Annotated in this window: 706 protein-coding genes, 18 tRNA genes, 2 rRNA genes and 4 pseudogenes (2 of these 730 cut by a window edge); 335 read left to right on the top strand and 395 right to left on the bottom strand. The window is 48.3% G+C overall.

Translation table 11 applies throughout. The annotated features are described in order from the left end of the window. The 13 genes from fusA to ACZ42L_RS11020 form a co-directional block, all read right to left on the bottom strand. Nucleotides 1-2,101 carry the 5' portion of an elongation factor G gene (fusA, locus tag ACZ42L_RS11080; protein ID WP_464699266.1) on the bottom strand. Its footprint begins 14 nt before the window's first position, so the window shows 2,101 of its 2,115 coding nt (coding positions 1-2,101); the start codon lies at nucleotides 2,099-2,101; the stop codon falls past the left edge of the window. A gap of 24 nt (nucleotides 2,102-2,125) precedes the next feature. Next, the gene (gene rpsG / locus ACZ42L_RS11075) at nucleotides 2,126-2,602 is read right to left on the bottom strand and encodes a 30S ribosomal protein S7 (RefSeq protein ID WP_036896544.1); all 477 of its coding nucleotides are present in this window, start codon (nucleotides 2,600-2,602) and stop codon (nucleotides 2,126-2,128) included. Nucleotides 2,603-2,783: 181 nt separating this feature from the next. After that, complete coding sequence (gene rpsL / locus ACZ42L_RS11070; RefSeq protein WP_036896543.1) at nucleotides 2,784-3,167, bottom strand: 30S ribosomal protein S12; 384 nt, start codon at nucleotides 3,165-3,167, stop codon at nucleotides 2,784-2,786. Nucleotides 3,168-3,641: 474 nt separating this feature from the next. Further along, on the bottom strand, nucleotides 3,642-4,265 hold the full coding sequence (locus tag ACZ42L_RS11065; RefSeq protein WP_464716131.1) for a hypothetical protein: 624 nt from the start codon (nucleotides 4,263-4,265) through the stop codon (nucleotides 3,642-3,644). Further along, on the bottom strand, nucleotides 4,262-5,542 hold the full coding sequence (locus ACZ42L_RS11060) for an RHS repeat domain-containing protein (RefSeq protein ID WP_464716130.1): 1,281 nt from the start codon (nucleotides 5,540-5,542) through the stop codon (nucleotides 4,262-4,264). Before ACZ42L_RS11060 ends, ACZ42L_RS11065 begins: the two co-directional genes overlap by 4 nt. A 108-nt stretch (nucleotides 5,543-5,650) precedes the next feature. After that, nucleotides 5,651-6,196 (bottom strand): hypothetical protein, encoded by a 546-nt coding sequence (locus ACZ42L_RS11055; RefSeq protein WP_464716129.1) that lies wholly within the window; start codon nucleotides 6,194-6,196, stop codon nucleotides 5,651-5,653. Between the two features lie 64 nt (nucleotides 6,197-6,260). Then, a complete protein-coding gene (locus ACZ42L_RS11050) occupies nucleotides 6,261-7,346 on the bottom strand; it encodes an RHS repeat domain-containing protein (protein ID WP_464716128.1) in 1,086 nt (361 codons plus the stop codon). Between the two features lie 89 nt (nucleotides 7,347-7,435). Beyond that, complete coding sequence (locus ACZ42L_RS11045) at nucleotides 7,436-7,990, bottom strand: hypothetical protein (protein ID WP_464716127.1); 555 nt, start codon at nucleotides 7,988-7,990, stop codon at nucleotides 7,436-7,438. A gap of 1 nt (nucleotide 7,991) precedes the next feature. Then, a complete protein-coding gene (locus ACZ42L_RS11040) occupies nucleotides 7,992-8,726 on the bottom strand; it encodes an RHS repeat-associated core domain-containing protein (RefSeq protein ID WP_464716126.1) in 735 nt (244 codons plus the stop codon). A 12-nt stretch (nucleotides 8,727-8,738) separates the two neighbouring features. Further along, complete coding sequence (locus tag ACZ42L_RS11035) at nucleotides 8,739-9,344, bottom strand: hypothetical protein (RefSeq protein ID WP_464716125.1); 606 nt, start codon at nucleotides 9,342-9,344, stop codon at nucleotides 8,739-8,741. 3 nt (nucleotides 9,345-9,347) lie between these two features. Beyond that, complete coding sequence (locus ACZ42L_RS11030; RefSeq protein WP_464716124.1) at nucleotides 9,348-12,635, bottom strand: DUF6443 domain-containing protein; 3,288 nt, start codon at nucleotides 12,633-12,635, stop codon at nucleotides 9,348-9,350. A gap of 17 nt (nucleotides 12,636-12,652) precedes the next feature. Then, the gene (locus tag ACZ42L_RS11025) at nucleotides 12,653-16,738 is read right to left on the bottom strand and encodes a hypothetical protein (protein WP_464716123.1); all 4,086 of its coding nucleotides are present in this window, start codon (nucleotides 16,736-16,738) and stop codon (nucleotides 12,653-12,655) included. A 123-nt stretch (nucleotides 16,739-16,861) separates the two neighbouring features. Next, a complete protein-coding gene (locus ACZ42L_RS11020) occupies nucleotides 16,862-18,007 on the bottom strand; it encodes a T9SS type A sorting domain-containing protein (protein ID WP_464716122.1) in 1,146 nt (381 codons plus the stop codon). Between the two features lie 354 nt (nucleotides 18,008-18,361). Here ACZ42L_RS11020 and ACZ42L_RS11015 point away from each other — a divergent pair, with 354 nt between their 5' ends. Together ACZ42L_RS11015 and ACZ42L_RS11010 are read left to right on the top strand one after the other, a co-directional pair. Next, nucleotides 18,362-18,541 carry a DUF4250 domain-containing protein gene (locus ACZ42L_RS11015; protein ID WP_464716121.1) on the top strand — a complete coding sequence of 60 codons (180 nt, stop codon included), beginning with the start codon at nucleotides 18,362-18,364 and terminating at the stop codon, nucleotides 18,539-18,541. Nucleotides 18,542-18,647: 106 nt separating this feature from the next. Further along, nucleotides 18,648-20,837 (top strand): glutamine synthetase III family protein, encoded by a 2,190-nt coding sequence (locus ACZ42L_RS11010; protein ID WP_464716120.1) that lies wholly within the window; start codon nucleotides 18,648-18,650, stop codon nucleotides 20,835-20,837. A 116-nt stretch (nucleotides 20,838-20,953) separates the two neighbouring features. Here the strand turns inward: ACZ42L_RS11010 and ACZ42L_RS11005 are convergent, their stop codons facing one another. Beyond that, nucleotides 20,954-22,396: a lipopolysaccharide biosynthesis protein gene (locus ACZ42L_RS11005; RefSeq protein ID WP_464716119.1), complete on the bottom strand. Its 1,443-nt coding sequence runs from the start codon at nucleotides 22,394-22,396 to the stop codon at nucleotides 20,954-20,956. Between the two features lie 120 nt (nucleotides 22,397-22,516). On the opposite strand from ACZ42L_RS11005, the gene ACZ42L_RS11000 reads away from it, so the two are divergent. From ACZ42L_RS11000 to ACZ42L_RS10950, 11 genes are all read left to right on the top strand, one after another. After that, nucleotides 22,517-23,488 (top strand): glycosyltransferase, encoded by a 972-nt coding sequence (locus ACZ42L_RS11000; RefSeq protein ID WP_464716118.1) that lies wholly within the window; start codon nucleotides 22,517-22,519, stop codon nucleotides 23,486-23,488. Between the two features lie 21 nt (nucleotides 23,489-23,509). Continuing rightward, entirely contained in the window at nucleotides 23,510-24,343 is an 834-nt protein-coding gene (locus ACZ42L_RS10995) for a LicD family protein (protein WP_464716117.1), read from the top strand. Between the two features lie 14 nt (nucleotides 24,344-24,357). Next, nucleotides 24,358-25,074, top strand: a complete 717-nt coding sequence (locus ACZ42L_RS10990) for an IspD/TarI family cytidylyltransferase (RefSeq protein WP_464716116.1) — start codon at nucleotides 24,358-24,360, stop codon at nucleotides 25,072-25,074. 3 nt (nucleotides 25,075-25,077) lie between these two features. Beyond that, complete coding sequence (locus tag ACZ42L_RS10985; protein WP_464716115.1) at nucleotides 25,078-26,118, top strand: NAD-dependent epimerase/dehydratase family protein; 1,041 nt, start codon at nucleotides 25,078-25,080, stop codon at nucleotides 26,116-26,118. Next, entirely contained in the window at nucleotides 26,115-27,020 is a 906-nt protein-coding gene (locus ACZ42L_RS10980) for a hypothetical protein (protein WP_464716114.1), read from the top strand. Before ACZ42L_RS10985 ends, ACZ42L_RS10980 begins: the two co-directional genes overlap by 4 nt. Nucleotides 27,021-27,417: 397 nt before the next feature. Continuing rightward, nucleotides 27,418-28,746 (top strand): tRNA (N6-isopentenyl adenosine(37)-C2)-methylthiotransferase MiaB, encoded by a 1,329-nt coding sequence (gene miaB, locus ACZ42L_RS10975; RefSeq protein WP_464702786.1) that lies wholly within the window; start codon nucleotides 27,418-27,420, stop codon nucleotides 28,744-28,746. A 30-nt stretch (nucleotides 28,747-28,776) separates the two neighbouring features. Then, a complete protein-coding gene (locus tag ACZ42L_RS10970; protein WP_464699246.1) occupies nucleotides 28,777-30,603 on the top strand; it encodes an ABC transporter ATP-binding protein in 1,827 nt (608 codons plus the stop codon). 65 nt (nucleotides 30,604-30,668) lie between these two features. Then, nucleotides 30,669-31,640 (top strand): lysophospholipid acyltransferase family protein, encoded by a 972-nt coding sequence (locus ACZ42L_RS10965; RefSeq protein WP_464716113.1) that lies wholly within the window; start codon nucleotides 30,669-30,671, stop codon nucleotides 31,638-31,640. Beyond that, a complete protein-coding gene (locus tag ACZ42L_RS10960) occupies nucleotides 31,637-32,383 on the top strand; it encodes a lipopolysaccharide kinase InaA family protein (RefSeq protein ID WP_464716112.1) in 747 nt (248 codons plus the stop codon). Before ACZ42L_RS10965 ends, ACZ42L_RS10960 begins: the two co-directional genes overlap by 4 nt. After that, a complete protein-coding gene (locus ACZ42L_RS10955; protein ID WP_464716111.1) occupies nucleotides 32,380-33,420 on the top strand; it encodes a galactofuranosyltransferase in 1,041 nt (346 codons plus the stop codon). The genes ACZ42L_RS10960 and ACZ42L_RS10955 overlap by 4 nt, the downstream gene beginning before the upstream one ends. Nucleotides 33,421-33,424: 4 nt before the next feature. After that, the gene (locus ACZ42L_RS10950) at nucleotides 33,425-34,333 is read left to right on the top strand and encodes a glycosyltransferase family 2 protein (protein ID WP_464716110.1); all 909 of its coding nucleotides are present in this window, start codon (nucleotides 33,425-33,427) and stop codon (nucleotides 34,331-34,333) included. A gap of 3 nt (nucleotides 34,334-34,336) precedes the next feature. Here the strand turns inward: ACZ42L_RS10950 and ACZ42L_RS10945 are convergent, their stop codons facing one another. The 7 genes from ACZ42L_RS10945 to ACZ42L_RS10915 all read right to left on the bottom strand — a co-directional run bounded on the left by ACZ42L_RS10945 (nucleotide 34,337) and on the right by ACZ42L_RS10915 (nucleotide 47,598). After that, nucleotides 34,337-35,680 (bottom strand): Gfo/Idh/MocA family oxidoreductase, encoded by a 1,344-nt coding sequence (locus ACZ42L_RS10945; protein ID WP_464716109.1) that lies wholly within the window; start codon nucleotides 35,678-35,680, stop codon nucleotides 34,337-34,339. After that, nucleotides 35,677-36,768, bottom strand: coding sequence for a pyridoxal-phosphate-dependent aminotransferase family protein (locus ACZ42L_RS10940; RefSeq protein WP_464716108.1), 1,092 nt, complete (start codon nucleotides 36,766-36,768; stop codon nucleotides 35,677-35,679). Before ACZ42L_RS10940 ends, ACZ42L_RS10945 begins: the two co-directional genes overlap by 4 nt. Next, nucleotides 36,765-37,685 carry a LicD family protein gene (locus tag ACZ42L_RS10935; protein WP_464699232.1) on the bottom strand — a complete coding sequence of 307 codons (921 nt, stop codon included), beginning with the start codon at nucleotides 37,683-37,685 and terminating at the stop codon, nucleotides 36,765-36,767. Before ACZ42L_RS10935 ends, ACZ42L_RS10940 begins: the two co-directional genes overlap by 4 nt. Before the next feature lie 430 nt (nucleotides 37,686-38,115). Then, nucleotides 38,116-39,804: a RagB/SusD family nutrient uptake outer membrane protein gene (locus ACZ42L_RS10930; RefSeq protein WP_464716107.1), complete on the bottom strand. Its 1,689-nt coding sequence runs from the start codon at nucleotides 39,802-39,804 to the stop codon at nucleotides 38,116-38,118. Between the two features lie 13 nt (nucleotides 39,805-39,817). Then, nucleotides 39,818-42,598, bottom strand: a complete 2,781-nt coding sequence (locus tag ACZ42L_RS10925) for a SusC/RagA family TonB-linked outer membrane protein (RefSeq protein ID WP_464716106.1) — start codon at nucleotides 42,596-42,598, stop codon at nucleotides 39,818-39,820. Between the two features lie 24 nt (nucleotides 42,599-42,622). Next, nucleotides 42,623-44,449 (bottom strand): RagB/SusD family nutrient uptake outer membrane protein, encoded by a 1,827-nt coding sequence (locus ACZ42L_RS10920; protein WP_464706132.1) that lies wholly within the window; start codon nucleotides 44,447-44,449, stop codon nucleotides 42,623-42,625. A gap of 23 nt (nucleotides 44,450-44,472) precedes the next feature. Next, entirely contained in the window at nucleotides 44,473-47,598 is a 3,126-nt protein-coding gene (locus ACZ42L_RS10915; protein WP_464706131.1) for a SusC/RagA family TonB-linked outer membrane protein, read from the bottom strand. 528 nt (nucleotides 47,599-48,126) lie between these two features. Here ACZ42L_RS10915 and ACZ42L_RS10910 point away from each other — a divergent pair. Further along, nucleotides 48,127-49,098, top strand: a complete 972-nt coding sequence (locus ACZ42L_RS10910) for a spherulation-specific family 4 protein (RefSeq protein ID WP_464699224.1) — start codon at nucleotides 48,127-48,129, stop codon at nucleotides 49,096-49,098. A 423-nt stretch (nucleotides 49,099-49,521) separates the two neighbouring features. On the opposite strand, the gene ACZ42L_RS10905 is transcribed toward ACZ42L_RS10910, so the two are convergent. The 8 genes from ACZ42L_RS10905 to ACZ42L_RS10870 are packed head-to-tail and all read right to left on the bottom strand — an operon-like array spanning nucleotide 49,522 to nucleotide 62,542. Continuing rightward, a complete protein-coding gene (locus tag ACZ42L_RS10905) occupies nucleotides 49,522-50,619 on the bottom strand; it encodes an ROK family protein (RefSeq protein ID WP_464716105.1) in 1,098 nt (365 codons plus the stop codon). Nucleotides 50,620-50,634: 15 nt separating this feature from the next. Beyond that, a complete protein-coding gene (locus tag ACZ42L_RS10900; RefSeq protein ID WP_464699220.1) occupies nucleotides 50,635-51,804 on the bottom strand; it encodes an MFS transporter in 1,170 nt (389 codons plus the stop codon). Between the two features lie 5 nt (nucleotides 51,805-51,809). After that, nucleotides 51,810-52,883: a DUF4185 domain-containing protein gene (locus ACZ42L_RS10895; RefSeq protein ID WP_464699219.1), complete on the bottom strand. Its 1,074-nt coding sequence runs from the start codon at nucleotides 52,881-52,883 to the stop codon at nucleotides 51,810-51,812. Nucleotides 52,884-52,889: 6 nt separating this feature from the next. Beyond that, complete coding sequence (locus tag ACZ42L_RS10890) at nucleotides 52,890-55,283, bottom strand: GH92 family glycosyl hydrolase (protein ID WP_464716104.1); 2,394 nt, start codon at nucleotides 55,281-55,283, stop codon at nucleotides 52,890-52,892. A gap of 14 nt (nucleotides 55,284-55,297) precedes the next feature. Next, nucleotides 55,298-56,794, bottom strand: coding sequence for a RagB/SusD family nutrient uptake outer membrane protein (locus tag ACZ42L_RS10885; RefSeq protein WP_464716103.1), 1,497 nt, complete (start codon nucleotides 56,792-56,794; stop codon nucleotides 55,298-55,300). A gap of 11 nt (nucleotides 56,795-56,805) precedes the next feature. Then, a complete protein-coding gene (locus ACZ42L_RS10880; RefSeq protein ID WP_464716102.1) occupies nucleotides 56,806-59,883 on the bottom strand; it encodes a SusC/RagA family TonB-linked outer membrane protein in 3,078 nt (1,025 codons plus the stop codon). A 36-nt stretch (nucleotides 59,884-59,919) separates the two neighbouring features. Next, nucleotides 59,920-60,786: a hypothetical protein gene (locus ACZ42L_RS10875; protein ID WP_464699212.1), complete on the bottom strand. Its 867-nt coding sequence runs from the start codon at nucleotides 60,784-60,786 to the stop codon at nucleotides 59,920-59,922. 31 nt (nucleotides 60,787-60,817) lie between these two features. Then, the gene (locus ACZ42L_RS10870; protein WP_464716101.1) at nucleotides 60,818-62,542 is read right to left on the bottom strand and encodes a class I mannose-6-phosphate isomerase; all 1,725 of its coding nucleotides are present in this window, start codon (nucleotides 62,540-62,542) and stop codon (nucleotides 60,818-60,820) included. Nucleotides 62,543-62,668: 126 nt separating this feature from the next. On the opposite strand from ACZ42L_RS10870, the gene ACZ42L_RS10865 reads away from it, so the two are divergent. Then, nucleotides 62,669-63,409, top strand: coding sequence for a GntR family transcriptional regulator (locus ACZ42L_RS10865; protein WP_464699208.1), 741 nt, complete (start codon nucleotides 62,669-62,671; stop codon nucleotides 63,407-63,409). A gap of 229 nt (nucleotides 63,410-63,638) precedes the next feature. Here ACZ42L_RS10865 and ACZ42L_RS10860 read toward each other — a convergent pair whose 3' ends face one another. Together ACZ42L_RS10860 and ACZ42L_RS10855 are read right to left on the bottom strand one after the other, a co-directional pair. Then, entirely contained in the window at nucleotides 63,639-64,046 is a 408-nt protein-coding gene (locus ACZ42L_RS10860) for a hypothetical protein (protein ID WP_464716100.1), read from the bottom strand. Nucleotides 64,047-64,067: 21 nt separating this feature from the next. Beyond that, nucleotides 64,068-64,766 carry an SIR2 family NAD-dependent protein deacylase gene (locus tag ACZ42L_RS10855; RefSeq protein WP_464699204.1) on the bottom strand — a complete coding sequence of 233 codons (699 nt, stop codon included), beginning with the start codon at nucleotides 64,764-64,766 and terminating at the stop codon, nucleotides 64,068-64,070. A gap of 213 nt (nucleotides 64,767-64,979) precedes the next feature. On the opposite strand from ACZ42L_RS10855, the gene ACZ42L_RS10850 reads away from it, so the two are divergent. The 3 genes from ACZ42L_RS10850 (at nucleotide 64,980) to ACZ42L_RS10840 (ending at nucleotide 67,477) form a co-directional block, all read left to right on the top strand. Beyond that, nucleotides 64,980-65,585: an FKBP-type peptidyl-prolyl cis-trans isomerase gene (locus tag ACZ42L_RS10850; protein WP_464716099.1), complete on the top strand. Its 606-nt coding sequence runs from the start codon at nucleotides 64,980-64,982 to the stop codon at nucleotides 65,583-65,585. 29 nt (nucleotides 65,586-65,614) lie between these two features. Next, nucleotides 65,615-66,490, top strand: coding sequence for an FKBP-type peptidyl-prolyl cis-trans isomerase (locus ACZ42L_RS10845; RefSeq protein ID WP_464699200.1), 876 nt, complete (start codon nucleotides 65,615-65,617; stop codon nucleotides 66,488-66,490). An 84-nt stretch (nucleotides 66,491-66,574) separates the two neighbouring features. After that, nucleotides 66,575-67,477 carry an FKBP-type peptidyl-prolyl cis-trans isomerase gene (locus ACZ42L_RS10840; RefSeq protein WP_464716098.1) on the top strand — a complete coding sequence of 301 codons (903 nt, stop codon included), beginning with the start codon at nucleotides 66,575-66,577 and terminating at the stop codon, nucleotides 67,475-67,477. Between the two features lie 83 nt (nucleotides 67,478-67,560). Here ACZ42L_RS10840 and ACZ42L_RS10835 read toward each other — a convergent pair whose 3' ends face one another. The 7 genes from ACZ42L_RS10835 to tsaB form a co-directional block, all read right to left on the bottom strand. Continuing rightward, nucleotides 67,561-68,802: an OmpA family protein gene (locus ACZ42L_RS10835; protein WP_464716097.1), complete on the bottom strand. Its 1,242-nt coding sequence runs from the start codon at nucleotides 68,800-68,802 to the stop codon at nucleotides 67,561-67,563. Between the two features lie 273 nt (nucleotides 68,803-69,075). Next, nucleotides 69,076-70,452 carry an RIP metalloprotease RseP gene (gene rseP, locus ACZ42L_RS10830; protein WP_464716096.1) on the bottom strand — a complete coding sequence of 459 codons (1,377 nt, stop codon included), beginning with the start codon at nucleotides 70,450-70,452 and terminating at the stop codon, nucleotides 69,076-69,078. A 42-nt stretch (nucleotides 70,453-70,494) separates the two neighbouring features. Then, on the bottom strand, nucleotides 70,495-71,655 hold the full coding sequence (locus ACZ42L_RS10825) for a 1-deoxy-D-xylulose-5-phosphate reductoisomerase (protein WP_464699192.1): 1,161 nt from the start codon (nucleotides 71,653-71,655) through the stop codon (nucleotides 70,495-70,497). A gap of 16 nt (nucleotides 71,656-71,671) precedes the next feature. Beyond that, nucleotides 71,672-72,196: a ribosome maturation factor RimM gene (gene rimM, locus ACZ42L_RS10820; protein ID WP_464716095.1), complete on the bottom strand. Its 525-nt coding sequence runs from the start codon at nucleotides 72,194-72,196 to the stop codon at nucleotides 71,672-71,674. Next, nucleotides 72,189-73,499, bottom strand: a complete 1,311-nt coding sequence (murA, locus tag ACZ42L_RS10815) for a UDP-N-acetylglucosamine 1-carboxyvinyltransferase (RefSeq protein ID WP_464699188.1) — start codon at nucleotides 73,497-73,499, stop codon at nucleotides 72,189-72,191. Before murA ends, rimM begins: the two co-directional genes overlap by 8 nt. Next, nucleotides 73,499-74,101, bottom strand: a complete 603-nt coding sequence (locus ACZ42L_RS10810; RefSeq protein WP_464702773.1) for a DUF4290 domain-containing protein — start codon at nucleotides 74,099-74,101, stop codon at nucleotides 73,499-73,501. The genes murA and ACZ42L_RS10810 overlap by 1 nt, the downstream gene beginning before the upstream one ends. Before the next feature lie 28 nt (nucleotides 74,102-74,129). Beyond that, a complete protein-coding gene (gene tsaB / locus ACZ42L_RS10805; RefSeq protein WP_464699184.1) occupies nucleotides 74,130-74,822 on the bottom strand; it encodes a tRNA (adenosine(37)-N6)-threonylcarbamoyltransferase complex dimerization subunit type 1 TsaB in 693 nt (230 codons plus the stop codon). An 89-nt stretch (nucleotides 74,823-74,911) separates the two neighbouring features. On the opposite strand from tsaB, the gene ACZ42L_RS10800 reads away from it, so the two are divergent. The 3 genes from ACZ42L_RS10800 (at nucleotide 74,912) to nadD (ending at nucleotide 77,110) form a co-directional block, all read left to right on the top strand. Continuing rightward, entirely contained in the window at nucleotides 74,912-75,787 is an 876-nt protein-coding gene (locus ACZ42L_RS10800; RefSeq protein ID WP_464699182.1) for a YicC/YloC family endoribonuclease, read from the top strand. Between the two features lie 127 nt (nucleotides 75,788-75,914). Next, nucleotides 75,915-76,553 (top strand): guanylate kinase, encoded by a 639-nt coding sequence (gmk, locus tag ACZ42L_RS10795; protein WP_464699180.1) that lies wholly within the window; start codon nucleotides 75,915-75,917, stop codon nucleotides 76,551-76,553. Then, nucleotides 76,550-77,110: a nicotinate (nicotinamide) nucleotide adenylyltransferase gene (gene nadD / locus ACZ42L_RS10790; RefSeq protein ID WP_464699178.1), complete on the top strand. Its 561-nt coding sequence runs from the start codon at nucleotides 76,550-76,552 to the stop codon at nucleotides 77,108-77,110. Before gmk ends, nadD begins: the two co-directional genes overlap by 4 nt. Nucleotides 77,111-77,252: 142 nt before the next feature. Here nadD and ACZ42L_RS10785 read toward each other — a convergent pair whose 3' ends face one another. From ACZ42L_RS10785 to ACZ42L_RS10770, 4 genes are all read right to left on the bottom strand, one after another. Continuing rightward, on the bottom strand, nucleotides 77,253-80,366 hold the full coding sequence (locus ACZ42L_RS10785; RefSeq protein ID WP_464716094.1) for a glycoside hydrolase family 2 TIM barrel-domain containing protein: 3,114 nt from the start codon (nucleotides 80,364-80,366) through the stop codon (nucleotides 77,253-77,255). Between the two features lie 117 nt (nucleotides 80,367-80,483). Further along, complete coding sequence (locus ACZ42L_RS10780) at nucleotides 80,484-81,440, bottom strand: LuxR C-terminal-related transcriptional regulator (protein ID WP_464706116.1); 957 nt, start codon at nucleotides 81,438-81,440, stop codon at nucleotides 80,484-80,486. A 396-nt stretch (nucleotides 81,441-81,836) separates the two neighbouring features. Continuing rightward, nucleotides 81,837-82,622 carry a twin-arginine translocase subunit TatC gene (gene tatC / locus ACZ42L_RS10775; protein ID WP_464706115.1) on the bottom strand — a complete coding sequence of 262 codons (786 nt, stop codon included), beginning with the start codon at nucleotides 82,620-82,622 and terminating at the stop codon, nucleotides 81,837-81,839. 4 nt (nucleotides 82,623-82,626) lie between these two features. Beyond that, the gene (locus ACZ42L_RS10770) at nucleotides 82,627-82,812 is read right to left on the bottom strand and encodes a Sec-independent protein translocase subunit TatA/TatB (protein WP_464716093.1); all 186 of its coding nucleotides are present in this window, start codon (nucleotides 82,810-82,812) and stop codon (nucleotides 82,627-82,629) included. Between the two features lie 207 nt (nucleotides 82,813-83,019). On the opposite strand from ACZ42L_RS10770, the gene ACZ42L_RS10765 reads away from it, so the two are divergent. The 6 genes from ACZ42L_RS10765 to ACZ42L_RS10740 all read left to right on the top strand — a co-directional run bounded on the left by ACZ42L_RS10765 (nucleotide 83,020) and on the right by ACZ42L_RS10740 (nucleotide 90,217). Continuing rightward, complete coding sequence (locus ACZ42L_RS10765; protein ID WP_464716092.1) at nucleotides 83,020-84,345, top strand: TolC family protein; 1,326 nt, start codon at nucleotides 83,020-83,022, stop codon at nucleotides 84,343-84,345. Between the two features lie 16 nt (nucleotides 84,346-84,361). Then, complete coding sequence (locus ACZ42L_RS10760) at nucleotides 84,362-85,612, top strand: efflux RND transporter periplasmic adaptor subunit (protein WP_464716091.1); 1,251 nt, start codon at nucleotides 84,362-84,364, stop codon at nucleotides 85,610-85,612. A 23-nt stretch (nucleotides 85,613-85,635) separates the two neighbouring features. Next, on the top strand, nucleotides 85,636-88,059 hold the full coding sequence (locus tag ACZ42L_RS10755; RefSeq protein WP_464716090.1) for an ABC transporter permease: 2,424 nt from the start codon (nucleotides 85,636-85,638) through the stop codon (nucleotides 88,057-88,059). 176 nt (nucleotides 88,060-88,235) lie between these two features. Next, nucleotides 88,236-88,901, top strand: a complete 666-nt coding sequence (locus ACZ42L_RS10750; RefSeq protein WP_464716089.1) for an ABC transporter ATP-binding protein — start codon at nucleotides 88,236-88,238, stop codon at nucleotides 88,899-88,901. Nucleotides 88,902-89,107: 206 nt separating this feature from the next. Continuing rightward, nucleotides 89,108-89,494: a CidA/LrgA family protein gene (locus ACZ42L_RS10745; protein WP_464701698.1), complete on the top strand. Its 387-nt coding sequence runs from the start codon at nucleotides 89,108-89,110 to the stop codon at nucleotides 89,492-89,494. A gap of 9 nt (nucleotides 89,495-89,503) precedes the next feature. Next, nucleotides 89,504-90,217, top strand: coding sequence for an LrgB family protein (locus ACZ42L_RS10740; RefSeq protein WP_464699163.1), 714 nt, complete (start codon nucleotides 89,504-89,506; stop codon nucleotides 90,215-90,217). A 236-nt stretch (nucleotides 90,218-90,453) separates the two neighbouring features. Here the strand turns inward: ACZ42L_RS10740 and ACZ42L_RS10735 are convergent, their stop codons facing one another. From ACZ42L_RS10735 to ACZ42L_RS10700, 8 genes and pseudogenes are all read right to left on the bottom strand, one after another. Continuing rightward, nucleotides 90,454-91,272 carry a pyridoxamine kinase gene (locus ACZ42L_RS10735; protein ID WP_464699162.1) on the bottom strand — a complete coding sequence of 273 codons (819 nt, stop codon included), beginning with the start codon at nucleotides 91,270-91,272 and terminating at the stop codon, nucleotides 90,454-90,456. A gap of 875 nt (nucleotides 91,273-92,147) precedes the next feature. Beyond that, nucleotides 92,148-92,894 (bottom strand): hypothetical protein, encoded by a 747-nt coding sequence (locus ACZ42L_RS10730; RefSeq protein WP_464716088.1) that lies wholly within the window; start codon nucleotides 92,892-92,894, stop codon nucleotides 92,148-92,150. Between the two features lies 1 nt (nucleotide 92,895). After that, entirely contained in the window at nucleotides 92,896-94,980 is a 2,085-nt protein-coding gene (locus tag ACZ42L_RS10725) for an AAA family ATPase (RefSeq protein ID WP_464716087.1), read from the bottom strand. A gap of 25 nt (nucleotides 94,981-95,005) precedes the next feature. Next, nucleotides 95,006-96,070: a relaxase/mobilization nuclease domain-containing protein gene (locus ACZ42L_RS10720; protein ID WP_464716086.1), complete on the bottom strand. Its 1,065-nt coding sequence runs from the start codon at nucleotides 96,068-96,070 to the stop codon at nucleotides 95,006-95,008. After that, nucleotides 96,054-96,485, bottom strand: a complete 432-nt coding sequence (locus ACZ42L_RS10715) for a plasmid mobilization protein (RefSeq protein ID WP_464716085.1) — start codon at nucleotides 96,483-96,485, stop codon at nucleotides 96,054-96,056. Before ACZ42L_RS10715 ends, ACZ42L_RS10720 begins: the two co-directional genes overlap by 17 nt. A gap of 339 nt (nucleotides 96,486-96,824) precedes the next feature. Beyond that, the gene (locus tag ACZ42L_RS10710; protein ID WP_464716084.1) at nucleotides 96,825-97,259 is read right to left on the bottom strand and encodes a DUF3408 domain-containing protein; all 435 of its coding nucleotides are present in this window, start codon (nucleotides 97,257-97,259) and stop codon (nucleotides 96,825-96,827) included. Nucleotides 97,260-97,263: 4 nt separating this feature from the next. Beyond that, entirely contained in the window at nucleotides 97,264-98,250 is a 987-nt protein-coding gene (locus tag ACZ42L_RS10705; RefSeq protein ID WP_464716083.1) for a toprim domain-containing protein, read from the bottom strand. A 193-nt stretch (nucleotides 98,251-98,443) separates the two neighbouring features. Beyond that, nucleotides 98,444-99,687: pseudogene (locus ACZ42L_RS10700) on the bottom strand (VapE domain-containing protein). 558 nt (nucleotides 99,688-100,245) lie between these two features. On the opposite strand from ACZ42L_RS10700, the gene ACZ42L_RS10695 reads away from it, so the two are divergent. Beyond that, the gene (locus ACZ42L_RS10695) at nucleotides 100,246-100,545 is read left to right on the top strand and encodes a helix-turn-helix domain-containing protein (RefSeq protein ID WP_464698781.1); all 300 of its coding nucleotides are present in this window, start codon (nucleotides 100,246-100,248) and stop codon (nucleotides 100,543-100,545) included. 4 nt (nucleotides 100,546-100,549) lie between these two features. After that, complete coding sequence (locus ACZ42L_RS10690; RefSeq protein WP_464698779.1) at nucleotides 100,550-100,840, top strand: helix-turn-helix domain-containing protein; 291 nt, start codon at nucleotides 100,550-100,552, stop codon at nucleotides 100,838-100,840. A gap of 99 nt (nucleotides 100,841-100,939) precedes the next feature. On the opposite strand, the gene ACZ42L_RS10685 is transcribed toward ACZ42L_RS10690, so the two are convergent. From ACZ42L_RS10685 to ACZ42L_RS10655, 7 genes are all read right to left on the bottom strand, one after another. Further along, entirely contained in the window at nucleotides 100,940-101,470 is a 531-nt protein-coding gene (locus ACZ42L_RS10685; RefSeq protein ID WP_464701618.1) for a hypothetical protein, read from the bottom strand. 35 nt (nucleotides 101,471-101,505) lie between these two features. Beyond that, complete coding sequence (locus ACZ42L_RS10680; RefSeq protein ID WP_464706493.1) at nucleotides 101,506-102,573, bottom strand: Gfo/Idh/MocA family protein; 1,068 nt, start codon at nucleotides 102,571-102,573, stop codon at nucleotides 101,506-101,508. Nucleotides 102,574-102,582: 9 nt separating this feature from the next. Next, the gene (locus ACZ42L_RS10675) at nucleotides 102,583-103,650 is read right to left on the bottom strand and encodes a radical SAM/SPASM domain-containing protein (RefSeq protein WP_464706495.1); all 1,068 of its coding nucleotides are present in this window, start codon (nucleotides 103,648-103,650) and stop codon (nucleotides 102,583-102,585) included. A gap of 99 nt (nucleotides 103,651-103,749) precedes the next feature. Further along, nucleotides 103,750-105,456, bottom strand: a complete 1,707-nt coding sequence (locus ACZ42L_RS10670) for a sigma-70 family RNA polymerase sigma factor (protein ID WP_464706496.1) — start codon at nucleotides 105,454-105,456, stop codon at nucleotides 103,750-103,752. Nucleotides 105,457-105,775: 319 nt separating this feature from the next. Beyond that, a complete protein-coding gene (locus ACZ42L_RS10665) occupies nucleotides 105,776-106,192 on the bottom strand; it encodes a hypothetical protein (protein ID WP_464716082.1) in 417 nt (138 codons plus the stop codon). Continuing rightward, nucleotides 106,189-107,484: a tyrosine-type recombinase/integrase gene (locus ACZ42L_RS10660; protein ID WP_464716081.1), complete on the bottom strand. Its 1,296-nt coding sequence runs from the start codon at nucleotides 107,482-107,484 to the stop codon at nucleotides 106,189-106,191. The genes ACZ42L_RS10665 and ACZ42L_RS10660 overlap by 4 nt, the downstream gene beginning before the upstream one ends. 12 nt (nucleotides 107,485-107,496) lie before the next feature. Then, nucleotides 107,497-108,726, bottom strand: coding sequence for a site-specific integrase (locus ACZ42L_RS10655; protein ID WP_464716080.1), 1,230 nt, complete (start codon nucleotides 108,724-108,726; stop codon nucleotides 107,497-107,499). A 393-nt stretch (nucleotides 108,727-109,119) separates the two neighbouring features. Here ACZ42L_RS10655 and ACZ42L_RS10650 point away from each other — a divergent pair, with 393 nt between their 5' ends. The 13 genes from ACZ42L_RS10650 to ACZ42L_RS10590 all read left to right on the top strand — a co-directional run bounded on the left by ACZ42L_RS10650 (nucleotide 109,120) and on the right by ACZ42L_RS10590 (nucleotide 129,361). Beyond that, entirely contained in the window at nucleotides 109,120-110,031 is a 912-nt protein-coding gene (locus ACZ42L_RS10650; protein ID WP_464716079.1) for a helix-turn-helix domain-containing protein, read from the top strand. Nucleotides 110,032-110,034: 3 nt separating this feature from the next. Next, entirely contained in the window at nucleotides 110,035-110,916 is an 882-nt protein-coding gene (locus tag ACZ42L_RS10645; RefSeq protein WP_464716078.1) for a helix-turn-helix domain-containing protein, read from the top strand. A 49-nt stretch (nucleotides 110,917-110,965) separates the two neighbouring features. Continuing rightward, a complete protein-coding gene (locus ACZ42L_RS10640) occupies nucleotides 110,966-112,303 on the top strand; it encodes a sigma-54-dependent transcriptional regulator (RefSeq protein WP_464716077.1) in 1,338 nt (445 codons plus the stop codon). Then, entirely contained in the window at nucleotides 112,300-113,448 is a 1,149-nt protein-coding gene (locus ACZ42L_RS10635; RefSeq protein ID WP_464716076.1) for a sensor histidine kinase, read from the top strand. The genes ACZ42L_RS10640 and ACZ42L_RS10635 overlap by 4 nt, the downstream gene beginning before the upstream one ends. A gap of 283 nt (nucleotides 113,449-113,731) precedes the next feature. Continuing rightward, on the top strand, nucleotides 113,732-114,199 hold the full coding sequence (greA, locus tag ACZ42L_RS10630; protein ID WP_464699154.1) for a transcription elongation factor GreA: 468 nt from the start codon (nucleotides 113,732-113,734) through the stop codon (nucleotides 114,197-114,199). A gap of 35 nt (nucleotides 114,200-114,234) precedes the next feature. Then, nucleotides 114,235-114,630 carry an HIT family protein gene (locus ACZ42L_RS10625; protein ID WP_464716075.1) on the top strand — a complete coding sequence of 132 codons (396 nt, stop codon included), beginning with the start codon at nucleotides 114,235-114,237 and terminating at the stop codon, nucleotides 114,628-114,630. Nucleotides 114,631-114,790: 160 nt separating this feature from the next. Beyond that, nucleotides 114,791-115,351 carry an RNA polymerase sigma-70 factor gene (locus ACZ42L_RS10620; protein WP_464702758.1) on the top strand — a complete coding sequence of 187 codons (561 nt, stop codon included), beginning with the start codon at nucleotides 114,791-114,793 and terminating at the stop codon, nucleotides 115,349-115,351. A gap of 30 nt (nucleotides 115,352-115,381) precedes the next feature. Continuing rightward, nucleotides 115,382-116,386: a FecR family protein gene (locus ACZ42L_RS10615; protein WP_464716074.1), complete on the top strand. Its 1,005-nt coding sequence runs from the start codon at nucleotides 115,382-115,384 to the stop codon at nucleotides 116,384-116,386. 250 nt (nucleotides 116,387-116,636) lie between these two features. Continuing rightward, nucleotides 116,637-120,134 carry a TonB-dependent receptor gene (locus ACZ42L_RS10610; protein WP_464716073.1) on the top strand — a complete coding sequence of 1,166 codons (3,498 nt, stop codon included), beginning with the start codon at nucleotides 116,637-116,639 and terminating at the stop codon, nucleotides 120,132-120,134. Nucleotides 120,135-120,145: 11 nt separating this feature from the next. Continuing rightward, nucleotides 120,146-121,927: a RagB/SusD family nutrient uptake outer membrane protein gene (locus tag ACZ42L_RS10605; RefSeq protein ID WP_464702755.1), complete on the top strand. Its 1,782-nt coding sequence runs from the start codon at nucleotides 120,146-120,148 to the stop codon at nucleotides 121,925-121,927. Nucleotides 121,928-121,975: 48 nt separating this feature from the next. After that, the gene (locus ACZ42L_RS10600; RefSeq protein WP_464716072.1) at nucleotides 121,976-122,857 is read left to right on the top strand and encodes an endonuclease/exonuclease/phosphatase family protein; all 882 of its coding nucleotides are present in this window, start codon (nucleotides 121,976-121,978) and stop codon (nucleotides 122,855-122,857) included. 42 nt (nucleotides 122,858-122,899) lie between these two features. Further along, the gene (locus ACZ42L_RS10595) at nucleotides 122,900-127,561 is read left to right on the top strand and encodes an alpha-N-acetylglucosaminidase TIM-barrel domain-containing protein (RefSeq protein WP_464716071.1); all 4,662 of its coding nucleotides are present in this window, start codon (nucleotides 122,900-122,902) and stop codon (nucleotides 127,559-127,561) included. 90 nt (nucleotides 127,562-127,651) lie between these two features. Further along, nucleotides 127,652-129,361: an ArnT family glycosyltransferase gene (locus tag ACZ42L_RS10590; protein ID WP_464716070.1), complete on the top strand. Its 1,710-nt coding sequence runs from the start codon at nucleotides 127,652-127,654 to the stop codon at nucleotides 129,359-129,361. Here ACZ42L_RS10590 and ACZ42L_RS10585 read toward each other — a convergent pair. The 5 genes from ACZ42L_RS10585 to ACZ42L_RS10565 form a co-directional block, all read right to left on the bottom strand. Next, nucleotides 129,331-130,266: a glycosyltransferase family 2 protein gene (locus tag ACZ42L_RS10585; RefSeq protein WP_464716069.1), complete on the bottom strand. Its 936-nt coding sequence runs from the start codon at nucleotides 130,264-130,266 to the stop codon at nucleotides 129,331-129,333. The two genes, ACZ42L_RS10590 and ACZ42L_RS10585, sit on opposite strands and share 31 nt — an antisense overlap. 129 nt (nucleotides 130,267-130,395) lie before the next feature. Continuing rightward, entirely contained in the window at nucleotides 130,396-130,956 is a 561-nt protein-coding gene (locus tag ACZ42L_RS10580) for a porin family protein (protein WP_464716068.1), read from the bottom strand. Between the two features lie 167 nt (nucleotides 130,957-131,123). Continuing rightward, on the bottom strand, nucleotides 131,124-131,714 hold the full coding sequence (locus tag ACZ42L_RS10575; protein ID WP_464716067.1) for a porin family protein: 591 nt from the start codon (nucleotides 131,712-131,714) through the stop codon (nucleotides 131,124-131,126). A gap of 147 nt (nucleotides 131,715-131,861) precedes the next feature. Then, a complete protein-coding gene (locus tag ACZ42L_RS10570) occupies nucleotides 131,862-135,260 on the bottom strand; it encodes an AAA domain-containing protein (protein ID WP_464716066.1) in 3,399 nt (1,132 codons plus the stop codon). After that, nucleotides 135,233-135,730, bottom strand: coding sequence for a methylated-DNA--[protein]-cysteine S-methyltransferase (locus tag ACZ42L_RS10565; protein ID WP_464707177.1), 498 nt, complete (start codon nucleotides 135,728-135,730; stop codon nucleotides 135,233-135,235). The genes ACZ42L_RS10570 and ACZ42L_RS10565 overlap by 28 nt, the downstream gene beginning before the upstream one ends. A gap of 405 nt (nucleotides 135,731-136,135) precedes the next feature. Between ACZ42L_RS10565 and ACZ42L_RS10560 the strand changes: the two genes are divergently transcribed. Then, nucleotides 136,136-137,443, top strand: a complete 1,308-nt coding sequence (locus ACZ42L_RS10560) for an ATP-binding protein (RefSeq protein WP_464716065.1) — start codon at nucleotides 136,136-136,138, stop codon at nucleotides 137,441-137,443. Nucleotides 137,444-137,513: 70 nt separating this feature from the next. Further along, complete coding sequence (locus ACZ42L_RS10555) at nucleotides 137,514-138,821, top strand: UDP-N-acetylmuramoyl-tripeptide--D-alanyl-D-alanine ligase (RefSeq protein WP_464716064.1); 1,308 nt, start codon at nucleotides 137,514-137,516, stop codon at nucleotides 138,819-138,821. 27 nt (nucleotides 138,822-138,848) lie between these two features. On the opposite strand, the gene ACZ42L_RS10550 is transcribed toward ACZ42L_RS10555, so the two are convergent. Next, a complete protein-coding gene (locus ACZ42L_RS10550; protein ID WP_464716063.1) occupies nucleotides 138,849-141,026 on the bottom strand; it encodes a glycoside hydrolase family 3 C-terminal domain-containing protein in 2,178 nt (725 codons plus the stop codon). A 37-nt stretch (nucleotides 141,027-141,063) separates the two neighbouring features. Continuing rightward, nucleotides 141,064-141,972 carry a LysR substrate-binding domain-containing protein gene (locus ACZ42L_RS10545; protein ID WP_464716062.1) on the bottom strand — a complete coding sequence of 303 codons (909 nt, stop codon included), beginning with the start codon at nucleotides 141,970-141,972 and terminating at the stop codon, nucleotides 141,064-141,066. 119 nt (nucleotides 141,973-142,091) lie between these two features. On the opposite strand from ACZ42L_RS10545, the gene dgt reads away from it, so the two are divergent. Beyond that, on the top strand, nucleotides 142,092-143,429 hold the full coding sequence (gene dgt / locus ACZ42L_RS10540; RefSeq protein ID WP_464716061.1) for a dGTP triphosphohydrolase: 1,338 nt from the start codon (nucleotides 142,092-142,094) through the stop codon (nucleotides 143,427-143,429). Between the two features lie 673 nt (nucleotides 143,430-144,102). Then, complete coding sequence (locus ACZ42L_RS10535; protein WP_464699121.1) at nucleotides 144,103-144,585, top strand: arsenate reductase ArsC; 483 nt, start codon at nucleotides 144,103-144,105, stop codon at nucleotides 144,583-144,585. A 184-nt stretch (nucleotides 144,586-144,769) separates the two neighbouring features. Here the strand turns inward: ACZ42L_RS10535 and ACZ42L_RS10530 are convergent, their stop codons facing one another. Next, nucleotides 144,770-145,687, bottom strand: coding sequence for a DNA adenine methylase (locus ACZ42L_RS10530; protein WP_464699120.1), 918 nt, complete (start codon nucleotides 145,685-145,687; stop codon nucleotides 144,770-144,772). 1 nt (nucleotide 145,688) lies between these two features. Next, entirely contained in the window at nucleotides 145,689-146,489 is an 801-nt protein-coding gene (locus ACZ42L_RS10525; RefSeq protein ID WP_464699118.1) for a type II restriction endonuclease, read from the bottom strand. A 138-nt stretch (nucleotides 146,490-146,627) separates the two neighbouring features. On the opposite strand from ACZ42L_RS10525, the gene ACZ42L_RS10520 reads away from it, so the two are divergent. From ACZ42L_RS10520 to ACZ42L_RS10495, 6 genes are all read left to right on the top strand, one after another. After that, nucleotides 146,628-148,499, top strand: a complete 1,872-nt coding sequence (locus ACZ42L_RS10520) for an AAA domain-containing protein (RefSeq protein WP_464716060.1) — start codon at nucleotides 146,628-146,630, stop codon at nucleotides 148,497-148,499. Between the two features lie 2 nt (nucleotides 148,500-148,501). Next, on the top strand, nucleotides 148,502-148,897 hold the full coding sequence (locus ACZ42L_RS10515; RefSeq protein ID WP_464716059.1) for a hypothetical protein: 396 nt from the start codon (nucleotides 148,502-148,504) through the stop codon (nucleotides 148,895-148,897). Nucleotides 148,898-148,948: 51 nt separating this feature from the next. Then, nucleotides 148,949-149,503, top strand: coding sequence for an RNA polymerase sigma-70 factor (locus ACZ42L_RS10510; protein WP_464716058.1), 555 nt, complete (start codon nucleotides 148,949-148,951; stop codon nucleotides 149,501-149,503). A 63-nt stretch (nucleotides 149,504-149,566) separates the two neighbouring features. Beyond that, complete coding sequence (locus tag ACZ42L_RS10505; protein ID WP_464699112.1) at nucleotides 149,567-150,571, top strand: FecR family protein; 1,005 nt, start codon at nucleotides 149,567-149,569, stop codon at nucleotides 150,569-150,571. 155 nt (nucleotides 150,572-150,726) lie between these two features. Further along, a complete protein-coding gene (locus tag ACZ42L_RS10500; RefSeq protein WP_464699110.1) occupies nucleotides 150,727-154,008 on the top strand; it encodes a TonB-dependent receptor in 3,282 nt (1,093 codons plus the stop codon). Nucleotides 154,009-154,019: 11 nt separating this feature from the next. After that, nucleotides 154,020-155,684, top strand: a complete 1,665-nt coding sequence (locus ACZ42L_RS10495) for a RagB/SusD family nutrient uptake outer membrane protein (RefSeq protein WP_464716057.1) — start codon at nucleotides 154,020-154,022, stop codon at nucleotides 155,682-155,684. A gap of 167 nt (nucleotides 155,685-155,851) precedes the next feature. Here the strand turns inward: ACZ42L_RS10495 and ACZ42L_RS10490 are convergent, their stop codons facing one another. The 4 genes from ACZ42L_RS10490 to ACZ42L_RS10475 form a co-directional block, all read right to left on the bottom strand. Next, nucleotides 155,852-156,802, bottom strand: a complete 951-nt coding sequence (locus ACZ42L_RS10490; RefSeq protein WP_464716056.1) for an alpha/beta hydrolase — start codon at nucleotides 156,800-156,802, stop codon at nucleotides 155,852-155,854. Between the two features lie 98 nt (nucleotides 156,803-156,900). Next, a complete protein-coding gene (gene eno / locus ACZ42L_RS10485; RefSeq protein WP_464716055.1) occupies nucleotides 156,901-158,211 on the bottom strand; it encodes a phosphopyruvate hydratase in 1,311 nt (436 codons plus the stop codon). Nucleotides 158,212-158,375: 164 nt separating this feature from the next. Next, nucleotides 158,376-160,520: an FUSC family membrane protein gene (locus ACZ42L_RS10480; RefSeq protein WP_464716054.1), complete on the bottom strand. Its 2,145-nt coding sequence runs from the start codon at nucleotides 160,518-160,520 to the stop codon at nucleotides 158,376-158,378. Between the two features lie 96 nt (nucleotides 160,521-160,616). Continuing rightward, complete coding sequence (locus tag ACZ42L_RS10475; protein WP_464716053.1) at nucleotides 160,617-161,741, bottom strand: 5-methyltetrahydropteroyltriglutamate--homocysteine S-methyltransferase; 1,125 nt, start codon at nucleotides 161,739-161,741, stop codon at nucleotides 160,617-160,619. 222 nt (nucleotides 161,742-161,963) lie between these two features. Here ACZ42L_RS10475 and ACZ42L_RS10470 point away from each other — a divergent pair, with 222 nt between their 5' ends. The 5 genes from ACZ42L_RS10470 to ACZ42L_RS10450 all read left to right on the top strand — a co-directional run bounded on the left by ACZ42L_RS10470 (nucleotide 161,964) and on the right by ACZ42L_RS10450 (nucleotide 166,224). After that, a complete protein-coding gene (locus ACZ42L_RS10470; protein ID WP_464699103.1) occupies nucleotides 161,964-162,458 on the top strand; it encodes an Lrp/AsnC family transcriptional regulator in 495 nt (164 codons plus the stop codon). Continuing rightward, nucleotides 162,455-162,967, top strand: coding sequence for a phosphodiesterase (gene yfcE, locus ACZ42L_RS10465; RefSeq protein WP_464699102.1), 513 nt, complete (start codon nucleotides 162,455-162,457; stop codon nucleotides 162,965-162,967). The genes ACZ42L_RS10470 and yfcE overlap by 4 nt, the downstream gene beginning before the upstream one ends. A gap of 287 nt (nucleotides 162,968-163,254) precedes the next feature. Beyond that, nucleotides 163,255-165,006, top strand: coding sequence for a 1-deoxy-D-xylulose-5-phosphate synthase (locus ACZ42L_RS10460; protein ID WP_464716052.1), 1,752 nt, complete (start codon nucleotides 163,255-163,257; stop codon nucleotides 165,004-165,006). Between the two features lie 19 nt (nucleotides 165,007-165,025). Further along, entirely contained in the window at nucleotides 165,026-165,373 is a 348-nt protein-coding gene (locus ACZ42L_RS10455) for a DUF488 domain-containing protein (protein WP_464717005.1), read from the top strand. Between the two features lie 44 nt (nucleotides 165,374-165,417). Beyond that, nucleotides 165,418-166,224: an ABC transporter ATP-binding protein gene (locus ACZ42L_RS10450; RefSeq protein ID WP_464716051.1), complete on the top strand. Its 807-nt coding sequence runs from the start codon at nucleotides 165,418-165,420 to the stop codon at nucleotides 166,222-166,224. On the opposite strand, the gene ACZ42L_RS10445 is transcribed toward ACZ42L_RS10450, so the two are convergent. From ACZ42L_RS10445 to ACZ42L_RS10435, 3 genes are all read right to left on the bottom strand, one after another. Further along, complete coding sequence (locus ACZ42L_RS10445) at nucleotides 166,202-167,083, bottom strand: PfkB family carbohydrate kinase (RefSeq protein WP_464716050.1); 882 nt, start codon at nucleotides 167,081-167,083, stop codon at nucleotides 166,202-166,204. The genes ACZ42L_RS10450 and ACZ42L_RS10445 overlap by 23 nt on opposite strands. Nucleotides 167,084-167,167: 84 nt before the next feature. Beyond that, entirely contained in the window at nucleotides 167,168-167,701 is a 534-nt protein-coding gene (locus ACZ42L_RS10440; RefSeq protein WP_464699095.1) for a hemerythrin domain-containing protein, read from the bottom strand. Between the two features lie 42 nt (nucleotides 167,702-167,743). Beyond that, nucleotides 167,744-168,238, bottom strand: a complete 495-nt coding sequence (locus tag ACZ42L_RS10435) for a pyridoxamine 5'-phosphate oxidase family protein (protein ID WP_464699094.1) — start codon at nucleotides 168,236-168,238, stop codon at nucleotides 167,744-167,746. 174 nt (nucleotides 168,239-168,412) lie between these two features. On the opposite strand from ACZ42L_RS10435, the gene ACZ42L_RS10430 reads away from it, so the two are divergent. Next, nucleotides 168,413-168,880 (top strand): nucleoside deaminase, encoded by a 468-nt coding sequence (locus ACZ42L_RS10430; protein ID WP_464699093.1) that lies wholly within the window; start codon nucleotides 168,413-168,415, stop codon nucleotides 168,878-168,880. A 4-nt stretch (nucleotides 168,881-168,884) separates the two neighbouring features. On the opposite strand, the gene ACZ42L_RS10425 is transcribed toward ACZ42L_RS10430, so the two are convergent. Continuing rightward, nucleotides 168,885-169,583, bottom strand: coding sequence for an HAD family hydrolase (locus tag ACZ42L_RS10425; protein WP_464716049.1), 699 nt, complete (start codon nucleotides 169,581-169,583; stop codon nucleotides 168,885-168,887). 4 nt (nucleotides 169,584-169,587) lie between these two features. Beyond that, complete coding sequence (locus tag ACZ42L_RS10420; protein ID WP_464716048.1) at nucleotides 169,588-170,586, bottom strand: PfkB family carbohydrate kinase; 999 nt, start codon at nucleotides 170,584-170,586, stop codon at nucleotides 169,588-169,590. Nucleotides 170,587-170,767: 181 nt separating this feature from the next. On the opposite strand from ACZ42L_RS10420, the gene tsaA reads away from it, so the two are divergent. Then, nucleotides 170,768-171,430 (top strand): tRNA (N6-threonylcarbamoyladenosine(37)-N6)-methyltransferase TrmO, encoded by a 663-nt coding sequence (gene tsaA / locus ACZ42L_RS10415; protein ID WP_464716047.1) that lies wholly within the window; start codon nucleotides 170,768-170,770, stop codon nucleotides 171,428-171,430. 172 nt (nucleotides 171,431-171,602) lie between these two features. On the opposite strand, the gene ACZ42L_RS10410 is transcribed toward tsaA, so the two are convergent. Next, on the bottom strand, nucleotides 171,603-172,328 hold the full coding sequence (locus tag ACZ42L_RS10410; protein ID WP_464716046.1) for a DUF1266 domain-containing protein: 726 nt from the start codon (nucleotides 172,326-172,328) through the stop codon (nucleotides 171,603-171,605). Between the two features lie 655 nt (nucleotides 172,329-172,983). Here ACZ42L_RS10410 and ACZ42L_RS10405 point away from each other — a divergent pair. Then, nucleotides 172,984-173,466, top strand: coding sequence for a ferritin (locus ACZ42L_RS10405; protein WP_464706068.1), 483 nt, complete (start codon nucleotides 172,984-172,986; stop codon nucleotides 173,464-173,466). 126 nt (nucleotides 173,467-173,592) lie between these two features. On the opposite strand, the gene ACZ42L_RS10400 is transcribed toward ACZ42L_RS10405, so the two are convergent. Next, a complete protein-coding gene (locus tag ACZ42L_RS10400; RefSeq protein ID WP_464716045.1) occupies nucleotides 173,593-174,354 on the bottom strand; it encodes an outer membrane beta-barrel protein in 762 nt (253 codons plus the stop codon). Between the two features lie 155 nt (nucleotides 174,355-174,509). On the opposite strand from ACZ42L_RS10400, the gene ACZ42L_RS10395 reads away from it, so the two are divergent. Next, complete coding sequence (locus tag ACZ42L_RS10395) at nucleotides 174,510-176,708, top strand: sodium-translocating pyrophosphatase (RefSeq protein WP_464717004.1); 2,199 nt, start codon at nucleotides 174,510-174,512, stop codon at nucleotides 176,706-176,708. Between the two features lie 79 nt (nucleotides 176,709-176,787). Here the strand turns inward: ACZ42L_RS10395 and rbr are convergent, their stop codons facing one another. Then, nucleotides 176,788-177,441, bottom strand: coding sequence for a rubrerythrin (gene rbr / locus ACZ42L_RS10390; protein WP_464716044.1), 654 nt, complete (start codon nucleotides 177,439-177,441; stop codon nucleotides 176,788-176,790). An 850-nt stretch (nucleotides 177,442-178,291) separates the two neighbouring features. Between rbr and ACZ42L_RS10385 the strand changes: the two genes are divergently transcribed. Beyond that, a complete protein-coding gene (locus tag ACZ42L_RS10385; RefSeq protein ID WP_464706067.1) occupies nucleotides 178,292-178,618 on the top strand; it encodes a hypothetical protein in 327 nt (108 codons plus the stop codon). 55 nt (nucleotides 178,619-178,673) lie between these two features. Here the strand turns inward: ACZ42L_RS10385 and ACZ42L_RS10380 are convergent, their stop codons facing one another. From ACZ42L_RS10380 to ACZ42L_RS10360, 5 genes are read right to left on the bottom strand one after another with little or no spacing between them, the layout of a single operon-like run. After that, nucleotides 178,674-179,765: an ABC transporter permease gene (locus ACZ42L_RS10380; RefSeq protein WP_464702718.1), complete on the bottom strand. Its 1,092-nt coding sequence runs from the start codon at nucleotides 179,763-179,765 to the stop codon at nucleotides 178,674-178,676. Then, nucleotides 179,762-180,841, bottom strand: coding sequence for an ABC transporter permease (locus ACZ42L_RS10375; protein WP_464716043.1), 1,080 nt, complete (start codon nucleotides 180,839-180,841; stop codon nucleotides 179,762-179,764). The genes ACZ42L_RS10380 and ACZ42L_RS10375 overlap by 4 nt, the downstream gene beginning before the upstream one ends. 7 nt (nucleotides 180,842-180,848) lie before the next feature. Beyond that, the gene (locus ACZ42L_RS10370; protein ID WP_464716042.1) at nucleotides 180,849-182,309 is read right to left on the bottom strand and encodes an ATP-binding cassette domain-containing protein; all 1,461 of its coding nucleotides are present in this window, start codon (nucleotides 182,307-182,309) and stop codon (nucleotides 180,849-180,851) included. Then, nucleotides 182,306-183,199 (bottom strand): HlyD family secretion protein, encoded by an 894-nt coding sequence (locus ACZ42L_RS10365; RefSeq protein ID WP_464716041.1) that lies wholly within the window; start codon nucleotides 183,197-183,199, stop codon nucleotides 182,306-182,308. The genes ACZ42L_RS10370 and ACZ42L_RS10365 overlap by 4 nt, the downstream gene beginning before the upstream one ends. A gap of 4 nt (nucleotides 183,200-183,203) precedes the next feature. Beyond that, nucleotides 183,204-184,448, bottom strand: coding sequence for a TolC family protein (locus ACZ42L_RS10360; RefSeq protein WP_464716040.1), 1,245 nt, complete (start codon nucleotides 184,446-184,448; stop codon nucleotides 183,204-183,206). Nucleotides 184,449-184,613: 165 nt separating this feature from the next. On the opposite strand from ACZ42L_RS10360, the gene ACZ42L_RS10355 reads away from it, so the two are divergent. The 3 genes from ACZ42L_RS10355 to ACZ42L_RS10345 all read left to right on the top strand — a co-directional run bounded on the left by ACZ42L_RS10355 (nucleotide 184,614) and on the right by ACZ42L_RS10345 (nucleotide 189,313). After that, on the top strand, nucleotides 184,614-185,519 hold the full coding sequence (locus ACZ42L_RS10355; RefSeq protein ID WP_464716039.1) for an AraC family transcriptional regulator: 906 nt from the start codon (nucleotides 184,614-184,616) through the stop codon (nucleotides 185,517-185,519). A gap of 133 nt (nucleotides 185,520-185,652) precedes the next feature. Then, a complete protein-coding gene (locus tag ACZ42L_RS10350) occupies nucleotides 185,653-187,881 on the top strand; it encodes a glycoside hydrolase family 3 C-terminal domain-containing protein (RefSeq protein WP_464716038.1) in 2,229 nt (742 codons plus the stop codon). Between the two features lie 94 nt (nucleotides 187,882-187,975). Then, a complete protein-coding gene (locus ACZ42L_RS10345) occupies nucleotides 187,976-189,313 on the top strand; it encodes an MATE family efflux transporter (RefSeq protein ID WP_464716037.1) in 1,338 nt (445 codons plus the stop codon). A gap of 61 nt (nucleotides 189,314-189,374) precedes the next feature. Here ACZ42L_RS10345 and ACZ42L_RS10340 read toward each other — a convergent pair whose 3' ends face one another. Both ACZ42L_RS10340 and argS read right to left on the bottom strand, forming a co-directional pair. Next, the gene (locus ACZ42L_RS10340) at nucleotides 189,375-189,845 is read right to left on the bottom strand and encodes an RNase H family protein (RefSeq protein ID WP_464716036.1); all 471 of its coding nucleotides are present in this window, start codon (nucleotides 189,843-189,845) and stop codon (nucleotides 189,375-189,377) included. A 123-nt stretch (nucleotides 189,846-189,968) separates the two neighbouring features. Continuing rightward, nucleotides 189,969-191,786: an arginine--tRNA ligase gene (gene argS, locus ACZ42L_RS10335; protein WP_464702709.1), complete on the bottom strand. Its 1,818-nt coding sequence runs from the start codon at nucleotides 191,784-191,786 to the stop codon at nucleotides 189,969-189,971. A gap of 297 nt (nucleotides 191,787-192,083) precedes the next feature. Between argS and pyrE the strand changes: the two genes are divergently transcribed. From pyrE to ACZ42L_RS10315, 4 genes are all read left to right on the top strand, one after another. Beyond that, complete coding sequence (gene pyrE / locus ACZ42L_RS10330; protein WP_464698936.1) at nucleotides 192,084-192,716, top strand: orotate phosphoribosyltransferase; 633 nt, start codon at nucleotides 192,084-192,086, stop codon at nucleotides 192,714-192,716. Between the two features lie 18 nt (nucleotides 192,717-192,734). Beyond that, nucleotides 192,735-193,142: an SRPBCC family protein gene (locus ACZ42L_RS10325; protein ID WP_464698934.1), complete on the top strand. Its 408-nt coding sequence runs from the start codon at nucleotides 192,735-192,737 to the stop codon at nucleotides 193,140-193,142. 191 nt (nucleotides 193,143-193,333) lie between these two features. Further along, the gene (argH, locus tag ACZ42L_RS10320; RefSeq protein WP_464706058.1) at nucleotides 193,334-194,692 is read left to right on the top strand and encodes an argininosuccinate lyase; all 1,359 of its coding nucleotides are present in this window, start codon (nucleotides 193,334-193,336) and stop codon (nucleotides 194,690-194,692) included. A gap of 22 nt (nucleotides 194,693-194,714) precedes the next feature. Further along, nucleotides 194,715-195,278 (top strand): hypothetical protein, encoded by a 564-nt coding sequence (locus ACZ42L_RS10315; protein ID WP_464698930.1) that lies wholly within the window; start codon nucleotides 194,715-194,717, stop codon nucleotides 195,276-195,278. Nucleotides 195,279-195,594: 316 nt separating this feature from the next. Here ACZ42L_RS10315 and ACZ42L_RS10310 read toward each other — a convergent pair whose 3' ends face one another. The 3 genes from ACZ42L_RS10310 to ACZ42L_RS10300 all read right to left on the bottom strand — a co-directional run bounded on the left by ACZ42L_RS10310 (nucleotide 195,595) and on the right by ACZ42L_RS10300 (nucleotide 198,942). Further along, nucleotides 195,595-195,963 carry a hypothetical protein gene (locus ACZ42L_RS10310; protein WP_464716035.1) on the bottom strand — a complete coding sequence of 123 codons (369 nt, stop codon included), beginning with the start codon at nucleotides 195,961-195,963 and terminating at the stop codon, nucleotides 195,595-195,597. Between the two features lie 882 nt (nucleotides 195,964-196,845). Further along, nucleotides 196,846-197,490 (bottom strand): hypothetical protein, encoded by a 645-nt coding sequence (locus tag ACZ42L_RS10305; RefSeq protein WP_464702705.1) that lies wholly within the window; start codon nucleotides 197,488-197,490, stop codon nucleotides 196,846-196,848. A gap of 201 nt (nucleotides 197,491-197,691) precedes the next feature. Then, on the bottom strand, nucleotides 197,692-198,942 hold the full coding sequence (locus ACZ42L_RS10300; protein ID WP_464716034.1) for a redoxin family protein: 1,251 nt from the start codon (nucleotides 198,940-198,942) through the stop codon (nucleotides 197,692-197,694). A 580-nt stretch (nucleotides 198,943-199,522) separates the two neighbouring features. Between ACZ42L_RS10300 and ACZ42L_RS10295 the strand changes: the two genes are divergently transcribed. Beyond that, complete coding sequence (locus tag ACZ42L_RS10295; protein WP_464716033.1) at nucleotides 199,523-200,569, top strand: TlpA family protein disulfide reductase; 1,047 nt, start codon at nucleotides 199,523-199,525, stop codon at nucleotides 200,567-200,569. A gap of 167 nt (nucleotides 200,570-200,736) precedes the next feature. Here ACZ42L_RS10295 and ACZ42L_RS10290 read toward each other — a convergent pair whose 3' ends face one another. The 8 genes from ACZ42L_RS10290 to ACZ42L_RS10255 all read right to left on the bottom strand — a co-directional run bounded on the left by ACZ42L_RS10290 (nucleotide 200,737) and on the right by ACZ42L_RS10255 (nucleotide 214,556). Continuing rightward, entirely contained in the window at nucleotides 200,737-203,265 is a 2,529-nt protein-coding gene (locus tag ACZ42L_RS10290; RefSeq protein WP_464702703.1) for a zinc-dependent metalloprotease, read from the bottom strand. Beyond that, nucleotides 203,262-205,781: a zinc-dependent metalloprotease gene (locus tag ACZ42L_RS10285; RefSeq protein ID WP_464716032.1), complete on the bottom strand. Its 2,520-nt coding sequence runs from the start codon at nucleotides 205,779-205,781 to the stop codon at nucleotides 203,262-203,264. The genes ACZ42L_RS10290 and ACZ42L_RS10285 overlap by 4 nt, the downstream gene beginning before the upstream one ends. A gap of 10 nt (nucleotides 205,782-205,791) precedes the next feature. Then, a complete protein-coding gene (locus ACZ42L_RS10280; protein WP_464702701.1) occupies nucleotides 205,792-207,222 on the bottom strand; it encodes a PKD-like domain-containing protein in 1,431 nt (476 codons plus the stop codon). Nucleotides 207,223-207,228: 6 nt separating this feature from the next. After that, a complete protein-coding gene (locus tag ACZ42L_RS10275) occupies nucleotides 207,229-207,951 on the bottom strand; it encodes a DUF4843 domain-containing protein (protein ID WP_464702700.1) in 723 nt (240 codons plus the stop codon). Between the two features lie 28 nt (nucleotides 207,952-207,979). Then, complete coding sequence (locus ACZ42L_RS10270) at nucleotides 207,980-209,419, bottom strand: RagB/SusD family nutrient uptake outer membrane protein (protein WP_464698913.1); 1,440 nt, start codon at nucleotides 209,417-209,419, stop codon at nucleotides 207,980-207,982. Nucleotides 209,420-209,436: 17 nt separating this feature from the next. Beyond that, on the bottom strand, nucleotides 209,437-212,463 hold the full coding sequence (locus tag ACZ42L_RS10265) for a SusC/RagA family TonB-linked outer membrane protein (RefSeq protein ID WP_464702698.1): 3,027 nt from the start codon (nucleotides 212,461-212,463) through the stop codon (nucleotides 209,437-209,439). An 834-nt stretch (nucleotides 212,464-213,297) separates the two neighbouring features. After that, nucleotides 213,298-214,179, bottom strand: coding sequence for an IS3 family transposase (locus ACZ42L_RS10260; RefSeq protein ID WP_464698445.1), 882 nt, complete (start codon nucleotides 214,177-214,179; stop codon nucleotides 213,298-213,300). An 8-nt stretch (nucleotides 214,180-214,187) separates the two neighbouring features. After that, nucleotides 214,188-214,556, bottom strand: a complete 369-nt coding sequence (locus ACZ42L_RS10255; RefSeq protein WP_464698446.1) for a transposase — start codon at nucleotides 214,554-214,556, stop codon at nucleotides 214,188-214,190. A gap of 399 nt (nucleotides 214,557-214,955) precedes the next feature. Between ACZ42L_RS10255 and ACZ42L_RS10250 the strand changes: the two genes are divergently transcribed. The 6 genes from ACZ42L_RS10250 to ACZ42L_RS10225 all read left to right on the top strand — a co-directional run bounded on the left by ACZ42L_RS10250 (nucleotide 214,956) and on the right by ACZ42L_RS10225 (nucleotide 220,615). After that, nucleotides 214,956-215,028: transfer RNA gene (locus ACZ42L_RS10250), tRNA-Gly, on the top strand. A gap of 36 nt (nucleotides 215,029-215,064) precedes the next feature. Next, nucleotides 215,065-215,150 (top strand) — tRNA-Leu (locus ACZ42L_RS10245). A 30-nt stretch (nucleotides 215,151-215,180) separates the two neighbouring features. Further along, nucleotides 215,181-216,857 carry a tetratricopeptide repeat protein gene (locus ACZ42L_RS10240; RefSeq protein ID WP_464698909.1) on the top strand — a complete coding sequence of 559 codons (1,677 nt, stop codon included), beginning with the start codon at nucleotides 215,181-215,183 and terminating at the stop codon, nucleotides 216,855-216,857. Next, entirely contained in the window at nucleotides 216,858-217,841 is a 984-nt protein-coding gene (locus tag ACZ42L_RS10235; RefSeq protein WP_464698907.1) for a DUF4369 domain-containing protein, read from the top strand. Between the two features lie 33 nt (nucleotides 217,842-217,874). After that, nucleotides 217,875-219,416, top strand: a complete 1,542-nt coding sequence (locus ACZ42L_RS10230) for a YifB family Mg chelatase-like AAA ATPase (RefSeq protein ID WP_464698905.1) — start codon at nucleotides 217,875-217,877, stop codon at nucleotides 219,414-219,416. Between the two features lie 56 nt (nucleotides 219,417-219,472). Then, entirely contained in the window at nucleotides 219,473-220,615 is a 1,143-nt protein-coding gene (locus ACZ42L_RS10225) for an energy transducer TonB (protein ID WP_464698904.1), read from the top strand. A 151-nt stretch (nucleotides 220,616-220,766) separates the two neighbouring features. Here ACZ42L_RS10225 and ACZ42L_RS10220 read toward each other — a convergent pair whose 3' ends face one another. The 19 genes from ACZ42L_RS10220 to ACZ42L_RS10130 form a co-directional block, all read right to left on the bottom strand. Beyond that, nucleotides 220,767-221,249, bottom strand: coding sequence for a pyruvate ferredoxin oxidoreductase (locus tag ACZ42L_RS10220; protein WP_464698903.1), 483 nt, complete (start codon nucleotides 221,247-221,249; stop codon nucleotides 220,767-220,769). Then, complete coding sequence (locus ACZ42L_RS10215; RefSeq protein WP_464698901.1) at nucleotides 221,239-221,751, bottom strand: RNA polymerase sigma factor; 513 nt, start codon at nucleotides 221,749-221,751, stop codon at nucleotides 221,239-221,241. Before ACZ42L_RS10215 ends, ACZ42L_RS10220 begins: the two co-directional genes overlap by 11 nt. Before the next feature lie 60 nt (nucleotides 221,752-221,811). Continuing rightward, a complete protein-coding gene (gene argB / locus ACZ42L_RS10210; protein WP_464716031.1) occupies nucleotides 221,812-222,585 on the bottom strand; it encodes an acetylglutamate kinase in 774 nt (257 codons plus the stop codon). 6 nt (nucleotides 222,586-222,591) lie between these two features. Beyond that, nucleotides 222,592-224,484, bottom strand: a complete 1,893-nt coding sequence (speA, locus tag ACZ42L_RS10205; RefSeq protein WP_464716030.1) for a biosynthetic arginine decarboxylase — start codon at nucleotides 224,482-224,484, stop codon at nucleotides 222,592-222,594. 58 nt (nucleotides 224,485-224,542) lie between these two features. Next, nucleotides 224,543-225,070: a shikimate kinase gene (locus ACZ42L_RS10200; protein ID WP_464716029.1), complete on the bottom strand. Its 528-nt coding sequence runs from the start codon at nucleotides 225,068-225,070 to the stop codon at nucleotides 224,543-224,545. Then, nucleotides 225,067-227,400, bottom strand: a complete 2,334-nt coding sequence (gene topA, locus ACZ42L_RS10195) for a type I DNA topoisomerase (protein ID WP_464716028.1) — start codon at nucleotides 227,398-227,400, stop codon at nucleotides 225,067-225,069. The genes ACZ42L_RS10200 and topA overlap by 4 nt, the downstream gene beginning before the upstream one ends. Nucleotides 227,401-227,877: 477 nt before the next feature. Further along, nucleotides 227,878-228,516, bottom strand: coding sequence for a hypothetical protein (locus ACZ42L_RS10190; protein ID WP_464716027.1), 639 nt, complete (start codon nucleotides 228,514-228,516; stop codon nucleotides 227,878-227,880). Between the two features lie 12 nt (nucleotides 228,517-228,528). Beyond that, nucleotides 228,529-230,145 (bottom strand): hypothetical protein, encoded by a 1,617-nt coding sequence (locus ACZ42L_RS10185; protein WP_464716026.1) that lies wholly within the window; start codon nucleotides 230,143-230,145, stop codon nucleotides 228,529-228,531. Between the two features lie 556 nt (nucleotides 230,146-230,701). Continuing rightward, nucleotides 230,702-231,142 carry a hypothetical protein gene (locus tag ACZ42L_RS10180; protein WP_464698890.1) on the bottom strand — a complete coding sequence of 147 codons (441 nt, stop codon included), beginning with the start codon at nucleotides 231,140-231,142 and terminating at the stop codon, nucleotides 230,702-230,704. Between the two features lie 6 nt (nucleotides 231,143-231,148). Next, nucleotides 231,149-231,913, bottom strand: coding sequence for a hypothetical protein (locus ACZ42L_RS10175; RefSeq protein ID WP_464716025.1), 765 nt, complete (start codon nucleotides 231,911-231,913; stop codon nucleotides 231,149-231,151). A 182-nt stretch (nucleotides 231,914-232,095) separates the two neighbouring features. Further along, on the bottom strand, nucleotides 232,096-232,941 hold the full coding sequence (locus ACZ42L_RS10170; RefSeq protein WP_464716024.1) for a lysostaphin resistance A-like protein: 846 nt from the start codon (nucleotides 232,939-232,941) through the stop codon (nucleotides 232,096-232,098). Nucleotides 232,942-232,943: 2 nt separating this feature from the next. Beyond that, entirely contained in the window at nucleotides 232,944-233,879 is a 936-nt protein-coding gene (locus ACZ42L_RS10165; protein WP_464716023.1) for a bifunctional riboflavin kinase/FAD synthetase, read from the bottom strand. Continuing rightward, a complete protein-coding gene (locus ACZ42L_RS10160) occupies nucleotides 233,880-236,423 on the bottom strand; it encodes a calcium-translocating P-type ATPase, PMCA-type (RefSeq protein WP_464716022.1) in 2,544 nt (847 codons plus the stop codon). A gap of 181 nt (nucleotides 236,424-236,604) precedes the next feature. After that, complete coding sequence (locus ACZ42L_RS10155; RefSeq protein ID WP_464702684.1) at nucleotides 236,605-237,156, bottom strand: DUF3332 domain-containing protein; 552 nt, start codon at nucleotides 237,154-237,156, stop codon at nucleotides 236,605-236,607. 91 nt (nucleotides 237,157-237,247) lie between these two features. Continuing rightward, a complete protein-coding gene (locus ACZ42L_RS10150) occupies nucleotides 237,248-238,777 on the bottom strand; it encodes a DUF3943 domain-containing protein (RefSeq protein ID WP_464716021.1) in 1,530 nt (509 codons plus the stop codon). Between the two features lie 6 nt (nucleotides 238,778-238,783). Then, complete coding sequence (locus tag ACZ42L_RS10145; protein ID WP_464716020.1) at nucleotides 238,784-239,809, bottom strand: hypothetical protein; 1,026 nt, start codon at nucleotides 239,807-239,809, stop codon at nucleotides 238,784-238,786. Between the two features lie 361 nt (nucleotides 239,810-240,170). Next, nucleotides 240,171-240,425 (bottom strand): DUF2442 domain-containing protein, encoded by a 255-nt coding sequence (locus tag ACZ42L_RS10140; protein ID WP_464706031.1) that lies wholly within the window; start codon nucleotides 240,423-240,425, stop codon nucleotides 240,171-240,173. Beyond that, nucleotides 240,422-240,643, bottom strand: a complete 222-nt coding sequence (locus ACZ42L_RS10135) for a DUF4160 domain-containing protein (protein ID WP_464716019.1) — start codon at nucleotides 240,641-240,643, stop codon at nucleotides 240,422-240,424. The genes ACZ42L_RS10140 and ACZ42L_RS10135 overlap by 4 nt, the downstream gene beginning before the upstream one ends. Nucleotides 240,644-240,749: 106 nt before the next feature. Next, nucleotides 240,750-240,980 carry a hypothetical protein gene (locus tag ACZ42L_RS10130; protein WP_464706030.1) on the bottom strand — a complete coding sequence of 77 codons (231 nt, stop codon included), beginning with the start codon at nucleotides 240,978-240,980 and terminating at the stop codon, nucleotides 240,750-240,752. A gap of 80 nt (nucleotides 240,981-241,060) precedes the next feature. Here ACZ42L_RS10130 and ACZ42L_RS10125 point away from each other — a divergent pair, with 80 nt between their 5' ends. From ACZ42L_RS10125 to ACZ42L_RS10100, 6 genes are all read left to right on the top strand, one after another. Then, nucleotides 241,061-241,708, top strand: coding sequence for a hypothetical protein (locus tag ACZ42L_RS10125; protein ID WP_464698875.1), 648 nt, complete (start codon nucleotides 241,061-241,063; stop codon nucleotides 241,706-241,708). Between the two features lie 3 nt (nucleotides 241,709-241,711). Then, nucleotides 241,712-243,202: an RNA polymerase factor sigma-54 gene (gene rpoN, locus ACZ42L_RS10120; protein ID WP_464716018.1), complete on the top strand. Its 1,491-nt coding sequence runs from the start codon at nucleotides 241,712-241,714 to the stop codon at nucleotides 243,200-243,202. A gap of 53 nt (nucleotides 243,203-243,255) precedes the next feature. Continuing rightward, nucleotides 243,256-243,873 (top strand): phosphatase PAP2 family protein, encoded by a 618-nt coding sequence (locus ACZ42L_RS10115; protein WP_464698871.1) that lies wholly within the window; start codon nucleotides 243,256-243,258, stop codon nucleotides 243,871-243,873. Between the two features lie 16 nt (nucleotides 243,874-243,889). Then, nucleotides 243,890-244,399, top strand: coding sequence for a 5-(carboxyamino)imidazole ribonucleotide mutase (purE, locus tag ACZ42L_RS10110; protein WP_464698869.1), 510 nt, complete (start codon nucleotides 243,890-243,892; stop codon nucleotides 244,397-244,399). Continuing rightward, entirely contained in the window at nucleotides 244,399-246,270 is a 1,872-nt protein-coding gene (locus tag ACZ42L_RS10105; RefSeq protein ID WP_464716017.1) for a 4-hydroxy-3-methylbut-2-en-1-yl diphosphate synthase, read from the top strand. The genes purE and ACZ42L_RS10105 overlap by 1 nt, the downstream gene beginning before the upstream one ends. 124 nt (nucleotides 246,271-246,394) lie before the next feature. After that, nucleotides 246,395-247,354 (top strand): aldo/keto reductase, encoded by a 960-nt coding sequence (locus ACZ42L_RS10100; RefSeq protein WP_464698867.1) that lies wholly within the window; start codon nucleotides 246,395-246,397, stop codon nucleotides 247,352-247,354. Between the two features lie 174 nt (nucleotides 247,355-247,528). Here ACZ42L_RS10100 and ACZ42L_RS10095 read toward each other — a convergent pair whose 3' ends face one another. Next, nucleotides 247,529-248,164: a M15 family metallopeptidase gene (locus ACZ42L_RS10095; RefSeq protein WP_464717003.1), complete on the bottom strand. Its 636-nt coding sequence runs from the start codon at nucleotides 248,162-248,164 to the stop codon at nucleotides 247,529-247,531. A 221-nt stretch (nucleotides 248,165-248,385) separates the two neighbouring features. Here ACZ42L_RS10095 and ACZ42L_RS10090 point away from each other — a divergent pair, with 221 nt between their 5' ends. Continuing rightward, nucleotides 248,386-250,911, top strand: a complete 2,526-nt coding sequence (locus ACZ42L_RS10090) for a TonB-dependent receptor (RefSeq protein WP_464716016.1) — start codon at nucleotides 248,386-248,388, stop codon at nucleotides 250,909-250,911. 112 nt (nucleotides 250,912-251,023) lie between these two features. Here the strand turns inward: ACZ42L_RS10090 and ACZ42L_RS10085 are convergent, their stop codons facing one another. Genes ACZ42L_RS10085 through leuS form a run of 6 tightly spaced genes read right to left on the bottom strand, consistent with a single transcriptional unit; the run spans nucleotide 251,024 to nucleotide 259,784 of the window. Next, entirely contained in the window at nucleotides 251,024-252,436 is a 1,413-nt protein-coding gene (locus ACZ42L_RS10085; RefSeq protein WP_464716015.1) for a hypothetical protein, read from the bottom strand. A gap of 31 nt (nucleotides 252,437-252,467) precedes the next feature. Continuing rightward, nucleotides 252,468-254,465, bottom strand: a complete 1,998-nt coding sequence (porZ, locus tag ACZ42L_RS10080; RefSeq protein ID WP_464716014.1) for a type IX secretion system anionic LPS delivery protein PorZ — start codon at nucleotides 254,463-254,465, stop codon at nucleotides 252,468-252,470. After that, a complete protein-coding gene (locus ACZ42L_RS10075) occupies nucleotides 254,462-255,364 on the bottom strand; it encodes a glycosyltransferase family 2 protein (protein ID WP_464716013.1) in 903 nt (300 codons plus the stop codon). The genes porZ and ACZ42L_RS10075 overlap by 4 nt, the downstream gene beginning before the upstream one ends. A 6-nt stretch (nucleotides 255,365-255,370) precedes the next feature. Further along, on the bottom strand, nucleotides 255,371-255,979 hold the full coding sequence (locus tag ACZ42L_RS10070; protein ID WP_464716012.1) for a non-canonical purine NTP diphosphatase: 609 nt from the start codon (nucleotides 255,977-255,979) through the stop codon (nucleotides 255,371-255,373). Continuing rightward, nucleotides 255,976-256,902 carry a YitT family protein gene (locus ACZ42L_RS10065; protein ID WP_464698858.1) on the bottom strand — a complete coding sequence of 309 codons (927 nt, stop codon included), beginning with the start codon at nucleotides 256,900-256,902 and terminating at the stop codon, nucleotides 255,976-255,978. The genes ACZ42L_RS10070 and ACZ42L_RS10065 overlap by 4 nt, the downstream gene beginning before the upstream one ends. Before the next feature lie 8 nt (nucleotides 256,903-256,910). Beyond that, nucleotides 256,911-259,784: a leucine--tRNA ligase gene (gene leuS, locus ACZ42L_RS10060; RefSeq protein ID WP_464717001.1), complete on the bottom strand. Its 2,874-nt coding sequence runs from the start codon at nucleotides 259,782-259,784 to the stop codon at nucleotides 256,911-256,913. A 357-nt stretch (nucleotides 259,785-260,141) separates the two neighbouring features. Here leuS and ACZ42L_RS10055 point away from each other — a divergent pair, with 357 nt between their 5' ends. Beyond that, nucleotides 260,142-261,506, top strand: a complete 1,365-nt coding sequence (locus ACZ42L_RS10055) for an NAD(P)/FAD-dependent oxidoreductase (RefSeq protein ID WP_464716011.1) — start codon at nucleotides 260,142-260,144, stop codon at nucleotides 261,504-261,506. 272 nt (nucleotides 261,507-261,778) lie between these two features. Here ACZ42L_RS10055 and ACZ42L_RS10050 read toward each other — a convergent pair whose 3' ends face one another. After that, on the bottom strand, nucleotides 261,779-262,303 hold the full coding sequence (locus ACZ42L_RS10050) for a YcxB family protein (RefSeq protein WP_464716010.1): 525 nt from the start codon (nucleotides 262,301-262,303) through the stop codon (nucleotides 261,779-261,781). 193 nt (nucleotides 262,304-262,496) lie between these two features. Here ACZ42L_RS10050 and ACZ42L_RS10045 point away from each other — a divergent pair, with 193 nt between their 5' ends. The 5 genes from ACZ42L_RS10045 (at nucleotide 262,497) to secDF (ending at nucleotide 270,470) form a co-directional block, all read left to right on the top strand. Beyond that, nucleotides 262,497-264,362 carry a glycoside hydrolase family 35 protein gene (locus ACZ42L_RS10045; RefSeq protein ID WP_464716009.1) on the top strand — a complete coding sequence of 622 codons (1,866 nt, stop codon included), beginning with the start codon at nucleotides 262,497-262,499 and terminating at the stop codon, nucleotides 264,360-264,362. A 48-nt stretch (nucleotides 264,363-264,410) separates the two neighbouring features. Beyond that, nucleotides 264,411-265,115 (top strand): ABC transporter ATP-binding protein, encoded by a 705-nt coding sequence (locus ACZ42L_RS10040; protein ID WP_464716008.1) that lies wholly within the window; start codon nucleotides 264,411-264,413, stop codon nucleotides 265,113-265,115. Beyond that, complete coding sequence (locus ACZ42L_RS10035; RefSeq protein ID WP_464716007.1) at nucleotides 265,112-266,470, top strand: DUF5687 family protein; 1,359 nt, start codon at nucleotides 265,112-265,114, stop codon at nucleotides 266,468-266,470. Before ACZ42L_RS10040 ends, ACZ42L_RS10035 begins: the two co-directional genes overlap by 4 nt. Before the next feature lie 125 nt (nucleotides 266,471-266,595). Further along, nucleotides 266,596-266,760, top strand: coding sequence for a rubredoxin (gene rd, locus ACZ42L_RS10030; protein WP_464698848.1), 165 nt, complete (start codon nucleotides 266,596-266,598; stop codon nucleotides 266,758-266,760). 746 nt (nucleotides 266,761-267,506) lie between these two features. Next, on the top strand, nucleotides 267,507-270,470 hold the full coding sequence (gene secDF / locus ACZ42L_RS10025) for a protein translocase subunit SecDF (protein ID WP_464716006.1): 2,964 nt from the start codon (nucleotides 267,507-267,509) through the stop codon (nucleotides 270,468-270,470). Nucleotides 270,471-270,810: 340 nt separating this feature from the next. Here the strand turns inward: secDF and ACZ42L_RS10020 are convergent. Together ACZ42L_RS10020 and ACZ42L_RS10015 are read right to left on the bottom strand one after the other, a co-directional pair. Beyond that, nucleotides 270,811-270,882 (bottom strand) — tRNA-Arg (locus tag ACZ42L_RS10020). A gap of 173 nt (nucleotides 270,883-271,055) precedes the next feature. Then, nucleotides 271,056-271,601, bottom strand: coding sequence for an NAD(P)H-dependent oxidoreductase (locus ACZ42L_RS10015; protein WP_464706015.1), 546 nt, complete (start codon nucleotides 271,599-271,601; stop codon nucleotides 271,056-271,058). 220 nt (nucleotides 271,602-271,821) lie between these two features. Between ACZ42L_RS10015 and ACZ42L_RS10010 the strand changes: the two genes are divergently transcribed. Further along, nucleotides 271,822-272,817 (top strand): NAD-dependent epimerase/dehydratase family protein, encoded by a 996-nt coding sequence (locus ACZ42L_RS10010; RefSeq protein WP_464702663.1) that lies wholly within the window; start codon nucleotides 271,822-271,824, stop codon nucleotides 272,815-272,817. A 9-nt stretch (nucleotides 272,818-272,826) separates the two neighbouring features. Continuing rightward, a complete protein-coding gene (locus ACZ42L_RS10005) occupies nucleotides 272,827-273,801 on the top strand; it encodes a phosphatase PAP2 family protein (RefSeq protein WP_464698840.1) in 975 nt (324 codons plus the stop codon). A gap of 21 nt (nucleotides 273,802-273,822) precedes the next feature. Here the strand turns inward: ACZ42L_RS10005 and murI are convergent, their stop codons facing one another. The 10 genes from murI to pckA form a co-directional block, all read right to left on the bottom strand. Then, nucleotides 273,823-274,674, bottom strand: a complete 852-nt coding sequence (gene murI / locus ACZ42L_RS10000; RefSeq protein ID WP_464716005.1) for a glutamate racemase — start codon at nucleotides 274,672-274,674, stop codon at nucleotides 273,823-273,825. A 68-nt stretch (nucleotides 274,675-274,742) separates the two neighbouring features. After that, nucleotides 274,743-275,249, bottom strand: a complete 507-nt coding sequence (locus ACZ42L_RS09995; protein ID WP_464716004.1) for an OmpH/Skp family outer membrane protein — start codon at nucleotides 275,247-275,249, stop codon at nucleotides 274,743-274,745. Nucleotides 275,250-275,343: 94 nt separating this feature from the next. Further along, complete coding sequence (locus ACZ42L_RS09990) at nucleotides 275,344-275,844, bottom strand: OmpH/Skp family outer membrane protein (protein WP_464698834.1); 501 nt, start codon at nucleotides 275,842-275,844, stop codon at nucleotides 275,344-275,346. Between the two features lie 34 nt (nucleotides 275,845-275,878). After that, entirely contained in the window at nucleotides 275,879-276,388 is a 510-nt protein-coding gene (locus ACZ42L_RS09985; protein ID WP_464698833.1) for an OmpH/Skp family outer membrane protein, read from the bottom strand. A 17-nt stretch (nucleotides 276,389-276,405) separates the two neighbouring features. Beyond that, nucleotides 276,406-279,018, bottom strand: coding sequence for a BamA/OMP85 family outer membrane protein (locus tag ACZ42L_RS09980; protein WP_464701688.1), 2,613 nt, complete (start codon nucleotides 279,016-279,018; stop codon nucleotides 276,406-276,408). A 49-nt stretch (nucleotides 279,019-279,067) separates the two neighbouring features. Further along, nucleotides 279,068-279,802 (bottom strand): isoprenyl transferase, encoded by a 735-nt coding sequence (locus ACZ42L_RS09975; RefSeq protein WP_464698831.1) that lies wholly within the window; start codon nucleotides 279,800-279,802, stop codon nucleotides 279,068-279,070. A 4-nt stretch (nucleotides 279,803-279,806) separates the two neighbouring features. Then, the gene (gene porG / locus ACZ42L_RS09970) at nucleotides 279,807-280,481 is read right to left on the bottom strand and encodes a type IX secretion system protein PorG (protein WP_464717000.1); all 675 of its coding nucleotides are present in this window, start codon (nucleotides 280,479-280,481) and stop codon (nucleotides 279,807-279,809) included. 60 nt (nucleotides 280,482-280,541) lie between these two features. After that, on the bottom strand, nucleotides 280,542-281,975 hold the full coding sequence (locus tag ACZ42L_RS09965; protein ID WP_464702657.1) for a DUF6242 domain-containing protein: 1,434 nt from the start codon (nucleotides 281,973-281,975) through the stop codon (nucleotides 280,542-280,544). A gap of 434 nt (nucleotides 281,976-282,409) precedes the next feature. Further along, nucleotides 282,410-283,540, bottom strand: coding sequence for a DNA polymerase IV (gene dinB / locus ACZ42L_RS09960; RefSeq protein WP_464716003.1), 1,131 nt, complete (start codon nucleotides 283,538-283,540; stop codon nucleotides 282,410-282,412). Between the two features lie 64 nt (nucleotides 283,541-283,604). Then, a complete protein-coding gene (pckA, locus tag ACZ42L_RS09955) occupies nucleotides 283,605-285,218 on the bottom strand; it encodes a phosphoenolpyruvate carboxykinase (ATP) (RefSeq protein WP_464706008.1) in 1,614 nt (537 codons plus the stop codon). A gap of 245 nt (nucleotides 285,219-285,463) precedes the next feature. On the opposite strand from pckA, the gene upp reads away from it, so the two are divergent. Both upp and ACZ42L_RS09945 read left to right on the top strand, forming a co-directional pair. Continuing rightward, nucleotides 285,464-286,123: a uracil phosphoribosyltransferase gene (upp, locus tag ACZ42L_RS09950; RefSeq protein ID WP_464698825.1), complete on the top strand. Its 660-nt coding sequence runs from the start codon at nucleotides 285,464-285,466 to the stop codon at nucleotides 286,121-286,123. 204 nt (nucleotides 286,124-286,327) lie between these two features. Beyond that, a complete protein-coding gene (locus tag ACZ42L_RS09945) occupies nucleotides 286,328-286,603 on the top strand; it encodes an HU family DNA-binding protein (RefSeq protein WP_464698823.1) in 276 nt (91 codons plus the stop codon). Between the two features lie 703 nt (nucleotides 286,604-287,306). On the opposite strand, the gene ACZ42L_RS09940 is transcribed toward ACZ42L_RS09945, so the two are convergent. The 3 genes from ACZ42L_RS09940 to xerD all read right to left on the bottom strand — a co-directional run bounded on the left by ACZ42L_RS09940 (nucleotide 287,307) and on the right by xerD (nucleotide 290,960). Continuing rightward, nucleotides 287,307-289,370: a hypothetical protein gene (locus tag ACZ42L_RS09940; RefSeq protein ID WP_464716002.1), complete on the bottom strand. Its 2,064-nt coding sequence runs from the start codon at nucleotides 289,368-289,370 to the stop codon at nucleotides 287,307-287,309. 16 nt (nucleotides 289,371-289,386) lie between these two features. Beyond that, complete coding sequence (locus ACZ42L_RS09935) at nucleotides 289,387-289,605, bottom strand: hypothetical protein (RefSeq protein ID WP_464716001.1); 219 nt, start codon at nucleotides 289,603-289,605, stop codon at nucleotides 289,387-289,389. Nucleotides 289,606-290,039: 434 nt separating this feature from the next. Beyond that, complete coding sequence (gene xerD, locus ACZ42L_RS09930) at nucleotides 290,040-290,960, bottom strand: site-specific tyrosine recombinase XerD (RefSeq protein ID WP_464716000.1); 921 nt, start codon at nucleotides 290,958-290,960, stop codon at nucleotides 290,040-290,042. A gap of 401 nt (nucleotides 290,961-291,361) precedes the next feature. Here xerD and ACZ42L_RS09925 point away from each other — a divergent pair, with 401 nt between their 5' ends. From ACZ42L_RS09925 to ACZ42L_RS09905, 5 genes are all read left to right on the top strand, one after another. Then, entirely contained in the window at nucleotides 291,362-291,958 is a 597-nt protein-coding gene (locus ACZ42L_RS09925) for an RNA polymerase sigma-70 factor (protein ID WP_464698816.1), read from the top strand. Between the two features lie 66 nt (nucleotides 291,959-292,024). Then, nucleotides 292,025-293,008: a FecR domain-containing protein gene (locus ACZ42L_RS09920; RefSeq protein ID WP_464715999.1), complete on the top strand. Its 984-nt coding sequence runs from the start codon at nucleotides 292,025-292,027 to the stop codon at nucleotides 293,006-293,008. Nucleotides 293,009-293,115: 107 nt separating this feature from the next. Then, entirely contained in the window at nucleotides 293,116-296,574 is a 3,459-nt protein-coding gene (locus tag ACZ42L_RS09915) for a TonB-dependent receptor (protein WP_464715998.1), read from the top strand. Nucleotides 296,575-296,589: 15 nt separating this feature from the next. Then, nucleotides 296,590-298,395, top strand: coding sequence for a RagB/SusD family nutrient uptake outer membrane protein (locus ACZ42L_RS09910; RefSeq protein WP_464706002.1), 1,806 nt, complete (start codon nucleotides 296,590-296,592; stop codon nucleotides 298,393-298,395). 20 nt (nucleotides 298,396-298,415) lie between these two features. Then, nucleotides 298,416-299,969, top strand: coding sequence for a sulfatase family protein (locus ACZ42L_RS09905; RefSeq protein WP_464715997.1), 1,554 nt, complete (start codon nucleotides 298,416-298,418; stop codon nucleotides 299,967-299,969). A gap of 477 nt (nucleotides 299,970-300,446) precedes the next feature. Here ACZ42L_RS09905 and ACZ42L_RS09900 read toward each other — a convergent pair whose 3' ends face one another. The 5 genes from ACZ42L_RS09900 to ACZ42L_RS09880 all read right to left on the bottom strand — a co-directional run bounded on the left by ACZ42L_RS09900 (nucleotide 300,447) and on the right by ACZ42L_RS09880 (nucleotide 305,506). Continuing rightward, nucleotides 300,447-301,328: an IS3 family transposase gene (locus tag ACZ42L_RS09900; RefSeq protein WP_464698445.1), complete on the bottom strand. Its 882-nt coding sequence runs from the start codon at nucleotides 301,326-301,328 to the stop codon at nucleotides 300,447-300,449. An 8-nt stretch (nucleotides 301,329-301,336) separates the two neighbouring features. Beyond that, nucleotides 301,337-301,705, bottom strand: a complete 369-nt coding sequence (locus ACZ42L_RS09895; protein ID WP_464698446.1) for a transposase — start codon at nucleotides 301,703-301,705, stop codon at nucleotides 301,337-301,339. Nucleotides 301,706-301,962: 257 nt separating this feature from the next. After that, nucleotides 301,963-303,039 (bottom strand): glycosyltransferase family 9 protein, encoded by a 1,077-nt coding sequence (locus ACZ42L_RS09890; RefSeq protein ID WP_464715996.1) that lies wholly within the window; start codon nucleotides 303,037-303,039, stop codon nucleotides 301,963-301,965. Next, nucleotides 303,036-303,641, bottom strand: a complete 606-nt coding sequence (locus ACZ42L_RS09885) for a DUF4254 domain-containing protein (protein WP_464705950.1) — start codon at nucleotides 303,639-303,641, stop codon at nucleotides 303,036-303,038. Before ACZ42L_RS09885 ends, ACZ42L_RS09890 begins: the two co-directional genes overlap by 4 nt. Nucleotides 303,642-303,736: 95 nt before the next feature. After that, nucleotides 303,737-305,506 carry an alpha-1,3-galactosidase-related protein gene (locus tag ACZ42L_RS09880; protein ID WP_464716999.1) on the bottom strand — a complete coding sequence of 590 codons (1,770 nt, stop codon included), beginning with the start codon at nucleotides 305,504-305,506 and terminating at the stop codon, nucleotides 303,737-303,739. 263 nt (nucleotides 305,507-305,769) lie between these two features. Here ACZ42L_RS09880 and ACZ42L_RS09875 point away from each other — a divergent pair, with 263 nt between their 5' ends. From ACZ42L_RS09875 to rnc, 3 genes are all read left to right on the top strand, one after another. Further along, complete coding sequence (locus ACZ42L_RS09875; protein WP_036899954.1) at nucleotides 305,770-306,006, top strand: acyl carrier protein; 237 nt, start codon at nucleotides 305,770-305,772, stop codon at nucleotides 306,004-306,006. A 132-nt stretch (nucleotides 306,007-306,138) separates the two neighbouring features. Further along, a complete protein-coding gene (gene fabF / locus ACZ42L_RS09870) occupies nucleotides 306,139-307,401 on the top strand; it encodes a beta-ketoacyl-ACP synthase II (protein ID WP_464702584.1) in 1,263 nt (420 codons plus the stop codon). Continuing rightward, nucleotides 307,391-308,476 carry a ribonuclease III gene (gene rnc / locus ACZ42L_RS09865; RefSeq protein WP_464698632.1) on the top strand — a complete coding sequence of 362 codons (1,086 nt, stop codon included), beginning with the start codon at nucleotides 307,391-307,393 and terminating at the stop codon, nucleotides 308,474-308,476. Before fabF ends, rnc begins: the two co-directional genes overlap by 11 nt. A gap of 117 nt (nucleotides 308,477-308,593) precedes the next feature. Here rnc and ACZ42L_RS09860 read toward each other — a convergent pair whose 3' ends face one another. Further along, nucleotides 308,594-309,238, bottom strand: a complete 645-nt coding sequence (locus ACZ42L_RS09860; protein ID WP_464715995.1) for a DUF4476 domain-containing protein — start codon at nucleotides 309,236-309,238, stop codon at nucleotides 308,594-308,596. A 210-nt stretch (nucleotides 309,239-309,448) separates the two neighbouring features. On the opposite strand from ACZ42L_RS09860, the gene ACZ42L_RS09855 reads away from it, so the two are divergent. The 4 genes from ACZ42L_RS09855 (at nucleotide 309,449) to ACZ42L_RS09840 (ending at nucleotide 312,075) form a co-directional block, all read left to right on the top strand. Continuing rightward, on the top strand, nucleotides 309,449-309,817 hold the full coding sequence (locus tag ACZ42L_RS09855) for a transposase (protein ID WP_464698446.1): 369 nt from the start codon (nucleotides 309,449-309,451) through the stop codon (nucleotides 309,815-309,817). 8 nt (nucleotides 309,818-309,825) lie between these two features. Further along, nucleotides 309,826-310,707 (top strand): IS3 family transposase, encoded by an 882-nt coding sequence (locus tag ACZ42L_RS09850; protein ID WP_464698445.1) that lies wholly within the window; start codon nucleotides 309,826-309,828, stop codon nucleotides 310,705-310,707. A gap of 484 nt (nucleotides 310,708-311,191) precedes the next feature. Beyond that, on the top strand, nucleotides 311,192-311,863 hold the full coding sequence (locus tag ACZ42L_RS09845) for a hypothetical protein (protein ID WP_464698636.1): 672 nt from the start codon (nucleotides 311,192-311,194) through the stop codon (nucleotides 311,861-311,863). Nucleotides 311,864-311,990: 127 nt separating this feature from the next. Continuing rightward, nucleotides 311,991-312,075: transfer RNA gene (locus ACZ42L_RS09840), tRNA-Ser, on the top strand. A 93-nt stretch (nucleotides 312,076-312,168) separates the two neighbouring features. Here the strand turns inward: ACZ42L_RS09840 and ACZ42L_RS09835 are convergent. The 14 genes from ACZ42L_RS09835 to ACZ42L_RS09770 all read right to left on the bottom strand — a co-directional run bounded on the left by ACZ42L_RS09835 (nucleotide 312,169) and on the right by ACZ42L_RS09770 (nucleotide 329,694). Further along, complete coding sequence (locus ACZ42L_RS09835) at nucleotides 312,169-312,846, bottom strand: hypothetical protein (protein ID WP_464715994.1); 678 nt, start codon at nucleotides 312,844-312,846, stop codon at nucleotides 312,169-312,171. A gap of 38 nt (nucleotides 312,847-312,884) precedes the next feature. Beyond that, nucleotides 312,885-313,859 carry an AlbA family DNA-binding domain-containing protein gene (locus tag ACZ42L_RS09830; RefSeq protein ID WP_464715993.1) on the bottom strand — a complete coding sequence of 325 codons (975 nt, stop codon included), beginning with the start codon at nucleotides 313,857-313,859 and terminating at the stop codon, nucleotides 312,885-312,887. A gap of 16 nt (nucleotides 313,860-313,875) precedes the next feature. Beyond that, a complete protein-coding gene (locus ACZ42L_RS09825; protein ID WP_464715992.1) occupies nucleotides 313,876-314,955 on the bottom strand; it encodes a hypothetical protein in 1,080 nt (359 codons plus the stop codon). Between the two features lie 13 nt (nucleotides 314,956-314,968). Next, on the bottom strand, nucleotides 314,969-318,841 hold the full coding sequence (locus ACZ42L_RS09820) for an N-6 DNA methylase (protein ID WP_464715991.1): 3,873 nt from the start codon (nucleotides 318,839-318,841) through the stop codon (nucleotides 314,969-314,971). A gap of 22 nt (nucleotides 318,842-318,863) precedes the next feature. Then, a complete protein-coding gene (locus tag ACZ42L_RS09815; protein ID WP_464715990.1) occupies nucleotides 318,864-319,064 on the bottom strand; it encodes a helix-turn-helix transcriptional regulator in 201 nt (66 codons plus the stop codon). Between the two features lie 237 nt (nucleotides 319,065-319,301). Continuing rightward, complete coding sequence (mobV, locus tag ACZ42L_RS09810; protein ID WP_464715989.1) at nucleotides 319,302-321,416, bottom strand: MobV family relaxase; 2,115 nt, start codon at nucleotides 321,414-321,416, stop codon at nucleotides 319,302-319,304. Nucleotides 321,417-321,681: 265 nt separating this feature from the next. Next, nucleotides 321,682-322,611 carry a DUF6371 domain-containing protein gene (locus tag ACZ42L_RS09805; protein WP_464715988.1) on the bottom strand — a complete coding sequence of 310 codons (930 nt, stop codon included), beginning with the start codon at nucleotides 322,609-322,611 and terminating at the stop codon, nucleotides 321,682-321,684. Further along, nucleotides 322,608-323,492, bottom strand: coding sequence for a PriCT-2 domain-containing protein (locus tag ACZ42L_RS09800; protein ID WP_464715987.1), 885 nt, complete (start codon nucleotides 323,490-323,492; stop codon nucleotides 322,608-322,610). The genes ACZ42L_RS09805 and ACZ42L_RS09800 overlap by 4 nt, the downstream gene beginning before the upstream one ends. Before the next feature lie 198 nt (nucleotides 323,493-323,690). Continuing rightward, entirely contained in the window at nucleotides 323,691-325,115 is a 1,425-nt protein-coding gene (locus tag ACZ42L_RS09795) for a DUF3987 domain-containing protein (RefSeq protein WP_464715986.1), read from the bottom strand. Then, nucleotides 325,115-325,435 (bottom strand): DUF3853 family protein, encoded by a 321-nt coding sequence (locus ACZ42L_RS09790; RefSeq protein ID WP_464715985.1) that lies wholly within the window; start codon nucleotides 325,433-325,435, stop codon nucleotides 325,115-325,117. The genes ACZ42L_RS09795 and ACZ42L_RS09790 overlap by 1 nt, the downstream gene beginning before the upstream one ends. A 340-nt stretch (nucleotides 325,436-325,775) precedes the next feature. Continuing rightward, on the bottom strand, nucleotides 325,776-326,699 hold the full coding sequence (locus ACZ42L_RS09785; RefSeq protein WP_464715984.1) for a hypothetical protein: 924 nt from the start codon (nucleotides 326,697-326,699) through the stop codon (nucleotides 325,776-325,778). 9 nt (nucleotides 326,700-326,708) lie between these two features. After that, nucleotides 326,709-327,995 carry a site-specific integrase gene (locus tag ACZ42L_RS09780; RefSeq protein ID WP_464715983.1) on the bottom strand — a complete coding sequence of 429 codons (1,287 nt, stop codon included), beginning with the start codon at nucleotides 327,993-327,995 and terminating at the stop codon, nucleotides 326,709-326,711. A gap of 8 nt (nucleotides 327,996-328,003) precedes the next feature. Next, a complete protein-coding gene (locus tag ACZ42L_RS09775; RefSeq protein ID WP_464715982.1) occupies nucleotides 328,004-328,978 on the bottom strand; it encodes a nucleotidyl transferase AbiEii/AbiGii toxin family protein in 975 nt (324 codons plus the stop codon). Then, nucleotides 328,975-329,694, bottom strand: a complete 720-nt coding sequence (locus ACZ42L_RS09770; protein ID WP_464715981.1) for a DUF6088 family protein — start codon at nucleotides 329,692-329,694, stop codon at nucleotides 328,975-328,977. The genes ACZ42L_RS09775 and ACZ42L_RS09770 overlap by 4 nt, the downstream gene beginning before the upstream one ends. Nucleotides 329,695-330,318: 624 nt before the next feature. Between ACZ42L_RS09770 and ACZ42L_RS09765 the strand changes: the two genes are divergently transcribed. Next, the gene (locus ACZ42L_RS09765) at nucleotides 330,319-331,872 is read left to right on the top strand and encodes a sulfatase family protein (protein WP_464715980.1); all 1,554 of its coding nucleotides are present in this window, start codon (nucleotides 330,319-330,321) and stop codon (nucleotides 331,870-331,872) included. Nucleotides 331,873-331,897: 25 nt separating this feature from the next. Here ACZ42L_RS09765 and ACZ42L_RS09760 read toward each other — a convergent pair whose 3' ends face one another. Further along, nucleotides 331,898-332,254 carry a hypothetical protein gene (locus ACZ42L_RS09760; protein ID WP_464715979.1) on the bottom strand — a complete coding sequence of 119 codons (357 nt, stop codon included), beginning with the start codon at nucleotides 332,252-332,254 and terminating at the stop codon, nucleotides 331,898-331,900. 184 nt (nucleotides 332,255-332,438) lie between these two features. Here ACZ42L_RS09760 and ACZ42L_RS09755 point away from each other — a divergent pair, with 184 nt between their 5' ends. The 4 genes from ACZ42L_RS09755 (at nucleotide 332,439) to ACZ42L_RS09740 (ending at nucleotide 336,926) form a co-directional block, all read left to right on the top strand. After that, the gene (locus ACZ42L_RS09755; RefSeq protein ID WP_464716998.1) at nucleotides 332,439-333,506 is read left to right on the top strand and encodes a Gfo/Idh/MocA family protein; all 1,068 of its coding nucleotides are present in this window, start codon (nucleotides 332,439-332,441) and stop codon (nucleotides 333,504-333,506) included. A gap of 66 nt (nucleotides 333,507-333,572) precedes the next feature. Further along, on the top strand, nucleotides 333,573-335,057 hold the full coding sequence (locus ACZ42L_RS09750) for a Gfo/Idh/MocA family oxidoreductase (protein WP_464715978.1): 1,485 nt from the start codon (nucleotides 333,573-333,575) through the stop codon (nucleotides 335,055-335,057). A gap of 27 nt (nucleotides 335,058-335,084) precedes the next feature. Next, nucleotides 335,085-335,990, top strand: coding sequence for a 3-keto-disaccharide hydrolase (locus tag ACZ42L_RS09745; RefSeq protein WP_464698709.1), 906 nt, complete (start codon nucleotides 335,085-335,087; stop codon nucleotides 335,988-335,990). A gap of 12 nt (nucleotides 335,991-336,002) precedes the next feature. After that, nucleotides 336,003-336,926 carry a sugar phosphate isomerase/epimerase family protein gene (locus tag ACZ42L_RS09740; protein WP_464698710.1) on the top strand — a complete coding sequence of 308 codons (924 nt, stop codon included), beginning with the start codon at nucleotides 336,003-336,005 and terminating at the stop codon, nucleotides 336,924-336,926. A 91-nt stretch (nucleotides 336,927-337,017) separates the two neighbouring features. On the opposite strand, the gene ACZ42L_RS09735 is transcribed toward ACZ42L_RS09740, so the two are convergent. The 10 genes from ACZ42L_RS09735 to ACZ42L_RS09690 form a co-directional block, all read right to left on the bottom strand. Continuing rightward, nucleotides 337,018-340,431 carry a glycosyl hydrolase 2 galactose-binding domain-containing protein gene (locus ACZ42L_RS09735; protein WP_464715977.1) on the bottom strand — a complete coding sequence of 1,138 codons (3,414 nt, stop codon included), beginning with the start codon at nucleotides 340,429-340,431 and terminating at the stop codon, nucleotides 337,018-337,020. Between the two features lie 267 nt (nucleotides 340,432-340,698). Further along, nucleotides 340,699-340,769, bottom strand: a tRNA-Gln gene (locus ACZ42L_RS09730). Between the two features lie 67 nt (nucleotides 340,770-340,836). Continuing rightward, the gene (locus tag ACZ42L_RS09725) at nucleotides 340,837-341,331 is read right to left on the bottom strand and encodes a hypothetical protein (RefSeq protein ID WP_464715976.1); all 495 of its coding nucleotides are present in this window, start codon (nucleotides 341,329-341,331) and stop codon (nucleotides 340,837-340,839) included. A gap of 90 nt (nucleotides 341,332-341,421) precedes the next feature. Continuing rightward, nucleotides 341,422-342,723, bottom strand: a complete 1,302-nt coding sequence (gene tyrS, locus ACZ42L_RS09720; RefSeq protein ID WP_464715975.1) for a tyrosine--tRNA ligase — start codon at nucleotides 342,721-342,723, stop codon at nucleotides 341,422-341,424. Nucleotides 342,724-342,826: 103 nt separating this feature from the next. Further along, entirely contained in the window at nucleotides 342,827-343,078 is a 252-nt protein-coding gene (gene yidD, locus ACZ42L_RS09715) for a membrane protein insertion efficiency factor YidD (RefSeq protein WP_464715974.1), read from the bottom strand. Continuing rightward, nucleotides 343,075-343,482, bottom strand: a complete 408-nt coding sequence (rnpA, locus tag ACZ42L_RS09710) for a ribonuclease P protein component (RefSeq protein WP_464715973.1) — start codon at nucleotides 343,480-343,482, stop codon at nucleotides 343,075-343,077. Before rnpA ends, yidD begins: the two co-directional genes overlap by 4 nt. A gap of 22 nt (nucleotides 343,483-343,504) precedes the next feature. Continuing rightward, nucleotides 343,505-344,248, bottom strand: a complete 744-nt coding sequence (locus ACZ42L_RS09705) for a uroporphyrinogen-III synthase (RefSeq protein ID WP_464715972.1) — start codon at nucleotides 344,246-344,248, stop codon at nucleotides 343,505-343,507. Between the two features lie 11 nt (nucleotides 344,249-344,259). Beyond that, nucleotides 344,260-345,282, bottom strand: coding sequence for a DUF4271 domain-containing protein (locus tag ACZ42L_RS09700; protein WP_464715971.1), 1,023 nt, complete (start codon nucleotides 345,280-345,282; stop codon nucleotides 344,260-344,262). Nucleotides 345,283-345,294: 12 nt separating this feature from the next. Continuing rightward, on the bottom strand, nucleotides 345,295-346,569 hold the full coding sequence (gene metK / locus ACZ42L_RS09695; RefSeq protein ID WP_464715970.1) for a methionine adenosyltransferase: 1,275 nt from the start codon (nucleotides 346,567-346,569) through the stop codon (nucleotides 345,295-345,297). Nucleotides 346,570-347,404: 835 nt separating this feature from the next. Beyond that, on the bottom strand, nucleotides 347,405-349,066 hold the full coding sequence (locus tag ACZ42L_RS09690; RefSeq protein WP_464715969.1) for a nucleoside kinase: 1,662 nt from the start codon (nucleotides 349,064-349,066) through the stop codon (nucleotides 347,405-347,407). A gap of 87 nt (nucleotides 349,067-349,153) precedes the next feature. On the opposite strand from ACZ42L_RS09690, the gene ACZ42L_RS09685 reads away from it, so the two are divergent. After that, nucleotides 349,154-350,869 carry a Na/Pi cotransporter family protein gene (locus ACZ42L_RS09685; protein WP_464698725.1) on the top strand — a complete coding sequence of 572 codons (1,716 nt, stop codon included), beginning with the start codon at nucleotides 349,154-349,156 and terminating at the stop codon, nucleotides 350,867-350,869. Here the strand turns inward: ACZ42L_RS09685 and ACZ42L_RS09680 are convergent. The 3 genes from ACZ42L_RS09680 to rbfA form a co-directional block, all read right to left on the bottom strand. Then, on the bottom strand, nucleotides 350,866-351,288 hold the full coding sequence (locus ACZ42L_RS09680; RefSeq protein ID WP_464698726.1) for a hypothetical protein: 423 nt from the start codon (nucleotides 351,286-351,288) through the stop codon (nucleotides 350,866-350,868). The genes ACZ42L_RS09685 and ACZ42L_RS09680 overlap by 4 nt on opposite strands. A gap of 171 nt (nucleotides 351,289-351,459) precedes the next feature. After that, nucleotides 351,460-352,701: an FtsX-like permease family protein gene (locus ACZ42L_RS09675; protein WP_464705991.1), complete on the bottom strand. Its 1,242-nt coding sequence runs from the start codon at nucleotides 352,699-352,701 to the stop codon at nucleotides 351,460-351,462. A gap of 6 nt (nucleotides 352,702-352,707) precedes the next feature. Beyond that, nucleotides 352,708-353,043 carry a 30S ribosome-binding factor RbfA gene (rbfA, locus tag ACZ42L_RS09670; RefSeq protein ID WP_464698729.1) on the bottom strand — a complete coding sequence of 112 codons (336 nt, stop codon included), beginning with the start codon at nucleotides 353,041-353,043 and terminating at the stop codon, nucleotides 352,708-352,710. A gap of 202 nt (nucleotides 353,044-353,245) precedes the next feature. Between rbfA and ACZ42L_RS09665 the strand changes: the two genes are divergently transcribed. The 5 genes from ACZ42L_RS09665 (at nucleotide 353,246) to ACZ42L_RS09645 (ending at nucleotide 359,073) form a co-directional block, all read left to right on the top strand. Further along, nucleotides 353,246-354,553: a Fic family protein gene (locus ACZ42L_RS09665; protein WP_464698730.1), complete on the top strand. Its 1,308-nt coding sequence runs from the start codon at nucleotides 353,246-353,248 to the stop codon at nucleotides 354,551-354,553. Nucleotides 354,554-354,600: 47 nt separating this feature from the next. Then, nucleotides 354,601-355,635 (top strand): C1 family peptidase, encoded by a 1,035-nt coding sequence (locus ACZ42L_RS09660; RefSeq protein WP_464715968.1) that lies wholly within the window; start codon nucleotides 354,601-354,603, stop codon nucleotides 355,633-355,635. A gap of 150 nt (nucleotides 355,636-355,785) precedes the next feature. Beyond that, nucleotides 355,786-356,265 (top strand): Lrp/AsnC family transcriptional regulator, encoded by a 480-nt coding sequence (locus ACZ42L_RS09655; RefSeq protein ID WP_464698734.1) that lies wholly within the window; start codon nucleotides 355,786-355,788, stop codon nucleotides 356,263-356,265. A 4-nt stretch (nucleotides 356,266-356,269) separates the two neighbouring features. Then, entirely contained in the window at nucleotides 356,270-358,060 is a 1,791-nt protein-coding gene (locus ACZ42L_RS09650) for a membrane dipeptidase (RefSeq protein WP_464715967.1), read from the top strand. 62 nt (nucleotides 358,061-358,122) lie between these two features. After that, complete coding sequence (locus ACZ42L_RS09645) at nucleotides 358,123-359,073, top strand: M28 family peptidase (RefSeq protein WP_464716997.1); 951 nt, start codon at nucleotides 358,123-358,125, stop codon at nucleotides 359,071-359,073. Nucleotides 359,074-359,318: 245 nt separating this feature from the next. On the opposite strand, the gene ACZ42L_RS09640 is transcribed toward ACZ42L_RS09645, so the two are convergent. Further along, complete coding sequence (locus ACZ42L_RS09640) at nucleotides 359,319-360,044, bottom strand: porin family protein (protein ID WP_464698737.1); 726 nt, start codon at nucleotides 360,042-360,044, stop codon at nucleotides 359,319-359,321. Nucleotides 360,045-360,259: 215 nt separating this feature from the next. On the opposite strand from ACZ42L_RS09640, the gene ACZ42L_RS09635 reads away from it, so the two are divergent. The 4 genes from ACZ42L_RS09635 to ACZ42L_RS09620 all read left to right on the top strand — a co-directional run bounded on the left by ACZ42L_RS09635 (nucleotide 360,260) and on the right by ACZ42L_RS09620 (nucleotide 363,710). Next, nucleotides 360,260-360,880, top strand: a complete 621-nt coding sequence (locus tag ACZ42L_RS09635) for a DUF4294 domain-containing protein (RefSeq protein ID WP_464701685.1) — start codon at nucleotides 360,260-360,262, stop codon at nucleotides 360,878-360,880. Nucleotides 360,881-361,015: 135 nt separating this feature from the next. Next, on the top strand, nucleotides 361,016-362,500 hold the full coding sequence (cysS, locus tag ACZ42L_RS09630; protein ID WP_464715966.1) for a cysteine--tRNA ligase: 1,485 nt from the start codon (nucleotides 361,016-361,018) through the stop codon (nucleotides 362,498-362,500). Between the two features lie 149 nt (nucleotides 362,501-362,649). Beyond that, on the top strand, nucleotides 362,650-363,078 hold the full coding sequence (aroQ, locus tag ACZ42L_RS09625; protein ID WP_464715965.1) for a type II 3-dehydroquinate dehydratase: 429 nt from the start codon (nucleotides 362,650-362,652) through the stop codon (nucleotides 363,076-363,078). 2 nt (nucleotides 363,079-363,080) lie between these two features. Next, a complete protein-coding gene (locus ACZ42L_RS09620) occupies nucleotides 363,081-363,710 on the top strand; it encodes an O-methyltransferase (RefSeq protein ID WP_464702625.1) in 630 nt (209 codons plus the stop codon). 3 nt (nucleotides 363,711-363,713) lie between these two features. Here ACZ42L_RS09620 and ACZ42L_RS09615 read toward each other — a convergent pair whose 3' ends face one another. From ACZ42L_RS09615 to ACZ42L_RS09600, 4 genes are all read right to left on the bottom strand, one after another. Then, nucleotides 363,714-365,126 (bottom strand): DUF5009 domain-containing protein, encoded by a 1,413-nt coding sequence (locus ACZ42L_RS09615; RefSeq protein WP_464715964.1) that lies wholly within the window; start codon nucleotides 365,124-365,126, stop codon nucleotides 363,714-363,716. Continuing rightward, entirely contained in the window at nucleotides 365,123-366,403 is a 1,281-nt protein-coding gene (locus ACZ42L_RS09610) for an alpha amylase family protein (RefSeq protein ID WP_464715963.1), read from the bottom strand. Before ACZ42L_RS09610 ends, ACZ42L_RS09615 begins: the two co-directional genes overlap by 4 nt. Nucleotides 366,404-366,585: 182 nt before the next feature. Further along, on the bottom strand, nucleotides 366,586-367,977 hold the full coding sequence (locus ACZ42L_RS09605) for a sugar porter family MFS transporter (RefSeq protein WP_464715962.1): 1,392 nt from the start codon (nucleotides 367,975-367,977) through the stop codon (nucleotides 366,586-366,588). Further along, complete coding sequence (locus ACZ42L_RS09600; protein ID WP_464715961.1) at nucleotides 367,974-369,095, bottom strand: DUF4434 domain-containing protein; 1,122 nt, start codon at nucleotides 369,093-369,095, stop codon at nucleotides 367,974-367,976. Before ACZ42L_RS09600 ends, ACZ42L_RS09605 begins: the two co-directional genes overlap by 4 nt. A gap of 255 nt (nucleotides 369,096-369,350) precedes the next feature. Here ACZ42L_RS09600 and ACZ42L_RS09595 point away from each other — a divergent pair, with 255 nt between their 5' ends. The 10 genes from ACZ42L_RS09595 (at nucleotide 369,351) to ACZ42L_RS09550 (ending at nucleotide 384,443) form a co-directional block, all read left to right on the top strand. Beyond that, nucleotides 369,351-372,482, top strand: a complete 3,132-nt coding sequence (locus ACZ42L_RS09595; protein WP_464715960.1) for a SusC/RagA family TonB-linked outer membrane protein — start codon at nucleotides 369,351-369,353, stop codon at nucleotides 372,480-372,482. Between the two features lie 12 nt (nucleotides 372,483-372,494). Then, a complete protein-coding gene (locus tag ACZ42L_RS09590) occupies nucleotides 372,495-374,141 on the top strand; it encodes a RagB/SusD family nutrient uptake outer membrane protein (RefSeq protein WP_464715959.1) in 1,647 nt (548 codons plus the stop codon). A gap of 18 nt (nucleotides 374,142-374,159) precedes the next feature. Beyond that, nucleotides 374,160-375,875, top strand: coding sequence for a DUF5018 domain-containing protein (locus ACZ42L_RS09585; RefSeq protein ID WP_464715958.1), 1,716 nt, complete (start codon nucleotides 374,160-374,162; stop codon nucleotides 375,873-375,875). Between the two features lie 2 nt (nucleotides 375,876-375,877). Then, the gene (locus tag ACZ42L_RS09580) at nucleotides 375,878-377,278 is read left to right on the top strand and encodes an alpha amylase family protein (protein ID WP_464715957.1); all 1,401 of its coding nucleotides are present in this window, start codon (nucleotides 375,878-375,880) and stop codon (nucleotides 377,276-377,278) included. Next, entirely contained in the window at nucleotides 377,278-378,288 is a 1,011-nt protein-coding gene (locus ACZ42L_RS09575) for a metallophosphoesterase family protein (RefSeq protein WP_464716996.1), read from the top strand. Before ACZ42L_RS09580 ends, ACZ42L_RS09575 begins: the two co-directional genes overlap by 1 nt. A gap of 55 nt (nucleotides 378,289-378,343) precedes the next feature. Further along, the gene (locus ACZ42L_RS09570; RefSeq protein WP_464715956.1) at nucleotides 378,344-379,252 is read left to right on the top strand and encodes a hypothetical protein; all 909 of its coding nucleotides are present in this window, start codon (nucleotides 378,344-378,346) and stop codon (nucleotides 379,250-379,252) included. Between the two features lie 299 nt (nucleotides 379,253-379,551). Further along, nucleotides 379,552-381,747: a ribonuclease R gene (gene rnr / locus ACZ42L_RS09565; protein ID WP_464715955.1), complete on the top strand. Its 2,196-nt coding sequence runs from the start codon at nucleotides 379,552-379,554 to the stop codon at nucleotides 381,745-381,747. 52 nt (nucleotides 381,748-381,799) lie between these two features. Further along, nucleotides 381,800-382,144 (top strand): type II toxin-antitoxin system RelE/ParE family toxin, encoded by a 345-nt coding sequence (locus tag ACZ42L_RS09560; RefSeq protein WP_464698765.1) that lies wholly within the window; start codon nucleotides 381,800-381,802, stop codon nucleotides 382,142-382,144. Next, nucleotides 382,107-382,415 (top strand): helix-turn-helix domain-containing protein, encoded by a 309-nt coding sequence (locus tag ACZ42L_RS09555; RefSeq protein ID WP_464698767.1) that lies wholly within the window; start codon nucleotides 382,107-382,109, stop codon nucleotides 382,413-382,415. The genes ACZ42L_RS09560 and ACZ42L_RS09555 overlap by 38 nt, the downstream gene beginning before the upstream one ends. Nucleotides 382,416-382,448: 33 nt before the next feature. Next, nucleotides 382,449-384,443, top strand: a complete 1,995-nt coding sequence (locus ACZ42L_RS09550; protein WP_464715954.1) for a ComEA family DNA-binding protein — start codon at nucleotides 382,449-382,451, stop codon at nucleotides 384,441-384,443. A gap of 5 nt (nucleotides 384,444-384,448) precedes the next feature. Here ACZ42L_RS09550 and ACZ42L_RS09545 read toward each other — a convergent pair whose 3' ends face one another. Continuing rightward, the gene (locus ACZ42L_RS09545; RefSeq protein ID WP_464715953.1) at nucleotides 384,449-386,719 is read right to left on the bottom strand and encodes an anion permease; all 2,271 of its coding nucleotides are present in this window, start codon (nucleotides 386,717-386,719) and stop codon (nucleotides 384,449-384,451) included. Between the two features lie 376 nt (nucleotides 386,720-387,095). Between ACZ42L_RS09545 and ACZ42L_RS09540 the strand changes: the two genes are divergently transcribed. From ACZ42L_RS09540 to ACZ42L_RS09510, 7 genes are all read left to right on the top strand, one after another. Continuing rightward, nucleotides 387,096-387,788 (top strand): response regulator transcription factor, encoded by a 693-nt coding sequence (locus ACZ42L_RS09540; RefSeq protein ID WP_464698796.1) that lies wholly within the window; start codon nucleotides 387,096-387,098, stop codon nucleotides 387,786-387,788. Between the two features lie 3 nt (nucleotides 387,789-387,791). Further along, on the top strand, nucleotides 387,792-389,228 hold the full coding sequence (locus ACZ42L_RS09535) for a sensor histidine kinase (RefSeq protein WP_464715952.1): 1,437 nt from the start codon (nucleotides 387,792-387,794) through the stop codon (nucleotides 389,226-389,228). 93 nt (nucleotides 389,229-389,321) lie between these two features. Continuing rightward, complete coding sequence (locus ACZ42L_RS09530; protein ID WP_464715951.1) at nucleotides 389,322-390,566, top strand: peptidase U32 family protein; 1,245 nt, start codon at nucleotides 389,322-389,324, stop codon at nucleotides 390,564-390,566. 70 nt (nucleotides 390,567-390,636) lie between these two features. Next, nucleotides 390,637-391,065 (top strand): SufE family protein, encoded by a 429-nt coding sequence (locus ACZ42L_RS09525; protein WP_464701686.1) that lies wholly within the window; start codon nucleotides 390,637-390,639, stop codon nucleotides 391,063-391,065. A gap of 1 nt (nucleotide 391,066) precedes the next feature. Further along, nucleotides 391,067-391,606, top strand: a complete 540-nt coding sequence (locus ACZ42L_RS09520; RefSeq protein ID WP_464698801.1) for an RNA methyltransferase — start codon at nucleotides 391,067-391,069, stop codon at nucleotides 391,604-391,606. Nucleotides 391,607-391,727: 121 nt separating this feature from the next. Continuing rightward, entirely contained in the window at nucleotides 391,728-391,907 is a 180-nt protein-coding gene (locus tag ACZ42L_RS09515; protein WP_464698802.1) for a type II toxin-antitoxin system HicA family toxin, read from the top strand. 57 nt (nucleotides 391,908-391,964) lie between these two features. Continuing rightward, nucleotides 391,965-392,363, top strand: a complete 399-nt coding sequence (locus ACZ42L_RS09510; RefSeq protein WP_464698804.1) for a hypothetical protein — start codon at nucleotides 391,965-391,967, stop codon at nucleotides 392,361-392,363. A 65-nt stretch (nucleotides 392,364-392,428) separates the two neighbouring features. On the opposite strand, the gene ACZ42L_RS09505 is transcribed toward ACZ42L_RS09510, so the two are convergent. Continuing rightward, on the bottom strand, nucleotides 392,429-394,369 hold the full coding sequence (locus tag ACZ42L_RS09505) for an LTA synthase family protein (protein WP_464715950.1): 1,941 nt from the start codon (nucleotides 394,367-394,369) through the stop codon (nucleotides 392,429-392,431). 331 nt (nucleotides 394,370-394,700) lie between these two features. On the opposite strand from ACZ42L_RS09505, the gene ACZ42L_RS09500 reads away from it, so the two are divergent. Then, nucleotides 394,701-395,069 (top strand): transposase, encoded by a 369-nt coding sequence (locus ACZ42L_RS09500; RefSeq protein WP_464698446.1) that lies wholly within the window; start codon nucleotides 394,701-394,703, stop codon nucleotides 395,067-395,069. Between the two features lie 8 nt (nucleotides 395,070-395,077). Continuing rightward, entirely contained in the window at nucleotides 395,078-395,959 is an 882-nt protein-coding gene (locus tag ACZ42L_RS09495; RefSeq protein ID WP_464698445.1) for an IS3 family transposase, read from the top strand. 442 nt (nucleotides 395,960-396,401) lie between these two features. Here the strand turns inward: ACZ42L_RS09495 and ACZ42L_RS09490 are convergent, their stop codons facing one another. From ACZ42L_RS09490 to ACZ42L_RS09475, 4 genes are all read right to left on the bottom strand, one after another. Then, nucleotides 396,402-397,949 carry an L-lactate permease gene (locus ACZ42L_RS09490; RefSeq protein ID WP_464715949.1) on the bottom strand — a complete coding sequence of 516 codons (1,548 nt, stop codon included), beginning with the start codon at nucleotides 397,947-397,949 and terminating at the stop codon, nucleotides 396,402-396,404. Nucleotides 397,950-398,127: 178 nt separating this feature from the next. Continuing rightward, nucleotides 398,128-398,415 carry a hypothetical protein gene (locus tag ACZ42L_RS09485; protein ID WP_464698622.1) on the bottom strand — a complete coding sequence of 96 codons (288 nt, stop codon included), beginning with the start codon at nucleotides 398,413-398,415 and terminating at the stop codon, nucleotides 398,128-398,130. A 46-nt stretch (nucleotides 398,416-398,461) separates the two neighbouring features. Then, nucleotides 398,462-398,953: a hypothetical protein gene (locus ACZ42L_RS09480; protein ID WP_464715948.1), complete on the bottom strand. Its 492-nt coding sequence runs from the start codon at nucleotides 398,951-398,953 to the stop codon at nucleotides 398,462-398,464. Between the two features lie 71 nt (nucleotides 398,954-399,024). After that, nucleotides 399,025-399,798, bottom strand: a complete 774-nt coding sequence (locus tag ACZ42L_RS09475) for a hypothetical protein (RefSeq protein ID WP_464715947.1) — start codon at nucleotides 399,796-399,798, stop codon at nucleotides 399,025-399,027. Between the two features lie 260 nt (nucleotides 399,799-400,058). Here ACZ42L_RS09475 and dinD point away from each other — a divergent pair, with 260 nt between their 5' ends. Continuing rightward, entirely contained in the window at nucleotides 400,059-400,889 is an 831-nt protein-coding gene (dinD, locus tag ACZ42L_RS09470) for a DNA damage-inducible protein D (RefSeq protein ID WP_464715946.1), read from the top strand. A 12-nt stretch (nucleotides 400,890-400,901) separates the two neighbouring features. On the opposite strand, the gene ACZ42L_RS09465 is transcribed toward dinD, so the two are convergent. From ACZ42L_RS09465 to ACZ42L_RS09435, 7 genes are all read right to left on the bottom strand, one after another. Beyond that, nucleotides 400,902-401,489 (bottom strand): thiamine phosphate synthase, encoded by a 588-nt coding sequence (locus tag ACZ42L_RS09465; RefSeq protein WP_464715945.1) that lies wholly within the window; start codon nucleotides 401,487-401,489, stop codon nucleotides 400,902-400,904. Between the two features lie 78 nt (nucleotides 401,490-401,567). Continuing rightward, nucleotides 401,568-402,338: a sulfide-dependent adenosine diphosphate thiazole synthase gene (locus ACZ42L_RS09460; protein ID WP_464698612.1), complete on the bottom strand. Its 771-nt coding sequence runs from the start codon at nucleotides 402,336-402,338 to the stop codon at nucleotides 401,568-401,570. A gap of 22 nt (nucleotides 402,339-402,360) precedes the next feature. After that, a complete protein-coding gene (gene thiC / locus ACZ42L_RS09455; RefSeq protein ID WP_464715944.1) occupies nucleotides 402,361-403,947 on the bottom strand; it encodes a phosphomethylpyrimidine synthase ThiC in 1,587 nt (528 codons plus the stop codon). A gap of 6 nt (nucleotides 403,948-403,953) precedes the next feature. Continuing rightward, a complete protein-coding gene (locus ACZ42L_RS09450; RefSeq protein ID WP_464715943.1) occupies nucleotides 403,954-404,568 on the bottom strand; it encodes a thiamine phosphate synthase in 615 nt (204 codons plus the stop codon). Next, the gene (thiD, locus tag ACZ42L_RS09445; protein ID WP_464715942.1) at nucleotides 404,565-405,386 is read right to left on the bottom strand and encodes a bifunctional hydroxymethylpyrimidine kinase/phosphomethylpyrimidine kinase; all 822 of its coding nucleotides are present in this window, start codon (nucleotides 405,384-405,386) and stop codon (nucleotides 404,565-404,567) included. Before thiD ends, ACZ42L_RS09450 begins: the two co-directional genes overlap by 4 nt. A gap of 496 nt (nucleotides 405,387-405,882) precedes the next feature. Then, nucleotides 405,883-407,655, bottom strand: coding sequence for a leucine-rich repeat domain-containing protein (locus tag ACZ42L_RS09440; protein WP_464715941.1), 1,773 nt, complete (start codon nucleotides 407,653-407,655; stop codon nucleotides 405,883-405,885). A 64-nt stretch (nucleotides 407,656-407,719) separates the two neighbouring features. Continuing rightward, on the bottom strand, nucleotides 407,720-407,896 hold the full coding sequence (locus tag ACZ42L_RS09435) for a hypothetical protein (RefSeq protein WP_464698602.1): 177 nt from the start codon (nucleotides 407,894-407,896) through the stop codon (nucleotides 407,720-407,722). An 857-nt stretch (nucleotides 407,897-408,753) separates the two neighbouring features. Between ACZ42L_RS09435 and ACZ42L_RS09430 the strand changes: the two genes are divergently transcribed. From ACZ42L_RS09430 to ACZ42L_RS09415, 4 genes and pseudogenes are all read left to right on the top strand, one after another. Continuing rightward, nucleotides 408,754-408,963: a helix-turn-helix transcriptional regulator gene (locus ACZ42L_RS09430; protein WP_464698600.1), complete on the top strand. Its 210-nt coding sequence runs from the start codon at nucleotides 408,754-408,756 to the stop codon at nucleotides 408,961-408,963. After that, nucleotides 408,964-409,131 (top strand): hypothetical protein, encoded by a 168-nt coding sequence (locus ACZ42L_RS09425; protein ID WP_464715940.1) that lies wholly within the window; start codon nucleotides 408,964-408,966, stop codon nucleotides 409,129-409,131. Between the two features lies 1 nt (nucleotide 409,132). Further along, nucleotides 409,133-409,363: a hypothetical protein gene (locus ACZ42L_RS09420; RefSeq protein ID WP_464715939.1), complete on the top strand. Its 231-nt coding sequence runs from the start codon at nucleotides 409,133-409,135 to the stop codon at nucleotides 409,361-409,363. 654 nt (nucleotides 409,364-410,017) lie between these two features. Beyond that, nucleotides 410,018-410,368 (top strand): annotated as a pseudogene (locus ACZ42L_RS09415) (virulence RhuM family protein); the annotation flags it as partial. 503 nt (nucleotides 410,369-410,871) lie between these two features. Here ACZ42L_RS09415 and ACZ42L_RS09410 read toward each other — a convergent pair. After that, nucleotides 410,872-410,953: transfer RNA gene (locus ACZ42L_RS09410), tRNA-Leu, on the bottom strand. Between the two features lie 171 nt (nucleotides 410,954-411,124). Between ACZ42L_RS09410 and ACZ42L_RS09405 the strand changes: the two genes are divergently transcribed. Further along, entirely contained in the window at nucleotides 411,125-412,219 is a 1,095-nt protein-coding gene (locus ACZ42L_RS09405; protein ID WP_464715938.1) for a mannose-1-phosphate guanylyltransferase, read from the top strand. On the opposite strand, the gene ACZ42L_RS09400 is transcribed toward ACZ42L_RS09405, so the two are convergent. The 5 genes from ACZ42L_RS09400 to ACZ42L_RS09380 form a co-directional block, all read right to left on the bottom strand. Beyond that, on the bottom strand, nucleotides 412,220-413,215 hold the full coding sequence (locus ACZ42L_RS09400; RefSeq protein ID WP_464701678.1) for a YqiA/YcfP family alpha/beta fold hydrolase: 996 nt from the start codon (nucleotides 413,213-413,215) through the stop codon (nucleotides 412,220-412,222). A 250-nt stretch (nucleotides 413,216-413,465) separates the two neighbouring features. Beyond that, nucleotides 413,466-415,511, bottom strand: a complete 2,046-nt coding sequence (locus tag ACZ42L_RS09395; protein ID WP_464715937.1) for a protein-disulfide reductase DsbD family protein — start codon at nucleotides 415,509-415,511, stop codon at nucleotides 413,466-413,468. A 143-nt stretch (nucleotides 415,512-415,654) separates the two neighbouring features. Then, complete coding sequence (locus ACZ42L_RS09390; protein WP_464705935.1) at nucleotides 415,655-416,545, bottom strand: ComEA family DNA-binding protein; 891 nt, start codon at nucleotides 416,543-416,545, stop codon at nucleotides 415,655-415,657. Between the two features lie 6 nt (nucleotides 416,546-416,551). Then, entirely contained in the window at nucleotides 416,552-417,910 is a 1,359-nt protein-coding gene (locus ACZ42L_RS09385) for a sodium-dependent transporter (RefSeq protein ID WP_464715936.1), read from the bottom strand. 3 nt (nucleotides 417,911-417,913) lie between these two features. Then, nucleotides 417,914-419,272: a sodium-dependent transporter gene (locus ACZ42L_RS09380; protein ID WP_464715935.1), complete on the bottom strand. Its 1,359-nt coding sequence runs from the start codon at nucleotides 419,270-419,272 to the stop codon at nucleotides 417,914-417,916. Nucleotides 419,273-419,581: 309 nt separating this feature from the next. Between ACZ42L_RS09380 and ACZ42L_RS09375 the strand changes: the two genes are divergently transcribed. Continuing rightward, nucleotides 419,582-420,733, top strand: coding sequence for a Fic family protein (locus tag ACZ42L_RS09375; RefSeq protein ID WP_464702553.1), 1,152 nt, complete (start codon nucleotides 419,582-419,584; stop codon nucleotides 420,731-420,733). 279 nt (nucleotides 420,734-421,012) lie between these two features. On the opposite strand, the gene ACZ42L_RS09370 is transcribed toward ACZ42L_RS09375, so the two are convergent. The 18 genes from ACZ42L_RS09370 to ACZ42L_RS09285 all read right to left on the bottom strand — a co-directional run bounded on the left by ACZ42L_RS09370 (nucleotide 421,013) and on the right by ACZ42L_RS09285 (nucleotide 450,829). Further along, entirely contained in the window at nucleotides 421,013-422,440 is a 1,428-nt protein-coding gene (locus tag ACZ42L_RS09370) for a PA14 domain-containing metallophosphoesterase (RefSeq protein WP_464715934.1), read from the bottom strand. 10 nt (nucleotides 422,441-422,450) lie between these two features. Further along, nucleotides 422,451-423,275 (bottom strand): ROK family protein, encoded by an 825-nt coding sequence (locus ACZ42L_RS09365; protein WP_464715933.1) that lies wholly within the window; start codon nucleotides 423,273-423,275, stop codon nucleotides 422,451-422,453. A 4-nt stretch (nucleotides 423,276-423,279) separates the two neighbouring features. Continuing rightward, nucleotides 423,280-424,194, bottom strand: a complete 915-nt coding sequence (locus ACZ42L_RS09360) for a metallophosphoesterase (protein WP_464715932.1) — start codon at nucleotides 424,192-424,194, stop codon at nucleotides 423,280-423,282. A 4-nt stretch (nucleotides 424,195-424,198) separates the two neighbouring features. Continuing rightward, complete coding sequence (locus ACZ42L_RS09355) at nucleotides 424,199-425,809, bottom strand: MGH1-like glycoside hydrolase domain-containing protein (RefSeq protein WP_464715931.1); 1,611 nt, start codon at nucleotides 425,807-425,809, stop codon at nucleotides 424,199-424,201. Nucleotides 425,810-425,822: 13 nt separating this feature from the next. Further along, a complete protein-coding gene (locus ACZ42L_RS09350) occupies nucleotides 425,823-426,911 on the bottom strand; it encodes an alkaline phosphatase (RefSeq protein ID WP_464701677.1) in 1,089 nt (362 codons plus the stop codon). A 92-nt stretch (nucleotides 426,912-427,003) separates the two neighbouring features. Continuing rightward, nucleotides 427,004-427,810: a hypothetical protein gene (locus ACZ42L_RS09345; protein WP_464698579.1), complete on the bottom strand. Its 807-nt coding sequence runs from the start codon at nucleotides 427,808-427,810 to the stop codon at nucleotides 427,004-427,006. A gap of 12 nt (nucleotides 427,811-427,822) precedes the next feature. Beyond that, nucleotides 427,823-428,638 carry an endonuclease/exonuclease/phosphatase family protein gene (locus ACZ42L_RS09340; protein WP_464698577.1) on the bottom strand — a complete coding sequence of 272 codons (816 nt, stop codon included), beginning with the start codon at nucleotides 428,636-428,638 and terminating at the stop codon, nucleotides 427,823-427,825. A gap of 18 nt (nucleotides 428,639-428,656) precedes the next feature. Beyond that, a complete protein-coding gene (locus ACZ42L_RS09335) occupies nucleotides 428,657-430,255 on the bottom strand; it encodes a RagB/SusD family nutrient uptake outer membrane protein (protein WP_464715930.1) in 1,599 nt (532 codons plus the stop codon). 23 nt (nucleotides 430,256-430,278) lie between these two features. Next, nucleotides 430,279-433,485: a SusC/RagA family TonB-linked outer membrane protein gene (locus ACZ42L_RS09330; RefSeq protein WP_464715929.1), complete on the bottom strand. Its 3,207-nt coding sequence runs from the start codon at nucleotides 433,483-433,485 to the stop codon at nucleotides 430,279-430,281. Nucleotides 433,486-433,610: 125 nt separating this feature from the next. After that, entirely contained in the window at nucleotides 433,611-435,863 is a 2,253-nt protein-coding gene (locus ACZ42L_RS09325; protein ID WP_464715928.1) for a GH92 family glycosyl hydrolase, read from the bottom strand. 115 nt (nucleotides 435,864-435,978) lie between these two features. Further along, the gene (locus ACZ42L_RS09320) at nucleotides 435,979-437,139 is read right to left on the bottom strand and encodes a DNA-binding transcriptional regulator (protein ID WP_464715927.1); all 1,161 of its coding nucleotides are present in this window, start codon (nucleotides 437,137-437,139) and stop codon (nucleotides 435,979-435,981) included. Between the two features lie 290 nt (nucleotides 437,140-437,429). After that, the gene (locus tag ACZ42L_RS09315) at nucleotides 437,430-439,118 is read right to left on the bottom strand and encodes a RagB/SusD family nutrient uptake outer membrane protein (RefSeq protein ID WP_464705924.1); all 1,689 of its coding nucleotides are present in this window, start codon (nucleotides 439,116-439,118) and stop codon (nucleotides 437,430-437,432) included. 14 nt (nucleotides 439,119-439,132) lie between these two features. Further along, nucleotides 439,133-441,913 carry a SusC/RagA family TonB-linked outer membrane protein gene (locus tag ACZ42L_RS09310; RefSeq protein WP_464715926.1) on the bottom strand — a complete coding sequence of 927 codons (2,781 nt, stop codon included), beginning with the start codon at nucleotides 441,911-441,913 and terminating at the stop codon, nucleotides 439,133-439,135. A gap of 29 nt (nucleotides 441,914-441,942) precedes the next feature. Further along, a complete protein-coding gene (locus ACZ42L_RS09305; RefSeq protein ID WP_464715925.1) occupies nucleotides 441,943-443,790 on the bottom strand; it encodes a RagB/SusD family nutrient uptake outer membrane protein in 1,848 nt (615 codons plus the stop codon). A 13-nt stretch (nucleotides 443,791-443,803) separates the two neighbouring features. Next, nucleotides 443,804-446,935: a SusC/RagA family TonB-linked outer membrane protein gene (locus tag ACZ42L_RS09300; RefSeq protein WP_464698564.1), complete on the bottom strand. Its 3,132-nt coding sequence runs from the start codon at nucleotides 446,933-446,935 to the stop codon at nucleotides 443,804-443,806. Nucleotides 446,936-447,292: 357 nt separating this feature from the next. Next, nucleotides 447,293-448,306 (bottom strand): amidohydrolase family protein, encoded by a 1,014-nt coding sequence (locus tag ACZ42L_RS09295; RefSeq protein WP_464715924.1) that lies wholly within the window; start codon nucleotides 448,304-448,306, stop codon nucleotides 447,293-447,295. A gap of 127 nt (nucleotides 448,307-448,433) precedes the next feature. Further along, complete coding sequence (locus tag ACZ42L_RS09290) at nucleotides 448,434-449,882, bottom strand: carboxymuconolactone decarboxylase family protein (protein WP_464715923.1); 1,449 nt, start codon at nucleotides 449,880-449,882, stop codon at nucleotides 448,434-448,436. Continuing rightward, a complete protein-coding gene (locus ACZ42L_RS09285; RefSeq protein WP_464698558.1) occupies nucleotides 449,882-450,829 on the bottom strand; it encodes an aldo/keto reductase in 948 nt (315 codons plus the stop codon). The genes ACZ42L_RS09290 and ACZ42L_RS09285 overlap by 1 nt, the downstream gene beginning before the upstream one ends. Before the next feature lie 153 nt (nucleotides 450,830-450,982). On the opposite strand from ACZ42L_RS09285, the gene ACZ42L_RS09280 reads away from it, so the two are divergent. The 6 genes from ACZ42L_RS09280 (at nucleotide 450,983) to ACZ42L_RS09255 (ending at nucleotide 459,050) form a co-directional block, all read left to right on the top strand. After that, nucleotides 450,983-451,903, top strand: coding sequence for a helix-turn-helix domain-containing protein (locus ACZ42L_RS09280; RefSeq protein ID WP_464715922.1), 921 nt, complete (start codon nucleotides 450,983-450,985; stop codon nucleotides 451,901-451,903). A 576-nt stretch (nucleotides 451,904-452,479) separates the two neighbouring features. Continuing rightward, complete coding sequence (locus tag ACZ42L_RS09275) at nucleotides 452,480-453,418, top strand: glycosyltransferase family 2 protein (RefSeq protein WP_464715921.1); 939 nt, start codon at nucleotides 452,480-452,482, stop codon at nucleotides 453,416-453,418. Between the two features lie 8 nt (nucleotides 453,419-453,426). Continuing rightward, nucleotides 453,427-454,527, top strand: coding sequence for a glycosyltransferase family protein (locus tag ACZ42L_RS09270; RefSeq protein ID WP_464716995.1), 1,101 nt, complete (start codon nucleotides 453,427-453,429; stop codon nucleotides 454,525-454,527). A 117-nt stretch (nucleotides 454,528-454,644) separates the two neighbouring features. Beyond that, nucleotides 454,645-456,183, top strand: coding sequence for a GH3 auxin-responsive promoter family protein (locus ACZ42L_RS09265; RefSeq protein WP_464715920.1), 1,539 nt, complete (start codon nucleotides 454,645-454,647; stop codon nucleotides 456,181-456,183). Between the two features lie 31 nt (nucleotides 456,184-456,214). Further along, nucleotides 456,215-458,224 carry an Ig-like domain-containing domain gene (locus tag ACZ42L_RS09260; RefSeq protein WP_464715919.1) on the top strand — a complete coding sequence of 670 codons (2,010 nt, stop codon included), beginning with the start codon at nucleotides 456,215-456,217 and terminating at the stop codon, nucleotides 458,222-458,224. Between the two features lie 10 nt (nucleotides 458,225-458,234). Continuing rightward, entirely contained in the window at nucleotides 458,235-459,050 is an 816-nt protein-coding gene (locus ACZ42L_RS09255; protein WP_464698550.1) for a DUF3108 domain-containing protein, read from the top strand. Between the two features lie 71 nt (nucleotides 459,051-459,121). Here ACZ42L_RS09255 and ACZ42L_RS09250 read toward each other — a convergent pair. After that, a tRNA-Phe gene (locus ACZ42L_RS09250) sits at nucleotides 459,122-459,194 on the bottom strand. A 114-nt stretch (nucleotides 459,195-459,308) separates the two neighbouring features. Here ACZ42L_RS09250 and ACZ42L_RS09245 point away from each other — a divergent pair. After that, nucleotides 459,309-459,381 (top strand) — tRNA-Pro (locus tag ACZ42L_RS09245). A gap of 159 nt (nucleotides 459,382-459,540) precedes the next feature. Further along, a complete protein-coding gene (locus ACZ42L_RS09240; RefSeq protein WP_464705916.1) occupies nucleotides 459,541-459,984 on the top strand; it encodes a D-Ala-D-Ala carboxypeptidase family metallohydrolase in 444 nt (147 codons plus the stop codon). Between the two features lie 46 nt (nucleotides 459,985-460,030). On the opposite strand, the gene ACZ42L_RS09235 is transcribed toward ACZ42L_RS09240, so the two are convergent. The 5 genes from ACZ42L_RS09235 to ACZ42L_RS09215 all read right to left on the bottom strand — a co-directional run bounded on the left by ACZ42L_RS09235 (nucleotide 460,031) and on the right by ACZ42L_RS09215 (nucleotide 466,094). Continuing rightward, the gene (locus ACZ42L_RS09235; protein ID WP_464715918.1) at nucleotides 460,031-460,552 is read right to left on the bottom strand and encodes an NUDIX hydrolase; all 522 of its coding nucleotides are present in this window, start codon (nucleotides 460,550-460,552) and stop codon (nucleotides 460,031-460,033) included. 5 nt (nucleotides 460,553-460,557) lie between these two features. Next, nucleotides 460,558-461,988 carry a sialate O-acetylesterase gene (locus ACZ42L_RS09230; protein WP_464715917.1) on the bottom strand — a complete coding sequence of 477 codons (1,431 nt, stop codon included), beginning with the start codon at nucleotides 461,986-461,988 and terminating at the stop codon, nucleotides 460,558-460,560. 135 nt (nucleotides 461,989-462,123) lie between these two features. Further along, nucleotides 462,124-463,296, bottom strand: coding sequence for a thioredoxin-like domain-containing protein (locus ACZ42L_RS09225; protein WP_464715916.1), 1,173 nt, complete (start codon nucleotides 463,294-463,296; stop codon nucleotides 462,124-462,126). A 143-nt stretch (nucleotides 463,297-463,439) separates the two neighbouring features. Further along, nucleotides 463,440-463,817, bottom strand: a complete 378-nt coding sequence (gene crcB, locus ACZ42L_RS09220) for a fluoride efflux transporter CrcB (RefSeq protein WP_464715915.1) — start codon at nucleotides 463,815-463,817, stop codon at nucleotides 463,440-463,442. A gap of 639 nt (nucleotides 463,818-464,456) precedes the next feature. Continuing rightward, entirely contained in the window at nucleotides 464,457-466,094 is a 1,638-nt protein-coding gene (locus ACZ42L_RS09215) for an RNA-binding domain-containing protein (protein ID WP_464715914.1), read from the bottom strand. Nucleotides 466,095-466,491: 397 nt separating this feature from the next. Between ACZ42L_RS09215 and pnp the strand changes: the two genes are divergently transcribed. The 3 genes from pnp to ACZ42L_RS09200 all read left to right on the top strand — a co-directional run bounded on the left by pnp (nucleotide 466,492) and on the right by ACZ42L_RS09200 (nucleotide 470,040). Next, the gene (pnp, locus tag ACZ42L_RS09210; RefSeq protein WP_464715913.1) at nucleotides 466,492-468,735 is read left to right on the top strand and encodes a polyribonucleotide nucleotidyltransferase; all 2,244 of its coding nucleotides are present in this window, start codon (nucleotides 466,492-466,494) and stop codon (nucleotides 468,733-468,735) included. A gap of 221 nt (nucleotides 468,736-468,956) precedes the next feature. Next, entirely contained in the window at nucleotides 468,957-469,331 is a 375-nt protein-coding gene (locus tag ACZ42L_RS09205; protein WP_464701676.1) for a desulfoferrodoxin, read from the top strand. Nucleotides 469,332-469,611: 280 nt separating this feature from the next. After that, nucleotides 469,612-470,040, top strand: coding sequence for a Fur family transcriptional regulator (locus ACZ42L_RS09200; RefSeq protein ID WP_464702523.1), 429 nt, complete (start codon nucleotides 469,612-469,614; stop codon nucleotides 470,038-470,040). 90 nt (nucleotides 470,041-470,130) lie between these two features. On the opposite strand, the gene ACZ42L_RS09195 is transcribed toward ACZ42L_RS09200, so the two are convergent. From ACZ42L_RS09195 to ACZ42L_RS09170, 6 genes are all read right to left on the bottom strand, one after another. Further along, entirely contained in the window at nucleotides 470,131-472,983 is a 2,853-nt protein-coding gene (locus ACZ42L_RS09195) for a glycoside hydrolase family 2 TIM barrel-domain containing protein (protein ID WP_464715912.1), read from the bottom strand. Between the two features lie 93 nt (nucleotides 472,984-473,076). Then, nucleotides 473,077-473,958: a hypothetical protein gene (locus tag ACZ42L_RS09190; RefSeq protein ID WP_464698534.1), complete on the bottom strand. Its 882-nt coding sequence runs from the start codon at nucleotides 473,956-473,958 to the stop codon at nucleotides 473,077-473,079. A gap of 417 nt (nucleotides 473,959-474,375) precedes the next feature. Continuing rightward, nucleotides 474,376-475,548, bottom strand: a complete 1,173-nt coding sequence (locus ACZ42L_RS09185) for an MFS transporter (RefSeq protein WP_464715911.1) — start codon at nucleotides 475,546-475,548, stop codon at nucleotides 474,376-474,378. A 52-nt stretch (nucleotides 475,549-475,600) separates the two neighbouring features. Then, nucleotides 475,601-477,715 (bottom strand): S46 family peptidase, encoded by a 2,115-nt coding sequence (locus ACZ42L_RS09180; RefSeq protein ID WP_464715910.1) that lies wholly within the window; start codon nucleotides 477,713-477,715, stop codon nucleotides 475,601-475,603. 6 nt (nucleotides 477,716-477,721) lie between these two features. After that, entirely contained in the window at nucleotides 477,722-479,188 is a 1,467-nt protein-coding gene (locus ACZ42L_RS09175) for a lipopolysaccharide biosynthesis protein (RefSeq protein WP_464702519.1), read from the bottom strand. 11 nt (nucleotides 479,189-479,199) lie between these two features. Beyond that, nucleotides 479,200-480,432, bottom strand: a complete 1,233-nt coding sequence (locus ACZ42L_RS09170) for a nucleoside recognition domain-containing protein (RefSeq protein ID WP_464715909.1) — start codon at nucleotides 480,430-480,432, stop codon at nucleotides 479,200-479,202. 374 nt (nucleotides 480,433-480,806) lie between these two features. On the opposite strand from ACZ42L_RS09170, the gene ACZ42L_RS09165 reads away from it, so the two are divergent. After that, complete coding sequence (locus ACZ42L_RS09165) at nucleotides 480,807-482,099, top strand: ATP-binding protein (RefSeq protein WP_464705906.1); 1,293 nt, start codon at nucleotides 480,807-480,809, stop codon at nucleotides 482,097-482,099. Nucleotides 482,100-482,104: 5 nt separating this feature from the next. Here ACZ42L_RS09165 and ACZ42L_RS09160 read toward each other — a convergent pair whose 3' ends face one another. The 6 genes from ACZ42L_RS09160 to ACZ42L_RS09135 form a co-directional block, all read right to left on the bottom strand. Then, on the bottom strand, nucleotides 482,105-483,352 hold the full coding sequence (locus tag ACZ42L_RS09160) for a M16 family metallopeptidase (RefSeq protein ID WP_464716994.1): 1,248 nt from the start codon (nucleotides 483,350-483,352) through the stop codon (nucleotides 482,105-482,107). Nucleotides 483,353-483,381: 29 nt separating this feature from the next. Then, nucleotides 483,382-484,464 (bottom strand): endonuclease/exonuclease/phosphatase family protein, encoded by a 1,083-nt coding sequence (locus ACZ42L_RS09155; RefSeq protein ID WP_464715908.1) that lies wholly within the window; start codon nucleotides 484,462-484,464, stop codon nucleotides 483,382-483,384. Nucleotides 484,465-484,474: 10 nt separating this feature from the next. Then, the gene (locus ACZ42L_RS09150) at nucleotides 484,475-485,401 is read right to left on the bottom strand and encodes a rhomboid family intramembrane serine protease (protein ID WP_464715907.1); all 927 of its coding nucleotides are present in this window, start codon (nucleotides 485,399-485,401) and stop codon (nucleotides 484,475-484,477) included. Between the two features lie 219 nt (nucleotides 485,402-485,620). After that, complete coding sequence (locus ACZ42L_RS09145) at nucleotides 485,621-486,619, bottom strand: 2-oxoacid:ferredoxin oxidoreductase subunit beta (protein ID WP_464715906.1); 999 nt, start codon at nucleotides 486,617-486,619, stop codon at nucleotides 485,621-485,623. 18 nt (nucleotides 486,620-486,637) lie between these two features. Further along, nucleotides 486,638-488,497 carry a 2-oxoacid:acceptor oxidoreductase subunit alpha gene (locus ACZ42L_RS09140; protein WP_464715905.1) on the bottom strand — a complete coding sequence of 620 codons (1,860 nt, stop codon included), beginning with the start codon at nucleotides 488,495-488,497 and terminating at the stop codon, nucleotides 486,638-486,640. Nucleotides 488,498-488,549: 52 nt separating this feature from the next. After that, entirely contained in the window at nucleotides 488,550-489,266 is a 717-nt protein-coding gene (locus ACZ42L_RS09135) for a DUF6563 family protein (protein ID WP_464715904.1), read from the bottom strand. 246 nt (nucleotides 489,267-489,512) lie between these two features. Here ACZ42L_RS09135 and ACZ42L_RS09130 point away from each other — a divergent pair, with 246 nt between their 5' ends. Then, complete coding sequence (locus ACZ42L_RS09130) at nucleotides 489,513-489,953, top strand: VanZ family protein (protein ID WP_464702512.1); 441 nt, start codon at nucleotides 489,513-489,515, stop codon at nucleotides 489,951-489,953. On the opposite strand, the gene ACZ42L_RS09125 is transcribed toward ACZ42L_RS09130, so the two are convergent. The 4 genes from ACZ42L_RS09125 to ACZ42L_RS09110 all read right to left on the bottom strand — a co-directional run bounded on the left by ACZ42L_RS09125 (nucleotide 489,913) and on the right by ACZ42L_RS09110 (nucleotide 493,613). Then, nucleotides 489,913-490,413, bottom strand: coding sequence for a CYTH domain-containing protein (locus tag ACZ42L_RS09125; RefSeq protein ID WP_464705898.1), 501 nt, complete (start codon nucleotides 490,411-490,413; stop codon nucleotides 489,913-489,915). The genes ACZ42L_RS09130 and ACZ42L_RS09125 overlap by 41 nt on opposite strands. 5 nt (nucleotides 490,414-490,418) lie before the next feature. Next, nucleotides 490,419-490,559, bottom strand: coding sequence for a hypothetical protein (locus ACZ42L_RS09120; protein WP_464698514.1), 141 nt, complete (start codon nucleotides 490,557-490,559; stop codon nucleotides 490,419-490,421). Nucleotides 490,560-490,654: 95 nt separating this feature from the next. Continuing rightward, nucleotides 490,655-491,770: a peptide chain release factor 2 gene (prfB, locus tag ACZ42L_RS09115; RefSeq protein ID WP_464698512.1), complete on the bottom strand. Its 1,116-nt coding sequence runs from the start codon at nucleotides 491,768-491,770 to the stop codon at nucleotides 490,655-490,657. Nucleotides 491,771-491,804: 34 nt separating this feature from the next. After that, a complete protein-coding gene (locus tag ACZ42L_RS09110) occupies nucleotides 491,805-493,613 on the bottom strand; it encodes an AMP-dependent synthetase/ligase (protein WP_464715903.1) in 1,809 nt (602 codons plus the stop codon). A gap of 89 nt (nucleotides 493,614-493,702) precedes the next feature. Between ACZ42L_RS09110 and ACZ42L_RS09105 the strand changes: the two genes are divergently transcribed. Beyond that, the gene (locus tag ACZ42L_RS09105; RefSeq protein WP_464715902.1) at nucleotides 493,703-494,785 is read left to right on the top strand and encodes a M20 family metallo-hydrolase; all 1,083 of its coding nucleotides are present in this window, start codon (nucleotides 493,703-493,705) and stop codon (nucleotides 494,783-494,785) included. A gap of 45 nt (nucleotides 494,786-494,830) precedes the next feature. On the opposite strand, the gene ACZ42L_RS09100 is transcribed toward ACZ42L_RS09105, so the two are convergent. The 5 genes from ACZ42L_RS09100 to ACZ42L_RS09080 all read right to left on the bottom strand — a co-directional run bounded on the left by ACZ42L_RS09100 (nucleotide 494,831) and on the right by ACZ42L_RS09080 (nucleotide 502,273). After that, nucleotides 494,831-496,489 (bottom strand): murein hydrolase activator EnvC family protein, encoded by a 1,659-nt coding sequence (locus ACZ42L_RS09100; RefSeq protein WP_464715901.1) that lies wholly within the window; start codon nucleotides 496,487-496,489, stop codon nucleotides 494,831-494,833. Next, nucleotides 496,490-497,416 carry a lipoprotein insertase outer membrane protein LolB1 gene (gene lolB1, locus ACZ42L_RS09095; RefSeq protein WP_464715900.1) on the bottom strand — a complete coding sequence of 309 codons (927 nt, stop codon included), beginning with the start codon at nucleotides 497,414-497,416 and terminating at the stop codon, nucleotides 496,490-496,492. 5 nt (nucleotides 497,417-497,421) lie between these two features. After that, nucleotides 497,422-499,182 (bottom strand): tetratricopeptide repeat protein, encoded by a 1,761-nt coding sequence (locus ACZ42L_RS09090; protein WP_464698503.1) that lies wholly within the window; start codon nucleotides 499,180-499,182, stop codon nucleotides 497,422-497,424. 1 nt (nucleotide 499,183) lies between these two features. Continuing rightward, the gene (gene dut, locus ACZ42L_RS09085; RefSeq protein ID WP_464698501.1) at nucleotides 499,184-499,618 is read right to left on the bottom strand and encodes a dUTP diphosphatase; all 435 of its coding nucleotides are present in this window, start codon (nucleotides 499,616-499,618) and stop codon (nucleotides 499,184-499,186) included. A gap of 420 nt (nucleotides 499,619-500,038) precedes the next feature. Further along, nucleotides 500,039-502,273 (bottom strand): GH92 family glycosyl hydrolase, encoded by a 2,235-nt coding sequence (locus tag ACZ42L_RS09080; protein WP_464715899.1) that lies wholly within the window; start codon nucleotides 502,271-502,273, stop codon nucleotides 500,039-500,041. Between the two features lie 138 nt (nucleotides 502,274-502,411). Here ACZ42L_RS09080 and ACZ42L_RS09075 point away from each other — a divergent pair, with 138 nt between their 5' ends. Genes ACZ42L_RS09075 through ACZ42L_RS09055 form a run of 5 tightly spaced genes read left to right on the top strand, consistent with a single transcriptional unit; the run spans nucleotide 502,412 to nucleotide 510,044 of the window. Further along, complete coding sequence (locus ACZ42L_RS09075; protein ID WP_464715898.1) at nucleotides 502,412-504,580, top strand: GH92 family glycosyl hydrolase; 2,169 nt, start codon at nucleotides 502,412-502,414, stop codon at nucleotides 504,578-504,580. A gap of 7 nt (nucleotides 504,581-504,587) precedes the next feature. Then, entirely contained in the window at nucleotides 504,588-506,075 is a 1,488-nt protein-coding gene (locus ACZ42L_RS09070; protein ID WP_464715897.1) for a glycoside hydrolase family 125 protein, read from the top strand. 9 nt (nucleotides 506,076-506,084) lie between these two features. Beyond that, nucleotides 506,085-507,356 carry an MFS transporter gene (locus ACZ42L_RS09065; protein ID WP_464715896.1) on the top strand — a complete coding sequence of 424 codons (1,272 nt, stop codon included), beginning with the start codon at nucleotides 506,085-506,087 and terminating at the stop codon, nucleotides 507,354-507,356. Between the two features lie 38 nt (nucleotides 507,357-507,394). Continuing rightward, nucleotides 507,395-508,393, top strand: coding sequence for a glycoside hydrolase family 130 protein (locus ACZ42L_RS09060; protein WP_464715895.1), 999 nt, complete (start codon nucleotides 507,395-507,397; stop codon nucleotides 508,391-508,393). A 13-nt stretch (nucleotides 508,394-508,406) separates the two neighbouring features. Beyond that, nucleotides 508,407-510,044, top strand: coding sequence for a beta-N-acetylhexosaminidase (locus tag ACZ42L_RS09055; RefSeq protein WP_464715894.1), 1,638 nt, complete (start codon nucleotides 508,407-508,409; stop codon nucleotides 510,042-510,044). Nucleotides 510,045-510,510: 466 nt separating this feature from the next. On the opposite strand, the gene ACZ42L_RS09050 is transcribed toward ACZ42L_RS09055, so the two are convergent. The 3 genes from ACZ42L_RS09050 to metG all read right to left on the bottom strand — a co-directional run bounded on the left by ACZ42L_RS09050 (nucleotide 510,511) and on the right by metG (nucleotide 516,029). Then, nucleotides 510,511-510,957 carry a copper resistance protein NlpE N-terminal domain-containing protein gene (locus ACZ42L_RS09050; RefSeq protein WP_464698488.1) on the bottom strand — a complete coding sequence of 149 codons (447 nt, stop codon included), beginning with the start codon at nucleotides 510,955-510,957 and terminating at the stop codon, nucleotides 510,511-510,513. 99 nt (nucleotides 510,958-511,056) lie between these two features. Then, a complete protein-coding gene (locus tag ACZ42L_RS09045) occupies nucleotides 511,057-513,123 on the bottom strand; it encodes a TonB-dependent receptor plug domain-containing protein (RefSeq protein WP_464715893.1) in 2,067 nt (688 codons plus the stop codon). Between the two features lie 842 nt (nucleotides 513,124-513,965). Further along, nucleotides 513,966-516,029, bottom strand: coding sequence for a methionine--tRNA ligase (gene metG, locus ACZ42L_RS09040; RefSeq protein WP_464702501.1), 2,064 nt, complete (start codon nucleotides 516,027-516,029; stop codon nucleotides 513,966-513,968). A gap of 330 nt (nucleotides 516,030-516,359) precedes the next feature. Here metG and ACZ42L_RS09035 point away from each other — a divergent pair, with 330 nt between their 5' ends. The 3 genes from ACZ42L_RS09035 (at nucleotide 516,360) to ACZ42L_RS09025 (ending at nucleotide 517,757) form a co-directional block, all read left to right on the top strand. Then, nucleotides 516,360-516,821, top strand: coding sequence for an HU family DNA-binding protein (locus ACZ42L_RS09035; RefSeq protein ID WP_464705884.1), 462 nt, complete (start codon nucleotides 516,360-516,362; stop codon nucleotides 516,819-516,821). An 82-nt stretch (nucleotides 516,822-516,903) separates the two neighbouring features. Continuing rightward, complete coding sequence (locus ACZ42L_RS09030) at nucleotides 516,904-516,996, top strand: smalltalk protein (RefSeq protein ID WP_464698481.1); 93 nt, start codon at nucleotides 516,904-516,906, stop codon at nucleotides 516,994-516,996. 92 nt (nucleotides 516,997-517,088) lie between these two features. After that, nucleotides 517,089-517,757, top strand: a complete 669-nt coding sequence (locus ACZ42L_RS09025) for an HAD family hydrolase (RefSeq protein ID WP_464698479.1) — start codon at nucleotides 517,089-517,091, stop codon at nucleotides 517,755-517,757. Here the strand turns inward: ACZ42L_RS09025 and ACZ42L_RS09020 are convergent. Beyond that, nucleotides 517,745-519,031 carry a histidine-type phosphatase gene (locus ACZ42L_RS09020; RefSeq protein WP_464701674.1) on the bottom strand — a complete coding sequence of 429 codons (1,287 nt, stop codon included), beginning with the start codon at nucleotides 519,029-519,031 and terminating at the stop codon, nucleotides 517,745-517,747. The genes ACZ42L_RS09025 and ACZ42L_RS09020 overlap by 13 nt on opposite strands. A 243-nt stretch (nucleotides 519,032-519,274) precedes the next feature. Between ACZ42L_RS09020 and mutS the strand changes: the two genes are divergently transcribed. Beyond that, entirely contained in the window at nucleotides 519,275-521,932 is a 2,658-nt protein-coding gene (gene mutS / locus ACZ42L_RS09015) for a DNA mismatch repair protein MutS (RefSeq protein WP_464715892.1), read from the top strand. Between the two features lie 30 nt (nucleotides 521,933-521,962). On the opposite strand, the gene lgt is transcribed toward mutS, so the two are convergent. From lgt to ACZ42L_RS09000, 3 genes are all read right to left on the bottom strand, one after another. Then, a complete protein-coding gene (gene lgt, locus ACZ42L_RS09010) occupies nucleotides 521,963-522,787 on the bottom strand; it encodes a prolipoprotein diacylglyceryl transferase (RefSeq protein ID WP_464715891.1) in 825 nt (274 codons plus the stop codon). A 27-nt stretch (nucleotides 522,788-522,814) separates the two neighbouring features. Beyond that, entirely contained in the window at nucleotides 522,815-523,918 is a 1,104-nt protein-coding gene (ychF, locus tag ACZ42L_RS09005; protein WP_464715890.1) for a redox-regulated ATPase YchF, read from the bottom strand. Between the two features lie 271 nt (nucleotides 523,919-524,189). Continuing rightward, nucleotides 524,190-525,680: an acetyl-CoA hydrolase/transferase C-terminal domain-containing protein gene (locus ACZ42L_RS09000; protein ID WP_464715889.1), complete on the bottom strand. Its 1,491-nt coding sequence runs from the start codon at nucleotides 525,678-525,680 to the stop codon at nucleotides 524,190-524,192. 496 nt (nucleotides 525,681-526,176) lie between these two features. Between ACZ42L_RS09000 and ACZ42L_RS08995 the strand changes: the two genes are divergently transcribed. Then, entirely contained in the window at nucleotides 526,177-527,202 is a 1,026-nt protein-coding gene (locus tag ACZ42L_RS08995; RefSeq protein WP_464715888.1) for an acyltransferase family protein, read from the top strand. Between the two features lie 113 nt (nucleotides 527,203-527,315). Here the strand turns inward: ACZ42L_RS08995 and ACZ42L_RS08990 are convergent, their stop codons facing one another. Both ACZ42L_RS08990 and polA read right to left on the bottom strand, forming a co-directional pair. Continuing rightward, on the bottom strand, nucleotides 527,316-527,921 hold the full coding sequence (locus ACZ42L_RS08990; protein WP_464715887.1) for a hypothetical protein: 606 nt from the start codon (nucleotides 527,919-527,921) through the stop codon (nucleotides 527,316-527,318). Nucleotides 527,922-528,103: 182 nt separating this feature from the next. Further along, entirely contained in the window at nucleotides 528,104-530,866 is a 2,763-nt protein-coding gene (gene polA, locus ACZ42L_RS08985; protein WP_464715886.1) for a DNA polymerase I, read from the bottom strand. Nucleotides 530,867-530,955: 89 nt separating this feature from the next. Between polA and ACZ42L_RS08980 the strand changes: the two genes are divergently transcribed. Continuing rightward, on the top strand, nucleotides 530,956-531,933 hold the full coding sequence (locus ACZ42L_RS08980; RefSeq protein WP_464702492.1) for a polyprenyl synthetase family protein: 978 nt from the start codon (nucleotides 530,956-530,958) through the stop codon (nucleotides 531,931-531,933). Between the two features lie 59 nt (nucleotides 531,934-531,992). Here ACZ42L_RS08980 and ACZ42L_RS08975 read toward each other — a convergent pair whose 3' ends face one another. From ACZ42L_RS08975 to mnmG, 8 genes are all read right to left on the bottom strand, one after another. Beyond that, on the bottom strand, nucleotides 531,993-534,476 hold the full coding sequence (locus ACZ42L_RS08975; protein ID WP_464715885.1) for a glycoside hydrolase family 95 protein: 2,484 nt from the start codon (nucleotides 534,474-534,476) through the stop codon (nucleotides 531,993-531,995). A gap of 27 nt (nucleotides 534,477-534,503) precedes the next feature. Further along, nucleotides 534,504-535,643, bottom strand: a complete 1,140-nt coding sequence (locus ACZ42L_RS08970; RefSeq protein ID WP_464698465.1) for an acyltransferase family protein — start codon at nucleotides 535,641-535,643, stop codon at nucleotides 534,504-534,506. Between the two features lie 931 nt (nucleotides 535,644-536,574). Continuing rightward, nucleotides 536,575-537,546: a deoxyribose-phosphate aldolase gene (gene deoC, locus ACZ42L_RS08965; RefSeq protein WP_464715884.1), complete on the bottom strand. Its 972-nt coding sequence runs from the start codon at nucleotides 537,544-537,546 to the stop codon at nucleotides 536,575-536,577. Nucleotides 537,547-537,677: 131 nt separating this feature from the next. Then, nucleotides 537,678-538,052, bottom strand: coding sequence for a nucleotide pyrophosphohydrolase (locus ACZ42L_RS08960; protein ID WP_464715883.1), 375 nt, complete (start codon nucleotides 538,050-538,052; stop codon nucleotides 537,678-537,680). A gap of 29 nt (nucleotides 538,053-538,081) precedes the next feature. Beyond that, nucleotides 538,082-538,534 (bottom strand): D-aminoacyl-tRNA deacylase, encoded by a 453-nt coding sequence (gene dtd, locus ACZ42L_RS08955; RefSeq protein WP_464715882.1) that lies wholly within the window; start codon nucleotides 538,532-538,534, stop codon nucleotides 538,082-538,084. A 24-nt stretch (nucleotides 538,535-538,558) separates the two neighbouring features. Further along, the gene (gene uvrC, locus ACZ42L_RS08950; protein WP_464715881.1) at nucleotides 538,559-540,400 is read right to left on the bottom strand and encodes an excinuclease ABC subunit UvrC; all 1,842 of its coding nucleotides are present in this window, start codon (nucleotides 540,398-540,400) and stop codon (nucleotides 538,559-538,561) included. Between the two features lie 124 nt (nucleotides 540,401-540,524). Further along, the gene (locus ACZ42L_RS08945) at nucleotides 540,525-541,055 is read right to left on the bottom strand and encodes an adenine phosphoribosyltransferase (RefSeq protein ID WP_464698456.1); all 531 of its coding nucleotides are present in this window, start codon (nucleotides 541,053-541,055) and stop codon (nucleotides 540,525-540,527) included. 82 nt (nucleotides 541,056-541,137) lie between these two features. Then, nucleotides 541,138-543,009, bottom strand: a complete 1,872-nt coding sequence (mnmG, locus tag ACZ42L_RS08940; protein WP_464715880.1) for a tRNA uridine-5-carboxymethylaminomethyl(34) synthesis enzyme MnmG — start codon at nucleotides 543,007-543,009, stop codon at nucleotides 541,138-541,140. 288 nt (nucleotides 543,010-543,297) lie between these two features. Between mnmG and ACZ42L_RS08935 the strand changes: the two genes are divergently transcribed. From ACZ42L_RS08935 to ACZ42L_RS08905, 7 genes are all read left to right on the top strand, one after another. Beyond that, complete coding sequence (locus tag ACZ42L_RS08935; protein ID WP_464698453.1) at nucleotides 543,298-543,981, top strand: succinate dehydrogenase/fumarate reductase cytochrome b subunit; 684 nt, start codon at nucleotides 543,298-543,300, stop codon at nucleotides 543,979-543,981. Between the two features lie 26 nt (nucleotides 543,982-544,007). Next, entirely contained in the window at nucleotides 544,008-545,990 is a 1,983-nt protein-coding gene (locus ACZ42L_RS08930; protein ID WP_464698451.1) for a fumarate reductase/succinate dehydrogenase flavoprotein subunit, read from the top strand. A gap of 62 nt (nucleotides 545,991-546,052) precedes the next feature. Then, nucleotides 546,053-546,406: a four helix bundle protein gene (locus tag ACZ42L_RS08925; RefSeq protein WP_464715879.1), complete on the top strand. Its 354-nt coding sequence runs from the start codon at nucleotides 546,053-546,055 to the stop codon at nucleotides 546,404-546,406. A gap of 47 nt (nucleotides 546,407-546,453) precedes the next feature. Continuing rightward, complete coding sequence (locus tag ACZ42L_RS08920; RefSeq protein ID WP_464715878.1) at nucleotides 546,454-547,212, top strand: succinate dehydrogenase/fumarate reductase iron-sulfur subunit; 759 nt, start codon at nucleotides 546,454-546,456, stop codon at nucleotides 547,210-547,212. A gap of 549 nt (nucleotides 547,213-547,761) precedes the next feature. Further along, nucleotides 547,762-548,883, top strand: coding sequence for a BspA family leucine-rich repeat surface protein (locus ACZ42L_RS08915; RefSeq protein ID WP_464698443.1), 1,122 nt, complete (start codon nucleotides 547,762-547,764; stop codon nucleotides 548,881-548,883). Between the two features lie 300 nt (nucleotides 548,884-549,183). Further along, the gene (locus ACZ42L_RS08910) at nucleotides 549,184-551,139 is read left to right on the top strand and encodes a beta-N-acetylglucosaminidase domain-containing protein (protein WP_464715877.1); all 1,956 of its coding nucleotides are present in this window, start codon (nucleotides 549,184-549,186) and stop codon (nucleotides 551,137-551,139) included. An 81-nt stretch (nucleotides 551,140-551,220) separates the two neighbouring features. Then, nucleotides 551,221-551,640 (top strand): hypothetical protein, encoded by a 420-nt coding sequence (locus ACZ42L_RS08905; RefSeq protein ID WP_464715876.1) that lies wholly within the window; start codon nucleotides 551,221-551,223, stop codon nucleotides 551,638-551,640. A gap of 191 nt (nucleotides 551,641-551,831) precedes the next feature. Here ACZ42L_RS08905 and ACZ42L_RS08900 read toward each other — a convergent pair. Further along, nucleotides 551,832-551,905: transfer RNA gene (locus ACZ42L_RS08900), tRNA-Asn, on the bottom strand. A gap of 165 nt (nucleotides 551,906-552,070) precedes the next feature. Between ACZ42L_RS08900 and ACZ42L_RS08895 the strand changes: the two genes are divergently transcribed. The 10 genes from ACZ42L_RS08895 to ACZ42L_RS08850 all read left to right on the top strand — a co-directional run bounded on the left by ACZ42L_RS08895 (nucleotide 552,071) and on the right by ACZ42L_RS08850 (nucleotide 566,765). Further along, entirely contained in the window at nucleotides 552,071-553,747 is a 1,677-nt protein-coding gene (locus ACZ42L_RS08895; RefSeq protein WP_464698437.1) for a S41 family peptidase, read from the top strand. Between the two features lie 57 nt (nucleotides 553,748-553,804). Continuing rightward, nucleotides 553,805-555,013: an SGNH/GDSL hydrolase family protein gene (locus ACZ42L_RS08890; protein WP_464716993.1), complete on the top strand. Its 1,209-nt coding sequence runs from the start codon at nucleotides 553,805-553,807 to the stop codon at nucleotides 555,011-555,013. A 1,332-nt stretch (nucleotides 555,014-556,345) separates the two neighbouring features. After that, nucleotides 556,346-556,804: a hypothetical protein gene (locus ACZ42L_RS08885; protein WP_464698432.1), complete on the top strand. Its 459-nt coding sequence runs from the start codon at nucleotides 556,346-556,348 to the stop codon at nucleotides 556,802-556,804. 229 nt (nucleotides 556,805-557,033) lie between these two features. Further along, nucleotides 557,034-557,501: a ribosome assembly cofactor RimP gene (gene rimP / locus ACZ42L_RS08880; RefSeq protein ID WP_464698430.1), complete on the top strand. Its 468-nt coding sequence runs from the start codon at nucleotides 557,034-557,036 to the stop codon at nucleotides 557,499-557,501. Nucleotides 557,502-557,566: 65 nt separating this feature from the next. After that, on the top strand, nucleotides 557,567-558,832 hold the full coding sequence (gene nusA / locus ACZ42L_RS08875) for a transcription termination factor NusA (RefSeq protein WP_464698429.1): 1,266 nt from the start codon (nucleotides 557,567-557,569) through the stop codon (nucleotides 558,830-558,832). Between the two features lie 27 nt (nucleotides 558,833-558,859). Continuing rightward, on the top strand, nucleotides 558,860-561,736 hold the full coding sequence (infB, locus tag ACZ42L_RS08870) for a translation initiation factor IF-2 (RefSeq protein WP_464715875.1): 2,877 nt from the start codon (nucleotides 558,860-558,862) through the stop codon (nucleotides 561,734-561,736). A 141-nt stretch (nucleotides 561,737-561,877) separates the two neighbouring features. Next, nucleotides 561,878-563,335: a Fe-S cluster assembly protein SufB gene (sufB, locus tag ACZ42L_RS08865; protein ID WP_464705863.1), complete on the top strand. Its 1,458-nt coding sequence runs from the start codon at nucleotides 561,878-561,880 to the stop codon at nucleotides 563,333-563,335. 117 nt (nucleotides 563,336-563,452) lie between these two features. Next, the gene (gene sufC, locus ACZ42L_RS08860) at nucleotides 563,453-564,202 is read left to right on the top strand and encodes a Fe-S cluster assembly ATPase SufC (RefSeq protein WP_464715874.1); all 750 of its coding nucleotides are present in this window, start codon (nucleotides 563,453-563,455) and stop codon (nucleotides 564,200-564,202) included. Nucleotides 564,203-564,220: 18 nt separating this feature from the next. Continuing rightward, a complete protein-coding gene (gene sufD, locus ACZ42L_RS08855; protein WP_464715873.1) occupies nucleotides 564,221-565,561 on the top strand; it encodes a Fe-S cluster assembly protein SufD in 1,341 nt (446 codons plus the stop codon). A gap of 4 nt (nucleotides 565,562-565,565) precedes the next feature. Then, nucleotides 565,566-566,765, top strand: coding sequence for a cysteine desulfurase (locus ACZ42L_RS08850; protein WP_464715872.1), 1,200 nt, complete (start codon nucleotides 565,566-565,568; stop codon nucleotides 566,763-566,765). Here the strand turns inward: ACZ42L_RS08850 and ACZ42L_RS08845 are convergent. Beyond that, entirely contained in the window at nucleotides 566,762-567,025 is a 264-nt protein-coding gene (locus tag ACZ42L_RS08845) for a hypothetical protein (RefSeq protein ID WP_464715871.1), read from the bottom strand. The genes ACZ42L_RS08850 and ACZ42L_RS08845 overlap by 4 nt on opposite strands. Before the next feature lie 141 nt (nucleotides 567,026-567,166). On the opposite strand from ACZ42L_RS08845, the gene ACZ42L_RS08840 reads away from it, so the two are divergent. After that, complete coding sequence (locus ACZ42L_RS08840) at nucleotides 567,167-567,769, top strand: ribonuclease HII (RefSeq protein WP_464715870.1); 603 nt, start codon at nucleotides 567,167-567,169, stop codon at nucleotides 567,767-567,769. Between the two features lie 186 nt (nucleotides 567,770-567,955). Here the strand turns inward: ACZ42L_RS08840 and ACZ42L_RS08835 are convergent, their stop codons facing one another. The 3 genes from ACZ42L_RS08835 to ACZ42L_RS08825 are packed head-to-tail and all read right to left on the bottom strand — an operon-like array spanning nucleotide 567,956 to nucleotide 570,504. After that, nucleotides 567,956-568,405 carry a GNAT family N-acetyltransferase gene (locus tag ACZ42L_RS08835; protein ID WP_464698415.1) on the bottom strand — a complete coding sequence of 150 codons (450 nt, stop codon included), beginning with the start codon at nucleotides 568,403-568,405 and terminating at the stop codon, nucleotides 567,956-567,958. Nucleotide 568,406: 1 nt separating this feature from the next. Next, nucleotides 568,407-569,273 carry an endonuclease/exonuclease/phosphatase family protein gene (locus tag ACZ42L_RS08830; RefSeq protein WP_464715869.1) on the bottom strand — a complete coding sequence of 289 codons (867 nt, stop codon included), beginning with the start codon at nucleotides 569,271-569,273 and terminating at the stop codon, nucleotides 568,407-568,409. Nucleotides 569,274-569,298: 25 nt separating this feature from the next. Beyond that, nucleotides 569,299-570,504, bottom strand: coding sequence for a class I SAM-dependent methyltransferase (locus tag ACZ42L_RS08825; RefSeq protein ID WP_464715868.1), 1,206 nt, complete (start codon nucleotides 570,502-570,504; stop codon nucleotides 569,299-569,301). An 81-nt stretch (nucleotides 570,505-570,585) separates the two neighbouring features. Between ACZ42L_RS08825 and ACZ42L_RS08820 the strand changes: the two genes are divergently transcribed. After that, complete coding sequence (locus ACZ42L_RS08820; RefSeq protein WP_464715867.1) at nucleotides 570,586-571,110, top strand: GNAT family N-acetyltransferase; 525 nt, start codon at nucleotides 570,586-570,588, stop codon at nucleotides 571,108-571,110. A 4-nt stretch (nucleotides 571,111-571,114) separates the two neighbouring features. On the opposite strand, the gene ACZ42L_RS08815 is transcribed toward ACZ42L_RS08820, so the two are convergent. The 5 genes from ACZ42L_RS08815 to ACZ42L_RS08795 form a co-directional block, all read right to left on the bottom strand. Further along, nucleotides 571,115-572,746 (bottom strand): S41 family peptidase, encoded by a 1,632-nt coding sequence (locus ACZ42L_RS08815; protein WP_464715866.1) that lies wholly within the window; start codon nucleotides 572,744-572,746, stop codon nucleotides 571,115-571,117. A gap of 20 nt (nucleotides 572,747-572,766) precedes the next feature. After that, on the bottom strand, nucleotides 572,767-573,126 hold the full coding sequence (locus ACZ42L_RS08810) for a four helix bundle protein (protein ID WP_464702466.1): 360 nt from the start codon (nucleotides 573,124-573,126) through the stop codon (nucleotides 572,767-572,769). 84 nt (nucleotides 573,127-573,210) lie between these two features. Further along, nucleotides 573,211-575,172 (bottom strand): DNA topoisomerase IV subunit B, encoded by a 1,962-nt coding sequence (locus ACZ42L_RS08805; protein WP_464715865.1) that lies wholly within the window; start codon nucleotides 575,170-575,172, stop codon nucleotides 573,211-573,213. 13 nt (nucleotides 575,173-575,185) lie between these two features. Next, nucleotides 575,186-576,337, bottom strand: a complete 1,152-nt coding sequence (locus ACZ42L_RS08800; RefSeq protein WP_464715864.1) for an N-acetyltransferase — start codon at nucleotides 576,335-576,337, stop codon at nucleotides 575,186-575,188. Nucleotides 576,338-576,371: 34 nt separating this feature from the next. After that, the gene (locus ACZ42L_RS08795) at nucleotides 576,372-577,523 is read right to left on the bottom strand and encodes an N-acetyltransferase (protein WP_464715863.1); all 1,152 of its coding nucleotides are present in this window, start codon (nucleotides 577,521-577,523) and stop codon (nucleotides 576,372-576,374) included. A 320-nt stretch (nucleotides 577,524-577,843) separates the two neighbouring features. Between ACZ42L_RS08795 and ACZ42L_RS08790 the strand changes: the two genes are divergently transcribed. Continuing rightward, a complete protein-coding gene (locus ACZ42L_RS08790) occupies nucleotides 577,844-578,452 on the top strand; it encodes a glutathione peroxidase (protein ID WP_464702463.1) in 609 nt (202 codons plus the stop codon). 156 nt (nucleotides 578,453-578,608) lie between these two features. Here the strand turns inward: ACZ42L_RS08790 and ACZ42L_RS08785 are convergent, their stop codons facing one another. The 4 genes and pseudogenes from ACZ42L_RS08785 to tnpA form a co-directional block, all read right to left on the bottom strand. Next, nucleotides 578,609-578,911, bottom strand: coding sequence for a helix-turn-helix domain-containing protein (locus ACZ42L_RS08785; protein ID WP_464702462.1), 303 nt, complete (start codon nucleotides 578,909-578,911; stop codon nucleotides 578,609-578,611). Then, nucleotides 578,883-579,223 (bottom strand): annotated as a pseudogene (locus tag ACZ42L_RS08780) (type II toxin-antitoxin system RelE/ParE family toxin). The gene ACZ42L_RS08785 and the pseudogene ACZ42L_RS08780 overlap by 29 nt, the downstream one beginning before the upstream one ends. A gap of 114 nt (nucleotides 579,224-579,337) precedes the next feature. Beyond that, nucleotides 579,338-580,219 carry a peptide chain release factor N(5)-glutamine methyltransferase gene (gene prmC, locus ACZ42L_RS08775; protein WP_464715862.1) on the bottom strand — a complete coding sequence of 294 codons (882 nt, stop codon included), beginning with the start codon at nucleotides 580,217-580,219 and terminating at the stop codon, nucleotides 579,338-579,340. A gap of 164 nt (nucleotides 580,220-580,383) precedes the next feature. Continuing rightward, nucleotides 580,384-580,830, bottom strand: coding sequence for an IS200/IS605 family transposase (tnpA, locus tag ACZ42L_RS08770; RefSeq protein ID WP_464698398.1), 447 nt, complete (start codon nucleotides 580,828-580,830; stop codon nucleotides 580,384-580,386). Between the two features lie 502 nt (nucleotides 580,831-581,332). On the opposite strand from tnpA, the gene ribD reads away from it, so the two are divergent. Then, nucleotides 581,333-582,304, top strand: a complete 972-nt coding sequence (ribD, locus tag ACZ42L_RS08765; protein ID WP_464715861.1) for a bifunctional diaminohydroxyphosphoribosylaminopyrimidine deaminase/5-amino-6-(5-phosphoribosylamino)uracil reductase RibD — start codon at nucleotides 581,333-581,335, stop codon at nucleotides 582,302-582,304. A 62-nt stretch (nucleotides 582,305-582,366) separates the two neighbouring features. On the opposite strand, the gene ACZ42L_RS08760 is transcribed toward ribD, so the two are convergent. The 3 genes from ACZ42L_RS08760 to ACZ42L_RS08750 all read right to left on the bottom strand — a co-directional run bounded on the left by ACZ42L_RS08760 (nucleotide 582,367) and on the right by ACZ42L_RS08750 (nucleotide 586,560). Continuing rightward, nucleotides 582,367-585,129, bottom strand: a complete 2,763-nt coding sequence (locus tag ACZ42L_RS08760; protein ID WP_464715860.1) for an outer membrane beta-barrel protein — start codon at nucleotides 585,127-585,129, stop codon at nucleotides 582,367-582,369. A gap of 266 nt (nucleotides 585,130-585,395) precedes the next feature. Then, complete coding sequence (locus ACZ42L_RS08755) at nucleotides 585,396-586,100, bottom strand: ComF family protein (RefSeq protein WP_464715859.1); 705 nt, start codon at nucleotides 586,098-586,100, stop codon at nucleotides 585,396-585,398. Beyond that, nucleotides 586,084-586,560 (bottom strand): regulatory protein RecX, encoded by a 477-nt coding sequence (locus tag ACZ42L_RS08750; protein ID WP_464715858.1) that lies wholly within the window; start codon nucleotides 586,558-586,560, stop codon nucleotides 586,084-586,086. The genes ACZ42L_RS08755 and ACZ42L_RS08750 overlap by 17 nt, the downstream gene beginning before the upstream one ends. A gap of 160 nt (nucleotides 586,561-586,720) precedes the next feature. Between ACZ42L_RS08750 and ACZ42L_RS08745 the strand changes: the two genes are divergently transcribed. The 6 genes from ACZ42L_RS08745 (at nucleotide 586,721) to ybeY (ending at nucleotide 591,570) form a co-directional block, all read left to right on the top strand. Then, on the top strand, nucleotides 586,721-588,181 hold the full coding sequence (locus tag ACZ42L_RS08745) for a glycoside hydrolase family 18 protein (RefSeq protein WP_464715857.1): 1,461 nt from the start codon (nucleotides 586,721-586,723) through the stop codon (nucleotides 588,179-588,181). Nucleotides 588,182-588,811: 630 nt separating this feature from the next. Further along, nucleotides 588,812-589,846, top strand: coding sequence for a Holliday junction branch migration DNA helicase RuvB (ruvB, locus tag ACZ42L_RS08740; RefSeq protein ID WP_464702454.1), 1,035 nt, complete (start codon nucleotides 588,812-588,814; stop codon nucleotides 589,844-589,846). A 99-nt stretch (nucleotides 589,847-589,945) separates the two neighbouring features. Then, nucleotides 589,946-590,188, top strand: a complete 243-nt coding sequence (locus ACZ42L_RS08735; protein ID WP_464715856.1) for a hypothetical protein — start codon at nucleotides 589,946-589,948, stop codon at nucleotides 590,186-590,188. Continuing rightward, nucleotides 590,185-590,595, top strand: coding sequence for a type II toxin-antitoxin system VapC family toxin (locus ACZ42L_RS08730; RefSeq protein ID WP_464715855.1), 411 nt, complete (start codon nucleotides 590,185-590,187; stop codon nucleotides 590,593-590,595). The genes ACZ42L_RS08735 and ACZ42L_RS08730 overlap by 4 nt, the downstream gene beginning before the upstream one ends. Next, nucleotides 590,592-591,056, top strand: a complete 465-nt coding sequence (gene coaD, locus ACZ42L_RS08725; RefSeq protein WP_464698383.1) for a pantetheine-phosphate adenylyltransferase — start codon at nucleotides 590,592-590,594, stop codon at nucleotides 591,054-591,056. The genes ACZ42L_RS08730 and coaD overlap by 4 nt, the downstream gene beginning before the upstream one ends. Before the next feature lie 94 nt (nucleotides 591,057-591,150). Next, the gene (gene ybeY / locus ACZ42L_RS08720) at nucleotides 591,151-591,570 is read left to right on the top strand and encodes an rRNA maturation RNase YbeY (RefSeq protein WP_464698382.1); all 420 of its coding nucleotides are present in this window, start codon (nucleotides 591,151-591,153) and stop codon (nucleotides 591,568-591,570) included. Here the strand turns inward: ybeY and dprA are convergent. Genes dprA through ACZ42L_RS08705 form a run of 3 tightly spaced genes read right to left on the bottom strand, consistent with a single transcriptional unit; the run spans nucleotide 591,560 to nucleotide 594,481 of the window. Beyond that, a complete protein-coding gene (dprA, locus tag ACZ42L_RS08715) occupies nucleotides 591,560-592,684 on the bottom strand; it encodes a DNA-processing protein DprA (protein ID WP_464715854.1) in 1,125 nt (374 codons plus the stop codon). The two genes, ybeY and dprA, sit on opposite strands and share 11 nt — an antisense overlap. 46 nt (nucleotides 592,685-592,730) lie before the next feature. Beyond that, nucleotides 592,731-593,144, bottom strand: a complete 414-nt coding sequence (locus tag ACZ42L_RS08710) for an acyl-CoA thioesterase (protein WP_464715853.1) — start codon at nucleotides 593,142-593,144, stop codon at nucleotides 592,731-592,733. Then, a complete protein-coding gene (locus tag ACZ42L_RS08705) occupies nucleotides 593,141-594,481 on the bottom strand; it encodes a DUF2851 family protein (protein WP_464715852.1) in 1,341 nt (446 codons plus the stop codon). The genes ACZ42L_RS08710 and ACZ42L_RS08705 overlap by 4 nt, the downstream gene beginning before the upstream one ends. 402 nt (nucleotides 594,482-594,883) lie before the next feature. Between ACZ42L_RS08705 and dapB the strand changes: the two genes are divergently transcribed. From dapB to ACZ42L_RS08680, 5 genes are all read left to right on the top strand, one after another. Further along, entirely contained in the window at nucleotides 594,884-595,648 is a 765-nt protein-coding gene (gene dapB, locus ACZ42L_RS08700) for a 4-hydroxy-tetrahydrodipicolinate reductase (RefSeq protein ID WP_464698375.1), read from the top strand. Between the two features lie 45 nt (nucleotides 595,649-595,693). After that, nucleotides 595,694-597,142, top strand: coding sequence for a signal peptidase I (lepB, locus tag ACZ42L_RS08695; RefSeq protein WP_464698374.1), 1,449 nt, complete (start codon nucleotides 595,694-595,696; stop codon nucleotides 597,140-597,142). A 156-nt stretch (nucleotides 597,143-597,298) separates the two neighbouring features. Then, entirely contained in the window at nucleotides 597,299-597,706 is a 408-nt protein-coding gene (locus ACZ42L_RS08690) for a S26 family signal peptidase (RefSeq protein WP_464702449.1), read from the top strand. After that, nucleotides 597,700-598,314 carry a WbqC family protein gene (locus tag ACZ42L_RS08685; protein ID WP_464715851.1) on the top strand — a complete coding sequence of 205 codons (615 nt, stop codon included), beginning with the start codon at nucleotides 597,700-597,702 and terminating at the stop codon, nucleotides 598,312-598,314. The genes ACZ42L_RS08690 and ACZ42L_RS08685 overlap by 7 nt, the downstream gene beginning before the upstream one ends. 105 nt (nucleotides 598,315-598,419) lie before the next feature. Next, entirely contained in the window at nucleotides 598,420-600,081 is a 1,662-nt protein-coding gene (locus ACZ42L_RS08680; RefSeq protein WP_464715850.1) for a carboxylesterase/lipase family protein, read from the top strand. 59 nt (nucleotides 600,082-600,140) lie between these two features. Here ACZ42L_RS08680 and ACZ42L_RS08675 read toward each other — a convergent pair whose 3' ends face one another. The 3 genes from ACZ42L_RS08675 to trxB form a co-directional block, all read right to left on the bottom strand. Next, nucleotides 600,141-601,289 carry a redoxin domain-containing protein gene (locus ACZ42L_RS08675; protein WP_464715849.1) on the bottom strand — a complete coding sequence of 383 codons (1,149 nt, stop codon included), beginning with the start codon at nucleotides 601,287-601,289 and terminating at the stop codon, nucleotides 600,141-600,143. Nucleotides 601,290-601,502: 213 nt separating this feature from the next. After that, complete coding sequence (locus ACZ42L_RS08670) at nucleotides 601,503-603,377, bottom strand: DEAD/DEAH box helicase (RefSeq protein WP_464715848.1); 1,875 nt, start codon at nucleotides 603,375-603,377, stop codon at nucleotides 601,503-601,505. 181 nt (nucleotides 603,378-603,558) lie between these two features. Continuing rightward, nucleotides 603,559-604,491, bottom strand: a complete 933-nt coding sequence (trxB, locus tag ACZ42L_RS08665) for a thioredoxin-disulfide reductase (RefSeq protein ID WP_464705842.1) — start codon at nucleotides 604,489-604,491, stop codon at nucleotides 603,559-603,561. Nucleotides 604,492-604,719: 228 nt separating this feature from the next. Between trxB and ACZ42L_RS08660 the strand changes: the two genes are divergently transcribed. The 7 genes from ACZ42L_RS08660 to ACZ42L_RS08630 all read left to right on the top strand — a co-directional run bounded on the left by ACZ42L_RS08660 (nucleotide 604,720) and on the right by ACZ42L_RS08630 (nucleotide 617,963). After that, nucleotides 604,720-606,702, top strand: a complete 1,983-nt coding sequence (locus ACZ42L_RS08660) for a glycerophosphodiester phosphodiesterase family protein (RefSeq protein WP_464715847.1) — start codon at nucleotides 604,720-604,722, stop codon at nucleotides 606,700-606,702. Between the two features lie 65 nt (nucleotides 606,703-606,767). After that, on the top strand, nucleotides 606,768-608,648 hold the full coding sequence (locus ACZ42L_RS08655; protein ID WP_464715846.1) for a heavy metal translocating P-type ATPase: 1,881 nt from the start codon (nucleotides 606,768-606,770) through the stop codon (nucleotides 608,646-608,648). 122 nt (nucleotides 608,649-608,770) lie between these two features. Then, nucleotides 608,771-609,799, top strand: coding sequence for a hypothetical protein (locus ACZ42L_RS08650; protein WP_464715845.1), 1,029 nt, complete (start codon nucleotides 608,771-608,773; stop codon nucleotides 609,797-609,799). 192 nt (nucleotides 609,800-609,991) lie between these two features. Continuing rightward, entirely contained in the window at nucleotides 609,992-613,354 is a 3,363-nt protein-coding gene (locus ACZ42L_RS08645; RefSeq protein ID WP_464698359.1) for a SusC/RagA family TonB-linked outer membrane protein, read from the top strand. 15 nt (nucleotides 613,355-613,369) lie between these two features. Further along, nucleotides 613,370-615,310: a RagB/SusD family nutrient uptake outer membrane protein gene (locus ACZ42L_RS08640; RefSeq protein ID WP_464715844.1), complete on the top strand. Its 1,941-nt coding sequence runs from the start codon at nucleotides 613,370-613,372 to the stop codon at nucleotides 615,308-615,310. Nucleotides 615,311-615,331: 21 nt separating this feature from the next. Then, a complete protein-coding gene (locus ACZ42L_RS08635; RefSeq protein ID WP_464715843.1) occupies nucleotides 615,332-615,796 on the top strand; it encodes a DUF5018-related domain-containing protein in 465 nt (154 codons plus the stop codon). Nucleotides 615,797-615,809: 13 nt separating this feature from the next. Next, nucleotides 615,810-617,963, top strand: a complete 2,154-nt coding sequence (locus ACZ42L_RS08630; RefSeq protein ID WP_464715842.1) for an alpha-N-acetylglucosaminidase — start codon at nucleotides 615,810-615,812, stop codon at nucleotides 617,961-617,963. Between the two features lie 76 nt (nucleotides 617,964-618,039). Here the strand turns inward: ACZ42L_RS08630 and ACZ42L_RS08625 are convergent, their stop codons facing one another. After that, nucleotides 618,040-619,020, bottom strand: a complete 981-nt coding sequence (locus ACZ42L_RS08625; RefSeq protein WP_464715841.1) for a FecR family protein — start codon at nucleotides 619,018-619,020, stop codon at nucleotides 618,040-618,042. An 83-nt stretch (nucleotides 619,021-619,103) separates the two neighbouring features. Next, complete coding sequence (locus ACZ42L_RS08620; RefSeq protein WP_464715840.1) at nucleotides 619,104-619,673, bottom strand: RNA polymerase sigma factor; 570 nt, start codon at nucleotides 619,671-619,673, stop codon at nucleotides 619,104-619,106. 1,366 nt (nucleotides 619,674-621,039) lie between these two features. Here ACZ42L_RS08620 and ACZ42L_RS08615 point away from each other — a divergent pair. The 3 genes from ACZ42L_RS08615 (at nucleotide 621,040) to ACZ42L_RS08605 (ending at nucleotide 627,241) form a co-directional block, all read left to right on the top strand. Then, nucleotides 621,040-624,165, top strand: coding sequence for a SusC/RagA family TonB-linked outer membrane protein (locus ACZ42L_RS08615; protein WP_464715839.1), 3,126 nt, complete (start codon nucleotides 621,040-621,042; stop codon nucleotides 624,163-624,165). Nucleotides 624,166-624,187: 22 nt separating this feature from the next. After that, nucleotides 624,188-625,861: a SusD/RagB family nutrient-binding outer membrane lipoprotein gene (locus tag ACZ42L_RS08610; protein WP_464698349.1), complete on the top strand. Its 1,674-nt coding sequence runs from the start codon at nucleotides 624,188-624,190 to the stop codon at nucleotides 625,859-625,861. A 162-nt stretch (nucleotides 625,862-626,023) separates the two neighbouring features. Then, nucleotides 626,024-627,241 (top strand): sialidase family protein, encoded by a 1,218-nt coding sequence (locus ACZ42L_RS08605; RefSeq protein ID WP_464698347.1) that lies wholly within the window; start codon nucleotides 626,024-626,026, stop codon nucleotides 627,239-627,241. On the opposite strand, the gene ACZ42L_RS08600 is transcribed toward ACZ42L_RS08605, so the two are convergent. After that, on the bottom strand, nucleotides 627,238-628,404 hold the full coding sequence (locus tag ACZ42L_RS08600) for an acyloxyacyl hydrolase (RefSeq protein ID WP_464715838.1): 1,167 nt from the start codon (nucleotides 628,402-628,404) through the stop codon (nucleotides 627,238-627,240). The two genes, ACZ42L_RS08605 and ACZ42L_RS08600, sit on opposite strands and share 4 nt — an antisense overlap. 136 nt (nucleotides 628,405-628,540) lie before the next feature. Here ACZ42L_RS08600 and ACZ42L_RS08595 point away from each other — a divergent pair, with 136 nt between their 5' ends. Beyond that, the gene (locus tag ACZ42L_RS08595; RefSeq protein WP_464715837.1) at nucleotides 628,541-630,202 is read left to right on the top strand and encodes a putative transporter; all 1,662 of its coding nucleotides are present in this window, start codon (nucleotides 628,541-628,543) and stop codon (nucleotides 630,200-630,202) included. Between the two features lie 13 nt (nucleotides 630,203-630,215). Here ACZ42L_RS08595 and ACZ42L_RS08590 read toward each other — a convergent pair whose 3' ends face one another. Continuing rightward, entirely contained in the window at nucleotides 630,216-631,835 is a 1,620-nt protein-coding gene (locus ACZ42L_RS08590; protein ID WP_464715836.1) for a pseudouridine synthase, read from the bottom strand. A 4-nt stretch (nucleotides 631,836-631,839) separates the two neighbouring features. Further along, entirely contained in the window at nucleotides 631,840-632,505 is a 666-nt protein-coding gene (locus ACZ42L_RS08585) for a Crp/Fnr family transcriptional regulator (protein ID WP_464715835.1), read from the bottom strand. 99 nt (nucleotides 632,506-632,604) lie between these two features. Here ACZ42L_RS08585 and ACZ42L_RS08580 point away from each other — a divergent pair, with 99 nt between their 5' ends. The 3 genes from ACZ42L_RS08580 (at nucleotide 632,605) to ACZ42L_RS08570 (ending at nucleotide 635,820) form a co-directional block, all read left to right on the top strand. Then, entirely contained in the window at nucleotides 632,605-633,351 is a 747-nt protein-coding gene (locus tag ACZ42L_RS08580; protein ID WP_464715834.1) for a four helix bundle protein, read from the top strand. Between the two features lie 337 nt (nucleotides 633,352-633,688). Continuing rightward, on the top strand, nucleotides 633,689-634,627 hold the full coding sequence (locus ACZ42L_RS08575; RefSeq protein ID WP_464698336.1) for a carbohydrate kinase family protein: 939 nt from the start codon (nucleotides 633,689-633,691) through the stop codon (nucleotides 634,625-634,627). An 8-nt stretch (nucleotides 634,628-634,635) separates the two neighbouring features. Further along, the gene (locus ACZ42L_RS08570) at nucleotides 634,636-635,820 is read left to right on the top strand and encodes an FprA family A-type flavoprotein (RefSeq protein WP_464698334.1); all 1,185 of its coding nucleotides are present in this window, start codon (nucleotides 634,636-634,638) and stop codon (nucleotides 635,818-635,820) included. A gap of 95 nt (nucleotides 635,821-635,915) precedes the next feature. On the opposite strand, the gene ACZ42L_RS08565 is transcribed toward ACZ42L_RS08570, so the two are convergent. Beyond that, nucleotides 635,916-636,452 (bottom strand): LOG family protein, encoded by a 537-nt coding sequence (locus ACZ42L_RS08565; protein WP_464715833.1) that lies wholly within the window; start codon nucleotides 636,450-636,452, stop codon nucleotides 635,916-635,918. Nucleotides 636,453-636,663: 211 nt separating this feature from the next. On the opposite strand from ACZ42L_RS08565, the gene ACZ42L_RS08560 reads away from it, so the two are divergent. The 3 genes from ACZ42L_RS08560 (at nucleotide 636,664) to ACZ42L_RS08550 (ending at nucleotide 638,214) form a co-directional block, all read left to right on the top strand. Continuing rightward, a tRNA-Ile gene (locus ACZ42L_RS08560) sits at nucleotides 636,664-636,737 on the top strand. A 488-nt stretch (nucleotides 636,738-637,225) separates the two neighbouring features. Further along, complete coding sequence (locus ACZ42L_RS08555) at nucleotides 637,226-637,768, top strand: very short patch repair endonuclease (RefSeq protein WP_464698331.1); 543 nt, start codon at nucleotides 637,226-637,228, stop codon at nucleotides 637,766-637,768. Further along, entirely contained in the window at nucleotides 637,765-638,214 is a 450-nt protein-coding gene (locus ACZ42L_RS08550) for a hypothetical protein (RefSeq protein WP_464715832.1), read from the top strand. The genes ACZ42L_RS08555 and ACZ42L_RS08550 overlap by 4 nt, the downstream gene beginning before the upstream one ends. A gap of 136 nt (nucleotides 638,215-638,350) precedes the next feature. On the opposite strand, the gene ACZ42L_RS08545 is transcribed toward ACZ42L_RS08550, so the two are convergent. From ACZ42L_RS08545 to ACZ42L_RS08505, 9 genes are all read right to left on the bottom strand, one after another. Beyond that, nucleotides 638,351-639,988 (bottom strand): SusD/RagB family nutrient-binding outer membrane lipoprotein, encoded by a 1,638-nt coding sequence (locus tag ACZ42L_RS08545; protein WP_464715831.1) that lies wholly within the window; start codon nucleotides 639,986-639,988, stop codon nucleotides 638,351-638,353. Between the two features lie 21 nt (nucleotides 639,989-640,009). Next, entirely contained in the window at nucleotides 640,010-643,345 is a 3,336-nt protein-coding gene (locus tag ACZ42L_RS08540) for a SusC/RagA family TonB-linked outer membrane protein (protein ID WP_464715830.1), read from the bottom strand. 348 nt (nucleotides 643,346-643,693) lie between these two features. Continuing rightward, on the bottom strand, nucleotides 643,694-644,230 hold the full coding sequence (locus ACZ42L_RS08535) for a flavin reductase family protein (RefSeq protein ID WP_464698323.1): 537 nt from the start codon (nucleotides 644,228-644,230) through the stop codon (nucleotides 643,694-643,696). 13 nt (nucleotides 644,231-644,243) lie between these two features. After that, nucleotides 644,244-644,900, bottom strand: a complete 657-nt coding sequence (locus ACZ42L_RS08530; RefSeq protein ID WP_464698321.1) for a flavodoxin family protein — start codon at nucleotides 644,898-644,900, stop codon at nucleotides 644,244-644,246. A gap of 100 nt (nucleotides 644,901-645,000) precedes the next feature. Then, a complete protein-coding gene (locus ACZ42L_RS08525) occupies nucleotides 645,001-645,261 on the bottom strand; it encodes a hypothetical protein (RefSeq protein WP_464698319.1) in 261 nt (86 codons plus the stop codon). A 139-nt stretch (nucleotides 645,262-645,400) separates the two neighbouring features. After that, a complete protein-coding gene (locus ACZ42L_RS08520; protein ID WP_464715829.1) occupies nucleotides 645,401-646,087 on the bottom strand; it encodes a transporter in 687 nt (228 codons plus the stop codon). After that, a complete protein-coding gene (locus tag ACZ42L_RS08515; RefSeq protein WP_464698315.1) occupies nucleotides 646,051-646,296 on the bottom strand; it encodes a hypothetical protein in 246 nt (81 codons plus the stop codon). Before ACZ42L_RS08515 ends, ACZ42L_RS08520 begins: the two co-directional genes overlap by 37 nt. Before the next feature lie 151 nt (nucleotides 646,297-646,447). Further along, a complete protein-coding gene (locus ACZ42L_RS08510) occupies nucleotides 646,448-646,873 on the bottom strand; it encodes a BCCT family transporter (protein ID WP_464715828.1) in 426 nt (141 codons plus the stop codon). 154 nt (nucleotides 646,874-647,027) lie between these two features. Further along, a complete protein-coding gene (locus ACZ42L_RS08505) occupies nucleotides 647,028-647,360 on the bottom strand; it encodes a hypothetical protein (RefSeq protein WP_464698312.1) in 333 nt (110 codons plus the stop codon). A gap of 456 nt (nucleotides 647,361-647,816) precedes the next feature. Between ACZ42L_RS08505 and ACZ42L_RS08500 the strand changes: the two genes are divergently transcribed. From ACZ42L_RS08500 to ACZ42L_RS08480, 5 genes are all read left to right on the top strand, one after another. Continuing rightward, the gene (locus tag ACZ42L_RS08500) at nucleotides 647,817-650,852 is read left to right on the top strand and encodes a VPS10 domain-containing protein (protein WP_464715827.1); all 3,036 of its coding nucleotides are present in this window, start codon (nucleotides 647,817-647,819) and stop codon (nucleotides 650,850-650,852) included. A 38-nt stretch (nucleotides 650,853-650,890) separates the two neighbouring features. Next, nucleotides 650,891-653,920 carry a VPS10 domain-containing protein gene (locus ACZ42L_RS08495; protein ID WP_464715826.1) on the top strand — a complete coding sequence of 1,010 codons (3,030 nt, stop codon included), beginning with the start codon at nucleotides 650,891-650,893 and terminating at the stop codon, nucleotides 653,918-653,920. Then, nucleotides 653,917-656,127 (top strand): TonB-dependent receptor plug domain-containing protein, encoded by a 2,211-nt coding sequence (locus tag ACZ42L_RS08490; protein WP_464715825.1) that lies wholly within the window; start codon nucleotides 653,917-653,919, stop codon nucleotides 656,125-656,127. Before ACZ42L_RS08495 ends, ACZ42L_RS08490 begins: the two co-directional genes overlap by 4 nt. A gap of 435 nt (nucleotides 656,128-656,562) precedes the next feature. Next, nucleotides 656,563-657,342: a hypothetical protein gene (locus ACZ42L_RS08485; RefSeq protein WP_464698305.1), complete on the top strand. Its 780-nt coding sequence runs from the start codon at nucleotides 656,563-656,565 to the stop codon at nucleotides 657,340-657,342. Between the two features lie 97 nt (nucleotides 657,343-657,439). Beyond that, the gene (locus ACZ42L_RS08480) at nucleotides 657,440-658,921 is read left to right on the top strand and encodes a glycoside hydrolase family 43 protein (RefSeq protein WP_464715824.1); all 1,482 of its coding nucleotides are present in this window, start codon (nucleotides 657,440-657,442) and stop codon (nucleotides 658,919-658,921) included. Between the two features lie 73 nt (nucleotides 658,922-658,994). Here the strand turns inward: ACZ42L_RS08480 and galA are convergent, their stop codons facing one another. Continuing rightward, on the bottom strand, nucleotides 658,995-661,469 hold the full coding sequence (gene galA, locus ACZ42L_RS08475) for a beta-galactosidase GalA (protein WP_464715823.1): 2,475 nt from the start codon (nucleotides 661,467-661,469) through the stop codon (nucleotides 658,995-658,997). A gap of 361 nt (nucleotides 661,470-661,830) precedes the next feature. On the opposite strand from galA, the gene ACZ42L_RS08470 reads away from it, so the two are divergent. Together ACZ42L_RS08470 and ACZ42L_RS08465 are read left to right on the top strand one after the other, a co-directional pair. Further along, nucleotides 661,831-664,872, top strand: a complete 3,042-nt coding sequence (locus tag ACZ42L_RS08470) for a SusC/RagA family TonB-linked outer membrane protein (protein ID WP_464715822.1) — start codon at nucleotides 661,831-661,833, stop codon at nucleotides 664,870-664,872. Between the two features lie 18 nt (nucleotides 664,873-664,890). Then, on the top strand, nucleotides 664,891-666,447 hold the full coding sequence (locus ACZ42L_RS08465) for a RagB/SusD family nutrient uptake outer membrane protein (RefSeq protein ID WP_464715821.1): 1,557 nt from the start codon (nucleotides 664,891-664,893) through the stop codon (nucleotides 666,445-666,447). Nucleotides 666,448-666,645: 198 nt separating this feature from the next. Here the strand turns inward: ACZ42L_RS08465 and ACZ42L_RS08460 are convergent, their stop codons facing one another. The 3 genes from ACZ42L_RS08460 to ACZ42L_RS08450 are packed head-to-tail and all read right to left on the bottom strand — an operon-like array spanning nucleotide 666,646 to nucleotide 667,979. Further along, complete coding sequence (locus ACZ42L_RS08460; RefSeq protein ID WP_464698296.1) at nucleotides 666,646-667,053, bottom strand: hypothetical protein; 408 nt, start codon at nucleotides 667,051-667,053, stop codon at nucleotides 666,646-666,648. Continuing rightward, complete coding sequence (locus ACZ42L_RS08455) at nucleotides 667,050-667,526, bottom strand: RNA polymerase sigma factor (RefSeq protein ID WP_464698294.1); 477 nt, start codon at nucleotides 667,524-667,526, stop codon at nucleotides 667,050-667,052. The genes ACZ42L_RS08460 and ACZ42L_RS08455 overlap by 4 nt, the downstream gene beginning before the upstream one ends. Before the next feature lie 6 nt (nucleotides 667,527-667,532). Continuing rightward, entirely contained in the window at nucleotides 667,533-667,979 is a 447-nt protein-coding gene (locus tag ACZ42L_RS08450) for a hypothetical protein (protein ID WP_464702408.1), read from the bottom strand. A gap of 464 nt (nucleotides 667,980-668,443) precedes the next feature. On the opposite strand from ACZ42L_RS08450, the gene ACZ42L_RS08445 reads away from it, so the two are divergent. Further along, the gene (locus tag ACZ42L_RS08445) at nucleotides 668,444-670,780 is read left to right on the top strand and encodes a glycoside hydrolase family 3 N-terminal domain-containing protein (RefSeq protein ID WP_464715820.1); all 2,337 of its coding nucleotides are present in this window, start codon (nucleotides 668,444-668,446) and stop codon (nucleotides 670,778-670,780) included. 82 nt (nucleotides 670,781-670,862) lie between these two features. On the opposite strand, the gene ACZ42L_RS08440 is transcribed toward ACZ42L_RS08445, so the two are convergent. The 5 genes from ACZ42L_RS08440 to nrfH form a co-directional block, all read right to left on the bottom strand. Further along, on the bottom strand, nucleotides 670,863-671,843 hold the full coding sequence (locus tag ACZ42L_RS08440) for a Gfo/Idh/MocA family protein (protein WP_464715819.1): 981 nt from the start codon (nucleotides 671,841-671,843) through the stop codon (nucleotides 670,863-670,865). 10 nt (nucleotides 671,844-671,853) lie between these two features. After that, entirely contained in the window at nucleotides 671,854-672,642 is a 789-nt protein-coding gene (ccsA, locus tag ACZ42L_RS08435; RefSeq protein WP_464715818.1) for a cytochrome c biogenesis protein CcsA, read from the bottom strand. Next, the gene (locus ACZ42L_RS08430; protein WP_464715817.1) at nucleotides 672,639-673,892 is read right to left on the bottom strand and encodes a cytochrome c biogenesis ResB family protein; all 1,254 of its coding nucleotides are present in this window, start codon (nucleotides 673,890-673,892) and stop codon (nucleotides 672,639-672,641) included. Before ACZ42L_RS08430 ends, ccsA begins: the two co-directional genes overlap by 4 nt. Before the next feature lie 114 nt (nucleotides 673,893-674,006). Next, nucleotides 674,007-675,503 carry an ammonia-forming cytochrome c nitrite reductase gene (gene nrfA, locus ACZ42L_RS08425; RefSeq protein ID WP_464715816.1) on the bottom strand — a complete coding sequence of 499 codons (1,497 nt, stop codon included), beginning with the start codon at nucleotides 675,501-675,503 and terminating at the stop codon, nucleotides 674,007-674,009. Between the two features lie 36 nt (nucleotides 675,504-675,539). Continuing rightward, entirely contained in the window at nucleotides 675,540-676,151 is a 612-nt protein-coding gene (gene nrfH / locus ACZ42L_RS08420) for a cytochrome c nitrite reductase small subunit (RefSeq protein WP_464715815.1), read from the bottom strand. 139 nt (nucleotides 676,152-676,290) lie between these two features. Between nrfH and dusB the strand changes: the two genes are divergently transcribed. Next, nucleotides 676,291-677,292, top strand: coding sequence for a tRNA dihydrouridine synthase DusB (dusB, locus tag ACZ42L_RS08415; RefSeq protein WP_464715814.1), 1,002 nt, complete (start codon nucleotides 676,291-676,293; stop codon nucleotides 677,290-677,292). Nucleotides 677,293-677,566: 274 nt separating this feature from the next. Here the strand turns inward: dusB and ACZ42L_RS08410 are convergent, their stop codons facing one another. Then, the gene (locus ACZ42L_RS08410) at nucleotides 677,567-678,382 is read right to left on the bottom strand and encodes an ion transporter (protein WP_464702400.1); all 816 of its coding nucleotides are present in this window, start codon (nucleotides 678,380-678,382) and stop codon (nucleotides 677,567-677,569) included. Nucleotides 678,383-678,604: 222 nt separating this feature from the next. On the opposite strand from ACZ42L_RS08410, the gene gpmI reads away from it, so the two are divergent. Further along, nucleotides 678,605-680,149, top strand: coding sequence for a 2,3-bisphosphoglycerate-independent phosphoglycerate mutase (gene gpmI, locus ACZ42L_RS08405; RefSeq protein ID WP_464698146.1), 1,545 nt, complete (start codon nucleotides 678,605-678,607; stop codon nucleotides 680,147-680,149). Nucleotides 680,150-680,221: 72 nt separating this feature from the next. On the opposite strand, the gene ACZ42L_RS08400 is transcribed toward gpmI, so the two are convergent. Both ACZ42L_RS08400 and ACZ42L_RS08395 read right to left on the bottom strand, forming a co-directional pair. After that, nucleotides 680,222-680,554: a type II toxin-antitoxin system RelE/ParE family toxin gene (locus ACZ42L_RS08400; protein WP_464702398.1), complete on the bottom strand. Its 333-nt coding sequence runs from the start codon at nucleotides 680,552-680,554 to the stop codon at nucleotides 680,222-680,224. Beyond that, on the bottom strand, nucleotides 680,538-680,792 hold the full coding sequence (locus ACZ42L_RS08395; RefSeq protein ID WP_464702397.1) for a hypothetical protein: 255 nt from the start codon (nucleotides 680,790-680,792) through the stop codon (nucleotides 680,538-680,540). Before ACZ42L_RS08395 ends, ACZ42L_RS08400 begins: the two co-directional genes overlap by 17 nt. Before the next feature lie 84 nt (nucleotides 680,793-680,876). Here ACZ42L_RS08395 and ung point away from each other — a divergent pair, with 84 nt between their 5' ends. Together ung and ACZ42L_RS08385 are read left to right on the top strand one after the other, a co-directional pair. Further along, nucleotides 680,877-681,542: a uracil-DNA glycosylase gene (ung, locus tag ACZ42L_RS08390; protein ID WP_464707155.1), complete on the top strand. Its 666-nt coding sequence runs from the start codon at nucleotides 680,877-680,879 to the stop codon at nucleotides 681,540-681,542. Between the two features lie 5 nt (nucleotides 681,543-681,547). Further along, on the top strand, nucleotides 681,548-682,138 hold the full coding sequence (locus ACZ42L_RS08385; protein ID WP_464715813.1) for a DUF3109 family protein: 591 nt from the start codon (nucleotides 681,548-681,550) through the stop codon (nucleotides 682,136-682,138). Here ACZ42L_RS08385 and ACZ42L_RS08380 read toward each other — a convergent pair. The 6 genes from ACZ42L_RS08380 to ACZ42L_RS08355 form a co-directional block, all read right to left on the bottom strand. Further along, nucleotides 682,133-683,011: a helix-turn-helix domain-containing protein gene (locus ACZ42L_RS08380; RefSeq protein WP_464715812.1), complete on the bottom strand. Its 879-nt coding sequence runs from the start codon at nucleotides 683,009-683,011 to the stop codon at nucleotides 682,133-682,135. The two genes, ACZ42L_RS08385 and ACZ42L_RS08380, sit on opposite strands and share 6 nt — an antisense overlap. A gap of 70 nt (nucleotides 683,012-683,081) precedes the next feature. Beyond that, a complete protein-coding gene (locus ACZ42L_RS08375) occupies nucleotides 683,082-684,002 on the bottom strand; it encodes an alpha-L-rhamnosidase (protein WP_464715811.1) in 921 nt (306 codons plus the stop codon). Further along, nucleotides 683,999-686,383, bottom strand: coding sequence for a glycoside hydrolase family 95 protein (locus tag ACZ42L_RS08370; protein ID WP_464715810.1), 2,385 nt, complete (start codon nucleotides 686,381-686,383; stop codon nucleotides 683,999-684,001). The genes ACZ42L_RS08375 and ACZ42L_RS08370 overlap by 4 nt, the downstream gene beginning before the upstream one ends. A 115-nt stretch (nucleotides 686,384-686,498) precedes the next feature. Then, nucleotides 686,499-688,469, bottom strand: coding sequence for a DNA topoisomerase (ATP-hydrolyzing) subunit B (gyrB, locus tag ACZ42L_RS08365; protein WP_464698134.1), 1,971 nt, complete (start codon nucleotides 688,467-688,469; stop codon nucleotides 686,499-686,501). Nucleotides 688,470-688,595: 126 nt separating this feature from the next. Further along, nucleotides 688,596-688,850 carry a 30S ribosomal protein S20 gene (gene rpsT / locus ACZ42L_RS08360; RefSeq protein ID WP_036896142.1) on the bottom strand — a complete coding sequence of 85 codons (255 nt, stop codon included), beginning with the start codon at nucleotides 688,848-688,850 and terminating at the stop codon, nucleotides 688,596-688,598. A gap of 26 nt (nucleotides 688,851-688,876) precedes the next feature. Next, nucleotides 688,877-688,948: transfer RNA gene (locus ACZ42L_RS08355), tRNA-Glu, on the bottom strand. Nucleotides 688,949-689,066: 118 nt separating this feature from the next. On the opposite strand from ACZ42L_RS08355, the gene recO reads away from it, so the two are divergent. The 5 genes from recO (at nucleotide 689,067) to ACZ42L_RS08330 (ending at nucleotide 693,142) form a co-directional block, all read left to right on the top strand. Next, nucleotides 689,067-689,795 carry a DNA repair protein RecO gene (gene recO, locus ACZ42L_RS08350; RefSeq protein WP_464715809.1) on the top strand — a complete coding sequence of 243 codons (729 nt, stop codon included), beginning with the start codon at nucleotides 689,067-689,069 and terminating at the stop codon, nucleotides 689,793-689,795. A 380-nt stretch (nucleotides 689,796-690,175) separates the two neighbouring features. Further along, nucleotides 690,176-691,243, top strand: a complete 1,068-nt coding sequence (locus tag ACZ42L_RS08345; protein WP_464715808.1) for an AAA family ATPase — start codon at nucleotides 690,176-690,178, stop codon at nucleotides 691,241-691,243. A gap of 178 nt (nucleotides 691,244-691,421) precedes the next feature. Further along, nucleotides 691,422-692,195: a carboxylesterase family protein gene (locus ACZ42L_RS08340; protein WP_464716992.1), complete on the top strand. Its 774-nt coding sequence runs from the start codon at nucleotides 691,422-691,424 to the stop codon at nucleotides 692,193-692,195. 148 nt (nucleotides 692,196-692,343) lie between these two features. After that, nucleotides 692,344-692,832 carry a hypothetical protein gene (locus ACZ42L_RS08335; protein WP_464698128.1) on the top strand — a complete coding sequence of 163 codons (489 nt, stop codon included), beginning with the start codon at nucleotides 692,344-692,346 and terminating at the stop codon, nucleotides 692,830-692,832. Next, on the top strand, nucleotides 692,819-693,142 hold the full coding sequence (locus tag ACZ42L_RS08330; protein WP_464715807.1) for a helix-turn-helix domain-containing protein: 324 nt from the start codon (nucleotides 692,819-692,821) through the stop codon (nucleotides 693,140-693,142). The genes ACZ42L_RS08335 and ACZ42L_RS08330 overlap by 14 nt, the downstream gene beginning before the upstream one ends. 96 nt (nucleotides 693,143-693,238) lie before the next feature. Here the strand turns inward: ACZ42L_RS08330 and ACZ42L_RS08325 are convergent, their stop codons facing one another. After that, the gene (locus ACZ42L_RS08325) at nucleotides 693,239-693,934 is read right to left on the bottom strand and encodes a precorrin-2 C(20)-methyltransferase (protein WP_464715806.1); all 696 of its coding nucleotides are present in this window, start codon (nucleotides 693,932-693,934) and stop codon (nucleotides 693,239-693,241) included. Nucleotides 693,935-693,945: 11 nt separating this feature from the next. Further along, nucleotides 693,946-694,839: a helix-turn-helix transcriptional regulator gene (locus ACZ42L_RS08320; RefSeq protein WP_464715805.1), complete on the bottom strand. Its 894-nt coding sequence runs from the start codon at nucleotides 694,837-694,839 to the stop codon at nucleotides 693,946-693,948. Nucleotides 694,840-695,119: 280 nt separating this feature from the next. Between ACZ42L_RS08320 and fucI the strand changes: the two genes are divergently transcribed. The 3 genes from fucI to ACZ42L_RS08305 all read left to right on the top strand — a co-directional run bounded on the left by fucI (nucleotide 695,120) and on the right by ACZ42L_RS08305 (nucleotide 699,751). Beyond that, the gene (fucI, locus tag ACZ42L_RS08315; protein WP_464705798.1) at nucleotides 695,120-696,898 is read left to right on the top strand and encodes an L-fucose isomerase; all 1,779 of its coding nucleotides are present in this window, start codon (nucleotides 695,120-695,122) and stop codon (nucleotides 696,896-696,898) included. 70 nt (nucleotides 696,899-696,968) lie between these two features. Further along, on the top strand, nucleotides 696,969-698,291 hold the full coding sequence (fucP, locus tag ACZ42L_RS08310; protein ID WP_464698120.1) for an L-fucose:H+ symporter permease: 1,323 nt from the start codon (nucleotides 696,969-696,971) through the stop codon (nucleotides 698,289-698,291). Then, on the top strand, nucleotides 698,279-699,751 hold the full coding sequence (locus ACZ42L_RS08305; protein WP_464715804.1) for a rhamnulokinase: 1,473 nt from the start codon (nucleotides 698,279-698,281) through the stop codon (nucleotides 699,749-699,751). The genes fucP and ACZ42L_RS08305 overlap by 13 nt, the downstream gene beginning before the upstream one ends. A 220-nt stretch (nucleotides 699,752-699,971) precedes the next feature. Here ACZ42L_RS08305 and rhaD read toward each other — a convergent pair whose 3' ends face one another. From rhaD to mraZ, 15 genes are all read right to left on the bottom strand, one after another. Then, on the bottom strand, nucleotides 699,972-700,781 hold the full coding sequence (rhaD, locus tag ACZ42L_RS08300; protein ID WP_464705796.1) for a rhamnulose-1-phosphate aldolase: 810 nt from the start codon (nucleotides 700,779-700,781) through the stop codon (nucleotides 699,972-699,974). A gap of 35 nt (nucleotides 700,782-700,816) precedes the next feature. Next, a complete protein-coding gene (locus ACZ42L_RS08295; protein ID WP_464715803.1) occupies nucleotides 700,817-701,266 on the bottom strand; it encodes a GatB/YqeY domain-containing protein in 450 nt (149 codons plus the stop codon). Nucleotides 701,267-701,288: 22 nt separating this feature from the next. Next, nucleotides 701,289-702,602 carry a cell division protein FtsZ gene (gene ftsZ, locus ACZ42L_RS08290; protein ID WP_464702383.1) on the bottom strand — a complete coding sequence of 438 codons (1,314 nt, stop codon included), beginning with the start codon at nucleotides 702,600-702,602 and terminating at the stop codon, nucleotides 701,289-701,291. 31 nt (nucleotides 702,603-702,633) lie between these two features. Beyond that, nucleotides 702,634-704,097, bottom strand: a complete 1,464-nt coding sequence (gene ftsA / locus ACZ42L_RS08285; protein ID WP_464715802.1) for a cell division protein FtsA — start codon at nucleotides 704,095-704,097, stop codon at nucleotides 702,634-702,636. Between the two features lie 15 nt (nucleotides 704,098-704,112). Beyond that, nucleotides 704,113-704,907 carry a cell division protein FtsQ/DivIB gene (locus tag ACZ42L_RS08280; RefSeq protein ID WP_464698109.1) on the bottom strand — a complete coding sequence of 265 codons (795 nt, stop codon included), beginning with the start codon at nucleotides 704,905-704,907 and terminating at the stop codon, nucleotides 704,113-704,115. Beyond that, nucleotides 704,904-706,277 carry a UDP-N-acetylmuramate--L-alanine ligase gene (murC, locus tag ACZ42L_RS08275; protein ID WP_464698107.1) on the bottom strand — a complete coding sequence of 458 codons (1,374 nt, stop codon included), beginning with the start codon at nucleotides 706,275-706,277 and terminating at the stop codon, nucleotides 704,904-704,906. The genes ACZ42L_RS08280 and murC overlap by 4 nt, the downstream gene beginning before the upstream one ends. Nucleotides 706,278-706,312: 35 nt before the next feature. Beyond that, nucleotides 706,313-707,428, bottom strand: coding sequence for an undecaprenyldiphospho-muramoylpentapeptide beta-N-acetylglucosaminyltransferase (gene murG / locus ACZ42L_RS08270; protein WP_464715801.1), 1,116 nt, complete (start codon nucleotides 707,426-707,428; stop codon nucleotides 706,313-706,315). Between the two features lie 252 nt (nucleotides 707,429-707,680). Further along, complete coding sequence (locus ACZ42L_RS08265; RefSeq protein WP_464715800.1) at nucleotides 707,681-708,961, bottom strand: FtsW/RodA/SpoVE family cell cycle protein; 1,281 nt, start codon at nucleotides 708,959-708,961, stop codon at nucleotides 707,681-707,683. After that, nucleotides 708,962-710,293 (bottom strand): UDP-N-acetylmuramoyl-L-alanine--D-glutamate ligase, encoded by a 1,332-nt coding sequence (murD, locus tag ACZ42L_RS08260; protein WP_464698102.1) that lies wholly within the window; start codon nucleotides 710,291-710,293, stop codon nucleotides 708,962-708,964. Between the two features lie 47 nt (nucleotides 710,294-710,340). Next, nucleotides 710,341-711,609 carry a phospho-N-acetylmuramoyl-pentapeptide-transferase gene (mraY, locus tag ACZ42L_RS08255; RefSeq protein ID WP_464698100.1) on the bottom strand — a complete coding sequence of 423 codons (1,269 nt, stop codon included), beginning with the start codon at nucleotides 711,607-711,609 and terminating at the stop codon, nucleotides 710,341-710,343. Between the two features lie 61 nt (nucleotides 711,610-711,670). Next, nucleotides 711,671-713,122, bottom strand: coding sequence for a UDP-N-acetylmuramoyl-L-alanyl-D-glutamate--2,6-diaminopimelate ligase (locus ACZ42L_RS08250; protein WP_464715799.1), 1,452 nt, complete (start codon nucleotides 713,120-713,122; stop codon nucleotides 711,671-711,673). Between the two features lie 68 nt (nucleotides 713,123-713,190). After that, the gene (locus ACZ42L_RS08245; protein WP_464715798.1) at nucleotides 713,191-715,347 is read right to left on the bottom strand and encodes a penicillin-binding protein; all 2,157 of its coding nucleotides are present in this window, start codon (nucleotides 715,345-715,347) and stop codon (nucleotides 713,191-713,193) included. 7 nt (nucleotides 715,348-715,354) lie between these two features. Further along, a complete protein-coding gene (locus ACZ42L_RS08240) occupies nucleotides 715,355-715,849 on the bottom strand; it encodes an FtsL-like putative cell division protein (protein WP_464698097.1) in 495 nt (164 codons plus the stop codon). Beyond that, entirely contained in the window at nucleotides 715,846-716,865 is a 1,020-nt protein-coding gene (gene rsmH, locus ACZ42L_RS08235; protein ID WP_464698096.1) for a 16S rRNA (cytosine(1402)-N(4))-methyltransferase RsmH, read from the bottom strand. Before rsmH ends, ACZ42L_RS08240 begins: the two co-directional genes overlap by 4 nt. Nucleotides 716,866-716,944: 79 nt before the next feature. After that, nucleotides 716,945-717,391, bottom strand: a complete 447-nt coding sequence (gene mraZ, locus ACZ42L_RS08230) for a division/cell wall cluster transcriptional repressor MraZ (RefSeq protein ID WP_464698095.1) — start codon at nucleotides 717,389-717,391, stop codon at nucleotides 716,945-716,947. Between the two features lie 543 nt (nucleotides 717,392-717,934). Between mraZ and ACZ42L_RS08225 the strand changes: the two genes are divergently transcribed. The 7 genes from ACZ42L_RS08225 (at nucleotide 717,935) to cdaA (ending at nucleotide 725,020) form a co-directional block, all read left to right on the top strand. Then, on the top strand, nucleotides 717,935-718,762 hold the full coding sequence (locus ACZ42L_RS08225; protein WP_464698093.1) for a glycerol acyltransferase: 828 nt from the start codon (nucleotides 717,935-717,937) through the stop codon (nucleotides 718,760-718,762). Between the two features lie 20 nt (nucleotides 718,763-718,782). After that, the gene (locus tag ACZ42L_RS08220; protein WP_464698091.1) at nucleotides 718,783-719,775 is read left to right on the top strand and encodes a GNAT family N-acetyltransferase; all 993 of its coding nucleotides are present in this window, start codon (nucleotides 718,783-718,785) and stop codon (nucleotides 719,773-719,775) included. A 150-nt stretch (nucleotides 719,776-719,925) separates the two neighbouring features. After that, nucleotides 719,926-720,588 carry a winged helix-turn-helix domain-containing protein gene (locus ACZ42L_RS08215; RefSeq protein ID WP_464698089.1) on the top strand — a complete coding sequence of 221 codons (663 nt, stop codon included), beginning with the start codon at nucleotides 719,926-719,928 and terminating at the stop codon, nucleotides 720,586-720,588. A gap of 103 nt (nucleotides 720,589-720,691) precedes the next feature. Then, nucleotides 720,692-722,734 (top strand): TonB-dependent receptor, encoded by a 2,043-nt coding sequence (locus tag ACZ42L_RS08210; protein WP_464715797.1) that lies wholly within the window; start codon nucleotides 720,692-720,694, stop codon nucleotides 722,732-722,734. A 32-nt stretch (nucleotides 722,735-722,766) separates the two neighbouring features. Next, a complete protein-coding gene (locus ACZ42L_RS08205; protein WP_464715796.1) occupies nucleotides 722,767-723,258 on the top strand; it encodes a hypothetical protein in 492 nt (163 codons plus the stop codon). A 171-nt stretch (nucleotides 723,259-723,429) separates the two neighbouring features. Then, a complete protein-coding gene (folP, locus tag ACZ42L_RS08200; RefSeq protein ID WP_464715795.1) occupies nucleotides 723,430-724,266 on the top strand; it encodes a dihydropteroate synthase in 837 nt (278 codons plus the stop codon). After that, complete coding sequence (cdaA, locus tag ACZ42L_RS08195) at nucleotides 724,256-725,020, top strand: diadenylate cyclase CdaA (protein WP_464715794.1); 765 nt, start codon at nucleotides 724,256-724,258, stop codon at nucleotides 725,018-725,020. The genes folP and cdaA overlap by 11 nt, the downstream gene beginning before the upstream one ends. A 16-nt stretch (nucleotides 725,021-725,036) precedes the next feature. On the opposite strand, the gene ACZ42L_RS08190 is transcribed toward cdaA, so the two are convergent. Continuing rightward, a complete protein-coding gene (locus ACZ42L_RS08190) occupies nucleotides 725,037-726,791 on the bottom strand; it encodes a GNAT family N-acetyltransferase (protein WP_464715793.1) in 1,755 nt (584 codons plus the stop codon). Nucleotides 726,792-726,954: 163 nt separating this feature from the next. On the opposite strand from ACZ42L_RS08190, the gene pta reads away from it, so the two are divergent. The 3 genes from pta to ACZ42L_RS08175 all read left to right on the top strand — a co-directional run bounded on the left by pta (nucleotide 726,955) and on the right by ACZ42L_RS08175 (nucleotide 731,909). Beyond that, nucleotides 726,955-727,971 carry a phosphate acetyltransferase gene (gene pta / locus ACZ42L_RS08185; RefSeq protein WP_464698079.1) on the top strand — a complete coding sequence of 339 codons (1,017 nt, stop codon included), beginning with the start codon at nucleotides 726,955-726,957 and terminating at the stop codon, nucleotides 727,969-727,971. A gap of 20 nt (nucleotides 727,972-727,991) precedes the next feature. Continuing rightward, nucleotides 727,992-729,191 carry an acetate kinase gene (locus ACZ42L_RS08180; protein WP_464715792.1) on the top strand — a complete coding sequence of 400 codons (1,200 nt, stop codon included), beginning with the start codon at nucleotides 727,992-727,994 and terminating at the stop codon, nucleotides 729,189-729,191. Between the two features lie 381 nt (nucleotides 729,192-729,572). Further along, nucleotides 729,573-731,909 (top strand): glycoside hydrolase family 3 C-terminal domain-containing protein, encoded by a 2,337-nt coding sequence (locus ACZ42L_RS08175; protein WP_464715791.1) that lies wholly within the window; start codon nucleotides 729,573-729,575, stop codon nucleotides 731,907-731,909. 61 nt (nucleotides 731,910-731,970) lie between these two features. Here ACZ42L_RS08175 and ACZ42L_RS08170 read toward each other — a convergent pair whose 3' ends face one another. Next, complete coding sequence (locus ACZ42L_RS08170) at nucleotides 731,971-732,282, bottom strand: MGMT family protein (protein WP_464698073.1); 312 nt, start codon at nucleotides 732,280-732,282, stop codon at nucleotides 731,971-731,973. A 342-nt stretch (nucleotides 732,283-732,624) separates the two neighbouring features. Here ACZ42L_RS08170 and trpS point away from each other — a divergent pair, with 342 nt between their 5' ends. From trpS to ACZ42L_RS08140, 6 genes are read left to right on the top strand one after another with little or no spacing between them, the layout of a single operon-like run. Then, the gene (gene trpS, locus ACZ42L_RS08165) at nucleotides 732,625-733,710 is read left to right on the top strand and encodes a tryptophan--tRNA ligase (RefSeq protein WP_464702362.1); all 1,086 of its coding nucleotides are present in this window, start codon (nucleotides 732,625-732,627) and stop codon (nucleotides 733,708-733,710) included. 57 nt (nucleotides 733,711-733,767) lie between these two features. Beyond that, on the top strand, nucleotides 733,768-735,618 hold the full coding sequence (locus ACZ42L_RS08160; protein WP_464715790.1) for a phosphoethanolamine transferase: 1,851 nt from the start codon (nucleotides 733,768-733,770) through the stop codon (nucleotides 735,616-735,618). Nucleotides 735,619-735,630: 12 nt separating this feature from the next. Next, the gene (locus ACZ42L_RS08155) at nucleotides 735,631-736,683 is read left to right on the top strand and encodes an acyltransferase family protein (protein WP_464715789.1); all 1,053 of its coding nucleotides are present in this window, start codon (nucleotides 735,631-735,633) and stop codon (nucleotides 736,681-736,683) included. Nucleotides 736,684-736,687: 4 nt separating this feature from the next. Continuing rightward, nucleotides 736,688-737,731, top strand: a complete 1,044-nt coding sequence (locus tag ACZ42L_RS08150) for an acyltransferase family protein (protein WP_464715788.1) — start codon at nucleotides 736,688-736,690, stop codon at nucleotides 737,729-737,731. A 4-nt stretch (nucleotides 737,732-737,735) separates the two neighbouring features. Continuing rightward, a complete protein-coding gene (locus ACZ42L_RS08145; RefSeq protein ID WP_464715787.1) occupies nucleotides 737,736-738,608 on the top strand; it encodes a decaprenyl-phosphate phosphoribosyltransferase in 873 nt (290 codons plus the stop codon). 5 nt (nucleotides 738,609-738,613) lie between these two features. Beyond that, nucleotides 738,614-739,198: an HAD family hydrolase gene (locus tag ACZ42L_RS08140; protein WP_464715786.1), complete on the top strand. Its 585-nt coding sequence runs from the start codon at nucleotides 738,614-738,616 to the stop codon at nucleotides 739,196-739,198. Between the two features lie 41 nt (nucleotides 739,199-739,239). Here the strand turns inward: ACZ42L_RS08140 and ACZ42L_RS08135 are convergent, their stop codons facing one another. Beyond that, nucleotides 739,240-740,199: a transporter gene (locus ACZ42L_RS08135; protein ID WP_464705771.1), complete on the bottom strand. Its 960-nt coding sequence runs from the start codon at nucleotides 740,197-740,199 to the stop codon at nucleotides 739,240-739,242. Between the two features lie 417 nt (nucleotides 740,200-740,616). Between ACZ42L_RS08135 and ACZ42L_RS08130 the strand changes: the two genes are divergently transcribed. From ACZ42L_RS08130 to ACZ42L_RS08105, 6 genes are all read left to right on the top strand, one after another. Then, on the top strand, nucleotides 740,617-742,902 hold the full coding sequence (locus ACZ42L_RS08130; protein WP_464715785.1) for a GH92 family glycosyl hydrolase: 2,286 nt from the start codon (nucleotides 740,617-740,619) through the stop codon (nucleotides 742,900-742,902). Continuing rightward, nucleotides 742,892-745,240, top strand: coding sequence for a glycoside hydrolase family 3 N-terminal domain-containing protein (locus tag ACZ42L_RS08125; RefSeq protein ID WP_464715784.1), 2,349 nt, complete (start codon nucleotides 742,892-742,894; stop codon nucleotides 745,238-745,240). The genes ACZ42L_RS08130 and ACZ42L_RS08125 overlap by 11 nt, the downstream gene beginning before the upstream one ends. A 13-nt stretch (nucleotides 745,241-745,253) precedes the next feature. After that, nucleotides 745,254-748,439 carry a S41 family peptidase gene (locus ACZ42L_RS08120; protein ID WP_464715783.1) on the top strand — a complete coding sequence of 1,062 codons (3,186 nt, stop codon included), beginning with the start codon at nucleotides 745,254-745,256 and terminating at the stop codon, nucleotides 748,437-748,439. A 106-nt stretch (nucleotides 748,440-748,545) separates the two neighbouring features. Beyond that, complete coding sequence (locus ACZ42L_RS08115; RefSeq protein WP_464698056.1) at nucleotides 748,546-748,866, top strand: metal-sulfur cluster assembly factor; 321 nt, start codon at nucleotides 748,546-748,548, stop codon at nucleotides 748,864-748,866. Nucleotides 748,867-748,878: 12 nt separating this feature from the next. Further along, on the top strand, nucleotides 748,879-749,643 hold the full coding sequence (locus tag ACZ42L_RS08110) for a UDP-2,3-diacylglucosamine diphosphatase (protein WP_464698054.1): 765 nt from the start codon (nucleotides 748,879-748,881) through the stop codon (nucleotides 749,641-749,643). A gap of 114 nt (nucleotides 749,644-749,757) precedes the next feature. Next, a complete protein-coding gene (locus ACZ42L_RS08105; RefSeq protein ID WP_464715782.1) occupies nucleotides 749,758-751,944 on the top strand; it encodes an alpha-galactosidase in 2,187 nt (728 codons plus the stop codon). A 103-nt stretch (nucleotides 751,945-752,047) separates the two neighbouring features. Here the strand turns inward: ACZ42L_RS08105 and ACZ42L_RS08100 are convergent, their stop codons facing one another. Next, on the bottom strand, nucleotides 752,048-752,485 hold the full coding sequence (locus tag ACZ42L_RS08100) for a lipocalin-like domain-containing protein (protein ID WP_464705766.1): 438 nt from the start codon (nucleotides 752,483-752,485) through the stop codon (nucleotides 752,048-752,050). A gap of 125 nt (nucleotides 752,486-752,610) precedes the next feature. Then, on the bottom strand, nucleotides 752,611-752,898 hold the full coding sequence (locus tag ACZ42L_RS08095; RefSeq protein ID WP_464715781.1) for a hypothetical protein: 288 nt from the start codon (nucleotides 752,896-752,898) through the stop codon (nucleotides 752,611-752,613). 157 nt (nucleotides 752,899-753,055) lie between these two features. On the opposite strand from ACZ42L_RS08095, the gene ACZ42L_RS08090 reads away from it, so the two are divergent. Beyond that, on the top strand, nucleotides 753,056-754,825 hold the full coding sequence (locus tag ACZ42L_RS08090; RefSeq protein WP_464715780.1) for an arylsulfatase: 1,770 nt from the start codon (nucleotides 753,056-753,058) through the stop codon (nucleotides 754,823-754,825). 156 nt (nucleotides 754,826-754,981) lie between these two features. Here the strand turns inward: ACZ42L_RS08090 and ACZ42L_RS08085 are convergent, their stop codons facing one another. The 8 genes from ACZ42L_RS08085 to rpmH all read right to left on the bottom strand — a co-directional run bounded on the left by ACZ42L_RS08085 (nucleotide 754,982) and on the right by rpmH (nucleotide 763,353). Beyond that, the gene (locus ACZ42L_RS08085) at nucleotides 754,982-756,454 is read right to left on the bottom strand and encodes a TolB family protein (RefSeq protein WP_464715779.1); all 1,473 of its coding nucleotides are present in this window, start codon (nucleotides 756,452-756,454) and stop codon (nucleotides 754,982-754,984) included. Between the two features lie 21 nt (nucleotides 756,455-756,475). Then, complete coding sequence (locus ACZ42L_RS08080) at nucleotides 756,476-758,296, bottom strand: DUF6057 family protein (RefSeq protein WP_464715778.1); 1,821 nt, start codon at nucleotides 758,294-758,296, stop codon at nucleotides 756,476-756,478. 41 nt (nucleotides 758,297-758,337) lie between these two features. Beyond that, on the bottom strand, nucleotides 758,338-759,000 hold the full coding sequence (locus tag ACZ42L_RS08075) for a NigD1/NigD2 family lipoprotein (protein WP_464715777.1): 663 nt from the start codon (nucleotides 758,998-759,000) through the stop codon (nucleotides 758,338-758,340). A gap of 1 nt (nucleotide 759,001) precedes the next feature. After that, nucleotides 759,002-760,159: an acyltransferase gene (locus tag ACZ42L_RS08070; protein WP_464715776.1), complete on the bottom strand. Its 1,158-nt coding sequence runs from the start codon at nucleotides 760,157-760,159 to the stop codon at nucleotides 759,002-759,004. A gap of 40 nt (nucleotides 760,160-760,199) precedes the next feature. Then, on the bottom strand, nucleotides 760,200-761,198 hold the full coding sequence (locus tag ACZ42L_RS08065) for a D-alanine--D-alanine ligase (protein WP_464702345.1): 999 nt from the start codon (nucleotides 761,196-761,198) through the stop codon (nucleotides 760,200-760,202). A gap of 16 nt (nucleotides 761,199-761,214) precedes the next feature. Continuing rightward, on the bottom strand, nucleotides 761,215-762,282 hold the full coding sequence (locus ACZ42L_RS08060; RefSeq protein WP_464715775.1) for an RluA family pseudouridine synthase: 1,068 nt from the start codon (nucleotides 762,280-762,282) through the stop codon (nucleotides 761,215-761,217). Between the two features lie 26 nt (nucleotides 762,283-762,308). Then, complete coding sequence (locus ACZ42L_RS08055; RefSeq protein WP_464702343.1) at nucleotides 762,309-762,998, bottom strand: PASTA domain-containing protein; 690 nt, start codon at nucleotides 762,996-762,998, stop codon at nucleotides 762,309-762,311. A gap of 199 nt (nucleotides 762,999-763,197) precedes the next feature. Next, nucleotides 763,198-763,353, bottom strand: coding sequence for a 50S ribosomal protein L34 (gene rpmH, locus ACZ42L_RS08050; RefSeq protein ID WP_464698035.1), 156 nt, complete (start codon nucleotides 763,351-763,353; stop codon nucleotides 763,198-763,200). A gap of 184 nt (nucleotides 763,354-763,537) precedes the next feature. Here rpmH and efp point away from each other — a divergent pair, with 184 nt between their 5' ends. From efp to radC, 4 genes are all read left to right on the top strand, one after another. Then, nucleotides 763,538-764,104, top strand: coding sequence for an elongation factor P (gene efp / locus ACZ42L_RS08045; RefSeq protein ID WP_464698033.1), 567 nt, complete (start codon nucleotides 763,538-763,540; stop codon nucleotides 764,102-764,104). Nucleotides 764,105-764,196: 92 nt separating this feature from the next. Further along, a complete protein-coding gene (locus ACZ42L_RS08040) occupies nucleotides 764,197-765,246 on the top strand; it encodes a glycosyltransferase family 2 protein (RefSeq protein ID WP_464715774.1) in 1,050 nt (349 codons plus the stop codon). Nucleotides 765,247-765,360: 114 nt separating this feature from the next. Then, complete coding sequence (locus ACZ42L_RS08035) at nucleotides 765,361-766,800, top strand: ATP-binding protein (protein ID WP_464715773.1); 1,440 nt, start codon at nucleotides 765,361-765,363, stop codon at nucleotides 766,798-766,800. Between the two features lie 148 nt (nucleotides 766,801-766,948). Next, nucleotides 766,949-767,632 carry a RadC family protein gene (radC, locus tag ACZ42L_RS08030; RefSeq protein WP_464715772.1) on the top strand — a complete coding sequence of 228 codons (684 nt, stop codon included), beginning with the start codon at nucleotides 766,949-766,951 and terminating at the stop codon, nucleotides 767,630-767,632. A 256-nt stretch (nucleotides 767,633-767,888) separates the two neighbouring features. Here radC and ACZ42L_RS08025 read toward each other — a convergent pair whose 3' ends face one another. The 4 genes from ACZ42L_RS08025 to ACZ42L_RS08010 all read right to left on the bottom strand — a co-directional run bounded on the left by ACZ42L_RS08025 (nucleotide 767,889) and on the right by ACZ42L_RS08010 (nucleotide 774,460). Further along, nucleotides 767,889-768,440, bottom strand: a complete 552-nt coding sequence (locus ACZ42L_RS08025; RefSeq protein ID WP_464715771.1) for a DUF4369 domain-containing protein — start codon at nucleotides 768,438-768,440, stop codon at nucleotides 767,889-767,891. A gap of 81 nt (nucleotides 768,441-768,521) precedes the next feature. Beyond that, the gene (locus ACZ42L_RS08020) at nucleotides 768,522-769,364 is read right to left on the bottom strand and encodes a hypothetical protein (RefSeq protein WP_464698025.1); all 843 of its coding nucleotides are present in this window, start codon (nucleotides 769,362-769,364) and stop codon (nucleotides 768,522-768,524) included. 26 nt (nucleotides 769,365-769,390) lie between these two features. Next, the gene (locus tag ACZ42L_RS08015; RefSeq protein ID WP_464702339.1) at nucleotides 769,391-771,184 is read right to left on the bottom strand and encodes a RagB/SusD family nutrient uptake outer membrane protein; all 1,794 of its coding nucleotides are present in this window, start codon (nucleotides 771,182-771,184) and stop codon (nucleotides 769,391-769,393) included. 12 nt (nucleotides 771,185-771,196) lie between these two features. Then, the gene (locus tag ACZ42L_RS08010) at nucleotides 771,197-774,460 is read right to left on the bottom strand and encodes a SusC/RagA family TonB-linked outer membrane protein (protein WP_464705755.1); all 3,264 of its coding nucleotides are present in this window, start codon (nucleotides 774,458-774,460) and stop codon (nucleotides 771,197-771,199) included. Nucleotides 774,461-774,935: 475 nt separating this feature from the next. Between ACZ42L_RS08010 and ACZ42L_RS08005 the strand changes: the two genes are divergently transcribed. Further along, complete coding sequence (locus ACZ42L_RS08005) at nucleotides 774,936-775,958, top strand: threonine aldolase family protein (RefSeq protein WP_464715770.1); 1,023 nt, start codon at nucleotides 774,936-774,938, stop codon at nucleotides 775,956-775,958. 404 nt (nucleotides 775,959-776,362) lie between these two features. Here the strand turns inward: ACZ42L_RS08005 and ACZ42L_RS08000 are convergent, their stop codons facing one another. The 11 genes from ACZ42L_RS08000 to ACZ42L_RS07950 all read right to left on the bottom strand — a co-directional run bounded on the left by ACZ42L_RS08000 (nucleotide 776,363) and on the right by ACZ42L_RS07950 (nucleotide 788,183). Next, complete coding sequence (locus tag ACZ42L_RS08000; RefSeq protein ID WP_464715769.1) at nucleotides 776,363-777,325, bottom strand: Rossmann-fold NAD(P)-binding domain-containing protein; 963 nt, start codon at nucleotides 777,323-777,325, stop codon at nucleotides 776,363-776,365. 225 nt (nucleotides 777,326-777,550) lie between these two features. Beyond that, the gene (locus ACZ42L_RS07995; RefSeq protein WP_464715768.1) at nucleotides 777,551-779,215 is read right to left on the bottom strand and encodes an AMP-binding protein; all 1,665 of its coding nucleotides are present in this window, start codon (nucleotides 779,213-779,215) and stop codon (nucleotides 777,551-777,553) included. A gap of 13 nt (nucleotides 779,216-779,228) precedes the next feature. Beyond that, a complete protein-coding gene (locus ACZ42L_RS07990; protein ID WP_464698010.1) occupies nucleotides 779,229-779,783 on the bottom strand; it encodes a helix-turn-helix domain-containing protein in 555 nt (184 codons plus the stop codon). Between the two features lie 385 nt (nucleotides 779,784-780,168). Continuing rightward, complete coding sequence (gene proC / locus ACZ42L_RS07985) at nucleotides 780,169-780,957, bottom strand: pyrroline-5-carboxylate reductase (RefSeq protein WP_464715767.1); 789 nt, start codon at nucleotides 780,955-780,957, stop codon at nucleotides 780,169-780,171. A gap of 19 nt (nucleotides 780,958-780,976) precedes the next feature. Then, nucleotides 780,977-782,125 (bottom strand): aspartate aminotransferase family protein, encoded by a 1,149-nt coding sequence (locus ACZ42L_RS07980; protein WP_464715766.1) that lies wholly within the window; start codon nucleotides 782,123-782,125, stop codon nucleotides 780,977-780,979. Nucleotides 782,126-782,141: 16 nt separating this feature from the next. Continuing rightward, nucleotides 782,142-783,110 (bottom strand): N-acetyl-gamma-glutamyl-phosphate reductase, encoded by a 969-nt coding sequence (gene argC, locus ACZ42L_RS07975; protein WP_464715765.1) that lies wholly within the window; start codon nucleotides 783,108-783,110, stop codon nucleotides 782,142-782,144. 54 nt (nucleotides 783,111-783,164) lie between these two features. Continuing rightward, nucleotides 783,165-783,353 carry a PspC domain-containing protein gene (locus tag ACZ42L_RS07970; protein ID WP_464698002.1) on the bottom strand — a complete coding sequence of 63 codons (189 nt, stop codon included), beginning with the start codon at nucleotides 783,351-783,353 and terminating at the stop codon, nucleotides 783,165-783,167. A gap of 86 nt (nucleotides 783,354-783,439) precedes the next feature. Further along, on the bottom strand, nucleotides 783,440-784,639 hold the full coding sequence (locus tag ACZ42L_RS07965; RefSeq protein WP_464698000.1) for an argininosuccinate synthase: 1,200 nt from the start codon (nucleotides 784,637-784,639) through the stop codon (nucleotides 783,440-783,442). Nucleotides 784,640-784,656: 17 nt separating this feature from the next. Continuing rightward, complete coding sequence (locus ACZ42L_RS07960; RefSeq protein WP_464715764.1) at nucleotides 784,657-785,319, bottom strand: GNAT family N-acetyltransferase; 663 nt, start codon at nucleotides 785,317-785,319, stop codon at nucleotides 784,657-784,659. Nucleotides 785,320-785,360: 41 nt separating this feature from the next. After that, nucleotides 785,361-785,831 carry an arginine repressor gene (locus ACZ42L_RS07955; protein ID WP_464715763.1) on the bottom strand — a complete coding sequence of 157 codons (471 nt, stop codon included), beginning with the start codon at nucleotides 785,829-785,831 and terminating at the stop codon, nucleotides 785,361-785,363. Between the two features lie 561 nt (nucleotides 785,832-786,392). Further along, the gene (locus tag ACZ42L_RS07950; RefSeq protein WP_464715762.1) at nucleotides 786,393-788,183 is read right to left on the bottom strand and encodes an aminopeptidase P family protein; all 1,791 of its coding nucleotides are present in this window, start codon (nucleotides 788,181-788,183) and stop codon (nucleotides 786,393-786,395) included. A 239-nt stretch (nucleotides 788,184-788,422) separates the two neighbouring features. Here ACZ42L_RS07950 and ACZ42L_RS07945 point away from each other — a divergent pair, with 239 nt between their 5' ends. The 32 genes from ACZ42L_RS07945 to ACZ42L_RS07790 all read left to right on the top strand — a co-directional run bounded on the left by ACZ42L_RS07945 (nucleotide 788,423) and on the right by ACZ42L_RS07790 (nucleotide 821,233). After that, nucleotides 788,423-789,415, top strand: coding sequence for a malate dehydrogenase (locus ACZ42L_RS07945; RefSeq protein WP_464697993.1), 993 nt, complete (start codon nucleotides 788,423-788,425; stop codon nucleotides 789,413-789,415). Nucleotides 789,416-789,545: 130 nt separating this feature from the next. Next, nucleotides 789,546-790,046: an RNA polymerase sigma-70 factor gene (locus ACZ42L_RS07940; RefSeq protein ID WP_464715761.1), complete on the top strand. Its 501-nt coding sequence runs from the start codon at nucleotides 789,546-789,548 to the stop codon at nucleotides 790,044-790,046. 65 nt (nucleotides 790,047-790,111) lie between these two features. Next, a complete protein-coding gene (locus tag ACZ42L_RS07935) occupies nucleotides 790,112-790,348 on the top strand; it encodes an AAA family ATPase (RefSeq protein WP_464715760.1) in 237 nt (78 codons plus the stop codon). 283 nt (nucleotides 790,349-790,631) lie between these two features. Beyond that, nucleotides 790,632-791,222: an RNA polymerase sigma factor gene (locus ACZ42L_RS07930; RefSeq protein WP_464705742.1), complete on the top strand. Its 591-nt coding sequence runs from the start codon at nucleotides 790,632-790,634 to the stop codon at nucleotides 791,220-791,222. Nucleotides 791,223-791,280: 58 nt separating this feature from the next. Continuing rightward, nucleotides 791,281-792,255 (top strand): FecR family protein, encoded by a 975-nt coding sequence (locus ACZ42L_RS07925; RefSeq protein ID WP_464715759.1) that lies wholly within the window; start codon nucleotides 791,281-791,283, stop codon nucleotides 792,253-792,255. A 101-nt stretch (nucleotides 792,256-792,356) separates the two neighbouring features. Beyond that, entirely contained in the window at nucleotides 792,357-793,385 is a 1,029-nt protein-coding gene (locus ACZ42L_RS07920; RefSeq protein WP_464697983.1) for a Rid family hydrolase, read from the top strand. Between the two features lie 69 nt (nucleotides 793,386-793,454). Continuing rightward, on the top strand, nucleotides 793,455-795,005 hold the full coding sequence (locus ACZ42L_RS07915; protein WP_464715758.1) for a sulfatase: 1,551 nt from the start codon (nucleotides 793,455-793,457) through the stop codon (nucleotides 795,003-795,005). Between the two features lie 245 nt (nucleotides 795,006-795,250). Beyond that, nucleotides 795,251-798,664: a TonB-dependent receptor gene (locus tag ACZ42L_RS07910; protein ID WP_464715757.1), complete on the top strand. Its 3,414-nt coding sequence runs from the start codon at nucleotides 795,251-795,253 to the stop codon at nucleotides 798,662-798,664. 20 nt (nucleotides 798,665-798,684) lie between these two features. Next, nucleotides 798,685-800,172, top strand: a complete 1,488-nt coding sequence (locus ACZ42L_RS07905) for a RagB/SusD family nutrient uptake outer membrane protein (RefSeq protein ID WP_464697977.1) — start codon at nucleotides 798,685-798,687, stop codon at nucleotides 800,170-800,172. Nucleotides 800,173-800,455: 283 nt separating this feature from the next. Beyond that, nucleotides 800,456-802,618, top strand: a complete 2,163-nt coding sequence (locus ACZ42L_RS07900; protein ID WP_464697975.1) for an alpha-N-acetylglucosaminidase — start codon at nucleotides 800,456-800,458, stop codon at nucleotides 802,616-802,618. Nucleotides 802,619-803,041: 423 nt separating this feature from the next. Further along, entirely contained in the window at nucleotides 803,042-803,782 is a 741-nt protein-coding gene (locus ACZ42L_RS07895) for a toxin-antitoxin system YwqK family antitoxin (RefSeq protein ID WP_464715756.1), read from the top strand. A 46-nt stretch (nucleotides 803,783-803,828) separates the two neighbouring features. Then, nucleotides 803,829-804,578, top strand: a complete 750-nt coding sequence (locus tag ACZ42L_RS07890; RefSeq protein WP_464715755.1) for a hypothetical protein — start codon at nucleotides 803,829-803,831, stop codon at nucleotides 804,576-804,578. A 150-nt stretch (nucleotides 804,579-804,728) separates the two neighbouring features. Then, the gene (locus ACZ42L_RS07885) at nucleotides 804,729-804,983 is read left to right on the top strand and encodes an immunity 17 family protein (protein WP_464697969.1); all 255 of its coding nucleotides are present in this window, start codon (nucleotides 804,729-804,731) and stop codon (nucleotides 804,981-804,983) included. Between the two features lie 165 nt (nucleotides 804,984-805,148). Beyond that, nucleotides 805,149-805,916, top strand: a complete 768-nt coding sequence (locus tag ACZ42L_RS07880; protein ID WP_464715754.1) for a hypothetical protein — start codon at nucleotides 805,149-805,151, stop codon at nucleotides 805,914-805,916. Between the two features lie 164 nt (nucleotides 805,917-806,080). Then, entirely contained in the window at nucleotides 806,081-806,272 is a 192-nt protein-coding gene (gene rpsU / locus ACZ42L_RS07875; RefSeq protein ID WP_464697965.1) for a 30S ribosomal protein S21, read from the top strand. Nucleotides 806,273-806,354: 82 nt separating this feature from the next. Further along, nucleotides 806,355-807,239, top strand: coding sequence for a tyrosine recombinase XerC (locus ACZ42L_RS07870; RefSeq protein ID WP_464715753.1), 885 nt, complete (start codon nucleotides 806,355-806,357; stop codon nucleotides 807,237-807,239). 21 nt (nucleotides 807,240-807,260) lie between these two features. Beyond that, nucleotides 807,261-807,560 carry a ribosome hibernation-promoting factor, HPF/YfiA family gene (gene hpf, locus ACZ42L_RS07865; RefSeq protein WP_464697961.1) on the top strand — a complete coding sequence of 100 codons (300 nt, stop codon included), beginning with the start codon at nucleotides 807,261-807,263 and terminating at the stop codon, nucleotides 807,558-807,560. 101 nt (nucleotides 807,561-807,661) lie between these two features. After that, nucleotides 807,662-807,735 (top strand) — tRNA-Thr (locus ACZ42L_RS07860). A gap of 53 nt (nucleotides 807,736-807,788) precedes the next feature. Further along, nucleotides 807,789-807,871 (top strand) — tRNA-Tyr (locus ACZ42L_RS07855). A 16-nt stretch (nucleotides 807,872-807,887) separates the two neighbouring features. Next, a tRNA-Gly gene (locus tag ACZ42L_RS07850) sits at nucleotides 807,888-807,960 on the top strand. A 10-nt stretch (nucleotides 807,961-807,970) separates the two neighbouring features. Continuing rightward, a tRNA-Thr gene (locus ACZ42L_RS07845) sits at nucleotides 807,971-808,042 on the top strand. Between the two features lie 79 nt (nucleotides 808,043-808,121). Continuing rightward, complete coding sequence (gene tuf / locus ACZ42L_RS07840) at nucleotides 808,122-809,306, top strand: elongation factor Tu (RefSeq protein WP_464697959.1); 1,185 nt, start codon at nucleotides 808,122-808,124, stop codon at nucleotides 809,304-809,306. Nucleotides 809,307-809,372: 66 nt separating this feature from the next. Further along, nucleotides 809,373-809,445 (top strand) — tRNA-Trp (locus ACZ42L_RS07835). Between the two features lie 15 nt (nucleotides 809,446-809,460). Continuing rightward, complete coding sequence (gene secE / locus ACZ42L_RS07830; protein ID WP_464697957.1) at nucleotides 809,461-809,649, top strand: preprotein translocase subunit SecE; 189 nt, start codon at nucleotides 809,461-809,463, stop codon at nucleotides 809,647-809,649. Nucleotides 809,650-809,663: 14 nt separating this feature from the next. After that, a complete protein-coding gene (gene nusG, locus ACZ42L_RS07825; protein ID WP_464697955.1) occupies nucleotides 809,664-810,209 on the top strand; it encodes a transcription termination/antitermination protein NusG in 546 nt (181 codons plus the stop codon). 58 nt (nucleotides 810,210-810,267) lie between these two features. After that, nucleotides 810,268-810,708: a 50S ribosomal protein L11 gene (gene rplK / locus ACZ42L_RS07820; RefSeq protein WP_464697954.1), complete on the top strand. Its 441-nt coding sequence runs from the start codon at nucleotides 810,268-810,270 to the stop codon at nucleotides 810,706-810,708. A gap of 21 nt (nucleotides 810,709-810,729) precedes the next feature. Then, on the top strand, nucleotides 810,730-811,422 hold the full coding sequence (gene rplA, locus ACZ42L_RS07815; RefSeq protein WP_464697952.1) for a 50S ribosomal protein L1: 693 nt from the start codon (nucleotides 810,730-810,732) through the stop codon (nucleotides 811,420-811,422). Nucleotides 811,423-811,440: 18 nt separating this feature from the next. After that, entirely contained in the window at nucleotides 811,441-811,959 is a 519-nt protein-coding gene (gene rplJ / locus ACZ42L_RS07810) for a 50S ribosomal protein L10 (protein ID WP_464697950.1), read from the top strand. A gap of 61 nt (nucleotides 811,960-812,020) precedes the next feature. Beyond that, nucleotides 812,021-812,401, top strand: a complete 381-nt coding sequence (gene rplL, locus ACZ42L_RS07805) for a 50S ribosomal protein L7/L12 (protein ID WP_464697948.1) — start codon at nucleotides 812,021-812,023, stop codon at nucleotides 812,399-812,401. Between the two features lie 136 nt (nucleotides 812,402-812,537). After that, nucleotides 812,538-816,347: a DNA-directed RNA polymerase subunit beta gene (rpoB, locus tag ACZ42L_RS07800; RefSeq protein WP_464715752.1), complete on the top strand. Its 3,810-nt coding sequence runs from the start codon at nucleotides 812,538-812,540 to the stop codon at nucleotides 816,345-816,347. Between the two features lie 89 nt (nucleotides 816,348-816,436). After that, nucleotides 816,437-820,756: a DNA-directed RNA polymerase subunit beta' gene (gene rpoC / locus ACZ42L_RS07795; protein WP_464705732.1), complete on the top strand. Its 4,320-nt coding sequence runs from the start codon at nucleotides 816,437-816,439 to the stop codon at nucleotides 820,754-820,756. A 156-nt stretch (nucleotides 820,757-820,912) separates the two neighbouring features. Then, nucleotides 820,913-821,233: a DUF3467 domain-containing protein gene (locus tag ACZ42L_RS07790; protein ID WP_464697944.1), complete on the top strand. Its 321-nt coding sequence runs from the start codon at nucleotides 820,913-820,915 to the stop codon at nucleotides 821,231-821,233. Nucleotides 821,234-821,397: 164 nt separating this feature from the next. Here the strand turns inward: ACZ42L_RS07790 and ACZ42L_RS07785 are convergent, their stop codons facing one another. Continuing rightward, entirely contained in the window at nucleotides 821,398-822,351 is a 954-nt protein-coding gene (locus ACZ42L_RS07785) for a hypothetical protein (RefSeq protein ID WP_464715751.1), read from the bottom strand. A gap of 85 nt (nucleotides 822,352-822,436) precedes the next feature. Between ACZ42L_RS07785 and ACZ42L_RS07780 the strand changes: the two are divergent. Further along, nucleotides 822,437-822,636 (top strand): annotated as a pseudogene (locus ACZ42L_RS07780) (hypothetical protein); the annotation flags it as partial. 245 nt (nucleotides 822,637-822,881) lie between these two features. On the opposite strand, the gene ACZ42L_RS07775 reads toward ACZ42L_RS07780, so the two are convergent. The 7 genes from ACZ42L_RS07775 to ACZ42L_RS07745 all read right to left on the bottom strand — a co-directional run bounded on the left by ACZ42L_RS07775 (nucleotide 822,882) and on the right by ACZ42L_RS07745 (nucleotide 837,759). Next, nucleotides 822,882-826,394, bottom strand: a complete 3,513-nt coding sequence (locus tag ACZ42L_RS07775) for a glycosyl hydrolase 2 galactose-binding domain-containing protein (protein WP_464715750.1) — start codon at nucleotides 826,392-826,394, stop codon at nucleotides 822,882-822,884. Between the two features lie 43 nt (nucleotides 826,395-826,437). After that, nucleotides 826,438-827,709: a cellulase-like family protein gene (locus ACZ42L_RS07770; protein WP_464702246.1), complete on the bottom strand. Its 1,272-nt coding sequence runs from the start codon at nucleotides 827,707-827,709 to the stop codon at nucleotides 826,438-826,440. Between the two features lie 26 nt (nucleotides 827,710-827,735). Beyond that, complete coding sequence (locus ACZ42L_RS07765; RefSeq protein WP_464697939.1) at nucleotides 827,736-829,544, bottom strand: glycoside hydrolase family 2 protein; 1,809 nt, start codon at nucleotides 829,542-829,544, stop codon at nucleotides 827,736-827,738. A gap of 9 nt (nucleotides 829,545-829,553) precedes the next feature. After that, a complete protein-coding gene (locus ACZ42L_RS07760; protein ID WP_464697937.1) occupies nucleotides 829,554-830,396 on the bottom strand; it encodes a DUF4886 domain-containing protein in 843 nt (280 codons plus the stop codon). A gap of 34 nt (nucleotides 830,397-830,430) precedes the next feature. Beyond that, the gene (locus ACZ42L_RS07755) at nucleotides 830,431-832,908 is read right to left on the bottom strand and encodes a glycoside hydrolase family 31 protein (RefSeq protein ID WP_464715749.1); all 2,478 of its coding nucleotides are present in this window, start codon (nucleotides 832,906-832,908) and stop codon (nucleotides 830,431-830,433) included. Between the two features lie 112 nt (nucleotides 832,909-833,020). Then, complete coding sequence (locus tag ACZ42L_RS07750) at nucleotides 833,021-834,745, bottom strand: RagB/SusD family nutrient uptake outer membrane protein (RefSeq protein ID WP_464697934.1); 1,725 nt, start codon at nucleotides 834,743-834,745, stop codon at nucleotides 833,021-833,023. A 23-nt stretch (nucleotides 834,746-834,768) separates the two neighbouring features. Then, nucleotides 834,769-837,759, bottom strand: coding sequence for a SusC/RagA family TonB-linked outer membrane protein (locus ACZ42L_RS07745; protein ID WP_464702244.1), 2,991 nt, complete (start codon nucleotides 837,757-837,759; stop codon nucleotides 834,769-834,771). Between the two features lie 770 nt (nucleotides 837,760-838,529). Here ACZ42L_RS07745 and ACZ42L_RS07740 point away from each other — a divergent pair. Continuing rightward, nucleotides 838,530-840,092 (top strand): DUF6377 domain-containing protein, encoded by a 1,563-nt coding sequence (locus tag ACZ42L_RS07740; protein ID WP_464715748.1) that lies wholly within the window; start codon nucleotides 838,530-838,532, stop codon nucleotides 840,090-840,092. Nucleotides 840,093-840,151: 59 nt separating this feature from the next. Here ACZ42L_RS07740 and ACZ42L_RS07735 read toward each other — a convergent pair whose 3' ends face one another. Further along, the gene (locus ACZ42L_RS07735; RefSeq protein ID WP_464715747.1) at nucleotides 840,152-841,777 is read right to left on the bottom strand and encodes a trehalase family glycosidase; all 1,626 of its coding nucleotides are present in this window, start codon (nucleotides 841,775-841,777) and stop codon (nucleotides 840,152-840,154) included. A gap of 658 nt (nucleotides 841,778-842,435) precedes the next feature. Here ACZ42L_RS07735 and ACZ42L_RS07730 point away from each other — a divergent pair. The 9 genes from ACZ42L_RS07730 to ispF all read left to right on the top strand — a co-directional run bounded on the left by ACZ42L_RS07730 (nucleotide 842,436) and on the right by ispF (nucleotide 852,705). After that, complete coding sequence (locus ACZ42L_RS07730; protein ID WP_464697927.1) at nucleotides 842,436-843,251, top strand: class I SAM-dependent methyltransferase; 816 nt, start codon at nucleotides 842,436-842,438, stop codon at nucleotides 843,249-843,251. A gap of 299 nt (nucleotides 843,252-843,550) precedes the next feature. Then, nucleotides 843,551-844,012: a 50S ribosomal protein L13 gene (gene rplM / locus ACZ42L_RS07725; protein ID WP_464697925.1), complete on the top strand. Its 462-nt coding sequence runs from the start codon at nucleotides 843,551-843,553 to the stop codon at nucleotides 844,010-844,012. A 9-nt stretch (nucleotides 844,013-844,021) separates the two neighbouring features. After that, entirely contained in the window at nucleotides 844,022-844,408 is a 387-nt protein-coding gene (gene rpsI / locus ACZ42L_RS07720) for a 30S ribosomal protein S9 (protein WP_464697923.1), read from the top strand. 122 nt (nucleotides 844,409-844,530) lie between these two features. Then, entirely contained in the window at nucleotides 844,531-845,361 is an 831-nt protein-coding gene (rpsB, locus tag ACZ42L_RS07715; RefSeq protein WP_464697921.1) for a 30S ribosomal protein S2, read from the top strand. 105 nt (nucleotides 845,362-845,466) lie between these two features. Further along, on the top strand, nucleotides 845,467-846,459 hold the full coding sequence (gene tsf, locus ACZ42L_RS07710; protein WP_464715746.1) for a translation elongation factor Ts: 993 nt from the start codon (nucleotides 845,467-845,469) through the stop codon (nucleotides 846,457-846,459). 174 nt (nucleotides 846,460-846,633) lie between these two features. Continuing rightward, nucleotides 846,634-847,251 (top strand): fumarylacetoacetate hydrolase family protein, encoded by a 618-nt coding sequence (locus tag ACZ42L_RS07705; protein WP_464715745.1) that lies wholly within the window; start codon nucleotides 846,634-846,636, stop codon nucleotides 847,249-847,251. A gap of 128 nt (nucleotides 847,252-847,379) precedes the next feature. Continuing rightward, the gene (gene porU / locus ACZ42L_RS07700) at nucleotides 847,380-850,910 is read left to right on the top strand and encodes a type IX secretion system sortase PorU (RefSeq protein WP_464715744.1); all 3,531 of its coding nucleotides are present in this window, start codon (nucleotides 847,380-847,382) and stop codon (nucleotides 850,908-850,910) included. 76 nt (nucleotides 850,911-850,986) lie between these two features. Then, nucleotides 850,987-852,129 (top strand): type IX secretion system outer membrane channel protein PorV, encoded by a 1,143-nt coding sequence (porV, locus tag ACZ42L_RS07695; RefSeq protein WP_464703992.1) that lies wholly within the window; start codon nucleotides 850,987-850,989, stop codon nucleotides 852,127-852,129. A gap of 69 nt (nucleotides 852,130-852,198) precedes the next feature. Next, nucleotides 852,199-852,705 carry a 2-C-methyl-D-erythritol 2,4-cyclodiphosphate synthase gene (gene ispF / locus ACZ42L_RS07690; protein ID WP_464702238.1) on the top strand — a complete coding sequence of 169 codons (507 nt, stop codon included), beginning with the start codon at nucleotides 852,199-852,201 and terminating at the stop codon, nucleotides 852,703-852,705. Between the two features lie 89 nt (nucleotides 852,706-852,794). On the opposite strand, the gene ACZ42L_RS07685 is transcribed toward ispF, so the two are convergent. Next, the gene (locus tag ACZ42L_RS07685; protein WP_464715743.1) at nucleotides 852,795-853,877 is read right to left on the bottom strand and encodes a lactonase family protein; all 1,083 of its coding nucleotides are present in this window, start codon (nucleotides 853,875-853,877) and stop codon (nucleotides 852,795-852,797) included. A gap of 504 nt (nucleotides 853,878-854,381) precedes the next feature. Here ACZ42L_RS07685 and ACZ42L_RS07680 point away from each other — a divergent pair. The 3 genes from ACZ42L_RS07680 to ACZ42L_RS07670 all read left to right on the top strand — a co-directional run bounded on the left by ACZ42L_RS07680 (nucleotide 854,382) and on the right by ACZ42L_RS07670 (nucleotide 856,824). After that, nucleotides 854,382-855,653, top strand: coding sequence for a glycosyltransferase family 4 protein (locus ACZ42L_RS07680; RefSeq protein ID WP_464697911.1), 1,272 nt, complete (start codon nucleotides 854,382-854,384; stop codon nucleotides 855,651-855,653). Beyond that, on the top strand, nucleotides 855,650-856,423 hold the full coding sequence (locus tag ACZ42L_RS07675; RefSeq protein WP_464697909.1) for a glycosyltransferase family 2 protein: 774 nt from the start codon (nucleotides 855,650-855,652) through the stop codon (nucleotides 856,421-856,423). Before ACZ42L_RS07680 ends, ACZ42L_RS07675 begins: the two co-directional genes overlap by 4 nt. 122 nt (nucleotides 856,424-856,545) lie before the next feature. Beyond that, nucleotides 856,546-856,824 carry a hypothetical protein gene (locus tag ACZ42L_RS07670; protein WP_464715742.1) on the top strand — a complete coding sequence of 93 codons (279 nt, stop codon included), beginning with the start codon at nucleotides 856,546-856,548 and terminating at the stop codon, nucleotides 856,822-856,824. 136 nt (nucleotides 856,825-856,960) lie between these two features. On the opposite strand, the gene ACZ42L_RS07665 is transcribed toward ACZ42L_RS07670, so the two are convergent. From ACZ42L_RS07665 to ACZ42L_RS07635, 7 genes are all read right to left on the bottom strand, one after another. Beyond that, the gene (locus ACZ42L_RS07665; protein ID WP_464715741.1) at nucleotides 856,961-857,908 is read right to left on the bottom strand and encodes a peptidoglycan DD-metalloendopeptidase family protein; all 948 of its coding nucleotides are present in this window, start codon (nucleotides 857,906-857,908) and stop codon (nucleotides 856,961-856,963) included. A 215-nt stretch (nucleotides 857,909-858,123) separates the two neighbouring features. Beyond that, nucleotides 858,124-858,918 carry a class I SAM-dependent methyltransferase gene (locus ACZ42L_RS07660; protein WP_464715740.1) on the bottom strand — a complete coding sequence of 265 codons (795 nt, stop codon included), beginning with the start codon at nucleotides 858,916-858,918 and terminating at the stop codon, nucleotides 858,124-858,126. A gap of 161 nt (nucleotides 858,919-859,079) precedes the next feature. After that, the gene (locus ACZ42L_RS07655) at nucleotides 859,080-859,604 is read right to left on the bottom strand and encodes a hypothetical protein (protein ID WP_464715739.1); all 525 of its coding nucleotides are present in this window, start codon (nucleotides 859,602-859,604) and stop codon (nucleotides 859,080-859,082) included. Between the two features lie 28 nt (nucleotides 859,605-859,632). Beyond that, a complete protein-coding gene (locus ACZ42L_RS07650) occupies nucleotides 859,633-861,315 on the bottom strand; it encodes a sigma-70 family RNA polymerase sigma factor (protein ID WP_464715738.1) in 1,683 nt (560 codons plus the stop codon). 118 nt (nucleotides 861,316-861,433) lie between these two features. Next, complete coding sequence (recG, locus tag ACZ42L_RS07645; RefSeq protein WP_464715737.1) at nucleotides 861,434-863,536, bottom strand: ATP-dependent DNA helicase RecG; 2,103 nt, start codon at nucleotides 863,534-863,536, stop codon at nucleotides 861,434-861,436. 100 nt (nucleotides 863,537-863,636) lie between these two features. Beyond that, entirely contained in the window at nucleotides 863,637-864,311 is a 675-nt protein-coding gene (locus ACZ42L_RS07640) for a 2-C-methyl-D-erythritol 4-phosphate cytidylyltransferase (protein WP_464715736.1), read from the bottom strand. Between the two features lie 407 nt (nucleotides 864,312-864,718). After that, a complete protein-coding gene (locus tag ACZ42L_RS07635) occupies nucleotides 864,719-865,285 on the bottom strand; it encodes a DJ-1 family glyoxalase III (RefSeq protein WP_464715735.1) in 567 nt (188 codons plus the stop codon). Nucleotides 865,286-865,417: 132 nt separating this feature from the next. Between ACZ42L_RS07635 and ACZ42L_RS07630 the strand changes: the two genes are divergently transcribed. From ACZ42L_RS07630 to ACZ42L_RS07590, 9 genes are all read left to right on the top strand, one after another. Further along, the gene (locus ACZ42L_RS07630) at nucleotides 865,418-866,305 is read left to right on the top strand and encodes an NAD kinase (RefSeq protein WP_464715734.1); all 888 of its coding nucleotides are present in this window, start codon (nucleotides 865,418-865,420) and stop codon (nucleotides 866,303-866,305) included. Between the two features lie 54 nt (nucleotides 866,306-866,359). Then, nucleotides 866,360-868,036: an ABC transporter ATP-binding protein gene (locus ACZ42L_RS07625; RefSeq protein ID WP_464715733.1), complete on the top strand. Its 1,677-nt coding sequence runs from the start codon at nucleotides 866,360-866,362 to the stop codon at nucleotides 868,034-868,036. 57 nt (nucleotides 868,037-868,093) lie between these two features. Beyond that, nucleotides 868,094-868,813: an ABC transporter ATP-binding protein gene (locus ACZ42L_RS07620; RefSeq protein ID WP_464697889.1), complete on the top strand. Its 720-nt coding sequence runs from the start codon at nucleotides 868,094-868,096 to the stop codon at nucleotides 868,811-868,813. 10 nt (nucleotides 868,814-868,823) lie between these two features. After that, nucleotides 868,824-870,083: an ABC transporter permease gene (locus ACZ42L_RS07615; protein WP_464702224.1), complete on the top strand. Its 1,260-nt coding sequence runs from the start codon at nucleotides 868,824-868,826 to the stop codon at nucleotides 870,081-870,083. Nucleotides 870,084-870,087: 4 nt separating this feature from the next. Further along, the gene (locus tag ACZ42L_RS07610) at nucleotides 870,088-871,332 is read left to right on the top strand and encodes an ABC transporter permease (protein WP_464715732.1); all 1,245 of its coding nucleotides are present in this window, start codon (nucleotides 870,088-870,090) and stop codon (nucleotides 871,330-871,332) included. A gap of 34 nt (nucleotides 871,333-871,366) precedes the next feature. Continuing rightward, nucleotides 871,367-872,467, top strand: a complete 1,101-nt coding sequence (locus tag ACZ42L_RS07605) for an efflux RND transporter periplasmic adaptor subunit (protein WP_464715731.1) — start codon at nucleotides 871,367-871,369, stop codon at nucleotides 872,465-872,467. A gap of 68 nt (nucleotides 872,468-872,535) precedes the next feature. Then, complete coding sequence (locus ACZ42L_RS07600) at nucleotides 872,536-872,904, top strand: GtrA family protein (protein ID WP_464705713.1); 369 nt, start codon at nucleotides 872,536-872,538, stop codon at nucleotides 872,902-872,904. Beyond that, nucleotides 872,901-874,340, top strand: a complete 1,440-nt coding sequence (locus ACZ42L_RS07595; RefSeq protein ID WP_464715730.1) for a DUF6080 domain-containing protein — start codon at nucleotides 872,901-872,903, stop codon at nucleotides 874,338-874,340. The genes ACZ42L_RS07600 and ACZ42L_RS07595 overlap by 4 nt, the downstream gene beginning before the upstream one ends. Next, nucleotides 874,337-875,698, top strand: a complete 1,362-nt coding sequence (locus tag ACZ42L_RS07590) for a DUF6080 domain-containing protein (RefSeq protein WP_464715729.1) — start codon at nucleotides 874,337-874,339, stop codon at nucleotides 875,696-875,698. Before ACZ42L_RS07595 ends, ACZ42L_RS07590 begins: the two co-directional genes overlap by 4 nt. Nucleotides 875,699-876,086: 388 nt before the next feature. Here ACZ42L_RS07590 and ACZ42L_RS07585 read toward each other — a convergent pair whose 3' ends face one another. After that, nucleotides 876,087-876,713 (bottom strand): hypothetical protein, encoded by a 627-nt coding sequence (locus ACZ42L_RS07585; RefSeq protein ID WP_464715728.1) that lies wholly within the window; start codon nucleotides 876,711-876,713, stop codon nucleotides 876,087-876,089. Nucleotides 876,714-876,903: 190 nt separating this feature from the next. On the opposite strand from ACZ42L_RS07585, the gene ACZ42L_RS07580 reads away from it, so the two are divergent. Then, nucleotides 876,904-877,101 (top strand): hypothetical protein, encoded by a 198-nt coding sequence (locus tag ACZ42L_RS07580; RefSeq protein WP_464697877.1) that lies wholly within the window; start codon nucleotides 876,904-876,906, stop codon nucleotides 877,099-877,101. An 83-nt stretch (nucleotides 877,102-877,184) separates the two neighbouring features. On the opposite strand, the gene ACZ42L_RS07575 is transcribed toward ACZ42L_RS07580, so the two are convergent. The 6 genes from ACZ42L_RS07575 to ACZ42L_RS07550 all read right to left on the bottom strand — a co-directional run bounded on the left by ACZ42L_RS07575 (nucleotide 877,185) and on the right by ACZ42L_RS07550 (nucleotide 886,580). Beyond that, the gene (locus ACZ42L_RS07575; protein ID WP_464716991.1) at nucleotides 877,185-878,675 is read right to left on the bottom strand and encodes a sulfatase family protein; all 1,491 of its coding nucleotides are present in this window, start codon (nucleotides 878,673-878,675) and stop codon (nucleotides 877,185-877,187) included. 57 nt (nucleotides 878,676-878,732) lie between these two features. After that, nucleotides 878,733-880,373 carry a RagB/SusD family nutrient uptake outer membrane protein gene (locus ACZ42L_RS07570; protein ID WP_464705709.1) on the bottom strand — a complete coding sequence of 547 codons (1,641 nt, stop codon included), beginning with the start codon at nucleotides 880,371-880,373 and terminating at the stop codon, nucleotides 878,733-878,735. Between the two features lie 2 nt (nucleotides 880,374-880,375). Next, nucleotides 880,376-883,723, bottom strand: a complete 3,348-nt coding sequence (locus tag ACZ42L_RS07565; protein ID WP_464715727.1) for a TonB-dependent receptor — start codon at nucleotides 883,721-883,723, stop codon at nucleotides 880,376-880,378. Between the two features lie 39 nt (nucleotides 883,724-883,762). Beyond that, a complete protein-coding gene (locus tag ACZ42L_RS07560; RefSeq protein WP_464715726.1) occupies nucleotides 883,763-884,701 on the bottom strand; it encodes a FecR family protein in 939 nt (312 codons plus the stop codon). Between the two features lie 75 nt (nucleotides 884,702-884,776). Further along, entirely contained in the window at nucleotides 884,777-885,352 is a 576-nt protein-coding gene (locus tag ACZ42L_RS07555; RefSeq protein ID WP_464715725.1) for an RNA polymerase sigma factor, read from the bottom strand. A 70-nt stretch (nucleotides 885,353-885,422) separates the two neighbouring features. After that, nucleotides 885,423-886,580, bottom strand: a complete 1,158-nt coding sequence (locus ACZ42L_RS07550) for a purple acid phosphatase family protein (RefSeq protein WP_464715724.1) — start codon at nucleotides 886,578-886,580, stop codon at nucleotides 885,423-885,425. A 1,441-nt stretch (nucleotides 886,581-888,021) separates the two neighbouring features. Here ACZ42L_RS07550 and ACZ42L_RS07545 point away from each other — a divergent pair. Together ACZ42L_RS07545 and ACZ42L_RS07540 are read left to right on the top strand one after the other, a co-directional pair. Next, complete coding sequence (locus ACZ42L_RS07545; RefSeq protein ID WP_464715723.1) at nucleotides 888,022-890,715, top strand: 4-alpha-glucanotransferase; 2,694 nt, start codon at nucleotides 888,022-888,024, stop codon at nucleotides 890,713-890,715. Nucleotides 890,716-890,736: 21 nt separating this feature from the next. Next, entirely contained in the window at nucleotides 890,737-892,839 is a 2,103-nt protein-coding gene (locus ACZ42L_RS07540) for a glycoside hydrolase family 97 protein (protein ID WP_464715722.1), read from the top strand. Nucleotides 892,840-892,875: 36 nt separating this feature from the next. Here the strand turns inward: ACZ42L_RS07540 and ACZ42L_RS07535 are convergent, their stop codons facing one another. From ACZ42L_RS07535 to ACZ42L_RS07515, 5 genes are all read right to left on the bottom strand, one after another. Next, nucleotides 892,876-893,448, bottom strand: a complete 573-nt coding sequence (locus ACZ42L_RS07535; protein WP_464715721.1) for a chromate transporter — start codon at nucleotides 893,446-893,448, stop codon at nucleotides 892,876-892,878. After that, nucleotides 893,449-893,985 (bottom strand): chromate transporter, encoded by a 537-nt coding sequence (locus tag ACZ42L_RS07530; RefSeq protein WP_464697860.1) that lies wholly within the window; start codon nucleotides 893,983-893,985, stop codon nucleotides 893,449-893,451. Between the two features lie 57 nt (nucleotides 893,986-894,042). After that, nucleotides 894,043-897,777: a phosphoribosylformylglycinamidine synthase gene (gene purL, locus ACZ42L_RS07525; protein ID WP_464715720.1), complete on the bottom strand. Its 3,735-nt coding sequence runs from the start codon at nucleotides 897,775-897,777 to the stop codon at nucleotides 894,043-894,045. 224 nt (nucleotides 897,778-898,001) lie between these two features. After that, on the bottom strand, nucleotides 898,002-898,853 hold the full coding sequence (locus ACZ42L_RS07520) for an OmpA/MotB family protein (RefSeq protein WP_464697857.1): 852 nt from the start codon (nucleotides 898,851-898,853) through the stop codon (nucleotides 898,002-898,004). A 134-nt stretch (nucleotides 898,854-898,987) separates the two neighbouring features. Continuing rightward, on the bottom strand, nucleotides 898,988-899,446 hold the full coding sequence (locus tag ACZ42L_RS07515; protein ID WP_464715719.1) for a low molecular weight protein-tyrosine-phosphatase: 459 nt from the start codon (nucleotides 899,444-899,446) through the stop codon (nucleotides 898,988-898,990). 573 nt (nucleotides 899,447-900,019) lie between these two features. Between ACZ42L_RS07515 and ACZ42L_RS07510 the strand changes: the two genes are divergently transcribed. Then, the gene (locus tag ACZ42L_RS07510; protein ID WP_464715718.1) at nucleotides 900,020-900,607 is read left to right on the top strand and encodes a calycin-like domain-containing protein; all 588 of its coding nucleotides are present in this window, start codon (nucleotides 900,020-900,022) and stop codon (nucleotides 900,605-900,607) included. Nucleotides 900,608-900,664: 57 nt separating this feature from the next. Here the strand turns inward: ACZ42L_RS07510 and ACZ42L_RS07505 are convergent, their stop codons facing one another. The 5 genes from ACZ42L_RS07505 to ACZ42L_RS07485 form a co-directional block, all read right to left on the bottom strand. After that, a complete protein-coding gene (locus tag ACZ42L_RS07505; RefSeq protein ID WP_464715717.1) occupies nucleotides 900,665-901,570 on the bottom strand; it encodes a serine O-acetyltransferase in 906 nt (301 codons plus the stop codon). Nucleotides 901,571-901,688: 118 nt separating this feature from the next. After that, nucleotides 901,689-903,149, bottom strand: a complete 1,461-nt coding sequence (locus ACZ42L_RS07500) for a TolB family protein (RefSeq protein ID WP_464715716.1) — start codon at nucleotides 903,147-903,149, stop codon at nucleotides 901,689-901,691. Between the two features lie 2 nt (nucleotides 903,150-903,151). Continuing rightward, on the bottom strand, nucleotides 903,152-904,663 hold the full coding sequence (locus ACZ42L_RS07495; RefSeq protein ID WP_464715715.1) for a DUF6057 family protein: 1,512 nt from the start codon (nucleotides 904,661-904,663) through the stop codon (nucleotides 903,152-903,154). An 88-nt stretch (nucleotides 904,664-904,751) separates the two neighbouring features. Beyond that, nucleotides 904,752-906,422 (bottom strand): RagB/SusD family nutrient uptake outer membrane protein, encoded by a 1,671-nt coding sequence (locus tag ACZ42L_RS07490; protein ID WP_464697845.1) that lies wholly within the window; start codon nucleotides 906,420-906,422, stop codon nucleotides 904,752-904,754. Nucleotides 906,423-906,439: 17 nt separating this feature from the next. Then, nucleotides 906,440-909,529 carry a SusC/RagA family TonB-linked outer membrane protein gene (locus ACZ42L_RS07485; protein ID WP_464697843.1) on the bottom strand — a complete coding sequence of 1,030 codons (3,090 nt, stop codon included), beginning with the start codon at nucleotides 909,527-909,529 and terminating at the stop codon, nucleotides 906,440-906,442. Between the two features lie 487 nt (nucleotides 909,530-910,016). On the opposite strand from ACZ42L_RS07485, the gene ACZ42L_RS07480 reads away from it, so the two are divergent. Beyond that, entirely contained in the window at nucleotides 910,017-911,540 is a 1,524-nt protein-coding gene (locus ACZ42L_RS07480) for an arylsulfatase (protein ID WP_464715714.1), read from the top strand. A 67-nt stretch (nucleotides 911,541-911,607) separates the two neighbouring features. On the opposite strand, the gene ACZ42L_RS07475 is transcribed toward ACZ42L_RS07480, so the two are convergent. Beyond that, a complete protein-coding gene (locus ACZ42L_RS07475; RefSeq protein ID WP_464715713.1) occupies nucleotides 911,608-912,975 on the bottom strand; it encodes an alpha-L-fucosidase in 1,368 nt (455 codons plus the stop codon). A gap of 226 nt (nucleotides 912,976-913,201) precedes the next feature. Here ACZ42L_RS07475 and ACZ42L_RS07470 point away from each other — a divergent pair, with 226 nt between their 5' ends. After that, nucleotides 913,202-915,025, top strand: coding sequence for a hypothetical protein (locus ACZ42L_RS07470; RefSeq protein WP_464715712.1), 1,824 nt, complete (start codon nucleotides 913,202-913,204; stop codon nucleotides 915,023-915,025). Nucleotides 915,026-915,107: 82 nt separating this feature from the next. Here the strand turns inward: ACZ42L_RS07470 and ACZ42L_RS07465 are convergent, their stop codons facing one another. After that, complete coding sequence (locus ACZ42L_RS07465) at nucleotides 915,108-916,283, bottom strand: aspartyl protease family protein (RefSeq protein ID WP_464715711.1); 1,176 nt, start codon at nucleotides 916,281-916,283, stop codon at nucleotides 915,108-915,110. A 313-nt stretch (nucleotides 916,284-916,596) separates the two neighbouring features. On the opposite strand from ACZ42L_RS07465, the gene ACZ42L_RS07460 reads away from it, so the two are divergent. From ACZ42L_RS07460 to ACZ42L_RS07435, 6 genes are all read left to right on the top strand, one after another. Next, on the top strand, nucleotides 916,597-918,552 hold the full coding sequence (locus ACZ42L_RS07460) for a family 20 glycosylhydrolase (RefSeq protein ID WP_464715710.1): 1,956 nt from the start codon (nucleotides 916,597-916,599) through the stop codon (nucleotides 918,550-918,552). 142 nt (nucleotides 918,553-918,694) lie between these two features. After that, entirely contained in the window at nucleotides 918,695-919,249 is a 555-nt protein-coding gene (locus ACZ42L_RS07455; protein ID WP_464705646.1) for a sugar O-acetyltransferase, read from the top strand. Nucleotides 919,250-919,663: 414 nt separating this feature from the next. After that, nucleotides 919,664-921,193 (top strand): 16S ribosomal RNA (locus ACZ42L_RS07450). Between the two features lie 138 nt (nucleotides 921,194-921,331). Next, a tRNA-Ile gene (locus ACZ42L_RS07445) sits at nucleotides 921,332-921,405 on the top strand. Between the two features lie 21 nt (nucleotides 921,406-921,426). Further along, nucleotides 921,427-921,500: transfer RNA gene (locus tag ACZ42L_RS07440), tRNA-Ala, on the top strand. A 167-nt stretch (nucleotides 921,501-921,667) separates the two neighbouring features. Then, a 23S ribosomal RNA gene (locus tag ACZ42L_RS07435) occupies nucleotides 921,668-922,746 on the top strand; it runs 1,819 nt beyond the window's last position. The 16S and 23S rRNA genes sit together here with 2 tRNA genes alongside, the layout of an rRNA operon.

The raw sequence follows: 922,746 nt of genomic DNA, 5'->3' as shown, positions 1-922,746 counted from the left end.
CACGTCCGTGACTTTCCTCAAGTACAGCCTTGGCAATGCTTGAAGAGAGAGCTGCATGGTGATCATACTCCATAGAGCTTGTAGCACGGCCGGAAGTAATGGTACGCAGAGTTGTTACATAGCCGAACATTTCTGCCAAAGGAACCATCGCCTTCACGATGCGAGCACCACTACGGGCTTCGTCCATACCCTGAACCATACCACGGCGCTTGTTCAAGTCACCGATAACATCACCCATGTTCTCTTCCGGAGTTACAACCTCTACTTTCATGATAGGCTCCATCAAGACAGGACCTGCCTTAGGACATCCGTTCTTGAATGCGTTGTGTGCAGCAAGCTCGAATGACAACTGGTCAGAGTCTACAGGGTGGAAGCTACCGTCGGTCAGCGTAACTTTCATACCGGTCATAGGATAGCCACCCAAGATACCATTCTTCAATGAATCCTGGAAACCCTTCTGTACCGAAGGAATGAATTCCTTAGGAACGTTACCGCCCTTCACCTCATTCACAAACTGCAAGTCGCCTTCCTTGTAATCCTCGTCCTTAGGACCGATAGTAACAATAATATCAGCAAACTTACCACGACCACCACTCTGCTTCTTGTAAACTTCGCGAAGTGTAACAGGCTTGGTAATAGCTTCCTTATAGTTAACCTGAGGCTTACCTTGATTACATTCTACCTTGAACTCACGCTTCAAACGGTCGATGATGATATCCAAGTGAAGCTCACCCATACCAGAGATAATCGTCTGACCACTCTGCTCGTCGGTACGCACGGTAAATGTCGGGTCTTCTTCTGCAAGCTTAGCAAGACCGTTGTCCATCTTGGCAACGTCTGCCTGGCTCTTCGGTTCTACGGCGATAGAAATTACGGTATCAGGGAATGTCATAGATTCCAATACGATAGGATGATTCTCGTCACACAATGTATCACCAGTGCGGATATCCTTGAAACCTACACCTGCTCCGATATCTCCTGCGTCGATAGACTCCATTGGAATTTCCTGCTTAGAGTTCATCTGGAACAGACGGCTGATACGCTCACGCTTTCTCGAACGAGGGTTGTAAACATAAGAGCCTGCAACCACCTTACCAGAGTAAACACGGAAGAATACCAGACGGCCCATGAACGGGTCGGTAGCAATCTTAAATGCGAGTGCAGAGGTAGGAGCCTCGTCTGAAGGCTTGCGGTCTTCCTCTTCTTCAGTATCAGGATTCGTACCAATGATATTCTCTGTATCCAGAGGTGAAGGAAGGAATGCACAAACATAGTCGAGCAAGGGCTGGACACCCTTGTTCTTGTATGAAGAACCGAGCACCATAGGAGTCATTTCCATAGAGATAGTACCCTTGCGGATAGCCTTCATCAACAACTCCTCAGGAATATCCTTGCCTTCCAGATAAAGTTCCATCAGTTCGTCGTCGTAGTTGGCAGCATTCTCTACCATTTTCTCTCTCCACTCGTTTGCCTCGTCTACGAGATCAGCAGGAATTTCCTCTACATCATATTCTGCACCCATGGTCTCATCGTGCCACAGGATAGCCTTCATCTTAATCAGGTCTACGATACCCTTGAAGTTCTCTTCAGCTCCGATTGGAATCTGAACAGGACAGGGGTTAGCACCCAAGATATCCTTCATCTGCTGTACAGTCTCGAAGAAGTCTGCACCAGAGCGGTCCATCTTGTTCACATAACCGATACGGGGAACATTGTACTTGTCAGCCTGACGCCATACTGTTTCCGACTGAGGCTGAACGCCGTCGGCAGCAGAGTATGTAGCCACAGCACCATCAAGAACACGGAGTGAACGCTCTACCTCAGCAGTGAAGTCAACGTGTCCCGGAGTATCAATCAGGTTGATTTTGAACGACTTGCCGTTATAGTTCCAGTTACAGGTGGTAGCAGCAGATGTAATAGTGATACCACGTTCCTGCTCCTGAGCCATCCAGTCCATAGTAGCTGCACCGTCATGTACCTCACCAATCTTGTGAGTCTTTCCGGTGTAGAAAAGGATACGCTCTGATGTTGTTGTCTTACCGGCATCAATGTGAGCCATGATACCGATATTACGTGTCAAATGTAAATCGCGATTTGCCATTTTTTCTTTTCCTGATTAATATGATTAGAATCTGAAGTGAGCAAATGCACGGTTAGCCTCAGCCATACGATGCATATCTTCCTTACGCTTATAAGCACCACCCTGATTGTTGTAAGCATCAGCAATTTCTGCAGCAAGTTTCTCTGCCATAGTCTTACCACCACGCTTACGGGCAAAGAGGATCAGATTCTTCATAGAAATACTCTCTTTACGGTCGGGACGAATTTCTGTAGGTACCTGGAATGTTGCACCACCGATACGGCGACTCTTCACCTCCACCTGGGGAGTAATGTTGTCAAGAGCCTGCTTCCAGATTTCGAGAGCTGACTTTTCTTCCTTAGCCATCTTCTCTGTCACTACATCAAGAGCTTTGTAGAAAATTTCATAAGATGTATTCTTCTTACCGTCATACATCAAATGATTCACGAACTTAGAGACCTTCTGGTCGTTGAAGACTGGATCTGGTAAGATCACACGCTTCTTTGGTTTTGCTTTTCTCATTTTTGTTTTTAAAATAAAATTCTGCTTGGGGCTGTACTTCTGTTTTCTTCAACATCCTCACTCGGACATTTACTCAACCTGTCGTTAACAATTCTCCAGCAAAACGATTTTTCTTAAATAACAAGTAGACAGGAAAACTAGCAAAAGCCAGCACCAAGCCTACTCGAAATGCCTTTACAGCTTACTTCTTAGCTGCCTTAGGACGCTTAGCTCCATATTTAGAGCGACGCTGTGTACGGTTAGCAACACCTGCGGTATCAAGAGTACCACGCACGATGTGATAACGAACACCGGGAAGGTCTTTTACACGACCGCCACGCACCAATACGATACTGTGTTCCTGCAAGTTGTGACCTTCTCCGGGAATGTAAGAGTTTACTTCCTTAGAGTTTGTCAAACGAACACGGGCAACCTTACGCATTGCCGAATTAGGCTTCTTAGGAGTTGTAGTGTAAACACGAACACAAACGCCACGACGCTGAGGACAGTTGTCCAAAGCCGGAGACTTGCTCTTGTCTACGATGTCCTTTCTGCCTTTTCTTACCAATTGTGAAATAGTAGGCATAATTTTACTTTTTAATTATATATATTTTGTTTATTATCAAACCGTTACGAAACAGACACAATACAACATGCCATTTCGGGCTGCAAAGGTACGAACAATTATTTAAATTACCTAACATATATAGACTACGATATTTTTACAAACCCAATATTTAACAAAATATAACTTTGGTAAGATATTTGTAACTATCGCATAAGTCTACAAATTCCTCACTTCAGCCCCTTTCAGCATACATCAATATAGCTAACGGCATCATATTCTACAACTCCATCACACAAATATTCATGTATCACCATATTATATATGGTAGTTTACGAGTTTGTAAGTTTATAAGTTGTAGGGGCGAATTGAATTCCCACCTATGAGTTGCCCTGTGAACAAGCAGGCCTGTTGACAAAGTCTTTAGCAGGGGGAGATTCATTTACAGCCCTTCGAGCAATGGGGCAAATTTCGTCTTCCTATCCTTTCGCCTAATTAGTTCTTATCTCTTTCTATTTGGGGAGGAATAAAGTCCACGTCTTCCGTTTTATGTGTACCATGTATCAAATCAAACTCAGGGGACAAATAGACCTGTTTCTCTTGCACTGTCTCGACACTATCAATAGCGTCAAATACGAGCATATAATATTTTTGAGAATTTAAGAAATCTTCTTTTATCAATTTATGATATACTTCCTTTAATAACTTTTGATTCTGCAAAACATCTTGTCCTGAGGATATGAATATTGTCTTATCCCCTATCATAAAAAATTGTGAAGGATAATTTCTAGAAAAAACGAATTCTCCTTTTCCTATGGAATAGGGCGTAGCGCGTTCTATCACAAAAATCTCATTGTAAATTACCCGTCCCCCTATTTCATCTTCTTCGAGTCTGTTCGCGTGCCTGAACAGTGTTGTCGATTTTAAAAGAAACACTTTACATTTCTTGTCTCTCCTAACATAGTTACTCAACTCCTTCAGAAAATGTTTCTTGAAATTCGAAGTATCAACAAGTTGTAATCCATATAATTTAGGTTTATTCGACTTGCTGATATTGCAACTTAAACCACAGAACATGATGGATGCTAAAATAAAAGCAATAAATACGTTTTTCTTCATTTGCCAAATCTTTTCCAAGCAGGATCTCCTGCATATTTTACGAAACTACCTTTCAACGCAAAACCTCGCAATAGTTCTTTTACTTTAAAAGGCGTAATATTTATATTTTGACTATTCTGATTGGCAATAATATACCAAACATTACCATCGTGGGACATTGTAAATACAGGTCGACTTATTTTTTCTGAGATAATAGCATCACTATACTTACCTACATAAGAAGGGCTTGCATCACCACATCCTTTCTGATGAGTATGAATTTGGGCAGATACTTTAAAGATTTCCTGACCATGCCTTATTTTACCATTGCCTAATATGACATATCCGAGTTGTGAAATATTACTTGTATTAAAATTATTATTATAGTCTGGTAAAACTAGTATATATCCAGTCGTTAGAATGAAGGCACCTACCTCACGACCTCTATGATATTTCTGTCTATAATGTTTATCTGCTTGATTCCACATTCTGTTATATGCTGCTGTCTCATTGGCATATATTATACTTCCATCATCTCTATAATTTATAGTTTTAAACTGATGTGATTTCCATAAATACAGTTGCCCTTTTTGCAAATCAGCTTGGCTATGGACCCCAGGTGAGAATTGATAAGTTCCATCTTTATCTCTATACCAGTCCATACCATCGGGATCAAACCTGTTTACAGGGTCGTTTCCACAATACCCATACGGGGTCACATCATAATATTTCTCTGCCAGTGGGTCCATACACATCCATCTGCCCAGCACAGCATCACTATGTCGGGCACCATAGTCGTACCAGTCGAGACCGTGCATGCGGTCCAGCTCCTTGCCGTTGTATTTATATGGCTGCGTGCCACCACCCGTAGACTCACCGAACAGTCCGCCGAAGGGACAGTAATGGTTCACCTGCTCCACACTGCCATTATCATCTATCACAACTCGGATACTACCGAGATGATCTCGTAGATAATAATGGTATACAGGGGCGTTTCCTTTAAAGGAGATGTAGCCTTCGTCGGTCAGAATCTTACTGAGTTTTCCGTCCTCGTATATCATATTGCCACAATAATCGGTTTTCAGGGTGGTTGCCACATTCGTAGCCTGGGGCGGTACGATGCTTCCCATCGCCACTAACAGGTTAGTCTTCGACGTGGTGAATGTCACACGCAGCTTCCGCCCCGTAGCATCGTAAGCATACTCTGCCAAATGCCCATAGCAGAATTGGAGCTTCGACGGTAAATTTACTGAATTATATCCTATTTTCGAAATTTTCTTGTTATAATCTTGTGTCATGTTGCCGTTAGCATCGGAAACCTTGGCCAGCTGGTTACCGCTGTTTGTCTATCAGTCCGAATCCGTTGTGCGCCTTGCATAGTCGTGTATGGCCAACTCTATTAATAATTATGGATATTCAAACCCAAACTTAACCTTATAAACAATGTCATCTCTAAAATACAGTTCCATAAAATATGATGACATTTCATATTGCTTTAATATAGAAGCACCAGCATCGTTTATCGTATATTTCAGAATTTTTCCAACTATTTCTTTTTCTAATGTATAGCTCTTCCCTTTCAACCTTACCACATCCTTAAAAGCCATTCCCAATTTTAGCCCAGATTCCGTTGCAAAACTTATGTAATTTGTTTTATTGATTATGCACTTTTTCAATAGAGTATCATCTTTCAAATAACCAAATTCAAATACACTAAAGATATTTTTATTATCTCCTTCATAATGATACATCAGTAAATATTCCTTTGCAGTCTTATTCGATAAAATGAATACAGGTGTTTCTCTTAATTTTGTTGTGCTGGTCAATCTCTTAAACCCTTGACAAAAATTGTTTATTGAAGTCCCATCCCTCAAGTACAGCGAATGATTTATACTCATTTCCGGTTGGAATTCTTTATCTTCCCCTTGCACTTTTGTGATAGCTTTGAGCACACTCCTTCGACTCGCAGTCTTCGTTGATTGCTGGCAACAGACAAACATACAAACAAAAACAAGGCTACTCATTAACATTCGGTATTTTTGTCCCATTTTTACCATTATTATTAGGGTTGTTATATATATGTATGTTAGTAAAAATAGTTTTATTAACTTTCAGCATACGATTTAAAGTATCTTTAAAATCAATCAGTTTTTTAGCATTCCCTAAAAGACCGATACAGCCTAAAGTTCCTTCATTATTCCCATCAGGATGGATTCTTAAGTCTGTTCTACCTGTGTCGAAAAGAGGATTTAAATTATAGCTAAATCCCACGCCATCTCTATTCATGCCCTTATTATACCATCCTTTAGGGCTTCTGTCTTGATAGGTACTAATTGTATAATTCCCGTTTTCTGGTGCCCCGTTTCCAAATCCACCGGCAACAGCATTATAAAGACCTAGTACTCTTGTTTTCCCGTTTTTAAAAGTAGCAATCAGTTTTATGCTAACATCACCAATTTTATAATTTCGCATTTTTCCTCCGACATCTACATAAACATCTTTTGCAGGAGAATAAGACATTTTACTATAAGTGTGGTAGGTTTCCAAAACCATGCCTTGATATTTACTATTATTCCAGTTTTTAACTCTCTCATAATATCTCCCTCTATAAGTCTCCCCCTTTTTTATGGCACTACCATGATTTCTTGTATTAACATCTGCCCTCCATGTCACATTACCATTATTATCTTCAACCCAATCCATACCATCGGGATCAAACCTGTTTACAGGGTCGTTTCCACAATACCCATACGGGGTCACATCATAATATTTCTCTGCCAGTGGGTCCATGCACATCCATCTGCCCAGCACAGCATCACTATGTCGGGCACCATAGTCGTACCAGTCGAGACCGTGCATGCGGTCCAGCTCCTTGCCGTTGTATTTATATGGCTGTGTGCCACCACCCGTAGACTCACCGAACAATCCGCCGAAGGGATAGTAATGGTTCACCTGCTCCACACTGCCATTATCATCTATCACAACTCGGATACTACCGAGATGATCTCGTAGATAATAATGATATACAGGGGCGTTTCCTTTAAAGGAGATGTAGCCTTCGTCGGTCAGAATCTTACTGAGTTTTCCGTCCTCGTATATCATATTGCCACAATAATCGGTTTTCAGGGTGGTCGCCATGTAACACTTACCTCTTTATATTGATAGCCTAATTTGCGGCTCCTATGCTTTGATCAAAATATACGACAACATTTTGATTTATATCTTAAAACTTTCATCATGAATTCTTTTTTAGGCTTATTACAATCTGAGACATAGTGTTTGTAGTCTCTAGGTATTCCGAAAAGCTTAATTTCAGGTATATCCTTTAAATCCTCCTTTTCATAAAGATTATAATATCCTATTTTCCATTTGATCAAATAAATGGTATTCATGTCATTTCTTTCAAGATTGCTTCCTAAGTCACTAATGCAATTATTAGTGCCTATACACAGATGCATAGAGTCAAGCTGTATCAGTAATCTCGAATCACACACATTACCGGTATCTGCTAACTGAAACTTTTGTATAAATGCTTTTATTCTCATAAAACTTTCCTGATCAATATCGCAGGTATCAATTTTCATTTTTGATGTCGTCCACATTGAAAGGAGACTTTCACACCTTATTGGTATTGAAGTATCTATATATACAGGAAGAAATAAAGCACCGATGTATTCTTCTTTTGATACATCATGTATACATGAGATATTCATCGCCAGCAGTAATAAAAATATTATTTTTTTCATGTCACTTATTTAATGGGACTGTTGTTCTTGGATCTACCACATCATAATCTGTTCCTCTATGGTTCGTTCTGATACTCTCTCCTAGTTTTCTAGCCGTCTTCGTTTCACTACCTCTGATAACCCTTTTTTCTTCTGCATTATCATACTGTGAATCTCTAACTTCACGTTTCTCACGATGCTCTTTATGATTCTTAATATCGTCAAGTGCATGATCAAATTCATGTTCTAGCCTAACTGCAGGAGATTGTTTCCCACCATCAGACGTTCTCAGCCCCTTTCTAGGCATCCAAAACACAGTATATCTCCGATCGCTATTGTCGTATAGATTTTCCTCTGAGGATTCTTGTACTTCTATTATTATATTGGGGTCTGTAACAGCTTTGCATAAATTTTCACCAGCTTCTTTACCTTTAAGGTAATTATATGTATGCACAAAATCTAAAACAAAAGCATTGTTTGGTACCCGTTTTTGCGTGCCATCATACATAAAGGTACGGTTTTTCCCATTCTTGTCAACATACCAAATCATAGCTTTATCTCCGTTGGGGTCTATAAACTTTATAGGATTATTTAAGCAATATATATAACCACTAACAGGAAAAGTTTTCTCCACCAGTGGGTCCATGCACATCCATCTGCCAAGCACTGCATCGTAATGACGGGCACCATAGTCGTACCAGTCGAGACCGTGCATGCGGTCCAGCTCCTTGCCGTTGTATTGAAAATAATTTATCATTCACAAAACTATTTAATAGCTGACAGGAGTACCGTCTGCCCATTGTAATCTTTTTCTACAAAGCTCTCGATATGCAGAAAAACGATTTAGCCCTGCAGGCAAAATAAAGACAGCAGGAGACTGATATTCAAATTTTATCCTTTTTAACATCTTATATCCGGAAAGCCCTTCGTATCGATATATCAGTTTTATATTCCTAAGACTATCCATATTCAGCTTTCTATCCCCATCTATAGTAAAATTATCATAACTAAGAAGACGAAGTGAATCCCAATGTGGTCCCATATATACTTTGTTACCAAATGATGTTGAAATAAAGAGGGGAATACGCTTATTCATCAATTTCGCATCAATAAACGATCTATAGAAAAAGGGAATCCCATGGAATGCTATTGCTTTTCTCTCTGGCAAAAAGATTGTGTCTGATGTTGGGTTCTTTATTTTAATCTCTAACATTAAATTATATTTCCCTGTACTATCTTGTGGAGATATAAAAATACTAGTAATAGTACAATACAATGTATTGTCCAAATCTTTCTGGCGTTCTTTCTTTGTATTACAAGAGCTAATACAAATTAATATAGCAATATAGGCGAGAAAAGATATTCTTTTTATCATAATTCATTTATATTGTTCAGATTCTTTTTGCATTCTCCGTTTAAATTCATCTGTCGCTTTTTCCCATGAGGGATCACTAAATTGAAGTTGATAGACCTTATAATGATCACTAAGTCTCATCAAACCATGTCCTTTATATTCATGTCTATATAGCAAATTGTAAATATTATCGGCTGTAGAAAACAATTCCCTGTTGTCAAATACCCCCTCATAATTAATACAGGCTGTAACCTTTATACTCCCATCGTCCATTTTCCTAGTTGAAGCATTATCATTTCCTAGTGCTGTTGATAGTAGATTGGGATTATTATAGGTACTTACTATCCTCTCGTTATCAGGGCTTACTACTACAGAGACTTCACCATTATAAAGTCTATCAGGATGAGGGCCGGAATAACGACAAAGTACATCTGTAAGAATATGAGAGTAAGCTTCTGCAGACAAAATCACATCCTTGATAGACTTGTATCCTTTTGGTAACCATTCTGCTCCTGTCATCTGTCTTAGATAATAACTAAAATCTAATATCATAATATTATTAGTATTTTTATCATCTTTAAAAACAAACATTCCAGCATTATCATAGTAATCATCCTTCCCGTCTTTATCAACCAATCTTACAGGGTTTTCATGGCAATACCCATACGGAGTCACATCATGATATTTCTCCGCCAACGGATCCATACACATCCATTTGCCCAATGCAGCATCACTATGGCGGGCACCATAGTCGTACCAGTCGAGACCGTGCATGCGGTCCAGCTCCTTGCCGTTGTATTTATATGGCTGCGTGCCACCACCCGTAGACTCACCGAACAGTCCGCCGAAGGGATAGTAATGGTTCACCTGCTCCACACTGCCATTATCATCTATCACAACTCGGATACTACCGAGATGATCTCGTAGATAATAATGGTATACAGGGGTGTTTCCTTTAAAGGAGATGTACCCTTCGTCGGTCAATATCTTACTGAGTTTTCCGTCCTCATATATCAGATTTCCACTATAATCAGTCTGTGTCTTCATCATTGTTTCCGAAGGTTTTAATGGTGTCATCACACTAGTCATCGGAATACTCACTCCTATTTTAGCGGTGTGATAGCTTGTACGAAGTTTTTGACCATTGGCATCATGGAGCCAATTAATGGTATGTCCAGCCGCAAACTGCATCCCTCTTGGCAAATTTAGTAAATTATACTGAATGTCGACTATTTTCTTATTATAATCTTTCGTCATATTACCATTGGCATCGTAAATATATTCCTCTCCAAGGTCTTCACCATCCATGAAATGAAAGGCACCTACATATAGAGGACCAGAAATAGCATCGCTTACGCGAACAAGTCGATTCCCGGAATATTCATATACAAGTTTGTCTATCGCTCCATATTGTCCATTGTCTTGTAACCCTTTGCGCTGCAACTTCGTAATATTCCCCATCTTATCATAATTCATTTGCTCGTCGAAGCGTCCGATATTGACAGACAGGTCTGTACCCTCTCCATAAACAGCATGGATTAATCGTCCCATACTGTCATAGCTATATTTGTACCCTCGCCGTTTTCCCTCTACCAGCCATGCCGAGGCACTGATATTACCATTGTAACAGGCTTTTACAGGAGAGACTCCATCTACAGGTCCTTGGTAGGCTATTAATTCCGAGAAAGATTGCCCTGTTTGCTTCGTCAACTGACCTCGTACGTTATAGCTATAAACGGTTTTCTCTCTTCCTCCGCCCATCTCTTTACATACCATTCTTCCAATATCATCGTAACTGTACTTTGCTAATGTAACAGCAGGATGGTTCATAAACTGATGGTTCACGGTGAGAAGACGCTCTGCATGATCGTATTGGTAAATAAAATTTTGCACAATACGATACTCTTCTTTGATTGTATGTTCATAATGACGTTGAAGAACCTTCCCTGTCATACTCAACTGCAATGTTTCTTCGTTATATCCGCCCAAATGATTGGTAGAGCGTGTTTGTATTCTCCTACCATCAGCATCATAATAATATACAGAAACAAGAAAGCTGTCTGTTTCCAACATTCTTACCCGTTCACCTGTCAATAATCCCATTGCCACCGGTGACAAATTTCCACTAGACTGATTATCTCCAGTATGAATAAGGTGAGACTTATGTATATTTTCCAAATCATCTATGAAGGTATACTCGTCATAATACAAAACTTTGAGCACAACGGGATTAGGAAATCCAACATTGGACTCATAGCCGCCCAATACTCCCTTGCCCGTATAATGTGAAGTTATGACAACTCTGCCTCCTGGAGCGAAACTCGCACTTTTACAAAGACCAACAACTGTAATGCGTCCAAAAGCATCATAGAGGATAAACTTCCATAAATTCTGTTTACGCAGATTACCATCTTGTATACCTACTAGATGATCGGCATAGTCATAGTGCATTTTAATAGGTTCACAACCAGGAAGTTTTTTCTCAACACAATGATGTCGGCCATCATATTGATAGTAATAACCATAGTCTGACAAAGTTTTATTGTCTGCCATGCTCCATGTTTTTTTGACATCAGTTAATTTCTCAGAAGCAGCAGGCGGTAGCACGTATCTTAAATCTCCATAAACATCGTATACATAATATGTATCTTCAAAAGCTTTACCAGCCAATCGACGTACCAATACCTTTTGCTCCAACAGATTTGTAAAGATATAATAGACATATCCATCTTCATCAGTCTGTTTGTTGACGTATAATTCGCCTTCATACCAATTACCCCTCTTGATGAGTTTATGATCGTTTGTCACCTCGTAATAGGCACAATTCAGTTCTCCCGTTTCCTTATTGGTCAGATATTCCGTCGATTGATATTTTGTTGCAGTGTACCAAGCCTGCCCTGGACCAAAACTTTTCAAAGGACGATTCAAAGGAGACGGCTCATATATCGTTTCTTTATATGGATTTGTATCATTTCCGTACAGCCCCTGCTGCAGAGCAGAGGATCGAAAGACGGATTCGGCCATATATTGTCCTGTCGTTTGGGCTGGAATAGGAAGCCACTGACGAATAAGATTATCGGCTCTGTCATACTCTTGATAACTGATAATATCCTGCCTGTTTGGTGCATAACTTTGCCTTATGGTCTCTACGGGCCGTCCCAACCCATCATGGTAGACAATCTCATCCAAATACTCGTCTGTACCAAGATAGTTTCGACTCTTGACATAATTCATGCTCTCGGTTTGTGCAGAAACAGAAAGACAGAAAGGCAAAGCAAACCACAACAATATGAATAGAAAGATGTGTCTCATAAGAATACATTTAAATTTCATAATACAACCAGTCTTACAATATCATTCAATATCAAGCAATCGGGAGAAACCGAAAGTATTTTTATCCAGAATTCCATCACCCGATTATTGTCTCTCTGTTTAGTTACAAAGATATTAAAGCTACTTTTCCCTTTTTTTAGGGTAATTTCTCTCTCCTCCGTCCCGGTAAACAAATCAAAATAATTTCCTCCAATAGAGAATTGAGCCCTATCGTCTTTAGGATTTGCAGGTCTATCGGTTCCATATTCTATTTTAAGAGTGACATCTCTATCACATCTGATATAGCCGGTTATCTCTTGTTCTATCATACCACGCTTTGTAGATTCTTCTACAAAATTTACCGTTGGTCTGATATGAATAATTGTTGTGGCTTCATACGTCTTCTTCGTAAAATTATCTGTTAGAATACAAGTTAGTTGATAGGTCCCATAATCCGGGAAAATAAAATTAAATTGATTCGGCTTGCTGGGATTTGAACTCTTATTGGAGACCTGTCCAGAAGGAGCCTTTAATCTCCATGTGCATAAATAATTTCCAGACCCCGTACCTGGTTCAACAATGGGAGTATAAGAGGTCTCCATTCCAACAGCATATGTGGTATGACCAGATATACCTTCCAGCTGGAGTGGCAAAGGCGGTAAGACCTTTATACTATAGCTTCGCATTACTTTTGTACCATATTCTTTATCCGTAACTTCACAAAGAAGCATTCCTGTATATGTATTGTCCGCAGAGAATTCTATATCAGGGGTATCAAACGTTTTAGTTACCGTGCCATATTTTAAAGTCCATCTAAAAGAATATTGGCCAGAACCATCCTGAGCATGTATGGAGAAACCATATTTTCTACCATCGACACGGATGACAGAATCGGTAGAAATTATTTCAGAAACTTTCATAACAGGTGCCGGAACCGTATGAATTTTACGCACCAGATGAAGTGTCCGCTTTCCTGTCACATCACAGATCAAGCTTATTTCTTCGCCCCATTTCTTTAGCATTACTCTAAATGGATTTCCTGTATTTTCTACAAGTGTAGTTCCTTTGCTATCCAGAATTTTCCAAGTGTAATGATAATCATCCTCATTACCTGTCACATCTACAGAAAAGACTGCCTCTCTAAACTGCTGGTATTCAGATGTTGTATGCAAAATGAGAGCATCAGCATTCTGAGAATCCTCATGATACGAGTAAGCATGAAAAGGTTTGCCATTAAGCGCAGTAAACACCAATCTCCCAAATCCATCATAATCATAATGTACCTGAATACCATTTTCATTGACAATATCCGTTAACCCAAGAAGAGATGCATGTTTGAAAAGTTGCACATGAGCTTTCGGCAACTCCCTCCTTAATACTCCCAGTTTGCTCAAGTCCAGATTGTAGGAAGTTAACAAAGATTTCGGCGTAAATCCCGTATATTGCTGTAATTTCGTGCTGACTGCTGAGAAATTTGCATTCCGTATATAGGCAACCGGCATTCGCCCACCATATCCCCATAATATCGTAGTGGGAATTCCATCTCTATCTGTACTTTCCACAATATTCTTTTTGGCATCATAGACATTTGCTATTTCCAGATCATAATTATTACTTTTATTGTATCCAGCATGACTAAGCTGCGTAATGCCAGTATAATCAGCATTACATGGTATTTTAAGACTATAGACCTTACCAATTCTACCAATATCCTCAAAATGCAAAAACACACCTGATACTAACTGGAAAGAGCTGGTCCCCACAGCCCTGCGCACAAGAATTTCTATAGGCTGATTCAGGATATTAAGCTCTCTAAACTTACAATTTACACCATAATCGGCACCAGAAACAGTGTTAAGTGTAACATCCTGAGGATAAAAATATTTAGTAGACACACAGGCAGATTGCCCCAACCGTTCTATCTTTTGAGTTAACTGTTGATGGGAATGTGTAGCACTTATTTTTCCGTATTCATACAGAATTTCTTTAGTGACAGGCTTTTTCCCTTCCGACAGACAATCATAAAAGATGCTGTGAATGAGCACCTTGCTACCAGCCTGCGTCTTTGTATTAAACCAATCGAACCATTTATTCATATCTTCTATTCTAGCCTGCATACCATGATAATCATAATAATCTACCACATCATGAGTAACGACCAGTCCTGTAATAACCTCTTTGGTATTGGGGAAAGCATAATGATGTGCTTCCGACTTGACTAGGGTATATTTCCCGTCGATATTTTTGTATTTCTTCAAATCGCACAAATCACCCCTCATCCAAAAATTATCAATGACATTCCATTTGTATCTTCGCGTAGAACCAGATCTAGACATATTAGGAAAAACCCTGTTAGGAACATAATTATAACTATACTCCGTTTTCCCCGTATTGTTTTTCTCATCTCCCTCATACTCTGTAACAAAGGGATAAAAGACTGGAGATGAATAAGTCGTATTTAATAATGCCGGCGAAGATGTGCAAATAAAAGTTTCAGTATTGATAGGAGCATTTTGAGGGGAACCTAATAACAAACTACCTGTATAACGATATTTCTGCGAATAAACCGATGACTGACCAAGGAACTGTGTCAATGTAATATCCTCTCCCGCACCATAGGAATAAGATTTCTTCTTCAACATCTTCGAATTTCTATCATAAGAAATAATTTCTTTAATTCGCATCCCACCACAAAGAGTACCTTCATGTCCGACTCTATTCGATTCGTATTCAAATTCTGTATAACCTCCTGATGGATAATGAATTCTGCTTAACATGCAAGCCTTGGAATGAGAAGGAGAGACTTTTCTTTGAGGCAGTTGTGAACAATCTGTCATTTTAAGGAAATCACCCTTTGGCACTTCCATAGAGAACGGAATAAGATGTCTATTGGAAGTTACACCATTATAATACCCCCACATATCTTGTCCATAATTCACATTTGCTTCACCTATAGGCCAAGAATTTCGCTGTTCAGCTCCAAAATCATAATTAGGCAGTTTTATCCTATTATAATCAAAACTGTATGTACGTGTATTATCATTTACTTGAAGTTCTAATTTGTCCAGTCTTAAACGTTTATAATAAGGGGCATATTTTTCTTGTAAATTGTCTGAGATAAAATAACTTTGTTCTAAATGGCATGTAATAATCTTAGCATGTGATAGTTTGTCTGTCTGCTGACAAATATTAATATCTGTGATTTTCCCCTTCCCAAGATCATCTCTGTCATCTGTAGAAACAAATTCGATGTCACCGCCTTGAAAGACGATACTGCTCAATATCACATCAGAATATGTGCAAAGAGAGTAGGTCTTTATATTATCATAATAAGATGAAGGTGCCACCATATTATAATCATTGCATTTACGGCCTACAAAATGAACTTGTGACAAATAATAGTTCGGTACTTGACGATAATGGAAAAGCATGGAATCTGTTTTGTCCGCAGAAACTATCTTGGTGAGATGGTAAGCAGTTATCAAACGTCCTTCAGCATTCTTTGTCAATGTGTAATTTCCTGCACCAAATTCATAACGGGTTCCGTCTTCATCTAAAATATAATAAGTTTTATTCTTGATAAAAATCTTACGATCAGTAGCTGGAAGCTGGATAATGTTATTGTGATTGTCTTTGACAAAGTTACCGGAAATACTTCCTGCAACAGTATATGAGTATTTGTCTGACTGCGTATCTACCTTACCATCACTATATCCAAGCATCGTGTTAAAAAAATAAGGATATTTTTTACCATCACGCCTTTCTTCCACTTCTTGTTCGGTCAGAATCTCTGGTTCAGTATAATCGTCCATATTATTCCCTCGAACTTCTACAGAAAGAACTCCACCAGCATTAAGAGTCCATCCAAGCCCTATTTGACTAGCAATATCATTAACTTTGATTCCTGATGAATGATAAGAAATCCCTATCGGCATTGTGAAATGTCGAGTCTTTATCGTGAATATGGGAACAGAGATATCAACCAGCCCAGAACTTAGACTGACAGGATAACTGCCATAACGGGCCAAAGATGCCACTATAGGACTTTGCGGAATTACCTTCTCACTCTTGAGATCTATAATGTTAGGGACTCTTTGTCCCATACAAGTCAGCACACTACCTACCAAGCATACGATACATATAATTCTACTCGTCTTCATATATCTGAATTAAATTACGGTTTATTCGAATCAATTACTTCATTAAAAGCTTACCTGAAGGCAATTTCAATCCTTGATGAACTTCAAGATATTATCATATCCATCCAGAGTTATCTTTACGATATATATGCCTGGTTTTAATTCCGCAATATTCATATCTTCATGGTATATTCCCGCTTGTGCATATGTCCTTTCATTATATTGATAGACATATCCCTTTATATCGTAGATTCCGAATGACACGGCATGATTCCCATTCAAGAAATAAGACAATGAAAGTTTATTTCCATTCCGAAGCAGTTGAATATTCTTCCCGAAATCCAATAATTCATTCTGCTCAGCTCCGTATAAACTCCGCGTCTTGCCAGTAGCCTTTTCTCTTATCAATAATCGATTGGCTTGATCATCTGTCAAATACATATGGGCCGATGGAGGATAAAAGAATGCAATGGCATAAGACGGAGATTCTTGATTTGTTTTTCCATCACGGGCTAATATTGATTCATAGACGGGATAACGATATCCTGGTGCATACCATTGGTAAACATCTTCATATAAAATCAAACTATCTGTTGAGAGACGTGCCCGCATTATGTCTTCATAATGCGTTTTTATACTGTCATACGATCTTATAACAGAATCTTTTTGCGAGAAAAAATCATGAAAGAATCTTTTGGTTCTATGCAAACGTAGCACATGCCGAAGAGTATCACCAGTGGGTAGAACAAGAATGCCCCTACCATCGATTCTACTTCGAGATAAGCCATAAACTTTCATATCAACTTTATTGCAATATTTTCCTTTCCCTTCATAAGAACTACTGATGCTTTGACCATAAGTCATGGGAAAATTCAATAATAATTCGGGACAAGAAAAGGATACTGATGTTGTAGGATTCTCATATCCACATAAAAACAAGCTGTCATTAGACATTTTATAATAGTATTTCGTCTGATGCTCCATACTAATAAAATCTGCTGACTCGTGCTTAACACTATCAAAAGACACCTTATAGTCCTTCCCTCTCATCCTTACATTTGAAAAGTCCCAAATAGCATTATCTCCTTGAGGGCCAACGGAAGAATAATCCATAACTTGTTCTACTAAGCAATCTTCAGCACGAGGAGCATTAAGACGAGAACACAGACTATCAAAGGGCTGCATCAATGGGCAGCCAACAAAATACATAAGACAAATTTGTATCATATTCATATCAATTACCGTTTATATTAAGGTTGTAAAATACTATTTGTCTCAATTTGTGCGCAAGTTAGGAAAAATATTGATAAGTTCCAAATGATTGGGGAAGTTTTTTAGTTTATGAGTTCATGAGTTATTGAGCTGCAGGGCTGCGGCAGCGATACTGCAGAGGCTCGGCAGGCAGGCTGCAGAGGCTTGGCAGCGGGGCTGCTAAGCCCGAGCAGTGAACCGAGGGCAGGATTTTAGGATTCCAAACTGGCAGACGAAGGCTATTGACAGAGGCCGTAAAGTTTTTTGGGACATAGTAACAGCAAGTTTCATCTTTATTTTGTAACTTTGCGGCTGATTCTAACAAACTGTCGAAAGATGGATAAATTACCCAAAGATCCAATGATATTGTTCAGTACGGTCAATATGTTGTTGCGCGACAACTATGGTTCGCTCGACGAACTTTGCGACGACATGAACGTGGAACGCACTGCATTGGAAGCGGAACTGGCCACAGCCGGTTTCGAATATAGCGAAGCAAACAATAAATTCTGGTAAATATCGGATATGGATTCTCATGCACGCATGGGAATCCTTTTTCGTTTTCTACAGCCAGACGCACACAAACAGAGACTGAATAAGAAACAAATAGCAATAAGGAGATATGACGAATTTAAGATTTGAGGTAGTGGCCGAGGCTTTCAGAAAGAAGCCGGTCGAGGTAGAATTGCCCAAAGAGCGCCCTTCCGAGTACTTCGGCAAGTACGTCTTCAACCGTGCCAAGATGTACAAGTATCTTCCCACAGAGGTGTACAACAAGCTCATCGACGTGATGGACAACGGCACGCGACTGGACCGCAGCATCGCCGACGCGGTGGCACGTGGTATGAAGAAGTGGGCCAAGGAGCATGGCGTGACGCACTACACTCACTGGTTTCAGCCCCTCACCGAGGGAACGGCCGAGAAACATGACGCCTTCGTAGAACACGATGGCAAGGGCGGCATGCTCGAAGAGTTCTCCGGCAAGTTGCTCGTACAGCAAGAGCCTGATGCCAGCTCGTTCCCCAACGGTGGTATTCGCAACACCTTCGAGGCACGTGGATATTCGGCCTGGGACCCTACGTCGCCGGTATTCATCATCGACGACACGCTCTGTATTCCGACTATCTTCATCTCTTACACCGGCGAGGCACTCGACTACAAAGCTCCGCTGCTGCGCTCGCTCCACGCCATCGACGTGGCTGCTACCGCCGTATGCCACTATTTCGACCCGAAAGTGAAGAAGGTACAGACCAATCTTGGCTGGGAACAGGAGTATTTCCTCGTCGACGACAGCCTATACCTGGCCCGACCAGACCTGATGTTGACCGGCCGTACCCTCATGGGACACGACTCGGCGAAGAACCAACAGATGGAAGACCACTATTTCGGAACCATTCCGGAGCGCGTGCAGACCTTCATGAAAGATCTGGAGGTGCAGGCCCTCGAACTGGGTATACCCTGCAAGACGCGCCACAATGAGGTAGCTCCCAACCAGTTTGAGCTTGCGCCCATCTATGAGGAGTGCAATCTGGCCGTCGACCACAACATGCTGCTCATGTCGCTCATGAAGCGTGTGGCCCGCAAACATGGGTTTCGCGCCCTCTTGCACGAGAAACCTTTTGCCGGAGTCAATGGGTCGGGCAAGCACAACAACTGGAGTCTGACCACCGATACCGGCGTGCTGCTGCATGCAGCGGGCAAGACTTCGGAAGACAATCTGCGCTTCGTGGTATTCATCGTAGAGACACTGATGGGCGTATATCGCCACAACGGTGTGCTCAAGGCCAGTATCATGAGCGCCACCAATGCCCACCGACTGGGCGGAAACGAAGCTCCCCCTGCCATCATCTCCAGTTTCCTGGGCAAGCAGCTCACCGACTTGCTGGAACATATCGAGAAAGCCGACAAGGACGAGTTGTTCACCGTGGCCGGAAAGAAAGGTATCAAGCTCGACATTCCGGAGATTCCCGAACTGATGATAGACAATACCGACCGCAACCGCACGAGCCCCTTTGCCTTCACGGGCAACCGATTTGAGTTCCGCGCAGTAGGTTCGGAGGCCAACTGTGCCTCGTCTATGATTGTGCTGAACACGGCCGTGGCCGAGGCATTGACCCACTTCAAGGAGCGTGTGGATGCCCTCATAGCCAAGGGCGAGAGTAAGAACAGCGCTATCATCGACGTGATACGCGAGGATATACGTACCTGCAAGCCTATCCACTTCGACGGAAACGGCTACAGCGACGAGTGGGTGGAAGAGGCCAAGAAGCGCGGACTGGATTGCGAGACATCGTGTCCGGTGGTCTTCGACCGCTACATGGACGAGTCGAGCGTAAGGATGTTTGAGTCTATGAACGTGATGAAGCGCAACGAACTCGAAGCACGCAACGAGGTGAAGTGGGAAACCTACACCAAGAAGATACAGATAGAGGCACGCGTGATAGGCGACCTGACGATGAATCACATCATTCCTGTGGCTACCCACTACCAGAGCCAACTGGCCAAGAACGTGCAGAACATGATAGATATCTTTGGTCGTGAGGAAGCCTTGAAGCTGTCTGAGCGCAACCTGAAGATTATCCGTGAGATAGCAGAACGCACACAGGCCATCGAAACCGAGGTGGAAGAGCTGATAGACGCACGCCGTGTGGCCAACAGGATAGACTGCGAGCGCGAAAAAGCCATTGCCTACCACGACAACATTGCGCCAAAAATGGAAGAGATACGTTATCAGATAGATAAGTTGGAGCTGATTGTGGCCGACGAGTTATGGACACTGCCAAAGTTCCGCGAACTGATGTTCATCAGATAAAAAAATGCCGCTAACGGGGGAATATCCTACTAGTTAGCGGCAACACCAATGCCATAAAACATCTTAAATAGGTGAATTGAGCATGCAAAAATGTGCATGCAACTATTTGCTGCTGCCTATTTCTGCTTCTTTCTGATACCTAAATAGGTCAGACTTTCTTCTAGAATAGCGACATGGGCCACTTTCATGACTGCAAAATAAAGGCCCGCAGCCAGCAGTATTCTAACGACAAGTAGGGGCAGAAGCGAGTGGATGGGCAACGTTACGACATAGGTAAGTCCCATAATAGCCAGTGAAGCGAGCAGGAAAGGCACTACATCGCGAAACATGTCGAGCAGTGTTATACCCACCAGACGCTTGGCAACATACTGCCATACACCCAGCCACACGATGTTGAACAACGAATAGACCACAACCATCGCTTGAATGCCATAGGGCGCCGAGATAAATACCAGGACGAGTTGCAGGGCTATCTGTCCCACGTTGCACCACATCAGGATATCGGAACGCGAATGGCTGATGGCCAGATTCTGGTAAAGCGTGTAGAAAGGAAAGAACGCACCACTCACACACAATATCTGCAACAAGGGTACACTGGCCATCCATTTCGCCCCTATCGCGACCACGATAAACTCTTTCGAGACGATACAGAGACCGAACATCAGGGGAAATGACAGGAAAGCCGTGAAGCGTACCATCTTCCGGAACACGCCCTTGAGCCGGGCTTTGTCATTGCCCACCTGCGCAAAAACAGGCTGCGCCACCTGTGCCACAGTGTTCGATATGAGCGAATAACCCATCATATCCCATTTATAGGCTTGTGTAAAGCTACCCACAGTCTTCGATGTAAACAGATGACCGAATATAAACGTAAGGAAATTATTGCTGATGGTACTGATGACAGTCGTTATCAATATCTTGTTACTGAACCCGAACATCGAGCGGATGGGAGCAAAATCAAACTCAAAAGTGGGCAGCCAGCGGGTGTAATAAAGCCGGCCTATATCCAGCACAAGGATGAAAAGCAGCTGTTGCCAAGCCAGACTCCAGTAGCCATAGCCACGGAATGCCAACAGGATTCCCACTCCACCCGACACCAGCAAGGCCACAAATCCCATGAGGGCTTTCTCCTTATTCATGAAGTTCCGAATCATATAGGCACTATGGGGAATACCCAATGAGGCCAGCACAAAGCTGAGAAAGACGAATCGAGAAAGCGGTATCAGACTGGGTTGATGAAAGAAATCGGCTATCAACGGAGCACAGAAGAACAGGATAACGTAAAGAATCGTACTCACAGAGACTCCAAACCAGAACACAGCATTGTAGTCACGATGCCGTATCTTGGGCAGATTGATGAGGGCTGTAGAGAACCCACTGTCCTGCAAATTGCCCGCAATGGCTGTAAAAATGGTCAGCATGCCCACGATACCGTAATCAGACAAGTCGAGCAAGCGGGCCAGACACACCCCGATAACGACATTCAACAGCTGGGTAGAACCGCTGTTCACGGCTCCCCAAAACAATCCCTTGGCGGTTTTTTCCTTCAATGAACTCATCTGAACAGGTGGTGTTACAAGTATTGATTCACGCTACAAAAGTAGTAAATTCCTTTGAATATTAAAATATTAATACTACTTTTGCATGAAACCAGTACCTGTATTTACAGGCGAAAAACAATGGAAAAGAAGCGTATCTCGGTGGTGATGTGCACCTACAACGGCGAGCTGTTTCTGCGGGAACAGTTAGATACGCTAGTTACCCAAACCTTGCTGCCCGACGAAATCATCATCCAAGACGACCATTCCACGGATGGTACGCTGACCATATTGAAGGAGTATGCCGCCCGCTATCCTTTTATCAGGGTGTGCCTGAACGATGGTGAGCGAGGAGTAAACTCCAATTTCTTCGGTGCACTGCGCAAGGCTACCGGCGACTTGATTGCCATTTGCGACCAAGACGACCTGTGGGAACCTACCAAACTAGAACTACAGGCGGCGGCCATCGGCGACCATCTGCTGTGCAGTTGCTTCTCCCGGCCTTTCTCAGAAGACGGTTCTTTTGCCTCGTTCGATAGCCGACACCCCAACACCAGCCTCATCCGACTGCTTTTTGCCAGTCTGCCTGGCCACACCATGCTCATCAATCGCAAATTGATAGACCTGTTGCCTGCCGATAACATCATTTACGGAATCTCGCTCTACGACGCTATTCTGGGTATGACGGCAGCCGCATTCGACAGCATCGTCTTCGTAGACAAGGTGTTGGTACACCAGCGTCGCTATGCCCGCGCAGCCACCTATACAGAGTTCAGTGGCAGTCTGCCCACCGTAGGCAACGCCTTCCGCATTCTCCGCTGGTCGCTCTGCAACTACACCAAGGCCAAACCCCATCTGCAACGCTACTTCCGCGGCAGGCAAGCCTTATTCCGCGAGCTTCATCCCGACACCCAAATCTACCGTGAGGGATGTCGACTCATTGGCTTGCAACTGACCAATGGCCCGATAGCTTATATACGCCTGACTTGCTTCTTCATCCGACATCGCAGCCGATTGTTCCAAACTCCGGGCGGCGGAATCGTAAAATGGCTGCGCGCCCTCCTCTACCCTATCATGCAGATGTACAACTATCGGCTTTGGGTGAAAACATAATTTGCAAACATACGACCGACAATGACCAAAACATATAATACAGGCGAGACCGACGAAACCTTGCGCCGAGACTACAATCCCGACGGTTCGACACTGCGACAGGCACAGCTACGCATGCTCGACATGGCCATCTATCTGCAACAGACGGCACAGAAGATAGGCGTGGCGTGCCGACTCGACGGCGGAAACATACTCGGCGCACTGCGCCACGGCGGCTTCATTCCGTGGGACGACGACATCGACATGGTACTGAGCTACAAGGACTACAAGAAGCTGTGCCGCTATCTGAAGGCCCATCCACACCCTCAATACGTGTTACAAGACAATGATACCGATCCCGGATTCTACAAGGAATGGGCATGCCTGCGCGATTTAAAAAGCGAGAACCACAGCACCGCATCGGCCGACAGCAAAGACCGACGCATGCACGAAGCCCTGAAATACCGCGGACTCCATGTCGACATCTTCCCCTACGAGGGCTACATGATTCCCTGGTTGCAACATTTGGCCGCCAAACTGTCGGTCAACACCAACCTGTATCTGGCCGGAGCGCATCCACGGTTGGCCCAACTGGCCTACAAGGCACTTCATCACGTAGTGTTCCCAACATTCCGTCTGATAGGCCGAGCCTTTGGAAATCCCAATCTCTACATGCACTCCTACGGCGCATGGTTCTACGAACAGAACCCCAAAAAATACATGATTCCACACAAACCCATCGTTTTCGAGGGCCACACTTTCGAAGGTCCGGCCAATCCCGAAGAGCTGTGTCGCATCGCGTATGGCAACTATATGGACCTGCCGCCACGCGATAAGCGCAACCGACATCAAATAGACATCACTTTCTACGACTAACAACGCCTCACGATATGAACATAGCTGTAATCTTTGCCGGCGGTTCCGGCCTGCGCATGCACACCAAGTCACGCCCCAAACAGTTTCTCGAACTCAACGGGAAACCCATCATCATCTATACGCTGGAGTTGTTCGACAACCATCCGGAGATTGATGCCATCGTGGTAGCATGTATCGAGAGCTGGATTCCTTTCCTCGAAAAACAACTGCGCAAATTTGAAATCAACAAGGTAGTCAAGGTAGTACCCGGCGGAAAGACGGGACAAGACTCCATCTACCAAGGGCTTAAAGCTGCGCGAGAGATAGCCCAGGGCGAGGCAAAGGTACTCATCCACGACGGTGTGCGCCCCCTGATTACCGAGCAGACCATCACCGACAACCTGCGCAAGGTTGCAGAATGCGGCAGCTGCATCACCTGTATTCCGGCCACCGAGACCTTTATCGTGCGACAGGCAGACGACTCTTTGGAGATTCCTTCGCGTGCCGATTCGCTGATAGCACGCGCACCCCAGAGCTTCAGATTGTCGGAGATACTCGCTGCACACGAGCGCGCTATCGCCGAAGGACAGCACGATTTCATCGACTCGTGTACCATGATGAGCCACTACGGCTACCGGCTCGGCACTGTCATCGGCCCGATGGAGAACATCAAGATTACCACCCCGACCGACTTTTTCGTGTTCCGTGCAATGGTCAAGGTACACGAAGACCAACAAATATTCGGACTCTAAATAATGAACCACGTTCAACAAGAAGACATCAAGCGGTTTGCCACCACGTTCGACAGCAGTGCGTTGCGTGGCAGTCGCATCATGGTGACAGGTGCCACCGGACTCCTCGGCTCGTGCATGGTGCGCTGCCTGCTGGCCCTTAACGAGCATCAGCAAGCCCACATCAGCATCATCAGTGTGGTGAGAAATCTCGACAAGGCCATCCAACTGCTCGGAGCGCCCACCCCACAGCACCAATACTACGTTTACGACTTTGCTTCTTCCCAGTCTTTCATACCCGAAGAAGCCCCTACACACATCATCCACTTCGCTGCTCCCACAGCTTCGCGCTACTTCGTAGAGCATCCTGCCGAGACATTCGCAATCGTGCTTGACGGCACACGCACGATTCTGGAATATGCCCGTACACACGCTGTCAAGTCTGTAGTCTACGCCTCTTCGCTCGAAGTCTACGGTACTATACTCGACGACACCACAGCACTGACCGAAGACCGCCAGGGCTATCTCGACCCGATGGACACACGCAGCAGCTATCCGATGGCCAAGCGCGCGGCCGAATGCCTGTGTCATGCCTACGCCATAGAATACGGACTGCCCGTGAAGACAGCCCGACTAGCCCAGACATTCGGGGCTGGTGTGGCAGCCGACGACAACCGTGTGTTCGCCCAGTTTGCCCGCAGCATCATCGACGGACGCGACATAGAACTGCACACCACGGGTCTGCTGAGCCGTTGCTACTGCTACACGATGGACGCCATGAGCGCCATGCTTTGCCTGGCAACGCGCGGAGACAGCGGTCTGGCCTACAATATTGCCAACGAAGACACCTACATCTCTATCGCCGACATGGCCCGCATGCTCTGCCACGAGTTCAATCCAGCCCTACAGGTAGTCATCAGGCCGACCGAGGGAATAGGCTATTCGCCCACCACCCGACTCAGGCTTGACACCCGGCGCATGCGCAATCTGGGGTGGAAACCGGCTTACGGCCTGCACGAAATGTTTGCCCGACTGATAGAATCCATCAAACAAGACCGCCCATGACATCTGTTCTCAAACGTATCTATCATTCTTTCTGCCACGTGTACGAGCGACGCGACCTCACCACATGGGACGTTGAGCCGGACACGCACGCCCCCATCTACGGCGTCTATCACCTGATGATGGATACCGGATGGGAAGAGTTGGCTGCCGAGCAACTGGGCGAGTTGCAGGACAGCGGACTGCTCGATGCCACGGAGAAACTCTATATAAGCGTCATCACCGACGATACCGACCGGTTGGAACAGCTCCGCCAGATGCTGCCAAGCCCGAAGATGGAGCTTATCTCGCTCAAGAGCAACCCACGGGAATACGAATATCCGGCCTTGAAGTTTATCAAGCAACTGGCCGGGCGCGAAGACTGTCTCATCTATTATTTCCACTCCAAAGGCATCAGCTATCAATGCCTGGACAGCAACGACCCCACGTTCCGCTCGTTCTCGCGCAAGATAAAGGCATGGCGCAAGCTCATACAACACTTCATATTCTACAGGTGGAGGGTAGCCGTCAACGCCCTCACCGAGGGCTACGATACCTATGGCAGCTACCGATGGCCACCAAAAAACTACACCATGTTTTCGGGAAACTTCTGGTGGGTGCGCTCTGCTTTCATCCGAAAGTTGCCCGACTTCGATACAGAAGTTATCCGTACGAATCGTTTCTACTCCGAGGTATGGCTCTTCGAACGCCCCCAGCGCTGTCTGTCGGCATTCGAGACCATTGCCGACCTCTACTATGTCAACATACCGCCAAGCATCTATCGGGAGGCCCATCCGCCCCTTGCCGACCGCCTGCGTTTCGTCCTGACCTACAACTACAGGAAGTTTCTGAAACACGCCTGCCACTATGACTACAAGAAACGGTGTCAACAGCGATTCCAGGAACTGAAAGAAAAGATAGCATAGGGGATTTCCTACTCATGGGCGACTGGCAAGTGCGTACGAGAGTGTGGCAAAACTGCCTAGATAATTATGTCTGGACGGAAGAACACAAGAGACATTTTTGCTTCGTAAGCTATAGGGACGCAACATGCCAACAATCAACTCAAGAACTCACCAACTCAACTTCAAAAAACTGCAAGGCCCAGGCACACTCGCTGCAAAGCCTTTTCAGCAAAACTGCAAAGCCCAAACAGCAATGCTGCAAAGCCTTGGCAGTAAACCGACTGTCGGCTCGACGAGCCGGAAGATAATCGAATCTACATCACAAAAGGAGTCGTTTGCTTGCTTATCTTGCTGATTTACACTACCTTTGCAGAAGATGATATGTCGCCATATTATCCATATAACTAATTAAAGACTGATGAAGAAACTATATATAGAAACCTACGGTTGCCAGATGAACGTAGCTGACAGCGAGGTAGTGGCCTCTGTGATGCAGATGGCGGGATACGAAGTGTGCGAGAAAGAAGAGGATGCAGACGCCGTATTCATGAACACCTGTAGCGTAAGAGAGAATGCGGAGAACAAGATTTACAACCGTCTGGACACGCTGCATGCCGAACAGAAGAAAGGCCGCCGGCTGATTCTGGGCGTGCTGGGCTGCATGGCCGAACGCGTGAAAGACGACCTTATCAACAACCACCATGCCGACCTGGTGTGCGGTCCGGACAGTTATCTGAACCTGCCCGACATGATTGCACAGGTGGAGACAGGCCACAAGGCGATGGATATAGAACTGTCGAAGACCGAGACCTATCGCGACGTGGTGCCACAACGCATCGGTGGGAATCACGTGAGTGGCTTCGTGAGCATCATGCGTGGCTGCAACAACTTCTGTCACTATTGCATCGTGCCCTTCACCCGTGGCCGTGAACGCTCGCGAGACGTGGAAAGCATCCTGAAAGAGGTGCGCGACCTGCACGACAAGGGATTCAAGGAGGTGACACTGCTCGGACAGAATGTGAACAGCTACGGGCTGTCACCCTCGGGCAAACGCGAAGAGGGCAGCACCTCGTTTGCACAGCTGCTGAGGACCGTGGCGCAGTCTGTACCCGACATGCGCGTGCGTTTTACTACCTCCAATCCAGAGGATATGACCGAAGACATACTGCATGCCATCGCCGAAGAGCCAAACCTGTGCCGCCACATCCACTTCCCGGCACAGAGCGGAAGCAACAGCCAGCTCAGGCTGATGAACCGCAAGTACACCCGCGAGGAGTATCTGGCGATGATAGACAATATACGCCGCATCGTTCCCGGATGCGGTATCACTACCGACATCTTCATAGGCTACCACAACGAGAGCCGCGCCGACTTCGAAGAGACATTGTCGCTGGTACGCGAAGTGGGATTCGACTCGGCCTTCATGTTCAAATACAGTGAGCGTCCGGGTACTTACGCAGCCAAGCATCTGCCCGACAACGTGCCGGAAGAAGAGAAAGTGGCCCGCCTGAACGAACTGATACAGCTACAGACCGAGGTAAGTGCCGAGCAGAACAAGAAAGATGAGGGCAAGGAGTTTACCATCCTTATCGAAGGTTTCAGCAAGCGCAGCCGACAGCAGTTGATGGGCCGCACCGAACAGAACAAGGCGGTCATCATGGATAAGGGCAATCACCATATCGGTGAATTCGTGAAGGTAAGAATCACCGGAAGCACCAGTGCCACGCTGTTTGGAGAAGAGGTGTAAGCCCAGTCCCAACGCAAGACCACATCGCCAATGAAAGAATTTTTCAAGATATTACAAAGGTTTGTTCCACCGTATAAGCGGTATCTGGTGCTGTCGGTGGTGTTCAACATCCTCTCGGCTGTGCTCAACATCTTCTCGTTTGCCGCCTTAATCCCCATCCTACAGATACTCTTCAACACCGGGGATGCCACCAAGGCCACGGCACTGATGGCATGGAGCGAGGCTTCGGCAAAGGAAGTGGTGAGCAACAACGTCAACTACTACGTGCAGTCGCTGATAGGACAGATGGGCGCTACGACCACATTGCTGGTCATCGGCCTGTTCCTGGCCCTCATGACGTTTCTCAAGACAGGGGCTTATTTCCTTTCGTCGGCTACTATCATCCCCATTCGCACAGGCATCGTAAGAGACATTCGCAACCAGCTCTACAGGAAAATCAATGCACTCTCGCTCGGTTTCTTCTCCGAAGAGCGCAAAGGCGACATCATTGCCCGCATGAGTGGAGACGTGCAGGAGATAGAAAACTCCATCATGTCGAGCCTGGATATGCTGTTCAAGAATCCGGTACTTATCATCGCCTACTTCGCCACGTTGATTGTAATCAGTTGGCAGCTCACGTTGTTCACGGTCGTCTTCGTGCCGCTGTTCGGCTGGTTGATGGGCTATGTAGGCCGTAAACTGAAGGCCAAGAGCATCAAGGCACAGGCGCTCTGGAGCGATACGATGAGCCAGGTAGAGGAAACACTCGGCGGACTGCGTATCATCAAGGCATTCTGTGCAGAAGAGAAGATGAACCAACGGTTTGACCGTATCAACTCCGAATATCGCGACAACATCATGAAGGTGAACATCCGGCAACAGATGGCACACCCCATGAGCGAGTTTCTGGGAACGGTGATGATTGTCATCGTGCTCTGGTTTGGCGGCGTATTGGTGCTGAACAACCAGTCTATCAGTGGTCCGACGTTCATCTACTACCTCGTGATTCTCTACTCGATTATCAATCCTTTGAAGGAGTTTTCGAAGGCAGGATACAACATTCCCAAAGGTCTGGCATCAATGGAGCGCGTCGATAAGATTCTGTTGGCAGAGATTTCCATCAAAGAGGCAGACCGCCCGAAGCCTATCCACAGCTTCGAACACCGGATAGAGTTCCGCCATGTGTCGTTCAAGTATGCGGAGAAATGGGTGTTGCGCGACATCAATCTCGTGATAGAGAAAGGGAAAACGGTGGCATTGGTAGGTCAGAGTGGCAGCGGAAAATCTACGCTGGTCGACCTCATTCCGCGTTACTACGACGTACAGGAGGGCGAAGTGCTCATCGATGGAATCAATGTTCGCGACCTTGGCATCCATGATTTGCGCCAGCTGATAGGCAATGTGAATCAGGAGGCCATACTTTTCAACGACACGTTCTTCAACAACATATCCTTCGGACTCGACGATGCCACGCCCGAACAGGTGGAACAAGCGGCCCGAATAGCCAATGCCCACGAGTTTATCATGCAGTCGGAACATGGCTACGATACATCCATCGGCGACCGCGGAGGGCGTCTGTCGGGTGGTCAGCGACAGCGTGTAAGCATCGCACGGGCTATCTTGAAAAACCCGCCTATCCTCATTTTGGACGAAGCTACGAGTGCGCTCGACACCGAGAGCGAACGACTGGTGCAAGACGCATTGGAACATCTGATGAGCACGCGTACCACGATTGCAGTGGCGCATCGGCTTTCGACCATCAAGCATGCAGACGAAATATGTGTGTTGCACGACGGTGAAATCGTGGAACGGGGTACACACGACGAGCTGATAACGAAAGACGGATACTACAGGAAACTGCACGAAATGCAGAAATAGGAATTTATCCCTACCCTGAATCCAGGAAAAGAGGGAGCAAACAGAACGATTCTGAAAACACGAATATGACGAAGCAAAACGGTCAAATAGCAGGCTCGGACCCACAACTTCAGCACGAAGAGCGGCTCGGAATATGGGGAAAGATGGCTTTCTGCGCTTTCTATGCCCTCTCACTCCTGCCTTTCCGCATCCTTTACGGCCTCTCCGACATCGCCTATCTGGTGGTGTACCGGCTGTTGAGATACCGTCGCAGCATCGTCAGAAACAATCTGTCGACAGCCTTTCCAGACAAGGATAAGGCCGAGATAGCACGCATTGAAAGAAGATTCTACCACTGGTTTTGCGATTACGGTTTCGAGTCTATCAAGCTATTGAGTATCAGCGACGCCGAGCTGAAGCGTCGATTCACCATCCACAACTCCCAAGAAATCATCGAATGTTTCGGCAACGACCAGTCGGTAGCAGCCATCCTGGGGCATTACTGTAACTGGGAGTGGCTCTCATGCGTGGGCATGGAACTGCCCAAAGAGAGCCGTTGCGGACTGGTCTACCACCCACTTCGCAACCACTTCTTCGACTATCTGTTCCGACGCATACGCTCTTCACAGCCAAATGGAGTGCCTGTGCCCAAGCAAGACACACTACGCTATCTGCTGACCTACAAGCAACAGGGCATCCATTCGCTCTTCGGCTACATCTCAGATCAGACTCCCAAGTGGGAGAACATCCATCTCTGGTTGCCTTTCCTCAATCACGACACCCCCGTATTTACTGGGGGTGAGCGGCTCATGCGGAAACTTAACAACGCCGTTTACTATGTAGAGATGAGCCGACCGCGTCGCGGTTACTATACCTGCACGTATCATCTGATTACCAAAACACCCAACGAATTGCCCGAACACGAGATTACCCGTCGCTTTTTCGAGCTGTTGGAACAGACTATCCGACGCCAGCCGGAGTATTATCTATGGAGTCACAACCGCTGGAAACGTACACACGAAGAGTACAATAAAAGAATGGAGAGCAAGCACGCATGATATTGTTAAATCCCACATACGAATACCTACGCCCCGTGATAGAGAGTATTCCATCACGCTTTGAAACCGAAGGAACAACCATATACCATCTCCGCAACGAGATAAAGGTGATGGAAACACCCGATGGCAAGAAACTGAATGTGAAACGGTATCATGTACCCAAAGGGCTGAATCTGCTGATATACTCATGGGGACTGCGCAAGCCCAAAGGCCTGAGAGCTTTTGAATATCCTGCGATTCTCTTACAAAACGGTATCAACACCCCCACGCCAATCGCCTATATAGAGGAACGCAGCGCCAGATTCATACGTTATACCTACTTCATCAGTGAGCAGTGTGACTATCCGTACACACTCTATGACATGGGGAATGCTTCTCCGGAACAATACAAGCCTATGGCAAAAGCACTGGCACATCTGGCTGCCACCATGCACAGCAAGAACATCCTGCACCTCGATTTTACCCCCGGTAACATACTGTGGAAACGCGATGCCGACGGATATAAGTTCTCGTTGGTAGACACCAATCGCATGTACTTCGGACCGGTAAGCATAGATAAAGGTATCAACAACCTGAAACGGATGTGGGGGCCAAAAGAGTTTTTCATACTGCTGATGCAGCATTATGCCGAAGAACGGGGCGCAAATCCACAGCAAGTCATTGCCAAGGCCTTGGAATTACGCCATAAATTCTGGACACATTACCAACGCAAACACGATATCCCCTTTAAACTGGAACTATGAAAGAAATAAGATTATGCTACATTTCACGCAACTATCGGGGCATAGAAAGCTCCGGTAACAAGGCTAAGACCGACAATGAAGAAACGTTGGCCGACCTGAACGCATATAACCTGGGGCTGCCCACGACCTATTATAACAGCAAGGTACTGACTTTCTGCTTGAATTTAATCGGCATTCTGAGGATGCTATGCACGCTACGTAGCGGTGATATGGTCGTACTCCAGTATCCTGTCAAGAAATATTTCGCCTTCATCTGCCGCTTTGCCCGACTGCGTGGAGCTTCGACCATAGCATTGATACACGACCTGGGGTCCATGCGTAGAAAGAAAATCACCACCCGACACGAAATCAACCGACTGATGAAAGCCGACTATGTGATAGCTTCCAACGAACACATGGAGCAATATCTGCATGAGAATGGATACACACATCTATTGGGGGCACTGGGACTTTTCGACTATCGAAGCCTTACCACGCCCCAGGAACAGACATCATGGACCAACTGTCCACGCGTGGTATATGCCGGAGCGTTGGCCGAAAACAAGAACAGCTTTCTTCGATTGATGTCACAGCAAGTCAAAAGCTACCAACTGGACATCTATGGAAATAAGAACGGACTACCGGGATTGACAGACAGTGAGCATGTCAAGATAGGCGGATTCATGCCATCCGACGCATTCATAGAGCATGTAGAAGGCCATTTTGGACTCGTATGGGACGGGGCAGACCTGCATACATGCAGCGGTTCATTCGGCGAATACCTACGCTGGAACAGTCCGCATAAAGTATCATTCTACCTCCGTGCCGGCCTGCCTGTCATCATTTGGCGACAGGCAGCACTCGCAAAACTCGTACAAGAAGAGGGTATCGGCCTCTGCATAGACTCGCTCGAAGAACTCAACGATTTGCTCCCAACCATGACGGCCGAACGATATGAAGAGATGAAAAAGCAGGTACAACATGTAAGCGAACGGCTGAGAACCGGCCGATATTTCACAGAAGCATTGCAAAAGGCCATCGGCCAACTGACAAAGTAAGGACATGACAGAAAATCAGAGAATCATAGCCGTAGTCGTAACCTACAACCGTATGAAGCTGCTTCAGCACGGGATTGCATGCCTACGCAGCCAGCAAGGACTGTCAAAGATAGTGGTTGTCGACAACGGATGCACCGACGGGACTTCCCAATGGCTCGACACGCAGGATGACCTGACTGTCATCCATCAAGAGAATGTAGGAGGTAGTGGTGGATTCCACACCGGAATACAACATGCCTATGCAGAAGGAGCGGACTGGATATGGTGCATGGACGACGATGTTTTCCCACGCCCCGACTGCCTTACGCACCTCTTGGAATACATCCATCAGCCCAATATCGGTATTCTTTCACCACGCCGGTTGCTCGACGGACAGGTGTTTACACACGAATTTCAACAATTCGACTTCGCCAACCCATTTGCTTCCATGCACGGCCGTAAGCTCGCCAAGCAGCAGATAAGCCAAGCCACAGAGATTGTCGGTGCAGACTTTGAAGGCCCATTCATCAATCGCAAGGTCGTAGAAAGAATCGGTCTGCCTAACAAAAACCTGTTCATATTCTGCGACGACACCGACTATTGCCTGCGGACTCATCTGGCCGGCTTCCGCTTGCTGTACGTTCCTGAAGCCCTCATGGACAAACACAAGTTCTTCAGCAACGATACGTGGACCACACGCAACCAGAAAAAGAAGTGGAAACGATACTACCAGATACGCAACGAAGCCTATATGAACCATTACTACGGTCAGAACTGGGGCGTCAGATATCTGCGCAGCTTCATCGGCATGATAGGCTATATCGTCCCCGCCATCCTTTCCATGCCCTTCTCGAAGGCATGGCAAAAGCAAGACCTTGCCATGTTGTGGCAGGCCTATAGCGACGGTATCCACGAAAAATTAGGAAAAAGATAAGCTCTATATCTTTATAACATCCTGCCCATCATAGAAATCTTGAATCACCCGGATGATAGCTTCAGACGTGTCGGTGTCTATATAAGAAGTGGTATGAGCCGACCTGACAGACTGAATGAATGATAATATCTCATACCTGATGCCTTCGCCATCCAACTGATAGAAATAGCGTTTGTTTTCAGCAGGATTCTCGTATCTTACTTCAAAATAATCTGTCTTCCACCACGGAGCCGGCACATAGATATAGCCTTTTGTTCCCGATACAACGAGTTCGCCTTCCGACTTAATTCCCTGCCCCACTTTCAACGATGCTACTGCATGCGGATAGACGAAAGACACCTTCGTAAAGGCATCGAAAAACAACTCTCCATCCAACAGATGTGTTACTATCTGCTTACTCTGATAACCTGTTCCCAGCAATTGGAATATGGGTAAGAGAGCCGTCGGTCCCCACGCACAAACACTGTTCCACGGGTAAGGCCGGTTTTCCTCGCGCAATTTGTCTATATCTTGCAGACTCGTACAAGTGGCATCCACCGAAACTATCTTCCCTATCGCTCCACTCTTTGCCAACAAGCAGAGTCTATAATAGGCCATGGAATAAGCAGTTTTCAGCCCATCCGTCAGCACCAAGCCCCTCTCCGCAGCCATTTGCTGCAATTCGTGCCATTGCTCAACCTTTATCGTTATGGGAGTTTCGCACAACACGTGCTTCCCCCTTTCGAGCGCACGACGTATATGTACATAGTGCATTTCGGGTTGTGAGATGACGTATATGGCATCTGACACATCCAACAAATCGTCCAATATGTCCGTCACACAGGGCAGCTCATGAAGCCTGTCGGCCAACAAACTTCCATTGTTTGTACATACTCCACTGATATTTACCCCATTCACATAATGGCTTTCATTCTCAAACTTGTTCAGAATGGCAGAGTCGCCCACCAGCCCTATCCTTATATCTTGTTGCTCCGAACGCAACTCCGTGCTGGAAATACCCTCCGTACGGTCCAGATATACCACTTCGCAGAACTCTTTCAGATAATCGAACTTTCCCTTCCAGTCTGAGCCTACGGTGAATACATCGACCCCCAATCGCCGTATATCATCAATTTTCTGCCCTATATATTCCTCCACGATGATTTCATCAGCCAGTCCTGTCTCACGTACATTCTTGATACGCTCTATCAACGACTGCCGTACATTAATCTTTCCACGCGACCGATCAAAGGCGTCGGCAGTTACTCCCACTATCAAATAGTCGCCCAATGCCTTGGCACGTTCCAACAATCTGACATGCCCACTATGCAAAAGATCATATGTTCCGTAAGTAATTACTTTCCTCATAACATTCCTCTATCATGCAAGTCGTTCAAGGCTTCTACCAACACCATGTTGTCCCCTACAGTTAAAGCACCGATATGCCCCACGCGGAACACCCTGTCGCGCAATTCTCCGCCATTCGGACAAATCCATATACCATACTCATCTTTCAGCCGGACAAAAACATCATAAGCCGAAACATGGAGTGGATGCAGCGAAGTAAGCGCATTCGAAGGCGATTCGGCAAAAGGTTCAAGTGGCAAATGCCGGATATGCTGTCTGAAATCTTCGGCCAACAAGCGAGTACGTTCTATCTCTACCGCAGCACCACCACCATCGGCTATCTCATGGAGACGGACATTTATCTGTCGCAAGATTCCCACTGCCGGAGTAAAAGGCGTCTGGCCTCGCTCCGCATTCTTCAGCGCATCTTTCAAATCAAAATACATGCTTCGCACCCGATTATCCTCGACGCGCCCTACAGCCCTTTCACCTAACACTATCACGGACACACCCGGCGCACAGGCCAGAGCTTTCTGTGAGCCGGTAATCATCACATCCACATGCAACGACTCCATATCAAGTGGGTCGGCCAGGAAAGAGCTGATGGCATCGACCACCAACAAAAGGCCTTGCTCTTGACAGAAACGACTTATCAGTTCCATATCATAGTGTACACCGGTAGAAGTTTCTCCCACATTCACCAAGAATGCCGTGAATCCCTGACCGGCAAAAGGTTCAAGCATCAATTCCGTCAACTGCTTGCCCATCGGAACTTTTATCTCCGAATAATCCAGACCATGTATTTCACAGAGTTGCACGAAACGATGGCCAAAACTACCGCCATTGACCACTAGGACACGATCAGACGGAATCAGCACATTCATCACCGTTGCTTCCATTGCAGCAGTTCCCGACCCCGTCAAAAACAACACACGTGCCGAATCTTCAGCATGAGCAAATTGCTTGATAAGCCCCTCACTATCCAACGTTAGCTCCGAAAATTCCGGAGTACGGAAATATGGAACTTGCTCTCCGCCTATCCGACGGACAGCCCCGGAAGACATCACCGGTCCTACGGTAAAATTCAGCATATCCACTTGTTTTTTCATCTTCTTATTTTTGATAAAAGGCGTTTAAGCGCCGAGCGTCGGTACGCCCTGCGTATTTCCGGCATGCGCTCCCGATAACTGTACTCCGTATCGAAGACCACAGCACCGTGCATGCTTGAACACTGGACAGGAGTCATATAGTCTGGCCCGAACACCTCTTTCAGATAAGCATCGTAATCGCCCGGAGCAGGCATCTGCATTCCCTCGAAAGAGAGCATCGCCGTACGGTCGAAAATACATCTGTCCCACATAAACCTGTCACCGACAAAGGCTACATGCCCCACCTTCTGACTTTCGTCCCAAGAATGTTGCAGCAGCATATCGTCTATATACTTATACAGATTAGCAAATCCATGCTTCGCCACCTTCCGACGCCACCACCACTTGCGGAACAACAGTCCCCAACGACCTGAAATCAAGATGGGATAATCTATCGACTTGAGACGCGTCAACCGTCTATGCACCTGCTTGACAAGCATCTTCCGTTCCGCCATGTCATCAGGTATGCCGTCAAGAATAAATATATCTATAAATATACCCTGATTGTAAGGGCGATAGCAGTCAGACGGACGCACACCCGTGGTATTGCTATTGCGCAACTGGGCATGCCCGCAATAATAATGCTCGTCACTATAAGGAGTCTGCAAAAAGTAAGGAGCTTCCAACTCCTTCGCACAGACGAGCTTCAATTTCTCGTAGTCAGGACGTGGCATCGTAACGTCTATATCGTCATCCCAAGGAATGAATCCCTGATGACGCACTGCTCCCAACAGCGTTCCTCCTTCTATCCAGACACGCAGATGGTGTCTCTGGCAAATATCAACCAATTTCTTGAGCAAATCGAGTTCAACTGCCCATACTTTCTTCATCTCCGCAGAGACTAGATAACCATCACGGTATTCACTGTCCAAATTCATATTCCAAGTAATTACTCCATATTGTGTATTTAGCAACAAAGGTAAGCATAAAATATGAAAACAAGCCCCATTATCGAGACACTCTACACATTACGCAAAAAAAATATATCATCCATCGACTCACAGCCTACTGACACTCATTTTTTCTGCAAAGGCCCGGCAGCATTGCTGTCCGGGCTTTGCAGCATTCCTGTTTGCACCTTGCACCAACACTGCCGAGCCTTTGCAGTCTGAGAAGGAAAATTGAGCATATATATAAAACAGGTTGGAACCAAATTCGATTCCAACCTATCTTATATCTCACTAACTCCTTAATAGCTTCCAGACTCACAGCCTGATATTTTTAATAGTAAAAGCTGTGTGTCAATGGATATTATATATTACATTATGACACACAGCTTACTAAAAAACACTTATCCTCACGAACAAATTATTCCCATCCTGGATTTTGTTTCAAGTTTTTATTCTTGAAAAGTTCGGTATTGGCAAATGGATAGAAATACATCTTATCTGAAATATTATAGGTATCCAGTTTCTCACGCTGATAAGAGAAACCCCCAGATTCATTTTTCTCAATGCAGACTTTATATATGTCCTTCATCTCATGTAGTGCTTTCCAACGGCGCAAATCCCAGAAACGGTGTCCTTCAAAGGCAAACTCCACACGACGCTCGTTATACAAACGGGCAAGGAAGTCAGAGGTAGACATGCCGGCAGGAAAGTTCGGCATTCTTACGGACGAGCGTTGGCGTACCTGATTGACAGCGTCGCGGGCAGAGAGTGTAAAGCCTGCCGGAATATTATCAGGCCCAAAGGCATGTGCTGCAGCTTCAGCATAATTAAGAAGTACCTCTGCATAGCGGAATAATACCCAGTTGTGGTCGTATTGATTGGTAGTCTGACCAGCTTCAAAGCTAACTCCCTTATTAACATATTTGCGCAAATAATACCCTGTGAGGGTAGCATTGGCTAAAGGTTGTCCATTTCTTCCACCCACAAAGGTCTCAACAGCAGTGTTGGCAGGCCACCTATCACCATTGCAAACAACGGTCATAGCCATACGCGGATCACGATTCCTATATGGATTGGAAGCTTGAGCGGGATTATCCCAACTAAACTTAGTACCATCTTTCATTTCATAGGCACTAACCAAATTTTCTGTTGGACATGTATTGCCTTTTCCACCTTTTACCCCAATAGGAAAATTCCCTGCTTCAAAGGCAGTACTTTTGCCACCAGGACGACACATAATAATCTCAGCACTCTGATTGTTGGTAGCTCCAAACAGATTGCTATAATTTGATTCCAACCTATAACCATAGGTGGAAGCTTGGTTAATGATATCATATGCAGCTTCGGCAGCAGCTTTCCAACGTGAGATTTCGTTACCAGAATTAAACAACGGGCTAGCATAATAGAGCGCAGCTCTCGCTCTCAGGGCGAGCGCAGTACCACTGGTTACACGCTGATAGTTGGATGGGCCTCCAGGAAGATCGGTAACCTTGGCAGGTAAATGCTTGGCTATCTCGGTGCATTCGTCAATAATAAACTTGAATATTTCATCGGCGGTGGCAGGTAATATATTATTGACTTCATCTATACCGATGGTCTTTGTCAGCAAAGGAACATTTCCATACCGTCTTACAAGTTCGAAATAATAGTATGCACGCAGGAATCTTACTTCGTACTGATAGTTGAGATAACTGGTATATGTATCTGCGAAGCCGTCTGAATATTTCCAATCGTCAAATGTTAATCCCAGACAATTTTCCAAATAGAAATTCGCACTATGGATTCCTTTGTAAAGATTACCATAGATATCGTCGACAGTGTAATTTGGTGCCCATGAGCCGTTGACAAAACGCTGTACTGTTGCTGTGGGGTAAGCATGGACGGCGTCGTCAGTAGCTGCATCTTGTAAAGCTCCTGATATACCATTCAAACCATTGGGAAGATAGGTATATACTTGTGTACAAAGTTGGCTGACACGAGCCGGCTCGATGGTTGTCTCTTGTTTATCAAAGTAATTGTATTCTCCTAGTTCCAAGAAGTCGCAGCTTGTGAACAAAGGGATGTATCCCATACAAAGCAGGAAAAGAATATGATATTTAGTTTTCATTGTATTCATTTTTTTAGAATGTTAAGTTGATACCAAAGGCATAGCGACGTACGGAAGGATGTCCAGAAGTCATGTTCTCTGGATCCATAACTTTGATATGGTCGAAACTGAAGAGATCATAGCCTCTAACATAGAGCTTTGCCCCATGTACATATTTCAATGCGCGTAGTTGATGAGCATTGAACTGGTAGTAAACTTCCAAAGTACGCAATTTTAAGAAAGATCCATCTTTTATCCATAGGGAGTTATTGGCATAATTGTTATCGGAGCCAACAGAGGTCAGACGGGGATAAATTGCATTAGGTGTCTCGGGTGTCCAACGATTGGCATAATACTCTTCTGATATAGTTCGGTTGCCATAAAGGGGGCGATAAACACTTGGCACACTTGAGAGAACACTGCGGTTTGCAACTCCTTGGAATTGAGCAAAAAATCCAAATCCTCTGTATTCTAGATTTAAATCGGTTGCATAGTATATCTCCGGCATAGTGCTATAACCGATAAACGTTTGATCATAGCTGTCTATAACTTTATCTCCATTGAGGTCTTTATACCTCAAGTCACCAGGCCTAACTTCCGATAGGGTCTGAACCACGCCACGCTGGTCTATTTCTTCTTGGTTTTGATAGATTCCCTCAACTACATAACCATAGAATTGGCCTATCTGATGACCTGTTCTGTTTAGATAATCATAAGGACGATACTCCTCATTTTGTTCTACGATTTTATTGCGTGTAAAAGCAAAATTACCGCCAATTGAATATTTAAAATTACCGATATTGTCACTCCAACGAGCCAAAGCTTCAATACCTTGATTGGTAACAATACCCGCATTCTTACGAGGAGCATCCAAGCCTAATGCTGATGAAATCTTACCTGCACTCGCAACAAGAATATCTGTGCGACGGTCGTGGAATAAGTCTACGGTGACAGATAACTTTCTGAAAGCTTGGAAATCTAATCCTAAATTCCATTTATGCGACTTCTCGTATGTAAGATCGGCAATACCTAATTGCCACATCCTTATACCAGTTGCAGAAGTTGGTGTTCTTCCAAAAAGATAACTGTCACCATTACCATACATATCAATAGAGATTCCATAGCCATTGTCGGCTCTTCCCGAAATTCCATAACTTGCACGTAACTTCAACATGTTCAACCAGGCTGCCTGAATAAATTTCTCCTGAGAAATCAGCCATGCTGCGCCAACAGCAGGGAATATACCCCAACGATGACCAGGACGTAATACGCTAGCAGCAGAACCCGACAAAGCCAGGTCTACGATATAGCGCTGTGCATACGCATAGTGTACTTGTCCCACGGCATCAATGAATGAATAAGAAACATTTTTCCCTTTAGCTAATATTTTATCCATTGAGTATTGCAGTGTAGAAGAGAGCGTATGTAGTCCCCATGTTTGATTATATTTGGCGAATGCACCTATATTATAATGGTTTTTAGATTGGTCAACAGAGTGACTAAATGCCAAAGCTGTTTCGTTGCGCAAAGGGGTGTAAACATACTTTTGCATACCCCAGTCATAAGCTGTTTGTTCATATCCGTAGTTACGGGCATTCGTGTCCCAGTATGTAGCCATATTGTCAAGACCGATAAAAGCTCCTATCGACAGGCCTGGAAGCCAGGAATCAAGCTTGTGCGTGATTCTCGTATCAGCATAAAAATCACGTTGCTGTACTCGGTCATAACCAGTTCCGGAAATCATTGCAACTGGATTGGTAGAAATCTCTGTTGTTCCTCCCCATACCCCATTTAGACTTTTAATAGGAAAAGCCGCTGATGGTACAGAATAGAGGGCACTGAAAATGCTCTCAAGCGAAGAATGCGGACGATTATATTCAGAGAATGTTCCTAAGATATTCAATTGCAGTTCGGTGTTACGATTGATTGCAATGTCTAAATTGGAACGTAGGTTCAAGCGGGAATATTTGAGCTGGGTGGAGTATCCATCATTCTCTTCTGTAGGTCGTAGCAGACCTAAGTCATTGAGATAGCTCAATTGAGTGTAATACTTTACGTACTTACCACCACCAGTTACAGAAAAGTTGATACTGTTTCCTGTACCATAATCACGCAATGAATGCTTCCACCAATCAACATCAGGATATACTGTTCTGTAAGACTTCTCCTGAAAGATGGCTAAATCTTCTGCATCAAAACGTGGAGACAGGCCGTCATTCACGCGAGCTTCATTGAGAGCTTGTGCATAATTATAGCTGTTAAGAAACTTTGGTGTGCGGAAAGCTTTGGCTACATTAAACTCATAAGAGAGATTGATAGTCGGAGAGCCTGTACTGCCCCGTTTCGTTTTAACTAAAATAACTCCGTTAGCTCCTCGAACACCATATAAGGCTGTAGAAGGAGCATCCTTCAACACTGTTATGGATTCGATTTCATTTACGGACAATAAGTCTAAATCCCGCTCAAAACCATCAACGATTAGGAGGGGAGTAGCTGCGTTGACCGTATTTCTTCCACGTACAGAAAGTTCACCGGTTGTTTCCCATGAAGCACCTTGTTTCTGCATTACTTGCAACCCAGGAATCAGCCCATACAATACATCTCTCGGATTTATACCTTGACGGTGTGTGAGTTGATCACTTGTTATATAAGCCGTTGCGGTCGTAGACTCTTTCAAGTCAACAGAAATATGTCGTCCGTATTCAACGGCTTGGTTATTTTTCTCTTTCTGTAAGCTATCAGATTGTGCCTGCAACAGCATAGGATAACAGAGCGGCAAGGCTAAAAGACTTGCCATATATGTTCTGAAAGTCATGATTCAAAGTTTTTATTATATTGTTTACCAACCTGGATTTTGGATTAATCCATAGTCCTTATTAATCTCTTTTGATGGGAAAGCACTTAAACACATTCTAGGATCCCAGCCACTCTTCCACCATACACGCGTATATTTAGTCAGCTCAAAAGGTTCACATTCGATTGCTTTGGTATTTTTGTTTTGATAAACATGCAGACCATGTAGCGGAGTCTCAAACACTTTATACATTTTCCATCTTATCAAATCAAAGAATCTTACTTCTTCATAGGCAAACTCTACAGCTCGTTCATGTAAAAGAGCTTCACGGAATTCGACCTGATTCATACCTCTTTTCAATCCTGGCATCCCGACACGATTTCTAACTTTGTCAACGGCTGCATAAGCTTCCGGAGTAGGTCCACCATTGTATTCATTCAAAGCTTCAGCATAATTAAGATATACTTCGGCCATTCTGATGATAGGCCATTGTACGGGACGATTATAAGAAGCCGTAGTACGGTCTAATCCCCATTTACGGCATGCAAGACCAGTTACCAGACTTAATTGATGCATTCTGCCTTGTTTCCAATCAATTCCTTTTGGATAATTGGCTACATCTCCAGGCTTTTCTTCAAACATTTGTGCTGTACGGCCATTATATCTGTCACCTGTGAGGATAATATTCTCATAGAGACGGGGATCACGATTGGTAAAAGGATGCTTTGCATGTTCAGGATTATTCCAGTCAAATTTATCTCCGTTTTTCATTTCAAACATATCAAAGAATTCTTTTGTCGGACAATAAGCCCCCCAACGAAGAGCACGGTCAAATTCCGGATTTTTCCCTGTACTAAGGAAACTTCTCCTTGAACCAATTAGTGTTTCAGTATTATCACGATCAAAATAAGCACTGGTATAGGCATCACGCTCGTCGGTGAGACCCTTATCACCAACTTCTACCAACTTATAATATCCATTGGCATTTACTGCATCAAAGAAATCCTTGCATGCGTCTGCTGCCAATTTCCAACGTTGCTTATCATAGCTGCCGAACCAAGTCATGAGCTTTGTAGAAGCTTCACCCTCAGCAAAAGCTTTATCACTATTAAATAATGGGCTGGCAGCAAACAATAAAACGCGTGTTTTTAACGCCATTGCCCCTGCTTTTGTCAAACGTCCTTCCCAAGTCCCAATTTCGTCTTCAGGAATACTCCAAGGGAGCTCTGGTTCTGCAATAGCTTCATTGAGCAGTTTAACAATGAAATCTACAGTCTCTTGCAATGTTGCACGTGGAGGAAGTTCTGTCTCTTCAAGCGATATCGCATGATCGACAAGTGGTAAAGCTCCGTAATGACGTAACATGTGAGCATAGAATACAGCCACCATTAACTTTGCTTCTGCCTTCATACGCGCTTTTTCCGCAGTCCCCATATCGGGAACTTTGTCTACATTCTGATAGAATATCCAAGCATGACGAATAGCAGTCCAAACTCCCGTACGCGAAAAATCCATCTTCGTATAGTTCTGGTAGTCCTCTGTAGCTGCATTGTATAAGCCGGGATAATAGAATACTGCCAAAGAAGAATAGCCCATATTATCATAGTTGATATCTGTCAATCCTTCAATAGTTGCATAATGCATCTGTGTTGTAAAACCAGGAGTTTCCATGCCATAGGGAAGTAGTTCGTAACTATGCCACAAAATTCTTCGAGCGTATTCTGCTTTCCCGAAAATAGTATCAATTGTCACATCTGTGCTAGGGGGCTTCTGTAAAAACTTATCTCCAACAGCCAAATCCTCACACGCGGTGAAAGCCCCTAGTATCAGTACTGCGACTAGTGCTATCTTTATATTTTTTAATGTCTTCATATCTATTCTATAATAAGGTTTTATTAAAATCCTACTCTAAGACCGAAATTAACAACTTTAATCAAGGGATAAGTATGCCCCATAGGATTAGCTTCTGGGTCAGATACTTTCAATTTGTCAAAAGTAAGTAGATTGTAACCAGACAATGACATACGTAAAGAGCTGATACGCAGACTTTGTATGATATTTTTAGGGAAACTATATCCAAGCTCAATATTCTTTAAACGCAAATATGAAGCATTCCTCATCCAAAGATCAGAACCTTGATAATTGTGTGTTTGATTGCGTAAAGACAGAGCTGGAGCTTTAGCCGAATTTCCTTTTTCAGGAGTCCAAGCATCAGTTATCATATACTTCATTAAACTGAAGTTTCTTGATTCTCCGAATGGGAGACGATAGATATCATATAATAAACGTGATGTCTTGAATGCGCCAGAAAAAGTCATGCTGAAATCAAAACCTCTCCATGAAAATCCCATATTCATTCCCATCGTGTAAATAGGGTAAGTGGGATTGCCAATACTACATTCATCATTGTTGTCTATGCGCCCATCTCCATTTAAGTCTTTATATTTTACATCTCCTGCCAATGGTATGTATCCACTTCCTTGATCAGGAATACCACCTGGCTGTCCCTTTAAGGTTGCATAATTTGCAACTTCTTCCTCTGTAAAATATCCATCAAAAACATAGCCAAATCCTTGACCGACTGATTTTCCTGTTTGTTGCATCCATTCATATGGGAACTTAGTCTCATCCATGAAAACAATCTTATTCTTGGCATAAGACAAATTACCGCCTATATAATATGAGAAGTCCTTAAATTTATCCTGCCAACGTAGGCTAAGTTCGTATCCATGATTGTCTACTTTTCCTAGATTCATTACCGGAAGATTTATTGCCAAATAGAGTGGAACCGTACCGCGAGAAATAAGAATATTCTCTCGGTGTTCTATGAAGTAGTCGAAGTTTAGACTCAATTTTTCTTTGAACAGTTTCAAATCTAAACCGTAATTTTGCTTTACAGACGTTTCCCAAGTTACATTAGGATTTCCCACTTTACCTTCAGATGCTCCTGTAATATTGGTATTGGTTGTGGTTCCAAAGCTATATGACCCTGTAGAGATATTGTATGAGTCCGGCAGATACAAGAAACGTGAGTTGTCACTTGTAATGTCGTTTCCCACCTTACCATATGACGCTCTCAGCTTCATATATCCTATAGTAGATTTCAATGATTTAAAGAAATCTTCTTCAGAGAGAATCCAACCGATAGAGCCTGCGGGGAATAGACCAAATCGGTGTCCTTTGGCAAAGTTTTCTGAGCCATTGTATCCCACACTGACATCCAAGAGATACTTGGTCTTATAGTCGTAGGTACCGCGACCAACGAATCCTATATAACCTCTTGGAATTCCTTCAAAATAGCCAGTAGGATAATATTTCATAGTTTGATTATACATAGCCAATCCCGAAACATGGTGATCTCCGAAATCTCGTTTATAATTCAAAGCCCCTTCTAAGTACCAATCTTTAGAGTGACTGTTAGACTCTTGTAAATAGGTTCTAGCATAATTGTTTACGATTCTCAAAGCGAGGTTGCCATTCTCATCGGTAACTGGCTCATACAAGGCCTCATAACCTTCATGTCGCTTATAAACAACAACACCACTATTGTAAGCACCTTTAAGATGGAATGTAAGGCCTTTAGTAAGAAAGTCCAATTTTTGGGTGATTTGAGCGTCAAAATTCATCACGTTATTCAAGGTTGTATTATACCCTGTACCATAATACTTTAAGCCATCGTGAATATTGCTGATAGCAAATTGACTGGAGTTCATCCTAATATGCTTACCATCTACAATTCCTGCTCCTGCAAAAGGAACAGCAGCATAGATATCTCTGAACATCATGGCAAGACTAGTATTTGCACCATTATTATAATTAGGCTCTTGTCTATTACCAAAATAACCTCCTAAATTCAGTTGCAGCGAAGTGGTTTTCGTTAGACTGATATCCAGATTCATGCGATAATTATAGCGTTCATAGTTGAAGCCACGATCGTTCCTGTTTTTAAAAACTTTGAACAGTCCCTCTTGTGTAAAAACACTTAATGATGCAAAGTACTTAATTTTTTCTGCACCACCCGAAACATTGATATTATGCTGTGTTTGGAGGGCCGACTTCCTAACAAGCATATCAGTCCAATTTACATCTGGATGAGTCAAAGGACTGCTATGTGTGCGAAATTTCTCCAAATCGTCATCATTGAAAAGCAGCATATCTTTGCTTACACCATCGTGTAGCTGTGCCTTATTATATTCAGAAGCCCATTCATAGCTGTTGGCAAATTCAGGAATTCTGGAAGGAATTTGGCAAGCAACCGAAGTAGAGAAGTTTATTTTGGGTGCTTGATTAGTACCACGTTTGGTCGTAACAAGAATAACGCCGTTGGCACCACGTACACCAAATACGGCTGTTGCCGACGCATCCTTCAAGACGGTTATATCCTCAACTTCATTCGGATCTATCTGCGAAAAAGAACGCTCAACACCATCGACAAGAATTAGAGGACGAGACAATTCGGCATTCATAGAACCGACACCACGCACTAATAAAGAAGATTCATCGGCACCAGGTTGGCCACTTTCCTGAATACTTGACAGACCAGGCACTTTACCAGCTAAAGCATTTGTCATACTGGCAACTGGCGATTTAAGCAACTCTTTCTGGTTAACAGAAGATAAAGCCCCCGTTACTGTTACCTTACGAGTTGTACCGTAAGCAATAACTTGTACGTCACCGAGTGACACCGCATCTTCACGCAGTTGTATTCTTATGGGCGAATTATCTTTCACAACAACTGTCTGTGACAGATATCCCACACATGAAATCTCAATTTTGGACTTCAGCGCGACCGTTAAGTGGAATTCACCTTGTACATTGGTGACAGTCCCTGATTTTGCACCTACTACTCTTACTGTTGCACCTACAACAGGCCCCATTTCGTCAACGACCGTTCCATATACATCAACTTTCTTGTCAGCCACATTAATATAGTTTGGCCCTGGCGATGCAGATGTTGCAGAAAAGGGTAGGAATCCCATTGTTAGCATAAAAATGCCACACAGAACAATTCTACTTTTCATTAGATCTTGGTTTTTGGTATTTGATATTAATAATTTAAGCATCATGGTTACACTTTATTACATTATTATTGACGATAATACACGTCAGTAAGATTTTACGATTATCAAATTGCAAATTTAAATAATTATTTGATTTCTTGTATCTTTTAGTCAGAAAAATAACAAAAAAAAATACTCTTTTAAATATGTATGGGCCTCATTGGGTTATATTTTGTTAAAAAAATCAGCATTCCATCAGTAAACAACTTTGAGTTTGTCATTTAATGACTACATTTGCTAAAACTATTTCTCATATGTATGTCTATCACTGAGTTAAACATGTCATTAAAATAGTCAGAATTAAGAACATATTATGAGATATGAGTGTATGGAGAAATATAAATAAGTATTGGTATATTCGGTGAATTTATCTTTTTCATATGAACAAGATAGTAATACCTTGTAGCTCTTGTGAGGGGGATACTCATCATTATTATTCCGCTTAGAAAAAATAGAGAACTGAAATCAATTTTATAATTATACAAAGAGATGAAGACACAAAAAGTAAGTATTGTTACAAGCCTGATGTTGAGTTTCATTATTATATTCTGCGCTTGTAATAATGAATTGACAGACGAAACTCAGGAAAATCCAGTAGAAGAATCAGCCAAAGAGAGAAGTTATGCTCCCATTAGCTATCATTGGCCTGACTTAGACAAAGGCGATGCCAGCGTATGGAAACAATATTTTAGAGCTGGCGGTTTAAGTTTTGTTATATTAAATCATTCGGAGAACGACTGGACTGATAAAACACGTATCAATATATATAAACGTGCAGGAGAGGAAGCAAAAGCCGCTGGTGCAAAAAAAGTCTTGTATTATGTCCCAACTCACAAAGGAATGGCTGGTAATCCGACAAAGTGGGGTGAAGGTAGAGCTGATGCTGCAAAGTGGTCAAAGGAATACATTTTAGAGGTATTAGATCATTGCAAGAAGAATTATCCTATTTTTGAAGGAGTTTTCTTAGATGAATTCAGTTCGTGTATGGGAAGTCATGCAGAACGTCTTGACTGGTATCGAGATCTTGTTCAGAGTATTAAGGCTCGTTATGGTAAGGATTTCTACATAGTAGGGAATCCTGGTACGACCATAGCTGATGGTTTGTTAGATATTCCTGTAGATACTTATATGACAATAGAGACAACTGCTGACGAATACTTATCTGCCACCCCTAAGACTTGGTATCAACCCACTAAAAAGATGATTCGCCAGCCATCTAATCGTATTTGGCATGTTGTTTATGGAGTAAAGAAAGAACAATTAAAGGACGTGTATGAAAAGGCTTATAAACTGAATGTGGGACATTTATATGTAACTGATTTAAATTTGGTGCCTGGGGATGACAAATTGGGCATACCGACAGAGTCTCCTTATAAGAATCCTCCTGCTGACTGGGTAATTGCACCCATGAAGGCTTGGTACACAGGGACTTTGGATGAGTATTGGAAAACACATCCTTAATTTCAATCATATATAACTGGGAAAGTAAATATCCTCTCCTGTATGTGTTATGTATATAATAACAGTCTGCTTTAAATGTTGAATTCATTCAAGCATGCCAGTAACAATCAGTTCATTCAACATTCCGAGTAACATAGCCATCATAAATAATACAAACAGTCTGAGTTTGAAAATCTTTCATACATTGAAGGTTGTGTTATTTTAATAGTCTCAATCGACTCACAGCCTACTGACACTCGATTTTCTGCAAAGGCCCGGCAGCATCGCTGCCCGGGCTTTGCAGCATTCCTGTTTGCACCTTGCAGCAACACTGCCAAGGCTTTGCAGTCTGAGAAGGAAAATTGAGCATATATATAAAACAGGTTGGAACCAAATTCGATTCCAACCTGTTTTTATATCTCACAAACTCCTTAACAGCTTACTCTATTCATCCAGTTTGTTCAATGCAAAAACATAAGCGCCGAGAGAAATGGATTCGCTAGTGCCGAAACGGGAACGGATGACGCCGATACGTTTACTTTCCTGATACTCTACTTCGTGGTCGGTTCCTGGCACTCTCACCTTCTTAGTCCCCATCTTACAGAATTCTGCCATACTCTTGGGGTCTTCCAGATTATAAACTACTGCCTGCATATGGCCGACTTCACAACCATTCATCATCTTGAGCTTACTATTCATCTCGTCAACCAAGGCTGGAAATATGAGGTCGGCACTATTTGCCAAGCCCCCACCGACAACTACCACGCCGTCAATAACAGTGTCGGCCATTGCAATAGCATCTCCAGCCATCTCGCCCAATTCTGCAAAACTCAGCCTTGCCGCTTTTACATCACCCTCGGCTTTACTCTTGGCAATAGCAGCAATATCCTTGGGCGTAAGCTCGCGTGCATCGTTGCTTAGTTCTTTGTAAACACGCTTTATTGCCCTGATAGCAACGCTCTCTTCTATAATATGGTCACTATACTTCTTATTGCGAAAACACCAAATACTACCACCAAGACCATTGTCGCCCATCAGCAATTTGCCACCGATGACAGCTCCGCAGCCGAAACCTGTTCCGAGGGTAATACCCAACAAGTGTTTATAAACTTTAGTGCTACCGCTTTGTTTCAACATATTGTTGATTTCCGGCAATGCACCATTCATCGCTTCGCCGTATGCAAAGAGAGCCCCATCATTATTGATGAATACAGGAATATCGAACTTGCTCTCAAGGAATGGGCCAAGAGCCACGCCACCACGGAATGATGGGAAATTGGGTAAGTCTCCAATAACACCGCGCTCATAGTCAGCAGGACCGGGAAATGCGAAACTGATTGCACAAGGAGTTTCAGGGCAAAGCCTTTTCACATGCTCAAATCCTTTTACGAGTTGTGCAAGACACATTCCAAGATTGTCGGCATTAGAAGGCAGGGAATAGGGTTCAGCGATGAACTTGCCATACTGCATTGCTGAGAAAATAAAATTTGTTCCCCCGGCATCTAAGGTCAATACAACTCTACTGTCTTTAGAATAATCCATGTCTTATGATAGTTTTTATGTCGTTAATGCCTTGTCATTTACAGTAAAGGCACATAAAGCAAGGTAAAGCGCGCACACAAGGATTACCAACACACTGCTGGTTACTCCATATCTGGAAATGCAGAAACCTATAACAGGTGTTATTACTGCACCTCCCGATACTGCCGTCATCATCAAACCGGAAATGTCGTTTGCCTTGTCGGGGCATATTTGCATGGCTACAGAGTAGATAATAGAGAATACCGATGAAGCAAAGAATCCGATAGCGCTGATGGCTACCATACTCACATGAGGTTCGCTGCTCATCCATAATACGAGGATAGACACGATACATAGAACGATGTTGATTCTAAAATATCTAGCCTCGCTCACCCTGGTGAGCCAATAAGAACCGAGAAGAGCACCTATTGTCCTGAAAAGGAAATAGAACTGCGGTGCAAACTTAGCATCGGCAGCCGTCCATGAAAAACGCGTCATCATAAGCTTAGAGCTGATAAAGTTTACGGAGACATCAAGCCCCACAATGAATAGGATGCCGAGGAACAGCATAAGAATTTTGCCGTTTTTCAGAAGACTGAATGTCGCAGCAAAAGAAAGGTCAGGAGCATCTACGTGTTCCTTCTCAATCGGAGTAGCCCAAAGCCATATACCCGTAATAATTGTGATAAGGCCAAGAATTGGAAAGCAATAGAACCACTTTTCTTCGCCCCATTGGTGAACGGCTAAGATTACGATTTCCGGTCCGCAAAGCGACGAAACGGCTTTCACCACCTGTCCTGCCGTAAGTGAACTTGTAAGATACCGCTTGTTTTTGATAACATTCGTAACCAGAGGATTCAGCGATACCTGGATAATAGTATTACCAATACCAAGGAGAGCAAAGGCCAACACGCAGGTCACAGTATCATAATAGAACAATGGCAAGAGCATTCCTGCCACGGTAACAATAAGACTCACGATGACAGTATTCTTACGACCTATGCGGTTCATGACGTTTGCAAAGGGAATACTGAGAAACAGAAACCAGATGAAAACCATAGAGGGTACAAAACCTGTCATGGTGGCCGACCAGCCGAAAGAGCGCTGCACATAGTCGGACGACATACCCACAATGTCACAGAAGCCCATAACGAAGAATCCCAGCATGAGGGGGATTATCTGGAGAAGAGTAGATTTGCTATTCATATTTTTCACTTTAAGATATCTTTTAATTTCACCCAGAAGAATCTGGGCTGATAAGAAGTAATGTCGCTCCACAGTTGTGGGAAGTCAAGGGTATTCACACAATAGCCCACCAACATCCATCCGCGGTCAATATACTGGGGATGTGCCATAGCGTTGTACGTAGTCCACCCCTTCTTCAATCCATATTCAGGAGTATCGTAAATCATGTGTTCCTTACCCCACGGACCATAAGGCGTAGAAGAAACATAGGTATAGATTTCCCTACTGCCATGCTTCTGCGTGAGCAATACATACTTCTTCTTATATCTGAACACTGAGAACTGCTCTGAAAGGCTCACCATCTTGCCCGACAGAGGTGTGGCTTCGACAGCATTACGACTCCAACCTTTACCTGTGTAGAACTCCATGTCGAGGTTTTCCGGACTGGTATTCTTGTAGCGCATGACAAACAATTTGTTTTTCTCACCTATCTTTTTTGAACCATAGGTGTAAATATAATCTTTCTCCTGCATACATCCAAATCCGAAGTGAATACCGTTAATAGCCTTTGACGGTATGTTGAATGTACGCACAATTCTGAAATCTTTCAGGCTTACTTCGGCCAAATCGATGGAATGCCAGTAGAAATCGAAAGTCCCTTTGCCCGTCATGACGATATTCTCCAGAAAGATATAGGCAGAACCACTCTTGCAGAAGCCATGTCCAGGCCACTGTACTGTCCGCAGGCTATCCTTGTTGGGAGTCGTGAAAAACGCAGCAGGGGCATCAGGTGTTCCTTTTGTTATAGTGACAGCCTTTTCTCCCTCTACGACAGAGATTGAGTTTCCACTGATGAAAGGAGCATCGGAAGGACGGGTGTTGCCCGATACGCCACCATAAAAGGAGTCGCCCCAAAGGAACAACGACCTACTACCCGGCAGAGGGAATGAGATAGCGCCGTCACCACCAGTAACGTTTCCCACTCCAGACTTGAAGAGTATCTTTGCAAAAACAGTGTCAATACGGATACTGACATTATCCTGTGCAAAACCCTGAATGAAAAACAGACTCAGTAAGAAAAAGATAGTTTTCAGTCGCATACGTAATCATTTGTAGGATGTAGGGTGAGACATCGTTGGAGGCATAGCAGCATCAGCACTACCCCATTTGGTATTGGGCTTCGCCCCCATTACAAATTTCAGGGTACCACCGTTTACTATATCTTTATGGTAAATCCAAGACCTATCAAGCAACTTGCCGTTGAGATATGCTCTCTGCACGTAGATATTCTCTGGCGATGCGTTCTGGGCTTCGATAGTAAAGGTCTTTCCACCATAGTATTGCTTATCGAGATGCAATACTACTTTAGAGAATACAGGGCTGCCAAGATCCCAAATTGGTTCTACAGCACAACCTCCCTGCATCTGGAAGAGTCCAAGTGCACTGAGGGTATACCATGCCCCCATCTGGCCTTCATCTTCGTCGCCCATCCAACCTCCTTCAGGCTTGTCACCATAAAATCCATTCATGATAGAGCGTACCCACTTTTGTGTAAGCCAAGGCTTTCCGGCATAATTGAAAAGATAAGCAGCTTGCATATTGGGCTGGTTACCATGATTGATAGGGAGTACCCCCATAGAACTGAGACTCTCGGAGAAATCGACGCTTTCAGAACTGAAATGCCATTTCTCCGATGTAACGAATCCCCTGTTCAGACGAGTACAGAATTCATCCTTGCCAAGAAAGTCTACCACGTATTTCACATCATGAGGTACAAACCATGTATATTGCCATGCGTTGCCTTCCACGAAACCTGCCCCAAGAAAAGTTGTATTACCCAAGGAATCGAACGGCTCGTACCAACTGCCGTCAGCATTCTTCATACGAACATATTTCACATTCGAATCGAAAATATTTTCAAAATTACGTGCACGCTTAGCAAACTTTGCAGCAACTTCACTCTTACCTAGAGCTTTGGCGTATTCGCTGAAAGCCCAGTCGTCGTAAGCATATTCCAATGTATTGGATACAGGCCCTACTTCGGTAGGCACATAACCGTGTTTCATATAAGCATTCAAATGCCTGTTTCCGACCCACCCATCAGCCTCGTGAGGACGTCCCTGAACCGTCTGCTGATGCAACATCGCCTCAAAAGCCTTCGACGTATCGAAGTCGCGAATACCAGCCATATATGCTGAGGTAATAAGTTCTGTAGCATGAGAGGCGACCATGATACCGGTATATTCCAGACCAGCTGGCCCTTTAGGTAACCAACCGCCCTTATCGTACATCTCAAGCATGGTGTTGATGAAAGTCTTTGAAACCGAGGGAGTAAAGAGATTCCACAAACCATTAAGATTCCAGAAAGTATTCCAATAGGCATCGCTGCCAATCATAGGAGAAGAAGGATTGCTCAATTTCTGTGGCTTTTCGTACATGTCAACATACTTACCATCTACGTCGCTCATTATCATTCGTGCACAATAAGTTCTGTAAAAGTTTGTATAGAACTTGCGTTTCGCCGCCTCATCATTGGAAGTAATCTCTATCTTGCCAAGAATCTCATTCCATTTATCTTGTTGATTCTTAACAATAGCATCAAAGTTGCTGTTGAATGGGGACATCTCTGCTTCGAGATTCAATTTTGCCTGTTCAGGACTAACAAAGGAAAGTCCTACCTGGAACTCTATCTGCTCGTCTTTTTCTGTATCGTATTCCACAAAAAAGCCAGCTTTTTTATTCCCCCAACCAGACGAAAAAGTACCATCTACATTACGTGAAACCTTGTCTTTCTTCCATCCATTGAATGTTATGAATGGCTTGTTGAATTTGATATAGAAACATACCATATAATTCTGAAAGCTTGCACCAGCATGTCCTTGTTGGAAAGTGAAGCCTTTTATTTCTGTGTCAGAGACCTTGGTAATATAGCTATTGGTGAGTTCGTAACCATATTCATCGTTGATATTGAGATCAAAGAGAATACGAGAACGATAATTTTTAGGGAATGTGTAACGGTGTACCCCCACACGTTCTGTAGAAGTAAGCTCAGCTTTTACATTGTAATCGTCGAGTATAACGGAATAATACCCAACTTTGCTCACTTCTGTTTCCTTACGGATATTAGAACGATAGCCCGACCACGGTTTATCTTCATCGCCAGGAACGATTTTGAGTTCGCCAGTCGTAGGCATCGCCAACAGTCCAGCTAAAGTCCAACCGTGGATATGGGAGAATCCGGCAATGTTATGAATATTGTATTCGTAACCAGCCTTCCAACCTGTATCTTGATTGTCTGGCGCCAACTGTACCATACCGAATGGCATGCAGGGACCGGGATGCAGAGCCCAACGCGAATTACTGGTTCCGATAAAAGGATCTACATAATCCACGGGGGCTTTTTTGCTATTGCTATTACTATCACCCTTATCTACTCTTGCTAAACTTGCAGAACAAGCTATCAAGACAAAAGAAAGGGTCATGAAAAGTTTTTTCTTCATACGTAAATTAAAGATTAATATCCGTCATTCTGTGTTAGCTGCCCATTTGACAGGTTAATTTCTCTTTGGGGTATGGGGAAGTACCTATTCTCTACGCGCGGCTTAGAACTGCTTTTAGCTGTTTTGATTACATTCACGAACTCCTGTGGTGCAAGCATTCGTTTCAGGTCAAACCAACGATGGCCTTCCATAGCAAACTCATGACGATATTCATCGAGAACTGCCTTCTTGAAGTCAGTATAGCTTGTAGGAATAGGATTGTTTCCAAGCCCTGCTCTTGTTCTTACAGCCTTCAAAGCATTCTTAGCCTCTGCTGTAGGAGCAGAGTGTAGTTCGTTAGATGCCTCAGCAATAATCAGATACATCTCCGCTGTACGAATTGCCGGGAAGATAGCATCGGAGTTATTACCTTTTGGCTCGGCAGACTGATCCCAATACTTGAAGAAATAGGCCTTGGGCAATGTCTCTACCGAACCATCATTGTAAGTAAAGCGCTTTTTGACAGTAATATCTTTTCTAAGATCGTTAGCATCGTAACTATCGTAAAGATTATCAGTGCAATATTCCCAACCCTGTGCATTGTTAGGACCACCCTTGCCCGTATCCATGTTTGGAAGGAGACGTACAAGGAATTGCCCACCTTTCCATCCTTCGCTAAGACTTGTATTGAAGTTCACACCATAGATGATTTCAGAGTTGAAACGATTGGCTATCTTATACAAATCGGCAAAGTTGCTCATCATTGGGAACGATGGGATAACACGCTGGGCACAGTCGATGGCACGCTGATAGTAACTTTTGTCGCCCGTTTCGGCGGCATATGTGTTATAAACACGTGCTAGAAGGGCTGTAGCAGAAAGGGCATAAGGACGCCCACCCCCCTGACGTGCAGCATAGTTCATATTCTTTTCTGCAAACTGCAAGTCCTCAAAAATCTGAGCATAAATCTGGATAGCCGGTGTTCTAGGCATCTGTTCATCACTTGCTCCTGTCATATCATGAAGACGAAGGGGGACATCACCGAACATACGGACGAGGTCGAAATAAACCATTCCACGGAAGAAACGAGCTTCGGACAGCAGTTGGTTCTTCAAAGTTTCATCCATTTCTACTCCAGGTATTTTGTCGATGACAACATTGCAACACTTCACTGTCTGATAAAAATCGCGCCAAAGTATCTCAAGAGGTTTGTTGTATTTGTCGATTTCCAGATTGTCAATAGACTTGAAATCGTTGCTGGTATTATTAGAGCCGGCATTGTCGGATGCCAAATCTTGCAACACCCAGTAATAATTATAGAACAACCCACCAAAGTTCTCGTCCCAAAGGCCATTTGGTGAATACCCGCTGATGAGATAATCGTAGATAGCATTGGTAGCCGATACTGCCTGCTGAGACGTTTTATAGTAACTCCCCGTTGTCATATTTCCCTTTGGAGTCTCTTCTAGAAAGTCACTGCTACAAGAGGACAAAAGCGCAGTTGCTATGAAGTAATATATATACTTTTTCATATTGGAAGTTTTTAGAAGTTAGCTTTTAAACCGAATTCAATAGATTTGCTCATTGGATAAGTTCCGTAATCAGCACCCATAGAGAGATTGTCATTTGCGAAACGGCTTACTTCTGGGTCGTAGCCGGAATAGTCTGTAATGGTAAACATATTCTTAGCACCAACGTAAACTGTAAGACCAGTGCAGAGGAACTTGCTCAATAGCGTTTTATTGAAAGTGTAGCTAAGTGTGATATCTTTTACTCTCATATACGTACCGCTTTCAACATAATGGTCGGAGAGAATATAGCCTGCCGACTGCATGGTAGCACGTGGATAAATACTCGAAGGATTGTCTGGTGTCCATCGGTTCAATACTGCTACAGAGTTATTGTGGTAGCCATCGAGACTCTCTAGAGAGAACTTATTGAAGTTCACTATCTTATTGCCGATATTGCCTTGGAGATAAACGGTCAACGAGAGGGAAGACTTATCGTTGAAAGTATAGCTGAACGTATTGTTAAGACCATAAGCTATATCAGGGTTAGCATTGCCCAACTCGTAAAGGTCGTTCTCGTTCAATACTCCGTTTTCATCTTTGTCTACATACTTCCTGTCTCCAACTCTGAGGGTTTTTCCAGCAAAGAATGGAATCTGTCCAGGGACTTCATCAGACTGCACGATACCATTAGTCCGATAACCATAGAGCGTTCCGATAGGCTTGCCTTCGGTAATTCTTGTCCAATATGTAATACCTAGGATGGAAGCACCGTGAAGCGACTCCGTTGAACCAGCAAGATCGGTAATCCTGTTCTTGTTATACCCGAATGTAACATCTATATTCCAGTTGAACTTACCGGCAAATGGCACTGCATTGATGGTAAAATCAAATCCTTTGTTTTCAAGATTACCAACGTTCTTCATGATGGCATCGTAACCACTATGGTATGATACTGGCATATTAAGAAGCAAGTTCGAAGTCTTCTTCACATAGAAATCTGCAGTAAGATTCAATCTGTTACTGAATAAACCGAGATCAAAACCAAGGTTGGTCTGCGCTGTTGTCTCCCACTTTAAATCCTGATTACTCAAGGTATAAGGTGCTAGCCCCGTTGCTACTTCTGAGTTTCCGAAGTAGGCTTCAGTAGCATACATCAGGCCCTGTGAACTGTAAGGAGCAATACCTTCATTGCCCACTACACCATAACTCAATCTGAGTTTAAGGTTAGAAACCGTACTCTGATTTTTCATAAACTTTTCTTCAGAGACTCTCCATGCCGCAGACGCAGAAGGAAAGAAACCGTACTTATTTCCTCTACCGAACTTTGAAGAGCCGTCGACACGCCCAGAAACTGAGAAAAGATATTTTTCTGCAAGGTTATAGTTTACACGTCCGAGGTAAGACACCATCTGCCACTCAGCGATGCCTGATGTTGCAAGCTGCGTAAGACTACCCGATTGGATGGAATGATAGCCCAGGAATCCATCTTCAAAATCGGCTGTAGCAACATTAGAAATTTCACTTCTGAATCCCTGTGCTGTCATACCAGCCAGGAAATTGAAGTTGTGCTTGCCGAAACTTCTAAGATAATTGGCCGTATTTTCCCATACCCACGTGTAACCATCACGATGTCCTATGTTGGCATATCCACCATTCGACTCTGCCCGTTTGATAGTCTTCGGGGCAAACGACTGGTCTTTAATGTTGAAATAGTCTATACCGATACTTGACTTGAGGATAAGACTTGCAATAGGGTTCCACTGCAAATAGGCATTATCGAGTGTACGGAAGGTCGTATTTGTATTCTTTGCTTCATAAGCATCCTGAACAGGATTACCCACATTAGGAGACGAAAGATTGTTCTCGTATGTGTACTCCCCATTAGTATAAACACCGAGTGCTGGATTCATCTCTAATGCCCATGAAGTGATACTCGATGCAAAACCACCCTCTGAGTTCGTTACAACGCCATGTGATTGGCTATAGCTCAAATTACTTGTAACCCCGAATGTAAGCCACTTATTGATTTCTTGTGAGAAGTTCATACGGAAATTACCCTTTCCAAAGTCTGAACCGATGATGATACCATCCTGAAGCACAAGATTGCCAGATGCAAGATACTTAGTCTTATCAGTACCACCGGCAATAGAAACATCATAATTCTGCAACAAAGCGGTGCGGAATATTTCGTCTTGCCAGTCTGTCGAGGACTTTGCAAGGTTATTCAAGCCCGCAAAAACAGGCTTTCGCTCTACACCGTCATTGTCAGCAGCTTCGTTAGCAAGATTTGCAAGCTGAACAGCATTAAGCATATCCATCTTCTTTGAAAGATGCTGAAAAGAGAGATGTGAACCAAAATTGATGACAGGCTTACCAGACTTTCCTTGCTTTGTCGTAACAAGCACAACACCATTGGCACCTCTAGAACCGTAGATAGCTGTTGCAGAAGCATCCTTGAGAATCTCCACAGACTCTATATCGCTAGGATTAATTGTGGTAAGAGGATTCAGCGTAGGATTCTTGGTAGCACCTGTTGACAACGATGTCGGGTCGCTAATCACCGGCATACCGTCGATAACGTAAAGTGGTTCGTTGTTACCATTGATAGAACTTGTACCACGAATACGAATAGAAGTGCCACCACCAGGTTGTCCCGATGTATTCATTACCACTACACCCGATGCACGCCCTTGGAGTCCCTGGTCGAAAGATGTTATCGCGGTACGACTAAGTTCGTCGGCCTTGATAGTAGAAATGGCAGATGTAAGATCGCTCTTCTTCTGGACACCATAACCGACAACAACCACATCATCAAGAGCCTTGAGGTCTTCCTGCATAGTAATAGTATACGTGGTTTTACCTGCTACGACTTTAACAGTGGCAGTCTGATAACCGATATAAGACACACTAATGACATCGTTCGGAGAAGCCATTACTTTGAAACGACCATCCAGGTCGGTAATAGTAGCTGCCTTACCTTTATTGACAGCTACTGTAGCACCCAGAATTGGTGCATCGCCGGCATCCACAACTACACCTGTGATTTGCTGTTGGGCCATAGCGCTTGCCACAGACACGAACATGGCGAGAAGCAATAGGAAAAATTTCATATGTTTTTGCGTTTTCATACTCTAAACAATTAAAGATTAATAGCTGCCCGGATTACAGGCTTCAATATGATAGCTTGCCGGATTTGCACCACCATACGGGCGGAAGTCGTCTGTCTTTGAAACTGGTTCGAACGTTTCGACCACACGCTCATCAGCTGCATATCCTGGAAGGAATGAAAGATCTTGGCGACTTTCGAGAATCATTTTTCGGTCTTCGAGTTGAAGTACCTTGTATTTAGTAATGACAGGGGCAGCAGGCGAGAAGATATTATACTTAATCGTATAGAGAGAATCTACCTTCGCACCATTCATGACAGCCTGCCATGAGCAGTAAGAATCCAGAGTTTCCATCCTGCCTGCCGAATACACATCTCCCCAATCTACCTCCCAGGTTAGGTCGGGATTGAAGCGATTGATGTTGTCTTTCATATCGGCCGTAGCATAATCATCGCTTTGAATAATCTGAGAAGTCAACTTCCAATCATACTTCAGGAGAAGTGGCATCTGCGCTATATCCACCGTACAAACAATGTCGGCAGCATCAACGTTATCATTATTAGCATCTTTGGCATAGAAAGAATAGACAAGAATACCAGTCTCATCTCCAGACACGATTTCCTGCCTGAAGGTGTATGGAAACGTCATAGAAGCCGCCTGAAAAGTATGCTCGTACGACTCAACGGTCTTACCATTGATACTTTTCTTTACGTTAATAGCATTTACTGCAGATGGGTCTGACAAGTTGATATCGACAGCAACGGTATCACCAATTTTCACAGTGGCCGTGTACTGGCTGAGAGTCAGCAGATTAACAGCACTCCGGTCACTATCGCATGATGTAAATCCAACTGTCAAGAGAATTGACATCACCGAACACAAGATAATAGATTTTTTATACTTCATATTTAGGTAGGTAGTAGGTTTTGGTAATAGACTATATTCTCACATATGCTTTCAATGTCATACAGCGCTTGCCTGCCGACAATCCATAAGGCTCTATCACATATTCTTCAACAGAGGCTGGGATAATAAACGTTTCTGCATAGTGTACGACAAATGGCTCAAACGCATTCGTCGGGCTTGTAATGACAGCTTCGTCCCCATCTACGAGGTTAAGCACATTTACACTTCCGTCGGTTTTATGAAATACCTTTCCCGTAAAAGTATGGCGACGGGTTTCAATAAATTCGTTCGGATGCAATCCCGTTCGTTCTTCCACATAGTCATCGGTTTCCTCGATAACAGAAAAACGGTTGCAAAGGTGTTTCCGGGCATATTCTGTATCGCGCCCCCAGTCAATGACCTGTCTCCCTCGTTCAACATTGATAGGACGTGGTTTACCATCAAGGCCGAGACGTTGCCAGTCCCAAAGTTTGAAGGTGAAAAGATTTGGTGTAGAACTTATCTCAAGCACCATACTGTTTTGGCCGGAACAATGAATAGTTCCACCAGGAATCAAATAATGGTCGTGCTTTTTTGCAGGGAACTTGTTTACATATTTTTCTGCATCGAAAACCAGATTCCCCTTCTGGGCTGCACGCAAATCGTCAATCATCTGCTCCTTGTCTATGCCTTCTTTCAATCCCAGGTAGACAACAGCTTCGTCAGTAGCATCGAGCAGATAATAGCTTTCGTCTTGCGTATAATGTATGCCAAAGTTCTCGTGTACAAACTGCGTCGTTGGATGAACCTGAAGACTAAGGTTTCCACCTTCCATCGTGTCAAGGAAGTCAAAGCGGATAGGAAAACTCTTTCCGAAACGGCTCTCTACAGCTTCACCAAGCAGACGACGAGTTTCGAAGAGTACAAGATTTTGCGACGGCATCTCAAAATCCACACCATCCACATTGAAGTACAGACTATTCTCTTCCGGCACACAGTCGAAGCACCATCCATAGTTGATTTTCTCCATATCCAGACCGCAGACCGTCTTCATCCACTGCCCTCCCCAGGGAGCCGGGTCAAAGAACGGAACAACCCGGAACGGCTGCCGTGCAGTCTTCTTCAGGCCTTCCATCATCAACACATTGGAAATCATCTTTGGTTCGCCGGCTTTGTTGGTATCAATCCAATACGCAATACGACCAGCCGCTCCAAGACTGTATTTGTGCCTGTCACAGATATTCCAATCATTGAAGAACCCCCTCTTATACTGTAGAGAAGGCGACTCTGCACTGTTATCAACACCCAATGCCTTAACAGTATGAGCCCTGAAACGCTGCTGGATTTCCCACCGTGCCATATCAAGATAGAAGACAGGCGCATCCTTGCCTACAAACAAAGCCGCCCCTGTCCCAATCACAACATACTTGGCAGATGTCTTATACTTCAAGTTTCCAATCTTTGTCTGATCAAAGTATTCCTCTAATTGCACATTGGAAATATAACCAAACAAGACATCGTCGGTCATAAATCGCCTGGTGAGTTCCATCACCTCTGCCTCCGGCTTCATAAAGTCTCTTGTGCGCAACACTTCTCTGTCCGAATTTGCAAACGCAGCCTCTACTTCGGCTTCATGCACACCTGTATACAGTTCTACAGCCCAAACCTGAGCGGAAGCATATTCTTCGGAGAGCCTGTCAAGAATATCTTCCCATCCCATAGCAATGTCGCCAGACACAGCTGTAGCAGGGTATTTGTCGTAATTGGATTTTCTCATATTTTCAAATAGATTGTTCGAACATATTAATTTTGTGCAAATATATGTATAATAACAATAGCATCCAAATATTTTTTGAAGTTTCTGAGAAAAACATTATATTTGTCTTCAAAATCATTAAAGACTATGGAACTAGGCATTAACCCCCAGTCAGAGAAGCCATTACATGAACAAGCAGAAGCCATTCTCCGACAGTTGATAAGTAAAGACGAATATCAGCGCGGGAAATTTATTCCCAATGAAGTTGAATTGTCTGAACAATTAAACATCTCCAGAAACACTTTGAGACAAGCTATTAACAAACTTGTTTTCGAAGGATTATTGATACGCAAGCGAGGAATAGGCACCAAGGTCGTACAGAAAGGTTTAGTAAGCAGAGTACAGAATTGGCTCAGTTTCTCTCAGGAGATGAAAAGGCTTGGTATCGAGATTCGTAATTACGAACTGCATGTGAGCTTTATGAATCCGCGTGAGATGGAAATAAGAAACTTTTTCAATCTTCCTAACGATGACAATGCCACAAACTGCCTTGTTCTGGAGCGTGTACGAGGAAACAAAGAGTTTCCATTCGTTTATTTCAAGTCTTATTTCAATCCTGAAATACCATTTACAGTCGAAGAGAATTTTGCCAAACCGCTATATGAAATCCTTGAGAAGGATTATAATGTTATAGTCAAAACCAGCAAGGAAGAGATACGCGCTGCACTTGCCGGAAGCTTCATTGCCAAGGCACTACGTATCGACGACAAAGACCCGATTCTTATCCGTAAGCGATTTGTATATGACCAGGACGGTAAACCCATTGAATTCAATATTGGATATTACCGCGCTGACAGTTTCACTTATACAATAGAAGCAACCCGATAGCAAACTAAAGATTTACACCTGTACACCGGTTGATTTAAAATAAAAAAACAGATGTTCCCCTGCAAGGCTGCAACAGTATGGCTGCAAAGCCTTGGCAGTGTTGCTGTTAAGCCTCGGCAGCAACACTGCCGAGGCTTTGCACTTTGATGAGTGACGGACAGACGAGACACAAGCAAACTGAGATGGAGCTGTCAGGCCGGTTCTGTTGCAGTTGAGCCGAGACGACATGCTACTCCGATTCGCTCAGGGGCGACATCTGGTAATGGTAATCGAGCGAGAACGTTTTGCGGGAAGAAATTTCCCAAGCACGCCCGTCTTCGGTATCAAACAGTACGAAGGCATGGCTGCTGGGATGGAAGACCAGGGCAAAACGCCCCTTATACTGCGCCTCTGCCGGCACGAGTGGGCGGGCATTGATAACCGTGATACCACGCCTGCTGCTAAGTGTAGTACCCAAAGACACTTGCTTCAATTCGCCCGTGCAGGTATTCAGGCTGAAGAAAAGGCTCGTAGAAGGACTCTTGTACAAGTGCCAAGTTGTGTTATAAGTCTGGATCAGGGAGTCTAATTGTATTTGCGACTGTGCGCTGCACGCCATCGAGACGAACAGCAACATGACTATCATTATTCGTTTCATATACTACTGTTTTATGTCAATTCAAAGTTTTTCCAATTCGCTGACGAGCTGTCGCATACCCTCCGACGCCCCTTTCGCAATGTGGATTATCGGTCGGCCGACAGTATTCACAGGGTTCGGGTCGATGAGGTAGACCGGTACGCCTGGGCGAACATACTGTACGAGTCCGGCAGCCGGATAGACATTGAGCGACGTCCCGATGATAACGAACACATCGGATTGGCGAGCTGCCAGGGCGGCAGAGTCCATCATTGGAACAGACTCGCCGAAAAACACGATGAAAGGACGCAGCAACGAACCGTCGCCGGCCTTGGTTCCCGGCTGTATCTCGCAGTCGTCTTCAGGCAGTTCGCGTATGAACCGACTGTCGTAAGGGACACGGCTGGAACACACTTTAGCCAGTTCGCCGTGCAGGTGGACAACCCGCGACGAGCCGGCTTTCTCGTGCAGATTGTCTACATTCTGCGTAACCACGGTCACATCGAACTGCTTTTCCAACTCACGGATGAGCCGATGGCCCTCGTTGGGCACAGCCTGATACAATTTCTTACGCAACATATTGTAGAAGTTAGTCACCAATGTGGGGTCGGCCTCCCATCCTTCGTGGGTGGCAATCTGCTCTACAGGATAGTTCTCCCACAATCCATCGTTGCCGCGAAAAGTCTTGAATCCACTCTCCACCGACATCCCTGCTCCGGTTAGAAATACGATATGCTTCATATATTTTAAATTGACGAGATGGCAAGCCAATCAGTCTCAACACTGTCGGCCACCTAAACACTCCATTCTTCTATCATTCTGAGAGACGTGCAAAACTCTCTACTCCCCCATAAAATTAAGGATTTTTTGGCTATCGCGCGAAAGAAAGTCAGATAAAAAATGGTAACTTTGCAAAAATATAAGCACATTATTATAACAACAGAACATATATTTATGGATAAAGTAAGTTACGCTTTAGGATTGGGTATCGGCCGACAGCTGTCGGGAATGGGTGCCGAAGGCTTGAACATCGATGATTTCGCACAGGCCATCAAAGATGTGATTGCCGGTGCAGAGCTGAAACTCGGCGACCAGGAAGCGCAGACCATCGTACAGAATTTCTTTGCAGAGAAAGAAGCCCAACAGCAAGCCGCTGCCGCCGAGAAGGGCAAGGCAGCCAGGGAAGAGGGCGAAGCTTTCTTGCAAGAGAATGCCAAGAAAGAAGACGTAAAGACCACTGCCAGCGGTCTGCAATATACGGTGTTGCGCGAAGGCAACGGCAAGAGTCCCAAGGCTACCGACCAAGTGGAGTGCCACTATCGCGGTACATTGATTGACGGAACACAGTTTGACAGCAGTTACGACCGCGGACAGACCGCTACTTTCGGCCTGAACCAGGTTATTGCAGGCTGGACTGAGGGCTTGCAGTTGATGCAGGAAGGCGCTATGTACCGTTTCTTCATCCCCTACCAGTTGGGTTATGGCGAGCGTGGTGCAGGGGCATCTATTCCTCCTTGCGCAGCATTGATTTTCGATGTAGAGTTGGTAGCCGTCAAATAGGAATATCTTAAAAAATCAATTATAAAATAATGAAAAAACTTTCAATCGTAGCCGCTTTGGCTATCAGTGTAGCCGCCCTGACATCATGCGGCAACTCAACCCCCAAGGCTGACCTTAAAAATGATGTTGATACGATGAGTTACGCTATGGGACTGTCGCAGACTCAGGGCCTGAAAGACTATCTCGTAGGCCGTATGCAGATTGACACTACCTATATGGAAGACTTCATCAAGGGTTTGAACGAAGGTGCTAATGCCGGTGACAACAAGAAGAAGGCTGCCTACTATGCAGGTATTCAGATTGGCCAGCAGATTAGTCAGCAGATGTTCAAGGGCATCAATCACGAAGTATTCGGTGATGATTCTACCAAGACTATCTCTATGAAGAACTTCATGGCAGGATTCATTGCAGGCACAACCGGCAAGACCGGCAACGTGAAGATGACTCAGGAGCAGGCTCAGATGATAGCTCAGACAATGATGGCACGCATCAAGGGCAAGAACATGGAGAAACAGTATGGCCCTAACAAGGAAGCAGGCGAGAAGTTCCTCGCAGCCAACAAGAGCAAGGCCGGTGTGAAGACATTGCCTAGCGGGGTGCAATACAAGGTCATCAAAGAGGGTAAGGGCGCTATGCCGAAAGACACTTCTATGGTAGAAGTACAGTACGAAGGCAAGACTATCGACGGCAAGGTGTTCGACAGTTCTTACCAGCGTGGCAACCCTGTAAGCCTCCGTGCCAACCAGGTAATCAAGGGTTGGACCGATGCTTTGGTTCACATGCCTGTAGGTTCGGTATGGGAAGTGTATATTCCTCAGAACCTTGCATACGGCGAACGCGAGCAAGGTCCTATCAAACCTTTCTCTGCCCTTATCTTCAAGATAGAATTGTTAGGCGTGAAGTAAACCGCTTACCTGACCATATTTAATTAAAACAAACCCTCTTTCCCTCGTGGAGAGGGGGTTTGTTGCATATAAAACATAACAGAAATGAAGAAAACCATTTTAATCTCCATCGCCCTCCTGATGGGTACACAGGCTCTGACTCTTCAGGCCAAAGACAAGAACAAGAAGAAACAGGCTGCACAGACAGCGATTACCATCAAACTGGTTACCCCCAGCGACTCGGTAAGCTACGCAGCAGGAATGTCGGCCACGCAGGGGTTGATTCCCTTTATCAAGCAACAATATGAGGTAGACACCACTTATATGGCCGACTTCATACAGGGTTTCCGCGACGCGCTGAATCGCTCTAACGACCCGAAGTTTAAGGCTTACAATGCCGGCGGACAGATAGCCAACATGGTGAACGAGCGCATCATCACACATGCTCGCAGTGCATTTGAGGGTACACGCGATTCTATCAATCAAGAGAAGTTCCATGCAGGATTCATTGCCGCCCTGACCAACGACACCACACTATATACCCTGACAGCTGCCGATAAGATGTACCGCGAGCGTATGGCTGCCGACCAAGAGCTAAAAAACGCTGCTTACAAGAAAGAGAATGCAGACTGGTTAGCTCGCAATGCAAAGAAAGAGGGAGTGGTGACGTTGCCTAGCGGACTACAGTACAAGATACTCAGGGCTGGTAACGGCGCTAAACCCACAGAGACGCAGGAGGTAACCGTGAAGTATGTTGGCAAACTGATAGACGGTACAGAATTCGACAACAGCTATAATCGCAACCCACAGACCACATCTTTCCGCTGTAATCAAGTCATCAAAGGCTGGACAGAAGCACTGACCATGATGCCCATGGGAAGCAAATGGGAGCTGTTCATCCCTCAGGAACTTGGATACGGTGACCGTCAGGCCGGTAAAATCAAACCTTACTCTACTCTCGTCTTCACCGTAGAACTGGTTGGTATTACGGTTGAAAGTAAGAAATAGAGAGAATTGATATTCCCCAAAACAAAAAGAGAGTGAATCCCGTTGAGGATTCACTCTCTTTTTATATCTCTGATAATTCCTGATTACTCTGTAATCTGAACAGTAGCACGGCGATTGAAAGATACTGGTGACAGAGTAGCTACACCACCTCTTCCAACAGTCTTAATCTTCTTACTATCAATACCCATATTATTGATAAGTTCGTTAGCAACAATTTGAGCACGATGCTCTGCCAACCACAGGTTGCGTTCTGCTGAACCCGTTGCACTGTCAGCATAACCGGTAACAAGGATATTAGAATTGTTCTCTCTAGCATACTTAGCCAGTGCGCGAACGTTCACAAGATCCTTCTGAGAAGCAATATCAATCTTGTTCAAATCGAAGAATACAGAAATAGGAGTTGTGATAAACTCTTTAACAGATACACTCTGCACCGTATTAGGTGTTTTCAGCATTTCTTTCAAACGATCAATCTCACCGTTAAGCCCGTTAATCTTAGAATCGCGGTCGTTAAGCTGATTACGCAAATCGTTGATTTGTGCATTCAACCCTGCAATTTCGTTAGGATCACAAGGCTCTACGAGTGTGAAATGATGCTCGCCGTTAGAACTCTTGAAATGATAAGTAAGACCTGCCATCAACTCAATGTTGCTATGATTCATGTCAAAGCGTGCACCATTGTTGTGCTGAACAGCAAAACCATCCATATCCCATACGATGGCTGGCTTTACGGCAAGAGTCCAAGCCTTTTTCTCGCCAAGATTGAAAAGGAAGTTCAAACCTGCTTTTGTAATCCAAGAGTCGCGACCATCGCTGTAACCATCATTCAAGATTTTGCCTGATGCATCTTTATAAGCTGTACCGGGATTACCATTATTGATATACTCCAGATGGTCAGCATTGAAATAGTAACGCCAACCAAGACCCAATACACCTTCCAACTCGAAAGTACGGGGAACACCCTTGTAACCACCAAAGAAATTCATGAAGTTCAGCTTACCCAATACAACGAAGTCATTGTAGTCTATAGCTGTCTTACTGTCTGTCCAGTTCACTGCTGCATGATCTTGAACAGCAATTCCAAAAGCAGGAACTATCTGCTTGGTCAATTCAAGACCAAAGATAGGACGCATGCCTCCCCAGAATGCTCCTTGCTTGAAAGCTTTATTAGAACCAGGGACTTGATCCAAATGGCTGGAAGATGTATTGCCACCAACCTCAACCCCAAGAGACCAGTTATCGAAGAATTTATTACCCTCGAATCCTTGTGCGTTTGCGCTCAGTGTCATAACACCGGCTGCAATAATAGAAAGTAGTTTACGCATAAATTAAATAAATAAAAACCTTAAAAGTACGCCAGACTTAAATCTTGTAATACTTGATTATATAAAATTATGGGACAAAATTACAACAATCCTTATTATACCACAACTTTTTTAACACTAAAGATAGCTTTTGAATGAAATATATTAAATTTTGAACTATTTTGAGGTAATATAGACATACTTCATCTCTGCCTTTGCTAAAAAATGAAAAAGCAGTGCATCTATGCTCGGTTTACATAGATGCGCTGCTCATCAACAATCCATTTTGGATGACTACATATAACCCAACCAACGCAAGATATCATTGAGATTGGCAAGCACCATCAATAACATCAAAATGCCGATGCCCACATACTCAGCACGAATCATAAACGTCTCACTGGGCTTGCGCCGCGTTATCATCTCGTATAGAAGGAACAATACATGTCCACCATCAAGTGCCGGAATCGGCAGGATATTCATAAAAGCAAGGATAATGCTGAGGAACGCTGTCATCAGCCAAAACATATGCCAATCCCATGTTGGAGGAAAGAGACTGCCTATAGCGCCGAATCCACCAAGACTCTTTGCTCCGTCGGCAGTGAACACATACTTCATGTCACTGACATATCCAGACAACACATCCCATCCATATCGCACACCAGCAGGGAAACTTTCGAAGAATCCATAAGACACATGCGTCTCCTTATATATATTAAAGAGATTCTTTACGACGAAACCTAACTTCAGTTCAGAAGTCAATATCGTGTTGACGGTATCCAGCTTCTCTGTCCCGGCCTTCTTGACAACAAACGATGCTGTGCGTACTTTCAGGCTGTCTTGTGGTGTCTTTGCATCCATCATCGCATCTGACAGGCGGGCCAACTCATCCATAAATTCATTGTAAGAATCGACCGGTTTACCGTTCACGGCCATCATTACATCCCCCTTGGCAAGCCCTATCTTGGCTGCTGGAGAACCGCCTAGTACACTATCTACCTGTGCTGGCACGAAAGGAGAAACGAAACGAGGTTCCGACTTCAGCATGCCGAGCAGATTAATCTCGCCTGGAAGAGACAATGTCATAACCTTTCCGTCACGCACAAGTCGTACACTATGAGCCTCAGAGAGGTCGCGGAACATATCTGCACCATAATCCTTAAAATCGCCTTTCTCCGTTCCCAGCAATATGTCTCGGTCTTGAAAACCCAGGGCCTTAGCTTCCTTGTTGAACTTCATACCCATAGACATGTCCTTGACAGCCACGTATGATTCTCCCCAATGGAACAAGACCATCGAGTAAATGAACAGGGCCAAGAGGAAGTTCACCAATACTCCACCTATCATAATAAGGAGTCGCTGCCATGCCGGCTTCGATCTGAATTCCCAAGATTCGGCAGGTTTCTTCATCTGCTCGGTATCAAAACTCTCGTCTATCATTCCCGATATCTTACAATATCCACCGAGTGGAAGCCAGCCTATACCATATGTCGTATCACTCTTGCGTGGCTTGAATTGGAACAGATGGAACCAAGGGTCGAAAAAGAGGTAGAACTTCTCGACACGAACACCGAAAAGCTTAGAGAAAAAGAAGTGTCCACCCTCATGGAGCAGCACCAATAACGAGATTGCCAACATAAACTGTAGCAGTCTTATCAAAAATATTTCCATTGTCTATAGTTGTTTGGACTAAATGAATGATTCTGTTAATTATTATAATCCTGACACCATCAACTCGCCGGCAATAGCGCGAGCCTGGGCATCGGAGGCCACATAGGTTTCGTACGTAGGCGTTGCATCGAAGGTAGCTTGCTGCATGGTTCGCTCGATAATATCGGCCATCCCCATGAAAGAACATTGATTACGGCGGAAGCCTTCGTTGACAATCTCATTGGCAGCGTTCAGGATGCAAGGCATGTTACCGCCTTTTGCAATAGCATCATAAGCCAATGCCAAGCATTTAAACTTATTCACATCCGGCTCGAAGAACTCCAACGGCTGCTTGAATAAGTCGAGACGGTCGCCATTCAGGGACAGACGGTCGGGAAAAGAGAACGCATACTGTATGGGCAATCGCATGTCGGGCACCCCCAACTGGGCTTTCACGCCACCATCTGCAAACTGTACAGCACTATGCACGATGCTCTGTGGATGGATAAGCACCTGTATCTTATCAGCCGGAATACCGAAAAGCCACTTTGCCTCCATCACTTCAAAACCTTTATTCATGAGCGATGCCGAGTCGATAGTTATCTTAGCTCCCATGTCCCAAGTTGGATGTTTCAGTGCATCTGCTGCTGTCACACGGGCTATCTGCTCACTGCTGAACTTACGGAAAGGTCCTCCAGAGCACGTCAGCAGTATCTTTTCTATCTCATTATGGTCTTCGCCTACAAGGCTTTGGAAAATAGCACTGTGCTCACTGTCCACAGGAAGAATCGGAGCATGATACTCCTGAGCCAACTGGCAAATCAATTCTCCGGCAACAACCAGTGTCTCCTTATTGGCCAGGCAAATTTTCTTACGCGCCTTGATGGCATGAATGGTCGGCGCTAGTCCAGCATATCCCACCATCGCCGTCAGCACCATATCTATCGGCTCGGCCTCAACAATCTGCTCAAGAGCTTCCCGTCCTGCATAAACCTTGATATCCGGTTGGTCCGAGAGCAAGTCTTTCAACTTCTCATAATGGGCCTCATTGCCTATGACCACAGCTGCCGGATGGAACTTTCGAGCCTGTGCAGCCAGTTCGTCCACACGGTTATTAGCCGTCAGACAATACACCTCATACAGTTCGCTGTGCTGCTCAATAACATCAAGAGCCTGCGTTCCGATGCTTCCTGTAGAGCCGAGAATACATATCTGTTTCTTCATATTCCGTTATCTTCTTTTATTCCAGTCCCATAATACCTTCAGGTATCGCAAGACTTATTTCATGTCGGTCGTGGTCTATTCCTGCTATCAGGTCGTCAGAAGCAGGGATAAGCACCCCCCGTCCGTCCGGAGTAACCACTTCAAAAAGCGTGTTGATGGTAGAGTCGTCCACATGCTGTATCTTGCCTGCCACTGCTCCGTCATTCGAATTACGCACCGTCCACCCGATAATCTCGGCCCACGTCACGTTCTCAGCGTCCGAATCAGATAAATACCGAGGAAAGAACACATTGCTACCGGTGAGCTGTCGGGCCTGCTCCTGCGTATCAATATCGCAAAATTTCACCAATGCCGTATCTTCACCATGAAAACGATACTCTTCCATAAAAAAAGGTACGAGGATGCCATCAATCTCCAGAACGAGATAATCTGCCTCTACCCGGTCGAAAACATCGTCTGAGAAAGACATCGACACCTCTCCTTTCACCCCATGAGGCTTACCTATCCTACCTATTTTATATACTTCTTCCGCCTTAATCATCCACACGAGTAATTTTTGCACCCAACGAGTTCAGTCGCTCTTCTATATTCTCATAGCCACGGTCTATCTGTGCAATATTGGCTATCTTGCTTGTTCCCGCCGCACTCAATGCAGCTATCAGCAGCGCAATACCGGCACGAATATCGGGGCTGGTCATTCTCCCTGCCCTCAACTGGCGCTTGCGGTCATGCCCGATAACAACGGCCCGATGAGGGTCACACAAGATAATCTGTGCCCCCATATCTATCAACTTGTCGACGAAGAACAGTCGGCTTTCAAACATCTTCTGATGGAACAGCACGCTGCCACGGGCTTGGGTAGCCACCACAAGCAACACGGACAGCAGGTCGGGCGTCAGTCCCGGCCACGGAGCATCCGACAATGTCATGATAGTGCCGTCTATAAAGGAATCTATCTCGTAATGATTGGTGGGTGGAATCCACAGGTCATCACCCTCTATCTTGACTTTCACGCCTAGCCGGCGGAACGCATCGGGGATGATGCCAAGGTCGCGTACCGATACATCCTTGATTCTAATACCGTTGCCACACATAGCTGCCATACCGATAAACGACCCTACCTCTATCATATCGGGCAATATACGGTGGGTCGCACCATGCAACGACGACACCCCGACTATTGTTATCAGGTTGCTGCCGATGCCACTGATATTTGCTCCCATCGCGTTCAGCAAATGACAAAGTTGCTGAATATAAGGTTCGCACGCAGCATTATAGATGGTCGTCGTCCCTACAGCCAGCACGGCTGCCATGATGATATTGGCCGTACCCGTCACCGAAGCCTCGTCCAATAGCATATAGCATCCTTTCAACTTGCGAGCCTCTATGTGGAACACCTCGCGCTCATCTTCGCGCGAAAATTTCGCACCAAGATATTTGAAACCCAGAAAGTGGGTGTCCAAACGGCGTCGGCCTATCTTGTCGCCACCAGGTTTGGCCACCGTAGCCTTGCCAAACCTACCGAGCAGCGGACCTATCATAAGCACGCTGCCACGCAAGGCCGCACAGGCTTTTACGAAATCCAGGCTGTCCAAATATCCCAAGTCCAACTCGTCGGCTTGGAAAGTATAGTCGTTCTTACTATGCCGTGTCACCTTCACCCCTATCGTCTGTAGCAACTTTATCAGGTTGACTACATCTTGAATATCCGGAATATTATCTATCCGGACAGGTTCTGGGGTCAGCAACGCTGCACATATCACCTCAAGCGCCTCATTCTTCGCGCCCTGCGGCTTAATCGTTCCTTGGAGTTTATGCCCCCCCTCTATCACAAAAGACTCCATTATTTTCTCTTTCGCTTGTTATTAGCAGACTGAGGTTCGCGGTCGACAATCTTATCAAACTTGAACGTAGACAAGTCCAACTGCACCTTTCCGTCTGTAAAACGGGCCAAGTCCGACGCTACTTTCTCGTCGTCGTTCGACCCATGACTCCACTGCACCAGATTGCGTTTCATCTGATTTGCCGTCAGTCTGACCAACTCTTCGCGCTCCACACCCTCCTCCATCGTCTTCAGTTTTTCAAACACCTCGAACAACATGTAGCCATAATGGCGCACCGGAATAGACTTCATCGGATAACTTACGGGGGCTGGCTTATCTCCCATCTTCACAGCTTCGCTGATGTCGAAGGGATAATCCACATCCAACTTAAAGTCACTCATGATAGCCAGATGATCCCATAGTTTCTGTAGATAGTCAGGATTTTCGTGGTTTTGTGGGAACATTCTGTCCATGATGGCAATGATACTTTCGGCACAAGCCTGACGTTCTTCCTTTGTTGGAAGCTGCATGGCATAGTCTACCATGCTCTGTATCTCGCGCCCGTATTCCGGGAGTTTCAAGCGTTCGCGCTGTGTATTATAATCTAGTCCTGGGATATTCATGAAATGGAGTTTAGAGGGTTTATAGTTCTTACAACAATTTCTTCGGCATCTTTGCCACAAAGTCTTTCAGATAGAACGGCACGAAATAGGCCACATCTTCAAACCGTTGCTCGGCCATAGCTTTCTCGGCCAGTGGCAACATGTACTTAGCCAACGGCTCTACATGCTCTATCAGGCGGGCATTGGGATGAGCAATCGCATCCATGCACTTCGCCGCACCATTGCCAAAGAAGTACACCGGTCCACAATCCAAATATGCCTTATACGTATCAGCATCCACGATGTCGGCCTGAATGGGGCGTATTTCTTTCAAAGCCCGGTCAGTCACCTGTGCATACACTTCCATTCTCCTGGCATCAAGCATAGGTACAAGCAAGGCTTCCTCTTCTTCTATCTGTTCTTTCAGCAACACCGGAACACACAGTAGTTGCAAAGTCGGTATAGCGATGAGCCTGGCCGAGCGGCCGAAGCATACACCCTTAGCCATACTTACGCCGATACGCAAACCAGTATACGACCCCGGACCGCAACTCACTGCCACAGCATCGAGCTGTATGCCCTGCTCGTCGATATATGCCAGAGCCTCGTCTACGAACACTCCGAGCTTCACCGCATGATTAGGCCCACTGTGATCTTCCTGATTAAAGATACAGTCTCCATCACGCCCGACGGACACCGAGCAGACATCGGTGCTCGTCTCGATATTTAATATACACGACATAACTACAAATATATTCTAAATAAAGCGCAAATTTACGGATTTTTCCTGCAATTTGCTTACTTTTGCAGAAATTTAACGCGATTCGAATTATGATACAATCTATGACTGGTTACGGCAAATCTGTCGCAATCTACAACGAGAAGAAGATTCATGTAGAAATCAAATCTCTTAACAGTAAATCACTTGATCTATCCACTCGCATCGCCCCACTCTACCGTGAGAAGGAGATGGAGATACGCCAGATTATCACACAGGCTTTGCAACGAGGCAAGATAGACTTTTCTATCTGGATAGAGAAGGATGCTGCCCTCGATGCCTCTCCCATCAATGCGGCACTGGTAGAGAACTACTATCAACAGCTCAAGCAAATATCTGCCACCACTGGCATCCCCGAACCACAGGACTGGTACAACACACTCATGCGTATGCCCGACGTCACCACACGCACCGAGGTAGAGGTCTTGGCAGACGACGAGTGGGGCGTAGCGCTCCAAGCTATCCACGAAGCCATCGGCGAACTCGTGGAATTCCGCCATCAAGAGGGTACTGCCCTGCAACAGAAATTCACCGAAAAGATTGACAACATCCAACAGTTGCTTGCCAGCATCGAGCCTTACGAGCAGGCACGTGTGGAGAAAATCAGGGCAAACATCATCAAAGGACTCGAACAGATACCCGGCGTGGCTTACGACGCCAACCGTCTGGAGCAGGAACTCATCTACTATATTGAGAAGTTGGATATCAACGAAGAGAAGCAACGTCTCACCAATCACCTCAAATACTTCCGCGAAACAATGGCCGAAGAAGGTCCAGTAGGCAAGAAGTTGGGCTTCATCGCGCAGGAAATGGGGCGCGAAATCAACACCACCGGTTCTAAAAGCAATCAGGCAGAAATGCAAAACATCGTCGTCAAGATGAAGGATGAGCTGGAACAAATCAAGGAGCAGGTGCTCAATGCACTGTAGGGCAACCTTCCCCCAAAGCAGCCTTTTACATCGTTCGGACAGTCCTCTCCACATCGTCGATACAATACTGGCAGTGACTTCATTACCTTGCCGTCACTCGCCATATCACACTTCTACAATATAACTCATGAGCAATCAAGCCATCAATCAGCAATCATCCGGTTTCACTCCTTCATTTGACAAGAAAGAATCTGCCAGGGGAAGGTTACTCATCTTCTCTGCTCCCTCCGGCAGCGGCAAAAGTACCATTATCAACTGGCTCATGACCGAGCATCCGGAACTCAACCTGGCGTTCTCCATCAGCTGTACCAGCAGAGCGCCCCGTGGCACTGAGCAGGATGGAGTGGAATACTTCTTCCTCACCCCCGACGAGTTCCGCACCAAGATAGCAGCCGACGAGTTTCTGGAATACGAAGAAGTATATGAGGACAGGTTCTACGGCACGCTCAAATCTCAGGTAGAGAAGCAGTCTGCCGCAGGCCAGAACGTGGTCTTCGATGTCGACGTCAAGGGCGGATGCAATATCAAGCAGTTCTATGGCGAACGCGCCATGAGTCTCTTCATCCAGCCTCCTTCCATCGACGCATTGCGTCAACGACTCATCGGACGCAACACCGATGCCCCCGAAGTGATAGAGCAACGCCTGGCACGCGCGGCCTACGAGCTTACCTTTGCGCCCCGTTTCGACCACATCATCATCAACGACGATCTCGACAAAGCCAAGCAGGAGACCTATCAACTCATCAAGGACTTCCTGGACAGATGAATTCTGCAAGCTCCCCCATTCGCACCGGTATCTACGGCGGTTCGTTCAACCCCATCCATACCGGACACGTCGCACTGGCCAAACAGATACTCAAGGCTGCCAGACTCGACGAAGTCTGGTTCATCGTCTCCCCCCAAAACCCACTCAAGCAGCAACGAGATTTAATGCCCGACGAGCAACGGTTGGAGTGGGTGCGTCAGGCTTTGGCCAACGAGCCTCGGCTGATAGCATCCGACTACGAGTTCCACCTACCCAAGCCCTCGTACACATGGAACACGCTACAACATCTCCACCACGATTATCCCCATCGCCAGTTCAGTCTCATCATCGGTGCTGATAACTGGCTCAGCTTCCCACAATGGGCACATCATGAAGATATTCTGCGCGACTACGAAATCTTCATTTATCCGCGTCGCAACAGTCCGATAGATGCCACCACTCTCCCTTCCAATGTCCATCTGCTCGAAACCGAGCTATACGACATCAGCAGTACCGAGATACGGCGGCGTATGGCAGCAGGAGAGAACGTCGACCAATGGTTGCCGTTCAGGCTGTAATAGCCCCATCCCTGCAACTTACAAACTTACTTTTCAGTCATCAATTATCAATGATTGAGGTCTAAAACCAAAGAATGGCATGGAAATAATTTCCATGCCATTCTCATTTTAGGCGACCATCAAGCCGCTATATACATGCAGTTTACTTCAGTGGAATGAGCCATGTGGTGAAGTCATAGTTACCATATTTCACCTCATACTTCGGCATAGCCTTGGCATGATGCGACCAACTGTCGATACCACCGACACCAGCCATGCGCTTGTCGAGGAAGAGATTGGTATACTTGCTCTTCGGTACTTGCTGCGTGTGACGCTGTTCCTTCTCTTCTCCATCGTCCAAGTCGTTGATGTTGTAGTGTATCGCACTTGCCGAGAAGGCATTGTCAGACACTACACACAAGCCTGTACCGGCCGTTGTGGTCTGTTTCCACCAGCGCATATCGGTCTTGGTACCGCTCTCCTGCGGACGCACGTAAGAGAAGAACTGCTCGTCGGCCGACTGCTTGTTGATGCTGATGTTCATACATTCCCTGCGGTCGAGATAGTTCTCAATAGGTCCGCGACCGAAATATTCAGACTGGTCCATGCCGTATGGCATCTGAAGCACCATTCCGAAGCGGAACATGTTGCTGACCTTCGCTCCCGGAGTGGCTGTCATCTTCTGGTTCACCTTGATTTCTCCGTTCGGATAAACCACGTAGGTGAGTACCAGCTGTGCCTTTACTTCGGGCATATCGTAGCGTGCCACGATGGTAGCGGTGCGCTTGTCGCTCGTCGCTGTGAGGCTCTGGAGGTTCATGGTTGGATGATGCCATGCCTTGTAGGCGATGTTAATGCGCGAACCCATGTCGTTGTCGGTCACTGCACGCCAGAAGTTTGGTTTCAGTGTACCGCCTTCGCCGAGCATGGAAGTACCGTTCACGTTGTAAGAAGCGAGCAGACCCGTGGCCTTGTCGAACTTCACCTCTACACCGTTGGCAGTGATGCTTATTTGCGTATCTTTCTTCTTGTTCTGCAATTTCAGCTTACCATCTACTGCCGGTCCGGCGTACTGATACTTGGGCAGGGTGATGTGTAGCTGGCGATAAGCCACTTCCTGTCCGGCCTTCATCAACGGTTCTGCGGTCTTGAGTACGAAGCTGATGTTGAGCAGAAGTTCTCCCTTATAAGCCTGGGCATCGTAAGGCAGGGTATATTCCACGGTCTGCTGCGGTGCTACCTGGAGGTCGTTCACTTCTCCCGTCTGCACAGCCTTGCCGTCTTCTGTCATCGTCCACACGAGCTTGTAGTTGCTCAGGTCGCGGAAGAAATACTCATTGTGTACGCTTATCTTGCCTACTTTGAGATCTACGGCCTCGGCCCAGATGTTCTGGTACTGGTAGGCTACCTCGTAGGCATGCGGATTGAGCTGGCGGTCAGGACCGATGATACCGTTGCAGTTGAAGTTGTTGTCGCTGCCATCGTAGTCGTTGTAGTCGCCACCATATTTATAGATGCTCACTCCGTTGGCGTCCTTGCCGTGCAGGGCCTGGTCTACAAAGTCCCAGATGAAACCACCCTGGAACTTCGGATATTTACGCACGAGTTCCCAATATTCCTTGAGTCCGCCGCTTGAGTTACCCATCGTGTGGTTGTATTCGCACTGTATGAGTGGCTTCTGGTCTTCGGCTGCCGTACTGAGGGCATATTTCTCGCAGGCTTCGGGCGTGCGATACATGGGGCAGTAGAAGTCGGTGTTAGCCCCCTTCTCGGCACGCTCCCACTGGATAGGACGACTGCTGTCGAAGTTCTTAATCCACTGGTAGGCCGCCGTGAAGTTCGGTCCGTCTACGGTTTCGTTGCCCAAGCTCCAGTAAATAATACTCGGATGGTTCACATACAGCTCCACGTTGTGCTGGTTGCGCTCCAATATCTGCTTGGCAAAGAGTGGTTTCTTGGCCTCAGAGTCGTCGTTGTAACCGAACCCGTGGCTTTCCTGATTGGCCTCGGCACATACATACAGACCGTATTCATCGCACAGGTCGTACCACATAGGGTCGTCGGGATAGTGACAGGTACGCACCGCATTGATATTGAGACGCTTCATAATCTGAATGTCCTGAATCATCCTTTCGCGGCTGACAACGTATCCACCATCGGGATCCATCTCGTGTCGGTTAGCTCCCTTGATGTAGATGGGCTTGCCATTGACGAGCATCTGTGCGCCCTTCATCTCTATCTTGCGGAATCCAATCTTCTGTGTGATGACCTCTTTCACGTTTTTCTCGCGGTCTTTTACGGTCGCAACGAGGGTGTAAAGGTAAGGAGTCTCGGCTGTCCAGGTCTTCACGTTGCGGAGCAAGAACTGTACTGTACCGGATGTACGTCCCTTGAAGTCGGTCTCCGATTTCAGCACTTCTATGCCATTGGCATTATAGAGTTGGAAGTCGACGATGGGTTGTCCCTTCACGTCGACACTGATAAGCGCCTGCCCATCCTGGTAATTGTTCTGCAAGTCGGGGGTGATGCGGATGTTCGTCATCTGCACATTGGCATCGCGGGCATAGAGATAACTCTCGCGAGCCACGCCCGACAAGCGCCAGAAGTCCTGGTCTTCGCAGTACGAACCGTCGCTCCATCGGAAGCTCTGGAAGGCTATCAGGTTTTCCCCTTTCTTCAGGTATTTGGTAATGTCGAACTCTGCTGCCACCTTACTGTCTTCCGTATAGCCCACGTACTGACCGTTGACCCAGAGATACATGTTGGATGTGACAGAGCCGAAATGGGCGATAACCTGCTTTCCATCCCAGCTTTCGGGAATGTTGATGGTGCGGCGATAGCTGCCCACGTGGTTGTTCTTGACAGGCACTTCGGGCGGATTGTCCTTGAAATGGCCACGCCATGCGAAGCCCACATTGATGTAGACAGGGTCGCCATAGCCGTTGAGTTCCCATATACCGGGAACGTTGAGGTTCTTCCAAGAAGCATCGTTGTAGTCGGTCTTGAAAAAGTCGGTGGGACGCTGGTCGGCATTTACCACCCAGTTAAACTTCCACGCACCATGCAATGAAAGGTAATTGGCCGACTGACTCTTGTCTCCTTTCATTGCCTTCTCTGCCGATTCGTAGGCAAAGTAGTTGGTATGAAGTTTAAAACGGTTGACCTCATTGACCGACATATCGTGCCACTCAGTAAATGTAGGCTGTATCGTAGAGATATTACCTGCACATACCGGCAATGTCGAAGTCAATGCGGCGATAAGAAAAAGTTTGTTCATAGATGTTGGGTTGTTGGTATTTATTTCTGCAAAAATAGCAATAAAACTTAGCTTTTACAAACTAAATTTCTCAAAATATGTAAAAGCCAAGAACTTCATGGGACTGGGTGCAGCGCCTTACAACTTCACGTTGGAGATGTCCACCAGATTGTTCACGATGGCGTAGATGGTGAGTCCGGCCGAAGAATGAATCTGCAATTTGCGGGCGATGTTGCGCCGATGGGTGATGACGGTGTTGAAAGAGATGAACAGATGGTCGGCTATCTCCTGATTGGTCATGCCCTGCACGATGCAGATGACGATATCTTTTTCGCGTTCGCTCAGTGCGTCCTTGGCATGAGGTGCTTTGGTGAGCATGGCCTCAATGTTGCTGCTGATGGCATTCTTGCCTATTTTCTCTTCGTAAAGCCGGATGGCCGGCACCATGATTTCGTCTTCCACGCGGGTGTGTTGTTTCAGCCATTCCTCGTTGCTGTAGAGCTTGTAGAGGGTGGCCATGAGCTTGTTGTTGAGCAGTCCGTTGGTGGGCAGATATTTGATGATGATGTCTTTCAGTTCATGAAGTTTGGCGTCGGTAGGCTCGTGGTGGGTGGAATAGGTTTCGATGTCGTAGTCGGTAGGCATCTGGTGGGCAATGAGCTTCTCGATATAGGGAAACACGTTACGCTCCTCGTATTTCATGTGGCGGTGCATCAGTCGCGAGAAGTCGTCGAACAAGGAAAGAATCAGCTGCCCAATCTTGTCGTCGGGAGTCACCGATTCGGCCAGTTGCTCACGGATGGTAGGCAGCTGGAAGCCCAGATAATACTCATGGCAGGCCCGCAGGTATTTCAACAGCGTGGGAATATGGAGCTTGTCTATGCTCGCTGAATTCTTGTAACCGTTGATGGTAAAGTTGACAATCGTCAGGAAAGTAAACGTGTCTACATGCTGTTCCTCGCATACCTCCTTCACAGTCTTGTCGCCAAATCCAAGGTTAATGCCGAAACTTCCCAAACTCTGCAACACTTCACGGTTGTCGCTGATGAGGCTTATCATCTGGTCGCTGGGTTCGTAAATCTTGTGATTCTCCATAATGTTCTTTGTCCTTCGTTTCTCTCTTGCTCACTGATGGGCAAGAAAATTCTGATTGCTTTGCATGCAAAGATAATTATTTTTCCACGAAATTGAGTCGTTTTCCGCTTTTTAGTTTTTGTTAGTTTTTCAGTTAGCAAGTTTGTTAATCGAGAGTAGAGAGTCAATCATTGAGAGTTGATAATTGGCCATTCCCTACACTCGGAAACTAAAAAGCTCATGCCCCTAAAAAACTGCAAAGGCTCGGCAGCATTGCTGCAAAGCCCGAACAGCACTGCTGCAGAGGCTAGGCAGCGACACTGCGAAGCCTTTGCAGCAAACAGTCGATAAAAAGACAACCAGGCAAAGGAATAAATTACTGACCGAAACAAGGAAACAACTGCAACCGAAAGCCGTCTACCCGACTTCTTCATCGCTCGCTTCTGCCTCTACTTCCGGGCCTTCCACGCTCTGCACCAAGAAGATGCTGATTTCGTAGAGCAGCCAAATGGGCACGGCCACAATGCTGAGGGTGAAGACGTCGGAAGTAGGTGTAATGACGGCAGCGACAATCAGTATCACCACCACGGCATGCCTACGGTAGCGTCGCATCCACGAAGCGCGCAGCACACCGAGCTTGGCCATGAGCCAACTGACGACAGGTATCTCGAATATCAGACCGAAAACCAGGCTCATCAGCAACAGAGTGTCGATATAAGATTGCAGCGACAACAGGTTTTCTACCTCGCTACTCACCTGGTAGGTAGCCAGAAACTTGACCGTCAGGGGGAAAAACAAGAAATAATTAATCAGCACACCTACACAAAAGAGTAGATAGCCGGCCACCACGACACGCGCCGAATAGCGCCGTTCCCGCTGATACAGGGCCGGAGAAACAAAGCCGTAGAGTTCGTAAAGCACATAAGGCAACGCCGCCAGCAGACCGAAACAGAGTGCCGTTTTCATGTGTACCATGAACTGTTCGGTCAGTCCCACGTTCACCAGATGGATGCTGAACGGTTCAGAACCCAACAGTCTATACGTGATGAAGTGGGCATCTTTGGGTGCCAGTACGATGTCGAAGAGTTGCTCTTTCAGGCAAAACGCGACAATACCGGCCACCACGGTCACGCAAATAACCTTGATGAGACAGTTGCGGAACACGTCAAGATGCTCCCAGAAAGAGAGCTCTTCGTCTGCCATGCGGTTAGTCTTTTTTCGCTTCTTCCTTTTTCGGAGCGTCTGGGGTGAGGTCGTTCTCAATGCCGTTTACTCCCTCCTTGAAACTCTTTACGCCTTTACCAAGACCTCTCATCAGTTCAGGAATCTTCTTACCTCCGAACAGGAGCAAGACAATGAGTACAATAAGGATAATTTCCGGTGTGCCTAACATATTGGTCAAGTTTTAAGTTATTGTTGTTGCAAAAATAAGAATTATTCTTGATAATCGCTCGTTCACTGTCTATTTTTTTGATACCAGTGTCTAATAAGTGGACAGATGTGGATGTGAGAAAAACAATATAAAGAACTGATAATTAGAGAATTAGCGTTTTTGGCACGCTATTGGCACTGTCTACGGTGCATCAATATGCCTTGAAATATGGACAGAACTTTCATCATATCACTCATGACTGGCGTGGCCACAAGTCTCTGTTGCCCGGCAAGCGGGCAACAGCCGTGGAACATGGAGGCCTGTATAGCCTATGCACAGAAGCACGGCACGGCCATCCGCAAGCAGCTGATAGAGACCGACAATGCCCTGCTCGACCGGCAAACGGCCTTGGCCGGCTTCCTCCCGAAGGTGTCAGGGTCCGTCAGTACGCAGTATTCCTGGGGCCGAAACGTAGACCCTCAGACCAATACTTACAACACCGTCAACACGTTTAACAACTACTATCAGCTGGAAGCCTCGCTCACCTTGTTCGACGGTGGCAGCACATGGGCAGCATACCGCAGGGCCTTGATGAGTCGCAGACAGCAGCTCAACGAACTGGACCGCATTCGTCTGGACCGCCAGACAGAGGTGATGACAAAGTTTGTGGATGCCGTATATTATGGCAAGATGATGACGCTGATGACGGAGAAACTGGACGACAGCCGGCAGCTGTTGCAGAAAACACAGCGCATGGAAACCTTGGGTATGAAGAGTCTGCCCGATGTGGCACAGGCCGAAGCACAGGTGGCGGAAGACGAATACAACCTCGTGCACCATCAACATCTGCATGCCGCGGCGCTGATGTCGCTCAAATCGGCCATGAACTATCCCTTGGCCGACTCACTGACCATCGACACGACGACTATCAACCGCATTGTCCGACCGACCGATGCTGCCACTATCTATGCTTCGGCATCGCTCTATCATCCACAGGCACTGGCCGCCTATTATAGTCAGCAAGTGGCTGTCAGCGAGTATCGGCAACAGCGTGGCAGCCTATTCCCACGTCTCTCGCTCTCGGCCGGTGTGTCTACCAACTACTACCGGAACTTGTCTTCCCGTGCCGCATCGGCCTCCTTTGGCAGTCAGTTCCACAACAACATGGGCGAATATGTGTACGCTTCGGTCTCCATTCCGCTCTTCAACTACGCCCTCTACAGCGGTCTGCGCCGTGCACGCAACAAGATTCGCATGGCAGAGATAGACCGTGAAGAGACCCTACGACGGTTGCACGACGACATTTATCAGGCCATCATGGACCGGGATGGCTATGCCGGCGAACTCAGACAGATGCAGCGCAAGGTCGGGAGCGACTCCCTGGCCTGGCATCTCTCGCGCCGTAAGTACGAAGAAGGCATGCTCTCGGTCTTCGACCTGCGCACTTCGGCCAACACACTATTGGAGTCTCGCACCCGTTTATTGCAAATGCAGATGATGTATGTGGTCAAAAGCCGCTTGGTGGAGAGCTTTGAGACAGGAACTACCAAATAATACAAAAGAAAGAAATATGGATATTCAAATCAAACATAAGAAGTATATCATTCCACGAAAATACTGGCCGTGGATAGGTGGAGCGACAGTAGTAGGTGCTGCCCTGCTCTGGTTGGCCCTGGGCAACTATTCCCATACGCTGCGTGTAGAGCGACGGACCATCAGCATCGCCGACGTGAAAGAAGCACAATTCAACGACTATGTGAGCGTAGACGGACAGGTAGTACCCATCAGCATCGTGCAGATAAGCCCGCAGGAGGGTGGCGTCGTCGTGGAGAAAGTGGTGGAAGAAGGCAGCCATGTACACAAAGGCGACGTGCTGTTGCGACTCTCCAACACCCACCTGGACCTCGAAATACTCAATGCCGAAAGCGAGTTGGCCGAGAAACAGAACATGCTCCGCAACACACAGATAAGCCTGGAGCAGGATGCACTGACCAATCATAACGACAAATTGCAGCAAGACATGGACGTGGAACGCAAGCGCCGCGACTTCCAGCACAAGGCTTCGCTCTATCAGGAGCGGCTCATCTCGCGCGAAGAATACTTGCAGGCGCAGGAAGACTGGAAGCTGGCTGCCAAACGACACAGCCTCATCGACAAGCGCATACAGCAGGACAGCCGCTACCGACGTGCCCAGATAGACCAGCTGAACGACAATCTCGACAACATGAAACAGAACGTCGAACTCGTCCGACAGCGCAAGGAGCGCCTCAATGTGCGCAGCCTCATAGACGGCGAAGTGGGCACACTCGATGTGGAACTCGGCCAGAACATTGCGCCGGGACAGCGCATCGGGCAAATCAACGATATGAGCGACTTCAAGGTGCAAGCCTTCGTCGACGAGCATTATATCGACCGTGTACACGCCGGCTTGTCGGCCTCGTTCCAGCACAACGGCCAAACCTACCGGTTACAGATGCGCAAGGTATATCCCGAAGTGGCCAACGGGCGCTTCAAGGTAGACTTCGTGTTCGACGGCCGACGCCCCACCAACATCCGAACGGGGCAGACCTACTATCTCGACCTGCAACTGGGAGCGGCCAAAAAGGCCGTCATCATACCCAAAGGCACATTCTACAGCACCACCGGAGGTACGTGGATATTCGTCGTAGACGAGTCGGGCAACAAGGCATATCGCCGTAAGATACGCATCGGGCGACAGAATCCGCAATACTACGAAGTACTCGAAGGACTGCAACCGGGCGAAGAAGTCATCGTCAGCGGGTACGAAGCCTACAAAGACAGTGAAGTATTGAAATTTTAGACAGCACCCATACTATAAATCACATGAACAATCATCAAGACATGAAACAATCTTCCGACCACCTCATCCCTTCTTCCCTGTTGGGGAAAACACGCGTGGGGATGTCGTCTTTCCTCACCTTTCTCAGCCGTAACAAGGCCTACACAGCCATCAATGTATTCGGTTTCAGCATCTCGCTCATGTTCGTTATCCTCATCGGACTCTACGTACAGCAGGAGTACAACGTCGACAAGATGCACACCAAGGCATCGCGCATCTGGTTCCAGGGCTACGACATGAAGCTACAGGGAGCCACCAAGAACGTATTGGGCAGCCACTGGCGCATGCAGAAACATCTCAGAAGCCTCTGCCCGGAAATCGAGAACAGCTGCGCCATCGTACACCAAGACCTAAAAGTATCAACCCCTGTAGGCGAAGAGATGCGCATCAAGGTACTCATGACCGACTCCACATTCTTCCGCATCTTCGATTTTCCACTGGTCAAAGGCAACCCATCGAGCGTACTCAATGCACAGGACAATGCCATCATCAGCGAAGAGTTGGCCCGCAAGCTCTATGGCGATGCCGACCCAATAGGGCGTCCGCTCATCTTGCAGGATTCCGTTCACACCATCATCACCGGCGTGATGCAGAAGATGGAAGGCTCGTCGATAACCCCCGCCGAGGCTATCATACGATTTGAAAAGACCAACCTCTTCAACTCTTTCCTTACCGATGAGCACATGGGCAACTCTGTCGGGGCGCAACTTGCCTTTCTTGTCAAGGATGGTTTCGACCCCAATAGCAAGTCGGCCGATATGGACCGATACCTCAAAGACGTCAACTGGATATACCAGATGCCCAACAGCAAGCCCCATATCTTCTTTGCTCCACTTAGCCACCTACACTTCTCTACGATACCAGCCTATACAGATAGCTTCGTCAAAGCCGACTCCCAACTGGTCAAAATCCTGTTCTGGGTGGGTCTTATTATCCTGCTTTTTGCCATCTTCAACTATATCAATCTCACCGTAGCACAGTCGGGACTGCGCTCCAAAGAGATGGCCACACGCCGCCTGTTTGGCAGTCAACGCCATGACATCATGCTACGACTCATCCGCGAGAGCATCCTGCTCTGCACGCTGTCGGCCGTATTGAGCGTCGTATTGGCAGCACTTCTGGCTCCCTATGCCAGCCGAATCATCGGCACCGACATCATCTTCTCTCACCTGTTCGGCATCCCCAACCTGTCGCTCATCGCCCTCGGTGTGCTCGCGGTAGGGCTGTTGGCGGGCATCCTGCCGGCCTACTACGTGTCGCAGAACAAGCCCATCGACGTGGTACGAGGCACTTTCCGCATGTCTGTCAAGATGCGTTTCAGCCATCTGTTCATCATCGTCCAGACCACGGCCACCATCATTCTGCTGGCCTGTTCGCTCACCATCGGTCTGCAACTCCACCACCTCATCAGTGCGCCACTGGGCTACCAGACCCGCAATATACTCAATATCTTCAACCCAACGGGCGACAGCGTGCGCGTCGGACAATTCATGCAACGCCTACAGACACTGCCCTGCGTGGAGGTAGCAACGGCTTGCCAATCCACCCCACTCGAAGCAGGAAACAATATAACCAGAGAACTCGACGGGCGCACCGTGAGCATACAGTATCTCGTCGGCGACTCCAATTATCTCAAGGTGTTCGACATACAGCTCGCCAAGACCTATCCCATCGCCACCTCGCCCGCTGTCTATGTATCGCAGGGAGCTTTCCACGCCACCGGCGAATCGGCCGACAGCCGTACCTTCAAGGCCGGCATCGACGGTAAGACACCCGTTGCAGGCGTATTAGGTCCCCTCCATCTGGGCGTCATCACCACCGAGACCAATCCCGTAGTCATATACGTCGTCCGGCACAAGCCACTCATACCGTGGCAATATGCCATCAAAATCAAAGGCAATCCTACAGACAGTTATCGCCAGATAGCAGCCCTCTACAAAGATGTGTTCCACGAAGACATAGACGACAGCAAACCCGTGTTCGTAGACGACCAGGTGAAAAGCCGCTTCGAGAAAGAGCAGCGCACAGCCAGCATCATCTCCATCTTCACCGGCATTGCCATCCTCATCTCGCTTCTGGGATTGGTAGCCATGTCTACCTACTTCATCCAACAGCACCGCCGGGAGATAGCCCTGCGCAAGGTGTTTGGCAGTACCAATCGCCAGATACTGACCCGACTGCTGCACCGGTTTGCCATCTATGTGGCCGTATCGTTCGTCGTGGCCGTTCCAGTGATATGGCATTTCATGGGCGACTGGCTACAGGCCTACAGCTATCGCATAGCCCTGAGTCCGTGGATATACCTCGTCGCCGGTCTCATTGTGCTCTTTTTCTCGCTCGCCGCCGTGTTCGTCCAGAGCCATGCAGCCAGCAACGAGAACCCCGTCAAGCATCTGAAACAGGAGTAGACCACACCCCTCTGCATCCCTACTACCGCACCCCGGCAAACTGCAAAGCCTTTGCAGGAGTGCTGCAGAGCCTTAACAGCACCACTGCCAAGGCCAAACAGCAATACTGCCAAGCCTCTGCAGTAATTCGATAGAAAACAACAGAAAACATCAAACCAAAAACATCATACATCATCATGATACAAGTAGAAAATCTATGCAAGTCGTTTCGCACGGAAGACGTGGAAACCATAGCCCTCGACCATGTGTCGTTCGAAGTTGCCGACCATGAATTCGTTGCCATCATGGGCCCGTCGGGCTGTGGCAAGTCTACCCTGCTCAATATTCTGGGACTGCTCGACAATCCCACCCAGGGTACTTACCTGCTCGACGGACAGCCCGTACAGGCACTGAAAGAAAAAGACCGTACCCAGATGCGCAAAGGCAATATAGGCTTCGTCTTCCAGAGCTTCAATCTGATAGACGAACTCAACGTGGCCGAGAACATAGCACTGCCACTCACCTATCTCGGCGTGAAGGCATCGGAACGCAGGGAGCGTGTCCAGGCTATGATGAAGCGAATGAGCATCAGTCACCGTGCAGGCCACTTCCCCCATCAGCTCAGTGGCGGACAGCAGCAGCGTGTGGCTATTGCCCGCGCACTGGTATTCAATCCCAAGCTGATATTGGCCGATGAGCCTACGGGTAATCTGGACTCCAAGAACGGGGCTGAGGTGATGAGCCTGCTGACCGAACTCAACCAGGAAGGCACTACCATCGTCATGGTAACCCACAACGAACACGATGCAGGCTTTGCCCATCGCACCATCAAAATGTTCGACGGAAAGATAGTGACAGACTAAAATCCACGACAGGAAAAGTGTCTCCGAGCCATGAATACCGTAAAACTTTTGGGGCAGGAACAGGCAGCCGGCAAGCAAGACAGGCTTGATATTCGTCAGTTTTTATACGCATTCTACAAGCAAATGAACACTGCCGACCCTATAACCGACGAAAAAATGATACCTTTGCAGTCGCGTTTCGACGCCCGAAAAGTTTTATTGTATTCATGGCTAGACAGTTTTTTATCATCTTCGGATGCTTGGCATTGGGAGAATTTGCAGTGTGGGCCACCGGCATCAAATTGCCTTCGAGCATCATAGGGATGTTGCTCCTGACCCTCTTCTTGAAGCTCAAGTGGGTGAAACTGGAGTGGGTTCGCCAGTTGTGCGACTTCCTCATCGGTAACCTTGGTTTTTTCTTTGTGCCGCCCGGAGTGGCCATCATGCTCTATTTCGACATCATCAGGCCACAGATAGTTCCCATCGCCGTGGCCACATTCGTCAGTACGGCCCTCGTACTGATAGTTACCGGCCACATGCACCAGCTCGTGATACGCAGCGAGCGCTTGTTTCTGAGATGGTATGTCGGCCATTGTAGAAAGAACCGCAAATAAGCCACACACATGAATCACGAATACCTATTGCAGATTTTTTCCAACCAGTACGTCTCGCTGGCACTCACCTTTGCCGTCTTCTTCATGATGCGTCGCCTGCAACGCCGCACGGGCTGGGTGCTTGTCAATCCCATCCTGATTACGATAGTGGTCATCATAGCCTACCTGAAACTCACCGGTGTACCCTTCGAGACCTACAGAGCCAACGGCGCACTCATCGAGTTCTGGCTGAAACCGGCCGTCGTGGCGCTCGGCGTCCCACTCTATCTACAGCTCGAAGCCATCAAGCGCCTGTGGCTGCCCATCGTTATTTCGCAACTCGTAGGATGTCTGGTGGGTGTCGCAAGCGTCGTACTCACGGCCAAGCTGCTGGGTGCTTCGCAGGTGGTCATCGTGTCGCTGGCCAGCAAGTCGGTCACCACGCCCATTGCGATGGAGGTGACCCAGGCCCTCAACGGCATCCCCTCGCTCACTGCCGCCATCGTCATCGTGACGGGAATCATCGGCGCTATCTTCGGATTCAAGATGCTGGCCATCGGACATGTAAGCAGTCCCATCGCCCAAGGATTGAGCATGGGCACGGCTTCCCACGCCGTCGGGGCTTCCACGGCGATGGATGTAAGCAGCAAGTATGGGGCTTTTGCCAGTCTGGGTATCACGCTCAACGGCATCTTCACCGCCCTGCTCACACCCTCGATATTAAGGATGATGGGGATAATATAGACAGGAGCATGCTGCATGGAAGCAGCATGCTCCTGTCTATTATGGATAGCTAAGGCCCGACGATGGAAGCTGTAAGGAGAGTCAAAAATTGAACAGCAAACTAATTTTTCTTTGTTTATCTGTTCAAAATATGACTACTTTAACATCATGCGTCCCACTATTAATAACAACCTACGAAGACAACGGGGATTGTCTTCGGTTATCAACGGGCAGCCCTTTAGGCTTACCTCCCTATCTTACAATACTTCCAGATATTTTTCCAAGGGTATACCGCGGTTCTTGTCGGCATTGTCCTTATTCAAGTCTATGAGTTTATAGACTGCATCCATAGCCTTGCGAGTACTCTCCTTGAGCAGTTCGCCATTGAGCAAATGGCCAATGAGAACGGCAGAAAAGATATCGCCAGTACCAGGAAAATGTACAGGTATCTCGGTATAAGGCAACTGGAAATAGGTATCTTCCTCATGATTGTAGCCCACGACCGACGGTTGTCCGTCGACAGGGATGCTCGTGATGAGTACCGACTTAGCCCCTATGCCACGTAGACCGTCTATCAAAGCACGCGCACCGGCATGGTCTACTCCCTCCGGCTGATAGGGCGAATCGGTAAGATAGCATGCTTCGGTGTGATTGGGAAATACAAGGTGGGCCACACTCACCATCTCGCGCATATTCTGTACGGTAGCCGGTGTCACCCCATTGTAGAGTTTTCCCTCGTCGCCCATGATGGGATCGACGAATATTGTAGTACCTGTGGCTGCCTGCTCGCGACAATACTGCGATACCAAACGGGCCTGACGCTCAGACACGATAAAGCCTGTCGCGATGGCGTCGAACGAGAATCCCAATTCCTTCCAGACAGGAAAGACATTCTTGATATAGTCTGTGGTGTCGAGAATATGGAACTTGCCATAGTCGAGCGTGTTGGAAACGAGCGCTGTAGGCAGGTTGTAAGTGGGTAGCCCCATATAAGAAAGGATGGGCAGCATGGCAGCCGTGGCCACCTTTCCATATCCTGCCATATCGTTGATAAGGAGTATCTGTTTCTTGCTCATGTATATATGTGCTTTATTGTGTGCAAAGATACGAAAAGAAGTGAAATATTTTCGTAACTTTGCATAGAATGTTTTGGAATCGCAATATTGCCTTCCAAGATAATATCTAAAATACAACTTATTGGAAATAAAGAAGTTACCCTGTTGATATAACTAAACAGGTAACGATTTGGAAACGAGCAAGCTACTTGGCTTCGCTGTTTTCTGCCTAACAAAGAACGCTTGTTATTCTGTCTGCAAAGATAATACTTTGTTACCGAATAACAAGCATTTTTGATAAGATTTTCGCTTTTTTACTTCATACTTAATTTTTTAGGCGATTGGAGATAGAGAAGAACTGTTATATGCTTCTTCCTCGATTTTTTTTCTTGGCTTGATTTCTTAGTTAGTGCCGCCATGTCATCTCGGCAGAATCAACACTATGTGTCTGTGTACTGATAAGTCCACCTGCTCCTGAAATCATTTCTTTGGCAGCATTCAAGACAGTGCCTGCTACATTTCCGACGGTTTATGCAAAAGACAAACTTTCATTTGCTTTTGCAGACGGTATATATGAATGGCAGGCAGGGAAGGGAATGTTGATAGCTTATGCTCAATTGAGTTTTTCTGTCCGTATACCATTGTGTGAGCTTTTGTTATTGCCTCCTCTGATGACCATAAACAAATTACAGTGCCTTCGGAACTTGCTATCCATATTCTTGACAAAGTTGTATATCTGATATCTAATACAGAGCTGTACGCCGTATTTGGAAATACAGTTTTGAATGGTATCAGGGAAGTCTTCATAAAGGCTGTGCTATATTATTTTTTGTCATAGCAAGATTCTGTTTACTTTACAACACTTTCCATTAAATGGAACCATTGCCCGCCTTTAGTCATTTTCTCTTCTTGCGTTTTCTTATGCATTTCTTTTTCTTGATTTTGGCAAGCCTTACTTTAAGCCTTTTCTTTTTCTCTATAGCGGACTCCTTATACTTAGCAATAAACCAGCTGTCTGTGTCTTTATCCAGCAAATCCTCAACTTGGACTAAGTTAATACGATAATGCAAACCTATTTTGTAGTGATGAGCATCAATAAAGTTACAATCAAAATGACATAGTGGGTGTTTTTGCCCTTTAGCACCTTTCGGATCGTAATCATATCTAACATAGGCAGGCTCTGTTATCATTAACATTTCAAATAAACGAATAGCTTTTAACGTATCAGTATCCGCAAGATTTTGAGCTGATGCAATCTCTTGATATGATTTTTTATCTTGATAGGCTTCATAATCACTATACAATTCTCTGCATTTGCTTAAAATTATAGTACTAACATCAATATCTTTATATCTTACATGCCATTTATTAAGAACAGCAACACCGGTCTTATTCTCATAAACGTGAAACGGGAATGAAAAGCTTACTATCTGATCGTTTTTTATAATAAAGATTCGCCTAATTATCTTAGTTGATTTTATAACAAGATAAGGCATCTTGATTGTTGCTTCATTTTCTGGACCATCCCAAGAAAGAAGATGCTCTACTATCTGAAGAACAATATTGATGTAATCCAAAGGTTTCTTTAGTTTTCCCTCCATTTTTGCACTTGACATACTTCCTAATGAATGTACATATCTCATACTATCTTGACATTAATAGGTCTGTGGTTTTTTCAATTTTCTCTAATAGATCATCTTCTTCTAGTCCTGTAATATCTATTAAGCCAAACATTTCGAGTATCTTATTCACATAAACCTCATCAATATTATTATTTTTAACATATTGCTCAACCAATTCTTTAAGTGACATGGCCCGCTTTGCCTGCTCAAATCTCATACCTATTTCTTTTTCCTCATCAGAATCAGCGCATTTTATATCCATAGCATGGGTTGTTTTTATCTGATGAAGCCCGTCTTTCACCTCTTGAGGAACTTTGTAAGTAGGGTCGGTAATCAATAGATAACTTCGTATAAATGAGCGTGTAAGCATCGTGTAGAGTGCATTTCTAAACTGGTGATTATCTGCGATATTTTCTGTAATACATATTACATATGGGTATTCTAGTCCTTTTGCATTATTCCTGTTGCTGACTAAAACAGAATTGGCGACTGGCTTTTTAGATTCGTATGCTTTATTGGTTTCCCAATTATATTTATTGCCTATTGCAATACAAATCTGATTTGCAAGATTATAATTGTCTTTTTTTTCATCAACAAAAATAATTGCAACATCATTAGGTGTTAGTGTATTATCATTCTCTTTGTTCATCTCGTCTATAAGCACACAGACCATCTGCTCTATTGTGGCTGTTTGTTTTCTTTTATACACTTTCACACTTTCATACGAAATGTCATCGCCGTCAAATCTTTTGTTAGGCTCTCTTGTTAAAGTCAACCTATCCCCATTCCTCTTCACAGAATAGCCGCAGGTTTTCCAATCCTCTTCTTTCAACCATCTGTAACGTTTTGGTTCAAAAAGACCAAGCCCCATAGCATGTGCAAACATCAAAGTATCAGGAGCTGTTCTATAACATTTACCAAGGAGATAATCTGCATTGTATGCTTTGGCGATATGTTCTGCAAAAATAGATTGGAAAACATCACCTGCCATATATACCTGCTTTGATGTTACAGCCTTACATAACTCCTCAAAATTTTGATCAAAATCTTGGCTCTCATCCACTATTATATAATCAAAGGCAGGCTTAACTTCTCCTTGACTTCTCAGTTCGTTCAATGCTTGTTTGCAAATCTGGTCAAATGAGGTAGAATTACTATAACTGTGAAAAGAAAGCCCATAATGTTCGCATATATAGCTATAAAGGCCAGAGTCAGGATCCAAAGTTCGTCCCCAGGCATTTGCACACCATAATCTTTCTTCCCAATCAATTTGCTTTTGTACTTTCATATAGTTAAAGAATTGTTGGATGCGGATGCGCAAAGTACTTGCGAGTATACGGTTATGGCATGTAAAGAATATCTTTACATCATCTGACAAGGAGTATAGTTCTTTCAGCTTATGAAGAAGCAATTCCGTCTTACCCGTTCCTGAAAGCCCCTGAATCTTAATCACTTTCTGCTGACGGTTATCATAAATAAACCTAGTTTGATCACCATCGAAAAGTTGAATTTTATGCCTAACTTTTTCCACCAGCGTTTCTGGTACATCAACACCAACTTTCGCTATTTCATTGATGCTACCAATACAGAGTGAAACTAATAATTCTGACTTTCGTTTCTGCAAAGGTTCTGAAAGCCTTAACTTATCCATCAAACCTGCGATATCTGCAAAATCGCCAAGTTTCGTTGATTTAATTAGCTCATTCTCCACTTTAGAATAGAGTCCCATTTTTGAACGATAGTCATACTTTTGGTACAAATATCTTATATCGCCTTTTATGTCTTCTTCAAAACTCTCGAAGTTTTCAGAATCAGGCTCTTCCACGATGCAAAGCTGAAAACCTGATGCTAAAAGAAGAAAATGTTTTTCATATTCTTCATGACCAGAGTCTACTACTGGGTTCTTTAACAGATAAACTCTAAGGCTGTTCACTCTACTATACTCCTCAATGTTTACCAGCCAATCTGGTTCTTCTCCTTCTTCGTATGGAAGGTTGTGATAAAAATAACTTGATTTCATACTTATTATAAATTTATCTTTATTTACAAAGATAATCATTTGCTTTGAATAACAAGCGTTTTTGATGAAATATTCTTGTTTCTGCACTTTTGATTGGCTGTTTGGCTGTGGGTTACATACCTCTTCCCCTTTTCTTCTTTCTGTTCGCTTGGTTTCTCAGTCTGCGCTGCCATGCAGCTTCGGCATAGTCATCGCCATGTGCAGTTGGTGTAATCAAATCGCCCAACCCTTCCACCACTTCAGCGGCTGCGCTAATGGCTGCATCTGCCATTGCACCGATAGTCTGTGTTATCTGCGGAGTTTCTTCTGTTGTTCGTGGCATATATGAACGGCTTTTAGGTACGAGTTGATAGCCAATATCAGGCTGTTTGTTCTTTTCTGTCAGTTCTTGTATTGTGTGGTGTGGTTTCTTTAATTCTTTTTTGTTTATTGGTTCAAAGTTTCTTTGCAAGGAGTGATAGCCGAACTCCCTGCCGATTTCGGATGCCTTGAATGATAGTCCTGCATATGAGAACCTCAAGCCATAGACCTTGCCCTGCTTGTTCTTCATACGCTCTATGGTAATGCCCTTCTTGTTCAACTCATAGAGGAACATGGAATGCCCTGTAATGCCTGTTTCTTTGTACTTCTCAAGCAGGGTGTAGCAGATATTCTGTACTTGTTGCTTTGTTTGCTCTCTTGTGGGATTAGCCTTTGTTTTTTGGTGTTTCCTTTCCGCCTTGACCTCCTTTGCGATGGTCAAGCCTTTCTCCCTGCTGATTTCCTCCGCCACTCTCGCCGCCCTGTTGCTCACAAAAGTGGTATCATAGACCACTCCGTACAGGCTGATGCGATTGGCAATGATGTGAATATGTCTGTTGTCGGTGTCCTTGTGCGTTACTGCCACCCATTGGTGGTTGTCAAGTCCCATTTGCTTGGCAAACAGATGGGTTATCCTCATCAATTCGGAAACAGGCAACTTCTTCTCGTCCTGCGGTGCGATGCCTATTTCAATGCGGAGGAACTTGTTCCTGCAACGGCTGTTGTAATTACTGACCACTTTCATTTCCTCATAGATTGCCCTTGGCTCCCTGCTACAAAGATTGTGGAAGGCAAGCCGGCTACCGAGCTTGCCTTCCCTGAATATATAGTCCAAAGCCGTACTTCCGTGGGCTATCGCCTTACATTTTCCTATCATCTCTTGTCATATTTAAGACTTTATATATCTCATCGTCCACATGAAAATAGGGGTCGTAAAATCGCTTAAATGCTTCCTTTGCACATAGGGAAAGGTTCTTTGTGAGAAGTACCCACCTTTCGTCCTTGACCTTGATGAGGTTGGAAATCTGTGCATAGAACTTTGCTATCTGCCCAAGAATGGCAATGGCTTCCCTCTCATTGTCGGTCATCTTGGGGACGGCTGTTACCTCTCCGTTAAGGAGTATCTCACGGCAGTAGTCCGAGAACTTCCGTCCCGTACTTTCCGCCTTTGACTTGATGCGTTGCTTTTCCTCTAAGGTACATCTTACTTTGATGAACTCCGTCTTGTTCATCCGCTGTTCTTCTTTATCTTGTTGCTGCCATCGGGCAGCTTTTCCTTTGTATCTGTTCATATAAGTTTCCTTGAAAGTTAATCATTGTAGATGATTCGTTGTTGCTTAGTTCTTGAATGCTGACCGATGAGAACGGAGTGATTACGGTCTAATCTCCCCGACTGTCTGACGAGGGGAGCTGGGAGCAGTTTGTGGGTACAAACTGACGTCTTGCAATGTCAGCTAACGGGTCGTTTACGCACAAGGCGTTTTGTAGCCTAAAAGTGAATGCCGTGCATTCCGTGCCTGACTGCGTTCGTGATACGTTCATCGTTCTCTTTGTTCAGCAAATGTCCGTTGCTCCGTTCTCTGAAAAGGTCGTCCCTTTTCAAGAAAACTCTCGACCTTTTTCCTGTGGGTTCAAAGCTTCCTCCATTTCTCTATGTCCTCACCGTATTCCTCCAAATGGAGGCGCACAATGTTCTCCACAAAGCTTGAAAGGTTGCTGCCCCTGTCGCCCAACCTGCGTACGATGAAGTCCGCACGCTCTTGTGTCTCCCTGCTCAGATAAACCGCCTTGCGGTTGTTCAGTTTGGTTGGCACAAGATAGGCTTGCTTGTAGGCTTCCAGTGTCTTCTTCCTCATCTTGGCACTGACGCGTCTCTGAACGGGCATGTTCCGCGTGTTCCGTGCAGGCTCGGAGTGCGTGGTATTCTCAGTGTTCTGCTTGTTAGTTGGTCTTTCTGTTTCAGGAACCGCAGTCGCTTCCTGTGAAGTAGATTCGTCCTCTGCTTCATCTTCCACGCCCAAATATCTTAAAAAATCTTTGTCTGTTATCTTTGTCTTCTTTTCCATATCCTTATTTCATTTTATGTTTGACTTGTTTTGATTTATTGATTTGATTTTGCACCAGTGTCTTTACCTGCCATTTCTGTTCCCTCTGCTCACGGACACGGCTGACGTGAAAATCGTTGAGGTCTTTGAAATTCTTGTAATATCGGGACATATCCTCCACTTGGAAACCTGCCCTTGCAAACTCCTGTACGGCTCTTCGCCCTGCATCGTCATTATCAAGGAAGGCGCAGATATGGGGCAGGTGTCGGTCGTTCAGATAGCGGATAGCTCTTGCCACATTGCTTACCGAGTTTAGCACAAGACAGGCTCTCGTTATTTCCTCTTTCATTGAAAGGAAGGACAGGAAGTCCATGAAGCCCTCGAACACACAGATAGGTTGCATTTTGTCCGTTATCTTATCCGTGAATATCGGAGTAATATCCTTCGGGGCAATCGTTCCCTTGAACAAACCGTTGTCCCGAAGCTCGTACCCTCCCGACTGGTTTGCAAAGCCGATGGCTTGGTAGCGTAGTTCCCCTACCTCATAGCTGATACATCTGAGGAATGGCGTCGCCTTTTCCAAATCAATGCAGCGTTCTTTCGTTAGGTATTTTTGCAAATGTGGCGGCAGGGTGTCTGATATGCCTATAAGTTTTCTTGCCTCATTTACAGGAACCACTGGTTTGCGACTTTCCGGTATGGAGTTGTCTGTATTATGAGGGCAGTACGCTGTATCAAAGAATGCGGTCTGCCCTAAGTGGCGGATGGCTTCCGACAACGTGCAGCCCTCCAAACGCATACAGAGGTCGATAATGCTTCCGCCCCTGCCCTCGGCATAGTCTACCCAAAGGTTCTTCTGTATGTCCACCTTGAAACTCGGATGCGTTTCCGCCCTCAGCGGTGAACGGTACATGGCATAGGAAGGCGTTCTGCGTACAGGCTTGATGCCTTTCCTCTCAAGATACTCCACTATGGGGTATCGCTTGATTGCTGATAAATCTTCTTCTTTCATTGTGATATGTTTTAACTGAACTGATTGAATAATTCCTGTTTGAATGATATTCGAATGGCATTGGAAAAGATTCTCTTTTCCAAAGTTTTTCCTTTCCAAACTTTTTCATCTTTCTTCTTACTACATACTATTTTGTTGTAAGTTATTAATAATCAATACTACATTGTAGTACATGACAATACTACATACCTTACTACATCAGGCTACTACAACTATCAAGCAAAGGACAGGGAAGTAGTTTTCTTACTTTGTACGCATAGATGGGACAGCCACCGTCACGCCTTCTGCTCACTTTCTCAAAGCCACTCCTTTTAAGGGCTTCGCCCATGTGCTTGGAAGTCAGGGGCTGCCGGGTATAGATACCCAGATAGGTAAGAATTTCCGTAGTGGTCATATAGGAGCAATGGGGATTATCCTCAGTTGGCTTCTCGAAGCAGCGTAGCAGCAGTTCCGTTTCTGCGGTCTGCACTTGGAGCTCCTCGCTCTCCCTGTATAGTTCCGATATCTCATCATCGTCAAACCAATAGCGGAAACCAGCGTTGAGCAGGGCTTTGGCTTCCGCATAGACACTGTCCATAGATATACCCTTTGCACTCTCAATGTCAATAGATAAAACTTCAAAGGGCAGGAACCGTCTGCTTCCTGTGGGGGTCTGTAAGAAAGTCGTTGCCGTTCACCGATGCCACGAACATACTTTTCGTAGGGCATGCGGTACTTGACCATTGGGCAGGTAATGAGATTCTTGAGTTTGTTCTCGTCCCTCTTGTTGAGAGCTTTGAGCTGGTCGTCGATGTTCACGATAAGATTCTGCCCGATATAGGGGAGTGTGTCCTTCTCCTGCGGATATATCTTGCCCGTATAGCTGTAACCGTGCAGGGCAGGCGGACAGAGCAAATCCAAAAACGTGGTCTTGAACTTTCCCTGCTCGCCTGTCAGCACGAGGCAGGTATGGTTACGGCAGTCACGGTCGTCCATTGCGTTGGCGACTACTGCCACGAGCCACTTGGTGAGGTACGGCAGCCATTTGTCGGAGTTGCGTACGGCTACGCAACTTGCCAGTCCGGGAATGGCTTTCAGTGAAAAGGAAGAACTACTGCTCAAATCCACTGATGGAAAGTTTTTGAAATACTCCTGTATGGGGTTGATACGTGGAGAGAAACTGCTCTCGATGATAGAATAGAGATTATCGGAGGAGGTTATTATCCCGATGTCGTTGTCTATCTCCCTACGGAACGTGTTGATTTCATAACGACCCACCTTTGAAAAGTGAACATCATTCTTGCTACGATATTCAGTTCTTCCCAATACCGTATTGTATCTGAACTCATAGCGAGTAGACAGGTGGGGTTCTATCTCCGAGTTCTTGGAGGAAGTTTTTCTCGGTCTGAGTGTGCTGTACCCATCCTCCAATTTGCCTTTATCTGCGCTTGTTTTCATTATATGCTTGGTTTTGTTTCCAAGAACGAAGTTATCAAGAGAACAGGTAAGTTCCAAGCATTCGGAGAGTGCTTGCATAATGTTGCGCTCATTCGCTATAAAGTTCGCACGGATTTTTATGGAGATAGGGAAAGAAAAGACTGATTTAAGCCATAGCAGGGGATAAAACAACAAGAAAATGTAATGGCAGTAGTGTGCCCCTTACGCACACTTGCGGTATTCTGCACCGATATTGCAAACTATAGAATCAGCACAGAAATATGGTAGCGTTTGCCCACATCGAAAGTGCCACAAGCTGCCATCTGAGCGGAAAACGATTAAACAGGATAAGCACCACCCTATCTTTGCACTAAAAATGACAGTGAAAGAAAAATATAGGGCAAAAAGGAGCAAACGGCAGCCGATAAAATGCGTTGTCTTTTCCTTCAAGTTCCCGATACATCCCTGCTGTTCCCTGCTGCTTTGAAGTATGGGAAACGCATCCTACTTTTGCAGGCAGAAACGTGCTATAAAGCGCAAAAAAAGAATAGGAATTACAAACAAAACAATAATAGAACTATGGGTTATTTTATCATTACGGATTCAAATTGGACAAAGTTGAGGAATGAGATACTCAGCCTTGCCCAGACCTGCCACAAGGCTTTCGGGGAACAGAGTAAGCACACAGATTGGTTGCACAACGGTGATGTGTGTAAGTTGCTCAACATCAGCAAGCGCACCTTGCAGCACTACCGTGATACAGGTGTGCTGCTCTTTGCCCAAATCGGACACAAGTGTTATTATAAGCGTGAGGATGTAGAGCGTCTGCTCAATGCAAGATCAGAGAAACCAAGAAAAGATAACCCTGTAAACAGATAAGAGTATGGAATCAGTAAGGGACTTGAACATGGATGCGGACGAGATGCAGGTGGTGCTGTCCGCACTTGAAGGAGTGAACAGACGAATAAGAGAAGTGGCACAGACACACAAGCCACTATTTGGCGGTGAACATTTCCTTACGGGCAAGGAAGTGTGCGAGCGGCTGTATATCAGCCCCCGCACCTTGCAAGACTATCGGGATAGGAAGGTTATTCCCTACACGAAGTTTGCGGGGAAGATACTCTACAAGGCTTCCGACTTGGAGAGATTACTGGATAGGAATTATAGGGAGTGATGAATATGCGATACAACAGAGGATAAGAAAAACGGCACTTGGAACAGGTGAAATTACACTGCTAGTGCCGTTTTCAAAGAATGCTTTTATTCCCTATGACTATTCGGGCAGGAATAGTCCGGGAGTAAAAGTTACCTTTGTCGTTTTTCCCACAGAAAGGTTTATCGGTCCATCGTACGCAAGGAGTTCTTCTTCGCACTTCATAGATGCATCCGTGTAATACACCTTTAAATGATAATTGCCCGGCAGCAGTTTGCTCATTTTGAATTTGACATCGTAGTTACAAATGCAGTCTGCCCGTTCCTCAAAATCTACCTTATGATACACTATAAGCAAGATTTGATTGTCTTGACAGCTTACATTCACTTTTCTTTCCTTGATTATGCAGTTGTCTTTCACATCCTCAATCAAACATTGGGCGATACCGTCTTTTCCCAACTCAATATGAAGGGTTGTAGGGGAATCTTGGTTTTCCAAATAGAAATCTGAACGTGTTTCTGTTGGAGAGAGGTTTAACTTGCAAGTGGAATTTGCTACATCATAAACTTTCAATGCGTCAAGAACAACATTCTCTGACGAACACGCTGACCATCCTATCAGACATATCAGACTGTAAAATACTTTTTTCATCATTATATGGATTTAGATATAAATGTGCATACTTATTATTTCTTACTTGTATAGTTATGTATTTCTGACATAAGAGAATAAACATGCCTGACACTTTCCAGCCCAAAAGCACGATCATACTCACGCTTGTTTTCAACCATATCGGCAAACGCTTGGATTTCTGGGAAGAATCCTTGTGAGGCGATTTGGTTGTTCCTAATCGTTGGAATAAAGCCGTTTCTTTCGTAGAGACAGACTGTCGCCACCATATTGTTTGGAAAGACTTTCTCCAATGGAATCCCCAACACCGCAGAGCGTCTCGGTGTGAAATCAAGGTGCTCCATTCTATCCAACACATAAAGTCCTTTGTCCGTACTGATACTTAACAATTCCTCCGCCTTTTGCCACGAGAAATCTGTTGATAGTTCCAATATCCCCGTTATATCTTGGTGCTCCAATACAAGAAACAAAGTCTGTCCACCGTCTCTACTGCGAATAACATCCAAACTCTTTATCTTTGCCTCTCCAAAAAGGAATGTTGCATAGTCAAGAGGATGGATGAACAGGTCGAGCAATGCATCTCCTTCTGGGTATAATCCTGTCAGATAGCGATAATGGTAATGTCTTTTGCCATCACCTTTCAATCGCTTTTGCAGAATTTGAGTGGCAGGGGCAAAACGTCTTTGCAGTCCCACGACGATATGTTTTGAACCATACAACTTGATGGTATCTGTCAAAGACTTTAGTTCCATCTCGTTCTCACACGGTGGTTTCTCTATGAATAAGGACTTCCCTGCTTTAATGACTTCGTTTGCTATATGAAAGTGCGAATGTGGATTGGCTGCCACAAAGACAGCAGAAACCGTATCATCATGTAGGATGTCCTGTAAAGAAGTTGTCTCTTTAACTCCTTTATACTTTTGAGCTATCAACTCGGCTTTCTTCTCAGAGGTGCAGCAGATATATTTCAGAGGTAACTGAAGATACTGTATGACGGGCAACAGGTTGCTGACACAATGATTACCAAGACCTACAAGAGCATATTGTTGGGTGTAGATATGATTCAGCCCCCTTATGCTCCGCATACTCTTGTATCTGCCGATGATATTATCTATATATCCCATATTCTTTCGCTATGCAATTATATTATTGAAATGCTCTTTATAAGTGGTATGCTTGTTCTCTGTCCAGTGATATTTCCCGTAAAACAACTCTATCAGTCGCTTGGGAAACATTTTCTCCAGATTTCTCAACAGAATAATATCATACTTCCGATGATAGTTTATCCAGCATTGATTACACGCTTTGGAGTGGTGACACTGAATCTTACAGGTTTCCTTTGAATTGAAAATTTCGTCAAGTGTGTTCTCATGGATGTTGCCCAAGGTCACATCCAAATTCTGGCACAAAGGAACATCGCCATTGGAGTGGACTACTAGTTCGCTGAAAATGCTATGGCACCTAAGTTTCAGTCTGTTATTCTTCCACTCGTCATACAAGGCTACAAAGTCAAAGTTCTCATCCGTTTGATGTATGGAAGAGGGTATCTGACTGATGAAATCCGTATCATTAGCTTCCATCAAGTCCTTGGTCGTATCGAAAAACGACATCGTGCTGTAAATGCCAATACGAACATCAATGTCATATTTCTTGGCGATTTCTATAACAAATCCCATGTCTTTAAATGAGTTCCACGGAGAAAGGCAAAACATCAGGGAGGTGGGCACGATGTCTTTACATGCCTCTATAACCTCAATTACCTTGTCATATCCATCCCGTCCACGCATATAGCGATAGGTTTCTCGATTGCCGTCAAGTGATATGTATAGATGCTTGGGATGATGATTCTTTACGGAAGAAATTACCTTGTGTGTTGCAAGGCAGTTGGACAGCAATGTATAGTTGGGATGATGGGTGTCAAACCATCCTAATATCTTGTCTGCTTCGGGATGGAGGATAAACTCACCTCCTTCCAAGCCGACCATCGTGCGTTTTGTTACACATTTGCTATTCATTATTTTAATGATGTCATCTAAACTTAGATTTTCCGTAGGTTTCTTCCAAATGGAACAGTGCTTGCAACGTGACTGACAGCTTGTAGTGGAATATATCATCAGTGAGGTGAGTTCCTTGTGCTGTCTGCGTGCTACATTGTTGACAAATACAATTCCATTGTGGATGTAGTCATAAATACTGTACATTCTTCCTTTTGAGTTTTGTCTTTTATTGTTAAGAGCAGAAACCTTCTAAAAGACTGCACAATACTTATGACTTTTTCCTATCTATTCATTTCCTATCATTTACCAAGTAAGCCTAAGTCCGAATGGCACCGTGATGATGAATGGATGCTCCGTGCGGTAGGTTTCAAGCCCACTGCCATTCTTAAAGTAATAGAACATATTGGATTCCAAATACAGACTGAATGGCTTAAATATCTTGTACTGCACACCGACACCCAAGTTTACAGACCACTGATAGCGTGGCTTGATGTCGCCTTTCAGCGTGAACGTTGAATCAGATGTAACGATAAACTTTTTCGCAAGCGAACTACGGACAGGCATTTCAAATGTCACACCTCCTGTCGTATAGGCGTTGAAACGTCCCTTACCCAATACCCGATAGGTCAATCGCAATGGTATGCCCACATAATCTATTTTCTGGGTTTTCACCAATCTTGCTTTGTGATATTCGCTTTCATATTCAGACTTTAGTCTGGTATAAGTTACACCTGTTCCGAAAGTCCATTTTGGATTTAATTGCTTATTAATGGAAAGACCAAAGGTCTTAGGACGGTAGTGATGTGCAACCTCTCCTAATGGGCTGTTATCATCCATGGGATGATCAAGGAGCATTAAAGACATTCTTGCTCTCTCAACAGAATCCATCAAAGCATTGTTTCGGGCATAATAGGTCTCCAAATCAGACCAAGTGTATAGTTTGGCTGCCGCACCACCATTAGCGTAATCTATTACGGACAGATAGTTCAGATTTGATAATGCACCATTAGCACCAGCATTGGAAGAATAGCCGACATTGAATGTCCAAGGATATTTCTTCTTCTGTTCTATGTTCAAACGTGTATGTGTGTCAATTGCCATAAATTCATCTGATGGTGTCTGTGGCAAATGGAATAAAGAGTTCTCTACACTGCCATCCACCGCTAAATTTCTCTGCAAGGAATCGGTGTTGGGCGTTATTGTAAGAGTTCCTACACCCATATTCTTCATGGTGGGTGTCGTATCATTTTTTGCATACTTCACCTCTGTTCGTTCCAAAGTAATGCATTTGTCGTTTTGCGTAACATGAGAGGTTGTCGTTTCGACCTTGCTCGGAGTATCCTTGCCTCTTTCTTCCGATAGTAAATTCCCCGAATCTTCCCTGCGAGAGTGTACGACAATAGGACTGCTGCTTTTCGACACTTTCTCAACTTTGTTCCTTGTAACAACATAAATATATAAAGGAATGAAAACAGGTAGCAGTAACAGCACCGCCCAATAATCAATCAGGATGGTGCGCAGCATTTTCTTCGCTCTGAACAACTGTGAGGAAGAACTGTGTGGGGCAATATCAAGTAACTTTCCTATTTCCTTGTGAGTCAAACCATCTAATACGGACAACTTGAAAACTTCCCTGTTTTTGGGGGGCAGGTCTTCTATGGCAGACAAAAGCACGTCCAACTCTATGTTTTTTCGTGGCTCGTTTGGCCCGTTGTCAGCAATGTCAATATCTAATTGCGACAACGACAATTCTCTCTTTTCCGTGCTTTGCAAATATCTCAAGGAGAGATTTCTCACGATGGTCATCATCCATCCTTCCAATTTATCATTATCTTTCAAGTCTTTCAGCGACATAAAGATAATGATAAAAGCATCGTGCAGAATATCCTCTGCCGCGTTTTCATCCTTTATATAGTGTCGGCATACGCTCTGCAGTTTGTGAGCATATACCGTGTAAAGTTCTCCAAGAGCCTCTGGGTCTCCTTGTTTACAAGCGTCTATCTGTATCATTTGTTTTTGGACAACAAATATCCTTTTATATAAAGGAGTAGAACATTGTGGAAAGACTGCACGAAATCTTCAACTTTTTCTTGTAAACCTGCATTTTTGCACATTTCTCATTGGTTCGTAAGAGTTTTATCACACAAATATAGCAAAAATCATCAAATCACGTGTATAACAATCGGAAAAAGATTGATATGTAGTCATTCCGTAGTAATGAGGATTGTTATCTCCCAACTACACGCCAATCCTTTCTCTTTCACTGTATTACCCATCTTGTAGTTATGTAGTAGGATAATACCAGTGAAAGAGAAAGAATATCCAATAATCAGTTATTCGTATTATCAAACAAGAATATTGGCCTTATGATTGCTGTTGGCCTTTGCAACTCACAACAGATGTATCTTCTAAACAGATGCGCTTCTATGCTGTCCAACTGAAAAGTTAGGGCAATGATGATTGGAAGGGGATAAAGTGGTGAATAACCTACGGTCTTTCCCCTCTTTATAATTTCTTCTTCACCTGCACTCCTTTCATCGGGATGCAGGTTGGCGGATTTCATTATCTTTTGCAATCTATGGTTGAGTTTATTCCACGTTTCGCCGAAGAACCTCGCAAGTTCTCCCTCAGTCATGGCAATCTCTCCGTTTCCTTTGCGAATGACTTGCATATTGCTGCCCCAATCAAAGTAACTACGATGATTGTACGTGCTATTTTTGCTCTTTGAATTATTGCTTGCTCTCATGCCGTTTCCTCCATTTTATAGGTTGATATATCCGAAAGTTCACAAACCTCTCTCTCCGAAGTTTCCTTTCCCTTTACCGTTTGTTTGGCTATGAGCCTATCCATATCCTCAGAAATTTTCTTGTCTGTCACCTGTGCGTAAATCTGTGTGCTTGATATAGAAGCGTGTCCCATCATCTTGGCTATGCTCTCAATAGGTATTCCTGCACTAAGGCTCATCGTTCCGAAGGTGTGGCGAGCCATGTGGTAAGAAAGACTTTGACGGATACCGCAAGCTTTGCCAACAACGCACAGGTTCTTGCCCATTACACTGCGGCTGCAATCGCTGTGGAAGACAAGGCTGTCGCCTTTTTCTTTCACCGCCTGCCATTCTTCATTATTCTCTTGTTTTTTCCTGCAATGGTTAATGATGGCTTCCGCTATTGGATGCAACGGTACGACAAACTCCACCTTTGTTTTCTGACGCTCCTTTCGGATATACTTCTGTCCGTCCGCTGCCATTTGGATATGCCCATATTGCAGAGTTTCCATATCTGCGATAGCCAACCCTGTAAAGCACGCAAAGACAAACATCAGCCGCGCCAACTCTGCTTCCCTGTCGTTCATCTTCATTGCCGCAAGTCTGACAACCTCGCTCTTTTGCAGGAAGTGTATCCTCTTTTCCTCTTTCTCATACTTGGCATGCTCAAAGGGATTGTAGCGGATAATCCTTTGACTGACAGCACGGAACATCAGCCTGCTCAGCCAGCAGAGATAGTTATTGATGGTAGTCCCCTTCAATCCCCGCTTTTTGAGAAAGAAGCGGTATTCCTCAAACAATTCCTCCGTAATGGTGGAAATGGGGATATCCTGCAATCCTTTTCTTTCCACAAATTCACGGAGATTTCTGTCAGAATGAGACAGGTTCAGATAAGTTCCCTCCGCCCTTGACTTTCCGACGCTTTCCTTGACCGCTTGCAGTTCCACCCTGCTCATGGCAAGGAGCGTTGTCGGGTGGGTGGCAATACCCTGCAGGTGGTTCTTGACAAGTTCAACGCTTACCACTCCGTCCCTTACAAGAATGTCCCGATAGGTCTTTTCCACAAGTTCCCTGAACTCATGGAGTCTTTGATTGGTCTTTCTGTCAGTCGTCAAGCCCTGCTTGGTGTTCCACTCGGAGGGCTTACATTCTTCGCCTGTAGTAATAGCTGAGCTTTTCCCGTCTATGGTGATACGGCAGAGAATGGCGGTATTGCCGTCTGACTTTATCTTCTGTCTGTTGATATAGAACAGTATCTTGAATGTACTTCTCATAATGGCTGTCTTTTATATGGCTAAACGTAAATCTTCGGTGAAAGAGAGGAAGCGGTCAAACTCCTCAAAGAGTTTCTGTGGGGTTACCTTTGCATAGCGTTCTGTCATACTTATGTTGGAATGTCCCAGCATCTTGCTTACTGTCTCGATGGGTACGCCTTGTTCAAGCGTGATGAGCGTTGCGAAAGTGTGCCTTGCAGTATGCGTGGTAAAAGGAAACGAGATACCTGCACGAAGCCGCAGGGCTTTCAGACAAGCCTGATAGTTCTTGTATTTGATGTAGGGAAGCAGTGTTTCCCTTTCATCGCTGTGAAACCTCTCTATCAGCCTAATGGCTTCGGGCAATAACTTGATGCGGCAGGGTACGCCTGTCTTGCGGCGGTTGAATTTCAGCCACCATTTGCCTTCATCATCACGGACAAGATGGGATTTGTTCAGTTCCATCAAATCGCAATAGGCTGCACCTGTATAACAGGCAAAGAGAAAGATGTCCCTTGCCGTTTCCAAATCCTCTTCCAAATCATCAAAGCGGAGCGCTTTTAGTTTGTCCAATACTGCCCTGTCAAGAGCCTTTGGCAGTTTCTTGTCACCCTTGCTGATTTTGGCTTTGTCAAACAGGAGCGTATCAGCCAATCCCTCACGGTAAGCCAGCCTACACACCGTCTTCAAATGCGTGGCTACATTATAGAACGTGCTTTCCTGAAAACCGCACTCAGCTAAGAAATACTGACGGAACTCATGGATAAAATTCTCTGTGAGTTGCGAGAAAGCCAAGTCCGAGACCTTGTACTTCCGTTGAATAAAACTCTGTAAGTGTATGCGGGCGGAGTGGTAGCCGTGTATGGCTCCTTCCTTGATGTCTATACCTACATGGTTTTCTTTTTCCTTGATGAGCATATCCAGCCTCTCAATGAGCATACACCGTGTCTGCACGCTGCCTTGAAACTGCTCCTTCACGTCGGTTGCGTCAAACGGGCAACCTTTGGAGAGCAGGGACTGATAAGCCGACTGAACGGACAGCAACAGGTTTTCCAACCTGCCGTTCACTTCCACCGCCTCACGGCTCTTTCCGTCCATCCTACTCTCACGGGGATTCCACAAGTCAGGGTTGCAGGAGAGTTTACAACTGAACTGCGCAACACTCCTTCCAAGTGTGATTCGCCCCATAATCGGAGCCTTTCCCGACTTGTCAAGACCGCTCTTTTTGAGGTAGAGCAACACCTTCATTTTCTCTTGTTTCATACGCTTTGATGTTTTGTGGCAAAAATACCAATTTCAAAGCGTTCCTCACTTATGCAGAAAACTGCCGACCGTAGCAACAGCAACACGAGCGAAAATAATTCAGTTACCGAATATTACTCCATCGTTACCTATGGTAAAATCGGGTAACGGTTTAGTAACTGAACTTCTGCCTAAATCTGCATATTACTGCCCTTTACGAATAGGGCAGTCTTATGCAAATCGTTCCGTTTCCTTCTCATTATCAGTTAATTTGCAACAACTTCGACTTTTCTTCATTTTCTTTGATTAGTTGCCTTCCAATGGGTAGGTAATTGTGGTTGGATATTCCGTAATATGTTTAACAACGATGCGGAGAAGAGTGACTACCTTTGCCGCCGGAAAGAGAAGAAGACTATGGCAGAATCAAAAATCAAACGTATAGACTCCATTGATGCCTTTAACAAGAGTATGGGCTTCGAGACATTGCATCCCCTGGTGACCGTCATAGATATGTCGAAAGCCGACTCGGAGGCCGCCCGCGAAGAGCGAACCCTTGAATACGGCGTCTATAGTATATGGTTGAAGCAGACCTTTTGCGGCGACATCACCTACGGTCGACAACCTTACGACTACCAAGAGGGAACGGTAACATCGTTCGCTCCGGGTCAGGTGGTACACATCAAACCGGCTCCCGACTACATCCCCAACTCGCAGGGACTGCTCTTCCACCCCGACCTGATTCGTGGCACATCGCTCGGCCAGAGCATGAAACAATACGCTTTCTTCTCTTATTCGTCGCGCGAAGCACTGCATCTGAACGAGGACGAGCGGGGTATCTTCAAAGACTGCCTGGGCAAGATACAGCAAGAACTGGAGCATCCCATCGACCAACACACGCGTAAACTGATTTGCAGGAACATCGAACTGCTGCTGGACTACTGCCTGAGATTCTACGAACGGCAGTTCGTGACGCGCAAAACGGCCAATCTGGGCGTATTGGAGAAGTTCGAAACACTGCTCGACCAATATTTCAAGGAACACCGCCCGATACAGGACGGACTGCCGTCGGTGAAGTATTTTGCCGAGGAGTGTTTCCTGTCGCCCAACTATTTCGGCGACTTGGTCAAGAGGGAGACGGGACGGACACCGCAAGACTATATCCAAGCGAAAATCATAGACCTGGCCAAAGAAGAACTGCTGGGCACAGAAAAGACCGTCAACGAGATAGCCTATATGCTGGGATTCCAATATCCGCAACACTTTAACCGCTACTTCAAACGCAACGTGGGACTCACGCCGAGCCAATATCGCAAGGAGGCTGTGTAACGAATGGAGCACAAGACCACCTATATAGAAACCGTACATAGCTGTAACCGACTGTTCAACGAGAAGACGCTGCATCCGCTCGTCAGTGTCATCGACCTGGCAAATGCCCACGAACGCAAACGGCTGAGGCTCGACTGCTACTCGGTGATGCTGTGCGAGCAGACGTCGGGCGACTTGGCAAGCTCGCGGATGAAGTGTGACTTCGCTGACGGGACTATGCTTTTTCGTGCGCCTGACAAGATGGTTCCCATAGAGACCAGCACCCATAGCAACCTGTCAGGCCGACTGCTGGTATTTCATCCCGACCTGTTCTGTGGCACGAAATTAGGAAAGAAGATACACGAATATACTTTCTTCAAATACAAACTGACAGAGGCCCTGCACCTGTCGCAACCCGAACGCGTACGCATCCTGGCTATCTTCGATGGTATCAAGGCCGAACTGGAATGGGGAGTAGACTGTTTTTCGCAGTCCATCATCTGCAACAAGCTCGAATTGCTATTGACTTACTGTAGCCGATATTACATCCGACAGATGGTATTGCGTCGCGATTCCATTGACAAAACCGTGGAAAAAGTGACAGAAAACATCGACGCCTACATCATGCAAGGCCGACTGGCTACCGACGGAAAACCCTGCACATGCAAGTTTGCAGCCCCACTAGGCTTGTCGAGTGCCTATCTGAACGACGTCTTACAGCATGAGACTGGACTGCCATTCGAGGCACTGGTGGAGTCCAGGCGACTCCGCATGGCCCGACAGCAACTGACTTCGGGCGTGAAGACCGATGCCGACATAGCCGCATGGCTGGGATATGCCAACACGGCCCTGATGTATTCGCTCACGAGTTTCAACGAGTCTACCCGTCGCTTTTCCTACAAATAGCTACACATAGACCGCTGTTTTTCCACCATTTTTTATTAAGTTTGCAACTATGAAGAAAGGAACACTGCTCATAGTTGACGACAATCGTAACATCCTCACATCTGTGAAGATGCTCATGGAAAATCATTTTGAGACAATCGTTGCCGTCAGTAACCCCAACAACATCCCTGCACGGGTGCATGAACTGCAACCCGACGTGGTGTTGCTCGACATGAATTTCGGCAGCGGAGTGAACAATGGCAATGAGGGACTGTTCTGGTTGCGCGAGATAAAGCAGCACCGACAGAAGACCGAAGTGGTGCTCTTTACTGCCTATGCCGACATAGAGCTGGCCGTAACGGGACTGAAAGAAGGAGCTGCCGACTTTGTAGTAAAACCCTGGAACAACGAGAAACTCGTGGCAACACTGCTCAATGCCTACCGGAAAACGCAACCAGGCAAGGAGACCAGACTCCCTTCAGACGGCAGAGTACCCATGTTTTGGGGCGAAAGCAGTGCAATGCAAGAGCTTCGAGAGATGGTGGAAAAAGTATCGGCAACCGATGCCAATATCCTGATTACGGGTGAGAACGGTACAGGAAAAGAGGTCTTAGCCAACGAGATTCATCGGCTCTCACTGCGTAACAAGGCCCAGCTCATGCCCATTGACATGGGAGCTATCAGCGAGACGCTGTTCGAAAGCGAACTCTTCGGGCATGTGAAGGGAGCTTTTACCGATGCTAAAACCGACCGTCCTGGGAAGTTTGAACTGGCAGCAGAGGGTACATTATTTCTCGACGAAATAGGAAATCTCTCTTATGCCTTACAGGCCAAATTGCTCACAGCACTGCAACGACGTACCATCGTGCGTGTCGGGGGGAGCAGACAGATTCCCATCAATGTACGGCTCATCTGTGCCACCAACCGCGATTTGCATCAAATGGTGCGTCAGGGCGACTTCCGCGAAGACCTGCTCTACCGTATCAACACCATACACCTGCAACTTCCACCCCTCCGCCAACGCCGACAGGACATCATGCCACTAGCTAATCGCTTTCTTCAAAAGTATGCCGACATCTACAACAAGCCCAATCTCGATTTCACCGCAGATGCCACCGAGAAAATAGAATCGCTTCCCTGGTATGGCAATATACGCGAATTGGAACACGCCATCGAGAAAGCCGTGATTCTGTCTTCAAGCAGCCGATATATCGAAGATGTGGATATTGAGGGTAGCCAGAGCCATCGGGAAAAGCCGATGGAGGAAGTACAAACCCTCGACGAGATGGAGCGTCGCATGATAGAAAAGACCATCCGCGACTGCGAGGGCAATCTCTCAATGGTGGCTTCACAACTGGGAATCTCACGACAGACATTATATAACAAAATCAAACGCTACGGATTATGAGTTTATGGTATTGGATGTTGATGGCTATGGTAGCAATAGCAGCTGTTACCGGATATATCAGACTCCGCCGACGCTATCGTCGCAACCTACGCAAGGTGTCATTTATGTTCGACGCCATCGACAACCTGGACTACTCATTCCACTTCCCCACCGACCGCATCTCGCACGAAGAAAACCTTTTCAACACGTCTTTGAATCGTATCAAGACCATCATACAGCGCGACAGGGAAGAGACGGCCGAGCGCGAGAAATACTATGAAGCCATCTTGAATGCAGTAGAGACAGGTATCATCGTGGTAGACAGCCGGGGCAACATCGTGCAACACAACCATGCCGCCTTGCAGTTATTGGGACTGGAAACACTCACCCACATGGCGCAAATCAAGGAAAATCTCACCACACAACGATTCTCCATTCGCGAAGCCAACACACTCTTACAAGGCAACAAAATGCGTATCATCGGTTTCAGCGACATCAACAGCGAACTGAGCAATCAGGAAGTAGACTCGTGGACGAAACTTATCCGCGTGCTGACTCATGAAATCATGAACACCATAACACCGGTGACATCGCTCAGCGAAACACTGCTACCACTCACAGACCGCACTGCCGACGACGAACATGCTCGCGAAGAACTGCGAACCGGACTCTCTACCATCAACAAGACAGGACACGAGCTACTATCGTTTGTAGAAAACTACCGTAAGTTCACACATATTCCCACACCGCATCCCGAACTCTTCTACGTTCGCCCCTTCATCGAAAGAATGGTCAGACTGGCTGCCTTTCCCCATATAGAGATAAACGTCGAACCCACTGATTTGCTTGTCTATGCCGACGAAGGTCTCATGGCCCACGTAGTAACCAACATCTTGAAAAACGCCATAGAAGCTATCGATAACGACGGACATATCAGAATACACGCCTATAGCGACGAGAAAGAGAATGTGGTCGTAGCCATCAGCAACGACGGGCCACTGATTCCCGACGACGTGGCACAACACATCTTCGTACCATTCTTCACTACCAAACGCGACGGCAGCGGAATCGGACTGAGCATTTCGCGCCAGATCATGCGCATAAGTGGTGGTTCGCTCACACTCAAGACCATGAAGGGCGAGACAACTTTCGAACTTAAAATATAAGTATTACAGCTTTTCAAACTTATCACATATTTCTATATGGATACCAGAACCGCACACTTCATCCGCATCGCCCGAATTTAGTAACAAATGTGGACAAAGGTTTTTAAAATCTAAAATTAGGAGAAATAATTGGATGTTAGCAAAATAATGCCTACCTTTGCCAACAAAATAAATATCAAGTACGCAATGGAAAGTAGGATTCCGACAACACAAAGGCTGTCGGAATTCGTCGTTTTTGTTGTGTAACGGAAAAACGATAGGACAATTTTTAAATTTATTTCATATGGCATACATGTCACAAGAAGGCTATGATAACCTCATAGCACAGCTCAAACAGCTGGAAGCTGTAGAACGTCCCAAGGCATCGGCCGCTATTGCAGAGGCTCGTGACAAGGGCGATTTAAGTGAAAATTCGGAGTACGACGCCGCTAAAGAGGCACAGGCTCATCTGGAAGATAAGATTAACAAAATCAAAATGACTATCGCTGAGGCCAAGATTGTAGACGTATCTCGCCTCAGCACCGACGCCGTACAGATTATGTCGAAGGTGGAAATGACCAATCTTGCCACGAAAAGCAAGATGACCTACACCATCGTGAGCGAGAGCGAAGCCGATTTGAAAGCCGGTAAGATTTCGATTAAGACGCCTATTGCTCAGGGATTGCTGAACAAGAAAGTGGGCGACGAGGTGGAAATCAAGATTCCGCGTGGCACTATCAAACTGCGCATTGATAATATTTCGATAGACTAAACCGCACATTTCATCACTTCATAAAGAAATACGCTATGGATATTTTTTCAAAGATTGCAGCCGGAGAGATTCCTAGCTACAAATGCGCAGAGAACGAACAGTTCTATGCCTTTCTGGATATCAATCCACTGGTAAAAGGTCATACGCTGGTGATTCCGCGTCGCGAGGTAGACTATATCTTCGACATGGACGACGAAGAGTTGGCTGCTTTTCAACTGTTTGCAAAGAAAGTAGCTGCTGCCATCAAGTCTATTTTCCCCTGCAAGAAGGTAGCTCAGATAGTTTTGGGATTGGAAGTGCCACACGCACATATCCACCTGATACCTATCAACAATGAGGCCGACGTGGATTTTCATAAGGAAAAGCTACAACTCAGCGAAGAAGAATTCAAGGAAATAGCAGCTAAAATCTACGCCGAATTTAAGAAATAGCTGTCGGCTATCACGACAAGACCAACCCATTACACAAGAGCGGATGTATCAAAGTAGATACGTCCGCTCTTTGCCTATCTGCACTTTTCTACAGATTTATTTTGTCATTTTCCCTTCTTTTTGTAAGTTTGCAGATATTCCTTACTCTATAGATTAGCCCATGAATGATTCGGAAGACAAGTTTTACATCAGGTTGTTTACCAGAGGAGACAGTAAAGCTTTAGAAATACTCTTCATGAAATATCAGCCAAAGCTAGTGAACTTCATCACAGGTTTCGTAAAAGACCGAGAAGTGGCACGAGACATGAGCCAAAACATTTTCATGAAGTTGTGGCAAAATCGCTCACAGTTCAGAGACATATCCAATTTTCAAGCTTTCCTATTTACAATGGCACGCAGCACCATTTATAATTATTTCGATCATGAGCTGGTAATAGCTAAATTCATGGAAACACAATTAAAAACACCAATAGTAAGCGACGATATTGAAGAACAACTATTTGCCACCCAGCTTCAACAGCAGATAGACGATGCCATAGCCAAGATGCCCAAACAACGCAGACTCGTATTTACAATGAGCAGGAAAGAAGGATTTTCGAACGCGGAGATAGCCGCAGAACTCAACATCAGCAAACGAACAGTAGAAAATCACCTGACGGCAGCACTTACTGACATACGACAAGTCATAAAATTATTTATAATCATGTGTGCTATCGGGTAAATAGCTTTCACCATAGTATAATTACGAAAAATGGAAAATCAGAATACAGACAGAGAACTCATCAGGAGTTTCTTTTATCATCAGTTCTCCAGAACTCTTAGACTAAAGTTCGGATGGTGGTTGCTGAATGTTAGCTCAAAAGATTTACAAGATACAGAAATGCAGACACTATGGAATGAAGCCGACAACTGTGCAACTCCGGAACTAGAAGAAGACCGGATAAAATTCCATCAACAACTGGTCCAACAAAAAAGAAAAGAAACCTTACACAGGTATCTAAGACCTACTGCTGCGGCTGTTATACTCATCGTAGCAACGTCAGTTATTACTTATCTTATTTCGAAAAACAGCTTTCAACAAGTGGCTTCAATATCGGAATTCGTACAAATAACCGTGCCCGACAAAGAAATTAAGACCCTAATATTACCAGATTCAACACGTGTAACCATCAACTCAGGTTCTACACTCATCTACCCAAAAGAATTTAACGCCAGGACTCGAACAATATATCTGATGGGCGAAGCCAACTTCGATGTGAGAAAGAACAAAGAAAAACCATTTATCGTACAGACGGAATATTTGGCTGTAACTGCCTTAGGCACAAGATTCGATGTAACAAGCTATACACAACAACAGCTGAAAACCGTTACACTCGAAAAAGGTAGTGTAAGAGTGCATAGCATCAGCAGAAACTTACAAGACAAAGCCTACTTATTGAACCCAAATCAGAAACTTACTTATAATAAAGAGACTCACCAGATATTAATACACCAGACAGATGCTGCCAAACATTTATCATGGGAGAAAGGATACCTCGTCTTTGAAGATGCGAAATTCACCGAGATTACAGAACGTTTGGAACGACGATATGGCGTACATATTACCTGCACTAACTTTAAGAAAATGAATGGTTTATACCATGTAAGATTCACAAAGGAGGAAAATCTCAATCGAATATTGAATATTCTTTCAGAATTAAGTACTCCATTTAAATATCAAATTACTGACAACCATATTACAATAACCCCTAAATAAGATACATCAGATATTATCACATGCACAAGAGCTTTTACAGTCCTGATTATCATGTTTTCCAAACAGATTACTGACTTTTTCTGGTTTTAGCTGTGTGTTATATTCTAGTAAACTTACTTGAGTGTAGATGCCAGGAAATTTTTCCTTGTATAACACTTAATATCAAGAAACGCAACAAATAACACCTAACAAAATCAAAAAAGCACTGAGTGAACTTACACTTTAATGTAACCATTATTAATTGTAAAACATGAAACATACCAAAAAGCATGAAACTGTGATAAGAGCCTTACTGATATTGGCGCTCTTACTCACCCCATTTTGTATGGAAGCTCAAAAGAGCATCACCTTCAAAAGCAACCGTATAACCCTCAAGAAAGCTTTTAACACCATTGAGAAGCAAACAGGGATGTCGGTGGACTATGATGGAAGAATTATTGACGTGAACAGGACTGTGGAGACAAAAGGGATTAGCGGAGCTATTGGCGATGTACTTACCCAATTACTAAGAGGAACAGGATATACGCATAACATAAATGGTTCGCATATCTTTGTAACTGCCCCACAATCTAGTTTAAAAGTAAGCAATCCGGTCTCTCATCAAGGGAGAAAAATTTCGGGTATCGTCAAAGACACCTACGGAGAACCTATTATCGGCGCTACCATTACCGGCATTGGAACAACAGCACGTGCTGTGACTGATACAGATGGCAGATACACTATTAATCTCCCACAACAAGCAAAAACCATCGAGATTTCATTCATAGGCTTTACTACGCAAACCATAACAGTTGGCAATCAAAACAATATTGCAACAACAATGGAAGAAGACACTCATGGACTCAATGAGGTGGTGGTGGTAGGTTATGGAACACAGAAAAAAGCAAATTTGATTGGTGCTGTAAGTACTGTAACAGCGAATGATTTAAAAGACAGACCTGTCAACAGCCTTGGCCAGATGTTGCAAGGACAAGTGCCAAACTTAAACATCACTTACGCCTCAGGAACTCCTGGAGAAACCACAAAACTGAATATACGTGGTGCTACTTCCATCGTAAATTCCGGTACACCTCTAGTTCTCATTGACGGAGTAGAGAGCAGTATTGACCGCATCAATCCTAATGACGTAGAAACTATTTCTGTTCTAAAAGATGCTGCTTCAGCAGCAATCTATGGTGCCCGTGCCGGTTTCGGCGTTATCCTGATTACTACCAAAGCAAATAAAGACGGAAAGGCACACATTACCTATAACGGACGCTTCAGCTGGTCAGCTCCCACTATCAATACAGACTTTGTAACTACAGGATACGACGCAATTACATTGGTAGATAATTTTCAACAAGCAATGTATAGCACCAGCTATTCCAACTATACCCAATCTGCATACGATGCTCTATACGAACGCCGCAACGACAAAAGCGAAAATAGCGATCGCCCTTGGGTTGTTGTCGGCAATGACGGAAAGTACCATTACTATGCAAACTTTGACTGGTATAACTATCTGTTCGACTACTCACAACCAACATGGAATCATAATCTCAATATATCTGGTGGAACTGATAAATTCAACTATCTTGTAAGTGGGAATATGGTGGACAAGGACGGCATCTATGCGATGAACACAGACAAATATCATACACGGACAATTACTGGGAAATTTAGCTCACAAGTAAACAATTGGCTAAAACTCACAGCTTCTGTAAAACTCTATAAATCAAAATACCATCAACCTGGATATGATTATGAAGATGGTGGAAACATAGGAAATCTTTCTTTCCATGCCATGCCGTGGCTTATGCCTTATAATCCGGATGGTACAAACGTATACACCTATGCTGGTAATGGTAATAAACCAACAGATGGTTTTTCAGCAATGTTAAGAACGGGAAACGGCGGAACAACCGTCAAACGGATACAAACAATCTATTCGCTGAATGCTGTTGCCCATGTGATAGATGGATTAGACATCTATGGAAACGCAAGTTACAAATTATATGAGAAAGACAAAACTTTCCGTATGGCTAATTTTGATTATTCAGAACAACCCGACATTATACAAAAGGCTACTTCTGGCTTCTTTGCTAATCGTCTAAAAGAGATTCATACAGAAGAAGAAGTATGGGTATACGATCTCTATGCAAACTACAAAAAGACATTCAACCAAGCACACAATCTAAATATTATTGCTGGTATAAACTTTGAAAAAGAACGTTATAAGAATACTGAAGCAAGCATCTACAACCTTCTTTCAGCAACATTGAATGATCTGGCATTAGGCACTGGAGACAAAGGAGTAAAAGGCGGTCAGCACGAATATGCCCTGATGGGATACTTTGGTCGCATCAGTTACGACTATATGGGTAAATATCTCGCAGAAGTGAATATGAGATACGATGGTACTTCACGTTTTCAGCAAGGCGATCGTTGGGGATATTTCCCGTCACTGGCCCTTGGTTGGCGATTCAGTGAAGAAAACTTCATGAAAGATACCAAAAAATGGTTGAGCAACGCCAAACTAAGAGCATCTTTGGGTTCTCTAGGAAATCAAGTGACCGATGGTTACAGCAATCCATATTACCCATTCATTCGCAGAGTAAAGATAGGCTCTACATATAGTGCCAACTATATTTTCAACAATACAACAGCAGCCTATACCCAACTGGACGCACCTGTTTCCAGCAGCCTGACATGGGAAAAGATTATCACAGGTAACATTGGACTTGATCTTGGATTCTTTGATAACAAGCTGACAACCTCACTTGATATATACCAACGTGAAACCAAAGACATGCTGGCAACTTCGCTTACACTGCCCGATGTATACGGTTTTGCTTCCCCATTAGAGAACAACGGGCAACTTCGCACGAAAGGATATGAACTGACTGTTTCATGGAACGACCGGTTCATTCTCAACAACAAGCCGTTTAATTATGGCATTTCTCTTTCATTGGCAGATAGTAAATCAAAGCTAATAAAATACAAGGGAAACGAAACTAAACTACTTGGGAGCATGTACGAAGGTATGGAATGGGGCGAGATATGGGGTTACCAAATTGAGGGAATCTATAAGACTACCGAAGAAGCAACAGCTCGCGGCGTTGACCAAACCTTTATTAATACTCGATTCACCAATCAAGCCGGCGACTTAATCTTTAGTGACCTAGATGGTTCTAAGAAAATAGATAAAGGTGCAGGTACGCTTGAAGATCATGGCGACCTAGTAAAGATAGGTAACTCACAGCCAAGATACCATTATTCAGTAAACCTAAGTGCAAGTTGGAATGGTATTGATTTCTCGGCATTCTTCCAAGGTATTGGCAAGCAGGATATCTATCCTGGTGGAAACAACACCATGTTCTGGGGACCTTTTGCACGTCCTTACGCATCTTTTATCCCGAAAGACTTTGCCGATAAAGTATGGAGTCCTGACAGACAAGATTCCTATTTCCCACGTGCAGCGGCCGATCTTGCACGTTTTGGACCTCTACAATTTGCAAATGACAGATATCTACAAAATTTAGCTTACTGTCGATTGAAGAATCTTACCGTAGGTTATACTTTACCCCATCTCCTAACAAAGAAGATAGGACTAGAAACCGTCCGATTCTATTTTAGCGGTGAAAATCTGCTAACTCTAACATCGCTTGACTGCAAATACTTAGACCCAGAACAGATGACAACAGATAATACTGGGCGTGTCTATCCTTTTTCCAAGTCATTCTCTTTTGGTATTGATGTTACATTTTAACTAGCTACAACATGAAAAAATCAAACTATTATATTCTATTTGCCTTGATATTCCTGTGTACTGGATGTGAATTAAACCGCTCACCCCTTGACACATTGGCACTTGAGAATTACTTTAATAATAAGACGGAACTTGAGACATATACGAATGGTTTCTACATGATGTTCCCTAATGCAGAAAGCATATACGGAGAAGTAAGCGATGCCATTATACCGACTTCACTTACAGAAGAGGTTCTTGGCACACGCACAATACCGACCAATGGTGGTGGATGGTCGTGGACTTATCTTTCTAATATAAATACTTTCCTGAAAAATTCCAGCCGTTGCCAAGATGTAGCTGCCCGCGAAGAGTATGATGGTGTGGCTCGTTTCTTCCGCGCATATTTCTATTTCGAAAAAGTTAAACGCTTTGGTGCAGTTCCATGGCTAGACGAGCCACTTGGCTCTACCGATGACAGGCTCTACGAAGCTCGGACAGACCGTGATGAACTGCTAAAGCACATGGTAGAAGATATAGACTATGCTATCAATCATTTATCTAGTAAGAATAATACATACCGTATAACGAAATGGACCGCACTTGCCCTAAAGTCTCGTATGCTCCTTTTTGAAGGAACTTTCCGTAAATATCATGGAATTGGCAATGCCAACACTTACTTACAGTTGGCTGCACAAGCTGCAGAAGACTTCATCGACAATAGTACATACACTATATATAAGTCAGGCGCGACCCCATATCAATCTCTGTTTGCTTCAGACGACGCTATCGCCACAGAAGTAATCCTTGCACGCAACTATAATATAGGACTAAACGTCACCCATAGCGTCAATCAAAGTTTTATTTCAGACGGAACACGCCCTGGATTAAACAAGAAAATTGTAGACTCATATCTCATGGCTGACGGAAGTCGCTTCACTGACCAACCCAGCTACAAAACCAAAGAGTACTATGCAGAAATGCAAGGACGTGATCCACGCTTAGCTCAAACTGTAGTTGCACCAGGATATACACGCATAGGGACAACGACTAAGCTGTCACCAAGTTTCACATCTACAACTACAGGATACCAGCTTATCAAATGGGTTACAGATGAATCACAAGATGGATACAAAAAAGCACACAATGATTTCATCCTGTTCCGTACCGCAGAGGTATACTTAAATTTCGCAGAAGCAAAGGCAGAACAGGGAAATCTCACACAGAACGACCTTGATAAGAGTGTCAATAAAATAAGGAAGAGAGTCGGAATGCCAAATTTAAATCTTGCCGCTTCCAACTCTAATCCAGATCCTTTTCTGGCAAATCCGGAGACCGGATATGCCAATGTGAAAGGGAATAATGCAGGTGTGATTCTTGAGATACGCCGTGAACGTACCATAGAACTTATTGATGAAGGATTCCGGTACTACGACTTGGTTCGTTGGAAGGAAGGTAAGGTCTTCGAAAAACAATTCAAGGGTTTGTATTTCCCTGCTTTAGATTCCGTAAAGAAGTTCCGAGTATACGATTTAAACGGAAACGGTATAAACGATGCTCTGGATATTTGCATTTATGATGGAAACAAGCAGCCTTCTGTCATATCTTATCCTGAACTCGCAAACATAACTGTTTTCTTAAAACTCAATGAAGACATCAAATTAGAGAATGGAGCTAACGGTGGTAATGTCATCGTCAGCGACATCAATGTTACCCCCCGCAAGTGGACAGAGGATAGAGATTATCTTTATCCTATTCCTCAGGATCAGATAACCCTCTACGGTGGCAAGCTAACACAAAATCCAAACTGGTAATATACTGTATGGGGAGTGATTATCATTCCCCATACATACTTTGAAATTATGAAAAAAACTACTGCTCCCTTTATCGTTCTAATAATTTTGCTTTTCTCGCAAGTATTAACTTGTTGTGGAGGAAACAAAGGAAGTGAAGGAAACAAAGAAATCATCCCTCCACCTACTCCCAACAACTATAAATACGAGAAGAACTTTTCAAGTATTAGGTATCTTACTTACAATTCTTTCTATTGTAAGAGCAATACGCAAACCCATGCTTTCAGTAAAGAAAACACGCAAGCCTTTGCAAAAGTCATAAAAAGTCTTGATGCAGATTTCGTAGCCATTCAAGAACTAGACAGTGGTACTACGGAACGGAGTAACCGCTACCTGCTCAAACAGATTAATGAAGCTACTGGCAAAAACTATCAAATGATTTTTGCCCATGCAGCCGATTACTCCAATGGTGCTATTGGATGTGGACTTTTGATTAGTCCTAAATATTCTATACTTCATTCTCAAACCATTGCATTGCCAGGAGACGAGAAACGCATGCTTATCATTGCAGAATTGAAAGACTTTGTTATCATGTCTACTCACCTAGATTTAAATGCGTCTGCACGTAAATTAAGCGCAAAACTTATTGCTGAAGCTGCAAAGAAATATAGTAAACCAATTTTATTGGCTGGAGACCTTAACGACTCACCGGCATGGAGTTCTGATAACAGCTGTTTCCCCATTCTATCACAAAACTTTTCTATCTATAGTGCTACAGAAAGTAATTTGTCTAGCAATATAGACTATGTTTTATTATGGAATGCTAACAACACGAAGTTAAAGAAAATTGGCAGCAATATTGTAAAGCAGCTTAATATTGACGACAATATTGAAGACTTGACAACTGTCAGCGACCATTACCCTGTCTATGTAGACTTCTCCATACAATAACGCCTAAATAGTAATCATACCATCAAACTAGTAATAAGCAATATGAGTTTCCACAAAGTTATCACAAAAGGGGTATTGTTAACAGCTCTCTTTCTGTCTCCATTCACTATGCAAGGACAAGTCTTCAAGGGCATACAACAACTTGTAGAACGCCGCTTGCCAGCACTAAAGGATAGAATAGAATTCGAAGCACTCGATTCCAACCAAAAAGGCGACGTCTTCACTATTCAAACGAGAAAAAAGAAGTTGCATATACAAGCTTCATCTCCGTCGGCGGCTTCCTCAGCTGTTTATTATTACCTACGAGAATTCTGTCACATGAGTATCTCGCATTGTGGTAACAATCTTGGGAAAATCACCTCATTACCCGATGTTCAAAAACGCATCACAATACAAAGTCCATTCCAATACCGATATGCACTCAATTATTGCACTTATAACTACACCTACACTTTTTACGATTGGGACGATTGGCAATGGGAAATAGACTGGATGGCACTCAATGGTGTAAATCTTATGCTTGCGCCTATTGGCTTAGAATGCGTATGGGCTGAAACGCTCTCAAGCGTAGGTTTCACCTCACAAGAAATCGACGCATTCATTCCTGGTCCTGCATATACTGCATGGTGGTTAATGGGAAATCTAGAAGGATGGGGTGGTCCGATGCCAACTACGATGCGAGAATACAGGAAACAATTGCAAATCAAGATTCTTGCACGAATGAAAGAACTTGGTATCGAGCCTGTTATTCAAGGATTCAATGGAATGGTGCCTAATCTGTTAGCAGAAAAGTTTCCTCAGAGTCCTATTATCAAACAGGGGCTATGGGGGGCGTTTCAGCGTCCCGCAGTACTCCTACCCGGCAATGAACTTTTCGAAAAGATGTCAGATGCTTATTATACAAGCCTACGACGCAACTATGGTTCCAACTTTAAATTCCTAGGAGGAGATCTGTTCCACGAAGGCGGAAACACCAAAGGGATAAATTTAAAGCATACAGCCAAGCTCATCCAAGAAGACATGCAGCGACATATTCCACAGTCAATATGGTTGCTACAAGGATGGAATAACAATCCCAAAAAAGAATTGCTAGACGGCCTAAACAAACAACAGACACTCGTAGTTAATCTTGCTGGAGAAATAACATCTACATGGGAACAGACTAACCAGTTTTATGGCACACCTTGGATTTGGGGTAGTGTGAATCATTTTGGAGGGAAAACAGACATGGGAGGTCAACTTCCTGATATTACCAGAGAACCTTATCGTGCACTCGCTGCTCCCAATACACTATTGAAAGGCATTGGCATCTTGCCCGAAGGTATCAATGCTAATCCTATAGTTTATGACATTGCTTTGAAAACAGCATGGTCAAATGCAGAAAATCTAGATAGTCTTCTACGAGATTATATATATTATCGCTATGGTCAATGGGATAGCCATGCCTACAAAGCATGGAAGCTCATGTCTCAATCCGTATATGGCAATTTTAAAATTAAAGGAGAAGGGACTTTCGAATCTATATTGTGTGCACGCCCGGGAATGAATGTAAAGAATGTCTCTACATGGGGACCACGCCAAATGCAATACGAACCTGAAATGTTGGTACAAGCGCTCATCGAACTCAGACAAGCAAACCTGTCAAATGAGACCTATCAATACGACCTGATAGATCTTACACGCCAAGTAATTGCCAACTATGCGAGAGTTCCTTACAACAAGGCTATGAACGCATTTAAGGCAAAAGACCGTACCACGTTTAAGGCCGCAGAAAAAGAATTTATGGCACTTATCAATCTACAAGACAAAGTTGTCGGCCATGATTCACACTTTCTTCTAGGCAAATGGTTAGACAAAGCACGCCATTATGCAGCAGCAACCTCCAGCAATATGCAGCTCTGTGAGGGTAATGCAAGAAAACTTATCACTTATTGGGGACCTGATAATCCTGCAACAAGCGTTCATGATTATGCCAATAAAGAGTGGAGTGGACTGCTCACTGACTACTATAAACCACGTTGGCAGAAATTCTTTGAAAACCTCAACAAGCAATTAGACGGTCATACTCCTGCCCCTATCGACTACTTTGCTATGGAGAAAGCATGGTGCGAAGAAACTAAAACATATCCTACAACACCATACCCAGGTAACTATCTCAACGTTGTCGACAGTGCCATGCAGTTTATCATCCCTCTCTACAAGAACCCACAAGCGACGACCGACCAGAGAGTGGAAGACTTGTTGGGCAGAATGACACTGAAAGAGAAGGTGGCACAAATGCGACATATCCACTTTAAACATTACAATTCGGACGGAAACGTCGATATAGACAAACTCATCAAATCTACCGACAGTCTGAGTTTCGGGTGTGTAGAAGCCTTCCCCTACTCTTCCGAACAGTATCTGAGTGCCATGTACAAGATTCAGAAGCACATGCGTTATCATACCCGACTCGGCATACCTGTGATTCCTGTGATGGAGGGATTGCACGGCGTGGTACAAGACGGATGTACTATTTTCCCACAATCCATAGCACTCGGTGCAACTTTCAACCCTCAGTTAGTACGACAAGTAGGCCATTTCGTCGGTAAGGAGATGCAAGCCATCGGGGCTAAACAGGCATTAGCACCCGACTTGGACATTGCCCGTGAACTGCGATGGGGACGTGTCGAAGAAACGTATGGCGAAGATCCACTGCTCATTTCAAAGTTGGGAGCTGCCTACATCAATGGGCTTCAAGACTATAAACAGATTCCTACGCTCAAGCATTTCGTTGCTCACGGCACACCCGCAGGCGGTTTGAACCTTGCTTCTGTACGTGGTGGGCGCAGAGAACTGTTAGGGCTATATGCCAAGCCTTTTGAGTATGTCATTCGGAAATGTAATCCGCTCAGTGTGATGAACTGCTATAGCTCGTACGATGGTGAGCCCATTACCTCATCTCCTTATTTCCTCAAATCGCTATTACGTGACAGCTTGCACTTCAAAGGATATGTATATTCCGACTGGGGTTCTATCCCCATGCTGAAATATTTCCACTATGTTGCAACCAACGACGCCGAGGCTGCACAGAAAGCTATTGCTGCCGGACTGGATTTAGAGGCCAGCAGCGATTACTATCAATATGTACCAGAACTTATCAAACAAGGTAAACTAAACGAAAAAGACATTGATGATGCCGTGCGACACATCCTCTATGCGAAATTTGCATCGGGACTCTTCGATGACGAGCTGCCTGACACTACCGCATTAAAATCGAATGTACACACCCCGAAAGCGATAGAAGTGGCTCTAAACACTGCTCGTGAAAGCATCGTATTGCTAGAGAACAGGGATAATTGTCTGCCGCTATCAGCAAGCAAGCTGTCGAGCATCGCAGTGATAGGACCTAATGCCGACCACGTACAATTCGGCGACTACTCTTGGAGCGACCAGAAGAAAGACGGCGTAACACCACTCGAAGGCATCCGCAAATTGGTCGGCAGCCGTGTTCAGGTGAACTATGCAAAAGGATGCGACCTCTGGTCTCAAGACAAGAAAGGATTTGACGAAGCTATCCAGACAGTACAAAAGAGCGACTTAACCATTGTATGTGTGGGTACGCAGAGTGCACTCTTGGCACGTGCATCCGACCCAGCTACCAGTGGCGAAGGCTTTGATTTAAGCAATCTCACACTTCCGGGCGTACAACAAGAACTCGTCGACAACATTGCCAAACAGGGCAAACCGTTCATCGTCGTACTGGTCACCGGTCGTCCTCTCGTTACGAGCAGTTTCAACAAGCGTTGCAACGCCTTGCTGGTACAATGGTATGGCGGCGAACAGAGTGGTACTGCACTGGCCGAAGTTTTGTTCGGCAAGGTGAATCCTTCGGGCCATCTGCCAATATCTTTCCCCAAGAGCGTAGGCCATCTGCCTTGCTATTATAACTATCTTCCGACCGACAAGGGCTTCTATAACAAGAAAGGAACACCCGAAAATCCAGGCCGTGACTATGTATTCTCCGATCCTTATGCAGAGTACAGCTTCGGTTTCGGACGTTCCTATACCCACTTTGCCTATTCCAAGATGATGGTGCAGCGTCGTAACCTCTCCGAGAAAGACACGCTCACTGTCAGTTTTACCATTACCAATCAGGGCACACGTGCCGGCATGGCAGTGCCACAGCTCTATATACGTGACATCGTCGGTTCGGTAACCACCCCTGTCAAGCAGCTCTACGCTTTCGAGAAACTAACCATTGCACCCAAAGAGACAAAGCAAGTTAGGTTTACAATTCCGGTGACCGAATTGGCCTTATACAACGCCGAATACAAAAAGATGGTCGAACCGGGAGATTTCTCTTTGATGATTGGTAGCTCGTCTGACCAGATTCTGCTCACAGATACCGTCACGGTAGGCCAAAACGGTTCTGTCGCTGTAGCATCTGTCAGCCCACAAAAAGCAATCAACAAGTCTGATATTGGCAAACCTATCAGTATTTCAGGCGTGGTAAGAGATGTGCAGGCTACCCCGATGAGGCTGGTCAAAGTATCGACTACCAACAGCAAGGCATCAGTAACGACCGATAAAAAAGGTATTTATCGATTGCAAGCTCGCGTGGGAGATACCCTCATCTTTGAGAAAAAAGGGTATCAAAAGGTCAGCCTCACCGTCACTCCCAATGCCATCTACGATATAGAAATGATGTCAGCTGTTCAATGACAAGATGCTATTTCGCTGCAAATTATACATTTATATGCAGTAATATGGACATAAATGGCTATTTTTGCAGTTAAAATAAGCATCAAAGATATGTCAGAGAACAGAGGAGTATTGTTTTGGACACTCTTATTCGTAGCCATCGTCACTACGCTGCCCTTCCTTGGTCTCACCGAGTTTTACTCTAAAGGAGAACCGCGCGAGGCCGTAGTGGCGTTGAGCATGTTGAAAGACGGTAACTGGATATTGCCCATCAACAATGGTGGCGACATTCCCTATAAGCCACCATTTTTCCATTGGATTATCGCCTTGCTCTCCCTTCCGCAAGGCTACGTCAGTGAGTTCACCGCCCGTCTTCCTTCTGCCCTGTCGCTCATTATCATGGTCATAGGTGGCTACCTGTTCAATGCTCGTCGCCAAAATGCCAGCATCGCCTTTATGACGGCAATGCTCACCCTCTCTGCCTTCGAAGTCCATCGGGCCGGAATGGCATGCCGTGTCGACATGCTATTGACCCTTTGCATGGTCGGCAGTTACTGGCTTCTCTACCGATGGTGGGAGCGTGGCATGCGAGGATTCCCCCTTTGGGCCGTCCTCAGCATGAGTGGAGCAGCTTTGACCAAAGGTCCTGTGGGCATCCTTCTGCCCTGTTTCGTCATAGGCGTGTTCATGCTGATTCGCGGAATACGCTGGTGGAAAGTCTTCAGCCGCCTCACGTTACTGGCCATTGCTGCCTGTATCATTCCCGCATTGTGGTATATCGCTGCCTATCATCAGGCCGGCAATCATTTCCTCAGTCTTGTGATGGAAGAGAACTTCGGCCGATTCACCGGCACAATGAGTTACGCTTCGCACGAACATCCCTTCACTTACAACTTCATGACCCTGTTTGTAGGGTGGACACCGTGGACACTCTTAGCCGTTTTCTCGCTATTCTCTATCAAATGGCAACGACCACACTGCTTTGTCAATCCACTCCGTCGGCTTCGCACCTGTGATTCTTTCCAACTCTTCACATGGCTGGCCTTCGGACTCACCCTGTTCTTCTATTGCATCCCATCGAGCAAACGCAGTGTCTATCTGCTACCCTGCTACCCCTTCATGGCATTGCTATTGGCACAATACATCGTCGGCCTTATACAGCAACATCGACGCACCGTCAATACATTCGTGGCTACCATGTCTGTCCTTGGAGTCCTTTTGGTAATTGCTTTCATCATCATCAGGGCCGGTGTCATACCCGATACCATCTTCCACGGGAAGCATGCCGAAGACAATATCCTAACGCTTCATGCCCTGGAGAACGCCCCCCTGTGCTTCGGAAACATCCTCCTGCTCGCCCTCCCCGTACTCATAGGCATACCCGCTTTCTATACGGCCGTACGGCATTCACAGCCCTATAGCACCCGCCACTTGATGGTTGCACACATGTTCAGTATTGTCTTTGTGATTTTCATGCTACTCGACGGCTTCATCTTACCCACCGTACTCAATGTAAAGAGCGAACGTCCTTTGGCCGAATTCATTAATCACCGTTACACCAAAGAATCCGTCTATCAGTATCTTGAAACTCCGATGCTCCATTTCTTCGGCACCGATTTCTATACCGGCGACCGCATTCGGCAGTTCGAACTAGACCGTCCGGCAAAGGGTGTAGTCATGTTGAAAGCCTCCGAAAAAGAAGCCTTCATCCATAGACACCAAAACTATCAATTCGTCAACGACTGGCATTCCGCACGCCGACTTGCTGAGGTAAAAGATACCATATACTTCTACAGATTCAAGCGCTCGTCTACAAAGTAACGTGGACGGCGCTTCACCTCGGTATAAATCTTACCGATATAGACACCCGTTATACCGATACCAGTAGTCACAATACCACCGATAAACCACAGCGAAGCCAGGATAGAGGTCCAACCTGCCACGGTCTTACCGGCTATATGCTCAACAATGGCATACGCTATAGCCCCCACTGACACCAGCATCATCACCAGTCCGATAACGGTAATCCACTTCAAGGGGGCTACAGAGAAAGAAGTGATGCCATCTATAGAGAAAGCCAGCATCTTGCGGAGCGGATACTTCGACTCTCCGGCAGTACGGGCTGTACGGTCGTAATAAACAAATCCTTCGTTAAAACCCAGTTGCCGCACCACTCCACGGAGAAATAAATTCCGCTCCGAATACTCCATGAGCGCCTCAACAGCACGCGAGGTCATCATGCGGAAGTCTGCATGATTGAACACGATTTCCTTATCCACCTGTTTCATCAAGCGATAAAACAACTGCGCCGAGACACGCTTGAAAGCCGTATCTGTATCTCTACGCTTGCGGACACCGTACACAATGTCTTTTCCCCCCTTCACTTGGCGAGCCATTTCTACGATAGCCGTCTCGTCGTCTTGCAGATCTGCATCTATCGAAACAGCCGCATCGCACTTCCCGACCGACTGTTCCAGACCTGCCCAAAGTGCATTCTGATGCCCCTCGTTGTGAGACAGCTTCAGCCCCGACACATTCTGATATTGCCGGACATACTCCCCTATAAGTTTCCATGTGCCATCGCGGCTGCCATCATCGACAAACAAGAGCGTCGCTTCCACGTCCTCTTCCTTTTTGAGGCGTGCTGCCAGCTGTTGCAAGCGATTGATACTCCAAGGCAATACCGCCTCTTCATTGTAGCAAGGAATGACGATGTATATTTTCATACGGCTATAGTATATATGGTTTATCACTCACAAAGATAACTACAAAATACAAGAAACACAGACTATTACATCAACAAAAAGAGCTTTCGTCTGCACGAAAGCTCTTTTATTTTATTTAAACCGAGGTTTTTACAGGGCAAACTTATAACCCAATGTCACCTGGAATACGCTGTTCTTGCTATCCGAATAGTCCGAAACTTTGGTCAATCCCCAGTTGTAACGGCCATCCACAACAAAGTTGTTATATTCATACGACAAACCCACAGGGATAGAAAAATCTACTGTTTTCACATCAATATCCATTGCGGCATCTGCTTTTCCAGCCTTTACCTTGTATTCGCTGTTTACATTGAAACCCGGCTGAACACCCAACTTCACTGCCAATCCTTTGGCAACATATACATTGGCCAAGATAGGCACATTGATATAGTCGAGCTTGGTCGTCAGATTGCCTGCTTTAGCCCCCTGCATCGAATACAGCGCACCGGCACTTACACTTACTATATCAGAAGCCTGATACTCCAATTCAGCACCTGCTGCCAAGCCTATGCGGGCATCATTGTCAGACTTTGTCAAGTTAGCAATGTTCATACCAACCTTAGGCTGAAGTGTCAATGTTCCTACTGCGTGCTGTGCGAATGCTGCAACTGTGGTCAACATCAATGCAGCTGATAGAATGATTTTTTTCATACTTTCTTCTAATTTTTACTATTTACAAAAATCTTATTTTCTTAAACTCTCTAAAGCTAAGAGGGCCTGACAAGCATGAAAGTTACAAACTGCACCACGATTTTTACCCAAATAAAGTTTTATATCGTTTCGTTAACACTGCAAAAAGACTATGATAACACCTCTTTTTATAAGTCTAGCCGATAGCCTACACTCAGTTGGACCGCCACATTCCTTGAATCCGTATTCGGATAAATATTAATCAATCCGCTACTCATCATCAAATCAAACACCAACCGATGGATTTCAAACGACAAACCTACAGGCAATGACATGTCGAAAAGTCTAAGCCCGTAATACGAATACGAGGTAGATCCAATCTTATCTTCCACTGTCAGTGTATTATTTACCCTCACGCCGGGCTGCACTCCAAACCTGACTGCAAAACCACGGGCAAATGTTACATTCATCAGAATCGGGAAATTAAGATAGTCTAGCTTCAGTGCATTGGTTTTCATCCCAAATCCATAAACGTCTTTACTGATTGCACCTTGCATCGAATACAATGCTCCGGCACTGAAACTGATATACCCGAAGGCCTGATATTCAAACTCTCCACCGGCCACCAGTCCATATCTGGGACCGGTAGCATCCGAATGTGTCACATTACTGACGCTTAGGCCAGCCTTGGGTTTGAACGAAAACGACCCTACCTCACGCTGCGCCGACAACACCGCCGAATACAGCATAAGCGCTGTTATCAACAATACTTTTCTCATAGATGCCTGGTGTTTTAAATGGTTAGACTCTCCGTATTTCCCAGATATAATATCCGAAAGATTATTTACAGATTGCAAATATAGCCTATGTATTATTATTTTGCAAGTTTTGCAAGACTAAAATTTGATATTTACAGAGAGTTGCTATCACAGCATCCCGCCTTTTTCTTCCACATATTCCATCAACTGCGCGAAGAGGCGATTGCCTTGCAGCACGTCTCGGTTGCCTGTCAATATGAGTTGCTGGCGTGCTCGTGTCAATGCCACATTGAGTTTACGGTCAACGATATGCTCGTCTTCCAGGAAACAAGTACCGGCCAGGAAGTCCAGCTGATAGCGATGCTGGATGGTGAACGAATACACGATGACATCGCGCTGACTGCCCTGATATCGCTCCACCGTGTCAATGCTGATTTGCTCCAATGCCGGAATGCCCAGTGCTTCGATACACTTCCGTATCATCGCTATCTGATTGCGATAAGGCACTATCACCCCTATGGTCTTCGCTGCGTCAAACCGGTTGCCATAGAAACGGTAGATACGCCCCACCACATCAGCCACTATCGAAGCCTCATGCGTATTCACCTTGTCCGACAGATGGGGCTGCCGACAATATTGAGACGCGATGAACACCATGCGATGCGACTTCAGCAGCCTATCCATATTGTCTTCGGCCGGTGCCAGATAGGGCAGTCGCGTCTCACGCTGATGGGGCAACGGCACTGGCTGCAACTGCTCCTTGGCATAAAACATACGTGCCGGGAAGTCGGCAATATCGGGGTGCATGCGCCCTTGCCGATTCAAGATACCCACGAAATCGGTACGATGCTGACGGCGCTCCCAACGCACCAACCGCTCAAAAAGCGAATGTCGGCAGTCGTCGAGTTCGATGTCTACCAATTCGGGAACAACCACTCCCGACTCCGAAGCGTCTTGCTGCACCACCGCGGGCAACTGTTTATGGTCGCCGATGAGGATGAACCGCTCGGGACGGGTGAGCAGTCCCACCAGTCCCGGCTCTAGTATCTGACTCGCCTCATCCACGATAGCAAGCGTAAAATGTTTCAAGTCAAAGATATACGACTTGCTCTGAATCGTACTCGTAGTCCCCACGATGACGGGCATGCCGAGCAATCGCTGCCTGATGACATCGAGCCGCGGACTCTCTTCTATCAGGTTGCTGAGCAGATGGTCGTGGAATCGCGCATCGCAGGTGTACTCGCTGCCGATACGGATATAGGGCAAACCGCTGTCCGAGAGCATTCCGCAGATTTCGTCGACGGCGCGATTGGTGTAGCTCATCAGCAGAATGGAGGGATGCTCATCGCCATGTGCCAGATATTCGCGCACCAGAAACTGTAGTGCCATACTGGTCTTTCCGGTACCGGGAGGTCCTACCAACAGGAAATAATCCATTGCCTGACGGGCACGCAGCACAATGTTGTCGTAATCGGGATGATAGCTTTGCGAGAGCGTCACTCTTCGGTCGATGCGCGGTACACGCTGTCCCAAGAGCAAGTCGCGACGCGACTGCGGTGCTGTGATAAATTGATGGAGACTGCGAATCGACGAACTTGCCCCCAGATGTCCGCCATGCTCGATGGCATAGCACATGCCGTCGGCAGCTTCGGGCGACAGGATATGCGGATTTTGCTGCCCGTCATTCAGGTGTACCACAAGCCGACTGGAAGTAATGTCCACCAATGCTCCCTTGAAGAGCAAGGCCTTCCGCACATCGGGCACGTCGCCCTTGCCATAGGCATAGAGATAAATCATGTCGCCACGGCGGAAGTTGGGCAGGAAGTCTTCGCCTTGCGCGGGTACATCGAGGGTAATGGTATCGTAACCATTGTAAGCCGAACTCTTCGCCCGTCTCACGATTTGCAAGTCGGTATAGATGTTTCCGGTCTCCTTCTTCTGTGCCAACGGCATGTTCCACAGGTCGGCCGTAGCATTGCCCACACCCTCTTGCGCCCCCACTTTGGCTACCAGTTGCTCCTTGTAGACAAAGGTCATCATGCGGCAATAGTATGCACGTTCGAGTGCAGAGAGCTGTACCAACGGCTCGGTCACGGCCTTGATTTGCGGCAATATCCACTGTTGGAAAAACCGATTGTCGAGTCCAGCCTCGTTCAGCGTGGCAGGATTGAGCAGGGGCAATGCCCGCTGAAAACCGTTCAGGGCAAAGTCGTACTCGGCTGCCACCAGTCGATTGCGAAACCGAATGGCCTCCTGAAATAGCTTACGGTAGTAATTGACCACCACCAGACCACCCGGCAAGGGGTATTTGGAGTAAAGCAACCGTATGTCGGTCTTGTTGCTTCCGAGGTTGAAATTCTGTCTCAACACGCCGTAATAGAGCAGCAACTGCACGTAATGGTCTTCTTTCTGAAAACTGCCATACTCATTGGGACGCCCCGTCTGGATGCTGAAGTTACTGCCCGACTTCTGCTCTACGAGCAGGGCAAAGTCGGTCGTCATCAGGTCGACACGCCCCTGAATGCCCAGACGCTCGCACACGAACGAGGGTTCGAGAATGGCTTTTTCGCGGTCGAAATCATGGCCGAAGAGTTGGTCGACGGCCTCTTTGATGTTTTCCACCTGTCGCTGTGCCGCCACCTTGAAATTCTCTCGGCGATTCAGGTCGTCGCAGGTGCAGTATTCCAGAGCCTTCTCCTTAAAATTATTCTTAAACGTTTCGCTCCACGAATAGTCTTCCCCACAGTTGATGATGTCGTCGAGGGCTGCCCCGGCAAAGTTTCCCACGAGAATTGCTTGCGAGTTTGCCGCCGGCGACATGCTGTTGACCACATACGAGAGGGGATGATGGCCGTAGTCGGTGAAGCATCGCGCAATGCTGCTGATGTCTATCAGATAGTCGGGCTCTACCACGATGACCGACGAGGGGAGTGGCAGCAGATGGTCTTTCTCACCACCGTCGGCCACGCTGAAATCCAACAGATTGAGCTGCAAGCCTTCGTGTAGCAACTCGTATATATATATAAGGTGTGGCTCAGCAGCATAGTCTACCGTCACCGTATGCTCTTCTACATCGCCATCGACCACGGCCGTGAACCGTTGCTCGTCGTAGGTACGCACAATACAGCGCAGATAGCGATAGTCGACATGGTGTACCTCGCGGCCGGGCGAAGCAGCAACGACAGGCAACTTGCCCACCAGCGACGAGGGAATATCTACATGGAAGACGGCCGAGATGAACACGGCCAAGGCACGCAGGTCGTAGCCCAGGGTCTCGGCAGAGAGTGGCTCGTTGCGGTTACTATCGTGGCGCATGCGCTGAATGGCCACCGTATCGGCCACCGACACGCCATGACGGCGGCACAGGAAGTCTACCTGTGCAAAGAGATTGCCGAAAGACTGGTGCGTGCCCGCGAGTGCTTCATGGCACGTAAGCACCAGCACGTCGTGCATCATCTTGCTTACGGGCATGCTCCCATCGGCCCGCAGGATGTCGCCTACGAGCAAGAAGAGTTCATCGGGACCGACAGCCTGACTCTTTATCGGGTCAATTTCGACTTTTCCCATGCAATGAGTTGTTTCTTGAGTTCTGCCCCCCAATGGTATTGTCCGACAGTCCCGTCTTTATGAACCACACGATGACACGGCACTATCATGGCCAAAGGGTTGCGAGCCACGGCCGTGGCCACAGCCCGAACGGCACTCGGACGCCCCAGTCGGATGGCCAATTCCTGATACGAGACGGTCGTACCAAAAGGTATCTTCTGCACCTCCTGCCACACCGACCGCTGAAAATCAGACCCATAAAACTTGATGGGCAACTCGTGCCGATAGCCCTCAAAGACGACACGCTCGACGGTCTGGGCTATCGTATCATTCTGCACCGTCTCCGTATAAGCACCCCAACGCGCAGCCAACTCATGAATCACAGCCATGCGATTAGCGCCCAGAAACTGCACGTCGCAGAATCCTTCGAACGTTCGAGCCACCACTATCTCGCCGAAAGGCGACTGTGCAAAACCATAAACTATCTTCATACGACCATACTGATTAGGACTATCTCTACCGTTCCGGCCCTCAATAGGCGGTCCGTCGGTATCGACAAAGTTACTGTAAATCGGAGACATGTGCAAATTTAAAACCACGGTTGTCAGTCGAAACTTCTCATATCTATTACCTCTTAACTCCTACTTATTACCTCTTAACTCCTACCTCATTTTACTGCAAGACCTCGGCAGTGTTGCTGCCTAGGCTCTGCATTGATGCTGTTCAGGCTTTGCAGCAATGCTGCCAAGGCCCTGCAGAAAACAAAGGATGAACAAGCGTGAAAACAAACAAACGATGTAAACTACATAAAGAGTCGCAAATATTTTGCCACCTCAATCACATTGCATAACTTTGTAACCACGGTTACAGTAACAGCCGTTGCAAAATGAAGAGCTATGAAGTTTTACGGAAGATACAAGGAGATTGAGACTTTACAGCGAATAGAGAAAATATCGGCTTCTTATTCGCAAATGACAGTGATTACAGGACGCAGACGTATTGGAAAAACTACGCTGGTAAAGCATGCTTGCAAACAAGTTCCGATGGTCTACTTCTTTGTAGGGAGGAAGAGCGAAACCATGCTTTGCAATGAGCTATCGGGCATCGTAAAAGAGCTATTAGACCTGGACTTGGGAGCTTTTACGTCGTTCAGTCGGCTTTTTTCCATTCTCATGGCTTATTCCGCTACTCACAATTTCACACTTGTATTAGACGAATTCCAGAATTTAAGATTTGTCAATACGGCTCTGTTCAGCGAGATTCAGAATGTATGGGACAGTCAGAAGGACGAAAGCCACATCAATCTGATACTGTGCGGCTCGGTGTATACAATGATGACCAAGATATTCGACGACCGCCACGAACCGCTCTACGGCCGGGCCACGAACCGCATCCGTCTGCAACCTTTCACCACATCGGTACTCAAAGACATTATAGCCGATTTCAATCCACTATTTTGCAACGAAGACTTGCTGACCCTCTACATGACAACAGGAGGCGTAGCCAAATACGTAGAACAGATGATGACGCATGGAGCATGGACCAAAGAAGGCATGCTGCGCGAATTCATTGGCTACGGTTCGTACTTTATACCTGAAGGAAAAGAGATGCTCATGGACGAATTCGGACGCGATTCGGGCAATTATTTCTCGGTTCTTACAGCCATAGCCGACGGACGGACAGAACGCGGAGACATCAAAAGTTATATTGATATAGAACCTGGTGGCTATCTCGACAAATTGGAAAAGAATTACGATTTGGTATATCGGTATCGCCCATACAATGCTCCGGCCAAAGGACAGAACGTGAAATACGGCATCAAGGATAATTTCCTGAAATTCTGGTTCCGTTTCATCCACAAGTATCTAAGTGCCATCGAAATAGGCAATACTGACTATGTACTGGCTAAGATAAATGACGATTATGACACGTATTCGGGCTTGATACTCGAAGAATTTTTCCGCCAGAAATATCGTGAAACAGGATTTTACAACACTGTAACCAACTACTGGGAAAAGAAAGGACAGAACGAAATAGACCTCATTGCTGTCAACGAAGTAGAAAAGCGGATGATAATTGGCGAAGTGAAACGCCAGAAACATCGTATCAGCTTGGAAACCTTGCACGACAAAGCTCGAAACATCACCAGCCAGAAAAGAGGATATACCATAGAATATATAGCCCTGGCGATAGAAGACATGTAATTTTCAGAAGAGCACTTGCATGCAGCTCGCGAAAAAATATGTAAGTTTGTTCTTGAATAACACTATACGAATGAATGCAACCGAATTATATGCACTGTACCTGAAACAGGGACAGGCAACCACCGACAGCCGCGATTGCCCTGCCGGCTCTATCTTCTTTGCCCTCAAGGGCGAGTCGTTCAACGGCAACAAGTTTGCCGCCGCGGCGTTGGAAAAAGGGTGTGCCTATGCCGTGGTCGACGAAGCCGAATATGCCGTCGAGGGCGATGCGCGCTACATACTCGTGCCCGATGTGCTGCAAGCCTTCAAGGATATGGCCCGCGAACACCGTCGGCGGTTCGACATACCTGTGATTGGTATCACGGGAACTAACGGCAAGACTACGACCAAGGAACTCATTGCTGCCGTGCTGGAGCGGCGATACGACGTGCTGTATACGCAGGGCAATTTCAACAACGATGTGGGAGTACCCAAGACACTATTGCGGTTGGAAAAGCAACATCAGATTGCCGTTATCGAGATGGGGGCCAGTCATCCCGGCGACATCAAGACACTGGTGGAGACGGTAGAACCCACCTGCGGACTGATAACGAATGTGGGAAAGGCCCATCTGCAAGGATTCGGCTCGTTTGAGGGCGTGATGCGCACCAAGGGAGAGCTGTACGACTATCTGCATGCCCACCATTGCGAAGTGTTTGCCAATCGCGACAACCCTTATCTGGAGCAGATGCGGGAGCGTGCAGGCATCGACAAGGCCACGTACTACGGACAAAGTGACGACGCAACGATTGCAACACGTGGAGAGCTTATTGACTGCACGCCGTTCTTACACTTCCGCTGGCAGTGGGGCGATGGACCGTGGCATGAAGTCGAGACGCATCTCATCGGGGCTTACAATCTGGACAATATGCTGGCTGCCATTGCCATTGGCGTGCGCTTCGGCGTCTCGCCCGAACAGATAAGCGAGGCACTGGCCAACTACATACCGAGCAACAACCGCAGTCAGCTGGACGTAACGGCGCACAACAAACTCATTGTCGATGCCTATAACGCCAATCCTACGAGCATGGCAGCGGCTATCCAGAACTTCAGTCTCATCCGAGACGAGCATAAGATGGCTATTCTGGGCGATATGAGAGAACTGGGTGAAGCAAGTGCTGAGGAACATCAGAAGATGGTGGAACTCATTGCCGGGAAAGAAGTGGGCCGTGTGTGGCTCGTCGGCGAGGAATTCGGGAAGACACGGTGCGACTTCCGTAAGTTCAAAGACGTGGAGGAAGTAAAAAGCGAGATTGCAAAACTGCAACCTCGCGGCTATTATATTCTTATCAAAGGGAGCAACGGCATCCATCTGGCAGAGCTGAAAGAGCTGCTGTAAGGATAGTGCCGACATCGCCCGACCAGCCTACCTGAGCATGATATCGAGGGTAAGTTGGTCGGGTGTCTGTGTAGAAGCGGTGCTCAACTGATAGTTTCCGGGCACTGTACGCATCGTATTGGTCGACTCGTCCCAACCTTCAAAACGTTCACGTGGGAACTCCAAGCAGACATGACTGGTTTTTCCAGCCTTCACCTCGACATGTTTGAAGGCACGCAACGACTTCAACGGCCCATTCTTGTCGGCTTTGTTGCGTACGTATATCTGTACTGTCTCTGCGCCATCGCGCTTTCCCGTGTTCTTCACATCTATTTCCACTACCCCACGTTGTGCATCGTAAGTCAGGTTGCTAAGCTTGAACGTGGTATAGCTGAGACCGAAACCGAAGGGGAATTGCGGCTCACCCTTGAAGTAACGATAGGTGCGTCCGGCCATGCGATAGTCTTCGAAATCGGGCAACTGACCGACATTCTTGTAAAAAGTAACCGGCAATTTTCCACTAGGATTGTAGTCGCCGAAAAGCACATCGGCCACTGCCTTGCCCCCGAACTCACCACCATACCATGCCTGAACGATGGCATCGGCATGCCGACTCTCCGGAACAAGGCCCACAGCACTACCCGAACAGTTGACGAACACCACGCGCTTGCCCATCTGGTGCAGCTTCATGATAATGTCGCGCTGGGCCTGTGGCAACTCTATATCGGTACGGTCGCCACCACGGAAGCCAGGTTCGTTGACTGGCATTTCCTCCCCTTCGAGACGAGGGGATATTCCTCCCACGAAAACAACGACGTCGGCATCGCCCACCTGACGCAAAATCTGCTCTTCAGCAACTTCGGTCGATTTTTCACCAGCAGCTTTCGGCTCGACCACATTGCGCATCAATCCACAGCCTTTGACATATCTCACACTTGCCGACTTTTCCTGAATGCCGGCCAGAATCGTCGTGGTATGTGTGGGAAATCCATTGTAATTGCCCCACAACATCGTAGAATCGGCCGCATTCGGCCCCATGACGACAATGCGCTGTCCACTCTTACGCAACGGCAGCAGATTGTTCCTGTTCTGCAACAGCACCATCGAGCGGCGCGCCATTTCGTATGCCAGTGCCTTATGCTCTTTGCTCGCAATGACCGATTGCGGTATTTTGGTCCAACTGACGAGCGAATCTGGGTCGAGCGTACCGAGTTTGATGCGCTCTACAAAGAGTCGGCGCAGACTCCTATCCACCTGTGCTTCGGAGATAAAACCGGCCTTGACAGCCTCCGGCAACGACTTATACACATCGCCACACTCTACATCCGTACCCGAAAGGACAGCCTTGGAAGAAGCCTCTGCCGGTGTTTTGGCGACGCCATGTCGCCCCGGTTCCCAGAAATCACTCACCGCTCCGCAGTCGCTGGTCACTATTCCTGTGTAATTCCAATCATTCCTTAATATCTGTTGCAAGAGTCGATTGCTTCCGCAACAAGGCTCTCCCTCAAACCGCTGATAGGCACACATCACCTCACGCACGTCGCCCTCTTGCACCAATGTCTTGAAGGCAGGAAGGTAAGTCTCGTATAAATCGCGTGCCGGGAGGTCTTCTATATTAAACGAATGACGATTCCACTCCGGTCCGCTATGCACGGCAAAGTGCTTGGCACAGGCCAACAGTTTATAATATTTGTTCTGAGTGCGACCGCCTTGTAGTCCTTCTACCACTGCCAATCCCATGCGCGCAGTGAGGTAAGGGTCTTCTCCATAGGTCTCCTGACCGCGTCCCCAGCGCGGATCGCGGAATATATTGATGTTCGGAGTCCAGAAAGAGAGACCGCGATTCTGCTCGAAAGAGCCTTCACGCTTGGCCGTCTCGTACTTCGCACGGCCCTCGTCGCTCACCGCATCGAACACCCGATAGAGCAGTTCGTCGTCGAAACTGGCTGCCATGCCCATCGTTATCGGGAATACGGTAGCCGTGCCATTGCGCCCGATACCGTGCAAAGCCTCGCTCCACCATTGGAATCCGGCAATGCCCAGACGCGGTATTGCAGGCGATGTATTCATCATTTGGGAGGCCTTTTCCTCCAAAGTGAGTCGGCTTACAAGGTCGGCAGCGCGCTCTTCGGCCGACAGTTTCACATTCTGAAAGGGGTACTGTTGTGCCACGACAGTCATCGAACAGGCCAACAACAGCATAGTTAGAATAGTCTTTCTTTTCATAGGTAGTAGTTTGATTGGTATATGATATGGCCGATGATTACATCAAGTCGGCCAATACTGAATAACGCTTGATGGCGTCAGACTCGCTGAGCATGCGGTAGAATTCGCGTGCCGAGTTCTTCACATACGTATTCTTACGCACATGGATGCAGCCTTCCATCGAGTCGTCGCAACTGGCCAAAGGCACTCCCTGCACCCCTTCGATATCGTGAATGGTGGTCTCTGCCAGCACAGAAACATAGTTGCTGCGACGCACGAGTTTCAACAATATCTCCACATCGTTCAACTCTATGAGTACATGGGGATGATGGTCGGTGTCGGCCAATATCCTATCGAAGGCATTACGTGCCTGCAATCCCGTAGCCGGCAACACCATGTCGCAGCAGTCAAGCTCGGATAACGACACCGAAGACTGGCGTGTCAGGGCATGACCAGTGCGTACCACGGCCGTCAGCCGAGTACTGAAGAGTACGTGGCTCTCGATGTTGGCATAGCGTTCAGAGGGCTTGAAAGCCAGTACGAAGTCGAGTTCACGCTGTTGCAACATCTCCATAAGCTCGCTCATCGGTTTGTAGATGATGTGCATGTGTACATGCGGATAGTGGCGGGTGAAGTCGAACAGGGCGTCGGTGAGCAGCGGACTGAACGTATATGTGACACCGATGTTCAGCGTTCCCGTCATGATGGCCTTCAACTCATTGATGCTTTCCACGCATGTATCGGCCGAAACGAGTGTCGCCCGCGCGTTGGGGACCATGTGTTCGCCCGCTTCCGTGAGCTGCACCTCATGACTGTTGCGCTGGAACAGCTCCACACCCAGCTCGTGTTCCAGATGCTTAATTTGCTGCGAAAGCGTGCTTTGCGTGATAGACAGAGCCTTGGCCGCCTCCGAAAACGAGAGCAGCTCGGCGGTCTTCAAGAAATATCTAAGTTGTCGAAGTTCCATCCTTGCAAAAATACAAAAAACTATCAAAAGGCACAAGGTTATGACTTTTTATTGCTACTTTTGTCAAACAATGCGACGGAATGCCGTCTCTTATAACCCTTTTAAGACACTATCAGCACATGAACTGGCTACAACTCATATCCAACAAACGCTTAGGACAGGAATACAGACATGCCGACTGGCACGACGACCGCTCGGAATTCAAGCGCGACTATGACCGCCTCATCTTCTCTGCCCCTTTCCGCCGGCTACAGAACAAGACGCAGGTGTTTCCGCTTCCCGGCTCGGTATTCGTACACAACCGACTCACCCACTCGCTCGAAGTGGCTTCGGTGGGCATGTCGCTGGGCAACGACGTGGCCTCGCTGCTAAAAAAACGCCATCCCGAACTCGCCGGAACACTCTTCGAAGAGATAGGAACTATCGTCAGCACTGCCTGTCTGGCACACGATATGGGCAATCCGCCGTTCGGCCATAGTGGCGAGAAAGCCATACAAGCCTTCTTCGAAGAGGGCGAGGGAGCAGCCCTCAAAGCCCGTATGGACCCTCAATTCTGGAGCGACATTACCCACTTTGAAGGTAATGCCAACGCTTTCCGACTGCTCACCCATCAGTTCAACGGTCGGCGCGTAGGCGGTTTTGCCATGACCTACACCACCCTGGCGAGCATCGTAAAATACCCTTTCTCATCGGGACAAAGCGGCCATCACGGCAAATTCGGATTCTTCCAGTTCGAGCGCGACACCTATTGTACGATAGCCGACGAACTGGGTATTATCCGCACATCGGCTTCCGGCGAACCGTTGGCATACGCCCGACACCCGCTGGTGTATCTCGTTGAGGCGGCCGACGACATCTGCTACGAGGTCATGGATATTGAGGATTCACACAAACTGCGCATCCTCTCCTACGAACAGACGACGGAATTATTGCTCGGTTTCCTAGCCCCCGAAGAGCAGCAGCGCGTGAAACAGCGTATCGAAGACGAGCATATAACCGACGAAAACGAGCGTGTAGTCTACATGCGGGCCTGTGCCATCGGCAAGTTGGAAAGCGAATGCGTGGCCGCATTCGTCGAACACGAGGACGAAATCCTGGCCGGAACATTCGAGGGAAGCCTTGTCGACCACATCAGCCCACTGCAACGCGACGCTTACAAACGCTGTGCCGAGGAGTCGTATCGGCTCATCTACACCAGCAAACCGGTACTGGACATCGAGCTTAGCGGTTACAAAATCATGGAGACATTGATGGAAACGCTCGTCGATGCAGTCGTCAACCCCAACAAATTCCATTCCAGACAGCTCATCAACCTGGTAAGCAGCCAGTACGACATTCGCAACGACAATCTGGAAAACCGTATCATGGCCGTGATAGATTACGTCAGTGGCATGACCGATGTCTATGCCCTCGACATCTACCAGAAGCTCATCGGCAGTTCGTTGCCGTTGGTATGATATATCCATCATCCAACTCGTAGGGGGCGAATTGAATTCGTCCGATAAACACGACCATGCCAATCTATCATCCAGCAATACATCATCGTCGCTCTAAACAATCTCCTTGGCAAAGAAACTATTTTGAACACATCATAAGAAACGAACAATCCTACCATAAGATTACCCAATACATCTATTACAATCCACAATATTGGCAGGACGATTGTTTCTATATCCAACCGTAAGGGCGAATGCAATTCGCCCCTACAGAATCCAAATATCATTACCACATTCATACTATTGATACAACATATCAATCAAATCACCTGTAGGGGCGAATTGCATTCGCCCTAAATACAAAGCACATTGATAATAAGGAACACATAGCTGTCGGCCCAATGAAACACAGTCAATCTGTATCAGAATTATCTGTTGTTCACTGCAAAGCCTCCGCAGCATCGCTGCAAGGACCAAACAGCAATGCTGCAAAGCCCAGGCAGCAACACTGCCAAGGCCCTGCAGAAAAACGAGTGAAGACAACCTAGGCAAGCAGCATGACACCATGAGCCGACATCATGGTCTCTGAGCCGTCGGCATCTCGCACATTCCCCAAGCAGAAGAGTTTATCTGTCAATTTCCCAGCCATCTGTTTGGCCATTCAAAACCATGTGCGTATATTTGCCGACATAATATGTCAAGAATCCTAATTTTATGCACGGGCAACAGTTGTCGCAGCCAAATGGCGCATGGTTTCCTGCAATCGCTCGACAAGACACTCGAAGTTTGTTCGGCCGGGACACAGCCTGCGGCCCAAGTCAATGCCATGGCGGTAACCATCATGCAGGAGGCCGGTATCGACATCAGCACGCATACACCCACAGCGGTAGAACGTTATCTGGACCAACGGTGGGACTATGTCATCACCGTGTGCGACCATGCCAACGAGACTTGCCCCATGTTCCAAGGCCAAGTGGGAAAACGACTGCACATAGGATTTGAAGACCCGTCTGCACTCACTGGCAACAAGGAATTCATACATCGCGAATTTGCCAGGGTACGCGATGAAATCAAGCGCGAATTCACAAAATTCTATCTCACGGAAATCAAGAAAGGTGTCCTGCCAGACGAATGCAAAGAGGTGAGCCAACCAACTGCCCCCAACACGAATTCATAGGAAAAGCCATGACAGCGGACTTTGCCGTTAGCATATTTATTGCTATTTTTGCATGCAACTATGAGTGAATCTCGACCCTACAGAGCCTCAGACAGCAACGCTGCCGAGCCTTTGCAGGAAAACGATACATTAGCAATATAAAAAAGAAATGAACTTATGGGATGGACAAATGGACGAGTTAACCTTATACGAAGGCCAATTCCAATTCCTGTTCTATAGATTTTTCTACCCCCAAAGATTTCTCCGTCCGCTCAAAATTGAATACCAACGCTTCTGTCATTGCATGCCTATTCTCTATATGAGCACCTCCATGATAGAAATGTTCTGTCGTTTCGATATTAAAATCTTTCCAAATACTAGGAATCATTTCATTCTCTCGATACTGATTATGATGCCAAGTTGATAGGATAAAATTGGCCGGAGTACGTCTCAATGCCTCATATAAATCCAATTCGTCTTGCTCTGTCCAATTATTAAAATAATCAGTATAACGACCAAAATAAGGAGGATCACAATAAATAAGATCTCCTTTTTGCGCCTGCTCTATAGTCTCCCTAAAACCGACATGCTTAAATTCCCACGGACTGGATGTTATAACACGTCTTACAGCATCAACCTGATTGCATATTTTAGTAATATAACTTGGCGAAAATCTATTAGGTTTCTTACAGAAAGGAACATTCCATTCTCCTTTCCTGTTAAAACGCATCATGCCATTGAAGCCTGCCCGTGAGAGGAAGATAAAGTCAAAAGGACTATGCTCACTATTAAATCTTGTCCTTATCTTACGAAAATATGTATATCCATTTTCATCGGCCTCAGACAAAATTCTTCCCTCTTTTTCCAAATAAGCTCGCATATTAAAGGCGTTCACTTTTCCGTTAAGAACACTATTATAGAAATGAATAATATGCGGATTTGTATCCCCAACAATATGTTCCCCCTTTAAGGGTGAATTAAATCCAACAACTCCTGTCCCCAAAAAAGGTTCTATCCATCTTGCATTCTCGCTGACACCGGAATGCAAAACTAAATCAGTAATCCAAGGAATAAGTTTCGTTTTAATTCCTTGTGACTTGATGGGAGGGACTACTATCGACATACTATTTTAATTTATCCAAAAGTTTCTTTTGCCTTTGCAAGTACTTCTTATATGATTCAAGATTTGTATAATGCGGTTCACCGATTCCTGCGGTTCGAGCATCTACTTTATTATAATAACCCGACCAGTAATCATCAAACACCGTTTCGCCCAATTCAGCAAAAGGGCCATGTCCTTCTACAAGTTCCTTTATATTACTGATTCCACCTATATTCCTAGTATTTCCACTTCCAGGAATTACGTTGGCAATCTTCCATTTAGGTTGGACAAAGAATATAAAGTTATTGATAACCGATTCTATAAGATTCAGTTCATCAACTTTATACTTGCTCTTTTTATCAATCAGCTTATCCGATTGCTTATAAAGTATACCCAATACAATATGTGAAGAATAAGAGTTATAAGTATAATCCATATTCTTGACAGAGTTCCTATCACGAAAATATCCCCAATATGAACCTAACGTCAGACCATTAACATGGTCTCCTTCATAATAACTTGTCTTAAAGTCTACAGCAAACAAATGACCTTCAGCATCTTTAAATGTTAAGTCCGGATAGAAATTCTGTTTACTCGGCAATTCTAATTGCATTCCATGATTACGAGCAAATTTATCAAGTTTGGGTATTAAGAGTATTTCTATAATCTTAGATACTACTTTTGTATCATGAGTAATTGTATAGACATTTTTGTCAACATCTATAAATCCTTTAACAATCCATTCATTATTGGCAGTTTCCAGATATGCTTTATACCCTTCAACCTCTCTTGTCAGAATGTCTAAAAACTCTTCTTTATTCATGATGAAGTATTATAATATGCAAATATACTATTTTTCCTGTACTTTTATTGTAGTAAGATGGTTTTTATCGTCATATCATTCCCTATATTGAATGTTTATTTGCCATTATCATATTTATTGCTATTTTTGCATGCAACTATGAGTGAATCGTCGACCCTACAAAGTCTCAGGCAACAACGGTTGTTGCTCGAACTGGAATACAACACAGAGAAAGAGGCCTTTCGAAAGCAGACCGAAACGATGGGACTGCAACGAAAGGTGAAGCGCGGCGACGCCTGGTATCCGCTGAGAGTGGGCAAAAATTACTACAATTCGCTGAACCAACTCTCGCTCGAAGTATTCCGCACAAGCGACGAAGAGATAGAGTGCAACTTCGAATATGGGCGACCGGTGGTGCTGTTCCGCGTAGATGGCGAGAGTGGGCGTATACACTACTTTCCCTTTACAGGCTCGGTGAGCTACGTAGAGGACGACCGCATGGTAATAACCGTACCCGACTCGGCCCGCTTGTCTGATGTGCAGGCCTGCACATCGACGATAGGTGTGCAGTTGTTTTTCGACGAGACCAGCTACCGGCTGATGTTCGAAGCCCTCGACAAGGTAATCCGTGCCGATGGAAACCGACTGGCCTATCTGCGCGATTTGTTCTATTCGCACCGCCCTGCCGAACGCTTCAGCTTTGCAGCCACACGGTTTCCGTGGCTCAATGCCACACAGGAAAAGGCTGTGAACGAGGTGCTGTGGGCCAAGGACGTGGCAATAGTACACGGTCCGCCGGGTACGGGAAAGACCACTACGCTGGTAGAAGCCATCAACGAGACGCTGATGCGCGAAAGCCAGGTGCTCGTCTGTGCGCAGAGCAACATGGCCGTAGACTGGATATCGGAGAAGCTGGTAGACCGCGGTATCAATGTGCTACGCATCGGAAACCCCTCGCGCGTGAACGACAAGATGCTGTCGTTCACCTACGAGCGACGCTTCGAATCGCATCCGGACTATCCCCAGCTATGGACCATCAGAAAGGCTGTCAGGGAGTTGCGCAGCCAAAGAAAGGGGCGCGACGACCGCTATCATCAGAAAATGGAACGACTGAAGAGCCGTGCTGCAGAACTGGAGATTCGCATCAACGCCCAACTGTTCGGCGAAGCACGCGTGGTTGCCTCCACGTTAACGGGTGCAGCCAATCGCCTACTCGACCGCCAGAAGTTCGGAACACTCTTCATCGACGAGGCAGCCCAGGCACTGGAAGCAGCCTGCTGGATTGCCATTCGCAAGGCCACACGCGTGATTCTGGCCGGCGACCACTGTCAGCTGCCACCCACGGTGAAGAGTATCGCAGCACTGAGGGCAGGACTTGGCAAGACACTCATGGAACGCATCGTGGAAAACAAGCCCGAAGTGGTGACGCTGCTCAAAGTGCAATATCGCATGAACGAGCAGATTATGCGCTTTTCGAGCGACTGGTTCTATGGCGGACAGGTGGAGAGCGCACCGCAAATCAAGTTCCGCGGCATACTCGACTATGACAACCCCATCGAATGGGAACGCACGGAAGTGACTGCCAAGGAGACATTCGTGGGTGAGAGTTTCGGACGTATCAACAAAGAAGAAGCCGAACTGACACTACAGAAACTGGAAGCATATTACGAGAAAATAGGCAAGGAGCGAGTGCTGGATGAGCGAATAGACGTGGGCATCATCTCGCCCTATCGCGCCCAGGTGCAATACCTGCGACGCCTCATCGGCAAGCGCGCCTTCTTCAAGCCTTACCGTCATCTCATCTCTGTGAATACCGTCGACGGATTCCAGGGACAGGAACGCGACGTGATACTCATTTCGCTGGTACGCAGCAACGATGAGGGACAGATAGGATTCCTCAACGATTTGCGCCGAATGAACGTGGCCATCACCCGTGCCCGGATGAAACTCATCATCCTGGGCGACATAGATACGCTCACACGACACCCTTTTTATAAGAAACTCTACGAAAGTATTCAAAACGAATCATAAGCATGCTACAACGCGACTACTACCTCAGACTGATTCAAGAATTCATGGCTGCACTGGCCAAAGTGCTGGAAAAGAAAGAGTTTACGGCTCGGAAAGAAGAGCTGCGCAAACTCTATGAGCAATATGTAGGGCCGTATGCGTTATACGCCACAGCCACTATCGACGAGGTGATGCGCGCGCTCGAAGGCGAAACACAGGAACGCCGCATCATGAAACTCGAAATGCTTTCGGAGCTGTACTACCACGAAGGCAGCATGGAGACAGGGCCTACACGCGAAATCATGCTCTCCAAAGCCTTCGCACTGCTGGACTATCTGGAAGCCAACAGTGGCACTTACTCCTTTGAGCGCAACGCCCGCATGGCCGCACTGCAAAGGGAACTCGGAAAAACACGGTAGAATATCATAGATACAAGATAGCGTTGAGAGTCTTCAAAGCATACAAGCCCCATGAGAGACACAAACCTTGAAACACACGTAAAAGCGTTCGCCCAAGGCGACAAGAGGGCCTTCGACCTGCTCTTCCTGAAGTATCAGCCCAAGCTGGTAGCTTTTATAGAGAGCTTTGTCAAGAACCATGAGACTGCACGCGATATCAGTCAGGATGTATTCCTGAAACTATGGAGAGAACGCGAGAGATGCCATCAGGTGAAATCTTTCAAATCTTATCTCTTCCATACCGCCAAGTTTGCCATCTACGACTATCTCGACCATAGCCTTGTAGAAGATAAGTATCTGCTCCACGCGCTTAGGAAACCCACATTGACAGACAACGTAGAAGAACAGATATTTGCCAACCAACTGCAAGAACTTATAGATGCAACTCTCTTGCAAATGACACCCCAACGCCGGAAAGTTTTTATCATGAGCAGGAAGAAGAATCTTTCGAACAGCGACATTGCCGAGCAGTTGGGCATCAACAAGCGTACTGTAGAGAATCATCTGAGCGCAGCACTGTCCGAAATAAGGAAAGTTATCAAACTGATGATACTCTTGTGGATGTAACAAATCAGATAATCGTTGTGCCTAAAAGGTGCTTTCACCTTCTTCTATATATAAAAGTAAGATATGGACTATCAAGATATACAAGCTGTCATACGTCAATACTGCAAGAACAAATTCAGTGTCTTGACACAAAAGAAGTTTGCCTGGTGGCTGTTAAACAACCAAAATCACTCGGCGCAGGAAGATACAATGGAGCTATTGTGGAATGAGACAAAGGAGGAAACTTCGGCAGAAACCATTGAAGATCTGCAGAGAATCAAAGCCGTCATGCACCACCGTACACCTACAACACGGTATGTACGACTGGGCATAGCCGCTACGCTGCTCATATTTTTCTCATCTATGACTACAATCCTGTTGCTGAAACGCTTCGAACATGTAGAAAAAGAAGATGTCAGACTGGTACAAATAACCGTGCCGAACGGGACAACACGCCAAGTAATATTGTCCGACAGCACCGTGGCAACCATCAACGGCGGGTCTACACTGATTTATCCCAGTCAGTTCAACTCGGCCACACGCACCGTATTTCTGACGGGAGAAGCAAACTTCTCCATCCACAAGGACACACTACACCCATTCATTGTGCAGACAGAGCAACTCTCGGTCAAAGCATTGGGAACTATATTCAACGTACTGGCCAATCCTGATTCAAGATGGGTATCGACCACCCTGAAGGAAGGAAAGACCGAAGTGGCCCTACAGCAACAATCCTCCGGCCAGCCAACAAATCCTAAATATCTGATGACCCCCGACCACAAACTCATCTACAACAAGATAAGTAAAGAAGTAACGATTGTAACTGTAGATGCCAGGCAAGTGCTGTCGTGGACTCAAGGCACTCTCACCTTTGATGCCATCGACTTTCAGGAAGTGGTTTCCCGACTACAACATCGCTACAATGTACATATCGTCTGTCACAATGTAAGAGACATCAAGGGGCTATACCATGTAAAATTCAGACCCGACGAATCACTCCACTGCATTCTCAAAGTGCTGAGCAACATCTGTACTCCGTTCGATTACGTACAAAAAGGCGACAGTATTTACATCACTCCGCGACCATAGCTGCATTAAAACACAGATTAACACCTTTCGCAAAAAAATCAAATATTTTCTGTGCGTCAAGCACTCTGCAACCTTCTTCATAGTAAAAAGGGAAACCTTTGTGTGCATATCAAACACGACTAACCAATTTTTATAACCATTAATAAACCATTAGGATGAAAAACAAAAAGAATTATGGCTTGTTCATGGGACTCTTGTTTACGACCGCTGTATGGATGCCGAATAGTCTGCATGCGCAGAATATTCGATTCAAGAGCGACCGTATGACGCTGAAAGAAGCCTTCGTGGAAATCGAGAAACAAGCAAAGCAATCAGTGGATTATGATGTGGCTGCCATCGACCTGAACCGAGTCGTCAATGCCAAAGATGCCAATGGAAATCTTCACAAAGCATTGGCAAGCATCCTCAAAGGGACGGGCTACACCTATGAGATGAGCAACGGACACATCATTATCAGTAAAGGGAAGATACAGCAAAGTCCATCCAATGCCCAACAACGCCAAATCACTGGTACGGTTAAAGACGCTAAAGGCGAGCCGCTGACCGGTGCAACGGTCGTACAGAAGGGTACTACCAATGGTACGGTAACCGACGTAGACGGTCGATTCGTACTCAATGCACCCGTCGGAAGTACACTGCTCATTTCATACATCGGTTCGAACGACCAAGAAGTGAAAGCTACGGACAATCTTTCTATCGTCTTGACCGACAACGTATCGGCTCTGGAAGAGATTGTCGTAGTGGGGTATGGCACACAGAAAAAGATGGATCTCACCGGTTCAGTAGCCAATATCGGAAGCAAAGACCTAGCCAACCGCCCCGTAACAACACTGTCCAGTGCCATACAGGGACTGGCTCCAGGCGTTGCAGTGACCCAAGGACAAGGACGACCGGGACAGGAAGGCGCTACCATCAGAGTGCGCGGAACCGGCACACTGAACAGTGCCAGCCCGTATATCCTGATTGATGGTGTGGAAACCGGTACAATGAACTCGCTCGACCCTAATGACATCGAGTCCATATCAGTGCTGAAAGATGCTGCCTCGGCAGCCATCTACGGTTCGAAAGCAGCCAATGGCGTCATTCTGATTACCACCAAACGTGGCGCAGTGGGCAAGCCCTCGGTCAATTACAGCGGCTCTGTGGGCTGGCAATCGGAGACAGGACACATCGAGAGAATGAACTCTGCCGATGCCGCCACTTATTATAACCTGGCCTTAAGCAACGGTGGAAAAGCCCCGAAATTCTCTGAAGAAGAAATCAAAAAGTTCCGCGACGGGTCCGATCCCTATAACTATCCCAACACCGATTGGCACTCATTGGCTTTCGACGGGAGCGGTTTCATGCAACATCACAACATAAGTGTGAGCGGTGGAAACGAATTCGTGAAGTACATGACGTCCGGAGGATTCCTCACACAGGAGGGAGTCTTGCGCAATTGTAACCGTATGCAGTTCAACGTGCGTTCCAATATCGACATCAAACTGTCCGACCATTTTACCGCACATAGCAATTTGTCCTATATCAACAACAGCTATGACGATGCAGATAACTCGTACGTGGGAGACGGCTCCGACCAGATTCTACGACAACTGAACCGTATTGCGCCTTGGATACCATACAAAAACGAAGACGGGACATACGGCACTATCGGTGACGGAAACCCTATTGCATGGCTCGACCTGGATCAAGCCATCCAGCGGAAGAATCAGAATTTCACGGGTATACTGTCTGTAGACTACAAAATTATAGATGGGCTGGTGCTGACCGCACAAGGTACTTACATCAGCAATGTGCAGGATTACAAGGCTTTTACCAAGGATATTCAGTACAACAAGAACAAATACCACGGCCCGAACAAGTTGACCGATGCCAGCTATCTATGGAATCGCTATGCCTTTGATGCACTGCTCAACTATCATAAAACATTCGGGCAACACGACGTAAAGGGACTCTTGGGCTACCGATTGGAAGACTATAACTACAAAGAACTGAAAGGAACGCGCACCGACTTCCCCAATAATGAAGTAACAGACATGGATGCCGGTACAGAATCTACGCAGACCAATAAAGGCTATTCGCGCGAATTGGCCATGATGTCGTACTTCGGGCGCATCAACTATGAGTATGCCAACCGCTACTTGTTTGAGGCAAACCTGCGTGCAGATGCCTCATCGCGCTTTGCCAGAGGACACCGATGGGGCTACTTCCCCTCTTTCTCCGCAGGATGGCGTATCAGCGAAGAGAGCTTCATGGAGTCTACCCGCAGTTGGTTGGACAACCTAAAAATCAGGGCATCATGGGGACAATTAGGTAATCAAGATGCACTATCGGACTACTATCCAGCCTTGCTTACTTACTCTGTCGGCAGAAATTATCCTTTCAATGGCGTCGTAAATACTGGTATTGCACAAACTTCATACAAACTCTCTACCATCTCTTGGGAGAAAACAACTACATGGGGCGTCGGTCTGGATATGACATTACTGCGTGGACTAACCCTGACCGTGGATTATTATAATCGCAAGACCACCGGTATCATCATGTCGGTACCTGTTCCGGGAACCTTTGGTCTGTCGGCATACAAGGACAATGTAGGCTCGATGCAGAACAGCGGAATTGAAGTTTCGCTAGGTTACCAGAAACAAGCTAAGCAATGGTCTATGAACATTGTGGGCAACGTGGCTTTCAACAAGAACGAGATACTCGACCTAGGCGGTGTCAATGAAATGATTGACGATTACTACATCAACCGCGTGGGGTGTGCTTACCGCTCTTTCTTTGCTTATCAAACCGACGGACTTTTCCAAAGCAAGGAAGAAGCCGATGCCTTCACTGAGAAATATGGCAATCCATTTGGCCGAAAATTCAAGGCCGGCGACATACGCTATGTAGATGTCAACGAAGACGGGAAACTTACTTCTGCCGACCGCACCGTATTCAAAGCCGAGCAGCCTAAAATGACTTTCGGTCTCAGCCTGTCTGGAACTTATAAGAACTTCGACCTGTCCATGCTCTTGCAAGGAGCTATCGGGGTGAACAGATATTTCAACGAAGAGGTGGTAGGCGACTTTACCGGAGATACATCTTCGCCCTCTACAGTGTGGTTTGACGCGTGGTCTGCCGACAATCCTAATGGAAAATTCCCCTATATTGCCGAAGCCAAAATGTCGCCAAGTTATCCCACCAACCGTTCTTCATTCTGGATATTCAACACCAATTATCTGCGTTGCAAGAGTCTGCAAATAGGTTATACACTACCCAACAAGTGGCTCAAGAAGATAGGACTGGACCGCATCAGACTATATTATGCAGCCGAAAATCTCTTCAAGTTAGACAATCTGCCTGTGAATATAGATCCCGAAGCACCTTCTGGCCGTGGGTCTCACTATCCGCAACTGATGACAAACTCTTTCGGTATCAATATTAAATTCTAAACCACAGCAAGATGAAAGATTTTAAAACATACATCACCATTGCCCTGATGGGGCTGTCGACCACATCATGCGAGTCGTTTCTTGACACCGCACCGCAAGACGCTCTGTCACCATCTACATTCTGGAAATCGGAGAAAGATGTCAAGAGCGCTGTCACAGCATGCTATAGTGCCTGGTATAATCCTCATACAGGGTCTTCCGACATATTCTTTTCCGACTGTACTTCAGACATAGGCTACAACCATACCGGTTCAAGCAACTATAAATACGTGGGAAACGGCTCGCTGTCGCAAGCCAAGACCATCAAGTACTACGATTATTCCACCATACGCATCTGCACGACATTCCTGGAAAACGTAGAATCGCTCACATTCCTCGACGAGACTACCAAGAAAGACTATATGGCGCAAGCACGTACCATAAGAGCTTGGAGATACTTCCAAATGAATTTCTGGTACGGAGGAGTGCCGCTCATTACCAAGTTTGCCGAAACTGCCACCGAAGCACAGGTAGCTCGCAATACCGAGGCCGAAGTAAAGGAATACGTGTATAAGGAACTGGATGCTGCCATCCCAGATTTAGCCAAAAAGCCTGCCGAACGTGGGAGGATTGCACGTGGAACAGCCTTGGCCATCAAAATGCGTGCATCGCTCTACTGGGGCGACTATGCTCAAGCTCTCGATGCTGCCAATAAAATCAAGGAATTGGGAATATACTCTCTCGACTCCGACTATCTGAAAATGTTCTCTATGAGTGGTCAGGATTCCAAGGAAATCATCTGTGCCATGCAGCATGTAGCCACTACCTATGAATTTGGCAATGCCATCAGACTGTTCAATAACCAGGATGGTGGATGGGCTTCCTTCGTACCGACACAGAATCTGATAGACATGTTCGAGATGGCAAATGGCAAATCGATTACCGAAAAGGGTTCTGGTTATGACCCCGTACATCCCTTTGCCAACAGAGACCCACGCCTGTATAAGACCGTTGTCTATCCCGGTATGGACTGGATGGGGTCCAACGGTAAGACACGCGTCTTCAATACTTTAGACAAAAATATTGATGGTAAGAAAAATGCCGATTACTACGATGCAGCTAACAACTCTTCAAAATCGGGCATGATATGGGCCAAATACACCACACCGCTGTCACAGTATTCGCCGGCACTCGACAACGAAGGACTGTGTCCGATAGTCTTTAGATATGCCGAGGTGTTGCTGACCATTGCCGAGGCCGATGTGGAACTAAACAAGAATCTGACGGAAGCACTCGACATCATCGACATGCTGAGAAAGCGTGGAGGACAGATTCCTGTAGACCGCGCGCGCTACAATACGCAAGACGCCATCAGAGAATTGGTCAGAAGAGAACGCTGCATAGAGTTGGCAGGCGAAGGACTGCGCCGGGCAGACATCGTAAGATGGAAAGACAAATCGGGCAAGATGGTAGCTGAGACTGTACTGAACGGGACGCTGTACCACATGATTGGAACAATAGACTACAAAGAGACCGATCCCACACGACGTGCCATCATCACCCTACCAACATCTTCCAATCAGACTGCAAGGAAACTCGAAGACCGCGTATTCAAGCCTTTCCAACGCTATCTGCCCATTCCCCAGGCCGAACTCGACCGCAACAGCCAGCTTGTACAAAACGAAGGATATAAATAGTTTCTCTCTCTTATCCTCTGTCTGAGGATGAAATGTAAACAAAGGGTATGTCAGACAATTATGTACTGATATACCCTTTGTTTTCTGCCAAGGCTTTGCAATCATGCTGCAGAGTCTTGGCAACATTGCTGACTGGACTTTGCAGCATTGCTGTTTGGCCTTTGCAGTCAATCCATATATTTCTCCACAAATCGCTTGACGGTCTGGATGTATGCCTTGCGGTGAGTGGAATAGCTCATGGCATGGACGGCACGGGGGAAAAGAGCGAGCTGCTTGGGCTGCGGTTTGGCAGCATAGAGCGGATAGACCATGCGCACAGGCACATAGGTATCGGCCGTTCCATGTATGAACAGCATCGGTTTATGGCATTGGGCTACCTGCTTCAACGCTGAAGCCTCGGCAAACGACCAGCCATAGTGCAGCTTGCAAAGCGCACTGGTGGTATACATCAAAGGGAATGGAGGGAGATCGAATTGGTTGCGGAGTTCTCCGCTGAACTCATCCCAGACATCGGTATATCCGCAATCTTCCACGAAACAACGAATATAGTCTGGCGTGTTATCGCCCGACAACATCATGACTGTGGCTGCTCCCATAGATATGCCGTGAATCACTTGTGCCGTCGTGCCAAAGAGAGAATGGGCCACGGCCGACCAGCGCAATACGTCCTTGCGGTCTTCCCACCCCATCCGGATATGGTCGCCATCACTCTGCCCGTGCGCATAGAGGTCGGGAAGCAACACGTTATAGCCCATCTGCGCGTAGATATGGGCAATATGCAGCATGCCCACGCCACTGTCTTTATACCCGTGGACGAGCAAGGCTGTACGGCCGGTACGTTTCGGGGCATAGACATAGTAGGCGTGCATCCGCTCGCCGTTCTCCTTATATATAATGGTGTCGCGTAGCGCGTGTATGCGTTGCAGGCTGTCTATCCAGGGTTTTATTTCGGGATTTGCGACCGTCAGTTCCTGTAGCCGTGTCTGCACATGTGCTTCTCTGTCAGCTCTAGGCGACAGCGAGAACGAAAGCATATAGCATGATGCCACAAAGACGATGGTCAGCACGATTCCCACTAACAGGCCCATCCTACGGAAAATAAGCGATTTCTTTTTCATAAGCAAACGAAAAAAGGATAGTTCCACGGTATGAAACTATCCTTTATTTATTTCTCCATACAGCTCCTTCTCGCAGAGAAAGGAATGGAGAGGGATTCTTACTTCATCTTGGTATAACCATACTTAGCTGAGCAGCACAACTCTTCTTCGATGCGGATGAGCTGGTTGTACTTAGCCATACGGTCTGTACGGCTCATGGAACCGGTCTTAATCTGGCCAGAGTTGGTTGCTACGGCAATGTCAGCGATGGTAGTATCCTCTGTTTCACCAGAACGGTGAGAAGTAACAGTGGTGTAACCATGACGGTGAGCCATCTCGATAGCGTCGAGAGTCTCAGACAATGAACCAATCTGGTTAACCTTAATCAGGATTGAGTTAGCTGCACCCATCTTGATACCCTTCTCCAGGAACTTCACGTTAGTAACGAACAAGTCATCACCAACCAACTGGCAACGGTCGCCAATCCTAGCTGTCAGTTTCACCCAGTTCTCCCAGTCGTTCTCATCAAGACCGTCCTCGATAGAGTCGATAGGATACTTTGTGATGAGTTCTTCCAAGTAAGCAATCTGCTCTTCAGCTGTGAGCTTCTTGCCATTCTTTACGTCCTTAGGCATACCGTTCTTGAGTTGACGATAGTCATAGAACCACTGACCATTCTCCTGAACAGCAAATTCAGAAGCAGCACAGTCCATAGCAATCTTCACATCATCACCTGGCTTGTAACCAGCGTCCTTGATAGAAGCGATGATTGTGTCGAGAGCATCCTCGATACCATCGAAGCTAGGAGCGAAACCACCCTCGTCGCCAACGGCTGTAGAGAGTCCGCGCTTCTTCAGGTTCTTTGCCAATGCGTGGAAAACTTCAGCACCCATGCGGATAGCTTCCTTCTCGTTCTTAGCGCCTACAGGACGAATCATGAACTCCTGGAATGCGATAGGAGCGTCAGAGTGAGCACCGCCGTTGATGATGTTCATCATAGGAACGGGCAAAGTATAGGTATTGCAACCACCGATGTAGCGATACAAGGGGATATTGAGAGCCTTGGCAGCAGTCTGAGCAACGGCCAAAGAAACACCGAGAATGGCGTTAGCACCGAGCTTGCTCTTTGTAGGAGTACCGTCGAGTTCAAGCATCTTGTTGTCGATCTTGCGCTGTTCGAGTACGCAGAAGCCCTTCAATGCCGGAGCGATGACGTTGTTCACGTTCTCTACAGCCTTCAGAACACCCTTGCCACCGAAACGGTTCTTGTCGCCGTCGCGAAGCTCAAGAGCCTCATTCTCACCGGTAGAAGCACCAGATGGAACGCTGGCACGACCCATCACACCATTTTCCAATGTTACTTCTACTTCTACTGTAGGATTGCCACGAGAGTCAATAATCTCACGAGCATGTACTTTTTCAATTACCATAGTTGTTTTCTTTATTTTATAAAATACAATTATATTCGTATTCTCTATGTATGCAAAGGTAGTACAAATTTCGCATATAGCATTCACCCGTGTGCAGTAGAAAGGTGCATTTTATATAAATTAACGCATGCGCGAGCATTCTATGCGTACACACGATAATCTGCCTATCGTCTCCTGCTTTTGCTGATGCTCTCCTTCAACAGTTCGGCAGCCACCTTCGAGATATTATACAAGATGACCATATTGTGGTTATCGGTAGTGGCCAGACGCTTGACGAAAGCGGCATTCCATGCCGTCACCTCATCTATTGTGACAGGATGGCCGGTCTCTACGGGTGCAGGCGAGAAGTTATGTTGCACCTGTTCTATCACCCGTGAGATGTATCGGCATATCTCTACATCCTCTGTCGTGAGCGGCTTACTGTAATAATGCGCTCCGAGGGCCGACACATACGACAGCAGAGAGTGGTGCATATAGGTCAGCGCATAGGCCTTGCGCTGCAACTTGCGCTTCTTCCTAGGCTCGGCGTGCATACCCTTCCAGGCCTTTGCCAGGGCGTTATCGGCCTGGTGGGCGGTCCGCCTGTTGTGGTAATAGGCTGCTCCACGCACGTCGTTCTCATAGATGGTATTGAAGTAGCGCAGCGTCTTTGTGATGGCATCGGTCATAAGTTGTGGCAGATGGCGATATTGCCAGTCGGGCCAGATATACCGCACGGCCAGAAAAGCCATGACTGCACCTAGCAGCGTATCGAGCAACCGGTAGGTCATCACGGCCACTCCCGTGCCGGTCTGTAGGTTGAAGGCGGCTATCACGAACATGGTGATGAACACCACGGCATACGTATAGCGCCTGCGCACCCAGTAGAAGAACGTGAAGATAGAGAACAGCAACAGCACGATTTGTCCTGCCACGGTGGGCAGCAAGTGTGCCCAGATGACACCCAGCGCCACTCCCACGAAAGTGCCGAAGATACGTTCGAAGAGCCGCTGGCGCGTTGCTACGTAACTCTGTTGGCACACAAAGAGTATCGTCAGTACCACCCATGCCCCTTTATTCATGTGGAATGCCTCTACCAAGGCATATCCGGCCACCAGACAGAGCGACAGTCTCACCGCATGGCGGAATCGCGGATGATTCTCGTCCAAGAGCGCCCGAAGCCGTTGTTTCAGCGGTGCGGGCCTGTATTGCAGCGTCTCCACCGGCACAGGTTCGGCATGCTGGCTGTCGTTGGCATGCTCCAAGAGCAGCGAGATACGCGAAAGATTGGAATAGAGCATGGACAGTGCGGCATATTCGGGGTCGTCGGTACTCTCTTCCAACTGGTGTCCCACGACCTCTTTCGTCCACCGCAAGTCAGCGGGCAAGACAAATTTCTCGCCCGTAATAATCGCGTCGGCGTAGTGGCGGATAGCCTCCGACAGACAGTAAAGATATTGTCCGAGTCCTTCGAGCAGCAGGGGATGACGGCAACGACGGCTCAACACGTCGTAGCGCTGATGGGTAGACGCCGCACGCTCGTGCAGTTGCTGCAACAATATCCACTGATGATACAGCGGCGAAAGCCCCTCCGTGCTCTTTCCGCCCAGCACATCGAGGCACGAATAGATTACGTCTTTACAGCTGTCTATACCGCGTCCCACGGCTATATTGCGCTCGGCCATCTGCGTGCGCCCCTCTTTGTATTCGTCTTTCGTACACGGGAAGAGTTCGGCCTTCACGCTCAGATAGTCGGCCAGATGGCCATAAGCCACCGCCAACTGTTCCTTGAGCAGTCGATAAGGGCGCAGCGAGAGCAGCAGGAGAGAGATGCTGCCATACATCAGTCCGCCCAGTGGCAACAGAATAGGCTGATAGTACCACGGCTTGATGCCTGCCCCCAGCATGGCATATACCGACACGAGCAACGCCCCAAAGGTGACTCCCTGATAGCGCGTGCTCAATCCGCCGAGCAATATCAACGTGAACGACGTGGCAGCCAATCCCATACCGAATATCCAGGGATAGTCTTTCAGCAGTTCCACGCTCATGCTTACAATCACGAAACTGATGATTGTCACCACCAGACTGCGCATGCGCCCCAGCGGATGGTCGTCGTTTTCGGCCAGGGCAGCACCCACCGCGCCCAATGCCAACGTACATCCTACGAAAGGATCGCCCAGCAGGCAGCAGGGTATCACCATCAGAGCGATGGCCGTCGTCACCTTGAGTGCCCACAGATTGTCGGGATGTGTCCAGAAACAATCTATCCAAACCCGACGCAACCGTCGCACAGAGGCACTATATATCTTTGCTAGAAACTTCTTCATACCTATCTGCAAAGATACGGATTTTTCGCCGATTCGGACACAAAAAAATGGCGCCTGAACGATAAATTCATCCAGACGCCACATCACAACAATCATTTATTCAAACACCTTGGCAGCTATTTTCTGCACCAGTGCTATCTTTTCCCACTGTTCTTCTTCCGTCAGTTTGTTGCCAATCTCGCAAGATGCGAAGCCACACTGCGGACTCAGATACAGCCGGTCGGCCGGGATATACTGCTCAGCCTCCTTGATTCGGTCTATAATCGCCTGTTCGTCTTCCAGTTCGGCACGCTTGGTGGTAATCAGTCCCAGCACCACTTTCTTGTCGGCAGGGATATACTTCAACGGTTCGAAACCTCCCGAACGCTCATCGTCGAACTCCAGATAGAACGCATCCACATTCTCATGGGCGAACAGGTAGGGCGCAATGGCATCGTAGCCTCCCTTACATGCGTAGGTAGAATGGTAGTTGCCACGACACACGTGGGTGTTGATGGCCAGGTCGGCCGGACGTCCTTCGAGTGCCAGATTGTTCACACGCAGATACTTCAGTGCCTCACCCTCTACGGTAAATCCCGTTCCCGCCATGAGCTTCCAGAAGTCATCGTCCACTATCATACCCCATGTGCAGTCGTCGAACTGTATGTTGCGACAGCCGGCGTCGTACAGGTCGCGAATCACGGTGCGATAGGCAGCAGCCAAATCCTCTACCAATTCGTCGAAATTAGGATACACCGACTCCGTCTGCTTGCCGTTCTCGCCACGGAAGAGTTCGGCCAATGTCTGTGCAGGAGCAGGGATTGTCTGGCGAGCCACCACGCCCTGACGCTCGAATTGCTTCACGTATTTGAAGTGTTCTACAAACGGATGGTTCTCGCCGGAGATTTTCCCAACCAGCTTGGCAGACCCCTTCGTGGTCTCCTCGCCATGAAAGAAGTAGCCGTGGTCTAGTTCGATGTGTTCTATTCCCTGCAATCCCCACATGAAATCGAGATGCCAGTAGCTGCGACGAAACTCGCCGTCGGTAATCACGTGCAGCCCCGATGCAATCTGTCGCTCTATCAACTCCTTGATGAGCCGGTCTTCCACGGCCTTCAACTCGGCATCGCCTATCTCGCCATTGGCATACTTGACTCTCGCAGCCTTCAACTCTTCGGGGCGCAAAAAGCTGCCCACAATATCGGCACTGAACGGCGCCTTGGTCTCTTCTCTCTTACTCATAGTCTCTATTTTATTTCGTTTATGTTCGTTTCCTTGTTGTGCATGCAAAGATAGACTGATTTATTTTTACCAGCAAATTATTTTGGCAAATCGGAATATTATACTATTTTTGTCGGCATTACAGAGTATTATGCAGAATAATATTCTATAAAATAAGCCATACATAGGTTGGATGGATGCACAAACAGCTCCGACTCCCTACCCATTACAATATATATAATAATGGAAAATATAGACGAAACCGACCTCCGAATCCTGCGCGAGCTACAGAAAAATGCCCGACTCACCGTGAAAGAGTTGGCTGCCAAGGTGCATCTGTCGCCTACCCCGGTATTCGAACGGCAGAAAAGGCTGGAGCGCGAGGGCTACATCAAGCGCTATGTAGCACAGCTCGACAGCCGTCGACTCGGCACAGGTATCATCGTACTGTGCAACATCCGACTGAAACAACACTCCCAACACTACATCCAGGAGTTCATGGATGCCGTGCAAAACATCGAGCAAATCACCGAATGTTACAACATCAGTGGCGACTTCGACTTCATTATCAAAGTGCATGCACGCGACATGCGCGACTATCAATCGTTCATGCTCAACACCTTGGGCAAGATAGACAGCATCGGAAGCCTGAACAGTGTCTTCGTCATCGGCGAAATCAAAGGCAATCAGGGCATCCCTCTGCCACACATCAACGAACCAAACAAGCACAACGTATGAAATATCTTATCATCTCAGACATCCACGGTTGTCTGCCGGCATTGCAGAAAGCACTGAAATTCTACCGTGAAGAGCACTGCGACATGCTCATCATTCTGGGCGACATACTGAACTACGGACCACGCAACGGACTGCCCGAAGGACTCGACCCGCAAGGCATTGCACGCGAACTCAACGGCATGGCCGACGAGATAGTGGCCGTCCGAGGTAATTGCGACTCCGAGGTCGACCAGATGTTGCTCCAGTTCCCCATCATGGCCGACAGCATGTTACTCGTAGACAGCGGGCGCCGCATCCTGCTCACCCACGGACATATCTATAACGAGACCAACATGCCGCGTGGTCCGTACGACGCCATCGTCTACGGGCATACACATCTCTACAAACTCGAACAGCACGGCTCGCTCACCGTCTGCAACACCGGGTCCATCACATTCCCCAAGGGTGGAAACCCACCTACGATGGCAGTATATGAGAATGGCGTGTTCGAAATCAAGGTGTTGGAGTAACATTGACCGACAGGTAGGTTATCGTGGATTTTCTGCAGGGCCTTGGCAGCATTGCTGCAAAGCCCCAACAGCACTGCTGCAGAGCCGAGGCAGCAACACTGCCGAGGCCTTGCAGTAAATCAAGGGGGTTACAGGTATCCTGAAACTGACGGGATACGAGTGGCCGATTCTGTAATTATGGTTATTATTCAGGTAATATTTGTATCGGCAGCACAAGTCTTTTGCTTACCTTTGCATGCTGAATCGTAAGGATAAAACAAAAGAATAAAAACAAACGAAACACATATATGTATATTGAAAAGATTAACAGTCCCCAGGATTTGAAGGGACTCTCTGTAGAACAGCTCAACGTCGTGGCCGAAGAAATACGCGCCGGTATCCTCAATCGTGTAAGCCAGCACGGCGGTCACGTAGGCCCTAACCTGGGCTTCACCGAGGCTACCGTAGCCCTGCACTACGTATTCAACGCACCCGAAGACAAGATTGTATTTGATATTTCCCACCAAAGCTATCCACACAAGATGCTGACCGGGCGTGCCGCAGGATTCCTGGATTCGAGCAAAATCGACTCGGTTTCCGGATTCAGCTCGCCACTGGAATCACCTGTCTACGACAACTTCGAGATAGGACACACTTCTACTTCTGTCTCGTTGGCATCGGGCTTGCAGAAAGCACGCGACATCATGGGCGGCAAGGAGAATATCATCGCAGTGATTGGCGACGGTTCGCTGTCGGGTGGCGAAGCCTTTGAGGGACTCGACATCGTGGCCGAAATCGGCACTAACATGGTCATCATCGTGAACGACAACCAAATGAGTATTGCCGAAAACCACGGTGGACTCTACAAGAACCTGGAACTGCTGCGCCAGACGAAAGGCCAGGCCGAGCTGAATTTCTTCCGCAGCCTGGGACTCGACTATATCTATATGGACGAGGGCAACAACGTAGAGAAGCTCATCGAAGTATTCAGCCAGGTGAAAGACATCGACCATCCTGTCGTGGTACATATCAACACCGAGAAAGGACACGGGTATCAGCCGGCCATAGACGACAAGGAAAAATTCCATTACAATGCACCATTCGACCTGGCAACGGGCAAGTCTCTGGCAGTCGGGGGCGGCAAGAGCACGTCGGAACTGCTGGGCGACTGGCTGCTCGACGAGATGGAACGCGACCCGAAACTGGTGTGCATCTCGGCCGGTGTACCGGCAGCCCTGGGATTCAACAAGGCCAAGCGCGAGCGTGCCGGGGCGCAGCATATCGACGTGGGAATAGCCGAAGAGACGGCCGTAGCTATGGCTTCGGGCATGGCAAAGCGTGGCGCGCATCCCGTTTTCAGCACTATGGCCACCTTCCTACAGCGCACTTACGACCAAATGGCGCAAGACTTGTGTGTGAACGGCAACCCGGCCGTTATCAACGTATTGGGTTCGAGCATCTTCGGCATGAACGATTTCACCCACATCTGCTTCTTCGACATCGCCATGTTCAGCCACATTCCAAACCTCGTCTACCTCGCTCCTACCACCGTAGAAGAGACTATCGCGATGGAGAAATGGGCTTTGCAGCAGACTCAGTATTCGGTTGCCATCCGCGTACCCGAATGCAATACGGTGCACAGCACAGAGGAGGTAGAGACCGATTACAGCGACCTGGATAAGTTCAAGGTGGCTCATCGCGGCCGGCGTGTGGCCATCATCGCGGCCGGAGACTTCTACCAGAAGGGTGAAGCCGTGGTGAAGTTGCTGGGCGAGAAAGGTATTGATGCCACCCTCATCAACCCCCGTTACCTCTCCGGTATCGACGAAAATCTGCTCGAAGATCTCAAGTGCGACCACGAGATTGTGGCTACGATAGAAGACGGAACACTCGATGGAGGATTCGGAGAACGCATCGCCCGCTTCTACGGACCGTCTACGATGAAGGTACTCAACTTCGGTGTGAAGAAGGCACTTTACGACCGTTACGACGTGGAACAGCTCATGCGCGACAATCATCTCACCGACGAGCAGATAGTAGAAGACATCTTGGCTTGTTAAGGAGCATCTATACAAGATGATAAAAATAAAACGAATATACGACCCGATAGCCGATACAGACGGCTATCGGGTTTTTATTGACCGCCTGTGGGCACGCGGACTGAAGAAAGACACGGCCCATATCGACTTGTGGAAAAAGGAGATTGCACCCACCAATGAGCTGCGCAAGTGGTTCGGACACGACCCTGCGAAGTTTGAAGAGTTTGCCCGTCGCTACGAAGCAGAGCTATCGGCAAATCCTGTCTTTGCCGACTTCAAGGCCATGATAAGGCAGAAAGCCGAACAAGGCGACGTAACCTTGCTCTACAGTGCACACGACAAAGCTCACAACAATGCCGTCGTCTTGCTCCAAGCATTAAGTATTTGATGTTTTCTTGCTGATTGTCTGGCGTTTCCACTATCTTTGTAGGGATGAACGAAACCATTGTGCTCAAAGACCTGTCGATAGGTTATCGGCAAGGCAACAGCGTGAAGGAGGTGGCCAACAACTTGTCGGCTACACTGCAAGCGGGCGAACTAACCTGCTTGCTGGGGGCTAATGGTGTGGGGAAATCGACCTTCTTGCGCACGTTGGCAGGTTTCCAGCCACCGCTGAGGGGTACTGTGGATATTTGCGGAAAGGCCCTGTCGAGTCTTTCCGATGCCGAGCTGGCCCGCCTGGTGAGTGTAGTCCTCACCAAGAAACTCTCTATCCAGAACATTACGGCACGCGAAATGGTAGAGATGGGACGCGCTCCCTATACCGGATTCTGGGGTCGGTTACGCCCCGAAGACAGCCGGGCGGTAGACGATGCACTCCATCTGGTAGGCATGAGCCACATGAGCCACCGCATGATACAGACTCTCAGCGACGGCGAAAGACAAAAAGTGATGATTGCAAAGGCACTGGCCCAGCAGACTCCCATCGTGTTTCTGGACGAACCGACAGCCTTTCTCGACTTTCCCAGTAAGGTAGATATGATGCAGCTATTGCGCCGACTGGCTGAAAAGGGCAACAAGACCATCTTCCTGTCGACGCACGATTTAGAGCTGGCCCTGCAACTTTCTGACCGTTTATGGCTGATGGACAGCGGGCAGAAACTGCATATCGGCACTTCCAGACAACTGGCCGAAAGTGGCGTCCTGGGACGATATGTAGGAAAAAACGGCATCGAATTCGATGCCGAGACATTGGCTATACGCCTTCAAAAAGAGGTCAGCGCGACTGCGAACGGATGATATCTTCGACTTCTTCTATCGTTCTGTCGAACGGACCTGAATGTTCCAACTTCAAAGTACACATGGCAGCGGCAAACTTCCCCGACTCCATATAGTCCATACCTTGCGATCTACAGTACAGATAACCCGTGGAATAGGTATCTCCGCAACCCGTAGCGTCGACCACTTCATGCGGTTCATAGGCCGGAATCTCGTAGAATTTGCCGTCGGCATAAATCAATGAGCCGTAGCTTCCAAGCGTGATGACGACCTCATTGACACCCATTTCGTGCAACTGCATAGCCACCGTGCGCGGATTTTTCGAGCCAGAAATAACCTCCATTTCGTGTTCGTTCAGTTTCAAGATATCTGTGCAAGCCAGGATTTCTTCCTTATTTTTCCAGTCTACGGCATACACATGCTCGCCCCGAACTTCTCTCAGATAGCCCTGAACGTCGATGGATATGCGCCCCTTGGTAGACAGATACTTCACCGTTTCGGGCGAGAAATCGTCGTCAAGCAGCGAACCTAAATGAAAGATTCGGGCTTCAACGTCGCGCATCTCGTCCACCGTAAACGGGTCGGCCTTCGCCAATACGCGCTGTGTACGGTTGTTGGAGTTAGCCCCATACCTGTTTTCAAAGTAAACGGTGTGCCTGCTTAGATGGCAGACCACTTCAATACCGGCCTGTCTCATCTTCTCCACTTCGTCCATAGCCCCCTCTCCCACTTTCGTCAGAAGCTGGAAATCAATCTTTCGGGGAAGCTGGTTCATGCCGTAAGCGAAATAAAAAGCCGTTCCACCCCCCATCTTGACAGTCTGCTTAGGAGTGATTATCTTATCGCGGGTAATGTGACCTATGCAACAAATATCTTTCATTTCATCACTTGTTAGGCTACAAAGATAAGCTAATTTATAGGCTTTACAAAATAAAACGACATTTATTTGGGTATGCAGTCGGCTCTATCTACACGCCATTTCCACCTGCATGGCCATCGGGAAAATCACTTCGTTTTCCACCCTTGTATGCTCTTCCAGGCGCAATCTGAAATCTTTCAGCAGCCTCATCGCTTCCCGATAATCCTCGTCGGCATCTTCCGGCGTCGTGTAATCGTTCGTCAACTGCGCTATACGCTGATGCCTTTCAGTCTCGTCGGCGTGTTCGGCCATCATCACAGAGATAGGCCCTTGCACCGAACCGCAATGGAACGACGGGGCTTGCTCGCCCTCACGATAGGCCTCATACATCTCCAGACAGAAAGGAAAGAGTATATTCTCCTCTTTCTGTAGGTGCATATCGAGGTCGGCAAGACTGTTCCTGAAGTGGTCGGCCACCTTCTGCAAATCGGGTACATCGTCCTTATGGACTTGGGCCACACGCTGCAACAAGTCGAGAATTTCCGGTCCGGACTCCCGGATAGAGCGATGGTGAATCTTCAATGCGTAGTCTATGAGCAGGTCGAGTGGCCACTGCTCGAAATCTAAAATCGTCTTCATACAATCTTTTTACCTTTTATAACTATATATACCTTTATTCTTTTAATCGGGCGTATGTACCTTCTTGCATTTTCCACTGAGCTCCGTGAAGTCTACACGGATAATCTCTGTGCGGTGAAAACTCTTGTGGGCATACTTATCTCCTATCTCCTTGAAGTCGGGCGAAAGCTTGTCTATGAGCAGATGGAGGGCCTTCATGCGCTCCTCTTCATCCAATCCGATGTGGGCAATCCCCGTCAGTACCACGCTCTCATACTCCGTAGTAAACTGTCCGGGCAGCAGATGCACGCGCCCCACGAGACAAAACGACACTTTATTGTGCTTCTCTATGATGCGCAGCTTGCGTCCTTCGGGCGCACAGTGTATATAGATACTGTCTGCCCCATCCCACACATAGTTCACCGGAATGCCATAGGGCGTACCCTCGGCATCGACCATTGACAACACGCCGAACTCGCTTGTACGCAGCAGTTCGATAGCCTCCGTCTCGTCCATCAGGCGGTCTCTCCGCCTGATAGTTTCGTTTACATACTTCATCGTCACGTGATTTTAAGAATTCTTCAATGGCAAAAGTAGAAAGATTCGCACACACCGAAAGGCACAAATGTTACCTCTTTGAGTTAATAATGGTTAAGAATTCAGGGACTACCATACCAACTAGCCACATAAGCTCCATATCTTTGCAGTATCATCCAATCAAAACAACAAGCCATGAACGATAAAGAATTGATGCGCAGAGCCATCGCCTTGTCGGTAAACAGCGTGAAAAGCGGGGGCGGACCTTTCGGTGCGGTCATTGCAAAAGACGGAGAAATCATTGCCGAAGCGTCCAACAGCGTCACCATAGACCACGACCCGACGGCGCATGCAGAGGTGAATGCCATCCGAAAGGCAACTTCCAAGCTAGGCACTTTCGACCTTGCGGGCTGCGATATCTACACCAGTTGCGAGCCATGCCCCATGTGTCTGGGCGCTATCTATTGGGCACATCTCGACCGAATCTTCTACGCCAACAACCGCAAAGACGCTGCCCGAATAGGTTTCGACGACGATTTCATCTACCAGGAGATAGCTCTCGCACCACAAGACCGCCACAAAGCCATCATCGCCTTGCTGCCCGACGAGGCCAAAGAGGCCTTCGACCTGTGGCAACAGAGCGACAGCAAGACTGAATATTAGACCATCAAAGGATATTGAGCAGGTCGGCAAACCGCTCTATCGTCCTCAGATTTTCATGCGTATAAGTCTCCATATGCTCGTGTTGCCACGTCGCATGGAAAGGTATATGCACCGCCTTGCCTCCGATTTTCAGCACCGGAGCGATGTCCGAGCGGAACGAATTGCCTACCATCACCAGCTCGCCGGTCTCTACACCGAGACTTTCGCAGAGTCGATGGTAGGCTTTTTCCGTTTTGTCAGAGACGATAGACACTTGGTCGAAATACGCTTCCAGCCCCGAACGGCGCAATTTATTCTCCTGATCCAGCAGTTCGCCTTTGGTAAAGACGGCCAGGCGGAACCGGCCGTCGGCCTTCAATCGGGCCAATGTCTCGGCCACTCCGTCAAGCGGTCGGGCATGGATATGCAGCAACCTTCGGCCCAGTTGCAGTATTTCGCCCATGACATCGGCCTTCACCCTGCCCCCACTCACCTTCACAGCATTCTCTACCAGCGACAGCGTGAACGCTTTCACGCCATATCCAAGGTCGGCCATATTGGCCGATTCCACCTCGAAGAGCGAAGCCGAGACAGCTTTCGGTTCGCCGTATTCGGCCAGCAGTTCGCAATAACGGTGTTCTGCCCGGTCGAAATTCGACTGACAATCCCACAGCGTATCGTCGGCATCAAAGACGATGGCACGTATATTTTCCAGTTTCTTCATGTTCCTAATATTGCATCTGCCGGCCAAACTCCACAGATATGTAATTCTCTAAATGCAGGCAGCAGTCTTGCGAAAAGCGCCCGGCATAATCGGCTATCTGCGCCCACTGCTGCTCCGTCAGCCCTTGCTGTAGTTGCTGGCGCGTGATACCGAGCCTTATCAGCGCATACGCCACCCCTGCATTGAAGTTGTCGCCTGCCCCGATGGTGCTCACGGTCTTGATGGGTTTCACGGGATAAGTGCCTCTGAAACCTGGCGCAAACACCCTCACCGGATTCGTCCCACCGGTGTTGATGAAGCGCGCACACGCCTTTGCGATGTGTGCATCATACAGACTATCCACCCGCTGTGTGCCGAAGACAGTGGCTACGTCGCCTCTACTGCCCCGCACGATGTCGGCCCTGTGCAGGTTGTCTTCTATGTTGGGCAACATCTGTTCCAGCATATTGGCATGGGCCGACCGTATATTGATGTCGTAATACAGTATTGCCCCGCACGCCCGCGCATAGTCCAGGAAGTCGGTCAGAGCCGTCCTTACCGCCGGATTGGCCGCATAGAACGAGCCGAACACCACGATATCGTCTTTCTGTATCTCCGGACGAACAAAGGGTTTACGCTCGCGTGGCGCGTTCATGTAGAACGAGTAGCGGGCATTGTTGTGCTCGTCGAGATAGGCCAGCGACACCGTCGACTTCATACCGTCATAAACACGCACGGCCGAACTGTCTACCCCGTTCTCCGCGAGAAACCGCCTGATGCGGTGGCCGGCACGGTCGTTGCCCGTATCGCCCACGAAAACGGTGTTCACCCCGGCCCGTCCGAGCGAGATTGCCGTATTGTAGGCCGACCCACCAGGTGTTGAACCGATGGTCTGGTCGCCCCTGAACAGGATGTCGATGACTGTTTCGCCGATGCAAATCACGCGTCGGCCACGCCTATCGGCAGCCACAGCCGTGGCCACACTCAGCACGGCAATCACTGCCAACAACCATATTCTGCGCATATTTATTGGTTTTAATTCGTTTTACTCTTTTTCGTTTGACAGGGCAAATATAACCAATTTCCATCAAACAGGCACACAAATTCCTGCTACAAAACAATGAAAACCGTAATTCCGCGTTTGTATGCCGAAAGGCCGAAAATGCTCCTCACGAGCTGTGGCCACCATCTATCCATACCCTATAATGATTCAAATAGCCACCTTCCATTCGCCGTTTACATCCAAATTCGGCATTCCCAAACAGAGCGGACTCGCTCCGTCGCTGCATGGCCACATCGTCTTCACGCCTCCATACCGCAATACCGACTCGCTCCGAGGCATCGAAGAGTTCGATTACCTATGGCTCATTTGGGAGTTCTCGGCCAACCGCCATCGTGCAAGCAGTCCCGTGGTGCGTCCCCCACTGCTCGGCGGCAACGTGAAGATGGGCGTATTTGCCACGCGCAGCCCCTTCCGCCCCAACAACATCGGACTCTCCTGTGTGCGCCTGTCGAGGGTAGAATGGGACACGCCACAAGGTCCGGTTATCCATGTCGAGGGTGCCGACCTGATGGACGGCACACCCATCTACGACATCAAACCCTACGTGGTGTATGCCGACTGCCACCCCGAAGCGCGTAGCGGATTCGTTGACCGCCGGCCCATCAAGCGACTGCACGTAGAGAATATCGACATACTGAAAGATGTGTTCAGCCCTGATGAGCTGTCGGCCTTGCACGATGCGCTCGCGCTCGACCCACGTCCGCACTATCAGGACGACCCTATGCGTGTCTATGGCATGCCTTTCGGTGGTCGCGATGTACACTTCCGAGTGGCCGACGGAGTGCTTACGGTGCTGCCGGGATAGTTTTTAAGTTCTTGAGTTTTTAAGTTTATGAGTTGTAGGGGGCGAATGGAATTCGCCCTAAAAGTTGACCAGTTGACGAGTAAACGAGTTGACAAGTAGAGTCCACCATGCTGGTCTGCACAGTCCAACAACTCACAAACTCATAAACTGAACAACTGCCAAACGCAGGGCCTTACCATGCTACATAAGTCCAAGGACTCTCCTTGTTTTCCAGCAAATCATCGGCCAGCCCCCACATATTGGTAGAACCATTCCACAGCGAACGGCCTATGACATAGCTATGGGCAAACCCGGTCCAGTCAGCGTAGGCCTCGCGTGTCAGCTCATAGGCATGCTCCACACACTCCATACACTCCTCCTTGCTAATCAACTTCTTGTCCATACAAGCACGTGCCACGAAGTTCAGTCGGCCCGCATCCCATGCCAAGATGCCCAGCTTCTCCATATCTTCCTTGCTGTCCAGCCATTTCAAATCCTTGAAAAACTCGTAGTTCTCTTCCAGATACCCCAACATTTCATGGCAACGATCCAACAGTTCCTTCTTCTCTTCCTCATGCCCTTCGGTGCCTTCAAAGCTTTCCATGAGTTGTGTCTCCATCCACTTCTTCCCTTCTTCGCCCCCTATAACAAAAGCCTTGGAAGCACATACAAACGGATAGGCAGAAGGAGTCTGCATCAGATAAGACAACGTAGAGATAGCCGAATCACGGTCGGTAATATCCCAATACTCTGTCAGTATCGTGTCCAACACCGTTTCATTGACCCCTGTCGACAACGTATTGAGCGTGCCATTCTGCTGGTAGACATACAGATTGCCCAATGAAATCTTGCGTAATTCTTCGTTCGTCAGCTTAGAATCAGCATCCACACGTGGCTCGGACGAAAAAGAATCTTTCAATTTGATAAGGCGTGCCCGGTTCTTCACGATATACATAACAACATAAAAGAGAGCGACTACAGAAAAGACTATAATCCAAAATAGTTTAAGAGACATAAATTGATTAATTATTACTGAGGTTAAACATAATTTTGTGTAAAGATAAAGAATATTTACCCTCCCCAACGATTTTAATCCTTTTTAACACTAAAAGATGATAATACCTCGGCACGGTAGGTTTCTCTGTCGACCAATAACAAAACCATCGTACTCCCCTGCCACCACTGTCGATTTACTGCAGAGGCTCGGCAGTAGCGCTGCAAAGCCCGAACAGCAATGCTGCAGAGCCTCGGCAGCGATGCTGCGAAGCCTTTGCAGTTTTTTGAGTTTGTAAGTTCTGGAGTTCATTAGTTTTTGAATTGAGTTTTTAAGTCGGTGAATCTATGAGTTTATGGGGCATAGGGGCGAATTCAATTCTCCCCTACAACCGTTATCTCAATAACTCAAAAACTAATGAACTCCAGAACTCACAAACTTAAAAACTCAATTCAAAAACTAATGAACTCCAGAACTTACAAACTCAAACATAAAAATACAAAAATCCTATACGAAACGATACAACGCAAGATTCTTTTTCGTATATTTGCATCAAATATATAATTAAAACGATAAAATTATGATTTCAGAAAAATTACAAGACGCATTGAACGGCCAGATAGTAAACGAGATTTACTCTGCCAACTTATATCTCTCTATGTCGTTCTACATGGAGAAAGAGGGTTTTGACGGCTTCTCTACATGGATGAAGAAGCAGTCGGCCGAGGAAATGGACCACGCTTACCAGATGGCAAGCTACCTTATCAAGCGTGGCGGAACAGCTACCGTCAACCAGATAGCTGCCGTTCGCCAGAGCTGGAACTCTCCGTTGGAGGCCTTCGAAGACGCTTACAAGCACGAATGCCACGTGAGCAAGCTCATCGACAACATTCTCGACGAGGCCATTGCCGAGGGCGATAAGGCTACAGAAGACTTCCTCTGGCAGTTTGTTCGTGAGCAGGTAGAAGAAGAAGCTACGGCCAGCGGCATCGTAGACCGTATCAAGAAAATGGGCGAATCGGCTATTTTCGGTCTCGACCAGCAGTACGGCGCACGCGTATAATTCACATACGACATACAAGAAAAGGATATGCCCCACCGGACATATCCTTTTTTTATACCCCTATTTGAACCCTGCAACTCACGAACTTAAAAGCTCAGAAACTCAGGAACTAAAAAACCTAATAACTCAAAAACTTCTCGATGGCATCAGCAGACCGAATATCGCACCGAGCAAGGTACTCATCTTGCCCTCAGAGACGGTGCGCATGGGGAAGTCTACCTTCACTCCGATATTGATGACACCACGGCTGTTGTCGCTCTTCATGGGGTATTCATGGCCCGTCATCGGACCTGACGTGTAGCGCATGTTACTGTCGGTATGCCCGTAGAACTCCCATCGGTAGTCCCAACCCACCGTAAGGTTGACACTGCTGATAAGCCGTATGTCGACGCCAATCCTTGGACTGATGCTACCCACGGCATGCTGGATGTCGTATGTCATCACTCCGTCGCCCTCCCAAGCCTGCGTAGCATGCACATGCTTCTCGCCTCGCTGGCGCGGCAGATTAAGTACATTGGTGTAGAGATTAGCTCCCACATAGGGCTGGACAATCCACTTCGGAGCCAGCGGATACCATTTGGCACCGGCCTGAACACCTGCCACCCAATTCTTCATCAGCCCTATACCGGTCGACAGGTCGGTATACAACCCCTGCTGCTCCATATAGATACCACCCGTGACAGCCCAATGACGGTGCAGATAGTAGTCTACCGAGAGGGCAAACGTGTTGGCCTTGTTGCCATTGAGACGGCTTTCCTCGTCGTTACATCCCATACTTGCCTCGCCAATAGCCAACTCTACACCCCACTTCCGCGTCTCGTCCTGAGCGCACACTTGCGTCTGCCAACCGGCAAGCAAGAATAAAATCAACACGAAAAATGACTTCATAGCTATATCTACTGTTTGTTTTGGCTGCAAAGTTATGATTTTTTCAACATATATACTTGCTTTTCTTTGAAATTATCTTTAAATTTGCGATAATGGTATTCGGCCGTTTGAAAGCACAATTTTTCATAATACAACCCACTTAAAACCTCAATATGATGAATACAGTACCTCTTATTTTCTGGCTAGTACCGATAGCTTCGGTCGTCGCCCTGGCTATGGCCTGGAAGTTTTTCAGCGACATGATGAAAGAGAGCGAGGGCACTCCGCGCATGGCGGAAATCGCCGCTCATGTAAGAAAAGGTGCTATGGCCTACCTGAAACAGCAATACCGCGTGGTCGGCATCGTCTTCGTGGTGCTGGCACTGCTGTTTGCCTTCATGGCCTATGTGCTGAAAGTGCAGAATCCGTGGGTCCCCTTTGCCTTTCTCACGGGTGGTTTTTTCTCTGGACTATCGGGCTTCTTCGGCATGAAGACAGCCACCTACGCATCGGCCCGCACAGCAAATGCAGCCCGGCAGGGACTGGATAGCGGACTACGCATCGCCTTCCGCAGTGGCGCAGTAATGGGATTGGTAGTGGTAGGATTGGGACTGCTCGACATCACTCTGTGGTTTTTCATCCTCACGACCATCTATTCAGGCTGCCATGCAGCCCTCATCACCGTCACCACGACCATGCTTACATTCGGCATGGGAGCGTCTACCCAGGCACTGTTTGCCCGCGTGGGCGGCGGCATCTATACCAAAGCGGCCGACGTGGGAGCAGACCTCGTGGGCAAGGTAGAGGCCGACATTCCCGAAGACGACCCGCGCAACCCGGCCACCATAGCCGACAACGTGGGCGATAACGTGGGCGACGTGGCCGGCATGGGAGCAGACCTGTACGAAAGCTACTGCGGTTCTATCCTATCGACTGCCGCCCTGGGCGCTACGGCTTTTGCCATGAACGGCGACATGCAGCTACGCGCTGTCATCACACCGATGGTGATTGCCGCCGTCGGGATATTCCTCTCGCTTCTCGGCATCTACATGGTGCATACGCGAGAAGGGGCTACCATGCGCGAATTGCTGCACGCCCTGGGGCGCGGCACTAATGCCGCAGCCATCCTCATAGCCCTCTCTACCTTCGGCATCCTGTATGCCTTGCAGCTCGACAACTGGCTAGGCGTGTCATTCTCCGTGGTTAGCGGACTCGCAGCCGGCGTCATCATAGGCCAGGCCACGGAGTACTACACCTCGCAAAGCTACCGCCCCACGCGCGAAATATCGGCCGCCTCGCAAACCGGTGCAGCCACCGTCATCATCAAGGGCATCGGTACGGGCATGATATCTACCTGTGTGCCGGTGGTCACGATAGCCGTTGCCATCATGCTGAGTTTTCTCTGTGCCAATAGATTCGACCTTTCGATGAGTGCCGACAGTATCTCGCACGGACTCTACGGCATCGGCATTGCAGCCGTGGGCATGCTCTCTACGCTCGGTATCACCCTGGCAACGGATGCCTACGGACCTATTGCCGACAATGCAGGAGGTAACGCCGAGATGAGCGAACTGGGCGAAGAGATACGCAAACGCACCGACGCGCTCGACGCCCTGGGCAACACCACCGCTGCCACGGGCAAGGGATTCGCCATCGGGTCGGCCGCCCTCACCGCCCTGGCCCTGCTCGCCTCGTACGTGGAAGAGGTGAAGATAGCCATGTCGAGAGCTGTAGAGCACGGACAGACATTTGTAGATGCAGCCGGACAGACATTCAATCCGTCGACCGCCGGCATGCCCGATTTCATGGAGTTCTTCCAAGTCAATCTGATGAATCCGCGCGTATTGGTCGGTGCTATGATTGGGGCTATGGCAGCCTATCTCTTCTGTGGGCTGACGATGGGAGCTGTCGGACGGGCCGCCGGAGCGATGGTCGACGAGGTGAGACGCCAGTTCCGCGAAATCAAAGGCATTCTCGAAGGACAAGCCACACCCGACTACGAGCGCTGTGTAGAGATTTCTACACGCAGCGCACAGCGCGAAATGGTACTCCCATCGGTGCTGGCTATCCTCATACCTATCGTCGTAGCACTCGTATTAGGCGTCTCCGGCGTACTCGGACTGTTGGTAGGCAGCCTGTCGGCAGGCTTCACCCTGGCCATCTTCATGGCCAATGCCGGCGGTGCATGGGACAATGCGAAGAAACTGGTAGAGGAAGGTGAGTTCGGAGGGAAAGGTTCGCCCTGCCACAAAGCCACCATTGTGGGCGATACGGTGGGCGATCCTTTCAAGGATACATCGGGGCCCAGCCTCAACATCCTCATCAAACTCATGTCGATGGTGAGCATCGTCATGGCCGGCATAGCCATTCTCTAAGCGCCAAAAACAATAAGCCCGCGCATCTCCAATCTAGCGGAGAGCGCGGGCTTATGATTTATCTTACTACAGACTAGGCTTAGTAATTGAGTGCTTCAATCTGGAAGAAGCTACGTGGATGGTCGCAGCAAGGACATACAGCAGGTGCTTGCTTGCCGATAACGATGTGTCCACAATTGCGGCACTGCCAGATGCAATCGCCGTCGCGAGAGAAGACTACCTTGTCTTCGATGTTCTTCAAGAGCTTGCGATAGCGCTCTTCGTGGTGCTTCTCGATAGCAGCTACCTTGTTGAACTTAGCAGCGATTTCGGGGAAACCTTCTTCCATAGCTTCCTTAGCCATCGTAGCATACATGTCGGTCCACTCATAGTTCTCACCAGAAGCAGCGTCAGCGAGGTTTACAGTAGTTGCAGGAACGTCGCCGCCGTGCAAGAACTTGAACCACAGTTTAGCGTGCTCTCTCTCGTTGCGTGCTGTCTCTTCGAAGAGTTCAGCTATCTGCTCGTAACCCTCTTTTCTAGCCTTTGAAGCGTAATAGAGATACTTTGTATGAGCCTGGCTCTCTCCGGCGAAAGCTGTCTGGAGGTTCTTCTCGGTCTTAGTACCCTCAAGCTTGATGTCTTCTACAGCCTTGAAACGACTGGCAGGAGCGTTGCATACCGGACATTTTTCAGGAGCTTCAGCACCCTCTACTACCAAACCACATACAGTGCAGATGAATTTCTTTTTCATAATGTTTTTGTTTTTAATTTTTGTATTGATTTATTTCTTTTTGTGGTACGCCCGACAGACGCCACAATCATTGTTCGTTATCAAATTGATAATGTATCTTTCAAAGTGCATCCTGCGCACTCCAAACAGCAGGACAAAGATAAATAATAATAAAATACGAGTCAAATTTAATTGTAATTATTTCAATTTCAAGCTTCTATAGAGATGTTTTCTAAATAAGAGCCTTCGTTTGTGCTGCCCCTCCCCATTCTGTATCTTAGACCGAAGAACAAAAGGACGGAGGAAAAGAATAGACAGGAAAGAATAAGCAATACCTATAGTTACTATACAACTCAGAAACTAAAAAACTCATAAACTCAGCAACTCAAAAAACTGCAAGGCCTTCGCAGTATCGCTGCAAAGCCCGAACAACAATGCTGCAAAGCCCGAACAGTAACGCTGCCAAGCCTTTGCAGGAATTTAATTGAAAATTGATAGTTGAAAATTGAGAATTGATGATTGAGAGGTAAGAGTTTAGAAATAGTAGGGACGTGGCATGCCGAGTCTGCAAGCATACTATATATTTGCCATTAGATGAAACTTGATGCAATCCGAAGTACGGTCAGGAAAGAAGAGTTCTATAAGTGTTACATTTTTCCCTTGAGATGTCGAGAAATGCAATTCTTTATGTACTTTTGCAACCGAAAAGTATGGTGATAGCTCATCGGATGTAACTTTTAAAATATGTAGCAATCAGTTTTGAAAGGTTTGCAAGACGCGAATGAACGATAAGTGTATTTAACTCATAAAAACAGTGAAAACGACATTCTTATTTTTATTGTGCCTTTTCTGTTCGTGCGAACATGAACGGATGGATATGGACCATCCCATAGCCGTTGGGAAAACATTCGGCACGCAGAACCTTTCAATCAATTTTGAAAGCAATGACTCCATTTCTTTTAAAACCAAGAATACCTTATATATTCTGAATGGGAAATCTAAATATAAAATAAAGGACAATATCGTAACCATTAGAAATTCCTACAAAGCATATAAGCAAAGCGGGGCAAATAGCTGTATTTTAAGTTTTACGGGGCAACTAAAGAAAGACAGGATAGAACATGCTACATTCTCTATCATTGGCCATGATGACAAAGAGCATGTTTTTGGAGATAACATCAGTCTATTGATAGAATAATACCTCTTTCATTTCATATATTATGGTGTGTTCATATCGTCGCCAGCGCAGGAGACTATGAATTCTTGCGATAGCTCACTACGGCCCAGACACCCGTCAACAGGGCAAAGATAAAGAGAGCTGATAGCTGGGTGGCGATGCCGGTAAAGCCTGCACCGTGGACGAAGACAGCCCGCATGCCGTCTATGAAATAATGTACGGGAATGAAGACCACCATGCCTTGTGCCCAGTCGGGCATGCTGCGCGTGGGCGTAAAGAGTCCGCTCAGCAGCATCATGCACATCAGTATGAACCACATCACGAGCATGGCTTGCTGCATGGTGTCGCTATAGTTGGAGACTATCAGGCCAATGCTGCTGAAGACTACGGCTAGCAATACGGCCAAAAGATAGATGAGCAGCACATTGCCAGCAGGCACTAAACCATACAACAACCATGAAATAAGCAGACAGACGGTCAGGTCGACCATACCTATCAACCAGAAAGGGATGAGCTTGGCCATGATGAAATCAAACTTACTAACGGGTGTCACATTAATTTGCTCGATAGTTCCGGCCTCCTTCTCGCCAACAATGTTAAGGGCAGGGACGAAACCGCAAATCATAATCATAATCATCGCCATGAGCGCAGGAATCATAAACACCTTATAATCCTGGTGCGGATTGTAGAGATTCTTGGTCACAATGCAACCCTGCACAGTCGGCATACCAGCATGAACAGGCAGATTTTGCACCACGATACGGCCCAGATACGACGCTCCGAGACTGCCTTTCATACCATTCACGGCATTGGCTGCAATGAGTACCTGGGGTATCTTGCCCTGTGCAATGTCGCGTGCGTAGAAGCGTGGAATCTCTACTATCGCGTCGGCACGCCCTTTCTCCACCTCCTGTAATGCCTCAGTGTATGAAGCCGAAATACCTTGAAAAGAGAAATAACGAGACGCCTCGATGCGATGGATGAGCTGGACAGACTGTTGCGAGTGGTCGTGGTCTACGACTCTGACAGCCACATCGCGCACCTCCATACTGGCTACCCAGGGTATGACGCACATGATAACGATGGGAAACATTACGATGAGGCGTGGCAGGAAACTATTGCGACGCATCTGTATGAACTCTTTCCGTATGAGGTATTTCAGTATCATTCCAGTCGTTTTTTGAATTTCTTGAGGGCTATTGTGATAAACAGCAGGGCCATCGCAGAGAGTATCAATATGTTCTCCAGCACCATGTCGATGCCCACACCCATAATCATCAGCTTGCGGATGGCATCAATATACCACCGTGCAGGCACGATGAGCGAGATATATTGCAGTATCGTGGCCATGCTCTCCACGGGATATATCATACCCGAAAGGAGCAGACTGGGCATCAACAGAACCATGCCCGACCCCAGAAGGGCCGCCAGCTGGGTATCGGCTACCACACTGATGAGCAGTCCAAGCCCCAATGCCAGGAGTATATACAGCATCGTCACACCGTAGATGGCCGTCAGACTACCGGCCACAGGCACGTCCAGCACATAGTGCGCAATGAGCAGAATGATACCCACGATGCCCAGCGAAAGCAACAGATAAGGCACTACCTTGGCAATCAATACCAACACCGGACGCACCGGAGAGACGAGCAGGACCTCCATCGTTCCACGCTCTTTCTCCCGAACGATACTCACCGAAGTCATCATCGCGCAAATGACAAGGAGCAAAAGTCCCATGATACCCGGCACAAAGTTGTAAGTACTCTTCATCCGAGGGTTATAGAGCAACTTCGTATGTACCGCCGCCCCCGATATGCCGACCGCACTTTGCAATATCTGCGAGGCATAGGTGGCCTGCTGGAGCGACATATTGGGATCGGCACCACCCATCAACAGCTGCACCGAGGCCGTTCCGTCGTAGCGGTGCTGGGCGAAGGAGGGCGAGAAGACCACAGCCATATCGGCCTTCATGTCGCGTATCTGCTGCTTGGCCTGGGCCGGTGTAGCCGTCAGCGAGACTATGTCGAAATATTCAGAGGCGTCGAGCCGGTCGACCAACCGCCGCGTCGCGTCGTCCATCGACGACGTGACGACCACAGCCCGCACGCTCCTCACGTCGGTACTGATGGCAAATCCGAAGAGTAACATCATGACCACAGGCATGCCGAAAAGTATCAGCATCGTGCGTGGGTCGCGCAGAATATGCTTCATCTCCTTGAAGACGAAAGATAGGAATGTCTTCATATCGTACTCAATCTCTCCTTGCTTGGCGGGCGAGATGGGTAAACACCTCGTCCATGGTTTCGTAATTGAATTGCCGTTTCAATTCGTCGGGCGTACCGAGCGCACGTATCTCGCCGTCAACCATGATGGAGATGCGGTCGCAATATTCGGCCTCATCCATATAATGCGTGGTCACAAAGACGGTGATGCCACGCTCGGCTGCATCGTAGATAAGTTGCCAGAACTGGCGTCGCGTGGCCGGGTCGACACCGCCGGTAGGTTCGTCGAGGAACACGACTTCGGGCTGATGGAAGATACTGACGGAGAAAGCCAGCTTCTGCTTGCGCCCCAATGGGAGGTCGCGCACCAGCGTGTCGGCATATTTCATGAAGTCCATGCGCTCCAAGAGCATGGTGGCCTCTTCGTTGATTGCAGCATCCGACATGCCATAGATACCCCCGAAAAGACGGATATTCTCCTTCACGGTCATGTCTTCGTACAGCGAAAACTTCTGACTCATATAGCCGATGTGCTTCTTGATGTCCTCGTATTGCGTACTGGCATCATATCCCGCCACCGTCGCCCGTCCTCCCGAAGGCTGGCTAAGTCCAGCCAATATACGCATGGCCGTGGTCTTTCCCGCACCGTTTGCACCCAAAAAGCCGAATATCTCACCCTTGCGCACGCTGAAACTGATGTGGTTCACGGCGTGGAAACTGCCGAACGTCTTCACCAAATTGTCCACGACGATGACGTTGTCGGAGAGAATATCGGTCTTGTCGCTCCTGCCATTTGCAGCCGAGCCAGTGCCGAATACATCCTTAAACTCTTCCAGGATGTCGTCGGGCGTACCGATACCGCGCAGCTGTCCTTCGGACATGAAGATGGCTTGGTCGCACCGCCGCACCTCGTTCAGATAAGGAGTGGCAGCCAATATCGTGATGTCCCGCTCGCTAAGGCTGTCGAGCATGTCCCAAAACTCCATGCGAGACACTGGGTCTACGCCCGTCGTAGGCTCGTCGAGAAATAATACCGAGGGACTATGAATGAGCGCACAACTCAACGCCAATTTCTGTTTCATACCGCCAGAGAGCGCCCCTGCACGGCGCGTCTTAAACCGCTCTATCTGCCCATAGATGTCTTTCACGCTGTCGTAGCCCTCTTCTACGGTCGTCCCGAAGAGCGTTGCGAAGAAGCGCAGATTCTCTTCTACGGTGAGATCCTGATAGAGTGAAAACTTGCCCGGCATATATCCCACCCGTCGGCGAATCTCCCTCATCCCTGTCACGGTATCAAATCCGTCGACCGTGGCTGTGCCCTTTGACGGAAGTAGCAGGGTAGCCAAGATGCGAAACATGGACGTCTTACCAGATCCATCAGGCCCGATGAGTCCATAGCGTCCCCCCTTGGGTACGCTGAACGAGACATCTTGCAGGGCGACAACGTTGCCATAGTGCTTCGATACGCCGTTTACTTCGATGGCATTCATAGCTTCACTTCTCCATACATACCTATTTTGAGATATCCGTCGTTCTTCACGGCTATCTTCACGGCATACACCAGATCGGCCCGTTCGTCGTCGGTGAGAATAGTCTTAGGCGTGAACTCCGACCGAGACGAAATCCATGTCACTGTCCCGGCATACATCTTGCGGTCGCCACGGCCGTAGTCGCTCATCACTTTTACGCGTTGTCCCACTTTTACCCGGCTTAATTGGGCTGTCGTCAGATACGCCCGAAGGAACAGATGGTCTGTATCGGCCAGCTTGAAGAGCGGTTTTCCGACAACGGCAAACTCTCCCTGCTCGGCATATTTCTCCAATACGACGCCACTGATGGGTGCTGCAATGTGACATTTGGAAAGCTGGTCGAGTACCATTGCACGCTGAACATTGCTCGCGCTCATCTGCGAATTGAGACTTTGCGTGCTGTTGCCGAGTGCCGACTGTTGTGCTTCTATCTGCCTGCGCAGCACCTTGACAGCATTCTCGGCATCGTCCAGCAACTTGCGGTTGACCGCTCCCGCCCCTACCAACGAGGCATAACGGCTACGTTCCTGCTCGGCTTTGGCCAATTCCTGGCGTAAGGCAGCAATCTGCTTCTGCACATCAGGACGTTGAGCGGCATACACCTCACGCGTCACTCCCACTTGCCTAGCTTGCAGATAGAGCTGTACGGTGTCTATCAAGCCTACCTGCTCTCCCACCGACAAGCGACTACCTTCGTCTACAGCCAGCGAAAGCAACTTACCATTCTGCTCGGCCGAGACCGTCACTTCGGTTGCCTCGAACGTGCCGGTGGCATCAAATTCCTTCTCTTTCTCGCCACAGGCAGCGAACAATATCACTGCCGCCGATACTATCCATAGATGTAGTTTCATATCTTTAGTTGTTGTTTAGTTCGTGTAGATGATATATTTCCTGCAATAATTGCAGTTCGTGCAAGGCCTTGGACTGACGCGCACGGCTCACCGCATTGACATTCCTAAGCAGTTCGTTCACTGTTTCCGTACCGTTTTTCACTTTCAGTTCAGACCGCTCGCGGATACTTATTCTTAATCGGATAATTTCATCGTCCTCTTCTATCTGTCTTTGCAGATTGTCGATAATTCCATTCGACTGCTCATTCTGCAGACGGTTGTTGAACAGAAAAGTCTCGCGCTCGCTGTCGATATGCTGCTGTTGCAGGGCCAACTGTCCTAAATCGTTCTTGCGGGTATACAGCGCACCAATATTCCAGCTCAATGTCAGACCGGCGGCCAACAGTCCGTTGTTGACCATCGACGCCATGCGACTGTGATAATTGGCCATTCCAAATGCGCCAAGATGCGGTTTCAGACGAGCATTGAGAACCTTGCGCTGCGCCATCAACAGTCGACTCTGTGCGGTATAGTATTCCAATTCGGGCCGGCGCACATCCACCTTGTTATTATAAGGGAGGGTGACAGGGCGTGCTAAAGAAGTGTGCGACGTCACCTCCCGACCGATAAACGTGGCCAGCATCGTGGCAAATGTGCGACGGGAAGCGTGCAACGAACTCTCAAGTTGGCGTGCCTGGACCTGTTCCACGCTCACCGCGTCGGCATCACTCTGATTGGCCACACCCTCTTTCATCATTGCCTTGACAGCCTGTTCGCTGATATCCAGGTCTTTCTGGAGCAATGCTACCTGTCTCAACTGCTCATCAAGCGTGAGTATGCCAAAGTAGAGTTGCTCTATACGCCGGTTGATGTCGTACATCGCAACATTGAGCTGATGCGTCTTGACCGCAGCTTCAGCCTCAGTAATACCTTTCTTTGCAGCCACGCTACCGCCGTCGTAGAGTGTCTGGTTGACCTGTACTTGCGCCATACCCATATAGTTTCTCGTATTGAGACCGACCGCACCGAGGGGTGTTGACTTGTCGATAAGGTCGGTAAAGGCATAGCCCGAAGCCGACAGACTGACTTGTGGCAACCATGCTTTGGCCGCATTGGCAGCTGTATAGTCGCGGCTCTGCTCTATCAATGCGTACTGCCTGATAGCAGGATAGTTGTCGTAGGCCAACTGCTTGCAACTCTCCAACGTGAGTTGGGCGAACACCCTGGACAACATGCACAATCCTATGAACAACAAGATTTCTCTTTTCATGCTTCTTTTATGTATTTCGTTCTGATGGCAAAGATACTGGCTATTGGCCAGATTGTCGTTATCTTTCCGACCTTATATATGTTCTATTTGTACAAAAACACACTTTTACAGCGCACAATAAGTCCAAAATAATTATCTTTGCGTAGTTTTATCATTATTCAGTACATGGAAAGAAGGAAGACACGACAGCTGAGTTTTTCGGAAATCAAGGCCATCATTGATAGCAACCGACATCAAGGCGCACTGTTGCCTTATATAGAAAAGGATATGGTGATGGCTATCGAGCGTTCTGATATCATGGTCTCGGTGATGCAAGAAAATATACCCATCAAAGCAGACGACATGCGATTATTCCTCTTAAAGGCCGGGAAAGCCAATGTGACTTTCAACTTGAGACAGCATCAACTGGCAGCCGGAGACCTCGTTTTCGTCAGTGCCGGCAGCATCATTCAGGTCAACCAATTCACCAGCGATGCCGACCTGGAAGCCTTTTCGGTGTCGCCCGATAGACTACAGATGATGTTTGGTGGCCGGCCTCCGGAACCTTTTGCCCGCCAGATGTACGATTTCCACATTCATCTGTCCGATACAGAGCAGCACACATTCCATCTATTGTTTGCCAGCTTGTGGCAACTTGTCAACCAACCCACCCACAGCGACGAGGCTACCAACAGCCTTATGGCCGCCATGATACACGAGACCGACCGGTTACATCGGCGCGACTCGCGGCTGCAATCAGTGCAACGACCGCACGACCAACAGATTTTCGACCGCTTCATCGCACTGGTAAACGAACATGTAGGGCAAGAACATGCGCTCAATTTCTATGCCGACCAACTATGTATCAGTCCCCGTTATCTTGGAACTTTGGTGAAACAAGTGAGTGGACAGACCGCCAAAGAGTGGATAGACCGTGCACTCATCATGGATATCAAAGTGAAACTGAAACACAGCGACATGCAAATCAAGCAGATTTCAGACCGGCTGAACTTCCCTAACGTGAGCTTCTTCTGCAAATACTTCAAGCGACTGACGGGCCATACACCCAATGACTATCGAGAGGGAGAGTAACGGGCTGAAAAGAATGTCAGCTTATGGTATCTTCCAACGAAACACTTGTACAATCCAATAATTTTTGCGAATATTGCATGTAGGTTAGCAATAGCCTATCATATTACTACTGCAAAACAAACTACTACTAAAGATGAAACATCGCTTAATCATGCTTGCAACAGGCTTGTTGCTGCTATCAACGACATCTATCGCACAACCAAAGGTATACCAAAACCTGAAACTCTCTGATGAGAAGCGCGTAGAAAATCTGCTCAACCAACTCACGCTTGATGAGAAAATAGACTACCTGTCTACCGACTTAGGGGTGAAACGTCTTCGAATACCCAGTTACGGACACTATGAGGGGTTGCACGGACTGACCTTGGGAGGCCCAGGCCGATGGGGGAAACGCATCAAGAATCCTGATGGAAGCGAAGGACAGATAGAATATCCCACCACTATATTCCCACAATCGTACGGACTTGGAGAGACCTGGGACCCTGACTTGATTCGACGAATCGGCGAATTGGAGGGCACAGAAGCCCGATACTACTCGCAAGCTGCAAACCAAGACGTCCAGAAAGCACTGGTGCTACGAGCACCCAACGCCGATTTGGCACGCGACCCGCGCTGGGGACGCACCGAAGAAAGCTTTGGCGAAGACCCCTTTCTCACCGCTACAATGTCTACGGCAATGGTTCGGGGACTACAGGGAGACCATCCCAGATACTGGCGGAGTGCAGCCCTGCTCAAGCATTTCCTGGCCAACAGCAACGAGGATGGGCGAGATTCGACGAGTAGCAACTTCGATGAACAACTCTTTCGCGAGTACTACTCCTATCCATTCTACAAGGCTATCACCGAGGGAGGAAGCCGTGCTTTCATGGCATCTTATAATGAATGGAATGGCATAACGATGTGCGTAAATCCTATTCTGGAGTCTATCACGCGAAAAGAATGGGGAAACAATGGCATCATCTGTACCGACGGAGGAGCATTCAAACTGCTTGTGGAAGCTCATCACGCCTACAAGACAATGGAAGAAGGGGCTGCCGCCATCGTAAAAGCTACAACCGGTCAATTCCTCGACGACTACCGCACAGCTATCAAAGGCGCTTTAAGCCAAGGATTGCTGACAGAAAAGGACATCGACAAGGCCATCCGAGGCAACATCTTCGTAGCTTTGAAACTGGGATTGCTGGATGGCAAGGACAGCAGGAATCCGTATTTGGCCATCGGCAGAGACACGCTCGACACCGCACCTTTCCATACCCAGGAGGCTAAGGCACTGGCACGCGAGGCCATGGGCAAATCGGTCGTTCTCTTGAAAAATGACAATAGCACTCGGCTTTTGCCCCTCGACCTGAACCGATTCAAGAAAATAGCACTGATAGGGCCCTATACCAACGAAATCGTACAAGACTGGTACAGTGGGAAACCGCCTTACGAAGTGACCATCTACGACGGTCTGAAATCGGCATTGCGAGGAAGTGGCGTGGAGATAAAGATGGCAAAAGACAATAAGATGGGGCAAGCCGAGCAGTTGGCTAAATGGGCCGACGTGGTCATAGCATGCTACGGCAATCATCCCTACGGGCATAAAACCGACTGGAAATTTTGCCCTGTGCCGAGCGACGGACGCGAAGCCGTTGACCGCCAGACGATGAATCTGCCCGAAGAAGAGGTATTGAAACTACTTCATCAGGCTAATCCCAATACCATCCTGGTACTCGTGAGCAGTTTCCCATATACCATTAACTGGTCGAACGAACATTTACCCACCATCGTACACATTACCCACTGCGCACAGGAGCAAGGCAACGGACTGGCCGACGTATTGCTTGGAAAGGTGAATCCGGCCGGTAGACTGACACAGACGTGGGTGCGTAGCATCACCGATTTGCCTGAGATGATGGATTACGACATCCGACATGGCCGCACCTATATGTACAGTCAACGACCGGTACTCTATCCGTTCGGTTACGGACTCAGTTACTCGAAGTTCGAATATCAGGCGGTCAAGACTGTCAGCACGGACAAGAAAGATGAGATACGTGTGGTTGTCAATGTCAAGAACGATAGTCAGAGAGACGGCGAGGAGGTCGTCCAGCTCTATGTCACCTATCCCGACAGCCACTTCAGCAATCCGCAGAAACAGCTCAAAGCTTTCAAGCGTGTCATGATTAAGGCCGGGCAAACGATTCCAGTGGAGCTGACCGTGAAGAAGACAGACCTGAGACGATGGGACACAAAAGCCCGTCAATGGATCTATGTACCAGGAAAGACGGGCATACTACTAGGTAGCAGCAGTGCCGACATCCGCTTATCGACCTCTCTCGATATATCTGCCGGCGGAATTATCAAGGCTGCCCAGAAGTAGCACATCCATGAGTTGACGCAATACTCGATTCGTAGGAACGAGATTATCATAGTTCCATAAAAAGCGATAACTTTGTAGGGAAAAGCAAAAGAAGATGAGTAATGTAACAGACATGACGGTAGGATCACCCGCAAGGGATATCCTCAAGTTCTCCATTCCACTGATTTTAGGATATATACTCCAACAGTTATACCTGGTCATCGATGCTGCCATTGTGGGCCAGTGGGTCGGCGTAGGAGCTTTGGCTGCCATCGGTGCGTCTACATCCATCATGTTTCTGATTATGGGTTTCTGCAATGGGACGTGTGCCGGATTTGCCATTCCCGTGGCTCAGACGTTCGGTGCGAAAGACTATAGTAAGATGCGTGCCTACGTAGCCAACTCTATCCGCATCAGTATCGTGCTTTCGGTAGTCATCACCAGCGTCTCCTGTATCTTGTGTCACCGCATCCTTGGACTGGTCAACACACCTTCCGATATCTTTCACGAAGCCTACGTGTTTCTGATGTTGCAGTTTCTTGCCATCCCGTTTACGATGGCTTACAACCTGCTATCTGGTTTTATACGTGCCTTGGGAAACTCCCGTCAACCCTTTTATTTCCTGATTGCTTCATCGGTATTGAACGTCATTCTCGATGTCGTCCTGATATTACTGCTAGGCATGGGAGTAGAAGGGGCTGGTATTGCCACTCTCCTTTCACAAGGCTTCTCGGCCCTGCTGTGTGCCTGGTACATCCGTCGAAGCATGCGGATATTGATTCCACAGGGAGCAGAACGGGCTTACCACGATTCTATGGTAGGCCATCTGCTGAATAGCGGTGTCCCTATGGGACTCCAATTCTCTATCACCGGTATCGGCATCATCATGCTCCAGAGCGCCAACAATGCTCTTGGTACTACGTATGTGGCTGCTTTTACGGCATCCATGCGCATCAAATATCTGTTTACCTGTGTGTTCGACAATCTCGGAGTGGCTATGGCCACCTATTGCGGACAGAACATCGGGGCGCATCAGTTGGTGCGTGTGCGACGGGGTATCGCTGCCGTTACGAAGATGATGTTGGTCTACTGTGTGTTCACTTTCCTCATCATCTATCCTTTTGCCGACCACATGATGATGATGTTTGTCGATGGAAGCCAACACGCGGTGATTGAGAATGCGGCGCTTTTCATGCGTATTGCCAATTATTTCTATCCTGCCTTGGGATTGCTGTGCGTGCTTCGCTATTCCATTCAGGGCTTGGGCTACTCCAATCTATCCATGCTCAGCGGTGTTATGGAGATGATAGCACGCTGCGGAGTCAGTCTATGGCTTGTACCTACTTACCACTTTGTAGGCGTATGTTTCGGCGACCCGGTAGCTTGGATAGCGGCCAATGTCTTCCTTATACCGGCCATGCTCTGGCTATACAGGCATCTTGCCAGAAAATAACAGATAAGAGAGAAAAGGTTAGAGGTTGGAGGAAATAGAGAAAGGGATGGACCATACCTATTTACTTCCTACCGAAATCGGCAGGTATTTCGCCCCATTGCTTGGTTTCCCACTTCACTACAGACGTTGTTACGCGATGCGTCCGCAACCATTGTTCGGCACGTGCAATAATCTGGAACAAGGGTTCGGTCTGGGCATTGCGCTCCAATTTGGTCTTACATTGCTTTTTCTTTACCCATAATATAGCATTGTAACTGTCGCTGTAAATGGTATATCCCGTGACTCCTTTCTTATCCAGCAAGGCCAAAGCATGCACGATGGCCAGAAATTCACCAATATTATTCGTGCCATGCACAGGACCGAAATGGAATATCTGCGCTCCTGTCTGTAGGTCGATACCCTGATATTCCATCGGACCGGGATTGCCACTGCAAGCTGCATCTACGGCAATAGCAGGCAATCCCACAGCCTGATGGAGTGGGAGTACCGTATCATTGCGCCATGACGGAGGATTAACAAGAGTGTCAGCCATATACCATAATATTAATATTCTTTCAGATGAGCCTTGATATAAAATTCTCGCTCTCCTGAAAAAGAGTTGGGAGAAAACCCATTACCGCCTTTTAAAGAGGGGCGGAATGGGCCTTCCGATTTCTTACATTCGCTCCGGCACTTCGATACCCAGCAACGCCATACCGTTCTTGATGACCTTGGCCACATTGGCAGCCAACACCAGACGCGTGACTTTTTCGTCCTCATGCTCCGCATTCAGGATGCTGTAGTCGTGGTAGAACTGATTGAACAGCTTGGTCAGCTCGTAACAATAGTTCGCAATACCACTCGGACTATAGTCGGTCCCGGCCTGTGCCACAGCTACAGAGAAGTCGCTCAGCTTCTGTATAAGTTCGGTCTCCTTTTCGTTCAGTGGTGCATTGTCGGCCAGTGCGGTTGGCAATACGATGCCTTCGGCTGCTGCCTTGCGCAGAATACTGCGAATACGGGCGTAGGTGTACTGAATAAACGGACCGGTATTGCCGTTGAAGTCGATACTCTCGGCAGGGTTGAAGAGCATATTCTTACGGGCATCCACCTTCAGGATAAAATATTTCAACGCACCCAGACCCACCACGCGGGCAATCTCGTTGCGCTCTTCTTCGCTCATATCCTTGAACTTACCCAGTTCGTCGCTGGTCTTTCGGGCGTCGTCTACCATTGCTGCTATCAGCTCGTCGGCATCGACTACCGTTCCTTCGCGACTCTTCATCTTGCCGTTAGGTAGCTCCACCATGCCGTAAGAGAAGTGTACCAACTCCTTACCCCATTTGAAACCTAGGCGGTCGAGCAACAGGGAAAGTACCTGGAAGTGATAGTTCTGCTCATTTCCTACCACATAGATCATCTTATCGATGGGGAAATCGGCGAAGCGCATCTGCGCCGTTCCTATATCCTGAGTCATATACACCGATGTGCCATCCGAGCGCAACAAGAGCTTTTGGTCGAGTCCGTCGTCGGTAAGGTCGGCCCACACGCTGTTATCATCTTTGCGGAAGAAGAAACCTTTCTCCAATCCTTCTTCCACCTTTTTCTTTCCTACGAGGTAGGTATCCGATTCATAATAGATTTTATCGAAACCCACACCCATTGCCTTGTAGGTCTCGTCGAAACCGGCATATACCCAGTTGTTCATCTTCTGCCACAATCCGCGCACCTCGGCATCGCCCTGCTCCCACTTCACAAGCATCTCGTGAGCTTCGCGAATGAGCGGAGCTTCGGCAGCAGCCTTGTCTTCCGCCTCTTTATCGGTCATGCCTTGCGCCTTGAACCGTGCCTCCAGCTCCTTGCATTCTGCTTTATAATGCTTGTCGAACAACACGTAGAAGTCGCCTATCAGGTGGTCGCCTTTCTTCCCACTCGTCTCCGGCGTCACGCCTTCGCCCCATTTCTGCCATGCCAGCATGCTCTTGCAGATGTGGATACCGCGGTCGTTGACGATGTTGGTCTTCACCACCCGATTACCATTGGCCTCCATAATCTGAGCCAGCGACCATCCCAACAGATTGTTGCGCACATGTCCTAGATGCAGCGGCTTGTTGGTATTGGGCGACGAATATTCTATCATCACCAGCGGCGAATTCTCCGTGACGGGCTTCTCGCCGTATTTCTCATTGGCATGAATATCGTTGAGCAGGTCTACCCAGGCTGCCGACGCAATGCAGAGGTTCAGGAATCCCTTCACCACATTGTACTTGGCCACCGCCTTACAATGCTCCTGTAGATAGCTACCTATCTCCTCTGCCGTAGCTTCGGGACTCTTCCGGGAGGTCTTCAGGAAGGGGAATACCACGAGTGTGAGATTACCCTCAAAGTCACTTCTAGTCTTCTGGAGTTGCACCATCTTGGCCGGAACATCCTGCCCGTACAGTTCCTTCACTGCCGCGAGTACCGCACTGCCAATTTCGTCTTCTATCATCATACCGATATATCGCTAATATTGTTAATCCTTATTGAATGTTGCAAAGGTAAGAAAAATATTGCAAACCACCATCTATAATGTTTTCTTCCCCATTCTAACCAATTAAAAAGTTAACAAAACCAATGTGAATTCTATCTCATTAGACAAAGAATCCTAACGTTCCAGGTTTTATTTTGAAGTCTGCAATATTTGATTTACCTTTGCATGAGACAGGACACACTCGACCCACAGAGAGTGAACCCTCTTTGTATTCGTTTGCACTGTCTTTGCATTGTCAACAATTAAAACCAATACGCTATGGACACTTTAAAGAAAGAATTTGCATCGAAACTACTCAAGGTAAAAGCTATCAAACTGCAACCCGATAATCCTTTCACATGGGCATCAGGCTGGAGTTCTCCATTCTACTGCGACAATCGCAAGACGCTGTCGTATCCAGAACTGCGCAACTACATCAAGCTGGAATTGGTACACGCCATATTAGAGGCTTTCCCAGAGGTTGAAGCCATTGCCGGAGTAGCCACAGGAGCTATTGCACAAGGTGCATTGGTAGCCGATGAGCTGCACCTTCCTTTCGTATATGTGCGCTCGAAACCCAAGGACCACGGTCTGGAAAACCTGATAGAGGGCGAACTGCGCCCCGGCTCAAAGGTAGTAGTGGTAGAAGACCTCGTCTCTACAGGCAGCAGCAGTCTGAAAGCTGTCGAGGCTATACGCCGAGACGGATGCGACGTCATTGGCATGGTAGCAGCCTATACCTACGGATTTCCTGAGGCCACAGAAGCCTTCAACAAGGCCGGCGTGAAGCTCGTTACCCTCACCGATTACGACCATGTGGTAGCAGAAGCGCTCGACACCGAGTACATCGTAGAGAGCGATGTCGAACTATTACACGAATGGCGCAAGGATCCGGCGCATTGGCACAAATAAAACAACACCCCATACAACATGAGTAAATTTGAAAGTAGCATTCGCGAGATAGCCTACTCGCAGCAGGCTGTCTACGACATGCTGAGCGACCTGAGCAACATCGACAGAATCAAGGGGCGCATCCCCGAAGACAAACTCAACGACCTCTCGTTCGACCAAGACTCCATTTCCATCGGCAGTCCGATGGGCGCAGTGAAATTACATATCATCGACCGCGAACCGCCAAAGTGCATCAAGTTTGAGACAGAGCAGAGTCCGCTCCCTTTCAACTTCTGGATACAGCTGCTACCCGTGACCGAAACTTCGTGCAAAATGAAGCTTACCATCAAGGCCGAGCTTAATCCGTTTATCAAGGGAATGGTTCAGAAACCCCTTCAAGAGGGCATTGAGAAGATTGCCGACGCCCTACAGATGATACAATATTGATTATACGCCAAGGGAGTGTGTCCGAACAGAACACACTCCCTTGCACATATCTGGCGGCATACGCATGGCGGAGAGACAGCATGATTACCCATCATCGCCCGTTTCTCGATACTACCGCACTGGCAGCCTGCCCCGATAGACTATGAGAGATTACCGACTATACACGAAAAGAGAGACTAAACGACAAGAAAATGGCTAACAAACTCTGGGAGAAAAACTTTGAAGTGAACAAGGAGATAGAGCGGTTCACCGTCGGGCGCGACCGCGACATGGACCTCTATTTGGCCAAGTACGATGTGCTCGGCTCGATGGCCCACATCACCATGCTCGAATCCATCGGCCTGCTAGGCAGCGACGAATTGTCACCGCTGTTGGCCGAATTGCGCCATATCTACGCTGCATGCGAGCGTGGGGAGTTCGCCATCGAGGACGGCGTGGAGGACGTTCACTCACAGGTAGAGCTGATGCTCACGCGCAGACTCGGCGATATGGGCAAGAAGATACACAGCGGTCGCAGCCGCAACGATCAGGTTCTGGTAGACCTGAAACTCTTCACACGCCATCAGCTCAAAGAGATTGTAGATGCCGTCAAGCTGCTTTTCGACCAGCTGATAGACAAAAGCAACCGCTACCGCGACGTACTCATGCCGGGCTACACACATTTGCAGATAGCCATGCCCAGCAGTTTCGGACTTTGGTTCGGCGCGTATGCTGAGAGTCTGGCCGACGACATGCTCTTTCTCCAGGCTGCATGGCGCATGACCAATCGCAATCCACTGGGGTCGGCAGCCGGCTACGGCAGTTCGTTCCCGCTCGACCGCACCATGACCACGCGCCTGCTGGGCTTCGACTCAATGGACTATAACGTAGTATATGCCCAAATGGGACGTGGCAAGACCGAGCGCAATGTGGCCTTTGCCTTGGCCACCGTGGCCGGAACACTGGCCAAAATGGCCTTCGACAGCTGCCTCTTCAACAGTCAGAACTTCTCGTTCGTGAAGCTGCCCAAGGAGTGTACCACCGGGTCGAGCATCATGCCGCACAAGAAAAATCCCGATGTCTTCGAGCTGATTCGCGCCAAGAGCAACAAGATACAGGGACTACCGCAGCAAATCATGCTCATGATGAACAATCTGCCCGCAGGCTATTTCCGCGACTTACAGATTATCAAAGAAGTCTTCCTACCTGCTTTCGACGAACTAAAAGACTGCTTGCAGATGACTGCCTATATCGTCAACAAAATGGAAGTCAACGAGCATATACTCGACAACCCCATGTACGACCCTATGTTTTCGGTAGAAGAAGTGAACCGGCTGGCTGCCGAAGGCTTGCCATTCCGCGATGCCTACAAGAAAGTGGGACTGGAAATCGAGGCCGGCACATTCAAGGCCGACAAGCATATACACCACACCCACGAGGGCAGCATCGGCAATCTGTGCAACGATGCCATCAAGGCGCTCATGGAACAGACCATCAGCGAGTTTCATTTTGAGCAGATGGAACAGGCCGAGCATGCACTGCTCGCCACCGGCCAAGGCACAGCCGAGTAACCAACGAAACCACCAAGAACCTATGAGATGTCTCCGCTTCATCGGTCTGCTGACCACAATATTACTGCTTACCACAGCCTGTAACTCCCAGCATGAGTACAGCAACTACCCCTGCTACGTCGTCATCGACAACAGCGTACACCAAGATGCCGTACTGGCACAGGCCATGACTCCCTATTCCGGAGTCTTCGCCACGCTCACCATCACCACTCACGGCGGTGCTCAGTACTTCCGATTTGTCAGCAACCAGCACACATCTTCCGAGTCCATCTTCAACGCCATCGACTCGCGCCGTTCGTTCCAACTGGGCATGAACGGGGCTATTATCGTAGGATTCGGCAACTCCGCCGATGCCACCTTCTATGCCTACGACCGCGAATGCCCCAACTGTTTCGACCCGGATGCCATTCCCCTGCGCAGCAAACCGCTGTCTGTGGCCTCCACAGGCATTGCTACCTGTCCCGTATGCCACCGCAAGTACGACCTGAACAACGGCGGACTTGTGGTCGGCGGCAATCCCGGCAACAAGCTCCAGCGCTATCCTGCATCCTCTACAGGCCCTCTCGGTGTGCTGTCAGTGAGATAAGACGCACACTGTAAACACGCCAAAAACAAAAATGGGCATCCAATTTCTTGGACACCCATCACTGATTTGATCTAAACAGTACATAAGACTTTCGCTATTGCGAAAGAGAAATTATATCTTTTTCATCATCGAGACAGCCCTGAGCCTGCTTCCGTTAACACTCGGAATCTCCCATTACTTCCCGTTAACTCCAGCTATCTCCCGTTAACTCCGGCTATCTCCCGTTAACTCCGGCTATCTTCCGTCAACTCCGGCTACCTCCCGTTAACTCCGGCTACCTCCCTGTTAACTCCAGCTACCTCCCTGTTAACTCCGGCTACCTCCCTTTCAATCCCCTGTTCTCAAGCGTCGTATTGAGCAACAACACATACCTGTCAAACTGTTCCTGATTCAGCACATAGCGCATGTGACGAATGTCGTTGGCCACAGCACGCTCCACCATCTTGCGCTTATCGTCCTTGGGCGCGACAGCCGCATTACTCATTTCGATGGCAAAAGCCTTATGCACATCCTCAGCAATGAGACGCTGGTCGGAAGAGAGACTCAACGCCTCGGCCAATTTACGTAAATTGAAGTTGATATTAAACGCGTTCGACCCCTCTACGGCAGTCGTTTGGGTCTCCTCTGCAAATACAGCCGTCATACCAAACAATACCACCAGAGACATTATTATCCTTTTCTTCATCTTTCTACCTTTCTTTATTCAGAGACTCCCCTATCCTGTTTGGAGTCGCCGTCTTCTCTGTTATCCTTGTCTAAATACGATGTAAAGGTAACAACTTATCACCAAGTGTACAACACTTTTCTCTGCCTGTTTGCGCAAACACCACCCTTTTTTGACCTATATCAACACGTTTACTTATCAGTTGTTACCTCCCAATAATTCACAGACAGCCAAGCTCAGGAACTCATAAACTCAACTCATAAAACTGCAAGGCCTCCGCAGCATCGCTGCAAGGTACGAACAGCAATGCTGCAAAGCCCAGTCAGCAACACTGCCAAGGCCTTGCAGAAATTTAATAGAAAATTGAGAGTTGAGAATTGTGAATTATGAATTGACAGGTAAGAGATTAGAAGATTGTTGGGATGCTGCATGCCGAGTCTGCAAACAGGAAAAGCAAACCGCTTCTCACCCCCTCTCCCAAAGCGAGGGAGCATAGGGGGAAGTAGAGATGTTGACAAGTTAACGAATAGACAAGAAAACTCACCAACTCATCAACTTACAAACTCATTTATGATGTGGAGTACCTCGCGGCACTCATTCTTTTTCTTCATTCTTTATCCAACGGTTGTCGCTGTGCGACAACACATCGGCTAGTATAAACTATAGCGGTTTCACCGCTATTATTTGTTGATGGACAATGGAACTAACCGCAACGCGGTTACAGTTCATAATAGCCTACGGTTGGAGCGGAGCGCAAACCGTAGGACAACAGGTGTGAAGGATGCTGAGTGCCGATAGGTACTCCACATGACGAGCAAGTTTTTGAGTTTGTAAGTTGATGAGTTGTAGGGAGAATTGTATCTGCCCAACGGGTAAGAACTCTATACAGACTTGATTTCCGGGCTATAACACCTTGTGAATAGCCGGCTCAAACACGTAATATGCCTTAGAAGTCTTCAGGCCGGTGGTGGGCAGAACCGGCAGTTTCACCTTGCCAAGCCAGTTGAGCACCTCTCTAATCTGGTCTTCGTTGATACACTTGTTAGCTCCATCGAACACTACAAACATCGGGAAACACTGGTGTTCCTTGTTGTACACGTACATATTGGCTTGGAAAGGATTGTTCTTCAAGGCGTTGAAACGAGCTGTCTGGTCGGCAGTCAGTACACTTTTCAGCGCTTTGGTAAGCTCGGCGCGGGCCGTGCTGGCTGTCTGACGGGCATACTCTCTGTCTACACTGTAAACCCTTGTCAGCTTATTTTTTTCGATATACTTCTCGGCAGCCTCCTTCTCGGCAGCGTAATAATAGAAGTGAATACGGCCGGACTTTCCTTTAAAAGGCAGGTAGCGCACCTGCTCTTCCAGTCCGCCATCGTGCTTGATTACCTCAACATCCATCAATCCCTTTAGGAAACCCTGGGCTTTTGCTTGATGTACTCCGCCAAATGTCAGTATCATTGCCAGCAGGCAGAGCTTGAAGACACTCTTCAGCGTCTGCTTTTGATTATTGTTTCCAAATTCCATACGTTCTAAATTTAAATTCTCCATCGTTTGTTTATTTCTATTTGAATATTTTTTCGATGGCAAAGTTACGAAAACGCCCTGATTAACATATAGGGAAATGCCTATCAGAATGTCCCATTTCCCTAAAACACACATTCGCCAGCATCGCCGACAACAGCACTATTGGACGAGAAGAAAAGCAACGGGGGGCGCTTCCAAGGGCATGCCCCCGACCTCCCCAGAAGTCTATAATCGCTCTTGAAGAATCTTTTCCAATTCGTCGGCTTCAGGATAAACAGCCAGGATTGTCCCTTGCTCATCTATGAGAAAACCGCCTCCAGCTGAATTCTGAAGCCCATTTTTCAACCAGACAGCATGTTGGTCATTGAGTTCCAACAGGTTCAACCACGGATATCCGTCTTTCTCGATGGCAGATTTCATGTTTTCCATATTCATTTCTCTGGCAATACCGATTACCTGGAATCCCTTGTCTTTATATTTCTCGTAGACAGGAATAATCGCTTTAGCACGGCGCCTACAAGGACCACACCAACTTGCCCACATATCGATGAGTATAATCTTACCCGTATATAGAGATGATAGTTTCACGTTGCGCCCATCAATGCCTCGCACATCATAATCGATATACTTTTTCCCCTTCTGCAATCTTGAAGCTGCTACCTCATAAGCTATCTCCTGAGTATACGGATGCTCAGGCATATAATCCACATAATATGTCAGAAACATGTCTGCCAATCTTGCTTGCGTTTTAGGCAATCTGTTACTTAACATTTGATTTCTTATTCCGGCAAGACTATAAAAGCACTTGTTGGATTCAAACCATTTGACTAAGTCTACCCGAAAGACATCTTTCAAATCTTCGTATTTTGCCATTAACGCTGCCCCTATATCGGAAAGCCGGTCCTTAGGCAGAAGCTGGAACAAGCTGTCTCGTTGTGCATCCTGAGCATGTTCCATCTTTGAATAGATTTCATAGACAATAGGTTTAAAAAGCTGTTTATTCCTATCAAGACTCTCCCGTTCTGTCTCCAGCTTTTTAAATTTTGGGTCATAGAGTGCAAACATAGAATCCTTGTAAGCAATATATTTCATCATCATGCCGTTTTCCTCTCCATCGGCTACTATCTTTATGCCATCATCTTCTTCCCCAGTCCTGGCAGGAATCGTAATATGGACGGCAGCATTCTCGGCAATAAACTCGGCCACACGCATAGAGCCTCTTTCATACTCACTCTTTAAGCATACGGTATAACACTTAAGGGTATCGGCAATCAATCTGTAATCGAACTTGCCATCTTTAATCTCTATAGTAACAAAAGGAGTTATCTGTGTGACCGCTCCACTTTCAAACAGCATCAACTGTTTCTCGCTTAAATCTTCCACTTCGCCGGAAATACGACATACAAAAGATTGTGCATATCCATGACCAATACTTGCCAGCAGTATGGCCAAACCAAATAACAGATGTTTCATCATATAAATATAGATTTTATGGGTGTATTATTTTTACTGATACTCATATTCTACTCCTGCCAAACAGCATTGTGACTGTCGTAATGTTGACACACTACGCCCTCTTTTTCTCTCATCTCCCTAAAATAAAAGGCTTACGACAGCCAGTTCCATCGGGGAAAGGACGGGCAAAGCCTTTCATGTTTCTACTATCTTAGGAATACAGCATAAAAGTAAACCTTTCTGTTATAATCACCAAATAATATCAAGATTATTTCCAGCCAAAAATAAAAATCGGCATCCTATCGCAAAACCGTTGATTGGGGATGGTACGATTGCAGATAATCATTGATTCTTGATTCATATAGTTCCTTTATCTTTCGTTGAGAAGTTTATACTTCGTCCCGGTTATATACTCGACTTATTGCCAACAATATTTTCTCTGAAAACATCAATTCGCCACGAGCAAAGAACTATGAATTGTTTTTAATGTTATTTAAATTGAGTTGGTAATTATATGATGGTAACAATAAACGACGTATCTTTATAAATATCGAGGTATATACACCTTGGATGATTCACTATAAATACCTAAGTATTAGACATGAAGAGACTGGTTGTTATCATATTTTTATTTTCTGCTTTGATGATGGTATCTGCTCAGAATGTATGCCATGTAACGGTAGAATATCCTCATTGGGGCGATACGTTGTTGATAAATATTACAGAGTGTATATCTGGAAAAGAAGTGGAGAAGGATACTGTATTGAGGAAAAACGGAAACTTCAGTTATGAGATAGCTTTAGAGTCTCCGGCTATTATGAATATATCAACCCCTGCTTTTTCAGAATTAAGAGACGACGACCAAATTGAGCGTTTTGTCATTGTACCAGGCGAATCTGTCAGATGCAAAGGGTATCAGGAAATAGAAGGAACTGGTTTTTCTCAACAATATGCCAAGGTAAGAAGTTTTATTAAATCACCTGCCTACCGCGAGCGTACAGATAAGTACAAAGCTATTTTAGACTATGTAACGGCGAATAAGGACAACGAAGCATGTGTGGCACTGATTACTGATTATAATATATTACATGTGATGGATGAAACGAAGATGAAAGAAGCTTTCGCTTTGCTCTCATCAAGCGTACAGAAGGGAAGAATGCGTCCTTTGTTTGATTTCATGGTGAAACAGATTCAGAAAAAGAATTCAAAACAGAAGAAGCAATCTGATTTAATAGGAAAGGCAGCTAAAGACTTTAAACTGAAGGATATGCAAGGAAAAGAAATCAGCCTGTCTTCTTTTCGTGGTCAATATATCCTTTTGGATTTTTGGGGAAGTTGGTGTATACCTTGTCTGAAGGCACTGCCGGAATTAAAAGAATTCTATAAGAAGAACAAAGACAAGGTGGTAATTATCGGTATAGCCTGTCATGATAATGAGAGAAGATGGCAAAAGGCTATCAAGGAAAATCAGTTGACCTGGCATAATGTACTCGCTCCCAAAGGCAATAAGATAACAGAAGACTATAAGATTACACACTATCCCACCCAGATTTTCATATCACCGGATGGACGTATCTTGAGCTATACCAACTCTCCTGATTCGGACATTTATCCGTTTATCAAAAGCACGTTGGAGACTCAGCAATAGATACAGCATATATCCTGTGTTGTTAGTGGGATAAAGAATATTGGAAAGAGCTTTGCCGCGGGCATATCTGTTACCCTCACTTTAAGCTTGCACCAATTAAAAAAGACTCTATTGCGCGACAATCAAGTGTAGCAATAGAGTCTTTTCTCGTTTTATGATAAGGGGGATTACTTCATGTATTGTTGCAACCTGCTATACAGAAGCGAGTAGTGGGCTTTTAAATCGGGAGACTTCGTAGTCTCCAATCTTTGCTTCAACAACTCGTCTAGCTTTTGGGCATAGAAGAAATTGAATTCCGACGTTCGGCCGACAGTCTGTCCCCATAGGTCGGCCGGCGCTCCATAGGCTTTTCCGAAATTCAGGAATGCCACTTCATCCTTACGAAGGTTGTGCACATCAGTTACCTGCTTCACATCTTCAGCAGCTGTACGGATGTTATCTACATAGACATTCTGTAAGGTTCTGTCAGTCTCGTCGAGCTGCTCATCGCCGGCCAGGGTCTTGGCAAACACATACTGGAATACTTCCTCATTGTACTCCATAGGAGAGTAAGATGTGGAATCAAGATAGAACGACAGATTGAGCTTCGACGTAGCCCTGACGGCCATGGTTGCGATGCTGTGTGCCATGAGTTTAAAGGGACGGTTGGCAGCATAAGGCAACTTCTTCTCCAAAGCCTCATTGCCCATGGAAGAGAATTGACGGGCCTGATTGAGTACCCACATGGCCGACTTGCGCTGCTCTTCCTTGGGTACGACCTTGTAGCGTGGAAGTCCGGACTGCTCACTGGTCTGATAGAGATATATCCCACCTATATTGGCATATACGTTGCGTACATAGCCCAGGGCCTGCTGTAGAATCTCGGTGTAAAGTTCGCCCTTACGCTCGGCATCCTCATTATCGGGCAACCAACTGTCCATGTGGGCAAGAATATAGCGCAAATTCTTCAACCCATAGTCAGAAGACTTGATAGGACTGTCGCCTAAATCTTCTTCAACGGCCGACGGGTCGAGACGGGTGTCTGTCTGCTGAAGCCCATAACGATAAAGCGGATTGTTGGCATGGTCATCAACAAACTTACGCAAGTGCTTGGCATCGTCTTCATATCCTCTTGAATTACGGAACTGGCGGTATCCCCAATCTATGGCATAATAGTCGTAGACTCCTAAGAAAGGAGGTGTCTGCGAAACGCCCTTATCGCCAGGCTGTGCCACATAGTTGTATCGGGCATAGTCCATAATAGAGGCCGTAGTACCATATTTCTGCGTGAACGAACTAGAGCGGAGCGAGTCTGTGGGATAGGCAGCCGAGGCCGACATGTTGTGCATGAGACCAAGCGTATGGCCTATCTCGTGGGCAACAACATACTCTAACGACTGTGAAACGATGCTGTCGGGCATGTGTGGAACCCGCACAGCAGGCTCTATCTGGGCAGTCTGTACGAATCTCCAGTTATCAATGACATTGATGACATCATTATATACCAAGACCGTGGCATTGATAATCTCGCCAGTACGAGGATCGACCCACGAAGGCCCCATAGCATTCTCCACAGACGTAGGCAGATAACGGATACATGAATATTCAAAGTTATCTGGGTCAAATTTCGGATCGTCGGTAGGGAAATCGCGTACTTGCATCACGTTTTTGAACCCGATACGCTCGAAAGCATCGTTCCAACGAAGCACCGAAGCCTTGAGAGCTTTCTTCCATAACTCTGGGAACGTATTCTCGACATACCATACAATAGGTTTTACCGGTTCTGATAGACGACCTGAGAAATAGGCTGCGGTGTCTTTAGGCTCTACCCGCCACTTCTTCACCACGGTTACCTTTTCCAACTGTTGGTCTTTCAGTACATCTTTCGGTATAAGGAAATATCCTACTCGTGTATCGCTCAGGCGCGGAGTCATGGGGATTTCCGGGAGAAGAGCTATTGTGAAATTCACACCGATAGACACCGGATAGTTGCTAAGCCGGGGCTTGCTGTCCTGGCCGGTGAGCGTTATGGTATATGCACGGTCAAGTTTGATACAAGCATTACGCTCAAAAGCTTTTAAGCCTACGATACGCGACAGGTTTTCCTTGTGCGTATAACTCACCTTGAACGAGCCTGCCCTGCTACCCATGATGGGGAAGAACCTATCTTCCTTGAGGAAGAAAGACGAGGCATCAAAGAGTACGCTGTTGTTCTTCTTGCTCCTGCCCTTGACAGGAAAACTATAGAAATCGAGATTGTCAAAGCTTAGTGCAGCTGCTTTAGCTTCCGCCGTATTGCCAGAATCGTACAGCAAATCAGAGTTGACGACCTGCATCACCACCGTACTGTCTTTCTCCACAAAACGTATATGTATCAAATTAGAATTCTTAAATCCTAGGCTACCCAGTTGGGGATTGGATATAGAAGAAATCGTAGCACCGATTATCATGTCTCGGCCGAGCGAGTGCTGTGGCAGTTCGATGAGCAGTTTCCCATCGGTCTTGTGCAGAGAAATAAAGCCACTATTTGCCGACTCACACTTATTGTCGGTAAGGGCATGCTCGTAAGGAGTCTTCTTGACTTCTTTTTTCGCTTCTATCTTCTTTTTCTTCTTGAAGAACGGGAAAGCCTGAACGCTTGTGCCGAACAGCACCATACAGACAGCAAGAGTGCAAAGGCGCGCAACTAAAGAGGCAGTGATATGAATCTTTCTCATTGCTTACCCTCCAACAGATGATTTACCTTGTAAAGCATCACCTGATAATGTGCTTTACCCATTGCATCTAAATTCGTTTTAACGACTTTCTCAAGCATCGGTTTCAACCGCAATAGAGAGCTGTAGAAATAAAGACCAGACTTGTCGAGTACATCCTCATTGACAGTAGGAACTAACGGCGAAGTAGGACTACCGTAGCTTGTTGTGGCAGCAGTGGCCCGCAACGAGGTACTGCCTGCACCTGAACTCTTACGGGCTTTGTTGACAGCCGCACGCGAATAGGTGATATAAGTGTTCTGCAAGATACGTTCTTCCTGTGTCGGCGACTTTCCATTCATCAGACATTGGAATATGCCATTGAACACATCGTCAAAGTATTCTTTCTGGGAATAGGACTCAGGAGCAAGATAATTAGACACAGCCAGTCGCTTTCTCGCCCCCATAATATCGTAGCCTATGAATTCGAGCAGCTGATCATAGTAGCTGATAGCCATGAAACCCTTTCTCTCAAAAGAACGGTCAGCATAACTTGTAAACTGCTTGGCCTGATGAATACACCACAAAAGAGCCTCGCGCTGCTTGCTCTTAGACACCACCTGATAGCGGGGAACACCGGAGCTGAGCTTCATATCGTTGAGGAAAATACCGCCAACATTGCTTATCACCTGCTTGAAGAAAGCATAATGCTGTTGGGCTATCGTCAGGTAGAGCGTCTCTTTCTTACGACTGTCCTCATCGTTTTTAATCCATTTGGGCAGATTCTTCACGATGGTATGCAGATTTCGTATGCCCAAATTAGCCGCTTTTAAGGCATTGTTGCCTAAAGCACCTTCGGCAACACGTGGGTCGTACTGCGCCGTTTGTCCACGATAGTAACGGTAACGAGGATTGACAACTCGACTATCGACCATCTTCTCCAAGTCTTTTTGCTCTTGATTAACCGTTATTTTCTCTGTGTCGAAATATTTGTAGTTCCACTCTATGGCGTGCTTGTCGTATGGGCCAAGACCAGTGGGAACAAGTCTTACGTTCTTATCAGAAGGCTGTGCTACATAATTATAATACACATCGTCCATGATAGATGGCGACAATCCATTGATGCTGGTGAACCGGGCATTGCGAAGAGAGTCTACCGAATAGGCCGACGATGCGCCCGGATTGTCGAGCAAACCGAATAGTTTGCCTGCACAGCGAGCAACATAATATTTCAAGGATTCTGCAAACTTGTCGTCTGCAAACTTATCTGAACGAACAGAAGCATCAGTAGCAGCTGTTTCTACAACTCTACGCTTGTAAAGCAGTTGAGCTATATTGCTGGAAATAATCAACGAACCATTGATGATTTCTCCATTATTGGGATTGACCAAAACAGGATTTTCTATGCTTTCGGCTTCGGAAGGAATATAGCGGATGCTGTTATGCCGCATATCGTCCATGTCAAAATCGGAATTATCCTTAGGACAATCCACCACCTCTATGGCTTTTTTAAAACCGGCTTGTTCGAAAGCCTGATTCCATAAAAGCACTCCCTGGCGTACGGGGTCACGCCAAGACTGTGGCAAAGTGTTGTCAAGATAGAATGTGATTTTCTTCTCTGGTTCCGACAATTTTCCCTGTGCATAGGCTTTCTTGTCGCGTGGAATCAAGTTCCAACGATGAGCAATATAGGTTGATTTGGTCTTCTCTATATTGCTAGACAGGGCCAGTTTCGAAGAGGAGGCAATACCTACCCGCGAATCAACAATACGAGGCCGCATCTTGCTTTCGGGCAAGAGCGACAGACTGTAAGTGACACCAATGGTAGTAGGCAATTCGTTGGCTACAGGTACAGACATAATCATGGCTGTCACCGCATAATTAAACTCATTCTTGACACACAGGTTATCGTCAAAGCTCTTGATGGAGCGGATATATGACAAGTCTGACTTGGGAGACGCTTTTATATTAAACTTGCCATTGGTAGTAGGGATAACACCCAACATACTGTTGGGACGTGCCAGCAATGATGTAACATCGAACACCACGGCAGAGCTGTCATTGTTATAGGTTTCTACCTTGAAGCCATAGAAAAGCGGGTCCCGATAGTTCAGGTTCAGCGCACTTTGTAATTCGGGCGAAGCCTTGCCATCGTTGTACACCACCGTATTGGGAGTTTTCATGACAACACTGCTGTCTTGAAGTTCAAAATAGAAATCTATCGGATTGAGACTCCTGGAACCAGGACTAATGTAGGTAGCATCGGTCACCGAAGATACAGCTCCACCTAACAACATCTCCTTGCCAAGATATTTCAGGGGCAACTCAAAGTAGAGTTTGCCGTCCATCTTATGTAAAGTGATAAAACGGCTTTTGGCTGTTTCGAACTTTTTATTCTTAAACAGCCTGTCGTACTTGGTCTCCTTTTTGGTCTTTTTATCTTGCTTCTTGCTGTCGTCGGCATGAACCGGCAGAACAAGCAAGAGCGATAGGAGCAAGAATACTCCTATCGCACTGTAGTGAACATGTTTAATCTTCATTTCTCGTAGTTTATTGTTCGCGGTACGTCATGTTTTTGATTTTCCCGGTAATATTCTTTTTCTCCCAGAGCTTCTTAAACTTGTTATTAATATCATAGCAGTAGATACTTCCCTGCTTTTCCTTGGTATTGTCGTTCGTAGCTACATACAGTTTGCTATTGTCTGCACTGACATACATATCGGCAATTTTTTCATTTGCATCGCCCACTGTAAATTCTTCTTTTACAGGATAGTTTCCATTGGAGAGTACGCTGAAATCATATACCTTGTTTCCATTGGTATAAATCACCATATTATGCTCAGGAGCTGTACGGATGATAGAACCATCGGCTATACCACTCGTAGCAGGCATCTCACCGGAGAATTTGATGACGGCATCTATCACCTTCTTGTCTTTGTTACGACGGTAGTAGCCTGGGAATATATTATAGAACATGAACTTCCCATCTGCTGTCTTCGTAATCATAGCAAGGTCGCGCTGACCGTCAGAACCGCCCATACCGATGAGTCGCTGCCCTGTAAACGTACCCGGCAGGATTTCCTTCGGGATATACAAGCCCGTCTCTATCTCTTTAGCAACCAAATGACCATGAGCATTGTCGAAGAAAGCGATAGCATGAATGTACGACTTGTCACTGCGATACCACAGCGTCATGTTGTCGGCAAACTCTGAATTCTTCTCCTTCAAGTCCCTCATCAAGCTATAGGTAAGGTCGAAAATACGATCTTGCCGGGGTTCTTTTCCCATGAGCTGATGACCTACCGTCATCAGCAGCTGCTTGGGATACGACTGCGGATTCATAGCAAGCCATGACACTTCGCCACCGGCATCCACACCTTTGAATACGGTCATCAGATTGGCATTCATCTCGTACACCTTGGATGGATTGCCCATAGCCACAAAAATCACAGGCGTACCCGTAATTGTTGCAAAAGTAATCGCCTTGGGATTGGCTGGGAATTTCTCTGTCTCATTGTTCTTAGACAAGGCATCTAGCTCAAAATTCTTTTTCTCTACACCATCGGGTAGATAAGAAACGATAGACTTGCCTTGATAGTCTGCCAAGATATACAATCCCTGCACATAGGAATACTGCACGTTGAGCGTAAACTCGTACAGTTTTATATCATCGCCGTTGGTGATTTTAAGACGCACGGGATGCTCGCCGAAGTCTTTACAGAGATAGCTTAGCTTCTTTGTATCGGCCACTTTCTTGTAATCTATTTCCCACTCATAGGCAATTTCCTTCTGAGTGTTGGTCTGTGTAATTTCAGGATCAAGCTCAAACTTGTCCCAACGGTTTACCGTGTAAGTTTTCTCCAACGGAGTGGCCAATGCCAGCTTTGAGGTAGCATTATTGCCCTGCGTGGAATCGTCGGTAATACATGAGGCTGCGGATATTGCCAACACCGCCAATGCCAAAATATGCTTTATCTTCATACTTCCTTATACGTTTTCTTCAGGGTGCGCATTAAAATATGCTACAACATCCTGTATATGATAAATGATTTCATAATACAACTCAAGATTCAAGCCACTTAGAGCTTCTTCTATCTTTGCAGGGTCGCCATTGTAATATTCCAACAACTTGCGATACTTGGCTGTCGTATAAGGGCCTATTCCCAAATAACTTTCCATAAAATCCCACACAGCATTGGGACGGAGCAGCACATTGTCAAAGGTTATCGTCACCTTATTACTACTGCCGAACCTTACACCCAAGTCGTCGCTGTTGACCAATCGCAGCACCAGCTTGATACCTTCGGACGCAGTGCTTGATAGATTTTTACGCAACAGTTCAACAGGTATATTGCCTGTCACCTCATTGGCAGCAATGGTAAAGGTTGCGGGTAAGGCCGTATAATGAACGCCGGCCTTGGCCGTACTGGCAGCATCTACCTCTACCTTGAAAGTCTGTGCGCGATCCATCGCCTTGCCTGCTATGCGCACAGGAATATCAATCCTGTGAGAGGTTATGGTATCCGATACAGGACCGAAAGTATAGTTCAACAACGTATCATTGGCATGAGCGTAGTAAAAATACACCTGGTTCGGACTGGTATAGTAACCATCCTCGCTGTATTCGCCGTCATAGTCTATATTGCTGCATGCGGACATTCCCATGAGAACAGCCAATGCCACACACAAATATGTTATCTTATTTTTCATATAATTATCTAGTTAAAATGATGACTGATTACTTGTTTCCATATTCAAGTTCGCGGTCGGGCCAGGGCAGCACCATAATACCCGTGGCAGGATCGTAGTTTGTCATGCCACGGAAATCGGTAAATCCACGCCCGTAGTGCTTCAACGCATAGAACACCTGGCCTTCGCCCGGCATCTCACGCATGCGCTCCCGAATCATTTCCTGCTCAAACTTTGCTCTGTCGCTTACCTTTGCATCTTCTATATTATCGAGATGGCGGCTCTCCCTTACCTTATTCAGATACATCTTTGCCTCATTGGGATTACTGCCATACAAGCTTTCGCTCAGGATGTAGTACATTTCGGGCAATCGAATCAGCGTCAAGCCTTGCAAAGGACTGCTTGTCACTTCTGCATCGGAAGCAATGAAACGCACAAAGCTGGCCGTATTCTCACTGGCATTCATCTGGTAGAAGCCACTGTAACGAATATCAAACACCGTTCCGGTGAACTTGCTGCTCTCGTAAAGCTCTGCCAAGTCGCGACGTCCTTCCATAAAGTTACCACGTGCCTTCTGCGAAAGGAAGATGCTGGATATATCGTTAGACAGCTGCGTGTTGTACAATCCGAAGATTACTTCACCGTCGGCGGGGAAACGACGCATGTCGCTCATCGTGGTCAGTTTTTCGAGTTTAAAGTTATCCGACTCTACGATTTTCTTGGCATATTCTGCTGCCTTCTCATAGTTGCGCATGGCATAATACACTCTCGCCTTGGTAGCCAGCACGGCATACTTGTTGAAGAACACCGCACGTCCGGCCAGATAATTGCTCGTTGCCGTCTTCTCTACCTCTACCTTTTCGTCATTGGCCAACAGCGTCTCTGCCTCGTCCAAGTCTTTCAAAATCAACTTATAGGTGTCATGCAGCGAATAGAGAGGTTTATTCTTCAAATCGAAGGTCGTGGAATAAGGCAGTCCACGCGTTGTGGCATCACTCTTGGCATAATCTTCACAGTAGAGACGTGAAAGGTCAAAGTGCAGGAAAGCACGCAGTCCCAAGCATTCTCCCTTCATATAGTTCAACTCTTCGTGACTGAACTTGGCCTTATCTATATGGATAAGAATATTGTTCAGGTCGGCAATAGTTGCATATTGCTCGCCCCACACGGTGTTGATGAGTGTCTTCACATCATCGCGTGTGTAGCTATATCTGCTTATATAATAGCTCGTACTCTCTACATTGTCATACCCGAACATTTGTCCCAGCTGGTCTACAAAGCCATACGAGAGATTAGCCCCATATAACTCCTTGGAAGCCATTTTCCCATAGATTCCATACATGGCGTCGCGGAAACCGCGTATATCATTGAATTGTAAATCTTGCTCCAACTGACCGGCTGGCTGAACATCAAGGAAATCGTTGCACGAAGACAGTGTTGTCACACCTGCAAAAGCCAGCAACAGTATATTTATATATATCTTTTTCATCTGTTTTTTATTAGGGGTTAGAATGAAAATCTTGCCGAAAGTTCAACGCTGCGGTCGTAGGGATAAGACAATCCACGCTCACGCTTTACCGATGACCAGTAGAACAGGTCGTTGGCAACCATCTCCAGGTGCAGGCGTCTTACGCCGTATTTCTGTATGAAACTCGTAGGTACTTCGTAAGCCAGTGTGAGACTGTTGAGCGTGAGATAGTTGTTGGTTTCTACAAAGCGCGAAGTCTGCATAGGAGTACTGTAATCGGCTATATTCTTGAATTTAGCAATATCGCCGGCATTCTTCCATCGGCTTGTAAACACGCGCTCATCGGCATTATAGCGCGGGTTAGCTCCTTCCACCTTGCCTGCCAGCGTCTCGTTGTACACAGCACCGCCAAACGAATAACGGAACGATACACCCAGCGAGAACTGCTTGTATGTAAGATAGGAACTGAGCGTACCGATACCGAAGGGCGTCGTGTCGCCGAACACCACCTTGTCGTTGGCATCGTAGACAAATGTATAGTTACCATTGCGCTTGATATAGATTTCCTGACCGGTTGCAGGGTCGATACCTGCCGAGGGAACTACCTTCAAGGCCGTAAGCGACTGCCCTTCTTCATAGATGGGCAGCGGACTGATTCCGCCCTTCTTCTGGTTCTGCTCGTTTTGTTCACGCAGCGCATTGCTAATCTTCTTGATTTTATTCTCGTTATAAGAGTAATTCAAGCTCAAAGACCATTGCCAGTCTTTATTCTGAATAGGAATAACCCTTGTCTGGAATTCAAAACCTCGATTCTCTACCTCGCCCACATTCTCGCGCGAGGTGGAAACACCTACCGATGGAGCTTTAGTAATGTCAAGCAACAGATTGTCGGTATTCTTGATATAATAGTCGGCCGAGAAATCGAGTCGGCCATTGAACACCGTCATATCAATACCGATATTGGTACTCAGCGTACGCTCCCATTTCAGGTCGGTATTTCCGATAGTCAATGGCACTGCTCCAATACCTTTCACGTAGTTATAGCCATTGGCATAGCTGTAGGTGGTGAGGGCTTGGTAGGGTTCAAACGAGATGTTACCCAGATAACCCATGCTCGCACGCAGCTTCAGGAGTTGGAAAGGCAGCCCTTTCATAAACTGCTCGTTGTGTATGTTCCAACCTCCGCCCACACTCCAGAACGGAGCAAAACGGGTATTCTTACCAAACTTTGAAGAACCTTCGTAACGATAGATAAGGTCCAGGAAATAGCGATTGTCCCAGATGGCATTGGCATTGGCAAAGAAGCCCACACCTGTATATTTGGAATCAGAGCCACCAGGCTTGCCGGCATCGTACTGCGAAGCAAAAGCCGGATGCCCCAACTTGTCGGTATAGAATCCGATAGAGGTGTACGAAGAGTTGTCTATCGACGACGACTCGATGCTGCTACCACCCATCGCGCTCAGGAACAGCTTCTTGAACAGATAGCTGTTGTAGGAAACCATCACCTTGCCTTGATAGGTAGTCGTACTGCTGTTCGACTCCGTCAGTCGGCCACGACGCGAAACATCGCTCACCGTCCTCAACTGCTCGGCCGAGAAAGGAGACACAAAACTGCGGTTGCTGTATTTTACTTTCTGGAAAGAGAAATCTCCGTCTATACGAATCTTCTCTCCCAACCACACTTGCAAGGTCGTCGTATTCAGGAAGTCCAGGTTGTCGCCCTTGCCATAGCTTCCCAATGATGCCTCGTACAACGGATTTGACATGCTGTAGTTCAGCGTGGGACGCAGCGTGCCATTGGCATCGTAGGGGTTCTCATAAGGATTCTGACGCGCCCACGCCGAGAAGTCTCCATAAGGCGATGCGTTGGTCTTGATATTCGAAAGAGTAGAAGAGTTGGATACAAAGAACTTGCCCGACACGTTATAGCTAAGCCTGAAATTGCTTGAAAGACGCTGGCGGTCCGAACCTTTCATCACACCCCCATCCTTACCGTAACGCACACCCAGACTGTAGCGGGCACGCTCGTCGCCGCCATCAAGGCTCAGGCTGTGCGAGTGAGACAGGGCGTTGCGCAGCGGTTTCGAAATCCAGTCGGTATTCACACCGTCCATCACTTCACCGTAAATCCTTGCATACTTTTGGTCAAGCAGATACTGCTCGGCGTTGTTGGCATCACTATATAGTCCTGCCAACCGCTCATACTCCAACTTGTCTGCTGCATTCAGCAGATTATAGTCGCTCAGGTCGGGCGTAGACAGACGCAGCGTGCCACTGTAATTAACTTTCAGTCGGCCACCCGTAAGCGCCTTGGTCTTGATAACGATGACACCAGCCGAAGCCTTAGCACCGTAAAGAGCCGACGCCGAAGCATCTTTCAACACAGTCACCGTCTCTATATCATTCATATCCATGTCGTAGACATATTCCACACTTACCTGCGAACCGTCTACCACAAACACCGGCATATTGGCCGTTCCCGTAAATGTTGCCCGTCCACGGATATTGATATCTGCCATTTTGTTGGGGTCAGAACCACCCACGTTATCATCCAGCACCATCATACCCGGAACAAAAGCCGACAGGCTCTTCAGCACATTCTTCGTACCCACGGCCATCAGGTCTTCCCGCTTTACCGAAGTCTGCGCTCCTGTAAAGCTGTTTTTGTTCTTGGTGCCGTATCCCGTTACTACGACCTCGCCTATCTGGCCGGCATCCTCTTCCATGACAATATTGCCTACAGTGCCGTTTTTCACAGTCCGCACCACATCCTTATAACCTATATAAGAAAAGGTGAGTCGGGCCTCTTTGGCCGATGTTGTTATATCGTAATGACCGTCAAGGTCGGTGATATAACCTCCGGTAAATCCTTCCATACGGATAGTAACACCCGTCAGCGGAATACCGGCCGCATCCGTTACCTGCCCGTAAATACGCCCTGTGCGTACCGGCTGCTTGTTTTCAGTAGTCTGTGCCATGGATTGCAAGCAGCAAGGTCCGGCAGCCATGATACCCAACCACGCCCAACCTGCAAGGCGAAAAGCGAATTGTTTATTCCTCATCTTGTTTTGTAAAAAATTGATTACAGCTTCCAGGATTACCCAGCCAGCCTCTAAAATTATAACATTCCAACAATAGTTAACTCTTTGTGTTTATTAGTTTTAAGTTGCAAATATACACAAATATTAGCACACATCAAGCAGAGCGAAATAAAAAAATCATATAAACACCCTTTTTACATATCTTTCCCCTTCGTTTGCCTGTCCACTTGTTTACCAAACACTTACAGCAAAACGAATTGATTATGAATAATCAAAGTAGGTAAAGTCTGGAGAATTGCAGGGACACGGCATGCCACCTTCGCAAGCGGGAGTAGCCCTATCCCCAGCTGGAGGGGCGAATAGAATTAGCCCGACAACTCAGAAACCGGGAATACTTCTTTAGACAAAGGAACAAAAAAACACAAGGAAAGAACCGACAAAAGCCATAGTTGAGATGCAACCAATAACTAAAGAACTCGCAAACTCAAAAACTCAAAAAACTGCAAGGCCTCCGCAGCATTGCTGCAAAGGCCAAACAGAAATGCTGCAAAGCCCAGTCAGCAACACTGCCAAGCCGTTGCAGTATTTTGAGTCTGATGTGTACTGGTTTTAGTTGACAGCTTTTGTTTTTAAATTGATTATCTGTTGACACCTGCGATTCTTATTTTCCATGCAGGTTGTCACCTCTTTCTCCAAAGTTCATTTCTGGTTGACAGCTGTCGTCGAAGTGCAAAGTTAATGTTTCTTCATTGTCCGTCCAAAGGTTGACCTCTTTTTTTATGATGGATGGACTCTATGGAGAATACCGGGGGAGTCCTGGCGTCGGGGGCTTGCATCCTCCCCGGAGCGAATCCCCTAGGCTGCACGGCCCAGGAGCCTGAGCAGTTCCTGCTGCGGTGTCCGCATCTCCAGGCTCTGGTGCGGGCGTACGGTGTTGTATAGCCTCACGGCCTTGGCCACGAGTTGACTGACCTCCTCAAAGCTCTTGTCATGGGTATCGAAGAGCCAGCCGTTCTTGACGGTGTTGTTCATCCTCTCGGCCAGGGCATTGTGGAGCGGGTCTCCGGTCTGGGTCATGCTGATACGGATGCCGGAACGCTCCAGGAGGGAGACGTACTCATGGCAGCAATACTGTACACCGCGGTCTGAATGGTGAATCAGGAGGGTCAGGTCCACACCGTACTCCCTGTAGCATCCCATGGCCATCTGCATGGCCTGGATGGGGCCTTCCCTGGCCAGTGTGGGGTGCAGGGCCCAGCCGAGGATCACCCGTGAGGCGGCATCGGTGACCAGCGACAGGTAGGCCCAGCCCGAAGACGTGGCGACATAGGTGATGTCTGCCACGCAAAGTTCGCCCAGGCGGTGGGGACGCAGCTTGGGAGTGGTGTTGACCAGGTCGCCGTAGATGAAGTAGCCGTGGTTGGAGAAGGTTGTCCGGGGACGCTTGCGACGGCGTTGGCACAGGCCGTTGGAGCGGAAAAGGGCATAGCACTGGTCGCGGCCGAGGGTGAACTTGGGACCGAACTTCCTACGGCACAGTGCATAGAGTTCGCGCATGCCCGCCTTGGGCATGTCCTTGAGGACCTCGCCGGCATACAGCACGATGCTCGTGCGAAGGACGTCCACATCCATGGAGCGCTCTACGTGGCGGTAATAGCCTTGCCTGCTGATGCCAAGATAACCGCAGAGGAAGGAGACGCAACCCTTGAGCCGGCAGCATTCCTCCCCCTGAGACAAGGTACTGATTACTTGGCATCGGAGTTTTTTCGGATACGGATGTTGAACTTCTTCTCGGCAAGGTCTATCATCGTGGAGTTGGCAAGGCTGCGAACCTGCTCCTGGGCAAGGGCATGCTTGAGACGCTTGAGTTCCTCGGCGTGGGCCTTACGCTCACGGGCCAGCTGGGCCTGGAGTTCCTCGACGGTGGTGGGAATCTGTGCTTGTTTCATCAGCTCGGATATGGATGAGGTGTCCGGATGACCGTAGCAACGCAGGATGTGGCGGAACGTGGTGTAGGGAATACCGCGACTCCCGGCGAAATGGTAGGCATCAAGGCCACTGGTGATGTACTGACTTAATAACAAGAGTTTCTCCGTTTCATTGTACTTAATCATGACGGTTTACGTTTTTTAATTAATACGTGGATACTGTCAACTTATTCAGTACACTACAGTCTGTAAGTTTATAAGTTTATGAGTTATGGCGTTGGTAAGTCCAATGGATAATTGACAATTGAAAATGGATAGTTGAGAATGGATGATTGATAGGTAAAAGATTTGAGGACTGTAGTCCGATAAGCAGCGAACATTCTTATTTGTAGGGGGCGAATTGCATTCGCCCCCTATAACCTTCTGTTTTTTCAGTGCATATAATCTATATTTGCAAGGATATTTATATAAGGTACATACGCGACACTGGAATTAAAAAAAATGCAATTCGTTTGGCTATTCCGAGATTATCAACTATCTTTGCATTCACGTTGCAGGGCAATATCGTTTCGCCCTGCGGTCTACGCGGAAATAGCTCAGTTGGTAGAGCACGACCTTGCCAAGGTCGGGGTCGCGGGTTCGAGTCCCGTTTTCCGCTCTCTTTACATTCTGAAAGACAACAAAGATTCCTGATGCCGCAATGGTGGAATTGGTAGACACGAGGGACTTAAAATCCCTTGGCCAGTAATGGCTGTGCGGGTTCGAGTCCCGCTCGCGGCACTTTTTTACCTCCTAAACTTTAATCGAAGTATGAATAAAAGCCTTATTCTTTCTTTATCTGTAGGTGCATTAACAGCCCTTTCCTCTTGTTCGGGGAAGATGGGAGCACTCTCGGCAGACTATTTCACAGTAAATCCAAATCCACTAGAGACAGTAGGCGGCGAAGTTCCTGCCACCATCAACGGCGTATTTCCTGAGAAATATATGAAGAAGAAGGCTGTCGTGACCGTGGTTCCCGAACTGCGCTACGGCGGTGGTCGGGTGGTCAGAGGACAAGGTGCAAGTTTCCAAGGCGAAAGTGTGATGGGCAACGACCAGAGCATTTCGTATCGCTTAGGTGGCCGATACACCATGAAGACCAACTTTGACTATACGCCCGACATGCAGAGCAGTGAGATGTATCTCACGTTCGACGCACGCATAGGCAATAAGACGGTGAAGATTCCGGCCGTGAAAGTGGCCGACGGCGTCATCGCCACGAGCGAGCTTTACCGACAGACGCTGATTAACGGAGGAGCTTGCATAGCTCCTGACTCTTTCCAACGCGTGAACGCTATGAAGCAGGAAGCCAACGTGAGATTTCTCGTGAACCAAGCCAACCTGCGCCAAAGCGAACTGAAAAACAACAGCGTGCAAGAGTTTGTGAAACTGCTCAAGAGAATCAATGCCGACCGCGAGCAGCTGAATATCCAGAATGTCGAGGTCTCGGCTTACGCTTCACCCGAAGGCGGATTCGATTTCAATGACAAGCTGGCCAACAAGCGCCAGACCGTCAGTGAGGGATATGTGAAACAGCAACTCAAGAACACAAAGGTGGAAGCACCCATCGACGCCCACTATACGGCACAGGACTGGGAAGGTTTCCAGCAGTTGGTATTGGCTTCAAACATCCAGGACAAGGACGTGATTCTGCGCGTACTCTCCATGTATAAAGACCCACAGGAGCGCGAACGGCAGATTCGTAACATGAGCGAAGGATTCCGCGAACTGGCCGACGAGGTGTTGCCCGAATTGCGCAGAAGTCGCCTGACCATCAACTACGAGACCATCGGGCGCGATGACGCACAGATTAAGGCACAGTATGTGGCCGACCCTGCCAAGTTGAGTTTGGAGGAATTGCTCTACGCTGCAACGTTGGAAGAGAGTACGGCCAAGCAGGCTGCCATCTATAAGAAGACCACGGAACTCTACGACAAAGACTATCGCGCTTACAACAACTTGGGTGTATTGGCCTTCAACGAGGGCAACAACGCAGCAGCTGCCGACTACTTCAGACAGGCACAGCGCGTAGACAGCAAGGCTCCCGAAGCCTTTGCCAACCAGGCTTTGATGGCCCTGCAACAAGGTAACGTGAAAGAGGCAGAAGCCAAACTGTCGGAGGCAGTGAATGCCAACGGCTTCAACGAGGTGATGGGCAATCTGAATATCGCCAAAGGAAACTTTGCACAGGCAGCCGAAAACCTGAAGAACTCTGACAGCAACAGCACTGCACTGGCCCAATTACTCAACAAGGACTATGCAGCTGCAACCCTTACATTGAAGAGCATCAAGCATCCCGACGCCATGACAAGCTATCTGCATGCCATTATCAGCGCACGCATGAAGAATAAGTATGCTTCCAACTCCTATCTAAAAGAAGCACTGGAAAAGGATGCTTCACTGTCGAAATACGCAGAGAAGGATCTGGAATTTGCCAAGGTCAGATAAATGGGAAAACTCATACAGTTCATACTGCTCACCCTGATTCTGGTTTCGTGTGGGACGAACGGTCGACATTTCAAGATTGACGGACGTCTCATCAACCTGAATCAGGGTGAGTTTTACGTTTACAGTCCCGACGGTGGCATCAATGGAATGGACACCATCAAGGTCGTCGGCGGTCGTTTCTCGTACGAGACTCCTCTCGAACGAGAAGCCACATTGATGATTGTATTTCCTAATTTCTCCGAACAGCCGGTGTTTGCCGTGCCTGGTAAGACCGTCGACATCAAGGGCGATGCGTCCCACCTGAAAGAGATGGAGATTACGGGAACGAAAGACAACGAACTGATGACGAAATTCCGCCAACAGATAGTGAATAACTCACCGCCCGAAATCCGCAAACATGCCGAGCTGTTCATTGCCGACCATGCCGACTCGCCTGTCGGAGCTTACTTGGTAAGCAAATACTTCTTGCTGACACCGCAGCCCGACCATGCCAAGGCCATACGCTTGCTGACAATGCTGAGACAGGCACAGCCCGACAATGGCTACCCTGCCCGACTGCTCCAGAAAGCCCGCAACATGCCTACAGGACTACCTGCATTCACCGCAACCGACATCAAGGGCAAGCGCATCGACAGCAGGACACTCGCCAAAGTTCCCATCGTCATCATCAACACATGGGCCACCTGGAGCTACGAATCTATGGATGCCGTGCGCCGACTCAAGCAATACAGCGAAGAGCTTGGCAGCAAACTGGCTATCGTCAGCATCAGTCTGGATGCCGACCCGAAGCTCTGTAAGGAAAATGTGGAGCGCGAAGGATGGACGTGGAGCGTGGTGTGCGACGGCAAGATGTTTGAAGGTAATCTCGTCAAGCGACTGGGATTGTTCAACATTCCCAACAACATCGTGATGAAACGTGGTCGTATCGTGGGGCGCGGGATGACTTCCGAACGGCTTCGCAGCGAACTGGAGAAGATGAAATAACGACACATCGTTGCACCTTAATACCAAGAAGACATGTTAGTAAAGACTTATTGTGCGGCCGTCAACGGTCTCGACGTGACCACTGTTACCATCGAGGTGAGCCTGACACCGGGTATACTCTATCATCTTACCGGACTTGGCGACGAAGCCGTGAGAGAGGGACGAGACCGCATAGCTGCTGCCTTGCAATACAACGGTTTTCAATTTCCGAAAGCCGACATCACAGTGAATATGGCACCGGCCGACCTACGCAAGGAAGGCAGTAGCTTCGATTTACCGTTGGCCATCGCCCTTCTGGCCGCCAATGGAAATATTCCCGATGAGTCTCTGGGGCGCTATATGATGGTGGGAGAATTGAGTCTTGACGGTCATCTGCAACCTATCAAAGGTGCTTTGCCCATTGCCATCAAAGCGCGCAACGAACACTTCGACGGTCTTATCGTGCCTCGACAGAATGTGCGCGAAGCTGCCGTGGTGAACAATCTCAATGTCTATGGCATGGAATCGCTACTCGATGTGGTGAAGTTTATCACAGGGACAGAGAATTATGAGCCTACCACCATCGACACCCGACGCGAATTCTACGAACAACAATATAAATTCGATCTGGACTTTGCAGATGTCCGAGGACAGGAAAACGTGAAACGCGCACTCGAAGTAGCAGCTGCCGGAGGACATAATCTGATAATGATTGGGCCGCCGGGAAGTGGAAAGTCGATGATGGCCAAGCGACTGCCGTCCATCCTTCCACCTCTTTCCCTGGCCGAAAGTCTGGAAACCACACAGATACACAGTGTGGCAGGACGACTGGGCAAAAACGACTCACTCATCTCACAACGTCCGTTCCGTGCCCCTCACCATACTATTTCGGAGGTTGCTCTCGTGGGCGGAGGAGCTAATCCCATGCCCGGCGAGATTAGCTTGGCACACAACGGCGTGCTCTTTTGTGACGAGTTGCCTGAGTTCAACAAGCATACGCTGGAGGTAATGCGACAGCCACTGGAAGACCGGAAAATAACGATTAGCCGTGCAAAATACAACGTAGAATATCCCTGCTCGTTCATGTTTGTGGCCAGTATGAATCCGTGCCCATGTGGATATTACGGAGACCCTACGCACCATTGTGTCTGTTTGCCGGGCCAAATCATACGCTATATGAATAAAATCAGCGGGCCGCTGCTCGACCGTATAGACATTCAGGTGGAGATAACGCCTGTCCCGTTCAAGGATTTGAGCAAAGTGCAGCCCGGAGAACCGAGCAGCATCATTCGCGAAAGAGTTATCAAAGCACGCGAGATACAGACTGCACGCTTCCACGGACAGGCTCATGTGCATTGCAACGCACAGATGTCGGAGCGCATGATACATCAATTTGCCGAACCCGACAGCACTGGCCTGGACATGCTTCGCACTGCTATGGAGCGGTTAAGTCTGAGTGCTCGCGCCTACAGTCGTATCTTGAAAGTGGCCAGAACCATTGCCGACCTTGCCGGAAGCGAGCAAGTGAGCGCACAGCATATAGCCGAAGCCGTGAGCTATCGTAATCTTGATCGGAGTGACTGGGCAGAGAGATAGATGAGGATTCGGCATCGGTAAAATGCGTATTGTCATAGTATTATAGCTGATTAGATATGAAACAGACCTTATTCTGTATATTCCTCTTTATGTGTAACATGTGCTGTCAAGCTGTGAGACCACAGAATGACCGCATCTATATCAACGGGGTCGAGTTCAATTTGCTTACACGTCCGATTGAAATGGACGCGCAATTAACCAAGGCCTTACAGTCATATCTGCCTTGGGAACAGGATGGCTGGACAGATAGCGACAATGATTATATAGCTTATTGGACTGTCGAGAATGAGCAAATAGTACTTGACAGCATCTACTATCATCTGGTAGGAGGAGCTAAACCGGAAATCAGTCGGCTGAAAGGCTATGAGAAGATATTTAAAGCGTATTCACATCACGGCCGAATTGTAGCCGACTGGGTGACAGATACGCTACGTGCCGGCCGCGGAAATCTGTTAACATACAGTAATATAGGAGGAGCGAAAGCATACTCAGAAGAACGAACTATCGCTGTAGACAAAGGACAAATCAAAAACATACGACAATGGAATTACGAGAAAAGGCCCGGCAGGAATTTCCAAGAAATATTCAGCCAAGACAGCATTGATTATTGGTTTGCACTTGGTAAATACCCGGAATTAGCAGGTAAACACGTCGGATTTCATGCCAAGCTGAAGCTCAACAGCAACCAATTTGCAGAGGTAGATACCGTCATGATGTATGTTATCGAAGGAGGAAGTATTCCTGAAGCGCGATGCCGAGCTATTGCTCAGATGGTCAAACGAACCATAGAAAGCATCTACCCTCTGGAAGTAATCACTGCTGGAAACCACGTTTACCAGGCCACACAGGACTGGCTCTTCAATCCTAAATATACTAACCGTCCTTTAGAACCTATCTATAGTGTTTGCGATACGATGCCATCGTTTCCTGGAGGTATCGGAGAGATGATGAGATTTATTGCATATCATCTTCATTATCCTGCCATAGAAAGCGACTGGCAAGGGCGAGTCGTTCTTCAGTGTGTGGTAGAAAAAGATGGTAGTCTGGCGTGCATCAACATCAGGAAAAGCCTTTTCTACCCTTTTGATGCTGAAGCTATCAAGGTTGTCCGCAAATTCCCCAAGTTCCATCCTGCCATTCATCATGGTCAACCAGTGCGTTGCGAATACAACATTCCTATAAACTTCAGGATAGAATAACATCTAAGGTTACAACAAAATAAAAGGGCTGCACCATTCAGTACAGCCCTTTACTACGTTAGTATGTTATGAAAAATTTGAGAGAATAGAAGCTTCACAGCTTCGTTGTTGTTTTACTAAACATGATTTATAGAGAAAGCATAGAAATAATCTATTTGAGTATGGCAGTGCCCGACATCGGGACAGCATCTATACTGGAATGCTGAACAGAGTCGATAACGGCGGAATCCGTCAGTGCAACGGCTGCTCCTTCGTGGGTCTTCTCCACTGCTGCACCGGCATAGCCATCGGTCTTATCATCAAATGTAGCCTGAGCGGCATTGCCAAGAGTTAATATGATAGCTACCACAGCAGCTGCCTTGAACAGCGGACGCAGACGATAGGCCATAGAGACGGTGCGTGCCTTTACAGGAGCAGTCTCTTCTATCATTGACAGAATCTTGGCATCAAAGTCGCTTCCCAGCACGTCTGTCCGCACTTCCTGCTGCTCATAGGCGAACAACGGCTTGTACTTGAGCAGACTGGCAGGAATGTCTTCCTGGCTGAAGAATGCTTTCAGAATCTCCTCTTCCTCAAGAGTGGTCTGCGCATCCCAATAGCGTGCCAATAGCTGATCGATGTATTTATAATCCATAATTGTCGATTTCTTGAAATTTTACTTTGATAGCCTGACGTGCCCGATAGATGTTTACCTTCACCTGTTCTTCGGTTATTCCGAGTACGGAGGCTATATCCTTATAGGATTTTCCCTCAAAATCGCGTAGTTGCATACAACTGCGCTGTTTCTCAGGCAATTCATCCACGAGCTTCCTTACTACATCCACCCTGTCGTTTCGTAGCATTTGCTCGTACGGATCAAGAGATTGGTCGGGGCTATCGGTATCATGTTCGTCAAGCGAATCATTCTGACTACCGTGGCGTTTGATGCTGTCGAGCGCTAAATTTCGACATATTGTGAAGCAAAAGGCCTCAATAGACTCTATTTCCTGCCATGTTTCACGCCTGTCCCACACCTTTATCATCGTTTCCTGCACAATGTCTTCGGCTTCGGCGCTGTCTAGCGTGATGCGGAGAGCGAGCCGATAGAGCTGATTCTTCAGCGGCAATACATCGTTTCGGAAACTGATTATTTTCATCTCTCTAATTGAATGACGAATGGAATAAAGGAAAGTTACAGGATAAACAAAAATTAACTTTTAGCGAATTACAGTACCTTGCAATCCGTCAATAGCGGTTGCCTGTGTGATGATAACCCGTGAAACACCGGCCTCAACGGCAGCCAAAGCGTTCTCCAACTTAGGAATCATGCCACCAACAACAATTCCGTCGGCCACATAGCGTGCAAAGTCTTGGCGCGTTATCACAGGAATAACACTCTCATCATCATCGGGCTTGCTCAATACTCCTTTCTTTTCAAAACAATACATCAGCGTCACATCGTAGCAAGCAGCCAATGCCTTGGCCGTCTCGCCAGCTATGGTGTCGGCATTGGTATTGAGCATATGGCCCTCGCCGTCGTGGGTCAAAGGAGCTATGACGGGCGTCAGACCATCCTCAATGAGTGTACATAGCCCGTCGGCATTCACTTGGTCGACGTCTCCCACAAAGCCGAAATCTATCCCGTCTTGAATCGGACGGCGATGCGAACGAATAGCATTCAGGTCGGCCCCAGTCAGTCCGAGGGCGTTTATCCCCATCGCCTGCAAGCGTGCCACAATATTCTTATTCACCAATCCGCCATAGACCATCGTCACTACTTCCAACATATCGCGGTCGGTCAGGCGTCGGCCATCCACCATCTTAGTCTCAATACCAAGGGATGCAGCCACTTTTGTAGCCTTGCGACCACCTCCATGAACAAGCATCTTTCGTCCTTTTATGCCCGAAAAATCGTGTAAAAGACGTGCCAACTGAGCCTCGTCTTCTACCACAGCACCACCAACTTTAACGATTGTCAGCTTCTCTTTCATTTCGATTTACTCCAGATAGGTATAGCCGTACAACCCCGAACGATAATTACTCAGGAACTCTTTACCCTCTTCCAACGAGATTTTACCCTGTTTTACGCTCTTCGTTACCCATATTTCCAGTTGCCGAACGAGCTTTTTGGGGTTGTACTGAACGTAGTCGAGTACCTCTTCCACCGTCTCGCCGTCAATAATCTGGTCGATATGATAGCCACCGTCCTTTACAGAAATATGTACGGCGTTGGTGTCACCAAACAGATTGTGCATGTCGCCGAGAATCTCTTGGTAAGCACCGATGAGGAAAACACCGAGATAGTAAGGCTCGTTGCGCTTCAAGGGATGGACAGGCAGCACGTGACTGATGTGTCCATCGTTCACGAAGTTAGCAATTTTTCCATCGCTGTCGCACGTAATATCCTGCAACGTAGCATTGCGAGCAGGGCGTTCATCGAGTCTTTGGATAGGCATGATGGGGAACAACTGGTCGATAGCCCAACTGTCGGGCAAGCTCTGGAACAAGGAGAAGTTGCAGAAATACTTATCAGCCAGGAGCTTATCGAGTCCCTTCAATTCCTCCGGTACATGCTTCATAGTCCGGCAAATCGAATTGATTTCATGCGTAACACTCCAATACATACTCTCTATCTCGGCACGCGTCCGCAGGTCTACGATACCATGCGAGAAGAGTTCCAGTGACTCTTCACGTATCTGTTCGGCATCGTGCCAGTCTTCCAACATCGTACGCGGATTCAGATTATCCCATATCTCGTAGAGATCTTTCACCAGCTGATGGTCCGATTCCTTCGGTTCGAACTCTTCAGGCATCTCCGGCAGACTGGCAGTTTCCAGCACATCTATCACCAATATAGAGTGATGAGCCGTAAGCGAGCGTCCACTCTCGGTGATGATATTAGGATGTGGAATTCCGTTTTTATCGGCCGCATCCACGAAAGTGTACACACAGTCATTCACATATTCCTGTATGGAGTAGTTCACGGAGCTCTCGCTGCTCGACGAACGTGTACCGTCATAATCGACACCCAAGCCGCCACCGCAGTCCACAAAGTCTACTGCATACCCCATCTTGTGCAGGTTGATATAGAATTGGGCAGCCTCTCTCAGCGCTGTCTGGATGCGACGAATCTTCGTTATCTGGCTTCCAATGTGGAAATGAATCAGATGCAGGCTGTCTTTGAGTCCTTTCTCTTCGAGAATCTCCAATGCCTTCAACAGCTCCGACGAGTTCAATCCGAACTTAGAAGCGTCTCCACCACTTTCTTCCCATTTGCCACTGCCACTCGAAGCCAGCTTGATTCTGATACCCAGATTGGGCTTCACCTTCAGCTTCTTGGCCGCCTGAGCAATGATTTCAAGCTCGTTCAATTTCTCCACAACGATGAAAATACGCTTTCCCATCTTCTGTGCGAGCAGTGCCAACTCGATATAGCTCTGGTCTTTATAGCCATTACAGATTATCAGCGAATCGCTCTGGCACTGTACGGCAATCACTGCATGAAGCTCAGGCTTCGAACCGGCCTCCAAGCCCAGATTGAATTTGCGGCCGTGCGAGATGATTTCTTCGACTACCGGTTGCATCTGGTTCACCTTGATAGGATAGATGATGAAGTTCTCCGCTTGATAGTTATATTCCTTCTTCGCCTTATTGAAGCACGAAGCCGTCTTCTCGATACGGCTGTCAAGAATGTCGGGGAATCGCAGCAATACCGGTGGTGTCACGTCGCGCAGCAACAGTTCGTCCATCACATCGCGCAGGTCTATCTGTGTATTGTCCTTGCAAGGTGTAACATAGACATCACCCTTCGGGTTGATGCCGAAATAAGAGGTTCCCCATCCATTGATGTTGTAGAGTTCCTTGGAGTCTTCAACAGTCCATTTTTTCATCGAAGTATCTTGTTTAGGAAATTAGCTGAATAAATAATTATGTGCGCGTCGAGAGTGCTTACATCTGTACCAGCTCTCTCACTCTTTGCACAGAGATTTTGATTTTCTCGAAGTTGTCGAGCAGATTCACATCCAATATATGTTTGGCTTGGGCGTAGAACGGTTCCCGATATGCCAGCTGTTCATGAATAAACGACTCCACTTCTTCGGGAGTCTTGTTAAGCAGCAGGGGACGGACCGACCGTCCCATCTTCAAATGTCCGTATAGCACCTCCGGTGTAGCTTTCAGATAGACCGTCTCGCCCTGCCGGTTCATGTAGTCGATATTATCATAGAAGCAAGGCGTACCGCCGCCACAACTGATGACCACGTCCTCAAACTCGGCAATCTCGTGCAGCATGTTATGCTCTATCCGGCGGAATCCGACTTCGCCTTGTTCGTCGAATATCTGCTTCACCGTCTTGTGCATCCGGCTCTCTATATACCAGTCGAGGTCGTAGAAAGGTATGCCCAGTTCCTGCGCCAGTGCCTTTCCCACCGTCGTCTTGCCGGCACCCATGTAGCCTATGATAATGATTCGCTTCACTTCTTGCGACGCGTTTTAGCCTTCGGAGCCGGAGCAGCATTCACTATCTCCATACATTGTTCGTAAGTCAGTTCCGCTGCTTTCTCGTGTAGTGCCTTCGGCATGCGATAATTGTTACCATCGTAAGCAATATAAGGCCCATAGCGACCGTTGAGCACCTCCAGTTTGGCATCCTCGTCAAACTGCTTCAAGTGGCGCTTTTCTTCCTGCTCCACCTTTTCCTGAATCAGTTTTACAGCCGTCTCAAGCGTCACCGTCATAGGGTCTTCGCCCTTTGGCAACGACACGTATTTCTTATTGTGCATGATGTAAGGCCCGAACCTGCCCGAACCAATAACCACATCAGTACCCTCATACTCGCCCACCGTGCGGGGCAACTTGAACAGTTCCAGCGCCTCTTCGAGCGTTATCGTCTCCATGCTCTTGTCTGTCGGCAACTGCGAGAAGCGCGGCTTCTCATCGTCTTCGGCCGAACCTATCTGGACCATCGGACCGAAACGGCCGATTTTCACAAATACCGGCTTGCCCGATTTCGGGTCGATGCCCAACTCGCGTTCGCCAGCTTTATGCTCCGAACGTGCGTTCATCACCTTTTCCACTGTCGGTTCAAACTTCTTATCGAAGTCTCTCATCATGTCGTTCCACCCTTCCTTGCCTTCGGCTATTTGGTCGAACTGCTGCTCTACACGCGCCGTGAAGTTGTAATCCATGATGTCGGGGAAGTTCTTCATGAGAAAATCATTCACCACGATACCCGTATCTGTAGGCAGCAGTTTGCCTTTCTCGCTGCCCACCATCTCTTTCTTCACCCTACCGGCAATCTTGATTCCCTTCAGCACATCAATGGTGTACGAGCGCTCTTCGCCCTTTCTGTCACCCTTCTGTACGTATTCACGCTGCTGAATGGTGCTGATGGTCGGGGCATAGGTAGACGGCCTGCCGATACCCAACTCTTCAAGTTTGTGTACCAGACTGGCTTCCGTATAGCGGATAGGTCCTTGACTGAAACGCTCTGTAGAGCTTATCTCGCGACGCTGCAACACATCACCCTCCTGCATGGCAGGCAACATATTGGCAGCCTCTTCCGACGCATTGTCTTCGTCGTCTATCGACTCGCGATATACTTTCAGGAAACCATCGAAGGCTATCACCTCGCCCGTAGCCACGAATTTCTCGCCAGCCCCCGATATATTGATGGTCACTGTGGTTTTCTCTATCTGCGCATCGGCCATCTGACTGGCTGCCGTACGCTTCCAGATAAGATCGTAGAGACGCTTTTCCTGCGACGTACCCTCTATCTCGGCCGTATCCATAAAGGTCGGGCGGATAGCCTCGTGGGCCTCTTGCGCTCCCTTGGCATGCGTATGATAGTTGCGCGGTTTGCTGTATTCCTTGCCGTAACGACCAATGATTTCGTCCTTGCTCGTATTGATGGCCAGCGACGACAGATTCACAGAGTCGGTACGCATGTAGGTGATGCGTCCACCCTCATACAGCCGCTGGGCCACCATCATCGTCTGGCTCACGGTGAACCCCAGCTTGCGGGCAGCTTCCTGCTGTAGCGTCGAAGTGGTAAATGGGGGAGCAGGCGTGCGCTTCAACGGTTTCTTGGCAATGGTAGCCACCGTAAACTCCGCATCCTTGCACTTCTCCAAGAAAGCCAACGCTTCCTCGTGGGTCTTGAACCGGGTATCGAGTTCCGTCTTCAGTTCAGAGGCCGAGCCGTCGCTATGCACCAGTCCGAAGATGGCATTCACGCGGTAGTAAGGTTCTGTCTGGAAGGCCTGTATCTCTCGTTCGCGCTCTACGATGAGTCTCACGGCAACACTCTGCACACGACCGGCACTCAAAGCAGGCTTCACCTTGCGCCACAACACGGGCGAAAGTCTGAATCCCACCAGTCGGTCGAGTACACGACGGGCTTGCTGCGCGTTCACCAAGGCCATGTTCAGGCGACGCGGACTGTCGATAGCTGCCAGGATAGCAGGCTTCGTAATCTCGTGGAATACGATACGGCTGGTCTTCTCTTCGTCCAGCCCCAACACCTCACACAGATGCCACGAGATTGCTTCTCCCTCGCGGTCCTCATCGGAAGCGAGCCATATCTTGCTGGCTTTCTTGGCCGAAGCCTTCAGTTCGGCCACCAGTTTCTTCTTTTCTTCGGGTATTTCGTAGTCGGGTTCCAGCGTCTTTGTATCAATACTAAGCTCTTTCTTCTTCAAATCACGGATGTGTCCGTAAGAAGACATTACCTTATAATCCTTACCTAAAAACTTCTCTATCGTCTTTGCCTTGGCCGGGCTTTCGACGATAACCAGATTCTCTTGCATAGTTACGATTGTACGTTATTAAGGCGCAAAAGTAAATAAACTTTTTGCTTACACCTTATTATATATGCAGAATTTTCGTTTTCTTAACTATGTTATCATCTGAAGTACCTATTCCTGCGCGTAGGGCTGAATATACGTATAACCAGAATACCATTGTAGGGACGCGGCATGCCGCGTCCGCACGTGAGAGTGCCTCCTACAACTCACCAACTTAAAAACTCAAAGACTTATTTGTCGTGTGGAGTACCTGTCGGCACTCATCTTTTATCTTCCCTCTTTATCCGACGGTTGAAGCGAAGCGTAAACCACAGGACCGGAAGTGCAAGGAAGAATGAGTGCCGCGAGGTACTCCACATCACAAGTAAGTTTATGAGTTGCAGGGGCAAATAGAATTCTCTACTGACAGATATGAAACAGGGCAAAGTTGAACTATCATGTTCAGCTTTGCCCTATTGTTGAGAAAGATAACGCTTAGTCTTAGTACAATATAAACTCCATCTTAATTTTCAAGGGAGATTTGGAATCGGCGTCACTGGTTAGCGTACCAAACAAACTTCCTTTTATCCCAGCCCATCTATGCCCGGTAAATTCAATTTTGGAGTTATATTGTTTTGTTAAATTCTTATAGGTTTTGTCAACCGTCATCATAAACGTTTCCCATGCAACATTGATGGGTGCCAGGCGTGTAGGATGGTAAACAGACGTCGTGTTGTTCTTCAAATCTTTGACTGTAGCGTAGCAAGTGCTATTGGTCTTGATTGGTTCTTTTTCTTTTGGAGAATATATCACTTCGTTGGTCCTTTTCACATCATCTATATGTAGATGCAGCGTGATGACTGAGTCTTTTGTCTCCATCAACGTCACTTCCCAATCAAACCATGCGGGAATATCTGTTTGGTTTCCAGAACTGAAGTCCATATCAGATTTGTCAGCCATTATGTTTGCATTGACCTCGTTCATCGAGATATCATGATTGTTGAGTTTCCCTTGAAAGTAGTGCTGGTGATAAACGGCTTCTTTTGTTTCATCGTCATTACTGCACGAAGTTACAGATACTGTTGCCATAGCTACTAACATGACTAAGACTATAGCTTTTAGATTTTGAAGATGTCCCATGTTTCTATAATTTTATCTAATTCTTGTCGGTGCAATCACAAGATCTATTGAGCCTGTATTAAGTGAATACACTTGATACCCTTTTGAAGTTGCATACTTATCAGATCTGATGACGGGATCTTTAAAATTGAGCAAGATATTTCCAAGCTCATCATCTTCATCCTTATATTGGTAGGAGACGGTATAAGTCTTTTGAGTTGTTGATTGACCGCTAAAACCCAAATTAAATTTGGGTTCCTTACCATCACTCAAGCCAAATTCCGATTTAGCAACAAAGCTTACGGTGTAACTATTCGTTGTTGTTTTTAATTGTCCATTATCTTTTTCAATAATCTTTATATAATAGCTAAGTGGAGTGTTGGTTAAATCCCACGCATCAGCAATATACATATCCATAGAGGACAAATCTACCCACTTACCTTTCAAGTCGTCAGGAGTTGTTGAGTACCACCATTTGCTATGCCTGAACGCAGTATGATGCTTGTAGCGCACGTGAAATTTACTAATGTAGAACAAATCTGAGCCTTTTACAGAAATTGGTTTGGTTTTCACTAAGCTATTTCCCCCTTTATACGATAGAAAGACAAACTCAAAAGCTCCATTTGTCCACAAATCTTTTGCGATCTGCTCTGTCGAGGGATGCCATTTTTTATAGAATACATCATTCTCTAGTTTAGGATCTTCTTTTGAATGCTCGTCTATAATTTGACTATATTTACTAGGAGAAACTCTAAACATATAAAGCTTTTCTCTTACGTGAGAGTCTAACTTTCCATTTGACGGATTCTGAGGAGAAAGATTGTAATAAATGTATTCCCTATCTATCAAATATCTATTATTCTTTGCGAGGTTGTAGGCTTCTATACAGCGTGAGTCAAGTTGCTCTTTTTTCAAATACGGTACCTCCTCAGGAGCAACTTCTGAATTATCTTCGTCATAATAAGAAGTTCTAGTTTGATTTACTTTTGTTCCATCAAATGCCGGGTCTACAAAGTCATAGTGCAATGGTGCATTACTTACGCGTGTTGATGAAGTACTTCCGACGACCTTCATTCTCTCGTTGCTTTTGACAACCAGGAATGGAAAGTCAGGCAAGCTGCCTGCGGGTAAAGAAAGCAGAGAGTCACCTTCGGCAAAGAACACGGAATTGTCATTACCTGCCGCATAGGTTGTGGCTATTTGAGCCTGAGAAGGATTCCATTTGTTGACGCTAAAAGCATTGAAGCTACCCAAATCGGGAATCATAATAGTCAAGAGAGGTACGCTGTTTTCTATGGCACTGATTTCTTCCTCTGAAGAACATTCTACAAGAATATCACGCAGTGTCTTTCCCTGTTTTATCACCTTATCCTTGACATAGGGATAAAATACATCGTAGTCTTTGTCAAACTGTTTTTGTGCCTCTTGCTTGAGAAAGATTCTCAAAGAGGCATCTTTCGCTGCTGCTACCGATAGAATCTTTGCAAAGCTTCTTTCTGCCACAACTTCGCTTACTTTCTTTTCAGCAGGATTACTTGTTACTCCATTACTTGCAGTTTCGACCATATCAGAGCCACAGGATGCAAACACGATGGTAGAAAGTGCACACGTTAGAATTGATCTAACAATCCTTTTGTGTTTTTTTGTCATACTGTTTTGTTTTTTGGTATCTTAATCGGTTGCAAAGATACGAAATTATATTGAGAATACCAAATGATATGGCTTTCTTAGTTTTTCTTGTCAACCTGTCTACTCGTCAACTTGTCTACTTTAAAAAAGTGCAAGGCCTTTGCAGCATTACTGACTGGGCTTTGCAACATTGCTGTTTGGCCTTTGCAGCGATGTTGCCAAGGCCTTGCACTTTTTTGAGGTTGTGGGGTTGAGGTTTTAAGTTTGTGAGTTTATGAGTCCTTTAGTTATTGGTTGCTCCGAAACGATGGCTTTTGCTCGTTCTTCTCTGATGTTTCCTTCCCTTCTGTCCTTTTGTTTTTCTGTCAAAGACATCAGCTATTTTTCAGACTATATAAAGGCAGTCTTACCCCCTGTAACAGCAGCACAAAAACAGACCGGGGACAATCTCAGCATTTGCCAGATTGTCCCCGGTGATGTATAGGGGCAGCCCTTCGGGCCTATAACAGATTACAGGATTCATGTGTAGAGTGCCAACCCACTCTCTTGTTGTGTACTACACCATGTGTACGGGCGCTTATGGCACGATAACCTTGCGTACGCGCTGGCCCGCTTTGACCACATACACGCCTTGACGAGGCTTGGCAAAACTGGCCTGACCGCCCTCCAGACGCTTTGCAGCAAGAGTCTGACCCGCACTGTCAAACAAGATTACGCTTGCATGCTTATGTTCATCTGCCGTCACTTTGATGCCGTCCGCAGTCACCTCTACCAAGAATAATTCTTTTTCCAGCCGTGCTATATCCGTGGTATATTGCTGTTCGGCCGGAACAATATTACCCATGAAGATAAGGGCTTCATCGCCTGAAGCCGAGACTACGGGCTGTGTTCCGATACTGGTAAGGCTGTTTGCTGTAGTGGAATAGGCCACTACAGGCATGGCAATGACGGTATAGTTGTCGGCCAGACAGCCCGTAGCCGCTCCCAGCATGAGCGAAACTAGTGCTAGATGCTTCATGATGGCTTATTTTTTAGTGAGAACTACTCCTTCTTGGCGATCCTGGTCGACCGCAGTAAAGAAGCATTTACCTTCGCCAACCTTGACAACTGGCGTATACCAGGGCTTCACATGTTTAAGCTTCGGTTCTTCAGGGTGTGTACTGCGATTCTCTGTTTCCTTGAGTTTATAATCCGTCAGAAGCAACATACCTGTCGGTGTCAACGTCCAACTGAACGTACCCTCAATGATTGCTTCATATTGTCCATCAACTTCTTTCTGGTAAAGAGTACCTGTACCGTCTTTCTTAAAGGTATAGGTAAGCTTGGCGATGCCATCAGATTCATGACTGTCATTGAGCGAAGCGGCAGGTTCTTCACCGTCCCATGTACCGATGAGTTCGGCCGGAGTTATCACTCCGCTCAGTGTCTGGGCACACAAGGCAAAGGGAACGCTGGCCATCTTGGCCACACCCGTCTCCTTACCATCTACCAATGTGGCAAAATAGTAGTCGCCTTTCGACCAATCCATCTCGGCAGGAATATCGAGCATCAGATTGCAAGTACCGTGTTTATCGGTCTGTACGTTGAAATCCTTGCTGAATACAGCTGTGCCATGCTCGCCACCTTGGCGTACCTCTACCTTAATGGCAACGTTGGCATTCACTTTGATTTTTCCCGTCGCAGGGTCAAGTACCATAATCTGATAGGCGATTTGCTGTGGCACGCCTGCGAGAACGGTCTGGCTCATCATAGTAAACAATAAGCACAAAAGAGTAAAAAGCTTCTTCATTGAGTTTTGTGTAATTGGTTAATAAATATTTGTTACGATAGAGAGGGATATATGACGGTGCGACATGACAGAGAATACTGTTTTGACTTATGCCTCCCCATAATCACCTATCGCACGCAAAGATAAGCAATTTGTTTTACACACAACTCTTTTGTTGAAGAAAAAGTTTTTGCACCGAGTTTTTATCCTTTCCTTGCCGTTTTCGAGGGCAATCGCATGTGCAGTTGGAACAATGCCGGCAAGAAGATACAGAGCGAGAAGGCCAACCACAGATATACACGCACCTGACTGCCACCGGCCAGGTTTACGAGCTTCATATCTGCCATTCCGGGCATGAGATTGGTCACTACGTAGGCTATGGTATTGTTCACCCAGTGCAAGACTACGCCGGGGACGATACTGTCTGTACGATAATACAGCCATCCCAGCAACAATCCTAGCAGCACGGCATGCACGAATTGGGGCAGATTTCCATGCACACTGCCGAAGAGTACTGCCGAAATGAGAATGGCAACCCAATGCCACTTCTGCCCCATCGCTCCCAGCAGGCGACGCAGGATAGCACCACGGAACACCATTTCTTCCACGAACGGAGCTAATATTCCGATGACCACATAGCCCAACGGTTCGCTCATGATGCCGATAAACATGCGCTCCAGGTAGTCGGGCATATCCATCTCCAGCACCTCTTGCATCCATATAGAGGGTATCAGCGTACCCATTGTTGCCACTGCCACCCATACCAGCGTGAGCCAAGGGCGCGTGGCTATATAGCTGCGAGAGCAGGGTGTCCAGCGGCGCCAATAGAAAATAGCGATGGTCAGCAGACTGCTTATCACCGTCGCCACGATGACATTCATCGCACTGGGCAGCCAGCCATGCTGTAAGGCCGTCATGATTTCAGTTGCGCTCTTACCCGAAGTACCCATATCAATGGCCTCTGTAGCAAACTGCACAAATAGCTGAAGCAGGATGAACACGATGAGATACCATGCCACATCCAGTATTGTCTTTAATGTCTTATTCATTCCTATACTCTTAAAATCGTTCTTATTTCCACTTCGTCTTGTTTCAATCGCTCCACCAGCTGCCGTATGTTGTCGTATCGTTCTTCGCTGCGTGTGCGCCTGATAAACTCTACTTCCACCCTACGCCCATAGATGTCGCCATCGAAATCGAAGATATACACTTCCTGGGTACGGTCCGTGCCATTGTACGTAGGTCGTGTACCAATGCTCATCATGCCACCATACGTCGCCGAATCGCCTTCCACGCGCACCCTGACAGCATACACACCCATAGCCGGTACGAGCTGGTCGCTACCCTCTACATCTATATTGGCAGTGGGATAGCCCAGTTTCCGGCCTTCCTGGAAGCCGTGGACCACTCGTCCGCCGATGCTGTAACGATAGCCCAGGCAGCGGTTGGCCAATTCTATCTCGCCCTCTTGCAGCTGCGACCGAATGACCGACGAACTCACATTGACACCCTCCAGCACGAAAGCCCGGCTACGAACTACATCCATCCCCAACTCCCGGCCATAGCCTACATAGTCATCGAAGCCCTCGGTCCGGTTGTGTCCGAAGCGGTTGTCGTAGCCTGTCAGCAGACAGCCCACGCCCAGTTGTTCGCGCAACACCTGATTCATAAACTCACGGGCAGTCAGTCCGGCCATCTCGCGGTCGAAATCCAACACCACGACACAGTCTGCACCAGCCTGTTCCAGCAGCTCCAGCTTACGCTCATGCTGTGTCAGTTGCTGTGGCACATAGTCATTTTGCAACACAGCCCTTGGGTGTCTTGCAAACGTAATGACCATAGAGAGCATGCCCCGACGGGCTGCCTCGGCCCTCAACTGCTCTATCAGAAACCGATGTCCAAGATGCACTCCGTCGAAAAAACCGACAGTGGCCACACTTGGCAGCAATGGTTTCACCTGATGTCCGATGATTTCTATTTTGCTCATTTATTGCTTGTTTCTCAGTCTCAAGCCCCATCTCCACAACTCGCCGAACCACAATACCACCGAAGTTGCACCGATAATCGTGAGCCATTCGGTAGCCGAGAGGGGTACGGTGCGGAACATCTTACCGCCGAACGTGACGATAAACCACTGCCCACCCAATATGATGAGCAGCACAAGTCCCAATCCTTTATCGGCCCACAGGCGACGGAAAGCCGAATGATGCGACCCCAGACACTTGGCGTTGAACAGATTCCAGAACTGCAACATCACGAAAGTGGTGAAGAAGATGGTCAGTTCGTGGATATCAACTCCTGCCGTTCCGTGGCTCTCCACGATGATGAGATATATCAGCATCAGCACAAAGAAAGCCGTTCCACAGAAGATGATACCGCGGGCCATGCTGTTAGATATAATGAAATCGCTCTGCTTGCGTGGCCGCTCGGTCATCACCTCACGCGAAGGGGGCAACGACGCCAGTGCCATAGCAGCAAACGTGTCCATAATCAGGTTCACCCAGAGTATCTGGGTAACGGTCAATGGCATTTCTGTTCCAACCACCGAACCGCCCAGTACGAGCAACAGGGCTGCAAGGTTCACTACCAACTGGAAGAAGAGGAAACGCTGAATATTCCGATACAGCGACCGTCCCCACATCACGGCATTGGCTATTGAGCCGAACGAGTCGTCCAGCAGAGTCATGTCTGACGCCTCCTTGGCCACGCTCGTACCGCTTCCCAGCGACAAACCCACGTGCGCATAGTTCAGCGCAGGAGCATCGTTAGTGCCGTCGCCCGTCACTGCTACCACATGACCACGACGCTGTAGCAACTCCACGAGCCGTTGCTTATCGGTGGGTTTGGCTCTCGACATCACACGTATCTGCTCTGCACGCTCGTACGCCTCGTCGTCTGAGAGGGCAGCCCATTCCGTTCCTGTGATGAATGCTGCCCCAGGCGTACGCTCATCGCAGACGCCTATCTGACGTCCTATCTCTGCTGCTGTGGCGGCAGTGTCGCCCGTTACGATCTTCACTTCGATGCCGGCATTGCCACAAGCCGACACAGCCGCAGGCACATCCTCGCGTATCGGGTCTGAAATCGCAGTGATTCCCTGTAGCCTGCAACCTCTGGCAAAGGCCAGCGTACGCATAGCTTTATGCTGGTAGTCGGCCAACCGCTTCGATATATCGGCCCGCTGTTCATCGGTCATGTCGCAGTACTTCATGATAATTTCGGGGGCTCCCTTGATAAATCTTGTACCACCGGGTACGGTGGTCGACATGTATTTCCGCTCGGTAGAGAACGGCTGACGCTCCACCACCGGATGTTCCCTACGCAATTCGGCATAGTCGAACCCTTCTTTCCGCATCCAGTTCAGCAACGCTACCTCCGTAGGATTGCCTATACCTTCGTCTCCATTCAGCTCGGCTGTGGTGTTGGCTGCTATCGCTATAGCCATCTCGCGCTCGTCACCGTCTACGATGAGCATGTCGCCTACAGTCATTCGATTCTGTGTGAGCGTTCCTGTCTTGTCGGTACAAATGACCGTCACAGCTCCCATCGTCTCACAGGCATGCAACTTACGCACCAGATTGTTGCTCTTCAACATACGTCTCATGTTCAGAGCCAACGATAGGGTGACGGCCATCGGCAATCCTTCGGGAACGGCCATTACTATCAGCGTAACGGCCATCATGAAGTATTTCAGCACCGTCTCGGCCATCAGCAGATAGTTAGTACTGTGCCATACAGCCGGATTGGTGAGTATATCGTGCAGCAGGAACGCCACGAAAGCCAGGATGGAAACTCCTGCTCCCACCTTGGAAACGAGCTTGGCCAGCTTGCTCAGCTGTATATTGAGAGGAGTCTTGATATCAGTAGTCTCGGCTGATTTACGTGCCACCTTGCCTATCTCGGTCTCATCGCCCACGGCACGCACCACGGCCACACCCTGACCGCTCATCACCATCGTCGAGCGCAGGATGATGTTGACCGGATAAGTAGATTTGTTTTGCTCCTTACTGGGGTCGGCATGCTTTGTCGTAATAGGCTCGCCCGTCAGCGACGATTCGTCTATCTGCAAGTCGACCGACTCCATCAGCTGTGCGTCGGCAGGCACTTCGTCGCCTACTTCTATCAAGACGATATCGCCCACGACGACATCGCGGCGCGGAATTTCCATCACCTGTCCGTCGCGACGCACTTTTACGGGCTGCTCGTCGGTCAATGCCGTGAGTACATTAAACTTCCGCGCGGCATCGCGTTCGAAGTAGAAGCCCACCGTCGTAGCCAGGAATATGGCCACAAAGATGCCGATGGTCTCTACAAAATCATTTTCCACAAAGGCCAATATCAGCGACACCGTGGCTGCCACCAGCAGGATTTGGATAATCGGGTCGCGATATTTATCGGCATATAGTTTCCAAAGCGAAGTCCTGGCAGGTGGGGTCAGCACATTCTCGCCATGTATCTTGCGGCTTTCCTCGACCTCAGAAGCACTGAGGCCATGTCTCATTCTCTCTGTCGCAGTATTTTCTGTATTCATTCATCAATGTTTTGTGCAAAGTTAATTCAATTTATCCACCCATCCAAACACCCATCCTATATTTAGGAAAAAAGTAAAAAATAAGAGGTAAGCGACCGGCTTCCTTACCCGTCCCTTACCTCTTATTCGAATTATTTCCGTTGCTGCCATCCTTTCGCAGAAAGGTGTCAGCACACCATTTTTATCTCATGGCCCAATAATTGCCTTCTCCGGTAGCCATCTTCAGTTTGTAGATACCGGCCTCGTCTTGTGTCACGGTCACATCCTTACCATCGCCCAAGTGAGCCTGGATAGTACCGTCGTCGTTGAATGTGAAGAGATCTGTGGTCTTGCCATCCTGCTTTTGCGACCACGTCTTGGTCTCATCATTATACACGAAGAAGAGTTTCTCGCCCGTAGGCTTGGTGATTTCGTAGCCGTCTTTCAGTGTCTTTACGGCATAATAGCGTCCGTCTTGCCCCATCACCTGTTGTGTCTTCCCTACTTTCTGGGCCAGCGGATTACTCCCCGACCAGAATTCCATTGTATTCAAAACGAGTACATCTGCTAATGTGCAAACTCCGTAGGCCGGTGAAATAACCAAGAAGATAAGCTCATTGAGAAACTTGCTGTTGGTAGCACGCTTGTTCCAGCTAGCGAGCTTGTTAAAAAGGGCAAACGAGCCTACACACGATGTAGTAAGAAGTGTGGCCGCCATGAAAGCAGCAACGACACCAAGATGATTTTTCTTCATAAAGTTTGTTTTTTAAGATTGATAACAGCCTGTAAAATTACAAAATATCTGGGAAAGTCAAACAGATTGACCTTGTTTAACATTTTGCCGACTACAGCACCAGCCCCATGCGCAATTCAAATGTCTGGGCATGCACATTGTCATAATACTTATACCGCGTGGTACGCAGAAAATAGCTTCCACTCAGTTCCACCCCCATGCCATTGCGCAGCCTGAACACGAAGAGAGGGTTCAGCACCAGCAGTTCGGCGTTGCCCCGGTCGCCCTGTGCATTCAGGTAGAGTGGATTCACCGTGGCCAGGTCTTTCTGTTCATATCCCTTCCAAGTATAGATATGATAGTAGTCAACATTGAAGGCAAAGAGTCCCATACGTGGGAAGACCATCTGTGTATTGAGCTTGATGCTGTATCCGCTACCCATGTTGTAGTCGCGGTCTATGATGTTATAATAGTCACTTTTAGTCCCACCAAGCAGTATTCCATTGACAAATACACGCTGTTCTAGACGCTCCAGATTGCCCACATGGGGAAACCTGTAGATGATTCCGGGACCGAACGAGGCTGCTTCGCTGATGCGATAGGGAGTCAGCGAAGTACCGTTCTTCACCGGACTGGAATCGTAATAGTTGAAATGCTGAAAGATACCGAACTGGCTCTGGATTCCGTCAAAATCCTGATTCTGCACTCCCCAAAGGCGACCGAGCAGATGGATGCTATTCACCAAGGGTTGATTGCCCGACAGGCCAAACGTCACATTGGCCACAAAGTAGTCGTAGGGCTGCATCGTCTCTTCTCTGAAAGGGTCGCCATACTCCAGAAAGAAGGTCACATAGGGATTGCTTTCACCCCGGAACAGGCCACCGTCATCGGCCAGATAGCGCAGTCCGACAGTGGTTTTGAAATCTACCGGAAACCGCTCGTAATCGTGGTAGAGATAGTTTTCGTGCCTGATGTGCCACGCATCTCCGCCAAGCAACCTTACCATCCCCTGCATCGGGTTCACCACCGTAGCCCCAAACTCGCGCAGAAAGCGACGGAAGCCGCGTGTGCGGTCGTTGAGTATCAGGGCCGAGATACGATGGGTAACTTCGCCAATGGCTATTCCTCCGAACGTAGTAGCCAGCAGGTCGTTGATGGCCGGTGGCTCTTGCTCGCCCAGAAATTCCCACATCAGACTGCCACCGAACGCATAGGGAGCGCTCTGCCAGAACGAAAGGCCGTGGCTGCGGGCACTGTTATAGTAGAGATTGCCATGATAAGGATGGGCAAACAGATTGGTAGAGAACTGGTCGTTATCCCACACAAACGCATGGCGGAAGTTATGGCCAATGGTCTTGAACGTCACTTTGGCAAAGTCTTCGCCCAACACGAAACGGTCGAAACCATGTACCAGCACATTGATACCGGCCGCCTGAAGGGCCGCCTTCCACGGACGGGACTGCAAGTAATCGGCATCGTCGGTGCGAAACCGGTTGTGCCATGCCAGCGAATCTGTCGGGACAATAGCCCCATAGGGCGCAATGTCGCGCCCATGCTGTACCACGATGGTATCTGAGAGATTCTGCGCCCGTGCCGACACCACCATTGCGAATATGATAAGGATGAGAGAATACTTCTTCATTTCTGTTTATTTACGATTGTAACGAATGGAGATACCGCCCTGAACCAAGAAACCATGCCGATAATCGCCACCGCCATAATAGCGCGTGTCTCCATATCCCGTGCTGACGAAAGCTCCCACTATGCCGTTTACTTGGTAGTCCATGTTCAAGTGTACTTGCAAGGAATAGAGCCGCTTGGGAGTCTCCTGACTGTTCGGTTCGAAGGTTTCGACATGAAAGAATCCCACGTCACCACTCACCGTCCATCGTGGCCACAGCCTGAAATACTGCCCGATACGGTAGTAGACAGCACCCGAAAACTCCTTGTCAAGTCCCAGATAGTGAGTTCCCACACCTATTATATTATAGGTACTGTAGTTGCGGAAGCGCACCGCCACGTTCAACTTGGAGGTAGTTCCCGCAAAAACGAGGAAGTCGACACACGTCTTCGGGTTCACATTCACCAATCCTATCTTGTGGGCAATCGTATCTTGAGTATAGTTGATGATGCCTACCTGCCAACCGCGAGGGTGGCTCACCGCCACATTGAGTACACCTATCTGCGACCCGTTCAGGCTGTCGGCATAGTTATAGGGCGCTACCTGCAATCCACGCATATACCCCGAACACACATTCACAGCCCCGGCTATCTGCATCCCTTCCTTGATTCCCATAGAGATATTGGTAACGCCCGCTATCTGTGTACCCTTCATCGGCGTAGTGCTCACATTGGTAAGTCCGGCTATCTGGAAACCGGCCATGTGATGCGACACCGTCATGAGTCCGCCTACAGACAGTCCGCGCATCTCGCCGGGCACGACCGAAGAGACCAACCCTATCTGAACACCGCGCAAGGTATCTACCTTACTGAACAGTCCCAGGTTGAAATGCCCTACCAGCCGACCGTCGGTCGTATGACGATTGACGCCAAACCCTATATTCGGTATTCCCTTCTGCGCGTGCAACAACGCGGCACTACACATAAGCAGCAACAGCATCAAGCTCCTTGGAAAGGCTGCATTCAGACACCGCAAGAATAAATTGATTCGCATAACAGACTATACTTATTCCATGCAAAGTTAGTAAAGATGGTTTAGACGAAAGAACAGACGGACAGAAGTTTTTTATAAGTTCGTGAGTATATGGGGGGGTGAGTCAATAAGTTCATGAGTTATCACTCATCAACACGTTTCCCGGCCAATAATTAGGAGGATATGCAATTCACTCTCTACAAGTCAGAAACTAAATCACTCAATGACTTATAGACTTAAAATCAGCCCGAAGGACTACTTGGTCATAATCACAGGATGAAGCGGAACGTCAACCTACAGGACAAGACTGGGAAGACTAACGAGTCTGAAAGACTCTCCCCTCTCATATCACATCTTGTTGTATATTCTTCAGATGATGCTGCTATTCTACCACAGGCAGTTCATAGAGATATTCCGGAGCAAAGTCGGCACCATTCTCCCATTCTATGGTGTTGAATTTGACCGCGAACCGCTTAAACATTTCAGGGTCTCTAAGAGGTTCGAATATCTTGCCATGTAGTGAATTTGCCAAATCGACTGTTTTCTCCACATTATCGTTGAACCACAGCCTTACGCGGTAGCCTCCTACATATTCTGCTTTCACAACTTCTGTAAACATACTTCTACCTATTTTCATTTTAATGGTTCTATCTTTTCAAGTGGGTCGCCCTTGCACGCTCTCTCCCAATTAGCCATCAACTCGTCTCTATGCAAGTCGAGCCATTCAAGAATCATACGCAGGGCACGCCCTGGCATTTCACCTTTTACCACACCATCCTGTATAGAAACTATAATTTTGTAGTCACCATACCAAGCATGGAAATGAGCGGGCGCATGGTCTGCAAAATTCATCATGATAATAATTCCATAGAAGAAACTAAGTTGTGGTATATCCGTAACGTTTTTTGCAAAGATAATCTTTTCTTCCGACAAATACAAATGTCAGAGGTTTTTCCCCATATCACTGCAAAGCCTTGGCAGTGTTACTGTTCGGGCTTTGCAGCATTGCTGTTTGGCCTTTGCAGCGATGCTGCCGAGGCCTTGCAGTAATATCAAGCTGAGCTTTATACCCGTTTGCACCATCTTTGCCTGCGGCCAAGATAGGCTGCATCTCAACAAAATCAAAGTAAAACAGGAAATCATTTACTATGCGATTTGCAGCATCTTTACCTTTGGTGAAGATGCGCTGCACTCAGGAAAGTCAAAACAAAACAACGTTTTATTTTGACTTTCCATTCGTTTGCACTATCTTTGCGATAAAAAGGAAGAGAGATGACGACGCATCCTTTGTGGGAAGATACATATTGGCTGATTCTCTTGCAGCTATACCTGAAGAAACCTGTCGGCGTAAAGGCGCTTTATTCGAAGGCCTTGGTCGACGTGGGAATGGAATTGCATATACATCCGGCATATCTATACCAGCAGATGTTCCATATACGCACGCTCGACACACCGGGCATGAAAAAGCTGTGGGACACGTATGCCGTGCATCCCAAACGGTTGGCAAGAGAGGTGAAACGCCTACAGGCCATGCGTGGATTCGGACGCCCCGACGACTTTTACGAGGGGGTGGGTATCCACGAAACTTTCGAGACCGACTTCAGACCTGTTGCAGCCGACAGTCCGCTGACGCCTGCCATGCTCATCATGACGCTCGACCTCTACTTCCGACTCACACCCATTACGATGGTGGAAGAGACGCCCGAAGTGGCCGAACTGGCCACCCTCATGGGCATAGACGCACGACATGTGGTGGAAGCAATGGAGGCTTTCCAGCTCTGCGACCCTTATCTTTCCAGGCCTCAACAGCCACATGCACTGCTCGAACCATGCCGACGTGTGTGGAACAGATATGGCAACGGTAATCCGGAGGAACTCTCGTCGATGGCCGCACAGCTGTCAGCGTATTTCAAAGAATAGTCTATGGCACAGAAACTCGTACAGACCCAACAACAGAAACTGGCACAGATACAGCGATTGTCGCAACAGCAGATGCTCAACGTGCATCTGTTGGAGATGCCATTGACCGAACTGGAAGAGAGCGTGAATGCCGAGCTGGACGATAATCCTGCACTCGAAAAAGGCGACGAAGAGATGGGTGAGACCAACGTGGACGAGCGTCTCGACGCTCAGGATGAGGACTTCGATACAGAGAACGAGCGCGAGGAGCGACAGGACGCGCTCGATGCCGCACTCGAAAACATCGGTCGCGACGACGAGATGCCGCAGACTTACAGTGGCAGCAACAATCAGAATGCTGACTACGAAGAAATGGTCTACGGCGATACCACGTCGTTCTACGACAAGCTGAAAGAGCAAATGGGCATGATGGAACTGTCGGAACAGGATGCCGAAGTGATGGAATATCTCATCGGAAGCCTAGACGACGACGGACTGCTACGCAAGGAGCTGGACAGCATCTGCGACGAACTGGCCATCTACCATAATATAGATATACCCGAACAGGAGGCGGAACGACTGCTCGGACAGCTTCAGACGATGGATCCGGCGGGCATCGGAGCGCGCTCGCTACAGGAATGTCTGCTGCTACAGATAGACCGCAAGCCCGACAACAAGCTCAAGGAATACATGCAACGCGTGGTCAACGACTACTTCGAAGAGTTCACGCGCAAGCATTGGGACAAGATTCAGAGCCAACTGGGACTAAGCGATATACAGACCGAGACACTGCATCGGGAGCTGGTGAGGCTCAATCCGAAGCCCGGAGCATCGCTCGGTGAGACCGAGGGACGAAGCGTACACCAGATAACCCCCGACTTCATCGTCGACACAGCCGATGACGGCAGCGTGAGTTTCTCGCTGAACAGGGGAAACATCCCGGAACTGCATGTATCGGAATCGTTTGCCAATATGATGGCAACCTACAAGAACAACAAGGGCGGAATGAACCGCCAGATGAAAGAGGCACTACTCTATGCCAAGGGAAAAGTGGACAAGGCACAGGGATTTATCGAAGCCGTGAAGCAGCGACAGCACACCCTCACCGTCACCATGAAGGCTATCATCGACTGGCAACACAAGTTTTTCGAAGACGGAGACGAGGCCGACCTACGCCCGATGATTCTCAAGGACATTGCCGACAAGACGGGACTGGACATCTCTACCATCAGCCGTGTGAGCAATGTGAAGTATGCCCAGACGCGATGGGGAACATTTCCGCTGCGCCATTTCTTCACCGACAGCTACACCACCGAGGACGGTGAGGAAATGTCTACACGCAAAATCAAGCTGGCCCTTAAGGAAATTATCGACAAGGAAGACAAGCGCAAGCCCATGAGCGACGACTTGCTGACGGCCGAGATGAAGAAGATAGGCTATCCGATAGCACGCCGAACGGTGGCCAAGTACCGTGAACAGATGGGCTTGCCCGTGGCAAGGCTGCGCAAGGCGTAGCTGCCCGACAGGCCATTGGCAACGAACAGACGATTTAAGATAAACTATAGACAATGAAAGAAAAAGACCTTATAACGGCTGCGAGAATCATCAGCATCATCTTCTCGCCTTTCTATCTGCCACTATTGGGACTGGTAGCGCTCTTCGTGTTCAGCTATCTGAGCATGCTTCCGCTGTCGTACAAGCTCTCGGTCCTGGCGATGGTCTATCTCTTTACCATCCTGACGCCCACGCTGCTCATACACATGTATCGCCGTTATCATGGCTGGACACTCATCGAACTGGGTGCCCGCGAGCGACGCATGGTGCCCTATGTCATTTCCATCCTGTGCTACTTTGCCTGTTACTATCTGATGAATCTGCTCCATGTACCCCACTTCATGGGTGGTATTCTGGTAGCGGCACTCGTCATTCAGATTATCTGCGCCCTCATCAACGTATGGTGGAAGATTTCCACCCATGCCGTAGCAAGTGGCGGACTGGCCGGTGCGCTGATGGCCTTTGCGCTCATCTTCGAGTTCAATCCCGTATGGTGGCTGTGCCTGGTGATGATATTGGCCGGGCTGGTGGGCACAAGTCGCATGATTCTGCGGCAGCACACATTGGCCCAAATCGTTGCGGGCTTCTTCTTAGGATTATTATTGGCGTTTGTCGCCATAGCGATTATATAATTAAACATCCATCTATATGAAACCTATTGTGAGTATTATCATGGGCAGCACAAGCGACCTGCCCGTCATGGAAAAAGCTTGTAAATGGCTCGAAAGTCAAGAGATTCCCTTCGAAGTAAATGCCCTTTCGGCTCATAGGACACCCGCAGCGGTAGAAGCTTTTGCCAAAGGTGCTCGCGAACGCGGTATCAAAGTCATCATAGCAGCAGCCGGCATGTCGGCCGCCTTGCCCGGCGTCATAGCAGCATCTACCCCACTTCCCGTCATCGGAGTGCCTATCAAAGGCATGCTCGACGGGCTTGATGCCATGCTTTCCATTATACAGATGCCCCCCGGAATACCCGTGGCTACGGTGGGAGTGAACGCTGCCCAGAACGCAGCCATCCTTGCAGCACAGATTATTGCAGTCTCCGACGCCGACATGGCAGCCAAGGTTGATGCCTGGAAAGCGTCTCTCGGACAGAAGATAGAGAAGGCCAATGCAGAACTGGCAGATATAAAGGACTATAAGTTCAAGACCAACTAATGACTGATTTATTCAATTATCAACGGCGCAACACATCTGTTGTGCATATCGGAGCTATCGACATGGGTGGCGAAAACCCCGTCCGCGTGCAGTCGATGACGACCACCAACACCAACGATACCGACGCATGTGTGGAGCAAGCTGAGCGTATCATCCGTGCCGGAGGCGAACTTGTGCGCCTCACTACACAAGGTTCGAAGGAGGCAGAAAACCTCAAAAACATCAATGCCGGCATTCGCTCGCATGGCTACAGCACACCGCTTGTGGCCGATGTACACTTCAATCCCAACGTGGCCGACGTAGCTGCGCACTATGCAGAGAAGGTAAGAGTGAATCCGGGAAACTATGTCGACCCTGCCCGCAAGTTCATCAAGCAGGAATATACTGACGAAGAATACGCACAGGAGTTGAAGAAGATAGAAGACAGATTCGTACCGTTCCTCAACATCTGTAAGGAAAACCACACGGCAGTCCGCATCGGTGTGAACCACGGCTCGCTCTCCGACCGCATCCGCAATCGCTATGGCGACACGCCCGAAGGCATCGTGGAGAGCTGCATGGAGTTTCTCCGCATCTGCAAGAAAGAAAATTTCAGCGACGTGGTTATCTCCATCAAGGCATCCAACACGGTAGTGATGGTGCGCAGTATGCGCCTTCTGGTCGACACGATGGACCGCGAAGACATGCACTATCCACTGCATCTGGGCGTGACCGAAGCCGGCGAAGGCGAAGACGGGCGCATCAAGAGCGCAGTAGGAATAGGGGCTTTACTGGCCGACGGCATCGGTGATACCGTGCGCGTATCGCTCAGCGAAGAACCCGAATGCGAGATTCCGGTGGCCCGACATCTGGTAGATTACCTCGGAAAGCACAGCGGTCACATGCTCATTCCGGCCGAACCGTATGCCGGTTTCGACTGGTTGCACCCCGAACGTCGCCGTACTAAGGCCGTACACCACGTGGGTGGCACGCAAGTTCCAGTGGTTATCGCTAACCAAGGCAACGACGACAGCCGCAACGAACAGACTCCTTCGCAGCGTCCCGACTACATCTATGCCGGCACAGCACTGCCCGACAAGCCCTTCCCCGGACAGCACTACATCCTCGATTTCAACGCCTATGCCGAGCTGGCCAGCCAAGGTGGCGACGTTTCCCACGTCTTCCCCATCTTCCCGGTAAGCGCCATGCCGTTCGTAGGACAGATTTCTGCCCCACTCAAATTCCTCGTTCTGCAATTCGGCAGTCCCACAGAAGAATACCTGGCATGCCTCAAGAACCATCCGGAAGTGGTCGTGGTATGCGTTTCCAACCACCAAAACCGACTGGGAGAGCAGCGTGCCCTGGTACACGAAATGATGAATGCCGGCGTGCAGAATCCCGTGGTCTTCGCTCAGATGTATCGCCATTCGCAGACAGAGAGAAGCGAACTGCAACTCGAAGCGGCTGCCGACATGGGCGCACTGATGATAGACGGGCTAACCGACGGTATCTGGCTGATGAACGACGGCGACATTCCGCAGAGCTTCATCGACCAGACTGCCTACGGCATCTTGCAGGCTTCGCGCCTTCGCACCACCCGCACAGAGTACATCAGTTGTCCCGGATGTGGCCGAACCCTATACAACCTACAGCAGACCATCGCCCGAATACGCGAGGCAACAAAAGACATGAAGGGCCTCAAAATAGGCATCATGGGATGTATTGTGAACGGTCCGGGCGAGATGGCCGATGCCGATTACGGATACGTAGGAGCAGGTCCGGGCAAGGTTTCGCTCTATCGCCGACAGGAATGTGTGGAAAAGAACATCCCGCAAGAGGTGGCCGTAGAGCATCTTCTCAGACTGATAGAGAGCGATAAGAAACTGCTTTAGATGGGGGGTGAGGAGTGAGGGATGAGAGATTGGCACTGATCTACAGGGCAATCATCTCTCTTCCCCCACCCTACAACCAATAAACCATCACCCCATCATCACTAATCTATAATCCAAACTAATCATGAACATCAAACAACGTTACACAGCTGCGGAAGGCCGCTACGAGCATTCCGACACACTCTATGCACGCTGTGGCGCCACAGGCGTGAAACTTCCGCGTATCTCGCTGGGTTTCTGGCATAATTTCGGGGGTGTAGACCCTTACGAGCGCAGCCGAGCCATCACACACTACGCATTCGACCACGGCATCACACACTTCGATTTGGCCAACAACTACGGTCCTCCTTACGGCACGGCCGAGGAGACGATGGGGCGTCTGATGGACGATGATTTCCGCCCATACCGCGACGAACTCTTCATATCTTCGAAAGCCGGATACGACATGTGGCCCGGTCCTTACGGCGAATGGGGTTCGCGCAAGTATCTCATGGCGAGCATCGACCAGAGTCTCCGACGCATGAAACTGGACTATGTAGACCTTTTCTACAGTCACCGATTCGACCCGGAGACCCCCATCGAGGAAACCCTACAGGCCTTGGTAGATATCGTACGTGCAGGAAAAGCGCTCTATGTAGGCATCAGCCGTTGGCCACTGGAGGCACTGCAGAAGGCCGACAAATATCTGCGCGAGCGCGATGTGCCCCTGCTTATCTATCAGGACTGCCTGAATATGATTAACCGTAAGCCCATAGAAGAAGGGCAGTTGGAATATTGCCGTACCCACGGTATCGGCTTCATCAGCTTCTCGCCACTGGCTCAAGGACTGCTGACCAACCGCTATCTCGACGGCATACCTACCGACAGCCGTATGGCTCGCCACACATCGCTGCCCGAAGAGCGGCTCACCCCCGAACTGCTGGCACAGCTCAGGACATGGAATACCGAGGCCGAAACAGCCGGACACACCCTTGCAGAGAAAGCCCTGCGCTGGGTATTGGAGCAACAAGGCGTGACGAGCGTACTCGTCGGAGCTAGTTCGGTAGCCCAGCTGGCACAGAATATGAAGTGTGTCGAAGACTAACCGAAGACACTTTTCAAGTTGTAAACTTATTACCCCATTTTAGTGCAAAGGCCTTGCAGCGATGCTGCAAGGCCTTTGCTGTTTTGCTGTCAAGCCTCGGCAGCATCGCTGCGAAGCCTTTGCAGAAAATCAAGGGCGGCGCACCGTGAATCTCATCACGCCACACCCACCCCGTTACTTGATAACCTGATAGGAACGTTTGGCCTCAGCCCGGCTCTTAAAGTTGAAATGCCACCACTCCGTGCGCAACCCCCTGAAGCCGGCATGGCGCATCACCTGTCGCAACAACCGCCTGTTGTCGCGTGCCCTGCTACTTATCTTGCGGGCAGCCACCAGGGCATCTTCGCGGTCTATGTGGGCTGCCGTGCCCATGTAGTCTATCTTCGTACCCATGTCGAGCGTGTCGCCACGCGCATTGCAGAGCGTGATATCGACCGCCAGTCCGTAGTTGTGCAGCCCACCGCCATGTGCCGGATTGCTCACATAGATGTCCTTCGATGTGTTCTTCACACAGTCCCACATCTTCTGCTGAATGCTCATGGGGCGCGCCGCGTCGTACACCTTGAGCGACAGGTCGGGGCGCAACTGTTTCAGACGTCGCTGTGCACGCCCCAGCGCTGTAGCCGCTTCCGGATGCAAATAGGCCTCGCGCAGGTCGTCGTAAAGCACGCGGCCCGTGAAATTATCGGCACGCGCATACATCAGGCTCACCTGTATCGTAGGTTCAACCTGTTTCACATTCACGTAACCACGGCGCTCCAGACTCTTGGCCGTGGGACTGAGCTGCTGCGCCGAAGCCACTACCGACATGGCAGTCAGCCACAATATCAATATCATGCGATTCGTCTTCATACGGCAAAGGTAAACAATTCTGCCCAGAAGCAGCCCTCTGTGCCATGTAATACTTACTTATAATGCCCGAAATCGTGGTCGGACAGGAATTCCAAAAATGTTTACCTACTTTTAAGTATTGTTAATATATAAAACTAAATGTAATTTTGCAACCACAAAAGAACAGTAACCGTAAGAACATGAAAAGAATGTATTTTGTAGCACTTTTCGCCCTCATGGCAGTGCTACATTGCGTGGCTCAAGATACTGACGCCATGCTTTTTGGTGATGTAAAGAGCATCGTGACAGGCAAGCACCTGCCCTATGCTACCATCAGAGTGAAAGGAACAAAACTTCGGACAGCCACCGATGCAACGGGACATTATAAATTGGCCAACCTGCCTCTGGGCAAGCAGACCATCGTTGCCAGCTGCATGGGCTACAAGGAAGAGGAAATAGAGGTGACTATGGTACGCGGAAAAGGTACTGAGGCCTACTTCCTGCTCGACGAAGACGCGCTGAACCTGAACCAGGTAGTAGTGACGGGGACACGTACGCAACACTATGTGAAGAACGTGCCTATCCGTACCGAAGTGGTTACATCGCGCGCACTGACCAACAAGAATGCCAGCAACATTTTCGAAGCATTGGAGGGTCTGCCTGGCATTCGCGTAGAGCAGCAGTGCCAATTCTGCAACTTCTCCATGGTACGTATGCAGGGTTTGGGTGCAGAGCACACACAGGTATTGGTCGACGGCGAACCCGTCTACTCCGGACTGGCAGGCGTCTATGGTCTCCAGCAGATGGGAACAGACGATATAGACCGCATCGAAGTGGTGAAGGGAGCAGGTTCGGCACTCTACGGAAGCAGTGCCGTGGCCGGTGCTATCAACCTCATTTCTAAAGAACCCACATACGAACCCACGCTCAAGGCCGACCTGCAAATGGGTAACTGGGGCTTCAAGCGATTCAATACTTGGGCCTCGATGCGTAAGAACAACATCGGTCTGAGCATCTTTGCACAGCGTCTCGAAAGCAACGCTGTGGACTATACGGGCGAAGGACTCACCCTGAAAGAAATCAAACAGAAAGACGGTGTATCCGACCGCGTGAACAGCAAGACCACCAATCTGGGCTTCAACCTCTACTTCTACAGTCCGTTTGCCAAGAACGACAAGCTCATCCTGCGCGGTAAGTCGATGAGTGAGCAGCGTTTTGGCGGTACGATGACCGACGACATATATCTCAACCCCTACACAGAAGGAACTGAGAACATCAACACCAACCGTCTGACGGCTGACTTGGCTTATACCTTGCCCCTCGGCTCGAAGTCTGAACTGAACTACTCGGCAGCCTACGTGTATCACAAGCGCAACGCTACCAACGACACATTCCTGGGCAGCTACAAGGAGACCCACGACGATGCACTGCCCGACGTAGACCTGATGCGCCCCTATCTGGCACGTGAGAACACGTTCACAACGTCGCTCACATTCAGTACCAAGCTCGGCAATCACAACCTACTCGTAGGTACACAGGCCTATATCACACGTCTGCGCGAGACCGGTCTCTACTGTATCACAGGCGAACCTACCGATGCTTACTACGGCACAGCCTATACATCTGTAGGTAAGAAGCATGCCAACGAATTCGGATTCTTCGCACAAGACGAGTGGAACATCACTCCCCAGTTGAGCGTCGTACCCGGTATTCGTCTCGATACCCACAACTCCGGCGAGGAATACACAGCCAGCAAGAAGGTGTTCGACGGCAACTTCCCCACCACAAAGTTCAACGAGACCAGCGTCAGCCCACGTATGGCGGTGAAATATGAAGTAAACAAGAGCTTGGTATTGCGTGCCAACTTCGGCACAGGATTCCGTGCTCCCTACGGTTTCTCAGAAGATTTGCACCTTTGTTCGGGTTCGCCCCGCGTGTGGAAATCGTCTGAACTGAAGGCTGAAAAATCTGTAAGTTTCAACTTCTCGGCCGACTATTACGGCAAGAACTACCAGCTCACAGCCAACATCTTCCGCACCAATCTGAAGAACAAGATTGCTTTCGGCGATGCCGACGAGAAGGTGAAAGGTCTCGGCTACACCTATCAGTGGGAGAACAAGGGCGATGCTTACGTACAGGGGTTGGAACTTGGAGCAAAAATCAACGTCTTGAAAGATTTGGCACTGGGCCTGAACTGGACCTTCAACAAGGGCGAGTATAAAGATGTACGCGACGACTGGGCGTACGACGGAATCGTAGAAGGACTCAACGAAGAGCTGAAAAAGGCTACCGCAGATGGTAAGGCCGACAAGATTAAACAGGCTCAGGACAACCTGAAGAAAGTGACCGACAACGAGGCAACATTCAAGCAATACGAGGCCGACAGCAAGAAAATATCTCGCTTCCCCAACATGACGGGCGACTTCTCACTGGAATATACTCCCGGCACATGGACCTTCACGCTCACCAGCACACTGCAAGGCAAGATGTATATCGACTACATGGCCGAAGCAGGTATACAGGATTCGAAAATCAAGAAAACCAATACCTTCATGCTGTTCAACTGCCGCGTGGCTAAGAAAGTGGGCAAACTGTTCACCATCTACGCCGGCGGAAAGAACATCTTCAGCTACTTGCAGGACGAGAAGCATCTCGACGATGCAGCCTTCATGTATGCTCCAGTCTATGGCGCAACATGGTATGGCGGTGTAAGTATAACTCTCTAATTTTATTGATATGCACCAGTCGTGGTGCAACAAGTAAGGGATTATCATTTGCGACGAATGATAATCCCTTTTGCTTTTGTGTCCAGCGTACTGTGGAGGAAATTTAAGACAACTATCTGGACGCCACACTGATACTTTCTCCATCGTAGATAAGCACACACCGATAGCCCTCCCGGCGTGCCTGTTTCACTAATCGGGGAATGGCAGCAATGTCCTTGCGCTGCAACGATGTATCTCTCCACGTCTGCGGCCATCGGTATCCACTTGCATGTTGGGCAGCATTACCCCATCCGAAAGCCTTTGCCGGTGGCACTACAAACGACGAATAGCTCGCTACGGTATCTTCCAACGTAATGCTATAAACACTGTCGACAGGCGTGTTGAGTAGTCGCAGCGTGTTCTCCCCCATGCGTTGAGCCATGAATCCCGACGCCCGTGCAGCCTCCCAATGAGAAGTCGCAATGGCAAAGACAGCCACCATATATAATATAAAGAATGACATGATACGTCGGCTGAGTATCATCTTGTTCAGCAGAAAGGCCACCAAAAGAGCTTCCAGACCCAAAGAAGCATAGGCGTGCATGACTGTAAAGAGGGTTGCCAAATGGATGGAAGCACCTATAAGAATACAGACAATCAAGGTCCAGAAAGCCCGTTCCCGCCAATAACAATACTTCGAAACAAACAAAGACAGACAGAAAGGCATGGCAAGCAGGAAGGTGACGACGGCTCTGACCATACCGAAAGGCGTGCGCTGTACGATACCTACATAATCGGTAGGAATACATGTGAGGGCCAAAAACTTGGCAATGTTCTTGAATTTTGCTGCAAACGTGAGGTTATAGTATTCTTCATTGGCGTATATAGGATTATCAGGCAGCGACAATCTGGCGATACCATATATTGCAACACATGCCAATGCAAGCGAAACAAACCAATAGAGGCGGCGCAAAGACAACCGACAGAATCCCCATGCAAACAATGGAATAATGGCAAACCACAGCACCCCGTTTTCCTTGGAGAACATGGCCAGGAAACAACATATAACATAGCTGACGATACGCACGATTCCCTGACACCGCAAGAACAGCCAAAGACCGACCAATCCCCATAAGGCAGAGTAGGTTTGATTGATGGAATCAATATCCAACACCGTCCCCAACATTGCGGGAGCAAGGTAGAAGAACAGTGTCGCCATATTAGCTGGCGACTCTTTTATCTTCAGTTCACGGCATATAAGAAATACACATATAGCAGCCAACGTATGTCCTGAAAGAATTAAAAAATGGTTGAATGCAGGAAAAAGATGGTAGTTTAAACCCAACACACAACCCATCAACGCATCAAACGGCCGCCAATAGACACCCACAGGAACAATAACCTCTGACAGCGGACCAGTATAGGGAGTCGTCAGATATGTCCAATCATCGAAAGTGGGTTGCAGCTGTAGCAATGCCCATAAGGCTATCGGGAAAAAGCATAGAATAAAAACGATTGCCCAATGCGTATGTAAAAATTGTCGCATAGTGTTTTGTAGACGGTATCAAAAAAAACAATTAATTCACGATGGCAATCTTGCATACCGTCCCTTTATCACCATCGCGCGTAGCTGTTTGTACCATATATATACCGCTGGGTACACGCTTTCCGTTAGGTCCGGTGCCGTCCCAAACAAACGTTCCACCATTGCTGCGCCCCTGTTTCACCAAATATCCGGCTGCCGACACTATCTTCACATCGGCATCATAGGTCAGGCCTACCACCGTGATAGGACCGGTATAGTCCGGTCGGACAGGATTCGGATAGGCATAGACAGTCTCATCAGTCATGGTATCGGCACTCTTGGTAGCATCGCTCTGATACGAACAAAGCCCCTTGGATGTACCGAAATACACCTCACCGGAGACTTCGTTGATGGCTATACTTTGCACGATATCGGACAGAAGCGGACTGTTGGCCGCCGTGAAATGCTTTATCTCGGTCTGATTGTCGGTACTGATGAGATAGACACCACTGCCGTTTGTGCCGAACCACTTGCGCCCAGCACCGTCTACTGCCATCGAAAGTATATCGACACCACTCAATAAATAAGACGCAAGGTTAGTACCGTCGTTGCGTGCCACCTTCACCTGTGTAAACGTATTCCCACCCTCTGCTATCTCGGCAGCAGAGAGATAAGCCGGTCCGACACTTGTACCTATCCATATATTTTTCTCCAAATCCTCCGCCACACAGCGTACATAAGATACATGGAGCAACATTCCATCCTGATTGTTAATGGTAGGATAGGTCTTAATGGCATCGGTAGAAGTCTGATAGCAAGCTAATGCGGGCACACGATAGAAGTTGTTGACAAACCACATGAGCCCTCGGCTATCAAACATGACACCCGACATATTCTCCCAAGACCGATTGTCATAGACCATCAGCTCTTGATGGAAGAAAGAATTCCATGTATTGTCTGATTTTAATTGGAGGATAGACGTGGATGGGCTGATGCTGTTCATGACCCACAAATTACCAGCTTTGTCATGGCTAAGTCCGGTTGTCACTACGTAATCTAAATTATTATTACCTACCGTGGAAGCCGTCTGCAAAGGGCTATTATGAAGAGAATACTCCTTCACCATCTTGTTGTCGAGATATTCATACAATCCTGTTTGTCCACAGGCAAACACATGATTCTCATTATTCGGGTCTACACTCAATGCCTCAAAGTTCACAAATACGTGGTTCAATGATGCCGGCTTCTCATCGGTTACGGTCCAATCAGTGCCGTTAAAAGTCTGAATAACAGCTGGAAGATTATCTACATAACCCGGAACAGAATAGAGTTTGCCATGCTTAAAGACCAAAAAGCCGAAGTCATTATACTTAGGTCCGCCAGGTTTCAACTGCTTTACTTGGGCCAGCAGAGTGGCGTCGAGCGATTTTGGACGGACGGTATAATCGCCTACTCTGCTCCACAAAGCCTTGTCGAGCAGATTACTTGAAAGGTCAGCTGCATAGAGTCCCTGCGTGTCGGAGGCCGCATAAAACTTGCCACCAGCAATATATGTATAGTTAATACGGAACCCAAGATTGTAGGTTTCAGCTATCACGGCATCGCTCATATTCACCTTGACCACCCCGAAACCGGTAGAGAGATAGGCAAACTTGCCGTTTATGTCGACCCCATAGACGGTCTTGTCGCCGGTAACATTGGCATTGTAATAACCTAATATATTAGTCACTTGCCCATCAGCAGAGAGCAAATCTATATTCCCATCGGTATAGACGATGATGAGTCGACGGGCAGATTGTGACCAGGCTATGAACGAAATATCCGCACCGCTCAACCCATTGGTCTTGTCATAGAGTTGCAGACTTTGGTCGTTCTTATTATAGGTGTACAGACTTTTCGATGCCAACACATAGAGCAGATTGCCCCCCTGCTGCACGTCGGTAATATCGTAGTAAGCGCGATGGGCTTTCCACGTACCTACAGGCGCGGCCTGCAAAGTGGCATAAGCGACGAGAAAGAGAGTCACCAAACTGAATATTCGCTGTTTCATACGGCTTCTTTTGGGTTGATAAGGCAAGCTAAAAAGAGCAGCTTGTACACATTAAACAGAAAAATGCTGGAATTATTGCCTTCTAACCGACGTTTAATAGAAGCTCCGAAGACATGATACAACCACCGCGAAAAGCCATGCAACCTCAACCGCCGAAGCAAACCTACTGCACGGAGCAAGGAAGAATAGTCCTGCAACTGATGACGATGACTGCTCAATACACGCAAAGACTGCTCCGTTTTCTGCACAAACAAGGCATTCGACTCGAAGTCGTCGAGCAACACAGGATTGTCGATATGCACGATAGTAAACCCTTGCTGCTGTGCCATCTTGCCAAACAGCACATCTTCATAACCGTAAATATGAATGCTTTCATCAAACGGACACAGCTCGGCTGCCGCACGGCGAACAAGGAAGTTGGTGCTGCGGAATTGTCGGAAACCATAGCGTTGCCGTCTTTCTGCGGTATGCTTATGTTCCGACTGTTTCTCGTAGAGCCAACGAAGATTGCCTCGCCACACGGCGGCACTGCCTCCAATGGCGATTCCTCCCACTGCAATATCGGCCTGAGCAGACAGATACTGCGCGATGAAATGGGGATTGTCGAGCGACAAATCGCCGTCGATAAACAGCAAGAAGGGGTAATGCGACTGGCTGACCAGGAAATTCCGGATACCCGAACGCCCACGATTGGTCTCGCATTCTATATAAGATACATGGTCTAACTGACGAATGGAGCGGTTGACCTCCACCATGCTGCGGTCTGTGGAAGCATCGTCGGCCACCAGAATCTCAAACGTCAGCGCACGAATGGCAACACATTGAGCATACAATGCGGCCACCAAGCGCGTGCAGTGACAGTTGTAGGTGGGCAGAAGTATGGACAGCTGCGTTATCAAGCCCAATTACGATTCGAGAGAATGAAGGTATTCTGCCAATTTCTCCACGGCTCTGGCACGATGTGAAATCTTATTTTTCACCTCAGCACCCAGCTCCGCAAAGCTCTTGACATAGCCTTCGGGAACGAACAGTGGGTCGTATCCGAAGCCCCCGTCTCCACTTTTCGACTGTGCAATCGTGCCGGAAACCGAGCCAGAGAAGAACAGAGGGCCACCTTCATGCGTGAGATGAAGAGGGCTAATTCCGATAAGACAAATCACCGTTCTGAACCGGGCGCGGCGGTTATCCTTGCCTTCCAACTCCCTCAACAACTTCGCCATGTTGGCTTCCGAATCGTGATCTGTCCCCTCGGCATAGCGCGCACTGTGCACTCCGGGCGCACCATCAAGCGCCTCAACCTCCAATCCCGTGTCGTCGGCAAAGCAACTTAGTCCGTAATGGTCGTACACATACTGCGCTTTCTGCAGTGCGTTGGCCTCCAACGTGTCGCCCGTTTCAGGTATTTCCTCATGACAACCGATGTCTTCCAGCGATACGATTTCGAAGCGATTGCCTAATATCCGGCGAATCTCATCAAGCTTATGAGCGTTGTTCGTAGCAAAAACTATCTTCATTTCTGTTCTATTTCCTTGGGTAATTTCACTTTCATCTCGTCGAAGCCTTCGCCATATACACCGATAACGGCCGACTGGCTGACAAACGCATTGGGGTCAATCATCTTGATAAGGCGGAAGATATACTGGCTCTCGCGCTTCTTGGCAAGGATACAAAGCACTTTCATTTCCTGCCCGGTGTACCATCCATGTCCATCGAGAATAGTCACACCGTGGTCCATCTGTGTACCGATGGCATTGGCTATTTCCTGATATTTCTTGCTGAATATCATGAACTGCACCGACTCACGACGGGCATTCATCACATAGTCCAGCACGAAGTTCTCAATAACCATCGTACAAAGACCGAACACGAGTTTCCTCCAGTCTTCAAAGACAGGATAAGAACTGCCGATAATCAAGAGGTCTACGACTATCAATACACGCCCCAGAGAGATGTTATGATACTTATTGACCACCGCTGCAATGATGTCCGTACCCCCCGTACTGCCGTTATGCAGAAACACGATGGCCAGCGAAGCACCCGTAAACGAGCATCCGATAATCAGCGACATGAAGTCCTGACCGTCGCCAAGCACCCTGAGCAGAGTACCGTCGGGCTGTGTCACCGCCTTCTGGGCAATGTCGAGAAGCAGCGAAAGGGCCAGGATGGCATAGATGGTCTTCATCAGGAACTTCAGTCCGAGAATCTTCAGAGCCACACCCAGCAGCAGTGCATTGAGTACAAAATAGGAATAGGCCAACGGTATACCCGTAGCATAGAAGATAATAGCAGCAATACCCGTCACACCACCGGTTACGATTCCGTATGGCAGAAGGAACACCGACCATCCGAAAGAGAAGAGCAGGAGTCCCAGTGTCAAGTACAGATAGTCCCTGACTTCGTCGCGTATGACGGGGCTGATGTTAAAGGGTAATTTCATATCTCGGCTTATTTTATTACGATATTGACAATCTTCTTGGGAACGACTATCACCTTGACAATGGTCTTTCCCTCCAGATATTTCTGACTACGCTCGTCTTCCAGCACGGCTTTCTCCACGAATTCCTTGGTCGCATCGGCCTCGAAAGTCTTTTGGTAACGAGCCTTTCCATTGAAAGACACAGCCAACTGAATCTCGCTTTCTACCAAGTATTGTGCATCGAAAGCCGGCCACTGTGCATCGCAGACGCTACCCTCTCCGCCCAATGCTGTCCAGAATTCCTCAGCAATGTGGGGAGCAAACGGAGCTATGACGACGGTCAGGGTGCGCAAGATTTCGCGACTATGGCATTTCTGCTGGCTCAGTTCGTTCACAGCAATCATGAAAGCACTGATGGCCGTATTGTATGAGAACTTCTGAATATCATCCGTTACTTTCTTTATCAACTTGTGCAGACTCTTCAAAGACTCTTTTGAAGGGGCATCGTTGTTGACCAGGAACGTGTCATTCTCGCCACGCGCATCCCAGAACAGTGCCCAGAGTTTCTTCAAGAAGCGGTGACATCCGTCGATACCATTGGTGTCCCAAGGCTTGCTGGCCTCCACCGGACCGAGGAACATCTCGTACAGTCGCAGCGTATCTGCACCGTATTTCTCTACTATCATATCTGGGTTAACGACGTTGAACATAGACTTTGACATCTTCTCCACAGCCCAACCACAAATGTATTTACCGTCTTCGAGAATGAATTCGGCATTCCTGTATTCAGGTCGCCAAGCCTTGAAGGCCTCTGTGTCGAGCACGTCGGCATTCACGATGTTCACGTCTACGTGAATCGGGGTAGTCTCATACTGGTCTTTCAGTCCCAACGAAACGAAGACCGGAGCTTTGGCCGAGTCGGCATTGTTCACGCGATACACAAAGTTGGAGCGTCCCTGTATCATTCCCTGATTGATGAGTTTCTGGAACGGTTCTTCCTTGCAGCTCACCCCCATGTCATACAAAAACTTATTCCAGAAGCGCGAATAGATGAGGTGACCGGTCGCATGCTCAGTACCACCCACATACAAATCCACGTTCTGCCAGTAGCCATCGGCCTCTTTAGACACCAAGGCCTCGTCGTTGCGATTATCCATATAGCGCAGATAATAGGCCGAACTGCCCGCAAATCCAGGCATGGTATAGAGTTCGATGGGGAATACCGACACATTGTCTACCAGACTCTTGTCGGTCACTTTCTTGTTCACGGCATCCCACGCCCACATCTTGGCACGGCCCAATGGCGGTTCGCCCGTCTCCGTAGGTTCGTATTTGTCGATTTCGGGCAACTCCAACGGCAGGCATTCTTCGGGTATCATGTAGGGCATCTCGTCCTTATAGTACACCGGGAACGGCTCTCCCCAGTAGCGCTGACGCGAGAAGATGGCGTCGCGCAGGCGATAGTTCACCTTCACACGGCCCAGTCCGTTACGCTCTACATACTCCTTGGTAGCAGCGATGGCTTCCTTGACGGTCAAGCCGTTTAAGTTCAACCCCTGTCCCTCAATGGGAGCTGCCGGACTATTACATACGATTCCCTCCTTGGCATCGTAGCTTTCCTCGCTCACATCAGCCCCCTCTATCAGTGGGATGATGGGCAGATTGAAATGTTTGGCAAACGCATAGTCGCGACTGTCGTGCGCCGGAACAGCCATGATAGCGCCCGTCCCGTAGCCAGCCAGCACATACTCACTAATCCACACAGGCACTTGCTTGCCCGTAAGCGGGTTGACGGCATAGCTGCCTGAGAACACACCCGTCACCTTGCGGTCGCTCATGCGGTCGAGTTCGGTACGCTTCTTCACATATTCCAGATACTGTTCCACCTCTTCGCGCTGCCCGTCGGTCGTCACCAGTGCCACGTATTCGCTCTCAGGGGCCAGCACCATGAACGTCACACCGAACATCGTATCGGCACGAGTGGTGAAGATGGTGAACTCTCCCTCCTCTTGTGGCAGTCCCGGCGCGAAGTATTTGAATCTCACCTCCGTACCCTCCGAGCGTCCTATCCAGTTGCGCTGCGTCTCTTTCAGCGAGTCGGTCCAGTCTACAGAGTCCAGCCCGTCGAGCAAACGCTGTGAATAAGCCGACGTGCGCAAGCACCACTGGCGCATCTTCTGCTGTACCACGGGATAGCCACCACGCACACTCACGCCGTCTACCACCTCGTCGTTGGCCAACACCGTACCCAGTCCGGCACACCAGTTGACCATCGTTTCGCCCAGATAGGCAATGCGGTAGTTCATCAACACCTGCTGCTGTTCCTTCTCACTCATGCCGTTCCACTCGTCGGCAGTGATGTCCAGCTCCTCGCTCTGAGCCACCGTCAGGCCCTTCGTACCGTTCTTTGCTATATAGTCTGCAAGCTCGCTGATGGGGCGTGCCCGCTGTTCCTCGTTGCAATAATACGATTCGAACATCTTCTCAAAGGCCCACTGCGTCCACTTGTAGTAGCCCGGCTCGCAGGTACGCACCTCGCGTTCCCAGTCGAAACAGAATCCAATCTTGTCGAGCTGTTCGCGATAATGGTTGATATTCTGCTCGGTCGTGATGGCTGGATGCTGTCCCGTCTGAATGGCATACTGCTCAGCCGGCAATCCATAGGCATCATATCCCATCGGATTCAAGACGTTGTAGCCCTGCAAGCGCATGTAGCGGGCATAGATATCGCTGGCTATATAGCCCAGCGGATGGCCCACGTGCAACCCTGCACCCGACGGGTATGGGAACATATTGAGTACATAGAACTTCTTGCGCGTCTCGTCCTCAGTCACACGATAAGTAGCATTTTCCACCCATCGTTTTTGCCATTTCTTCTCGATTTCTCTGAAATTATATTCCATTGTCATATTGTTTTGTGGGCCTGCCGCTCTCCACAGTGCCGGAAACGGGTTAACATGAGCAGCTGTTCCCTCGATTATATTCTGATTGCAAAAGTAATAAAAATAAGTGGTATCTGTACCGTTTACACCTTATTATGTTGACCTCGCACCACAACTCCATCACTCATCAACTTAAAAACCTGCCAACTCAAAAAACTGCAAGGCCTCGGCAGCAATGCTGCAAAGGCCGGACAGTGATGCTGCAAAGGCTCGGCAGCAACGCTGTTTGGCCCTTGCAGTAATAAATAAGTATGAAAGAACCTCGGCTATTCAGCGAAAAATGAGTAATTTTGCACCTGAATTCAAAGCATTCAGGATATGAGTTTAAACATTAGCAAAGGTAATCAGAAGAGAGTAGTAATCGTAGGTGGAGGATTTGGCGGACTGAAACTGGCCAACAAGCTCAAAGGGACCGACTATCAGGTGATACTCATCGACAAGAACAACTACCATCAGTTTCCACCGCTCATCTACCAGGTGGCATCGGCAGGAATGGAACCCAGTTCCATCTCTTTCCCTTTCAGAAAGAACTTCCAGAACCGAAAGAATCTCTACTTCCGCATGGCCGAGCTGCGCGCCATATATCCTGACAAGAAAATTATACAGACATCTATCGGCAAAGTGGAGTACGATTACCTCGTGCTCTCGGCCGGAGCAACCACCAACTTCTTCGGCAACGAGAACGTGGAGCGCGAAGCCGTGCCCATGAAGACCGTCTCCGAGGCCATGGGATTGCAGAATGCCATCCTCTCGAACATAGAGCGTTCCATCACCTGTGCCACCAAACTGGAGCAGCAGGAACTGCTGAACGTGGTCATCGTCGGCGGTGGCGCATCGGGCGTAGAGGTGGCCGGCGTGCTCTCGGAAATGAAAAGCACCATCCTGCCCCACGACTATCCCGACCTGGATGCCTCGCTCATGAACATCTATCTCATCGAGGCCGGCAACCGCCTGCTCTCCGCGTTCTCTAAAGAATCGTCGGCCGAAGTAGAAAAATACCTACGCAACATGGGCGTAAACGTGTTGCTCAACAAGATGGTGACCGACTATAAGGACCACAAAGTGATGCTGGCCGACGGCAGCAGCATCTCTACACGCACCTTTATCTGGGTAAGCGGTGTCAAAGGGCAGCCCGTGGGCAATCTCGGCAACGAATTCCTGGGCCGTGGCAGTCGCATCAAGGTCAACGAATTCAACCAAGTGGAGGGCTTGGACGGCGTGTTCAGCATCGGCGACCAGTGTATCATGAGTGGCGACGAGGCCTACCCCAACGGCCATCCACAGCTGGCTCAGGTAGCCATTCAGCAGGGTGTGAACCTCGGCAAGAACCTCCGTCGGCTGGAAAAAGGCAAGGAGATGAAGCCGTTTCACTACAAGAATCTCGGTTCGATGGCTACCGTGGGGCGCAACAAGGCCGTGGCCGAGTTTGCCAGCATCCGCCTGAGCGGCTTCATCGCATGGCTCATGTGGCTTCTGGTACACCTCCGCTCCATCTTGGGCGTGCGCAACAAGGTAGTGGTGCTGCTCAACTGGATATGGAACTACTTCAACTACAACCAGTCGCTCCGCATGATTTTCTATCCGGAAAAGGCGGCCGAGGTTCGCGAACGCGAAGAGCGCGAGGCACGCGTGCATTGGGGCGAAGACCTGAATGAGGAAGATACAGAAGAAGAAAAAGGATAAAAGGGTTCTTCAATCCCCCACGAAGTGAATTCCAAAGCGGGGAAAGTATCTTTTACACACATTTTTCCTAAAGAAAAAACAGGATGGAACTATTTTATTGTTCCATCCTTGTAGGGGTGAATTGCATTCGCCCTCACAATGTAGCTATATTGCAAAGAAGCCTATCTCTAATTATTCCATAGACATTCGATTCAAATTACTCAATGGATTGAGTAAAATTACTCAGTGCATTGAGTAATTTTGCAAAAGGCATATAACTCACTATAAACCAATCATTTCCCTTTCTTCGCTTGCGGGCACTTCTCTTCGACGAAGCGACGGAAGCCTTCCAACGTGCCGACGGTGAATCCCTGTGGATCAAGCATGATACCCGTGTTCTTTGTAAACATCAGTGCAACGACGTGGGGATGCTCCTTGTATTTCACGATTTGGGCGTAGTCGTAATAAGATACATTCTCATTGACGCGACATACGATTCTGTCGCCAAACTCGAAGACGACCTCCGGGTCTTCTACACCATGCAAGGCCTTGGTGCGTTTCCGCATGGCTTTAAAGCCACGACGGGCTGCACTGTACGGCATGATGAAATAAAGACCGGCCAATAAGATGCCGAGCATCATCATTCCTCCTACGAGACTATCTTTTACGAAGACTATATCCCATATATAATACCCAACCAAAAACACCAATGCCAGAGCTATTACATACACCTTCAGGCCATATACTATCTTGACAAAATCGCGCATCATAGGCATTGTAAGCCGATACCTGTTTTCAAAAACAAAGTTTGTTTCCATCGTGTTTACTGATATTTGAACGATACAAATATAAGTATTATTTCTTAGCAAAAACCAGATAAAAACATCATTTTCGCACTACAAACATAAAAACTTAATAAAATAGCAAGGAGACTTCGAAAATTTTGCTTTATCTTTGCAGAGAATAGGCAGTCTATATATAGCTTACCGACAAATAACCATCAACCTAAATATGAAACATTTAAAATTATTATGTACCGCAGCACTCCTCACATTGACCATAGGAATGCATGCTGCCAAGAACGTGAAACACACGTTCGCCATCCAATCTGGCAATTTCCTATACGACGGAAAGCCTGTCCAACTCCATTCGGGAGAGATGCACTATGCCCGCATTCCAGCTCCCTACTGGCGTCATCGCCTGAAGATGATGAAGGCTATGGGACTCAATGCCGTCGCTACCTATGTATTCTGGAATTATCATGAAATAAATCCAGGCGTATGGGATTGGACCACTGGCAACCGTAACCTCAGACAGTTCATCAAGACCGCAGCCGAAGAAGGCATGATGGTGATACTGCGTCCCGGCCCTTACTGCTGTGCAGAGTGGGATTTCGGAGGCTATCCCTGGTGGTTGCAGACCGAGAAAGACATGGTAATCCGCACCGACAACGAACCATTCCTCAAGGCTTGCCGCACCTATCTCACGCAGCTGGCCGGCCAAGTGAAGGACCTTCAGATTACCAACGGTGGCCCTATCATCATGGTACAGGCCGAGAATGAGTTCGGTTCTTACGTGTCGCAGCGCAAGGATATTCCCCTGGAAGTACACAAAGCATACAATGCCAAGATTGTCAAGATGCTCGACGAGGTGGGCTTCAACATCCCCAGATTCACCTCAGACGGCAGCTGGCTGTTCAACGGAGGTGCTGTCAAGGGTATTCTTCCCACCGCTAACGGCGAAGACAACATCGAGAACCTGAAAAAGACCGTAAACGAATACCATGACGGCGTAGGCCCTTACATGGTGGCAGAGTTCTATCCCGGCTGGCTGTGCCACTGGAACGAGAAGCGCCCTCTCGTCTCTACCGAGAGCGTAGTGAAGCAGACCCAGAAGTTTCTGGAGGCCGGTGTGAGCTTCAACTACTACATGGTGCATGGCGGAACTAACTTCGGTTTCACCTCCGGAGCTAACTATGCGAAGACCAACGACATCCAGCCCGACATGACAACATACGACTATGATGCTCCTATCAGCGAACCCGGATGGGCCACTCCCAAATACAATGCACTGCGCGATTTGTTTATCAAGTCGGTGAAGTACAAAGTTCCGGCTGTTCCGGAGCGCATTCCCGTCATCGCCATTCCGCAGATTAAGCTCACCAAGACAGCCGATGTACTCACCCTGCTCGAAGCTACGAAGGCCGTAGAGAGCGACACACCGCTGAATTTCGAGCAACTGAATCAGGGCCACGGATACGTACTTTACCGCCGACACTTCAACCAACCCATCAGCGGAATGATGAGAGTGCCCGGCATTGCAGACTTCGGCGTGGTATATATCAATGGTGAGAAGGTGGGCGAACTGAACCGCGTAACCGGTAAGGACAGTCTGGAAGTAAACGTGCCTTTCAACAGTACGGTCGACATTCTGGTAGAAAACTTCGGCCGTATCAACTACGGTGCACGCATCACAGCCAACCACAAGGGTATCATCCAGCCCATCACCATCAACGGAAACGAGATTACAGGCAACTGGGAGATGCGTGGTCTGCCCATGAGCGAGATGCCCAACGTAGACAAGATGGCTACAGGCTACCGTGCCGGAGCACCCGTTCTCTACAGCGGGACATTCACTCTGGACAAAGTGGGAGACACCTTCCTCGACATGGAGAAATGGGGCAAGGGCATCGTCTTCGTAAATGGAGTCAACCTCGGACGCTACTGGAAGGTCGGACCACAGCAGACACTCTACTTGCCGGGATGCTTCCTGAAGAAAGGCGAGAACAAGATTGTCATCTTCGAACAACTGAACGACGAGAAGAAGAGCGAACTTGCAGGCGTCACCGAACCTGTACTAGACAAGCTGGTGAAGTAAACCTGCCGGCCTACTCCCATTCTTACATACAAGCAAACATACGGACCGATGGAACTACAACTATGCGAATTGAGCAAAATATATGGCGAAAAGACTGCGCTGAATATTGATGCACTCACCTTCAAGAGTGGAGAAATCATCGGTCTGGTAGGCAACAACGGAGCAGGGAAGACCACCCTGCTCCGTTTAATGCTTGACTTAGTCAAGGCCACCACGGGACAAGTGCTCAGCAACGGAGTCCCCGTCAACGAAGACACGGCATGGAAGAGCTACACAGGCTCGTACATAGACCGTCGTTTCCTCATAGATTTCTATACCCCCGAAGAGTATTTCCAGTTCATTGCCGACGCCTACAACCTCGGCAGCGACACTACCAACCAACGGTTACAACAATATGTCGACCTCATGCACGACGAGCTATTGAATACCGGCAAATACCTCAAGGAATTTTCAGAGGGCAACCGCCAGAAGATAGGCATTATCGGCGCGATGCTCATCAATCCCCAAGTGCTGATGCTCGACGAACCTTTCAACTATCTCGACCCGTCGTCGCAAATAGCCGTGGCACGCCACATCAAACGTCTCAACGAGCAATTCGGCACCACCGTCATCATTTCCAGCCACAACCTGAACTACGTTACCGACGTGGCAACGAGAATCCTCTTGCTGGAGAAAGGACATATCGTCAAAGACATTGCCAACCAAGCAGGCAGCGCATTTGACGAACTGAACCATTATTTCATAGCCCAATGATACGCCGACTCCTCCACATGTGGCTCATCCAGAAGCGTCGCAACTTCGAATGGAGACCTGTCATCATCGCGGCATATTTCTATTTCCTCACGCTGCTATGCGCCTGGATAGCTCTCGAAGTGAGCGGACAGAAGGCATGGCAGTTGCTCCGACAGGGCAACGACACCACCGTCGTGTCGATGATAGCCCTCGGTTTTCTCATTCCCGACTTCCTCATGAAACTCTTTCTCATGCACCCCGACACAGACATGAGCGACTTCGTGAAGACGCGCCCTATTCCCTCCCGTCACTGGACGTGGCTGCTATACATCACCATAGCCGCCGACCTGACCACCCTCTTCTATCCCCTCCTACTCCTTCCGCTGGCCATCTATCGCGGCAGCCTGACCCTGTTTGTAGTGGCATTTGCCATATCCTACCTCAACGCCACCCTGATACTGGCCTTCCACAAAGCCCGCGGCTGGGAATACAAATTGCCCGTTTTCATCTATATACCATTCTGCATGGTATGCCTCTTTTTTCATACCATCAACCCTTTTGCACTCTCCACCGTCCCCCATGCACTCGTCACACTGCTGCTCATCGGCCTGCTCATAGCACCCATATTCTACTATACCGACCGACTGGAGAACTATCCCGACGAGCGTAAAAACTCTTCGAGCCGCACCAAGACCATCCAACGGTCGGGTATATGGGCCGACTTCCTTCGCCTCATGCGCATCAAGCGCCTGCGCGTATCCTTCCTGATACTCATCATCATCCTGCCCCTCAACGCCTACAACTATAGCTACAGCAATCTCTATAGCGAATCTTTCGTCATGGCATGGAACCTCTTCGCCCTCACGGCGGCCGCCATGGGTATCGGACAATGGGGCATCGGCATCGAAGCCAACTATCTGCACGGCCTGTTGACAAAACCTTTCGACATACTCCCCCTACTCCGCCGCAAATATACCATGTACACCCTGCTCACCCTCGCATCCTCCCTCATACTGCTGCCCATCTACATCTGGATGAACCACAAATTCATCGACTGGGTTGTCAGCCTCGTTTTTGCCCTCGGAGTCATCCACCTGATACTCATCGCACTGACGCTTACGTCGAAGCGGGCCGACCTCTTCGGCGCGTCGGTCTTCAGCAATCAGGGCTTCGACATGAAGGCCTACATTGCCACCATGTCCGTATTCGTAGCGATAATCCTGTACGGAGCGGTGCATTACCTATTGCCACAACCGTGGAACTATATCGTGCTGACAGGTCTGGGAGCAGCGGGGATGCTCATGCGCAACAAAGCATTGCACATCATAGCCGACAAACTCTTCCAACAGCGCTACCGGTTGCTGGAAACAGACTAATTCGTGTCGAATAAGATTTATTTTCCAAAATAATGCCCAAACCGTTTGGAGCGTATCTATATTTTCCCTATCTTTGCCATCAACAAAAGAACAAATAATTAAGTAACAACTAAAAAATAAACATTATGAAGAAGTATGTTTGCGACGTATGTGGCTATATCTATGATCCAGCAGTAGGCGACCCAGATGGCGGTATCGCTCCCGGAACAGCATTTGAAGATATTCCAGATGATTGGGTTTGTCCTCTTTGCGGTGTAGGCAAAGACGATTTCTCACTGGTAGAAGAATAAGACGACAGCGCTTCTGTGCGTGCAGAAGCCTATAGCGCATACACTTTCGGTCCGTCCGAAGACGTGTATAGACCATCATGGCCGGGCAGTTTGTCCGGCCATTACTGTTGATACGGCAGACCGAACAGCCCTGTCTGACGTCATCACATAGCCCCAGTATCTCGTCTACCCACCTACTTGCATCTCGTCTACTCGTCTACTTGTATCTTGTCTACTCGTCAACTTAAAAAACTGCAAGGCCTCGGCAGTTTTGCTGTTTGGCCTTTGCAGCATTACTGTTCGGTCTTTGCAGTGATGCTGCCGAGGCTCTGCAGTTTTTTGAAGTTTATGAGTTGATAAGTTCATGAGTTATTGAGTTGATAAGTTCAATTGGTAATTGACAATTGAAAGTTGAGAATTGAGAATTGGTAAGAAAGAGTTTAGATGACTGTAGGGACGCGGCATGCCGCGTCCGCAGGCCAAGATTCCCCAGCCTGTAGGGGCTAATTGCATTCGCCCGACAGGCGTATTACAAAACAACCTGAATATACATTCATCGTACGGACAAGAGCCAATAAGCGTTTGGACAGACAAGACAGAAGGGGCAGTTTTACCCATCATATCCTCCTTTTTCACACATTTAAGGGCTATAAATTTTCCAAAACGCTAAAAAAACCTTATCTTTGCAGCCTATATACACCTAATATATACAAGGTGTAGAACAGTCAATATTGTCGAAAAACAATAATCAATAATAACACAATAAAATGCAAAACAAAGGAATTGTAATTTGTACAGCCGTCCTCTTGACGCTTGCAAGCATTTTCTACTTGTCGTTCTCTGTGGCTACACATCACTATGACACAGAGGCAGCCAAGCTGAAAGACCCTATTGCGCAGCAAGACTACAAGGACTCGGTGAAGTATCTGGGTATCTACTCTTACCAGAAATGTCTGGAGACTCAGATTGGTCTAGGTCTTGACCTCAAGGGAGGTATGAACGTAATCTTGGAGATTTCGGTACCCGACGTAGTAGAAATGCTCGCCGACCACAAGACCGACGCAGGCTTTACCAAGTCTATCAAAGAGGCTCGCGTAGAGGAAGAACACAGTCAAAGCGACTTTATCTCACTCTTTATCAAAGCCTACAAGAAGAATGCTCCGGGCCATCGCTTGGCAGAAATCTTCGCTACCCAGCAGTTACAGGGCAAGGTGAACCCACAAAGCAGCGACTCTGAAGTAGAGAGCGTGCTGCGTGCCGAAGTGAAGAGTGCCATCGACAACTCGTTCAACGTCGTTCGTACACGTATCGACAAGTTCGGTGTCGTACAGCCCAACATCCAGAAGCTCGAAGGACAAGACGGTCGTATCATGGTAGAAATGCCGGGTATCCGCGAGCCTGAGCGTATGCGCAAGCTGTTGCAGGGAAGTGCCAACCTCGAATTCTGGGAGACTTACAATTCTGAAGAAATCATTCCTTACCTCAGCCAGCTCGACGCTCGCCTTGCCAACGGCGGTGCAGAGGCAGACACTGTGAAGACAGACACGGCCAACGTGGCTGCCAAGACGGCTGAGCAGCCTAAGTTCAAACTGAACAACAAGGCAGCCAACACCGTGAAGGAAAGCACCAACGCACAGCTGGAAGCTGCCAAGAAGCAGCACCCATTGCTGGCTATGCTCCAGACATCGGGCCAGAACTCGCTGAGCCTCGTGGCTTTTGCGAGCGTTCGCGACACTGCTGCCATCAACAAGATTATCTACGGCGCACTTGCCAAGCAGGTGTTGCCATCCGACTTGAAGCTCCTTTGGAGTGCCAAGCCTACCGACTTGGTTAACAACAAGAACATCTACGAGCTGCACGCCCTGAAGGTTACTTCGGCCAGCGGACGCGCTCCGCTGGAAGGAGATGTAGTGACCGACGCTACCGACCAGTTCAACAACCTGACCGGTTCGCCCGAAGTCAGCATGAGCATGAACTCTGAGGGTGCACGCCGCTGGGCTTCGCTGACCAAAGCTAATGTGGGCAAGGCCATTGCCATCGTATTGGACGGCGTAGTTTACTCTGCTCCCCGCGTGAACGGCGAAATCGACGGCGGCCAGTCGTCTATCTCAGGTAACTTCACCATCGAGGATACAAAGGACTTGGCCAACACTCTGAAATCGGGTCGTATGCCTGCTCCTGCACGCATCGTACAGGAAGAAGTGGTAGGTCCTACACTGGGTGCACAGTCTATCGAGCAAGGAGTTGTATCGTTTGCCATTGCTTTCGTGCTGCTGATGGTGTACATGGTATTGATGTACAACCTCATCCCCGGTATGATGGCCAACATCGCCCTGATTGTCAATCTGTTCTTCACACTCGGTATCCTGACCTCGTTCCAGGCCGCACTCACGATGTCGGGTATTGCCGGTATGGTGCTGTCGCTCGGTACGGCCGTCGATGCCAACGTGCTTATCTATGAACGTATCAAGGAAGAACTGCGTGCCGGACTCGGCATGAAGCAAGCTCTGAAAGCCGGTTACGACAACGCTTTCTCGGCCATCTTCGACTCCAACCTTACCTCTATCATCACAGGTATCATCCTCTATGTATTCGGTACAGGTCCTATCCGCGGTTTCGCAACCACACTGATTATCGGTATCGTCTGCTCATTCTTCACAGCCGTTTACCTCACACGTCTGGTTTACGAATATCAGCTGAGCAAGGACCGTTGGACAAACTTGAAGTTCCACACTCCATTGTCTGAGAACCTGATGCAGAACGTACACTTCCCATTCATGGGAGTTTACAAGACCAGCTTCACGATTGTTGTTGTGGCAGTCATCGTATTCGTTGCCAGCTTCTTCGTTCGCGGACTTGGCAAGAGCATCGATTTCACTGGTGGTCGCAACTACGTGGTTCAGTTTGAGAATCCGGTTCAGCCAGAGGAAGTACGCGGTGTGTTGGCTAAGACCTTCCCCGGCTGTACCACAAGTGCACTGGCGCTGGGTACTGACAACCGTACCATCCGTATGTCGACCAACTACAAGATTGAGAGCAACAGCCCGACAGTAGACGACGAGGCAGAAACCATGCTCTACAATGCGTTGAAGGCCGACGGACTGGTAAGCCAGAAGAGCGTAGCCGACTTCAAGAACCCCGACATCCGCCAGGGTGGTTCTATCATCAGCAGTACCAAGGTAGGTCCTTCGGTGGCCAAAGACATCACATACGGTGCTATCATCAGCGTACTCTTCGCTCTGGTTGCCATATTCCTGTATATCTTGGTTCGTTTCCGCAACGTAGCATTCTCCGTAGGTTCAACCATCGCCTTGGCATTCGACGCCTTGGTAGTTATCGGTTTGTTCTCACTGCTGCAAGGCGTGATGCCGTTCTCTCTTGAGATAGACCAGACATTCATCGGTGCTATCCTGACGGTTATCGGTTACTCTATCAACGACAAGGTGGTGGTATTCGACCGTATTCGCGAGAACCTGAAGCTGCATCCGAAACAGGATTATCAGACAGTTTTCAACGATAGTATCAACCAGACACTGGCCCGTACCATCAATACCTCGTCTACAACGTTGCTCGTATTGCTGTGTATCCTCTTCCTCGGTGGCGAGAGTATCCAGCCATTCGCATTCGCTATGGCACTCGGTGTAATCTTCGGTACACTGTCGTCTATCTTCATCGCATCGCCTATTGCCTACCTGACAATGGGTAAGAAGATTGAAGAGAAAGCTGCATAAACAGCATTTCCACACATAACAAAAGCCGCGGCTTCAGGAATTAATCCTAAGTCGCGGCTTTTTTTGTGTATGAATATAATGTCAATGTTTGATATTTGTCAGACAAAAGAACAGAAGAGACAAAAGCCAAGGGATGAATCTTTAACTATCCGAATATATAGAATGTAGGGACACGGCATGCCGCGTCCGCAAGCAAAGAGGGGAGTCTTTCAGGCTCGATAATATGAAATTGCTTTCCCGTAGGTTTCCGCTTCGCTGCAACCCACGGCTATAGAGCGGTTGTCCTTCGGACAAGCAGTACAATAAGATGAAGAATTCTGATGAAGGAACAAATAAAAAGTGATTCCACCGAGAATCGAACTCGGATCAAAGGTTTAGGAAACCTCCGTTCTATCCATTAAACTATGGAACCGACACAAAAGCATACAAAGTAGCAAAGCCTTTGTCTACTCTGCATGCAAAGGTAATAATTAAACATGAGTTCTACGAATGATAACTACCCATAAATTAGCAAAAAGCATATTATTGATGCCAAATCTGCCTATTCGGGCAGTTATCTACCGAACTCATGCAGCTATATAAGACCTATTTTACCAATGCAGCCACACGCTCAGCCTGCGCCACAGCCTTGTCTTGAACACTCGCCAGCACTTCTTCGGGCATCACACCAGGCATATAGAGCATACCTGCCTCTGTGACACAGCCAATACACTCCATACCGCAGAAAGCGATGCTGCGCACGATAGGAGCCATCAAATCGGCCACTGTACGGCCATCTTCGTTGTAATTTTCAATTCCCGCACCGGCAGTCACAGACACGATGACTTTCTTCCCATGTAGCTTGTCGCCGGTAGAACCATAGGCGAAACCATAGAGAAGCACATCGTCCATCCACTGCTTGAAGATACCGGGAGTAGCAAACCAATAGAGAGGGAACTGCCAGATAATGGTATCGGCCTTCACCAGTTTGGCCTGCTCAGCAGCTACATCAATCTTGCCGTCGGGATATTGCACCCCAAGATCACTCACCTCGATACCAGGAATCAGTTCTTTCAATTTGTTGACAATCACCTTGTTGGCATTCGATATATTCAAATTCGGATGTCCGCTAACTAATAATACGTTGCTCATAATAAATACCTTAAACTAAATAATATATAAATTGTGTCTGTAAAGATACAACATATTCCGATTACCGACAATTTTTCCCTGTTAAAATGAAAAATGAACTACACTAGAAGAAGTCTACAAGCTGTCGAAACCATGACCATACAGAAGTAAATGTCGTGAGAATTCTCTTATTTCAGAATTTATCATTATTTTTGCATCCAATAGCTATTAGAATCTTTAAATGAATATTCTTATTACCGGTGCCAGTGGATTCATCGGAAGTTTTATCGTAGAAGAAGCCTTGAACAAAGGATTTGAAGTGTGGGCAGCCGTGCGGAAAAGTAGTTCACGGCAGTATCTCACCGACCCACGAATCCACTTCATCGAACTCAATCTGAACGACGAGCAGGCGTTGAAAGAGCAACTCCGCGACCATACGTTCGACTATGTGGTGCATGCTGCCGGCGTAACCAAATGTCGGAACAAGAGCGATTTCTTCCGTGTCAACACCGAAGGGACGAAAAATCTGGTACACGCCCTACTCGAACTACAGATGCCAATACGCCGATTCGTCTATCTGAGCAGCCTGAGCGTCTACGGAGCTATTCGCGAAAAACAGCCCTATGCAGAGATTTGCGAGGAAGATACGCCACGCCCGAATACGGCTTATGGGCAAAGCAAGTTGCAGGCTGAACAGTTTCTCGACAGCATAGGCAATGATTTCCCCTATATCATCCTAAGACCTACGGGCGTATATGGACCGCGCGAGCGCGACTATTACCTCATGGCCAAGAGCATTAAGAACCATATCGACTTTGCCGTAGGATTCACACAACAGGATATCACCTTCGTCTATGTGCTGGATGTGGTTCAGGCCGTTTTCCTGGCATTCGACCATGGTATGAACGGACGCAAATACTTCTTGAGCGATGGCAACGTGTACCAGTCGAGTACATTCAGCAACGATATACACGAAGCATTGGGCCGCCCTTGGTGGATACGCATCAAAGCGCCCATAGCCCTGCTCCGTCTCATCACATGGATAGGCGAATACGTAGGTCGGACGAGCAAACAACCGTCGGCACTGAACAATGACAAGTATCACATACTAAAACAACGCAACTGGCGCTGCAACATTGAACCAACCATGGACGAACTGGGCTACCACGCACATTACGATCTGAAAAGAGGCGTAGGACTTACTATCCAATGGTATCGGGAAAACGGCTGGCTATAAATAAAAGCAATGAAATTTCTGAAAAACTTGATTACCATAGAGAAAAAACCTCTCCGTGGACTTATGATATTGGAATGGGCGGTGCTGGGCTACATGGTGCTGACGCTGCTCGTCATCCTATTTACGTACACAAAGATGGAAAGTCCCAATGCAATGGTATGGGGACGTGTACGCATCGGAGCTATCACCCTAGCTCTATGGGCTGTCTACAGGCTAGTACCTTGCCGACTGACACTGTTTATCAGGGTGGGCGCACAGCTCGGACTATTGGCTTGGTGGTATCCCGACACGTATGAGCTGAATCGCATATTCCCGAATCTTGACCACCTGTTTGCGCGCTGGGAGCAAATGGTATTCGGCTGCCAACCAGCCCTGCTCTTTGCGGCCAGATTCCCATCGCATATCGTGAGCGAACTCATGGATATGGGATATGCCTCCTATTATCCGATGATTGTGCTGACCATACTGTACTTTTTTGTCTGCCGCTATCAGGATTTTGAGCGGGCTGCAACCGTCGTATTGGTATCGTTCTTTGCCTATTACGTGATTTATGTGTTCCTGCCGGTGACCGGCCCTACTTTCTACTACAAAGCGATAGGAATGGACAATGTCGTCAAAGGAGTTTTTCCACAGGTGTACGACTACTTCAACACCCATACAGACTGCCTGCCCAGTCCTGGTTATACACACGGCATATTCTATCAACTGGTAGAAGATGCCAAAGCTGCCGGCGAACGTCCTACGGCAGCTTTCCCCAGCAGTCATGTGGGTATCTCTACCATCTGTATGCTACTTGTGCTGTATGCACGTAATTACAAGCTATTGGTACTGATGTTGCCATTCTATCTATTGCTGTGCATGGCAACGGTTTATATCCAAGCCCACTATGCCATCGACGCGATAGCCGGTTTTGCGACGGCTATCCTGTTCTTCTTTGGAACAATGGTACTTACAAAAAATATGAACAGTGGTCGCAAAAGATGATAGCCACTGTTCATATTCCTATTAGAAAAACTTTCTGTCGTCTAAATCAATGTGTGTTACCTGTACGTCTTCGTGCAGGAAGATACGGGCTGACTCTTTGAATTTATCGGCATTCTCCGTGGTGTAATAGTGACAACTGCCACCTTGCGTACACTTTCTCTCTATACCGGGATGCTCGGCAAGGTAATGCTGCAAACTGTCGGCCACATATTCGCCTTGCGGCAACACACGCACACCGGCAGGTACATACTTTACTATCTTCGGCATCAGAATGGGATAATGGGTACATCCCAAAATGACGGTATCTATATCGGCATCTTTACGCATCAACTCATCAATGCGCTTCTTGACGAAATAGTCAGCTCCAGGACTATCGGCCTCATTGTATTCCACCAAAGGTACCCAGAAAGGACAAGCCACGCCTGACACCTTGATATCGGGCCAGAGCTTACCAATCTCCATATTATAGCTGCGACTCTTGACCGTTCCCTCAGTTGCCAGCAGGCCAACATGGCGCGATTGCGTGATGTTGCCTATAACCTCGGCCGTAGGGCGGATGACTCCCAGCACACGACGCTCAGAATCCCATGTAGGAATATCACGACGCTGAATAGAGCGCAAGGCCTTGGCAGAAGCAGTGTTGCAGCCTAGGATAACAAAATGACAACCCATCGAGAACAGCTTTAAGACAGCCTGACGTGTAAACTTATACACAATATCGAAAGAGCGTGTACCGTATGGCGCACGTGCATTATCGCCTAAATAGACGTAATCGTATTGCGGCAACAACTGGCGAATACCATGCAGGATGGTCAGTCCACCGTATCCGGAGTCAAAGACACCTATAGGTCCGGGAGTTTTGGGAAGATTCATAAAATCAAATTATAAAGCCTCTCTCCCACCTCATAGCCTAGGTTATGAGTCGGAAGAGAGGCTTTTAATCACTTAACCGCGTCTTGCAACAAGGTATTGATATCTTCGCCCATCACGCTATTGATGAAGGGAACGGCATCGTTATCGGTATTCAAGACGAACATATAGCCACGCTCCATACCTATACGGCGAACCGTAGTTCTCAATTTCTCGCGTACCGGACCAAAGGCATCGGCCTCTGCCTGCTTAAGCAGACGCTCGGCATTAGCTTTAAAAGCCACGTTCTTCTCCATCATCTCTTGCAATTCGGCCTGCCGCTTTTGCAAGATGGTGGGCTCAAACTCACGTTGTCCTTCGAGAAACTCTTCGTATTTCTTGTTGAACTCGTCTTCCACCCGCTTGGTTTCTGCTGCATACTTGCTACGCAAACTTTCCATATTGCGCTGTGCAATCGTATATTCGGGCATAGATTTAAGCACCGTATCAAAGCTGAAATAACCAAACTTCTGTGCATCTTGAGCCGAGGCCGACAACATCATGAAACAGAACACTAAAAAAAGAAAATACTTCTTCATAAGTTGTTAGGATTAGTTATAGATGTTTCAATAGAACAAAATGGGGACAAGGAATCTCCCCTGTCCCCACCTATCTTGTGTACAAAAACTCGTATTATTTAGTCTTAGAGAGCTGGGCTTTTACCTCTGAGGTAACGTCCTTGCTCAGTGTATCACTGATGTAAGGAATACCTGCACTCACGTCCATAATGTAAACATATCCACCAGTCTTACCAACGGTCTTGATAGCGTTGACCAACTTGGTTGTGATAGGAGTCATCTTCTCCTGCTGAGCTTTCTGAAGAGCCTGCTGGTTGTCCTGATAAGTCTGCTGAATCTTCTGATACATAGTCTGCAATTCGGTTTCAGTCTCCTGTTGCTTGGTTGCGTTCATCGTACTCTTGTTCTTGTCATAGTCCTGACTTTTACGATTCAGCTCGTCTTGCATAGCCTTCAAATCGTTCTCGTACTGCTTGGCAGTAGCTTCCATTTCGCCACGAGCCTTGATAAATTCAGGCATGCTGGCCATAACTTCCTGAGCATTCAGGTGACCAAACTTCTGTGCAAACATTGACAGTGGTGCAAAAAGCATCAACATCAAAATAATCTTCTTCATCGTTTCTAAAGTTTATTTAATTATTAATTGTTTTCTATTCGTATCCCAATTTCTGTAAAATCTCTGTAGAGATGTCAATACGCGGACTGCCAAAGATAATTGCAGTATCGCTGGCTCTATCCAATACAAGACTGTAGCCACGCAATTCTGAAATTTCCTTCACAGCTGCATAAATCTCATCCTGGATGGGGGTCATCAGGCTTTCACGCTTCTTGAAGAGTTCACCTTCCGGACCGAAGTATTTCTTCTTGAGGTCGGCAGCTTCTTTCTCTTTCGCCATAATCTGATCTTGCTTGGCTTTCTTCTGCTCTTTGGACAAGAATACCACCTCATTCTGATAATTCTTATACATCGTGCTTGCCTCTGTATTCAGCGCTTCCACTTCTGCCTGCCACTTCTTGCTCACCTGATTGAGCTGTTCATTGGCACGCTCATAGGCCGGAATATGCTTCAACACATATTCCATATCCATCAATGCAAACTTCTGTGCACTTGCCGTAAGGCCCACCAGAGCCATCAGGCATATCATCAAAAATTTCTTCATCTTCATTATTTTTAGTTCTAGAACTCTTGTCCTAAGATGAAATGGAACTGGCTTCCGCCCTTCGTTCCGAACACCTTATCAAATCCATAGGCCCAGTCGATACCCATCAGACCAACCATAGGCAGGAAAAGACGTACACCGACACCGGCACTACGTTTCATATCGAACGGATTGAATTTCTTCACAGCTGTCCAAGCATTACCAGCTTCTACAAAGGTAAGACCATAGATAGTGGTATTACCCAGAAGGAACGGATAACGAAGTTCCAGTGTAAAGCGGTCGTAAGCATAGCCCTCGCCCTGCGATGTGAGCGAGCCATTCTCGTAACCACGCAATCCTATCGTCTCTTCTGCATATCCGGTAGAGTATCCGCTCATACCGTCACCACCCATATAGTAGGTCTCGAACGGACTCTTCTTATACTTGTTGTAGCTGCCTAAGATACCCAATTCGACACGGGTCATCAGCACAAAACATTTCTGACCACCTGAAAGGGCCGTATAGGTCTTAGCCTTAAATTTCCACTTATGGTATTCTATCCAGTGGAACTTCTCTTGCTGCTCCTGTGAATAGGTGGCCGATTGTCTGTCTGTCGCCAGATTTTTATAGTCCTTGTGATCCCATGCACTCCAAGGCGGAGTCAAGGTTACAGAAGCCGTGAACTCAGAACCACGGCGTGGGAAGAGTTGGTTATCGGTAGATGCACGACTCAACGCAAGGTTCAGGTTAATGTTATTGGCAGAACCATTCGTCATCAGGAAGTAAGTCCAATTCTTCAAGATATAGCGCTGGTAAGACAACTGCATAGACAACATGAAGTAGTCATCGGGCCAACGCAGACGCTTACCCCAACCCACGCTGACACCCAACAGCTTCACATACTTGTCTGGGTCGTAGTAGTTCTCATAATTGTTGTAGTAGCTGTTGCCCATACCGTAGATGGAATTATAATAGTTGTTCATATATCCACTATTATAATAGCTGCTTGATACGTCGGACTGCTTACTGTAATAAGCACTCACGGAGAACTGGATTGGACGCTTACCACCCAGCCAGTTGGTAGAATAGCTGGCATTATACGACTGATAATAAGTACCGTTGGTCTGTGCACCCAGCGAGAGCGTCTCACCATCACCGATTGGCATGATGCCACGATGCTCTTTATTCTTATTGAACAAGTTGGCTATAGAGAAGTTATTCAACTTCAATCCTACTCGCCCAATGACACCGGTCTGGCCATAACCTAGTGAGAATTCAATCTGGTCGTTGCTCTTCTGTGCCAGATTCCAATTGATATCTACCGTTCCGTTCTCGTAATTGGGTTTCACGTCCGGATTCACCTTCTCTGGATCGAAGTGCCCCATAGAACCCAATTCGCGTGCAGAACGCTGCAAGGCTTCCTTAGAGAACAAGTCGCCTGGCTTAGTACGCAACTCACGACGAACCACATTTTCATACAAACGGTCATTACCATTGATACGTACATGGTCGATATGAGCCTGTGGGCCTTCTACTATACGCATCTCCAAATCGATAGAGTCACCAACGATGTTGACTTCCGTAGGATTGAGATTATAGAACAGATAACCGTTGTTCCAATAACTATTACCCACAGCATCTTCATCTTCCGACAAACGCTTGTTCAACAATTTCTGATTGTAGACATCTCCTTTCTGCATGCCAAGCAATGCACTGAGGTAATCGGTAGAGTAAACCGTATTACCTGCCCACCTGATATTGCGCAAATAATACTTCTGTCCCTCATCCACCTTTATATATATATTGACATGCTTGTCGTCATTGTTCCATACGCTATCCTTCAAGATGGTAGCGTCACGATAGCCCAGCTCGTTATATTTCTCAATGAGCTTCTTCTTATCTTCAGCGTAACGTTCGGGCGTAAACTTCTTCGCTTTCAGGAAACCACCTAATGTTCCGGCTTCATGAATCTTAGAAAAAGCACCCTTCTTGAACAATCCACCCTTAATCTTGCTATCAGAAAGCTTCTCATTTCCATCAATGATAATTCGGCGAACCTTCATCTTCTCCTTCTTATCAACATCTATATCGAGGATTACCTGATTCTTGTTGGCCACGTCTTCACGCTGATTAATGACAATCTCAGCATTCTTAAAGCCCTTATCATCGAAGTATTTCTTGGCCAATATCTTGGCACGGTCAATCATATTAGGCGTAATCTGCGAACCTTTCAGCAAACCCAGTTTCTGCTCCATATCCTCACGTTCGCTCTTCTTCAAACCAGAATAATTAATGGTAGAAACACGCGGGCGAGTCTTCAGGTAGAAATGCAAGTAAATCTTGCGACCCACGATAGAGTCGGCAGCCACCTTTACATCAGAGAAAAGTCCATGCTTCCAATAACGCTTCACGGCCTCCGTGATTTCGCTTCCAGGCACACTTATCTCCTGCCCAACGCTCAATCCCGAAATTCCTGTCAGCATATAGTCTTCATAATTCTCCACTCCGGAGACATTGATACCGCCAAGAATGCACGTACGGGGATTACCGGCATACGAGATGTCAGGATTCACTATCTTATCTTGCGCTTCTATACCGAGGCTGTATGTAAATACCGCCAAGGCTATCAACACCTTATTTATATAATTCATCATTCAGAAAAATTTCTTTCGTCTTTATATTCTGGGTGTGTAGGATATTCTATTTCGAATACTGTTCGTTTTCCACTTGCTCTTCCGTCTTGCCAAACCGGCGTTGTCTACTCTGGTAACTGAGGATGGCACGACGCAAATCTTCTTCGCCAAAATCCGGCCAATAGGTATCGCAGAAATAGAGTTCAGAATAAGCAATCTGCCAAAGCAGGTAATTAGAGATACGCAACTCACCACCCGTACGGATGAGTAGCTCCGGATCGGGCATATCGCGTGTCTCCAGATGAGTACTTACAAGCTCCTCTGTCACGTCTTCAGGCTTCACTCCTTCATGTATCAAATCGCGCAAGGCCTTCGTCATCTCCCAACGCGAAGAGTAACTCAGAGCCACAACCATCGTCATGGCATCATTGCCGGCAGTATTCTCTTCCGTCTGTCTGAGCTTGTCCTGCACCACTTGAGGCAATCGTCCAATATCGCCAATTACATGGAATCGCACATTATTCTTCATGAAAATCTCATCTTCCAACGAAGACAACACCAAACCCATCAAGGCAGAAACCTCGTCGGCCGGGCGATTCCAGTTTTCTGTAGAGAACGTATATAGTGTCAGGAATTTCACTCCCAAGCGTACGCTCTCCGATGTAATACGACGCACCGTATCCACACCGGCCTGATGACCGAAGCTGCGTTCTTTGCCACGCTCAGCAGCCCAACGACCGTTACCATCCATGATGATGGCCACATGCTGCGGGATGCGGTTCATATCTAATTGCTCTGTCATATCGTCAATAATCTTTATTACACGTTTTACACTTCGGCATGAAGCTATAACTCAGTGTCAACACGAGTGTCGAATAGCTATCAGCGTTCTTAAACAACCCAGAGCTTACTATGCCATAGGGGTCTCTTACCCCATCCAGCATATCGCTCGTACCAAAATGTATCATCCACTCTAATCCTAAATTCAGTCGGTCGGCCAATTTATATTTAACTCCCAATCCCATCGGAATATTGAGAGCGAAGTTACTGCCATTGCCCGATACAAACGTACCGCCAATGCCGATACCCACATAAGGAGTCAGTCTCTTCGCACCCCGATAGTCGTTACCTGTCCCGTATGGCCAGAAATTATATTCATAGGTAAGGCCGACATCTACCAAAGAACGACTAAACTGATATGGACTGCTTGCATAATCAGGATAATAAGTTTCTGCATCGGCCGATGAACCTTTGAGTTTTCCGAACGTTCCTGACAATCTCAGCCCCATATAGGGATTCAGGTTTCGTCGCAACATCACCGAGAATGTCGGCTGTAAATCCTTTGTCAGGCTACCGTTGAAATCACCTAAATATCCGTCAAATCCCAGTCCAGCACCGATTTCCATGCGGTACTCATCATCTTGAGCACACAGCGGCATCGCCAAAACGGCAAATAAACATGCCAACAGCCCTATCCGCACACTGCGACTCACTCTACTATTCACATCGAAGCCCCTCCTCACGGCCAACGTACTGACATCTTATTGAAAGATTTTTTCTTCTTTCTTCCAAGCCAAGTCCGAAAGCAGGCCTTTCCACACCTGCCCTGTGCCACCACAGATAATCCATAAACGGTTCTGCGAGTCTACAACCAACGCAAACGAAGTCTCGCTCGACGAGAATCCTGTAGGCATTGCGATGGTAGCATCCTTAGGCCAATGCAATCCACCATCTACACTGGTAAACACATTTGTAAAGGCTTTCTGTTTGCCCGCTCCACGTCCAGCTCCTCCAATGGCTCTGATTCCATTTCCATATTGCACAGCTTGCAAGCCTTGCAGGCGAGGAGCTTTATATTTATCCCCACGGGCTATGGGGTAATACGCCCATGATGACATCTTCGCATCGGCAGAAAGTTCTTCTACCTTGCCCCATACCATTGCTGTAGAATCGGTAGCATAGGCATCCGAACGACTACCGATAATTGTCAGATAGTCGATTGGGTCGCTTGCTGTACCACGCTTGCAGATGAAGTTCACATCTTCGGTCGGTAACAAGGTTGGTTCATTATCCAACTTCTCATCCGTCCAGGTCGCGCCATTATCCGCCGAAGCCGCCAAACCTCCGGCAACGGTTACCGCGTAAAGTTTCTTTGTTCCAAAGCCAAGCAGCTGCTTGATTGTAGTTGCCGAAGCCCCTTTCACCCACGTCTTAAAATCTGTAGACGTGTAGATTGTACCGCCATTGAGCAGATAAGCAGTATTCCCCTGAACGGCAATATTTTTATATGCCTCAACAGCCAATGCCACGTTAGGCACTACGGCAGACCATGTTGCGCCATCGCTCTCAGCCGTACGATATACCTCGACACCAGCTCCCTTGTTTCCTACCACATAGACAAAACCTCCAAGTGCATAACCTCTCATAGCCGTCAGCGCAGCTATCTGTGCGTTATTAATTGCCGGATTCTTCCACACGAAAGTATCAGCCACTTCCTTATGCACATTCACCTGAATGGTATAAGAACGCATAGCTGTCTCGGAATTGTTCACGGCAGACATCACACGGAATTCGCGTGGCTGCCTAAAGTCGATGGAGTCTGCTGTATTGTAATAGAACAAGCTGTCAGAGTCGTTGTCTTTCAGAAGTATGACACCACCGCTCTTCGCAGCAATCGTACACGCCACCCTTCTCACATCAACTCCCTTTGGCAGGGAATCCGGGTTATAAATCCGATGATTGATTTGGTCAATGTAGAAAGGATAGTTGCTACCCTCTAAGGTTGCAGTATAAACACTATCTTTTCCCGAAGCAGTTTTGGTATGTATGGTTCTCTTGAGTGTCCCAAGTTTGAAAGACGTAATGGCAGTTTCACCATAGTAAGTTGTATTCTCGTCATTATTGCCCAGACAAGAAGAAAGCAGACTTATTGCCGACAACAACAGCACTGCAGTGGATAATAACTTCCCCTTCATTCAAATTGAAAATATTATTTTAGCTGCAAATTTAAGTAGAAATCCTTAATTAGGCCAATTTTTATACTCTTTATTATGTAAAATAATGAATAAGCCCCTTATTTTAAAGTTTGTTTAGCCTTTAAACATCAAGAGGAAAGAGTGCAGCCTCGCTGTAACAATTATTTATAACGTTTAGCGTACGTCTGTATGTTTCAGCGTAATAACACTGAGAATCGTCGCAAACAGCACACCACCAAGCAATGCCACTGTTTCCAGATCCATGAATAAAATCCCTATTTTAGACAACCAATCCACTGCCTTATCTAATGATTTTTTACGAAATGACACCTACTTTCCAAACGAAGTGGCAAAGGTATATGGCTTGCTCGTCATCATCGCATTTCTGTCCTGAATTCTTTAGGACACACCCCGTTTCTTTGACTTAAATCAAGTCACACATCCAGAAATTTCATCTCTCCATCTATCCACTCCGGAAAGGGAATCTCCAGTTCCGTCCATTCTGCCCGCTCTTCTTCACCATCTCCATGCGAATGCGACACCGACAGTCCCAGCAAGCGTATTTCATGGTGTTCAGCTTCTATCTGAGCCATCAGTTGTTTGGCCGCAGACAGGATGTCTTCTTTTGATTCAAAGACTTGCCGACGCGTCATACTGCGCGTCACCTGCGTAAAATCGCTATATTTCACTTTCAGGGTCAGGGTCGTCCCCTTAAATCCTTTCTTGGCAATGCGCCTCACCAGTTCTTCTGTCAGATGATAAAGTTCTATCACTAGAGAGGAGTGTTGAGACAAGTCTTTCGAGAAAGTACGCTCACATCCCAACGATTTCCTAATATAATGGGCTTCCACCGGCCGAAGGTCTACCCCGTGCGCAAACTGATAGAAAACGCCACCCATCTTTCCGAAATGACGAACCAACATCTCCTGCGAGCATTGTTGTAGCTGTAGTCCGCTAAATATTCCGAGGGCGTGCATCCTCTCCGCCGTCTTAGCTCCCACTCCCCAGAAGTCTTCGATGGGCAAGCGTGCCAGAAATTCCAGCGCCCTGCTGGGATGAATCACAGTCAGCCCGTCTGGCTTCCGATAGTCGGACGCTATCTTAGCCAACAGCTTATTATAAGAGACCCCGGCCGAAGCGGTCAGCCGTAACTCGCTCTTGATACGGTGCCTTATCTCGCGTGCAATGTCAACGGCAAGCTCTATACCTTTCTTATTATTAGTAACATCCAGAAAAGCCTCATCAAGCGAAATCGGTTCAACGACGTCTGTATAATCCCGGAAAATGGCATGGACACGGCTCGATACAGCCCGATACTTCTCAAAGTCCACCGGCACCAGAATCAATTCCGGACATAGACGTTTGGCCTTTGAAGTGGGCATGGCCGAATGCACACCAAACCGCCGTGCTTCATAACTGGCCGTCGTGAGCACACTACGCTCACCGTCACCCCCTACGGCGATGGGCTTCCCACGCAACGAGGGGTCGTCGCGCTGTTCCACGGAGGCGTAGAAGGCATCCATGTCTACATGTATGATTTTGCGTAGGTTGGGGACAATAGTCATATTTACCGAAAGAGGCACCCTCCCTTCAGGGGAGAGCGCCTCTTTATAATTGTGAATGACGAAATTACAGCTGAGGACCAGCAGCAACCAAAGCCTTACCAGCCTCGTTGCCTTCGTACTTCTTGAAGTTCTTGATGAAGCGAGCAGCCAAATCCTTAGCTTTCTCTTCCCACTGAGCAGCGTCAGAGTAAGTGTCGCGAGGATCGAGGATTGCAGTATCAACACCTTCAAGCTGTGTAGGAACAGTGAAGTCGAAGAAAGGAATCTGCTTTGTAGGAGCTTCGTTGATAGCACCACTCAAGATTCCGTCGATGATACCACGTGTATCGCGGATAGAGATACGCTTGCCTGTACCGTTCCAACCTGTGTTAACGAGGTAAGCCTTAGCACCGTTCTTCTCCATCTTCTTAACCAGCTCTTCAGCATACTTTGTTGGATGCAACTCCAAGAAAGCCTGGCCGAAGCAAGCAGAGAATGTAGGAGTAGGCTCTGTGATACCACGCTCTGTACCAGCCAACTTAGCTGTGAAGCCAGAGAGGAAGTAGTACTGAGTCTGCTCAGGAGTCAGGATAGATACTGGAGGCAATACACCGAATGCGTCAGCAGACAAGAAGATAACTTGCTTAGCTGCCGGAGCTGCCGAGATAGGCTTAACGATGTTTGTGATGTGGTCGATAGGATAAGAAACACGTGTATTCTCTGTTGTGCTGCCATCGGTGAAGTCAATCTTACCGTCAGCTGCTACAGTAACGTTCTCAAGAAGAGCGTTGCGCTTGATAGCATTGAAGATATCCGGCTCAGATTCTGCATCGAGGTTGATAACCTTAGCGTAGCAACCACCTTCGAAGTTGAATACACCATTGTCATCCCATCCGTGCTCGTCGTCACCAATCAAGAGACGCTTCGGGTCGGTAGACAGTGTAGTCTTACCTGTACCAGACAGACCGAAGAAGATAGCTGTGCTCTTGCCTTCGAGGTCTGTATTAGCCGAACAGTGCATAGAAGCAATGCCCTTCAATGGCAAGTAGTAGTTCATCATAGAGAACATACCCTTCTTCATCTCACCACCGTACCATGTGTTCAGGATAACCTGCTCCTTGGTCGTAACGTTGAAAGCCACACAGGTTTCAGAGTTCAGACCCAGTTCTGCGTAGTTCTCTACCTTAGCCTTAGAAGCATTGTAAACGATGAAGTCTGGCTCCTGGTCGAGTTCTTCCTGACTTACCGGACGGATGAACATGTTTGTTACGAAGTGAGCCTGCCAAGCAACCTCAACAATGAAACGAACCTTCATACGGGTATCCTTGTTAGCACCACAGAAACCGTCTACTACAAACAGACGCTTGTTAGAAAGTTCCTTCTTGGCCAACTCGTTAACAACATTCCAAGTAGACTGAGACATCTTCTTGTTGTCATTCTTGTACTCTTCAGAAGTCCACCATACAGTGTCCTTTGAGTTTTCATCTTCAACGATGAACTTATCCTTAGGCGAACGACCTGTGTAAACACCTGTCATCACGTTTACTGCACCAAGCTCTGTCTCCTGGCCTTTTTCAAAACCTACGAGACCTTCTTTTGTCTCTTCTTCGAACAATGTTTCGTAAGAAGGATTGTAAACAACTTCCGTTGTACCTGTAATACCGTACTTTTCGAGTACGCTTTTGTCAAACTTTGCCATTATGTAAAATGTATTTTAAGTTGAAAATAAAATCTGCTTTCAGATTTGGCTATTATCTTAAATACCGTGGCAAAGATAACGAAAAAAACGCCAACAGAGAAATCAACGGCGATAAAAAAACATCAATCGTTTTTGTCAATTTGGTTAAAGATACTAAAATCCTTTATCTGTCATTTACTTTTGCAATTCAGACGTTACATAATCGGGTGATTTTTCATAATTTTGCAAGCAAAAACACAAGCCTTATGGAAATTATTAACTTTTCAGACAAAAACAGTATCATCAACCAGTACATGGCCGAGATTCGCGATGTTGACTATCAGAAAAACCGTCTGCTCTTCCGCAACAACATCATGCGCATCGGAGAATTCGAAGCTTTCGAAATCTCAAAGACCCTGAACTACGAGGCCAAAGATATTGCTACTCCCCTAGGTATTTCGCGTATCAATGTTCCCACCGATAAGATAGTACTGGCCACCATCTTCCGTGCAGGCTTGCCCTTCCACAACGGTTTCCTCAACATCTTCGACCATGCAGGCAATGCCTTCGTCAGTGCTTATCGCGAATACACCGACACCGAGCACAAGCAAGTAGGCATCCACGTGGAATATCTCGCCACACCGAGCATCGACGAGAAGTGTCTCATCATTGCCGACCCCATGCTCGCCACCGGCGGAAGCATGGAATTGGGCTACAAAGCTTTCCTCACCAAGGGCACTCCCAAGCGCATCCACGTGGCTTGCGTCATTGCCACGCCCGAAGGCATTGCTCACATACGCAACACATTCCCCGAAGACAAGACCACCATCTGGTGTGCAGCCATCGACCCAGGCATGAACGAGCACAAATACATCGTACCGGGATTTGGCGACGCAGGCGACCTTTGTTACGGCGACAAGCTATAAGCCTGGCATTCGCTTACTATATATTTGACAGACCGAAAATAGGAAAAACTTACCGAAAAGGCCCATAAACAGGCCTTTTTACACAAAATTTCAAAAAAAGCGAAACATTTTTCCTCTTTTTGTTTGATTTGTGCAAGGTTTCTCCTATATTTGCCATCTATAAACGAAAATTTTATAAATAATCATTTAATAAGACACTGAATTATGAATAAGACAGAATTGATCGATCAGATTGCAGCTAAAGCAGGTCTGACAAAGGTTGATGCTAAGAAGGCATTGGAAGCTACCGTAGAAACTATCAAAGAAGCTCTCGTAGCAGGTGATAAGATTCAGCTCGTAGGTTTTGGTACATTTAGCGTTAATGAGCGTCCCGCTCGCCAGGGTATCAATCCCGCAACAAAGACAAAGATTGAAATCGAAGCAAAGAAAGTTGCTAAGTTCAAGGCTGGTGCAGAACTTGCTGACGCAGTCAACAAGTAAGCCGAACAGATTTCAGCAAGAAATAAGGAAGAGGGATATGTCTATTTGGGCATATCCCTCTTCTTCTGTGTATGCTTCTCCCCCCTTCGGGGAGGGACGAGGAGCGATTCTCCATGTCCGGAGGACAACCTTTGCATAGCCGTGGGTTGCAACAACGTGGAAACCTACGGAAAGAGCAACAAGAAACTATCGAGTCTGGAAGACTCCCCCCATATCATGATGTTGACAAGTTTCTTATTATAAGTTTTATAGGGGGCAGTCTTGTCAGACTGAAACCTACACTCCGTCATCAGCCCGTAGGCCTAAAGGCCCACGGCTATGTAGCGGAAGTCTTTCAGACTTTTTTTTGAAAAACACCCCTCTTTTTGTCCTTATGTCTCTTCTGTCTAAAACCGTCAGGAAACAGCAGAGGTAAACTCCCTTTGTCCAGAGGACAACCTTTGCATAGCCGTGGGTTGCAACAACGTGGAAACCTACGGAAAGAGCTGCAAGAAACAATCGAGTCTGGAAGACTCTCCATACCAGTGTGTTGACAAGTAGACAAGTAGACGAGTTTCATATAGACAGACACGGGGCTATACAAAAAAGCTTCACCGTGTATATACACGATGAAGCCCTATGATAAAAGTTAACATGGCCATAGCCAATAGCCTGTGCTACAACATCAAGCTGCGACCTTAACGCGCATTCTTATAGAATAGCATTATTTCTTCTTCACAGCCAAACGGACTGCTAACCAACCATTAATGTTCGTAGAGCTATAATATGTATGGGTGTATTTTCGTGAATTTGGATAAGGCGTTCCGCTAGTAGCATAGTTCGTACTTCCTTTTTCAGGCCATTCACCATTTCTGAAAAATCGAGACGGTTCTGTCTCCTGCCAATCGCTGCACCAATAGTTGGCATGCGACCAACTCTCAGACATTACCCACTTAGCATCTGCCCAGTAGTGCATATCCGCAGCACCTGTAGCTGGCAAAAACAAAAGGCCATACTTCTCAATAGCTTTCGGATCTAGCTGATTTTGGGTTTTAGAAGTGGTCGACGCCCAAAGACTATGATTTCTACCAAATCCATCTGCTTGGAGAATGTATTCATTAGGACCAGTATTTTTCCAGCACTTATCAGCTTCTTCTTTTGTCATACCGTCAGGGAATACCACAATACCACCAACATCATAAGGTTGTCTACGGCTATATTCATTATCTCCATTCATATCTATCCATGCACGCGTAGCCATCGTGTGAGCTTTATCATCAGGGAATACACGCATATACATGATAGCCATCAACTCATTGACATTAGGCATCGTAGTAGCTTCGCCATCGACATAGACCTTTGTACCGTAATCTACATCCTCATTACCTTTAAGGTCATAATAAGTTTTACCATATTTACCTGCTATAAACTTTTCATAATACTGGCCTACCTCACGAACACGGTCAGGCTGTTTTACGTTGCCCCAACCAAAGAGGTCGATTACAGGGTCATTTCCATCGCCCATGTAATAATAATAATTACCCTCTTGCTTCAAATAGTATGTATCATTTGCTTCTGGTTTTACAGTTTCCCATTGTGTTCCGGCCAGACGGTATTCGCCAGGCACGTCTACCCTATAGTTTGTAGGCACAGGTATGGCCGAACCTATAGTGTTATCATAACGCGACAAGATGTTGCGCTTGGCCGTCAACTTCACGCCACCCATATATCCCACACGCTGTCCGAGCACATACTGCAGATTGCCGCGAGTAAACTGGAATACCTTTTTAGGTTCATAATGATTATTTGGAAAAGGCTGATCATCATGAGCCGTAAACTCACTGATTTTACCCTCCTCATTGCGTATCAATGCCTGCTGGCTGGTATAGTGGGTAATACCGGGTTCTTTTCCTAACCATGCGCCGACATTGCTCGTACTGGTATCATCGTAGATATAGAAGTCGGGGACGAAATCGCCCGGTGCCAGCACGTAGTAGAAATCAAAGGCATTGTTCGACTTGGTCGATGCAGGAGCTTCCCATTTGAAACCTTCCGTGCGGGCATCTCCCGTAGCTGTACCCGTGGTGAGGTCTATATTCACGCTGCTGTAGACGCCCTTTCCCGACATCTTGAGCTTGGTTACATTGCCAGCCCCTTTGGGCGGATTCACCTTCAGATGGAAAATGGCCATAGGATTGGCGAGCTTCACAGCCGGGCCGGCCGTGATGTAGTCGGTACTGCCCTGCGCCTTGGGTCTCAACTTGCCTTTTCCCCAGAGTATGCAGTTGCTCACAATGTCGCCGGGCTTGCCACCCTGCTGCGACAAGTCAATAGACGCCGTACCATCAGCACCCAGCTTGGCATTGCTGCCAAGATATACAAAGACCAGCTCACCGGCAATCTCCGTCGATGTGGCCGTGAGCTTACCCTCGAAGTTTGCCTCCCGCTTGCCTGCATCACCAGGCAGAACGGTCAGCGTACCCAGATTTTTCTTGCCTGCAAAGACCGTGAGCTGATCATTGGTCTGCCAAGTATAGTAGTTGTCGCCCTTCTTACCATCTTCTTCTACGAACACGGCACGCGAAGCCACACTGTCACCATTGAGCGCCAAAGGCGATTCGCCGGTCATCAGCCTTACGTTATACACTTTCTCATCCGACGTGGGAGTCGATGGTTGTACCGATACATCGGGTGTCACCAATTCTTCGCCCGAACAAGACGACAGGCCTGCACCTACAGTTGTCAAGGCCACTGCGAAATAAACCGCCGTAAAAATTCTTTTACTCATTTTTCAATTTGCAGCATTAATAGTTTTTAGTTTCTTTTTCCACTTCCTCATCCCACAAACCGTGGAACTCTCTGGCCGGAGCCGCACCAGAGCCAAAGAGATCGCCGACGCTCTCACTACCGGTTGCAGCACTGACACCCCCAGAACCGGCCAGAATTGCCACTTCATTGGCTATTTGAACAACCATAACTACAGGCTGCATATATGCAGCTTTCTCTCTAATTTCCTGTTTCATTATGTCTAAAATTGAATTAATATTTTACGTCCATCCACCTCATTATCAATATGTCGCAGACACGGAACTAAACTCTTCTTATTATTAATTTACAAAACAAACGGAGTGCATCCCTGCTACTTAACACGGCAGGGAACACGAGATTATAGAATGTGTAAAAAGGGACTTTTTAGAATTTTCCCCTTATTCTAAGGTTACCGATTCCTTCTGTTTTGACAAGACCCAAATCACGGGTTATAATATAGTTGCTTAGTCATGACCTTAAAATAAGATGTCTAACATTTGAGATAAATTATTGAAAACGTTACAAATGTATAGCCTTTTCATAGGTATTATTTAATCCAGCGTCACTCGTTAAGAATTATTAACACGGTTTTTCTCATATCCCATTTCTTTTGTTCTATTTGTAACCTACACGAGATAATTTCCTCTTATCAGCCCTCATGCTGCCGCATGTTGCGCGGATGATGGTGCAATATTTCCTCGCGGAGCGTAGTAGTATCAATGTGGGTATATATCTCGGTCGTACCAATATCCTCATGGCCCAGCATGGCCTGGATGGCACGGAGGTCGGCACCGCCCTGCAACAGTGCCGTGGCGAAACTGTGGCGCAGCGTATGCGGCGAGATTGTTTTCTTGATACCGGCCTCCACGGCTTGCCGTTTAATCATTATCAGAATCATGGTACGCGTCAGGTGAGCACCGCGCCGATTCAGGAATACATAGTCTTCCTCGCCCCGTTTTACCGTCATGAGGTTGCGGTCGTAGAACCACAGCTGCAATTCGCGGATGGCTTTGCCCGATATGGGGACTAGTCTCTCCTTGCTGCCTTTACCCAATATGCGCACATAGCCCTCGTCCAAATAGAGTTGCGAGAGCTTCAGCGTCACCAGTTCCGACACACGCAGACCGCAAGAGAACAGCACCTCGATAATGGCTTTGTTGCGCTGGCCTTCGGGCTTCGAAAGGTCTATGCTCTCTTCGAGCATATCCACTTCTGCCATAGACAGCACTTCAGGCAGATGCTTACCTATCTGGGGCGACTCCAGCAGTTCCGACGGGTCGGTCTCAATATAGTCGTCCAACACCAGGAAGCGATAGAAAGAACGGATGCCACTCAGGATTCGCGCCTGCGACTTGGCCGATATGGCGCGGTCGTGCAGGAAAGCCGTGAAGTTTTCCAGATTCTCCAGCTTCATCTCCGTCAGTTGCAGATGCTCGGCCTGGGCATAGTCTACCAGCCACTGAAGGTCGTGCTGATAGGCCTCGACGGTGTTCGCCGAGTATCCTCGCTCCAACTTCAGATAGCGTATATACGCCTTCACTATGTCCGTGGCAACTTTTTTCACTGTCATTTCCTGCCGTTTGTCTTTCTTGTTGATACCGTATGGCTGCACAGGTCAGGTACTCACCCTACCCCGACATACCATTGACAAAGATACTAAAAATAGTATTCATACACGCCTATACCGCGATATAATCTGCTAAAACTTCTCACCCCGAAAAGTGCAGGGCCTCGGCAGCACCGCTGCAAAGGCCGAACAGCATTGCTGCAAAGCCCAAACAGCAACACTGCAAAGGCCTTGCAGTGTTTTGAGTTTATGAGTTGGTGAGTTTTAAGTTTATTCCTTCGTCTCATTATTATCCTAAAACAGACCGTAATTAAATGATAAATCGTATCTTTGTAGAAATCAAAATACCACTCGATGAAACAAATCAGGCTATTGGCTACTCTATTATAACATCACCGAAAGGCATGGAGCATACGGAAAGACTCATCATAGAGCAACTGCGCAGGGGCGAAGAGGCTGCATACAGACATCTGTATGAGCATCATTATGCCGTGCTGTGCCGTGTGGCCATGCAGTATGTCGACGACCGTTTCCTGGCCGAGACCATTGTGGGCGACGTGATATTCCATCTCTGGGAAATCAGGGAATCGCTCAGCATCACGTCGTCGCTGCGCCAGTATCTGGCCAGGAGCGTGCGCTATCAATGCCTCGATTATCTCAAGTCCAGTTACAACCGGAAAGAAATCCATGTCTCCGGCGTGAGTTCCGTAGACATGCCTGTGCTCGGTTATCTGCAATCCGACCAGTACCCCTTGGGCCGATTGCTGGCCCAAGAGCTGGAGGGAGAGATACAGAAAGCCATCGCCCGATTGCCGGCCGACTGCCGACGGGTGTTCAGGATGAGTCGGATGGAACAGAAATCGTATGAAGAGATAGCACGCTCCCTTGGTATTTCGGAGAACACAGTGAAGTATCACATGAAACGGGCATTGGCACAACTGCGCGACGACCTGCACAAATACCTGCTCTCGGCCATCGCTTTGCTTTTTATGCAGTTCTGAAAAAAAATATCATCTTCGTACTACCCTAAAGGCTTATTTTATCGTCTTGCTGATAGAAATGGATTTATGGTAGAAGTCAGTGAACATATAAAAGACCTCATTATCGCATCTCTGGAAGGAGAAATGGGGCAGGACGAGGCGCAGGAACTGCAATCCTGGCTACAGGCTTCGGCCGAACACGAACGCTATTACTATGAATGGAAGGAGATATGGGCATCGACAGCCCCGTCGCCGGAATTCAATGTAGAGGCAGCTTATCAGACATTCCTTTCGCGCATCAGGGCCAAGAAGCCGGCCAGGGTGCGCCGTTACCGCTACTTGTCTTATGCAGCGGCAGCCATAGCCTTGCTCGTGGTGTCGGTGCTATCGTATAAAACAGGCGAGTCGACAGTCAAATCGAGCTTTGCAGACATCGTAGTAGAAGCCCCCGCGGGGTCGCAGTTGAAGCTGAATCTGCCCGACGGAACGAAGGTTTGGCTCAATTCCGGCTCGAAACTCACGTACTCGCAGGGATTCGGAGTAGACAGTCGTGAAGTGGCTCTGACGGGCGAAGCCTACTTTGAAGTGAAGCATCGGGAAGATAAACCCTTCAGTGTGAACTCGGCCAATCTTCGGGTCAACGACCTCGGTACGAAGTTCAATTTCTGCGATTACGCCGACGATGACGAGGCCGTGGTGACGCTGACAGAGGGCAAAGTGTCGCTGGATAACCTGATGAACCATCGGGACAACCGGCTACTGACGCCCGGACAGCGGGCCGTACTCGACAAGAATACGGGAGAAATGACGGTTGATAATGCCGAGAACAGGCATGAGGACTGGCAGAACCATATACTGGTATTTGATGGTGATGCCCTGGGCGAGATAGCCAGGAAGCTACAGCGCAACTATAATATAAAGGTGGTGGTGACGAATGCGGCTCTGTACGAACTGCGTTTCCACGGCAGTTTCAACACGCAGGAGGCGCATCTGCGCGACATTCTCGACGCGCTTGTGGCCACACACAAGATACATTACCGCATACAAGGCAAGAAAGTAATATTTTATTAACCCTCAATATGAACCCCCTAATCCCAAATTAACAATGAGAAAAGTCTAGTATTCGTTTGTGTGGAAGAGAGAAATCATAAGTTTAATATCTTTAATATGTCTTTACTATGAACTTAAAGAAAGTCGTTTTGATAAGTTATGCTCTTGCCTGTCAGCTTGCGGTGTTCGCACAGGCAGTGAGCCTTAAAATGCAAAAAGTCTCTGTAAAGAAGGCTATGACCGCGTTGAACCAGAAGAGCGGTTATTCCTTTATTTACGAAGAGTCGGATGTGAACACCTCCAGTATCGTGAATGTAGACGCTACAAGCGTAAGCCAAGCCGTCGGGCAGATACTTGCCGGGCAGAATCTTACCTATGAAATCAAGGGTAAGTCGATTGTTATTTCAAAGGCATCGGGCCGGAAATCGGTTACGCAGAATGGCGGTGCGAAGCACAAGATTACGGGTAAGATAGTCGATGGGAACAACGAACCCATCATCGGTGCAACCGTCAAGGTGAAGGGCGAAACGTCCGGTACAATCACCGACTTGGATGGTAACTTCACGCTCGAAGCCAACCAGGGCGCTGATTTGGAAGTGTCGTACATCGGATACCAGAACCAGACCGTGAAAGCTACACCCAACAGGGCGCTGACGGTGACGATGGCCGAAGATACCAAAGCCCTGGACGAAGTGGTGGTGGTAGGTTATGGTGTGCAGAAAAAGGTGAACCTGACGGGTTCGGTATCTTCGGTGAAAGGCGAAGACTTGCAGATGCGCCCTGTAACCGATGCTTCCCAGAGTCTGCAAGGACTGGTTCCGGGCTTGTTGGTGACCAATGACAACGCCGGCAGACCAGGTTCTACGGGTACGTTGACACTGCGCGGACAAGGCAACCTGTCCAATACGGGCCATCCCTATGTGCTGGTAGACGGTATAGAAATGAACCTCTCTGACGTGAATCCTAACGACATCGAGAGCCTCTCGGTGCTGAAAGACGCCTCTGCCTGTGCCATCTACGGAGCGCGGGCTGCCTACGGTGTGATTCTGGTAACGACGAAGAAAGGTTCGGAGGGAACGATGCGTGCCAACTATCAGGGTTCGGTGGGATGGAGTTCGCCCACGGTATTGCCGGAGATGGCCGACTCTTATACCTTCGCACAGTACTGGAATGCGGGTGTAACCAATGCCGGTTCGTCTCGCCGATACAGCGAGGAGAAGATGAAGGAATTGCAGGATTACATCAACGACCCGTCGAGCGTGAATCCTTGGCACGAACTGGGGGCAAACGCAAGCATGAACCCCGCATTTGAAAACTCGGAGAGGGGTGTGGGCAACGTAGACTATTTCAAGCTGCACTATAAGGACCATGCCATCCGCCAACAGCACAACCTGAGCTTCAGCGGTGGCGGTAAGAGCGCACAGTACTATGTGTCGACCGGTTATTTGAAGGAAGACGGTATCTTGCGTTATGCCAAGATTAACTACGAGCGCCTGAATGTTTCGTCTACCATCAATTCGGAACTGACCAAATGGCTGAGTCTGAAAGTGGGCCTGAAGTTCAGCCACTCGGTAAACAATACGCCTTTCGGTGATGGTGGTATCGCCGACGGTTTCTTCCATTCATTGGCCAGATTCCGTCCGACCATATCTCCCGTAGACCCCAACGGCCACTTCACTGAACTCTCAATGATTCCCTACTTGCAGAGCGGAACGTTCACCAAGAATAAGCGCGACATGATGAATCTGACGGGAGGAATCAACCTGAAGCCGTTCAAGAACTTCAATGTGTACATGAACTACACCTACAAGCTGGTGGCCAACAACTATATGGCCGAGAATGTAGCGCCGCTTATCTACGGAGCCGACGGGGTTTCTACTTCCAAGGGCGTGCGCGACGAGCTGGGTATCACTGCCGACGGTAGTTTTACACGTGCCAACTCGCACACACATTACCAGTCGTTGAGCGTATATGGTGACTATGTCTTCTCGCTGGGCAATGCCCACAACTTCACGTTGATGGCCGGTTATCAGGAAGAAAACTCCAATTATGATTATCTGAAGAATGTGATAACCGGACTTTACTCGACTGCCAATCCCAATGTTGGAGTAGGTACGGGCGACCGCACAGTGGTAGATTCGCGTAACGGATGGGCTACACGCGGCTTCTTCGGGCGTATCAACTACGATTACAAGAGTCGTTACCTTGTAGAAATCAATGGTCGCTACGATGGTTCTTCGCGCTTTGCAGCCGGCCATCGCTGGGGTTGGTTTCCATCGGTTTCGTTGGGTTGGAACATCACTCAAGAGAAGTTTATGGAACCTGTAACCGACGTTGTCTCGCACTTGAAGCTCCGCGCATCTTACGGTTTGCTGGGTAACCAGTCGGGAGCAGCTCTCTATACCTTCGCTTCTACGATGGCATTCACCAGCGGACTGGGAGGTTACATCTTCCCCGACGGCCGACATGCCTACCTGATGGCACCTGGCGTAGTGAATCCGGCAACCACTTGGGAGAAAGTAAACAGCAAGAACCTCGGTCTTGACTTCGGTTTCTTCGGCAATGCCCTGACCGGTAGCTTCGATATATTCGAGCGTAAGACAAAGGATATGTTGGGTCCTGGAGTCGACTTCCCCGACTTCTTCGGTGCTGCAGCACCACAGACCAACAATGCAAGTATGCGCAACCGCGGATGGGAACTGACCCTGTCGTATCGCGGAAAGATAGCTAAAGAGATTGATTATCAGATTGGCGGCTCTATCTCTGACGCCACTTCCGTGGTAACAGAATATGCCAACCCGACCGGAACTGCGCCTGCTTCCAACTGGTACACAGGTCGCAAGGTGGGTGAAATCTGGGGCTATAAGACCGACGGATTGATTCAAACGGCTGAAGAAGCTGCCAAATACAACGAGACACACAACATGTCTTTCTTCACGCCGAGAGCGTGGACACCGGGCGATGTGAACTTCCGCGACCTCAATGGCGATGGAAAGGTGAACAACGGAAAGAACGTTCTGGGCGACATGGGCGACCTTACAATCGTCGGAAACACCACACCCAGATACCAATACACGCTGAACGGACAGGTTTCTTGGAAAGGCTTGAACCTGAGCGTGATGTTCCAGGGCGTTGGCAAACGCGACTGGGACCCGACCGGAAGTATCTATTTCTGGGGTAGCGGTTCGTATGCTCAGGTTACAGTTCTCAAACAGCACCTCGATTATTGGAGCGAAGACAACAAGGGAGCTTACTATCCTAAGCCCTATATCAACACCGCCGGAGGTGTAGGTTCGTACAATGCGAAGACTTCAGCACGCACTACCGACAGATATTTGCAGAACGCGGCATACTGCCGTCTGAAGAATGTAACCCTGAGTTATAACCTGCCTGCTGCATGGCTGGCAAAGGCCCATCTGTCTCAAGTAAGAGTATTCGTAACTGGAGAAAACCTCCTTACCTTTACGAAACTGAAGGAAATGTTCGACCCCGAAGCCATCTTTACCTCTAATGACTATAGTGCTGAGGGCGGAAAGAACTATCCTATGAACAAAGTTATTTCCGTTGGTCTATCCGTAAACTTATAATAATACAAGATAATCATGAAACTATATCATATTTGTATAGCAGCGTTGATTGCTGCGACATTTACAAGTTGCTACGATTTGTCTAAGTCGCCTGAGGGCCAATTATCCACTGTGAATCCGTTCTCGACAGTCGGTGAGATGTCAAGCTATCTAGACCAGTTCTATCAGTCGGGTGTCAGAGCCCAGGGATACGACTGGAGCGGAGGCTACATTGCCAGTGGCGATTTGAACAGCGACAACATGTCGAGCAGTTCTGTAAGTACACGCCTGAATGGCTCTTTGACGCTTAGCAATGCCGCGAAGATGTCGGAATATACCAACATCCGCAATGTCAACTTCCTCATCAACAACCTTGGCCATGTGGCCAATCCCAGTGCGGCCGATTACAAGCAGTGTGTGGGCGAGGCTTACTATTTCCGTGCATGGTATTATTTCCAGTTGTTCAAGAAGTATGGCAAAATCACTTGGGTCAGCAAACCGCTAGACCCCACTGCCGAGGAGATGAATCTGCCCCGCCAGGAGCGTACCGTCATCGCCGACAGCATCCTTGCCGACTTGGACAAAGCTGTGGCCAACCTGAGTGCACAGCGCAGTTCTGCTACCATGAGAGTGCATCAAGACGTGGCCAGGGCACTGAAGAGCGAGGTCGCACTGTACGAAGGCACGTGGGAGAAATACCACAAGAAGCAGAAAGACGAGTTCTTTACACCGGGCATCACCGACGAGAAGATAGCCGATTATCTGAAGCAATGTGTCGAAGCATGTAAGGCTGTGGTAGACCGTGGAGTCTGGAAAATCTATTCCACAGGCAATACGCTGAACGACTACAGAGTCATGTTCCAGACCGAGGACCTGAGTTCCAATTCCGAAGTCCTGTGGTTCAAGCGCTATGATGGCGATAACATCGGTAACAGCGTAGACCGCTATCTGAACCAGGGCGGCAGTGGTACGGGCGTCGCAGCTTCTTTGGTAGACGACTATCTGACAATAGATGGAAAGCCATTCGTCGGCGAACAGGTAATCAATGCCAAGAAAACATTTGGCGACGAACTGAAACCTACCTTGAGAGACCCACGTCTGAGCCAGACCATCTGTATGCCCGGACAAGTGCTCCGTCCCGATCAGCCAGCCTATGTAGTACCACCTTTGACCGGTTCGGGCTATAACAAGAACGAGTCGGGCTACTCTCTGCTGAAGTTTGTACAGATAGATTACAAGGGCAACTTGGACGCAGAGTACAAAGGAAGCACCCCAGGCATCCAGTACCGATATGCAGATATACTCCTCAACTATGCCGAAGCGCTGGCCGAACTCAACGGTGCTGGCAACGCACAGCTGATTATTTCGTTGCTTAAACCGCTACGCGACCGTGTAGGTATGCCTGCCATCGACTTCGACAGAGAGTATAACACGTCGGCAGACTATCCATTTGCAAAACTCGACAAATACATTCAGGCCGTCAGAAGAGAGCGCAGAATCGAACTGGCATGCGAGGGTCGCCGAACAGACGACATCATGCGATGGGCTGCTGCTGATGAACTGATAGTGGGTAAACGTGCTGTCGGTGCTATGTTTGTAGGCAGTAACCTCGAAAACAATGCAGCCTATGGCGGTAAATTGGTTTACGACAAGGCTTCCGGCAACAACCTCTATCTCACAGGAAAACCTGGTGATTCCTACCGTTACATCCTGCCTATCAACCCGTCGGGCTACGAAAATGGTTGGGCATTCAACGTACATAGAGACTACTTGTTGCCCATTCAACCGAGAATGCTGTCATTGACAAATGGTCAATGGACTCAGAATCCAGGTTGGGAATAGTATAAAAATATCTATAATACATGAATACAAACCTGACTTTATCCCTGGCCGGCCTGACGCTCGCGTTGTCCCCGGCCAGCCTTCAGGCTCAGAACCAAGGGCGGAAGCCGATGAACATCGTGTTCATCATGAGCGACGACCACGCCTACCAGGCCATCAGCGCCTACGACAAGAGCCTCATCAGCACACCCAACCTGGACTGGCTGGCACAGAACGGCGTGCGCTTCACCAACAGCTTCGTGGCCAACTCGCTCAGCGGACCGTCGCGGGCCTGCATGCTCACCGGCAAGCACAGCTACACCAACGGATTCACCGACAACAGCAAGACCTTCGACGGCAGCCAGCAGACCTATCCCAAGCTGCTCCAGAGAGCGGGATACCAGACGGCCGTGGTGGGCAAGTGGCACCTCATATCCACGCCCACGGGATTCGACTACTGGAACATCCTCATAGGACAGGGAGACTACTACAACCCCAACTTCATCGACAACGGAAAGCGCGTACAGATTCCCGGCTATGCCACCAACATCACCACCGACCTGGCACTGGACTGGCTCGACCGCCGGAGAAACCCCGACAAGCCCTTCTGCCTGCTCATCCACAACAAGGCACCCCACCGGGTATGGATGCCCGACACGTGCGACCTGGACGCCTTCGACGACCGCACCTACCCCGTGCCGGCAACGTTCTACGACGACTACCGGGGACGCCGGGCCGCCCAGAAGCAGAAGATGAGCATCATGAAGGACATGGACCTGGTGTACGACCTGAAGATGGCCGACAAGGAGAACCAGATACATTCCGACCCCGACCTGGAGAAATGGGGACGCGCCAACCTCTCGCGCATGACGCCGTCGCAGCGCGCCCAGTGGGACAGGCACTACGATCCCATCATCCGCAAGTTCAAGGAAGCCGGCCTGTCGGGGCGCGCACTGGCCGAGTGGAAGTACCAGCGCTACATGCACGACTATCTAAGCGTCATCCGCAGCATTGACAGGAACGTGGGCCGTGTGATAGACTACCTGCGCCGGCACGACATGCTCGACAACACGATGATCGTCTACACCTCCGACCAGGGATTCTACCTGGGAGAGCACGGATGGTTCGACAAGCGGTTCATGTACGAGGAGTCCTTCCGCACCCCGCTGCTGGTATACTATCCGGGCGGCAAGCGCGGCGACATCACGCAGATGGTCCAGAACATCGACTACGCCCCTACGTTCCTCGAAGCAGCCGGAGTGGCCGTGCCCAGGGACATCCAGGGCGTCTCGATGCTGCCCCTGCTCAAGGGGCAGAAGCCCCGCAACTGGCGCAAGTCGCTCTACTACCACTACTATGAGTACCCCGACGAGCACTCGGTATGCCGCCACTACGGCGTCCGCACCTCTCGCTACACGCTGATACACTTCTACGACGACATCGACACCTGGGAGCTTTACGACCTGAAGAAAGACCCCGAACAGATGCACAACCTCTACGGCCGTCCCGGCATGGAGAAGCTGACGCGGAAGCTGAAGGCGGAGCTGGCCCGCCTGCGTGCGCAGTACAACGAGACCAACGTGCCCGCGAAATAGGTTATAGGAAAATCGGCAATCCCGGTTATTCCCCCGATTCGTACCCTGAATGGATACGGCGGGCGGAGTAACCGGGATTTTTTTGTGGGCCGGTTAAATCCATGTCATTTCGCTGCAAAGGCTCGGCAGCACCGCTGCAAGGGCCGAACAGCATCGCTGCAAAGGCCAAACAGCAACGCTGCCGAGGCTTTGCAGTGGAACAAGATAAATGCACAATGATGTGTACTGGTTTTAGTTGACAGCTTTTGTTTTTAAATTGATTATCTGTTGACACCTGCGATTCTTATTTTCCATGCAGGTTGTCACCTCTTTCTCCAAAGTTCATTTCTGGTTGACAGCTGTCGTCGAAGTGCAAAGTTAATGTTTCTTCATTGTCCGTCCAAAGGTTGACCTCTTTTTTTATGATGGATGGACTCTATGGAGAATACCGGGGGAGTCCTGGCGTCGGGGGCTTGCATCCTCCCCGGAGCGAATCCCCTAGGCTGCACGGCCCAGGAGCCTGAGCAGTTCCTGCTGCGGTGTCCGCATCTCCAGGCTCTGGTGCGGGCGTACGGTGTTGTATAGCCTCACGGCCTTGGCCACGAGTTGACTGACCTCCTCAAAGCTCTTGTCATGGGTATCGAAGAGCCAGCCGTTCTTGACGGTGTTGTTCATCCTCTCGGCCAGGGCATTGTGGAGCGGGTCTCCGGTCTGGGTCATGCTGATACGGATGCCGGAACGCTCCAGGAGGGAGACGTACTCATGGCAGCAATACTGTACACCGCGGTCTGAATGGTGAATCAGGAGGGTCAGGTCCACACCGTACTCCCTGTAGCATCCCATGGCCATCTGCATGGCCTGGATGGGGCCTTCCCTGGCCAGTGTGGGGTGCAGGGCCCAGCCGAGGATCACCCGTGAGGCGGCATCGGTGACCAGCGACAGGTAGGCCCAGCCCGAAGACGTGGCGACATAGGTGATGTCTGCCACGCAAAGTTCGCCCAGGCGGTGGGGACGCAGCTTGGGAGTGGTGTTGACCAGGTCGCCGTAGATGAAGTAGCCGTGGTTGGAGAAGGTTGTCCGGGGACGCTTGCGACGGCGTTGGCACAGGCCGTTGGAGCGGAAAAGGGCATAGCACTGGTCGCGGCCGAGGGTGAACTTGGGACCGAACTTCCTACGGCACAGTGCATAGAGTTCGCGCATGCCCGCCTTGGGCATGTCCTTGAGGACCTCGCCGGCATACAGCACGATGCTCGTGCGAAGGACGTCCACATCCATGGAGCGCTCTACGTGGCGGTAATAGCCTTGCCTGCTGATGCCAAGATAACCGCAGAGGAAGGAGACGCAACCCTTGAGCCGGCAGCATTCCTCCCCCTGAGACAAGGTACTGATTACTTGGCATCGGAGTTTTTTCGGATACGGATGTTGAACTTCTTCTCGGCAAGGTCTATCATCGTGGAGTTGGCAAGGCTGCGAACCTGCTCCTGGGCAAGGGCATGCTTGAGACGCTTGAGTTCCTCGGCGTGGGCCTTACGCTCACGGGCCAGCTGGGCCTGGAGTTCCTCGACGGTGGTGGGAATCTGTGCTTGTTTCATCAGCTCGGATATGGATGAGGTGTCCGGATGACCGTAGCAACGCAGGATGTGGCGGAACGTGGTGTAGGGAATACCGCGACTCCCGGCGAAATGGTAGGCATCAAGGCCACTGGTGATGTACTGACTTAATAACAAGAGTTTCTCCGTTTCATTGTACTTAATCATGACGGTTTACGTTTTTTAATTAATACGTGGATACTGTCAACTTATTCAGTACACTACAGTTAGGTAGGAATTGAGAAAATAGTAAGGGGCGAATTCAATTCGCCCCTTACTATTAGGGAAGGTCTTTCATATTGGATTTGCGGTTACGGCAGTTTCTGTCCTAAAATATATGAAGTAAGGGTTGGTGGGAGGATGTCGGTAGTCCTTCGGGGGCGTTATGTATAGTCTGAAAGCGAGCGGGGCAAGCTCTTTCAGGGTTATGGCATGGGTTTCGTCTTCCTCTCGGCTGCGTCCAGATTGGCTTCCACGCGCTCCACAATGGTTTCGGGAGCGATGTTACGGAGGCAGGCCCAGTCGCCACGCATACAGGGCTTGTTGCCGTAGATGCTGCATGGACGGCATGGGAGCGACACCTGTACGGCATTATTGGCCGACTGATTCCAACCCATGAAGCCGGCATAGGGATGGGTAGCGCCCCAGATGCTCACCACAGGGCAGGCTACCAGAGAAGCCAGGTGCATGTTGGCACTGTCCATGCTCACCATGACGTCGAGCCGACTCATGATGATAAGCTCGTCGGCCAAGCCGCCGGCGAGGGCCGAAGCGTTGATGCACTGGGTATAACGGCCGACCCAACTGTCGAGCGTCTGGCGCTCATTGCCGCCACCGCCGAACAGGAAAATGCGGCAAGAGGGATGCAGGCGGATGAGGCTGACGATGACTTGCTCCATCAGTTCCACGGGGTATATCTTGCCGGCGTGGGCAGCAAAGGGGGCAATGCCTATCCACTGTTGGAACGGACGCTTCTCGCCGATGGTTGCAGGGAGCAGCCGGAACGGAGCGCCTTCAGGCGGATAGATGGAACGGAATTCGAGGTTGACGGGATAACCCAACCGGGCTAGCACGTCGGCATAGTTTTGGAAAGAAGTGGGTTGCTGCGTCAGTATCTTATGAGAGTTGGCGACCAGCCTGCGTTTGCCGTCGCGATGCTTGTCGATGTGGGCCACGCGATAGTTGGCAAGATTAAATCTCAGGCGCAGATACTTGGAGCGTATGATGTCGTGGAAGTCGGCTATAGTCGTGAAATTCTTGGCTACGAGCCGCCGATAGAGCGCATTGAGTCCTTTGATTCCGTTGTACTCGGTTTTCAGGTCGGCTTCCATGAAGCCCACGTTGGGCGCCAGTTGCTCGAAGAAAGCACGCGCAAAAGGCTTGCTGAGCACGGTGATGCGCAGCTGGGGGTATTGGGTGGCGAGTGCATATACCACCGGAACGGTCATGGCAACATCGCCCAAGGCCGAGAAACGGATGATGAGTAGGTGGTCGTTTTTCACTTTTTGGCGTAGAGCACGGGGTTGGTCGACGGGTCGTTGTACATCTTCATCTGGCGGTAGACCTTCATGTATTTGCGACCGGCCTCGATGTCTTCCAGCAGTTGGTCGATGGCTGTGGAGAGGTCTTTCTGCTGTTCGAGCAGCACTTGCAGCTTGTCCAGGCAGGCAGTCTTGTGTGCTTCATCGGCGTCGGTGCGCTCTGTCTGTTCGCGCATGTGATAGATTTTCAGCGCCAGGATGGACAGGCGGTCTACGGCCCAAGCCGGACTCTCGGTGTTGATACGAGCATCGGGCAGCACTTTCACGTCGGAATATTTCTGGCGGAAGTACGAGTCGATTTGCTCAACGAGGTCAGTGCGGTCCTGATTGCTGGTGTCGATGCGGCGTTTCAGAGCCAATGCTTCGAGCGGATTGATGTGCGGGTCGCGGATGATGTCTTCGAAATGCCATTGCACAGTGTCAATCCAGCATTTCAGATAGAGACGGTTCTCGATGCTGTCGCGATGGTAAGGATTACTAATCGGAGTGTCGATGCAGTCTTTGACGTGATAGTCTTGGATCGCTTTGTTGAAAATCTCGTTGCAGAGTTGTGTGAATGTCATTCTTGTTCGGGTATGTGTTTAACTATTTGCAAAAATAGGAATTTTATTTGAGAATGCAAATGTTTGCCCGCCGGATTTGCGGGCAAACATCTTTATTAAGGGGCTACATCGCCCTGATAGTTGATAACCTTGTCTAAAGTCACGGCCTTTCGGTTGTGGTGGAAGGCTGGATAAGTACTGTTGTGCAGCACTCGATTGCCCTGGAACATGATGCCGTCGACCGACTTGGCATACAGCAATGGGGCATCGAAAGTGTCGAACATGTTGTCCAGAATCTTGATGCCGCTGTGGAAGTGCTGCTTCTGTTTGCCGAATTCGGGTATTTCGGGGTCGATGGAGATGACGCCCTCGGTAAATTGGAACATGTTGGTAAGGGCGTTGACGAAGATATTGTGGCGGATGGTGACGTCGCGACAAGCCCCCGACTCGTACCATCCGTTGCAGTCGCCACAGAGCAGTATGGCCGTTCCCGAGGTGTGGTCGAAGAAGTTGTCTTTGCAAACTACACGGCGAGGAGTGGAGAACAGGCAACCACGGGCACGGTTGTTGCGCACTATGTTGTGGTCGAATTGTACGGTGGGGGTCAATGTAAGGTCTTCCACGCCGATGCTGTTGTGCTCGCTGATGGCCTTGGACAGGGGGTGAGCGAAGGTTATCTCAAACTCCTTGACGCCTTTGTCGATGGGGCGGTCGACGGCCGTTATCTTCTTGATGACGTTGATGCCCGGAATATGTTCCATGGTTCGCGAGGTGACAAACTGTACGGTGTCGCCTACGTAGCCCCATCTGTAGCCGTAAGCCTGTTCGTGCATGAAGCGCGCCCGGATGGTATGGTCGTTCAGACGCTTGGTCATCTTGAGGTAGACACCGTGGATATTGATGGCATCGTCCATCATGCTTTCGTACAGTCCGTGCCGACTGGTAATCTCGCCACTGCAATTCACAAAGTGGGTAGCGTCGGCCTGTGTGGTGAAATAGCGGTGTGTGCCGGGGCGCAGAGATACGTTGAAGCCATCGAGCGATACATTATGGCATAACTGGGCCAGTACGCCCATGCCCTCTATATAATATATGGTAATGTCTTCTATCTTTGTGTCCCTGCACTCGTAGAGGAATATGGCAGGGGCAGGGCGCGTCCACGAGCGCATGGCTAGTACGGTGCCGGGGTGCAGGCGCGTGTCGTTCCACCCTTTGGCAAGAAAGCGGCGGCCAGGCAGAGCGGTGACACCTGTAACTCGGATGCCTATGTCGCTGGTGCGATAGACCATGTGGTGGGTGGTCGGTTCGAAGGCTATGGCCGAATTGAGCAGGTATTTCCAGCCCTGTCCACAGGTGTATAGTGTGTCGTGGCTGAGCGTATAGTCAACTTCGGGCGACAGTTGGTAGACGATTTCGTGGTTCAGCGTGTCGTTGCTTATGATGGTGGCCTGGGCTATATGTGGATTGGCGTGGTCTACACGGAATCCTCGGAGCGTGCAGTTCTCGGCTTGTACAAGGCTCAGGGGCAGCATTCGGCCGTGGAAGATGAAGTCGGAACCGCCGCCGTCGAAAGTCACGTTGCGCATGCGCTCCATGCAGATGCCTACCGCACGTGGGTTCAACTGGTCGTGATTGGAGACATAGTATTCGCGTATGGTAGCGCCGTCGGGATAGAAATGGTAACGGCCATGTGGCACTTTCACCGTCACACGATGCCCCTTCCGGGACTCTTGCTGTACGGCTTTCATGGCTTTGCCGAAGGCTATGGAAGCATTGATGGTAGAGTCGGACGAGAGTCCGTAATGCCCCAAATCTACCGTAATATCGGCAGCATGCGACGTGATAGCCAACATTCCTAGGACATACGCCAGAATCGTTCTTTTCATCATGGATATAGAGTTCTTTATTATAGATATAGGGTTAGTTATACTTGCAAATTTAATATATGTTTCTGAAAAAACATATCAAACTGCTTGATAATAGGGAAATTAGGCATTCAATAGCTGTTTTGTATGCACAATCACTACCCGTGTGTGCAGGAATGACCGCTTTTTTAAACAAAAAGTTTGTCAGACTGAAAATAAATTCGTTCCTTTGCAGCCGATTTTATAATAAGAATTATCTATAAACAATTAAAATTTAGAGTATTATGTCAGAAATTGAAAGCAAAGTAAAGGCTATTATCGTAGATAAACTTGGTGTTGATGAGGCTGAAGTTAAGCCTGAAGCAAGCTTTACAAATGACCTCGGCGCAGATTCATTGGATACTGTAGAGCTGATTATGGAATTTGAGAAGGAATTTGGTATTTCAATTCCCGACGATAAGGCAGAAACCATCCAGACTGTTGGTGACGCTATCAACTACATCGAGCAGAACGCTAAGTAATAACGTTTCGTAGTTGAGTGTTTATGGTTGGCGGATGCTTTCCACATCTCTTCGTGCCTGAATGCACATAGAGAAGGAAGCCGTCAACCATAAATATTATTTGCTATAGATTCAATAAATATTTTCTGAATAATGGAGTTAAAAAGAGTAGTAGTAACAGGATTAGGTGCTGTGACGCCCGTCGGCAACACTCCGGAGGAAACCTGGAGCAACTTGTTGGCAGGTAAGAGCGGTGCTGCTCCTATTACATCATTCGACGCTTCTAAGTTCAAGACACAGTTTGCCTGCGAGGTTAAGAACCTCAACGTCAATGATTACATCGACCGTAAGGAAGCCCGCAAGCTCGATCGTTACACTCAGTTGGCCATGATTAGCGCCATGCAAGGTGTGAAGGATGCAGGTCTGGACTTGGAAAAAGAAGATAAGAACCGTATCGGTGTGGTATACGGTGTAGGTATTGGAGGTATCAAGACTTTCGAGGAAGAGGTGACCTACTATGGTCAGAACAGGGAGAACGGACCTAAGTTCAACCCTTTCTTCATCCCGAAGATGATTGCCGACATTGCTTCAGGACAGATTTCAATCCACTTCGGATTCCACGGTCCTAACTTTACCACGACATCTGCCTGTGCATCGTCAAGCAATGCACTTGCAGACGCTTTCAACCTGATTCGTCTGGGCAAGGCCAACATCATCGTAAGCGGTGGTGCTGAGGCTGCTCTCTGCGAATGCGGAGTGGGCGGTTTCAACGCTATGCACGCACTCTCTACACGCAACGACGACCCCGAACACGCTTCTCGTCCGTTCAGCGCAAGCCGCGACGGATTCATCATGGGCGAAGGTGCGGGCTGTCTGGTGCTTGAAGAGTTGGAGCATGCAAAGGCGCGCGGTGCTAAAATCTATGCAGAGATGATTGGCGAAGGTGCCAGTGCCGACGCTTATCACATCACAGCCAGCCATCCGGAAGGACTCGGTGCGAAGCTCGTCATGATGAATGCACTCGAAGATGCTCACTTGAATCCTGAGGATGTAGACTATATCAACGTACACGGAACATCTACCCCGGTAGGTGACATCTCTGAGGCCAAGGCCATCAAGGACGTGTTCGGCGATGCAGCTTATAAGCTGAACATCAGTTCAACCAAGTCAATGACCGGTCACCTCTTGGGCGCTGCCGGTGCTGTAGAAGCCATGGTATGTGTATTGGCAGTCCAGAACGACATCGTTCCGCCTACGATTAACCACGAGGAGGATGATAAAGACGAGAACATCGACTACAATATGAACTTCACGTTCAACCAGGCACAGAAGCGCACAGTGCGTGTAGCGCTGAGCAACACCTTTGGTTTCGGCGGTCATAACTGCTGTGTAGTGTTCAAGAAATATGCTGAATAATCTTATTGATAGAATCAAGCTCCCTTTCCGAAAGGAAAAGGAGCTTTTTTCTTCCTTGCGCCAAATCATGGGTTTCTATCCCCACGACATCAGCTATTACAAGCTGGCATTGATGCACAAGAGTGTGATGAAACGCAATGCAAAGGGCAAACCCATCAACAACGAACGCCTGGAATTCCTCGGAGATGCCATCCTCGACGCCATCGTCGGCGACATAGTCTATAGCCATTTCCCCGGAAAGCGCGAAGGATTCCTTACCAATACGCGTTCCAAACTCGTACAGCGCGACACACTGAACAAGCTCGCTCAGTCGTTGGGACTTAGCAAACTCATCCTTTCGAGCGGACGCAGTTCTTCTCACAACAGCTATATGGGAGGAAATGCTTTCGAAGCTCTCGTCGGTGCAATCTATCTTGACCGGGGCTACGATGCCTGCATGGCGTTCATGCAAAATCGTATTCTGGCCGAAATGATTAACATCGACAAGGTGGCCTACAAAGAGGTGAACTTCAAGAGCAAGCTCATTGAGTGGAGTCAGAAGAACAGAGTGCAGCTCGACTTCAAGATGCTCAACCAGAAGAAGGACGACAACGGCAACCCCACCTTCAGCTACGAAGTGATGCTGGAAGGCGTACAGGGATGTGCAGGCAACGGCTATAGCAAGAAGGAAAGCCAGCAGTTGGCCAGCAAGCTCACTCTGGAAAAGCTGCGTCGCGAACCTCAGTTCATCGACCAAGTATTTGCGGCTAAGACCAACCGTACGAAGATGGAGGAAGAACCTGTAGAGAACGTGCCGACCACGGATGCCAAAGACGACTTTGTCATCACGAAGGATATCGAGAAAGAGGCATCCGCAGAGAAGCACGAGAATACGTTCCGCGAAGAGGTGTTCGAGGATAAGCCACGCCGAAACAAGCGTCGCCCGCCCATGTATCGTGCTGACAACGAAGTGCAGTCGGTCGAGAAAGAAACGACAGATACCGAAGAATTCGACCTGAGCGACATCAGTGCCGGCCCGCAGAGCAAAGAAGACATCATCAAAGCAGCCGAAGAAGCCGCTTTCAACGAAGCATGATAAATCAATCCTTTCTACGATAAGTAAAAAGGCGGTAAGCTGTTGAGAGCTTGCCGCCTTTTTGTTTTATGTTCTTATATCGTCGTGTATAGCCTGCCGATGGCTCTTGCGAGTCTCTTATCTCATGCTGTCCCAAGGTATGCCCAGTATTCGGGCAGCCTCCTGCTTGCTCGATTCAAAAGCAAGTTTCGACACTATCAGCATACTATTCATACGGTCGACAAGCCGCGGCCCCATGATTTTGACCACCTGCAACTTCTTGTCGTCAAAGCTGAATACATCCATCATGCGAGCACACTGCCGGCATGTGAACCCACCGTTCAGACAGCCTACGGTAATCAGCTTCAGCTTATTGTCGTCGAAAGTTTCATTGCGCACATACCGATGGAACACATCGAAGTCGGCCTCGTCCATTGCCCGGCGGTACACCGGTCCTCGATTATAAGGCATCGGTACAGAATATTGCGGCATATAGTCTATAGATGTATCGGGCTTCTCGTACGTATTGCACGCCACCACGCGGCCGTCCGCGAAGTCTACGGTAGTGACATAGGTTATCGTACCCATGAGATTCGTTGAGCGATATTCCCATTGCTCCACATTGTAGTTCATGCGTTTGAACCTCGGTTTGCCCACCAGTGAGCGCACTTCCGACTGCGTCATGCCCAGTCTGATTTCATCAAATCTCTTTGCTTCCATGCAGATAGGAAGCATCACCAATAATAGCAGAATGGCCAAAGCCTTGAGTCTTACCTGTTTCATAATCGTGGTATTTAATTTTGAATATATCGCAAATATACAGATAAAAACTCTCTCTGCAAGCGGGAAATCCCTAATCGTCAGGACGGGAACTCCTAATTCCAATCATCGCAAAGCCCTGTATATACCCAACCACCAACTATCCGCCAACCACCTGTAGTGTACTGAATAAGTTGACAGTATCCACGTATTAATTAAAAAACGTAAACCGTCATGATTAAGTACAATGAAACGGAGAAACTCTTGTTATTAAGTCAGTACATCACCAGTGGCCTTGATGCCTACCATTTCGCCGGGAGTCGCGGTATTCCCTACACCACGTTCCGCCACATCCTGCGTTGCTACGGTCATCCGGACACCTCATCCATATCCGAGCTGATGAAACAAGCACAGATTCCCACCACCGTCGAGGAACTCCAGGCCCAGCTGGCCCGTGAGCGTAAGGCCCACGCCGAGGAACTCAAGCGTCTCAAGCATGCCCTTGCCCAGGAGCAGGTTCGCAGCCTTGCCAACTCCACGATGATAGACCTTGCCGAGAAGAAGTTCAACATCCGTATCCGAAAAAACTCCGATGCCAAGTAATCAGTACCTTGTCTCAGGGGGAGGAATGCTGCCGGCTCAAGGGTTGCGTCTCCTTCCTCTGCGGTTATCTTGGCATCAGCAGGCAAGGCTATTACCGCCACGTAGAGCGCTCCATGGATGTGGACGTCCTTCGCACGAGCATCGTGCTGTATGCCGGCGAGGTCCTCAAGGACATGCCCAAGGCGGGCATGCGCGAACTCTATGCACTGTGCCGTAGGAAGTTCGGTCCCAAGTTCACCCTCGGCCGCGACCAGTGCTATGCCCTTTTCCGCTCCAACGGCCTGTGCCAACGCCGTCGCAAGCGTCCCCGGACAACCTTCTCCAACCACGGCTACTTCATCTACGGCGACCTGGTCAACACCACTCCCAAGCTGCGTCCCCACCGCCTGGGCGAACTTTGCGTGGCAGACATCACCTATGTCGCCACGTCTTCGGGCTGGGCCTACCTGTCGCTGGTCACCGATGCCGCCTCACGGGTGATCCTCGGCTGGGCCCTGCACCCCACACTGGCCAGGGAAGGCCCCATCCAGGCCATGCAGATGGCCATGGGATGCTACAGGGAGTACGGTGTGGACCTGACCCTCCTGATTCACCATTCAGACCGCGGTGTACAGTATTGCTGCCATGAGTACGTCTCCCTCCTGGAGCGTTCCGGCATCCGTATCAGCATGACCCAGACCGGAGACCCGCTCCACAATGCCCTGGCCGAGAGGATGAACAACACCGTCAAGAACGGCTGGCTCTTCGATACCCATGACAAGAGCTTTGAGGAGGTCAGTCAACTCGTGGCCAAGGCCGTGAGGCTATACAACACCGTACGCCCGCACCAGAGCCTGGAGATGCGGACACCGCAGCAGGAACTGCTCAGGCTCCTGGGCCGTGCAGCCTAGGGGATTCGCTCCGGGGAGGATGCAAGCCCCCGACGCCAGGACTCCCCCGGTATTCTCCATAGAGTCCATCCATCATAAAAAAAGAGGTCAACCTTTGGACGGACAATGAAGAAACATTAACTTTGCACTTCGACGACAGCTGTCAACCAGAAATGAACTTTGGAGAAAGAGGTGACAACCTGCATGGAAAATAAGAATCGCAGGTGTCAACAGATAATCAATTTAAAAACAAAAGCTGTCAACTAAAACCAGTACACATCAACCCATTTTTCTATCAACGTACTGCAAGGCCTCCGCAGCATCGCTGCAAGGGCCGGACAGCAGTGCTGCAAAGCCACGGCAGCAACACTGCCAAGGCCTTGCAGTATTTTGAAAGAGATTGCTGTTTACAACTATTAACTCTTTGCCGTTTTGTAATTACATGGAAAACATCTACCTTTGTCTTCCACACTAGTACTATAATCTAGAACCGGAGGCAACCACTATGAAGAGAATTACAGCAGAAAATTTTGATGAAGTCTATGTCGACAAGGTGGAATTGTCGATGATAGATAAATTCGTATGCGACGAGATGAGCCGTCAGGTACATCGTTATATCAAAGGCATGTCGGGCTCTAAGGCCATTATGCTGAAATTTGAAGAACAGCTGGCCAAGCTCTCCGTACCCGAAAAGGAAGAAGCCATTGCCCGCTACATCGACCTGAACCGCAAGACGCTGGACGGATTGGACTGGAAAATAGTGCTGGCCCGTGCTGCCGCCAACTATTGCGACACCTTCAGCTACCTGATACAACTCATCAACGACAAGCGCAAGATAGTGGCCTACATGCAGCGCATCAAGAGCAAATACATCCGTTTCCACACGGTGTACGAAGAGAACAACAAGTTCGGCATCAAAGATTACAAGGGCGACATCCTCGTACATGCCCTCTACGACTTCCTCCGCACCCCCTACGTGTACGTCGACGACCTCTGCATGATGCCTGTCATGGCGCAGAAAAACGGCAAGATGGGACTCATCCTGCCCGACGGAAAAGACACCATCATTGCCGATTTCATCTACGACGACATCTATCTGCGCACCGAACCTCCTTACTTTGAAGCCAAGAAAGACAACAGGAGCATCCTCATCGACCGCTACGGCAGCATCAGGTGATGCACCTGCGCCAAATAGTGAAATATGAATTATCCTCAAATAAAACTCGTAAAATATTTGGCTGTTCAAAGCAAAAGCCGTACCTTTGCACCGCTTTTATAGCAATCGAATAATCTACTCGATTCCAGGAGAGATGGTAGAGTGGTCGATTACAACGGTCTTGAAAACCGTCGTACCGAGAGGTACCGGGGGTTCGAATCCCTCTCTCTCCGCAATATCACTTGATTGTCAGTGATTTACAAGATTTACACCCAATTTTACACCCAAAAATGTAAAGTTGGGTGTTTTCTTTTTAAGTGATAAGATTATATCTTTTCACCTATGATTTGCGTATTTGTACGAGCACTCAACACAAAATCATTCTCTATTTCTTTTATTTGATTAATTGAAAATCCCTTCCAAGATCGAGTTTCTTTGGTAGTTTCGATTAAATAAGGATGACTTTCTCCATGATCATAATCAAAATCAACATCGAAATCCCAATCGACAGCATATCCCTTTAATTCTTCCTCCTTTGGCGCAATAAATATAATATGTTCGCGAGGAATTTCATATAAATTCAGTTCTTTCATTGGAATACGCCATTCTCTCAACCATGAATAATCTCCTTTATGAATATCAAGTTCCTGAAATCTCCATCGAATAGATTCATTTAATAAATTAATTTCATCTGGTTGCCCATATATAACAGGTCGAGCTCCTAAATTCTCAATAAGCCAATCCCTTGCTATTCCAATGCCATACTGAGAAAACATAGCTTTATAACCTCTTTCTTTCCAACTATCAAAATACTCTAAATTAGAAAGGTAACAAGTAATTGGTGCATCTGTGAAGCATATATATTCATGCTCTTTTGATAATAGAGTGCCATTTGTAAGGATTTCGTGTAGAATAGTTGGAGCATCGTCATCTCTTAAGAAATTAAAGAGATAAGGGGATAAGTCACGCCTTAATGTTCGTATATTGTCGCTTGGATTACTCATGTTTTGGATATTTTTAATTTGTAACAGGTTAATTCATCTCAATTTTCTTTTAAGGAATCTACTTCAAGTATAGGATAGTCTATTCTTTTGTCTCGTCCTAATAATGTGTTTATTTTATCCCTTCCTTCAACATATCGTTGCTCAGAAGGAATAAACGCAACATCACAGGAACCACCTGGGTAGAATAAAATCATATCAATGATAAGACCATCGAGAAACTCTTCTTCATGGTCTTTATCAATATGAAGAACGAAATGACCCATTTCCAAAGTCTCTCCCCCAAAGATAGGCTCTTGATATTTGCATGATATTTTCAATCTTTCAGCATCCAGAGCTGTATATGAGAAATTTTCCTTTGAAGGAAATGAGAAGTCACAGTGAAGAGATATTTTGTTGAAATAAACATTCAATTTATATACCTCACATACAGAATGACCAACATTCTGAATTTTAGCCATAAATGTATATTCCGCTTTGTTGGAATAAGGGTCATTCTTTGTTTTGTATAACCCGCAACCATCTATCTCCAGAGGAGAATTGCTTTGTCTGTTCATGACATCCCGGATCTCATAGTCCTCCATGACTTCGACAGTTGCATTTCTTCTGATATAGTACAAATGGTTTATTTTGTTTTGGTGTGCAGTTATTCCTTTTGGCACATGTAAGATAAACACATTGCCACCTTCTTGAGGTAAGACGGAAATTTCGATATTGTTTATCTTTGGAGTTATGTTTGACGAAAGAAGTTGTGATAACTGATCCTTTGTCATTTCTGTCGATGGAATAGGCGTAATTAACTCTGGAAGAGAAAGACCGTTAGAAACATTTTTCTCAGCAAGACCATAGATGAAGATACCTCCATTAGCATTTGCCATAGCACTAATATCCTTTGCCAATTCTTCTTTCCACTTTGGATTCGCCTTAGCAAAAGAACGTTTGTATTCTAACTCGGTAGATTCCTCCACAGAATTGTCTATCAAAAATTGTATGTCCGCAATGCTTTCTATATTCATACGTCTTACGTTTGTGTTAGAAAAGTCCCGATGGAACAAGCCCCAAGGAATTAATAGACTCATAGGCATTAGAAAGCGAATCAAATACCTTCAGCACATCATTGTAGTCCCAGAATTTGAGTTCGTCACGTATCGCCTTCAAAGAAGATGCTTCCTTCTTAATCTTCTCAAGTTGTTTAGCATCGGAAACGGCTACAATACCTTGTACGGAAGGATTGTTCTTCGCCTTCATTAGATTGAGCAACAGGCTGTCTATACTTCCGCTGGTTTGAACCTCAAATACGTAAGTGATTCTTCCCATATTACCAACTGACACTTCCCAGATGGTATCCACAACCGCACCATCAGCGACTTTCTTCTCAACTTCTGCCTTGAAGCCAAGGAAAGAACCTATGTCCCTGATTCTGTCTCTTACATCATTATGGACAAAAGCCTTCTGCTTCTCTGTTTCTTTTTCTGGTTTCTCTTCCACAGGAACAGCTCTATCTGCAGGCTCTATCTGCAGGTCTTTCCAAATGAAGTAGTCTAAGGCAAGTAAGTCTTCGATTTCGCTGACACCTTGCTTCTTTGCTGACTCCACAAGTTCACGACCAACCTTAGAGAGATAAGCGTATTTCTTACCATCAAGAGCAGAATTATATTTAGGAACTTTAGGAATACCCAAAGCTATGAAACCTGTAAGCGATTTCTTGTTCCAAAGAATGAACTCGTTTGGATTGAACTTGTTCAGCAACTCGCTGATGATAGCTGGTCCCAAGCCCTTAATCTTCTCACGGAACTCATCCCATCGGTTTTCGATAGATGCTTTTCCGTAGAACAGATTAACAAGTTGCTCACGAATCAAGTCAATGCCATTGCTTTCAATAACGTTGTCGAGGTAATATTTCTTATTTCCCCACATGCGCATAGCCCATAGAGGTGCTATAAGATTGAAGAACTCCTCCTCTGACAGGTTCTGCAATCGTTCTTTCGTGTACGATTGCATTTCTTTACACATGGTGTGGCGCTCATTGAAATCAGATTCTACCTCCGCCTTGTTGCTGTCTGCCCATTTCTTGTAGTTTGAAAGGGCTGTTGAATATAACTTGTCGTTCATAACTATAATGCCATTACTTAAGATATTTATCAAGGATGGTTTGCTTTAAGGAGTTTGCTGATTGTATATACTCCTTACATTGATTTACTTGTATCAGCTTATCCATCAAATTCGAAACTAATTCACGTTGATCTTCCAAACTTGGTATAGGAATCTCTATCGAGGACAAATTAGTGACATTTATGCTTGATTGATTTACTGCATCTATGATATAAGGATCAATCGATGTTTTAAAACGTTCTGAAAGGAAATACAAATACAAATACTCGGGCAAAACTCTTTCGTTAACTTTAATACGAAGTAAATTCATTCCATGAATAATCTCTTCGCCATCAGCAATATCATTAACCAATGCACATTTGCCAACAAATTTATGGCTATTAATATGAGACATCAAAATATCACCATTTTCTAAAAGATAACTTTCCTTCCCAACACTTGACATCAAGTTACCATAACCCATTTTATCTCTATTCAACGTTCCCGTTGCTATTGTTTCAATACGAGTAATAGGTAAGCCCTTTGCCATGATACTTTGCTTAATATTCAAGCCGTTGTTTATCTGTTTACATAATTCCGCTAACTTTATTGTTGGATATGTTAAGGAATTCATGGTAGAAATAATGGTATGCATCAAAGCATTTGATTCACCTTGTTTTTCTATTACTTCTTCATCCACCTTCTTACATTCGGCTGCAATCTTTTTTTGAATGTCAGAAGAAGGTATGGGAATTTCGAAATTTGGAATAATCTTTTTATCTCCACGTGGCATCTTTACACCCTTCTTGCCTACCATCATGTAGTCAAAGAATGTATCTGTTGACATAATGACTTTTAGATAGTCATTCAATATTTCCTTAGGCTTAGAATTTCTAAAAACAAGGACATCTTTTGAACAACCACCGTTGCGGTCAGCCATCCAAATTTTCTTCAGATATGGACGAATATTTGAAACAAGAATATCACCTTTCTTAAACTCGGTGATTGAATCTATGTTTGGAACACCTTCGTAGGCTATGACCCCTGCACGATTTTGCAGCATATTGTCCGTAGAAATGAAATCGGCAACGGATATACTCGACATTTTAATTGAGGTGGTTACATAAGGAGCAACTACTAACAATTTTTCTGTAGATGTTCCTTCTTTACATTCGATTTTGGGATAAACAAGAATTGGAGTGGTTTTGATTGCCTTGTCAAAATCCACTCGCTTAAAATCAAGCATATCCTCAAGTGAGTAGGAATCAACATACTCTCCTATCTCCTCTGGCACATCCACATCTTCACCAAGATAATTCTTGCGGATAAGGGTATTTACCTTTTCGTCATTGAAGAGATTATGTGGATCGAAAAGAGGTGTTTGAATCTGTTGGATTCCTTTGTTGGCAGCAATTTCATTGTCGTCATCTTCCACGACAGCACCAAGGTACTTTATACCCTCGCTACCCTTGCGGTTGCTCCATTCATAGCCAAGGAATTTCTTTGTTTCAGCGGTCTTAGTTGGAGATTTCACTACAATTACCGACTGTGGATTGCTCTCACAAAGCATGAAATAGTAAAGTTTATCTTTCTCCATGTTTCGGATAGAGTCAAGAATATGCTTCGCCAACTCTGCCTCTTTCATGGATTGGGTATAACGAGCATTTATTCTCTTCTTCTTGATATTCTTTGTCACTGTGTTATTAGAGAACTCCGCTTTATAAGCAGTGAAAATCTCATGCTTCATCAAATCCTCAGAAGGATTACCATTAAGCAGAGTAATATACTCATCGTATGGCACGCCTATATGCTGAGTATAGCGTTCAATGGCATCCCCATCTTCATAACGATGGTCTTGACCGTGATTGTTTGAGAACCATGCTTCTACACGATTGCGATAATGTGTTGCTAACTCTGGCTCGGATTTCTTTCGACGAAGGAACAGTACCACGGTATTGGTGCCAGTTTTGCCAAATGTTCCACTGCCAAACTCTGCAATAGCCACAAAATCAAAATATTGCAATAAAATTTCACGCGTCTTGACATAAATATTACTGCTGTTTGACAAGATGCTTGAAGGAAGAATAATAGCTGCCACTCCCTCTGGTGCCAGCAATTGCTTGGCACGCTCAATGAAGAATGTCTCAATACTATTATTTGTCTCTAATTGCTTGCTATCAACATCAGCACTTAGCACATAGACATCACGTTGTTCTTTGCTAAGCGTAGCAAGGAAGCCAGTTACACTATATGGAGGGTTGGCTACAAGCACCTTATAGTCACCATCCTTAATTGCATCATGAGGCACAAGTGCATCACCATAGACAATCTGGATTCCATCCTGGCCATACATGAATGATGATACTTTAGACACCTTTGAGAGGCGATATTCTTTTTCTATACCATAGATTTGCTTATAATAGTCTGGAAGGGATTGGACTCCTTTATATTGCTCAACAAATGGCTTTATCTGTGATGCATACTCGTTGAGAAAGTGACCTGCGCCACAAGCATAGTCAATTGCTTTTGGAATATCGGTATTGTCGCGTATAATCTGATCTAAAGGCAAGGAACTGACCATAAAACGAGTTATAGGTGTAGGAGTAAAGAACTGACCTTCGTTTTGCTTAACGCCCTGGTCAAGGAAACCCTCAAACAGGTCTCCGAGGAACTGATTTTGTTGCTCAGTTTTAAGACGCATATCTTGAAGCATCTCTACCATTGCTTTGAGGATGACAGCGTTTTGAACAAAGAGTTGCTTGTTATGCACGTCAAGGAAGCCGAAGTCGCTATTGCTATAGAACTTCAACTGACGGAAATATTCCAAGATGGTGTCCTTGATGGCATCAGGGTCATTCTTCTGCATACGGAATGCATTCTCAATACTTGCATTATCGATATAGGTAACATCCTCTCCCAAATAGTCCTTCATGCCTATTTGGTAGAGTTTCTGCAATCGGTCTTGAAAACTATAATAGTCATCATAGGCTGCACCTTTCCACAGGAACTGCAAATCCTTTGGATTACGCACTTCATCCACAACCTTCACCAAGAATAGATTAACCAGTTTATCGAAAGCATTCTCGTGGCTGGCAACATTGTATTGGCGAAGTGTCTGGGCGAACTGATGATATTTGCGTTGTATGTCCTGACCATCAACAATAACAAGGTCGTCAATGCTCAGCTTCTTCTTCGTGACGCCAAAGGTAGGCACCTCGTCAACTTCGAATGCTCCATTCGTTGCATAATCTTTGCCATAAGTCTCGGACCAGACTTTGAAGAAGTCATCTCTTGTACCATTATCTGCGCTTACCTTTTCGAAACTGATAAGTTGGGGATTAGATTCAAGGTACTCCTTGTTGTCGGTCATCGTAATCAGACGATAATTGCAGCGAGGTTCGCCATCCACGAAATCGGATGCATAAAGAACAAGATATTGTGCTTGACGATAGGTGTTGTAATAGTTGAACAACTGCCCGCCATCCTGTAATGTCTTTTTCCATGCTTTGCTAAACTCATCATCTTCTTTTCCGTCCATTGTCTTACACTCAATAAGCATATATGGACGCTTATCGTTGTCGCGAATCAGGATGTCACAATAGAAATGAGAATCTTCTCTTCCACCTGGAGTTTTAGGCTCTAACACTATATTCTCAGGTTTGTATCCTTGAGCCAATAATCCAACAACACACTCCAAAACAACAAAGTTCTCATTGGCAGAGAAGTTCTTTGTTGTGTCTCGGTCTGCTTCTATACCTTCTGGATAAATAATCTTCTCATTTGTGAAATCAACAGCAACAGTACAGTTGGTGTTGTTAAAATGCATTGCCATCTTGTCTTGCACAGTATCAGATTGCTGAAAGCCAAGACAAGTAAGAAGATTTCTGAGATTATCTTTTGTAATCATATATGGAAAGAATTATCGATTGTTACTTTGTTGAGTTTAGAAGATCCTTCACGTCAACGTCAAGGAGCTTTGCGATTTTATCTAAAGTTTGCAAGTCTGGTTGAATACTATTACTGCACCATTTGCTTACAGTACAAGGTGTTTTGCCAACCTCTCCAGCAAGCCATTTGCCAGTTTTCCCTTTCTCAACGAGAACTACTTTTATACGATTCAGATTTGCCATGATGCTATAATTGATTGTAATTTAGTGCAAATATAATAAAATCTTATGAAATAGGTGGCTCTTGCTTGTGAAAAGTTGCTAATAGCACAATAACTTCTAAGGATAAAGCGCAAAAAGTCAGTATTAAACCATATTTTCATTTGAAGGCAACCGAGTCACATCGGTAAATCGCTAATGTGACTCGGAAGGTGTTTCCGTTTTGACAACACTTCTGTTGGGTGGAAATACGACATCATTTTACCTTCCCCAACCATTGCGCTTTTTAGTGCCATCCCTGTTAGTGAATTCGTTATCAGAGCCACCACCTCCTACACTTATATCGCCATGTCCACCAGCGGCAAGGAATAGGTTCTTCAGTAAATCTGTGGTGGCCGTCATTGCATCGCATAGCTGTCTTGTTCGAGTAGCTGTAAGGTCGGCCTTGAAAGGCGTCATGCCATTCCATGACACCTTTTCTAATAGATAGTTGGTAGCCGTTTTACGTTGCTTATCATCTGTTGGATCAAGTCCTCGTTTGAAGGCTTCGGCGACGATTCCCCAAGCAACAGTGTTTCCTTCCTTGGGTTGGAAGTCGTTATATTTATTAAAGGCATAATCTCTAATGGCAGTAATGGCATTGCCAATCCATTGCTCAATCTGTTGCCAGAAGGCTTTCTTGTTCTGTTGAATACAATCCCATATTTTCTTTATTTCTGGGATGCTTAACATTTCTCTGGTTTGGCTTTCGGCTTCATCGGCACGTTGGTGCTCACTATATGCCATGTTGCCAGAACGGACGGCCTCGGACTCAGCTTTGTCAAGTTGTTCATGTAGATCTTTGATTTCTGCATCCTTCTGGTTGCGCAGTCTGATGATGGCATTCTCATCAATCGAAGCTATCTGTTTTTTGAGCACATTGTTTTCTTCGGTCAATCGACCGTTCTCCTTTTGCAATTGTTTACTCTGCTCTATGATAGCTCTTACATCCTGCATGGTCTTTTTGTAGAGTGATTTACCCAGTTTCAGTATTTCCTCTTTCTGGGCTTCCTTGGCTTGCATAAGTGCGGTCTGTAATTCTGTAAGGATAGCTTTAATCGCCTTTCGTCGTTCCTCTCTCCATTCTTTCTGTCCGAATGTAGATATAGGCTTATCAATTTCTTCTTTAATGGCACCCCAAGCTTTGTTGACAAGAGGATTGGTCTTCAAGATTGGCACTAACAGATCTTCCTCATTTATGTCCAATGCCGCAGCATATTCTTCCAGTTGTGAGATACTGCCTTCCAGATTTTCCTTATGCTGCTTCTTGTTTTGTATCTCACCCTCTAACTTGTCATTCTGTTTTTCCAGACTTTCCTTTTGCTTCTTCATGTCCTGCACCTCACTCGCCATCTTTTCTTTCTGGTCCTCCAAACGTTCATTTTCCATCTGGGTCCTGACAATGGCATCCTTTGCCTGACGTTCAGCTTCCAACACGGCCTTGCTCTTGTGGACACGCTCACGTCGTTCCTCACCTGGCAGCATGGCAATGTCATCACCTCGCTCCAAACCGTACTTGTGTCCCACCTCGTTATAGTAGTCAGTGTGCATCTGGTAGTAGGTCTTTCCTACAGCATATTTGTCCTCACCCCAAACACGGGCATATGATACACATTCCTTTTCCCTCCGTTCGACTTCAGTTCTTACGAAGTTCGAGCGGATTTCTTCAGGTAGTTTCTTCCATTCCTTATGGGAGAGTACCTTCGACTTGTCGTCCTTATGCACATACTTGGCGGACGCACGACCTCTGGCTTTGGTCTTTGCCACAGGGATAGTCTGGATTTGGATATGCGGAGTGGTTTCGTCAAGATGAACATCAAAACCGATGATATTCTCTGCTCCCCAGCGGTCACATGCCCAATGGTAGGTGTCCAATGCCCAATCTTTGATACCTTGTTTGAGTACGACATGGGCATTGCTCTTTTGCAGGGTAAAGTCCACATCCTGGTCACCAAAGGCGAGTCGTGTCAATACCCGATGGTCACCACTAACGATAATGCCAACGGTGCAGTTCGGACTGTTGTCGGAGGTTCCTAAAGGATTGTTCTTGTCCATGTAGGGTTTGAAACCGAGTTCTTCAAGACGCTTCTGCAAACGCTCATGAAGTGGCACGGGATTGGAACCGAGAGGAACGATTTCGCCTTGGCTGTTAATCTCAAAGTTGAGATGCTTGCGTGAGAAATCGTAATGGTTGTTTGTGTCCTGGTTCTTCAGGCAATAGGTATTCTCGTCCCATCCGCGACGTTCAGGCTCATAGCCTTCCGCAGCTGAAAAGGACTTTGCTGGTGCGCCAACATGGATGGCGGCACGGGGGACGTTGTATCTTGCTTTAGACATAATATTCTTTTTTTAAAGTTTGTACTCAAATGTTCATTAGGTCTCGGGTGGAATCTGAGTGAAGGGTTGAGGGAGAGAGTCACTCCCTCACAGATGCACTTTGCTTCTGTTTTTTGCCATGTGCAGCGACACTGCTTTATAGTGGTGGGCCAACCCTCGGAGAGCATAATGGGACTTTTTAAGGGAGCGTGGCGAATCTAAAAGTCCATATTATGTTATGGGATTATTTTATGGGATTATTCCGTAATCCCCCTCTGCGTAGCATTTACTCAGGAGCAGGAGGTCTCTCGGCTTCTATGCCGCAGTCACCCTTTCCATACTCAACATATCCGTGCAATTTGCCACAAAAGGTGCCGTTGATACCCTCATGTGAGAGCTTGCACTTGTGGCATTCTGGGGTTCTTCCATGCCACCGTTCTTCCTGTGCCAACAAGATTGATTGCATGACAGCATCCTCTTTCGGCTCTTTCGAAGCAGGCTTCGTATTTTGTGTTTCATTCTTGACATTATCGCAGATGGGTGTAAAGCCCACCACCTCCAAGTCGAGTGCTTTGACAAGCAATGTGATGTTTGGGTTCGCCTCCTCCATTCTCATTAGAGCTGCTTCTGCTTCGGTTGGTCGCAAGGGCTGCTGACTGAGAACCCTCTGGGCAATGGTGTGGCAATCGCCTTGTGCTTTCTCCATCACATCAGAGATATGAAACTGGAGATAGGAAGCTGCCTGCAGCATTTCTTGCCATTTGCTGTACTCACCCTTGTTTGGAAACACAACCACGGATTTTCCTTCAAGGGGAAGCAAATCGATGGAAGTCGCCTTTTCTTTTCCTGTAGCCAGCCATATGTATGGTGTGGGGAAGCAACTCATAACGGCAGCGGTCATTTCATCCGTCACCAATGCAACCGTCTGGCTGGGGAAGATATCGAGCAAGTACTCACCAAACAAGCAAGTTGGTTGCACATCTTGGTAGTACCAACTATCATCATAGACCTTACCTGTTTCGCTATCCATTGTCAAGATGCGACCATTGGTAATCTTGTGCTCCGAATTGATGTGCCAGAATATCGGTTCTCCTTGTTTGGTTGCCCCGATAGGGTATCGCTTCATCAATGCCTCCAGTCGTCCTTGGTCAAACCAGATGAAGCCACAGAGGTATTCAAAGAATGAGCTTTTATAGCTCGTAATCTCCGCTTTCATAGTCTGTCCTCCTTCCTGTTGATTCCATACTGAGAACAGATATGGAAGAATGTACCGATGTTTATGCTACTGACATTGCGCAGGAGGTTATCAAACTTCTTGTCTGTCTCAGCTGCTTTGTACTTCGCATTTTGCGAGCTGACCAGATGAAACAATCTCCGTCCACGTTCACCGAGTGATGCCAAGGCTGCACCAACATGGAACCAGTCATCGTAAGTGGCCGTGATGTCGATGCCTCGGTCAGCAATGATACGGCAGCACCGCTCTACCTGCTCCATGTCGCCACCACTATATGTACAGGAACTGTGGTATGTCGGTTTAGACTCCACCCATACCTTAGTATATAATGTAGCATCCTTATTCACATACGGCTCTGGGGCGTAGGAGTTGAAGCGCATCCTGTTCACGTTCTTGCATGCTTTGTCAATGATTAGTCCGCTGTTGGCGAAGTCACGTTTCAGGGCTTCGAACTGATCCTCGTGCTTATCAGGATAGGCAATGCAGAAGATGGCAAACCACCCTTTTCCACGGATACTGCGTCCCGCATAGAGTATCTGGGGAATGTTATGCCACTCACGCTTCAGATCATCGAACCAGTCAACGTCCATGTTGTCTTTCTTGTCGATGTCGATACAGAGAAGGTTCGAGTGGGCCACGAGGTTTTCCGCTTTACATGTAGGAGAAAATGTGCCTGAGATGGTTGCCACGGGCAGTTGCAACTTCAAGCGCTTTTGTATATCTTCATCCGATATGGAACGGATATACTCAATCTGTTCCTTGTACTGGTCGTTGAAGAGGAAGTCGCGCAGGGAAATTTCCGTGCCGACATTGTCTTCTACGTTTCTATAATAGCTAATCTTTGTGTCAAATATACTTTTCATTGTTATTCAAAATTTAAGTTTGTTGTTGTAGTTGTAGCTTGGCTTAAGGTCTTGTAAATACGGGGCTTAATGCTACAACAAGGGTACAACCATATAGATGTGATTCCATGATGGAGATAAGAGCACCTTGGTTGTAGGGTAGTTGTTGGCTTGCGCCCTTTATCCATAGGCTATTACTGACATCTACAACTACAACCATCATTGTTCTTTTAATATTTTGTTGACATATTGTTGAGAAACACCGAGAGCTTCGGCAAGGGCATTCTGCGACTTGATAGTGAACTGACGATTGACGGCACGTAGCAAGTCACCGTTGGTCATCGGACGTTGTGTGGCCGCCGAGCCTCGTAACAAAGGATATATGCGCTCGATATGGATGCGGGTAAAGTAGTCGGCCATGCGGATAGCATGTTCCATCCCTTCAGCCGTAATAACTGGCTCGTTCCAATGGTTGGACAGCAGATGGGCCATGATAGCCAGGCGCAGCGTATGGATGTTCATCTTCTGTATCATGCCGCCGATGTAGCAATCCTCTTCTGCATCTGCCCTCATGTCATTTGCATCGGCATAGTCTGCGTAAAGTCGTCCTGCCTCATGAGACAACTGGAGGGTTAACGGCTGCATGTTGAATAGTCTGCTGATGGTGCCAGTCCAGCTCTCGCGCATCTCCGGTGTCATGAACTTGCGGTCGCACCGCCTAATAAACGTGCCTTTGTCGGGATAGGCAAAGAGGAATCGTTGCGTGAAGCCGGAATCCATCAAGGCATCAGTGCCGAAGGTCTTGCCGAGCATTTCAGGCTGTATGCCGCCATTGATACACATGGCAGGATCATCAATCAGTTTTGTATCTTCCGATTTTCGGTTAATGGCAAAGCTTACGTTTGACCAAATGGAAAGTAATTGTGATATTTCCGCCCCTGAGCCATTACCGCCTTTGTTATAACGACCAAAGGAATCAATGAACGATTTCAGTTCGTCGGCTACGACCCCAATCATATCACCCTGTGCAAGCAGAGCATTACGGGATTCTGGCGAACTATCGCCGACTATCCGTTGATGGAATACAGGTTGCTCTCCGCTGTAGTTCTTATCTTCACGCTTGCATTGGTCATAGACAGACTTTTCTTCTGAATACTTGGTAAAGTTGGCTTTATCCTGTTCGCGTAAAGGACGGGTAACTTCTTTGAGAGGGCCAGTCTTGTTTCGGCTGGGCTTACCCACCATGCAGAAAAAGTCGCATGGGTAGTTCGTATAAGGGTTGGTGACGAGCTGTGCCTTTTTCCCTGCCGCGAGGCCAGCAGTGAAGAGACTGTTGACCACCACATACTCCAGCGGGCATCCATAGGATTCTGAGACAGTACGGATATACTCCTGCACCGGTTCGGAAAACCAATCAATAGGCAGCACCGGCTCTGCGAAGGTCGATGCTTTTAGGTGCGACGTTTCCTTGGGTTGATCAGGAGGAGTCGGCAAAGACTCCGGAAGTTCAAGAGTTGGTGCTTGTACGGCAGAGAGATTGGGTGGAACCTTGTTAACAGGCTCCACCTTCTCTGCCTCAGAGTTGATGATGGAAAGGAAGTCTGGCTGTCCGTTTCCATCAAATGGCATGATGTGTTCTGACATTACTTACCTCCTTTCTTGTTGCATATACTTTTGTCTTGAGCCAGTTGCAGTGCATGGTCAGCATCTACAATGATTTTGCGTCCAACCTGAGTGATGGCAGCATTAATCTTCCCGCTTTTCTTTATGCGGTTGGCTGTAGGTATTGAGCATCCAAAAATCTTAGCGATACCTCGGATGCCATACTCGTACCTCTTTTTAGATGTCTCAGCGACAGGGACTGGTACATAGTTCGCCCCTTGAAGAGATGAATTCTGTAGAAACAGGAACTCCTCACCAGTCATCTGCCATAACGGCTTCCTTAATAAATCTTCTAATTGCATGATCTTCTATTTTTTTTACAATTTTGGCTTCCAAGATGAGGTACGAGACTCATCTTTTCTTTGCCATTCATGGCGCAGCTCGTACTCTTGCGTCACGTTTTCAAGTGCAAAGTTAGCATGAAAAGAAAAATCACTAAATATCGATTGATACTCAGTGATTTATACGATTATTTGGATAGCCGTTTGGATAGTTTGGAACTCCCTTTGGATAAAGATTTGGTTTGGATTGCAATTTAGAGTAGTTATTAGGTACATAGGTCAGTATAGAGACAAAAAAACAGTGTATCCATATTGCCAAGATACACCGTTTATTGGAATAATACGACAGAGAGAATGATGACTATATTCCCGATGTCGCTTTTCTTATCTGAGTTTTTACTTCCTGTAGAATTGCTTCTTTCTGATCGCCCCATTGCTCATCTGGGTTATGAACTGTCTTGGAACCTTTATTACTATAGGACCTAAGCACTCGATAAACTGAAGCCGAAAACTTATCAATGTCATCTTCTGGGAAATAGTCGTTCTTAAAAGCCGCTGTCAGAATCTTATCAGATGTTTCGTCTTTAACAAGTCCTCTTATGGCAATCATACAATAACCAACAATGGTTCTCTCAGATTTCTTGCCTTTGTGCCGCGCTAATATATCTTCAATAGCATGAATGACACGTTGATTCGAAGATGCCGGTTTAAGATTTTGCCATAGTGTCAATCCAGTAGAATTGAACATTGTGGTTTCTTCAACCATTGGTGTTTCATCTTGTGGCTGAGGTGGAGCCAAAGTCTTGTCGTCGATATTGTCGGCAGACTTATGCTCTTTAAGATAAAAGCGCACACCTTCTATTCGCCCAATATTTATGATGTAGTTGTGGTTAAGTCCGCTATGTGCAGATGATTGTGTCTCATTTGTTTGTTCAAGTTTATCAGCATAGAGGGAAAAATCAACCTTGGCTGAGGGATGTTCCTTCTCATATTGCTCGCAGAAGTTGTAGGCAGACATAAAGCCATTAGCATACCGGCGTCCCACATGGGACAATTCCAATAATTGCACATTACTTTCTTGCTTGGCATTTGCATCATAGTATGCCTGTAGTTTATCCTTGGTCAGCTCGGAAATTAATACAACAAGCTTTTTGTCTTGATAGGCTGAAATAAAATGTTGGAACTCAGCTATAGCCTGATGGCTAAAGTCCCGATTTTTCCCATTCCATAGCGTGTGTAATTTGGGAACTGTGTACTGAAAATATTTTTCTGGCTCTATAATCATGGCTTGCGTTTACATTAAGTCAAACTTAGACATGGCACTGACCTTTGTTTCGTCGGCGACATCGATATAGGGCTTCATGGCCTTATAGTCACTGTGCCCCGTCCATTTCATTATTACGTTTGCTGGTATGCCAAGGAGGATGGCATTGCAGATAAAGGTTCGACGAGCAGCATGTGTTCCCATTAATTCATATTTCGGGCGTGTCTCGTCAATACGCTGCTGTCCGCGATAATATGTAATATGAACGGGGGAATCTATACCAGCCAGTTCGCATAACTCCTTCAGATATTCATTCATCCTTTGATTGCTGATGACGGGTAAAGCCTTGTCGTTCTTAAACGGCACATTCTTATATTTGTCAAGAATAGAACGGCTGTGTTTGTTGAGTTCTATCTTCAAATGGTCGGAAGTCTTGATTGTTGTGATGTCTATGTGGTCATCCTTAACATCACTTCGACGGAGATTGTAGGCATCCGAATATCTCAGACCCGTGAAGCAGCAGAATGAAAAAACATCGCGTACACGTTCCAAGTATTGCTTGCTACCTGGAATCTGATAGTCGCGTAATTGCTCTTGCTCTTTCCGAGTCAGGAAGATAATTGCCTTGTCAGGGTTCTTCAACTTGGGCTTGTATGTTTCGAATGCAACATTTTGATGGTATCCTTTTTTCATACTCCACCGCAAAAACCATTTCAGGAAACCAACTTGTTTAGAAATTGTACTATTTCGCATTTCCAATTGGTGACCGAGGAATTCCAGATAGTCGTTCAGGCCATCCTCCGTGAAATTGTCAAAGGAAATGTTGGGATTGAAATCGTGGAGATGGTTTCTTTGAGCAGCGAACTTCTCGAATGTGGCCTTCGTCCAATCATTCAGTTTGCCATTTTCCTCGGTAAACTCATCGTAGATTTCCCAGAATGTCTTCTGGTGAATAAGTTCTTCGGTCTTGGGGTCTTCAACTTTGCTCCTTGATGTATATACGTCTTTCAGTTGCTCTGTGGTAGGCATCAACTCCTGTAGTTCGAATTCCTTGAAAATATCCTGAATCAATGTGTAGCTCCGTGTCAACTCTGCATTTATTTCAGACGCAGGAACCTTTAACTTATTGGTGCAACCATTTTTCACTCTTTGCTTGGTAGCTTCCCACTTAGCAGCATCAATACGATAGGGCATAGTAAACTCAATACGTTGTCCAGAATAGTTCACCCTCATGCGGATAGGTACATTCTCGGTTATTGCCACACCGTTTTTCTTTCTCCCTTCAAGGGCAAAGATGATATTTCTCTTGATATTCATACGCTCTGCTATTTTATGGTTGAAAGAATGGTAATAAGACTATCTTCGATTTCCTCAGCCGAAGGAATCTCTTGATAGGCCAAGTCTGGCAATTCTCGCAAATAAAGGGACTGCAGATTATTCCACACTGCATGAAAATCTGCCAGCAAAAGAGAATCACCCATCGTCTTGCCTTGCCACCCATCGGGCTTTTCAAATTCCTGCTGATCGTGGTCGAACAATGCCTTCAAGTCTGCTTTGAAGTCTTCACTTTGTAAATAGGTGTGAGTCTCAGTGTCATGCAGAAGGAAATAGAGATCATAGAAGTGGCGAATCTTAGCAGACAGCTCTGGCATAGGATTGTCAGCAAGGGAACAACGGAGCAATGACACCAGTTTCTCTGTCAATGTGCGTCGTTTATCGAGGACGATGACTTCGAATGGTTGCATTTCGTATTGCTCAATCAGACTTTCATTACCACTTTGGATGATGAAGTCTGTCAGGAAACTGCCCAATGTGCATTTTTGCGAGGGGTATGGATTGGCAAAAGAGTTAATCTCCACTAAAAGTTGACCTGCCCTTATTGCTCCTACCTGTTCAGTTGCGACGGCTCGTGGATATGCATAAAATGCCTTGTGATAGTGAGAACCTTTGCTGGTTACTCCAGGGATAATTATTTCTTCCAATCCTGCGGTCATGTTCTTGGCTGTTCTGCGGATGAGGTTCTTCAACTGATTACCGCTCAATGTCCACGCTTCGGCTATTGCAACATCGATATCTTCTGAGAAGTGTGCCCCGATGCCGTATGCCTTCGAAAGACTGGTGCCACCCTTGAACACGGCCTTACCATCTTTGTCACCTTCTGCCATCAACTTCAGTGAACGGCAAATCCAGTAATCCTTCTCGATGAAGATGCTTTTGATGCCGAGTCCACCCTCATTCTTCGGACGTGATGCCGCGTTGATGGCATCGGCAAACAGTTGTTTGTTCTCGTGTAATCTCATAAGATATTCCAGTTTTTCTTGTTAGGTAATGTTTGCTCAGAGATGGGCAGCTTATAATTTGTAGTGCCATTAAGACTTTTCTTCAGAGATTTTGTATCAAGGTTGTTCAGTTCCATGATAGCCCCCAGAAGCGCTCTGACGTATGACGTGTAGTTCTCCGCCAGTTCCACCAACCTTTTTTGTTCCGCTTTGGAAAGAGCACAGATGGTATTGCCCAGTTGGACCACTATACTATCAGGACTACTTGCTGGTATTTCCTTGATAAACTTCAAAGCATCAAGAATCCTCAGAAGAGGAATGTTTTCCTCCTTGATAGGGTTGCGCTGCTGCAAGAAAGAGATGACATAATCCCCTCTGGTCAGAGGATTGCGATAGCGATTCGTACCGATCAAAATCGAAGAGGTGATTTGTGTAGTCAGTCCCATTGATGCGAACGCACTGTTTCCTGTGATATAACCGACTAACTTTCCATTCTTTTCCAAGAAATCCTTCGTGATTTCTTCTGGAACTGGCTTCAAAGTTCCAAAGATGGTCTTTCGTGGCTTATAGTACTTCCCCTTGGATAGCCTTTGCAGAGTACCTTGTTCGGTCAATCTGTTGAGTGCCTTAACCAATGCTCCCTGATATTGCATGGGCACGTTGAAGTCGCCAATGGTGAGAACAACACCATCGGGAGTGTCAGCTATCTTCTTCTTTACTTCATTACCAATTACCATATCTATAGCTATTGATGGTGCAAAGTTACAAAAAGTCTTGTTATTAACGCAAAAAACATGACTAAATTTGGCGTGATTAACGAAAAATTACCACTTGAAACACCTTTTTAACGCATTTTTATCCCAAAATTGCAACAATCTTGGGACGGGGGCGGTAGTCAATGTGCTTCATCATGTAACCATAATCCCACTCATAATCAGTGATTGCAAGTTTGGGTGTAAGTTCAAAATCTGCACCCAATTTTACACCCAAAAATGGCGATAGCGCATGAAATCCAGTGATATTGTGATTTTTAGCCAACCTCTGCAAGTAATTGATATATAGTCGTTTATGCGGTTTGTGATATTCTAAGTAACCATAAGTTTGAGAGCCTCTCTCTCCACAAACAAGGGTGCAAATCAACGAATCTTCGTGGTTTGCACCCTTTTTTATTATGTACGGAAAATTAGTTCTAGTGGAAACCTATTGTCTGATGGGATTGATAATTAGATGCTTTGTCTGTTTCATACCAGTGGTTTTTATAAAACTTGATGAATAATATAATACTTTCTTGGATTATCCGTTCTCACATATAGATGATTTCATCTAATTTGTGAGAAAATAGAATTTAATCCACATAATACATGAATACAACCCTGACTTTATCCCTGGCCGGCCTGACGCTCGCGTTGTCCCCGGCCAGCCTTCAGGCTCAGAACCAAGGGCGGAAGCCGATGAACATCGTGTTCATCATGAGCGACGACCACGCCTACCAGGCCATCAGCGCCTACGACAAGAGCCTCATCAGCACACCCAACCTGGACTGGCTGGCCCAGAACGGCGTGCGCTTCACCAACAGCTTCGTGGCCAATTCGCTCAGCGGACCGTCGCGGGCCTGCATGCTCACCGGCAAGCACAGCTACACCAACGGATTCACCGACAACAGCAAGACCTTCGACGGCAGCCAGCAGACCTATCCCAAGCTGCTCCAAAGAGCGGGCTACCAGACGGCCGTGGTGGGCAAGTGGCACCTCATATCCACACCCACGGGATTCGACTACTGGAACATCCTCATCGGACAGGGAGACTACTACAACCCCAACTTCATCGACAACGGAAAGCGCGTACAGATTCCCGGCTATGCCACCAACATCACCACCGACCTGGCACTGGACTGGCTCGACCGCCGGAGAAACCCCGACAAGCCCTTCTGCCTGCTCATCCACAACAAGGCACCCCACCGGGTATGGATGCCCGACACGTGCGACCTGGACGCCTTCGACGACCGCACCTACCCCGTGCCGGCAACGTTCTACGACGACTACCGGGGACGCCGGGCCGCCCAGAAGCAGAAGATGAGCATCATGAAGGACATGGACCTGGTGTACGACCTGAAGATGGCCGACAAGGAGAACCAGATACATTCCGACCCCGACCTGGAGAAATGGGGACGCGCCAACCTCTCGCGCATGACGCCGTCGCAGCGCGCCCAGTGGGACAGGCACTACGATCCCATCATCCGCAAGTTCAAGGAAGCCGGCCTGTCGGGGCGCGCCCTGGCCGAGTGGAAGTACCAGCGCTACATGCACGACTATCTAAGCGTCATCCGCAGCATTGACAGGAACGTGGGCCGTGTGATAGACTACCTGCGCCGGCACGACATGCTCGACAACACGATGATTGTCTACACCTCCGACCAGGGATTCTACCTGGGCGAGCACGGATGGTTCGACAAGCGGTTCATGTACGAGGAGTCCTTCCGCACCCCGCTGCTGGTGTACTATCCGGGCGGCAAGCGCGGCGACATCACGCAGATGGTCCAGAACATCGACTACGCCCCTACGTTCCTCGAAGCAGCCGGAGTGAGCGTTCCGAATGACATCCAGGGCGTCTCGATGCTGCCCCTGCTCAAGGGGCAGAAGCCCCGCAACTGGCGCAAGTCGCTCTACTACCACTACTATGAGTACCCCGACGAGCACTCGGTATGCCGCCACTACGGCGTCCGCACCTCTCGCTACACGCTGATACACTTCTACGACGACATCGACACCTGGGAGCTTTACGACCTGAAGAAAGACCCCGAACAGATGCACAACCTCTACGGCCGTCCCGGCATGGAGAAGCTGACGCGGAAGCTGAAGGCGGAGCTGGCCCGCCTGCGTGTACAATATAACGAGACCAACGTACCCGCAAAATAGGTTATAGGAAAATCGGCTGTCCCGGTTATTCCCCCGATTCGTACCCTGAATGGATACGGCGGGCGGAGTAACCGGGATTTTTTTGTGAGCCGGTCAAATCCATGTCATTTCGCTGCAAGGCCTCCGCAGCAATGCTGCAAAGCCCGAACAGCATTGCTGCAAAGCCACGGCAGCAACACTGCCAAGGCCTTGCAGTATTTTGAGTTGCTGAGTCTTTAAGTTCATGAGTGGTACAGGGAGGGATGTATAGTGATGGTGCTGTTTCCGGATGAGCCTTGCCAGCGAGAGAAGAGCTACTGATTTCTTTGACAAAAATTAGGAAAATTTTTGACCATGCGATAGTGCGGACATTACCATAAAATACATATCTTTGTAAAAACATATTGTTTTTGAACCTCTAACCCATGAAAGATGAATGAGAGAAACTCTTATATACGTGACGAGACGAAGCTCCCAAAGTATGGCAGAATGGCTCTGCCAGTGGGCAACAGGACGTGGGTGTCGGGCTGAAGAGTGAGGTAACAAAGCGTGAAAAACTAATACAAAGCATGGAAAGATTGACCCAAATGAAGTTACAGGTGGCGATTATCGGGTTTGGAAGGATGGGACGCTTCTATTTGCAGGAGTTTCAAAAGAACCCGAAATATGCGGTGAGTTACATCTGCGACGTGAGTCCGGTGTGTCGGGCAGAGGCCCGTCGGCTCGCCCCCGAATCCAAAGTGGTGGCCGATACAGACGATATTTTTGCCGATTCAGCTGTTCGGGTGGTGGTCTTGTGTGCTGTGGCTGCCGACCGTAGGGTGCGTATAGAGCAGGCTCTCTGTGCCGGTAAGCACGTGATAGCCGAGAAACCCCTTGCCGATACGGTGGCGCACGAGCGCGAGGTGGTGGAACTGGCGGACAGGAGCGACCTTATTTGTACGGTCAATCTGTATCTGCGCAATGCCTGGTATCATCATACGATGAAGCAATTCGTAGAATCGGGGGAAATAGGCGAACTGGCCATTTTGCGCATTTGCCACATGACACCAGGCTTGGCGCCGGGCGAAGGCCACGCATCCGAAGGTCCTGCCTTTCACGATTGCGGCATGCACTATGTGGATTTGGCACGTTGGTATGCCGGCAGCGAGTACAAGACATGGCACGCGCAGGGTATCAGGATGTGGAATTATAAAGACCCTTGGTGGGTGCAGTGCCACGGTACGTTTGAGAACGGGGTGATATTCGACATCACGCAGGGCTTTGTCTACGGTCAACTGTCCAAGGACCAGACGCATAATTCGTACATCGACGTGATAGGGACGAAGGGAGTGGTGCGCATGACACACGATTTCCGCACGGCCAAGGTGGAGTTGAGGGGCGTCACACAGACCCTTATAGAAGAGAAAGACTTCGGTGGGAAGAATATAGACGTGCTCATCGACCAGATGGCCGATGCTGTCCTATCGGGCAAGCTCGACCCACGGTTGCCATCATTTGCCGATGCTGCCATCGCTTCGGAGTATTCATGGGCCTTCTTCAACGACAGTCTGGAGCACGATTTACCAGTCAAGGGCGACCTGGCGATACTGGAAGAAATCAGGGAGCGACGCCGAAAGATGACCGATGGATACGGATTGTTGCCCCGCAAATAGGGCTTATAGTTTCGTTTATTGATACTAATCTAATCATAAAACATTCATTTTTAAATTCTAAAAGTTATGACAAACATCTCAAGACGGAACTTCATCAAAAGGGGAAGTTCGGCACTTGCAGGAATGATTATCGCTCCTAGCATTGTTCCAAACACGATATTGGGCAAGACGCATGGTCATGTGTCGCCCAGTGATAAACTGAATATTCTGGGCGTAGGTGTCGGTGGACGAGGTGCAGCCGACCTCGACGCCATGAAAACGGAGAACATCATCGGACTCTGTGACGTGGACTGGAAGTATGCCGGACACGTTTTTGAGAAATATCCGAAGGCCAAGCGCTACAACGATCATCGCAAGATGTATGGCGAGATGTTGAAGAATGCCGATGCCGTGATGGTGGCTACGGCCGACCACACGCATGCCATCATTGCGGCGGAAGCCATCGCCGCGGGCAAGCATGTGTATGTGGAGAAGCCCCTGACGCTTTATGCCTACGAGTCGCGCCTGCTCACCAATCTGGCGAAGAAACACAAGGTGGCCACGCAGATGGGCAATCAGGGGGCGTCGTCGGCCGGTGCTCGCCAGGCTATCAACTGGCTATGGAATGGCGAGATAGGCGAGGTGACACGCATCGAAGCCTTCACCGACCGACCGATATGGCCACAGGGCATGTCGGCACCGAAAGAGAAGATGGCCATACCGGCTACGCTGAACTGGGATGCCTTTATCGGTCCGGCGGCTTATCGGGACTATCATTCGGCCTATACGCCCTGGAATTTCCGCGGATGGTGGGACTTTGGTTCGGGCGCATTGGGCGATATGGCCAACCATATACTGCAAGTGGCGTTCAAAGGATTGAACCTGGGCTATCCCAGCGAGGTCATCGGCAGCTCTACGATGCTCATGACGGATGCCTGCCCGACGGCACAGAAAATCACTTATAAGTTTGATGCACGCGAGAATCTGCCCCGTCTGGGCTTGCCGGCATGCACGCTGACATGGTATGACGGTGGTCTGCTACCCGATTATCCCGAAGGACATCCGCTCGGCCAGAAGCTGGATGTGAACGGATGCTGTATCTTCTACGGCACGAAAGACACGATGGTAGTGCCCTGCTATGGGCACAGTCCCTACCTGTTGTCGGGCAGAAATCCGGTTGTTCCCGAACGCCTGCGCATCGTCAAGGGCGACAACCACCAGCAAGACTGGATTCGCGCATGCAAGGAGAGTGCCGACAGCCGTGTGCCGACAGCTTCTGATTTCAGCGAGGCAGGTCCTCTGAACGAGATGATAGTGATGGGTGTGGCAGCCGTGAGATTACAGGAATTGGGCCAATGGCTGAAGTGGGATGGCAAGAATATGAGGTTCACGAACATCCCGGCTGGCAAGAAGATACGTTCAATCATCGAAGACAAGTTCCATATTCACGACGGTCATCCTACGTTTGACCGTACGTACAGTGAGCCGGTAGATGCCAACGAATTGGCAGAACGACTCATCCGACCGGTGTATCGCAGTGGGTGGAAACTGCCAGAAATGCCTGTATTGTAGTAGTTAAATACTTAATTCAACAGATTTATGAAACATATATTATTGGCAACTGCCATCACAGCTACGTTGCTGGCAGCATGTGGTAACAAGACCAACAAGTGTAATTGTGAACATTGCACGTGCACATGTGAGGCGTGTGCAGGCGAGAAAGACGGTTCGGGCAAGGCTCTTGAGGCCGGCAAGGATTACAAGATAGCCGACAGAGCCATCGTTCCTATAGATAAATATGTGGCCGACAAGGATGGATTCATCACCCTGTTCGACGGCAAAACACTCACAGGATGGCGCGGTTACGGTATGGATGGCGTGCCAAAGAACTGGAGTGTGGAAGATGGAACTATCCATCTGAAGGGTTCGGGCAATGGAGAAGCACAGGCAGAAGACGGTGGCGACATCATCTTTGCACACAAGTTCAAGAACTTCGAATTGCAGTTTGAGTATAAAATATCGAAGGGTGGCAACTCCGGAGTGTTCTATCTGGCACAGGAAGTGACCGTCAATGAGAATGGGAAAGATGTCTACATCCCCATCTGGCAGTCGGCTTCGGAGTATCAGGTACTCGACAATGCCAACCATCCCGATGCTCAGTTGGGTGTCGATGGTAACCGTCAGTCAGCCTCTCTGTATGATATGATTCCGGCAAATCCGCAGAATGCAAAGCCTTATGGGCAGTGGAATACGGCCAAGATAATGGTATATCAGGGCACGGTGGTTCATGGTCAGAATGGAAAGAACGTCGTGGAATACCACTTGTGGACTCCGAAATGGACCGAGATGCTGCAGAACAGCAAGTTCAAGGAGGGTGGCGAGTTCCCCGTTGCATTCCCCTTGCTCAACAATATGGGTGGCGACAACCACGAAGGATATATCGGTTTGCAGGATCATGGCAACGATGTATGGTATCGCAATGTGCGTATCAAGGAACTTAAATAAGCACATCCGACTATGACGAATAGATTTTTGTGTTCATGCCTGGCCCTGTTGTTGATAGGGTCTGGCATGGTCTACGGCCAGCGCCGGCCTCGTCCACAGCGCCAGTTCATGCCTGCCAAGGAGATGGCCTTGCAGCTTTACTCTATCCGCGACTTGATAGGTGATGCCGAAAAGTATGCCCAGAACCACGCAAGGGTATTCAAGCAGCTGAAGCAGATGGGATATACAGCGGTGGAGGCTGCCAACTATGTTGATGGAAAATTCTATGGTGTGTCGCCCCAACAGTTCAGGAAAGACGTACAGGCGGCCGGACTCGTATCGCTGTCTTCCCATGCTACCCACGGTCTGAGTGCCGAAGAGCTGAAGAATCACGACTTCGAGAGTGCTATGAAGTGGTGGAAAGAGGCCATCAAGGCACATAAGACGGCTGGCATGAGCTACATCGTTACACCGTGGACCGACGTTCCCAACACACTCGAAGAGGCACAGACCCTGTGCGATTATCACAATGCCGTGGGCAAATTGTGCCGTGAGTCGGGACTATTCTATGGCTATCACAACCACGCGCATGAGTTCGGTAAGGTAGGCAATGAGATGTGGTATGACTACTTCGTGAGCCACACCAATCCCGAATATGTGTTTTTCCAGATGGATGTCTATTGGACTGTCATGGGGCAGCAGAGTCCTGTGGCCTTGTTCAAGAAATATCCCGGCAGATTCAAGTTGCTGCATATCAAGGATATGTACGAGTTGGGTGAAAGCGGTATGGTGGGATTCGACGCCATCTTCAAGCATGCCAAGGAAGCCGGTTTGCGTGGTTATGTGGTCGAGATGGAGGCTACCGACGGCACGATAGACATCATGGAAGGCCTGAAACGATGTGCCGACTATCTGCGTCGCAGTGAGTTTGTGAAGCCCAGTTACGTGGCGAAATGAGCATGATATAACAGGAAAGGGGAATGATGCACACTGCATCATTCCCCTTTTTCGTATGCCTGCCATTCGAATATCGATGTGGCAAATATTCTTAGTGACTGTCTTCTACACGGTAGCTCACCTTCACTGTCTTCTCTTCTCCCGGCAGCAGCGTGAAGTAATTGTCTTCGTAGAGCACGGGGAGAATCTGTTCGCCGTCACTGCCTTTCAGATTCAGGCGCACATAGTAGGCCGGAACGTCCGACAGGTTTTTCACTGTCATGTGGCCCACCATCTCGTCTCCCTGCTGCTCGAAGTGCTGACCGAACTGCAATTTTGCTTCGGGCAGTGCCTTCAAAGCCTGATAGTCGGCATCCGAACGGGCTTCGATATAGAAGTTGTCGGTCACTTTCTTGCCGTTTTCTTTCAATGTGAGACGCACCAGGCGGATAGGTAAATCGGCCGATTGCAACTCGGCCACACGTACAGTCTGATCTTCTGCCACACCGGTGCGATGAGTTCGTGTGCTAATCTTGTTACCCTTGATGTCAAATTGTTCTTCTACTATCTCCAACTGATGGGCTTGCAGGGTGGTGTTGACCACTTCAATCTGCTTCGTATGCGCGTTGAGCTGCACGTGCAGTGGCTCACATGCCTTCTTGATACCGAAGTAGGCAGCTGTGGGTTCGAGGTAGTAGTCGTAGGTTTGCCATACCATTGACGGCCAGCAAGGATGACTCATCCACATCAACATGCCCTGTCTTGTCTGCTGGGCCGACTCGTACATGGCGCGATGCAGGTCGTAGTTAATCCATTGAGCCTGCTCTGTAAAGGCCTTGGCACTCTGTATCTGGCCGAATCGGGTGGCTATCATCTCGTTGAAGCTGGCACCGCGCTGCGCACCCTTCTGGGTGAAGTCGTGCTGTGCCCACGAGATAGATTGCGGCCAGAGATGTTCGGGTGCAAGCATGCGCTGTAGGCTTTCGTAGCTCACGATGTTGGGCAATCCGCGCTCAGAGTGGAACTTCTCGCCTGTATGGGCGAAATACCAGTAGGCCGGAACAGCCCAGTAAGGACCGTGACCGCTTACTCCGTCGTCGGCCGAACTGGAGATATAGCCCAGTTGCGGATGTTCCCTGGCAATGCTCTTGCGCAGTGCCTGGTCGAGCGTAGCGGGCGGATAGCCCTCGTTTCGGCCCACATAGATACCGATAGAGGCATGCTGGCGGATGCGGTAGATATAGTCGTTGGCATTGTCCATGAACATGTTTTCGTTGTAAGGATCAGGTCCGTCCCACGGATTAGCGAGCCAGAAGTCTTGCCAAACCACGATACCATACTTGTCGCAAGCCTCATAGAATTCCTCATCGCCTATCTGTCCGACCCAGTTGCGAATCATGGTGAAGTTCATATCGCGATGATAGCGCACGGCAGCGTCGTATTCGCGGCCACGGTAGTTGAGGTTGGTCTCCGAGAATCCCCAGTTTCCTCCCTTCGGGTCGAGCCTGTGCCCGTTGAAGAATATTTGCAGGGCTGTATCCATATTTTGATAAGACACCTCTCTGATGCCGGCTTTGTAGCGGATGGAGTCTGATGTTCCGTCCATCTCTACGGTATATCCTGCGTCGTAGAGATAGGGCTCGCCCATGCCGTTGGGCCACCAGAGACGCATCTTGCGGTCGCGCAGTTGCGGGTAATCGGTCGGCAAGAAGCTGACGTCCTGCGTGGTGTTGGCGTCGAGACGCACTTTCTTTTCAAACTTGATTTGCCCTATCCAGCCACGGACGATGGCATCTACGGCACGGTCCAGACCGTTGGACACGCGCACGGTGGGAGTCATCGTCGCCAGCGTGTCGGGCGTATTGAGCTTTGTGGTGACCATCGGGTCGGCCACGCTCACACCGTTGGTGGCATTCAGATATACATCGTTCCAGATACCTACTTCGCGTCCCGGTGTCGATGTTATCCAGTCCCAACCGATGCTGGCATGGAATGTGGGGTTGTCAGCACCCAATGCTCCACCGTTGAGGTCGGTGCTTTCCTCGTTCTTAATCTTCACGATGCCGGGATGAGCGTTGTGGATAACCTTTACTTCCAAGGTATTCTCGCCTGCCTTGAGATACTTCGTTACGTTGAATCTACCACGTTTGAAAGCTCCCTCTATCTTACCGATGGGGCTGCCGTTGAGGCTGATTTCGGCTTTCCAGTTGATGCCGTTGAAGTTCAACCACACCTGTTTGCCGGTGTATTCAGCAGGCACGGTGAAAGTGTTCCGGTAGTTGAAGTCGGAGTTGAAGAACGATTCAGACACCTGTCTGAGATTGTTGTCGAAGTTGGTCTGGGGCAATGCGCCGATGTTGGCGTAGCTGGTAAGCACCGTTCCGGGTACGGTTGCCGGAATCCATTGAGTATCGCCGGCACGGCACAACTGCCAGTTACCGCCGTCGAGCCAGTAGCGCCCGTCTTCCATTCCGCGCACCTTGGCCGGTTTGGCTGTGAGTCCGCCACGTCCCATCACTTCCATCTCTGCCAAGGCATAGCGCCCTGTCGGTCCGGGTTTCTGCAACAGCAGGCGCACGTAGCGGGCACTGCCCTTGCATGCTATCTCCTGAACGGCCCGTTTGCTGGCCGTCAGTGGGGCAGCGTCGGTCCAGGTATAGCCGTCTTGTGAGGTCTGTATCTTACCCTGCTGAGGACTTTCTATCCAGTGCAGGCGCACACGGTCGAAGTCTGCTTTCGTGCCTAAGTCCACCTTCAGCCATTGCTCCTGTCGGCCATCGGCCACCCATGCGCTGGAGAAATTCCATGCCGGTGTCACTTCGGTGATGCTGCCCGACCGCTTGAAGTCGAGGCTGCTCACTTCCCAATAGGCACAACCCGGCATGCGGAAGCGCACGCGCAGATATTTCTGATGGAAGTCTCCGATAGGGACTGTCTTCAGCAAGGCGCGCAATGGCAGCCTCACGACGTCGGTCTGCTTGTTGGGGTCAGAGCTTACCATCTGCTTTGTAGCATTGCCGGGCAGTCCCCTGCCGGCGTCGGCATAGAGGCGTTTCCACTTCGTTCCGTTGTCCGATCCCAGGATTTCGATGCTGTATCCCTTGGTAGCCTTGTCGGGATAATAAGCTATCTTCACATCGAAGGCAATGGCGTTGGCCTGTGGCAGCGTGCCGTCCCAGTGCATCTGGAGATAGGTGTCTTCTCCTTTAAGGAAGTTGGATGTGTGGATGTTCTGGTCGAAAGCGCGTTCCTTGTTGCGCAGGTCGAGCGTTCCGTCGGGGGTGGAGACCGTAAGTGTGTTTGGTTTTGCGGTCGAAGTGATGCCGTCGGTAGCCAGCTGTGCAGTCAGGTTGTAGTCTATCGACGACGAGGCGATAGCTGCTCTGTGCAGGGCTACATTGCGATACGTGTTGTCTACCGTCATCGTCGGGGCAAAGTTTTCGCATGCTCTTCCCGGATAGAGTCCTATTCCGCGCGTACGAGCGTGGTTGTCTGCCATTGCCAGCAGGCACATCGAAGCCATCATAGTAGTTAAAAAATAACGTTTGTGCATATAGGAATTTGTATTAATAGATAGTTTTTTGACTCCTGCAAAGATACGAAAAATAATCAATAAGGTATTGATAGCCGGATAAAATAAATAAGGTGAATTTAGTGCAGGGGCTTGGCAGCGATGCTGCCTCGGCTTTGCAGCATTACTGTTTGGCCTTTGCAGTGGTGCTGCCGAGGCTTTGCAGAAATGTAGGGAAACATAAAGAGCGTAACAAGCTGGATACCGTTACGCTCTTTTCTGTTGTCCTAGGCGGATTCGAACCACCACAAACAGAACCAAAACCTGTTGTGCTACCATTACACCATAGGACAATTAAGCGGTTGCAAAGGTAGTGGTTTTTTATGTTACTACCAATTTTTTAGTTGATTTTTTGTGATTTTACTCCACTGAAGCGTTCTGCGTTGTCGCCGGGTCGGTCATGATTCGGGTGTAGGACTGGACAAAATCTACAGTTGAAACGACTTTGTAGCCCTTGCTGGAACACAGAATGGCGATGCCTCCGGCATCTGATGGAAGGAAGTCTACGATTTCTTCCTTGTCTCCGTTGACGTAGATAAACTTCTTGTTGCTGGTTTCCTTGGTACTGGCAACGCCTTTGGTATCGAGGTATTTGGTGGCTTCGTTCACGTAGTAGCGCATGTCGCGGATGGTCTCGCGGTCGTCGGCGTTGCCTACAGCCATCCAGCGATTGAACTGTGCGCGTGTGGGTTGGATGAAGACGATGCTGCCCGGACGCAGATATATGGTGTTGGGCGAAGTCTTCTTAGGGGTTGTAGCATAGGCCGAAGTGGCAAGAATGGAGATGGCGAGGGTAAACATCATTGCAAACACCCACGTGTTGAGGATGCTTCTCTGGATACGTAGATAATTCATTTTCAGTAGTAGGATACGGATGGGAGGAATCTATAGAAACAAGCATGTACCCAGCTCCGCAGTGCGGATGATGGGTACACGTTTATGAAATTACTTCACGGTGATGAGGAAGTAGTTCTTCTTGCCTTTCTGCACGAGCAGATATTTGCCGTCGATGAGGTCGTCGGCACTTACCATCTGGTCGAAGGCAGTGAGCTTCTCTTTGTTCAGCGATACACCGCCGCCCTTGACGAGCTTGCGCATCTCGCTCTTGCTGGGGAAGATGTCCATGCCTTCCTGGCAGAAAACCTCGATGGCCGGCTGGCCGAACACGCTACGGTCGATGGTGTAGGTGGGTACGCCGCTGAACACATCGAGGAATGTAGCTTCGTCGAGTTTCACCAGACTGTCTTTCGTGGCCTTGCCAAACAGGATGTTGCTGGCCTCGATGGCCATGTCCAGGTCTTCGCGCGAGTGTACCATCGTAGTCACCTCTTCGGCCAGACGACGCTGCAATATGCGGCGCCCTGGGTCTTGCTGGTGCTCTTCTACGAGAGCGTCGATGGTCTCTTTCTCAAGACTTGTGAAGATTTTGATGTATTTTTCGGCGTCGTCGTCGCTCACGTTGAGCCAGAATTGATAGAAGGCATAGGGCGTGGTGCGGTTGCGGTCGAGCCAGATGTTGCCGCTCTCAGTCTTGCCGAACTTCTTTCCGTCGGCCTTGGTGATGAGCGGACAGGTGAGGCAGAATGCTTCGGCCTCGTTGCCGAGCGTACGTCTGATAAGCTCAGTTCCCGTAGTCATGTTGCCCCACTGGTCGTTTCCGCCGAGCTGTAGTTTCACTCCGTGCTTCTCGTAGAGGTGCAGGAAATCGTAGCCTTGCAGCAGCTGGTAGGTGAACTCGGTAAACGAAAGGCCGTCGTTGGCTTCGCCGCTGAGGCGTTTCTTCACACTGTCCTTGGCCATCATGTAGTTTACGGTGATGTGCTTGCCCACTTCGCGGGCGAAATCCAGGAAGGTGAAGTCTTTCATCCAGTCGTAGTTGTTCACCATTTCTGCGCGGTTGTCGTCGGCAGAATCGAAGTCCAGGAACTTGGCTACCTGTGCCTTGATGGCCTCTTGGTTATGGTAGAGGGTGGCAGTATCAAGCAGATTGCGCTCCTGACTCTTGCCCGAAGGGTCGCCAATCATACCTGTAGCACCGCCCACGAGAATGTATGGCTTGTGTCCGCAGCGTTGCAAGTGGCGCAACATCATGATACCACAGAGGTGGCCGATATGTAGTGAGTCGGCAGTAGGGTCGGTTCCCAGGTAGGCCGAAACTGTTCCTTTCATCAAAAACTCTTCAGTACCCGGCATCATCTGTGCCAGCATACCGCGCCATTTCAGTTCTTCTACGAAGTTCTTTATCATAATTGATCGTTGATAATCGACGGTGGATAATGATGATTACCCCTTGTCTCTTATTGATTGTAAGCGTTAATATTTTGTTTGAATGTAATTTCTCTTTGCTTTTTCAGGGTACAGGGTCGTATCCACTGCCTCCCCAGGGGTTGCAACGCAGGATGCGCCAGATGGCCAGTGCAAGCCCTTTGAACGGTCCATGCTTCAGGATGGCTTGCCGGGCATACTCCGAACAGGTGGGCGTAAAGCGGCACGAAGGCGGTGTGTAGGGGCTGATAACAGCCTGATAGAAACGGATGGGCAGTATGAGAAGCCATCCCAGGGCGCGCATCAATGTGCGGAGGAGGTTGTTGAGGGTGCTCATATCTTCTCTGCTACACGTGTAAGCAGGCTGCATACACGTCGTTCCACCAATTTGCTTTCGGCCAATGTGTCGCTCAGCCAGATAAAGGCCAGGCTCACGCGAAAGTTGGGTTGACCAGCCACGCGGTCGATAATGGTATATTTGTTGCGCCTGTAAGCCTCGCGAATCTGACGCTTGACGCGGTTGCGCTTGACTGCCCGCTTGAAGCAACGCTTCGGTACGCTCACCAGTATGGCCACTTGTGCGCCTTCGACGGGCGCATCCAGTTCCTCAACCATATAGACCATTCGCAGTGGGTAGGCCGACATGGAGCGGCTCTGCCCACCCGAAAAGAGCTTGTCTATCTGCTTCTTGCTGGATATGCGCTCTGCCTTGGTCAACGTCTGCGGACGGGATTCGGCCATGGGGGTAGGATGTTAATCCGGTTTATTTGTTCTTTTTCAGGAATGCCTGTAGCGCGCTTGTCATGGAAGGGTATTCCTTGGAAGGCGCCATGAAGTCGAGATTGTAGCCTTCTTCCTTGACGGCTGCGGCGGTAGCAGGGCCAAATGCCCCCACGTGGATGCCACGGTCTTTGAAATCAGGCATGCTGGTAGCAAGAGACTTGACCCCAGTAGGACTCACGAAGATAACCATGCTGTAGTCGAAGTTCTTCACTTCTTCCTCGGTCAGGTCGTCGCTTACGGTGCGATACATCACACATTCGGTATGCTTGAGATTCTTGGCGTCGAGCAGTTTCTGTATCGTGTCGGAGTGGACATCGCTCATTGGGACGAGGTATTTCTCGTTCTTATGCTTCACCATTGTAGGGATGAGGTCGTCTATCTTGCCCGTAGAGCCGAAGAATATCTTGCGTTTGCGATATTGGGTGTACTTCTGTATGTAGAGCGCAATGGTCTCTGTGACGCAGAAATACTTCATATCTTCAGGTATGGTAATACGAAGCTCTTTGGCCAACAGGAAATAGTTGTCTATGGCATGACGCGATGTGAACACCACGGCAGTATAGTCTAGGATGCTGATTTTCTGTTGCCGGAACTCACGGCTGGATATTCCCTCGACCCTGACAAACGGACGGAATACGAGTTCTACGCCATATTCTTTCGCAATATCATAATAGGGAGACTTCTCGCTGGAAGGCTTGGGCTGAGAGATCAATATCTTCTTCATCGTTCTGTGTCCTAAAAATTAATTTTCAAATATCCATTCATTGTGACCAGTGCTCCCCACAAGGCAAGCAGTGGTAGGATTTCAAGGGCACAAAAGTACAAAAAATTTTGCACAAAAAAGGTTCTTCCTCTAAAAAAGATAAGGTGAGACTTATAGAATAGTAACAATTTCAACAAAACCAATACTATTATTACGTAAATTGAAATTGTGGAGACCGTCAGATTGAAGAATGCCAGAAGCATGATGGCCGGGAACAGGACGACTCCCTCCATAGCCCCGATGAACAGGTAGGAGTGCAGCCATTGTATGTTCCGACGGCGGTCGAAGAATACCCAGTTGATGAACGAATAGAGGATAATCTTGAGCAGGAAATAGCTCGCTATGAACCCTGTGTAGATGCCTATGACCTGATATTGCTCGATGACAAACGTATCGTTGAGCTGGGCCTTGGTATAGAAAAAGTAGAGCAGGGACAGGAGCAGACAGGTCTGGAAGATGAGAAATATCTGGAATCGCATCTCTCCGCCGGTCTCGCTGACGGCTGCTGGGCGGTCGCTGTGCTGTACGTAGAAGAAATTCTTGGCTTGCCTGAGGATGAAACGCCGCGACTGCGAAAATGCCAGCATTGTCAGGATGAAGCTTCCCAGCAGTATGCTGGTGATGAGATTGTCGCCGGCCACGGTGTAGGGGACGGGGTCGCCGGCTACTCCGGGACGTCCTCCACGCAGTTCGGGATGAAACAAGGAGTCTTTCGAGAAGAACGACTCCTTGTAGTATTTGGGCAGACTCACGTCGCGAAAGCTGCGACCTACGGGATGGCCCGGCAAATGTAGCGTGTCGGGCTGGTTGCTCCAGTGAATCTCCGAGGGCTTGATATGGGCCTGGATGGCAGAGTCTTGCTGTTCGGGCGTGGCATTCTTAGGCAGCCAACTCAGCACCTGGGCCGGTGTGAGTTGCTTGTGTGGGCGCGCAGTGGTGGATACCGACTGCGCTTCCTGTTCTGCTACTGCCGTAGAATCTGCCTGTTGCCACATGACGAGATAGACTTAGAGATTGAACGCGCGTTTGATGTCGGCCACGCGGTCGAGCTTCTCCCATGTGAAGAGTTCCACGTCGATGGTGCGTGTCTCGTGATAACGGCTGCTGAAAGTCTTCTTCACCACTTCGTTCCTGCGACCCATATGGCCGTAGGCTGCGGTCTCCAGATACATCGGCTGGCGCAGTTTCAGGTCGCGCTCGATGGCTTTCGGGCGCAGGTCGAACAGCTCTTCTATCTTCTTGGCAATCTCTCCGTCGCTCATGGCAACGTGGCTACGGCCGTAGGTGTTGACGTAGATATTCACGGGCTTGGCCACACCGATGGCATAGCTCACCTGTACGAGCATCTCGTCGGCCACGCCTGCTGCCACCATGTTCTTTGCAATATGGCGCACGGCATAGGCTGCCGAGCGGTCTACCTTGCTGGAGTCCTTGCCCGAAAAAGCTCCACCGCCGTGAGCACCCTTGCCTCCGTAGGTGTCTACGATAATCTTTCGGCCGGTGAGTCCGGTGTCTCCGTGAGGGCCACCGATAACGAATTTGCCTGTAGGATTGACGAAATACTTGATGTCGTCGTTGAATAATGCCAGCACTTTCTCGTCGCAGCGAGCCTTCACACGGGGTATCAGGATGGTCTTTACATCCTCGCGTATCTTGGCCAGCATGGCATCATCGTCGTCTGTCCCGTCGGCTTTCTTGATGAAGTCGTCGTGCTGTGTACTCACCACGATAGTATCTATGCGCTGCGGAATATTGTCGTCGCTGTACTCGATGGTCACCTGGCTCTTCGAGTCGGGGCGCAGATAGGTCATGAGCTTGCCTTCCTTGCGGATGGCAGCCAGCTCTGTCATGAGCAGATGGGCCAGGTCGAGCGATACGGGCATGTAGTTGTCGGTCTCGTTGACGGCATAGCCGAACATCATACCTTGGTCGCCGGCGCCCTGTTCTTCCTCGTTCTGGTGGTCGACACCGCGATTGATGTCGTCGCTCTGTTCGTGGATGGCCGAGAGGATGCCGCATGAATTATAGTCGAACTGGTATTCGGCCTTGGAGTAGCCAATCTTCTCGATGGTCTTGCGCGTGATGGTGGGCAGGTCGACATAAGCCTCTGAGCGTACCTCGCCCATGATGACTACCTGTCCTGTGGTGCAGAACGACTCGATGGCACAGCGTGCCTGCGCATCGTAAGCCAGGAATTGATCGAGCAGAGCATCGGATATCTGGTCGGACACTTTGTCAGGATGTCCCTCTGAAACTGATTCTGAAGAGAATAAATAAGACATAATATAACTTCCTTTCTAAATATACATACACTTGATGTATGTGTTACGTAACTTTGAATGTGCAAAGTTACGACAATTCGCCGACACGGACAAAGATTTTACGGGAATCATTGGCAAGGGGGTGTTTTTTAGCCCGATGAGTGCCAAAAAGGCAGATTTGGGACATAAGGACAGAGGAACAAAAGAGACATATTTATTGGGTGAGTCTTTGAGTTCATGAGTTGGTGAGTTGTAGGACTAACGAGAAATACTTCTCTATTGTCAATTCTCGACTTTCAATTATCAATTATCTATGTGGAGTACCTATCGGCACTCATCCTTCCTCGCACATCTTGTCCTACGGTTTACGCTTCGCTCCAACCGTAGGCTATTATGAACTGTAACCGCGTTGCGGTTAGTCTCGTTGTCCATCAACAAATCATAGCGGTAAAACCGCTACAGTTTATACTAGCCGATGTGTTGTCGCACAGCGACAACCGTCGGATAAGAGAATAAATAAGGGAAGAGTGCCGATAGGTACTCCACATGGCAAATAAGTCTTTTAGTTTTTAAGTTGGTGAGTTGTAGGGGCTGCCCTTACTTGCGGACGCGGCATGCCGCGTCCCTACAATATCCTCAATCCCCTACCTAACCTATTATCAGCTCTCAATGATAAATCATCAATTTTCTCCTGAAACTTATTACTTTAAAACTCGACTCGTCTACTTGTCTCTTGTCTACTCGTCAACTTCAAAAAACTGCCAAGCCTCCGCAGCATCGCTGCAAAGCCCTAACAGCAGTGCTGCAAAGGCCAGACAGTGATACTGCGGAGGCTTGGCAGTAAAACGATGGAAATCTAGTACTTGAATGAACTGCCGCCCAGGAATTCGCGCAAGAGGCTTGTGGGCGGAATGTCGTGGTTGCTGATGGGCTGGAAGTAGCGCAGAAACTTTTTCAGGCGATAGGCTTCGCTATACTCTTCGCAGTCTTCGGGTACTTGCTCCAACAGGGGTTCGGCCTGTGTCTTGAGCACAGCCAGTTCGAAGAGCATGGCCGTATTGAACATGGCATCGGCATTTTCCTGATAGGGGAATATCCATTTGTTTTCGCCCGCTCTTACCGATGGCCAGCGGTGGATGGTCTCCTGTGCGGTGACGCCACGATACTTGAAGTCGCGCACTATGCGTCGCAAGAGTCGGTTGTCGGTCGTGGGTATGTAGTTGTGGTCGTCGAGCAGGATGGTGGTCAGGGCCGAAGCGTAGACGCGGAACTTCTGTGCTTCGGGTATCTGCGCCGTCAGTTCGGGGTTGAGTGCGTGTATGCCCTCCACCACGAGTACGTTGTTCTCGTCCATACGGAGCTTTTTCCCCTTCATCTCGCTTTTGCCTGTCTGGAAGTTGTAGGTAGGCAATTCCACCTCTTCGCCGTTGAACAATGCCGTGAACTGCCGGTTGATGAGTGGCAGATTGAGGGCGTAGAGACTCTCATAGTCGTACTCTCCGTTGGCATCTTTGGGTGTGGTGTCGCGGTCTACAAAGTAGTCGTCGAGCGAAATCTGCAAGGGCTTGATACCGTTGGTCATGAGTTGGATGGACAGCCGCTTGCACGTGGTGGTCTTGCCCGATGACGACGGGCCGGCCAGCAGCACGAGTTTCACACCCTTGCGTCGTGCTATCTCTTCGGCTATCTGTGCTATCTTCTTCTCCTGAAGGGCTTCCGACACATTGATAAGCTCTGTGGTCTTGCCGTCTTTCACGGCTTCGTTGATGTCGCCCACGGTGCGGATGCCCATGATGTCTTGCCATTGATGGTGTTCGCGAAATATCTCGAACATCTTGTCTTGGTCGGTCATTTCGGACAGAAGTGACGGGTCGGCTTGCGAGGGGATGCGCAACAGTAGTCCCCGGTTGAACAGTTCGAGTCCGAAGAGATAGAGTCCGGAGGTGTTGGTGAGCAGCGAACCGTAGAAGTAATCCACGAAATCGTCGAGCTGATAATAGGTTGTGTAGAGCGTGCCGGCATTCTGGAGCAGTTTCACCTTAGCCTCGTCGCCCTTGGTTCGGAACATTCCGATGGCCTCTTCGGTGGGCACTTCGAAGCGCCGGAAGGGGATGTGGGCGTCGATAATCTGCTGCATGCGCGTGCGGATGCGGTCAGCATCGTCGGCCGTTATCTCTCGGCCTATCTGCAGGTTTACGTAGTAGCCCTTGGATACGGGAATGTCTATCACCACCTCGGCGCCCGAATAGAGGTCGTGTATGGCCTTGCAGCATACCATGAACAGGCTTCGCGTGTAGCATCGCGAGGCCGAGTTGTTGTGCATGTCGAGAAATTCGATGTCTTTGTTGTGGTAGAGTCGATAGTTCATCCCCTCTACCCTGTTGTTCACTTTTGCATTGACAGGCCCGTAGGGCAAATTCAGATTTAATTCATTAAAAACGTCAGAAAGTGTGCTTCCGATTGCAACCTTTAGAGTTTTTTTATTATTTTTGCAACGTATTTGTAACATTTGTTTCATTCGCTAAATAAATATAAATTGGCGTGTGTAAAGGTAATAAAAAGCTGTATAAGTTCCAAGCAGACAGTATGACAAAAAAATAAAAATATGGGAACAAGTGACTATGTGTTGATTTTCTTTAAGATTGTTGGTTCGCTGGCATTATTGATTTACGGTATGAAGGTGATGAGTGAGGCCTTGCAGAAGATGGCCGGCTCGCAATTACGCCATATCCTTGGTGCGATGACGACCAACCGGTTCACCGGTATGCTTACCGGTACATTTATCACTTGTGCCGTCCAGTCGTCGTCGGCTACTACCGTGATGACGGTCTCGTTCGTAAATGCGGGTCTGCTCACACTGGCACAGGCCATATCGGTGATTATGGGAGCCAACATCGGTACTACGCTCACGGCCTGGATTATGTCGCTGGGCTACTCGGTAGACCTTACTGAATTCGTGTTTCCGGCATTCCTGGTGGGCATAGTTCTCATTTATACGCGTCGTTTCCGCTATGTGGGCGACTTCCTCTTCGGTATCTCGTTCCTTTTTTTCAGTCTCGTGCTGTTGAGCGGAGCAGGAAAAGCCCTTGACTTGGAGCACAATCCATCGGTTATCCACTTCTTTGAGACATTCGACATGAACAGCTATCTCACCATCTTTACGTTCCTGCTGATAGGCACGGTCATCACGTGTGTGGTGCAGTCGTCGGCAGCCGTGATGGCCATCACTATCATGCTGTGCTCCAGTGGCGTTCTGCCCATCTATCTGGGTATTGCCCTTGTGATGGGAGAGAATATCGGTACTACCGCAACGGCCAACCTTGCGGCTCTCGGAGCGAATACGCAGGCACGGCGAACGGCCTTGGCCCATTTGGTATTCAACGTGATTGGAGTAGTCTGGGTGTTGCTGGTGTTCTACCCGTTTGTACGGACGGTGTGCGGATTCGTGAACTATGATCCCGATGCCAATGCGCTTTCTACGAAGGAGCTGGCGCTGCGGCTACCTATTATATTGGCAGCTTTCCATACTTCGTTCAACGTTCTGAATACGGGAATCCTGATTTGGTTTATCCCACAGATAGAGAAATTGGTTTGCTGGCTTATCAAACCCGGTAAGGTGGATGCTGAAGATGACTTCCGTCTGCGCTTCATCCAAACGGGTATTATGCGCACACCGGAACTCTCGGTGCTGGAAGCCCAGAAAGAAATCGAGTCGTTTGCCGAACGTATTCAGCGTATGTTCAGCATGGTTCCCGACTTGATGAAGGAGACCGACGATGCTAAATTTGTGAAATTGTATAGTCGGATAGAAAAGTACGAGGGTATCTCTGACAATATGGAGATAGAGATAGCGAAGTACTTGGATGAGGTAGGTCGCGCCCACCTGAGCGACGACACGAAGCTGAAGATACGTGCCATGTTGCGCGAAATCTCTGAAATCGAGAGCATCGGCGACAGTTGCTTCAACATGGCCCGCACCATCAGCCGCCTGCATCAGAGCAAGGAAGACTTCACGGCGCAGCAATATGGGCATATCCACCAGATGATGCAGCTCACGAACGATGCACTCACGCAGATGAATACGCTCTTTGCCGGCCATAGAGAGGAGCTGGACGCCAACCTGTCTTTCAACATTGAGAACGAAATCAACAACTTCCGTAACCAGTTGCGCACGCAGAATATCAACGACATCAACAACCACCTGTACACCTATAGTGTGGGTACGATGTATATGGACTTGATTCAGGAGTGCGAGAAACTGGGCGACTACGTGGTCAATGTGGTCGAGGCTCGTATGGGCGTGCGCCAGCATGTAGGTTAATCTCGGCCGGATACACGGCCTATCAGACTTTTCATGGGATTGCTGTCGTGGCGCATGAGCGCCGCATAGCGATCCAGAAAAGCTGTTTGCCTGACTTCTTTTCGCATACGTGCCCTGTGTACGTATGCTCTTGGATTGCGTGGCTCGTAGACGTGGAGTACCGAACACACATGGTGAATCATGTGCTTGAAAGTGAAGGGGCAGCCTCGACGGTCGCGCAGCTCGCACATCATGTACGTATCGTACACCATTTCTATCAAGTCGGTGGTAGTGCCTTTCCAGTAATAGTTCTTGTGTTCAGGGGTGAGTTTGAGTAATTGCTCCATTTCCTTTCCCAGTTGGCCGATGGCCTTGTTCATCCTGTCTTTTCTCTCTGCTTCGTCTTGTTGTCTCTGATTGTTTGGATAGAATTCGTTCATGTCTTAATGATTAAAAGGGTTGTTATCTTGAAAACCGCTGCTCATATTCAGAAGTTCCGAAGGCAAAATTACGATGAACGATGGAAGTATGAGTTCACGAAAACAGACAATCCCGTTAATCGAACTTAACAGGACAAGCTGAACGAGGGGTATAGGAAGTGTTGGGAAGGTTTACTTGCTGCTGTCTCCGAGCAGTCTTCTGCTCAGGTATCTCACGGGATACCACACAGATAGCCAGCCAGCCGCAAGTACGGTGATGAAGATAATGAGGATGTCGTCGTAGTGAACACTGACAGGATAGGCGTTCACGATGAAGTTGCCGCTGCTGTTACCGAGCGATACTATGCCGAAACGCTGTTGCAACCAGCAGAGCAACAGCCCCAGACCAATGCCCACTACAGCACCAATGAGCGAAATAATGCGACCCTCGAAAAGAAAAACACGGGTTATCTGCTTGTCGGAAGCTCCCAGGTTGCGAAGCGTGACGACATCGTCTTTCTTGTCGATGATGAGCATGGAGAGCGACCCGATGATGTTGAAACAGGCCACCACTAATATAAATGAGAGGAACAGATAGGCAATGATTTTCTCTATCTGCATGATTTTAAAGGTGTCGGCCTGTTGCTCGAAGCGGTCTCTGACGGTGTATTTGTCTCCTGCTATCTGCTGCATCTGTGCCTTCACGTCGTCGAGATTGCTACCGTCTTTCAGTCGTATTTCGAGCGACGACAGCATGCCTTGTTGCCCGAATAGATTGCGGGCAAAGGCGATGGAGGTGAGAATGTAATTCTTGTCGTATCGGGCCTGGTTGACGACAAACACCACACCGGCCGATATCAGCGAGTCTTGGACGAATCCGCCCGATGGGTCCATCATGTCGAGTTGGCCCTCGCGCTGTGGCGCATATATTTGCAGGAATCCGTTCCAACGCGCTCCGATGCCCAGCGTCTGTGCCAGCCGGATGCCCGGAATACCATATTGCAGGTTTCCGGCATGCAGTCCGAACTGCCCGTCTCCGTAGAGTATGCTCTTGATGTGGGTGAGCTGGTCGAAGTTATCGTCCACTCCTTTGACAGTGACCATTGTCTGTTGACCCTGATACATAGCCAGTGCCATGTCTTCCACGCTCTCTGTAGCCACGTCTACTTGTGGCAATGCCCTGATTTTCGTGAGGATGGGATCGTCTGCCGGAGCAGTCTTCCCTCTCGTAGGAACGATTTCCAGTTGGGGATCGAAGTTGGTAAAGAGGGTCGCAACCAAGTCGTGAAACCCATTGAACACGCTCAGTACGATGACAAGTGCCATCGTGGCAACGGCTACACCCACCACCGATATGAATGAAATCACATTGATGGCGTTCGTACTCTTTTTGGAAAAGAGGTAGCGTCGAGCTATGAACAGTGGGAAATTCATATCCTCTTATTTCTTCAACAACTCGTCTATGCGCTCTATATAGTCCAAGGAATCGTCGATGAAGAATCGCAGTTCGGGGATGATACGAAGCTGATTGTGTACGCGCTTACCCAGTTCGTAGCGGATAGTCTTCTCGTTTTTAATAATATTCTTCAGCATCTCTTCGCCCTTCTCCGATGGGAAGATGCTCAGGTATGCCGTACAAATACCTAGGTCCGGACTGATTTTAACGCGTGTCACACTGACCATAGTGCCGTGCATCAGGCGTGTCTGCTCCTGAAAAATAGTCGCAATCTCCTTCTGGAGTAAGCGCGATATGCGGTTTTGTCTTGTCTCTTGCATAGTCTAAAACATATATGTTGTAGGGCAAAGTTACAAAATCTACGAATGCCAGCATTAAGATTCTTTCACTTTTTATGTTTAATTAGCACCTTGACTGCTTGTTCCCGACTTGTAAAAAAAGGTTTTTAGATATACAATTCTTTCCAATTCTTGCAAAATTGGAAAGAATTGTATATCTTTGGAGCGTTAAATATATAGTTGTATGGTAGAATTCCCTCCCGTAATAGACGATAAATCCTATTTCGAATCCATATTGAAAGGGACAGAAGAAGAGGTAAGCGAACTCGTTGATAAAATCAATGAGAACTATGAGTATTGGGATTCTGTGAAGTATAAAAGTGCTTTGGTGGGGCTGTCGGCCGAGCAATTATGGACAGAAGTGAAAGTATCGAGGGTAAAAAACAGGGTCACAGCGTGGCCTCGTTACCACATCTGGTTTTCTCTTACCAATCAGATGCAACGCATGTGCCATGAGTTCGACATGAATTTCGGTGGCTCATGGGGGGCTGACTCTGTAAATAACAGCGAGAACAGGGGGCAGTATCTGGTGTCATCGTTGATGGAAGAAGCTATCTTTTCCAGTCAGATGGAGGGTGCAGCTACTACCCGCAAGATAGCCAAGGATATGCTTCGGAAGAAGGTGATGCCTAAGGATAAGTCTCAACAGATGATATTCAACAACTATCAGACGATAGAATTTATCGTTGCGCATAAGCATCAACCACTGTCGGTGGAATTGTTGCAAGAGGTACATCGGTTAATGACGAATGATACTTTGGAGAATCAGGCAGATGCAGGCAGGTTTCGTGGGAATGACGATGTGGTGGTAGAGAATGCCATTACGCACGAGGTAGTCCATACACCACCGTCGTTTGAAGAGATTCCGGAGTTCATCAAGCAACTTTGCGACTTCTTTAATGATGACAAACCGCAAGTGTTTGTTCATCCCATTATCCGCGGAATCATCATCCATTTCATGATTGCCTATATGCACCCGTTTGTAGATGGAAACGGCCGTACGGCTCGTGCGCTTTTCTATTGGTACATGTTGAAGCAGGGCTATTGGCTGACAGAGTACCTGTCGATATCGCGTGTTATCGCTAAATCAAAGAAGAGTTACGAGAAAGCCTATCTTTATACCGAGGCCGATAATATGGATATGGGCTATTTCGTAGCCTATCATCTACGTGTGTTGAAGCAATCTTTTGATCAGTTGCAGGCCTATATCAAGCGTAAGCAGGCAGAGAAAGATGCGGCAAACAGATTCCTGCATATAGGTGATATCAATGAACGACAAGCACAAATCATCAGAATATTTACAGACAGAACAAATGAAATGCTTACAGTGAAGGATGTGCAAACCAGATTTTTTGTTACTCCTACTACTGCAAAGTCTGATATCATGGGGCTTGTGGCAAAGGGTATTCTGCAAGAGATAGCCCTGAACAAAGTGAAACGAGGCTATGTGCGTACCGCCGAATTCGATGAAATCGTTTCCAGACATAAGTGATGAGGGATATTGTCCCTGTCTCGTACAATCGTTAAAATATTGCAGTTGTGAAGAAACACCTTTTATATATAGTCGTCGCTGTGGCGTTGGTGAGTTGCAGCCGACCCACGAAAACGCAGCCAGAGAAGAGTCGGTTTGTCACGGATGTGATGATTAAGACCACGCCGGTGAAGAATCAGGGGAGCGGACAGCTATGCTGGGCCTATGCCATGCTGGCCACTATCGAGAGCGAACACCTGATGCAAGGCGACTCGGTGAATCTCTCTACCGCCTTCATCACGCGCATGCGATTGCAGCAGTTGGCCCGTGTGCATTATCTGTCGCAGGGGAACAGCACGTTCAGCATGCGTGGAATGGCCCCGTTGCTCATCGACATGCTGATGACAGTGGGGGCAGAACCCTATGACAGTTATGAAGACCAAGTGGGCCTGAATGTGAATGTGCTGAGCCGGAAGGTGGCGCGTCTGGCCGAAGTGGCTGCTGTCCGACACGTGGGAATCGACAATATGAATGAGCGGCTCGGCGATATGCTCGACCGTGCTATGGGCTATATGCCGGCACGCTACGTTCATATGCTGGGTGCAGAATACACCCCTTTGGAGTTTGCCCACAGTGTTTGTGGTCGCGACGAGTACATCTCTCTGACAAGTTTTGCCCATCATCCGTGGCACGAAGATGTGGCACTGGAGTTGCCCGATAATCCACAAGGCTACCGTTTCCGCAATCTTCCTATCGACGAATTGATGCAGTCTGTTCGCAAGACACTGGAGCAAGGCCATCCGGTGTGCTGGGAAGGCGATATCAGTGAACCTGGATTCAACTTCGAGCAAGGGATAGCCGAGGTCGATGAGGGCGACCGTAACGCTACTGATATACGTCGGTTGAACGATTTGCAGCACTTCCTCACCACCGACGATCACTGTATGGAGCTTGTCGGATTGGCTCGCGACTTTCAGGGCCGCCGCTATTTTATTGCCAAGAATTCGTGGGGTACGGATAATAAATATGGTGGATTCATGTATCTGAGCGAAGATTATGTACGATTGAAAACCGTAGCCGTGGTCATGCCCCGCACCGAATGACGACTCTATAAGAGCAATAAAAAATGTCATTTTGTTCGTTAAATCTTTCTTTTCGTCGCTTTCTGTTGCCCGTATCAATAGTTTTCATTATATTTGCTTGCTAGATGAGTTACCTTTTGAACCTCAAATAAGAAAATAATCAAGATAAAAATGGATAAAATAGACAACCTAGACAAGAAGATACTCAGCATCCTTTCGAAGAATGCACGTATTCCGTTTAAAGACGTAGCAGCCGAGTGTGGCGTGTCGCGTGCCGCCATTCATCAGCGCGTACAGCATTTGATGGCCAATGGAGTCATCACAGGTAGTGGCTTCGATGTCAATCCCAAGAGCCTGGGCTATTCCACCTGTACCTATGTGGGACTCAATCTGGAGCGTGGCAGCATGTACAAGACCGTGGTAGAACGCATTGCGAGCATTCCCGAAATTGTGGAATGCCATTTCACCACAGGCCCTTACACAATGTTGGTCAAGCTGTATGCCCAAGACAACGAGCAGCTCATGGACTTACTCAACAATCAGTTACAAGGCATTCCCGGTGTCGTGAGCACCGAGACACTGATTTCCCTGGAGCAGAGTATCAAGCGCGAGATACCCGTCAATACCGACGCGTTCGCAAAAAAACAGTAACTACATGGAATCCTTTGATTTAGAGTCGCATCTGAACGACATCTATGCCGTGTTTCCGGAAGGCAACCGCCGGCCGGTCATTGGCCTGACATCCGACCATACCGACATCAATGCCACGTTGCGCGACCGCTATTATAAACAGGTTGTGGCAGCTGGTGGCACGCCCGTTATCATTCCTCCTGTGGCCGAACGCCACGTCATCATCAGCACACTCGAACATATCGACGCGCTCATCCTGACCGGAGGGGCTGACGTGAATCCCCTCTGGGCTGGCGAAGAACCTGAATCCGGGGTGGGACATGTGAACGGTGAGCGCGACCTGGCCGAACTGCTCATCTGCCGATTGGCCCTGAACAGGCAGATACCTATACTGGGGATATGTCGCGGCATGCAGACTTTGGCCATCGCTTTGGATGGCCATGTACGGCAGGATATGGGCACGCCGACGGTCAAGCATTCGCAGAATGCCGACCGCACTCTGCCCACGCATAGTGTCTATATCGAGCAAGACTCCTACCTATACGCTGTCTATCAGTCGGAACGTATCTTCGTCAACAGCTTCCATCATCAGGCTGTAGACAATCCAGGCCGGCATCTCCGTGTCACGGCACAGGCTGCCGACGGCACTATCGAAGGCGTGGAGAGCACGGAGCATAAGTCTGTGTTGGGTGTGCAGTGGCATCCCGAATGGCTCGAAGCCGATGGGCAGAAACTCTTCTCATGGCTCGTAGAACGTGCAGCGGAGTATCGCGAGGCATGCGATGTGCATGCCCGTGTGCTGACACTTGACACCCATTGCGACACGCCGATGTTCTTTCCCCAGGGCATCCACTTCGAGCAGCGCGACCCACGCATCCTTGTCGACTTGCACAAGATGACCGACGGACGGCAGGATGCCGTCACAATGGTGGCCTATCTGCCCCAGCCCTGCGAGGGCGAAGACTTTGCCCAACTGGTAGACTATGCCCGTATTCAGACGGCGATACACCGTCCCGGCGATACCATCACGCCCACACAGTATGCCAATCTCATCTTCGACAAGATAGAAGAAATCGTGGCCGAGAACAGTCGTTACGTCGCTATCGCCCGCACGCCACAGCAACTTTACGACAACAAGTCTGCCGGCCGGAAGAGCATCATGCTCGGTATAGAGAACGGGCTGGCACTGGGCCAAGACCTCAGTCTGGTGAAACACTTTGCCGACCGCGGCATCGTCTACATCACCTTGTGCCACAACGGCGACAATGATATATGCGACAGCGCCGCCCGCACTGCCCACACTCACAATGGCGTGAGCGCATTCGGCGAGCAGGTGATTCACGAAATGAATCGCCGTGGAGTGATGGTAGACCTCAGTCATGGCGGCGAGAAGAGCTTTTACGACGCATTGGAGATAAGTCGCACGCCCATCGTATGCAGCCATAGCAGTTGCCGTGAGCTGTGCGATGTGCCCCGTAACCTCTACGACGACCAGTTACGGGCACTCGCAGCCAAGGGCGGTGTGGCGCAAATCACTATTTACAAGGGTTTCCTGCGCAAGGATTCCAACAATGCTTCCATCATAGATGTCATGCAGCATCTGGAGCATGCCATTGCCATTGCGGGTATCGACCATGTCGGTCTGGGTACAGATTTCGACGGAGATGGCGGTGCGCCCGGTCTGGCAGACTCTTCCGAGCTTATCAATTTCACCATCCGCCTGTTGCGCAAACGCTACAGCGAAGACGATATACGGAAGATTTGGGGTGGCAACTGGCTTCGTGTAATGACCCAAGTACAGAATTTCGGAAAATGAAAAAGAAACCAATCATCATCATCGTGAGTTTACTTGTATTGGCCGGCCTGGCTTATGCCTTCATGGGCTGGCACAGTGGGCAGGGCGAAATGCTGCCCGAAACCGAGGAGGTGGAGAAGGTAAGCCCGGTAGGGCCGGCTTTCAATGCCGACAGTGCCTATGCCTTCACACAGGCACAGTGCGACTTCGGACCGCGCTCCATGAACAGTGTGGGACACGACCGCTGCGCCGAATGGATAGTGAAGAAGTTTGAAGACTATGGTTGCAAGGTAGAAGTGCAGCATGCCGACCTCAAAGGCTACGACGGGACGATACTGAAGAGCCAGAACATCATGGCATCGTACCGTCCTGAACTCACCACGCGTATCTTGCTGTGTGCCCACTGGGACAGTCGCCCTTGGGCCGACAACGACCCCGATTCTGCCAACTGGCGCAAGCCCATCGTGGCTGCCAACGATGCCGCCAGTGGCGTGGCGGTGATGCTGGAGATAGCCCGACTGCTGAATCAGGACAAGAAACTGAATATCGGTGTCGACTTCGTTTGCTTCGACGCCGAGGACTGGGGTACACCGCAGTGGGCCGACGTTGCCGACAATGGCGACAGCTGGGCACTTGGCGCACAGTATTGGTCGCAGCACATACCGGCAGGCTATGCCCCTCGCTACGGCATCTTGCTCGATATGGTGGGCGGACAGGGAGCAAGGTTCTATCAGGAACAGATGTCTAAGCAGTATGCGCCCGAAATCGTCAAGAAAGTATGGCGTGCAGCGCGGTCGGCCGGTTACGGCAGCTTCTTCCCCAAGGCGGCTGGCGGAGCTGTGACAGACGACCACATTCCGGTGAACGACTTTGCCAAGATTCCCACCGTCGACATCATTCCGTATTATCCCGATTGCCAGCAGAGTTCATTCGGTCCGACATGGCACACCCTTGCCGACGATATGCAGCATATCGACAAGAATACGCTCAAAGCTGTGGGCCAGACCGTCATACAGGTACTGTTCACAGAGTAAGGGAGCGATGGGAACATCCCACGCATGCTGTGCCGGCATGGCAAAGTGGGCAACCTTGTATTTCAACTCAATCACTCAGAAACTCAAAAACTTACGACCCTATTTTTCTGCAAGGCCTTGGCAGCAATGCTGCAAGGGCCAAACAGTAAAACTGCGGAGACTCTTCAGCAATACTGCCGAGCCTCCGCAGTTTTTTGTATATCGGATAGTCGCGTTGCCAGGTGGGCCGACTGTGGGTCGAACCGTCAGAAATTGACGCCGAAAGTGAGGTTGAACGTGCCTGTATGCGTGTCTTCGAAGTCGTCTTTCCCCACGTTGGCCAGTCCCATATCGTAGCTCGCTTCGAGGTACATCATCTGGAATCCCAGTCCGCACCCCACTTTGAGTCCACCGTCGAAGCGTCGGAAGTTGTCGTTGTAGTCTTCGCTGAAACTGGGATAGGCAGCGCGGTTGTCGTAGTCTTTAATCTTTCCCCCCACTCCACAGGCCAGGTATCCGCCCACGAAGGGTTCGATGGTGAAGTCGCGGTCGGCGTGGTATTTGTACTTCAGGAGCAGGGGGAGTTCTACGTAGTTCAGCCCGTAGGTGAACTTCTGGCCCTTATATGTGCTCTTTCCTCCTTTCTCTGTGTAGTACACTCCCGTCTCAAAGAAGAGCGGTGCACGGTTGGTAAGCTGTGTTCCCAGCACCATACCTACGTTCAGTCCGGTCTTCGATTTGTTGGTATCGAGTATTTTCGAATCGGAATTGACATTGGCAATGCCCAGTCCCGCACGCATACCATAATATATATTGTTGTTGTACGAGTTGTAGCTGGGGCGTGCCCTGTACTGCTGCCTGTTCCGGTTGGCATAATAGGCAGCCCGTTTGCGTGGCGGAATGGGGCGTCCGTCGGGATAATACTGTGCCTTGGCCGGCATGCTGCCCAATAACAAGAGGGCCGATAACGCTGAAAGAATGTAATGTTTCATAAGTCTCTAATTTATTGGTTTCAGCACAAATGTACGCAATCGTGGACAATGCGTAAGGAGAGAAAAGCCTATTTGGCTGAGGAATTTCCCTAAAAAGCAGGGGCAGGAACGGCGTGCACACCCCGATAAAGGAAAATTCGCAGTCTAAATTTCATCGATTCCGAAAATATAACTACTTTTGCTTTGCGATGAAGCTACGTATGGGTATATTGTGCATGTTCATCGCTCTGTGCCACGTCTTTGTGCTTGCACAGAACGACGGACCTGTCCGTGTCAACCCCGAAGACAGGGAAGTGGACATGGACAACCCCACCTTTGTGCCGATGGTGAAGGTGGGCAAGGTGCTCAGGGATGGCGACTCTATCCAGTATGTAGAGCTGAACGACATCTATGTGTACCCGGTGCCGGTGTTTGCAGATGCACGTCAGCGCATGGCCTACAACCGCCTGGTGGCCAATGTGAAGAAAGTTCTGCCTATGGCTAAAGAGGTGAACCGCATCATTATCGAGACGGGCGACTATCTGGAGACGCTGCCCAACAAGCGTGCCCGCGATGCCCACATGAAAATAGTGGAGAAGAGCCTGAAGGAAGAATACGGTCCGCGCATGAAGAAGCTGTCGTATTCGCAGGGCAAATTGCTGATAAAACTGGTGTATCGCGAGTGCAACAGCTCTTCGTACAATCTTATCCAAGCCTTTCTCGGTCCTATCCGTGCCGGCTTCTGGCAGGCTTTCGCATGGGCCTTCGGCGCCAGTCTGATGAAGAAATACGACGGCGACGGGGTGGACCGGGTGACCGAACGAATCGTGAGACAGGTTGAGGCAGGGCAATTATGAAAAACATCTGTATTTTATTTTCCTGTTTCTCTCGTTTGCATTACCTTTGTAGAAGCTAAGCTGCACTCGGCAATTTGGAAGTAAACTTTCATTGCGCTCGTTTGCATTATCTTTGTAAAATAAACGAAATATTATATGGAACAGAAGTTTTTTGTCTATAATACTCTTTCCCGACGGAAAGAGATTTTCAAGCCATTGCATGCTCCCAATGTGGGGATGTATGTGTGCGGACCTACCGTCTATGGCGACCCACATCTGGGACATGCACGTCCGGCCATCACGTTCGACCTGCTTTTCCGCTATCTGAAACACCTCGGCTACAAGGTACGCTATGTGCGTAATATCACCGATGTGGGACATCTGGAACACGATGCCGACGAGGGGGATGACAAGATAGAGAAGAAAGCACGGTTGGAACAGCTTGAGCCGATGGAGATAGCGCAGCACTACACCAACCGCTATCATCAAGCTATGGATGCACTCAATGTGCTTCCGCCGAGCATAGAGCCGCATGCCACCGGCCATATCATTGAGCAGGAACAGCTGGTCAAGGAAATTCTGGCCAATGGATATGCCTATGAGAGCAACGGGTCTATTTATTTCGATATAGAGAAATACAACAAGGACCATAAGTACGGCATCCTGTCGGGCCGTAACCTGGACGACGTAATCAACAACAGTCGCGAACTGGACGGCGTGGGCGAGAAGCGCAATCAGGTGGACTTCGCCCTGTGGAAGAAAGCACAACCCGAACATATCATGCGCTGGCCGAGTCCGTGGGGCGATGGTTTCCCTGGGTGGCACTGCGAATGTACGGCTATGGGCCGCAAGTATCTGGGCGATCATTTCGATATTCATGGCGGTGGAATGGACTTGGTGTTCCCGCATCATGAGTGCGAGATAGCACAGGCGGTGGCCAGCCAGGGTGACGAGATGGTGCATTACTGGATGCACAACAACATGATAACCATCAACGGACAGAAGATGGGCAAGAGTCTGGGCAACTTTATCACGCTCGAACAGTTCTTCACGGGCAACCACGAGAGTCTGGAGAAGGCTTTCTCGCCCATGACTATCCGCTTCTTCATCCTATCAGCCCACTATCGTGGAACGGTAGATTTCTCTAACGAAGCGCTCATTGCCAGCGAGAAGGGACTCAATAAACTGATGAACGGTATCTCAGATTTAAGTCGGGTTCAGGCCGGAAGTGAGAGCGACGCATCGACAAAGGCTTTTGTGAAGGGGCTTCGCCAGCAGTGCTACGACGCCATGAACGACGACTTGCAGACACCAGTGGTTATCAGCCATCTGTTTGAAGCGTGCCACTTAATCAATATTCTGCTCGACCATAAGGCACAGATTAGTGGCGAAGACCTGACAGAACTGGCCGATACGATGAATCTTTTTGCCTTTGAACTGCTCGGACTGAAGAGCGAGAACGGGACAAACAACGATGCACGTGAGGCTGCTTTCGGCAAGGTGGTCGACATGGTGCTTGAACTTCGCAAGAAAGCAAAGGACAATAAAGACTGGGCTACGAGCGACCAGATACGCGATGCGCTTGCCGCTGCCGGCTTCGAAGTGAAAGATACCAAGGACGGCGTGACTTGGAAACTATAATAATTGTCCCGTCCTTGATATGCAGGGATGAGGACTGCTGATAACAAATAAAGCCTGGCTCTATGGAGAGCCAGGCTTTTTATTTCTCTCCTATTATTGCCCAAATCACGTGGTAATTTGCTATCTTTGCCCATATATCACGCAAAGAGATGAAGAAGATATTAATAATGAATGGGCCCAACCTGAATTTGTTGGGCATGCGAGAGCCGGGTATTTATGGCGATTGTTCGTTTGAGAGCTACCTACCAGACCTCCAAAAGCGGTTTGCCGAGGCCGAAATATCGTACTATCAAAGTAATATAGAGGGCGAACTCATCGATAAGATGCAGGAAGTAGGGTTCAGCTACGATGGTATTGTGCTGAATGCCGGGGCTTATACGCACACTTCAGTGGCTCTGCTCGACTGCATCCGCTCGCTCAAGTGCCCGGTGATAGAGGTGCATATCAGCAATGTGCATAGTCGTGAAGAGTTCCGTCACCACTCCATGATTGCTGCCGGATGCCGGGGAGTGATAGCCGGTTTCGGTCTGCGGTCGTACGAATTGGCCGTCATGGCACTTGTAGAAGAAGGGAAGTGAGCATGATATCGCTAGACGAATACGTAACGGAGCACAGCGAACGGGAACACGAATATCTCTATCGGCTGTATCGTGCCACCAATATATATACCATCCACGGGCGCATGGCGAGCGGTCGGGTGCAGGGACAGTTACTGAAGATGCTCGTACAGATGCTCCGACCACGCAACATTCTGGAGGTAGGAACATTCAGCGGATACTCTGCCATAGCGATGGCTATGGGATTGGAGGAAGGCGGAAAGGTGTGGACATTTGAAATCAACGACGAGATGGAAGACTTCACACGGCCGTGGATAGAGCAAAGTCCGGTAGCCGACAAGATAGAATTCATCATCGGCGACGCGAATATAGAAGCCCCGAAACTGGGCATCGAGTTTGATATGGCGTTTGTGGATGGCGACAAACGCACGTATATCGAGACCTATGAGATGGTGATGAGCCTGTTAAGGCCGGGTGGCTACATCCTGGCCGACAACACATTGTGGGACGGGCATGTCGTGGAATCGGCCTACGACCACGACCATCAGACCATCGGCATCCGCTCGTTCAACGACCATGTGGCTGCCGACGGGCGGGTAGAGAAAGTGATATTGCCTCTGCGCGACGGCCTGACGCTTATTCGGAAGAAGTAACCGTCAGGTTTTCCAATACCATCCGCGCTTGGTACATACCACAGCCACGCCCATGCTCAGGGCCGTGAGCAACACCCCTTTGAGAAATCCCGGCCACGGCGATGCCGACATCATGTCGATGTAGCGATACACGCCTGTCAGTGAGAGGATGGGAATGACGACCATCGACGTGGCTACATAGGCTATCATCGGATTTTTCCCAGTGAGTTCCAGGGCCGACGTAAGGCGGTGGCAATGGTAATAATCGCAGAGGATGGAGAAGAAAAGCAGGGCCAGGAAAGCCAATCCGGACGTTGCAAACAGATAGCTGAAGGTGACATCGTCCTTGCGAATACCACCTTGAAAAGCCTCCATGCACAGTCCCAATGCCAGCAACAGACCGCCGTAGCGATAGAGTTCGCGCCACAGTTTCATTTCAAAGAGGTTCTTGCGTGTCAAGTAATAACCTATACCAAGTAAGACAACCGTTACCACGAAGTTGGCCAAGAGCCAACGATTATACAATCCCACTAAGTTTTCTACAATCATTAGGAGCGAGATGGCGGCCAGCAATGCCGGCAGTTTGCCCCTTGGTTCGGCGTTGTCTGTCGGTAGCAACACTTTGCTCTCGGCCAGATGTCGGGCCAATAGGTCGCCCGCCACAGTTCCGGGGATGATGATAAGCAGATATCGCAGGAATCTGAATTGATAAAGCCAGGGTGCAGGCGAGAAGTCTTGCAGGGCTTTCTGCCACGAACCGGGCATGTCGGCAGAGAGGAACAGGCCACAGACAAAGGCCATGACCACCCATCGGCTGGACGTCCGATTCATGGTACAAAGATAGATAAGCGTACCCGTAACAGCTACATTGGCCAATATCAGGATGATGATGTCGGCATCGTTGGGCGAGAACGGCTTGCCGTCGGAGTAAGGTTGCACGATAAGCCCGGTAATGGCCACGGCGTAGGCTATGCCGTTGACCAGGCGTCGGCCGAGGTCGTTCAGTCCGAACGGATTGGGCATGAAGAGCAGGAACATCCATGCGAAGGCGGCCATAGGTACGGCATAGTGCAGCCAGTCGGACTGGTAGCCCATCATGAAGGGGAACATATGGTAGATGAAGATGGCGAAGAAAGCCAGCTTCAGCCATCGCAGCAAGCTCTTACGGCATAGCTTCCACATGCTCGCTCCGCGTTCGCGCTGCCTGCGGACAGACAAGGGGATGGCTGCTCCCATAGAGAATAAGAAGAAGGGGAAGATGAGGTCTACCCACGTGATGCCGTAGATACTGGGGGTGAACACATGGTTGGGTGGTGGCACCTGGGCATGGTACATCCATGCCGGCAGCACCCGGAAGGCTTCGGTGGCCGACAGAATCATCGTCATGATGGCGTAGCCGCGCAATACATCGAGCGAGTGTACACGTTGGGCAGTCATGGTATCATCCCTCCTTTTCGCATTCCTTCTTCGATTTCGCCCCACAGTTGCGGCCGAGCTATCAAATGACAGATGTCGAAAACCATCAATCCGTCGGAATGGCGGAGATTCATCTCCACAGCCTCGCTGATACGTTCGGGCTGCCCATACAGTTGGTCGACGAGCATACCGCCATAGAACGGATGGCTGTTCAGAATGCCCTGCAAGTGTTTGCACGCTCCCTCCACGCTGTACCATGTGCCGGTTTGCAGCTGCGAGTCGGTCTCGTTTCTGACACCCTGGGTATTCTTCTGTGCATCGGCCACGGTGATGTCGGTGTAGTAGTTACCCGTGATGTACAGGTCGAGCAGCTCCATGTAGCCGGTCGTATGATAGTCTGCGGTGGCCCAATCGTATGCAGGATAGGGATTATACCTGTTGCTGGCAAAATTGACGCCCACTTCGTAGTACGACGGATACCATGCTCCTGTGTACGTGCCGAATTCTATATGTGGGTTTACATCTTTTACGGCGCGTCGCATCTCGGCCATGAAATCTCGGATAACTTGTGAGCGCCACCGTACCCACTGCTTGAAATACTTGCCCCGCACCACCTTGCCTTGCTGCCAAGTGAAGATGTCTTGAGGCCAAGACTGCACCTCCTGATGGAGAAACCGTTGGAAAGTCTCTCGCGAAAGCCGGGAGAAATCGGCCTCTATACCGTCGTAGCGCACGCGGTCGAGTACGAGTCCGTCGAGCGAAGGGTACTTCCCCGTAAGTTCGCGCAACACCTCGATGATGTGCTCGCGGTATTCCTGGTTGAGCGGATTGACCATTGCGCCGTACTTCTGTTTCTGCTCGGTGATGGGTTTCAGCCCTTTGGGGGTGTAGACGACAGATGCCCATTCGGGATGTCCGGAGTAGATTTGTCCGCGGTCGAAATAATTATGCCCGGCACAAAACACGTTGAGCGATGCCTCTACCCTCATGCCAAGGGCATGGGCGGCCTGTATGAACGTGCCTAGATAATCGAAGTCGGGACGTTGGAATCCCTGCCAGTCGCGCATACGGGGAGCAGTCTTGGAGTCGAAAAGCACCTCGCCTGTGATGGGGCGCACGTCTACCACGAGGTCGGTGAAACCGAGGTCGTGTACTTTCTGCACATAGTAGCGTATGCTGTCGGTATAGCTGAAGCGCTTGAAGTTGGCTTCTCCGTCTATCCACATAAAGGCTCGCTTCCCTGCCTGGGCTGCCGACAGGCACAGGCAAAGCATCAAGAGCATTGTAAGTCGTTTCATCTGTTGGGTTGTTATGGGGTGTTTGGGGTTCAGGTCTGTAGCTGGTGGCTGCCGAAGCCTTTTGTCCTCGAAATACTGCAAAGGCTTTGCAGCATTGCTGCAGAGCCTCGGCAGTCATGCTGTCTGGCCTTTGCAGCGACACTGCGAAGCCTCTGCACTAATCTGAATATTTTCAGTCTTCGCTACTCCTTGTTCTTCTTCCAGTAGCGTTCTATATCTTCGAGCGACATGCCGGCAGTTTCGGGGATGTATTTCCACATGATATACAGATAGGGAAGACAGCATACCGCGAAGAGCAGGAACGTGCCGGTGGGCGTGAGATGGGCCAGCATCCAGGGTGTGAGCTGGCCAATGAGATAAGTTCCTATCCACAGTGCGAAGCCGGCAATAGACATGGCCAGCCCCCTGACGCGGTTGGGATACATCTCGGACAGCAGTACCCAGACGACGGCGCTGATGGAGATGGCGCAGCAGAACACGTAGAACAGGAAGAACGAGAGCATGAAATAGACTGAGAATGACTGCGGCGACATGAAGTAGACGGCTATGAGCAGCAACGAGAGTATCATGCCGCTGACACCGTAGTAAATCAGCTTGTGACGGCCCACCCTGTCTATGATAAGCATGGCAATGACGGTCGTACCCATGTTGACCAGTCCTACCAGTACCTGACAGAACAGCGGATTGCCTATGCCGGCTTCCTTGAAGATGGACGGGCCGTAGTATAGCACGGCATTGACTCCCATGAACTGTCCCAGAATGGCTATGCAGACGCCGAAGATGACAGCCTTCAGAATGGAGGGTTCGAGCAGCTCGGCCCATGCCACCTTGACCACCGACGAGAGCGTGGACTTGGTATCCTGTATCTGTTTATCCACATCTGCCGTATGGGTATAGATGTGCGAGAAGACGTTGCGGGCGTTGGCATCGCGACCACGTGTGATATACCATCGCGGACTTTCGGGGATAAAGAAGAGTATGGCGATGAATATGGCAGCCGGCAAAGACTCCATACCGAGCATGCCACGCCACACCTCCGAGACGAAGACGAGCTGCATCCACCCGTTGCCGAACGCGACTGTGTGGGAAATCTGTTCCAGAAAATAGTTCACAAGGTATGCTGCGAGGAATCCGATGGTCACGGCCAACTGGTAGCATGATACCAGACGGCCACGGTATTCGGGAATCGAAATCTCTGATATATACATGGGGGCGACGATGGAGACCACGCCGATGCCCACACCGCCGATGAATCTGTAGACGACAAGCCAGTTGAAATCGGGCGCAATGGCACATCCCACGGCCGAAATGAAGAACAGGATGGCCGAGATGAACATGGTGGGACGACGGCCGAGGCGGTCGCTTAGGATGCCGGCAAAGGCTACTCCGATGATAGAACCTATCAGGGCGCAACCCACAAACCAGCCCAGCTGCAACTCGTCGAGACTGAACTGGGCGGCTACTTGGTCGGTGGTGCCGGAGATGACGGCGGTGTCGTATCCGAACAGTAGACCTCCGGTGGCTGCTACAAGGGATAGGAATATGACGTATCCCATTTTGATGGCTGAATTCATAGTGAAGGTTTAATTTCGAAATATTCTGCGTATCGGTCGAAAAGATGATGGGCCTGGATGTAGGCCGACTGCGGACTCATGAAGTGAGAGAACTCGAAGGTAATGGCCTTGTCGTAGTGCTGGCGTTTGGCTGCTTCCAGTTTCAGACGCAGTTTGTCAAACTTGATGGGCAGGAAATGGATGGGCATGTCGCGGTCGAAGGTCTCGGCATTGGTCCAGCACTGCATGCCGTAGCGGTCGGCCAGCTTCTTGTTGACGGAGAAGAAGGCGTCCAGCTCGTCGTAATCAATGTGTCCGTCTTGGAAAGCACAGGCGTCGACGACGTCGTGTATGCCGTCGAATATCTCGTTCCATTCGCGTTCATGCTCCTGTACTGATACCGCTTGGTCATTCGTCAGTTTCGTCGTTCCCATCACAGCCTTCTTTCCGTCAATCCACGGAGAGATGAAGACGGGCAGTCCGCCCGACACATCCTTGCACTGCTTGCCCATAGTGTGGAAGGTCTCAATAGCTCCCTTGGTCTGCCGGCTAATTTCAGTACTGATGTACCAGCCCTTGAAACTCTTATGATGCCCATACTTCTGCCACACCTCATCGATGACATATTTGTTGTCTTCCAACTCCCGCGACATGTCTCCCGTGTCCCAATAGTGGCCGGAATCGTAGAGTCCGAAGTAGAATTTCATGCCGTACTTGTCGGCCAGGCGCAGATACATGTCGATGAGGTCGACCGAAGGCATGTAGCAACCCTTCTTCAACAGGTAGGCCGAGGGATAGGTGATGAACTTCCTGTAGCCCGAACGGATGACGATGACGGTATCAATACCGATGGATTTCATGTGTCTGAAATCCTGCTCCCACTCCTTTTCGCCCCAATTCTGGTGCGGTATGTCGTGTGAAATCTCGTCGAGGAATGTTCCTGTAATCTGTAATGCGTTCTTTTTCGGCACGATGAGACGCGAAGCCGGTGCAGCATTGGTGTTCAAGACCTTCGGCATGGTACGCTTCTTGACCGGTGTCGAGTTGACAGGATTCTCAGCCTTCAGAAGCTGCGGTGCAACTATGGCAGACGCACTTGCCAAAATTGACTTCTTTAAAAAATCTCTTCTGTTAGTCATGATATATAATATGGTGTATAATAGTTTGTGTTATTAATTGAGCGCAAGATACGAAAAAAAGTTATTATTAAATAAATATTTTTGGATTTCTAGTTGTATATTATTAATATTTAATATATATTTGCGAGAAATACTACAAAACTATTGTGGAATTTGAAGTTTTACATAATAATCGTGCCTATGAATGATTTGATATTTAAAAGTTTTTTCGACAGGGGTAAGACGTTGTTGCTTGCCTTCTTTTTGTTATCTTTTATGTCGATTTCTGCTCATGCTCAAAGCGTCATCAGTGGAAGTGTTAAGGATGGAATGGGCGAGCCTTTGACCGGTGTAACGGTTTTGGTTAAAGGCTCAAGTGCCAATGGTACTGTGACAGATATTGATGGACGCTATTCTCTCAAGGCGCAAAAACAAGATGTACTGGTTTTCTCGTATGTAGGACTGAAAACAAAAGAAGTTCCGGTTGGTGGAAAACGAGTGATTAATGTGGTATTGGAAGGCGACGAGACACTGCTGAATGATGTCGTAGTCGTAGGATACGGAACGGCGAAAAAGCAGTCTCTGACGGGTGCAGTAGCGGCTATCAAGGGTGACGAACTGCTGAAAGGACCGTCTACGAACGTATCGAGTTTGCTGGGAGGTAAGCTTCCCGGCCTGTCTTCTATACAAACCTCTGGAGAACCAGGCAATGACCAGGCATCGCTTCGTATTCGTGGTTCGGAGTATGGCGCTCTGTATATCGTAGATGGTATGCCACGTTCTATTAATGATATTGACCCTAACGACATCGAGAGTGTCTCTGTATTGAAAGATGGTGCAGCGGCCGCCGTGTATGGACTGAATGCTGCCGGCGGTGTGGTTATTGTCACAACCAAGAAAGGGCACGAAGGAAAGACTCAGGTAAGTTACGATGGGCAGTTTGGTGCATCGGTCAATGCCAACTTCCCGAAATTCATGAATGGTCCGGAATTTGCATACTATTATAATATGGCCGATATGATGGATCAGCTGGCCAATGGTACGATAGCTTCGCGCGATGACTACAAACCTATCTTTACCAAGAAGAATATAGAGGCAATGACCAATGGCGATCCTACAGACGGGTGGGACAACGTAGACTATATAGACAAAGTGTTTGGTACTGGAACGAACATCAAACACAACGTAACGCTGAGCGGTGGTACACCAGATACGCATTACTATCTGTCAGGTGGTTTCATGAATCAGAAGGGAAATATTGATAATTTCAATTATCGGCGATATAATATGCGTGCCAATCTGGACTCAAAGGTGGGTAAACACATAAAGATTTCCTTTGGTGCAGTGGGGACTGTAGGCCGTAAGAGAACTCCCGGCTACGCGGCCGGTGGTGCAGATGACGGGTCGGAAGGTTCTGGCGAAGTAGGTTGGTTGTCTATAGGTCACCAAGCTATCATGATGCGTCCATACCTTCCTATTCGGCACGAGGGAGTGTATACCGGTACTGTCCCCAACAATGCTTCAGTGGTTTACAGTCCATTGGCAGCTATTAACGAATCGGGATATAAGAAGACCAATAGTTTTGATTTGAACTCAAATCTCTCAGTAGAATATGCTGCTCCGTGGTTGCAAGGCCTTACTTTCAAGGCTACAGGGTCTTACGATTACACCTCTTCTAAGAATAAGAATCTGGATACTCCCTATCAGACTTACACGATGTCGCTGGCTTCTAATAACGCAGGCAGCTATGTTATGAATGCCGATCCACGTGGTTATACTTCCAACTATGTTGCTGATGGGCAATATACAGCCGAACAGCTGGTAGGACAGTTCTCTGTTCAGTATGCCAATAAGTTTGGCGACCACAATGTTGAGGCAATGGCTCTTGTAGAAGGGCGTGACTATAAGTCCAGTGGTTTCTCGGCTTATGCTTACCAGGTGCCTTTCGCAGAATTGCCGGAATTATCGTTAGGTAATCCTATCGTGAAGAACCCTATTTCCGGTTATAGTAGTCACACTCGCACAGCGGGTTATGTGTTCCGTGCAAAATACGATTATGCCAATACTTATCTGGCTGAATTCAGTGGCCGATATGACGGTTCGTACAACTTCAGTGGCAATGTCGGCGACAAGCGCTGGGGCTTTTTCCCATCTCTTTCTTTGGGCTGGCGCATCACGAATGAGAAATTCATGCAGGCTGCAAAGTCTTGGTTAGACGACTTGAAAGTTCGTGGTTCTGTCGGTATTCTTGGTAATGACGGTGTTCCGGCATTCTCATTTCTGAGTACTTATGGTATCGGTTCGAATCGCATCATTGGTGGTATGGCGGTCTCTTCACTGTATACGACGGCTATTCCCAATCCAGAACTGACTTGGTCGAAGACTCGTTCGCAAAACATAGGCTTCGATGCTACCCTGTGGGGTGGACTCCTGGGTGTGAGTTTCGACCTGTTCTATAACTTGAACTACGACCTATTGGCAGAAATGGGTGGTGACAAATCGCCCTCTATGGGTGGTTATTATGCCACATGGAAGAATAACAACCGTTATAGCAACTATGGTTTTGAGTGGGAAATTACACACCGCAATCGCTTTGTATTGGCTGGTAAACCTTTCAATTATCATACTAGCCTGAACATGACTTACGCCAATAGTAAATGGTTGCGCTATCCGGATAGCCCGAATACGCAGGAATGGTTGAAGGTTGTAGGTACGAATGTTGATGCTTACAGTGCGTGGGTAGCTGATGGTATCTACCGGTCGAATGAGGAAATAGACAATTCCGCTTGGTATGGCAGTCGTCCTAACCTGGGTGATATCAAATACAAAGACCTCAATGGTGATGGTGTCATTGATTGGCAAGACCGCGCTTATACAGCTCGTAGCAACCGTCCGCAAATCATGATGGGTCTCAATGTCGGAGCTACATGGAATGGTTTTGACTTGAATTTGCAGTTTACCGGCGGTTTCAAATTTGATGTCTCCTTATTAGGTACTTATTATAATGGTTACGATGACAACACTGTATGGTCTCAGACTTTCAAGGAAGGGGCTAACTCCCCATTGTGGCTGGTGCAGGGTTCGTATAGTATAGACAATCCAAATGGCGAATATCCTCGCATTACCCTCTCTCAAACAACGCATGGTGGGAATAATGGTCTGGCTTCTACATTCTGGATGCGTAAGGGCGACTACGTTCGGTTGAAGATGGCTCAGCTCGGTTATACCCTACCACAGAAGTGGACTCAGGCTATTCGGTTCCAGAGAGTACGTGTCTTCATCGAAGGTTCTAATCTCTTTACCATTGACAGTTTGCCTACAGGCATCGACCCGGAGTCTCCTCGTGTGAACAATGGATACTATCCACAGCAACGGACATTTATGGGTGGTGTAAATATAACATTTTAATTGAAGGAAGATATGAAAGCAAAATATTTAGGTCTAAGCCTGTTGGTTCTCATGGGAGTCTCGTCTTGTAATGAGTTTCTGGATATTAATCCAACAAACAAGGCTACAGAAAAAGTTGTGTGGGGTAGCCCTACTTATGCCGAAATGGCTGTGAATTATTTCTATGCCGACCTGGCCAGACTGGGTAGTTTTAATGATTATCAATGTGCGGCTGGTATGACGGAGGGACTTACCGATGAGTTCAAGTATGGAAACATGAACTACAATGCCGAAAATTTCATTCCCAATGAAATCTCTTATGGTGGTATCGTCATAACTCCCGGTTATGTAGATGTCTATATGGGTGTGTGGGGAACTACCTATAATGACATCCGAAGGGTCAATGAAAGCCTGAGTAAATTAAAAGCTTCTGGCTTTGCCGAGGATATAAAGAATCGTCTTGAGGGAGAGCTTCGCTTCTTCAGAGCAATGTATTACTTCGAATTGTTGAAGCGTTATCATCAGGCCATCATCTATACAGATGATATGAGCCAAATCACTACTGACAAAGCATTGTCGTCAGAAACAGATGGCTGGAGGTTTATTTCTGAAGATTTGAAGTTTGCCGGTGAGCATCTGCCTGTTAATACAAGTGCTACCGGTAGGCTTACGAGTGGGGCCGCTTATGCGTTGCTTGCGCGTGCCATGCTTTATTGTAAGCAGTGGACTGAAGTTCAGGGAGCCTGCGAAAAGATTTTCAAGATGGGCTATGAGTTGACTCCTGATTATGCTGATGCGTTTAAATCTGATAATAGTGAAGCCATCTTCCAGTACACGTATGATGCCAAGAATAGTGTTTCCCATACGTTTGACGGATACTATGCACCTGGTGGAGACCACAAGGTAGGTGGCAATACGATGTATGGAGCGTTTGCTACGCCTACTCAAGATATGGTCGAAGAATATGAATTAGCTTCGGGTGGCAAGGCTGACTGGAGTGCATGGCATACTAAAGCAGGAACAACCGAAGTTCCACCTTATGACAAACTTGAGCCGCGTTTCAAAGCTACGATTCTCTATAATGGTGCTACTTGGAAAGGTCGCACCATCGAACCTTATGTCGGCGGTACTGATGGCTGGTGCACATGGCAGGTAGATCCCACCACCGAGGGGCGTACTACAACAGGCTATTATCTGCGTAAGCTCGTCAATGAGAACCACGATTTCAAGGCATATCAGGAGAGTGAGCAACCTTGGATTGCTTTCCGTCTGGCCGAAGTCTATCTGAACTATGCTGAGGCTTGTTATCGTCTGAACAATAACAGTAATGCTATGGCGTATATTAATAAGGTGCGTGAGAGAGCTGGTCTGCCTGGTATCAAGGGGTTGAGTGGCGATGAACTTTTCCAAACGTTGCGGCATGAACGCAAGGTAGAGTTGGCCTACGAGGGTTTCTATTATTGGGATTTGCGCCGTTGGGGACTGGCTAGCAAAGAACTTACAGGCATTCGCCGCCACGGTTTGAAGATTGTAAAGAAAGCCAATGGCGACTTTGAATACTCTTACGTAGATGTTGATAATCAGGATTTGAATTACCCTGCCAAGATGGACCGTTTCCCTCTCCCACAGAGCGAGATACAGAACAATAGCGCGGTAGAGCAATTCCCTGAATGGAAATAAACTAAAGACTAGAAAATTATGAAACAACAATTTAAATATAAGTGCACTGCAATCTTAAAAGATTCATTCTTTATTTTGGTAGGTATGTTTCTTTTGAATAGTTGTGCTGAGGAGGAGTATGTTGCTCCTACAGCAAATCGTTCTGGTATTACGAGCTTGAAGGCTTATTTTGCAGATGGTGAGAACAAGGATAAGTTGGCTGTTGACTGGTCTATTGCCAATTCAGAGATGACAGATTACGTCATTCCCATTCCTTATTACTATCCGGATGAGAGCGATAATACCACGGAGAAGTATCTGGATTCAATGAAGGTTGTGGCTACGTTGGAGAATAATTGCACAATCAATCCATCAATCTCTGTGCTGAATCTGAATAAAAAGAATACCTTTACTTATACCGATCCGTATGGCAAACAGACCCCGATTACGATATCAGGCCAGGTAACTCGCTCCAACAAGTGTGCCATCAAGGCCATCACGATTCATCCATACGAGTTGTCGGGTATCATTGATGAAGAGAAGAAGACCGTCTCACTGGTTACCTTGGACGAGCTATCGGCTGCTACAGCCGAGGTCACTTTGTCGCCCCATGCCAGGATTTCTCCCGACCCGGCTGTGGCTCACAATCTTGACAACAACGACTTTACATTTACTGTTACAGCCGATAATGGCGTCGACAAGGCTGTGTATAAACTCGTAAAAGAAATCCCAAAGAAGCTACCTAATGGTTATCGCAAGGGTAGCGAGAAGCTGGTTTTCGAGAAGAGCATGTTGTCTCTTGGTGTTACAAAGCCCGACAATATCCATCCCACGCTTGCCGGTATGGGCAATTATGTAATATTGAATCTGGGCGACGGGTCGGCTCCCCAGTATTTCCAGAAGGCTACGGGTAATAAGCTAGGTACTGTCAATCTCGGTGCAGCAAAGGCCGATGGTGCCATTACCAGCGACGTTGCCGGCAATATGCTGATTTCAAACTATGCTGAGAGTGGACAAACACTCAAGATATTCAAAACCAATTCTGTAACCAAAGCTCCAGAGTTGTTTATCTCTTATCCGAACCAGCTGGGTGTAGGTTTGGGTTCACGTCTGCATGTCCAGGGCGATTTGAACAAAGATGCCATCATCACTGCTACGGTCGATAACTCCAAGAATGCTATTCGTTGGATTGTAAAGGGTGGCGTTCTCGGTACTCCTGAGAATATGCTCTTCGATGTCGGGAACGAATGGGGTGGTCAGGATGGCAATGCCAAAGTTGTAGCCTGTGGCACCGATGTTGCCTCCGGTTGTTTCTTCAACTATTATCAAGGCGGTGCATGCACCTTGTATCATGCGTCCGACTGGAAGACTTCCAAGGCGCTTGTTGCCGATGGTACTAGCAGTGCGTGGGGCTATAATACCGGCGCTATTGATACACGTACGTTCAATAACAGCAAGTTCCTGACTATTTTCGAGATTGGCTACTGGCCTAATTGGGGCTTGGCCGGAAACGTATTCCTGTACGATGCCGACTCTCCTTCGTCTATTACAGGTGAATTGAGGGGCAGCAGTGCCTTGAAATATGTGCACGAGGTCGGCGATGAGTATGGCGATGTAGGCCCTGCGGCTGGTGGCCGTTTTGGCGATGTATTGATGGTTCCGTCTGAAGACGGTTTCTTCATGCACATATTCTATGCTTCTAACACACACCTGTCTTTTGGCTGTATACAAATAGATTGTATTGATAAAAAATAACGATGAAGAAACTTAGATTCTTTTACTTGATAACTGTTGCCATTGTAGGATTTCTTTTTAGCTCCTGCGGTGGCGACAGCCATGAGAATGTGATAGACAAGTGGCCGTTTGAGAAAGAAGATTCGGTCATAGGTGCGAAGCCGCGTTATCTTTGGATTGATGCGGCTGCCAACTTCTCCCGATATGCCAATAGCAAGGAGAATATAGCTACCGACCTTCAAAAAGCCAAAGATGCCGGTATCACCGATATTGTGGTCGATGTGCGTCCCAGCATGGGCGATGTACTCTATAACACTTCTTATACCAGCCAAATCACTAAGCTGGATTATTGGGAGGGTGACCAATACAAGTTTTATGAGCGCACTGCTACGTGGGATTACCTTCAGGCTTTCATTGATGCCGGCCATAAGCTGGGTTTGAAAGTGAATGCCGGCTTCAATACCTTTGCCGGTGGATGCTTGTATGCCTATGGTCTTGGCGAACAGGGCATCGTATTCCGCGATGCCGAGAAGAAGTCGTGGGTCACAACGCTGAACCTGAAAGAGGGGCTGACCAACGAAATGGACCTGACATCTACCGACCCCGCCGACCCACAATATTGCGGAACGAAATTCCTGAATCCATGTAACGACGATGTTCAGCAATTCATTCTGAATCTGATTACCGACCTGTGTAAGTACGATATTGACGGGTTGTTTCTTGACCGCTGCCGCTACGATAATCTAGCATCTGATTTCTCCGAGGTCTCAAAAGAGAAGTTTATGCAGTACGCTGGTATCAGCAGTATGAATTTCCCTGATGATATCATGCCCCCCGGTACAACGTCATTACCCACTGCACAGCCTAAATATTTCAAGGCATGGCTATCGTTCCGTGCCAAGACTATCCACGACTTCGTGCAGCGAGTAGTCAGTCTGGCTCATGGACTCAAGCCTGCATTGAAAGTCGGCGTATATGTCGGTGGCTGGTATTCCACGTATTATGAGATGGGCGTAAACTGGGCCAGCAACACCTATCCGGTTGCCAATAAATATCCGGACTGGGCCGATGAGAATTATCAGAAGTATGGCTATGCTGATATGCTCGACTTTATGCTGATAGGGGCGTATGCTCCTGCCGACCAGGTATATGGTCAGGGCGAGTGGACGATGCAAGGATTTTGCCGGCAAGCCCGTCTGCTGCTGGGCAATAAAGTAAAGTTTGCCGGAGGTCCTGATGTCGGTAATCCTACCGGATTTGCCGATGGTAAAGCCAGCAAGGCAGTTGAGCAGTCTGTGGATGCCTGCATCAACGAGGGCGATGGTTACTTTGTTTTCGACATGGTTCATATCCGTCAATACAACTATTGGGCTTCTCTGAAAGCCGGAATCGACAAATATCTTAATTCCTTAAAACAGAAATGATGAACAGAAAGTGGTCTTTCTTGCTCGTATTGTTGTTGGGTTTCAGCGTCGGAGCTTTTGCCCAGACCTTGAAATTCAATGGCAATGGTGAGTTTAAAATCGTGCAGTTTACCGACGTACACTACAAAATCAACAATCCGAACTCGGTCGCAGCGCTGAAATGTATCGACGAGGTGCTCACCAAAGAGCGTCCCGACCTGATTGTCCTGACTGGCGACGTGGTGTATTCGTCGCCGGCCGACAAGACGTTGCTGGAGGTGCTGCACAGGGTCTCGGCGTACAATATCCCGTTTGTCTATCTCTTTGGCAATCACGACAGGGAATTCGGCATGACCAATGAAGCGCTGTACGACGTGGCGCGGGGAGTGAAAAACAACATCATGCCCGACCGCAAGGGGGGCGCATCGCCCGACTACACGCTGCGCATCAAGTCGCATCAGGGCAATCGGGATGCGGCAGTACTCTATTGCATGGACTCTCACAGCATGGCGCAAGACCCCTCGGTGGGCGGATATGCGTGGTTCACACACGACCAGATAGACTGGTATCGCGGGCAGAATGCCCAATTCACAGCTCTCAACGGAGGGAAACCATTGCCTGCGCTGGCATTCTTCCACATTCCTTTGCCCGAATTTACGATGGCCTCTACGCTCGAAAAAGCGGCTCTCCACGGCACGCGTATGGAGCCTGCCTGCCCTGCCGACATCAATACGGGCATGTTCTCGGCCATGAGGCTGGGTGGCGATGTGATGGGTATCTTCTGCGGACACGACCACGACAACGATTATTCCGTGATGTATAAGAACATACTGCTGGCCTACGGGCGGTTCACGGGTGGCAACACGGAGTACAACCACCTGAGCAACGGTGCACGCATCATCGTGCTCAAAGAGGGCGAGCGCAGTTTCAATACCTACATCCGACTGCGCAAAGGCGATGTTATTGACCGCACTACTTATCCCGGCAGCTATGTCAAGGACGATTGGCGGAAGCGCCCGGTAGAAGAGTAAGGTTGACCCGTAGACAAGAAAACGAGTTGACAGGTTATGCTTTAATGATTTTGGAATGAAGAAACAACAGCTGGCAATCATCGTCTTACTGATATTAGCCTGCCTGCCCACGGCTGCCCAGAACCGGTTGCAGCCGTGTGACAGGGGGCATTACAGGATTTGGCAACAGGTATTCGACCGGTATTACAACGAAGGAGCTTGGTATCAGTACATTGCAGAGCCGTCGTTTACTCCGCCTTATGCCTTGTATTTCCGTTACCCGAGGCAGGACAGGGAATCTTATGTGCTGGAACTGAAAAGTCAGGAACGCACCTATAAGATGCAGTGCGATACAACGGTCTATCTCCGATTGGCAGCCCTCATGGAGTATGCTGTGCATACAGCCCAGTTCCCCTTGTCGGGCAGGCTGGGCCTAGACGGTGTGCAATACTTCTTCTTTGAGCGCGACAAAGGAACGACCGTCTGGACGCCGAAAGTTCACAGCGCCACTGCGATGCTGACCGAAGTGATGGATAGCGTCTGCCAGGCTGTGAAGCAGAACAACCCCACTGCCCTTCGGCATCGGTCGACACGGGTAGATTCCCTGACTCGCTATTTCAAGTCGCTCATACCCGACGAGGAGCAAGCCGAAACCTCAGAGTCTTCGCTTGGAGGCGTAAACATGCACAATCAGCAGCTCAATGTCTATCTTGTTTTCCCCAAGACCACGGAGACGCCCGAAGCCATTGAGGCGAAATATAAATCGTTGTTCGTGGCTGTCTGTCGATGGTTGTTTCTCCATACCTCTGTAATAGACCTGAACGGACATATCGACATTACGGTAAAGCCGGACGAAGAGTTTGCCGGCCATGCGTTCAAGCAGTTGGAATGGAGACATTATCTGACCGTGAAGGAGAGCGACCTGACGGAGGAAAGGCTCATTGCGCTGTTGCACAAATACCTTGCCGACAGGGTGTACCAATAGAGAAGGGCGTCGCCGACAGGGTGGGTTGTCATGCCCGTGTGCCCCTTCTGCCATCGAGGTCGGCCTCATATCAAACCAAAGAAATCTATACCCGTTTTACTGCAGGGCCTTGGCAATGTTGCTGCCTAGGCTCTGCAGTATTGCTGCTGAGGCTTTGCAGTGTGGTTGCTCAGGCTCCGCAGTGAGCGGAGTGGGGCGAAGGTGGTTTTTCATCTTTTCACGATTAATTCATCAGGATTGCGATATAGTGTCGAAAATATTTTATAACTTTACCATCAGAACATTAAATTCACCATCGTATGGGAAAAGGTAAAAAAGGCGGTAAGCGCATGACAAAGAATCAGTTGTCGGAAAAGTTGACAGGACTGTTCTCTTCTCAGCCAGAGAAGACATTGAGTTATAAAGAGATATTTCGCATCCTGCGGTTGGACACCCATCCGCTGAAGATGCTCGCCATAGATATTCTAGAGAGTTTGGCATGGGAAGATTATCTGACGCGTGTGTCGGACAACTCGTACAAGCTCAACCTGAAAGGCCAGGTTCAGGAGGGTACGTTCGTGCGCAAGTCGAACGGTAAGAACTCGTTTATCCCCGACGACGGGTCGTTGCCTATCTTCGTTTCGGAACGCAACTCCATGTCGGCACTCAACGGAGACCGCGTGAAAGTGTCGGTCATGGCGCGTCGTGCCAACCACATCAAAGAAGCGCAGGTAATTGAAATCATCAGCCGGAAGAAAGATACCGTGGTGGGTAAGCTGCGCGTAGAGAAAGACCTGGCATTCCTCGTAACGCAGGAAAACCTCTTCGTGCGCGACATCATCATCCCCAAGCGCAAGCTCAAGGGTGGCAAGACCAACGACAAGGCTATCGTCAAAATCAAGCAGTGGCCCGATGCAGAGCATAAGAATCTGGTGGGTGAAGTGATAGATGTGCTGGGGCAGTCGGGCGACAACGATACGGAAATGAATACCATTCTGTCGCAATACGGACTGCCTTATAAGTACCCGAAGAACGTGGAAGAGGCGGCCGAGAAGATAAGTGGCGAGATAACGGAGCAGGACGAGCGCGAGCGCGAAGACTTTCGCAGCGTGTTTACTTGTACCATCGATCCTAAAGATGCCAAGGATTTCGACGACGCACTGAGTATTCAGCGACTCGACAGCGGTCTGTGGCAGGTGGGTGTACACATTGCCGACGTGTCTCACTACGTGACAGAAGGCTCTGTTATCGACAAGGAAGCCTACAAGCGCGCAACGTCCGTGTATCTCGTAGACCGCACCATACCGATGTTGCCCGAACGGTTGTGCAATTTCATCTGTTCGCTCCGCCCCGACGAAGACAAGCTGGCTTACAGCGTTATCTTCGATATGGACGAAGAAGGCAATGTGAAAGCCTATCGCGTGGTGCACACCATCATCCGCAGTAACCGTCGCTATGCCTACGAAGAAGTGCAGCAACTGCTGGAAGCCAACGGCGTGGTAGACGGCACGGGCGAGCCGGCTCCGAAAGCTCCCAAGGGTGGATACAAGGGCGAGAATGCCGACAGCCTGATCATGCTCGACCGACTGGCCAAGAAGCTGAGGGCTGCACGGTTCAGGAACGGGGCTGTGAAATTCGACCGGGAAGAGTTGCATTTCGACATCGACGAGAAAGGCAAGCCCACGAAGTGTTACTTCAAGCGGTCGCACGATGCCAACAAACTCATCGAAGAGTTTATGCTGCTGGCCAACAGGACCGTGGCCGAGAGCATCGGAAAGGTGAAGAAAGGGGCTAAGGCTAAGACGCTCCCTTATCGTATTCACGACAATCCCGACCCGCAGAAACTGGAAGTGTTGCGCGAATTTATCGTGAAATTCGGCTATCGCCTCAAGAGTAGCAGCACCAAGGGAGCTGCTGCCCGCAGTCTGAACAAGCTCATGGACGAGGTGGAAAACAAACCCGAAGGCAAACTGATACAGACGGTTGCCCTGCGTGCCATGATGAAAGCGAAATACAGTGTGCACAACATCGGCCACTTCGGTCTGGCATTCGACTACTACACGCACTTTACTTCGCCCATCCGTCGCTATCCCGACACACTGGTGCATCGGTTGCTGACGCGCTATGCCGATGGTGGACGAAGCGCCAACGAGAAACATTATGAGGAATTCTGTGAGCACTGTTCGGACATGGAACAGATAGCCCAGAATGCTGAGCGCGACTCCATCAAGTATAAGATGGTAGAGTTTATGGCCGACAAGCTGGGTAATGTATACGATGCGCACATCAGTGGAATCACCAGTTACGGTATCTATGCCGAGATAGACGAGAACCACTGCGAGGGCATGGTACCCATGCGCGATTTGGGCGACGACTATTACGATTTCGATGAGCGCAACTTCTGTCTCGTAGGACGGCGTCGCCACCATAAGTATCAGCTTGGCGATGCCATCAAAATACAAGTTGCCAAGGCCAATATTGAGAAGAAACAGTTGGACTTTACGCTGGCGGAGTAGAAATAATATGCCAAAAAGTTGTATGATAGTATAACTTTAATTATCTTTGCTCATGAGAAAGATTATTGCTTATAAAGAGTATTTTAATGATTTTCTCCAGAAACTTTCAGTCCAAGAGCGTATGAAAATACTGCGCTCATTGGATTTGTTAGCATCAGAAGATAGGATTCCCCGTCATTATATCAAGTTCATTCGGGATGGCGTATATGAATTTCGTGTAACCTACCTCAACAACGAATATCGCATATTCTACATATATGATGGTCATACTATCGTGGTGTTGTTTAACTGTTTTAAGAAGAAAACACAAAAAACACCCGATAGGGAAATTAAGAAAGCACTTAACCTAAAGAATGAGTATGAAAGAAATAAAGAAAATATCGAAAGACATCTATGATGTTAGTTCACTACTTGATGATGCTTTAGGAAAGGAAGGTAGTGCCGAACGAGAAATACAAAGGGAAAAGGCGTGGGAAGAATACAACGCCCAAATACTCTTGGACGCCCGAAAAAATGCGCATCTCACTCAATCGGAGCTTGCACAAAGACTTGGTGTAGACAAAGGATATATCTCCAGACTAGAACGAGGTCTCACCGTACCAACAGTTTCTACTCTCTATCGTCTGGCGGCCGCGATGGGCTTAACGGTCGAGTTACGCCCCTTATAACCTCTCTATCCACTATCTAATACTCTTATACCTATGTTGAAACATGGCATTCTGTCGGTGTGCCTGTCGCTCTGTTTCTTCGTCGGAAAGGCACAGACGGCCGATGACTGGAAAACCTACTATGATGAAATCGGCACTTTGGACGATGTAGAGACAGCGACATGGGAAGAGACCTACGACGTGCTGAACGAGTTGGCTAGCAGCAAACTCAACCTCAACACGGCCACACAGCAAGATTTGGAGCGCATTCCATTTCTCTCGGCACAGCAGATAGAGGACATCGTGGCATATATCTACCGCTATGCACCATTGCAGAGCGTGGACGAACTGGCTATGATTGAGTCCTTGGATGCACCCCGCCGGCGATTGCTCCAATGTTTCGTTGAAGTAAAACCGGTAGAAGAGACTGCCTTCCCATCCCTCCGTAACATCCTGAAGTATGGTAAACACGAACTGACAGGCTATGCCCGCATTCCGCTATACAAGCGCAAAGGCAACGTCAACGGGTATCTGGGAGACCCACTCAAGCACTGGATGCGCTACACATTCAACTACGGTCAGTACCTGAAAATAGGATTCATAGGCTCTAAAGATACCGGCGAACCTTTCTTCAAGGGGCGCAATGCAGCCGGTTACGACTTCTATTCGGCTTACGCACTCGTTCGGACCAAAGGCCTGGTCAATACGCTTGTCGTGGGCAGATACCGTCTGCGTTTCGGCATGGGGCTTGTCATGAACAATGATTACAGCTTCGGCAAGCTGGGTACACTGGCAGTCTTAGGTCGCAATACCGACCACATCAGTGGCCATTCCTCCCGTTCCGAGGCCAACTATCTGCAAGGTGCAGCCGTCAGGTTGGCTCTTACCAAGCACATCAGCACCACGGTCTTCGCTTCATATCGCCCCATCGACGCCACCATGAATAAGGACAGCACCACCATCGCCACCATTCTTGAGACAGGATACCATCGTACGCCGAGCGAGATGAATCGTCGCCGCAATGCCATGCAGACTGCTTTGGGAGCGCGTCTCTACTGGAGTGACAAGGGATTCCATGTGGGATTATCGGGCATCTACACCTCCTTCAACCACGAACTGCGTCCCGACACCCTCCAACTTTTCCGACGCTGGCGACCGCGCGGAAGCTGTTTCTACAATCTGGGAGTGGACTATGGCTACCAGAATCATCGACTGATGATAAGTGGCGAGACCGCTACGGGCGACTGTGGCGCTCTTGCTACCCTTAACATCATAAGCTATCAGCCCCTCGATAATCTCACGTTCATTGCCTTGCAACGCTTCTATTCCTATCGCTATTATGGCCTTTTTGCAACGAGTTTCAGTGAGAACGGGCATGTTCAGAACGAGAGTGGATACTACATCGGAGCCTCTTGGACACCCCTCAGAAATCTTCGTCTGATGTGGTATAGCGACTATGCTTCTATGCCGTGGGCACGCTATCGGGTGTCGAAATCGTCGCATGCGTGGGACCACCTTGTGCAAGCCACCTGGATTCCCGGCGCTTTTAATCTCAATGCCCGCTATCGGTTGCATCGTAGGCAGTATGACAATGCAGAGAAAACGATGCTCATTCCACAAACCGAACACCGTGTCCGACTCTCGGCCACCTACACTTCTGCCCATTGGCAGAATCGGGTTCAGACTGATTGGGCATATACAAAAAGTCAGCAAACAGCCAGAGGCTGGATGCTGACTGAATATCTTAATTACCAATCGGGCCTGTTCAAGGGCGGCATGCAAGTAGCCTGGTTTCATACAGACAGCTACGACAGTCGCGTATATGCCTACGAACCGGGACTTCTCTACACCTTTTCCTTCCCGTCGTTCTATGGTCATGGCATGCGCTACATGCTCCATGCTCAGGCCGATGTCACCTCCCATTTGCGACTGATAGCCCAGGTTGGGCACACCCACTATACCGACCGAGACGGGATTTCCAGCGGATTGCAGCAGATAGACGGTCGTTCGCAGACCGATATAGACTTGCAGATACGCTGGAAATTCTAACTCCCTTATTCGCTTTCGCTGTAAGATACGCCGGGTGCACCGATAAACTTGCGTGTAGCTCTCAACTGATGACGCATCACGCTCAGCAACTCTTGCGTCTCCTGAATCAAGTTCAGATAGACGATAGAGATTTGCAGATTCTTCGAGTTACGGTCTTGCTGCATGCGGTCTATGTGCTTACGGCGTAGCATGGAGAGGTCGTTCTTGCATCGGTCGGCCTCTGCCATCACGTCACGATAGCCACTATATCGTCCCGTACTGATAAACCCTGCCGACTGTTTCATCAGTTGATGAATGCTGTTCAGGATGGGTTGGAACTCTTCGATATAGCTCTGCGGCAGCGGATTGAAGTTGTTGTCCACGTGTTCCTTAATCGGTTCGAGCATACGTTTCAGACAATAGATGTACTGCTGTGCGCTGTTAGCTCCCAGATGAAACCATGTGTTCCGCTCCATAGCCAGTTCCTGTGGTGCCCGGTGCATCACGAGAATTTCCTTCTTCCGATACTTCTTCAGCATTTCCTGCTCTTTGCGGAGTGCATTCTGACTACCTCTCAGTTCGCTGATTTTACGTTGCGACAGTCCTTCAAAGATGCGTGTGTACTGTTCCAAGGCGAAGTTGGTCATATCGGACTGCACCCTGCTCACGTGTTTTACCAGCAAGTCCCACACGATTTCAGGGTCTTTGCTGCGCATCATCAGCTTGAACAGTTCGTCTTCCTTATTTCCTTTCTCGCTATCGCTGAACTTCTTGCTGCTGCGGATGAGCAGATAGACCACCAAGCCCATGAAGACTATCATTGCAGCGATGCCGCCATAGAACATGATGAGCGTCACGAGCATACAGCCAAGGAAGGCAACTCCTGCCGTGACAAACCATCCGCCAATCACCGAGAGCATACCCGTGATACGGAATACGGCACTCTCGCGACCCCATGCACGGTCGGCCAGAGATGAACTCATGGCCACCATGAAGGTGACGTAGGTGGTAGACAGGGGTAACTTCAGGTTAGTACCGATGATGATAAGCAATGCAGCCAGCACCAGATTCACCGATGCACGCACCTCGTCGAAGGCTACTCCGGGAGCTAATGTCACGCCCTGATTGTCAAAGCGGCCGTCTATCCATCGGCGAACCGGCTGCGGTATTACGCGTTCCATGTTCTCCGAGTAGTTCTGCGTCAGTCGGGCTATGCTGCGAGCAGCTCGCGACGTGCCGAACATCTCATCGCCCTCGTCCTGGCGCGACAGGTCTACACTGGTCTTAATCACGTTGCGTGCCTTCTTCGATGTCACCATCGAGAATATCATGATAAACGCCGCTATCGAGAGATAGAGCATCGGCGTCTTGGCCGAGCCCTGCAACGACTCCATCATGAAGCTGTCGTTAGCACCGCCGCCATGAGCCATGTAGTCCTGGAACGAGCTGAGACCGGCCAACGGTACACCGATGAAGTTCACCAGGTCGTTGCCTGCAAAGGCCATAGCCAGCGCAAACGTACCCGCCAGGATGATGAATCTGAAGATATTGACCTTGCACAGATGGAGTATCTCCATCACCACCGTGCTACCCACGAATACGCCTATCAGGAGTGTCTGGATATGGGTGTCGATGAAGTTCACGACGCTCTTGTCGATGAACCAAGCTCCACCCAGCCCCTTCGCAAACACGAAGTACGACAGTGCCGTCACTGCAATACCGCCGAAGATGGCTACCGTATAGCGCAGATTCTCTTTGTATTTGAAAGTGAATATCAGACGCGACACCCACTGCACGATGTAACCGAAGACGAAAGCGATGGCCACCGACACGAAGATAGCGATGATAACGGTCAGCGCCTTCTCGGTGTTCATCAGGTCGAATATCTGCAATTCGCTGCCATGAGCCATCTTCAGCATGGCCATCAGGAACGTACCGCCGAGCAATTCAAACACCATCGACACCGTGGTAGAGGTGGGCAGGCCCAAACTGTTGAACATGTCGAGAATCACGACGTCGGTCACCATCACGGCTAACAGGATGACCATAACCTCGTGGAAAGTAAAGTTCGACGGATTCATAATGCCATGTCGGGCAATATCCATCATGCCGTTGCTCAGCAGCGCACCGGCCAGCACACCCAGCGAAGCCACTATCATGATAGTACGATAGCGGGCCACACGTGCACCGACGGCCGAATTGAGGAAGTTCACTGCGTCGTTGCTGACACCCACCCATAAATCGAAGCTGGCCAGCAAAAACAGAAAGACAATAATAATCAGATAAATCAATTCCATAAGCGGATTTTATAATTTCTGGATGCAAAAGTAGTGGCATCTTGTTTCTATCCCTTTGCAACCGTATTACAATCCTGTTACAAGCAATAAATAGGGGCATCGAGGGCCTGGAATCGATTATTTTTCAATATATTTGCAACGTAGATAAACCGGGGGTTTGCCTGTCTGTCTGTCCGTCTGCCATTCTTTCACAATACTGCAAAGCCTTGGCAGCAACACTGCAAGCACCAAACAGCAATGCTGCAAAGCCCGAACAGCAACACTGCCAAGGCCTTGCAGTAAAAGCCAGCCGAACAGGCAGCCGGGCAAGCCTGGTCGAACGGAGGTGCAGAACGGCTCTACAAGCCACTCCCGGCACATACACACACGATATAATATGGAAAAGATGAAGCAAAGAATTCTGGTTGTTGACGACGAACGAGACTTGTGCGAGATTATTCAGTTCAATCTGGAGAACGAGGGATTTGAGGTAGACGTGGCCTATTCGGCCGAAGAGGTACTGGCCAAGGAGTCGCTTTCGGGCTACGACCTCATGATACTCGACGTGATGATGGGCGAGATGTCGGGGTTCTCACTGGCCAAACGCCTGAAACAGGACAGCGCCACCAGCCATATACCCATTATCTTTGCCACCGCCCGCGACACCGAAAACGACACCGTGACGGGGCTGACCATCGGGGCTGACGACTACATAGCGAAGCCATTCTCGGTGCGCGAGATGATTCTCAGGGTCAAGGCCGTACTGCGACGCACATCCGTTGCTGCAACGGGCAGCGACGATGCCATCAGCTATCAGACCTTGCGCATCATCCCGTCGAGCAAGAAAGTGGAGCTGGACGGAGTGGAGATACCTTTCACCAAGACAGAGTTCGAACTGCTCAGCCTGCTCCTGTCCCATCGCGGACACGTGTTCAGCCGGCAGGACCTCATCACCAAGATATGGCCCAGCGATGTGTTGGTGCTCGACAGGACGGTGGATGTCAACATCACGCGCATCCGCAAGAAAGTGGGAATCTATGCCAAGAACATCGTCACGCGGCAGGGCTTCGGTTATTATTTTGAAGACTAGTACATGCAACCGGCTATAGATAAACCATCGGGAACGACCATCGGCCAGCGCATGTTCGTGCTTGTGCTGACGGTATTCATACTCATAGTGGCCTTGCTGCTGTCCATGAACCATGTGAGGGAGAGCCGTCACAAGGCCGAACTCATCAACCTGAGGTTGCAAGACTACAACGACCGCATGTATGAGGTACTGGAACTCACCGGTAAGAACAACGAGACGGCCATTGCCAAATACGTCAGTACGCACCGCGTAGACAGCATGCGCGTGACGCTGATACGCCCGTCGGGCCGGGTTGTCTTCGACAACGAAGTGAAAGACTACACCCACATTCCCAATCATAAGAACCGGAAAGAGGTGGCCACGGCACTGCAACGGGGCAGCGGATTCGACATCAGTCGCAACAGCCAGACACTCGGCCACAAGTATTTCTACTCGGCCACATACTACCCGGCCGACTCGTTGGTGATACGCTCGGCATTGCCTTACGACAGCAACATGCTCGACGGACTCGACGGCAACATGTTCTATCTGTGGATGTCTGTCTGTGCGCTCATCGTCATCACGCTCGTACTCTATCGCTTTATCAACCGCCTGAGCCGCAACGTGACGAAGCTACGCCTCTTTGCGAGCCGTGCCGACCGCAACGAAAGCCTCGACAGCGAAGACCTGGTGCAGTTCTCCAACGACGAACTGGGAGAAATATCAGAGTACATCATCAAGCTTTACAAGCGGCTACAGCGCAGCAAGGAGGAGCAGGCCATCATGAGAAAGCAACTCACGCAGAACATTGCCCACGAGCTCAAGACGCCTGCTGCCACCATGCAGGGGTATCTGGAGACCATCATAGGCAACCCCGATATGGATGCCGAGACCAAGCAGCGATTCATCGAGCGATGCTATGCACAGAGTCAGCGGCTGGGAAGTCTGCTGGTAGACATATCTACCCTGAACAAGATGGACGATGTCAACAACAGACTGCAACAGGCGGTCGACTTCGATATTGCTGCCATCGTGCGCAACATCGTCGACGAGACCACGCTCGAACGGCAGGAGAAAAACATGGAATTCCATAACCTGCTGCCCCAGCAGTTGCCTTTCCGTGGCGACCAGTCGCTCGTCTACAGCATCTTCCGAAACCTCACCGACAACGCCATTGCCTATGCCGGGGAGGGTAAAAGCATCACGCTCGAAGTAGAGGAAGCCCCCGGTGAGTATCTGTTTACATTCCGAGACGATGGCGTGGGCATCCCTCCGCAACATCTGTCGCGCATCTTCGAGCGGTTCTATCGGGTAGACAAGGGGCGCAGCCGTAAGCTCGGAGGCACCGGACTGGGGCTTGCCATCGTCAAGAATGCCGTGATGATACATGGCGGAACTATCACGGTAGAGAATCTGGAAGAGGGTGGCCTGGCCTTCAGATTCAGTCTTGCACGAGACTGACAACATTTCCCTGCTGCCCTATATCAAGTGGCCTGTACCCAACAAAGTGCAAATTAATTTTCGTTTGTCTTCGATTTGCCGTACCTTTGCAGCATGGATAAGAAGATATCAGATTATGAAATAATGGCCCCGGTGGGTTCGCGCGAATCGCTCGCAGCAGCCATTCAGGCCGGTGCAGACTCTGTTTACTTTGGCATCGGACAGCTGAACATGCGTTCGCACTCGGCCAATCACTTCACGATAGACGACCTGCGAGAGATTGCAGCCACCTGTAACGAGCATGGTATCAAGACCTATCTCACGGTGAATACGGTCATCTATGACGAGGATATAGTCGCGATGCGCGAGATAATAGATGCAGCCAAGGAGGCCGGAATATCGGCTGTCATTGCTTCAGATGTCGCTGTGATGGCCTATTGCAACGAGGTGGGCGAGGAAGTTCACCTGTCTACACAGCTCAATATATCTAACGTCGAGGCACTGAAGTTCTACGCTCGCTTTGCCGATGTATCGGTATTGGCACGCGAACTGAAGATGGAACAGGTGAAATACATCCACGACCAAATAGCCGAACAGCATATCTGTGGTCCGATGGGCAAGCCCGTCCGTATCGAGATGTTCTGTCATGGCGCATTGTGCATGGCCGTTTCGGGCAAATGCTACATGAGTCTTCACGATGCCAATCGCTCGGCCAATCGTGGACAGTGCGTACAGATATGCCGCCGATCGTACACCGTAACTGATAACGAGACGGGAAACCAGCTGGAGATAGACAATAAATACATCATGAGTCCGAAAGACTTGAAGACCGTGCGCTTCGTCGATAAGATGATGGATGCAGGGGTTCGGGTATTTAAAATCGAAGGGCGGGCGCGCGGACCGGAATATGTCTATACCGTAGTGAAATGCTATAAGGAGGCTATACAGAGCGTACTCGACGGCACTTTCACCGAAGAGAAGAAGGATGCGTGGGACGAACGCCTTGCAACCGTGTTCAACCGCGGTTTCTGGGATGGCTATTATCAAGGTCAGACGATGGGCGAATGGACGAAGAACTATGGCAACAAGGCTACTCAAAAGAAGGTGCTTGTGGGCAAGGTAACCAAGCATTTCGCTAAAATCGGGGTGGCTGAAGTTGCCGTGGAAGCCACTACTTTCAACGTAGGAGACAAGTTGCTCATTACCGGAGCGACCACCGGAGCGATGTATCTCGACGCCATGGAGATACGCTACGACCTGAAACCCGTAGAGAAAGCGGAGCAGGGATGGCGCATTTCGATTCCCGTACCCGACAAGGTACGCCCCAATGACAAGCTGTTCAAGCTGGTAGAAGGTTGATTCTGCCTACCGCAAAGCAGCTTTACAGGGCTATATGGAATATACAGAACAAGGATATTATCAAGCAGATATGACAATCAACGAATTGCAAGACGAAGTCATTGCGGAGTTTGAAGACTTCTCCGACTGGATGGATAGATACCAGATGCTCATTGATTTGGGCAACGACTTGGAAGTATTAGACAATCAATATAAGACAGAGAGCAACCTTATCAATGGTTGTCAGAGCCGTGTGTGGATACAATGCGACTATGCCGACGGGCTTATCAGGCTCACGGCCGACAGCGATGCGCTCATCGTCAAGGGCATTATCGCCCTGCTAATTCGCGTATTGAGCAATCACACACCGACCGAAATACTCGATGCCGATCTGTATTTCATCGACCGTATAGGGCTGCGCGAGCATCTCTCGCCCACCCGCAGCAACGGCCTGGTAGCAATGATTAAGCAGATTCGCATGTACGCATTGGCTTACAAGACCAAGGAGGAACAGCAGTAACATGCGTAAGCTCAAGACAATAGAGATGCAACGACTCACGGTCGACGAATTCAAAGAGGCCGAGAAGCTGCCTTTGATAGTAGTGCTCGACGACGTGCGGTCGCTTTACAACGTGGGAAGTGTGTTCCGTTCGTGCGATGCTTTCCGTGTAGAGGCGGTGTATCTGTGTGGTATCACGGCCACACCACCCAATGCCGAGATACACAAGACGGCTCTTGGTGGTGAAGACAGCGTCGACTGGAAATACTTTTCCAATGCCGCAGAAGCCGTCGAAGCATTGCATGGCGAAGGTTATTATGTGTATGGCATTGAGCAAGTAGAGGGTTCTGTGAAGCTGCAAGACCTGTCGCTAGACCGTCAAGGCAAGTATGCCGTGGTCTTCGGAAACGAAGTGAAGGGCGTCGCACAGGCCGTCATCGACCGTTGCGACTGCTGTCTGGAGATACCACAGTTCGGTACGAAGCACTCGCTCAACGTGAGTGTGACCGCCGGTATCGTCGTCTGGGAGTTTGCCCGCAGCCTCATTCTGTCGAAGGTATGATATGCAAGAATGAGGCAATGGAATATAAATAATAGAAGTTTTGCTATCTTTAAAGAGGAATATTTGGTAAATAATAGAAATTTTGCTATCTTTACGCGGTCGAATAACGATTACAGATACAATGAAAAGTAGTGAACTGCATAGACGATTCATAAAAGCCGGCTACCGGTTCGACCACGCCGAAGGAAGCCACTACTTTTATATCAAAGACGGTGTATTGACCGAACCAATTCCTTATCACGGCTCACATGAAATGGGCAAGGGACTTACTAATAAGCTGATTAGAAAGTATGGAGTTTAACTACTCTGTACTTACAAAAAAGAAATAAGAATAATTATCTGCAAGAACAGTAGAGTCATGGAGAAAATAATAATAATAATCGAAAAATCAAAAGATTATTTTGATGCTTACTCTGACACTTGCGACGGTATCTACGCTGCTGGTGCAAGCATAGAAGAGGTAAAGAAAGATGCTCTTCAGGCTATAGAACTCATCAAGAAAAATCTGCCTGAAGACCGATGGCCAAGACAAATCAAAGGTGAGTATGAAATTGAGTGGAAGCTTGATGTACCTAGCTTCCTTGACTACTATTCTGAATTTATGTCGTTGGCTGGCATGGAACGTGTCACAGGAATTAATCAAAAGCAACTTTCCAATTATCTCAATCATCGGGCAATCCCACGGCGTAAACAAGCCGACCGGATAATGAATGGAATACACAAGTTTGCTACAGAGCTGCTAAGCATCACGCTTTAGGGAGCTTCCGACAAAACTTTTCAATACAAAAAGCCCCTCGCTATTCATTAGTGAGGGGCTTTTTGCTATCTCTCCATATCCCCTTTGCGGTAGATATATTCTGCCGTCTGAATCATAGACTTGGCATATTCTTCGAGCGGTTGGTAGGCTTTGCTCGCCGGCACCAGCTTTTCAGCATCGTCATAGCAAAAGCTCTTCTGCATCTTCGGAGCATAAATGTAACGCCGCGAAGCATCCCTACCCACAATCTGATTATCGGCTGAGTAGAATACGCGGTCTCTCCGCTCTTTCAGAAGGTTCACGCCGAACCCGTCGTAAACATAACTCATGTTCAGCATACCGAGCAATGTTGGCATCACATCCACCTGCATACCCAATCCATCGTAGAGTTGTGGCTCGACACCCGGACCGAAAATCATCAGCGGAATGTGGTTGTAGCTGTCGGCCAGTTCACTCTTATCCGTCCCAACTATCTTGCCATGATCGGCCAAAACAACAAATATCGTATTCCGATACCACGACTCCCGGCTCGCTTTACGCAAGAAGTCGCCTATCGCCCAGTCTGCATATTCCACGATTTGCATCTCAGGCTCACTGCTGTGGGGTTTGAAGAAAGCAGGAATCATATAGGGTGGATGATTGCTAATCGTGAGCAGTGTCGCCATAAAAGGTTTCCCCGTGGCCGCCTGACGATTGATGACAGGCAGCGCATATTGGAACAAATAGTGGTCGGGCACGCCGAAGCTGTTCACCACCTCGCTCTTCGGGTAGTTCTCCTGCGAGTAGATGTCGTCGTAACCATTCGTAGAGAAGAAAGCCTTCATGTTGTCGTACTGGGCCTCATGCGTCATGAAAAACATGTTGTGATAGCCCTCCCGTTTGAGCACTGTGGGTATTCCGTCGCGTCGCGGAGTCACCGTACCCTTCATCAGGTTTCTGAACATCAGCGCCGGAAACGAATAGAGGGTGGCCGTCATGCCGTGGTTGGTATGGATGCCGGCACTGTAGAAACGGCTGAATGCCAGTGAATGGCGGTAGAGAGAATCGAGCGTGGGCGTAAGATGCTGCCTGTTGCCGAAGGATTCGAGCAGCGGAGCCGACATCGACTCCATCAGAATGATGACCACATTATATTTCTTAGCCTCACCCTCGGCCCTGACATATCGGCGCAATATGTACGCACTGTCTGTCTTGCCACCGATTCCCAGACTGCTACGGGCCATTGTGATAGCCTTGCCGTAGGGCATCAGGTGTAGTTCCCGGTTCTCACTTCTCATGTCGTCCAGCGCACTGGTGAGCAGATTGAACGCCGGATTGATGCCCAACTGATTGAGGAAAGCATCGTTGCAGTAATACGCCTGACTGATTTTGATAGGGTTATATCCTGTCCGGCCACGTATGCCGAAGACACACAATCCGCCTACCAGAAACATCACGACTGTGCGAAGGGCATAGGATATGATGTCTGCGCGAGATACCGCCATGCGTTGCACTCCCTCATACCAATACTTGCCGAGCCTCAGTGCCGACCACCAAAACAAACCGGCAACCACCAGAAACAGCGCGATATGGACGAGATAGCTTTTCTCTTCTACCAGCATGCCGGCCGTCGTACCCGTGTATGAGAACCATTCGAAGATAGACGAGTTGATGTTTTTGTGGAAATACTGGAAATAAGGAGTGTTGGCTGCCGATACCGCCAGTGCCAGTGTCATCCACATACTATACCAGACGGCGACTGCCCGATACGTCCATCGGCGGTGATAGCCAACGATGGCACTGCCCAACAGGAATACTATGGGCAGCAAGGAGATATAGCACAGGATGACATTGTCGAACCATACGCCGCGTACAAAGGCTGTAAAAGAGTTCGCCTCGCCCGTACAGAGATAGTGCAAGAACAGGTATTCGATGAGTCGGAAGACGCTCAGGCATACCAGTCCCAGCACGTGGATGGTGACAAGATAGAGCAGCGAGATATGTGTCTGACGAATTTTGCTGAACATAATAGAAGTGATAAATAATGAGTCTATATCAATTTACAATTTACGAAGGTACACAATATCTATGAAAAAACATCTCCCATGAGGCTAAAAACAATCCTATACCCCGCAACATCCCCTCATTTGCATCCGAAAAGTCCCCATAATTCCATCGACCTCCTGCCATTTGTATCACTTATTTACTCGCTCCTCGCGCGCTTATCCACTCCAAAAACTCATAGACTTACCAACTTAAAAACTCAACTCAATAACTCATGAACTTATAAACTCACACCTTGTAGTGTACTGAATAAGTTGACAGTATCCACGTATTAATTAAAAAATGTAAACCGTCATGATTAAGTACAATGAAACGGAGAAACTCTTGTTATTAAGTCAGTACATCACCAGTGGCCTTGATGCCTACCATTTCGCCGGGAGTCGCGGTATTCCCTACACCACGTTCCGCCACATCCTGCGTTGCTACGGTCATCCGGACACCTCATCCATATCCGAGCTGATGAAACAAGCACAGATTCCCACCACCGTCGAGGAACTCCAGGCCCAGCTGGCCCGTGAGCGTAAGGCCCACGCCGAGGAACTCAAGCGTCTCAAGCATGCCCTTGCCCAGGAGCAGGTTCGCAGCCTTGCCAACTCCACGATGATAGACCTTGCCGAGAAGAAGTTCAACATCCGTATCCGAAAAAACTCCGATGCCAAGTAATCAGTACCTTGTCTCAGGGGGAGGAATGCTGCCGGCTCAAGGGTTGCGTCTCCTTCCTCTGCGGTTATCTTGGCATCAGCAGGCAAGGCTATTACCGCCACGTAGAGCGCTCCATGGATGTGGACGTCCTTCGCACGAGCATCGTGCTGTATGCCGGCGAGGTCCTCAAGGACATGCCCAAGGCGGGCATGCGCGAACTCTATGCACTGTGCCGTAGGAAGTTCGGTCCCAAGTTCACCCTCGGCCGCGACCAGTGCTATGCCCTTTTCCGCTCCAACGGCCTGTGCCAACGCCGTCGCAAGCGTCCCCGGACAACCTTCTCCAACCACGGCTACTTCATCTACGGCGACCTGGTCAACACCACTCCCAAGCTGCGTCCCCACCGCCTGGGCGAACTTTGCGTGGCAGACATCACCTATGTCGCCACGTCTTCGGGCTGGGCCTACCTGTCGCTGGTCACCGATGCCGCCTCACGGGTGATCCTCGGCTGGGCCCTGCACCCCACACTGGCCAGGGAAGGCCCCATCCAGGCCATGCAGATGGCCATGGGATGCTACAGGGAGTACGGTGTGGACCTGACCCTCCTGATTCACCATTCAGACCGCGGTGTACAGTATTGCTGCCATGAGTACGTCTCCCTCCTGGAGCGTTCCGGCATCCGTATCAGCATGACCCAGACCGGAGACCCGCTCCACAATGCCCTGGCCGAGAGGATGAACAACACCGTCAAGAACGGCTGGCTCTTCGATACCCATGACAAGAGCTTTGAGGAGGTCAGTCAACTCGTGGCCAAGGCCGTGAGGCTATACAACACCGTACGCCCGCACCAGAGCCTGGAGATGCGGACACCGCAGCAGGAACTGCTCAGGCTCCTGGGCCGTGCAGCCTAGGGGATTCGCTCCGGGGAGGATGCAAGCCCCCGACGCCAGGACTCCCCCGGTATTCTCCATAGAGTCCATCCATCATAAAAAAAGAGGTCAACCTTTGGACGGACAATGAAGAAACATTAACTTTGCACTTCGACGACAGCTGTCAACCAGAAATGAACTTTGGAGAAAGAGGTGACAACCTGCATGGAAAATAAGAATCGCAGGTGTCAACAGATAATCAATTTAAAAACAAAAGCTGTCAACTAAAACCAGTACACATCAACTCATCAATTAAAAAACTTACACCCTCAAAAACTGCCAAGCCTCCGCAACATCGCTGCAAAGGCCGAACAGCATTGTTGCAAAGCCCAGGCAGTAACGCTGCCGAGGCCTTGCAGTTTTTTGAAGTTGACGAGTAGACAAGATACGAGTAGATGAGTTGAGGGGGTAAGTTGCTGAATTGCTACACAGCCAACAGCACCATGAGACCACCAATGATGATATAGCCTACGGCATAGGGCAATGCAGCCCGCAGAATCTCGCCGTCGCGCCCCTGCATGTTGCATGCCGCCGTGGCGATGGCGATGCTCTGTGGCGAAATCATCTTGCCACCCGTAGCACCCGTGGTATTGGCTGCTACGAGCCAATCGGGATTGCTGTAGTTCAGCTGATGGGCCACGTTGGCCTGCAACTTGGCAAAGAGGATGTTGGAAGAAGTGTCGCTACCCGTAACGAATGTCCCGATAGCACCGATGAGCGGAGCAAAGAAGGGATATAACTGTCCCGTCACGGCTGCCAAGGCCGAGGCTATGACGACTATCATGCCGGCATAGTTCATTACCGAAGCAATGGATACCAGACTGATAATCGTGATGACGGTCTTACGCAGGTTGACCGTCGTCCGGGCCAGAATCACGAGGAGTCGGCGAGGCGACAACCCCTGAATGAGACCTCCTATCACCGTGCCGAGCAACAGCATGAGACCGGCATTGCTAATCCACCCGAAGTTGAACGTAGTCCCCGAAGCATAGATGGGCAGTGCCACATGGCTCACCAGATGAGACTTCAGGAAGCCATTGATGGCTGGAAACAACGGGCCTGAAAGCAAAATGAACAGGAGGATGAAGAGATAGACGCTCCATGCGCGGAATGTCTGGCCGGGCGTATAGTGCTTCACCATGCTCTTATCCTTCTTGGGCGCAAAGATTTTGCTATAGACAATGAGGGCGATGATGGCTGCCACGCTGCCGATGATGGCCGGAGTCTCAGCACCCAGGAACATGGCTACGACATACTGCGTGAGCAACGACACGCCACCCACCCAGAGCGACAGCAGGAGATTGCGCACAATGGCGCTGCGGCTGCGATTGGTAAGGGTGAGGATGATAAATGGAAGGATGATGAAGAGGGGCGACAGCTGGACGACACAATAGGTCGCAACCTCGCGTATCAGTTCGGGAGCAGCAGCTCCACCCGGTGCTACCTCGTTGCACAAGGTGATGACGGGCACGCCTACCGCACCGAAACCCGTAGGCACGGTATTGGCTATCAACGACACCAGGGCCGAAAAGATGGGCTTATAACCCAACGAGATAAGGATGGCTGCCGGAATTGCCACGGCTGTGCCGAAACCGGCCATACCCTCCAGCAGTCCGCCAAAGCCCCACACGAGCATGAGCACCGTGACGCCATTGTCGTCGGAAAACGACGTGAACTGATTTTTGATGACTTCTATCTCCTTGCTCTCCACCAGCACGTTATAGCTGAAAATGGCCATCAGAATAATGATGAGAATGGGGAATACGGCCTTGAGAATACCCTCGACCACAGCCCATCCCACGCCCATCAGCGTGAAGTTTTGCGGTGCAAAACCCATAGTGGGTGCTACCACGAGGGCCAAGGCAATGGTGACAAGAAGAGTAATGAACGCACTTTTGTGCCCTGCCATCTTCAATCCCAGCATCAGGACAAATAGCAGTACAATCGGAATAATAGCAATAATAGCAGCCATAACTTGTATAATGTGTAAAAACAGAAGGTTAATAATTAGATTATCATAAAACACCGTCAAAGATATTACATTCTCACTGAATTATCGCATATTTAGTGTTAAAACATGATTATGGAACGGAAGCATGCAGAGAAACAGAGTTATGGGGCTACCGCATGGTCATGGAAAAGGCTGTCTGTCAGGATGCCGGATAAAAATCTGCCAACAGTTCTATGCAAAATAAGAAGAAACCGGTAACGGCTGAAACCACAATGCCAATGGCTATCATCAATACGTTTATCCATTCTCCCCGTCTGACTGCATACACAACTGTGTATAGCTGATAGAACACAGCTATAAGGCCCATGAACAAGCAGACTAAAACCAGCAAAGCAGGATAATTGCCCTGAGCCAATACGCCGGCAAGCAAGGGCAAGCCGATGGTTAAGAGCAGGGCAAACACATACCCACAATATATTTTATTCATTTTATCTATCAATTATGATGGTTATCGCACAGGAAATGAATATTGTCTATTCTCTTTGATATGGTACGTTGCCTACAAACACATAGCAGTCTTTGATGTCATTGCTTGACTTGCTTTGCAATGTAGAGAAAATACTATCCTTGTTCTCCCTTGCTATTGGGTATCGCTGATTGAAGAAATAGACTGCTGATTTGGTGCGATATAACTTCAGCTTTGCGTATTGAGAATAAGCAGGGTCGCGATATTCGTTCTGTGTTTCCCGGCTCTCGTCGGCATATTCTTGTATGAGGACACCCTCTGTCAACCCATCTCCAAGAATAGTATGTGTCAGCTTGTTATGTGTATATCCCCATCCTTCGCCTATGGTAAAGTAACGGTTGCCGATAGGGATTGGGCATGTACCCCAGTCAAAATCGTGACAGCACAATATCAAGATATCACATTTGATACTACTCAGTGATTTGCGCTGGTCTCTCAGAGCAGATTCTCTTGTATTTTGTGTCTTATTCTGCAATGAGCAAGATAAGAATAAAAACATGAAAAAGGATATGAAAAGATTGGCTTTCATTTGTTGATATGTTTAGGGTGAAGGTTGAGACTGCGTCTAGGCTAATTGTCGTTAGGGGTAGACTCATACTGTTTCCACTCATTCAGTAATGTAATCAAGTATCTTTTCTGAGCAAGATTCTTGATGTTGTTAATGTCTTTTTGAACCCGAAGTTTCGTTGGATAGCCAACGATTTCTTCTCCTCCACCCATTATAACAGTTCTAATCGTATGAGAGTCTGAGTCGATTTCCTGATGATTATAAATCCAATCCAGAAACACTTGCGGATGCTTCATGTATAAATCGGCTAAATAGTTATCGTATGTCTCAGCCACTGCGCCATCTGTAAATAGTCCCAAAGTATTCCATTCATTAAGTATAGCCCCACTGAGCGGTTGATTGTTTAGGCTTTCCATGAGTGCATTAAATTCCTCCTCCCATAAGGCATCTTCCGTATAAGGGATTTTGACACGCTTACCTCTAATTGAAATAGTTGAAAAAGGCAGTAATCTCAAAACAGGTTCTTCATCAGCCGGCACACCGATGATGAGCGTGTCGCCAGCAAATGATATTGGCTCGGAAATCAATGCAGCTTCATTGGGCGAGGAAGTCTTCAATACTCCATCAACAATAGTATAAGCATAGCTATGGTCTGGGGCAATATCTACCCATATAATAGAGTCTTCCTCTATTTGCATGGCACAATATCCAGGGTCTCCGACAAAACACCATGAACCTCGGATTTTCTCCCTTAACTTTTCATCGAAGTCCTTTGAAGCCTGTGTGCATACTCCAAAACTCAATAATAACAACAGCAAGAACATCAACTTTTTCATCTATTAAGGTTTTAACAGGATGGTATCTAATACTGGCACTAAGCAGAGACTCTCTTTTAAGCAATCTCTCGTCTCTGTGCAAATATACTCAAATTTGAAAGAATCTTATCAGAAGTAAGGGAAGAAATATCAACGAATGAAGTTATGGTCACAAAACATAACGTTGTTATACAAATTATATTTATTTTTGCATATATGGAATAGAAGACGAAGCTAGGTTGTCTAGCAAGATACTATAATAAACAGAACTAGTATTCCTTATGAAGAAAGAAGATATACTGGCTCTATTTCAGAGTTATGAAGATGCTGTTTGCATTATTGACGAAACAGAATGTTGGAGTGCCAGGGAACTATGCACATTACTAGGTTACCAACAATGGCGCAATTTCTGTAATGTAATAGATAAAGCAAAAGAGGCATGTAATAATGCAGGTCAACCGATATCTAATCATTTTGCTGACGTCAGCAAAATGATAGACTTAGCAAAAGGCGCTCAACGAGAAGTAGACGACATCATGCTTACTCGCTATGCTTGCTATCTGGTAGCACAGAATGGAGATCCGAGAAAGTCTCAAATAGCTTTCGCGCAGACCTATTTTGCTATTCAGACTCGTCGTGCAGAGCTGATAGAGCAACGGTTGTTGGAAGTCGAACGTGTGAAGGCACGCACCAAATTACAAGAGACCGAACGAAAACTATCTGGTATTTTGTATGAACGTGGAGTGAACGATCAGACTTTTGCTGTTATCCGCTCTAAAGGAGATCAGACGCTTTTCCGTTTGAATACGAACATGATGAAGCACAAGTTGGGTATGCCCCAAAGTCGTCCCCTTGCCGATTTTCTTCCGACCATTAGTATCAAGGCTAAGGATTTCGCAGCAGAAATGACCAGTGTCAACGTACAAGCTAAAGACCTTCAAGGCGAAACATCCATCACACGAGAGCATGTTGACAACAATGCTGCCGTACGCAAGATGCTCACTGAACGTGGTATTATCCCAGAGAATCTACCGCCTGCCGAAGATGTCAAGAAGGTGGAACGCCGATTGATGAGTGAGCAGAAAAAGATACTTGGCAAGAAGAAACAATAACAGCAATTTATTTTAACACAAATGGGTTATTCTTCTTATGTAGGCTTCAAAGCCTGTATCGCCTATCCTGTTCCAGACATCGCCTAAGAGGGCTACTCCGCCGAAACCATAGTGTTTTGTTTCTTCTATGTTGCAGGCTGTAATGCCCCCCAGCGCAAATACCTTTTTGTCGATAATGCCTTGCCTTTTTGCCTCCAGAAGAGCCTGTGGCGTGAACGCAGACGCATAACCTTGCTTGGATATGCTATTGAAAATAGGACTGAGAAAAACATAGTCGCACATGGGTTTATAGTATTCCACCTCCTTTAGGGTATGGCAAGAATGCGAAACCGCCCCCTTAAAATCATGGGGCAGTTTACGATTTCGGCGGTTTAGATGTAGTCCGTGAAGTGTAAAATGAGCAAATAAATCAAAGTGGTCGTGCAGAACAAGGCGACGGTGATATTCTGTCGGGATGGCTTTGATAAGGTTTTCTACATCTGTGGCAGCGGATTCTGGCTTCCGGATATGCACGAAGTCTACCCCCCAACGCAAGAGTCGGGTGATAACAGCTGCCTCGTTGTTGACGAATTGCGGTTCGGTAATCACTATAAAACGCATTTCCCTATGTATAATAAAGAGTAATAAAAAAAGTGGTAACTGCTGCTTTTACACAGCAATTACCACACGACTTATATCTTATTTCAACCGATTAATGATTGCTTCTGCCACCTTCTTACCCGAAAGGAGCATACCCCCGAAGATAGGTCCCATGCGTGGTGTGCCGCCAACGGCCGATGAAGCCATACCACAAACATAAAGTCCGGGATATATTTCCTTAGTTCCTTCTACTACTTGGCGTTCGCCTTCTATCACATCGAGCGAGCGTTCGCCAATCACATCGCCTGTCGGCGTATTGAGTTGGATGCCGTTTTTGCGTGCCACTACACGGCACATTTCGCTGTCGTGGCCCGTTCCGTCTATCACAAACTTAGCCATAATGTTCAATGGATCTACGTGTAACCCCTCGCGAAGCACCGGTGTCCAGTTGACTACCACACCACTTACAACATTGTTCTTGAACACAACGTCTTCTACCGAATAGCAGTTGAATATCGTAGCACCGGCATGTGTGGCCTTATAAAGCAGCGCAGAGGTGCTTTCCACCGAATCGGCAGTGTACAAACCGTCTTCGTATGGCTCGTAATTAATCTCAAAATCCTTGAGAATACTCACGGCTTCTTCTTGCACCACCAACTGATTGAACATCATTGCACCGCCCCACATACCGCCGCCCGGCGATAGTTTACGGTCGAACAGTGCAACGTTCAAGCCGGCTTTTGCCATATAATAGGCAGCAGCAATGCCTGAAGGACCGCCGCCGACAATGGCAACGTCCAGTTCGAGGCACTTTTCCATTTTAGCAAAATAGGTACTGATAATCCCTTTTGATACTTTCTTTTCTATCATAATATATTTGTTTATAGTTGTTTTACTTGGCTTCTTCTTTGCAGTTGCAGTCGTCTAATGTCTGACTGATGCGCATGGCACAGAAATTAGGCCCACACATGGTGCAGTATTTTCCACCTACTTTATTGGATGTCTTCCAGTATTCAAGTGCCTTTTCGGGGTCGAGCGCAAGATTGAATTGGTCTTTCCAACGGAATTCATAACGCGCTTTGCTGAGTGCATTATCCCGAATGGCAGCCCCAGGGTGTCCTTTTGCCAAATCGGCAGCATGGGCGGCTATCTTGTATGTAATTACTCCCGTGCGCACATCGTCCTTGTCGGGAAGTGCAAGATGCTCTTTCGGTGTGACATAACAAATCATGGCCGTACCGTACCAGCTTATCATCGCTGCTCCGATGGCACTCGTTATATGGTCGTAAGCCGGTGCAATATCGGTTACAAGCGGACCTAGAGTGTAGAAAGGCGCACCATGACATTTTTCAATTTGCCGGTCCATATTCTCGCGAATCTTGTGCATCGGCACATGCCCCGGCCCTTCTATGAAGGCCTGAACATTCTTCGCCCAGGCACGTTCCACGAGTTCTCCCATCGTATCAAGCTCGGCAAACTGTGCAGCATCGTTGGCATCGTAAGTTGAACCGGGCCGTAAACCGTCGCCCAACGATATGGCCACGTCGTATTTTGCGCATATATCGCAAATATCATCGAAGTGACTATACAAGAAACTTTCCTCATTGTGCACCTGACACCATTTGGAAATAATGCTACCTCCACGACTGACCATGCCCGTCAGGCGTCCGTTTGCAAGATGAACGTTCTTTAAACGAATGCCACAGTGTATCGTAAAGTAATCGACTCCTTGCTCGCATTGTTCCAAAAGCGTATCGCGGAAAATCTCCCAAGTAAGGTTTTCAGCCTTGCCGTTGACCTTTTCAAAAGCCTGATACATCGGGACAGTGCCGACAGGCACAGGACAGTTGCGCAGAATCCATTCTCTTGTCTCGTGAATATTCGTTCCCGTCGATAAGTCCATCAAGGTATCGCCACCCCATTTGCAGCTCCACACGGCCTTTTCCACTTCCTCTTCAATGCTTGAATTCTCGTGCGAATTGCCGATGTTGGTATTTATCTTCACGCAAAAGTTAGTTCCGATAATCATGGGTTCGCTCTCCGGGTGGTTGATGTTGGCGGGTATTACGGCACGCCCTGCCGCTACTTCATCGCGCACGAACTCCGGTGTGATGTGCGTCTTTATGCCCAGCGCCTCACAATTCATGTTCTCGCGAATGGCAACATACTCCATTTCCTCGGTTATGATACCCTTCTTGGCGTAATACATCTGCGTGCCTTGCCGATTTTCAATCCACGGCTGGCGTAACTTTGGCAAGCCCTTTTGCAAGTCTATTTCCACATTCGGATCACTATATGGACCACTCGTGTCGTAAACTATCACAGGGTCGTTAGGTCTTTCTATGCGCTTCTCGTTTTCGTTTGCAACGGTTGGCGTCAGATGGATGCGTCGCATTCCTACCCGAAGATTCGGATATATCACACCATTCATATAAATCTTCTCCGAATCGGGATAAGAAATCTTGATGTCGTTCTTCATAATGCTCTATATATTAATTAGTTTTTCCATTTCCTTTTCAGGATTTGCTGCGTTCAAGACCGCCCCACTGATGGCAATTCCACTCACCCCTGTCTTTAATAAATCAGGTATATCGTCGCGCAGAATGCCTCCTATGGCAATGAGTGGAATCTGTATTCGGACCTCCTTCATGGCTGTGAGCAATGTTTCGTAGCCTTTTAAGCCGAGCAAGGGAGCAAGATTCTGCTTGGTCGTGGTATATCTGTACGGGCCACACCCTATGTAATTCACTCCCTGTGCTGCCAACTTCCGGATATCGGCAAAGGTATTGGCCGTCCCACCGATGATTTTATCGTTGCCAAGTATCGCCCTGGCTTCGTCGGCAGGCATGTCGTTTTTCCCCACATGCACCCCATCAGCCCCCAGTTCATTGACCAGATGCACCCGGTCGTCGAGCAAGAATGTTGCATGATAGTCACGACAAAGCTGCGCCATCCGGCGTCCAACGCTCAAAAACTCATCGTCGGTAGCATTCTTCATGCGCAGTTGTACCCATCGGCATCCGCCACGGAGCGCCAATTCCGTACCTTCTATGTAATCAAACTTTTGGTTTTCGTGCGTAATAAACTGTATGTTTGTCATTGCTTGATGAGTTTTTCTGGATTATAGAAATGGTTCACAGCCCCATGCCCACTGCCTATTTCCACGTCAGCCCCCAGCCTTATGGCATCAGAGACATAGGCTTTTGCCTTGGCAACAGCCTCTTCCAGATGAAAGCCCCGCGCCATGAAGGCACAAACAGCCGACGAAAGTGTGCAACCCGTACCATGTGTATTGCGCGACACAATCGTTTCAGCATCAAAGACCATAGGCATTCTGTTGTCGGCAAAATACAATCTGTCGCTCTTCACCTTCCCCTCTATGTGCCCCCCTTTTATCAATAAGGCCTTACAGCCACGGCCTAGAATCATCTTTGCAGCCTCATCCATATCAGCCACCGATGAAATACGCATTCTCGCCAAGACTTCTGCCTCCGGAATATTGGGAGTCAGCAAGGTGGCAAGAGGTAAAAGATATTCGTCGAACGTGCGGATAGCGTCGTCGTCCATCAGTTTATGGCCCGAAGTAGAGACCATCACAGGGTCTACAATCAATGGAATATCCTTCACCTCAGATAAGGTTTTCGCAATACTCTCCATGTTTCCGGCACTCCCCATCATCCCTGTTTTTATAGCATGGGGACGTAAATCGGCCAGTACCGCCCGTAGTTGGGCTTCTACTATCTTTGCCTCGATATGCTGAACACAATACACCCCTATCGTGTTTTGTGCCGTGACGGCCGTAACCACCGACGAGGCATAACACCCCAACGCCGACATCGTTTTGATATCAGCCTGTATTCCTGCGCCCCCTCCACTGTCTGAACCGGCTATCGTCAAAGTCTTTACATAGTACATCATACATTCTCAAAGTAACAAATGCCACTTCTCGAACGACCAAACAATGGGGCAAATACACCTATAGCGGACAGATAAACGCGTAATTCTCACTTCGCACTCCCTACGGCAGCATTACCTGCGTCAGGTTATACGGGTATAATCTCAGCTCACCCAATAAGGCGGCACCCCATTTTCGGTCAATCCGAAAGTTTATCTGTTTGCAAAGATACGACTTAAAAAATATTTCAGCCGATTGAAGCAGTTAAAAGGAGTTAAGTTATTCCTTCCTTCTTGTTGCAAGTTCAGGTATTCACTTCATCGAAAACCATCTGTCGTAGCTCGTCTGTAATCATCGGGACACCCAATATAAAAACTTCTGTATTCAAACATACAACATACCAGATATAAACAATGAGGACGTGGAAACCCACACCCTCATTGTCTTATTGTTGTCCGGACATTCTTTCAATACCTCCGGAACTATACACCGCACCGAGCCGAGAGCATCGGTGGAAGTTTAGGGAACAAGTATCCGACGCCCCTTGTGAATATAGATACCATGCTGGGGATTATTCACCCGCATACCACTGAGTGTGTACCAGGCATCGTCGCTTGTCTCCGTCTTCAACGATTCTATTCCGGTAGTCTGCAGAGTGTTAATAAAGAAGGAAAATGACCTGGCCGAACTCGATGTACCAAGAGGCAGACCAAGGTAGGCACGATTCCACTTCGAAGGCGTCGTGAGACCATCTTTCGAAAGCAAGCGAAACTCACCGTTCGACAACCCGAAATTGGTATAGAGCGTGCCGTTGCGCGTTTCCTTTACCGTGACAAACGTAGGGACGGTAGCACCCACCAGATAGTTCTTTCCCGTATAAGTAGTTTGATTTCCCGACATATAGTCTTTCTCGCCCATAGTCACCTTCACGGTGTTCCCACCGGCATTCACCTTCAGCAGTACGCCCACGAACTCATTGTTGCCTTGCCCTTGGCGCGAGGGGATGTATCCGCCTGCAAAAGGTGTCAGTGTGGTAGAGCGGACGGACGGGTCGAATGCTGTCACGGCGTATGGAGTCACCGTTCCATCAGTGGGACACTGCACGTCGAAATCGAAGCAGCGCGTGTTCCATCCCTCCTTCACATCCAGAGGTATCTCAGTCATCAGCTTGGCTTCCTTCCATATCGGATGAGCCTGATAGTTGGCCAGTGCGCTCGGCTTTACATATACGGTATGCCCTTTTATGTTTGTGTCGTCAGTTGTCGGGGGTGTTACAGACATCATGTAGACTGTTGCATTGTCGCGGGAAAACGCGTCCCGGCTGATATGTTGAACCGATGCCGGTATGGTTACTTCAATAAGTTTTCCGTTCAAGAAAGCATCTTCGCCTATTTCCAGAAGCCCCGATGGCAGCGTGACGTGCGTATATGGATAGTCGTCGAAGGCATAGTCGTCGATGTGCGTCACAGTACCTGGCACAACATAATAGGCGTTGAATTTCTCATAGACAGGTACTTTGGGCGGGAACAAGATGAGCCGTTTCATGGCTTTATCAAACAGCACGCCATTTTTTGAAATGAAGTAAGAATTACTAGCATCTACAGTAATCTCCTCCAGTCCGCTATCCTCGCGGAACGAACCACCCTCTATGGTTTTTACCCCAGCAGGTATATGGAGCTTCTTCAAAGCTGGGCAAAGTCCCAGAGAATACTTCCTGATGGTTTCCAGTGTGCTTGGCAATGTCAGGCTTGCAAGGCTTCTACAGTTGTTGAAAGTGGTAGGCTCTATTGCTTTCACACCTTCAGGTATTGTCATCGACTGGAGTTTTGCGCATCCGTAAAACGTACTGCCGGCGAGTGTCGTAAGTCTGCCGGGCATCTGCACGGTTTCCAATGAGATGCAATCTCTGAAGGCATCACTCTGGATGGCGGTCATTTCGGTTGCTTGAAAGACCACGCTTTTGAGCAATGTACAACCTTTGAAAGCTCCTACATCGACCGTTTTTAAAGAGGCGGGCAGTGTAACGCTTGTGATGTAATGCTGATCAGAAGTCTCGCTGAACGCGCGAGGGGAAATGTTGGTCACCTGGTATGTTACCGAATTGTATGTAACCGTGGCCGGAACATTCACGGTAGCTGTCTGTGGATTGACAAGACCGTTGACATATACAGTCTTAGCATTGCTGTTGAGAACAGAATATTTGTATGAGCCGTAGTCGAAATTCTGTGCATGAGCCACAGTGCTGCACAGCAGAGCTACCGTACACAGGAGAATATGTAAAATCTTGTTCATATTGTTGCTTTTTACCTTGATACTTCGTTTTTTGTTGTTTTCAAACACTCTCATTGGGCTTATCCTACCAGTTGTATTCACTGTCGGAGTCTTCGTCAAATTGAAAATTGAATCCTCTCGCATCCATAGTTTCCGGATCTACAGTTTTTGATGTGGTATACAAGGGCCCCTCATCGGCTATGGGCGACGAGAGACTAAGTCTGATAATTTCAGACTCCGGTTTAATATAAACTTTCTTCATTTTTTACAACTTCCTAATTCTTTTTTAACTATTATGTATTTATACTCTTTATGACATATATATAAAACTCCCACATGTGTGCCACAGGATTACTCTCAGATTCATTGTACCGAATATCCCTTATGCTACGTGGCATTCCAATGGTTTCAGCGTCTCGCACCACAGTCTTCAAATCCATTAATCAATAAAAATTGCACAAAAATAGATAAAAAAAACTAGTTGTATCTCTTTTTGCGGGATTTTATAAAGGAACAACAAATAGTAATATTCATTAACTAAAAGCGGAAAGGGAGTGCAGACTAGGAACTATCCCGCACACATCAATACCGAGTCTCTCCCCAACACATCCTGCCATGACGAGTTATTCTGATAGAGAGTAATAAATATCCCCCTGTATCAACCCTATCACGTAGTCAAAATTATGTTGTACACACAGTGGTTGGGAACGACAGAAATTCCTAGACTCATCTGTCGGTAGCTGATTCCGTATCTTCTCCGCGAAATCCATATCGTAAATGCAACTGATAAAACACAAGGATTCAAATATAAATCACAAAAAGATGCTTCCCGTATTGCTTGTATCCCATTATATATCCAACCTCTCTTTACTGCAAAGCCTCCGCAGCATCGCTGCAAGAGCCGGACAGCAGTGCTGCAAAGCCCGGACAGCAACGCTGCCGAGGCCTTGCAGTTTTTTAAGGAAAAGACGACAAATAGTTTACCAGAATTGAAATTGTAATAAGAAAAATGAATTGAAAAATATTTTTTCGCCTTATAATAGCTATATTTCTACTTAGGTTTACATATAATTTGAAAAATAATGAGTAATTTTATAGGTGCAATCAAGTTACATCAGCATGGAACGTAAGAAAATCAATCGCCTGAAGGTGGTTCTCGCTGAGAAAGGAATGACAAATAAACAACTGGCAGAAATCCTTGACAAAGACCCTGCCGTTATATCAAAGCGGGTAACGAATATTGCCCAACCCAATATTGAAATGTTCATTCTGTTGGCAAAGATATTGGGGGTAAGAGTAGATGATTTATTATGGACAGATGAATTGTAATTGGCTATTGAAGTAATTATTGAATCGTATGTTTACACGAAGAAGTTCTTTAAACCCATCATAGACAAAGTCCTTGCCCATCATTATGGCTTCGCCGAAGAAGAATTGGATTTCATCATTAACTACGATATCAAATACCACATGGGCGAGGAACTAAACGAAGAATAGCATGAAACATTCAAATGGTAAAATTCCTAATTTTTCGGATTCTTTTAAGGTGTTAGAATTGCCAAACTTTCTTAATGGCATGGAGGCATATAATTTCCCTATAAAGTATGGAAATCTTGAATCTCGTTCTGTTTTAGAAGTTTATAGAAGATTACAAAGTCTGTATGAATCCATTTGCTCTGGAAGATTTAATTTATGTAATGCTTGTAAATTAATTTCCCCGAATATTTAGATTCTTGCAATACGGAAAAAGCGCATATATGGATACGCACTCAGTTCACTAATAATGCTATATTATGGTATAATGCGACTTTTGACCTTTTACTACAGGTTGTTTGGTTCTATTATGAGCTTTATAAAAAAACAAAAAAGCCGATAGAATTATCGACTTCAAACTTTGAGGATATTTTGAAAAAATGCAAATTAGAGAGTATTAAAGCAATTGTTTCTAAACATATAGGGATTGTTGACGCAAAACTTCTAAATAAGATTGAGGATTTGCATAATAATCAACATGCTCCAATTTCCAATTGGGCTAATAGTATAAAGCATAGAAGTTCTATTTTGTATGCTGACATAAAAAGTCATAATAGAAGATATCTCCAGGTATATCACTACAAGCCTGGTGAAAATTTACTTGATGCATTAAAGCGAAATGCCGATTTATTGTATGACTCTAACGAAACATTAAAAGAGGTTCAATTGGATGATGTAATAGACTGTTTGATAACATATCATAAGGCACTCATCAAATGTTCAAAGGATATGGTTATAACAATGTTCCCCGATAAGTTCGAAAATATGTAGGGTTATATAAAAAAAGTCGTAGCCTCTGTTAGAAGTAAAAGAGTATACGGTGAGGATACTATAATTAAAAAATAGAACAATGGAAGCAAACAACAACGATAATATGCTCATCTACCAATCGGCAGATGGAAATATAAAGATAGATGTTCGGTTTGAAAAGGAAACCGTGTGGCTGTCATTAGACCAGATGGCAACATTATTTGGACGTAATAAATCTACTATTTCACGGCATGTGAAGAATATCTTCGAGGAAGGAGAATTGCAAGCCTCTTCAGTTGTTGCAAATTATGCAACAACTGCTTTAGATGGGAAAACCTATCAAGTGGATTATTACAACCTTGATGTAATCATCTCTGTTGGCTATCGGGTGAAGTCGCAGCAGGGTACGCAGTTCCGCATTTGGGCAACACAGAGGCTCAGAGGATATATTACTTACAAAAAGCAGCAACGACAAATAGAGTACTTTGAAAGTATTAAGGAACTCGGCCAAGACCTGAAGCGTATCGCACCACAAAAGAACAACAAAAAGAAAGACAACGAGGAGAATAACCAATGATAGTCCACACGCAATATCTTGGCAATCAGGAACTGTTGAAATTGCAAAAGACAGCTTTCCTTGCATCGAGCAACATATCTTCCGGGATGGTGTTGCATGTATATGATTGGGCAACTGATATGCGCAGTCGTGGGGAATGTGTCGTCAGTAGATTTAACAGTAAGTAGGAACAAGATGTAGCACACAAACTCAACTAAACGAGAATTTTGGTTACGCCTGCTCCATATAGGGTTATTCTTCTGTACTTACTTATGGATTCCAACAAAGGAGAGTTGCCATTAATAAAATATAGAATTAATTGATAAAAAACTACAACAGCACACTTTTTAGTACATACTAAAACAAAAAGGAGGAATCTTGCGATTCCTCCAATTCAGTACCCAGACCCGGGATCGAACCGGGATGGATTGCTCCACTGGTGTTTGAGACCAGCGCGTCTACCGATTCCGCCATCTGGGCATAGCTTGTAAAGACGGTTGCAAAGGTAATTCTTTTTTTTGTTCCAGCAAACTTTTTTGGCGAAAACTTGCGAATGATTAAAGTACTTATTGTTTGATAAAAAAGCAAAAAAGCTTTGTGAGGATGATTTTAAATCGCTACTTTCGTGGCAAGAACGCTAATAGCACTAACATGGACAATGACCTTAGAAACAATTACTGCGTCATTCTCGCCGGTGGAAAGGGACGACGACTTTGGCCTTGCAGCCGCGAGAAACTTCCCAAACAATTCATTGATTTCTTTGGAACTGGGCTAACTCAGCTACAACAGACCTACGAACGCGTATCGCGTATATTCCCCTTAGACCACATCTTCGTCAATACGAACGCAGAATATGCAGACCTTGTGAGGGAGCAATTACCTCAACTACCGTCTGATAATCTCATGGCCGAGCCTATATGGCGCAATACTGCGCCCAGTGTAGCGTGGGCTGCCCACCGCATTGGGCATATCAACCCTAATGCAAACTTACTGGTTACCCCGTCAGACCAGATTGTCTTCCGCGAGGATGTGTACCGCAAAAACATCTTGGAGGGACTGGATTTCGTGAGCCAAAACAACACCTTGCTCACAATGGGTATCCGTCCTACACGTCCTGAACCAGGCTATGGATATATTCAGATGGGCGACCCTGCCGACATGGAGGATGTATATGAGGTGAAGACATTCATCGAGAAGCCCGATAGGGAGTTTGCCCGCATGTTTATGGAAAGTGGTGAATGGTATTGGAATACGGGACTTTTCCTTTGCAATCTGCAATATCTGAGCGTATGTTTCTATAAATTCCTGCCGGCAGTATTGAGCACGTTGGACGAAGCAAAGCCCAATTTCACTATCGAAGAAGAGAATGAATTCATCAACGAGAACTTCCCTTCCTACCCCAATATATCCATCGACTACGGCATTCTGGAAAAGTCGGACCGTGTTTGCGTGATGATGTGCGACTTCGGATGGGCCGACCTCGGCACGTGGCATGGCATCTACGAGGCCATGCAGAAGAGCCAGGACGACAACGTGGTCATTTCCTCCGACGTGCTACTGGATAATAGCCACGGCAATATCATCAAACTGCCAAAAGGCAAACTGGCCGTCATCAATGGGCTCGACGGCTTTATCGTGGCCGAACAAGACAACGTTTTACTCATCTGCAAGAAAGAAGATTCATCGGCACTCATCCGTAAATATGTCAGTGAAGTACAGATGAAGAAAGGCGACGACTACGTGTAATTACTGTCCGCCCAGCCGTTCGAAATAGACTATCACCTCTTCCCACGTCTTGAACTCGTCGCCGGCAAAAGGTATCACCGTTCCCATGAAATCGGACAACGGCTCTGTCGCAATGAAATAATCGCCATAGAGCAGTTGTCGCTGATTGGTGAATACCACTCGATTGTGGGCCGGCGTCGAGATGTATTGCTCCGTCCAGTCCTGCATCTGCGAGATAGATTCATGATCATTGGTAGGCGCTGCTGCCACGATATACACCGCATAATGCTCTATCAGAAAATCAAAAGCCTTATTAAAACTCGACTTCGGTTTGCCATACGAATCCTTCAGACACTCTTCACCTATATATATAATGTTGCGCTCACGCTTTTCCTGGCGGTCGTCTATCCATCTTATCACCGGCAACACACCACGCATAAAACTCCTATCCGTCATGCGATGCTCGCCATGAAAATGGATGGCGTGCGGATAGTGACTACGAAACAAGTCAAACGTATGCACCACTGGGTCTTCATCGCCAAAGAGTCCGTAGACACGCTCTTGCTCTTCGGGCGATACATGGGCAAAACATTGAGCTGTTATCTCGCGATATTCCTTCACCAGAGCCTTGTCTACGAAAAACTCCTGCACTCCGTCTTGACGTGGGTTCTGAAACACCTGTTTCCCCATCATGTTATGGTCGTGCATGGTCTGTCCCATCTCAAAGGCCGGATTCACCAAGATACGGTCGTAGCCCGTCAGCATCTCGGCATACATACCACCCATCGACGTGCCGATAATCAAGTCGGGATGCTGCTCTTCACATACGGTCCTCAGCAGCTCCATCGCTTCTTGCGGATGCACAGGAAGGTCGTATGCCAATACCACAGAGCGTGGCAATGCCTCCTGAATACGCTTCACCGTACCCGATTGGGCCGACGAACCGAAACCATGTACATATAGAATCTTCTTACCCACCATCAGGTCGGGATATTGCTTGATATAAGGATTTTCCATCGGGTTGCTCATATAGTCTCCAAAATTAATCAATTTTCATAAGACAGCATCAAACGTAAGGGCATAAAAAAAGGACTCCGCCGAGTCCAAACCTTTGTTAACCTTAAATCTAATACTATGAAAAACACGATGCAAAGATAGAGGAGAAATCCTTATATGCAAACTTTTTTCGCTAATTGTTTGCGATAACAGCCGCTTTCTTGACTTAAATCAAGAGAGCGGCTGTTCTTATTCCATCTATAGCTGGGAGCTACTTCTCTTTTTTACGTGCCTCATCCAATCCTTTGTTCAGGAAATCAAGATAATGAGAGACATTCTTGTCGTAGCTGTACGACTTGGTAAGAGGCATTCCCTTGGTATCCAGCAACACGTAGAACGGCTGCACGTTGGCGCCAAACTTGCTGCGCTGCAAGTAGCTCCACTTCTCTCCAACGGTGCGCAATGTCCGCTTCTTTCCGTTTTCCACCACCTCCATCGGTTCGGCCAGCGGCTTCCTGTCGTCCACATAGAGCGAAATCAGCACGTAGTCATTCTTCAACTTGTCGGCCACCAGTGGGTTTGTCCACACAGCAGCCTCCATTTCCCGGCAGTTCGTACAGCCGAATCCGGTGAAGTCTATCAACACCGGCTTGCGCTGAGCTGCCGCTGCCGCCATTCCCTCTTCGTAGTTAGTATATTGCGCCCGCACCTCGTTATGGTACAGATTGAAGTCTTGTGTCATCATCGGGGGAGCAAAAGCACTCACGGCCTTCAGCGGAGCACCCCACAGACCAGGAATCATATATACGGAGAAAGCGAGCGAAACAAGTCCCAGCATGATACACGGAACAGGCATGGCATGACTTGACGGGTCATCGTGGGGGAACTTCAGTTTGCCTATCAAGTACAATCCCAACAGGCCGAAGATTACTATCCAAAGCGAGAGGAACACTTCGCGGTCGAGCAGATGCCATCCGTAAGCCATGTCGGCAGTCGAGAAAAACTTCAACGAGAAAGCCAATTCTATGAATCCTAATGACACTTTGATGATATTCATCCAGCCACCCGACTTCGGAACTTTCTTCAGCCAAGTGGGGAACAAGGCAAAGAGTGTGAATGGGAGGGCCAATGCCAATGCAAACCCAAACATGCCGATGGCCGGTCCGAGGATGTTTTCAGCATTGGAAACCTCTACTAACAGGAATCCTATAATCGGTCCGGTGCAGGAGAACGACACCAATGCCAGCGTGAAAGCCATCAGGAAAATGCTCAGCAAACCGCTTGTACGGCTCGCTTTCGAGTCCACGCTGTTGGTCCAGGATGCAGGCAACGTGAGTTCAAACCAGCCGAAGAACGACAGTGCAAACACTACGAGCATCAAGAAAAAGAAGATATTGAAGCCAGCATCGGTGGCGAGTGTATTGAGCGACGAAGCCCCGAACAGACCGGTAATAATAAGTCCGAGCGACAGATAAATCACGATAATCGAAACGCCATAGAGCACGGCATCGAACACCCCACGGCTCCTATCGCCGGCCCGTTTGAGGAAGAAACTCACCGTCATGGGGATGATGGGCCACACGCAAGGTGTAAACAGCGCTAATAATCCACCCACAAAGCCCATCAGGAAAATGTAGAACCAAGAACGACTGAGGGTGTCACCATTCAGAATTTTCAGCTCTTTGACCACCGGCTTCCACAATTCTGCTTTCACATCTGACGACGATGCAGCCATCTGGGTGGTATCCGTCTTTGCCGAATCGGGAATTCCAACCTTACCCACAGAGTCGGCTTTGGCCTGACTGGCCAACGCCGTTGCTGCCACATCGGTGGCTTCGGGTGCCTCGGCCGGTCCGTTTCCTTTGATATGATAGTCTACCTGGGTCGGTGGCAGACAGTTCTGGTCATTGCATGCCCCGTATTCCAGATAACCCTTCACGTCGTAGGTCTTACCCGTTATCTTGAATTTCTGCACGAAAGTGACGGCATGCTCGAAATAACGCAGGTTCATCTCGAACAGCTTGTCAAACGTATTAATCTCCTTGCCACGTGCCTGTAGCTTCCCTACTTTCTGTACACCGACAGCCTTGTCTACTGCCAACGAGGCCGATATTGGTCCGTCTGAGGGCAGTCCGGTGGAATAAACATGCCATCCGGCATCTATCTTCCCGGTGAAAACCAGGTCTACCTCGGTGGGCGAAATCTGTTTCTGCTGCACCGAGAAGTGTACGGGATTGATTAACTGGGCATGGGTAGCTAGCGTAAATATTGCTAAAAAGAGTGTCAGCCAAGCCGACTTCCAATGAGTATAGTTCATATATTTGTGTTGGTTTGAGTTATATATCGGGCGGACTTGCACTGTGCGACAAGCCCACCATTATCTTAGTTCAGTTGCAAAAATAAAAAAAATAAGTGATAACCATGCTTCGACATGCCGAAAACATGATATAGCTACCCTGTTCAGAAGCCCACATAGGGGCGCAAACGTTCAATGGCCGCCGCGCTGAACGACTGCAAATGGCGCAAATCGTCGGCACTTTTCAGAGGACCTTTCAGCCGTCGATAATCAGTTATATCGCGTGCCTGATAGAAATTGATATACGGATGACGGCGCAACTCGCTCAGCGTCATCTTATTCAGATTCAGTTTTTTCACACTTCCGTCTTCCACCTTAAAATAAGGCAGTGCCTCGTTCGGAAATCCTTCTATCTCCTTGAGCTGTCCTACATGCGCAAACCCGCCCAATCGACGACCGTAATTCACTATCTCGCGTGCATAATAGCTACCCACCCCTGGCACACGTTTCAACATCGATGTGTCTGCCATATTAAGTACTACATGCTCCCCCAACTTTAGTTTTACAGGATAGCGACGCGGCAAAGTATCTGGCTTTTCCGGCAAATCTACGCGTCGGTCATGCCCATAAAATCGCTCGGCAGGCTGATAATCCTCCCCTATCACTATATAGGGGCGTAACGATTCATACTGCCCCTTGGTAAGCCCGTAAAGTCGGGCAAAGTCTTCGGGTTGGCGATAAATACCGCCCTTCGCCCGATACCGATAAATGGTGCGCACCTGCCACGGCTGCAAGCCGAGCCGAAGCAGCTGTGTGCTGTCGGCCGTATTGGGATCGAAAGCAAATCGCTCAGCCGTTTGTCGGGGTTGGGCATAATACTTCACAGGTTTCTGCGCCACAGATTTCCGCACTTCACGTCCCCTCACCGTTTGCCGGGCAACTTCCCCCTCGTCTATCAACAGATATAGGCCCAGTGCCACTATCACGATGGTGAGAATCGTGAGAAACACCTTCCGATCGGATTTCTGGAAATAAAAAAATGCCCGCCAACGCATATTTCGTCAAATAAAACCTAACTGATGGAAGAAAACTGCTAATATACAGAGCGGACAGACAAACCTTACCACAAACAGATAGATACCCAGAAACGTGCCACGCAGCGTACCCCAATTCGTAAATTCGTCGACCACAATCTTCTTGGGAATATACCATCCTACGAATATGCAGGTGAAGAAAGCTCCCGTCGGCAGCATGATTTGGCCGGTAATAAAGTCACACCAATCCAGGAAACTCTTTCCAAAGAAGTGCAAACCGTCAATATCGCCCATCGAGAGCGAGCACGCTATGGTCAGCGTACAGCCGATGGCAGTCTGTATCCATGCCCCTTTGCGACGCGTAATGTGATATTCTTCGTAAAAATAGGCCGTACCAATCTCGTGCATGGAGATAGTAGAAGTGAGGGCAGCCAGCGACAGCATCGCATAGAACAAAATACCGATAACGTAGCCCAGCAGCGGTATTGCTCCGAAAGCCTGCTGGAACACTGAAGGCAACGTAATGAAGATAAGGGCCGGACCACTGTCGGGCTTCACGCCGACAGAGAAGGCTGCCGGGAATATCATAAGTCCGGCGAGGATGGCTATGAGCGTATCGAGCAGAGCTATCTGGCACGCCGACTTCGCCAGATTGGTCTGTCGACTGAAATAAGAAGCATAGGTACAGAGACAGGCTGTTCCCAATGAGAGCGAGAAGAAAGCCTGACCGAGGGCGTCGAGGAACACATTATGCGTGAGTTTGCTGAAATCGGGCTTGAAGAGAAACTTCACCCCCTCCATCGAACCAGGCAAAGTGCAAGCCGCCACGACGATAACGAACAACAAGACAAACAGCGTGGGCATCATCATATTGCTGGCTTTCTCAATGCCGTTGCGCACTCCTTTCACCACAATGGTGTGGGTTATCAAGATGAATGCCACCGCCCAGAGCGTTGGCCGAACAGGATTGGTGGAGAACTCATGGAAATATTTCACCACATACTGAGCGTCGCCGGATAGTTGGGCAGTGATGGCAGCATAGAGATATTGCAGACACCAACCAGCCACCACGGCATAGAAACCGAGAATAATTGTCGAGGTAAGAATGCCCAGCATACCCAATAGATGCCACGGCCGACCATTCCCCAGATTGCGATAGGCTCTCACGGCATTGGCCGAAGCGTGCCTGCCCACAATAAACTCACTGATGACACCGGGAATACCAAGCATCAGTACACAGGCTATATAGACCAGGATGAAGGCTGCACCGCCGTCCTGACCTGTCATATAGGGGAAACGCCAGATGTTGCCCAGCCCCACGGCCGAACCGGCTGTAGCCAGAATAATACCTAGCTTGGTCTTGAAATCACCTCTTTCCGCAGGCATCAATTAGAATATTTTCAGTTGATGAAGGAATACTGCCAGAATGGCCAACGGGCAGATATAGCGCACACAGAACAGATAAACGCCAAAGAAACGCGTACTCACCGTCCCCCAGTTGGTGAATTCATCGCGTACCAGCGTGCGCGGGACATACCATCCCACGAATATACAAGTAAAAAATCCGATGACAGGCAGGAATATCTGACCCGTCACAAAATCGAAGATATCGAACAGCGACATACCGCCTACCTTCAGGAAGTCTACTCCGCCCAGCGACAACGAGCACAGAATACCCACGATAATGGTGGCTATGGTCACGATGGTTGCTCCCTTCTTCCGACTGACACGCATCTCTTCAAAACAGAAAGCCGTACTCACCTCGTGCAGGGAGATAAGGCTTGTCAGCGCAGCCAACGACAACAGGGCATAGAAGAAGAGAGATACCACCCACCCCAAAGCAGGAATACCCACAAAAGCCTGGTTGAAGACATTGGGCAAGGTGATGAAAATAAGAGCCGGTCCACTGCCAGGATTCACACCCACGGAGAAAGCCGCAGGAAATATCATGAGTCCGGCCAGAATGGCCACGAGCGTATCTACCCCCGCCACCTGCACCGACGAACGCAGCAGATTGGTCTGTCGGCTAAAGTAAGAAGCATAGGTACAGATACAGCCCATACCGATGCTGAGCGAGTAGAACGACTGTCCCAGAGCACCGAGAAACACATTTTGGTCTACTTTGGAGAAGTCAGGATTGAGCAAATAGTTAATTCCCTTATTGCCATCCGGCAACAGACAAGCAGCCACGACAATAACTATCAGCAGGATAAACAACACGGGCATGAAGAGCTTCGAAGTCTTTTCGATGCCTCCACGCACACCATGTATAATAACGGCATGAGTCATAAGAAGGATGGCGACAGTCCAGAAGACAGGTCGGACGGGCGATTGCTCAAAATCCGAGAAATACTGTGCCACCATCGTTGGATCTCCTTTCAGTTCGCCCATCACAGAGGCATAGATATATTGTAGACACCATCCCGACACCACGGCATAATAACCCGTAATCAGGAATCCCGTGATGACACCCATATAGCCGACCAGTCGCCACGGCGTACCGTTTCCCAGCTTCGTATAAGCACGCGCCATATTCGACGCACTGTGCCTGCCAATGATGAATTCCGAAACCATACAGGGAATGCCGAGCAACAAGATACAGCCCAGATAAATGATGATAAAAGCCGCCCCACCATTCTCTCCGGTCATATAGGGAAAGCGCCATACGTTACCCAATCCCACTGCCGAACCTGCCGTAGCAAGGATAACGCCCAGCTTACTTCCAAAATTCACTCTTTCTTCAGACATGTTTGTGTTTCCATTAAATATATTGCAAATTTAATCATAATATCTGAATTTAGTAACAATCTGCTACAGTTTTATTGATTCTTTACAACACAATTCCCTAAAAGCACACTCATAACATGAAAAAATTAACATGTGTAATCTTTTGTATCAGGAAAAAGGAAGAAAGAAAACAACAGTTCAAAGAATGCTTTGAGAAGTTAGGATATACATTGCAAGGAAAGTAAAATAAGGACTTCTCTTATTTTATTTTTCGGCAATAAAGTAAAATAACAAATATTTTATTGTATCTTTGTATCAAAAAGAGATAATATGATAGAAATTGAAAAATTTGAGTCTGGTCATTACGAACAAGGATATGGCTATAAATATTTTGTTCCATCTTTTATCAACGACGAATGGATGTGGAATGACCCATCAATCAATCATTTGCTAGAAAAGGCTGCTGTCAAACTAGGTGAACTGAATTCTTTTTCACGGTTAGTTCCTAATATCGATCTCTTTATACAGTTGCACGTTATAAAAGAGGCAGTAGATTCAAGCCGAATCGAAGGTACGCAAACAAGAATTGACGAGGCTATTCTTCCCAAAAGCGAAATTCTTCCAGAAAGGAGAGATGACTGGCAAGAAGTACAAAATTATATCATTGCCATTAATCAGGCAATAGAAGAACTGAAGAGACTCCCTATTTCGTCAAGGCTCATCAAATCTACTCACAAAATATTATTGAATAGTGTACGTGGTGAACACAAAATGCCAGGAGAGATTCGGACAAGCCAGAATTGGATAGGAGGTGCTTCCTTAGCAGATGCCCGATATATTCCCCCTCATCACCAACTGCTTGACGAATTAATGAGCGACCTAGAGAAATTTATGAATAATGACGCTATACATGTTCCTGCACTTATTCGGATTGCAATAGCACATTATCAATTCGAGACCATTCACCCCTTTCTTGACGGCAATGGCCGAATTGGACGATTGCTTATTACGCTGTTTTTGGTAAAAGAAAACATTCTCAACAGGCCTCTCCTATATCTCTCCACCTTTTTTGAGAGAAAGAAAGATATTTATTACGATAATCTTAATAACATTCGTATAAAGAACGACATGTTACAATGGGTGAAATATTTTTTGGTTGGTGTTGAACAAACTGCAACGATAGCTGTAGAAACCCTTTCACAAATTATCCGGTTCAAGGATGAGATGGAAGAGGACATACGTAGAAGATATGGAAGAAGGAGCACAACAGCCATTGTATTGATGCACAAGCTACTGGAAAATCCCTATACAAATGTCGAGGATGCAGCAAAAGCTTGCAACGTAACATACAAATCTGCCAATATACTCATTAAAGATTTATGTACTGATAACTATCTTAAAGAATTGACAGGACAAAGTCGGAATCGTATCTTCGTGTTCCAAAAATATATGGACATATTCGAAAAAGATTATTACGCATAACAGCATACAAATATTTAGATTAATATATCAGAGAGGTAAAGGTTTATAATCAAAAAAGAGTCCCCTTATAATTTAATTGTATCACCATCAGCGGACAGTAATAATAAAAAGAAAGGTTTCCTTCATCCATTTTACTGCAAGGCCTCGGCACAACTGCTGCAAGGGCCGAACAGTAATGCTGCCAAGGCCCGGCAGCAATGCTGTTGAGCCTTGGCAGTAAATCAAGGGAAAAGATTGCTCTACCGTTTTTGAATGGGCGAGTCGTCAGTTTCCGTATTATTACTCCACGAACAAGGCGCTGTCGGGGATGAGAGTTTCCTCTATATCGCGACTGGCATAGCCCACCTCCAACGTCTGCCCCATGTAATCTTCAAAATAGGGAATTCGGATTTCATGGTAACCGGTTTCGAGGGCCACCTTGCCTTCGGCTCGCCGGGCACTGTGACCACCATCGTTGTCTACCACCAACCGACCGTCTATAAACAGTTGCGAACCGTCGTCGCTATAGGTATAGAACTTATATACGCCGCGTTTGTCTATCTTGATGAAGGCACGATATTCGAAAGCGAAATGGTCGGGAGTCCGGGCCGGCGCAATAGAAAAGTTGGTCAGCGTACCCGTCTTCACTTTCTTCATACCGGCTATCTGTGCTATCTTCTTGCATCTGCCTTCATAGTAGGTGTACGCCACGCCCTGCCGACGCGGCTTGATGTTCTTGCCAGGCAAGAATTGCAATGTGCTCTCGTCGCGCGATGTGATGGCTGAAGGATAGTAGAACGTGTTTTCTCGCTTGCCGGCAACGCTAATCCAGGTATCGAACTTGCGTTTGCCTTCGTAGAGCTGAATGATTCTACCGCCACGGGGCAGTTTGCCATAAGCGTCGAGTCCGCTCACTCGCCCGTAGGCCAAGGCAATGGTGCTGTACGTATCTATCAAGTCGTTGCCGTGATCGTGGCCCGTAAACACGCCCATCACGTCGCCCTGCTCGGCGAAAGCATTGAACATACCGCTGTTCAACTTGGCTGAAGCCACGCCTTCGTCTTCATAATGCCCCAAGTAAGTACCTGCTGCAATCATGTCCTTATACTCTACTAACGGGATATGGAAAAATGCCAGTGCAGGCAGTGGATTACCGACATGCTCGCGCGCAAACCGCTGACTTTGCTCACGATACCATTTTATCTGGTCGAAGTGAATCCAATCATAATGCCCAAATTCCTTCACAGGCTGATAATCGTTGGAATCCAGACAATAGAGCAGAGCCTCCACGCCCTGCCGACCATGCACGGGAATGACACAGTTGCCATATCCGAAGACATCGGCATCGCCGCGCTTGCCCACATAGTAAGGCGAGGCCAGCAACATATTGTAGATGGAATCCTTAGCCATCACCTCGGCATCGTGATTGCCCATCATCACGACAAACGGCAAACGGACACGCTCGAAGACGGCAATCACAGATTTCCAGCCTTGCACACCGGGTTTCTCGGTTACCACATCGCCTGTCAACATCGCCATATCGGGTTTCTCAGCAGCTATCACGGCATCGATGGCAGCAATGGTCTTCGGACAGTTGGGCGAACTCTCGTCCCAATGAATATCGGTGAACTGTGCTATTTTGAACGTTCCGTCGTGGAATGCCAGACGCTGCTGTGCATGGACAGCCGTGGCAAAAAACAATAAGATGAATACTAATTTCCGTAACATAAGACATTGGTTATAAGGTAGAAGCCCCCAGCAGATTACTGCTTTTCAGGGTAGAAAAATGTATCTCGACACGCTCGGCCACATGCGGATAGGGGAAACCATCGCGCATCGAAGCAAGCATGGCGCATCTGAAATGAGGAGCTGAAGCCGCTATTCCTCCGCCAATGACAATAGCCTGTGGGTCGTAGGTGTAGAGGATGGCCTGCAAGAGCTTGCCCAGATGATGCCCAAACATCTCCCATGCCTGCTTGGCCTCGGTGTCGCCGCGCTCTGCACGCTGCGCTAACTCATGGCCCGTCAGCCCCATCTGCCTGAAAAGCCAGCTGCTGCAATACTGCTCGTAGGTGGCATCCAGATAAGGCAGACAGCCTATCTCGCCAGCGCCGGTGTTGTGGCCACGGTACAAATGGCCACCGATAAAGATGCCGGCTCCCACACCTGTACCCAGCGTAATGCCTACAAAATGGTCGTAGGCCGCCGCTGCACCGAAATACTTCTCGCCCAATACATAGCAATTCACGTCGTTGTCTACCGAAACAGGGATGTGATAACGTGCTTCCATCAGTGCTTTCAGGTGTACTTCGCGCCACGACGGAATGTTCTGGACGTCGAATACAGTCCCCGACTGGTAGTCGACCACCGAAGGGACACCCACACCGATGCGCTCCACCGTATCATCAATGATGGCATCTGCAAGCCCGAATATCTGGTCGAGCACCTCCTGCTCCGTTCCATCGGCCTTGCATTCGACCGACTGCTGTGCAGAAATAATGCCACTGGTTATACGGGCTGCACGAATATTCGTACCGCCCAAATCTATTGCGATTGTTGACATGAGTTTAACGATTTACCGGTGCTGTCATGCGAAGAACAGGCTGTTCGAGAGCCACATGCCCCTCACTATCCTCTATACGATAATTCTTCAACGTGACTTGATTTCCTTTGATGTTCAACAACAAGAACGATGACTGTCCATCGCCGTCTTTCCAACCATTGTTGACCTGGAAGATGGGTGTCTTACGATAATAGCGCAGGGTGGCAGCATGGGCATGACCTACGAAGAAGCCAGCCAGATTGTACTGGCCGAGCAGGGTTATCAGGCGGTCGCGATTGGCCTCGTCCCACCACGTCAGTCCGTCGTCGTCGAACCCATAGTGCTGCATGAATACCACCGGTTCGCCATGCGAAGCATACGTGCGCAGGTCGTTTTCGAGCCATTCCATATTGCTCCGGCAGTAAGAAGTCTCGCCGGCACTGAGCTGGCTGTTCACGAAATGCACATGACCCAGATTAAACGAATAGCTGAGACTTGACGTATCGAGGTTCAGTATCTGCTTCTGCTGCAACTTACGATGGAGTATCGAATCCATATAATTAATGTTGATTTCATTGCCCGAACGGTCGTCGTAAGGTCTGCCCTTGGCCGGTGCTACGTCGTGATTGCCCAGTGTGGGGTACACATCGTAGTGGATAGTGCGCTCGCCCGGTCCTTTCTCGTAGCGCTGACGGAACAAGTGGAGTATGTCGGGATGCACCTTGTCGCACAAATCGCCCAGCAACAGCACGCCGTCTATATGTTTTTGCTGTGCGCCCAGACGGTTCATGGCCAGCACATTGACATACTGGTCGGTCTCAGGAGGCATATCGAAATGCAGGTCGGAAGCGATGATGACAGTACACTCATCGCCCTTCGAGGCGGCATGCGCCATATTTACGGTCATGGCCAGGGCCATGATAAAAAATGGTATCTTCATTGGTTCAGAATTTATTAGTACCTGCCTTCACCTCGTAAGCAGCTTTACGGCCATTGCCCCAAAGCACCGTGAGCGCGAAAGGCGAAGTAGATTGAATGGTAATCTTAGGTTTGTCGGCCGTCGACGAGCGACGGGCCACACTGATATCCACACTGCCTTTATCGCCGAACGGATAGCGCGAAATGCCGTAACCATCGGTCAGTGTGACGTCGAGAGTCATCTGCCGCTCCACGGCGTTAGTATGAATACCGAATATATACTCCAACAGATAAGAGATGGGTGGCAGCCCCGTCCAGCCCACAAAGTCTTTGCGGGCCATGAATCCCGGTTCGGCAGCCTCAGGAGCATAGTATTCCCAGAACGTTCCGGTCTTCTCGAAGACCTTCAACACATTGTCGTAGTGGTTGCGGGCAATGCTCCGCGCTAAGTCCTGATAGCCCTTGTCCCACAGTCCGCTGACCACCATATAGTTGGTTCCCGGCCACACGCCACCTTCCCAATAGCGCCCATTGGTGCGGTACTTGGGATTGTCGGCAGCCAGGGATGGTACGCGATGAGGTCGATTAAACTTGGCTGTGTCCTGTAAATGGGCCACGAGAGCATCGAGCCGCGGCTTCGGTAACACATCGGTATGCAACGCCCAATAGGCATAGATGCCCTGCGTAGTACTCAGACTGTCATTGTCGTACTGGTCGTAGAGAAACCGGTCGCGCTCGCTCCACATATTCTTGTTGATATAAGCCGTGAGCTTCTTGATGTCGTCTTCAAAGTCTTCTATCTCCTGCCAACGCTCCAGATAGAAGCCCATCTTGAGCAAGATGTTGGCCATCATAATCTGTTGCAGGCAGGCGTCGAGCCATATCATGTGGCCGTTGCTGTAGATGGTGTTGTAGCCTTCGGGTACACGCGGCATGTTGTCCATGCCCGTTCCCCACCCACTCGACCAGTACATGCCGTTGCGCCAGGTGCGGTTGAGCTTCAGCCATTTATAATATGCCGCCAAGGCCGGGAACACCTTGTTCAGTCGGTTGTCATCGCCTGTATGCTGATAGTACATCCATTCGGACCACGGCAGGATGTTAGGGCCAGTACTGGTGGGGTCGTACCGACTGAAACAGTCGCTTCCGTCGGCACGTATCTCGCGGCAGATGAAACCGTCGGGATGCTGCTTGGCATAGAAGTTATCGAGCGTGCTCTGGAATGGGAAGAAGTTGCGACCATAGCGACAGAACATCGTGATAAAGGCATCGTCCCACATGAAGATGTTCCCATTGTAGGCCGGACCGATATAGCTGGTTACGAAACCGGAGTCGTCGAGCGGTTGCGAGATGTTCGAGATACCTATCTGCCACGCCTTCCAATACATTTCTATCTCCTTGGCATGCCCCTCCCAATGCGGACTGGGCAAGACACGGCGCGCCTGCTCGAAGCTGCCGGGCTTCGTACGCACCATCTTGGCGGTGCGGAAACTGTTCTCGGCCACCAATGTCTGCATGATATAAGTGTTCTTATAAGGCAGCTTGTAGAGGGGCGAACCCGACGGTATCAGGTTTTGTGCGCCCACATAGAGATTGCATTGCAGCAATGTGGCTGTTATGATTGTAAATTTTCTCATTCCAAACTGGCTGTTAGAGATTCATAAGTTTCTTGATTTTCCAAAAAATGTCGGCATTCTCCATGAAACCGGAGAAATTCTCCGAACCCGGACCAAAGGCATAGACAGGCACCATAACGCCCGAATGGCTCTTCGTAGAGAAGTTGCACACAATCTTGCCCTGCGCCAAATCGCCATCCAAGAGGGTGAGTCCGCCGGTCTCGTGGTCGGCCGTTACGACGACGAGTGTCTCGCCGTCCTGTGCAGCCCACTGCATGACGCGGCCGATAGTGCGGTCGAAGTCGTGGGTTTCCTTCATCAGCATGTCGAGCTGATTGAAGTGTCCGTAGTCGTCGAGCTGCGACCCTTCGACCATCATAAAGAACCCTTTCTTATTCCGGCTCATCAGTTCCATGCCCTTCAGCGATGCCCGTGCCAACAAATCGCCACGCTCATCGGGCAACGGCGTGTCTACATCGTAAGGAACGGCAAACACCTTACCACCGTTCCACCGCTGCAAATCGTCCCACGAACGGGAGATATGATAGCCCTTCTGTTGCAGTTCGTCGAAGATGTTGCGGCCGTCGTCGCGATGTTCGAAGAATTTTGCACCACCGCCGAACACATAGTCTACATCAACATTGGCATAGTCGGCCGTAATATCCTGCTCTTTATCGCGGTCTATGTTGTGGCAGAGGAAGTCGGCAGGAGTGGCATCCCACAGCCTGCACGTAACGGCAATACCCGTTGCCAATCCCTTCTTCTTGGCCAGTGTGCAGAGAGATTCCAACGGCCGACCGGCAGGATCTACACCCACGGCATGGTAACTGGTCTTATGACCGGTGGCAAGTGCCGTTCCACCGGCACCCGAATCGGTAATCAGCCGATTGGTACAATAGGTCTTGGAAAGACCTGTGTACTGTGCATTCTCCAACCATAGATGCCCGCGATTGGCCGTCCACGCTGAATAGATGTGCATGAGGCTCATGCCATCGCCTATCATCAGAATGACGTTCTTCACCTTCTTGCCCTTCGGCGGAGTGATGCGCTCTACCTGATAAGGACGGTCCAAGACGTAGGTTTGCGTGGTCTGCGCCATAACAACTGCCGACAACAGCAGCATTAGAACGAATGTAATATTTCTCTTCATACCATATCTTATTATAATACACAAATGGAGACAGAACCAGTGGTTCCGTCTCCATCCTATCAAGTTTATTCTACACTTGCTTCGATAGACAAGTGATAAGCATTACTACCGCCGGTAGACTTCATCTCTGTCTCGCGCAGCACCCATGATTTAGGAGCTATCATGAACAGAGAGTAATCGTTTGACTCGTCTTTGACAACCGGTGTATAGGCATAGCCGGATATAGAACCGGCAACAGCCTTCAACTTCTCTACAGCACTTGTCTTCACCGTACCGACGATAACTGCTTGGTGAGTATTGTCTGATAACGTCTTGAAGGCATCAGTCGCAGCAGATATTTGGGCTTCACTGCTGAATCTGGTAGTCGCGAACGGTACTTCTATATTGACAGGAGTCTCGACATTCGACTTGGCCAATATAGGTACAAGCTGAATATAGCAATCGTCTGTTACCTTATAACTTTCAGCCGAATTAAGCTTATGATTAAACAAAATCGTGCTACCCTCAATATTCATATCGCCGAAACGATTGAAAGCAAACGTGCTGAAACGGTTCACGGCAAGCATTAATTCCGTGGAATAGTTCCTCGCAAAGTCTGCCCATTTAAAGTATTCCACATCGGTGCGGTCGACAACAGCTATCGAAAATTCTTTCGTGGTATTTAAATAATCAGCAATAGCAGGAATATTATTAGCCATCTCGTCTTTCAAATCGGTGACGAAATACACGTCTATGGTCTTATTTTTATTCCATCCCTTATCGGTTTCCGTGATATTGTCTGTCTCTGGAATGACACCCCAATCTTCTTTGATACACGAAGACAACAGCATACAAGCCAGGCAGAACGCAATAGAAATATACTTGTTTTTCATATTCTTCTTACTTTATTTAAGTGAAACAACAGAGAGAACAGGACAGTGATCAGAAAGTTCAAGACTTCCCTGATAATTGTCGAGCACACGGCATTCGCTCATCTTCCAATGATTTTTAGAACCGAGGATGAAGTCGATTTTGGCATGATGATAGAACGACCCCTCATCGCTGTCCAAGCGATCGTATGCGGTGAGCAGTTTGTTGATAACAGCCGAACCGGGTCCCATATTCATATCGCCGCAAAGGATAGTAGGAATGGTAGCACTCTTCACCTTATCCGTAATGAGGACTTCAGCCTGTTCGAGCTGTCCGCCCACATGGTCGAGATGAGAACAAGCCACACGTATTATCTTGCCTGAAGGCAATAAGATGTCGGCTGTCACTACCCCACGCTGGTCGGCAGAGCCTGTCGGGCGAGGCAACTGCATAGCTTGTACCGCCATGATGGGGTATCGGCTCAAAATGGCATTGCCATACAGTTCGTTAGTACTGTAGCGGAATTGCTCTTCAGGCAGCTTACCATCTTTATTGGAGAGATTGTACGAATAGCCAAAAACATTGAACATATTCAATTTTTGGGCCAATTCTGCCACCAAATCCCTGTATTTCCCATTCTTCTGCTGGCGAGAACTCCTATTCTCGACCTCGTTCAGACAGATAATATCAGGCGTTTCGGCTTTCAGTTTTTCTGCATAGGGCTGTATATCAAAGTTGGGTTCGAACGACCTGATGTTGAACGTCATAATTCTGAGTTGGTCTTGCCCCATCATAGACAGGGGAAGAGCAAACAACAAAACAGCTGCTGAGATTATATTTCTTAATTTCATTTGCTTCTTCATTTTAGATTAATAACCTTGATTCTGAGTAAGATTCTTACTCTTGTTCACTTCGGCTGAAGGTATGGGGAACACCTGATTCTTCACGGGGTCAAACACGCGGGTCTCCCAGATTTCCACTACTTTACGACTGGTAATCTTCGTTCCGTCGGTTTCGGTTCTTAAACCGTGTAGTGGTTTGGCATAAACAGCTTTTGCATCACCCCATCTTACCAAGTCCAAATGGCGGCTGGGCTGGAACTCAAATGCCAACTCGCAACGACGTTCGTTCTTCAACTGTTCTTTTGTCGCACCACTGTTGGCCGGTAATCCGGCACGCTGACGAATTTGATTCAACAAACTCTTAGCCTCGGCATTACCTTCGCCCTTGGACCAAATCAGGGCCTCAGCCTTCATTAAGAGTACGTCGGCATAGCGCATCAGCACTGTTCCTAAAGTATTACTTGCATTATTACCATTGGGATTCAGTGTTTTGCCAATGCAATCGGCATCCTCAAAAGGGGACATAAACTTGCGGAATGTCATACCGGACTGGCTTGAAATCTTCGACGGATTAACACCGAAATGAATATCATGACCTATGAACGTAATGTGCTGTCCTGGAGATAAGATTGTGGCATCGCGACGAACATCTCCATTTTCATACGCATTGTAGAGTTCCATTGTAGGCTGGAAGTAGCCCCACGTATTATAATGACCCCATCCGCCATTCTCAAACGACATGCCATGAAATTTCGGGCCCTCTGTAGCATTGCCAAGTAATGAGAATATGTATTCCGAGCTGAAGTTGTTTTCGGGGCGGAACAACTTTGTAAAATCGGGATACAAGGCACGTTTGTCAGCACCTGTAAGTCCCATTACCTTATCACAAAACTCTATTACCGTGTCATAATACTTAGGATTCCACTGGGCAGCATAGAGGGCAGCACGCGCAGCATAGGCCCATGCAGCAGCCTTATGAGGACGCCCGTAATCGTCGTCTGCCAACTGAGAAAAAGCAGGTAACAATTCGCCGGCTTCTCTCATATCCTCGATAATCATATCATAGTTGGCCAATACTGATGCCGGACGTGGCTGATCTATTTCTGCCGTAGGTGTAGTTTCGGTCACAATAGGCAATCCACCGTTAGGTCCGTTGTCTCCATAGAAAGGAGTTATCCAAAGATAAGCAAACGCACGATAGAAATGAGCTTGCCCTATGGCTCTATTCTTTACCTCACTGGAGATGCTCATACCAGGCACATTACGCAACACATCGTTGGTCTTTGCAATGAGCTGATACATTGCCGGCCAATTATCTTTGGCGTCTCGGCCATTCGAAGCAGACATCTGGAAATTCTTAATCTGGCGAGCTTCTGCCTGGTTACGACCTGTAACCATATTGTCGCTACAGTTTTCAAACCACATCAGACCACGGCCGGTTACACCTTCTTCAAAAGTAAATGCGTGGAAAGCATCCAACGATTTCTGCACGTCGGCTTCTGTCTTCCAGAAGTTTACAGACCCCTGAAGTCCATAGGGATCATGCTCCAGAAAATCATTACAGCTACTCATGCAAGTCACAGCCATAGCCGTCAGGATAATATTCTTAATTTTCAAAGTATTCATCTTATTATATATTAAAGGTATTTTTAGAAACCAAAGTTCAAACCAAAGGTAAGAGTACGCGCTACAGGATATGTTCCACCGTCCAAACCGAAGTTACCTACTTCAGGGTCGATACCTGTATAGTCGGTCGCTGTGAACAAGTTTTCTGCATTTATGTATAGACGCAAGGTAGAATTGCCTAGTCCGATGCTTCTTAACCAAGCCTGTGGCAAGGTGTAACCCAGGGTGACATTCTTCAAACGCAAATAGCTGCCATTCTCCAAATAGAAATCAGAAGGATTAGTAAAGTTACCGTTGCTATCGTCAACCAATGCCAGACGAGGGATGCCGGAATTCTTGTTGTAGTCCCAAGCATTGAGTATATCGGCCAACATATTTCCTCCCTGCTGGCGTCCGGTCAGTGTCATCTGCTTGAAAGCATTGTAGATGGTAGACTTACCTACACCCTGGAATTGGAAGCTGAAATCCAATCCTTTGTAAGCTACATTACCGCCGAAAGCAAACGTTATCTTTGGCATATAGCTGCCCATATACTGATTATCATCGGAATTGATTTGTCCATCTTGGTTGAAGTCGACATATTTCAAATCGCCGGGTTTGGCATTTGGCTGAACCAATCTGGTAAGACCGGTTTTCGGATCCGTCCATTTGTAGCTGTTAATCTCTTCCTGCGATTGGAAGATACCTTCTGTCTTCAATACATAATATGAATACCAAGCATGGCCGACAGTAGATCTCAACGGACGCTGACTGTTTACCACGACATCGTGTTCCAATGTTTCGCGCGAACCTAAGCTCAGCACTTCATTGTGGACGGTAGAAAGATTGGCATTCAAACCGAATGACACATCACCCAACTTCTTGTTATACGCCAAGCCGAATTCCCAACCTCTGTTTACCACATCGCCGATGTTTCCATAAGGTTCTATCTCTATACCAGATACAGAAGCCACAGGCACGCGCTCTATCAGGTCCTTAGTGCGCTTGTTATAGTAATCTACCGTAAGCGTCAGCTCATTATTGAACATACCTAAATCCATACCGATGCCCCATTGCTCGGTGGTCTCCCACTTCAGGTTTTTCGTACCGATAGACTTGGCATAAGTACCATATACTTCCTTATTCAGATTTTTACCATAGATGGCTGCATAATCTGTATTACCCATCGGTACGTTCCATGAATAGCGAGGAACCAATGCCACATTACCTACCTGACCCCAGCTGGCACGCAATTTCAGCATGTTGACAGTTGATTTCAATGGTGCAAAGAAAGGTTCAGAAGAAATCTTCCATGAACCCGACACAGCGGGGAAGATACCGGAATTATTATCTTTATAGAGTTTTGAAGAAGCATCACGGCGCAAGCTGGCTGTTGCAAAATAGCGGTCGTTCCAAGAGTAACCTACTCTGCCGAACATAGAAATGAGCGACTCTTCCCAAATTTCTTCCGTAGGTTTATACTTCGACCAATCGCCTGCTTGTCCGAGCGTAGAAGAGTGGCGGTCTTCAAGGTCGTAGCCTGATGTATATACGCCATACATCTTATACTTGTCATACTTCATCGTGTATCCGGCCATGGCACTAACGTGGTGTTCGCCAAATACCTGAGCATAGGTTGCAGTCGTTTCCCACAACCAGTTATACTGATTGGAATGCTCGATATTGTGTTTATTCTCGTCAGAAGGATTTCCCGGTTCCGGCACTTTATGAACAAATTCGTCAAACTCGTTAGACATAATACCTGCTGTAAATTGTGATTTCAGTGTCAAAGCAGCAAGTGGCTTCACTTCTATCGTAGAGGTAGAATAGAGCTTGTGTGAGGGGCGTTTTTGGTCCAAGCGCTGCAACAAGGCCACGGGATTTCTGAATTCTCCGTACCCACTGATACCTTCGGCAGCTGCCCAACGTGGCAAAGTACCATGATACAAGGCTTTTCCATACTTATCCAGCATGATATTCCCCTCTTTGTCATAGTCATAAACAGTAGCTGAGCGTGGGAAGAAGATAGCATTTGCCAAAGCTCCTTCGTGTCCGGTATTGACATTACCTTGCCCGTCAGAGAACTGATAAGTTACCTGTTCGCTTAACTTCACAGCCTTAGACAACTGGAAGTCTATATTGGCTTTTCCACCAAACTTGCGTGCAAATGTATTCTGCAGAACACCTTTGTCTCTGTCAAAATTGAAAGAAGTAAATGCTTTCAGATTTTCGCTACCGCCCGATAGAGACAACGCGTAATGCTCCAAATAGCCGGGACGGAAAATGGCATCAACCCAGTCGGTACGCGTCACGGCACCGTAAGGATACTTCGTAGCGTCGGCTGTCAGTGGCAATGAGCCTCCATACAACCTCACAGCGTCGCTCCACACCTGATTATATTGCTCCGACGTCAAAGTAGACGGGGTATTCATAGCCGACTTAAATCCCTTTGAGACATTCAAGTTGACTCTTATCTTTCCGGCTTTGGCTTGCTTTGTGGTGATTACAACTACACCGCCCGAACCTACACTGGCGCCATAGATAGCAGCCGATGCAGCGTCTTTCAAGATAGTAATAGTCTCGATATCTTCTACATTATAAGGAGCACCAGGTACACCATCAACAACATAGAGCACACCATCGCCACTATTATAACTGTCGTCAGTACCGCGCGAACCACGTCCACGAATAGATAATGAAGACTCTGACAATGGGTCGCCACCATTATTCTGTACCATGACACCCGGCATCTGACCTTGCAGCATGGAGGCAATGTTGGCCGGACGACTCTTCATAGACTGGTCCAGCTTCACAGAAGACACAGCTGTAGAGAGGTCTTGCTTACGCTGACTGCCATAACCTATCACGACGATTTCGTTCAGCGAGTGGTCGTCGTCCCTCAGAATAATATTCAGATTATCAGAATTTGCTTTTACTGTCTGTGTAACAAAGCCGATAGAAGAAATTTTTAATTCACTGTTACGTGCTGCCTGTAACTGGAACTTACCATCTATATCTGTTACAGTGCCTCCACTCTTACCCACAACCACGACGGTTGCACCAATAATGGGTTCTCCTTTTGAGTCTTGTACTGTTCCCTTGATGATGCCTGTATTCTGTTGCACAATACCGGTGGCAGCGGTGGAACTGTGAGCCATGGCAGTCACAGGAGTGACAAGAGCCAAAGTCGACAAGGCAGCTATTCCAAATAGCTTGCACTTGCAATCATAAACCGAATTCATCTTTTTCATTCATTTAAGATCTGTAGTTAATTATATGTTCTTTAATACAAAGGTAAACGTATCTGATAGATTTCCTTTTCAGGTTAGAGTCGTTTCAAGTCTTCTTCATGGAATTGTAAATGGTTTGAAAGAATTTAATTAGCACTTCGGGGTCTGTTGCCCTTCGAACGGCCAAAATTCTTATTGGGTTTGCTGCTCATCTCAAATTCCAACATTCCGCCTTTCATGATATCCTGATACGTGATAAAAGCCTTGGTATAAGGTTTACCGTTCAGTTTCACACTCTTGATATACACATGGCGGTCGCTGTTGTTGCGAGCAACGACCGTAAACATCTTCCCACCAGGCAACGTAACAGCAGCACGCTTAAACTCAGGACTGCCAAATACATATACACCGTTAGACGGGTTGACCTGATAGAAACCTAAAGCCGACATCACGTGCCACGCCGACATCTGTCCGCAATCCTCGTTTCCGCATAGTCCGTCGGGCTTAGAGGTATAGAATTGCTTCTGTAACATGCGTACACAGGCAGCCGTCTTCCACTGCGCACCGGCATAAGCATATAAATAAGGAATATGGTGATTGGGTTCATTGCCGTGTGCATATTGCCCTACAAGTCCCGAAACATCGGGAGCTGCCGTAGCACCCAAGTCTCCTTCGGCCACAAAGAGTGAATCCAAATTCTCCACGAAAGCATCATCTCCACCATGCAGAGCCACCAGTCCATCAGGATTCTGTGGTATCATAAAGGTATATTGCCACCCATTCCCCTCGGTGAAATCGCCCACATTACCATGATGCTCGGCTGAGAAAGGGTCGTAAGGTTCGTACCAACTGCCATCAGCCATCTTCGGATGAATCTTGTTGATGCGCTTATCCCAATAGTGTTCGTAGGCATGGCCTCGACGAATATAGGTATGATAATCATCCATACATCCCATTTTCTTGGCCATGAGTGCGATACCCCAGTCATCGGCAGCATATTCCAGTGAGATGGAAGTGGCTTCCTGTAGTGAGTCAGCAGGTATGTAACCATACTTCATAAGCAACGGTATACCGTTCTGCAAGGGATTGGTGGATGTCCCTATCATCGCATCCAAAGCACGATGGGCGTCAAAACCACCGATACCTTTCAGGTAAGCATCGGCTATAATAGGTACCGAGCTATAGCCAGGCATACAGTTTGTCTCGCCCGAATGAAGCGGCCAAATAGGCAATTTCCCATTTTGGTCGTAGATACTGAGCATCGAATTGACCATGTCTGGCACTCTACCTGGCTTAATAATCGTAAAGAGCGGATGTAAGGTGCGATAGGTATCCCACGTAGAGAAAATGGTGTAGTTGAGAAAGTTGTTACCCGTCATCACTTTATCGCCAATACCCCGGAAGTCTCCATTCACATCGCAATAGAGGTTGGGGGCTATCATCATATGGTACATGGCTGTATAGAAGATGGTCTTCTGTTCCGGCGTACCATCTATGTCGATGCAGGCAAGCTCACGATTCCATTTATCCACAGCTGCCCGATGCACTCTGTCGAAGTCCCACGCAGGTGCTTCGGTTTCCATATTCATACGTGCATTCATGCAACTGACAGATGAAAGAGCTACCTTCATATTCACTTCGCGCACATCGTCGGCAAACGTTATGACGCCTTTCACCCCTTGTGTCTGCAACTCGTCAGCACATACAAACTTGTCACCTTCGTACAATCGCAGTGTACGAATAGGTTTATCGGTCTTCAGATAGAAGAAAGTTTTGTGCAAGGGAGACCACCCTTTCACAAACCGATAGCCTTCGAGTGTATAGTCGTCTACCTTTCTAAGATAAGATTCGTATACTCGGCTGTCTATATCGTTGACCAAATCTACCAACACGCGAGGCGTCCCTGACTCTTTATATATATAATGGTGCAGTCCCACACGCTCGGTTGCAGTAAGCTCCACATTCACACCATTATCCATATTCACGGCATAATAGCCCGGTGATACGCACTCGTTGCGATGCTTGAAGTACGAAGCCACCGAACCAACAATATCATCTTGCTCGCCACGCCGGGTACGCTCAGTCCCTACATAGGGCATCAGACTCACGTCGCCAAGGTCCGAACAGCCTGTACCGCTTAGATGGTTGTGGCTGAATCCGATAATGATGCTGTCGCTGTAATGATAACCCGACACCCAGTCCCATCCTTTATAGATATTCATCGGACCTAGCTGAACAGCACCGAAAGGCACATTTGCCCCCACAAACACATGTCCATGACCGTCAGACCCTATCAACGGATCTACGTATTTGGTATAATCTGAAGTATGAGCCGCTGTCATACCCATGGGAATCAACAGCAGAGCCACTATTAGCAAATGGTATATTTTTTTCGTCATATTAGGTTATCTTCGTAAAGGTTTAGCAGATGTCTAATTGCAAATATAGCAAGCTTCTACAATATAGAAGTTACGCTTTTGCGTATTTTAATATATATTTTGCGCACAACATCAATTACCTATGCCGATTACGATACTCAGACGGTGTGCATCCCTTCATCTTCTTAAACAAGCTCATCAAACTGCCATAGCTGCCTACATCCATTGTCGAAGCCAACTCTTTGATAGGCGTGTCGCTTTCTTCCAGCATACGGGCGAAGAAATCAATGCGCTTGACCATGATATAATTGTAGATAGACTGTCCTGTCACTTGTTTGAACTTTATCTCAAGCAAACGTCGAGACAGGGGAAGCTCTTTCAACAAATCACTTACCGTCAGCTGCTTACAGATATTACGATGTATCAGTTTGAGGGCCTTGAACACATAAGGATCATCAGTAGCAAATAGATTGGTAGAATTGCGACTCACAATGGTCTGCGGTTGTATCATTACATCATGAAGAGGAGTCTCAGGATTTTTCAGATGCTCGGCTATCAGGCGTGCTGTTTCATATCCGCCACCTGCAATATCCAGATTTATGCTCGATAACGTAGGGTCCGACAGCTCACATATCACCTCATCATTGTCGACACCCATCACTGCTATGTCGCCCGGAATAGAGATGCCTATCGACTTACATGCCTCTTCTATCTTGTTACCTTGATTATCGTCACAACAAAAAAGAGCCGTACGTGGCGGCAGTGACTTCAGCCATTCGGCCAGACTCGAAGAGTCGTAATACCACAGTGTCTCCAATATCTGCTTCTTGTAGGTATAGAAATTGTCGGCAAAACCAGCTTCCTCAATACATCGGAAATATCCTTCGCATCGCTCATCGCTCCACACCGTATCCTCATATCCACAGAAAGCAAAGTGACGAAAGCCCTTACTCAGGAAGTAACGTGCCACCATCCTCCCCGTTTCGATATAGTTACTTGTGATATTAGGTATCTGCGTAAACCGCCGTTTATAATCCTGCGCCACGGCCAAAATACCATTTTTAGCAAATAGCTCCACATCGTCGTCATGATTGAATTGGCCCACAATGGCGTCAGCCTTCCAATTCAACGCCCAGTCCACCACGCCCTGAATACCATTTTTCTCCTTGTACGATGGCGGCATACGGCAGACAACCCAAGCATCGTGTGACAACTTTTTTGCATAACGCAAGATGCCTTGTAACAACCTATGGGAGAAACCTTCGGTAAAATCAGTCAACAGTATCAGACGTATCATAAATTAAAATGGTGATTTACAAAGTTATATTTTTTCCATGAAAAAGTCAAATATGCAACTATTTCTTTCCACCTATCACGACATATCAGACTTAAAAAAGAAAACACGGAATCGATTGATGTCGTCCCGTGCTTCTGTATGCTCAGTTAAATAATATAGTCAATCACTAAGTGATTTTTGCAAAGATATATATTTTTTCTTATTTGCACAATCCTCATTTATGAGTAGAAACAGAAATCGTGTACTGAAAATACTCAGCACACGATTTTTTTGACTATTAAATAGCAAGGTTATTCCCAACCTGGATTTTGCTTTAAGTTCCTATTCTTGTAGAGTTCAGAATTGGCAAAGGGATAGAAATACATCTTCTCCTTGATGTCATAAGTGGTAAGAGGCAGACGCTCATAGCTGAGTTTGCCGTTGACATCTTTCTTTATTTCCACTTTATAGATGCTCTTCATCTCGTCGAGAGCCTTCCAGCGACGCAAGTCCCAGAAGCGCTGTCCCTCGAATGCGAACTCCACTCTGCGCTCATTGCGTAGGCGTTTCAGGAATTCATCCTTCTTCATGCCCGGAGGGAAATTAGGCATCTTGACTCCCGGACGCTGGCGAACCATGTTCACAGCCTCGCAAGCCGAGAGGGTAAAGCCTGCCGGAGTAACGTCAGGACCATAAGCTGTAGCAGCAGCTTCAGCATAGTTGAGCAGTATCTCGGCATAGCGCATCACTACCCAGTTATGGTCAAAGCTGTTGGTGGTCTCTCCGGCTTCAAATGTTACCTTGTTATTCACGTACTTACGCAGGTAGTAGCCCGTAGTCGTGGCATTGAGAAGCGGTTGGCCGTTAGCTCCACCTATAAAGGTTTCTACCTCCTTCTTAGCCGGCCACTTGTCGCCGTTGCAGACGATTGTCATCTTCATACGCGGATCTCGCCCCTTGTAAGGATTGGCCGCATGTGCAGGATTCTTCCAATCGAAGACAGTACCATTGGTCATCTCGTAAGCATCCACAAGGTTTTCCGTGGGACAGGTATTACCCTTCCCCTTGTTCACACCGATGGGGAAGTTGCCCGACTCGAACGACGTACTCTTGCCACCAGGCACACACATGATGATTTCGCTGCTCTGATTGTTGGTCGCACCAAACAGGTTATCATATTTACTATCCAGCTCGTAGCCTAATTCAGCGGATTTTTCAATGACATCGTAAGCCGCCTTGGCAGCTGCTTCCCAACGTTTTGTATCGTTCTTGGCATTGAAAAGAGGGCTTGCCAGATAGAGGGCTGCACGCGACTTGATGGCCAACGCCGTGCCTTTTCCTACACGCTGCATGTTGGCAGCAGCTCCCGGAAGCGTCGTAACCTGAACAGGTAGCTTCTCGGCAACAGCCGTACACTCGTCGATAACAAACTGCAATACACTCTCGGCATTGGTCGGTGCTACGGTAGAAGCCTCTTCCGCACTCATTGTCTTGGTTACAAGCGGCACATTACCGTAACGCTTGACCAATTCAAAATAGTAGAAAGCACGCAGCAATCTCACCTCGTGTTCGTAGTTCAGATAACTGGTATAGGTATCTTGGAAGCCATCTGAGTTTTTCCAATCATCGAATGTCAGTCCCAGACAGTTTTCCAGATAGAAGTTGGCATCGTGTATTGCCATGTAGTAATCGGCAAACACGTCATCAACAGTGCGGTTGGCCGACCACGAACCATCGACAAATCGCTGCACCGTTGCAGTGGGATATACGTGAACGGCATCGTCGGTAGCAGCATCTTGCATAGCTCCCGAAATACCCGAAAGCCCATTGGGCAGATAGGTATATACCTGCGTACAGAGCTGATACACACGTGATGGGTCGTAAAGAATTTCCTCTTTATCGTAGTAGGTCGACTCGCTTGTATCGAGAAAGTCGCAACCTGTAAGCACTGTGGCAAAGAACAAGCCTGCCGCCAGTGTAGGGATATATCTTTTTTTCATAGTCCTCATAATCGTTAGAATGTTAAGTTGAAACCGATGGCATAGCGAGTCATCGATGGATGTCCCGTACCGATATTCTCCGGATCCATCACTTTCAGACGGTCGATACTGAACAAATCGTAGCCACGAACATAGACTTTAGCACCGTGAACATAGCGCAGAGGCTTCAGCTGGCGGGCATTGAACTGATAGTACAGCTCCAGTGTACGCAGCTTGAAGAACGAAGCGTCCTGTACCCACAGCGAGTTGGTCGCATAGTTGTTGCTCGAACCCGTAGAGGTGAGACGTGGATACTTGCCCATCGGATTGTCGGCTGTCCAACGATTGTTATAGTATTCATTCGATACAGTGCGGTTATTAAACAGCGGAAAATAGACGCTGGGCGTATTCATGAGCATGCTTCTGTTGGCAATACCCTGGAACAGGGCGAACAGACCAAATCCCTTGTACTCCAGGTTTAAGTCGGCAGAGTAGTAGATGTCAGGGAAATTGCTGTAGCCTATGGCTGTCTGGTCGTACGCATCAATCACCTTGTCGCCATTGAGGTCTTTGTATTTCAAGTCGCCGGGACGCACCTCAGACAATGTCTGCTTGATACCACGGTTGTCTATCTCGTCCTGATTCTGATAGATACCTTCCACTACGTATCCGAAAAGCTGTCCTATGCGGCCATTGGTACGATAGAGATAGTCGTAAGGACGATACTCTTCGTTCTGCTCTACAATCTTGTTGCGAGTGAAGCTGAATGTTCCGCCAATAGAATACTTGAAATCATGGTCATTATCGGTCCAGTGAATATCGGTCTCGATACCCTTGTTGTCGACAATACCCGCATTCACCTTAGAGATAGGACTACCGAAGATGGAAGACACCTTGCCGTTGGCAGCAACCAGAATATCGGTGCGGTGATCGTAGAACAGGTCGAGGGTGACTGCCAGATGACGGAAAGCACGCAGGTCGAATCCAACATTCCACTTGTGAGATTTCTCATAAGTAAGATCTGTCATACCCACCTGTGTCAGCTTCAAACCTCCGTCACTCTTCGGAGTCTTGCCGAAGAAGAAGCTTCCACCATTACCATACATATCTATATAGAGGTCGTTGTTGAAGTCGGCTGCACCTGCAACACCATAGCTTGCACGCAGTTTCAAGAGGTCGATAGCCGTATCTTTCATGAAGTTCTCTTCCGAAACAACCCATGCTGCACCCACTGACGGGAAGATACCCCAACGATGTCCCGGAGCAAGGATGCTGGAAGCCGAACCACTCAACGACAAGTCGGCTATGTAACGCTGCTTGTACGAGTAATGTACTTGGCCCACGGCATCGATGAAAGCATAAGAAGTATTCTGCCCCTTAGCCGTCAGTTTATCCATAGAATACTGCACCGTACTCTTCAAATCGTGGTCGCCCCAGCTACGATTCAGCTGTGCAAAAGCTCCGATATAGAAGTGGTTGCGCGACGAACCTACCGAATGGCTGAAATTGAGAGCTGCCTCGTTGCGCAGATTGGTGTACGAGAAAGTCTTGTCGGTCCAATTATACTCAGTCTGCTCGTATCCATAGTTGCGTGTGTTGCCGTCCCAATAAGACGCCATATTGTCCAATCCTACGTGTGCTCCCACCGACAGTCCGGGCAAAAGCGCGTCGAGTCGATGCACGATATTCATGTCGGCATAGAGATTACGCTGCTGTGCACGCGCATAACCCATACCCGAAATCATGGCTATAGGGTTTGTTCCGATGTCCTTCGTACCTGCCCATATATTTTTCTCGTTACGGATGGGGAACGCACCTGAAGGTACGTTGTACAACGCACCGAACAAGTCGCCGATGTTAGCTCCGGGGCGATTGTGTTCTGAGAAAGCTCCGAAAAGATTCAACTGCACGTCGGTATTATGGCCCAAGCGAACATCCAGATTGCTACGTACATTCAGATTAGAGAATTTGAACTGCGTAGAATAGCCGTCATTGTCGTTCACCGGCTTCAAGATACCATTGTCATTGAGGTAGTTCAACTGTGTGAAATACTTCACGAACGAACTTCCTCCGCTCACAGAGAATGTGGCATTGTGACCATTACTATAGTCGCGCAGCGCCTCGCCCCACCAGTCTACATTGGGATACATGCCCGGCACACTCCCGTTTTGGAATGCAGAAAGCTCATCGTCGTTGTATCTCGGTGTGAGTCCATCGTTTATTCTGGCCTCATTCAGAGCTTTGGCATAGGTATAACCGTCGACCAATTTCGGTGTACGGAAAGGCTTTGCCATATTAAACTCATACGAGAAATTGATGACAGGTTTCCCCGTAGCACCGCGTTTGGTCTTCACCAATACCACACCGTTAGCTCCACGCATGCCGTAGAGTGCTGTCGATGGTGCGTCTTTGAGAACGGTTATCGACTCTATCTCGTCGACAGAGAGCTGTCCGGGATCGCGTTCAAAACCGTCAATCAGCAACAACGGTGTGTTGGAATTAAGCGTACTGCGCCCCCGAACGTTCAGTCCGGCCGAGGTTTGCCATGATGTTCCCTGGTTTTGCATCACCTGGAAACCGGGTATCAGTCCATAGAATCCATCACGAGGATTGATGCCTTTGCGATGAGAGAGCATCTCCTTGGTAGTAAAGGCAGTCGATGTGGTCGACTCTTTCAGTCCGAATGAGACATTACGTCCGTACTCGATGGCGTATGAATCCTTGCTACGATGCAGACTATCAGTCTGTGCCTGAGCCTGCAAGGGAAGGGATAACGGCAGGACTATCAAACCTGCCAGATATGTTTTGAATGTCATATTACAATTCGTTTTTTGTTAGAAAGGAATTACCAACCGGGATTCTGAACAAGTCCATATCCCTTGCTTACTTCATTAGCGGGGAAAGCACTGAGGCACATAGCAGGCTGCCATCCGGTCTTCCACCAACTGCGTGAGTACTTAGTCAGTTCGAAAGGAACAAACTCATAAGCTTTCGTATTCTTATGACGGTACACATGCAAGCCGTGCAACTGAGTCCCGAAGACATCGTATTTCTTCCATCTGATGAGGTCGAAGAAGCGTACTTCCTCGTAAGCAAACTCTACCGCACGCTCGTGAAGAATGGCTTCGCGGAATTCTTCCTGGCTCATTCCCTTCTTCAATCCGGGCATACCCACACGTGCTCTCACTGCATCAATAGCCTTGTAAGCCTCGTCTGTCGGGCCACCATTGTATTCGTTGAGGGCTTCGGCATAGTTCAGATACACCTCAGCCATTCGCATGATAGGCCACTGTACGGGACGGTTGTAAGCCGCTGTATTGCGGTCGAGACCCCATTTACGGCATACCAAGCCCGAAGCCAGGCTTAAATTATGAATCTTTCCTTGGTTCCAGTCCTTGCCTTTCGGATATTCTTTTTTCTTATCGTCGGGCTTAGGTTCTACCATATCGGCTGTGCGTCCATTATATTTATCACCATCGAGAATAAAGTTTTCGTATAGACGAGGGTCGCGATTTTTGAAAGGTTCTTTCTTATGTGCAGGATTATTCCAGTCGAACTTGCTTCCATCCGCCATCTCGAACATGTCGAAGAATTCCTTGGTAGGACAATATGCACCCCAACGCAGCGCCTGGTCAAACGAAGCATTGTTCTTCAGTGCGAGGATATCTCGATGGGAAGAAATCAGCGTCTCGGTCGTTCCGCGGTCAAAGTATGCACTGGTATAGGCTTCGCGTTCATCCTTGATACCCTTGTCGCCCTTCTCTACAAGCTTATAATAACCGTTGCTACCCTTATTCAGTTCATCGAAGAAAGCCTTACAAGCATCGGCTGCGAGCTTCCAACGATTCTTGTCGTAGTTGCCAAACCATGTCATCTTCTTCTCAGAAGCCTCACCGTCGGCATACGGCTTGCTGTCATTGAAGAGCGGACTGGCTACAAACAGCAGCACACGTGTCTTCAAAGCCATTGCTCCGGCCTTGGTAAACCGACCATCCCAGTTGCCGAGTTCGTCGGCAGGAATACTCCACGGGAAATCTTTGTTGGCTATGGCCGAATCAAGAAGTTTCACGATAAAGTCGACCGTTTCTTGCAAAGTGGCACGCTTGGGGAACTCGCCGTCGTCAGAAGAGAGGGCATGGTCGATGATAGGAAGCGCTCCATAGTGGCGCAACATGTGCGCATAGAACACCGCCACCATCATTTCAGCCTCAGCCTTCAGGCGCGATTTCTCCGTAGCATCCATGTCGGGAACACGGTCTATATTCTCCTTCAAGAGCCAGGCATGGCGTATAGCTCTCCACACACCAGACCGTGAGAATTGCATCTTGGTTACACGGCCATTACTATTTGTATTATTTTCTATCGCTGCATTGTAGAGACCGGGATAATAAGTCACTCCCAATGAAGACCAACCGATATTATCGTAATTCAAATCGGTGAATCCCTCAATGGTACTCAAACACAACTGTGTACGGCGACCATTGGTTTCCATGCCGTAAGGCAGTTTTACATAGCAATGCCAAAGCACGCGGCGAGCATACTCAGCTTTACCGAATATAGTATCCTCGGTAACGTCGGTGCTAGGCGGTTTCTGCAAAAAATCGTTTCCAATAGCCAAGTCTTCGCACGAAACGGCGAATCCCGAAAGTAGCAGAGTCGTAACGATTGCTGCTGTATGTTTAAATAGTTTCATGATTATTTCGTTTTTAGAATCCAACTCTTAATCCAAAGTTAATAACCTTCATCAAAGGATATGCCTTACCATCGGCGTTGACTTCGGGGTCACTCACCTTCAGATTGTCAAATGTAAGCAGGTTGTAGCCCGACAGAGAAACGCGCAAAGAGTTCAGATGCAATGCCCGTATCACGGTCTTGGGAAGACTATAGCCCAACTCGATATTCTTCAATCTCAGGTAAGAAGCATCACGCAACCACAGACTTGAGTTCTGATAGTTGTGCGATTTGCTGCGAATAGAGATGGCAGGACCTTTCGCACCGTTGCCCTTTTCAGGTGTCCAGGCATCGTCGACCATAAATTTCATCAAGCTGTAGTTGTTCATTTCGCCGAACGGTGTGCGGTAAACAGAACTCAACATACGCGAAGTCTGGAAAGCACCGGCAAAAGTAACGCTGAAATCAAGCCCGTGCCAAGAGAGTCCCATGTTCACACCGAGGGTGTAACGGGGATAGATGGAGTAGCCAATATCGCGAATATCTTTCTCGTTGATGATACCGTCGCCATTCAGGTCTTTCAATATTACATCGCCGACGAGTGGTATATAACCGCTGCCCTGATCGGCAATAGCACCCGGCTTACCCTTGTTTGCAGCATAGTCGGCTACATCTTTCTCGGTAAAATAGCCGTCAAACACATGACCGAAGTTCTGTCCGACAGGCTTTCCCGTCTGTTTCATCCACTCGTATTCGTAATTGATTTCGTCTTTGAACACCACTTTGTTCTTAGCATACGAGAGGTTTGCACCTATATTATATCTGAAATCCTTGATACGGTCTTCCCAACGCACGCTCACTTCGTAACCGTGGTTGTCTACCTTACCCAGATTGACGGTAGGAAGTTCCACTGCCAAGTATCCGGGAATCACACCGCGGGAAATCAAAATATTGCTACGATGCTCGGTGAAGTAGTCGAAGTTCACGCTCAAACGGTCCTTGAAGAGTTTCATATCAAAACCGAAATTCTGCTTCACAGCTGTTTCCCAGGTTACATCGCGGTTACCAATCTTACCCTCGGAAGCACCCTGTACCTTGGTACTTGTATTGATTCCGAAGTTATAATGACCATCGACGATGTTATAAGTATCGGGCAAATAGAGGAAACGAGTGTTGTCGCTCGTAATATCGTTACCCACCTTACCGTAGGAAGCTCTCACCTTGAAATAGCCCACGACAGGTTTCAGCGGTTTGAAGAAACTCTCTTCAGATATAATCCAACCCAACGAACCGGCTGGGAAGAAACCGAAACGATGTCCTTCGGCAAAGTTCTCAGAGCCATTATAGCCCACACTGAAGTCTACGAGATATTTAGTCATGTAGTCGTATGTACCTCTTCCCACAAAACCGATATATCCACGGGGAATACCTACGAAGCTTCCACTGGGATAATACTTCATGGTCTGATTGTACATCGCAAGACCTGATACATGGTGAGGACCGAAATTGCGCTTGTAGTTCAGTGCTCCTTCGATGTACCAGTTGCGCGACAGGCCGTCAGACTCTTCAAATCCGAGTTTCTGATAACTTGTAACCAACTTCAAGTCGGGTTTTCCGTCGGCATCGAGAATCGACTCATAGAGCGGTTCACGACCTTCGCGACGCTTATAGATAGTTACACCACTATTATATGCACCCTTCAGATGAACCGTCAGACCTTTGGTCAGGAAGTCGAGTTTCTGCGAAAGCTTGAAGTCAAAGTTCAGCACATTGTTGGCCGTAGTGGCATAACCTTTACCATAATAGGTATTCAACGCATCCTGAAGGTTACCGATAGGCAACAGTCCGGAGCTGATACGGATACGCTTTCCGTCTACGATACCTGCACCACTGAAAGGAGGTGCGGCATAGATATAGCGGTAGAGCGAATTGATATCCTTTGTCGTACCGTCGTTGTAGCAAGGCTCTTGCCGGTTACCGAAGTATCCACCGAGATTTACCTGCAACTCCGTTGTCTTCGTCACGTTCACATCCAAGTTTACGCGATAGTTGTAGCGGTTATAGCTGAAACCCTTGTCGTTGCGGTTCTTGAACACCTTGAAGTGTCCGTCCTGCGTAAAGGCACTCAACGATGCAAAATACTTCACGCGGTCAGTACCACCCGAAATATTGAAGTTGTGCTGTGTCTGGAGTGATGCCTTGCGCACCAACATATCTATCCAGTCTACATCCGGATGGGTAAGCGGACTGCTGTGCGTGCGGAATTTCTCCAAATCATCGGCCTTGAAGCCCAACATATCCTCGCCCACACCATCATGCAACTGGGCCTTGTTGTACTCACTGGCCCACTCATAACTGTTCACGAACTCCGGCAAACGGGTCGGAATCTGCCATGCCAGCGATGTAGAGAAGTTCATTCTGGGAGCTTCCTTGCTACCACGCTTTGTTGTAACGAGCACAACACCGTTAGCACCACGCACACCGAATACCGCCGTAGCCGAAGCATCTTTCAATACCGTGATGTCTTCTACTTCGTTCGGGTCGATTTGAGAGAACGCACGTTCCACCCCGTCGACCAATATCAGCGGTTGAGAGAGCGATGTATTCAACGAACCCACACCGCGAATGAATAATGCAGCACCGTCAGCTCCAGGCTGACCACTGCTCTGAATACTCGACAAACCGGATATTTTACCGGCCAACGCATTCGACAGGCTGGCTACCGGTGTCTTCAACAGTTCACCTTGGTTCACAGATGAAAGTGCACCCGTAACAGTAACCTTACGCGTAGTACCGTAGGCAATGACCTGAACATCCTCCAACGCTACTGCATCCTCCCTCAAACTGATTTTTAAGGGCGTAGTGTTTTTCACGACCACAGTACGTGTCTCATAACCCACACACGAGATTTCAATCTTAGATCCCGTCTTGGCTTTGAGTCGAAAGTTTCCATTGGCATCGGTTACTGTTCCCGATTTAGCTCCTACCACTCTCACCGTCGCTCCGACAATAGCTCCCATTTCATCTGTCACAGTACCTTGAATTTCGGTCACCTGATCATTTTGCGTAATGCTATTCACAGGTTGCGGTGACGCATTTGCAGAAGAAAAGGGTAGAAGTCCCATTGATAGCATGAAGATGCTACATTGAAAAAATCGTCTTTTCATTAGATTTAATTGATAGATTAAAATATGTTTCCGGTTCCATTTCAATAGCAATCAAAAGGCCTAAAAACAGATATTAGACATAATTCTTTTTGCAAATATAATAACACCATATAAATAAGGTATGCCAATATCGTTCAAAAAAATACCAATATCGTACAAAACCGTATTTACAAAGGGTTTTTCACGGTATACACCGCAGAATCTGTCCTCAAATACAACTAATCTATCATCACATCAAGCAAACGAAATTTGCTTCGACATCTCACGAACTTACAAACTTATACCCCAAAAATTCATCCTTTTATTTTTTGCGTGCGAACTGGAATAGGAATCGCACCTCATTGTTCAAGACCCTACTCACCGACCTCGTCTAAACAAGTTCTGCGCATTTTCCCAGAGAATCATATCCTTGTAAGGCTGGAGATCTGGCTCGGAAAATAGATACTCCTTCATTCGCTTCAAACTTCCCGAAAGTATCTGTGGAGTAACATAAGGATAGTCAGACCCATAGAGCAGATGGCTGGGAGAGGTAATGGTGAGCAACAAACGAATGGCTTCGGGGGAATGAGAACCTGCCAAGTCGTAATAAAGCGAGGCAAGATTCCCTTCCCAGTCAATTTCTTCTACAAGTTTTGCCCGTTGCATTACAGACGCAAGCGACTTCATTCGTGGAATGGCTATTGGCAGATAGGCACCACAATGTGGAACGACTACTCTCATGTTCGGATAACGTGCCAGCACATTACGACAGATCATATTGGCTATGGCACGTGTTGTCTCAGAAAGGTATTCCTGCATGGCAAGCGGTGTCTGTGCCATTACGTCCTGGTTGGTAGGCTCCGGCTTGTGTGGATGTAGAATGACTACGGCACGTCGCTCGTTCAGAAAAGACATCAGAGTATCCAATTCCGGTGCGCCAAGATACTGACCACGCACGTTTGTCGCTAACTTGACGCCATCGGCATGGAGCGAGTCAAGAGCGTATCGCGCTTCATCAATGGCAGCGTTCACGTCAGGCAGGGGCAATGTGGCACACCAGAGGAATCTGCCGGGGTGTTCCTTTTTAATACGGGCAGCTGCCTCGTTAGCCTGACGGATGATTTTTCGGCTCTCATGAATATCCCCAAAGTAAGGCTGCGGTGCTGCCAAGGTCAGCACAGAGGTCTTCACACCCGCCTCATCCATCCATTTCAGCTGACTGTCAACATTCCATTTGGGGAGAGGAAAGCCCTCTTCCAGCAAAGCATCATGTTCGACGAGAGCGGTAAGATAGGACTGTGGGATGATGTGGGAATGTACATCTATGAAACTTTGGGCAGATACGGTCTGAAAAAACGAAGCCATTAATAGAATTATTGTTGTTGTCTTCATAACATTACTGATAAATCCATTTTTCGATGTCGTTGACTGATACAACCTTCATCAGCAAACCCGACTTCCAATTAGTTTCGGGTTATACCAATGCCTTCATACTCATTATTTTTGAATCGTTTAATGACTATTTGAGTTTGTCATACACCTCATCAGTCACCGGTTCAAGCCATTCGTTCGAAGAGCCTTTCTCAATCTTAGTCATATAGGTAAGATGCTGAAACCATGAATCACGGGCTGCACCGTGCCAGTGCTTTACGCCCTCTGGAATGGCGATGACGGTGCCGGGAGTCATCTTGACAGCCGGTTTACCCCATTCCTGATACCAGCCTCGACCGGCAACACAGATAAGAACCTGTACACATTTATGATGAATATGCCAGTTGTTGCGACAGCGTGGCTCGAATGTTACGTTGGTAGGACCGCCATTCGCGCCATTCAGATCGGCAAGATAACTGTTGCCGATGAAATATTTGGCATAAGCCGTGTTGAGATTTCCTTTGGGCCAAACGCCGAAATCAACACTGTCAACGGTCTCCACAGATTCATTCAGCACACTTGCCACAGCCTTGGCGGTGCGGTTGGCTTCGGCTTCTCCCACCTTGGAACGCAGCAATGAGGGAATATCGCTTAGCTGTCCGATGGTCACACCCATATTCAGACTACCCGATACGTGTGCAAGCAACTGTGACTCGCAACCCGGAAGAGCAGCAATAGCACCGATAGTAACTAATTCGCGGTCGGAAAAAGATAATATGTTACGGCTGAATATGTCGCCAAAAAGATGGGCTTTGAGATAATAATCGGTCTGTGATGCGAACGTATAGTTGAACGGTTTACCACCGCAGAGTTGCGTTTGTACGCTTGTTCCAGCCTTGAGAGCATCGTAATCGCCTGGCTTCTCGTCAGTCTCTACACCCTTTTCCGTCACCAGTCCCTTCGCATCGCGGTCTTTCATGACCTGTTGCAGTGTGCTTAGGGCATTCAGTGAGCGTGGAAATCCAGTGTACGCATAAAGTTGCGAGAGCGCTTCCTTTGCCTCGCTGACGGTCAGTCCGTCGTCAAATCCTTTGTTGAGGACTGTTGCCAGTCCCTCCATATTCCCCTTGGCTTCCATAGAAGCGATGAGAACAAGTGATTGTTGTCTTGCTGTCAGTTCCATCATATGAACAGATTTTTCGTTTGTCTTACGTTTGAAGATTTTTGTCATGTTACCGGCGTCTATCGGGTCGACGTCGTTTAGCTTCAGCGACTTTACCATTTTCTTTGTCACCTCTTTGTAATGCAGGAAATGTTTCGTTTGAATATGGTGCTGATAGGCTTCGGGAGAGGCATATAGCTCTAATATGCGGAAATGGGTCTTATCCTCCTTCATCTGGCAAGGAAAGAGACAAATGACACCCGTCTCCTCCCGAATACTGGTTTCGGCAATATCCTTGCCTGCCTTAATGAACTCGTCAAGATACTGAGGATAGACCTCAATATCGGCCATGCGAACTATCTCTGTCTGTGCTTTCGCGCTGAGTGAGAGGGCGGTCATAATTGTTGCGAAAATAAGATGTTTTACCATATCCATTATTCCATTGTATGTTCCCATTCACCACGTGTGTCAACGCCTGTCGCATCTGCAAGTCGTTCAAGTAGTTCGACCTCTTCGTCCGAAAGTCTTATCTTTGCGGCATCGGCAGCCTCAAGCACATGATGTTCCTCAGTAGCACCAATAAGTGGCATCGTACCTTTGGCAATAGCCCACGCTATGCCCACCTGTGAGCAGGATATGCCATGCTTCTTGCCTACATCCTTCATACCATTGGTAAGAGCTTCGAGCTTGTCGAGTGAGGAATTGTAACGCTTACCGCGCTCGCTCCCTGCCGGAAGCGGATTCTCCTTGTTATACTTGCCCGACAGTGCGCCCTGTTCCAGCACCATGTAGGCCCAGAATTGGATGCCGTTCTCGTTACAATAGTCAAGGATTCCAGCCTTCTCCGACGAACGGTAAAGTAGGGAATAGTGATTTTGAACGGCAGAAATCTTAAAGCCGTCGTCGGCAAGAATATCGTTGGCACGAGATATCTCGTCGAGATTATGATTGGAAACGCCAATGTGTTTCACTTTGCCCGACTTCAATAAGGGAATCAGTTCCGGAGTCCAACGTTCCACATCCATCGGATTATGAATCCAGTAAATGTCTATATAGTCCAGCCCCATACGCTCCATAGAGGCCTCCGCCATTTTCTCAACGCTATTCTCGTACATCTCTGCGATTTGCGGTGTGAACTTCGTCGACAGGAACACATCCTCACGTTTCTGGTCTTTCACGAATGTTCCGAGGATGCGTTCAGACTCTCCCATTCCATAAACCGTGGCAGTGTCCCACAGGTTCAGTCCTGCTTTCATGGCAGTCTCAAATACCGGACGGAGAGTATCTTCGTCTGTCTTATTGCCAAACACGCTGTCACCACCAAAAGCTCCTGTGCCCCAAGCCCAGGTTCCCAATGCTATTTTTGTCTTTTTCTTTTCCATTTTTTATTTTATTGATTCGTCTTGAAATTACAATGCAAAATTAAGGCGGAAAACCAAAAGGATGGATAAATAATTTCCGGAAATGCCTACCATTTTTTTGGATTTACAATCAGGATTAAGTATCTTTACCTGCCGAAGAGGAAAGAACAGAAGATGAAAAAGGTGTTAGAGATAAATTCTGTCAATGATTACGCGGAACATGTCGGTGCCGAAATACTCCATCCGCTGGTCAGCGTTATTCACTATAACGAACTGGAACACTGTCGACACAGCCTGAACAACTATGGTGTGTACGGACTTTTTCTGATGGAGGAAAGCCCCTATACACTTTCCTACGGACAAGGAGTGTATGAAGCAGGACACCATTCGATGATTTGTGTCGCACCGGGACAGATTGGTGGTGTGTCAGACACAGGCGAAGAGATACAGCTGAAAGGCTGGGTGCTGCTCTTTGCTCCGGAGCTTATAGCCGGGACACAGCTCGAACAACAGATGGAAGACTATCATTTCTTCTCTTATTATCAGAGTGAAGCGTTGCGCATGCAGCCCGACGAATGGCGTACGATAGTAAGCTGCATTAAGATGATTTGCTATGAGCTGCGGGTTTCTCCCGACGCATCCCGACAACAACAAATACTTATCACCTACTTGCAACTTATTTTGGAATACTGTTCCCGATTCTATGAGCGACAGTTTCACACGGAAGCAGTCAGCTGTAATAACGATATCCTGAAACGTTTCGATAAGTTACTTCATCAATATTATAAAGAAAACCGACAAGCGAAATACGGTATCCCAACCGTAAAATACTGTGCACAGGAACTCTTTTTATCGCCTAGCTACTTTGGAGATATCATTCGTCAACTCACAGGAGAAACCGCTATCCACTCTATCCGTAAATTTGTCATGCAAAAAGCACAGAGTCTTCTGGCAGAAGGCAAAACTGTGTCGGAAACAGCTTTTGCACTTGGTTTTGACTATCCACAACACTTCAGCCGTCAGTTTAAAGCTTTTTTTGGAGTATCACCAAAACAATCATTACAGGATAGAGAAAAGCCTTTTGTCGCATCCTAGCCTATTACAATCTGACTTTGTATACTCAAATACAACTCATAAACCTGAACCCATTTTTCTGCAAGGCCTCCGCAGCATTGTTGCAAAGACCAGACAGCGATGTTGCAGAGACCAGACAGTAACGCTGCCAAGCCTTTGCAGTTTTTTTAAAAGTTGACAAGTAGACAAGAGGCAAATAGTTATCAACTATCTGTTGAAAACTCTGTGGATAATTCCTCTCATAACTAGAGGATAACTATGTGGATATCCACACAGACTATAAAAGGTCTTTATATAAGTGAATATCCACAGGGTTATCAGGCTGATTTCAGTAAGTTTTCCACAGATTTACAACAAAAAAAGATATAAACTTATTAATTTTGCACGTAAACATCCATTTTTATGGAAAACAACCGTATTGCTCTGATTATCAATTAATAAATATCAAACAGACTGTGCATAACTCAAAATAAAAGGTTGATAAGCAAAATAGCAAAAAATAAGGATAGAAGTTATCAACTTATCCACGCTATATCATACCTTTCATCTTCTTTTTTTAAAAAGAGAAATAAAAAGAAATATTATAATAAAGTGGTGTTGGAAAAGTCGACAGAGACAAATATCAAGCTGAGTGTCATTGTTCCGGTGTACAATGTGGAAACGACATTGAATAGCTGTCTGGAAAGCATCTTCAGTCAGCACGTGGCCGATATGGAGGTAATCTTGATAGATGACGGATCGACAGACGGGTCGGCCGAAACATGCAATCAATGGGCTGAAAAGGAAGAACGGCTCACAGTGATACACCAGATTAATGGCGGACTGAGCCAGGCACGCAATACGGGTATCAGTCGGGCGCATGGTCAGTATATTACTTTCGTTGATTCAGACGACGTTATCATCGGAAATACGTATGCCGGATTACTGGATATATTGGCAGAACATCCTGAATACGACATGCTGGAATATGGTGTGTCGCTGCATCATGGTAGTTGCAGGCAGCGCAGAATGTCGTTTGGAGACGTTACCTATACTGATATGAAGGAATACTGGATTCAGACTGAAGCCTACAGGCATGCTTATGCGTGGAATAAAATATATCGGAAGAAATTGTTTGATAACGTCAGGTTTCCAGTGGGTAAGTTGTTTGAAGATATTTATACGTTACCGCTCCTGCTGGAAAAGGCATCGTGTGTGGTTACCACATCGCAGGGATTGTATGGGTACTGTGACAATCCGCGTGGACTGACGGCACTGGCCGGCGGTGCTGCCCATGAGCAGTTGCTCGACGCTCAACTACAGATGTTCGCCCGTTTGACAGACTACGAAGATACAAAAGCCATGAGCAGATATTACTTGTTTTTGCTCAACAGGCAGATAACGGTGTGCAGACTGACGGGCAAACGGCCTGTCCTCCCCTATTATCGGGCCAGGCTCTTGCAAGAATTTGGTTATGTCGGACTTATTAAAATAGGTGTGTTGCGCCTGGTGGGAGTCGGGGGTGCATGTAGATTGTTTAGAATGATGAAACGATGAAACAGAGATTGAGAATACTGCTCATAGGTGAATACAGCAATGTTCATAATACATTGGCCCAGGGATTGAGAGCTTTGGGGCATGAGGTGACGGTGATGAGTAATGGAAATACGTGGAGAAATTATCCGCGCGACATAGATATATCACGACGACCGGGCAAGTGGGGACGTTTGTGTTATGTGTTAAGGCTATGCAGATTGTTACCGAAGATGCGCGGATATGATGTCGTACAGTTGATTAATCCTGTTTTTCTTGATTTAAAAGCGGAGCGCATATTTCCTGTTTATCGCTATTTGCGCAAACATAACAAGAAAGTTTTTCTCGGTGCTTTCGGTAATGACTACTATTGGGTCAATACCGGTTGTACCACAATGCCGCTACGCTATGGTGATTTCAATATGGGGAAGCAACTCCGAAATACGAAAGATGCACTTTTACACAGGGGAGAATGGCTTGGCACAGCAAAGGAACGATTGAATAAAATGATAGCCGCCGATTGCGATGGCATCATTGCCGGACTGTATGAATACTGGGTTTGCTATCAGCCTGTGTTTCCACAGAAGACCGTATTTATTCCTTTTCCGATAGTACCTTTAAAAGATACTCCCGATTGTTCGTATCACGAGCCTTTGAAAATATTTATAGGTATTGACAGAATGCGCTCGGAATACAAAGGGACTGACATTATGCTGCGGGCGGCAAAGGCTATTAAGAAGCGCTATGCTGACCGGGTGGAACTACGAACAGCAGAAGATTTACCTTTTGAGGAATACCGTAAGCGTATGGATGGCAGCGATGTGATTCTCGATCAGCTGTATAGCTACACACCTTCGATGAATCCACTGGAAGCCATGAAGAAGGGAATAGTGTGTGTGGGAGGTGGAGAACCGGAGAATTACGAGATACTGAACGAATCGGAATTGCGCCCTATCGTGAACGTACTGCCCAATGAGGAAAGTGTGTATGGGGCGTTGGAACAACTGGTAGTTCACCCTGAACGTATCCCTCAGTTGAAGAAAGAAAGCGTGATGTACGTACGTCGACACCATGACTATATTGACGTGGCACGGAAGTATGAAGCCTTGTATAGGGGAAATGATGAGAAGTGAATGAAGACAGATTTCCCTATATAATATATGGTGTATGCTTTCTTAAATTAAGTAAATTATCCCTCTATTCCAAAAGTTTGGGGTAAATTTGCAATTTAAATCGAGAACTTTTCAATCATGAGTTTAACAAGTATTGTAGGAAAGGTTTTTCTTCCCCGTCAGAAATCTTTGGAACTTCATCAAGAGCGAGGCATGGACTTGCAACATACGGTGTTGCAACAGTTGCTGCGTCATGGTAAAGAGACGGAATATGGAAGAAATCATTTGCTCAATCATACCCATACATACGAGGAATTTGTAAAAAACGTACCGGTCAATACGTACGAGGACCTGAAGGACGACATAGACCGGATGCGCCACGGAGAGGCCGATGTGTTGTGGCCGGGTACAGTGAAATGGTATGCCAAGTCGTCGGGAACGACCAACGACAAGAGTAAATTCATCCCAGTATCGGCTAGTGGTCTGCACAAGATACACTATCAAGGGGGTAAGGACGTGGTGGCGATGTATCTGCGCAATTATCCTGAGAGCCGACTTTTTGACGGAAAGAGCTTGATTCTGGGTGGTAGCCACTCGCCAAACTATAATCTGCCAGGATCGATGGTGGGCGACCTGAGTGCTATATTGATAGAAAATATCAATCCGTTTGCCAATTTGGTGCGTGTACCGAAGAAGCAGACAGCTCTGTTGAGCGACTTTGAAGTGAAGCGCGACCGCATAGCCCGCGAGACATTAAACAAGAATGTGACCAACCTGTCGGGTGTTCCGTCGTGGATGTTGAGCGTACTGGTGAGGGTGATGGAGCTGAGCGGAAAAAAGCATCTGGAAGAAGTGTGGCCCAATCTGGAAGTATTCTTCCACGGAGGTATAGCCTTTACGCCCTACCGTTCGCAGTATGAACAGCTCATCACGTCGCCCAATATGCACTATATGGAGACGTATAATGCCAGCGAAGGATTCTTCGGTATACAGGACGATCCACAGGATAAGTCGATGTTGTTGATGCTCGACTACGATGTGTTCTATGAGTTTATGCCAATGGATGAGTTTGGAAGCGATAATCCTACGATAGTTCCGCTCGAAGGAATAGAAGTGGGAAAAAACTATGCCATGCTCATTACTACTTCGTGTGGATTGTGGCGATACATGATAGGCGACACCGTGAGCTTTACGAGCAAGAATCCTTATAAGTTTATCATTACCGGCCGGACCAAGTATTTTATCAATGCTTTCGGCGAAGAACTGATTATGGACAATGCCGAAAAGGGATTGGCGTATGCTTGTGAGAAGACGGGTGCAGAGGTGTCTGAATATACTGCCGCTCCCGTATTTATGGATAGCAGGGCAAAATGTTGCCATCAATGGGTGATAGAATTTGCCAAGACGCCTGCCAGCCTGAGTGAATTTGGTGATTTGCTGGACCGTCGCCTACAGGAACTTAATAGTGATTACGAGGCCAAACGTTTCCACGACATCACTTTGCAGCATCTGGAAATAGTGAAAGCGCGCCCGAATCTCTTCAATGACTGGCTGAAGTCGAAGGGAAAGATGGGCGGACAACATAAAGTTCCACGTCTCAGTAACACGCGAAAGTTTATAGACGAGATTCTTGAAATGCAGAATTCATCGGTTTACGATGCTGCTTCGAGAGCTTAAAAAAATAAAGGAAAACCGGCAATACAGATATATGAATAGAATGAAAGGAATAAACCGACGGCTTTTCAATAACTTACATATCATAGCATTACTGGCTATGATTGCCGGTATTGCATCGTGTGCCAGGATGGGAAATCCCGATGGTGGATGGTATGACGAGACACCTCCGAAGGTACTGGGGGCTACACCGGCCGATAAAGGTATAAATGTTACTTCGAAACGCATCAGGATACAGTTTGATGAATTCATCAAACTGGAGAATGCCAGTGAGAATGTAATTGTCTCTCCGCCTCAATTAGAAACGCCTGAAATAGTGGCTTCGGGCAAATATATAGATGTGAAACTGATAGATTCGTTGAGACCTAACACCACATATACGGTGGATTTCAGCGATGCTATCAGTGATAACAACGAGAATAATCCACTGGGCAACTATACTTACAGCTTCTCTACGGGTAGTGAGATAGATACGATGGAGGTGTCGGGATATGTATTGGAGGCCGCTAATCTGGAACCGATGAAAGGTATCTTGGTGGGTCTTTATGCAAATATGGCCGACTCTGCTTTCCATAAGTTGCCCATGCTGCGTGTGAGTAGGACCGACAGTCGTGGCCATTTTGTTATCAAAGGCGTGAAGCCGGGGAAATATCGCATCTATGCTTTGCAGGATATGGATGGTAATTACATGTTCAGTCAGAAGAGCGAGATGATAGCTTTCAGTCACGATACTATCACGCCATCGGTGAAAGAGGATTTTCGTCAGGATACCACATGGACCGATACGCTGCACATTGCTGCCATCGACAGAGTGCAATATCATCATTATATGCCCGATGATGTGGTGTTGCGGGCGTTTACAGAGGTGTTGACCGACCGATACTATATCAAGAGTGAGCGCAGCGAAGCCAATAAGTTTACCTTGTTTTTCAGTTATGGTAATACGCAATTACCTGAAATTAAAGGTCTTAACTTCAATGAGAAAGATGCCTTTATCATTGATACCAATCTGAAACAAGATACGATTACCTATTGGCTGAGAGATACGGCGCTGGTAAATCAAGACACGTTGCACATGGATATGACCTACTTGATGACCGATAGTCTGGGTAAACTGGTCAGCCATACCGAACCGTTGGAAATTCTTTCCAAGCAGCCCTATGCCAAGCGTATGCGCGAAAAGCGGAAAGAGATGGACGAATGGAAGAAGAAAAGCGAAAAAGCCAGGAAGAAAGGTGAACGCTTTGACAGTATCATGCCGCTCAAACCATTGGCTATGGATGTCAGGGTGAGCACACAATTAGACCCTGACAAGAATATACAATTCATATCGTCGGCACCGCTTGAAGGTGTTGATACGACGAAGATACATCTCTATGCCAAGCACGATTCGTTGTGGTACAGGTCGCCATTCCTTTTCAGGCAGTTGGCAAAACGGTCGGACGATGGAACGATGATACAGCCCGACAGCCTGCAACATGGATTGAAATACGAGCTTGTGGGCGAATGGAGACCCGATATTGAGTATAGTCTGGAGTTGGATAGTACGGCATTTGTAGACATCTATGGCAATGTATCGGCTAAGTCGAAATATGGTTTCAAGGTAAAATCGAACGATGAATACAGCACATTGTTGGTGACTTTGCAGGGTATGGATTCGCTGAATATGGTGGTACAGCTGCTCGATTCCAGCGACAAAGTGGTGAAGGAAGTGAAGGCAACAGACAATCAGGCCGAATTCTTCTATCTCTCTCCGGGCGAATACTATATGCGCTTGTTTGTCGACCGTAATGGAAATGGTATCTGGGATACGGGTAAATACGACGAAGACCGGCAGCCTGAAGAGGTATATTATTATCCTCAAAAGTTGGAATGCCGTGCCAAATGGGATATTACAGAGTCGTGGAATCCGAAATCTACCAGTCTTGACAGGCAGAAACCTGGGGCTATAACAAAGCAGAAATCAGAAAAGAAACGCACTGTTCAGCATCGTAATGCCGAACGGGCAAGACAATTAGGCAAACAATATGTGCCTGGAATTTAAACTATAATATATGGACAGAATAACTAGAAATATCATAGCCGTGATGCTGTTGCTATTTGCTACGACAGCCAGTCACGCTCAGTGTTCGTTTCGGAACACAGCTTTCAAGTCGGGAGAATTTCTTTCTTACAATCTATACTATAACTGGAAGTTTGTGTGGGTCAAAGCCGGTACAGCTTCTATGTCTACCGTTCAGAGCAATTATAACAGCAAATTGGCCTACAGATGCAGTCTTACCACGCGCGGAAGTGAACGGGTAGACAATATGTTTGTGTTGCGCGACACACTGCTTTGCTATAATACGCTTGATTTAGAGCCGCTTTATTATCGTAAAGGAGCGCGCGAAGGCAAGCGCTATACGGTCGACGAGGTGTTCTATAATTACGATGGTGGTAAGTGCAATCTGCGCCAACATCGCCAGCACAATGATGGTACGCATTCGTGGGAACGACATTCCTATAGTGATTGTGTATATGATATGGTGAGTATTTTCATGCGTGCACGCTCGTTTGATCCTACGAATTGGAAGAAAGGAAAGGTGGTAAAATTTCCCATTGCCGATGGAAATGGACGTACACCGGCACAGATTCGCTTCGATGGAGTGAGTGTGGTGAAGGGTGATAATGGTGTGAAATACCGTTGTCTGCGTCTGGCTTATATGGAATGGAGCGAGGGAAAATTCAAGCGTATCGTCGATTTCTATGTCACAGACGACGAGAACCATGTTCCTGTGCGGCTCGACATGTTTCTCAGATTTGGCTCTGCCAAGGCCTTTCTGGTCAATGCCAGAGGACTCCGCAACCCTATCCAGTCTATAGAAAAGTAGGTGGCAAAGGGTATATAATGAAAAAAGCCGCTGTTCTCCGAGGAGAAATAGCGGCCTAATGAAAGGAGGAGTGGTGCCACCAGGAATCGAACCGGGGACACAAGGATTTTCAGTCCTTTGCTCTACCAACTGAGCTATGGCACCAACAGTTGCTTTTCGAAAGCGAGTGCAAAGATACACTTTTTACGTAAGTCTGGCAAATTTTTCAGATAGAAAATATCCATATTCAAAAAAATACCGTACCTTTGCAACACCAATCGGGATGTAGCGCAGTTGGTAGCGCACTACGTTCGGGACGTAGGGGTCGGGCGTTCGAGTCGCCTCATCCCGACTTGAAGACAGTTTATCGGTGTTGTGATGTCAACCTGATAAACTGTTTTTTTATTTTCCTGCCCTTATGTATGCACAAGTGTATGCGCCGCAGGGGCATGACTATGGACGAATGGAAATATCTTTGCAGTGATACTAACAAATCAAAAAGTAATACTGTATGGATAACAAGAATCAAAACATGATGCTGTCTCCTCATTTTTCGCTTTGGGAAATGACGCGTTCGGGGACGGCAGAGCAGTTGGGTATCGAGAATATACCTAATGCTGAAGAGGTAGAAAACCTGAGATTGCTGTGTAAATATGTGTTAGAACCTTTGCGACAACGCTTCGGTCGCATCATTATTACAAGCGGATTCAGATGTGAAGCATTGAATAATCGTGTGAGAGGTGTGCCCACTTCGCAGCATCTATGTGGTCAGGCTGCCGACATACATATCTCGAATCGGGAGATGGGCATGCGCTACTTCAATTTCATTAAAGACAATTTGGTGTTCGACCAACTGCTCTTTGAGCGCAGATTAAAGAATGGTTGTCTGTGGTTGCATGTGAGTTACAACGCTTCAAACAATCGTAGAAAAATAGGTATATTGAGTATGAAATAAGATGAAAAAGGCTATCCTGAGCAATTAGGATAGCCTTTTTTGTTGTTTATAGCCTTATGTCGGCGATGAATTTTTCTACTCCTGTTCGGATAGAATGTAGTCCGAAGTCGGCCGGATTGATTTCCTTTATCGGAATCCATAGACATTCATCGGCATCGTCGGCAGCTTTTAAATCACTGATATTGTCCACGTGGCAACGGAAAAATAAGTCGAGGGTCGGTATTGTCAAGCCACTATACACATATAGGTTGGGCTGACTGAAGAGGTATTCTGCACGCGTCACATGGAGTCCGGTTTCCTCTTTCACCTCGCGGCATACACCCTCTTCGACAGTCTCACCGGCATCGGCGAATCCTCCGGGAAGGTCGAGTGTACCTTTGGCAGGGTCTTTTTTACGTCGCACCACAAGCATTTCGCCGTGCTGATTGGTGATGATGGCGGCATTGGCACTGCTCGGATTCATGAACAATTCGAATCCACAATCGCCACAGACCTTGCTTTTATCGCTGTTGGCAGTAAACTTCTGGCTGCCACAGACAGGACAATAACTGTATTTATCGAGCAACATAATGGTTACCAATTATCGGTTCTGAAGGGGAATAGCGGCAATAATGCACCGTTTTTCACATTGCCATAGCCCCAGTTGTTGAAGGCATAGCGCACGGCCACGGGCTTCTTCACCTCAGGACAGGTGATAATGATGCCCTTGGTGTAGTAGTAGTGTGCATTGGCTTTATGGAAAACACGGTCTTCGCCGGCCACTTCAAATCCTTGTAAATCTTCATATCGGTTGATACTTCTGTAGTCGTTTTTCAGGTGAACGTAGCAAGTATCATTGCTTATTCTGAGATCTTTGAAGCTGGCACTCTCACACATAATCTCCTTCATGTCGTAGGTTTTGTTCAGTGCTTGCCATGCCAGTCGCTCCCCCACTTGTCTTTTTTGTGCCGGATGTATCTGGTCGCTCTCATAAGGATATACCAGGTCGTCGGTACATACAATGCCACTGTTGGGGATAACGAGCGAAGCATTATATTGTTGTTCTCGCAACAAAGCCCCCTCGTCGCCGTCTTTCTTGCCATAATTATATGGAGCTATCTGCACAAAGTAGAAAGGTATCTGGCCAAGTTTGAAGTCGCGGCGCCACTGCTCTACCAACATTTTCAGTCGGTTGGTATATTGTCCGGCCGGATCGCCCACGTTAGAGCAGCCTTGATAATAGAGTATTCCCTTGACGGTATAGTTGAGTATGGGATTGAAAGTGCCGTTGCCCCATACCAGCGGACGATGATATCCGGTCTTGTATTTCTTGATTATCTGTGCTGTATCCAGTGGTTCTTGCGTATATTTTTTCAGATTGGCTTCGTCGAGCCATCCTTCTACGCGTGTTCCCCCCTTGTTTGCCATGATGATGCCTACAGGGATGTCGAGCGCCTTGTTCACCACTTGTGCAAAGAAATATCCTGTAGCCGAAGCATAAGCTACCGTTTCGGGGCTTATCACTCTCCATTCGCCACCGCGGGCGTCTTCCTGTGGCTTCATGGCCATAGTGCTTGGAATGGGCATATAATGGATGCCACTGTATTGACGGGCTTCTGTCACGGCCTTGTTATACCCTTCTACGGGGCAGTTGTCAAATCCTTTGACGGGCATCTCCATGTTGCTTTGTCCTGCACACACCCATACTTCGCCGGCCAATACATTCTTGACGGTAGTCATGTCGCCATCGTCGAAGGTGATGCTGAAGGGCGTATAGCTGGCTTTCGGAGTTGCTACTTCTACGAGCCATTTACCATCTTTGCCCGTTTTCACCTGGTAACTCTTCCCGTTCCAGGATGTCGTTACCTTGACGGGCGTACCCGGTTTGTCCCAGCCCCATAGTCGGGCATTGGTGTTTTGCTGGAGAATCATGTTGTCTCCAATCATCCGTGGAAGTCTCACTTTGGCATAGCTGCCCAAAGTTACGGCAACCAATGCTGAGCATAGTACAATTCGTTTTAGCATGTTCTTTTGTTTGTTTAGATATATCAAATGCAATATTACGAAAAAAACGGCTATTTTTATTCTTATTTGTCCATAAAAAAGAGACGATGTTCCAGCATCGTCTCTTTTCGTATATAGTGTTTCTTGTGATTTCGTTTACAGCAGAGCCTTGATTTCGCTGTCCAGGTCTTTCACTTGAACGTCGCGCTTTACGAGCGTGTTGTCACGGCCAATGAGGAAGAAGGTGGGAATGCTCTGTACGTTGTATTGCGACAATATCGGACTGCTCGGTCCGTTCTCGTCGCGCACACTGATCCAAGGCAGGGCGGCAGTCTGTGTCTTCCAAAAGTGTTCGTCGGGGTCGACAGACACCTGATAAATCTCAAATCCGGCAGCATTATACTTGTTGTAGAGCGAACGCATCATCATAATACGCTTCGGACTTTCCGGTGTACTGAACGCATGGAAGTCGAGCAACACCACTTTTCCGGCCAGTTGGGTCAGACTGCGCATGTTACCGCGGTTGTCGCGCAGTGGAACATCAATCAGTCCGGCCACCTTTACCTTGCTGGCATCTATGGTAGCGGCCTGCTGTTTGGCTTCGAGTATGCGCACATCTTTCATTCCCTCGATGGCAATATTGTGCAGGTTGAGTCCACGTTCGGCCTTGGGATAATAGGTATCCCAACTTGTAGCCACGGCAGCAAACACCTTGATATCGTCCTTGTTGTTGCGCGGATTGAAGATGAGCGAGTTCACATTGCCCAGCGTGAAAGCCTGGAAGAGGGCAAAATAGCTGTATGCCTTCATCGGTTCTTTGAAGATATACTGTATCTTCACGTTGTTCTTATAGGCCGTGAGCACCTTACCCACACTGTCTTCTACTGCCTCTACGCCCATACCGGGGTTGTTGGCGATGGCGTTTATCTGTGCCTGAAGTCCCATTTGCATCAGGGCCAGTTCCTTGATTTTGGCACAGTTGTCGCTACCGCTGACCTCATATTTCGAAGCCATCGTAGGATACGATGCTTTCACATTCACGGTCTCGGTAGAGTCGATAGACAGATTGATAATCTGGCCGGCAATGCGCAGACGGTAGAATTCGGGTGCATCGGTAGCCTTCTCATCGAAGCTGAAACGACCATCGGCATCCAGTTTTACAGAGTCTGTGACTACCGGACCATTGAGGCTCATGTTTTCAAAGTAGAGCACAGAGTCTTTGGCATCGGTAATCTCACCGTTGACATGGAATTTCTTGTTGTTGCAAGAGACGAAACTCAAGCTTGCCAGTGTGATGATGGCTGTAATGTGGAGTCTAGATATATTCATTGATTAGGTTATTTCATGTTTTGCATACAAAAGTAATAGAAATGGGTCGAAACACAAAATTAATTGTTTTGTTTTTTACACCATTTCACAGACATCTACACCCGTTATGAACGGGGGGCTGTGGAAATCGTTCCACCGTCTTGTCAGAATTGTCTCATCAGTGCATGACCGACATAGACGGCCACCAATCCCGTTGCCAGACTGACACCGGCATATAGAGCTGCCGTGAGCGGATGGCCGTCGCGTAGGAGCATGAGGTTCTCGTTGCAGAAGGTAGAGAACGTGGTAAGACCGCCGCACAGGCCCACTGTGAGAAATAATTTCATGTCGCCGCCGGCCCAGGCCACGCGTGCCGACAGGCCATAGAAGATGCCTATGAGCAGGCAGCCTAGCACGTTGACCACCCATGTGCCGTAGGGAAACACCGAGAGAATGCTGCCCTGAATGGAGCGCGAGAGCAGAAAGCGGAGCACCGTCCCTATGGCTCCGCCCATTGCCACTATCAGTATAGTTCGTATCATCAGCGTGTAAAGGTACTCATTTTCATGGTTTTACGTATGCCTTGAAGCTGTTTTTTACGTATAGGGAATCTATCGGGACGGGGAAACCCTTGAAAGTGTAGGGAAAATCCCCCTCGTGTATATGGAAAACCCCTTGCCGATGACGCATATCCTGCCTAACTTTGCAACCATCAAACAGTCAATGGACAAAAGTTAGAGAGCAAACATAAAGAATTAGAGAGTTATAAAAATCAGGATGATGACTGTTGATTATAGGTATTAGGTTTATACTTTAGGTATTGAAGATAGATAACTCAAGTTACATGACGTATTGTGTATGTGGCAGGTTTTTATTCCGAGAACGGGGTGAAACCTGCTTTTTTCGTGTTTGTTGACAAATGGAATGAGAGTATTTAGTATATTTGCATACACTTGAACAAAGAAAGGAGATACGTTATGAAAAGACAACCCAAAATGTATCATGAGGACGATTTCGACCTTGAGAATGTATACAACGAAGACGACGATTTCTTTCGTAGCTACGAATGTGTGTAAAATCCAAAGATGATAAAAGGGAGTAATCGGCAGCATGATTACTCCCTTTTTTGCGTTATAGTCGTGCTTGTGAATTTTAGTAGAGTATAATTTTACAATGATAAATCAACTATAGAGTGATTCTACGACATCCTTATTGATACTATAAGTACGATTTTTATTACTACCTTCGGGAGATATTATATGAATTGCAGTAAGTGCCTGAAGGTATTCCCTGGTCCTTGATATACTTTTACCTATGACATTGGCTATAATATCTGTTTTTGAATGGTCGTTTGATATTATGTAACAAACAATCTCAACAAGGTTATCAACTATATCGGTGGTAATTGATAGTTTGTCGTTGATATTTGGAGTTGTAGATAGTTTTTCGTTGATAAAACTCTTTATTTTTATTTTTTCGTTGATATTTTCTCCATTTTTTTCTGTTTTGACTTTATTATTAACGACATCGTTGATAATAGTATCGTAGTCATCATATAATTGAAGCATAGCCTCTACATCTTGCTCATGTCCATTGAATGGTAGAGTGAGGATGGTTCTATCTACTTCTCCTTCTTTCTCTATGATTGAAGCATCAGTGTGATAGACAGTATTCCATACATGTATGATGCCATTCAAACCGCTTCCGGCACGTTCTCCAAAACGGATAAGTGAGAAAAATTTAAGAATGGTACTGTTACGAGGGTCTGATACTCCACCTCCTATAGCCTCTTTCTTTGGGATACGAAGGCGTCCTGGGTTGGCAAAGACGAAACCGTCTTTGTTTTTAGATATGACAATTCCCTGTCTTCCCCAATAATCGGCATTCGACAGGGTGTTGACAACAGCTTCGCGCAGCAGTTTGTGCATGGGTGTATCATCGATTCTTTGTATTCCTTTAAGAACAAATGGAATTTTTAGATTCGACTGAAGTTTTGGAAGAATCTTAAATGTAAAGTCAAATAAATTGCCACTCCAATCTCCTGAAGCTGATGTGATTCTGTCTTTCCATCGGGTAACACCTATCATTACACGGTCTTCTTGGTAATCAAGGAAATATTGGGGAAAATGATTGGTTATCTCATATTCATAGCCAAACATTAGCAAACCAGCTTCAGTAGGATGATATTGTCCATCGTTTGCCACAGATATAGCTTTAATGCGGCGGAGAAACATATTGTTGTCAAGTTGATTCCAAAGGTGGTTTGGATTGGTACTTTTAAAAACATTGCGATAGCTATTGATACTTTCCTCGCAAAATACATTCATTCCCATATCCTTGATAGGCGTTGCGTCAAGCGAAGAATTTGAAGCATCACGTAGTATGGCACTAATCTCTTCGATAGAACACAAGTGATCTCCTTCATTCCATCTTCGATAAGTACCTCTGCGAGGGTCTTGTCCTTTATAGACAGGGCGAGCTGTACGTTCTGCCCGTGGTACTTCGACTACCAGAATATCTTTGTTTTCTAGTGTGGCAACATAGACCATACTATTGGTTACGATGTTGTGGCTAATCTTTTGACGGTTGTTGACCATATTCCAAAAGTCATTCTTCATCTTTTCGGCATCTGCCAATCCGTCTTTCATGTAGAGTGTGTGGTCTGTTTTCTCTTCTACCCCCAAGAGAATTGTTCCACCATCAGTATTTGCAAAAGCAGAATAGGAATCCCAAAAAGAATCAGGAAATCCTCCTTTTGCGCTTTTTGCTTCAAGATGGCAGTCTTCTTTCATGCCAAGTATGTGCGATAGGTCTATCATATTTGTGATTCTAACATTATGGGTCATCATGATTGTCAACAACAATCTTTGGTTGTAAAGGTACAAAAATAAGTGATACAATGGAAGATTTAATCAAATAATATTGAGGGTTAGTAAGAGATAACTCAATGACTTATCAACTTAAAAACTCAATAGCTCATCAACTCAAAAACTAACAATCTAACACTTAAAAAACTGCAAGGCCGCGGCAGCGTTGCTGTTTGGCCTTTGCACGAAAACTGCTAAATCTCTGCAACATTGCTGCCGAGCCTTTGCAGTAATGTGATAATTTGCTAAATAATCGGGATTTTCGTCTTGACTTATCTATGAAAGCAGTATCTTTGTAACGAAATATTTTTTAGATGTCAATCAAAACAATAAAGTTTTAATTTTTTAGATGAACGTAATTACAAAAACAGTTCAATTGCCTGATGGAAGAACTATCACGATTGAGACCGGAAAAGTTGCAAAACAAGCCGATGGTGCTGCGGTACTCCGCATGGGCAACACCGTACTCCTCGCAACCGTTTGTGCAGCTAAGGATGCCGTTCCGGGTACAGATTTCATGCCTTTGCAAGTAGATTATCGCGAGCAGTACAGTGCTGCCGGCCGTTTTCCCGGCGGATTTACCAAGCGCGAAGGCAAAGCCAGTGACAACGAGATTCTCACTTCTCGTCTGATAGACCGTGCACTGCGCCCCCTTTTCCCTTCTAATTACCATGCTGAAGTTTATGTTCAAGTGATGCTTCTTTCAGCCGATGGCGTGGACCAACCGGATGCACTGGCTGGTTTTGCAGCTTCTGCCGCTATGGCTTGTTCAGATATTCCCTTCGACTATTCTATCTCTGAGGTTCGCGTGGCACGCATCAATGGCGAGTACGTGATCAATCCTACATTCCAGCAGATGGCAGATGCCGATATGGACTTGATGGTGGGTGCCACCAAGGACAATATCATGATGGTGGAAGGCGAGATGGACGAAGTGTCGGAGCAGGATTTGATTGGTGCGTTGAAGGTAGCTGCCGAGGCCATCAAGCCTATGTGCGAGTTGCAGGACGAGCTGTCCAGGGAGCTGGGCACGGACGTGAAGCGCGCTTACGATCACGAGATTAACGACGAAGACCTGCGCCAGCAGATTAAGAGCGAGTTGTATCAGTCGGTTTACGACGTCAACAAGCAGGCTCTTGAGAAGCATGCCCGCATGGATGCCTTCGATAAGATATTGGCCGACTTCATTGAGAAGTACGATGCAGCACATACCGACCTTTCGGCCGACGAACTGGATGAGAAGCATGCCGAGGCTCATCGCTACTACGACGACGTGATGCGCGACGCCATGCGCCGTTGCATTCTCGACGAGGGTATGCGTCTTGACGGTCGCAAGACCACCGAAATTCGTCCTATCTGGAGCGAGGTTTCTGCCCTTCCAATGCCTCACGGAAGTGCTATCTTCCAGCGTGGCGAGACGATGTCGCTGTCTACTTGTACACTTGGTACGAAGCTCGACGAGAAGATGATCGACGATGTGCTCGACAAGAGCTACATGCGTTTCCTGCTTCACTACAACTTCCCACCGTTCTCTACAGGCGAGGCGAAGGCTCAGCGTGGCGTAGGTCGTCGCGAAATCGGCCACGGCCACTTGGCATGGCGCGGTCTGAAGGGTCAGATTCCTACAGACTTCCCTTACACAGTGCGTCTGGTAAGCCAGATTCTGGAGTCTAACGGTTCGTCTTCTATGGCTACCGTATGTGCCGGAACATTGGCATTGATGGATGCCGGTGTGCCGATGAAGAAGCCCGTATCGGGCATCGCTATGGGACTGATTAAGAATCCGGGCGAAGAGAAGTTCGCAATCTTGAGCGACATCCTGGGCGACGAAGACCACTTGGGCGATATGGACTTCAAGACCACTGGTACGAAAGACGGCTTGACAGCTACCCAGATGGACATCAAGTGCGACGGTCTGAGCTTCGAAATCCTGGAACAGGCATTGATGCAGGCAAAGGCTGGACGCGAGCATATCCTCGACAAGATGATGGAGACCATCTCCGAACCGCGTGCAGAAATGAAACCGCAGGTACCTCGTATCGAGGCTTTCGATATTCCTAAGGAATTCATCGGCGCTATTATCGGCCCTGGCGGAAAGATTATCCAGCAGATGCAGGAAGACACCGGCGCTACCATTACTATCGACGAGAGCGACGGCAAGGGCCACGTACAGGTATCAGCTCCCAACAAGGATGCTATTGATGCAGCGTTGGCAAAGATTAAGGCCATCGTGGCTATCCCCGAAATAGGCGAGGTCTACGACGGTACTGTCCGCTCTGTCATGCCTTATGGCTGTTTCGTAGAGATTCTGCCGGGCAAGGACGGTCTGCTCCACATCAGCGAAATCGACTGGAAGCGTCTTGAGACTGTAGAAGATGCAGGTATCAAGGAAGGCGACAAGATACAGGTGAAACTGCTTGAAATTGACCCCAAGACTGGTAAATACAAGCTCTCTCGCCGTGCATTGCTGCCCAAACCTGAAGGTTATGTAGAACGTGAGCGTCGTCCACGTCGCGAGAACAACGGCGAACGTCGTCCTCGTAGAGACGGAGACCGTCAGCCACGTCACGAGCATAGCGAGAGCAACGACTAAGCCTTATATATAATAAGGTGTAGTTTACAGTTCGGGCCATGCGGCCCGGATGTAGACAACACACATAGAAAAATCCTTCTCATGGTTTGATGAAAACCGTGGGGAGGATTTTAATTTTTGCCAAAATATTTGCACGTATTGTTTTTTTTGCTATCTTTGCAATATCGAATGAGATATATTTTTAAAGACACATATTATACATTAACATAAAAACGAACAAGATTATGGAAAAGAACGAAATTTACCGTTGCAGTAAGTGCGGAAATATTGTAGAAGTAGTGAATGTAGGTGGCGGTCCTCTCGCCTGTTGCGGCGAGCCTATGGAGCTTGTAAAAGAGAACAGTGTAGATGCAGCTACCGAGAAGCACGTGCCTGTAGTAGAGAAGATTGAAGGCGGATACAGAGTGACTGTAGGTTCTGTGGCTCACCCGATGTTGGAAGAGCACTCTATCCAGTGGATAGAACTCATCGCCGGCGATACTGTAATGCGTAAGTATCTGAAGCCGGGCGACGCTCCTGTAGCTGAATTCAAGACCGACGCTACCGAGGTTTATGCCCGCGAATACTGCAACCTCCACGGTTTGTGGCGTTCATAAACTGCCCGATATGAAGAAACTCCCTGTAACCCAATATGTGGTTGCAGGGAGTTTTTTTGTTATCGTAGACGTATGAGTTGGTAATTTCCAAATCGAAGCGCAAATATCTGGGATAGTTTTTCAAGGTGAAAATATGAGTAGAGACGGTGTGTAATCCGTATCTATGGTATCTTCTGCTGATAATCAGTGTTGCAGTTTTTGAAGGGATGAGTGGGAGGAATAGGGAAAAATTGTGTATCTTTGTGTTTGGAGGGAGAGGGATGCTCTCTTATGGAAGAAAATGCCTAACGAGGAATACTATATACACAAGTTGGAACGGCGCGATATACGCCCCACGGCTATCCGATTGCTCATTCTTAGAGAGATGTGCCGCGGAGACGAGGCGGTGTCTATGCCCGATTTGGAACGTTGGTTGCCAACGGTCGACAAGTCTACCATATCGCGTACACTCTCTCTTTTCCTGCTCCATCGGCTGGTCCACGCTATCGACGACGGGTCGGGCATGCTGAAATATGCGGTATGCGACGACTCGTGCGACTGCTCCGTAGACGACGAGCATACGCATTTCTATTGCGAACGTTGCCACCGCACGTTTTGTCTCAAACGTATAGCCGTGCCTGTTGTGCCATTGCCCAACGGGTTTCAACTCAACAATATCAACTATGTACTGAAGGGTGTTTGCCCGGATTGTGCAGAAAAGGAGTTTTAAGTAGACGAGTTGACAAGTAGACAAGTTAACAAGTAGATTCACAAACTCGAGAACTCATTTATCTGGCAACTTGTCTACTCGTCAATTCACTTAATACTGAGAAATGTTATTCAGTTCTTTCAACCTACGCTCTTGTGCCGACGACGTGAGGGTTTGTACCAGTTCAGACCAACCGATATGGGTCTGTGGAGCGAAGTCTTTGCTCTGCATATAGCCCAGAAGCGAACGATAGAACTGTTCGCCTTCAGGGGTGCAGGCAATGGAATCGAGGTCGGCCATGCACACTAACAACCGCCCTTTGCCCACGCTGAATTCAAAGATCAGGCCGAGCTTATGGTTGCGTTCCACGTTGTCTATCACCTGAACAAGAGGGCGGTAGTCTCTCGACAAGCGGTCGAGGATGAGCGGACGGGAAGCTTTGACGATGGGAAACCACTGCCACGACGTGCAGCTGTCGGTGGGGAAGTCGCGGAAGAGAGCGTGGGCAGGGTTCATCAGCAGTCCGAGCGTACCTGGACTGACACGCTTCTTGTTGTTCTCGCAGATGGTCTTAAACATGCGATAGTTCCAATAGTCGGTCTGGAAAAGACCGGCGACGGTGTTTCCAGCCACCGCAGCTGAGTCGGGCATGAGCAAGACACGTGCCCCGCGCTGAAGTTTCCGCCCTATGTCTTCGGTCATCTTGTGGGTTACAAGGATGCCTTTCTTGAGCTGGTCGAGTGATTTCTCGCTATTGGGATATACCCACATGGGATAGCTGTTGGCATATTCCGTACCTTCTATCTGTAGTTGTACGCGCAGTTGGGTAGGTCGCAGAATGTCGCAGATGCCATCTTCTATCGAGCCAATCCGGAAGAGACCAAGGCTGTCTGTGGCGATAGGGAGCTGGCCCTCGCTGTGTACCGAACCATCGGGCAGCAGCAGTTGCCACCGCAATGTTTTTCCTCGTAGCGACTGCCCGCTGTAGTTGGCTATGGCAGCGTGGGCCGACCATGTGCAATCTGCACCCTCGTAGGGCCGTTCGGCAGTGCTGTAGACATACGAATAGAACTCCAGCATCGGCACGACGGGCGCACAGAAACCACGCCACTCACGGGCCGTGACGTAGCCCTTGTTGTCCATAAAGGCGTCGAGCAGTCCCACGTAGGCACTGCCTTGGCCGGGATAGTCTTGTAAGTCGAGCAGTTGGAATCCAGCCATGTTGCGTGTCCGTAAATCCATCTCTATGTCGGCCTTATACAACTGTGCCGCCCACAAGCCCGAAGCGCGATGGAAGTCGTGGGCCTGAGCTGCCATGCCGGCATCGGCAAGTCGCTTACGGAATACCTCCATGCTGTAAGGATAGAGTACACCGGTGTATTTCTGCATCTGGGCGTAGTCGGGATAGGACTGGAACTGACCCGTCTCGTGGCTGATAATAGGCACGGTGGCAGCGTTGCAAGCCTCATCGAAGTTCATCATCGTATTGGGCGGGCAATGGTTGAGCAGTCCGCCATCGAACGCATCGGCAAAGGAGAACGAACCGCGCGTATGGGTATTGAACTTGTCCCAGGCCTCGCCGCCGATGCGACAGGTCGTGAAATAGTCTATACCGGGTTTGATACCCTGATAGCCCAAATAGTAATTGGAGCCGAAAGTGTAGAGCTTGGAAGGGTCGAGACGACGGAATTCGTTCACGAAAGCGTGCATCATGTCGATGCTGCCCCATAGTTCGTTGCCCAAAGCCATCATCACAAACGACGGATGGTGGGCATATTGCTGGATGATATTCAAGCCCTCGGTCATCAGGAACGACATGAGGGTGGAGTCTTTTGCATTGAAATCGCCCCAGAAAGGCAGTTCGGGCTGTAGATAGATGCCCTGCTCGTCGGCTGCCCGGAAGGCTGCTTCGGGCGGACACCATGAGTGGAAACGCACGTGGTTGATGCCATACGACTTGAGCGTCTTGAGATATCTGTTCCACGAGACCGTGTCCATAGGCACATGACCGGTTAACGGCCACACGCAGGCGTCGTGCTTACCGCGCAGAAAGGTCTTCTTGCCATTGATATAAAAATGGTGGCGGTCGGCGGTAAACTCGCGTAATCCAAAGGAAATGGTGGTTTCCACACCATTTAGATTGAGCGTGATGTCATAGAGGTCGGGACTGAATTCGCTCCACAGACGGGCGTCAGCACCAAGATTGAGTGTCACTTCTACATAGCCACCTGCCCGCTTTTCGAGATTGAACACATCGCGCGTGATTACCTTTCCGTTCCATGTGCGCGGTGTAGCCGATATCGTCAGGTGGGAATTCCGGGGATGAGCGCCGTCGGTATAGACCTTGACGGTAACGGAATGTTGGGCCACATGGGGTATCAGACTATAGCCTGTGATGACGGCAGACGCCAATGGCTGAAGATAGAAGCTGCCGATGACTCCATTCCAATTGGTTTGTGTATCTTCGGTATAGGCATGGCTACTGGCATAAATCTGCTCCGGAACTCCACTGGCATTGTCTATACAGAGGACAAGCGTGTGGCGTCCGGGTGTCAATCCGCCCGAAATCTCGTACCACTGCGGTACTGATATATCGCTCTTCGACCATAGCTGCTTGCCATCGATGTAGAGTGTGGAGGGCTTGGTGCGCTCCATGAAGAGATAGATGTCGTGGCCTCGCCACGATGTGGGAATCTCAACGGTGCGCCGATACCATGCTTTGCCCTTGAAACTGTGCAGTCGCGTGAGGTGGGTAGTCTCAGTTTTTGACGAAGGCTGCATGCCCTTACCGGCCACATCGGTAGTGCCAGGCAACATGATAGAGTCGTCGAACAGCGTGGGAATCGTCGTCGCCCCATCTGTACGGAGACACAAGTCCCACTGCCCTGAGAGGTCGATACGGTCTTGGGCCACTGCCGTGGCGAGGCCTAGAAGTAGAAATAGCGTAGATAAGTAGTATTTCATGGAGAATCAGGTGGTTTGCTCGATGAGATTCTTATGAACAAAATAGCACCTATAGCCAATAGACTATAGGTGCTATTTTTGTATATATTCAAATTATTTTACCTGTATTTTCTTACCATTAACGATATAAATTCCTTTAGGTAATCTTTTTACGTCGGTCTCTTTCAATTGTACGCCTGTAAGCGTATAAATGCGCTGAACTCCATCTGTAGATGTGTATACAGAATTACGGATACCACTAGTAGGTGTCATAACTATACTTGTGACAGTATAATTCATACCTGTAAGAATAAGGCCTTTATCTTTTAAGGCTGTAACAGCTTCTTCGTTGAGTGTAAAGGTAACTGTATTGTCTTCTGCCTTTACTTTAAATACATTCCCACCAGCTTCATTTGCAGAAAGAGCAGGCCAACCAGCTGCATTTTGAACAAAAGAAACTTGTGCATTGCTTCCTACATTTTCAATAGTAGCAACAAGGCTATAACCAGCCTTGGCGTTGACAAACTTATCTTTAGTAACGGTAACGGTCTGCCAACTTGCAATATCTTTAGAGCCTTCCCATAACACTCCATTATCAGCTTCAAGTGCCACTTTGGTAACAGTATAGCCTGTTCCGGCCAAAGCAAATCCCTCTTCTTTTACAATTTTAGCCTTTTCTTCATCCAGCACAAAGGTTGCTTTTTCGGCTCCGGCTGTAATGTGGAAAGGATCAAACAAAGTACCATTATGCCAATCGGTACGCCAAATTTCTACATTACGCCACGTTTTAGGGTCTTCAGTGTACTCTGTGAAATCTACGATAATCTTGTCACCAGCTTTCACATCAGCCAATTGATCGGCTGTAATTTTAATACTTTTCTCACCATCAAGACGCTTACCATTTGAATAGGTGACATTTCCTGTCCATAAATCAGCTGCTTGAGCTGTCATGACAAGGGTTAATAACAATGTAATAAGAGTAAATGTTTTTTTCATTTGATTTGGTATTTATAAGTTTATATAAAAAATAAAGATTAATCTAATAAGTTAAATCTTACAAATCGGTTTATAATGGATGCTGCAAATATATAAATAATATTTCTACTTTATACAAAAAATGATATTTTTTTTCGGTTTTCGTAAGAAAATTGTTAATAAAACAATAAATCACATATTGTGTTATAAGGAATTTGTTGTAACGATTTGTTTGTTTACCTGACACCAATTTCTTTCAACAATCAATCAGTATATTCCCAACTATCTATTATGAATAATATATAATGGATGTCGCCCCGTCTGTACGGAGACACAAGTCCCACTGGCCTGAGAGGTCGATACGGTCTTGAGCCAGCGCCATAGTGCAGCTTAAAAGTAGAAATAAAGTAGATAAGTAGTGTTTCATGGGGAATCAATTTATCGTCTGGTGATACATGTTATCAATAAAGAGGCCGAGGCGAAGGCTATGCCGACAAGGCAGACGCCCAGCCATCCGGCAGTGGTCCAGCCCTGTCCGGCACAGTAAGTACCCAGGCTGCCACCGATAAAATAAGTAGTCATGAAGATGGTGTTGACGCGGTTGCTGGCTTCGGGCAACTCCTGTATGCAACTGCTTTGGTTGCTCAACTGCTGACATTGTACACCGATGTCTACCAAGATGATGCCCACGATGATGCCTGCATAGCTGTCGCCAAACACATAGACCGTGAGCCAGGCCACTATCTGAAGCATAGCCCCAACGGCACTGAAACGCCGCACGCCGTATTTGGGAATCCACTTGCCCATGCCCGAAGCCGCCACGGCACCGGCAATACCGCACAATCCGAGGACACCCACCATGTCGCTGCTGTCGTAGAAAGGCGAACCGGCGATGTGGAAAGCCAGGCACGACCAGATAGCCAGCATGCTCCCAAATCCAAAAGCAGCCCTGACGCTGTTGAGGCGAATGCGTGGATGGGTACGCACAATGGTCCATACGGAGTGCATCAAGCCGAGATAGTTGCCTGTGAAATTGGCTCTCATGCGAGGCATGAGCCGCAATGTAACGAGGCAGCATACGGCCATGATACAGGTGGCGATGGCGTAAACGGCACGCCACCCCATCCAGTCGCCGATGAAACCCGACAGCACACGTGCTGAAAGGATACCGGTGAGCAGTCCTGACAGCACGTAGCCCATATTGCGGGCCTTGTTCTCCAGTCGGGAATACTGGCCGGCTATTGGAATAAAAAGTTGTGGAACAACAGAACAGAGACCAAGAAACAGCGATGCCGTCCAAATGATATGGAGGTCGGTGGCCAACGCTGTGAGGGCTGCCATGAGGGCAGCTCCCGTCATACAAACAATGATGATACGACGCCGGCTATAGAGGTCGGCAGCCGGGATGACCAACAGAAGCCCCAGGGCATATCCCACCTGCGTGATGACGGTGATGAGATTAGCTCCGACTTCCGTGGTGTGGAGATCGTGACGAATCATGTCTAACAGGGGTTGACTGTAGTAGAGATTGGCTACAGTGAACCCTGCCAGCATGGCCATGAGTATCATCATGGCACGGGGTATCCCCTTGTTTTCTTCCAGTTGAAGCATTCAACCACAGATTGCATGGCATACCGAGGTAAACGATATGCCTGAAATCACACTAGCGATTGGGGAAAATCTCTTTCAACAATCGGTCGGCATGTCCCCAACGGTCCATCATGAACAGCATATAACGGATGTCGACGCCGATGCAACGAGTCAATCGCTTGTCGTAGTTAATATCGCTTGACAGGCTGTCCCAGTTGCCATCGAAGGCCAGACCGATGAGTCTTCCCTTGCCGTCGAACATGGGCGAACCGCTGTTTCCGCCCGTAATATCGTTGTTGGTCAGGAAACACAGTTGCAGTTTACCGGTCTTTGAATCGCTATAGGGAGTGAAGTCGCGGGCAGAAAGCAATTCTTTCATAATGGGTTCTGCCTTGTAGTCGAAGACATCTTCGCCACGATTCATTTTCTCTACGATGCTCTCGGCAGTGGTATAGTAGCCCGACGGCTTGCCACCGAGTTCGAATCCGCCCACCTGGCCATAACTCAGACGCATGGTGAAGTTAGCATCGGAGTAGTGGGGCAAATCTTCTTCCATGCGGAGCTTGGCTGCACAGAGGTATTTCTCCTGGTCGAGAATGCTGTCGCCTACGGCAACTAATTCGGCAGCTAATTCGGCAGTGATTTCCAACAGGTCGAGACCATAGTTCACACCCAAGTCTTTCTGGAATGCCTTTCCGTTTACATAGAGCTTCTTTCCGCTCTTCATGACGAGCGACTTGTCGTAAAGCGTGGCCGCATAACGGGCATAGTCGCCGTTGAACCTCTTGTCTATCGTTGTGTAGAACTTCGGCAGATACTTGCTGTCCACATGGCTACGATAGTTCTTCAACAATACGGCCATCACCTCTTTGTCGAGTGCTGCATCCCAATTCTGACTGTTGTCATCGAACTGAATATATTGCTTCTTCTTGCGATTCTTCGGTCCTCTCACCTCAGCTTGGTTCAGATAGTTGGCTCTCTCGTTGAATTCGCTGGTACGGTGGAATGTCTCGCTGAAGTACGTCCAAGCCTTCTGGGCGTTGAACCGCTTGGCATACAGACGGGCCATGAGATCGAAATCGAGCTTGCCTTTGAGGAAACCGGTCGAGTCTTGCCATGCTCTGAGACGTTGCTCGTAAGCCTGTTTCTGCCCGATGATGCCGATAGAGTCGATACATTTGTTCATGCCGATGGAGTTTTTCCAGTAGTTGGCACTCCGGGCATACTTGGAATCGTACTTGATACGTACCGCCTCCGAGGCACGCATGTGGCGTTGCATCACCTCCTGCTTGACACCGCGAACCTGAGCGCGGGGTGCATTGAGGGCATCGCGACACTCACGTATGCCGTAGGAAGAAAGATAACGACTGGTCGAACCGGGATAGCCCATGGTCATGGCAAAGTCTCCCTCCTTGTATCCTTCGAGACTTACGGGTGCCCAATGTTGTGGATGATAGGGTACATTGTCCTTGCTGTAAGCTGCCGGTCCGTTAGTCTTGGGGTCGGCATAGATGCGAAACACAGAGAAGTCGCAGGTTTGTCGGGGCCACATCCAGTTATCGGTTTCACCTCCAAACTTACCCATCGACTTAGGCACGGCGAACACCAAACGCAGGTCGGTGAAATCTTGATAGGTAGTGGCATACCAGTGATTGCGCTCGTAGAAAGGAGCGACGTCGATGCGTAATGTCTTATCTATCTTCTTAATAGAGTCGTTTAGCTGTTTCTCAAGCGCATTGAGGAGGACAGATTGGCGGTCGCGCGATTGGCCCTCGATGAGCTTGTTGACGCGCTCGGAGATGTCTTCCTGCTTCTTCATGAACGATACGAACATGTTTTCATTGGGCAGTTCGTCGGCATAGCTCTGTGCCACAAAGCCGTTCAACATATAATCATGCTCCACCGTGGAGTGCGAGCGAATGGCTTCAAAGCCGCAATGATGGTTGGTAAACACCAATCCATCGGGCGACACGACGACGCCCGAACAGTAGCCGGAAAAGCTGACAACGGCATTCTTGACGGCATCTTTACTACTATATAGGTCGTTGTAGGATAACTGGAAACCCTCGGCCTGCATCTGTTCATACACAGCTTTAGGCAAATTATAGAGTGTCCACATGCCTTCATCGGCGTTCATGGGCAGCACGGCAAGCATACATAAGGCTGCCAACGATGAGATTTTCTTCATTGTATATTATCTTTTTAGTTTGATATTTTCTTTCTTGATAGTCACGATGACGAATACCCCTATCAGCAATGTGTTGACAATGAGCGTAGGAAGGATGGGGAGCAGACTGCTCGCCAGCTGTATTCCGCCAAACAAGACTGCCGTCAGAACAACATACAGCAGTATCTCTTTCAAGGGATAATTGATGGGATAATAACGTTGTCCTACCACATAACTCACCACCATACTTACACCATAGGCTGCAAAACCGGCCCACGCGCAAGCCATATAACTGAAGTGGGGAATGAGAAGGATATCCATCAATATCAGCACCACACATCCCAATCCCGAAAAGTAAGCTCCCCAAATGGTGCGATCGGTCAATTTATACCAGAATGAAAGGTTGAAATAGATGCCAAACATGATTTCGGCTGCCATCACAATGGGTACTACCCGCAGCCCATCCCAGTAGTCGTGGGCCACCACATAGCGCAGTATATCCATGTAGCCCATGACCATCAAGAAGGCAAGTAAGGTGAAGATGATGTAGTATTTCATCACCTTGGCATAGGTGTCTTTGTTGTCTTTGTCTTTCGTCTTGCCGAAAACGAACGGCTCATAGGCAAACCTGAAGGCCTGGGTTATCATTACCATAATCATTGCTATCTTGATACTGGCGCCATAGATGCCTAGTTCCACCTGTGCTTCGGCTATCGAACCATTGTAGAAATAAGGGAAGAGTATCTGCGAAGCACTTTGGTTCAACTGTCCGGCCAAGCCCAGAATCAGCATCGGCCATGTGTAGCTGAGCATGCGCTTGCATACTCCCTTGTCGAATCCAAAGGTAATACCTTTCAACTCTTTCCACAGCATCAGAAGCGTGACGATGGTACATGTCAGATTGATATAGAAGACAAAGGCTACATTCAGTGTGAATTGAGCATCGTAGATACCGAAAGGATTGATTCTGAAGTAGGGCAATACGACCAGATACAACAGGTTCAGGACGATGTTCAGGGTGATATTGACTATCTTCAGCAGTGCAAATTTATAGGGCCTGTGCTTGTATCTCAGGTAGTCGAACATGATAGCTGTCCACGCGTCGATGGCTACACAGACCGCCATCGTGCCTACAAACGAGGGATGGTCGGCGTATCCCATAGCTGCCGAAATGGGCTGTAGGAACAGCAGTATCAGCAGCGAGAACACTAAAGCTATAAATCCTACCATGCGAAGTGTGGTAGAATAGACCATCGGAGCATTCTCTCCCTGTTTGTTGGCAAAGCGGAAGAATGTGGTTTCCATGCCGTAAGTAAGCAGGATGATGAGTAATGCAATGTAGGCATAGATATTGGTAATAATACCATATTGTCCCCCCGCAGCATTGAACTTATACACCTGAATGGGTACTAGCAGGTAGTTGATAAATCGGGCAGCAATGCTACTCAGACCATAAATGGCCGTATCTTTTAATAAAGATTTTAAATTTGCCATAGCTTAACGAACTATCCAAAGAACATGTAACAGATTAAAATGGCTGCAACAGTACCCACTAGGTCGGCCAGCAGACCGCATGTCACGGCATGGCGAGTATAGCGTATGCCCACACTGCCGAAATAAACGGCCAGTATATAGAACGTGGTATCGGTAGAACCTTGGAACAAACAACTCAGCCTACCGACGAAAGAGTCGGCTCCGAAGTGTGTCATAGCGTCGAGCATCATACCTCTTGACCCCGAACCGGATAGCGGTTTCATCAACGCCGTAGGCAAAGCATCCACCCAGTTACTATTCAATCCCACCAAATCTACGCCCCATTTCACGCTTCCTACCACTGCATCCATAGCACCCGAAGACCGGAACACACCGATGGCAACCAAGAAAGCTACGAGATAGGGGATAATGCGGACTGCCGTGGTGAATCCCTCTTTCGCACCTTCGACAAAGGCATCGTACACATTGATTTTCTTTCTCATGCCCGCTAGCATGAATCCTACGATAATCGACATGAGCAGTATGGCCGTCACCGACGTGCTGACGGTATTCATCATCGTTGGTGTCATCTGGCTGAATGTCCATACCACGCCCGCCATGAACAGGCTGATACCGCCCAGGGTTAGCAGCAATGTGCGGTTGAACAGATTGATTTTCTGATACAGGGAGGTGATAATGACTCCACCAAGCGTTGCCACAAAGGTGGCAATGAGTATCGGTAGGAAAACATCTGTGGGCTGGGCAGCCCCCTGTTGCGCCCTGTATGAGAGGATAGAAACGGGGATTATCGTCAGTCCACTGGTATTCAACACCAGAAACATAATCATCGGATTGGTAGCTGTATCCTTCTTCTGATTCAGCATTTGCAATTCCTGCATGGCTTTCAGTCCCAGCGGTGTGGCCGCATTGTCCAACCCCAGCATATTGGAAGCTATGTTCATGAAGATGCTACCCATTGCCGGATGCTCCTTTGGAATGTCGGGAAAGAGCTTGGTAAATACCGGTGAGAGTACACGCGCCAACACATTGATGAGTCCGGCACGTTCGGCTATCTTCATCAGACCGAGCCACAGAGCCAGCATTCCCGTCAGACCAATGGAGATTTCAAATGCCGATTTCGACGAATCGAATGTAGAATTCATGAGTTCGGGAAACACGGTTGTATCGCCGAATACAACCAATCGCACCAATGCCACAACAAAGGCGATGAGGAAGAATGCTATCCAAATGTAGTTCAGTACCATATACGGGAGGCTATTGCCATGCAGTCGAGCGCCATCAGATATCTGTCTCCGATTGTCGAATGCAGTCTATTTTCTGCAAAGATATAGATAATAATTTAGAAAACGAAATAAAAGTCAGTGGTTACCTGTATACACTGACAAATCGTAAGAAATATGACTGCTTCTATCAAAAAAATATCATCCTTATATCGCTTCTATTTAAATAGTTCACAAGATCTTGTTTGAATTTATCACAATAACCCCCAGTAAAATATCACAAAAACTATCAATAAATTACCACAAAACATCGTAATAGAAGGCAACAAATATCACCAATTTATTTGTAATACCAACTATTCTACATAATTTTGCATGATTAAAGAAAGGAAAGTGTTATGAACTATTTACATCGTATGGCAGACGACCTCTTAAAAGAACGTCTAGAGGCTTTCGGAGCTGTTTTAATAGAAGGGCCTAAATGGTGTGGCAAGACAACTACAGCCGAACAGATAAGCAAGAGCATCATTAAACTGCAAGACACCGATATGCGTGAGGAATACTTGGCTACCATTTCGTCAAAGCCTTCTTTGCTCCTACAGGGTGAACCGCCATTACTGATAGACGAATGGCAAGACGCTCCTATTCTGTGGGATGCTGTACGTACGATGGTTGACAAGCGTCAGATTCCAGGACAATTCATCCTTACAGGCTCAAACTCCGTAGACAAAAACAACATCAGACATTCTGGGAATGGGCGTATCTCGCGCATGCAGATGCTCCCGATGAGCCTTTGGGAATCTGGAGAATCCAATGGAAAGATTTCGTTACAAGCACTTTTTGACCATCAGAATCTTGATATTGATGGGATTACATCCGATATGAAGATAGAAGACCTTATCTATGTAGCATGTAGGGGAGGCTGGCCTGCCACTATAAACATGAAGAGCGACAAGGCAAAATTGCTTGTCGCAAGGAATTATGTAGATACAGTTTGTCGAGAAGATATATCAAGAATTGATGGAGTAAAGAGGGATGAACAGGTCGCAAGAGCTGTCATGCGTTCTTACGCACGTAATATTTCAACACTTGCAAAAAACACCTCGCTTCTGACAGATGTCGTATCTTCAGGAGAAGCAACCCTCACCACAAACACTTTTGAGGATTACGTAACAGCGCTCAAACGCCTGTTTGTAATTAGTAATGTTGAGGCATGGTGTCCGGCTATACGAAGTAAGACGGCTATACGTAGCGGTTTAAAGCGAGCATTTATCGACCCTTCGATTGCTGTCGCATCATTGGGATTGACACCACAAGCCCTCATGACTCAACTGAAGACATTCGGATTTATCTTTGAACAGATGTGCATGCGAGATTTAAAAGCTTACACACCGGATTTTGATAGTCACCTATCTTATTACAGAGATCGCTACGGACTGGAGGCAGATCTTGTCCTTCATCTATCAGACGGACGGTATGCACTTATAGAATGTAAGTTGGGAAGTCGCGAAATAGAAGAGGGAGCTGCACACTTGCTTAAAATAAAACACCTCATTCAGGTACATAATGAGACCGAGAAGCAAGTACCTCTCACAGAGCCAAATCTCCTTATCGTACTTACAGGTGGATATATGGCATATACAAGAAATGATGGAGTGAAGGTAATACCACTTGCGTGCCTGAAAGACTAGCCCTTTCACCTATACCCCAGCACCGTCATGCGCGACTCTTCGAATATATCCTGCGCCACGGCCTGTACCTGCTGTATGCTCACGCTATCTATCTTCGCATAGAGCGAGGTGGTGTCTTTTTCCCAACCATAGTGCAGAAAGCTCTTGCCAAAGTCGAGTGCGAAGTTCTCGCGATTATCGCAAGCCACACCTATCTGCCCTTTGATTTGCTTCTTGGCAGCATTCAGCTGGCCCTCTGACAGCGGTGTAAGCATCACGCGGTCAAGTTCTGAGCGCACCAACCGGCGGCAACGCTTCACGTCGTGAGGGTCGCAACCGAAGTAGACCCCCCATAGTCCCGTATCTCCATAGTTCACCATACTGCTGTCGACGGCATACACCAGACCGTTGCGTTCGCGCAACGACAGGTTGAAACGGGCATTCATACCTGGTCCACCCAAGATGTTGTTGAGCAGATAGAGCGCCATCCGCCGGTCATCATGCACACCGTAAGCCCTATTGCCCATCATGATATGCGCCTGATGCGTGCCGCGGTCAACGATGTTTTCGCTGGCCTGATAGGGTGGTAATTCTTCTCTCATATCGGGGCGCAGGGCATCCTGTGCAGCGAAGTCGCTGCCTTCGTGTCCACCTGTAGCAAAAGTACGCATGAGCAACCTCACCAATCGTCCGAAATCAACATTGCCATAAGCAAAGAAGATGGCATTGCCGGGCGTGTAATACTTACGGGCGAAGCGCAGGGCATCGGCTGTCGTGAAGCTCCGCACGCGCTCGGCCGTACCCAGGATGTTATGCCCTAACCGATGACCTCGGAAGATAGCATTCTCAAAATCATCGTAGATAAGTTCCGACGGAGAGTCGTTGTAACTCTCTATCTCGTCGCATATCACCTCCACCTCTTTATCTATTTCGGCTTGGGGATATGTGCTGTGAAATACGATATCGGTCAACAGGTCGACAGCCCGCTCCATGTGTTCGTGCAAGATTGCCGCATAGTAGACGGTATCTTCCTTGTTGGTGAAAGCATTCAGGTCGCCGCCGACGCTCTCCAGACGGTTGATGATGTGCCATGCCCGTCGATGCTCCGTCCCTTTGAAAGTGACATGCTCGCAGAAGTGTGCCAACCCCTCTTCGCCGGGTGCTTCGTCGCGCGACCCCACATTGAGCTGATAGCCACAGTAGAGTACGGGAGAAGCCGATGGTAAGTGGATGATACGCAGACCGTTGTCCAGCGTAAAAGTATTATATTTCATTGCAATGATAGCACTAACTTGTTTTTCCACTACTTTTTCTTCAGCCAACAGTAGATGGGGTAGTGGTCGCTGTTCTTGATACTGTTGTCTACCCGGCAGCCGTAAGGTGTCCAGTCGTCCGAGCACATGATATTGTCTATCCGCACGAAGAAGCCCGAATGATGATAGGAAATACCAGGCCCAAGCCCACTCTCCACGTAGCAGTCGGTGAGATTGCGGGCTATCGTGCGCCGTGTATAAGAGATAGGATTGTCGTTGAAGTCGCCGCATACTATTATGCTCCGGCCTTTGTGTTCACTGATAAAGCGTGCTACGGCCTCGGCTTGCGGACCGCGTTTCTTCGCCGCTTCCCCCAGCTTGTCTATCAATCGTTTCGATTCGGTCTTGGCCTCTCTGGCTTCCACATTGCCTTTCACCATCTGCTTGAAGTTCGCCTTGTCTTCCATCGACAGTCCCGTAGTCTCCAGATGGTTGTTGACTACGACGACCGTATCGTCGTTTATCTTCACTTCGTAGGCCATGGAGAGGTTGCCTGGAGAGGCATAGTGTATGCGTTGGCGAGAGATGATAGGATATTTGCTATAAAGGGCGATACAGTCTCCACCCCGCCCTTTTACCGCGGTATCGCAGTATTGGTACAGGGGTTTGAGCTTTTCTTCGACCCGTTGCTGACTGATTCCGCTTGGCATAGCCTCTTGCAGACACACGATGTCGGCATTCTGCTCCACGATATACTCCAAGATGGCATTGTCCTCGCCGGGCTGTGTCTCCCATCCGCAAAACGACAAGACATTGTACGAGAGCACCTTGATAGCGTCTTCCGGGGCTGTCTCTCGCACGTTAAAGGGACAATAGGTGCGAATCGGGGCGTAACAGAGCAGGAAACCGGCCAGCGGTATCAGCACCATGCGCAGCCTGAAGACCACCCAAAAGAAGGTAAATCCCAGATTAATGACCAGCAGAACAGGAAATACCAGTCCGGCAGAAGCCAGTACAGGATGATCTACAGGGTTCAGCCTGTCAGAAAATCCCACCAGTAGCATCACGATAATGGTGGCAATATTAGCGCCTGCCACCATGCGGAAAGTAAATTCTTTGATAGTCTTAATCATTGACGAGCGACTAATTGCGATTGCTATTCTCGAAAAGCCTGCGCTTCTCTTCGGCCGTCAGACTGTCGTATCCGCTTCGGCGAATCTTGTCCAGAATACGGTCTATTTCTTCCTGTTCAGCATGCTTGCGGGCATTGTAGTCCCAGTCGCTCTGTCGGTCTTGTGGTGCTTCCGTGCCACGCGTATCGGCCTGTCGATGGCTGCGCTGCTCCCATCGGTTACGCAGCGAATCAAAGAACTGTGCACCTTGCGAGCGTCCATAGCCTTGGGTTGGATGATTGCGCCAGTAGCGAATCATGAAAAAGCCGAATACCATACCGCCCAAGTGGGCCAGATGGGCTACGTTGTCGTTGGCAGTACCCAACAGCGAGAACACTTCGATACCGGCATAGAACACTACGAACCACTTGGCCTTGATAGGAACTGGCAAAGGGAAGATGAAGATGCGTTCTTCGGGAAATATCATTCCGAACGCCAGAAGGATGGCATAGACAGCCCCCGATGCCCCCACCGTGGTCCATGTGTTGAGTGCAGCACCCAACTGTGTGGCCACAGCTCCCAGTTCCGAGATGCCAATAGTGGGGTCTTGCCCATGCACCGTCATATAGAACGATACCAGCTGGGCCAATTCCTGAAACAGCCCGGCACCGACACCGCACGATATATAATAAAACAAAAACTTGCGAGGTCCCCACACATTCTCTACCACCACGCCGAACATCCACAGCGCGAACATGTTGAAAAACAAGTGCATCCAGCCGCCGTGCATGAACATATAGGTAATCAGCTGGTAGACTTGGAAGTCGGGAGCGAGGAAAAAGTGAAGTCCGAAGATGTCGTTCAAATCAATACCCATCGTCGTCAGAGCCAGCATGCAAATAAACGCCAGCACATTGATGATGAGCAGATTTTTCGTCATTACAGGTATATTGCGCATAGTTCTCTCCTTTTCTTTTATGATATATAATGTCGCAAAAGTACGAAAAAACCGCGAAATCAACAAAACTATTACCACGAGTTAAAAAAGCTGGCCACTTGTCGCAGCCACCTGCACCTAGAGCCAACACCATTGTCAGCGGAAAACGTCACCCGACAAGGTTACCCCGGCCGTTAACTCCTATTAACTCAAATCCTTAACTCCCACTGACTCCATTCATTATTCCACTTCCCAAATATCGTTTGTCTCCAGCAGTTCATTGAAAGTGTGGTACGATTTGGCTGCCTTCACCTGCTCCACCTGTTTGTTGAGGCAGCTGTCGTAGGTCGGGGCATCGACGTCGCGAATCACGCCCAGCGCCACGGGAAATCCCTGTTCGGTATCCATCATGGCCAGTTTCAACTGCAAGGTGTTGTCTGTAGCATGGGCATCGTGTACCAGTATATCATCGATGGTGACGCCGTCCTCGCCCAGTTTGGCTACCCGCAGTCCGAATCCTTCCTGTACCAGCCCGTATTCCATGTGCTCGCCGAAGAGCAACGGCTTCCCATGCTCCACGTAGATGGCATTCCTGCTGCGTCCCTCGCGCGTGTAGACAGGGTCGTAAGCACCATTGTTGAAAATCATGCAGTTTTGCAATATCTCGCATACCGAAGCCCCCTTGTGCTTCCAGGCAGCCTTGAGTATATCCACGGTGTGCTGCCCGTCGTTGGCCACGGCGCGTGCAAAGAAGCGCCCACGCGCACCGAAGCAAAGCTCGGCCGGCCGAAACGGGTCTTGCACAGTGCCATAGGGACTCGACTTCGAAACAAACCCACGGGGCGAGGTTGGGCTGTACTGCCCCTTCGTCAGGCCGTAGATACGATTGTTGAGCAGTATCATATTGATGTCTACATTGCGTCTTACGGCATGGATAAAGTGGTTTCCGCCGATAGCCAGACCGTCGCCGTCGCCACTCACCTGCCAGACGGTCAGTTCGGGGCGCACGATTTTCAGTCCCGTAGCCACCGCGGCGGCGCGTCCATGAATCGTTTGCAAGGCGTATGTATTGGTATAATACGAGAGCCGACCGCTACAGCCGATACCCGTAACGACTGCTGTCTCGTGGGGGGCGACGCCGATTTCGGCCATTGCTTTTTCCAAGGAGTTGAGAAAGAAATGGTCTCCACAGCCCGGACACCAACGGGGCTGCCCTTTCTTAAAATCACTTGCGTTCATATATCAGACTCATTAGGTTCATACGACGTGAGGTGTCATCATGCTTTCAAAGGCTGCCACCAGCTCGCTCACGACGAATGGTTTGCCCTTCACCTCATTATATTGCAGTGGCACGAAACCGTCTATCTTCATACGCAGATAGCCGGCAAACTGCCCCATATTCTGTTCTGCCACCACCACGCGGGGATAGCGACGCAGCACCTCGGCCGTGTTGGCCGGCAGCGGATTGATGAATTTGAAATGGGCCAAGGCCACCCGATGCCCGCGTCCACGCAGTTCGCGCATGGCCGTACACAGATGTCCGTAAGTTCCACCGAACCCGACGATGAGCAACTCGGCATCTTCACTGTCGCCGATGACGCGCACATCGGGTACAGGAATGCGTGCCACCTTCTCTGCACGCAGCCTCGTCATGAGCTGGTGGTTCTCCGGATTGTTCGAGATACTGCCCGTGGCATTGTCTTTCTCCAGTCCACCCAGTATGTGCATGAACCCCTCCTGGCCTGGAACGGCCCAGTAGCGGGCGCCTGTTTCAGGGTCGCGCCCGTAGGGATTGTAATGGCCTTTCTGTGCTTCGGGGGCCAGATGAGGCTCGATGTCGGGCCACTCTGCGATATTCGGAAGCCGCCATGCCGCCGAACCATTGGCTATATAGGCGTCGCTCAACACCACAATAGGCGTCATGTGCTCCACGGCCAGCTTGCAAGCCATGTAGGTCGAGTAGAAACAATCGGTCGGTCCGGTGGGAGCAATCACGGGCATCGGACTCTCGCCATTGCGTCCGAAGAGTACCTGTAGCAGGTCGGTCTGCTCGCCTTTCGTAGGAAGTCCCGTCGACGGGCCGCCGCGCTGAACGTCTATCACCACCAGAGGCAGCTCGTCCATCACGGCCAGATTCATGGCTTCTGACTTCAGACAGATGCCCGGACCCGATGTAGATGTCACGGCCAGTGCACCGCCAAAGGCTGCACCGATGGCACTCGCACAGGCACTCAGTTCGTCTTCGCACTGCATGGTGATAGCTCCCATCGACCTGTGCTTGGACAGTTCGATAAGTATATCGGTAGCCGGCGTGATGGGATAAGAGCCTAGAAACAGCTTCAGTCTGCTGCGTTCGGCCGCCGCCAGCAGTCCATAGGCAGTGGCCTTGTTGCCCGTGATGTCGATATAACGGCCAGGCTTCTTGTGATGGCTCTCTATGCGGTAGGTGGCCGGCACACTCGCATGCGTGTTTGCTCCATAGTCGTAGCCGGCATTCACCACCTTGATATTGGCCTCGGCCAGTTCTGGCTTGCGCGCAAACTTCTTACGCAGGAAGTCGGCTACCAGCTGCCTCTTGCGCCCGAAGAGCCAGCACACGATGCCCAGCGCGAACATGTTGCGGCATTTCAGGACAGATTTGTTGTCCATTCCCGAATCTTTCAGCACCTCTTTCACAAAACCCGTGATGGGGCATTCCACCACCCTGTCGGGGTCGATACCCAGTTCGCCGAGGTAGTCGTCGGTCTTGAATTCAGCCTTACGCAGGTCGTTCGGTCCGAAATCGTCCACGTCGATGATAATTGTGGCTTGCGGTTTGGCATACTTATACTGTGTTTTCAAGGCCGCGGCATTCATTGCCACCAGTACGTCGCACAAATCTCCGGGGGTGAGTGCCTCGTCTTCCGAGATATGTACCTGATACCCCGAAACACCCGTAAGCGACCCTTGCGGAGCGCGGATGTCGGCAGGATAATCGGGAAAAGTAGATATATCATTGCCCTCGATGGCCGATACCGTAGAAAAGATAGTTCCCGCCAGCTGCATGCCGTCGCCCGAATCGCCTGAGAATCTGACGACCACCTGTTCCGGTTCTTTTATTTCCAGCCCTTCTGTCATAAGTGTTATACCATTTATTAGATTATCGAATCAAATTGTACAAAGAGGTTTCCTACTCCGCATCGCCCAATACGCCGGCGCGTTGCAGCAGCGGAACGATATTTTCGGCGTAGGTACGCTCCTTCTTTTTTATCTGATTATACTCCTCCAACAGGTCGGGATGGTCTTTGAGCAAGTCGGGCATCACTTTCTCATTGATGATTGTGACCTTCTTTTCGCCTGGTGTCACGATGTAACATACATTCTGCTTGGCCAGTTTATTGCTCGATGCAGCCATAGCCAATCCGCCCACAAGACCGAACATACTGGCAGCCATTGACTTGGCATACATCTTCGCTACATCGAAATAGAGAATGAGATAGCGACCGTCGGCCATCTTGTACCCACGGGCATAGCCTCTGCCGAATGCCGTTCCGCGGTCTTTGAGATGATTTAAGTTGAAAAGCAAGGTGTCACGATACATCACTGCCACGGCTTCTTTTCTGAGCAGGCGGCGTGTTGCCTTGTTGTCGGAATCGAACTTGAAGTCTTTGCCGCCCCACCACATCTGTTTGGTACGGCTCTTGGTGACCACCATCACGGAATCGATATTGCTCCAATGCCCCGCCTTCAGGTCGTCGTATGTGGCACAATACTGCACCGTGGTCATGGTAGAAGTGGAATCCAGCGAATTGGTATCGTAGACTTCATTGGTCTGCGCACACACATTCTGTCCTAACAAGGATAGCATGGTAAAAAGCATGAATGCTGCAAAATTCTTTGTTTTCATCTTGTATTAAAGTTAATTAGATAGTGATTATCAGGGCGGTATGTCCACATAGCTGCATGGACAAGACAAAAGTAGGAAAAAAAAGAGAATCAACAAATTTTCAGCATCGTTTTTTGATTTTACTGCAAAGGCCGGACAGCATCGCTGCAAGGGCTTGGCAGCACTGCTGAACAGGCTTTGCAGCAACGCTGCCGAACCTCTGCAGTAATTTCAGAGGGTGATTTGTAGGGGAGAATTAAGAATTATATGTGGTGGAAACACGGTATTATCGGGAAGTTGACTATCTTTGCAGGGATGAACAGAATATTGAAAACGGTCAGGCACTATCCGCTGACAGTGGTAACGGCAGCGGTTATATGGGTGGTATGCCTGATGCCGGTGCCCGAAACTCCGCTCTCTCATGTATCGCTGGTAGATAAATGGACACACGTGGCCATGTACTGCATGCTGTGCAGCATCGTATGGACGGAATACATACGCGGGCATAAGTCCATCGTGTGGGGACGGGCATTCGTCGTAGCTTGCATCGCTCCGCTCATTATGGGCGGACTCATAGAGATAGCTCAGGCCACTTGTACGGGCGGTCGCCGAAGTGGCGACTGGCTGGATTTTGTTGCCGATGGCGTGGGCGTGTTGTTGGGATTGCCTATCGGTATTCTGCTGGCAAAGTGTCTCGCCAGGCGCTGAAAGGCGATTGCAACAGATGGGAATTGTAGAAACGACGGTCGCCTGTCACCTCCTGCCCGATGAATTCGGGCTTCTCGTAGGTCTCGTTTTCATCGCTTAGCTCCACTTCTGCCATAATCAGCCCGTCGTTATCGCCATGAAACTCGTCGACTTCGAAGACATGACGACCGCTCCTGACGAGGTAGCGATGTTTGTCGATGACGCCTCCACGGCACAATGCCAGCAGATGGGAGGCCTCATCGAGCGTGATTTCTTTCTCGAACTCGTAGCGCGACATACCCCCGTTGACCGACGGTCCTTTGATGGTGAGGAATGCCTGCTGGTCGCGCGTGCGCACTCTTACCGTAGCACCTTGTGCCGGGATATAGCCTTGCCGGATGTGGCTACAAGAAAAGGCGGCACGCTTGTACATGTCGCCTTTCTTAACGAGGAATTTCCTCTCAATTTCTACTCCACTCATATTGATTATACGATAAAGACCGAATAAATGGCAAATGCAATGGCCAATACGATTAAACCTGCAAATATCCAGTTGATAACTTTCTTGGCTTGCTTCTCTTGTTTGGCAGCGCGTTGTTCGCGATGCAGTTTGCTGTTGTTACTCATATATTTTTTATTAAAGGTTAGTCTGTCGGTAGATGGCAGGGGGTTGAAGCAGATAAGATATGGCAGAGGGTGTGTCTGCCCCCACGACTCTTTTACTACTCTTCCTCCGGATACTCCATGAGGTAGGCCTTGATGAAGTCGTCGAGCTTGCCGTTCATCACACTGTCCACATCATTGGTCTGATAGTTGGTGCGATGGTCTTTCACCCGACGGTCGTCGAATACGTAGCTTCGTATCTGGCTTCCCCATTCTATTTTCTTTTTGCCGGCCTCTATCTTGGCCTGAGCTTCAAGCCGTCGCTTCATGGCGCGGTCGTAGAGCTGCGACTTGAGCAGCTGCATGGCCTTGGCTTTGTTCTTGGGCTGGTCGCGTGTTTCGGTGTTCTCTATCAGGATTTCTTCTTGCTCGCCAGTGTCGGGGTCTTCATACTGATAGCGCAAACGCACACCCGACTCGACCTTATTGACGTTCTGACCGCCCGCACCACCCGACCTGAAGGTGTCCCAAGAGAGACGGGCAGGGTCTACGAAAACTTCGATGGTGTCGTCGACCAGCGGTGTGACGAACACACTGGCAAAACTTGTCATGCGCTTGCCCTGTGCATTGAACGGCGATACGCGTACCAATCGGTGTACGCCATTCTCGCTTTTCAGATAGCCGTAAGCGTATTCACCACCCTCTATTTTCATCGTGACGCTCTTGATGCCGGCCTCATCGCCATCCTGCAAGTTGCTGATGGTGACGCTATAGCCATGAGCTTCGGCCCAACGCATATACATACGCATGAGCATGGACGCCCAGTCCTGGCTCTCAGTGCCTCCGGCTCCGGAGTTGATTTTCATCACACAGTCCATCGGGTCTTCTTCCTGACGGAGCATATTCTTGAGTTCGAGCGCTTCGATACATTCGGTGACTTTGGCATAAAGGCTGTCGACCTCTTGCTCGGTGACCATTTCGTCGCGGAAAAAGTCGAAAGCCAGCTGTAGTTCGTCGGTGAGTTCTCTTACCTGTTTGTAGTCTTTGAGCCATTTCTCGATGCTCTTCACCTTCTTCATCTGTTCTTGGGCACGCTGCGCGTCTTCCCAGAAATCGGGGGCCTGGGTGCGTAGTTGCTCCTCTTCGAACTCCACTTTCTTCTGGTCTATATTCAGATAACGGTGCAATGCGTCGGCACGCTCCATCACATTCTTGAGTTGGTCGGATGTAATCATTTATTTATGGGGTGTGTCAATAGAGCGTACTGCCTTATTCGGCATACATCTCTTCGATGACACTCTGATAATTTTTATTGATGACTCCACGCTTCAGCTTGAGCGTGTTGGTTAGTTCTCCTGTCTCCATCGAGAAATGATGGGGCAACAGGGTAAATCTTTTCACTTGTTCGTAATAGGCCAGTCCCTGCATCAGCGTTTCGATACGCTCTTTCATCATCTGCTGTACTTCGGGGTTGGCACATAGTTCTTCGCGGTTGTTGAAAGCTACACGATGCTCACGGGCCCATTCTTCGAGAACGGTATATTCGGGTACTATCAGCGCAGAAACAAACTTACGCTGGTCGGCTATCACCGCTGCCTGTTCTATATACTTGTCGACCAGCAGCATGGCTTCGAGCTGCTGGGGGGCTATATACTTGCCATTCGAGGTCTTGAAGAGGTCTTTGATGCGCTCGGTGAGGAAGAGTTCGCCATTCTTCATATACCCAGCATCGCCCGTATGGAAGAATCCGTCTTCGTCGAAGGCGGCTGCATTGGTGGTATCGCGCTTGTAGTAGCCGCGAGTAATGGTAGGACCTTTCAGCAATACTTCGTTGTTCTCGCCTATCTTTATCTCTATGCCATTGATGGGACGGCCCACAGAACCGACGGTGAACGGCTTGCCCCTGTGGTCGCAAGAGACCGTGGCCAGACTCTCTGTAAGCCCATATCCCACAAGCATATCGAGACCTATGGCATGGACGAATTCCTCTACTTCGGGCGAAACATACGCTCCCGCAGTGGGGAAGAAGTTGGCATTCTCCAGTCCTATCTGCTTGCGCACGAGACTGAGGACCGTCCGATTCATCATCTGGTATTCCATCTCCAGCATCAACGGCACTCGCCGGCCCTTGCTGAGATAGTCTATATTGCGCTTCTTGCCGACCGACAAGGCACGCAGGAACAGCTTGCGCTGTACCGGGCCGGAGCTTTCTACACGCGCTTTCACAGCCACATAGACCTTTTCCCAGAATCGGGGAACGCTGCTCATGCAGGTAGGATGGGTCTCGCGCATGCTCTGCTGTATCTCTTTCGGATTGGTATTGATAATCAGCTGAGCACCTGCCGACAGGGAAAGATAAGCCCATGCACGCTCAAAGATGTGTGCGAAGGGTAGGAAATTGATGACTCTGTCACTCTCGGTAACGGGTACACACTCGCCATTGGCTTTGAGGGCAGCGGCATACTGACCGTATGTGAGCTGCACACCCTTGCTGTCTCCGGTGCTTCCGCTGGTATAAAGGATGTTGCATAATTCGTCGTCTGAAGCTTGTTTCCACAATGCTTCGACCTCGGTCTGGCGTGGAAGGCCCTCTCCGAGTTTCAGAAAATCGTCGAAATAGATAGTTGCAGGGTCGTGCGTACTGATTCTCACACCATGGTCGAACACGATGATACGCTCCAAAGAAGAGCACAGCGCAAAGATACGATGGGCTCTGTCGTACTGCTCCTGTTCGCCAACAAAGAGGAAACGGATTTGCCCGTCATTGATCATGTGCTGTATCTGCTGCTCGCTACTGGTAGAATAGAACGGTACGGAGACTACTCTGATGCCATAAGCACCGAAGTCGGTATAAAGATACTGGATGCAGTTTTGGGCGTAGACAGCAATGTGTTCCTGGGGCTTGATGCCCAGATTAAGGAGCGCATTGCTCACTTGCTTGACGCGCAAGGAGAATTGATTCCACGAAACAGTCTTCCACTCTCGACTTCCAAAACTCCGAAAGGTTAGCACAGGACGGTTTTCATACTTCTTTGCCTGTTCATGAACAAGTATTGAGAGATGGCATTTTGTTTGCATAATCCAACGATTTTATTTCTTGCAAAGATAGTGGAAATCAGATAGAACAGCAAAAAAATACAATTATTTTATTACTTTTGCCTACACCTATGACACAGAAAGAATATACCGACGAGGCAGTCAGACTGCTCAGTCAGCTCATTGCCATTCCTTCTATCAGCCGAAATGAGGAAAAAGCGGCTGACCTGATGTTCGAAACCATAGCCGAATATGGGTTCTCGCCATGTCGTGAAGAGAACAACGTGTGGGTGATAGACCCACACTTCGACAGCTCACGACCGACTCTGTTGCTCAATGCCCACATCGACACCGTAAAGCCTGTAGCCACCTGGACACGCGATCCTTTCAGTCCGACGGTGGCAGATGGCAAGCTCTATGGGCTGGGCAGCAACGATTGCGGGGGTGGACTGACCACACTGTTACAGACGTTCCGCTATCTCACGGAGCGTCCACAGCCTTACAATGTAGTATATCTGGCATCTGCCGAAGAGGAAGTTTCGGGTATTAACGGCATTCGCCGCGTGTTGCCATTGTTACCGCCTATCGACGTTGCTGTGGTGGGCGAACCTACCGGTTTGCAGCCTGCCATCGCCGAAAAGGGATTGATGGTGCTGGATGTCATAGCCCGTGGGAAGTCGGGACATGCTGCCCGTAACGAAGGAGTAAATGCCATCTACGAGGCATTGGACGATTTGTTGTGGCTCCGTGACTATCGGTTCGAGAAAGTGAGTCCGCTTCTTGGCCCTACCAAGATGACGGTAACAGTGGTCAATGCCGGTACGCAACACAACGTGATACCCGATGAATGCAGGATGTTGGTAGACATTCGAACCAATGAATATTACGATAATCAAGAGGTTTACGACTTCATCTGCCGGCACATGAAGTCTGAGGTGCATGCCCATTCGTTCCATCTCCGCTCATCGCATATCGACATCGAGCATCCATTGGTACGCCGCTGTGTAGACATGGGACTCACACCTTACGGTTCGCCAACCCTCAGCGACCAGGCTCTCATGCCTTTCCCGTCGTTCAAACTCGGTCCCGGAGCGTCTGCCCGGTCGCATTCTGCCGACGAATTTATCTATATTCAGGAGATGGAAAACGCTATCGCTACCTACCAAAAAATATTGGATGGATGCGAGATACCGCCATCCATCCAACATACTTGAACTTCAAGAGACTCTCGTCTACGATTATCTCTTGGTCATAATCGTTTATCTTCCCAGCCAAACTTCAGGGTTTAGCTTGGCAGTCTCTTTGCGCAACTGGAACTGGAGGATGTTGTCGATGCCCACAACACCTAATGCCTGGCGTGTGGAAACTTTCTGTCCCTTGGTCACACTCACCGATTTCAGGTTGCAATATACCGAGATATAAGCGCCATGACGGACCATGACGACCATCGAACCGGCAAAGCCGAACACGGCACTCACCTCGCCATCGTAGATGGAACGGGCCATACAGCCCGAATTGCCCTTGATATTGATACCCTTATTATCCAGACTTACATTCTTCAAACCCTCTACTCGGTATTGCCCGAAATGGCTTACAATCTGGTAACCACCCGTTATCGGCATCGGCAGCCGGCCCTTGTTAGCCTCGAATCCGCCACTCATCATGCGGTCTACGGTGCTGAATCGCTGTGCCTCGTTGTTCCGCTTGGTAGCATCGGCTATCTCTTTGGCTTCGCGGGCTTCATCCGCCCGTGCCTTCCGTTCGGCCGCTACACGAGCCGATTCTGCCTCACGCGCAGCCTGTTCTGCCGCCTCTCGGCGCTCAGCCGCCTCGTTGGCCAACTTCTGGGTACGCTCCCTGCTCTCTTTCTTGGCTGCCTCGGCTGCCGCCTGGAGCTGTGCCTGACGAGCTGCTTCAGCCTCTGCCTTCAGCTTAGCTTCGCGTGCTTTGGCCTCGGCTATACGCCTGGCATTCTCGCGTGCAGCTGCTTCGGCCGCAGCTTTCCGTCGGGCCAATTCCTCGGCGCGTCGCCTTGCCGCCTCTTGAGCGGCTGCCCTACGCTTCGCTTCAGCGATGGCACGCTGCCTGGCCTTCTCTACTTCGATGGCCACCAAGCGGTCTATCTGTGCATTCAGAGCTGCGTCTTTCTGGCGTTGCTCACTGATTACCTTCTGAATTGTCTTCTGCTGGTTCTGCAACGAAGCCACCACTTTCTTCTGTTCATCCTGCTCTCCGATGAGGGCCGACTGTTCTTTCTTGCCCTTGTAGAGCAGATTGTTCTTCTGGCTACGTACGTCTTGCAGCTGCTGGTGTTTGCTATCCACCTGCGCCTGTTTCGACATGACCATCTCGCCTTGTGCTTTCTGGTAGTCAGCATACTCACGCACGAAGCGCAGCCGCCTGTACATCTGCGTCAATCCCTTGGCCGAGAAGATGAACATCAGCTTGTCCTGAATCGTGCTATTGCGTGCCATGTAGCGCATAGACTTGATATATTTTGCCTTGCGGTCGGCCAACTGCTGCTCCAAAGTCTGCAACTGCGCTTTCAATATATCCAGATTGCCCTCGATGTGGTGAATATCTTTCTGAATACCCTCGATGTTTTTCTGTCGCTCATCAATCTGTGTATTCAGCGTCATCAGTTTCTGCAATCGCTTCTTGACGTCGGCCTGGTTGGCCCTGAGTTGCTGTTCCTGCTGCCTAATCTTCTTCTGTATCTGCGAGCGTTGCCCTTGCAGACTTTTGATAGACGCATTGGAATAGACGGCAGTCTTCTTGTTTGTCGCCTGTGTTTTGCCGGTCTTCTTCTTTCTTACTGTCGTCTGCGCCTTCCGCTTTTGTGTCTTCACCGCTTTTTTCTGGGCGGGAGCCACTAAGGCAAAAGCCACAGCCAACCCTATCAACAGTATCTTCTTCATTTAAAAGTTCATGATTTGTTTCAAGATATCCTGTGCTGCTATCTGCTTATATTTGTCAGATACAGTCGTCTGCGTGTCCCAGTTGCCGTTGGTCGTCACCCCATCCATAGAGATAGAGACCGTGGCTTGCTGCTGTTTCTTGGTGGCTGTGGTGGTGAAGGAGAATACCTGCGTACCGGGGAACTGCTTCACGCCCACGGTCTTGAAGTCGGAATAGTTCCACACCAAGGTCGATGTGCCGTGCTGTGTACTCTTGTAAGTGACGTCGGTACGCAGAATCCGACCGTTACTCTTGTCGGCATTCCATTGGTAAGTCAGGTTGCCGTCGGCCAAAGTCACAGGAACTGTACCGCCTGCTGCTTGTAAGTCTACACCATATTTTTTGAGATTCGACTCAGACACCTTCTGCTGTCCGGGCAGGAACAACTGATTCCAGAACAGTGCCTGTAGGCTGTAGAAGTTCAAACCATTGTTCTTCAGGAAGTCCAGCTGATTGTAGTCGGCCTTCACATACTGCTTGTGCAGACGGTCGATGACGAGTACGTACGTCGGGGTAAACTCCAGTCGGCCCACCTCTGTACCCAAAAACGGAATGGTAATCTGCAACCGTATCACCTGGTCTTTGCGCATACGCAACTGTCCAGGCATCGTGATATCCTTGCTGCCAGCCTTCAGATTGAACGTGATACCGCCCACTATATTCTCCGCATACACTTTCGTGTCGGCCACTTTTTGCACAAATGCCAGACGCTGCATGTCGGGTGCTGTGGCATTGGCTGCCTTGCCCGCTGCCTTACCTGTCGCAGCTGCCACGCCGTTCGTGCCTTGCCCGTCTTTTATGAGTGCTTTTTTGCTTCCGCAAGAGGCCATGAACAAGAGTGCGCCCATGCCCATCAGCCCTATCCTATAAGTTATCTTCATTCTCATTTTACCTATTCCTTGATATATTTCTTCAGTTTCAATTTTCGCTGTATCAGTGCACTTGTACTTCCTGCCTTGACGGCTTTCTGCCACAATTCCACCGCCTTGTCAGGTTCGTTGCATCTGGAGTGGATGTCGCCGGCATGCTCCAATATCACGGCACTCGCCACCGAATCGGTGTCGCTTGCTATGGCTTGGTCTATATAAATCTTCGATTCCTCGTACCGCTCCTGCAAGAATAGAATCCAGGCGTAGGTATCCAAGAAAGTAGAATTCTTGGGTTCGGCCTTCACCGTGCGGAAACTCATCTCCTCAGCTTTTTTCAGATTCTGTCCTACCTCGCTCAGATAGTAGGCGTAATTATTCAGGCAGCTCACGTTGTCGGCCTTCCATTGCAGACAGCTGTCGTACGCTGCAAACGCCTCTTGGTCTTTTCCCTTCTGATGGAGGATGTCGCCCATGATGGCATAGAAGTCGGATACGATGTCGGGATTGCTGCGCGAGTTAATCTGACTCACTCCCTTGCGGAAGGTAGACAGTGCCTCGTCGTTGTTCTCTTTCTGGAAATGGGCCAGTCCCTTGAAATAGTAGAACGCCATTTCGTCAGGATTATAGAGCAAGGCTGGTTCGCACAGCGCAATGATGTCGTCCCACTTCTTCTTGGGCCACAGTCCCTGAATGAGCTGCAAACGCGCCCCTACATTGTCGGGACTGATGCTCAATACGCGGTTCAAAGCCCGCTTGATGCTGTCTTCGGGCATCTTCTTCAGTGTCATGTAGGCAGCTGCCAACTCTGCCACGTCACCGTCTTTCGAGTTTTGCTGCAACACGCGGTCGAACAGCTGCACGATTTCCATGCTGTCTTTCCCTTCACTCTCGCTCTCCTGAATCAGTTGGCGCATCATCGTGACACGGTCTTTCGAGCTTGTCTTCCTGCTCATCAGGATACGTTCGGTCAGTTGGTGTGCCAGGGAGTCCTTACCTGTAGCGCGGTAATAGTCGCGCATGGAACTTTCGGCATACACGTTGTCGGGTTCTTCTTTCAGTGCCTGCTGGAATATCTTGTAGGCTTCTTTCTGCCTGTTGTTCTGCATCAGCCAGTTACCCATCATCACCCTGTAGCCCACATCGCTGGGATGAGCGTCGCAGAGTGCCTTGAGCACTTTGTGGGCCGACTTCTTGTCGCCCTTCATTTCGTAGATACGCATCTTGGCCAGCGTCATGTCCTCGCTGTTGCCTTCCATCAGTTCCAGGCGGTTGGTGGCGTCGAGCATCATGTCGTAGTTCTTCTCGTGCTGGTAAAGCTGTATCAGCACGTTCAGCACATCGCTGCGGTCGCGATTGTTCTCATACAACTTCTCAAAAGCAGCAATGGCCTTGTCGAATTGTCGGAAGCCGATATAGTTCTGCGCTACATTCTCCTGATAGGTGCTGTTTTGCGGAGCGAGCGCGGCTGCCCGCTGCAAATCGGCCATCGCCAGTGTGTCTTCGTGCTGTATGCCGTAGATGCGTGAGCGCAGGAAGTAGGCTTCGGCTGCTTCCGGGCGCATTGTGATGCAGCGGTTCAGCAGCGTCAGTGCCGAGTCGTTGTGTTCGGCATTGAGTTGCCTCGCAGCCTCCAGGAAGTGAGCCTCGTAGCTGTTGCGCACGACAGCCGGAATGGTGTCGGGCGTAAACTTGGGTTTCGTCGTGTGTATATCGTTGTCGGCCAGGGCAGGATACAGGATGGCTGCCCCCATGAAAGCCGCCAATAGAGATATCAAATGTTTCATATTATTTCACTCCGGTATGTCCGTATCCTCCTGCTCCGCGCTCGGTCTCGTCGAGCTGTTCCACCAGTTCGAACTCGGCTTGCTCGTGGCGTGCTATCACCATTTGGGCAATGCGTTCGCCGTCGTTCACTGTAAAAGGCTCGCTGGAGAAGTTGACCAGCAGCACCATGATTTCGCCGCGATAGTCGGCATCCACCGTTCCCGGTGTGTTGAGCACTGTCAGTCCGTGCTTCAAGGCCAGTCCGCTGCGAGGACGTATCTGCGCCTCGTAGCCTGCCGGCAGGGCAATGTGCAGTCCTGTAGGGATGAGCCTGCGCTCCAACGGTTTGAGAATGATGGGCGCATCAATGTTGGCCCTGAGGTCGAGTCCGGCACTTTGCGCCGTCGCATATTGCGGTAACGGCTGTCGGCCGGTATTTACTACTTTTATCTTCATATCAGATACTATATCTTGCAAAATTAATCAATTCTGTCTGAATAGTTTCCTTTTTCATCTTAAAAAAGAAAAATAGCAGCGCAGGGAGACTGCACAACCGTCCGTCATGAGTGTGTTTGTCGGATAGAAGAATAAAAGGACAGAAGAAGAATAACCCGATAAAGCATGGTATGAGCAGCACTTTGCTCCACAATTCAATAACTCATCAACTTGTATGAGCAGCGCCTTGCCCTGCGACTCAATAACTCATGAACTTAAAAACTCAGCAACTCAAAAAACTGCAAGGCCTCGGCAGCGTTGCTGTTTGGCCTTTGCAGCATTGCTGTTTGGGCCTTGCAGCGATGCTGCCGAGGCTTTGCAGTAAATAGATGGAGTTTTTTGAGTCTCCGGGTTGATGGTTTTTGGAGACTCAATCCTCATTTATCGGATGACGAGGTGGCCGCCTTTGACCAGTTCGTCGTGCGATATGCGATACTTGGAAAGAGGTTTTCCGCCCAGCGTCATGCTGTGGATGCGGTCGGCCTTGGTCTGCCGCTCTATCACGATGTCGCCCTGTGGATAATACTTGCGGTCGAGGTGCAGCGTCACCTTGTCGAAAGCGGGCATCGTAAGGCTGTAATACGGACTGCCGGGACAGTCGGGATAAAAGCCCATCATCGAGAAGAGCGCCCATGTAGACATCGTTCCGGTGTCGTCGTTGCCGGGAATTCCGTCGGGTTTATCGGTGAAATAGCGGTTCAGGAGACGCGTCACCTCTTTCTGGGTGCGCCACTCTTCGCCGGGGAACTGGCAGAACAGATAAGGATAAGCGATGTCAGGCTCGTTGGCAGGGTCGTATAGTTTCTGGTCGAACACCATCTGCAGACGGTCTACGAACTTCTTGCTGCCACCCATGAGCTTGGCCAGTCCCTTCACATCGTGGGGCACATAGAAGGTGTAGTTCCACGCACTTCCTTCGTGGAAGCCGGGTGCATTGGAGAAATCAGCACCTGCCTTGGGGTCGAACGGAGTCAGGAACTTACCGTCGGCCTTGATGGGACGCAGCGTTCCAAACTCTTTTGAATAATAATGACGATAGCCCAGACTCTGCTTACGGAAACGTGCTGCATCGGCTTTCTTGCCCAGTGCATCGGCCAGGTTGGCCAAGGCATTGTCGGCCACGTAGTATTCCAACGCGTGAGACACACTGTTGTCGCCCGACTCATCGGCTGCATATTCGCCCAGGGGTATGTAACCGCGTTGCAGATAGGAGTCTATGTCGGGGCGCATCTTGTTGTCTTTGCCCGGTGTAGTGGCCGACTTGACGAAAGCCGTATAGGCTGCATTGATATCGAAGTCGCGCAGCCCTTTGAGGTAGGTATCGGCAATGACGGGAATAGCAGGGTCGCCCTCCATCGTCCAGGTCTCCCGCCCGAACAGCTCCCATTTAGGCATCCATCCCCATTCGCGGTACATGTCGACCATCGAGCGCACCATATCCAGCTGGCGGTCGGGGTAGAGCAATGTCTCCAGCTGATGCACATTGCGGTACGTATCCCACAACGAGAACACCGTATAGCGATTGGTGGCAGTCTTGCCATTGCCGCCGTTCTCCATCAGCGGATACTGGCCGTTGACGTCTTGAAGGATGCTGGGATGAATCTGGCTGTGGTAAAGAGCCGTGTAGAAGACGCGGCGTTGCGTCTCTGTGCCGCCTTCTACCGTGATGCGGTCGAGACATTGAGACCACGCCTCTACTGCTTTCGCACGAATATCGTCGAACGAGAGCGAGGGCTGCTCGGCTTCCAGATTCTGCCGTGCATTGGCTATAGAGACAAACGAGACACCCATCGACACCTCTATCTGCTCGCCCTCGGCGCAGTCGAAGTCGAAATAGTAGCCCACTTCGTCGCCCGCCAGCTCGCGAGAGTAAGAGGTATAGAGCTTATAGCGGCCATTGTCTTTGTCCCACTGTCCCTCTACGCCCGTCATCTTGGGCTGCTTCTTCCAGTAGCCGGAGCTTTTGGGCGTCTTGTTCACACGCATGACGAAGTACATGGGGAACACGGCTTGCGCGGTATAACAGAAGTTGCCGAGCAGTCGGTAGCCCTCTATCTCGCTCTCAGAGACACGGCGCACCATGCCGCCTACCTCGTTGGTGAGACCGCTGCCGACGTTCAAGAGGATGTGGCCTTCGCCTTTGGGAAAGGTGTAGCGTTCACGCGAAGAGCGCAGGGTAGACGTTACCTCGCAGTCGATGCCGTACTTCTTCAGCTTCACGGCATAGTAGCCGGGCGATGTTTTCTCGCCGGTATATTCCGAACCGTAGTTGTGATAGTCGACATCGAGCTTGCCCGTGGTGGGCATGGTGAGCAATGTGCCGAGTTCGGGACAGCCCACACCGCTCAGTGTGACGTGCGCAAAGCCGGTAAAGAACTTGTTGTTGTATTCGTAAGGAGCCGACCACCAGCGGGCATCCTTGTCGTATTGGTTGAGGTCGGAACCCATCACATTGAACGGGACGACCGACATAAGCCCGTGGGGCAGCACCGCGCCGGGGTTGCAGACACTGAAATTGGTGGTCCCGATAAACGGGTCTACGTAATCCACGTTTCGCTCTGCCATCGCCGGCAGGGCAGCCAACAGCAACAGCGACAATAAGGTTTTGAATTTCATGCAGTTCTATTGATAGTTAAAATTTAAGCGTAAAATTACGTAAAAAAAGATAATCGCCCAAATTTAGAGCTTTTGCACCGTCTGTTTTTCTTTATTTTTAGTATATTTGCAGTCATTATTAAACTATAAAACCTAGTCATGATATTAAGGAAAAAATTATTGTTATCATTAGCCATTATTGTGCCTATGGGGCTGATGGCTACCGTTCAGAATAACGAGAAACAAGCTATCGACTATGTGAATCCGATGATAGGTGCAGGCGGTCACGGCCATGTGTTCGTGGGAGCTAACGTGCCTTTCGGCTTCGTACAGCTCGGCCCGACGCAATATACCCACGGTTGGGACTGGTGTTCGGGCTATCATTACAGCGACTCGATACTCGTAGGCTTCGGTCATGCGCACCTGAGCGGAACGGGAATCGGCGACCTGGGCGACATCGCTTTCCTGCCTGTGGCCCACAAGAACCATAAATACGTGAAGTTCTCGCACCATGCCGAGACCGTTCGTCCGGGTTATTATGCACTGAAGCTACAGCAGCCCAACGTGCTGGTGGAACTCACCGCTACCAAGCGTGCAGGCTTCCACCGCTACAATTACGGTGCTGACGTGAAGCAAGGACTCATTGCCCTGAACCTGAAGCAAGGCATCGGATGGGACAAGATGACCAGTTGCAAGTTTACACAAGACAGCCCGACCACCATCAGCGGTTATCGCATGTCGAGCGGATGGGCCAAGAGTCAGCAGATGTATTTCGCTGCCGAATTCTCACAACCGGTAAAACTGGTACAGAATCAGGATTCGGTAGGCGTGTTTGCTTTCGAGAACAACGGCTCACCCTTGCTTCTGAAAGTAGGTCTGTCGGCTGTCAGTGCAGAGAATGCACGCGAGAATCTGAAAGCAGAAATCGCAGGATGGAACTTCAACAAGGTTGTGGCCGATGCACAGCAGGCATGGCAAGATGAGCTTGGACGTATCAGCGTACAAGGCGGTGATGAAGACCAGAAGACCATCTTCTATACGGCTATGTATCACACCATGACCGCTCCGTCGGTGTTCAGCGACGTCAACGGGCAGTATCGCGGTGCAGACGGCCAGGTGCACAACGGCAATGGCGTCAACTATACCACCTTCTCCCTATGGGATACCTACCGCTCATGGGGACCGCTGATGACCTTGATTCAGCCTAAGCTGATGGGCGACGTTGCACAAACTTTCATGAACATCTATCGCGAGCAGGGCAAACTGCCCGTTTGGCATCTTGTGGGTAACGAGACAGACTGTATGGTGGGCAACCCCGGTTCTATCATCATGGCCGACCTAGTACTCAAAGGTTTTGTGAAAGATCGCGCAGCTGCCTTCGAAGCATTGAAGAACACATCGCTGAAAGACGACCGCGGTCAGAGCTTCCTGAAGCAATACAACTATATTCCTTTCGACAAGGACGAAACGATGGAGACCGTAGCCAAGACGATGGAGTATGCCATTGCCGACGCCGGAGTGGCTAAAGTGGCTAAGCTGTTGGGCAAGACAGCCGACTACAAGCTTTTCACTAAGCGCAGTCAGGCTTACCGCAACCTCTTCGACCCGACCGTAGAATTCATGCGCGGACGCGATTCCAAAGGCGTATTCCGCAAAGACTTCAGTCCGTTCAAGACAATCCACCGCCAAGATGACTACACTGAAGGCAACGCATGGCAATATACCTGGCTCGTACCGCAGGATGTTCATGGACTCGTAAGCCTGTTCCCCTCGGAGAAAGCATTTGTGAACAAGTTTGATTCGCTGTTCGTTGTAACGGGCGATTTGGGTGCTGAGGCTTCGCCGGATATCTCCGGATTGATAGGACAATATGCTCATGGCAACGAACCAAGCCACCATATACTCTACATGTATAACTATGTGGGCCAGCCGTGGAAGGGTGCTAAGCTTATGAGACAAACCATGAACGAGATGTATACGACCGGTATCGACGGATTAAGTGGCAACGAAGACGTGGGTGCTATGTCGGCATGGTATGTGATGTCGAGCATGGGCTTGTATCAGGTAGACCCATCGGGTGGCAAATATGTATTCGGTTCGCCCATCTGGAACGAAGCTACACTGAATGTAGGAGGAGGGAAGACCTTCCGTATCACGGCTGTAAACAACAGCAAGGAAAATATCTACATCCAGTCGGTAAAACTGAACGGCAAGAACTATACGAAGTCATACATCAGCTATACCGATATCGTGAAGGGTGGAACGCTGGAATTCACGATGGACAGCAAGCCTTCTGCATTCGGTACAGCAAAGAAAGACAGACCTTAAAGCAACAATGAATAACAGTAATAGAAAGCTATTGACAGCAGCAGGCATCAGTCTGCTGCTGAGCGTTCCCACCACAACCGTGTGGGCGCAAGATGTGAAAGTGGAACAAAGATATCTGACCGTAGTGCCGGACAACACCACGAACTACATAACAAAACGGCATCCGGAGAACGAAAGATTGTTCCGCTCGGATGCCGTAGATAAGAAAATAAAAGAGGTGCAGAAGCTGCTGGCCGGCAATCCGAAGCTGGCCTGGATGTTTGGTAACTGCTTCCCTAACACGCTGGAGACCACCGTACACTACAGCAACGCATCGGGCGACGACGACACCTTTGTCTATACGGGCGACATACATGCCATGTGGCTGCGCGATTCGGGGGCTCAGGTGTGGCCTTATGTGCAGTTGGCCAAGAAGGACAAGAAGCTCGCCAAGATGATACGTGGTGTTATTCTGCGCCAATTCAAGTGCATCAATATCGACCCGTATGCCAACGCTTTCAATCCAGGACCTACGGGCGACGGCTGGCAGGACGACGCGACCGATATGAAGAAAGAGGTGTACGAGCGCAAATACGAGATAGATTCGCTCTGCTATCCCATCCGTCTGGCTTATTACTATTGGCTCATGACGGGCGACAGCAGTATATTTGGGGCGGAGTGGCAGGCTGCCATTGCCAACGTACTGAAGACTTTTAAGGAGCAACAGCGCAAGAACGACCGCGGACCTTACCACTTCTTCCGTGTCACCGACCGCACTTACGACACCGTGGGGTGGGAAGGTTACGGTGCACCGGTGAAGCCAGTGGGACTGATTGCCTCTGTGTTCCGTCCGTCGGACGACGCAACGACCTATCCGTTTCTCATTCCTTCTAACTTCATGGCAGTGAGTTCGCTGCGCAAATCGGCAGAAATCCTCACCAAGGTAAATAAGGATGAAGCCACCGCAAAGGCATGTATAGACCTCGCCGACGAAGTGGAAACAGCATTAAAGAAATACGCTGTCTACGACCATCCGAAGTATGGAAAGATCTATGCGTTCGAAGTAGACGGATTCGGAAACCATCTTCTGGCTGATGATGCAAACGTTCCAAGCCTTTTGGGAATGGGATATCTGGGCGATGTAAGCCTCGACGACCCTATCTATCAGAATACCCGACGTTTCGTCTGGAGTGAAGACAATCCCTGGTTCTTCCGTGGCAAGGCAGGCGAAGGCATCGGCGGACCTCACGTGGGATTGAACATGGTGTGGCCCATGAGTATCATGATGAAGGCATTTACATCGAAAGACGATGCCGAAATCAGCGAATGTATGCGCATGCTGCTTACCACTGACGCCGGCACGGGATTCATCCACGAGTCTTTTAACAAGGACGATGCAAAGGATTATTCGCGTGCTTGGTTCGCATGGCAGAATACTCTGTTCGGCGAACTGGTGCTCAAACTTATCGACGACGGCAAGACCGACGTACTCGTAAACTGTCTGAACACTAAATAACACAAAACAATGATGAACGAAAACCAAAAGAGAATAAGCCCGATAGCATGGGTCCCGACGCTCTATTTCGCGATGGGAATGCCCTTCGTGGTGCTCAATATGGTGTGTACGTTGATGTATAAGGGACTTGGAGTGAGCGATACGCAGATTGCGTTCTGGACCAGTAGCATCATGCTCCCGTGGACATTAAAACCGTTGTGGAGTCCATTCCTGGAGATGTATCGCACCAAAAAGTTCTTCGTAGTGCTGACACAGTTGCTCTCAGGGCTTCTTTTTGCCCTTGTCGCATTTGCTCTACACTTGCCCGATTTCTTCGCTATCACCATTGCTATGCTGTTTGTGGTGGCGCTCAGTGGCTCTACCCATGACATTGCGGCAGACGGAACGTACATGTCGGTGCTCAACAACGAAGAGCAGGCACAATGGATTGGCTGGCAGGGAGCATTCTACAACATCGCCAAGCTCGCTGCTACGGGTGGACTGGTGTATCTTGCCGGATTCTTTATCGACCATTACGGAGTGGCCCAGGCATGGACTGTCATCATGCTTATCATTGCCGTTGTCATGGCTGTACTGGGCATCTATCATATTTTTATCCTTCCTTCCGGTGGCAAGCAAGCCGAGAGCAGCAAGACATTGAAAGAGTCGCTGAGCGAGCTATGGGGCGTTTTTGTGGAATTCTTCCAAAAGAAACACATCGTCTACTACGTGTTCTTCATCATCCTCTATCGCTTTGCCGAGGGCTTCGTGATGAAGATTGTGCCGTTGTTCCTGAAGGCATCGCGTGCCGACCAGGGGCTAGGGCTGACAGAACAGGAAATAGGTCTGTGCTACGGAACATTCGGGGCAGCGGCCTTCGTCATTGGTTCTATTCTCGGAGGGTACTATATTGCCCATCGCGGATTGAAGAAAACACTCTTCTCGCTCGCGTTGGTGTTCAACCTCCCGTTCGTGGCTTACACCTTTCTGGCGTTCGAACAGCCGGAGAATCTGATGCTCATCGGCAGTGCCATCACGCTCGAATACTTCGGCTATGGATTCGGATTTGTGGGCTTGACGCTCTTCATGATGCAGCAGATAGCTCCTGGAAAGCATCAGATGTCGCACTACGCATTCGCCAGCGGTATCATGAATCTGGGTGTGATGTTACCCGGTATGATGAGTGGATTGGTGAGCGATGCCCTTGGCTACAAGATGTTTTTCGTCTTTGCATTGGTATGTACCATCCCTGCCTTGCTCATTACGAAGTTCGTTCCGTTTACTTACGAAGACGGGAAATAAGATTATTTAATTACATAAGAAATAAAAACCAGTAACTTATGACAAAACTTATCATTCAGGGGCAACCATTGCCCAACATGCCTTGGGAGAAACGCCCTGCCAACTGCAAGACTACTGTATGGCGCAGTGAGCGAAATCCTATCATCCCACGTGACCTCTTGCCTAACAGCAACAGTATATTCAACAGTGCAGTAGTTCCCTTTGGAAAAGGCTTTGCAGGTGTTTTCCGCTGCGACGACACCAATCGTCGCATGGTGCTCCACGTAGGTTTCAGCGACGACGGCGTCAAGTGGAACATCAACGAAGAACCGCTCCGCTTCGAATGCGACAATGCCGAAATCGGCGAGTGGGTATATGGATACGACCCACGTGTCTGCTTCATCGAAGACCGCTACTACGTTACCTGGTGTAACGGCTATCATGGACCGACCATCGGAGTGGCTTGGACCAAGGATTTCAAGACCTTTCACCAGCTGGAGAATGCCTTTCTGCCCTACAACCGTAACGGGGTGCTCTTCCCCAAGAAAATCAACGGCAACTTTGCTATGCTGAGTCGTCCGTCGGATACTGGTCACACGGCTTTCGGAGACATCTTCTACAGCGAGTCGCCCGACATGGAATTTTGGGGACGTCATCGTCATGTCATGGCACCAGCTCCCTTCGAACAGAGTGCTTGGCAGTGCATGAAGATAGGTGCTGGTCCTATTCCTATCGAGACAAGCGAGGGCTGGCTGCTCTTCTACCACGGTGTATTGCATTCTTGCAATGGCTATGTCTATGCTTTCGGTTCGGCATTGCTCGACCTCGAACAGCCTTGGAAGCCCATCTACCGCAGTGGCCCATACCTCATCACACCGCAGACTCCCTACGAATGTATGGGCGATGTGCCTAACGTTTGTTTCCCCTGTGCCGAGTTACACGACCCCGAAACAGGTCGCGTAGCCATCTACTACGGATGCGCCGACACCGTCACTGGTCTGGCATTCGGATACATTCCTGAGATTATTGAATTCACAAAGAAGAATAGTATCATCTAATCAACCTATCAACATGAAAAAAACAATCTTATCAGTAGCTATCATGATGGCTTCATTATCAGTTCAGGCGGCTGATGCCAACTACAATGTTGTGCCACTGCCACAGAACATTGAAATGGCAAAGGGTAAGGCTTTCGTACTCAATGCCAACACCGTTATCGTAACAGACGAGACTGCCGATATGCAGCGTAACGCTCAGTTCTTGGCCGATTTTATCAAAGAGGCCACCGGAATCCAGGTTTCTGTGGTTCAAGGCAAGGCTAAGGCCAAGAGCGGGAACATCGTACTGCGCCTGAACAAGAAACTCACCGGCAACGAGAGTTACACGCTGACTGTCAACGAAAAAAACGTGACCATCGAGTCGTTGACCCCTGCCGGCGTGTTCTATGGCATCCAGACGTTGCGCAAGTCGTTGCCTGTAGGCAATGAAACAAGTATCAACCTGCCTGCCACCAAGATTTCCGATGCTCCCCGTTTCGGCTATCGTGGCTGCATGCTCGACTGCGCCCGCCATTTCTTCCCCGTTTCTTTCATCAAGCAATACATCGACATGCTGGCTCTCCACAATCTGAACAAATTCCACTGGCATCTCACCGAGGACCAAGGATGGCGTATGGAAGTGAAGAAGTATCCTAAGCTAACACAGATGGGCGCTATCCGTCAGCAGACACTGGTGGGCCACTATGGTAGCGGACTGTTCGACAAAACGCCCTATGGCGAGGGTATGTACTACACACAGGAGCAGATGCGGGAGATTGTGGACTACGCTGCCAAGCGCTACATCACCGTGATTCCGGAAATCGACATGCCCGGCCACATGCTTGGGGCATTGCATGCCTACCCCGAACTGGGTTGTACCGGAGGTCCTTACAAGGTGGCAGAAGAGTGGGGCGTATTCCCCGACATCCTCTGCGCTGGCAAGGAAGAGACCTTCAAATTCGTAGAAGACGTACTCGATGAACTCTGCGACATCTTCCCATCCAAGACCATTCACCTCGGTGGAGACGAAGCGCCACGTACCCGTTGGGAGAAATGTCCGCTCTGCCAGAAACGTATCAAAGACCTCAATATCACCGGCAAGAACGGTTTCTCGGCCGAAGCCCAGTTGCAGGTGTACTTCCTCAACCGCGTAGCTAAATACCTGAAGGGCAAGGGACGCAACGTGATAGGATGGGACGAGATACTCGAAGGCGACGACATCGACCCTGCTACCACCGTCATGAGCTGGCGTGGTGTCGAGGGCGGAAAGATTGCTTCCGACCGCGGTCTGAACGTTATCATGTCGCCCACCACCTATTATTATCTCGACTACTACCAGACCAAGGACAAGAGTGCATTCGTACTCATCGGTGGAGATTTGCCCGTAGAGAAGACCTATGGCTACAATCCTGTACCCGACGATGCTTCGGCCAATCTGAAAAAGCACGTCCTGGGCGTACAGGCCAACTTGTGGACGGAATATGTCCCTAACGCTTCTTTGGCAGAATATATGCTTCTTCCTCGTCTGGCAGCAATGGCCGAGACCGGTTGGACTGCCAACGACAAGAAAGACTTCAACTCGTTCAAGCAGCGCGAAGGCAACCTCACCAAGCTCTACGATACCAAGGGTTGGTATTATTGCAAAGAAGCTTGGCAAGAAGACAAGAAATAATCTCTCTCATTCCCTGCAATCCTTTACCCGATTGCAGGGATTTTTTTGCAATCCCCCACCCTTACCTATCAGCTGAAGATACCATAGAAACGCTATACATGCCGTCTATACATGAAGGAAACAACCGTAGTCGTAAGCCTAATATAAAAGTGTTTCAATTATTAATTATCAATCTTCAATTACCACTTCCCAATTACCTTATTTTGCTGCAAGGCCTCCGCAGTAACGCCGCAAAGGCCTGACAGCATTGTTGCAAAGCCCAGGCAGCAACACTGCCGAGGCCTTGCAGTTTTTTGAAGTTGACGAGTAGACAAGATACGAGTAGACGGGTTGGGATTTTAAGTTCTTGTGCTTTTAAGTTGACGAGTGGCAAGTAAATGGGTTGGCTGATAAATCTACAACAAAAAACAGGCCTATCCCCCATCGGGATAGGCCTGTTTGCGTTTTATGAATATTCTCTGTCGGATTACTTCTTCTTCAAGTCGTAGCTTAAACCGGTAGCGCTTTCCTGCAATTCGGCAGAAACCATGCGCAAGATTGAGTCGTTAGGCTGTGTGAAGTAAAGTTCGTTGCCTTCGCCCAGCTGGAGCTTCAAGCCCTTTACCTGCTTGCCGTCTACGGTCTTCTCTACGTTCTCGGCCTTACCGGTATAGTTGGTAGTCTGGTCTTTTCCGTTCTCAGCTTCGAGATAAGTCTCAGCCACAGCAAATCCTGCGGTAGAGTCGTTAGCAAGCTTTACGGTGTAACGGATACCTGGACCGTCGGCAGCAGGGATAGTTCCCTCGAATACTGTAGTATCGGCAACGGCTGCTACGGAATCAACACTTTCTGAATCTGCTCCAGTTTTAGACTTGGGTTGGCAAGATGCTATCAAAGCACCGGCAGCCAACAACATGATAAATGTTTTTTTCATTATTACTGCTTAATTAAAATAATTGCTGGCAAAGATACGGACATATTGGCATCATTCTAACGAAAGATGAGTTATTTATCGTTAAAAGGATGCTTCCGGTTACAGCTGAATGCTAAAACCAGCCGTCATCCATGTTCCGGGTTGTGGAACGATACCATAGTCTACATACTTCTTGTTGAGCAGATTGTTGCCTGCGACATAGGCGTGGTAACGCTCGGTATCCCATGACAGGCGTGCATCGAGCAGCCCGAAAGTGGAATATCGTCGCACAGCTCCGTCGCTGCCGGTGTAGGAACCTGTACGTGACTGCAACCGATAATTGAGCGCCAGATGCAGATTTCGCCAGAGATGGGTGCGTAGGTTGGCCACCAGCTTATGACGTAGGTATTCCAAGGCATACTGGCTTTGGATGCCATCTACTTCATGCCGGTCTTGATTGATGTAGTTGTAGGCCACCGACAGATGCTCCAGAATGCGCTGTGAGGGCATTAGATGGCTGAGGGATACATCTACACGGGTTTGGACGCCTAGCGCGTTAATACGGCCGAAATTCACCGATTTCCACACGTTGTCGGCCTGTCGGGTGTCGCGTATCCAGTCGATGAGGTTTTTATAATGGTTGTGATAGATGGCGGTACTGGCGCTGATGGCTGCCGAACGATACTTCACGCCGGCTTCAACGGCCGAGAGTTCTTCGGGCTTCAAATGCTTGTCGGCATAGTATCCGTCTTTTTTAAGATAGAGTTCGGTGACCGATGGCATGCGCAGCGAGGAGTTGTAAGAGACGTATACCTTCCAGTTGTTGCCGATGCGGTAACCGGCGTCGATGCCCGGATAGACGCGCATGTTCATTTCGGCCCAACTGTTCTTGACGGCAACGAGACCAGCTGAGAGCGTGAAACGCTTCAAGACGATGTTGTGTTCGAGGTTGAGGCTGATGTTGGTGCGGTTCAGTCCGAGCGTATAGTCCCTGTCTGTACCGTGGATGTGGCGCGGTGTGTTGAGCGGTTCGCCCAGGTTTCCACTCACAAGGTCTTCGTAGCGTAGCTCTGCACCGAAAGCGGTGCGGCCGAGCTGCGAGTCGAAATAACTGTTGAGATTTACGCCGTACACATCGGTGCGATGGTAGTTGAAGGGAACTTTATCGGGCTTTCCGCGGAAGAACTCAAACCTATCCATGTTTCGGTTCCAGTAGATGGACGGCCGGAAGTGCAGGCGTCCCTGTTTGGTGTGGGCCTGTACGGCCGTATAGGTCTTGAAAGTGTGTTCGAACTGGTCGTCGGATTTGGGACTATAGAATGTGTTGCTACCCACATTCTTGGTCGATAGGCCGGCATGCCAATCCACGGTGACGTAGCTGTCGTCGTAGCGTCCTTGGTAGAAAGCCTTGCCACCGTTGTGGTCGGCATTGAGCGTACCGGCCTTGCTGCGGCTGTATCCGTCGCTACGGGTGTAGCTGCCTGAGACGGAATGCGACCAATGTCCGAGCGAATAGTAGGTTCGCGCGCCACCGCTCAGATAGCCATAGCTGCCGGTCTCTACGCGAGCCGAGACTCCGGATGATTGGGGAATACGTGTAACGATGTTGATGGCGCCTAGCAGCGATGACGTTCCATAGGTACGTCCGGCCGGTCCTTCCAGCACTTCTATACGTTCGATTTCAGAAATATCAACGGGGAAATCGAAGGCGTTGTGTGCTGTCTGCGGGTCGCAGATGTTGATGCCGTTGAGTAGAATCGTGATTTGCTCACTGTTGCTACCTCTGATGCTGACGTCGGTCTGAGTTCCCAGGGGCCCTCGTTGTCGTACATCGACGCCTACGGCATATTTCAGCAGATCATTAATACTTTGTACCGGGGCAGCCGCTATATCGGCCTTGCTCAGTACAGTGACCATTCTCGCTTGCCGGCTTTGTGCCAGCGGTGCTCTCGATGCCGTCACACTGACTTCGTCGAGGCTCACTTCGCGCCCGTTGTCATAGAGGGCAGAGTCTGCATTGGCTGTCTGAACGGTGCTTACACCCTCGGCTTTAGCATGAGAGAGTGTTGCGATGCTCAGCGTACCAACGAGCACCTCACGTCCCAGAACGGAGAAGAGAGCATAGCCTTTGTTCGAGAAGTGCTTGAACTTCAGGCTACAGCGCTTGTTGAAAGCTTTTTTGTACATGAATTATTAATAATGATTTGTATGAAAACAGGTGCAAAGGTACGGTAAAAAGGGGATATGACCAAAAAAGTTTTTTAGTTGCATCGGTATGGGAACTGTAGGGACGCGGCATGCCGCGTCCGTAGAATAGATAAAATCATTTGACGAATTATCCCAGTTGTTCTTGATATAAGTTTGCGGACGCGGCATGCCGCGTCCCTACTGTTTGTTGTACTTATCAAGATACCATTTGGCTACATTATTCTGAATGTATTCTGCTATCAGATTATATTCTTCTTGATGTTTTATAATGTGTTCGAAGAATCTACTCTGCCAGGCAAAGGTAATTCTGCGTTGGTGAGCGTATTTAGTGATAGCTGATTTGTAACTTCCAACAACTGTAGATAATCTCCCCCTCTGTGTATGAAGGTCTATACCTGTATCTGGAGTGTGATGAGGAATGGAGCTTGTATGATGTAAAGGAACGTCCCCTGAGATGAAAACTAATGCGTGAATGTGGTTTGGCATTATACAGTACAAGGGAATTTGGATGTCGGGAAAGTGTTGTTGAATGGATTGCAAGCATTGTTCTGCATAGATTCCAATAGGAGATAATACCATCTGAGGGGTGGAATCTTGGCAGACAATATGTCCGAAATAATGTTGCTGTTTTTTAGTGCAGATAGTGATAAAATAACTACCTGCATTATAATCATGCCAACGGACGCGGACAGAATGTCGACAAGGCATGTCCATAGATGTGATAAGTATAAAACGGTGTATTCAAAGTCTGTTGGGAAAAAGGTAAGGCAAGCTCTTATAAGGGCTACTATATCTCATTCGCAACAGACTAAGAAGTAAAATTACAGCACCTGACTACCGGGCTTCACCTCACGGTCAACGCGAGTAACGGCCAGATTGCCGTCGAAATTCTCGGCAGAGAGAATCATGCCTTGACTCTCGATGCCCATCAGCTTGCGGGGGGCAAGGTTGGCAATGAAGCAGATGTCCTTGCCAATGAGCTGTTCGGGTTCGTAGAACTTGGCAATACCGCTGACGATGGTACGTGGCTGACCGCTGCCATCGTCGATGGTAAATTTCAGTAGCTTATTGGCTTTTTTCACCTTTTCGCAGTTCACGATATGTCCTACGCGGATGTCGAGTTTCTCGAAATCTTCGTAAGCGACGACGGGCTTGATGTCCTTAGCCTTGTAAGTGGCGGCTTCATTGGCTTTTTTGGTATCTTCCAACTTCTTCAACTGGGCTTCGATGACCTCGTCTTCAATTTTCTCGAAGAGCAATTCGGGTTCGGCCAACTGGTGGCCGGCCTTGAGCAGGTCGGTATTTCCCAACTGTGTCCAGTCAAAGCTATCCATATTAATCATCTTGCGCAGTTTCTCTGAAGAGAACGGTAGGAACGGCTCGAAAGCGATGGCAAGGTTGGCCACGAGCTGTAAAGAGATATAGAGAATGGTCTTGACACGCTCGGAATCGGTCTTCCAAACCTTCCAGGGTTCGCAATCGGTGATATATTTGTTGCCGATACGAGCCAGGTTCATGGCCTCTTTCTGTGCATCGCGGAACTTGAATACGTTGAGAAGGCTCTCTACCCTTTGCTTGACATCCTTGAACTCGTCGAGCGTCTGCTTGTCGATATCGAACAATTCGCCACATGCTGGCACGACACCTTCGAAGTATTTTTTGGTGAGCTGGAGGGCACGATTGACGAAGTTGCCATAAACGGCCACCAGTTCGGAATTGTTGCGCTCCTGGAAATCTTTCCAAGTGAAATTGTTGTCCTTGGTTTCGGGAGCGTTGGCCGTGAGCACATAGCGCAGCACATCTTGCTTTCCGGGCATGTCGATGAGGTATTCGTGCAGCCATACGGCCCAGTTGCGCGAAGTGGAAATCTTGTCGTTCTCCAGATTCAGGAATTCATTGGCCGGCACGTTGTCGGGCAGTATGTAGCTGCCGTGTGCCTTGAGCATGGTGGGGAAAATGATACAATGGAACACGATGTTGTCTTTGCCGATGAAGTGTACCAAGCGTGTATCGTCGTCTTTCCACCATTTTTCCCATGAACCCCAACGCTCAGGCTGGGCGTCGCACAGTTCTTTGGTATTGGAAATGTAGCCGATAGGTGCATCAAACCACACATAGAGTACCTTGCCCTCGGCATCGGCTACAGGTACGGGAATACCCCAGTCGAGGTCGCGTGTCATGGCGCGGGGTTGTAAATCCATATCGAGCCAGCTCTTGCATTGGCCATAGACATTGGGACGCCACTCTTGATGGCCTTCGAGAATCCACTGCTTGAGCCACTCCTGATACTCGTTGAGGGGGAGATACCAGTTTTTGGTCTTCTTGATGACGGGTTTGGAGCCGCTGATGGTGCTATGCGGATTGATGAGTTCCATCGGTGAGAGATCGCTACCACACTTCTCGCACTGGTCGCCATAGGCATGGTCGTTGTGACAATGAGGGCACTCCCCTATCACGTAGCGATCGGCCAGGAACTGATGGGCTTCTTCGTCGTAGAGCTGCTCGGTCTCTCGCTCGACGAGTTTGCCATCTTCGTAGAGCTTCTTGAAAAAGTCGGAAGCCAGCTTGCTGTGGGTATCGGAGGTGGTACGGCTGTAGACGTCGAAACTGATGCCGAACTCCTCGAAACTCTTCTTGATCATGCTATGGTAACGATCGACCACATCTTGCGGTGTGATTCCCTCTTTACGGGCACGGATGGTGATAGGCACACCATGCTCGTCGCTACCTCCGATAAAGAGTACTTCTTCTTTCTTCAACCGTAAATAGCGCACGTAGATGTCGGCCGGTACATATACGCCAGCCAAGTGGCCGATGTGCACGCCACCGTTAGCATAAGGCAAAGCGGAAGTGACAGTGGTGCGTAGATATTTCTTCTGTTCCATAACGTTCTGTTTTTCTTTATTGTTTCTTTGGCTGCAAAAGTACGAAAAAATTGGGATAACGGCATTATAAATAGGTAGTCAAAAGCTGGTTTTACCTAATTCAATGGAAAGTTTTGGGTGTCGGAGGTGAATGTATCGCATTGTGTATCGCATTGGCGCTTGACAAGGGGTGCGCGATATTGTATCTTTGCATCGTGTTCAGGATAATCATTCTACAGCCGACAAGGCCGGTTCTTATGTCGACTATAGAATCTACCAGGCGGAGGGGAATGAGACGTGATACATCTATTTATTAACAACAAATTAAAATTTAAAGAAAGGGTAACAATTATGGCAGTAAATTACAAACTTTATCAGTGTAAGCGTGCAGGCAAGTTTAATGGTAAGTGGTACGCAAGAGCCGTACACAACGGTGTGATAGGAACGGACGAACTGGCTGAAATCATGCAGCGTAACTGTACGTTGAAGAAAAGCGACATCAAGGCTGTGTTGACTGAGTTGGTAGAGGTGTTGCAAGACGAATTGCAAAATTCCAAGCGTGTACGTCTTGACGGACTGGGCAGCTTCAAGCTCGGTATCAGTTCTTCGGCCGCAGAGACAGCAAAAGACTATTCGCCTGTAAAGCATGTGAGGGGTGTCCATGTACTTTTCATGCCCGAAAGCAAGGCAGATGCCGGTTCTCGTAAGCGTAGCAAGGTACTTGTGAATGGTACGAGGTTGGCAGAGTTGACCAGCTATAATGTGGACAAGACCGTAGCTGAGGCTTCTGGCGAAGAGGAAGGTGGTCACTAAAAGATGTGGAAGAGGGAGTTGGGGAGTAAGCCTCCCCCACTCTGCTTTCATGATGTGAAAATCAAGAAAAGGAGACAAGGCAATGAATAGTAGCAAATGGAAAATGATATTGAAGGTAGTAGTGGCGGTGGCAACGGCTTTGTTGGGTGCATTGGGTGTAAATAGCCAACTGTGAGAGCAGGCTGTATAGGAATCATGAAGAAAAGATGGAAGGCTGTTTGCTTTCCGTCTTTTTTATGCTTATCTTTGCCGTGTAAAGTAGAGTCAATGGCAATAAAAGTAGTATTATTGGATTTCGACGGGACACTGGGTGACACTCAGAAGTTGATAACAGACACGATGCTTGATACCATAGATGTATTGGGATTGGAGAAACGCACGCGAGAAGAGTGTGCAGCCATGATTGGGTTGCCGCTGAAGGAGACGTTTACCGGATTGATTCCTATGTCTGATGAAATGGGAGATAAGTGCGCGGAAACCTATACGGAGATATTTACACGGCGCAATGTGCCGCATGCCGTGTTGCCATTCCCTCATGTGATTGAGACTATTCGGGAGCTACACCGACGCGAAGTGAAGCTGACGATAGCCAGCAGCAGGCATCGCGGCTCGTTGCTCAACTTCATACATGAATTTGAATTGGACGACTATATATCGGCAGTAGTGAGTGCGCAGGATGTGGAGCATTGCAAACCACATCCGGAAATGGTTGAGAAAACATTGGCAATGTTTGGTGTCAGGCCCGATGAAGCCCTGATGGTGGGCGATGCGAGGTTTGACATACTGATGGGAAAGGCTGCCGGTGTGCATACATGTGGGGTGACCTATGGAAACGGAAGCCGCGAAGACATGATGAGTGTTGAGGCAGAACACATCATTGATGACTTCGCGGATTTGTTGAAAGTGGTGGAATCTTACGACTCCTACTCCTTATAACTATCGAGTTTCTTGAGGAAATAGGCTTTGAAATCCTTCCAATGATAATACGGAGCTATGTCGGTCTTAATGGGCAGTGTAGCTTCGTTTTCGTTGCGTAGCACCTTGAAGATGACGTCTTTGTCGGCTGCGCTCTTGCGATAGAATACGAACTGGATGTTTGAAGCCATAGGGAAGATACGGTAAGAATACCATCCGCGGTTTTCCAGTTCTTCTAGGTTTTCTACTTGCATGCCCAGACCATCCAGGTCGAGAAGGCAGGTGAGCGGCATGATGACGGTGTCGTGACCGTAGCGGAGGGTTGCTCCTGGATGCTCTAATTGTAGGCAAGAGTCGGCTTGGGCGATGATATTGCGCAATAGATTGCGCTGTGTGAAAGGCTGTGTTCCTCCATTTAGCGGACTGCCACCATAGGCAATGTACCACCAGGCATTCTCGGTGCGCCAGTTGTCGTAAATCTCTTGTTCGTTGTAGATATCGTAAAGGGAGAGGTTGTGGCGTAGCTCGGTGCTTTGTACGTTGGATGCGTTGCTGAACAGGCGTCTGTATAAGAGGTCGTAATTGACCTGATGCTTCCAGTAGCTGGAGTCGTTGAAGAGTCTATTGAGTACGCTGTCGTAGTGAAGATATTTCTTTCCGAATGTTTTGTAAGCGGCTTCGGCCTTGGCCGGCATCTTATTCTTGCTGAGTACAGGGTCGTCGTAATTCATGTAATACATGTCGTGGTTGCTGGCATCCTGCTTAATCTGCAATTCTGGATTGGCGATAAGCAGTTGCTGTAGTGCATTTTCCATAGAGAGAATGCAGCGGATGACGGTGGTACTGCGTGCATCTATGTTGGTTTTACCGGCAAATACTTCGGGAAAATTCTGTATCATGCGCTTGGCAATCTGGCGGTGCTGCTCGCCTCCCAGCTGCGTGAGTTCGCCGTAACGGTTTTTACTTGCGTCGCGAATGAGGGTGAGTCGGCGTAGCACATCGCGTCCTAAAGCAGTGAGCTTTCCCAGGCTGTCGGCCCGTTGCAAGACGGAAACGGGCTGTATATAATCATTTTTATTGATGAGCCAACGGCTGCCGTGACGGCCGTAATGGCTGATGTAGAATGGTTTGTATCCGGTAGGAGCAGGGGTGAGTTGCTTCTGTTGTGGGCCAGGATAGGCATAATAACTACTGGCAGAGAATAAGGGATTGGCCTTTATGTCAATACGTGACTGTTGGGCAAAGACCATTGCAGTGCACAGCAAGGCCAAAAGTACGAGCATTGTTTTTTTCATCATATAAAATATTTAGGTTTTCTGTCTTGATAGAATTATATACGTATGTGTGCAAAGGTAATAAATATTTTCATAAAATCATACAAAGGGGCAGGGGGAAGTAACAGACAAAATAAGGGCATTTTTCGTTTTTATCTGTGATTTGCCGTATCTTTGCAGAAACTGGACAGGCAGATACGACCGAAGGAAGGGTTGTATCGTCTATTTACAAGTGGTTTATCATAAAAGAAGGATTCTATAGATATGGCAAAAGACAATAAGGCATTGACACCCATGATGAAGCAGTTTTACTCGTTGAAGGCTAAACATCCGGAGGCGTTGATGCTCTTTCGCTGTGGCGACTTCTATGAAACCTATGGCGAGGATGCTGTGGAAGCTGCGCGTGTGCTTGGTATCACGCTGACAAAAAGGAACAATGGCGCACAGGATCCCACTGATATGGCAGGATTCCCGCATCATGCACTGGATACTTATCTGCCAAAACTGATTCGTGCTGGAAAGCGAGTAGCTATCTGCGATCAGTTGGAAGACCCAAAGAAGAAGCGTGAGGCTATCAAGGGGAAGAAGGGATTGAGCGAGATGGATAAGATGGTGAAGCGCGGAATTACGGAACTTGTGACGCCCGGTGTAGCCATGGGCGACAACGTACTCAATTATAAAGAGAATAATTTCCTGGCAGCAGTGCAGTTTGGGAAGGCTTCTTGTGGCGTGGCTTTCCTGGATATTTCTACGGGAGAATTCCTGACGGCAGAGGGTACTTTCGACTATGCTGAGAAGCTATTGGGTAATTTTTCACCTAAAGAGGTGCTTTATGATCGTACGAAGAAGAAAGAGTTTGACCGTTATTTTGGGTCGCGTTTTGTTACATTCGAGCTGGATGATTGGGTATTTACCGAACAAACTGCCCGGCAAAAACTCCTTAAACATTTTGGGACGAAGAATCTGAAGGGATTCGGAGTGGAACATCTGCACAATGGAATCATTGCCAGTGGGGCTATCATGCAATATCTGGAGCAGACGCAACATACCCAGATAGGGCATATCACGTCGTTGGCACGTATTGAAGAAGAGAAGTATGTGCGACTGGATAAGTTTACGATTCGTTCTTTGGAACTACTCGGTACGATGCAAGATGATGGCAGTTCGCTGTTGGATGTCATTGATAGGACGGTAACACCGATGGGTGGCCGTATGCTTAGAAGGTGGGTGGTGTTCCCCTTGAAGAACGTTCAGGCAATCACTGATAGGCAGGATATTGTGGAATATTTCTTCAAACAGCCGGATTTCAGGGATTGTGTCAACGAACAACTACATCGTGTCGGCGATCTTGAACGCATTATTTCAAAGGTTGCAGTGGGCAGAGTCTCCCCACGGGAGGTGGTACAATTGCAGCGTGCATTGGAAGCTGTGGGCCCCATTAAGCTCGCTTGTTTACAGACAGACAATGATGTTTTGAAGAGAGTTGGAGAGCAATTGAATCTTTGTGAGAGCCTGAAAGATCGCATTGCCCATGAAATTCAGGCTGATCCGCCATTGCTGGTGAACAAAGGAAACGTGATAGCTGATGGCTATAATGAGGAACTTGACGAGCTGAGGTCTATCAGTCGTAACGGCAAGGATTATCTTTTGAAGATTCAGCAAGAGGAAACCGAGCGTACTGGTATATCCAGTCTGAAGGTCGGGTATAATAATGTATTTGGTTATTATCTCGAAGTTCGTAACACTTATAAAGACCAAGTACCGGCAGAGTGGGTGAGAAAGCAGACACTCGCACAGGCCGAACGCTATATAACTCAGGAACTCAAAGAGTATGAGGAGAAAATCCTGGGTGCCGATGAGAAGATTCTGGCCTTGGAAGCAAGACTGTTCAATGAACTTATCGTGTACATGCAAGACTTCATACCGCAGATACAAATCAACGCCAACTTACTCGCAAGGCTCGACTGTCTGTTGAGTTTTGCCAAAACAGCAGAAGAACATGCTTATGTGCGACCTGTTGTCGACGACAGCGACGTGCTGGATATCAGGCAAGGTCGCCATCCTGTGATAGAAACACAATTACCTCTGGGCGAACGTTATGTACCCAACGACGTGCTTCTTGATACTTCCCATCAGCAAATTATGATGATAACCGGTCCTAATATGGCCGGAAAATCGGCTCTGTTGCGTCAAACGGCATTGATTGTACTGTTGGCGCAGATAGGCGGTTTCGTGCCGGCAGAGCGTGCGAGAGTGGGTCTGGTGGATAAAATATTTACTCGTGTGGGAGCGAGCGACAATATTTCTCTGGGCGAATCTACCTTTATGGTGGAGATGACAGAGGCGGCCAATATTCTCAACAATGTGTCTGACAGGAGTTTGGTGCTCTTCGATGAGCTGGGACGTGGCACGAGTACGTACGATGGTATCAGCATTGCGTGGGCCATTGTGGAGTATCTTCACGAGCATGTGAGGGCCAATGCGCGTACGCTCTTCGCCACTCATTATCATGAATTGAATGAGATGGAGAAGAATTTCTCGCGTATCCGAAACTATAATGTCAGCGTGAAAGAGGTGGATGGAAAAGTTATTTTCCTCAGAAAACTGGAGAAAGGGGGCAGCGAACATTCCTTTGGTATCCACGTAGCAGAGATTGCCGGCATGCCGAAGAGTATTGTCAAGCGTGCCAATGTCATCCTCAAGGAGCTGGAAAATGATAATGCCGGTGTTGGGACAGTGGGCAGGCCAGATGCCCGGAAGATAGAAGAGAGTAGGGAAGGGATGCAATTAAACTTCTTCCAACTGGACGATCCGGTGCTTTCTCAGATACGCGATGAGATATCGGGGTTGGACATTGATAATCTCACTCCGATGGAAGCACTTAACAAACTGAATGATATCAAGAAGATTATAAACCCATAGAGAGTGGGTTTATAATCTTCTTTTTTTGTTTCATGATTTCTTCCGATACATGCAGTAGATTCCCAGGACTACAAAGGGAATGCTGAGTATCTGCCCCATGTTGACCGGCATACCCGCTTCGAAGTCTACTTGAATATCCTTTGTGTATTCTATGAAGAAGCGGAATGTGAATATCAGCGTCAGGCATAGGCCGAAATAAAATCCTTTACCTACCGTTTTTTTCGCGTAGCGGTAGAAATACCATCCGATGAAGAAGAACACGAAGTAGGCTATGGCTTCGTATAATTGGCCCGGGTGACGAGGATATTGGTCTACTTGCTGGAAGATAAAGGCCCAGGGTACATCCGTTACTTTCCCGATGATTTCAGAGTTCATCAGGTTTCCCAAGCGTATGCAGCAGGCGGTGATAGGTGTGGCTATGGCAATGTTGTCGAGCACCTGCCACAGATTCAGCTTCGTGTGGCGCACATAGAGCCACAGAGCTATCATCAGTCCGAGCGTTCCGCCGTGCGAAGCCAACCCCTCATAGCCGGTCATTTTCCAGCCTCCATCGGGCATGTGGTGGATAGGCAGGAACATCTCAATGATGTGATCCCAACTCGTCAGGAAGTAGTCTGGCTGATAGAACAGGCAGTGTCCCAGTCGGGCACCGGCCAATATGCCTACGAAGCAGTAGAGGAAGAGCGGTTCGAACAGCTCTTCCTTTATTTTTTGGTCTTGATACAGCCATTTCACCATGAAATAAGCACCTATCAATCCGATGAGCCAGAAAGTGGAATACCATCGGAGTCCGAAGCCACCCAGATGTATCAGGTAGAGGTCGGGATTCCAAAGAACGTATAGTAATTGTTCCATTTATTTGGAGATTATGGGTGATGAATGTCAGACATTGAATCTGAAGTGCATGATATCGCCGTCCTGAACAACGTATTCCTTGCCTTCGATGCCCAGTTTCCCAGCCTCGCGCACGGCCGATTCAGAACCGTATTTCAGGTAGTCTTCGTATTTGATGACTTCGGCGCGGATGAAACCTTTCTCAAAGTCGGTGTGGATAACGCCGGCACACTGTGGCGCTTTCCATCCCTTGTGATATGTCCAGGCCTTCACTTCCATCTCGCCGGCAGTAATGAACGTTTCCAGGTTCAGCAGCGAATAAGCCTTCTGGATGAGGCGGTTCACGCCACTCTCTGTCAGTCCAAGTTCTTCGAGGAACATCTGCTTGTCTTCGTAGGTCTCAAGCGAAGCGATGTCTTCCTCGGTCTTGGCAGCAATTACCAAGGCTTCTGCCCCCTCGGCCTTGGCCATTTCTTCCACTTTCCGGCTGTATTCGTTACCCGTCTTGGCACTCTGCTCGTCTACGTTGCACACATAGAGTACGGGCTTGGCCGTGAGCAGGAACAGGTCGTGGGCAAAACTCTGCTCGTCTTTACTTTCAAATTGCACCGTACGGGCGTTCAATCCCTTCTCCAACGCCCCTTTGTAAGCCTCCAGCACGCCTACGGCCAGCTTGGCATCCTTGTTGCCCGCAGCTGCTGCCTTCTGTTGTTTGGTCAGTTGAGAGTCGATGGTCTCCAGGTCCTTCAGCTGCAACTCGGTATCAATGATTTCCTTATCGTTGATAGGGTCTACGGCATCTCCGCCTTCGCGCACCACATTGTCGTCGTCGAAGCAGCGCAGCACGTGGATGATGGCGTCGGTCTCGCGAATGTTTCCGAGGAATTTGTTGCCCAGTCCCTCGCCTTTGCTGGCCCCCTTTACGAGGCCGGCAATATCTACGATTTCGCAGGTAGCGGGCACGATGCGTCCGGGATGAACTATCTCTGCCAATTTGGTGAGTCGCTCATCGGGTACGGTGATGACGCCCAGATTGGGTTCTATTGTACAAAAGGGGAAGTTGGCTGCCTGTGCCTTGGCACTCGACAGGCAGTTGAACAGTGTCGACTTGCCGACGTTCGGAAGTCCTACAATACCGCATTTTAAAGCCATGTCTTAATTTCAAATATATACTTTGACTACAAAGATAGTGCAAACGAGCGCAATGAGAATTTATTCTTAGATTGCCGAGTGCAACTTATCTTCTGCAAAGGTAGTGCAAACAAACACAAAAGCAAAATTTATTTTGATTTTGTTGCGTACGGGTTGTTTTATTTCGGGTTTGCAAAAGAGCCTATATTGGCTCGCTGCAAGGTGCAGACAGCAATGCTGCAAAGGCCTTGCAGCATTGCTGTTCGGCCTTTGCATAAAACGGAGTAAATTCTTACCACGTCGTGAGTCGCATGTCGCCCTTCTCCAGATAGGTGCGGTGCATGGCCAAGGCAGCCGTCATGCTCTGTGGCTCATGTCCCCTTCCGGCCAGTTTCAGGTAGTCGCGCAGCAGCGGTCTGTAGTCGGGATGGGCGCAGTGCTCGATGATTTCCTGCGCACGGCGCAATGGTCCTTTGCCGCGTAAGTCGGCTACGCCCTGCTCGGTCACAATGATGTCGATGTCGTGTTCGGTAGAGTCTACGTGGCTGCACATGGGCACGATAGCGCTTATCTTGCCACCTTTAGTGGTCGATGGGGTATAGAAGATGCTGATAGAGCCATTGCGCTCGTAGTCGCACGAGCCGCCGATGCCGTTCATCAGGTCCGACCCGCATACGTGGCTGGAGTTCTCGTTGCCATAGAGGTCGCACTCCAGAGCGGTATTCATGGCGATGACGCCGAACCGGCGAATCAGTTCCGGTGCGTTGGCCATCTCGCTGGGGCGTATGGTCAGGCGTTGCCTGAAGAAGTCCATGTTGTCGTAAATCTTCTGTAGACACTCGTTGGTGACGGTCGTGGCAGTGGCCGAGGCATAGGCTATCTGCCCTTTGAGCATCATGTCAATGACGGCATCCTGCACCACTTCGCTGAATACGTTCATCACCGGCAGTCCGTCGCATTGTCCGATGGCCTTCATCACGGCGTTTCCCGTAGTTCCCACACCGCTCTGTATGGGGAAGAACTCCTTGGGTATGCGGCCGGCCTTGAGATCGCTCAAGAAGAACTCGGCAACGTTCTCGCCTATCTTCCTGGTCTCCGGGGTCAGTTCCTTGAAGGCACGCGCCTCTTCGGGGATGTTGCACTCCACTACGCCCACTATCTTTCGGGTGTCTATCTCCACATATTCCTTGCCGAATCGCTCGGCCACGCTCGTAATAGGGATGGGCTGGCGATACGGATATTCGGCAAACTCGGCAATGTCGTGTAGGTAACGTGAGTTGGGGCTGTGGAAGTGGTTCAGCTCAATAACGACGCGTTTGGCCAGTCGGGCAATGGTGGGAACGATGCCGCCGGCCGACGTGAGCGACGCCTTGCACGTGGCGGCGCCCTCTTCCAACGCGCTCACTTCGATGATGGCCCAGTCTACATCGCCGTAGAATCCGCGGCGCAGTCGCTCGGCCATGTGGCCCAGGTGCATGTCTTCATAGTCTATCTCGCCGAGATTGGTATGGTCGCGGAAGTCCTTGTTGGTAGAGAAAGGGGCACGAAACTTGATGGCTTTGGCTGCCGCCATGTCGCCCTCAATGCTTTGGCACGACGATGCGCCGGTCAGGATGCCTACTTGGAATGGGGTTCCAGCCTCATGTTCGCGTATGGCGCGCTTGGAAAGCTCGCGGAATACTGCTTTCGGATTACCATTGGGCGTGAATCCCGACAGCCCGATGTTGTCACCATCCTTTATCATGCTTGCCGCTTCGGCAGCTGTTATTCTAGTATAAGCCATAAGCGTTGTTTTTTATTCGAGTGAGTCTAATTGCAAAGTTAGTATTTTTTTTGTCTGTGTGCTCATTCGATATCTATTTATAGCTATAAACAGGCGATAAAGAATAATAATGCAGATAATAATCGTCCTTTATAGGGTATAGCTTTTTTAAAGCTTTAAGAAAAATCGTATTTTCGGTTGCATGTGTTCTATAAAAGTCTTAACTTTGCAACGAAGCATAGGGTTTGTCCCTTGCGTGTTTTTATAAGTTAAATTAGCGTTTGCTGTTTATTCGATGAACATTCCGAAAACTTGGCGGTAGAACGAATGTGACAACAGGAATAAATGAGTGGATGCCCGCGATAGGTCGTGGGCGTTTCTGCTTGTCTGTTGTCAAAGGTCTCGCCAAGTACCTCGGAATGTAGATGAGTGGTTCGTCCACGATTCTGCATTTAAGTTGGGTACTTGGCGTTTCTCTTTTTTATATGGGTCGATGGCATTGCTGTAATCTTAGTTTATGTCAAAAGACCAAACGACAATGCTCAAGGGCATTGCCATCTTATTGATGTTGTTCTTACATCTGTTTTCTAATCCTGATTTTGCTACTACTGCCACTCCATTGTTGTGGGTGGGAGGCATTCCTTTTGCCACGGTTCTCAGCCGGGCTTGCAATCCAGTGGGGTTCTTCTTATTGTGTAGCGGATATGGGCTAGCCTATAGTCATCTGCATGGTAGACTCTTTTATGGTGGACAGTGGCGTCGAGTGTTGAAGCTGTATCTCAACTATTGGCTTATTCTCATTCTGTTTGTCGGGATTGGTAGCGTGGTGATGCCTGAGTATTATCCAGGTGATTTATCCATGATATTGAACAACATGTCTGGATTGAATGTGGATGGCTACAACCATCCGGCATGGTTTCTGCTGCCCTATTGTCTTTTGTGTCTGACTTCTCCCCTTGTATTCAGGACAATAGATAGAGTGGGACTGAAGTTGGCGCTGCCAGTCTCGCTTCTACTCTCATTGGTAAGTATGTTTGTTATTAGTCGTTACATTGCTCCGGCAAAATTGCATCACGAGTGGTATGTGTTGATACTTACCTATTTTGACCTGCTCTTTTTCTTCATCTTGGGTGCAGCTGTATGCTATGTTTCATCCGTGCGTAGTCTGTCGATAGGATGGCTTAAAGATAGGCAATGGCTCGTAGGATTACTTTTCGTATTGTGGTTTGCTATTCATTGTCTCACAGATTCGGCAGCACTCAGCCCTGTTTTCCTGTTTTTCTTTATACTACTGTTTCTCCAGACTGATATTAGAGGATGGTGGCGCAGCGTATTACTGGAACTGGGTAGGAAGTCAATGGTGATGTGGCTCATCCATGCCTTTATCTATGGGCGTTTCTTTCACAACTTTATCTATGGTTTCACTTATCCACTACTCATCTTTTTGGCTTTGGTAGTTTCGAGTTACTTGCTGTCAATCCCTATTATGTTGTTGTCGGATAAAACGATTGGTAGGTTAGGGTGGCTAAATAAAAAATTCTAACCTTTCGCTATAATTGCAGCATTTTGGGAAAGTTTGTCAATTATATCAGTATCACAGGTTGTTTATTTCCTTATTACTTCTAGAGAAATAAACAACCTTGTGTAGTTGATTTTTTACTTTTTTCGTGCACCGCCATCTTCCCAGTAATAGATGCTGGCACTTACTGCCACCTTCTTCTTTGCGGGGAAAGCAGATACACATACACCGGCATAGATAGCGGGGCGGCCTGCTATTTGGGGTAGACGGTAACACTTCACATCGGAGCGATAGATGGGAGATTCGATACCTACCATGCGCCTACATTTCTCTTTCGTGTGCTCTATGTACTCTTGTTCTGAAATTTCCTGCCAGTCTTGGGGTATTTCGTTCCACATAAACCCTGTTGTTTCTTCAACGGTGGGGTATTCTCTATAGACGTGGTAGACGATATTGTCTATCAGGAAGCCTTCTTTTCCGGCGGTATATTCCATAGAGGTTTCGGCATTCTTTTTAGTGACGAAATAATATGCTCGCGCTTTTTGGTGCTCGTACACATCAACGCGTCCTTGGCTTGCGACCGTGGTATCGACTTCGTACACACGCATGCCAAAGGCATTGAAGTAGGGGCGCATAAAGAATGGCCCTTTGAGTAATGGGTCTTGTTTCTTGGGCTTGTCTGCATAGGCAGTCATCATCGCCATGCTTAGAAGCAATGGTAGAATAATTCTAGTAATCTTCATGTTCTTTCTTATCAGTGATTATATTCTATGGCTTGTTTGATTATTACTTGTTATTGTGTATCAGACTAAATTTGTGAACAAAGAAGTTATTGTTCTCAGCTACAAAAATAAGGAAAAAGAGGGATATATGATGCTTTTTGCCTGTAAATATCCCTCTTTTCGGCTGTTTTTTGTACTAGTGGTTAGTGTGCTTCGAGCCAGTTGCTGCCCCAACCGGCATCGGCAACGAGAGGCACGGCGAGTGGATAGGCCTTCTGCATTTCTTCGAGTACGATTCGTTCTACCTGTTCTCTCTCTTCGGGGAGTACGGAGAAGTTGAGTTCGTCGTGTACCTGTAGTATCATTTTCGAGCGGATTTGCTCTTGCTGGAAGCGGCGGAAGATGTTGATCATCGCAACTTTGATGATGTCGGCGGCACTGCCTTGGATAGGGGCATTGATGGCGTTGCGCTCGGCAAAGCCACGCACTGTACCGTTGCCGCTGTTGATGTCGGGCAGATAGCGGCGGCGGTGGAAGAATGTTTCGGCATATCCGTTCTGGCGTGCCTTCTCCTTGGCTTCTTCCATGTAGCTCTGTACTTTCGGGAATGTGCGGAAATAGCCTTCTATCAGCTCTTTGGCTTCACGGTTGTCGATGTCGAGTCGCTGTGCCAGTCCGTAGGTGGTGATGCCGTAGATGATGCCGAAATTGGCCCGTTTGGCCTTGGTGCGCTGGTCGCGTGTCACGGTGTCGATGGTCTCGTGGTAGATTTTGGCAGCTGTGGCGGCATGTATGTCGTAGCCTTCGCGGAAGGCTTCTATCATGTTCTCGTCTTGGCTCAGGTGGGCCATCACGCGCAATTCTATCTGGCTGTAGTCGGCCGAGAAGAACAGGCAGCCCGAATCGGGTATGAAGCACTTGCGGATTTCCTTGCCATCCTCACCTCGTACGGGGATGTTTTGCAGGTTGGGGTCGCTCGATGAGAGTCGTCCGGTGGCCGTCACGGCTTGGTTGAATGATGTGTGGATGTGTCCTGTGCGTGGGTTGACGAGCTTGGGCAGGGCATCGACATATGTACCGATGAGCTTCTTCAGACCACGATAGGCCAGGATGTCTTCTACGATGGGTGCTTTATTTTTGAGCTGTTGCAGCACTTCCTCGCTCGTTACGTACTGTCCGGTCTTGGTTTTCTTAGGTTTTTCCACGATTTGCATTTTCTCGAAGAGAATCTCGCCCACCTGTTTGGGAGATGAGATATTGAACGCTTCGCCTGCCTGCTGGTAGATGCGTTGCTCGTATTCGGCCATTCGTTCCTTGAATAGGATGGACGTTTCTTCCAAAGCTTTGGTATCCAGTGCGATACCGTTGATTTCCATCTCGGCCAGCACGGGGAGCAGCGGCATCTCTATGTTCCAGAAAAGTTCACTCATCCCCATCTCGGCCAGCCGTGGTTCGAGCACGTTTTTCAGTCTCAGTGTGATGTCGGCATCCTCGCATGCGTATCGGCAGACATCGGTAGGGGAGAGGTCGCGCATGTTTTTCTGATTCTTACCCTTTGGCCCTATCAGCTCGTCTATGTGTATAGTCTTGTATCCCAGCAGTGTTTCGGCCATGTAGTCCATGTTGTGATGCAATTCCGGTTGCAATACGTAGTGGGCTAACATGGTATCGAACATTTTGCCTTGAAGTCGGATTCCATAATTTCTAAGCACCACGAGATCGTACTTGATGTTCTGTCCGATTTTCAGAATTTGCGGGTCTTCGTATATGGGTTTGAATATATTAACAATTCTTTCGGCTTCTTGACGATTGCTAGGAATAGGAATGTAGAATCCGGTATTTTCTTCTACGGAGAAGCTCAAACCAACTAATTCGGCCTCCATTGGATTGGTTGATGTGGTCTCTGTGTCTAGGCTGACGAATTGTTTTGTCTTGAAAAAATCACAAATTCTTATTCTTTCTTCCTCTGTATCAATGAGTTCATATCTTGATTCTCCTGTATCTTGCTTGAAATTTGGAGTTTTTTCTGGCTTTTCTGGGTCATTGGATGGATTTCCCCCAAATATATCAAGTTGCAAATTAACAACTGTTGGCTTTTTATTTGCTTTCTTTAAGATTTTGTCGGAAAGGCTCTTAAATTCCAATTCAGTGAAGATTTCTCTCAGTTTTTCTTCATCGGGATTGGTAGTCTTCAAATTTTCCAGATTCAAGTCGATGGGTACATCGGTCCGGATGGTGGCCAGGAATTTCGACATGCGGATATCTTCCACAGCTCCTTCCACCTTCTCGCGCATTTTTCCTTTGAGTTGGTCGGTGTGGGCTATGAGGTTTTCGGTGCTGCCAAATTCGTTGATGAGTTTTACGGCAGTCTTCTCGCCCACGCCGGGACAGCCCGGAAAGTTGTCGGCCGAGTCGCCCATGAGTGCCAGAAGGTCTATAACCTGGTTGGGATTCTCTATTCCATACTTCTCTGAAACCTCTTTTGGCCCGATTACATCGTATCCACCGCCGTGGCGTGGACGGTACATATACACATTGTCGCGGATGAGCTGACCGTAGTCTTTGTCGGGTGTGAGCATGTAGGTCTCGATACCTTGCCCACCGGCTTTGGTGGCCAAAGTGCCGATTACATCGTCGGCTTCGAATCCATCGACTTGCAAAATGGGTATATGGAAGGCTGCCAGGATGTCTTTGATGATAGGCACAGATTGCTTGATGTCCTCAGGTGTTTCCTCGCGTTGCGCCTTGTATGCCGGAAACGCATCGTGGCGGAAAGTCTTGCCGTGGTCGAAAGCCACGCCGATATGGGTGGGTTTCTCCTTGGTCAGAATCTCGTTGAGCGTGTTCACAAATCCCATGACTGCCGATGTGTTGAGACCTTTGGAATTGATACGGGGCGACCGGATGAGCGCATAATACGAACGATATATCAGTGCATAAGCATCCAGAAGAAAGAGTTTATTCATAAAATCAAATTTATTTGCAGTAAAATTACGAAAAAAAAGGAAATAATACCGATTAAAATCATTAATTTTGTGACAAATATAGTATTCTCATGGACTATCTGTCTCGCATTAAACATCCAATTATAAAGGAATTGGATGACTTTTCCGGATATTTCGGCCGCTCGCTGGAGCATAGCAATGGCTTGCTGGCACAGGCTCTCGATCATATTAGACAGCGCGAGGGCAAGCGTATGCGCCCTATACTAATCTTGTTGTTGGCCAAGGCTTTCGGGCAAATAACCGAGGTGACACAGTATGCAGCTGTAGGTTTGGAATTGCTCCATACGGCCAGTCTGGTACACGACGATGTGGTAGATGAGAGCGGTGAGCGTCGCGGACAAGCCAGTGTGAATGCCACCTATGATAACAAGGTGGCTGTGCTGGTGGGCGATTACATTCTGTCTACGTCTTTGCTCAGCGTTTCCCATACACATTCGGAGGTGATTATCCGCTATCTGGCGCGTTTGGGACAGACCTTGTCTGATGGAGAGATTCTACAGTTGACGAACATATCGAATCGGGAAATATCTGAAGAAGTGTATTACGAGGTCATCAAGCGCAAGACAGCGGCCCTGTTCGAGGCTTGTGCGGTATTCGGTGCCGAGTCGGCAGGGGCAAGCCGGGAAATTGTAGATGCAGCTGCCAAGTTCGGCCAGAATCTCGGTATCATCTTCCAGATTCGCGATGATATCTTCGATTATTACGATTCTGATGAGATAGGCAAGCCCACAGGTAACGATATGTCGGAAGGAAAACTGACCTTGCCTATCATCTATGCGCTCAATTCTACGGGCAATGAGGAGATGTTGCAGCTTGCCCGCAAGGTGAAGATGTCGCAGATTGATGAGGCAGGCATTGCCCGTCTGGTGGCTTTTGCCAAGGAGAATGGCGGTATAGAATATGCCGACCGAAAGATGAGGGAGTTCCACGAAGAAGCCATGAACTTCATTCTCCAATACGTGAAAGACCAGGATATCAAGGATGCGCTGACGTCCTATCTCGACTATGTGATAGAAAGGAATAAGTAGCAGGATATAAGAATAAAGAAAAAGTCTCGCATTTGCGAGACTTTTTTGTTTTCTGTAGGTTATTGTTGTTTCAATCCTTGCACAGCGTCGTAGGTGAAAGTATAGACGCGTCCAGTCTTGGTGTTGAGGTTCAGGGTGTGCCTGCCGTATGTCAGGGTGCATTTTCCGCCGCTTCTGGCTTTCACCGTTACCACGCTCAACGCGCCGTCGCGCCAGCTCATATCTATCTCGAAGTTGCCTCGTGCCATCAGTCCGCGCACGCTACCCGTGCGCCATGCGTCGGGCAGGGCAGGGAGCAGGTGGATGAATCCCATCTGGCTTTGCAGCAACATCTCTGTGATTCCGGCCGTTCCACCGAAGTTTCCGTCTATCTGGAAAGGCGTATGGGTATCCCAGAGATTATCGAGTGTGCCGTTTTTCAGCAGGTTTCCGTAGAGCATGTAGGCGTGGTTGCCATCGTGCAGGCGTGCCCATTGATTGAGTTTCCAACCCATGCTCCAGCCAGTAGCGCCGTCGCCGCGATGTTCGAGTACCACCCTGGCGGCTTTAGCCAGTTCAGGTGTGGTGACAGGCGAGATGGTGTGGCCGGGATGCAGGCCAAACAAATGGTTCACATGACGGTGATGGTCGTTGGGATCATCTATGTCGGTAGACCATTCCATAATCTGCCCGTAGCGGCCGATGCGGTAGGGAGCAAGGTGGCGGAGCACGTTTTCCCATTCCTGGCGAGCCTTGGCGTCTACGCCCAACACCTTGCTGGCAGCGATGGCATCGGTCAGAATCTCGCGTATGACGGCGTGAGAGAACGTAGTACCTTGGTCCACCGACCCGTGTTCGGGCGATGTGGAAGGGGCTGCGGTATATACTCCGTCGGGGCGTTTCCACAGATAGTCCACGGCAAAGTCGGCACTGCCTTTAATCATCGGGTAGCCAGTGTTGCGCAAGAAGTTCTTGTCGCGGGTGAAATCGTAGTATTCCCATAGGTGGGTAGCGAGCCACGGACCGGCTACCGGACATAGATTCCAATTCATAACTTCGTCGGATAACGGTGAGGTAAATCCGAAGATATTGCTTGATATAGAGACCGTCCAGCCGCGTGCGTCGTAGTACGACTTGGCCGTTACGGCTCCACCCTTCAGCTGTGTCTTGATAAAGTCGGTGAGTGGCTGCGCACATTCGGCCAGATTGGCCTGTAGCGAAGGCCAGTAGTTCATCTGTATGTTGATGTTGTTGTGGTAGTCTATGCGCCACGGACCATCTATGTTGTTGTGCCAGATGCCCTGTAGGTTGGCCGGCATAGTGCCGGGGCGTGAAGAGGCGATGAGCAGATAGCGCCCGAACTGGTAGTATAGCTCTTCGAGTCCGAAGTCGGCCGTGCCTTTGCGATAGTTCTGTAGGCGCACGTTGGTGGGCAGATTGTTCACAGCCTTGTCGGGATTCAGCGTCAGTCGCACGCGGTTGAACAGTGGCATGTAGTCGGCCTCATGCTCATTGAGCAGTTGTGTATAGCCTTTGGCCACGGCCTGCTGCATCCATTGTTGGGTAGTAGCGTCGGGGTCTACGCCCACGTAGGCTTTGCGGTCGTTGAAATCCGGGTCGAAATTCATTTTGTAGTCGGTGTCTGCGGCAATGTAGAAAGTCACCTCGTCGGCACCGCTCACGCGTATCTTATCGTCCGTTACGCTCACTTGTCCGCCCTCGGCTACGGCCTTTATGCGGATGGTGAAGCGCATACCGTTGTTGTCGAGTGCAGCCTGATATACCAATCCGTCGGCGCCATCGGCCTGCATACGGCCTGTACCTATAGGGTTCGGCGCATACGAGAACAGCAGGTTCTGCATGCCCGGCTTATTGGCTTTCATCTTTACCACCATGATATTGGCAGGGTAGGAGATGAAGTATGTGCGCTGATAGTCTACACCGCCTTTGCTGAAACTCACTTTGGCCAGAGCCGAGTCGAGCGAGAGTTCGCGGCGATAGCGTGTCATCCCCACCTCGCTCAGTCCAGTTTCGATGTAGCATTCGCCCATCGTGGTGAAGTTTCCGAAGCGGAAATCCTCTTCATCGGCGATGGAATACTGTGCCAGACCGTTGAAGTTCTTCGATGTCAGCCTGTCGGCTGCTTCCTGGTCGCCACGTGCAAAGGCGTCGCGGATGTCTTTGAGCACGTGGGCCGACTGCTTGTTCACATTCCAGTAGTAGGCAGGTCCTTGTTTGACGTTCGGTCCGCCACGCCATAGTGTTTTCTCGTTGAGGGTGAATCGTTCGGCCGATACCGAGCCCATGATATTGGCGCCGAGGCTGCTGTTACCGATGGGGAGCGAGCGCGATTCCCATTCCTGGTCGGCATTGATGTAGCCTTGTCCGGCCGTGACGGGCTTTTTGTCCCGATTCCATTGTTCGGGATGTCCGCCATACCACGGTGTCCTCCCGTTGAGCGTGCATGGCGTGTCGAACCATACCGATAGTTTCGACTGTTGTGCTTGCACCATCGAGGGCGATAAGAGCAATACTGCTCCAAGCATCAAGATTGATTTCTTCATGTTTCTAATAAGATTATCTGTTCGTGATTATGCTTTGATGAAAATGCCTTGCTTGTACATCCAGCGGATGATGAGGTAGACGATGCCGACGTTGGCAGCCGTGCCGACAACGGGATAATACTCGCCCAGAAACTGTTCCAGCCCGTAGAGAAGTGAATTGGGTATCGACCTGAAGTTCAGATATTCGCCCAGGAAATAGGCTGCGAGCGAGTTCATGCCGTAGTATTTGAGCCACTGTGTACCCTTGTTCCAGCCGCGCATGTCGACCACGTAGAAGAACAGCGCCATGAGCAGGAAGCAGATGCCCCCGGCAAACAGCGTCATGGAGCTGGACCAGATGTGCTTGATGATGGGGAAGACGGGGTTCATGGCCAGTGCGGCAACGGTCAGTGCTGTGCCCACGATGCACAGTCTTTGCAGCTTCTGCTTTGCCGTGTCGGTCGATTTGAGGATGTATCCTGCCCAGCAACCCAGATAGACCGTCACAATGAAGTTGAGACTGCTCAGTATCCATGTATAGTTGTAGGTCGGGTCGACGGTCCATGTCGTGCCGTTCCAGTTCATGCCGTCGCGGAAGACGCCCAAGATGGTTATGTCGATAGCTTCGGCAATGTTCTTGCCGATGGTGAAGTCCATATTGCCCCAGAGGGCGAATACGGCCATGTAGGCAATGAAACAGGCTGCTACGACGGCTATCTGTGTGCGCCGGGAAGTGAGGACGAAGAGTAGGGACGTCACCACATAGCCCACGGCAATACTCTGCAAGGTATTGGAATAGAAATGGAGTTGATGCCAGTCGAGGGCCAGCAGATTGCCCTGAACCACCATTCCAACGCCCCAAAGTATCAGAAATCGCTTCAGCAGCCGGCGATAGAACGAGGCATCTGCACCTTCCCGCTTCTGACGGGAAAAGGCAAAGGGAATCGTGATGCCCGACATGAACATGAAGAGGGGCATGATGATGTCCCAAAAACAGAAGCCCTCCCATCGCACATGGGTTACCTGGCCGTATAGGAATCCACCGAATGTACCCTCGGCAGGCTTGGCTATTTCCAGGAAATGATACAGGATGGGCTGAATGAGTACGAGACACGCCATATCGAAACCGCGCAGTACGTCGAGCGATTGCAGGCGCTGAGGCTTGTTGGATGTAGTATTGGAAGTCATGGTAGTTATTGGATTATAGTGGCAAAGTTAAGTATTTTTCGCTATATTTATTTCGATTGTCGGCAGAAAAAGTATTGGTTTATATCTTATAAATTCTAAATTTCTGCACCAAGGTTGCCATTGGTTGAATGCTATTCACCCTTCTGATGATGTTTAGACATAAGAACATAAGGGACAAAAGATATATTCAGGGGGGTGAGTTGATAATTGATAGTTGACAATTGATAGTTGATCATTCATTAGGTAAAGGTTTAGTTGGATTGTAGGGACGTGGCATGCCGCGTCCGCAAGTAGTGTTCATTGCTGCTTGTAGGGGCGAATTATATTCGCCCTTTGGATGTTTTTAGGTTGATTCTCAATTATCAATGTGGAGTGCTTATCGGACGCGGCATGCCGCGTCCCTACTGTTCCATGCACATACTTTTCTACGGTTTCCGCTTTGCTCCAACCGTCGGATAATGAGGAAGAATAAAGAAGGAGTGCCGATAGGTACTCCATATGACGAGTAAGTTTTTGAGTTCATGAGTTTTTGAGTTGTAGGACAAACGGGAAATAATTATCACTTTTATCTAGCTAATTTTCAATTGTCAATTCTCAACTCTCAATTCTCAAACTCATGAACTTATAAACTCAAATTACTGCAAAGCCTTTGCAGCGTTGCTGCAGAGGCCAAACAGGAATGCTGCAGAGTCTAGGCAGCGATTCTGCCAAGGCCTTGCAGTAAATGAAGTCGATGAGTTTGTGAGTTATTAGACGGTATACCGTTCCTATCGACCTTTCCAGACTTTCCACCTTTGGATGGTCTTTTGTCTAAACAGAATAGTAGGTTTTGGGGGTATTGAGTTGATGGGTTTGTGAGTTTTTAAGTTTGCAAGTGAACAATATATGAACCCAAAAACTCACAAACTTAAAAACTCATCAACTCACAAAATTAAAAGAACTTCGTCTCCGTGCCCTCGATTTCGCTCAAGAGCAGATTGGCCAAACGGCTTGTTCCAAGGCGGAACCACTTGTTGGTGAGCCATTTTTCGCCCAGAACCTCTTTTACGATGCTGTAGTATATAATGGCATCCATAACGGTGTTGATGCCTCCTGCGGGCTTTAAACCTATCTGTATACCGGTCTGATCGTAGTATTCCTTAATGGCCTGGCACATGACATACACCGATTCGGGAGTGGCACTGACTTTCTCCTTGCCGGTAGATGTCTTGATATAGTCGGCGCCGGAGTACATGGCAATGATGGAAGCCTTCTTGATGTTGGATGCTGTCTTGAGGTCGCCGGTCTCCAGGATGACCTTCATGGCATGCTCGCCACATACTTCCTTAAGCTCGCTGATGTCATCGGCCACGCCCTCGTAGTCTTCGCTGAGGAACTTGCCCACGGGCAACACGATATCAATCTCTGTAGCGCCGTCTTTCAAGGCGAGTGAGGTCTCTATCGTCTTGACCTCGATAAACGTCTGAGAGTGTGGGAAATCGCCCGTCACGGTGGTTACTTCCACACCTTCTACTTCCAGCGATTCGCTAACCAGGCGGCAGAAGCGGGGATAGGTGACGATGGTAGCGACGTGGGGGAGGTCGGGATATACGGTTGCAAACTGGTTGACCTTCTCTGTCATGGCGAGAATCTGCTCTTCGGTGTCGGTGGTGCTGAGCGATGTCAGTTCGATGCTTCCGAAAAGGAATTTCTTCACGTCGAGGGTATCGTTCTCATGTGCCTTTTCGGCAATGATTTTCTTCACGGCCTCGCTTATTTCCTGGTCGTTGAGCTGTGTGTTGTACTTGGCGAGCACTTCATCATACTTGCTCTGCTCTTTGAAGATATGATGATGCTCGTGATGATGGTGTTCGTGGTCGTGATGATTGTGAACCGTGGGTTCAATGTCTTTTGTGTATGCCATAAATTGATTGCTTTGAGGCCTCGTACATCCTTCTCCGGGGAGATAGGTAGAGAGGCATTGTTATTATATTTTTTACTTATATCGGACTGGTTTGTGCTGTAAGATTCACTGGTCTTATGAGGCTGGCAGATTTATCTTTGGTCTTCCGGCTCTTTAGACGATGGGGCAGGGGCGAGATTCTTGTGCCTGTCTTTGTCTCTGTTGGTCTTTTTCTTCATGCTTTTACTGAATTCATCGGCCAAATCTACACCTGTTTGGTTGGCCAGGCAGCATAGCACCCAGAATATATCGGCCATCTCTTCGCCTAAGTTGGGCTTTTCGCCGGCTTTGAAACTCTGGTCGCCATACAGGCGGGCCATCACTCTGGCCAGTTCGCCCACCTCTTCGGTGAGGCAAGCCATGTTGGTGAGTTCGCTGAAATAGCGCACTCCGTAAGTGTGAATCCATTCGTCCACCTGTCGTTGGGCCTCGCGAAGCCCTGTTATATCTTTATTTTTCTCTTCCATATTGCCTTATTTGCTTTGCAAAAATATGCTTATTCCCTGTTTTTGCTGTCCATACATATCGTTACAGGGCCGTCGTTGAGCAGTTCAACCTTCATGTCGGCGCCGAATTCGCCTGTTCCTATGGAGCGGCCGAGCAAGGCTTCCAACTGTCGGCAGAAATACTCGTAGAGTGGGATGCTGATGTCGTGGGGGGCTGCGCGAAGCCATGAGGGACGATTGCCTTTCTTGTAACTGGCAAAGAGGGTGAACTGGCTGATAACCAGTATATTACCTTCTATATCCTGAATGGAGCGGTTCATGATGTGGTTTTCGTCGTCGAAGACGCGCAAGCCGATAACTTTCTTCGCCAGCCAGTCTGCATCTTCCTGTGTATCAGTGGATTCCACGCCTAGTAGGATGAGGTAGCCTTGATCGATAGCAGATTTTACTTCCGAGTCGATAGTGACAGATGCGTGCTGTACACGCTGTATGACAATTCTCATATTGACAAAGGTAAAGAATTTATTTTAGTCAGCCAACTTGTTACTGAAATATTCGTTGATGATGGTAGCCTTGGCACTGCCGACCGCTGTGGTGAGTGCTTCGAGGCTGGCCTCACGTATCTTTTTGACGCTCTTAAACTCTTTGATAAGGGTTTCCTTGGTCTTCGGTCCGATGCCTTTGATGTCGTCTAACTCGCTGTGGAGAGCATGTTTGCTGCGCTTGTCGCGGTGGAATGTGATGGCGTAGCGGTGCACTTCGTCTTGTATGCGTGTGAGGATGTGGAATAGTTCAGAGTCGGTCTTCATGCCGATGACTTTCGGGGGGAATCCGTAGAGTAGTTCATTGGTGCGGTGACGATCGTCTTTGGCCAGTCCGGCAATGGGTATTTGCAGGTGTAATTCGTCCTCTACTACCTCGCGGACTACCTCCATCTGGCCCTTTCCGCCATCGGTAATAATGAGGTCGGGGAGGGGTGTTTTCTCTTCTATCATGCGGCTGTAGCGGCGTCTGACAACCTCTTGCATGGAGGCATAGTCGTCTGGTCCGCTGACGGTGCGGATGTTGTACTTGCGATAGTCTTTCTTCGAGGGTTTCATACCCTTGAATACGATACATCCGGCAACGGCGTCTGTACCGCTGATATTGGAGTTGTCGAAACATTCTATCTGATAGGGCAGTTTGGGTAGTTGTAGCTTTTGCTGTAATTCTTTCATCAGGCGGGTCTGCTTTTGCTCCGGATTCAGCTTCTCGGCCTGCTTGAGACGGTCGAATTTGTACTGTTTTCCATTCATTTCAGAGAGGTCGAGCAGATGTTTTTTGTCGCCTCGTTGAGGTACAAAGAATTCGGCGTCTTTCAGTTTCCATTCCATTTCAAAAGGCACGATAATCTCTTTGGCGGTGCTTCCAAAACGTTCGCGAATCTCTGGAATGGCAGTGATGAGCAACTCCTCGTCGCTTTCATCGAGCTTGCGTTTGTACTCATAGGTGAAACTTTGATTGATAGTGCCTTTCCTGACGTGGATGTAGTTGATGAAAGCATTGCGGTTGTGGTCGTCGTCAACGATTGTAAAGACGTCGACATCGTCTATCGTATAGCTCACAACCTCGCTCTTGGAGACGAATTCATTGAGGAGTTGATACTTGATTTTCAGTTCCTGTGCCACCTCGAATTTCATCAGTTCGGCATTCTTCATCATCAGTTCGTAGAGCCATTTTCCCACCTCTCGCGTGTTGCCTTTGAGGATTTCGCGTGCCTGATTCATGTTTTGTTGATACTCCTCGTAGCTCTGTTTGCCTATACAAGGGGCATCGCAGTTGTGGATATGATATTCCAGGCAGGGTTTGTATTTATGGGCTGCAATTCCTTCTTTGGTGATAGGTTGTCGGCATGTGCGTGGTTTGTATAGCTTCTTGATGAGGTCTAGCACGGCATACATGCTGCTGATATGGGGAAATGGACCGTAGTAAGTGCCATATTTACGGTTTATTTGACGGGTTTTGAAGATGCGTGGAAAGTATTCATTAGTGATACAGATGCTGGGATAAGTCTTTCCGTCTTTCAATAATACATTATAGCGGGGATTGTATTTCTTGATGAGGCTGTTTTCTAGTAACAGGGCATCTTCCTCGGTATTGACTACCGTGTAGCTGATATCATAAATCTTTGAAACGAGAACTTTGGTCTTGAATCGGTCTACTTCTTTGTGGAAGTAGGATGTAACGCGCCTTTTGAGGTTCTTGGCCTTCCCTACGTATATAATGGTATGATTATCATCATAGAATTGATAGCTGCCAGGTTTCTCCGGCATATTCAATACTATGTTCTTCAGACGCTCTATTCTTTGCTGATTCTCTTCCTTGTTCATGTGTTAACTCCTTCGTATCAAGAACTTTAAGTGGTTAAAGTTTCACGTGAAACTATAACGGTGCGCCACTCTTTATGAAACAAAAAGACCCTCTCGGTGGGAGAGGGTTATGATGAAAGTTCTTCTAGATTTGTATCAGAGAAGTTATCTCTATATCTTTATCAAAAGATTCTCTGCCGTTCAAGCCTTCGTTGATAAGCTCGATAATGAAGTTGCAATAAATCTTCTTGGGGTGGAACTTCTTGACGAGGTCGCATGCTGCTTTCATTGTTCCGCCTGTGGCCAGAAGGTCGTCGTGCAGTAAAATGACGTCGTTTTCATTGATGGCATCCTTGTGAATCTCGATGGTGTCTGTTCCGTATTCCTTGTCGTAGCTCTCTTGTACGGTCTCGCAAGGAAGTTTCCCTGGCTTGCGACATAGTACAACGCCCGCATTTAATCGAATGGCAACGGCTGTAGACATCACGAATCCACGACTCTCGATACCGACAATCTTTGTAATACCCTTGTCTTTGTAGAGATCATACATCTCATCGCTGATTTCTTTGATGCAATCAGGACTTTTGAATAGGGTGGTGACATCTCGGAAATTAACTCCTTTAATCGGCCAATCTGGAATGCAACGGAGATTGTCCAATAATAGTTGATTGTTCATTTTGTTATTTAGTTTATGTTATAATTCATTGTAATTGAATAGTTTAGATATTTTGTTTTAGCCTCTTTGTTTCACGTGAAACTTATCTTCCGAGAAGTATCAGCATTACGTTGATGTCGCTAGGCGAGACACCTGGTATTCTGCTGGCTTCTGCCAGTGTCTCAGGGTCGATGCGTTCGAGCTTCTGTCTACCTTCTGTGCTTATCTCATGAAGTTCTTGATAGTTGAATCTACCTTTTATTTTAATGTCTTCCAGGCGGTGCATCTTGTCGGCAACCATTCTTTCGCGCTCAATATATCCCTTATACTTCATCTTGATTTCTGCTGATTCCGCGATTTCTTCGCGTCTTTCGTCGATAGGCTCGATAACTTCTTTAAGGGATGGTATAATCTCAGATAGATTGCTGAGAGATAGGTGAGGACGCGCAATGAGGTCGATGAGTTTGCATCCGGCACGCAAAGGTGTAGTGCCGATAGCTTCTAATTGTGCGTTGATGTCGCTTGCTTTGATGGGTAAATCTTCGCAGAAACGAATGATTCTATCGATGCCTTCTTTCTTTTTGAGCCACCAGTCGTAACGTTCGCGGGTAGCCAAACCTAGTTCGTACGACCGCTCTGTGAGTCTGGCATCGGCATCGTCCTGGCGCAATAGAATTCTGTATTCAGCACGAGACGTAAACATACGGTAGGGTTCGTCGACCCCTTTGGTGGTCAGGTCGTCGATTAAGACGCCGATATACGATTCGTCTCGGTGCATGATAAATGGTTCGCTGCCGCCACATTTCAATGCTGCATTGATGCCGGCAACAGCTCCTTGTCCTCCGGCTTCCTCATATCCGGTAGTCCCGTTTACCTGTCCGGCGAAGAAAAGACCGTCTACTAGTTTCGATTCGAGCGAGTGTTTGAGTTGAGTCGGGTCGAAATAGTCGTATTCGATGGCATAGCCCGGTCGGTAAATCTTGGCATCCCGTAGTGCGGGAATCTGATGGATGGCATCCAACTGTATGTCCATAGGCATGCTGGAAGAAAAACCATTGAGATACATTTCGTTGGTATCTTCTCCTTCGGGTTCTAGGAATAAGGGGTGTTGGTCTTTGTCGGGGAATGTGACAAGTTTGGTTTCGACCGACGGGCAATATCGTGGGCCGGTACTCTGAATCTGTCCGTTGAAGAGGGGAGAATCAGCCAATCCGCTACGGAGCACTTCGTGGGACTCCGGAGTGGTGTAGCAAGTCCAGCATGGCAACTGTTTAAGTTGTCGGTGTGGGCCCATATAACTAAATTGGTGGAAGTCTTGTTCGCCGTCTTGCACTTCCATATCTTCGAAGTGTACCGTTCTTCGGTCAATTCTTACGGGAGTTCCGGTCTTCATACGCTCAGAACGGATGCCCCATCGGGTGATGCTTTCGGTGAAGTGGGGTACAGCGGGTTCGGCACATCGCCCACCGGGATATTGATGGCGGCCTATGTGCATGAGGCCGTTGAGGAATGTTCCGGCGGTAACGATGACGCAGCGTGCACGGAACTCTACGCCCCAAACAGTGCGTACGCCGACTGCCTGCCCACCTTCAACGAACAGCTCGTCTGCCTGGTCTTGCCAAATGTCCAGATGGTCGGTGTGGTCTAATATCTCTCGCCATTTCCAAATGAACTTCCCGCGATCACATTGAGCGCGCGGACTCCATACTGCTGGTCCTTTTCCGCGGTTCAACATGCGAAACTGGATGGCCGTAGCGTCGGTCACATGTCCCATCTCTCCGCCGAGAGCGTCGATTTCGCGTACTATCTGTCCTTTAGCAATTCCGCCCACAGCGGGATTACAACTCATCTGTGCAATCTTGTTCATGTCCATTGTGATGAGGCATGTCTTGGCTCCTAAGTTGGCTGATGCCACGGCTGCTTCGCATCCCGCGTGTCCTCCTCCAATCACAATGACGTCATACTGGAAGTTCATCCGTTCTTTTCCCTGAAATTTATAAGTTTGACAAAGGGGTACTATTGGGTGTGAGATATGTCAAAGAATAGTCCCTCGTTGTTTTCCGCAAAAGTAGCAAATAAAATCCGATTTTTTATGAATTCCTTTTGATTAATCACTAAATTATAGTATTTTTGCAACCTACTATGTGGGTATATATACCTATATCAAAGTATCTGGGGCGACGTTTTACGTCTGTGTAAAACTTTGTCAATATGAGTTGTGGAAATATTTTCAATCAGTTAAATAATTAAATTTCAATCATTTATGTGGTTAATCAATTCATCTATTGGCAGGAAGGTAGTGATGTCTGTAACGGGCGTTGCGTTGATGCTTTTCCTGACATTCCACTTGTGCATGAACATTGTGGCTCTGTTCTCCGGAGAGGGCTACAATATGATTTGTGAACTTCTGGGTGCAAACTGGTATGCTATCGTAGCTACGCTCGGTTTGGCTGTCCTGGCCGTGTTCCACATCGTTTATGCTTTCATCTTGACGGCACAGAATCGTCGTGCTCGTGGCGAAGAGCGTTATGCAGTGACTGCTCGTCCTGAAAAGGTAGAGTGGGCCAGCCAAAACATGTTGGTACTCGGTATCATCATTTTGTTGGGTCTGTTGCTGCACCTCTACAACTTCTGGTACAACATGATGTTTGCCGAGCTTGTGGGCATGGAGGCTCTCCATTCTCCTTCCGACGGATTCGCATGGATTCAGGAAACATTTGCCAATCCTGTATTCGTGGTTCTGTATGTTATCTGGATCGTTGCCATCTGGTTCCACCTGTCTCACGGCTTCTGGAGTTCTATGCAGACGCTCGGTGTCAGCGGTAAGATTTGGTTCAACCGTTGGAAGCTTATCGGTTGGGTATATACTACCTTGCTGATGCTCGGTTTCCTCGTTGTGGTATTGGCCTTTGCATTCGGTTGTGCTCCCAGTCTTTGTGCCGCATAACCTATTAACTTTAAACTAATTCGATTATGGCTAAACTAATAGATTCTAGAATTCCCGAAGGCCCAGTGGCCGAGAAGTGGACCAATTATAAGGCTCACCAGCGCCTGGTGAACCCTAAGAATAAATTGAAACTCGACGTCATTGTTGTAGGTACAGGATTGGCCGGTGCCAGTGCTGCTGCTTCTCTCGGCGAGATGGGTTTCAATGTTTTGAATTTCTGTATCCAAGACTCTCCCCGTCGTGCACACTCTATCGCTGCACAGGGAGGTATCAATGCTGCCAAGAACTATCAGAACGACGGCGACTCTATCTATCGTCTGTTCTATGATACAGTGAAAGGTGGCGACTATCGTGCCCGTGAGGCCAACGTCTATCGTCTCGCAGAAGTGAGCAACGACATCATCGACCAGTGTGTAGCACAGGGAGTTCCCTTTGCTCGCGAATACGGCGGTATGTTGGCCAACCGTTCATTCGGTGGTGCACAGGTGTCACGTACATTCTATGCCAAGGGCCAGACCGGCCAGCAGCTCCTTCTCGGCGCTTACTCTTCATTGAGTTGCCAGATAGAAAAGGGCAAGGTGAAGCTCTATACACGTTACGAGATGGAAGACGTTGTAATCGTAGACGGTCGTGCTCGCGGTATCATTGCAAAGAACTTGGTAACGGGCAAGCTCGAAAGATTCTCTGCCAATGCAGTGGTTATCGCTACGGGTGGTTACGGTAATGCCTACTTCTTGTCTACCAATGCGATGGGTTGCAACTGCACAGCTGCCATCCAGTGCTACCGCAAGGGTGCTTACATGGCCAATCCTTCTTACGTTCAGATTCACCCCACTTGTATTCCTGTACACGGCGACAAGCAGTCTAAGCTGACATTGATGTCGGAGTCTCTGCGTAACGACGGCCGTATCTGGGTTCCCAAGAAGCTCGAAGATGCAAAGGCATTGCAGGCCGGAACTAAGCAAGGATGGGAAATCCCCGAAGAAGACCGCGACTACTATTTGGAGCGTCGCTATCCGGCATTCGGTAACCTCGTTCCCCGCGACGTGGCTTCACGTGCTGCCAAGGAGCGTTGCGACAAGGGTTTTGGTGTTAACAACACTGGTCTGGCCGTATTCCTCGACTTTTCAGAGTCTATCAACCGTCTCGGTCTCGATGAAATCATGCAGCGTTACGGCAACCTCTTCGAGATGTACGAGGAAATCAACGATGTATTCCCCGGCGAATTGGCTAACGAAATCAATGGCGTGAAGTATTATAAGCCTATGATGATTTATCCTGCTATCCACTATACGATGGGTGGTATCTGGGTAGACTACGAGTTGATGACCTCTATCACGGGTCTGTTTGCTATCGGTGAGTGTAACTTCTCCGACCACGGTGCTAACCGTTTGGGTGCATCTGCCCTGATGCAGGGACTGGCCGACGGTTACTTCGTATTGCCTTATACCATTCAGAATTACCTGGCCGACCAGGCTATCTGGCCTCGTCTTTCTACCGATCTGCCCGAATTTGTTGAGGCAGAGAAGAATGTCAGCGACGAAATTGATCGCCTGATGGGCATCCAGGGTAAGCGTTCTGTTGACTCTCTCCATAAGGAACTCGGCCACATCATGTGGGAGTACGTTGGTATGGGGCGTACAGCCGAAGGCCTGAAGACCGGTTTGGAGAAGATGAAAGAGCTTCGTAAGGAATTCGATACCAACCTCTTCATTCCTGGTACTAAGGAAGGTTTGAACATCGAGCTTGACAAAGCCATCCATTTGCGCGACTTCATCCTCATGGGTGAGCTTGTTGCCAACGATGCCCTTTCTCGTAATGAGAGCTGCGGTGGTCACTTCCGCGAGGAGTACCAGACAGAAGAAGGCGAAGCTAAGCGCGACGACGAGAACTTCTTCTACGTAGGTTGTTGGGAATATCAGAACGATGACCACACCACTCCCGTGCTTCTGAAAGAGCCATTGGAGTATGAGGCTATCAAGGTACAAACACGAAATTATAAAAATTAAGTTTTTGAGTTCTTAAGTTTTTGAGTTCTTGCTGTTGTGGAGAATCAGAACCATAGAGAAGGATGAGCATATACAAAGACCTTTCGGTTTGGCAAAAGAGCATGGCTCTGGTGCAGCGAATATACGAGATTACGGTCTCTTTTCCTGTCGAAGAGCGGTTTGGTTTTACCAGTCAGATACGCAGATATGCAGTCTCTATTCCCTCGAATATAGCCGAAGGATATGGACGTGAGTCCGCCAGAGAGCATATACACTTCCTCTATATATCGCTAGGTTCGTCGAATGAACTTGATACGCAGTTGATTCTTGCACAGCAATTAAGGCTGATAGACAATGAAGTTGGTAATCAGTTGATACATCAGAATGAAGAAGTCAACAAGATGCTCTCCTCATTGATTTATACACTTAAGCATTAAGAGAACTCATAAACTCACAGACTCATAAACTCATAAACTAACAGAATATGGCAAAGAATATTAGTTTCACAATCAAATATTGGCGTCAGAATGGTCCTACAGCCAAGGGACACTTCGATTCACGTGAAATGAAGGATATTCCTGACGATACATCATTCCTCGAAATGCTCGACATTCTCAATGAGGAATTGATTGAAGAAGGCCAAGAGCCTTTCGTTTTCGACCACGACTGCCGTGAGGGTATCTGCGGTATGTGCTCGCTCTATATCAACGGTGTTCCTCACGGAAAGACCGAGCGTGGCGCTACTACCTGTCAGCTCTACATGCGTCGTTTCAACGATGGCGACGTTATCACCGTAGAGCCGTGGCGCTCAGCAGGTTTCCCTGTCATCAAAGACTGTATGGTAGACCGTTCGGCTTTCGACAAAATCATCCAGGCCGGTGGTTATACCACCATCCGCACCGGACAGGCTCAGGATGCCAATGCTATCCTGATACCGAAGGATAATGCCGACGAAGCAATGGACTGCGCTACATGTATCGGTTGTGGTGCGTGTGTGGCTGCCTGCAAGAATGGTTCTGCCATGCTTTTCGTAAGCTCTAAGGTAAGCCAGTTGGCACTGTTGCCACAGGGCCGTCCCGAAGCTGCTAAGCGTGCCAAGGCTATGATTGCCCGCATGGACGAGCTGGGATTCGGTAACTGTACCAATACCCGTGCTTGCGAGGCTGTATGCCCCAAGAACGAGAGCATTGCCAATATTGCTCGCCTGAACCGCGAGTATATCGTGGCAAAGATGGGCGATTAACCACCATTTTAATAATACGAAACCTCCCTTATCTGCCAGATTTGGGAGGTTTTTTTATGCCCTGGCAGCTCTGGTATTCCCATTTCTCATGCTAGACTCTAAACCTTTAGCCGACCATGTAGGCAGTCTTGTCCACCTGTCCATTTTCGTTGTCAGAGTGCAGGGGCTTTGCAGCATCGCTGCAAGGCCTTGTCAGCATTGCTGCCGAGCCTTTGCAGGAGTACTGCCGAGGCCTTGCAGTAAAATCCGTGTGGCCGAGTGATGTTTCCGTCTACTCGCTTTCGTGAAGCATTGAAGAAGTATAGGCTGCATGGTGGTAAACTGCAAATACGGCAAGAGAAGTGGGAATAATTCCAAATTTTTGATTATCTTTGCACACTCAAATGTCTATCTGTGCATAAAATGACGCACGCCGAAGCTGCGTCCATGACTTTCCGAATGCCTCTGTTCACTGCTGTAGACAGCAAGGAACTGTGGGCTGACGGTTGCACCGACAGGGGGCATGTCGCTGCACGGAACATTTTTTTAATTAACTCATAAATAGATTCAATGATGATGAAACTAAAATCTTTACGCAACTTGTTTGCGACTGTAGTCGCGTTGTTTGCCATGATGTTTGCCTTGCCCACATTGGCGCAGCAGCCTGAAGCCTATGTGGTGAAAAGTGATGCTGGTAAGACGCTTACTTTCTATTACGATACGCAGAGAGGTAAACATACCAGTACTGCTGTTTATGGTATCAATGATACCAAAATAGATAAAGATGGGTATTCTTATCCTACTTGGGCAGGAAGTCTTGATAATACTAATGCAATTACAACTTTGGTGGTGTTCGACTCTTCGTTTAAAGATTACCGTCCTACAACTACTGTAAACTGGTTTGCATGTTGTACAACGTTGAAGCAAATCAAAGGTATGGAGTATCTTAATACTTCTGAAGTAACCGACATGAATTGTATGTTCTTCAGCTGTTTTTCCTTAATTTCGCTCAATGTGTCAGGTTTCGATACTAAGAAAGTAACCAATATGAGCGAGATGTTTGCAGCTTGTTCTTCCTTGTCCATGCTAGACCTTTCACACTTCAACACGTCCGAAGTTACCGATATGTACTCCATGTTTTCGAATTGTTCTGCTCTACGCTCGCTAAACATATTGGGTTTTGAGACCAGAAAGGTAACTAATATGGGTTTTATGTTCTTGAACTGTTCTTCTCTACCTACACTCAATATTTCACATTTCAACACTGAGAACGTAACTGATATGAGCTTTATGTTTTCTAACTGTTCTACTTTGACCACACTTGACGTGTCGAACTTCAATACAGAAAAAGTAGAAAATATGACATTCATGTTTGCAGAGTGTCCGGCTCTTACCACCATCTATTGCAACAGTACATGGAAATGTATGAAATCTATTGATATGTTCCAAGGCAGCACCAAGCTTCAAGGCGCGGTGGGATACAATCCCTTTCAATTGGATGTATCAATGGCCAATCCCGAATACGGTTATTTCAAGAAGAAGACTTCAACTGGTATCGAGACCATTCAGCAACTGCCTGCCGACACTCATCAACCCATCTACAATCTGCAAGGCGTGCGTATGAATCAAACATGGGAGGCATTGCCCAAGGGTGTGTACATCGTGAGTGGAAAGAAAGTGGTGAAGAAATAGGCTTGCACAATAGGTCAAAAAGTTCTTCCTTCTGAAGAAAAGGTGGTTTTATTGCACTAGGGACGCGACAAGTCGCGTCCCTAGTGTGCTATATGTCTCGTCGGTTTTGCAATAGTAGGCTGTTTACACAATTATGATATTAACTGCTAGGGATGCTATTTGCCTCCCTGCATGTAGAGACAGCAATCGTGGGAATCGGAATAATTAGACGGACAGATATATCATTACTTGTACGGAATTTCGATGGAATATAAAAAAGTTGTATATTTGTAGCCATAAAGAAACCAAAGACCTAAAGACATGAACATTAAGCATCTAGCGTTGACAGCGTTTGCCGTAGCCTTTTCTTTAGTGGGCAGGGCAGACAATGTCTACACCATTTACCCAGTCACGCAGAGCCAGAAAGCGATGACGGGAACAACTTCTTTTACTGACAGAGTGTATATTGTGGCCGATAGAGGCATCGACCAGACCACGGTTGAACGGGCCAAGGCCATCCTGGCCGATAAAGGCTTGAAGGCCGTTGTAGATCAGAAAGCGCCGTCCAACACGTCGGCCGTCTACCTTGGCGTGAATAAGTCTAAGGGATATGGAGACAAGCTGGCCAATAAGCTCAAGCTAGACCGCAAGGTGTTGGCTGCCGAAGGCAAGTTCGACCGCCATATCCTTGTGCTTACTGGTGCTGCCAGGAAACCGGCCACCGTGCTCATTCTGGGCGAGAATACCGATGCTACGTTCTGTGGACTGGCTTCGCTTGAACAGATGCTGGACCGCGGTACGAAGAATCTGCCCTGCGTTCGCATTGATGATTATGCCGATGTGCAGTATCGTGGTGTCATCGAAGGATATTATGGTGTGCCCTATAATGCCGACGTGACGAAAGACCTGTTCCGTTTCATGGCCCGCTACAAGATGAATACCTATATGTATGGTGCCAAGAGCGACCCTTATCATTCGCAGAAGTGGGCCGAGGCTTATCCCAAGAAGATTACCGAACAGCAGAAGGCTATCGGCTTCTTGTCTGAAGATATGATGCGCGACATCGTGAACGTGTCTCACCAGAACAAGGTAAACTTCATCTGGGCCATCCATCCCGGCAAGGCATTCACCGACCCCAAGGAGACGACGGTGATTGACAAAATCATGCAGAAGTTTGAACTGATGTATGGACTCGGCGTCCGTCAGTTCGGTGTATTCGTCGACGATGTGGGCGTACCGAGCGACGCTCCTACGCTAAAGCTCAATGCCGAGCGGTTGACGGAGGTGCAGCATGCCGTGGAAAACCGATGGAATCGGCATTATACGACACCTGCCGACACGGTGAAGCCTATCAACTTCGTACCCCAGCTCTATGCTTATTCATGGGTGAAGGAAGACAAGCGCAAGAATTTCTTCAATGCGCTGGGCAACACTCCCAAGAATGTGGTGGTCTATATCACGGGAGCTGCCGTGTGGACAGTGCCTAACTCGAAAGATCTGGAGATAGTGTCAGGCGAACTGGGACGCGGACTGGCCTGGTGGTGGAACTATCCTTGCAACGACAACGACATGACCAAGCTCTTTGTACGCGATACTTACGGCAACTTTGCCGATGAGAAATGGATAGACAGCAAGGCCACGTTGCCTGCCGAACTGAAGGGTGCGAGCGCGCTCATCTCTAATCCCATGCAGCAGGGTGCAGCCTCGAAGATAGCTCTCTTCGGTGTGGGCGACTATGGATGGAACAATGCCGGCTTCGACAACGAGGCCGATTTCAAAGCTGCCGTGCGCGCTGTAGTAGGTAGGGAGAAAGCCCCTGCTTTCGAATATCTTACACAGTATCTGCGCTACTACGACAACGAACCGTTGGCATCGCTGGTGAACGACTATAAGCAGACGGGCAATAGCCAGGCTCTGAAGGCCGAGATGACGAAGCTGTTGGAGGCTTGTAGCCAGATAGACTTGATGGAGAAGTCGGCTTGCGAGTCCGATAGTATCTTCTATGCCGACATTCATCCCTGGATGAACAAGGTGAGCGATATGGCCTATCTCACACTCCAGTTGCTCGAACAGGTGGATATGCAGCCCTCGATGCGCAATGCTATCGTGGTGAAGAAGTTGCAGAAGACAGTGAAAGAGATAGAGCATAATGCCCATTATCAGTTCAACGTGCTCAACGGAATGGGCGAGGAAATCGAATTGAGCAGCCGTACGGCCGAACCGGCCGCTAAGGTCTTGCGTCCCTTCCTCGACTATCTGGCTGCCAAGCTGAATTGATGTCGGGTTGCTGTCGTGGTGCATTCCTGTTTGGATATAGTGAGTGTTTTCCAGTCAAGAATCATTAAAATAATACCTGTTATGAAACAATTTAAATTTTGGAGAAACCTCCTGGTGGTGTTTGCTGCTTTGCTCTCCTTCGCTTCTTGCAGCAGTGATGACGGCGATTTCGATACCGGCAATCTCGGAGGTATCTGGAGACAGGTGGTCGATGCGGGTGTGATGGATGCTGGAACGACAGAATACACGTTCTTCCCAGAGTCTCCGACGGCAGGAAGGATAGAGCTTCGTGTCAAGGGATGGCCCGACATCAAGGAAAATAAAGCCCTCAACTATGTGGTGGGCCATACTGGCCATATCGTTATCTTCACCGGTAAGACCCACGACGGTGCGAGCAAAGTGCATGGTGAGTACGATATCCACGAGCTAAGCAGCTCACAGATGGTCTGGTATCGCACGGATTCCAACGAAGAAGTGGCTAGATTCAAGAAAGTGAAATAGGCAGGATGGACAGCTTATAGGCCATTGAGCCTGTCTCTACGATAAATCTGGGAACACCCCATTTTCTGCCCGTATTGCGGTAGGAGGTGGGGTGTTGCATTTGCAGGCGACACGTCTTGAATCTTTCTGACGGCTCTGTGACCGGCATGTGTATAACAAAAAAGAGGACTACCTTGCGGTAATCCTCTTTGCGCTTCAAGATGGGCTTGAACCAACGACCCCCTGATTAACAGTCAGGTGCTCTAACCAACTGAGCTATTGAAGCCTGTTTTCTAATTGCGATGCAAAGGTATTGCGTTTTTTTGAAACCGCCAAACTTTTGGGAATAAAATTATGCGATAAGTCTAAAATATGATAATTTTTATCAGATTCGCGAGGTATACCGGTGGAATATCGTACTTTTGTAATTCATATTTCAAGACCCAATCGTATGAAGAAAATACTTTCTCTCTTGTTGTTGCTGGCCAGTCTTTCTGCCGTGGCACAGAGTAACAAGGAACATAATTTTAATGTAGCCAAGAATCTGGATGTATTCAACGTGCTCTACAAGAATCTCGACTTGCTCTATGTAGACACGCTCGATGCCAATACCGTCATCGGTAACGGTATCAATGCCATGCTCAGTTCGCTCGATCCCTATACGGAATATTATCCGGAAGACAAGACCAAGGAGTTTAAAATGGCTCTCACGGGCAAGTATGCGGGCATCGGCGCTATCATCAGCTACAATTTCAAACTGAAGAAAGTAGTCATCAACGAACCATACGAAGGGATGCCGGCTGCCGAAGCAGGCTTGAAGAAAGGCGATATCATCCTGGCCATAGACGATGAGTCGATGGAAGACAAGGCCAACGACTATGTGAGCAATCATCTGAGAGGCGAGGCCGGTACGAGCTTTATCCTGAAATACAAGCGTCCGTCTACCGGAAAAGTGGTAAAGGTGAAGATTACCCGTCGTGCCATTCAGATGCCGGCCGTGCCTTATTACGGCATGGTGACACCGGGCGTGGGCTATATCAATCTCAATTCGTTTACCGAGAAATGCTCCAAAGACGTGCGCAAGGCGTTCATAGAGCTTAAAGGTCTCGGTATGAAACAGCTGGTATTCGACCTCCGGGGCAACGGTGGCGGACTGGAACAAGAAGCGGTGAACATCGTGAATCTCTTTGTACCCAGTGGTAAGGTGATTGTTTCCAACCGTGGCAAGCAGAAGTCGTCGAATCACGATTACCGCACTACGGTAGAGCCGCTTGATACCGTCATGCCCATCGTCGTGCTGGTAGATGGCCACTCGGCCAGCGCCAGTGAGATTACGAGTGGGGCGTTGCAAGACCTTGACCGTGCCGTAATCATGGGTACACGCACCTATGGCAAGGGTCTCGTACAGATGACCCTCGATATGCCCTACAACGGTATGATGAAGCTCACGACCAACAAGTATTATATTCCCAGTGGCCGTTGCATCCAGGCCATCAACTATAAGCACAAGCGTGGTGAATATACCGAGCATATTCCCGATTCGCTGACGAAGGTGTTTTACACTGCCGGTGGGCGCGAAGTGCGCGATGGCGGTGGTATCAAACCGGATGTTGAGGTGAAGCCCGACACCCTGTCCAACCTCACGCTCTACCTGTCTAATCGCAGCGGCTATGCCGGTATCATCGACTCTACCGAACAGATGCTCACCTACGAGCAGGAGTATATAGCCAAGCATCCGACCATAGCTCCGCCCACCGAGTTCCAACTGAGCCAGCAAGACTGGCTGGATTTCCGCCAGCGCGTCATCAACAGCAAGTTCAGCTACGACCGTGAGAGTGTGAAATATCTGAAGAATCTGGTCAAGCTGGCTAAGTTCGAGGGATATTACGATGATGCTAAAGCTGACTTTGACAATCTGGAGAAGAAGCTGAGCCACAATATAGTCAAGGACTTGGATAAGAATAAAGACGAGCTGATGCAGGAACTGGGCCGTAATATCGTGTCGGCCTATTACTATCAGGCCGGCCGTATCAAGTTCGACTTGCGATTCGACAAGACGATGAAAGAGGCTCTCCGACTGCTGGGACAGCCCGAAGAATACAGCAAGATATTAAGCCCTAAGAAGTAATTGGGCGCTGTATATGGAGACGGTAGGGGGCTACCGTTCTTTTTTATGCCTTTGATGATGAAACGTCTATACATAGTTTTCTTGCTGAGCATGGCATTGCTGCCGTCTGTCCATGCCCAGGTGGCTGCACAGCAGCTGAAAATGGCCAAGACATTCCGATGGACCGGCACGTGGGCTACAGCCCCCCAGTTCATTACGAGGAACAACATGTCGGCCCGAACCGAACTTACCGGCAAGGCCGTTCGTCAGATAGTGCATGTGTCGCTTGGTGGTAACACGTTACGCTTGCAACTGTCCAATGCCTATAGCAAGAGTCCGCTCTACATCAAGTCGGTCTATATAGCCAATTCACTCGACTCTTCGGCCATTGATGTGCATTCTGCCCGCTATCTTGAGTTTGCCAAGAAGCGTGCAGTCGTTATCCCTGCGGGCCAGTCGGTCATGTCTGATGCCTTGCAGTTCCATCTGAAACCCTTGCAGCGGCTGGCCATTACCATCAACTACGGCAACGCTGCGAAAGATATTACGTGGCATCCCGGTTCGCGCACCACGTCGTATCTGCTCTACGGTGTGTCCGTACCGCGCACCAAGTTTGCCCATGCTGCCAAGGCCGACTATTGGTACACCATCGACGCCATCGATGTGTACGGAGTGGAGAATGGCAGTATTGCCATTCTGGGCAACAGCATCACGGATGGTCGAGGGAGCACCACGAACCACCAGAATCGTTGGCCCGACATCATGAGCGAGCGCCTGGGAGGTCGCTTGGGCGTACTCAATCTGGGCATCGGAGGCAACGAAATACTGGGCTACGGGCTTGGCGACCCAGCCGTCAAGCGCTTTGGTCGCGACATATTGGGGCAGCGTGGCCTCAAAGCCGTTATCATCTTCGAGGGTACTAATGACATAGGGCACAGTCGGGGCAACAGCGAACAGGTGGCTGCACAGATGATAGAGGCCTATGTCCGGTTTGCAAAAGAGGCGCATGCACGAGGCTTGAAAGTCTTCGGTGCGACCATTACGCCCTTTAAGAACCATTCTTATTACACGCCGTTCCATGAGGCTGCGCGCGAAACCGTGAACGAATGGATTCGCACCACCAAAGATTTTGATGGCGTGATAGACTTCGACAAACTGATGAGCGACCCGAATGAGCCGAAGGCACTCATTCCCGAATGCCAGGAAGATTGGCTGCATCCCAATGCCGAAGGCTATCGGCGCATGGGGCATTATGCTGCCGAGCGCATGGCTGAGTTCGGTTTTTAGCCTGCCGTTTGCATTGCTTTTCAGAGTGTTCATCCTCCATTGTGTATCTATTTGATTATCAATGGTTTGCAATATAGCCTATTTTGCGCTACTGCCAAGCCTTTGCAGCATTGCTGTTCGGGCTTTGCAGCGATGCTGCCGCGCCCTTGCAGTATTTTGAGTGTGAGTTTATTAGTTTTTGAGTTGATGAGTTTGTGAGTTTGTGAGTTGATGAGTTGTAGAGACAAATTGATGATTAAGAGCTGATGATTGACTAGGTAGGAATTGAGAAGATTGTAGGGACGCGGCATGCCGCGTCCGAGGGTAAGTTTCATCCCTGCATGTAGGGGCGAATTGCATTCGCCCAATTACTCTGCATATCTCCCCCACTTCTTTGTCTGCGTCCGCAAACAAGGGCTATAGGGAGAATTGCATGGTGCAATAAATATAGGCTGACGATGGAGACGGAGTGTACTCCGTCTCCATCGTCAGTAATGGATTACTTACAAAACAACATAAGAGACGGTGTACACACCGTCTCTACATACAGGAAACAACCATAACCGCAAGCCCGATATAAAAACCGTAGGAGCTATCCCTTGCGGACGCGGCATGCCGCGTCCCTACAATCATACACTGCATGCTTAAATATATAGGATTGTAGGGGCAAATTGATAATTGAGAGTTGATAATTGGAAATTGGTAATTGAGAATTGATGATTGAGAATTTCCTAAACTCACAAACTTACAAACTTACAAACTTACAAACTCATAAACTCACAAACTCACAAACTTAAAAACTCATAAACATTTGGAACATATCAATATTTTTCCTATATTCGCATCGTATCATGATATAACAGGTTTTTAGGTTAGAAACACCATCCGTATGATGACATATTAGAACTTCATAAAACAGTAGCCTATGAAACATGCCCTATTCTTTTCCGTTGTTTTGTGCTTCGAGTTTGTCGGATAAGCACAGACTACTGTTTCATATAAATACAATAAGACTATCTTCTGGTAAAAAAGTATTTTATGCACGTACGATATATATATTTACTGTTTATTTTTGTATTCTCTTCTTGTATCTTTGGTGAGGACAGGTTTCACACTATAACGATACATAATGAAAGCGAAACAAGTTTCTATCTGTTTATAGGCAGTTGCATGGCAGATAGCTTACCGAAAGTGATTGTCCCTTTAGATTTTTATTCTCCAGAAAGGGATATTTTGGAGAAAAATGGTTAGGACTTATCTATGATTATCCTGCAAAAAATATTAGTTTGTTTGATTTCTTGCGTATATTGATGTATGCCGTACCATAGAGTTTTATTTTAGATTAATACAAAGATGGAAAAAAGATTTTTAAAAATAGTGATTTCTTTCACTTTTCTATTTCTTATATTCTTTTGGTCTTGTCTGCCAATGGTGGATAGGGAGTATACAGTTACTGTTAGGAACTGCACAAGAGATACAATCCTGATAGCTGGAAGTCAATACAACAGTATCGACAGTGTGTTATGTTTTATGGAGAGCATGCCGGGTAAAGTGGAATTTACTCTGATAAAGGGTGCTGGGAAATTGGATATTCGCGACGGTATTGTATTTCCAGACTCAACAGCTCTTTCGACTAAAAGGGCTCTATTTAACGAGGATGATAAGTCATATTTTTTTATCATCAAATTAAGTGTCGCTCGAAAATATACTTGGGGTGAAATTTGCAAATATAGGTTATATGATACATTTTCTGCTACATGGGATATGTCTGGAAAGAGCAAGTATCAGATAGACTACAAGCCTACTTTATAATATCCCTGCCTGGTGAATCAAGGGGTAAAACGAAAAAGCTGAATATTCAAATAGAAGCATATTTCATCCCGTCATTGAAATTGGATCAACTCACAAACTAACTCAAATCAAAGAAAGGCGACGGAAAATTTGGAATCTGCGAAAAAATGTTGTATCTTTGCACACGTTCAGAGGAATGAGGAGCTCCACGCGAGTTCCTCATTTTTGTTATAATCACATAACATAGTGTATGATAGACAAAAACGTCGTAAAAACATTGGTAGATGAATGGCTGGTGGGCAAGGAATATTTCCTTGTAGACATAGAAATCAGTCAGGGCGACAGAATCGTAGTGGAGATAGACCATGCCGACGGTGTGTGGATAGAAGATTGCGTGGAGCTGAGTAAGTATATAGAAGACAGACTCAGCCGTGATGAGCAGGATTATGAACTGGAAGTGGGCTCGGCCGGGCTGGGCCAGCCTTTCAAAGTGCCTCAGCAATATATCAACTTCATCGGTAAGGAAGTGGAAGTGCTGGATGCTGACGGCCGCAAGGTGAAGGGCGTACTGAAGAGTGTTGAGGGCAACGACTTCACCGTAACCGTTGAGGAAAAGGTGAAGGTGGAAGGTAAGAAACGTCCGCAGCTGCAAGAGGTGGACCATACTTACCAAATGAATCAAGTGAAATATACTAAATACTTAATAAGTTTCAAATAAGCCGCAGGCGAGATAGGCTTATGGTCAAGTCTCGGACAAGCGGCTCTTCAAACGACAGATGAGCTATGGCAGCAAGAAAAAATGAAGAAGAGCAGGTGAGTATGATTGATACCTTCCGTGAGTTTAAAGACACGAAGAATATTGATCGGACGACACTGGTGAGCGTACTGGAAGAAAGCTTCCGCAACGTTCTGGCTAAAATCTTCGGTAGCGACGAGAACTTCGACGTTATCGTAAACCCTGACAAGGGCGACTTCGAGATTTACCGTAACCGCGTGGTTGTGGCAGATGGCGAGGTGGAGGATGAAAACAAGCAGATAGCACTCAAGGATGCCGTCAAGATAGAGCCCGACTACGAGGTGGGTGAGGACGTGTCGGAGCGTGTGAACTTTGCTAAGTTTGGTCGCCGTGCTATCCTGAACTTGCGGCAGACACTGGCTTCGAAGATTCTGGAGCTGGAACACGACTCTCTCTATAATAAATATAAGGACCGCGTGGGGCAGATAATCTCTGGCGAGGTATATCAGGTTTGGAAGCGCGAAGTGCTCATTGTAGACGACGAGAACAACGAATTGATATTGCCGAAGGGCGAGCAGATACCCTCTGACGTATATCGCAAGGGCGAGACCGTAAGGGCCGTCATAGCCCGTGTGGACAATGAGAATAACAATCCGAAGATTATTCTTTCGCGTACAAGTCCGATGTTCCTGGAGCGGTTACTGGAGGCTGAGGTGCCTGAAATAGCAGAAGGTCTCATCTCTATCCGCAAGATAGCCCGCATGCCGGGTGAGCGTGCGAAGGTAGCCGTGGAAAGCTATGACGACCGCATCGACCCTGTAGGTGCTTGTGTGGGTGTAAGAGGTAGCCGTGTACATGGTATCGTACGTGAGTTGTGCAACGAAAATATCGACGTAATCAACTACACATCCAACATCAAGCTCTTTATTCAGCGTGCGTTGAGTCCTGCTAAGGTAAGCAGTATCAACATCAACGAGGAGGAGCATAAGGCTGAAGTTTATCTGCAACCGGAAGAAGTGAGCCTGGCTATCGGCCGTAGCGGTTTGAATATCAAGTTGGCATCTATGCTGACAGAGTTCACTATCGACGTATTCCGCGAAGTACCTGAGGGTGAAGCCGACGAAGATATCTACTTGGATGAATTCTCTGACGAAATAGATCAGTGGGTTATTGATGCTATTAAGAGTATTGGTCTGGATACAGCCAAGGCAGTGCTGAATGCACCTCGCGAAATGTTGGTAGAAAAAGCCGACCTCGAAGAAGAGACCGTGGAGAACGTGTTGAGAATACTGCGTGCTGAATTCGAAAGCTAAACAGATAAAAAGATTAAAAGACACAGAATGAGTATCAGATTAAATAAAGCGTTACGCGAATTAAACATAGGACTTCAAACGGCAGTTGAATTCCTGGAAAAGAGAACCGACCTGGGAGAAGTGAAACCCGAACCTAGTTTCAAGCTTACCGACGAGCAGTATCAAGCGCTCGTAGAAGGCTTCAAGCAAGATGCGGAAGTGCGCAATCAGGCAGAGAAACTCTTACAAAAGAAACCAAAGGCCAAGAAGCGCCCTGAAGTGCAGGACCATCGTGCCGAGAGCTTATTGGAGTCGACTGGCCGCCAGCAACAGTTTAAGCAGGTAGGCAAGATAGACCTTGATAGCATTGGCAAGAAGAAACCTGTAGTGAAAGAGTCTGTTGCTCCTGAAGTGGAAAAGACATCTGAGGTGAAAGCTGCTGCCGTCAGCCCGACACCGGAGAAGCCTGTTGAGGTTCCGAAGCCAGAACCGGCGAAAGAAGAAGTGAAACCGGCTGTAAAGGAAGAGAAAGTAGAGAAACCTACTGAAAAGAAGGTGGAAGCTGCCGTTGTGGCCGAATCAAAGAAAGAAGATGTTGTGGAAACAGCAGCTCCGGCACAGGGCGAAAAGCCTGAATCTGTCAAGACACAAGGTGGGCGTATCGACGAGAACGGCATCTTCACGACGAAGAGTGAGAACAACATGCTCAACACTCCGAAGGTGAATGTGCTGGGCAAGATAGACCTCTCGACCATCAACCAGAGCACTCGTCCGAAGAAGAAGACGAAAGACGAGAAGCGCAAGGAGCGTGAGGAGAAGAATGGGCATGCCGCTAACGGCGAGCGCAAGAAGCGTGTGCGCATCAACAAGGAGCGTGTAGACATCAATGCGGCTGTGAATCAGCAGGGTGGAAACCGTGGCGGAAACAACAATAACCGCAATAACAACAATAACAATGCCGGCAACAACGGCAACAAGAAGAATCGTAACAACAAGCGCAATCAGAAACCGCTGGAAGTGAACGAGGAGGATGTTGCACGCCAGGTAAAGGAGACATTGGCTCGACTGACCAACAAGCAGAATCAGAACAAGAAGGGTGCTAAGTACCGTAAGGAGAAGCGCGACGCTGTTCAGGAGAAGATGGCAAGAGAGGCTAATGCGGAACGGAGAGAAAGCAAGATACTGAAACTCACGGAGTTTGTGACCGTCAGCGAATTGGCTACGATGATGGATCTCAGTGTGAACCAAATCATCGGCACGCTGATGGGGGTAGGTATCATGGTTTCTATCAATCAGCGACTCGATGCAGAAACCATCAACATGGTAGCAGAAGAGTTTGGCTATAAGACCGAATATGTGAGTGCTGAGGTGCAAGAAGCCGTAAGCGAAGAGGTGGATGACGAGAACGACTTGGAGCCACGTGCCCCGATTGTTACTGTGATGGGTCACGTAGACCACGGTAAGACGTCGCTGCTCGACCACATCCGTAACACCAATGTGATTGCAGGTGAGGCCGGGGGTATTACACAGCACATCGGAGCATACGGTGTACAGCTTGAGAGCGGTCGCAAGGTAACATTCCTCGATACTCCGGGACACGAAGCCTTCACGGCCATGCGTGCCCGTGGTGCTCAGGTGACGGATATCGCTATTATCATCATTGCAGCCGACGACTCTGTGATGCCTACTACCAAGGAGGCCATTGCACATGCACAGGCTGCCGGAGTGCCGATGGTATTTGCTATCAATAAGATAGACAAGCCAGGGGCAAATCCCGATAAGATACGTGAAGACTTGGCCAATATGAACTTGCTCGTAGAAGAATGGGGCGGTAAGTATCAGTGCCAGGAAATCAGTGCCAAGAAGGGAGTCGGTGTCGACGAACTGTTGGAGAAGGTGCTTCTGGAAGCAGATATGCTCGATTTGAAGGCTAATCCGCATCGTCGTGCAACAGGTTCTATCATCGAGTCTTCACTTGATAAGGGTCGTGGTTATGTCTCTACGGTGCTTGTGAGCAACGGTACGTTGCGTGTTGGCGACAATATCTTGGCCGGAACAAGCTGGGGACGTATCAAGGCTATGTTCAATGAGCGTAACCAACGCATTGAAGAGGCACGCCCGGCAGAACCTGCTATCATCCTGGGATTGAATGGTGCGCCTACGGCCGGTGACGCTTTCCACGTACTGGAAACAGAGCAGGAAGTGCGCGACATTGCTACCAAGCGCGAACAACTACAGCGTGAACAAGGCTTGAGAACACAGAAACGTCTCACCTTGGGCGATATCTCTCACCGTATTGCACGTGGCGAATTCCACGAGCTTAACATCATTGTGAAGGGTGATACTGATGGTTCTATCGAGGCATTGAGCGATTCGTTCTTGAAGTTGAGTACTGAAAAGGTGAAGGTGAACGTGATTCACAAGGCCGTGGGACAGATTTCGGAGAACGATGTAACGTTGGCTGATGCCAGTGATGCTATCATCGTAGGTTTCCAGGTTCGTCCTTCTGCTGCTGCACGCCGACAGGCTGACAACGAAGGAGTGGAAATCAATACCTACTCTGTCATCTACGATGCTATCGACGACGTGCGCGACGCGATGGTCGGCATGCTCGACAAGGTTGTCAAGGAAGTGCTTACCGGCCAGGTGGAAGTACGCCAGGTATTCAAGATTTCGAAGGTTGGAACGATTGCCGGTGGTCTTGTTACTGAGGGCAAGGTACATGCCAAGGATAAAGCACGACTGGTTCGCGACGGTATTGTGATTCGTACAGCCGATATCAATGCGCTGAAACGCTACAAAGACGATGTGAAAGAAGTGCCTATGGGCATGGAGTGTGGTATCTCTCTGGTGAACTTCAACGATATTCAGGAGGGTGATGTCATTGAGACCTTCACCCAGATTGAAGTAGAACAGAAACTTTAGTATAGTAACAAATGTGACAGCCACCAAGTGTGGCATCACTTTTGCCGCATATAACAAAGGGGCGTATTCCCCGTGTATGTCCCTCACACTATAGGGGAAGGACGTGCACAGGAGATACGCCCTTTTATATATTTATGAAGTATGGAGAATCAAACAAACGAACAGGAAAAGAACGCCTACGTCAAGAAAGTAGCTGAACAGAAATATGAGTTCGGCTTCACGACAGACGTTCATACCGATATTATAGACATAGGTCTCAACGAAGATGTCGTGAGACTGATTTCCCAGAAGAAGGGAGAGCCTGAATGGCTGCTCGACTTTCGCTTGAAAGCGTTCCGACATTGGGAGACGATGAAGCAGCCTTCGTGGGCTCATGTTCATATTCCGCCGATAGATTATCAGGCTATATCCTACTATGCCGACCCATTGGCAAAGAAACCGGTGAACAAGGAGATTGATCCGGAGTTGGAGAAGACATTCGATAAACTGGGTATTCCACTTGAAGAGCGGTTGGCATTGAGTGGTACGGCCGTGGATGCCATCATGGATTCCGTGTCGGTGAAGACTACGTTTAAGGAGAAGCTCGCTGAAAAAGGTATCATCTTCTGCTCCATCGGAGATGCGGTGAAGACCCATCCCGATCTCGTGAAACAGTATTTGGGCAGTGTAGTTCCCTATCGTGATAACTTTTTTGCAGCCTTGAACAGTGCTGTTTTCAGCGATGGTTCGTTCGTATTCATCCCGAAAGGTGTGCGCTGTCCGATGGAGTTGAGCAGTTATTTCCGCATCAATGCACGCAATACCGGTCAGTTTGAACGTACACTGATTATTGCCGAAGACAATTCCTATGTGAGTTATCTCGAAGGATGTACCGCCCCTATGCGCGATGAGAACCAGTTGCATGCTGCCATTGTAGAGATTATCGTGCTGGACAATGCCGAGGTGAAATATTCGACGGTACAGAACTGGTATCCCGGCGATGAGAATGGAAAAGGCGGTGTGCTCAATCTGGTGACCAAGCGCGGCGACCTTCGCGGTGTCAACTCGAAGCTTTCGTGGACTCAGGTTGAGACAGGTAGTGCTATCACATGGAAATACCCATCTTGCATTTTGCGTGGAGACAACTCCGTGGCAGAATTCTACAGTGTAGCCGTAACCAACAATTATCAGGAAGCTGATACCGGAACCAAGATGATACACATGGGAAAGAATACTAAGAGTACCATCATATCGAAAGGCATTTCTGCCGGACATAGTCAGAATTCCTATCGTGGCCTGGTACGCGCCACGCCTAATGCCGACAACGCCCGTAATTATAGTTCGTGCGACAGTCTGCTCTTGGGCAGTGAGTGTGGAGCTCATACGTTCCCCTACATGGATATTCACAACGACTCAGCTATCGTGGAACACGAGGCTACGACGTCGAAAATCAGCGAAGACCAGTTGTTCTATTGCAACCAGCGCGGTATTCCCACCGAACAGGCTGTAGGTCTTATCGTGAATGGATATGCCAAGGAAGTACTCAACAAACTACCTATGGAGTTTGCTGTAGAGGCTCAGAAGTTGCTTTCGGTGTCGTTGGAAGGAACAGTAGGGTAATAAAGATAAGACGCTAAGAGAATTATATAAAACCATATATGAATTGATTGAAAGCCTGGTTTTCCCTCTGAAATTGCCGGGCACTCCCCTTCTTGCAAGGGGTTGGGGGAAATATCTATGCTAGAAGTAAAGAACTTGCATGCCACGATTGCTGGCAAAGAAATATTGAAAGGCATCAACTTAACGGTGAATGACGGTGAAGTTCATGCCATTATGGGCCCTAATGGTTCGGGTAAATCAACGCTGAGTGCGGTACTCACAGGTAACCCTTTGTACGAGGTTACCGATGGTGTGGCGCTTTTCAATGATAAGGATTTATTGGCTATGTCACCCGAAGACCGTGCTCGCGAAGGCCTGTTCTTGTCGTTCCAATATCCCGTTGAGATTCCTGGTGTGTCGATGACCAACTTCATGCGTGCAGCCATCAATGCCAAGCGTGAATACCAAGGACTCGAACCGATGAATGTTTCGGAATTCATGAAGCTCATGCGTGAGAAGCGTGCTATTGTGGAACTGGATTCCAAACTGTCTCATCGAAGTGTGAACGAAGGCTTTTCAGGCGGTGAGAAAAAGCGCAACGAGATATTCCAGATGGCCATGCTGGAGCCTAAACTTTCTATTCTCGACGAGACAGATTCCGGTCTCGACGTCGATGCCTTGCGTATTGTGGCCGAGGGTGTGAACAAGTTGAAGACACCCAATACCAGCACCATTGTCATTACTCACTATGACCGACTGCTCGACATCATCCGTCCCGACGTCATCCATGTGCTTTGGAACGGCCGTATCGTAAAGACTGCCGGTCCTGAACTGGCTAAGGAAATCGAGGCTAAGGGCTACGATTGGATTAAGGCCGAGGTGGAATAAACGCAAAGGAGACATATTATGCAGGCAGAAAAGCAATATATAGACCTTTATACACAGGAGCGCCAGACCATCTTCGACCATTCCGCCGACGTGCTGAATGCCGTCCGTGATGAGGCTTTCGAAGACTTTAAGCGTCAGGGATTCCCGTCTACGAAGGTCGAAAAATACAAATATACGGATATCAGTAAGTTGTTTGAGCCGGATTACGGACTCAATTTGAACCGACTGGATATCCCCGTAAATCCCTATCAGGTATTCAAATGCGGTGTACCTAATTTAAGTACCCAACTCTATTTTGTGGTCAACGATAGTTTTTATACCAAGTCATTACCCCCCAGGCAGTTGCCCGACGGCGTAATGATAGACTCTTTGAAAGCCGTTGCCACGCAATATCCCGAATTGATACGTAAGTACTATGCCAAGCAAGCCAAGACAGATCAGGACGCCATTACGGCCCTCAATACGATGTTGGCACAGGATGGCCTGGTGGTATATATTCCCAAAAACGTAAAGGTAGACCGCACCATTCAGGTGGTCAATATCCTGCGTTCGGATGTCGACCTGATGGTCAATCGACGCGTACTTGTCATATTGGAAGAAGGGGCTGAGGCTAAGTTGCTCTTCTGCGACGACAGTGCCGACGACCGTAACTTCCTTGCCACGCAGGTGATAGAGGCTTATGTGGGCGAGAATGCGAGCTTGGAGATGTATTGCCTGGAAGAAACTCATCTGAAAAATACACGTGTGAGCAATGTATATATCGAGCAACAGGCCAACAGTCGCGTCAACCACGATGTCATAACATTGCACAACGGATATACCCGTAATCGTCTCGAACTCGCTTTCAAAGGCGAGGGAGCGGAGTGTTCATGCAACGGTTGCGTGATAGCCGATAAGGAACAGCGCGTCGATACCAATACGGTCATAGACCATCAGGTGCCTCATTGCACGAGCAACGAACTGTATAAGTATGTACTCAACGACCATGCTGTCGGTGCGTTTGCCGGCTTGGTATTGGTCCGCAAGGATGCACAGAAGACTTCATCTCAGATGACCAACCAGAATCTATGTGCCACCCGCGAGGCCCGCATGTACACCCAGCCGATGCTGGAGATTTATGCCGACGACGTGAAGTGTGCGCATGGCAGCACCGTCGGACAGCTCAATGACGCTGCACTTTTCTATATGCGTCAGCGTGGCATCGGACTCCAGGAGGCTAAGATGTTGCTTCAGATAGCTTTCATCGGCCAGGTTATCGACCAAATATCGCTCGAACCGCTTCGCGACCGACTTCATCATCTGGTCGAAATGCGCTTTAGAGGCGAACTGAAAAAATGTGAGGGCTGTAGTTGCAGATAAGTTTATGAATCGCAATCAATTTCCCATTCTCTCTCGCGAAGTCTATGGTAAACCCCTCGTTTACCTTGATAATGCGGCCACTACGCAGAAACCTCTCTGTGTGCTGGATGCCATGCGCGAGGAATATCTCAATGTGAATGCCAACGTACATCGCGGTGTTCACTGGATGTCACAGCAGGCAACAGAACTCCATGAGGCTGCCCGCGAGACCGTGCGTCGGTTTATCAATGCCCGCAGTGTGGCAGAAATCGTTTTTACGCGTGGCACTACGGAGAGTCTGAATCTCGTGGCTTCATCGTTCTGCGAAGGGTTTATGAAGGCTGGCGACGAAGTGATTATCTCGACGATGGAGCACCATTCCAACATCGTTCCCTGGCAGTTGCAGGCTCGGCGCTACGGTATCAAGCTGCGCGTCATTCCGATGAACGATGCCGGCGAGCTGGATATGAAGGCCTATCAGGAGCTTTTCAATGAGCATACCCGACTCGTCAGCGTTGCCCATGTGAGCAATGTACTCGGCACGGTGAATCCCGTAGAAGAGATGATACGCATTGCCCACGCCCACGATGTGCCGGTGATGATTGACGGAGCGCAGAGTGCGCCCCATTTCGCCGTCGACGTGCAGCAGTTGGATTGTGATTTCTTTGCCTTCAGTGGGCATAAGATGTACGGTCCTACGGGCATAGGCGTACTCTATGGCAAGGAAGAGTGGTTGGAACGCATGCCCCCTTATCAGGGCGGTGGCGAGATGATAGCCAGCGTATCGTTCGAGGAAACCACCTTCGAACGACCGCCATTGAAGTTTGAAGCCGGCACACCCGACTATGTTGCGACCCACGGTCTGGCCACGGCCATCAACTTCATGACCGAGATAGGGATGGACCGTATTCAGGCGTACGAGCAGGAACTTACGCGCTATGCCACCCAACGCATGCAGGAAATCGACGGCATGCGCATCTTTGGGCAGGCTGCCCACAAGGACGCTGTCATCAGTTTCCTGGTCGGCGACATCCATCCTATGGACATGGGAACGCTGCTCGATCGTCTCGGCATAGCCGTACGCACCGGCCATCACTGTGCAGAACCGCTCATGAACCGTCTCGGAATCCTCGGCACGGTGCGTGCAAGTTTCGCCCTCTACAATACAAAAGAAGAGATAGACGTGCTTGTCGAAGGCATCAAGCGTGTGGCAAAGATGTTCTAAAGTTCATTTTTGCACCGCTTCAATGCGTAGACAAACCATCCGCAGCAGACCAGTCTGACGAGCAACGGCCCATCTACCGGCAGTGCACTCATGGCAAAAGCCGCTTGCACATGAAGCAGCAAGGCCGTCTGTTTTATCGTGATTTCCTTGTCGATGACGTTGCCGTAGTAGCGACGCAACCAGTCAATGGGTATAAGCAGCCTGTCGGTTAAGTCTTTCCATGTGTTTGTCTGTACGGGCAGAGTGATATTCTTTTCCATCTTTCGTTCCTTTCTTTAGTAGGTGCAAAGTTAGGGTTGTTGGTGGAAGTGTTATTTCATTGCCTGTCGAATATTGTTTAATAAAGTTAATAGTCCGTTGTTCTTACCTCTTATTTTTACCTCTTACCTTTTCAATTCCTCATGCTCTCTCCTCATTATTATACAGATTTGATAGAAGCCGGATGCGACGAAGCCGGTCGCGGATGCCTGGCCGGAAGTGTCTATGCAGCTGCCGTCATCTTGCCACGCGACTACGACAATCCGGCTCTCAACGACAGTAAGCAACTCTCGCATGCCAAGCGCAATCTGCTACGCGAGCAGATTATACGCGATGCGCAGGCGTGGGCCGTAGGCATTGTCACTCCCGAAGAGATAGACCAGATTAACATTCTCAATGCGAGTTTCCTGGCCATGCACCGCGCACTCGACCAGTTGCAGGTGCGACCCGAAGCCATCATCGTCGATGGCAACCGCTTCCGTCCCTACCACGATGTGCCTTATACGACGATAGTCAAGGGCGACGGCAAGTTTCAGGCCATCGCTGCGGCCAGCATATTGGCCAAGACTTTCCGCGACGACTATATGGAATCCATAGCCAAGGAATATCCGATGTACGACTGGCAGCACAACATGGGCTATCCTACACGCAAGCATCGCGAGGCTATCAAGCAATACGGTATCAGCCCTTATCACCGCAAATCATACAATTTATTAGGAAATGAAGAACTCAGGTTGGAATTCTGAGATTACTGCAAAGGCTCGGCAGCATTGTTGCCGGGCTTTTGCAGTATTGCTGCCAAGGCCAAACAGCAGTGCTGCTGAGCCTTTGCAGTTTTTTGAAGTTGCTGAGTTTTGAGTTTATAAGTTTTTGAGTTTCTCAGTTGATGAGTTCTTGAGTTGTTGGGATTGTGTTGAACAGGGGTGCAAACACTACAGTTCGTACATCAGATAATGGCTGTCGTGCATGCCCAGCGATTGATAGACACGCTGCGCTATGGTGTTGTTCTTGTCGACATACAGGCGTAGGGCTGCTGCATTTTCGCTCTGAGCGATGATTTTGGCAAATTCGAACAATTCCTTGAATACACCCTTCTGACGCGCTGTAGGGCGCACATATACCGATTGAATCCAATAGTAGGGCGCGTTGCACCAGTCGGACCATTCCGTGGTGAGCATCATACTGCCCAGGACTTCGCCTGTCTGTCCGTCCTTGGCCAATAGGTATGTGGCTTTGGAATCGTCTTCGATGGCGGCTTTCACCCCCTCGCGCACGGTGGTATAATCCAATTCGCTGTCTTCGCTTTCGCGTGCCATGTCCAGTTGGAATTGCACGATGGTCTCGGTATCTTCCAGACAGGCTGTTTCTATTTGGTATTTCATGTTATATCTCTGCTTTTACCATGATGGGGAAATGGTCGGACGGGAAACGGCCGTAAGGCAATTCGTTGAGCGTGCCATATTGCAGTATGCGGATGTCTTTGGTGACGAAAATATAGTCTATACGGTAGTCGTTTCCGGGTTTGGGTATCTTATATCCGTGGTAGGTACAGGTTGTTCCGTAGGGCGCTTGCAGTGTAGTGCGGTAGCTGTCTGACAGCAATCCATCGGCCAGGATGGTCTGGATAGGCTCGTCGGTGGGTACTGCGTTGTAGTCGCCGGTGGCGAATACAGGCACGTCTGTCCCAGCTATCTCGCGTATTTTCCTCAATAAGAGTTTGGAAGATTCGCGCCGTGCCACCACGCCTTCGTGGTCGTAGTGAGAGTTGAATACGAAGAATGTCTTGCCGGTGAGTCTGTCGCGGAATTTACCCCACGAGCAAATGCGGTTGCAACACTTGGCATCCCATCCCAACCCTACTTGGTCGGGCGTCTCCGAATACCAGAAGTCGCCATGCTCCAGCAGTTCGTATTTGGCGCGTTTGTAGAATATGGCCGAGTGTTCGCCGTCTGTTCCGCCGTCGCGTCCTTCGCCTATCCAGGCATATTCAGACAGTTCGGCCACGCCGTCGAGCATGTGCTTGAATCCTTCCTGTGTGCCCATGATGTCGAAATCGTGGAAGCGTATCAGGCCTTTTACCAGTTCCTTGCGGTTGCTCCATTGGTTGATGCCGTCGTTTTTGGTGTCCATGCGCAGGTTGAACGAGGCGATGGTGATGTGTGTTTTCTGTGCCTTGCGTGCTTCTGACGGCAGTAGAGCGGTGGTCAGGAGCAGGAAGGATAGCAGGATGATAGTCTTGAACTGTTTCATATTGTTTATAGGTTGTGTAGTGTGCTTAGGGGCAAGGGGTTGTGATGAGGATGAGATGATTGCCTGTTGCGTCGGTCGTGGCAAAGATATAGTGGTGGCCACCATCCTTCAGTCGCAGACGTTTGCGCAGTTCGGGGGCTGAAAGGGGGAAGTTGCGCGTGGCAATATTGGCTTGGTCGATGCCCGTCAGGGCTGTTTTCAGGCTCTTCTTGTTCATCGACGTGACGGCCGAGATGCGAAATCGGCGTCCCGGAAAGTCAGTCTGCAAGTGGTCAGAGACGAGCAGATGGGAGTTGGGTGCAATGGCAGCCACATCCCATCGGGCGGTCAGCAGGCCGTAACAGCCACATTTCATGGCTGCCGCGTGTGGTTCGTAGAGGTAGTTTCCAGGCGCAATGTCGCCTTGGAGAAGGCGCTGTGGAGCATTTCCCACGGCCTCATCGTCGTACGAGAAACCTTCGTCGTCGTTTACACAGTAGATGCGGAGAGGGCTGTGTGTGGTCTTTTCGCCCTCGGTTACGAGCAGCAGTTCCTTGCATTCGTTCTTGACCGATACGATGTGTACTTCGTTTACGGGCATGCTTTGCCGGCCCATGTCGGCTACGGCTTGATGCCAGTCGAGCATGGGAGAGAGCTTGATGATGGTGTAGAGGGATTTCGGTTTGAGTTGGGAAGCCATTTCCAGTATGTCAGGTGTGCAGTCGGATATGGCTATCGTCTTTGCTCCGTGGGCGTCGCGACGTGCAGGGTCGATAAAGATGATGTCGACCGCAGGCATGGATGTAAGGTAATCCACGCCGTTGCCACAGACCACCTGTGCCTGTGCCAGTCCTAGAAGAGCAAAATTGTGGCGGGCTATTTCGCAGAGATGAGGTTGTTGCTCCACATAGGTGCATCGCTCAAAGGGGCGTGCCATGAAAGAAAAGTCGACCCCGAAACCTCCCGTCAGGTCGACCAATGTGGTGGGATGAGGGCAGAGCCGTTCGGCCAGGCGCGCTTTGTAGCGTGCCGTCTGTTCCGAGCTGCACTGTTCCATAGAAATATGTGGAGGATAGAGTAAGTCATCGGTGGCAGCCCATGTAGGCAACTTCGTGCGGGCAGCCTGCCGCCCTGCAATCTGGTCGAGGGCCAACCTCATGTCTACATCCGGATAGCGAGCTGCCTGAAGAGCCAGCTGTCGCACGTCGTCCGTGGCATGTAGGCGGATAAATTGGGAAGTTGCCGTATTCATAAAATTATTTTTGCTATCTTTGTATGACTCTTAGCCCCTGTCGAAGAGCTTTTGCTGTATCTCTTTTTTATGTAATAGCCTATGGAATTAAACGAAATAACGATTCGTCCTATCGGACTTGAAAGTCTCTCACTGTTGCGTCAGGTGAGCATCGACACGTTTGTCGAGACCTTTGGCGATGTGAATACACCCGAAGATATGAGCCGCTATCTGGCCGAAAACCTCTCGGAAGAGGTGTTGTGCAGTGAGATAGAGAACACCGAGTCTCGCTTCTTTATGGCCTTTGAGGGCGATGAGGGCGTGGGATATCTGAAGTTGAACACGGGCGACGCACAGACCGAATACCGTGAAGCGGATGGCTTGGAGGTGGAACGTATCTATGTACGTAAGCCTTGGTTGGGGTGTGGCGTGGGTGCCAGACTCTTCCAGCTGGCTCTTGACACAGCCCGTGACGAGCGATTCCGCTATGTATGGCTCGGTGTGTGGGAGCATAACGAGCGCGCCAAGCGATTCTACGAGCGCCACGGATTTGAACTCTGCGGTCGCCATGTGTTCCGGCTTGGCAGCGATGAGCAGACCGATTTGCTCATGCGCATGCTGCTCTGACAACCTATTTCTTATAGAGTAGCTCCACGGCCTTGCGCACTATGTGGTTCTGCTCGTTCATAATCTGGAAGTATTCACTCATGTCCCACAGGTCGCGGGCCACGAGTGCTTTCAGCTGATTGCGCAGTGTGGGGAGTGTGCGTTGCAGCTCCTTGTCGTCGGCTGGCTTTATTTTCTGCTTTTTGGCTTCTTCCATTATTTGGTCTATAAGGCTTTGCGGCACTGTATAGCGGGCATTGAAATCGGCAAACGAGGGATATTCTTTCTGCAAACGCTTGCGATTATTATCCACATATTTGAGATTCGTATTGATGATAATGCTCTTGGCAGCCAACTGGCGGTGCAGCGATGTGTATTGAGTTGTGTCGAGCGGAACGAAGAAGTCGGGCATGATGCCACCGCCACCGTAGACGGTTCGCTTGAGCCGTAGGGTCTGATACTTCAGCGAATCGGCAAAGTGTATGCTGTCGGCGCTGTAGAGTTCGCCATGCTTGAAACGCTTCTCCAAGTCCATGCCGTAGTCTTCGCTGTCGCCTTTGGTATAGGGTTTCTGAATGCAGCGGCCCGTAGGTGTGTAGTAGTGGGCGATGGTTAAGCGAATCATCGAACCGTCGGGAAACTCAATGGGACGCTGTACAAGGCCTTTGCCGAAGCTCCGTCGGCCCACAACCTGACCTCTGTCCTGATCTTGGATAGCACCGGTGACAATCTCGGCAGCCGATGCCGAGAATTCGTTTACAAGCACGATGACCTTACCGTCGAGCAGTTTGCCGTCGCCCTGAGCACGGTATTCCTGGCGCGGAACGGTGCGCCCTTGGGTGTAGACTATCAGGTCGTTCTTGTGAAGGAACTCGTTGGCTATCTGGACTGCGGCCATCAGATAGCCTCCACCATTCTCCTGAAGGTCGAGGATAAGGTCGCGCATACCTTGTTGTTTCAGGGCATTGACACTCTCCATGAACTCGGTGTAGGTGGTAGCCCCGAATCCTTCGATGCGGATATAGCCCACCTGAGGACGAATCATATAGGTTGCATCAATGGTCTTGACGGGTATCTTGTCGCGCGTAATGGTGAAAGTGAGCGGGTCGGCAATACCTCTGCGCACGACACCGAGTTTCACTTTCGTACCCTTAGGACCGCGCAAGCGCTTCATAATATCTTCTCTTGCCATATTGACACCGGCAATGGCTGCCCCGTCAACGCTGACAATGCGGTCGCCGGCCAGGATTCCCATACGCTCGGACGGACCTCCTGTGACGGGCTGGATGACGAGCAGTGTGTCTTGAACCATGTTAAACTGCACCCCGATACCCTCGAATGAGCCTTCGAGGGGTTCATTCATGCTCTTGGTTTCCTTAGCCGTGCTGTAGGCAGAGTGTGGATCCAGTTTCGACAGCATGCCCCTGATAGCGTCTTCCACCAGCTTTTCTTCGTTCACGCTGTCCACGTATAGGTTGCTGATAGCCATCTCTGCTATTTGCAACTTGCGGATATTGTTGTTTGTTTGTGCTTGTGCAGCACAAACAAACAACAATAAGGTAAGAGGTAAGAGGTAAGAGGTAAGAGAGTGGGGATGGCAATTATTTCTCAGAAGGCCCTTGCCCTGAAACTTCCTTATATTTCTTAATGTATTCATGAAAAATCCTTTCTAATATTTTATTGGGTTGATTCTATCTGCTTCAGTCGTTTGATGATAGCTACTAATATACTGATAATCTCGTGTGTATCTTGATGTAGCTCCTTATAACAGCTACCATCTATCAACTCTATTCGATGGAGTAGATTGAGCCAGAAACAGGTTTCAGAAGCTTCTTTGAGTGATATAGTCAGCTTAGAAATGTAGTCGGCAGTGCTATGAGCGAATTTAGCTTCATACAAGTTGGCACAAATACTCGTTCCACTTTTAAGAATTTGGTTAGCGAGTACAAATTCATTTGCTAGGCGTAGTCTTTGGTTTAATCGGTAAATTTTGACCGAAAAATCCTCTGCCTTCTGTCGTACAATGCTCTCACTCATAGTTGTCTATAAATTGAAATACGGTTTCTATACTCTCTTTATTACCTTTTACCTAATACCTCTTACCTTCCTGAAGGAGCAAACTTACAAGTTTGCTCCTTCAGGAATATCTTCTTCCACCACCAGATTGTCGATGATGAAGTTCTGACGCTCCATCGTGTTCTTGCCCATATAGTATTCCAAGAGCTTCTGCACCTGGTCGTTTTTGTGGAGAGTGACTTGCTCCAGCCGCATATCCGGACCGATGAAATGGGCAAACTCTTCGGGACTGATTTCGCCAAGTCCCTTGAATCGGGTGATTTCCGGGTCAGGTCCAAGCCGCCGGATAGACTCCTTGCGTTCCTCTTCGGTATAGCAATAGTGTGTGATAAAGTCGTTCTTACGCTCGCCTTTGCGCAGTTTGGCATCGGCTTCGGCTATGACTTCCTTGTCTTTTATCTTCGTTCTTCGGTTACGGACACGGAACAACGGAGTCTGCAACACGTAGACATGCCCCTTTTTGATGAGTTCGGGGAAGAACTGGAGGAAGAAGGTAATGATGAGTAAGCGGATATGCATGCCGTCAACATCGGCATCGGTAGCCACGATTACCTTGTTGTAGCGCAGCATATCCAGTCCGTCTTCTATGTCGAGGGCCGCCTGCAAGAGATTGAATTCTTCGTTTTCGTAGACCACTTTCTTGGTCAGTCCGAACGAATTGAGGGGTTTTCCACGTAGCGAGAATACTGCCTGCGTGGTGACATCGCGACTCTTGGTGATGCTTCCGCTGGCCGAATCGCCCTCAGTAATAAAGATACAGCTCTCCTCCTTACGCTCATTCTTGGCGTCGCAGAAGTGTACTCGGCAGTCGCGTAGCTTACGGTTGTGCAGGTTGGCCTTCTTGGCTCGCTCGCGTGCCAGTTTGGTTACGCCTGCCATAGCTTTCCGTTCGTGCTCGCTCGATTGTATCTTGGCTTGCATCACCTCGGCCACAGCCGGATTCTTATGCAGATAGTTGTCGACCTCGGTTTTAAGGAAATCGCCCACAAACTTGTTTACACTCACGCTGCCTTCCTGTGGACTCATGGTGAGAGAACCCAGCTTTATCTTCGTCTGACTTTCGAAAAGAGGCTCTTCTACATTGATGGCGATGGCAGCCACCAGTCCGTTTCTGATATCGGTATATTCGTAGCCCTTGTTGAAGAACTCCTTGATGGTGCGCGCTATGTGTTCCTTGAATGCTGTCTGGTGGGTTCCCCCCTGTGTGGTATGCTGACCGTTGACGAACGAGTGGTATTCCTCTCCATACTGATTGGTATGTGTAAAGGCTATCTCAATGTCTTCTCCCGCGATGTGGATGATGGGGTATAATCCGTCATTGGTCATGTTGTCGCTCAGCAAATCTTCCAATCCGTTACGGCTGTGGATGCGTCTGCCGTTGAACATAATGGTCAGTCCGATGTTCAGGTAGGTATAGTTGCGCAGCATGTTTTCCACGATGTCATCGTGGAAGCTGTAGTTCTTAAACAGCGTCTTGTCGGGTTCGAAGTAGATACACGTTCCGTTCTCATCTTCAGTATCTGCCGTTGTATCTTCAATGAGTTTGCCACATTCAAACTCAGCTGTCCTCACTTTACCGTCTCTGTACGACGATGCAGTGAAATGAGAGCTGAGTGCATTCACTGCTTTCACGCCTACTCCGTTCAATCCGATACTCTTCTTGAAGGCCTTGGAATCGAATTTTCCACTGGTGTTCAGTTCTGATACGGCCGAGATGAGACTTCCCTGCGGAATGCCACGGCCGTAGTCGCGCACCGTCACGCGCAGATTGTCCTCTATGTCTATCTCTATGCGCTTGCCGGCATTCATCTTGAACTCGTCGATAGAGTTGTCGATGACTTCTTTCAGCAACACGTAGATACCGTCTTCGGGCAGTGTTCCGTCGCCCAACCGACCGATATACATGCCCGGTCGGGTACGGATATGCTCCGTACCCGACAGCGTTCGGATGTTATCTTCGTTATAGACTACCTGTTCAGTCTGTGGTATGTTGTCCTCTTCTTTCATATATGATTCGTTGTTATTCTTGTATCAGTTGTTTTTTATAGCATCTGTGGCGCTTATGCTGTATGGATTCCAGATATTGCCACTGGCTCTGTACGGCCTCGTTGGTTTCCATCTGTACCATTGCCTCGGCATATTTGAATCCGTAGCGTTGGCATTGTTGTATGATATCATTGAAGATAAGGGCGTTCACTCCCTTGCTCCTGTACTTGGGAAGAACCCCGATGAGCAGCAGGTCGACCACTTCGGTGCGATGCCACAATGCCACCTTCAGCATCTCCCACCAGCCCGTAGGCCATAGCTTGCCCTGGCACTTGCGCAGCGCTTGGGAGAAAGATGGGAACGTAACGCCGAATCCTACGGGCTGGCCCGGATTGCTTTCGTCTTCCACCACCGATATGAGGTTCAGGTCGGCCAACCGTATATAGGAGTCTACCAGCTGATTGATTTGCCGTTCGGACAGTTGCGAGAACCCGTAAAGGTCTTTGTAGGTGATGTTCAGCAAGTCGAATATCTTGTGTCCATATCCTTCTTTCTGTAACTCCCTGCGTGTAAGTTTGTGTACGTGCAACTTGTATCTCTGCTCTATCATGGCGCTGAGCTTGCCGAATTTTTCAGGCACTTGCTCAGGCACTTTTATGAGATACTCCTTATAGTCATTGTCTTTCTCGAATCCTCCGAGCTGTTCCATGTGCTCGGCATAGTAGGGATAATTGTAGTTCACGTACATGGTTGCCAATCGGTCGAAGCCTTCTATCAGCATTCCCTCGCGGTCCATGTCGGTGAATCCCAGTGGTCCGGCCATCGTCTCCATCCCCTTGCTGCGTCCCCATGTCTCTACAGCATCCAGCAGTCGGCGCGACACCTCAATGTCGTCTACGAAGTCGAACCAGCCGAACCGCACGGTCTTGCTCTTCCATGTATCGTTGGCGCGCTCATTGATGATGCCTGCAATACGTCCGACCGGTTTCCCGTCGCGATAAGCCATGTAGTAGATGGCCTGGCAACATTCGAACGAAGCATTCCGTTTCTCGTCGAGTGTAGCCAGCTCGTCGCTATACAGGAAAGGCACGGCATACTCGCTGTCACGGTATAAGTCGTTTCTGAACCTCACAAACTCTTTCAGCTGCTTACGGCCGTTTACTCGTTTGATTTCTATATTGCTCATCGGTCTGGCTGGATAAAAATACTTGTCGGCGACGCTACTGTATGATACCTTTCTTGTAGCAGTTACGGCGTTTGTGCAACGTAGTCTCCAGATGTTCCCACTGACTTTGCACATTCTCGTTGGATTCAATCTCTACCTGCGTCTCTGCCCACTTGAACCCATAAGCCTGGCAGCGCGGTATGAGATCGGAGAACATCAGTGCGTTAGCTCCTTTCATGCGATATTCGGGCAGCACACCCATCAGCAACAGGTCTACACCCTCCGTCTTATGCCATTTGATAGCACGCAGCAGATGCCACCACCCCAGTGGCCACAGGCGACCGCGGCGACACTTTTGCAAGGCTACAGACAGCGAGGGGATGGTGATGCCGATGCCACACAGCTTCTTGTCGGCATTCCAGTCTTCCACCAGCGTGATAAGACTCAGGTCGAGCATCTTCAGATACATGTTGATATACTGGTCTATCTGCTTGTCCGAGAGTTCCGAGTATCCGTACAAGTCTTTGTAAGTGGCGTTTATCAACTCAAATATCTTCTTGCCATAGCCGCCCTCAAATACATCTTTCCTGGTGATTTTCTTCACGTGCAGATTGTATCTTTTCTCTATCATCGCTGCAATCTTGGCAAACTTTTCCGGTATGGTCTCCGGCACGGTTATCTTGTACTCCACGTATCGGTTGTCTACCTCGAAGCCTTCTATGGCCTCTATGTGCTGCTGATAGTAGGGATAGTTGTAGATGGTAGGCATCGTACCCAGTTGGTCGAATCCCTCGACAAGCATGCCCTCGGGGTCCATATCGGTGAATCCCAACGGCCCTACCACCTGCTGCATCCCTTTCCGCCGGCCGTAGTCTTCCACGGCTTTGAGCAGCGACCGCAACACCTCTTCGTCGTCTACGAAGTCCAGCCAGCCGAACCGCACGTCCTTGTGTTCCCATTTGCCGTTGGCCTTATGGTTGATGATGGCGGCCACCCTGCCGGCCACCCTACCATCCTTGTAAGCCAGATAGTATTCGGCTTCGCAGAATTCGAAGGCCGCATTCTTCTCCGGACTTAGCGTGTTGAGTTCATCGCTGAACAGATTAGGGACGTCATAGGGATTCCCTTTGTATAAGTCATAGTGGAATTCAATAAAATCTTTTAGGTCTTTCTTTGATTCTACCTTCTTGATTTCTACAGATGGCATGATTTCTTTGTTTTATTATTTACTTCGAAATAACTGTCTCAATGTGATGAACATGCGACAATGATGCCTCCTGCCCACTATGCTTCGAAAACGTTGATTTCTAGTGATTTAATCGTCAATATAGGGCTACAAAAGTACACAATTTAGTGCAGAAAAGCAAATTCTAGGCTTAAAAAGCATTGCCAAGGCGTATTGCTTCCGGCTTCACAGATTGTCTTGTATCGTTATTCTTTGTTACGATTTGTTTACGCCGGAATCCTTTTTCCCGATAATTCACTATATTTGTCGTGCGAAAATTATTAAAAAACAGAATCATGAATATGAGAAGAATAACGATGTTATTTGCTTTCCTGCTCACTTTTGGAGCAGTATTGGCACAATCGAGTGTGTATAAAATCAAGGTGAAGGATGCCGACGACCGCGAAGTCAGCCTGAAACAGTATAAGGGCGACGTGCTGTTAATCGTCAATACGGCCACCCAGTGCGGTTTCACACCGCAGTATAAAGAGTTGGAGACCCTCTACACACGCTACAAAGATCGTGGCTTTGTTATCCTCGACTTCCCTTGTAATCAGTTTGGCGAACAGGCACCAGGGTCGCAGGAAGAGATTCATACTTTCTGTACGTCTAACTATGATATCCATTTTCCGCAGTTTGCCAAGATTGATGTGAACGGCGAGAATGCCTCTCCCCTGTTCGTCTATCTCAAGAAACAGCAGGGATTCAATGGCTTCGGCACTACCGCTACGGCGCAGCGCATGCACCAGATGATGCTCAAACGCGACAAGGACTATGCCGACAAGAGTGATATCAAATGGAACTTCACCAAGTTTCTCGTCAATCGCAAGGGGGATATTGTTCGCCGTTTCGAGCCTACAACGCCCATGAGCGAGGTCGAAAGTGCCATTCAGGGCTGTTTGGGAAAGTAGGATGATGATGGAAGGGGGCTGACAAAAGAACAAAAGGACGAAAGAGAAGGGAGCAGAGGTATGGTATGGCGAAGGTTACATGAGCCATACCATACCTCTGCTCCCAAGTTTGTAATCTTAGCAACTCACCAATCTCAATAGACGGCGCGGACTCATTTACAATCCCAACGGTTTGGATATGTCGATACGCAGTCCCAGCGAACTGATGAGACGAAAGAACAGGCCCACCCCCGGTTCTATCATACCGTTTTCTATCTTTGAGATGTAAGACTTGGTGATTCCTGCTCTCTTGGCCAGCTCGCTCTGAGTAATCTTGGCCTCTTTGCGTGCTTGTAAGAGTATTTGCGAAGCATAGAAAGTCCTTGCCTCTTCTTCGAACTGTTGACGCTGCGCCGTGCCGCGCTTGCCATACTTCTCATCCAGAATTGCGCTATAGTCTGTTATTTTGCTTGTCTGCATAATATGCCTCCTTTATCTTTAATGCCTTTTCTATTTCTTGTTTTGGCGTTTTCTGCGTTTTTTTCTGAAACCCATTGAACAACACTACGATTTGTCCGTCGTCGAAGATGAAGAATACTCGGTAGATATTGCTTCCATATTCTATACGTAATTCAAAAAGCCCGTCTTTTATAGCCTTGACGAACTTTGTGGGAAGCCTTTCTTGCGTTTCCAATATCGAAAAACATAATAGAATTTCTTGGCCACATCGTCCGATAACGTAGCGATGAAGTCATTGAAGTAATCCCCGTATGCGATGACTCTTCTGTTCATGCCACAAAGATAACAAAAGTTTCCATATCTAACAACTTTTTGTTTATCAACTCATCCCATCTACTTGTATTTCGTCTACTCATCAACTCAAAAAACTGCAAGGCCTCGGCAGCATTACTGCCTGGGCTTTGCAGCAGTGCTGTTTGGCCTTTGCAGCGATGTTGCGGGGGCTTTGCAGCAAATCATTCTTTTTTTCCCGAATTCGTCATTCCGTATCTCTACCTGCCCGAACCCCTCTGTTTGCAGCATTTCCAGGGTTTCCTGGGCATAGATAGGATTGATTTCAAAGTATAGTTTTCCGCCCGGTCGCAATGCCCGGTAAGCATATCGGGCTATGGCACGGTAGAACAGCAGAGGGTTGTCGTCGGGTACGAAGAGTGCCAACGATGGCTCGTGGTCAAGCACGTTAGGCTCCATGTCGGCCTGTTCTTTCATGCAGATATAGGGAGGATTCGATACGATGACGTCCCAACACTGTTCGTCGGGCGGTGGTTGCAGGGCGTCTTGCCTGCGGGTGCATACTGTCGTGCCGAGTCTGTGGGCATTTTCTGCGGTCAGCCGTAGGGCTGTTTCCGATACGTCCCATGCCGATACGTGGGCTGTGGAGAGTTCGGCAGCCAGCGTCACGCCGATGCAGCCCGACCCACATCCGATATCGAGAATGTCGCACGCCTGTCTGTTTTGCCCGATAATCCATTGGCACAATTCGGCCGTTTCGGGGCGTGGAATGAGTACCCCCGGCTCTATGTGGAATGTCCGGCCCATGAACTGCTCCTCTCCAAGGACATATTGCACCGGTTCGCCTGTCTCCAGACGGTGCATGAATGTCTCCAGTTCCTGTTTGTTTTCATCGGTCAGGCTGTCGATATCGCCACAGACGATATCCGTATAAGTCATGGTAAAACGGGTTTCGAGTACCAGTCGCACGATGGCTGCGGCCTCGTGGTCGTCGTATAGGGGTGTCAGGCGTTGCCATAGAGAGCGGAATGTAAGCATTGGATAGTGGGTTTGGGATGAATAGGGTGATATTTTGGTTTTACGGGTTTCATGTCTTTGTCCTGTCAGCCTGAAGGACTGCCTTTTCATAGCCGTGGGCCTTCAGGCCTACGGAATGATGATTGGCAGTGGAGTCTGGTCTGGAAGACTGCCCATAGTCTTCTTTATTTAGGTATATATCTTTCGTCATATTCTATACCAAAGTCATCAAGGAGCTTTCGGTATTCCTCGGTAAAAGATACCTTTTTATGATGTTCCTTTTGATTTCTGACATAATCGACGACCTCTTGCAGGTCATTGTAAGCATAGGTAAAGGCTCCATAACTTTCTTCCCACCTATTCCAGTGGGGGAAATGAGGATTAGCGGCCAACCAATTACTAGACCCTTGTTTTAATCGTTTTACAAAATCAGATAATGATATTTTAGAGGGTATGTCTGCAATGATGTGGATATGGTCCGGCATACCACCGATTCTGTAGAGATGACCCTCTGCTTGTGCGATGATACCCATAATATACGCGTATAATTCGCGTTCATATTCCAGGACTATAGTCGGTTGTCTTTGTTTGGTACTGAACACGATATGGTATAGTAATTTTGTATATGCCATAGTTCTAGATGATATAATGGGGAGTCTTATCAGACTCGTTTATTGTCTTGGCTTGTTTCCGGAGGTTTCCGCTTTCGCTCCAACCACCGGCTATGAAAAGGTTGTCCTTCGGACAATTCAATTCTTTTGCCAATGCGTCGACAGCCTGTTTTCCAGCTTTGCTGGATAGGTCTTTCGGTCAATACCGCACTTTTACCGATGGGTTAGCGGTCTGTTTACGGGTAATGCCATACAGCTTCTTCGGCTAAGGTGAGCTGCTTTGCCCTGTCAGTCCGAAGGACTGCCTTTTCATAGCCGTGGGCCTTCAGGCCTACGGAATGATGATTGGCAGTGGAGTTCAGTCTGAAAGACTGCCCATTCTATGTGATAGGTTCTGCGTATATTATTCGCAAAGTTAGCTAAAATCATTGGGAAGAGTCGGCAGATGATACGGAAAAATGCTATCTTTGCCTTATGGAGATGAGGCCGCAGCATCAATGTGGCTGTAAAATGACGAAGGGAAATGAAACAGAATATCGAGAGGGGCAGCGACACCTCGACTGTCTTGACGCAACGGGAAATAGACGAGCGCTACATGCGAAGGTGTATCCAACTGGCCCAAAATGGTCGGCAGAATGCCAAACCCAATCCGATGGTGGGTGCAGTCATCGTGGCCGAGGGGCGGATTATAGGCGAGGGCTACCACGTGAGGTGTGGCGAAGGGCATGCCGAGGTCAATGCCTTTGCCGCTGTGAGCAAAGCCGATGAGCGGCTGTTGTGCCAAGCTACCGTCTACGTGAGTCTGGAACCGTGTTCGCACTATGGCAAGACGCCTCCCTGTGCCGACCTTATTGTGAGCAAGGGTGTACGGCGTGTAGTATGCGGATGTGTCGACCCGTTTGGTAAAGTGCAGGGGCGTGGAATCCAACGTTTGCGCGAAGCAGGTATCTCGGTGACGGTGGGTGTACTCGAAGCGGAATGCCTGTGGCTCAATCGTCGCTTTATCACGATGAATACCCAGCAGCGCCCGTATATCATCCTGAAGTGGGCGCAGACTGCCAATGGCTTTCTGGATAATCACGGACGTGCATGGGCTGTCTCGAACGACTTTACACGCATGCTCTCGCATAAGCTACGGGCCGAGAACGATGCCATTCTCGTGGGGCGTATAACCGACGAGCGCGAACACCCGGCATTGACCGTGCGGGACTGGAGTGGGCCGAATCCACGTCGACTGGTGCTAGGGCAAGGCATGTCGATACCCGATTTGCTCCGTGGGTTGTACGAAGATAAGGTGCAATCGCTCATCGTGGAGGGTGGTGCCAAGACCCATGCCGGTTTCATCGAGGCCGGTTTGTGGGATGAAATACGCATTGAGATGAGCAAACAGGTGGTGAGTGGCGGCACTCCGGCTCCTGTACTCCCTGCTGATGCCAGCCTGTATAAGAGCGAAACGTATGGAGGAAACCGGATTTTGTGGTTTCGGAGACTGTGAGTTTTAGAAGTCGGCGAATGTTGAGCTACTTGGTGATGTAGCTACATGACAATATATGAAGATTAGCTTCCTTTCCCTTTATGGAATTTGAATATCAGTGAAAACATGATATATCGTGGGATGCTGTTGTAATAAGTTTCCGTCCATCCCTGCGCATTGACGAGATATGTTTTGTTGGAAAACTGGTGAAGCATATCGAATACCGATAGTTTGGCCGTCACTCTTTCTTTGATGAGAGAGTGAGAGATTTGGGCATTCAATATCAGGTTGTCGGTGTTCATCATCGACGATTCATAGCCACGACGGGAAAACATTGTGAGGTCGGTGCTCATGGAGAGTCTGATGCCGGGTATATTGTATTGTAGGGATGTGCCATATTGGAAGTCAAATGTGTTCAGATTCTCAAAGTTATTGCGGTTGCCTCTACACAGTCGGCTATTGATTTTGCCTTGAACAGATGCGGTTAGGTTTGACAATGTGTATTTGAGTGATGTTGCCAGCTCTGTATGCCATGTGTTTACATGGCTGAGCGTAGCCTCTTTGGAATCGTATGCAATGTCATAATCTACGCTGTGTATATACCCATTTGAGAGTTCCATAGTCAGGTAGAGTCGCTTAGGCCTGTCAACTGTACGCGTGAATCCTATTTTTCCGTTGATGTTCCAATTACCATCTACGTTATCCATCATGGTAGTGAAGCTACCCAGTTTCGTGTTGTAGTTGATGCGGCTACCCCACGCGTGCTGTACAATCTCGGCACGGATATTTATCCATCTGTTCAGGTCTGTAGAGTCGGATTTCCACTTATGGTACACTTCAAATAGATGTTGGCGTTGTCTTTTCAACAAAGGATTGTTGACAACTACAGTCAATGGGTTGATGGTATTGCTGTAAGGCATCAGGTCAATATATTCCGGTTGTGCCTCAGTTGTTTCATACGACATTCGTATGGATTTCTTTCCGTATGTTCGGTAGGATAAGGCTGGCTCAAACTTGACATATTGTCTATGGGGAGCCATGTCCAGTTCTGCTGCGTGATAATGTATTTGTTCGCGGTTAAGTTCTAAAGGCAGATACATTTCAATGAGTCCGTTCTTTAAGTTCCGGGTTATATTGAGACTTGGAGTAAGCTGCCTGTTCAGGCTGTTGAAGTGATAACTGTTTTTGCTATCCAGCTGTTGGGCTGACACGGATGCGGCAGAAGGCAGTGTACCAAAGTTGTTCCAGTCGCCACTCCCCGATAGATACATCTTATAGTTCCGATTCGTGGCTGTCTGGTGTTTTTGCTGGTACAAGACTTTGGATGTAATAGTCCATTTCGAATTCAGGTTATAGTCGTATTGCAGTGATAGGGAGTAGTTATATTCCTGTCTGTGGTTATCTCTATAATATGCCCGTAGGTCTGATGTGTTATATCCTGTATAGCGTATTCTTTCGGACGAGAAAGCCTCGTCCGGTTTTCTGGTTGTATATCCAACCTTTGCATGGATACCAAAGTTATCGCCGTTGGACAAGGTGAAAAACTTGATAATATCGAGGTTGGCTTTGAATTCCTTTAGAGTTGACGACTTGGAATATAGTCTCTGATTAAGCCAGGTCGTGCGGTAAGTAGAATCCTTTTGCAGACTATTATAGTCGCCTTTGGCATAATTCACCTGTGTAGTGATGAATGTTGGATTCTTGGTTGTCAGCATAAGCCGGTTGTTCAGATTCAGATTGACGTCCTTGTTTCTCACCACATTGTAACTTCCTTTCGTGATGTTGCCGTCAGAAGCAAAGGTTTCTCTGTTGGTCTGTTCCGTCAAATCATCATCAGTCCACTGCGCTGTCGCATCGAAAGAATTGTCAGCTTTTTTGTTTTTCGCACTCGAATCAATGTTTATACCTGCTTGCTTGATACTCTTGATACCTTTGTTCTTGTTGTCGGATTGCCAGTTGCCATCCCTCCCTGGTTTGCGGTCTTCGTTCGTATTGTTCATGTTGGTAAATACTCCCACATTGTTGTGTTCGCCTGTGAACAAGCCAAAGGTACGTGCCAACCATCGTTTATCTGTTCCTGCACCTACTTCTGCATTTCCAAGATAGGAGTGTAGATACTCACGTTTCAGATTAACGTCCATCACGTAATCTTTCTTACGGGTGTTGGATGCCAGCCGTTCTTGGTTATCTTTATGGTATACCTTGATGTTTTTGACAGAATAGTAAGGCAGGTTCTCCAACATCACTTTGTTTTTTCCTTTAAAGAAGTTCTTCCCGTTCAGTGTCAGGTAATCTACTTTCTGTCCGTTGATATATACATCGCCATTGTCTTTCAGTTCTGCACCTGGCATTTGTTTAATCAGATTGTCGAGCATAGAACCTTCAGGCAGGACGAAGGCGGAAGCATCATAGATCAATGTATCTCCCCGATAGACGAGCTGAATGCGCGTAGCCTTCACTTCAATACCGTCCAAGTCGACTGTATAGTCTTTATTCTTTTTGCGGAGCAGTAATGGTGGTATCTCATAATTTTGATTTCTACTGCGTGGTTTGAATTGATAGTTGATGTAACAGTTGTCATAACCGATGCAAGTAGCTTTGATAATGTAATTCCTTGTTTCTTTCTGTACCTTGAAGGCGTAGTTGTTTTGATGGCCATAGATTTTTACCGATGTGGTATCCAGCACAACTGAGTCTTGTGTCATCAGGATAATTTTGGCAGGAAGCGGTATACGTGTGAAGCTATCATAGACAGACCCCACCAACAGGCATTGTTCGTTATTTCCTCTTTGTGCGAACAGGAGAATAGGGAGAAATAGCAATATCGGCATCAAAAAATTCTTCATGGTCATGATGGCTTGTTAGCACTATAGGATATTTCGACTGTAAAAATAAGTAATTTTTAAATAGGTTGGTTGCGTTTAGAAGAAAAAGTTTGTTTTCTTGCAAAACAAGGATGGCTCGTTTGCACTCAAACGGATTTTATCCAAGGAGAAGAAAGAATCGGCCAATATGGAAAAATACCTTAAATATGATTTCAGCTGGCCGAAGTATCTGGAATGTGATGACTTATATCGCCAATTATATGATAAATGAGCAACAGGGAATAAGGTTATTCCCTGTTGGCCAGTCCTAAGCACAAGACGCTGAACTTCACTTCGCCGGCTCGTTGCAGCTCTTGCGCGCACGAACAGATGGTGGCGCCGGTGGTTACAATGTCGTCGATGAGAAGGATGTGACGTCCTGCGATGCTGTAGTCTTTCAGTCGGAAAGCGCCTTCTACGTTCTCGGTGCGTTGCCATCGGTCACGTTGTGTTTGACTACCGCCAAAGGTGATGCGCTCGATAGCGTTTTTCTTGAGCGGTAGTCCGGTTACTTCTGCCACCCCACGTGCTATTTCCACACTTTGATTATATCCTCGTTGGCGTTCCCTTTTCCTGTAAAGGGGAATGGGAATAATCATGTCGATGCCCTCGAAGAATCCTGTCGACATGCAATCGTGGGCGAATGTTCGGCCCAGTTGATAGCCTATTTTGGGATGATGGTGGTACTTCATATCGTAGATGAGCCGGCTTTCGGGTGAATGAGAGGTGTAGTAGAAGAAAGCCGTACACCGCTCAATGGGTATCTGTCCCCAAAACATCTTGGCCATTTCGTTGTCGTAAGGCTGTTGTTCGAAGCCGGTGCGTGGCAGGTGGAGATTGCACCGACCGCACATCGTCTGCTCGTCGAGGCTCAGCCGTCGCCCGCATATTACGCAACAGCGTGGGGCAATGACGTCCAGGAAGGCTTTGCCCCACTCACTCCATCGGTTCATCGAAATCGCCCTCCAGGCACTGCCGTATCAGTGAATAGTCGAATCCTCGGCCCATAGCAAACTTGATAAGTTTCATATTGCGCTCGTAGTCGCTGTGGGCCTTAATGGATTTCTGCTTGTTGCGCAGCAATGGGCGCAGCACATCCAGATACTCGTGGTCGGCTATCTCGTCGAGTACGGGGATATAGACAGCCCGCTCTATGTGCTTGGCATACAAGGCTTGTTCCAGTTTTCGGCGTCCCCACCCATTGTAGCGTATCTTGTCGCGTGTAAAAGCACGCGTGTAGCGCTCGTCGTCTACGTATTTCTCGGCCGTGAGCCGGGCCATGATGCGCGCCCGCACAGCCTCGTCTATGCCCCAACGGCGCATCTTGTCGAGCATCTCGCCACTGCAATGTTCAGCCTGTGAACAGAGCGCGGAGAGCTTGAAGAGAGCTTGTTGTTCGGTTATTTCTTTCATATCCATTGTTTTCGTGGTAGGTCGGACCGTGCCGACCTGTTTGATTGCCGGTAGGCGAATAGCTATACAAAAATACGGTTTTTGGGCGATTTCGGCTTTGCCGTCTCCTCTTTTTTTTCGTAAATTTGCAATTATAATTCATTTATAACCCCAAAAAACAATGAAAACCAACATCATTCGATTGGTAGTGCTCGTCTTTACGGCATTTACCATGCTCACGGTTACGGCCAAACCGAAAGACCGTGTAGTTGTAGCCTACGTTTGTTCGTGGACCGACCTCCGCCTGCCCGATCCTACACTCATGACACATATCAACTATGCCTTCGGCCATGTGAACAAGACGTTCAACGGTGTAGATATTCAAAATCCGCCTTTTCTGGAGAAAGTGGTGGCACTGAAAAAGAAGAATCCAGCCCTGAAAATCAATCTGTCGATAGGCGGATGGACCAGTGGAAACTTCTCTGAGATGGCTGCAACACAGACCCATCGTACAGCGTTCGCGCGCGATTGTCGCCGCATTGTAGACAAGTATGGACTTGATGGTATAGACATTGACTGGGAATATCCTACCAGCAACGAGGCGGGCATCTCGGCTTCGCCCGATGATACCAAGAATTTCACACTGCTGATGCGCGATCTTCGCAAGGCTTTGGGCAACAAGAAGCTGCTGACTATCGCCACCATTCAGGATGCACTGTACATTGATTTCCGCGCTTGCGTGAAGTATCTGGACTTCGTCAACATCATGGGCTACGACCAGTCTAATCCTCCTATGCACCATACCACCATCCATCGCTCGCCCTTATCGGGCCACATCAGTCTGGAAGAGGGTATTGATGCCCATATCAAAAATGGTGTCCCGCCCGAAAAACTGACCTTGGGCATGCCGCTCTATGGGCGTGGCGACCACAGCAACAAGATACTCGATAAGTTTATGAAGACCGGCTTTACCGACGGACGCTACGTAGAGCGATGGGACAGTATCGGCGAAGTGCCTTACCTGGCCGACAAGACGGGCAAGCTGGTATGGGGCTTTGACAATCCGCGGTCGTGGGCTGCCAAGTGTCAATACATCATCGACCGAGGACTGTTGGGCGGTATGTACTGGGAGACGACAGAAGATAATGCACAGCGTGATGGGCAGATGACCATCTATGAGTCGCTGTTGAAGAATAATAAGGGTACGATTCCATTGAAGCATGTCCTCGTGTTGACGAGTGGCAAATCGTCGGTTGAGGCTAGTCAAGTGGTTGATGAACTGAAGCAACTGGGTATGAAGCGCCACTTCGATGTGACGGTATTGGCTGACGACGTTGCATATACACCGGAGTATTTCGACCGTTTCCATCTGATTTATCAATTAAATGCCGACCTTTCAAAGCTAGGTAATGAGGCCCGTAAGGAGTTCGAGACCTATGTGGATGCGTCGCACGGCGCATTCTTTGCAACTAAAGATACGGCAGTGAAAGGTTGGGACTGGTACAATACATTCAGTCAAGACCTGCGTGTATGCCCACTGAATCAGAAGTATTGGAGCAATACAGCCAAGATGGGGCGTAACCTGTTCTGCGTCGGGAACAATGCCAAGGCAGAGGAAGTCGTGGAATTGTTGAATTTGTAAGTTCTATGAGTTCATGAGTTTGTAAGTTTCTGAGTTGTTGAGCCTGTAGGGGGCGAATTTAAATCGCCCTGTAAGTAGACAAGTAAACAAGTTTCGAATTGTAGGGGAAGATTATCTCCTTTGTCTGTAGGCCAACTTTTTCATAGCCGGGGACAGTCGAGCCAGAGCGATGATTGTCCCTGGTTGCTGTTTGTACCCATGAATCCTGCCTGACAAGCCTGTCCGATTTACAGCATTGTAGGGACGTGGCATCCACGTCCCTACAATCTTCTAAATTCTTAACTTTCACCTTTCAATTATCAATTCCCAATTACCTTATTTTGCTGCAAGGCCTCCGCAGTAACGCTGCAAAGGCCTGACAGCATTGTTGCAAAGCCCAGGCAGCAACACTGCCGTGGCCTTGCAGTTTTTTGGAGTTTTATAAGTTTATGAGTTTTTGAGTTTGTAGGTTAGTGAGTTTTTTGAGTTTATGAGTTTGTAAGTTTGTGAGTTGTTGAGTCTATGAGTATTGGGTTATTGAGTTGATGAGTTCTTGTTAAGGATTGTTTTGCAGGATAAGAATCGTCGATACAACCGAAGGTTTTGGAAAAAGAACGAACATGTATCGGGAAAAATCTGTAACTTTGTGGCATGACAGAAGATTTCGACATCAGAGAAGAGAGAATGTCCTCGGCAGAAAAGGACTTCGAGAATGCCCTCCGCCCTTTGCGTTTCGCCGATTTCAACGGCCAGCAGAAGGTGGTGGAAAATCTGGAAGTGTTTGTCGAAGCTGCCAAATTCCGCAACGAACCGCTAGACCATACATTGCTCTACGGGCCTCCGGGATTGGGAAAGACGACGCTGAGCAACATCATTGCCAACGAATTGGGAGTGGGATTCAAGATTACAAGCGGTCCTGTGCTGGATAAGCCGGGCGATCTGGCCGGTATCCTGACATCGCTCGAACCCAACGATGTGCTGTTCATTGACGAGATTCATCGCCTGTCGCCTGTCGTAGAAGAGTATCTGTATTCGGCAATGGAGGATTATCGTATCGACATTATGATAGATAAAGGGCCTTCGGCACGCAGCATACAGATAGACCTGAATCCGTTCACACTGGTGGGTGCTACCACGCGCAGCGGTATGCTGACAGCTCCGTTGCGTGCCCGTTTCGGTATTAATATGCACTTGGAATATTACGATCCGGAGACGTTGCAGAGCATCATCAAGCGCTCGGCCCGCCTGTTGGACGTACCTATCCAAGACGATGCGGCTGTAGAAATATCGCGACGGTCGCGTGGCACGCCCCGTATTGCCAATTCGTTGCTGCGCCGTGTGCGCGACTTTGCACAGGTAAAAGGCAACGGAACGATTACAAGCGATATTGCACAGATGTCGCTCTTGGCTTTGAATATCGACCGGTATGGGCTCGACGAGATAGATAACAAGATATTGCTGACGATTATTGATAAGTTCAGGGGTGGTCCGGTGGGTGTTTCGACCATTGCCACTGCCATAGGCGAGGACGCCGGTACGGTGGAAGATGTGTACGAACCCTTCTTGATAATGGAGGGATTCATCAAGCGTACACCACGTGGACGCATGGCTACGCGATTGGCCTACGACCATTTGGGGCGCAATCCGTACCAAGGCGACATCATGTCGCCGGGATTGTTTGAGTGAGAACTCGTCTCCTTGCATTTTAATGGATGATTTCTTGCATTGTTTTGCAGAAACAACTATATTTGTGGAGTAGGAATAACGAAAAGGAGGAAAGATGATATGGAAGGAAGTTTAGACATAAGATTGAATATCCCTCTTAGCGATATGGCATTTCTGGATAAGGTTGCTAAGAGTAGAGGGTGGCTTATGTCTACTGATAAAAGCGAGTCTGTCGGTGACTTGGACCTCGAAAAGAGAAAAAAGTTAGAGCGCGTCGACAAGCTGTTTGGTGCTTTGTCTAAGAGCAAGGCAGAAGATTGGAAATCGGAGAAAGAGACCTATCTGAGGAAAAAGTATTTATGAGAGTGTTTCTAGATACCAATATTCTGTTGGATTGCTTGTTGGAGAGAGGCCCTTTATCCGCAGAATCAAGATTATGTTTCAAATCTTGTGTGGGTAATGGTATAACCATGTTGATGTCTGACTTGTCAGTTTCCAATATCAATTATATAACCCGGAAGGAGTATAGCAGAGCAGAATTTAATGCTGCAATACTAAGATTGACGGAATTTGTAGATATCGTAGAGGTTGGCTCTTCATGTATATTGGAGGCTCTTCATCTTGCTTGGAAAGATTTTGAGGACTCTTTGCAGTATTTATCTGCAATGAAAGCTCAGGCTGATTGCATAGTGACAAGGAATACAAAAGACTTTGAAGAATCCGCTTTAGAAGTGCTTACTCCTCATGATTTTATAGTTAAATACTTATGAGAACGGGAATTTTCGTAGGGAGTTTCGACCCCTTTACCATCGGGCATGCCGATATTGTGAGGCGCGCATTGCCACTCTTCGACCGTGTAGTGATAGGAGTAGGGGTCAACGAGCGCAAGCAATACATGTATAGTACGGATGTTCGGGTAGACACAATCAAGCAGATATATGCCGGCGAAGCCAAGATAGAGGTGAAAGCGTACAGCGATTTGACGATAGATTTTGCACATCGGGAGCAGGCGCGGTTCATTATCAAGGGCGTGAGAAGTCTGAAAGACTTTGAATATGAGCGCGAACAGGCCGATGTGAATAGGAAGATAGGGGATGTAGAGACCATTCTGCTCTATGCCGACCCTACGCTGGCGAGCATCAGTTCGTCACTCGTGAGAGAATTGATACACTTTGGAAAAGATGTTTCCGGTCTTGTTCCGCCTCTCTTGCAAGACGTGGCTGACAGGTAGAGACTACAATGATAATACAGCAATAAAGTTCCTGCCGGACAGCTCTTTCAGCCATGTGAGGGGGTGGCAGGGACTTACATCCGATATATTACTTATGATAACATACAGCACGGACGGCGTAAAGATGCCGAAAATTAAGAAGCGTGAGACCTCGGCCTGGATTAAGGCGGTGGCCGAAACATACGGTAGAAGGGTAGGAGAGATAGGATATATGTTCGTCGACGATGAGAAAATATTGGAGGTGAACAACGAATATCTGGGGCATGACTATTACACCGACATCATCACCTTTGACTATGATGAGGGCGATGTGCTCAATGGCGACCTCGTGATAAGCCTTGATACGGTGCGAAGCAATGCCGAACTACTCGGCAAACCCTATGAGGAAGAGTTGCACCGTGTCATTATTCACGGCATATTGCACCTTTGTGGCATCAACGACAAAGGTCCTGGAGAGCGCGAAATCATGGAGGCTGCCGAGAACAAGGCACTGGCCATGAGGATTAGCCAATAAGATGATACACTCCGCCAGGAAGCATCCTGACGAGTCCTTTCATCTCCATTGAGAAGAGCAGGGAGGTAAGTTGTGCGATAGGAATATCGGCCTGGACGGATAGCATATTGATTTGCAGGTCGTTGTTGTGTTGCAAAACGTCGGCTATCTGTTGTTCTTCGACCGATAATTGTGGGAAGAGTTGTCGCTCGATACCTTGTTGCTGCGCCTTTTTCAGTCTGTTGTCTTCTTCCCATCCCATTGCTTTTACAAAGTCGGAAGCCGACATGATGAGACCGGCCTCGTTGTCGCGGATGAGCATGTTGCACCCCTCGCTGTAGGGAGCGCCCACATGTCCGGGGAAAGCGAAGACGTCACGATTGTAGCTGCGGGCTATCCCTGTGGTAATCAGTCCGCCCCCATGCGATGCACTCTCGACCAGAATACAGGCGTCGCTCATCCCTGCCACGATGCGATTGCGCCTTACAAAGTTCACTTTATCGGCATTTGTTCCGGTGAAAAACTCTGTCAGTAACCCACCATGTTCTATCATTTCGCTGGCTGTCTGTCGGTGAACCTGCGGATAAAGGTAGTCTTGTCCATGTGCCAACACGCCCACGGTGTCGTATCCATTGGCCAAGGCTTGGCGGTGAGCATGTATGTCTACACCATACGCCAGGCCACTGACAATCAGCACGTCGGGACATAGCGTCTTCAAATCGGCCATGAATCGGCGTATCAGGTCTTGGCCATAGGCGGTGCATCGGCGTGTACCGACCATACAGACAACCTTGGGACAGTTGAGCGGAGCAGTGCCCCGGTAGAACAAGACCAGCGGTGCGTCGTCGCATTCGCGCAGCCGTTGCGGATAGCGCACGTCGTTCATGCAAAGCGGTTCTACCCCATGTTGCTCGTCCCAGAGCAGTTCTGCCTCTGCCCGTGCCAAGGGTTCGCTGAGGTCTGCCAGTGCTTCGCGCAACTTAGGCGAGGCATCCGGCAAGATGTCCAGGATGTCGTGGCGATGCTCAATGACCGCCGTGGCCGAACCTAAACGGCGATATAGCTCCAGCAGACCGCTGAGGCTGAAATAGTTGATACGGCTGAGCGCGAGTGTATAGAGTATTTCCTGATTCATGGTATGTATTCCCCTTCTCCGTTTGGAGAAGGGTGTAGAGCAGCTTTTAATCTTCTTTTTGATTGAGATAAGCCTCAAAGGCACGGCCATAGTCTTCGCTATAGCCCAGTCTTCCGTTGATTAATGTCACCAAATCTACATCGGCATGGAAGCAAAGTTTCTCGTCCTTGGCGCGGAAGAGGTCGTGGGTGAATACCCAGCGCAGTCCCTCTTTGCGCAGTCCCATGCGCGAAATGAATTCGTCGTCGCATGCCAACGGCGTCTTATATTGCAACGACATGCGTGCCACAACGGCATCCACACCCTTCTTGTGCATCTCTGCGAAGCTCAGTCCCGTGGTTTTCAGGAATCGGTGGCGTGTATGTTCTGTGTAATGCAGATAGTTGGCGTTGTTCACAATTCCCTGGATGTCGCACTCGTAGTCGCGTACTTCCATTCTGGTTTCAAAGATATACTTCATCTGTTTTGTTTGTTGTTTGATATAATACTAGTTGTCCTGTCGTTTCCGCGTTTCAGATATTCGTACCCGATGCGGCATCGTAGGCAGTCTTTATGGTCGCAATATTCGTTTTTCAGCTGGATGAGTGCCTGTGTGTCACCGGCATTCTCCACTTTCATTCCGCATTCGTGCCACATGCGGACGATGTGGTTGTCTTCGGCTTTGAGCTGTTCCAGTAATTCGAAGGCGTGTTCGCAAAGCCCCTCATTGCATGTATGGCGGCCGTAGGCGAAGAGCATCGGAACGACCGTGTTGAGTATCATCAGGTCGAGTGAAGCCATCGATAGCCGCTTTTCACTGCGCGGACTCTCTGCCCCGAAGGCGAAATGAGTCTGCCAGTAAGGTGTGGCCTGCGTTTTCAGATGGTTTCTCAGCTCGCTCAGACTGCTACATTCGATAAGTTCGCTCAGTCCTGCCGTGCGGTTATAGTATAGTTGTGCCAGTTGCGAGAGGCGTATGTGTGGGAAATTCTGCGGCCGCAGTCGCAGGAATTTCCACCAGTGGAAGTCCATCGGCTGCATGGCAAATTTGTGTGCCAGATACCGATATTCGCTTGCCATCCGCTGATAATACGCATCGGCCAATGCCTTGTCGCGATATGCTTCGGGTATGGATTCAGGCTCCAAGAGTCCTGCCTGCCCCATGAAAATGGCTTCTATCTGGAACAGGTCGTCGCGATGATGGGCCACACTGCCCAATGGAATGTTGCAAGCCCATTGCTCGAAAGCCTCTCCATTGATGCCGAAGCCGTAGTTGCGGGCCATCGTGGCGAAGTGGGCAGCCTGCCAATCGCCACCGTATCTGGCCACTCGCTCGTTGATGGCCACCGTCTTCTGCTCCAGACGTTCGGTCTGCAAGCTGCTCATCCACGAATGAATCATGAGCGATGGCAGCGAGGGAATGATGCGGTAGCAGGGCGGATAGTGGTCTGAATGAATCAGTTCCTCGTAATGTTCCGCTATATGGGCCGGCACGTCTAGTTGCAGTTGCTTGATTCGTCGGCCCTGGCTGTCGGTAGCTTCGGCGTCTATAGCTCCGCAGACGTGCAGGATGACGTTGTCGTAGCGTGTATCCTGCTCATGACGATGGGCGAACCAGTCGCTTGCCCGGTCGTGTATCTCCACGTTTCCCACCCACAGCGTTCCGTCTATCTTCACCTTTGCATTGAAGAAATCAGGTCCTGCGTCGTGGTTGTGCAGTCCCGTATCTATCACTTCTATGCAGTGTCCATCGACTGTGACAAGCTGTTTCAGCGGAAAGAGCTTGTGTTTCCATACATAATGCAGGAGCTGTTCCATGATATAGACATTAATCTTCCAAATGCAAAAATACAAAATAATCTTTTAATGTCATAGGGTTTGTGGCCTAATTAGCATGCTTGCGCCCATCGGTATATCCCTTATGTCTGGCCTGCTCGCCAACCTTCAAAAACTGCAAGGCCGTGGCAGCATTGCTGTTTGGTCTTTGCAGCACTGCTGTTTGGCCTTTGCAGCAACGCTGCGGAGGCTTTGCAGTGGGGGGAAAGAAAAAGTTTGTGGAGTGTAGAGGCAGGTATTCAAATTGCAAAAGGAATGATATGCGATAAAAAACGTGACAAAAGAGAGAAAAGAGAGGGGTTTGTTTTGCTTTTTATCTGATTTACAGTACCTTTGCAGATATACGAAGACGAAAGAATACGAGAATAAAATAAAGACTGGAAAATGAAAATAGCATTAATCGGTTATGGCAAGATGGGCAAGATGATAGAACAGATTGCCAAGGAGCGCGGACACGAAATCGTGAGTATCATAGACGTCGACAATGTGCAGGACTTTGACAGTCCGGCTTTTGCTTCGGCCGACGTGGCCATTGAGTTCACCAATCCTACGGCGGCTTACGCCAACTATCTGCGGGCGTTCAAGCACCATGTGAAGGTGGTGTCGGGCAGTACGGGCTGGATGAGTGAGCATAAATCGGATGTGGAGCGGTTGTGCAACGACGAGGGACAGACCCTTTTCTGGGCATCCAACTTCTCTGTGGGCGTGGCCATCTTTTCGGCCGTGAACCGTTATCTGGCTAAAATTATGAACGGTTTTCCACAATACAAGGTGGAGATGGAGGAGACCCACCATATTCATAAGCTCGATGCACCGTCGGGAACAGCCATTACGCTGGCCGAGGAAATCATCGACCGGCTCGACTGCAAAGACCGTTGGGTGAAAGGCGAGCAGCACCATGCCGACGGCACTGTGACGGGTACGAACTGTGTAGCGGCCAACGAACTGGCCATAGCGAGCATACGTCGCGACGAAGTGCCGGGCATCCACACCGTGACCTACGACAGTGAGGCCGATAAAATCGTGATTATGCACGATGCGCATAGCCGTAAGGGATTTGCACTGGGGGCTGTCTTGGCTGCCGAATACACCAAAGACCACACTGGACTGCTCACCACGAGCGATTTGTTTAAAGAAATATTGGGTTAATCATCTTATGAATGAAAAGGGTCTGTTGAGACCTGTTGGCAAATTATGATAGACAAAGAGAAAGCTAAGCTGAATATGAAAGTGCAATGGACGAAGTTTGTCGTTGTACTGGTTTTGTATCTGATATTCCTCTTCTGGCTGAAGAGTTGGTTGGGACTGATAGTCATCCCCTTTATCTACGACGTGTATATCACGAAGAAGATACGCTGGCAATGGTGGAAAGATGCCGAAGGTCCGGTGCGTTTCATCATGAGTTGGGTAGACGCTCTGGTCTTCGCGATGGTGGCCGTGTACTTCATCAACCTCTTCTTCTTCCAGAATTTCGTCATCCCTTCTTCTTCTTTGGAGAAATCGTTGCTCACGGGCGATTATCTCTTCGTGAGCAAGATGAGCTACGGTCCGCGCATTCCACAGACGCCGCTTACCCTGCCTTTGACGCAGCACACGCTGCCTGGTATCAACGTGAAGAGCTATCTGGACTGGCCACACTGGGAGTACCGACGTGTAAAGGGATTGGGCGACGTGAAGCTCAACGACATTGTGGTGTTCAATTATCCTGCCGGCGACACGCTCGTCAACGATGAGCGATGGCAGCAGAGCGACTTCTATCAGATGGCATACTCGTTCGGACAGCAGCTTGTGGAGCAGCAGCAAGGGCAGTTGCCCGACTTGTCGCAGCTCAATCGCGAGCAGCAATACGAGTATTTCGGGCAGATATACGCCGTAGGGCGCAGCTATATGGCTGGAAATCCGAAGGAGTATGGCGACATCATCACGCGTCCTACCGACCGTCGGGAGAACTATGTGAAGCGCTGTGTGGGGTTGCCGGGCCAGACATTGCAAATCAAAAACCACATGATCTATCTTGATGGCAAGGCCAATAAAGAGCCGGATAACGTGCAATATACCTATTACGTGAAGTTGAAGCAGCCCATGCCCGAAGAGCTGATGGCCGAATTGGGTATCTCGATGGAAGACATGACGAGCCTGAACCAAGCCGGGTATCTGCCTCTTACAAGGAAGGCTTACGAGGCATTGAAGGCTCGGAAAGACCTTGTGGCCAGCATTCGGCTGAATACCGACGCCCCCGTGGGCGACCTGTATCCGCTCAATGCCTATACGGGATGGACGCGTGACAACTATGGACCAGTCTGGATTCCGAAGAAAGGGGCTACGGTGAAGCTCTCGATGGACAATATTGCCATCTATGAGCGTCCCATCCGTACCTACGAAGGCAACGACCTGAAGGTGACCAACGGGCAGATATACATCAACGGAAAACTGGCCGACAGCTATACATTCAAGATGGATTACTACTGGATGATGGGTGACAACCGTCATAATTCGGCCGATTCGCGCTACTGGGGATTCGTTCCCGAAGATCATATCGTGGGCAAACCCATCTTCATCTGGTGGTCGCACGATCCCGACCGTAAGGGTTTTGGCGGCATCCGATGGAATCGTTTATTCAGTTTGGTAGATAATATTAGGTAATTGATTATGGAGATTTGGAAATGGAGAATTATGAAATGTTGAGTGGCTCTCGTCCTTTCACACATGAATGTTTCGTTTCCTTGTCATCATATCATAATTCTCCATTTCCAAATCTCCATGATCAATAGTACCAACTATTCATTATAAATTAGGACAGTGCGCTTCCCCTTCAAGTTCATATTGGGGCTTGTGGCAGCCATTTTGCTCATGTTGGCAGTCAGAGCATACGCCTTCACCGTCTATACTGTGACAGATTCGGCCTTGCAGCCGATGCTGAGGACAGGCGATAGGGTGATGGTCGACAGACTTATGCACCGTAAATTGAAGCATGGGGCGCTGGTGGTGTTCCGTCAGCAAGGCACTGTCATCGGGCAGATAGAGGCTCTTCCCGGCGATACCATCGCCCTGAAAGGCACGCACTATCTTGTTCCGACACGCTGTTGCGACCGTTGCCAGAGTCGCGACTGCCAGCTCTATCTCGTCAACACAGGCAAAGGCCGCCAGTTGGTGTACCAACACCAGATGATAGGTCGGGCCTTCCGATTATTCCATCTTTCATGGTAAAGAACGCAATACTTACCTCTTCATACTTCGGACCGGTGCAGTGGTATCAGAAACTGAACCGCTACGAGGTGTGCCTTATCGAACAACACGACAACTTTGTGAAGCAAACGTACCGCAACCGCTGTATCATTGCGACAGCTAATGGGCTGCAATCACTTACCGTACCGGTAGAACGTACGGATAATCTGAAGTGTCCGATGCGCGATGTGCAGGTAAGCGACCACGGCAACTGGCGGCATATCCACTGGAATGCACTGTTGAGTGCTTACGGTGAGAGTCCTTTCTTCGAGTTCTACGCAGACGACTTGCGCCCTTTCTTTGAAAAAAAATGGAAGTATCTCTTCGATTTCAATATGGAAATCATGGAGACGATGTGTGGCTTACTGGATATCGAGCCGACCGTAAAGCTCACGCCTTCGTATATGGAAGAGACTGAGGCGTATGCCGATTTCCGCGAGGTGATTCGCCCGAAACATCCCGGCGAGGATGCCGAATTTACTGCCAAGCCTTATTATCAGGTATATTTGCAGCGTCATGGATTCCATCCCAACCTGAGTATTCTGGACCTTCTGTTCAATGAGGGCAACGAGAGTGTGCTCTTTTTATAAGGTCTGGAGCTTTCTTTTTTTATCTTTTTTCTGAGCAAGGATAACGTTTTTTCATTATCTTTGCTACAACTAATCCATTTAAACAACTAATCTAAATCAAACCAGATGAAGAAGATAATCGTATCAATGTTGGCATTCGTGCTTGCCCTGGGCATGAATGCGCACGAGGGACCACGCGTAAAAGTGGCGCAGGGAGTGTTGCAGGGCGTTGATGTTTCGGGTATTAAAATCTTTAAGGGTGTGCCCTATGCAGCACCGCCTGTAGGCAATCTGCGCTGGAAAGCCCCACAGCCACTGGCCGGCTGGACTGGTGTGAGGATGGCCGATGACTTCGGTCCTGACCCCATGCAGGAGCCTATATTCGGCGATATGAACTTTGGGGCAAAGCGTATGAGCGAAGACTGCCTCTATCTCAACGTATGGACGCCGGCCAAAACCATGCAGGAGAAGCTGCCCGTACTGGTCTATTTCAATGGTGGCGGACTGATGGCAGGCAGTGGAAGCGAACCCCGTTATGCCGGATTCAATATGGCTCGTCGTGGTATTGTGTCTATTACGGTGAATTATCGAGAGGGTATTTTCGGTTTCTTCTCGCATCCCGAACTGTCTAAGGAAGCCTCTTATAAGGGGTCAGGGAATTACGGTTACATGGACCAGGCGACGGCTTTGCAATGGTTGAAGCAGAATGTGGCAGCCTTCGGAGGCGACCCCGACCGCATTACAATCGTGGGTGAGTCGGCTGGTTCGGTGTCGGTGAGCGCCTTGATGGTGTCGCCTATGGCCAAGGGCACATTCGCTCAGGCCATCGGTTCGAGTGGCGGTATCGTGGGATTGCTGCACAGTGAAGTAGACAAGAAGGGCAATCCATACCTCACCTATAGCCAGTTGCCCTCGCTGAAAGAGGTTGAGGCCGAGGGCGTCAAGACGATGAAGAAGATTGGCTGCAAGAATCTGAAGGAGCTGAGAGCCATGCCTGCCGAAGAACTGATGAAGAAAGCAGGAGTCAGAGGCATGTCGCGCGGGACGGTAGACGGCCTTTTCTTCACCGAGCAACCGGAAGAAGTATACAAGCAGGGACGCCAGGCACACGTGCCATTGCTTATCGGTGGTACGTCGAAAGAAGCCGGTATATGGTCGGCTTTGTTGGGTGGAGCACCTACGTTGGAGACCGTCAAGGCCCGTATCACACCGCTTTTTGGCGATGCTACCGACGAGATGTTGCGCCTATATGGCTTCAAGGGTGATGCCGACCTGTTCAAAGAACCCGGCACATTGCTTGGCTCAGACATGTTTATTGCTACGAGTACATGGCGTTGGGGTGAACTTCATCGCACCACGACCAACTGTCCGGTGTATCGCTACCAGTATTGTCATCCACGTCCGGCGATGAGACAGAAAGGCCTGGTGGCCAATCTTGCCGGCGGAACGTCCAAAGCTACCGACAACAAACCCACTGGCCCGGTAGATGAATTTGTAGGAGCGAGCCACTCTGCGGATATAGAATATGCTATGGGCAACCTCTCTACGAACAATGTCTTCGACTGGAATGCCGACGACTATGCAGTCTCCGGCATTTTCATGAACTTCTATGTGAACTTTGTCAAGACCGGTAATCCTAACGGATTGGGACTGCCCGACTGGCCCACAGCCAACGGAAAGAACCCTGTTCCTGTGATGAAAATCGACGTGAATACACGCATTGAGACCGACCCGACGATGGACCGTCGTTATCAGCTGTTCGATCAAGTGGTGTTCAAGAAGAAATAATACGACCGCAAACAGTAAGGCCTGTGATACAGTGATGTGTCACAGGCCTTTTTCGTTGCTTATTTCTTACCGAACAAGTCGTCGAGTATCGTGTAGAATTCGGGATCTTCGCCTACGATGGTCTTCACAATCTTGCCGTCAGGACCAACGATAATCTTGGTCGGGAAACCCTGTATGGCATAGTCTGTCTGCACCTTGCTGTCTTTCGGATTGTAGACATGAAGCCACGGCAAATCATGCTTCTTCACGGCAGCACGCCATTTCTCATCGCTATCACCACAGTCTATACCCAGTATCTCAAACTGTCCTTTGTATTTGTTGTAATATTCCTTCATTTTCGGGAAGCCACGAACACACCATATGCACCACGAACCCCAGAAGTCGAGAACCACGTATTTACCACGCAGACTGCTCAGAGCAAGGGCCTTACCCTGTAAGTCGGTGAGTGTAAAGTCGGGAGCTTGCACGCCCACAGCCTGTGCCTTGGCAGCTTGTTCCTCTTTTGCAGCGCGTCTCTTAGCCCTGTCGAGGAAGTAGGAATAGTACGACTTCATGCGTCCGTTCTGTACTTCGGCAGTGAGAAGAGCGATAGCTTGCTCCATCTTCTTCACATCGTTGAAGTGGCTGATGATGATGGCACTAGGCTCATAGCTGGGATGTTGCCTGATGAAATCGAGCATCGACTGCTGCGCCTTTTCCTCCAGTGCGGGTGCTTTCTCGTTGTATTCCTTCATAATCTGCCCGCGATTTTCGCCTGCGTCTAGCCGTTTCTGCATGGCATTGCTAAACTCTTGTAGCTCTTTGGTGGAGTTTTCCAACAGCAAGTCTACCTCGTGATACTGCTGATAGAACTTAGAACCACTGATATTGTAGCCAGTCTTCATGTCGCCGTTCAGCTCTACCGTCTCGCCGGGAGCACCTACTACATGCAGAATCGTCCTTTCTTCATCGCGCATGGTAGCCGGGGTAGCCATCTGCAAGTAAGCAATTTCTTTTATCGGGAGCGTGAAGTCGAATGTCCCGTCTTTCAACAATATGTTGGTCTGTTGCGGTTTTCCGCCTAACGGGCCATAGACTACGACAGCCGAATCGCCAAAGTTGGCCAGTTTGCCTTTGATATGTAGCAAATCGTCGGCAGCTTGTGCCGATACAGCAGCGCCCATCATCAGCCCTGCCAATAGAGTAGTATACAATTTATTCTTCATCATTTTGAGTTTTATGATTTGATATTTTGCAAAAGTATATCGTTCTCGCCAAAATCAGCAAGTAATCAAAATCTTTTCAGTGTATTTAACTAAAAATATCTGTCGAAGGACTATTCGTCCCCATAGCAAAAAGGAGGTAAGCGCGTGCTTACCTCCTTCCCGAAGCAGACATTGCTGTCTCCTTTGTTCTTATTTCTGTCTCTTGGGACTTACCTCTTACTTCTTGCTCTTTCTTCTGGCCCATCCCTCTTCGCTGAAATCGGGTATTTCTCCTTTCAGCGTCCTGTTGCCGGCATTCATGAGCGAGCGCCAATCGGTCTCGTTGGCATCGTCGTGGCGACGGCGTGGACTGCTCTTGCGCGGTGCATCGTTGCGTCGGCCATAGCTTTCGCTGCGTCCGCGACGCTCGCCGTGGTCTGCTCTCTCGCGTCGACCACCGCCACGCTGTGTCTCGTCGGCATCGTTGCAACGCACTTCTCTGCCCTTGTAGCGCAGTCCACTGAGCGCACGCATCACCTTCTGGGCATCGCCCTCAGGCACTTCGAAGTATGAGAACTTGCCGAGCAAGTCGATATGTCCCACCTCTTGACGGCCTCGCACGTTCTTGTTCAGGAACTGCATCATCTCGCCGGGATAGAATCCATCGTCCTTACCGAGGTTGATGAAGAGGCGCTTGTAACCGCCTTCGGCCCTGCGGCGTCCGCCTTCCGAGCGACGTGTGCGACCATTGCTGCCCTCCGTGCGCTCCTTGCGACCGCCGGTAACGGGTTTCTCCAACTGCGGTGCATTGCGGTAGTAGTTGAGGAATCGTCCGAAGGTGATGGTCACCATCTTCTTGATGATGTCTTCCTTGTCGATGTATTCGAAGCGACGGTTGATTTCTTCCATATACTGAGCTATCTGCTCTTCGTCCACGTCGGTCTTCATGATGTCGTCCATAACCTTGTAGAGTTGCTTCTTGCAAATCTCTTCCGGTGCAGGCAGCGTGCCGTCTACGAACTCCTTACTGATGATTTTCTCTATCTGGCGAATCTTGAATTTCTCGCGCGAGTGGATGATACAGATACTCGTACCCTTCTTTCCGGCACGGCCCGTACGGCCGCTTCGGTGGGTATAGCTCTCCACGTCGTCGGGTATTCCGTAGTTGATGACGTGCGTGAGGTCGTCTACATCGAGTCCACGTGCAGCCACGTCGGTGGCGATAAGCAACTGTGTGAGGTGGTTGCGGAACTTTTGCATGGTGAGGTCGCGCTGTTGCTGGCTCAGGTCTCCGTGCAATGCTTCGGCGTTATAACCGTCCTTGATGAGCTTGTCGGCCACCTCCTGCGTCTCCAGCTTGGTACGGCAGAAGACGATACCGAAGATGCGTGGATAGTAGTCTACGATGCGTTTGAGTGCCAGATATTTGTCTTTGGCATGCACCATATAATATATGTGGTTCACGTTTTCAGCACCCTCGTTTCGGCTGCCCACAACTATTTCCTTGTAGTCGTGCAGATAGTTCTTGGCTATGCGCTCCACTTCGCGGCTCATCGTGGCCGAGAAGAGCAGTGTGTTGCGGTCGCCCGGCACGCCTTCGAATATCTCGTTGATGCTGTCGGAGAATCCCATGTTGAGCATTTCGTCGGCTTCGTCGAGCACAACATTGTTCACATGCTCCAGATTTGCAACTCCGCGGTGCATCAGGTCTATCAATCTGCCGGGAGTGGCCACGATGACTTGCACGCCATGACGGAGCGAACGAATCTGTGTCTCGATAGAAGCACCGCCATAGACGGGTACTACGTGCAGTCCCGGAATGTACTTGCCAAAGTCGTTGAGATCGTCGGAAATCTGTAGACAAAGCTCGCGTGTGGGGCTCAGAATGAGTGCCTGGGTGGTCTTCTGCGAAGGGTCTACCTTCTGCAGCAGGGGGATACCATAAGCAGCCGTCTTGCCTGTACCTGTCTGCGCGAGCGCTATGACATCATTTCCATTACCTAATAAATACGGGATTACCTCTTCCTGAACAGGCATCGGATGTTCAAACCCAATTTCCTGAATGGCTTTACGAATCTCTTCGCTAACGCCTAATTCTTCAAATGTCTTCAAATTAAAATGTATATAAATTCCTGTTCAAGCTCTTGGGCCTCCCTACTTATCCTAATAAAAACGGCCTTCTCGGTTTGAACGGGTGCAAAGGTATGAAATAATTCTGACATTGCGAAATAAAAAGAGAGAAAAGACACATGCCTTTTCTCTCTTCCGTTATTTTTATTCTTTCGCTTGCTGCTTAGTTGGCTTGCAGGAATCTGTCGGCATCAATGGCTGCCATAGCGCCAGAGCCGGCTGCTACTACACCCTGACGGTAGTTCGGGTCGGCCACGTCGCCGGCTGCAAACACACCCTCTACGTTGGTCTTCGAAGTGCCGGGAACGGTCTTGATGAATCCCTGTGCGTCCAGTTCCAGATATTCCTTGAACAGTTCGGTGTTGGGCTTGTGGCCGATGGCCAGGAAGAAACCGTCGATGGCGATGTCGTATCTCTCTTCGTCGGCCTCGCCCAGACGCTTCACCACGTGCGCCCCCTCGACACCATTCTCTCCGAAGAGTCCCACGGTGTTGTGTTCGAAGAGTATCTCGATGTTGTCCTTGTCGATGACACGCTGCTTCATAATCTCAGTGGCGCGCAGGAAAGGCTTGCGTACAATGAGGTAGACCTTGCTGGCCAGAGACGACAGGTACATCGCTTCTTCGCAGGCGGTGTCGCCACCTCCGACAACAGCTACTACCTTCTTGCGATAGAAGAATCCGTCGCAGGTGGCACAGGCGCTCACGCCTTGGCCACGATATTTCTCTTCGTCGGGCAGTCCCAGATACTTGGCCGTAGCCCCGGTAGCTATAATCACCGAGCGAGCCTCAATCTCGTTACCCCTGTCGTCGACGCAGTGGAAGGGGCGACTGCTCAGGTCGGCCTTCACAATTTCGCCGTCCCTGATTTCAGTACCGAATCGGCCGGCCTGTTCGCGCAAGTCGAGCATGAGCTGATTGCCGTCTACTCCCTGCGGATAGCCGGGGAAGTTTTCTACTTCAGAAGTTGTGGTGAGCTGCCCTCCGGGCTGTAGGCCTGAGTAGAGAATGCTCTTCAGGTTGGCACGGCCGGCGTAGATGGCTGCCGTATATCCGGCAGGTCCGCTACCGATAATGAGTGTATCAATCTTTTCCATGTTGATAGTCCTTTCGTTTAATTTTTTATGTCAGTGTTCTGTTTTCTAACGTTCACGATACAAAGATAGTCCTTTTACTTCGTATAAATGATTGTATGGAGATTTATTTAACCTTTTTTTGAGAAAGTGCCAAGGCTTTGCAGCATTTCTGCCGTACCTTTGCAGCAAGACTGAAAAGGCCTTGCAGCATTGCTGCCGAGGCTTTGCAGTAAATTCATAATAATTTGGATGATGAAAAGAAGGATATTATTGGCAGGACTGCTGGTCTCTGCCACACTGCTGAATGCTGCCAACCATACGTTGAAATGGGCTAAAGCCATTACCGAAGTGCTGGGCGACGGACTACGACTGACGACCGTTGCACTGGAATACGATGCACCGATAGACTCTGCCAGCTTAACGCTGAAGACCTACAGTGTACGTGGGAGCGAAGTGGCAAGGGTCTATACCAACGACCGACCGGAGAAGTCGGCCGTGTCGAAGCGAGGTCGGTATGTACTCATTGCGCTGAAGTCGCCGATGACCTTGCCTTCCAAACGCTTGCTTGCAGCCAAGGTTGTCGGTGCGGCTGCCGTGGTACAGAAAGCAAAAGTGAAGGTGCTGGGGGGCGGAAAGGTGAAGGCCTCCAGAGACACTATCTATACGCTGGAGACGCAAAACCTCGTGGTGGACGACTTCCGGCAGCAAACCTATAAAGACCGCTCGACGGGGCTGGGGCTGCGCTATAATCTCTTCGTACCCCAAAATGCAGGGCAGGGGGGCAGGTTGCCGCTGGTGTTGTTCCTGCACGATGTGGCCGGCGTGGGCAAAGACCTGAAAAATCCGCTCACGCAGGGCAATGGGGCAACTGCCTGGGCTACTGCCGAGTGGCAGGCAGAGCATCCCTGTATCGTGGTAGCTCCACAGTTCGACCGCGTGACGGCCGACGCTACCTATCATTACGGTGATGAGATACGGGCTTGTATGTCGCTCGTCGACTTCCTGAAAAAGGGTTATCAGCTTGATGCCGACCGCCTGTATGTCGTGGGGCAGGGCATGGGCTGCATGTCGGCCTATGCGATGATGGTGCGCCGTCCCGACCTCTTTGCCTCGGCTCTGCTGGTTTCGGGGCATTGGGACGCCAGAAAGCTGGGGCCTTTGGCTAAGAAGAATCTGTGGCTGGTATCGGGCAAGGACGATGCGAAGACGATGGCTGGCGTGGCCAAGGCGATAGAGGTGTGGAACGAGCACGATGCGATGGTGAGCGAGATGGACTGGCCCTTGCAGGTGTCGGCAGCCCAGCGGGCCGACGAAGTACACGAGATGATACTTCAGGGCAGCAACATCAAGCACACGCGACTGGTGGGAGCTGGCGAACGGGCGGCCTGGCGTGTGGCCTATGATATACGGGGTATTCGCGAATGGCTGTTCAATCAGCGCCTTTCGAAGAATATAGACGAGTTGCGTACGCATCTGCTCAATGTCACGGGCAAGGAGATTATGCTCAATGCCCATCGTGGCAACTGGCACGGGACGTCGGAGAATTCGCTCAATGCGATATTCAAATCGGTAGAGAAAGGAGTGCAGATGGTCTCGGTGGATGTGCGTAAGACGAAAGACGGGCAGTTGGTCTGCTTCTCGGATAAGAGTCTGGAACGCCTGACAACGGGGAAAGGTTTGGTGGCCCATAAGACACTGGCCGAACTGAAAGCGCTGAAGATGAAAGACGACCGCAAGCAGACGACTAAGTGGACTGTGCCTACCCTGAGAGAGGTGCTGAACTATGCCAAGGGGCGCATCTTGGTAGATATTGATGCACCAAGCGGCTTACTGGCTGATATTCGCGATGTGGTGGCTGAGACAGGAGCGCAGAGTGTGGCTATTCTGCCGGGTGTAGTGCGCGCAGAAGGCAACTGGATGCACAAGGCAGTGGTAGACCTGGATGCCCCACGCGCCATCCTTCGGGTGCGCCAGGCATTGAAGTCGTGGCCGGTGATGGTGGAACTGCGCTTCTCGAAAGATAACAATTCGCTGCTCAAGCATGCTGTCTCGCTGGTGCGGGGGCATGCCCGCGTGTGTTTCAACACCACGGAAGCAGGCTTGGCCGGTAAGCATGTCGATGCAGACGTGAGTGGAAATGCCGACCTCGTATGGGGCGACCTGATTAGGCAGGGAGGTACGGTGTTCAAGACCAATCGGCCCGAACAACTCATGGAATATCTCAGGAAATAGGTAAGTTTGCAACCGAGTTGCATGTTTTTATTTTTACTTTTGTCAGCAAATCAAGACTTGGAACAATGGAAGAAGAAGAGAAATTGCAACCCTGGAAATTGGTACTGTCGGCACTGATGCTTGTTGTCGGCATGGTGATGACACGGATAGGCGTGGCTTGGTTCGGGCATCCCTGGGTCATGTTTGTCTGGTATGTCGTGGCCTTTCTGCCCGTCGGATGGGGTGTGATGCTGGAGGCTTGGGAGCATATCAGCGAGCATCACGACGTGTTCACGGAGTTTACGCTGATGTCGGTGGCTGCCATCGGTGCGTTTGCCATCGGCGAATATCCGGAAGCGGTGGCCGTGATGCTGCTCTACTGCATCGGCGAACTGTTGCAGGACAAGGCGGTAGACAGGGCCAAGGACCACATCAAAGACTTGGTTTCCTATCGTCCCGACCGCGCGATGGTGGTGACAGACGGTGTGGCTGTGGCGCGTGAGGCAGCAGAGGTTGCCGTAGACAGCGTGATAGAAGTGAAACCCGGTGAGCGCGTTCCGCTGGACGGCCTGCTGCAAGGTGGCGCTGCAACGTTCAACACGGCCGCTCTGACGGGCGAGAGTTTGCCGCGAATGATAGATGATGGCAACGAAGTGCTGGCCGGAATGATAGTGGTGGATAGTCCAGTAAGGATTCGTACGACGCGTATGGCCGGCGATTCTGCCATCTCGCGCATCCTCTCAATGGTGCAGGAAGCCAGCGAACGGAAAGCTCCGACCGAGCTGTTTATCCGCCGATTTGCACGCGTATATACCCCTGTTGTAGTGCTTCTGGCCGCGTTGATGGTTGCTCTGCCGTGGCTGTATGGTGCGGTGTCGGATGGTTTTGACTATGACTTCGGCACATGGTTTCACCGTGCTTTGGTGTTTCTGGTTATCTCCTGTCCCTGTGCATTGGTGATTAGCGTACCCTTGACCTACTTCGGAGGTATCGGGGCGGCATCGCGTCGGGGTATTCTCTTCAAAGGCGGCAACTTTCTGGATGCCATCCGCGAGGTCGATACCGTGGTGTTCGATAAGACGGGGACGCTGACGACGGGGCAGTTTGCCGTTACGGCTGTAGAGGGATTGACGCCCGACATGCTGGACACGGTGGCGGCTATGGAACGCAGCAGCAATCATCCGCTGGCACAGGCCATCTGCCAGTATCATCCTACGGAGAAAAGTCTGGATGCGAAAGATATTCCGGGCTATGGTCTGGAAGCGCACGAAGGTGGGCATACATGGCTCGTGGGAACGCTTAGACTGCTGGATAAAGCGGGCGTGGGCTATCCGTCTGAGCTGAAAGGAGTGAGCGAAACGCTGGTGGTTTGTGCCTGCAACGGGCAGTATGTGGGCTGTCTGAAGCTGGCCGACATGTCCAAGGAAGACGCCCGTAATGTGGTCGGCCGATTGGCATCGCAGGGTGTAAAGCAGATAGAGATATTGTCGGGCGACAAGCAGGAACTCGTAGAGCGCGTGGCCGCAGACCTGCATATTGCGCGTGGATATGGCGACTTGTTGCCCCAAGACAAGGTGGCGCATATCCGGAAATTGCAAAGCGAGGGTAGGCGAGTGGCTTTCGTGGGCGACGGTATCAACGATGCACCCGTGTTGGCGATGAGCGATGTGAGCATAGCAATGGGAGCAATGGGGACGGATTTGGCCATAGAGACGGCCGACATCATCTTGCAGACCGACCAACCATCGAAAGTGGCTGAGGCCGTAGAGATGGGGCGGCGCACGTATGCGATAGCCCGACAGAATATTATCCTGGCACTTGGTATCAAGGCCTTGGTGATGTTGCTTGGCGTGCTGGGCATGGCCAATCTGTGGGGAGCCGTGTTTGCCGATACTGGTGTAGCCCTGCTGGCAGTGCTCAATGCTACAAGGATATTGATACGGCGACGAGAGTGTGACAGAAGCTAAAACATGAAAGAAGCAGTTTTTAATCTGTCATTTCTTCTGTTTTTGTGCGTGTGTATATTTTTTTTATATCTTTGCACCGTGATTTGCCTATCAGCAAGTAATAACAATTATATATTTATCTGATGAAAAACCTTTTTACAAGCATGATGTTGAGCCTGGTGCTCTCATTGTATGGATTGCCAGCGTTGGCAACTGCCGGCCTTCAGTCAGCCGGACAGAAATTGAACGACAAAGAACAGTCAGCGTTTCTAGCCTTGATGAATGTCTTCCATGTTCAGCAGGAGAGCTTCTATATATTGATTGGAAGTGAAGTCTATGCCAACGGCGACTCATGTGCCATAAGCTATAGGAAACTGGGTTATCCGATGAATGACATGCTTGTGGAGCAGAAAAAGCTAGCCTTGAAGGGCGGACAAGTGGTATTCGGCGATTTGATGCGTCGCCGTTGTCAGATGGAGTACAACGAGAAGCAGCAGGTAGCGCGCATGGTTTTTGATGCACCTGTCGGCAGTAAGGTTGTTGAAATTGTGGAGTTTACCTACGACGAGCAGGGTAGACCCACCATGATTAAAGATGTCTATGAGGCCGTTGGCAAGCAAAAACAGGCCATATTCTCGACCAAATCAATTTCTTACAGCGGTCAGGAGAATTTTACTCTGGAGTATCTTTCCTACTCACGTATGGATGCCATGAAGCTGAAGCAGAAAGACGTGTTTTCTACTTCTAAGCTGACTTTTGGCAAGGATGACAGCGAAAACAAGTATTGGTACGAGCGTTGGTCTAAGAGTTTCAGTGTAAATGAGACGAAAGGTAGCTATACGTATGATGATGAACGCCGACTTGTCAAACAGATTGGTTCAAGACTGGCGCAGCAGAAATGGCTATCTACCGAAACCCGATATGGCTATCATGGCCAAACGCGTATCTCGACGGAAGAGATTAAATATAGCGAAGAAGGAATCTCGGAGCGCAGTGTAGCCTTATCATATAAGGTGGATAAGGCCACGGGTAAGTTGGTTGACTTGGGTGATGATGAGGTTCGTAGCACCGTCTATGATAAGGACGGTAATGCCAAGGCGGAATTTAAGGCTCACGGATACCGCGAGAAAGTCAATGGAGTGTGGAGCGATTGGAAGGGTTATCGGTATTGACAGAGCCTTGATGATAAAGGTTGTTCCCGGCTATTTATGGGTAGTCGGGAACGTATTTATTATATATTGTACTAAAACTTGTTAAAAACGCCATTTATAAAGTACATTCCCTGTTTTTACATGTATATGTTGTTACAAGCAGTTATGCTATAGTAAAAATAAGAATGTTCAACCCTTAATGAGATTTTTAACATGAAGGTAACCCAACAAGTCAAGTACCATGTGTTAGTGTTACTGCTCTGCTTTTGCAGCATGGCCCTCTATGCCCAAAACCAGACGGTGAACATTAATGTAAAGAATGCTACGCTACGGCAAGTATTCGCCCTTATCGAGAAACAGACAACTTATCGTTTCTCTTATCCGAGTGCCGCGATAGACGACAGGCACGACATCAGTATCCAACAATCGAAAGCCACAGTGGCCGCTGTGCTGAATAAGGCTTTGACAAACCGTAATCTTTCTTACAGGATTATCTCGGATAAATCTATTGCCATTTCCGAGAAGCATGCCCGTACGGCAGAAGTTGTTCAGAGTACTAATCAGGGTGGTCGAAAACATGTATCGGGTGTGATAACCGACAATAACGGCGAACCCGTTATCGGCGCGAGCATCGTAGAGAAAGGCACTAAGAATGCCACTGTAACCGACATTGATGGTAAATACTCCATTACTGTAGCCGACGGAGCAGTGTTACAGGTAACTTATGTGGGATTTGTGGCACAGGAATTGCGCACAGGAAAAGGCGGAAGTCTGAACGTGCAGATGGAGGAAGACCTGAAAGGCCTCGACGAAGTGGTGGTTGTGGGCTACGGCAGCAGTACCCGTCGCGACCTGATAGCTTCGGTATCTACGGTGAAGACCGACCAACTGGCCAACATTCCTACGGCCAACCTGGCACAGGGATTGGCGGGCAGATCGCCGGGTATGATTATCAAAGCCAACGGTGGCGGTGTGAATGCCATGCCTAACATCAGTATTCGTGGTGGCGGTACACCCTTGTATGTCATCGACGGTGTGGTGCGCAGTGAGCAAGATTTTGCCAACCTCAGCTCTGATGATATAGAGAGCATGTCGATTCTGAAAGATGCTTCGGCTACGGCTGTCTATGGTTCGCGAGCTACCAACGGTATCGTACAGGTTACCACCAAGCAGGGTAAGCAGGGAAAGGCCTTAGTAGAGTACGACTTCAATTACAGTTTGGCACAGCCGAGTACATGGCCGGAGCCTATGAACTCGTACGAGCGTGCTGAGTATGCCAATATAGCCCGTAAGAACGACGGTCTGAACGAGGTGTACAGTGCAGAGGCTATTCAGTCTATGAGAGACGGTTCGCAGCCACAGACCTATAACAATACCAACTGGCGCAAGCTGGTACTCAACGACTGGGCACCGCAGACAAAGCATGCCGTGAGACTGACGGGTGGTAGTGAGAATCATCACTATTATGCCTCGTTGGGACATATCAATCAGAACTCGCTCTATAAGCACGACAACCACTACATGAAACGTACCAACTTCAGACTGGCAGAATCGTCGCTTATCAAGTCGATAAACCTGGAAGTAAATGCAGCATTGGACGGCTATGTACAGATAAATACCCACCCGTATTCTTCGACAGCCAGCGGCTATTACCATATATTCTCTCATATCAATGACAAGTCGCCGTTGTCTCCGGGTGTGAACCTCTACGGACTGCCCTACAACCTCAACGACAACCCTGTGGCAGAGACTGCTCCCGACAACGGATATAATCGTACGAAGCTGAACGTTATAAACGGTAAGGGCGAATTGGTTTGGCACATGCCTTGGGTAGACGGCCTGAAAGTGCGTGTGGCAAGCAACTACAGATACTACTCAAGCACCAATAAGCAGTGGCGCAAGGACAGTCCTAAGTACGACTGGGACTCGAAAGAACCCCTCGTAGGCAACAAACCGCTGCTTTATCATAACTCGGCTACGGGCTATGCCTTCACCAACCAGGCCTTTGTGGAATATGCCCACGGCTTTGGCCTGCACCGCGTGTCGGGGCTGGCAGGTTTTGAACAGTACTACGAAAAAGGAGAGAACTACTGGGCACAGCGCGAGAACTACGAGTTCAACATCGACCAAATGAGTGTAGGCTCGGCCAATACGATGAAGAACGACGGTAGTGAGAGCGAACTGGGTAGGGCTGCTTGGATAGCACAGGCAAAATACAATTATGCCAACAAATACTATGCAGAAGCAAGTTTAAGATATGACGGCTCAGACTACTTTGCACCCGGTAAGCGTTGGGGAGCATTTTTCAGCGGTTCGCTGGGATGGGTTGTTACAGAAGAGAAGTTCATGCAGCCATTGGTAGAGAAAAACATTCTGAACTCGTTGAAGCTGCGTGCCTCGTATGGTGAAACAGGTCTCGATTCGAGTGCCGGTCGGTTTGCCTATCTTACTGCATACACCCTGAATCCACAGTCGTACGTAGTGAATGGCGAATATGCTGCCGGTTTTACCGAGGGCAACCTTGCTTCGCCCGATTTGACATGGTACACCACCAAGCAAACCGACTTCGGTTTCGACTTTGCATCGCTGAACAACCGCCTTTACGGACAGTTCGATTACTTCTACTACTCAACTAAGGGCTACCTCGTATCGCCCTCAGGACAGAGCTATCTGAACACGGCTCTCGGCGTGGCTATGCCGAAGGTTAAGTCGAGAAGCGAGTTCCGTCGGGCTGGTTTTGAGGTACAGTTGGGTTGGCGAAGCAATATCGGTGCATTGAAGTATGACATTTCGGCCAACTATACTTTCTTTGACCAGTTGTGGGCATTGGACGAAAGCGAGGCTGAGACTTCGTACATGAATCCCTATATCCGCAGTCAACAGCAGAAGGGCTATTACGGCACGATGCTTCATAACCTGGGATACTACACAAGTGCTGACGATGTGTATAACAGTGTGGGAATCGTAAGTTCCTATAACTCCGGCTATATGACGGCAGGCGACATTAAATACCACGACGCCAATGGCGACGGACGAATTACTAACGACGACATGCGCCGTTTAGGTAAGAACAGCTATCCGCGCGGACAGTTCGGTGTGAACATCAACCTGAGCTATAAAGGATTCAGTCTGGGCGCACTGTTCCAGGGGTCTACCTCTTTTGATATGTATATATCTGGTTCGGCAGCTATGCAGACAGGTCAGGCAGGCTCGCTCCCGGTTATCTACGACTACCAGACAGACTATTGGACGCCTTCGAATACCGGTGGCCAGTATCCTCGTCTGATGTCGAACACGGGACTCAATGCCAACAACAACTATCAGACAAGCGACTTCTGGCTTGTTAACGGTGCTTATCTGCGTATGAAGGATTTCCAGTTGGCTTATGACTTGAAGTACAGTCTGCTCAAGAGAATTACGTGGCTGTCGAAAATAAGGGTAGGTATATCGGGACAGAATATCTTTACCATCTCGAAGTCAACGAAATATGGCTTAGACCCGGAGAACTCTTCTACCGTGGGCTATGGCTACCCAGTAGAGCGTACCATCGCATTTACGCTTAATTTAGGATTTTAAGAAAGGAAACAAGACATGAAAAAGTATATAAGATACGGATTGGCAGTTTTGTCTTTGGCAGCAATGACATCGTGCAAAGACACGCTGGACACACATCCTACGACAATATTTGACGAGAACACCGTTTGGAGTTCTAAATCTACGGCCGATGCCTTTGTGAATGCAACCTATAACAGCGTGCTTTCGAGCACATGGGCCGGTAATGCCTCGTGTGTGGGCTGGGAAGCGCGTACTCCCAACGGTGTGCAGTGTTCGCAAGTGGGCGAAGGTATCGACGGAGTGGCAACAGAGCTTGGCATCAGTGCAGGCTCTGATTTTGGAACTAATCGCTTTGCCTTGTTGCGCAAGTGTAACCTTATTATCAAGAATGCAGAGCAGTCTGCTGCATTGAGCGAAGTTGAGCGGAAGAGTCTGACGGCACAAGGACGTTTCCTGCGCGGATTGGTATTTTTCGACCAAGCCCGTAAGATGGGGCGTTTTGTTCCTGTTACCCAAGTATTCAGCGAGGCCGATTCGTTGACATGCAAAGTGCCTATGACCAAGACGGTAGATGAAAGCTACCAATATGTGATTGCAGACCTGGAGTATGCGGCCGAGAATCTTCCCGTGTCAGCATCGGCAGGTATAGCCAACAAGTATGCAGCCGAGGTCTTTCTGAGTAGGGCTGCCTTGCAGGCATACGCCTATACCGAAAAGGCAGAGTATCTGGACAAGGCCATTAAGGCTGCCAACGACGTTGTGACGAATTGTAAGTTGTCGAGCGAGTACGGTGGTATGTTCAACGCATCCGATGCCAATAATCCTGAGATTCTGCTGGGCTACTATCGTCTCTCAACCAATACGACGGTGGGAAGTTACGATGAAATGGTGAGAATATTCCCCAATATCACACCGGCCGATACTGAATTGTCTGCCAGTCCTCATGCGTTGGCAAACAGTGTAGGCGACCAGACTTTCTGTTGCTGGGCTATTTACTTCCCAACTCAGGATCTTGTAGACCAGTATCTTGTGAAGGACGAGGTTACTGGAAAGGCTTTGCCCTGGTACGAGACATCGCAGTATAAGAACAATGTAGAGGAAATCAACCCTGCTACGATTACCCAGGTCGGGCAGGTGGATGCCTATAACAGAACCAATGGTGAGGCACGCCGTATACCTACTCCGCAGGATCTCATCAATACGAAAGAAGGATACCCGACGTTTGTAAGATATGCAAAGATCAAGGCTGGCAGCAATAGGAATATCAGTGATATTATGTACAGTGGCCGCGATAAGCGTTTTGCCACTTCCATCGCTTTCGATGGTGCAACTTGGTTGGGTGAGAAAGTAGAAATGAACTTGGGCGGTAACCTTTCGCAAGGTGTGCGCGACAAGGAAGATGGTGGCTGGTACAATACGGTGACAGGCTATTATTGGAGAAAAAGTTCTACAGAAGCTCCTAACCCAAGAGCCTTCTATACCTCACCGGCAGATTTTCACTTTACACTGGCACGTGTGGGCGAGGCTTATATGAATTTGGCCGAAGCCTATCTGCTCAAAGGAAACATAGCAGAGGCTGTAAAGGCTCTCAATGCTACCCGTGTTACGCACGGAGGTCTCGCTCCTTCTACTGCCACATCAAAGGCTGAGGCTTGGAAAGATTATATCCGTGAGCGTAGAGTTGAGATGGCCAACGAGGGTGGCGATATTTATTTCAGCTACCTACGTTGGGGTAAATATGGTGGAGATGCTAACCACGACCGTCCGAAGGGCGATATCATATACGAGCTTGACGCTCCTGTACATAAAGTGTCTATTTCGAGAGATAGAAAGCAGGTGCTTATCGGTCAGTTTACACTGATGAACAGCGCAAGCCGTATGTTTACACAGAAGCGTTACCTCATGCCTATCGCCAAAGGATTCTTGGATACGCGCGAGGCTTACGGTATGGATCATGCACAGAACGAAGGTTGGTAATTTTTTTAAAAACGAAAGATTATGAGATATATAAAATTCATTGCGATGATGATTGTAACACTGTTTACATTCACATCTTGTCTTGAAAGCGGATTAGAAGATCTTGACACTTATGAAGGTAAAGACATAACATCGTCTTACGTATATTATCGGTATGTCGACAAGGCTTCTACCATACCAGCGAGTGGTGAGGCCGCAGTAAAGCAATTACAGTTGAACGCCAAGCAGACTATAGATGCGGAGAAGGGTACTTGTGAGATAGTAGCCTCGCTGCCTAAGAACTTTCCTTCGGCTGAGAAAGGAAATATCAGTTTGGCAAACTTGATGGTTGCCGTTCAGTTATCAACAGCTGCTGTTATCGAACCGATAGGCGATGCACCGAAACTGGGTGTCCCTGCCGATTGGAGTCAATCGCATAAGTACACCATCAAGGCGGCCGATGGTTCTAAGAAAGAATGGACGCTGACCGTGAGCTTGAATAAATAATCAATAAAAATAAATGAGAAAAACGTTCTTCTTCCTACTTTTGCTCGTAAGCCTCAGTGGCTGGGGGCAGGCAGAAAAAGAAGCCGCGGCTGTCATTAAAAGATTTGCCGGTCGCGAGCTTTCGCTCAACCTTTCGCTATCACTGAAACCAATAGGTGGCTGCGACCAGTTTGAAACGTCGGTATCTGGCGGAAAACTGACTGTCAAAGGCAGTAGTGGAGTGGCATTATGTCGAGGTTTCTACGAGTATGTGAGGCAAAACAAGGCGGGAATATTTACTTGGACGGGCAAGCGGTTCGACCTTCCTCAAAGGCTCGGAGACTTGTCTCCCCAAAGAAAAGTCTCACCGTTTAAGCATCATTATTACATGAATGTGGTTACCTATGGCTATACTACTCCCTATTGGGACTGGGCAAGGTGGGAAGAAGAATTGGATTGGATGGCGCTGCACGGCATCGATATGCCCCTGATGCTGGTAGCCAACGAGGCTATCTATGTCCGTGTGCTGCGTCGTCTCGGTATGCAAGAGCGAGACATCAATTCATATTTCGTTGGTCCTGCCCATCTTCCGTGGATGCGTATGGGGAATATCAGCGGTATCGACGGTCCGCTTTCTACATCATGGCACAGCAATCAAGTAAAGCTGGCACACAAGATTCTTGGCAGAATGCGCAGTTTGGGCATGAAACCTATCTGTCCTGCTTTCGCGGGATTTGTACCGAAAGCCTTACAGCAGCTTTTCCCCAAGGCCAGGATAACGGAGACCTCATGGTCTGATGGAGCTTTCCACAACTGGATGTTGGCTTCCGACGAACCTCTGTTTCACCGCATGGGCAAAATGTTCATCGAGGAATGGGAGAAGGAATTTGGTAAAAATACCTATTATCTGGCCGACAGTTTCAACGAAATGCAGTTGCCTTTCGATAAGGGAGAAGATGCCAAGAAACATCAGATGCTGGCCAATTATGGCGAGAAGATATATGCTGCCATTGCAGCAGCCAATCCCAATGCCGTGTGGACCATACAGGGATGGATGTTCGGCTATCAGCGTGATATATGGGACAATGCCAGCATGAAAGCTTTGCTGAGCAAGGTGCCGGATGATAAGATGCTGATTCTTGACATGGCCGAAGATTATAATCACCATTATTGGAAGAATGGAGCTAACTGGGATGTATTTGAAGGTTTCCACAACAAGCCTTGGGTATATAGCGTAATCCCTAATATGGGTGGAAAGACTGCTTTTACTGGCAATCTTGAATTTTATGCCAATGGACGTCTGAAAGCTCTCAAGTCTCCGCACAAAGGGAGATTGGAAGGGTATGGTACTGCACCTGAAGGTTTGGAGAACAATGAGGTTATCTACGAACTTGTTACTGATGGAGGCTGGACTGCCGAACCGATAGACCTGGCTCAATGGCTTGCTGACTACAGTGTATGTCGTTATGGTAAGCAACATGACGATGTGGCTGTATATTGGAAGAATATGTGTGGTTCGGTCTATGGTAGTTTTACTGACCACCCGCGTTATAATTGGCAATTCCGTCCTGGTCTGAAACAAAAGGGGAGTGTATATATTAACGACAGTCTGTTTACGGGTATCGAGGCTTTTGCTTCTGCTACTTCCGAACTAGGCGTGTCGCCTCTTTACAGGGCTGACTTGGCAGAATTGACCGCACTTTATGCCGGTGCAAAGATGGAACTGCTGACACAAAAGATTGCGCAGGCTTATTTACGGGGTGAATGGGAGAAAGGGAATGAGCTTGAACGAACCTTTACTCACATTGCGCTTACAACCGACTCGCTGTTAGACACTCATCCTATATTGCGTATGGACCGCTGGGTTGGGTTTGCCAAGCAAGCTGCTGGAAGCGACAAGAAGCTCATTGCTCAGTACGAGCGCAATGCAAAACGGATAGTTACTATTTGGGGACCGCCTGTAGACGATTATTCGGCAAGAATTTGGTCTGGTCTTATCCGCAGTTATTATTTGCCGAGGTGGCAGCATTACTTTGAGTCGTTGAAGACCAAGAAGCCATTTGACTTTCAGAAGTGGGAGCTTCAGTGGGTTGAGCGTGCTGACAATTTGGGGGCTCGACGCCCGGTAAAAGATGTAACGGCAACATGTATCAGGCTCATTGACCTGTGTAAACAGATGAATCGTTAAGATAGAAATCCCTCTTTTATCAGCCTTGTATGGCAAATAAAAGAGGGATTTTTATATCGTTGCGGCAACAGACAACTTATTTTGCAGTCGTTATCAAAATATTCTTTCCGTATTTGGTAGCTTTTAAGTGGAAAGAAGTTTCCAGTATTTCCAGATTTTCTTGCAGATTATTGCTTGCCATAGTACCGGTGAATTGCTCGCTGAGCTTAACTCGAGGGTTGCACTTGATACTTACACTATACGTCTGTTCCAATTCCTCGAATACGGCAGTCAGTGGTGTGTTTCTGAAAACCAGTTCCTTTCTGTTCCATGCTGTGTAGTAGTCAAAGTCTTCCTGCATCATAGAAACGGCAAATTGTCCTGTCTGCTTATTCAGGACAGCTCGTTGTCCTGGACTCATGTGTACGACTCTTCCTGATGCTATATGCGAGAAGTCAACACTGCCTTCCGATAATTCCAGCGAAGCCTGGCTGCTGTTGCGGTGGGTAGTAAGATTAAATATCGTACCAAGCACCTTGATACTCAACCTATCTGAAGAGATAACCAGTGGATGCTTGGCATCTTTGTGGATTTCAAAATAGCCTTGGCCATCAAAAATCACTTCGCGTCTGTACTGGTTGAATGCAGTTGTGTTATAACGCAATGTAGTCAGCTCGTTCAGTCTGACTTTGCTCCCGTCGGGTAGTACGACACAAGCCTGCTCGCCTTTGTCTGTAGTGAAGGTAACTTCACCGTTTTCGTAGGCACTCTTCTGCCTGTAAAAGTAGTAGGTAGTAAACATAAACAGGGGTATAAGGAACACGGCAGCCACCTGTATTGCTTTCCATAACAACGAGTGGATTCTATGGCCACCGCGTGTTTGATTCTCCACGCGATACCATATTTTTTTCAATATGTCTGTATCTACCTCTGATGTGTCAAGGTCTTCTTGCATCCACTGCTGCTGTATGTCCGCCCCTAATTGAGCGTCGTCAGAGGCGTTTACATGTTGCCTCAATGTTTTTAGCTGCTCAGTGTTGGCTTTGTTATTTAGAAAATCCTGTTCTATCTTTCTCATGTTTGTTGCCTGTGCGTAATTTGTTAGTGTCTCTTGTTTCTATAAAGACATGCAAAGTGGATGGAAATACCACGGAGCTTGTGTCAATTAACATAAAATAATATACTGCATACGATGTAGAGTGGCCCCAATATCTTTTTAAGGTTTTTCAGTGCCGACGACAGTTGGTTTCTTACCGTCTGCTCCTTCAGGTTCAGTGCTGAAGCAATTTCCTGATTACTCATCTGCTCTATCTTCGACATTTTTATAATCTGTTGCTGGGTTTCGGGTAGTTGACTGATAGCATGGTGAAGCTGTTTCAGAAAATCTTCATATTCCAGTTTGTCGGTATCGGCAGTCCCCAGTCTTTCCACATATCCTACGTAGCTCTCGTATTCCGGTGAGTTCACGATGGCTCGGTAGTTGTTGATGAGATAATGGCGCATTCTGATGAACATAATGGCCTTGATGCTGTTTTCGCTCCTGATGTCGTGACGGTTGTTCCATAGCCATACAAATGTATCTTCAACAAGTTCCTCTACATTTGTTGGTACCTTATAATATTTCATGCCGAAGGCATAGAGTCGTGGGGCATAGTGGTCGTATATTTCGGCCAGTGCCCTTTGCGAATCATTTTTCAGGTCAGCTATCAGTTGTCTTTCATCTCTTGGCATGATATGTTATGTGCCGCGCTGTTAAATACTACGTAAGTATAGCGCAGTCTATTGTGTTTTTAAGATGTTATATATCAATGTATTACAAGTAGACCATTGCTGTGTACGCAATAGACAAAGTTACAGAATTATTCTGAATGATAGATAAGATTAGCAAGGAAATCGACTATTTATCGGTAAAATATACTACTCAAGTTCATGAAAAGAAGAGGTAGTGTCGTAATCCTGTCATATCATGGTAGAGAAACGAGACGAAGCAGTTTGAATTTCTGTCCAGTTCGGAGGTAACCGTTTAGTGATGACCGCAATGCTTTAGATACCCTGTTTCGCCCAAATATATAAGTAATCCTAGTCCTATATATAAAAACCTTTCATAGGGCAATTCTGTGACAATGAGCCAATAGTATAGATATATCAATAGGAATATGATGCTCAATGTGGCATGCAAAATCTTGTACATCTTATTATATCCGTAAAACAAAAAAGTGATGGTGAAACCAGTTGCATACAATATATCACTATAAATATACAAGATGCCTAATGCTATATCGTTTTTACCACCCAAAAGTATATGGAATATGTTGGCTATGACAATGTATGCAAATATGCCTATGATGATAGAAATAATCTTATTTCTGATGGTTGTATTCACGGTTTCCCCCTCTCTATATTCTTCTGATGCAAATATAGTGTATTAGGATGATAATTCCAAATCAGAGTATTGGGGAAATACTGCAAGGCCTGGGCAGCATTGCTGCCCAGGCCTTGCAACATTGCAGTTCGGGTTTTGCAGCGATGCTGTCAAGCCCTTGCAGTAAATTGAGGCAAGTTGCAAGCGAAGACAGGCTGAATAAAAAAATAGCGCATTGCCAAACCTGCGGTGTTTTTTTCATGTTTTTACCTAGAAAAACTATCCCGGATTTTTGCACTTCGATTTGGAAAGTACAATTTAAGTCTGTGAGAAATTTTACTTAGATGTATGTTTTTGTGATGTAAAGTGATTCCTTTTTGATAGTAATTAAGTTAAAATACGACCTTAATTATAGTAATATCCTACTATGCTTGTTGTTTTGTTATTTAAGAATGTTTTTAAAAATATTTTATAAAACCACCAGTGTCAAATTTATATGTGTAAATGCCAGAAGCTGTTGTATCTGTATGATTCTGTGTGATATAACTGTTTTAGGTGCCTTGTATTTATCGCTAAGGTTGTCATAATAATTTGGTTTATTTGAATTAAAACCTTAAAAAGTTTGTATTTATCAAATCATTTGTTACTTTTGCCAAGTATTAAACCAGATATATAACTTAACAATCCCTATTTTAGGGTGACTGTAACTAATCTTAATTCAAAATGTGTAAAAGAATGAAGTTCTTTTGGACCTCGATGAGGACCAAACTAACTGTTCTGTTGTTATGCTTTGCTTTTGGAGCATTCGCACAGAACTCAACTGTCAAAGGTAATGTTCTTGATGAGACAGGTCAGCCGGTTATCGGCGCAACTGTCAAGGTACAGGGTACTAACATCAATGCTATTACCGACATCGATGGTAACTATTCAATCAATTGTCCTGCTAACGGGACACTTGAATTGTCTTACGTAGGCTACAAGACTGCTTACGTGAAAGTAGGTAATCGTTCGCAGGTAAATGTTACAATGACGCCTGAAGCAACTGCTATCGATGAAGTTGTGGTAACGGCCTTGGGTATCAAGCGCCAATCCCGTTCGTTGGGTTATTCGACAACGAAGGTAGGTGGCGAGGATTTCCAGTTGGCTCGTGATCCTAATATTGGTAACGCTCTCTCTGGTAAGATTGCCGGTGTGAATGTTGCAGGTAACGGTACCGGTTCTACGGGTACTTCTCGTGTAGTGATTCGTGGTAATGCTTCGCTCACAGGTAACAACATGCCTCTCTACGTTGTAGATGGTGTGCCGTTCGATAATACCAACCAGGGTTCTGCCGGTATGTGGGGTGGCTCGGATATGGGTGACGGTTTGAGCAACATTAACGCCGATGATATTGAGAGTATTCAGGTGTTGAAGGGTGCTGCCGCTTCTGCTCTTTATGGTTATCGTGGTGGTAATGGTGCCATCTTGATTACTACAAAGAGTGGTAAGAAGAATCAGCCGGTGTCTATCGAAGTAAACGAGAACTTGACTTTCAACTCTATCTACGACTATCGCGACTGGCAGGAAACATTCGGTTTGGGTGAGTTTGGCCAGAAGCCCACTAATGTTAAAGCTGCTTTAGACGGTGAAAGCAATAGTTGGGGTGCCGTTCTGGATGGCTCTGAAGCTACCAACTTCCTTGGTAACACTTACGCTTACAGCAATGTAGACAACTGGTCTAAGTTCTATCGTACGGGTATTACTACCAATACATCGGCTTCTATTGCTGGTTCTGCACAGAATATCACTTATCGTTTCGGTGCTTCTTACAACAAGGAGAAGAGCATTCTGCCTAATGCTGGTACTCGCCAGGTAGGCTTGAACATGAATACTACTTATGACTTTTTGAAGAATGTTCACCTGACAGTGACCGCTAACTATACTTCGGATAAGTCGAATGGTCGTGCAAACCTTTCAGATGGTAACGGTAACACCAACGCTTCTCTGCTGTATCGTGGTAATTCTTTCGACGTAGAGTGGATGAAGGGCACTGAAAAAGGATGGGGTACAAACCTCGATGGTACTGAAATGATAGGTGGTAATAACAACTATTTTAATAATCCTTATTGGTTACAGTATCGCAAGACCAATGATATGAACCGTACTCGTTTGGTAGGTGCTATCAATTTGCGTTGGGATATCACAGACTGGTTGTACGTTCAGGGTGCTGTTCAGCATGATGGTTACAACCTTGAATACAAACAGGTACAGCCTACTGGTGCTGCTGCTGATCCCAAGGGTTGGATGACTCAGTATTCTAAGAACTTCCACGAGAACAACTATAACTTCCTCTTGGGCTTCAACAAAACATTCGGCGACTGGACTGTCGGCGCTACATTCGGTGGTAACAAGCAGTTTGATATCACCAAGACATTCTTGGTTTCAGACGGTGGTCGTCCGTTTGTAGTAGATGGTTTGTGGTCGGTTAACAACTTGGGTGATAAGCGCCCCGCTATGAAGACAGAGCGTTATCAGGTAAATTCTCTCTATGGTACAGCAGACTTGGGCTGGAAGAATCAGGTGTTCTTGAACCTTACAGCCCGTAACGACTGGTTCTCTACTTTGGCAGATGATAGTAACAGCTACTTCTATCCATCTGCAACACTCTCTTGGGTGTTCACCGATACATTCCGCAATCAGCTTCCTGCTTGGTTCGATTTCGGTAAGTTGCGTGCGGGTGTAGCTTCTGCTTCTAATGGAACATCACCTTACCAGAATCTTTTGCTCTATCAATTACGTAATTATACGGTTGATAAGCAGATGGTAGCAACGCAGAACAATGGCGACAAATATCCTAGCAATACATTGAAACCTGTTCATATCTCTGAGTTCGAAGTAGGTTTGAACCTTTCATTCTTCGAAAGCCGCTTGAATTTCGATATGGCTTATTACATAAAGAAGACTACCGATGACATTGCTGTCGTTTCTACATCTTCTGCTTCGGGTTATGGTTCTAAGGTTGCCAACGTTGGTAAATTGAAGAATAATGGTTTTGAGTTTATGGTGGATGCTTATCCTGTTAGAACCAAAGATTTCCAGTGGAATACTACCTTGAACTTCGCTTACAACAAGTCAAATGTAGAGTTCTTGGGTGAAGGTGTAAATCGTTTGTCTATCGACGGAGCACAGAGCCGTAACGGAAATGTGTTTATTTATAATGTAGTAGGCAGCCCTTATGGCCAGATTGTCGGCAACAAGTATAAGAGAGATGCCAATGGTAACCTGCTGTTGAAGCAAGGCCTCCCACAAAAGGGCGAGCAGACTGTTCTTGGAAATGGTGTTTACAAGTGGACCGGTGGTTTCCGCAACTCGTTCAGCTATAAGAACTTTACATTGGCATTCTTGATTGATGCGAAGTTCGGTGCTAAGATTTTTTCTGGTACAAACTACCAGCTCTACTACTATGGTATGCACAAGAACACGTTGAACGGTCGTACGGTTGAGAATGCAAAGGGTGCTATCGTGGCTGCGGGTATTGACGAAGAGACCGGTAAAGCAAACACTGTTTCTGTATCTGCAGAACATTATTATCAGGCAATCTGTAAAGCTGATATTGGTGAAGAGTTTGTTTACAGTGCAGACTTTATCAAGTTGCGTGAGTTGTCATTGGGTTATACCTTCCCGAAATCAATGTTTACTCGTATGAACTTTGTAAAGGGATTGAGCCTGTCTCTTGTAGCTCGTAACCTCTGGACAATCATGAAGCACACTCCAAACATCGATCCAGAGTCTGCAGTCAATGCAGGTAACGGTCAGGGACTTGAGTTGAACGGTTATCCTACAACTAGAAACATTGGTCTCAATGTGAATATTAAGTTCTAATCATAAATTAATGAGAATCGAAATGAAAAAGATTAAATATATAGCATTAGCTTCGGTATTTGCACTTGGAGTCTCTAGTTGTGGAGACTTTGGGAATCTTAATGTAGACCCGGAGCACTTGAATGAGACCAATGTTCCTTATGCAATGCTGTTTACAAATGCAGAACATCAGGCATTGGGCTCCGACTGGGATATGTGGCGTACCGGTTGTATCTATTCAGCTCAGTTCACCCAGCAACTTACGTCTATTGACTGGTGGGACAGCTATGGCCGTTATAACTACAGCGATGGCTACTCTGCTTCGTTCTGGGATACTTTTAATGGCGACCGTGGAGCTATGCGCGATGTTACCACTTGCTATGATAAGTGGAAAGGAAACGACGAATTGAAGATAGACTGGAACATTGCTCGCGTGATGCGTGTCTATGCTTTCGGTAAGATGACAGACCTCTATGGCGACATTCCTTATTCTCAGGCAGGTCGTCCCGCCCAGTTCTCTTATCCGGTTTACGATAGCCAGAAGGATATCTACGCTGACATGTTGAAGGAACTGGATGAGGCTCAGGCCAATTTGGCATCTGGAAAAGCTGTTATGGGAGCGCAAGATGTTTACTTCGCAGGCGATGCTGCTAAGTGGAAGAAGTTTGCTAACTCTCTCATGCTTCGCTTGGCTATGCGCCTTGTAAAGGTTGATGCAGCTACAGCTAAGACGTATGCTGCCAAGGCTTTCGCCAATGGTGTCATCACAGATTATGCTGATAATGTAAAATTGAATCACTCATCAGGAACCGTTTCTGACGATTCTTCAGAACCATTTGCCAAAATCAATGCCAAAGAAGACCGTGAATTCTTCCTCAGCAAGACTTTTGTTGACATGCTGAAGAAGAGCAATGACCCACGTATATCCTTGATTGCTACCGTAGCAAAGACCAATGGTATTAAGAATATAGAAAGTGGTTTAAATGATGAGGATTATGGTGATATGAGCCCTGAAGCACAAGAAGGTCTCCTTTCTGGTGGTTATAGCTTGAATCCTACCAGTCCTTATGCAATGGCCAACGTAGATGAAAGGTTTGAGAAAAAGAAAGAGAATATTCTAGAAATTATAGTGAAGGATAATAAGAGAGATACCATCTATTGGTATAATCGTTATACTAACTATTTCTCTATCCCCAACCGCTACACCTATAACGACCCCACAGCACCTACATTCGTTGTAACAGCTGCACAGACCAACTTCTTGTTGGCCGAGGCTGCGGTTCGTGGATACATCAGCGGCGACGCTAAGAAGTTTTATGAGGATGGTGTGAAAGCTGCATTCTTGCAGTTCCAGCAGTTCCCCAATGCCGGTAAGATTTATCAGCAGTATCTGGCTGGCAAAGTAGATGCCTATCTCGCAGCAAATCCTTACAATGCAGCTAAGGCTTTGGAGCTGATTAATACCCAGTATTACATCACAACCTTTGGCGATCCGCATGAAGTGTTTGCTAACTGGCGCCGTTCAGGTTTCCCAATATTGCAGCCTGCTGCAATGGCTAAGATGGATGGTGGGAGTGCTACAGCTAATGGTTCTATCCCACGTCGTTTCATCTATCCTAGCAAGGAATCACAGGTGAATAAGGCTAATTATGATGCAGCTATTGCTCGTCAGGGTGCCGACCGATTCGATACACGTGTATGGTGGGACGCTAAGTAAACTTACTTACTCATTTTAAATACGGCGAGTGCATTCTGTTGAGTGCACTCGCTTTTTTGTTATACGTCCTGAAGTGCTTTTCCGTCGCGTCGGGTTGGCTATTTAGAATTTTCTTTGTAAGTTTGCAGCATACTGTATTTGAATAGCAACTAATTATACCTCATGAGACATTTCTTTTTGACAGCGGCCCTCGCGGTTTTCGCTCTTTGCTCGCAGGCAGGACGCTTCCAGCAAATTCTTTTCCGTACATTGCCCGATAGTATTCCCTATCGTATTCCGGCTATTGCCCAGGCTCGTAACGGCAATATCATCGCCGTATCCGATTTCCGCTATTGCGGTAGCGACATAGGATATGGGGCTGTCGACCTTCACTTCCGCGAAAGCAGCGATCAGGGAATGACGTGGAGTGCAGAGCGAAAGCTCGCCGACGGCACAGGCGATGAGTCTGCGATTAAGTGGAATTATGCTTTTGGCGACTGTGCCCTCGTTGCCGACCGTACCAGTTCGCGCGTCTTGGCCATCGGTGTGTGCGGTAAGACCCCTTATCACAAGGCACGTCGCAACAATCCCAACCGTGTAGCTCGTTTCTACAGCAACGACAATGGCCATACATGGGACCAAGGTGAGGAGATTACTGAGAAGATATACCGTCTCTTCGACAAGCACAAGGATGGTCCTGTGCAGAGTCTTTTCTTCGGTTCTGGCAAGATTCATCAGAGCCGTTATGTCAAGGTAGGGCGTTACTATCGTCTCTATGCCGCACTCTGTACGCTCCAAGGCAACTTCGTGGTCTACAGCGATGACTTCGGAAAATCGTGGAAAGCACTGGGCGGTACGACACAATCGCCCTGTCCAAAAGGCGATGAACCCAAGTGCGAGGAGCTTCCCGATGGAAGTGTCATCCTCAGTTCGCGTGCCAATGGTCGCCTGTTCAATGTCTATACTTTTACCAATGTCAAGAAAGGCCGTGGCTCTTGGGATGTACCTATGAAGAGTCCGTCTTTCGAGGGCATTCAGAATGCCTGCAATGGTGAAATCCTGGTAGTCAAGGCACGCCGTGCTTCCGACAATGCCGATGTATGGTTGGCTTTGCAGAGTGTACCCTTTGGTCCGCAGCGTCGCCATGTAGGTTTCTACTATCGTGAGCTTCCTACCACCCATATCGGTACTGCCGGCCTCGTTACCGGCTGGACTCGTGGCTTACAGGTGAGTCAGCAGCTGTCTGCTTATTCCACCATGACCCAGCTCATTGGCGGCAATATCGGTTTCTTGTGGGAAGAAGGTCCGACCAATTACAACATCGTTTACGAAATGTTGTCCATCAGCGAGATTACCGGTGGGCGTTACTTCACGCCTACCTTGACGCGCAATACGCTCTAGAAGCGCCATCCTGCACCCAACATCAAGTGGTTTGGGTATTTGAAATCGTGCAGACTGTAGCCGATATGCAGGAATAGCTTCCGTGTAAAGTGCACTTTCAGGGCGAATGTCTGATACCATTCATTCAGGTCGCCCTGTGCTCCGAGCATATAGTGCCCCACTCCTATGTTGATGGAGAAATACGGCATGACGAATTCGGCACGTGCCGATAAGCCCAGTGCCATCTGTTCCAAAGTCTTCGGCTTGTTCGGAACGAGCGTCACCACCGATTCGTCGTCCTCGTCAAGCGGTTTGTAGATGTTGCTTCCCCTGTCGTAGACGCCGTCGACCGAAAGTCCCGTACTGAGCCAATGATTGATTCCGTACATGGGGTTGAAGTTGAATCCGAAGACACCATATTTACCCGGTATGACGACTGGACCGTCGTCCGTGTTATACCCTAGTTGATACCATGCTCCATAAAGTACAAGGTCATAGTATATGTGACGGTTGAAATGGGGTATGGTATCTTTTTTATGTACCTTTAGCCTGGGTCTGTTCAGATAGTAGGCCAGGCTCATCCGTCCGCCCAATACGTTCAGCCCTGCATTGGGTACGGTGGTGTTTCCGTTGGAGAAGTGAATGGCCGAGACGCCCGCATTCAGGTCGAAATGACGCGAGAGACGGAAGTTCAGGTACACATCGGCGTCTATATAGGCCGTCACGCGCGACCCGATGACCTTGTTGTCCGGATTGCTTTCTGTGTTGTAGGGATGCCATCCCGATGTCAATCCCAGATTCCATTCGTAGTTCAGATTCACCCTTGGCGAGAGCGTCTTGATGCGTGCGCCTTGGAAGATGAAGGCCGACCAGGGATGTCCTAACTGCCAATTAAAGTCGTGAATGGCCACGCCCACTCCCTGGTATGCCCCTTTGTAGATGCGCTCCTTCATGCTTCCTTCGGGGGCTGCAAACGCATACTTCAGTCGGGCAGTAAAGGCATGGTTCATCGTACGCCCTTCGGCGTTACCCCCTTTGAGGTAACGGTTGGTATGAAGGATGGTCGATGGTACGACGTCTGCTTCAAGATGATGGATGGTAGTCGTGGTATCCGGCTCTTGTGCGCATATCCCTGCTGGATACAGGCAACACAGCGAGAGCCAGAATGCAGTTGCTTTCTTCATGGTGATGACTTTCTCAGACAAATTTAGGCTTTATTCCATAAACTTGCAAATATATCCCTTTTATTTTTGCCGACCCAAGGTATTTATCGTAACTTTGCGCAAGTTTTTTTCAACAGTTAGAAGATAACGTATTTTTATGGAATGGCTTGAGGGCTTATTCAGTTTACATTCGGCAATACAGGCTATTGTCGTATTGTCGCTTATCTGCTCGGTCGGATTGGCATTAGGCAAGTTGCATTACAAGGGCATCTCTCTTGGAATTGCTTTTGTTTTCTTTGTAGGCATTGTGGTAGGCAACTTCGGGCTTACCGTCGATCAGCAGATGATTTCCTTTGCTGAAAGTTTCGGACTCACCTTATTCGTCTATACGTTGGGACTCTACGTAGGACCTAACTTCTTTGGAGCTTTGCGCCACGAGGGAGTGGCCTTCAATCTCTGGGGATTGGCCCTAGCTTTGGTAGCCACGCTCATGACCGTTTTGCTGGCCATCTTTACTCCCGTGCAGCTTCCCGATATGGTCGGAATTCTCTGTGGAGCCACCACCAATACGCCGGCGTTGGGTGCTGCCCAGCAAACCTTGGCCCAGATGGGATTGCCCAGTCAGGGCGCTGCCTTGGCATGCGCCGTTACCTATCCGCTCGGTGTGGTGGGTGTCATTCTGGGCATGGTGTTCCTGCGCAAGGTGTTTGTGAAGCCCGACGACCTCAAGCCGCGTATCAAGGACGATGCCGACCACACTTCCGTGGGGCAATTCGTCGTGGTCAATCCGGCCATCAATGGCAAGACGCTGGCCGAAATAGCCAACATGACTCATCGTAAGTTTATCATTTCGCGCATCTGGCGCAACAGTCAGGTCATCGTTCCGCTGGCTGTTACGCGTTTACAGCTCAACGACAGCCTGCTCGTGGTGTCCAACAAGGAAGAGGTAGAAGCCATGTCGCTGCTCTTTGGGCAGCGTGTGGAGAAAGACTGGAATCGCGACCAGATAGACTGGAATGCGCTCGATACCAAGGTAGAGAGCCGCGTCATTGTCGTCACGCGTACGGCGCTTAATGGCAAGTTGCTGGGCAATCTGCAGTTGCGCAATACGTATGGTGTCAATGTGAGCCGCGTTATTCGAGGCGACATCAAGCTCTTGGCCACCGACGACCTTCGGTTGCAGTATGGCGACCGCATTACGGTGGTGGGTGCGCCCGAAGATGTAGACCATGTGGAAAACTTCATGGGCAACGCCGTGAAGACGCTCAGCGAACCCAATCTGGGTGCTGTCTTCCTCGGGCTAATCCTTGGTCTGGCTGTGGGTTCTATTCCGCTTGCTCTCCCCGGCATGAGTGTTCCCGTGCAGCTGGGTATTGCCGGCGGGCCTATCGTCGTAGGTATCCTTGTCGGTTCGCTCGGTCCGCGTGTCCATTTCATATCCTATATGACGCGCAGCGCTGGCTTGATGCTTCGCAAACTCGGTCTGGCGCTCTATCTGGCCGGTCTTGGTCTCGAAGCCGGCAAGCATTTCATGGATACCGTTTTGCGTCCCGAAGGTGTGCTGTGGGTCGGTCTGGGTTTCCTCATTACGGTTGTTCCCGTCATTATCGTCGGTTTCATCGCTCTGAAGACCAAGAAATTCGATTTCGGCACTATCTGCGGAATCCTCTGCGGAAGCATGGCCAACCCTATGGCTTTGAGTTATGCCAACGAGACACTGGAGGGCGAGACGGCCAACGTCAGCTATGCGACGGTCTATCCGTTGAGCATGTTTGTGCGCGTCATCATAGCCCAAGTCATCGTCATGTTCTTTGTCTGAACAGGGCCGACGGTCAGAAGTCGGCTTCGCATACCCATTTCATTGCGTCCCACGGATAAGCTTCGTCGGGCGCAATTTTTATTTCCTCGGCATGCAGATACATCCTGTCGGCCCGTTTTCCGTATAGTTCGTCTCCCACGATGGGGCAGTTGAGCCCGTCCGGATGGGCGCAGTGCACACGCAGTTGGTGTGTTCGTCCTGTCTCCGGAAAGAGTGCTATGCGTGTTTTCCCGTCTTTTCTTTCTATGATGTGGTAGCGTGTCACGGCCCACCGTCCGTGTTCGCGGTCCACTTTCTGCCTTGGTCGGTCCATGATGTCGGGTGCCAATGGCAGTTCGATAGTCCCGTCTGTAGGTCCTTCGGCCTCACCGTCGAGCAGTGCCACGTAGCGTTTTTGTATGCGGTGAGTGGCAAAGAGGCGTTGCAGATAGACGTAAGTGGGCATGTCGAGCGCAGCGATGAGCAGCCCCGATGTGGCCATATCGAGACGGTGTACCATCATCGGTCCGTCGGCTTCAGGGTAGCGTGCGCGCAGGATAGAGGCTGCCGACTCGCGCTTGCTCTTGCCCGGAACGCTCAACATGCCTGCCGGCTTGTCTACCACCACGTAGTGCTCGCCCTCGTCTATGGTGCGCAGTTCGTCGTGGGTATCGGCATCGAGCGGATTGGTTTCTACGTCAAGCCCTTGCAACATCCACTCCAAGATGGGTTTGCACTTGCCGTTACAGGCTGGATAGAACCGTCCGTGGCGTCGCAACTCCTGCTTAGGCGACGCTCCCCACCAGAACATAGCCATCTGTAAAGGGCGCATGCGGTGCTGATAGGCATATTGCAGCAGGCGTGGTTCGCAGCATTCTCCGCTGCCCGAAGGGGGAATGCCGGCTGCCGTTGGTGCGAATATGTCGAGCAAATCGCGTGTTTCTCCGTGTGCATTGAGTAGGGAGAAATGGCTGAAGAGCCATATTTGCAGCGCGTCAGACATTTGGTGTCGTTGGGTCTTGAGTGTCTGGATGCGGTTTTCAAAATCGCCGATTTCATCGCAGATATGCTGCTCTTTTTGGGCAAAATACTGTTTGATGCGCCGTAGTTCGGCTTTTTGGAACTGACTTTCTCTGATAAGCGCGGTTTCATCGAAGTTTTGGCCCGATTGCCGCAGTGCATCGCGCCGCCGTTTGCTCTGCTCCATCAGGCAGCGTTGGGCAGTTATGGCCGTTTGTCCCTCTGCCCGAATGGATGCCAGGTCTTGCTGCCGTTGTCGGTAGGAAGTGCTGCTTTCCAGTTGCACTATTTCGTCGTTGATGGCACTGATTTGCTGCTCGTGGGTCTTGAAATAACCGTCAGGTTGCAGATAGTCGAATACCGCCGGCACGTAGTCGTCCCAGTCGCTGCGCCCACATATTTGTCCGCTGTAGGCCTGTAAATACCCCATTTCACCGTTCTCCAGTGCTACGATGAGCACACCGAACATCTTGCCGGCAGCGATTTCCTGACCAAAAGGGGTGGAGGCCGTTGCTGCCAGTCGTGCCATGAGTTGCCCGGCGGCCGTCAGGCAGAGTGGGTGAGGCTGATAATAGAAAGGATTGTTGAAGCGCAGTGGGCGCTCGGTGCTGTCGGTGAGCCGATGAAATACCATGTGGTCAAAGTTTGCTGCGGTCTAGAATGGTGATGGTCTTGCCGTCGATGCTGATGGCTTTATTGGCCGACATCTCGGAGAGTACGCGCAGGAGCGAATATTTCTGTATGCCGAAGGAGTCGGCAATTTCTTGTCTCGACTGGTCTATCCGCACGGTGAGCGAGCCTTGCTTGCCGGCAGCTTCGAGCAGAAAGTAGGCCACTTTCTCGCGCACGGTGAGCAGCGACAGCACTTTCATCTTACGGGTCAGGAATGCGTCGATGTCGGAAAGCACGCGGATAAAGTTCAGGTTCAGTTTCGGGTCGTTGTTCATCAGTTCCATGAACACTTCGGGCTTCATGCGAAGCACAGATACCCTGGTGTCGGTCTCCACGCTCACGGGCATCTTGTTGTCTTGGGCGAAGATGAAGGCCGGGGCTACGATGTCGCCCTTGGTGAGTCGGCTCACCTCTACCTGCTTGCCACTGATGCCCACCATGCGGCATATCAGTGTACCGCTCACTACGATGTCGACATACTGACACGGCATGCCTGTGAGCGCGAATACATCCTTTTTGTCGTATTCCACGATACGGTAGCGGGCTGCCGAGAGTGTCATTTCTATTTCCATGTCGCTCATGTCGGCGAAGAGCGGACATTGTTTGAGTGCTTTCAGAATCTTATTATCCATGAGTACAAATATACGAAAAATCCAGCTTTTTTCGTATATTTGTGCCAATTAATCGTTTTGGCGATTACACGAATAGTCGAATCCTTTAAAGAGTGCTTTATGTCTATTACCATTAAATCAATCAAAGGCTATTATTTCTTGGATGTATGGATAATGGCCAACATCGTGCAACAGGCTACGTTGGCTTTTTGTAAGAGTTACCTGAACCGGCATAACGACCCATGTGGACGTCTCTACGACCAGATGACGATGGCAGCACGGTCGGTGACGGCTAATATTGCTGAAGGGTGTTCCAGGCATCAGACCTCACGTGAGACAGAGATGAAACTCAATGATGTGGCTCGGGCCAGTCTTTCCGAATTGCTTGGCGACTTCTTTAGTCTGTCGTTACAAATGGGCTGTGAGCCGTGGCCGAAACATTCGGTGGATTACCGGAAATTTACTGCGATTCAATTATCGCCTCCTCAGTATAGCGAGGATATAGAACATGATGCTTGGGTGCATATTCAGCGAGAGCGTAAAAAATTTGCACCGTGGACGGAATGTACCGAATTGTCCATACGCCTGAATGCCATGATGCTGCTTATCAATCGAAATATCTCTATGTTGCAGAAGATGATAGCTGGTCAGTTAGAGCGTTTTAAGCAGGAAGGTGGATTTACGGAGAATCTGACCCAAGAGCGTGTCAGCACGCAAAGGGAACTTGCAGTAGCTCAAGGAGCGCCGTCTTGTTCGACATGTGGTAAGCCTATGATACGGCGTATGGCTAAGAGGGGTATCAATGCGGGGCATGATTTTTGGAGCTGTAGTGACTATCCTAACTGTCAAGGAACAAGAAACATATAATACTGCAAAGCCCCGGCAGCGTTACTGTCTGGCCTTTGCAGCAGTGCTGTTCGGGCTTTGCAGCGATATTGCAGAGCCTTTGCAGTAAATTGGATATAATTTGTTGTGATTGCATCAATTATCAGAAAAATTACTGCCAACCTCCATCATTGGGCTTTAGACAGATGGTTATAATCCCGTCACCATCTGCTTCTCTCTCAATTATTCTGTAAAAAAATAGGGCTGCCATTGTCACGATATATGAATATTTAGATTACCTTTGCATACAGAAGCAATGTCGGGGCTGTATTCCGGATTCTTGGAATGCCGGCTCTGACGTGTCATTATCAATGTATCTATGCGCAAGGTAATAGGAATCGGGGAAACAGTACTCGATATTATATTTAAGAACGGGCAGCCCATCTCGGCAGTTCCTGGTGGTTCTTCGTTCAATGCTACCATCTCTTTGGGACGGTCGGGGGTGAATACCACGTTCATCGGTGAGGCCGGCAACGACAGGATAGGGGAATATGTGGTAAGTTTTCTGCGCGACAACGGCGTGAATGCCGACAGCGTGAATGTGTTTGCAGAGAGCAAGTCGCCCATCTCTCTGGCGTTCCTAGACGAGAAAAACAATGCCGATTACATCTTTTATAAAGACCATCCGCACGACCAACTCGACTTTATCTATCCCGACGTGCAGCGCGACGATGTGGTGCTTTTCGGCTCATTTTTTGCAGTGAATCCTGTTATCCGTCCGCAGGTGTCGGCTTTTCTGGAGTATGCCCACAGTCGCGGAGCCATCCTCTACTACGATGTGAACTATCGTGCGTCGCACCGCAATGAGATTATGAAGATTACGCCGAATCTCATTGAGAATCTGGAGTATGCCGATATTGTGCGCGGAAGTATCGAGGATTTTGAGATACTCTATCGCCTGAAAGAGCCTGAAAGGGTGTATAATGCCGAAATATCATTCTATTGCAAGAAGTTTATCTGCACCTGTGGCGATGCTCCTACGGAACTGCGGGCCGAGAATAAGTTGGCTAAGCGTTATCCGGTGGCAGATACCGACGTGGTGAGTACCATCGGGGCAGGCGACAACTTCAATGCCGGATTCATCTATGGACTGCTGAAGGGTGGGGTGACGCGCGACGATATAGACCGCGGACTGAGCGAAGAGCAGTGGGACAAGGCCATCGGCTACGGGCAGATGTTCTCGGCCGAGAGTTGCAAGGATATTTATAACTACGTGTCGGCGGAGTTTGGAAATAAAATGAAATCTTTAAACGTTTAGACGAAATCATGATAGAATTAAAAAACAAAATCTACTATGTAGGTGTCAACGACCGCAACAAGAGTCTGTTTGAAGGACTGTGGCCTCTACCTTCGGGAGTAACGTACAACTCGTATCTGATAGATGATGACAAGGTGTGCCTGATTGATTCGGTAGAGGTAGATTTCTTTTCGCAGTTCATAGAGAGTCTCCACGAGGTGTTGGGCGACCGGAAGATAGACTATCTGGTGGTGAACCACATGGAGCCGGACCATAGCGGTTCGATTAAGTTGCTGCGCAAGTATTATCCCGATATACAGGTGATAGGCAATAAAAAATCGTTTGATTTGCTGAGTGGTTTCTATGGGGTAGACGATAATCATCTGGAGGTGAAGCACGGCGATACGCTCGAATTGGGGCATCATACGCTGAAGTTCTTCATGACTCCGATGGTACATTGGCCTGAGACCATGATGACCCTCGATGTCACAGACCATGTACTGTTTTCGGGAGATGCCTTCGGTTGCTTCGGTGCATTGAACGGTGGACTGCTCGACAGCGACATTAATACCGAATGGGCATGGCTGGAAATGACACGCTATTACAGCAATATTGTGGGCAAATATGGTACGCCTGTGCAGAATGCACTGAAGAAGTTGGCCGGCGAACAGATAGATTATATCTGCTCTACTCACGGGCCTGTATGGCACGAATATGCCGACCGCGTGGTGTCTCTGTACGACCGTATGTCGAAGTATGAGACCGAACCGGGGCTGGTGATATGCTATGGGACGATGTATGGCAATACCGAGCGCATGGCAGAGTGTATTGCCCGTGCGGCTTCGCAGGCTGGTGTGAAAAATATCATGGTGTATAACGTGTCGAAGACACATCACTCTTACATCCTGCGTGACATCTTCCGTTATCGTGGATTGATAGTAGGTGCACCGACTTATAACAACGGTCTCTATCATGAAATGGACGTTCTGTTGCAGGAAATTGCCAATCGCGATATCAAGAACCACTATATCGGTTGGTTCGGAAGCTACGGCTGGGCCAGCAAGGCTGTTCAGAAAATAGGTGAATGGAACGAACAGCACATCCATTTCGATGTGGTGGGCGAGCCGGTGGAGATGAAACAGGCACTCACGGAAGAGACAAAGGAGAAGTGCCGTGCGCTCGGTCGGGCAATGGCCGAGAAGCTGAGAGGATAAACTCTATAAACGCAAATGTGCTGACAGGGATTCCCTTCGACAGATTGGAATCCCTGTCAGCACTTTGTTTGTTTGATGGCTTGGAGACCGACTGGCTATTCTTCCGAAAGAACAGTCTTTAGTTCGTCCAACGAACTGACGGGTATAATCATGCGGTGATAGTCTCCGCGGATGAATCCCCGTTGCTGCATGTCGTCCAGGAGTTCGATGGTCTTATCCCAGAAGCCCTTGATGTTGTAGAGTACCACGCGCTTGTCGTGATAGCCGATAGACTTGGAAGCCGCCATTGAGAAAATCTCGTCGAGCGTACCCACACCTCCCGGAAGGGCGATGGCGATGTCGGTATGCAGAAGCATGAGCTGTTTGCGGTCGTTCAGGTTGTCGCATGGTATTTCCACATCGTTGTATTTCGACGTGTGACCGTGTTCCTCCACCTTCGTCGGTACGACTCCGATTGTTTGTCCGCCATGCTTGTGTACGGTCTTGGCGATACACTCCATCAATCCCAGGTCGGTTCCGCCATATACCAGCGTGTGCCTGTTGGCAGCCATCCATGCCCCCAGTTCCTCGGTCGCCTTGAAGAAATCCGGGTCGATATTGTTGTTGGCTGAACAAAATACTGTAATCTTCATACTGTCTTTTTTGAATCGAATCCTGCAAATATAGTAAATTCATGCGATATATCCAACTTCCATCGTCTCGACATCATCCTGTATCGATGATGTACCTCGCCCTGAAGCCCCTTGTTGTCCCCAATTCATTCTTTTAAAAGAAAATATTTGGTTGTTTCCCAGAAACACCGTATCTTTGCATCCGCAAACTTATTCCGCCTTGGAATAAGCCGGACTTGTAGCTCAGTTGGTTAGAGCAACAGACTCATAATCTGGAGGTCCCTGGTTCAAGCCCAGGCTGGTCCACAACGAAAATCAAGCACTTACAAAGATTTTGTAAGTGCTTTTTTTTATGGTATTTTTATTACTTGTCCGCTTTTGAACCAAACTTTGGGAAATGTTATAGAGAGTTTGAAATAAAAACAAATAGTATGGAACTGTTGTGGATATTATATTTTGCAGTGCAAATTTTGGCTGTACCAACCGTTATAGGGGCAGTCCTTGCGTTCTTTCTCACTAGACAGCAAAATGATGAGGGCAGGATATGGAGGGTTGTTGGATACATCGTATATACTCTTCTGTTTGCAGCAGTTTCCTATTATCTCTTTTCTCCCGTCCTAGGCAATGTTGCGACTTTGGCGTTTTGCTTATACTGTTCAGTGTGGCGATGAATAAAATGCTTTGCAAAAGACTGCATTATTAAAACGGATTTACTATCTTTGTGCATAAAGGTTTTCTAAAATGGAAGATGACCGTGCTATATCAGTCGACATCTTTGAGAACTATCCTGACTTATGTCCGACATTCAGACTCCGCAGCAACGACATGCAAACATGGCTGCCATACATGGCAAGGACACAAAACCGGAAATGGTTGTGCGCCGTTATCTGTGGGGACATGGATTCCGCTATCGGCTGAACCATCCTCGCTTGCCGGGGAGGCCTGATATCGTAATGCGGAAATACCGCACCTGTATATTTGTCAATGGCTGTTTCTGGCATGGACACAATGTGCGGTTACGAACTACACAAATTGAGAATTCACTTTGCTGTAAGATGCCTAAGACGAACACCGAATTCTGGGTGAAGAAAATACGGAGGAATCAAGAACGCGACCGTGAGGTACAACAGAAATTGGCAGCAATGGGATGGCACTCTGTAACTATTTGGGAGTGTCAGCTCAAGCCGAAAGCTAGGAATCAGACATTGGAGTCTCTTGCATTCACATTGAATGAGATATATCTTCAAGACCACTCCGTCCGGCATTATACTATCCCTGAAGAGGATAGGCAGATGGTAGCGGAAGAAGTTCCACCTTATAATATTGATAGAATATGAAATTGTATATAGCATCATCATGGAAAAACGGTTATTATCCAGATGTGGTAAGACAGCTTAGAGACCAGGGATTTGAGGTCTATGATTTTCGCAATCCACCGTCAGGAAATGCTGGGTTCAAGTGGCATCTGGTGGGGGAGGATTGGCAGGAGTGGACTCCGGAACAATACCGCGAGCAATTACATCATCCTTTGGCAGAGCGACAGTTTAAGAACGATGTGGAGGCGATAGGTTCTTGCGATGTATGTGTACTTGTTTTGCCATGTGGTCGTTCGGCTCACACGGAAGCCGGATGGTTTGCAGGAGCTGGAAAGCCTGTTATAGCGTACATCCCAGAAAAGGTAGAGCCGGAACTGATGTACAAGCTCTTCACTGCCGTTTGCTGTTCAATGGATGAAGTCACAGAGGTGTTGCAAGACTTATCCTCGTGTAGAAGCTTACCCTGATAAGAATGATACTGTTTGACATCCTGTTATCCTAATCTGGAATTTCTACTAAAAATAAGACCTCCGAAGCATTTTTAATGCTTCGGAGGTCTTTTATATGCTTACGCAGGAGGATTTCCTGCGTAATGAATACGTTTTATTTAGCCCAGAAGAGCTTAGTTGAGGGCTTGTTGGGCTGTACTTTCTCGGCAGCCTCGTAGTTAGCTGCGTTGCTTGCCTTTTCGGTGTTAGGCCACATTACGCGGTTAGGCAGATTGCGGAACTCCTGATTCTGCTGTTGATTGTCGGCAGGGTAGGACAGGACGGGGAAGCCGGTACGACGGATGTCTGTCCAAGCCTGTGTAGGCTGGATGACACCGAAGTGAACCCACTTCTCGGTCATGATGGCTTCGAGCTTGTTGCTGTAAGCATCCCATACTTTTTCTGCATAAGCGGTGACTGCGGCATCACCTGGATAATCTGCAACCGTTCCTGTAGGAGTCATCTTGGTACTAGGGTGCTTGGCACCTTCGTATTCGTGGTTGTTCTGACGATAATAGAAACGGGTGGAAGCTATCATACCTTTTACAAACTCGTCCTTGGCATTGCCGCTAGCCCAGCTGTTCTGGATGGCTTCGGCCTTCAGGAAGTGTACTTCGGCTGCCGTCATCACTGGGCTGATGAAGTAGTTGTTGCCTGTGAAGGTACAAGAGTCGAGGTATGAATAATAGTGTTTACCCCAATTCAGATTACCACCTTCGTTCCAAGAAGAAGAGTGGGTAGACTGGAAGTTGGCTGTCTCGGTACGGCTCTTACCTACGAATTTGCCCTCGCTGTTCTTCTGATACATCACCTGTAGGCGTGGGTCGTCAGTACCGGCAACCTTTTGCATGGCGTCAATCATGGGCTGTGAAGCCACATTGTTGACATCCTTGTAGGAGTCGCGGAAGTTTTCCCAATAGTTAAAACCGTCGAGGTCGGCATAGAGTTCTACATTCTTATCGTCATTGTCGATGAGCGGACGTGTCATACACTCCTTGATAGCAGCACGTGCTTCGGTGGTCAGGTCGCCTTGGGCAGCCACGTGCATGGCTACGCGCAGACGGAGAGAGTTGGTGTAGGCAATCCACTTGGTGAAGTTACCTTTGGCAACGAAGTCCTGAGCAGACAGTACCTTGGTCTGAAGAGATGTCAGCTTGGTAGCAGACAAGTCTTTATAGAGTTCACCCAAACGGTTAAGCGCATGACGATAGATGTCTACGTCGTTGTCGTAAGGAGCCATAGAAGCCAGCAACTGGTTGGTCTGTCCCAGGGTGGAAGCCTTTGAGAACGGCATGTCGCCGAAGATGTCGACCATCTGTGTCAGTTGGTCAAGTACATAGACTTCGGCCAAATCCTTGTACACCTTGTCATTGGCTTGCTCTTCCTTGCTCTCACTGTTGTACTTATTCTCTAATGTACGGAATTGGGCCAGCATGATATAGAAGTTTTCCCAACGGTCGTCGGCATAACTGTCGGCTGCATAGTATACGCTACCCGACTCGTTGTTATAGCCTACGGTCTGAGCATACTTGGCAAAGATGTTATCCCATGTATACATTCTCCAATAAGTATTGTAGGCGTAGTTACGGCCTGTGGACTCCTGAATGAATACACCGGTCATCAATTTATCGCAGCCAACATTATTGGTCTTGTTGGGATCATCATATAATGTTGTGTATTGGTCGTCGCTGCAAGAAGAAGCCAGGCCGGCCATCACTGCAAGACCACATATGATTAATGATATTTTTTTCATTGTCTGATACTTTTAATAAAGTTAGAAACCTACTTGGAGAGATACACCGAACGAGCGGGTCGTAACAGAAGAACCACCGATCCAGCTCTGCTCTATCCAACTTGTTGCGTCGGTAGCCTCTGCATCGAAGATAGGCATGCGCTTGTAGATGTAGAATGGGTTACGGGCGTAGGCAGATACGGAAAGCTTTGTAGCGTGAATCTTATCGCAGATAGCCTTCGGGAATTTGTAGCCAATCACGATTTCGCGAACTTTCACGTAGGTGTTGTCAAAGATAGAGTGTGAGTAGTAGGTAGGAGCACCTGTTCCCCAGTTGTATGACCAGTTGTACCAGCGCTGGGCAGAAGCCATCTTGGTATTCGGCTTTCCGTCTTCTGTCACACCGTCAAAGATAACACCATCATCATAGAGTACCTTGCCGGCAGGAGCAGAGGTAGCAGGAACTACGTTGTTGTCGTTGTCAAGATAGTAGGTTTGTCCGCCGTTTGCTGCGTCGCGCCACTTGTTGCTGTCTACCAATGACCCGCGGCCCATCAGGTATTGATAAGGCAAGTTGAGTACTGAACCGCCTTTGCGGAAGTCGAGTGACATGTCGAGATATACATTCTTGTAGCTCAGGTTGAATCCGAAACCGCCCGTGTACTTAGGCATCACGTTACCTACCTTTACAGGTGCATCGGTCAAAGCGATATAGCCGTCAGAGTCGATGATGGTGTTGCCCTTGTCATCAGTTTTGGGAGCATAGGCATAGATGTCACCGATAGAACCACCCACTTCCGAGTAGAGATAAGCAGCACCGTTGTCCCAGTTCTTGTGTTCCAGGCGGCTGACGCCTTCTGCCAACTTGTTCACCTTGTTGCGGTTGAATGCGATGTTGAAGCGAAGGTCGAGATTCCAGTCCTTGTTGCGGATAGGAGTACCGGTAAGTGCCATTTCAAAACCGTGGTTCTGGAATTCACCCACGTTCATCAAGATACTGTTAGCACCTGAAGACCAAGCGGTTGTCGTGCTGAGAATCTGGTCTTTCACGGTCTTGGTATAGTAAGCCAAGTCTACGCCCAAACGGTTCTGGAGGAAACGGCCTTCAACACCGAACTCCCATTCGTAGGTACGCTCAGGCTTGATTTCGTTGTTACCGAGATCGTTGGGTTGCATAGCGTAGATATAGCCCGATGCCTGCTGCTGATTATAGGCAATCGTAGCTTTGTATATCTCAGGAGCAAGACCTACGATACCGTAAGATGCACGCACCTTGGTATAGTCCATCCAAGCCGGCTTCTGCTCTTTCAGCAATTCAGAAACGAGGATAGATGCGTTGACAGATGGATACCAAAAAGAGTTATTGCCCTTGTAGAGGGTAGAAATCTTTTCATTGCGGAGTGTACCTTCCAGGTAAGCCCAGTTGTCATAAGACAATGTGAGTCCACCAAATGCTGCGGTCTTGAGCATACGGAGTTCTCTCACGTTGGTATTGGCCTTAGAACTGGAAGCATTCAGGTTGAACCAGTTGATGACAGACAGGCCACCATTGGTAGCAGAAGTCTGATCCCATAGGGTTTCACGACGGCCAGACCAGCCTAAGTAAGCCGACAGATTGAGTTTGTTGGTGAGATTCTTGTCGTAAGTCAGCATAGCGTCACCGTAGATGATGGTGTAGCGATACTGGTTGAGTGAATAGTCACCGCTAGCACCAAAGCCGAGCGCCTTGTCAGAAGAGTTCTTGTTCTCGCGCTTGTTGGTGGTATAGTCGGTTGCAAGGCTGGCTCTGAGGCTCAGTCCGGGCATAATGTCCCATGTCGGGGCTACTTTGGCAATCAAGCGGTTGTTGCGTTCTTCCTGTGTCTTGCCGTAGATGTTCCAGAGATATTCGTCTACCAAACCACTCTTACTGGAAAATCCATACTCGTAACCGCTGTTCACATCAGCTTCATACTGTTGGTTGTCGTTCCAGGTACGGTTCATGTATCCCGAAGGAGTAATGGCGCTGTTGCGGATGTAATTGATATCATCGAAAGCACCGAACATACCGGCGAAGTTACAGAGCAGACGATACATACGGTAAGGACGGTTTTTCACATTCTCTATCATGTAGTTCACGCTGTAGTCAACTTTCAAGTTGCTGAGAATGTTCTGAGTACCGTTCAATGCAAAGTTATGTCTGTCGAACGTAGAATTATACTGGTTGGGCAGTGAATTCAAGTAAGTATAGGAGAAGCGGAGGTTGCCCTTGTCCGAAGAGTTGGTAACAGCCACGTTATACTGCTGGTCTACACCTGTACGGAACAGGTCGCTGTATGGATTTGAAGAGATGGGGTTGAACTTGCGCACAGTACCGTCGTAGTAGAGTACGTCGCTACCATCGTACTTGGGACCCCAGTAAGAAGTTCCGCTCACATATTTATATTCGTTCTTTGTCAGCCCATTGCGACCACTGCCGTTGCGGGTATAGAAACCATAGGCATCGGCACCGCTTGAGATGCGGCTCTGTGGAGCAGCGCCAGGACCATAGGTAGTCTGATATTCAGGCATGTAGGCTACGAAGTTTCCTGTTACGCTGGCGTTGAATGTAACACCTACACCCTTACCGCCCTTACCGTTCTTTGTGGTAACCATCACAACACCATTAGCACCTTCCGAACCGTACTGAGCTGTAGCCGCAGCACCCTTCAGAATAGAAATGCTCTCGATATCCTCCGGGTTAAGGTCGGCCAAACCGTTGGAGTTGACACGCTGGTCGGTCCAGTAGTCGCTGTTGTTGGCTTCACCGTTACGGATTGGCACACCGTCGAGCACTACAAGAGGCTGATTTGTACCCGTGATAGAACTCAGACCGCGCACGTTGATAGAGATAGCACCTGCCGCTCCACCGGGAGCTGTCTTGATATCTACACCGGCTGCCTTACCATAGAGAGCTGTACCCAGGGTAGGCGACTGAGTCTTGATGAGTTCGTCCGACTTCACCGTACTGATGGCGTAGCCCACCTTCTTAGCATCCTTCTTGATACCGAGCGCGGTTACCACGATTTCGTTCAGTTCCGTAGAACTTTCATTAAGAACAATGTTTACTTGTGATTTTCCATCTACTGCAACGGTCTTCGAGTTGTAGCCGATGTAGTTGATTTCCAAGGTTGCGTTTTTGGGTACGCTGATCATGTACTCACCATCCATGTTGGTGATGACGCCGGTCTTTGCTCCTGCTACTTTTACAGTGGCTCCAATGACAGGTTCACCATTCTGATCTTTTACAGAACCCTTGACAGTTACGTTCTGTGCCATCAATGTGAAGGCAAAGAACATCATGAATACCGTCAGGCTAGCCCTTAGTGAGAGCCAAAACGCTTTTTCATTTTTTCTCATTGTTATTTAAATTAAGGATTATGTGATGATAAAATATCCGTTATTTATTTTAGCATTCAATACATTCAAAGTTTCTAGACTCCATAGTTCCTCAGGCTAGTAACGTCATAACCTTTATATTGTATTAGGAATGTAATCTTTTCGTTATTGGTATGAAACGTTTGCAAACTTAAACTAAAATTGTGAACGGACAATTGTTTTTTTGTTAATTTTAGTAAATAAAAGTATTTTTATCCTTATTATAGGTTGCTTTTCTTGTTGTGTGGGTACACAAAAAGGCGGAAAGAGCAATGATACTTCTTTCCGCCGGTACATATGAAAAGCCTGTAAAGTGTGGGCAGGCGAGAACTACTCTACCACGTAAGCATCTACCACCTCGCCGAAGTAGATGAAGTGTTCATCCTGGTCGGTATCGTGATTTCGGGTTGTGATGGCAGGGTAGAAGCGCTGCCGAATATCCTCAGGCAGCAGTGTGTGGTCTTCTTTCTGCCGATAGATAACCTTGCATTCAAGTGTCAGGGGCAGTTCCTTGATGGCCGGGACGCCCACTTTGCTTCCTTCTACCAGCGTAAGTCCCAGTTCGCTCACCTTATCCATGTCGCGACCGCTCTTGCCTCCGCACACGCGGAAAATCCTTTTGTCGTATTCTCCTACAGGAATGTTGACCGTAAACTCCGGATTCTGTTCCAGCATTTCATGGGTGTAACGGCTCTCGCGTACGTAGCACACGAAGACCTGGCGTCCCCAGTTGTTGCCCAGTGTACCCCATTCCACTACCATGCTGTTCACTTTGTCCCCATTCCGGGTCGTTATGAATACTCCTTTTTGCAGTGCGCGCAAGATGTCGCTGGCACTGTCGATGATATTGATTGGTCTCTTGTTCATCTTCTTTTCCTTGTTATTCTGCCATTATCTTTTCAGCCATGCGCTTGCCTGCATCAAAAGAGTTTTGAAGGTCTTTCTCCCAATGCTCGTCGCGCCAAGGTTTCTTCAGGTCGGGGCGCAGTCCGTCCATCTCGTATCGGTCATAATTCTTCACTTGCGTGGTGTTGAGGGCAAGTACACGTTCGGGCTTCGACATGAAGAGTTCTATCAGTCCTTCCAAATGACTGTACATGGGCTGCATCTGCTCTTGCTGCATATCGTTGGCGTTCATCGTGTAGATGGTGGCCGTGGGCACGCGTTTGGGTGGATTGGCAGAGAAGTCCTTATAGCTGAGCCAGGGGTAGAACAGGCGCGTGACGACAGCATGAAGCTGTGCAGTGACATCGCTGAAGTAGATGGGTGATGCAAACACAATGCCGTCGGCATAGGCAGCCTCGCGGAGAGAATCGGTCAGTCCGTCCTTGCGTCCGCACACATCGCGGAACTTGCTGTCTTTCAGTTTACACGCCATACAGGCATAGCAGTCCTTAAAGTCCATCTCGTAGAGGCGTACGCGCTTCACCTCAATATCCTGTCCCACAGACTCTGCCCCGGCCTTGAAAGCCTCTATCATGCTGCCTGTGTTCATATTCTTGCGTGGACCGCCGTCAAAGATAATAATATTTTTCATCTGTGTAATTTCGAAAAAAAGCCGGAAAGACTTTTTATCTGTCCGACTGGTGGTGTGATGACGACTCTCAAACATTATATGAGTTGCCAGGCAATCCTTTCTAGAATGTATATGTCTCGGTGTTTCCTTTCAGGTCGGCAATCACGGCTGTGGCATGGGTTACCTGATACATTACGCCGCCGCTCAGGTCTTCTCCCATGATATCCTTCAGTGCAGGCATCTTGTCTACCATAGCTTGCTTCACCTCCATGCGTGGGTCTTCTTTCAGTTGGCACGGCATGCGTAGCTGTTGTCCCTTGAATGTGCAGATTTCGCAGTCGCTCCATTTTACTAATGCTCCCTTCTTCTGCAAGTTCTTCAAGCGGCATATGGGTATGCGTCCGTCGGAGTACAGGCGGCGGCAACTGGAGATAGTAGCCTCACCCTAACCCTCTTTCAAGGCGAGAGGGCTGTCTACTCGTCTACTTGTCTACTTGTTTACTTTTTTCAACTCGTCTACTTCAAAAAACTGCAAGGCCTCCGCAGTGTTGCTGCAAGGCCCGAACAGCGATACTGCCGAGGCTAGGCAGTAGTGCTGTTGAGGCTAGGCAGTTGAGAAGCCATGCCAGACCGATGCCGAGATTAGTGTATTTCGACGGTTCGTTGAAGTTGAAGTCGCCGTAGACATTGAGCTGCAACCGGGGTGAAACCATATAGGCTGCACCCATCTCACTCATGCAGTTGAAGTGGCTTGCATGCCCTGGCTTAGCCCAGTCGTCCTGCTTCTGTGAGTTGTAAAGGTTGTAGCTCTCCAGGAAGAAACTCAGTTTGTCGGTGGGTTGGAAGTTCAGGCAGAGACCAAAGAAGAGGTCGGGGTTGTCTGTCTCTCCGCTCCATTCCGCACCGATATCATAGCCTAGGCTGACGACATCGCCGATTTCATTTTCAAACAGCAGGTGGGTCTGTATGCCGACGTGTTGCGGAAGATAGCGGGAATGGCTGCCACCAGGTATCAGCAGCGTGCCGAGAAAGGCCACTTTGGGCAGTGCGCCAGCCCCGTCGAAAACTTTTATCTTCGTCCCGACGGAGGCATTGGAGATGCCGGCATAGTTGTCTTCGGCAGTGTGGGTGGCACTCTCGTCGAGTTGCAGGCGCAGTTCGGTGCTGGGTGTCAGTCCGATCGGAAGGTAGAGGTGTTGATGACCCACGTGCGTTCGTGCGCTCCGTTGCGGCGATTCCATTCGTGAGAGAAACCCGTCTCCCAGTCTATCTTGCCTTGGGGCATGACGTCTGGTCCTGTGGTAGCGCCAGGACAGTCGGGCGAGAAGTCAATATCATCCTGTGCGCTGGCCGTGGTGGGGCAGCACAACAGGAGACACAGGGCCGACACGAGAATTCCTTTTGTTCGCTTCATCATTGATAAGGTATTTTTATTCCGGCTACAAAGATACCTCAATCTGTCTTTTTATGGAAAAGAAATACGACAAGATACACGCTGATGTGTCGTTTTTTTTGAGCAATCTCTTTGTTGTGCAACTGGTCGGCATACGCTTGTCAGACTTTATCCGTCACGATTTATACTTCTCCTTATCCACAAACATCATTGCTTTCTCGTCGTCTGAGACAACGCTGAGATAGCGTTCGTACTCGCGGAGTACGTCGGCTATGATTTCTTCCTTGTTCAGATACTGGATGTCGTTGCCCGTTCGTCCGTCGCTGTAGTATGTGATGGGAATATATTGCAGATTGGAGTCGGCGGCTCCCAAACGTATATTGCCGAGCTTGCTGAATGCCAGCACCATCAGGAAGATGAAGAAAAAGGAAACCAAAAGGATGTACGACCAGCTCAGATTCTTATAAATAGCAGACTGAATGGTGGTGAGCATGCCGCTTGTCCATTCGGGAAAAAGGGCACAGACCAGTGACAAGACTATCAAGACAAACAGCCCTGGATAGGCCACAGTACGTGTGAAAGTGGATTTCTGTAATATCATAGTTTATTTTAAACAAATTGTGACAGCAATCCCACCTTATTAATCAATAAGGCGGCAGGTAGTAATTGGCTGTATTATATCTTCTGACAGGTTTCGCCACAATGAACAAAGGCATTGTGGCAAACTCTTTTCATGTATCGGAACGCGAGGGCTGTTATTTGTTCAGCTTGCGCAGTTTGTTCCTGTACTTCAGTGCATTCTCGGCATCTTTCAATGCCTGTCGCTTCATCTTCTCGTTCTGCTGGGCCACCTGATAGTTTTTCTTTGCCTGCTCATAAGCCTGCTGGGCATGCTTGTAGGCAGCTTTCGACTGCTTTGTGCGGTCTTTGGCGCGCTTATACTCTATTTTGGCATTGTTCACCCGATTGGCTAGTTGCGCCTTGGGCATGGTGCGGTAGTTGTAAGTGCGCTTGTCTTGTGCCTGTGTCGGCATGGCACACAGGCTCATTGTCACAATCATTGACAACGCTGCTGTACGTATTCTCATAGACATTCTTGTTCGTTAAAATTAAATTGAAATGAGTGAATTCTTTGAGACCATTGAGTTCTCATAATTACAAAGATATGTTAAAAATGTGAGAAAAACGAACAAAAAGGGCTGTTAGGTTATTGTTTTAACATTTAATTTTACTTTTTTATGATTTCAACAGACCGTCATGCTTTGGAGCAGATAGGTTATATCTGTCATACTGTAGACTGTTTTTTATACACTCTTATCTGGTTTTGATAGGTGTGATGGGATAGTTGAGTATCATGTTTTCTATGGGTAAGAACATAAATATATGCCTGTTTGGTACATAAACCTGACATTTCTTCACATTTATGCGAAAAAAATCATAACTTTGCAGTCGGTATTTGACTCTGTCATTGTTATTTAGAGAAAACATTGTATTTAATTAATTCATTAATATTTATTATAGACATGCCAAAACTTTTTATAGACATGCCAAAGAAACTTCTCTGCATGAGCTTGTTCATTGCCCTCTTTGCAGTGGGCGATGTGAGTGCGCAATCCCAACTGACGTTCGACCCTTACACGCGCGAGCCGCTGCCTTCGGATGCTCCTACATGGATGCGAGAGATTGCGACCGACCCTGCCGGTGTGAGTTACCGCAAGATGGACTCGCTCTTCAACGTCTGGCTGGCCACCGACATCAATGCTCGTGTAAAGACCTTGGACCGCAAACCTGCTGTCAACTTCTATCGCCGATGGATGAAAGCCTACCGCCCCTATGTGGGTGGCGACGGCTATATACACCTCCCCACGATGCAGGAACATATTGCCAAGCTCCAATCCCAAAACCTACGCACGGCTCGAAAAATGAAGACACGTGCTGTCAATGCTCCGCAATGGCGTAATATTGGGCCCAACACCACCATCCTAGGCAACACCCCCTATAAGCCCACAACACCGAATCAGCTGAAAGACGCACAGGCTTGTGTCTATCGCCTGAGTGTATCGCCGCAGCATCCTGAGATTGTGTATGCCGGCACGGAGATGGGCGTGATTTTCAAGACGACCGATAAGGGGCAAACATGGAAACCCTGCAATGCCTTGCACAATTTTGGTGGCCCTATCTATGCCTTGCAGGTACACCCCACCAATCCCAACATCGTTTATGCTGGCGGTGGACAAAACTTCTGGAAATCGACCGATGGCGGTGAGACTTGGGAATTACAAACTAGCATTTTAGGACGTGTCAATAGCATCCGCTTCTCACCCCAAGACCCACAGCGCATCACCGTGAGCACGGGCATCATCAAAGGACAAGGCACAGAAGCCGGCGGTTTTTATACCTCGACTGACGGAGGCAAGAGCTTCCGGCTCACCTTTCGTGGCATCTGCCACGACCATGAGCTGCAACCTGGCAATCACAACCGCATCTATCTCTTTGCCAAGTCGAGCAACAGAGACGAATACGAGTTCAAGATGTATCTCTCGGACGATGGCGGAGAGAGTTTCCGTAACGTCGCCCTCCCCATCACGAGTCTTGCGGCAGGCCGGTTGGCAGTGAGTGAAGCTCCTGGTGGCGAAAAGTATGTGTACGCATTGGTTACGGCGTCCTATTACGGCACAGACAATGGCCCTTATGGTGGGCAAGGCACTCCCTACATCTTGAAGAGTACAGATGCAGGCGAAACGTGGATAGACCAAACCGAGACGGGCAACACGGGTAGCTACAAAACGACCTTCTCACCGTTCGTGGACAAAAGTCAGGGCGGACAGGGCTATTTCGACATGATGATTGGTGTCTCCAACAAAAATCCCGAACATTTGATTTATGGTCTCTGCTCCTCCTATCGCGACTTGAAAGGAGGTAAAGGTTGGTATCGCGAAACGGCTATCGGAGGCTATCAAGACCGCGACGGCATGCACCCGGATATGCAGGACATTGCCATTTGTGGCGACGACACTTGGATTTGTACCGATGGTGGTATTAAATACTCCAACAACTTCTTTGAGACCTATGGTCAAGACCGTAACTTCGGTATCTATGCCAGCGAATATGTGGGATTTGGCCAAGGCTGGAATGAAGACATCATGGTGGGTGGTCGCTGGCACAATGGCAATGCAGTGATGGCCAGCCGCTATGGTGCGGGCAATTCGCTGCATGTTAGTGGTGTGGAGCAATCCACTGGCTACGTGATGCTGAGCGACCACAACAAGGTGTATTTCTCAGATGGTGGCATGACCACAATCCCGCAGGACATCAACGGCTACGTGTCGGCCACCTACGACAATTTCCGCGACAAAAAGCCGATGGAGTCTTTGCAAACGAGCAAGGAGTTGGGCTTCGACCCTCGCTATGCCAAGCGCCTCATCATGACCGCTGCGGATGATTATTACAAACTCTTCCTGTCGGAAGACGAAGGACTATCCTTCCGCACAATTCTCGAAACTGACTACGAATTTATCGTTTGCTACGAGTACGCTCGCTCCAATCCCGACCATATCTACGTGGTAGCTGCACAAAGCATTCAGCACTCCACCGACAATGGCAACACGTGGCAGGAGTTCAAAACCCTACCTTTCCAGCTGAGTAATCAGGCAGGCAGTGCCATTGCCATAGACCCACATGACGATAATATCCTTTGGTATACCAACAATACCTATCCTGGACAAGTGGCCTACACCACCGACTTTGGTACTACGTGGCACTATCCCTTGACCAACGAACCAGAGTTGCGCGACCGCAAATTCCAATGGATAGTCCTCACAGGCAGTGAAAATGGCGTCTATCTGACCACCGTGGGCGAGTCGGCCATCTTCTACAAGGACGACCAAACCAACAGTTGGGTTGATTATTCGGCAGGCTTCCCTCCCGGCGCACGTATCACGCGCCTAGTACCTTTCTATAAAGGGGGCAAACTGCGCGCGGCTACTAGCCAAGGTCTGTGGGAAATTCCCCTCTTCCGCGAGCATTTCAAGCCTGTGGCGCAGCCCATAGCCCTAAATCTGGGTGATGGGGATATTAGTAAGACACCAAACATGGAAGTCCAATTCGACAGTTATTCCATCGTAAATCAGGAGAAAGTAGCATGGGAGTGGAGCTTCTCTCCGCAACCGCAGAGTGTTATCGGTGCTGACACACGCAATCCCAAGGTGGTATTCGGCAAGAAAGGCTCGTACGATGTGACGCTGAAGGTCACTACACCGCAGGGAAGTCACAGCCGAACTATCCGCGACATGATAAGAATCGATACGCCGACGGGCATCGAAACGCCCCAGACACCGGAGGTAGAAACCAGCATACGCTATGTTGGAGATGTTCCCGTTCTCGTTTTCCAGACCGAGAAACTGAAAGGCAAGAAGACCTTTACCCTCCACGATGTCAAAGGTATGCTGCTTTACCAGAAGGAGATTCCTGCGGACGAGACGCTGACGGAAATCCCCTTGCAGCAGTGGAAGGGTGGCGTCTATATCTATAGGCTCACCACCGACCATTACAAATATTTCGGTAAATTCCTGAAAAAATAAGTCATTGAATACACTTTCATATAATATATAGAATCAATATGATAAAGAATATATGCGCCTGTGTGGCATTCCTGTTAGTTGGAAGCCCGATTATGGCACAAGACGATGTGTCTACCCAATATCATCCTTATGCTCCGGTGGGCTTTCCAAACAATGCACCACACTGGATGAAGCAGTTGACTGATGTAGAGAACGTGAACTATTACGCCATGCTAGACTCGTTCAACGCCTTTAGGAACAAGCATCCAGAGATGAGACGCAAGACGCCTATGACAAAGGCTGTCATCAATTACTTCACGAGATGGCAGAAAACCTATCATCAATATGTCAACAAAGAGGGCAGAATTGTGATGCCGTCATTCAGCAATTACCGCAAATATGTGGAGGACATGAACGCCCAGAGCCGGAAGAAAGTAGCGACAAGAGCTGTTGGTGGTTCAAGATGGGAGGTACTTGCACCCCTCATGACCTATCTCCCTGGGAAGAAGACTCCCTACAACGGTCAGGCAAACATCCAGCGTTTCGATGTCTTTAAGCAGAATCCCAACATTCTATATGCTGGTGCTGAGACAGGCATGATATTCAAAACCGAGGACAAAGGTTTGCACTGGACCTCCTGCACACCCGACTTCTTCTTCGGTGGCGACATTAAGACTGTAGAGATTTCCTATTCCAATCCTGATAAAGTGCTCATAGGTGCCGGTTCGTTCCTCTGGCTTACCACCGACGGAGGCAAGAACTGGGAAGACATAACACCTCCCCAGCTGCGCAATGTAAGTGCTATGGTGCGCGACGCAGTATTCCATCCCAACGACGACAAGCGCATGATAGTGGGCAATGACAAGGGGCTTTATCAGAGTACCGACGATGGCAAGACATGGCAGAAGCTGCTATCGGGTATGTGCTTCGATGTGAAATACAAGTACGGCAACCCTGATGTCATCTACACCTTGATTAGAAGAGGAACGTATGTGGCCTTCATGACAAGCACTGATGGTGGCCAGTCGTTCCATGACAAGACCCCAACAGGTGTCCAACTGGCATCGGGGCGCATCGGTCTTTCGTCTGCTTCCAAGGGCAGTGAATATATTTATATCCTAGCTTGTAAGTTCGATAATATTTCCGACGCATACAAGGAACCCTACTATTCAGGCACCCCCATATTGTTCAAAAGCACCGACGGTGGCCAGAATTGGGAACATAATGACAACCTAAAGGATAAAATAGCTACTTACGAAATAGGCCGTGGGCAAGGCTACTACGATATGATGATTGCGGCATCTCCGAAAGATCCCGAACAAGTTTTCTTTGGATTGCTCGACTTCTACCGCTCTGATGATGGCGGAAAGACTCTCCAGCATAAGGGTGGATACTCGGGACAGTTCGACATACACTTCGACATGCAGGACATTCACATCATAGATGGCGACACTTGGATATCGTCTGACGGCGGCTTGGTGTATTCATCCGACTTCTTTACCAACCATTCCGACGCGCGCATCAACGGCATCTACGCCTCGGAGTTCCTAGGCTTTGACCAAGGCTGGAATGAAGATGTAATCGTGGGAGGACGCTACCATAATGGTGACATGGCCCAGATGGATAAGTACAATGGTGCTGCTATTCACCTAGGAGGTGGCGAGCAATATACGGGCTATGTATTGCTGAGCGACCCACACCGTGTGGCTTTCTCCGATGCCAACCCCAAAAATGTCATCCTACCCGACGACTGGCACGAACCATTCCAATCCTTCCCCGACTTCTTGCGCTATCCCTACGAGGACACTCTCTATGGCATGGGTATGGAGTTCGACCCACGCTATGCCAAAAGTTTCCTCATTTTCTCCGGATTTGGCGAAGAGAGACAGATATTATGGAAGACCGTAGACGACGGGCAGAGCTTCGTCCAACTCCACAAGTTCCCCTCCCGTATCAACTCGCATGTTATCTCTCGCTCCAATCCAAACAAGATTGTGGTGAATACACTCGACAACCTATACCAGTCGCTCGATGGCGGTGAGACGTTCAAGGCATTTGAGTCGATTCCCCAAGGTGTACGCAATACCATGCAACTGGTAATGGCTATTCACCCACGCAATGAGAATGAGATTTGGATTTCGGCCCTCGACAATCCGGCTTGTATTTATCGCACAACCAACAACGGAAAGACCTGGGAACTGCTGGATAAGGGCTTGACACTACCTACAACCAGCCCAATCTTCCAATCGACCCAGGAGAAAGTGGCCATCCACCGCTTCTTCCTCACAGGCAATGAAAAGAATGCGGCCTATGCAATCGGGTATGTAATGCGCCCGGCAGGTAAACCAGACACATACATCCATCGCGGTCGAGTGTTCTACCGCGACGATACCACCGATGGGTGGCGCGACTACTCAGAAGGGCTGCCACAGGTTATCAGTCTCACGCGCATGCTTCCTTTCTATAAAGATGGCAAAATAAGAATTGCCACCAACAATGGAATCTGGCAAAGAGACCTCGTTGAGCCACAATTCAAACCCATTGCGCAGCCCTTGATATTAAATGCAGGCAAAGCCGACGACACGGGTAACCTGGAACTACACTTCGACAGCTATTCGATCGTGAACCAGAAGAATGCCACATGGAAATGGACTTTCAACCCCCAACCATTGAGCATTTCCGACGACAAGGCACGCAACCCCATCGTTCGTATCGCCCCCGACCAGAGCTACGATGTGACACTCACCGTCACCACTCCCAAAGGCACAGACACCAAGACCATCAAGAAGATGATAGCAGGTACAAAGGATGTTCCCACGGGCATGGTCGGTCAGGAGGTGCTCCAACACGACATACTTCTTTCCGGTAACGTCTACACCAAGGGCCAACAGATAACGCTGCAACCCCAGAACATCGGCGAAGCGTGCCAATGGCAGCTGTTCAACGCCGTAGGAAGTCTGGTCGATACACAAACCCTTTCGGCTACAGAAGCCACGCAAGTGGGCACCGATAAGCTGGCATCAGGCATTTATTTCTATTTAATAACAGGTAAATCATTCAAAAAAACAGGTAAATTACTCATCAAATGAAGCGTATTCAAGTTTTATCCCTAGCCTTGCTGGCAGCCTCTTCGGTAGCTGCCAACAAGGTAGGAAGACTTGATACCACCACCTTCAAACTACAGGAAGTGGTGGTATCGGCCAGCAAGTGGCAACAAAGTAAGCGTGAACAACCCAAGCGAATCAGCACAATTAACTTTCAGCAATTCCTTTTTGAGAATCCCCAGACAGCGGCCGACCTTCTCGACCTCTCCGGATTAGTGTATATCCAGAAGAGCCAGTTGGGCGGCGGCAGCCCCATGATTCGTGGCTTTTCCACCAACAGACTGCTTTATTCGGTCGACGGTATCCGTATGAATACGGCCATATTCCGTTCAGGAAATTTGCAGAATGTCATTTCTCTAGACCCTTTTGCAATGGAGCGTACCGAGGTGTTGTTTGGTCCGGGGTCGGTCATCTATGGCAGCGATGCGATGGGCGGCGTCATGAGTTTCACTACCAAGAATCCCGTCTTCTCGTCTAAGGCAGGAAGAGTGAAGGTGCAGGGTAGTGCTACGGCCCGTTACTCTTCGGCCAACAACGAGCGCACAGGGCATTTCGATGTGAGTGTGGGCGGTCGTAAATGGGCATTCCTGACCAGCTTCAGTTCATTCACTTTCGACGATTTGAAGCAAGGCTCACATGGTCCGCAAGACTATCTGAAGCCTTACTTGGTACAGCGACATAACAACAAGGAAGACATAGCCATCACCAATCCCAATCCACTGGTGCAGTCGCCATCGGGCTATTCGCAAATCAATCTGATGCAGAAAATAGCTTTCAGACCCTCCAAAAACTGGGATTTGCAGTATGCCCTGCACTATTCTGAGACTTCAGACTATGCCCGCTACGACCGACACACCCGTATCAAGAAAGGGCTGCCGCAGTATGGGGAGTGGAATTACGGCCCACAGGTGTGGATGCTCAACCAGTTTACAGCCCAGCACATGGCCCGTAACACGTTCTATGACCGCATGGCCGTGCGCTTGGCCGTACAGCGTTTCGAGGAAAGCCGTATCGACCGTAAGTTCAACAAGAACACACGCAATACGACCAAGGAAGTGGTCGACGCCTATTCGGCAGGCATTGACTTCACCAAGAACATAGCCCGCCACTCGCTCTACTACGGTGTTGAGTATGTGTACGACGATGTTCGGTCGAATGGTTTGGAGACAAATGTGGGCACCAACGAGACCAAACAGGGGCTTGCCCGCTATCCGCAGTCTCACTGGGCATCGTATGCCGCCTATCTGCAAGCCCTGTTCAGGCTGTCGTCGAAGCTGAATCTGGAAGCCGGCTTGCGCTATAACTACTACGACCTGTCGGCCGATTTCAGCAACAACAACTTGGAGCTGGGCTTTGCCCCCAAGCAGTCCAATCGCAAAGGGGCCTTATCGGGCAGTCTGGGACTGACCTACCAACCCTCTGCCGACTGGCTGCTTGTGCTCAATGCAGGCCGCGGTTTCCGCACGCCCAACGTAGATGATATGGGCAAGCTCTACGACTCGGTAGACGGTTCGGTGGTAGTTCCCAATCCCGGATTGAAACCCGAATATGCCCACAACGTAGAGTTGGGCATCGTGAAGACTTTCGGCTCGTTCCTGAAATTAGACCTCTCTGCCTACTACACCCATCTCGACAACGCACTGGTGCGCAGAGATTTCACCGTGAACGGCAAAGACCGCATGCTCTATAAAGGCGAAGAGGCCAAGATTCTGGCCATCCAGAATGCTGCTTCGGCCTATGTGTCGGGCTTCCAGTTGGCTTGCTATGCCACGCTCCCGATGGGGTTCGGCTACAACATGCAGCTCAACCTGCAACACGGCAAGGAAGAGCTGGACAACGGCGAGCGTAGCACTATCCGCCATGCAGCCCCCTTCTTCGGCCGTGCAGCGCTGACCTATCGTTACAACCGCCTCTCGATGGAACTCTACACACAGTTCCAGGCCAAGCGCAGCTACGAAGACATGCCCGAAAGCGAGAAAGGAAAAACCGAGCTATATGCCCTCGACAGCAACGGGCATGTATATGCTCCGGCTTGGTTCACACTCAACGTCAAGGCACAATACAAGCAAGGAAATCATTTCCTCATCAATGCCGGACTGGAGAATATAGCCGACAGACGCTATCGCCACTACAGTTCGGGTATATCAGCACCGGGCCGTAACTTCATCGTTTCGACCACCTACATGTTCTGATATACGTAGCCGTAGGTTGGAACGAAGCAGAAACCTACGGGAAAAGAAAGTAAAATAAGACGAGTCTGAAAGACTCCCCATCACCAGTATATGTTTGTTATAGTATATATTGGAGGGGGAGTCTTTCAGACTTTATTCTGATATCTGCCATGATTCTGTAGGCCTAAAACCCCAACCCGTGTGCTTGTCTCTTGTCTGCTTATCTACTTCAAAAAACTGCAAGGGCTTGGCAGCGTTACTGTCTCGGCTTTGCAGCATTGCTGTTTGGCCCTTGCAGCGACACTGCGGAGGCCTTGCAGTTTTTTGAGTTTATAAGTTTTTTTATCTGCATGGGCGTATTATTCCAGAGTTTTATATATTTTTGCATCGTTCAAACATAACAGCAATTCTTGTAACTTCGCTTATATTATTATTTAACATAACTAATACCATATCATGAACATGAGAACACTGATGGCTCTTTGGAGCTTGATGTTTTTGTGCGGAACGACAGTTTTGGCACAAAACACGGAGAAAGACAAATCTGTTTTTAATCATCTGGCAGCCACTGTCGGCGTGGGTACAGAGGGCGTAGGCATAGGCGTGGCAACCACGTGTACCGACTATCTGGAGTTTGGTTTCGACGTAAACATCGTGCCGGCTATCAAAATCAAGGCCGACTTATCGGTGAGCAGTATCACGGCAGGCAGCGATGGCAGCACCAATCTGGATTTTCGCGAAGTGTCGGTAGATGGCAGTTTTGCACGCACTACTTGTAATTTCAAGGCCAACTGCTATCCGTTTGGCCGGCGCAGTTCGTTTTTTGTAGCTGCGGGTTTCTCCTTTGGAGGGGCTACGCTGCTGAGCCTGGGCGGCCATAGTGACGAAATCAAGGGTCTGCTGGCCAAAAATCCCAGTATGAAGGGCCAACTGGTGGGCGAAATAGACAAATATAATGTGCCGTTCGATGTAAACGGCGACTTGGTGGGCGACGTGCGTGTCAATGCTTTCCGCCCTTATTTCGGGCTTGGCTTTGGGCGGCTTGTACCCAAACGCCGTGTAGGCTGTCGGTTTGAACTGGGCTGTCAGCTCATGGGAAAGGCGAAAATCTATCAAGACGGGCAACTGGTGAAGACGGACGAATCGGACGATGTGAACGATGATATTTCTAAAATCGTAGAGAAGATAACGATTTATCCTGTACTGAAATTTTCTATCGCTACACGTATATTGTAAGCGGTAAATCTCTTGTGGGGTATCGCATTTTCTGATAATCTTCATCGTCGCTCTGGCAGAAAAACGATATATTTGCAGCCTAAAAACTAATCTTAACATGAAACGAAGGCTGGAAATTATCGCCATGCTGTTGCTGGCTGTGGCTTGTGCCAATGGGCAAATTATCGTGAATGACTCCCTTCTGAGGGCAACCTCGCCCAAGATGCTTACCGAAGAGAACAATCCGCTCGTCGACTTTATGTTTACGGCCGACCCTACTGCCGTGGAATATCAGGGCCGACTGTATGTATATGGCACGAACGACCATGAGCAATATCTCAATGCGGACAGGAATACGTATGAGAAGATACGCTCGTTGGTGATGCTTTCGACCGACGATATGGTCAACTGGACTTATCACGGAACGATAGCTACGGGCCATATAGCCCCGTGGATTTTAAATTCGTGGGCACCCAGCATCATTTCGCGACGGGAAGATGATGGAAAGTGGCATTTCTATCTGTATTTCTCTAATAGCGGAGACGGTGTAGGCGTCGTTACGGCCACGTCGCCCGTAGGGCCTTGGAAAGACGTACTCGGCAAGCCGCTGATACGGTCGGGCATGCCGGAGATTGGGGCATGTCCGAATCCTTTCGACCCAGGCGCTGTGATAGACGAGCATGGGCAGGGATGGATAGCTTTCGGTGGTGGGCAGACCAAGGACAGTTTGGCATGGATGCCCGGTACGGCACGAGTGGCCAAGTTGGGCAAGGACCTTACGAGCTTGGAGGGGACGGTGGCCGAAATCAAAGCTCCCTACTTCTTTGAAGCAAGCGAACTGAACTATATCAATGGTACGTGGGTCTATACCTACAGTTCAAATTGGCTGCCCCGAAAAGTGTGGAATTATGCTGATGTGGAGCGTCCGGCCATCTGCACGATGCCTTATATGACTTCGCGTACACCACTACGGTCGGACTCCTGGGTCTATCGGGGCGACTACTTCCGTAATCCTGGAGAGACAGTTCCTCCTCTGACCAATAATCATACGCATCTGCAATGCTATGGCGGTAAGTGGTATCTGTTCCACCATTCCATGTATCTGGAAAAGTATTTCCCCCGTCAGGGTGGCTTTCGCAATATGGGTGTGGAAGAGATAGAGCTGGATGAGGCTTCGGTTACCATTCGTCGTGCGGCAGCTTCTCGAACGGGAGTGCGACAGTTGAAAGCACTCAATCCATTCTTATTGCAGCAGGCAGAAACCACGGCTGCTACGCATAATATTCGTTTCGAGGCGGGAGATGCGCCTGGAAACATGGTGGTGTGTGGAGACGGGAAGCCCGGAGTCATTCGGTTGAAAGGGGTCGACTTCATGCGTGTAGCCCGTCGTTTCGAGGTTTTGGTGAAGGGTGAAGGCCGTATCGACGTGCGTGTCGATGCGCCGCATGGTCCATTGATTGCGTCGATAGACGTGAGGGAAAAGCAGTGGAAGCATAAGCGTGCGCGGGTTTCGACACGCATCACCGGCAGGCACAATCTCTATTTCCTGTTTGAGGGAAAGACATTGAGATTCGATAATTGGATGTTTCTGGCTGAATAGCAGATAGGAAAACAGACTGGTATATAAAAATCATGGCACTCCTACCATTAGGGAGTGCCATGATAAGAAAAACTCATTGCATCTTGACGGTGATTCCGAATGGGCCGGCATCTTTTGATTGCAGGATAATCTGAGCGAGACCATTAAAAGTCTTGACCTGCATGTGGCGTGCATCCGGAATCGACGGACGCTCGGTGTCTGTAAAAGCCGAGTCGCCATTTCCCCAACCGAGGAATCTGGTATTGCCTGTAATCGTAGCGTTGAGCGTCTCACAGGCAGTAGGCACAAAGCGACCTTTCTTGTCGAGCATGGAGATGTTGACAACAGTAACATCACCATATTGTTTTTTCTCCACTTTTGCTTGAACGGCTTTCCCCGTGGTTTCAATACGCCTGGTGGCTGTTTTCTTGCCGTTCTTATAGCCAACGGCTTCGACCGTTCCGGGTTGATAGGCCACTTGCCATGACAGATGGCCGTTCCGCGGCATAGCTTTTTTACCCATCTTCTTGCCGTTTACCCTCAGCTCTACTTCGTCGCAGTTGCTGTAGACCCATAGGTCGATGGTCTCTCCCTCGTGTCCTTGCAGATTCCAGTGGGGCAGGATGTGGAGAGTTGTTTCCTCAGGTTTCCACCACGATTTGAGGTAATAGGCCTCGTCTTTGGGGAATCCGCAATAATCGAATACGCCGAACAAGCTGCCTGTTGCCGGATAGGCGAGTGGTACGGGTTCGCCGCGATAATCGAAACCTGTCCAATAGAACAGGCCCATCAGCCACGGACGTTCATCGTAGAACTTCCATCCTCGTTCAATACGGTTCATACAGCTGTCGTGGTCTAAGTCTGCATAGCGGTTTCTGGAAGGCATACGGCCCTGACTATTGGCGTAGACGAACATGGCATCCTCATTGTCCTTGTCCTTCTGTTTCTTGAACAGCGTGGGCTTTTCGTGGAAATAGACACCGCGCGTGCCACATCCCGACGTCTCTTCACTGCCCAGGGCCAGGCGTTGGGGATAGTTGCGGCGATGCTCGTCTATCGGGTGTTGGGTCACGTAATTGTATCCGGCCACATCCACACCCTTGAGAATCTGCGGGCCACTGGAACTGGCACAGCTTACCAGGCGGGTAGGGTCGGCCAGGTGGAATTGCTCCATCATGTTTTTGGCGATGTTGATACTTCGCTCATCCCATTCGAGTCCCCACTCTTCGTTGCACAGTCCCCAAAGAAATATGGAAGGATGGTTGCGGTGGCGACGAATCATATTCAGCCCGACAGACATCTGGAAGTCGTTCATACCCATGAGTCGGTTCTCTTCGAAGACGAGGATGCCGAGGGAGTCGCACACGTCGAGAAGCTCGCTGGTCATCGGATTGTGGCTGGCACGGTAGGCATTGCAGCCGATGCTCTTCAGCTGTTCCATCCGATACAGTTGCAGTCCGTCGGGGATGGCAGCTCCCACTCCTGCATGGTCTTGGTGGTTGTTGAATCCCTTGAGCTTTACATGCTTTCCGTTGAGGAAGAGTCCTTTGTCCTTATCCATGCGGATGTTGCGGAAACCGGTGCGTGTGATGTAGCTGTCGACTATGCTTCCGGCAACCAGCACTTTTGTCCGTACCTTATATAAATAAGGAGTGTCTGTGCTCCATAGTTGCGGATTCGTAATGAGGGTAGAAGTCGTTGTCGTTTCGCTCTCGCGGCTTCTCAAAGCCTTTCCGGCTACCCTTGATATGGCTACCGTGTTGCCGTTGGGGGCAATAATCTCGTGTTCCAATGTGTAACCGTCCAGCGTTGTGAACAAATCGTTCCTTATTTCGGTCTCCACATATACCTTGGCCGACTTGAAGTCACTGGCAATATCCGAATAGACAAACGTTCCTCCCGTCGTGATATGCACGGGACTGCTCTTGACAAGCCACGTATGGCGATAGATACCTCCGCCTTCGTAGAACCATCCTTCTTCGAAAGTGGCGTCTGCCCGGACACATACTAGGTTTGTACGGTCTGCACCGTTGCCGTATAGCAAATAATCGGTGATATCATAATCCTGCTGTTTATACCCACTCGGTTCTGTGCCTACAAGCACGCCGTTGACCCAGACTTGCGCATTGCGGAAGATACCGTCGAATTGTAGTCTTACGTGTTTGCCACGGTCGCTTTCCGGTAGATGGAAGGTCTTGCGATACCATCCCACACTGCTCTTTGGATATTTCCATCCCACCGTCTTATGCCCATGACTGTAGCTAGCCTCCTCTGCAAAGGGAAGGTCTACCACAAAGTCGTAGGGTAAGTCTACCGTGCGCCATTGCGCACTGTCTTCGCGGAACTTGACAGTATATGGGCCGGCATTGTGAATGGAGTTGGCCTTGGTGAAATAATTGAAGTATTCCGTTCCGCAACCGAAATCTTTCATGGGGTCGGAGGCATCGCCAAAGGCAAAGCGCCATCCCTTGTCGAAGCTGATACGCTCACGTTGAGCGTTCGCCCCAAGTGAAAATGCCACCGTAAAAGCAAATACGGCAGCCATAGCTAGTACACGTTTGATATTCATTTCTTAGTAGATTGATAGTTTTTATGGCATAAAGGTAGCAAAAAGTTGTCATATTGGTGTCGTATCGGAGTGTAAAAAGATGATTTATATCAATTTTGTGGGCTAAAAACGACGTTTTATCGTTAAAAACGCGATTTACATTCATTTTTATTACCAAATGTTTTGGTATCTATTAAATTTGAGTTAAATTTGCAATTCGTAACATTAGAGTTGTGTTTGTGTTATAAGATATATGCAATTTATATGCGTAAGATGTGAATCCGAAACCGCACGGCTGATGAGACGAGGATAACAAGAGAGAGCATTCGACGAGAGAATAGAGATAAAACAAATATATATTATTTAAACGAGAGAGATTTTTATGAAAAGACTAACGTTAATTTTAACCAGTCTCTTCCTTTGGATGGGAATGGCGCTGGCACAAATTCATGTTACCGGAACAGTGACCTCTGCTGAAGATGGACAGCCTGTTATCGGAGCTTCAGTAAAAGTTGTAGGCACAAATACAGGTGCTGCCACCAATTTGGATGGTCAGTTCAGTATGACAGTGCCCAACAACGCTAAATTGGAAATTTCATACATCGGTATGAAGTCGCAGATTGTCAAGGCTGCTGCAAATCTGAAAGTGGTTCTTCAGGCCGACGATCATGTGCTGGACGAAGTGATTGTTACCGGTTATGGTAACTTTAAGAAGTCTTCATTTACCGGTGCTGCTTCAACGATGAATACTGATAAGCTGGCCGATGTGCCGGTTGTATCTATTGAGGATAAGTTGGCCGGTGGTGTAGCTGGTGTGCAGATTACATCAGGTTCAGGCTCGCCGGGTTCGGTTCCTTCTATCCGTGTACGCGGTATGGGTTCTATCAATGCGGGCAACAACCCCCTTTATGTCATTGATGGAACGCCTGTTCAGTCGGGTAATACCAGTGAGTTTGCTTATAGTGATGCCGGAACTAACATTCTGGCTACCATCAATCCTAACGATATTCAGTCTATCACGGTCATCAAAGATGCTGCAGCAGCTTCTCTTTATGGTTCTCGTGCGGCTAATGGTGTCATCGTCATTACTACCAAAAGTGGCAGCAAGGGCAAGACCAGTGTGAACTTCCATAGCGATTGGGGATTCTCCAATATGGCTGTAAACTACCGTCCACAGTTGAATGGTGATGATCGCCGTGCTTTGCTCCTGAAAGGTTTGGAAAACTATTATAGATATGAAGAGGGTAAGAGTGCTGCTGAGGCTGCTACTGCCGCAGCGGGAGATATTGATGCTTTTGCCGCTAAACCTAAAACAGGCTGGACCAACTGGAAAGATCTTCTGTTCAAGAATGGCAGCCATAGCAACTATGAAGTAAGCGTATCGGGTGGTAATGATAAGACTCAATTCTTTACATCGATGGCTTATAACAAGCAGGAAGGTATCATCGCTAATCAGGGTTTAGAGCGTTTCTCAGGTAACTTGAATCTGACTCATAACTTTGGAAAGTTCACTTTGAACGTTACTTCTATGATGTCGAAAATGATACAGCGCCTTGCCAATGAGGGTACTGGCTTTTCTTCTGCCGTTGCCAACTACGCTTTTTTCCAGAACCCTTCTAGTACGGCATACGATGAAAATGGGTCTTATACCCAAGGTCCTGGTTTTGTACGTGTAAACCCTATTTATGAGAATCTGCACTCTAGCGACCGTAACATCGTTCGCAGAATGTTGAATTCGGCTAAGCTGACTTATCATATTGCAAAGGGTCTCGACCTGAGCGAGAAGGTAACTTATGACTATATTGGTGGTCGTGAGACTGTTATCTGGGACCGTTACTCTAACGATGGTAAGTCTTCCAGTGGTGTGGTTCAGCGCATTTTGAACATCTCTGAGCAGGTGAATACACAGACCCAGCTCTCTTATGTACGTTCATTCGGCTTGCATAATCTTGATGCCTTGCTCGGTTTCGAGACAGAAGATTCTCATTATGAATACAACTATATGCACGGTTCACAGTATCCTGGCGAGCTTTATGAACTGGGTAATGCAGGTGAGACATCTTCAGATAGTAATATCTATGGTACACGCCTGACTTCATTCTTGGGGCGTGTGAACTATAACTATGATAATAAGTATTATGCAGGTTTGAGTTTCCGTCGTGACGGAACGTCTCGTTTGGCCCGCAGCAACCGTTGGGGCGACTTTTGGTCTGCATCGGCTTCATGGCGTTTCAGTGCAGAGAAGTTCATGGAATCGACCAAGGATATTCTGACCGATGGTAGATTGCGCGTGTCATACGGTACGAATGGTACACAACCTTCAGGCTACTACTCGTATATGAATCTGTTTAAGTATGGTGAGAGATACGACGGCCAGTCAGGTATGGGTATCGTGAACATCGGTAATCCGAATTTGAGATGGGAGAAGAACCGTACGCTCAACATAGGTCTCGACTTGACTTTCTTGCAGCGTTTCACGGCATCTTTCGACTGGTATACACGTAAGACCACTGATTTGATTTATGACTTGGTGATGTCTGCTGTTCCCGGTTACTTCAATACCAGTTCGGGTGTTGCTACGATGGCTACCAATATCGGTTCATTGAGAAATACCGGTTGGGAACTTACCTTGACTTCCGACAACTTCAATACCAAGGACTTCAGTTGGTCTACAAGCCTGAATTTCTCTCATAACCACAATGAGTTGATAAAACTTGACGGTGAAGCCGATATGGTCCAGGACTCTGATTATCCTCGTGTATTGTTCCACAAAGTGGGTGAATCTTACAATTCATATTATGGTTACGAATATGCCGGAGTAGACCCCAAGACCGGAAACGAGCTTTACTATCTGAACGATGGTACGGCCAATGCCCGCAATACGACAACCAATGCCAATGAAGCTAAGAAAGTTATCCTTGGTAATGCAGAGGCCGCTATCGCTGGTGGTATCACCAACAATCTGCGCTGGAAGTTTATCGACCTTGGTTTCACCTTTACTTATCAGTTGGGTGGCGACGCTTACGACTATCCTCGTTGGCAGCACTCTAACGGTGGTAGTGAACTCTATAAGGGAGCTACGCCATCTTACTACGATCTCTCTAAGATGTGGCAGGGCGAAGGCGATACGGCAGCCAAGTTGCCTAAGTTCCAGTATGGTAGCACATTCGTTTATTCTTCGCGCTGGATGATGCCTTTGGACTATCTGCGTTTGAAGAACTTGACTATCGGTTTCTCTGTTCCTCAGCAGTATATCCGCAACTTGGGTATCAATAAGGCGCGTGTATACTTCTCTGGTGCCAACCTACTCACATGGAAGTCGGCTAACCTCTATATAGATCCGGAACTGCCTGTTACCGGACTTGCAAACTTCCAGACTCCACAGTTGAGAACATATACATTCGGAATTGAAATTGGTTTCTAAATATAAAGCATACCAAAAATGAAAGTATCTAAATTTATATATAGCGCAGTTATCTGCCTGACAGCCGTAACGGGCTTGTCTTCTTGTGGTGATGAGTGGCTCGACCGTCAGCCGTCTGACGGTATCGATGCTGCTACGGCCATTACATCAACGGCCAGTATGGCCAGTGCACGTCTCGGACTCTATTCTGCACTCAAAGGTCGCACATCTGATTATGCAGACTATTATGGTGCCAATATGTTTGTATATGGCGACGTGCGTGGCGAAGATGTTCAGTACGATGCTACCTATGGTGCTGGTCGTGCCGAATTCTATTACAAGATGGAGTTTAAAGGAGGTGACGATTTTACGGCGAAAAATTCAGTATGGCGTTCGCCACTCATTGTTTTGGGACGTGCCAACCGCATCATCGAGGCTGCCAATGGTGATGGAATCACTGATAAAACTGATAACGTTGCGACCATCGCGCAGTATAAGAATGAGGCTAAGGTGATTCGTGCGATGGCCATGTTCGACATTACTCGTGTCTATGGTAAGCCATATTTGCAGGACAATGGAGCTTCTTACGGTGCTCCTATGGACACAGCTTCGCTGGAACCAGCTGCACAGGTAGGTCGTGCTACGGTGGCTGAGTGCTATACTCAGATTATCAAAGACCTGACATCTGCTATTGCTTCAGGTGCTTTGTCTGTCAAGGCTACTCCAGGTTACATCAATGTTTGGGCTGCCAAAGCACTGCTCGTAAGAGTCTACCTGACTAAGGGCGACTACAAGAATGCACTGTCTGTGGCTGAAGATGTTATCAAGAACTCTCCTTATACTTTGTGGACTACTGCTGAATATGCCAATGCATGGCAGAAAGACGACAAGGCTCATACCAATGAGATGCTTTTCGAGCTTTCTATTACCAACTCTACCGACTGGACAGACCGCGAAGGTATTGCTTATCTTTTGACCGAGAATACCGATGCCAAGGATGTTGCCGGCGGTTATGGTGACCTTGTTGTTACCAAGGCATTTTCCGATGTATTGTCTAGTGACGCAAAGGATGTTCGCAACAAAATCCTGTTGAAGGCTACTGCCAGTGCAGAAGTAAAGGCTAAACAATTTGAGGGACGTGCTGTGTATATCAATAAGTATCCCGCACCGGCAGGTAGTGTAGAGGTTCGTACGAACAATGTTCCCTTGCTTCGTCTGTCTGAGGTTTATCTAAGTGCTGCCGAGGCTGCCTTCAAATCTGGTAGCAAAGACAAGGCAACAGATTATCTCAACGCTATTATCAAGAATCGTACCACTGATGCCAGCAAGCAGGTAACTGCTGCTGATATCACCGAAGACCGCATCTACATGGAGCGTCGTAAAGAGTTGGTAGGCGAGGGACAGCGTTACTTTGATGCCCTGCGTCGTGGAGAGAAGATTGTTCGTTACACCAATACAAGTGACAGGGGCTGGCACAGTGTGCTGAATACAGACGCACAGGTAATTGATACTTGGAAGTCGAAGAAGGCATTGCCATTGATTCCACAGAGTGAAATTGATGCTAACCCCAAGATGCAGCAGAATCCTGAATATTAAAAACTCTTCCGTCTTTCCTGTATCGGGAGGATGGAGAATCTAAGGGGGCTGGAGTGATGGCTCTAATACCCCGTTATATAGAGTCTATATAAAAAATAAAAAGAGACGATGTCTTTGACGCCGTCTCTTTTTTGTTACATTGTTCTAGTCTTGTCAAACTCGTTAACTTGTCAATTTGTCTACTCGTCAACTCCAAAACTATTGCAAAATAGTCTGTACCCGCTCTTTCATGTTCGTGATATCGTTTACAGCGCTGATGAGATTTACTATCCCAACACATAGCAAGCCCGATATAATCAAGGTGGCGATGATGATGGAATACTCCTGAATAAAAAGCAGGAAGCAACTCTCTGCCTCGACCGTAAACAGCGGTATGTCGGCAGGCATGTCGAGTATGAATGAAATAATCAGGCCACCACAGATAACCCCCAATGCAAAAGCTGCAAATATACCATTGCGATATCTGCGCAGGCAGGCCTCTTCGTGCTGTTTGAGATACTCTACCGCATCGAGTCGTTTGTTGAGTGATGCCTCAAACTGCTCGTAGTCACAGAATGACGGTTTTGCTGCGAGGAAAAGTTCCTCAAGTCCTTTGTCTTTTATCATACCTTTAATTTTGCTTTTAGTTTATCGCGTCCACGTGATAATTGTTTTTTGACAGCATCTTTTGTGGTCTCGGTAATTGCTGCAATCTCCTTAATGGAATATCCGTACATGTAGAACATGACAATGGCCGAACGTTCCTTGGGAGGCAATGTTCCGAGAGCGATGTAAAGATCTTGGTGCTGAAAGGAAACATCTGCAGACGATGTACCTACCATTCCTTCCGCTTTGTCCAGCTCTTCGAAAGTCTTGGAATTGATCACATGGTTCAAGAATGTGTTATGTGCGATTTTGAAGAGCCACGGTTTAAATTTACCTTTCTCTTGGTAACATGCGGAAGAGAGATAGGCTTTGACTAGAGAATCTTGTGCAATGTCATCGGCATTATCCTTATTGCCACAACACAGAGCGAGCAGGAAACCCCTTAATTCTTCTTGCTCTTTCTGAATCAACGCAATGAATTGTTCTCTCGTCATTAGAATCTAGATGTGTTGCATGTTTCTTTCTTCTGCTTCTATTTCCTTGGTTAACATCTTCTTGCCAAAACGATAAGTGAAAAGGAGTGAGATTCCGATAGCCAGGAAAGCAGTGCCACTTACCCTGATGACTTCCAGAAAGTCTGTCCGGAATCCGCCTTCAGCCCCCATCACCAGGGCAGAAATAAGAAGTCCTATACCCAGAAGAGTCATAATGATACCTCCCTGCAACTTTCTCAGAAGTTTCTCCTTGATAAGTGTTTTGGCCGGACTCATTTTCTTTATCAGGTCTTCTATGTCTACATCGGCATTCTTCTCCAGTGCAGCGAGGATGATATCCTTTCGATTTCGTTCATAGTCCAGTTTTTGTTTATATTGCATAAACAGTATGGCAATAGGGAGAACCACACTCGTACCTAATACGGTAATCATGACTAGTAAATTATTTTCCATTTTCTTTTTGGGTTAATTGGTTAAACTTTTTAAATGATAACTCTGTTCGTCTATATTACAAGCTGGTGGAAGAAAAAGTGACATTACTGTTTCCTGTTTTCAATGATAAAGGTGCAAAATATTCTTGTGATAACCAAGTCTTCGTGTCTTTTTTGTTCGATGACCCTCTCTCCCCATTCAGCTTTTTACCCACAAACGATGGCGGTTTGCAATTTTTTACGTACATTTGCTCACGCAAGACAAACTTGATAGAATAACAGGCTGGCTGTCGTGTGTTTTCTGCAAGGCCTTGGCAGCGATGCTGTTTGGCCTTTGCAGCATTACTGTTAGGGCTTTGCAGCGATACTGCCAAGGCCTTGCAGTTTTCTGATAGGGTCGCGGGGCGATGACACGCATCGACAGGTAGCCGTCGGATATTGGATATATCATCAACAAATTACCTAATAATTAAAAGAACAAATCGAATGAAAAGTAAACTCGTATTGACGATGTTGGCTCTCCAGGTGGTTTTCTGTGCATGGGCGCAACGTGTGCGGCCGGCCATCAAACCTGATGCCAACATAGAGAAACAAGTAAAAGAACAGTTGTCGAAGATGTCGCTGGACGACAAAGTGGGGCAGATGTGCGAGATAACAATAGATGCCATCACCGACTTCTCGAAGGCTAAGACGGGCTTTGCCCTGTCGGCTGCACAGACCGATACCGTGCTGGGTAAATACCGCGTGGGTTCGATTCTGAACGTGCCATTGAGCGTGGCGCAGCCCCCTAAGGTGTGGCGTACGCTTATCAGTGAGCTGAATCGCAAGTCGATGTCGGTCAACGGTATTCCCCAGGTATATGGCGTAGACCAGATTCACGGTGCTACTTACACGATGGGTGCAACTTTCTTCCCACAGCCTATCGTGCAGGCTGCATCGTTCAACAAGAATATTCCTTTCCGCGTAGCCGAGGTTTCGGCCTACGAAAGTCGGGCTTGTCTCATTCCGTGGGTGTATGCTCCGGTGATGGACCTGGGCAGAAATCCCAACTGGCCGCGTATGTGGGAGAGCTTCGGAGAGGACGACTACGTGAACAGTGTGATGGCCGTACAGGCCGTGAAGGGCTATCAGGGCCCTGATCCCAACCATATCGACATGAACCATGTGGCTGTGAGCATCAAGCATTTCATGGCTTACGGTGTGCCGGTGACGGGTAAGGACCGCACGCCCTCGATGGTGACAGAACGCGAACTCAAGGAGCGCTACTTCGAACCGTTCAAGCATTGTGTGGAGAATGGGGCGTTGACGCTGATGGTGAACTCTGCTTCCAACAACGGAATGCCTTTCCATGCGAACAAGAAATTGCTGACCGACTGGCTGAAAGAGGGTCTGAACTGGGACGGAATGATTGTGACGGACTGGGCCGACATCAACAACCTGTGGAGCCGCGAGCACATTGCCAAGGACAAGAAGCATGCCATTGCGATGGCCATCAATGCCGGTATCGACATGAGTATGGAACCGTACAGTGTAGAGTTTTGCAGGCTGCTGAAGCAGGCGGTGAACGAAGGACTCGTGCCGATGAGCCGTATCGACGACGCTGTGAGCCGTATCCTGCGCTTCAAATACCGTGTGGGGCTGTTCGACAAGAAGACGTGGGACAAGCCGGAGAAGATAGCCAAGAACTATCCCGACTTTGCTTCGCCCAAGTTTGCAGAAGAGGCTACACGCTTCGCAGAGGAGGGTGAGGTGCTGCTGAAGAACGAAGGTGGCATCCTGCCTTTGAAGAAAGGTGTGCGTATCTTGGTGGCTGGTCCGAACGCGAATACGCTCCGTGGTCTCAATGGTGGCTGGTCGTACACATGGCAGGGCGACAAGACCGACGAACTGGTAGGCGATAAGTACAACAGTATCTACAAGGCACTGGCCAATAAGTTTGGTGCTGCCAATGTTTCGTTGGCCGAGGGCGTGCGCTATAAGGCCGGCTCAGACTGGGAGGCAGAAGACGCTTCGGAAATAGAGAAGGCTGTGGCTGCTGCCGGCAGCAGCGATGTCATCGTGGCATGTGTGGGTGAGAACTCATACTGCGAGACGCCCGGAAACTTCAACAGTCTGATATTGAGTGAGAATCAGCGCAATCTGGTCAAGGCTTTGGCAAAGACGGGCAAGCCCGTGGTATTGGTGCTGAACGGCGGTCGTCCGCGTATCATCAACGACATAGAGCCGTTGTCGAAGGCTGTGGTGAACGTGATGTTGCCCGGAAACTATGGTGGTGACGCGCTGGCCAATCTGATGGCGGGCGATTGCAACTTCTCCGGTAAGCTGCCGTTCACCTATCCCCGTACTCCCAGTTCGCTGCATACGTACGACTATAAGGTGAGCGAGAACCAGAGCACGATGGCGGGTAATTATAACTACGACGCCAAGATGGATGTGCAGTGGCCTTTCGGTGCGGGCTTGAGCTATACCACTTTCAAGTATGCCAATCTGCGTGTGAACAAGACTTCGTTCGATGTGAACGATGAGCTGACGGTGTCTGTAGATGTCACCAACAGTGGCGAGAAGGCTGGTAAAGAAGCTGTACTGCTGTATTTCTCAGACGTTGTGGCTTCGCTCATACCTGATAACCGCAGCATGTGTGGCTTTGACAAGGTAGATTTGCAGCCCGGCGAGACCAAGACGGTGACTATGAAAGTGCCTGCACGTGCGTTGGGCTTCGTCAACAGCGATATGAAGTGGACGCTTGAAGAGGGCGAATTCCTGTTCCACTGTGGCGACCAGCAGGTAAAACTGAACTGTACGAAGACTGCTGCCTGGGACTAAGGGCAGTTATATCGAGATAAGAAAAAGGCGCATCGGAAGCAGTGAGACTTCCGGTGCGCCTTTGGTTTGTGCCGATATTTTGTTATTCGTCGAAGGGATAGACGATGCCGAGCTGCCGGCGAATCTCGTCCATCTGCTTCATGATGCGGATGCTCTCGGCGTGTGGCATGTAGGGAGATTCGAGCCATCCATGCTCGATGGCCTCGATAGAGGCACGTACCTCATACTCGTAGCCGGTGATGTGGGGCGGATGGAGGATGTGCTTGACGGGTTGATAGTTGCTGTCGTACACCGTGATAGACTGTGGATGGTTGAAGTCTTCGACGATGATTTGGCCACGGTCGCCCGAAATAATGCCCTGTTTATCGGTCTTGGCATACATGGAGCAGCCCAGGAGCGCCATGCGGTTGTCTGGGTATATCTGCGTGATGGAGGTCTGTGCGTCTACGCCTGTGGGCGCTTTGATGCAGTGGGCGTGCATCTCTTTCACCTCTGTACCAAAGAGCATTGCGGCGAAGTTGAGGGCGTAGACACCCAGGTCGAGCAGTGCACCGCCGGCCAGTTCGGGACGTTGCATGCGCTCCACCGTCTGTATGGGGTAGCCCAGATTGGCTGCTATCATGTAGGGAGTGCCGATAATGCCCGAATCTACCAGTTCTTTGAGCGTGGCAGAGAGGGGCAGATAGCGTGTCCAGATGGCTTCGGTGATAAATGTTTTCTGCTCTTTGGCCAGTGCGAAGAGCTGTTCGGCCTGGCGCGCATTGCCCGTAAAGGCTTTCTCGCAGAGCACCGGTTTGTGGTGGTGCAGGCATAGTGAGGAGTGCTCGAAGTGAAAATTGTGGGGCGTAGCCACGTAGACAAGGTCTACATCTGGGTCGTCGACCATAGCTTCGTAAGCCCCGTAGGCCTTCGGGAAGCCCCATTTTTGTGCGAATTCATCGGCTTTCTGCTGGTCGCGCGAGGCGATGGCATAGCATTCAGCCTCTTCCATTCCGGCTATAGTAGCAGCCATTTTTGCGGCAATCTTGCCTGCTCCTATGATTCCAATCTTGTATTTCTTCATATTTAGTAAATTAGTTTAAATTATAAGTATGCACACTTGTACCCTGCGCGGAAGGCAGGTAATTGATGCCCCACCAGCACATCTGCAGCAGTGCGAAGCTGACGATGAGCATCCATAGGGCTGCCTTGGGGTTGCTCCGTCGGTCGAGGCGTAGGTGGATATAAGCCAGATAGGCAAACCAAGTGGCTGCCGCCCATGTCTCTTTAGGGTCCCATGCCCAGTAATGTCCCCATGCTTCTTTGGCCCATAAAGCCCCGAAGAGCATGCCGATGGTCAGGAATGCCCAGCCTACATAGACCAGGTTGTCGCAGATGTCGAACTCCTTTTCGGTGGGGGCGGACTTCTTGATGAACAGCAGATAGCATGCCATGACGAAAGCTGCACCCAAGATGGCGTAGGCAAACATGTAGACGATAACGTGTGGAGCGAACCACGGACTCTGCAAGGCAGGCATGAGCGTCTTGCTGTGTATCTCCGGTTTCAGGATGTTGATACATACAAAGACCGTGGCCAGCAGCGCACTGAAGGCCAGAATCCATTTATAGCGCCACCGCGAATAGACGATGATGCCGGTCAGGGGCAGGAAGAACGAATACCATAGGCGGGTTTCTCCCATCGTGCGTAGGGGCGGACGTTCGAGCGAAATCCATAGTCCGATGATGTAGGTGAGGAACACCAACAATCCTATACCTGTGAGAATATAGGCCGACTTGCCTTTTTCTCTCCATGCAGCATAGGCTCCCACTACCCAGAACAATACCGATATGATAGCGAAAATGATAAACTCATGCCATGTCATAGGGTTATTTCCTCCTTTCTACGTTGTGCTAAAATGAACATCAGAATAGCTCCGGCAAGCATCAGGAAGATGCCTATGTAGACCGTCGGGAGCCACGGGTCGGTCACAAGTTCGAAGATACTCATGTTGCTCCACTTCCCCATTTGCTCGTCATAGCTAAGTTGATAGATTTTCCAACCGGCCACACTGAATGGCTTGTTCACCTCTATGGTGGTGGCGAGATGCTTACCCTGCTTGGTGAACACTTCTACTTCGGAAGCGAAACGCTGTGGCTCGCGGGGTGGGGTGGCCAGACTGACATGCCTGTCGAGGCGTAACACTTCGGCAGGATACATGTAGCTGCCGCCTGTTACCCATCCTTCTACCTTGCGGCCGGTCTTCCCTTGCACGGCCACCACGTACAAAGCACATTCTGCTCCGCGTGACTTCCACTCCTTATAGGTGTATTGTGGTGCTTTGTGCGGGTCTTTATTGGGTTTCATGCGAGGGGCAGCTTCGTCGAAATATTGCGTCACTTGAATCGTCCATAGACCCAGAGTGCCCTCTTTGAACTTTCCGTCAATGAGCAGAGTCTGTGGTTTCTTGCCCATCGGCATGTTGTTCTTATTGTCGACGAGCACCAGCTTCGGGGAATATTCGTCGATAGAGAAGCGGTTCAACTGGAGTGCCAAAGGCAGCTCGTGCATCGTTCCGCGATCGTCGAATGCACGCCATTCGGGCTGCCCTTCCATGCAGTACATCTTCAACCGTTGCATATCGGCACTGCCCAGCGTACCGCATACGACGACCAGAAAGAGTCCGAAGTGGCTGATGATAGCCGGTAGGGCGCGCCGGCGAAAATGAATGAGCTGATGAATCGTGGCCATCCCGACGATGAGCGTCACCCATAAGTAAGTCAGGATGAACGGCCATGAACTCAGCATGCGGGTGAATCCCAGTGCATCGGTGGGTGCATGGTCGCTTGGAAGCTGCTTCACCAGTCCCATGATGACTGTCAGCAGGGCCGCGTAGGCTACCGCCGGCACAGCCACTTGCGATGTGGTCATGAAACGAAGAACGTAGATTCTGCCTCTGAGGGCATAACCTACGCCTATGATTATCAAGATGATGGCCAATAAAAGGATATTCACCGGCCACGCCATCAGCGACCAGTCAATGCCTCCTATAGTAAGTTGAAGCAAGATGCCGGTAAGCAATAAGCCCGCCCCGATGACGCTTCCCTCTATGATTCCCCAAGGTTTTTTCCACATACGTGTGTCTCTTTAGTATTGAACGAGAGTTAACAGAGGCTCTGTCTATGGCCCGATAGGCCCTCCTGTAGCTCTGTTAACCCTCGGAAAAAAGTCTCTTTTCTCTATCAGCCCTTACATGGGTTGTGTGATGAATCGCTTGTTCTGACGCGCCTTCTCTACCCAGCCAGGGACGACGGTCTTCAGGAATTCCTGCTTCTTTTCCTTCAATAGCGGCATGTTCAAGCCGATGTAAGCCTGTGCCTTAGCCTTTGTCGATATGTCGGGCAATGGAATATCGCCGGTAAATCCGTGGCGTGCCACGACCTTAGCCACCTGCAAGCGAGCGTCTTTGGCATATTCCATTGCGTCGGCAAGCAGTCTCATCACCTCCTGTGGAGCGTGGAAAGCTGCTCCATGACTGGCCAATGCGTAGTCCCAACGCCACTGGCTCTTGCGCAAGTCGGTGAGAACGTGTTTCATCTCTGTGTCTGTAGCACCCTTGTCCCATGCAAACTTGGCCTCAATATGGGCATAGGCCAACTCCGAGTTCACCTTGACAGCAAAGTCATAGACCTTCTTCTGGCGCTCGTAAACGTTCTGGCGGAGCGTTTCGGCATCCTGTCTGTGACATGTCTGACAGGTGCGGTCGATATGTGCCAAGGGACTCATGACATGATGATCGGTATATTTGATACCGCCTTCCTGCATGTAGGGCATGTGGCAATCGGCACAACTGACGCCACGCTGACCGTGGATTCCCTGTAGACTCATCTCGTATCCAGGGTGCTGAGCTTTCAGGATAGGCGCTTTAGACAGCGGATGTATGTAGTCGTAGAAGCCGATACTGTCGTAATAAGCCTCTGCCGCTTCGCAGGTCATACCTTTCTCTTGCGGGAAGTGCAGATAGTTCCCGTTTTCCTTTTCGAAGTAGTATTCGGTGTGGCACTGTGCACATACGAGCGAGCGCATCTCCTGATGACTGGCCTTGTGAGCATCTTTGCCCACGCGTTGCCAAGCCTCGTAGAGTGCCGGTCGAGCCGGTCGCAACTCCATCGTGCGTGCATCGTGGCAGTCGGAACATCCCACGGTGTTCATCATCTGGTCGCCCCAGTCGCTCCACTTTGCTGCATAGAAAGCGCCGATACCCTTCTCGCGCATCAATCGGGGTACGTCCGGCCCCTTACACGTCCAGCATGTACCGGGTTGCATCTCCTTTCCTCCCTCCACGCCGGGTGCTCCTGTGCGCAGTATCTTGCGCAAGTCGTCGAGACAATGACGGTGTCCGCGCGGTGTATTGTAGTTTTGTGAGAACGCATAGCCTGCCCAGATAACACAGATGGTGGGTTGTTTCTCCAAGATGTCTACTTCTCTGGAACCATTGTATAGGCTCACGAACGAGGTGTCTTCCGTCATCGACCACGTCTCATACTCGCGTGGGAAGTCTTCTTTGAACTTTTCATTTTGTGCCACGATAGAGTCGTTGAACATCGTGCGACGATTGTTGAACACACTCGCTACTTCGGCCCGACGTTCCAACAGCGAACTGACGATGAGTCCAAGCACGAATACTATGACCATAGCTCCGCCGAATAGGAGCCATCCCTGCCAACGTTTTAATTGCTTTGCCATATCTATGATATTTTGATTATTCGTTAAATCGTGATGTTATTTTGTAGAGTGTCCCAACAGATGTTGCAGCCAGTCGGGCACGGGTGAGTCGGGTAGCGGCGTCTGGGTTTCGCCCCAAGGCGTGCTCGACAGTGTGTTCATGCCGCCGTGCGGCACGTTGCGATGGCAGTCCCAACAGGCCATTCCCTCGCCTCGCTTGGCCATCATGTAGTCTATGCGGCCCGTCTTGACAAACTCCTGATTCAGTTGTTTGTGGCAACGGATGCAGTTGTCCATGATGACTTCGGAGCTTGCGGTCTCGGCCTTGATAGCCTGGTCTTCGCTGTTGGTTACAAAATAGGCCACATGCTTCATACCGTCTACCCCCTTGAAGAGATATTTCATGGCAATGTTCTGGTGTGGTACGTGGCAATCGTTGCACGTTGCGTCCCGTCCATGACTTGAGTGCTCCCATGTCTGGTAGTAAGGTGTCATGATATGACAGTTGACGCAGGCCGCCGGGTCGTCGCCAATAAGATAGGTGTGCATGCGCAGGAGGTATAAGAAGAGCGCTATCAGCCCCACAATAATACCGCTGATGACGAGCAATATTATCTTCTGTCTCTCCGACAGGCGGTCTTTCCATGTGATGAGCTTACGAAAATCCATAGGCCATAATCAGATTATTGTTCGCAAATATAACTATAAATGAGGATATACTCTGTCAATATTTTAGAAAAATATCCTAATTTATGAGGAAAAATATACTTTTTCTCGTTCGCAAAAATTTATGTACCTTTGTTGCCATATGAGAATAGGCAATATAGAATATGGTTCGCGACCGGTGTTTCTGGCGCCGATGGAAGACGTTACCGACATCGGATTCCGACTGCTGTGCAAACGCTTTGGGGCCTCAATGGTGTATACTGAGTTTGTGAGTGCCGAGGCTTTGGTGCGCTCTATCAAGTCGACGGTGTCTAAACTCACCATCAGCGACGACGAGCGACCGGTGGGAATACAGATATACGGGCGCGATGTAGCATCGATGGTAGAAGCTGCCAAGATTGTGGAAGAGGCCCGGCCCGACGTGATAGACCTGAACTTCGGCTGTCCGGTGAAGAAGGTGGCTGGTAAGGGAGCTGGTTCGGGCATGCTGCGCACGATTCCGCTGATGCTCGACATTACGCGCGAAGTGGTGAAGGCCGTGCACACGCCGGTGACGGTGAAGACGCGACTGGGATGGGACACGAACAACCTCATCATACCCACTCTGGCCGAACAGCTGCAGGATTGCGGCATTCAGGCTTTGACGATTCATGGTCGCACCCGCTCGCAGATGTATACTGGCGAGGCCGACTGGACGCTGATAGGCGAGGTGAAGCGCAATCCGCGCATCCATATCCCTGTCATCGGCAACGGCGACATCACTTCTGCCGAACAGACCGCCACTGCCTTCGACCGCTACGGGGTAGATGCCGTGATGGTGGGACGGGCTACTTTCGGCTGTCCGTGGATATTTAAGGATATCAGGGATTATCTGGATGGCCATACCGATGCCACACCATTGACGCTCGATGAGAAGATAGACGTACTCGAAGAGCAACTGCGCATCAACATCGAGCGCATAGACGAATACCGCGGTATCCTGCACACGCGTCGGCATTTAGCTGCCAGTCCCATCTTCAAGGGGGTGCCCGACTTCCGCCAGACACGCATTGCCATGCTGCGGGCAACGAAAGCCGACGAGCTGATGGAGATTCTCGAACAGTGCCGGGAACGCCTGAAGGGGGTAGAGAGTCAGGCAGGATGACGGGGAATGTGGTGCGGACAGAAGTGGAATCTGTCGCAGCCCAACAGCTCAAAGCCTTATGTTTTTAGACAAAAGAACAGAAGAACATAAGGAAAGAAAACATGGGAAATAACTGGTAAGAGACATCATTGTCCCACAACTCAAAAACGAAAGAACTCACATACTTACAGACTCAAAAAACTGCAAGGCCCCGGCAGTGTTACTGCGGAGGCTTTGCAGCAGTGCTGTTTGGGCTTTGCAGCGATGCTGCCGAGCCTTTGCAGTAAATTAAGGGTTACAGTTTCTCGCCACAATGCTTGCAGAACCGGTCTTCGGGTTCTACCTTGTTGCCACATCGGGGGCATGCTCCATGCTCCACTTTCCTGTTCGTGTCGTCTACGAACGTGGCTGTGACGATGCCCGTGGGGATGGCGATGATGGTGTAGCCCAGCAGCATGACGAAGGCCGAGAGCAGTCGGCCGAGGGGTGTCACGGGCGTGATGTCGCCATAGCCCACGGTGGTCATGGTGACGATGGCGTAGTAGACGGATGTTCCAAGGTCGGTGAACTGGGTGTTGGGCTGGTTGCCTTCGACGAGATACATGAGCGTGCCGATGCACGTCACGAGGATAAGCACGAACATGAAGTACACCATGATTTTGCGCATGCTGCGTCGCAGGGATTGCAACAGCAGATAGCCCTCGTTGAGAAAGCTGAAGAGCTTGAACACCCTGAAGATGCGGATGAAGCGGAACGAGCGCAAGAGCATCATGTAGCGCGCGCTGGGGAAGATGATGCTGAGATAGGGTGGAATGGTAGAGATGAAGTCGATGATGCCGAAGAAACTAAGTGCATAGTCTCTCGGCCGTGGCGAACAATAGAGCCGGGCGCAGTAGTCGATGGTGAAAAGCAGGGTCATGAATGCCTCCAGCACTTCCAGGATATGCTTGTAGGTGAGGGCCAGCGACTGGATGCTCTCTACGAATGCCACGATGATGCTGAGCAGGATGACGGCGATGAGGGTCACGTCGTAGGCCTTGCCTTCGGGGGTGTCGGCCTCGAAGATAATCTTGTAGAGCCGCTCTTTTTCCATCCATATTGGTTTGTTCATATTGCAAAAATAGTAAATTTTCGGAAACCTCGGATGTAGAGGGGTGAAAATTGCTGAAAAGGCATGTTTCTTTATCCATTCTCCCTTTGCCGTTAGTCGTAAAAATCGTAACTTTGCAACATATTTCAGGAGTGCTGCGCCCGACCGAAAGGATATGGAAGCCGGAGGATGCACGTCCTGGTTAGGAACATAAAACAACAAAAACTAAAAAATACTTCAATTATGGCAAAGAAAGCGCTATTGATGATTCTCGATGGATGGGGACTCGGAAAGCATGGAAAGGGAGACGTTATCTATCAGACACCGACTCCTTATTTGGATTATTTGACAGCTACATCGGCCCACTCACAGCTGATGGCTTGCGGCGAAGACGTAGGTCTGCCCGACGGCCAGATGGGAAACTCTGAGGTGGGGCACTTGAATATCGGTGCAGGTCGCATCGTGTATCAGGACCTGGTGAAAATCAACCGTGCCTGCAAAGATGGTTCTATCAGCCAGAATCCCGGTATCGTGGCTGCCTATAGCTACGCACAGAAGACAGGCAAGAAGCTCCACCTGATGGGCCTGACCTCTACGGGTGGCGTGCACTCTTCGCTCGACCATCTGTTCCGTCTGGTAGAAATCGGTAAGGAGTACGGACTGAAAAATCTCTTCGTACACTGCTTCATGGACGGTCGCGACACCGACCCGAAGAGTGGTGTGGGCTATATTCGCGAGCTTACCGACGTGTGTGCCAAGAACGATGCCAACATTGCCGACATCGTGGGCCGCTTCTATGCGATGGACCGCGACAAGCGTTGGGACCGCGTGAAGACTGCCTACGACCTCTTGGTGAACGGCGTGGGCAAGGCAGCCGACGATATGGTGAAGGCTATGGAAGAGAGTTACGCCGAGGGTGTGACCGATGAGTTCATCAAACCTATCGTCAACAGCACCGTAAACGGTAAGGTGGAAGAGGGCGACGTGGTTATCTTCTTCAATTATCGAAACGACCGTGCCAAGGAAATGACACAGGTGCTTACACAGCAGGATATGGATGAACAGGGCATGCACACTATTAAGAATCTGCAATACTTCACCATGACTCCGTATGATGCCAACTTCAAGAACGTGACAGTGCTCTTCCCGAAAGAGAACGTACAGAATACGCTGGGCGAATATCTGGCAAGTCTGGGCAAGAAGCAGTTGCATACGGCCGAGACCGAGAAGTATGCCCACGTGACATTCTTCTTCAATGGCGGTCGCGAAGCGCCTTACGAGGGCGAAGACCGTATCTTGGTGGCATCGCCGAAGGTGGCTACCTACGACCTGAAGCCGGAAATGAGCGCTTACGAGGTGAAGGATAAATTGGTGGGAGCTATCAAGACCCAGCAGTACGACTTTATCGTGGTGAACTTTGCCAATGGCGACATGGTGGGCCATACGGGTATCTACAATGCCATTGCCAAGGCTGTGCATGCTGTAGACAACTGCGTGAAAGAGGTGGTAGAAACAGCGAAGGAGAACGATTACGAAACAATCATCATCGCCGACCACGGCAATGCCGACAATGCTATCAACGAAGACGGCACGCCTAATACGGCTCACTCGCTGAACCCCGTGCCGTTTATCTACGTGACGAACAATAACAGCGCCACGGTGAAGGAAGGTCGTCTGGCCGACGTAGCACCGTCAATCCTGCATATCATGGGATTGGAGCAGCCTGCCGACATGACTGGTGAGAACCTGATTTCAGATACCGGTGAGTTTGTTGCTGCCAAGTATTAAGCTCACTGATATATAAAAAAACGCGCCTGCATGATAACATGCAGGCGCGTTTTGGGTTTATATGGTGAAGAATTATAATTCTTCGAGTAGCTGTTGAATTTCCTTCTTTGTGATGGTGCTTTGTTCTTCTTTGTCGTAGATGGCTAATAAGGTGATGATACCTTCTTCAATGTCGATAATTGTAGTGTAAGTGATAATTCGTGCACCATGACTTTTGCCTTTCCCTTTATCACTAATCTGCATTCTAATCTTGCGGATACCTCCTCCTAAATCTGCACCTTGAGTAGGATTAGCTGATATTGAAGCAAGAAATGCTTCGAAGTCTCTGTCAAGAGAATGGTATTTCTTATGAAGTCGTTTAAACGACTTTTTGAACCTAGTACCTAATTCAATAGCGTATTTCATTGAGGAAATCTTGTGCGCTTTGAAGTGTTATTTTTTTCTCTCTGGCCATCTTCGCTTCTCTTAAGCCATCTCTGATGTCATCAAGGATTTCTTCTTTTTCAGCCTTACTCATCTTCGAAGTCTCCTCTTTCTTTAGCTTGTTAAGGTACTTGTGCAGTTTTTTCAGCGCATCCGTATTTCCAAATAAGGATGCAACATCGCGTAAAATGGATTGCTGTAACTCTAATGACTTGTCCATAGTTTTCTTCTTTATAGGCAAAGATAATGATTCTTTATTGGTGCAGCAAATTTTTTTAGTAACTTTGTGGGCAAAAGAAATGTGATGGATGTAAAGATAGAAGAGTCGTGGAAGGCGCATATCGGTGCTGAATTTGAGAAGCCGTATTTCTCGAATCTGACTGATTTTGTACGGCAGGAATATGCGCAAGGAGCATGTTTTCCGCCGGGGCGATTGATTTTCAATGCTTTTAATCTGTGTCCTTTTGATAAGGTGAAGGTAGTCATTATTGGTCAAGACCCGTATCATGAGTACGGGCAGGCTCACGGACTCAGTTTCTCTGTGAACGACGGCGTGCCGTTTCCACCGTCTTTGCAAAATATTTTCAGGGAGATAGAACAGGATTTGGGACGGCCTGTCCCGACTTCGGGAAACCTCACTCGATGGGCCGAACAAGGGGTGTTGCTGCTGAATGCCACGCTCACGGTGCGTGCCCATGCAGCCGGAAGCCATCAGCGCCGGGGATGGGAGACGTTTACCGATGCCGTGATTCAGGCATTGAATCGGGATAGAGACCATTTGGTCTTCATCCTATGGGGTGGGTATGCGCGCAGCAAAGTGTCGCTGGTAGATCGTTCGCGGCACTTCGTGTTGGAGTCGGTACATCCCTCTCCGCTCTCGGCCAATCGTGGTGGTTGGTTTGGAAATCATCATTTCTCGCGGTGTAATGCCTATTTGCAGGAGCATGGTATTGCACCGATACAGTGGTAGGAAGAATGGATAACGAATTACATATTATACAGATAGGGGATGTACTGGTGTCGCCGGACATCTTTACAGAGAAGTTTTGCTGCGATTTGGAGAAGTGTAAAGGCATCTGCTGCGTTGAGGGCGATGCCGGAGCACCGGTAACTTTAGACGAAATAGGGGGAATAGAAGACTCGCTGGATGCTGTCTGGACTGATTTGTCGGCATCGGCCCAGTCGGTGATAGACCGTCAGGGGGTGGCCTATAGCGACCGCGATGGCGAGTTGGTAACAAGTATTGTTGGGGGGAAGGACTGCGTTTTCACCTGTTATGAAAACGGAATGTGCCTCTGTGCATTGGAACGTGCCTATAGAAAAAAGGCTTCACGATTTGTGAAGCCCATCTCTTGTGCACTTTATCCCATACGCGAAAAGACGTTTAACGACGGTACGGTAGGACTGAACTATCATCGTTGGGAAGTATGTAAAGATGCCGTTGCGAAGGGCAACGAACTGAATTTGCCGATATATCGGTTCTTGAAAGAGCCTTTGATACGCCGTTTTGGTGAGGCTTGGTACGCAGAGTTGTGCGCCGTGGCAGCCCAGCTGCTGGGCTTATGATTTCCTGTATTCTGTGGGAGACATGCCTACATGCTCCTTAAAATATTTGCCGAAGAAGCTCTGATTGGTGAAGTTCATCTCTTCGGCAATCTCTTTGATGCTCTTCATCGTGTGCTTCAGCTGTACGCGAAGCTCTAGCGTGACGTACTGGTCAATCCATTCATTGGGAGTACGGTGGCTGACTTGCTTGATGACTTCTGACAGATACTTCGGTGTGATGTTCATTTGGTCGCTGTACCAGCTTACACGTCGCTTCTTGCGATAGTGTTGCTCTACCAGTATGATGAAGTCGTTGAAGATTTCGTTGGCACGGGGTTGTCGGGGGTTGGATGATGTATGGAGGTGGTAAATCACGTTACTGATGTCGTAAATCATTGTGGTCAGCAACGATTTAGTGGTCTCACGACGGAATTGGTGGGCCTTGTTGTCGACTTTCCGTTTAAGAATCTGGAAGTAATTGTAGAGTATCTGGGCTTCTTTATGCTGTAATCCGAAGACAGGATGGTTACGTGCAAAGAGGTAAAGATAGGAGAGATCGCGAATGCTGGCTACGATTTCGTAGAAAAAGTCGTAGGACAATACGATGGCCGTAGCTTTGAAATCATCGCTTAATACGTAGTTGTTGGCTACCTGACCTTCACTGACTATCAGGATATCATCGGTCTGGACAGTGTGCGCTACCGTATCAATGGTGTAGTGGGCAACGCCTCTTGAGCATAGTGCCATAAACAGACAGTGCATTCGGCGTGGCTCATTGGGGAAAGGAATGTGTTCCAGATTGTCTATCAGAAGTATATCATCTGCTATATGACTTCCTTGATATAACTCTTTAATAGATTTAATAGTAATTTCTTCTAATCGTTTACTCTCCATAGTCCATGATATTACTTGATTTCACAAAGATACGAAATAGTATTGATTAAAAAAAGTTTTATGTATGTTTTTAATCGTTCCAACATTTATGCCAACGGCTCTTGATGGCAATTCCTTCTACTTTCTGTATTTGTGAACGACGAAAAGAGGCATCGCCACTGATACATACCAATCGGCAATCAGTGGCGTGTAAACGGCGGAATATCTGCTCGTCCATCTGTCCGCTACAGATGTATTGCGAGCCATCTACATAGATGCGCTCGCCTGGAGTGGCATCCCTGAGCGTGATGCGGACATATCCTTGGAATCCTGTTCCGAACTCATAATACACCGAGTCGCCCTCTGCATTGAAGTACAGGGGACGTATTTCTTCGGCAATCGCTTCTTCTTGATAGAACGATTGCTGCCAGAGTATAGGTTGATTTGAAGGAGCTGGTATCCTATTGGCAGGATACCAGCAGGCCAATGATTCATCGGTTGTGGGGTAGGTGTATTCTTCTGATGTGCCATCTTGGACTTGTCGCCCATCCGGTAATAGCGAGAAGGCTGTAGGACGGCACAGCCATCCCTCGCTTCCATCGTAGCAAAAACGCTGTCCGTCGGCCCATTTCCCATAGAACAGAAGGGCCAGTTGTGCCCTGGCTGTTCCATAATTGAGGGGCGAACAACATACGGTGACGATGTTGTCTTGCGCTTGTAAGAAGCGTGTCACGTCGAAAATATGGCCTATACTGCCCGCTTTTCCACCCTCTCGATAGGGTAGTCGATAGGCCGTAGACACATCATAACCGTTGATGTAAAGTCGGAAATAGCCTGTTGTAGCGATGCTGATGGTGGCCTGTGTGGGACGTTCGTGGAGGCGATAGGTGTGCCGAAACCACATAAGTTGGGTGCTGTCTGCCTGTAAGGCCGACATCCATTGCATGCCAAAGTCTTGTGCCGAGACTGTCAGAAGGCTGAACAGCATCAAGAATAACGTCCAATTTCTCATTCTATAACGGTGGTCTTGCCTTGCTTGATGGTCACTTTCTTGATACGACCGTTGTATTTTACCGCTATCAAGCGATTGGTTTTACCCTTCAGGCTGGCTTTCACCACCTTGCCATTCCGCCACACCATGTCTACTTCATAGCCTCCACGAGCACACAATCCGTTCACAGCGCCGTTTTTCCAAGCATCGGGTATGGCCGGGAGAAGTTCTAGCCAGTCTTCTGAACTCTGCACCAACATTTCGCAAACGCCGGCTGTTCCACCGAAATTCCCGTCAATCTGGAAAGGTGGATGGGCGTCGAACAGGTTAGGGTATGTCCCTCCCGACCGTCTGCGGTCAGCCCCTTGATAGTTGTCGGGCGATACGTAAGTGAGCAATTTCTGGAACAATCGGTAGGCCATCGTGCCATCGTGAAGTCGTGCCCAGAGGTTGATGCGCCATCCGGTGCTCCATCCTGTGGTCATGTCTCCTTTGATTTCCAGACTTCGGCGAGCTGCCTGGGCCAGTGCAGGAGTCTCTGCCACATTGATATGGTGGCCGGGGTAGAGTCCGATGAGATGGGATTGATGGCGATGTGTGAAGTCCCAGTCGTTCCAATCATAATACCATTCGTTGATGTCGCCCATGTGTCCGATGGTGTAGGGGCGCAATCGTGCGAGTGCATGGTCAATCTCCCGCTTCAGTTTCTTGTCGCCGGGAGCAGTCAATGCAATGGCTTTCGACGTGTTGGCAAATAGTTCTCGCAGGATGGCAAGGTCGGCTGCGCCACCGTAACAGGTCGTTCCGTGGTAGCCTTTATCCGTCTTGTATTCATTTTCAGGCGACGTACTGGGGGCTGTGATGAGTTCTCCCGGCTTGTTGGGATTCTCTACCAACCAGTCCAACATGAATTCCGATGCCCCTTTCAATAGCGGCAGTGCGGTGGTTTTCAGGAACTCCTTGTTTTGTGTGAAAGCGTAGTGTTCCCACAAGGCTTGCGACAACCATGCGCCTCCCATGTTCCAATTACTCCATTCCGGGCTCTCCCTTTTCTCGCCTACAGGGTTTGTCATGGCCCACAGGTCGCTGTTATGACTGGAACACCATCCTCTGTTGATGCCGTAATAATGATGTGCCGAGACACGTCCATTGGCTGCCAAGCCTTTCATGAACGAGAAGAGTGGCTGGGTCATCTCGCTCAGGTTGCTCACTTCGGCAGGCCAGTAATTCTCTTCCAGATTGATGTTGACAGTGTAGTTTCCGCGCCACGGAGAGAACAGGTGAGTGGTCCAGAGACCTTGTAGATTGGCCGGGACTCCGGGAGTGCGCGACGATGAGATGAGCAGATAGCGCCCAAATTGTGTGTATAGCGTTTCCAGATAGGCATTACCACCACCCTTATCGGTGTAAGTCTTCAGTTGTTCATCCGTCGGGATGGCATTGTAGTCGGTCTTGTCGTCCAGAGTTCCGAGTGCCAGTTTGAATCTTTCAAAGTATTTGCGATAGTCTTCCACATGGCGACGGCGCAATGTCTCATAGTTGTAATTCACCGTATGCCAGGCCTCATCCATTGCCATTTCAATATAGGGTGAGCCTTCTTTCACGGGATGCTTGTCGAAACCGTTGAAGCTGGTTTCGTTGACGATGTAGACAGTGGCTTCTGTCAGCCCATCCAGATAGATGGTAGAGTCGCGGAAGCTCACTTTCCCATCCTTGCCGTCCACCTTGACGACGGTGCAGAAATGGATAGAGTTGTTGGCGTCGCCCATCGCATGTCCGGTCATGGTAAGTTGTCCGGCCGATGCTTTTACCTGATGCGGAACTTGCGCGGTAAGTGTCATCTTCGTGCGTATGCCACCTCTTTTGTCGGCTTTCAGGTGAATGGCAATGAGTTTGTCGGGATGCGAAGCGAAGTATTCGCGTGTGTAGTGAATACCGTTTTTTCGATAGCTGTCTTGGCAGAGTGCACTGTCCAGGTCGAGTTGTCGCCGATATTCGGTTGCCTCTCCACTGCTCAAGTCATGAAAATGCAATGTTCCCAGTGGCTGGTAGAACTGGGAATTAGCCCCCTGTAGGTGTAGTTGCAATGAGTCGGCCAGTGCATAGTCTTCCCTGAAGAGCGCTTCTCTCACCTTGGGCAACCATCGGTAGGCCGTACTGTCGGTGGTGTTGTCCACAGGCTTGCCCGTCCAGAAAGTCAAATCGTTCAGGTATATCGTGTTGTCTTTCACCCCTCCATAGATGAGTGCACCCAATTTCCCGTTACCGATGGGCATTGACTCCTCGAAGAAGTCGGCCGGTCGGTTGTACCACAGTTTCAGGGCTGGTTGTATGGTCTGTCTTGCGGGCATCGGCAGTGCGACGATACCGAGGATCAGGAGTGTCAATATTTTCTTTCTCATGAGATGTTCAGCGATTAGGTTTCTGGTCTGCAAAGATATATAATTTTGCCTCGAAATGCAAGAAGGAGAGCATGATGTGCTCTCCTTCTTATATATTATATGTACGCGTACAATGCTATGCGTCGATGTTGGCATAGGTCGCGTTCTTCTCAATGAATTCCCTACGCGGCTCCACGTCGTCGCCCATCAGCATCGAGAAAATCTCATCTGCATCGGCCGCATTCTCTATTGTCACCTGTTTGAGCAAGCGTGTGCTGGGGTCCATTGTCGTTTCCCACAGCTGTTCGGGATTCATTTCACCCAAACCTTTGTAGCGCTGTGTGTGGATATTCTTGTCGTCAGGTCCTGTGGCATACTTGTCGAAGTAGGCCTGGCGCTGCTGCTCTGTGTAGCAATACTCGCTGTTCTTGTTCTTATACGAGCATTTGTAGAGCGGTGGGGTAGCGATGTAGAGGTGTCCCTCTTCGATGACCTTCGGCATGAAGCGATAGAAGAGTGTCATAATCAGCGTGTCGATGTGCGAGCCATCGACGTCGGCGTCGGTCATGATGATAATCTTGTCGTAGCGCAGTTTGTCGATGTTTGCTTCGCGATCGTCCTCGCCATCCACACCGAAACGCACGCCGATACTCTGGATGATGTTCATCACAGACTCTGCCTCGAATACGCGATGCCACTGTACTTTCTCCACATTCAGAATCTTACCGCGCAAGGGTAGGATGGCTTGTGTGTAGCGGTCGCGTCCCTGCTTGGCCGAACCGCCGGCCGAGTCACCCTCGACGAGGAATATCTCGCTGTTCTTCGGGTCTTTGTTAGAGCAGTCGGCCAGCTTTCCGGGCAGTCCGCTGCCACCCATCACGCTCTTGCGCTGTACGCTCTCGCGAGCCTTGCGGGCTGCGATACGTGCCGTAGCGGCCAGCACCACCTTCTCGCAAATCTTCTTGGCTTCGTTAGGATGCTCTTCCAGATAGTTGGCCAGTGCCTCGCCTACAGCCTGCTGAACAGCTCCGGAAACCTCGCTGTTACCCAGTTTGGTCTTGGTCTGGCCCTCGAACTGTGGCTCTGCCACCTTGATAGAGATAACGGCTGTCAACCCTTCGCGGAAGTCTTCGCCGGCGATTTCTATCTTGGCTTTTTCTATTTGCTTGGATATCGTAGGCTCTGAATCAGCATATGACTTCAGTGTACGGGTCAATGCAGCACGGAAACCTGTGAGGTGTGTACCCCCCTCTATGGTGTTGATGTTGTTCACGTATGAGTGGATATTCTCCGAATAGTCCGTGTTATACATCACGGCTACTTCGATAGGGATACCCTGTTTCTCTGTCTTGAGATAGATAACGTCGTCGAACAAGTGGGTACGATGGCGGTCAACGTAGCGCACAAATTCCTTCAGTCCGTCCTTGGCATGGAAAACCTCCTGGCGCGTCTTGCCCTCTTCGTCGGCTCGCAGGTCGGTCAGTGTGATGCGGATGCCGGCATTCAGATAAGCCAATTCGCGCATACGCGATGCGATGATGTCCCAGCGATAGGTGGTCGTGGTGAAGACCGTGGGGTCTGGCCAGAATTGCTGGCGTGTACCACGAAGCTCGGTTTCGCCTACCACCTTGACGGGATAGAGAGGCTTGCCCTTTTCGTATTCCTGCTGATAAATCTTTCCGTCGCGGAACACCTGCGACATCATGTGAGACGAAAGTGCGTTCACGCAGCTCACACCTACACCGTGCAGACCACCGCTGACCTTGTATGAACCTTTGTCAAACTTACCACCGGCGTGCAATACGGTCATTACGACTTCCAAAGCCGACTTATGCAACTTGGCGTGCATGTCTACAGGGATACCGCGACCGTTGTCCTGTACTGTGATAGAATTATCTTGGTTGATAGTCACCTCAATGTCAGTACAGTATCCGGCCATAGCCTCGTCGATAGAGTTGTCCACAGTTTCGTTGACCAAGTGGTGCAAACCTTTCTCGCTGATGTCGCCGATATACATGGCCGGGCGTTTGCGCACAGCCTCAAGTCCTTCAAGAACTTGGATATTCGAAGCTGAATAATTAGCCTCGGCATTTAGATTTTCTGCCATTTTCTCGATTAGTAATATTTCTGCAAAGATACGAAATTGTAGTGAAAAACGGAAATATTTAGGGGCAAAAAAAGCAAGGGCGCATTCTCTGAAGAATGCGCCCTTGCTTACTCGTAAATCAGGATATTATCCCAGTTTACTAATATGCAAAGCCAAACTTGACTTCAAGTTAGCTGCCTTATTCTTGTGAATAATGTTGGTCTTGGCTAATTTGTCGAGCATCTTCTGTACAGATGGGTACAACTGGGCAGCTGCATCCTTGTCTGTCATTGCGCGTAACTTACGCACTGCATTACGCATGGTCTTTGCGTAATATTTGTTATGAAGAGTTCTGGTCTTTGTCTGACGGATTCTCTTAATGGATGATTTGTGATTTGCCATCTTTACTTTTCTTTTATTTCTTGTTGTAGTCCCTAGGAGAGTCGAACTCCTCTTTAGAGAATGAAAATCTCTCGTCCTAACCGATAGACGAAGGGACCATCGCGTTTAATTTGCGGGTGCAAAGTTAGACACTTTTTCTTATCCCGCCAAATATTCGTGAAGAAATTTTAATCAAAACAGCGTTTTTTCGCATTTTTGCCATACCTTTGTGTCATTATGCTCATAAAAACGAGGGCTATCGTACTCCGCGCGTTCAGATTCAGAGACACCAAAATGATTGTAGATGTGTTCGCTGAATCGCAGGGACGCATCTCCTTGGTCTGCACCTTGTCGCCTTCGGGGCGTGGAAAGTTCAAGAAGCAGTTTTTCCAGCCCCTTACGCTCCTGGACATCGAGTACGACGACAAGGCTCATGGCTCTTTGCTCTCGCTGCAGAATGTGCGTGTGGACATACCATATTCGTCTATCCCGTTCAATCCCTATAAATCTTCGGTGGCGCTGTTCGTAGCCGAATTCCTGCTTTATGCCACGCGTGGCGAACAGGAGAACACGGCTCTCTACAACTATCTGCGCTCCAGCATGTCGTGGCTCGACCTGTGTCCGGCATCATTTGCCAACTTCCATCTGGTGTTCACCATGCGTCTGAGCCGTTTTATAGGATTCTTCCCCAATCTCGACGACTATGTGCCGGGCAGTTGCTTCGACCTTCGCGAGAGCCGGTTCCTGCCCACCATTCCGCTCCATCCTGACTATCTGTCGGCCGAAGAGACTTCGCGCATCACCCTGCTCATGCGCATGAACTATGAGAACATGCACCTTTTTGCCATGTCGCGTAGTGAGCGTAGCCGATGTCTGTACCTTATATTATTATATTACAGGTTGCATATTCCCGGTTTCCCCGAACTGAAATCGCTCGGTGTGTTGGAGACTTTATTCGACGCATAAGGTGCGCGCGGACTTTTATGCAATGTGGTTTGTTGTCACGGCATGTTGCGTTGGACTCATAAACTTATCAACTTCAAAAAACTGCAAGGCCGTGGCAGCGATACTGTTTGGGCTTTGCAGTACTGCTGTTTGGCCCTTGCAGCAATGCTGCCGCGCCTTTGCAGTTTTTTGAGTGTATGAGTTTTTAAGTTGATGGGTTATTGGGTTGAGATACAGTTTGTAGTTTTTAAGTTTGTGGGTCTTTGAGCTTGAGCATCGGGGGAGCGTAGATAAGGGAGCGTTGCTGTTCTGATGGCGAGGATAAACAGAGGGAAAAATTTGGTCAGTTCATCTTTCTTGCTTATATTTGCGAAAAAGTTCGTAACGAAAAATTTCGCAATATGAAAAATCCTTTCAGCTTCGGCACTTTGGTGGATAAGCCTTACTTCACCGACAGGGTGAAAGAGTTGCAGTATATAGTGCAATTCCTGGATAGTGAGAATCATTTAATACTGATTAGTCCGCGCCGTTATGGGAAGTCGAGTCTGGTCAGGAAAGCTGTCGGAGAGACCGGGCGTCCATATATTTGGCTCAACATGCAGACGGTATTGAGCAAGGAGGATTTTGCTGCGAAGCTGTTGAAACTGGTGCTCAGGGAATATAAGATAGAGAGAATCAAGCATCTGCTGCGCCATTTCAGGGTGATTCCTACGATTTCGCTGAATCCTGCGAGTAGTGAAATAAACATCTCTTTCCAATCTTCGCTCGATACGACGGTGTTGCTGGAAGATGTCTTTGCCCTGTTGGAAAAAGTGAGTACGCCCGACGAAGAACTCATCGTGGTCTTCGACGAGTTTCAGGATATACTCGGAGTGGAGCGCGGCATCGACAAGATATTGAGGGCCATCATGCAAGAGCAGAAGGGGTTGAATTATATATTCCTGGGGAGTCAGGAGTCTATGATGAGCGAAATCTTCGAGAGGGTACACTCGCCCTTTTATCATTTCGGCATGCTGATGCGCATCGACAAGATTCCGTATGATGATTTTTTGGCATTTGTGGCAGAGCGGTTTAGCAATGTAGCCGATGAGCCAGAGTCTTTATCGCGCAGCATTCTTGAGTTTACGGCGTGTCACCCTTATTATACACAGCAGTTGGCATCGGAGGTATGGAGTCTTACGGCCTATGAGAAGGTAAGGGAAAATGTGGTAGAAATGGCGGTAGGAAACATTGTGAAGGTACACGATTTGGATTATGAGAGGTTGTGGCTGACGTTCAATAAGACCGACCAATTTGTATTGTCTGTGGTATGTAAGGGCGAAAATCCGGTGCAGTTGCGCCAGTATCCTACGAGCACGATTACCAGTTCGCTGACGCGTTTGATGAAGAGAGGGGTTCTCGTCAAGGGTGATGGCTATGAGATAGAAGACCCCTTCCTGAGCCGATGGATTCATGCGCACCAGCGTTGATATGATGTCGGTGGGCAGATATGTGCGGGCAATATACCGTGAAAAAACTACAACTGCGGTGGAGAGTATATAAATAATGTCAATGAAGGGGTGGCAGGGGTTGCCTGCTTGCCGACTTATCTCTATATTTGTAGACATGAGAAGACCGATATACCTATATATATTATTGCTGCTGGTTATGTTTCCGCTGGGCGCATGGGCGCAAAAGGCAGGAAAGATAGAAGCAAAGCGCGGTGTCGTGGAAGAGGGATATGACTTCTGGTTGTATACGCCTGAAGAGTACGAACCGCATGGGCATGCACTGCCTGTGGTGCTGTTTCTGCACGGGGCAAGCCTGTGTGGCAACAATCTTGACCGTGTACGTCGGTATGGTACACTGGATGCGCTGGAGAAAGGCAAGATTATCCCGGCCTTTGTCGTTGCTCCCCAGAATCCGGGAGGGGCGTGGAATCCCCGTAAACTCAACGACCTGTTGGAGTGGATGGAAAAGAACTATCCTGTCGATACGTCGCGCATCTTCGTCTTGGGTATGAGTCTGGGCGGTTATGGTACGCTCGATTTCGTGGGTACTTACCCCGAAAAGGTGGCGGCGGCGATGGCCTTGTGTGGCGGAACGACCCTGCACGATGTGCAGGGAATGGGGCGCGTGCCACTGTGGATAATGCACGGTACGGCCGACAGGGCAGTGAATGTGAGGGAATCGAAGAAGGTGGTGGAGAGCCTACAGCATGCCGGTAACGACCGATTGTTGCGTTACGACTGGATAGCAGGTGGCTCACATGGTTTGTTGGCTCGCATTTTTTATCTGCAGAAGACCTACGACTGGCTCTTCTCACATACATTGAAAGACAAGCCGAGAGTGGTGGATAAGTCGTTCGACATCAATCGCGACGATATCAATACGACGTATCAGGAGCTGCGTATGCTATCGGAGGATTATGACAAGGAGTGAATTTTGCCGGTATGGCAGATTCCGTTTCCTCAGGCATAAGAACAGAAGTGGTGTAGGTAAGTATTGTTAGAACTTAATTTTTAAGTTAATTATTTGAAGTTCTCAATAGTTTGCTTTATCTTTGCAAAAAGATAACTTAAAAGTTAAGATGAAGGAAACGTATGAGATAGAACTTATTGAGGAACACGAGAATGCCAACTTCTATAGTGTTCATCTTGAAAACGAGGAACTCTCTGAACTAGAGCGGTTCTTTGAAAAGTTTCCTGTTGGGTGTGAATATGATGAAGAGGTAGATGTACTTGTTGCTTGGCTTGATAAGATAGCAGAGAAAGGAGCGCTTGAACGTTATTTCCGTCCTGAAGGACATTATGGTGATGGTGTTGGCGTTATTCCGATTGATGTTGGCAATAAGATTCGCCTTTATTGTCTGCGGCTATCAGATAAGATTCTCATATTTGGCAATGGTGGAGTGAAAGATGCTGATTCTTGGCAGAATAGCAAAACTCTTGCTCCATACGTCAAACTGCTTATTGACACGAGCCGTTTTATTCGTTCTAGAATAAATGATGGCAAGGTGGTATTGGTTGATAAAGAAATAATAGGAAATTTAAGATTTACAAGAGATGAAAAGAAGTAGTGTCATAGAAGAACGTAGGAAGCACGTCAGTCCTGAAATACGTAGGTCTGTGGACTTGTCATTCCAGATTGCAGATCGTATTCATGAAATCCTCAAGGCAAAAGGGATGAAGCAGAAAGAGCTTGCTGCTGCTTTGGGTAAATCTGAGGCAGAAATCAGCAAGTGGATGCGTGGTATTCACAACTTCACCATCGATACTTTGATTTCAATAGAGAAAGCCGTTGGTGCACCTATTATAATTGTAGCACATCAAGAATGTATACAAGCAGATTTTGAACCAATGCTTACTTCGGAATCGGCTATAAAATAAAGGGTTCTTCTGTGGGTTAGTTGAAACTCTAAAAGATGGAATCGTCTACAGTAGTGTAGTTGATACATTCTACATTGTTATCCTGTTCTTCTGTCTTTATCTCCTTATTATCAGCATGGAAAAATAGGTGGGTTGGCGGGCAACGATGTCTTCTATGCGTTGGCTGAAGAACGATGTGGGCAGACCCACGTTCTCATAATAGGCATATTGCCAGTCGGGATGCTGCGCCATGACGGTGTGCATGGCGTCTATACATGCCGATAGTTTCATGACGACCACGACGCAGTTGTCGGCCAGATAATGTTCGGTGTCGGTCGGCGTCAGGTTTCCCGGTACGACTACAAGGCGTTGGTTGCCACTGACGAGGTGCATGTTGGCCACTGCTGCGGCCGCTATGAACGACGGGATACCGGGCAGTTGTGTGGCGGGATAGCCTTCGGCAGCGAGCAAATCCATCACGTAGTGCATGGAAGCGTAGACCGATGCGTCGCCCTCTACGCAGACTGCCACCCGCTTGTCCTGCTTAATAGCCTGTTTGGCTAAGTCGGCCAAGGCTGCATAAGCGTCGAGGGCAGCCTGGCGATTGGTCGACATAGGGATGTGGAATACCTCTATCGGGGTGGTGATACCTAAGCTCCGGACGATGTCTGCGGCGCGGGATGTTTCCTTATTGCCCGGTGCCAGGATGATGTCTGCACGTTGTAAGGCATGGAGTGCGCCCAAGGTTACCATTTCGGGGTCGCCCGGTCCGAGCGAGACGAACTGTATACTGTTGTCTGGTTGCATGGTCATGTTTTCGTTGGTTATCTGGTGTGCATGGCCGATACCTTCTGCTGGATATAGTTCTTAAACTCGTCTCCGCCCAGCACTTCAATATCGTCGTATAGTCCGAGTACGAATCTGCCAATGCCCACATAGCTTGCCACATCAATGTTCATCAGCCAATGGTCGCTCCCGTCAGGTGAGAAGGCGTCGGCCGAGGCAGGGTATTCCTCAATCATGAGATTGTGTGAGAGCTGTCCCATGCGCAGACTGACGGGCAGTCGCAGTTCGCTGCTGAACATGAAGATGTCGGTAAAGATTTGCCGATGTCGCTCGGTATGAATCCAAGGGGCATCATATACCTCTACACTGCCGATGCGAGAGAGCTTGAAAGTTTTGTTGCTGTGGCTCTTGAGCTCGTAACATCTCACGTCCAGATTATCATTGAGGAACATGTAGGGTTCTACCACGCGGTCGGAAACGCTACGGCTGTGGGGCGACGAGTAGTCTTTGAGGCATACGGTATGCCGATGGTGTATGGCGTCGCGCAGCTTGTTGAGGATGTCGATGGTGTGCGCTTTGAAACGGGTGTCGGTGTAGAATCGGAGATGGTAGAAACGCTCCAGTTTGCGTTTGAGAATGCCGACTACGGGATTTTTGGCATCGGCAGCTTCCAGAAGATGGTGCATGAAAGTGGCTTCGGTGTCGGAGAAATTGACCGACCGAGCTATCTCTTGGAAGAAAGGAGAGTTGGTATCGAGTCGGTAATGGCTGCTCTCATGGACGACGACGAACCCGTTTTCGCGGAAAAACCGCAGATAATTGTAGAGCTGGCGGCGTGTAGTGCCTATCTGTTGGCACAGTGTGGCAGCCGTATAGTCGTACCCGTCGGTCATGAGCAACATGAGTTTGAGTTCTTTAGATAACTTCTCCATCTTCTTTTCGTTAGCTTAGCAAATATACAAAGTTTTTTGGTAATAGTGTTAAACTATAAAAAGAACTGAATATTTTTGCCGTTTACTTCCAATTAAGAGATAAAAATAGTATCTTTGCTAGAGCATTGAAGAAGTTCGGAATTTCCAAGGAAGAACACTCCGGGCAACCCTTTTGAAGTAATAAAAATACTAACTCTAATATCGACAGGCCGATGACGGGGGCGCAACCGTGACGAGGGCGCAACATGTCGGAGGCACTGCCAAATAACAACAAAAACCTATGACAAACTATCCTAAGATTGGTATCAGACCTACAATCGACGGCCGCCAAGGCGGAGTACGCGAAAGTCTGGAAGAAAAGACCATGAGTCTGGCCAAAGCAGTGGCCGAGTTAATCAGTTCACATGTTTACAATGGCGACGGAAGTCACGTGGAATGCGTGATTGCCGACAGCACGATTGGCCGCGTGGCAGAATCGGCTGCCTGTGCCGAGAAGTTTGAACGCGAGGGCGTTGGCGCTACGATTACCGTAACGTCTTGCTGGTGCTATGGTTCGGAAACGATGGATATGAATCCTTATTACCCCAAGGCTGTGTGGGGATTCAACGGTACGGAGCGTCCCGGAGCAGTGTATCTGGCTGCCGTGTTGGCTGCCCATGCACAGAAAGGATTGCCTGCTTTCGGCATCTACGGACACGATGTACAGGACTTGGACGATAATACGATTCCAGCGGATGTGGCTGAGAAGATACTGCGTTTTGCCCGTGCTGCACAGGCTGTAGCTACTATGCGTGGCAAGAGCTACCTCTCTATGGGTACTACCTGTATGGGTATTGCCGGCTCAATCGTTGATCCCGACTTCATGCAGAAGTATCTGGGACTGCGCACGGAGTATGTGGATATGGTGGAAGTGATGCGTCGCATCGACGAAGGAATATATGATCCAGAAGAGTTTGAGAAGGCTATGGCATGGACAAAGAAATACTGTATGCCTAAGGAAGGACACGACTGGAACATCGAGCGCAATGGAAAGCAGAAGAGCAGAGAAGAACTTGATAAGGATTGGGAGTTCACAGTGAAGTGCATGCTCATTACCAAGGACCTGATGCACGGCAATCCTCGCCTGAAAGAACTGGGTTTCAAGGAAGAGGCTTTGGGACATAATGCTATCTTGGCAGGTGTTCAGGGACAGCGTCAGTGGACCGACTACAAGCCCAACTTCGACTTCCCAGAGTCTTTGGTTTGTTCTTCTTTCGACTGGAACGGTACGCGTGAGGCCGGTGTGCTGGCTACAGAAAATGATTCGCTGAACGGTATCGCGATGCTCTTCGGCCACTTGCTGACCAATAAGGGTGTGATGTTCTCTGATATCCGTACCTACTGGAGTCCAGAAGCAGTGGAGCGTGTAGCAGGAAAGAAGCCAACAGGGGAAGCTGCAAATGGTTTCATCCACTTGATAAATTCGGGTGCTACTACGCTTGATGCAACCGGAGCGGTGAGCGATAGCGAAGGTAAACCGACGATGAAGCATCACTGGGAACTCACAGAGGCAGAGGTTGAGGCTTGTCTGAATGCTACTACCTGGTATCCAGCTGACCGTAACTACTTCCGTGGCGGTGGTTTCTCGTCCAACTTCCTCACTCGCGGTGGCATGCCGATGACTATGATTCGCGTAAACAGAGTCATGGGCTTAGGTCCTGTCTTGCAGTTGGCCGAAGGTTGGACGGTAGATCTCGACCCCGAAATCAACGCAGTGCTTGATGGCCGTACCGACCGCACATGGCCTACCACATGGTTTGTTCCACGTTTGGATGCAACCAAAGATGCCTTCAAGGATGTCTATTCGGTGATGAATACATGGGGTGCTAATCATGGTGCTATCGCCTACGGACATATTGGTGCAGACATTATCACGCTCTGTTCTATCCTCCGTATTCCTGTATGTATGCACAATGTAGCTGACGAGAAGATTTTCCGTCCGTCTGCATGGAATGCCTTTGGTATGGACAAGGAGGGTGCTGACTATCGCGCTTGTCAGAATTTCGGTCCAATTTATTAATATAGTTTTATCCCCCTTGCCACGGGTGAGGGGGATAATTGTTTTTATTAGAACCTTTAAAACCTGCTGAATGAAAAGCAAAGAATCAATCCTTTCCAAGGACGGAGTGAGTTATCTCATTCCCTTTATTCTCATTACTTCATGCTTTGCCCTATGGGGTTTCGCCAATGATATCACCAATCCGATGGTGAAGGCATTCTCCAAGATATTCCGAATGAGTGTCACCGACGGCGCTTTGGTGCAAGTGGCATTCTACGGCGGATACTTCGCGATGGCGTTTCCGGCAGCCATTTTCATCCGCAGATACTCGTATAAGAGTGGTGTGCTGATGGGATTGGGGCTCTATGCAGCCGGTGCTTTACTCTTCTTCCCGGCCAAGATGACGGGTGCTTACTATCCCTTCCTGATAGCATATTTTATCATGACGTGCGGACTGTCGTTTCTGGAGACCAGCTCCAATCCCTATATTCTGTCAATGGGAACGGAGGCCACGGCCACGAGAAGATTGAATCTGGCACAGTCGTTCAATCCGATAGGCTCGTTGTGTGGTATGTTTGCTGCCATGACTTTTATCCAAGCCAAGCTGAATCCGATGGATACGGCCACTCGTGCGAAACTCTCTCCGGCCGAGTTCGAGGCGGTGAAAGAGCAGGATTTGTCGGTGCTTATCACTCCTTATTTCCTCATCGGACTGGTCATAGTTGTGATGTTTCTGGTGATTTTCTTCACGAAGATGCCGAAAGGTGGCGACCAGCAGCATGACATCAATTTCATTCCGACCCTGAAACGCATTTTCTCCATTCAGCATTATCGCGAAGGCGTGATAGCACAATTCTTCTATGTAGGCGCACAAATCATGTGCTGGACGTTTGTTATCCAGTATGGCACACGCGTTCTTGTGGGCGAGGGAATGACCGAGCAGGCTGCTGAGGTGCTGTCGCAACGCTACAACATCATCGCTATGGCCATCTTCTGTTGCAGCCGTTTCATCTGTACTTTCTTCCTGAAATATATCAATGCCGGTAAATTGCTGGCCATTCTGTCGGCTGTTGCCACAGCGTTGACGCTCGGAGTCATCTTCTTCCAGGATATCAAGGGACTTTACTGTCTCGTGGGTATCTCTGCCTGTATGTCGCTCATGTTCCCCACCATCTATGGTATCGCATTGCAAGGACTGGGCGACGACGCCAAGTTTGGTGCGGCCGGACTCATCATGGCCATTCTGGGCGGCAGTGTCTTGCCCCCCATGCAGGCCTCTATCATCGACATGGGGACTGTATTCGGCATGCCGGCAGTGAATATTTCCTTTGTCTTACCACTCATCTGTTTCATCGTTATCATCACGTATGGAACACGCATGTATCAAGCAACGAAAGCCACATGGAAAAATTAAAACGTATATTTGCGGTCGACTTGGGGGCTACGAGTGGCCGAACAGTATTGGGAGCATTGGAAGGCGACCAGCTGACCATGCAGGAACTGACACGTTTCGACAATCCTATCATCCAGACCGGTGGACACTTCTACTGGGACATCTACGCTCTGTACAATCAGATTATCACTGCGTTGAAACTGGCTGTAGAGCAGGGTTACGAGATTCAGAGCATCGGTATCGACACGTGGGGGTGCGACTTTGCCCTTGTGGGGAGCGACGGTGGGTTGCTGCGCAATCCGTTGTCGTATCGCGACCCACATACCAATGGCATGATGGACGACTATTTTGCCAACGTCATGGAGCGCGATGAGGTGTACCGACTCACCGGAATTCAGCTCATGCCATTCAACTCCTTGTTCCAGTTACACGCCATGCGCAAGGCGCAGAACAGTGCTTTGGCGGCGGCCGAGAAGATACTCTTCATGCCCGATGCCCTGGCCTACATGCTCACGGGGCAGGCCGTGTGTGAATATACGGAGGCTTCGACCTCGCAGATACTCGACCCTTACACGCACGATTTAAACGAACGGCTGCTCGAAAGCGTTGGATTGAAGCGGTCGCAGTTTGGCCGGATGGTGATACCGGGAACGGTTATCGGCTCTGTGACCGAGGAAATAAGGCAGATAACAGGCGTGGGCGACATCCCCGTAGTGGCTGTTGCCGGTCATGATACAGCCTCGGCTGTGGCTGCCGTCCCTGCTTCTGATGCTCGTTTTGCCTACTTGAGCAGTGGCACGTGGAGCTTGATGGGTGTGGAATTGTCGCATCCGCTGATAGGCGACGAGAGCTATTTGGAAAACCTGACCAATGAGGGTGGGGTGGACAATACGACTCTCTTCCTGAAGAATATCTGCGGTATGTGGATTTACGAGCGTTGCCGTAAGGAGTTTACAGAGAAGAAATCGCATGGCGAACTGATAGCCGAAGCCATGCAGGTAGAAGCATTCAGAAGCATCATAGAACCCGACGATGCTTCGTTTGCCAATCCTCCTTCGATGACAGAAGCCATCTGCAACTATTGCAGGAAGACAGGACAGCCTGTTCCACAGACCCCTGCCGAGTTTTGTCGCTGTATCTTTGAGTCGCTGGCCCTGCGCTATCGCGAGGTGTTGGGTACGCTGAAGCGCCTGTCGCCGGTGCAGATTGACGTGCTGCATATCATCGGTGGCGGTTCGCTCAACGACTGTATGAGTCAGTTTACGGCCAACAGTTGCAATATCACCGTGCTTGCCGGACCACAGGAAGCTACTGCCATTGGTAACATTATGTTGCAGGCCAAGGCTGCCGGGATGGTGAAGGATGTGTGGGACATGCGTCGCGTTATCGGGCAAAATACCAGTCCGAAGCAGTTCAGACCGCAAGACCAGGCTGTCTGGGACAATGCTTTTGCACGCTATCTGCAAATATGTAGGGCGTGAGTAAAATACTTGGTTGCGCTGCAAAGCCTTTTCAGCAATGCTGTTTGGGCTTTGCAGCGTTTTTGTTTAGGCTTTGCAGCATTGCTGCCGAGCCTTTGCAGTAATTTAGGTTTGCAAGTCTTGGGGTGTTGAGTTGTTGGAATCGGATGCAAAAAGAGCATGATAGGATGTAGACATACACCTTATCATGCTCTTTTCGTATGGTTTATATCAGCTTATTTTACTTTGGCAGATGGAACACATCGGTGAGTTCCTGCATCTGAGCGTCGCTCATGCCGTCGGGTTCGAATCCCATGCAGCGTGCACTGATGTATATCTTGGCACTCTTGGAGAGTACGTCTATTTGGTCGAATGCCTGCATCGCGTCTGGGCCTTGTGCCAGTACGCCATGCTTTTCCCACATCACGACATCGTATTCTTCGAGTTGTTCGAGGGTGGCGTTGGCCAGTTCCAGACTTCCGGAAATCTTGTAGGGGACGATGCCGAGTCCTAACGGACAGAAAGCCTTGGTCTCCGGAATCATGCTCCACAAGAGTTTGGTCATGTAATCTTTTTGCAGGAATTTGTCGTTATGGCTCATGGCCACCAGTTCGATAGGGTGGGTGTGTACCACAGCCTTGTATCCATTGCCCTTCTCTATGTTGCGGTTGTGTACCGAGAGGTGCGAACTGATTTCCGAAGTAGGCTTCACGGGGGTGTCGGCAATGATTTCGTAATGTGCACAATCGTCGGTGATGCGTACGATAGAGCCATTCTCCATCGGCCATCGAGCCAGGTCGCGCATGCGTTTGCCGGTGCCTTTGCAGTAGAAATAGCAGCCTTTGAGATGGGGCAGCGTCGTTCCGAACGATACAGGGTCGCTGATGGCGGGCATCCGGCGTATTTCGTCGTCTACCAAATCGGTGATGTTGGCGGTGATGTTGCCACCGTTGCGCTCAGCCCAACCGTTCTGCCAGAGGTATCCGGCCACCTCGGCAATGTTGTCAATTTCGTGTTTCAGAGCCGGTCTTCCTTCTAGAATAGATGTCATAATTCGTGGTGAAAAAGATTATTGGGACTGCGGGATTATCCCAGCAAGCCCTTGACGATTTGTGAAATGATTTTTCCGTCGGCCTTACCTGCCATCTGCTTGCTGGCTATGCCCATCACCTTACCCATGTCTTTCATGCCCTGCGCGCCGGTAGAAGCGATGATGTCTTGCACGGCTTCGGTGATTTCGGCTTCGGAAAGCTGTTTGGGCAGGTATTCTTCGAGTACGGCAACCTGTGCCAACTCTTCGTCGGCCAGGTCTTGACGGTTGTTGTCTATGTAGGTCTTGGCAGTCTCTTTACCCTGCTTGGCCAGCTTGGTGATAATCTTCAATGCGTCAGCATCTTCCAGCGTCCCGTTGGCTCCGGGAGCTGTGACGGCTTCCAGAAATACCTTCTTGACGTTGCGCAGAGTGTTGAGACGCACCTTGTCGCGTGCCTTCATTGTGCTCTTGATGTCTTCGCTTATTTGTTCGAATAGTGGCATGATGTCTCCTTTCTTATTGGGTTTATGTGAAACTGATGATGCCCGGTGTCTCGTTGGCATTGTCTTCTCTCTCCTCGGCCACGGGTGCCTGACTTCGGATAGCTTCCAACATTTGGCGTGTGCGCTTGTAAGTAGGCGTACTCTCTACGGCCAGAATCACATCCTCGTTGTCGAGTTCTTCGGGGTGGAAGAGGAATATGTGCGGTCGACGCTTGAACTGCGTGTTCTTTCCGTCGACGGCGTAGTATCTGGCCCGGCGGTCGCGACGCTCTGCTGCCTTCTCTTCTTCTTCGGCTATGCGGCGCGCTTCTTCCTGGGTGTGCTTCTTGATGTGGTTGTCCATGCCGTCTACGTCTTCAATACCGAAGCCTGTAGCGAGGATGGTTACTTTCACTTTCTTGCCCAATTCGGGGTCGATAGCGATACCCCATTTGATTTCGAAGTTGCTGTCAAACTTGCTCATGAACTCGTTGACGTCGTTCATTTCTTCCATCATGAGGCCCGAATTGTCGTTCTTCTCATTGCAGAAGTTGATGCTGAGCAGTATCTTCTTGGAGTTGAAGATGTCGTTGTCGTTGAGCAATGGCGAGTTAAGGGCGTCGTCTATCGCTTTCTTGACGCGTCCCTCGCCTTCGCCGTAGCCCGTACTCATGATGGCCACGCCACCGTCTTTCAGCACCGTTTTCACGTCGTTGAAGTCGAGATTGATGAGGCCGTGGTTGGTAATAATCTCTGCAATGCTCTTGGCAGCGATGCTCAGGGTGTCGTCGGCCTTGCCAAAGGCGTCGAGAACGGTCAGTTCGGGATAGATTTCGCGCAGTCGTTCGTTGTTGATAACGAGTAGCGCATCTACGTGCTTGGCCATTTCTTCTACGCCGTCGAGTGCCTGATCTATTTTCCTGTCGCCCTCGAAACGGAACGGAATGGTCACGATGCCGACCGTGAGGATGCCCATTTCCTTGGATACACGGGCAATTACGGGCGCAGCACCTGTACCGGTTCCACCGCCCATACCGGCAGTGATGAATGCCATCTTAGTGCCATCAGAGAGCATGTTGTTGATTTCATCCAGCGTCTCTTCGGCTGCCTGACGGGCTTTCTCAGGTTTGTTTCCGGCACCGAGTCCCTCCTTGCCCAGTTGCAGATGCACGGGGACGGGCGAATCGTTGAGTGCCTGATTGTCGGTATTGCAGAGTACGAACGATACATCGTGGATGCCTTCGCGATACATATGGTTTACAGCGTTGCCACCACCACCGCCAACACCGATTACTTTAATGATGCTGTTGGACTTCTCAGGTTCTCCGAAATCCAGTATTTCTCTGTTATCTGGCATAATATCTATCTTTATGTATGAGTCTAATATATTATTCTTCTTCGGTCATCATCTTCTCAAAGAATTTCTTGAGATTGCGTCCCATTTTGTTGAAGGTGCTGTTCTTGCGCTTTTCCTCGGCCAGGCGTGCAGCCTCTTCTTCGGCAGCTTTGCGCTCGGCTTCTTCTCTCTCCATGCGCTTGCGACGTGCTTCTTCCTCGGCTTTCTCCTTCTCTGTAGGGGTGAGGACGACGCCTGAGCCGGCTATTTCGTTCGGGTCGCGCGACTTCTTGATGTCATCCGGTGTGTGCAGTGGGCTGCTTGTCGTAGCCGATGCAGGCTCTGCTGCCGCAAAAAGATCGCCGGTAATCTCTTTTCCGGCGCAGTTCATATCGCCCTTTACCAGCAAGGCTAGTGCGGTATTCATCGTTCCATCCTTGGCATTGATGTCGCTGTTGCTCGAATTGATGGTCGTGGTGACGAACTTGGCAATGCGAATCTTCTCGATATGTGTGTACTTGCGGAAAGCCACATCGATGTTCTTCATATTCGAACCGCCACCTGTCAAGACAATACCGCCCAGCAGTTTGTCGGTGAATTCGCTTGGCACTTGATACCATACATTCTCTATGATTTCTTCCACCCGGCCTTCTACCATCTCTACAAAGCGACGGTTCTCCACCTGGCGGTCCTGGTCGATGGGCAGCATCAGCGTTGCGTCGATGTCGGCATTGTCGGTATAGGCGCTGGCATATTTCAGTTTCATGCGCTCAGCCTCCTTGTCTTCCATCTGGAACGAGGTGATGTCCTTGGTAATGTTGTTGCTGCCGAGGGGTATAACGGCCAAGTGGCGGAGTATATTCTTGAAGTATACCGACACGGTAGTGGTGTCTGCGCCCAGGTCGACGAGCACGCAGCCGGTGCGTTTCTCGGCCTCTGTGAGCACGCTGTCGGCCAATACCAATGGCGAGAGATACATGTCGGCTATGGCAATGCCCGACTTTTCGAAACATTTGTTGAGGTTGCGGTAGTAGGAATTGCGCCAGATGATGTTGAGGAAGTTACCCTCCAGTCGGCGGCACTGGATACCTACGGGGTCGAGTTGCAGTTGCTGGTCTACTTTGTATTCCTGTGTGGCAGCGTCGAGTATCTGCTGGTCGGGGTATTCCATGTTGCGATTGGTGTCCATGAGTTCGTTTACCATCTCCTGAGTGATGATGGTTTCGTCGATGAAATCTTTCGCAATGTTGTTTCGCACACTGCGGATGGACTGTCCACCCACGCCCACATATACATAAGCAATCTCTGATTTGAGCGTAGTTTTGAGTCGTGCTATGATGTTGGTCAAGCACTGCATAGTCTTATCTATGTTGTAGACTACACCCTTTCTGATGCAGGCTGTGGAGTCTTCTTTTACAACAGCGAGCACCGAAATGCTTCCATCGAGGTTTTTTCTGCCTGCGATGCCGGTAATCTTCGATGATCCCAATTCGATAGCTACAATAAATTCTGCCATAGGTTTATTTTCTTATCAATTCAACATTCTTCTTTTGCAGATGATTTGGTTGTCGAACTCCAGGTCTATATAGGAGTATTTGTTCCAACCGGCTTGGGACAGTCCGTAGCGATAGAACTTCTCCAAGCGATTCATCTTCTTGATTACATAGTCTCTTACTTGCTGCTCTCGGTCGGCAGAGTTTCTACCTTCGGGCAGTTGTCCTATGTAGATGACGTGGTCGCCGATGCGTGGTATCAATTCGATTCCGCGGTTTGGCAACACGTTTACTTGCTCTATCTGGTTGCGCCAGAGGTCGTTTTCCATCAGCACCTTACCAAGTGTGGCTATATATTTGGTGGCAAACAGGCGGTTGATGTGGCCTGTCGCAATGACGAGATTAGACGTATAGTGCGAGTTGGGCATGATACAATTCTTGTCGTCCAGGTAATAATCGTCGCCATTGGCCGCTTTGATGCGGATGACCGGAAGCCGCTGGGTGATGCTGATGCACACCTGTCCGTCTTGCGTCTTGTAGCATTCGGCCGTCTTGACGAACGGGCTGGACTTCAACGTTTCCTCTATCTTACGCGCGTCTACATAGCGTATAGGTTTCTCCAGCGGGTAGAGTCGGCTGGTTTCGAGCCGCTTTTTTATCTCTTTCGTGTCTATAAAACCGTTGGTAGCCTCGTCTTTGATGTCGATACTCACCTTGGTACATACGTGGACTGTTTCATCGGGCTTGTTGAAAGCGGTGAAAGCTAGTCCCAGGTAGGCAGCAAGTACGATATCCAGAACGATGGTGAGCGTCTTTTTCCAACGTATTTTCACTTGTTTTCCAAGATTTTAGTCATTTGCGGAACATAGTTGTCTAGATCGCCGGCACCCAATACGATGAGCACGTCGAAGTCGCGCTCTTTCACCAGTGCGAGCACGTCTTCCTTGTGTATCATGCTCTTCTGTACGCCTGGTTTCAGACTATCGTAGATGAGTTGGCTCGTAACCCCCTCGATGGGAAGCTCGCGTGCCGGATAGATGTCGCACAGAATCACCTCGTCCAGCAAGCTCAATGCGTCGGCAAACTCGCTGTAGAAGTCGCGTGTACGGGTATATAGATGTGGCTGGAAGATAGCCGTAATCTTGCGGTCCTTGTAGAGTTCGCGGATGCTCTTGGCACTCTGGTAAATCTCTTTGGGATGGTGGGCATAGTCAGAGAGGAACACGAGCTTCTCGTTCTTAATCTTGAAGTCGAACCGACGCTCCACTCCGTGATAGGTAGACATGCCGTATTTCAGTTCCTGAGCGCTGCATCCGCTCAGTTGGGCCATCGCCATGGCGGCTATTCCGTTCTCTATATTGATGGGGACGGGTTGTCCCAACTGCACATCCTTGACGTTCTCGATGGGCGAAACGAAGTCGAACGTAATCTCGCCGTTGTCGATTCTGATGTTCTCGGCGTGGAAATCTCCCTCGTCCAAGCTGTATTCATACACCTTCACACCTTCGGCCACATGCTGTTTCATCTCCAGGTCCTTGCGCAGAATCAATGCTCCGCCCGGCTGAATCAGCTCGGTATAGTGGCGGAAACTCTCCAGATAAGCCTCTTTCGTGCCATAGATGTCGAGATGGTCGGGGTCGGTCGATGTGATAACACTTATCCATGGCGAGAGCCAATGGAAGCTGCGGTCGAACTCGTCGGCTTCTATCACCACGTACTCGCTGTCGGAGAGGATGTAGTTTGTCCCATAGTTCTTGGATATGCCGCCCAGGAAAGCGTTGCAGTCTACATGGCTCTGGTGCATGATGTGGGCACACATGGTCGACGTGGTGGTCTTCCCGTGTGTGCCGGCTACGCACAATCCCTTGTGGCTACGGGTGAGTGTACCCAGCACCTGTGCGCGTTTCTGTACCTCGAAGCCGTTCTGGCGGAAGTAAGTCAGTTCTTGATGCGATTCGGGAATGGCGGGGGTAAAGATGACCAACGTCGATTCCGGCTTCTTGCATGCGTGCGGAATCTCGTCTATGTTCTCTTCGTAGTGTACGAGCATGCCCTCTTTTTCCAGACGCTGTGTCAGTGCCGATGGGGTCTTGTCGTATCCGGCCACCACCAGCCCTTTGTTGATGAAGTAGCGGGCGATGGCACTCATGCCGATACCCCCGGCTCCAACGAAATATACAGCTTTAATATCTTTCAGTTCCATACTATGGTTTCAATGTCTTGTTTCTTGATGTCGGGTTACTTTTTGCCCCATGCGAGCGCCACCACTTCGTCGGCGATGGTGTCGGCAGAGTTCTGTAATCCCATTTGCTTGATGCTTGCTTCGAGCGAAGCCAGTTTATTGTCGTTTTGCACGGTGTCGATGGCTGTCTTCAGAAGCAGGTCAGCAGCCTCGCTGTCTTTCACGAAGATAGCCGCATTCCTGTTGACGAGTGCCATTGCGTTTTGCGTCTGGTGGTCTTCGGCCACATTGGGCGAGGGTACCAGAATGACCGGCTTGCCGATGAGGCAGAACTCGGATATGCTGCTTGCCCCGGCTCGGCTCACTACCAGGTCGGCGGCTTTGTAGGCTGTCCCCATGTCTGCTATGAAGTCGGTGACGTGCAGTTGGGCCGGCTTGCGGTCGCCCTCCAGTTGCTCGCAGATGGCTTTATGGTACACCTTGCCCGTTTGCAGGATGATTTGTACGTCGCTCTGTGTCAGCATGTCGAGATGTTCGAGGATGCTGTTGTTGATATTTCGTGCCCCCAGACTGCCCCCGATGAAGAGGATGGTCTTGCGGTCGGGCTGTAGCCCGAATGCCTGTCGGGCCTCTTCGCGGCTCATCGGAGCGTCCAGCACGTTCTGACGGACGGGATTGCCGGTCTTGATAATCTTCTCGGCAGGGAAGAAACGCTCCATACCATCGTAGGCCACGCATATCTTGTCGGCCTTCTTGGCCAACAGCTTGTTCGTCACGCCGGCATAGGAATTCTGCTCCTGGATGAGGCAGGGTATTCCCTTGTTGGCACAGACATTCAGTGTCGGGCCGCTGGCATAGCCGCCTACGCCCACAGCCACCATCGGACGGAAGTCGCTGACGATGCGTTTGGCCATGCGCTGGCTTTTCCATATCTTGAAGAGTACGGCGATGTTCTTGAACAGATGTTTACGATCGAATCCGCAAATGGGCAGCCCCTTGATTTCATATCCGGCTGCCGGGACGCGCTGCATCTCCATTCTGCCCTGCGCACCCACGAACAATATCTTTGCTTCGGGATACTTTGTCTTGATGGCATTGGCTATGGAAACCGCCGGAAAGATGTGTCCCCCGGTGCCACCTCCACTGATGATAACCCTTAATTCTTTATCCATTCTTTCTTAAATATACTATATTGCAAAAGTAATCATTTTTTTTCTTTTTCCTTTCTTTTCCCCTATTTTTATTAGCTTCGGGGGCTATGAGCTGCCAATTCCGCCAGACTGTTGCAGCAAGGTTGGTCAGGTCAGTTTTCTGCAGAGCCTTGGCAGCGTTACTGCCTGGCCTTTGCAGCATTGCTGTTCGGGCTTTGCAGTAGTGCTGTTAAGGCCTTGCAGCAATCGCATGTCGGGTTAGCCGTGTAGCTATCAGGCTGTAGGGGCGGTCTTGAGGGTGTTGTGTTCGTCGATAGCCCCTTTTTTCTTGGTTGCCGAACGGCTTACGCTGAGGATAGCACCCAGGTAGACGCAATTGATGATAGACGACGTACCGCCCTTGCTGACCAGTGGCAACGGCTGCCCTGTAACGGGGGCAAGTCCCACGGCCACGCACATGTTGAAGAGTGCCTGGCTCACGAGGAGCAATGCCAACCCCATAGCCAGAAAGGCTGGGAAGTTGTTCTCGCAGCGGTTGGCGATGTAGCCTGTGCGGAAGAGCAGGAAGATATAGAGCGCGGCTACAAAGATTGCACCCGCAATGCCCATCTCCTCGATGATGATGGCAAAGATGAAATCGGAGAAAGCCTGCGACAGGAAATCGCGCTCTTCGGAGTTTCCTGGGCCTTTGCCGATGATGTTGGACGAGGCTACGGCTATGTTGGCATGTGCCACCTGGGCATCCTTGTCGAGGTCTACTTCGCTTGGCTTTATCTCCTTGTTGTCAGAGAACTTCATGATACGCGACTTCCACGTGTCGGCACGGTGGAATATCTTGCCCAGCATACCGGGTTCGCTCTCCTCTTCCTCGACCGGTTCTACCTGCTCTGTCAGGGTTTTCTTCGGATTCTCTGCCGCCTTGTCGTGTCCGAGTATCATCACGAGAGCGAAGACTCCTACTATCGACAGCGTCGTGACGCCGAGCAGCTTGCCCAGTTGGGGCATGGGGATGCGCCCGATGACCATCATCATGAAGATGACCAGGCAGATGAGGGCGGCGGTGGAGAGATTCTCGACCATGATGAACGGCACGATAAACAGGCACACGATGAGAATGTACTTGAACGCGTTCTTATCGGCCCCCGTGGGTGTCTGCATGGCACTGAGTATCTGGGCCGTGGCCAGCACGAGTGCGCCTTTGGCTATCTCTGAGGGCTGGAACTGCATGCCGAGGAATCCTATCCAGCGTTGTGCGCCGTTGGTAGACTGCCCGGCGATAATCACCCATAGCAGGGTGAGGAGCGAGAAGCCCAGCAGGAAGGGGGTGAGAATCTTGAAATATTTGCACTTGATGTTGAGGGTTACGAGCATGAAGAAGAATCCCATCAGGAGTATCGCCATGTGCTTGATCATCGGTGTCCAGTAGCTTCCGCCCTTGTAGGTGAGCGAAGAGGACGCCGAGAATACCTCGACGATGCTGATGACACAGAGGAAGAAGAATATCATCCATATCACCTTGTCGCCTTTGAAAATATTTGCCAGTTTCTTATCCATTTACAGATTTCTTACCAATGTCTTGAATTGTTCGCCGCGGTCTTCCATGTTCTTGAACAGGTCGAAGCTTGCGCAGCACGGACTGAGGAGTACGGTGTCGCCCGGTTGGGCCAGTTCGTAGCAGGCCGCCACGCACTCTTGCATGCTGTGGGTGTCGCGAATCTCGACTCCGAGCGTGTCGAAGTTGTCGTGAAGTTTCTGGTTGTCAGCACCCAGATAGACCACGGCGCGGCACTTCTGCTTCACCAATTCCTTGATGGGGGTGTAATCGTTGCCCTTGTCCTTGCCTCCGATGATGAGCACGGTGGGTGTCTTCATGCTTTCGAGTGCATACCAGCAGGCGTCTACGTTGGTGGCCTTGGAGTCGTTGATATACTGCACGCCACGCACCTTGCACACCTTTTCCAGGCGATGTTCCACGCCGGGGAAATCGCTCAGGCTCTGTCTGATGATGTCTTTTCTTATCCCTGCGATGTTGGTAGCGATGCCGGCAGCCAGGCTGTTGTATATGTTGTGCTTGCCGGTGAGCGAGAGTTCTTCCTGTTCCATGTTGAATGGAGTGGGATATTCTATCTTGTACTGCCCCTCTTCGATGTATCCTATAGAGCCTTTCTCCTTGAGTTCGGAGAACGGACACAACACGGCCTTGATGTCATACTTGTCGAGTTCGCGCTTGATGATGGGGTCGTCACCCCAGAAGATGAAGCTGTCTTCCTTGGTCTGGTTTTGCAGTATGCGCATCTTGGAGTCTACATAGTTCTGCATGTTGAACTCGTAGCGGTCCAAGTGGTCGGGGGTGATGTTGAGCAGGATGGCGATGTTGGCACGGAAGTCGAACATGTCGTCGAGTTGGAAACTGCTCAGTTCAATGATATAATACTCGTGCGGGTCTTCGGCCACCTGCAAGGCCAGGCTCTTACCGATGTTGCCTGCCAGTCCGGCATCGTATCCGGCTGCCTTGAAGATGTGGTAGATGAGCGAGGTAGTGGTGGTCTTGCCGTTGCTACCGGTGATACATACCATGTGGGAATGGGTGTAACGGCCGGCAAACTCTATTTCGCTGATGATATGGATGCCCTGATTGAGTATCTTTTGGACCATAGGTGCTTCTTTCGGAATGCCCGGACTCTTGATGACTTCATCGGCATTGAGTATCTTCTCTTCGGTGTGTCGGCCCTCTTCCCACTCTATCCCGTGGTCGTCGAGCATCTTCTTATATCGGTCTTTGATGGCCGACATGTCTGATACAAATACGTCGAATCCTTTCTTCTTGGCTAGTACGGCTGCTCCTGCACCGCTCTCTCCAGCTCCTAAAACTACGATTCTGCTCATGTTGTTGTTATGATTGGCTTGATAGGACCTATAGGTCTAATCGCTTGTTATCTTATTTTCAGTGTGATAATGGTCAGTGCCGCAAGGATAATGGTGATAATCCAGAAGCGTATGGTAATCTTTGATTCGTGCTTGGCACCGTGTGGACGCGAGATGAGGTAGCGGCATTCGGGATCCAGCTGGTCGTCGGTGGTGCGGAAATTGTCGTGTATCGGTGTACGTTTGAAGACGCGTTGCTTGATGCCTTTGCGCTTACCCAGCTTGTAGTAGTATACCTGTATGATGACGCTGAGGCTCTCGACAAAGAAGATACCGCACAGGATGGGCAGCAACAGTTCCTTGTGTATGATGATAGCACCGACTCCGATGATGCCTCCGATGGTGAGCGAACCGGTGTCGCCCATGAATACTTGGGCCGGATAGGCATTGTACCAGAGGAATCCGATGAGTGCACCGACGAAGGCACACATGAATACCACCAGTTCCTGAGAGCCGGGAATATACATGATGTTCAGGTAGGAGGCAAACTCTATATGGCTGCTCACGTAGGCCAGAATACCCAGTGTGACGCCGATGATGGCCGAGTTGCCGGCACACATGCCGTCCATTCCGTCGTTCAGGTTAGCACCGTTGGATACCGCCGTGACCACGAGAATGGTCATAATGACGAAGAGTACCCAGCCGGCTGCGGTACTGTATTTACCGAAGAATCCCATCATCCGCGAGTAGTCCAGATTGTGGCCCTTGATGAAGGGGATGGTGGTCTTGAGCGATTTACGGCTGTCGGCACGGTGTTTGACCACCAGTTCCTGCCCTTGTTTCTCTATGGCGATGTTTTCATTGACCTTGACATCGGGCGACATCCATAGCACCAGGCCCACAATGAGACCGATACCAATCTGTCCGATAATCTTATATTTGCCCTTGAGTCCTTCCTTGTTGCGATGGAAAATCTTGATAAAATCGTCCATTCCACCGAGGAAACCGAGCCAAAGGGTGGTGATAATCATCAGAATGAGATAGATGTTGCGTAGTCGGCCGAGCAATAATACGGGAATGAGGATGGCTACGATGATGATGATACCGCCCATCGAGGGTACGCCTATTTTCTTTGTTCCGAACGGGTCGATACTTGCGTCGCGCTGTGTCTCGGTGATTTGCTTCTTCTTGAGGTAGGCAATGAACTTCTCGCCAAACCATGCTGAGATGGCCAGAGAGAAGATGAGAGCCAGCAGGGCACGAAAAGAAATGTAGCCCCAGAGGTGTGCTCCGGAGATTCCATACTCTTCTAGAAATCTGAAAAGATAGTACAGCATAGTGTTTTATTTCTTTGGTTGCGGATGAATCCTGTTAGTCTGATTGGGCTGACGAATTGCGTCAGTTGTTGAAAATCTCTCTTACTATCTCGCGGTCGTCGAAGTGGTGCTTTACGCCCTTGATGTCCTGATAGTCCTCGTGTCCCTTGCCGGCAATGAGTATCACGTCGCCTTTCTTCGCCATCATGCACGCTGTGCGGATGGCTTCTTTCCTGTCTATGATGCTGACAACCTTCTTGAGCTGTTGGTTGTTGAGTCCGTCGAGCATGTCGTTGATGATGTCTTGCGGTTCTTCGAAGCGGGGATTGTCGCTTGTAATGATGACCTTGTCGCTCTGTTTCACCGCTTCCTGTGCCATTAGAGGACGTTTGCCCTTGTCACGGTTGCCACCTGCACCGCATACGGTGATGACCTGGCCCTTGCCGTTGAGTACTTCGTGTACGGCATTGAGCACGTTTTCCAGTGCATCGGGGGTGTGGGCATAGTCCACGATGGCTGTGAACCCTTCGGGAGAATGGATGGGTTCGAGTCGACCACTGACGCTATGCAGGGTGCTCAGGGCCACCAATACATCTTCGGGGCGTTCGCCTAGCATGATGGCAGCGCCGTAGACGGCGAGCAGATTGCTCACGTTAAATTTGCCAATGAACTGTACGCCCACCTCGCGACCGTCGATTTCGAGGTACATTCCTTCGAAGTGGCATTCCAGGATGCGTGCCCTGAAGTCGGCCATGCTGCGTGTGCTGTAGGTCTTGACGGTGGCTTTGGTATTCTGCACCATCACCATGCCGTTCTTGTCGTCGGCATTTGTGATGGCAAAGGCATCTTTGCCGAGACCGTCGAAGAAGGCTTTCTTGGCATCGCGATAGTTCTCGAAGGTCTTATGGTAGTCCAGATGGTCGCGTGTAAGGTTCGTGAACAGGCCACCGGTAAACTTCAATCCGCCGATACGTTTCTGCGCAATGGCGTGCGAAGAACATTCCATGAACGCGTATTCACATCCAGCCTCCACCATCTTGCCGAGCAACATGTTCAGTTCTATGGGGTCGGGTGTGGTGTGATCGGTAGGAATTGCCTCGTCTTCTATGTAGTTGCAAACCGTCGAGAGTAGCCCGCATTTGTAGCCCAACTTGCGGAACATATTATATAATAAGGTGGCAATGGTGGTTTTTCCGTTGGTTCCGGTGACGCCGATGAGCTTCAGCTTGCGCGAAGGATTGCCATAGAACAAGGTGGCCACTTTGCCTACTGCATCTTCGGTAGATTCCACTTGCACGTAAGTTACGCCCTCGGCCGGCTCTTCGGGCATGTCTTCGCAGAGTACGGCAACAGCCCCTAGCTCTATGGCCTTGGGTATAAACTTGTGCCCGTCTACCTGTGTTCCCTTCATGGCAACGAACAAATGCCCCTTTGCAATGCGGCGTGAGTCGATGTTTACTCCTGTGATGTCAACGTCGGTATTACCTTCCAGTTGGAGCGGCTTGACGTTTTTCAGCAATTCTGTTAGTTTCATTGTCTTTCTTATCTTTGTAGATGAGAAGGCCGTCGCTTTCGTTCCGGATTTCCATCTTATATTTATATTCACTCTAAAGTCAGTACAATCTTTTGTTTCTTGGTCACCTTGTGGCCGGGTTCGAGCGATTGTTTCACTACTTTTCCGCGCCCTACGAGGTATGTTTTCACCCCTCTGCTCTCCAGTAGGAATACGGCATCGCGTGCTCCCATGTTGTGCACGTCGGGTATTACGCTATGTCCATAGGTCTTTTCACGTGTCAGGCTCACGCCGTTCTTGCCCTGGATGCGAGCCTTTCCCCATATAGGATTGCCGTCGGCATACGAGCCTCCCCATCCTTTATTGGTATTGATGCCCAGATGAGACAGCACGTAGTCGGCGGCCAGGATATTTCCGTCCTTCACGTCGGGTACGAAGACGGAAGCCGAGTCGCGTGCATCTGTCACGTGCAGTTTCAGACTTTGCGCCATGATACCTTCTGCGATGTCGTGGAATACCACGCCGCTCATGCCACCACCCGATGCCGGTAGACCGCTCTTCTGGATGCAGACGATGCAGCTGTAACGCGGTGCGTCGTCGGGGAAATAGCCTGCAAAGCTCAGCAGATAGTTCGTCTGGCCGGTCTTGTAACCTCCCGCTCCTTGCGAAATCTGTGCTGTTCCGGTTTTACCTGCCACCCTGAACGACGGGGAGCCGGCTTTCTTGCCCAGTCCCTGGCTCACTACATGGTCCAGAATCGTCTGAATCTCGCGCAGTGTCTTGTCGCTACAGATGCGTGCACGCATCACCTGGGGAGGGAAATCCATGATGACTTCGCCGTTTTTCACCACCTGTTTGACGAATCGCGGACGCATCATCCTCCCGTTGTTTGCTATCGTATTATAGAATGTAAGGGTCGAAATCGGCGGTATCTGTGTCTCATAGCCGATACTCATCCACGGCAACGACGTCTTGCTCCAGTTGACATACTGTCCGCGTGCATTCTTTTTCGGCATGCGGATACGTGCTGTGGTGGCACCGACAAGCGGAATATGTAGGTTGTCGGCTAGTCCGGTACGGTATATTCCACGCACAAACTTCTCCGGATTGTTATGGTAATGGTCGTCTACAATGCGACTGACACCGATGTTCGAACTATACATCAAGCTCTGGGGAAGCGTGATGAGCCCGTAACCTCCGCGTCGCCAGTTATGGTCTTTCATCTCTCTGCCATACATGGGCCATACGCCACCGGCCGTTTCCACGGTGTACGAAGTGTCCACCATGCCGTCTTCAAGGGCCGTAAGGATGGCGGCGGGCTTGAACACAGAGCCGGGTTCTAGCAGGTCGCTCACTGCGTGGTTGTGTATTTCGCGGTATTCGCCGTCTACACACTTCTCCATGTTCACGATAGCCTTCACGTCGCCGGTAGCCACTTCCATCACGATGGCCACGCCGACATTGGCATTGATGAGCTTCAACTCGTCGAGCAGGGCGCGTTCGGCCAAGTCTTGCATGCCTACGTCGATGGTCGTTACGATGTCAGCACCGTCGATAGGAGGAGTGTCCATGATGTCGAGGAACTTGTTGAGTACCTTGCGACGGTGGATGATACCGTGTGTTCCGCGCAGAATGGAGTCGTAAGAGAGTTCCAGCCCGAATCTCGCCGTATCTTTAGCACCGAACATCGTACCGATGGTACGGCCCGCCAGAGAACCGAAAGCGCGCTTGCGGGCATTGAATTCTTCGTAATGGAATCCACCTTTATAAGATGTAAGTCTGAAGACGGGCAGCGCTTTCACTTCGGTGAACGTGTTGTAGTCGATGCGCTTAGTCCATATTGGCCAGTTGCGGCTTTTCTTGCTTCTGCCCTCTGCCAGTTCGCGTTTGAAGACCGATGCAGGCTTTTCGGGAAAGATGGCAGCCAGTCCCTGGCAGATGGAGTCTACTTTTGTGTCCCACAACGAGTCGTTGCCGGCGTCGGTGAGTGCCTTGAAGTCCATGAATATCTTGAACTCCGGGAGCGAACTGGCCATCAGTTGACCGTCGCAGCTCAGGATGTTTCCTCTGACAGGTTTCACGCTCACGCTGTCTTTCTTCACGCGTTCGGCCACTTGCATCCAGTAGTTTCGCTTGGCGGTCATGAGATATAGTGTCTTCCCTATCACCGCAAAGGCAATCAGTGTCATCACAATGGCGATGGCACTGTAGCGAGGCATTATTTTCTTATATTCAAACTTACTCATGAATCACTTATTTCCCGTCGGGCACATTGATAATATATGGCGGTTGATTGGCTATCTTCAGGGTGCTGTCGTTGCTGTTCTTGAGCATTTCAAGCACATGACTCTCGCGGCAAAGCTCTGTCAGGTTACTGCTGCTCGACAAGGCTTTGTACTTCGTATCCTGCAATGTCTTGTTCAGGCGGTCTATCTCTATGAGGTCTTTCTGCACACTGTAGCGATTGGCCGTATATACGATGGCAAAGAACGTGATGAGCAGAAACACGCCTATCTGGCGGCGGATGGCCTGCGTGTTGAGTATGTCTCCACCCAGAATCTTGCGCAGCGTGAAGTCGGAAGAGTGGGGGGCTTCGCCTTCTGTGGCCTGCTCCTCGATGGTTTCTTTCAGCGACAAGCCCGCAGTGTCATGCTCTGCGTCCTCACTTTTCGTGCCGGTAGCCTTGGAAGGGATGCTTTTTACCTCTTCTTTCTTCTTGATATCTATGTCTTGTTCGGTCTTGTTCATTTCTTTGCTGCGATTCTTAGTTTGGCACTGCGGCTGCGTGGATTAGCCGTCTGTTCGTCGTTGTCGGGTACTATCACTTTGTTGTTGACCAGGGTCAAAGGTGTTTCTATCCGCCCGAAGAAGTCCTGTACCACCTTTCCTTCCACGTTGCCTGTCTTCATAAAGTTCTTCACGATGCGGTCTTCCAGGCTGTGGTAGGTGATGACCGAGAGTCTGCCGCCTTGGCAGAGCAGTTCGCTGGCGGCCGTCAGCATCTCCTTGAGCGCATCCATCTCGTGGTTCACTTCGATACGCAATGCCTGGAACAGGCGCGCCATGTCTTTCTTCTCGCGTTCGCGCTTGAACAGTGGTTCCATCACGGCGAGGAATTCCTGTGTGGTCTCGATGCGCTTGGTGGCCCTGCTTTTGACGATGGCCGAGGCGATACGATAAGAGTTTTTCAATTCGCCATACAGATAGAATATGTCGGCCAGCTTCTCTTCCGGATAATCGTTGACGATGTCTGCGGCCGTCGTGCCGGCCCGTTTGTTCATGCGCATGTCGAGTGGCCCGTCGAAACGGAACGAGAAACCGCGTGTCTCGTCGTCGAAATGATGGCTCGACACGCCTAGGTCGGCCAGCAGTCCGTCTATATGCTCTACGCCATAATAGCGCATCCAGTTTTTCAAATATCTGAAGTTCGATCGTACAAAAGTGAATCGCGGCTCATCGGTGAATCTTGTCTCCTGTGTCCCGTCCTCACTTTCAGCCTGATAGATGTTCTGCTCGGCGTCGGCGTCCTGGTCGAAGCTGTATAAATGAGCATCTTGTGGCAGTTGCGCGAGTATCTCCCGGCTATGGCCGCCACCCCCGAACGTGACATCGACATATATTCCGCCGGCATGGATATTCAGTCCGTCAATGCTGGGATGGAGCAATACGGGAGTGTGGTACGACACCTCTTCCCGTCGCTCTCCTTGTGGCAGAGCGTCGTTATTCGCCTTGGTTCTCGTCTGGTGATATTTGGTCTTTGCCATGTCTGCGGTCTTTATCTTTTTTCTTTCTCTCCTTGGGATTAGGGATGTTGATGGATGTGGGGGGCAGGGCTTCGGTTGTCTATTCTCCCGTCCCCATTGCTTCCAGTGCTTTTCCAAACTCTTCGCTGTCCATGAAAGGCTTGTCATCGGTGTGCCGACTCCATATCTCAATGGTGTCGTCCATGCCTATGAACTTGATTTCCTGCTCGATACCGGCCAGTTTCAGGTAGCGTTTCGGAATCAGGAAGCGCCCGTTTCCGTCGAGTGTCAGTATCTCTACATCTGATACAAACTGTCTGAAGATTTGTTGGTCTTTCGCGTTCCAGCGGTTCAGGCGTTGGCGTAGGAAGTCGAGCTGGGTGTCCCAGACCGATTGCGGATACAACACCAGGCAGGGCTGGAATACGTCTTTGCGCATGATGAGGCATTCCTCGCCCGATGCTTGGAGCACCTTGCGGAATGTAGCCGGCAGAAATGCCCTGCCTTTGGCGTCGGTTTTGGCCTCGATGTTACCTAAAAAGCGCATGCGTTCTTATATAATATGAAATTTCGCTTCAAAGATACATAAAATTCCCCATTATCCTCCACTTTCCCCCACAAATCTTTTTAAAACCCTTATTTTTTGATTTAAACGGAATCGGCTTGTCTTTTTGAGGTCTTCGACATCGTAGCATAGGGAGTGGTCTGAATCTCCAGGGCAAGATGAATATGTTTAGCTCTTATATTGGTATAACGTCCTTTGTATCAGTCGTTTGTATGATTTGTGAGGACATTTTAGCCAGTTCGTTCGTTCAAAATTCTAAAACTAAAAAACTGCAAGGCCTCGGCAGCGTTGCTGTTTGGCCTTTGCAGCATTGCTGTTCGGGTCTTGCAGCGATACTGCCGAAGCCTTGCAGTTTTTTGATGAACGAGTGGTTGGGATGGCAAGTGGATGTCGAGTGGAGGGATTTTGCCGTACATGGTTTTGAAATATATATTTCAATCGTCAAAAAAATACAATAAAAAACCGTCAGGATGTAACTTAATTAAAAAACTTATGTTATTTTTGCATGTAGTTAGTGTTAGTTGAATGAGTGAAAGTATAGAGAATACAATCGACATTGATGATATTCTGAAAAGCAAGATGGGAGCAAAGGCTCGCTATGTTCCCAGTTTTGTCGTGTCGTGGCTCAAGCATGTTGTCCATCAAGACGAGGTGAACCGTTATCTCTGGGAAAGCCGGGATAAGGTGGGTACTGACTGGCTTGAGGAGTGTGTGCGCTATCTTGACATGACGCTCGATATCGTAGGCATGGAGAATCTGCCCGACAAGAACGATGGAAAACTCTACACTTTCGTGTCCAATCATCCCTTGGGAGGTGCCGACGGAGTGGCATTAGGCTCTATCATCGGCCGACACTACGATGGGCGTTTTCGCTATTTGGTGAACGACTTGTTGCTCAATCTGCCCGGATTGAAACCTGTGAGCATCGGTATTAACAAGACCGGAGGCCAGGGTCGCAACTTCCCTGCGATGGTGGAAGCTGGTTTTCAGAGCGACAACCATATGCTGATGTTCCCGGCAGGACTTTGCAGTCGCAAGACAGATGGGCAAATACGCGATATTCCTTGGAAAAAGACTTTCATCTCAAAGAGCGTGGAATATCAGCGCGATGTAGTGCCTATCCATTTCGGTGGGCAAAATTCAGAGAAGTTCTATCGTATTGCCAATATCTGCAAATCGCTCGGATTGAAATTCAACGTAGCCATGCTGTTCTTGGTTGATGAGATGTACAAGAACGTGCATAAGACTTTCCGCGTAGCCATCGGGAAACCTATTCCCTGGCAAACTTTTGATAAGAGCAAATCTTCGATGGAATGGGCGAAATTCGTTGAAGACCGTGTGTATGAATTATAATAAAGACCAAATAAGAGCAAATGGAAGAAGAGATTATCCAGCCAGTCAGTAGAGAGTTGCTCAAAAGCGAACTGACGCCCGACAAGCAGCTCCGCATGACCAACAAGAGTCACAATGAAATCTACATTGTTACGGGCAACGACTCTCCAAACGTGATGCGCGAGATCGGGCGTTTGCGTGAAATTGCTTTCCGTAGTGCAGGGGGTGGAACAGGCAAGTCGATGGATATCGACGAGTTCGACGAGGGCGACAACTGCTACAAACAGTTGATAGTATGGAATCCCGATGCCGACGAGATTATCGGAGGATACCGTTATCAGTACGGCTCTGACTGGAAACTGAACGCCGACGGGCAGCCGGCTTTGGCCACAAGTCACATGTTCCATTTCTCCGATGAGTTCATGAAAAACTACATGCCTTATACTGTTGAGTTGGGGCGTTCGTTTGTTTCGCTGGAATACCAGAACGTACGCACAAATTCAAAATCCATTTTTGCACTTGATAATCTTTGGGATGGATTGGGAGCTTTGACGGTTATCAATCCCAAGCTGAAGTATTTCTTCGGCAAGATGACGATGTATCCGTCTTACATCCGTCGTGGTCGCGACATGATACTCTACTTCCTGAAAAAGCATTTCGATGATAAAGACCGTCTGATTCTGCCGATGAAACCGCTGAAAATAGAGACTGATGACGAAGAATTGGAATCTATCTTCACGGCAACCGACTTCCGTGAAGACTATAGAATCTTGAATCGGGAAATAAGAAAGTTGGGCTACAACATTCCGCCCTTGGTGAATGCCTATATGAATCTCAGCCCGACGATGAAGCTATTCGGTACGGCTATCAACTACGGATTTGGTGATGTGGAGGAAACGGGTATCCTGATAGCCGTCGACGAGATATTGGAAGAGAAGCGGGTACGCCATATCGACAGCTTTATCAAGGAGCATCCGGAAGCCCTGAAAATCACGAGTGGAGCAAACAACGTGATTTATAAGGACAAGGCTTGAGCGGTTTTGCGTTGCCGGTCATTTTCCAGCTTCCTTTATTTTCTGTATATTTGCACAAATGACAAGTCTATGATGAAGCCACACGTATCCATATTGATATTTGTATTCTTTATACTTGCTTCTGTCTGGTCGAGTATAGGGAGTTACAGAATGACGAGAGACCGTATTGTTTCAGACTTGAATCAAGCCCTGGAAAAGACGTTGAGGCAGCAGGCCGGAGACGAAATCACTCCCGATACGATTCGTATCTACCGTAGTTTCCTGACTATCAAACCGCTCCGTAAGCGTGCCTACGTCACTTATTGTACCCGCGAAGACAAGGGCGATATGGCTTGCAGCGACTCGATGAAATGGCGCGAAAAAGGCGGTAACGTGCATTTGAGGGCTTATGCCAACTGCTCCGTGGCCACTATCTTTGCCTTGTCCGACCAACGGTTGTCCCTCTTGTTTTCGTTGTTGGCGATAAGTTGGTTGGCTTTTTCGCTTTATACCAATAGGAAGTATCAGCAGGAAAAACTTGTAACCGTGGGTACTTTATCTTATTCCTCCAACCGGAATATCTTTTATGATGCTCGGCGTCAGCCCCTGCATTTCACTCCGATGCAGCATCAGCTCATGCAGATGTTCCTGGCCGACAATGGCAGAAGCCTCTCTAAACAAGCCATTTGCGATGCTTTCTGGCCAAAGAAGGACGACCCCAGTGAGACGCTTTATACGCTGATACGCCGACTGAAGACGGCGATAGAGCAGCATACGAATCTGAGTATTGTGTCGGAACGCGGCTCGCATTATCGGCTTAAGGAGAAATCATAATCTTCGGTAGAAGTGAGTTGTCAGATAATTGTCAGCTACTTTCTTTTAGTTTGTATTCCTGAAGTTTCTATTTTTGCAGCAAATCAACTTAAAATCTGCAAAGATGAAACAAACAGTATTATTGCTTATCTTATTATTTTGTAGTGCTGAAGTGCCGGCACAAGACGAGAAGACCGTCGACCTTGACGGCATAGAGGTTCGGGCTTCCCGTGTGATAATCCGTCCGGATGGGCGAAAGTTGATTCCGTCTGACAAGCAGAAGGCTGCTTCTACTTCGGGTTATAGCTTGCTCAACAAGCTCTCCCTGCCCAATCTGCGTGTTGATGAAGTGACAAATTCTATTACGGCTTTGGGAAACAAGGGTATGGTACAGGTGCTAATCAACAATCGGAGTGCATCTGTGGAAGATATGTTGTCGCTATCTCCTCAAAGTGTAAAATCGGTCGATTTCATCGAGAATCCTGGTCTGAGATATGGTACAGACGTTGCCTACGTGGTTCATATCCACACGCTGCGCGCCGTCAGTGGCTATACCGTGGGCTTCAATGGGCTGAACTCGCTGACGGCACTGTACGGACACAATACGGTCTATGGACAACTGAATCGTGGGAACAGCGAGTTTGGTGTGTCTTACAATTCAGGTTATGTCAGCCGTTCGGCTTCTGACTACGATGAACAGTCTTTTTACCATCTGGCCGACCAGACGGTTCGCTCCATTACCAGGCGCAATGTGGACGGCAAAATGAGTAGTCTTAATCACGGTGTTCAGTTGAAATACACGCTGGCAGACTCTTCCTCTTATGTCTTCCAAGCTTCGTTGAATGGCCAATTCTCGCGTATTCCCAAGAATTCCATGACCCGTGAGTTGCAGGATGGAACTGATTATACGCTCTCGCATAGCTCGAACAGGGAGACCTCGTCCAGTCCTTCTCTAGACCTTTACTTCTATCGGGCGTTGGGAAAGCGACAGGAACTGACCCTGAATGTTGTGGGTACGTTGATTGATACGTATTGGAAACAGACCGACGACGAGGGGGAAGACTATCGCTATTCGGTCGATGGGAAGACCTATTCCCTGCTGAGCGAGGCGGTCTATGAGCATCGGCTTCAGCCTTTCACCTTTTCGCTTGGTGCGCATTATTCCCTGAAATATACGGCCAATCAATATTCGGGGAATGTGGAATCGCTGAATCATATCCATACATCAAGTGGCGATGTCTACGGTGAGATAGCAGGCAGTTGGGGGCGTCTGCGCTATAAGGCCGATGTGGGGATAACCCAAAGCCGTTGTCGGCAAGATAGTTTCCGCGATAGGTTTTGGATGTTCAGGCCCAAGCTCTCGCTTGGCTATCCGATGACAGACCGACTGTATTTGTCCTACACCTTTGATACCTATAAGCATGTGTCGCGCATAGCCTTGACCAGTGATGTCCGTATTCGTCAGAACAGCATGGAGTGGCTGGTGGGAAATCCTAATCTTCAACCGGCGCGTTTGCGTGAACACCAGGCCCGTTTCACGTATCAAACGCCAAGACTCACGGCAAATCTGGTGGGTACTTATCGTCTTGTGCCACATTCCAACATGGTGGTCTATGAGCGCACGAATGATAATCTGTTTATCCAGACGCAGCGCAATCAGCGTGGCGTCAGCTTTCTGGTCGTTCAGGCAACGGGACGATATGATGTGATACCCGAAAAACTCATCGTCTCCATGAACGGCGGTATCAATCGGTTCTGGAATCGTGGCGACGCCTATACGCATACCTACACCTCCTATTCTTACGGTGCTTCGGTGCAGGCTTATCTTGGTAAGTGGACGTTGATGGGGCTTTTTGACAACGGATGGGGCTGGATGGAAGGAGAAGGGGTTGGCATCTCAGGCTCTGCCAGCAGCATTCAAGCTACTTACCGAATCAGGAATGGAAGCATATCGCTTCATTGGAATAATCCTTTTCAAGCCCATCCGCGGAGTCTGAAAAGCGAAGTGAGGAGCAGTCTCATCCAGAAATACATAACGACCCGCTACAGACATCAGGGGAATATGGTGAGTCTGAATTTCACATGGCGGCTCTCGCGCGGTCAGAAGTATAGGGATGTGCAGCGTACTTTGCAGAACAAGGAGACCGATGCCGGTATCTTGAAGTGATATACCATTGTGGATTTAACGTGTTTCTGCGTATGAGGAAGATACTGTTTATCCTGGTTGTGTTTGTCGGTGTGTGTTTCTTGATAGAGAGACTTATGCCCGTGGGGGACAGAAGACCCTTTCCTCAGGCTTTTCGCGAGGGTATGAATGCGGTGAAATGGGCTAAATTTGTGGATTCGGCCTATTGCTACACCTTTCTTTATCCCTCGTTCTTTGTGCGCGAAGAGCGTGTGGACGGGGCAGTGGCTTTCGGTTATCACGCCCACGGAATGAACGTAGTTTTGGAGAGCAGGGTGTCTGATGCCGACGATCAACGGCACTTGGAATATATCCGTGAGGGTGAGCTGGAGGAATCGAAAGACTACCGTTATTATGTGCATGGCATCCAACGGAGTGGCAAATTGTATTCGCTTGCGCTCTATTATCCTGCCGAATACCGCCAGTGCATGCAGCGTCTGATATGGAAAGTGAAGACCTGGAGATGCGAAACGGTCAAGTTGCAGATGTCTCAGTATGCCCAGTAGCCGGGGAAGGGATTGGAAGCGAATTACTGCAAGGCTCTGGCAGTGTTGCTGTTTGGCCTTTGCAGCGTTGCTGTTTGGGCCTTGCAGCATTGCTGAAGAGCCTTTGCAGTGAATTATTTTTGTTGCTTTCGCGCTTTTTTCTTACTTTTGTCGTTATATAAGTAAGCTTGCATGAATTATACAATCAATGTACGTGGTCGACTGATGGACCTTTCGACGCCGAAAGTGATGGGCATCGTGAACATTACGCCCGACTCTTTCTTCGAAGGAAGTAGGAAACAGACAGAGGCGGAGATAGCTCAGCGAGTGCAGCAAATAGCAGAAGAGGGCGCTTCTATCGTGGATGTCGGGGCTTTCTCTACACGCCCTGGTGCATCGGAAGTAAGCGAAGAGGAGGAAGCTCGGCGATTGCAGTTTGCCTTGGAAATCGTGCGTCGTGAATGTCCCGAACTGCCTATATCGGTAGACACCTATCGTCCGCGTGTGGCACGCCGGTGTATAGAAGAGTGGGGAGCTGACATCATCAATGATGTGTCGGAAGGTGGGTTGACGGGCATCGTGAACCAGCCTATCTATGAAGATGAGAGCATGTCTGCCACCATTGGAGAGCTGAAAGTGCCCTATATCCTGATGTCTGTGAAGCCCACTCTGAAGGAAATGCTCATCGCTTTTGCCGATGAGTTGCAGGAATTGCGCGACTTGGGGGTGAAAGATATTATCCTTGACCCTGGTTACGGGTTTGGGAAAACACTGCAACAGAATTATGAATTGATGCGCGAAGCAGAGAAATTGCAGGTGCTGGAACTGCCGATTTTGGTGGGCATCTCGCGCAAATCAATGATCTATAAACTGATAGGTGGCACTCCGATGACTTCGCTCAACGGCACGACCGTACTGAATACGGTTTCTCTGATGAAAGGTGCTGCCATCTTACGGGTACACGATGTGAAAGCAGCGATGGAATCGGTAAAAATCGTCAATGAATTAAATATGCCTTATGCCCTTTGACTTTGGAATAAAAGATGTTATCGACATCTTTCTGGTAGCACTGATACTTTATTATATCTACCGCTTGATGAAGGAGAGCCGTTCGCTGAACGTGTTCATCGGAATCATGGTGTTCGTGCTTGTGTGGCTCTTTGTGAGCCAGGTGTTGGAAATGCGTCTGCTCGGAGCTATCCTCAACAAACTTGTGAGTGTGGGCGTTATCGGACTCATCGTGCTCTTTCAGGAGGAGATACGCAAGTTTCTTTATACCCTTGGAGCGCACCAGCGGTTCAAGAGAATCACGAGTTTTTTTACCAATAGAGACGAGGGTAAAGTAGATAAGGAGTCGATTATTCCGATAGTTTTGGCCTGTATGAGTATGTCGCGTGGCAAAGTGGGCGCACTGATGGTGATAGAGCGTGGCGCACCACTTGATGATATTGTGGCGACAGGCGACGAGATTGATGCGAATATCAACCAGCAGTTGATAGAAAATATATTCTTCAAAAACTCGCCATTACACGATGGGGCTATGATTATATCGAAGAAACGCATCAAGGCGGCAGGTTGTATTCTGCCCGTTTCCCACGATTTGAATATCCCGAAAGAATTGGGCTTACGCCATCGGGCGGCTATGGGTATCTCGCAGAGCAGCGATGCGATTGCCGTCGTTGTGTCTGAAGAGACGGGTCGTATCTCCGTGGCTAATAAGGGGAAGTTCCACCTTCGTCTCTCGGCAGAGGAATTGGAGAGTATCTTGACACAGGAGATGTAAAGATACTCTCGGTTTCCTAGTTGAGCATTAGTTCCATTTGGGCCATTTCATCGACAAAGATAAACTCTGCCAGTTGGGCCATACTCATGATTTTTGCATTTGCATCGGGTTCATCTGTTTTTCTCACCTTTCCTTTTTCTATCATGTAGTAGGCATTATTCATGGGGATGTCGCGGTCGTGTTTCACGCGGATGGAGCATACAGCGTCGGGATGTTGGACGGCCCAGAGTTGCAATGCCGACTTGGCATTGATGATGCGCAGCATGGCGGGAATGGTTTCTGTGGCCGGGCGATAATCTTCTCTGGCCAGTCTGATGTCTTCCTGTACCACGGCCAGTTGTTCCTCGTTATGTAGTAATGTACACGTGCGCTCGCGCTGGCGCTTGTCGTATTCGGCAAACGGCACGGTGGCGGCGTCAGCCGGGTTGGGCATACACGTGATGCAACGGGCATAGCCTTGCTTGCCATACCAGTCGTAGAGCCATGGTTCGGCCGGTATCAATGCGGCAAAGACCACGTCGTGATGGAACAGGCTGAAGTGGGCTTGGGCCATCAGGTTGCTGCCGATGTTCTGCTTGCGCGCCTCTTCCTGTACGCTCACTCCGCTGATATAGGCCGTCTTTACCTCCGTGCCATGATACAAAAGCGGATAAGGTAAGGTTTGCAGGGCAGCCGAAACGTGGTAGTCGAGTTGACAGCAGATGTTGTATTCGGGACGATATACGCGGTCGAAATAGAGATTGATGAATGCGTCGGAGTCGTGGAAAGTGTCTTTCCACAGCTTTTTCACTTCTTCCTTGATGCGGTTTTGATCTTCAAACTGTGCCAGCGGACGTTTCTCCATGATGACATTCTTCTCCAGTAGGATATCCGGTTTGTAGCTCAGCTTGGCCTTTCGTAATCCCTCGTCGCCCATGTCTTCCTCACGATTGATGTAGACATACTGCTCCGGGATGTGTTTGGCAAACTCTTGGTTGATGATGCTGAAAGCTCCTTCGTAGCTGGTGTCGGCCTTTTCTACGCACACGTCGAATGTCGTTTGGTTGATGGGGTTTCCGTAGGTAAAGGCTATCAGCTTGCCGTCTACCCATATCGTGCCACCCGTCAGTCCCAGTTCGTCCCAATGGTCGAAGGCTCTTGTCATCGAGCGCATCTCACTGTAGATGCTGTGTCCTTCGGTATCATCCTCCTGCCCGGCTCTCCATTCGCCCGCCAGTCGTTGGCATTCAGGTATCATGTCGGTTGTGAGTGGGCGGTATTCGTAGTTGGGATAGAGGCTCTTGAACTTGTTGATATGGTTTCGTTTGCTCTGTAACTTCTTGCCGGATAGCGTTGTCAGCTTCGTGCGCAGATAGATATAGTCGGAGTAATCGCGGTCGGGTGTGATGCTGAATGTGTCGGGAAAGGCGCTCTCGATGATGTCTACGCAGAAGTTACACACCCCTAGCATCAGGAAAGGATGGCCCATAGCGATGGAATCGTTGCGTATTTCGCGAATCACGTTGGCCGAGCATTCATCGCATATTTCTACCTTCCGGCTTCCGTCGGCAGTGGTCTTGGGGTGCGGAATCGGCATCATGTAGGCCAGGTGTTGGCCTGTATAGAATCTGAAGACGAGAAAATCGTCCAGGATAGTCCATTCTGTATTGTATAGAAATCGCCAGCTGAAGATGTTGGCAAACGACAGGTCGCAGTTCTGGCGTTCTCCCCAGAGGGTGTAATCCTGAATGACTTCCTTGTCAGCTGTAGTCAGAGCTTTGAATTTTAACATGTATTCTAAATGATAGTTTTGTTCTTACAAAATTATATTTTTTTATCCGACGGACAAATACAGTGTCATATTTTTTTGTTAATTTTGCAAAGTGGGAGTGACAAAACGGGCTGTGTGGAGTCACTTCCCAGAACATATTTATAGAATATCATATCACAAAACTATGGATTTACTACAAGAAATCGTTGCCAGAGCAAAGTCTGATAAGCAACGTATTGTGCTTCCTGAGGCCACCGAAGAGCGCACCTTGAGAGCAGCCGACCGTGTTTTGGCCGACGACATCGCGAACATCATCCTCATTGGCAACCCCAATGAAATACATAAACTAGCCGAGGCATGGGACCTGACCAATATAGATAAGGCTACCATCATCGACCCGTTGAACAATCCCAAGAGCGAGGAATATGCTGCATTGCTGGCTGAGCTGCGCAAGAAGAAGGGCATGACCATCGAGCAGGCACGCGAGTTGGTGAAGAATCCTCTGTATCTTGGTTGTATGATTATCAAGACCGAAGGGGCAGACGGACAGATTTCCGGAGCGTTGAGTACGACGGGTGACACCTTGCGCCCTGCTCTCCAGATTATCAAGTGTGCTCCCGGTATCACCTGTGTGAGTGGTGCTATGCTGCTCGTGACAGACCAGAAGCAGTACGGAGAAGACGGCGTAATCGTCATGGGCGACGTAGCTGTGACGCCAATGCCCGATGCCGACCAGCTTGCGCAGATTGCTGTATGCACCGCAGCGACCGCTCAGAGCGTGGCAGGATTTGAAGAAGCGCGCGTGGCTATGTTGAGTTTCTCTACCAAGGGCAGTGCCAAGCACGAAGTGGTAGACAAGGTTGTAGAGGCAACACGCCTGGTCAAGCAGCGTTGTCCGGAGCTGAAAGTCGACGGAGAGTTGCAGGCCGATGCCGCTCTGGTTCCTGCCGTAGGCCAGAAGAAAGCTCCCGGAAGTGCGATTGCTGGTAATGCCAACGTGCTCGTAGTACCCAATCTGGAAGTGGGAAACATTGGTTACAAGCTAGTCCAGCGTCTTGGTAACGCCATCGCCATCGGTCCAATCCTGCAAGGTATAGCCCGTCCGGTGAACGATTTGAGCCGTGGCTGCTCTGTAGACGACATCTATTACATGGTAGCCATCACTGCCTGTCAGGCGCAAGATGCCGTTAAGTCTCGTTAAATCAAATAAAAACAGAATATATGAATATCTTAGTATTGAACTGCGGTAGTTCTTCCATCAAGTACAAGTTATACAATATGGACAACGAGTCTGTATTGGCTCAGGGTGGTGTAGAGCGTATCGGTCTCGACGAGGCTTTCATTAAAGTGACGTTGCCTAACGGTGAGAAGAAGAAAATTATGCACGACATGCCCGACCATAAGGAAGGTGTGAACTTCGTGTTCAAATGCTTGCTCGACCCGGAAATAGGTGCTATCAAGGATTTGAAGGAGATTGATGCCGTCGGACACCGCATCGTGCAGGGTGGAGATAAGTTCTGCCAGAGCGTCATTGTAGACGAGAAAGTGGAAGAGGGAATCGAAGAACTGTGCGACCTGGCGCCCGTTCACAATGCCGGACACCTGCGTGGACTCCGTGCGGTAGACGCCTTGATGCCCGGAACACCACAGGTGTGTGTCTTCGACAACGCGTTCCATTCTACCATGCCCGACTATGCTTACCTCTATGGCGTGCCTTACGAACTCTATGAGAAGTATCATGTACGTCGTTATGGTTTCCACGGAACAAGTCATCGCTATGTATCTCAGCGCGTGTGCGACTTCCTGGGACGCGATATCAAGACTCAGAAAATCATCACATGCCACATCGGTAACGGTGCAAGTGTAACCGCTGTGAAATACGGTGAATGCGTAGACACCTCTATGGGACTTACTCCTTTGGCCGGTGTGATGATGGGTTCGCGCTCCGGCGACATTGATCCTTCGGCTGTAACCTATCTCATGGATAAGCTCGGCAAGAAGCCGCAAGAGATGGCCGACTTCTTGAATAAGGAGAGCGGTGTGCTTGGTATCACTGGTATCTCCAGCGATATGCGCGAGATAGAAAGCGCTGCCAAGGAAGGGCATGAGCGTGCTCAGCTGGCGCTGAAGATGTACGACTACCGTATCAAGAAATATATCGGTGCTTATGCAGCCGCTATGGGTGGTGTCGACATCATCGTATGGACGGCCGGCGTGGGCGAGAATCAGGTCGGTACTCGCTTGCAGTCTTGTTCGGGATTGGAATTTCTGGGCGTCAAGATGGATGCCAAAGCCAACAATGTGCGTGGCAAAGAGGCCATTATCTCTACTCCCGACAGCAAGGTTACCGTCTGCGTCATCCCGACGGATGAAGAGATTGTGATTGCCCGCGATACCATGTCGCTGGTTCAGGGAAAGTAAACCAGACCATCAGATAATGAAGGGCGTGCCTGCAAAGGTGCGCCTTTTTTGTGCTGTTTCCTTTCTCTGTGGCGTCTTTTGCCCAGTTGCCGACTCAGACTCTTCAAACTTAAAAAACTGCAAGGGCTTGGCAGCAGTGCTGTCTCGGCTTTGCAGCATTGCTGTTTGGGCCTTGCAGTGTTGCTGCCGAGCCCTTGCAGTAAACAGAGTGGAAAATCATTGGCAGCATATATAAGAGGTAATAGCCGATTTTAACTCTTTTTTTACATCCTGCAATTATCCTATAAGAGGAAAAGTCGTATCTTTGTCAGAAATCTGTGTGCCTGTGTAGGTGGCAGAACGTACTTAAAACTATCTAAACAATCAAACAAATAATCTGGCATGAGAAAAATGACAGCTCTTTGCGCAACCCTTGCATGCTCTGCAAATATGGCAGCACAGCAAGCTCCACAGCTGCATGCTGACAACATCGACGAAATCGTCAAGTCCATGACTTTGGAAGAAAAGGCCCTCATAGTGGTGGGTTCCAATGCCGGGCAAGTGAACAGCAATCTGGGTCAGTCGGCCAAACTTGTACCTGGTGCAGCCGGTACTACCTGTGCCATTCCGCGTTTGGGCATCACACCTGCGGTACTGGCCGATGGTCCGGCCGGCCTGCGTATCGACCCCAAACGCGATTTCGACAGCAAAACATATTATTGCACACACTTCCCGATAGGTACATGTCTGTCCAGTTCGTGGAATACTGACCTCGTGAAGCAGGTGGGCACAGCCATCGGCAACGAGGTCTTGGAGTATGGGGCCGATGTGCTTTTGGCGCCCGGCGTGTGCCTTCACCGCAACCCACTGTGTGGTCGTAACTTTGAATATTACTCCGAAGACCCCGTCTTGTCGGGCCATATCGCGGCTGCCTACATTCTGGGTGTGCAGAGCCAAGGCGTAGGTACGAGCATCAAGCACTATGCTTTCAACAATCAGGAGACTGCCCGCCTGGGTAATGATGCTCGTGTGAGCCAGCGTGCGGCGCGCGAACTGTATCTGAAGAATTTTGAGATAGCCATCAAGAAGGCACAGCCCTGGACGGTGATGTCTTCGTATAACGGCGTGAACGGCACTCAGGCGTCTGAGCGCTACGATTTGATGACCACTGTGCTGCGCGATGAATGGGGATTCAAGGGCATTGTCATGACCGACTGGTTCGGCGGTACTGACCCTGTATGGCGCGATGGTAAGTCAGAACGCGTGGCCAATATGAAGGCCGGCAACGACCTTATAGAGCCTGGTCAGCCCATTGACAGCAAGACGATAGAGGAAGCTGTGAAGAGTGGAAAACTCGATGAGAAGGTGCTGGATCTCAATGTGAAGCGCATTCTGGAGATGATAGTGAAGACTCCGAGATTCAAAGGCTACAAGTATAGCGATGCTCCCGACCTGAAAGCACATGCTCAGGTCACTCGCAACTCGGCAGCCGAAGGTGCGGTGTTGTTGGAGAACAAGGGCGTATTGCCATTTGCTTCTAGTGTCAAGCGTGTGGCCGTTTACGGTGTAGCCAGCTACGAACCCATTGCCGGTGGCACGGGTTCGGGCAATGTGAATCGTGCCTATACCGTGAGTTTGGTAGAGGGGCTGCGCAACAATCAGTATGTAGTGGATGCCGATATTATCAAATACTACAAGAAGCATATAGCCGACGAGACGGCCGAAATCAACAAAGTGACGTATGAATGGTGGCAGAACAAGCCGTTGCCCAAGGAGGCTGTGCCTACCGATGCCGACCTGTCGAAAGCCGTCGAAGCCAACGATGTGGCCGTGATTACGCTCGAACGCCTGTCGGGAGAGGGGAGCGACCGTACCGCTGCCGATTTTAATCTGACGGCTAACGAGCTTCAGTTGATTCAGAAAGTAACCGAAGCGTTCCATCAGGCAGGCAAAAAGACCGTGGTGGTATTGAATATTGGTGGCGTCATAGAGTCGGCGTCGTGGAAACATATTCCCGATGCAGTGTTGCTGCCTTGGCAGTGCGGGCAGGAGTTTGGCAACTCCGTGGCCGATATTCTGAGCGGTCGTTTAGCGCCATCAGGCAAACTTCCTATGACATGGCCGATAACTTTCGGCGATGTTCCTTCGTCCAAGAACTTCCCGTCAGACGGTATTGCCGTGAATTTTGAAGACAGGAATGCCGGCAGATACCGCACCGTGAAGAATGTAGGCTATACCAATTACGAGGAAGATATCTATGTAGGCTATCGCTATTTCGACTCTTTCAATAAGAATGTGTCCTATCCTTTCGGCTACGGACTGTCTTATACATCGTTCGAGTACAGCGATGTGAAGGCTGTAGACCGTGGCAATAGCGTAGTTGTAAGCGTGACGGTAAAGAACACCGGCGATCGTATGGGCAAGGAGGTGGTCGAGGTTTACGTTACCGCACCTAAAGGTAAGGTGAACAAGCCGGCTCAGGAATTGAAGGCGTTTGCCAAGACCCGTGCGCTGAAACCCGGTGAAACGGAAACGTTGAGCATGGAGATAGAGAAGACGGAATTGGCCTCTTTCAATGAGAACCCGAATGCCTGGGTGGCCGATGCAGGTGTGTATGCCTTTAAGGTTGGTGCTTCGAGTCGCAACATCAAGGGTACTGTCACTCTTAAACTGAAAGCAAGTACCATGAAGGTGTACAAGATTCTAGAGCCTAGGCAGAAGCTGAATCTGCTTCAATAATACAAGAAAAGAGGGTAGTGATACCCTCTTTTTTTGTATGTGCAGTGGCAGGAAGCGCTGTTTACAGGGGCTGATAGGCCGAAACGCGCATATCTACGCATCCATTTGGTTTGAAGACGACGCCCTCAGCACGCAGCAGTTGTGGCTGTTCCGCCCATCCCGGAGCAGTTCGGCCGGCTGCATTGACTACCCTGTGGCAAGGCAGATGCAGAGCTGGAGGAGCTTCGCGGAGTGCCCTGCCCACCATGCGCGCATGCTGAGGCCAACCGGCCAGCCGTGCCAGTTCGCCGTAGGTGACGACGCACCCTGCCGGTATCTGTGCTACCATATTATATATGTCACTGTAAAAATCGTCGTGTTGAGGTCGTGGCATAAGTTTGTCGGATTTGTTACCTACAAAGATATAACTTTTATAGGATATTCCCCAAATTATCACTTGTTTCTTATGTGTTTTGCTGCAAGGCCTTGGCAGTGTTGCTGCAAAGCTTAGTCAGCATTACTGTTTGGCCTTTGCAGCGATGCTGTTTGGTCTTTGCAGTGAATCCACCTTTTTTATTACATATCCTTTGCTATTCTTTTAAATAGCCGTATCTTTGCATAAGATAAGCTACACTCAGCAATTAGAGAACAAGTTCTCATTGCATTCGTTGGCGTTATCTTTGCATAAGATAAGCTATGTTTAGCTATAAATAACAGAGAAATACAGTAAAAAAATATGGGAAAGATTATACTTACGGGCGACCGACCCACGGGAAAGCTTCATCTCGGTCATTATATTGGTTCATTGCGCCGTCGCGTGCAGCTTCAAGAGGCTGGCGACTACGACCGTATGTTTGTGTTTATGGCCGACGTACAGGCCTTGACCGACAATGCCGATAACCCGGAGAAGATTAGACAGAACCTGATAGAGGTGGCATTAGACTATCTGTCGGCAGGACTGTCGCCTGATAAATGTACGCTCTATGTTCAAAGCCAGATACCTGAGTTGGCCGAGCTGACCACCTATCTGATGAACCTCATCACGGTTTCTCGCGTTCAGCGCAACCCTACGGTGAAGACCGAAATCAAGATGCGTAACTTCGAGGCCAACATACCTTTGGGCTTTTTCTGTTATCCAGTGAGTCAGGCAGCCGATATTCTGGCCTTCAATGCCACGACGATTCCTGCCGGTGAAGACCAGGAGCCGATGTTGGAGGTGACGCGTGAGATTGCCCGTCGTTTCAATCAAACCTATGCCGAGGTGTTTGTAGAACCCAATATCATGCTGCCGGAGAATGCTACGGCCCGTCGTTTGCCCGGTACGGATGGCAAGGAGAAGATGAGTAAGAGTCTGGGTAACTGCATCTATCTGAGCGATGATGCCGATACGGTATGGCAGAAAATTCGCTCGATGTACACCGACCCCGACCATTTGCGTGTCGACGATCCTGGAAAGGTAGAGGGAAATGCCGTATTTACTTATCTCGATGCGTTCTCTACAGACGACGACTTTGCTGAATTCTGGCCGGAATATAAGAATTTGCAGGAATTGAAAGATCACTACACGCGTGGCGGACTGGGCGACATGAAGTGCAAGAAGTTCCTGAATCAGATTCTCGACAAGATGCTGGAGCCTATCCGTGTGCGCCGTCGTGAGTTCGAGCAGGATATTCCTGCCATCTACGACATTCTGAAAAAAGGTTCTGAAGATGCCCGCGAAGTGGCAGCACAGACGATGGACGAGGTGCGCAAGGCTATGCGTATAGACTATTTCAACGATGTCGAGCTGATACGTCAGCAGGCCGAAAGATTCCGTAAATAAGCCTGATGGCGAAGCCGGAAAGGGCGAATAGATGGTTGTACTAAATATTATTGCCGTATGAAAATAGCCGACTTGCTACGTCGAATGCTCGGAGTGGTCTTCTTGCCGATTCGTCTGAATGCGCTGTTCTTTGTTTTCATGTATGCGCTGGGAATCCTCAGCGCTTGGCTCACCTTGCCCGATACGAACGGGGCAAGGCTTTACAACAACCTCTATTTGGAAATGCTGGTCGACGTCTACGCCGCCTGTGTGGTATTGGCGTTGCTTCCGCGTAAGCTCAGGGTGGCGACTAGGGCGGTGTTCTATGTCGTCATGTATGTCGTAACTATCGTAGATACCTACTGCTTTGTAAAGTACGACTCGACCATTACACCCACAATGCTGCTGTTGGTAGACGAGACCAACGGTCGCGAAGCGCGCGAATTCCTGACTTCCACACTCTCTCCCGACGTACTGTTCAGTCGTGTGGGGTGGGTGTTGCTCCTGATGTTGCTGCATATTGTAGCGGCTTGCCGTAAGTGGTGGAGCTGCCGTGTGGAGCATATCTTTGTCCGTGAGCTTATCAATAGTCCTGCCACGAGGTTGCCGCGCATACCTTGGGCTGCGCCCGTCATGGGATTGCTGACGGCCGTCCTGCTCGTATGGGGCGGTATTACGAGTGCGCACAACAAAATGGCTACGGTGAAGCTGATGAGCGGAAGCAACATCGGCGATGTGGAGCATACGCTTACCGAAAAAGATCATGCGGTGCTTTTCACCCCTATACAGCGGCTTGGATTCAGCGTGTATGCCAACTCTCTGGCATCGCAGCAGATAGACAAGCTCATCGCTTCGGCCGATAAGGTGCAGGTGGATAGCTGCTCGTATCGTTCGCCGGAGATTGTGTTGATTATCGGCGAGAGCTTCGGGCGACACCATTCGCAGCAATACGGCTACTTCATGCCGACCACACCGCGGCAGGTTGCACGCGAGAAGAGTGGATTGTTAGTGCCTTTTACCGACGTGGTCTCGTGCTGGAATCTTACCAGTTTTGTCTTCAAGAATGTCTTCTCCACTCATGTGGTGGGGCAAAAAGGGGAGTGGTGCGACTATCCTCTCTTCCCCGAACTGTTCAGAAAAGCCGGCTATCACGTGACGTTTATCACCAACCAGTTCCTGCCGAAGGCCAAGGAGGCGGTCTATGACTTTAGTGGCGGCTTCTTCTTGAACAATCCGGTGTTGAGCAAAGCGCAGTTTGATACGCGCAACGACAGCCTTCATCGGTTCGACGAAGACTTGCTGAAAGACTATGACAGACTGCGCCAACAATCTAAAAAATACAATCTGACCATCTTTCAGCTGATAGGTCAGCACGTGAGTTATCGCGATCGTTTCCCGCGGAATCGCACTCATTTCTATGCCAGCAGCTATGAAAACAAGCGTCCGGAACTGAACGACCGGCAACGAAAGATGCTGAGTTTCTACGATAATGCGGTGCTATACAATGACTCTGTGGTCGACCAGATTATCCGGCGGTTTGAAAATCGCGATGCCATCGTGATTTATATGCCCGACCACGGAGAAGAATGCTACGAGGAAACACGCGGTTTTATATGCCGCAACCATAGTGCTGCCATCGACTATCCATTGGCAAAATACGAGTTTGAAATACCTTTCTGGATTTACTGCTCGCCCCGTTATGCCCATCAGCATCCGGAAATCTACAGGGAGATAGTGGCTGCCCGCAATCGCAAATATATGACCGATGCGCTGCCGCATCTGCTGCTTTATCTCGCTGGAATCCATACACCGTATTATCAGGCGGCCTATAATGTGTTGAGTCCGCAGTATGATGAGAGTCGGAAGCGCATTCTCAAGAATACTGCCGACTACGATTTGCTGCGGTCGGACTATCTGCAAAAGCCATAAAAACTGATGCCCATGACATCTTCACAAGCCAGTCAGCCTCTTCTTTCGCGTGCAGAATGCTCTGTATTACGAGGCCTTGCCATTATCGCTATCGTGATGCACAACTACTCACATTGGCTCAGGCACATCGTGCAGGAGAACGAATACCAGTATTTCCAGCACAATGTAGACTGGTTGAGCCGTGTCCTGGTGCATCCCGACGGGTTGTTGCCGGTGCATCTGTTGTCGTTTTTCGGGCATTACGGTGTGCCGGTCTTCCTCTTTCTGAGTGCTTACGGATTGGAACAGAAGTATGCCGTCAAGGAGGCAGGAGGGCGGTATGACTTCGTGCGCACACATTTCCTGAAACTTTTCAAGATGATGATAGTGGGCTTTGTAGCCTTTGTCATGGTCGACCAAATCACTCCCGGAGCACATCGCTATGCCTTTGTGGATGTGGTGGCACAGCTGGGTATGTTCAACAATCTGCTGCCATCGCCCGATAAAATCATTTGGCCTGGGCCGTATTGGTTCTTCGGTTTGATGCTGCAATTATACATCTTCTATCGTTTTGTCATCTATCGAAGACACTGGTCGTGGACAGTTGGGGCTATCGCTGTATGCTGGTTGCTCCAGATTTTCTGCGACCCGGAGGGCGAAACACTCAACCGTTTGCGCTATAATATGATTGGTGGGATGCTTCCTTTCGGCCTTGGTGTGCTGTATGCCCGCTATGGTCGCGCGTTGACTAACCGTGCTTACGATACGATGCTGGTGTTTTCGGCCCTTCTCATCGTCTTTTTCGGTTACAATTATCAGCTGTGGTACTTTGTTCCCGTGTTCATTTGCAGTTTCAGTATCGGTCTGGTGAAGTTGCTGGGGCGTTGTCCTATGCTCTTCAACCACTTTGCCTGGGTGGGTTCACTCAGTGCCGCTCTGTTCATTTGTCACCCCTTGACCCGCAAGATATTGATTCCTATCAGTCACCAGGGTGATGTCTATGCAGGCTTGCTGCTTTATGTCGTGGCCTCCATCTGCGTGGCCTGGCTCTTCCGCGAAATCCTTAAACGCATCCCTAATCCTTGATTCTATGAGCGAAAAGACGGGTGGTTCATTTGCAAGATTGAAAGGCGACCTCTTCAAAGACATTGAACTTTCAAACATCAGTAGGTTTCGTGGCGAGCTGATGGGAGCTGCCATGCTCTTCATTATCCTCTTCCATGTGAGCCTGCCTCGTTGGGATATGTTCTTCGGATTGCGGAGAATGGGCAATGTGGGGGTCGACATGTTCCTCTTCCTGAGCGGTGTCGGGCTGTGGTTCTCGTGGGTCCGCACCCCTTCGGTACGCCATTTCATGGTGCGACGATTCCTCCGTATCTATCCGGCATGGCTCATCGCGGCCTCGCTTTATTATATTCCGCGGTTTCATGGGGGCAGTGTAGCTGCATGGATAGACCTCATTGGAGACATCGCTGTCAACTGGGACTTCTGGTTGCACGACGAGTTGACTTTCTGGTATATTCCTGCTATCATGATGCTCTACCTCTTTACGCCCGCTTACATGGAACTGATACGCCGCCATCCCATCTATCGCTGGCTGCCCGTATTGATGATTCTGTGGTGCGTACTGGTGCAGTATGTGACGCCCATCCATGCCGCCGTGTGCCATCTGGAAATCTTCTGGAGCCGTGTGCCTATCTATTTCATCGGCATCAATATGGGCGAAAGTATCCGAAGAAAGGACACGATGGACGGTGCTTCTATCTGGATGATACTCCTGACGTTCGCCATGACGCTCTTCTCCAGCATCTTCATGGAGCAGAACCTGCACGGACAGTTCCCCCTTTTCATAGAGCGTATGCTCTATATTCCGCTCACCATCACCTCTATCCTGCTGATGAATCGCATCTTCCGTCGCACGCCTGCGTGGTTCAATCGCTTCTTCAGCTTTGTCGGTGCATTGAGTTTGGAAGCCTATCTCATTCATCTTCACTTTATATTGGTGTATATTCCGGCCCGTTGGAGCTATTGGCCTACGTTCCTGGTGTGCGTTGCCATCACCCTGCCGGCGGCTTGGTTGTTTGCTAGGTTCGTCACGTGGATAGCCCGACGGTTGGAAGAAAAAATATTGTAAGTCCATGAAACAACTCATCAAACTGGTACGTCCGAAGCAGTGGACGAAAAATCTTTTCGTGCTGTTGCCCATCTTTTTCGGTGGCCAACTGCTTCATCCCGATGTGCTTATACCCGGTATTATCACGGTATTGGCTTACTGTATGGTGGCCTCTTCCATCTATTGCTTCAACGATATTCACGATGTGGCCGACGACCGTCGCCATCCTGTAAAGTGCCATCGCCCCATTGCGTCGGGTGCAGTGTCTATGATGCAGGCCTATGCCACGATGTTTGTCTTGTTCCTGCTGGGATTTGGTTTCGTAGCCTTGCTTCCGTTCCATCGCTATGAGACCGGTGCTGTGCTATTGGCTTACTGGGTAATGAACCTTTTGTACTGTGCCCGACTCAAGCAGTATGCCATCGTCGACGTGTGCATCGTGGCCTTTGGCTTCGTATTGAGACTGTTGGCAGGGGGTGTGGCCACTGCTGTGGTGCTGAGCAAGTGGATAGTTCTGATGACGTTCCTTGTAACTCTGTTTATGAGTTTCGCCAAACGGCGTGACGACGTAGTGCGCATGAACGAGACGGGCGAGGCTCCCCGAAAGAATACCAGTCGCTATAATCTGACGTTCATCAATCAGGCTATCACCATCACGGCATCCGTCACGCTCGTGTGCTATATTATGTATACGGTGAGTCCGGAGGTGACCAAGCGCTTCGGCACAGACTCCTTATACCTCACTTCTATCCTTGTGCTGGTGGGACTGTTGCGTTATATCCAGTTGACAGTGGTCGACATGAAGAGCGGCGACCCCACGAAGATACTCCTGGCCGACCGTTTCATGCAGCTCATCGTAGTGGCATGGATTCTGTTCTTCCTCGTTATCATCTACTAATCAGAATGAAAAAGGTTTTTGCTTTCGACTTTGACGGCACGCTGACCACGCGCGATACCCTCATCGACTTTATCCGCTTTGCCCGTGGCAACGTCGGTTTCCTTGTGGGATTTCTGCTTTACAGTCCGTTGTTGGTACTGATGAAGCTGCATTTGTACTCCAATGATAAGTCGAAGCAGAAGGTATTTTCGTATTTTTTCAGGGGCATGCAGTTGGATGAGTTCAATGGTCTCTGCCGTCGGTATGCCCATGAGCGCCGGCATATCCTGCGTGCATCTACACTCCAAATCCTGCGCGAGGCATTGCAAGAAGGAGCTGATGTTTACGTGGTCAGTGCGAGTGTAGACAGTTGGGTCGCTCCATTTCTGGCAGAGGAGAATCTGGAGGTGACGGTACTGGGTACACAGATAGAGGTAAAGGACGGTAGATTGACCGGTCTTTTCAGCAGTAGAAACTGTTACGGGGCAGAGAAAGTGGAACGTCTGAAAGCTGTATTGCCTGCCCGTGAAGGCTTCCATCTGACCGCTTACGGCGACAGCTGGGGCGACCGCGAACTGCTGGCTTGGGCCGATGAAGGCCATTTGGTATAGCCGTTGCCGACTCCTTTGTCGACCGTCTATACCTCTGCGGCTTACCACTTCAGTATGCCGTATTTCTCTTTATACCACAGTTGCCACGTGTTGATGACGTTCTGCCATATCATGTAGGCGCATGGTGCGATGACAGCTAAAGGATTCAGGAAAGTGATGGTGAGCCATATTCCCACAATAGTGTTTTTCTGTCCGAGGGCCTGTCCGCCACTGATGCTGTCTCCATATTGGTGGCCGACGAACTTTCCGATGCCGAACAGTGTCAGACAGATGAAGAGAGGCAGTATGAGCATGAGCAGAAGCATGTGGCTGGAGAGCTGGGCATGGAGCATCGTTTTCAGTGTGAAGCCCATCAATATCGACAGGTTGATGCTCCAGATATAGAATGCCAGATTCTTCCGCCGCTTGAACCAGCCTGCCACTTTGGGCAGATAGCGGCGCGTGAGCAGTGCCAGACAGAGCGGTACTACCAAAACCATAACCACGCGTTTGAGTACCATGAAGAAGGCAAACATAAAGGTGATGTCGGCAGCTTTCTCTACCATAGGGAAGAAGAGCGGTATGATGAGCGACGTGAAGCAGTTGGCTATGATGGTGTAGACGGTCATAGAAGCGATGCTGCCGCCGAGTTTCTCGGTGATGACGGCTGCTGCTGCGGCCGTAGGGCAGATGACACAGATGAAGATACCTTCCAGCAAGACCTTCTGTTCGGGGTCGCTTGTGTGGAGAATGGCCAGCACTGCCAATGCCGACAGGGCTGTCCTGATGCCTTGTAACCAGAAATGCCACTTGTGAGGTCGGAAATCATCCATCCTGATTTTGCAGAATGTGACGTACAGGATGAGGAAGATGAGTACGGGCATGACGTCTACCAGATGCGGCCCGACGATGTTGCCAAAGGGTTGCAACATAGGAACTTGGGAGAACAGAAGGTAGACCAAAGAACCAAAAACAATGGCACAGAGCAGTGTCCATTTCTTGATAAAAGCGAGAAAAGCCATACGGCGGCATATTAAAAAGTGTCCTTACAAAAGTAATACATTCTGCCGTGATGGCAAAATATCATACCCTGGTTTTGTCGAAATACTTTACTCCATTTACTGCAAAGGCCCAACAGCGATACTGCCGAGGCTCTGCAACGTTGCTGTTCGGGCTTTGCAGCACTGCTGCGGAGGCTTTGCAGTTTTTTAAAGTTGACGAGTTGCCGAGTTAACGAGTAGACATGATACTGATTGAAGTAGGCAAGTTGACCTTATCGACAATAATATTACTATCACAGATAAAGACTTAGCGAGTAGACTAATAGACCTGTCTTCGAGTTGATAATCATACATATTTCTTGTGACATATTCGTATTTACTCCCGTTTTTATGATTATCTTTGCAAGTAACAATGAACTATCAAAACCTAAGTATTAGATGAAACGAATAATCGCAGCGGTATTCGCGGTGTTGTTTACTTTTGCTTCATACGCAGTAGGGGTAAGGAATGCTGTCGATTATGTGAATGTACTCGTGGGTACACAGTCAGAATTCAAACTTTCTACAGGTAATACGTATCCTGCCATAGCCATGCCGTGGGGTATGAACTTCTGGACTCCGCAGACGGGGAAGATGGGCGACGGCTGGCAGTATAGCTATACGGCCTACCACATTCGCGGTCTGAAGCAGACCCATCAGCCCAGCCCGTGGATTAATGACTACGGGCAGTTCTCGCTGATGCCTACTGTGGGCAAACCTGTATTCGACGAAGAAAAGCGCGCCAGTTGGTTCTCTCACAAGGCCGAGGAGGCAACTCCATACGCCTACAAGGTGTATCTGGCCGACTACGACGTGACGGCCGAGCTGTCGCCTACGGAACGTGCTGCCCTGATGGAGTTCACATTCCCGGCTACCGAAGAGGCAAACGTGGTCATTGATGCCTTCGACAAGGGTTCGATGGTGCGCGTGATACCGGGCGAGAACAAGATTGTGGGCTACTCTACGCGCAACAGTGGTGGTGTGCCTGATAACTTCAAAAATTATTTTGTGATGGTGTTCGACCATCCCATCAGCCAATATCTCATAGCCAAGGACGGCAAGCTGTTGAGCGGCGAGTCCGAAGTCCGGTGCGGGCATGCCGGTGCTGTCGTCACGTTCAGTACGAAGCGAGGCGAGAAGGTAGGGGTACGTGTGGCATCGTCGTTTATCAGTTTGGAACAGGCCGAGCGCAATCTGCGCGAGCTTGATGGCAAGAACATGGAGCAACTGAAGGCACAAGGACGACAGCGCTGGAACGAAACGCTGGGGCGTATCGAGGTGGGCGACGAGTCGTCTACCGACCATCTGCGTACGTTCTATTCGTGCCTGTACCGCTCGCTGCTCTTCCCCCGCAGCTTCTACGAGCTGGATGCCGACGGGAAACCAGTGCATTACAGTCCTTACAATGGCAAGGTGCTGCCCGGTTATATGTTTACCGACACGGGGTTCTGGGACACCTTCCGCAGCCTGTTTCCCCTGCTGAACCTGATGTATCCGTCGCAGAGCGCGAAGATGCAGGCCGGCTTGGTCAATACCTACAAGGAGAGTGGTTTCCTGCCGGAGTGGGCCAGCCCCGGACATCGCGACTGCATGGTGGGCAACAACTCTGCTTCGGTGGTGGCCGATGCCTATCTCAAAGGCCTTTGTGGCTACGATGTGGAGACCCTTTGGGAGGCTGTGGTGCATGGAGCTAATGCCGTTCATCCCAAGGTGTCGTCTACCGGACGACGCGGTTGGGAATACTACAACAAACTGGGCTACGTGCCTTACGATGTGAAAATCAATGAGAATGTGGCCCGCACGCTGGAGTATGCCTACGACGACTGGTGCATCTATCAGTTGGGTAAGGCGTTGGGCAAGTCGGAACGCGAACTGAAAGTGTATCGCCAGCGTGCCATGAACTATCAGAACGTGTTTGACAAGGAGACCGGTCTCATGCGTGGCCGAATGCAGAATGGGCAGTTCCAGTCGCCTTTCAATCCTCTGAAGTGGGGCGATGCCTTCACCGAAGGCAACAGCTGGCACTATACCTGGTCGGTGTTCCACGACCCACAGGGGCTTATCAACCTCATGGGGGGCAAGTCGAAATTCAACGCAATGATGGATTCTGTGTTCAATGTTCCGCCCGTGTTCGACGACAGTTACTACGGCCAAGTGATACATGAGATTCGCGAAATGCAGATTATGAACATGGGAAACTATGCACACGGCAACCAGCCTATCCAGCACATGATATATCTCTACAACTACAGCGGACAGCCGTGGAAGGCCCAGAAGTGGGTGCGCACGGCGATGGACAAACTCTATACGGCCATGCCCGACGGCTATTGCGGCGACGAAGACAACGGGCAGACATCGGCCTGGTATGTGTTCTCGGCCTTGGGTTTCTACCCTGTATGTCCCGGCAGCAACGAGTATGTGCTTGGTACGCCCTATTTTACCGACATGACGCTGCACTTGGAGAATGGAAAGACGATGAAGATTCAGGCCGACAGTCACGAGCCGTATATAGCTTCGATGCAGCTGAACGGGCAGGACTATACCCGTAACTATCTGCGCCACGAAGACGTGGTGAAGGGTGGAAGCATCAGATTCCGCATGTCGGCCACCCCCAACAAGCAGCGTGGAACGCAAGCCGACGCTGCACCTTATTCACTCAGTAAACCTAGCAAGAATGAAAAATAGAAACCGACTGTTATGTGCCGTGGTGTCTCTCTGTGTGGCAGGGAACACGATGGCTGCCCAGAAAAAGTATCCCTATCAACAGGCCAACCTGCCCATTAGTGTGCGTGTAAGCGACTTGCTGTCGCGCATGACGCTGGAGGAGAAGGTGGGGCAGCTGCGCTGTACGCTGGCGTGGAACTATTATGAGATACAAGGAAAGAAGGTCGTGCCTACGGCCTTATTCGAAAAAGAGGTGGGACAGGAGCATGTGGGTATGCTGTGGGCCACCTATCGTGCCGACCCCTGGACTCGAAAATCGCTCTCCAACGGGCTGAATCCCGAACTGGCTGCCAAGGCCGGCAATGCCATGCAGAAGTATGTGATGGAGAAAACAAGGCTCGGTATTCCATTGTTTTTGGCCGAAGAAGCGCCCCACGGGCATATGGCCATCGGGGCAACGGTGTTTCCCACGGGCTTCGGAATGGCTGCTACATGGAGTCCGATGCTCATCGAGGCGGCCGGAAAGGTGATAGCCAAAGAGATTCGCTTGCAGGGTGGACACATCAGTTACGGTCCTGTGCTTGACCTGAGTCGCGACCCCCGATGGAGCAGGGTGGAAGAGACGATGGGCGAAGACCCCACGCTTGCGGGCGAGATTGGGGCTGCGATGGTGCGCGGACTGGGTTCAGGAAAGCTCTCCAATCCTTATGCTACGCTGGCTACACTGAAACATTTCATAGGCTATGGCACGACAGAGGGCGGACAGAACGGTAATCCAACCTTCCTCGGTATGCGCGAGATACAGGAGAATTTCCTCCCCCCATTCAAGAAAGCCATTGATGCCGGTGCACTGTCGGTGATGACCTCGTACAATTCGCTCGACGGTATTCCCTGTACGGCAAACGATTATTTCCTGAAAAAGGTGTTGCGCGAGGATTGGAAGTTCCGTGGTTTCGTGGTGTCAGACCTGTATAGTATTGATGGTATCTGGCACACCCACCATGTGTCTGCGACCCGTCAGGAGGCCGGTGTGATGGCCCTGAAGGCCGGTGTGGACGTGGATTTGGGTGCATTGGCCTATCAGCCGTTGGTAGATGCGTGCCAAAAGAAGATGGTGGATGAGGCTGCCATTGATTCGGCTGTGGCCCAGGTGTTGCGCATGAAATTCGAGATGGGCCTTTTCGAACATCCGTACGTAGACCCTAAACAGGCCGCTAGAGGAGTGAGAACGCTCGATAATATGGATGTGGCTTACCGGGTGGCACAGGCAGCTGTGACGCTGTTGGAGAACAAGCATCATGTGCTGCCGCTGTCGAAGACGATGCGTGTGGCGGTGGTAGGCCCGAATGCCGATAACGACTATAACCAGTTGGGCGACTATACAGCACCTCAGGACGAAGGCAATGTGAAGACCGTACTCGACGGAATCAGGCAGAAGATAGGCGACGCAAACGTGGAATACGTGAAAGGATGCGGTGTGCGCGACACGGTAGATGTACATATCGACGATGCTGTGGCGGCTGCCAAGCGTGCCGATGTGATAGTGGCTGTGGTCGGAGGGTCTAGTGCCCGCGACTTCAAGACGAGCTATAAGGAGACAGGAGCAGCCGTGAGCGATAGCAAGAGTGTGAGCGATATGGACTGTGGCGAAGGCTTCGACCGTGCCACGCTGTCGCTGCTGGGGCGCCAGAACGAGTTGCTCGCAGCGCTGCGTGCCACGGGGAAACCGCTGGTAGTAGTGTATATCGAGGGGCGTCCGCTCGATAAGGTCTGGTCGGCCCGGCATGCCGATGCCCTGCTGACGGCCTATTATCCCGGTCAGGAAGGTGGTCGCGCCATTGCCGATGTACTCTTCGGCGATTACAACCCGGCCGGTCGACTGCCTGTGAGCGTGCCTGCCGCTGTGGGACAGTTGCCCGTGTATTATAACAAGAAGTCGCCTGAAACGCATGACTATGTAGAGATGCCGGCCCGTCCGCTCTATGCTTTCGGTTATGGTCTGAGCTATACAACCTTCAGATATGCCAACCTGGCTGTGAAACCGATGGGGCAGAGGCGATTTGAAGTAAGTTTCGACGTGACCAATACGGGTAGTCGGGATGGTGAAGAGGTGGCCCAGCTCTATCTGCATGATGAGGTGGCGTCGACGGTTCAGCCCATCAAGCAGCTTAAACACTTTGAGCGCGCGATGATAGCCAAGGGGGCTACACGGCATTTCAGCTTCGTGGTAGACGAGGAAGACCTGTCTATTGTAGACCGAAACATGCAGCGCCGTGTAGAACCGGGACGCTTCGACGTGCTCGTGGGCAGCTCTTCAGACAATATATTATTAAAAGGTAGCATAGAAGTGAAGGAATAAATAGATGGTTAACATGAAGAAACAATTATTATTGGCAGTGGCTTTGGCATCATCGATGTGGGCTTCTGCACAGACAAATCCATTGTGGATGCGCTATAGCAGTATCTCGCCGAATGGGCAGACGATAGCATTCTCGTATAAAGGCGACATCTTTACCGTGCCCGTGACAGGTGGAAACGCACGGCAGATAACTACCAATGCAGCCTACGATTCGTACCCTGTGTGGAGTCCGGATGGGCGAAAGATTGCGTTTGCTTCGAGTCGCGAGGGGAGTCTGGATGTCTATGTGGTGAATGAGAATGGTGGCGTTCCGACACGATTGACCTATAATAGCGGTGACGAAATACCGATGGCGTTCAGCGATGGTATGCACGTATTGTTCTCATCAAGCTTGATGCCGACGGCAAAATCTATTATCTTTGCAAGTGCGCAGTTCCCACAGGTATATCAGGTGAGTACTGAAGGCATGGCCCGCCCGACGCTTTTTTCGGGTCTGCCGATGTGCGATGTGAATATCAATAGCCGTGGAGACCTGCTCTATCACGACCAGAAAGGGTATGAAGACCCTTGGAGAAAGCACCATACATCGCCCATCACGCGTGATATATGGATGAAGCGCGATGGCAAGTATAGCAAACTGACCAGTTTTAACGGCGAAGACCGCAATGCGGTGTGGGGCAGTGGAGATACCTATTATTATTTAAGCGAGGAGAGTGGGACCTTTAATGTGTACCGTAGGAATATAGACGGAAGCGGCAAGCAGCAGTTGACAAGCTACAAGGGCAACCCCGTGAGATTCCTGTCGCGTAGCAACGACGGTACGTTGTGCTATGGTTACGATGGTGAAATCTACACGCTGCGAGAAGGACAGCAGCCTAAGAAGGTGGCAGTCAATGTAGTTTCCGATCGCAATGACATTGATTTGGACCGCCAGACGTTGACTCGTGGTGCGACGGAAATAGCGGTTTCGCCCAGCGGAAAAGAGATTGCTTTCGTGCTGCATGGCGATGTGTACGTCACATCGGTGGAATATAAGACAACCAAACAAATCACCAATACGCCCGAACAGGAGCGCAGTATAGACTTTGCACCCGACGGAAGAAGTATCGTCTATGCCTCGGAGCGTAACGGACTGTGGCAGATTTACCAGTCGACTATCAAGAAGAAAGAGGAGAAACTCTTTACTTATGCTACCGAGATAGAGGAAGAGCAGCTGGTGAAGAGCAATCAAACTTCGTTCCAGCCTCGTTACAGTCCGGATGGTAAATCGGTGGCCTACCTGGAGAACCGTACCACATTGAGGGCGGTAGACGTAAAGAGTCATGCCCTGCGCACGCTGATGGACGGCAAGTATATGTACTCGTATAGCGACGGCGACCAGTGGTTTGAATGGAGTCCTGACAGCAAATGGCTGCTCAGCAGTTATATCGGTACGGGTGGATGGAACAACAGTGATGTTGCGTTGGTAGATGCTTCGGGGTCGGGAGTAATCCACGATGTAACCGAAAGTGGCTACAACGATGGCGATGCGAAGTGGGTATTGGGTGGCAAGGCCATGCTCTTCCAGAGCGATAGGGCCGGCTTCCGCAGTCATGGCAGTTGGGGTTCGGAGTCGGATGCTTACTTGATGTTTTTCGACTTGGATGCCTATGAGCAGTTCAAGATGACGAAAGAAGAGAAAGGACTCTTTGACGAAGCGAAAAAGAAAGACAAGAAAGATGATGCCAAAAAGGACGAGAAGAAGCCTAAGAAGGTAGAACCTCTGAAGTTTGACTTGGATAATTGCCGCGACAGGGTGATAAGACTGACTGTCAACTCTTCCCACATGGGCGATGCAATTCTGAGTCCTGGCGGTGATACCCTGTATTATCAGGCTTCTTTTGAGGGTGGTTACGACCTGTGGCGACACGTGATTCGTGATGGTAAGACGGAGATTGTAGCGAAGAATATAGGTAGTGGCGGACTGAAAGCTGATAAAAATTTCAAGAACATTTATTTGTGTAACTCTACCATTAAGAAGTTTGATGTGGGCAAGAACAGTTCTTCTGCCATCAGCTTTGAGGCCCGTTTCGATTATCAGCCCTATAAGGAAAGGCGGTATTTGTTCAACCATGTGTGGCAACAAGTGAAGGATAAGTTCTATGATGTCAATCTGCATGGAGTGGATTGGGATGGTTATCGCGCTACTTATGAGCGCTTCTTGCCTTATATCAATAACGGTTACGACTTTCGGGATATGCTCAGCGAACTGTTGGGTGAACTGAATGCGTCGCATACCGGTGCTCGCTTCTATGCCGATGGAGCTAGATTGAAGACGGCTGTATTGGGTCTTTTCTTCGACCAGACGTACACCGGAGACGGTCTGAAGGTGGAAGAAGTAATCAAGCGTGGTCCATTTGCAGTGAAGAATACGAAGGTTCAGCGTGGAAGTATCATCGTGGCTATCGACGGACAGAGGATAGAAGCTGGCAAAGCCTACGATATGTTGCTCGATGGCAAGGCTGGAAAACCGGTTCGGGTGACGGTGAGCAATGGTGGCAAATCGTTTGATGTGACTGTTCGACCTATCAGTAAATCTCAGCAGGACGAACTGCTTTACAAGCGTTGGGTGGACCGCAACCGTGCTATGGTAGACAGTCTGTCGGGCGGACGATTGGCCTATGTACACGTGAAAGCGATGAACAGCGAGAGTTTCCGCACCGTCTTCAGTGAGTTGTTGAGCGACAAGAACCGTCAGAAAGAGGCTGTCATCGTAGATGAAAGACACAATGGTGGCGGTTGGTTGCACGACGATTTGTGCACATTGCTGTCGGGTAAGCAGTATCAGAGTTTCGTTCCGCGTGGGCAGTTTATAGGTTACGACCCTTGGAACAAGTGGGTAAAGCCGTCTTGCGTCATGGTTTGTGAAGACGATTACAGCAATGGTCATGGTTTCCCATTTGTCTATAAGACACTCGGAATAGGAAAGGTTATCGGTACACCTGTAGCTGGTACGATGACGGCTGTGTGGTGGGAGCGACTCATGGATAACCAGATGGTATTCGGAATCCCACAGGTTGGCTGCCGCGACATGAACGGAGTATATGGCGAAAACAACACTCTACAACCCGATATAGAGGTGTATAATACACCCGAAGATAATCTGCAAGGCAACGACGAACAGTTGAAGCGTGCCGTAGAGCTGATGTTGAAGAAATAAGGCGAATCCTTTGTGGGATTCATCGAAAACATTATCTTTGTAAAAGAGAGTATGTATCATACAGAGCCGGTGCTTGCATCGGCTCTCAAAAATGAGAAAATAAAATATGACACAAGAACAAAAGACTGCAATAGAAGAGCGTATCGTGGATGTGCTGAAGACCGTCTACGACCCCGAAATACCCGTGAACATCTGGGATTTGGGCATGATTTACAAGGTTGATGTGCAGGAAGATGGCAACGTAGAGGTCGATATGACCTTCACATCGCCCTCATGTCCGGCGGCCGATTTTATCCTCGAAGACGTCAGAACCAAGATAGATAGCGTCGAGGGAGTGGTATCCAGCAATGTGAATCTGGTGTTTGAACCCATTTGGGATCAAAGTATGATGAGCGAAGAAGCTCGTGTGGAACTCGGTTTCGACTAAAAACAATTAGCCATGAAGAATGTGTATTTCCTTTCAGACGCCCATCTGGGTTCGTTGGCCATTGAGCACAGCCGCACGCACGAGCGCCGGTTGGTGCGTTTCCTTGACAGTATTAAGGATAAGGCTGCTGCCATCTATCTGCTCGGAGATATGTTCGACTTCTGGAACGAATACCGCTATGTAGTCCCAAAAGGCTATACGCGTTTCCTCGGAAAGTTGAGCGAACTGACCGACCACGGTGTGGAAGTGCATTTCTTTACCGGTAATCATGACATCTGGACGTATGGGTATCTGGCCGAAGAGTGCGGTCTCATCGTGCATACCAAGCCTGTGACCACCGAGATATATGGAAAAGTGTTCTTCTTGGCGCATGGTGATGGACTCGGAGATCCGGACAATAAGTTCAAATTCCTACGCAAACTATTCCATAACCGCACTTGCCAGCGGTTGCTATGTGCCATCCATCCGCGTTGGGGCATGTCTCTCGGACTGAATTGGGCTAAGCATAGCCGCATGAAAAGAGCCGATGGTAAGGAAGCACCATACATGGGTGAGCATAAGGAATACCTCGTACTCTTCACCAAAGAGTATATGAAAACGCACGCTGACATCGACTATTTCCTCTATGGGCATCGCCATATAGAACTGGATCTGATGCTGAGCAAGAAGGCCCGAATGATGATTCTGGGCGACTGGATATGGCAGTTCACCTACGCGGTGTTTGATGGTGAGCATATGTTTATGGAACAATATATTGAAGGAGAGACTCAACCTTGAGTCTCTCCTTTTCTTTTTTTATCTATTTTTTTGCTAGCTTTGTAAGCAAATAGAACTTCTACTAAATCGTGGATGGGGCTAAACTTCCCTTTTCAGCAATCAAAACAAATGTATATGAAGAAACTTTTATTGGCCTTGATGGCCTTGATGAGTGTGTCGGCGGCAGCTATAGCCGACAACAAGACCTACCGAATCAGTACCGACAAGACCGAGCTTGTGCTACAGGTAGGAGACAATGGACGACTGTATCAGACCTACTTGGGCAAGAAACTGAAGTTTGCCGACGAGGCTTCCAAGATTTCCTATCGCGTGGGGGCAGGGCGCGTGGGAGCGAACAATGTGGCAGGATGGGAAGTGTATCAGTGCTCCGGAGCCGAAGATTACTACGAACCGGCCCTGGGCGTCGTGCATGCCGACGGCAATGCCACGACCTATCTGTACTTCCTGTCGGCCAGCGAGAAGAGCGTAAAGGGCGGTACGGAATACATTTTTAACCTGAAAGACAACAAGTATCCCGTCTATGTATCGTTGCACTACGTGGCCTATCCCAAGGAGAATGTCATCAAGCAGTGGACCGAAATTCGGCATGAAGAGAAGCGTAGTGTCAGGATGCGGCAGTATGCTTCGGCCATGCTGTATCTCGACCGTAGCAAATATTACCTGACACAGTTCAGCAGCGACTGGGCCAAGGAAGCACAGCAGGCTACGCAACAGTTGCTGGCCGGCAAGAAGGTGATTGACACCAAGCTCGGAACGCGTGCCAATATGTTCATGCAGCCGCTCTTTGAGGTTGGGCTGGACGAACCGGCCAACGAGCACCGTGGCACGGTATTGCTCGGTACGCTAGGCTGGACGGGCAACTTCCGCTTCACTTTCGAGATAGACAACTCAGGCATTTTGCGTGTCATATCAGGCATCAATCCCTATGCCTCGGAATACGAATTGCAACCCAAGACCACATTCAAAACCCCGGAATTCATCTTCACGCTGAGCACCAACGGAGTAGGCGAAGGCAGCAGAAACCTGCACGATTGGGCGCGACAGTACCAGCTTCACAAGGGGCAAGAACCCCGTATGAGTCTGCTCAATAACTGGGAAAACACGTATTTCAGTTTCGACCAGACCAAGTTGGCAGCTCTGATGAAAGAGGCCAAGACCTTGGGTGTAGATTTGTTCCTGCTCGACGACGGCTGGTTTGCCAATAAATATCCGCGCAACGACGACCGTGCCGGTCTGGGCGATTGGGAAGTAAACCGCAGTAAGTTGCCAGGTGGCGTTCCTGTTCTGGTCAAGGCTGCCAAAGAGGCCGGTGTGAAATTCGGCATCTGGATAGAACCGGAGATGGTCAATCCCAAAAGCGAACTCTTCGAGCAACATCCCGACTGGGCCTTCACATTGCCCAACCGCGAAACTTACTATTATCGCAATCAGCTGGTACTCGACCTCAGCAATCCGAAGGTTCAGGACCATGTGTTCGGCGTGGTCGACCGCATCATGAGCGAGAATCCTGATGTAGCCTTCTTCAAGTGGGATTGCAACTCGCCCATTACCAACATATTCTCGCATTATACCAAGAATCAGGACAATCTCTACGTGGACTATGTGCGCGGTCTGTATAAGGTTTGCGAGCGTGTGAGAGCCAAATATCCCGACGTCACATTGATGCTCTGTTCGGGTGGTGGTGGCCGGAACGACTATGAAGCATTGAAATATTTTTCTGAATTCTGGTGTTCAGACGACACCGACCCTGTTGAGCGTCTCTACATACAATGGGGTTTCTCACAATTCTATCCGGCCAAGGCCATGTGTGCCCACGTTACCGATTGGAACAAGCGTACCAGTGTTAAGTTCCGTACCGATGTGGCTTCGATGTGCAAGTTGGGCTTCGATATAGGCCTGCAACATCTGAGTGCCGACGAGCTGGCTTTCTGTCAGGGGGCTGTGAAAAACTGGAATCGATTGCAGGCTACTATCATGGACGGAGCGCAATATCGTCTGGTATCGCCCTATGAGGGCAATCACATGGCAGTGAACTATGTGGACGAGGCGAAGCGCAAGGCAGTCTTGTTCAGCTACGACATTCATCCACGCTACGAGGAGAAGCTGGTCACGGTGAAACTACAGGGACTCGACCCTGCCAAACGGTATCGTGTAACGGAAATCAACCTCATGCCTGGTGCCAAGAGCTCGCTTCCTGAGAATGGCGGGCTGTATTCGGGCGACTTCCTGATGAACGTGGGTCTCCACGCCTTTACGGCAGGCGACATGCACAGCCGAATGATAGAACTCACCGCCGAGTAAACCTTTTGCCCTGCCAGCCAAGGGCGGAGGCTACATTTCGCGGTATTGATTAAAAAGCAAAATCGACGAGATTTCAAAAGTTTGAAGTCTCGTCGATTCCATATTATCTCCTGATTCTTTTCAGTGTCAGTCGTTCCCAACCTTTCAGCTTGCCGGTAAATTGCATCTCTAATACCAATTTTGCATTTGAAATTTCTATCACGGTAAACTCTTCAGCGTCATCCTTGGCTGTGCAGGTGAGTTTGTTGCCGTTCAGCGTCCATTTCATCTTGACTTCTTCTGTGTTTTTCTTTCTTTGGAAAGTTCCGAAGTTATCGGCATTGAAAGTATAAATGCCCCTTGTGTATTCGTGACTTTCTTTAGTCGGTTCTTTCTCGCCTTCAGCCTGGAGTTCAGATTCTTCCCATGTAGTCTGCCATGTGCCTATCAATAGTTCTTTGGTGTTTCCGGGTAGCTCGTCATCATTATTACTGCAAGAAGAGAACACAAAGCTAGTTGCCAGTAAAAGCATGGCAACAGATAGATAGAATAATTTTTTCATTACGTTTATAAATTTATAGTTGAATACAGATAGAGTAAATCACAGAAAACTGTGTTTGTCGGCTGCAAAATTATAAATAATAAATTGTTTTTGATGCAGTTTGGCAGGATAGATTGAGTGATATTTTACATAAAAAATCTAAAGAATATCAATAGTTGTACCCTCTTGTCCCCTCCTTGCTTGGCGTTGTCGGCAAGCATTTTCTTCCCTATTGTGGCTTCAGCTAGTCGTTGTCTACTAGTCAACTTATTCACGCCCAAAAACTGCAAAGCCTCGGCAGCATCGCTGACTGGGCTTGGCAGCAATACTGTTGAGGCTTTGCAGCAATGCTGAAGAGCCGTTGCAGTAATTTCATTCTCAAAAGAGAGTGAGTTCAATCTGGAAGTATTGGATGAGGGTAAGCTATGTTTCATAGATTTTTCTACGGCAGGGCTTTAGCGACTTTTAACGCTCAGGAGATGGGAGAAGTCGGATATTTCTTCTACATTTGTTCTTATAGATGTCTATTCTTTTCTGCTCCTAGGTTGCAGGGGAGAGTGTTGTCATATTATAGAGCCAAGTTGAAGTAGTATGAGAAATAATACCATGTTGCTGTGTGTGCTAGGTGTAGGGGTTGGTAGTATTGAGACCGTTGCTCAGCAGAGATTTCCCAATGTCATTGTCATGCTGTCGGATGATCAAGGCTGGGGCGATTTGGGGTTCACCGGAAACACCTTTGCGCGTACTCCCCACATAGACCGTATTGCTCATGAGGGGACGGTCATGGATAATTTTTATGTTTGTCCGGTATCGTCGCCAACAAGAGCGGAGTTCCTTACGGGGCGCTATCATGTGCGGAGTGGCGTGACTTCTACGACCGGGGGAGGCGAACGTCTGAATGCAGACGAGAAAACGATAGCTGAATATTTCCGTGAGGCAGGCTATGCCACTTCTCTGTTTGGGAAATGGCATAGCGGTACGCAATATCCTTACCATCCGAATGCGAGGGGATTTGAAGAGTTCTACGGCTTCTGTTCCGGCCATTGGGGGACTTACTGGAATCCGTGGTTGGAGCATAATGGAAAGATGGTCAGGGGGAATGGGTTTATTGCGGATGATTTGACAGACAAGGCCCTGGACTATATACGAAACCATCAAGAACGGCCTTTCTTTATGTTCTTGTCGTATAATACTCCACACAGCCCTATGCAAGTGCCTGATGGTTGGTGGAATCGTGTGAAAAACCGCATCTTGACACAGCAGGCTACGAATCCGCAGAAGGAGGATACCACGTTTACAAAAGCAGCCCTGGCACTGGCCGAGAACTTGGATTGGAATATCGGTCGTGTGTTGTCGTTGCTCCGGTCGCTGAATCTGGAGCAGGAGACTATCATAGTCTATCTCTCGGACAACGGACCGAACAGTCATAGGTGGAATGGAGGAATGAAAGGTCGGAAGGGAAGTACGGATGAAGGGGGAGTGCGTTCGCCTTTCTGTATTCGCTGGCCCGGACATATAAGAGCAGGGGCAGTAGAATCTCAGTTGGCTGGTGCTGTCGATTTAGTTCCTACCTTATTGGGATTGGCCAAGGTCGGCTGTAAACCTCTGAAAAAGTTGGATGGGATAGACTGGGGGCAGAGATTGCTGGATGAGAAAGCTCCTGTGGCAGACAGGATTCTGTATAGTTATTGGGATGGGAAGACGAGTGTGCGTACATCCCGTTATATGCTGGATGCCGAAGGGCGCTTGTACCGGACTGATATAGACAGGGGGCAGCAACATGATATTTCGGCTAAAGAGCCGTCTGTTTATGGTCGAATGACTGGTGGCTTGGGTTGGTTTAAAGAGAAGTTGCTGGCTCATTTCCCTCAAGAGGATACCCGTCCGTTTACTATTGGTCATCCTCTGGAAACATATTCAAAGTTGCCTGTCCGCGATGCGACGATAGTAGGGGCAATAGAGCGTTCCAATCGTTATCCCAACTGTTCTTACTTTACTAATTGGAGAAGCGAGCAGGCACGGGTAAGCTGGAATGTGGAGATAGAGGAGTCTGGTTTGTTCGAGGCTTATGTCTATTATACTTGTGATGAGAGAAACGTGGGTTCAATTTTTGAATTGAGTACGAATAGGGATTCGGAGAACCTCGTGTTTACCCTGAATCAGGTAAACGACCAGCCTATGCTCGGTGCAGAATTGGACCGCGTGCCAAGAGAGGAGTCTTATATGAAGGGGTTTGCTCCCTGTCGGGTAGGAAAGATACGGTTGTCTAAAGGCGCTGCAACCTTATCCCTGCGTGCAAAAAAGCTGAAGAACGAGGAAGCCATGAACTTCTGGATGCTGGAGTTGAAACGGGTTCAGTGAGTCTTTTCAGGCTTCAGGGAAATGGGGCTTGCCAAGGAGAAGAAGATAAGGATAGCCCCATATAGCAATAGCTTCCGATAAGCTGAGAATTTCTGGCTTATCGGAAGCTATGTATCATGTCTGTATATGATTTATCGGATAGGCTAAGGCAGGGGTTTACCTCGCCTTGGTCATGACTCTCTCATCGCTGGAAATCTCCTTGGCGGCCTCGCGGGCGTTGAAGTCGACGCGACGTAGGGTGAAGTCGGGTGTATTATAAGAGTCTAATAAGCGGTCGTAGTAGTGGGCCGGATGGCGCTGTGGCAGCAGGAAAGGCTTGGTGGCACGTCCCCTGTCGTCGATACTGCCGATGTAGAGACGGGTGTAGAGACCGTCGCCACGCCGGCTGGTGAAGACAAACCAGTGGGAATTGCGCGTCCAGTTGTGGTACGAGTCGGTGTTGCGGCTGTTGGCAGCGGTGAGTGGCTGCGCTTTCCCAGTGTGCAGATTGAGCAGCCAGTTGTCGGCTTCCCGATGCCAGATGGGGAAGCAGCCATAGTCGGCCATTGTGAACATGATGTATCGTCCGTCGTATGATGGGCGCGGATGAGTGGCACTCTTTCCCATCTGTCGGGCGTTGAAGATGGTGTCTACGCGCTGTCCCAGCTTGCCTGTGGCAGGGTCGAAGTCCACTTTGCATATATTATATTGTATCTGTTTATAACCGCTGGGAATGGGATGGGCCACCGAAGAACAGAAGTAGAGGGAGCGTCCGTCGGGCGAGAACACGGGGTATGTCTCGTAGTGAGAGCGCGTCATGACGAGCGTGTCGAGTAGCAGTTCGTGGGTGGATGGCTTATAGACGAAGATGTCGGAAGCCTGGTCGAATACCTCTATACGCTCGCTGCGCACGGTATGGAAGCTTTGATGGGTCTGATTGGTGCTGTAGGCGCAGTATTGGCCCGATGGATGCCAGTAGGGATAGACCATCGAACCGTGCAGCGTATCGCTCTTAGCCTTGAGCCATTCGCGCTTGCCATTGATGGAGATGAGGGTTGCACCATGACTTCCACGGACGTGGAAAGTAAACTGTGAAGGATTTGTGCCGTTCGACGTGTGGCAGTTGAGGCATGCTCCCGGCACTGCCGTATTCTCGATGATAGGTTCTTCGTCGAAGTTGGAGAGATTGCGCTGGTAGAGTCCCATCTTGCCGTAGACCTCGTATCCCGGTGCAATGCGGCGATAGGTGAGTCCCCATTCGTCGAGCGCATGCTTGCTCACGTACATGTCGAAACTCTTATATTGCTTCCATTGTCCGTCGGTCTTTACGCAGAGAGTGAAGCTGAGGCTGCCTCCACGGTTTGCCTTGAGCAGGCTGTGCCACGCGTCTATGTCGAAGTCTATGCTGTTTCCGTTTTCGTGTATTTGGCCGCTTTTCGAGCCTTTGACTACGATGTCGAGTGCATCGTAGTCTCCTCCGGTATAGTCGAAGTTCATGGGGGCGATGTCCGCTGGTATGGTTACGCCCACGTAGTCGGGGAAGATAGGTGGTAGTTTGCCTGTCTGCTGTGGATTAATGGGGGTGTCAGTGCATCCCGTCATCAATATGACGACGAGCATGCAGTATATGTATGATATGGCTTGTTTCATATTCGTGGTTTTGAATGGGAATCAATAGATGAGCTGCATCTTCTGTTTGCCCTGTTTTTCTTGCTTCTGGCTGTTGATGAGCAGATAGTGCCAGGCATTCGTAGAGAGTGGTGGTTGCGCGAGTTCGGGTGCTTTCGGATTGCGCATGTAGGTGCCGATGAAGTTGAGGGTGTTCTCTACCGTCAGTTTGTCGAGACTGTACGGGATGCCCTCCAGACTGCCATGCTGTTGCAGCCATACACCCACCAAGACCTCTTGGAAGGTTTTGGGTATGTGGGTATAGTCTACGTATTTGCCCAGCGGATAATATTTCATGAAGCGTTCTACATCGCCTTGCAGCAATTCGTAGCACATCAGGTATTCGTAGGCCATTTTGTTCTGGTAGTTGCCTACGAAGAGCAGGCCAAGCATCTGGTCCATCTCGCGGTCGCTGAAGAGGAAATCGGTTTTCTGTTGGCGTGTTGAGCGCAGTTGGGAATAGGGTGGGTTGACCTTCAGGAAATCTTTGTCGGCGATGAGTTGCAGTGTCCATGTGGCCCATTGGCGATAGAAAAGAGACTGTTGCAGACGTCGCAGATATTTGGTGGCAACGGCATATTGCCCGTTGGCTATCTCGCATTCGATGATACGGCGGGTCAGTCGGCCGCTCTTGCGGAAGTTGGGTATGGCCTCTTGCGCTTCGAACATGTAGCGCAAAGCCTCGTTGACCATGCCTAGGCGGAAATAGATTTCGGCCGTAGAAACGGGCGAAGTCATGTCGCGGCTGAATGAGGGGAAGAGGCCTTCGGCACCATTCTGGAAGAAATCGAAGAGACGTTCGGACAGTTGGTCGCGCTGACTGAGGGCCAGATTGACACAGGCTACCGACATCGGTGAAGATGGTTGCCGTTGTGTGGCTTTCTCGATGATAGCGTCCCATTGTTCATTGCGCACAAGGTATTCGTAGTCGATGAGTTCGTATTGTGGTCGGGTGTAGCCGTAAGCAAGTGCCGAACAGCCTGTTGCTGCCACAATGAAGACGGACAATGCCTGCCATATATGGTTCTTTCTTGGCTCGTAGAGGCGACAGGCAAGCAGGGGGATGAATGCCACGAGCGCCATCACTACCCACTGAGCGAGTGGGATGAAAGCTGGGTATCGGTAATAGTTGATACCGCCCATGAGCCGGTACAGGGGGTATTGCAAGCAGTAAGAGAGGGCATAGATGAGGATTGCGGTGCAGGCTAAGACCAGGATAGAGCCTAAAAAACTGATGGGTGTGCCGCTTTTCGTGAGTTCGTAGCCAGCCACGTAGGCGGCTACAATCCACACGGAAGCTCCAAACAGCCAGTAGAAGAGGGGGATGAGAATGAGCAGGAAGATGGTTTTCTGCCATTTTCGAGTAGGGAAAGCGTTGTCGTGGCTTATTGCATGGTAGCCGACTGTGGCGCATAGGGCGGCGATGATGACTATAGAGAAGCTCAGGAGTACGCTCTCGTCGCTCATATAGAACCAAAGTGCAATGGCTGGAATGAAGCTGAGGGCATACCAGGTGGCTGGGCAGCCGAGTCTACGGCATAGTGTCCACGTGAGTCGCTGGGTGGCAGTGTAGCACAAAGCCAGGATGGCTGCGCCGAGAATGGGGATGTAATAGAACTGTACCAGGAACTCGCTGATGTAGTCGGCCAATCCTCCGGGAACGCTGATACGCTCACAGAAGTATTCGGGAGAGAATAAGAAAAGTTGGTATTGTTCTTGGTAACTGAGAATACTAGCGCCGGGTATGTACCAAAATACGAAGGCGCTAAGGGCGAAAAGGCTCGATAAAAGACCTTTCCAATGATGGGTTAGTAGTTGTTTCATATCAATAGCAAGGCTATCATCCGACTCCGTGGTGAGTCTTGTCAGCGGTCGATGAGGAACGAACGGGTTACGACGCCGTTGTATGTGTTCACGGTCAGTCGGATTTGCGTAGTTTTTTTGATGTTGTCAAGCGGTATACTGATGTACTGGCGCACGGTATAGTATTCGGGTACGGCGTTTTGCCGGTGATAGAGACGTAGGTGGATGGTGGGTACACCGGTGTCGTCCGTCGATGTGGAATCGTGCATGACGGACAACACCTGCTTGTTGTCTGCACCGTCTTGCCGGCCTGTTTTCAGTCCTAATTGCAGGTTGATATAGCGTCCGTTGGCACTCATCCATGCACTTTCCATCTTCACTGGGTCGGTAAACACCGTGTCGATGCGTGCTGTCGGTACATAGCTTAACACCGGAACGCGTGCAATCTGGGTGGCCTCTGTGATATGGTCGGTCACTTTGCCGTAGTAGAGTAGGGCACGATAAGTGGAGTCCTGTGTCGTGGCCCAGGGGGCTGTGGCATGTGGACTCAGTCGGAGAGAGTCGCCTTTGTCGGTATGGCAGTAGTCTATCAGGCCTTTGGCTGCGGTATGAGCATCTACGATGTCGGCCTGAAGATACGAGTATCGGCCGTCACCAGTGTCATAGCTGTTGTGTTCGCAAGCTATGAGGAGGGGAATAAGCAGTGCCAACCAGTATTTCGACATATTATTTGAGGGCTGCTAGATAGTTGATGGCAGGGTGGGCATACATCGTCAACAGCCGTTCGCGGAGATAAGCCTCGTCTTTGTTGGGAATGTCTATCTTGGCCAACTGTCCCGCTATGTACTGCTCAAACTGCTGTTGCTGTTCGGCGGTATAGGCGTCGGTATGTTCCTGTGTGCCGCTCAATAGGTCGAGAGCCACATAGTTTACTGGGTAGAGGCGATAATTGCGATGAATCTCATGGTCTATATGGGCGGCGATTTTTTGGTAGAGTTCGGCCTTGGGCATGTCTGCATCGAGGGTAGACAGGAAGTCGTCGATGCAGGGGGCACAATGGAAATGTACGTGTCCCTTGTAGCCCATGATGCCTGTCTGCATGCTGTGCACGTCGTCTTGTGCACTCTTTTTCCATCCTGGCATATCACGTTTCTGCTGGAATTCGGCTGCTTTGAGATAGTCGCATGGATCGTATTCGTAGGAAAGGGAGAGGGGTACGATGTGCATTTGTTTCAGTCTGTCAATGATAGCCCCTTCGCCTCCCATCGTTATCATCTTCAGAATAGCCTCCTGTGTGTGGTCGTTGCTGTCCTTGGCACGTCCCTCGCGCTGGGCTATCCAGATATTCTCATGTTTCTCGGCGATGGCAAAGTGCATGTAATCGGCCAGCCGTTTGCTCGAAAGAAGCATCTGGCGCATGGGCAATCCACGTTCTACAATGAATGATTTGTTCACTCTTACGAGGTCTTTTACCCAAGGCAGAGACAGCAGATTGTCACCAATGGCAATCTCACAGGTAGTTGTAAACTTGGCATCTATCAGGAATATGGACAGAGATGAAGGGTCCATTACGATGTCGCGGTGGTTGCTCATGAACGTATATCGGCGAGTGTTGTCGATTGCCGATGCGTCCATTTCGAAGCCGGTAGCAGTCTTTGTCAGTACGTTTTTGACGAAATCGTAGCTGAAAGCATATTGGAATTCCAAACTGTTTTTACATGCACGCATCTTTTTTCCGATGGCTTCGATAGGCACACCGGGCATGAGGAAGTTCATCACGGCTTGAAATTGCGGATGGGCCAACAATCGGTCGTACACTTCTGGAAGCTCTTCCGGCTCGTAAGGTCGGATGGCATCGAATCTCTTCAGTAGTTCTTTGTCCATGATTCGTGAGATTAAAAGTGAAAGATGATGTCTGTGAGCGTCAGTCGAATTGATTCTCTACGATTTCGCTCAACACCTCTTTAATATCCAATCCGGCGGCGCGCACTTGTTGAGGAATGAAACTTGTAGGTGTCATTCCAGGCGTAGTATTGATTTCGAGCATGTTGATTTTGTCGTTGCCGTTCTGGTCTTTCGAGATGATGTAGTCTATACGAATGATGCCGTTGGCGTGCAGGATGTCGTAGATACGGCTGGTCAACTTGGCTACTTCGGCTGCCGTGGCATCGCTGATGCGTGCCGGTGTAATCTCCTGTACCTGTCCGTTGTACTTGGCATCGTAGTCGAAGAATTCGTTTTTGGTCACGACTTCGGTGGCGGGGAACACCACTGACTTGTCTTTCGTCTTGTAAACGCCTTGCGAAATCTCCGTTCCTTCGAGATAGCTTTCTATCATTACTTCATCGCTCTCCATGAAAGCAACGCGCAAGGCGGGTGCCAACTGGTCTACGTTCTTCACCTTCGATACACCGAAGCTGGAACCATCGGCAGCCGGTTTTACGAAACAAGGCATGCCCAAGCGACGTTCTACCTCGGCTTCATCGCATGTGTCGTCTCGTCGGAGCAGCATACTGTCGGCCACATTGATGCCGTAGGTACTGAGATATTTGTTGAGTACGAATTTGTCGAAGGTCAATGCTTCTACCAATACATTGCTTGTAGAGTAGGGCATACCGATGAGTTCGAAGTATCCCTGCATATATCCATTCTCGCCGGGTTGCCCGTGAATGGTGATATAGGCGTAGTCGAAGCGTGCTGTCTTGCCATCGAGTACGAACGAAAAGTCGTTTTTGTCGATGGGTGCAATGTCTCCATTGTCGAGGTTCACGTGCCAGTCGTTGCCCTTTACGTCGACAATGTAGATGTTGTAACGCTCTTTGTCGAAAAAGGAATAGAGTCCCTGTGCAGAGCGCAGAGATACATCGTGTTCCGATGAATCGCCACCACAGACGATGGCAATCGTTCTCTTTATATTCTCCATATCATCAATTTGTTTTCTATTTTTCTTCAAAAGTATCGGCCGTAGTGCCGTGTACGAAGTGTCTCCATTTCTCTACGAGCATACTCAAATCGTCGGGCCAGTCGCTCGTGAAGTCCATCTGCTCGCCCGTAGTGGGATGTACGAATCCCAGGGTACAGGCATGTAGGGCCTGCCGGTTGCAGATTTTGAAGCAGTTCATGATAAAGGCTTTGTACGTGCTGCTGCGTTGTCCGCGCAGGATTTCGCATCCGCCATAGCGCTCGTCGCCGAAGAGGGGGTGTCCGATGTGCTTCATGTGGGCACGTATCTGGTGGGTTCGGCCAGTCTCCAGGATACATTCTATGAGCGTCACATAGCCAAATCGTTCGATGACACGATAATGCGTCACGGCTGGTTTGCCTATCTCGCTGTCGGGTGCAAGCACCGTCATGCGCAGTCGGTCCTTGGGGTCGCGTGCTATGTTGCCCTCGATACGTCCTTCGTCTTCTACGAAATTGCCCCATACCAGTGCATTGTAGCTGCGGTGAGTGGTTTTGTTGAAGAACTGTTTGCCCAGATTCGACTTGGCGTCGGCAGTCTTTGCCACCACCAGCAGACCGCTGGTATCCTTGTCTATGCGATGTACCAATCCCACTTCAGGGTCGTTGGGGTCGAACGATTCCAAGTCTTTCAGATGCCAGGCCACGGCATTGATGAGTGTGCCGGTGAAATTGCCAGCTCCCGGATGCACCACCATTCCGGCCTCTTTATTGACTACCATCAGTGCGTCGTCTTCATAGACGATGTTCATGGGGATGTCTTCGGCCACGATACTGGTATCGTGTTTCGGCCTGTCGAGCATCAGTGTGACGACGTCAAGCGGTCGGACCTTGTAATTGCTCTTCACCGGTTTGTCGTTTACACGGATGGCGCCGGCCTCGGCTGCTGCCTGTATACGGTTGCGACTGATATACGGATTGCGTTCGGTCAGGTACTTATCTATGCGTACAGGTTCCTGTCCTTTATCTACTTCCACCCTCCAGTGCTCGTAGAGCTGTTGGCCTTCGTCGCTGTCTTCTATCTCGTCTATAATTTCTTCTGTCATGTGTTGCGAAGCTGTTGTCTTGTTAACTACTCTTTGTTGGGCGTCGTTGCGGGTTGTTCCTCTGGCACGGTCACCTCTTGGAACTCGTCCACTTCGCCTTTCTCTTCCTCAAATATAGGGTCGGCACTGGGTTCTATATAGTCTATGGAGTCATCGGCCGAGCGTTGACCGTTGCCCACCAGTATCGTCAGTGAGTCTTCTACCGATATGCGCTGGCCTGTCGTTACATGCTGGCCACGCACAATGATACCGTATACCCAGTCTTTCTCGCCCGCCACATATTGCGGTTCTGTGAGCTTGAATCCCATTGCCGAGAGTTTGGCAATGGCTTCGCGAAGCGAACTGTTGTCTATGACGTCAGGCAAGGCAATGGTAGGTGATTGGAGCGAATTGATAGTTACATAGACGATATGTCCCGACTTCACACGCTCACCGCTTTCGGGCGACTGCTCCAGAATGCAGTCGGCAGGCAGCGACTTCACGTATCCCGTGTCCGTGACCACCATCGTTAGCCCTAGATTGTCGAGCATGTGCTCGGCATCGGTGGCGTTCATGTGTTTGATATTCGGTATCGTGATGGATTCGCCATGATGCGTATAGACATCAAGGCCGTACTTAACACCGAAGCCAAGTGCTGCCACGACGATAATCATGGCCAGGATGTTGCCCCAGAAATAACGGCTTTTGAATTTGTTGACGAATTCAGATGATTTCATCTTGCTTTATGATTGGAATGTTATGCAAAGATAAGTAATTTTTCGATAAACCGTTGTGAATCGGCGAAAAAGTGTGCATACACGCTTCGAGCGTCCCATGCCAGTGCCCTCCCAAACACAACATACCCCCATGAGAAAGATTCCTCAAGGGGGTATGTTGAAGCTCTTTGTAGAAAAAGAACTTAAATCTGTTCACAGTTTATTTGCCGTGATGCTCGCTTGAAACGGTGAGTTTCTTACGTCCACGTGCGCGGCGAGCGGCCAATACGCGACGACCATTCTTCGTTGACATTCTCTCGCGGAAGCCGTGCTTGTTCACTCTTCTTCTGTTGTGAGGCTGAAATGTTCTTTTCATTTTAGTTCTATTTTATTATTATTTGTTTCTTCGCTTTGGGCTGCAAAAGTACTCATAATTTTCGAAATGACAAAGAAATAGACTAATTTTCAGCTACTTTCGAGCGTATTTTGTATTTTATTCGTAACTTTGCAAGCGATTTCAGACATATATTTGAACGTGTAAATTATATAATAAAACAAATATGATCAATTCACAGGAAATTAAAATCGGAACTTGCATCCGTATGGATGGTAAGATTTGGACATGTATCGACTTTCAGCATGTAAAGCCTGGAAAGGGCAATACGGTGATGCGCACAAAGCTGAAAAATGTTTCTGACGGCCGCGTGTTGGAGCGTACCTTCCAGGTAGGATTCAAGTTGGAGGATGTACGTGTTGAGCGTCGCCCCTATCAGTATCTGTATCAAGACCCTACAGGTTACATCTTTATGAATCAGGAGACTTTCGAGCAGATTCCTATTGCCAAGGAAGGTATTGAGGGTGTAGACTTTATGAAGGAAGGTGACGTGGTAGAAGTCGTTACAGATACCACAGACGGCACTATCCTGTCTGCTGAAATGCCTGTCAAGACCGTACTCCGTATCACTCATTCAGAGCCGGGTATCAAGGGCAACACAGCTACCAACGCTACCAAGCCGGCTACACTGGAGACAGGTGCTGAGGTTCGTGTACCGTTGTTTATCAATGAGGGCGACCTGATTCAGGTCGACACACGCGACGGAAGTTACCTGAACCGCGTAAACGAATAATATTTTTTCAGGGCAAAGAGATTCTTGTCGTCTCCCAGGCGGAGGCAGAGTCTCTTTGCCTTTTCTGTTTCTTATAAAAGCCTGTCTGCTACATGAAATACTCTGTTATCGTACCTGTATTCAATCGTCCCGATGAAGTGAGCGAACTTTTGGAAAGTCTTACCCATCAGACCGTAACCGATTTTGAAGTCGTCATTGTAGAAGATGGCTCGCAAGTGCCTTGTAAGGAGGTGTGCGATGCGTATGCCGACCGACTCAATCTGCATTATTATGCGAAGACAAACAGTGGTCCGGGGCAGAGCCGGAACTATGGAGCGAGTGTGGCTCAGGGCGAATATCTGCTGATTCTCGATAGCGATGTAGTGTTGCCCGACGGGTATATGAAGGCCGTCGATGACGAATTGAAGTGTGTGCCGGCCGATGCTTTCGGCGGCCCCGACTGTGCACACGATTCTTTTACGCCGGTTCAGAAAGCCATTTCCTACAGCATGACCTCTTTCTTCACCACCGGCGGTATTCGTGGTGGTAAGAAAAAGCTCGACAAATTCTATCCCCGCTCATTCAATATGGGTATTCGCAGCGATGTATATCGCGACCTTGGAGGATTCTCCAATATGCGTTTTGGCGAAGATATAGACTTCAGCATCCGTATTTTCAAGGGTGGCTACCGTTGCAGGTTGTTCCCCGAAGCGTGGGTGTGGCACAAACGCCGTACCGATTTCGTAAAGTTCTGGCGGCAGGTATATAATAGTGGTATCGCGCGTATCAATTTATATAAGAAATATCCAGATTCGCTGAAGCTCGTCCATCTGCTCCCGATGGTATTTACGGTGGGTGTATTTCTGTTGCTGATATTGGGCATTATCGGTATGGTCAATCTCGTATTCGGGCAGACCGACATGCAGCATGCAGTCGGATTTTGGGCCTGTACTTTTGCTGCGATTCCTCTGTTGCTCTACTCCCTGCTTCTTTTTGTCGATTCTACATTGCAAAACAAGAGTCTCCGTGTAGGTGGATTGTCCGTCATTGCAGCCTTTATTCAACTCATGGGCTACGGTTGTGGATTCCTCGAAGCTACATGGAAGCGCATCGTACTGCGCAAGGACGAGTTCAGTGCATACGAGAAGAACTTCTATAATTGATAATTGAAGGTTGAGAATTATGATATGTTCTGTGGGGAGCAGATTTTGAACTTCGTAAATCAATAGATGCGATTGATGGAGTGCTTGATTAATAGTTAGATTAATATATATAATATGAATTGGAAAGAAAATGCTATAAAGATACTGAAGGACAGTCTTTATCCTATTCCGTCTGAGTTAAACGAGCTGGATTGGAAGAGCGGCTTGTCTGACAAGACAGAACGCCTGGCTCAGCATCTTTCTGCCTTTGCCAATTTGAAGGGTGGTGGTATTCTTGTCTATGGTGTTCATAATGATGGTACATGTTTCGATATATCGAAGGAAGAAATAGATAAAATAGTTCAAACTTTAGGAAATATTGCCCAAAATAATTTAGTTTATTCAATTCCTATTGAACATTCCGTCATGGATTTTGAAGGACATTCTATACTTTTTATCTATATTCCTGAGCAGAGCGATAAACCAGTTCATTTGCGTGGAAAAGATATTTATGCATCATATTGTCGTTCTGCCGGCCAGACTGTAAAGATGTCTAGGAATCAGGTAAAAGCGCTGATAGCAACTTCTCAGGGTATAACTTTTGAGCAGCAGATAGCCAAAGAGAACTTGACAAAAGAAGAAGTTCTTCAATTACTGAATTACAAGGCACTGTATCGTTTGCTTGATAAAAACATTCCACAATCTACTGATGCAATAATTGAAAGGCTTGACGATTACCATCTTTGCAAACAAGTGGAAACAACATGGAGTATAACGAATCTTGGTGCTGTCCTTTTTGCAAACAGTCTCTTGGACTTCCCTAATATGACAGGACATGAAGTTATTGTACGCAAATATATTGGCACGAATAATCGCCAACAAGAATTTGAACAGCATGGAGTTTATGGATATGCAGTTGGATTTGAAGGATTGGTTGATTTCATAATGCGTAACACTAGCAGCGAGCAAATTGAGGTAAAAAGGGATACAGTCCCCACTTATCCAAGAGTTGCTGTGAGGGAATTTGTTGCAAACGCTCTGGTCCATCAGGATTTTGGTATAACGGGTATGCCTGTTACTATTGAGATTTTTTCCAATAGACTCTCTATAACAAATGCTGGTGCTACACTAAATGACATTAATCGTTTGATAGATTTGCCACCACAATCAAGAAATGAACAGTTGGCACAGATGATGTTTACACTTGGTATATGTGAACGGCGTGGAAGCGGTATAGATAGGGCTATTGAGGCTATTGAGAAAATGTTTCTACCTCCTGTTAAATTTACAAAAAGCGAACAGCATACAAGAATCTTCATGTATCCGCAGAAAAATCTTAAAGACATGACTAAGCAAGAGAAAATATCTGCTTGTTATCAGCACGCATGTTTGAAGTATGAAGACGGAGAAAAAATAAACAATCAATCGGTAAGAGAGAGGTTTGAATTGTCGAAAAATGATTCATCTGTGGCATCTCGTATCATATCAGACACATTGGAAGCTGGCTTAATAAAACCAGCGGATAGAGAAACTGCATCAAAAAAGTATATGACATATATTCCTTTTTACGGATAAGTCTTATTTGCAGAGTAAATCCTATTTTGGCGTAAATTGTTGATAATCAGTGTGTTGTTATTTTACAACTAAGTCACGAGCATATAGATGGTGGTGTTCAATATATCATAATCCTCACTTATCCATTCTCAATTAATAATTAACAACCATGAAACTCAATATCAATGAATGGGCCGAAGAGGACCGTCCGCGCGAAAAACTGCTTGCACGCGGAGCTGAGAACCTGACCGATGCCGAGCTGTTGGCCATTTTGATAGGGTCGGGTTCGGTACACGAGAGTGCCGTCGATTTGATGAAACGCGTGCTGAAAGACTGCGGTAACAACCTCAATGCGCTGGGCAAGAAGACCGTGGCCGACCTGATGGGCTACAACGGGATAGGCGAAGCCAAGGCCATTACCATTCTGGCTGCTTGCGAATTGGGCAAGCGAAGGGCGCGCGAGAAAGCCGTGGAGCGTGCCGACCTGGGCAGTGCGACAGCTATCTATAACTATATGCACACGCTCATGCAAGACCTGGATGTGGAAGAAGCATGGGTGTTGCTCATGAATCAGAACTATAAACTCATCAAGGCACAGCGTATCAGTCATGGAGGTATCAATGAAACGGCAGTCGATGTGCGTATCATCATGAAGGAGGCCATTCTCTGCAATGCCACCATTCTGGCCCTGACTCATAATCATCCGAGCAATAATACGATGCCCAGCCGCGTGGACGACGAGTTGACGCAACGCGTCAGGAAGGCTTGCGAGCTGATGCGCATCTACTTTCTCGACCATGTAATCGTTGTCGACGGGGCTTACTATAGCTATCGGGAAGAAGGTAGACTGTGACTTTTAAATTCCAGTGAAGTCGCAAGATGAAAGTACCTGCCCACTCGCATCTTTTCAACTAAAAAACTGCAAAGCCTTGACAGCGTTGCTGCAAGGCCGTAACAGGAATGCTGCCTAGCCTAGGCAGCGAGTGTGCCCAGCCCTTGCAGTATTTGAACGTTTTTAAGTTCTTGAGTTTTTAGTTGCCGGTTGTCGGGTAGGCAGCATGTTATAAGGCTCTTGGCCCTTGTATAGAGTGGGGCAAGAGCAGCATCAATCAGAGATATTGTTGAAAGAATTTGCCTGCCGTCGAACCTGCATGTTTCTTCACGGCTGCTTTCATGAATCGGTAGAAAGCCGAGTCGGCTGCGTCGGCCTGCTGTTTAAGTAGGGCGATGCTGTCTTTCGGAGCATGCCGCATGTTGGCCGAAAGGTAGCGGTTGGAGGCTTTATTGCGTCGTATGGTGATGTCTTTCCACAGTTGCATCAGATGGTTTTGGGGTGTACCGGCAGTGGTACTGTTGGTATCGAGATGCACTTTGATGACACCGGGTTCGGTTACCACGAGCAGTTCCTGGGCTTGCATGCGCTGGCGGATGGGCAGTCGGATGATGCTCACACGCTCGGTATCGCCCTCGAAGACGAACTTGCCGTTGTGTGCGTAGGTGGAATCTACGTTTCCCCAGTTAGCCCCGGTCATGGGGACAAGATAGATTTTCTGTCCGTCGGCTATACCTGCTGTCACCGTACCTTCTATTCTGTAGCGCGGTTTGCTGCCACAACTGAAGAGCAATAGCAGGAGGACGGGAAGTAAAGTCAATATCTTCATGGCTTCTTGTGTAGTTCTTAAAAAAGCCCCGACCGTATGAACCGTTCGGGGCTTTCGCCTAAATACTCATATCCCAAAACTCTATTTCTTCTTGAAATTCCAGAACCATGCAGCTCCCCAGTCGCCTGCTCCGGGTTCAGGAGCGCAGAGACGCAGTTCCTTTCCGTCGGCTTTGAGAACCTGATAGACGTACTGGCGGGCATTGCCTTGATTGGTCAGAACACCTAGCAGTGGTATCGTACCAGTGAATGTGAGCGTACCGATGTCCCAACCGTCTTTGACTTTGGTGCTGGTAGCGCTGACGCTTCCCGTCTCACCGCGACTGGTCTTGACACCACCTGCGCCCAGGCCCATCGAGAACCAGCCGTCGAGGCCGTCTTTTTCGAGTCCCTTGTCTTTGGCCTGGGTATTTATTTCACTGGCTTGTACTTTCCACCAGTCTGGTCCGGTAGACTCCATGTAGCCACCGTTACCCCAAACTCCTTCGGGAGCGGCTTCGTTCCAAGTGTAGGTATAAGAGGTGAAACCACCCTTGCCATCGCCAAAGAGCGTGGTAAGAATTGGGTCGAGGTCGGTGAATTCCTTCACGTCGATAGCCTTAGGTTCCGACTTTGCCACCGAGCGATCGAAGCCTGTCACTTGTACATAGTATTTCACCGTACGGGCAGGGGGCAATACCTGTACCTTCACAGAAGTACCACTACCTACCATTTCGTTGGTCTCGGCATCGTACACATAGATGTAGCGAGTGGGTGATGTGGTGACGGTGAGGTTGTTGTTGCCTTCCTTCTTAGCTGTAATCTGAACTTCCTTGGACAGTTGTTCGGAAGTGACATTGGCTGCCGGACTCTCATCATCCTGCTGTGGAGTGCAAGATGCCATCATGAAAGTCAGTAGCGCAGCTGCAAATAATATCTTTTTCATATTTCTATTTCTTTTTGATGAGTGAATTATTTCCAACCCTGATATTCAGAGGTGTTGTCAGTCCAGCCTGCATTCTGGGTTACACTACCCAGCGAAACCTGACTCTCCGGCATCTTCTGGAAACCAGCCGTAGCATTGTAGCGCTCTACGTAGCCACCGTTGTGAGCAACGTTCTTGTCGGGAGCTCCACAATAGTAGATGGGCTGATTGGTCTGTCTTGCCAACATCTCGGCTGCATTGTGCCAGCGACGGAGGTCGTTCCAGCGTGTGCCTTCGAATGCCAACTCCCATCGACGCTCGTTTTGCAGCGCCTTGAGAGAGTAAGAGCCGATAGGCTTCAAGCCTGCACGGTCGCGCACTTTGTTGATACCAGCAACGTCTTCCTTCAACTCGCTCTGCATCAGAAGCACGTCGGCGAAACGAATCAATACGAGGTCGTGGATGTTGCCCAGCTGGAAGTTGTTGTTGCCCTGTATCCAGTTGGATGGTCCGTACATCAAGCTCTCAAAGCAGCTCAGGTAAGGTACGGCGTTAGAACCGGTCGTGGGGAAGGCTTCTTCGTAAGAACCGTCGTTCTTGGCAGATACCGGAGATGTCTTCTTGGCATAGAAGTCGGTCTCCTGAACGAAGTCGGCCCATCCACCCTTTGTATATTTCGGCAGTTCGTTCACGTTCTGAACAGATGCGTCACGGCGTATGTCGGTGGGTTCAGCAGTATCCCAGTCGCTTACCAAGTTGGGAGCTACAGGACCTGCACCCCATCCTTGTCCGAAGGGGAAGGTATTGCCCAGTTCCTGTCCACCGCGTATACCGAAGTGCAATGCCATTCCGTTGGCATAGCCAATGGTCGTAGCCCAGTCGGCACGCTTGTTGAACTTGATGGCAAACATTGACTCAGGATTGATGGCGTTGTCGTCTTCAGCCCACTTCAGGCCTTTGCCCTTGGTGTAGGCATAGTCTTCCTTGGTCTTGTTGTTGGAGTATGCCCAGAGGTTGCGATAGTCGGAAACCAATGAGTAGCCAGACTGGTTGACGCATTCGTCGATACATGCTATCACCTGTGCCTTGGTCAGCGTAGTGCCGTTAGGCAAAGCCACTTCGGTCAGCGGTTTGTAGGTTTTGCTGGTCAGCTCGGCAATGCTTGTACCGTTTCCGTAGAAACCTGTGTAGAACAACCATGCACGTCCCAACATGGCGCTGGCTGTATAGCGGTCAACGTGACCGTTGGTCAGGCGCTGTTTAGGCATGGTAGTGGCTGCTGTGTACAGGTCTTGGAGAATTTGTCCCCACAGTACTTTCACGTCGCCCGGTGTCACTGTCTCTCCCGAAGGAGCGGTCATCAATGGCACGTTGCCGTACATAGATGCCAGTTCGTAGTGATAGAAGGCACGGAGGAAGAGGGCTTCGCCCATGATCTGTACCTTGCTTTCTTCGTCCAACTTGGTATTTGGAATAGAAGATATCAGTGTATTGGCGCGGTTGATGCCTTGGTAACGCTGACTCCAGAAGTCTTTCGTCATGTCGGCATTGTAGTTACAGATAAGGTCGAGAGCCTGCATCATCTTGTCGTTGACACCGCCACCGCCCAGCTGATCGTCGCTGGCCAGGTTTGAATAGTACAAGAATGACTCTTGAGGATTGGCCATCACTGCATTGAGGTTCTCATAGATACCGGCCAAGGCTGCTGTAGCATCGCTCGATTTTGCAGGGAAGTTCTCTGTAGACAACTCCGTCATGTTCTGGACATTGTCAATATCACACGAGGTGAATGTCCCTGCTACCATCAGAAGCGAGCCTATGATATATGATATTCTTTTCATTGTTGTTTCGATTTAGAATTTAACATTGACACCAACCAGGAATGTACGGGGTTGTGGGTAGTTGCCTACGTCAACACCTGTTACCCAAGGTTCTGCACCATTGAGGGCCATACCGTTCTCAGGATCCATACCCTTGTAATTGGTAATGGTAAACAGGTTCTGGGCTGCGAAGTAGAGGCGGAGCTGTGAGAAGGGACATGCCTTCCAGCTCTTTGCAAAGTCGTAACCTACAGTGAGGTTCTGCAAGCGGAAGTAGCCGGAATTGTCTACATAGATGTCAGATACTTGCTGCCAGTTAGGACCTGTGTTCATGCGGGCCAAGAGTGGGTATCTGTTAGATGTACCTTCGCCGGTCCAGTAGCTATATACTTCAGAAGTATAGTTCTCCTGCTCACCGTCGGTGAACTTACGGTATGATCTTGCTACCTGTTGTCCAAGTGCTGCATAGCCTGTAACGGCAAAGTCAAATCCCTTATAGCCTACGTTCAGGCTCAGACCCATCGTTACATCAGGAGTGGGGTTGCCCAGATTAGTCTTGTCTTCAGCGTTGATGACACCGTCACTGTTGGTATCTACGAACTTCAGGTCGCCCGGCTTCAAGCCTGTTCCCTGCAAGGTCTTGCTGGCATCGCCGCCAGTATTCTTGGCGATGTAAGCCTCTAGGTCGCTCTGGTTCTGGATGACACCTTCTGTCTTATAGCCGTAGAAGTAACCGATGGGGAATCCTTCTTCGAAGCGAGCCATGATACCTGTGTTCTGTGCGAGGTTATCGTTACCACCCTCATTGTACTTGCGAGTGCTGTTAACCTTTATAACTTTGTTGTTGTTATAAGCGATGTTATAGTTCACGCCATAGGTAAAGTCTGTGCCAACCTTGTCTTGCCAGTTCAGACCAAGTTCGATACCGGTGTTGCGAACAGTACCAGCGTTCTGCAATTGGTCGTCGAAACCGGTCGTAGCTGCTACCGGAACTCTCAACAACAAGTCTTTGGTCTTCTTGTAATACCAGTCGAAGTTCACGTTCAAACGCTGGTTCAGGAAGCGGGCATCAAGACCTACGTTAGTCTGTTCTGATGTCTCCCATGTCAATTCAGGGTTGGCCAAACGCGATGGAGAGGCTCCTGATGTGTAGCTGTCTTTGTTGTTATTGAACGAATAGTTAGACTTAGCATCGAATGCGAAGGTTGCTTGATAAGCGAAGTTGTCTACGATGTTCTTGTTACCATTCTGTCCCCAGCTGGCACGAAGCTTCAAGTAGTCCATCCAACTGCGTGTAGACTCCATGAACTTCTCGTTGCTTACAACCCATCCGGCAGATACAGAGGGGAAGTAACCCCAACGATGTCCGGGAGCGAAGATAGAAGAACCGTCGGCACGGAAGATGGCTGTCAGCATGTAGGTCTCGTTGTAGTCGTAGTTGATACGGCCGAAGTAAGACAGACCACGTGAGTCGCCGTAAGGTTTACCGTCTACAGTAGCCTTACCGCCTCTGTCGTTAGTCAGATACAGATAAGCATGACGGAAGTCGCCAAAGACACTGGTGGTAGAAATAGCACTGATGTCTTCGCCAAAGGTAGGCTTTGATTCGCCGTATTCCATACCTGCCAATACGTCGAGGTGATGGATCTTGTTCAGGTCGAACTTATAGCTGACGGTGTGGGTACTGCTCCATCCCCAACCGAGTCCGGCTTGCTGTGTAACCTGGTCTGTGGTACGTTTCATACCTGCGGTATTCTCGTTTGCGTTGAAGTTAGGCAGGAAAGAACGGTATGACCATGAACTCTGGTTATAGTTGATTTGTCCGCGATAAACCAAATTCTTGATGGGCTGAATCTCGTAGTAGCCCACTGCTGAGATATTGAAACCACGGCTCTTGTTGTTAGCACCTTGTGAGTTCTGTAATACGTAGAAAGGGTTTACGGTATAAGAGTTGTAGGTGTACCATCCGTCAGTTCCCGAATTCTTCAGGTCGTCGTTGCCGAAATAGTTGCCGTCAGCGTTGTACAGAGGCACTAATGGGTTGGCACGGAGCATGTCGGAAATCGTGTTTCCATACTGGTTGCCAATCTGGATACCCTGATTCTCGCGATGGTTGTAGTATACATTTTCACCCACTTTCACTACATCGAGTCCCTTGCTGTTGCGGTAGATGACGTGTTCGGAGTTCAGGCGCAGTGTGAAACGGCGGTAATCGCTCTTGGCAACGTCGCCACCGAATACACCATCTTGATACTGATAGCCTAGACCTGTGCTGAATCTGGAGCGGTCTGTACCTCCGGTAATATTGATGGCGTGGCTTGTGGTGACTGCATTCTTGTTGCGCAAGAGGTCGAGCCAGTTTGTACCTTTGTTCGTTCCGTTGTTGTAAGCTTCCAAGAGGTCGGCGTCAATAAACTTACTCCAGTTCCAAGGTTCTACTCCGCTGTTGTTTCTTACGAGGTCCTGCACCTGCATGTATTCCTTGGCTGTCAGCAAGTCGGGCATGCGATATACGTTCTGCCAACCGATGTTGCCGTCGTAGCTTACCTGTACCTTACCTTCCTTACCCTGGCGTGTGGTCACCAGAATGACACCGTTGGCAGCGGCAGAACCGTAGATGGCTGCCGAAGCAGCATCTTTCAGCACGTCGATACGCTCGATGTCGGCAGGGTTGAGGTTGTTGATGTCACCACCGGCCACACCGTCGATTACGTAGAGAGGCTTGGTATCACCATTGGTACCTGCACCGCGGATGGTTACCTTGAATCCATCGCCTGGCCTACCCGATACGGCCTGGATATTGACACCGGGACTCATGCTCTGCAATGCGCCCAATGCCTGGGTGGTATTGAGCTTCTGTACATCCGTTCCTTTCACTTCGACGGTAGCACCCGTAACCAGTTTCTTCTTCTGTACACCATAACCTACGACTACCACTTCGTCGAGACTGGTGTCTTCCGCCTGAAGTGTAAGCGAGATATTTGATTGGTTTCCTACTTGGATTTCCTGCGTCTTGTAGCCGATATAGCTGATGACGAGGGTTGCACCCGGTTTCACATTGATGCTGAAATTGCCGTCGAGGTCGGTAACAGCACCGTTGGTAGTACCTTTCTCCAGTACGGTTGCGCCGATAACGGGTCCTTGAGAATCTACGATGTGACCGGTAACTTTCTTGGCCTGTTGCACCTCATTGACAGAGGAATTAGGCAAAGTAGCCAACGCTTGTGGTGAGTAGGTGAGCCCTAATGTGGCACAAGCACCCATGACCAAAGCTGTCTTTCTAAAATGAAGAGTCATACTTTTAGGTATTTTCTATAGGTTAAACGTTTAATAGATTGTGGTATTTGGAGTCGTCTCCAAATGTCAAAGCTTTGTGTGCAGGCAAGTTTGCCCCCACTGCACGTTGTTTTAAGATGAGTTTTGTTTCATGAGATTTCGTCCTATTATTTCAGTTATTTATTGTCAATGTAACATAGGTCTCCCTATCTTTCTCTTTGATTTGTCTGCGTCTGTTGCGAAATGGTTTAGTAGATTAGTTTTTCGCCAGAGAATGTCAGTAGGTTTTCTTGTTCGCAAAGTTAGATAATAAAATTTTATTTCACTGATACTATTTTATCCAATGCTGATACTATCTTGTAATTTTGTAATAAAACCTAAATAATCCCTCAAGGGATGTGAGGACTGACTGATGATTTTCACCTATTATAATATAGATATATCGTCAGAAAGCCCTACATTTGTACGGCTAAAACAAAGTAAAGCAGAATAGCGTATGATTTCTTTTGAATGTGATTACAATAACGGTGCGCACCCACAGGTGTTGCAGCACTTGGTAGAGACCAACGGCAGACAGAGCCTCACCTATGGGTTCGACGAATGGAGCGAGCAGGCCCGGCAGAGCATTCGTGAGGCATGTGATGCCCCGAATGCCGACGTCTTCTTCCTGGCAGGAGGTACTCAGACCAATATGACGGTGATAGACGCCCTGCTGCCTGCCTACGGAGCAGCTATAGCTGTGAAGTCCGGACATATCAGCATCCACGAGGCGGGGGCAGTAGAGTTTACCGGTCATAAGGTGATAGAGCTGCCTGCGCACGACGGAAAGATGCAGGCCACCGATCTGAAGGAGTATATGGAGTGGTTTGAGAACGACGAGAGTCGCGACCACCTGGCACAACCGGGCTTGGTGTATATCTCGTTTCCCACGGAGTTGGGTACTGTCTATACGGCTGCCGAACTCGATGCCATTTGGCAAGCGTGCCGTCAATACGGCTTGAAGCTGTTTGTCGACGGTGCGCGGTTGGGCTATGGGCTGATGTCGGAGGGCTGTGATGTCAGCCTGCCTTTCATCGCTGCCCACTGCGATGCCTTCTATATCGGCGGCACGAAGGTGGGGGCACTCTGTGGCGAAGCCGTGGTGTTCCCCCAGGGTGCGCCCCGCCAGTTCTTTACCGTCGTGAAACAGCATGGCGCATTGGCTGCCAAGGGGCGGTTGATGGGACTCCAGTTCGACGCGCTTTTCACCGACAATCTCTACCTGCGCATCTCCCGGCATGCCATCGACATGGCCATGAAGATGCGCCGACTGTTCAGCGAGCGTGGTTATCAGTTCTTCATCGATTCGCCCACCAATCAGCAATTCTTCGTTATCCCCAATGAGCGTGTGGCCGAATTGGAGAAGCATGTGCTCTTCACCCATTGGGAGCCTGCGGGTACTGATGCCTTCGTATGCCGCTTTGTCACCAGTTGGGCCACTACCGACGACGACTTGAAAGTACTCGAAGCACTGCTGTAGCGTGGCGATTAGCCTATATCTGAGCCGACATGAATTCCAATTTGTATCTACCGACTATTTCTTCCAAATTACTGCAAAGCCTTGGCAGCGCTGCTGTTTGGCCTTTGCAGCGGTACTGTTCGGGCTTTGCAGCGATGCTGCGGAGGCCTTGCAGTAAAATGATGTGATGGAGTTTGAAAGATGATGGAGGGGAGGTTGGTAGACTGATGAGTGGATTGGGGTATTAGCAGTGAGTGGTTTTGTGTCAAGAAAGTATTAGTCTTCTGCTCTTGTCAATTCTTTTTTAATAGGAATTAAGGTCAGGCAGTTGGCGACTTGTGCCAGTGTGGCAAACGAAAAATCCCAAGCTTGCAGGCTTGGGATTATATGTTTGTAGGGCAGGAATGCCGTAAACGACGTGCCGGTTACAATGTTTCGAGCATACGCTTGATGACTACCTCGGCACTGATTTCACGATTGGCGGCTTCGGGAATCACAAGGCTGTGAGGGCTTTCGATGACGTCGTCGGTGACAATAAGACCGCGGCGCACCGGCAGACAGTGCATGAAGTAGCCGTTATCAGTCCATGCCATGTGTTCGGCATCTACCGTCCAACTCATATCCTGACAGGTTATCTTTCCGTAATCGGCCGGATGGGTGACGCCGGGATTGCTCCAGTTCTTCGCATAGATGAAGTGTGCGCCCTCAAAGGCCTTGTGCTGGTCGTATTCTACGCGTGCATTTTCCACGAACCGCGAGTCGAGTTCGTAGCCTCGTGGGTGGGTAACGACGAAGTCGACATCGGCCTTGTTCATCCATTGTGCGAAGCTGTTGGGCACGGCCTGGGGCAATGCTCGGCAGTGGGGTGCCCATGTCAGTACGACTTTTGGGCGTTCCACGGGCTTGTGTTCCTCTATCGTGATGAGGTCGGCAAAGGCCTGTAGCGGATGCACGGTGGCTGTCTCCATAGCGAAAACAGGCTTGCCGCTGTAGTCGACAAACTGCTTGACGATGGTCTCGGCGTAGTCGAAATCGCGGTCGGAAAGGCCTGCGAAGCTACGGATACCGATGATGTCGCAGTAGCTCGACATCACGGGAATGGCCTCCAACAGGTGTTCGCTCTTGTCGCCATCCATGATAACGCCTCGCTCAGTCTCCAGTTTCCATGCGCCGGCATTCACATCCAGCACGATGACATTCATGCCTAGGTTCATCGCCGCTTTCTGTGTAGAGAGGCGGGTGCGCAGACTGTTGTTGAAGAATATCATCAGCAGGGTCTTGTTCTGGCCCAACTGCTGGTAGCCAAAGCGATTGCGCTTCACTTCCTGGGCTTCGGTCAATGCTGCCCGAAGGTCTCCTAAATCCTCGATGTTGAAAAATGTTTTCATAAAAAGTCTCTCCTAATGGCTTTCCCGTTTCGCCTATATATGATAATAGGTGGGTAGGTTGTTGCCGGTTGTTATCAATGGTTTGCTATCTCAGGTCTGCTGCTTTTCGGGGCGTATGCTCCTTGGTGGGCGAGAATGGAAGAGGGGCTTGTCCCCTTGCCTGGCCATGCCCCTCTGTCAACCCTTTGTAGATGGTTGTCCTATCCTCTGTGTACGGGAAACTCGTTAACTGTTTCCTGCTCCGTCTTTTGCCCTGATTTCCACGCGTCTTATCTTGCCGGAGATAGTCTTCGGAAGTTCGTTGACGAATTCAATGGTACGCGGATACTTGTAAGGAGCGGTGACATGCTTCACGTGGTCCTGCAAGGTTTTGACCAAAGCGTCGCCAGCTTTGTCCTTCCAACCGTCGGCCAGAACGACCGTTGCCTTCACAATCATGCCACGGATGGGGTCGGGTACGCCGGTGATGGCGCATTCCAGGATGGCCGGATGGGTCATCAGTGCGTTTTCAACCTCGAATGGTCCGATGCGATAGCCACTGCTCTTGATAACGTCGTCGGTACGTCCCACGAACCAGTAGTAACCGTCTTCATCGCGCCAGGCCATGTCGCCGGTGTGGTAGATACCCTCGTGCCATACCTCCTTGGTGCGTGCTTCGTCGCGGTAGTAGCCTTTGAAGAGGCCCAAGGGCTTCTCGTCGCCCACCTTGATACAGATTTCTCCCTTCTCACCGTCTTCACATTCGCTGCCGTCGGGACGCAGCAGATGAACATCGTATTGCTGGTTCGGCTTGCCCATAGAGCCTGGCTTCGGCTTAATCCAGGGGAATGTACCGAGCGTCATCGTGGTTTCTGTCTGTCCGAAACCTTCCATCAGACTGACGCCGGTGAGCTGTCTGAACTTCTCGGCTACCGACGGGTTGAGCGCTTCTCCGGCCGTGGTGCAGTATTCCAGGCTGCTCAAATCGTACTGGGAGAAGTCTTCGTGAATCATGAAGCGGTAGATGGTGGGGGGGGCACAGAACGATGTAATGCGATATTTCTCTATCTGTCGCATGATTTTCTCGGCTGTGAACTTCTCGTGGTCGTATACAAATACCGTTGCACCGGCAAACCACTGTCCGTAGAGCTTGCCCCATACAGCCTTTCCCCAGCCTGTATCGGCCACGGTCAGGTGGATGCTGTTCTCGCCCAGATTGTGCCAGTAGACGCCTGTTGTCAGGTGTCCGAGGGCGTAGAGGAAGTCGTGTGCCACCATCTTCGGCTCACCGCTGGTACCACTGGTGAAGTACATCATCATGATATCTTCGTTGGTATTCACGTGTTCGGGGCGTTGGAAGGCGGGTGCCTGTTTCCATTCCTTGTTCCAATCGTGGAAGTGTGACGGCACGTGCGGACCTACGCTGATTAGTATCTTGACCGTCGGACTGTCGGGCAGCGACTGGGTTATCTGGTCGATGATGTATTCGTCGCCGGAGCAGATGATGGCCTTCACGCTCGCACCGTTGTTCCGATATACGATGTCGTGGGTGGTCAGCATGTGCGTGGCAGGGATGGCTACTGCCCCTAACTTATGCAATGCCAACACCGACAACCACCACTGATAATGGCGCTTCAGCATCAGCATCACCATATCTCCACGTCCTATGCCCAGACTTTGGAAATAGGCAGCGGTCTGGTCGGTCTGCTCTTTCAGGTCTTTGAATGTGAATCGTATTTCTTCACCGCGCTCACTGGTCCACAGCAGCGCCAGTTTGTCGGGCCGCTCTTCGGCCCATACATCCATTACATCGTAGGCAAAGTTGAAATTTTCGGGTATGATGAATTGCAGATGTCGGGCATAGTCTTCCTCCGAAGTAAAATGCGTCTGCTTTAAGAATCTTTCTATCATTTTGTATCCTTATTTAGATCACTACGCAAAGAAATTTAGCCGGTTCGCCTCCCAATGCACGCATGCAGTGGGGGCGTCGCCCATCGAAGTAGATGGTGTCGCCTTTCGACAGGACCAGTACCTTGTCGTCTATCGTTATTTCCAGTTGTCCTTCGATTACCGCGTCGAACTCTTGTCCGTTGTGGGTGTTCTTGTTGTATTTCTTGCCGTCGGGCAATGGGTCTACCTGGGTAAGGAACGGGTCTACCTTGCGGCCACGGAAACCGCCGGCCAGACTCTGGTATTTGTAGCTGTCGCCACGGTCTATCTCCGGTCCTTGACCGGAACGGGTCAAGAAGTAGGTGCTCATACGAGGCTCTTCGCCGAAGAGCAGCACGTCCAGGTCGATGCCATATCGTTTTGAAATCTTAGAAAGTCGGTATACCGAGGGGTCGGCTTCGCCGGCCTCTATCTTCAGATAGTGCTCCAGGCTGATGTCGCAGAGGTCTGCAACTTCCTCAGCCGGAATGTTCAGCACTTCACGAAGCCCTCTCAGGCGTTGTCCGATTTGTTTGATTGATTCTTCCATTTGATGGTTGTTTTGATTGAATTCGTGGTCAAAAGTACGAAAGTTTTTCTTATTTCGCAGACCTGTAGAGGCTATTTATTTGGCAGATTCTAAACGTATCTAAAATAGTTGCACACTGCTATTTACTGTGTGCAAGATTACACCTTATATTATATAGAGGCATGAGAGAGACATTCGGATGGAGTGATAAAAATGTGATTGAAACAGGCATGCGGGCACTTAGAAAATCATCCGTTTTCCTACTGCCATACTGCAAGGCCTTTTCAGTATCGCTGCCTAGGCTTTGCAGCATTGCTGTCTGGGCTTTGCAGTGAGGCAAAAGAGGCTCTTTTGGAAAGCAGACGTTGGCAGACTGGTGGGCCGGCAAGCCTGGAGGGGGCGCAACCTACTGATTGATAGCGGCTTTCAGTCCTCTGATGACGGCACTGGTAAAGCCTGCATGCTCCATTTCGTTGAGTCCGCGGATGGTCAGTCCGCCTGGTGTCGTCACCTTGTCTATTTCTGCTTCGGGGTGGTTGCCGTTGACCTGAAGCAGTTCTACAGCTCCCTTGACGGTCTGGAGTACGATGTCTTTGGCCACATCGGCCTTGAATCCGAGTTCCACACCGCCTTCAGAAGCCGCCCGGAAGTAGCGCATGGCATAGGCAATGCCGCAGCTGGCCAGCGTCGTTCCGGCTCCCAGATGCTGCTCGTCGGTGATGTAAGTCTGCCCAAGATTGTCAAATACTTGCTTGACGGCAGCCGTTTGCTCGTCGTCGGCACCTATAGGGACGATGAAAGTCATGGATGTGCGCACGGCGATGGCGGTGTTTGGAATCACCTGGAAAAGTGGGGGGACATTCCCGTCTTTATCCAGCCATGCTTTCAGCTGGTTGGCGTCGATGGCTGCTGCCATGTTGATGACCATCTGGCGGTTGTAGTCCATGACGGGTTTTATTTCATTGATGACTTGCTCTACCAGCCACGGTTTTACCACGATGGCCACCACATCGGCTGCTGTCACAGCTGCCTTGTTGTCGGTGGTGACGCTCGCACCAAGTTCGGCAAAGTGGTCTAGTTTGTCGGAATGTGGATTGGCCACGGTCACATCCGATGGTCTGACGATGCCGCTTTTGAGCAGTCCTTCGGCAAATGAGCCGCCCATAGCTCCTGCTCCGATAATGCTTATTCTCATAGTTGTGTGTTGATGGATTTTACTGGGGACATGTTGTCAGTACGGTTCTGAATCTGCCGATGAACTCGTCTACCTCTTCTTTGTTCAGGCAGAGGGGTGGGAGAATGCGTAGGATGTTAGTCCCGGCACATCCTGTAAAGCAGTGGTGTTCGTAGATGAGCTGATGGCGCACGTCTTTGTGGGGAATGTCCAGCACGACACCAATCATTAATCCGCGTCCACGAATCTCTTTGATGTGGCTGTTTTCCTCTTTGAGTTTGTTCAACTGGTCTATGAAGTAGGTGCCAATGGTATTGGCATTTTCCACCAAGTGCTCTTTTTCAAACACATCGAGCACTGCCAAGGCTGCTGTGCAGGCCAGATGGTTGCCGCCGAAGGTAGTTCCCAACTGTCCGTAGACGGCCTTGAATTCGGGCGAGATGAGGATGCCCGACATGGGGAATCCGTTGCCTATGCCCTTGGCCATGCTGATAAGGTCAGGGTGAATATCCAGCCATTGGTGGGCAAAGAACTTGCCTGACCGTCCGTAACCGCATTGTATTTCGTCGCAGATGAGCAGTGTGCCGTGTTTATGGCAGGCTGCCTGTAGCCCTTGTGCGAACTCGGGAGTCGCCATGTTGACGCCCCCGACGCCCTGAATACACTCCAAGATGCAGGCACATACGTCGCCCTTGGCCAGTTCGGCTTCCCAGGCAGTGAGGTCGTTCATGGGGAGGAAAGTGACGTTGTGGGTCTCATTGACCGGCGCTGCATACTTGGGTATGTCGGTAACTCCTACGGCTAGCGACGTGCGACCGTGGAAAGCGTTGGCTACGGAGAGTATGCGTCTGCGCCCGTTGTGGAACGATGCCAGTTTCAGACAGTTCTCGTTGGCCTCTGCACCGGAGTTGACAAGGAAGAGACTGTAATCTTCGTAGCCTGAAATCCGCCCCAGTCGGTCGGCCAGTTCCTGTTGCAGGGTGTTGATGACCGAATTGGAATAGAAGCCCAGTTCATTGAGTTGCCGTGTCATTCGTTCCACATAGTGCGGATGACAATGGCCGATGCTGATGACGGCGTGGCCGCCATAGAGGTCCAGGTATTCCTGCCCTTGGTCGTCCCATACCTTGCATCCCCGACCTTTCACGATGTTTACATCGAACAGCGGATATACGTCGAATAGTTTCATGTGCGTGGATTAAAGTTTAAAATGCCGAGGCCTTCAGCTTCAGACCAGCGGTCTCGTCGATTCCGAACATGATGTTCATGTTCTGGACTGCCTGTCCTACTGCACCTTTCAATAGGTTGTCGATGCAGCAGGTAATAAGAAGTTTATTGTCTGTCTTGTCGCAATGCACGAGCGCCTTGTTGGTGTTGACCACCTCTTTCAGGTCGATGGCCTTGTCTACGTAGTGAGTGAAGGGCGCATCCCGATAGAAATCCTTGTATGCTTTGACAATGGTGTCGAGGTCGGCGTCGGTCTTGACCACCTCGGTAGCGAAGATACCACGGGCGAAATCACCCCGATAGGGAATGAAGTCGATACTAGCTTCCAGCTTCCCCTGAACCTGCTTCAGGCTCTGGCAAATCTCAGGGACATGCTGATGGTTGAATGCTTTGTAGATACTCATGTTGTTGCTGCGCCATGAGAAATGCGTTGTCGCCCCCGGTTTCTGTCCTGCTCCGGTGCTGCCGGTAATGGCATTCACGGACACGTCTTCCCGGATGAGACCGAGTTTCGCGACCGGTAGGAGTCCTAGCTGTATGCAGGTGGCAAAGCATCCGGGATTGGCCACGCGCTGTGCATGGGCTATCTTCTCTTTATTGAGTTCGGGCAAGCCGTATACAAAGTCGTTTCCGGGAGCTTCCAAGCGGAAGTCCTGTGCCAAATCTATAGTTTTCACATGGGGCGGAATGGCATGCTCTTTCAGGAAAGCCTCGCTCTTACCATGTCCGAAACAGAAGAATACGACGTCTGTCTGGTCCATCGGCATCTTGTCGGTGAACTGCATATCAGTCTCACCCAACAAGCCTTCGTGGACGTCGGCCAATGAATTGCCGGCATTGCTCTCGCTGTTTGCAAACACGATTTCGGCTTCCGGATGGTTCAATAGCAGGCGAATGAGTTCTCCTCCCGTATATCCGGCTGCGCCGAAGATTCCTACTTTTATCATTCTTGGTGAGTTTGTGGGATTGTGATTTTTGTGGGTTTTATCTCTGAACTCTTTCTATTCGCTCGGCATTACGAGCCATAGTATCAGGTAAACAATCACTCCGCTGAAAACGGTGAAGACTGTGAGCAGGGCATAGAGTACACGAGTGAGTGTAGGGTCGAAGTCGAAATACGCTGCGATACCACTGCATACGCCGGCAATCATGCGATTGTTGGGGCGATAGATTCTTTTTCCTGTTGACATTTTAATATATGTTTGGTTGTCTGTTGGCCGTTTTGTTGCGCCGGAAAGTTGCATTTCCCCTTTCTTTGGGATGGGGCAGGAGAGACTTATCTTTCTTCTTCAGGATGCGCTCCGTAGTACACTCTCAACGGTGTAGAGCTTACCTTGATGAATCCCTTGGCCTCTTCGGCAGTCCATCCGTGCTGCATCTCGCCGTATTCTCCGAGCTTGGATTTCGTCAGATCGTCGTCACTGTCCACGCCTACGGTCTGGAAACCATAGGGGCGAAGTTTCAGGATGGCTGTTCCGTTCACGTGGCGTTGCGAACTGGTGAGCATGGCTTCTATGTCGGCCATCACCGGTTCCAGATACTGACTCTCGTGCAGGAACATGCCATACCAGTTGGCCACTTGGTCTTTCCAATACTGTTGCCACTTGCTGAGTGTGCTCTTTTCCAGCAGCCTGTGAGCCTCGATAATCAGTTTCGGAGCTGCGGCTTCGAACCCTACACGCCCCTTGATGCCGATAATCGTATCTCCGACGTTGCAGTCGCGACCGATGGCATAGGCTGCACCTATCTCTTCTATCTTCTGGATGGCGGCTATCTTGTCGTCGAATGCTTCGCCGTTGACGGCCACTATCTCGCCTTGCCTGAATGTTATCCTGAGGTCGGTCTCCTCGTTGCATGTCACATGTTTGAGGTAAGCCTCTTCGGGTAAGCCCTGTGTGGGGTCGAGCAATTCGCCGCCACAGATGCTTGTACCCCAGATACCTACATTGTAGCTGTATTTCAGTTTGGCGAAGTCGGCCGCGAACCCATGCTCATTCAGGTAGTCCACCTCTTCCTGTCGGCTCAGCGACTTGTCGCGCGTCAGGGTGATAATCTCTATGCCCGGCGCCATTACCAGGAATGTCATGTCAAAGCGAATCTGGTCGTTGCCCGCTCCGGTAGAGCCATGCGCTATGGCATCGGCACCGATTTCCTTGGCATAGCGGGCTATGGCTATGGCCTGGAAGATGCGTTCGGACGATACCGAGATGGGATAACAGTTGTTGCGCATCACGTTACCGAAAATCATATACTTCAGACTCTTCTCGTAGTATTCCTGCGTTACGTCGAGCGTAGCATAGGCTACAGCCCCCAGCTTGTAGGCATTGGCCTCATTGGTCTTGAGTTGTTCGGCACTGAAACCGCCCGTGTTGGCACATGCGGCATATACATCCCAGCCGTCCTGGGCCAGTTTCATGACAGTGTACGAGGTGTCGAGTCCGCCTGAGAAGGCTACCACTACTTTCTTCTTTCCCATATTCTGTTTCCTTTCAATTATTGTTCTTGGTATCCGTTTTCTATTTTCATCACCCGTTCCATCACTTCGGCGGGAATCTTTGCAGGCAGATGTTCCTCAGGGTCGAAGAGCATGGCGGTGCAGATACAGTATTTACGACCCGTACGGTGCAGCACATCCTTGTTGACACATCCCTCACATCCGCGCCAGAACGACTCGTCGTCGGTCAGGTCGTTGAACGTTACGGGGTGATAACCCAGTTGGGTATTCATCTTCATCACAGCCGAACCCGACGTGAGCGAGAATATCTTTGCCTGTGGCCAGCGCTTGCGTGCCAGCGTGAAAGTCATGTCTTTGATGCGCTTGGCCAGTCCCAGACCGCGATAATCGGGATGTACGATGAGTCCCGAAGTGGTCACGTAGTGCTTGTTGCCCCATGTCTCGATATAGCTGAATCCGGCAAAGCGGTCGCCGTCGAGCGCTATCACGGCCTTGGCCTCCTTCATCTTTGTGGCCAGGTATTCGTGTGTACGCTTGGCAATACCCGTACCGCGCACCTTGGCCGCATCCTCTATCGTCTTCAGTATGATGTCTACATATACCTCGTGTGAGGGGTCGGCCACCACGACTTGAATCTCCTTTTCCGGTCTCAGTCCTGCAATGGGAGAGACTGTCTCTGTAGTTTGTTCTTGTTCTACCATCTTCTTGTCGTTATTCCCATGAATGTATGGCGCAGAAAGCGTTATATGGAAGTCACCGAATACAGCTGCTTCATCACAGCCTGTTCGTTCGCCCCCTCTCTCAATACTATAAATATGGTGTCGTCGCCGGCTATCGTTCCCAGTATTTCGGGTATGTCGCTCATGTCGATGTTGTATGCGATGCTGCTCGCATAGCCCGGTCTTGTCTTGATGACTCCCATGTTTCCGGAGAAGTGGGCCGACAGAAAGCCGGGGGTATTCATCATCTCCAGCACGCTCATCGACTTGTGTACGCGCTTGTACATAGTCTCGTTTGGCAGCACATATACGTATTTACCGTTCATGCTGGCAGCCTTTGCCACTTTCAGTTGTTTCATGTCGCGGCTCAGCGTGGCTTGCGTCACCTTGAATCCTACTTCTTGCAATGCCTTCAGCACTTCTTCCTGGCTGCCTAGTTCCTTACTCGAAATAAGCATTTTGAGGGCGTCTATTCTGCTCCCTTTATCTCTCATGATTTGTATTTTTATTCATTGTGTGGTAGCAAAGTTATATGCTTGTGTATAAACAACCAAATGTTTTTGCATAAAATTACATATTTTCTTGTTGTATTGTGATAATTCTATGATTTTGTTGCATAAATATTCAGTATAGGCTTAGGCGGTAGGAGAGTATCATACGGGTAGTTGGGATGTATGTTTATACCAGCTTTGAAGGCTTGCTAAAGCATGGTGACAGTCTCGATTAGCTTACTTCAACTTATATCTTGTTTATTTGTCAACTTGCAACTGGTCTACTTCAATTAGTACTTGTTTACTTGTCAACTCGTCTACTTGTCTACTTCAAAAACTGCAAGGCCTCCGCAGTGTTGCTGCAAGGGCCAAACAGCAATGCTGCAAAGCCTAAACAGCAACGCTGCCTAGGCTCTGCAGTAAATACAGAGAGATTTTGTGAGCGGATGAGTTTGCCTAAAAGGCAATCTTTTCATGGACGTGGGACAATTCTTACAGGTCTACCCATCCCCTATAAGCTTTGAAAACTCAAAAACTTACAAACTCATTCACTCACAAACATTTCTATTTTCCTACACTGATATAGGCTCTCAGCCATGCTTTTTCGCTCTCGTCGAGGTAGGGCGACAGCTCGTCGTACACGCGCTGATGGTAGCTGTCGAGCCATGCGAGTTCTTCGTCGGTGAGCAGTGAGAGGTCGGCTGCGGCGAGATTGATGGGGCATAGCGTGAGCGAATCCATCTGCAAGAAGCTGCCCATATCGGTTTTCAGGTAGTCTTCTACGATGAGTGTGTTCTCTATGCGCACGCCAAACTTACCGGCTAGATAGATGCCCGGCTCGTCGGTCACGGTCATGCCGGCATGCAGAGGAGCCGACTTGTACTCTTGGCGCACCTGGTGAGGACCTTCGTGGACGCACAGATAGCTGCCTACGCCGTGTCCTGTGCCGTGCATGAAGTTCAGTCCTTCGCGCCAGAGCGGTTGGCGTGCCACGGCGTCGATACGTGTGCCGCTTGCTCCGTCGGGAAATTTACAGAGTTCCAGTTGTATGTGTGCCTTCAATACGAGGGTGTAGATGTGTCGCTGCTGGTCGCTGATAGGGCCGAGTGGGATGGTGCGTGTGATGTCGGTCGTGCCGTCGGCGTATTGCGCTCCGCTGTCTAGGAGCAGGAATCCGCGCGGTTCTAGCGGCATGTCGGTGGCCGGCGTAGGTTCGTAATGCACGATAGCGCCGTGGGCTTCGTAGGCCGAGATGGTGGGGAACGAAGCTCCTTTGTATAGCGGTTGTTCGGCTCTGAATTGTTCAAGTCGGGTGCTTACTGTCATTTCTGTTTGCCCACCGGCAGCCACGGCAGTCTCCAGCCATTGCAGGAACTTCACCATAGCGATGCCGTCGCGCTTCATGGCTTGGCGAAAGCCGGCTATCTCAGTATCGTTTTTCACGGCTTTGAGATAGGGAATGGGCGATTCAGAGCGCACGACGGCCTGGCACTTGACGGCTCGGCTGAGCGTGTAGTTCACCTCTGTGGGGTCTATCAGTATGTTGTATTCGAAATAATGGGACAGTCCGTCCTGCACTTTCTCGTAAGGGGCAACGTCTACGTGTATGCTTCGCAGATAGTCTTCTACCTCGGTCGGGAGTTTGCGCGGGTCTATGAAGAGTGTGGTCGTCGTACTGGAAATGAGCAGATAGCTCACGAAGAGAGGATTGCAGGGTATGTCGCTGCCCCGCAGATTGAGCGTCCAGGCAATGTCGTCGAGGGCGCACACGAGCATGCCGTCGGCATGTTGCCCACGTAGTGCCTGTCGGATGCGCTGGAGCTTGGAAGCGGTATCTTCGCCTGCATATTTCAAAGGGTGCAGTACGACGGGATTGAGCGGTATTTCCGGTCGGTCGGTCCATATCTGTTGCAGTGGGTCGTAGTTGGTCCGCACGGTGATACCTCCATGCTCACGCATCTCGGCTATGAGTGTTTCTACCTCTGCACAACTCCCTACCATGCCGTCGATACCTATCTCCGGTCCGTCGAGTTCGCGTAGCTCGCGGGCCAGCCATGCCGTGATAGACGGCGTGTCGGCCAGTCCGGCCTTCATCAACTGGAATTCCGTGCCACTCAACTGGTCGGCAGCAGCAAGGAAATAGCGCGAGTCGGTCCACAAGGCTGCACTGTTCAGCGTGACGACGGCAGTGCCGGCCGACCCGTCGAAACCTGTTATCCACTCTCTGGCTGCCCAGTGGTAAGGCACAATCTCGCTCTGGTGTGGGTCGGTACTGGGAAATATGAATGCTGAAAGATGTTCGCGCTGCATCTGTTCGCGCAGCAGTTGAAGTCGCTCTGATATTGCGGTTTTCATGTTGTCTGGTGTTGTTTAATGATAGACAAATGTAAGAAATATATGCGAAACAGACAAAAGCGGAGGTTCCAAATTGACATATCTACATGACATATAGGATGATAAATGGGTTTTGAATGCCGTTTTTTAAGTTTAATAACACTTTAAAATGAGGGCAGACGATGCTGAAAAAACATTTTTTTGTAACTTTGCGGAAATCAAATGGTAGACTTACAACTTTTTTAAAATAACTAACAATTATGGCATTTTTAACAAACGAAAAGCTCGTTATCGTCGGTGCCGGCGGTATGATTGGTTCTAACATGGCGCAGACCGTACTTACATTGGGTCTGACTCCTAACCTGTGTCTCTATGATATCTTTGAACCCGGACTGCACGGTGTGGCTGACGAAATCGCACAGTGTGGCTTCCCCGGTGCAAACGTGACATGGACTACCAATCCTGAAGAGGCTTTCACAGGTGCTAAGTATATCATTTCTTCAGGTGGTGCTCCACGTAAAGAGGGCATGACACGTGAGGACTTGCTCAAAGGCAACTGCCAGATTGCAGCAGAATTCGGTGACTACATCAAGAAGTATTGCCCCGATGTAAAGCACGTAGTGGTTATCTTCAACCCTGCTGACGTTACTGCTTTGACAGCTCTTATCCACTCTGGATTGAAGCCAAACCAGTTGACTTCTCTCGCAGCGCTTGACTCTACCCGTCTTCAGCAGGCTTTGGCACTGGAGTTCGGTGTACAGCAAGACAAGATTACCGGTGCACAGACATACGGCGGTCATGGCGAGCAGATGGCAGTATTTGCTTCTCAGGTGAAGGTAGACGGCAAGCCTTTGGCAGATTGCGGTCTGTCTGCTGAAAAGTGGGAAGAAATCAAGCACAACACCATACAGGGTGGTTCGCGCATCATCAAGCTTCGCGGTCGCAGCTCATTCCAGAGCCCTGCTTACAACGCAGTGAAGATGATTGAGGCTGCTATGGGTGGCGAGAAGTTTACATTGCCCGCAGGTTGCTATGTAAACGACGATACACTCGGTTTCCACAATGTAATGATGGCTATGCCTACTACTATTGATGCTACCGGTGTGCACTATGTATTGCCACAGGGTACGGAAGAGGAAATGGCTTCATTGAAGGCTTCTTACGACCATCTTTGCAAGATGCGCGACGAGATTGTATCTCTCGACATCGTTCCCGCAGTAGCTGATTGGGGTAAGGACAATCCTAATCTCTAAGCATAAAGATTATACAGAAAGACTTATCGGGTGATAGCCCGGTAAGTCTTTTCTCTAACTGCCGTTACTCATCGGGCCTGCTGTCTGGATGGGGGTAGTTGGCATGTTATGTTGATTTTCTCTTCCCTCAATGGATATAACACTTACATTCCAATATTATTATCGCCCGCTGTGCCTCTATGCCATGCACTATCTGCACGACATTGATGCCGCTGAAGATGTGGTGCAGGAATGTTTTGTCAAATTGTGGGAAAAGAAGCAAGAGAAAGCTGTCGACAATGTGAAGGCCTTTCTCTATACCGCGGTGCGCAATATGTGTATTGACAGTATTCGCCGGACGAATCCGATAGATGGCAATGTAGTGCCGTCAGACTTGGAAGGGACGCTGACCGACGGAGAAGCAGAGGAACGCTCGTTTCACGAAGCTGAGTTATGGACGGCCATCGACACGCTTCCCACGCGCTGCCGTCAGGTCTTTATGATGAGCAAGCGCGACAACATGAAGTATCGCGAGATAGCAACGGAGTTGGGTATCTCGGAGAAGACGGTAGAGCATCAAGTAAGCAAGGCCTTGAAAATTTTGCGTGGCAAGGTGGAAAGTTTCTTCTATATGCTCAGTTTGTGTGCCTGATTGGGTATGCGATTTAACCTTAATGAGAATTTTAAATATTAGGGAAAACTCCTACGCAGGAATAAATGTATGTGTTTTATGATGAAGTACAATATCTTAAAGACAGGGAAGTTGGACTTAAATCATTAGTTGATATTTACCGCAATGTCAAGTTAGTAGCATCGGGTTCTGTAGCTGTAGAATTAAGAAAAGAAGTGATGAAAGCGGCGTGGGACGTTTTACTGATTATCCCAGTAGCATGTTATGCTTATATTGTGGGGAAAAATATGATGAATCATACAAAGGCGTCATACGGCTTATAGTTTATTGTTTCATGATGAAATCAAATAAGCATGTTTGAATGTGCTTATTTGGTTTAAAATGTCTATAGCTCTTGCTGTCAACTACTTACAGATGTAAAATAATAAATATATGCACATGTTTAAAGCGCTGTTTTTCATATTCATGTGCGAAATGTGTATAAACGGCAGTTGGTATTAGTATTGTTGTTGAGACAGTCTGATATTTCTTTTGCCAGAGCTGGTACAATGGGTTTATATAATGAAATAGTAACATTATTCTATTTTTTTGTATATTTGCATTGTCATGAAGACAGTTGCTATTCACATGTCCGATGAAAAACAGATTATAATTGAATTGAAACAAGGGTCGAGCCGTGCGCTTCGTCTTGTCTACGAGCTTTATGCCAAGCGTCTTTGTGCCTTCTGTGTGGAGTATACCAAGTCGGTAGAAGATGCAGAGGAAATCGTGGAAGATGTGTTCGTAAAGTTATGGGACAAGCGCGAAACCATTCGTCAGGAGGATTCTTTGAAGTCTCTTCTCTTCGTGATGTCGCGTCGCATGCTTATCAATGCCTATCGGGCGCGTGTTCATTCTGTTTCTTTTGCTGACTATGTGGAGATGCAAGATGTGGTCGATGAAGGTGGTAGCGAGCGTCAGTTGAACTATGATGACTTCATGAGGCAGCTGGAAAGGAATCTGCAAAAACTTCCGTTGACGCAACAACGCATCATTCGGATGTCGCGACTGGAGGATATGCCCAACAGGGAAATAGCCAAGGTGCTGAATCTTAGTGAGCAAACTGTGAAGAATCAACTGTCTATAGGATTGCAAGTTTTAAGGCGGAAACTTGGAAAATATTCGCTACTTGCCACGTTATTATTATACGTTAATTAAAGGTACGAATGTCCGTTTAAATCTGTCTAACCTTATATATTCCCCATATTCTGAAGGTATGAATCAACTGGAAAATCAATATAAGCACGGAAAAATGAATTCCGACGCCCTCGAAAAGCTACGTGAAATGCTTGATACAAACTCTGATATGGAGGTGGGTACGCGCATGGAAGAGGCATGGGAGCATGAAGATGTAGACTGTTCGCAAATCTCAGACGAGCGTATGGCTAATGTATGGAATAGGGTTCAACAACGTATTCTGCAGACAAAAGTGGTGAACTTCGATGCCAGAAAGTGGTTTACGTGGGCAGCTGCCGTCTTGTTGCCATTGTTGCTTCTTACAACAGTCTACTTCTATAGGGAGAATACGCGGATAGAAATGGAGCAGGTGGTGGTGAAGACCGGTGTGGGTGAGCGAACGACCGTGATATTGCCCGATGGGACGCAAGTATCGTTGAACCATGATACTCGCTTGGTTTATACACCGAGAGCCTATGATAAGAGCGAACGGCGTGTGCAATTCTTGGGTGAGGGTTATTTTGAAGTCGTACATAATCAGACTTGTCCATTCTATATTGACTCAAAATTACTCACCGTGAAAGTGACCGGTACGAAGTTCAACTTACGTACCAGAATGACCGATACCACTTCTGAACTGATGTTGAAAGAAGGGCATGTGATACTGGAATCGGCCAAAACACATGAGAATGTATCTATGCAGCAGGGACAGCGTGCTCGGCTTGATACCCGGACTGGCCATATCGTGTTGGATAGCAAGCCGGTCAATGTACGTTATATCGGTGGTTGGAAACGTGGCTCGTTAGTATTTAAACTCCAAGACATAGGTGCTGTACTTGATGCGGTAGAGGCTTCGTACGGTGTTGATATCCAATTGAATGTGCCTTTGGTGCTTACCGACCGCTTTACAGGGACACTGCCCACCGATAATTTGCCGTTTGCGCTGCGTATCATAAGCGAGGCCTATCAGCTTAAATATCACATACAGGGGCATAAGGTCAGTATGACGAAGTGAAAACCGATTTTGTCTTGAAGTACTCGTAGCCTAAAAATAGAATCTATATCCTATTCATATCTCAATAATATTTCCTATTTTTGTGGGAAATAAACCTACTTATGCACAAGTGTACCATTGTTTCGCCTCGCAGTCGTGCCGGTTTTACAGAGCGGTTGGGCGAACTCTATCTGGCTGTGGGCGACTATCTGGATATGGAAAAACTGGATGGTCGAGACCTATGCTATTGCAAAATATTCTTGAGTGACATCCTGAATCAACATGCAGAGTTGTTGGATTCACCTTTATATATAGACCTGTTGTCGCATGCCGGTTGCTCAATCGTAGAGCAAGCACCGGCCGATGGTAGTAAGATTTCGGTGTTGTTGGAGACCGATGACAAAGAACCGGAGAGTCTTTTTCATGCTTTGCGGTTGACTGAGGAGGAAGTGGCGGGTCGCAATGCTTACGAGCAGACACGTCTGCTGTTTGATAAATACATTGCGATAGCCGATTCTCTGCATCTTACGATGAGCGAACATTTGGTGCGTACATGGATTTATGTGGCCGATATTGACAACGATTATGCTGATGTTGTCAAGGCGCGTAATGATGTTTTTGACAGGTATGGTCTGACAGTTAACACGCATTTCATTGCCAGTACAGGCATCGGCGGGGCTACGGCTGTGCGCCATGCTGCTGTGGGGATGGACTTCCTAACCTATCCCGGCATCGTAGAGAGCGATAAGAAATACCTGCAAGCCTTGGAATATCTCAATCCGACACATGAATATGGAGTGGCTTTTGAGCGTGGTACACGCGTCTCTACACCTAAGTTGCAGCGTTGTTTCATCTCTGGTACGGCGTCTATTGATAAGCATGGACAGATACTTTATCCTGGAGATGTGTTGCGTCAGACTGCCCGATTGTTGGAGAATATCAGTATGTTGCTGAAAGACGGCGGGGCTACCATGCAGCAGTTGGACTATCTGATAGTCTATCTGCGCGATGTGTCGGACTACCTGTCGGTAGAAGCATTCCTTCGTCGACTGTATCCTTCTATCCCCCATGTCATTGTGCAGGGCAAGGTATGCCGTCCGGGATGGCTCATTGAGATGGAAGGAGTAGCCACCCTGTCGCCACAGACGTGAGGATAGGTATCCATCAACATTAACCGTTCATCCGTCATCACATAATCTATAACTATAATCAAGAAAAAAATGAACGCATCAAAGCAGTTATTATCTATTTTGACATTGACAACGGCGAGTCCGTTGCCAACCTTGGCACGCACTGCACAGAGTGAACCCCAACGTCCGAATATTATCCTCTTTATGGTCGATGATATGGGATGGCAAGACACTTCCGTGCCATTTTGGACGCAGCGCACCCGTTACAACGACATCTATGAGACGCCGAACATGGAGCGGTTGGCTGCACAAGGTATGCTGTTTACCCAAGCCTATGCCACCTCCATCAGTTCGCCGACTCGCTGTAGTCTGATGACCGGTTCGAATGCAGCCCGCCATCGCGTGACCAACTGGACAAAGGTGAAAGGGGAATCGACCGACAGTAAGGACGATACGGTAGCTCCTCCCGATTGGAATGTGAACGGTATCAGTCAGGTTGCAGGTATCGAGCGGACCTATGTGGGCAAGTCTTTCGTGGAACTATTGCGCGAGAGCGGTTATCATACCATCCATTGTGGCAAGGCACATTGGGGGGCAAGGAATACGCCGGGGGAGAATCCGACGCATTGGGGATTTGAAGTCAACATAGCTGGAAATTCGATTGGTTCGCCTGCTACCTATCTGAGTGAAGAGAATTATGGGAATGCGAAGAACGGACGCAAGACGGCTTGGCATGCCGTACCGCATCTGGAGAAGTATTGGGGAAGTGGTATGTTCCTGACGGAAGCTCTGACTTGTGAGGCTATCGGGGCTTTGCAGAAAGCCAAGGAGTATCAGCAGCCGTTCTATCTCTACATGGCTCACTATGCCGTACATATCCCGATAGAGAAAGATGTGCGCTTCTTCGACAAGTATAAGTCGAAAGGTCTCTCGGACAAGGAAGCTGCCTACGCCTCTTTGGTGGAGGGTATGGATAAGAGTCTGGGCGATATCATGGACTGGTTGGAGAAAAACGGAGAAGCCGACAATACTATTATTATATTCATGAGTGATAACGGTGGTTATGCCACGGGGTTGCAATGGCGCGATGCTCCGCTCTTCATCCAGAATGCTCCGCTCTCTTGTGGCAAGGGTTCTCTGTACGAAGGAGGTATCCGTGAGCCGATGATTGTGAAGTGGCCTCACCGTGTTCAGCCCGGTACGCGCTGCCATCAATATCTGATGATAGAAGATTTCTATCCTTCTATTCTTGAAATGGCAGGGGTGAAAGATTATAAAGTGCCTCAAGTGATTGACGGTCGGAGCTTCGTACCCTTGCTTACCAGACAGGGAGACCCCTCTAAAAACAGGGCGTTGGTGTGGAATTATCCGAACGTATGGGGCAATACCGGTCCGGGTATTAGCTTGAATTGTGCAATCAGAAAGGGTGATTGGAAATTGATTTACGATTATAAGACCGGGAAGAAGGAGCTTTATAATATTCCGGACGATATTAGTGAGCAGCATGATATGACTGCTTCCAAGCCACAGTTGGTAAAGGCTTTGTCCGCTGAATTAGGCTCTTATCTTCGTCGTGTCAATGCCCAACGCCCTGTGTTTAAGCAGACAGGGAAGCCATGTCCGTGGCCGGATGAGAGATAAAACTCGTTTTCGAGTTGAGAGTAAGGAGAAATAATCCAGAAAAAGAGATGATGGTTTTAACGCCCATCGTCTCTTTTTTGTTTGTTTGGGACTGTAATCTTCAGTAATTTCATCCTTCATCTTTATTTTGTGTGTTTAATAATGTTAAACGGCTTCGTCTCTTCGGTACGAAAATTACAATCATGGCGTCTATCTATGCAGAACAAAGATTCTAACCTGTTAAATTAATAAATTCATATTCAAACATGAAATTACACTATCATTCCAAAGCTTTATGCACGTTGCTGCTCCTATGTAGCTTCAATGTGAGTGTGTGGGCGAAAGGGCAAACAGTGACTATGAAAGTACAGCATGCTACATTGACCCAGGTGTTTAGTATCATTGAAAAGCAGACCTCGTATAGGTTTTCTTATCGCAATGCCGATGTAGACAAGCATCACAACATTACATTGTCAAAGTCTAATGCCAGTGTGAGCGAATTGCTGGACATTGTACTGGCTAATACAGGACTTTCTTACAAAGTACTCTCTGATAAGTCTATCGTGATTACCGGTGGTGCCAAGTCGTCTACAGTTGGTATACAGCAGACCAAGACCAAACTGACAGGTATGGTTGTCGACTCCAAAGGCGAACCGATTATTGGGGCAGCTGTGATGGAAGAAGGTACTAAGAATGGTGTTATAACCGATATGGATGGTAACTTTTCCATAGAAGTCTCTATAGGTACACCTCTTGTAGTAAGCTACATCGGTTTCGGAAAGCAGGAACTCAAGGCTTCTCATAACATGCGTGTGACCCTTAATGAAGAAAGTCACGGCTTGGACGAGGTTGTGGTAGTAGGTTACGGAACGATGAGGAAGAGGGATTTGACGGGTGCAGTGGCTTCTGTCAAGATGAACGATACACCTGTAGGAACAGTGTCTACCATTAGTCATGCGTTGGCAGGCAAGGCTGCCGGTCTTCAGGTCAGTACCATTAGTGCACAACCTGGTAGTGGTTCTACTTTCCGTATTCGTGGTGCAGCCTCTGTCAATGCCGGCAACGATCCACTGATTATTATTGATGGTTTCCCTGTAAATCCGGCTAATGATAGCAAAATGGATGTAGGTAAATATAATTCGGGAAGTTCTGATAATATCCTGGCTTCTATCAATCCCAACGATATTGAATCTGTAGAAGTCTTGAAAGACGCCAGTTCTACGGCTATCTATGGTGCACGTGCCGGCAACGGAGTGATTATCGTTACCACCAAGAAAGGTAAAGCCGGTACCCCTAAAGTCACTTACTCTGCCACAGCCAGTTTCCAGCAGTTGGCTGCCGATTATGATATGCTCAATGCTCGCCAGTTTATGATAGAGAGCAATCGCTATGCCAAGGAGGCATGGATGAAGAATAATGGCATTGGAGTCTATGGCGGAAGGCCTGAAAGTGCAGCTACCACGCCCCTGAGACAATATTATACCGACGAACAGATTGCTAATCCAGCGAATGATACTGACTGGTTTAAGGAAATCACTCGTACAGGTTTCCAGACACAGCATAACGTATCGGTCAATGGCGGTAATGAGAATACCAAGTTCATGGTTTCCGGAAACTTCTTCAAGCAAAACGGAATCATCAAGAACAATGGGCTGACACGCTATACCGGGCGCATCAATCTGGAACAGAGATTGAGCAAATATTTCAATACCGGTGTGAACATGACTATCTCTCGTAACAATATGGACAACGTGCCATTGGGTGCTGGCCAGGCAGAGAATGCCAGCATTATGGTGGCTGCTGCCCAGTTCAGTCCGCTGTTGCCTATCAAGGATGATAATGGTAACTATGTACTCAACACTCAGGCAGCCTTCTTGCCCAATCCCGTTTCTCTGTTGGAAATCACTGATAAGACTACGAAGGAGAGATTGCTGGCTACTGCCTTCTTGGAATATAAGCCTCTCAAAGAGCTGACTTTGAAAGCAAATTTCGGTATCGACCGTAACTATCAGAAGCGTAAAATCTATTTGCCTAAAACTACGCTATATGGTAAGAAGAAAGACGGACAGGGAGATGTGGCTGTCTATGATAAGTCTGATTACCTATTGGAGTTGACGGCCAACTATACCAAGAGCTTCGGACAACATTATCTCAATGCGTTGGCAGGTTACTCATTCCAGCGTTTCACTGATGAATCGGTCAATGCCGAGAACAGCCAGTTCTTGACCGATGGTTTCCTCTATAATAATCTAGGGGCAGGTGCATTCCCCAAACCCGCTGTAGGGACTTCTGCTTCTAAAGACGAAATGGCAAGTTTCTTCGGTCGACTGAACTATACGTACATGGATCGGTATTTGGTAACGGCCACACTTCGTGCCGACGGCGCTTCCAACTTTGCTAAGAACAAGCGGTGGGGTTATTTCCCCTCTCTTGCTTTAGGTTGGAGATTCAGCGAAGAAGACTTCATGGAGCCTTTGAAGTCGGTCATTTCTAATGGTAAGTTCCGTCTGAGTGTTGGCCAGACTGGTAATGCCAATATCGGGAACAAGGCCATCAGTTACTATCAGACGGGGCATAACAATGAGTTTGGCGGTGTAGAGGCTGTAGGTGTCTACGTGAGTCAGTTGGGTAACCCCGATCTGAAGTGGGAGACCACAACCGAATGGAACGTTGGTTTGGATTTGGGTTTCTTCGATAATCGTTTGAATGTAACGGCCGAATATTTCCATAAGATTGTTTCCGACTTGTTGAGTACCCGCTCTTTGATGTCGTTCAATGAAGTAAGTTCTATTGCCGATAACATCGGTAAGACACAGAGTCAAGGTTTCGAACTGACCGTCAACACTGTCAACTTCAATACAGAGGATTTCAGCTGGAATACCGATTTTACATTCTCGCTCTATCGCGACAAATGGCATACGCGCGATGTAAGTTGGGTCCCCACAGCCTATTCCACCTATAATGCCCCCATTCGTTATCTGGCAGGCTATCTCTCTGATGGTATCATCCAGCCTGGTGAGAATGTCAGTTGGATGCCGGGTTCAGTTCCTGGGCAGGTGAAAATAAAAGACGTCAATGGGTATGTATACAATCAAGACGGCTCTGTACAAGTAGATAAACATGGTATTCCATTGAAGTCGGGCAAGCCTGATGGTAAGTTGAACGATGCCGACAAAGTCATCTACGGTTCTTCCGATCCTGGTTATTTGATGGGGCTTAATAACACTTTGAAGTATAAGAACTTTGACTTCAATATCTACTTCTACGGGCAGTTCAGTGTATTGAACATCGGTTCGTATAAGGATTTGTGGCTGACGGGTACTTCCGGAATGACAGGTGTGGTCAATATCTATCGTGGCTACAACATGCCTGCTACCGCTACCGAGGTGTGGACCAGCGACAATCAGACCGCTGTGCGTCCCGGATATTTCCAGGATAAGAGTACATGGGGTATTGGCGACTACTACTTGCAGAAGAGTTGGTTTGTGCGTTGCCGAAACATTACGTTGGGATACACATTCCCAAGAAACAAGTTCTTGTCTAATGTGCGCGTATATGCCGACATTAACAATCTGTTTACCATCACTCCTTACAAGGGGCTTGACTTGGAAACAGACAACTCAGCCTGGGCTTATCCTAATGTACGCAGCTTTAGCTTGGGTGTAGATATCACATTCTAAAATCTTAATGTTCTGAAGAAATGAAAAAAATAGCTTTATGTATTTCGATGGCAACGGCCCTGTTCTGTTCTTCATGTACAGACCTGAACTCGGAGATGTACAATGTCATCAATCCCAATATATTCCCAACCAATGAGAACGATGCGCAGTCGCTGGTAACGGCAGCAGCCTATGGCCCGTTCGTAAGCAACTGGTATGGAGGATTGTTTACCTCCGCCCAAGGAGGTATCCATGTGGTCGGCGATATGACAACAGATATCGGTACGTGTCAGTGGAATGCTGCTGTATGGCCCGACATGGTCAATATGAACTTTACCTCAAACTCTGGAGGACTCACAGCGCTCTATCGCAACTATATCAACTACATCAGTAAGATGACGTTGACACTTGACCGCATTTCCAAGATAGAGATGAGCGACGCAAAGCGCGCGTTGCTCAATGCCGAAGTTCATTGTGGCCGGGGCTGGTTGGCTTATGTGCTTTACGATTTCTATGGACCTATTCAGGTTGCGCCTCTGGAGATGTTGCAGAATCCTTTGGAAGGGAAGGTGGCTCCGCGTCTTACCAGAGAGGAGATGGTAAAGTTTATTGAGACCGATTTGAAGGAGGCCATCAAGACCTTGCCTGCCACTTATCCTGTGACAAGCAGCAGCTATGGCCGCTTTACTCGTGGTCTGGCCTATACGGTACTGATGAAACTTTATATGCACGAGAAGAATTGGACAAAGGCCGTAGAGTGCGGTCGTGAGTTGATGAAACCCGAATATGGTTATAAACTCATGGCTCACTATAAAGACATCTTTACGCTGGAGAATGAAGGAAACGCCGAAACCATCTGGGCTGCCATCTGTAGTACGACGGTGAACAGTCAGTTGTGGCTGGCTCATGTCCTTTCGGGTGTGTATCCGACGAAGAACGAGAATATTCAGAAGTGGGGTGGTTATCGCGTGTTGTGGTCGTTCTATAGAACCTTCGAACCGAAGGATGAACGCCTGCAAGTATTGGTCGGCGACTTTGTGGGCAGTGATGGTGTACACTACACCGAGGATAATCCGGGGACGATACTGATTTCGGGAGCGATGCCTGTAAAATATGGTGAGGATCCGGCTGCGACGGCGGAAGAAAGTCAGGTAGACTGGATAGTCTATCGTTATGCTGATGTGCTGACCCTCTTGTCGGAAGCAATCGTAAGGGAGAAAGGTGCTGTGACGAAGGAGGCTGTAGACCTTTTGAACATGGTTCATCAGCGTGCCGGCCTTGCTCCTTATGCCGTTGCCGACTTCCCCAGTGCAGCTGCCTTCTTAGAGAAGGTGTTGGAAGAGCGTGGCCATGAGCTTTGGTTCGAAGGTGCCAGACGTTCCGATCTGATACGTCATGGTAAGTATATCGAATATGCACGCAAATACAAGCACTCGGTAACTGCTCAGGACTATATGAACCTGATGCCGCTGCCACAGTCGGTGGTCGACGAGGGCAAGGGTGCAATAGCTAATAATCCAGGATATTAAGGGCACTTGATAGGTGGGTGTATCAATGGGATGACGCATTGGTACACCCCTTGTTTTACTGCAAAGGCTTTGCAGAGATGCTGCCAGGTGCTGACAGCAATGCTGTTGAGGCTCGGCAGCGTTGCTGCTTGGGTCTGGCAGTTTCGGGTTGTTCCCGATGCCCGGTCTCTTTGGCTGTGAAATGTGTTCCGAAGGGGTAATTAGGCTGTAGATAGCATGGACGATTTACTGAATTCTTTGTACTTTTGCGGAGAAGAGGAATACCAATTATAATTAAATACGAATGAAAAAAATGAGAATATTATGGGGAGTGATGTTGCTCTTGCTCGTATCTCAATTTCTGAATGCGACACCAGTGGATGGTTTGCTGGAGCGTATAGACAAGGGGGCATCGCAGAAGTTTATCATTGAACGGGTAAAGTCTGAAAAAGATTTTTTTGAGCTGGACCAGCGCAAAGGCAAGGTGGTGGTACGTGGCAACAACTTCGTGAGTATCGCTACGGGTATCAACTGGTATTTGAAATATTATGCAGGGATACACCTTAGTTGGAATCAGATGCAGGCGAAATTGCCTGTCAGGCTTCCGGCTGTAGTCAAGAGGGAGCGCCATGAGACAGACCTTGTTTATAGATATGATTTCAACTATTGCACCTATTCTTACTCTATGGCTTTCTGGGATTGGGCCAGATGGGAGAGAGAGATAGACTGGATGGCCATGCACGGAATCAACCTTCCACTGTGTATCGTGGGAACTTCCAGTGTTTGGCGCAATGTGTTGTTGCAGTTGGGGTACACGAAGAAGGAGGCTAATGACTTTGTTGCCGGTCCGGCTTTTCAGGCTTGGTGGCTGATGAACAATCTGGAAGGGTGGGGAGGTCCTAATCCCGACCGATGGTACGACGAGCAGGAGGCATTGCAAAAAAAGATTCTGACAAGGATGCGCGAGTATGGCATCCATCCGGTTTTGCCCGGTTATTCGGGTATGGTACCCTCTAATGCGAAAGAAAAACTGGGACTGAATGTGGCCGATCCGGGTAGATGGACAGGATTTCACCGTCCGGCGTTCCTGCAACCTTCAGACCCTAACTTCCGGCGTATAGCCGAAATCTATTACAAGGAGATGACAAAACTCTATGGCAAGGTGGATTTCTATAGCATGGACCCGTTTCATGAGGGAGGCAATACGAAAGGTGTAGACCTGGATGCAGCGGGTAAGAGCATCTGGAAAGCGATGAAGCAGGAGAATCCTAAGGCTGTGTGGGTAGCTCAGGCATGGGGCGCATGTCCGTATGACGAGATGATCAGGAATCTGCCTGCCGGCGATATGATGATTCTGGACCTGTACTCCGAAAGCAGACCGCAATGGGGAACTCCTGATTCCAGGGATGCGCGCCAGCAAGGATTTCGCCAGCACAGCTGGCTCTATTGCATGTTGCTGAACTTTGGTGGCAACGTGGGACTCTATGGAAAGATGGAACATGTCATCGACGGATTCTACCAGGCCAAGGCAAGTGGATTCGGGCAAACGCTGAAGGGGGTGGGTATGACGATGGAAGGTATTGAGAACAATCCCGTGATGTATGAGTTGTTGTGCGAATTGCCGTGGAGGGCAGAGAAGTTTTCGAAAGATACGTGGCTCAAAGGCTACATCAAGGCCCGTTATGGTAAGTCTACGGCAAGCGTGGAAGCAGCTTGGCTGGGATTGAGCAATACTATATATAATAGTCCGGCTGGTTCTATACAGCAAGGTACGAACGAGTCGGTGTTTTGTGCGCGGCCCTCTCTGAAGGCCTATCAGGTCTCTACCTGGTTGGGACGTCAGGAATATTACCAGCCCGAAGCCGTTATCGAGTTGGCCGGTATGATGCTGAAAGATGCCGATGCCTATCGCGGAAGCAATAACTTTGAATACGACTTGGTAGATGTGGTTCGTCAGGCTGTGGCAGAAAAGGGGCGTCAAGTCTATCCTAAGATAGTACAGGCTTATCAGAGTGGAGAGAAAAAGGTATTTCGGAAATATAGTGAGCAGTTCTTGCATCTCATATTGTTGCAGGACAAATTGTTGGGAACTCGCCGTGAATTCGGTGTCGGTGCGTGGCTGAATGCTGCGCGGGCGATGGGTGCGACGGAAGAGGAATCCAGACTATATGAATGGAACGCGCGTGTACAGATTACTACATGGGGTAATCGGTTTGCTGCCAATGACGGCGGACTGCACGACTATGCCCATAAGGAATGGAACGGACTGTTGCGCGACTTCTACTATCAGCGGTGGGCCACCTATTTCAATGAGCTGTCGGCCAGACTGAATGGACTGCCAGCTCGTGAGATAGATTTCTATCCGTTGGAAGAAGATTGGACCAAGGCGCATCAGTATTATCGTGAGGTTTCGGGCGAAGACCCTATTGAAATGGCAAAAGCCGTTTATAGGGAGATAGCAGACTGAATATGAAGGTGATGTGCGGGGCAATCCTCCCAACACTGAATAATTCAGTGTTGGGAGGATTTTGCTTGTTTCCTGTCGGCGTGCCGAATCTACGAGGGCTTACGTTAAAATTTGATTATTCTTTGATGGTATAATAAAAAACAGATATATTTGCAATCGAGCATTATATGCTCGTATATAAATAGAAGAGGCGTTATGTCTTCGTCTTGTATGTCCGAAGCCTGAGAAACTTCAAAAAGTAAGCAAGAGAAGGTATGATAGTCTCCACGCATATAGCGTGGGGCTGTTATTCCCACATCTGCTTACAAAGGTTTTCTCAGGGCCTGGACATAAAGACGTGGAGTATGCAGTTCCACGTTTCTTGCATATGGAATACTCAGTACCGAGTGGTTAATGGAATTGGTAACCCATGAAAAATAAAGTATGTTGACTCTGAAAGTACATCGGTGTATCTCTACTTTTTTCCTGTTGTGTCTTAACCTTTCGGCTTTTGCCCAAAAAGTGATACTCAGCGATGAACTCTTGACCATGTCAAGCGCAAGCAGGCGGAATGTATATTGTGAAAAACTCGGCAAGCAACCGTTGCAAGGCGAATATCGTATCAAGCGCGGACTGGACGAGGAGTGTGTGGTCTTCGACCGTGGCCTGATGAATGGGGCGTACCGTCGCTATCGGGATGGGGCGCTCCGCGAGAAAGGAGTGTATTCGGCGGGAAAACGAAACGGGCTGTTTACGGAATACTTCCAAGATGGTATGACGCCAAGCAAGACGACGCCCATGAATCGAGGCAAGATAGACGGTTGTGTGAAAACGTATTTCAGGAATGGAGGTTTGGCTTCGGAAAAGGAATTTCGGCAAAGTATAGAACACGGAGTTGAGCGGAGATATGATGACCGGACTGGGGCGAAAGTGCTTGAAATCCACTGGGCGAACGGCAAGAAAGAAGGTACGGAGTGGAAGCTGACAGAGCAAGGCGGTGGCGTGCAGACAAGAACTGTGCGAACCTATCGTGGAGGTGTGCTTCATGGCTTATGCCGGGAAGAGGTGTGGCGTCATGGGAAAACAATCCTTGTCGTTGAGGGACAATATTCAGATGGAGAGCGTTCGGGGAAATGGAAGAAGCATGATGCTACGACAGGACAGACGCGTGAATGGAACGAGTAAGATAGAAAAACAAATAATTTAGTATTATCATCAAAAACAAAACAACATGGGATTCTTGAAAAATCAAATGATGAAGCAGCTTGAGGCTGCCAAGGTAAGTGTATCTGAAGATCGGCTGGACGAGCTGGAAGCTCAGGGCTACGATGTGTCTGAGTATCGCAATGCGTTGAATGCCAAGAAAGCAGAGCAAGAAGAAAAAGTGAGAACACTCAGGGGCAATCATCAAAATCCGACGGACTTGAAGAAGCTTGAACCCTACGTGGAAACTCCACGCGGCACAGAGACTCCTTTCTTCAAGGCTGTAGCAGGCAAAGCTCCCTTCTTTGGAAAGTCGAAGTGGAGAGCTAGATACAGCGAAGGACCTATCGTGTACGAAGCCGTATTGGATTGCCCCAACGAAGCATTGGCCCCGCCTACGGATGATGGGGGATATCATTGCATTACGCTCTATGCCATTGATTCCGGGCATGCACGCGACGAGGCCTGGCTACAACGTGTCATGACGGCGCTTAGAGACATGAGGGATAGGAAACGCGACACTCCTGAAGATTGTATGGAAGTGGTCGACATGATGCGCAACAAGGATAATGAAGGAGATTGGCGTAGTGGATGGTTGGGACTGAGTATTGCAGAAGGAGCACAGGCCTACTATCACAAGGCAGTAGTGTTTCAAAAGGATTTACCGAATGGGTTTATACCTGATAACTACATTCTTCCCAAGGTATGCACTTCTATACCGCAGAAGGCCGGTCATGTTCCGTTGGTCAGCGTAATCCCTCCTGTTTTTTATATGTAAGTTTACACCATATTAATATATGGGCGTATGTATTTGCCTACCCATTCATTTGTAGCATCAGGAAGAGATGCTGCAAATGAATGTTGTAAGAGGATGTATAATGCTCTTGAAATATGGAGCTGTTGGTGTCTGTAAAATAGTCGAAGACAAATGGGAGAACAAATCATAAACTACGGAAAGGAGCATTATTATTGGGTGCTGATGGGGGGAGGCTTGTTGATACTGGTTGGTGCGATACGAAACTGGAAGTGGGTTGTCGAGCCGACCAAGGAAGATGAAAACAATGGTCTCAAGTATTTTATTATTTATGTGTTTGGTGTCGAGGCGTACAGGTTTCTAATGGGATTTTGTGGTTTGGCATTGATAGTGCTGGGGATGATATTCTGGTATTATTCAGAAGGCTGAGATGTAGTAAGTTGAATGTTAAATGGTTAGATTGTCTTTGCAAGTATCATCAAAACGATTATCTTTGTCATAATGTATCATATTTCAGTTATGGCTTGGTGAGAAGAGGCGTCAGGTCTCTCTTCCTAATGCGGCAGAAATGAGAAAATTAAAAGAAGAGAACTTATGTATAAGGGGATAGAATGCAATTTGTCAGCTTGGTTTTGTGATGATGATAAATCAAAGCGAGGAAAAGTGAACTTCCTCTCTAAATTCGTATTTTCAGTAATACTTCTGATTTCAATGCCGGTAATGGTACAGGCTTATCCGAGAAAAGCCGTTGCTAATGTGACCATGCGTGACAGTAGTGTGCTGAAGGAGGTCCATATTCTGCTTCCTGGTGGCACTGACAACTATTTGAAGATAGAAACGAATGGGAAAATGTCGAAGGTGTCTGCCAAGGATATAGACCGCTTTGTGGCTTGGAATCCAGAAAAGCCGGAGCAGAAATATCTTTTTGCCAGCACTCAGATAGATCTGACTTTTATTTCGCATGATAAAGCCAGTGCCGAGAAGTTTTATTTCCTCATATTCGACACAAAGGCTCAGCATGCTTCTATATGGCGTAAAGCTGGGGTCTGTCGGTGGGATAAAAAGGGAGACCTTGTACTTGAATATATAGATATAAGCCCTATGTTATGGAAAAAGTCGGATGCAATGCCTACTGAAATCTACTACAATCCACAAAGGAAAAAGAATACATTGGAATATTTAGCAAAGTTCTTTGCAGACGACAAGATACTTTCCGAACAGCTGCGCACTAAGGAAAAGGAGTTCTTCAAGAGCAATGAATACAAGCGTATCCCCTTCTTTTCTCCCTTTAGAATCTCCTTCGAATGGAGAGATTATTACGACTATGAGTATATTATCAGTCAGTATGTTCCGAACAGATGAAACCGAGAATTATAAGATTTCTGTAACTTGAATGATAAAAGGCTGCCGTAAAAACTTTTGCTAAATATTTGGTAGTAAGGAAAATAAGATGTAATTTTGCACCCGCAATTAGTGGCACAATGCCACAGCGAAATGTTTAATATTTAAATTTTAAAATCAAAAACATGATTATTGTACCAGTTAAAGATGGCGAGAACATCGAAAGAGCTCTCAAGAAGTTCAAGAGAAAATTCGAAAAGACAGGTGTTGTAAAGGAACTCCGCGCTCGTCAGCAGTTCAACAAACCTTCTGTTTTGAAGCGTCTCAAGATGGAACACGCTATCTACGTACAGAAATTGCGTGCCAACGAGGACTAAAATCTCGTTAAAAATTTGGTAGTTTGAATTTAATTCTGTAAATTCGTACCGACACATAAATGTAATGTGAGGGACGTTTTTGATGATGATAGAAAAATTTTTGGACTACTTGAAGTGCGAGCTGAACCGCTCGCCGCTGACAGTGAAAAACTACGCTGACGATCTCTATGGGTTTGAAGCGTATTTCAAAAATTTGGAAGGTCAACTCTCCTGGGGACAGGTAGACTCTGATGTTATCAGGGGATGGATGGAGAGTATGATGGATAAAGGAAACAATGCCGTCTCTATCAATCGGAGGCTCAGTGCGTTGCGTTCCTTTTATCGTTTTGCCCTCTCTCGTCATTTGCTGGAAAAGGATCCTGCTTATAATGTAAAGGGTCCGAAGAAGAGCAAGCCTCTTCCGCAGTTTGTGAGAGAATCAGAGATGGATAGGCTTCTCGATGATTCGTCTTTTTGGGGCGATGGGTACGAAAGCAAGCGGGCAAGATGTATCATCATGACGTTTTACGTGACGGGTGTGCGACTGGCGGAGTTGGTGGACTTGGAGAATAAGGATGTCGATTTCGTGAACAGGCAGATAAAGGTGACGGGAAAGAGAAACAAACAGCGTATCATTCCTTTTGGAGAAGAACTGTATGAAGCTCTCCGGGATTATATGAAGCTGCGCGATGCAGAGATTGATTGTAAGTCGGAAGCGTTGTTCTTGTCTGCCCGAGGTGAAAAAATGACACATCCGCAGGTGCGAAATGAGGTGAAGAAGTATCTTTCGATGGTTTGTACCTTGAAGAAACGTACGCCTCATGTGCTCCGCCATACTTTTGCCACGTCGATGTTGAATCACGAGGCTGGGTTGGAAAGTGTGAAGAAGCTGCTGGGACACGAGAGTCTCTCGACAACGGAGATATATACTCATACGACGTTTGAGCAGTTGAAAAACGTATATTCAGAAGCCCACCCCAGGGCGTAACCTTTAAAAATGGAGGGAACTATGGAAATTAAGATTCAGTCGATACATTTCGACGCTACCGAGAAGTTACAGGCATTTATCGAAAAGAAAGTCGCTAAGTTGGAAAAGACTTACGAGGATATTCAGAAAGTTGAGGTGCAATTAAAAGTCGCAAAGCCGGCAACGGCCTTGAACAAGGAAGTCAGTATTGAAATAACCGTACCAGGGAATACGCTCTTTGCAGCAAAGACGTGTGACTCGTTTGAAGAAGCCGTGGATTTGACGGTGGATTCAATTAAGGTGCAGTTGACGAAGTTCAAAGAAAAAATGCGCAATCATTAAAAAAAACACATAAAAGTTTTGGCGATTTAGAAATAAGTCGTATCTTTGCAGCCGTTTTACAACACGTCCTAAAACAAGTCGCTGAGCGGCTGCAAGGATTTGCCTCTTTAGCTCAGTTGGCCAGAGCACGTGATTTGTAATCTCGGGGTCGTTGGTTCGAATCCGACAAGAGGCTCAAGGAAACAGACCTTTGAGGTTGGGTGCCGGGAGTTGTTAAAACAAATTTTTGGGTAGTTACCAGAGTGGCCAAATGGGGCAGACTGTAAATCTGCTGTCTTTCGACTTCGGTGGTTCGAATCCATCACTACCCACTTCAGTTGAAGTTTTGCGGAAATAGCTCAGTTGATAGAGCACTAGCCTTCCAAGCTGGGGGTCGCGGGTTTGAGCCCCGTTTTCCGCTCTAAACGAATGCTGTAATAGCTCAGTGGTAGAGCACTTCCTTGGTAAGGAAGAGGTCCTGAGTTCAACTCTCAGTTACAGCTCTGCTTCGAACTATTTTTTTAGACGAAGAAAAACAAATACTTTAATTGAACATTTATTAATAATATAAACAATTAAGCTATGGCTAAAGAGACATTCCAGCGTACCAAGCCGCATGTTAACATTGGTACTATTGGTCACGTAGACCACGGTAAAACAACTTTGACAGCTGCCATCTCAAAGACTCTCTTTGATAAGGGCTTCGGTTCAAAGGAAGTTAAGTCTTTCGATCAGATTGATAACGCTCCTGAAGAAAAAGAGCGTGGTATTACTATCAACTCTGCTCACATTGAGTATGAAACAGCAAACCGCCACTATGCACACGTAGACTGTCCGGGTCACGCTGACTATGTGAAGAACATGGTTACTGGTGCTGCTCAGATGGACGGTGCTATCCTTGTAGTTGCTGCTACTGATGGTCCTATGCCTCAGACACGTGAGCACGTACTTTTGGCTCGTCAGGTAAACGTACCTCGTTTGGTAGTGTTCTTGAATAAGTGTGATATGGTTGAGGATGAGGAAATGCTTGAACTCGTTGAAATGGAAGTTCAGGAAATCCTTTCTCAATATGAATACGAAGATGATACCCCCATCATCCGTGGTTCTGCACTCGGTGCTTTGAACGGTGTTGAAAAGTGGGTAGACAGCGTAATGCAGCTGATGAACACTGTTGATGAGTGGATTCAGGAGCCAGAGCGCGATTTGGATAAGCCTTTCTTGATGCCTATCGAGGACGTATTCTCAATCACAGGTCGTGGTACTGTAGTTACAGGTCGTATCGAAACTGGTAAGGTTAAGGTTAGCGACGAAGTGCAGTTGCTCGGTCTTGGTGAAGACAAGAAGTCTGTTGTAACAGGCGTTGAAATGTTCCGCAAGCTCCTCGATGAGGGTGAAGCTGGTGACAACGTAGGTTTGTTGCTCCGCGGTATTGATAAGGCAGAGGTTAAGCGTGGTATGGTAGTTGTGCATCCAGGTGCTATTACTCCTCACGATCACTTCAAGGCTTCTATCTACGTATTGAAGAAAGAAGAAGGTGGACGTCATACTCCATTCGGAAACAAATATCGTCCTCAGTTCTACCTCCGTACTATGGACTGTACCGGTGAAATTACCTTGCCAGAAGGCGTAGAAATGGTAATGCCTGGTGATAACGTAGAAATCGAGGTTAAGTTGATCTACCCTGTAGCTTTGAACAAGGGTCTTCGTTTCGCTATCCGCGAAGGTGGACGTACTGTAGGTTCAGGTCAGATTACAGATATTCTCTAATCAAGAATACTATCTTATTAAGATAAACAGGAAGTTCCCGCAACTTCGGTTACGGGAACTTTATTTACGGGTTTAGCTCAGTTGGTAGAGCACTGGTCTCCAAAACCAGGTGTCGAGAGTTCGAGTCTTTCAACCCGTGCAAATTAAAGATAATATGAATAAGATAGTGAATTACTGCAAAGCTTGCTACGATGAGCTTGTGCATAAAACTACATGGCCTACACGTGCCGAACTGACTCACAGTGCAATGATTGTATTATCTGCTTCCCTAGTTATTGCAATTGTGGTGTTCGCTATGGACAGCGTGTTTAAGTTTGTGATGGGTGTTGTCTATCCGAATTAATTATTCAAGGAAAAATGTCTGAAACAGGAATGAACTGGTATGTACTACGTGCCGTGAGTGGAAAAGAGGCTAAGTTGAAAGAATACATCGAGGCCGAAATGAAGCATAACGAGTTGTTAAGTACGCATGTATCCCAGATTCTTTTGCCTTTGGAGAAGCATGCTTCCTTGCGTAATGGTAAAAGAGTAGTCAAGGAGAAAATCTCTCTCCCTGGCTATGTTTTCGTTGAAGCCAAGTTGGTTGGTGATGTTGCGCATACCCTGCGCTTCATGCCGAATTGCTTAGGTTTCCTCGGAGGTTTGGATAACCCTTCGCCCGTGCCACAATCTGACATCAATCGTATGCTGGGTACTGCTGAGGAGACGGAGATAGAGGATATGGTAAATATCCCTTATTCTGTTGACGAGACAGTGAAGGTTACGGATGGTCCATTCAGTGGTTTCAGCGGTGTGATTGAAGAAGTCAATACCGAGAAACGCAAGCTGAAGGTGATGGTCAAGATCTTCGGACGTAAAACTCCGTTGGAACTCGGTTTTATGCAAGTAGAGAAAGAAGGCTAATTATTGTTACGAATAACGGTCTTCTTATAAATTCAAATATTAAATATTAACAAAGAAAATGGCTAAAGAAGTTGCTGGATTAATCAAATTACAGATTAAGGGTGGCGCTGCGAATCCTTCACCACCAGTAGGACCTGCATTGGGTTCTAAGGGTATCAATATCATGGGATTCTGCAAAGAGTTCAACGCCCGTACCCAGGATAAGGCAGGAAAGATTCTTCCTGTTGTTATTACTTACTATGCCGACAAGTCATTCAGCTTCGTTATTAAGACTCCTCCCGCAGCTGTACAGCTGAAGGAGTTGGCTAAAGTGAAGAGCGGCTCAGCTCAACCTAACCGTCAGAAGGTAGCTTCTGTAACATGGGAGCAGGTGAAGGCTATTGCTGAAGATAAGATGAACGATCTTAACTGCTTTACCGTAGAGTCTGCTATGAAGCTTATTGCCGGAACAGCAAGAAGTATGGGTATCACTGTAAAAGGGGACTTCCCTGGTAAATAATTTATAACTTCAATTAAGAAAATGAGTAAACTGACAAAAAATCAGAAATCAGTAGCTGAGAAGGTTGAAGCAGGGAAGGCATATACTTTGAAGGAAGCCACGGAATTGGTGAAAGAAATTACTACCACCAAGTTTGAGGCCTCTGTAGATATTGATGTGCGTTTAGGTGTAGACCCTCGTAAAGCTAACCAAATGGTACGTGGCGTTGTCACATTGCCTAATGGAACTGGTAAGGTTACACGTGTACTCTGTCTTTGTACTCCTGATCAGGAGGCTGCTGCCAAAGAGGCTGGAGCCGACTATGCAGGTCTGGATGAGTACATTGAGAAAATTAAGGGTGGTTGGACTGATATCGACGTAATTATTACGATGCCTTCCTGCATGGGTAAGGTAGGTCCTTTGGGGCGTGTATTGGGTCCTCGTGGTTTGATGCCAAACCCTAAGAGTGGTACTGTAACCATGGACGTTGCTAAGGCTGTTAAGGATGTCAAGTCAGGTAAGATAGACTTTAAGGTTGATAAGTCTGGTATCATCCATACATCAATCGGTAAGGTTGGTATGACCGCAGAGCAAATTTATGGCAACGCAAAAGAATTTATCTCGACCGTTATCAAATTGAAGCCTGCTGCTGCCAAAGGTACATATCTGAAGAGTATCTTTATTTCTAGCACAATGAGTAAGGGTATCAAGATTGATCCTAAATCAGTTGAATAACTCTAAAAGTTTTGTAAAATGAAGAAAGAAGTAAAAGATACCATTGTTGTAGAACTTGGAGCGAAGTTGAAGGAGTATCCTCATTTCTATCTCGTAGATTTGGCGGGATTGAATGCGGAAGCTACAAGCAACCTTCGTCGTAAGTGCTTCAAGAACGAAATCAAGATGGTGATGGTGAAGAATAAGCTTCTTCACAAAGCTTTCGAGGCTTCCGATATTGATTTCGAACCTATGTACGGTACACTGAAAGGTACGACAGCTGTGATGTTCACACACACGGCTAACTTACCCGCTAAGTTGCTGAAAGAGTATGCTAAGGAGGGGGTTCCCTCTTTGAAGGCTGCTTACGCTGAGGAAAGCATCTTCGTAGGTGCTGACAAGTTGGAGCAGTTGGTGGCTATCAAGAGCAAGAACGAAGTCATCGCGGATATTGTTGCTTTGCTACAGTCTCCCGCAAAGAACGTTGTTTCAGCTCTTCAGTCAGGCGCAAACACTATTCATGGTGTGCTCAAGACTTTAGGCGAGCGTCCTGAATAATCAATCATAAGGTCAAGCAAGTAATATTAATAAAAACGAATAATTAAAATTTTAGAATAAAATGGCAGACGTAAAAGCTATTGCAGAAGAATTAGTAAATCTTACTGTTAAGGAAGTTAATGAGTTGGCAACAGTCCTGAAGGACGAGTATGGTATTGAACCTGCTGCTGCAGCTGTTGCTGTAGCTGCTGGTCCCGCCGCAGGTGGTGCTGCAGCAGCTGCTGAGGAGAAGAGCTCATTCGACGTTGTTCTCACTGAGGTAGGTGCTACTAAGCTCCAGGTTGTTAAGGCTGTGAAAGAAGCTTGTGGTCTTGGCTTGAAGGAAGCTAAGGATCTCGTAGACGCAGTTCCTGCTACTGTAAAGGAAGGCGTTGCTAAGGACGAAGCTGAGAGCCTGAAGAAGGCTATCGAAGAAGCTGGTGCTAAGGTAGAGCTGAAGTAATCCAGTTTACAACAAAGTTATAATACGGTTAGGATCTTCCAAGTAGGTGGATCCTAACCTTTTTGTGTCTTTATCATCTAATTTGCCTTGTAAGTGGGCGTTTGCTAGCTTTGCAAGGTCGGTTAATAAACATTTTATGACAAAAGTAGTAGATAACAGAGTCAATTTTGCCAGCGTGCATAATCCGCTTCCATATCCGGATTTTCTCGATGTGCAGCTGAAGTCTTTTAAGGACTTCTTACAGCTAGATACTCCGCCTGAAGAACGTAAGAATGACGGGTTGTATAGAGTGTTCGCAGAGAACTTCCCTATCACCGATACGAGAAACAATTTCGTTCTTGAGTTCTTGGATTACTATATTGACCCGCCCCGTTATACTGTAGATGAGTGTCTGGAGCGCGGTCTGACCTATAGTGTGCCTTTGAAGGCTAAGATGAAGCTGTATTGTACTGATCCCGACCATGAGGATTTTGGTACATTTATTCAGGATGTATTCTTGGGTACAATTCCTTACATGACTTCTAATGGTACTTTTGTCATCAATGGCGCTGAACGTGTTGTTGTTTCGCAGTTGCATCGTTCACCGGGTGTATTCTTCGGTCAGGGTGTACATGCGAACGGTACTGTGTTGTATAGCGCCCGTATCATTCCATTTAAGGGTTCTTGGATTGAATTTGCTACAGACATTAATAATGTGATGTATGCTTATATTGATCGTAAGAAGAAATTGCCTGTGACGACATTGCTTCGTGCCATGGGATTTGAGAAAGATAAGGATATTCTTCAGATTTTCGATTTGGCAGAGGAAGTTAAAGTCAATAAGAAAAATATGAAGGCAGCCTTGGGACGTCGCCTTGCCGCGCGTGTGCTCAAGAGCTGGAATGAGGACTTCGTAGATGAAGATACGGGTGAAGTAGTGTCTATCGAGCGCAATGAAGTTATCATGGAGCGTGAGACTGAGTTGACCGAAGATAATATCGACGAAATCTTGGAGAGCGGTACTCCTTCTGTATTGTTGCATAAGGATGCAGAGGCTGCCAACAAGTTCTCAATTATCTTCAATACGCTGGCTAAAGACCCCAGCAACTCTGAAAAGGAGGCTGTGAATTATATCTATCGTCAGTTGCGTAATGCAGATCCTGCTGATGATGCCAGTGCACGCGAGGTATTCCAGAACCTGTTCTTCTCAGACAAGCGTTACGATCTTGGAGAAGTAGGTCGCTACCGTATTAATAAGAAACTAGGTCTTGAAACCGATTCTGACGTCCGCGTGTTGACGAAGGATGACGTTATTGAGATTATTAAATATTTGATTCAGCTGGTAAACTCTAATGCCACAGTAGACGATATTGACCACTTGAGTAATCGTCGTGTACGTACGGTAGGAGAGCAGTTGAGTAATCAGTTCGCTGTCGGATTGGCCCGTATGAGCCGCACGATTCGCGAACGTATGAACGTTCGTGATAATGAAGTGTTCACACCGACAGACCTTATCAATGCCAAGACAATTTCGAGTGTTATCAACTCGTTCTTTGGTACAAATCCATTGAGTCAGTTCATGGACCAGACAAATCCGCTTGCAGAGGTTACACATAAGCGTCGTCTTTCTGCCCTTGGTCCTGGCGGTCTGTCTCGTGAGCGTGCTGGATTCGAGGTTCGTGACGTTCACTACACTCACTATGGTCGTCTTTGCCCGATTGAGAGTCCTGAAGGACCTAACATCGGTTTGATTTCTTCTCTCTGCGTATATGCAAAGATTAACGATTTAGGTTTCATCGTCACACCTTATCGCCGTGTGAGGGATTCTAAGGTAGACATGGACAACAAGGATGTTGTCTATCTGACTGCTGAAGAAGAAGAGGACAAGATTATCGGTCAGGGTAATGCACCTTTAACCACTGAAGGACAATTTATCAGAGATACCGTTAAATGCCGTCAGGATGCTGATTACCCTGTAGTTGCTCCTAGCGAGGTAGACTTGGTCGATGTTGCTCCGCAGCAGATTGCTTCGGTTTCGGCTTCATTGATTCCTTTCTTGGAACATGATGACGGACACCGTGCGTTGATGGGATGTAACATGATGAGACAGGCTGTGCCATTGCTCCATAATGATGCTCCTATTGTAGGTACAGGCTTGGAGAAGCAGGTGTGTGAAGATTCACGTACCATGATAACAGCCGAGGGTGATGGTATCATTGATTATGTTGATGCTACAACCATCCGAATCCTGTATGATCGCACAGAAGAAGAAGAATATGTAAGTTTCGAACCGGCACTGAAGGAGTATCGTATTCCTAAGTTCCGCCGTACGAATCAGAATATGACCATCGACCTTCGTCCTATCTGTACGAAGGGACAGCGCGTCAAGGCCGGCGACATTCTGACTGAAGGTTATGCTACGGAGAATGGAGAATTGGCTTTAGGGCGTAACCTTCTTGTCGCATATATTCCTTGGAAAGGATACAACTACGAGGATGCTGTTGTTATCTCTGAGCGTATGGTTCGTGATGATGTGCTGACTTCTGTACACGTAGACGAGTATTCCTTGGATGTTCGCGAAACCAAGCGTGGTATGGAGGAATTCACAAGCGATATTCCTAATATCAGCGAGGAAGCAACCAAGGATTTGGATGATAACGGTGTTGTACGCATTGGTGCTCGTATTGACCCGGGTGATATTTTGATTGGTAAGATTTCTCCTAAGGGAGAGAGCGATCCTTCTCCGGAAGAGAAGTTGCTTCGTGCCATCTTCGGTGATAAGGCCGGTGACGTGAAGGATTCTTCGTTGAAAGCCAATCCTTCTTTGAGTGGTGTTGTTATCGACAAGAAATTGTTCTCTCGTGCCGTGAAGACTCGCGAATCGAAGAAACAAGATAAGGTCTTGATGGCTAAGCTCGATGAAGAATATGAAGCAAAGAACAACGACTTGAAGGAAATCTTGGTTGACAAGCTCATGACTTTGACAGCCGACCATGCTTCTCAGGGCGTTAAAGACTATACTGGTGCCGAAATCATCACGAAAGGCAGTAAGTTTACTGTAGCTACATTGATGAACTTGGAATATGACGGTATTCAGAGTAACGGTTGGACAGACGACGAGCATGCAAATGGCTTGATTCAGAAGTTGATTATGAACTACATCCGCAAATACAAGTTGATGGATGCTGAGTTGAAGCGTAAGAAGTTTGCTATCTCTATCGGTGATGAACTTCCCTCTGGTATTCTCCAGATGGCGAAAGTCTATATTGCCAAGAAACGTAAGATTCAGGTAGGTGATAAACTTGCTGGTCGCCACGGTAACAAGGGTATTGTATCGAAGGTGGTACGCATGGAAGATATGCCTTTCTTGGAAGATGGTCGTCCTGTCGACTTGGTATTGAACCCGATGGGTGTGCCTTCTCGTATGAACCTTGGGCAGATTTTCGAAGCTATCCTTGGTGCTGCCGGACGTAAGCTCGGTGTGAAGTTTGCAACGCCAATCTTTGACGGTGCAAAGCTGGAAGACTTGTCTGAATGGACAGATAAAGCCGGGTTGCCTCATTTGTGTTCTACACACTTGTATGATGGTGAAACCGGTGAACCTTTCGACCAGCCTGCAACAGTAGGTATCACCTACTTCTTGAAGTTGGGGCACATGGTCGAGGATAAGATGCACGCCCGTTCAATCGGTCCGTACTCTCTCATTACCCAGCAGCCGCTTGGTGGTAAGGCACAATTTGGTGGGCAGCGTTTCGGAGAGATGGAAGTCTGGGCTCTTGAGGCCTTTGGAGCTAGTCACGTATTGCAGGAAGTTCTGACTATTAAGTCGGATGATACTGTAGGACGTAGCAAGGCGTATGAAGCTATCGTTAAGGGCGACCCGATGCCTACACCGGGTATTCCTGAATCACTCAACGTGTTGCTGCATGAGCTCCGTGGTCTGGGATTAAGCATCAAGCTCGACTAATCTGAGTGAGAATTGAGAACAGGGGCGATGAGTTCCAACTATCTTCCCTTGTTCTTCGTTTCAAATTCACAATTAAGACAAAAGTAAATATGGCTTTTAAGAAAGATTCAAAAGTTAAGAATAATTTCACGAAGATAACCATCGGTCTGGCTTCTCCGGAGGAGATTCTGGAAAACTCGTATGGTGAGGTGACCAAGCCCGAAACCATCAACTATCGTACCTATAAACCGGAGCGTGATGGTCTGTTCTGCGAGCGTATCTTTGGTCCTACCCGCGACTACGAATGTGCCTGTGGTAAATACAAGCGTATTCGTTACAAGGGTATTGTCTGCGACCGATGCGGTGTGGAAGTTACCGAGAAGAAGGTGCGTCGTGAACGCAGCGGACATATCGAACTTGTAGTTCCTGTTGCTCATATTTGGTATTTCCGTTCTCTTCCTAATAAAATCGGTTATCTGTTAGGCATGCCTACCAAGAAACTCGATACAGTTATTTATTACGAGAAGTATATCGTTATCAAGCCGGGAGCTATGGAAGGCCGTACTGATGCTGATGGTAACGAAGTCAACGGTTCTCACAAGATGGACCTCCTCTCTGAGGAAGAATACTTGGATATCCTTGACAATCAAATAGATGCTAACAACGAATATCTTGATGACAGCGATCCTAATAAATTTATAGCCAAGATGGGTGCAGAGGCTGTCTACGATTTGTTAGGTGACCTCGATCTCGACGGTCTTTCCTATGAACTTCGCGACCGCGCCAACAACGATTCCAGCCAGCAGCGTAAGACAGAGGCATTGAAGCGTTTGCAGGTTGTAGAGGCGTTCCGTGCATCAAAGGATGTGAATCACCCAGAGTGGATGATCATGAAGATTATTCCTGTGATTCCGCCAGAATTACGTCCGTTGGTACCTTTGGATGGTGGTCGTTTTGCAACCTCCGACCTCAACGACCTCTATCGTCGTGTTATCATCCGTAACAATCGTTTGAAGAGATTGATGGAGATTAAAGCTCCTGAAGTAATTCTTCGTAACGAGAAGCGTATGTTGCAAGAAGCTGTCGACAGTTTGTTCGACAACTCGCGTAAGGCTTCTGCTGTTAAGAGTGAAAGCAATCGCCCATTGAAGTCGCTCTCCGACTCACTGAAAGGTAAGCAGGGACGTTTCCGTCAGAACCTCCTCGGTAAGCGTGTAGACTATTCTGCCCGTTCGGTTATCGTTGTTGGTCCTGAATTGAAGATGGGTGAGTGTGGTTTGCCTAAGTTGATGGCAGCCGAGCTATATAAGCCGTTCATTATTCGTAAGCTCATTGAGCGCGGTATTGTGAAGACGGTTAAGAGTGCCAAGAAGATTGTCGACCGCCGTGAGCCGGTTATCTGGGATATTCTGGAGAATGTAATGAAGGGACATCCTGTCATGCTGAACCGTGCTCCTACGCTTCACCGTCTTGGTATTCAGGCATTCCAGCCTAAGCTGATAGAAGGTAAGGCTATCCAGTTGCACCCGTTGGCATGTACGGCGTTCAATGCCGACTTCGACGGCGACCAGATGGCTGTCCACCTTCCGTTGAGTAATGAGGCTATCCTCGAAACTCAGGTGTTGATGCTTCAGAGCCACAACATTTTGAATCCTGCTAATGGTGCTCCTATCACAGTTCCTTCTCAGGACATGGTGCTTGGTCTATACTATATTACTAAGTTGCGTCCGGGTGCTAAGGGCGAAGGTCTCACTTTCTACGGCCCGGAGGAAGCACTTGTGGCTTACAACGAGAAGAAGTGTGACCTCCATGCTCCAGTTAAGGTTGTCGTGAAGGATTTGGTCAATGGGCAGTTGGAGTCTCGTATGGTAGAAACTTCTGTTGGACGTGTGGTTGTCAACCAGATTATTCCCGAAGAGATTGGCTATTTCAACGATATTATCTCCAAGAAAACCCTGCGCGGTATCATTGCCGATGTAATCAAGGCTGTGGGTATGGCTCGTGCGTGCGAGTTCCTCGATGGTATCAAAAACCTCGGTTACCACATGTCTTATGTAGCAGGTCTCTCGTTTAACCTCGATGATATTATCATTCCTGAGGAGAAGAAAGAGATTGTTGCTCGTGGTCAGAATGAGGTCGACCAAATCAAGACCAACTACGAAATGGGTTTCATCACCGATACCGAACGTTATAACCAGGTAATTGATGCGTGGACTCACGTAAACAACGACTTGGGTAATATCTTGATGAAGGAGATGACCGAAGCCGACCAAGGTTTCAACGCTGTGTTCATGATGTTGGATTCTGGAGCCCGTGGTTCTAAAGACCAGATTAAGCAGCTTTCGGGTATGCGTGGTTTGATGGCTAAGCCTCAGAAAGCAGGTGCTGAAGGTGCACAGATTATCGAAAACCCAATTCTGTCTAACTTCAAGGAAGGTATGTCAGTGTTGGAGTACTTCATCTCTTCTCACGGTGCTCGTAAGGGTCTTGCCGATACCGCTATGAAGACGGCTGACGCTGGATACTTGACACGTCGTCTGGTAGACGTTTCTCACGATGTTATCATCTCTGAGGAAGACTGCGGTACTTTGCGCGGACTTGTTTGTACGGCATTGAAGAATGGCGACGAGGTTATCTCTACGCTGTATGAGCGCATCCTTGGTCGTGTATCTGTTCACGATATCCTTGATCCTACTACTGGAGAACTGATAGTTCAGGCTGGTGAGGAAATCACAGAGGATAAGGCACTGGCTATCGAAAACTCTCCTATTGAGAGCGTTGAGATTCGCTCTGTGCTTACCTGTGAGAGCAAGCACGGTGTTTGTATGAAGTGTTACGGCCGTAACCTGGCTACAGCGCGCATGGTACAACTGGGCGAGGCAGTCGGTGTCATTGCTGCACAGGCTATCGGTGAGCCGGGTACACAGCTTACTCTTCGTACATTCCACGCCGGTGGTGTGGCCGGTAATGCTGCTGCCAATGCCAGCATCGTAGCTAAGAACAATAGTAAGCTGGAGTTTGACGAACTTCGTACAGTGCCATTTGTAGAAGACGGTGATAGCGATGTGAAGTGTCAGATGGTAGTAAGTCGTTTGGCCGAAGTGCGCTTCGTAGATCCTAATACGAATATCGTGCTGGGTACGTTGAACGTTCCTTACGGTTCTACATTATATAATAAGACCGGCGATACGGTGAAAAAGGGCGACATCGTTGCTAAGTGGGACCCGTTCAATGCCGTTATCGTTTCCGAATATGCTGGTACACTGAAGTTCAATGATGTTGTTGAAGGAAGAACTTACCATGCTGAGACCGACGAAACGACCGGACTTACCGAGAAGATTATCACCGATTCCAAGGATAAGACTATGGTGCCTACCTGCGATATTCTCAATAGCAAGGGCGAGGTACTGGGTACATACAACTTGCCGGTAGGTGGCCACGTCGTTGTAGAAGACGGCCAGGCTATCAAGACTGGTGAGACTCTGGTGAAGATTCCTCGTGCCGTTGGTGGTGCAGGCGATATCACCGGTGGTCTTCCCCGTGTCACAGAGTTGTTCGAGGCTCGTAATCCTTCTAACCCTGCTGTGGTTTCTGAAATCGACGGTGAGGTGACGATGGGTAAGGTAAAGCGTGGTAACCGCGAGATTATCGTTACATCGAAGACCGGCGACCAGAAGAAGTATCTCGTATCACTGTCTAAGCAGATTCTGGTACAGGAACATGATGCCGTACGTGCCGGTACACCTCTTTCTGATGGTGTTATCACACCGAGCGACATCCTGGCTATCAAGGGTCCGACTGCTGTTCAGGAGTACATCGTCAACGAAGTACAGGATGTTTACCGTCTACAGGGTGTGAAAATCAACGATAAGCACTTCGAGATTATCGTTCGCCAGATGATGCGTAAGGTTCATATCGACGATCCGGGCGATACAACATTCTTGGAACAGGAGATGGTAGACAAACTTGATTTCGCAGAAGAGAACGATCGCATCTGGGGTAAGAAGGTTGTTGTCGATGCCGGCGACTCCGAGACTCTGAAGCCGGGTCAGATAGTATCTGCCCGCAAGTTGCGCGATGAGAACTCTTCTCTGAAGCGTCGTGACTTGAAACTCGTACAGGTTCGCGATGCCGTTGCAGCTACATCTACTCAGATGCTTCAGGGTATTACCCGTGCTGCTTTGGCAACCAAGAGCTTCATGAGTGCTGCATCGTTCCAGGAAACCACCAAGGTACTCAACGAGTCGGCTATCCGTGGTCGCGTAGACCGTCTGGAGGGTATGAAGGAGAACGTTATCTGCGGTCACCTGATTCCTGCCGGTACAGGTTTGCGACAGTGGGATAAGCTCATTGTCGGTTCTAAGGAAGAGTTTGAACGCATGCAGGCAAATCGTCGCAATGTGCTCGACTTCGCAGAACAAGAAGCATAAGAAAATATTAACCTCTATACAGAAAGGTCGTAGGCTAATCAGCTTACGACCTTTTTTCATATCTCCAATTTCCGTAGCCTACTTTCGTTTTTTCCACAGATATTGCTTACTTTTGTGGTCACTTCAAATCAATCACTAACCTCAAATTTTAAAATTATGACAAAAGAACAAGACGTAGAGACCGGATTACAAATAGATATCAAACCCGAAGTGGCTAGTGGGGAATATGCCAACTTGGCGCTCATTACCCATTCCAGCTCCGACTTCATCCTCGATTTTGCTTGTATTCTTCCCGGTATGCCTAAACCCGAAGTGCGTAGCCGTGTGATTATGGCTCCCGAACACGCCAAACGTTTATTGCAGGCATTGCAGGAAAATGTGTACAAATACGAACAGGTATTCGGTAAGATACAGATTCCCAACCAATCGCAGGAGCGCACCATTGCACCTTTCGGCGACGGAACAGGCGAAGCATAGTTGTTGTATTTTGCTGGCAGTAACGGCAATCATCAGTCTCTGACAATGTAAGTCATGGTTGATGGTTGCCGTTATTGTCTATCCCATGTATCACATGGGCTAGATAGAATCTTTCCTCTTTAACGTGAGTTCAATGAATTATAAGTCCCTGTAATTCATCGAACTCATGTTAATATACTTTCCATGCTTTTACAATAGGCTTCAGCAGAACATTCTTCGGTCAAAAAGTGTTGCATGGCTGCCACCATAGATTGACAGCAATCTGGATTGGCATAGAGACTGCGCATTTGACGGGCTACTTGCTCGCAGTCGTTACTGATGATGCCGCGGTCCGGTGTAACGTATTCTTCAGTAACGTCATTGGCAGAAACCGCAACTACACGCCCATTCCACGTGGCATGCATCAGAACGGTAAGCCCAGCAGGGCAATTCCATTTAGTAGGCAGATATACAAAGGTGGACTGAGATAACGCTTGTATGAAATAAGCGAAAGAAAGTCTGCGATAAATCTTTACGTTCTTGGGAACGGACGTGTTGCTGTCGGACTCATAGCCCACCAGCATAAAAATCCAGTCGGGCATGAGTTCTGCCAAACGCAGACAGCGCGCCCAGTCACGCTGGGTATTGCCACCGCAGAATATACGCTTTCCATTGTCACTGTAGGCGCGAACATAACCGGGATATTGGTTATAGTCGCGCAACAAGTGAAACGGTTGTGAATGATGCAACCGTAACTGCATGGCTTGACCATATTTCCTGCTGGTCACCGTCAGCGTAAACCGCTTGCTTCGTAAGGCATGGCGGTATAGGAAGCCCATGAGGCGCGTTCTCTGCGATGAATCATCTTTCAGGGCAAGGTTGGTGGCTACTATTTTTACCTTTTTGTGTCGCAGCAGACTAACCCACCAGCAGAGTACGCCCACCGAAGAGAGGTATGTGATGATAGTTCCATGCTCCGCAATGGCGACCGCACGCCACGCCGCCAACAGTCCGTTCACGTATTCGCCGTGGCTTGTAGGGGCATGGAGGTAACGAGTGTGGAGTCCTTCCTTATTCAGATAGCGGATGAGGAAGGGATAGGTGTCGGATTCATAGTGAGTGAGATAATAGTATTCCATCGTGTCGACTTTTGTTTATGATTCCTGTTCAATATGCCGATGACCGAAATTTATTGTAACTCTATAGTGTAACACACAAAGACCTATAAACAAAAATCGCTATGTCACCGAGGACAAAGTTAACGAAATTTCTGTATGGGCAAATGATTTGGCTGGGCCGATTTTACGATTCTGCAAGTTTTTGATGCAATACTGGCAAGATATACGCTAAAACCGGTCAATAAGAGGGAATATCACCGTGACTGCACGATGTCAAAGGCAGAAGTCATGCTGATTATGATTCTTATTTTTAGCGGGCAGCAATAGTTTCCAAAGAAGCCGTGCATCAATGTACAAAGGACTTTAGATACACAGCTTGCTCTAGTCTAAATTCATCGAACTCACATTGTTCAAAAACTGCCGAGCCTCCGCAGTATGGCTGCAAGGGCCGAACAGCAATGTTGCAAGGGTCAGACAGTAATGCTGCCGCGGCTTGGCAGTTTTTTAGTTGACGAGCAGGCGATATACAAATCTTTACCTGCTCGCAGGGACTATAGATTAAAACCGCTTACTTCCATAACGGGTTTACAACCACGCGAGTCTTCGTTATTCCATTTGATAGTGATGGTCTTGGATTCCGATGGCATGAGATGGAAGTAATTGTCACTATAGATGACCGGCAGGATTTGCTCGCCGTCATTCCCTTTCAGATTCAATCGTACCATCAGTGCGGGAACGCTGCTGTTATTGGTGATGACGATTTTGCCCATCCACTCGTTGCCATTTTTACTGAAATCGCTGGTGTAGTCAACCGAAGTGTGGGACATGGTATGAAGTGCCTTGAAGTTGTTTTCCTGCTTACTTTCTACGTAAGTGTTCTCCGAGACAACTTTGTTACTCTCCAAAAGTCGTAAGCGTAGGAACCAGACATCTATACTGTCGGAAGCAACAGGCCGGACTTTCATAATCTGTTGGGTCTCGTCATCGTGTGTATTCACTTCGATTTCATCCTTGGCAAAGACTTTGCCGCTGATATCAAGATATTCTGCGGTAGCAGATAGCGTGTGCTTGCCACCCGCTATATTTACTAACTCTATGTCCTTGGTGAGTGGGTTGAATTGGATATGGAGCGGCTCACAGGCTTTCTTGATGGAGAAGTAGGCCGAGGTCGGTTCAAAATAATAGTCGTAAGTCTGCCATATAGCCGATGGCCAGCAAGGATGTGTCATCCATATAAGGAGTCCTTTGCGGTATTTGTGTTCGCTCTCGTACATGGAACGGTGGCTGTCGTAATTGATCCATTGTGACCATTCGATAAACTGTCGGGCGTTGCTTGCCTTGCCAAACATCGTGTCCATTCTCTCCAGGAAAGTCACTGCATCCGGTGCGCCCTTCATCGTAAAGTCGTGTTGTCCCCATCCCTTTCCGATTGGCCACATGTCTTCTGGCGCGAGCATACGGCTCATGCTCTCAAAAGAGGGTACGTTGGGAATGCCTCGCTCGGAGTGGAGCTTGCCGGATTGACGGTTGTAATACCAGGTGTCTGACGGCATGATGCGGTACGGCCCATGTCCGCTGACTCCCTTGTCGGCCGAACTGGGAATATATCCCGACTGAGGATGTAGAGCCTTGGTGGATTTAGCCAGCAGTGCATCAAGCGTCTGTGGAGGGAATCCCTCGTTGCGTCCGCAATAGATGGCTATACTGGGATGCTGGCGTATCTTGCGGATTACATCGTCGGCATTGGCCATAAACATGTCTTCGTGCGTAGGGTTAGGCCCATCCCAAGGATTGGCAAGCCAAAAGTCCTGCCATACCATGATGCCATAGCGGTCGCAAGCCTCGAAGAATTCCTTGTCACCTATCTGCCCGACCCAGTTGCGTACCATGGTCATGTTCATGTCCCGATGGTATTTCAAGGCTACATCATATTCACGCTTCCTATAATTGAGGTTGATTTCTGAGAATCCCCAGTTGCCTCCGAGTGGCACAAATCGCTTGCCATTAATATAGAGTTTCACATCCGTATCAAGGTCTCTGTATTCCATCTGTCTTATGCCGGCTTTATATCTCACGGTGTCCCCGTCGATGGCGAAACCTGCATCATATAGATATGGCTCACCATAGCCGTTGGGCCACCAAAGGCGCATCGTCCTGTTACATAGGACTGGAGTTTCCTGAGGAAGGAAACTTGCGTCTTTTTGCTCGTAGGGTGCCAGTGTCACGGTCTTCTTGAAGTAGATGTCGCCGACCCATCCAGTCAGCTCTCTGGTAATCTTCTTTCCAGTCTCGTTCTTCAGGTTGACAGTGGGCTGAAGTGTTGCCAGCGTGTCGGGGAGCTGTAGCGTGGTCGTAAGTAGTGGGTCGCTCACGTGTATGCCCTTGTCTGTAGAAAGGAATACATGGTTCCAGATTCCCATATCTCGGCCAGGGGTAGAGGTTATCCAGTCCCAGCCGATAGAGGCATGGAATGAAGGATTGTCCTTACCCAGTACTCCGCCATTGAGGTCTGTGCTGAATTCGTTTTTCTCCTTGACAGGGCCTATATGTTCATTCTTGACCACTTCGATGAAAATCTCGTTTTCACCTTTCGCCAGCATCTTTGTAATGTCGAAGCGTCCACGTATAAATGCACCGTCGGTCCTGCCTACCGTCTTCCCGTTAATCTTGACGATAGAACGCCAGTTGATACCGTTCAGATTGATATATATGTGTTCCTGCTTGTCCAGCTTGCGTCCGAGCGTGAAACGGGTACGATAGTAGAAATTTGAGTTGAAATACGACTCGGAAATCTGACGCATGTTGTTGGAATAGGTGTTGTCGGGGACAGCACCTATATTCAGATAGCTTGCCAGTACAGTACCAGGGACTGTGGCACTTATCCAATGGTCAGAGCCTTTGCGGCAGAGTTCCCAATTACGGTCGAGTTCCACGCGATTGCCGGTGAACTTGGTTACTTGTGCCTTTTGGGCTGTGAGTCCATTCCGTCCCCACACCTCTAATTCGGAGAGTGCATACTGTCGGGATTGGTTGACTCTTGTCATGAGCAGACGTACATATCGTCCCCAGCCTCGACAGTCTAACACCTCGTTCAGGCTGCCTTTGGCAGGGAGATTCAGCAGGTCTGTCCAGTTCTTGGCGTCGTCGGATACCTGTACCTTACCTTCTTGCGGACGCTGTAGCCAATGAAGGACAATCTTCTGGACCTCGGCCTTATCGCCGAGGTCTACGTAAATCCATTGTGTCTCAGCCTTGTCTCCAAATCGTGCAACGCGAGGACTTACCCAGGCGCTACCGAATTGGTAGCTTGGAATCATGCCCGTTTCGTCGTCGGTGAAGAGATTCTCAAAGATACGCCAATAGGCACATCCTTGCATTTCCAACTCTACGCGGAGAAGTCTGTAGTGTCCCTGGACGAGAGGAATCGTCATGTCTACCTCGCGGAGAGGCAACAAGAGTTTTGCCTCAAACTTATTGGGGTCGGAACTTAGTTTCTGCTCTGTGGCTGTACCAGGGAGACTGGCCGAGGAAACCTTTCCTATTTGTCTCCATTGCTTGCCATCGTCGGAGGCCAGAACCCTGATTGCAAATCCTTTGGTAGCCTTCTCTGGATGATAGATGGCTATGGCGTTGAATTTAAGTTTGTCGGTATGGACGCTCATGTTTCTCCAGTCATACTGGATGAGTGTCTTCTCTCCGGTGAGGGTGTTGTACGAATGGATATTCCCATCGAAGGTTTTAGCTTGGTCGCGCAAAGACAAGAGACTGTCGTTGATAGAGACATCTATCGAAGACGGCATGTCTGTAGTCTTTATACCATCGGTTACCAGCTGGGCCGTGAGGTCATAGCTTTCGCTGCCGGAAGCCATGGCCGTGTGCATCAGTGCCAGGTTGTGGTAACTGCTGTCGCGGAAAAGCTGTGGCCCTTTGTATTCCTCCACTTTGCCGGGATACTTGCCGATGCCCCGTGTATAGGGGTTTCCTGCTATGGTTGATTGTATGCTGGTAAATAAGATAACAGCGATGGCGATAATCGTGAGGATATGATGATTTCTTGTTTTCATTTTTGATTCTTAGGCTGATGAGGAGATGATAGCGAGGGATTCGTCAAAGCCGATAGATGACTTTCAAGGCATTTGGATTTTTATAGAAAGCCTCATTGACTGGTGTTTGCGTAATGAGATTCGTTAGTCTGCGATGCCATTCTATATCACGCCACATACCTACGAATTGCGGTGAACAGAAATTGCTGCTCGCAATGGCTATCCACGAGTTTGTGCTCAGTGCGGTCTTTACGCCCAGTTCGCAAAGCTCTTTTACCCAGTCCCAATGGAGCAAAGGCCAGTCCTTGTAGTCGACAATGCCCCAACATTCTGTTGTACAGAGCGGAGTGTTGTTCTTTCTTGCACATTCTCCGAGCAATTCTATCTTGTCGGTGAGCAGTTTCTGCCAATAATCGGGTTTCTGATGGTAGAGCGGCTCGGCGTTCTTGACTACATTTTTATAGGCTTGGGGGGCGAAACGTCCATCCTTGTATCCGACTTGCTTATAGAATTCATTGTTGTTCTGATGAACCATCCACACATGATGCTCGTACATATCGAGGAATGAGGTGTCCAGTTCATTATACTTCCTGACGTCTTGGCAATCGAAAGAGAAGAGGAAAGGCATATCCGGGAATTCTTGCCTGAGAAGGCTGATGGATGTTTTCATCCATCTCAGGGAAGCCTCTTTATACCATTGTCCCCATTGTACATCGGGATAGAGTTTCTTGAAGAATGGGGCCCATAGGTCTCCCGGCCACTCATTGCAGAGATCGACGTAGAGGATGTTGTCCAGCAGCCCTTCCGATTGAATGCTTCTAAGCGTGTCAACCCAGATGGAAGCCATGTTCTCTGGAGTAGTAATCGTTTGGTAGACGTTCTCAGTATCTTGACGATACCATGATGACAGGCCGACCTTTACGTCGCGTTCCTTGCACTTGCGAATAAATTGGTTGAGATTTGGTTGGACACAAACCTTGTTCAGGTCTGGACTTCCCCATACTTGTTGGTTCCATACCTCATTGAGCGTCCATTCTTTCTTTGCGTCCGCACTGACCAGATGTGGGTAGGCTTCTATACGTACGGCGTTGTAGCCTCGTTCAACCAATTCGTCCAGGGCTTTGTCCCAATCTTCAAAGCCTGCTCCTGGCCATCGACGTTCGAGCCAGGAGAAGTCCCACATAGTAATGGCACGACAATACTTCACTCCTGGTTTTCTCTTCTTCCTGATAACACGATGGGCTGTGTTCTCTGCAAGGGTAGGAAGAGTGTTTGTAGCCAGAAGACCGGTAACGGCTGCCGAAAACCCAGATTTGATGAAATTCCGTCTATCCATAGTAATTGCTGATGATTTCAAATAGTTTATTTATACTCCTTGGCCATCTTGGCATACCAGTTCTTGAGAATCCAGAAAGCTTTCTTCTTTGCTCCTTGGTCGGAGTAGAGACCCTTTCTGTTAAACCAGTCCTGTGTCCCATGAAGTGTGCGGCGTGGTGAGCGGAAGTCTTTTAGAATCCACGGAGTAGTGCCGGCCAGTCCTTTAATCTTTTCGAGCATCCTTACTTGCTTACGGTATAGTTCCTCCTGATACTCTTCCGTCCAAAGAGTATTTTTGTCGCCATGACGTCCTGCCAGTGCGCCTCCTCCCCATTCGCTGATGATGACGGGCTTGTCGTATGGAATAATCCAAGACATCTTGTCTATGTCATTGATGTCGCGATACCAACCGATGTACTCATTGAAGCTGACGACATCTACGTACTCGTGCATATTGTCACTGAGCTTATTGACATAGTTGGAATTAGCCTCGGTCACCTCCATAGCCATGCTGATGAGACGTGTAGAATCCTGAGTACGCGCATACTTGGCCAGGCGGCTGAGGAATCGGTCGCGCGAAGTGCCGCGTGGGGTTTCATTGGCCATACTCCATATAATGATATTAGCGCGGTTATGGTCACGATGGATTTCGTCGCGTAACTGGTTCTGGGCATTCTGGTAGGTATCTTCATTGTCCCAGGCAATGGTCCAGTAAACAGGTATCTCGCTCCATACGAGCAATCCCATCTTTTCAGCTTCACGCACGGCATGCTCGTTATGAGGATAATGGGCAAAACGCACGTAGTTGCATCCCAAATCCTTTGCCCATGAGAGCAAGGTGTCGGCATCGGCAGCACATGTGGCTCTTCTTGTGTCGTAAGCTTTTTCCTCATGGATACTGATGCCGCGGAGGAAGATGGGCTTGCCGTTAAGGAGAATCTTTCGCCCTTTTGTCTCTATTGTCCTGAAACCTATTTGATCGGATACGCTTTCGTTGTTCTGCCTGATAATAGTATGATATAACTTAGGGTTCTCAGGACACCACAGGATGGGTTTGGCGTTATTGATTGATAGATTTACACGACCTTGTGCATCGGTCTTGACGGTCTTGTGTATTTTCAGTTCCGGAATCTCCAGGCTAACCTCTACGCCCGCCTTAGGCTTGTTCAGTTGTGCGGAGAATAGAATGTTTTTTCTGTTATGATTGTTTAGATGGATGTTATAGTCAGATATATAAGTATCGTTGACGGTAACCAGGAGTACATCACGTGTTATGCCGCCATAGTTCCACCAATCGAAGAAATAGGTTGGGACATTGTCTAACTTCCGTGTGTTGTCGACTTTTACAACCACGAAATTGTCTCCATCCTTTATCAGGTCGGTCACATCATAGTTGAAAGAGGTAAACCCACCTATGTGCTTCCCGACTTTCGTTCCGTTGACATAGACATCTGCTTGATAGTTCACTGCTCCAAAATAAAGGAGCGTACGCATGCCTGCTGTCTTTTTGTATGTAAATTCACGTTCAAACCAGATTGAACCTTCATAGAAGAATAGTTTCTCGTCGGCAGAATTCCAGTCAGTAGGAATATCCATAGATGGAGATTTCTTGAAATCGTATTCTACGAGATCAGTGGAATGTCTGGGCTTGCGATTCTCGCCATAGCTGTGCTTCACCTCCTTATTCCAATAGTCGAGGTATCCCACTTGCATCATGTCGACGATATAGTTCCATTTCCCATTGAGTGACTGGATGTTGCGTCCATATATATTCTGGATGATAGGCACTTCCTCGGCTAACAGACTGATATTGGTAATCAATAGCGATACTATTAACAGGGTAATCTTTTTCATATTTGAGTCTTATTTGATTTTGGTTATTCTATATGGGTTGTTTACTGCGGCATGGGCTGCGCGTTGCGCTAGTATGACTTGTGAAGGATGGATTCCTTTGTCTTTAGGATAATATACTTTGCCGACACAACTCTTACCGGTGATGAGTTCTGACCATGCGCAAGCAACTGTGTACCGGCCGATGCCATAGTTCAGATGGAAGCCATCGCGATTAAGATTGTCGCCGATAGAACTGGTGCGTGCATTTTGTATGGCTGTGCCCGAAGGGGCTAGGAAGGAAAGCTCACGATGCGCTTTTAGCACTTTCTTTGCGGTCTTGACAATGGCTTTGTACATCTTCATCTGGTTATTGCCATATTTCTTGAATCCAGGATGTTTTGCATTTTGAGCATACGCCCATGTCATGTGAAATCCCAGTGCTACATCTTTAGTGATGGCTGTAGCCTTGATGTGAGAGATGAGATTGGTCAGGTAGGGTTCGAAGGCCGGGAAATCTCCGGCATCCTGACTTACCTGTTGCATCGTGATAATATCCCATGGCTCATCTTTTAACAGCGAGTCAAGTCGGCAATTCTTGTAAATGTATCGTTTACCCTTGATGACCTTGCAATACTCAATGTTTCTAGCCTGTGAACAAACATCATCCCAATGTTGTTTCAGACTATAGCCACTTTGGTAGGCATTCCCGATGATGAGCGTGTCTTTATCTTCCAGACATAACTCATAGAGAAACTGTTCCACTGCGTCTTCGGAGAAACTGTTACCAATGGAGAATAAACGTATTGTTCTTGCCGACAATGATGCCGGCAAGAATATGAGTGCAATAGTAAGGGTTATAAGATATTTCCTCATTTTTGTCTGTTATTAAATAGAGATTCAATATTTCCTATTTCAGGATACCCTGCTCTTGAAGGATTGATGTAAGATTAGTATAGTTCTCATAGAACGTTTTGACAATCTCCTTCCAGTTCTCCGGATGGTATGACAAGTTCCGTGCAGCCGTATCCAATTCGCCAAGTCTACGGGTTATCGTAAATTGCGAATCATCTAGTTTCGCTTGTGCAACGATATTTCTAACCTCTTTCATCTGGTGCATCAAACCGTTATCAAGACATTGGTTGTCATCAGCGAAAGTGAATGTGACGGTTTTCTCGGTACTGCAATCAGTAAACGGAATCTCGCTAGTCACGCTAAGAGTTTCTCCATCATAGGTAAAGCCTATATCAGTCCCGTCGCATTCTGCTTTGAGAGGTACGGCAGAAGCTACCAGACGAATGAGGAATTTCCTGTTGGCAGACATGTCTTGATAAGCCCCCTTACGAGCATTGATTTTTACCACGAGTTTGTTTCCATCACGCTTATAGGAAAGAAGAGTGCGGGCAAAATTGGAATCGTAGGCCTTGTCATTGCCGGCATCCTCGTACAGCGTGAATTGGTTTTCTGTATTTCCTGGGAAGACAGTTACTATAATGGAGTCGTTGTTGGAAGTCAGGTTCTTAACCTTGTCATAGAGGGGAATGATAGCTCCAGACTTAACATAGACAGGCATTTCATCCAATGCAAAAGAGCGATGTATGGTTTGATTTCCCTCAAATGTCGTACCTGAGCAGACCTCATACCACTTACTTTCAGCAGGTAGCCAAATATCTTTCTCGGCCCTGTTGCCGTTCATTGGTGCGGTGATAGGATAGACAAGCAAATTATCACCGAACATATATTCATCTTTGTTCTCATATGCTTCCTTACTCTCCGGATAGTCGTAGTACATGGGGCGGCAGAGTGGCAACGCATCATCATATGTTTTCCGTGCCATAGTATAGATATAAGGAGCTAGAGCGTATCTTGTATGAATGATACCTCGTAAAATGTCAGCGTACTTGGCCTCGAAAGCCCATGGCTCTTTATTGTATTTCTTGTTTTTAGTAGAATGTGTTCTGAGAATTGGGCTCATCATACCAAACTGCATCCAGCGAATATACATCTCAGGGTCGATACGGTCAATACCCTGCATGTGTCCTCCAATGTCGTGACTCCAGTAGCAATAGAGTACATTGGAAGAGGTCGAATTGAAGTAGGGCTGATAGTCCAGTGAGTTCCATGTGATGTGGGTATCACCTGAGAATCCTATCTGGTATCGGTGGTTGCCTAAGCCTCCCCATCTGTGATAAAGCATGGGGCGGGTATTCCTGTTCAGCTGCATGTCAGAGAACAAGACATAATTAATCCACCACGTATTGCTTAGATTCTTCATCACGGAATCATTAGGGAATTGCTGCCAGTCGGGCCACCAGAAGTCTACACCCATTTTTTCCAATGGACGTAGAATAGTATTCATCCACCCACTCATGAATCTTTTGTTTGATGATTGCCAAGGAATATCCTTTTTCAGTGTAGGATCTAAGCCCATCCATTTAGCTAAGGCCGGATAATTCTCCTCGTAAGCTTTGATGCCATTGGCTGGATGGAGATTCAGCGTTACCTTTACATCGTTACCCTTGAGCCATTGCATGAATTTCTCTGGTGCGGGGAAGAGACGTTTGTTCCATGTGTAACCCGTCCAATCGCCAAGCCCATCAGACGTATAGTGCCAGTCCATATCGACCACCAAGACATCTAAGGGAATATCATACTTGCGGAAGTTGCCCAGTAGTTTACGATAGTCATCATCGGAATAGTCCCAGAATCTGGACCACCAATAACCAAAAGCATAACGTGGAGGTAATGGTACTTTTCCTGCAAAGACGGTGAAGTCTCTTAGTGCTTGTTTATAGTCATGCCCATATGCTAGGAAGTACCAGTCTTGGGAGTCGTTGCTCGTTGGGCGCTCAATGGCCCAAGGCCAATCAGACTTATCGAAAAGATAACTATTGGAATCATCTATGAAGGTCCACCCGCTTTTTGAAAGGAGACCGTTTTCTAGTTCAATAGGTTCGCCACGTCGAATATTGCCGTCGCAGAAGTCCAGTGTACGATATGTTCCTTTTAAATTTTGCTTATCTTCCGTTCCTGGTTTCCACTCAAATCTCTGTTTATAGCCTTTTGTAGAAAGAATGGAAAGGTTGTCCTTGGTAAAAGGTCCTTTTGCTTTTTTATAATTCAATATAAATTTTGTAGTCTTGATAACAACCTTATCTTTACTGTCAGAAACCTTATATGTTGTAGGTGCATAAGAACGATTCACCGCAACGAAAGATTTGTCATCCACAAATTTTCCTTTGGGTGAATATTCCATACGTACAGCCCCGTCGGTAATGACCGTAAAGCGAACATTACTATTCTGATAGGCAACATTGCCGGTTTGTGCCATTGCCGTCAAAGATAGGGGCAGGAATACTACTATCAATATTTTCTTTAAACTTATCATCTTGTACGTATTATTAGATTCTCCATCTGTTTTAGAGAGAGGGCTGATTATGATAGTAAACCAGCCCTCCTGTTTTCAATCATTATTTTTTATAATGATCTTTTTTTACTTGCTAATTGGTATATCCGGGATTCTGCTTCAGGTTCTTATTTAGGTTCAATTCGTTGTAAGGTATCGGGAATACAGTTGTATAGCCTTTTGTATCATTCACATAATCGCCTGCTACTGTAGCATGTGGAACACCAACGTATCTATCTTCTGTTGGCTGTGTAAATGTGCCAAAGCGGATAGCATCCATTCTCCTCACACCTTCCCAACATAGTTCAAGGATACGTTCATTTGCAATATCATTGAGAGTGATGGAATTGAGCACTGTAGCATTCACTCTGCTACGAATCTTGTTGAGATCTGCCAGAGCAGAAGCTTTGTTGCCGAGACGGTATTCTGCTTCTGCTTTAAGTAGCAAGGCATCACCATATCGCCAGATAACAAGGTCGTTATTTCCTTGTCCTATGACAGTTGCTGAACGGTCAAGCTTATACTTCTTCATACGTGCTCCAGCACATTTTACGTCGTGAGCATCAGCTCCTGCCGAAAAGTTAAGTACAACTTGCAAAGGCTTATATTCCAGACTCTTGTCGGTCGCACCATCTGGTACGAGTACGCCTGTATCTTCTGTGTAATCTGTTCCTGTATAGAAATTAATCTTTAGGCGAGGATCAACCTTTTCGGTATCATATCCATAGACACGCATTGTGAAGAGTGTTGCGCAAGCGCCATTCCATCCTGTATAATTACAAGCCTTGGCATGGTTATAGTGCATGGTTCGAACAAGATTGTAGTCATTGAACTTATATGTTTTGTCATCATTGGGGCGTGTAAAGATGTTCTCTACTGAGTTGTGGTTTGTCGGCACAAAGTTATCTGCATAATTTGGCTGTAGTTGATAGCCTAATTTCTCAAGCTGATTGACACAGTAGACTACGGTTTCCCACGCATTGCGGGCTTTTCCATCAACGGTGATATTGATGGCTTTACCCATATTTGTAATTTTCTCACCCTGTACTTCGCTCACCGTATTCTTTCCTGTCAGATCAGTGCCACAGAACTCTTTGTAGCTATCTACGGCTGTTCCGTCAATGGTATAAACAGGAGAATTCATGGCACATTTAGCGAGGCACATGTAAGCAACGGCCTTTGTAACACGTCCATAGTATGTTCCTTCATTTTGGCTCTTGTTTTCAGAAAGATGAGATAGACATGCCTCTAGCTCAGATGTAATAAATTTGAATATTTCAGATCGTTTACTTTGTGAAATTTCATTAGCGCTTACTTCTGAAGAGGTAACCAGTGGCACTTGTCCCCACATATCCATCAGATAATAATAGAAAACGGCACGTAAAGCGCGAAGCTCGTAAACATAATTAGCTGCGTTTGGATTATCTTTCAGGGAATTGAGTTTATCAATGCTCTTGTTTGCCCGTCCAATCATAGTATATGTATGATTCCATACGAGATCGTACATGTTGACTGATGAAAGGAAATTATGTAGGAAGAAGTTTTGCCATTTACCACCATCAATCCAGTCGTGCTGACGGCCAGGAACAACACATTCGTCACTGGCAAATTGCTCTAACGTATGAATGGATTCTGTAGAGTTTCCATACATGTAATTGGCAATTGAAGAATATACGTTTGCTACGGAGTTTGCATATATCAGCGTTGGTGTCTTGAATGCTTCTTCTTCACCAAATTCGCTTCTGGGTTTTTCATCCAGTGAGCATCCTGTTAATAGTGCTGTTGATAACAATAGCGTACTAAATATATATTTTTTCATAATTGTATTTCTTAAATTGTCTATTAAAAATCAATTGCTACATTAAGAGAGTAGGTTCTGGTCAAAGGATAGATTCTCTTATCATCAACACCTAGTGTGCCATAGATACCTGTACCCTCTGTCTGTTTTGAGAGAGAGACAGAGTTAATCATAGGAGTCAACCCCTTATAGCCCGTAAAGGTACAAACATTGTTAACAGAGAACCCTAATCGAAGACTCTGTATCAGATTCGTTTTAAGTTGAGTCTTGTCAAATGTGTAGCTAAGATTAATATATTCAAAGTTTACATAATCTCCTTTTTCCAGCCAATAGTCAGAAATCTGGATATCATTAATTTTCTTTGCAGGAGCGTCGGCCAATACGTTATATGTCGGGAAGCTGCTCATGTTACTATATGTCATGGACGTTCCATTATAGATTTTATGACCAAAAGCTCCGTTGAACTGCATGGCTAATGCCCAATTCTTGTAATTGAACGTGAAGTCCCATCCCAAGTATACTTTAGGAATGGCTTGACCACATATCTGTCGGTCGCCGGAATCACCAGTATCGATATTGTCATCACCATTCAAGTTAGTGAGCTTGTATTTACCTTTCTCATCAATGCCTTCGCAGTGGGGGAGATAAAAGACTCCAATCGGTTGTCCTTCTATCAGATACGTTACTCCGTTGTTCTGCGTCAGACCAGCAGCATAAACTGTAGCTACAGGAATATGCTCTGCGGTTGTCAGTTTTTCGCCTTTATAGTTTCCACTCAGAGAATTCAGTGTGTTCTTTTGGAAGCTCAGGTTTAGGCCAGAATTGAATGTGAAATCCTTAGTACGGACAACATCCCCACGAATACCGAGTTCAAGTCCACTGTTTGTCATCTCACCAATATTGGCAAGTAGGGTGTTATAGGTAAATGGAGGAACAGGGACAGCGTATGTATATAGCAAATCTTTCGTTTTAGACTTGTACCAATCTAACGTTATGTTAAGTCTGCTATCGAAAGCAGAGAAGTCTAAACCGACATCAAACGTGTGCTTAACTTCCCATTTCAAATCTGGATTATCGTTGCTTTGCACCGCAAAGGTCGTAACATTTGAACCATTGTAAGGAGTTAATGCTACCGGACTGTATAGTTCCAAAGAGTTATATGGATCAATAGCATCCTGGTTACCGGTGACACCATATCCCATACGTAGTTTTAAATTATCAATCCATTTGATATCCTTCATGAAACTTTCTTGCGAAAGAACCCATGCTGCAGAAGCAGAAGGGAACCATCCCCACTTATGTCCATTTCCAAGTTTAGAAGAACCATCGGTGCGAATATTTGCAGTAACAATGTATCGGCCACTATATACATAGTTGCCCCGCACCATGTATGAGCTTAGTGTGTAATCAAGGTATCTGCTCTGGTTATCACCCCATGAAACGACAGAGCCGGCTTTCATATTGTTGTAGCCAAAGAAATTTGTATCAAATCCCCTCGTGGAAGACGAACTCCAGAATGTTTTATATCTTTGACCTTCTGCTACAGCTAAAGCGTCGATATGGTGTGGACCAAAATCTTTTGTATATGTCAGTTGTACATTACCCATTAGGTCGTCACGTCTACGATGATCAATTGTTGCCCAGCCGTTTCCGTTGATTTCTCCTTGACGGATGTTATTAGGCAGATATCTGTCCTGCTCTATATTATATTTCGTATAGCTACCAAAGGCAGAAAGGAATAAACCATCTGTGATAGTCCATGTTGCTTTTCCGTGGATAACGTTGTTAGAACTATTCCAGTTGTCTTTTATTTCCAGTTGTCCTAGAGGGTTGTAAATCTCATGTGCAAGGAGGTCTTCGTCCCAGATTCCTGTTTCTGCATTTTTAGAGTTTGGATATGTGGGATTGTAGGCAGCAGCAGAATAGAAGATTCTTTGCATATCATACTGTATTTTGTTTTTACGTTTTCCTACAAGTACACCGAGTTCCAGTTTCAGTTTTTTGTTGAAAGCATATTGAGTCGCATCGAACTTGGCATTGAATCCTTGCATGTCGGAATTACGGAGAACACCTTGGCGTTGGATATAGCCGAGACTTGCACGATAATTGCCATTATCATTGCCCGAAGAGAACGATACGTCATGGTTTTGGGTTATGCCCGATGAGCGTTCAATCTCATTAATCCAATTTGTATTACCACCTAAGTCCTGAAATGACAGTTTAAGATTATTTGCTGTCTTGCGGTAAGTATCTGCATCTAGCATGTCAAGATTCTTGAATACAGAATTAATACCGAAAGTTCCGTTGTAGCTGATACGAGCTTCGCCACTCCTGCCTTTCTTGGTTGTGACAACAATGACGCCTGCCGCACCTCTAGAACCGTATTGGGCTGTTTCTGAGGCGTCTTTCAAGATTGTCATGCTCTTAATATCATTCGGCTGGATGGAATTAAACATAGCCATGTCTGAATATACTCCATCTATGATAACCAACGGGTCATTTCCGCCGGAGAGTGATGAAGTTCCTCGTACGCGAATGCTTGGTGTGGCAGCAGGGTCGCCACCACTCTGGGAAATGACGACACCACTTACCTTACCCTTTAGTTGGTCTGCTGCGTTCAAGATGACACCTTTGTTCATATCTGCCTCATTGATGTTCTCTATAGCACCGGAGACAGTACGTTTTGTTCCTACAGCATAACCCACAACAACTATTTCGTCGAGTAGTTGATTGTCTTCTTGCATACGGACATCTATATTGGTTTTTCCGTCAATCTGCATCGTTACATTTTTGTAACCGATGTAAGAGAACACAAGGGTTGTTCCTGGTTTAACATTAGGAAGAGCATAGTTTCCGTTAATGTCGGTAACGGTTCCGCCCTGTTGCCCCTTAATCTGAATGGTTGCTCCGATAATAGGCTGGCCAGATTCGTCAGTGACATTTCCTTTGATTATAGACTGAGCAAAAGAACTCAATGTCAGTGATAATCCTGTCACTATGAGCAGCATTCTCTTGGAAACGATTCTACTAGTCATAATTTTATGGTTTAAATTGTTTGTAATATGTAAATAAATAATAGGTTTGTAAGTTCTTTCGGTATGGTGATACCTTCTAAGCAGATAGGTTTAAATAAGGTGCTACTCACGTCGTCGTATATATGTTTTCATGTCTGTGGTATGATTTATTAATGTATTGACGCAAAAGTAATCATTAAATTGATTTATTGTTATAAAAGGTAGTGTCAAGGTAGATTAAGAATATTACTTCTTTCCTTTAATTGCTTGTAAACTAGTGACTTAAATTCGAGTCTGTGAGGAGTGAAAGTAGATATATGATATTGTGTTGGTCTTGTTAAAGTTGATAGATACCTTGTGGAAATGATGCTTTAAAACATCTGTTTTCAAAAACACTGAGCTTGTGGCAAGACTTGATATGAAAATATATCGGTATTTGGTCATGTTCTTATTAAGAATATTGCTTTCTGTGGTTTTATGCTATGTTCTGTTAATCATAAATTGACAAAGCGTGAGAGTAAAGTGTTCGTGTATAATTTATTTTAACGTTTTTATGGTTGGCTTCAAAGTGGAAAGTCTTAATTTTGTATTACATATTGTTAACTTTGTGCTAAAGCATTTTCGTAATACAGGTGGAGACTCTCTATTCCATGTTTACATCATTAACCAGATAGACTATGAATTTATTGAGGATTTTTTTATTATTCCGGCTCGAAAAAAGGCCTATGATACTCCTTGTTCCTTGTGCTCTGTTGTTTTTTAATACAGCATATAGTAAAAATCAAGGTTTGTTGGATACACTCAATAAGGTCCTTGACAACAGGGAAGCATATATAATAGCGCGTAATAACGATATCAAGAGTTTGAGGGATGCTTCTCAATTTGTTAAGAATTACGAAGGAAAGATTAGCCTGTACCAGCAAATCTATGATAAATACTATTCGTATAATTATGATTCGGCAATGAGTTATACTAGGAAAATAGCAGAGACAGCCATTGCAAACAAAGATATGCAATCTTGCTATAAAGCCTATTTCCAACAGGCAATATTGTATGCGTCGAGAGGTTTCTATACTCAATCTAAGGATGTAATCGATAAAATAGATGTCAACATATTGAGTAAGGAGAATAAGTTTCTTTATTATTATAGCTTGTTACGGCTGTATTCTTTTTGGGCTAATTATTGTCAACAAACCGAATTCTACAAGGAATATTCACAAAAGAGAAATGAATATTTAAAGAAATGTCTGTCGCTGACAGACAAATCGTCCATACGGTATCACATGCTGTTTGCAGAATACAACGACAATATAAAACATGATTTTAGGCAGGCAGAACAGTATTACAAGGATTTCTTGTCCAAATTGAACAGCAGTGACAGAAGATATGCGTCTGCTGCATATACACTGGCTCAGATATATAAGTCAACAGGAAATATGGACATGTACGAGCGTTATCTCATACTTTCGGCCATCAGTGATAAGAAGAGTTGCGTGAAGGAGAATGTGGCTTTGCAGGATCTTGCTATGTACTTGTTCAATAAGAATCCGGAGGAAAACCTGGAAATAGCAGAAAGGTATATCCAGATATCATTCTCGGATGCGCTCTATTATAACAACCGGTTGAGAATATACGAAATATCCGGCAAGCTCTCTACCATCGTGAAGGCCTATGAGGCCAATTCCCAGCGGCAATACAAGCGGCAGCGTCTGTTGCTTATCGGTATATCACTCTTGTTCTTAGGAGTTACGTTCTCGTTGATATTTATCTATTTCCAGAAAAAGAAGCTTGTATATCAGCGAGTAGAAGTCGTACGTAAAAACAGCCAGCTTACCATACTTAACGAGCAGCTGCACCAACTTAATATTCAGCTGAGAGATACTAACGACAAGAGAGAGTCGTTGGCCAAGCTCTATATTGACCTCTGTTCAAAATACATTGATAGGTTTGGTAGATTTCAGTTGTTGGTCAAACGCAAGATTAAGGCTAATCAGATAAATGATTTGCTCAGTCAGATGTCTTCTTCCAAGCTGTCTGAAGAAGAGTCTTCCATGTTCATCAATCGTTTTGATAAAGCCTTTTTGAATCTTTATCCCACGTTCATAACCGAATTTAATGAACTTCTGTCGTCTGAGGGAAAGTTTAGATTGCAACAGCCGAACTCGCTGACTCCGGAATTACGTATATTTGCCTTGATTCGTCTGGGTGTCCATGGGAGTGGCGAAATAGCAAGTCTTCTGTTCATGTCGCCGCAGACCATCTATAATTACCGCCATCGCGTAAAGGCACAAGCCATCAGTCCCGAAACATTCGAATCGGATGTCAAAGGCTTGTGCAGAATCATTAAGACGTGATATAAGCTTGGGGATAATATACTTACAACCTACTTTAGCGTGGATTCTCTGCATTCACGCTATTTTGTTTGCCAGTTGTATTTCATGGCTTGATACACACCGTTAGACCATCCGAATCCCACTTGGTTGAGATATTCTCCTCCATGCGAAGTATGAGAATCCTCTACGTTGTATTTCTCGAATAATACTCCTGTGCGATTAAACTCAGACTCGCAGAGGTGCATCCATCGGCTTCTGATGATATCGGCATACTTGCGATAGCCGTAATCGTAAAACCCTTTGTAGGCCATCCACTGTAGCGGTGCCCAGCCGTTGGGAGCATCCCACTGTTCGCCGGTATGGTTGGGGGTGGTGACGAGACCTCCTGCGCGGAGGAATGTCCTCATGATAGTCTCGCTTGCCTTTTTTGCATTGTTTTTAGTGGCCACATGGCAATAGAGTGGAACTGTTCCGGCAAGTGAATAAACGTCTGAACGGCGTTCTTCATTCCAGATATAGTCAAAATAGTATTGTCGCTCTCCGTCCCATAGATACTTGTTGATAGCTTTTTTTCTTTTGCGTGCTTGCTGGTAGAAAAACTCTGCCTGTTGCTTGTCTTTCTTGATGGAATAGGCATAAGATAGGATACACTCTGTTTTGTAAAGGAGCGAGTTCAAGTCTGTCGGTACGAAGTCTGTTGTATGTGTGGTGTATAAGTTCTTGCCGTTGCTCATCCATCGGCTGCTAAAGTCATGGCCTGATTCTGCTGCCGAACGAAGGTCGCGGAAGAGCTTGCCCAGATTGATGCTGTTGTCGCTCGCCTTGAGGGACTTGCCGGTCTCCACATCGTTCCTATACATCTCGTCTCTAGGTGTGTCGAAGATGTCGTAGTATCTGTTGAGAACAGAGCCGTCGGCCATTCGTACGGTGTGTAGGCTTGCCTTGTTGCTTGGTGACAATGTCTCCGCCCCCTTCATCCAGAAAGTATATTCCTTCTGCATCTCCGGGAGATATTTTATATATATAGAGTCTCTCTGGCGCGTTTGGGCAAGCAGTTCTACCATCTGGGCGAAGAAAGGTGGCTGTGATCTCCCTAGGTAATAGCTGCGGTTACCATTGGGTATAAAGCCGAAATTGTCGATAATCTTGGCAAAGTTGTTCACCAAGTTTTCTATCAGCTGTACTTCGCCGTCGCATGCCATGCCGAGCATTGAGAAGTAAGAGTCCCAGTAATAGATTTCGCGGAATCGACCACCCGGCACGAAATAGGGATAATCCAATGGGAGGAAAGTGCCTCCCTTGATAGATTTCGGCTTGTGCTGTAGCAGCGACCACAAGGCTTTGATGTATTCATCAATATTGCTGAACTTCTGGTTGACGATGATATTCTCGTTAGGTATCGAAAAATACTCGGTGATGAATCTGTATAGCGTGCGGTAGGTCTTGGGTTGGGGTAGCTGGCCGTAGGCAATGAGGATACTGTCTAGGTCGCCTTTCGGTTCTATGTCTAAGAATGTCTTGGAGTCGACAAACAGACCATCCTTTCCAAACAGGCTGTCGCATCTCATCACGTCATAAAAGAAATTCCCATATTGCTGTGAGGGAATTAAGCTCGGTTGGGATTCATAATCACGAGCCGAGGAGGTAAGTGTGGCTAGGAACAACAGAATGGTAAGTCTGACTTTTAGATGGAATGACTGTTTCATAATCGATATTATATTTATGTAGCAAATATATATAATATATTCCAGATGTCAGTCTGTAGGTATTCGGAAAGTAGATTCTCTTTGCTTATTAGTAATTATAAATCGCTAATAATTAGAGTGTTATGCTATCTATATGTCGGGGCGAGAGTAGAATGTGCTATATTCTTCAGGAAAAGCGTCGGCCGGATGTTATGTGAGAGACAGGAGGTAAATGTCTGTTGGTTGCTGTTTCCACCTGTCTTGCGTCTCCTTGGATAGGTCGTTATTTGCTGGCTTAAAAACTATTCAAAAACTGCCGAGCCTCTGCAGTATGGCTGCAAGGGCCGAACAGCAATGTTGCAAAGGCCAGACAGTAATGCTGCCGCGGCCTTGCAGTAATTTGAGTATGTAAGTTTATGAGTTTTTGAGTTGATAATTGGTAATTTCTTAATCTCTTAATCTCCTAATCTCTTAATCTCTTAATCTCCTAATTTCCTAAACTAAAAAACTCATCAACTCACCAACTCACCAACTCAATATGTCTCTTCTGTTCTTTTGTCTCAACATATCGTGGGGACTCTCCTTGTCCGATGGAGCTGTATAAATACACATTAGTAGGTATTGCCGGAATGCCGTTTACTGCCTACTTTTACCGCATCATCATATATAATATAATGTAATGGAAGCAAAACAGTTATCAAGTATTCCGGAAACCATGTTGATTACGCTGTGGGCTAAAGCAACGGAGACGAGTTCCTATGGCGGATTGATTCATGACGAAGTGGCTAAGGATATAATAGAGAGCATTGATTATGACTTCTCTAAGTTCAAGGGTGGCAAACTGTCGCAAATCGGATGTTGTGTGCGTGCTGCGTTGATAGATAATGAAGTAAGGAGCTTTCTGGCTCGGTATCCCGACGCTGTAGTGGTGCAACTGGGGGCGGGACTGGACGGGCGCTATCAGCGTCTGGGGTGTCCGGAGGTGAGCCACTGGTTTGATTTGGACCTGAAAGAAGTCATTGATATTCGTCGGCAGTTGATTCCTGAGACGGACCGAAATACCTACTTGGAGTTGTCGATGTTCGATTATCAATGGATAGATATAGTGAAGTCGTATGGCAAGCCGGTGTTGATACTGGTGGAGGGAGTCTTGATGTATTTTGATTCTGCCCAAGTGAAAGCATTCTTTCAAACCGTGTGCGACCGTTTTGATGCGGCAACATTGGTCTTTGATATGTTGGCATACTTCGCCTTGAAGCATACTAAGCACCATGATACCATCGGTAAGATGAGTAGCAGTGTGTCGTTCTTGTGGTCGGAACTCGATACTCGGACGATGGAGGCATGGCATCCTAAACTGCATATTGACCGCGAACTCTGTCTAAGCGATCACGACCAAGGCCGATTTCCGTTGGCTTTACGGCTGATGTGCTATATTCCTTACTTTTATAAGCGCTTCAATCAGCGTGTCGTGAAAGTTGATATTTGGCAGTGAAGAGCAAGATTGGCATAATTTATTAAACGCAATCCGTGTTAAAAGAGTGTAATAATGTTAATTAATAATAAAACAAGGAACTCGTGGTTAGTCGGATGATACCATGTAAATAAAACTTCGTAACTTTGCAGTCCGATTATTTCGGGGATAAACTTAGGCCCCCGGTGCAGGGGTGTTAATAGTGTAGCTTTTGGCCGAGCTTCACGGTTAGTGAATCGTCTGCACAACAGCGTGAGTGTATGCTTGTGCTGTGAGAATAAAGTTTAAAACGTTTTTTAGTAGTAAAATCAAATCTTAAAATGAACACTTTAAGTTACAAGACTATTTCCGTGAATAAGGAAACAGCCCAGAAAGAGTGGGTCGTAGTAGACGCCAGCGATCAGGTTGTAGGTCGCCTTTGCTCTAAGGTCGCTAAGCTGTTGCGCGGAAAGTACAAACCCAGCTTCACACCTCATGTAGACTGTGGAGACAACGTAATCATTATCAACGCCGAGAAGGTGGTTTTCACCGGTAAGAAGGAAACTGATAAGGTTTACACCCGCTATACTGGTTATCCCGGTGGCCAGCGTTTCAATACGCCGGCTGAACTGCGTACCCGCGAGGACGGTATGGACAAGATTCTCCGTCACGCCGTAAAGGGTATGTTGCCTAAGGGACGTCTGGGACGTCACTTGTTGAGCAATCTTTATGTATTCAATGGTGCTGAGCACAATAAGGAAGCTCAGAAGCCAAAGAACATTGACATTAACCAGTACAAATAAAGCAAAAAGATGGAAGTTATCAATACAATTGGTCGCCGTAAGAGTGCTGTCGCTCGTATTTACCTGACAGAAGGTACCGGTAAGATCACAATCAATAAGAAAGATTTAGAAACTTATTTCCCTTCAGCTATTCTGCAGTATGTAGTAAAGCAGCCGTTGGCAGAGCTTGAAGCAGAGGGTAAATATGACATCAAGGCTAATCTCGATGGTGGCGGTTTCACAGGTCAGAGTCAGGCTCTTCGCCTTGCTATTGCCCGCGCACTGGTAAAGATTAATCCTGAAGACAAGAAGGCTCTCAAGGTTAAAGGCTTCATGACACGTGATAGCCGTGCTGTTGAGCGTAAGAAACCAGGACGTCCGAAGGCACGTCGTCGCTTCCAGTTCAGTAAGCGTTAATATGGTGGCCTTGCGCCTCCCGTTTAGTATCTAAACCGGCGGGACTCTCTTGGATGGGATTACCCGCAGGCTGATTCTGACAAAAGAATTCAAAAGAAAGTAAACAATTAAAAGAAAAAGAAATGTCAAGAACTAATTTTGACCAATTACTAGAGGCTGGCTGTCACTTCGGCCACCTCCGCCGCAAGTGGAATCCCGCAATGGCTCCTTATATCTTCATGGAGCGCAACGGTATTCATATCATCGACCTTCACAAGACCGTAGCTAAGATTGACGAGGCTGCTGAGGCTTTGAAGGGAATCGCCAAGTCAGGAAAGAAAATCCTGTTCGTCGCTACTAAAAAACAAGCTAAGGACATCGTTGCCGAGAAGGCAGCTTCTGTTAACATGCCATACGTAAACGAGCGTTGGGCAGGTGGTATGCTTACCAACTTCCCCACCATCCGTAAGGCTGTTAAGAAAATGACGAACATTGATAAACTGATGAATGATGGTACATTCTCTAACCTCTCTAAGCGTGAGTTGTTGCAGATTACACGTCAGCGTGCCAAGCTCGAAAAGAACTTGGGTTCTATCGTTGACCTGACCCGTCTGCCCAGCGCTCTCTTCGTGGTAGACGTAATGAAGGAGCACATCGCAGTGAAAGAGGCTAACCGCTTGGGTATTCCTGTATTTGCTATCGTAGATACAAACTCTAATCCTAAGAATATCGACTATGTGATTCCTGCCAACGACGATGCCAACGATAGCGTTAACGTTATCTTGACTGCTGTTTGCGGTGCTATTGCTGAAGGTCTGGAAGAGCGTAAGGCTGAGAAGGCTGACGAGAAGGCTGCTGCAGAGCAGGCTGAAGAAGCTGCTGACAAGCCACGTCGTGCTCGCAAGGCTCAGAAGGAAGAAAGCGCAGAAGTAGTAGCTGAGGCTGCTGCAGAAGAAGCTCCTGCTGCTGAGTAAGAAACTATAAATAGGGTCTTATAGGATTGGATAGGATCTGTAAGACCCTGTCAATCGTATAAGTCCCTATCTCTTTTTTTGAACATTATTAAAGAAAACAATATTATGGCTATTTCTATTGAAGATATCAAGAAACTCCGTGCCATGACAGGCGCTGGTCTTGCAGACGTAAAGAAAGCTCTCACAGAGGCTGAGGGTGACTTCGATAAGGCTAAGGAATTGCTCCGTGAGCGTGGATTGGCTATCGCTGCAAAGCGTTCTGACCGCGAGACTTCCAATGGTTGCGTACTTGTTAAGAAAGTTGATGGCTTTGCTGCTATGTTGGCAGTAAAGTGTGAGACCGACTTCGTTGCCAATGGTAAGGACTTCGTTCAGATGACACAGGAGATTCTCGACGCAGCTGTTGCTGCAAAGGCTAAATCCTTGGACGAAGTAAAGGCGCTGAAGCTGGCTAATGGCGAAGAGGCACAGGCTGTGGTAACACAGCGTTCGGGTATTACCGGTGAGAAGATGGAAATTGATGGTTACAACTTCCTCGAAGGTGATAACATCTCTGTTTACGACCACATGGGCAAGCACACACTGGCTACTATGGTTCAGTTCAATACAGAGAACGAAGAAGCTGGTCACAAGGTAGCTATGCAGGTGGCTGCTATGAAGCCGGTAGCACTTGATGAGGCTTCTGTTCCTCAGTCGGTAAAAGCCGAAGAGTACAAGGTTGCCGTTGAGAAGACCAAAGAAGAGCAAGTTGAGAAGGCTGTTGCCGCTGCTTTGAAGAAGGCTGGTATCAACCCCGCTCACGTGGACTCTGACGATCACATCGAGAGCAACATGAAGAAAGGCTGGATTACACAGGAAGAAGCCGACCAGGCACGCCAGATTAAGGAAACTGTCGGTGCAGAGAAGGCTGCCAGCCTGAATGCCGGTATGATAGAGAATATCGCTAAGGGTCGCTTGGCTAAGTTCTTCAAGGAGAACTGTCTCGTAGAGCAGGAATTCCAGTTTACTGATGGTGATAAAATCAGCGTTAAGGACTGGTTGAAGGGTCAGGGCTTGGAGATTGTAGATTACAAGCGCTTTACTCTGGTTGCAGATTAATCTTGATTTTCAGAAAAGATTGAGATAAAAATAGAGGAGGATATGCCGACCGGTATATCCTCCTTATGCTATATTGGGGTATAGCTATGGAGTGGTATTTCTCCAATAATTTGCTTTTGCTGTCTTTTTTTCGTAAGTTTGCAAATATATATCATATTAGCAGAAGGTAGATAGATGAAGATATTCGCCGTAGGTATGAATTATGGCCTACACAATAAAGAGCTTGATGGAACGTTTTATAAGCCGGAAGCACCGGTTATCTTTACCAAGGCCGATTCGGCTTTGCTGAAAAACGGTAAGCCGTTTTTTATTCCCGATTTTATGGGGTGCATCGACTATGAAGCCGAATTGGTGGTGAGGATATGTAAGCTGGGTAAGAATATATCTCAGCGTTTTGCACATCGCTACTACGATGCGTTGACGGTGGGTATCGACTTCACGGCCCGCGAACTGCAAAAGAAGTTGCGCGACGCCGGTCAGCCCTGGGAAATATGTAAGGGCTTCGACGGTTCGGCAGCGTTGGGAGAATGGGTGGAGAAGGATAAGTTTCTGAATGTTCAGCAGCTGCGTTTTCATCTTGACATTAATGGTGAGACCGTTCAGGAGGGCTATGCGGGCGACATGCTGTTTCAGATAGATGAACTTGTGTCGTATATCAGCCGTTACTTTACGCTGAAGACGGGCGATTTACTATATACCGGTACGCCTGTGGGAGTTGGTCCGGTACATATCAATGATTGCCTTGAGGGGTATCTGGAAGAGCGGAAAGTATTGGAGCTAAGGTGTAAGTAGAAGGTTTTCTCCTGCCTAAGAATGGGTGAGGGATGATGAGGAGGGACGCGGAATCCTCGTTTTAATGTAATAAACAAAAAAAATTGATGGAGCAATATATATATATAAGGAGAAACAGTCTGCCTTTCATGAGAAGGGTAGGGATACTATTGTTCTTACTGCTGCTTTCCCTTCCCTTATTTCCTGCCAGCCGCTTCTTTAATCTGACCTATGATCAGGTGCGGATAGACTCCATATTGCCTCGCTTCTCGTTCACTCTACCGCTGGGGACAGACTATGCCGATTCTACCTATCAGGTGAGTATTCTATACCCGGAATATGTGAATATGACAGCTGCCGACATCTTGCAATATCAAAAGATTTCGGGAGCTGCGTTGCCTGACAGTCCTGTGTTGGAACAGCATGTCAGCGTGAATCGTAAGAGTGGGGAACTGACAGTGGGCTTTCTGCCCCTTGTCTATCGTCAGCAACGGTATCAGGTGCTTGTCAGTTTTATGTTGAAGGTAGAGTCAAGACCTGTATCTGGCAATAAGCGGGCAAGTAGGATGCTTACTCGTGCATCGCAATCTTCTGTCTACGCATCTGCTTCCGTACTCTCAACGGGTACTTGGGCTAAAATCCGTGTAGCAGAAACGGGGGTGTACGAATTGACGGATGCACTCATCAAGAAAGCTGGATTTACGGATTTGAGCAAGGTGAAGGTATATGGTTACGGGGGGGCTTTGCAGCCGGAAGCCATCAAGACCGATTATATCCGCGCGACAGACGATTTGCACGAAGTGCCTCTTACGGTTGTTGGAGGTCGAAGGCTTTTCCATGCAATCGGTCCTGTGACGTGGAGTAGTAAAACCACTACGCGCAGAACGCGTAACCCTTATTCTTCTTATGGCTATTATTTTATAACACAGAGCGATGCTGCACCGGCTACAATAGACTCGACAAAATTCCTCCAGAGCTTCTATCCTTCGGCCGATGACTACCACAGTCTCTATGAGGTAGATGGCTATTCGTGGTATCATGGTGGTAGGAATCTCTTTGATACGGAGACAATATCTGTGGGAAGCACCAAGAAACTGGTGCTGAAAAATGAATCAAACAGCACACATGGTACGTTGTCGGTAAACGTGTCGGCCGGCGTAGGCAGCCAAGTTCAGGTGGCTGTGAACGGTCAGGTGAAGGGTACGCTCGATATTGTACTGGTGGATTACGATAAGGGGAGTGAAGCTGCTGGGACTTATATGCTGAATACTCGTACAGCCGCAGACACGATTTCTATTACTACGTTGTCGGGCGGACCTGTTCGTCTGGATTACGTTTCGATGGCTTGGAATACTCCGAAACCACCTCCTCATCTGGCTTCTCAAACATTTAAGACACCTGAATATGTGGGTAAGGTTGCCAATCAGAATCTTCATGGCGATGGACCATACGACATGGTCATCATTATTCCGACCTCAAAGAAGCTGCAAGCGCAGGCCGAACGACTCAAAGCCTTCCGTGAATCGCACGATGGAATGCGCGTACGTATCGTTCCGGCTAATGAACTCTACAATGAGTTTTCCAGTGGTACGCCTGATATCAATGCCTATCGTCGCTACTTGAAGATGCTTTATGATAGGGCGGAAACTGCCAAGGATGCCCCCCGCTATCTCCTGCTTTTTGGTGATTGCGTGTGGGATAACCGCATGCTCACGCCGGAATGTAGGAATCTGAAAGCCGATGACTACCTGCTTTGCTATGAAAGTGAGAATTCGTTCAACGCGATTAGATGCTATGTGGACGACGGATTTATGACGTTGCTCGACGAGGGAGAGGGTGCTAATATACAGGAGAGGGGACAACAGGACGTTGCTGTAGGGCGATTCCCGGTGACGACTGCTGCCCAAGCCAAGGTAATGGTAGACAAGACCATCGGCTATGTTGAGAATAAGGACGGTGGGGCGTGGCTCAATACACTGATGTTTATGGGCGATGATGGTAATGAGAATCTGCACATGGATGATGCCAACGAGGCGGCTGAGTGGGTCAAGAAAAACTATCCTGGATATTTGATTAAGAAAGTGATATGGGATGCTTATACGCGTGAAACTTCTTCGACAGGGGATACTTATCCCGAAGCTACGAAAATCATCATGCAGCAGCAAGCAGTCGGAGCTTTGATAATGGACTATGCCGGGCATGGTTCTGAAACCTTGATTTCTCATGAATCGGTATTGAAGTTGGCTGACTTTGCTTCTTTTACCAACAAAAATCTCCCGCTATGGATAACGGCTTCGTGTGACATTATGCCGTTTGACGGTGTCGCGGAAAATATTGGTGAAGCAACTATCTTAAATCCAAAGGGTGGTGCGGTGGCATTCTTCGGTACTACTCGTACCGTGTATGCGTATTATAATAAGCGTATCAACATGGCTTACCTTAAATATGTACTGGGTCGGGAAGATGGAAAGGACATCAGTATAGGAGAAGCTCAACGCTTGGCTAAGAACTATTTGATAACATCGGGGCAGGACCTGACCACCAATAAGCTCCAGTATTCCCTGTTGGGCGATCCCGCCTTGGTGCTTCATCGGCCTTCGCGTAAGGCTGTGATAGACCTTATCAATGGTGTGAAGGTGTCTTCGGACAATGCTGTCATGCTGAAAGCTGGCAGTACGGTGAAGGTAGATGGGCATATAGAGGATGCTCCTGAATTTACTGGGACATTGGCTGTGACGGTGAGAGACTCTGAAGAACTTGTAACCTGTAAGCGAAATAATACATCGGAAGCAGATGAGGCCTTTGCTTATTATGACCGTACGAAGACGCTCTTCAATGGCATCGACAGTGTGAAGAAAGGTGAATTCAGTTTCTCGTTTGCCGTTCCAAAGGATATCAACTACAGCAACGAGAGTGGCCTAATCAATCTGTTTGCCATTAATCAGGCGAAGTCTGAGTTGGCACACGGTTATAATGATTCGTTCAAGGTGGGTGGTTCGGCTATTGCAGGGACTGACTCTATAGGTCCGTCTGTCTATTGTTATCTGAATACACCGTCGTTTGCTAATGGCGGAAAAGTGAATAGTACACCTTATTTCGTAGCAGAGATTTCCGATAAGGATGGTATCAATGTCACCGGTAACGGTATCGGGCACGACTTGGAGCTTGTGATAGACGGCGATATGAGCAAGACCTATGTGCTGAATGATAACTTTTCGTACGATTTCGGGAGCTTTACCAAGGGAGCGACATCTTTTATTATTCCGGCTTTGTTTCCCGGAAAACATACCTTGACATTCCGTGCTTGGGACACTTTGAACAATTCTTCGGTGTCTACCTTGACATTTAACGTGGTGGAAGGACTCAATCCGAATATCTTCGACGTGTCTGTCAACAGGAATCCGGCATCGTCGGCAACTACCTTTATCGTCAATCACGACCGTGCAGGGAGCAATATGGATGTCATGATAGAAGTGTTTGATTTGGCAGGTCGCATACTCTGGAAGAATCTGGAGAAAGGAGTGGTATCCCAAGGTGCGTATACGCTGAATTGGAATCTGACCACAGATACGGGGACTCGCTTGCAGACCGGTGTCTATCTTTTCCGTGCTACACTGACCAGTGATGGCGGTTCTGTGAGTTCAAAGGCCAAGAAACTCATTGTAGTGGGCAATAATTAGGTTGACTGTCCGTTTATCTTTCAAATAAACCGACGAAATAATAAGAATCAAAATGAATAGCTATAAGTATATTTTCATGGCTTGTTTGTCGTTTTTGCTGGTAGCTCCACAGAGTGTAAAGGCAGGCGATGACAAGACAACTATTTTTAATCCGATTTATACCGCTGTTACCTCTCAGACGATAGCACCCGATGCACGTGGTGGAGGTATGGGCGATGTGGGTGCTGCTACCGATCCGGATGTATACTCGCAGTATTGGAATCCTGCCAAATATCCATTTACCATCTCGCGTGCGGGAGTGGCTTTGAACTATACCCCGTGGTTGCGAACAATAGTCAATGATATTGATTTGGCCCATCTGGTGGGCTATGCTCGTATCGGGGAACATAGTGCCGTATCAGGCTCTTTGCGTTATTTCTCGCTTGGAGAGGTGACCACAAAAGATGAGGCATTGACAATTCGGCCTTACGAGATGTCGTTAGATGTGGCTTATTCATTGATGTTGAGTGAAAAATTCTCTATCGGAGCTGCCGTTCGTTGGATTTATTCAGATCTTACCTACGACTATAATGAGCATACATCGCCGGGTAGTGCCTTTGCCGCCGATTTGTCTGCGTATTATCAAACCTACTTGATGTTGGGCAGTCGGGAGAGCCAGTTGGGGGTGGGTTTGAACATCTCGAACATCGGTAGTAAGATTAATATGGGTGGAACGTACAATGAGTTTATCCCTACGAACTTGCGGCTGGGTGCTTCGTTGCTTGTGCCAATAGACCAGTATAATAAATTCTCGGTCTCTATAGATGCAAATAAGTTGCTTGTTCCCACGATTCCCAAGCAGAAAGATGGAGAAGAGACGGTGGACTACGAGACACGCTTACAGAAAGACTATTACGATGTGTCGAGCATCAGTGGTATTTTTAAGAGCTTTGGCGATGCTCCCGACGGTTTCGGAGAGGAGTTGAAAGAAATACAGTGGAGTGTCGGTGGCGAATATACGTACAATGATAAGTTTACGCTTCGTGCCGGTTACCATCATCAGCACGAGATCAAAGGTAATCTGAAATACTTTACGGTGGGTGCCGGATTCAGGATGAATGTCTTCTCTCTTGATGCCGGTTACGTCATTGCGACGTCTAAGAGTAATCCTCTTGACCAGACATTACGCGTTTCCCTGGCATTTGATATGGACGGAATCAAGGATTTGTTTAAGAGATAAGATGTCTTTTTCTTGCTTATTGGCATATCGATGAAGTAAGAAACAGCCAAATATAAATAAGTTAGTTCTATGGACGAAGAGAATAAGGGAATGGTGTTGATTCCCCGTGTGGGTTATGGTTACGATGTACACCGTTTGGTGGCAGGGCGTGATTTGTGGTTGGGTGGCATCAGGATAAGCCACGAGATGGGACTTCTGGGGCACAGTGATGCTGATGTACTCATCCATGCTATCTGTGATGCGTTGCTTGGTGCGGCCAATATGCGCGACATAGGATATCACTTCCCAGACACTGCTGCTTCCACTCTAGATATTGACAGTAAGATATTATTGCACAAAACGGTTGAACTGCTGGCCTCAAAGGGTTATGAATTAGGGAATATAGATGCTACTATTGTGGCTGAACGGCCTAAGATTAATCCTCATATTCCAGCTATGAAGCAATGTTTGGCTGAGGTGATGGGATGTGATGAAGACCAGATTTCTATCAAGGCAACGACATCGGAGAAGATGGGATTTGCCGGGCGAGAGGAGGGAATGGCTGCCCACGCCGTATGTTTGATAGTAAAAAGATAAACGTTAATAGATAAAAGGTAATAGTTATTATGTTGGCTTGTGCAGACGTAGTAACTATTACCTTTTTTGATTTCTAAAGTCTTTGCTTCTTAAAATTCTATGCAGACAGCTTTGTCTACCATAATATCCTGGTGGGTATCGGTGAGCAAACCAGTTTCTTTGTTGATGCTGAACACCTGAATTTTATTGCTATCGCGGCATGCACATAGTAAGAAGCGACCATTAGGAGTGATATTGAAGTTGCGAGGATGGATGCCAGTATCTTGGTATCCTATCTTTGTGAGCGTACCATCGAGCTTGTTCACGGCAAAGATAGAGATGCCGTCGGCCTTTAAACGATTGCTGGTATATAGGAATTTACCATTGGGTGAAAGATGTATGTCGGCACCGCCACGTCCATTGACAGAATCGCTTTGAATCTCTTGGAGTCGTTTCATTTCACCATAGCCACGTTTGAAGACCGTTACGGCACCCGAAACTTCACTCATGACATAGACGGCTTTATCCGAGTAGATAATGTGGCGTGGGCCGGAGTTGCGTGTCAGTGTACCGACCACTCCTATCTTTTGCAAGCTTCCATCGCCTAAAACCCGAAATCCAAGTATCTCGTTGGCACTGAAGTTTGAGGCTAATACAATCTTGCCGTCAGGCGACAGTTTGCTGCAATGGATATGGGGCGTAGCTTGATTGGGTACGTCTGTGGGTGCAGTAGAGCCTTTAAATAGTTGAGACATGGGGCGTATAGTCCCGTCACTATTAAGCGGAAACACACTGAGTGAGCCACCGCTGTAGTTGGCTGTCATCACTACCTTCCCGTTTGTCTCCACGTGGCACGGATCTTCGCCGTTAGTCGGTTGCGTATTGAGCAAAGTCATCTCTCCAGTCTTCATATCCAGTCTGATGGCATTGATAGAGGCTGTAGCGTCCGATTTCTCTGAAACCGCATATAAGAGTCCTTTTTGTCGGCCCAGTTTCAAGAACGAGGGATTATCCATAGCAAGCATGTGCAGTGGCGTTGCTACCCCTGTCTTATCATCGAAATGGAAAGTATAGATACCCTTACTTGTTCCGTTGGTATAAGTACCAACAGCCATCATCAGTTTTTTTGCATTACTTTGCGTAAGTCCCAACATCGTCAGTAGGCATGTTAATAGGATAGTTTTCTTTTTCATATATAGACAGTTTAGTGGCGCAAAGATAATTCTTTTGTATGGTAATAGTGCATGATTAGGGTAGAAAATAACGGAAAACGCCGGAGCTTATTCACAAGCTTCGGCGTCTTCTTATGTTTAACTAAAACTTTTTTCTGAATAAATGAAAACCTCACGGCCTTCATCATTACCTGTTAAACAATCTATCAATTTACCTTTAAAAAACCTAATAACTAAAAACCTAAATCTATTTTATTACTACTAACCTAAACAATCTATTAACCTTTTGACGTTGCAAAGATACATCGAAAGTTTGTGTGCGGCAACAATTTCTGTCGACTTTGGTCAAAATATAGTATTTTTCTTGACTTATATCAATATGTGTGTTCGCGCACAAGCGCTTAAAAGGATATAATGGGAGGGATGAATAATTGCTGCTCTAGGAGAATATGGGTACATCTTTTCTCCTGATAACTGACAAGTGTAAGAAAAAACGTTTATCTTTGCGTATAAAAAGGGAACATCATGCGTGTGCTGATAGTCAATACAAGTGAGAAGACAGGTGGGGCAGCGGTAGCAGCTAACCGCCTGAAAGATGCCTTGAACAATAATGGTGTCAAGGCAAAGATGCTTGTTCGCGATAAGACGACCGAGGATATTACCGTTGTGAAGTTGCCAAAAAGCTGGCTGATTCGCTGGAATTTCCTTTGGGAGCGATGGGTTATCTTCTGGCACATGCACTTCTCTCGTAAGCACCTGTTTGAGGTAGATATTGCCAATGCTGGCAATGACATCACCCAATTGCCTGAATTCCGTGAAGCCGATGTCATTCATCTGTCGTGGATTAATCAGGGTATGCTGTCTATCAAGAACATTCGGAAGATAATAGAGAGTGGTAAGCCTATTGTTTGGACTTTGCATGATATTTGGCCACTCACTTCTATCTGTCATCTTACCTTGGGATGTGATAAGTTTAAGAGCCATTGTGCAGCTTGCAAATATCTGCCAAGCGGTGGCGATAGAGACTTGTCGTATCGGGTTTGGGAACAGAAGAGTCAGTTGTATAAAAAGGGGCATATCTCGTTTGTAGCCTGTAGTAGATGGTTGGCGGACGAAGCGCAGCATAGCGGCTTGATAGGAGGACAGCGGGTGGAAGTTATTCCCAATCCGCTTAATACCCAAATCTATTGCCGCCATGATAAGCAAGAGGCTCGACGGGCATTGGGGTTGCCTGGTAATCAGCGGTTGTTGCTCTTTGCTGCTCAGCGGACTACCAACGTGAACAAAGGCATGAACTATCTCGTCGAAGCTTGTCAGAAGCTGACAGCTCAGTATCCATTGATGAAGCAAGAGGTTGGATTGGTCCTTTTAGGTGGCCACGCCGAAGATTATGCAGGACAGTTCAATATGTCTGTCTATCCGCAGGGATATGTTAATGATGAAAGAGAGATTGTGAAGATTTACAATGCTGTAGATGCTTTCGTCCTACCGTCGCTATCAGAGAATCTTCCCAATACCATCATGGAAGCCATGGCATGTGGTGTCCCCTGCATCGGATTTAGAGTAGGAGGAATTCCGGAGATGATAGACCATAGGCTCAATGGCTATGTGGCAAACTATTGTGATGCAGACGATTTGGCTTTCGGAATACGATGGATGCTTTACGATGCTCCACGCGAGCAGGTAGAGTGTTACGCCGTGCAGAAGGTTGCTGCTAACTATTCCCGGAGTGCGGTGGCATTACGCTATATCGAAGTATATCATCAGGCAATGAAATATAAGAATAACAATTTATGATAACATTTACCATTGTCACGTGTACTTATTGTGCCGAACACGTATTGCAGCGAACTGTAGATAGTGTGTTGCGTCAGTCGTATGGCAAAGTGGAACATCTTATCATAGATGGAGCTTCGACCGATGGAACCTTGGCCATTGTCCAGCGCTATATACAAGCCAACGAAGAGGTGGGAATGCACCGGGTGGTGCTGAAATCCGAGCCAGACCGTGGGTTGTATGACGCAATGAACAAGGGCATTATGGAGGCTACAGGCGACTATCTTGTCTTCTTGAATGCCGGTGATGTGTTTCCTTATGCCGATACGTTGGAGTTGGTGGCAGGTCAGGTAGGTGAGGACGAAGAGTTACCGGGAGTGCTTTATGGCGATACCGATGTGGTCGACGATGACGGGGCATTCCTTTATCATCGCCGCCTTTCGCCCCCCGAACACCTCACATGGCGCTCGTTCCGGCAGGGTATGCTGGTTTGCCATCAGGCTTTTTATGCCCGTACCGATATTGCTCGCTGTAATCCTTACAATCTGAATTATCGGTTATCGGCCGATGTCGATTGGTGTATTCGGGTGATGAAAGATACGGAAAACCGTCAATTGTCTCTCCGTCATCTTCACATGGTGGTGGTAAACTATCTTGAAGGCGGTATGAGTATCAAGAATCATCGTGCTTCTCTGCGCGAGCGTTTCCTTATCATGTGCCATCATTATGGTCTGTTCACCACTTATCTGATGCACGCATGGTTTATTATCAGGAACTTGGTAAAGAGATAAAAAGACGCTGTGCGCATTTCCATAAAAAGAATAAGAAATCTATAATAAGTCTGTAATTGTTTGGAGTAGGCAAAAGAATACGTATATTTGCAATCGTTTTAAATATAAAAAGATTGTAGATTATGAAGAGATTTTTAGTAGGTGTAGCCATGATGGTTGCCGTAATAGGTTTTGTAAATGCACAACAAGTAGAGAAGAAGGTTGACCAGAAAGAGTGTTGTGCAAAGAAAGACGCCAAGTGCTGTGACAAAAAAGCTGCTCAATGCAGCAAGGAGGTTAAGGCTTGTGCTTGCAAGAAGAGTGAAATGAAGAAATGCTGTTCGCCTGAAGCCAAGGCAGCCAAGAGCTGTGATTGCAAGAAGGCAGAAAGTGGCAAGGCTGCAAGTTGCTCCAAGAAATAAATCACATTACATAATATAATGGACTCCTCATCGTATGGTGGGGAGTCTTTTTTGTATCCTTTGGTCCGAAACAAATAGTGGGATGCAACTCTACGGTACACCCCACTGCCTATCATAGTTATTAGAAATATCGTCGTTATGAGAACCGGATAATCTGTCCTGGCCTCAGGGAAGCTCTCTTGCTGATGTGATTGAGCTTGCACAATGTCTCAATAGATATTCCGCGCTGACGCGAGATAGAGAAGAGCGTGTCGCCCGATTTTACCTTGTAGTAGCTCAATTGTGCGATGCTGTTGTCCTCGGTCGTTTCCTCTTCGGCATCACTTCCCTTAACATCGGCACGGTTGTAACTGCCGTTTCCTATTTTTCCGCGTAGACGTGTTGCCTCGGCCGACTCCCTTTCATAATTCCGTTTCTTGAAAACGAAGTAGTCACCCGTTACGTCTTGATTGCGGAAGTCGAAGAGCAGGGCAGGATTGAGGGCTACGCCACAGAGTCGAGTCTCGAAGTGTAAGTGCGAACCTGTGCTTCGACCGGTATTTCCACCAAGGCCGATAACCTCACCGGCACGTACCACCTGATTCTCTTCTACCAGTTGTTTGGACAGGTGACCATAGATGGTTTCCAGTCCGTTCGGATGCCGGATGACGATATATTTACCATATCCGCGACCTTCATAGTTCACAATACGTACTTTGCCACTGAATGCTGAGCGAATCGTATCGCCGATATATACTTTAATGTCCAGTCCTTTATGCTGACGTCCCCAACGTGATCCGAAATTACTGGTCACGACACGACTAGGCGTTGGCATACAGAAATGACGTAGGCTGATACGGAAAGAATCGGGCAGCTCAGTAGCTCTGTGGGCATATTTGTTGTCCCAGTCGCTGTAAAGGTCGGCTGCGGGCGATTCCATCTGCTCACGCTGGATGATACTCTTGAGAGCTACGGTATCTACTGTGCGCATCTTTCGGTCTACAGGAGCTTGGCGCGCCAGTAGGTCTTGGGCCATTACAGGAATGCAACCCAATATGAGTAATGCGACAATTGTAATTCTTTTACTATTTGCAATCAATTTCATTGTTAATTCATAGGTTAAAAGTAGTACGCGGATAGAACACAGAACCGCGATTAGAGAGGCGATGAACCATACAAAAAGTTCATCAGATTGTCAACGGACTTCGCAAAGATAATAAAAATATGAAGAAAATGTTTCACTATTAACTAATTTTATAGGCCTTTTAACATACTCGGTTAGCGGATAATTAGGTATTGGCAAGTATATTATTTTGATTTCTAGCTAGGTTTTGCCAGGATATAGAAACATGATGTACTGAAATAATTTCTTATATGTGGTAGTTTTGAGATGAGGGGATATAATCTTCTTGGCTTTAGTCCAAATTTCTGTAAATAATGAGGGTTGATAAACCAAAGTTGGCGATTGACGACTCGAAAGTTTATCTTTCCGATTATCTTTTCAAAGAGTTCAATAGGACACTTACAGCTCTTAATGTAGAGCAATTCTTTCACTGTAGCTTCTTCCTCGTCTGCTATCCGCTCTAAGACGCATTTGTACAATGCGGTAGGTAGCAGATGGAGGAAAGGACATCTAGACCATAACTTGTGGTGGCAAATCTGTTGATGTCCACCAAACGGCATTTGCCAAGCAGGGAAAGCCACGAACAGGACTCCGTTGGTTTGCATGAATTTGCCGATATGCGATAAAAAAGTATATTTATCGGGGACATGCTCTATGACATCGTGCAATATGATGATATCAAATTTATTTTCCTCATGGGGAGGTGGGGGATATGTAGAAAAATCACAGCAAACAAAGTTTCCTTTCAAACCTGTTTTCTCAAAATATTGTCGGGCCTGCTCTGTTCTGCTATGTGCCAAATCAATTCCTATTACCTCGCATCCTATTTCTGCAAATGGTTTTAGATTTCCACCTTCCCTACACCCGATTTCAAGCACTCTGCACCCATCCGCTAGGTTGTGGAATTGTTTGATATAGGGGATATAGTAGTGGCTTGCGGTTAGTGCCGATTCTCTGAAATACCGTTCTCTGTCTGTGTGTCTCTTTTGCATTTCTTTTTTCTGTAATGAGTGAATTCCGTCTTAGGATTCTTCTGTTACAAGGAGACGTGCTTAACTAAAAGACTGCTTGAAATGCTAGGAAAAACACAGTAGGCAATAGAAAAAAACGATGTATCACCTCCTGATACACCGTTCATGTAGACTTACATATTTTACCGCTTGTCCATCGGTATGGTGATACTTTTTTGAGAATCTATTTTAATCGAACCGTTATATATCATATTCGATTTGTCCAAGTTCCTTTTAGAAGTCGTGTGATATACCTTCAGATGGTAGCTTCCTGCTTCCAACTCTTTTACCTTGAAACCTATATCATATAAGCACACGCAGTCTGTCAGCATATCTAATTCCGGATATATGATGAGGACGAGTTCGTCGCCATTGCGAGTTATATCCACATGGAAACGCCCAATGATACAATTGTCCTGCACGTCGGTGAATTGTCCGACCACTTCATTTGTTACCCCTGGAATGAGTGTAAGAGTCGTTCGCTTTTCGGAAATCTCCTGATAGTATTCCGGCCGTGTATCGGCTCTTGATACAGATGTCTTGCAATCAGAAGTGTTGACCTCTGATATGCTCACCCCTCCTGTCGTGCTACTCTCTGAAACGCATGCTGTCAGAAGACCGAACAGGCTCGAAACGACTCCGCATTTTACTAAATTCAAATACCTCATATTATATTCTTTTAAATTAAACAAACTCTTACCATGTCAAACGTAGCCCAAACGGTATGCTGAACATAAATGGATGCTCGGTGCGATAGGTTTCTATTCCACTGCCATTTCTAAAATAATAGAATAGGTTTGGCTCTATATATAGGCTGAACGGTTTGAAGATGCGATATTGCACACCCACACCAAGATTGACAGACCACTGGTATCGTGGGTGTATTTCTCCTTTTATAGTGAACGAAGAGTCTGCCGTAACGGTAAACTCTTTGGAGAGCGAACTGCTCACTGGCAGTTCGAATGCCACCCCGCCTGTAGTGTAGACATCCAAGTTTCCCTTGTTCCACACTCGGTAAGTCATTCGTAAAGGAATACCGATATAGTCAATTTTTTGCATCTTTCGGAGTGTTGCATGATTGAAATCACTTGTGAATTCCGATTTCAGGCGAGTATAGGTGATGCCCGTCCCCAATATCCAGTGAGGACTTAATTGCTTGTTTACCGATATACCGAATGTGAGCGGGCGTTCATGATGAGCCTTTTCGCCTAATGGGTCGTATGCCGAAATGAATTGGTCGGTGGCAATCTTCCTTAGTTTTGCATTCTCTGTAGAGTCCATGAGCGTCTGGTTGCGATTCAGGTAGTCGATGAGTTGCCCCATAGAATACAGTTTGGCTGTCGTGCCGCCATTGGCATAATCTATGACCGACAGATAGTTGAGGGCTGATGCAGCATCGTTGGGAGAATTGGAGGAATAGCCTAGATGTAGTGTCCAAGGATATTTCTTTCTTGTCTGTGGCTGGTTGTTTGCTGTTGCTATTAGTTTTTGCATGTTGACTGGTGGCAGATGGAGAAGTGTGTCATTCAAGACCAGACCACTGTCTACAGCCGATAATTGCAGGTTATAACCTGTAGCGGCAATGAATTCCTTAAACTTTGTTGTGCGACCAGTGATAGAATCGGCCCTTTTGACAGTTGGCGTATTCTTTGTAAAAAATCGGATATATTGTTTCCTATGCGTCATGATTGTTTCATGGCTCTTGATATCAACAGCTTTCTGATGGTTGCCAGATTCTTTTTCTGCCTGTTTCTGTTGTGCAATAGTGGATGGTTTTGTCCCCCGCGTTGTCGTTTTGTCTCCTTTGGCAATCCAATAGATATACAATGGAATCAGAACAGGAAGGAGCAACAGTGCCCAATAGTTGATGAGTATGGCTCTTAATAGTTTCTTTGCCCTGAAAAGTTGTGACGAGGAACTATGTGGAGCTATACCAAGAAGCTCGCTGATTTCTTGATGGGAAAGACCGTCTAAGACGGACAGCCTGAATATTTCTCGGCTGCCATTGGGTAAACTTTCTATGGCAGACAAAATTTGTTCCAAGTCTAGCCTTGGTCTTGTATCTTGTGGCTCATTAGCAAGTGTATCTGTATTGATGAGAGATAAGGAGATGGTCTTTCCTGTATTTCTTAGATATCTAAGTGCCAGATTTCGTACAATCGTTACCATCCAACCTTCCAGTTTCTTTTCATCCTTCAGGTCTCTGATGGATGAAAAGATAATGATGAAAGCGTCGTGCAGGATGTCTTCTGCTATACTTTCGTCGTTGACATAGTGCCGGCATACCTCCCGTAATTTGTCTGAATATGTTGTATATAATCGGCCAAGAGCTTCACGATTCCCTTGTTTACATGCTTCTATCTGTGTATCTACTTTCATAGATGTATAATCCCTTTTAATTAAAGGAGTCAAAACAACTCAAAAGACTGCACGAAGCTAGGAGCTTTTTTGAATTAAATCTTGGATAGGATAGAATACTTGCCACTCTGGAGTAGGGCTACGATATGGCAGCCCAGTTGATGTTGGTGCGTCGCAGTTCTTTCAGCCGATTCCAGAGCAGGGCATTTTGCGGACTTTGGCAGGTGGGGTCGGCGTCGATAATTTTCTGGGCTTCGTTGCGGGCCAACTGCACTATCTGGCCGTCGCGGGCTATATCGGCTATCTTGAGGTCGAAGGCTATGCCGCTCTGTTGTGTTCCTTCCAAATCGCCTGGACCTCGCAGCTTCAGGTCGGCTTCCGCTATTTCGAAGCCATCATTGGTTTCGCACATGATGTCGATACGTTTCCGGCTCTCGTCGGCCAGCTTGTAATGGGTTACAAGGATGCAATACGACTGCTTGGCCCCACGCCCTACACGCCCTCGCAGCTGGTGTAATTGTGACAGGCCGAAGCGCTGTGCGTCGAGAATCACCATCACCGAGGCATTCGGAACGTTTACCCCCACCTCTATCACGGTGGTTGCCACGAGTATCTGGGTTTCTCCCTTCACAAACCGGGCCATCTCTTCTTCTTTCTCCTTCGACTTCATCTGTCCGTGAATCTTACTCAGTTTGAATTCGGGGAACACCTCGCGCAGGGTCTCATAGCCCTCCTCCAGATTCTTCAGGTCGCTCTTCTCACTCTCCTTGATGAGCGGAAAGACGATGTAGGCCTGCCGGCCTTGCTGTATCTGCTGGCGTATGCCGGAGTAGAGACTGGTGGTCTGTGTGTCGTATTTATGGACGGTCATGATGGGTTTGCGCCCCGGTGGCAACTCGTCTATCACGCTGACGTCCAGGTCGCCGTATATTGTCATGGCCAGTGTGCGCGGTATCGGCGTGGCCGTCATCACGAGGATATGGGGCGGATTCTCTGCTTTCGACCACAGACGCGCACGCTGTTCCACGCCGAAACGGTGCTGCTCGTCGACCACAGCCATGCCCAGTCGGGCAAACTGCACCGTGTCTTCGATGATGGCATGCGTCCCAGCCAGTATTTTCACGTCGCCGTTTTTCAATCCTTCGAGCACCTCGCGTCGTTTCTTTCCTTTCACCACGCCTGTCAAGAGTTCGCAGCGAATGTCCATGCCGTGCAGAAACTCGCGAATGGTAGCCAGGTGCTGTTCAGCCAGAATTTCTGTCGGGGCCATGATGCACGCCTGATAGCCGTTGTCGATGGCAATGAGCATGGACATCAGGGCGACGAGTGTCTTGCCCGACCCCACGTCTCCTTGCAGCAGCCGGTTCATCTGTCGTCCACTCTTCATGTCGTCGCGAATCTCGTGCATCACGCGTTTTTGTGCGCCGGTGAGTGGGAATGGCAAGTTGTGATGATAGAAGGCATTGAACTCCTTGCCCACGTGGGCAAAGATGTTTCCACGATATTTGCGGCGATGGTCGCTGGCATAGCGCAGGATATTCAGCTGAACGAAAAATAACTCTTCAAACTTCAGGCGCACCTGAGCACGTTGCAGGCTCTCTATCGACTGCGGATAGTGGATGGTGCGAAAAGCCTCTTCGCGCGGAATCAAGTGGAGCGATTCGGTGATGAAGGGCGGTAAGGTCTCCGGAATGCTTCCTGTGGGCAGCTTGTCGATGAGCGTACGTGTGAGTTTCTCGATGTTGCGCGACGTCATGCCGTGGTCTTTCATTTTCTCCGAGGTGTGGTAATACGGTTGCATGCCCATCTGGCCGAGCTGTAGGTTGTCGGCAGGTTCTATCTCCGGATGGGCAAACTGATAACGCCCCTGATACACTGTGGGCTTGCCGAACACGATGTATTCCACGCCCACCTTATATGTCTTATAGATATACTGCGCCCCCCTGAACCATACCAAATCCACTACGCCTTGTCCGTCTGAGAAGTGGGCCACCACACGCTTCTTGCGTCCGCCCATCGCAAACTCGTCAAAACTCAGGATGCGTCCCTTGATTTGGACGAACGGCAGGTTGCCGTTGAGCGAGTTGATGGGATAGATGTGGGTGCGGTCTACATATTTATACGGGTAGTGTTGCAACAGGTCATACCACGTTGCGATGCCAAGCTCTTTGCTCAGCATCTCTTTCTTCTTGGGTCCTACGCCCGGAAGATACATGATATCTTGCGACAGAATGGAGTACATCAAGTATGTTTCGCTGCTTCATCGCGTCTCCCTCTCGCTGGGCGGGAAGAGTCGTCGATGCAGTGTTTTTTGTCTTGTCAGTATATTGTTCTTCCCGTCTTTACCGGTGGGTGAGGATATATTCAGCCAACATCAGGTCGTAGGGAGTCGTCAGTTTGATGTTCTCGCGGTTTCCCTCGACCATAGCCACAGTGCATCCCAGACTCTCTACCACTGAGGCGTCGTCGGTGAACGAGTCGCGATAGGGCTGACTGAAGGCCTGGCGCAGCAATGCGATGTCGAACACCTGTGGTGTCTGCACCATCCGATAGTCGCTTCGCTGCACGTTGTGTCCTCCGTTGTGCGCGTCGACATAGCGAAGTGTCTCTACCACGGGCATCACGGGGATGGCAGCATACTCGTCTTCGGCCGTGTCGTAACACCGTCCGATGGTTTCGAGCGATACGAAGGGACGCACGCCGTCGTGTATGCCGACGAGTCCTTCGGCGTCGGTCGGGATGGCCGCGAGTCCGTTCTTAGACGACTCGAAACGCGTGCTGCCACCCTCAGCTACCGTATGTTCGATGCGGAAATCGTATTCCCGGCACAGCTGTTGCCAGTAGGCGTGCTGGTCGCGTGGCAGTACGAGGATGATTCCCATGTGCGCGTCGTACTCGTGGAATCGCTCAATGGTGCGCATCAGTACCGGTTTTCCGCCGACAGGCAGAAACTGTTTGGGTATTTCCCCACCCATTCGGAGTCCTTTTCCTCCTGCTACGATGATGATATAGTTCATAGTCGGTCTCCTCCCATTCCCTCCCCAAAGGCAGGGGTTGGGCTTTTGCGTATGTATGTTATTTCTTGATAATATGTTGTTCGTATGCTGTTGCCTGTCGGGCAAATTCAATTTCGCTCTTACATCCGGTACTCCCTGTCCTTACGCGACTTTTGGGAGAGGTATCCTATTGGGCGAATTAAATTTGCCCCTACGGGCAGCTGATGTCCTGATTACACCTCCCTCTCCAAGGTAGCGAATCGGGGAGAGGTGTCTCCCTGTACTCCTTGTCTGAGAGATGGAACGGGAGGTGTTTTACTGCAAAGCCTTGGCAGCAATACTGTTTGGCCTTTGCAGCGATGCTGCATGGGCTTTGCAGCAAGACTGCCGAAGCCTTGCAGTAATTTCAAAGAAATGCAGGGGTGATGTCAGACTGACTCCGTCAGATGTGCATATTGCATCTTCGCCTGTAAATCTTTCACCGGTTCGTCGCCCACGAAGTAGCTCAGGATGCGGTAAGCATAGGGGAATGTGGCTGCCGGTCCTTCGCCCGTGATGATGTTTCCATCCTCCTGGAAGAGCTGTGCAGTGTACTCTGCTCCGTCCATATATTGCTGGAAGCCCGGCGAGCAGGTGGCTTTACGCCCCTTCAGCAGGCCGAGACTGCCGAGCACCATCGGTGCGGCACAGATAGCACCGATGCGTTTGCCCAGCTTGTCTTGTTCTGCCAATGCCTTGCGCACGCCCTCATGCTCGTTGAGGTTGGTTGCTCCGGGCAGTCCTCCTGGCAACAACAGCATGTCGGCATCGCTCATGTCGGCGTCTTCGAACAGCATGTCGGCTTTCAGTGTGACACCGTGCGACGACGTGACAAACTCAGAACCGGTGACGCTGACGGTCTTGATTTCTATGCCGCCACGACGCAGAATATCTACCGGGAGCAAGGCTTCGACCTCTTCAAAACCGTTAGCCAGAAATTCATATACTTTTGCCATAATTCTTAAACAATATAATGTTTTGTCCTTTAAAAATACTATTTTTGCATAATCAATGTATCTGCAAATATACTAAATGTTTGTGATTTAGTGGTGTTTGACGGCTATTAAAGAATCAAAAATATCAATATAATGTCAGGTCAGCAACTTAGTTTCGCCATTTTCGGAAACAGTTATCAAGCCGGTAAGGCTGCTTGTACGGAGGATATCCTTGCCGAGTTGCGCGCACGCGGCGCCGAAATCTACATGGAGCGTAGCTTTTATAACTTCTTGACGCTGCAAGAGAAACGGGCCGTCCAGGTGTCGGGCATCTTCGACGACTACAATTTCGATGTAGACTATGCTGTCTCTATCGGTGGGGACGGTACTTTCCTGAAGGCTGCCAAGAAGGTGGGCGCGAAGGGAATTCCCATCGTCGGAATCAACATGGGGCGTTTGGGATTCCTGGCCGATGTGTTGCCGGGCGAAATCAAGGAGGCTATCGACGAGATATATGAGGGGCGTTGCAAGGTGGAAGAGCATACGGTGTTGCAGCTGATGACCGACGGCGAGACGCTGGAGGGATGTCCCTATGCGCTCAACGACATTGCTGTGCTGAAGCGCGATACAGCTTCGATGATTTCTGTGCGTACCAGTGTGGATGGTGAATTCCTCGTCACTTATCAGGCCGACGGGCTTGTGGTGTCTACGCCTACAGGCAGTACGGCCTACAATCTGTCGAATGGCGGACCTATCATTGCGCCCCATACCAACAGTATCTGCATTACGCCGGTAGCTCCGCACAGCCTGAATATCCGGCCAATCGTCATCGGCGACGACCGGGAAATCGTGATGGAGGTGGAGAGCCGGTCGCACAACTTCCTCGTAGCCATTGACGGGCGTTCGGAGAAAATGCTCGAAGGCACACGTCTCATCATTCGTAAAGCGCCCTATGCCATCCGTATCGTGCAGCGCAACAGGCATCGCTATTCGGCCACGTTGCGCGAGAAACTGATGTGGGGAGCTGACCAGAGAGAGTAGAGGTAGCCTGTCTGGCTCGTGACAGCAGATATCCTGACCGTTATAAATAGAAAAATGAAGATAAGAAACCTACTGCATATCCCTCCTGCCAAATATCCTGTTCGCAGCATTCTGAAATGGCTGTGGCGTTCATGGCGTGGCAATCGCACCCAGGCCATACTGAATGCCGTGGTGGGATTGGTGTCCGTAGGGGTGAGTCTGTTGCAGGTTTGGGCCGTGCAGCATGCCATCGACGTGGCTTCGGGAGTGGTGCAAGGGAGTCTGTATACGGCTATCGGTCTCATGGGGGCATTGATACTCTGTGATTTTGCCATATCAATAGCTACCGTGTGGATACGCAATATACTGGGGATCAAAGCGCAGAACAGGATGCAGCAACGCATGCTCGACCGTATTCTGAGGTCGGTATGGGGCGGCCGCGAACAGTTCCATTCGGGCGATGTGCTGAATCGTTTGGAGGCAGATGTGAATAATGTGGTCGGCTTCCTGACTGAGGTGATACCCAATACATTGTCTGTGCTGGCCCTGTTTGTGGGTGCTTTCTGCTATCTTTTCTCTATGGACAGGTGGCTGGCAGTGGCTATTGTGGCCATTCTGCCCATCTTCCTGTCGGTGAGCAAAATCTATATCGGCCGTATGCGCAACCTTAACAGGCAGGTTCGCGAGAGCGACAGCAGGGTTCAAAGCCTCTTGCAGGAGACCTTGCAGCACCGCATGCTCATCAAGACGCTGGAGAGCGACGACACCATGATAGACCGACTGGAAGGGCAGCAGGGCGAATTGCGCCGCAGAGTGATACACCGCACACGGTTCAGTGTGTTCAGTTATCTGATGGTGAACCTCGGTTTCTCGCTCGGTTATCTGCTTGCGTTCTTCTGGGCTGCCGTCCGTCTGGCATCGCATACGCTGTCGTTTGGTGGTATGACGGCATTCCTACAGTTGGTCAACAGGATACAGAATCCCGCGCGAAGCCTGGTGAATCTCGTCCCGTCTTTCGTCTCGGTATTCACGGCAGCAGAACGATTGATGGAGCTTGAAGAGAATCCGCTGGAAGAGCAGGGAGACCCTGTGGAGTTGCCCGCACCCTGTGGCATTCGGCTCCATAACGTCACTTACGGCTATGCTGATGTGGAAAATAATGTCATCGAACGGCTCGACTTCAACTTCACACCCGGCAGTTGCACGGCGGTAAAAGGAGAGACCGGAGCGGGCAAGACTACACTCATTCGCCTTCTGCTGGCCTTGGTGAGGCCCAAGACGGGAGCGATAGAAATCTATCATGGCGACTGGAGCGAACGGCTTTCGCCCCTGCATCGTTGCAACTTCGTCTACGTGCCACAGGGTAATACGCTGTTGAGCGGTACGATTCGCGAAAACCTGTTGCTCGGCAAGACGAATGCCACTGACGAGGAAATGGAAGACGCATTGCGACAGAGCTGTGCCGACTTCGTATTCGACCTGCCCGACGGGCTTGATACCGTCTGCGGCGAGCAGGGAGCGGGACTGAGCGAGGGGCAGGCACAGCGTATCGGCATAGCCCGGAGTCTCTTGCGGCCGGGCAGCATACTGGTGCTCGATGAGGCTACATCGGCACTAGACCTCGATACAGAGAAGCAGTTGCTGCACAATATACTGTCGTCGCAGCATAAGACGGTGATATTTATCACGCATCGGCCAGCTGTGCTAGACTACTGCGACCAGACTCTTGAAATAAGTAAAATACCAAGTTAATGAGCAAAAAAGAGTTGCGCTGCAACTTTTGAGTTTGCTACGACGTCAAAAGGATATATGATTCATTTAAGCGACATCAACAAAACCTACTTCGGGGCGCAACCGCTTCATGTGTTGAAAGGTATCAACCTCGACATCGAGGATGGAGAGTTTGTCTCTATCATGGGAGCTTCCGGCTCCGGCAAGTCCACGCTTCTGAATATACTGGGTATTCTCGACAACTACGATACCGGCGAATATGTGCTGGGTGGCACGCTCATCAAGGACCTGTCGGAGAAGCGTGCGGCCGAATATCGCAATCGCTTTATCGGCTTCATCTTCCAGAGTTTCAACCTCATCGGGTTTAAGACGGCGGTGGAAAATGTAGAGTTGCCTCTGTTCTATCAGGGCGTTGGGCGCAAGCAACGGCATCGCATGGCTATGGAATATCTCGATAGGTTGGGGCTGGCACAGTGGGCCGAACACTATCCCAACGAACTGTCGGGTGGTCAGAAGCAGCGTGTGGCCATTGCACGGGCACTCATCACTCAGCCCAAAGTGATATTGGCCGACGAGCCGACGGGTGCGTTGGATTCAAAGACTAGTGTCGAGGTGATGGAATTGCTGAAGCAGTTGCATGCTGATGAGCATAAGACGATAGTCGTGGTGACGCATGAGAGCGGTGTGGCCAACGAGACCGATAAGATTATTCACATCAAGGACGGACTCATCGGCAGCATCGAAGAGAACATCAATCATCAGGCAAGTCCGTTTGGAATCAACGGATATATGAAGTAATGCGGATGTCATGAGAGATATAATCGCTGAAATATGGTCTACTACCAAGCGCAATAAGCTTCGCACGGCGCTCACGGGCTTTGCGGTGGCATGGGGTATCTTCATGCTCATCTTCCTGCTGGGAGCAGGTAACGGACTGATTCATGCCACGGAACAGAATTCGGGTCGGTTTCTGGATAACTCGATGATGGTGTTTGGCGGGCAGACTTCGAAAGGATATCAAGGACTGAAAGAAGGACGTGAGATTGTCTTGAACGATGCCGATATGAACACCACTCAGACACAATATGCCAAGAATATCGTGAACTTGGGGGCTTCATTAGCCATAGGAAGCGTCAATGTGTCGTTGGGAGAGAATTATGTGTCCAGCTCGTTGCAGGGTGTTCATGCCAACTTTGCGCAGATAGACAAGAAGGAAATGCTTCACGGGCGTTTCGTCAATGCACTCGATAATGCCGAAAGACGTAAGGTGATGGTCATCAGTGAAAATCAGGCCAAAGAATTGTTGCCGGGACATATAGACCGCCTGGTGGGCCGATATGTGAAGGTAGATAGTCTGGCTTTTCAGGTGATAGGCGTCTATAAAAGCGACCAGAGCCGTACAAACTCGAATTGCTATGCACCGTTTAACACCGTTCGTGTGATTTATCAGAAAGGTGACAGGGTGGGTGATATTGTCTTTACTTTCCAAGATTTGGAAACCCAGCAGGCCAATGAAGACTTTGAGAAGGCCTATAGGGCCAGCCTGAACAGGAATCATCAGGCAGCTCCCGACGACGAAGGGGCTGTCTGGATATGGAACAGATTCACCCAGGCTTTGCAGATGAACAAGGGTATGAATATTATTCGCACGGCTCTCTGGGTCATAGGTATCTTCACGTTGCTAAGTGGAATCGTGGGCGTATCGAACATTATGCTCATCACGGTCAAGGAACGTACACGTGAGTTTGGCATCCGTAAGGCCATCGGAGCGAAACCGTGGTCTATTCTGAGACTTATTATCATCGAGAGTGTCATTATTACCACTTTCTTCGGATATATCGGTATGATGATGGGAATGGTGGCCAATCAAATCATGGATGCTACGATTGGGCACGAAAAGATAGATTCCGGACTGTTCACTTTGCAGATGTTCGTCAATCCTACGGTAGGTTTTGATGTGTGTGTGGAAGCAACTTTGGTCATGATATTGGCCGGGACGATTGCCGGATTGATTCCTGCACGCAAGGCAGCACATATCAGACCCATCGAAGCATTAAGGGCTGAATAACGTTATGAGAATAGATCTAGATACATACAAGGAAATCCTCGACACGCTCACGCGCAACAAGAGCCGGTCTTTTCTTACCGGGTTCGGTATCTTTTGGGGGGTGTTCATGCTGGTAGCCCTCATCGGTGGTGGCAACGGTATGAAGGAGATGCTGTCTAAAAACTTCTCCGGGTTTGCGTCAAATTCTGCCATTATCTTTGCGGAGAATACCACGAAGCCCTATGCTGGGTATCGTAAAGGTCGCTCATGGTACATGGATTACAAGGATGTGGAGCGACTGAAAGCGCAGATTCCAGAACTGGATGTGGTCTCGCCTATGCTCAGCCAGTGGGGCAGATTTGCCGTGGTGGGCGATAAAAAGACCTCATGCACGGTGAAAGGTCTGCAAGAAGACTACATGAAAGTGGAAGAACCGCAGATGTTCTACGGCCGCTATCTGAACCGGATGGATATGCAACAAGGGCGTAAGGTGTGCGTGATAGGCAAGAAAGTGTATAAGACGCTTTTCCCCAGAGGCGGAGATCCTTGTGGTCAGTTGGTTCGTATAGACTCCATCTATTATAGCATTGTGGGAGTGGACTATAGCACTGGTAACATGAACATCAACGGAAGTACGCAGGAGAGTATCGTGATGCCGATTACATTGATGCGACAAGCCTACAATACAGGCGATCAGGTGCATCTCATTTGTGTCACCGGACGTCGTGGAGTGAAGATGAGTGAGATTACCGACCGGATGCGTGAGGTGGTTGCACGAGCCCATCGGATAGACCCCACTGATGAGAAAGCCATAACAATCTTCAATACCGAAGTGATGTTCGGGATGGTAGACAACTTGTTCCAAGGCGTGAATTTCCTCATTTGGTTGGTCGGAATTGGAACTTTGTTGGCCGGAGCTGTCGGTGTGTCCAATATCATGATGGTGACCGTCAAGGAACGAACGGTCGAGATAGGCATCCGTCGTGCCATCGGAGCTACGCCTCGCAACATCCTCGGACAAATTATCTCCGAGAGCGTTTTGCTCACGGCTGTAGCGGGAATGAGCGGAATACTCTTTGCAGTGCTCATTCTTCAACTGTTGGAGATGGGCAATACTACGGATGGAATCGTCTCTGCCCACTTTCAAGTGGATTTCTGGACGGCCTTGGGCGCAACGCTATTCATCAGCGTCCTTGGTATTCTTGCTGGTCTGGCACCTGCCGGCAGGGCCATGAGCATCAAGCCGGTAGATGCCATGAGAGACGAATAAATCATTGAAATAATAGAAAATAATAGATACAAACATGAAAAAGTATTGGAAATTTGTGGTCGCAGCACTGGTTCTATGTCTCTTCGTCGGAACCTTTGTATTTCTTTGGATTAAGTCACAACCTACTGCCGACGTGTATAGCGAGTTCACTCCCAAGGTGATGGACTTGAAGAAAACCACTGTCGTGACGGGCAAGATAGAGCCTCGTAATGAGGTGAATGTGAAGCCACAGATTAGTGGTATCATCACAGAATTGCTGAAAGAGGCCGGACAGACGGTGCAAGCTGGCGAAATCATTGCCAAAGTAAAGGTGATTCCCGATATGGGCCAGCTGGCTGCTGCACAGGCTCGTGTGCGCCTGTCGCAAATCAATGTGAAGCAGGCACAGGTAGACTATGCCCGCGAAAAACAACTCTTCGACAAGGGATTGGTGGCTGCCGACGAGTACGACAAGATAGCACAGGCTTTGAAGCAAGCCAGGGAAGAAGTGCAGGCTGCTGCCGACAATCTCCAGGTGGTGCGCGATGGAGTGTCTAAGAGCAATGCCAATACGAGCAGTACGCTGATTCGTTCTACCATCAGTGGACTGATATTGAATGTCCCGGTCAAGGTGGGTAACACCGTTATCCTCAGTAATACCTTCAACGATGGTACGACCATTGCCACCGTTGCCAATATGTCCGACCTGATATTCCGCGGTAATATCGACGAGACTGAGGTGGGACAACTGGTCTCAGGCATGCCAATGAAGATTACAATCGGTGCATTGCAGAACTCCAATTTGAAGGCCAACCTGGAGTATATCTCTCCGAAAGCCGTTGAAAGCAATGGTGCCAACCAGTTTGAAATCAAGGCAGCTGTCACCGAAATAGGTGGCAGTCATATCCGCAGTGGTTACAGTGCCAATGCCGAAATCGTGTTGGCTGCTGCCAATCATGTGCTGACAATTCCTGAGAGTGCCGTTGAGTTTCAAGGCAATAAGGCCTATGTGTATGTCATTGAGGGCGAGGGAGAGCAGCCTGTCTATACCAAGCGTGCCATTACGACGGGCTTGAGCGACGGCATCAATATCGAGGTGAAGAGTGGATTGACGACTCGCGAGAAGGTGCGAGGACCGAAGGTTGTGAAAGAATAATTGGCAGTTACATCACTGCTTTGCCGAATTTCCATTACCTTTGCACGATATTGATGAAATAGTACGGGGTGAACAAACAGTTCGGAGAAATCATACGGTTCGGTATTGTCGGTGGTGTAGCCACGCTGCTACAATATGGTATCTACCTGTTGTTGATTAAACAGATGGGGCATAATCCTGCCATGACGGTAGGTTATGTCCTGAGTTTCATCTTCAACTATCTGGCCAGCACCTACTTCACGTTTCGTGTGAAGGCGAGCGCCAAGCGTGGTGCAGGGTTTGCCTTGTCGCATGTAGTCAACTATCTGTTGCAAATGGCTACGCTCAACTTCTTCCTGTGGGTGGGCATCCCCAAGACGCTGGCGCCCATTCCGATGTTCTGCGTGTGTGTACCCGTCAACTTTCTTTTGGTCAGATATTTCCTTAAGCGCAAATGAAACGTATCTTTGGCATCTTCCGTATCAAGCCTGAAGAGCGTTGGCCGGCGTTCTTCGTGTTCCTGACGACCTTGCTACTCAATGCACTGGTCATCGTCAAGTATGCCGACAGATTTCTCTTTCCGGCCAAAGACTACCATCATCTCTTTGTATCCAACTTCCATGTGTCGGGCTACGACCCCTTGACCTATGCCGTATTGTCGCAGTGGTTCACCGAGTACAACATCTACCGACACCCTTTACTGGCCTTTTTCTTGTATCTTCCGGCACAGTTCAACAGGGGCTTGATGGGACTCACGGGCATCAACTTTGCCCCGTTCATCGTAGCTGTTTTCCTGTTGTTGGTGGCTGTCTATTCCTTTGTTTTTCTCTATCGCATTCTGCGCGAGGTTATCCAACTGCCCCGTTTTGATGCCACACTGCTGTCGCTCATGCTGTTCAGCTTTGCCTATGTGTTGGTATCGGTGTGTGTACCCGACCATTTTTCGCTGTCCATGTTCATGCTCCTGCTTACACTTTACGTCAGTGGCAAGAAACTCAGACAGGGCAAACCCTTCACCAAGTGGCAGACAATCCTGTTTTTTCTCGTTACGGCCGGCATTTCGCTCAACAACGGTCTGAAGGTTTTCATGGCTAACTGGTTTGTCAATGGGCGTCGGTTCTTCCGTCCGCTCAACCTTATTTTGGCCATTTTGCTGCCCTCTGTATTGATATGGGTATTTGCGCGCATGGAGTATCGCGAGTATCAATATCCGCGATGGAAAGCGCGCAAGGTGGCCCAGAAGCGGGCCAAAGACCGCGACCGCGCACAGTTGGCAGCCCAGTTTACCAAGGCTTGGCCGGCTTGGGATTCTGCCCGTGTAGCCCGTGCTGCCGACTCGGTGATGAAGGTGCGCACGCTGGAGAAGAAACGCGCCAATGCGAAGAAACCGAACGTGGCCCATCAGGGTAAGCCTGTGAAGAAGGGCGAATTCTGGTCGTGGACCGATATTACGACTTCGCGCACAGCCACGGCCGTAGAAAATCTCTTCGGCGAATCCGTACTCTTGCATCAGGATTATCTGCTGGGCGATACACTCACGGGCCGACCAGTCATTGTCGGTTACCGTTGGTGGCTGAACTATGTGGTAGAGGCTGTGCTGGTAGCATGCCTCCTGCTGGGTCTTTGGATTGGTCGACGCAGCCGCCTGATGTGGCTGTCTGTCTCGTTTTTTGCCCTCGATATGGCGATACACATGGTTGCCGGATTCGGTATCAACGAAGTTTATATCATGAGTCCGCACTGGGCTTTTGTGTTCCCCATCGTCCTGGCATGCCTCCTTAAAGGCGTTCCGCGGCGGGTTGCACGGCCGTTGCGTGGCCTGTTGGGACTCACGGCAGCCTATTGCTTCGTCTATAACATGACCTTACTCATAGAATATTTGGCATTCTCATGAACATTTTTCGACTGAAGAACGAGGAGCGTTGGATTGCTCTCGTGGCTTTATTGGTGGTGGCCACCTTGCTTTGGCTGATGGTCAGGCAGTATTCACCATTGTTTCTCAAGGGTGGTAATCTGGGCTACTGGACTATTTTCTCGCGCCATTTCCGCATGTCGGGCTATGATTGCTGGTCGTATATCACCCTGTCTAATCTGCGTATTCATTTCGAGACCAGTCGCCATCCCTTCTTCCTGTCTGTCTTATATCCGCTCTATCTGCTCAATCAGCAGCTCATGGATGCCACAGAGAGCAATCATGCAGTCTATCTTGTAGGCGCATTGACAACCTTCTGTGCCGTCTATTCCCTCGTCTTTATCTACCGTCTGCATCGTGAAATCATGGGCCTGAGCCTGTGGGATGGCCTGTTGCTGACGCTTTTCTTCTATAGTTTTGCCCATGTCATGGTGGCCATGCTCGTGCCCGACCACTTTGTACTTTCACTCTTCCTGCTCTCGCTGACTCTGTATCTTGTAGGCAAGGCGATACGTGAGCGGCGAAGATTGCCCCTGTGGCAGTGGACGGTGCTGCTTTTCCTCACGGCCGGCGTTACGCTTACCAATGGTGCCAAGACCCTCTTGGCGGCCCTGTTTGTCGATGGCAAGAAGGTGTTCCGTTGGCAGATGGTGGTCTTCGGAGTTGCGCTGCCGCTCGCTGCGCTTGTGGCCATCTATCTCTTTCAATACCATACCTACGAAGTTCCGCAACAGCAAGCCATACACCATATAGAAAAGAAGCAGCAGGAGAAGATACCCGACAAGGTGGCGAAGCGTACGGCGCAACGCGACCGATGGATGGAAACGCATTCGGGGAAACCTGTTGCCGACCTGCCTTTGCTGAAGATGACTGACGTGACGACCTCGCGCATACAGACACTGGTAGAGAATGTCTTTGGCGAATCCATACAGTTGCACCGCGACCATTTGCTGGAAGACGTGTCGTTCACCCGTCCCGTGTTCGTCGGTTATCGTTCGGCTGTCAACTATGTGGTAGAGGCAGTCATTGTATTGCTGTTTGTCGTGGGCCTGTGGGTGGGTCGCCACGACCGTTTCATGCTCATGGTCATGTCGTGGGTGTTGGTAGACGTGATGCTCCATCTGGTGTTGGGATTCGGCATCAATGAAGTGTATATCATGTCGGCCGACTGGATTTTTATCATTCCGCTGGCCTTGGCATGCTTGTTCAGGCTCACGCGTGGCCCTTTGCAGATGGGACTTCGCGTTGTTACATGGCTACTCACATTGTATCTTTTGGTCTGGAATGGCACATTGTTGATACACTATCTCCGGATACCCTATACACTGTTGATTCGCTGAATGGGCTTCGCAGCGATGCTGCAAGGGCCAAACAGCAATGCTGCAAAGGCCCGACAGTAACACTGCCGCGGCTTTGCAGTTTTTTAAGTAGGCAGGATATTGGTTGACAAGTAGACAAGATACAAGTATAGGAGTGGGCAGACAGCCTGTGATAAATGCGGATTTTGATAAATTTTTACCTTGTTTCTTTCTTCATACCAATCCATTGTTGTAGCTTTATAAAGTTTTACAGCAGATATAGAAGGATATACAATGGGGCAAAATCAAATAAAAAGGGGAGATGCAGCTCCATGAAAGCAGTGCAATTCCCCTATATATAGATAGTTTGTTCGTCGTTATTCAAGTAGAAGTGTGGGCAAGTGGGTTTGCTTTGATGTACTCGTAGCGTCTAGCGTTCTCTCCAGCTTCTGTGGTCATAGTCTCTCTCCGGCGCATAATGTCCGTGATGGCGATGCCCTCTGTCGCGGTGTTCAAACTCCCTGAACCGTCTCATATCACGTCTTTCCCTGTCGCGGTAACGCATTTCTTGGTGTCTGCGCATCTTCTCGATGTGTCTCATTTCTCTGTGAGACCATCTCCTGTCGGCATAGTAACGGCTGATGCGGTTGTGCCCACCCCTGTAGCTGCTGTATCCATAAGGACGTACGCGGTAGAACTTATGATAGTCGGGATAGCGCTGATAGATGCGGAAGTTCAGCATATTGTCCACGAAATAGATAGGGCGCAGGAAGTAGTCGGCTGCCGAATAGATGGAATACTGCGTGCGGGAAAGCACGTATTGCAGGTCTGCATTGCGCCTCCGCCAGTAAGAACCATACAGATTGGAGCCGGAAGAGAGCAGGTAGTCGAGATTGATTTCGTAGGCAGCTTCGTACTGGTCGTCGGACAGATTCAGTTCATACGCCATCTTATCTGTCAGGAAAAGAGCCTGTTGGCGTGCTTCGGAATAGCTCATGGCACTTGCCGATGCGACTATCGTCACCATCATGGCAATCATCATCATCATTCTTTTCATAACCTTGTCGTTTAATGTTTTACTTATTGCAAATATAGCCTATTCCAGACTGCACACAGGAGGAATTTTCCTAAACGGCGCGCTGGAATTCCCTAAACGTGCAGGGGAATTTCCAAAAACTAATGCCGGTACACACCTTATTCGAATTAAATGTGTAAATTCGCAACATCAATATGTAAGCTATTCGCTCATGGAACAAGAGAAAATCAATAACTATCGTGCTGCCGTACTCGCAGCCATGCTTGCCACGCTGGGTAAAAACGGCGAACCAAAGGTGTCGGAGAAAGAAGCTCGCGACATCCTCGACACCTTTACCGACGACGACCTGGCCTTCGGTATGCCTTACGTCAGTGCTGAGGAAATGGCCGAAACACTGTTGGAGGGGTGAAACAAAAACCGCCAGTGAGCGCATTTCTGTATTGTGTGTTCACCAGCGGTTATAATATGGTAGGTATGTAGGCTGCTATCTGCCTATTTTCCTCTTTCGGTTTCTAGTATTTTTTGCATGTCTTTCACCACGGATGGATTTCTTTTGGCCACGTTGTTACGTTCGTAGACACCCTTGGATAGGTCGTACAGCTGTGGCACAGGGTTGTTTCCCGTCTCTATTTTTGGTCCCCAGGTAATCATGGCAGGGCCGTTGTTAGGTTCAATGTATTTCCATTTGGCAGTGCGTATGGATAGTACGTGATTGGCTGATAGTTCGAGAGCGTAGGGACATCCTTCTGATGTTTTGCCCAAGAAAGCATTTAAAAGGTTTCTGCTGTCGGGTGCACTGCCTTTCGGAATACTACCGCCGACCAGCGTCGACATGGATTTGAAGAGGTCTATCTGGCTCAGCAAGGCCGAAGACTCTGTGCCTGATGCTACATTTCCTGGCCACCGTACAATCATTGGAATGGCTGTACCGCCTTCGAATGCACTGTATTTGTTGCCACGGAAAGGTCCTGCCGGCTTATGAGTACCCAACAGCTCTTCTGCACGGTCGGCATAGCCGTCGTCTACTACAGGCCCGTTGTCACTGGTCAGAATGACGAGTGTGTTCTGATCTATTCCCAATTCTTTCAATGTATTCATCAGTTGGCCTACCGTCCAGTCGAATTGCGCGATGGCATCGCCACGCAATCCCATTTCGTTTTTGCCACGGAAGCGGGCGTGTGGAAATCTGGGTACATGCACGTCGTTGGTGGCAAAATACATGAAGAAAGGTTCTGTCCGGTGTTGTTTCATGAATCCTATGGCATGGGTCAGGATGGAATCCGCTATATTCTCATCTTTCCATAGTGCCTTTCCACCGCCTTTCATGTAACCGATGCGGCTGATACCGTTAACAATGGCCATGTCGTGACCATGACTAGGTTTGAGGTTATAGAGCAGTTCGGGATTCTTTGCTCCTGTCGGCTCGCCCTCAAAAGGTTGCCTATAGCTCACCTCTATCGGTGCAGATGGGTCGTAGTTGGCCACTTTCCCATTCTCGATAAATACGCAGGGTACGCGGTCGGCTGTCGCTGCCATGATATAGGAATAGTCGAATCCTAAATCTCCCAAAGCAGCCGGCAGTGGGGCATTCCAGTCTTGTTCGCCCGTCTTGTCTCCTAATCCTAAGTGCCATTTGCCGATGGCGCAAGTGGTATAACCCTGACTTTTGAACATATCGGCCAGCGTGAATTGTCCAGGTCTGATAATCATACCTGCATTTCCGGCAGCCACGTCGGTATCTTTTCTTCTCCAGGCATATTCGCCTGTCAAGAGAGAGTAGCGCGAAGGAGTGCTGGTAGAGGCAATGGCATGACAGTCGGTGAAGCGAGTTCCCTCTTTAGCCAGCTGGTCTACGCAGGGTGTAGTCACTCGCTTGGCTCCGTAGCAGGATAAATCTCCATAGCCCAGGTCGTCTGCCACAATCAAGAAGACGTTGGGTCTTTGAGATTGGCTCTGCCCTGCTGCCAAGGCTGGATAAACCATTGGCAGCAAGAGAGACGCTGTAATATAAGGATGATGTTGCATATCTGTATGGTATGGTTACTTTTCTCGCAAGTTAGGATTGATGTTCTGCTCTGCCAACGGAATAGGCCATGTGTAATCCTGGGGAGTGCGGAAGTCGCGTCTTCCGACATACCAACGGTAGTGACCGGTCGGGTCTGCCTTCTTTGTTGAGGTGGCATAGGTCTTGGCATTGGGATAGGGAGCACCCCATATCTCGCCGACGAGCAGTTTATCGGCAATGCGCCAACGCATGATGTCCCAATAACGGATGCCCTCGTAAGCCAATTCTATCTGTCTCTCATGACGTATTATTTCGCGCAATTTGTCGGCATTGGTTTCGGTAATAGCCGGCATGTGGACGTCGGCGCGTCCCCTTACCTGGTTGATGCTGGCATCCAAGACACTTTGGTTAATAGGCTGACCACTCTCAATCATACATTCCAAGTAGCCTAACAGCACCTCGGCATAGCGAATAATTGGAGTGACGGCACTATAGCTGGTGATGTCGTTGATTTTACTCTCGTCAAAATACTTTCTCCACATGAAGCCAGTGCGCGAGATTTCAGAAGAGTAATCGAGGCGTTCTTTCTTGGATGCTTCGTAGTCGGGGCTAATGCGATATTCTGTTCCTTTGAAGGTTGAGCCATTATAATATATGGTGTAGTCGAGGCGTGGGTCTCTGTTTTCGCCTAGGTTGTTCGGATTATAGCGTGGGTCTTCGTAGTTGAACGGTGTTCCATCGGTAAATTCATAAGCTTCAAAGAGAGTACCCGACGGATTGGACAGACTCCATCCACCGTCTTTGGCAGCCAGGATATGCTGTGGCAATCCACATCCGAAGTAGTTTTCCATATATGCTATATAGAAAATGTTCTCCTTGTTGGCTGTACCGGTGCCGGCTAAGAAGAGTTCGCTGTAGCTTTTGTTGATTTCATTATCTCCAAGAGTCATAATCTCTTTGTAGGTTGTGGCTCCGTTCTTCCAGTCTTTCATGAGCATATAGGTACGTCCCAGGAAAGCCAGCGATGCTTGCTTGCAGGCCCGTCCCCTCTCTGTAGGCTTGATTTCGCTAAAGCGTGGGAGGTCGGCAGCAGCTTCCTTGAACTCGGTGGCACACCATGTCAGGATATTGGCTTGCGACTCCTTGGATACATTGTTGGCCTCTTCGCCGGTCAAAACCTTTGTTACGAGTGGGACATCCTTGAAATAACTGGCGAGATAATGATATTGCGTGGCTCTCAGGAAGCGTGCTTCGGCTATCATTCTCTTCTTCTCTGCGGTGTCTGAAGATTTAGCAATGCCCTCCAGAAAACGGTTGCAGAGCTGAATTCTGTAGTATGCCGATCTCCAATACTGTAGGATGAAGGAGTTATTGTTGAGCAGTTTGCCACTTGAAATATGGAAAAATGCGTTGTTCTCGCCGCGACGGTCGAAGGCGTTGTCGGTCAGATGTTCCATAATCAGTAGACCTTGGTACGACCAGAAGTCGGAGGGAGAATATTCCACTCCGTTGGTTATTTGTCCGCGATATAGCGAATTGAGTGCCATATAAGCATCTTTCTCATTATCCCAGAAAGTGCTTTCGGGCATGTCGGTTAAGGGCTGGCGCTCCAGGTTGCAGGAGGTTGTAAGTGCCAATGTCATGGACAGTGCCATGAATATATGAGTGTATTTCATAATTAAAATCTTAAAGTTAGACCTAAAGTGTAAGTAGACATAGTTGGATAGTAGGTTCCGTCGGTGTTTGTATTTTCCGGATCCCATCCCTTACGATAGTGATCGAACGAGATAGGATTGTCTGCGGAGATATAGAGTCTCAAGCCCGAAATACCGAATGGACGGATAACCTGTGCTGGCAGAGAGTAGCCTAGCTGGATGTTTCGAACCTTGCAGAACGATGCGTTCAGAATCCAGAAGTCAGATACAAGTGTATTCCTGCTTCCTGCATTGGTTGTAATTTCCAAGCGTGGATAAGCTGGATAGCGATTTTCTTGCTGAACATTCCAGCAATTTTCCATTTGCCATTTCTGGATGTTGCCTTCTTGGTTGAATGCCAATCCTGCATATCTGGAGAGGAATCCATTCACCTTGCCTACACCCTGAACCAGCATACTGAAGTCGAAACCAGCATACTCGAATCCAAGATTCAGACCGTAAGTGATTTTAGGAATCTGAGATCCCAGATACACTTGGTCGTCGGGAGTGACCTTGTTGTCGCCTGTTATGTCGACATAGCGGATGTCACCGGCCTTTGCCCCTTTGGCAATGGCTGTCTGGTCGTACCATTGTGCTACTTCGTCGTCTTTGAGGAATACGCCATCCGTCTTGTAGCCATAGAACATATTCATGGGATAACCGATGAATAAGTTGCTGCCATTACCCACCATTCCATTGTTCTGGGTAACATTACCCATACCGAGCGTCAATACTTTGTTGTCGATGATAGACAGGTTACCATTGATATGGTATGAGAATTTCCCTATCGTGCCACGGTAACCAGCCTCAAATTCCCAACCTTTATTCTCCAGAGCACCGGTATTAACCTGCGATACGGAAAGTCCGAAGATGGACGAATAGCTGGCAGCAGGTTTGTAAAGCACATCTGTAGTCTTGCGATAGAAATAAGAAGCAGAGAAAGTGAGCTTGTTGTTGAAGAAGCCTGTCTCAATGCCAATGTCTGAATTCTTGGTACGTTCCCACTTCAATGTTGGGTCTACATAGGTGGTTACTGCAGCTCCCTGTCTGTATACACCGCCGATGACATAGTTTTGGTCAGCCCCAAGTGTATATACCGATTGGTAAGGATAGTTACCGATATTGTTGTTACCCAATACACCATGCGAGGCTTTCAGTTTGAAATTGCTGAAGAAGTCGAGGCTATGGTTCTCTTTCCAGAATTTCTCTTCAGAAATTCTCCAGCCTGCTGCCACTGATGGGAATACTCCATACTTGCTGTCGGTAGGGAAACGTGAAGAACCGTCGTAGCGTACTGTCGCTTCGAAGAGATAACGTTGGTCATAGTTATAAGTCAATCGGCCGAACAAAGATTGGATAGCCCAGTCGTATCCGCCACCACCATTGGTTTGTCCGTCTGCACCACCAGCATCCAGATAAGGGACTTCGTCTGATGGGAAATTATTTCTATGTCCTGTCAAGGTGCGCTGTCCTTCATCTTCCCATGTGTAACCTCCTAAGAGTGCAACGTCATGCTTGCCGAATTGTTTGCTGTAGTTGGCGATAAACTGGAAGGTTTTATAGGTGGTTCGGGCCATTGAATGGTTCAGTGACGAAGGCCCGGTACTCTTGCCACCTGTCAACGTCATGTCGCAGCGATAGTCGTATACGTTTGCGTCGGTATAGTTGTAACCGCCGATAGCCCGTAATGTAAAACCGTCAATAGGAGTGTATGATAACTCGACGTTGCCTTTGAACTTGTTGCTGTCTGCGCGATAGTAGGCTGCTGAGTTTACCCATGCTACGGGTGTTCCTTGCAGTTTTGGTCCGAGACCTATCTCTCCGTTCTGGAGATAAGAAGGTGTCAGGCCGGGAAAACGCACTGCACCTTGGATGATACCTGCAAATCCGGAGTTGTCTAATATACCGGGAGTAGAAGGGTCGTGCCTGTCGGAGATGACACCACTTACTCTCATATCCAGTTTCAACTTCTTGGTCAGCTGGGCCGAAACGTTCAGTCTGGCATTGTATTTATTCAGGTAGTTGCGATCCAGTAAACCATTTTGCCGCAGGTAACCCATTGAAGCCATATATTGTAATTTCTCCGTTCCGCCGTTTACACTAATTTCATGCTTGGTCTGTAGAGCATGCCCACCGAGCAGCTTCTCTATGTAATTTTCGTCGGCATAGTTGTCTGGGTCTGATCCATCTTTGTATTTCTGAATCATCTCGTCGGTATATGTGTTGACACCTACAGCCATGTTGTAGTATTTTGCGTAGTCGTAGGAGTGGGCAAATTCTGGTAGCGATGTCGCTTTGTTGAAACCTACGCTGCCGTTGTAGGTCACTTTGGTCTTGCCTTCGCGTCCCTGTTTGGTAGTTACCAAGATGACACCGTTAGCTGCACGTGAACCATAGATGGCTGCCGAGGAGGCATCTTTCAGCACGGAGATGTTCTCTATGTCGGTCGGCATGAGGTCGGTAAGTGAGCCGGGCATCCCGTCAATCAAGATAAGGGGTTCGGGAGTTGCGCCGAAAGAACCCACACCGCGCACGCGAATCTTACCGGCATCGCCGCCGGGATTACCATTGCTCTGAGTGATGGTGACACCCGACATATAGCCGGTCAGCATGTTTGATACGTCAGATACACCGCGCGATTCGAGCTGCTTGCTGTCGACAGTGGAAATAGAACCGACTACGTCTACCTTTTTTTGGATTCCATACCCCACGACTACCACCTCATTCAGCTTCAGGGCTGCGTCTTCCTGCATGACGATGGCTAGGTTGTCGTGTCCTCTGACGGCCATTTCCTGTGGGGCATAGCCTATGTACGAGATGCTCACGATGTCGTTGTCTGCTACATCTAGACTGAAGACTCCGTTTATATCGGTCACAGCTCCGCTGGTCGTTCCTTTCACAAACACGCTTGCTCCTATGATGGGTTCTCCGTTGGAATCGGTTACTTTGCCCTTTACCCTGTGCTTGTTACCGCCTTTTGCCTGTGCGGTCTTGGCACTGCGTGTAGCTTCCTGCTTTGTCAGTACAATCGTATTGTTGCTGAATGTGTAGCTGATGTTGTGGGGCGAGAGTGTTTTTGACAGTACCGTGCGTATAGGTGTGTTGGTACAGATGATGGTTACCTTGGCATTAGGCTCTATTACGGCATCCCGATAGACGAAAGTGTAATGGGTCTGTTGTTCCACTTGATGAATGAACTTTTTGATAGATTCATTCTTCAGATTTAAGCTAATGCTCTCTTTCTGGGCTGAGACGTTCAGCGAGAAGAAAGACATCAGCAATGCCAGAAGCATTGTTGACATCCAGTTTGCATGTAGTTTTTGTACGTTCATAATGTTGGTATTTAGATAAAGTTAGTGTCTTGTATGCCTTTATTTGATAATAATTTGGTTTTCTACAATCTGGTATTGGAATCCGTATTGCATGCTAAGAGTCTTGAGTACGCTCTGTAGCGGCTCGTTATGGAATGTTCCGGAGAGCAAGTCGTGTGAATATTTGTGTCCCGTATATCTTATGCTTACACCATACCATTCACCAATTCTGGCAAGGACATCTTTCAGTGGCGTTGATTCGAAGATGAGATAACCGTCTTTCCATTTCATATCGCGCTGCGAATCATTGCTGCCCACGACTATTTTATGGTCTTTCTTTGTGTATATGGCCTTTTCGCCCGGACTGAGTGTCACTGCTTGGGCTATCTTCTCGCCGTCTATCTGTATCTTTCCAGTAAACAGCGAGGCCTCTACCTGGCTGTCTCCGGCCTTGACGTTGAACGTAGTACCGAGCACCTGTATATTCATGTCGCCCGTTGATACGCGGAAAGGATGCTTCCTGTCTTTTGTCACTTCAAAGAAGGCTTCTCCCTTCAGCAAGTTCACATAGCGATGGTCGCCGGCTTCAACATCGTATTCCAAATCTGTTCCGCTGTTCAAACTCACTTTCGTCCCGTCGGGCAAGACGATGGAAGCCCTGTTGCCAGGGGCCACAGACACTTTAGCCAGATTGGTCGGCTCTGCTTGGCGGAAGAAGTAGAACAGACCGGAAACGGTGATGAGGAATAGAGAAATGGCGGCAGCATACCTCATGAAGTTGTTTCGTCTGGACTTCCTGATTTCCAACTCCAGATTTCCCATGATTTCTTCTTTGATGTTGACAGGAATCTCTACATGGGGCATGGGTGTCTGTTGCATCACTTCCCACAACTCTTCGTCGGTAGCTTGAGCCACCATTTGCTTGAATGTCTGCAATTCGTTCTCGGTCAATCTGCCATTCAAGTATTTCTTGTATAGATTGCTAAGCAATGTTTTCATGTTATTTACGTATATAGTTTATACTTCCGAATGTGTCGGGAGTACTGAAAATGTAACATATTTTAAGGAATGGGATTAGCCGAACAGATATAAAAACATCAAGACACAGCTTTCATTCAACAGTCCGCGTCTGAATACATGCAGAATAGATGTGAGATAGTTTTTCACGGTTTGGGTCGACAGTCCCAGTCTTTCGGCTATTTCGTCTATGCTCAATCCTTGTTCGCGACTCATTTCGTAGATTTGACGTTCGCGTTTTGACAGGTTGGATTTCAATCGGGCTATCCTCTTCATTGAATCGTGGAATTCCACCTCCTCGTCCAAAGTGTTTCTCGACGGTATGCTGCTGCATCTGTCTAGATAATCATTGAAATTGAGCATTCGCACTTGTTTTCTGAACGTATCTATCACATCGTTGCGTGCCATCGTGAACAGCAGAGCGTGCAGATTGCCCCCGGTATCCAACTTGTGCCTCCTGTTCCATAGTTTCATAAACGTGTTTTGCACAATATCCTTGGCCAATTCTTCGTCTTTGGTCTGCGAGATGACAAAGCCATACAGCTCGCTCACATAGCTATTATAAATGATGGAGAAGGCCTCGGTAGACCCTCTCCTTAGTGCATGTAAATAATCTGCTTCGTTTATCAGCATTCGTTTGATACTTATGCAGGACTAATCAATCGTCGACACTATATTATATATAAGGTATGCTCGTGGGAGATTATTTCAGCTTATATTCGTAATGATGTGTACGCTTGTTGCCCGTTTCAATGCAGTCTATTGTTATCTTGCCTTGATGGATATGGCATTTCATGTATGCCATGTTGCTATTGGCAATATTGGGGAAGCTGATGGGTCCTCCCGCTTCTGCATAGGCATGCTGGTGCAGATGTCCCGATAGCATGACGGTGACGTTGAGCTGGTTCAGTCGGGGAATGATTGTCTCCAGCATGTGGTTTGCCCCATGCCAATGATGCAGCGTCGGTGGGATATGGCTGAAGACGATGAGTGGTCGCTTTCCTATCTCTCCTTTCGCAATCAACTGGTCTAGCCACTGTGCCTGTTCCGTGCGATAGGCGTCGTAGCTGGCCGTGCCATAGTATTCGATATCCGTATCGGGCTTATCTTCTCCGGAATCAATAAACAGAAAGTCGATGCCGCCGAAGTTTCTCAGACGGTAGAATTTTCCGTCTTCCGTGGGGAAGAAGCGATGCAGATATTCAGAGAAACCACCGCGTGTTTCGTGGTTTCCGCGATTCATCAGCATGGGTACAGATGTGGCGAACATGGCGACGCAGGTGTCTATATATCCCTTGTAGATTTCGTCGCTCGTATCTATGCGGTTAGACATGTCGCCGTTGAGTACCACGAAGTCTGTCTTCTTGAAATCTACGTCTTTGCACAGTGTCTTCATGAAGTCTGCTCGTTCGTGTATATCGTTCAGTACGATAAACGTCAGGTCGTCTGTCTGTGTAGGGAAGGTTCTGAAGCTGTAAGGCTCGTGCTTGTAGACCACCGATGAAGCAATGTCTCCCATCTCATGTTTATTGTCCCATATCCATTTCTTCAGCTCCTGTGTGAAGATGCGATATCTATATTGTGTACCCGGCTTCAGACCTTTGATGTGAACATGATGTATGGTGTCGTTGAGCACTCGACGCCCGAAAGCTGTATCAAAATATTTGGTTCGCTCTTTGGAATAGAAGTGGTCTTCGCCCGGTTCGGCCAGTTCTACCCATGCCATTCCCGGTTTGTCTGTCTGCCAAACGATGGTTACGCCTGTCGAATCCATATCACATATATACGGTCCATGTGTTATCTTGATTCCATAGACGGTCATCGCACACAATAGTAATAGGAACAGAATAGTCTTTCTCATGTCTTGATTATTTGGTTTAAGTTTCGAGGGCCAATAGCCGCCCTTCCTTTCTTCTTATACGTATGAGCATGCCAAAGGTACTATAAAAACAGAGGAAAAACATTAGAATGCGCACTTAAAAAGCGTTAGAAACATTTTTTTCATATTTCGGCAGGTAAGAAAATAACAATATTTAAGTGAGTTTCTTATTCTCAAAATTCTACATATATTGTTTGCCTTGTTGTGTTTGCCAGACAGAAGATGTGGAAAAACCGAGAGAATGTAATTACCTATAATCTGGTCTTATTTGTAGCTTCATGGTTTAAGGTGATTCTCTCATTTACTTATAAAAAAAGTTTGTCATTCCAGATAAGTTTTGTGTCTTTGCCCCGTTAGTTCCAGCTGAGCCTCTTTACAATGCTTAAATAGGCTGGGCTTTTTTGTTTATAGCCCTATGAGAAGAAGTTTTGAAAAAGAATATAAGTCTCCTTACGAACTTGTTTCTTTATTGAATAGTCGTGGATTAATTATTAATGACAGTAAGAAAGCTCAACAATACTTGGAAAGATAATTCATTTTAGCTTCCGTACAGAGCAAAAAAAATCGGATAAGGATTTCTCCCCTCCGACAGGGTGGGCCGCCTTTCGGCTCCACCGTTCTTGATATAACTCTCTTAACTTGACAATCTAAATACCTAAACCTAAATAACTAAAAACCTTAAAAACATTGTTATACCTGAAGTATCAATCTTCTTTCTTACCTTAACTAAACCTACTGTCTTTATAACTTCTCTAATCTAACCTAAAACCTATTTAGTATATCCCTTAATGACAATCTTCTTTTACCTTAACTAAACCTATTCTGTTTAATCCCTAAACAATCTTTCTTTTCTTACCTTAGAAAACTAATCCTGTTGTCTTTAGACGTTGCAAAGATACAGCAGCTTTTTTATTTGAACAAGAGTTTATATGTTCTTTAGCATATTTTTAAACTCTTTCTTGATATAAATCAAGGTTTGTGTGCGGACACATAGGAAAATTATAGGTAATGAAAGGAATATGATTGGCAGAGAAGATAGGAGTGGAGCGCTATTGAATAATTCATTAACTCGCTAACTCAAAAACTTACAAAAACAGCAAGGCTTTGGCAGTGTTGCTGTTTGGCCTTTGCAGCATTGCTGAATGGGCTTTGCAGTGACGCTGCGGAGGCTTTGCAGAAATGAATTGATAACGGATGATTGAAAATGGAGAAATGATAATGGATAATGGTTGATTGGTAGGTAAGGGGTTGGAGGATTGTAGGGACGCGGCATGTAGCGTACCTACTGTCCTGCTTTGCGTCTGTTCCATGTGGGAGGTTTGCAGTTGAATTGCATCCTTTCTGTATATTTTTGGCTCAACAGGGCGTACACCTATTGATAAATGATTATCTTTACAGACAAAAAGATACTAACTGTAGAAGTATGAAGCTAATATTCAATATCGAATACCATACAGTGTTCGGGGAGGAGTTGTTGCTGAACCATGTTGTCACGGGTAAGGACGGACAGGAGAAGGTGACTCAATACCGCATGTCGACGGTTGATGGACAGCACTGGACTTACCAGATGACGAAGGCTCGGAACGCGCAAAACACGGTTATCAGCTATTTTTATAGCGTGGATTGTGAAGGGGCGACACAACGGCAGGAGTGGTCGACCGAGATTCATCGATTGGAACTGAATGCCGTAAAGGGGACGAGTTATACCATTTACGACCGATGGTTGGAGATGCCGGAAGACACCTATCTATATAGTTCGGCTTTCACGGAGTGTATCAATCGGCGTCGGACGGCTGTACAGCAGCCTACGGCGTTCAGTAAGACGGTGCGTGTGATGGTGCGTGCCCCGCAGTTGCGCGAGCATGAACGGTTGGCCCTGGTGGGGCGGACCGATGCTTTGGGCTCGTGGAATACGGCGAAGGCATTGCCCATGTATGAGCATGCGCGCAATGAGTGGACGATAGACCTGCATGCCGACAGCCTGGTGGGCAACCGCATGGAATTTAAGTTTGTGGCCGAGGGAGTGGCCGACGAACCGCTATGGGAGACAGGTTATAACCGCACGATAGAGTTGGCCGACATGAAGGAGGGCGATGTGGCTGTGTATATGCTCGAACAATCGTTCTTTGAAATCTGCAATCGCCGGTTGGCCGGTACGTTGGTCCCGGTGTTCTCGCTGCGCTCCAAGGATAGTTTCGGCGTGGGCGATTTCGGCGACTTGAAGAAGATGACAGACTGGGTGAGCATCAGCGGACAGCGTGTGTTGCAGGTGTTGCCCATCAACGATACGACCATCACGCATACGTGGACCGACTCCTATCCTTACAGTTGCATCAGTGTGTTTGCCCTGCATCCGCAATATGCAGACCTGACACAGTTGCCACAGCTTAAGGATGAGAAGCTGAGGAAGGAGTTTGAAGAGAAGCGTCGGCAGCTGAACAGTCTGCCCCAGATAGATTATGTGCAGGTGAACGAGGCCAAGACGGCCTATCTGAAAGCGCTGTTCGGACAGGAAGGAGCGCAGGTGTTGGCATCGGACGGATTCAGGAAGTTCTTTGCCGAGACAGAGCAGTGGCTCGTACCCTATGCCCGGTATTGTCAATTACGCGACAGTCATGGTACGGGCGACTTCTCGCAGTGGCCCGACCATCGCCTGTGGGATGAACATGAGCGAAAGCATCTGAGCGATGCTGCCGACCCGGCTTTCGGCGGTGTGGCTTTCTATTACTATGTACAGTATATCCTCAATACACAGATGGCTGCCGTGCATGACTATGCACGCGCCAAGGGTGTTGTCTTGAAAGGCGACATTCCTATCGGGGTGAGTCGCTATGGGTGCGACGTATGGATGGAATCAAGATATTTCAACCTCGCCGGACAGGCGGGTGCGCCACCCGACGATTTCTCGGTGAATGGACAAAACTGGGGATTCCCCACCTATAACTGGGAAGAGATGCTGAAAGACGGGTGTGCCTGGTGGGAGCGTCGGTTCAGGAATATGCAGAAATTCTTTGATGCCTACCGCATTGACCATGTGCTGGGATTCTTCCGTATTTGGGAGATTCCGGTTGATTCGGTACATGGGCTACTCGGCCAGTTTGCTCCGGCTATCGGCCTGAGTCGCGAAGAGATAGAGGCTTATGGGCTGTGTTTCAGGGAAGAACGGTTCTTGAAGCCCTATATCACCGACGAAGTGATAGCCCGGAGGTTCGGAGACAAGGCCGAGGAAGTGAGACGACAGTATCTCTGGGAGATACGGAAGGGGGAATACGAGATGCGTCCCGAATACGATACTCAGCGGAAAGTGGAGACAGCCTTTGCCGAACGGACGGGCGAAAGCGACGAAACGATGCGCGAAGGACTTTATGCACTCATCAGCGATGTGCTGTTTGTGCGCGACAGGAAGAATGCCAATCTGTTCCATCCGCGCATTTCTGTACAGCTCGACTACACGTATAAGGCGCTGGATGAGGCAGGGCAGACGGCTTTCAACCGCATCTACGACGACTATTTCTATCGTCGCAACAATCAGTTCTGGTATCGGGAGGCGATGAAGAAGTTGCCCCGACTGGTGCAGGCCACGCGCATGATGACGTGTGCCGAAGACCTGGGCATGGTGCCGGATTGCGTGCCCTGGGTGATGGGCGAGCTCAAGATATTGAGTCTGGAAATCCAGAGTATGCCGAAAGAACTCTTCGTTCGCTTTGGCCATCTGAGCAGAAATCCATATCGCTCGGTATGTACCATCTCCAGCCACGACATGCCTACGCTGCGCCAGTGGTGGGATGAGGACACGGCCCGTACGCAACTCTATTACAACACCATGCTCTATCGGGGTGGGAGTGCGCCGCATCCGCTGCCCGGATGGCTGGCCCGCGAGATTATAGCGTGCCATCTGGCATGCCCCTCGATGCTCTGCGTGGTGTCGATACAAGACTGGTTGGGCATAGACGAGAAGCTGAGACTGGCCGATGCAGATGCCGAACGCATCAACATTCCGGCCAATCCGCATCATTATTGGCGCTATCGTATGCACGTGAACATAGAAGACCTCATGGAGAATGTGGACTTCATGGAAAATCTAAAAGAGTTAATAAGGCAGAGTGGGCGCTATTAAAGGCTGGCTCATAGGTAGGAGATGTATTCAATGAAGATAAAAGTAGTATTAGTCATGTTGCTGATGCCGGTGTTGGCATGGGCGCAGATGGTGACCTCGCCCGATGGGAATGTCGAGGTAAAGTTTTCGATAGACGGCGGTCGCCCGTGTTACGAGATGACGTATAAGGGACAGGCGGTGGTGCGGCCATCGCATTTGGGGTTGGAGTTGAGCAATTATCCCAGTCTGATGGAGCATTTCGAGATAGACAAGGCCGAGCAGTCGGCCTTCGACGAGACGTGGAAACCGGTGTGGGGAGAGGTGTCTCAGATTCGCAATCACTATAACGAGATGGCAGTGACTCTGCTGCAGACCGATACCAAGCGGCGATTGGTAGTGCGCTTCAGGGTGTACGACGACGGTATGGGATTTCGCTATGAGTTTCCCCGGCAAGAGGGTATGGATAATATCATCGTGAAAGAAGAGCATTCGCAGTTTGCCATGACGGGCGACCACACGGCTTACTGGATGCCGGGCGACTACGATACCGACGAGTATGAGTATCAGATATCCAGGCTGTCGGAGATTCGCTCGCTCATGAAGCAAGCCATTACGCCGAATGCTACGCAGACGCCCATCGGGCCGACAGCGGTGCAGACGTCGCTGCAACTGAAGACCGACAAGGGGCTGTATATCAATATTCACGAGGCGGCACTGGTGGACTATTCGGCCATGCACCTGGTGCTGGACGAGCAGACTATGATATTTGAATCGTGTCTGACACCCGATGCGAAGGGGCGTAAAGGCTATTTGCGCTGTCCGGCCACGTCGCCCTGGCGCACGGTGATGGTGAGCGATGATGCCCGAAAGATTCTGGCCTCGCACCTGATATTAAACCTGAACGAGCCGTGCAAGCTGGCAGATACGTCGTGGATTCACCCTGTGAAGTATATGGGTGTATGGTGGGAGATGATTACGGGTAAGAGTACGTGGAACTATGCCGACTATCAGGCCATCAGACTGGGGGAGACCGACTATACGAAGTTGAAGCCCACGGGGCGGCATGCGCCTAACAACGAGCGCGTGAAAGCGTATATCGACTTTGCCAGCAAGCATGGTTTCTCGCAGCTGTTGGTAGAAGGGTGGAACCAGGGATGGGAAGACACGTGGCAGAAGCAATATAACTACAGTTTCACGCAGTCGTACCCCGACTTCGACGTACCCATGTTGCAGGCCTATGCACGCGAGCACGGTATGAAGCTGATGATGCACCACGAGACTTCCTCGAGTGTAGTGAACTACGAAAGACAGCTGGAGGCTGCTTATAAGTTCATGGTAGACAATGGCTACGATGTGGTGAAGAGCGGCTATGTGGGCAATATCTTCCCAAACGGGGGACACCATTTCGACCAATGGATGATAGACCATTATCTCTACTGCGTGAAAGAGGCTGCCCGGCATCATTTGATGGTGAATGCCCATGAGGCTGTGAGACCGACGGGGCTGTGCCGCACTTATCCGAACATGATAGGCAATGAGTCGGCTCGCGGAACCGAGTTTCAGGCGTCAGAGGGCTGCACACCCAAGCATGTGACGATACTTCCGTTTACACGTTTGCAAGGTGGTCCGATGGATTATACACCCGGTATCTTCGAGATGGACGTGAATAAGGTGAATCCGGAGAGCCATGCGCGGGTGATGGCTACTATCTGTAATCAGCTGGCACTGTACGTAACGCTGTATAGTCCGCTCCAGATGGCAGCCGATTTGCCCGAAAACTATGAGAAATTTCCGGATGCTTTCAAGTTTATAGAAGATGTGGCTGTAGACTGGGACGACTCGCGCTATCTGGAGGCAGAGCCGGGCGAGTATGTCACGGTGGCCCGAAAAGCCAAGGGAAGCGAAGACTGGTTTGTGGGCAGTGTGGCTGGTAATCACGCGCACGAATCGCGGTTGAAACTGGATTTCCTGATGCCTGGCAGGCAATATGAGGCCACGGTGTATTGCGACGGAAAGAAGGCCGACTGGAAAACAAATCCTGCCGACTATACGATTAGGAAAATGAAAGTGAACAGCAAGAGCCTGCTGAAACTGCGGGCTGTGTCGGGTGGCGGTTATGCTATAGCAATAAAGGCTGTGAAATAAAAAAGCAGGCCAATCAGATTGATTGGTCTGACCGGCCTAATAGAGGAGCATCAATCCCGCAAAGGCAGCATAACCTATCATGCGGATGGGATTGATTTTGACGAATTTTGTTCCTACAAACGATGCTACAAAGAGCATCACGCTAATCCAGAACTTCCAGGGATTGGTCGGAGTGTAGAAGTTGTCGGGCGTCATGAGCAGCAACGTGGCGGCAGCAAGCAGTCCAACGACAGCCGGACGCAGCCCTGTGAACACACTCTGCACGAGGGGTGTGTGCATGTATTTCATGAACATCTTACTGATAAGGAGCATGATGATGAACGATGGGAGCACGAGTGCGAAGGTGGCTGTGGCCGAACCCAGCATAGACATGAGCGTGCCGTAGCCGGCGTTATGTATGGCTGTGTAACCGCAATAGGTGGCCGAATTGATGCCGACCGGGCCTGGGGTCATTTGACTGATGGCTATGACATTGGTGAATTCGCCCATTGTCATCCAGTGCCATTTGGTGACTACCTGACCTTGAATGAGCGAAATCATGGCATAACCGCCGCCGAATCCGAAGAGACCTATCTCGAAAAACGTGATGAAAAGGAATAGGAAAATCATTTATTCAGTGGTTTTAAGAAATTTACCATAGATATATCCGCCTAGTCCGGCAGCTATAATGATGTAGATGGGGTTCACGTTGAGTAGCCAGATAGCCAATGCACCAAGAATAGGAATCCAGCAGTTGGCGAGCGTAATATGTGCACTCTTGGCCAGATTGAAGGTGGGTACGGCTATCAGAGCAACGACAGCAGGACGGATTCCGGCAAACATGGCAGCAACGATGGGATTGTCCTGAAACTGATGGAAGAACATCGCGATGAGCAGGATAATCAGAAACGAGGGGAGAGCTGTGCCGAATGCAGTGCAGATAGCCCCTGGGGTGTTGCGCAGTTTGTAGCCGATGAAGATGCTGATGTTGATGGCGAAGACGCCGGGACAGCTCTGGGCGATGGCTATCAGGTCGAGAAATTCTTCCTTGCTCACCCATTTGTACTTGTCTACGACATCGGCTTCAATCATCGGTATCATGGCATAGCCACCACCGAAGGTGACGAGTCCGATTTTGAAAAATGTCTTGAATAGTGTTGTATACATCAGATGAATTTCTCTTGGAGGGCCAGCCTCCAAGAGAAATGAATTACAGTTTAATGATTATTGATTGGCAGAATGGGCAATTATCCACTTCTTGGCATTGACAAATGCCTCAATCCACGGTGTTACCTCGTCGTTCTTGCGCTCTTCAGGATACCAGGCATTCTGCCAAGGGAAGATAGCCCGTTCCAGATGGGGCATCATGGCCAGGTGTCGGCCATCGTTGCTACAGATACCGGCCACGTTGTAATCAGAGCCGTTGGGGTTGCCCGGATACTCTGCATAGTTGTATTTGGCAATGATATTGTAGTGGTCTTCGGGTTCGGGCAAATAGAACCGGCCTTCTCCGTGGGCCACCCATAGGCCGAGCTTGGAGCCGCTGAGCGAACCGAACATCACACTCTCGTTCTGTGGAATACTCAGGCCGAGGAACGAACTTTCAAACTTCTTCGACGTGTTATGGCAAAGATGTGAGCGGTGTTCGTGTTCGGGATTGATGAGATTGAGCTCTACCATGAGCTGGCAACCGTTGCAGATACCGAGCGATAAGGTGTCTTTGCGGGCATAGAACTTGTCGAGTGCCTCTTTGGCCTTGGGATTGTAGAGGAACGCTCCGGCCCATCCTTTCGCACTTCCAAGTACGTCGGAATTGGAGAAACCACCGCAGAAGACAATCAGGTTGACGTCTTCGAGTGTCTCGCGACCGCTGATAAGATCGGTCATCATCACGTCCTTGACATCGAAGCCGGCCAGATACATGGAGTAAGCCATCTCGCGTTCGCCGTTAGTTCCTTTCTCGCGGATGATGGCAGCCTTGATTCCTGACGCTTCACGGCGGTCGGCGCTGAGGCCATATTGGGCTAATGTACCTTGGAAGTTGGCCGGGAATCGTACTTCGACAGGTTGCTTCTTGTAGTTGGTGTAGCGTTTCTTGGCCATTCCGTTCATGCTCTGCTTGCGGTCGAGCAGGTAAGAGGTCTTGTACCAGGTGTCGCGTAGGGCATTGATATCGAACGTGTGTTCCCATTCATTTTTCTTCACTACGAGGGTACGTTCGTTGGGAGTGGGATATCCTATCTTGGCAAATGCCACGCCCATATCGTCCATGAAGGCCATGAAATCGGCCTTATGCTCGTCGGAGACCTGAATGACTACCCCCGGATTTTCGGCAAACAGATTCTTCACAACGTCGTTGCCGCCCAGATTGTAGAGGTTGATGCGCATACCACCAGTAGTATTTGCGAATGTCATTTCGAGCAATGTAGTAATCAGACCACCTGCTGAGATGTCGTGACCTGCCATAATCCATCCGCGACGAATGAGTTCCTGGATAGCATTGAAGCAGTCTGTGAAGTATTCAGCATTCTTCACTGTGGGTACATCGTCGCCAATCTTGTTGAGGCTTTGGGCAAAGGCGCTTCCGCCAAGGCGTTGCTCGTCGAAGCTGAAATCAATATGATAGAGACTTGAATTCTTGTCGTTGACCAGCACCGGGCTTACGACTTTGCGAATATCGCTGACCTCTCCGCCACTGGAAACAATGACAGTACCCGGAGAAATAATCTTTTCGCCGTTGGGATATTGCTGTGTCAGTGAGAGGGAATCCTTGCCGGTGGGGACGTTGATGTGTAGTTCGCAGCAGAAATCGCTCAGTGCTTTCACAGCAGCATAGAGTCGGGCGTCTTCTCCTTCCTGCGAACGACAGGGCCACATCCAGTTAGCCGACAGACTCAGACTGTCCATGCCATCGGCCAAAGGTGCCCAGATGATGTTGGTAAGAGACTCTGCTACGGCAAGCACACTACCTGCTTCGGGATTGGCCAACCCTGCTTGGGGAGCGTGTCCCAATGCTGTTGCGATGCCTTTGTGGCCACGATAGTCGAGTGCCACGACTCCACAGTCTGATAAGGGTAGCTGTATCTGGCCTTGGCCTTGCTGGCGTGCAATCTTACCTGTGACCGAGCGGTCTACCTTATTGGTCAGCCAGTCCTTGCATGCAACGGCTTCCAGCTGCATTACACGGTTCAGATAATCGTCGATTTTGTCGGTTGCATCGTATTCTACATCGCTGTAATGGCGCTCCTTGGTGTTGTCTTTCATGATGGTCTTGGGCGAATGACCGAACATCTGTGCCACATCCAGGTCGAAGGGTTTTACGCCGTCGCCCTGTCTGAAAGAGAAGTGAGCATCGCCGGTAGTCTCACCTACGACGTACATGGGGGCACGTTCGCGCTCAGCTATCTTCTTGACATGTTCCAAGTGAGCCTCGTCGATGAGCAGTCCCATACGTTCCTGACTCTCATTGGCGATGATTTCTTTTGCGCTCAGCGTCTTGTCGCCGATGGGAAGACGGGTCATGTCTATCTCTCCACCGCACTCTTCCACAAGTTCAGACAGGCAGTTCAAGTGGCCGGCAGAACCGTGGTCGTGGATGCTGACCACCGGATTGGTATCTTCTTCTACCAACGCGCGCACCAGATTATAGGCACGCTTCTGCATCTCTGGGTTTGCGCGCTGCACGGCATTCAGCTCGATTCCGTTGCTGTACCGCCCCGTATCTACGGACGATACCGAACCACCACCGAGGCCGATGCGATAGTTGTCGCCACCCACCACAACCACCTTGTTGCCCGGTTGCGGTTCTTTCTTCAGGCAGTCGCGCTTCTTTCCGTAGCCCACACCGCCTGCCAACATGATTACTTTATCATAGGCATACTTCTCTCCATTCTCTTGATGTTCGAACGTTAGGAGCGAACCTGTAATCAGGGGTTGACCGAATTTGTTTCCGAAATCGCTGGCACCGTTACTTGCCTTAATCAATATTTGTTCTGGAGTCTGGTATAACCATTGCCTTACGGGAAGTATATCTTCCCAGTCGCGTTGCACATCGGCCTGTCCGTTGTCATCTTTCAGGCGTGGGTAAGCAGTCATGTAGACAGCTGTTCCGGCAATAGGCCATGAGCCTGTACCACCTCCCATGCGGTCGCGAATCTCGCCCCCTGTACCAGTGGCAGCCCCATTGAAAGGCTCTACCGTAGTGGGGAAGTTGTGTGTCTCGGCCTTCAGAGAGATGACACTCTCAATATCCGACACACGGAAATAATCGCTTGTAGACTGGTCGGCAGGTGCAAACTGCTCGATGGTAGGGCCTTGCGAGAAAGCCACATTGTCTTTGTAGGCCGATAGAATCTTGTTCGGATTCTCCTGGGTGGTCTTCTTGATCATGGCAAAGAGCGATGATTCCATCTCTTTACCGTCGATAATGAATGTTCCACCGAATATCTTGTGGCGGCAATGCTCAGAGTTTATTTGTGCAAAGCCGAATATTTCAGAATCGGTAAGAGGGCGTCCGTTCTGCTTCTCGATGGTATGCAGATATTCCATCTCTTCCTTAGAGAGTGCCAGACCTTCGCTCTCGTTGAACGCTTCGAGGTCTTCTACATGCTTGATAGGCTCCGGCTGATGGTTTACTGTGAACACATCTTGGCCTATTCCCTTATACATGCGCTGTAGCATAGGGTCGTGTTCGGCTTCTTCTGTGTCTACAGGGAAGTATTCCTCAATACGCGAAATGCCGTTAAGACTCATATTCTGGGTAATCTCAACGGCATTCGTACTCCAAGGGGTAATCATTTCGCGGCGCGGTCCGACAAAGAAACCGTCCAAATGCTGGGTTTCTACCAGGCTGGCATCGCCATAGAGCCAGCACAGTGCATCTACTTCGCCTTGAGATGGTTGGTGGTCTATCTCTGTGGCAATTACACTCTTAGAAGGAGTTCTGAAAAAAAGAATCATACTATCAGTATATTATATATAGGTGATTTATTCCAGTTGCAAAGATAGTGGAAAATAAGAGGAATACAAAGGAAAATCAATTTTCTTTCCTTTGTATTCCCTAAATGCCGCTTTCGATGCGGTGATTGTTTCTTGATTTTGCAAGGCTTGCTGCCTGGCGATATATAACCTTCGGGCTAGCGGGCTGTCGATAATGGCTCGACGTGTCTGCTGCCCGTTGGATGTTACTCTTTCTCCGGTGCTTTGTCAATCAGGTCCATAAACTGATCGAGCTTCGGAGTAATGATAATCTGGGTGCGACGGTTGCGTTGCTTGCCCAATTCTGTGTCGTTACCGGCAATGGGGTTGTATTCGCCACGGCCACCGGCGGTGAGACGCTTGGGCTGAACGCCATAGTGGTCTTGCAGATATTGCACCACCGAAGAAGCACGCAGGGCACTCAAGTCCCAGTTGTTGCGGATGTTCTTCATCTGTGGCGAATCTGTATTCACGGGTACGTTATCGGTATTACCCTCTATCAGCACGTCGTAATCCTTGTAGTCCATGATAATCTTGGCAATCTTGCTGAGTGTCTCGGCAGCCCGGTCGTTGATTTCATAGCTTCCGCTCTTGTAGAGCATGTTGTCGGCCAAGGAGATATATACCACGCCTTTCAGTACCTGTACGTCTACCTCTTTCAACTCTTCTCTGCTCAGCGAGCGAGTCAGGTTGTTGGTCAGCACCATGTTCAGCGAGTCGCTCTTGCTCTTCACCTCTACCAGATGGCGGATGTACTGGTTGCTCTCGTTGATTTGGTCTACCAGTTTGGAGATATTGATATTGTTGGAGTTGGCATTGGTCAGACTCTTGTCGAGCGACGATTGCAGGTCGGCATTAGCCCTACGTTGCTGGTCCAGCTGGTCTTGCAATGTGCTCACGCGTGCATTGGCAGCTGCCAGTTGCTCCTTGGTATTCTGATAATTGGCAGTAAGTTCGCGATTCTCGTTTTGGCAGTTTACCAATTCCTTCTTACTGGCACAGCTGGTTACCAATAGTCCGGCAGCAAACATCACGAGTATAAATCCGTTCTTTTTCATAATCTATCTAAGTTTTAGTTGTTTAGAATGTACAAATATATGACTTACAGTAGCAATGTGTGAGAAACCGCAGTGGCTTTTAGGTTCTTTTAACCTGAACACGCTGGTTTTTAAATTATTAGACAAATCACCGCTTATAATTCTTCCAACAGATGTGTACAGGCATCTTCTATCAGGTCGAGGGCATGGTCGAAGTCGGCCATTGTCCCATAGTAAGGGTCGGGGATAGTCTCTGACCGATGCTCCTGAAGGTAATCGGCCAGCCGTTTCACTTTGTTTCTTTCGGCATCGGTGCGTGCCATTTGGGTGATGATGCGGTAGTTCTCGTTGTCCATTACGTAGATATGGTCAAATTGCGAGAAGTCGGTCGTCTGGAATTGTCGGGCATGATGGTCGAACTGATAGCCTCGGTTCGCCCCGGTCTGGCGCATACGTGCATCGGGCAACTGCCCAATGTGCCAATCGCCTATACCGGCAGAGTCTATCAGGATTTCTTTTTCGCGTCCCGCTTCTTTTACCAGATGTTTCATCACTCCGTCGGCTGCCGGACTCCGACAAATGTTGCCGAGACAGATAAACAGTATCTTCTTCATAGTTGCAGAGATAATGCAAACGAGCGCTATGAGAACCTTTTCTCATATAGCCGAGTGCAGATTATCTTATGCAAAGATACGAAAAACTTCTGAGAAACTTTTCTTTTCTGGTGTGGCGTATTCGGATGAAAATCCTTTCTTAAATGAGTTTTGCTGGAAGACATGCAAGTCTCTGAGGGAATATAGATAGAGATATAAATAGATGTTTCGTATGAAAAAGTGGCAAAATTACACATTATTCATATGAAAAAAGTGTAATATCGTCATTTCTTCATACGTATTGTCTTGTTGTTCTTTTTATTTTTTGATGATGAAAAAGCCAAACTGATTTATTTCTTCATAAATGATTAATTCAACTTTTCATGCACTTAAAAAAACTGCAAGGCCTCGGCAGCATCGCTGCAAAGGCCGGACAGCATTGCTGCGGAGGCTAGGCAGTAACGCTGTTTGGGCTTTGCAGAAAATCTTGTTTTATATCAATAAAAGTGTGAAATCGTAATATTTATGGTTTGAATAGTGTGAGATTCATTTCTTTTTCGTTATATTTGCATCCGTATTTAACTCAAGAATAATATGAAAAGAATTTTATTATGGATGTTGGCAGTGTGCATCTCAATAGTTTGCAACGCCAAAAATGATGTGTCTGATATCTACGGACAGTATAGCGGAAAGATGAATATAACCACTACAGGGACATCAAAGAATGTGATTTATGCCCTTGAAAAAGGAACGAATGACGGGACAGTGAAACTGACATTGAAGGGATATGATATTGGCAGAAATCCTTTTGGCGATATTGTACTGGATAATGTGCCTGTAAATCAGACAGCCGAAGGGTATGAATTTGGTAAAGTAGAGGGAAGAAATGTTGAAGCTCTTTTGACAAAGAATGGGCAGAAATTGAGTGCAAACCTTACATTATCGCTCGAAGGAACTGCCAATGGAGTGAAAGGGGATGAGCTGTCAGTAGCTCTGAAGATATATCTTCTAGGTGATATTCATACCAAATTCACAGGTAAGAAAGTGAGTACGGGCATTTCAGCAATACAGGGCGACACCTGGAAAGCAGATGTATATTATGATATAACAGGGCGCAGGGTGGCTAAACCAACTAAGCGCGGCATCTATATTGTCAACGGCAAGAAGGTGCTGATACCATAAAGTAAGAGGGTATTCTGATACTCTCTTACCTCTTACTTATTATCTTTTACCTTTTCTCTATATGCCCAGTCCGTCGGAAAACGACACGTCGAGGGCTTTGCTCTGCAATAGTTTAGAGTGAGGAGGGACACTGTGGGTCACCCAAATGTTACCGCCGATGATGGTATCGTGGCCGATGGTGATGTGCCCCAAGAGCGTGGAGTTGGAGTAAATGGTTACGTTATCCTCTAGAACAGGATGACGCGGTGTGTCGACATGCTGTGCGAAGCCCTTGCTATCGAGCTTGAAATTCTTCGAGCCGAGCGTTACGCCTTGGTACAATGTGACGTGGTTGCCGATGACGCAGGTAGCCCCGATAACCACACCTGTGCCATGATCGATGGAGAAATACTCACCGATGCGTGCGCCTGGATGTATGTCGATGCCCGTAGCGGCATGGGCTTGCTCGGCGATGATACGGGGAATGACTGGCACACCCATGCGTAACAAGTCGTGGGCCACGCGATAATGGGTCATGGCTTCGATGACGGGATAGCAGAATATCACCTCGCTATAGGTGTTGACAGCTGGGTCGTTGGCGTAGATAGCCTTGACATCGGTGTAGAGCATGTGCTTGATTTGGGGCAGATGGTCGATGAAGTGGTAGGCCAGTTGCTTCGAACGCATCATCAGGCAGTCGTCGTCGCAACAGTCGTCATACTGTAGGGCGAGGGCTATCTGCTTGCGTAGCAGTTGCAGCAGTTGCTCCATATTCACGCCGATATGGTAGGAGCGGAGGTTTTCATCGCTCTGCCGTTTGTCGAAAAAGCCAGGGAATACTATCTTCTTGACCAATGTGATGATTTCGCGAACGGCATCTACCGATGGCAGCAGCACTTCCTTGGCAGGCAACATGCGCTGCTCGTCGTCAGAAACTTGCGTCAGCAACCTCACATTCTTTTGAAAAACCTCGTCTAGTGTCATCTTCTTATCTGTTAGATGAGGGTGTGACAGGTTGTATGAGCCATTTGGTGACACCCTCTTGATTGGCTCTGCAAAGTAACAATTAAAAATTGAAAAACAGATACATCGGGCCGAAAAACTATCGACGTGTGGCCTGTATGGCCTCTGTAGATACAGCTTGTTCCATCATTTTGCCATAATCTATCTTTGTGCGGACGAGTTCTGGACGATTGTAGGTGTACATGAACGAACCGTAATAGTGCGGGTCGCGCTGTGGCAGGATGAACGGTTTGGTAGCCCGGCCGGTCTTCGGGTCGAAGTGTGAGAAGTAGGGGCGTGCCCACAGACCGTCGCCCCGCTTGCTGCTGAAGGTAAACCATCGGCCACTGGACGACCAGCAGTGCCAGCTGTCTACGTTGTTGCTGTTGACTTCGGAGAGTGGACGGGCCTTGCCGGTAGTCATATCGAGCAGCCAAAGGTCGCTTTCTGGATGCCAGATGGAGAAGTTACCATAGGCCGATAGGGTGAACATGAGGTAGCGACCGTCGGGTGATGCTACGGGGAAAGAGACCGACTTGCCTTGAGCTGAAGCCGGAAAGACCACTTGCAGGGAGTCCAAATGTCCTGTCTGTTTGTTGAAGCGGACGCTGCATAGATCGTAGCGAATGCTGTCGAGACGCAACTGGCGGTCCATAGCCTTGGCCCTACAGAAGTAGAGGGTCTTGCCGTCAGGTGCCCAAAATGGGAATGTCTCGTAGTAAGTGTCGTTGTAGACGATGGAGTCGGTGAACGTCTGATGCTTCTCAACATCGTATATCATGAGGTCGGCGGCAAGGTCGGAAACCTCGATGGGCTTCGTTCCTGCCGAGTGGAAGAACTGCTGTACTTCGTTGGAAGAGAAGGCTATGTAGCGTCCGTCGGGATGCCAGGAAGGATAGGTTGCACCTCGTTTGAATCCTTCGGGCTTGGGTTCTATCTTCTCGATGTGCCCGTTGCGATAGATGATAGTGCCTCCCTGCTTGCCACGGATGTGTACCATCATCTTGTCAGACGAGTGCTGACTGAATGAATGGCAGTTGATACACTGGTGGTTGAAGTTGGAGTTTTCCATCACAGGCGACTGCTCGAAAGTACTTAGGTCGCGCTGATAGATACCCATCTCGTTCCATAGTTCGTAGCCGGGATAGAGTAGTCGGTAGACCATATAGCTGTCGATGGAGTCGGGCGATACCGTATTGACAAGGTCGCGATAGCGTGTCCACTTGCCATCTTGCTCTACACTGATTCTGAAGTATACCTGTTTGCCGGCCGCCTGTGCCAGAAATGGCTTCCAATCGTCTAGCGGAATGTCGACGGCAGGCTTGTCGTCTTGCACGAGGATGGTTGCTTCTTGTCCCACAATGCCAATCTCTGTCTGGTAGGCATCGCCTTTCTGCTGTATTTCGAAGTTCATAGGGGCGATGTTCACAGGCATGGTTATGTCGGTGTAGTCAGGATATATGGCTGGCGTCTTGTACGAAATGCTGTCGGGCTGATGGTAGGATGTGCATGCCGAGAGGAGCAGCAGGGCCAGCGATATGATGGAAATAGGATGTTTCATGATTATAATTGTTTGACTCCTTTCAACTCTGTAGCTTGGTTTTTGTCTTGAAGCACGGAGCTGCCATAAGGACTGATGAATTGTAAATAGAACCAATAGGTGTGTCCAAATTCGCTCTGTAGCAGGGCCATATCGCGTTGCTGGACGAGTTGATAGAATTGCTCGAAACGCTGTTGGGTCTCTATGGATACGTCATAGCCTACTGCCGCGAAAGTCTGTGCATCGACTCCGGTCTTGTAGACCATCAAAGCCTCTTCAAAGAGAGGTGGCATGGCAGGGTAGGAGAACTCCTTCATCATCTTTAAATTCTCTGCAAAGCGCACCACATGGTTGCTCAATAGCAGTTGACACATCAGGTATTCGAACGCCATGCGGTTTTTAGGGTCGTGGCGGAGTACGTTTTCCAGTTCCGGACCGATATTCAGAACGTTGGAGAAGCGTGCAGGATGGTCGGTGACATGTTTCAAAGCATTGTGCAGACCAGGCACGATACCATTGTCACGATAGGCTTCTAGCTGGCGGGCTTCGTCGCGATAGAACAGCGACTGGCCCAGTTTGTTGATGAACATCTGTGCTACCCGCGGTCGGCCGATGGCAATATTGTAGCGTGCAAGGTTACGGAGATGGGGGGCAGTCTCGCCCCATACCACCATGGCCTCGAACTCCCAACGCTGTGCTTCGTTCAGATGGCCAAGCTGTTCGTACAGATAGTGGCCGTATTCGCTTTCCCTGCTGTTGCTGTTCCAGGGCAAGTACAGCTCTTTAACTCCGCCAATAGGGGCATAGTCTAGGAGGTGCTGGGGGAGCATACCTAAATGGTAGAGGGCCATATTGCGGAAGTAAGAGAAGAACTGATTGCTCTTCCCTTGCTGCAAGTAGCGGTTGCTGTAGTCCAATACTTTCTCCCATTCACCTTTTTGGGCGTAGTGTTCGGTCTTGAGCATGATTCCCTCTTTGGGATTATATTGGTGTACGAAGACGGTATAGGCTATGATAGAATATCCCACCAAGCAGCCAATAGGTAGCAACAGCCACTTCCTCTGGGTAGGAATGGGGGCGCGATAGATGGGAAAAATGGGGCGAATCCACTGGATGATTTGCAAGATGAGGCAAATGGCACACAATATAAGGAGGGTCAGGATGATGAGATCGAGATTGTGTGAGGTGGTTTCGGAATAAATAAGGAGTGCTATCGAAGGGGTGACCGATAGCTGTAGGAGTGCCAGTCGTGGTGCGATGAGGGTGAGAATACGTTCGCAACAGGCGTAGATGGCGGTGAGAATGAGTGCCATGACCAGTGCACCCAGCCACGGATAATAGAAGAATTGGATGACAAAATCTGTCAGATAGGAAACGAAACCAGTCTTTGAGATGGCATGGTTGAAGTAGTCGGCCGTGTAAAGAAATAGATGATGCTGCTCATGATAGCACAATACGTCGGCCAATGTGCCTTGGTAAACATAATAAAAGATGATGAGCAGTATCAGCATCACCGCATAATGAAGACGTTTCATAAGCAACAGGATTTGATGAGAAAGTGACGGTAGGAGTCTTTGCGAGACTCTCTGCCGTCACTTATGTAGATATTAAACGTTACAATCGTTATTTAGAATAGCCCGGATTCTGGGTCAGGTTCGGGTTCAGGTCGATTTCTTTCTGTGGGATAGGATACAGGATGTTGTGGTCGTCGTAGTGTCCGTCTCTCACTTTTACGCGTATTGCATCCTTGTCCTGAGAGTAAAGTATGCAAATCTTACCGCCGTCCTTGGGATCAGCAGTGCTGGAATCAACGAGCTTGTAGGTCAATCCGTAGAACGGAGCATTCAAGACTTTCTTGGCAATACCCCAACGGCGGATGTCCCATTGACGGTGTCCACCTTCCAAAGCAAGCTCTACACGGCGCTCGTTATGGATGCGTTCGCGCAGGTCAGCCTGTGTCGCACAATAGGTAGGTTTGCTGGCATCGGTCTTCTGGAGAGCCGGCATACCGACGCGGGCACGTACCTGATTCACTGCATCGAAGGCAGACTGATCGAGCGGTTGCAATTCGTTCTGGGCCTCAGCATAGGTGAGCAGCACCTCAGCATAGCGCAGAATCTTGTAGTCTGTATCCATATGCCAGCCTGTAGTCTGTGGGTCTACAGTCGGGTCGAGCCACTTCTGCTGGTTGTAACCGGTTGCTGTGGCATCGCCATGTTGCCCCATACCTGTGGGATAGCAAGATTTTAAAGGAGCTACCTTCAAAGTTGCACCGTACATGGATTCGCCATCGTGCATGACAACAGTTTCCAAACGGGGGTCGCGATTCTCGAAAGGTTTGCTGGGATCATAGGTCTTCGACTTGGCAATAGGAGCACCATCCTTGTCTTCGAAAGCATCGACAAGACTCTGGGTGGGGTTCAGACCACCCCAACCGATTGTCGGGAATGCTTCCCAACCTATGAGATACCAGTCTTGCTTGTAGCCCAGGAACTGCTTCTTGATGACAGTTTCCTTACAACCATCGTCGGTCGAGGCCCAGAACAGCTCTTTATACTTGCCTGTGTTACCCTTGTCGTAAAGTTCATATACGCCTAGATCCATCACAGCCTTGGCCGCATCGCGAGCCGTCTTCCAGTCGTTCTGGCTCAAAGCGGCACGAGCCTTCATAGCCAATGCACCACCCTTGGTGATACGTGCATCGTCTGCGCCGGTCCATTCCTTGGGAAGATTGGCGGCAGCATAGTCGAAGTCTTCAAGGACGTGCTTGTAAACTTCAGCCTTAGGAGTACGCTTGATGCCCTTCTGATCTTCCAGAGTAAGGGGTGAATCAGTGTAAGGAACATCGCCAAACTGACGAATCAGCTGGAAATACTGGTAAGCACGGAAGAAGCGAGCCTGCGCCATTGCCTGTGCTTTCTGAGCGTCGGACATGCTCTCTACAGTAGGTACATACTTCAAGATGACGTTGGTCTGGCGAATAGTAGTGTAGTTACTGCTCCATCCGAAGTCCTGCGGGTCGTAAACACCCTTGGCCACATTGCTCTCAGACCATTTGATACCGTGTACGGCATCGTCAGAGTTGATGGCCTCGTCGATGACTCCGATGAGACCATCTGGATGCCATTCGGGAGAGCATGTGTATAATTCGTTAACAGCTTTGACAGCATCGTCGTTCGATTTCCAGTAGCTGGCGTCTGAAAGCTGTTCAATAGGTGTTCTATCCAAGTCTGTGCACGAAGTGAAACCGAGCACAAGGAGCGCACCTGCAATATATAGTTTTTTCGTTTTCATGTGTATCATGTTTTATGTTAGAATGAAACTTTCAGTCCAAAAGAAATCTTCTTCACGTTAGAATAGAATGCACCACGGCCATCGAATGGAGCTTCAGGGTCGATACCGTCAAGGCTGTCGAACGTGAGGAGGTTCTCACCCGACATGAATACCTTGGCATTGCTCAAGCCCAACTTGCCAATCAGGCTCTTTGGCAAGGTGTAGCCGAGGGTGATATTCTTCAAACGTACGTAAGAAGCATCTTCCAACCAGAATGAAGAAGTTGCGAAGTTGGTCTGCGAGTTACGAGTCAGGCGTGGGTAGGAAGCATTGTGATGCTCCGGTGTCCAACGGTCAAGATGACGCTCAAGCACCTTTCCACTGTTGAAGAATGCGTAGGCAGCTTCACCCGTGAAGTAGGCATCTACGTCGAAAGCACTCTGCCACAACATCATCAAGTCGAAGTTTTTGTAGTACAGGTTGATGTTCAGACCGCCTGTCCAGCTTGGGAAGTTCTTACCGATAACCTTGCGGTCGGCAGCTGTAATCTTGCCATCGTCGTTGAAGTCTTTGTATCTGATATCGCCGACTTTCTCCTGATTGGTGCGCTTCGGACCTTTGGCCAGCTCGTCAGCTGTATTGAAGTAGCCGTCGGCTACGTAGCCGTAGAATGCTCCGATAGGATGACCTTCGAGATACCAAATCTTGTCATTGCTTGAAGGACCTTCTGTTCCACTCATGTCTACAATCTCGTTGTGAACGTAAGAGATATTCATGTTGACAGAGTAACGGAAGTCTTTGTTGATGCGGTTGTTGTGGAAGAGGTTCAAGTCGAAACCTGTATTCTCTACGCTACCGGCATTCTGGTAGGGAGCTTCCATACCGATGACGCCCTGAATCGGAAGTTGCAGCAACATGTCGTTGGTCTTCTTCTTGTAGAGGTCAAGCTCAAATCCGAACTTGTTGTCCAGGAATCCGGCTTCGATACCAAGCTCGTAGTTGGTCACCGTAGCCCACTTCAGGTCGCTGTTCACGTAGCGTGACTCGTGAGTAGTGGTTGTCAGAGTGCTGCCCAATACGCTTGTGCCGTAAGAGTAAGTAGGGATGGCTGGGTAAACATTGTCGGCAGCCAATTCCTCGTTACCGGTCTTACCCCAGCCCAGACGCACCTTCAAGTTGCTGATCCAAGGTGCGCCGTTCTTGATGAACTGCTCTTCAGAGAGTCTCCAAGCTGCCGATACAGCAGGGAAGTAACCCCAACGATTGGCCTTGGGGAAGATAGAAGAACCGTCGGCACGCATGTTGGCCTCGAAGAGATACTTGTCGTCGAAGTCGTACTGGATACGACCGAAGTATGAACGACGGCCGGTATCGTATCCACCGTCTTCGTTCTTCTGGCCGTCAGAGTCGAGTGTGTTCAGCGATTCCTGCAAGTCGTTGCTGCCACCACCCTGTCGGCTGGCCTTCGTATAGCGATAGTTGTAGTCTACCTGCTCGTAACCCAGCAAGGCATTCACGGTGTGATGCTTGGCAAAGGTCTTCATGTAGTTGGCCAGCAACTGTGTGGTGTACCAGTTCCAGTTGTAGTAGTTGTGCGCTGCTTCGCGTACGCCGGAGTTGGCAATCTGGTTGCCCTGACCGTATATGAAGCTGTTCTTGAAGTTACGATAGTCCTGGTTGTCGTGGCGAATGTTGTAGAGCGCCTTCAGGCTGAGGCCTGCGATGGGGCGAACTTCCAGATATGCCGTACCGAAGAACTGTGTATCGTATCTCTTCATCGAACCGGTCTGCTTGCCAGAGAGAGCCACAGGGTTTTCCATACCGTTGTAGTTGAACGAGCCATCCTTATTATATATAGGATAGGTAGGCGGTATGCGGTTCACGTGCTGAACCAGTGCAGCTGCACTCTTGTATGAGTCTTCGGTGATACCGCGGTAGGCCGATGCGTTCAGACCTATTGACAGCCAGTCGGTCAGCTTAGAGTCGATGTTCATACGACCGTTGTAGCGGTTGTAGCTACGGCTGTGTGTCATACCGTCCTGATAGGTGTAACCCAGCGAACCCATGTAAGTGGTGTTCTGCGTGCCACCGGAGATAGCCACATTGTGCTGTGTCTCTATCGCGCTCTTCTTGAAGGTAGCGTCGTACCAGTCAGAGTTTGGATGGCCGATAGGGTCGCTACCGTCGCGGAATTTCTGGATGTCTTCCTCTGAGAATGGAGCTTTTGCGTTTGGATTCTCGTTGAGTGTAGCCTCGTTATACAGCATGGCATAGTCGGCAGCACCTAAGAACTTGAAGTGGTCGGTAGGCGATGTGAACGATACCAGGCCAGAGTAATCCACGCGAGTCTTCTGTCCGTTCTGTCCCTTCTTGGTAGTAATCACGATGACACCGTTGGCAGCTTGCACACCGTAGATGGCAGCTGAGGCAGCATCCTTCAATACAGATACCGACTCGATGTCCTGTGGGTCGATGTTGTTCATGGAGCCTGGCACACCGTCGACGATTACCAATGGGCTGGCAGCGTTGATAGAGTTTTGGCCACGGATGGTGATACTACTGTTCTGTGCACCAGGTTCACCAGTGCGCTGAATGGCTGTTACACCCGACATAGTACCTGCCAAGGCCGATGATACGCTCGATACCGGGCGGCTGGACAATGCTTCGGAGTTGATAGAAGTAACCGAACCGGTGAGGTTGGCCTTCTTCTGTACGCCGTAGCCCACGACAACTACTTCGTTGAGCGACTGCTGGTCTTCGCGCAGCTGAACATTGTAAGTAGTCGTACCGCTCTTCACGGTGATGGCTTGCTGTGTGAATCCCACGTACGTAATCTTCAGTACGGTTCCTGGAGCAGCGTTCAGTGTGAACTTACCGTCGATGTCGGTAACGGTTCCGACAGCTCCACCATTCAGGAATGTAACTGATGCTCCAACAATAGGTTCGCCAGACTCGTCGGTAATCGTACCCGAAATCTGGTGCTTCTGCTGCTGCACACTGGCTACAGCGGCAGCACTTGTTGTGGCAAACACGTTGATGGGAGTGAAAGTGAGAAGTCCTACAGCGAGGTTAGCTGCAAAACATCCTTTCCCGAAATGCGAAAGATTTCGCTTGTTTTTTAATGCCATAATAAAAGATATTAGATATAGATGTTATATATACTTTGCTGGTAAAAGCGATTTTGGTGAATAGTTATACGTTTTTTTTGTATAGGCTTGATTGATGATGGCAAAAATAGTACTTTATTATATCATATCCAAATTTATCTTAATTAATTTGTAATTTCCTTGTAATAATGGAGATTTAAATAGGGGTAAATGCTGTTTTGCACACTTATTAAGATGTACGGATGGTAATTGCGAGGTTATTTCAAAAACTGCAAAGGCCAGGCAGCAACACTGCCGAGCCTTTGCAGCATTGCTGTTTGGCCCTTGCAGCACTGCTGCCAAGGCTCTGCAGTAAATGGAGGACGGGTGAGTAGGGGGAAGAAGTAGGCTCGTAGGGGATGTTAGAGAAGTAAGGACAAGGTGGAATTTTGAGAAAAATGCGTGCCGGTCTCTGCTTGATTCAACAAAAAATAGTATTTTTGTGCATAGATTGCAACGATGAAAAACAATGGAAATGAATAGAATGTCGTTGGCTGCCGGAGCGTTGTCGCTGGTGGCTGTAGTGCCTTCTTACGCGCGTAAGGGGCAGAAGCCGAATATCATCTACATTATGTGCGATGATATGGGGTATGGCGATTTGGGGTGTTATGGGCAGCGTAACATCGCTACACCATATATAGATGGTATGGCGCGCGATGGTATGCGGTTTACGCAGGCTTATGCCGGAGCGCCGGTGAGTGCGCCTTCGCGGGCTTGTTTTATGACGGGGCAGCATGCCGGGCATACGCTTGTACGTGGCAATAAGGAGTATTGGGCGCAGAGTGCGCGGGTGATGTACGGGCAGAATGAGGATTACAGTGTCGCGGGGCAGATGCCTTACGACCCCAGCCATGTAATCATACCGGAGATACTGCGTGCCAACGGCTATACCACGGGCATGTTTGGCAAGTGGGCCGGGGGCTACGAGGGTTCGGTGTCTACGCCCGATAAGCGCGGTGTAGACGAGTTTTTTGGCTATATCTGCCAGTTCCAGGCCCATCTGTATTATCCCAATTTCTTGAATAAATATAGTCGTTCGGCCGGCGACACGGCTGTGTCGCGCGTGGTATTAGAGAACAATATACAGTTCCCGATGTATGGTAAGGACTATCGGAAACGACCGCAATACTCGGCCGACCTGATACATCGCGAGGCTATGAAATGGCTCGACAGGCAAGAGCAGGGACGTCCGTTCTGCGGTATCTTTACCTATACGCTGCCTCATGCCGAGTTGGTGCAGCCCGACGATTCGCTTCTGGAGCATTATCGGGGTAAGTTTTTTGTGGATAGGACGTGGGGTGGCAGTCGCAATTCGCGCTACAATGCCACTGAACACACGCATGCGCAGTTTGCAGCCATGATCAGTAGGCTCGACAAGTATGTGGGCGAGGTGTTGGCAAAGTTGAAGGAGAAAGGGCTTGACGAGAATACCGTCGTCATCTTTACCTCTGATAACGGGCCTCACGAGGAGGGAGGTGCCGACCCTGCATTCTTTGGTCGGGATGGCAAGTTGCGTGGATTGAAGCGCCAGTGTTACGAGGGTGGCATCCGCGTTCCGTTCATCGTGAGGTGGCCCGGACATGTGAAGGCGGGGCAGGTGAGCGACGAGATGATAGCTTTCTACGACCTGATGCCTACATTCTGCGATTTGGCTGGTGTGAAAGATTATAAGCGCAAGTATGCCAATCGTGGTAAGAAGACGGATTATTTCGACGGCATCTCGTTTGTACCGACTCTCTTGGGTGGCGAGCAGAAGCAGCGACACACCTATTTATATTGGGAGTTCTCGGAGACCAATCAGATGGCTTTGCGCATGGGAGAGTGGAAGATGGTGGTTGTAGAGGGCGTGCCGCGTCTTTACAATCTCTCTGCCGACTTGCACGAAGACCACGATGTAGCTGCCCGGCATCCCGATATCGTGGAGCGGATGAAGGCCATCATCCTGGCCGAACACGTAGACAGTGAGGACTTTCCGGTGACACTGCCGAAGTAAACGAAATCTCCCCACCCTCTGACTTGTCGAAAGAGGGTGGGGAGATTGGTTTTCAGCGGATAGCTGATTAGGATAGCCTGAATGTCATGGCAAATGATTCTTGCTTCATACCCTTGGGCAATGTCACGGTCACTTCGCCATCCTTGACTTTGGTTTTCAGTGCCTTGCCGTTGGAAAGCAGTACGACCTTGCCTTTTGGCAAGTTACCTTTCCAGTGGATTTGACTGGGAAGTGTCTCGCCGTCAGCCAGTGTATAGATGGCATACAGCGTGCGACCGTCTTTGTTGGCGGTAAACCATACGTTGCCGTCGTGATAGTTGGGGGTGGTGACGGTGTTGTAGATGGCTTTCCCGTTGACCCGCATCCAGTTACCAATTTTGTGCAGGCGTTCTGCTGCTTCGGGCTGGATAAGTCCTTCGGGAGTAGGACCGACACCGAGAACGAGGTTTCCGCCCTTGGCTACAATCTCTGTCAGGATATTTACTACCTTCATAGGCGACTTCCAGGTGGGGCGAGGCACCCATCCCCAATCGTTGGTCAGCGTGATGCAACTTTCCCATGGGAAGTTCAACTGGGTTTCAGGTATGGTGCGTTCGGGTGTCTGATAGTTCTCGTATGGGCCATGAATAGTGCGGTCTACCATGATAAGGCCGGGCTGGTTGCGTCGGGCCATCTCGGCGATACGGGGCATGTCGATGTCCTGGTTGTTCTCCTTGCACACCCATCCGCCATCCATCCAGAGGATATCTACCTTGCCATAGCGCGACAGAATCTCATTCATCTGATTGTAGGTGTATTGTTTGAACTGATTCCATCGCCACGGCCATTTCTTGATGTCATAGTTTACGTTGCGCGCTTTCTGTGGATACACGTCCCACCAGTAATACTGTGAGTGCCAGTCGGGCTTGGAGAAGTAGGTGCCAATCATGAAATCCTTTTTGCGGAAAGCCTCTAACACATATTTCAGCACGTCGCGTTTGGGGTTGTCTTTGAAGGCATGGTGGGCAATAGAGTAGTCGGTGTACTTGCTGTCGAACATGCAGAAGCCGTCGTGATGCTTGGTTGTGAAGATCATATATTTCATACCGGCATCGTCCATTACGCTTGCCCACTGGTCGGGATTGAACTTCACGGGATTGAATTTGTCGGCCAATCCCCAGTACCAGTCTTTATATTGCTGATACGTCATGGTAGTATCGCGTGTCACCCAGTCCTCGTCACAGATGGCCCAAGACTCTACCATGCCCGGCACGGAGTAGATTCCCCAGTGGAAGAGTACGCCGAATTTCTGGTCTTGCCATTGGTGTAGTTTGTTGATGACGAGCTGGTCGGTAGGCCACTCATAGGTCTTTGATCTCTCATAGACGTCGCCCTGTGCGCTGGCTTGGAGTGAAACGACGGCACAGAGGGCTGAAAGTAGTAAATGTTTAAGCATATATAATGTTTGTTATTAGAAGTCTCTGCGAGGCATTGCTGCTTGCGGAGGTTGTTCTTGATTGTTATTGTTGATGCAAAGTTCGGAATATTTTGCAAGTATAGAGCAGATATTTGCGCAAATTTGCAATCAAAGGTAAATAAAATATTGGCTTGTGGGATTTTCGTTTACTCTAATTTGTGTATATTTGTGCAACGAAACAATGGTATAATTTAATACGGATGATATGATGAGGAAACAGTTGCTGCTACTTTCTTTGTTGATAGGTACGGCGTCAGTCAGTCTTGCCCAGACGGGCACGGCTGCAGAACCGGTGAGCTATGTGGGGGGAGATATCTGCAATCCGCGACTTCACGATGGCGGACTACCATATATAATAGGTGTAGAGAATACGCAGGTGATGCGTGCCAACCGCACGCATCCCGATGTTGCCGATGGGTTCGGGTGGACGTATAACCATGCTCCAAACATTACGTATTGGCGCGGAAAATTCTATCTGGAGTATCTCAGCAATCCGAAAGACGAGCATCAACCGCCGGGACAGACCCTCCTTGTCACCTCTGTTGACGGTCGCCATTGGGGCAAACCCGTTGTGGCTTTCCCGCCCTATCAAGCTCCTGCCGGTGTCACCTTTCCCAAACCATATTACGGTTACATCATGCACCAACGCATGGGCTTCTATACTGCGCCGAGCGGACGATTGCTTCTGGTGGCTTTCTATGGGCATAGCTACAGCCCGTTCAAGGAAGGTGGCATCGGCAGAGTGGTGCGCGAGATTCGAAGTGACGGTTCGCTTGGCCCTATCTATTTTCTCCGTTACTCTTCTCATGCGCAGTGGAGCGAGAAGAATACGACCTATCCTTTCTATCGCCGGTCGCACGACAAAGGGTTTGTGGCAGCTTGCGATGCCCTTTTGGCCGACCGCCTGAAGACGCTTCAATGGATAGATGAGGACCGTGGGAAGGATGGATTCTATAGCCTGAAAGACTCTGTCAACACCGTGCAGGCCACGTCTTACTATCATCGCAAGGATGGAAAGACGGTGGCTTTGTGGAAATGGTCGTGGGCAGCACTCTCTTCCGACAATGGACTGTCGTGGTCTACGCCTGTCAGAGTGCCTTCGCTCATCATGGCAGGGGGCAAGAACTGGGGACAGCGCACGGCAGACGGGCGCTATGCAATGGCGTACAATCCCATCGAAACGCAGCCTTATCGCTATCCACTGGTGCTGACGAGCAGTGACGACGGCATCGTATTCGATGATATGGGAGTGGTGCATGGCGAAGTTCCGCCACGCCGTTTCTTCGGCGAGAACAAGGATTTCGGACCTTGTTATGTGCGTGGAATCACCGAGGGGGAACAAAATCCAGCTGATAGCTGTGCGTGGCTGACTTACAGCGTGAACAAGGAAGATATCTGGGTGAGTCGCATTCAGCTTCCTGCCCGCACTCGCTGGCAAGGGCCTGTAGGCGATGACTTCGCTCAGACTGCACCGGGCGCACCCGTCAGGAATTGGAATATCTACCGGCCGGAGTGGGCCGATGTCTCTGTAGATAAGGCTCACCGCCTCTGCATGGTCGACTCCGACCGCTACGACTATGCTCGTGCCATCCGTGTGTTTGAGTCGACTCGATGTGTCGCTATTTCCTTTGATTACATGGTACAGGCAGAGAACGACGAGCCTTTCGAGGTGGATGTGACAGACAGGCATGGAGAGCGGGCTGTGAGTTTCTCGTTCCATCGGGGCGAAATCAAGATGGGGAACACGGTTGTCGGGCATTATCAGCCGCAGACATGGGAGCATTTCGCGGTCATAGTATCGGCTAGAGGCACTGGTCAGTATGTCATCGGAGGTGTGCCACATGCCAATCTTCATGCCGTGCAAGCAGTAGAAAGACTCAGCTTGCGCACCGGTTTGTGGCGCAATTTGCCAGATAGAAACACACCCAACCAAGACAAATGTCCTCCGCTCGAAGGGTGCGATGAGCCTGTCAAGGCAGCAAAATACTTGATAAAAGGAGTGAAGATTGTTTCTGTACCGGTGTGTTGAATCGGCAGATATAGCTGGGAGTATAGGTAATTCTGACAGTGAAATTGCTGCAGAATTACCTTTTTTATATATGATAGTTCACTTACTGTTCTGCCTCTACAGCCACCTCGCGCATCTTTCCGTTCCTACTGAAGACGGTGAAGACGTGACACTGGTTCTCCGTAAGCCTGAAATTCAGGAAGTCCTGAAACGTAGGAATGGTGCGACCGTCAATCTTCAGGATGATGTCGCCTTCGCGCAGACCGGCTTGATAGGCAGCACTCTTCTCGAAGATGAGTCCCACGCCGGCCCTTCCCTTGTGCGGTGTGAAGGCCACACCCAACTGTCTGTTGCCCACTCGGACGCTGTCCTTGCCATTGTAAGGGGCGAATGTCAGTCGGCGTTCGAATGGATTGATAATCACCGTGCCGTATTGCAGGATGCTCCCACCGATGTGCGAAGTCCCTTGGGTGGTGATGGCACGCACGTCGGTAAATGAGAATTCATCCCATTTCAGGCGGTCCAAGTGCAGGAATGCCACTTCGGAGCGTTCCTCAGTGCCATGCACTCCGATGGCCAGATGGCCCTGTGCGCGCCCCTCTACCTGCGATTCCACGTTCTTGCTCTTATATGCGTGCCTGTCGAAACTCTCTTTGTTCATGGTGTAGAGCTGCTTTGCGCCGGTGTCGAACAGCACCTCGTCGACGTGGCGCATAAACGGACTGACGAGGATGTAGGGTACGAACCATTTCAGTTTGTACTTCAGCGTGTAGCCTTGTTCGCGGTCGAAAGCGTGCCGGTTGTCTGTCAGGATGAGCCGTTTGTGGCGTACGTCTATCTTGGCGCAGATACCTTTGTGGAACAAGTCGAAACCGATGATGGCGTCGTAGTTGGCTTTTACGGGACGACGGGCTGTCATCGAGGCCACATATCCCGACACGGTGAGGTGGCCGAGACGGAAGTCGGGCATCCGTACTACTTTTACCGTGTCGGCCAGTCCGTTGGCATCGCGCGATACCACGTTGCCCAATTCCGTCCAATAACCGATAGATGCTCCCAGATATACCATGCCCTGACTGCTGCCGGTGTCGAGGTTGAACCATTTGCGCTGTCCGTTCATCGTGACGGGCACGTACACCTGACCGTCTTTGTATTCGATGTCGATAGTGTCGCAGAAATGCTTTTCAGACAGGTGGAAGTCGGCCTTGTAGCCACGCATCTGGCAGAATACCGGTATGCCGACGGTCAATGACAATATGATGATAGCGAATTTGCGCATGTCGTGTAGTTTGATTGAAAGTCCAAAGATACGCTTTTTCTCGTAAACCACCTCACTTGCCGGCGTTCACTCTGCATGTTTCATGTAAGAAAATGGGTCGGTCGATATTGCATCGTCGAATCTGTCGTTTTGCTGCAAAGCCTTGGCAGCATTGCTGTTCGGCCTTTGCAGCAATGCTGTTTGACCTTTGCAGCAGTTCTGCAAGGCCTTTGCAGAAAATCAAGGAAAATAATTTTATTTTGTTGGAAAATATGTGTTGTTTCAGAAAAATGATTAACTTTGTACACAGAAAAAATATCAAATTTCTATTATCATGAACTTTTGGAAAAAGACTTTTGTATTTAGTCTTCTGTGCTGCCTGCCAATGTTGATGCAGGCTGTGAATGAGAAACCGTTTACCGTGCCCGAACTGAAAACGTGGAAAGGTGGTGATGGAGTGTTTGCTCCCGCACGTATCACGTATGAAAAAGCCGATGCCATGATGCTTGAGACATTGCAACGCTTTGCCGATGACTATGCTACGATGTTCGGTCGGCGTCTGCCCATTGTAAAAGGCAAGGCCAGGAAGGGCGATATCGCGTTTGCGGTGAAGGCGCAGAAAGGCAGCAATGCAGAGAGCTATGCCATTACCATAGGTGAGTCGGCCAAGGTGACAGCTCCCTCTGGCAAGGGACTCTTCTGGGCTACACGCACGATTCTTCAAATAGCAGAGCAGAGTGTGGCACATACGTTGCCTTGCGGTACGTTGACGGATAGTCCCGACTATGCTGTCCGTGGCTTCATGCTCGACTGTGGCCGCAAATTCTTCCCCATGCGCTCATTGCGCCAGTATGTAAAGCTGATGTCTTATTATAAGATGAACACTTTCCATCTTCATCTGACAGACTGCGGATTCAAGCAGTTCTTCGATAACGACTGGATGAAGACACAGGCTGCTTTCCGACTGGAATGCGATACCTATCCTGGGCTGACAGCGCGTGATGGCTTCTATACGAAGAAGGAGTTTATAGAGCTGCAGAAGTATGCCGATAGTCTGGGAGTGGAGATTATTCCCGAAATCGACGTGCCGGCCCACTCGCTGGCCATCACGAAGTATCGTCCCGACTTGGCTAGCAAGGAGTATGGCATGGACCATCTCGACCTGTTCAATCCCGATACATATACTTTCCTCGACGGATTGTTCAAGGAGTATCTGGAAGGGGCGGAGCCTGTGTTCCGCAGTAAGTGGGTACACATCGGTACTGACGAATATTCTAACAAGACGGTCGAGCTGCGCGAGAAATTCCGCTATTTCACCGACAGATATATCCGCTATGTGGAGAGTTTCGGCAAGAAGGCCGTGATTTGGGGTCAGCAGACGCATGCTTACGGCAAGACTCCTATCAAGGTGAAAGACGTGTTGATGCAGTTGTGGTCTAATGACTATGCAAAACCCGAAGACATGGTGAAGCTAGGCTATGATGTTGTCAGCATTCCAGATGGCGATGTGTATATCGTTCCGAAAGCCGGATATTATTACGATTATCTGGAAAACGAGCGTCTGTATAACAAGTGGACGCCGGCTAATGTGTATGGAGTCATATTCCCGGAGCGTCATCCGCAGATTAAAGGTGGTATGTTTGCCGTATGGAACGATATTGTTGGCAATGGTGTGAGTTTGCAGGATGTTTATCATCGTGTGTTGCCTTCTATGCAGACGTTGGCTACCAAGATGTGGACGGGTGCGAAACCGACATTCTCTTATGCTGAGTTCAAGGAAAAGTGTCAGGGATTGAGTGAGGCCGTGGGACAGAACGTGCTGGGCAGACATGGCGCAGACTTTAAATTGGAGTTGGCTCAGGTGACACCTGGACAGGAAACCGGTGTGCAGCAGATGGGATGGAACTACCGTGTGGAATTTGATATTGATGCACGTGTGGAAGCTCCCGGTACGGTGTTGTTTGAATCTGCCGAATCCAAATTCTATTTGGCCGACCCTGTGAGTGGATTCCTCGGTTTCAGTCGTGACGGCTATCTATATAACTTTGGGGTGAATTTCTATCCCGGCGAGAAGGCTCATGTAGCTATTGAGGGTACGTCCGAGAGTACGGTGCTTTATCTGAATGGCAAGAAGGTGAGCACCCTGGATGTGAAGAAAATGAATTTCGGTAAGCGTGGCGATATGTACTATATGCGTACGCTCGTGTTCCCATTGCAGAAAGCCGGACAGTTCAAGAGTGCGATAAGCAACTTGAAAGTTACGCATCTGAAGGCTGCGGAAACAAAATAATACGTGTCTGCCCCTCAAAGATAGAAGGGGTGTCTCAGGCATGGTAGAGTGCATGTAGTGGGCGGATTTTGATTCGCCCACTTGCATTTAAACTCCGATATGCTCTTTCGGCATGAGCCACACGTTACTAATACTAAGAAATATGACGGAATTCGAAAAGATGCGGTCGGAACGGTTGTACGACTTTTCTGATGCAGAAATTTTGGCTAGCCTGGCGCATGCAAAGGAAGTTTGCGCTCGGTTGCAAATGTTGACGATTGATAGCAGGGAATACCGTGAGCTGATTCAAGAATTGATTCCTGGTATTCCTGACGACTCTGCTGTATGCCCACCTTTCCATTGCGATCATGGCAACGGTATACGGATGGGGCATCATGTCTTTATCAATTACAACTGTGTGGTGCTGGATGGAGCTACCGTGACATTTGAGGACTATGTGAAAGTTGGGCCTGCTTGTCAGTTCTATACACCACAGCATCCAATGGATTATGGGGCACGCAGGAAACCGCAAGAGACTTCTTATCCCATCGTGATAGGCGAAGACAGTTGGCTAGGCGGTGGAGTGGTGGTCTTGCCAGGTGTGAAGATAGGGAAAAGATGTATTATCGGAGCAGGTTCGGTGGTGGTACATGATATTCCTGATGATTCCTTGGCTGTGGGAAATCCTTGTGAAGTAAAGCGTAGTTTGTTGAAGTAGGGAGGCATTTAAAATTTTGATAAATGCAAAAGATAGCAAGAGTATAATATAATAAGGTGGAAATAAAAGCTTGTTTTTTGCTTTTGTCAAGAACCTAGAAAAAGATGGCTTTTTCTGAAACTTTTTCTTGAAAACGTTTGGTAGTTGTTTTATTTCTTATTACTTTTGCATCCGCTTACGAGGACAACGCCTACAGCGCGTTCGTCGTAGCACTGAAGAAAGAGTTCTTTGAAAAGATTTACATAGACAGAGAAGTAGTACAAGAGCGACTCTTCCGTATTTTTGATACGGTGAGAGTCGGGTAAAAGAAACGAACCGTCAATATGATATTGAGACAGGTATTCTTTAGACCATGAATGCTAATCCTACGAGCGAAGGTATATAAGTTCCTTTTATGGAACACAGACAGATTTTACAATGTAGAGTTTGATCCTGGCTCAGGATGAACGCTAGCTACAGGCTTAACACATGCAAGTCGCGGGGCAGCATGGGGATTGCTTGCAATTCCTGATGGCGACCGGCGCACGGGTGAGTAACACGTATCCAACCTTCTCCTTACAACGGGATAACCCGGCGAAAGTCGGACTAATACCGTATGGCATCCGACGCAGGCATCTAACTCGGATTAAAGGTTCAGCGGTAAGGAATGGGGATGCGTCTGATTAGGCAGTTGGCGGGGTAACGGCCCACCAAACCGACGATCAGTAGGGGTTCTGAGAGGAAGGTCCCCCACATTGGAACTGAGACACGGTCCAAACTCCTACGGGAGGCAGCAGTGAGGAATATTGGTCAATGGGCGGAAGCCTGAACCAGCCAAGTAGCGTGCAGGATGACGGCCCTATGGGTTGTAAACTGCTTTTATACGGGGATAAAGTGGGTCACGTGTGGCCTTTTGCAGGTACCGTATGAATAAGGACCGGCTAATTCCGTGCCAGCAGCCGCGGTAATACGGAAGGTCCGGGCGTTATCCGGATTTATTGGGTTTAAAGGGAGCGTAGGCCGCTTGTCAAGCGTGTTGTGAAATGTAGATGCTCAACATCTGAATTGCAGCGCGAACTGGCGAGCTTGAGTATGCACAACGTAGGCGGAATTCGTCGTGTAGCGGTGAAATGCTTAGATATGACGAAGAACTCCGATTGCGAAGGCAGCTTACGGGAGCATTACTGACGCTGAAGCTCGAAAGTGCGGGTATCGAACAGGATTAGATACCCTGGTAGTCCGCACGGTAAACGATGGATGCCCGTTGTATGGTCTTCGGACCATGTGACCAAGCGAAAGCATTAAGCATCCCACCTGGGGAGTACGCCGGCAACGGTGAAACTCAAAGGAATTGACGGGGGCCCGCACAAGCGGAGGAACATGTGGTTTAATTCGATGATACGCGAGGAACCTTACCCGGGCTTGAATTGCAGAGGAAAGATCCAGAGATGGTGATGCCCTTCGGGGCCTCTGTGAAGGTGCTGCATGGTTGTCGTCAGCTCGTGCCGTGAGGTGTCGGCTTAAGTGCCATAACGAGCGCAACCCCTTTTCCCAGTTGCCATCGGGTAATGCCGGGCACTCCGGGGATACTGCCGCCGCAAGGTGTGAGGAAGGTGGGGATGACGTCAAATCAGCACGGCCCTTACGTCCGGGGCTACACACGTGTTACAATGGCCGGTACAGAGCGTCGGTCGTATGCAAATGCGATCCAATCCTTAAAACCGGTCTCAGTTCGGACTGGGGTCTGCAACCCGACCCCACGAAGCTGGATTCGCTAGTAATCGCGCATCAGCCATGGCGCGGTGAATACGTTCCCGGGCCTTGTACACACCGCCCGTCAAGCCATGAAAGCCGGGGGCGCCTGAAGTCCGCGACCGCGAGGACCGGCCTAGGGCGAAACCGGTGATTGGGGCTAAGTCGTAACAAGGTAGCCGTACCGGAAGGTGCGGCTGGAACACCTCCTTTCTGGAGCCGTGGGTTTTAGCATGGTATGTTGGATACCTGTATGGTTCGTTTTTTTTCTTGTACTTCTTGATCTGTTTAAAAATAAGAGAAAAGGGAAGCCGGGCGGTCCAGCCCAGAGGCCTGAACACCGCCGGACAGAGTCCTATAGCTCAGTTGGTCAGAGCGCCACACTGATAATGTGGAGGTCGGCAGTTCAAGTCTGCCTGGGACTACTCTGTAGTGTAAACCCTTGCGGGGGATTAGCTCAGCTGGCTAGAGCACCTGCTTTGCAAGCAGGGGGTCAACGGTTCGAATCCGTTATTCTCCACAACAGTGGGTATAGGTAGTAAGTGATGAATCCATGGGTCAACAACTCATGAACTTACAGACTTACGTACTTACAGACTCACATCCGATCTTTGACATATTGACACAAGCAAGACTGTAGAATATAACAACAGTACAAAGTATGAGCATCCAAATTTATTTTGGTGCCGTGAAAGTAAGTAAGGGCGTATGGCGGATGCCTAGGCTCATGGAGGCGATGAAGGACGTGATAAGCTGCGATAAGCTGCGGGTAGATGCAAATAATCTTTGATCCGCGGATTTCCGAATGGGACAACCCGGCCGTCTGAAGGACGGTCATCCCCGCTGTGCGGGGAGGCTAACCGAGGGAACTGAAACATCTTAGTACCTCGAGGAAAAGAAAATAAATGAATGATTCCCCCAGTAGTGGCGAGCGAACGGGGAACAGCCCAAACCCCGGTTGTGGCAACGCATCCGGGGGGTTGTAGGACCACGCCGTTGTACCTTGCGTGTGAGAGGAACCGTCTGGAAAGCCGGACCGTAGCGGGTGACAGTCCCGTACTCGAAGCACAATGGGGCATAGTGGTATCCTGAGTAACGCGGAACACGAGGAATTCTGCGCGAATCCGCCGGGACCATCCGGTAAGGCTAAATACTCCCATGAGACCGATAGTGAACCAGTACCGTGAGGGAAAGGTGAAAAGCACTTCGATGAGAAGAGTGAAACAGTTCCTGAAACCATACGCCTACAAGCGGTCGGAGCTCAGTAATGAGTGACGGCGTGCCTTTTGCATAATGAACCTACGAGTTACCGTCACCGGCAAGGTTAAGGTGTTCAGCACCCGAGCCGCAGTGAAAGCGAGCCTGAACAGGGCGTATAGTCGGTGGTGGTAGACGCGAAACCAAGTGATCTACACTTGACCAGGTTGAAGTCCCGGTAACACGGGATGGAGGACCGCACCAATAAGCGTTGAAAAGCTTCTGGATGAGTTGAGTGTAGGAGTGAAAGGCCAATCAAACTTGGAGATAGCTCGTACTCCCCGAAAGGCATTTAGGTGCCGCGTACAGTGTTCTCCGTGAGAGGTAGAGCGACCGATAGGTCAAGAGGGCTTCACCGCCTATCGCGACCTGACGAACTCCGAATGCTCACGGACCGGAGCTGTGCAGTAAGGGGGCGGGTGCTAAGGTCCGTCCCCGAGAGGAGAAGAATCCAGACCGTCGTCTAAGGTCCCGGAATTCTGCCTGAGTTAGTCTAACGAAGTCTGGTC

This window comes from Prevotella mikamonis (assembly GCF_055381405.1).
This window is presented reverse-complemented; position numbering and strand designations above follow the sequence as displayed.

Bases quoted from the DNA above. Each gene is read 5' to 3' on its own strand.
- rpsG (WP_036896544.1), bottom strand. From the start codon at position 2,602: ATGAGAAAAGCAAAACCAAAGAAGCGTGTGATCTTACCAGATCCAGTC.
- rpsL (WP_036896543.1), bottom strand. From the start codon at position 3,167: ATGCCTACTATTTCACAATTGGTAAGAAAAGGCAGAAAGGACATCGTA.
- ACZ42L_RS11065 (WP_464716131.1), bottom strand. From the start codon at position 4,265: ATGAAGAAAAACGTATTTATTGCTTTTATTTTAGCATCCATCATGTTC.
- ACZ42L_RS11060 (WP_464716130.1), bottom strand. From the start codon at position 5,542: ATGACACAAGATTATAACAAGAAAATTTCGAAAATAGGATATAATTCA.
- ACZ42L_RS11050 (WP_464716128.1), bottom strand. From the start codon at position 7,346: ATGATATACGAGGACGGAAAACTCAGTAAGATTCTGACCGACGAAGGC.
- ACZ42L_RS11045 (WP_464716127.1), bottom strand. From the start codon at position 7,990: ATGAAAAAAATAATATTTTTATTACTGCTGGCGATGAATATCTCATGT.
- ACZ42L_RS11040 (WP_464716126.1), bottom strand. From the start codon at position 8,726: ATGATAAATTATTTTCAATACAACGGCAAGGAGCTGGACCGCATGCAC.
- ACZ42L_RS11035 (WP_464716125.1), bottom strand. From the start codon at position 9,344: ATGATAAAAAGAATATCTTTTCTCGCCTATATTGCTATATTAATTTGT.
- ACZ42L_RS11030 (WP_464716124.1), bottom strand. From the start codon at position 12,635: ATGAGACACATCTTTCTATTCATATTGTTGTGGTTTGCTTTGCCTTTC.
- ACZ42L_RS11025 (WP_464716123.1), bottom strand. From the start codon at position 16,738: ATGGGACAAAGAGTCCCTAACATTATAGATCTCAAGAGTGAGAAGGTA.
- ACZ42L_RS11020 (WP_464716122.1), bottom strand. From the start codon at position 18,007: ATGAATATGATACAAATTTGTCTTATGTATTTTGTTGGCTGCCCATTG.
- ACZ42L_RS11015 (WP_464716121.1), top strand. From the start codon at position 18,362: ATGGATAAATTACCCAAAGATCCAATGATATTGTTCAGTACGGTCAAT.
- ACZ42L_RS11010 (WP_464716120.1), top strand. From the start codon at position 18,648: ATGACGAATTTAAGATTTGAGGTAGTGGCCGAGGCTTTCAGAAAGAAG.
- ACZ42L_RS11005 (WP_464716119.1), bottom strand. From the start codon at position 22,396: ATGAGTTCATTGAAGGAAAAAACCGCCAAGGGATTGTTTTGGGGAGCC.
- ACZ42L_RS11000 (WP_464716118.1), top strand. From the start codon at position 22,517: ATGGAAAAGAAGCGTATCTCGGTGGTGATGTGCACCTACAACGGCGAG.
- ACZ42L_RS10995 (WP_464716117.1), top strand. From the start codon at position 23,510: ATGACCAAAACATATAATACAGGCGAGACCGACGAAACCTTGCGCCGA.
- ACZ42L_RS10990 (WP_464716116.1), top strand. From the start codon at position 24,358: ATGAACATAGCTGTAATCTTTGCCGGCGGTTCCGGCCTGCGCATGCAC.
- ACZ42L_RS10985 (WP_464716115.1), top strand. From the start codon at position 25,078: ATGAACCACGTTCAACAAGAAGACATCAAGCGGTTTGCCACCACGTTC.
- ACZ42L_RS10980 (WP_464716114.1), top strand. From the start codon at position 26,115: ATGACATCTGTTCTCAAACGTATCTATCATTCTTTCTGCCACGTGTAC.
- miaB (WP_464702786.1), top strand. From the start codon at position 27,418: ATGAAGAAACTATATATAGAAACCTACGGTTGCCAGATGAACGTAGCT.
- ACZ42L_RS10970 (WP_464699246.1), top strand. From the start codon at position 28,777: ATGAAAGAATTTTTCAAGATATTACAAAGGTTTGTTCCACCGTATAAG.
- ACZ42L_RS10965 (WP_464716113.1), top strand. From the start codon at position 30,669: ATGACGAAGCAAAACGGTCAAATAGCAGGCTCGGACCCACAACTTCAG.
- ACZ42L_RS10960 (WP_464716112.1), top strand. From the start codon at position 31,637: ATGATATTGTTAAATCCCACATACGAATACCTACGCCCCGTGATAGAG.
- ACZ42L_RS10955 (WP_464716111.1), top strand. From the start codon at position 32,380: ATGAAAGAAATAAGATTATGCTACATTTCACGCAACTATCGGGGCATA.
- ACZ42L_RS10950 (WP_464716110.1), top strand. From the start codon at position 33,425: ATGACAGAAAATCAGAGAATCATAGCCGTAGTCGTAACCTACAACCGT.
- ACZ42L_RS10945 (WP_464716109.1), bottom strand. From the start codon at position 35,680: ATGAGGAAAGTAATTACTTACGGAACATATGATCTTTTGCATAGTGGG.
- ACZ42L_RS10940 (WP_464716108.1), bottom strand. From the start codon at position 36,768: ATGAAAAAACAAGTGGATATGCTGAATTTTACCGTAGGACCGGTGATG.
- ACZ42L_RS10935 (WP_464699232.1), bottom strand. From the start codon at position 37,685: ATGAATTTGGACAGTGAATACCGTGATGGTTATCTAGTCTCTGCGGAG.
- ACZ42L_RS10930 (WP_464716107.1), bottom strand. From the start codon at position 39,804: ATGAAAACTAAATATCATATTCTTTTCCTGCTTTGTATGGGATACATC.
- ACZ42L_RS10925 (WP_464716106.1), bottom strand. From the start codon at position 42,598: ATGACTTTCAGAACATATATGGCAAGTCTTTTAGCCTTGCCGCTCTGT.
- ACZ42L_RS10920 (WP_464706132.1), bottom strand. From the start codon at position 44,449: ATGAAGACATTAAAAAATATAAAGATAGCACTAGTCGCAGTACTGATA.
- ACZ42L_RS10915 (WP_464706131.1), bottom strand. From the start codon at position 47,598: ATGAAAAGTAGAATTGTTCTGTGTGGCATTTTTATGCTAACAATGGGA.
- ACZ42L_RS10910 (WP_464699224.1), top strand. From the start codon at position 48,127: ATGAAGACACAAAAAGTAAGTATTGTTACAAGCCTGATGTTGAGTTTC.
- ACZ42L_RS10905 (WP_464716105.1), bottom strand. From the start codon at position 50,619: ATGGATTATTCTAAAGACAGTAGAGTTGTATTGACCTTAGATGCCGGG.
- ACZ42L_RS10900 (WP_464699220.1), bottom strand. From the start codon at position 51,804: ATGAATAGCAAATCTACTCTTCTCCAGATAATCCCCCTCATGCTGGGA.
- ACZ42L_RS10895 (WP_464699219.1), bottom strand. From the start codon at position 52,883: ATGCGACTGAAAACTATCTTTTTCTTACTGAGTCTGTTTTTCATTCAG.
- ACZ42L_RS10890 (WP_464716104.1), bottom strand. From the start codon at position 55,283: ATGAAGAAAAAACTTTTCATGACCCTTTCTTTTGTCTTGATAGCTTGT.
- ACZ42L_RS10885 (WP_464716103.1), bottom strand. From the start codon at position 56,794: ATGAAAAAGTATATATATTACTTCATAGCAACTGCGCTTTTGTCCTCT.
- ACZ42L_RS10880 (WP_464716102.1), bottom strand. From the start codon at position 59,883: ATGAAATTTTTCCTATTGCTTCTCGCCATGTTCGTGTCTGTGGCAAGC.
- ACZ42L_RS10875 (WP_464699212.1), bottom strand. From the start codon at position 60,786: ATGAAGTATAAAAAATCTATTATCTTGTGTTCGGTGATGTCAATTCTC.
- ACZ42L_RS10870 (WP_464716101.1), bottom strand. From the start codon at position 62,542: ATGAGAAAATCCAATTACGACAAATACCCTGCTACAGCTGTGTCTGGC.
- ACZ42L_RS10865 (WP_464699208.1), top strand. From the start codon at position 62,669: ATGGAACTAGGCATTAACCCCCAGTCAGAGAAGCCATTACATGAACAA.
- ACZ42L_RS10860 (WP_464716100.1), bottom strand. From the start codon at position 64,046: ATGAAACGAATAATGATAGTCATGTTGCTGTTCGTCTCGATGGCGTGC.
- ACZ42L_RS10855 (WP_464699204.1), bottom strand. From the start codon at position 64,766: ATGAAGCATATCGTATTTCTAACCGGAGCAGGGATGTCGGTGGAGAGT.
- ACZ42L_RS10850 (WP_464716099.1), top strand. From the start codon at position 64,980: ATGGATAAAGTAAGTTACGCTTTAGGATTGGGTATCGGCCGACAGCTG.
- ACZ42L_RS10845 (WP_464699200.1), top strand. From the start codon at position 65,615: ATGAAAAAACTTTCAATCGTAGCCGCTTTGGCTATCAGTGTAGCCGCC.
- ACZ42L_RS10840 (WP_464716098.1), top strand. From the start codon at position 66,575: ATGAAGAAAACCATTTTAATCTCCATCGCCCTCCTGATGGGTACACAG.
- ACZ42L_RS10835 (WP_464716097.1), bottom strand. From the start codon at position 68,802: ATGCGTAAACTACTTTCTATTATTGCAGCCGGTGTTATGACACTGAGC.
- rseP (WP_464716096.1), bottom strand. From the start codon at position 70,452: ATGGAAATATTTTTGATAAGACTGCTACAGTTTATGTTGGCAATCTCG.
- ACZ42L_RS10825 (WP_464699192.1), bottom strand. From the start codon at position 71,655: ATGAAGAAACAGATATGTATTCTCGGCTCTACAGGAAGCATCGGAACG.
- rimM (WP_464716095.1), bottom strand. From the start codon at position 72,196: ATGATTAAGGCGGAAGAAGTATATAAAATAGGTAGGATAGGTAAGCCT.
- murA (WP_464699188.1), bottom strand. From the start codon at position 73,499: ATGGAGTCTTTTGTGATAGAGGGGGGGCATAAACTCCAAGGAACGATT.
- ACZ42L_RS10810 (WP_464702773.1), bottom strand. From the start codon at position 74,101: ATGAATATCCCAGGACTAGATTATAATACACAGCGCGAACGCTTGAAA.
- tsaB (WP_464699184.1), bottom strand. From the start codon at position 74,822: ATGTCGTGTATATTAAATATCGAGACGAGCACCGATGTCTGCTCGGTG.
- ACZ42L_RS10800 (WP_464699182.1), top strand. From the start codon at position 74,912: ATGATACAATCTATGACTGGTTACGGCAAATCTGTCGCAATCTACAAC.
- gmk (WP_464699180.1), top strand. From the start codon at position 75,915: ATGAGCAATCAAGCCATCAATCAGCAATCATCCGGTTTCACTCCTTCA.
- nadD (WP_464699178.1), top strand. From the start codon at position 76,550: ATGAATTCTGCAAGCTCCCCCATTCGCACCGGTATCTACGGCGGTTCG.
- ACZ42L_RS10785 (WP_464716094.1), bottom strand. From the start codon at position 80,366: ATGAACAAACTTTTTCTTATCGCCGCATTGACTTCGACATTGCCGGTA.
- ACZ42L_RS10780 (WP_464706116.1), bottom strand. From the start codon at position 81,440: ATGGAGAATCACAAGATTTACGAACCCAGCGACCAGATGATAAGCCTC.
- tatC (WP_464706115.1), bottom strand. From the start codon at position 82,622: ATGGCAGACGAAGAGCTCTCTTTCTGGGAGCATCTTGACGTGTTCCGC.
- ACZ42L_RS10770 (WP_464716093.1), bottom strand. From the start codon at position 82,812: ATGTTAGGCACACCGGAAATTATCCTTATTGTACTCATTGTCTTGCTC.
- ACZ42L_RS10765 (WP_464716092.1), top strand. From the start codon at position 83,020: ATGGACAGAACTTTCATCATATCACTCATGACTGGCGTGGCCACAAGT.
- ACZ42L_RS10760 (WP_464716091.1), top strand. From the start codon at position 84,362: ATGGATATTCAAATCAAACATAAGAAGTATATCATTCCACGAAAATAC.
- ACZ42L_RS10755 (WP_464716090.1), top strand. From the start codon at position 85,636: ATGAACAATCATCAAGACATGAAACAATCTTCCGACCACCTCATCCCT.
- ACZ42L_RS10750 (WP_464716089.1), top strand. From the start codon at position 88,236: ATGATACAAGTAGAAAATCTATGCAAGTCGTTTCGCACGGAAGACGTG.
- ACZ42L_RS10745 (WP_464701698.1), top strand. From the start codon at position 89,108: ATGGCTAGACAGTTTTTTATCATCTTCGGATGCTTGGCATTGGGAGAA.
- ACZ42L_RS10740 (WP_464699163.1), top strand. From the start codon at position 89,504: ATGAATCACGAATACCTATTGCAGATTTTTTCCAACCAGTACGTCTCG.
- ACZ42L_RS10735 (WP_464699162.1), bottom strand. From the start codon at position 91,272: ATGAGCAAGAAACAGATACTCCTTATCAACGATATGGCAGGATATGGA.
- ACZ42L_RS10730 (WP_464716088.1), bottom strand. From the start codon at position 92,894: ATGAGATATGTACATTCATTAGGAAGTATGTCAAGTGCAAAAATGGAG.
- ACZ42L_RS10720 (WP_464716086.1), bottom strand. From the start codon at position 96,070: ATGATAGGAAAATGTAAGGCGATAGCCCACGGAAGTACGGCTTTGGAC.
- ACZ42L_RS10715 (WP_464716085.1), bottom strand. From the start codon at position 96,485: ATGAACAGATACAAAGGAAAAGCTGCCCGATGGCAGCAACAAGATAAA.
- ACZ42L_RS10710 (WP_464716084.1), bottom strand. From the start codon at position 97,259: ATGGAAAAGAAGACAAAGATAACAGACAAAGATTTTTTAAGATATTTG.
- ACZ42L_RS10705 (WP_464716083.1), bottom strand. From the start codon at position 98,250: ATGAAAGAAGAAGATTTATCAGCAATCAAGCGATACCCCATAGTGGAG.
- ACZ42L_RS10695 (WP_464698781.1), top strand. From the start codon at position 100,246: ATGGGTTATTTTATCATTACGGATTCAAATTGGACAAAGTTGAGGAAT.
- ACZ42L_RS10690 (WP_464698779.1), top strand. From the start codon at position 100,550: ATGGAATCAGTAAGGGACTTGAACATGGATGCGGACGAGATGCAGGTG.
- ACZ42L_RS10685 (WP_464701618.1), bottom strand. From the start codon at position 101,470: ATGAAAAAAGTATTTTACAGTCTGATATGTCTGATAGGATGGTCAGCG.
- ACZ42L_RS10680 (WP_464706493.1), bottom strand. From the start codon at position 102,573: ATGGGATATATAGATAATATCATCGGCAGATACAAGAGTATGCGGAGC.
- ACZ42L_RS10675 (WP_464706495.1), bottom strand. From the start codon at position 103,650: ATGTACAGTATTTATGACTACATCCACAATGGAATTGTATTTGTCAAC.
- ACZ42L_RS10670 (WP_464706496.1), bottom strand. From the start codon at position 105,456: ATGATACAGATAGACGCTTGTAAACAAGGAGACCCAGAGGCTCTTGGA.
- ACZ42L_RS10665 (WP_464716082.1), bottom strand. From the start codon at position 106,192: ATGAGAGCAAGCAATAATTCAAAGAGCAAAAATAGCACGTACAATCAT.
- ACZ42L_RS10660 (WP_464716081.1), bottom strand. From the start codon at position 107,484: ATGAGAAGTACATTCAAGATACTGTTCTATATCAACAGACAGAAGATA.
- ACZ42L_RS10655 (WP_464716080.1), bottom strand. From the start codon at position 108,726: ATGAAACAAGAGAAAATGAAGGTGTTGCTCTACCTCAAAAAGAGCGGT.
- ACZ42L_RS10650 (WP_464716079.1), top strand. From the start codon at position 109,120: ATGGCAGAATCAAAAATCAAACGTATAGACTCCATTGATGCCTTTAAC.
- ACZ42L_RS10645 (WP_464716078.1), top strand. From the start codon at position 110,035: ATGGAGCACAAGACCACCTATATAGAAACCGTACATAGCTGTAACCGA.
- ACZ42L_RS10640 (WP_464716077.1), top strand. From the start codon at position 110,966: ATGAAGAAAGGAACACTGCTCATAGTTGACGACAATCGTAACATCCTC.
- ACZ42L_RS10635 (WP_464716076.1), top strand. From the start codon at position 112,300: ATGAGTTTATGGTATTGGATGTTGATGGCTATGGTAGCAATAGCAGCT.
- greA (WP_464699154.1), top strand. From the start codon at position 113,732: ATGGCATACATGTCACAAGAAGGCTATGATAACCTCATAGCACAGCTC.
- ACZ42L_RS10625 (WP_464716075.1), top strand. From the start codon at position 114,235: ATGGATATTTTTTCAAAGATTGCAGCCGGAGAGATTCCTAGCTACAAA.
- ACZ42L_RS10620 (WP_464702758.1), top strand. From the start codon at position 114,791: ATGAATGATTCGGAAGACAAGTTTTACATCAGGTTGTTTACCAGAGGA.
- ACZ42L_RS10615 (WP_464716074.1), top strand. From the start codon at position 115,382: ATGGAAAATCAGAATACAGACAGAGAACTCATCAGGAGTTTCTTTTAT.
- ACZ42L_RS10610 (WP_464716073.1), top strand. From the start codon at position 116,637: ATGAAACATACCAAAAAGCATGAAACTGTGATAAGAGCCTTACTGATA.
- ACZ42L_RS10605 (WP_464702755.1), top strand. From the start codon at position 120,146: ATGAAAAAATCAAACTATTATATTCTATTTGCCTTGATATTCCTGTGT.
- ACZ42L_RS10600 (WP_464716072.1), top strand. From the start codon at position 121,976: ATGAAAAAAACTACTGCTCCCTTTATCGTTCTAATAATTTTGCTTTTC.
- ACZ42L_RS10595 (WP_464716071.1), top strand. From the start codon at position 122,900: ATGAGTTTCCACAAAGTTATCACAAAAGGGGTATTGTTAACAGCTCTC.
- ACZ42L_RS10590 (WP_464716070.1), top strand. From the start codon at position 127,652: ATGTCAGAGAACAGAGGAGTATTGTTTTGGACACTCTTATTCGTAGCC.
- ACZ42L_RS10585 (WP_464716069.1), bottom strand. From the start codon at position 130,266: ATGAAAATATACATCGTCATTCCTTGCTACAATGAAGAGGCGGTATTG.
- ACZ42L_RS10580 (WP_464716068.1), bottom strand. From the start codon at position 130,956: ATGAAAAAAATCATTCTATCAGCTGCATTGATGTTGACCACAGTTGCA.
- ACZ42L_RS10575 (WP_464716067.1), bottom strand. From the start codon at position 131,714: ATGAGAAAAGTATTGTTGATAACAGCGCTTATGCTGTATTCGGCGGTG.
- ACZ42L_RS10570 (WP_464716066.1), bottom strand. From the start codon at position 135,260: ATGGGAAAAGTCGAAATTGACCCGATAAAGAGTCAGGCTGTCGGTCCC.
- ACZ42L_RS10565 (WP_464707177.1), bottom strand. From the start codon at position 135,730: ATGAAGATAGTTTATGGTTTTGCACAGTCGCCTTTCGGCGAGATAGTG.
- ACZ42L_RS10560 (WP_464716065.1), top strand. From the start codon at position 136,136: ATGAAGTTTTACGGAAGATACAAGGAGATTGAGACTTTACAGCGAATA.
- ACZ42L_RS10555 (WP_464716064.1), top strand. From the start codon at position 137,514: ATGAATGCAACCGAATTATATGCACTGTACCTGAAACAGGGACAGGCA.
- ACZ42L_RS10550 (WP_464716063.1), bottom strand. From the start codon at position 141,026: ATGAAAAGAAAGACTATTCTAACTATGCTGTTGTTGGCCTGTTCGATG.
- ACZ42L_RS10545 (WP_464716062.1), bottom strand. From the start codon at position 141,972: ATGGAACTTCGACAACTTAGATATTTCTTGAAGACCGCCGAGCTGCTC.
- dgt (WP_464716061.1), top strand. From the start codon at position 142,092: ATGAACTGGCTACAACTCATATCCAACAAACGCTTAGGACAGGAATAC.
- ACZ42L_RS10535 (WP_464699121.1), top strand. From the start codon at position 144,103: ATGTCAAGAATCCTAATTTTATGCACGGGCAACAGTTGTCGCAGCCAA.
- ACZ42L_RS10530 (WP_464699120.1), bottom strand. From the start codon at position 145,687: ATGTCGATAGTAGTCCCTCCCATCAAGTCACAAGGAATTAAAACGAAA.
- ACZ42L_RS10525 (WP_464699118.1), bottom strand. From the start codon at position 146,489: ATGAATAAAGAAGAGTTTTTAGACATTCTGACAAGAGAGGTTGAAGGG.
- ACZ42L_RS10520 (WP_464716060.1), top strand. From the start codon at position 146,628: ATGAGTGAATCGTCGACCCTACAAAGTCTCAGGCAACAACGGTTGTTG.
- ACZ42L_RS10515 (WP_464716059.1), top strand. From the start codon at position 148,502: ATGCTACAACGCGACTACTACCTCAGACTGATTCAAGAATTCATGGCT.
- ACZ42L_RS10510 (WP_464716058.1), top strand. From the start codon at position 148,949: ATGAGAGACACAAACCTTGAAACACACGTAAAAGCGTTCGCCCAAGGC.
- ACZ42L_RS10505 (WP_464699112.1), top strand. From the start codon at position 149,567: ATGGACTATCAAGATATACAAGCTGTCATACGTCAATACTGCAAGAAC.
- ACZ42L_RS10500 (WP_464699110.1), top strand. From the start codon at position 150,727: ATGAAAAACAAAAAGAATTATGGCTTGTTCATGGGACTCTTGTTTACG.
- ACZ42L_RS10495 (WP_464716057.1), top strand. From the start codon at position 154,020: ATGAAAGATTTTAAAACATACATCACCATTGCCCTGATGGGGCTGTCG.
- ACZ42L_RS10490 (WP_464716056.1), bottom strand. From the start codon at position 156,802: ATGAAAAAGAAATCGCTTATTTTCCGTAGGATGGGCCTGTTAGTGGGA.
- eno (WP_464716055.1), bottom strand. From the start codon at position 158,211: ATGGTAATTGAAAAAGTACATGCTCGTGAGATTATTGACTCTCGTGGC.
- ACZ42L_RS10480 (WP_464716054.1), bottom strand. From the start codon at position 160,520: ATGAAGAAGTTTCTAGCAAAGATATATAGTGCCTCTGTGCGACGGTTG.
- ACZ42L_RS10475 (WP_464716053.1), bottom strand. From the start codon at position 161,741: ATGAGTAAGAGAGAAGAGACCAAGGCGCCGTTCAGTGCCGATATTGTG.
- ACZ42L_RS10470 (WP_464699103.1), top strand. From the start codon at position 161,964: ATGGAAAATATAGACGAAACCGACCTCCGAATCCTGCGCGAGCTACAG.
- yfcE (WP_464699102.1), top strand. From the start codon at position 162,455: ATGAAATATCTTATCATCTCAGACATCCACGGTTGTCTGCCGGCATTG.
- ACZ42L_RS10460 (WP_464716052.1), top strand. From the start codon at position 163,255: ATGTATATTGAAAAGATTAACAGTCCCCAGGATTTGAAGGGACTCTCT.
- ACZ42L_RS10450 (WP_464716051.1), top strand. From the start codon at position 165,418: ATGAACGAAACCATTGTGCTCAAAGACCTGTCGATAGGTTATCGGCAA.
- ACZ42L_RS10445 (WP_464716050.1), bottom strand. From the start codon at position 167,083: ATGAAAGATATTTGTTGCATAGGTCACATTACCCGCGATAAGATAATC.
- ACZ42L_RS10440 (WP_464699095.1), bottom strand. From the start codon at position 167,701: ATGAAGACGATTTTAGATTTCGAGCAGTGGCCACTCGACCTGCTCATA.
- ACZ42L_RS10435 (WP_464699094.1), bottom strand. From the start codon at position 168,238: ATGAAGTATGTAAACGAAACTATCAGGCGGAGAGACCGCCTGATGGAC.
- ACZ42L_RS10430 (WP_464699093.1), top strand. From the start codon at position 168,413: ATGAACGATAAAGAATTGATGCGCAGAGCCATCGCCTTGTCGGTAAAC.
- ACZ42L_RS10425 (WP_464716049.1), bottom strand. From the start codon at position 169,583: ATGAAGAAACTGGAAAATATACGTGCCATCGTCTTTGATGCCGACGAT.
- ACZ42L_RS10420 (WP_464716048.1), bottom strand. From the start codon at position 170,586: ATGCGCAGAATATGGTTGTTGGCAGTGATTGCCGTGCTGAGTGTGGCC.
- tsaA (WP_464716047.1), top strand. From the start codon at position 170,768: ATGATTCAAATAGCCACCTTCCATTCGCCGTTTACATCCAAATTCGGC.
- ACZ42L_RS10405 (WP_464706068.1), top strand. From the start codon at position 172,984: ATGATTTCAGAAAAATTACAAGACGCATTGAACGGCCAGATAGTAAAC.
- ACZ42L_RS10400 (WP_464716045.1), bottom strand. From the start codon at position 174,354: ATGAAGTCATTTTTCGTGTTGATTTTATTCTTGCTTGCCGGTTGGCAG.
- ACZ42L_RS10395 (WP_464717004.1), top strand. From the start codon at position 174,510: ATGAATACAGTACCTCTTATTTTCTGGCTAGTACCGATAGCTTCGGTC.
- rbr (WP_464716044.1), bottom strand. From the start codon at position 177,441: ATGAAAAAGAAATTCATCTGCACTGTATGTGGTTTGGTAGTAGAGGGT.
- ACZ42L_RS10385 (WP_464706067.1), top strand. From the start codon at position 178,292: ATGGATATGGACCATCCCATAGCCGTTGGGAAAACATTCGGCACGCAG.
- ACZ42L_RS10380 (WP_464702718.1), bottom strand. From the start codon at position 179,765: ATGATACTGAAATACCTCATACGGAAAGAGTTCATACAGATGCGTCGC.
- ACZ42L_RS10375 (WP_464716043.1), bottom strand. From the start codon at position 180,841: ATGAAGACATTCCTATCTTTCGTCTTCAAGGAGATGAAGCATATTCTG.
- ACZ42L_RS10370 (WP_464716042.1), bottom strand. From the start codon at position 182,309: ATGAATGCCATCGAAGTAAACGGCGTATCGAAGCACTATGGCAACGTT.
- ACZ42L_RS10365 (WP_464716041.1), bottom strand. From the start codon at position 183,199: ATGAAACTACATCTATGGATAGTATCGGCGGCAGTGATATTGTTCGCT.
- ACZ42L_RS10360 (WP_464716040.1), bottom strand. From the start codon at position 184,448: ATGAAAAGAGAAATCTTGTTGTTCATAGGATTGTGCATGTTGTCCAGG.
- ACZ42L_RS10355 (WP_464716039.1), top strand. From the start codon at position 184,614: ATGGAAAGAAGGAAGACACGACAGCTGAGTTTTTCGGAAATCAAGGCC.
- ACZ42L_RS10350 (WP_464716038.1), top strand. From the start codon at position 185,653: ATGAAACATCGCTTAATCATGCTTGCAACAGGCTTGTTGCTGCTATCA.
- ACZ42L_RS10345 (WP_464716037.1), top strand. From the start codon at position 187,976: ATGAGTAATGTAACAGACATGACGGTAGGATCACCCGCAAGGGATATC.
- ACZ42L_RS10340 (WP_464716036.1), bottom strand. From the start codon at position 189,845: ATGGCTGACACTCTTGTTAATCCTCCGTCATGGCGCAATGATACGGTA.
- argS (WP_464702709.1), bottom strand. From the start codon at position 191,786: ATGATGATAGAAGACGAAATTGGCAGTGCGGTACTCGCGGCAGTGAAG.
- pyrE (WP_464698936.1), top strand. From the start codon at position 192,084: ATGGACACTTTAAAGAAAGAATTTGCATCGAAACTACTCAAGGTAAAA.
- ACZ42L_RS10325 (WP_464698934.1), top strand. From the start codon at position 192,735: ATGAGTAAATTTGAAAGTAGCATTCGCGAGATAGCCTACTCGCAGCAG.
- argH (WP_464706058.1), top strand. From the start codon at position 193,334: ATGGCTAACAAACTCTGGGAGAAAAACTTTGAAGTGAACAAGGAGATA.
- ACZ42L_RS10315 (WP_464698930.1), top strand. From the start codon at position 194,715: ATGAGATGTCTCCGCTTCATCGGTCTGCTGACCACAATATTACTGCTT.
- ACZ42L_RS10310 (WP_464716035.1), bottom strand. From the start codon at position 195,963: ATGAAGAAAAGGATAATAATGTCTCTGGTGGTATTGTTTGGTATGACG.
- ACZ42L_RS10305 (WP_464702705.1), bottom strand. From the start codon at position 197,490: ATGGAGAATTTAAATTTAGAACGTATGGAATTTGGAAACAATAATCAA.
- ACZ42L_RS10300 (WP_464716034.1), bottom strand. From the start codon at position 198,942: ATGATGAAACATCTGTTATTTGGTTTGGCCATACTGCTGGCAAGTATT.
- ACZ42L_RS10295 (WP_464716033.1), top strand. From the start codon at position 199,523: ATGAAGAGACTGGTTGTTATCATATTTTTATTTTCTGCTTTGATGATG.
- ACZ42L_RS10290 (WP_464702703.1), bottom strand. From the start codon at position 203,265: ATGAGAAAGATTCATATCACTGCCTCTTTAGTTGCGCGCCTTTGCACT.
- ACZ42L_RS10285 (WP_464716032.1), bottom strand. From the start codon at position 205,781: ATGAAGATTAAACATGTTCACTACAGTGCGATAGGAGTATTCTTGCTC.
- ACZ42L_RS10280 (WP_464702701.1), bottom strand. From the start codon at position 207,222: ATGAAGATAAAGCATATTTTGGCATTGGCGGTGTTGGCAATATCCGCA.
- ACZ42L_RS10275 (WP_464702700.1), bottom strand. From the start codon at position 207,951: ATGAAAAATAAGATAACATATTTGTGTGTGGCATTGGCTGTTCTCATG.
- ACZ42L_RS10270 (WP_464698913.1), bottom strand. From the start codon at position 209,419: ATGAAAAAGATATATATAAATATACTGTTGCTGGCTTTTGCAGGTGTG.
- ACZ42L_RS10265 (WP_464702698.1), bottom strand. From the start codon at position 212,463: ATGAGGAATAAACAATTCGCTTTTCGCCTTGCAGGTTGGGCGTGGTTG.
- ACZ42L_RS10255 (WP_464698446.1), bottom strand. From the start codon at position 214,556: ATGATTAAGTACAATGAAACGGAGAAACTCTTGTTATTAAGTCAGTAC.
- ACZ42L_RS10240 (WP_464698909.1), top strand. From the start codon at position 215,181: ATGAATAAAAGCCTTATTCTTTCTTTATCTGTAGGTGCATTAACAGCC.
- ACZ42L_RS10235 (WP_464698907.1), top strand. From the start codon at position 216,858: ATGGGAAAACTCATACAGTTCATACTGCTCACCCTGATTCTGGTTTCG.
- ACZ42L_RS10230 (WP_464698905.1), top strand. From the start codon at position 217,875: ATGTTAGTAAAGACTTATTGTGCGGCCGTCAACGGTCTCGACGTGACC.
- ACZ42L_RS10225 (WP_464698904.1), top strand. From the start codon at position 219,473: ATGAAACAGACCTTATTCTGTATATTCCTCTTTATGTGTAACATGTGC.
- ACZ42L_RS10220 (WP_464698903.1), bottom strand. From the start codon at position 221,249: ATGGATTATAAATACATCGATCAGCTATTGGCACGCTATTGGGATGCG.
- ACZ42L_RS10215 (WP_464698901.1), bottom strand. From the start codon at position 221,751: ATGAAAATAATCAGTTTCCGAAACGATGTATTGCCGCTGAAGAATCAG.
- argB (WP_464716031.1), bottom strand. From the start codon at position 222,585: ATGAAAGAGAAGCTGACAATCGTTAAAGTTGGTGGTGCTGTGGTAGAA.
- speA (WP_464716030.1), bottom strand. From the start codon at position 224,484: ATGAAAAAATGGACTGTTGAAGACTCCAAGGAACTCTACAACATCAAT.
- topA (WP_464716028.1), bottom strand. From the start codon at position 227,400: ATGCAAGAGAATCTGGTTATCGTCGAAAGCCCGGCCAAGGCAAAGACG.
- ACZ42L_RS10190 (WP_464716027.1), bottom strand. From the start codon at position 228,516: ATGGGACATCTTCAAAATCTAAAAGCTATAGTCTTAGTCATGTTAGTA.
- ACZ42L_RS10185 (WP_464716026.1), bottom strand. From the start codon at position 230,145: ATGACAAAAAAACACAAAAGGATTGTTAGATCAATTCTAACGTGTGCA.
- ACZ42L_RS10180 (WP_464698890.1), bottom strand. From the start codon at position 231,142: ATGAAGCATCTAGCACTAGTTTCGCTCATGCTGGGAGCGGCTACGGGC.
- ACZ42L_RS10175 (WP_464716025.1), bottom strand. From the start codon at position 231,913: ATGAAGAAGCTTTTTACTCTTTTGTGCTTATTGTTTACTATGATGAGC.
- ACZ42L_RS10170 (WP_464716024.1), bottom strand. From the start codon at position 232,941: ATGAATAAGACATTAAAGACAATACTGGATGTGGCATGGTATCTCATC.
- ACZ42L_RS10165 (WP_464716023.1), bottom strand. From the start codon at position 233,879: ATGAGCAAAATAGAAATCATCGGACATCAGGTGAAACCATTGCTGCCA.
- ACZ42L_RS10160 (WP_464716022.1), bottom strand. From the start codon at position 236,423: ATGAATACAGAAAATACTGCGACAGAGAGAATGAGACATGGCCTCAGT.
- ACZ42L_RS10155 (WP_464702684.1), bottom strand. From the start codon at position 237,156: ATGAAGAAAAATCATCTTGGTGTCGTTGCTGCTTTCATGGCGGCCACA.
- ACZ42L_RS10150 (WP_464716021.1), bottom strand. From the start codon at position 238,777: ATGAAGAAGTATTCTCTCATCCTTATCATATTCGCAATGGTGGTGTCG.
- ACZ42L_RS10145 (WP_464716020.1), bottom strand. From the start codon at position 239,809: ATGCGAATCAATTTATTCTTGCGGTGTCTGAATGCAGCCTTTCCAAGG.
- ACZ42L_RS10140 (WP_464706031.1), bottom strand. From the start codon at position 240,425: ATGAAAATAGGTAGAAGTATGTTTACAGAAGTTGTGAAAGCAGAATAT.
- ACZ42L_RS10135 (WP_464716019.1), bottom strand. From the start codon at position 240,643: ATGATGAATTTTGCAGACCATGCGCCCGCTCATTTCCATGCTTGGTAT.
- ACZ42L_RS10125 (WP_464698875.1), top strand. From the start codon at position 241,061: ATGACGACGCATCCTTTGTGGGAAGATACATATTGGCTGATTCTCTTG.
- rpoN (WP_464716018.1), top strand. From the start codon at position 241,712: ATGGCACAGAAACTCGTACAGACCCAACAACAGAAACTGGCACAGATA.
- ACZ42L_RS10115 (WP_464698871.1), top strand. From the start codon at position 243,256: ATGAAAGAAAAAGACCTTATAACGGCTGCGAGAATCATCAGCATCATC.
- purE (WP_464698869.1), top strand. From the start codon at position 243,890: ATGAAACCTATTGTGAGTATTATCATGGGCAGCACAAGCGACCTGCCC.
- ACZ42L_RS10105 (WP_464716017.1), top strand. From the start codon at position 244,399: ATGACTGATTTATTCAATTATCAACGGCGCAACACATCTGTTGTGCAT.
- ACZ42L_RS10100 (WP_464698867.1), top strand. From the start codon at position 246,395: ATGAACATCAAACAACGTTACACAGCTGCGGAAGGCCGCTACGAGCAT.
- ACZ42L_RS10095 (WP_464717003.1), bottom strand. From the start codon at position 248,164: ATGTCGGTAGTGGCTTCGGCGCAGCAGCTCAGTCCCACGGCCAAGAGT.
- ACZ42L_RS10090 (WP_464716016.1), top strand. From the start codon at position 248,386: ATGAAAAGAATGTATTTTGTAGCACTTTTCGCCCTCATGGCAGTGCTA.
- ACZ42L_RS10085 (WP_464716015.1), bottom strand. From the start codon at position 252,436: ATGCGACAATTTTTACATACGCATTGGGCAATCGTTTTTATTCTATGC.
- porZ (WP_464716014.1), bottom strand. From the start codon at position 254,465: ATGAAACAGCGAATATTCAGTTTGGTGACTCTCTTTCTCGTCGCTTAT.
- ACZ42L_RS10070 (WP_464716012.1), bottom strand. From the start codon at position 255,979: ATGAAGATAGTTTTTGCTACGAACAACGCTCATAAGCTTGATGAGATT.
- ACZ42L_RS10065 (WP_464698858.1), bottom strand. From the start codon at position 256,902: ATGAAATTACCCTTTAACATCAGCCCCGTCATACGCGACGAAGTCAGG.
- leuS (WP_464717001.1), bottom strand. From the start codon at position 259,784: ATGGAATATAATTTCAGAGAAATCGAGAAGAAATGGCAAAAACGATGG.
- ACZ42L_RS10055 (WP_464716011.1), top strand. From the start codon at position 260,142: ATGAGTTTAAACATTAGCAAAGGTAATCAGAAGAGAGTAGTAATCGTA.
- ACZ42L_RS10050 (WP_464716010.1), bottom strand. From the start codon at position 262,303: ATGGAAACAAACTTTGTTTTTGAAAACAGGTATCGGCTTACAATGCCT.
- ACZ42L_RS10045 (WP_464716009.1), top strand. From the start codon at position 262,497: ATGAAACATTTAAAATTATTATGTACCGCAGCACTCCTCACATTGACC.
- ACZ42L_RS10040 (WP_464716008.1), top strand. From the start codon at position 264,411: ATGGAACTACAACTATGCGAATTGAGCAAAATATATGGCGAAAAGACT.
- ACZ42L_RS10035 (WP_464716007.1), top strand. From the start codon at position 265,112: ATGATACGCCGACTCCTCCACATGTGGCTCATCCAGAAGCGTCGCAAC.
- rd (WP_464698848.1), top strand. From the start codon at position 266,596: ATGAAGAAGTATGTTTGCGACGTATGTGGCTATATCTATGATCCAGCA.
- secDF (WP_464716006.1), top strand. From the start codon at position 267,507: ATGCAAAACAAAGGAATTGTAATTTGTACAGCCGTCCTCTTGACGCTT.
- ACZ42L_RS10015 (WP_464706015.1), bottom strand. From the start codon at position 271,601: ATGAGCAACGTATTATTAGTTAGCGGACATCCGAATTTGAATATATCG.
- ACZ42L_RS10010 (WP_464702663.1), top strand. From the start codon at position 271,822: ATGAATATTCTTATTACCGGTGCCAGTGGATTCATCGGAAGTTTTATC.
- ACZ42L_RS10005 (WP_464698840.1), top strand. From the start codon at position 272,827: ATGAAATTTCTGAAAAACTTGATTACCATAGAGAAAAAACCTCTCCGT.
- murI (WP_464716005.1), bottom strand. From the start codon at position 274,674: ATGAATCTTCCCAAAACTCCCGGACCTATAGGTGTCTTTGACTCCGGA.
- ACZ42L_RS09995 (WP_464716004.1), bottom strand. From the start codon at position 275,249: ATGAAGAAGTATTTTCTTTTTTTAGTGTTCTGTTTCATGATGTTGTCG.
- ACZ42L_RS09990 (WP_464698834.1), bottom strand. From the start codon at position 275,844: ATGAAGAAGATTATTTTGATGTTGATGCTTTTTGCACCACTGTCAATG.
- ACZ42L_RS09985 (WP_464698833.1), bottom strand. From the start codon at position 276,388: ATGAAGAAATTTTTGATGATATGCCTGATGGCTCTGGTGGGCCTTACG.
- ACZ42L_RS09980 (WP_464701688.1), bottom strand. From the start codon at position 279,018: ATGAATTATATAAATAAGGTGTTGATAGCCTTGGCGGTATTTACATAC.
- ACZ42L_RS09975 (WP_464698831.1), bottom strand. From the start codon at position 279,802: ATGACAGAGCAATTAGATATGAACCGCATCCCGCAGCATGTGGCCATC.
- ACZ42L_RS09965 (WP_464702657.1), bottom strand. From the start codon at position 281,975: ATGAAGGGGAAGTTATTATCCACTGCAGTGCTGTTGTTGTCGGCAATA.
- dinB (WP_464716003.1), bottom strand. From the start codon at position 283,540: ATGACTATTGTCCCCAACCTACGCAAAATCATACATGTAGACATGGAT.
- pckA (WP_464706008.1), bottom strand. From the start codon at position 285,218: ATGGCAAAGTTTGACAAAAGCGTACTCGAAAAGTACGGTATTACAGGT.
- upp (WP_464698825.1), top strand. From the start codon at position 285,464: ATGGAAATTATTAACTTTTCAGACAAAAACAGTATCATCAACCAGTAC.
- ACZ42L_RS09945 (WP_464698823.1), top strand. From the start codon at position 286,328: ATGAATAAGACAGAATTGATCGATCAGATTGCAGCTAAAGCAGGTCTG.
- ACZ42L_RS09940 (WP_464716002.1), bottom strand. From the start codon at position 289,370: ATGAGTAAAAGAATTTTTACGGCGGTTTATTTCGCAGTGGCCTTGACA.
- ACZ42L_RS09935 (WP_464716001.1), bottom strand. From the start codon at position 289,605: ATGAAACAGGAAATTAGAGAGAAAGCTGCATATATGCAGCCTGTAGTT.
- xerD (WP_464716000.1), bottom strand. From the start codon at position 290,960: ATGACAGTGAAAAAAGTTGCCACGGACATAGTGAAGGCGTATATACGC.
- ACZ42L_RS09925 (WP_464698816.1), top strand. From the start codon at position 291,362: ATGGAGCATACGGAAAGACTCATCATAGAGCAACTGCGCAGGGGCGAA.
- ACZ42L_RS09920 (WP_464715999.1), top strand. From the start codon at position 292,025: ATGGTAGAAGTCAGTGAACATATAAAAGACCTCATTATCGCATCTCTG.
- ACZ42L_RS09915 (WP_464715998.1), top strand. From the start codon at position 293,116: ATGAACTTAAAGAAAGTCGTTTTGATAAGTTATGCTCTTGCCTGTCAG.
- ACZ42L_RS09910 (WP_464706002.1), top strand. From the start codon at position 296,590: ATGAAACTATATCATATTTGTATAGCAGCGTTGATTGCTGCGACATTT.
- ACZ42L_RS09905 (WP_464715997.1), top strand. From the start codon at position 298,416: ATGAATACAAACCTGACTTTATCCCTGGCCGGCCTGACGCTCGCGTTG.
- ACZ42L_RS09895 (WP_464698446.1), bottom strand. From the start codon at position 301,705: ATGATTAAGTACAATGAAACGGAGAAACTCTTGTTATTAAGTCAGTAC.
- ACZ42L_RS09885 (WP_464705950.1), bottom strand. From the start codon at position 303,641: ATGACATTCACACAACTCTGCAACGAGATTTTCAACAAAGCGATCCAA.
- ACZ42L_RS09880 (WP_464716999.1), bottom strand. From the start codon at position 305,506: ATGAAAAGAACGATTCTGGCGTATGTCCTAGGAATGTTGGCTATCACG.
- ACZ42L_RS09875 (WP_036899954.1), top strand. From the start codon at position 305,770: ATGTCAGAAATTGAAAGCAAAGTAAAGGCTATTATCGTAGATAAACTT.
- fabF (WP_464702584.1), top strand. From the start codon at position 306,139: ATGGAGTTAAAAAGAGTAGTAGTAACAGGATTAGGTGCTGTGACGCCC.
- rnc (WP_464698632.1), top strand. From the start codon at position 307,391: ATGCTGAATAATCTTATTGATAGAATCAAGCTCCCTTTCCGAAAGGAA.
- ACZ42L_RS09860 (WP_464715995.1), bottom strand. From the start codon at position 309,238: ATGAAACAGGTAAGACTCAAGGCTTTGGCCATTCTGCTATTATTGGTG.
- ACZ42L_RS09855 (WP_464698446.1), top strand. From the start codon at position 309,449: ATGATTAAGTACAATGAAACGGAGAAACTCTTGTTATTAAGTCAGTAC.
- ACZ42L_RS09845 (WP_464698636.1), top strand. From the start codon at position 311,192: ATGAAGAGAATTACAGCAGAAAATTTTGATGAAGTCTATGTCGACAAG.
- ACZ42L_RS09835 (WP_464715994.1), bottom strand. From the start codon at position 312,846: ATGAGTAATCCAAGCGACAATATACGAACATTAAGGCGTGACTTATCC.
- ACZ42L_RS09830 (WP_464715993.1), bottom strand. From the start codon at position 313,859: ATGAATATAGAAAGCATTGCGGACATACAATTTTTGATAGACAATTCT.
- ACZ42L_RS09825 (WP_464715992.1), bottom strand. From the start codon at position 314,955: ATGAACGACAAGTTATATTCAACAGCCCTTTCAAACTACAAGAAATGG.
- ACZ42L_RS09820 (WP_464715991.1), bottom strand. From the start codon at position 318,841: ATGATTACAAAAGATAATCTCAGAAATCTTCTTACTTGTCTTGGCTTT.
- ACZ42L_RS09815 (WP_464715990.1), bottom strand. From the start codon at position 319,064: ATGGCAAATCTGAATCGTATAAAAGTAGTTCTCGTTGAGAAAGGGAAA.
- mobV (WP_464715989.1), bottom strand. From the start codon at position 321,416: ATGTCTAAAGCAAGATACAACGTCCCCCGTGCCGCCATCCATGTTGGC.
- ACZ42L_RS09805 (WP_464715988.1), bottom strand. From the start codon at position 322,611: ATGAAAGCGGAGATTACGAGCTATAAAAGCTCATTCTTTGAATACCTC.
- ACZ42L_RS09800 (WP_464715987.1), bottom strand. From the start codon at position 323,492: ATGAAAAGTATATTTGACACAAAGATTAGCTATTATAGAAACGTAGAA.
- ACZ42L_RS09795 (WP_464715986.1), bottom strand. From the start codon at position 325,115: ATGTCAGAACACATCATGCCATTTGATGGAAACGGACAGCCAGACTTC.
- ACZ42L_RS09790 (WP_464715985.1), bottom strand. From the start codon at position 325,435: ATGCAATTAGAAGATTTATTAAGGAAGCCGTTATGGCAGATGACTGGT.
- ACZ42L_RS09785 (WP_464715984.1), bottom strand. From the start codon at position 326,699: ATGATTATAGAGCCAGAAAAATATTTTCAGTACACAGTTCCCAAATTA.
- ACZ42L_RS09780 (WP_464715983.1), bottom strand. From the start codon at position 327,995: ATGAATATCAAGAGAAATATCATCTTTGCCCTTGAAGGGAGAAAGAAA.
- ACZ42L_RS09775 (WP_464715982.1), bottom strand. From the start codon at position 328,978: ATGAGATTACACGAGAACAAACAACTGTTTGCCGATGCCATCAACGCG.
- ACZ42L_RS09770 (WP_464715981.1), bottom strand. From the start codon at position 329,694: ATGGTAATTGGTAATGAAGTAAAGAAGAAGATAGCTGACACTCCCGAT.
- ACZ42L_RS09765 (WP_464715980.1), top strand. From the start codon at position 330,319: ATGAATACAACCCTGACTTTATCCCTGGCCGGCCTGACGCTCGCGTTG.
- ACZ42L_RS09760 (WP_464715979.1), bottom strand. From the start codon at position 332,254: ATGTTTTTACAAAGATATGTATTTTATGGTAATGTCCGCACTATCGCA.
- ACZ42L_RS09755 (WP_464716998.1), top strand. From the start codon at position 332,439: ATGAAGTTACAGGTGGCGATTATCGGGTTTGGAAGGATGGGACGCTTC.
- ACZ42L_RS09750 (WP_464715978.1), top strand. From the start codon at position 333,573: ATGACAAACATCTCAAGACGGAACTTCATCAAAAGGGGAAGTTCGGCA.
- ACZ42L_RS09745 (WP_464698709.1), top strand. From the start codon at position 335,085: ATGAAACATATATTATTGGCAACTGCCATCACAGCTACGTTGCTGGCA.
- ACZ42L_RS09740 (WP_464698710.1), top strand. From the start codon at position 336,003: ATGACGAATAGATTTTTGTGTTCATGCCTGGCCCTGTTGTTGATAGGG.
- ACZ42L_RS09735 (WP_464715977.1), bottom strand. From the start codon at position 340,431: ATGATGGCTTCGATGTGCCTGCTGGCAATGGCAGACAACCACGCTCGT.
- ACZ42L_RS09725 (WP_464715976.1), bottom strand. From the start codon at position 341,331: ATGAATTATCTACGTATCCAGAGAAGCATCCTCAACACGTGGGTGTTT.
- tyrS (WP_464715975.1), bottom strand. From the start codon at position 342,723: ATGATAAAGAACTTCGTAGAAGAACTGAAATGGCGCGGTATGCTGGCA.
- yidD (WP_464715974.1), bottom strand. From the start codon at position 343,078: ATGAGCACCCTCAACAACCTCCTCCGCACATTGATGCGCGCCCTGGGA.
- rnpA (WP_464715973.1), bottom strand. From the start codon at position 343,482: ATGGCCGAATCCCGTCCGCAGACGTTGACCAAGGCAGAGCGCATATCC.
- ACZ42L_RS09705 (WP_464715972.1), bottom strand. From the start codon at position 344,248: ATGAAGAAGATATTGATCTCTCAGCCCAAGCCTTCCAGCGAGAAGTCT.
- ACZ42L_RS09700 (WP_464715971.1), bottom strand. From the start codon at position 345,282: ATGTGGCAACAGGCAGATTCTACGGCAGTAGCAGAACAGGAAGCGCAG.
- metK (WP_464715970.1), bottom strand. From the start codon at position 346,569: ATGTCTTATTTATTCTCTTCAGAATCAGTTTCAGAGGGACATCCTGAC.
- ACZ42L_RS09690 (WP_464715969.1), bottom strand. From the start codon at position 349,066: ATGAAACAAATGTTACAAATACGTTGCAAAAATAATAAAAAAACTCTA.
- ACZ42L_RS09685 (WP_464698725.1), top strand. From the start codon at position 349,154: ATGGGAACAAGTGACTATGTGTTGATTTTCTTTAAGATTGTTGGTTCG.
- ACZ42L_RS09680 (WP_464698726.1), bottom strand. From the start codon at position 351,288: ATGAACGAATTCTATCCAAACAATCAGAGACAACAAGACGAAGCAGAG.
- ACZ42L_RS09675 (WP_464705991.1), bottom strand. From the start codon at position 352,701: ATGAATTTCCCACTGTTCATAGCTCGACGCTACCTCTTTTCCAAAAAG.
- rbfA (WP_464698729.1), bottom strand. From the start codon at position 353,043: ATGCAAGAGACAAGACAAAACCGCATATCGCGCTTACTCCAGAAGGAG.
- ACZ42L_RS09665 (WP_464698730.1), top strand. From the start codon at position 353,246: ATGGTAGAATTCCCTCCCGTAATAGACGATAAATCCTATTTCGAATCC.
- ACZ42L_RS09655 (WP_464698734.1), top strand. From the start codon at position 355,786: ATGGATAAAATAGACAACCTAGACAAGAAGATACTCAGCATCCTTTCG.
- ACZ42L_RS09650 (WP_464715967.1), top strand. From the start codon at position 356,270: ATGGAATCCTTTGATTTAGAGTCGCATCTGAACGACATCTATGCCGTG.
- ACZ42L_RS09645 (WP_464716997.1), top strand. From the start codon at position 358,123: ATGGGCTGGCACAGTGGGCAGGGCGAAATGCTGCCCGAAACCGAGGAG.
- ACZ42L_RS09640 (WP_464698737.1), bottom strand. From the start codon at position 360,044: ATGAAACATTACATTCTTTCAGCGTTATCGGCCCTCTTGTTATTGGGC.
- ACZ42L_RS09635 (WP_464701685.1), top strand. From the start codon at position 360,260: ATGTTCATCGCTCTGTGCCACGTCTTTGTGCTTGCACAGAACGACGGA.
- cysS (WP_464715966.1), top strand. From the start codon at position 361,016: ATGGAACAGAAGTTTTTTGTCTATAATACTCTTTCCCGACGGAAAGAG.
- aroQ (WP_464715965.1), top strand. From the start codon at position 362,650: ATGAAGAAGATATTAATAATGAATGGGCCCAACCTGAATTTGTTGGGC.
- ACZ42L_RS09620 (WP_464702625.1), top strand. From the start codon at position 363,081: ATGATATCGCTAGACGAATACGTAACGGAGCACAGCGAACGGGAACAC.
- ACZ42L_RS09615 (WP_464715964.1), bottom strand. From the start codon at position 365,126: ATGACTGCCCAACGTGTACACTCGCTCGATGTATTGCGCGGCTACGCC.
- ACZ42L_RS09610 (WP_464715963.1), bottom strand. From the start codon at position 366,403: ATGAAACGACTTACAATGCTCTTGATGCTTTGCCTGTGCCTGTCGGCA.
- ACZ42L_RS09605 (WP_464715962.1), bottom strand. From the start codon at position 367,977: ATGAATTCAGCCATCAAAATGGGATACGTCATATTCCTATCCCTTGTA.
- ACZ42L_RS09600 (WP_464715961.1), bottom strand. From the start codon at position 369,095: ATGACTAACAGAAGAGATTTTTTAAAGAAGTCAATTTTGGCAAGTGCG.
- ACZ42L_RS09595 (WP_464715960.1), top strand. From the start codon at position 369,351: ATGTCGATTTCTGCTCATGCTCAAAGCGTCATCAGTGGAAGTGTTAAG.
- ACZ42L_RS09590 (WP_464715959.1), top strand. From the start codon at position 372,495: ATGAAAGCAAAATATTTAGGTCTAAGCCTGTTGGTTCTCATGGGAGTC.
- ACZ42L_RS09585 (WP_464715958.1), top strand. From the start codon at position 374,160: ATGAAACAACAATTTAAATATAAGTGCACTGCAATCTTAAAAGATTCA.
- ACZ42L_RS09580 (WP_464715957.1), top strand. From the start codon at position 375,878: ATGAAGAAACTTAGATTCTTTTACTTGATAACTGTTGCCATTGTAGGA.
- ACZ42L_RS09575 (WP_464716996.1), top strand. From the start codon at position 377,278: ATGAACAGAAAGTGGTCTTTCTTGCTCGTATTGTTGTTGGGTTTCAGC.
- ACZ42L_RS09570 (WP_464715956.1), top strand. From the start codon at position 378,344: ATGAAGAAACAACAGCTGGCAATCATCGTCTTACTGATATTAGCCTGC.
- rnr (WP_464715955.1), top strand. From the start codon at position 379,552: ATGGGAAAAGGTAAAAAAGGCGGTAAGCGCATGACAAAGAATCAGTTG.
- ACZ42L_RS09560 (WP_464698765.1), top strand. From the start codon at position 381,800: ATGAGAAAGATTATTGCTTATAAAGAGTATTTTAATGATTTTCTCCAG.
- ACZ42L_RS09555 (WP_464698767.1), top strand. From the start codon at position 382,107: ATGAAAGAAATAAAGAAAATATCGAAAGACATCTATGATGTTAGTTCA.
- ACZ42L_RS09550 (WP_464715954.1), top strand. From the start codon at position 382,449: ATGTTGAAACATGGCATTCTGTCGGTGTGCCTGTCGCTCTGTTTCTTC.
- ACZ42L_RS09545 (WP_464715953.1), bottom strand. From the start codon at position 386,719: ATGGAATTGATTTATCTGATTATTATTGTCTTTCTGTTTTTGCTGGCC.
- ACZ42L_RS09540 (WP_464698796.1), top strand. From the start codon at position 387,096: ATGGAAAAGATGAAGCAAAGAATTCTGGTTGTTGACGACGAACGAGAC.
- ACZ42L_RS09535 (WP_464715952.1), top strand. From the start codon at position 387,792: ATGCAACCGGCTATAGATAAACCATCGGGAACGACCATCGGCCAGCGC.
- ACZ42L_RS09530 (WP_464715951.1), top strand. From the start codon at position 389,322: ATGGATAAGAAGATATCAGATTATGAAATAATGGCCCCGGTGGGTTCG.
- ACZ42L_RS09525 (WP_464701686.1), top strand. From the start codon at position 390,637: ATGACAATCAACGAATTGCAAGACGAAGTCATTGCGGAGTTTGAAGAC.
- ACZ42L_RS09520 (WP_464698801.1), top strand. From the start codon at position 391,067: ATGCGTAAGCTCAAGACAATAGAGATGCAACGACTCACGGTCGACGAA.
- ACZ42L_RS09515 (WP_464698802.1), top strand. From the start codon at position 391,728: ATGAAAAGTAGTGAACTGCATAGACGATTCATAAAAGCCGGCTACCGG.
- ACZ42L_RS09510 (WP_464698804.1), top strand. From the start codon at position 391,965: ATGGAGAAAATAATAATAATAATCGAAAAATCAAAAGATTATTTTGAT.
- ACZ42L_RS09505 (WP_464715950.1), bottom strand. From the start codon at position 394,369: ATGTTCAGCAAAATTCGTCAGACACATATCTCGCTGCTCTATCTTGTC.
- ACZ42L_RS09500 (WP_464698446.1), top strand. From the start codon at position 394,701: ATGATTAAGTACAATGAAACGGAGAAACTCTTGTTATTAAGTCAGTAC.
- ACZ42L_RS09490 (WP_464715949.1), bottom strand. From the start codon at position 397,949: ATGGCTGCTATTATTGCTATTATTCCGATTGTACTGCTATTTGTCCTG.
- ACZ42L_RS09485 (WP_464698622.1), bottom strand. From the start codon at position 398,415: ATGAATAAAATATATTGTGGGTATGTGTTTGCCCTGCTCTTAACCATC.
- ACZ42L_RS09480 (WP_464715948.1), bottom strand. From the start codon at position 398,953: ATGTTTTTATTCTTATCTTGCTCATTGCAGAATAAGACACAAAATACA.
- ACZ42L_RS09475 (WP_464715947.1), bottom strand. From the start codon at position 399,798: ATGAAAAAGTTGATGTTCTTGCTGTTGTTATTATTGAGTTTTGGAGTA.
- dinD (WP_464715946.1), top strand. From the start codon at position 400,059: ATGAAGAAAGAAGATATACTGGCTCTATTTCAGAGTTATGAAGATGCT.
- ACZ42L_RS09465 (WP_464715945.1), bottom strand. From the start codon at position 401,489: ATGCGTTTTATAGTGATTACCGAACCGCAATTCGTCAACAACGAGGCA.
- ACZ42L_RS09460 (WP_464698612.1), bottom strand. From the start codon at position 402,338: ATGATAGAAAAGAAAGTATCAAAAGGGATTATCAGTACCTATTTTGCT.
- thiC (WP_464715944.1), bottom strand. From the start codon at position 403,947: ATGAAGAACGACATCAAGATTTCTTATCCCGATTCGGAGAAGATTTAT.
- ACZ42L_RS09450 (WP_464715943.1), bottom strand. From the start codon at position 404,568: ATGACAAACATACAGTTTATTACGCACGAAAACCAAAAGTTTGATTAC.
- thiD (WP_464715942.1), bottom strand. From the start codon at position 405,386: ATGATGTACTATGTAAAGACTTTGACGATAGCCGGTTCAGACAGTGGA.
- ACZ42L_RS09440 (WP_464715941.1), bottom strand. From the start codon at position 407,655: ATGAACAAGATTTTACATATTCTCCTGTGTACGGTAGCTCTGCTGTGC.
- ACZ42L_RS09435 (WP_464698602.1), bottom strand. From the start codon at position 407,896: ATGAAGAAAGTTTATATTAAACCGGAGTCTGAAATTATCAGACTTAGT.
- ACZ42L_RS09430 (WP_464698600.1), top strand. From the start codon at position 408,754: ATGGAACGTAAGAAAATCAATCGCCTGAAGGTGGTTCTCGCTGAGAAA.
- ACZ42L_RS09420 (WP_464715939.1), top strand. From the start codon at position 409,133: ATGAAACATTCAAATGGTAAAATTCCTAATTTTTCGGATTCTTTTAAG.
- ACZ42L_RS09405 (WP_464715938.1), top strand. From the start codon at position 411,125: ATGGACAATGACCTTAGAAACAATTACTGCGTCATTCTCGCCGGTGGA.
- ACZ42L_RS09400 (WP_464701678.1), bottom strand. From the start codon at position 413,215: ATGGAAAATCCTTATATCAAGCAATATCCCGACCTGATGGTGGGTAAG.
- ACZ42L_RS09395 (WP_464715937.1), bottom strand. From the start codon at position 415,511: ATGAACTATACTCATTGGAAGTCGGCTTGGCTGACACTCTTTTTAGCA.
- ACZ42L_RS09390 (WP_464705935.1), bottom strand. From the start codon at position 416,545: ATGCGTTGGCGGGCATTTTTTTATTTCCAGAAATCCGATCGGAAGGTG.
- ACZ42L_RS09385 (WP_464715936.1), bottom strand. From the start codon at position 417,910: ATGCCTGCGGAAAGAGGTGATTTCAAGACCAAGCTAGGTATTATTCTG.
- ACZ42L_RS09380 (WP_464715935.1), bottom strand. From the start codon at position 419,272: ATGTCTGAAGAAAGAGTGAATTTTGGAAGTAAGCTGGGCGTTATCCTT.
- ACZ42L_RS09375 (WP_464702553.1), top strand. From the start codon at position 419,582: ATGATAGAAATTGAAAAATTTGAGTCTGGTCATTACGAACAAGGATAT.
- ACZ42L_RS09370 (WP_464715934.1), bottom strand. From the start codon at position 422,440: ATGTTACGGAAATTAGTATTCATCTTATTGTTTTTTGCCACGGCTGTC.
- ACZ42L_RS09365 (WP_464715933.1), bottom strand. From the start codon at position 423,275: ATGTCAACAATCGCAATAGATTTGGGCGGTACGAATATTCGTGCAGCC.
- ACZ42L_RS09360 (WP_464715932.1), bottom strand. From the start codon at position 424,194: ATGAAGATACCATTTTTTATCATGGCCCTGGCCATGACCGTAAATATG.
- ACZ42L_RS09355 (WP_464715931.1), bottom strand. From the start codon at position 425,809: ATGAGAAAATTTACAATCATAACAGCCACATTGCTGCAATGCAATCTC.
- ACZ42L_RS09350 (WP_464701677.1), bottom strand. From the start codon at position 426,911: ATGCTGCTGTTGTCGGCAGTTGTTATGGCGCAGACCACGCAAACCTAC.
- ACZ42L_RS09345 (WP_464698579.1), bottom strand. From the start codon at position 427,810: ATGAAAAACAAGTATATTTCTATTGCGTTCTGCCTGGCTTGTATGCTG.
- ACZ42L_RS09340 (WP_464698577.1), bottom strand. From the start codon at position 428,638: ATGAAATTAAGAAATATAATCTCAGCAGCTGTTTTGTTGTTTGCTCTT.
- ACZ42L_RS09335 (WP_464715930.1), bottom strand. From the start codon at position 430,255: ATGAATACTTTGAAAATTAAGAATATTATCCTGACGGCTATGGCTGTG.
- ACZ42L_RS09330 (WP_464715929.1), bottom strand. From the start codon at position 433,485: ATGAAAAAGATGAATTCGGTTTATGATTGCAAGTGCAAGCTATTTGGA.
- ACZ42L_RS09325 (WP_464715928.1), bottom strand. From the start codon at position 435,863: ATGACGAAAAAAATATACCATTTGCTAATAGTGGCTCTGCTGTTGATT.
- ACZ42L_RS09320 (WP_464715927.1), bottom strand. From the start codon at position 437,139: ATGATACGTCTGATACTGTTGACTGATTTTACCGAAGGTTTCTCCCAT.
- ACZ42L_RS09315 (WP_464705924.1), bottom strand. From the start codon at position 439,118: ATGAAAAAAAGATATATCCCTACACTGGCGGCAGGCTTGTTCTTTGCC.
- ACZ42L_RS09310 (WP_464715926.1), bottom strand. From the start codon at position 441,913: ATGACATTCAAAACATATCTGGCAGGTTTGATAGTCCTGCCGTTATCC.
- ACZ42L_RS09305 (WP_464715925.1), bottom strand. From the start codon at position 443,790: ATGAAACTATTTAAACATACAGCAGCAATCGTTACGACTCTGCTACTT.
- ACZ42L_RS09300 (WP_464698564.1), bottom strand. From the start codon at position 446,935: ATGAAAAGACGATTTTTTCAATGTAGCATCTTCATGCTATCAATGGGA.
- ACZ42L_RS09295 (WP_464715924.1), bottom strand. From the start codon at position 448,306: ATGAAGACAACAACAATAATTCTATTAATGGCTTCGTTTTTTCAGACC.
- ACZ42L_RS09290 (WP_464715923.1), bottom strand. From the start codon at position 449,882: ATGGATATGGTAAAACATCTTATTTTCGCAACAATTATGACCGCCCTC.
- ACZ42L_RS09285 (WP_464698558.1), bottom strand. From the start codon at position 450,829: ATGGAAAAGAAAAAGACAAAAATAGCATTGGGAACCTGGGCTTGGGGC.
- ACZ42L_RS09280 (WP_464715922.1), top strand. From the start codon at position 450,983: ATGAAAAAGGTGTTAGAGATAAATTCTGTCAATGATTACGCGGAACAT.
- ACZ42L_RS09265 (WP_464715920.1), top strand. From the start codon at position 454,645: ATGAGTTTAACAAGTATTGTAGGAAAGGTTTTTCTTCCCCGTCAGAAA.
- ACZ42L_RS09260 (WP_464715919.1), top strand. From the start codon at position 456,215: ATGAATAGAATGAAAGGAATAAACCGACGGCTTTTCAATAACTTACAT.
- ACZ42L_RS09255 (WP_464698550.1), top strand. From the start codon at position 458,235: ATGGACAGAATAACTAGAAATATCATAGCCGTGATGCTGTTGCTATTT.
- ACZ42L_RS09240 (WP_464705916.1), top strand. From the start codon at position 459,541: ATGGATAACAAGAATCAAAACATGATGCTGTCTCCTCATTTTTCGCTT.
- ACZ42L_RS09235 (WP_464715918.1), bottom strand. From the start codon at position 460,552: ATGTTGCTCGATAAATACAGTTATTGTCCTGTCTGTGGCAGCCAGAAG.
- ACZ42L_RS09230 (WP_464715917.1), bottom strand. From the start codon at position 461,988: ATGCTAAAACGAATTGTACTATGCTCAGCATTGGTTGCCGTAACTTTG.
- ACZ42L_RS09225 (WP_464715916.1), bottom strand. From the start codon at position 463,296: ATGAATATATCTAGACTCCACATTACAGCCATCATCACACTGGCAAGC.
- crcB (WP_464715915.1), bottom strand. From the start codon at position 463,817: ATGATACGAACTATACTGATAGTGGCAATGGGCGGAGCCATAGGGACG.
- ACZ42L_RS09215 (WP_464715914.1), bottom strand. From the start codon at position 466,094: ATGATAGACCTATCGCACATACTTGGCATGAAAGAAGACTGCCATCTT.
- pnp (WP_464715913.1), top strand. From the start codon at position 466,492: ATGAACGTAATTACAAAAACAGTTCAATTGCCTGATGGAAGAACTATC.
- ACZ42L_RS09200 (WP_464702523.1), top strand. From the start codon at position 469,612: ATGCCTAACGAGGAATACTATATACACAAGTTGGAACGGCGCGATATA.
- ACZ42L_RS09195 (WP_464715912.1), bottom strand. From the start codon at position 472,983: ATGAAATACTACTTATCTACGCTATTTCTACTTCTAGGCCTCGCCACG.
- ACZ42L_RS09190 (WP_464698534.1), bottom strand. From the start codon at position 473,958: ATGAAAAAAACATTTACTCTTATTACATTGTTATTAACCCTTGTCATG.
- ACZ42L_RS09185 (WP_464715911.1), bottom strand. From the start codon at position 475,548: ATGCTTCAACTGGAAGAAAACAAGGGGATACCCCGTGCCATGATGATA.
- ACZ42L_RS09180 (WP_464715910.1), bottom strand. From the start codon at position 477,715: ATGAAGAAAATCTCATCGTTGGCAGCCTTATGTATGCTTGCCGTGCTG.
- ACZ42L_RS09175 (WP_464702519.1), bottom strand. From the start codon at position 479,188: ATGGCAAATTTAAAATCTTTATTAAAAGATACGGCCATTTATGGTCTG.
- ACZ42L_RS09170 (WP_464715909.1), bottom strand. From the start codon at position 480,432: ATGGTACTGAACTACATTTGGATAGCATTCTTCCTCATCGCCTTTGTT.
- ACZ42L_RS09165 (WP_464705906.1), top strand. From the start codon at position 480,807: ATGAACTATTTACATCGTATGGCAGACGACCTCTTAAAAGAACGTCTA.
- ACZ42L_RS09160 (WP_464716994.1), bottom strand. From the start codon at position 483,352: ATGAAATATAATACTTTTACGCTGGACAACGGTCTGCGTATCATCCAC.
- ACZ42L_RS09155 (WP_464715908.1), bottom strand. From the start codon at position 484,464: ATGATTAAGACTATCAAAGAATTTACTTTCCGCATGGTGGCAGGCGCT.
- ACZ42L_RS09150 (WP_464715907.1), bottom strand. From the start codon at position 485,401: ATGCGCAATATACCTGTAATGACGAAAAATCTGCTCATCATCAATGTG.
- ACZ42L_RS09145 (WP_464715906.1), bottom strand. From the start codon at position 486,619: ATGAACGCAAGTGATTTTAAGAAAGGGCAGCCCCGTTGGTGTCCGGGC.
- ACZ42L_RS09140 (WP_464715905.1), bottom strand. From the start codon at position 488,497: ATGACAGAAGGGCTGGAAATAAAAGAACCGGAACAGGTGGTCGTCAGA.
- ACZ42L_RS09135 (WP_464715904.1), bottom strand. From the start codon at position 489,266: ATGAAAACAAAGAATTTTGCAGCATTCATGCTTTTTACCATGCTATCC.
- ACZ42L_RS09130 (WP_464702512.1), top strand. From the start codon at position 489,513: ATGTGGTGGAAACACGGTATTATCGGGAAGTTGACTATCTTTGCAGGG.
- ACZ42L_RS09125 (WP_464705898.1), bottom strand. From the start codon at position 490,413: ATGAGTGGAGTAGAAATTGAGAGGAAATTCCTCGTTAAGAAAGGCGAC.
- ACZ42L_RS09120 (WP_464698514.1), bottom strand. From the start codon at position 490,559: ATGAGTAACAACAGCAAACTGCATCGCGAACAACGCGCTGCCAAACAA.
- prfB (WP_464698512.1), bottom strand. From the start codon at position 491,770: ATGATTACATCCGACCAACTCAAGAATGTGATGGAGCGTGCCGACGCA.
- ACZ42L_RS09110 (WP_464715903.1), bottom strand. From the start codon at position 493,613: ATGCAAACAAAATGCCATCTCTCAATACTTGTTCATGAACAGGCAAAG.
- ACZ42L_RS09105 (WP_464715902.1), top strand. From the start codon at position 493,703: ATGACACAGAAAGAATATACCGACGAGGCAGTCAGACTGCTCAGTCAG.
- ACZ42L_RS09100 (WP_464715901.1), bottom strand. From the start codon at position 496,489: ATGAAGAAGATACTGTTGATAGGGTTGGCTGTGGCTTTTGCCTTAGTG.
- lolB1 (WP_464715900.1), bottom strand. From the start codon at position 497,416: ATGAGAATGAAGATAACTTATAGGATAGGGCTGATGGGCATGGGCGCA.
- ACZ42L_RS09090 (WP_464698503.1), bottom strand. From the start codon at position 499,182: ATGAAACATTTGATATCTCTATTGGCGGCTTTCATGGGGGCAGCCATC.
- dut (WP_464698501.1), bottom strand. From the start codon at position 499,618: ATGAAGATAAAAGTAGTAAATACCGGCCGACAGCCGTTACCGCAATAT.
- ACZ42L_RS09080 (WP_464715899.1), bottom strand. From the start codon at position 502,273: ATGAAATTCAAAACCTTATTGTCGCTGTTGCTGTTGGCTGCCCTGCCG.
- ACZ42L_RS09075 (WP_464715898.1), top strand. From the start codon at position 502,412: ATGATATTAAGGAAAAAATTATTGTTATCATTAGCCATTATTGTGCCT.
- ACZ42L_RS09070 (WP_464715897.1), top strand. From the start codon at position 504,588: ATGAATAACAGTAATAGAAAGCTATTGACAGCAGCAGGCATCAGTCTG.
- ACZ42L_RS09065 (WP_464715896.1), top strand. From the start codon at position 506,085: ATGATGAACGAAAACCAAAAGAGAATAAGCCCGATAGCATGGGTCCCG.
- ACZ42L_RS09060 (WP_464715895.1), top strand. From the start codon at position 507,395: ATGACAAAACTTATCATTCAGGGGCAACCATTGCCCAACATGCCTTGG.
- ACZ42L_RS09055 (WP_464715894.1), top strand. From the start codon at position 508,407: ATGAAAAAAACAATCTTATCAGTAGCTATCATGATGGCTTCATTATCA.
- ACZ42L_RS09050 (WP_464698488.1), bottom strand. From the start codon at position 510,957: ATGAAAAAAACATTTATCATGTTGTTGGCTGCCGGTGCTTTGATAGCA.
- ACZ42L_RS09045 (WP_464715893.1), bottom strand. From the start codon at position 513,123: ATGTACAAAAAAGCTTTCAACAAGCGCTGTAGCCTGAAGTTCAAGCAC.
- metG (WP_464702501.1), bottom strand. From the start codon at position 516,029: ATGGAACAGAAGAAATATCTACGCACCACTGTCACTTCCGCTTTGCCT.
- ACZ42L_RS09035 (WP_464705884.1), top strand. From the start codon at position 516,360: ATGGCAGTAAATTACAAACTTTATCAGTGTAAGCGTGCAGGCAAGTTT.
- ACZ42L_RS09030 (WP_464698481.1), top strand. From the start codon at position 516,904: ATGAATAGTAGCAAATGGAAAATGATATTGAAGGTAGTAGTGGCGGTG.
- ACZ42L_RS09025 (WP_464698479.1), top strand. From the start codon at position 517,089: ATGGCAATAAAAGTAGTATTATTGGATTTCGACGGGACACTGGGTGAC.
- ACZ42L_RS09020 (WP_464701674.1), bottom strand. From the start codon at position 519,031: ATGAAAAAAACAATGCTCGTACTTTTGGCCTTGCTGTGCACTGCAATG.
- mutS (WP_464715892.1), top strand. From the start codon at position 519,275: ATGGCAAAAGACAATAAGGCATTGACACCCATGATGAAGCAGTTTTAC.
- lgt (WP_464715891.1), bottom strand. From the start codon at position 522,787: ATGGAACAATTACTATACGTTCTTTGGAATCCCGACCTCTACCTGATA.
- ychF (WP_464715890.1), bottom strand. From the start codon at position 523,918: ATGGCTTTAAAATGCGGTATTGTAGGACTTCCGAACGTCGGCAAGTCG.
- ACZ42L_RS09000 (WP_464715889.1), bottom strand. From the start codon at position 525,680: ATGGCTTATACTAGAATAACAGCTGCCGAAGCGGCAAGCATGATAAAG.
- ACZ42L_RS08995 (WP_464715888.1), top strand. From the start codon at position 526,177: ATGTCAAAAGACCAAACGACAATGCTCAAGGGCATTGCCATCTTATTG.
- ACZ42L_RS08990 (WP_464715887.1), bottom strand. From the start codon at position 527,921: ATGAAGATTACTAGAATTATTCTACCATTGCTTCTAAGCATGGCGATG.
- polA (WP_464715886.1), bottom strand. From the start codon at position 530,866: ATGAATAAACTCTTTCTTCTGGATGCTTATGCACTGATATATCGTTCG.
- ACZ42L_RS08980 (WP_464702492.1), top strand. From the start codon at position 530,956: ATGGACTATCTGTCTCGCATTAAACATCCAATTATAAAGGAATTGGAT.
- ACZ42L_RS08975 (WP_464715885.1), bottom strand. From the start codon at position 534,476: ATGAAGAAATCAATCTTGATGCTTGGAGCAGTATTGCTCTTATCGCCC.
- ACZ42L_RS08970 (WP_464698465.1), bottom strand. From the start codon at position 535,643: ATGACTTCCAATACTACATCCAACAAGCCTCAGCGCCTGCAATCGCTC.
- deoC (WP_464715884.1), bottom strand. From the start codon at position 537,546: ATGGCATACACAAAAGACATTGAACCCACGGTTCACAATCATCACGAC.
- ACZ42L_RS08960 (WP_464715883.1), bottom strand. From the start codon at position 538,052: ATGGAAGAGAAAAATAAAGATATAACAGGGCTTCGCGAGGCCCAACGA.
- dtd (WP_464715882.1), bottom strand. From the start codon at position 538,534: ATGAGAATTGTCATACAGCGTGTACAGCACGCATCTGTCACTATCGAC.
- uvrC (WP_464715881.1), bottom strand. From the start codon at position 540,400: ATGAACAAGGAAGAGAATCAGCAAAGAATAGAGCGTCTGAAGAACATA.
- ACZ42L_RS08945 (WP_464698456.1), bottom strand. From the start codon at position 541,055: ATGAACAATCAACTATTATTGGACAATCTCCGTTGCATTCCAGATTGG.
- mnmG (WP_464715880.1), bottom strand. From the start codon at position 543,009: ATGAACTTCCAGTATGACGTCATTGTGATTGGAGGAGGACACGCGGGA.
- ACZ42L_RS08935 (WP_464698453.1), top strand. From the start codon at position 543,298: ATGTGGTTAATCAATTCATCTATTGGCAGGAAGGTAGTGATGTCTGTA.
- ACZ42L_RS08930 (WP_464698451.1), top strand. From the start codon at position 544,008: ATGGCTAAACTAATAGATTCTAGAATTCCCGAAGGCCCAGTGGCCGAG.
- ACZ42L_RS08925 (WP_464715879.1), top strand. From the start codon at position 546,053: ATGAGCATATACAAAGACCTTTCGGTTTGGCAAAAGAGCATGGCTCTG.
- ACZ42L_RS08920 (WP_464715878.1), top strand. From the start codon at position 546,454: ATGGCAAAGAATATTAGTTTCACAATCAAATATTGGCGTCAGAATGGT.
- ACZ42L_RS08915 (WP_464698443.1), top strand. From the start codon at position 547,762: ATGATGATGAAACTAAAATCTTTACGCAACTTGTTTGCGACTGTAGTC.
- ACZ42L_RS08910 (WP_464715877.1), top strand. From the start codon at position 549,184: ATGAACATTAAGCATCTAGCGTTGACAGCGTTTGCCGTAGCCTTTTCT.
- ACZ42L_RS08905 (WP_464715876.1), top strand. From the start codon at position 551,221: ATGAAACAATTTAAATTTTGGAGAAACCTCCTGGTGGTGTTTGCTGCT.
- ACZ42L_RS08895 (WP_464698437.1), top strand. From the start codon at position 552,071: ATGAAGAAAATACTTTCTCTCTTGTTGTTGCTGGCCAGTCTTTCTGCC.
- ACZ42L_RS08890 (WP_464716993.1), top strand. From the start codon at position 553,805: ATGAAACGTCTATACATAGTTTTCTTGCTGAGCATGGCATTGCTGCCG.
- ACZ42L_RS08885 (WP_464698432.1), top strand. From the start codon at position 556,346: ATGGAAAAAAGATTTTTAAAAATAGTGATTTCTTTCACTTTTCTATTT.
- rimP (WP_464698430.1), top strand. From the start codon at position 557,034: ATGATAGACAAAAACGTCGTAAAAACATTGGTAGATGAATGGCTGGTG.
- nusA (WP_464698429.1), top strand. From the start codon at position 557,567: ATGGCAGCAAGAAAAAATGAAGAAGAGCAGGTGAGTATGATTGATACC.
- infB (WP_464715875.1), top strand. From the start codon at position 558,860: ATGAGTATCAGATTAAATAAAGCGTTACGCGAATTAAACATAGGACTT.
- sufB (WP_464705863.1), top strand. From the start codon at position 561,878: ATGGAGAATCAAACAAACGAACAGGAAAAGAACGCCTACGTCAAGAAA.
- sufC (WP_464715874.1), top strand. From the start codon at position 563,453: ATGCTAGAAGTAAAGAACTTGCATGCCACGATTGCTGGCAAAGAAATA.
- sufD (WP_464715873.1), top strand. From the start codon at position 564,221: ATGCAGGCAGAAAAGCAATATATAGACCTTTATACACAGGAGCGCCAG.
- ACZ42L_RS08850 (WP_464715872.1), top strand. From the start codon at position 565,566: ATGAATCGCAATCAATTTCCCATTCTCTCTCGCGAAGTCTATGGTAAA.
- ACZ42L_RS08845 (WP_464715871.1), bottom strand. From the start codon at position 567,025: ATGGAAAAGAATATCACTCTGCCCGTACAGACAAACACATGGAAAGAC.
- ACZ42L_RS08840 (WP_464715870.1), top strand. From the start codon at position 567,167: ATGCTCTCTCCTCATTATTATACAGATTTGATAGAAGCCGGATGCGAC.
- ACZ42L_RS08835 (WP_464698415.1), bottom strand. From the start codon at position 568,405: ATGAAATACCAAATAGAAACAGCCTGTCTGGAAGATACCGAGACCATC.
- ACZ42L_RS08830 (WP_464715869.1), bottom strand. From the start codon at position 569,273: ATGAAACAGTTCAAGACTATCATCCTGCTATCCTTCCTGCTCCTGACC.
- ACZ42L_RS08825 (WP_464715868.1), bottom strand. From the start codon at position 570,504: ATGAATACGGCAACTTCCCAATTTATCCGCCTACATGCCACGGACGAC.
- ACZ42L_RS08820 (WP_464715867.1), top strand. From the start codon at position 570,586: ATGGAATTAAACGAAATAACGATTCGTCCTATCGGACTTGAAAGTCTC.
- ACZ42L_RS08815 (WP_464715866.1), bottom strand. From the start codon at position 572,746: ATGAATACATTAAGAAATATAAGGAAGTTTCAGGGCAAGGGCCTTCTG.
- ACZ42L_RS08810 (WP_464702466.1), bottom strand. From the start codon at position 573,126: ATGAGTGAGAGCATTGTACGACAGAAGGCAGAGGATTTTTCGGTCAAA.
- ACZ42L_RS08805 (WP_464715865.1), bottom strand. From the start codon at position 575,172: ATGAAAGAAGAGGACAACATACCACAGACTGAACAGGTAGTCTATAAC.
- ACZ42L_RS08800 (WP_464715864.1), bottom strand. From the start codon at position 576,337: ATGAGCAATATAGAAATCAAACGAGTAAACGGCCGTAAGCAGCTGAAA.
- ACZ42L_RS08795 (WP_464715863.1), bottom strand. From the start codon at position 577,523: ATGCCATCTGTAGAAATCAAGAAGGTAGAATCAAAGAAAGACCTAAAA.
- ACZ42L_RS08790 (WP_464702463.1), top strand. From the start codon at position 577,844: ATGAGAAGAATAACGATGTTATTTGCTTTCCTGCTCACTTTTGGAGCA.
- ACZ42L_RS08785 (WP_464702462.1), bottom strand. From the start codon at position 578,911: ATGCAGACAAGCAAAATAACAGACTATAGCGCAATTCTGGATGAGAAG.
- prmC (WP_464715862.1), bottom strand. From the start codon at position 580,219: ATGCTTACATTCCGCTCTCTATGGCAACGCCTGACACCCCTATACGAC.
- tnpA (WP_464698398.1), bottom strand. From the start codon at position 580,830: ATGGCATATACAAAATTACTATACCATATCGTGTTCAGTACCAAACAA.
- ribD (WP_464715861.1), top strand. From the start codon at position 581,333: ATGAAACAGAATATCGAGAGGGGCAGCGACACCTCGACTGTCTTGACG.
- ACZ42L_RS08760 (WP_464715860.1), bottom strand. From the start codon at position 585,129: ATGAAGAATTTTTTGATGCCGATATTGCTATTTCTCCCTATTCTCCTG.
- ACZ42L_RS08755 (WP_464715859.1), bottom strand. From the start codon at position 586,100: ATGAACCGATGGAGTGAGTGGGGCAAAGCCTTCCTGGACGTCATTGCC.
- ACZ42L_RS08750 (WP_464715858.1), bottom strand. From the start codon at position 586,560: ATGAAAGAAATAACCGAACAACAAGCTCTCTTCAAGCTCTCCGCGCTC.
- ACZ42L_RS08745 (WP_464715857.1), top strand. From the start codon at position 586,721: ATGAAAACCAACATCATTCGATTGGTAGTGCTCGTCTTTACGGCATTT.
- ruvB (WP_464702454.1), top strand. From the start codon at position 588,812: ATGACAGAAGATTTCGACATCAGAGAAGAGAGAATGTCCTCGGCAGAA.
- ACZ42L_RS08735 (WP_464715856.1), top strand. From the start codon at position 589,946: ATGGAAGGAAGTTTAGACATAAGATTGAATATCCCTCTTAGCGATATG.
- ACZ42L_RS08730 (WP_464715855.1), top strand. From the start codon at position 590,185: ATGAGAGTGTTTCTAGATACCAATATTCTGTTGGATTGCTTGTTGGAG.
- coaD (WP_464698383.1), top strand. From the start codon at position 590,592: ATGAGAACGGGAATTTTCGTAGGGAGTTTCGACCCCTTTACCATCGGG.
- ybeY (WP_464698382.1), top strand. From the start codon at position 591,151: ATGATAACATACAGCACGGACGGCGTAAAGATGCCGAAAATTAAGAAG.
- dprA (WP_464715854.1), bottom strand. From the start codon at position 592,684: ATGAATCAGGAAATACTCTATACACTCGCGCTCAGCCGTATCAACTAT.
- ACZ42L_RS08710 (WP_464715853.1), bottom strand. From the start codon at position 593,144: ATGAAGTATATCTTTGAAACCAGAATGGAAGTACGCGACTACGAGTGC.
- ACZ42L_RS08705 (WP_464715852.1), bottom strand. From the start codon at position 594,481: ATGGAACAGCTCCTGCATTATGTATGGAAACACAAGCTCTTTCCGCTG.
- dapB (WP_464698375.1), top strand. From the start codon at position 594,884: ATGAAAATAGCATTAATCGGTTATGGCAAGATGGGCAAGATGATAGAA.
- lepB (WP_464698374.1), top strand. From the start codon at position 595,694: ATGATAGACAAAGAGAAAGCTAAGCTGAATATGAAAGTGCAATGGACG.
- ACZ42L_RS08685 (WP_464715851.1), top strand. From the start codon at position 597,700: ATGGTAAAGAACGCAATACTTACCTCTTCATACTTCGGACCGGTGCAG.
- ACZ42L_RS08680 (WP_464715850.1), top strand. From the start codon at position 598,420: ATGAAGAAGATAATCGTATCAATGTTGGCATTCGTGCTTGCCCTGGGC.
- ACZ42L_RS08675 (WP_464715849.1), bottom strand. From the start codon at position 601,289: ATGATGAAGAATAAATTGTATACTACTCTATTGGCAGGGCTGATGATG.
- trxB (WP_464705842.1), bottom strand. From the start codon at position 604,491: ATGGAAAAGATTGATACACTCATTATCGGTAGCGGACCTGCCGGATAT.
- ACZ42L_RS08660 (WP_464715847.1), top strand. From the start codon at position 604,720: ATGATGAAAAGAAGGATATTATTGGCAGGACTGCTGGTCTCTGCCACA.
- ACZ42L_RS08655 (WP_464715846.1), top strand. From the start codon at position 606,768: ATGGAAGAAGAAGAGAAATTGCAACCCTGGAAATTGGTACTGTCGGCA.
- ACZ42L_RS08650 (WP_464715845.1), top strand. From the start codon at position 608,771: ATGAAAAACCTTTTTACAAGCATGATGTTGAGCCTGGTGCTCTCATTG.
- ACZ42L_RS08645 (WP_464698359.1), top strand. From the start codon at position 609,992: ATGAAGGTAACCCAACAAGTCAAGTACCATGTGTTAGTGTTACTGCTC.
- ACZ42L_RS08640 (WP_464715844.1), top strand. From the start codon at position 613,370: ATGAAAAAGTATATAAGATACGGATTGGCAGTTTTGTCTTTGGCAGCA.
- ACZ42L_RS08635 (WP_464715843.1), top strand. From the start codon at position 615,332: ATGAGATATATAAAATTCATTGCGATGATGATTGTAACACTGTTTACA.
- ACZ42L_RS08630 (WP_464715842.1), top strand. From the start codon at position 615,810: ATGAGAAAAACGTTCTTCTTCCTACTTTTGCTCGTAAGCCTCAGTGGC.
- ACZ42L_RS08625 (WP_464715841.1), bottom strand. From the start codon at position 619,020: ATGAGAAAGATAGAACAGGATTTTCTAAATAACAAAGCCAACACTGAG.
- ACZ42L_RS08620 (WP_464715840.1), bottom strand. From the start codon at position 619,673: ATGCCAAGAGATGAAAGACAACTGATAGCTGACCTGAAAAATGATTCG.
- ACZ42L_RS08615 (WP_464715839.1), top strand. From the start codon at position 621,040: ATGAAGTTCTTTTGGACCTCGATGAGGACCAAACTAACTGTTCTGTTG.
- ACZ42L_RS08610 (WP_464698349.1), top strand. From the start codon at position 624,188: ATGAAAAAGATTAAATATATAGCATTAGCTTCGGTATTTGCACTTGGA.
- ACZ42L_RS08605 (WP_464698347.1), top strand. From the start codon at position 626,024: ATGAGACATTTCTTTTTGACAGCGGCCCTCGCGGTTTTCGCTCTTTGC.
- ACZ42L_RS08600 (WP_464715838.1), bottom strand. From the start codon at position 628,404: ATGAAGAAAGCAACTGCATTCTGGCTCTCGCTGTGTTGCCTGTATCCA.
- ACZ42L_RS08595 (WP_464715837.1), top strand. From the start codon at position 628,541: ATGGAATGGCTTGAGGGCTTATTCAGTTTACATTCGGCAATACAGGCT.
- ACZ42L_RS08590 (WP_464715836.1), bottom strand. From the start codon at position 631,835: ATGGTATTTCATCGGCTCACCGACAGCACCGAGCGCCCACTGCGCTTC.
- ACZ42L_RS08585 (WP_464715835.1), bottom strand. From the start codon at position 632,505: ATGGATAATAAGATTCTGAAAGCACTCAAACAATGTCCGCTCTTCGCC.
- ACZ42L_RS08580 (WP_464715834.1), top strand. From the start codon at position 632,605: ATGTCTATTACCATTAAATCAATCAAAGGCTATTATTTCTTGGATGTA.
- ACZ42L_RS08575 (WP_464698336.1), top strand. From the start codon at position 633,689: ATGCGCAAGGTAATAGGAATCGGGGAAACAGTACTCGATATTATATTT.
- ACZ42L_RS08570 (WP_464698334.1), top strand. From the start codon at position 634,636: ATGATAGAATTAAAAAACAAAATCTACTATGTAGGTGTCAACGACCGC.
- ACZ42L_RS08565 (WP_464715833.1), bottom strand. From the start codon at position 636,452: ATGAAGATTACAGTATTTTGTTCAGCCAACAACAATATCGACCCGGAT.
- ACZ42L_RS08555 (WP_464698331.1), top strand. From the start codon at position 637,226: ATGTCCGACATTCAGACTCCGCAGCAACGACATGCAAACATGGCTGCC.
- ACZ42L_RS08550 (WP_464715832.1), top strand. From the start codon at position 637,765: ATGAAATTGTATATAGCATCATCATGGAAAAACGGTTATTATCCAGAT.
- ACZ42L_RS08545 (WP_464715831.1), bottom strand. From the start codon at position 639,988: ATGAAAAAAATATCATTAATCATATGTGGTCTTGCAGTGATGGCCGGC.
- ACZ42L_RS08540 (WP_464715830.1), bottom strand. From the start codon at position 643,345: ATGAGAAAAAATGAAAAAGCGTTTTGGCTCTCACTAAGGGCTAGCCTG.
- ACZ42L_RS08535 (WP_464698323.1), bottom strand. From the start codon at position 644,230: ATGAACAAGAGACCAATCAATATCATCGACAGTGCCAGCGACATCTTG.
- ACZ42L_RS08530 (WP_464698321.1), bottom strand. From the start codon at position 644,900: ATGAAAAATATTATTATCTTTGACGGCGGTCCACGCAAGAATATGAAC.
- ACZ42L_RS08515 (WP_464698315.1), bottom strand. From the start codon at position 646,296: ATGATGAAGCGAACAAAAGGAATTCTCGTGTCGGCCCTGTGTCTCCTG.
- ACZ42L_RS08510 (WP_464715828.1), bottom strand. From the start codon at position 646,873: ATGATATTACAGAAATCCACTTTCACACGTACTGTGGCCTATCCAGGG.
- ACZ42L_RS08505 (WP_464698312.1), bottom strand. From the start codon at position 647,360: ATGAGAATACGTACAGCAGCGTTGTCAATGATTGTGACAATGAGCCTG.
- ACZ42L_RS08500 (WP_464715827.1), top strand. From the start codon at position 647,817: ATGCCAAAGAAACTTCTCTGCATGAGCTTGTTCATTGCCCTCTTTGCA.
- ACZ42L_RS08495 (WP_464715826.1), top strand. From the start codon at position 650,891: ATGATAAAGAATATATGCGCCTGTGTGGCATTCCTGTTAGTTGGAAGC.
- ACZ42L_RS08490 (WP_464715825.1), top strand. From the start codon at position 653,917: ATGAAGCGTATTCAAGTTTTATCCCTAGCCTTGCTGGCAGCCTCTTCG.
- ACZ42L_RS08485 (WP_464698305.1), top strand. From the start codon at position 656,563: ATGAACATGAGAACACTGATGGCTCTTTGGAGCTTGATGTTTTTGTGC.
- ACZ42L_RS08480 (WP_464715824.1), top strand. From the start codon at position 657,440: ATGAAACGAAGGCTGGAAATTATCGCCATGCTGTTGCTGGCTGTGGCT.
- galA (WP_464715823.1), bottom strand. From the start codon at position 661,469: ATGAATATCAAACGTGTACTAGCTATGGCTGCCGTATTTGCTTTTACG.
- ACZ42L_RS08470 (WP_464715822.1), top strand. From the start codon at position 661,831: ATGAAAAGACTAACGTTAATTTTAACCAGTCTCTTCCTTTGGATGGGA.
- ACZ42L_RS08465 (WP_464715821.1), top strand. From the start codon at position 664,891: ATGAAAGTATCTAAATTTATATATAGCGCAGTTATCTGCCTGACAGCC.
- ACZ42L_RS08460 (WP_464698296.1), bottom strand. From the start codon at position 667,053: ATGATAAAAGACAAAGGACTTGAGGAACTTTTCCTCGCAGCAAAACCG.
- ACZ42L_RS08455 (WP_464698294.1), bottom strand. From the start codon at position 667,526: ATGACGAGAGAACAATTCATTGCGTTGATTCAGAAAGAGCAAGAAGAA.
- ACZ42L_RS08450 (WP_464702408.1), bottom strand. From the start codon at position 667,979: ATGGAAAATAATTTACTAGTCATGATTACCGTATTAGGTACGAGTGTG.
- ACZ42L_RS08445 (WP_464715820.1), top strand. From the start codon at position 668,444: ATGAAAAGTAAACTCGTATTGACGATGTTGGCTCTCCAGGTGGTTTTC.
- ACZ42L_RS08440 (WP_464715819.1), bottom strand. From the start codon at position 671,843: ATGAAGAAATACAAGATTGGAATCATAGGAGCAGGCAAGATTGCCGCA.
- ccsA (WP_464715818.1), bottom strand. From the start codon at position 672,642: ATGACATGGCATGAGTTTATCATTTTCGCTATCATATCGGTATTGTTC.
- ACZ42L_RS08430 (WP_464715817.1), bottom strand. From the start codon at position 673,892: ATGTGGAAAAAACCTTGGGGAATCATAGAGGGAAGCGTCATCGGGGCG.
- nrfA (WP_464715816.1), bottom strand. From the start codon at position 675,503: ATGGCAAAGCAATTAAAACGTTGGCAGGGATGGCTCCTATTCGGCGGA.
- nrfH (WP_464715815.1), bottom strand. From the start codon at position 676,151: ATGGATTTTCGTAAGCTCATCACATGGAAAGACCGCCTGTCGGAGAGA.
- dusB (WP_464715814.1), top strand. From the start codon at position 676,291: ATGAGAATAGGCAATATAGAATATGGTTCGCGACCGGTGTTTCTGGCG.
- ACZ42L_RS08410 (WP_464702400.1), bottom strand. From the start codon at position 678,382: ATGAACAAACCAATATGGATGGAAAAAGAGCGGCTCTACAAGATTATC.
- gpmI (WP_464698146.1), top strand. From the start codon at position 678,605: ATGGCAAAGAAAGCGCTATTGATGATTCTCGATGGATGGGGACTCGGA.
- ACZ42L_RS08400 (WP_464702398.1), bottom strand. From the start codon at position 680,554: ATGAAATACGCTATTGAATTAGGTACTAGGTTCAAAAAGTCGTTTAAA.
- ACZ42L_RS08395 (WP_464702397.1), bottom strand. From the start codon at position 680,792: ATGGACAAGTCATTAGAGTTACAGCAATCCATTTTACGCGATGTTGCA.
- ung (WP_464707155.1), top strand. From the start codon at position 680,877: ATGGATGTAAAGATAGAAGAGTCGTGGAAGGCGCATATCGGTGCTGAA.
- ACZ42L_RS08385 (WP_464715813.1), top strand. From the start codon at position 681,548: ATGGATAACGAATTACATATTATACAGATAGGGGATGTACTGGTGTCG.
- ACZ42L_RS08380 (WP_464715812.1), bottom strand. From the start codon at position 683,011: ATGGAGAGTAAACGATTAGAAGAAATTACTATTAAATCTATTAAAGAG.
- ACZ42L_RS08375 (WP_464715811.1), bottom strand. From the start codon at position 684,002: ATGAGAAATTGGACGTTATTCTTGATGCTGTTCAGCCTTCTGACAGTC.
- ACZ42L_RS08370 (WP_464715810.1), bottom strand. From the start codon at position 686,383: ATGAGAAAGAAAATATTGACACTCCTGATCCTCGGTATCGTCGCACTG.
- gyrB (WP_464698134.1), bottom strand. From the start codon at position 688,469: ATGGCAGAAAATCTAAATGCCGAGGCTAATTATTCAGCTTCGAATATC.
- rpsT (WP_036896142.1), bottom strand. From the start codon at position 688,850: ATGGCAAATCACAAATCATCCATTAAGAGAATCCGTCAGACAAAGACC.
- recO (WP_464715809.1), top strand. From the start codon at position 689,067: ATGCTCATAAAAACGAGGGCTATCGTACTCCGCGCGTTCAGATTCAGA.
- ACZ42L_RS08345 (WP_464715808.1), top strand. From the start codon at position 690,176: ATGAAAAATCCTTTCAGCTTCGGCACTTTGGTGGATAAGCCTTACTTC.
- ACZ42L_RS08340 (WP_464716992.1), top strand. From the start codon at position 691,422: ATGTTTCCGCTGGGCGCATGGGCGCAAAAGGCAGGAAAGATAGAAGCA.
- ACZ42L_RS08335 (WP_464698128.1), top strand. From the start codon at position 692,344: ATGAAGGAAACGTATGAGATAGAACTTATTGAGGAACACGAGAATGCC.
- ACZ42L_RS08330 (WP_464715807.1), top strand. From the start codon at position 692,819: ATGAAAAGAAGTAGTGTCATAGAAGAACGTAGGAAGCACGTCAGTCCT.
- ACZ42L_RS08325 (WP_464715806.1), bottom strand. From the start codon at position 693,934: ATGACCATGCAACCAGACAACAGTATACAGTTCGTCTCGCTCGGACCG.
- ACZ42L_RS08320 (WP_464715805.1), bottom strand. From the start codon at position 694,839: ATGGAGAAGTTATCTAAAGAACTCAAACTCATGTTGCTCATGACCGAC.
- fucI (WP_464705798.1), top strand. From the start codon at position 695,120: ATGACAAACTATCCTAAGATTGGTATCAGACCTACAATCGACGGCCGC.
- fucP (WP_464698120.1), top strand. From the start codon at position 696,969: ATGAAAAGCAAAGAATCAATCCTTTCCAAGGACGGAGTGAGTTATCTC.
- ACZ42L_RS08305 (WP_464715804.1), top strand. From the start codon at position 698,279: ATGGAAAAATTAAAACGTATATTTGCGGTCGACTTGGGGGCTACGAGT.
- rhaD (WP_464705796.1), bottom strand. From the start codon at position 700,781: ATGACATCTATTCTAGAAGGAAGACCGGCTCTGAAACACGAAATTGAC.
- ACZ42L_RS08295 (WP_464715803.1), bottom strand. From the start codon at position 701,266: ATGCCACTATTCGAACAAATAAGCGAAGACATCAAGAGCACAATGAAG.
- ftsZ (WP_464702383.1), bottom strand. From the start codon at position 702,602: ATGCCAGATAACAGAGAAATACTGGATTTCGGAGAACCTGAGAAGTCC.
- ftsA (WP_464715802.1), bottom strand. From the start codon at position 704,097: ATGGCAGAATTTATTGTAGCTATCGAATTGGGATCATCGAAGATTACC.
- murC (WP_464698107.1), bottom strand. From the start codon at position 706,277: ATGGAACTGAAAGATATTAAAGCTGTATATTTCGTTGGAGCCGGGGGT.
- murG (WP_464715801.1), bottom strand. From the start codon at position 707,428: ATGGATAAAGAATTAAGGGTTATCATCAGTGGAGGTGGCACCGGGGGA.
- ACZ42L_RS08265 (WP_464715800.1), bottom strand. From the start codon at position 708,961: ATGGATAAGAAACTGGCAAATATTTTCAAAGGCGACAAGGTGATATGG.
- murD (WP_464698102.1), bottom strand. From the start codon at position 710,293: ATGAGCAGAATCGTAGTTTTAGGAGCTGGAGAGAGCGGTGCAGGAGCA.
- mraY (WP_464698100.1), bottom strand. From the start codon at position 711,609: ATGCTGTACTATCTTTTCAGATTTCTAGAAGAGTATGGAATCTCCGGA.
- ACZ42L_RS08250 (WP_464715799.1), bottom strand. From the start codon at position 713,122: ATGAAACTAACAGAATTGCTGAAAAACGTCAAGCCGCTCCAACTGGAA.
- ACZ42L_RS08245 (WP_464715798.1), bottom strand. From the start codon at position 715,347: ATGAGTAAGTTTGAATATAAGAAAATAATGCCTCGCTACAGTGCCATC.
- ACZ42L_RS08240 (WP_464698097.1), bottom strand. From the start codon at position 715,849: ATGAACAAGACCGAACAAGACATAGATATCAAGAAGAAAGAAGAGGTA.
- rsmH (WP_464698096.1), bottom strand. From the start codon at position 716,865: ATGGCAAAGACCAAATATCACCAGACGAGAACCAAGGCGAATAACGAC.
- mraZ (WP_464698095.1), bottom strand. From the start codon at position 717,391: ATGCGCTTTTTAGGTAACATCGAGGCCAAAACCGACGCCAAAGGCAGG.
- ACZ42L_RS08225 (WP_464698093.1), top strand. From the start codon at position 717,935: ATGAGTGAAAGTATAGAGAATACAATCGACATTGATGATATTCTGAAA.
- ACZ42L_RS08220 (WP_464698091.1), top strand. From the start codon at position 718,783: ATGGAAGAAGAGATTATCCAGCCAGTCAGTAGAGAGTTGCTCAAAAGC.
- ACZ42L_RS08215 (WP_464698089.1), top strand. From the start codon at position 719,926: ATGACGAGAGACCGTATTGTTTCAGACTTGAATCAAGCCCTGGAAAAG.
- ACZ42L_RS08210 (WP_464715797.1), top strand. From the start codon at position 720,692: ATGAAACAAACAGTATTATTGCTTATCTTATTATTTTGTAGTGCTGAA.
- ACZ42L_RS08205 (WP_464715796.1), top strand. From the start codon at position 722,767: ATGAGGAAGATACTGTTTATCCTGGTTGTGTTTGTCGGTGTGTGTTTC.
- folP (WP_464715795.1), top strand. From the start codon at position 723,430: ATGAATTATACAATCAATGTACGTGGTCGACTGATGGACCTTTCGACG.
- cdaA (WP_464715794.1), top strand. From the start codon at position 724,256: ATGCCCTTTGACTTTGGAATAAAAGATGTTATCGACATCTTTCTGGTA.
- ACZ42L_RS08190 (WP_464715793.1), bottom strand. From the start codon at position 726,791: ATGTTAAAATTCAAAGCTCTGACTACAGCTGACAAGGAAGTCATTCAG.
- pta (WP_464698079.1), top strand. From the start codon at position 726,955: ATGGATTTACTACAAGAAATCGTTGCCAGAGCAAAGTCTGATAAGCAA.
- ACZ42L_RS08180 (WP_464715792.1), top strand. From the start codon at position 727,992: ATGAATATCTTAGTATTGAACTGCGGTAGTTCTTCCATCAAGTACAAG.
- ACZ42L_RS08175 (WP_464715791.1), top strand. From the start codon at position 729,573: ATGAGAAAAATGACAGCTCTTTGCGCAACCCTTGCATGCTCTGCAAAT.
- ACZ42L_RS08170 (WP_464698073.1), bottom strand. From the start codon at position 732,282: ATGCCACGACCTCAACACGACGATTTTTACAGTGACATATATAATATG.
- trpS (WP_464702362.1), top strand. From the start codon at position 732,625: ATGGGAAAGATTATACTTACGGGCGACCGACCCACGGGAAAGCTTCAT.
- ACZ42L_RS08160 (WP_464715790.1), top strand. From the start codon at position 733,768: ATGAAAATAGCCGACTTGCTACGTCGAATGCTCGGAGTGGTCTTCTTG.
- ACZ42L_RS08155 (WP_464715789.1), top strand. From the start codon at position 735,631: ATGACATCTTCACAAGCCAGTCAGCCTCTTCTTTCGCGTGCAGAATGC.
- ACZ42L_RS08150 (WP_464715788.1), top strand. From the start codon at position 736,688: ATGAGCGAAAAGACGGGTGGTTCATTTGCAAGATTGAAAGGCGACCTC.
- ACZ42L_RS08145 (WP_464715787.1), top strand. From the start codon at position 737,736: ATGAAACAACTCATCAAACTGGTACGTCCGAAGCAGTGGACGAAAAAT.
- ACZ42L_RS08140 (WP_464715786.1), top strand. From the start codon at position 738,614: ATGAAAAAGGTTTTTGCTTTCGACTTTGACGGCACGCTGACCACGCGC.
- ACZ42L_RS08135 (WP_464705771.1), bottom strand. From the start codon at position 740,199: ATGGCTTTTCTCGCTTTTATCAAGAAATGGACACTGCTCTGTGCCATT.
- ACZ42L_RS08130 (WP_464715785.1), top strand. From the start codon at position 740,617: ATGAAACGAATAATCGCAGCGGTATTCGCGGTGTTGTTTACTTTTGCT.
- ACZ42L_RS08125 (WP_464715784.1), top strand. From the start codon at position 742,892: ATGAAAAATAGAAACCGACTGTTATGTGCCGTGGTGTCTCTCTGTGTG.
- ACZ42L_RS08120 (WP_464715783.1), top strand. From the start codon at position 745,254: ATGAAGAAACAATTATTATTGGCAGTGGCTTTGGCATCATCGATGTGG.
- ACZ42L_RS08115 (WP_464698056.1), top strand. From the start codon at position 748,546: ATGACACAAGAACAAAAGACTGCAATAGAAGAGCGTATCGTGGATGTG.
- ACZ42L_RS08110 (WP_464698054.1), top strand. From the start codon at position 748,879: ATGAAGAATGTGTATTTCCTTTCAGACGCCCATCTGGGTTCGTTGGCC.
- ACZ42L_RS08105 (WP_464715782.1), top strand. From the start codon at position 749,758: ATGAAGAAACTTTTATTGGCCTTGATGGCCTTGATGAGTGTGTCGGCG.
- ACZ42L_RS08100 (WP_464705766.1), bottom strand. From the start codon at position 752,485: ATGAAAAAATTATTCTATCTATCTGTTGCCATGCTTTTACTGGCAACT.
- ACZ42L_RS08095 (WP_464715781.1), bottom strand. From the start codon at position 752,898: ATGAAACATAGCTTACCCTCATCCAATACTTCCAGATTGAACTCACTC.
- ACZ42L_RS08090 (WP_464715780.1), top strand. From the start codon at position 753,056: ATGAGAAATAATACCATGTTGCTGTGTGTGCTAGGTGTAGGGGTTGGT.
- ACZ42L_RS08085 (WP_464715779.1), bottom strand. From the start codon at position 756,454: ATGAAACAAGCCATATCATACATATACTGCATGCTCGTCGTCATATTG.
- ACZ42L_RS08080 (WP_464715778.1), bottom strand. From the start codon at position 758,296: ATGAAACAACTACTAACCCATCATTGGAAAGGTCTTTTATCGAGCCTT.
- ACZ42L_RS08075 (WP_464715777.1), bottom strand. From the start codon at position 759,000: ATGTCGAAATACTGGTTGGCACTGCTTATTCCCCTCCTCATAGCTTGC.
- ACZ42L_RS08070 (WP_464715776.1), bottom strand. From the start codon at position 760,159: ATGGACAAAGAACTACTGAAGAGATTCGATGCCATCCGACCTTACGAG.
- ACZ42L_RS08065 (WP_464702345.1), bottom strand. From the start codon at position 761,198: ATGGAGAATATAAAGAGAACGATTGCCATCGTCTGTGGTGGCGATTCA.
- ACZ42L_RS08060 (WP_464715775.1), bottom strand. From the start codon at position 762,282: ATGACAGAAGAAATTATAGACGAGATAGAAGACAGCGACGAAGGCCAA.
- ACZ42L_RS08055 (WP_464702343.1), bottom strand. From the start codon at position 762,998: ATGAAATCATCTGAATTCGTCAACAAATTCAAAAGCCGTTATTTCTGG.
- rpmH (WP_464698035.1), bottom strand. From the start codon at position 763,353: ATGAAAAGAACATTTCAGCCTCACAACAGAAGAAGAGTGAACAAGCAC.
- efp (WP_464698033.1), top strand. From the start codon at position 763,538: ATGATCAATTCACAGGAAATTAAAATCGGAACTTGCATCCGTATGGAT.
- ACZ42L_RS08040 (WP_464715774.1), top strand. From the start codon at position 764,197: ATGAAATACTCTGTTATCGTACCTGTATTCAATCGTCCCGATGAAGTG.
- ACZ42L_RS08035 (WP_464715773.1), top strand. From the start codon at position 765,361: ATGAATTGGAAAGAAAATGCTATAAAGATACTGAAGGACAGTCTTTAT.
- radC (WP_464715772.1), top strand. From the start codon at position 766,949: ATGAAACTCAATATCAATGAATGGGCCGAAGAGGACCGTCCGCGCGAA.
- ACZ42L_RS08025 (WP_464715771.1), bottom strand. From the start codon at position 768,440: ATGAAGATATTGACTTTACTTCCCGTCCTCCTGCTATTGCTCTTCAGT.
- ACZ42L_RS08020 (WP_464698025.1), bottom strand. From the start codon at position 769,364: ATGAAAAAGATATTATTTGCAGCTGCGCTACTGACTTTCATGATGGCA.
- ACZ42L_RS08015 (WP_464702339.1), bottom strand. From the start codon at position 771,184: ATGAAAAGAATATCATATATCATAGGCTCGCTTCTGATGGTAGCAGGG.
- ACZ42L_RS08010 (WP_464705755.1), bottom strand. From the start codon at position 774,460: ATGACTCTTCATTTTAGAAAGACAGCTTTGGTCATGGGTGCTTGTGCC.
- ACZ42L_RS08005 (WP_464715770.1), top strand. From the start codon at position 774,936: ATGATTTCTTTTGAATGTGATTACAATAACGGTGCGCACCCACAGGTG.
- ACZ42L_RS08000 (WP_464715769.1), bottom strand. From the start codon at position 777,325: ATGAAAACATTTTTCAACATCGAGGATTTAGGAGACCTTCGGGCAGCA.
- ACZ42L_RS07995 (WP_464715768.1), bottom strand. From the start codon at position 779,215: ATGATAGAAAGATTCTTAAAGCAGACGCATTTTACTTCGGAGGAAGAC.
- ACZ42L_RS07990 (WP_464698010.1), bottom strand. From the start codon at position 779,783: ATGGAAGAATCAATCAAACAAATCGGACAACGCCTGAGAGGGCTTCGT.
- proC (WP_464715767.1), bottom strand. From the start codon at position 780,957: ATGAGAATAAGCATTATCGGAGCAGGAGCTATGGGCGGCTCATTTGCC.
- ACZ42L_RS07980 (WP_464715766.1), bottom strand. From the start codon at position 782,125: ATGAAACTATTCGACGTATATCCGCTGTTCGATGTAAACATCGTGAAA.
- argC (WP_464715765.1), bottom strand. From the start codon at position 783,110: ATGATAAAAGTAGGAATCTTCGGCGCAGCCGGATATACGGGAGGAGAA.
- ACZ42L_RS07970 (WP_464698002.1), bottom strand. From the start codon at position 783,353: ATGTCAACAGGAAAAAGAATCTATCGCCCCAACAATCGCATGATTGCC.
- ACZ42L_RS07965 (WP_464698000.1), bottom strand. From the start codon at position 784,639: ATGGGAAAGAAGAAAGTAGTGGTAGCCTTCTCAGGCGGACTCGACACC.
- ACZ42L_RS07960 (WP_464715764.1), bottom strand. From the start codon at position 785,319: ATGGTAGAACAAGAACAAACTACAGAGACAGTCTCTCCCATTGCAGGA.
- ACZ42L_RS07955 (WP_464715763.1), bottom strand. From the start codon at position 785,831: ATGAGAGATAAAGGGAGCAGAATAGACGCCCTCAAAATGCTTATTTCG.
- ACZ42L_RS07950 (WP_464715762.1), bottom strand. From the start codon at position 788,183: ATGAAAACCGCAATATCAGAGCGACTTCAACTGCTGCGCGAACAGATG.
- ACZ42L_RS07945 (WP_464697993.1), top strand. From the start codon at position 788,423: ATGGCATTTTTAACAAACGAAAAGCTCGTTATCGTCGGTGCCGGCGGT.
- ACZ42L_RS07940 (WP_464715761.1), top strand. From the start codon at position 789,546: ATGGATATAACACTTACATTCCAATATTATTATCGCCCGCTGTGCCTC.
- ACZ42L_RS07935 (WP_464715760.1), top strand. From the start codon at position 790,112: ATGTATGTGTTTTATGATGAAGTACAATATCTTAAAGACAGGGAAGTT.
- ACZ42L_RS07930 (WP_464705742.1), top strand. From the start codon at position 790,632: ATGAAGACAGTTGCTATTCACATGTCCGATGAAAAACAGATTATAATT.
- ACZ42L_RS07925 (WP_464715759.1), top strand. From the start codon at position 791,281: ATGAATCAACTGGAAAATCAATATAAGCACGGAAAAATGAATTCCGAC.
- ACZ42L_RS07920 (WP_464697983.1), top strand. From the start codon at position 792,357: ATGCACAAGTGTACCATTGTTTCGCCTCGCAGTCGTGCCGGTTTTACA.
- ACZ42L_RS07915 (WP_464715758.1), top strand. From the start codon at position 793,455: ATGAACGCATCAAAGCAGTTATTATCTATTTTGACATTGACAACGGCG.
- ACZ42L_RS07910 (WP_464715757.1), top strand. From the start codon at position 795,251: ATGAAATTACACTATCATTCCAAAGCTTTATGCACGTTGCTGCTCCTA.
- ACZ42L_RS07905 (WP_464697977.1), top strand. From the start codon at position 798,685: ATGAAAAAAATAGCTTTATGTATTTCGATGGCAACGGCCCTGTTCTGT.
- ACZ42L_RS07900 (WP_464697975.1), top strand. From the start codon at position 800,456: ATGAAAAAAATGAGAATATTATGGGGAGTGATGTTGCTCTTGCTCGTA.
- ACZ42L_RS07895 (WP_464715756.1), top strand. From the start codon at position 803,042: ATGTTGACTCTGAAAGTACATCGGTGTATCTCTACTTTTTTCCTGTTG.
- ACZ42L_RS07890 (WP_464715755.1), top strand. From the start codon at position 803,829: ATGGGATTCTTGAAAAATCAAATGATGAAGCAGCTTGAGGCTGCCAAG.
- ACZ42L_RS07885 (WP_464697969.1), top strand. From the start codon at position 804,729: ATGGGAGAACAAATCATAAACTACGGAAAGGAGCATTATTATTGGGTG.
- ACZ42L_RS07880 (WP_464715754.1), top strand. From the start codon at position 805,149: ATGTATAAGGGGATAGAATGCAATTTGTCAGCTTGGTTTTGTGATGAT.
- rpsU (WP_464697965.1), top strand. From the start codon at position 806,081: ATGATTATTGTACCAGTTAAAGATGGCGAGAACATCGAAAGAGCTCTC.
- ACZ42L_RS07870 (WP_464715753.1), top strand. From the start codon at position 806,355: ATGATGATAGAAAAATTTTTGGACTACTTGAAGTGCGAGCTGAACCGC.
- hpf (WP_464697961.1), top strand. From the start codon at position 807,261: ATGGAAATTAAGATTCAGTCGATACATTTCGACGCTACCGAGAAGTTA.
- tuf (WP_464697959.1), top strand. From the start codon at position 808,122: ATGGCTAAAGAGACATTCCAGCGTACCAAGCCGCATGTTAACATTGGT.
- secE (WP_464697957.1), top strand. From the start codon at position 809,461: ATGAATAAGATAGTGAATTACTGCAAAGCTTGCTACGATGAGCTTGTG.
- nusG (WP_464697955.1), top strand. From the start codon at position 809,664: ATGTCTGAAACAGGAATGAACTGGTATGTACTACGTGCCGTGAGTGGA.
- rplK (WP_464697954.1), top strand. From the start codon at position 810,268: ATGGCTAAAGAAGTTGCTGGATTAATCAAATTACAGATTAAGGGTGGC.
- rplA (WP_464697952.1), top strand. From the start codon at position 810,730: ATGAGTAAACTGACAAAAAATCAGAAATCAGTAGCTGAGAAGGTTGAA.
- rplJ (WP_464697950.1), top strand. From the start codon at position 811,441: ATGAAGAAAGAAGTAAAAGATACCATTGTTGTAGAACTTGGAGCGAAG.
- rplL (WP_464697948.1), top strand. From the start codon at position 812,021: ATGGCAGACGTAAAAGCTATTGCAGAAGAATTAGTAAATCTTACTGTT.
- rpoB (WP_464715752.1), top strand. From the start codon at position 812,538: ATGACAAAAGTAGTAGATAACAGAGTCAATTTTGCCAGCGTGCATAAT.
- rpoC (WP_464705732.1), top strand. From the start codon at position 816,437: ATGGCTTTTAAGAAAGATTCAAAAGTTAAGAATAATTTCACGAAGATA.
- ACZ42L_RS07790 (WP_464697944.1), top strand. From the start codon at position 820,913: ATGACAAAAGAACAAGACGTAGAGACCGGATTACAAATAGATATCAAA.
- ACZ42L_RS07785 (WP_464715751.1), bottom strand. From the start codon at position 822,351: ATGGAATACTATTATCTCACTCACTATGAATCCGACACCTATCCCTTC.
- ACZ42L_RS07775 (WP_464715750.1), bottom strand. From the start codon at position 826,394: ATGAAAACAAGAAATCATCATATCCTCACGATTATCGCCATCGCTGTT.
- ACZ42L_RS07770 (WP_464702246.1), bottom strand. From the start codon at position 827,709: ATGGATAGACGGAATTTCATCAAATCTGGGTTTTCGGCAGCCGTTACC.
- ACZ42L_RS07765 (WP_464697939.1), bottom strand. From the start codon at position 829,544: ATGAAAAAGATTACCCTGTTAATAGTATCGCTATTGATTACCAATATC.
- ACZ42L_RS07760 (WP_464697937.1), bottom strand. From the start codon at position 830,396: ATGAGGAAATATCTTATAACCCTTACTATTGCACTCATATTCTTGCCG.
- ACZ42L_RS07755 (WP_464715749.1), bottom strand. From the start codon at position 832,908: ATGATAAGTTTAAAGAAAATATTGATAGTAGTATTCCTGCCCCTATCT.
- ACZ42L_RS07750 (WP_464697934.1), bottom strand. From the start codon at position 834,745: ATGAAAAAATATATATTTAGTACGCTATTGTTATCAACAGCACTATTA.
- ACZ42L_RS07745 (WP_464702244.1), bottom strand. From the start codon at position 837,759: ATGACTAGTAGAATCGTTTCCAAGAGAATGCTGCTCATAGTGACAGGA.
- ACZ42L_RS07735 (WP_464715747.1), bottom strand. From the start codon at position 841,777: ATGAAACAGTCATTCCATCTAAAAGTCAGACTTACCATTCTGTTGTTC.
- ACZ42L_RS07730 (WP_464697927.1), top strand. From the start codon at position 842,436: ATGGAAGCAAAACAGTTATCAAGTATTCCGGAAACCATGTTGATTACG.
- rplM (WP_464697925.1), top strand. From the start codon at position 843,551: ATGAACACTTTAAGTTACAAGACTATTTCCGTGAATAAGGAAACAGCC.
- rpsI (WP_464697923.1), top strand. From the start codon at position 844,022: ATGGAAGTTATCAATACAATTGGTCGCCGTAAGAGTGCTGTCGCTCGT.
- rpsB (WP_464697921.1), top strand. From the start codon at position 844,531: ATGTCAAGAACTAATTTTGACCAATTACTAGAGGCTGGCTGTCACTTC.
- tsf (WP_464715746.1), top strand. From the start codon at position 845,467: ATGGCTATTTCTATTGAAGATATCAAGAAACTCCGTGCCATGACAGGC.
- ACZ42L_RS07705 (WP_464715745.1), top strand. From the start codon at position 846,634: ATGAAGATATTCGCCGTAGGTATGAATTATGGCCTACACAATAAAGAG.
- porU (WP_464715744.1), top strand. From the start codon at position 847,380: ATGAGAAGGGTAGGGATACTATTGTTCTTACTGCTGCTTTCCCTTCCC.
- porV (WP_464703992.1), top strand. From the start codon at position 850,987: ATGGCTTGTTTGTCGTTTTTGCTGGTAGCTCCACAGAGTGTAAAGGCA.
- ispF (WP_464702238.1), top strand. From the start codon at position 852,199: ATGGACGAAGAGAATAAGGGAATGGTGTTGATTCCCCGTGTGGGTTAT.
- ACZ42L_RS07685 (WP_464715743.1), bottom strand. From the start codon at position 853,877: ATGAAAAAGAAAACTATCCTATTAACATGCCTACTGACGATGTTGGGA.
- ACZ42L_RS07680 (WP_464697911.1), top strand. From the start codon at position 854,382: ATGCGTGTGCTGATAGTCAATACAAGTGAGAAGACAGGTGGGGCAGCG.
- ACZ42L_RS07675 (WP_464697909.1), top strand. From the start codon at position 855,650: ATGATAACATTTACCATTGTCACGTGTACTTATTGTGCCGAACACGTA.
- ACZ42L_RS07670 (WP_464715742.1), top strand. From the start codon at position 856,546: ATGAAGAGATTTTTAGTAGGTGTAGCCATGATGGTTGCCGTAATAGGT.
- ACZ42L_RS07665 (WP_464715741.1), bottom strand. From the start codon at position 857,908: ATGAAATTGATTGCAAATAGTAAAAGAATTACAATTGTCGCATTACTC.
- ACZ42L_RS07660 (WP_464715740.1), bottom strand. From the start codon at position 858,918: ATGCAAAAGAGACACACAGACAGAGAACGGTATTTCAGAGAATCGGCA.
- ACZ42L_RS07655 (WP_464715739.1), bottom strand. From the start codon at position 859,604: ATGAGGTATTTGAATTTAGTAAAATGCGGAGTCGTTTCGAGCCTGTTC.
- ACZ42L_RS07650 (WP_464715738.1), bottom strand. From the start codon at position 861,315: ATGAAAGTAGATACACAGATAGAAGCATGTAAACAAGGGAATCGTGAA.
- recG (WP_464715737.1), bottom strand. From the start codon at position 863,536: ATGTACTCCATTCTGTCGCAAGATATCATGTATCTTCCGGGCGTAGGA.
- ACZ42L_RS07640 (WP_464715736.1), bottom strand. From the start codon at position 864,311: ATGAACTATATCATCATCGTAGCAGGAGGAAAAGGACTCCGAATGGGT.
- ACZ42L_RS07635 (WP_464715735.1), bottom strand. From the start codon at position 865,285: ATGGCAAAAGTATATGAATTTCTGGCTAACGGTTTTGAAGAGGTCGAA.
- ACZ42L_RS07630 (WP_464715734.1), top strand. From the start codon at position 865,418: ATGTCAGGTCAGCAACTTAGTTTCGCCATTTTCGGAAACAGTTATCAA.
- ACZ42L_RS07625 (WP_464715733.1), top strand. From the start codon at position 866,360: ATGAAGATAAGAAACCTACTGCATATCCCTCCTGCCAAATATCCTGTT.
- ACZ42L_RS07620 (WP_464697889.1), top strand. From the start codon at position 868,094: ATGATTCATTTAAGCGACATCAACAAAACCTACTTCGGGGCGCAACCG.
- ACZ42L_RS07615 (WP_464702224.1), top strand. From the start codon at position 868,824: ATGAGAGATATAATCGCTGAAATATGGTCTACTACCAAGCGCAATAAG.
- ACZ42L_RS07610 (WP_464715732.1), top strand. From the start codon at position 870,088: ATGAGAATAGATCTAGATACATACAAGGAAATCCTCGACACGCTCACG.
- ACZ42L_RS07605 (WP_464715731.1), top strand. From the start codon at position 871,367: ATGAAAAAGTATTGGAAATTTGTGGTCGCAGCACTGGTTCTATGTCTC.
- ACZ42L_RS07595 (WP_464715730.1), top strand. From the start codon at position 872,901: ATGAAACGTATCTTTGGCATCTTCCGTATCAAGCCTGAAGAGCGTTGG.
- ACZ42L_RS07590 (WP_464715729.1), top strand. From the start codon at position 874,337: ATGAACATTTTTCGACTGAAGAACGAGGAGCGTTGGATTGCTCTCGTG.
- ACZ42L_RS07585 (WP_464715728.1), bottom strand. From the start codon at position 876,713: ATGAAAAGAATGATGATGATGATTGCCATGATGGTGACGATAGTCGCA.
- ACZ42L_RS07580 (WP_464697877.1), top strand. From the start codon at position 876,904: ATGGAACAAGAGAAAATCAATAACTATCGTGCTGCCGTACTCGCAGCC.
- ACZ42L_RS07575 (WP_464716991.1), bottom strand. From the start codon at position 878,675: ATGGTTTATCCAGCCTTGGCAGCAGGGCAGAGCCAATCTCAAAGACCC.
- ACZ42L_RS07570 (WP_464705709.1), bottom strand. From the start codon at position 880,373: ATGAAATACACTCATATATTCATGGCACTGTCCATGACATTGGCACTT.
- ACZ42L_RS07565 (WP_464715727.1), bottom strand. From the start codon at position 883,723: ATGAACGTACAAAAACTACATGCAAACTGGATGTCAACAATGCTTCTG.
- ACZ42L_RS07560 (WP_464715726.1), bottom strand. From the start codon at position 884,701: ATGAAAACATTGCTTAGCAATCTATACAAGAAATACTTGAATGGCAGA.
- ACZ42L_RS07555 (WP_464715725.1), bottom strand. From the start codon at position 885,352: ATGCTGATAAACGAAGCAGATTATTTACATGCACTAAGGAGAGGGTCT.
- ACZ42L_RS07550 (WP_464715724.1), bottom strand. From the start codon at position 886,580: ATGAGAAAGACTATTCTGTTCCTATTACTATTGTGTGCGATGACCGTC.
- ACZ42L_RS07545 (WP_464715723.1), top strand. From the start codon at position 888,022: ATGAAGCTAATATTCAATATCGAATACCATACAGTGTTCGGGGAGGAG.
- ACZ42L_RS07540 (WP_464715722.1), top strand. From the start codon at position 890,737: ATGTATTCAATGAAGATAAAAGTAGTATTAGTCATGTTGCTGATGCCG.
- ACZ42L_RS07535 (WP_464715721.1), bottom strand. From the start codon at position 893,448: ATGATTTTCCTATTCCTTTTCATCACGTTTTTCGAGATAGGTCTCTTC.
- ACZ42L_RS07530 (WP_464697860.1), bottom strand. From the start codon at position 893,985: ATGTATACAACACTATTCAAGACATTTTTCAAAATCGGACTCGTCACC.
- purL (WP_464715720.1), bottom strand. From the start codon at position 897,777: ATGATTCTTTTTTTCAGAACTCCTTCTAAGAGTGTAATTGCCACAGAG.
- ACZ42L_RS07520 (WP_464697857.1), bottom strand. From the start codon at position 898,853: ATGAAAAAGAACGGATTTATACTCGTGATGTTTGCTGCCGGACTATTG.
- ACZ42L_RS07515 (WP_464715719.1), bottom strand. From the start codon at position 899,446: ATGAAGAAGATACTGTTTATCTGTCTCGGCAACATTTGTCGGAGTCCG.
- ACZ42L_RS07510 (WP_464715718.1), top strand. From the start codon at position 900,020: ATGAAAAGAATTTTATTATGGATGTTGGCAGTGTGCATCTCAATAGTT.
- ACZ42L_RS07505 (WP_464715717.1), bottom strand. From the start codon at position 901,570: ATGACACTAGACGAGGTTTTTCAAAAGAATGTGAGGTTGCTGACGCAA.
- ACZ42L_RS07500 (WP_464715716.1), bottom strand. From the start codon at position 903,149: ATGAAACATCCTATTTCCATCATATCGCTGGCCCTGCTGCTCCTCTCG.
- ACZ42L_RS07495 (WP_464715715.1), bottom strand. From the start codon at position 904,663: ATGAAACGTCTTCATTATGCGGTGATGCTGATACTGCTCATCATCTTT.
- ACZ42L_RS07490 (WP_464697845.1), bottom strand. From the start codon at position 906,422: ATGAAAACGAAAAAACTATATATTGCAGGTGCGCTCCTTGTGCTCGGT.
- ACZ42L_RS07485 (WP_464697843.1), bottom strand. From the start codon at position 909,529: ATGGCATTAAAAAACAAGCGAAATCTTTCGCATTTCGGGAAAGGATGT.
- ACZ42L_RS07480 (WP_464715714.1), top strand. From the start codon at position 910,017: ATGGAAATGAATAGAATGTCGTTGGCTGCCGGAGCGTTGTCGCTGGTG.
- ACZ42L_RS07475 (WP_464715713.1), bottom strand. From the start codon at position 912,975: ATGCTTAAACATTTACTACTTTCAGCCCTCTGTGCCGTCGTTTCACTC.
- ACZ42L_RS07470 (WP_464715712.1), top strand. From the start codon at position 913,202: ATGATGAGGAAACAGTTGCTGCTACTTTCTTTGTTGATAGGTACGGCG.
- ACZ42L_RS07465 (WP_464715711.1), bottom strand. From the start codon at position 916,283: ATGCGCAAATTCGCTATCATCATATTGTCATTGACCGTCGGCATACCG.
- ACZ42L_RS07460 (WP_464715710.1), top strand. From the start codon at position 916,597: ATGAACTTTTGGAAAAAGACTTTTGTATTTAGTCTTCTGTGCTGCCTG.
- ACZ42L_RS07455 (WP_464705646.1), top strand. From the start codon at position 918,695: ATGACGGAATTCGAAAAGATGCGGTCGGAACGGTTGTACGACTTTTCT.